Here is a 912,680-nt window from a genome sequence, read left to right on the forward strand (position 1 = left end):
TCGTTGAGCGGCGACGGCCGCCCGGTCATCACGCTCTGGCAGCAGGCGGCGACGCCGTACGACAAGGGCCACGCGGGCCTGCATCACCTCGCCCTCGAAGTGGACACGATCGAGCAGGTCAGGGAGTACGAGACCGCACTGCGCGGCTACGGCGTCGACTTCGCCTACGACGGCGTCGTCGCCCACCGCGAGGGCTCGGCCTCCGGCGGCATCTTCTTCCACGACCCGGACGGCACACGGCTGGAGATCTACGCGCCCAGCGGGGCCGAGGAGGCCACGGCGCCGGTCATCGCCGCCCCCACCTGCGGATTCTTCTGACCGGCAGACGGCTTCCCGAGGAGATGCCATGACCTACCACTCCGGCTCGCGCGCCGTGCAGGACCGCGTCGGTGTCCGTGACCTCGCCGACCACGTGGGCCGGTCCATCGGGCAGGGCATCCGGCCGGTGGCCGCCGCCTTCCTGGAGCAGCAGCCGATGCTGGTCCTCGGCGCCGCCGACCCCGGCACCGGCGCGGTCTGGGCCTCGCTGCTCACCGGCAGGCCCGGCTTCGTCCGGGCCACGGGCGTCCGGCAGATCTCGGTCACGGGCGGCCCGCGGCCGGACGACCCGCTCGCGCCCGCGCTCCGCACCCCCGGGACGCCCGTCGGCACCATCGCGCTCGACCCGCGCACCCGCCGCCGCATGCGTGTCGACGGCCGTGCCAGACCCACCCCCCGAGGCCTCGCGGTCGAGGCCGACCAGGTCTTCTCCAACTGCCCCAAGTATCTGCAGAGAAGGGAGACGTACGAGGCGACCGGACGCGTCCCGGGCACCCCCCGCCGCGGCAGCCGGCTCTCGCCCGTCCAGGCGGAGTCCGTGGCGGCGGCCGACACCTTCTTCCTCGCCACGGTCCACGCGCACGGCGCCGATGTCAGCCATCGCGGCGGCAACCCCGGCTTCGTCCGCGTCACCGCGCCCGGCGAACTGCGGTGGCCCGACTATCCCGGGAACTCCATGTTCCTGTCCCTCGGGAACCTGGCGGCCGACCCGCGGGCCGGACTGCTCTTCGTGGACTGGACGGCGGGGACCACGCTCCAGCTCACCGGCACGGCCCGCACCGAGTTCGCGTCCGACGGGGAGCGGAGCGTGCGCTTCACCGTCACCGGCGTCGTCGAGACACCGGCGGCCAGCCCCCTGCGGTGGTCGGCGCCCGAGTATTCGCCCGCCAACCCGTGAGCCGTCGCGCAGCCCCCGTGAACCCCGCCGCCGGCCCGCGAGATCCCTGACCCTCGCGGGTCGGCGGGCGGTGGCGGGGTCCGGGCTTCGGGTCCGGAACCGCCGACGGTGGTCCGGAACCAGGTTCCGTACCCCGGAAGATGAACACGGAGTGACCGCCCCCGGGCCGTTCGAAGAGGGCTCCATGGCCGCGCAGGGTGGTCCAAGATCCACGTACGGTGATCTGCGCCGGTCGTTGCCGCCCAGTTAACGCGCAGGTCACCCCCGGTGCCAACGATCCAGTGTGAGCGGGGAGTTCGCACGGCGGACGCCCCGCGACCACTGCCGACGCGTTCGCACTCGGGGAGACCGCGCCATGTCGCGCATACGCTCTGTCGCCACCGTACCCGCCCTCAACCGCCGCACCCTGCTGGCCGCCACCGGAGCCGTGTCCCTGTCCGCGGGGGTCGGATTCGCCCTGCGCCCGGACGCTCCGGCGCACGCCGCCACGACGAGCCAGGAACCCGTCGCCGACTCCCTCGCGCACACCGGGGCGAGGTCGACCGCGGTGCGCCCCCCGGCCCCCGCCGCGCTGGTCCCGTACACGCGCGGCACCACCTTGCAGTCCGTCGCCGCCCCGCGCTCCGGCTCCACCGGATACCGGCGGCTCGGCGACGGCCGCGGCTGGACGCGGATCCTGCGTGACGAGCTGGCCGCCGCCAAGTCCGGCCGCGCCGACCGGCGCACCACGCTCGCCGCGTTCGTGCAGCTCACCGACCTGCACCTGATCGACGCGCAGCACCCGTTGCGCCTGGAGTACCTGCGCGCCCGGAACAAGAGCGCCTGGCGCCCCCAGGAGACCCTGACCGTCGCCGGCGCCGTCTCGCTCGTCGAACGGGTCAACTCGCTGCGCGGAGCACCCGTCACCGGCTCCCCGCTGCACTTCGTCATGACCACCGGGGACAACACGGACAACAACTCCAAGACCGAACTGGACTGGTTCCTGAAGGTCATGAGCGGCGGCCGCATCACCCCCAACAGCGGCGACCCGCGCCACTACGAAGGCGTCCAGGCCAGCGGCCTCAAGACGTACTGGCAGCCCGACGCGGCGCTGCGTGACGCCGACAAGCAGCTCGGTTTCCCGCGCCTGCCGGGCTTCCTGGAGGCGGCGATCCGAGAGGTCCGCAGTCCCGGCCTGAAGCTGCCCTGGTACTCCACCGTCGGCAACCACGACGCGCTGCCGCTCGGCTGCTACGGCTCCCGCGGCGACTCCTACCTCACCGACTTCGCCGTCGGCGGGAAGAAGCTGATGTCGCTGCCCGATGCCGAGTGCACCGCCCTGGCCAAGAGCATCAAGGACGGCAGCAGCCCCAAGGGCACCGTGTTCCGGGACCTGCTCAAGTCGCACGCCCGGCAGATGCGCTCGGTCACGCCCGACGAGAACCGCGCCCCCTTCACGCCGGCCGAGTATCTGCGCGCACATCTCGACCCGGCGCACACCGGCCCCGGCCCGATCGGGCACGGCTACTCCTCGGCGAACCTGGCCGCGGGCACCCAGTACTACACGTTCCGCATCGCCGAGGACGTCATCGGCGTCAGCCTCGACACCACCGACCCCGGTGGCCACTACGAGGGCTCCATCGGCACGGCGCAGCTGCGCTGGCTGGAGAGGACCCTGCGCGAGAACAAGGACTCCTACGTCGTCGTCTTCAGCCACCACACCAGCAAGACGATGCGCAACCGCCACGCCGACCCGGCCCACCCCGCCGAGAAGCGCCACGGCGGTGACGAGGTCGTCGCGCTCCTCGCGAGCTTCGCCAACGTCCTGGCCTGGGTGAACGGTCACACCCACAAGAACGAGATCATCCCGCACGCCGGGCCCGGCAACCGCTCCTTCTGGGAGATCTGCACCGCCTCCCACGTCGACTTCCCCCAACTCGCCCGCGTCATCGAGCTGGTGGACAACAAGGACGGCACGCTCTCGCTCTTCACCACGCTCGTCGAGTCCGCGGCCCCGCACGCCACGGACTTCTCCGACCTCAGCCAGACCGGGCTGGCGGCGCTCTACCGGGAGCTCTCCTTCAACGCGCCCGGAGCCCGCACCGACCTGTCCGGCGCCTCCCGCGACCGCAACACGGAGCTCGTCCTCAAGAAGGGCTGACCCGCGAGGCCGCACCCGGATCCGTCCGCGGGCCGACCCGCCCGGCCGCCCGGAGCGTCCGGTCCCACGGCGCTCCGGTCCCACGGCGCTCCGGTAGGGCGGTGCTCAGGTCAGGCGGTGTCGGCCGGTGCGAAGCTCACCTCCGCCGTGACGACGGTGTCGCCCCGGCGGCCGGGTGCGTCCTGCTCCGCCCAGTAGAGGTTGGTGTGGGCGATCACCAGGGCGGGGCCCGGTGCGCCGTACGCGGTGAGGTCCTCCGTCGTATGGGCGTCGGCGACCAGCGTCACGTCGTATCCCCGGACGAAGCCGCCGTGGAGGGTCGAGCGGATGCACACGTCGGTCTGGGCGCCCGTGACGACGAGACGGCCCACTCCCAGTCCGGCGAGCAGCTCCTCCAGCTCGGTGGCCTCGAACGAGTCGGCGTAGAGCTTGTGGACGAGGGGCTCGGTGTCGTGGCGGACCAGCTCCGGCACGTACTGCCAGCTCTCGCCGCCCTTCTTGAGCTGGTCGTCGGAGTGCTGGACCCAGATCACCGGCGCGCCCTCGGTGCGGGCCCTGGCGGCCAGGGTGGCGATGTTGGCGATCACGCCGTCGCGGTCGTGGCAGCCTTCCACCACGCCGTTCTGGACGTCGATGACGAGCAGTGCGGTGTTCGGGCGGCCGGGAAGGGTCGTCACGGGTCTCTCCTGTCTCTTCCGTCTTTTTCCTCAGTCGTGCCTGTCCTCGCGTGGGCACCACCGTAGAGGGGGCCACTGACAACGCGGGCGGGTCCGGGCGGGCCGGTGGAACCGGCCATCTTCCGCGGATGGAATTACGCCAATTCCACTTCCGTTTGGCTGCGTTCGCCCAGCCGGATTTCTGCATTCCGGCCCGAAGGCCGACGCGGGGCCCATTCCGCTTACGGGATCGCCCGTCCGCCGCGAGTGGCGGACGCCAACTGTGAGCCTTGTTCCGCGAGTTCTCCGTGTGGTTAGAGTGGACATATGTTCGGCGGCCCTGACCAGGCCATGACCATCCGAACTCGCCGACGGGGGTGTGCCGTGCCTTCTCTCTCCCTTTTCTCCTCCGTACCTGTTCCCTCGGTACGTCCTTCTTCCGTGTCCCTTCGTTCCGTAGCTCCGCCTCTCCCCCTTCTCTCTTCCCGTGCAGGCCGGCACCCCCGCACCTGACGAAAAGAAAAGAGCTGAGAGGAACCCGTGAGAAATCCGCGCCTGTTGATCCCATCGCTCGCCGCAGCGCTGCTCGCGATACCCGTGGCCTCGGCCTCCCCGGCCTCCGCCGACGTCACCCCGGCCGCCCCGACGCACCGCTGCTACGACCGCATGGCCTGCTTCTACTACAACAGCAACCAGCAAGGGGCCCTGGCCACCATCGGGAACGGCGGCTACAACCTGGACGGCGAGGTGTTCAAGCCGGGGTCGGGCCCCGGAGCGGGCACGCAGCTGGAGGACCACGCCGCCTCCTGGGACAGCCGCACCCGCAACACCGCCTTCTGCGTCCACCGCGACCGCTGGTGGAAGGGCCCCTACAACTCGCTCAAGCCGCAGGGCCGCAAGAACCTCACCTCGGCGCTGAAGAACAAGAACTCCTCCACGAACTGGTACCCGCGCCACGAGGACGGCTCCGGCCACTGAGGTCGCCGCAAGCCACCGACCAGGAAAGGAACCCCCCACCCATGCGTGCAAGAACAGCTTCCCTGGCGGCCGCGGCCTCGATCGCGGCACTCGCCCTGACCGCCTGCGCGGGACACGGCGCCGACGGCGCCGGCTCCGGCCCGGACGGCGCCGCGGACCGGCGGACGAAGGTGCAGGCCTCGGCGGTCCGCGCCGTCGCCGGCATGACCCTGCCCCTGGACGCCTACCAGCTCTCGCCCGAGGAGTACGAGCGCAGCCAGCAGGCCACCTGGGCGCTCGTGCGGCCGTGCATGGCCGACCTCGGGTTCAAGGACTTCACGTTCCGGCCGGCGCCCGTCGCCGACGGCCTCGAAGCGCACGAGGACCTCCGCTACGGCACCTACAACGTCACCGAGGCAGGCAAGTACGGCTACCGGCCCGCCTTCGCGCAGACCACGTCCCTCGCCCGCGGCGGCGAGGTGGGCGGCAGGGAACCCGAGTTCAGCCCTGAGGAGGAGGCCGCGCTCGACGGCTACCAGGCCGGGGGCGGCGCCGCCCCGAAGCGGGTGACGAAGACCGCGGCGGGCGAGACGATCCCCAAGGACGGCTGCTACGGACAGGCCCTCGCCGAGGTCACCGGCGGGCAGGCCGACACCTACCTCGACGACACCCTCGTCGAGGAACTGGACGGCCAGTCCTACGAGAAGTCCCTCACCGACCCGAAGACCCGGGCGGCCTTCGCGTCCTGGTCGGCGTGCATGAAGGGCAAGGGCTTCGCGTACGCGTCGCCGATCGAGGCGAACAACGATCCCCGGTGGACCGGTGACAAGCCGTCGCAGGCGGAGATCGAGACGGCCACCGCCGACACCCGGTGCAAGGAGGAGACCGGCCTGCTCGGCATCTGGCACGGCGCCGAGACCGCCATCCAGAAGGACCTCGTCTCCGCGCACGCGCAGGAACTGGCGGCCGTGCGCGACATGAAGACGGCCACCGTCGCCCACAGCGAGAAGGCCGGCTAGGGCCCCGGCCGTACGGGGCGGGGACGCTCGCACACGAGGAGGGGCCGCCGGCACCCCGGCGGCCCCTCCTCCCCCCTCCGGACACCGACCCCGGTCGTCACTACCGGGGCAGCACCACGACATAGGCCGCGGGTTCGCGGTCGTTCGACGCCATCAGAGCGGTGCGCACCACCGTGGCCTGCTGCTCCGCCGAGTCGCGGAGCTTCCGCGGCGTGATGTGGACGACGGTGATGCCCAGGCGCTCCAGATGCTCGCGCTTGCGGGCGTACTCGGACCACAGCGCGTCCTCGTCCTGGCGGGGCGCGCGGGTGTCCAGCTCCAGTGCGACCGCCTGCTCCGGCCAGTAGGCGTCCAGACCGCCCAGATGGGGACCGCCCGGCAGCCGCAGATCCACGTTCCAGACCGGGTCGGGCAGCCCGTGCTCGCGGACCATCCGGTACAGGCGCTGCTCGGCGATGGCGCGGCCCTCGGCGAGCAGCGCGTCCACCGCGTCCACCACGTGCGGACGGCTCAGCAGCCGTGCCTGCGTCAACTCCCGCACCACGGCTGCCGGGTCGCAGTGGCCGCCGCGCACCGCCTCCGTCAGCAGGCGGCGCACGGCGCCCGCGTCGGACAGTTCGGCGACCGCGTCGGCGAGGGCGCGGGGGACGGGCGCTACCGGGACACCGGTGATCCAGGATCCGCCGGGCAGGGAGGGCGCGCGGACGATGCGGGCGCAGCCCGTGGAGCGCAGCCGGCGCAGGCGGGGGACGAGGACGTCGATCCGGTCGAGGGACGGCAGGGGCGGAGCCGACGAGAAGCCGTGCAGGGTGAGTGCCGCCAGCCCCGTGATCAGCGCTTCCGCGTAGGGCTGGGGGGCGTGCGGCTCCTGTGCGCCGGGCTGTGCGGGGATGGTCTGCGCGGTGCCGGGTGCGGGGGAGCGGGCGGCGTACAGCAGGACCGCGTGCAGGCGCTCCTCGGAGGTGGGCGGGCCGGGGTGCAGCAGGAAGACGCCGGGCAGGACCTGCTGCCAGGGGCCGCCGGGGCGGCACTGTCCGTTGGCCTCGGCGGCGGTCACGCCGTGGCTGCGCAGCTGTGCGGAGGTCAGGACCCGCCGCTGTACGTCGGACAGGTGGTGCAGGGGGCGGGGGGAGAGCGGGGTGTTGTGGTTCATGCCCCGGGGTTTCCCGCCCCGGAGCCGCCCTCTAACCGCTGTTACACGGTCGTCGACAAATGCGGACAAGGCCGTCCTAAAGTACGGACGTTCGACTGCCGAAAGGCGCTGGTCCGGACGGGAAGTAATACGGGTTACGGCTCTGAATACCTGTATTTCGTAACCACCTGGTGTCGCCCATCGGACAAGCGGAAGGACCGACTCGCACGGCGTTGCGCGGAACGCCCGTGCGAGTCGCAGGCGCCGGTGCGGCCGGAGGCCGGCACGACCGAGGGCACCGGCCGCAGCCGGTGCCCTCACGATGCAGTGCCGTGCGGCGGGGCGGGTGACGGCCCGCCGGATCGCCCCGCCGGATCACCCTCGTCGGAGCTGACCCGCCCGAGCCGATCCGCCGGAGCCGTCCGCCGGGTTCAGCCCGCCGCGGCGATGTCGCACGCCTGACCGCGCAGCGTCCGTGCCAGGTCGTCCCGTGCCTCCAGGACCAGCCGCCGCAGCGCCGGCGCCGCGTCCTCGTGCGCCGCCAGCCACGCGTCCGTCGCGTCCAGCGTGTCCTGCGAGTCCCGGAGCGCGGGGAACAGGCCCTTCACGACGTCCATGCCGATCTGGATGGACCGCTCGGCCCAGACACGCTCGATCGACGCGAAGTACTTGGCCGCGTACGGGGCGAGCGTCGCGCGCTGGGACGGCTGCATGAAGCCCGCGATCGTCGCCTCGACGAGCGCGTTGGACAGCGAGTCGGACTCGACCACCGCGGCCCAGGCCTGCGCCTTGACCGCCGCCGAAGGCCGGGCCGCCAGGCAGCGGACCTGGTGGCGCTTGCCGGACGCGGTGTCGTCACGGGCGAGTTCGGCGGCCAGCACCGACTCGTCCGCGGCTCCGTGCGCGGCCAGCGGCTCCAGGAACGCCCAGCGCAGCTCCTGGTCGACGTCCAGTCCGTCGATCTTCGCCGTACCCTCCAGCAGACCCTGGAGCAGCTGGAGATCGGCCTCGCCGGACGCGACGCTCGCGAAGAAACGGGCCCAGGTGAGCTGGTGCTGGCTGCCCGGCTCCGCGAGCCGCAGTTCCTTCAGCGCGCCCTCGGTGAGCAGCCGCCCGCCCTCCGTGCGCCAGTCCGGCGCCGCGTAGTGGGTGAGCGCGGAGTTCGCCCAGGCGTGCAGCATCTGGAGCACGCCGATGTCGGACTCGCGGCCCGCGAACCGCAGCACCAGGTCGATGAAGTCGCGGGCCGGCATCAGCGCGTCGCGCGTCAGGTTCCACAGCGCCGACCAGCACAGGGCACGCGCCAACGGGTCCGTGATCTCGCCGAGCCCGTCCCGCAGGGTCGCCAGCGAACCCTCGTCGAACCGGATCTTGCAGTACGTGAGGTCCTCGTCGTTGACGAGGACGAGCTCGGGCGCCTCGGCGCCGGCCAGTTCGCCGACGACCGTGCGCGGCCCGTCGACGTCGACCTCGGCGCGCGCGTACCGCACGAGCGGGCCGTCCCCGTCCTCGCGCCGGTACAGGCCCACCGCCACCCGGTGCGGGCGCAGTTCGGGGTGCGACTCGGGGGCCTCCTGGAGGATCGCCAGCTCGGTGACGCGCCCCTCGGAGTCCAGGATCACCTGCGGGGTCAGGGAGTTGACGCCCGCGGTCTGCAGCCAGGAGCGCGCCCAGCCGGCCATGTCCCGTCCGCTCGTCTCCTCCAGGGCCGTCAGCAGGTCGCCCAGGCGGGTGTTGCCGTAGGCGTGGCGCTTGAAGTAGCGGCGGGCGCCGTCGAGGAAGGCGTCCTGGCCCACGTACGCCACCAGCTGCTTGAGCACGGAGGCGCCCTTGGCGTACGTGATGCCGTCGAAGTTGAGCTTGGCGTCCTGGAGGTCGCGGATGTCGGCCGTGATCGGGTGGGTGGACGGCAGCTGGTCCGCGCGGTACGCCCACGCCTTGCGGCGGTTGGCGAAGGTGATCCAGGCGTCCGTGAAGCGGGTCGCGCCGACGTTGGCGAACGTGCCCATGAAGTCGGCGAAGGACTCCTTCAGCCACAGGTCGTCCCACCACACCATGGTGACGAGGTCGCCGAACCACATGTGCGCCATCTCGTGCAGGATGACGTTCGCCCGGCCCTCGTAGGAGGCCTGTGTCACCTTGCCGCGGAAGATGTACTCCTCGCGGAAGGTGACGAGACCCGGGTTCTCCATGGCGCCGAGGTTGTACTCGGGCACGAACGCCTGGTCGTACTTCCCGAACGGGTACGGGTAGTCGAAGTGGTCGTGGAAGAAGTCCAGGCCCTGCTTCGTCACCAGGAACACGTCGTCGGCGTCGAAGTAGGGGGCGAGGCCCTTGCGGCACATGGCGCCGAGGGGGATCTCCAGCGTCGTGCCGTCGTCGAACGTCCGCGTGTAGCGGTCGGTCACGTAGTGGTACGGACCGGCGACGACCGCGGTGATGTACGTCGAGATCGGCTTGGTCTCCGCGAACTTCCAGACACCGTCCGCGAGTCCACCGGAGCCGTTGCTCCAGACCGTCCAGCCCTCGGGGGCCCGCACCTCGAAGCGGAACGGAGCCTTGAGGTCCGGCTGCTCGAAGTTCGCGAAGACGCGGCGCGAGTCCGCGGGCTCGTACTGCGTGTACAGGTACACCTCGCCGTCCTCGGGGTCGACGAAGCGGTGCATGCCCTCACCGGTGCGCGAGTACGCGCACTGGGCGTCGACCACCAGCTCGTTCTCCGCGGCCAGCTCCTCCAGCTGGATGCGGGAGCCGTCGAAGACCTCGCCCGGGTCGAGGTCCTTCCCGTTGAGTGAGACCGAGGTCACACTCGGCGCGATCAGGTCGGCGAAGGTGGCGGCGCCCGGCTCGGCGCACCGGAAACGGATGGTGGTGACCGAGCGGAACGTGCGCGGCACCCCCTCGGCCTCGGCCTCCCCGACGGCCGAGCGCAGGTCGAGGGAGACCTCGTAGCTGTCGACGGACAGCAGTGCCGCCCGCTCCTGGGCCTCGTCGCGGGACAGGTTCTCACCGGGCACGGGCTGCACTCCTTCGGACGTCTCGGTGCGCTTCGGACATGGCGCAACAGCACCGATCCTGCCATGTGCCCCTGACCGTCGACACCCGGGAATGAGGCGGCGCGGGTCCCTGTTGCAGGTTCGGAGAAACCCCTTCCTGAGGAGAACCATGTCCGAGACCGCGACCACGTCCGCGAAGACCCCCGTCGACTTCTGGTTCGACCCGCTCTGCCCCTGGGCCTGGATGACCTCGCGATGGGTGCTGGAAGTGGAGAAGGTCCGCGACATAGAGGTGCGCTGGCACATCATGAGCCTTGCGGTGCTCAACGAGAACCGGCTCGACGAGCTGCCCGAGGAGTACCGGGACATGCTCGCGACCAAGGCGTGGAAGCCGGTGCGCGTGGTCACCGCGGCCTGGCAGAAGCACGGCGACGACATCCTCGGCCCGCTCTACACCGCGCTCGGCACCCGCATCCACAACGACGGCGAGGGCCCGACCGTCGAGGCGATCGCCGGCGCCCTGGCGGACGTGGGCCTGCCCGCCGACCTCATCGACTACGCCGACCAGGAGGACTTCGAGTTCGACTCCGAGCTGCGCGCCTCCCACAAGGAGGGCATCGAGAAGGTCGGCCAGGACGTCGGCACCCCGGTCATCGCCGTCCCCGGCGCCGACGGTGAGCAGATCGCCTTCTTCGGTCCCGTCGTCACGCCCGCACCCAAGGGCGAGGAGGCCGCCAAGCTCTGGGACGGCACCCTCCTCGTCGCCTCGGTCCCGGGCTTCTACGAGATCAAGCGGACGCGCACGGCCGGTCCGGACTTCAGCAACCTCTGAGCCTCACTCGGGCGCGGCGGCCTCCTCCCGGAACTCCTCGGGCAGGAGGCCGCGGTCGCTCTTCTTGTCGTAGCGCTGGTAGGTCCGGCAGCCGGGGGCGGTGCAGCGCCAGTAGTCGTCGACGTACTGGATCCCCTTGTCCTTGCGCACCGCTTCCTTCTCGGCGTCGTCGAGACGACGGAAGTCCTGCATCGTGCCGCAGGTCGGACAGGACTTGCTCTTCGTCATGAGCCCCTCCTCGCGATCACCGCCAGATCCGGGAAGTCGGTCACCACCGCGTCGACCCCCAGCCCGTAGTACAACGCGTACTCCGCGAAGGCGTCCCCGAAATCATTGGCTCCGGTACCGCGCCGGAAGTCGGCCGGCAGGAACTGGTTCTCCGCCCGGTAGGTGTACGGACCGATCCGCAGGCCGGCCGCGTGGGCGTCCGCCACCAGCGAGGTGGGTGTGCCGAGACGGCCGTCCGGGCCCACCGGGACGAGTGACGTCTTGTCGGGGCCGATCCAGTCGGCGTACTCCGCGATCCTCGCCAGACCGGCCGGCGTCATCATGTCCCTGTACGTCGTCGGGTCCCCGGCGGACACCAGGTCGTACGGTCCGCCCGTGGTCCCCAGCGCCTGCCAGAGCGGCACACCGAGCCGCTGGTCCGCGACGCGCTTCAGGCTGGTCGGCTCGAAGGACTGCACGACGCACTCGCGCGGGCCCAGCCGATTGCGGCGCACCAGCGCCGCCAGCTTCGGCTCCAGCTCCAGGCCGAGGGAGCGGAAGTACGTCGGGTGCTTCGTCTCCGGGAAGACCGCGATCGTCCGGCCGTACCGCTTCGACAGGGCGCGGGCCAGGTCCACCACCTCCTGGAAGGTGAGGACCTCGTACCGGCCGTCCAGGACGGTGTTGCGGTTGCGGACCAGCGGGAGGCGTTCGACGGCCCGCAGCGTCTTCAGCTCCGCCAGGGTGAAGTCCTCGGTGAACCAGCCCGACACGGCCCTGCCGTCCACCGTCTTCGTGGTGCGGCGGGCCGCGAACTCCGGGTGCGAGGCGACGTCCGTCGTCTGCGAGATCTCGTTCTCGTGCCGGACCACCAGGACGTGGTCCCTGGTCGCCACCAGGTCCGGCTCGATCCAGTCGGCGCCCGTCTGCACGCCGTACGTGTACGCCGCCGCCGTGTGCTCGGGGCGCCAGCCGGCCGCGCCGCGGTGCCCTATGACCAGCGGGCCGCGGGGGCGGTGGGGTGGTCCGGCCGCCGCGGCGGGTACGGCTGCGGCCGCCGGGGCGGCGGCGGCCGCGAGCAGCACGGAGCGGCGTCTCGGGTGCGAGGCGTTCATATACGTCCCCTTATCTCTGTCGCTTGCCTGACGAACTCCTCCCGCCCCCGCCGCCCCTGCCCGTCCCGCCACGGGGCTCCGCCCCGGACCCCGCTCCTCAATCGCCGGAGGGGCTGAACTTCTGCCGCTCGGGGCTGGAGAGTGCCAGCCCGTCCGGCGCTTGAGGACGAGGCCGTTCAGGCCGACCGGGGGTCTGGGGGCGGAGCCCCCAGGGGCGGGGCGAGAACAACCTCAGCGGCGGGCCCGGGTGCGGGCGCCGTGCAGGTGGGCCAGATGGTCCTCGTACGCCTTGGCGTAGTGGGCCGCGCGCCCGGCATCGGGCCGCACGACCCGCGCGGGCCGCGTCCACGCGTCCGCGTCGAGGGCGACCCCGTGCCGCTCGGCCGCCGCGAGCACCGCCCCCCGCGCCCCCACCTCCCCCTCGATCACCCGCAGCGGGCGGCCCAGCACGTCGGCGAGCAGCTGCATCCACGCGGGGCTGCGGGTGCCGCCGCCGCAGACCGCCAGCGATCCCGTCAGGCCCGCGGCCTCCAGGCAGTGGCGGGCCGCGAACCCGATGCCCTCGCAGGTCGCGCGGACGAGGTCCGCCTTCGTCGACTCCAGGCAGACGCCGGTGAGTTCGGCGCGCAGCCGGGGCTCGACGAAGGGGGCGCGTTCGCCCGAGGGGGCGAAGTAGGGCAGGACGCGCACGCCGTGCGCGCCGGGCGGGGTCTCGGCCAGCAGGCCGTCCACCTCGTCGTGGCGGACTCCGGTCGTCGACAGCACCCAGTCCAGCGCCGCCGTGCCGACCATCGCGGGCATGGCGCGCAGCCAGTACCCGGCCCGGTCGGTGGAGATGTACAGGCCGGCCGGCTCGCCGGACAGGTCGAGGTCGGTCGTCCCGACCAGGCTGGCGAGGCAGGTCCCGACGATCAGCAGGCCGTCGCCGGGGGCGGTGACGCCCGCGCCGAGCGCGCAGGCGGGCAGATCGTAGGGGCCGTTGGCGAGCGGGGTGCCGGACGGCAGGCCCTCGCCGCGAGCTTGCCCGGTGGCCAGCGGGTCGCTGACCGGCGCGAGGAGTCCACGCCGGTGGGTCAGGCCGAGGAGCTCGACGACCCGGTTGTCGTAGCGGCGGGTGCGCGGGTCGAGGAAGGGCATCGAGGCGTCGGAGACATCGGTGGCGCGGATCCCGGTCAGCCGCTGGAAGACCATGTCCTTGCAGTACAGGGCGGTGGCGGCGGCGTCGAGCGCGGCCGGCTCGTACCGGTCGAGCCAGGCGAGCAGCGGTCCGGGGCAGCCCGGGAACATGGCGCTGCCGGTGCGCCGGAAGACCGTCTCGAACGTGCCGTCCGCCAGCCACTGGTCGACCAGTTCGTGCGCCCGGCCGTCCATCCAGGACGCGGCGGCGCGCACCGGGCGGCCCTCGTCGTCGACGAGCCACACGCCGTCGCCCTGCCCGGTGAGCCCCGCGAGCTCGACCGGTCCCGGTACGACGGCGGTCAGCGCGGACAGCACGCCGACCACGGCCGCGTACACCTCCTCCATGTCCTGCTCGACGAAGCCGTCGTGCAGGGAGAGGCGCACGGGCCGTGTCTCCACCGCCAGTTCGCGGCCCGATTCGTCGAAGGCGGCGGCCTTCACCATGGACGTGCCCACATCGATACCGACGTACATGCCCCTCGGCCTCCCTCGGCCCCGCTCGCGCTGCAACCGTCAACTTCCGTGCCATGGGCCTCAGTCGAGGCAGTGTGCCAGCGGCTCCCCGCGTGTCCAGCGGCCCACCTCGGCCGCCGCGATCCGTGCGGCCTTTTCGGCCACGGCGCGGCTCGCGCCGCCCAGGTGCGGTGTCATCACCAGCCGTTCGGTCCCGGCGAGGTCGAGGAGCGGGGAGCCGGGCGGCACCGGCTCCTGCTCGAAGGTGTCCAGGGCCGCCGCCGACAGCCGGCCGTTCTTGAGGGCCTCGCACAGCGCCTGTTCGTCGACGAGCGGGCCTCGGGCCACGTTCACCAGCACGGCGCCCGGCGGCAGCAGCGCCAGTTCGCGGGCGCCGATCAGGCCGCGCGTGTCGGGAGTGAGCCGGGCGTGCAGGCTGATCACCCGGGAACGGCCGAGGAGTTCGTCGAGCGAGCCGACCCTGAGCCCGTGCACCTCGCCGCGCACGTACGGGTCGTGCACCAGCACCCGCGCCCCGAACGCGCCGAGCACCCGGGCGACGCGGCTGCCGACCGCGCCGTAACCGACGAGCCCGACGGGCAGGTCCTCCAGCTCCAGCCCGCTGTTCTCGTACGTGTAGTAGGCCGCTCCGCCCCAGCTGCCCTGCCGGGCCAGCAGGTCGTGGGCCTGGGGGATGCGGCGCAGCGCGGCGAGCAGCAGACCGACGGTGAACTCGGCGGTCGCGGCGGCGTTGCGGCCGGGCGCGAAGCACACCCGTACGCCGTGCGCGCGGGCCGCCCGCACGTTCACGTTCACCGGGCCGCCCCGGCAGACCACCACGAGCCGCAGCCGGGGTGCGGCGGCCAGCACCCGCTCGGTCACCGGGCCCATCTGGGTGACCAGCACGTCCGCGTCGGCCAGGGCCTCGGCGAGCTCGTCCTCGGCGTCGCTGGCCTCCTCGACCTCGGCGACCCGGCCGAAGGGTTCGAGCGGCCAGCCGAGCGTCAGCTCACGGACGGAGAGGGGGTGGTCGCGGAGTTCTTCGCGGACGGCGGAGGTGATGAGGGCGGGGAGGACGAAGTGGTCCCCGGCGGCCACCACGCGCACGGGCGCGGGCACGGCGGAGGCCGACTCGGGGGCCGTCGCGGGTCTCGTGGTGGAGGGAACCTCCGGTGCCGCCGCGGGTGTCGTCGTGGTGGAGGCCGTGCCGGGTGCCGTCGTGGAGGCCGTGCCGGGTGTCGTCGCGGGGGTCGCGGGCGTCATCGCAGGGAGTCTCCCGTCTCGGCGTCGAAGACATGGGTGAGGGCGGGATCGGCGGTCACCCGGACCCGATCGTCCCGGGCGAGCCGCGCCTCGGGTCCGGTGAGGACGACGAGCGGCCGTGCGACGCCCTCAAGGGACAGGGTGGCGATGCCCGACTCCAGAAGCGGCTCGTGGGCGGTCACCCGGGCGGGGACCCCGCTCTCGCCGGACAGTTCCAGGTCCTCGGGCCGAATGCCGATCACCACCTCGCGTCCTTCGGCCACCTTCAGCGGCAGCGCGAAGGCGACCGCGTCGGAGAGCCGCACGTGGCCGTCGCCCGTCGCCGTCCCCGGCAACAGGTTGACCGCGGGCTCCCCGACGAAGTCGGCGACGAACACGTTGGCCGGGCTGTCGTAGATCTCGTACGGCGTGCCCAGTTGCTGGATCACGCCGTCCTTCATCACGGCGATCCGGTCGGCGAGGGAGAGGGCCTCCTCCTGGTCGTGCGTGACCAGGATCGTGGTGTGCCCCAGGTCCCGCTGGATGCGCTTGAGCTCGCGGCGGGTGGTGTCGCGCTGGGCCGCGTCGAGGTGCGACAACGGTTCGTCGAGGAGCAGGACGTCGGGTTCGCGGATGAGGGCGCGGGCGAGGGCCACGCGCTGCTTCTGGCCGCTGGACAGTCCGGCCGGACGGGCCTGGAGGATGTCCGCGAGGTCGACGCGCTCGGCGATCTCGGTGACCCTGCGGGCGATGTCGTCGCGGGAGCCGCGTGTTCTCCGTCCGCGTGCCCGCAGCCCGAACGACAGGTTCTCGGCGACACTCAGCGGCGGGTACAGCGCGTAGTTCTCGAAGGCGACGCCGATGTTGCGGTCCTGTGCGGGCCGCCCCACCACCGAGGCGCCGCCCACCAGGATGTCACCGCCGGTGACCGTCTCCAGGCCGGCGATCATGCGCAGCGTGGTGGACTTGCCGCATCCGGACGGGCCGAGCAGGCCGAGCAGTTCGCCGGAGCGCAGCTCCAGGTCGATGCCGCGCACCGCGTCCACTGCGGGGCGGCCCCGGGACCGGTACGTCTTGCGCAGCTCCCGAAGCTCCAGTGCCGTCATCGCTGCCCTCCGTGGCCATGGGGTCAGGTGCCGCCGCCGACGGCGCACACTTCGTAGGGGACCTTGTGTTCGTCCAGATCGCGCAGCGCCTGAGCCGACGCCCCGTCGTCGACGAGGACCAGGTCGAAGCGGGACAGCGGGGCGACCCGGTGCAGGGCGACCCTGCCGAGCTTGGTGTGGTCGAGCAGCAGGATGTTGCGGGCGGCCGAGTCGAGCATGGCGCGCTTCACGGACACGATGTGCTGCTCCTGGTGGTACGCGTACCCGCCGAAGACCGCGGACGTCGACGCGAAGCACACGTCGACGCGCAGCGACTGCACCGCCTCCACGCACGACACGCCGAGGAAGGAGGAGTGCAGCGGGTCGTAGTCGCCGCCCAGCGCCATCAGATGGATGCCGCGCCGGTCGGAGAGCAGGTTGATCGCCTCCAGGAAGTTGGTGACGACCGTGAGCGGGGTGATGTCGCCGGCCCTGAGCCCGCGGGCTATCTCCAGCGCGGACGTCGAGTCGTCGAGGAGGACGGCCATGCCGGGCTCGACGAGGCTCAGCGCGTGCTCCGCGACGGCCGCCTTCTGCGGGCGCATCGACTTCAGCCGGTACTGCACGTTCGACTCGAAGACCCCCGACGGCTGCGCGGTCACCCCGCCCCTGAACTTCCGTACGATTCCCTGCCGTTCGAGCTCGTCGAGGTCCCTGTGTATCGTCATCAGGCTCACCCCGAAGCGTTCGGCCAGCTCGGCGGCGGTCGCCGATCCGTCGGCCAGTACCTGCTCGGCCATGGCGGCCTGGCGGACCGCCGGGCCCTGGGGTGCGCCACCGGTGTTGCTGCTGCTCATTGCCCGATCCTTCGTCCTGGACGCTCCGGCCGGTCGGCCTCGAACAGCAGCAGGTTCTCAGGCCGGACGGTCAGCCGTACCGGATCGTCGGGACGCAGGTGTGTCGCGTCGGCCCGGGGCACGACCAGCGACACGTGCTGTGCGCCGAGCCGGACGGTGACCTCGACGGCCCGGCCGAGCACCTCGGTGACGTAGACGGTGCCGGTGAGTTCGTGGCCCTCGCCGCCGAGCGCCAGGTCGCGCGGGCGCACCCCGGCCAGTACCTCGGTCCCCGCGGCGGTCCGTGCGGCGACGGGCAGGTCGAAGGCCCCGTCCACGGCGCGGAAGCGGCCGTCGTCGGTGATCGTCCCCGGCAGCAGATTGATCCGCGGCCGGCCGAAGGCCCGCGCGACCTCGGTGTCGCGGGGCCGGTACCAGATCTCCTCGCGTGTCCCGGTCTGCACGATCCGGCCGTCCCGGATGACGCCGATCCGGTCGCCGAGCGCCAGTGCCTCCACGGAGTCGTGGGTGACGTACAGCGTGGTGGTGCGGCGCACGGCGCCGATCGCCTTGAGTTCGGCGCGCATCGACTGGCGGAGTTTGGCGTCCAGATGGGAGAGCGGTTCGTCGAGGAGGAAGGCGCGGGCGGGCCGCACCAGCACCCGGCCGAGCGCGATCCGCTGCCGCTGCCCGTTCGACAGCGCGCCCACCGGCCGGTCCAGCAGCGCGCTGATGCCGAGCAGTTCGGCGATCGCGCCGACGCGGTCGCGGGCCTCGGACGCGGGCAGCCGGTGCCGGGGCGAGCGCAGCGGGGAGGCGAGGTTGTCGTACGCGGAGCGGTGCGGGTAGAGCGCGTAGCTCTCGAAGCACATGGCGACACCGCGGTCGTAGGGTTCCACGCCGGCCATGTCCGTGCCGTCGAGCTCGACCGTGCCGGAGTCGGGCTGTTCGAGTCCGGCCACCGTCTTCAGCGTCGTCGTCTTGCCCGCTCCCGAGGGCCCGAGCAGACAGAAGAACTCGCCTTCCGCCACGTCCAGTTCGAGCCCGTCGAGGGCCGTCCTGCGTCCGTACGCCTTGTGGATCCCGCGCAGCGCGATCGCCGCGGGCCGGGCGGACGCGTTCAGGACGTCGGAGACGCTCACGACTTCACCGCCCCGAAGGACAGCCCGCGCACCAGATAGCGCTGGATGGTCAGGGCGAGCAGCAGCGGCGGCACGACGGACACGAGCGCGGCGGCTGCCGTCAGGTTGTACTTGGGCCGGTCCCCGCCGAGGAAGGAGAGTGCGCCCACAGTGACGGTCTGCGCCTGCGACGAGGTGAGGATGAGGGGGAAGACGAAGTTGTTCCAGGCGAAGATGAACGCCAGCAGCGACACGGCCGCGATCCCGGGCTTGACCAGGGGCAGGGCGACCCTGAAGAAGGCCTGCTTGCGGGTGTAGCCGTCGAGGAGCGCGGCCTGTTCCAGCTCCGGGGTCAGATCGGCGAAGTACGACCGCATGATCCACACGATCAGCGGGAGGGTGATCAGCTGCAGCACCCACACCATGCCGACGTAGGTGTCGAACAGGCCGAGCTTCTGGTAGAGCACGAACAGCGGAATGATCACGGTGAGTTCGGGGGCGAAGCGGAACGACAGCAGTGTGAACATCAGGTTCTCGGAGCCCTTGAACCGCCACCGTGCCGAGGCGTACGCCGCCGGGAGGCCGACGACGAGGGAGAGCGCCACCGCGCCGACCGACACGACCAGACTGTTGACGAAGAACCGCACGAACGGGATGCCCTCGCTGTCCCCGAGCACGGTCCGGTACGCGTCGAGGGTCGGAGTGAACGAGAAGTAGGTGCTGAAGAGCTGGTCGGCGGGCTTGAGCGAGAGGATCGCCATCCAGGCGATCGGGAAGAGCGCGAAGACGAAGTAGAGGATCAGCGCGGCGTCCGCGAGCCACCCCCACAGCCTTTTCCTGCCGGTCATTCGGTCACCTCCGCGGCCCGGCGCTGGATCTTGCCCAGACGGCGGACCAGTACGGTCGCCGCCAGATAGACCACGGCCCACAGCACTACGGTGTAGCTGATCCCGAAGGAGTACCGCTGGAAGCGGATCGCCTCCAGGTAGGCCCGGATCTGGAGTACGACGGTGGAGTCGCCGGGCCCGCCCTCGGTGAGGGCGTAGATGATGTCGAACACCTTGAGCGAGTCCATGAACCGGAAGATCACCGCGACCAGCACGTACGGCCACAGCATCGGCAGCGTGAGCCGCCGGAAGGTGTACCACCATCCGGCGCCGTCCACCGCCGCCGCCTCGAAGGGGGAGACGGGCAGCGAACGCAGTCCGGCCAGGGCGAGGACCGCGACGAACGGCGTGTACACCCACACGTCCACGGCGATCGACGACAACAGGGCGCCGGTGGGGGTGTTGGTCCATTGGACCCCGCCGAGACCGAACGGTTCCAGCAGGTGGTTGACCACGCCCACCGACGGCTGGAGCATCAGCTTCCACATGATCGCGGCGATCACGGGGGCGATCATCAGCGGCAGGATGAGGATCTTCTCCAGGACCCGGCCGACGCGCGTGGAGCGGTGCAGCAGCAGCGCGACACCCACCCCGAGCACGGTCTCGGCCGCCGCCGCTCCCACCGCGTACAGGGTCGTCACCCATGCGGAGTTCCAGAAGGCCTCCTGGGTGAAGACCGTGCGGTAGTTCTCGAAGCCCACCATGTCCGGCTGCGGCTTGCTCGCCGAGAAGTCGAACAGCGTGTAGTAGAGGCCGAGACCGAAGGGGTACAGGATCCCGCCGGTCAGCAGCAGGGCGGGCACGATCAGCAGGTACGGGCGCAGACCGCGCCGCCAGCGCGGTACGGCCCGTACCTGCCGGGTGCCCTCCTCGTGGGAGGCCGCCCCGTGGTCGGTCTCCTTCAACGAGGTCGTCGGGGGCATCGGGCTCAGCCCACCTTGGCGGCGAGGTCGCTCGCCAGTCCGCCGAGGACGGACTTGGCGTTCTTGCCGCCGTAGATCTCCTGGAGCGCCGCCGCCCAGCTCGTCGTCGCGTCGAAGAACTGTTCCTGCGGAGTGAACTGGATCTTCGTCTGGTCGACGACCGTCTCGAAGGTGTCGATGAAGCCCTCCAGATGCTTCATCTTGTCCTTGTACGCGCCGTCCTGACTGATCGACCTGCGGACCGGGTCGATGTGGTTGTGGGTGATCGCGCCCCTGCGCAGGTGCTCCTTGCCGGTGGCCCACTGGAGGAACAGCCAGGCCGCGGACTTCTTGCCGCTCTTGGCGTTCATGCCGAGCGACCAGATCCACATGTTGGTGGCGAGGGAGCCGCCGGGCCCCTTCGGACCCGGGTGGAAGGCGATCTTCCCGGACGCGGGGCTCGCCCCCGCCACGGCCTGGAAGTACGCGGCCGTGTCCGCGTCGAAGAGCATCCCGGCCTTCTTCGCCCCCAGGTCGCTGGAGCACTGGTACCAGGTGTACGACGTCCAGGACGGAGGGCCGCCCTTCTTGACCATGTCCGCCCAGTCCTGGGTGAAGGCGACGGCCTCCGGGCTGTTCATGGCGGGCCTGAGCCGGCCGTCGGTGACGGTGAAGTCCTTCAGACCGTTGCGCGCGTACATCGTCATGAACCCGGGGTGGATGGTCGCCCAGCTGCGCGAACCGCGCACCGCGATCCCGTACATCCCGTCGAACCCGGCGCCGGGTGCCTTGCGCTTGATGACGGAGGCCAGTTCACGCAGTTCGTCGAAGCTCTCCGCGGGCTTCAGCCCGAGCTTCCTGAACACGTCCGTGTTGTACGCGACCACGTTCGTCTCCCAGCCCCACGGCAGCGCGTACTGCCCGCCCCGCCCGAGCGGCGCCCCCGCCTTCAACGACCACTGGTCGGCCTGGAGGAGGTTGGGGAAGAAGTCGTCCTGGTCCCATTCGTCGCCGGTGGCCGAGGAGTTGCGCATCCACGGCCCGAGGTCCTCCAGCCATCCCGGAGGCCCGTACTGCCACACCATGTAGGCGCCGAGCATGAACACGTCGTACGAGGCGCGCCCGCTGGACAGGTCGACGGTGAGCTTGTCGAAGTAGTTGTCCTCGGGGAAGACGTCGTACTCGACCTTGATTCCGGTCTTCTCGGTGAACGTCTTGAGGTCGGCGATCAGGGCGTCCGTGTACGGGTGCTTGTTCAGCAGGGCCTTGACCGTTCTGCCCTTCTCCCGCTTCCAGTCGAAGGAACCGGTGACGTCGTCGGCGGCCGACCCGTCGCTCTTCTTGTCGTCCCCGCCGAACCCGGCGCCGCAGGCCGTCAGCAGCGGTGCCGAGGCGGCCGCGGCGGCCAGGGTGAGGAAGCGCCGGCGGTCGTGCACGTGCATGTCCATCCGTGACCTCCACGTCGGTACGGTCCGGTCCGGTTAACACGTCGAGTCGACTCGTTAACAGAGGGTGTAACGGCGGGGGTTGACCGTCAATCCCTCGCGCACGGGAAAATATCGGGGCAGAGTGTGAAGTTCACAGTTCCGGTCGCGATGTGGGAGGTCCTCATGGAGGAAGCCGGGACGGCATGGCTCGGCGTCGACCTCGGCACCCAGAGCGTCCGCGTCCTGCTCGTCACGGGCGACGGCACGGTCCTCGGCCGCGCCGCCGCCCCGCTGCGCGGACGACGCGCGGGGGTGCGGCACGAGCAGGATCCGGGGGACTGGTGGGACGCGGTGTGCACGGCGTCCCGGGCCGCGCTCCGGGGCCTTTCGCGGCAGCGGATCGGCGGGCTCGCGGTGTGCGGCACGTCCGGGACGGTGCTGCTCGCGGACTCCGCGGGTCGCCCGGTCGGCCAGGCCCTGATGTACGACGACGGACGCGCCGCCGAGGACGCGGACCGGGCCCGCGCGAGAGGCCTCGTGGTCCAGAACGCGTGGGGATTGCCGAAGGCGCTCTGGCTGGCCCGCGAGCACGGGGCGGGCGAGGGGCGCGCGGTCCGGCTGATGCACCAGCCCGACGTGATCGTCGCGCGGCTCACCGGCACGCTCCCGCCCACGGACGCCAGCCACGCCCTCAAGACCGCCTACGACGTGGAGCACGACACCTGGCCGCTCGCCGTGTTCGCCGAACTGGGCCTCGATGCAGAGCTGTTGCCCGATGTCGTCCGTCCCGGGACCCGGATCGGCGAGGTCTGCGCGAGCGCCGCCGAGCGGACCGGAATCCCCGCCGGCACCCCCGTCGTCGCCGGGATGACCGACGGGTGCGCGGCTCAGATCGCCTCCGGTGCCCTGCACGAGGGCTCCTGGAACTCGGTCCTCGGGACGACGCTCGTCCTCAAGGGCGCGGCCTCGCGGCCGGTGCGGGACGCCACCGGCGTGGTCTACAACCACCGTGCACCGGACGGGGGATGGCTGCCGGGCGGCGCGTCGAGCGTCGGTGCCGGTGCGCTCGCCGTGTACTTCCCCGACGCCGAGCCCGCCGCCTTGGACCGGGCCGCCGCCGCCCACGAACCCGCGTCCGTCATCGCCTATCCACTGGCCTCACCCGGCGAACGTTTTCCCTTCCTCGCCCCCGGGGCCACCGCCTTCGTCCTCGGCAGCCCCGCCTCGGACGCGGACCTGTGGGCCGCCCTGCTCCAGGGCGTCGGATTCGCCGAGCGTCTCTGCCTCGACACCCTGCACTTCCTCGGAGCCCCCATGGACGGCACGCTCACCTTCACGGGCGGCGCCGCCCGCAGTCCGTACTGGAACCAGCTCCGCGCCGACATCCTCGGCCGCCCCGCCCGGATCCCCGAGGAGACCGAACCCGCCCTGGGCATGGCCGCGCTGGCCGCCCACGGCACAGGCGCGGCGTCCACTCTCGCCGGGGCGGCCGACGGGATGGTCCGGGTCCGCACCGTCGTCACCCCCCGCCCCGCCCGCACCGAGCCGTTCGCCGCGTCCTACGCACGACTGGTCGGCGAACTGGAGCGGCGCGGCTGGCTGGCCGCCCCCGTCGCCGCGCACGCGCGCTCGCGTCTCGACCTCGGCGGTACGGGCTCATGAACGCGTCCTGGCCTGGATACTGCGGGCTCATGAGGACCACGAGCACGACCTTGCTGCTGGCCCGGCACGGGCAGACCGTCTGGCACGCCGAGAACCGTTACGCCGGAGTGAGCGACGTCGACCTCACCGACGAGGGGCGCGCCCAGGCGGAGGCCCTCGGGCGCTGGGCCGCCGCCCACCCCGTCGACGCGATCTGGACCTCGACCGTGTCCCGCGCCATCGCCACCGCCGGCCCCGCCTGCCAGGTCCTCGGTCTCACCCCGCACCGCGAACCGGCCCTGCGTGAATGCGACTTCGGCGTCGTGGAGGGCCGTACGCTCGCCGAGTTCGAGGCCGAGAACCCGCAGCGCGCGAAGGCCTTCCGGACGGATCCGGTGTCGTACCCCTTCCCGGAGGCGGAGGACCCGCGCACGGCCGCGGCACGCGGCACGGACGCCCTGCGCCGCATCGCCGCCGCCCACCCCGGCGAACGTGTTCTGGTCGTCGCCCACAACACCCTGCTCCGCCTGGTGCTGTGCTCCCTCCTGTCGGTCCCGCTGAGCGAGTACCGCCGCGTCTTCCCGCAGTTGCGCAACGCGGCGGTGAGCGAACTCCGCTTCGAGGACGGACGAGCCGCCCTGCTGTCGCTCAACGTCCCCTGCGATGAGTGACCGGCCCGCCCGCGTCGGTGGCGGCCGGACTGCGCCCGGGACGGGGGAAGCCCCCGCGAGTCACGTCCTCGCGGGGGCTTCCCGTTCATCCGCCTGCCACGTGAAGGGTGAGAAGACGATCACGAGCAGGACGCTTCATACCCGGCTCAGCGGGCCGGCAGCAACACGTCGGGTCGAGACGTGGCCGCTTCGTGACGCCGGGCCACGTCCTGCCAGTTCACGACCTGCCACATGGCCTCGATGAAGTCGACCTTCTGGTTCTTGTACTGCAGGTAGAAGGCGTGCTCCCAGGCGTCGAAGACGAGGAGCGGCACCGACCCCTGGCCGACGTTGCCCTGGTGGTCGTAGATCTGCTCGACGATCAGACGCCCGCTGAGCGGCTCGTGGGCGAGGACGCCCCAGCCCGAGCCCTGCGTGGTCGCGGCGGCCTTGGTCAGCTGGGTCTTGAAGGCGGCGAAGGAGCCGAACGACTCGGTGATGGCGTCGGCCAGGCCGCCCACGCCGTCCGCCGCGAGCGGTTCGCCGCCGCCCTCTCCCGTCATGTTGTGCCAGTAGATCGAGTGCAGGATGTGGCCGGACAGATGGAAGGCCAGATTCTTCTCCAGCCCGTTGATCGAGCCCCACGCCTCCTTGTCGCGCGCTTCCGCGAGCTGCTCCAGCGTGTCGTTGGCGCCCTTCACATAGGCCGCGTGGTGCTTGTCGTGGTGCAGCTCGATGATCTCGGGGCTGATCACGGGGGCGAGCGCGGAGTAGTCGTACGGAAGTTCAGGGAGCGTGTAGACGGGCATGGCGGGTCCCCTCCGACCTCTTATTGCAAAAGACTTGCAAGTGCACGATAGCAGCAGGAAGGTGGGGACGCGTGCCTGGGCACGCCAAAGGGCCCTCGCATGGAATCCGTCCGTGCGAGGGCCCCTCGGTGATCCGTGTCAGGCGCGCGTGCGCGCCTTCGCCCGCTGCCAGGCGTAGCCGACGACCGCCAGGAACACGGTCATGCCGCCGGTCGAGTACAGCTGCACCCGCGTGTCGGGCTCCCGCGCCATCAGCACGAAGATCGCCGCCATGCCCGCCAGCGCCACCCAGGTCAGCACCGGGAACGCCCACATGCGCACGACCAGCTTCTCCGGCGCCTCGCGCTCCACACGGCGGCGCAGCAGCAGCTGGGAGACCGCGATGAAGATCCAGACCACCAGGATGACCGCGCCGATCATGTTCAGCAGCCAGGGGAACACGTCGTCCGGCCGCCAGTAGCTGAGCAGCACGCACACGAAGCCGAACACGCTGGAGGCGAGCACCGCGATCCGCGGCACCCCACCGGACGCCCGGCCCAGCACCTTCGGGCCCTGCCCGCGCTGCACGAGCGAGTACGCGATGCGCGAGGAGCCGTAGATGTTCGCGTTCATCGCCGACAGCAGGGCGGCGAGGATGACCACGTTCATCACCTGGTCGGCGCCGTCGATGCCGATGTGCTGGAGCGCGGCGACGTAAGGGCCGGCCTCGACGACCGCCGGGGAGTCCCACGGCACGAGCGTGACGACGACGGCCATCGAGCCGATGTAGAACAGCGCGATGCGCCACATGGCGGTGCGGACGGCGCTCGCCACGCCCCGGACCGGGTTCTCCGACTCGGCCGCCGCGATGGTCACCGTCTCCATGCCGCCGTACGCGAAGACCGAGGCGAGCAGTCCGATGACCAGTCCCTCACTGCCGTTGGGCAGGAAGTCGGTCAGGTTCGAGGTGCCGGGCGCGTCCGTGCCCGGCAGGACGCCGGTGACGGCCAGCACGCCGAGCACCAGGAACAGCGTGATCGCGCCGACCTTCAGGGCGGCGAACCAGAACTCGAACTCGCCGAAGTTCTTCACCGCGGCGAGATTGACCCCGCAGAAGACGACCATGAACAACGCCACCCACGCCCAGGCGGGTGTGCCGGGCAGCCAGCCGGTGACGATCTTCGCGGCGCCGATGCCCTCCAGGCCCACGGCCGTGCACAGGAGCACCCAGAAGGACCAGCCCGCGGTGAAGCCGGCCCAGGGGCCGATCGCGCGCTCCGCGTGCGCGGAGAAGGAGCCGGACGACGGATACGCGGCCGACATCTCGCCGAGCATCCGCATCACCAGCATGACGAGCAGGCCGGACACGGCGTACGCGATGACGATCGAGGGCCCGGCGGCGGCGATGCCCGCCCCGGAGCCGACGAACAGGCCCGCTCCGATGACGCCGCCGAGGGCGATCATCGAGAGGTGGCGCTGCTTGAGCCCGTGGGAGAGGGCGACGTCGGCTTCGGGCGCGCTTGACGGCGCGTCGGGCGGTGAGTCGAGGGTGGTGCGGGACATGAGAGCGGGTGGTCCCTTACGTTGCGAGTGCAAAAACTCCGCCAGTCTGGGCGGCCTCCCCGCTCAGCGGGAGAGACCGCCCAGTATCCGGACACTCGTCTCACGTCGTGTAGTCGCGCACTCACCGGCCACGTGCTGCGGTCAGGGGCTCGCAGGCGCCCCCAGCAGGTGCTTTCGCACGCTCACGCGGCGACCGGCGTGTAGTGCGAGGCGTCCCCGGTGATCGAGTAGCTCTCCTTCCCCTCGATGCCGACCGGCACGTCACCGGCGACGGTCACGCGGTGCAGCCGGCGCGGCAGACCGTCGTAGTTGTCGATCGCGTAGTGCTGGGTGATCCGGTTGTCGAACAGCACCAGCTGGCCGGGGGACCAGCGCCAGCGCAGGACGTTCTCCGGGCGCGTGACGTACGCCTGGAGCAGGTCGAGGATCTTGCGGGACTCGCCCACCGACAGCCCCACGATCCGCTGCGCGAACCCGCCGATGAACAGGCCGCGCTCGCCGGTCAGCGGGTGGACGCGGACGACCGGGTGGGCGGTGCGGTACTTGATCGACGTGAACTGGGCGCGCTGCGCGGCCTGCTCCTCGTCGACCTGCTCCTCGGGCACCGCGTAGTCGTAGTCGTTGGTGTGCTCGGCCCACAGGGTGTCGGCCAGCGCGCGCAGCGGCTGCGGCAGGTCGCGGTAGGCGGCCGCCGCGTCGGCGATGAGGGTCTCGCCCCCGTACGGCGGGACGGTGATGCTGCGCAGCGTGCTGGCCTGCGGCGGGTTGAGGACGAAGGTGACGTCGGTGTGCCAGTGGTTGGCGGCCCGGCCGCGTTCGCTGTCCACCGGCAGCACGTTCGGGGCGCCGTCCACCGCCGGCACCGTCGGGTGCGCGGTGGTGATCTCCCCGAAGTGCCGGGCGAAGGCCTGCTGACCCTCGTCGTCCAGGCCCACCGCGTCGAAGACGAGCGCCTTGTGGATGTCGAGGGCCTCACGCAGCGCGGCGACGGTCGTCTCGTCGAGCGGCGCGGCGATGTCGATCCCGGACACCTCGGCGCCGATGTGCGCGGTGACCTTGCGGATCTCGATGTCGGGCATGACGGGTCCTTTCAGACGAGGGCGGACGAGGGCTGCGGGAGCGCAGCCGGGAGCTCGGGGACGTGCTGGTTGGCGGGGCGGGGGAGGCCGTAGCGCTCCCGGAGGGTCTGGCGCGGGCCGTACTCGGTGCGGAGCAGCCCGCGGGCGCGCAGCAGGGGCACGACGTGGTCGACGAAGGCGTCCAGGCCGGACGGCAGGACCGGCGGCATGATGTTGAAGCCGTCGGCGGCACCCTGGGTGAACCACGTCTCGACGGCGTCGGCGACCTGCTCGGGCGTGCCGGTGAAGGTGAGGTGCCCGCGACCGCCGCCGAGCCTGCCGATGAGCTGCCGGACGGTGAGCCGTTCGCGCCGGGCCAGCCGCACGATCAGCGTGTACCGGCTCTTGGCGCCCTCGATCGCGCTCTCCGGCGGCAGATCGTCGGGCAGCGGCGCGTCGAGGTCGAGGGCACCGGGTTCCAGGTGCAGCAGCCGCTCCAGGTGCGCCACCCCGTGCGTGTGCACGATGTGGTCCTCCAACTCCTGCTCGTGGGCCCGTGCCTCGGCCTCGGTGGAGCCGACGACGGGGACGATGCCGGGCAGCACCTTGATGTGGTCGGGGTTCCTGCCCTCCCGCGCGGTGCGGGACTTCAGGTCGGCGTAGAAGGCCCGGGCGTCCTCGACGGTCTGCTGGGCGGTGAACACCGCCTCGGCGTGGCGGGCGGCGAACCGCTTGCCGTCCTCGGAGGAGCCCGCCTGCACGAGGAGCGGGTAACCCTGCGGGGAGCGCGGCACGTTGAGGGCGCCCTCGACGCTGAAGTACGTCCCCTTGTGCCGGGGCGGGTGGATCTTCGCGTCGTCGCCCCAGACGCCGGCCGCCTTGTCGGCGACGATCGCGTCGTCCTCCCAGCTGTCCCAGAGCTTGAGCGCCACGTCGAGGAACTCGGCGGCGCGGGCGTAGCGTTCGGCGTGGGCGGGCTCGGCGTCCAGACCGAAGTTGCGGGCGGCCTCCGCGCCCGCGGTGGTGACGATGTTCCAGCCCGCCCGGCCACCGCTGATGATGTCCAGCGAGGCGAACTTGCGGGCCAGGTTGTAGGGCGAGTTGTACGAGGTGGAGGCGGTGGCGATCAGTCCGATGTGTTCGGTGGCCGTCGCCAGCGCGGTGAGCAGGGTGAGCGGTTCCAGCGCGCCCGCGGGACGCTGGCCCACGCTGCTCCACAACTGGGGGCCGTCGGCGAGGAACAGGGAGTCGAAGGTGCCGCGTTCGGCGGTACGGGCGAGGCGGACGTAGTGGGCGAGGTCGACGTGCGCGTACGGGTCGCTCTCGGGGAGTCGCCAGGACGCCTCGTGGTGACCGGTGCTCATCAGGAACGCGTTCAGGTGCAGGTGCCGGGTCATGCGTGGTCCTCCGTCACGCCCAGGGCGGCGAGCAGCCGCTCCCGGTACTCGCCGAGCAGCGGGTCCCGGTAGGAGCGCGGGTGTGGTCGGTCGATGGTCAGGTCCAGGCCGATACGGCCCTGGTCGAGGACGAGCACGCGGTCCGCGAGCACGATCGCCTCGTCCACGTCGTGGGTGACGAGCAGGACGGAGGGCCGGTGGCGCTCCCACAGCTCGCGCAGCAGGTTGTGCATCTTGATCCGGGTCAGGGCGTCCAGCGCGCCGAACGGTTCGTCGGCCAGCAGGAGTTCGGGCTCACGGACCAGGGAGCGGGCCAACGCGGCCCGCTGGGCCTCGCCGCCCGACAGCTCGTTGGGCCAGGCCCGTTCGCGGCCCGCGAGCCCCACCTCGGCGAGGGCCGAGCGGCCCTTGGCTGCCGCGTCCTTGCCGTCCGTGCCGAGCAGCACGTTGTCGAGGACGCGCCGCCAGGGCAGCAGCCGCGAGTCCTGGAAGACGACGGACACCCTCCCCGGCGCGGTGAGCCGGCCGCTTCCGGTGACGTCGTGATCGAGGCCGGCGATGGCCCGCAGCAGGGTGCTCTTGCCGGATCCGCTGTGCCCGAGGAGGGCCGTGAACTGGCCGGCCGGGAGGTCCAGGTCGATGCCGTCGAGAACCGTGCGGCCCGCGAACGACCGGGTCAGGCTCCGCAGTCGGACGGCGGGCCGGGTCAGCTGCTCAGTGTTCGGCGCCATGACAGCACCCTCCGTTCGATGAGACGGACCGTGCTGTCGGAGACCAGGCCGAAGACGCCGTAGACCAGCAGGCCGACGAGGATGACGTCGGACTGACCGTAGTTCTGGGCCTGGAACATCATGTAGCCGAGGCCGCTGGTGGCGTTGATCTGCTCCAGCACCACCAGGCCCAGCCAGGAGCCCGTCACGCCGAGCCGGAGTCCCACGAAGAAGCCGGGCAGCGCACCTGGGACGACGATCTGGCGGATGAAGGCCCACCTCGACAGGCCCTGCACCTCGGCGAGTTCGACGAAACGACTGTCGATGCCGGACAGCGCCGCATGTGTGTTGAGGTAGATCGGGATGTAGACGACGATGGCGATGATCGCGATCTTGAAGCTCTCGCCGATGCCCAGCCACAGGATGAACAGCGGGATGAGGCCGAGGGTCGGGATCGCCCGGTTCAGGTTCACCGTGCCGTCGATCAGCGCCTCGCCGATCCGGCTCAGTCCGGAGGCGAGAGCGAGGGCGACGCCGGCGGTGAGGCCGATCGCGAAGCCGTACGCGGCGCGCTCCAGCGAGGTCAGGATGTCGGTGGGCAGGGTCCCGGCGGTCCACAGATGACCGGCTGTCCTCAGCACGGTCCAGGGAGCCGGGATCGCACCCGGGTCGAGCCGTCCGGCGGCGGAGGCCCCGGCCCACAGGGCGAGGAGCACGGCGGGCCCGATGAGCCGGGAGGCGGGCAGACTCCTGCCGGGGGACAGACTGCGCCGCCGCCGTGTCCCGTGGCTCTCCTCCCGCTCCTTCACCGGTGCGGCGGTGGTCGTGCCCGTGCTTGCAGCCGTACTCGCGGTCGTGGTCGTGGTCACGGCGCTCACCTCCGGTACTCGGCGGCCACGGACTTGGCGGCGATGCCCTCGAAGCGGTGGTCGAAGAGCGAGGAGACGTCGAACTTCTTCACGAAGCCGCCCTCCGCCAGCAGGTCGGCCGTCTCCTGCTCCCACTTGACGGCCTCGTCCCAGCTCGGTGGGAACAGAGGCTTGTTGGCGAGCGCGGTGATCCCCCGGGCCTGCGCGAGGCTCAGGTTCTGCGTCTTGACGTAGAACTCCTCGTTCCAGACGTCGGGGTTCTCGTACGTCCAGACCTGGCCCTTGGCCCAGTACGGGATGTACGCGGCGACCGCCGCCGCCTTCGCGGAGTCGTTCAGCACGGAGGTCGGCGCCCACAGCAGGTTGAGCAGGTCGACGACGTCCGTGGGGATGGTGCGGGCGCCCTTGGACTTGTACTGCTGCAGATAGCCGGGCGCCTGGCTGTTCGCGAGCGGGGCGACGTCCACCTGCCCCGACTGGAGGGCCGTCAGGAACTGGTTGCTGGTCAGCGGGACGAGCTTGACGTCGTCGTACTTCAGCCCGGCCTTCTTGAGCGCCCGCAGCAGGACGACACCCTGCGCCTGCCCCTGCGAGAAGGCCAGTTTCTTCCCCTTGAAGCCGGCGACCGACCGGATGTCGCTGCCGGGCTTCGTGGCGAAGAGGTAGTTGGGCTTGCGGGTGACGTTGATCGCGACGATCTTCGCGTCGAAGCCCTGGTAGTGCGCCTGGATCGGCGGAATGCCCGCGTTGTTGGCGACCTCCAGGGACTTGGCGCGGAAGGCGTTGATGACATCGGGGCCGGCACCGGTGTTCACCCAGCTCGACACCTTGAAGGGCAGCTCGCCCAGCTTGGCCAGCTTGAACTGGAGTTGCTGCACGTTCTGGTAGGAGGCGATCTTCAGGCTCGTGCCGGCCGGGACCTTGTCGGCGAGCGGGGCGGTGGAGGCGCCCTTGCCGGCGGCGGCCGCGCTGTCCTGGGCGCAGCCGCTGAGCCCGGCGACACCGGCCGCGGCACCGAGCAGGGACGTGAGGAAGAGCCGTCGGTCGACACCCGACACGGGGGAGGAAGGCATGGAAGGACTCCGCGAGTTCATAGGGCAGGGCAAAGGGTGGATTCAGGGGAGGACGCGCATGCGGAATTCCGGGCCGCAGAAGGCCGTACAAAGGAAATTCACGCAGGAGGAAATGAGCGCTTCACACGCGGCAACGTGTCAGCAACAAAGGGTGCGACAGCTCACGAACAGGCTCATGAGCAGGATGTTCCTGGTCATCGACGGTCCCTGTCAACATTCGGAGTTTCTGAATTAAATAGCCTCAGGTGACGCGGCCAGCGGATCCCGGTACAGCACGTCCAGAGCCACCGAACCGCCCGCCACGGCAAGGACGGAATCCGCGAAACTCGTCGGCACGACGGACGCCGCGCGTTCGTCGCCGACCGCCTCGCGCAGGGCGTCGAGGCAGTCCTCCCGGTGGATGACCCCGACCTCCGTCACGACCACCGTCTCCGGATTGAGCACGTCGAGCAGCAGTCGCGCCGCCCGTCCGACGGCACCGGCCCGCTCCACCAGCAGCCGTACGGCCGCACGGTCGCCCGCGGCCGCCGCCGTGACCACGTGCATGGGGTTCGCCCCCTCGACGACCCCCGCCTCCCGCGCCCGCCGGCACAGCGTGCGCTCGCTCAACTCGGCCTGGAGGCAGCCGGACCGGCCGCAGTCGCACGGCTCCGTGCCGCCCGGCACGGGCAGATGGGAGATGGTGCCCGCCTGCGAGCGCGGCCCGTGGTGCACCTCGTCGTTGGTGGCGAACGCCGCGTCGACCACGTTGCCGACGAACAGGTGCAGCACGCTCCCGCTGCCCCGCGCCAGCCCGAACAGCCGCTCCCCGTTGACCAGCGCCCGCGCGTGTCCGTCCACATGGACCGGCAGCCCGGTGCGCTCGCCGAGCACCTCCCGCACCGGCACGTCACGCCAGCCGAGCAACGGGTGCTCCACGACGGTCCCGGACTCCCGGTCCACCCAGCCGCCGACGGCCACGCCGACGCCGAGCGGCCGGCAGTCGGGGGCACCCGCCAGCAGTGCTCCGAGTACGTCGGCGGCCCGCGCCAGCACGGCCCCCGGATCGGTGCGCTCGTGCTTCAACTCGCGCCGGGCCAGCACCCGGCCGCGCAGATCGAGCAGCGCCACCGTGGTGTACGGCACGGCGACGTGCACCCCGCCGACCACGAGCCGTGAGTCGTCCAGGTCGACGGGGACGTGCGGGCGGCCCACGCCGTTCGACCTCCGGGGCGCGGCCGCCTCACGGATCAGGCCGCGCTCGGTGAACCGGGCGCAGTAGTCCGTCACCGACGCCGGTGACAGCCCGGTCAGCCGGGCGATGGTGCTGCGCGCCACCGGGCCGTGCTCCAGCACGGACCGCAGGACGACACTCGCGCTGGTCCGGCGCCGGTCCGGGTCGGCCGCGCGGGGTGTGCGGGGGGAGGAGTGGGAAGGGGAAGGGAGAGTGGGTGCCGCGGCACGGGGCATGGCGATCATCCTCGGGAACGGGTCCGACACTGCGCCGTCTCGTGCGAGGCGCACCGGATCCGCTCCGTCCGCCTCGCTAACGCGGGCGACAGGCGGCCGTGCCGACGCGTCGCAGGTCGACGTGGCGACGCGACGAGAAGTTCCGGGCCTGGGCAACCATGTGCTCGAAGCTAGCAAAGCGGGCCACGGCTGCACAGACGGCGACCGACGGGCGAGACGGCGCATGAAGAAGCGGCCGGCCCGTTTGGCGGGAACCTACAGACGCCGGACGCCGCGTCCTCGTAGGCCAGGCCACTTCACCTCAGTGACCCGTATCACGTCGTACTCGGTGTAACCCCCACTCTTTGTCCGGAGCCCACCAAGTCCCCGTTCCAGCCTTTGTCGAGCGCTGACGGTGATCGACTCAAGGGCGCTGGGATAGCGTCACCGTGTCCCGAATCTGCCCGCACCCGCCGGAGTCCCCATGAGCACCGCTGCCGTCACGACCTCCCGCCCCGGCGAGGTCCTCGCCGATCTGCTGCCTTCCTCCCGTGTCCGGGATGCCGCCCTCGTGATCGGCGGTGCCGCGCTCACCGGCCTCGCCGCCCAGATCTCCGTGCCCGTGCCGGGCTCCCCGGTGCCGGTGACCGGCCAGACCTTCGCGGCGCTCCTCGTCGGCACGGCGCTCGGCGCCGGCCGCGGCTTCCTGTCCCTCGCGGTCTACGCGCTCGTCGGCATGGCCGGCGTGCCGTGGTTCGCCGGCGGCAGCTCCGGTGCCGGTGCCCCGTCCTTCGGCTACATCCTCGGCATGATGCTGGCCTCCACCGTCGTGGGTGCCCTGGCCCGACGCGGCGCCGACCGTTCCGTGCTGCGCATGGCCGGCACGATGCTCCTCGGCGAGGCGATCATCTACGCGGTCGGCGTGCCCTACCTGGCCCTCGCCACCGGCATGTCGGCGAGCGCGGCCGTCGCGGCGGGCCTCACCCCCTTCCTGATCGGTGACGCCCTCAAGGCCGCCCTGGCGATGGGAGTGCTGCCCACCGCCTGGAAGCTCGTCAAGCGGTGACGTCCGGCCGGCTCCGGCCGGTGACGTCGTAGTTCCTGCGGAAGAGGTTCGCCGGGTCGTACTGAGACTTCAGCCCGGCGAGCCTCTCGTGCGTCGCGGGGTCGTACAGACCTCGGGTGCGGTCGCCCGCCCCGAAAGCGAAGTTGAGCGCCCGCCCGGTCGTCCACGGCGCGAGGCGCTCGAACGCCGGGTCCAGCAGCCCGCGGGCCTGCTCCCGCTCCGCCATCGCCAGCAGCCGTACGAGGAAACGCCCGTCGCGGTGGGGCACGGAGTTCGGCACGGTCCGGGCGAGCGCTCCGCCGAGGTGGTTGATCTGCACCACGCACATGGCGGACGCGCCCGGCCCGGTGCGGGCGAGGACGCCCGCGGCGGCGTCGACGTCGAGTTCCCGCAGCACCGCGCTGTCGCCGTAGTACGTGTGCGGGAAGTCCGGGTCGCTGTGGATGGTGTGGCTCTCGCCGTACGGCATCTCGCGCAGTGTGTCCGCCAGCGCCGGACCGGTCTCCCGCAGCGGGGCCACCAGACGCTCCCCCTGTGCGGCCGTACCCGTGTACGCGACGCGCACGGAGACGATGTGACGGCCCCGCAGATGTGGTGGCAGCCCCGCCGCGTCCGGGTACGGAACCGCCGCGAACGACGAGGTCAGCCCGTCCGGCACGGTCCGTGTCCAGCGCTCGTACGCGCGCAGCACCGTCACCGGGTCGACCACGGCGGCGTCGAAGGCGACCGACCCGCCGTACAACCGGGCCACCGGCACCAGGCCGATCTCCAGCTCGGTGACCGCGCCGAAGTTGTGGCCGCCGCCGAGCAGCGCCCAGTACAGGTCGGGGTCCGACTCCCGGGTCACCCGGCGCGGCCGGCCGTCGGCGGTGACCACATCCAGCGACCGCACATGATCGGCCGCGTACCCGAACTCCCGTGCCAGGACGCCGAGTCCGCCGCCCAGGGTGTACGAGACGGCGCCCACCCCCGGTGCCGACCCGTTCAGCGGAGCCAGCCCGTGCGGCTCGGCGGCCCGGACGACCTGGCCCCAGCGGACGCCCGCCTGGAGCCGGGCGGTGCGCGCCTCCGGATCGATGCGCAGCCCGTCCATCCGCCGTGTGGTGATCAGGACGCCGCCCTCGGACGAGCCCGGCAGCCCGTGCCCGGTGGCCTGCACACCGACCGGCAGGCCCCGGGACGCCGCGTACCTCACCGCGTCGGCCACGTCGTCGGCCGACGCGGCGGCGAAGACGACGGCGGGGCGTTGCGTGAAACCGGTCTGGAAGCCGGCGAGTTCGTCCTCGTAGCCCGGGTCGCCGGGGCGGAGGACGAGCGGGGCACGGTCTGCGGTGGTACCGACGGTGTTCATGCGGCCCACCCTGGCGGCGTTACCTGACATCTGCCGTCAGGCTTTTTCCTGGAGACGTGCGAGACGTGCGAGACGTGCGAGACGTGCGAGACGTGCGAGACGTGCGAGACGTGCGAAACGTGCGAAACGGGCCGGGGCGGCGGGTCACGGGGAGCACGGACGCGGGCCGGGTGCCGTGCCCGGCACCCGGCCCGCGTCGTCTCCGCCGCGTGACGTCAGGACTGCTGCTGCCGCCTGCGCGGACGGTGGGCCCACCACAGTCCCGCCGCTCCCGCGGAGATCAGTGCGGCACCCGCCATGCCCAACGGCACGACCTCACTGCCGGGTCCCGTCTTCGGCAGCCGGTCGCCGCCGGGCGCCACCGGCTGGTTGTCGGTGCCGAGCAGCAGCGGGGTGGCGGGCGCGTTCGGCGACGGGTTCGTCGTCCCGAACGGCACGGGACCCTGCTGCCAGTACGTCTTCTTCCCGTCGCTCGTCTGGACCGGAAGGCAGATCTTCCCGGTCTTGCTCGTGTCGAACGTCGCGTCCACGGCGTACGACTTCGACTTCCCGGCCGCGAGACTGCCGACCGAACAGACGAAACCACTGTTCGAACCGTCGGGCAGATCCTTGTCGGCCATGGCGTCACAGCCTTTGACGCCCTTGACCTCGAGGCCGTCGAATCCGACCACCAAAAGCCTGATCTCGCCGCTGTCCTTGGTCCCCTCATTCTTTACCGTGGCCGTGATCGCCGTCTTCTGCGTGCTGTTGTCGACCGAGATCTTCTCCGGCAGAAGCGTCGTCATCCTGACACCGGCCGGCGCCTCGTCAATTGCCTTTCCCCCCTTGCTGCTCCCCGGTCCCTGGTCGTCCGCGACGGCGGTGAAGGAAAGGATCATCACGGCCGAGAAAGATGCCGTGAGCAGCGATCCCGCGATGGTCGTCGTGCGACGAGAACTCATGTTCGTCCCCCTTGGCTGCGCCTGAATTCGCAGTACTTGAAGAGGTACCACAAGATTTCTCCGCACTATGCTGGTACGGCCTGAAGTGTGACCATTGTGTTTCCGTTGTGGCGGGCGGGTGTGACTGATGTTGAGGGGGTGCGGGGATTGTCGGCGAACGTTCAGGGCGGTGTTCCGGGATTACTGGTGACGGGGCGTTATCGCCTGGTCGAAAGCATCGGACAGGGGGGAATGGGGCGGGTGTGGCGAGCCGCCGACGAAATGCTCGACCGGCAGGTCGCGGTCAAGGAAATGCGCATCGACGGACTCGACGCCGAGGACACCCGCACGCGCCGCGAGCGCACACTGCGCGAAGCCAGGGCCACCGCCCGGATCGACCATCCCAACGTGGTGCGCATCTACGACGTGGTGGACGAGGGCGAGCGGCTGTGGATCGTCATGGAACTCGTCGCCGGGCGCTCCCTCGAACAGATCGTCGTGCGGGACGGGCCGCTCGACGAGCGCGAGGCGGCCCGGATCGGGCTCGAACTCGTGGCGGCCCTGCGCCAGGTGCACGCCGGGGGAGTGCTGCACCGCGACATCAAACCGGGCAACGTACTCGTCGAACGCCAGGGGCACCGCCGCGTCGTCCTCACCGATTTCGGCATCGCCGCCCTGCAGGACGCGGAGGCGCTCACCATGGTCGGGATGCTGGTCGGTTCCCCCGACTACATGGCGCCCGAGCGCATCTCCGGCCGGCCCCAGGGGCCGCCCTCCGACGTCTGGTCCCTGGGCGCGACACTGTGCGCGGCCCTCGGCGGACGTTCCCCCTTCTCCCGGTCCACCACCTTGGCCACCCTGCACGCCGTGTTGTACGAGGAGCCCGAACTCCCGCCGGTCGCGGACGACTTGCGGGACGTGCTGGCCGCTCTCCTGGACAAGGAACCGGATGCCCGGCCCGGCCTGGAGGAACTGGAGGCGGCGCTCGCACACATCGTGCGGCCGGCGTACGACGTCGACCACGACGGCGGGTTCGCGTCCCGCGGGGAACCCGTGCCGGGCACGACGCCCGTGCCGGAGGCGGGATCCGGGCCCGACCGGACGTCGGCACCGGGGAGCGGACAGCGGCCCGGGACGGGGCCCGCGTCCGCGACCGCGCGAGGACCCGAGTTCGAGACGGTGCCCGAGTACGACTTCGAGCCCGGGGCCGTGTCCGGGCCCGACCCGACGCTCGTGGCCGGACCCGACACCTTGGGGCCCGGACCTGACGCGGCTTCCGGGCGCGGGCCTGATGCGGCTTCCGGGTCCGGGGCAAGTGCCGACCCCGGGCCCGAACCGGACGCGGCCCCGGTGGTCGGTTCCGGTTCCGAACCCATGCCCGACGCGGTCTCTGTATCGGACTGGGACGCGGACTCTGACGTGAACGCGGACGCGGACGCGGACACGGAGCGCGGGCCCGATCCGGCGCCCGAGTCCGGGCCTCCCGCAGGACAGGCCCAGCAGCCGTCGGCCGGTCCGGTCTTGGGGCCTGCCGCCGAGCCGCCCGGCGGTCAGGTCCCGGGGCCTGCCGCCGAGCCGTCCGGCGGCCGGGTCCCGGCGCTCGCCGCCGAGGTGCCCGCCGGCCCCGCCCCGGCACCGTCCTCCGAGGTGGCCGTAGAGCCGTCCGCCGAGTCCGGTCCGGAGCCCATGTCCGATCCGGCCGTCCCGCCGGTCCCGGGGCCGGCGGAAGGCGAGTCGTCCTCCCCGCCCGAGCCCCGCCGCGACGCACCGGAAGCCGTGCCCCCGACCCCCGGGCCCGTCCCGCCGACCCGTGAGGAACCCGCGCACGACACCCACGACATCCGCGGGACACGCCGGATCCCCCGGGAGAGGCCGACTCCCGCGCTGCTCGACGCCCAGTTGATACGTGCGGCACGACAGCACCCGTCGGACCTGCCCGAGGCCACTTCGCCGCCCGTGCACGACGCGGTCCCGGTGCGGCGCACCCCGCCGCGCAAGGGCTCTCTCGACTTCACCAAGCCCCCCTCGGAGCGTCCGCCCGGAGAGGCTCCCGCCCCGGCCCCCGTTCCCGACCCGACACCGGTCCCGGAGCCGTCGTCCCACTCCGAGGCCCGGAACGCGTCGACCGAAGTGCCCTCGGAACTGCGTGCGGAGCCCGGCTCGCAGATCCCTTCCGTCGGTGTCCACGAGGCGTCGGCGCGGGCGGTGACGGAGGCCGCGCTGTCCACGGCGCCCGCACCCGGTGGCATGCCGCCGGGCGAATTCCCCGGCCCCGCGGTGCCGTCCGGCTCCGGCACGGCCGACGGTGCGCGCCGCGGAGGTCGGCGCGTCGGGCTGCTCGCCGCCGGCGGGGTGGCCGCCGCGGGACTCGTCGTGTGGATCGTCGTCGCCGCGTCGGGCGGACCGTCGGGCGACCGGACCGGGGCGTCCGGTTCCTCCGGCCCGGCCGTCACCGCCGGGGGCGACGGCGGTGCGTCGCCCCGTACGTCGTCCTCGCCCACCGTCGAGGGCACGTCCCGCCCGCCCAGCCTGCCTCCGGGAGCCCACCGGGAGGCGGGCGGCTACGCGTGGGCGACGCCCAAGGGCTGGCGGCGCGATGTGAAGACGGGTTCGGAGGTGCACTACACCTCGCCCGACGGCACCCAGGAACTGGCGGCCAAGTCCTCGCTGGCGAAGGGGGACCTGATGGACACCTGGCAGACCTCGGAGCGCAACGCCCGCGAGGGGCGGGACTACCGAAAGATTCGCCTGGAGGAGACGGTGTTCCAGGGCCGGCCCGCGGTCGTCTGGGAGTACACGTTCACGCTCAAGGGCGAGCACTGGCACGCCCGGCTGCTCGGCTTCGACGAGAGCGGGAAGTCGTACCAGATCAACACCTGGTACCAGCCGGGGATCGAGGCGCAGGCCCTCAGGACGTACGGCAAGGTCAAGGACAGCTTCACCGTGCTGTGAGGGCCGGACGCCGCGAACGCGCGGTGCCACGGACGCCGGGTGCCGCGCCCGCGCGACGGCCGCGACCACGCGCTGCCTCGGGTGCCGGATGCCGGGAACACGAGAGGGGAGGGAGCCCCGAAGGACTCCCTCCCCTCGCCGCGGGGGACGGGGACGGGGCTAGCCGACGGACACCTTGTCCGCCTCGGCCTCGACGGCCGGTGCCGGGCGGTTGCCGCGGACCTTCTCCTTGACCACGGCGATCGCGATCACGACCGCCGCGACCAGCAGCGACAGCAGGACGGTCGTCCGTCCGCTGCTCTCGCCCTCGGTGTCGGTGAGCATGTAGCCGAGGACGAAGACGATCAGCGCGGCCGTCGCCCAGGTCAGGTACGGGTACAGCCACATCTTCACGACGAGCTTCTCGGGCGCCTCACGCTGGATGATCTTCCGCATGCGCAGCTGCGAGAAGCAGATGACGAGCCAGACGAACAGGGCCACGGCGCCGGAGGAGTTCACCAGGAAGAGGAAGACCGAGTCCGGGAACTTGTAGTTGAAGAAGACGGCGACGAAGCCGAAGACGACGGAGACGACGATCGCGGCCGTCGGCACACCGCGCGAGGTGGTCTTCGCGAAGGCCTTGGGCGCGTCCCCGCGCTGGCCGAGCGAGAAGGCCATGCGGGAGGCCGTGTAGAGCCCGGAGTTGAGACAGGACAACACCGAGGTCAGCACGATGAAGTTCATGATCTGACCGGCGTGCGCGATGCCGAGGGAGTCCAGGGCCGCGACGTAGGAGCCCTTCTCCTTGATGGCCGGGTCGTTCCAGGGCAGCAGGGAGACGACGATGAGGATCGAGCCGAGGTAGAAGACGCCGATACGCCAGATGATGCTGTTGGTCGACTTGGTGACCGCGCGCTGCGGGTCCTCGGACTCACCGGCGGCCAGCGTCGCGATCTCGCTGCCCATGAAGGAGAAGACGACGAGCAGCACACCGGTCAGGATCGTGCCCGGACCGTTGGGCAGGAAGCCGCCGTGGTCGGTCAGGTTGCCGAACGAGGCCTTGTCGCTGTCGGCGCCCGGCAGGATTCCGAGGACGGCGAGCGCGCCGACGACGATGAATCCGCCGATCGCCACGACCTTGATCCCGGCGAACCAGAACTCGAACTCGCCGTAGGACCCCACGGACACCAGGTTGGTGGCCGTGAGGACGACCATCACGATGAGGGCCCAGCCCCACTGGGGCACGGCCGGGACCCAGCCTTCGAGGATCTTGGCGCCGGCGGTGGCCTCCACGGCCAGCACCACCACCCAGAAGAACCAGTACAGCCAGCCGATCGAGAAGCCGGCCCAGCGCCCGAGGGCGCGGTCGGCGTGTGCCGAGAAGGAGCCCGAGCTCGGGTTCGCGGCGGACATCTCTCCGAGCATCCGCATCACGAGCACGACGAGCGTGCCGACGAGGGCGTAGGACAGGAGGATGCCGGGTCCTGCGGTGGCGATGCCGGTGCTGGAGCCGACGAAGAGTCCGGCTCCGATGACACCGCCGATGGCGATCATCGAGAGGTGACGGTTCTTGAGACCGGCCTGGAGGCCGCCACCGGGTTCTCCGGGGCCTCCGGGGCCGTGTGCGGCCTTTGTGGGGGTCGGCTGCGAGGTCATGGAGGGGATTTCCTTTGCGCCGGGTGAGCGTTGCTCCGTACGAGCGGCGTACGGATCGGCCCAGTGAATCGGAGGCAAAGGAATTCGTGAACCTTTGAATTCAAATCGTTACTTGAGGTTTACTTGAGGATCTGTGGTCTTCCTCATATTTTTGGAGATCGACGGTGAGCGTCGCGAGTGCAAAATGGCGGCCGGGTGAAGGGTGACACCCGGCTCTGCTGCCCCGGTGCGGCCGTGTCACACTCGGACCATGCGCGTGTATCTCGGCTCGGACCATGCCGGCTTCGAACTCAAGAACCACCTCGTCGAGTGGCTCAAGGCCGCCGGCCACGAGCCCGTGGACTGCGGGCCCCACATCTATGACGCCCAGGACGACTACCCGCCCTTCTGCCTCCGTGCCGCGGAGCGCACGGCCGCGGACTCCGAGGCCCTCGGCATCGTGATCGGCGGCTCCGGCAACGGCGAGCAGATCGCGGCGAACAAGGTGAAGGGCGTCCGTGCCGCCCTCGCGTGGAGCGAGGAGACCGCGTCCCTCGGCCGCCAGCACAACAACGCCAACGTCGTGGCCGTCGGCGCCCGGATGCACACGCAGGAGGAGGCGACGAAGTTCGTCGAGACCTTCCTCGGCACCCCCTTCTCCGGTGACGAGCGTCACATCCGTCGCATCGACATGCTGTCGGTCTACGAGACGACGGGCGACCTGCCCCCGATCCCGGCCCACCACCCGCAGCAGGACTGACGCGTGACGGGGGGCACCGCGCCCCCCGTCCGAGGTGACCTCACCGCCGACCGGACAGGCGGCAGGGCGGGAGACGGGCTCCGGGGCGGAGCCCGGGGCGGCAGGAAAGGACGCGGCCACCGTGCCAGAGGGGCACACCATCCACCGGCTGGCGCAGGACTACGCCGACCGTTTCACCGGCATGCCCACCCGGGTGACCAGCCCGCAGGGAAAGTTCTCCGACGCCGCCGAACTGCTGACCGGAGCGGAACTCACCCGCACCGAGGCCCACGGCAAGCACCTGTTCCTCGGCTTCCGCGACACCGACTGGGTCCACATCCACCTCGGCCTCTTCGGCAAGGTCGGCTTCGGTGACGCCCCCGCGCCCCCGCCCACCGACACGGTCCGCCTCCGCCTGGCCAACGAGACCGCGTACGTCGACCTGCGCGGCCCCACCACCTGCGCGCTGATCACCGACGCCGAGAAGCGGGCGATACACGACCGGCTGGGCCCGGACCCGCTGCGCCCGGACGCTGACCCGGCGGCCGCGTACCGCCGGATCTCCCGCAGCCGTACGACGGTCGCCGCGCTGCTCATGGACCAGAAGGTCGTCGCCGGCGTGGGCAACGTCTACCGCGCGGAGGTCCTCTTCCGGCACGGCATCGACCCCTACCGCGCGGGCAGGGACCTCACCGGCACGGAGTGGGACGCGATCTGGGCCGACCTCGTGGGCCTCATGCGCGAGGGTGTCCGCAACAACCGCATCGACACGGTCCGCCCGGAGCACACCCCCGAGGCGATGGGCCGCCCGCCGCGCGTCGACGACCACGGCGGCGAGGTCTACGTGTACCGCAGGGCGAACCTGCCCTGCCACATCTGCGGCGGCGAGATCCGCACCGCCGGTCTGGCGGCCCGCAATCTGTTCTGGTGCCCCGCCTGCCAGACCCGCTGACGGCACGACCGCGCGCCGGGCCCGGGTGGGCACGGCGCCCGCCGGGTGCGCGCTCAGGCCCTAGAACCCGTGCGGCAGCCAGGGCGCGACCGCCGAGGAGAACGCGACGGACGCCTCCGTCAGGGCACCCTGGCGCAGCTCCCGCACCCGGCCGGCCGCACCGAGGGAGACCAGGGACACCCCGCCGAGATACGCCGCCCCCAACTCCCTTACGGACAGGGCGAGATCGGCGGTGTCCTCGGTACGTACGCAGGAGGCGCCCTTCGCGTCGCCCGTGAGTCGCCAACGCCCCTCGTTCCAGGGGCAGAACGCGTCCTCGACCTCGAACACCACGTCCACCGGCGCCTGGTAGGTCCGCACCTCCAGCGCGGCTCCGACGTCGACCAGCCGCACATGCAGCGAGTCCTTCACCCGCAGGCCGCAGCGGCGGATGTCGGACACCATGTGCTGCCACTCCTCGTCGACGGGACGGCCCCGGGTGTGCAGCCCGGTCGTCAGGTCGATGCCGAAGAGGAACCGCCACAGCGCGGCACGGGCCGCCGGGTCGAGCCCCTCGACGTCCTGCACCAGCACCGTGCCGTCGTGGCCGGACGGTCCCCAGGCCGGCTTGACCCGGAAGCGCGTGTAGCCGACGACCTCGCCGTCCCGCTCGGCGACCACGCACTGCAGGGGCGAGGCCCCGTCGCGGTCGCTCTCCGGGTCGAGCAGTCCGAGCCGCTCCCAGCCGGGCTGCCGGGCCAGCATGCCCGGACGGGCCGGCACGAGCCGCGCGTACACCGCCTCGCACGCGTCCAGGACGTCCGCGGGCGCCTCGTAGCGCAGCCGTACGTCGTCGGTGCCGGGCGGCACGGACAGCCGTACCCGGTCGGTGTCGATCTCGGCCCTGATCTGGAACGTGCCGATGCCGTAGCCGAACCGGCCGTAGATGTCCGGCTCCGACGCGGTCAGGACGGCGAGCGGTTCGCCCCCGGCGTGGAGGTCGTCGAGCTGGCGCCGCATCATCGCCGTCAGCACCCCGCGCCGCCGGTGCGTGGCCGCGACACTGACCATCGTGACGCCCGCCGCGGGCACGGAGGCGCCGCCGGGGACCGTCATCCGGAAGGAGAAGGCGCCCGCGGTGCCCACGCACCGCTCGCCCTCCCACACTCCCAGCGAGCGGTCGCACTCCGTCAGCGCGTCCCACAGCTCGCGCTCCTCCGCGGCCTCCTGCACGCCGCTGAACGCGCGGATGAGGGTCTCGTACCACGTGTTCCACTCGCTCTTCCGCAGCACCCGCACGTCAGTCGTCATGGCCCATGAGTACCAGGGCAATGCGGTACGAGCGAGGGAATTTCGGCCGAAGTGGGGGCCGCTCGCGGTGATGTTCTCTGTGAAGTTCAGCGCTCGGACGGGGGACAAGTGGGACCTCCCGTGCCAAGCACCTGGTCCGATGGATAGGGTCCCGAACTAATGGCAGCAGGACGAGAGCGGCGCGCGGAAGCCGATACGTTCACGGCCCGGTTGAAGAAGCAGTGGCACCGGGCTCGCACAGGGCTGCGCAGATCCGCGGTCGACTACTTCCGCGGGGACGGCTCGGACTGGATCGCGCTGGCCGGCCTGCTCCTCACGGTCCCGGTGATCGCCTCCACGACGCTGGTGAACTCGGTCTGGTGCTCACCGGCCGCGCTGGTCCTGCCGATCGTGGCCGGCGGACTGCTGCTGCGCCCGGCCAGCCTCCTCGGCCTGTACGCGGCCGCCGCCACCGCGCTGATAGTGGAGTCCGTGCAACTGGGCCCGTACACCGAGGGCCCGTCCCGGGTGACGCCGGGCGTGGTCCTCGTCGTCGCCGCCTGCGGCTTCTTCGGTCTGCTGATCGCCCAGTTCCGCAGCCGGGTGGGCGTCCCCTGGCGGCGCGGCGGCACGATGCTCTTCGACCTGCGCGAACGCATCCGAGTACAGAGCAAGCTGCCGAAACTCCCGCTGGGCTGGCACCGCGAGATGGCGCTGCGTCCGGCCGGCGGACAGTCCTTCTCCGGGGACTTCGTGGTCGCGGCCCGGACGAACGGGGGCCGCACCCTGGAGGTCGTCCTCACCGACGTCTCCGGCAAGGGCATGGACGCGGGCTCCCGCGCGCTGCTGCTGTCGGGAGCCTTCGGCGGCCTCCTCGGTTCGCTCCCGCCGCACGCCTTCCTCCCCGCGGCCAACGGCTATCTGCTGCGCCAGGACTGGGACGAGGGCTTCGCGACCTCGATCCACCTGGTCCTCGACCTCGACTCCGGCGACTACGAACTCTTCTCCGCCGGACATCCGCCGGGCCTGCAACTCAGCGCGGGCAGCGGCCGCTGGGAGGAGAAGGCCGCCGAGGGGCCCCTGCTGGGCGTGTACGACGGCGCCCAGTTCGACCCGGTGAAGGGCTCGCTGCGCCCCGGCGACGTGCTGATGCTGTTCACCGACGGCCTGGTGGAGACCTCCGACCGGGACATCGTCGAGGGCATCGACCGGCTGACCGGTGAGGCCGACCGCTATGTGGCGGGCGGCTTCCACGGCGCCGCCTGGCACCTCATCGAGGCGGTGGCCAGGGACGTCAACGACGACCGCGCCCTCCTCCTGATCTGCCGCGAGGGCCCGGCACCGGCGCGGGCCTGACCCGCCGCGCGAGCCCACTTCGCTGCGGGTGCGATCCACTGTGCGAGCCCGCTCCGATGCGGGTCCGATCCACCGCGGGCCCCCGCCGGTGTCCGATCCGCGGCGCGGGCCCCGCGCACATGCCGGATCCGCGGCGCGGGCCCCGCGCACATGCCGGATCTGCGGCGCGGGCCACGCAGCCCGTGCAGATCCGCGGCGGGGTGACGCGCCCGTGCCGATCCGCGGTGGGGCCACGCGCCCGTGCCGATCCGCGGTGGGGCCACGCGCCCGTGCGGGTCCGGCCTCCCGTCCCCGCGGGTTCTTCGTCCGCACGGGTCCCGAGCGGACCGGTGCGGGGCGACACTGGTGCCGTGACCCACACTCTCCTGACCCTGGCCGAAGTCGAGGCCCTCGCCCGTGAGGCGCACGCCGGCCAGACCGACAAGGCCGGCCGGCCCTACAGCGAGCATCTGCGGGCCGTGGCGGAGGGCGTCCGTGAACGCGGCGGCGACGACGAGCAGGTGGCCGCGGCCTGGCTGCACGACGCGGTCGAGGACGACGCGCTCTCCGAGGACTGGCTGCGCGAGGCCGCCCTGAGCCCCCGCACCAAGGACATCGTGCTGGCGGTGACGAAGCGGGAGGGAGAGGCGCCGGAGTCGTACGCGCGGCGCATCCGCACGACGCCGGGCGCCCTCCTGGTGAAGGCCTCGGACCTGGCGCACAACGCGGACCCGGTCCGGCTCGCTGTCCTCGACGAGCACACCCGGGCCCGGCTGACCAAGAAGTACGCGGCGATGCGCGCCCTCCTGGGGCTTCCGCCCGGCTAGGGCACGGCAGGGGCCGAACAGCGAAGTGCGGGCCCGGAGTTCTCCTCCCGGACCCGCACTCCCGCCCGTCAGGGGGCCGTACGACCTGCCGATGTGTGACGCACGACTCGCCGAGGTGTGCCGTACGGCGCCGCCTACGCCCTGGCCTTCTCCCGCTCCCGGGCGAGCTCCTTGGCGTCCCGCTTGAAGGCCCACTCCATCTTCGGCTCCATCGCGAAGCGGAAGATCCGCTGGAAGGGCCGGGTGCACAGCACGGTGACCGCCGCGGCCGCGACGAGCGTCACGGCGATCTCGCCGAGCGGCTTGTGCAGCCAGGAGGGCTCGTACCAGCCCCAGTAGTCGGCGGCCTTGACCAGGAATCCGTGCAGCAGGTAGCCGTACAGCGTGCCCGCGCCCAGGGCCGTGAACCAGAAGGTGCGACGCGGCACCCAGGCGAAGAAGCAGGCGGTCAGCAGCAGCGAGCAGCCGAAGAGCGCGAAGGTCATGACCGCGCCGGACCACCACGGGGCGCCGAGGTTCTGCGCCGCGTCGCGGTGGTAGAACCACGCCGTGTTCATCCGGGGCACCGCCCACCAGCCGACGGCGAGCGCGGCGGCGAAGACCGGAACCGACAGGATCCGCACCTCGCGCCGGCGCACCAGCTGGAAGTGCTCGGGCTTCATGACCAGACCCAGCACGAAGAACGGCAGGAACTGCAGGACGCGCTGGAGGTCCAGGTCGTCGCCGATGTCGGGCGACACCGAGGCCAGCACCGCGATCGTCAGCGCGAGCGGCAGCGGCCAGCGGACCAGCTTCCACAGGGGGGTGGTCAGCCGCCAGACGAAGAGCGCGACCAGGAACCAGGTGAGGTACCAGGGGTCGAGCAGGGTGATCGCCTGGCTGGGGTCCGGAGCGGCGTAGCGCTGGAAGAGGGAGTACGCCGTCTCGAAGAGGACGTACGGCACGAGCACGCCCGTCACCAGGCGCTTCAGCCGGTCGGGCCGCATGTCGAAACTGCGGGAGAAGTAGCCGGAGATGATGATGAAGGCCGGCATGTGGAAGGTGTACACGACCGTGTACACGGCTTCGATGATGCGGCTCTGGCTCTTCAGCGGCTCCCATGCGTGGCCCATGGCCACGAGCACGATCGCCAGGTACTTGGCGTTGTCGAAGAACGCGTCGCGTTGCTTGGCGGGCTTGGTGCCCGCCGGGGCGGCGTCACCGGCCGCTCTCGGGGTCTGCGGGGAGCGCGGGCTCGGCACTCCGTCCGCCGGCTTCTGTGCCGGGGGGAGTGGCGCTCTGTGGTGGCCGTTCGGTCGGAGCGAGTTCGTCACAGGCCCTCCCACCAAGCACTCGTGGAGAAGATCCTGGACCTCGCTGCGCATGCGGGGGACGTGGCGGCGTGGAACATCTGAGGCACCCTAGCGTTGTCTGTGCGAGTTAGTAAAACTCTCGACGTCATTCCTGCTTATCGCCTGCGAGTACCCCGTATTTGAAGATGTGTGCCTGCCTCTTCGCAAGTGGTTCCACATACCGATTCGCTTACCGTATGGGCGTGTTCTGTCCTCTTTCATCCTGACTAAATGGTGCATAACGTTCGCGGGCGACTCTGGCGATATGTCCGATTGATTGGTCTTTCAGGTCGGCTTGAGCGGGCCCCGGTGTGCCCGTGGCAACAATTCGAATTACCTGCGAACAGGATGTGTGGACACAGCAACGGTTCCTCTGAATTACATCCGCCGTACTCGTGCGGGGGGAGTCTCGAATTGCCGTACGGGGCCACTCCGTTCACGCACCCCGAGGCGTTGCGCCTGTGCAGGTCGGGCGCGTCCGTGGCCGACGATGCGTCACCGGCCGCATACGCAGGCCGGGTTGGTGGCACGATGGTTTCTGGCGGGGGTGTGCGGGGCTTGCACCTCCGGGCCGGGAGAGCGGACCGACCGTAGGGTGTGATCAGTTGTGGCCATTTCGCTGTCAGTGGTGCTGCTGTTGGCGATCATCCTCGTGGTGCTGATCCGAGGGGGATCGATCAAGGCGGGACCTGCCATAGTCGCGGTGCTCTTCGGCTTCTTCCTCGCGTCCACCGGCATGGCTCCGTCCATCAACCGCTTCCTCAACTCCTTGGCGGAGACCATCAACTCGATCAGCTTCTGAGCGGAACCGGACGGATACGCTCGCCCTCGGAACACCGGCGGAAGCCGGGTGACGCGGAAGCGGGGGGCGTACGAGGATGGCGCTGCGTGCATCGGACCCGCCGGAGGTGGGCGGGTACCGCATCGAGGACCGCCTCGGATCGGGCGGCATGGGTGTCGTCTACCTCGCCCGCTCCGCCTCCGGCCGCCGCCTCGCGATCAAGGTCGTGCACGGCCAGTACGCCGACGACGACGAGTTCCGCCTCCGCTTCAGCCGCGAGGTGGCCGCGGCCCGTCAGGTGAGCGGAGCCTTCACGGCCCCCGTCGTGGACGCGGACGCCGACGCGCCGCGCCCCTGGATGGCCACGCTCTACATACCGGGAGAGAACCTCGGAACCCGCGTGCGCGACCACGGCCCGCTGCCGCCGGACCGGCTGCGCGAGCTCGCCGCCGGGCTCGCCGAGGCGCTGCGCGACATCCACCGCGCCGGAGTCGTCCACCGCGACCTGAAACCGGCCAACGTGATGCTCGCCGACGACGGGCCCCGCGTCATCGACTTCGGGATCTCGCGCGCGGCCGAGTTCGGCGGCGCCGACGCGCTCACCCAGACCGGGCGCGTGATGGGCACCCCGCCCTTCATGTCCCCGGAGCAGTTCTCGACCCCGCACGACGTCGGCCCGGCCGCCGACATCTTCGCCCTCGGCGCCGTCGTCGCCTACGCCGCCACCGGGCGCGGCCCCTTCGACAGCCCCAGCCCCTACGAGACGGCCACCCGTGTCGTCGAGGGCGCCCCCGAACTCGACGGTCTGTCCGCCGGGCTGCGCCCCTTCGTCGAGCTGTGCCTGCAGAAGCACCCCAAGTCCCGGCCGAACCCCGACGAACTCCTCGCGCTCCTGCGCGACGGCACCCGCCCGAACCCGCGCCCCGGCCCGGACCGGGCCCCGGACCCGGCCCCGGGCCCGCCCACCGGACCCCGCCGCCCCCGGCGCCGCCGTCGCCTCCTCCTCGCCGCCTGCGCGGGCGCCCTGCTGCTCGCCGTCGCCGCCTCGGCCGCGGTCGTGCGGTACACCGGCGCCGACCCCGTCCACAGCGACCTGCCGCCCGGCTGGCGCCCGTGGCACGCCGCCGCGGAGCCGGCCTACCCCGCCGACCGGGCCGGTGGGCCGTTCAGCAGCTGCGGTGCCGCCGCCAGGTCCCTGGTGTGCGCGGGGGACGACGTCAAGGCGGCCCGCTTCTCCCTCGCCACGGGCCGGCACGCCTGGACCAGGCCCGTCGACTCCACCCCCGACGACTTCGGCAGCGACGAGGGCTCCGTCCTGGGCGTCCGCGCCGGCCACGTCTACGTCTACGCCAACGACGAGACCGAGTCCGCCAGAGGCCGGGCGACCGGCACGAGCCACGCCCACTACTCGGTCCAGTCGGTGGACGCCGCCACCGGGCGGGTGATCTGGCGGACACGCACCGCCGACGGCGACAGCGCCCTGGCCCCCGACCTCCAGGACGGCGGCGCCACGGCGGTCCCCGAGGGCGTCGTCACCGTCTTCGGCGACGACGCCCGCGCCTACGCCCTCCTCGACGCGGACGACGGCCGGATCCGCTGGACGCGGCCCATGCCCGACGACACGGCCTGCGTCGTCGTGGCCGCCGCGCACCTCCCCTACCTGGTGTGCCGGCCCGACGACGCCGGGACCACCAGCGTGTCCGCCCTCGACACCGCCACCGGAAAGCCCCGCTGGACGGCCGTCGCCAAAGGGTCCCTCGACCTCCTCGGCCAGGACCACGGCCGGCTGATCCTCGCCGAGACGGCTCCGGAGACCGCCCACCGCGCGCTCACCACCGTGGACGCCACCACCCACCGGCTGCTCAGAGTCCCGCTCGCGCGCCCGCAGCCCGCCGGAGCGGCCGTCCACCTCGCACGCGGCACCCTCTACTTCACCCTCGGCAACGGCAGCGTCCGCGCCGTCTCCCCGCGCACCGGCCGCCGGCTCTGGGAGAGCAACTCGTCGGTGGAGTTCCCGGGCCCGCCGCTCGCCTCCGCCACCCATGTCTACGTCGCCTCGCCGAACGGCCGCCTCGCCGCCCTGGACCGCCGCACCGGCCGCGTCGACGCCACCCGCCCCGGCCGCAACGACGCCGGCCCCACCGGCATGGCCGACTCCGGCGCCCCGCTCCTCCTGGTCGGCGACGCCCTGTACGTCCCGTACGGAACCCGCTGCGTGTACTCCGTCGACGTACGCCGCCTCTGAACACCGGCCACGAACGCCTGAGCCGAACCGCGGGCGCCGTGGCCGAACGCCGTCCCCGACGCCGGGCCGGCGGTCGCTCCCGCGGGAGCACTTCCGAAAACGACTCAGGGCCAGGCGGAGGAGTGGTCCTCGGCCTGGCCCTGAGCCATGTGGAGCGGGCGACGGGAATCGAACCCGCGTAGCTAGTTTGGAAGACTAGGGCTCTACCATTGAGCTACGCCCGCACAAGCGGCGCCGCAGGTCAGTGACCGCGGCACAGGAGGCATCGTAGCGGGTCGAACCCCTCCGCCGCACACCCCGTTTCCGCGTCGCCCGCACGCCTGGGAAATGCGGCAGCCGCACTGCCTGCGGGCATGTACCCTACGTGTCGCACCGACGGGGTGTGGCGCAGCTTGGTAGCGCGTCCGCTTTGGGAGCGGAAGGCCGTGGGTTCAAATCCCGCCACCCCGACCACGAGCCGGAACCCTGCGGGGCTCCGACCCTCCGAAGATCACCTTTTGGGGCGTGTACCGCCTGCGGTTACTATGCAAGCTGCGCGCCCGTGTGTCTGCACTCTCACGTCTCTCAAGGGCCGCGAATCAGCTGAAGGCCCTGCCGGATCCGGCAGGAGCACGCAGCAGAACCCCCAAGAAGTCAGCCACAAGGAGACCGAACCGTGAAGAGCGCCGTGGAGAACCTGAACCCGACCCGGGTTCGGCTCACTGTCGAGGTGCCCTTCGAGGAGCTCAAGGACAGCCTCGACGCGGCGTACAAGAAGATCAACCAGCAGGTCACGGTGAAGGGCTTCCGGAAGGGCAAGATCCCGGCGCGCGTCATCGACCAGCGGTTCGGTCGGGGCGCCGTGCTGGAGGAGGCCGTCAACGACGCGCTCCCGAAGTTCTACACCGAAGCGGTCAACGAGGCTGAGCTGAACGTCCTCGGCCAGCCCGAGGTCGACATCACGGAGCTGAAGGACGGCGAGACGCTGAACTTCACCGCCGAGGTCGACGTCCGCCCCGCCATCGAGATCCCGGACTACTCCGGCATCGAGGTCGAGGTCGACGCCGTCGAGGTCACCGACGAGGACATCGACAAGGCCGTCTCCGACCTGCGCGAGCGCTTCGCCTCGACCTCCCCGGTCGAGCGCGCCGCCGAGGACGGCGACGTCGTCACCATCGACCTGGAGGCCAAGGTCGACGGCGAGGTGCTGGAGGACGGCATCGCCAGCGGTGTCTCGTACACCATCGGTTCCGGCGAGCTGCTCGACGGCATCGACGACGCCGTGAAGGGCCTGGAGGCCGGTGGCGAGGCCACCTTCACCTCCGAGCTCAAGGGCGGCTCCGCCGCCGGCAAGGAGGCCGAGGTCGCCGTCAAGGTCACCCAGGTCGCCGCGCGTGAACTCCCCGAGCTCGACGACGACTTCGCGCAGCTCGCCTCCGAGTTCGACACCCTCGACGAGCTCAAGGCGGACAGCCGCAAGCGCCTCGAGAACATGAAGCAGTACGACCAGGCCACGCAGGCCCAGGAGCGCGTCCTGGAGAAGCTGCTCGAGCTGGTCGAGGTGCCCGTCCCCGAGAAGCTGCTCGAGGACGAGATCAACACCCGCAAGCACAACCTGGAGCACCACCAGCTCGGCCAGATGGGCCTCGACCTCGCGAAGTACCTGGAGATCCAGGGCAAGACCGAGGAAGAGTTCGACGCCGAGACCAAGGAAGCGGCGATCAAGGGCATCAAGACGCAGTTCGTTCTTGACGAGCTCGTCAACAAGGAGAAGCTGAACGTCAACCAGGAGGAGCTCACCGAGCACCTCATGCGGCGCGCGGCCTCCTCCGGCATGTCCCCCGACCAGTTCGCCCAGGCCGTCGTCGAGGGCGGCCAGGTGCCGATGCTCGTCGGCGAGGTCGCCCGCGGCAAGGCCCTCGCGGTCGTCGTCGAGGCCGCCACGGTCAAGGACACCAACGGCGAGATCGTCGACCTGGACGACGAGGAGGACGAGACGGCCGAGACCGTCGAGGCCGCCGACGCCGAGGCCGCGGACGCCGAGGACAAGCCCGAGGCCTGATCGCCTCACCTGTACGTCTGACGGGCCCCCGGGGACTTCCCAGTCCCCGGGGGCCCGTCGCCGTCCCCGGCGGCGTCCACGCCCCTCGTCGCCCTCGCCCACGGACGCGCGGGGACCTGTCCGCCCGGGTCCCCGTCGGCTCGCTCAGGGGCGGGGGGAACTGCGCGAGCGACCCCCACCTCGCCGCAGCCGCGTCCCGGCCTTCGGGGCCCCCACCGGGTGCGGCCTTTCAGGGGTACACGCGGCCGACCCGAGCCGGCGGACAGGGGCCCTTTGAGCCCTGGTGAAGCCGGCGCAGCGCATGCGCTCACAGCGAACAGTTCCCTCTGCGGGATTCCCCGGAGGGAGCCGCGCGTTAGGGTCCATGAATACGAGGGCAGGGGAGTCCCCGGACGCCGCCGGGAGGCGGTACGGAACCCGGGGTCCCAGGCCCCTGCAGAAGACGTGAGACGGCCCGGCGCCGTCGTAAGACGAGCAGGTGGATACGTGACGAATCTGATGCCCTCCGCCGCCGGTGAGCCCAACTTCGGTGGTGGCCTCGGCGACCAGGTCTACAACCGGCTGCTCAACGAGCGGATCATCTTCCTCGGCCAGCCGGTGGACGACGACATCGCCAACAAGATCACCGCGCAGCTGCTGCTCCTTGCCTCCGACCCGGACAAGGACATCTACCTCTACATCAACAGCCCCGGCGGATCGATCACGGCCGGCATGGCGATCTACGACACCATGCAGTACATCAAGAACGACGTGGTGACGATCGCCATGGGCATGGCGGCCTCGATGGGCCAGTTCCTGCTCAGTGCCGGTACCCCCGGAAAGCGCTTCGCCCTGCCGAACGCCGAGATCCTGATCCACCAGCCCTCCGCGGGCCTCGCCGGCTCCGCGTCGGACATCAAGATCCACGCCGAGCGGCTGCTGCACACCAAGAAGCGGATGGCGGAGCTGACCTCCTTCCACACCGGGCAGACGGTCGAGCAGATCACTCGTGACTCGGACCGCGACCGCTGGTTCGACCCGATCGAGGCCAAGGAGTACGGCCTCATCGACGACATCATGCCCACCGCTGCCGGTATGCCGGGCGGCGGCGGCACCGGGGCGGCGTAACCGGCGTACGCGGCGCACTGTGGCGCGAGCCGGAGTGCATCGACGTACACGCGCCCTTCAAGCCCCTCAGCCGACCGCCTCAGCCCTTTTCAGGCTCTTCAGGAGACACAGTGAACGACTTCCCCGGCAGCGGCCTCTACGCCCGCACGCAGGCCGAGTACACCGGCCCTCGCGCGGAGTCCCGCTACGTCATCCCGCGCTTCGTCGAGCGCACCTCGCAGGGCGTGCGTGAGTACGACCCGTACGCGAAGCTCTTCGAGGAGCGCGTGATCTTCCTCGGCGTGCAGATCGACGACGCCTCCGCCAACGACGTCATGGCACAGCTGCTGTGCCTGGAGTCGATGGACCCCGACCGTGACATCTCGGTCTACATCAACAGCCCCGGCGGCTCCTTCACGGCGCTCACGGCCATCTACGACACGATGCAGTTCGTGAAGCCGGACATCCAGACGGTCTGCATGGGCCAGGCCGCCTCGGCCGCCGCGATCCTGCTGGCCGCCGGTACGCCGGGCAAGCGCATGGCGCTGCCGAACGCCCGTGTGCTGATCCACCAGCCCTACAGCGAGACCGGCCGCGGCCAGGTCTCGGACCTCGAGATCGCGGCGAACGAGATCCTCCGGATGCGTTCGCAGCTGGAAGAGATGCTGGCCAAGCACTCGACCACGCCGATCGAGAAGATCCGCGAGGACATCGAGCGCGACAAGATCCTCACCGCCGAGGACGCGCTCGCGTACGGTCTGATCGACCAGATCATCTCCACCCGGAAGATGAACAACTCCGCGGTCGTGTGACGTATCGCTGTACCGTCTGTCGCCCCTTGGCGTGGTTCACGACAAAGTGAACCACGCCAAGGGGGGCCCGAACGGGGGGCTCGGCAAGGTACCGTCGGACATAAGGCAGCACCAGGAGCCGCTGGACCTAGGCGTCTCCCAGGCGAAGGGGAAGCACACCGTGGCACGCATCGGTGACGGCGGCGATCTGCTCAAGTGCTCGTTCTGTGGCAAGAGCCAGAAGCAGGTCAAGAAGCTCATCGCAGGCCCCGGTGTGTACATCTGCGACGAGTGCATCGATCTCTGCAACGAGATCATCGAAGAGGAGCTCGCCGAGACGAGCGAGGTGCGGTGGGAGGAACTCCCCAAGCCCCGCGAGATCTACGAGTTCCTGGAGGGGTACGTGGTCGGCCAGGAGTCGGCCAAGAAGGCCCTCTCGGTCGCGGTGTACAACCACTACAAGCGGGTCCAGGCCGGCGAGAACAGCACCGGGCAGAACCGTGACGACGCCATCGAGTTGGCGAAGTCGAACATCCTGCTGCTCGGCCCCACGGGCTCGGGCAAGACGCTCCTGGCGCAGACCCTGGCCCGGATGCTGAACGTGCCGTTCGCCATCGCCGACGCGACCGCGCTGACCGAGGCGGGGTATGTCGGCGAGGACGTCGAGAACATCCTCCTGAAGCTCATCCAGGCGGCGGACTACGACGTCAAGAAGGCCGAGACCGGCATCATCTACATCGACGAGATCGACAAGGTCGCCCGTAAGAGCGAGAACCCGTCGATCACGCGTGACGTGTCCGGTGAGGGCGTCCAGCAGGCCCTGCTGAAGATCCTCGAGGGCACCACTGCCTCCGTACCGCCCCAGGGCGGACGCAAGCACCCGCACCAGGAGTTCATCCAGATCGACACGACGAACGTCCTGTTCATCGTGGGCGGTGCCTTCGCGGGCCTGGAGAAGCTCATCGAGGCGCGGGCGGGCGCGAAGGGCATCGGCTTCGGTGCGACCATCCGCTCCAAGCGGGAGCTGGAGTCCAAGGACCAGTTCGAGGACGTCATGCCCGAGGACCTGGTGAAGTTCGGCATGATCCCCGAGTTCATCGGGCGTCTGCCCGTCATCACCTCGGTCCACAACCTGGACCGCGAGGCCCTGCTCCAGATCCTCGTCGAGCCGCGCAACGCACTGGTGAAGCAGTACCAGCGCCTCTTCGAACTCGACGGCGTGGAGCTGGACTTCGAGCGTGAGGCCCTGGAGGCCATCGCCGACCAGGCCATCCTCCGTCAGACCGGTGCCCGCGGTCTGCGCGCCATCATGGAGGAAGTCCTGATGTCCGTGATGTACGAGGTCCCCTCGCGCAAGGACGTCGCCCGGGTCGTCATCACGGCGGACGTCGTTCACTCGAACGTGAACCCCACCCTGATCCCCCGCGACGCCCGCCGCGGCGGCTCGGGAGAGCAGAAGACGGCGTAGCAGGCACCGCAGCACAACATGTGGGGCGCCGACGGACTCGTCGGCGCCCCACACGCTGTACTCAGGCTTGTGATGTCCACCTCATTCACCCGGAAGCTCTGTGTCGGAGAGTGCCGGGTCCGTTGCGAGTGGTTCCCTTTCCGCGGCGAGGCCGACCACCTCGCCGGTCGGCAACGAAACGGGAGGAACGGACATGAAGTTGAGGCGCGCAGTGACAGCGTTGTGTGTGGTGGGCGCCGCGGGTCTGGTGCCGTTGGTCACCGCCACGGCAGCCCAGGCCGATCACAGCACCTGCGTCAACTACATAGGCAATCACGGGTATCGAGTGGGACCGAAGGTCAAGGCCGCCTGCAACAACAAGGCCCTCGACATGCCCATCGGCAAGGTCGCCAACCCCTTCTGCCTGAAGGGCCTGCTGACGATTCATGTCAGGAACGACGACGCGCAAGCCGCCTGTAAGAGGGCCTGACGCTCGGGCTCATGGCAGAGGCGCCCGGCACACAGTGCCGGGCGCCTCTGCCATGCGTGTGCGCGAGGTCAGATCTTGACCCGGATGTCCTTGCGGAGGTCCGCGGTGACCTGCGCGGACTTGTCCATGCTCACGCCTTGGCCGCCCTCCGCCGCCACGCCGAAGCCGAGCGTGCTGTAGTCGGCCCACATGCACATGTACTGCGTGTCGGTCTTGCCCGTCGCCTGGTTGGGGGCCTTGGCCTCCTGGCACTTCATGAGCGCGCCGTCCAGACCCTCCGGGCTCACGGACTTCGCCTCGCCCACGAACTCGACCTTGGAAGAGGACGAGTCCTTGTCGGCGTCCTTCTTCATGTTGGCGAACGCGGCGTCGAGGGCGGCGGCCGGGTCCTTCACCTTGCCGTAGAGCCCGGAGAAGGTGACGGCCTTCGAACCGGCGATCACCGTGGGGTCCTTCAGCGAGTCGGGGTCGCTGAGGTCGATCGTGGAGTAGATCGCGCTGACAGACTTGGCGTTCGTGATGCCGCTGGCGGCGAGGTCCTTGGCGTCACCCGAGGTCGGCTCCTCCGGCTGCTTCTCCTCGCCCATCCGCTTGTACTCGCCGTTGATGACCTTCTCGGGCGTCGTCAGCTTGTGCGGGCCGTCGTCCGCGACGTCCGAGCCGCCGCCTCCGCCGCCGATCACGAAGTACGCGCCCACCGCGATCGCCGCGACGACCGCGACCGCGCCGATGATGAGGCCGGTCTTCTTCTTGCCGCCCTCCGGGGCCGGCGGCTGCGGCACGGCGCCGTAGGGCTGCTGGCCGTACGGCTGCTGGCCGTAGGGAGGAGTCTGCGGCGGGACGCCCTGGGGGGCCTGCTGCGGGTAGCCGTAACCGGGCTGCTGCGCGGGCGGTGCCTGCTGGGGGTAGCCGTAGCCGGGCTGGGGGGCCTGCGGCGGCTGCTGGCCGTACGGGCCCGGCTGACCGTGCGGTCCGGGCTGCTGGGGCTGCCCGCCGTACGGGCCCGGCTGGTTGTAGCTCATTACTGGGTTCCCCTCCAGATGCTTATGTGTTCCGAACATCCTGGCGCACAGGTCAGGCGCCCCACCCCCCGGGGCCCGCACCGTTACGAAAGAATCGTGTTTCGGGACAGGGGCGTGACGCCCCTAAACTGACCCCGTGACCGACAACGCTCAGCAGCAGCCGCCAGCATCCACTCCCGAACTGCCGACCCAGTACGCGCCGGCCGAGGTAGAGGGGAAGCTGTACGAGCGCTGGGTGGACAAGGGGTATTTCGCCGCCGACGCGAAGAGCGAGAAGCCGGCGTACACCATCGTCATCCCCCCGCCGAACGTCACCGGTTCCCTGCACCTGGGCCACGCCTTCCAGCACACGCTGATGGACGCCCTCACCCGCCGCAAGCGCATGCAAGGGTACGAGGCCCTGTGGCTGCCCGGCATGGACCACGCCGGCATCGCCACCCAGAACAAGGTCGAGCAGCAGCTCGCCGAGGAGGGCAAGTCCCGGCAGGACCTCGGGCGCGAGGAGTTCGTCGAGCGCGTCTGGCAGTGGAAGGAAGAGTACGGCGGCAAGATCCTCGGCCAGATGCGGCGCCTCGGGGACGGCGTCGACTGGGACCGCGAGCGGTTCACCATGGACGAGGGCCTGTCGAAGGCCGTCCAGACCATCTTCAAGAAGCTGTACGACGACGAGCTGATCTACCGCGCCGAGCGCATCATCAACTGGTGCCCGCGCTGTCTGACGGCGATCTCGGACATCGAGGTCGAGTACCAGGAGGACGACGGCGAGCTCGTCTCCATCAAGTACGGGGAGGGCGACGAGACCCTCGTGGTCGCCACCACCCGTGCCGAGACGATGCTCGGCGACACCGCCGTCGCCGTCCACCCCGACGACGAGCGGTACCAGCACCTGGTGGGCAAGCGGATCAAGCTGCCGCTCACCGACCGGAGCATCCCCGTCGTCGCCGACACCCACGTCGACCCCGAGTTCGGCACCGGTGCCGTCAAGGTCACCCCCGCCCACGACCCGAACGACTTCGCGATCGGCCAGCGCCACGGCCTGGAGTCGATCACGGTCATGGACGAGCGGGCCGTCATCACCGTCCACGGGCCCTTCCAGGGCCTGGACCGCTTCGAGGCACGCAGCGCCATCGTCGCCGCGCTGCGCTCGCAGGGCCGGATCGTTGCCGAGAAGCGCCCCTACGCCCACTCCGTGGGGCACTGCTCGCGCTGCCGGACGACCGTCGAGCCGCGCCTGTCCATGCAGTGGTGGGTCAAGGTCGGCCCGCTGGCGCAGGCCGCCGGTGACGCGGTCCGTGACGGCCGGGTCGCCATCCACCCCGCCGACATGTCGAAGCGCTACTTCGACTGGGTCGACAACATGCACGACTGGTGCATCTCGCGCCAGCTGTGGTGGGGCCACCGCATCCCCGTCTGGTACGGGCCGGAGGGCGAGGTTGTCTGCGTCGGTCCCGACGAGGAGGCGCCGACCGGTGAGGGCTGGCGTCAGGACACCGACGTCCTCGACACCTGGTTCTCCTCGGGCCTGTGGCCGTTCTCCACGCTCGGCTGGCCGGAGAACACTCCCGACCTGCAGAAGTTCTATTCGACCGACGTCCTGCTCACCGGCCACGACATCATCTTCTTCTGGGTCGCCCGGATGATGATGTTCGGTCTGTACGCGATGGACGGCGAGGTCCCGTTCAAGACCATCGCCCTCACCGGCCTGGTCCGCGACGAGCGCGGCAAGAAGATGTCGAAGTCCTTCGGCAACGTCGTCGACCCGCTCGACTGGATGGACAAGTACGGCTCCGACGCCGTCCGCTTCACCCTGGCCCGCGGTGCCAACCCCGGTACGGACGTGCCGATCGGCGAGGACTGGGTCCAGGCGTCCCGGAACTTCGCCAACAAGATCTGGAACGCCACCCGCTTCGCGCTGATGAACGGCGCGACGGTCGAGGGCCCGCTCCCCGAGCCGGAGGAGCTGTCGGCGACCGACCGCTGGATCCTGTCCCGGCTCAACAAGACGGTGGCCGCGGTCGACGCGTTCTACGAGGACTTCCAGTTCGCGAAGCTCTCCGACGCGCTCTACCACTTCGCCTGGGACGAGGTCTTCGACTGGTACGTCGAGCTGTCCAAGACGACGTTCATGGGCGGTGGCGAGGCCGCGAAGGTCTCCGGCCGGGTCCTCGGCGAGGTCCTGGACGTGACGCTGCGCCTGCTCCACCCGGTCGTCCCGTTCGTGACGGAGACCCTCTGGACCACCCTCACCGGTGGCGAGTCGGTCGTCGTCGCCGACTGGCCGAAGGACAGCGGCTTCCGTGACGACGCCGCGGAGCGGGAGATCGAGTCGCTCCAGCAGGTCATCACCGAGGTCCGCCGGTTCCGCGCCGACCAGGGCCTCCAGCCCGGCCAGCGCGTCCCGGCCCGGCTGACGCTCGACGGCACGGCGTTCGCCCCGCACGAGGCGGCCATCCGCCAGCTGCTGCGTCTTCAGCCGGAGGGCGACGCCTTCTCCGCCACGGCGACCCTGCCGGTCGCGGGCGCCGAGGTCGCCCTCGACCTGTCGGGCACCATCGACGTGGCCGCGGAGCGCAAGCGCCTCGCGAAGGACCTCGCGGCCGCCGAGAAGGAGAAGGCCCAGGCGAACGCCAAGCTCGGCAACGAGGCCTTCCTCGCCAAGGCGCCGGACAACGTCGTGGAGAAGATCCGCACGCGGCTCGCCAAGGCGGACGAGGACATCGCCCGTATCCAGGCACAGCTGGACCGCCTGCCCGAGGCGTAGGCGCCGGCGCGTGACACCCCGGGGAGCCCCGCTCCCCGGGGTGTTGTGCTGTCTGCCCGTCCGGCCGCCCGGCGCCGAGGCCGTGCGCGCCCGTGCGGGGCCCCGGGAGCCTCACGTGCACGGACCAGGGACGGGTCGGGCGGACGGGGCGAAAACCCCACACGAACACAACCCAGCGGCGCTCCGTAGACTGGCCTCGTGAGTGACCTGCCCCCGCACGACAGCAGCGAGCCGGACGAGCCGGAGCCCCGCGATCCGCTGGGTCTCTTCGACGAGATCGTCGCGGCCGAGACCGACCGAGACCCCGACCTGGCGGTGATCGAGGCCGGCAGCCGCACCCTGCGTACCCAGGGCGGTGGCGCCCCGACGGCCGACGTCCCCGCGCGCCCGGCCGACCCCGAGGTCGACAAGGCGCTGCGCGAGGTCGAGGCGGAGCTCGCGACCCGCTGGGGCGAGACCAAGCTGGAGCCGTCCGTCGCCCGTATCGCCGCCCTGATGGACGTGCTCGGGGAGCCGCAGCGCGCCTACCCCTCCATCCACATCACCGGGACGAACGGCAAGACGTCCACGGCCCGCATGATCGAGGCCCTCCTCGGCGCCTTCGACCTGCGCACCGGGCGGTACACGAGCCCGCACGTGCAGTCGGTCACCGAGCGGATCAGCCTGGACGGGACGCCGATCTCCGCCGAGCGGTTCATCGAGACGTACGAGGACATCAAGCCGTACGTGGAGATGGTCGACTCGCAGCAGGAGTACCGGCTGTCCTTCTTCGAGGTGCTGACCGGCATGGCGTACGCGGCCTTCGCGGACGCGCCGGTCGACGTGGCCGTCGTCGAGGTCGGCATGGGCGGCAGCTGGGACGCCACCAACGTGATCGACGGTGACGTCGCCGTGGTGACGCCCATCGACCTCGACCACACCGACCGGCTCGGCGGGACGCCCGGCGAGATCGCCGTCGAGAAGGCCGGCATCGTCAAGCAGGGCGCCACCGTCATCCTGGCGCAGCAGCCGGTCGACGCGGCCCAGGTGCTGCTGAAGAAGGCCGTGGAGGTCGACGCCACCGTCGCCCGCGAGGGCCTGGAGTTCGGCGTCGTCGCACGGCAGGTCGCCGTCGGCGGACAGCTGGTGACGCTGCGCGGGCTCGGCGGGGAGTACGAGGACGTCTTCCTGCCGCTGCACGGCGCGTACCAGGCGCACAACGCGGCCGTGGCGCTCGCCGCGGTCGAGGCGTTCTTCGGCGTCGGCGCCGCCCGCGCCGAGCGGCTCGACATCGACACCGTCCGCAAGGCCTTCGCCTCGGTCTCCTCGCCGGGCCGCCTGGAGATCGTGCGCCGCTCGCCGACCGTCGTCCTGGACGCCGCGCACAATCCGGCCGGAGCCCGGGCGACCGCCGAGGCCGTCAGCGAGGTCTTCGACTTCAGCCGGCTGATCGGTGTCGTCGGCGCGAGCGGCGACAAGAACGTACGCGGGCTGCTGGAGGCCTTCGAGCCGATCTTCGCCGAGGTCGTCGTGACGCAGAACTCCAGCCATCGCGCGATGGACGCGGACGAGCTGGCCGGGATCGCCGTGGAGATCTTCGGCGACGAGCGGGTGCAGGTCGAGCCGCGGCTCGACGACGCCCTGGAGGCCGCGATCACACTCGCCGAGGAGGAGGGCGAGTACGCGGGCGGAGGCGTCCTCGTCACCGGTTCGGTCATCACGGTCGGCGAGGCCAGGCTGCTGCTGGGGAGGGGCTGACCCACATGCGTACGCTCTGTGCTTCGACGCTGATCGGCGAGTTCTTCGTGATCGGTTTCGCCGGGCTCGTCGCCATGAAGGACCCGGATCTGTCGACGTCCACGGTGTGGACCGTCAGCGGCATCGTCATGGCGTTGAGCGTGCTGCTCTGCGGCATGATCACCCGGCCCGGAGGTGTCCAGCTCGGCTGGGCGCTGCAGATCGCGCTGATCGCCGGCGGGTTCGTGGTGCCTTCCATGTTCTTCCTCGGCGCGATCTTCGCGGCCCTGTGGTGGGCGTCCGTCCACTACGGTCGCAAGATCGACGAGGCGAAGGCGAGGTTCGCCGCCCAGGCGGAGGCCGGTGGCAACGCGGCGTAGCCGCCCGCGACTTGTCCCTCCCGCGCGCCGCGCGGGAGGGCTCGTTCCGGGAGGCCGGGCGCGTCCGGCGCCCGTCACACCTGACTCTGCGTAACAGGCACCCGGACACGCCCTGTAGCCTCGGTCATCCGCACACTTGTGACCTGAAGGAGCCACCCCGTGAGCCAGCGCACCCTCGTCCTCCTCAAGCCCGATGCCGTCCGTCGGGGACTGACCGGCGAGATCATCAGCCGTATCGAGCGCAAGGCCGGCTGGCAGATCACCGCGCTGGAGCTGCGCACGCTGGACCAGGACACGCTGGAGCAGCACTACGGCGAGCACAAGGGCAAGCCCTTCTACGAGCCGCTGGTGGCGTTCATGTCCTCCGGCCCCGTCGTGGCGCTGGTCGTCGAGGGCGAGCGCGTCATCGAGGGTGTGCGGGCGCTGGCCGGTCCGACCGACCCGATCGCCGCGGCCCCGGGATCCATCCGTGGTGACTTCGGTGTCATCGTCCGCGAGAACCTGATCCACGCGTCGGACTCCGAGGAGTCGGCCGAGCGTGAGCTGAAGATCTTCTTCCCGGGTCGTGTCTGAGGGTCGCGGACGTCAAGTTTTCGAATTATTTTCTGAGGGGCCGTCACGTCACTCGGATGCCTGACCTGGGACGGCCGATGATTTTCGGCCGTCCCGTGGCATATGCGTGGCGATCGGGGGAACGCATGCCTCCGATGGCCCGTCTCCAGAAGCGAGGCGGTTCATCATCTGCTGACAATGGCGAAGACCCTCGCGCAGTGTTCGGGCAGGCGCGTCTACGATGGAAGCCTTCACGTCGCTGCACCCACCTCGCCGTCCTAAAAAGCCGTCAAAGCTCCACTTGGGAAGGCCAGACGAATCCTGATGGGGAACTCAATGTCGTTCATCGGCCGTGACATGGCTGTCGACCTCGGGACCGCCAACACGCTGGTGTACGTCAGGGGTCGCGGGATCGTACTCAACGAGCCGTCCGTCGTCGCGATCAACACCAACACCGGTGGGATCCTGGCGGTCGGCGCGGAAGCGAAGAAGATGATCGGCCGGACGCCGGGCAACATCGTGGCCGTGCGTCCGCTGAAGGACGGCGTGATCGCCGACTTCGAGATCACCGAGCGCATGCTCCGCTACTTCATCCTGAAGATCCACAAGCGGCGCTACCTCGCCCGTCCCCGTGTCGTCGTCTGTGTGCCCTCCGGCATCACCGGCGTCGAGCGCCGTGCCGTCATCGAGGCGTCGTCCCAGGCCGGCGCCCGCCAGGTGCACATCATCGAGGAGCCCATGGCCGCGGCCATCGGATCCGGCCTGCCGGTCCACGAGGCCACGGGCAACATGGTGGTGGACATCGGCGGCGGCACCACGGAGGTCGCGGTCATCTCGCTCGGCGGCATCGTCACCGCCCAGTCCATCCGCGTCGCGGGTGACGAGCTGGACAACGCGATCATCCAGCACATCAAGAAGGAGTACAGCCTCCTCCTCGGCGAGCGCACCGCCGAACAGATCAAGATCACGATCGGTTCGGCGTACGACCTGGACGCTGACGAGCACACCGAGATCCGTGGCCGGGACCTGGTCTCCGGACTGCCCAAGACCGTCGTCATCTCCGCGGCCGAGGTCCGCAAGGCGATCGAGGAGCCGGTCAACGCGATCGTCGACGCCGTGAAGACGACGCTCGACAAGTGCCCGCCCGAGCTGTCCGGCGATGTGATGGACCGCGGAATCGTTCTGACCGGCGGCGGCGCGCTGCTGCGCGGTCTCGACGAGAGGCTGCGGCGCGAGACCGGTATGCCGATCCACATCGCCGAGGACCCACTGGACAGCGTGGCGCTCGGTTCCGGCAAGTGTGTCGAGGAGTTCGAGGCGCTCCAGCAGGTCCTGGACGCCCAGCCCCGCAGATGACGTAACACTTCGATTCCGCCGTACGAGATCATCCCTTCTCGTGCGGCGGATCGTTGATATGGAGGCATAAACTCCTCCGACATAGAGTCATATCCTCCCCCATAACAGCCTGATCGCCCCGTGAGCATCATTTTGCTCGGGGTTCGCCCCTGTTGAACCATTCCAACGAGGAAGGCACGGCCGCCGCACGTGAGGGACACACGAGAGAGCCGGCTGCTCCTGGTGCTGCTGATCGCCATCGCGTTCGCACTGATCACGGTGGACATCCGCGGCGGGCAGGACTCGCCGGTGGACGGTGCCCGGCAGGCCGCCGCCACCGTCTTCGGCCCGATCGAGAACGGGGTGTCGTCCGCGGTCGACCCCGTCGGCAACGCGATCTCGGCGGTCCGTGACTCCGGCGACCGGCACGACCGCATCGCGCAACTGGAGCGCGACAACGCGGCGTTGAAGGCGAAGCTCGGAAGCGACGACCGCAACCGCAGCCGCCTCAAGCAGCTCGACAAGATGATCAAGGTGGCCGGTGAGGGTCAGTACGGCATCAAGGGAGCCGAGGTCATCGCCATAGGGGCCGCCCAGGGCTTCTCCTGGACCGTCACCATCGACGTCGGCGCCAACGACGGCGTCAAGCGCGACATGACCGTCCTGAACGGCGACGGCCTAGTCGGCCGCGTCACCACGGTGGGCCCCGACACCGCGACCGTCCTCCTCGCCAACGACCCCGACTTCACCGTCGGCACGCGGATGGAGTCGACCGACGAACTCGGCTTCGCCTCCGGGCAGGGCGACCGCCCGCTGCGCGTCGAACTCCTCAACGGCAAGGCCAAGATCAAGAAGGGTGACCGGCTGATCACCTTCGGCTCGCAGGCCGACAAGCCCTTCGTGCCCGGCGTCCCCGTCGGTGTCGTCTCCCGTGTCGACCCGTCCGGCGGCGGCCTGACCCGCACGATCTACGTCAAGCCGTTCGTCTCGTTCACCAAGCTCGACATCGTCGGCGTCGTCGTCACGGCCCCCCGCAAGGACCCGCGCGACGAAGTGCTGCCGCCCAAACCCAAACCGACGCCCACGCCGACGGTGACCGTCACGGTCACCCCTTCGGCGGACGCCACCGACGACGGCCAGCAGCAGTAGCAGGAGGAGCCGAATCCCATGCGTTTCAACCGGATGCTGCTCTCCGCCACCCTGGTGGTCGTCGCCCTGGTGATCCAGGTGAGCGTCCTGGCCCGGCTCCACCTCCCGGGCGCCGTCCCGGACCTGGTGCTGCTGACCGTCCTCGCCCTCGCCATGGTCTACGGCCACGTCAGCGGAGCCCTCATCGGCTTCGCGGCCGGCCTGCTCGCCGACCTCGCGCCGCCCGCCGACCACGCCGCCGGACGCTACGCGCTCGTCCTGTGCGTCATCGGCTACCTCGCCGGACTGGTGAAGCCGGAGACCGGCCAGCTCAAGTCCGCGACCGGACCGATGGCCGTGGTCGTCGCCGCCGCGATCGGCTCCACGCTGCTGTACGCCGGTGTCGGCGCCCTCGTCGGCGACACCGCCGCCCGCCACGTGGGCCTCAACAGCCTGCTGCTGACGGCCGCGGTCTACGACCTGCTGCTCGCGCCGTTCGTCGTCCCCGCACTGATGGCCCTGGCCCGGCGCGCCGACAACGACCCGCTCGCCGAAGCCGGTTCGTCCAAGGCGGCCGACGTCTCCGCCGGCTGGCTCTCGTCCGGCACCGGCCTGCGCATCGGCGGCCAGCGCGGCGGCCTGCGCGTCAAGGCGGCCAAGGCCCGCGTCGCCCGCGCCGGACGCATCAAGGGGGTCAAGCGGCTGTGAGCGCACCCCAAGCGCCGCTCGCGACACGGGACTTGACCGGCGGCGGCGCCGCCGCGCACAGGTTCGCCGTGTACTCGTATGTCCCGTACACACACTGAGAGGGGGAGGCACCAGTGACCAACATTCCCGAGACCGGCCGGACCCCACGGGTCCAGATCCGGCTCGTCGTCATCCAGATTCTCGTACTCTCCCTCCTCGGCACGCTCGGCGGACGCCTCTGGTACCTCCAGATCCGCAACGGGGACGAGTACGCCAAGGAAGCCTCCGGCAACCACGTCCAGCAGGTCGTGCAGCCCGCCGTGCGCGGCTCGATCCTGGACGCGCGGGGCGTGCCCATCGCCGACAACGAGACCCGGCTCGTGGTCTCCGCCTCCCGCACCGACCTGCTGAAGATGAAGGACGACGGCAAGGCCGTCCTGACCAAGCTCGCCGCGGTCCTGGGCATGAAGCCCAAGGACGTCATGGAGAAGGTCCGCCTCTGCGACGCCAAGACGCCGCAGCCCTGCTGGAACGGCTCGCCCTACCAGCCGATCCCCATCACCGACGAGGCCACCCCCAGGCAGGCCCTGCAGATCCGCGAGCGCTCCGAGGACTTCCCCGGCATCACCGCCGAGCCCGAGGCCGTGCGCCGCTACGCGGCCCCCGGCAAGGCCAACACCGCACAGGTCCTCGGCTACCTCTCGCCCGTCACCGACGACGAGATCACCAAGGCCAAGGACACCGACTCGCCCTACCTGCGCTCCGACCAGGTCGGCCGCAGCGGCCTGGAGCGCGAGTACGACAAGGAGCTGCGCGGCAAGGCCGGCGTCACCCGCTACGAGGTCGACAACCTCGGCCGCGTCATCGGCAAGGCCAAGAGCGACGCGGCCGAACCCGGCGCCAACCTGGTCACCAGCATCGACGCCAGGGTGCAGCGGGTCGCCGAGTACGAACTGAACGAGGCGATGAAGATCGCCCGCACCCAGTTCGACAAGATCACCGGCGAGAACTACAAGGCCGACTCCGGCGCGGTCGTGGTGATGGAGGCCAAGACCGGCCGGGTCGTCGCCATGGCGTCCAACCCGTCGTACGACCCGAACGCCTGGGTCGGCGGCATCTCCGGCAAGGACTACACGCGGCTCACCGGCAAGAAGTCCAACTACCCGCTGCTGAACCGCGCCATACAGGGTCAGTCGGCGCCCGGCTCGACCTTCAAGGTGGTCTCCACGGCCGCCGCCGTCGAGGCCGGATACGACTTCGACGGCCGGTACCCGTGCACCAGCTCGTACTCCGTCGGCGGCCAGACCTTCAAGAACTTCGAGGGCGAGAGCTTCGGTCCCATCTCGCTCGGCCGGGCGCTGGAGGTCTCCTGCGACACCGTCTTCTACGGACTCGCCGACCGCGAGTGGAAGAAGGACGGCGGCATCAACCCCAAGAAGGGCCAGCCGAAGGACTTCTTCTACAAGACCGCCCACCAGTTCGGCCTCGGCAAGGAGACCGGCCTCGACCTGCCCAACGAGGTCACCGGCCGCATCCCGGACCGGAAGTGGAAGGCCGACTACTGGAAGGCCAACAAGGACGCCTGGTGCAAGACCGGCAAGAAGAACGGCAGCTACGTCGAGAAGATCGCGTACGAGAACTGCCTCGAGGGCAACAAGATGCGCGAGGGTGACTCGATCAACTACTCCATCGGTCAGGGCGACACGCTCGTCACCCCGATCCAGGAGGCCGTGATCTACGGGGCACTCGCCAACGGCGGCACCATGTACAAGCCGACCATCGGCAAGGCCATCGTCAGCGCCGACGGCAAGACGGTCCAGGAGATCAAGCCGCGGCCCAGCGGCAAGCTGCCGATCACCAAGGCCACGCTCAAGGGCATGGACGCCGCCCTCGAAGGCGTCGTCACCCGCGGTACGGCCGCCTGGAAGTTCGGCGGCTGGCCGCAGGACAAGATCCCGCTGCACGCCAAGACCGGTACCGCCGAGGTCTACGGCAAGCAGACCACGTCCTGGCTCGCCACGTACTCCAAGGACTACACGATCGTCATGACGATCGCCCAGGCCGGTACGGGTTCCGGCGCCTCCGGTGAGGCCGTGCGCAGCATCTACAACGCGCTCTACGGCGTCGGCACCGACGGCTCGATCGACAAGAAGAGGGCCCTGCTGCCCACCCCGCAGAAGAGCCTGCCGAAGATCCAGACCGACGGCTCGATCGACGCACCGGCGATGTCCAAGGACCCGGCCAAGGACCTTCGGGCCACCGAGAAGGACACGTCCGGCGACGACGACCAGCAGCTGCCCGCCGGCACCACACCGTCGCCGACCGCGAGCAACCGCGACACCCGCAGGCGCACCGCCCGCCCGAAGAAGCGGCGGAGGAACCTGACATGACGACCGGAGCGACGAAGCTGCTGAGGATGCCGACATGACCGGAGCGAACAACTTCTCCGTCTCCGGGTACGGACCCGAACGTGCCGGCTGGACCCGCCTGTTCGCCCGCGACTCGCTGGCCCGCCGGCTCGACTGGCCGATACTGCTGTCGGCGATCGCGCTCTCGCTGATCGGTACGGCACTCGTCTACTCGGCGACCCGCAACCGCACCGAGATCAACCAGGGCGACCCGTACTACTTCCTCGTCCGGCACCTCATGAACACCGGCATCGGGTTCGCCCTGATGGTCGGCACCATCTGGCTCGGCCACCGCACCCTGCGCACGGCCGTGCCGATCCTGTACGGCGTCTCCGTCTTCATGATCCTGCTGGTGCTGACCCCGCTGGGCGCCACCGTCAACGGCGCCCACGCCTGGATCGTCTTCGGCGGCGGCTTCTCGCTCCAGCCCTCCGAGTTCGTGAAGATCACGATCATCCTGGGCATGGCGATGCTCCTCGCCGCCCGTGTCGACGCGGGCGACAAGCCCTACCCCGACCACCGCACGGTCCTTCAGGCCCTCGGCCTCGCCGCCGTACCGATCATGATCGTGCTGCTCATGCCCGACCTCGGCTCGGTCATGGTGATGGTGATCATCATCCTCGGTGTGCTGCTCGCCTCCGGCGCCTCCAACCGCTGGGTCTTCGGCCTGCTCGGCACCGGCGCCCTCGGCGCGATCGCCGTCTGGCAGCTGCACATCCTGGACGAGTACCAGATCAACCGCTTCGCCGCCTTCGCCAACCCCGACCTCGACCCGGCCGGCGTCGGCTACAACACCAACCAGGCCCGTATCGCGATCGGTTCGGGCGGCCTCTTCGGCACCGGGCTCGGCCACGGCTCTCAGACCACCGGCCAGTTCGTCCCCGAGCAGCAGACCGACTTCGTCTTCACGGTGGCGGGGGAGGAGCTGGGCTTCGTCGGCGCCGGGCTGATCCTCGTCCTGCTGGGCGTCATCCTGTGGCGCGCCTGCCGCATCGCCCGCGAGACGACCGAGCTGTACGGCACGATCGTCGCCGCCGGCATCATCGCCTGGTTCGCCTTCCAGGCCTTCGAGAACGTCGGCATGACGCTCGGCATCATGCCCGTCGCCGGCCTTCCCCTGCCGTTCGTCTCGTACGGCGGCTCGTCCATGTTCGCGGTGTGGGTGGCCGTCGGGCTGTTGCAGTCGATCCGGGTGCAGCGACCCATGTCGGCGTAGTCGGTTGCTGGTGCTGGTGCTGGTGCTGGTGCTGGTGCTGGTGCTGGTGCTGGTGCCGGTGCCGGTGCCGGCAACGGACTCGGAGGCGGGGGCTGGTCCGGGTCCGGGCCGATGCCGGCCCGGTGCGGGCGCCGGCCCGGGGCGAATTCCGGCCCCTTCCTGCACTCCCGCGGGGCCGGGCACTGCCATCCCGGCCCCGACGGCACTAGATTCGGTTCATGGCGGACACGAAGCGCGAGATCGAGCGGAAGTACGAGGGTCCCTCGGCCGGAGGGGATACCGGCCTGCCGGACCTGACCCGCGTACCAGGAGTCGCCGGCGTCATCGACAAGGGTCTGGCCGAGCTCGACGCCACCTACTACGACACGGCCGACCAGCGGCTCGCCGCCGCCTCCCTCACGCTGCGCCGCCGCACCGGCGGTGACGACGCGGGCTGGCACCTCAAACTCCCGGTCTCCGAAGGCGTCCGCGACGAGGTCCGCGCGCCGCTCTCCGACACCGTCCCCCGCGCGCTGAGCGGCCTCGTCCGCTCCCGTGTGCGCGACGCCGAACTCGTCCCCCTCGTCCGCCTGCTGTCGGCCCGCGACGTCCGCCACCTCGTCGACGCCTCCGGCGCCCTGCTCGCCGAGGTCAGCCTCGACCGCGTCCACGCGGAGCGGCTCAGCGGCGGCAAGGGCACCGCCGAGTGGACCGAGATCGAGGTCGAACTCGCGGACGACGGCGACCCCGCCTTCCTCGACAAGGTCGAGAAGAAGCTCCGCAAGGCGGGCATCAGCCGCTCCTCCTCGCCCTCGAAGCTCGCCAGGGCGCTCGGCGAGACGGGCAAGAAGAAGAAGTCCGCCACCGCCGGGCCCGAGGACGCCCCCGTCACGGCGGGAGACCACGTCCTCGCCTACCTCCGCGCCCAGCGCGACGCGATCGTCGAACTGGACCCCGCCGTCCGCCGCGACGTCTACGACTCCGTGCACAGCATGCGCGTCGCCACCCGCCGGATGCGCAGCGCCTTCCGCTCGTACGCCAAGGTCCTCGACCGCTCCGTCACCGATCCGATCGGTGACGAACTGAAGTGGCTCGCGGGCGAGCTGGGCGTCGACCGCGACCAGGAAGTACTCACCGAACGGCTCACCGAGTCCCTCGACGGCCTTCCCCGCACCCTGGTCTCCGGACCCGTCCGCACCCGGCTGCGCACCTGGGCCCACGCCCGCCGCGGCGGCTCCCGGCGGCGCCTGATCGCCGTACTGGACGGGAGCAGGTATCTCGACCTGCTGATCGCGCTCGACGCGCTCGTCACCGACCCGCCGCTGCTCAAGGCCGCGGGCGGCGATCCCTCGACGGTGATCGCGAAGGCCGTCCGCAAGGACTACGGGAAGGTCGCCGGTCTGGTCGGACAGGCTCTCGACCTGCCCCCGGGCACCGACCGCGACAGCGCGATGCACGAGGCCCGCAAGAAGGCCAAGCGCGCCCGGTACGCGGCCGAGGCCGCCACTCCCGCCCTCGGCGGGCCCGCGGCCGACCTGGTCAGGTCGATGAAGTCCCTGCAGACCCTGCTCGGCGACCACCAGGACAGCGTGATGACGCGCGAGGCGCTGCGCGAGCTGTCGGCACAGGCCCACGGGGCGGGGGAGAACGCCTTCACGTACGGCGTGCTGTACGGACGCGAGGAGCAGCGGGCGGCGGAGGCCGAGGCGGCGCTGCCCGGCCTGTGGGAGGCCGTGGAGGAGCAGACGGCGGTCTGACCGCCCGGCGGCTTCCGTGCCCGCCCCTCGGGCACCCTGGCTGGGGCTGGGGCTGGGGCTGGGGCTGGGGCTGGGGCTGGGGCTGGGGCTGGGGCTGGGCCGGAGACGGAGCCGGAGACGGAGCCGGGTCGGCGGCCGACGGTCCGGTGCTCCCCTCCGGCCGCGTTAGGCTAGATGGTCACCCCTGTCAGCTCACGAAGGTTCGCGAGATGCCCGCCGAAACCGCCGAGGCCGCTGAGTCTGTGTTTCCGCAGCTCGAAGCTCTGCTCCCGCACGTGCAGAAGCCGATCCAGTACGTCGGCGGAGAGCTCAACTCCACGGTCAAGCCCTGGGACGCCTGTGACGTCCGCTGGGCGCTGATGTACCCCGACGCCTACGAGGTCGGACTGCCCAACCAGGGCGTCATGATCCTCTACGAGGTACTGAACGAGCGCGAGGGCGTCCTCGCCGAGCGCACCTACAGCGTGTGGCCGGACCTGGAGGCGCTGATGCGGGAGCACGGCGTCCCGCAGTTCACCGTGGACAGCCACCGCCCGGTGAAGGCCTTCGACGTGTTCGGCCTGTCCTTCTCCACGGAGCTGGGCTACACGAACATGCTCACGGCCCTCGACCTCGCCGGGATTCCCCTGGAGTCCAAGGACCGTACGGTCGACGACCCGATCGTCCTCGCGGGCGGCCACGCGGCCTTCAACCCCGAGCCCATCGCCGACTTCATCGACGCGGCGATCATCGGCGACGGCGAGCAGGCCGTGCTCGACATGACCGAGATCATCCGCGCCTGGAAGGCGGAGGGCCGCCCCGGCGGCCGCGAGGAGGTCCTCTTCCGCCTCGCGAAGACCGGCAGCGTCTACATCCCGGCGTTCTACGACGTCGAGTACCTCCCCGACGGCCGCATCGCCCGTGTCGTACCGAACAAGTCGGGCGTGCCGTGGCGCGTGTCCAAGCACACCGTCATGGACCTCGACGAGTGGCCCTACCCGAAGCAGCCGCTGGTCCCGCTGGCCGAGACCGTCCACGAGCGGATGTCCGTGGAGATCTTCCGCGGCTGCACGCGCGGCTGCCGCTTCTGCCAGGCCGGCATGATCACGCGCCCCGTGCGGGAGCGAAGCATCACCGGCATCGGCGAGATGGTCGAGAAGGGTCTGAAGGCGACGGGCTTCGAGGAGGTCGGCCTGCTCTCCCTGTCCTCCGCGGACCACTCGGAGATCGGCGACATCGCCAAGGGCCTCGCGGACCGGTACGAGGAGGACAAGATCGGTCTGTCCCTCCCCTCCACCCGCGTGGACGCCTTCAACGTCGACCTGGCCAACGAGCTGACCCGCAACGGCCGCCGCTCCGGCCTCACCTTCGCCCCCGAGGGCGGCAGTGAGCGCATGCGCAAGGTCATCAACAAGATGGTCTCGGAAGAGGACCTCATCCGGACCGTCTCCACCGCCTACGGCAACGGCTGGCGCCAGGTGAAGCTGTACTTCATGTGCGGCCTGCCGACGGAGACGGACGAGGACGTCATGCAGATCGCCGACATGGCGATGAACGTGATCGCCGAGGGCCGCAAGGTCTCCGGCCAGAACGACATCCGCTGCACGGTGTCCATCGGCGGCTTCGTCCCCAAGCCGCACACCCCCTTCCAGTGGGCCCCGCAGCTCTCCGCCGAGGGGACGGACGCCCGCCTGGAGAAGCTCCGCGACAAGATCCGCGGCGACAAGAAGTACGGCCGCTCGATCGGCTTCCGCTACCACGACGGCAAGCCGGGCATCGTCGAGGGCCTGCTCTCCCGCGGCGACCGCCGCATCGGTGCCGTGATCCGCGCCGTCTACGAGGACGGCGGCCGCTTCGACGGCTGGCGCGAGCACTTCTCGTACGACCGCTGGATGGCCTGCGCGGAGAAGACGCTCCCGGCGTTCGGCGTCGACGTCGACTGGTACACCACCCGCGAGCGCACCTACGAGGAGGTCCTCCCCTGGGACCACCTCGACTCGGGCCTCGACAAGGACTGGCTGTGGGAGGACTGGCAGGACGCCCTCGACGAGACCGAGGTCGAGGACTGCCGCTGGACCCCGTGCTTCGACTGCGGCGTCTGCCCGCAGATGGACACCCACATCCAGATCGGCCCCACGGGCAAGAAGCTCCTGCCCCTGACGGTCAAGAACGCCGGCCCGACGCCCGCTTCGAGCGGTCACACTCACTGAGGTGAGGGGGGCGCTCGATCGGGTGGTTGAGGCGCTGGCGGGGGCGAGCGAGGACGAGGTGGCTGCCGCGCTGTCTTCGGCTGGCGCCTCGCGCCTCCGCCCGTCTGCGCCGACGGTGTCCCCTCGGACGCCGTTGCCGGAGCCTGGAAGCGTTGCCGGGATTGTCTCCGAGGTGGAGTGGGTCTGAGGGCAGTCCGGCGCTGCCACGCGACCGATACCGGCTGAGCCCCCTTCCTTGATTGGGAGGGGGCTCGTTGCTTCTCGCTGGCGTGTGGGTCTGTGGCCTGGCAGATGGCGGCCGGGTGCTGGCCAGCGCCTCACCTCAGCCCTCTCACCGTTGACGGAGAGGGCGCCTGTGGCGCCCTTGTGCAGTCCGCCGCCGTCGTATGCGAACCCTGCCTCGGGTAGGTCTGCTGCGTCAGGAAGTGAGGATGCCGATGCCGTCACCGAGCAGTTTCAGGCCGAGCACGAAGAACAGGACCGCCATCACCGCGACATTGTGCTGAGCTGCCCAGTCCTTCCAATTGCCGAGCATGGTCGCGGCTCGGTCTCCACCGAGCAGGAAGACTCCCAGCGGGGCCAGCAGGCCGAGGGTGGCGACCAGGACGAAGATCGCCAGCGATGCGATCTGCTCTCCGACCGGCAGGCCGGCTGAGCCGATGGAGGCGGCCGCGGCGATGGTCAGCGGGGCGTTCTTGGCATTGAGTGCAGCCAGGGCAAGTCCGAGCCCGAAGACCTTGATCGGTGTGAGGTGGTCGATCGCGCCCATCCACTTCGGCAGCTGAGCTTGCGAGGGATCCTTTGGGCGCCGATGCCATTGCCGGGCGCCGAAGAGGACGAGGAGCAGGCCCAGAGCGAGCTTGAGAGCTCCCACCCAGGTGGCCGGCTGATTGTGCGCGGAGGCACCCGCCGGGGAAGCGATCGCCAGCATCACTGCGCCCAGTGCCGAGAGTCCCAGAATCCAGCCGACGGTGAAGAGGGGGCCGTTGAGACGTCCCCGAGGCGTGGCGAGTATGAGGATGATGGCGATGATCGGGAGCGGGCTGACCGCGACGGCGGCTGCGAAACCCAGTACGTCACCGAGAACTGCGCCCATGGCTGCCTCCGTGTGGGTCAGGGTGGCGATCCAGTTGAGCAGGGCTTGGCGCGAGAGCGTTTCCCGACCACCTCGGCGGCGCATCGAGCTCATGTGCGATCGGCTGCGCCACGCGGAAGTGGCGGCCCAAGAATGGTGACAACGACGTACTCGGCACGTCCCACCACTTCCATCTTCCTGCGCGTGGGTGAATCTGTCCTCGGGAGCTTCTCGGGACGGGAGGAATCAGGTTGGACCCCGCAGGGGCCGGAGTTTCCAGGGCATCCGCCCCAGGTGGCAGCCATGCCCAGGGCCCGGGATGCGAGGCAGTGCGTCCGCGGTGAGGATGGGAATGTGAGGGCGATGGTGCCCCATGTTCGGGCGCTGGGCGACCCTCGCACCGATCCGTGGCAGGAGATCCTCACAATGGCTGCGACGTCAGGTGCAACCCCGTCGGCTCACCCTGAGCACCCGGGCAGGACGGATGGGGTTGCCAACGAGTTCACCGTTTTCACCAAGATCAAGCCGGGCGAGGCCGATGCGTTGCGTGAGGATCTCACCTGGCTCGGCGACGCGGCGAATGACGAGAATGTCCATGCGGCGCTGCGCCAGATCGGCACGCTGCATGACGCACGGCACGTCATTTTCGACGACGACACCAGGTTCATGTTCGCCAGCGTCTTCGACGGCTCCTGGGACACCTACATCGACGACTTCGCCAAGACGGTAGTCGGGGCCCGCTTCGACAAGGTCTTCTCACACAGCGAAGGGTTCCCCGGCATCAAAGATCCAGGGGTCAAGGACTGGTTCCTTGCCCACCAGAAGCCCGCGGGAGTCTTCGTCAGCGCCTACCCCGACCTGACCGTTCAGCAGATCTACAAGGACCACCGCGTGGACGACGCGTTCCAGGATGTGCTGGACACCGCCGAATTCCGGGCAATGCTGGATAACCCGGCTAATTCGGCATTGGTGGGCACGCCCGCCTTTCAGAAGCTGCTGGAGGAAGCCGCGGCCTAGAAGTCGGACACAACCAACCCTCAGAGCCGACCCAACATCAGTGGACCGCGTCGGGCGCGGGTCGGCCTCTGCAGGCCTGCCCAGGCAGAGGCCGATATGGAGGCACACGCGAACATGAACACGGTGGCAGGCAGCAGCGCGGCCGGTATGGGCGTTGAGATCGACGACGTCCAGAGCGGGGCACTGCGTCCACGGCCCGTGCCGTACAAGGGAAAGTTCATCTTCCTGCGCGTCGACGACCGCCACGCCGGGCGCGCCCTGCTGCGGCGGCTGCTTCCGGTGACGGCGAGTGGTCTGCCCAGCGTGGATCGGAGCCAGGATGCCTGGGTGGCTGTGGCGTTCACCTACCAGGGACTGAGCGCGCTGGGGGTGCCACAGGAGTCGCTGGACAGCTTTCCGCGGGCGTTTCGTGAGGGCATGGCCGCTCGTGCGGAGCTGATCGGCGACGTGGGCGAGAGCGCCCCGGCCCACTGGGAGGCACCGTTCGGAACGGGCGATATCCATATCGCGCTGAGCGCCCTCTCCTCAGATACGGCACAGCTGGAAGAGGAGCTGGAGCGGGCCCGTGTCGCCTACGAGGACACGCCCGGTATCCAGGTGATCTGGCAGCAGGACGTTCACCAGCTCCCGACCGGGCGCACCACCTTCGGATTCCGCGACGGCATCAGTCATCCGAACATCGAGGGCGTCGGACTGCCCGGCTCCAACCCGCAGGAAGCCCCCATCAAGGCCGGCGAATTCATCCTCGGCTACCCCGACGAAACCGGCAGCCTGCCCCCCATGCCAAGCCCCGATGTGCTGGGGCGTAACGGGACGTACGCGGCCGTGCGCAAGGTCCACACCAATGTGGCGGCCTGGCGCCGGTACCTGCGCGCAAACACCTCCAGCGTCGAGGAGGAGGCACTCCTGGCGGCGAAGATGGTCGGGCGCTGGCCCAGCGGGGCGCCGCTGACGCTGACGCCGGACCACGACGACCCGGAGCTGGCGGCCGATCCTCACCGCGTCAACAACTTCCTGTACCGGGAGAACGACGACCGAGGCTTCCGGTGCCCCGCCGGTGCGCATATCCGGCGCACCAACCCCCGCGATTCCACCATCATCGGCGACGCGCGGATGCACCGCCTCATCCGCCGCGGCACCACCTACGGTCCTCCACTGCCCGAGGGCGTATTGGAAGACGACGGCGCCGACCGGGGCCTGGTCGGAGTCTTCCTCGGAGCCCACCTGGAACGGCAGTTCGAGTTCATCAAGGCCGAGTGGGTCAACGACGGCAACTTCATCGGCTACCCCGGCGAGAAGGACCCGGTGGCCGGGCATCACGGCGGAACCGGCAGCGTCACCATCCCCGAGAAGCCGGTCCGGCGCCGCCTGCAGAACCTGCCCAGCTTCGTGGTCACCCGCGGCGGTGAGTACTGCTTCGTGCCGGGTCTGCGCGCGCTGCGCTGGATCGCCGAACTGGAGGACTGAGGGCAATTCCAACCGCCTAGGGCCCCGCGACGGTCTTCGAGAAGAGGTCGAAGTCATGGCAACACAGTTCGTCCGCTACACGCCGGACGTCGAAGACGACGATCCGCACTTCGACCAGAACCTGAAGTCGGTGATCGAAAGGACCGAGAGCTACATCTCCGAGTCGGTCGAGGCCGGTGGCACCGGACGGGCCCTGCGTGACGCCCACGCCAAGGGCTACGGGCTGGTCCGAGGGGAAGTGGAGATCCTGGACGGGCTGCCCCCCGAATACGCTCAGGGGATCTACGCGACTCCGGGAACGCACGATGCGCTCATCCGCTTCTCCAACGGCTCGCCCCACGCCGGCGCCGACGCACGACTGGGCGCCGCTACCGGACTGGCCTTGAAGATGTTCGACATCCCCGGCCCGACCCTGCTGGAAGACGAACCGGACACGGGCACATTCGACTACGCCAACATCAACGGACCGGTCTTCTTCTGCAACACAATCGAGCACTACCTGTTCATCCAGGAACTGTTCCTGAACGCCCCTGCCTACTTCTCCCAGGGGCGACCCGGTGCGCATCGCTTCTTCACCGAGTTCGTGACCGGAAAGGGAACCCTGGATCAGGACAACTGGGCATGGGACGAGTTCCTGGCCTTCCTGCGCCTGTCGAAGACCCCTCCCGCAAACATATTGCTGTCGAGCTACTGGACGATGGGCGCGGTCCGGCACGGGGACTACATCGCCAAGGTGCGCATCACCCCCGACCCGGACTCTGCCGCCGCGGTGGTCCGGCGCACCATCGACCCGACCTCGGCGGCGGAGGTCTTCCGGCCGGCCCTGCAGGCCGAGCTGCAGGAGCGGCCCTACGCCTTCGACATCCAGGTCCAGCTCTGCGCCGACCTGGAGCGCATGCCGGTGGAGGACACCACCGTGGAGTGGCCCGAGCAGCTCTCGCCGTCCTTCACCGTGGCCAAGCTGCGGCTGCCGCAGCAGGACATCTCCGCGCCGGAGAATCTGGAGAAGATGGACGCGCTGTCCTTCACGCCCTGGCGGGTCACCGCCGAGCACGCGCCCCTGGGCAACATCATGCGGGCGCGCAAGGAGGTCTATCGGCAATCCTCCATCGAACGCCACAAGCTCAACAAGCAGCCGCGTACAGAGCCCCGCAGCGTCGACGAGGTACTTGGCGCTTGACTCGATCGAGCACCCCGACGATGCCTTTGCGCGCCTTCGCTCGTCGGCACCGCCGGTGTCATCCCGTATGCCACTGCCGGTTTCTAGAGAGCCCTCGCAGATCGTCTCCGAGGTGGAGTGGGTCTGACGCGCACCTTGTGCTCGGCTGAGCCCCTTCCCAGTCCGGGAGGGGGTTGGACTTGAGGCGGGTATTGCTAAGTCCTCAGCCTCGGCCGAGTTGCGACCTTCGCTTCTGGTTCAAGGTTCGCTGCGCTCGCTCGGCGGCCGACGGCACCCACTGATCCTGCAGCCCGCGCGCAGTGGCACGTCCCCTCTCGCTACCAATGCGGCGTCTCGTGCGGTGCGGGCTGCCGGAGGCCGTAGTGGGGTGAGGGCTGCGCATACTCGTCGTACGGTGCCGCGTACGAAAAGCCGTCGTACGGTGTCGGCTGCGCGAACCCGGGTTCCTGCGGAGGGTGGCCATTAAGGGTTTTCTCAGCGCCTATTGGGGCCTGCAGGCTGCCGTACCGCTCCATGCGTTGCCACCGCAGGCGTGAGCCCGTCATGGCGGTGAATACGGACTGGATCACCACCAGGTACATCAGCTGCCGGTAGACGAATTGCTGTAGCGGCAGGCTCCACAGCGGGCCTGGCCGTTCTCCGTCGAGGCGGAACGCATACAGACCCATCAGGAGTTGCAGCAGCAGGAAGGCGAGCCACAGCCCGATGATCCGGACCGGGTCGAGGAAGATCAGCCCGTACAGGGCGAAGACGTCGACCACGGGTGCGAGCAGGGGCAGCAGCACCTGGAAGAGCAGCAGATAGATCAGGCCGCGACGGCCCAGTTTCCCTGCGGCACCGCGCTGCACCAGCGCGCCACGATGCTTCCACATCGCCTGCAGGGTGCCGTAGCACCAGCGATACCGCTGCCGCCACAGGGCGTTCAGTGACGCGGGCGCCTCGGTCCAGGCCTTTGCGCCCTCTTCGTACACCACCCGCCAGCCGTTTCGGCACAGCGCCATGGTGAGGTCGGTGTCCTCGGCAAGGGTGACGTCACTGACGCCACCGAGGTCCAGCAGCGCGTGGCGGCGGAATGCGCCCACCGCTCCGGGAACGGTCGGCATGCATTCGGCGAGGTCGAACAGGCGACGGTCGAGGTTGAATCCGACCACGTACTCGATGTGTTGCCATCGGCCGAGCAGACCGCCACGGTTGACGACCTTGGCGTTGCCGGAGACGGCGCCCACGCGGAGGTCGGCGAAGGGCTGCACGATCGTGCGGACGGTGTCCGGTTCGAAGACCGTGTCGCCGTCGACCATGACCACCAGGTCGTAGGTGGCGACGGCGAGCCCTGCGTTGAGTGCGGCGGGCTTGCCCGCGTTCTGTTGGCGGATCACTCGCACCGGTAGGCGGAGCGAGTCGACCAGGTCGGCGGTGCCGTCGGTCGAGCCGTCGTCGACCACGATGATCTCGACCGGATGGTCCGAGGCGAGCAGCGATCGCACCGCCGCCTCGATCCCGGCGCTCTCGTTGTACGCGGGGACGATGACGCTGACCGGCTCGACCACCGGCGGCCCCCAGGACCGGCCCCGGCGCCGTGTCCGCATGCGCCGGTGCCGCCGGGCGGCGATCAGTACGGCCGCCGCGCGCAGCACACTGATCGCTCCGGCCGCGTACATCAGCAGGCCCAGGAACCACACGACCCAGTCGCCGCCCTGCAGCACCTTGATGAGGGCAAGGCCTTGGAGATGCTCGCCGAACCCGGCGGGCTGGACGGGGGCGGTCATGCCGACCGCGTCGGAGACCGTCGTGAACTCGAAGCCTCGTGCTTTGAGCCGTGGCACCAGGGAAGCCAGTGCGGCGACGGTCTGCGACCGGTCACCGCCGGCGTCATGCATCAGTACGATCTGCCCGGCCGGGCCGTGGGGAGTCGCATTGGCGAGGATGCGGTCCACGCCCGGACGTTGCCAGTCGTCGGCGTCCTGGGTGGCGAGCACCGTGACATAGCCCGCGGCGCCGGCCTGCTTGAGGACGGACCAGTCGGCGTCGTCCAGCGCGGCGTTGTCCGCGGAGTACGGCGGTCTGAGCAGCGCGGTGGTGACCCCCGCGGCGCCGGCCACCGCCAGTTGCGTCTCGCGCAGCTCCAGGGAACGTTGCCATGGGGCGAGGTGGGCCAGGTCGGGATGGGTGAAGGTGTGGATGCCGATCTGGTGGCCGTCGGCGACGATGCGGCGGACCAGCTCCGGGTGGGCGACGACTTGGGTTCCGACGACGAAGAAGGTCGCGTGCACGTGGTTGCGGCGCAGTATGTCCAGGATCTGTGGCGTCCACGTGGGGTCCGGGCCGTCGTCGAAGGTCAGCGCGACGGTGTGGGCCTTCACTCGGGCGGTGTAGGGCGAGGTGGCGGCGTTCGCGATCACGGGTCCGCCGTGGGCCACCTTGCTGGGTACCGAGTCGTTCCTGCCGCGGGTGCCGGTCACGTTGTCCGAGGTGATGCCAAACATGTGGTGGGTGTAGCCCTGAAGCAGCAGGGCCGCCGACAGGGTCGCCGTGAGGACGCTCAGCAGCAGCCAATGGGTGCGGGGTGTGATCTGGCGGGTGCGGCTGCGACGAGAAGGGCTCTTGCGGCGTCGGCGGTTGGTCACGTCAGGGCCTTGGATCACTTCACGGGGTTGTGGGACGAACCGAGCGCGCGGCCCTTGGAGGTGGGGGTGGAGGTGGGAGCGGCAGTCGGGGCCGAGGTCGAGGTCGGCGACGCGACGCCGGTGGGCACCGCGGCAGGCACGGATGCAGCCGCAGAGGTGGTGGAAGCTGTCGACCGGCTGGTGGAACCGGAGGTCTTCTGCACCGTCGTGGAGCGGGAGTTCTTCTGTGCCGCGGTGGGCCTCACACTCCCTGCAGATTGACCGCCGGGTGAGGCATCGGGGGCGGACGCATGAGGCTTGGTGGGGTGTGTGGAGTCCGGCTGCGGGACGAACGGGGCGTTGAGGCTGGGGCCGCCGAGTACGGCGCTGACCAGCAGGGCGGCGTACCCGCCTGCCGGGATCACCAGAAGCCGGGCCGCGCGCAGAACGCGACGCTGGCGTCGCCCCGAGGAATCGACGAAGACGGGGCTCACCGACTCGCTCTTCGGTGGGTTCGGTACAGATGCGGGCGCGCCGGGCGTGTCGAATTCCGGAGGCGGCATGGTGACGGCGTCGCAGTGCGGAGCCTCCCAGGCCGCCATGGCGGGGCTTGGCCCAGCGACGTAGTGATCCGTAGCGAGAATGTAGAGGTTCGGACTGGTGGCGTAGGGGTCCGTCCCGGTCGCGTAGGCGTCACCTGTCGCGTGCGTCCATTGCGCAGGTTGTCCTGGGCCCTGGGGCATGGTGGCCGTGCCGGTGGTGACGTTGCCGTTGTACTCGTTCCCGTAGGCATACGCGTACCCAGCGCCGGCGTACGGATCCTCGCCGTACCCACCGTCGCTTACGTCCATCCATTGCACGAGTCGTGCTCCTTGTCCTGGCTGACTGACACAGCCGTCCGTTTGGACAGAGCCGACTGGGCCGGAAGTGTTACACCTCGGCCTCGCAGAGCGGAGCAAATCGACTGAGGGGGACAGGTCGGTCGACGACAGGGCGGCAGCACGAGGCTCGCCGTCGCGCCACCGAACACGGCGCACGGCGACTGCTGTGCCGCGATGCGACCGCGAGCACGCTCGAACGCCGGGAACGGTGGTTCCGGAGAGGTCCGTGATCCGCGCCCGACTGCCCGCCGCCGGTCCGAGACGTGTGCGGGGCGACTGGACCCCCGTGCAGTGGGCGGGGGTCCAGCCGCCCCGGTCCCTCTCCGTGCTGTCCCGGGGGGAGTTGAGAGCAGCACGGAGAGTGGTCTGAGGAGTGCGCGCTGTCGATGCCGACGGGCAGTCGCCCATGATCCGTTCAGCACGCGAGTGACACTCACATAGCGCCAGGCTGACGCCAAACGTCACACGGACCGGAACGATTCCCGGTCGGGCACCGGACCCACGGGGCGATGAACTTCCGGTTCCTCCGGAGCTGGGCGGATGGGGCAGCTGCGCGCCAGTCCCGACTTGAGCGTGGAGGACGCCTGATGAGTTGTGACACTTCTGTGATGGCTCGCGCTGGGGACAGTGGGGCCGTCGACGCGATCGGTAAGCGTGGGGCGGCATGGACTCGGAATGGATCCGGTGCGAACGAGGACAGTCTTGGGCCAGGTACCACAACCCCGGCGCGTACATTCGCGCGACGGAGAATTGGCCGCGGCGGTCGCGCGGGCCCAGGACGGCGATGAGACGGCTTTCGCGATTGCCTACAGGATCGTGCAACCACGCCTCCTCGGCTATCTGCGTGGACTGGTCGGCGAAGACGCGGAGGACGTGGCGTCCGATGCGTGGCTGGAGATCGCCCGAGACCTCGGGCGGTTCACGGGGGACGGGGCCGGTTTCCGCGGCTGGACGGCCACCATCGCCCGGCACCGGGCACTGGACCATCTGCGCCGCCTGCGCACGCGGCCTCGCTCAGGTGCGACCGAGCAGGAGGTACTGAACCTGCCCGACCCGCACACCACGCACGACCAGGCTCTGGAGAGCCTGTCCACCGCGCGGGCCCTGGGACTCATCCGCGAGCTGCCGCAGGACCAGGCCGAGGCTGTGCTGCTGCGTGTCGTCGTCGGCCTGGACGGGCCCGCCGCCGCGCGCGTCCTCAGCAAGCGCCCCGGCGCGGTACGCACCGCCGCGCATCGAGGCTTGAAACGCCTCGCCCACCGACTGAGTATCGCGGGCGACGCGGCGGGAGAGGCTGTGGCAGATGAGGCTTCTCGGATGCGGGGGGAGTCGGAATGAGCCACGACGGTGGACGTAGGCAGGCACCAGGAACGCCGAATGAAACGAAGCGTGTTGAACGGGAGCGGAGGCGGACATGGGTGAGCGGCTGAACGGCGACGACGTCACAGGCCGCCGCCTGCACCCCGGTCACACCGAGTCCGGCCCGTGGGACGGACGTGACTATGGCGCGCTGGAGACAATGCTGGCCGACGTCCTGCGCGAATGCACTCTCGACCTCGAAGCAGAGCAGCAGGCCCTGGCCGCCTTCCGGGCCGCCCGCAGCGCGGGCGCGCACCAGGCGCGTACACGGCACCGGGACGACTGGCGGCCGCCCGCGGAGCGGCGAGCCGGGCGGCGCGGGAAAACAACGTTCGGCGTGGTGTTCGCCAGCATCGCCCTGGGTGGCGCAGCGGTCGCGGCCGTCGGTTCTGCCGGCTCGTCTGCAGACGAGGCGAGCCGGGAGACCCCTCGCCCGTCGACAGCCGGCCCGCACCCGACGGGCGCCTCATCGAAGTCCCCCGGGGCCTCCCGAGCGACGAAGCACCCGGCCACCGCAAAGGACACCGAGGCCCACTGCCGCGCCTACGAGCAGGTCAAGGGCGGCGGCAAGGCTCTCGAGGCGACGGCCTGGCAGCGGCTCGTCGCGGCTGCGGGCGGCAAGGACAAGGTCGCCGCGTATTGCGCCGATCAGCGGACCCAGGCGACAGCCGCGCCCGACAGGCCGGGTGGCACGGGCAAACCCAGGACGGGCGCGGCGAATCCCGGCAAGGACACGGCAGGCAAGACCAGCGTCTCCAGCAACGGTCCCGATGACGCGGGCAATGCGGCCGGAACGAGAAGCGGCGGTGGGAAGGGGAGCGAGGAGCACAAGTAGTGGCGGTCCGTCGGCCACGCCCGTAGGTGCCGCACTGATGCCAGGTACCGAGGACACCCCGCGCGTCGCAGACCGACTCACCGACGAGGTCGGCACCCCGGTGGGAGGAATACGTCGCCCGTCGCACCGCCGAAGACCTGTCCGAAGGACATCCTGCGCTGCCTCACACGCTTCATCGCCCGCGAGCTCTACAAGCACCTCACCCGCCGACACGCCCCCGCCACAGCCGCCCGTCCACACCGCTTGACGGCATATGGGTGCCTCAGCGAAGCGGGTGCACGCCGGCGGGTGACGGCAGACCGGTGACCGGGAGCCGGGGACAGCCCGTACGCGTGCGCTGTCGGCTGTCCGCAGCCGAGAGGGAGTTTGCGCGGAAGGCCGGAGCCGGCGTTGTCGCCGACTCCGGCCCGCAGAGGACCAGGGACGCCGCAGCATGGCGGCGTTCCTCCGCGCAGCCCACCGACCGGCTTGTTCAGCCGGTGAACGCGGTGGTGCCGTTCGGGGCGCCGAGCCCGGACGGGCCGTCGTAGCCGGTGGTGCCGGTGCAGAGGTAGGAACCGCTACAGCTGCCGTTCGAGCCGCTGGTGACGTCGTACAGCGCCGAGGTGTGCGCGTACGGGAAAGGCGCCGGGTAGGAGCCGGCGGACGGGGCGCCGCCCAGCGCGTAGGTCGCCGCGATCAGCGGGGAAGAGGCGCTGGTGCCGCCGAAGACCATCCAGCCGGTGGCCGAGCGATAGCTGTCGTAGACCGCTACACCGGTGTTCGGGTCGGCGACCGCCGAGACGTCCGCCACGGTGCGGTTGGCGCAGCCGGTGTCCTTCTGCCAACTGGGCTTGGCGTCGTACTTGGAGCAGCCGGAGCCCGCCCCGCTCCAGACCGTGTCGGTCCATCCGCGGGAGTTGGCGGCGGTCTTCAGGGAGGTACCGCCCACGGACGTCACGTACTTGGAGGCCGCGGGGTACTCGACGCCGTAGCCGTTGTCACCGGAGGAGACGGTGATGGCGACGCCCGGGTGGTTGAAGTAGCTGGAGTCGTACGTCGAGTCGCTTGAGGACTCGGAGCCGCCGTAGCTGTTGGAGACGAACTTCGCGCCCAGCTGGACGGCGGTGTTCACGGCTGTGCCGAGGTTGGTCATGGTCGGCGTCTTGGCTTCTACCAGCAGGATCTTGCAGTTCGGGCAGGCCGCGCTGACCATGTCGAGGTCGAGTGAGATCTCCTCGGCCCAGCCCGAGTCGCCGCGGGGATAGCTGGTACCGCCGTTCTGGTCCACCTTCTTGAAGCAGCCGTTGGCCGTGGTACAGGAAGACAGGCCGTACTGGGAGCGGTAGACGGCGAGGTCGGACTCGGCGTTGGGGTCGTCGTAGGCGTCGACTATCGCGACCGTCTGGCCCGAACCGCCACTGGCGGACGGCAGGTTGTACGCCGCCTGCAGCGAGGCGGGGCCGTAGCCGGATGGCGCGGCGGCCGCGCTCAGATCGCTCTCGGCGTGCGCCGACTTCGGGGTGCCCGCGGTGACCTGCAGGGCATTGCAGGCCATCTCGCCCTTCTTCGTCGGGGCGGCGCAGGCGTGGGCGACGGTGACGCCTTGGGGCGGGGAGGCTGTGGCCTGGGCCGCCTGGCCCAGGGGGGTGGCCAGGGCGAGGGCGGCCGTGGCGAGCGTGGCCACGGCGGTGAGGGATACGGTTCTGCGCAACGTACGTCCTCCACATGGTGGGTGTACCGGGAAGGGCTGTGGGGGGGTGCGCGGTACGGCCGCTCCGCAGGATGTGCGCAGCGGCCGGGCAGACCGTATGGATGTCGGGGTCACGTCAACAAGATGCACGTTGAAGCGGGAACGTTTCTTTGCCTTTCCTGGGGCGATCACGTTTCGCTCATGAGTGAGTCATGACGGAAAGCAGGCTCGACCATGGCTTGACCGACTCGGGTGGCTGTTGGCCTCGGGCTCAGCCGGTGGTCCCCTCAGGAGGCAGGCCAGGACCGAGAGCGGGCAGACGTTCCAGGGCCTCTGACATCGACGGTTGACACCAACGAGGCCGCACGGAGACCTGCGCCAGCGCCTCATCTCAGCCCTCTCGCCGTTGACGAGAGGGTGCCCGTGGCGCCCTCGGTGTGAGGGTGGGGCACCGACCACCTTGGAAGTTCTGGTCGGTACCTCTTCCCGAAGAAGGGGCTGTTCCGTGCGCGCAGGGTCGCCGGCAGTTCGGAGCCTCTGTCTCGGTGTGTCCCTCACCGAGGCACGTACCGGCGCTGTTTGAATCGTCATATGACTAAGCGTGACGACGCGGACCTTTTCGGCAACAGGTTCTTGACCGTGCCCGCTCCTTCGGAGACTTTCCCCGAGAAAGGCATGGATGCGACGGACGCAATGAGGCTGCTGGATGTGGACCTCGCCATGGAGGGCGACCCGCAGCGTAACCTCGCCACGTTCGTCACCACGTGGATGGAGCCGCAGGCGCAACGGATCATTGCCGAGAATCTCCACCGCAATTTCATCGACCATGCGGAGTACCCGATCTCCGCCGAGATCGAGCAGCGTTGCGTGCGCATGCTGGCCGACCTCTTCAACGCGCCGGGTAAGACAACGGGATGCCGGACCCAGGGCTCGTCCGAGGCGATCATGCTCGGGGCGCTGTCGCTGAAGTGGAAGTGGCGGGAGCGCCGACAGGCGGCCAATCTGTCGGTCGACCGACCCAACCTGATCTTCGGCGGGGACGTCCACGTCGTCTGGGAGAAGTTCTGCCGCTACTTCGACGTCGAGCCGCGGATCGTGCCGCTTGCCGAGGGCAAGTACACGATCGGTCCGGAGGACGTGGAGCCTCACCTCGACGAGAACACGATCGGCGTCGTCGCCGTGCTCGGCACCACGTTCACCGGGCACAAGGACGACGTCGTCGGGATCGACAAGCTCCTGCGGGACGTCCGCAAGGAGCGGGACCTCGACATCCCGATGCACGTCGACGGAGCCAGTGGCGCATTCGTGTGGCCCTTCCTCTACCCGGACTCGAAATGGGACTTCCGGCTCGAGCAGGTCCGTTCGATCAACGTCTCGGGACACAAATACGGGCTGGTCTACCCCGGCATCGGCTGGCTGGTCTTCCGCGAGGAGTCCGACCTGCCCAAGGACCTCGTGTTCCACGAGAACTACTTGGGCAAGACCGACGCGACGTTCACGCTGAACTTCTCCACCGGCGCGTCGATGGTGCTCGCGCAGTACTACAACTTCGTCCGGCTCGGTCGCCAGGGCTACACCTACGTCATGAAGATGTTGCAGGAGAACGCCCACGCACTGGCGGACAACCTGCGCAGCAGCGGTCGCTTCGAAGTGATCGGGAGTGGCCTCGAGCAGCTGCCGCTGGTGGCTTTCCGTCTCGACGGCAAGCACGCCTACGACGAGTCCGACGTCGCCTGGCAACTCTCGGCCGAGCGCGGCTGGATGGTGCCGGCGTACACGCTCCCGCCCAACGCGGAGCGGGTGAAGATCATGCGTGCCCTGGTCAAGGAGACCCTGAGCCGTGAGCAGATCGATCGCCTGAGCCAGGACATCGAGGACGCGTGTCGCACGTTGGACGACAAGGGCGCGACCCATGAGAACGAGCGGGCCCAGGTCAAGCGCGGCACCGGCTACTGACGCACCTCTCCTCCCCGGTTGCGTACACCTGCCGGCTCTGTGGGCGTCTCCACCGCGAACCCTGCCTCGGGTGGGTCTGCTGTGTCAGGAGGTGAGGATGCCGATGCCGTCACCGAGCAGTTTCAGGCCGAGAACGAAGAACAGGACCGCCATCACGGCGAGATCAGTGCAGCCGTCGGCCCTCAGGCGAAGGGAGAGAGCCCGGCAGTCTCGAGGTGATAAATGATCAGCAGCTGTACTCTCATGGGCTCCGGCCGGGCGGCAGGCGGCGATCACCCCGGCGTTGTAGAACTGCGAGTCCGCTCGCAGGATCCGGGTGCCGATGCAGCCTGCCTCGATGGCGGTGGCCAGCGTCTCGCTGACGAACTTCGGGGCCCCGCGGGAATCGGCTGCCTTGCCGCGGCGCATCCGTACTGCGGCGATCACCGGCCGGGGGTGGGGCGCACATCGTGGTGAGCAGGGGGTACAGGGTGCGGATGCTGAGCCGTAGGAAATCCCTTCTCCCACCCGCCCATGACGGCATCCGCGTCCGACCGGTGTCTGAGCGGGGACTCTGAAGCCTCGTCGGACAGGTCGCTCGGATACGGCTTGCGTTCACTCATGGCGTCAGCCCGGCACGCCCACCTCGGCCGGTCGGACGAGCCGACTCCACATGCTCAGGTCACGACAATCCGAGGACGGCCGTGGAGCCCCAGCGTGGACCTCACCTCGTGCACCGGGCCGTACGGGTGACCCGGCGCGGCGACACCTGTCACCCTCCGCATGTCATGCATTACGTTGCGTAGCGAAAACCGGTGGGTCGCCCATCCTTGCCGGGAGAAACGCGGCAGGGGCGGTTGCACTGGTCTCTTCGGCACAGAGTGTTGCCGCGGTCGGCCGCTCTTCCCCGGTGTTCCGGATCCCCGCGCTCTCAGGGTGCTGGGTGCCGGCTGTCCTGTGTCGACTGTCGCCGTTCGGCGGGCGGTCGGGCCCGCCCTCAAACCTCCGGCACGCAGTTGCTCATCGACGGGGTCATGCCTCCTCGGCGGGTCGGCGGCGGAAGGGGGGGGCTGGGGTGGTCGGGGAGTCCGGGCGGTCTGGTGTGAGGGAACCACCTTCACTCCAGGCAGGGGCGTATCCGCTGGTCCCGTCGCGATGGATGTCCGGCAGCAATTGAGGAGAAGCGTTGAACGTGGATCAGAGCCTGGAGCACGACCGTGCTGCCGCGGTCGTGGAGCGCGCCGCTGATGGCAGACGGAGGCGGGGCGTGTCGGTGATGGGGCGGTGGAGGCGGCGGGTGGCCGGGGCGCTGTCGGCCCTGACCATGGCGGCGGTGACGGTGATCGCGGTGCCGGTGGGATCGGCGGCCGCGGTCCCCCCGGGCAGCTACGCCTTCGTCGCCAACTCCGGCAGCGGCACGTTGTCGGTGATCGACACCGGCACCAACACCACCATCAATGGCGTCGGCGACGGCCCGCTGAGGGTGGCGGTGACCCCGGACGGCACCCGCGCCTACGTCACCAACGTGTTCAGCGACACCGTGTCGGTGATCGACACCGCCACCAACACCGTCACCAAGACCATCAACGACGTCGGCAACCAACCGAACGGGGTGGCGGTGACCCCGGACGGCACCCGTGCCTACGTCACCATCGCAGACGATGTGGCGGTGATCGACACCGCCACCAACACGGTGATCGACACCATCAGCGGTGTCGGCGACGACCCCATCGGGGTGGTGGTAACCGGCACCCAGGCCTACGTCACCAACGGCTCCAGCCCTGGCACCGTGGCGGTGATCGACACCGCTACCAACACGGTGACCGGCACCATCCATGGCGTCGGCGACGGCCCGTCCGCGGTGGCGGTGACCCCGGACGGCACCAGCGCCTACGTCACCAATACCGACGACAACACCGTGTCGGTGATCGACACCGCCACCAACAAGGTGACCGGCACCATCCACGGCGTCGGCGACGGCCCGTCCGCGGTGGCGGTAACCGGCATCCAGGCCTACGTCACCAACGTAGGCCCGGGCACCGTGTCGGTGATCGACACCACCACCAACAAGGTGACCGGCACCCCCATCAGCGTCGGCAACGAACCGTCCGCGGTGGCGGTAGCCCCGGACGGCACCCGCGCCTACGTCACCAACTTCGGTAGCGACACCGTGTCGGTGATCGACACCGCCACCAACAAGGTGATCGACTCCATCGGCGTCGGCGCCAACCCCCAGGGGGTGGCGGTGACCCCGGACGGCCTCCACGCCTACGTCACCAACTCCTTCGGCAACACCGTGTCGGCGATCGACACCGCCACCAACACTGTCACCGCCACCGTCCACATCACCAGCCAGGCCGTCGGCGACAACCCGTCCGCAGTGGCGGTGACCCCGGACGGCACCCGTGCCTACGCCACCAACGCCGACGACAACACCGTGTCGGTGATCGACACCGCCACCAACACGGTGACCGCCACCCCCATCAGCGTCGGCGACGACCCGTGGGCGGTTGCGGTGACCCCGGACGGCACCCGCGCCTACGTCACCAACGCCGACGACAACACCGTGTCGGTGATCGACACCGCCACCAACACAGTGACCGACACCATCGATGTCGGCGAGAGCCCCGTCGCGGTGGCGGTGACGCCGGACGGCACCCGTGCCTACGTCACCAACGCCGACGACAACACCGTGTCGGTGATCGACACCGCCACCAATACAGTGATCGGCACCCCCATCAGCGTCGGCAACCTACCGAACGGGGTGGCGGTGACCCCGGACGGCACCCACGCCTACGTCGTCGACACATTCAGCAGGACCGTCTCGGTGATCGACACCGCCACCGACACCGTCACCACCACCATCCACGGCCTCGGCGACAGCCCGCTCGGGGTGGCGGTGACCCCGGACGGCACCAGCGCCTACGTCACCAACACCGCCGACGACACCGTGTCGGTGATCGACACCGACACCGACAGCGTCACCATCACCATCAGCGGCCTCGGTGACGGCCCCACCGCGGTGGCGGTGACCCCGGACGGCACCAGCGCCTACGTCACCAACGAATTCAGCGACAGCGTGTCGGTGATCGATACCGCCACCAACACCGTCATCACCGCCATCAGCGTCGGCGACCAACCGAACGGGGTGGCGACAGCGGTGGTGCACGCGCCGACGCCGACCTGCGCGAACGCCACCCCCACGATCACGGGAACGAACGGGAACGACACCATCACCGGTACACCGGGCAATGATGTGATCTTCGCTCGGGGCGGCAACGACAGGGTCGACGGCGCCGGCGGGAACGACCTGGTGTGTGGAGGCACCGGCAACGACACGCTACGGGGTGGTACGGGCAAGGACCGTATCGAGGGCGGGCCCGGCAACGACAGGCTCAACGGAGGTACGGGCAACGACGCGCTGTCCGGCGGGCCCGGCAACGACCAGCTCACCGGTGACCGGGGCGACGACACCCTCGACGGCGGAGCGGGAAACAACACCAGCAACGGTGGAGCGGGAGTCGACGTGTGCACCAAGCCCAGCTCCGGCCCGGGCTGTCCCTGAGGAACACGCCCCGACGCTCACGACCCCGAATAGACCCCACCAGACTCCATCCACACCCGGTGGCCCGGCTGATCTCTCAGCCGGGCCACCGCCCTGTCCACCGGGCGCAGCCACCGGACGAGTTCGGGGCCTCGGCCAGGTCGCCACGCTCGCACGCCCCCACCACCTCGGCCAGATCGCTACGAAGGATGTGAAGGGAGTCGCCCTGCATCAGCACCCCCGGGAACTTCCGACCGGGCAGGTGAACCACAGCATGGTTGCCACCATCCGTGAACAGCTCTGCCTCAACGCGCTTCATCGCGCCATCCAACCTGACATCATCAGTTGACTGTGACGCTGGACGTAAGCGGTCTTGAGTGAACGTCCACGCCCCACCGACAGCACTGCGAAGACGGTATGGGGGCCGAAGGATCGAATTGCTGAAGCGGTGGTCGACAGAGCGTGGCGCGGGTGTGGCTGCCTGACTGCCCGCAGATGGACACCCACCTCCAGATCGGCCCCACGGGCAAGAAGCTCCTGCCCCTGACGGTCAAGAACGCCTGCCCGACGCCCGCTTCGAGCGGTCACACGCACTGAGGTGAGCGGGGCGCGCCCCCTTCCTTGATTGGATGGGGGCGCGTTGGCGTTCGCCGGCGCCTGAGGCCGTGGCCTGGTCGCCCAGGACTCCGGTCGTTGCACCGGCAACCTGCATCGGCTGCGGCGCTACAGCCGTCGCCTGCGCCGGGTGCCTGGACACGCTGGTGCCGGCCCCTTCCTGGAGCCGGCACACAGTGCTCGGTGTGGCTGGGATCAGTGGCCGCCACCGCCACCGCCACCGCCGTGGCCGCCACCGCCGCCGCCGTGGCCGCCGCCGCCGTGGCCGCCGCCACCGCCGCCGTGACCACCGCCGCCGTGACCGCCACCGCCGTAGCCGCCACCGCCGTGGTCGCCGCCGTAGCCGCCACCGTGGTCGCCGCCGTAGCCGCCACCGCCGTGGTCGCCGCCGTAGCCGTTGTCATAGCCGCCGTGGCCGTATCCGCAGTCGCCGTTCCAACCGTTGTCACAGTCGTCGTCGTGGTTCCAGGAGCTGCTGTAACCGGAGTTGTGGTTCGAGCTCGCCGAAGCGGTGCCCGCCGTGCCGATCGCGGCACCACCGGCCATCAGCAGTCCGGCGGCCGATATCACGAAGACGCGCCTGGCGCGTTGTGATCGCATGGGAAGTCACCTCTTGCTCTCCATCGCCTCTCGCGGCTCCCAGAGCGGCGGACGCGAGGTGGAGGGCCGCTGCCGCACAAGAGGGAAAAGGCGCGGCGCGGTCTTAGGGCTTACGGCGGCATTCTCCACTGCACCGCACTGCCGCCGATGTCTCCAGAACCCCTGCGCCAGGTCGCGCCGGTGGCCGCGGTGACCGGGTTCCTGCGGTGACGGAACCTTTTCGGGTGTTATGCCGCGAATCGCAGCATTTCATTAATAAAGTGTAACGCGCCACATGTCGTGAGTAGCTGGGCCGGTATGGGTAAGAATGTCGTAAGAGAAGCAGCTCAAGAGATGGCTGGGGCATACACGCTGTATGTGAGCACTCAAGGCGTTCAGGCGGTGTTTCGGGGAAAGAACGTGCTTGGCGTGTCACCCGTGTACTGGAAATCGCCGTCGGGCAGGCAATTCGCGTCGGGATCGGTGCCGAGCCCATCGCAGTGTTGTGCGCTCAGCCGCATGAAGACCGTGGTCGTGTGGGCCCCGGCGCGCCCGGGTGGGCTCAGCTGCGCCTCAACAGGGCGCGGATCGTTCTCGTCGGCTGCGCAGTTGGTACCACTGACCACTTCATCGCGGTTGATGTCCAAGCCGACGACGCCGACGGCCTGCCGTTCCAGCTCGATCATCCGCGCGCTGGGGGCCGGCGCTTGTGTCGACGCCGCACCGCACGACGCTGGCCCAGGACCGTCCGTTCACAGCGGCGATGAAGCCCACTACGGGAAGCACGACCAGGGCGAATCCGAACCCGATGGCCGCCACAGCACCGGCCGCGCGCTGAGCGGGGGTCTCGGTCGGTGTCCTGGAAGGCTTGCCGGTGCCGCGGCAGCGCCGACCTATGGCGAATTCGCCCACCACGCCCAGTCGCAGGAGGTTGGCGTGGCGCGGGTGTGGTTGCCTGACTGCCCGCAGATGGACACCCACCTCCAGATCGGCCCCACGGGCAAGAAGCTCCTGCCCCTGACGGTCAGGAACGCCGGCCCGACGCCCGCTTCGAGCGGTCACACGCACTGAGGTGAGCGGGGCGCTCGATCGGGTGGCTGATGCGCTGGCGGGGGTGAGCGAGGACGAGGTCGCCGCTGCGTTGGCTGTGGCTGGCGTTTCTCTTCCCCGCCCGTCAGCGCCGGCGGTGTCTTCCCGGACGCCGTTGCCGGGCCCTGGCAGTGCTGCGCGGATCGTCTCCGAGGTGGAGTGGCTCTGAGGTGCCGACCCCCGGGTGTTCGGCAGTGTGGTCGCGGCCCTCCTGGTAGAGGGTGGGCCATCCTTCGGCGTCCGCTTCGGTCTCGGGGGCGACGTGCTCCAGACGGGGCTTCTCACCGCGGGCTTCCGCGGGGCGGTCCCTTCCGGCCTGGTCGAGCATGTCGCGGATGACGTCCTCGCTCTGACCGCCGCCGAGTCCCTCGCGGAAGAGCGCGCCCATCTCGGCGCCGCTGACCGTGGCGACGGCCTTGATGCGGTGCTCCGTCTGGGCGGCGTAGGGGACGTAGCCGCCGGAGGCGCCGGCGTTGGTCACGCAGGCGCGGCACGACGCCTCTGCCGCCTACTCACGGTCTACGGCTGCTTCAGGGCGTGGAAAGCGATCAATCTCGCCCGCATCGACGCCCACCTCACCCACGCACCACGGGCCCGCACCTGCACCAGCCTTCGCAGCACTTCGCCCCGCCGACCGGTAGATCGACGGGGCGAAGCGCCAGGGCTGGAATTGACCGACGGCATCGAAGTGTCCGGCGGGTCCCGCGGTGCCGCCGGCGGCTACTTCAGCAGGTAGGCCTTGATGACGGTCTGCTTGAAGGAGCTGCCCGCGGCGTCCTTGACGTAGGTGCGCAGGCTGACGGCTCCGCCGGCGGCCCGGCGCGGGCTGTCCACGGTCACGGTGCGCTTCATGCCGGAGCCGTGGACCTCGGCCGCTTGCCAGGTCTTGCCCTCGTCGTAGGAGACCTCGACGGTGAGGGTGCGGATCGGTGACTCGGCGGCGCCGGGCGCTCGCTGGATCAGGACCGGGATGTCGAGCTCGCGTCCGGCCCTGGCCCGGTTCCACTCGTCCAGCTCCGGCGACATCCGCACCGCGTACAGCGGCAGAGCCTGGCGTGTCGTCGTGGTCTGCGACCGGAACCGCCACTCCGCCCGCACGTCGGAGGAGATGGAGGAGACGGGGTTGCGGTCGCGCTGCACCTCGAGGTTCAACTGGTAGTCGGCGGGGGTGGTATCGGCCGGTACCGGGGCATAACCCCACCATTCCGAGACCAGTTCACCGTTGCGCCTCAGCTGCGCCGTGGGCCGGCTGGCGGTCGACGTTCCCGCCATCAGGTCGAGATTCCCGTTGGCGGAGTCCTGGATGGAGTACTGGATCGTGTCTCCCTCACGGAAGGAGTTCATCCCCTCGGGAGCGAACCCCATGGCCTGTACGCCCTGGTTCCAGCGCTCCTCGACCGTCGCTCCGGCCTTGTAGCCGTGCCGGGTGCTGATGTACATCTGCCCGTTCGGGCTGTCCGGAGCGAGGAAGTCGAACTGGTCGAAGGCGGTCTGCCGGAGCAGGCCGTCGGCCGCCGAGAAGTAGTCGACCCGCCGGCTCGGAACCGGAACGCCCTTCATCATGTGCCAGCCGATACGCAGGTCGTCGACATCCGTGTAGACGAAGCGGAAGGCGGGGGCTCCCGGCGCGGTGGCGGCGAAGGTGGTGTTCACCTTGGCCAGCTCCGACGTGCGGGGGTTGTAGCCGGGATCGGCCGGGATGGCGCCGTGCACCGGCCGGGTGAGGTAGTAGACCGACGAGGGGTTGCCGTCCGCGCCGGCCGGGTCGCCCCAGACGGTGTTGACGAGGTAGGTGAACTTCGAGTCCCGGACCTGCGCCGTCGGCGTCGCGTACACGCCCTCGATGTGGTCGGTGCCGATCGCGTTGCTCATGGTGACGGAGAGCAGCTCGTGGTGCAGGCTGATGGTGCCGATCTCGGCCGAGATGATGCGCGCGGCGCGGCTCGGCGCCGAGACGGTGACGGGCTTCGCCTTCCGGGCGTCGATGGCGACCTGCCGGTCGGCGGTCATCACGACCTTCGGCACGCCGACGATGATGCCCTCGGTGTACGACGCGTCGAAGAAGAAGCCGCTCACCGAGTAGGTGTCCTTCGGCACCCGCACCACGGTGCTGTTCTTGCCGAGCGCTTCCACCTCGTAGGCCTTGCCGTCGGCCGATTGGACGAGCAGGTAGGCGATGTCGGGGGCCGTGCCCGTGCGGCTCTTCAGGTCGATGCGCAGGTCGTAGGAGGGCTGCTCGAGGTCCATGCCGAACGGGACGCGCACCGAGATCTGTCCGTCCGCGGTGGCCGCGCTCACCACGCCGCTGTACGCGGCGTACAGCGTGGTGGCCTCCGGGGTCGCGGTGAGGGTGACGTCCGCCGTTCCGTGCGCGGGCACGGTGACCGTGTCGGCGCTGAGGCGGAAAAGGCCCTCGGGGGCGGTCGAGTCCTTCTTCCCGCTGCTCGCGTTCTGCTTGAGCTGGAGGATGACCGGCTCCGTGCCCGGGTTGCGGTAGGTGATCGTCTTGGCCACCGGCGGCCGCGCGCCGTCGGTCCAGCGGATCAGCCCGAAGTCCAGTCCGGCGGCGTCGGCGGTGACCTCCTGGTCCACCGCCCGCGCGACGTCGACGCGCCCGGCGCCCTGGAAGTACGCGCCGTGCTCCTTGGCGCCGGTCGCCGACTGCTTCAACTGGCGCTTGACCTGCTCGGCCGTCCAGTCGGGGTGCTGCTGGAAGAGGATGGCGGCGGCTCCGGCCACATGCGGCGTGGCCATGGACGTGCCGCTCATCGCGATGTAGCCGTCGTCTTCGGTGGTGCCGCCCGCCCTGGCGGCGACGACGCCGACGCCGGGGGCGATGAGGTCCGGCTTGAGGCCGGAGTCGCCGGTCCGTGGACCGACCGAGCTGAAGACGGCGACGTCGTCGTCGTCCTCGGCGGCTCCGACGGCCAGCGCCCCACTGGCGGAGGCGGGCGAGGAGACCCTGCTGCCGGAGCCGTTATTGCCGGCCGCGGCCACGACCAGCGTGCCGTAGTCACGGGTGACGGTGTCGACCATGGCCTCGAGGGCGTCGGTCTCCGGGGTGTCGGTGTCGCCCAGGCTGAGGCTGATCACCTTGGCGCCGTGCTGGGCGGCCCAGGCCATTCCCTTGATGATGTCGGAGTTGTCGCAGTTGCCGTCCGCGGTGCAGACCTTGCCGAACAGGATCTGCGCGCCTGGTGCGACGCCCTTGTACTTGCCGCCGGAGGCCGCGCCGGAACCGGCGACCGTCGAGGTCACGTGAGTACCGTGGCCGTTCAGGTCGTCGGTGTTCGGCTCGGAGGTGAAGTTCGCCGACTCCGCGACGAGGCCCTTGAGGTCCGGATGGTTCGGGTCGTAACCGGTGTCCAGCACCGCGACCTTGACTCCGCCGCCGGTGTAGCCCTTCTCCCAGGCGTGGGGGGCGCCGATGCGCGGCACCGTCCGGTCGAGCTGGACCTTGGAACGGCCGTCGAGCCAGACGCGGCTCACACCCGCGCCGAAGGAAGTGGCACCCGCCTTGGCGGGAGCGATGCCCTGCCAGAACTCCGCGGCGTCCTTGCGCTGTTCGGCGAGGGTCGCGAAGGGGGTTCCGGAGATGGGGCGGACCTTGTCGGCCCCGGCGGCGGTGAGCCGGCGCTCTGCGGTGCCCGGGTCACCCGCGTACTGGACGATCAGCGGCAGGCCGGCGCGCGCGGCGTACTTCCCCTGGACCAGGGCCGAGACGTTGAACAGGGCCCGGTCGAGGCGGCCCGCGGCGAGCAGCGGAAGGGCGTCGACGGGTATGACCGTCCAGTCCCCGCCGTCCTGGCGCTTGAGGAACGTGAGGTGCTCGCGGCCTTCGGCGGGCTCGACCGAGACGCTCTGCTTGCCCGAGCGGTCCGTCTCCAGCGTGACGCGGTCGCCCGTGATCAAGGTGACCTGGTGACGGGAGACCAAGGGCGTTCGGGCGGCGATCGCCCCGCCCTGCGCGCCCGTGCTGCTCCGTGCGGTGTCCGCGGCGACGTCCCGAGCCGCGGCGGGGGCGGCGGCCAGGCCGGCCAGCAGCGCTACGAGGGTTGTGGTGGCCGCGGCACACCGCGACGCAGGACGCCGGCCCCCGAGGCGCCACCTGTCGTTCATGTATCTCATGAGGTGACAGAGTGATGTCGAAAAAGCGCGCAGGTCAGCACTTTCCTGTGTCCACAAAGAGACAAGTCGCTGTTACGCCACGGATGAACCTCAATGAATGGTGACGAACACCGGAATCCGCAACCCGACCACGGGGCGTCCGGTCAAACGGATCACAACACTTCTGACATCTACGGGTGACATCTACGACGCCGGACGAAGGCGTACACCAGCGTCTCTCGGCGGGCGACGTCAACGGCGACGGCTACGCCGATCTCGCGGTCGGCGTGCGGGGCGAGGAGATCGACGGCAAGAACAACGCGGGCGGCGTGCATGTCTTCAAGGGGCGGGCGAGCGGCCTGTCCGGAACCGGGTCGCAGTGGTTCGCCCGCAACACCCCGGGCGTGCCGGGTGCGTTGACGGCCGACGACCAGTTCGGTGGCCTGGTACGCCTGCGCGACACGAACGGTGACGGAAGAGCCGACCTGCATGTGAGCGCCACCGGCGATCTGCGGCTGCCCGGCTCAGCCGGCGGCATCACCACGACGGGCGCGACCGAATACGACGCGGTGCCCATCACCAGCTTCCTGCAGTAACTGTCCAGACGAACAGAAGCCTGTCCACGAACCCCAGTCGCTCCCGCGCAGCGCCGGCGCAGCAATGGCCGGTGCGCACGGTGAACGCGCCAGGGCGAGCCCGCCGGACACGCCGGCGGCCCCGTAGTTCCCGTACCCCACCTCCGGCTGAACCGGGGGCGGGGGAAGGGTCGGCGCGTGCCTGGCCGAGGCATCTGGGGCAGGGTCGCGGAAGCTGACCCCATTGCACTGGGCAGCTTGGCCTTCGGACTGATCATCGTGTGTCGGGCCGTCCGGTACAGGGTTCGATGGGCCAGGCGATCACAGGAGGAGGCCTCGGATCGTCCGGCCGGCCCCGTGAGCGCCGACCAGTGCCGCGTCAGCCGACGTTCGCCCTGACGAGGAACCAGGCCAACACAGCCACGCCGATGGGTAGCGCAACAAGGTAGCCGACGAGGACACCGACGCCCGGATCAGACAGCGCAGGAAAGGCCCAGTTCACTGCTGCAGCCACGAGCAGTCTTGCCGTTGCCATCGCAAGGAGAGCGGCGACAACAGCAAGCCGCCGCGGCGGGCCCGCCCCGCGGTACAACTCAACCCCAGGCCCGATCGCGATCACGCCCGTCACAAGACCGACGAAACCAGTATCGGGCAGCCACCCGAACGGCCACCCCACCAGAGCGGCCAACCCGGAGATGGCGAGGCCGGCCAGTTCCAGCGCGACGGTGGACACCACCGGGTCCCACGAGGAGCGTCGGACCGAGCCGCTCCCACTGCCCTCTTCATCGGCCACATCGTCAGAGTAGCCATCGGCAGGGCGAACGTTGCCTGATGCGGCACTGGGCCCCGGTCGCCCAGGCCGCATCCGCATACGCGATCTTCCAAACCGGTTGCTGTACAGCAGCGAGGTACAACAACCGTCATGACCGCAGCCGACCGTCACCAGCGCTTGGCGACCGGTTCACCGGCCCAGCAGACCTCAACGACAGTCGCACCCATGGTTCGCATCGAGGGAGCCGCCCGGCGCGCCACATCCGCGCCGGCGGCGTCCTCCCGGATGCCGTTGCCGGGCCCTGGAGCCGCTGCGGCGATTGTCTCCGAGGTGGAGTGGGTCTGAGGGCGGTGCCGGTTCTGCCTCGCGGACTCAGGTCATCTGAGCCCCCTTCCTTGACCGGGAGGGGGCTTGTCGGCATTCCCTGACGTCGGCCCGCTCCGCGCACGCTGACGAGAGGGGAGCCGGGGGCGAGTGGTGGGTGCAGGGTTGGCCTTCACCCGCCCGTCACAGCGCGGTGGGTATGGGATTTGAACCCACGGTGACATCGCTGCCACGACGGTTTTTCGACATCGAAGTGCCAGGTCAGGGGATCGTCCGCAGTGCGAGTCGGGTCCCTGGGCGATTTGGGGGGCCGGCTGGGAAAATGGGAGAGAGAGGGTCTCGGTCGGCGTCTCCCGCCCGGCGGTGGGCATAAGCCTGGAAGGACCGAACTCATGATCATCTTTGGTACCAAGGTGTACCTGTACCAGCTCGCGATACTCATGCTGACGTGCCGTCACTGCGGCAACCCTGTCGCGCACAGGCTCACGAAGCACGTCACCAAGTTCACACTGTTCTTCGTGCCGCTGTTCCCCGTCTCCACGATGTATGCGACGCACTGCACGTTCTGCGGCATGGAGCAGCAGGTGACCAAGGAGTGGGCCGAGTGGTCGCCGACAGAACTGGCAGTCGCTCACGGCGGTGAGGCGTACGGGCGGTCACAGCGGCCGCGTTGACGGTTTTCGAGATCGGTGCAGCCGTCGGCCCTGTGCTTGATTCCCCCATGGGGGCTCCGCCGTCTCTGGGTGGGGCTGGAGGTCTCGCAGGACAGGGCGCCGCCGTGCTGTGCGCGCGCCGGGACCTGCGCGGACCACTGATTTCAGTCGCCCGTGGCAAGCGGATGTTCGGGACGGTGATTGCTGGATAAAGTCGGTTTGTCACAACTGGTTGCGGGGGCAACCAAGTTTGGTCGGTGCTGCCGACGTCCTGGGGAGGGCCTGAGCGCATGAGTCGTCGCTCTGCTGGTTTCGTCAACACATGGGCCGAGGCGCAGCGCGCGCATCAGCGCCAGATCGAGGCCGAACAGAGGCGGCGTCGAGAGGAAGACCGAGCGGCGCGTGCCCACCAGCGGCGAGCGGCGCAGGAGTACCGGGAGTACCGGCAGGCGGAGGCCAGGCGACGGACGGACGAGCTGGACGCGCAGGTCGCGACCTTGCGGGGACTTCTGACGGAAGGATGCCGGGCGGCGGCTTTCAGGGCGGCGTCCTTGATGCGGGTGGAAGACGTCCCGCCGTTCGACCCGGGCCGACTGGGCTGGCCCGTACGCATGCCGGATCAGAATCAGTACCGGGCACAGGGCGGCTGGACGGCCAACCGGCGTGCTCAGGCGGAGGCCGAGGCGCGGGCCCGTTTCGAGCACGACTGGCACCAGGCGCAGGCTGCCGAAGCGCAACGGCAACAGCAACTGGCCGCCCTGCAGGGGGACTACGAGCAGAGGGCTGAGGCGCAGAGAGCCGAGGTGCGACGGCACAACGCGAGCATCACCGAGGTGATGGCAGGTGTCAGGCGAGGTGACCCCGACCTTGTGGTCGAGTACTTCTCCGCCGCCCTCTACGCGTCGACCGCCTGGCCTGAAGGCTTTCCCCGGCAATTGGCGGCCGCCTTCGATCCGGCGGCCAGGCAGTTGGTGCTGAGCTGGGAGCTGCCGGGTTACGACGTCGTGCCGGAGGCCAAGGCGGTGAAGTACGTACCGGCCCAGGACCAGGACAAGGAGACGACGCGCCCCGTGACGCAGCGCCGCGCGCTGTATCGCGAGGTGCTGGCGCAGAGCGTGCTGCTGGTTCTGCACCAGCTCTTCGCTGCGGATGAGCACGGCATGGTGGATTCGGTGGCGTTGAACGGCTTCGTCGACGCCCCCGACCCCGCGACCGGTAGGCGGTCCCGCATCTACCTGGCCACCGTCATGGCCCAGCGAGCCGCCTTCACGGACCTGTACTTGGAACAGGTCGACGCGACCAGCTGCCTGACGGAGGCACTTCGGGGGCAGCTCACGGCCCGACCCGACCAGCTCACCTCGGTGCGGCCGAGCCGGCAGCCCGAGGAGGTCGGGAACCAGGTCGTCACCCATGGCGGCGGGGGCGAGGAGCCGGACCTGTACGACATGGATCCGATCGCGTTCGAGACCCTCGTAGCCGACCTGTTCCGCGCCATGGGTATGCAGGCGGTGACGACGCAGCGTTCGAACGACGGTGGCGTGGACGTCGACGCGCTGGACCCGACTCCCATCCGGGGCGGCAAGATCGTCGTGCAGGTGAAGCGCTACCGCAACACCGTGCCGCCCACCGCGGTACGCGACCTGTACGGCACGGTCCAGGACGCGGGCGCCAACAAGGGCGTTCTGGTGACGACGTCGGGATTCGGCCCTGGTTCGCACACCTTCGCCCGCGGCAAGCCTCTGGAGCTGATCCCGGGCGGCGAACTCGTCGATCTGCTGCACCGGCACGGCCTCCGCGGACGTCTGGGAGAAGGCGGGCGACCGGCTCCCGCGCAGCCCGATCCGACGGCTCCGGCGACTTCGCCCGATGACTACAACGTGCTCGGCATGATGTGGTCCGGCAACGTCGCGTTGGACGTCTGCGCCCTGGTCTGCACGGGCAACCGGGTCATCAGCGAGGACCACTTCGTCTTCTTCAACAACCCGCAGACACCGGACGGTTCGGTACGTGCGGTGCCGGCCTCGGCGCCGGACAAAGCGGCGATCAGAGTCGCCTTCGACGCACTGCCGCAGGGCGCCGACCGGTTCGTCCTGGTCGCGGCCGTGGACCCTGAGGTCAATCCGGACGCGGACCTTTCAGGCTTCACTGATGCCTGCGTCCGGTTGCTCGACCCTTCGATGAGCGACCTCGACCGGCTTGAGGTCTCCGACGGCCGCGCAGGCGAGACGGCGTTGGTCCTCGGTTCCTTCCGCCGCAGGTCAAGTGGCGACTGGGACTTCGTACTGGGCGGAAAGGGCTACAGGGGAGGCCTGGAGGAGCTCGTCCAGGATTACGGCATCGAGGTGGAGTAGCCCGAGTGATGTCGTGACCATTGCTGCGCCCTGCCCGCTATCTGAGGGCGGTCGCTTGCTGCCCTCGCGGACTCGGACCATTTCAGCCCCCTTCCTTGATCGGGAGGCGACTCGTTGCACTCGCCGGCGTCTTGGGCTGTGGCGTTCACTGCCGTCCGGCAAGGATTGCGCCGGCTTCGGTACCGCAGAGACGTACTCGATGGCGCCTTGCCGGAACAGGACCCGTAGGGGGCTCGACCGTGAGGACATGGGCATTGAAGGCACGTGGCCGTACGTCCACCACGCCGTGGCGGGGTGGGAGCGTCGGTCGATCCGATGGACCACTGGAGGGCAGCTTCCTCTGTCGACGGTCTCGTCCCAGTGCCGTCGAGCCGTAGCACCTGCCGTCCGCTGTCGCGAGATCCGCTCCCGGGCCGGGGTTGACCCTCGACCATGTGCAGGGCCCAGAGTGCTGGGCGTGGAGAACGACATGCGCAGCATTGGCGAGATGGCCCGCGACAGCGGTCTGGGCGTGAGCGCCCTGCGGTTCTACGACCGTGCCGGTGTGCTGGTCCCGGCCTGGGTGGATCCGGTGAGCGGTTACCGCTGGTACGAGCCCGAGCAGCTCGAAGAGGCCCGGCTGTTGGCCCGCGTGCGCCGGGCCGGAATGCCGCTGCCGGACATCAGGCTGGTGCTGGCCGGCTGGTCCGGCGCGGACACCGATCTGGTCCGAGAACTGCTCAAGGCGCACCTGTGCCGTCTCGAACAGGGACTGTCCGATGCCCGCGACGAGTTCTCCGCGCTCCGAGCACTACTCGATCACCGGGAGAACGCCATGACTTCGCTCCACATCGCCACCGTCCGGCTGTCCAGTGCCGCACCCGAGCTGGCAGCCGCGCTGGACGCGGTCCGTTTCGCCGCGAGCGCCGACCCTGAACTGCCGACGCTCGCCGGGGTCCTGTTCGACATCGAGGGCGAGAGACTCCACGTCGTGGCGACCGACCGGTACCGAATGGCTGTCGCGCACGCCGATGTCGCCGGGCACGACGGGAGCCGAGTGCAGGTCGTCGTGCCCACTCCGCTCGCCGACGCGATGCGGGCGCTGTTGGACGGAGAGGGACCCGTACGGCTGTCTGTCGACGGTGACCGCGTGACGCTGGAGGCGGGGGACAGGCAGGCAGCCGGTCAGTGCCTCGACCACGACTTCCCCGACTACCGTCGTCTCCTCCCTCAGGCCGCAGGACGCCGCGCCGTCGTCGAGGTGGCGGCCTTCCGCAAAGCCCTGGAGACCGGTCCTGTCCGTTCCGAAGGGGCCGGAGCGCCCGACCTCAGCGTGCTCAGGGTGGAGGACGGCGGCACGGCGACCCTGTGCGCAGACGGTGACGCGGACCCGGACCGTGTCGCCGTCAACCGTGAGTTCCTGCTGGACGCGCTGGCCGCCGGAGCGCGGGACCGACTGGTTCTCGAGGTCGACACCCCCGCCGCGCCGATCGCGATCCGCCGGCCCGACGACGAGGGCACCTTCTCGATCCTGATGCCGGTCCGCCTGGAGGACTGACGGTCCACTCACCCTGATCCGGCTCGCCCGGACCGATCGAGCGGTGGCGGTCAGACGGTGTTCCGGGGAAAGAACGTGACGGGCGTGTCACCCGTGTACTGGAACTCGCCGCCGGGCAGGCAATTCGCGTCGTGGTCGGCGCCGAGCCCATCGCAGTGTTGTGCGCTCAGCCGCATGAAGACCGTGGTCGTGTGGGCCCCGGCGCTGAGCGGGTGCAGCGGGGGCGTCGCGAAGCCGGCGATGCGGACGTCGGCTTCGGCATCCAGATCCACGCGGCGCAGCACCTGGTTTCGGTTGAAGGTGTAGCTGCGTTCCTGTGCGGCGCCGATGTCGGGAACGGCGGCGAGCCTCCCGGGAGCATCCATGTCAGCGTCACTTGGTCACCGGTGGAGCAGCGACTGCCCGGGCGGACCAACAGGAGTGGACAGGTCCTGAGCACCCGGGGCCAACTGGGAGAGGAGGTGCGCCGGGATCGTTTCCCGGGGCTGCACGGATGCGCCGTCCGACACCATGGAGCGCGCTCATGAACGGAACGGCCGCGGCGACCGGCGGCGAGGAAGCCGGCGCGTCCGGCGCCGCAGTGGTGCGTCGTCGACACATCCGGCAGCAAGGTCGAACTCGATTGATGGGGGACCGATGACCGCGCACACGGGCGAGCGGAAGCGGCGCCCCGCCCGCACGGCGGCGGGCTTCTTGGTTGCTCTGCTGCCGGTCGCGGTCACGGTGGCGGTGTATGCGTACGGCCGCACGCACACGCCCGACTACACCAGGGGCCTGTTCGGGCAGCACGGCGCCGGCGTCATCGATCTCAAGGCGCGCCTGGGCAGCGCTCTGATGGCGCTCGCGGTCGTCCAACTGCTGCTCGGGCTGTGGATGTACCGGCGCCTGCCGGGAGCGGGCGCCGCACCGCGCCGGGTGCAGCCCACGCACCGGATCATCGGCCTTCTTGCCTTTCTGCTGTCGCTGCCCATCGCCTACCAGTGCATCACCGCCTACGGAGTCGAGTTCTCGAGCAGCCGAGTGGCGGTGCACTCCATCGCGGGCTGTGTCCTGTACGGCGTGTTCGTCGCCAAGGTGCTGGTGGTGCGTAGCCGTCGACTGCCCGGTTGGGCACTTCCGGCCGCCGGCGGCGCCTTGGTCACCGCCATCGCACTGCTGTGGTACACGGCCGCCTTGTGGTTCTTCGCCGGCTCCGCCCCCGGCTTCTGACCTGGCTGTCACCGAGGCCCGCCGTGGCCTACGCGGCAGCCCTGTCGAGCGACGCAACATGCACCCGCATTTAATGCTCACGCATTAGATGCACTTGCATTTCAATTACGAGCATGTCAGCGTATCGGCATGAGTCCTTCTGCGCCATCGCCCTTGTCCGCGTCCCCGCTCACCTGGAACGCACGGCAGTGGGCCATCCTCCTCACCGTGTCGATCGTCGGGTTCCTCGACCCGCTGGACGTGAACATGGTGGGTGTCGCACTGCCTTCGATACAGGCCGACGTCGGCCTGTCCACCAGCGCACTGCAGTGGATCGTCAGCGGTTACGTCCTCGGCTACGGCGGCTTTCTGCTGCTGGGCGGACGCGCCGCCGACATCCTCGGCCGCCGCCGCGTCTTTCTGGTGGCGGTCGCCGTCTTCAGCCTGACCTCGCTGGTCGGCGGCCTGGTCGACGACGGGACCCTTCTGATCGTCACCCGTTTCCTGAAGGGCGTGTCGGCCGCGTTCACGCTGCCCGCGGCGCTGTCCATCATCACGACCACGTTCGCCGAGGGGCCGGCCCGCAACAAGGCGATCGGGATCTTCACGCTCATGGGCGCCGGCGGCTTCTCGAGCGGCCTGGTGCTGTCCGGTGCACTGACCGAGCTCGGCTGGCGCTGGACATTCCTCGTGCCGGTCCCCGTGGCGCTGATCGCCTTGGCGGCGGCCATCCGCGTGCTGCCGAAGGACGGCCCGCGCACCGTCGGCGGCTACGACCTGCCCGGCGCGCTCACCCTGGTCGGTGGAATGCTGCTGCTGGTCTACACCGTGGTCGAAGTGCCGCAGAAGGGCTGGGCCGCGGCGAGCACGCTGGTGCAGTTCGCGCTCGCGGCCGCGCTGCTGGCCGTCTTCGTCGTGGTCGAACTCCGCGGCGCGCATCCGTTGATCCGGCTGGGCATCCTGCGCTCAAGCTCCCTGGTGCGTGCCAACGTGGGCCTGTCGGTGTTCTTCGGCGCCTACGTCGGCTTCCAGTTCGTGGCGACGCTGTACTTCCAGCAGGTACTGCGGTGGTCGGCGCTGCAGACCGCGCTCGGCTTCCTGCCCGCCGCCGCCGTCGTCACCGTCGCCTCGCCGCGCATCCCGCACCTGATCGCACGATTCGGCACCTCGCGCACCATCGTCGCCGGCGTCAGCACGCACGTGGCCGCCTACGCGCTCTTCCTGGCCATCGCCCGGGACACCCCCTACGCCGTGGGCGTGCTGCCCACCATGCTCCTGCTCAGCATCGGCATGACACTGGCGTTCGCGCCCTTCCAGATCGAGGGCACCTCGGGAATCCCCGACCACGAACAAGGCCTGGCCGGCGGCCTGTTGAACTCCTCCATGCAGGTCGGCGGGGCGGTCGGCCTCGCCGTCGTCACCGCGGTCCTGACCGCGGGAGGCGCAGGCAGGAGCGGGCCCGACGCCCTGCTCGCCGGTTTCACCCCCGCCATGACCACCGTCACCGTGCTCGCGGCCATCGGCCTGCTCACCGCCCTGTCCGGAACGCTGCGACGCCGCACGGCGACAGCGCAGCCGGACAGCGGCACCGACCGGCTGGAGCTCGGCAAGGTCGTCTGACGTCACCGGGTGACGGCCGACCGGCGGGCCCGAACCGCCGCATCCACCCCGGACTTGAAAGGAAAGACCGTTCTCATGAGCAAGATCGTCCGATTTCACGCCACCGGCGGCCCCGAGGTCCTGACCCTGGAGGACGTCGAGGTCCGCGCACCCGGACAGGGCGAGATCCGTATCCGCACCCGGGCTCTCGGGGTGAACCGAGCGGATGCCATGCTCCGCAGCGGCCACCTCGCGGAGTTCCCCTCCGGTATCGGATGGGAAGCCTCCGGTGAGGTCGAAGCCATCGGCCCGGATGTCGAAGGCTTCACCGTCGGCGATGCCGTCAGCCTGATCCCCTGCTTCAGGGCCACCGACTACCCCATCCACGGCGAGCTGGCCGTCGCGCCCGCCACCGCGGTGGTCAAGCACCCCGACGCACTGTCCTGGGAGCAGGCCGCGGCCCTGTGGGGGCAGTACCTGACCGCCTACGGCGCCCTCGTCGAGACCGCGGACCTGCAGGCCGGTGACACGGTACTCATCCCGGCCGCCTCCAGCAGCGTCGGGCTGGCCGCGATCCAGGTCGCCCGCAGTGTGGGGGCCCGGCCGGTGGCACTGACCCGCAGCAGCGCCAAGCGCCGGCGGCTCCTGGACGAAGGCGCCGAGGCAGTGGTCGTCACGGGTGAGGAAGACGTGGTCACCCGCGTGAACGAGCTCACCGACGGCCACGGCGCGCGCGTCATGTTCGACCCGGTGGGAGGGCCCGCTCTGGCGGACCTGACCGGCGCCGCCGCACCCGGCGGGACCGTGATCCTCTACGGCGCGCTGAGCAGCGAGGCCACGACGCTGCCGGTGCTGCAGACGATCGGCAAGAGCCTGACCATCCGGGGATACAAGGTCTTCGATCTCACCACCGACGTCGAACGCCGCAAGGTCGCCGTCGACTGGATCGTCGACGGTGTCGCCCGCAAGGTCCTGCGTCCCGTCATCGACACCGTCTTCCCGCTGGAGGACATCGTCGCGGCCCACCGTCGTCTCGAGTCCGGATCCCAGGTCGGCAAGATCGTCGTGACCGTCCCCCGCTGACCCGACGCACCTCACGGGCGCCGAGAACCGCGTCCGTGCCCGCACAACGCAAGTGATTCGTCCTACTCGTCTCAGGGAGATGTCCACCCATGCGATACACCACCTTCGGGCGCAACAACGGCCTGCGCGTGTCCGAGTACGGCCTCGGCACCGCCAATTTCGGTACCGGCTGGCGCGCCGGTGGCGGCTGGGGCCCCGGTGCCGAGCCCGCCGAGGCCCGCAAGATCTTCGACCGGTTCGCCGAAGCCGGCGGCACGCTCATCGACACCGCCGAGAACTACCAGGCAGGCGAATCCGAGCAGCTGCTCGGCGAGTTCCTGGGCGCCGACCGGGACCGCTTCGTGCTGGCGGGCAAGTACAGCATGAACGGCGCCGGACCTCAGACGGTCACCAACACCGGCAACAGCCGCCGGTACATGGTCCAGGCCCTCGAGACCAGCCTGCGCCGCCTGAACACCGATCACCTGGACATGTACTGGGTGCACGCCCCTGACGGCCTGACCCCGATGGAGGAGATCCTGCGCGGCCTGGACGACCTGGTCGGCGCCGGAAAGATCCGCTATTTCGGGCTGTCGAACTTCCCGGCCTGGCGGGTGTCGCGAGCCGTCGCCATCGCCGAGTTGCGCGGTTGGTCCCCCGTCGCCGGTATCCAGGCCGAGTACAGCCTGGTCGACCGCACCGCCGAGCGGGAGCTGCTGCCCATGGCGCAGGCACTCGGTCTGGGCGCGGGGCTGTGGAGCCCGCTCGGCGGCGGTCTGCTGACCGGCAAGTACCGTCGGGGCGCCACCGGCCGGATCAGCGACCTCAAGGCCGTCGGGTTCTTCGAGGACACGGAGCAGAAGACCGCGATCGTCGACGCCGTCCTCGACGTCGCGGCCGAACTCGGCGTGCCGGCCTCCCATGTCGCCATCGCCTGGATGCGGGAGCAGGGCGCGCGAGCGGCCACGGCGTACGTGCCGATCATCGGCCCGCGCAGCGTCGCGCAGCTCGACGACTACCTGGGCGCGCTGGACGTGACGCTGACCCCGGCGCAGTTCGCCCGGCTCGACGAGGTGAGCGCCGTCAGGCTCGGCACCCCGCACGAGCTGAACGCGTGGAGCGTGGGCCCCCTCCGCGGCGGCGACGCAAGCGTGCTGGACGAGCCCGCGATCCCTGCAGCGTGAGGTGTTCGCTCCGAGCGGTCACACGCACTGAGGTGAGCGAGGTGCTCGGCCACCGGCGATCCGGGCGGAGCCGAGCAGACGCGGCGCCTGGTGGAGGGGGCGGAATCGCGGGCCCGACGACCGGTGGGTCGGGGTCGCGCGGGAGCGGGCTCGGACCGAACCCCTGAAGCGGGTGTCGCAGGTTCACATCCCGTCGGGGCGCAGATGGAAGGGCCGGTCCGGGAGGGGTCCTCCCGGACCGGCCCTTCGTCGATTCCAGTGCCACGCCACTCGCGTGCCCCCTGCGTCGGGACGAAGCCGGCTACCGGAGGCGCAGCCCCACCACCAGGCCGGCGTGATCGGACGGCCACGAACCCTGGGGAGTCCGGTCCCTCACCTTGTCCCCGATCAGGTGGGCGGAGACGGCAGAAAGGTGTGTGGCTGGTGGAGGACGTCTCATGACGGTGAGAGCAGCGGCACCGAACACCACCGTGAGCGCGGTGAAGCAGGCCGGGACGGGAGTGAGGCACGAGACTGGTGCTGTCCGGGTCAAGGCTTAGGGTGGGTTGGTAGGTGAAGCGGCCTGTCGGGGACCTTCGATCAGCACCGAACGGCCGCACCGGGTGCTCATCCCGAGCTGGGGGTCCTGCGGCTCGTGAGGGCGAGGCAACGTGAGTGATGGGCCTGCGCAACGCTCACCGGCCACCGCGGTCCCGGAGAGTTCTGCGGCGGGACGGGCGCGCGTGCGTCGGGAGGCCCGCCGTACGCATCTGCAGACCCTGTCGGTCATTGCCGTGGGCGGTTCCCTGGGTTCATGTGCCCGCTACGGAGCAGCGGTGATCTGGCCCACGGGGAAGGCGGCGTTCCCCTGGACGACTTTGGGCGTCAACGCGGTCGGGTGCTTCATCATCGGCGTGTTCCTGGTGATGATCACAGAGGCCCTTACCGTGCACCCGTTGCTGCGGCCGTTCTTCGGGACCGGAGTTCTCGGAGGCTTCACGACCTTCTCCACGTACTGCGTCGACATCGAACGGCTGGTGCGGGCGGACAGGGCCGGCCTCGCCCTGACGTACCTGGCGGCGACCGTGGTCATCGCACTGGCCGCGGCGAAGATCGGCATGGTCTCCACCAGACGCATCCTCGCGACGAGAGGACTGTGATCATGCGACTCCACGGACACGCACTGCGCCTGACGATCATCGTGGACGACACGGACACCTGGCAGCACAAGCCCCTGTTCACGGAGATCGTGCGCCGGGCCCATGAGGCGGGGCTGGCCGGCGCGACGGTTCTCCGCGGTGTGGAGGGGTTCGGAGCGACATCGGTCGTGCACACCACACGGCTGCTGTCCATGGCCGACGACCTGCCGACGGCCGTCATCATCATCGATGAAGAGGACCGCATCCGGGCCTTCATGTCTCAGCTCGAAGAACTGCCCATCAGTGGCCTCGTCACCGTCCAGCCGGTCGAGGTGGTCCACTACAAGGGCCGGGAGGCTGCGGCCACATGAGGTGCTTGCTCGTCATTCTCGGAGGGGCCATCGGCGCCCCCATGCGATACCTGATCGACCGGAGCGTCCAGGCGCGCCATGGCACCACTTTCCCTTGGGGTACGTTCGGAGCCAATGTCACCGGGTCGATGATCCTGGGCACGCTGACCGGGGCGACGCTCGCCGGAGCCGCCTCGCAGAACGTCCAGCTCTTCCTGGGCTCGGGCCTGTGCGGGGCCCTGACCACCTACTCGACGTTCTCCTACGAAACGCTCAGCCTCGCCGAGGCCGGAGCGCGCTTTCTCGCCGCGGTCAACGTGGTGGCCTCGATCGTGGCCGGGCTGGGCGCAGTGTTCATCGGCCTGACCTTCGCGCAGGCGGCTTTCGGCTAGGCGGACGCCCCGGGGTCGTCGAACGATCCGCACCCGTCCCTTCAGGCATCTGCCGGGAACCGGCCCCCTCAGACACGTGCGGGGGCGGAATCCCGGTCGGTGCACTGCATGACCCCGACCCTTTCGACGATCACGAGCCCTTCGTCGATCAGCTCGCGCAGTGTCGGAAGGAATCGGCGTACTCGTTCCTCGTCGTCGACGATGACGATCACCAACGGCAGGTCCTGCTTCAGCGACAGCATCCGAGGGGCATGCATGACCGATGAGGCTCCGAAGCCCTCGACGCCACGAAAGGCCGTCGCGCCGGCCAGTCCCGCCTCATGGGCGCGATGCACGATCTCCGCGAACAGTGGCCGGTGATGCCAGGTGTCGCACTCCTCTATGAAGATCGTCAGCTGCAGGGCCGATTCCATGGGCATCATGACGTCCTCCTGGCCGTCGCACAGGCGCCTTGCGTCGGGCGCGGTCGGCCCAGCGGCAACCGTCGTGTCCCGGGCCCTGCCGAGCCACGACGGATCCAACCCGAAGAACCGGCCTCCACGCTCACCCGGACGGCCGAACGACGTGAGCCGCAGTCGGGGCCTTTCATTCCGTAGCCCTCCTACTCGCGCGGGCCGACAGACAGGCCAAGATCACTTCACGAGTAGGGACTGTTGGTGGCACCGAATGCCACGGTTGGGGTACGGCGAGCCCCACCGCCGTGCAGCCGCAGCCAGAAGACGACGTCGGCTACACGTCCAAGATATCGCCATTCAGCACACTGTGGAATAAATTCATCCGCTTCCCGTACGCGCGAACCGGCCGGGGTCCTCGAAGCGCCGAAGGCGCGGCCGGCCGCGGCCGGCGTCCCTCTCCCGCGTGCCGCTGCCGCCACGACCGCGTGCTGTCGTCGATCCTTTGGAGGGGCTGGAGCGACCCCGGTGTGCGGTGTGCTCCCGCTTCGTGGTGCCGGCCGCGCTGACGGCTGCGATCAGTGCAGTTCTTCGATGTGCCGGAGGCACGCATGGGAAACGTACTGGGCGATGTACTGGGCCTGGCGGCAGCCGTCGCCATCAGTCCGCTTCCGATCGTCGCCCTCATCATCGTGCTGGCAACGCCTCATGGACGCCTGAACGGGCTGGTGTTCGCCACCGGTTGGGTGGTGGGTCTGTCGGCCCTGGGCGCGGTGATGCTGCTGATCGGCGGCAAGGGGAGTGCCGACAGCCACGGGCATCCCGCCGACTGGGTGGGGGTCCTCAAGCTCGTGCTGGGAGTGGCGCTGGCCCTCTTCGCCGTGCGGCTGTGGCGCCGTCGCCCCACCGACGTCACGCAGGCGCAACTGCCGCACTGGATGGCCGCGATCGACCGCTTCTCGCCGGTGAAGATCTTCCTCCTCGCCCTCCTGCTGTCGGCCGGGAACCTGAAGAACGCCCCGCTGACCATTGCCGCGGCAGCGTCGATCAGCGCGTCGGGCGTGCCGGTCGGACAGCAGATCGCGGCGCTGGCGATCTTCGTCGTCATCGCTTCCCTCGGACTCCTGACCCCGCTCGGGGTGTTCCTGGTCATGGGGGACCGGGCGAGGAACATGCTGGGCAACTGGAAGGAATGGGCCGCGCGGCACAACGTCGCCATCATGGCGGTCCTGTTCTTCGTGTTCGGACTGAAACTGCTGGGCGACGGCGTCGACGTGCTGACTTCCTGACCTCGGGCGTGCTGTGCCGCCCGGTCGGGGTCGTGGAGTGTTCCCAGGTCACGGTGCGAGGGCCGTCGCGGGCCGGTGCGTGGCCGTGCCACGCCCCGAGCCCTGTTGGCGCGGCGCGTCGCCCTGACCCGGGCGGCGTCGCCCCTATATCGTCGACCAGGCTGAATGGGTGTTTCGTGAAGAGGCAATGGGAACGGCTCACCCCACGGCCTTTACGGTGAACGGGTGGAGTGGGAATGGAGTCCGGGGAGACCCCCAATCCGAGCCCGAGCGGCAAGCGTGGCCTACCGGAAATTCATTCTTCTCTGCGTGCCACCGCGACGGCGGCGGCGGGCGGGACATTGGTCATCTGGTGGCCTGCGTTCACGTTCGGCGCTTACGACGCCATCTTCTTCGACAATGTGATGGCCCTCTGGGCGGTGGCCACAGCGGTACTCCTCGCGGGCCTGGCACTGCACCGACAGGTCTCCGTGCCCTGGGGCAGCTGGGCCGCGCTGCTGCTGCCGTCGCTCTGGATCGTTCTCGGCATGACGGCACCGATCAGCAAGGGATTTCACTACCTCCACTATTTCGAGGTGGCCGTCACCATTCTGAGCGCCCCGTATCTGACGTGGCTCCTGTCGAAAATTCTCCTGTCCGACTACGACGAGCTTCCTACCGCTCAGCGTTTCGGAGCCGTAGGCATCACGCTGCTCATCGGAATTCTCGCCTTCCTGCTCGGCAAGTTCAATTATCTCTTCCTGACCTGTGCGGACTTCGACGTGAGCGGCAACAACACGCCGCCCGGCTGCGCCAAGGGCCCGCCCTACCGTCTGCGCTGAATGCGCGAAGACGCACGCGTCGGCCACCGCGCCGCGGGTGGGGGAGCAGGTCGGGTCGGTCCGTCCGTCGTGGTGCGCCGTGTGCGTGTGCCGGGGGCGACGTGCCGGGGCGGTGGTTGCGTCCCGCGTGGGGGACGGCGACCGTGAGCGGGTGATTCTCGTTCCGGGGTGGCTGTGGCAGCGGGGGGCGGTGAGCCGCGCCGTGGCCGCCGGCCTCGCCGCCGGCGTCTTCTTCGGGGTGTTCGTTCTCGTCGAGTCGGGGTCATGGGCGGGCGCCGTGGTGGTCTTCGTGGTGCTGAGCCTGTTCTGCGGGATCCGCACGGCGCGCCGGATGGACCTGATCTGGCCCGCGGCGAAGGAGATGGCGTACGCCGACCGCGTGGCCGTGGTCCGCGCCACCCGGTGCGGCGAGGCCGTCGACGATCCCCGGCTGGCGCCCCCGGTCGTCGAGTACGCCGGCGCCCTGCGCCGGGCAGCCGAGGACGACCGCCTGCACCGCCCGCTCGTCCTGCTCGTCACCGCGCTCGCGGTCGCTCTCGCCGTGTACGACACCCTGACGGGCGAGACCGGCGAGACGGTCGTCTCGTGGCTGGTGGCCGTCCTCCTGCTGGCCGACCTGTTGTGGTGGCCCCGCAGACGGGAGCACCTGCTGGCCCGCGCCGGTCGGGCGGAGGCGACGGCCCTGCGCATCACGGACAGGGGCTGCGCGACGGGCGACTCCTGACCAGGAGCGGCGGTCCGCCCGTCCGGTTGAGCCACCGTCCCGATGGGGAGGGGCCCAACCGGGTTCGTGATCCGTTCAGTCGCGGCCGGAGCCGGGACCGTAGGCCGCGGCGATGTCCTTCGACGTCACCCACCGGCTGTAGGTGGGCGACTGCGGCCAGCCTTCGGGCGAGTCCTGCCATTCCTCCTGGCGTCCGTACGGCAGGAGGTCGATCAGCGCGAAGGTGTGGCTGAGCTGCTCGGTGCCGCGGCCGTCGGTGTGCCAGGTGCGGTAGACGGTGTCGCCGTCGCGCAGGAACACGTTGACCGCGAATCCTCCCTCGGGCGGTGCGCCGACGTCGGCCCCGAACGAGCTGTTCGCGGTCGAGTACCAGGTCATCCGGTTGCCGACCCGCTGCTTGTAGGCGAGTGCCTCGTCGATCGGCCCCTGGGTGACGACGACGAACCGCGCGTCGTAGTTGTCCAGGAATTCCAGGCGGGTGTACTGCGAGGTGAATCCGGTGCAGCCCGGGCACTGCCATTCCTGGCCGGCGGACCACATGTGGTTGTAGACGATCAGTTGCCGCCTGCCGTCGAAGACGTCCGCCAGCCGGACGGCGCCGTCCTCGCCTTCGAGGGTGTAGTCGGGCATCTCGACCATCGGCAGGCGGCGCCGCTCGGCGGCGACGGCGTCGAGTTCCCGCGTCGCGGCCTTCTCGCGGGCACGCAGTTCTTCGAGCCGGCGCTCCCAGGTCGCGGTGTCGACGACGGGTGGTAGGGCGTGGGTGGTCATGGTCCCCTCACAGAGCTCGTGCGCGACTTTCGCTTGTGCAGAGGTGGACTCCACCAGGCTCCGGAACTCATCGGTCGTCGGCCGGCACAGCGGTGGTGTCCCCGAAACGGGCGCACCGGGGGGCGCGTGCTGTCCGGGGGCGTGCGCCGGGCGTGAATCGACTCCCGGGATCCGCCGTTTGAGCTTCTTTCCAGGTCGGAGGACCTCTCAAGTTCGCCGACGTGATCACCGAATGATCTTGCAAGAGCGATGAAGTCGAGAAAGGGCTGGATCTGTGACGTTTGTTTCGGTGCCGCGGTCGGACGCGGGGCTGGACTCGGTGACGGTCGCCGTCGAGGAGTTGCGGGCCGGCCGGCCCGTGATCGTGGTGGACGACGTGGACCGTGAGAACGAGGGCGACCTCGTCATGGCGGCGGAGTTCGCGACCGCCGAATCCCTGAGTTTCTTCGTGCGCTGGACCAGCGGTCTGATCTGCGCGCCGATGGCGCCGGAGGTCGCCGACCGGCTGGAGCTGCCCTTGATGGTCCCGAGCGCCTCGGGCGTCGATTCGACGGCCTACACCGTCTCCGTGGACGCGGTCGGTGTCGGCTCGGGCATCTCCGCCGCGGACCGGGCGCTGACCGCCCGTACGCTCGCCGACCCCGGCTGCCGTCCCGACGGGCTGATCCGTCCCGGGCACGTCCTTCCGCTGCGTGCGCGCTCCGGGGGGATCGCGGAGCGGCGCGGGCACACCGAGGCCACCGTCGACCTGCTGAGTCTCGCCGGGCTGTCCCCGGTCGGTGTGATCAGCGAGGTCTGCGAGGACGACGGCTCCGTCGCCCGCTTCGACCGGCTGCGGGCGTTCGCGGACCTGCACGGGCTGGCGATGGTCTCGATCGAGCAGTTGTCGCAGGCGCTGCGGCGCCCGGACCCCGCGGCGGTGTGACGTCGGTGCGGCGAGCAGCGACGATCTTCGATCTGGACGACACGCTGGTCGACAGCGGCGCGGCGTGGGGACGCGTGTGCGCCGCCTTCGCCGCCCGGCACGGGCACCACTGGCGAGCCGAGGACGACGACGCACTGCACGGCAACGGCGGCTGGGCGACGTACGTCGCGGGGTTGTGCGGCGGCGCGGCGGGCGTCGCGGAGGTGGTGGAGACCTGTACGGCCGCGATGGCCGTCGAGTGCGCGGCGGGCCGGGTTCCGGCGCTTCCCGGAGCGCTGGACCTCGTTCGTGAGGCCGGTCGGCACGGGCCGGTCGCCGTGGCCACGGCCAGCCCGCGCCGCTACGTCGTGGCGATCCTGGCGGAGCTGGGCCTGGCGGCACGGTTGCGGGCCGTCGTCTGCGGCGAGGACGTGACCTCCGGCAAACCCGCTCCCGACGCCTACCTGCGCGCTGCCGAGGGGATCGGGGTCCCGCCCTCGGACTGCGTGGTGGTGGAGGACTCCGCGAACGGCATCCGGTCGGCGTTCGCCGCCGGCATGCGCGTCCTCGCCGTCCCCCGCGCGGGTACCACCCTGTCGGCCGATGTGGCCCGGCTGCCCACGGCGCAGGCCCGCAGCGCGGCCGACGCCCTTCCCCTGCTCACACGGATGCTGGACCTTCGTCCCGGTCCGCGAGCCGCCGAGCCCTCGGCCGGTCCGCGGCTGGTCCGCGAGGGCGCGCCGTGACGCGCCGCGTGACCGGCGCAAAAGGTCACGGAACGCGGAGCCCACGACCGGGGCGACGCGACGGCGACGACAGGGGGCGGCGCAAGCCTCTCGGCAGGGGTCGAGGCAGGCCCCACGGCAGGTTTCTCCGCCAGGCCGTCTGACCTGCTGAGCCCCTTCCCGGTCCGGAGGGCTCCGTGGTGTACGGCCCTCCGGACGCCCCGCTGTTGCGGAGGGCCGTGGCCCGGCGTTGGAATCAAGTGTGAGGCACTTCGGCGGAGCCGGGACCCCCGGCCGCCCCGCACCCGGGACGGGGGCCGGCCAAAAAGGGCTCAAGAACGACGCCCTCGGCATGTTCTCCTCGGTGGTCATCGGGCTGGCCTCCACCGCTCCGGCCTACAGCCTCGCCGCGACGCTCGGCCTCATCGTGGCGGCGGTCGGCCTCCAGGCCCCGATCGTCACCATGCTGGCGTTCGTCCCGATGCTGCTGATCGCGTACGCCTTCCGGGAGCTCAACGCGAGCAACGCGGACTGCGGCACCACCTTCACCTGGGCGACCCGCGCCTTCGGCCCCCGCACCGGCTGGATGGGCGGCTGGGGCATCATCGTCGCCAACGTCATCGTCATGGCGAGCCTCGCCGAGATCGCCGGTATCTACAGTTTCCGGCTGGTGGGCCTGGACGGGCTGGCGGAGGACCGGCTGTGGACCACGGTCGCGGGCATCGTCTGGATCGCCGTGATGACCGCGGTCTGCTACATCGGCATCGAGTTCTCGGCCGCCGTCCAGCGCTGGCTGCTGTGCCTCGAAGTGGGGATGCTGGTCGTCTTCGCCGTCGCCGCACTGGTCAGGGCCTACACCGACGCCCCGCCGACGGCGATCCACGTCTCCGCCTCCTGGTTCAACCCCTTCGAGGTGTCGTCGGTGAAGGCCCTCACGTCGGGCCTCCTGGCGGGCGTCTTCATCTACTGGGGCTGGGACACCGCGGTCTCGATCAACGAGGAGACCGTCGACAGCACCCGAATCCCCGGACGCGCCGCGGTCATGTCGACCGTACTGCTGCTGATCATGTACGCGCTGGTGACCACCTCCGCGCAGGCCTTCGCCGGGGTCGGGTCCTCCGGCGTCGGGCTGGGCAACTCCGGGAACTCGGACGACGTGTTCTCCGGACTCGGCGGGGCCGTCTTCGGGAACGAGGACGCGGGACTCGTCCTGACGACCCTGCTGGTCCTGATGGTGCTGACCTCGGCCCTGGCCTCCACCCAGACCACCATCCTGCCGCTGGCCAGGACCGTCTTCTCCATGGCGGTCCACAAGGCCCTGCCCTCGCGGCTCGCCCGGGTCCACCGCCGGTTCCTCACCCCGACCTGGTCGACCGTCGGCATGGGCGCGGTCTCCATCGCCCTGCTCCTGCTGCTGACCTCCTTCAGCGGGAACGTACTGGCCGACTCGATCGACTCGGTCGGCCTCGCGATCACCTTCCATTACGGGCTGACCGGGTTCGCCTGCCTCTGGTACTACCGCAAGATCCTCACCCGTAGCACCAAGGACTTCGTCTTCAAGGGCGTACTGCCGGGGCTGGGCGGGCTGATCATGCTCTGCCTGTTCGTCTACGCCACCATCGTCTACGCGGCCCCCGACTACGGCGCGACCAGCGTCGACCTGCCGCTGGTCGGGCCGACCGGCGGGGTCACCGTCGTGGGACTGGGCGCCCTGCTGCTCGGTTTCCTGCTGATGCCGGTGGTCACCCGCGGCCATGCGGTGACCCTCAGACTCCAGCGGAGTCTGCTGCCGCGCCGTCTGCCGCGGCACACCGCCCTCGAATCGGCGAGCCGCTACCTGCCGGCCGACAGCGGAAGCGGGGTGGGCGGCGACTGGTACGACGTCATTCCCCTGTCGGGAACCCGGATCGGCCTGGTCGTGGGGGACGTGCTCGGCCACGGTCTGCGTGCCGCGGCCACCATGGGACGTCTGCGTACCGGGGTGCGCGTCCTGGCCCGGCTGGACCTGAGCCCTGACGAACTGCTGTCCCGCCTGGACGACCTGGTCGAGCAGACCGAACACGAGCGGCGCCGGGACGGCCACGGCCGGGGCCACCTGAGGATGCCGGCCGACGCCGCCTTCGGGGTGACGTGCCTGTACGCGGTGTACGACCCCGTCACGGGGAAGTGCAGCCTGGCACGGGCCGGGGAGTCGGTGCTGGCGGTCGTCGAACCGCACGAGGGCGTCGTGCACTATCCGGAGCTGCCCCCCGGACCACAGCTGGGGTTCGGCGGCCCGCCCTACCAGAGCAAGGAGCTGGACCTTCCGGCGGGCAGTCTCGTCGCCCTCTTCACGGGTGGCCTCCTCCAGGCGGCCGACAGCCGTGACGCCGGGCTCGCACAGCTGTCCCAGGCCCTCGCCGACAACACCGCGCCCCTGGACGAGCTGTGCGACCGTGCGGTGACCGCGCTGCTGCCGGGGCCGGTGGACGAGGACGCGACACTGCTCCTGGCCCGTACGCGCCTGCTCGACCGGAACCAGTTCACCCAGTGGGAGCTGCCCCCGGACCCGGCGGCGGTGGCCACCATCCGCACCGCTGTCAGCAAACAGCTCCGCGACTGGGGGCTGGACGACCTGACGTTCACCACCGAGCTCATCGTCAGCGAGCTCGTCACCAACGCCATCCGCTACGTCGGCGGCCCGATCCAGGTGTGCGTGATCCGCGACCGGACCCTGATCTGCGAGGTCTCCGACACCGGCCACACCACCCCCAACCTGCGGCATGCCGCGAGCGACGACGAGGGCGGCCGGGGCCTGTTCATCATCGCGCAGATGACCCACCACTGGGGCACGCGCTACACACCCACCGGCAAGACGATCTGGACCGAGCAGGACCTGCCGCCGGCGGACGAGGGCTAGCCCCCGCCACGCGTGATCGGCGTTCCCGACTTGCGATCAGCGTCCGCGCGGCTTGGAGTGGAGTCAGCCCTGTCTGCACGCGGCCGCAGGCATATGCGTGTGCCTGTGCCGGGTGCCGCGCCGGGGACCCTGTGCCGTCCGGAGGACGAGAAGAGGGATGGCCATGCGAACGAGCATCATCCGCAGTGAGCGCATGGCCATCAGCTACGACGTGGTCAACGGCTGGACCGTGCTCGAGGTCGACGGCGAGATCGACGTCCACACCTCGCCCGGGATCCGGCAGGCGGTCGTGGAGCTGCTCGGTGAGGGCCACCGTCACTTCGTCCTGGACCTGTGCTTCGTGCCGTTCCTGGACTCCGTCGGGCTGGGGACGGTCGTGGCCAGCACGAAGCGCATCCGGGAGCGGGAGGGTTCGCTCCGGATCGCCTGCCCCTCCGGCCGGTTGCTCAAGGTCTTCGAGATCAGCGGCCTCCACGACGCCTACGACTTCTACGTCTCGCCGGAGGAGGCGACGGTCGACGCCCCGTCCGCCGACGGTCTCGCGCACTGGCCGCACGGCGAGGCCGGGGCGTGAGCCGTCCGCCGGGAGCGGCGCGGTCGCGGGCGCCGGCCGGCGGGCGATCAAGGGAGGGCACCACCACCATGGGATCCGTGACCGATACCTGGAGGTGCGCATGACGGGCGCCACGGCCGGTGTTCCCGGCACCGACGGACGGCCCGGTCTCGACGGCCGGACCGTCGTCGTGATCGGCGGCAGCTCGGGCATCGGACGGGAGACCGCGCGCCAGGTCCGCGCGGACGGCGGGCAGGTGGTCCTGGTGGGCCGCGACCCCGAACGGCTGCGGCAGGCCGCCGAGGAGCTGGACGCCGTGAGCACGGCGGCGTTCGACGCCGCCGACAGCGATTGCGTGGCGCGGTTCTTCCACGATCTGCCCGGCCCCGTCGACCATGTGATGGTCACCGCCGGCAGCCCTTCGTACGCGCCGCTGGCGGAGCTGGACCTCGACGCGGCCCGCCGCGAGTTCGGCGACCGCCTCGCCATCACGCTGGGGATCGCCCTGCACAGCCGTGACAAGGTCAGACCCGGAGGCACGCTCGTGTTCATCGGTGGCACCGGCGGCCGGCGTCCCGGCGTCGGCCTCGCCGTCGTCTCCGCGATGACCGCGGCGCTGCCCGCACTCGTCGCCAACCTGGCGCTCGAACTCGCGCCGATCCGGGTCAACCTCATCGCCGCCGGGTTCGTCGACACCCCTCTGTCGGCCTCGCTCCTGGGCGATCAGCTGGAGGCCCGGCGTGAGGACCTGCGTTCCAGACTCCCCATCGGACGCGTCGTCGGTCCGGCCGACGTCGCCGCCCTGGCCGTGCACATCATGCGCAACGACGCGCTCACCGGGGCCACCTACGACATCGACGGAGGCCAGCAGCTCCTGGCGCACTGACGGGACCGCGGTGTCCGGTGCCCGGCCCCGGGTCCCTTCGCGGGGCACGGCGGGGTGTGAATCACCCACGGAGGGTGAGGCCGCCGCGCCCGGGCCGGGCGGAAGCTGCTGGTGCACGACGAGCGGGCGCCCCGAGGCGCCGCGGGCCGGGCGACGAGAGGGCGTGCGGTGATGGCCGAGGACAGAGCCGAACGCATCGCGGAGTTCATCAGGCCACTGAGGGTCGAGCCCGGTACGAAGGTGCATCTGGCGAAGGACTTCGACCCCGGGTACAAGGCGGGCATCCGGAAGAAGAGGGACGGCGTCGAACTGCTCCGCGAGGGCGTCGAGTTGCTCGCCGACTACCAGCGGCGGCTGGCAGCCCAGGACACGTACGGGGTGCTCATGTGCCTCCAGGCGCTGGACGCCGGCGGCAAGGACGGAACGATCCGCCATGTGATGAGCGGCATCAACCCCCAGGGCGTGCGGGTGGCCGGGTTCAAAGTGCCCTCGGCCGAGGAGCTGGACCACGACTTCCTCTGGCGCTACACCCGCGAGCTGCCCCGGCGCGGGGAGATCGGCATCTTCAACCGGTCCCACTACGAAGAGGTCCTGGTCGTGCGGGTGCACCCCGAGAACCTCGACCGGCAGAAGCTGCCGGAGGCGGCGCGCGGTCCTGACGTGTGGGAGCGGCGCTACCGCGAGATCAACGACTGGGAGCGCTACCTGTGCGACAACGGCTTCAAGGTCGTGAAGGTGTTCCTGAACCTGTCGAAGGAGGAGCAGCGCCTCCGCTTCCTCAAACGCATCGACGTGCCCGAGCGGAACTGGAAGTTCTCCTCGGCGGACGTCCGGGAGCGCGCCCGGTGGGACGACTACCAGCGGGCGTTCTCGCAGATGCTGTCCGCCACGAGTACGGAGTGGGCGCCCTGGTACGTCGTCCCCGCCGACCACAAGTGGTTCGCGCGCGTCTGCGCCGCGGCCGTCCTGGCGCACACCCTGATGGACATCGACCCCCAGTACCCGCACGTCAGTGCCCGGACACGCCGGGAGCTGGCCGAGGTGAAACGTGAGCTGGAGCGTCAGGCGCCGGAGGGCGAGCCCCGCGATCCGTACGCCGCCGAGGCCGCGAAGCGGGCCGGCAGGGCCAAGGGCGGCGGCAAGCGGAAGCGCGGGGGCGGCAAGGGCTGAGGGGGCGGGGAGCACCGAGGGGGCGCACAGCACTCGGGCCGAGCGGGCCGGATCGGAGGCACGGGGATGACCGCGCAGACAGAAGCTCCGCACGAGCCGACGGGCGACGGCCGGACCTGGTACACGAGTGCGCCGGAGGAGGTCGCCGCCGCCTTCGACGTCGACCCGGCCGTGGGGCTCCCCTCGGCGCGGGCGGCGGAGGTCCTCCGGGCGAACGGTCCGAACGCCCTGCCGGAGGAGAAGCCCCTCCCGGGCTGGCGCCGCTACCTCGCGCAGTACCGCAGCTACATGCAGCTGGTGCTGGTGGCCGCCGCCGTGGTGTCCCTGGTGATCAAGGAGTGGAGCACCGGGGTGCTGCTGCTCGTCCTGACGGTGCTCAACGCGGTCGTCGGGATGCGTCAGGAGGGCAAGGCGGAGAGCGCCATGAACGCGCTCAAGTCGATGATGAAGGCGACCGCCCGGGTGCGCAGGGACGGAACGGAGTCCGAGATCCCGGCGGAGGAGGTCGTCGTCGGCGACGTGGTGCTCATCACCGCGGGGGACGAGGTGCCCGCGGACGGCCGGATCGTCGCGGCCAACGCGCTGCAGATCGACGAGTCGGCGCTGACGGGGGAGAGCGTGCCCTCGGCCAAGGACACCGGACGCCTGGCCGGGAAGGACCTGGGACCCGGCGACCGGACGAACATGGCGTTCATGAACACCCCGGTCACGCACGGCAGCGGAACGGTGATCGTCACGGCCACGGGAGCCGACACCGAGCTCGGCCGGATCTCGGGGATGCTGTCGGCGACGCACCGGGAGGCCTCGCCGCTCACTCGCGAGCTGGACCGCCTCACCCTGTGGATCACGGGCGCCGCCGGGCTCACCATGATCGTGATGTTCGTCCTGGGGCGCAGCCGAGGCACCGCGTGGGACGTGCTGTTCGTGAGCGCCGTGTCGCTGGCGATCGCCGCCATCCCGGAGGCCCTGCCCACGGTCACCCAGACCATCCTGTCGATCGGTGCGGTCGACCTCGCGCGGCGCGAGGCCATCGTCAAGGACCTGCCGTCGGTGGAGTCGCTGGGCTTCACCTCGGCCATCAACTCCGACAAGACCGGCACGCTCACGATGAACCAGATGACCGCCGTGGAGCTGATCGATCCGGGCGACCGCTATACGGTCTCGGGCACCGGGTACGGCCTGGAGGGCAGGATCCATCACGCCGTCGGCAGCTCACCCGACCTCGGGGACGCGATCCTGCCGTACCTGGTCGCCAACGACGCCCGCCTCGTCGACGGCGAGGTGGTCGGCGATCCCACCGAGGGCGCGCTGCTGGTCCTCGGCCACAAGGCAGGGGTGGACGTGGAGGCCACCCGGAAGCGGCTGCCCCGGCTGGCCACGCTGCCCTTCGACCCGTCGTACAAGCTGATGGCCACCTTCAACTCGGCCATGGACGCCGACGGCCGCCCGGTCGTGCGGTGCTTCGTGAAGGGAGCGGCGCCCGCGGTGATGGCACGGTCGGCGACCGCGCTGGCGCAGGGCACGCCCGTGCCGTGGAACGAAGAGGCGCAGCGCAAGGCCCAGACGCACATCGAACGCATGGGGGGCGAGGGGCTGCGGGTGATGGCCGCCGCGCGGCGCGACCTCGATCCCGCCGCGTTCGATCCCGCCGGCGATCTGCTCGGTCATGTCACGGACCTCCAGATGACGAGTCTGGTCGGCATGGTCGACCCGCCGCGGGAGGAGGCGCGGGCGGCGGTGGCCGACGCGCAGGCCGCCCACATCCGGGTCCGGATGGTGACGGGCGACGACGTCGTCACGGGCGCCGCCATCGCCCGGCAGCTGGGGATCGAGGGGGAGGCCGTGCTCGGCGCGGACTTCGCCGCCCTGGACGAGGGCGAGCGGCTCGCCCGGATCGAGGACATCGGTGTGGTCGGCCGGGTGGCCCCGGAGCACAAGGTGCTGCTCGCCGACACGCTGAAGAAGAAGGGCCATGTGGTGGCCATGACCGGCGACGGGGTGAACGACGCGCCGGCCATCAAGGCGGCCGACGTGGGGATCTCCATGGGGTCCGGTACCGAGGTCGCCAAGAACGCCGGGCGCATGGTGCTGGCCGACGACAACTTCGCCACGATCGTGTTCGCCGTCGAGCAGGGCCGCAAGATCTACGACAACCTCACGAAGTACATCCGCTTCGTGCTGGTCCTGCTCGTCGTGTTCGTGCTGACGTTCCTCGGCGCGACCCTGTTCGACATCGCCGCCGGTGAGCCCTTCACCCCGGCGCAGGTGCTGTGGATCCACTTCTTCGTCAACGCCGCCTTCGGCTTCGCGCTCGGCTTCGACCAGCAGAGTCCCGGACTGATGGCGCGACGGCCGCGTCCGCGGGGCGAGCCCGTGCTGACCCGGAGCGTAATGATCACGGTCGGGCTCTCCGGGCTGGCGATCACCATCGGTCTGCTCGCCCTGATCAAGCTCGGCCAGTCGCACTTCGACAGCGTCGCCGTCGGCCAGTCGATGGCGTTCACGACCTTCGCGCTCTGTCTGATCGTGGCCGCGCTGGAGTGCCGCAGCGAGACGGATACGGTCCTGACCACGGCCAGCTTCGACAGCAAGCAGATGAACCGGGCGATGCTCGTGGAGTTCGTCCTCGCCGTGCTGGTGACACAGATGGACGCCTTCCGCCGGCTGCTGGGGACGACCGAGCTCGACCTGGAGCAGTTCGCGTGGACGCTGGTGCCGCCGCTCGTGCTGCTGGCCCTGTGGGAGCTCGGCAAGCTCATCGCGCGGCGCGTCGGGGGAGCGAACGCGGGGCCGGCGTGACGCCGAACGCGGGGTGCGGAGCGCGCGGGGCGCCGGGTGCGGGCCGAGGGGAGCGGGCCGGGACCGGCCCCCGGGCCCGGATCACGTGTCGTCGCGAGAGCCGGGCCGAGGGCCGCGTCCTACTTGCTGATGGCGAAGCGCATCAGGGCGTGCTCGTCGCCCTGCTTGATCTTGCCCGTCACATTGATCACTTCCAGCTTCCAGCTCCCGCCGGCCCGCACGGCCTTGGCCACGGCACAGCCGTTGTCCTGCGTGAGCAGGCTCGGCCAGATGTCGGCGACCTGCTGGGTGCTGCCGCCGGTCGCGTCGTACACCTTGAAGCTGATGTTGCGCGCCTTCTGGAAGGAACTGCCCTTCTTGAACGCCGCCGCGACGAACACGATCGACGTGATCTGGGGCGGGATGCGCGAGAACTCGACGGTCACCGTCTCGTCGTCGCCCTCGCCGCGCCCGGTCTGGTTGTCGCCGCTGTGCACCAGTGAGCCGTTGCCCATGGGGTCCAGCGAGTCGAGGCCGGCCAGACGCACGGGGTCGGACCCCTGCATGGCGACGGCTATCAGGTCGAGGTCGGTGCCGGTCTTGCGACGGAGTATGCCGACCACCCCGCCGCTGGCGCCGGCGGTGGGGTCCCAGGACACCCCGATGGACAGATGGGTGACTCCGTCCAGGTCCGCAGGGCCGTCTTCCTTCGTGAGCGTAATCATGAATGGATCATCCTCTTGATGGCGGGACTGCGACACGCAAAGTGTGCCTGGAACTTCCGGCGATCCACACAACTGGCCCGCGGGTTCCCGTTTCGCCCTCTTTGCGCTGCCCGGTCGGTGTCAACGGCCGCTCCGTGGGGGCGACATGGCGGTCGGATCGTGGACGGGGGCGAACCGATCCCGGCGCCCACCGGACCAGTGCGGCCCGGCACGCCGGGCAGGCACGGCAGTTGACGCCCCCTCATGTCCGCTGCCCCTGTGCTGCCTGGGAGCGGAGCGGTGATCCACGTGGGATGTCGCGGCACCGGATTGCCGGGGGCCGCATCCATCCGGGCGCCTGACGCGTCTACGCGGGTATGGAATGGGAAAAGACGCCTGCTGAGCGGCCCCCTGCACAGGCCCGAGGGCCGCAGCCCGAGGGGTGCCTCGCCGTCGCCATCCGCATTCCCGTACGGATCGTGGTGCTCGTCCTCGTCGTACCGGTGCGGATGGTGTGGGACGCGCTCGTCGTCGCCGGAAGGTTTCTGCGGGACACCGTGCTGCGCCCGCTGGGGCGGGCGCTCACCTGGGCCGCGTGGGCCGTGTTCGTCTGGCCGTGGGTGACGCTGTGGCGGTACGCCCTCGTGCCGCTCGGCAGGGCGCTGGCCTGGCTCGGCCACATGCTGCTCGTGGTGCCCGCGGTGTGGCTGTACCGCACCGTGCTGACACCCGTGGGGCACGCGATCGCCTGGGTGGCCCGGGGCGTGGGCGCGGCCGTGGCCTGGGTCCTCGGCGGCATCGCGGCGGCGCTCGGCTGGGTCTACGCGCGGTTGCTCACCCCGGTCGGGCGGGCGATCGCCTGGCTGGTCAGGGGTGTCGGTCTGATCCTCGCCGCCGTGGGCCTCGGGCTGTACACCGCCGGCGCCTGGCTGGTGCGGCACCTGGTCGTGATCCCGGCCCTGTGGCTGTACGAGTGGGTCCTCACCCCCGTCGGCAAGGGGATCGCCTGGCTGGCGGGCGGTCTCGCGTGGCTCGTACGGATGATCTTCATCGGCGTCGGTGCCGCGTTCTACTGGACGGGCCGCATCCTCCTGGTGCTGCCCGCGCTCGCGCTGTGGCGATGGGTGCTCGCGCCGGTCGGACGCGTGCTCGCCGTCATCGGCAGGGAGATCGGCGAGGCCCTCGGACACGCCTGGCGCGTCGCCGGACACATCTCGCTCGCCGTCGGCCGGTTCCTCGCGAAGGTCCTGCGGTGGACGTTCGTGGAGCCGGTGCGCTGGGTGTACCGGACCCTGCTGACGCCCGTCGGGCACGCCGTGCGGGACCTGGTGCTGCGCCCCGCGGCCGAGGCCGCACGCAGCGTCGGACGGGCCACCCGGCAGGCCCTGACCGCCGCCCGGGACTCCGCCCGCCAGGCCCGCGCCGACTTCCGGCGGATGCTCTTCGGCCCGCCCCACGAGCCGCAGCCCGTGGCCCGCCGGGAACCGACGGCCGGTGAGACACGTACTCTAGGTAGCAGTACGACCGCTCTCACGAAGGACTGAACGACACTGGGCAAGCGACAGCCCGAAGGCCCGCCGCCCGCACCCGCGGTGCAGCGCATCCGACTGCGTTACACCAAGCGTGGCCGCCTCCGGTTCACCAGCCACCGTGACTTCCAGCGCGCCTTCGAGCGTGCGCTGCGCCGAGCCGAGGTGCCCATGGCGTACTCGGCGGGGTTCACGCCGCATCCGAAGGTGTCGTACGCCAATGCCGCACCCACCGGCACCGGCAGTGAGGCGGAGTATCTGGAGATCGCGCTCACCGAGGCGCGCGACCCGGAGACCCTGCGTGTGCTCCTCGACGAGTCGCTGCCCGACGGGCTCGACATCATCGAGGCCGTCGAGGCCCGCACCCCGGGCCTCGCCGACCGGCTCACCGCCTCCGTGTGGGAGCTGCGCCTCGACGGCGTGGTCCCTCAGGAGGCGGAGCGTGCCGTCGGCGCCTTCCGCGCGGCCGAGACCGTCGAGGTCCAGCGCAGGACGAAGAACGGCATGCGGACCTTCGACGCCCGCGCCGCCGTCGCGAGCCTGGAGACGCACACCCCCCAGGCTGATAGGCCGACCGACCAGCCCTGTGCGATACTGCGGCTGGTTGTTCGGCACGTGACGCCTGCCGTTCGACCCGACGACGTCCTGTCCGGTCTCCGCGCCGTGGCCGACCTGGCGCCGCCGGTCCCCGCAGCGGTGACCAGGCTGGCGCAGGGGCTGTTCGATGAAGAGACCGGCACGGTGACCGACCCGCTCGCGCCCGACCGCGAGGCAGTCACGGCCGCCCCAGCCGATCGCTCCGGGGCCGCCCCGTCTGCCGCCGCGAAGGCGTCGGCGTAAGGAAGGTCCCGCGTAAGGACGGACGTCGTAGCGCCGCCCTCGAATCCGGGAGCCACCTGGGTCGGGCAGCGCACCGACCAGAAGACTTTCGCCAGGCCGTACGCACACATGGCGTACGGAACCGGCGAGACAGGACACAGAGAGCTCCCGTGCGGCGCCCGCGCCCCGGACGGCGGCACCGCGCATCGCGCGAGCCGCGGACGTCACCGGCATCGCCGGACCAGGCGCGGCGCCCGGGAGCCTGACGGGAGATCCACCCGCATGCTTGAGCCGACCGAACCCGCTGAGCCCTCCACGGGCTCCGAGAACAACGACACCCCCAGCGACACCCTGCCGCCGCGGCGCCGCCGCCGCGCCGCGTCGCGCCCCGCGGGCCCGCCGGCCGCCGCCACCGAGGCCGCGGCCGAGACCACCGCTCCGGCCATACCGGCCGTCGCCTCGGCCGACGAACTCGCGGAGGAAGAGACCGCCGAGGCCGTCGAGACCGAGCAGGCCGTCGCCGAGGAGACCCCGGCCGCCGCCGAGGCGGCCGAGCCCGAGACCCCTTCCGCCGAGGACACGGCTCCGCGCCGCACACGCCGCCGCGCCACCCGCCGGGCGTCCGCGCCCGCCGGTGCGCCCGCGTCGGTGGAGACGGCCGAGGCGACCGTGGTGCCCGCCGCTGAAGCGGTCACCGCCGAGTCCGAGGCCGAGCCCGTGGCAGAGGCCCCGGCTCCCGCCGCGGAGGAAGCCGCGCCCGCAGGGCGTACGCGCCGTCGTGCGACCCGGCGCGCCTCCGCACCCACCGGTGCGCCCAAGGAGACCGAGGCCGTCGTGACCGCCGAGGCCGAGGAGACGCCCGAGGCCGTGGAGCCCGCCGAGACCGCCGCCGCGCAGGAGACCGCCCCGGCCGAGCCCGTCGCCGAGGCCGAGGAGGCCGCGCCCCGCCGCACCACGCGTCGGCGCGCCACCCGCCGGGTCTCCGCGCCCGCCGCCACGCCCGAGGGCGAGGCCGTCGAGGAGCACGCCGAGACACCCGAGCCCGTCGCCGGCACCGCGCCCGCCGAGACCGCGCCGGCCACGGCCGCCGAGGTGACCGACGGCGAGGCCGCGCAGGCCGAGGACGGCGGACCGCGCCGCACCCGCCGCCGCGCCACCCGCAAGGCCGCCGGTGGCTTCTCCGCGCCCGCGGCGAAGGAGGAGGAGACCGACGAGAGCGGTCGCCGCCCGGCGCGTCCGTCCGTCGCCGTGTTCCAGGCGCCCGTGTTCACCGAGCCGATGTTCCAGACCCCGGAGCGGGCCGCCGCCGCGGCTGCCGCCGAGGCCGCGGAGGCGGCCGAGGAAGCCGCCGAGGAGGTTGCCGGGACCGAGGTCGCCGAAACCGCCGAGGAGAGCGCCGGCGGACGCCGTCGTCGCCGTCGCCGGGCCGTCGAGGAGGAGCCGGTGACCGTGCCGGCCGTCGTCGACGAGGCCGAGGAGGAGCTGGAGGAAGGCGCCGAGTCCGCCGAGGAGGTCGTCGAGGATGACGAGGGCGAGGAGGAGTCCGCGGGCTCCCGTCGCCGTCGCCGTCGTGGTGGCCGCCGTCGCCGTCGTGGCGAGCCCGCCGAGGCGGACGGCGAGTCCGCGGACGACGAGTTCGCCGCCGAACAGGCCGCGCAGGACGCCGAGGACACCGCCGAGCAGGTCGAGGAGGACGCCGAGGAGGCGGACGAGCGCGAGGAGGCGGGCGGTTCCGGCTCCAGCAGCAGCCGTCGCCGTCGTCGTCGCCGTCGTCGCGCCGGTGACTCCGGCGGCGAGGCCGAGCCCGGCGAGAACGACCCCGAGCGCACCGTCGTGAAGGTCCGCGAGCCCCGCAAGAAGGACGAGCACCCGGTCGACGAGGTGCAGTCCATCAAGGGCTCGACCCGCCTGGAGGCGAAGAAGCAGCGCCGCCGCGAGGGCCGCGAGCAGGGCCGCCGACGCGTCCCGATCATCACCGAGGCCGAGTTCCTGGCCCGCCGCGAGGCCGTCGAGCGCGTGATGGTCGTCCGCCAGAGCGGCGAGCGCACCCAGATCGGCGTCCTCGAGGACAACGTGCTCGTCGAGCACTACGTCAACAAGGAGCAGTCGACCTCGTACGTCGGCAACGTCTACCTCGGCAAGGTGCAGAACGTCCTGCCGTCGATGGAGGCCGCCTTCATCGACATCGGCAAGGGCCGCAACGCCGTCCTGTACGCGGGCGAGGTGAACTTCGAGGCGCTCGGCCTGGCCAACGGACCGCGCCGCATCGAGACCGCGCTGAAGTCCGGCCAGTCCGTCCTCGTGCAGGTCACGAAGGACCCGATCGGCCACAAGGGCGCCCGCCTCACCAGCCAGGTCTCGCTGCCCGGCCGCTACCTGGTCTACGTGCCCGAGGGCTCGATGACCGGTATCAGCCGCAAGCTGCCCGACACCGAGCGCGCCCGGCTGAAGACCATCCTCAAGAAGATCGTCCCCGAGGACGCGGGCGTCATCGTGCGCACCGCCGCCGAGGGAGCGAGCGAGGACGAGCTGCGCCGTGACGTCGAACGGCTCCAGGCGCAGTGGGAGGACATCCAGAAGAAGGCGAAGAGCGGCAACGCCCCGACGCTGCTGTACGGCGAGCCGGACATGACCGTCCGCGTCGTCCGCGACATCTTCAACGAGGACTTCTCGAAGGTCATCGTCAGCGGCGACGAGGCGTGGGAGACCATCCACGGGTACGTCTCGCACGTCGCGCCCGACCTGGCGGACCGGCTGTCGAAGTGGACCTCCGAGGTCGACGTCTTCGCCACGTACCGGATCGACGAGCAGCTGATGAAGGCGCTGGACCGCAAGGTCTGGCTGCCGAGCGGCGGTTCGCTGGTGATCGACAAGACCGAGGCGATGGTCGTGGTCGACGTCAACACCGGCAAGTTCACCGGTCAGGGCGGCAACCTCGAAGAGACCGTGACCAGGAACAACCTGGAGGCGGCCGAAGAGATCGTGCGCCAGCTGCGGCTGCGCGACCTGGGCGGCATCGTCGTGATCGACTTCATCGACATGGTCCTGGAGTCCAACCGCGACCTGGTGCTTCGGCGCCTGCTGGAGTGCCTGGGCCGCGACCGCACCAAGCACCAGGTGGCCGAGGTCACCTCGCTGGGTCTGGTGCAGATGACGCGCAAGCGTGTCGGCCAGGGTCTGCTGGAGTCGTTCTCCGAGACCTGCGTCCACTGCAACGGCCGCGGTGTCATCGTGCACATGGAGCAGCCGTCCTCCGTCGGCGGCGGAGGCAATCGCAAGAAGCGCGGCCGCGGGGGTGCCGAGCAGCCCCACGAGCACGAGCACGAGGCCGTGGCCGCGGAGACCACCGAGGCGGCCGAGACCGTCGAGGCGGAGAGCGAGGCCGAGGTGGCCGCCGAGGCCGCGGCGCCCGCCGCGCTGCCCGCACCCGAGTTCGCCCCGGACGAGGAGCTGTACAGCAGCGCCGCCGAGGCCGAAGCTGCCGCGGGCCGGGGTCGTTCGCGCCGCCGGGCCACCCGGCGGGCGTCCGCTCCGGCGGGTGCGCCGCGGGCGGAGGGGCGTCCCTCGAAGCGCGCGGAGCGTGCCGAGCGGGCCGCCAAGTCGCGTGAGGCCGCCGAGTCCGAGCCGGTCGCCGTCGAGGACCCGGTCGTCGAGGCGCCGCAGGAACTCGTCGCCGAGGCCGCCGAGGCCCCTGCGGTCGTCGAGGCCCCGGTGGTCGCCGAAGCCGCCGTCGTGGAGTCGGTCCAGGACGAGGCCGCGCCCAAGGGCCGTACGCGCCGTCGTGCCACCCGCAAGGTGTCGGCTCCGGCCGGTTCGCCGAAGGCCTCCGAGGAGGCCGTGGTGACGGTCACGGAGCCGGTCGTGGCGCCCGTGGCCGAGCCGGAGGCGGCCGTCGAGCCGCAGCCCGAGCCCGTGGCGGAGACCGCCGCCGAGGCGCCCGCGGAGAGCGCCGCCCCGGCGCGTCCGCGCCGCCGCGCCGTCCGCAAGGCCACCGCGCCCACCGCGTCCCAGGAGGCGGCCGTCGTGGTCGTCCCGTCGGCCGCGGCCCCCGCGGAGGAGACGGCCGCCGCCGAGGCAGTGGTCGCCGAGACCGAGGCCGACGAGGCCGAGGCTCCGGCCGCCGCCAAGAAGGCTGCGGCGCGCAAGACGGCCAAGAAGGCGACGGCCAAGAAGGCCGCCACCAAGAAGACGGCGGCCAAGAAGACGGCCGCCAAGAAGGCCACGGCCAAGAAGGCGACCGCGAAGAAGGCCGCCACCAAGGCCACGTCGAAGAAGACGGCCGCGGCGGAGCAGACCCTGTCCGCCGTCACCGCCTCCACCGACGAGGGCTGAGTCCCCGTCCGGCGTCCCGGCCCGGCACATCCGCCGGGCCGGGACGCCGAGTGACGGGCGGCACACCCGCGGGGCCCGGCCTGGTTTGACCCTTTCGGCCGTGGCCCCGTAACCTTGACCGTCGGCGTGTCACAGACGCGCCGCATCCCCGTAAACCTCTTCCTCCCGGAATCACGCGTGTCATGCGCTCCGGGAGAGGCCGTTCGCTCCGCGCGCGGCTGGACTGCGGGGTTCCGTTCCGAGCGAGAGAGAGATCCGCGTGTACGCCATCGTGCGCAGCGGTGGTCGCCAGCACAAGGTTGCTGTCGGCGACATCGTTGAGGTTGACAAGATTTCCACTGCCAAGGTTGGCGACACGGTCGAGCTCTCGACCCTGCTCGTTGTCGACGGCGACGCTGTGACCAGTGACCCGTGGGTGCTGGCCGGCATCAAGGTCCAGGCCGAGGTCGTGGACCACCACAAGGGCGCGAAGATCGACATCCTTCGCTACAAGAACAAGACCGGCTACCGCCGTCGTCAGGGCCACCGCCAGCAGTACACGGCGATCAAGGTCACTGAGATCCCCGCGGCTGCGAAGTAAGGGTAGGGACTGAGACATGGCACACAAGAAGGGCGCATCGTCCACTCGGAACGGTCGCGACTCCAACGCTCAGCGGCTCGGTGTGAAGCGCTTCGGCGGTCAGACCGTCAACGCCGGTGAGATCCTGGTCCGCCAGCGTGGCACCCACTTCCACCCCGGCACCGGTGTCGGCCGTGGCAAGGACGACACGCTGTTCGCGCTGGACGCCGGTGCGGTCGAGTTCGGCACCCACCGTGGCCGCAAGGTCGTGAACATCGTTCCGGTCGCCTGAACCAGCCCCACCAGGGCTCAGGCTCCGTAGAACAGAGTTCTTCGCGAGGCGGACCTCACTTCCCGCAGGGGAAGCGGGTCCGCCTTTCGCGTGTTGACGAAGAGACATTCCGTACGTAATCGAAGTGCTGGAGGCACCACCATGACCACCTTCGTGGACCGCGTCGAGCTGCATGTCGCCGCGGGTAACGGAGGCCACGGCTGTGCCTCCGTACACCGGGAGAAGTTCAAGCCGCTCGGCGGCCCCGACGGGGGCAACGGCGGGCGGGGCGGCGACGTGACCCTGGTAGTCGACCAGTCCGTGACCACGCTGCTCGACTACCACCACAAGCCGCACCGCAACGCCACCAACGGCAAGCCCGGCGAGGGCGGCAACCGCTCCGGCAAGGACGGCCAGGACCTGGTCCTGCCCGTGCCGGACGGCACGGTCGTCCTCGACAAGGCCGGCAACGTGCTCGCCGACCTGGTCGGGCACGGCACGGCGTACGTCGCCGCACAGGGCGGCCGGGGCGGCCTCGGCAACGCGGCGCTGGCCTCGGCCCGCCGCAAGGCGCCCGGCTTCGCACTGCTCGGCGAGCCCGGCGACCTCCAGGACATCGTGCTGGAGCTGAAGACCGTCGCCGACGTGGCCCTGGTCGGCTACCCGAGCGCAGGCAAGTCGTCGCTCATCTCGGTCCTGTCGGCCGCCAAGCCGAAGATCGCCGACTACCCGTTCACGACCCTCGTCCCCAACCTCGGCGTGGTCACGGCGGGCGAGACGGTCTACACGATCGCGGACGTCCCCGGTCTGATCCCCGGCGCGAGCCAGGGCAAGGGCCTCGGCCTGGAATTCCTGCGTCACGTGGAGCGGTGCAGCGTGCTGGTGCACGTCCTGGACACCGCCACCCTCGAATCCGACCGCGACCCGGTCTCCGACCTCGACGTCATCGAGGAGGAGCTCAAGCAGTACGGCGGTCTCGGCAATCGTCCGCGCATCGTCGTCCTCAACAAGATCGACGTACCCGACGGCAAGGACCTGGCCGACATGGTGCGCCCCGACCTGGAGGCCCGCGGCTACCGCGTCTTCGAGGTGTCCGCGGTCGCGCACATGGGGCTCAAGGAGCTCTCCTTCGCGCTCGCCGACCTGGTCGGACGGGCCCGGGCGGCCAAGCCGCGCGAGGAGGCGACCCGCATCGTCATCCGCCCGAAGGCGGTCGACGACGCCGGTTTCACCGTGACCCAGGAGGAGGACGGCCTCTTCCGCGTCCGCGGCGAGAAGCCCGAACGCTGGGTCCGCCAGACCGACTTCAACAACGACGAGGCCGTCGGCTATCTCGCCGACCGCCTCAACCGCCTCGGTGTCGAGGAGCAGTTGATGAAGGCGGGCGCCCGCTCGGGCGACGGCGTCGCCATCGGTCCCGAGGAGAACGCGGTCGTCTTCGACTGGGAGCCGACCGTCATGGCCGGTGCGGAGATGCTCGGCCGCCGCGGTGAGGACCACCGCTTCGACGCCCCGCGTCCCGCGGCCCAGCGCCGCCGCGACAAGCAGGCGGAGCGGGACGAGTCGGAGAAGGAGTACGACGACTTCGAGCCGTTCTAGGGCTCGTCCTCCCACGACCACGGCACGCGCCCGGGGCACCATGACGGTGCCCCGGGCGCTGTCATGAGCGCTCGGTATGCGGTGGTGCCGTCACGGCCTCTCGGGTGAACGCCGTGGAAAGTCGTGGCGCACGACAGGGCAACCGTGCGGGACGGCGGGGAGTCGTACTGGGCACGCATGGGGATCTTGAGGCTGTGGACCTCCTTGCGTCCAACTGCCTTCCAGATGCCCGGAGTCCACGTGTCCGAGCCCTCCCTGCCCAGACCGGGGATGCGCCGAGCGGCCGTCGTCGCGACGGCCGCGTCCCCCGCGAGCACCACCGTCCTGTGTGTGGCCCACGCAGGTCCCGCCACCGGCGTCGCCGGGACCACGCCCACCGAGAGTGAAGGGCCGGAGGGCCTCTGCCCGCTCATCACACCGAGGCACGGGCAGGGCCTTCGTGCCGAGGCGGGGGAGAGCCTCACGCCCGGGGAGGCGAGCGGCGACGGCCGTGTGCGCCTCGCCGTCGGCGCGCCCCGCGAGGACGGGGACGCCCGTCCGACGTGGGCGTTCCGCTCCGCAGCCTCCGCAGCCTCCGCAGCCTCCGCAGCCTCCGCAGCCTCCGCAGCCTCCGCAGCCTCCGCAGCCTCCAGGGCCGTGGCCGCGCGGGCCGTCTCCTTCGACGGCTCCGGCACGCTCGGCCCGGCCCCGTCGTTCGCCCTCGCCCGGGGCGAGTTCGCCCGCTGAGACCCGGACTTCCCCTCCTTCCAAGGGACTTGCCGGAGCCGACGGCAACGCCACGGCGGATCCGGTCACCCCGACCCCCTCTACGTCAGGAACGCTCATGTCCCCGCACACGCACCGCCGTTCCTTCCTCTCCCGTCGCAGACGCGTCGTCCTCGGCGCGGCCGTCGCGGTCGCGGCCGGTGCCCTCGTGGTGCCCACCGTCAACGCGGCCACCACACCGGCGTCTTCGGCGACCCCCAGCGCCAAGCGCCTGCACGACGACTACAACGGCGACGGCTATCCGGACCTGGCGGTCGGCGCGCCCGGCACGACAGCCGACGGCCACGCCAAGGCCGGCGCGATCAGCGTGGTGTACGGGGCGGCCGGCGGGCTGTCGACGTCGCGCAAGCAGGTGCTGACCTGGCCGGCCCGCTGGAACTCGGTCAATACGCTGACCGCTTACGGGACGCAGCTCCAGAGCGCCGATCTCGACGAGGACGGTTACGCAGACCTGCTGTCGTCCGTGGCGATGAAGCACTTCGACGGATACTCCGGCAAGGTCGTCGTCGTCAACTGGGGCGGCCCCAAGGGGCTTTCGACCGAGCCGACGATGCTGACCGGCATGCCGGACGCGATGCACATGCGCGGCTTCACCGTGGCGGACGTCGACGGCGACAAGCACCCCGATCTCGTGCGGCTGGGCGTCGACGCCACGTCGACCGATCCGCAGGGGCAGCACGGCGCCGAGTCGGTCACCGCGGACGGCGCCGTGCGGCACGGCCCGTTCACCCGGGACCGGCTGGGTACCAGGACCACGTACTTCGACATCACGCCCGGTGAGTTCGAGATCGCCGACATCGTCACGTCCGCAGACGTGAACGGCGACGGCATCGCCGACATCGCCGTGAGCACCCATTCGACCGAGGAATCCGATTCACGCGGCGTCGCCCTGCTGACCGGCGGCGCGGACGGCTTCACCAACAAGGGCCTGCTCAAGGACACCACGGGACGCCTCATCGGCGGCGAGGACCTGGCGATCGGTGACCTGAACAAGGACGGCTACGGCGACATCGTCGTCGGCCACTCCTTCGACAACTACGACAGCGACGTGGAACTCCCCACCAAGGGCGGCGCGCTGGGCGTCGTCTACGGCGGCCCGGGCGGCCTGTCCACCACCCGCAAGCCGGTGTGGATCAACCAGGACACCGCGGGCGTGCCCGGTGCGGGTGAGCACGGCGACGGCATGGGCACCGGACTGTCGATCGGCGACACCGACGGCGACGGCTACCTCGATGTGGCCACCGGCCTCCCGAACGAGGACCTCGGCAGCCTCACGGACGCGGGCAGCGTGCTCGTGCTGCGCGGCAGCGCCAAGGGGCTCACCGGCACCGGGGCGAAGGTGTTCACGCAGGACACCGCCGGAGTGCCCGGGACCGCGGAGAAGCAGGACCGCTTCGGCACCGAGACCGCCCTGCTCGACGCCAACGGCGACAAGAAGGACGGCCTGATCATCGGGGACGCGGACGAGAACGCCGGCAACGGCTCCGTCTGGATCCTGTCCGCCACGGCGACCGGCATCACCGCGAGCGGCGCGTCCTCCTTCGGCGGCGCCACGCTCGGACTGCCCGCGACGGGTTCGCGTTTCGGCCAGTCCCTGAACGACTGAACCACGTTCGTCGCAGGTCCCGCGCGTCGGCCCGGGCGCGCGGGACGGGGGAGGTGACCGGCCCCGTCCGCGCGTTTTTGGCCACCTGAACACACCCATGGGGAATGTCCGCTGACGTTCCGTCCGACCCGTTGTGGCAAGATCGCGTTCTTCGTGCTGTTCCTGTGCCGCAACGGGTCTTGCGTTGTCTGCCCATTTGTCATGCACGCGAAGGCCTCTGTTCAGCGGGCGGACCGTCCTCCCGTGGGAGCTTCCGAGTGCCACAAGAGCCCAGCGAGGCAAGGGAGTTCGCCGATGACCGGAGCAGTGTCGCCCGACCGCCGCCGCTTTCTGACCGCCGGTGCCGCCGTGCTCGGCGCCGCGGCGTCCGCCCAGCTGTGGCTGCCGACCACCGCGCGGGCAGCCGAAACACCTCTTCCCGAAGGCGTGTTCAGCCTCGGCGTGGCCTCCGGCGACCCGCTGCCCGACGGCATCGTGCTGTGGACCCGGCTCGCCCCCGACCCGCTGAACGGCGGCGGCATGCCCGACACCGTCGTGCCGGTGGAGTGGGAGATCGCCGAGGACGACCGGTTCAGGAAGAGCGTGCGCCGGGGCGTCGCCCAGGCCGGGCCCGAGTACGGGCACAGCGTTCACGTCGATGTCCGCGGACTGCGCCCGGGCCGTGTGTACTGGTACCGCTTCCGCGCCTCCGGACGGCTCTCGCCCGTAGGCCGCACCCGCACCGCGCCCCACCCGCACAGCAGGGGCGGCTCCCTGCGCGTCGCGCTGGCCTCCTGCCAGAACTGGCAGAACGGCTACTTCACGCCGTACGCCGACATGCTCGCCCAGGACCCCGACGTCGTGCTCTTCGTCGGCGACTACATCTACGAGTCCAAGCCGTCGGCGACGGCCGTGCGCAGGCACGAGGGCAGCGACGAGCCGTACACGCTCGTCCAGTACCGCAACCGCTACGCCCAGTACCGCAGTGATCCGCACCTCGCGGCGATGCACGCGGGCGCTCCCTGGGTCGTCACCTTCGACGACCACGAGGTCGACAACGACTACGCCGGCCAGATCCCGCAGGACCCCGACAAGCAGTCGCCCGACGGGTTCGTCGCCCGGCTGACCGCCGCCTACCAGGCGTACTACGAGCACATGCCGGTCCGGGCGGCGGCGATCCCGAACGGTCCGCACATCCAGATGTACCGGCGGCTCGACTTCGGGCGTCTCGCCCGCCTCAACGTCCTGGACACCCGGCAGTTCCGCAGCGACCAGGCGACCAGCCAGGAAGGCGCCGAGGACCCCTCGCTCACCATGCTCGGGGCCGAGCAGAAGGAGTGGCTGCTCGACGGCCTGCACCACTCGCCGACCCGCTGGAACCTGATCGCCTCGCAGATCATGATGGCCGAGACCGACCTCCAGGTCGGTGAGGGCAAGCTCTGGTACTACGACGCCTGGGACGGCTACCAGGCCGAACGCAACGCCCTCATGGGGGAGTTCACGAGCATCCGCAACCCTGTGGTGCTCACCGGTGACCGGCACCTGACGATGGTCAGCGACCTCAAGGAGGACTTCGCCGACCCGGACTCCGACGTCGTGGGCGCCGAGTTCGTCGGGACCTCCATCTCCAGCGGCGGCGACCAGGACCAGGCTGCCTTCCACAAGGAGTGGGACCCGCGCACGGCGGACAACCCGCACTGGAAGTTCATCGACGCCCACCGCGGCTACCACCTCTTCGACATCCGCCGCGACGGCATCGACGCCCAGGTGCGCGTCCCGGAGACGGTGCTCAGCCCGGAGGCCGCCTCCAGCACGCTGGCCCGGCTGCGCGTCGAGGACGGGGAGCCGGGCGTACGGCTCGTGTGACCGGTCCGCGGACCCGGTGCCCTGGGACTCACCCGAGTCCCAGGGCATTCTCAGCCTGCCCTCAGGAAGGCTCCTTACCGTCCACTCACCATGGAGACCGACTGTTCGACCCACCCCGCGACGGCCGCCGGGAGCGCCCCGCCCGCCCCGCTGCCCACCGGCACCCGGCTGCTGCACATAGGCCCGCACAAGACCGGGACCACATCCATCCAGGGCGCCCTGTTCGCCGCCGGGGAGGCGATGGCCCGGCACGGTGTCGACTTCCCGGCGCACAGCAGGCACCCCATGGAGGCGGCCCTCGCGGTGTGCGCCCGGCCCGGCATGATGGGTGACGTCCGGCCCACCGAGGGCCACTGGCAGCGGCTCGTGGACGCGGTGCACGCCACCGGGAGGCGCACCTCGGTCGTCAGCAGCGAGTTCTTCGCGGACGCCCCCGACGACGAGACCGTCGCGCGGATCGTCGGTGACCTGGGGGGTGACCGGGTGCACGTCCTGGTGACCCTGCGTCCGCTGGCCAGGATCATGCCGTCGCAGTGGCAGCAGTACGTGCAGAACGGGCTGCGCATGGGCTACGAGGACTGGCTCGACCACATGCTGCGCAGGGCCCCGTACGAGAAGCCCAACCCGAGCTTCTGGCGCCGCCACCGCCACGACCGGCTCGTCGAGCGCTGGGCGCGGGTGGTCGGAGCCGGGAATGTCACCGTCGTCGTGGTCGACGACCGGGACCGCGACGGACTGATGCGCACCTTCGAATCCCTCCTCGGTCTGCCGGACGGACTTCTGGCGGAGATTCCGGACACGGCCAACCGCTCCCTCACGCTCGCCGAGACCGAAATGCTGCGGATGCTCAACACGGAATTCCGTGGCAATGGACTGCCCGACGAGATCTATTCCAGGCTCGTGCGCAACGGCGCCGTGATGCATATGAAGAACACCTGCCGGCCGGCATCGGACGACGCCCGGATCAGCACTCCGGAATGGGCCGTGCGGGCCGCCGCGGACATCGGCGCGGAGATGGCAGGACGGATCGCGGCGCTGGACGTACGGGTCCTGGGGGACCCGGCTCTGCTGTCCGCCGTACCGGCGCCCGGGGCCCCGCGCACCGCACCGGTGGCCGCCCGTATGGACCCGGAGGTGGCGGCCCGGGCGCTGTACGGGGCCCTTGCCGTGGCCGCCGCCTCGGCGTCGGCCGCACCTGCGCGCACGGTGCACCAGACTTCTTCGAAGGAACTGGTGAGGGTTCTCGGCCACCGGGTACTCAGGCGTCTCAAGCGAGCGTGAGGTCGGGTGCCGCGGTGGCCGATAATCGCGGTGCCACAAGTACCGCGGGTCGGAACCGCGGTACCGGAGACGGACGGTGGTCGCGGCGAATACGAGCCGTGACACCTGAAGTCGAAAGGGGTGCGGCGCCCGGGACCGGAGTGCGGTCCGTGACGTGAAGGACGCACGGAAATCGTGTGCAGTTACTCACAGCAAAACGGGACAATCCGGTCCCGTTTCTCGGAAGTCTCCTGCGCACAAGGTGAATAACCGGTTGCGCGCACATATGCAGTAGAGGGCGCTCACCTTGCATGGCAGTAACCGAAAGTGGGACCATTCCCGGGTTCCCTGTCGCCCCAAGGTAGGTCACCTGTGTCTGAGCACTTTGCCAAGCCCCGTACCACCGCAGTGATCCTGGCTGGTGGCACCGGTCAGCGCGTGGGTCTGTCGATTCCGAAGCAGCTGCTGAAGATCGCCGGCAAGGCCGTCATCGAGCACACGCTGACGACCTTCGAGAAGGCCGACTCCATCGACGACATCATCGTGCTGATGGCCCCGGGTTACGTGCCGGACGTCGAGAAGATCGTCGCCAAGGCCGGGCTGAAGAAGGTCGCCAAGGTGATCGAGGGCGGTTCGACGCGGAACGAGACCACCGAGCGCGCCATCAGCGCCCTGGGTGAGGGCCTCGCCGAGGGCGAGGACCGCAACGTGCTGTTCCACGACGCCGTGCGCCCGCTGCTGTCCGAGCGCGTCATAGACGACTGCGTCACGGCTCTCGAGCGCTACCAGGCCGTCGACGTCGCCATCCCGTCCGCGGACACGATCATCGTGACCCGCACCCACGGCGAGGACGGCGAGTTCATCACCGAGATCCCGGACCGCTCCCGGCTGCGCCGCGGCCAGACGCCCCAGGCGTTCAAGCTGTCCACCATCCGCCGCGCCTACGAGGTCGCGGCCGGGGACCCCAACTTCCAGGCCACCGACGACTGCTCCGTGGTGCTCAAGTACCTGCCGGACGTGCCGATCCACGTCGTCGCGGGTGACGAGTACAACATGAAGGTCACGCAGCCCGTCGACGTCTTCATCGCCGACAAGCTCTTCCAGTTGGCCTCCACCGCAGCGCCCGAGCAGGCCGACGAGGCCGCCTACCGCGAGTTGCTCACCGGCAAGACCGTGGTGGTCTTCGGCGGTTCGTACGGCATCGGCAAGGACATCGCCGAACTCGCCGAGGGCTATGGCGCGAAGACGTACGCGCTCGGCCGCTCGACCACCGGCACGCACGTCGAGAACCCCGAGGAGGTCGACGACGCGCTGTCCACGGCGTACGCGGAGACCGGGCGCATCGACTACGTCATCAACACCGCGGGCGTGCTGCGCATCGGCAAGCTCGCCGAGACGGACAACGCCACGATCGAGGAAGCGCTGAAGGTCAACTACCTGGCCCCGGTGCAGATCGCGCGCTCCTCCTACAAGTACCTCGCCGAGACCAAGGGCCAGTTGCTGCTCTACACCTCCAGCAGCTACACCCGCGGCCGCGCCGAGTACAGCCTCTACTCCTCGACCAAGGCCGCCATGGTGAACCTCACCCAGGCGCTGTCCGACGAGTGGGCCGGCGACGGCATCCGCGTCAACTGCATCAACCCCGAGCGCACCGCGACCCCCATGCGCACCAAGGCGTTCGGCCAGGAGCCCGCGGGCTCGCTGCTGTCCTCCGAGGCCGTGGCGCACACCTCGCTCGACGTCCTGCTCTCCGAGCTCACCGGTCACGTCATCGACGTCCGCCAGCAGGACCCGACGGCGGGCGCGGGCAAGGCCTCCGGATTCGAGGCGGCGCTGGCCAGCGTTCTGGACCGCCAGGACGGCGTGGCATAATTACCGCACAGCTTTTTATGGAATTCAGGCCTCTGTGGCTGCGTGTTTGCGGCGCATTCGCAGAGGCCTGAATCCGTAAGGTTCCGGATCGCCGCGGAATGCCGTTTCCCGCATTTTTCCGGCTTTCCGGAGTGAAGCTCCAATTTCGTACCAAACCGGCACTCTCTCAAGAGCAGGTTTCTTCGTGATTTCCACCGCTATTCGCGTTGCCCGGGTGGGCAGCGCGGCCGAGCTGGCCGCGGCGGCCCTCATGATGCTGGGCTTCCCCTGCCTGATGCTGGCCGCGCTCCTGCCGAGCGTCGCAGCCTTCGCGGCCGCGGCCGCCGTGACGTACCTGGCGGACCACTATCTGCACCGGCGCGGCAGCTATCTGATCAACCGCCTCAGCAAGGTGCGGGCCGGTCTGTCCATCAGATTCCTGATCCGCCAGCTGCTCCTGGTGCTGCTGCTGGCGCGGTTGGAGCTGTCCGACAGCCTGGTCTTCTACGCGGCGATCGCCTGCTTCCTGGCCTTCTACGGCTTCCAGGCCCCGCACGGCGCGCTGATCACGCTGATCCGGCTGCGCCGCAAGATGCCCGTCGCCACCCGCAATGTCGACCTGGCCTCGCGCATCCGCATCCCGGACGCGCCCCCGCGCCGACTGCTGTCCCGGTCGGCCGAGAAGATGCTCCACCTCGACCTGGCGGCCGTCGTCGGCGTCCTGGTGACCGCGGCGACCGACAACAACGTCTACGGGTTCGTGGGCATCGGCCTCACCGTGGCGCTCGGCTTCGGGTACGTCGCCGCGCTGGTGCCGTACGTCCGCGGCCGGAAGATCCCGCCGAACGCCGAGAAGGTCCTCGCGGCGGTCGACGACTGGCTGAGCGAGTACCGCCCGGAGACGGTGCTCTACTTCTCGGGCTCCAAGGATTCGGCGTACCAGGTCAACATGTGGCTGGAGACGATGGAGCAGCTGGACACCCGTCCGCTGATCATCCTCCGTGAGCGCGCCATTCTGGACCGCATGGCCCCGACCACCGTCCCGGTCGTGTGCGTGCCCGGCGGTGTGCACCTGATGAACATGGACCTGTCCACGGTGCGCGTCGCGCTCTACGCGGCGAACGTCGGCAAGAACATCCACATGCTGCGCGTGCCGACCATGAAGCACGTCTTCATCGGCCACGGCGACAGCGACAAGCTCGCCAGCGTCAACCCGTTCAGCAAGGCGTACGACGAGGTGTGGACCGCCGGACGTGCGGGCCGCGACCGCTACGCCATCGCCGACGTCGGCGTCCGCGACGACGACATCGTCGAGGTGGGCCGCCCGCAGCTGGCACCGATCCAGTCGTGGCAGGGCGTGCCCGAGGGCCGTATCCCCACCGTGCTCTACGCCCCCACCTGGGAGGGCTGGGACGGCAACCCCGGCAACACCTCGATCGTCCTCGCCGGCGAGAACATCGTGAACAAGCTGGTGAAGGCCGACCCGCCGGTCCGCGTCCTGTACAAGCCGCACCCCTTCACCGGCACGGTCAGCGCCGAGGCGGGCGCCGCCCACCGGCGCATCACCGCCCTGGTCGAGAAGGCCGGCGCCGAGCGTGCCGCCGACTCGCGCTTCACGGCCGACGCCGCCGGCCAGACGCAGGCCAAGGCCGAGCTGGCCCGCATAGAGGCCCGGCTGGCCGAGCTGTCCGGTGCCGCCGCCGACAAGGGCGACGAGGCCGAGGCCACCCGTGACGGCGTGGCCGACGTCGAGAGGCACGAGGAGGTCGCCCGGCTGCGCGGTGCGTGGAACGAGGCGTACTGGCGTTCCTTCGGCAGCTTCGAGCACCGGGTCATCACGGGCGCCGAGCCGCGTCTGTACGACTGCTTCAACGTGTCCGACGCGATGGTCTCCGACATCTCCAGCGTCGTCTCCGACTTCATCGCGAGCGGGAAGCCGTACGCGGTCACCGACTCCGCGGAGCTCGGTGTCGAGGAGTTCAAGCGGCAGAACACCGCGGTGCGCGCCGCCGTCATCCTGTCCAACTCGGCCGCCGAACTGGGCGACCTGCTGATCGCGGTCGCCGACTCGGACGCCGACGCGCAGGCCGCCGACCGCCGGGAGCTGAAGCAGTACCTGCTCGGCCCCGACGAGCCGGCGTCGATAGACCAGTTCAACGCGGCGGTGCGGGACCTGGCGCGCAAGGCCGAGACGCGCAACCTGGGTCAGGAGGGCGGCGCGCCCGTCGGCGCCGATCTGTCGAGCGACAGCGAGCTGGTCGCGGACGGTGGTCTGGCGAACGTCCTGCCGGGCCAGCGGGTGACCGGCGACACGGACGGCGCGGCGATCACGGGCTGACGCCACCGGTCTTCACCAGGGCATGACCCCGAGGAGCACTCCTCGGGGTCATGCCCTTTTCTTACGCTTCTTCCCGCTCCTCTTACGTCCTCCTGTCAGCCTGACGCGTGGAGCACCTCACGCCGGGCACCCCTCCTTTTCCTGTGAGCTGGATCACTAAGTGAGCGTCCCTGGGCAACCGGTACGTACTTTCAGTCGTCTTCTAGGTAGCGATTGAGGTGATAAGAGGGAAATGTTCCATGACACTTCCCGTAACGAGGGGGATACGTGACGCAGCCTGATGTGACCGTCGTCATCGGGGCGTACGAAGCGATGCCGTACCTGGTCAAGTGCCTGGAGTCGGTGGAACACCAGACACTCGACCCCGCACGGATCGAAGTGATCGCCGTCGACGACGGGTCCACGGACGGCACGGGGGAGTACCTGGAGAAGTTCGCCGAACGCGCGCCCATGGCCGTCACGGTCATCGGCCAGCCGAACTCGGGCGGACCCAGCGGCCCGCGCAACGTCGGCCTCGGCAAGGCCCGCGGACGGTATGTCTTCTTCCTCGACGCCGACGACCACCTCGGCCCCGAGGCCCTGGAGCGCATGGTCGCCATGGCCGACGAACACGGCACGGACGTGGTCCTCGGCAAGGTCGTCGGGGTCAACAGGAACGCCCCGAAGTCGATGTGGGCCAAGAACCTGACCCGCACCGACGTCTTCTCCTCGAACATCAAGTTCACGCTCAGCGCGCAGAAGCTCTTCCGCCGCGACCTGCTCACCCGGCACGGCATGCACTTCGACGAATCGCTGAAGACCGGCGAGGACGCGCTGTTCACGATGGAGGCCTACCTCCGCGCCGACGGAGTCTCCGTGATCGCCGACTACGAGTGCTACTACCTGGTGGGCCGCGACGACGGCAAACACGCCACCAAGAGCGGCGGTTACACCCTGCGCTTCGACTCGGCGCGCGCCCTGATGGGTCTCATCGCCGACCTGGTGCCCCCGGGGCCGCGCCGCGACGCCCTGATGATCCGGCCCTTACTCGTGACCCTGATCCCGCAGTTCGGCCCCGGCTACCTCAAGCAGAGCGAGAAGGTCCGGCGCCACAAGCTCGATCTGGCCGAGCCGCTGCTGGCCGCGTACTGGCACCCCGGCGTCGCGGGCCGCCTCAAGGTCCACGAGCGGCTGCGACTCCACCTGGTCGCCCAGCGGCGAGCCGATCTCCTCGTCGACGTACTGGAGTTCATCAAGGCCAAGAAGGAACCCGAGGCGGTCCTCGAGGACCGGGGCCGCAAGGCCTACCTCGCCTATCCCCACTTCCGCGACCCGGCCGCGGGCATCCCCGACAGCTGCTACGCCCCCACCAACCGCGAGGCGGCCGCCATCGAGGGCTTCAGGCCGCGCAAACGGCGTCTGCCGCGGCTGCGCAGGCTGGCCCGCCGTGTGCTGGGCCCGCGCCGCGCGACGGCGTAGGCGCCCCGAAGGACACCTCCCCGCCGCCCCACCGTGCGCGGGCCCGCCCGCCGGGCTACTGCCGGCCGGACTGAAGCGCCTTGCGCAGGGGCCGCCCCACCGCTCGCCGGGCCCGCCGGTAGACCGAGCGCTCTCCGGTACCGCCCGGTCCCGCGAGGACCCTCGACACCTTGCCGGCCCGTGCCAGTTCACGCCGCAACTGGTCGTTGTCCGTGGACAGTTCGGTGATACGCGTCTGGAGCCAGCCGAAACGCGCGCTGAGCGAGGCGATATCCGCCTCGTTCCAGGGGCGGATCCCGGGCGGGAAGCGGAGGGAGCGGATGCGCTCCTCGTAGGCCGCGCCCGCGTCGCCGTGCGTGAAGGTGTTCTCCAGGCCGTTGCGGTCCAGGAAGCCGATGAAGCGCTCGAAACGCTCCTGGTGGCCGCCCGTCAGGGAGCTGAAGTCGGCCTCCGCGTACAGCTCGGCCGGGTCGAGATCCTCCGGCAGCTTGGTGATCCGCCGGTGCGGGATGCCGAAGTAGCGGCACAGCTCCAGGGTGCGCGAGTCGCCGCACAGCACCGTCGCGGGCGTACCCGCGAGCAGCGCCGCGATGTTGCCGTGGATGCGGGAGCCGAAGGAGAAGTCGAAGTCCCGCAGGTCGTCGATCCAGGTGACCGGGTCGATGTACACGCGGACCTTGTCCTCGCGGTACATCGGGTGGTCGGGGTGCGTGGGCATCGCGGTGACGGCCGCGTTCGGGTCCGACAGGTCGCGCCAGTGCAACTGCCGTGCGTCGCTGAGGTTCTGGCCGATGAAGCGCAGATGCGGATAGCGCGCGTGGGCGCCGTCGATGACACGCCCGAGTCCCTGCGACTTCACCGCGCTGTGCGAGCCGTTCACCGCGATCCGGGACTCCGGGCCGAGTGACTCCGCACGCTTGCGCACGTCGAGGTCCTTGCCGTGTATGAACAGCGAAGGGCAGCCGATGACCTCGACGTCCTTGAACCCCATGTCCTTCAGATAGCGCTCGGTGAACTCGCCGCGCACCCCGATCGAGGCGCTGTGGTCCAGGACCGCGGAGACGAAGTCGCGGACGGACGGTTCCATGGGCTTGAGCCGGGCCGGGTTGTAGCCGAGACCGGTCTGCGCGCCGATGCCCGGCACGACCACCGGGATCTTCAACTTCCTTATGAGCCGCGTCAGTCGCCTGAGCTGCGGTTCGAACGAGGGCCGGAACGCGTTGGCCAGGGGCACGACGAACGCGTCGAACTCCTCGTTGATCCGGCCCGCGGCGCTCACGTCGGTGCGGATGCCGTTGGACACGACCTCGGTCCGCGGTGTTTCGAGGATCTTGTGCGCGGCGTCGCTGAAGATCAGATTGCCCGAGTTGGTGGCGATCACATCCTGGTGGAGGGCCTCCTCCAGGGGGATCACGTCGTACGGACTCTTCCCGGATCTCAGGAGTATGCGCTTCACAGGGTGATCGTTGGCCACAACATGCAACTTAACTTTGCGTCGTCTTTATTTACTATGTGCAACCCGTACAACCTTTTTTGCATACGCGACCTGTGAGCGTCCGACTACGGGGCGCCGTCCGGCAGCTGGACCGGCGGGCGCCGCGTCTTCCCGTTCGCGTAGATTGCCGGGCGGGGCAACGGACCTACGCGAGGGGACACACGGCACGTGGCAGGCGCAAGGCAGAGCGAGACGCACGCCGACGGAAGTGCTGGGGCGCACGCCCACGGGAGCGCTGTCGCGCCCGCCCACCGGAGCGCTGTGGCGCAGGCCCACCGGGTCGTCGTCAAAGTGGGCTCCTCCTCGCTGACCACGGCCTCCGGCGGGCTCGACGCGGACCGTGTCGACGCCCTCGTCGACGTCCTCGCCAAAGGCCGCAGCGGGGGCGAGAGGGAGATTGTCCTCGTGTCCTCCGGCGCCATCGCCGCCGGACTCGCGCCGCTGGGACTGCGTCGCCGCCCCAAGGACCTCGCCCGGCAGCAGGCCGCCGCCAGCGTCGGCCAGGGACTCCTCGTCGCCCGCTACACCGCCTCCTTCGCCCGCTACGGCATCCGCGTCGGGCAGGTGCTCCTCACCTCCGACGACACCAGCCGCCGCGCTCACCACCGCAACGCCTCCCGCACCCTCGACAAGCTCCTCGCGATGGGTGCCCTCCCGGTCGTCAACGAGAACGACACCGTCGCCACGGACGAGATCCGCTTCGGCGACAACGACCGTCTCGCCGCCCTCGTCGCCCACCTCGTCCGGGCCGATCTGCTCGTCCTCCTCTCCGACGTCGACGGCGTGTACGACGGCGACCCGAGCAAGCCGGGCACCTCGCGGATAGCGCAGGTGCACGGCCCCGACGACCTCGCGCACGTCGAGATCGGCAGTGCGGGCAAGGCCGGCGTCGGCACCGGCGGCATGGTCACCAAGGTCGAGGCCGCCCGGATCGCCGCCGCCGCCGGCATCCCGGTGGTGCTGACCAGCGCCGTCCACGCCGCCGACGCCCTGGCGGGCGGGGACACCGGCACGTACTTCCACCCCACCGGCAAGCGGTCCGCCGACCGGTTGCTGTGGCTCCAGCACGCCTCCACCCCGCAGGGCGCCCTCGTGCTGGACGACGGGGCCGTGCGCGCCGTGGTCGAACGGCGCAAGTCCCTGCTGCCGGCGGGCATCGCGGCCGTCGAGGGCGAGTTCACCGCGGGCGACCCGGTCGAACTGCGCGACGGTACGGGCCGGGCGGTCGCACGGGGCCTGGTGAACTTCGACGCCAAGGAGATCCCCCGGCTCATCGGCCGTTCGACCCGGGAGCTGGCGCGCGAGCTGGGCCCGGAGTACGAGCGGGAGGTCATCCACCGTGACGACCTCGTCCTCCTGAACCCGTAGCCCCGCCGGGCGGCGGGCGGCAGCGGGGCCACGAGCCCGAACCTCCGGTCCAAAAATGTTGTGAACGTTTCGCGGACGCCGGCGGCAGCGAGGTGAAACTCCGTAAAAGTGCCACGCGAGGGCTCCCCACCTGCTCAACTTTGTGGCAGGGAGAGTCCGGGATTCAGTACGAACATCGCGTGAAGGAGGCCGTCGTGAGACGAGTGCGCCCTGGGGCGGCGGCGTCCCGCGGTGGTGCCTCTCCCGCCCTCGGCTCCACGCGGGCGGGAGGTCACCCGTCCCGAGCCGCGGGCGAGGAGCGCGCCCTGACGAGCGTCGCCGCCGGTGACACCTACGAGGGCGAGGCACCCGCCGACCTGCCGCGGCTGTGGCACGTCACGCTGAGCGTGTCGGGCGAGGAGGCCCCGCTCAAGGAGGTCCGGCGCGGCCTCGAACAGCTCGCCCACGACCACCCCTTCCTGCTGACCAGCCGCTACGCCAACGACCACGCGGAGATCCGCTACTGGGAGGAGGCCCGCGACCTGCACGACGCCGCGGCCGTCGCCCTGCGCCTGTGGGGCGAGCACCGGCAGACCGCCAAGCTCCCGCCCTGGGAGATCGTCGGCCTGGAGGTCATCGACCGCGAGACGTACCACCAGCGGATCGCGGAGGGGTACGGGCCGCTGCCCGCCACGCCTGTCGGAGTTCACCCCTTTTGAGCCCGTCTCGCGGTGTGGGATGACGAGTGGATCCGTCCCCCCGGCGCACTACCCTTCCTCCATGACCACGCTCTCGCCGTACGACTCCATGTCTCCGGTCACCCAGGCCGCCTACCGCGCGAAGGCCGCAGCCGCCGACCTGGCGCCCCTCCCGCGGGCCGAAAAGGACGACGCCCTGCTCGCGATCGCGGACGCGCTGGAGGTCCGTACGAGCGAGATCGTCGAGGCCAACGCGAAGGACATCGCCCGCGCCCGCGAGGCGGGGACGAGCGAGACCGTCATCGACCGGCTCACCCTCACGCCCGAGCGGGTCCGCGCGATCGCCTCGGACGTCCGCGACGTGGTGTCCCTGCCCGACCCGGTCGGCGAGGTCGTCCGCGGCTCGACCCTGCCGAACGGCATCGACCTGCGCCAGGTCCGCGTCCCGCTCGGCGTCGTCGGGATCATCTACGAGGCCCGCCCGAACGTGACGGTCGACGCGGCCGCCCTCTGTCTGAAGTCCGGCAACGCGGTCCTGCTGCGCGGCTCCTCCTCCGCGTACGAGTCGAACACCGCCCTCGTGCGGGTCCTGCGCGACGCCGTGGGCGGCGCGGGCCTGCCCGCCGACGCCGTCCAGCTGGTGCCCGGCGAGAACCGCGAGTCCGTACGCGAGCTGATGCGCGCCCGAGGCCTCGTCGACGTCCTCATCCCGCGCGGCGGCGCCTCCCTGATCCGCACGGTCGTCCAGGAGTCCACCGTCCCGGTCATCGAGACCGGCACCGGCAACTGCCACGTCTACGTCGACGCCCACGCCGACCTCGACATGGCGATCGACATCCTGATCAACTCCAAGGCGCAGCGGCCCAGCGTCTGCAACGCCGCCGAGACACTCCTCGTCCACCAGGACATCGCCCCCCGGTTCCTGCCGCGCGCCCTGGACGCCCTCGCGGCCGCCGGGGTCACCGTGCACGGCGACGAGCGGGTCCTCGCCTACGCCAAGGACTCCAAGGCCACCGTCGTCGAGGCCACCCCCGAGGACTGGGAGGCGGAGTACCTCTCCTACGACATCGCGGCCGCCGTCGTCGACTCGCTCGACAGGGCCGTGGAGCACATTCGGCTGTGGACCTCCGGTCACACCGAGGCCATCGTCACCACCTCGCAGCCGGCCGCCCGCCGATTCACCCAATTGGTCGATTCGACCACCGTCGCCGTGAACGCCTCGACGCGCTTCACCGACGGCGGTCAGTTCGGCTTCGGCGCCGAGATCGGCATCTCCACCCAGAAGCTGCACGCCCGGGGGCCCATGGGGCTTCCGGAACTCACGAGCACCAAGTACATCGTCACCGGGGACGGGCACGTCCGGCGCTGACACCCGCCCCGGCGGAACCGTCTCGTCAGGTGGATGAATTTCCATACCGTCTGCCCAAATTGACCCCCCAGGTCTACTCTGGATCCGTGCCGGAGGACGTGGGGGGCACGCCGTTCCCTGACGGCTGGGAGCCCGACGACGACCGCGACCGCGGGGGTGCGGACGAAGAGTTCGCCACCGTGGTCTTCGACGAGGACTTCGTACGGGCGGCGGTGATCCACGAGCCGACCGCCGTGGAAAGACTTCTCGCAGCCGCAGAGGCCCGCGCCGAGGCCTCCGAGGCGGAGGCGCGCCGCACGCACTCCCGGGGCGCCCGGGGCGACGACGACCGGTACGAGGACGGCTTCGGCCGCGGCGATTTCGGCCATGATCCCGATCTGGACGATCTGGACGACACCGAGGTCCTGGACGGCCACTACGGCGCACCGGGGACCTATGGCAGGCCCTACGGCAAGCAGACCCGCTGGCACCGCCCCGTGGCCTGGATCCTCGCGCTCGTGATGGGCATCGGCATGGTCGCCCTGGCCTTCACGGCGGTCTACCGGGGAGCTTCCTCCGGCCGGCAGGAACAGGTCCCGCCGCCCGCTTCCACGGGCCTGGAGCAGGGCCAGGAGAGCGTGACCGGTACCGGACCCTCCGCCTCGGCCGACTACTCCCAGCCGGCGGTCTCGGCGGACCCCAGAAGGCCCTGACACCGCGCCCGCCGCGGCGTCGGCCCGCGGGCCGGGAGGACAAGGCCTTCGGGCCCGGGAGGGCAAGGCATTCGGCCCCTCGGACGGCCCGGTGACGGTCCCTCGAACGGCCTGACGGTCCTGGTGAGAACCTGTCAGAACTTGTCGTGTACCACGGCGTTTACCTGAGCTCCGGGAGACCTACTCTGAATGTATGGGCGGGCCTGGAGAACCACCTGAGGGGACACCCGAGGGAGCTCCCGCAGGTGGAGAGGACGAGTACCGATCCGTCGTCTTCGACGAGTCGTTCGTCCGCGCTGCCCGCCTCCAGGAGTTCTCCGCCCAGGAGCGCATGGCCGATCACACACCGGCCGTACGCCGCCGCCCGACCCTCCAGCGCGGCCTGTCCCGGCAGGCGCTGATCCTCGTCCTGCTGATCGCCATAGCCTTCGGCACGGCGATCTACATGGGCGTACGCCACCCGTACCAGACCCCCACCGCCCAGCCCCCCGAGCCGCTGCGGATGACGGTCATACCCCTGTCCCCACAGGCCGCCGTCCCCGGCTCCACCAGCACCGACGAGCTGTACGCCCACAGCCCCGCCGCGCAGTTCCGCATCGGCGCCGAGGGCATCACCCTGCCGGCTTCCCGGCGCACCGCGCACTTCTCCGACAGTCAGGTCGTCACCGCCCTGACCACCGCGAAGGACTATCTCGTCGAGTCCGCCCTCGACCCCGACGTGCTCACCGGCGGCGCCACCCGGCCCGTGCGCATCCTGCTCGATCCGCAGCAGCTCGATCAGTTCGACCAGAGTTTCGAACGGCCGATGGCCGACGGGCGGCACGCCCCCACCGGCTGGCTGGTCCGCTTCGACCCCGCCGGTGCCCAGCTCGCCGACAACAAGATCCGCGTACAGGGCACCCTCCAGGCCGCCGAATTCGACGCGAACACCCTGGAGGTCATCGCCGACCACACCTTCGTGTACGCGCTGAAGCCGACCGGGTCGGACGCGAAGACGCGGGCCTCGCTGTTCACCGTCCGGCGCGAGCTGCACTTCCGCTTCGACCGTGACGACCTGCGCATGCACCAGGCCGAGCTGGCCGTCTCCTACGTCCAGGCCGGCCCGCTCGCCTGCTCCGAGGACTCGGTCAACCGGCTGCATCCGCTGCTCGCGGGACAGACGGCCAAGGCGGGCGGCCCGGCGGGCACCGACCCGTACGCCACCGGGAGCGCCACGGCCCTGTGCGGCTCTCTGGCGAAGAGCGCCCAGCCGAAGGTGTGACCGCTCGCCCGCTCCCCGGCCCGCGCCCGGTGGGTGGGAGCCTCCGCCCCGGTCAGCTGTCGCCGTCGGGACGCCCGTCGCCCGGGTGGTCGTCGCCGGACCCGCCGTCGGAGTTCCGCGGCGGAGCGTCCTTGGTCGCGCCGCCCGTGAAGCCGCCGAAGCCGCGCCGCACCCGGCCCCCGAGGTCTCCCGCACCGCCCGCGATGTCGCTGACCAGCTTCATCAGCGGGTCCTTGGAGTTCTTCACGTCGCTGGCGTAGCTCGCCGCCGACTGGCGGAAGGAGTCCGACACCGAGGTGTCCTTGTCCTCGCTGCGCCGCGGGTAGTGACCGTCCATGATCCGCTGGTAGTCGCGGGACTCCGCCCACTTCTTCAGCTCCGCCGCACGCACCGTGGTGAAGGGGTGGGTGCGGGGCATCACGTTGAGGATCTTCAGGACGGAGTCCCGCAGGTCGCCCCCGGCCTCGTACTCCTCGGCCTGCGCGAGGAACGCGTCCACGTTCATCTCGTGCAGATGGTTGCCGCCCGCGATCTTCATCAGGCCGCGCATCGAGGCACGCAGGTCCTGGCCGACCAGCAGCCCGGCGCGGTCCGCGGACAGCTCCGACTTGCGGAACCACTCGCGCAGCGCCGTGACGATCGCCATGATCGCGAGGTTGCCCAGCGGGATCCAGGCGACCCGGAGGGCGAGGGTGGTGAGGAACAGCAGGATCGTGCGGTACACGGAGTGACCGGACAGCGCATGGCCGACCTCGTGCCCGACGACGGCGCGCATCTCCTCCTCGTCCAGCAGCTCGACGAGCCCCGTCGTCACCACGATGATCGGCTCGTCCAGGCCGATGCACATCGCGTTCGGCTGCGGGTCCTGGGTGACGTACATCGGGGGGACCTTCTCCAGGTCCAGGATGTAGCAGGCGTCCCGCAGCATGGCGTTGAGGTGCGCGAACTGGGCGTCGGAGACGCGCACCGAGTCGGACAGGAACAGCAGCCGCAGGCTGCGCTCGGGCAGCAGGCCGCTGAGCGCCTTGAAGACCGTGTCGAAGCCGCTGAGCTTGCGCAGGGCCACCAGGGCCGAGCGGTCCGCCGGGTGTTCGTACGCCCGCGAGGAGATCCCCTCGAAGCGCCTGCGCTGCCTGCTCGGCACGCTCTCGTGCCCGTTCTGCTCGTGGCCGTCGTCGGACATGTCTTCCCCCATGTGCGTCTGTGTGCCCTATGTGCCCCCAAGGCAGAGCCCAGCCTAGGCGGAGATACCGTTGACGGGCAGTACAGAGAAGGAGTCGTACGCCATGGAGCACATCCCCGCAGCCGCCTGGCTCACCGAGGCCGCGAACGCGGCAGACAAGCAGGGGCCGGGCAATCTGCTCCGCGTCGTGCTGGTCGTCATGGTCGTCGGCGTGGCCCTGACCGCATGGTTCCTGCTGCGCGGGTACAAGCGGGACGACTGACCGCCCGTGGCGCCCGGTTTTCCGGCGCCGCGCGGCAACCGGCGTCCCCAACGGCGGAGTCGGCGTGATCGTGGCCGGGACCCCCGCATACGATGAGCCGACGTCTTTATCCCGCCCACACCGGATAGGTCCTGCCGAGATGAGCTTCCACAGCACCGCTGCACAGTTGGTCACCGTCGCTGCCGAGGGTGAGAACGGCGGCAACCACGAGAGCCTCAGCCCGTACCTGACCGGCGGCGGCGCCCTCTTCATCCTCCTTCTTCTGCTGTGGATCACCACACGCTTCAACCGCGACCGCTGAGCCCCACAGGGCCCGCTCAGGGCCCCTGTCGGCCGGAGCCCGTCGGCCGGGCCGGTAGGGTCTGCACGCATGGGAGAGCAGGACATGCCTACCGGTCCGGCGAGTGACACGGAGAGCGGCACCGGCGGTTCCGCCAAGGGCGGCACGGCCGGCATCGTCGGCCGTGTGACGACCGGTCCCGGAAACGGTCCCTCGAATCCGGGCAAGCGCCGCCTCGGCGTCATGGGGGGAACGTTCGACCCGATCCACCACGGGCACCTCGTGGCGGCCAGTGAGGTCGCCGCGCAGTTCCACCTCGACGAGGTGGTCTTCGTGCCGACGGGGCAGCCGTGGCAGAAGACCGACCGCCAGGTCACTCCGGCCGAGGACCGCTACCTGATGACGGTCATCGCGACCGCCGAGAACCCTCAGTTCTCGGTGAGCCGCATCGACATCGACCGCGGCGGCCCGACCTACACCACGGACACCCTGCGCGACCTGCGCGCGCTCAACCCCGACACGGACCTCTTCTTCATCACCGGCGCCGACGCCCTGGGCCAGATCCTCACCTGGCGGTACACGGAAGAACTGTTCTCCCTCGCGCACTTCATCGGGGTCACCCGGCCCGGTCACACCCTGACCGACCCGGGGCTGCCCGAGGGCGGTGTCTCGCTCGTCGAGGTTCCCGCGCTCGCCATCTCGTCCACAGACTGCCGTGCGAGAGTCGCCAAGGGCGACCCCGTCTGGTACCTGGTGCCGGACGGTGTGGTGCGCTACATCGACAAGCGCGAGTTGTACCGCGGCGAGTGAGCCGAGAGGGGCACCGGTGAACGACCGATACGACGGATACGCGGGCGGCGACCAGTACGAGCTCGTCGGCTACGACGAGTTCGGGCAGCCTGTGTACCGACAGGTGTCGCAGCAGCCCCAGCAGCAGGGCTACGACCCCTACGGCTCCCAGCCCCAGGGCTACGGCTACGACCCGTACGCCTCGGGCCGCCCGCAGCCCGGCTCTCCCTACGGCACCGACGGACAGCAGCCGGCGTCGTACGACACCGGGCAGCAGCAGGCCGTGCCGCCCTACGACGCGGCCCGACAGCCGTCCGCGCCCCCGTACGACCCTTACGGCACCGGTGGCCCCGCCGCGGGCGCTCCGGGCCCGTACGACCCCTACGGGCAGGCCGCGGGCCCGGGCACCGGGCAGCAGCCGCGCGTGGCCGAGCAGACCGCCTACATCCCGCAGCAGGCGGGGCCCGCGGAGGACGAGGAATCCCGGGCGGGCCGCGACTACCGCACCGAGCAGTTCGCGTTCGTCGAGGAGCAGGCGGACGACTCCGAGGACGTCATCGACTGGCTGGCGTTCACCGAGAACCGCACCGAGCGCCGCGAGGAGGCCAAGCGCCGCGCCCGCAGCCGCGTCGTCGCCCTGGTCGTGGTGCTCGCCCTCGTCGCGGTCGGCGGCGTCGGCTACCTCTGGTACGCGGGCAAGCTGCCCGGCACCTCCTCGGACGGCAAGCCGGGTGCGACGACCGCCGTGGGCGCCCAGAACCGCGACGTGATCGTCGTCCACCTGCACAACACGAAGGGCGGCGGCACCTCCACGGCCCTGCTCGTCGACAACACCACCACCAAGCAGGGCACCACCGTCCTGCTGCCCAATTCGCTCGCCATGACGGACGACAACGGCTCGACGACCACGCTGGCCAAGTCCGTCGACGACGACGGAACCTCCGGCACCCGGGACGCGATCGACACGGTGCTCGGGACCGACATCCAGGGCACCTGGCGCCTCGACACCCCGTACCTGAACAACCTCGTCGAACTCGTCGGCAACATCGACATCACCACCAACACCGACGTGCCCGACCCCGACGCGAAGAAGAAGGGGCAGGCGCCCCTCGTCAAGAAGGGCGAGGACCAGACCCTCAGCGGCAGGATGGCCGTCGCCTACGCCACCTACCGGGCCTCCGGCGAGGCCCAGAACGCGCAGCTGGAGCGGTTCGGAGCGGTCATGCAGGGCGTGCTGCGCAAACTGTCCTCGGACAAGCAGGCCGCGACCACCACCGTGCAGACGCTCGCCCAGATCCTCGATCCGCCGCTGACCGACGCGGACCTCGGCGCCTTCCTCGCGAAGCTCGCCGACCTCGCCAAGGGCGGCGACTACAAGACCGCGCTGCTGCCCGTGCAGCAGGACGGCACGCTCAGCGAGAGCGCCAGCAACAGCGTGATCAAGGACGTGCTCGGCGGCACCGCCAAGAGCCCCGACGCCGACGCGGCCGTCCGGGTCGGGATCAAGAACGCCACGGGTACCAAGGGCGCCACCGAGCAGGCCCGCGTCGTCCTGGTCAACGGCGGCTACACCTTCCTCGACTCGGGAACGGGTGCCGTGCAGACCGTGTCGCGGATCACCTACTCCGACGCGGCCAAGAAGGCCGACGCCACCGAGGTCGCCAAGACACTGGGGCTGCCCGCCGGCTCCGTGAAGAAGGGCACGGTGACGTCCAACGCGGACGTGTCCGTGGTCCTCGGCCAGGACTACAAGCTGAGCAGCCCCACGGGCTGACCGGCTTCTCCCGGGGCGGCCGACGGCCCGCCCCGGGAGGTCCGGGGGCCGCCCGCCGGGCGCCCCGGACCGGGGCCCGGGAAACGCGTGGGGCCTCCTCGGCGGTCCGTGAGACCCTTGAGTCATTACTGACCGCCTACGGAAAGCCGCGTAGTGACCGCCACGGACCGCTCCATCGAGCTCATCAACACCGCCGCACAGGCGGCCGCCGACAAGCTCGCGCACGACATCATCGCCTACGACGTGAGCGACGTACTGTCGATCACCGACGCCTTCCTGCTGGCGTCCGCTCCCAACGACCGCCAGGTCAAGTCGATCGTCGACGAGATCGAGGAGCGGCTCAGCAAGGAGCTCGGCGCCAAGCCGGTGCGCCGCGAGGGCGACCGCGAGGCCCGCTGGGTGCTGCTCGACTACGTGGACATCGTGGTGCACGTGCAGCACAGCGAGGAGCGTGTCTTCTACGCCCTGGAGCGGCTCTGGAAGGACTGCCCGGAGCTCGACCTGCCCGCCGACGCCAAGGCGACCCGGGGCAAGGCCGCCGAGCACGCCAAGCTCCAGGCCGAGGAGGACGCCGCCGAACTGGGAGAGCTCCGGTGAGCGTCGAGGCCGGGAAGAAGCCCGGCCGGGGCCGCCGCATCATCCTGTGGCGGCACGGCCAGACCTCCTGGAACCTGGAGCGCCGCTTCCAGGGCTCGACGGACATCGAGCTGACCGAGACCGGCGTCGGCCAGGCCCGTCGCGCCGCCCGGCTGCTCGCCTCGCTGGAGCCGGACGCCATCGTCGCCTCGGACCTCAAGCGCGCCGCGGCGACGGCCGCGGAGCTGTCCGAGCTCACCGACCTCGACGTCGCCCACGACGAGGGCCTGCGCGAGACGTACGCGGGCGTCTGGCAGGGGCTGACGCACGAGGAGATCATCGGCCGGTACGGCGACGAGTACGCCGCCTGGAAGCGCGGTGAGGCGGTGCGCCGCGGCGGGGGCGAACTGGAGACCGAGGTCGCCGACCGCGCCGCCCCCGTGGTGCTGCGGCACGCCGACAAACTCCCCGAGGACGGCACCCTCGTGGTGGTCAGCCACGGCGGCACCATCCGCACCACCATCGGCCGTCTCCTCGGCCTGGAGTCCCGTCACTGGGAGAGCCTCGGCGGCCTCTCCAACTGCTGCTGGTCCGTCCTCGGGGAGGGCGCCCGCGGCTGGCGGCTCCTGGAGCACAACGCCGGCACCCTGCCGGAACCCGTGCTCGGGGACGACGACTGAGCGGCCCGCTGTCCGGTCCCGGGGCCCGTCGGGACCGGATTTCACTTTCTGGCTGGTCGCAGGCTAAGGTTCTTCTTGTTCGGCCCGCTGAGCGGGAAGAACGCACGGGGCTATAGCTCAGTTGGTAGAGCGCCTGCATGGCATGCAGGAGGTCAGGAGTTCAATTCTCCTTAGCTCCACACAATGACTCTCTTTGGAGTTGTCAAAGATCGGTGATGAAGGATCCCGTTCCCGTCAGGGAGCGGGATTTTTCGTTGTCGTCCCCGTGGTCTCCTGCGTCATCAGCGCCCGCAGCCGCGCCACGCGCAGGCTCGTCTCCTCGTCCACCGGCTGGTAGACCACGATCCGGCACTCCGGCAGACCGTGGATGGACAGGGAGACCGAGGTCATCCGCATCGTACCGACCGCCGCGTGCCGGAAGGTCTTCACCCGCGGGCCGGGCGGCACCACGTCGCCGTTGCGCCACAGCCGGGCGAAGTGCGGACTCGCCTCCGACAAGCGGCATATGAAGTCCTCCCAAGCCGGCTCGCCGGCATGCAGCCCGTAGGACGAACGCAGCGTCGCCACCATCACCGGGAGCTCGGACTCCCGGAACACCAGGGGACAGGCCGGCTCGGGCACGGTGAACAGCGTCCACAGCGCGTTGCCCATGCCCGAGTTGGCGGTCTGGGGCGTGAAGAACACGTCGCGGTAGGCGCGGTTGGTGGCGAGGATGTCGAAGCGCGCGTTGTAGACCACGGCAGGGTGCGGGTCGACGGCGTCGATGACGCCCTGGATCTCCGGTCCGACGGCTCGTGCGGCGGCCGGGGGATCCTGCTCGTACGGGACCTCGGCCAGGTGGTACAGGTGCTCGCGCTCGGGCTGGTCCAGGCGCAGTGTCCGGGCGACCGCGTCCAGGACCTGTGGGGAGGCGTTGATCGGCCGCCCCTGTTCGAGCCAGGTGTACCAGGTGACACCGACGCCGGAGAGCTGGGCCACCTCCTCGCGGCGCAGCCCCGGCGTGCGCCGCCGGAAGCCCGGCGGCATCCCGACGTCCGCGGGTGTCACCCGCGCCCGCCTGCTGCGCAGAAAGGCGGCCAGCTCCGGCCTGCGGCGTTGTGTCGTGCTCATCGGCTCCACATCCCCCGTCACCATGGTCCGTGCCGGACCCGACCGCTGCCAGGTGCTGTCACTACCAGCATCGAGGGGCTCTCGTTACCGGTATCCGGCCGCCGCCACGCTCGACGGCATGACGACGACAACCCCCGCGGGCACAGGGCCCGCACGCGGTCCAAGTCCTGCTGACAGTAAAAACCCTGGCACTGACAATCGGCCGGGACGACTGCTCGCGGTCGTGCTCGCGGCCCAGTTCATGGCACTGCTCGACGTGTTCATCGTGAACGTCGCGGTGCCCACCATCGGCTCCGAACTCCACGCGTCCGGCGCGGGGCTGCAGATGGTGGTCGCCGGATACTCCATCTCCTACGCCGTGCTGCTGATCACCGGAGCCCGGCTGGGCGACCGGCTCGGCCACCGCCGTGTCCACCTGGTCGGACTCGCCGGCTTCACCGCCGCCTCACTGGCCTGCGGACTGGCCCAGGGAACGGGGGAGTTGATCGCCTTCCGGCTGGTGCAGGGCGCCGGCTCGGCGGTGATGATCCCGCAGGTCCTCAGTCTGATCCAGCGCAACTTCACCGGCGAGGCACGGGCGCGCGCCCTCGGCGCGTACGCGGCCGTCCTGGCCACCGGCGCCGCCGCCGGACAGGTTCTGGGCGGCGTACTCGTCAGCGCCGATCTCTTCGGCACGGGCTGGCGGCCGGTGTTCCTCGTCAACGTGCCCGTCGGTCTCGTCCTCCTGGCCGTCGGCCGACGGGTTCTGCCGCGGGACGACGCCCGGGCCCTGGAACGCTCGCGCGGCCTCGACGTGCCGGGGCTCGTGCTGCTCGCCGCCGCCGTCTCCCTGTTCACCGTGCCGCTCGTGCTCGGGCAGGAGGAGGACTGGCCGCTGTGGTCGTGGTTCTCGCTCGGGTCGGCCGCGGTGTTCTTCGCCCTGTTCTGCCGGTACGAGTCCCGGCTGGCCCGGCGCGGCGGAGCTCCGCTGATCGCGCCGCGGGTGCTGCGTCATCCCGGCATCGGTCTCGCGGTCTTCCGGCTGCTGGCCGTGATGGCGGTCAACGCGGGCTTCCTGTTCTCGCTCACCCTGCACATCCAGGGCGGGCTCGGCTACAGCGCCCTGCGGGCGGGTCTCACCTTCGCGCCGACCGCGGTGATCTTCGGCCTGGTCGGCCTGACCTGGCGCAACTGGCCCGCCTCCTGGCAGCGTGCCCTGATACCGGCCGGCTTCGTGCTCACCGCGGGCTCCGTGGCCGGCGTAGGAGCCGTCCTCCACGGCGGGGGCGACGGCGGAGCGTGGCTGTACGTGGCGTTCGCGGGTGTCGGGGCCGGGCTCGCGCTCGGGTTCAGCCCCACGCTCACCAGGGCGCTGGCGACGGTGCGGCCCGAGGACGCGGCGGACGCCAGCGGACTGCTCGCGACCGTCACCCAGCTCGGTCAGCTGATCGGTGTGGCGGCCTTCGGAACTCTGTTCTTGAACCGGCTTGAGTCACTTGGGGCTCCGGGGGCGTATACCTCTGCGGACGCGCTCCTCACATGCATGTACGCGCTGGCCGCGACGGCCTTGGTGGGTGCCGTGTCCGGACTGGTACGAAGGCGTCGCTGACCGTATTGCTCCGGCCGTGGCAGAATCAAACGGCCGGAAGGGGGCGCGGCCCGACGGGAGGGAGTAGCGATGCCTGCGAGCATCCGCGAGGAGGTCGACGATCTCCTCGAAGTGGCACCGAGACGGAAAAAAGCCACTCTCCTCGACTGCCCTTCCTGCGGATCGGTCCACGTCGCCCAGGTCCTCGGCGACAACGGCGGGATCTCCTACGTGTGCACGGCCTGCGGCCACAGCTGGAGCTGATCGATGGGTGCACACAGGCGGAAGTGCGATTGGTGCGGCAGTGGTACGCCGATCGTCCGCGACATGGAGCCGGTCAACCACGACTACCAGTACTGGTGCGAGGAGTGCGCGCGGGCGCTGATCATAAAAGGCGACCCGATCGAGACGTACCGCGAGCTGGAGGGCGAGCCGATCTACGGACGGCTCCTCGACGAGCACTGCACCCTCAAGCGGTTCTACTCGTTCGCCACAGCCTGACCCCGACCAGGGTCAGGAAGGCGCACCCGGCTCCCACGTAGAGGGACGACAGCGTCAACTCGACGCCGTTCTGGTGCAGTTCCAGCCTGCCCGGACCATGTGGCACCCACCACAGGGAGTAGGTGCAGAAGGCCAGAGCCGCGCAGACGGCCGCCGTGCGGCTCTTCGTGGCGAGGAGCAGCACCATAGGCACGCACCACACCCAGTGGTGCGACCACGACACGGGACTGATCAGCAGGGCCGTCACCGCGCAGGCGACCGTCGCCCAGGCCCGCAGCCCGCGCAGCTCGGCGGCGACGGCCACGGCGAGGCCCAGAACGCCCGTCAGGGCCGCGGAGACGGCCCACAGGGCCCCGGGCTCGGTGGTGCGCAGCAACCGGGCCAGCAGGCCGCGCAGCGACTGGTTGGCGGTGTCCTCGACGAGCCCGACCCGGCCGGCCTCGAAGACCATGCGGGTCCAGAACCGCGAGGAGTCGTGCGGCAGCAGGGCCGCCGCCAGCAGTGTCGCCCCGGCGAACGCGACGGCGGCCCCGCGCGCGTGGCGCAGCCAAGGCCCCGCCGTGCCCTTGCCGGAGCGCTCCACGACACCGGTGACCAGCAGGAACACCGCGAACAGCGCGGGCGTCAGCTTGATCGCCGCGGCGATCCCGATGCCCACCCCGGCCCAGCGGTGCCCCGGTCGCCGTGACAGATCCCACAGCACCAGTACCGCCAGCAGCAGATTGATCTGGCCGTACCGCAGCGTCGTCCACACCGGCTCGCACCACACGGCCGCCGCCGCCACCCACCAGGCGCCCTCCACGCGCGCGTGGCCCACGAGTCGCAGCGAGAGTGCGACGAACGCCACAAGGAGGGCCAGGTTTCCGGCGGTGGCCACCGCGCGCATGCTCGTCGTGTCCAGCAGCGTCAGCGGCGTGAACAGCAGCGCCGCGAAGGGCGGGTAGGTGGTGGGCAGATGGGCCTCGGTCGTGCGCAGCGCGTAGAGGTCGCCGCCCGCACGGACGGTCTCTCCCTCCGCCCGGTAGACCATCAGATCGATCATCGACACGTGCGCGGCCCGCTGCGCCCACCAGAAGGCCGCGAACGACAGCATGCACACCCCCACGGCGACGGGTGTACGGCGTCTGACACGGGGGAGCGCGATCACGGTCACGAAGGCCGACACTAGCCCCCGAATCCGTACAGAAGGGAAACGATTTGGTGATGCACCCAGGTGACCGTGTAATGTTGGCGTCGCCGCCGGGGGAACCGGGCGACACGGTCGACATGCGGCTCCGCCGCAAGACCGCGAGGGGCTATAGCTCAGTTGGTAGAGCGCCTGCATGGCATGCAGGAGGTCAGGAGTTCAATTCTCCTTAGCTCCACAGACGTTGATGGCGGGCCACCCGATCGGGTGGCCCGCTTCTTCGTGTTCAGCGACCGCTGCCGAGTGCCCGCCGGCCGCGTCCCTGGGAGAGCACCGGCAGGTTGTTCCGCGCGGGGGCCGAGGACCGGGTGTCCTCCTCGATGCGCAGGGCGAGCGCCGGGCAGCGCCGCACGGCGCGCAGTGCCTTCGCCTCCGCGTAGCGGGGCACGGAGGCCTGGGCGACGGTGGGGAAGCCGTCGGCGCCCAGCTCGAAGACCTCCGGAAGGATGTCGGCGCACAGGCCGTGACCGCGGCACAGCGTCCAGTCCACGAAGATCTTCTGCCGGCTCGGGCCGGTCTCCTCCTGGGCCTGGCCGCCCGGAATGCCCGTGGGCTGCCTGCCGCCCTCGAACAGCGGCAGAACGCCCTCCACGGGCCTTCCGCAGCCGTTTCCGAGGACGTGCGCGGCGAGGTCGTCGGTGAACGCCTTGATGGTCGACTCGATGAACATCGCCGAGCCGTCCGGGTGGGAGCAGGCACCGCGCCGCTTCACGGCCTTGGCGACCTGCTTGACGGCCTCCAGGGCCGCCGGGCCACCGCCGTTGAGGATGTCCTCCAGGCCGCGCGCCGCGGCGGGCAGGCCGAGGTAGCAGGGGCCGCACTGACCCGCGCTCTCCTCGGCCAGCCACTGCGCCACGCGCAGCGACTCGCCCAGGGGGCACGTCTGCTGGGTGATCGGGAGGATCGCGCCCGCGCCGAGCGCGCCGCCCACCGCGTCCAGCGAGTTGCGCGAGACGATCGCCTCGTTGAGCGTCGCCGCGTCCAGCCACTTGCCGTGGTAGCCGCCGGTCAGTACGCCCTGCGGCATCGGCGGGGCGCCGGCGAGCTGCAGCACGTACCGCAGCGGCACGCCGGTCGGCACCTCGATCACCATGGGGCGGGCGACCGCCCCGGAGACGGTGAGCAGGACGGTGCCGGGCTCGTCGTACAGACCGGTGTTGCGGTAGCGGTCCGGCCCGATGCGCGCGGCGATCGCCAGCTGGGCGAAGGTCTCGGCATTGGACAGCAGCGTCGGCGCCCCGCCGACGCCGCTCTGCGACGCACTGATCTTGCGGCCGGGCGGGATGGCCGGGCCGCCGTCGATGGAGCGGACCAGTGAGGCGGCAGCGCCGGTCACCATCCGCACCGGGTTGCGCTGCACGCGCGCGCGGAGGGCGGATCCGCGCCGGTTGCTCAAGCCGCGCTCGGCGAGCGCGGCTTCCATCGAGGCCTGCGTGGACGCACGCGTCACCCCGATGACCAGGGTGCGCGCACCCATGGCCTCCGCCGCCAGCAGGGCGCCGTCCAGGATGAGGTGCGGGGCACGGTTGATGAGCACCGTGTCCTTGCGGCAGGCCGGTTCGTCCTCACTTCCGTTCACGACCACCACGGGGCGGATGCCCTTCTGGATGGCCGATTCGGCTACCGAGCGCAGTTTCTTGGCGAAGGGGAAACCCGCGCCGCCGCGCCCCTTCAGAGAGATGGCCTCGGCGAGGCCCGCGAGTTGTTCGCCACCCATCGGTTCGAGCGGCCCGTGCACCTTGAGGTGCATGGGCAGATCGAGTCGTTCAACCAGGTCGAAGCCCGACGTGAGCTGCGGAAGTCCGACTACACGGACTTCCGGGACGTCGGGCAGGGCCTCGTTCACCTAAAGCCTCCGCTGGGGGCGTTCCATGATTCACCAGGGCCAGGAGCGTCGTAGGCGCCCGGCAGTACTTCAGTCGTGGGACCGCTGTCGTACGTGTCGTTGGTGTTGTACGTGCCGTAGGAGGGGTTCGTCTCACCGGTGTCGTACAAGTCACTTGTTCCGTAGGCGCCGGCGGCCGAATTGTCGTAGACGGGGACGTTGTATCCCGTGTCGTTCAGCGGGTCGTAGGCCGACTGGGGCGCCTCGCCGACGGGGGGCGGCGAGGGGATGGGCCAGCTGCCCGACGTGCTGCTGCCGTCGACGCGCGGGAACGTCTCCGTGGGCTGCATCTCCAGGGGCATCTGGTAGCGCTCGGTCTGGCCCTGCCCGGCGCCGTCCGCGCCCGGTGCCCCGCCCGACACGGCGCGGTAGGCGGCCGCGAAGCCGGACATGCCGGTGCCGGTGGCGGCGGTGTCCTGGGCCACGTCGTACAGGCCCGACGCGGACGGGGTGCGCTGCGGCGGCACGAACGTGTCCTGGGCGGACCGCCTCGCGGAGCGTCCTTCGAAGCCGGGGCGCGCGGACTGCGCCGCGGTGCCGCGGGAGGCTTCCAGGTCCTCCCGCGCACGGGCGCCGAGGCCGTTGTTCTCCCCGAGGGCCGACAGGATGCGGTCGGCGACCTTGCGCTTGAACGGGGCGGACGCCGAGCGCAGCGCCAGGGCGCCCATCACGGCGACCAGGCAGAGGCTGTAGGACACGGTGACGTACGGCTTGGCGGCGCGACCCGCGTAGAGGCCGTGCACCAGGGCCGAGCACCAGGCCGGGTAGGCCAGCATGTGCACGGCCCGCCAGCGTGCCGCGACCGGCGCGGGGGACGCGAAGGCGCTGCGCAGCGCGCCGGTGATGGCCGTGAAGATCATCAACAGGCCGGCCAGCGAGCCCAGGCCGATCAGCCCGTTGCTGCCCGTGACGCCGAGCCCGAAGGGGACCAGCGCGGCGATCAGGGTGGTGTGGTCGAGTGCCAGCTTGACCGTGATGTGCAGCAGCAGGAAGGCGACCGAGGAGACGGCGGTCGTCCGGTGCACGGCCTGTGCGACGAGCCGCTGGCGCGTGTTCAGGAAGAGCCGGTCGGTGGCGAGGAGTCCCCAGATGACCGAGCAGGTGAGGGCGACCAGCGAGAGCACGCCGGCGCCGAAGTTGAGGAAGTCGCGCAGGCCGTCACCTCCGACCAGCACGACCAGGGGGATGAGCAACAGAGCGGCAGCCGTCATCGCCCCGTAGGCCGAGCGGCCCGGCCGGGGTATCGAGCTGTTGTTGCGACGAGGGTTCATGGGGGTTACTCCCAACGGTTCGGGGAAGCGGTCCCGAAGCGGCACTCTAAGTGGAGCCATACCGAGGAGTACGAGGTTTGAGTTATTGCGTTGTTACCAAAGGGCAATCGGGTCTTTGTGTTGTCCCTTAGGGGCTGTTACGCGAAGTAATATTTGAATATCGTTCAGCTTTTTTCGGTGATCGGGACGGTGGCACGGCGTGCCGGGCGGCCCGGAACCTCGTCGCGACGTCCGCGGCGGCTGCGGTACCCTGACGCCATGCGTGCCGTACGCCTTCTGCTTAGCGAGCCGCGCTGATCAGTCCTGACCACTGAAGAGATCGTGGTCGGAATCGGCGCGGCGTCCCCTCCTGTGCGAGGGGCTTTTTCATTTCCGCTGGCAGAGACGATCGATGGAGCTTTGAGGATCATGAGCGAGACGACTACCGCTGCCACCGCCGAGGTGGCCGCGCCGCACCGCTACACGGCCGGGCTGGCCGCTGAGATCGAGGCACGCTGGCAGGACTTCTGGGACGCCGACGGCACGTACGAGGCGCCCAACCCGAGCGGTGACCTGGCCGGGGACCCCGAGCTGGTCGCCAAGCCCAAGAAGTTCATCATGGACATGTTCCCGTACCCCTCCGGTGCGGGCCTGCACGTGGGCCACCCCCTGGGCTACATCGCCACCGATGTATTCGCCCGGTTCCAGCGGATGACCGGCCACAACGTCCTGCACACGCTGGGCTTCGACGCCTTCGGCCTGCCCGCCGAGCAGTACGCCGTGCAGACGGGCACGCACCCGCGGGTCTCCACCGAGGCCAACATCGAGAACATGAAGGCCCAGCTGCGCGGCCTGGGCCTGGGCCACGACAAGCGCCGGTCGTTCGCCACGATCGACCCGGACTACTACAAGTGGACCCAGTGGATCTTCCTGCAGATCTTCAACTCCTGGTACGACGAGGAGGCCGCCAAGGCCCGTCCCATCGGCGAGCTGGTCGCCCAGTTCGAGAGCGGTGACCGTGCCGTCCAGGGCGCCGACGGCACCACGCGCGCGTGGAACGAACTGACCGCCTCCGAGCGCGCGGACGTCCTGAGCGAGTACCGCCTGGCGTACGCCTCCGACGCGCCGGTCAACTGGTGCCCCGGGCTGGGCACCGTGCTGGCCAACGAGGAGGTCACCGCCGACGGCCGCTCCGAACGCGGCAACTTCCCCGTCTTCAAGGCCAAGCTGCGCCAGTGGAACATGCGCATCACCGCGTACGCCGACCGGCTGCTGGACGACCTGGACGCGCTGGACTGGCCCGAGGCCATCAAGCTGCAGCAGCGCAACTGGATCGGCCGCTCCGAGGGTGCCCGCGTCGACTTCCCGATCGACGGCGAAGCGATCACGGTCTTCACCACCCGCCAGGACACCCTGTTCGGCGCCACCTACATGGTGCTGGCCCCCGAGCACCCGCTGGTCGAGAAGTTCACCCCGGACGCATGGCCCGAGGGCACCCATGAGGTGTGGACGGGCGGGCACGCGACCCCCGCCGAGGCCGTCGCCGCCTACCGCACCCAGGCCGCCTCCAAGTCCGACGTCGAGCGCCAGGCCGAGGCCAAGGACAAGACCGGCGTCTTCACCGGCACGTTCGCCACCAACCCGGTCAACGGCGAGCAGGTCCCGGTCTTCATCGCCGACTACGTGCTGATGGGCTACGGCACCGGCGCGATCATGGCCGTCCCCGCGCACGACACCCGCGACTTCGCGTTCGCCCGCGCCTTCGAGCTGCCCATGCGCTGCGTCGTGGAGCCCTCGGACGACCGCGGCACGGATGCGTCCACCTGGGACGACGCCTTCGCCTCGTACGACGCGAAGATCGTCAACTCCGCAGGCGAGGAGATCTCCCTGGACGGCCTGGGCGTCGTCGACGCCAAGGCCCGCATGACGGAGTGGCTGGAGCGCAAGGGCATCGGCGAGGGCACGGTCAACTTCCGGCTGCGCGACTGGCTGTTCAGCCGCCAGCGCTACTGGGGCGAGCCCTTCCCGATCGTCTACGACGAGGACGGCATCGCCCACTCGCTGCCCGAGTCGATGCTGCCCCTGGAGCTGCCGGAGGTCGAGGACTACTCGCCGCGCACCTTCGACCCGGACGACGCGAACACCTCCCCCGAGACGCCGCTGTCCCGCAACGAGGACTGGGTCAACGTCACGCTGGACCTGGGCGACGGCCCCAAGAAGTACCGCCGCGAGACCAACACCATGCCCAACTGGGCCGGTTCCTGCTGGTACGAGCTGCGCTACCTGGACCCGCACAACGACCAGAAGCTGGTCGACCCGGCCATCGAGCAGTACTGGATGGGCCCGCGCGAGGGCCGGCCGCACGGTGGCGTCGACCTGTACGTCGGCGGCGCCGAGCACGCCGTGCTGCACCTGCTGTACGCGCGCTTCTGGTCCAAGGTGCTGTTCGACCTGGGCCACGTCTCCTCGGCCGAGCCGTTCCACAAGCTGTTCAACCAGGGCATGATCCAGGCCTTCGTGTACCGCGACAGCCGTGGCATCGCGGTGTCGGCCGCCGAGGTGGAGGAGCGCGACGGCGCCTACTACCACCAGGGCGAGAAGGTCTCCCGGCTGCTGGGCAAGATGGGCAAGTCCCTGAAGAACGCCGTCACTCCGGACGAGATCTGCGCCGAGTACGGCGCGGACACTCTGCGTCTGTACGAGATGGCGATGGGCCCCCTGGACGTCTCCCGGCCGTGGGACACGCGCGCGGTGGTGGGCCAGTTCCGCCTGCTGCAGCGACTGTGGCGCAACGTCGTCGACGAAGCGACCGGTGAGGTCACCGTCGTGGACGCCGAACCGGACGAGGAGACGCTGCGCGCCCTGCACAAGGCGATCGACGGTGTCCGCCAGGACCTGGAGGGCATGCGGTTCAACACCGCCATCGCCAAGGTCACCGAGCTGAACAACCACCTGACCAAGGCGGGCGGCCCCGTCGCCCGCTCGGTCGCCGAGCCCCTGGTACTGCTGATCGCGCCGCTGGCCCCGCACATCGCCGAGGAGCTGTGGCGTCGGCTGGGCCGTACCGACTCGGTCGTCCACCACGACTTCCCGGTCGCCGACCCGGCGTACGTCGTCGACGAGACCGTGACCTGCGTCGTGCAGGTCAAGGGCAAGGTCAAGGCGCGCCTGGAGGTCTCCCCGGCCATCTCCGACGAGGAGCTGGAGAAGGTGGCGCTGGCCGACGAGAAGGTCGTGGCGGCGCTGGGTGGCGCGGGCATCCGCAAGGTGATCGTGCGCGCGCCGAAGCTGGTCAACATCGTGACGGCCTAGCCGTCCCGCCCGCCCGGCCGCCGGGCGGGCTCGGGGTAGTCCCCTACGGGCAGGTTCGGGGTTCTCCAGGAACTCCGAACCTGCCCGTGGCGTTTACCGTTGAAGAGCGCGACGACACCTGTCGCGGCAATGGAGGAGGAGCGTGGTGGGAACCTTGATCACAGTAATCGCGCTGCTCTTCCTGCTGTTCGTGGTACTCGGCGCGTACGCCACGGTGAAGGTGATCGGCGCCGCCAAGCGCGGTGTGGACCGCACGATCTCGCAGGCACGCCGCACGGTCGAGGACACCACGCTGCGTGCCAGGACCCTCGCCCAGCCCGGCCCGACGGGCGAGCTCGCCGAGCTCCGCCTCAAGCTGCGCACCTCCATGCGCGCCACGCAGGACGCGCTGCACGCGGGCGTGGCGGACGACGAGTCCCTCAAGGAATCCCTGGGCCTCTTCGAGCGGCTCAGTGCGCACGGGCACGAACTGGACGACGAGCTCAAGCGCCTGGAGAGCGAGCCCGACCGGGCCACGCTCGCCGCCCGGCTGCCCGCCCTGCGCGAGCGCACCGAGCGCATCACCCAGTCCGCGGACTCGCTGCGCTGGGCCGCGCGCGACCGGGCCCGCCGCTTCGCCGACGACGACCTGGACTCGCTCAGCGCGCAGATCGACGTGGAAGCCGGAGCACTGCGGCACTGGACCGAGGAACCGGGACCGGCCGCCGCCGGCTGGCCCGAGGCACCTGCGGCGGACGGGGCCGCGTCCGGCGGGCAGACCTGGCCGGAGAGCCCGGAGTCCCGCCGGGCCGAGGAGCCGACCCGGTCCGCCATCGACCCGCCGGTCCGAGGCCCTGCCTACCCCTGGCAGAAGAAGCCCCGCCCCGAGAGCACGACTTGATCCGGTCGCTGCGACAGGAGCTGGTAGGGGCCGGGCTGCCGCCCGGCCACGCCGACAGGTAACCTCCAGCTCATGTCCCGCCATGTCGCGATCGTCACCGATTCAACGGCCTACCTGCCGCCGCGGACGATGGAGCGCCACGGCATCACAGCGGTGCCCCTGACCGTGGTCCTCGGCGACCAGGCGCTCGAAGAGGGCACCGAGATCTCGGCCCGCGCCCTGGCCCAGGCGCTGCAGAAGCGCCGCTCCGTCACCACGTCCCGGCCCAGCCCCGAGGTCTTCGCCAAGGCCTATCGCAAGGTCGCCGAATCGGGCGCCACCGGCATCGTCTCCCTCCACCTGTCCGCGGAGCTGTCCGGCACGTACGACGCGGCGGTCCTCGCGGCACGGGAGGCTCCGGTGCCCGTGCGTGTGGTGGACACCGGAATGATCGCGATGGCGCTCGGCTTCTGCGCCCTCGCCGCGGCCGAGTCCGCCGAAGCGGGCGGCACGGTCGACGAGGCGGTCACCGCCGCCGAGAAGCGGGCCGCGGGCACCACCGCCTACTTCTACGTCGACACCCTCGACTACCTGCGCCGCGGCGGCCGGATCGGAGCGGCCCAGGCGCTGCTGGGTTCCGCGCTCGCGGTGAAGCCGCTGCTGCGCCTGGACGACGGCCGCATCGAACCTCTGGAGAAGGTGCGGACGGCGTCCAAGGCGATCGCCCGGCTGGAGGAGATCGTGGCCGAGCGCGCGGGCAGCGCCCAGGTCGACATCGCCGTTCATCACCTGGCCGCCCCCGAGAAGGCGTCGGCACTCGCGGACCGCCTGCGCGAGCGGGTCCCGGGGCTTGCGGATCTTCACGTCAGCGAGGTGGGCGCGGTCATCGGGGCGCACACGGGCCCTGGACTGCTCGGGGCGGTCGTCTCGCCTCGGTGAGAGGGGCGACCGGGGGTGGTCGGTGACTGCCGCCGTTACGCGCCGCGACTCGGGTGCGCCGGGCGTGCCGGACGGGCCGGGCGTGCCGGACGCGCCGGGCGTGCCGGACGGGCCGGGCGTGCCGGGCGTGCCGGACGGGCCGGACGGGCTGGACGGGCCGCGTGGTCCGTGCGGCGCGCGTGTGGCGGTGAATACCGTGCGCAGCCCGTCCGGCCCCGCGTGTGGTGGGCGCCGTCCGCACCCCATGCGGCCCGGCGTGTGGAGGTGGGTGCTGTCCACAATCCCTCCGGCCCCGCGCGTTGCGGTGGGCGCCGTCCATAGCCCGTGCGAGTGAGGGAGTTATCCACAACTGTGTGGTAATCCACCGGAATTGAGCAAGATCATCGCGAGAGCGGTGTCATGCCGGATTCTCCTCGCATGGCACTTCGATCACGCACACGCACAGCCACACCGACCAGCGGCCCCGGACGCGGGCCCTCTTCCGACGGCCGCGACGGCCATCGACGCCGGCACCAGCGAAGCCGCGCCTCGCGCCGCGAGGTGTCCGCCGAGGCGCTCCGGCTGCGCGCGGAGGCGCTCTTCACCACGAGGCCCGTGGAGCGGCGGGAGTTGCGGCACGGGCCGCCGAGGGGCGACCACGCGGCAAAGGGCGCGGACGAGCCCGCCGTCGGGCTCACCGTGGCGAGGGCCGCGGCTCGCACGGCCCCGCGCACGGGTGCAGATCTGCTCAAGGACGCAGAGCTGCACGAGGAAGCCGACCTGCGCGAAGGGGCCGACCTGCGCGAAGGAGCCGACCTTCAGGGGACCGCCGCCCCGAGGAAACGCGCCGACCTGCGCGCGGGCGCCGTGCGCCAGGAGGACGCCGCTTCGGACGTGCCGGAGCGGGCAGCCTGGCGGTACCGAGCGGGACTCGCCGTGCGGGAGCGGCTGCCGTTGTGGTTGCAGCCGAGGTGCGGTCTTGAGCGCAGGAGCCTGGCCGCCCTCACGGTGGTGCTGGTGGTCGCTGCGATCCTCGCCGTGCAGCACTTCTGGACCGGGCGGACCCAGTCGGTTCGCGCTCCCGAGGTGGTGCGGGCAGCGGCTCCCTACGGCGACGAAGAGGGGCGGAGCGGGCAGGAGGCGAAGACGGGGGCGAGCCCCGATGCCTCGACAGGAGCGTCGGCGCCCGTCGAGGCCGCCGGGAGCGGGATCGTCGTGGACGTCGGCGGAAAGGTCCGCAGCCCCGGTCTGCAACGGCTGCCGGCCGGTTCCCGGGTCGAGGACGCGCTTCGTGCAGCGGGCGGAGTGCGGCCGGGCACGGACACCGACGCGCTCAACCGCGCCCGACTCCTCGTGGACGGCGAACAGATCGTGGTCGGGGGACCGGCCCCCGTGACGGGGCCCGGCACCGGCGGTACGGGTCCGGCCGGAGCGGGCGGATCCGTCGCCGGGGCCGCGCCCTCCGCGCCGGTCGCCCTCAACACGGCCACCGTGGAACAACTCGACGGGCTTCCCGGCGTCGGTCCCGTCCTCGCCCGGCACATCATCGACTACCGCACCCAGCACGGAGGCTTCCGCTCCGTCGACGAACTGCGAGAGGTGAACGGGATCGGCGATCGTCGCTTCGCGGACCTGCGGAATCTGGTGCGGCCATGAGCGCGCCGCCACCTACGCCTCCGCGAGGCACGGTCGAGGGCCCGCTCGACGGCACCGCGAGCCGACGGGCCGTGCACGCCGCCTCGGGAAAGCGCCTAGGTGCCGCCAACCCGAGGGAAGAGGGCCCGACGGATCTCCGCCTCGTGCCGCCCGCCCTGGCGGCCTGGGCGACCGCGGCCGTGACGGTGGCGGCCCCGTCCGGCTGGGCGACGGGTGTGGTCGTCGTGTCCCTTCTCGCGGGCCTCGCGCTGCTGCTGACCGAGTGGAGGCACTCCCGCTCCGCACACGGAGACGGGGAAGGGCCTGCGCGTTCCTGGCGGCGGGTCTCCGCGGCGGCCGTGCTGCTCTGCGTCGGCGTGGCCGCGGCCTCGGCGGGGTTGCACGGAGCGGACCAGCGACGCGGCCCCGTACCCGAACTGGCAAGGCGGTTCGCGCACGTGAGCGTGGAATTGGAGGTCACGTCCGATCCCCGGCTCACCCGGCCACGGATCAAGGGGGACCACATGGCACCCACGGCCGTGCTGCTCGACGCGGAGGTCAGGCGCGTCACACGGTCGGACGGCACGGTGGTCGCCACGCGGACACCCGTGCTCGTGATCGTCGATGCGCGTTCGGCGAGGGGCTCACCCCGGACCTCCGGTGACGGCTCGTCCTGGCTGTCCCTGCTGCCGTCCACGCGGCTGCGCGTGTCGGGGCGACTCGTGCCTGCGCTGTCGGACGGTGACGACACCGCGGCCGTGCTGCGCGTGCCGGAACGAGCGCGGCCGGAGGTGGTGGGCGAACCGTCGGGGCCGCAGCGGTTCGCCGGACGTCTGCGCGAGGGGCTGCGGGAGGCCACCGACGGGCTGGACGCGGACGCACGGGCGCTGCTGCCGGGGCTGGTGGTCGGAGACACGTCCCACGTCACGACAGAGCTGGACGACGCCTTCAAGGCGACCGATCTCACGCACCTCCTGGCGGTCAGCGGCGGCAACTTCACCATCCTGCTGGCCCTGTTCATCGGCCCGCCCGGGCTGGCCCAGCGGGCCGAGCGGCGCGGCCTGGCACGCCTGATCGGTGTGCCGCTCAGAGCGACCGCGCTGCTCGGCGGAGCGCTCACGCTGGCCTTCGTGATCGTGTGCCGACCGGACCCGAGTGTGCTGCGGGCAGCGGCCTGCGGGTCGATCGCGCTGCTCGCCGTCGCGACCGGACGCCGCAGATCGCTGATCCCCGCGCTGGCCACGGCCGTCCTGCTGCTGGTGCTGTACGACCCGTGGCTCGCGCGGAGTTACGGCTTCCTGCTCTCCGTCCTGGCGACCGGCGCCCTGCTCACGCTCGCCCCGCGCTGGAGTGCCGCTCTCCGCAGACGCCGTGTGCCGGCACGCCCGGCCGAGGCGCTCGCCGCTGCCGCCGCGGCTCAGGCGCTGTGCGCGCCGGTCGTCGCGCTCCTGTCGGCCCGGGTGAGCCTGGTGGCCGTGCCGTGCAATCTCCTCGCGGAGTTCGCGGTCGCGCCGGCGACGGTGCTGGGGTTCGCGACACTGGCGACGGCCTCCGTGGCGATGCCGGTCGCCGAGGCCTTGGCGTGGTCGGCGAGTTGGCCGGCCGGATGGATCGCGGACATCGCCCGGACCGGCGCGGCCCTGCCCGGCGGGGGAGTGGACTGGCCTGACGACTGGACGGGGGCCGTGCTGCTCGCCCTGGCCACAGTGGTCGTCGTGATCGCCTGCCGGCGGCTCGTGGGACATCCATGGCTGAGCGGCGCCTTCGTGCTGCTGTTCCTGCTGCTCGTGGTGCAGCCGCCCCCGCTCACCAGGGTCATCACGGGCTGGCCGCCGCCGGGCTGGCGGTTCGCGATGTGCGACGTGGGACAGGGGGACGCCACGGTGCTCGCGGCGGGGGACGGCAGTGCGGTCGTGGTGGACGCCGGGCCCGACCCGGTACTCGTCGACCGCTGCCTGAGTGCCCTCGGCGTCACCCGGATTCCACTCGTCGTGCTGACCCACTTCCATGCCGACCATGTGGCGGGGCTGCCGGGCGTGCTGCGCGGGCGTTCGGTGGGCGCGATCGAGACGACGGGTCTGGAAGAGCCACCTGAGCAGGCGGAGTTCGTGCGGAGGGAGGCTGCGGCACGGCACGTCCCGGTGACGCGGGCGGCGGCCGGGGAGCGGCGGCGCACCGGAAGCCTGGACTGGCAGGTGCTGTGGCCGCCCCCTGTTTCGACCTCCGACCCAGCCCCGTTCCTCGACGGCCCGAACGACGCGAGCGTGGCCCTGCTGGTCCGTTCCGGAGGGTTGAGGCTGCTGCTCCTCGGTGACCTCGAACCTCCGGCGCAGCAGGCCCTGTTGAGGACACCGGCGGCTGCCGAGCTCGGCCGGGTGGACGTGCTCAAGGTCGCCCACCACGGATCGGCCTACCAGGACCCGGACCTCATACGCAGGGTCGCCCCGCGGCTCGCGCTGATCTCCTGTGGCAGGGACAACCCGTACGGACATCCGGCTCCGAGCACCGTCGCGGCGCTGCGGGCGTCGGGCGCGGCGGTGCTGCGCACGGACGAGGACGGGGCGCTGGCGGTCGTGGGTGCGGGCGGAGCGCTGAGCGTGGCGAGAGACTGAACTCATGAACTCCGCACAGGCCGACGCCTACCTCCGCCGGATCGGGGCCCAGCACCCCGCGTGGCCCACGTCCGATGTACTGCGCGAGCTCCAGTTGCGTCATCTGGAGACGGTGCCGTTCGAGAACCTGTCGATCCACCTCGCCGAGGAGATCGTGCTGGAGGAGCGGCGGCTGCTGGACAAGCTGGTCGGCGCGCACAGGGGCGGCTTCTGCTACGAACTGAACGGCGCGTTCGGGGCGTTGCTGGGGGCCTTGGGATTCGACGTGACGCTGCTCGCGGCGCGGGTGTACGGGAAGGAGGGGATGCTCGGGATTCCGTACGACCACCTCGCCCTGCGGGTGCGGACGGTGGACGGGGGCGACTGGCTGACCGATGTCGGCTTCGGGGCGCACAGCCACTACCCGCTGGCCTTCGGCGGGAGAGGGGAGCAGAAGGACCCGGGTGGCACGTTCCGGATCGTCGAGTCGGGTCCGGACGCCGCCGGTGTGCGGGGACCCGGCGCGAGCCGGGAGGACAGCGATCTCGACGTCGTCCGGGACGGCAAGGCGCAGTACCGCATGGAGGTACGGCCGAGGGTGCTCAAGGACTTCGTCGTCGGGGCGTGGTGGCACAGCACCTCACCGGAGTCGCACTTCGCACGGTCGCTCGTCTGCTCACGGGTCACGGAGGAGGGCGGAAGGATCACGCTCAGCGGCCGGAAGTTCACGGTGACGACGGCCGACGGGGCGAAGGAGGTCTTGGAGCTGGCGACGGACGAGGAGGTACTGGACACCTATCGGAAGCGCTTCGGGATCGAGTTGGAGCGGGTGCCCGAGGTGCGGGTGCGGGCGTAGCGCGGAGGGCGGGGAGCCGTCCTGGTGCGGGCGGCGCGGAGGGCGGTGCCGGGATCTCGGCCCCCGGCGCGGGCGGCGTCGGGCGTATCGGAAAATGTCCACGTGAGTGATGTGAGACATGTGCTGGTACTGCCCGACCGCGACGCGGCGCAAGAGGCGGCCGAGGCACTCGGCGACCGGTTCACCCTCGATGAGGAGCCGCAGCTCGTCCGGGACGCGCTGGCCGGTGAGGACGATGCCGAGGACGCCCAGTGGCTGGTCGTCCTGACGGACCCGGAGGAGCAGCTCGACCCCAAGGAGCTGGACGAGTTCGCGGGGGAGTGGGACGGCTGGCGCGAGGAGCCGTGACCTGCTCGTGGCTCCGGGCGGGCCGCCCGCACGGCACGCGTTGTCAGTGCCGCGTGGGATGCTTTCGGTGATGGCCAGGAAGACAGCTCAAGACGACCCCCTCGCCCCCGTCACGCTCGCGGTGGGCCAGGAGGATCTCCTGCTCGACCGTGCCGTGCAGGAGGTGGTGGCCGCCGCCCGGGCCGCCGACGCCGACACGGACGTACGCGACCTCACCCCGGACCAGTTGCAGCCCGGCACGCTCGCCGAGCTGACGAGCCCGTCGCTCTTCTCCGAGCGCAAGGTCGTGGTCGTACGCAATGCGCAGGATCTGTCGGCCGACACGGTCAAGGACGTGAAGGGGTATCTGGGGGCGCCCGTCGAGGAGATCACCCTCGTGCTGCTGCACGCGGGTGGGGCCAAGGGCAAGGGACTGCTCGACGCCGCGCGCAAGGTGGGGGCGCGGGAGGTGGCGTGCCCCAAGATGACGAAGCCGGCGGACCGGCTGGCGTTCGTGCGGGGCGAGTTCCGTGCTCTCGGGAGGTCGGCGACGCCGGAGGCGTGCCAGACGCTCGTCGACGCCATCGGGAGCGACCTGAGGGAGCTGGCTTCCGCGGTGTCCCAGTTGACCGCGGACGTCGAGGGGACGATCGACGAGGCGATCGTCGGGCGGTACTACACGGGACGGGCCGAGGCGTCGAGTTTCACCGTGGCCGACCGGGCCGTGGAGGGACGGGCCGCGGAGGCGTTGGAGGCGCTGAGGTGGTCCCTGGCGACCGGCGTGGCGCCCGTGATGATCACCAGTGCGCTGGCGCAGGGGGTGCGGGCGATCGGGAAGCTGTCGTCCGCACGGGGCGGCAGGCCGGCCGACCTGGCGCGTGAGCTGGGGATGCCGCCGTGGAAGATCGATCGGGTGCGGCAGCAGATGCGGGGCTGGACTCCGGACGGAGTCGCCGTCGCGCTGCGGGCCGTCGCCGAGGCCGACGCGGGAGTCAAGGGCGGTGGGGACGACCCCGAGTACGCGCTGGAGAAGGCGGTCGTGGCGATCGCCCGCGCGGCTCGGTCCGGCCGGGGCTAGCCGTTCGGGCTGCCGAGCCCCCGGTGTGCCCAGCCCTCGAGTCAGCCACGCCGTCATCGAGTCAGCAACGCCGCCCTCGGTCAGTTGCCGCACGCCGAGCCAACCCGGCGGGTGTGGTCCGGCGTCTGCTCTGCGCGAGGCCGAGGACCAGAGGCCAAGGACCGGAGGCCGAGGACCGGAGGCCGAGGACCAGTGGCCGAAGGGAATGAGAGGCGCACCGGTACGCCGAAGGCCCCGTCCGCCTTCCTGGGGAAGGAAGGAGCACGAGGCCTTCGGTTCAAGCTGCTGGATCCACGCCCGCGTGGCGAACGCAGGCCGCGCGTGGATTCCGGGGTGTCGGACGGGAGCGGATGAGAGAGGGCCCGCTCTGGTCCGGCCGACGGTCAAGTCAGGGGTTGAGCCCTCAGGGGCTCAGCCGACTCAGCCCTTGAGGGAAGCGACCTTCGAAGCAAGCGCCGACTTCTTGTTGGCGGCCTGGTTCTTGTGGATGACGCCCTTCGAGACGGCCTTGTCGAGCTGGCGCGACGCGGCGCGCGTGTACTCGGTGGCCTTCTCGACGTCACCCGCGGCAGCGGCCTCGCGGGCCTTGCGGATCGCGGTCTTCAGGGAAGACTTGACGGCCTTGTTGCGCAGCCGGGCCTTCTCGTTGGTCTTGATCCGCTTGATCTGGGACTTGATGTTCGCCACGAAATGAGCCTTTACAGGTTCTGGCGCACGAGACAGCACGTCCCGCACGCCGTTTGATTTCCTTGAGGTGTGCCTCCTGCAGAGAGGGCATGAGACACAGCCACTCAGGCTACCAGTCGCCCCGCGACCGACCCAAACCGGTCGCCGCCCCTCGCCGGGGAACGTTCACGCCGCTCGTTCCCGCGTTCGCCCCGTCCCGGGCCCGCGCCCCCAGGCCGCCGACCCCGGGTCCCCGGGTGGCCCTCACACCCGCAGTCCGCCACACCCGCAGTCCGCGAGCCACCCCGGTCGACCGAGCCCCGGCCGTCCGTCCCCATCGACACCGATCGCCGCTGCCGCCCCCGCCCACCCTTCGCACCGCTCCCCGAAGACCGACCCGACCCCCGTGACGGCCCCGCCTCACCCTCGAAACCCGCGGTCGGCATCCACTCATGCGGCCCAAACCGGTCGCAGGTCCCCACGCGTGGGACCATGGAACCTACGTATCGATCCGACCCGAGGCGACAGGCGCCTCAAGAGACAGGACCCTGCGTGCCCGCGACCCCTAACAATGTGCCCGAGCCGAGCCGTACCGCCCCGGCTCTGATCCGCAATTTCTGCATCATCGCGCACATCGACCACGGCAAGTCCACGCTCGCCGACCGCATGCTCCAGCTGACCGGGGTGGTCGAGCAGCGGCAGATGCGCGCTCAGTACCTCGACCGCATGGACATCGAGCGCGAGCGCGGCATCACGATCAAGTCCCAGGCGGTCCGGCTGCCCTGGGCCCCGACCGAGGACCCGGGCAACACCCACATCCTCAACATGATCGACACCCCCGGGCACGTGGACTTCACGTACGAGGTGTCGCGGTCGCTGGCCGCCTGCGAGGGGACCGTCCTCCTCGTCGACGCCGCCCAGGGCATCGAGGCCCAGACCCTCGCCAACCTCTACCTGGCGATGGAGAACGACCTCACCATCATTCCGGTGCTCAACAAGATCGACCTGCCGGCCGCCCAGCCCGAGAAGTTCGCCGAGGAGCTCGCCAACCTGGTCGGCTGCGACCCGGACGACGTGCTCCGGGTCTCCGCCAAGACCGGCATGGGCGTCGAGGGGCTGCTGGACAAGGTCGTCGCCGAGATCCCGGCCCCGGTCGGTGTCGCCGACGCTCCCGCCCGCGCGATGATCTTCGACTCCGTGTACGACTCGTACCGGGGCGTCGTCACCTATGTGCGTGTCATCGACGGCCAGCTCAACAAGCGTGAGCGCATCCGGATGATGTCCACGGGCGCGGCGCACGAGCTGCTGGAGATCGGGACCAACTCGCCCGAGATGCTGCCGGCCGACGGGCTCGGTGTCGGTGAGGTGGGTTACCTCATCACCGGCGTGAAGGACGTCCGTCAGTCCAAGGTCGGTGACACGATCACCACCCTGCACAAGGGCGCGACCGTGCCGCTCGGCGGTTACAAGGACCCCAAGCCCATGGTGTTCTCAGGGCTGTATCCCCTGGACGGGTCCGACTACCCCGAGCTGCGCGACGCTCTCGACAAGCTCCAGCTCAACGACGCCGCGCTGGTCTACGAGCCGGAGACCTCGGCGGCGCTGGGCTTCGGCTTCCGTGTCGGCTTCCTCGGGCTGCTGCACCTCGACGTGATCCGTGAGCGGCTGGAGCGCGAGTTCGGCCTGGACCTGATCGCGACCGCGCCCAACGTGGTCTACCGGGTCGTGATGGAGGACCGCAGCGAGTACACCGTCACCAACCCGAGCGAGTTCCCCGAGGGCAAGATCGACGAGGTGTACGAGCCCGTCGTGCGCGCCACGATCCTGGCGCCCTCCGAGTTCATCGGCTCGATCATGGAGCTGTGCCAGACCCGTCGGGGCACGCTGCTCGGCATGGACTACCTCTCCGAGGACCGCGTCGAGATCCGCTACACCCTGCCGCTCGCGGAGATCGTCTTCGACTTCTTCGACCAGCTGAAGTCCAAGACCCGCGGCTACGCCTCGCTCGACTACGAGCCCACCGGCGAGCAGGCCTCCAGCCTCGTGAAGGTCGACATCCTGCTGCACGGCGACAAGGTCGACGCGTTCTCGGCGATCACGCACAAGGACCAGGCGTACGCGTACGGTGTGCGGCTCGTCGCCAAGCTGCGCGAGCTGATCCCCCGGCAGGCCTTCGAGGTGCCCGTCCAGGCGGCCATCGGCTCCCGGGTCATCGCCCGCGAGACCATCCGCGCGATCCGCAAGGACGTGCTGGCCAAGTGCTACGGCGGTGACATCTCCCGTAAGCGGAAGCTGCTGGAGAAGCAGAAGGAAGGCAAGAAGCGGATGAAGATGGTGGGCTCTGTGGAGGTTCCGCAAGAGGCCTTCATCGCCGTCCTGTCCAGCGACGACAGCGGTGGCTCGGCCAAGGGCAAGAAATAGCCACCTGTTACCCCCGGAAACTGGGGCACAATGCGGGCTCGTCGCGCTTCGGCGCGGCGAGCCCGTACGCGTGCGTAGGTTCGCTCTCTGTAGGAAGTGACAGTCCGCCGCCTCTTACGCACTGGCCGGACGCGCTTTACTCTGATCTCTGCTCGATGGTTACTCGCGAGTTAAACAACAGCCGCAACCAGCCAGCCGCACAGCAGCAGTCGGCAGTCAGCAGCCAACAGTCGGTCGAGCCAAGACGCACGCACTGTCGCGGGCCCCGGAGGATGTCGTGAGCGACACACAGACCCTGATCGAGAACCGTCCGCCGTCCGTGGCGGCCCTCTTCCTGGAGCGCGTGGCGGCCACGCCGGACGCCGAGGCGTACCGCTACCCGGTGCCACCGGCATCGGGCGAGGGCGCGGACGACTGGAAGTCGCTGAGCTGGGGGCAGGCCGCCGAGCGCGTCTTCGCCATCGCGGCCGGTCTGATCGAACTGGGCGTGCAGCCGGAGCAGCGCGTCGCGCTGGCCTCCTCCACGCGGGTCGAGTGGATCCTCGCCGACCTGGGCATCCTGTGCGCGGGCGCGGCCACGACGACCATCTACCCGCAGACCAACGCCGAGGAGTCGGCGTTCATCCTCGCGGACTCCGGGAGCCGGGTCCTGATCGCCGAGGACGCCGCCCAGCTCGCCAAGGCGCAGGAGAAGCGTGCCGAGCTGCCCGAGCTGACCCATGTGGTCGTCGTCGACGCGGCCGGGGTCGAGACCGGTGACGGGGTCCTCTCGCTCGCCGAGCTGGAGGCCCGCGGCGCCGCGTACCTGGAGAAGCACCCCGAACTGATCAAGGAGCGCGTCGGCGCCATCACCGCCGACCAGCTCGCCACCCTGATCTACACCTCGGGCACCACGGGCCGCCCCAAGGGTGTCCGTCTGCCGCACGACAACTGGGCGTACATGGCGAAGGCCATCTCGGCGACCGGGCTGGTCGGCCAGGACGACGTGCAGTACCTGTGGCTCCCGCTCGCGCACGTCTTCGGCAAGGTGCTCACCTCCGGCCAGATCGAGGTGGGGCACGTCACCGCCGTCGACGGCCGCGTGGACAAGATCATCGAGAATCTGCCGGTCGTGCAGCCGACCTACATGGCGGCCGTCCCGCGCATCTTCGAGAAGGTCTACAACGGGGTCGCGGCCAAGGCGCGGGCCGGCGGCGGCGCCAAGTACAAGATCTTCCAGTGGGCGTCCGAGGTCTCCCGCGAGTACGCGAAGGTCAGCCAGGACAACTTCCGCCGCACCGGCACCGCTTCCGTGCCCTTCGCACTCGGCGCCAAGCACAAGGTGGCCGACACGCTCGTCTTCGCCAAGATCCGCGAGGCGTTCGGCGGCAACCTGCGGGCCTGCGTCTCCGGTTCCGCGGCGCTCGCGCCCGAGATCGGCTACTTCTTCGCCGGTGCCGGCATCCACATCCTGGAGGGGTACGGCCTCACGGAGTCCTCCGCCGCCTCCTTCGTGAACCCCGGCGAGGCGTACCGCACCGGCACGGTCGGCAAGCCGCTGCCCGGCACCGAGGTGCGCATCGCGGACGACGGCGAGATCCTGCTGCGCGGCCCCGGCATCATGGAGGGCTACCACGGGCTGCCGGAGAAGACGGCCGAGGTGCTGGAGTCGGACGGCTGGTTCCACACGGGCGACATCGGCGAGCTGTCGCCCGACGGCTACCTGCGCATCACGGACCGCAAGAAGGACCTCATCAAGACGTCCGGCGGCAAGTACATCGCGCCCGCCGAGGTCGAGGGCCAGTTCAAGGCCGTCTGCCCGTACGTCTCCAACATCCTCGTCCACGGCGCGGACCGGAACTTCTGCACCGCGCTCATCGCCCTCGACGAGCCCTCCATCCTGGAGTGGGCGAAGGAGAACGGCCTGGACGGCAAGTCCTACGCCGAGGTCGTCGCGGCGCCCGCCACCGTCGCCCTCGTCGAGGGCTACGTCAAGGAGCTCAACGGGGGTCTCCAGCGCTGGCAGACCATCAAGAAGTTCCGGCTGCTGCCCCGTGACCTCGACGTCGAGCACGGCGAGATCACTCCGAGCCTCAAGCTCAAGCGTCCGGTCGTCGAGCGCGAGTACAAGCACCTGATCGACGAGATGTACGCGGGTGCGCGCGAGGCGTAGTCCCGCCGCCCGGCCCGGTACGGGGGCTCCGCCGCACGGCGGAGCCCCCGTACGGTCGCCGTACCGCGCGCGGACGTCCGGCGGTCGTCGTCGGCCTCACACGCCCCGTCCCCGGCGTATCGCCCGGACCAGGTCCTGCAACTGGCGTACCTGGTCGCGCAGTTCCGGTACGTCATGGTGGTCGACGACGGCCATGTGGCGCTCGATGCCCCGCAGACGGTCGGCGAGGTCGTCGAACTGCTCCTGTTCGTGCGCGAGCATGCGCTCCAGTTGCTGGTTCTTGCGGTGCAGGTCGAGGAAGACGCTGACCTTGGCCCGCAGGACCCAGGGGTCGAAGGGCTTCGTCAGATAGTCGGCGGCTCCGGTCGCGTATCCGCGGAAGGCGTAGCCCGCGTCGGCGTCGGTGCCGGTCAGGAAGATGATCGGGACGTCCTTGGTCTGGTCGAGCCGCTTGATGTTCGCGGCGGTCTCGAAGCCGTCCATGCCCGGCATCCGGATGTCGAGCAGGACGACGGCGAACCGCTGCCGCAGCAGTGCCTTCATCGCCTCCTCGCCGGAACGCGCGCGCACCAGCGGCTCGTTGAGGGACCCCAGGACGGCCTCCAGCGCGATCAGGTTGTCCTCCATGTCGTCGACGAGGAGGATGCTGGCTCGCTCGCCGGTCGTTGCCTCAGCGCTCATGGTGACGGTGCCTCACTCGGTCGTCGGCGGGACGGCGGGCTCACCCCGGGGGCCCGGAGCCGGCGCGACGGCACCGCCCGCGGCGTCCTCGACCCGGGCGCCCGCGCTCTCCCGGGTGTCCTCCGGTTTCTCCGCGCTCGGCGGCCCGGCCCCGCCCTCCGGGGAGCCGGCCCCCTCCAGGGCCGCCGCGTCCGCGCTCCCGGCCCCCGTGTCGCTGCCCTCGGGGTCGAGGAGGGCGCAGACGACGGTGAGGAGCCGGTCGACGTCCACCGGCTTCGGCACGTAGTCGTTGGCGCCCCGCGCGATGGACTTCTCGCGGTCGCCGGGCATGGCCTTCGCGGTCAGCGCGACGATGGGCAGGCCCGTCCAGCGAGGGGTGCGGCGGATCGCGGAGATCGTCTCGTAGCCGTCCATCTCCGGCATCATGATGTCCATCAGGACGAGTTCGACGTCGGGGTTGCGTTCCAGGGTCTCGATGCCCTCCCGGCCGTTCTCCGCGTACAGGACCGGCATGCCGACGCGGCCCAGGACATGGGTGAGCGCGAAGACGTTGCGGATGTCGTCGTCCACGATCAGCACGCGCCGTCCGGGCAGGACCTGGCCCGCCCGGCCGGACTTCCAGGCCTCCAGCTTCGTGGGCGTCGGCCAGGTGTCGTCCGTGTCGTGGGCGGGGTACGGCTCGGTGGACAGCTGCTCGGGCACCGGCACCGGCCGATCCTCGGGCACCGGGCCGGTCGCCGTGTGTCCGGGGCTCACGACGGGGACGTACAGCGTGAAGGTGGACCCCGTGCCCGGCTTGCTCTCGGCGATGATCCGGCCGCCGAGCAGGCCCGCGATCTCCCGGCTGATGGACAGGCCGAGACCCGTGCCGCCGTACTTGCGGTTGGTGGTGCCGTCGGCCTGCTGGAACGCCTCGAAGATCACCGGGAGTTTCTCCGCGGCGATGCCGATGCCGGTGTCGGACACCGCGAAGGCGATCACGTCGTCGCTGTGCTCGCGGGTGAAGATGTGCCCCGGGTCCTTGAGGCGGCTGACACGTAGTTCGACCCGGCCGGTCGCGGTGAACTTGATCGCGTTGGAGAGCAGGTTGCGCAGGATCTGCTGGAGCCGCTGTTCGTCGGAGTACATCTCGCGCGGTACGTCCTCGCCGACCGTCACCTCGAAGGCGAGCCCCCGGTCGAGGGTGAGCGGGCGGAAGGTCGCGTGGACGTAGTCGAGCAGCTTGATGAGAGGCAGCTTCTTGGGCCGTACGTCCATGCGGCCGGCCTCGATCTTCGACAGGTCGAGGATGTCGTTGATGAGCTGGAGCAGGTCGGACCCGGAGCGGTGGATCGTGGTCGCGAACTGCACCTCCTGGTCGGAGAGATGGCCGTCGGGGTTGTCGGACAGCAGCCGCGCCAGGATGAGCAGCGAGTTGAGCGGGGTGCGCAGCTCGTGCGACATGTTCGCCAGGAACTCGGACTTGTACTGCGAACTCGTCGCGAGCAGCGCGGCCTTCTCCTCAAGCTCCGCGTTCGAACGCTGCAACTCGGCCTGCTGCGACTGCAGTTCGTCCGAGCGGTCCTGCAACTGCACGGCCAGCCGCTGGGACTCGCCGAGCAGCGACTCGGTGCGCGAGTTGGCGATGATGGTGTTGATGGCGACGCCGATGGTGTTCACGAACTGGTCGAAGAAGGCCAGGTGGACGTCGGAGAAGCGGGAGAAGGACGCCAGCTCGATCACGCCGAGCAGCGTGTCCTCGAACAGGATCGGGATGATGACGACGCTGGCGGGCGCGGCCTCCCCCAGACCGCTGTTGATCTTGATGTAGTCCGGCGGGGCCTCCTCCACCAGGATCCGCTTCTTCTCGCGCGCCGCCTGCCGTACGAGCCCGTGCACGGGCATGCCGCCCGTGTCGACGGTCGCGCCCTGCGCCGAGCCGTAGCCGGCGATGAAGGCGAGCCCCTTGGCCGGGACGGCCGTGCGCAGCGAGGTCCCGTCCTCCTCCGGGTCGGCGAGGAAGAAGGCGCCGTACTGCGCGTTCACCAGGGGGGTCAGCTCGCGCAGGATCAGGTCCGCCACCTCCATCAGGTCGCGGTGGCCCTGCATCAGCGCGGCGAGGCGGGCGAGGTTGGACTCCAGCCAGTCCTTCGCGCGCGTGGTCTCGCGCAGGTTGGCCACCATCAGATTGATGTTGTCCTTCAGCTCGGCGACCTCGCCCCGTGTCTCCACGGTGATGGAGCGGGACATGTCGCCCTGGGCGACCGCGGACGCCACCTCGGCGATGGCGCGGACCTGGGTGGTGAGGTTGGAGGCGAGCTCGTTCACGTTCGTCGTCAGGCGCTTCCAGGTGCCGTACACGCCCTCCACCCGGGCCTGGCCGCCGAGCTGACCCTCGGAGCCCACCTCGCGGGCCACGCGGGTGACCTCCGAGGAGAAGGACGAGAGGGTGTCGACCATCGTGTTGATGGTCGTCTTCAGTTCGAGGATCTCGCCGCGGGCGTCCACGTCGATCTTCTTCGAGAGGTCGCCCTGGGCGACCGCGGTGGCGACCTGGGCGATGTTGCGGACCTGTGAGGTCAGGTTGTCGGCCATGTAGTTGACGTTGTCGGTCAGATCCCGCCAGACGCCCGAGACACCGAGCACCTGGGCGCGTCCGCCGAGCCGCCCGTCGGTGCCGACCTCGCGGGCCACACGGGTGACCTCGTCGGCGAAGGCGCGCAGCTGCTCCACCATCGTGTTGACGGTGTCCTTCAGCTCAAGGATCTCGCCGCGCGCGTCGACCGTGATCTTCTTCGACAGGTCGCCGTTGGCGACGGCCGTGGTCACCTGGGCGATGTTGCGGACCTGCGAAGTCAGGTTCAGCGCCATGAAGTTGACGTTGTCGGTGAGGTCCTTCCAGACGCCGGAGACGCCCCGGACCTGCGCCTGGCCGCCGAGGTTGCCTTCCGTGCCGACCTCGCGGGCGACGCGGGTGACCTCGTCGGCGAAGGCGGAGAGCTGGTCGACCATCGTGTTGATCGTCGACTTGAGCTCCAGGATCTCGCCCTTCGCCTCCACCGTGATCTTCTTGCCGAGGTCGCCCTGGGCCACGGCCGTGGAGACGAGGGCGATGTTGCGGACCTGCGAGGTCAGGTTGTCCGCCATGAAGTTGACGTTGTCGGTGAGGTCCTTCCAGACCCCGGAGACGCCCCGGACCTGGGCGCGGCCGCCGAGGTTGCCCTCGGTGCCGACCTCGCGGGCGACGCGGGTGACCTCGTCGGCGAAGGCGGAGAGCTGGTCGACCATCGTGTTGATCGTCGACTTGAGCTCCAGGATCTCGCCCTGCGCGTCGACCATGATCTTCTGGCTCAGGTCGCCGTTGGCGACGGCCGTGGTCACCTGGGCGATGTTGCGGACCTGTGAGGTCAGGTTCGAGGCCATGAAGTTGACGTTGTCGGTGAGGTCCTTCCAGACCCCGGACACACCGCGCACCTGCGCGCGCCCGCCGAGCTGGCCCTCGGTGCCGACCTCGCGGGCGACGCGGGTGACCTCGTCGGCGAACGCGGAGAGCTGGTCGACCATCGTGTTCACGGTCAGCTTCAGTTCCAGCAGCTCACCGGTCGCCTCGACGGTGACCGTACGGGTCAGGTCGCCGCGCGCCACCGCCGTGGTGACGAGAGCGATGTCCCGCACCTGCGCCGTCAGCCGGGACGCCATCGTGTTGACCGCCTCGGTCACGTCCCGCCAACTCCCGGACAGCCCGGTCACCTTGGCGCGTCCGCCGAGCCGGCCCTCGGTGCCCACCTCGCGGGCGACCCGGGTGACCTCGCCGGTGAACAGCGACAGCTGGTCCACCATCTTGTTGACGGCGCGGCCCAGCCGGCGCAGATCGCCCCGGAGTTGGCGATTGCCGTCGTGCAGGTCGACCCGCTGGGTCAGATCGCCGCCGGCCACCGCGTCGAGGACCCGCGTCGCGTTCGCCGCGGGCGCGACCAGGGCGTCGAGCAGCTGGTTCACGTCGTTGACGCGAGTCGTCCAGTTGCCCTGGCCCGGGCTCGCGGACAGCCGCTCGTCGAGCCGGCCGTGGCGCACCAGCTCCCGACGCACCCGCTGCACCTCGGAGTTGAAGTGGGTGCTGCGGTCCATGATCTGGTTGAAGACGGTGCTCAGCTCGGCCACCAGGCCATGGCCCGTCTCCGGTACCTTGCCGAAATCGCCGTCCCGCGCGGCGGTCATCGCGGCGAGCAGAGGACGCAGATCCGATGCTCGAATCTGTCCGTCTTCGAGCACTTGCATACCACTGTTCTCACTCATGGCGGCCCACTTCGGTAACTCGGCGCTTATGGGCGTGGTCAGTCTGTCACCCTGTCCGCATCGGCTGAGGCGTATTCGTCCGAACTGCTCAGGGAGCCGCACAGTGGGGGCCATTCCGACGCAACGGGAGTTCATGGCGCGTGCCCCTGATGCGCCTGCGCACCACCGCGCCGGGCAGGACGTCGTGATGCGCACCTCGCTGCCCGGCACCCCACTGGCCTCGGGGACCGCCCGCAGGTTCCTGCGCGACACCCTGGCCGAATGGGTCGAACTCGCCCTGCCCGGAGCCGCGATGATCGACGAGAGGCTCACCGGCGACGCCCTGCTGGTCGTCAGCGAACTCGTCACCAACGCGGTCGTGCACGCGGGCACCGACGTGGGCCTGCTGTGCCGCCTCGAATGTCCCGCGGACGGACCGCCCGGCCCCCTGGTCGTCGAGGTCTCCGACCACCACCCCTCGCGAGGTCTGCGCGACGAGACCGTCGAACGGCCCTACGGGACACCGGAGTACGGCCGGGGCCTGCGACTCGTCTCCGCGCTCTCCGAGGCCTGGGGGATCACCTACCGCCCCGGCACGAAGACCGTGTGGGCGCGCATCCCGCTCGACGGCCGCACGGGCGGCGACGGCATGTCGCAGGACGGCCTGTTCTCCGGCACCGGCTCGGCACCGGACCTCAGGGGTACCGCGGAGGCGACGAAGCAGCCGGACGCGACGAGGAGGCCCGACGCCGTGGAGAGGGCGGACGCGGCGACAGGGCCGCACACCGCGAGGACGGCGAACGGCGTGGGGGCCGCGGACGCCGTCCACGGCGGCGGGAGCACGGCGCCCGTGCGGCACGGGAAGAGGACACAGGCGTACGCCGGTGAGCGGGGCCCGGGGCCCGAACCACGGACCGGCGGCACGCCCGGCCCCGAGATACGCGCACCCGAACCCGGCCGCGACGTCCAGCCCGACCAGGACTGGCTCAACCGGGGAGCCCTCTCCTTCCTCGCCGAGGCCTCCGACCTGCTCGCCGGCCAGCTCGACGAGGACCTGGTCGCCGCGCTCGCCGGACAGCTGCTGGTGCCGCGCCTCGCCGACTGGTGCGCGGTGTGGCTGGAGGACGAGGCCACCGACCGGGCCGGCGGACTGGGTCTCGCCCTGGGGCCCCGGCTCGCCCGCGTCTGGCACGGCAGCGAGAACCGCATCGAGGAGCTGCGCCTCGCCCTGGAGAAGGACCCGCCGCGGCTCCCGGACGCGGTGCGTTCCCGGGCCGTGCCGGTGCCCTGGCCCGGCGAGGCCCTGGGCGCCCCCGGGGCGAGCGGGGCGGCGCTCGCGTACCGGCTGATCGCGGGTGGCCGGCCGCTCGGCACGCTCGTCATCGGGCGGTCCGGGGCGGCCGACTTCCCCGACGAGGTCACCGGGCTCGTCGAGGACCTCAGCCGCCGTATCGCGCTCGCCATCGGCGCGGCCCGTCAGTACGCGCGCCAGGCCACCATCAGCCGGGTCCTCCAGCGCGGTCTGCTGCCCGGAGCGGTCGCCGAGATCCCCGGCGTGCGCAGCGCCCTCGTCTACGAGCCGCTCGACAAGGGTGGGCCCAGCGGCGACTTCTACGACCTGTTCCCGGCCGGCGACGGCCGCTGGTGCTTCGCCGTCGGCGACGTCCAGGGCAAGGGGCCCGAGGCCGCCGTGGTGATCGGGCTGGCGCGGCCGTGGCTGCGGCTGCTGGCCCGTGAGGGCTACCACGTCGCGGACGTCCTCGACCGGCTCAACCAGCTCCTGCTCGACGACGCGACGGAGGCGGCGGACGCGGCGGCCCGGGCGCTCGTGGCCGCGGGCGGGCCGGGGCTCGGCGCGGACCTCGGCCCGCAGACGCGTTTCCTGTCCATGCTCTACGGCGAGCTCGTCCCCTTCGACGGCGGGGTGCGCTGCACGCTGGCCTCCGCCGGGCATCCGCTGCCGCTGCTGCTGGGGCCCGACGGGGACGTACGGGAGGTGGCCCGGCCGCAGACCCTGCTCGGCGTCGTCGAGGACGCCGCGTACACCTCCGAGACGTTCGAGCTGCATCCCGGCGACAGCCTGCTGTGCGTCACGGACGGGGTCACGGAGCGGCGCAGCGGTGCGAGCCAGTTCGACGACGACGACGGTCTGGCCGAGGCTCTCGCGGGCTGTGCGGGGCTGACCGCGGAGCTGATCGCGGAACGTATCCGCAGGCTGGTGCACGAGTTCGGGACGGGGCCTTCGGAGGACGACATGGCGCTGCTCGTGCTTCAGGCCGAGTAGCGCGGGGCCGTCCCGGGGGTGCCTTTTGCGGGGGCTCCGCCCCGTACCCCCTGATCGGCCTGGACGGCCTCGTCCTCAAGCGCCGGACGGGCTGTTGCCTCTCCGCCGCCGGGCGGGACGGCGATCACCCGTGCGTGCTGGACAATGGAACGCATGCCTTCCGCACTTCCCGACGGTGAGCCCGTCCCCGACGACGGGGCGTTGCCCGCGCATGCCCTGGCCGGGGCGGCCGAGCGGCCCCTCGGGTTCTACCTGCACGTCCCGTACTGCGCGACCCGCTGCGGCTACTGCGACTTCAACACGTACACGGCGACCGAGCTGCGCGGCACCGGAGGCGTGCTCGCCTCCCGGGACAACTACGCGTCGACGCTGATCGACGAGGTCCGACTCGCCCGCAAGGTGCTGGGCGACGACCCGCGCCCGGTGCGCACGGTCTTCGTGGGCGGCGGCACGCCCACCCTGCTGGCCGCCGACGACCTCGTGCGGATGCTGGCGGCGATCCGCGACGAGTTCGGGCTCGCGGACGACGCGGAGATCACCACGGAGGCGAACCCGGAGTCGGTCGGCCCGGAGTACCTGGCGACCCTGCGCGCCGGAGGCTTCAACCGGATCTCCTTCGGCATGCAGAGCGCCCGGCAGCACGTGCTGAAGGTGCTCGACCGCACGCACACCCCCGGCCGCCCCGAGGCCTGCGTCGCCGAGGCGCGCGCGGCGGGCTTCGAGCATGTGAACCTCGACCTGATCTACGGCACCCCGGGGGAGTCCGACGACGACTGGCGCGCCTCGCTCGACGCGGCGCTCGGCGCCGGGCCGGACCACATCTCCGCCTACGCCCTGATCGTCGAGGAGGGCACCCAGCTCGCCCGCCGCATCCGCCGCGGCGAGGTCCCGATGACGGACGACGACGTGCACGCGGACCGCTATCTCATCGCGGACGAGGTGATGTCGGCGGCGGGCTTCGAGTGGTACGAGGTGTCGAACTGGGCCACCTCCGAGGCCGGCCGCTGCCTGCACAACGAGCTGTACTGGCGCGGCGCCGACTGGTGGGGTGCGGGCCCCGGCGCCCACAGTCACGTCGGCGGCGTCCGCTGGTGGAACGTGAAGCACCCGGGGGCGTACGCGGCGGCGCTGGCAGGCGGCAGGTCACCGGGGGCCGGGCGCGAGCTCCTCGCCGACGAGGACCGCCGCGTCGAGCGCATCCTGCTCGAACTGCGGCTGCGCGAGGGCTGCCCACTGTCCCTGCTGCGCCCCGACGGCCTCGCGGCCTCCCGCCGGGCCCTGTCCGACGGGCTCCTGGAAGCCGGTCCGTACGAGGACGGCCGGGCGGTGCTCACGCTGCGCGGGCGGCTGCTCGCGGACGCTGTCGTCAGGGACCTGGTGGACTGAACCACTGTTCCCGTACAGTCCGCGGCCATGATCTCTGGTGGATGGCCCGACGACGACGCGACCGTCCTCCGGTACGGGCTGCGGCGGCTGCTCATGTCGCTGCCGATCGGGCTGGTGCTGATCGCCGGCGGTGCGACGGGGGTGTGGATCGCCGTCGAGCACGACGGGATCGGGGCCGGCTGGATACCGCTCGGGATGCTGGTGGCGATGGGTGTCGCCGGAGTGATTCTGCTCGTCTCCCGCTGGCGGGCCCGCCATTGGATCACCGCCTTCGACTCGACCGGCTTCTGGTGGATGCGGGGCAAGGAGATGGCGCTGATCCGCTGGGACTCCCTGGCCGGCGCGGGCATCCACTGGGCTCGCGGCAGCAGGACGGTCGTCTTCACGGTCGAGCTCTGCCCGAAGGACGAGATCGACCGCGACGATCCGCTGCTGTGGAAGTTCGTCCGCGACACGGAGCCGCTCCGGCCGGGACTGCCCCGGCTCCGCTACCGCATCGACGTGGGCGACTCCCACAAGGCGTACGAGAAGGCCTTCCGGCAGTGGGCGCCCGGGCTGTGGTTCGGCCGCCGGGAACAGCCGATGTCGTACCTGGGCGGGCCGGATCACGCGGGCCACCAGGAGCGGACGGCCGCGTCGGCCGGCTCCTCGGCAACCGAGCCGCTGGTGTTCGAGGCCGTCGACATCGGGGACACGGTGGTCGTCCACCGGGGCGTGATCCTGGCCCGCCGGCGCATCGCCGTGGCGCTGCCGACCATCGTGCTCTGCGCGTGGATCACGTGGCTGCTCGTCCACGGGCACGCGCACGGCGCGGTCGCGGTCGTCCGATACGTGGCAGCCGTCCTGCCGGTGCTGCTCGCCGGGGCGGCCGTGGTGTTCGCCGTCCGAGGTCTGCGGTGGCAGTGGAGCAGTGTCGTCACGATGGACGCGGCAGGCGTGCATGTCTCCCGGCGCGGAGAATCCGCGACCGTCGCGTGGGACTCGCTGGCCGGTGTCGGCATCTACGAGGCGCGGCCCCTGCGCACGCTCGAACTCTGCCCGAAGGACGGGATCGACCGCGACGACCCGTTGCTGTGGCTGTTCGTGCGCGACAGCGAGCCGTTGCAGCCCGGACTGCCCCGGCTGCGCCTCCGCGTCTCCTTGCGGCCCTCCGACGGGCGGGACGCCGTGGCGGCGGGCTGCCTCCGATGGGCGCCGGATCTCTGGTTCGGCGGGCGACGGATGGACTCCGGCTACGGCGGGGACCCCGACTTCAAAGGGCACCGGAGCCGCACCCGCGGAACCGGCGGCAGGACCGTCACTCCGGCGCCGTGACGAAGTCGATCAACTCCTCCACGCGACCCAGGAGTTCCGGCTCCAGGTCCTTGTAGGAGCGCACCCGGGACAGGATGTGCTGCCAGGCCGCGCCGGTGTTCTCCGGCCAGCCCAGGGCCCGGCACACGCCTGTCTTCCAGTCCTGCCCGCGCGGGATCCGGGGCCAGCCCGCGATGCCCACGGCCGACGGTTTCACGGCCTCCCAGATGTCGATGTACGGGTGGCCGAGCACCAGGGCGTGGTCGCTGGTGACCGCCTCGGCGATGCGGGACTCCTTCGTGCCGGGCACCAGGTGGTCGACCAGGACGCCCAGCCGGGCGTCGGGGCCGGGACCGAAGTCCTCGACGATGGAGGGGAGGTCGTCGACGCCCTCCAGATACTCGACGACGACGCCCTCGATGCGCAGGTCGTCGCCCCACACCTTCTCGACGAGCTCGGCGTCGTGGCGGCCCTCCACGTAGATGCGGCCCGCGCGGGCGACCCGGGCCCGCGCACCGGGCACGGCCACCGAACCGGACGCCGTGCGGGACGGACGTGCCGGCGCCGACGACGGCCGTACGAGCGTCACCACCCGCCCCTCCAGCAGGAAGCCGCGCGGCTCCAGCGGGAACACCCGGTGCTTGCCGAAGCGGTCCTCCAGGGTGACCGTGCCCGCCTCGCAGCGGATCACGGCACCGCAGAATCCGGTACCGGGCTCCTCGACCACCAGACCGGGGTCCGCCGCGACCTCCGGTACGGGCTTGGGCTTCTTCCACGGCGGAGTCAGGTCCGGAGAGTACTGGCGCATTCGGATGACGATAGGAGAAGCGGCGGGGCGGTGCGGGGGAGATCGCTACGACACGCCGAAACGCGCCGCCAGCGCGTCCCGCTGGGCGCGCACGAACGCCGCGTCCACCGTCGCTCCGTGACCGGGCACGTACACCGCGTCCTCGCCGCCCAGGTCGAGCAGCCGGTCCAGGGCGGCCGGCCAGTGTGAGGGGATCGCGTCGGGACCGGCCTGGGGTTCGCCCGACTCCTCCACCAGATCCCCGCAGAAGACGGTCTCCGGTCCGCCCGGCCCGCCGGGGACCAGGACCGCCAGATCGTGCGCGGTGTGTCCCGGGCCCACGTTCGCCAGCAGGACCTGGACGCCGCCGAGGTCGAGCGTCCACTCGCCGGACACCGCGTGCCGGGGGTGCACCAGAAGGTCCGCCGCCTCGGCCGCCGCACTCGGTCCGAGGCCGTTGCGCACCGCGTCCGCGCGCAGTTCCTCACGCCCGTCGGCGAGGACGGCGTCCAGCCCGACCGCCCCGAACACCTCCACCCCCGAGAACGCGGCCGCCCCGAAGACGTGGTCGAAGTGCGGGTGCGTGAGTGCGAGGTGCGTCACCCTGCGACCGGGCCCGAGCAGCCGCAGCGCCTCGGCGCGCAGCCGCGCGCCCTCACCGAGGCTCGACCCCGCGTCGATCACGAGCGCGGCGTCCGCGCCCACCACGAGCCCGACGGTGCAGTCCCAGACCGGAAGCCGCCGTCGTCCGACCCGGGGTGTCACCCTTTCCCACCCCGGCTCTTCCCAAGTCACGCTCATACGGAGACGCTAGCCGTGCGGACGTGGTGAGCACGACATCGCAGGCCGGCCCTTGCCCGGGCCGTACCTCACAGCCGTACACTGGGCCGGGGAACGCTGGCACTCGCGTGCGCTGAGTGCCAGGCCAGGGGCCACGAAGACCACGGAGCCGACTTCTGGAGGTGTGCGCGATGCTCAGTGAACGCAGGCTCGAAGTGCTGCGCGCCATCGTCCAGGACTACGTGGGCACCGAGGAGCCGGTCGGTTCCAAGGCACTCACCGAGCGGCACCGGCTCGGCGTCTCGCCCGCGACCGTGCGCAACGACATGGCGGCGCTGGAGGACGAGGGGTACATCGCCCAGCCGCACACCAGTGCCGGGCGCATCCCCACGGACAAGGGCTACCGGCTGTTCGTCGACAAGCTGGCCGGGGTCAAGCCGATGACGGCACCCGAGCGGCGGGCCATCCAGAACTTCCTCGACGGCGCCGTCGACCTCGACGACGTCGTGGCCCGGACCGTGCGGCTGCTCGCGCAGCTCACCCGGCAGGTCGCCGTCGTGCAGTACCCGTCCCTGACCCGCTCCACCGTGCGGCACGTGGAGCTCCTGTCGCTCGCCCCGGCGCGCGTCATGCTCGTGCTGATCACGGACACCGGGCGGGTCGAACAGCGCATGATCGACTGCCCCGCGCCGTTCGGCGAGACGTCGCTCGCGGACCTGCGGGCGCGGCTCAACAGCCGGGTCGCGGGCCGCCGCTTCGCGGACGTCCCGCAGCTGGTGCAGGATCTTCCGGAGGCGTTCGAGGAGCCCGAGGACCGCGGTACGGTCGCCACGGTGCTCTCCACCCTCCTGGAGACACTCGTCGAGGAGACCGAGGAGCGGCTGATGATCGGCGGCACCGCCAATCTCACCCGCTTCGGACATGACTTCCCTCTCACCATCCGGCCGGTGCTCGAAGCGCTGGAGGAGCAGGTCGTGCTCCTCAAGTTGCTTGGTGAGGCGAAGGATTCGGGCATGACCGTGCGGATCGGTCACGAGAACGCCCATGAGGGACTCAACTCCACGTCCGTGGTCTCCGTCGGCTACGGTTCGGGCGGCGAGGCAGTAGCCAAACTCGGCGTGGTCGGCCCGACCCGCATGGATTACCCGGGAACGATGGGAGCGGTACGAGCGGTGGCACGGTACGTCGGACAGATCCTGGCGGAGTCGTAAGTGGCCACGGACTACTACGCCGTGCTCGGCGTGCGCCGCGACGCTTCCCAGGACGAGATCAAGAAGGCGTTCCGGAGGCTCGCGCGCGAGCTACATCCGGACGTCAACCCCGATCCGAAGACGCAGGAGCGGTTCAAGGAGATCAACGCCGCCTACGAGGTGTTGTCGGACCCGCAGAAGAAGCAGGTCTACGACCTCGGCGGCGACCCGCTGTCCCAGGCGGGCGGCGGTGGCGCGGGTGGCTTCGGCGCCGGCGGCTTCGGGAACTTCTCGGACATCATGGACGCCTTCTTCGGCACGGCGTCGCAGCGCGGACCGCGCTCGCGCACCCGCCGGGGCCAGGACGCCATGATCCGTCTGGAGATCGAGCTGGACGAGGCGGCCTTCGGCACCACGAAGGACATCCAGGTCGACACGGCCGTCGTCTGCACCACCTGCAACGGCGAGGGCGCCGCACCGGGCACCTCCGCGCAGACCTGCGACATGTGCCGCGGCCGTGGTGAGGTCTCCCAGGTCACCCGGTCCTTCCTGGGCCAGGTCATGACCTCCCGCCCCTGCCCGCAGTGTCAGGGCTTCGGCACCGTCGTCCCGACCCCGTGCCCCGAGTGCGCGGGCGACGGCCGGGTCCGCTCCCGTCGCACCCTCACGGTGAAGATCCCGGCCGGTGTCGACAACGGCACCCGGATCCAGCTCGCGGGCGAGGGCGAGGTCGGCCCCGGCGGCGGCCCCGCCGGCGACCTGTACGTGGAGATCCACGAACTGCCGCACAACGTCTTCCAGCGGCGCGGCGACGACCTGCACTGCACGGTCACCATCCCGATGACCGCGGCGTCCCTCGGCACGAAGGTGCCGCTGGAGACGCTCGACGGCCTGGAGGAGGTCGACATCCGTCCGGGCACGCAGTCCGGGCAGTCGATCCCGCTGCACGGGCGGGGCGTCACGCACCTGCGCGGCGGCGGGCGCGGCGACCTGATCGTGCATGTCGAGGTCACCACGCCGACCAAGCTCGACCCCGAGCAGGAGCGACTGCTGCGCGAACTGGCGAAGCTGCGTGGCGAGGAGCGGCCCACCGGGCAGTTCCAGCCCGGCCAGCAGGGTCTGTTCTCGCGTCTGAAGGACGCGTTCAACGGCCGCTGACACGACCGTCGAAGCCGGGACCGGAGCCGCGGAGGGCGCTGACCAGGTGCCCTTCCGGCCGGTCCCGGACAGGCGGAAGGGTGGATTCGGACTTGTACGGAGGACGTGACAACATGCGGTCATGTCCTCCGCGCTGACCGATCTCTTCCCACTGCCGATCGTGCAGGCCCCCATGGCGGGCGGCGTCTCCGTGCCGCAGCTCGCGGCGGCAGTGTCCGAGGCCGGCGGACTCGGTTTCCTGGCCGCCGGGTACAAGACCGCCGACGGCATGTACCAGGAGATCAAGCAGCTGCGCGGACTCACGGCCCAGCCCTTCGGCGTGAACCTCTTCATGCCGCAGCCCGAGTACGCGGACCGGTCGGCCGTCGAGGTGTACGCCAACCAGCTCGCCGGTGAGGCCGCCTGGTACGAGACCGAGCTCGGCGACCCGGACAGCGGCCGCGACGACGGCTACGACGCCAAGCTCGCCGTCCTCCTCGACAACCCGGTGCCGGTGGTCTCCTTCCACTTCGGCTGCCCCGCCCCCGAGGTCCTGGAGTCCCTCGCCCGCGTCGGCACCCTCACCCTGATCGCCGCGACCACGGCCGACGAGGCCCTGGCGGTGCAGCGGGCGGGCGCCGACGCCGTCGTCGTGCAGGGCGTCGAGGCGGGCGGCCACCAGGGCACCCACCGCGACAACCCGGAGACGGACGGCACCGGCATCGGCCTGCTCTCGCTGATCGCGCAGGTCCGCGAGACCGTGCGGATCCCGATCGTCGCGGCCGGCGGCATCATGCGCGGCAGTCAGATCGCCGCCGCCCTCGCGGCCGGCGCGAGCGCCGCCCAGCTCGGCACCGCGTTCCTCGCCACCCACGAGTCCGGCGCGAACGCCGTGCACAAGCAGGCGCTGACCAACCCGCTCTACGTCCGTACGGAGCTGACGCGGGCGTTCTCCGGCCGCCCCGCGCGCGGACTCGTCAACCGGTTCCTGCGCGAGCACGGGCCGTACGCGCCCGCCGCCTACCCCGAGGTCCACCATCTGACCTCGCCGCTGCGCAAGGCGGCTGCCCGGGCGGGCGACGCGCAGGGCATGGCGCTGTGGGCCGGACAGGGCCACCGCATGGCGCGGGAGCTGCCCGCCGCACGGCTGGTGGAGGTGCTGAGCGCCGAACTCGCCGCCGCCCGGACAGCGTTGTCGGCGGCGCACGGGCTGTCGGGCCTGCCGGGCCCCGACACGTCGGCGTTCCCGGACGAGGAAGCGGGTGCGGGACGATGACGGCACCGGTGTTCGTGGTCGAACACTTCGACGCGGGCGGCGACGGACGCTACGTCCTCGACGGCCCCGAGGGCCGGCACGCCGTCTCGGTGAAGCGGCTGCGCCCCGGAGAGGACGTCGTCCTCACCGACGGGGCCGGACGCTACGCGGAGTGCGTGGTGCTCGACACCGAGGGCAAGGACCGGCTGGTCGTCCGGATGGACTCGGTCGCCGAGGAGCCCGCGGAGGAGCCGCGCATCACCGTCGTACAGGCCCTCCCCAAGGGCGACCGGGGCGAACTCGCCGTCGAGACCATGACGGAGACCGGTGTGGACGCGATCGTCCCCTGGGCCGCCTCCCGCTGCATCACCCAGTGGAAGGGCGATCGCGGGGCGAAGTCGCTCGCCAAGTGGCGGGCCACGGCCCGGGAGGCCGGCAAGCAGTCCCGCCGGGTCCGCTTCCCCGACGTCGCGGACGCGATGACGACCAAGCAGGTTGCCGCACTTCTCGCCAAAGCCGATCTGGCGGCGGTGCTGCACGAGGACACCGAGCTGGGCACCGAGCCGTTCGCCACGGCGGAACTGCCCGCCGACGGGGAGATCGTGCTGGTGGTGGGACCCGAGGGCGGGATCTCCCCGGAGGAGGTCGCGCTCTTCACCGGGGCGGGGGCGCGGACGTTCCACCTGGGGCGTACCGTTCTGCGCACATCGACCGCCGGGACGGTGGCGACGGCGCTGCTGCTGGCACGCACCGGCCGCTGGTCCTGACACGCACGGGGGATCGCCTTGGAACTCGCCCAAGTACGGCTGCTCGTCTCCGACTTCGCCGCCTGCTACCACTTCTACGCGGACGTCCTCGGCCTCAAGCCCCAGTCGGGCTCGGCCGAGGGCCCCTACGAGAAGTTCAGTCCCGCCACCGGCTCGGCGGGCATCGCCATACAGGACCGCTCGATGATGGCCGAGGTCCTCGGTGAGCTGGGCGATCTGGCGACCGGTCACCGCTCGCTGGTCGTGCTGCGGGTGGACGACCTGGACGCGTACTGCGAGCAGATCACCTCGCGCGGCGCGACGATCCTGCACGGTCCGGCTCCCATGACCGAGCGGATGCGCGTCGCCCACCTCAAGGACCCCGAGGGGAATCTGGTGGAGCTCCAGGAGTGGCTGCTCCTCCTGGGCTGAGGTCCCTCGGAGGAAGTACCCGCGTTCGCCCGCGCGTTCGGCCCCGGCGCGGGTGCTCGAACCGGAATCGCACGGACGGGCGGTGCACCCCACGCAGTGTCCGCATGCGGTCTACCGCGGCCGCCAGGAGAGTGGCACGCTGCCGTTCATGGGGGTTTTGAGGCGTACAGGGCGCCGGGCGGGGCGTCGACGGGTACTGCTGGCGACCGGGTTCGCGGCGGCCGGGATCTTCGGTGTGGCCGCCTGCGAGCCGGGAGACGGGCTGAGCCCGGCGGCAGTGGCGTACACGACCGACAAGACCGCCACCAAGGAGCTCGAACGGCAGCACGTGAACGTGCGCTGGCTCAGCTGCACCGCCTCCTACGGCGGCAACAACAAGGCCTACACGCCCGGCAAGTCGCCCCGGCCGACGGAGAACACGGTCGCCTCCGTCGACTGCCAGGGACAGTCGGACGACGGGCGGGAGATCACCGTCAAGGGCCGGGTCACCCGGGCCGTCGACGGCGCCTGCGTGCGTGGCGACCTCGTCGCGAAGGTCGGCGGCAAGGAGTGGTTCCACGTGCAGGGCCTGGGGAACTGCAACGCCACCACCAACCCCGTCCCGCCGGTCACCTTCCGGCCGCCGAACGGGCAGCCGAACCCCACCGTCACCGTGACGGTGACGAAAACCATGTGGTGCAAGGGCGATCCCACCTGCTGGCCCTCCCAGGGCAAGTGATCGTGACCCCTTTCAGCGTGCGCCCCGGCTGCATAGGGTGATCGGGTGACAGAGCCCGCAGCCTCCGCGTATCTCCGTTTCCCGCATCTGCACGGCGACTTGGTCGTCTTCACGGCCGAGGACGACGTCTGGGCCGCCCCGCTCGACGGCGGGGGCAGGGCCTGGCGGGTCAGCGCCGACAACGTGCCGGTGAACCATCCACGCATCTCCCCGGACGGCACGACCGTCGCCTGGACGTCGACCCGCGACGGGGCACCCGAGGTGCACGCCGCGCCCCTGGACGGCGGACCGTCCAAGCGACTCACCTACTGGGGCAGCCCCAAGACCCAGGTGCGCGGCTGGACCCCCGACGGACAGGTGCTCGCGCTCAGCACGCAGGGCCGGGAGAGCCTGCGCCGCAGCTGGGCGCGGTCGGTCCCGCTCGACGGCGGTCCGGCGGCGGTCCTTCCGTACGGCCCGGTCGGCGAGGTCGCCCAGGGCGGCCCCGGCACCGTGCTGCTGTCCGCGCCGATGGGGCGCGAGGCCGCCTGGTGGAAGCGGTACCGCGGCGGCACGGCGGGCAAGCTGTGGATCGACCGGGCGGGCGACGGCGAGTTCGTCCGCCTGCACGAGGACCTCGACGGGAATCTCGAATACCCCCTCTGGGTGGGGGAGCGCATCGCCTTCCTGTCCGACCACGAGGGCGTGGGGGCGCTGTACTCCTCCCTCGCCGACGGCTCGGACCTGCGCCGGCACACGCCCGGTGGGGGCACCTCCCGCTCGAGCGGAGCCGAGAGCGGGGGAGGCTTCTACGCCCGGCAGGCGGCGAGCGACGGCTCCCGGGTCGTGTACGCGTCCGCCGGTGAGCTCTGGCTCCTCGACGACCTCGACGGCGCCGAACCGCGCCGACTGGACATCCGGCTCGGCGGCCAGCGCGCCGATCTCCAGCCGCACCCCGTCAGGGCCTCCCGCTGGTTCTCGTCCGCCACACCCGACCACACCGGACGCGGCAGCGCGATCTCCGTGCGCGGCGCCGTGCACTGGGTCACGCACCGCTCGGGCCCGGCCCGCACGCTCGCCGCCGGACAGGGCGTACGCGCCCGGCTGCCCCGCTCCTTCCGCGCCGACGGCGAGGAACACGTCGTGTGGGTGACCGACGCGGAGGGCGACGACGCGCTGGAGTTCGCCCCCGCGACCGGCGTCGCCCCCGGAGCGACCCCGCGGCGGCTCGCCGCCGGACAGCTCGGGCGCGTCCTCGGACTCGCGATGGCTCCCGACGGCAGCCGCGCCGCCGTCGCCTCGCACGACGGGCGGGTCCTGCTCGTCGAGCGCGACAGCGGCGAGGTCCGCGAGCTCGACCGCAGCGAGGACGGCGAGGCCACCGGGCTGGTCTTCTCGCCCGACTCGGCGTGGCTCGCCTGGTCGCACCCCGGGCCGCGCCCGCTGCGGCAGCTGAAGCTCGCCAACACCGCCGACCTGTCGGTGACCGAGGCGACCCCGCTCCGCTTCCGGGACTACGCCCCGGCGTTCACCCTCGACGGCAAGCACCTCGCCTTCCTGTCGGCCCGCTCCTTCGACCCCGTCTACGACGAGCACGTCTTCGACCTCGCGTTCGTCGGCGGATCACGGCCCTACCTGATCACCCTGGCCGCGACGACGCCGTCGCCCTTCGGGCCGCAGCGCCACGGCCGACCCTTCGAAGCACCCGACAAGGACGAGACCCCCGACAGCGAGGGCGCGCCGACGACCCGTATCGACCTCGACGGGCTCGCCGACCGGATCGTGGCGTTCCCCGTCGAGGCCGCCCGCTACTCGACGCTGCGCGCCGCCAAGGACGGGGTGCTGTGGCTGCGCCACCCGGTGCGCGGTGTGCTCGGTGCCTCCCGTGCCACTCCGGACGCCCCGGACCCGAAGAGCGAACTGGAGCGGTACGACCTCGCCCAGCAGCGCATCGAGCACCTCGCCGCCGACGCCGACCACTTCGCCGTCAGCGGCGACGGCAAGCGGGTCCTGCTGTGGACCGACGGACGACTCAAGGTCGTCCCCAGCGACCGGCGCGCCTCGAACGACGACGAGAGCGACTCGAACATCACCGTCGATCTGTCGAGGGTGCGGCAGACCGTCGACCCGGCCGCCGAGTGGCGGCAGATGTACGACGAGACGGGCCGCCTCATGCGGGACAACTTCTGGCGGCCCGACCTGGCCGGGGTCGACTGGCAGGGCGTCCTCGACCGGTACCGGCCGGTGCTGGAACGCGTCGCCACGCACGACGACCTCGTGGACCTGCTGTGGGAGGTGCAGGGCGAGCTCGGCACCTCCCACGCCTACGTCCTGCCCGGCGGCGGAGGAGGCGGCGACCGGGCACAGGGACTGCTCGGCGCGGACATCTCCCGCCACGAGGACGGCAGTTGGCGCATCGACCGGATCCTGCCCTCCGAGACGTCCGACCCCGAGGCCCGGGCGCCGCTCGCCGCGCCCGGCGTCGCGGTACGGGCCGGCGACGCGATCGTCGCGATCGGCGGGCAGCCGGTGGACCCGGTGGCGGGTCCCGGACCGCTGCTCGTCGGCACGGCCGGCAAGCCGGTGGAGCTGACCGTGTCGCCCGCGGGCGGCGGCGATCCGCGTCACGCGGTCGTGATCCCGCTCGCCGACGAGGAGCCGCTGCGCTACCACGCGTGGGTCGCCGACCGACGCGCCTACGTCCACGAGCGCTCCGGGGGCCGCCTCGGCTATCTGCACGTGCCGGACATGGTGGGCTCCGGCTGGGCCCAGCTCCACCGCGACCTGCGGGTCGAGGTGGCCAGGGACGGACTGGTCGTGGATGTCCGCGAGAACCGCGGCGGTCACACCTCCCAGCTGGTCGTGGAGAAGCTCGCACGGCGGATCGTCGGCTGGGACCTGCCGCGCGGACTGCGCCCGTACAGCTATCCGGAGGACGCGCCCCGCGGTCCGGTCGTCGCCGTCGCGAACGAGTTCTCCGGCTCCGACGGCGACATCGTCAACGCGGCGATCAAGGCCCTCGGTATCGGGCCGGTGGTCGGCACCCGCACCTGGGGCGGTGTGATCGGCATCGACAGCCGTTACCGGCTCGTCGACGGCACCCTCGTCACCCAGCCCAAGTACGCCTTCTGGATGGAGGGTTACGAGTGGGGCGTCGAGAACCACGGCGTCGACCCCGACGTCGAGGTCGTCCAGACGCCGCAGGACCACGCGGCCGGACGTGACACCCAGCTCGACGAGGCGATCCGGATCGCCCTCGCCGCCCTGGAGGAGAACCCGGCGAGGACCGCCCCGGCGCTGCCGGAGGACTGACGCGCCCGGGTCCGGGGCGGCCGTCCTCGCGGACGGTCGCCCCGGACCCCGTTGTCGCGCTGAAGAATTGCTCCGGTGGATACGATGCCGTCGTAGCGATCAACGGCGTGAAGGAGGCACACGCATGGCGGGAGAGCCGCAGGACGACTGCCTGTTCTGCAAGATCGTCGCGGGGCAGATTCCGGCGACCCTGGTCAGGGAGACCGACACCACCGTCGCGTTCCGTGACATCAACCCTCAGGCGCCCACCCACATCCTCGTCATCCCCAAGGTGCACTACCGGGACGCCGCGGCGCTGGCGGTCGCCGAGCCCACCGTGGTCGCCGACCTGCTGCGCGAGGCCGGCGAGGTCGCGGGCGAGGAGAAGCTGGAGAGCTACCGCGTCGTGTTCAACACCGGCAGCGGCGCCGGACAGACCGTCTTCCACGCGCACGCCCATGTGCTGGGCGGTCGCGGCATGCAGTGGCCTCCGGGGTAACCGGCCTTGTCCGTACGTGAATTGGTGGTCCTCGGCACCGCCAGCCAGGTCCCGACGCGACACCGCAACCACAACGGCTACCTGCTGCGGTGGGACGGCGAGGGGCTGCTCTTCGACCCCGGCGAGGGCACGCAGCGGCAGATGCTGCGTGCCGGGGTCGCCGCGCACGACCTGCACCGGATCTGCGTCACCCACTTCCACGGGGACCACTCGCTCGGGCTCGCCGGGGTGATCCAGCGCATCAATCTCGACCGCGTGCCGCACGAGGTGACCGCGCACTATCCGGCGTCCGGGCAGCGGTTCTTCGACCGGCTGCGCCACGCCACGGCCTATCGCGAGACGGTGGCGCTGACCGAGGCGCCGGTCGACGACGACGGGGTCCTCGCGGCCACGCCGTCGTACACCCTGGAGGCGTGCCGGCTCTCGCACCCCGTGGAGTCCTTCGGCTACCGGCTGGTCGAGCCGGACGGGCGGCGGATACTGCCCGAGCGGCTCGCGGAGCACGGGATCCAGGGGCCGGACGTCGGGCGCATCCAGCGGGACGGCGTGCTGCGCGGCGTCACCCTCGACGACGTCAGCGAGGTGCGGCGCGGGCAGCGCTTCGCGTTCGTCATGGACACCCGGCTGTGCGAGGGTGTCGGAGCCCTCGCCGAAGGGTGCGACCTGCTCGTCATCGAGTCGACCTTCCTGGACGAGGACGAGCGGCTCGCCGAGGACCACGGGCATCTGACGGCGGGCCAGGCGGCGCGGGTGGCCAGGGACGCCGGGGTACGGCATCTCGTGCTGACCCACTTCAGCCAGCGCTACTCCGATCCGGGCGAGTTCGAGCGGCAGGCCCGCGCGGCCGGCTTCGACGGCGATCTGACGGTGGCGTACGACCTGATGCGGGTCCCGGTGCCGAAGCGCCGGTAGCGGCGGCCCGTGCCCGGGCGGGTGGCCTGCGCCGTACGCGAGGCGGCGGTGGCGACGGCCGGCTCGGAGCGCCGGTGCCCGGGCGCCGGGCGGTGCGCTGCCGGGTCCGGGCGGCAGCGGGCGACGCGGCCGACGGCGGGCGGCGTTCGGTTCCGTTGTGTCGGACCGTCGCCCGTACGATGCTTCGATGCCCCTCCCCAAAGCTGAACTGCACCTCCACATCGAAGGCACACTCGAACCCGAGCTCGCCTTCGCGCTCGCCGCGCGCAACGGCGTCACACTGCCCTACGAGGACACCGAGGAGCTGCGCAAGGCGTACCTCTTCGACGATCTCCAGTCGTTCCTGAACCTGTACTACGAGCTCATGGCCGTCCTGCGGACCGAACAGGACTTCGCCGACCTGGCGGACGCCTACCTGGAGCGCGCCGCCGCGCAGGGCGTGCGGCACGCGGAGATCTTCTTCGACCCGCAGGCCCACATCGCCCGCGGTGTGGAGATGGGGACGGTCGTCGACGGACTGTGGCGGGCGCTGGAGCACAGCGAGGAGAAGCACGGCGTCTCCACCCGGCTGATCATGTGCTTCCTGCGGGACGAGTCCGCCGAGTCGGCCATGGCGACCCTGGAGGCCGCGAAGCCCCACCTCGACCGGATCACCGGCGTCGGGCTCGACTCCGCCGAGGTCGGCCACCCGCCGGTCAAGTTCCGTGAGGTGTACGAGGCCGCCGCCGCGCTCGGTCTGCGGCGCGTCGCGCACGCGGGCGAGGAGGGGCCGCCCGAGTACATCACCGAGGCCCTCGACGTCCTCGGCGTCGAGCGCGTCGACCACGGGCTGCGCTGCATGGAGGACCCGCAGCTGGTTCAGCGGCTCGTACGGGAGCGGGTGCCGCTGACGCTGTGCCCGCTGTCGAACGTGCGGCTGCGGGCCGTACGCGTCCTGGAGGACCACCCGCTGCGCGCCATGCTCGACGCGGGCCTGCTGTGCACGGTGAACTCCGACGACCCCGCCTACTTCGGCGGCTACGTGGCCGACAACTACCACGCGGTCCGCGACGCCCTCGGCCTCGAACTGGAGCAGATGCGCGAGCTGGCGCGCAACTCGTTCCTGGCGTCCTTCCTCGAACACGACGAGGAGCGGCGGGCCCGCTATCTCGCCGAGGTCGACGCGTACGAGTTCGGACGGTAGCCCTCAGCCGGTTCCGGGCCCCGGTGCGGTGGCTGCCGCGGCCGGCCGGGGCCCGGCCGTGCCGTACGCCCTCCGCTCGGCGGGAGCCGTCTCCAGCGGGATCTCGACGACCGGGGTGGCCGGGACGCCGCGCCGCGGCCGGACGGCAACGAGGGTCATCGGCACGGCGATCACCAGGAGCCCGACCGCCAGGACCGTGCCCATGGCCGGGTATCCGGCCCGAGCCGAGAGCAGGCTGCCGGTGAGCGGGCCGCATGCCGTGCCGAGCGAGGACGCCGAGCCGACCAGGACCGCCCACCGGCCGCGCGGGTCGAGGGAGGCGGCGAGGCCGATCACGTACGACAGGACGACCGGGTAGAGCGTGTTCCAGGCGATCTCGCCCGCCGCGAACGACGTGAGGTCGGTGGCCGCCGCGCTGAGCGCGATGCACCCGGCGATCAGTGCCGTGCCGATGCCGATGGGCGGGGCCAGGCCGAGCCGGGGGCCCAGCGCGCTCGCGCCGATCACCCCCAGCAGACCCGCGCCCAGCGCCGTCGCGAACACCGCGCCGACCGTGACCTCGGTGAGCCCCGCCTGGGTCAGCCCGATGCGGCCGCTGACGCCCCACAGGGAGTTCTGGGCGAGCGACCAGAAGAGCATCGTGCCGGCGAGGAGCACGCCGGAACGCGGGTGGGGGAGCGGCGTCGTGGTGCGCAGGGTCCGCGCGGCCGGGGTGCGGTCCGGCAGTCGTCCGGTCACGGGCAGCACGAGCAGCGCCGTGCAGGCGATCGCGGCGAGGGGCAGGCCGTGGGCTGGGCCCAGGTGGGGGATCGTCAGATACAGCGCGCCGGCCAGGGCGGAGACCCCGAACAGGCCCATCGTGGTGGTGCGGTGGGGGTCGCGCCGGCCGGCGATGCCGGTCGCGGCGACCGTGGTGGCCGCGCCGGAGCCGAAGCCGCCGACGACCGCGCCGGTGACGACCAGGGGCACGGTGGTCGTCAGGGCGGCGGTGCCGTAGCCGGCGGCGGCGAGGAGCAGACCGGTGCGGGCGAGTCCGCGGGGGCCGAAGCGGTCCACGCGGGACGCGAGGAGGAACCCGGCGGTCGCCGAACTCAGCAGCAGGGCGCTGCCGATGGCGCCGGCCTGGGTGGCCGAGAGCGGGAGGCCCGCGTCCAGTCTGCCGACGGTGGTCGGCAGCAGGTACGCGGAGAGGTACCCGGCCGTGAAAAGGGCGACGAGGGGCCAGGACATGGTGGTGCGGGCGAACACGGGCGTTCCCAGGGCATGCGAAAGGAGCGGCTCGGAAGGGGGGTTGAGCGGCTGTCGACGGACAGGAACGCGCGGGCAATTTGTATCAAGGGGCCGGGCGCGCGAAGAAGGTCGGGCGGTGTGATCTACGGCACTTTCCGTTTGGCCCCGCAGAGCCGGGGTAGGTGCGGTGTTTTGCTCTGCCGGAGAGGGCGTCGGAGGCGCCGCTCGCGGGACGTCGCGGGGGCGGTGTCGCTCCGCCCGGCACGGGCCGCCGTTCGGCCTCGCGGCGGGCTCCGCTCCGGCCCGCGGGCGGGTCCGTCGTCCTCCGTCCGGGGCGGTCCGGGCGGGATCCGTCCCCGTACGACCACGGTGTGTCGTGGTCGACTTGGTGCACACTGGCCTGATCCGCACCATCTCAGGGAGCGCACCGTGATCACGCCCGACGGAGAGCGACCGCTCTGCCAGGCCCATGTCGACCCGCTCGCCGGCCTGCGCACGCCCCAGGATCCGCCCTGGGACGTCTACCTCACGGGCACGGTCTTCCTGGACATCATCTTCACCGGTCTCGACTCGGCCCCCGTGCGCGGGACGGAGTCGTGGGCACGGGGCATGGGATCGAGCCCGGGCGGCGTCGCGAACATGGCGACGGCGCTGGCCCGGCTGGGACTGCGGACCTCCCTCGCCGCCGCGTTCGGCGACGACCACTACGGGGAGTACTGCTGGGACGCCCTGGAGCAGGGCGAGGGCATCGACCTCTCCCCGTCGCGCACCGTGCCCGGCTGGCACTCCCCGGTCACCGTGTCGATGGCGTACGAGGGCGAGCGCACGATGGTCAGCCACGGGCACGAGCCGCCGCCCGAGGAGCCGGCGCCGGACTGCCCGCCGCGCGCGCGTGCGGCGGTCGCCTCGCTGACGCCCGGCACGCGCGCGCCCTGGATCGAGGAGGCGGCGAAGAGCGGCACCCGGATCTTCGCGGACGTCGGCTGGGACGACACCGGGCGATGGGACCTGGCCGGTCTCACCGACCTGGAGCACTGCGAGGCGTTCCTGCCGAACGCCGAGGAGGCCATGCGCTACACCGGCGCGGACTGCCCGCGTGCGGCGGCGCGCGCGCTGACGGACCACGTGCCGCTGGCCGTGGTGACCCTGGGCTCGGACGGCGCGTACGCCGTGGACGGCGGCACCGGGGAGACCGCCGAGGTCCCGGCGATCGCGGTGGAGGCCCTGGATCCCACGGGCGCCGGCGACGTCTTCGTGGCCGGTTTCGTCATGGGGACGCTGGCCGCCTGGCCGCTCGCGGACCGGCTCGCCTTCGCCGGGCTGACCGCGGCCCTGTCCGTGCAGGAGTTCGGCGGGTCCCTGTCGGCGCCGGGCTGGTCCGAGATCGCGGCCTGGTGGCGAAAGGTCCAGTCCGTGGACGCCCAGGACCCCACGGCGCTGAGCCGGTACGCGTTCCTGGAGGGCCTGCTCCCGGAGGTGACGCGCCCGTGGCCGCTGCGCCGGGCGGTGCCGACGATCGGTTTCGGGCGCTCGGCGTGACATCCGCGCCGGGATCCGGCGGGGCGCCCCGAACCGTCCCGCCCCCGGCGCGCGCCGTCGTGCGCGGGGCGCGGGTGCTCGGCGCGGAGTGAGGAAAAGCCCTACGGCTCTGTCAGTGCAGCGACGTACCCTTGGAACCGCAAGGCTGCCCGTGTGGCAAGCGTGCCGACCGAGGAGGATTCGCAGGCCTACAGAGCCGGCCCATGACTCAGACACCCACAGCTCACAGCTCCGCTCAGGAGCAGGCGCGAGCGCACTTCACCGTCCCTGCCAAGCACCCCATGGTGACCGTGCTGGGTTCCGGAGACGCGCTCCTGCGCGTGATCGAGAAGGCCTTCCCGGCGGCCGACATCCACGTCCGGGGCAATGAGATCAGTGCGGTCGGCGACGCCGGTGAAGTCGCCCTCGTCCAGCGCCTGTTCGACGAGATGATGCTGGTGCTCCGCACGGGGCAGCCGATGACGGAGGACGCAGTGGAACGCTCGATCGCCATGCTCAGGGCGAGCGAGAACGGGGAGGGCGACGGCCAGGAGACCCCGGCCGAGGTGCTCACGCAGAACATCCTGTCCTCGCGGGGCCGCACCATCCGCCCCAAGACGCTCAACCAGAAGCGGTACGTCGACGCGATCGACAAGCACACGATCGTCTTCGGCATCGGCCCCGCCGGTACCGGCAAGACGTACCTGGCCATGGCCAAGGCGGTGCAGGCCCTGCAGTCCAAGCAGGTCAACCGCATCATCCTGACCCGGCCGGCGGTGGAGGCGGGCGAGCGCCTCGGCTTCCTGCCCGGCACGCTCTACGAGAAGATCGACCCCTACCTGCGCCCGCTGTACGACGCGCTGCACGACATGCTCGACCCCGACTCGATCCCCCGCCTCATGGCGGCGGGCACCATCGAGGTCGCGCCCCTGGCCTACATGCGCGGCCGCACGCTCAACGACGCCTTCATCATCCTGGACGAGGCCCAGAACACGAGCGCCGAGCAGATGAAGATGTTCCTCACCCGCCTCGGCTTCGACTCGAAGATCGTGGTCACGGGTGACGTGACCCAGGTCGACCTCCCGACCGGGACGAAGTCCGGTCTGCGCCAGGTCCAGGACATCCTGGAGGGCGTCGCGGACGTCCACTTCTCGCGGCTCACGTCCCACGATGTCGTACGGCACAAGCTGGTCGGCCGTATCGTCGACGCGTACGAGAAGTACGACATCGAGAACGGCACCGAGAACGGCTCCCACAAGGGCCGCGGCAAAGCCGGCCACAAGGGGAAGTAGACCAGCACGACCATGTCGATCGACGTCAACAACGAGTCCGGAACCGAGGTCGACGAGCAGGCGATCCTCGACATCGCCCGCTACGCGCTCACACGGATGCGCATCCACCCGCTCTCCGAGCTCTCGGTGATCGTCGTGGACACCGACGCCATGGAGCAGCTGCACATCCAGTGGATGGACCTGCCCGGCCCCACGGATGTCATGTCCTTCCCCATGGACGAGCTGCGCCCGCCGTCCAAGGACGACGACGAGCCGCCGCAGGGCCTGCTCGGCGACATCGTGCTGTGCCCCGAGGTCGCCGAGCGGCAGGGCCGGGAGGCTCCGACGCAGCACTCCATGGACGAGGAGCTCCAGCTCCTGACCGTCCACGGAGTGCTGCACCTGCTGGGGTACGACCACGAGGAAGCGGACGAGAAGGCCGAGATGTTCGGCCTCCAGGCGGCCATCGTGGACGGGTGGCGTGCGGAGAAGGGCCTGACCGGCCCGTCCCCGGCCCCGACCGTGTCATGAGCCCACAACTCGTCGTCGGCGCCATCGCGCTGGTCGTCGTCGCCTGGCTCGCCGCCTGCGCGGAGGCGGGCCTCGCACGCATCTCCAGCTTCCGTGCCGAGGAGGCCGTCCGGTCGGGCCGGCGCGGCAGCGCCAAGCTCGCCCAGGTCGCAGCCGACCCCACCCGCTATCTGAACGTGGCACTGCTGGTCCGTGTCGCCTGCGAGATGGCTGCTGCCGCGCTCGTCACGTACGCGTGCCTGAAGGAGTTCGACGAGACCTGGCAGGCCCTCGCGGTCGCCATCGGCGTCATGGTCCTCGTGTCGTACGTCGCGGTGGGCGTGTCCCCGCGCACCATCGGCCGCCAGCACCCGCTGAACACGGCGACGGCCGCCTCCTACGTCCTGCTCCCGCTGGCCCGGGTCATGGGGCCGATCCCGCCGCTGCTCATCCTCATCGGCAACGCGCTCACGCCGGGCAAGGGTTTCCGGCGCGGCCCGTTCGCCTCCGAGGCGGAGCTGCGCGCGATGGTCGACCTCGCGGAGAAGGAGTCGCTCATCGAGGACGAGGAGCGCCGCATGGTGCACTCCGTCTTCGAACTGGGCGACACACTGGTGCGCGAGGTGATGGTCCCGCGGACCGATCTGGTGGCCATCGAGCGCTACAAGACGATCCGTCAGGCACTCACGCTCGCCTTGCGCTCCGGTTTCTCGCGCATCCCGGTCACGGGGGAGAGCGAGGACGACATCGTCGGCATCGTGTATCTGAAGGATCTGGCCCGCAAGACGCACATCAGCCGGGACGCGGAGTCGGAGCTGGTGTCCACGGCGATGCGGCCCGCCACCTTCGTGCCCGACACGAAGAACGCGGGTGACCTGCTGCGCGAGATGCAGCAGGAGCGCAACCACGTCGCCGTCGTGATCGACGAGTACGGCGGTACGGCCGGCATCGTGACCATCGAGGACATTCTCGAGGAGATCGTCGGCGAGATCACCGACGAGTACGACCGCGAGCTGCCGCCCGTGCAGGACCTCGGCGACGACCGCTACCGGGTGACCGCCCGCCTCGACATCGGCGACCTCGGTGAGCTGTACGGCTATGAGGCGTACGACGACGAGGACGTGGAGACCGTCGGCGGACTGCTCGCCAAGGCGCTCGGGCGGGTCCCGATCGCCGGGGCCTCGTCGGTGGTCGAACTGCCCGACGGGCGGGAGCTGCGGCTGACCGCCGAGGCCGCGGCCGGACGCCGCAACAAGATCGTCACGGTGCTCGTCGAGCCGGTCGGCCCGGTGGAGCCCACCGAGGAGGAGAAGCCGGAGTGACCCCGCAGGAGCTGCGCGCGTTCTGTCTTTCCTTCAACGCGACCGTCGAGGACTTCCCCTTCAACCCGCAGACGTCGGTCTTCAAGGTGCTGGGGAAGCTCTTCGCGCTGACGAACCTGGACGCGGCTCCGCTGACGGTCAATCTGAAGTGCGACCCGGAGGACGCGGTACGGCTGCGCGGCGAGCACCCGGGGCTCGTCGTCCCCGGCTATCACATGAACAAGCGGCACTGGAACACGGTGACCGCGGACGGGGCGCTCCCGGACCGGCTGGTGCGGGAGCTGATCGAGGACTCGTACGACCTGGTGGTCGCGGGACTGCCGCGCGCCGAGCGGCTCCGGCTCGACCGGGCGTGAACCCGCCCCTCGGCCGACCGGGTTCCGACGGCTCGCCAGGACGGGAAAATCGCGGCAGAATAATAATTTCGGCGGGCTCTCGACAGGCCCACTCCGTGTAGGCCGAGCAAGCACACTCGGAGTGGAACCTGCTCCTGCTGGCGTCCGCTTCCATGGCCCCGGTCTTCTTGGCCGGGGCCGTTTTCTCTCACACGTGGTGGAGCACCTCTTCGATGATCTTGTAGATCAGGAAGATGAGACTCATCCAGGGGACGATGTGGGACACCCTGTCGGTCCACGTGTTGCGGCGCCCCTCCGGCTCTGTGGCCATGGGGCTTTTCCTCCTTCCCGGCGGCTCCACATACCTTGTGGATACCGCGGTGATCCACAGGTGTTGAGTCGGAGGAAGTCGGGCGGCTCCCAAGGAGGTTGGCGTCAACCTCGCTACCGCTTGGTCGAACCTCCTTTCGTGGAACCGGAGTTGGGGCGGTTGCCGTCCGCGCGACAACGTTCCCTCTGACAATGTAGCCTCCGCGCAGACGGGTGAACAGTCCTAGATGCTGACTCCAGGTCGGTGTGTCCGATACGTTGGCTCCGATGTGCGACATAGCATCCCGAGAGTTGGCGCTTCAGCGCGACCCCCGCCACCAGTGGTGATCTGTGTCGCGTCCTGAGCGTGCGTTCTCTCGGAGAGGTACCGATGTGTAACCATCGAAATCGCCATGTCGCAACTTGCTCGGTCCTCATGGGGGTGGGGGATCATGAGTGAGGCGAAGCCGCCGAGCCCGGCGATCCAGCGGATCCGGCTCCGCACCGAACTGCGCAAGGCCCGCACGAAGACCGGGCTGACGCAGCGCCAGGTGGCCGAGAAGATGGAGTGGAGTCCCTCCAAGCTGATCCGCATCGAGGCGGGCGAGGTCGGCATCACGGTCAACGACCTGCGCCCGCTGCTCGCGGTGTACGAGATCAGCAGCCAGCGCAAGGTCGACGAACTGCTGGACCTGGCCCGGGGCAGCCGGAAGATGCCGTTCTCGGAGTTCCGGGACATCTACTCCAAGGAGTTCCTCCAGTTCCTGGCGATGGAGACGTCGGCTTCGCTCATCCGGCACTTCAACTCCCTCCAGATTCCAGGGCTGTTGCAGACCGAGGAGTACGGGCGCGCCATCATGCGCGCGTACAGCAGCGGGCTGGCCCAGGACACGCTGGACCGCTACATCGAGGCGCGGCTGGCGCGGCAGGAACTGCTCCAGGGCGACGAGGGCCCGGAGTTCTTCTTCATCCTCGACGAGTCGGTGATCCGCAGGCAGGTCGGTGGCCGCGGAGTGATGCGCGCCCAGCTGGAGCGGCTGGCCGAGCTGGCCGCCCGCCCCCGCGTGCACATCCTGGTCCTGCCGTTCAGCGCCGGTGCCCACTCCGGTATGCAAGGCCCCTTCACGCTCTTCGAGTTCGAGGCGGACGAGATGCCGGACTCGTTCTACCTGGAGAACCCGCGCGGCGACTCGTACGCCAGCAGCGACTCCGAGGAGACGGGCCGCTATGTGGAGCGGTTCTGGGAGCTGGAGGACCTGAGCATCAAGGACGACGTCGACGTCCTGCTGCGCCGGATGGCCGAACGGACGGGGGAGGGCAGCGACGACCTGGTCTCGCTGCTCCGCTCCGGGACGGCCTCCGCGGACGCCTGACTGCCCCTGCCCGCCGGGACCTTGGCGGGAAACGCCTCGTTCATATTCGTATGAGGCGCCGTTATTCTGGAAGAGGTGCTGCGTGTCCACACCCAGGTTGGAGGGGACGGCGTGGGTGGCTCATGGTCGTGGCGCAAGAGCAGTGCGAGCGGTGAAGGCGGCAATGACTGTGTGGAGGTCGCCTGGACCGGCGAAGCGGTCCTCGTCCGCGACTCCCGTGCCCCGCGGGGCACGGTCCTCGTCTTCGCCCCGGCTGCCTGGCGGACCTTCCTGAGCGCTGTGGCCCCCGGCCCGGCTCCCGGCAGCCCGACGGCCCGCCCCTGACATCAGGAGGCGGGCCGTCCGGCAGAGCGGCCCGGCATCAGGCGCGGCGGCCGAGCCCCAGGCTCACCAGTACCGCCGCCGCCAGCACGATCACCGCGTCCAGGGCGAGGACCGTGTGGACCCCGCTCAGCAGGTCGCCCGACGTGGTGGCCAGGACGCCGAGGAGGGGGATGCCGACCGTGAGCCCCACCTGCTGAGTGGACGTCACCAGACCGGTGGCCAGGCCCTGCTCCTCGTCCGGGACACCCGACGTGACGGTCAGGCCGTACGCGATGATCGCGCCCAGGTGGCACATGCTGGCCAGGGAGACAGCGGCCGTGGCGAGCCAGACCGACCAGGTGTGGGCGTTCAGCAGCACCAGCGTCGCCACGAACAGCCCCTGCCCGGCCAGCGAACCCACCAGCGTGCGACGGGCGCCGACGCGGCCGATGACCTTCGGGGCGTACGCCCCCGCCACCGCCGACAGCACTCCCTGCACACCGAAGACCAGACCCGTCTCGAAGGCGGACAGGCCGAGCGTCTCCTGGAGATACAGGGTCAGGACGAAGACCACCGTCGACATCATCGAGAAGGTGACCAGACCGGCCAGGTTGCCCCACGCCACGGTGCGGCGGCGCAGCATCGGCAGGGAGACGAGCGGCGCCGCGCTGCGCGCTTCGACGTATCCGAAGGCACTGAGCAGCAGCACGCCCGCGGCGAGCGACACGAGCACGTCGGCGCCGCCGAAGCCACGCTCCGCGGCCGTGGAGAGGGCGTAGATCAGGGCCAGCAGGCCTCCGGTGACGGTGATCGCACCGGGGACGTCCAGGCGCGGGCGGTCCGGGGTGCGGGACTCGGGCAGCAGACCCGGCGCCAGCGGCAGCACGATCAGCGCGAACACCGACAGCAGCCCCATCGTGGAGCGCCAGCCCAGCGTGTCGGTCAGGACGCCGCCCGCCACCATGCCGACCGTGAAGCCGAGGGACAGCAGCGTGCCGGAGATGCCCAGGGCGCGGTCGCGGGCCGGCCCCTCGGGGAACGTCGTCGTCAGCAGCGACATGCCGGTCGGCACGATGGCCGCCGCGCCCAGCCCCTGCAGCGCGCGGGCCGTCAGGAAGGACGCCGGGTCCCAGGCGCAGGTCGCGAGCACCGAGGCAGCGCCGAAGAGCGCGAGGCCGGTCAGGAAGAGCCTGCGGCGCCCGTACAGGTCGCCGATGCGGCCGAACAGCAGCAGGAAGCCGCCGGACGGCAGCGCGAACGCGGTGACCGCCCATTGCAGGGCGGACCGGTTCATGCCCAGGTCCGAGCCCAGCACGGGCAGCGCCACGTTCAGGACGGAGAAGTCGAGCGCGACCATGAACTGCGCCGCGCACAGCACGAAGAGGACGAGCTTGTCGCGGAGCGAGAGCCGCGCGCCGGGCGGGGTGTCGGCCGCCGGTGCCGGCGGGGTGCGTACGGGGGTGGACTCGAGGTCGGTGGTGTCGATCGCCATGGCCAAGAGCTTCGTGCGGTCGGAACAAGCGTGGGGAGCGGGAACTTATGCTGGTGGTCGCACCACCAGTCACCAAGAGGGGGATTCGAACGTGACGGAGGACGTGCTCAGGAGTCACCGACGGCGGGAGCTGCGCGACTTCCTGATGAGCCGTCGGGCCAAGGTGTCCCCGGGGCAGGCCGGTCTCCCGGACGGCGGCGCGCGGCGGCGCACCCCGGGGCTGCGCCGCGAGGAGGTCGCCGTGCTCGCGGGCGTCGGCGCCTCCTGGTACCAGTGGCTGGAACAGGGGCGGGACATCTCGGTTTCCCCGCAGGTCCTCGACTCGGTCGCCCGTGTACTGCTGCTCAGCGGCGCCGAGCGGCGCCATCTGTACGTGCTGGCCGGGCTCAACCCGCCCGCGCCCGAGACGGCTCCCGAGAACCGGGACATGTGCGACGGGCTGCGGCGGCTGATCGACACGTGGATGCCGTACCCCGCGCACATCATGGACGCGTACTACAACTGCGTGATGTACAACGACGCCGCCGCGATGGTCCTCGGCATGCGCCCCGAGAACACGCAGAACTGCATCGTCGACTTCTTCACCGACCCCCTCTACCGCGGGCAGTCCCGGTCCTGGGAGACCAACGCGCGCACCGTCGTCGCCCAGTTCCGCGCCTCGTGCGCGGCCGCGCCGGACGACGAGGGCTTCCAGGAGCTGCTGGCGCGGCTCAAGGAGGCCAGCACCGAGTTCGCCGGGCTGTGGGAGGAGCGGGACATCGAGGACGCGGGGCAGATCCGCAAGGAGCTCGACCATCCGCTGGTGGGGCTGCTGTCCGTCGAGTCGACGGCCATGAAGGTGCCGGCGCGGCCCGACCTGACGATCGTGCTGCACACACCGCTGCCCGAGGCGAACACCGCGGCCAAACTGGAGTGGCTGGCCTCGCCGGAGGGGCGGCGCGGCTCGATGTACCCGGTGGCGGGCTGACCCTTGGGCGGGGTGCCGCGTCGGCACTTCGTATGCTCAGGGCATGACCGACAGCAGCGCGCTTGACCCCGAGGACCGCAAGATCGTGACCCTGGCCCGTTCCGCGCGGGCGCGCAACGGTGTGCCCGAGGGGGCGGCCGTGCGTGACGAGACGGGCCGTACGTATGTCGCCGGGACCGTGGAGCTGCCGTCTCTGCGGCTGAGTGCCCTGCGGACCGCGGTGGCCATGGCCGTGGCGTCGGGGGCGAAGTCGCTGGAGGCGGCGGCGGTCGTCTCCGACGCGGAGGGGGTGTCCGAGGAGGACCGTGCGGCGGTTCTGGACCTCGGGGGGCCCGGGACGCCTGTGCTTGTCGCGGGGCCCGACGGGGCTGTACGGGGGGTCGTCGCCGCGGGCTGACTCCGTCCGGTGGGCGGAGGGTTTTCGCCCCCTCCGCCCCTGCCCGTCCCTTGTTCCCGGGGGCTCCGCCCCCGGACCCCCGGATCGGCCTGGACGGCCTCGTCCTCAAGCGCCGGACGGGCTGAAGCGCGCCCCCGGTGGGCCGGGGGCGTGGGTCAGAAGCCCAGTTTGCGGAGCTGGCGGGGGTCGCGTTGCCAGTCCTTGGCCACCTTCACGTGGAGGTCGAGGAAGACCGGGGTGCCCAGCAGTGCCTCGATCTGCTTGCGGGACTTGATCCCGACCTCCTTCAGGCGCTTGCCCTTGGGGCCGATGATGATGCCCTTCTGGCTGGGGCGCTCGATGTAGACGAAGGCGTGGATGTCGAGGAGCGGCCGGTCGGCGGGCCGGTCCTCGCGGGGGAGCATCTCCTCGACGACGACGGCGATGGAGTGCGGCAGCTCGTCGCGGACGCCCTCCAGCGCGGCCTCGCGGATCAGCTCGGCGACCATGACCTGCTCGGGCTCGTCCGTGAGCTCGCCGTCGGGGTAGAGGGCCGGGCCCTCGGGCAGCAGCGGTACGAGCAGGTCGGCGAGCAGGTCGACCTGCTTGTCGCGGACCGCGGACACCGGCACGATCTCCGCCCACTCGAAGCCGAGCTCCTTGCCGAGCTGGTCGATCGCGATGAGCTGCTCGGCGAGCGCCTTGCTGTCCACGAGGTCGGTCTTGGTGACGATGGCGATCTTCGGCGTCTTCTTGATCGACGCCAGTTCCTTGGCGATGAAGCGGTCGCCGGGACCGAGCTTCTCGTTCGCCGGGAGGCAGAAGCCGATCACGTCGACCTCGGCCCAGGTCGTGCGGACCACGTCGTTGAGCCGCTCGCCGAGCAGAGTGCGCGGCTTGTGCAGCCCGGGGGTGTCCACCAGGATCAGCTGGGCGTCGGGACGGTGCACGATGCCGCGCACCGTGTGCCGCGTGGTCTGCGGCTGGTCGGCGGTGATCGCCACCTTCTTGCCGACGAGAGCATTCGTGAGGGTGGACTTGCCCGCGTTGGGGCGGCCCACGAAGCAGGCGAAACCGGCGCGATGGGTGGCCTCGGACGGCTCGGATGACGGGGTACGAACGCTCATGGCGCCCATTGTCCCTGATCCTCGGGCGCCCGCCGCACGCCGTGCGCCCGAGTGATGTGCGGTGAGGTTCCGGAAACCCCGGCGCAACACGAAACACGACGGAAACCTGGGCGTGCACGTCCGGAAACGAGGGCCGACAACTCTCTGACGCAGCCCCCACCCCGTTGGAGACACCGTGACGCCGGCCACCGCCCTGCCCCTGGTCCTCGCCTCCGCTTCCGGTGGGAAACCACCCGTCGACACCGGTGACACGGCGTGGCTGCTCGCCGCCACCGCGCTGGTCCTGCTGATGACGCCCGGCCTCGCCCTGTTCTACGGCGGCATGGTGCGCACGAAGAGCGTCCTCAACATGCTGATGATGAGCTTCGTGTCGATCGCCCTGGTCACGGTGGTGTGGCTGGCGGCCGGGTACTCCCTGGCCTTCGGGGACGACGCCTTCGGCGGGCTCGTCGGAGGGCTGCGGCACGCGGGCATGGCCGGGATCGGTCCGGACGCTGTCCACGGCACCGTGCCGACCCTGCTGTTCGCCACCTTCCAGCTCACCTTCGCGATCATCACGGCGGCGCTGATCAGTGGCGCGGTCGCGGACCGGGCGAAGTTCTCCGCGTGGCTGGTGTTCGTGCCGGTCTGGGCGCTGCTCGTATACGTTCCCGTCGCCCATTGGGTGTGGGGTCCGGGCGGCTGGATCGTGGACGCGCTGGGTGCGCTGGACTTCGCGGGCGGACTGCCCGTCGAGATCACCTCGGGCGCCTCCGGTCTCGCCCTGTGCCTGGTCCTCGGCCCGCGCCTCGGTTTCAAGAAGGACGCGATGCGCCCGCACAACCTGCCGATGGTGATGCTGGGCGCCGGGCTGCTGTGGTTCGGCTGGTTCGGCTTCAACGCGGGATCCGCGATGGGCGCGAACGGGCTGGCCGCCGCGGCCTTCCTCAACACCCTCGCCGCCGGCTGCACCGGGCTGCTCGGCTGGCTCTTCGTGGAGCAGCGCCGCGACGGCCACCCGACCACCCTGGGCGCCGCGTCCGGTGCGGTCGCGGGCCTGGTCGCGATCACCCCGTCGTGCGGCACCGTGTCGCTGCTCGGCGCGCTGGTCGTCGGGCTCGCCGCCGGTGTCGTCTGCTCGTACGCCGTGGGCTGGAAGTTCAAGCTGAACTACGACGACTCGCTGGACGTCGTCGGTGTGCACCTGGTCGGCGGCATCGTCGGCACCCTGCTCATCGGCGTCTTCGCCGTCAAGGAGATGACGGGCGGGGCCGAGGGGCTGCTGTACGGCGGCGGGCTCGGCCAGCTCGGCAGGCAGCTGGTCGCCGTGGTGGCCGTCGGGGCGTACGCCTTCGCGGTCACGTACGGCATCGGCAAGGTGATCGACCGGCTGATGGGCCTGCGGGCGGACGAGGAGCACGAGCGGACCGGCCTGGACCTTACGGTGCACGCCGAGACGGCCTACGATCACGGGGTCCTGGGGCACGGCGCCCCGGTCTCCGCATCCCTCCCCACCGCCCAGAAGGCCAAGACCCAGGCATGAAGCTCATCACCGCGATCGTCAAGCCGTACCGACTCGACGAGGTCAAGACCGCCCTCCAGGAAATCGGCGTGCACGGGCTGACCGTGACCGAGGCCAGCGGATACGGGCGGCAGCGCGGCCACACCGAGGTGTACCGCGGGGCCGAGTACCGGATCGACCTCGTCCCCAAGGTCCGGATCGAGGTCGTCGTCGAGGACGCCGACGCGGAGGCCGTCATCGACGAGATCGTGAAGGCCGCGCAGACGGGGAAGATCGGCGACGGAAAGGTGTGGTCCGTACCGGTGGAGACCGTCGTGCGGGTACGGACGGGCGAGCGCGGTCCCGACGCGCTCTGATCACCACCACGGCCGTGGCGATCCCGGCCGCCACCACCGCCGCGACGAGCCAGGGCAGGGCGAAGAAGGACGCGCTCGCCGAGTCCCGGGTCCCGGCCGCGTCGGCCGTCAGCGTCACGTCGCCCCAGTCGAGCTGCGGGGCGCCGGACCACGGCTCGCTCAGCCGGACCCGCTGACCGGGGAGCAGCTCGGAGGGGACCTCGGTGAGGCCGCGGGCGAGCAGGGTGCGGCCGAAGAGTCCTTCCGCCCTGAGGCGCACCTTCGGGTTCAGGGTCACGTTGCCGGTGTTGTGGAGGGTGTAGGAGACGGTCGCCGTGGCGGCCCCGAAGCCCGGGACCAGGGGCTGGTGGTGGCTGACGCGGACCTTCTCGACGGCGAGGGCGGGCACCGTGGGGCCGCCGACGCGCAGATAGACGCGCGCGGCCACCGCCCGCTGCACCCCGACCGCGAGCGAGCCGTCGCCCGCCTCGACGCGTTCGTCCAGAGCGACCAGCGCGCCGGGGTGGTCGCCGGGTTCGGCCCGTTCGGGCACCCGGAGCGTGAACGGCACGGTCACCGAGCCGTGCGCGGGCACCGTCACCCGGGAGCGCGCCGGCTCGGCCCACGCGCCCACCCCGCGCTGCTTCTCGCGCACGGTGCGCACGGCGAATCCGCCGTCGCGGACGGTGTTGTAGGCGTCGGCCGCGTACAGCCGGAAGGTCAGCGGCCCGCCGGTCTTGTTGGCGACGGTGACCTTGTCCCGGAGGGTCTGCCCGGGGTCGGCCGAGAGGTAGAAGTACGGGCGGGCCGCCAGACGCGTGGAGACGGGATAGACGGACCAGCTGCCGTTGTCGGCGGCGTACGAAGGCACCGTCACGCAGCCGAGCAGGGCGGTCAGGAGGAGGACGTACAGCTTGCGCATGGGTGCGGACCCCCACGGACGAGGCGGACGGGCGGGTGCGCGCCCGGCCACCGAAGGTGCGGACGGACTGGTCAGCTGAGCGTCAGCGTGAGCACGCCGGAGTACGAACCGGGCGGAGTGAACGCCGGTACGTCGAGCGACAGCCCGGCGTCGACCGTGAACTCACCGCCGGTGAGCGTGCCGTCGGGCGTGGAGGCCAGCGTCGCGCCCGAGGAGCCCACCGTGCCGGACGAGCCTGCCCGGCAGGTGCTCGGACTGCCCGCCTTGGTCACGCAGGCCGGGGTCCAGCTCAGCGCACCGGCGTCGATCTTCGCGCCGGGGCCGGTGAAGTCGGTGACCTTGCCGGTCAGGGACCAGCCCGCGGGGCCGCCGCGGAAGTCCTTGACGGTCACCGTCTTCAGGGCGCCGTTCGAGGCGCCGCCCTTGCCGAAGTCGACCGCCGACAGTTCGACGGCGTCCCCGGCCTGTGTCATGGACAGCGTCCCGGCCTTCACCGTGGTGGTGAGTCTCTGGGCGTTGTCGGGGACGGGGGTGTCGTCGACGACGACGTACGTGGCGGGACCCGCGCCCTTGTCGGCGTTCCAGCTCGCGCCCTCGTACGCCACCACACCGGTCGTCGTCCGGTCGTTGACGACGAGCGTGCCGCTGAAGGCGCCCTGACCGTCCGCGGTCACGGTCGTGGTGTCGGCGGTCTGCGCGTCGCCGGAGCGTCCGGCGAGGGTGACGGTGGCGCCCGGGGTGAAGTCGCTGCCGGTGACGGTCACGCCGTCACCGGGGTTCCCGGAGGCCGAACCGAGCTGGATGGCCCGGTTGTTGGTCTGTCCGCCGCCGTTCGTCGCGGTGACGGTCTCGGACACCGGGGCGGGCGGGTCGGTCACCGTGCACGGGGTGTCCAGCTCCATGATGTAGCTGGTGTGGATGTTGTAGTCGCCCGGCGAGAGCGTGATGGCGCCCGGCGCGGTGACCGTGAACGTGCCGGTCATGCTGAACGAGGGGAAGGCGCCCTTGCCCGGCACCGGGTCGTTCTTCTTGGGCCCGGCGACCGTGACGGCGCCGGTCTGCGCCCCGCCGAGCGTGACCTTGCCGGTGGGCGTCATGATGTCGGCGGGCAGGGCCAGGTCGACGGGGTTGCTCGCGGCGGGCTTGACCACCGTGTACGTCACGGTGACGGTGTCGCCGACCTTGGGGGCGGCGTTGTCGACCGTGATCTTCGCGGTGGTGGTGCCGTCGATCGGCGGGATGCCCGCGATCGCCGGCGGGATGCAGTGCGTGGGGAAGTCCACGTCCGTGGGCGCGGCTCCGGCCGGGGCGGCCAGTGCGCCGCCCGCGGTGACCGCGAGGGCGGTCGCCCCGAGCAGCGCCGCCCAGCGGCGTCTTCGGGTTGTCGGACCCGTGGTTCTCATGGTGGTTGCCCCCTCCTGAGGGATGCGGGCGCAGCGGCTCGTCTGCGCCGACAGGGGGCCATTGATGTGCGGGTTGTGTGAGAAGTCAATGGAGTCCCGACACGCGAACTGATGACCCATCAGTTTCTGTCAATGTCATCAACTCGCGCTTCCAGGAGGCTCGTTGGGGTCCCGATCGGCTGCCGGATCGGCGCCGCTGCGCGCGGGCGGCGCCGGTCCTCACGCGTGGGCGCCTACTCGAACACGAACGGGCCGGGGGACTGTGCCGCGTCCGCGGTGCAGGTGATGGTGATGCCGAAGACCACCATCTGCAGGGAGCCGCCGAAGGCCTCCAGGCTGTCGCCGGAGGCGACGGTGCCGTCCAGCGGGCCCACCGCGACCCCGCCGCCCGCGGCGATGGCCGGGTTCCTCGTGCCGCTGAAGACGGTGGTGCCGCCGCCCGCCTTCACCATGGTCAGTGTGGAGCTGATCGAGTCCTGCGCGACGCTGATCGGAGCCGTGATGTCGGTGGAGCTCAGGGTGATGGTCGCGGCGGTGCCGCTCTGGGTGGCCGTGAGGGTGGCCGAACCGCTGCCGCCGATGCTGCAGGTGGCGTTGATGGTGGCCGTCTGCGGGGTGACGGCCGCGGCGGCGGGCGCGAAGGCCAGTGCGGTCGCGGCGAGGGTGCCCCCGGCCAACGCCGCGGTGATTCCGAGTCGCTTGCCTCTCATCGTGTTCCCTTCCCTTGTACGGGAATTGCCATGTGGGGATGGTCGGACGGAACCGGCCCCGTCCGGGCACACGGTCTCCTCACCGCCGTGCAGGTGAGGGTGCGGGGAGGTGGTGTGCGCGGACGGACCGCCCGCGAGCGGCGTGCGGGACGCCGTGCGGCGGCATCTGACGGTCCGTCGGAACGTGCGGTTCCATTGATGCGCGGGTGACTCACGATTGCAAGGGACGCCGGCCCTTTCCTTCGAGGGTCGTCGAAAGTGGCCGAAGTCGGCCCCCGGGCACCGCTCAGCGCGAGAGCGGAGGGTGGGGACGGCGAGCGGGCGTCATGTCCTGAAGACCCACCACCCGCAGCAGCTGGAGCCGCTCGTGGGACTCGGTGCCGGGGCGGGCCGTGTGGACGATCAGGATCTGATGGTCCTCCGAGCTGAGCAGGATCTCGCAGTCCAGGTCGAGCAGCCCCACCGTGGGGTGCACGAACCGCTTCGTGGAGACGCGCCGCACCGCGACCTCGTGCTCCTCCCACAGCAGGGCGAACTCAGTGCTCTTGGCGCGCAGTTCGGCCACGAGGCGGGCGGGGGCCGGGTCGCCGGGCCGGGCCGCGGTGACCGCGCGCAGATGGGACACATGGCTGCGGGCGAGCTCGGCGTGGTCCTTTGGCGGGAAGAGGGCGCGGGCCCGCGGATCGGTGAAGAAGCGCCGTACGACATTGCGTTCCGGGCCCGCCTCGCCGACGAGGGCCACCGACATCGTGTTCTGTGCGAGGACGTCGCCGTAGTCGGTCATGACCTGCGCGGGCGCGTCGTGCAGCCGATCGAGGACGAGCAGCAGACCGGGCCGGACATGTCCCGAGGCGCTCTCGGCGCGCGGCGGTTCCTCGCCCACCAGGTGGAAGAGATGGTCCCGCTCGTCACCGGTGAGCCGCAGCGCCCGCGCCAGCGCGCCCAGCATCTGCCGTGACGGGCGGGGGCCGCGGGACTGTTCGAGCCGGGTGTAGTAGTCCACGGACATGCCCGCGAGGGCCGCCACCTCCTCGCGGCGCAGGCCCGGTGTGCGGCGCCGGGTGCCGGCGGCGAGCCCCACGTCGGAGGGGTCGAGGCGTGCGCGACTGCGGCGCAGGAAGTCGGCTAGTTCGGCTCGGTCCACCCCTCCAGCGTGTCCGAACCCGCCCGGGTTATCCAGGCACTGCCGGTCCCCGGATAGGGAGGTCTCTCGCGGCCGCCCCGGCTCCGGCCGAGGCTGGTCACCGACGAGAGGAGCACATGATGCTGACCTTGGTGACAGGGACGACCGGACAGGTGGGCAGGCGGCTGGTGCCGAGGCTGCTGGCGCAGACCCGGCGGGGAGAGCGGATACGGGTGCTGGTGCGTGACGCGGGGCGCGGCGAGCCCTTCGCGGAGATGGGCGCCGAGGTCGTGGTCGGCGATCTGCGGGACGCGGAGGCGCTCGGCAAGGCCGTGGCGGGGGTGGACGCGGTCGTCAACGTCGCGGCGGCGTTCCGCGGGGTGCCGGACGAGGAGGCGCGGGCGGTCAACCGGGACGCGGCCGTGGAGCTGGGCCGCGCCGCTCGGGCCTGCGGCGTACGGCGCTTCGTGCAGGTCAGCACGAATCTGGTGTACGGGGCGGGTCGGGAGCGTCCGCACACCGAGGACGACCCGGTGCGTCCCGGCGGCGCGATGTGGGGCGCCTATCCCGAGTCCAAGGCGGAGGCCGAGCGGCTGCTACTGGCGCTGGAGGGGCTGCCCGTGCGGATCGGCCGGCTCGCCTTCGTGTACGGCGAGGGCGACCCGCACCTGGCCCGGTCCCTGGACTGGGCCGGGCACTGGGCGGCCGCCCAGCGGCTGCAGATGGTCCACCACGCCGACGTGGCCCAGGGACTGCTGCGCCTGCTCCACGCGCCGGGCATCGACGGCCGGGTCTACAACATCGCCGACGACGTGCCCGTCACGGCGGTCGAACTGCACCAGCTCAACCAGGTCGAAGCCCCGGCCGCCCTGCACGGGCGCACCGACCCGGACCCGTGGCTGGGGATCGTCTCCACCGACCGCGTCCGCCGCGAGCTCGGCTACCGTCCGCTGTTCCCCTCGGCCTGGGCGGCCCGGGACGCCGGAGCCCTGTGAGGCCTACTCGACCCCTCTGATCCTGCGCACCAGCACCGCCCCGGCGAGTCCGATCGCCGCCGACACCAGGTACAGCACCCGGTACCCGCCGAGATGGGTCACGATCGGCGCGGCCAGCGCGGGTGCCGCGACCTGGGGGAGGGCGTTGGCGATGTTGATGACGCCGAGGTCCTTGCCGCGGTCGAGCGCCTCGGGCAGCACGTCGGTCATCAGGGCGAAGTCGACGGAGGTGAAGACGCCGAAGCCGATGCCCAGCACCGCCGACGCGACGATCGCCCCCGGCCAGGTCTGCCAGCCGGCCAGGGCGGCCGTGGCCACCGCCATCAGGACGCCGGACCAGATGACGAACGGCTTGCGGCGTCCCACCCGGTCCGACCAGACCCCGCCCACGACGACCGTGGCGAGCAGGGTGACGGCGTTGACCGCCGTGAGGACGAGGACGCCCTCCTCCGGGTCGTGGTGGTGCAGCCGGTCACGCAGGTAGTACAGCAGGTAGAGCAGGACGAGCGCGTTGCTCAGGTTGATCAGGAAACGGGTCAGCCAGGCCCACGCCAGATCCGGGTGGCGGCGCGGGCTCAGCCGGAAGGAGGCGAGGAAGGACCGCCAGGCCCAGGGCGCGCGGGCCGACGCGGGCAGCCGCAGATCCGGGTGCCGCAGGACGTACGGCAGGACGCCCGCCAGTGTGAACACCGCGCACGCCGCGTACCCCGCGCCCGTGCCGCCCGCGGCCGCCGCGAGCCCTGTCCCGCCGACCACGCCCAGGATCTGTGCGGCGCCCAGCCAGCCGCCCACCGAGCCCCGCTGGAGCCGCGGCACCCGGTCCGGGACCGCCGCCGTGATCGCGGCGAAGGCGGCGTTCAGCGTCAGCTGGACCAGGCACCAGCCGGCCGCCATCGTCCACACCCCGCCGGCGCCCGCCAGGAGCAGCAGGGACAGCGCGCCGCCCGCGGACCCGGCGACGATCCACGGCGTGCGGCGGCCCCAGCGGGCGGTCGTACGGTCGGAGAGCGCGCCGAAGAACGGGTTGGCGGCCAGCGAGACCACCGCGCCCGCCCCCGTGACCCAGGCGAGCACCGTCTCCTTGGACATGCCGGTGCCGGGCGCGAAGTCCTCCGCCTGGGAGGCGAGGAGGATCTGCAGCGGCCCGAACCAGCCCACCCAGATCGCGCCGTTGGCGAGCGAGAGTGCCGCGGTCCAGCCGCGCCCCACCCGCTCGACGGGCTCGGCCAGCGCGCCGTCCCCCGCGGGCACGACGGGATCGGCGGCCGTCATCTGCGCGCCTGCGCCCGCAGGGCGTCCCGCAGCCACGCGTACGACGCCTTGGGGGTCCGCTCCAGCGTGTCGTAGTCGACGTGGACGAGTCCGAAGCGCCGGGCGTAGCCCTCGGCCCACTCGAAGTTGTCCATCAGTGACCAGACGAAGTAGCCGCGCACGTCGACACCCTGTTCCAGTGCCCGGTGCAGGGCACGGACATGGCCCTCCAGGAAGGCGATCCGCTCCTGGTCGTCGATGCCCTCGTACGAGCAGCCGTTCTCGGTGATGACGACGGGCGGGAGCCGGTCGCCGTAGCGCTCGCGGAGGCCGACCAGCAGCTCGGTGAGGGCCTCCGGGACGACCGGCCAGCCGAAGTCGGTGACCGGGTAGCCCTCCAGTTCGCGTACGGAGAAGGGGAGTTCGGCGGGCAGGGTCAGTCCGCTGAATTCGATCTCCGCGCCCTCGGGGGCACCCACCTTCGTCGGCTGGTAGTAGTTCACGCCGTACCAGTCCAGGGGTTCGGCGATCACCTTCAGGTCGGACTCGACGTCGCCGGGCAGCAGCTCGCCGATGCCCTCCGGGTACCGGCCGAGGAGCAGCGGGTCGGAGAACAGCCGGTTGAGGAGGACGTCGTAGAAGTCGGCGGCCTCCACGTCCTCGGTGCGCCGGGACGCCGCCCAGGTGGGTCCGTGCGAGTTGGCGATCCCGATGTCGTCGGCTCCGGCGGCGCGCAGCGCCCGTACGGCGAGGCCGTGGGCCAGGAGCTGGTGGTGGGCCACCGGCAGTGCGTCGAACAGCAGTCGTCTGCCGGGGGCGTGCGCGCCGAGCGCGTGCCCCAGCAGCGTATGTTCGGCCGGTTCGTTGAGGGTGATCCACTTCTGCACCCGGTCACCGAGACGCTCGGCGACGACGGCGGCATGGTCGGCGAAACGGGCCGCCGTGTCGCGGGACAGCCAGTCCAGCTCCAGCGGCAGGTCCCAGTGGAAGAGGGTGGGGACGGGGCGTACGCCCGCCGCGCACAGCTCGTCGACGAGGCGGTCGTAGAAGTCGAGGCCGCCGGGGGAGTTCACCCGGGGCCAGGAGACGGAGAAGCGGTACGCGTCCACGCCGAGGCCGGCGAGCAGCGCGACGTCCTCGCGGTAGCGGTGGTAGTGGTCGCAGGCCACCTCCGCGGTCGAGCCGTCCTTGATCCGCCCTGGTTCGGCCGTGAAGGCGTCCCACACGGAGGGGTCGCGCTCGTCGGCGGCCCCCTCGATCTGGTGGGCCGAGGTGGACACGCCCCAGAGGAAGCCGGGCGGGAACTGCGGGAGGGGGTTCGTCGCCATGCGCGCGATCATCCGTACCGGCGGTAACGGAAGTCAACGGGGCGGTGGGAAAAGGTTGTTGCCCTTCGGGCGCCCAGGGGAAGAGGCCGTGGTCACGCCGTGACCACGGCCGCCGGGGCCGGGCGGCTGCCAGCGCCCCGGACGGAACTCCCCTCGGCGGCCGTCGGCTACGCGCCCTCCTTCAGCACTCTGGAGATCAGCGTCCGCTGTTCCTCCGTGAGGCGGGGATCGGCCGCGTACACGGTCCTCCCGTCCACGGTGATCTGGTAGCTGAAGCCGTCCGGGACGCCGACGGGGGGCGTGCCCCGGCCGGCGGCGACCGCCTGCTCGGCCAGGGCCTGCCACTCGTGGGCGTCGGACCGTCCCGAGGTGTCCACCTCGGCATGACGCTCGATGCCCGCGAATCCGCCCGTGCGCCTCACCTGAATACGCATGGGTCCTGTCTAGTACGAGTCGTGCGCCGGGGCTACGCGGCCGGTACCCCGACCTGCTCCCAGGCCTTCAGCACCGACTGGAGCTCCTCGCCCTCGCCGTACCGTTCGCGTGCCTGGGCGACGGTCAGCGCGGCGAAGTCGGCGAAGCTCGCCTGGGACTGGAGCTGCCCGCCGGTGAGTACGTCGTACCAGATCTGCCCGGCCCGCTCCCAGGCGTGGCCGCCGAGTGCCTGGGCGACCAGGTAGAAGGCGTGGTTGGGGATGCCCGAGTTGATGTGGACGCCGCCGTTGTCGCGGCCGGTGCGGACGTACCCGTCCATGGTGCCGGGCTGTGGGTCCTTGCCGAGCACGTCGTCGTCGTACGCGCTGCCCGGCTCCTTCATGGAGCGCAGGGCCGTACCGGTGACGCGCGGGGCGAGCAGGCCCGCACCGATCAGCCAGTCGGCCTCGGCAGTGGTCTGGCCGAGCGTGTACTGCTTGATCAGCGAGCCGAAGACGTCCGACATGGACTCGTTCAGGGCGCCCGGCTGGCCGAAGTAGGTGAGGTTCGCCGTGTACTGCGTGACGCCGTGGGTCAGCTCGTGCCCGATGACGTCGACCGGGATGGTGAAGTCGAGGAAGATCTCGCCGTCGCCGTCGCCGAACACCATCTGCTCGCCGTTCCAGAAGGCGTTGTTGTAGTCCCGGTCGAAGTGCACCGTCGCGTCCAGCGGCAGGCCCGAACCGTCGATCGAGTTGCGCCCGTACGCCTTCAGGTAGAGCTCGAAGGTCGCGCCCAGACCGGCGTAGGCGCGGTTGACCGTGGCGTCCTTGCCGGGCTTGTCGTTCTCGCCGCGCACCTTCTTGCCGGGCAGGTCCTGGTGGTGGCGGGCGTCGTAGATCGTGCGGTGCGGCTTGTCCTCCTCCGCCCCCGCGGGCGGGGCGACGGTCGGGGCGCCGATGACGGTGGTCAGCCGGCGGTGGGTGCGCTCGTAGGCGTCGCGCTCCAGGGTCTGGCGGGCGGGACCGGCGAGTGCGGGGTCCTCGTGCTGGGCGAGCTTGTCGAGGACGTGGGGCGGCACGATCGTGCAGAAGACGGGCTCGAAGCCCCCGTTGGTCGTCATGCCCGGCACCCTTGCACTGAGTTATGCCACTGTCACTACCTGCAACCATGATTGGTGAAATGCGGCGATAAGGAGCATCGGAAGCCGCCGTCGAGTGGTATGGCGCACTTTTTGTCCGTTTTATGCATGCGGTCCCGCATACTGGAACACCACCCCGCACGGGGCACGGCTCGGCTAGGCTGCGGAGCATCATGCGTTTCGGGCTGCTTCTCCTTAGCTGCCGCGGCGAGGGCCTGTAGTCGAGGCCGACCCCCTCCCCGCGGAGTTTGGCGCTGCGCCGTCGGCCGTCCTTCCGGACTCGCGGACAGCGGATACCGCGGACACATCGAGGAGCCCACGCAATCATGGCGAACCGCCAGCAGCCCAGTTCCATGCCGATCAAGAAGTACGGCCGGTACGAGCAGGTCGACATCCCCGACCGCACCTGGCCCGACCAGCGGATCACCGCCGCCCCCCGCTGGCTCTCCACCGACCTGCGCGACGGCAACCAGGCCCTGATCGACCCGATGTCGCCCGAGCGCAAGCGCCGGATGTTCGACCAGCTGGTCAAGATGGGCTACAAGGAGATCGAGGTCGGTTTCCCCGCCTCCGGCCAGACCGACTTCGACTTCGTGCGCTCGATCATCGAGGAAGAGGGCGCGATCCCGGACGACGTGACGATCTCCGTACTGACCCAGGCCCGCGAGGACCTGATCGAGCGGACCGTCGAGTCGCTGAAGGGCGCCAAGCGCGCCACCGTGCACCTGTACAACGCCACCGCGCCGGTCTTCCGCCGGGTCGTCTTCCGCGGCTCCAAGGACGACATCAAGCAGATCGCCGTCGACGGCACCCGCCTGGTCATGGAGTACGCGGAGAAGCTGCTGGACCCGGAGACCGAGTTCGGCTACCAGTACAGCCCCGAGATCTTCACCGACACCGAGCTGGACTTCGCCCTGGAGGTCTGCGAGGCGGTCATGGACGTCTACCAGCCCGGCCCGGGCCGCGAGATCATCCTGAACCTGCCCGCCACCGTCGAGCGCTCCACCCCCTCCACCCACGCGGACCGCTTCGAGTGGATGCACCGCAACCTGTCACGTCGTGAGCACGTCGTGCTGTCGGTCCACCCGCACAACGACCGCGGCACCGCCGTGGCCGCCGCCGAGCTGGCCGTGATGGCCGGCGCGGACCGTGTCGAGGGCTGTCTGTTCGGCCAGGGCGAGCGCACCGGCAACGTCGACCTGGTCACCCTGGGCATGAACCTGTTCTCGCAGGGCGTCGACCCGCAGATCGACTTCTCCGACATCGACGAGATCCGTCGTACGTGGGAGTACTGCAACCAGATGGAGGTCCACCCGCGCCACCCGTACGTGGGCGACCTGGTCTACACGTCCTTCTCCGGCTCCCACCAGGACGCCATCAAGAAGGGCTTCGACGCCATGGAGGCCGACGCCGCGGCCAAGGGCGTCACCGTCGACGACATCGAGTGGGCCGTCCCGTACCTGCCGATCGACCCGAAGGACGTCGGCCGGTCCTACGAGGCCGTCATCCGCGTCAACTCGCAGTCCGGCAAGGGTGGCATCGCCTACGTCCTGAAGAACGACCACAAGCTGGACCTGCCGCGCCGTATGCAGATCGAGTTCTCGAAGCTCATCCAGGCGAAGACGGACGCCGAGGGCGGCGAGATCACGCCGAAGGACATCTGGGCGACCTTCCAGGACGAGTACCTGCCCAACCCCGACAACCCGTGGGGCCGCATCCAGGTCAAGAACGGCCAGTCCACCACGGACAAGGACGGCGTGGACACGCTCACCGTCGAGGCGTCGGTCGACGGCGCCGACACCGTCCTGAGCGGCTCCGGGAACGGCCCGATCTCGGCCTTCTTCGACGCGCTGCAGTCCATCGGCATCGACGTACGCCTGCTGGACTACCAGGAGCACACGATGAGCGAGGGCGCCTCCGCCCAGGCCGCCTCGTACATCGAATGCGCGATCGACGGCAAGGTCCTGTGGGGGATCGGGATCGACGCGAATACGACACGTGCCTCGCTGAAGGCCGTCGTCTCCGCCGTCAACCGCGCGACCCGCTGACCTCGTTCACCTGGTTCTTCCCGGCCCCGTCCGCCTTTCGAGGCGGGCGGGGCCCCGTCGTTTACCGGCCAATCCCTGTGGAGGTCACGGGAAGGTCTCGTCCTGGGTACTGACTCCACATCAACAATGTGGCTAACATCACGCCAGCGCGGCGATGTTGCCGCGGGGTCACCTCTCACGCCCAAAAGGCGGTGGGGGAGTAACGGAGGTGTGCGACGTGCTGCCAGGATGGGGACGAAACGGTCGTGCAGTTCAGGTTCCCCGCATCCTGGGCACCCGCACCGCCTGGACCACCGTCGGCGACGGCGAATTCTTCTGCCCCGGCTGCGGAGGCGACCGCAACTACCAGCGCCTGACCGGCCGCCGCCGCTTCACCCTCCTCGGCGTCCCCGTCGTCCCGCGCGGCGAGACCGGGCCCGTCGTCGAATGCGCCGCCTGCCGCCACCACTACGGCGCCGACGTCCTCGACCACCCCACCACCACCCGCTTCTCGGCGATGCTCCGCGACGCCGTCCACACCGTCGCCCTCGCCGTTCTCGCCGCCGGGGGCACCTGCGCCCGTACGTCCCTGGAGACCGCCGCCACCACCGTGCGCTCCGCCGGCTTCGACGACTGCACCGAGGACCAGCTCGGAGCCCTCGTCGAGGCGCTCGCCGCCGACACCGGCCGGGTCCTCGGAGGACCGTGCGGAGCGAGCCTGGCCATAGAGCTCCACGAGGCGCTGGACCCGCTGGCCCCGCATCTCGCCCCCACCGGCCGCGAGGCGATCCTCCTCCAGGGCGCCCGCATCGCCCTCGCCGACGGGCCCTACACGCCCGCCGAGCGTGACGCCCTGGCGACCGTGGGCGCCGCGCTCACGATCTGCGCGGACGACGTGACCCGGCTGCTGGCGGCGGCTCGCACGCCCTCGTAGGCCGGCCCGCGCGTACGCCGACGCGTGCGCGTGCCGTACTCCCGCGGGAGTAGTCCGGCCGTCCGGCCGCCCCGCGCAGTACCCGCGAACTCGCCCTTCGGCGCGACGAATCCGCGCCCGCGCGCCGGGAGTCTGGTGCCTGTCCAGACATCCGGCCAGGAGGGGAGGACCCCGTCATGGGGCCCGGAGAGACAACCACGCGTACACGGCGAAGGGCCGTTCCCTGGGTGCTGCTCGGTCTGTGGGTGGCCGTCCTGGCCGTCGTCGGACCGTTCGCGTCGAAGCTCGCGGACGTCCAGCACGACCGCGCCGTGGACTACCTGCCCGCGAGCGCGGACTCCACCCAGGTGGCGAAGATCGAGGACCGGCTGCCGGGCGGGGAGAGCACCGAACTCGTCCTCGTCTACCACCGCGACGGCGGACTGAGCGCCGCCGACCGGGCGACGGCCGCCCGCCAGGTCGCCGACATCGCCGGCCGCGAACCGCTGACCGCGCCCCCGAAGGGCGTGCCGTCCCGGGACGGCACCACCCTGATGTACCCGGTCGCCAGCTCCGCGCCCGGCACCGACGAGAAGAAGCGCGACGCGTTCGTCGACGACGTACGCGACGTCGCCCGCTCCGCGAACGGGATGGACGTCGAGGTGGGCGGGCCGGGCGCGCTCGCCACCGACGCCTCCGAGGTGTACGGCTCCCTCGGCGGACCACTGCTCTACACCACCGTCGCCGTGGTCGCCGTCCTGCTGATCCTCATCTACCGCAGCCCGCTGCTGTGGCTCGTGCCGCTCGCCGTCGCGGGCGTCGCCGACTACCTCTCCATGGGCGTCGCCTACGGACTCCACCAGGCCTTCGGCACCACCATCTCCGGCCAGAGCTCCGGAGTGATGACGATCCTCGTGTTCGGCGCCGGGACCGACTACGCCCTGCTGCTCATCTCCCGCTACCGGGAGGAACTGCGGAGGGTGGAACGGCCCTACGACGCCATGCGCCAGGCCCTGCGCGGCTGCGCCCCCGCCGTGCTCGCCTCCTCCGGCACCGTCGCGGCCGGCCTGCTGTGCCTGCTCGCCGCCGACCTCAACAGCAGCCGGGGCATGGGCCCGATGGGAACCGTCGGCGTGCTGTGCGCGCTCGTCGCCATGCTGACCCTGCTGCCCGCCGTCCTCGTCGTGCTCGGCCGCCGCGTGTTCTGGCCCCTCGTGCCCGCGTTCGGGAGCGAACCCCGGCAGCGGCGCAGCCTGTTCGCCGCCATGGGGTCCTCCGCGGGGCGCCGGCCGCTCACCGTCCTCGTGGGCGGCGCCGTCCTCCTCGGCGCGCTCGCCGTCGGCGCGCTGAACCTGCCCGGCTCGCTCAAGCAGGAGGACTCCTTCGTCGACACCCCCGACTCCGTCGCCGCGATGGAGACCCTGGCCCGCGCCTACCCGGGCCAGGGCACCCAGCCGATCACCGTGATGGCCCCCACGGACCGCGCCGGGGCGGCCCTCGCCGAGATCCGCCACCACCGGGGCGTGGCCGGCGCCGATCCGGGCCGCAGCGGAAAGGGCTGGACGGAGATCTCCGTCACCGCGAAGGGCGCGCCCCAGTCGGCCGCCGAGACCGCCACCATCAAGTCCCTGCGCGAGGACCTGGACCGGGGGGAGACCGAGGGCTCGTACGTCGGCGGTCCGAGCGCCCAGCAGATCGACCTCCAGGACACCAACGCCCGCGACCGGCTCGTCGTCGTACCGATCGTGCTCGTGTCCGTGCTGCTGATCCTGATCGCTCTGCTGCGCAGCCTGGTCGCCCCGCTGCTCCTCGTCGTCGCCGTGGTCGCGGTGTGGGGTGCGGCCCTCGGCATCGGCGGGCTGGTCTTCGGGCCGCTGTTCGGATTCGAGGGGACGGACCCGGGACTCGGCCTGCTGTCCTTCGTCTTCCTGGTCGCCCTCGGCGTCGACTACGGCATCTTCCTCATGCACCGCATGCGCGAGGAGTCCCTGAACGGCTCCGAACCGGCCGCCGCCGCGCTCACCGCGCTGCGCACCACCGGAGGGGTGATCGCCTCCGCGGGCCTGGTGCTGGCGGCCACCTTCGCGGTCCTCACGAACATGGGTCTGGTCCAGCTCGTCGAACTCGGCTTCGTGATCGCGGTCGGCGTGCTGCTCGACACCTTCCTCGTCCGGACCTACCTGGTGACCAGCGCGAGCGTGGCGCTGCGGCGCAAGGTGTGGTGGCCGGGCCGGCTGGCGCGGGAGCCGCAGCCGCCGGAACCCCCGGAGACCCGGCCCGCCCCGACCGTCGCCGTCGGCTGAACCACCGGGTGCCCCTCCGCCGCGGAGGGGCACCCGCCCCTCCCTGTCGAACGGGCGCCCGACTGACGGAAGATGGACAACGTGCAGGCACACACGGGAACGGTCACGACACCGGCACGCCCCACGGGCACGGCGGCGGGGGCGGAGTCCGCGAGGACGGCGGGCCGGCGATCGCGCGCCGGCGAGCGGCTGCGGGCCCTCGTCGCCCGCATGTCCGGCGGCCCCTCCCCGCACGCGGTCCGCAACGACGCCTACCGCGCCGCCGTGCTGGCGGCCCTCGCCGTCGCCCTGGGCCTGGCCCTCCCGGACAGCCACCGGCGGCCCGACACGCTCGGCTGGACCCTGCTGCTCCTCGCCCACGTCCCGCTGGTGTGGCGCCGCCGGGCGCCCCTGCTGGTGCTGTGCGTCATGGTCCCCGTCATCGCGACGTACCACGCGCACGACTACAACCACACCGCACCGCTGGGCGCCACACTCGTCGCGCTCTACACGGTGGCGGCGACCGGCCGGCCGTTGCGCGCGGTGCTCACCGGGGTCTCGGTCATCGGCACCATGGTCGTGCTGAAGACCTCCGACGGCATGGCGGGCGTCGCCGAGAGCCTGCGGATCGCCGGCTGGATCGTCGCGGTGCTGCTCTGCGGCGGCTATGTGCGCGTGCACCGCCAGTACGTCTCCTCGGTCGTCGAACGCGCCGAACGCGCCGAACGCACCCGCGAGGAGGAGGCGCGCCGCCGGGTCGCCGAGGAACGCCTGCGCATCGCCCGGGACCTGCACGACCTGCTCGCCCACAGCATCACGCTGATCGGCGTGCAGACCGCCGTCGCCGCACACGTCCTGACCGCCGACCCCGACCGCCTCGACCGCACCGCGGTCGCCGGGGCCCTGGACGACATCGCCGAGACCTGCCGCACCGCCCGCGGTGAACTGCGCACCACACTGGAGGTGCTGCGCGCCTCGGAGCTCGGCGGCGACGGCCGCGGCCCGCTGCCCGGTCTGGACGGCGTGCCCGACCTCGTCGCGGCGGCACGCACCGCGGGCGCCCGGGTGACGGCGGACGTCGCCGCCCCGGCGGCCGGCGTCCCGTCCGCCGTGGGCGCCGCCGCCTACCGCGTCGTGCAGGAGGCCCTCACCAACGCGGTCCGGCACGCGGGCCCCGGCGCGCACGTCCGCGTCCTCCTGCACACGGAGGACTGGGCGCTGCGCGTCACGGTCACGGACGACGGCGTGGGGGCCCCGGACGCCCCGCCCGGTTTCGGGCTCGTCGGGATGCGGGAGCGGGTGCGCAGCGTGGGCGGAACCCTGGACGCCGGGCCGCGCGAGGGCGGCGGGTTCGCGGTGTCGGCGGTGCTGCCGCTGGGGAGCGGTGCCGCCGCGCGGCAGGCGCCAGGACCGGCCCCCGCGCGGACGTCCGGGCCCGCGGAAGGAGAGTGCCGATGACCATCCGTGTACTCCTCGCCGACGACCAGACCCTCGTACGGGCCGCGTTCGCCCTGCTCGTCGAATCGGCGCGCGACATGGAGGTCGTCGGCCAGGCGGCCACCGGACGGGAGGCCGTGGCGCTGGCCCGCAGCGCCCGGGCCGACCTGATCGTCATGGACATCCGCATGCCCGACCTGGACGGCATCGAGGCGACCCGTCTCATCGCCGCCGACAAGGACCTCGCCGACGTCAGGGTCCTCGTCCTGACCACGTACGACACCGACGAGCACATCGCGGAGGCGTTGCGCGCGGGCGCCTCCGGCTTCCTGGTCAAGGACACCAGGCCCGCCGAACTCCTCGACGCCATCCGCACGGTGGCCGCGGGCGAGGCACTGCTCTCGCCCGGCCCGACCGCCCGGCTGATCGCGCGCTTCCTGCGCGGCCCGGCGCTGTCGGCGCCCACGGTGGGCGGCCCCGACGGCCTGTCCGACCGCGAGCGCGAGGTGCTGACACTGGTCGCCCGCGGCCTCAACAACGCCGAGATCGCGGGTGCGTTGGGGCTCAGCCCGCTCACCGCGAAGACCCATGTCAGCCGCATCATGGGCAAGCTGGGCGCCCGCGACCGTGCCCAGTTGGTGATCGTCGCGTACGAGTCGGGTCTCGTCACCCCCGGCGCCCCGGACCTGGACTGACGTCGCGCCGCTTGCCCGGCGGGCCGGGGCATGTCGACTGACGTCTCGTCAACACGCCGTGTGCACAAGGATGTTGTCGTGCCGCTCCGGGCGCACTACGTTCTGTGGACATCCCATGTCACACGTCCCATGTCCACTGTGGTCCGATCCAGCCCCAGGGAGTGTCATGACCTTCACCCGCCGCACGGCCGCGTCGGCGGCAGCCGCCGGACTCCTCGCCGCTCTCGTGGTCACCGGCACCGGCACCGGCACCGCCACCGCCGCCCCGCGCGCCCCCCGCGGCTGCACGTCCTCCGTGCCGTACACCGCGGGCCTGGAAGGCTACGACACCTACCGCATCCCGGCGACCGTCACGACCGCCGCGGGTACCGTGCTGGCCTTCGCCGAGGGAAGACACAACGGCGCGGGCGACACGGGGAACATCGACGTCGTCCTCAGACGCTCCGTCGACGGCGGCTGCACCTGGGGCCCGCTTCAGGTGGTGGCCTCCGGGGACGGCGACACCCGCGGCAACCCCGCGCCGGTCGTCGACCCGAGGACCGGCCGGATCGTCCTCCTCACGTCCTACAACAGCGGTGCCGTGACCGAGGCCCAGATCATGCGGGGCGAGGTCACCGCGGAGCAGAGCCGGCGCGTCTTCGTGCAGACCAGCCGCGACGACGGCCGGCACTTCAGCGCCCCGCGGGACATCACGGCGGACACGAAACTGCCCGGCTGGCGGTGGTACGCCACCGGCCCCGGGCACGCCATCGCCCTCCGGCACGGTCCTCACACCGGGCGCCTCGTCGTCCCCGCCAACCACTCCGCAGCCCCGCCCGCCGGCTCCGCCGACACCGGACAGGAGGCCAAGTACTACGGCGCCCACGCCCTCTACAGCGACGACGGCGGCGCCACCTGGAAGCTGGGCTTCGTCGACGACTCCTACGACGGGGCGGTCAACTCCAACGAGAGCATGGCCGCCGAACTGCCCGACGGGCGCATCTACTTCACCTCGCGCGACCAGAACGGCACGAGCGCAGGGAACCGGCTCGACTCCTACTCCGGCGACGGCGGCGAGACCCTCGACCGGCCCTACGCCGTCCAGCCCGACCTGAACGACGTCCCCGTCGTCCAGGGTGCTGTCCTCCAGCTCCGCGGGCGGGGCGCGCCCCTCCTCTTCAGCGGCCCCTCCGTACCGACCGCCCGGCAGACGATGGCGGTGTGGCGGAGCACGGACGCGGGCGCGACCTTCACCAAGGCGCTCACCCTCTCCACCCTGCGGGCCGCGTACTCCGATCTCGTCCAGCTCGGCCCGCGCCGGGTGGGGCTCCTGTACGAGACCGGGACGACGGGCACGTACGACACGATCGAGTTCCGCCGGGTGCCGGTGGGCGACCTGCTGGGGTAGGCGTTCCCCGCCCCGGGCCACGCTCCTCGGACACCGGACGGGCAGCGGCTCCGGGGCGGGCGAAGGTCACTACAACAGGCCTGCTGCGGCCAGGTACTTGCCGACCCGCTCGGTCTCGCCCTCGGAGAGGGGGATCTGCGGCTCGGCCGTGGCGGGGCACGCGATGACGCCCCGCAGGTGCAGCGCCGCCTTGAAGGCGCCCAGTGCCGAGGAACTCCCGCCCATCCGAGCGGGGTCCCCGACACCGACCAGCCCGAACAGCGCGCACAGCCGCTCCTGTTCGACCCGCGCCCCCGCCCAGTCCCCTTCCCCGCACCGCAGGAACAGCCGTACGTACCCCTCGGGATCGACGTTCGCGAGACCGGGCACCGCGCCGTCGGCCCCGAGGGCGAGCGCCGAGTCGACGACGAGCTCGGACCCGGTGAGAAGGGCGAACCCGCGGATGTCGGGGTGGGCGCGGGCACCCGTGACGACGGAACGGAACGCGCCGAGGTCCCCGCTGGAGTCCTTGACCCCGGCGAGGACCCCGTCGGCGGCGAGTCCCAGGAGCAGCTCGGAGCTCAGCTTGGTGTGGACGGACACGGGCAGGTCGTAGGCGAAGACGGGCACGTCCGTCCGCTCGGCGATCACGCGGTAGTGGCGGGCGATCTCCGCGGGATGGGTGCGGGTGTAGAAGGGCGCGGTCGCGACGATCGCGTCGGCCCCGGCGGCGGTGACGGCGGCGGCATGGGACAGGACCCGCGGAGTGGTCATGTCGATCGCGCCCGCGAGGACGGGCAGCTGTCCGGCGACGTGCCCGGCCACGGTCTCGACCACGAGACGGCGCTGCGGATCCGTCAGATAGGCCGCCTCCGAGGTGGAGCCGAGGACGAACAGTCCGTGCACACCCCCCTCCACCAGATGGTCGACGAGCCTGAGGAGCGAGGGGACGTCCACCTCGCGTTCCGGTGTCAGGGGGGTGCAGACGGGCGGTACGACACCGGTCAGCGGGGCGGGGACGGTCATGAAGGCTCCCTGATGTGCTGCTGGAACGGGACGTCGGCCTCGGCGGTGGCCGGGGCGGCGGACTCTGCCTGCGCGACCAGGGCGCGCGTCGACCGGCCCTCCTCCACAGGATGGTGACACCGGAAGCGGTGTCCGGGGGCCGACGCGGCCGTCGGTCCGGGCATCGTGTCCGCGCACACGTCGTCCGCCCGCCAGCAGCGGGTGCGGAACGGGCAGCCGCTGGGCGGCCGGGTCGCGGAAGGGACGGGACCGGCCAGCGGGATGGGGTCGATGGGGTCGAGGAGCCCGGGGGTGGCGGAGAACAGCGCCCGCGTGTACGGGTGCCGGGAGCGGTCGGTGACCTCGTCGGCGGGCGATTCCTCCACGATCCGGCCGAGATACATCGTGATCACCCGGTCGCTCATCCGCCGGACCGTCTGGATGTCGTGCGAGACGAACACCATGGCAAGACCGAGGCGTTCCTTCAGATCGAGGAGGAGGTTGAGGATCTGTGCGCGCACCGACACGTCCAGCGCGCTCGTCGGCTCGTCGGCCACGACGAGGTCCGGGTCCAGGGCGAGTGCCCGCGCGATGGCGACGCGCTGGCGCTGGCCGCCTGACAGCTGGCCCGGCAGGGCGTCCGCGAGGGCGCGCGGCAGCCCGACGAGTGCCATCAGCTCCCTTACCCGGTCGTTGCGTTCGGCGGTGGTGCCGCGCCGGTGCACGTCCAGGGGGTCGCGCAGGGACTGCCGTACGGTCAGCCGGCGGTTCAGCGCGGTCGACGGGTCCTGGAAGATCATGCCGGTGCTGCTGCCGACCGCGGTGCGCCGCTCGGCCGGACCCATGGCCCACAGGTCCCGGCCCCCGAAGGTGACGCTGCCGGACGTCGGCCGCTGCACACCGACCAGGACCTTCGCGAGCGTCGACTTGCCGCAGCCGGACTCGCCGACGACGCCGACCGTCTCGCCGGGCGCGACGGTGAGGTCGGCGCCGGTCAGCGCGTACACCCTGTCCCGGGTGAACAGCCCGCCGCTGCGGGCCTTGTGGACGACGTGCGTGTCGGCCAGCTCGACGATCGGGCGGACGGACCGCTCTGCCGGCGTGCTCACGTGACCGCCTCGCTCTCCGTGGTGACCAGGTCGACGGCCGGATGATGGCAGGCGGCCGTGTGCGCGGGCGTGCCCAGCAGGTCCGGGGCCGTCGTCCGGCACACCTCGCTCGCCAGCGGGCAGCGGTCGGCGAAGCGGCAGCCGGCCGGGAAGTCGGCGGGGGAGGGCACGACCCCCTTGATCTGCGTCATCCGCTCGGCCGCCGACTCCAGCGACAGGACACTGCCCAGCAGCCCGCGCGTGTAGTGGTGCGCGGGGGCCTCCACGAGGTCGGCGGTCACCCCGGTCTCGACGATCTGCCCGCCGTACATCACGATCACCCGGTCGGTGACCGCGGAGACGAGCGCCAGGTCGTGCGAGACGAGGATCAGCGCGAAACCCAGTTCCGCACGCAGCCGCAGCAGCAGTTCGACGACCTGCGCCTGCACGGTCACGTCCAGCGCCGTCGTCGGTTCGTCGGCCACGATCAGCCTGGGGCTGCGGGACAGGGCCATCGCGATCAGGACGCGCTGGCGCTGGCCGCCGGACAGCTCGTGCGGGTAGCTGTGCAGGGTGCGTTCGGGGTCCAGGCCGACCAGTTCCAGCAGTTCGGCGGGCGAGCGTCTGCCGCCGCGCCGCACCACCTGCTTCAGCTGTGCCCTGATCGTCATGGCCGGGTTCAGGGACGACAGCGCGTCCTGGTAGACCATGGCCATCTCGTGGCCCAGCAGCCGGCGCCGCACCCGCATCGGTTCGCCGATCAACTGCCGCTGACTGAAACGGACATGGCCCCGCACGCGGGCGCCCTGCGGTTCCAGGCCCATGATCGTCAGCGCCGTCAGCGACTTGCCGCAGCCGGATTCGCCGACCAGGCCGAGCACCTCCCCGGGCTGCACCTCGAAGCTGATGCCGTCGACGATGTCGACACCGCCGTGGCGGGCGTCGAAGCCGATGGCCAGGTTCTCCACGGCGAGCACCGGCTGTCCGCCGGACGGCAGCGGGCGGGCCCGTGCGCGCAGCCGCGCGGCGGCCTCCGCGAGGCCGGGAAGGGCGACGACCTCGCCACTGCCGGGCTCGGGCACCTCCAGCCGGTCGCCCGCCCCGGACACCGCCACGTCCCTGGCCGCCGGAGCCGCCCACGCGTCGGAGACCCCCTCGGAGAGGATGTTCAGCGACAGCACGGTGATCAGCATCAGCAGGCCCGGGAAGACGGTGGCCCACCAGCCGCCGGTCAGGACCATGTTCTTGCCGTCCGCGATGACACTGCCCCACGACGGGTCCGGGGGCCGCACGCCCGCGCCGATGAACGACAGCGACGCCTCGAAGACGATGGCCTCGGCGACCTGCACGGTGCAGAACACCAGCACGGGTGCCGCGCAGTTGACGGCGACGTGCCGGACGACGATGTGCGGGGTGCGGGCGCCGATGACGTGCTCGGCCATCACGTAGTCCTCGCCGTACTGGTCGAGCACGTTGGCCCGGACGACACGGGCCACCGGCGGCGTGAACAGGAACGCGATCGCGCAGATCAGCACGGTGATGCCGCCGCCGAAGACGGCGACGAGGACGGCGGCGAGCGCGATGCCGGGGAACGCCATCACGACGTCCAGACAGCGCATCAGCGTCTCGTCGACGGCCTTGCGCGAGGTCGCGGCCACGGCGCCGATGAGCGCTCCCACGACGAGGGCGAGCGCGGTCGCCCCCAGTCCGATCGCGAGGGACCAGCGCGCCCCGTACATCAGCCGGCTGAGGATGTCGCGGCCGAGGCTGTCCTGTCCCATCCAGTGCGCGCCCGAGGGGTGGCCGGTGCCGTCGACGAGCGGCTGCTGGTCCAGCGGGTCGTCCGGTGCCAGCAGCGGCGCGAACAGGGCCGCCAGGACGACGACCCCGAGGAAGCAGAAGGCGATCTTCGACAGCAGCGGCAGCCGGCGCGGGCCGCGCAGCCGGATGCCGGGCCGGGCGAGGACGTCGGTGAGGTTCTTGCGGGTGAGCATCAGGTCGCGCCCCTCAGCCGTGGGTTGACCAGCAGATACAGGATGTCGATGACGAGGTTCACGACCACGAAGCCGGTGGCGGTGGTCAGGACGACGCCCTGCACGACCGCCGGGTCGCCGTTCTTGACGGCGTCGATCATCAGCTTCCCCATGCCGGGCAGCGAGAAGATCGTCTCGATGACGACGGCACCGCCGAGCAGATATCCCACGCGCAGACCCAGCACGGTGAGCGGGTTGATCAGGGCGTTGCGCAGCACGTTGCGGCCGACGACCACGCGGGGCGGCAGGCCGCTGCCGACGGCGGTGCGCACGTAGTCCTTGTCGAGCTCCTCGACCACCGAGGTCCGCACGATGCGGGTGAGCTGGGCCGCGACGGGCAGTGACAGCGCGAGAGCGGGCAGGGTCATGGTCTTCAGCCAGCCGCTGAGCGAGTCGGCCGGGTTGACGTAGCCGCCGGTCGGGAACCAGCCCTGGTCGACGGCCAGGTACTGGATCATCAGCAGGGCCAGCCAGAAGCCCGGAGCCGCGACACCGGTCAGGGAGACCACGCGGATGATCTGGTCGGGCAGCCGGTCCCGGTAGATCGCTGCGGTGACCCCGCCGAGCAGCGAGAGCACCACCGCGATGCCGAGCCCGAGGAAGGTGAGCTGGAGGGTGAGCGGCAGCGCGGTGGTGACCTGTTCGAGGACCGGGGCGCGGGTCAGCGCGCTGGTGCCCATGTCGCCGTGGAGCAGGTCCCCGACGAAATGGGCGTAGCGGACGGGCAACGGATCGAGCAGACCGTTCTGCTCCCGGAAGTCGTGCAGTTGCTGCGGGGTGGGGTTGGCTCCCTGGAAGAACGCCGACGCCGGGTCGACGTCGGAGAACCGCATCACGAGGAACACGAACAGGACGATCCCGAGCATCAGCGGCACGAGCAGTGCGACGCGGCGCAGCAGGATCCTGGTGATGGCGACCACGTACGGACTCCTCCGTCGCCTAGACCCACTTGGCCTGGAGCAGGTTGATGCCGGGGTACGGCTGTGCCCTTATCCCGGTGAGCCGTTTCGCGTTCCACGCCGTCATCAGCTCGTTGTGCACGACCGGGTAGAGCACGGCCTGTTCGGCGACGATGTCGATGTAGTCCTGGATCATCGTCTTCTTCTTGTCGGCGTCCGGTTCCTGCGTCGCCTGGTCCATGTCCTTGAAGAGCTTCTTGGCGACGGGGTCGCCGGCCCAGCGGGCGTAGCCCATCCAGAGGTTCTCGGGGCCGTAGTTGTAGTGCATGATCAGGTCGGCGTCGAGGCCGAACTGGTTGGGGTTCGAGGCGGCGGCGACGACCTGGTAGTCCTGCTTCTGGTCCATCTTGGTGAAGACGGCCGTGGTCTCCTGCGGGGCCAGGGTGGTCTCCACGCCGATGGCGTCCCAGGACGCCTTGACGGTCGGCAGGCAGTCCACGATCCAGCTGACGTTGACGGCCAGGATCTCGATCTTCAGGCCCTTGACCCCGGCCTCCTTCAGCAGCTTCTTGGCCTTCTCGGGGTCGTATCCGTAGACGGTCTTCGCGGGCCGGTAGGACGGGTTGGCCTCGTTGAGGAACGACGAGGACGGCTTGCCGTGCCCCTTGAGGGCGACCTCCACCATCTTGTCGGTGTCGATGGCGTAGTGCAGCGCCTGGCGCACCCGCACGTCGTCGAAGGGCTTGTGCTTCGTGTTGAACATGAGGAAGAGGTTGTTCATGCCCGCGCCGCCCTGGACGTCCATGCCGCCCTTCTTGAGCTGCTCGATGTTGGCGTACGGGATGTTGTCGGCGATCTGTGCGCCGGCGCTGGCCCCGGAGATCTTGGCGACGCGGGGTGCGGCATCCACTATCGTCAGCCAGTTCATCTTCTTGAACGCGGGCTTGCGCGGGCCGTTGTAGGCGGCGAACGCCTCGAAGGTGGTGTTCGACTTCGGGTGGTGCGCGGTCTGCCGGTACGGCCCCGAGCCGATGGCCTTGCCCTTGATCGCGTCGTCCCAGGCGCCCGGCTGCGAGAACACGTGCTTCGGCATGATCTTCGCGAGGGTGAGCCGGGAGATCCCCTCGGGGAAGGGGAACTTGAGGACCAGTTCGACGTTCTGCGCGTCGATCTTGCGGACCTCCTTCAGCCAGCTCGCGAAGAAGCCCTTGGCGAGGGTCTGTGTCTTCGGGTCGAGGATGCGGTCGAAGACGAAGACCACGTCGTCGGCGGTGACCGGCTTGCCGTCGTGGAACGTGGCGCCCGCCCGCAGCGTGAACTTCCAGGAGGTGCCGCCGAGGTCGGAGGGCACCTCGGTGGCGAGCGCGGCGTACGGCTCCCGCGAGATGGGGTCGGTGTCGAGCAGGCCCTCGTAGATGTGGTTGTTGGCGGCCATGCAGAAGGCGGACGCGGTCTGGGTGGGGTCCCAGCTGCCGTCGTTGCCGTAGCCGATGACGGCCGTCAGGGTGGCGTCCTTGCCGCCGCCCCCGCCGCCGGTGTCGTTCGTGGACTCCGGCCCGGACGAGCAGGCCGCCAGTGACGAGGAGAGGGCGGCGGCCGCGCCGAGTGCGCCGGTGTACCTCAGGAACGACCGGCGGTGCAGCGTCGGAGTGTGGGTCACGTCGCGCACGGTTCCTCCAGCAAGGAGTGGTCCAGCGGATGGGAGATACGACGTCCTACGTCATAGGGGGCAGCGTGACCATAAGAGGGCCCGTGAGGACGGTCAAGGGATCGCACACGAATGGCGTATGTTCCACAGGTGCGACCAATGACGGTGAGAATCAGGCTAGTTGGCGTTTAATCAGCCCGGAGGTGGGACGTCCGATGTCCAGCGAGCGTACGATGCGGCGCATGTCAGAGGAGAGCGGGTACCGGCGCCGGCCCGAGCGCCGGGTGAGCAGTCAGATCCAGCGCGAGGTCATGCAGCTGATCCTCGACCGCAAACTTCCGGCCGGGGCGGCGCTGCCCACCGAGACCGAGCTGATGACCGATCTCGGCGTGAGCCGGAACTCCGTCCGTGAGGCGCTCAAGGCCCTCCAGGCGCTCGACATAGTCGAGATCAGGCACGGCTACGGCACCTACGTCGGCCAGGCCTCCCTGACGCCCCTCGTCGACGGCCTCACCTTCCGCACACTCGCCCAACTGGACGACGAGACGGGTGCGCTCGCGGAGATCCTCCAGGTCCGCGAGGTACTGGAGGAGGGGCTGATCCGCCGGGTCGCCGCGACGCTCTCGGAGGAGGAACTCGACCGGCTCGAAGAGGTCGTGGCCCGGATGGAGGAGGCGGGGCGCGAGGGCGTGCCCTTCCCCGAACTGGACCGGGAGTTCCACGAGCTGCTGTACGCGTCGCTGGGGAACGCGCTGGTGCCGCAGCTGCTCGGTGCCTTCTGGACCGTCTTCCGGCGAGTCGCGGGGGTACGCGGCTGGACCGACGACCCGGCGCCCGAGGTGACCGTCCGCCGCCACCGCGACATCGTCACCGCGCTGCGCGCCCGGGACGTCGAGGGTGCGCAGCGGGCGATGGCCGACCACTTCCGCGGCATCGAGTCCCGCGCCGCCCAGGCCACCCGAGGCGTGAGCTGACCCCGGGCGCCGCCCCGACGTCCCGGATCCCTGGGGCTCCGCCCCGGACCCCGATCGGCCTGGACGGCCTCGTCCTCAAACGCCGGACGGGCTGGGGGTCTCCTGCCCTCGGCCGGAACTCCCCGTCCCCGGGACTCGCCGTCTCCGGGACTCGCCGTCTCCGGGACTCGCCGTCTCCGGGACTCCGCGTCCCCGGGTGCTGCCCGTCCGCGACAGCGTTCTTCGCCCCCTCCACCCCTGCCCGTCCCGTACCCGGGGCTGCGCCCCGGACCCCGCTCCTCAAGCGACGGAGGGGCTGTTTCAGCCCGTCCGGCGCTTGAGGACGAGGCCGTCCAGGCCGATCCGGGGGTCCGGGGGCGGAGCCCCCAGGGACAAGGGACGGGCAGGGGCGGAGGGGGCGAGAACCCCGCCGGTGACCGCCCGCGCGCCTAGGCTGGGCCGCATGGAAGGGACTTGGGATCCGGACGGCGCCGGCGTGCTGCGGCTGCCCTCCGGCCGACTGGTACGGGGAAGGGCGCTGCGCCACGGGCCGGCACCGGACGGAGCGCGGCCGACGTACGGCGTGTACCTGCTCGGCAAGCGGCCCCCCGAGCCCCCCTGGGACGCACACTGGCTGCGCTGGCCGGACTTCCGCCTCCCCGCCGACCACGCGGAGGCCCGCACCGTCCTCACCGGGGCCTGGCACCGCGCGGAGACCGGCCGCGTCGAGATCGCCTGCGGCGGCGGCCGCGGCCGCACGGGCACGGCCCTCGCCTGCCTCGCGGTCCTCGACGGCGTACCGCCCCACGAGGCCGTGGACTACGTGCGCCGTCACTACGACCGGCACGCCGTGGAGACACCGTGGCAGCGCCGCTACGTACGCCGCTTCGCCGACCCCGCCCCGCCGCGGCCCGCCCGCGCCCGGCTCACACGTCGCGGCGGTCCACCGACAGCACGGTGACGACCGCGGCGACCGCGGCCCACGCCGCGTAGGTGGTCCAGCCGCCCGCGACGGTCGCCTGGTATCGCGGGACCAGCGTGTAGGGGCTGTGCCCGTAGTCGATGTCGACCAGCCGTGACCAGGCGTTGATCGGCTGGGCATGCCGGACGGCGGCCGTCCACCGGTAGCGGTCGGTGATGAACGCGGGGATCAGCAGGAGCACGGCGGTGGTGGCGACCATCGTGGTCGCGCTGTGCCGGATCAGCGCGCCCAGGGCCATGCCGGCCAGCGCGCCGACGGGGGCGAGCAGCGCGGACGCGGCGACGACGCGGAAGGCGCCGGGGTGACCGATCGGGACGCCGGCGCCCCGGGTGGACAGGATCGCCTGGGTCGAGGCGAAGGAGACGCCCGCGACGAGCGCGCCGTACACGGTCATGACGGCCGCCACCAGCGTCACCTTCGCCGCCATCACCGCCCGCCGGTCGGGGACCGCCGCGAACGTCGTACGGATCATCCCCGTCGCGTACTCGCCGACGACGGTGACCGCGCCGATGCTCGCCACGGCGAGGAGCAGGATCATCGCGGAGCCGTCGGTGAACGCGTCGCGCAGGGCCAGTTCGACGACGCTGTCCCGCTGCGACGGGTCGAAGCGGGGGTGGTCGCCGGCGTCGACCCGGGCCGCGTTCGCGTTGAAGGCGATGACGGCCAGCGCTCCGGCGCCGAGCGCCCAGTACGTCGAGCGCAGGGACCGCATCTTGATCCACTCGGCGGCGAGGAGGTCCGTGAACCGGGCGGCGGGCGGGGCGAGGGTCGTCATCGGGTGTCTCCGGCGAGGAATTCGGCGCTGTCGGCGGTCAGTTCCATGAAGGCGGCCTCCAGGGACGCCGCCTGCGGGGTCAGCTCTTCGAGCAGGATCCGGTGGTGGAGGGCGAGTTCGCCGATGCGGGCCGCGCTCAGGGCCGTCACCTTCAGGGTCCGTTCGTCGTACGGCGCGACCGCCGCGCCCTCGGCGGACAGCACCGCGGCCAGCCGTCCGGTGTCGGGCGTGCGGACCGTCACCGTGAGCCGGGTGCCACGTGCGGCGAAGTCCGTGAGGCTCTCCGCGGCGATCAGTTCGCCCCGGCCGATGACGATCAACTGGTCGGCGGTGTGCTCCATCTCGGACATGAGGTGGCTGGAGACGAACACCGTGCGGCCCTCCGCGGCGAGCCTCCGGAAGAGTCCGCGCACCCATCGCACGCCCTCCGGGTCGAGGCCGTTGAGGGGTTCGTCGAACAGCAGCACCGGCGGGTCGCCGAGCAGCGCCGTCGCGATGCCGAGGCGCTGCTTCATGCCGAGGGAGTATCCGTCGACGCGGCGCCCGGCCGCAGGGCCCGACAGCCCCACCTCCTCCAGCACCTCGTCGACCCGCGTGGAGGGGATGCGGTTGCCGCGGGCCAGCGCCGACAGATGGGCACGTGCGCTGCGTCCGCCGTGCACGTCGCCCGCGTCGAGCAGCGCGCCGACGTGCCGCAGTCCGCGCGGCCGCTCCCGGAAGGCCCGGCCGTCGACGGTGGCGGTGCCGCTGGTCGGGGCGACCAGGCCGAGGAGCATGCGCAGGGTCGTCGTCTTGCCCGCACCGTTCGGGCCGAGGAACCCGGTGACGTGCCCGGGGCGCACCCGGAACGACAACTGCCGTACGGCCGCGGTGTCTTTGTAGCGTTTGGTCAGTTCATCGACTTCGATCACGAGAACACCGTCCCGCCGCGGCGCGGCCGGGGGCATCGGCCCCGCGCGGACATTGGCCGGGCGCGGATGCCGACCCTGGTCGTACGTCCCCGGGACGATGCCCGCGCGCACGGCGCACACCTACGATCACCGCATGCACGTGACGCCGCCCCTTCCCCTGCTCAAGCGTGTGCCGCCCGGTGCGTGGGTGGCCGTGGCCTGGTGCGCGAGCGCCGTGTTCACCTTCCTCGCACGCCTGCGGCTGCCCGGCGAGGAGGCCCCCAGCGAGCAGGTCGCAGCTCAGTTCTTCCGCTGGGACGGCCTGTTGATCCTGGCGATCGCCTGCGCGCTGGCCCTGGTGGCCGGCCGTCAGCTGTCCCGCCGGCCGCTGACCGCCCTCGCCCTGCTGCTGACGGCGGCGGCCTTCGTGACGACCAACCTGGCTGTCGGGGCTATCCAGTCGGCGCAGTTCCTCGCCGTCGACCTCGCGCTCTACTTCATCGCGGCCAGCCGTCCGCACCGGACCGGTGTCGTCGCGCTCGGCATGTCCCTCGCCGTGCTGGTGGCCTGGCTCGCGGTGCGGCTGGCGTGCGGATGGGGCGTCGGCACGCTGGCGGGGCTGACCGTTGCGCTCACCGCCGTGGTCTCCTGGCTGCTCGGGGACGCCTCACGCCGCACCCGCGAGTACGCGGAGACGCTGCGCGTGCGTGCCGCCGCCCAGGCCGTCACCGACGAACGTCTGCGCATCGCCCGCGAGATGCACGACATGGTCGCGCACAGTATCGGCATCGTCGCCCTCCAGGCCGGGGCGGCGGCACGGGTCGTCCACACCCGGCCGGACGCGGCGCGCGAGGCGATGACGGCGGTGGAGACGGCGGGCCGCGAGACCCTGGCGGGGCTGCGGCGCATGCTGGTCGCGCTGCGCGAGGCCGACCGGTCCCGGAGCCCCGGCACCGGTCCGTCTTCGGACGAGGAGGAGTCGCGGTTGCGCCCCGCGGAGGGGCTCGCCGACCTCGACCGGCTGGCCGCCGTCACGACGGCCGCGGGCGTGCGCGTCGAGGTCAGCCGGCGGGGCGAGCCGCGCCCGCTCCCCGCGGACATCGACCTGTCCGCGTTCCGCATCGTCCAGGAGTCGGTGACGAACGTCGTGCGGCACGCGGGCACGACGGCCTGCCGGGTGACCGTCGACCACCGCGACGGCGAGGTCGTCGTCGACGTCACGGACGACGGCCGGGGCCAAGGCAGCACCACCGACACGGGCTTCGGGCTTCTCGGCATGCGGGAGCGGGTCGCCCTGCTGCACGGCGAGTTCAGCGCCGGACCCAGGCCCGAGGGCGGCTTCCGGGTGACGGCCCGCCTTCCGCTCCCCGCGACGGCGGTGGCCCCGTGATGCCGGTCCGCGTGGTCCTGGCCGACGACCAGCAGCTCATCCGCACGGCCCTGCGCATGGTCATCGCCGACATCGAGGACGTCGAGGTGGTGGGCGAGGCCGCGAACGGCGAGGAGGCGGTGACCCTGACGGCCGAACTGAGCCCAGACGTCGTCGTCATGGACATCCGCATGCCGGGCATGGACGGCATCGAGGCGACGCGCCGGATCACCGTCGGAGGCGGGGAGTCGAGGGTCGTCGTCCTCACCACGTTCGACGACGACGACTACGTGTACGGGGCGCTGCGCGCGGGCGCGTCCGGCTTCCTCGTCAAGGACATGGCGCTGGACGACATCATCGGCGCCCTCCGCGTCGTGGCGGCCGGCGACGCCCTGATCGCACCCGGCGTCACCCGCCGTCTCATCCGCGACTTCACCGCGGTCCACCCCGAACAGGCGCGGACACGACGGGAGTTGAAGGGCATCACCGACCGGGAGCGCGAGGTCCTCACCCTGGTCGGCACGGGCCTGTCCAACACCGAGATAGCCGAGCGGCTCTTCATCAGCGTGGCCACGGCGAAGACGTACCTCACCCGTCTGCTGTCCAAGCTGGACGCCCGGGACCGGGTCCAGTTGGTGATCATCGCGTACGAGGCGGGGCTGGTGTCCGTGGACCGGTGAGCGCTCTGTCTCCGCGTCACAGGCGCAGCATCATCAGGAGCCGGTCCTCGCCCGGGCCGAAGTAGCCCTTCTCCGAACCCTGGTGCACGAAGCCCAGCGATCTGTACAACGCGATCGCGGTGTCGTTGGCGGGCTCGACGCTGAGCCACACCTCGGGCACGCCATGGTCGCGCAGACTGTGGAGTGCTTCGCCCATGAGCCGCCGCCCCAGCCCTTGCCCACGCAGATTCTTCGTGACGCCCAGGCCCAGAACCCAGCTCTTCCGACGGTCCGGTGCTGTCGCGCTCAGTACGTATCCGCAGAGGGACGAGCCGTCGTCGAGCACGAGAAAGTCCTTGGCGCACACGTCGAAGAACTGGCGCAGGACGAAGTAGGGGTACGTGAAATCCGGGAACAACTCCGCGTCCAGTTGGTGGAGTGCGTTCAGGTCCTGCTCGGAGGCGCCTCGTACCTGCAAGGGTCGGGAGCAGGAATCCGATGGGAGCGGCTCCCAGGGAAGGGCGGGCATCGGGACAGCATCGCGTGGCGCGATATGGCCCTTCAAGGGGTGGTCGGCAGTTGTATTCCTGACTGCCCCAGTGCGCCCCCCATGCATCGTGTGTCGATTCGGATCGTGTCTGAAGGACGTCCGGTTCCCCCACGTGGTTGATACCTTGTGGCATGGATTCGAGATCGCCGGGGGACGGTATTGATCAACTGAATGCGGACGTCGCCTGGGACACGTTCGACCCCGCCGCCTACATTGATCACAACTACCGCCACATGCTTGACGAGGACCAGGAGATCGTTTCCATCGTCCGGCGCCATTTCTCCGATCACTTCCGTAGAAATCCGGGCCGCCGGATCGCGGGAATCGACGTGGGTGCCGGGGCCAATCTCTATCCCGCCCTGTCCATGCTTCCTTGGTGCGAAGAGATCACATTGCTGGACCGTTCGGCCGCGAACGTGGTCTACCTGAAAAGCCAGGTGGCAGAGTACGACGCGAACTGGGATCAGTTCTGGGACGTCCTGTGCGAGGACGAGTCGTACACCGCGCTGGGAGACGACCCGCGGGTGCGGTTCCGGCAGGCCGCACGGGTCGAACAGGGCGACCTCTTCGACCTGGCCGGTCGCCGGGGGCGCTGGTCCGTGGGCACCATGTTCTTCGTGGCCGAGTCACTGTCCACCTCCCACGAAGAGTTCCGGCGTGGGGTGGAGAGCTTCATGCGTGCCCTGGTCCCCGGAGCGCCCTTCGCGGCCGCTTTCATGGAACATTCCCGGGGATACGACGTGGGGGACTGGCACTTCCCCGCGTGTGACATCAGTGAAGCGGACGTGCGGGAGTGCATTGAGGGATACACGGGAAAACTGGAGACACGTCATATCGGGCAACCGAATGTGGTGCGCGAGGGATACTCGGGAATGATCGTGGCCTGGGGCCTGCGTGATCCTGACGCCTGTGTGACGGATTCGGCGGGATGACGTCATCTCTGAGGGGGGATGGGGATGCGGATCAAGCCGCGACAGCACCTGTTGGACATATGGCGTGCGACGGCCCGGAATTCCTTCGACGGGGGTGAATGGTCCTGGGGTGAGTGGGGCGGTCTCAGCAGTGTGGCCGATGCGGAGCGGTTGCTCTGTCTCATGTATCCGGCCACCGAGATCCCGGGATTCCGCCTGGACACCCCGGATCTCACACAGGACGACGTGGTGCGGGCCCTGGGCGGCGCCGGCGGAAGGACGGAGATCCCCGCGCTCCTGATCGGGGCCGTCGCCGACTTCATGCACGCGCACACCGGCCGTGACGGCAGGCCCACGTTCGCCGGCGGCCACTACTTCGCGCCCGAGGACCCTGGCCGGCAACTCACCGCCGAACAGCGGGAGGCCGAGGTGGTGGACTCCTACTCGATGTCCGTCACCCTCTGCCTCGCCACCCTCGGCTTCCTCAAGGTGTACGAGACGAACACAGGCCGCAGAGACGTGCTGCACCTGATCGCGGAGCTCCGGAACGCGTGCGGCAGACGGCTCACCGCCGCGATGGTCGGCCTGTTGCGCTCCTTCACCGTCAAGGTCTTCGACGAGGGGTCGTCCGAGGGACGCACTCTCTGCGAACTCCTCGGCCAGGGGCAGTTGCCCGCGCGCCTCGTCCCGCAGGAGTTCCGGCGTCGTTTCGGGGCACTCCGCACCACTCTCGGTGAAGGTCCCTTCCTGGGCATCGACGTGCAGGAAGCCCTTCGTGACGAAGGCATGCTCTTCGAGTGCGGCTGGTCCTGGAGCCTGGTCAGGGACGCGCCCTGGGTGGAGGTGGACGCGGACATCGGCAGTCAACCGCAGGGCATCGCGGCCCCCGTACCGCATCTCTACTTCACTGTCGTGGCCCTCGACGGCATCCAGGACCTGTTCTCGGACCGCACCCTCACCCTCGGCCTGCTCGACTGGGAACAGCAGAAGCTTGCCGAAGCCCTCCGACTGCGGTGGGAGATCACCCAGCAGTACTGGTCGGGTATCGCCCGCTTCACCGACGAGTGCTGGCCACTGGAGGACATCCCCTGGCGCACCACGGGCCGGCAGTTGGAGTCCCCCTACTTCTCGCTCTCCGTCGCCGCCATCCTCGTCCAGGACCTGGTGCGCCGCCGGGCCACCGACGAGGACCTCACCCGCACCGTCGCCGTGATGGAGCGTCTCGCGGACCGCGGCCGCATCACCGCGCGCATGACCCGTGAGGACGCGGCCCTCGCACTTCATCGTCCCGGAGTCGCACTGCCCCTGGACGGCAGCGAGGCCCTGGGGCCCTCGATGCGATGGACGATGACCGACTTCTCGGCCCAACTGCTCAAACGGACGATCCAGCTCTGCGCTCTGTCCCGCAACCTGCCCGCGTACGACCGGCTGGTGCGGCTCGCGGAGCACGTCTTCGAGCACGTGTGGCAGCGCCGCATGACGGGGGGCGAGGGACCGGGACTGTGGGACGACGTCCAGGCCGTCTACCCGGAAGCACCGGATCGGGAACGCCCTCCGTCGTGGGCGGTCACGGAGCGCGTCACAGAATGCATGGTCGCCGCGCATCACCTGTACGAGCAGAACCCGATCCGCAGCGCCGAACTCGCCGCATCGGCGACCGCGTTGCTCAATGAGGCCACTCATCTTCTGGGACGCGAGCAGCTCCAGGCGGAGCCGACCGCCGACGGCCAGAGGGGCAGGGCGCTGAAACGAGCCGAAGTCGCACTGCGCCGCGCTGATCGGATTCTCCACGAACAGCCGGGCACGGCATACGCGTTGACCGTGTCGGTGCTCAGCGAACTCGACGCCCTGGCGCAGGCCAGGCACGACGGTCAGGGGGTCTGAGGTGATCGTCTTCGCCGCCTCCGACAAGGGAGGCACCGGCCGTTCCGTCACCAGCGCGAACCTCGCCTATCAGCGGGCACTGGCCGGGGACGAGGTGTGCTACCTGGACTTCGACTTCGGCTCGCCCACCGCCGTCGCCGTCTTCGACCTACCCGGAGCGCCGCGTGGTGACGGTCTGCACGCCTATCTGACAGGGCACACCGGCGAACCGCTCCGCCTGGACGTCTGGAGACTCACCGAGCACGCGGTCCTGCGGCACAAGCCCAACGGAGCGGGCCGCCTCGTCCTGCTCCCCGGGGACGGCGGTGGCGGTGAGTTCGCCACGGACCAGGAGGTCGTCCAGCGCTGCGCGGATCTCATGCTTCGGCTGAACAGCGAGTTCGACCTGATCATCGTGGACCTGAGCGCCGGACGCAGCTACGCGGTGGACATGGCTCTCGAAGTGACCGCGCGACCGGAGATGCGCGGTGTCGAGACCCGGTGGCTGGTCTTCCACCGCTGGACCCGACAGCATGTGATGGCCGTGCACGGACTGGTGTTCGAGGAGTTCGGCATCCTGGAAGCAGGGGCGGACCGGGGACACGACCAGGCCGTGCTGCGCGACGCCATCCGCTTCGTCCGGGCCGCGGTGCCCGATCCCGATTCGCCGTTGTGGTCCCATGTGTCTCCCGCCCAGTCCGCCTGGATGCGCGCGTGCGACGAGACGTTGCGGCGACTGGCCGCCGAGCTGGGCATCGGCGACAGCAGGGTGCTCGGCACCGTCCCGCTGGAACCCGTCCTGCAATGGAGGGAACAGCTCATCACCGACGCGGACGTCGTCTCCACCCAGATCGCCAACAAGGAGACCCTGGAGGCCTTCACGGAGCTGGCCCGACGACTGACCGACGACACGTACTGGGGGCAGCTGTGACCGAGCACGTCTTCCGGGAGACCACCGCGGAGCCCAGCACACGGTCCGTGCCGCTCTCGCACCTCTCCCTGGAGCTGGGCCACCTCTACATGGAGGACATCGAAGGCGGGCCCGAACGCCTGCGACAGCACTTCGAGCGGGTACGGCCCTGGGTGGACGCGGCCCGTGCGGACGCGGCCGTCGGAATCCGGGGCAGGTCGCCCCGGATCAGCACCTGCTTCCTGATCGACGACTACTTCACCCGCTTCTCGTCGCCCGCCGAACTCGTCCCGCTGGTGCTCGGAGAGGCCGCGCGAGCCGGACTGGTCATCGACTACCTGGCCCGGGAGTCGGGTTGCGCCGTGGCGGACAAGGTTCCGCTGGCCGAGTCCATCGCCCAGCGCCTCGTCGAATCGCCGCCGCCCGGCACCTACGGTCTGCGACCGCCCGTCAGCGAGACCGGCTGGCTCGCCAACGGCGAACGCGTCCAGCGCTCCAGGACCTCTCGGGCGATGTCGGCCGCCGCGGAGTGGCGGCCGCCTCGCGAGACGGCCGCCAGACGTCACTCGATCTACCTCGACGTCGAACTGTGGGACCACGACAAGGACGGGCGCCGCACCTGGTCCTGCCCCTTCCTCGCGGCGGTCTGGCAACTGGCCAGGCTCGGCCTGCTCCGCAACGAGGGCGAGCCCGTGCTCAGCCCGCGCCCGTGGAGCTCCGGCACCTTCCCCCGTGAGTGGGACGACATGCCTCCGCTGCTCCAGCTCAACACCGCCGCGGCACCGTTCAGCGCCTACCGCACCTGTTCCGTGCTGCCCGCCCGGTTCCTTCCCGTCGAGCACGCCGTGCGCGTCGTCCTCGATCAGACGGACGTGGACAGCGGGGCCCTGCGGCAGATCACCGAGCGCTCCCGGCACGAGGGCGCGTCAGTGCCGGACGCCGTCGCGGACCGCGTCGCGTACGTCTTCTACCGGGGGTTGTGACATGCGGCCCCCGACGGACGCGGCGACCGTCGTGCTGACGTGCGGCGAAGTACGCACCGGTCTGCTGCCCTCCTTCCAGCCGCTGGACTCCCGGGCCGCTGCCCATTTCCTGCAACTGCGCGCCGACGAGCGGGTACGCGTCTCCGAGCGCCCCCAGCTGTACGCGCTCTCGCCGGACACGCTGACGGGCGTGGACTGCCGGCTGCCCGCCGTCGACGGAGCGAAGGTGCGCGTGGTCGGCACCGTGGCCGCTCGCGCCGTGCTGACCGAAGGGCGTGTCCTCCAGGCCACCGCGTACTTCGGGGCGCCGGCCGCGGGCCCCGACCGACGACAGCCATGGGGCCACTACCTGGTGCGCCCGGGCCTTCTCGAGCCCTTCGGGAGACTGCCGGAGCAGGCCGTGGCGAAGGGAGTGCTGAGGGGACCGCAGAAGGGGGAGCTGGATCTCGGCCTGATAGCCGAGGGTCTGCTCGGCCAACTCCGCAGACACCCGCTGCTCGACCAGAACGCCCCCTTCAAATCCGCGGGCACCCGCTTTCGCTGGGTGGCGCGGCGCGCCCCGGACGGCGAAGGCCCCTCGATCACCCGCTTCACTCTCGCCGAGGACCAGCTGCGCACCGTCGAACTGCGCGTCCCCGCGGCGCAGGAGGCCTCGGCGGTCGCGGGTCTGTGCGAGGATCTGGCGCTGCACGACTGGCTGCTGACGACGGTCGTGCGGATGCTGGACACCAGCCGCCTCGGAGCGGCGGGCGGGGCCGCGGCGGTGCTGGCGCTGCGGCCGGCCGTCGATCACCTGCTGCACCTGTGGATGCCGACGGCACGCGTGGACCGGACCCTGAGCCCCCTGTGGGAGGTGCTGGAACGGGAGCCCGGATTCAGCCGCCAGTGGCAGACCTCGGTGCAGCGCATCAGGGACCAACTGGCCCTCCAGGCAATACCGTTGCTGCGCGAGGCACTGGCATCGCGCTGACCGGAGCTATCCCGGTTTCGATTCCGGCGGGGGAGACAGGAATGGACGGATCGTCAGGGGCGTCGACACCGGCATCGGGTTCGTCGTCCGCGGAGGGCCTGCGCATACCGCCGGTCCTGCTGAAGACACTGGTCACCGCCATCGTGGCCACGATCGCCTATGTGATCACCAATCTGATCGACCAGGAGCAGGACAAGCTGTGGCAGATCGCCGTGTCCGTCGTGATCGGCGGCGCGACCCTGATCGTCCAGTACATGATCGAGTTCGAGCGGCGGCTGACCCAGGTGGTGGGCGGTCAACGCACCCACGCGGACGACGTCGTGGACCGACTGACCGCCCATCACGGTGAGATGCAGACCCTGGTGGACCAGAAATTCGCCGACATCAGTGAAGCGACCGAACTCTTCTGCGAGCTCGACCGATCGGTACTGCGCTCCGACGGGGTACCGCGATTGGCCCGGAGCGCCACGCGTGTCACCTCGTTGGGCCACGGCCTGGTGAGCGACTTCGCGCACGAGGAGATCGAACGCCTCGCGTCGATGATGGAGAACCTCACCTCGCTGAGTACCGACTGCCCCGGGGAGAACCACGACTGGCTCATGGCCCTCACGAAGTGCGCCAAGGTCACGATGGACGCCACCAGCAGCTTCGTGGAGCGTGACTACTGGAACAGCGAGCCCGCGCTGCGCTATCTGCAGGCTCAGGCGGATGCGATGCAGCAGCGCGGGATGAGTATTCGGCGACTGTTCATCGTCCAGAGGCCGGAGCACGTCGACAACGATCTGCGCCGGCTGTGCGAGTCGCAGAGTGACATCGGCATCGAGACGCGGGTGGTGACCGTCTCCGAACTCCCGCTGAGAGTACGACGCGGTACGACGAACGACTTCGTCATCTTCGACGACGAGCTCTGCTACGAAGTCGAGCCGGACCTGCTGCAGATGAACGCCAAGACCACGCTGAACGCGCGCGAGGACCATGTCAGGCAGCGGATCAAGCGGTTCGCGGAGCTGTGGGACGTGGGCGAGGGCGTCGCAGGTAACTCGGCTGCGACCACCGGCGCTTGAGGGGCACGCCGACACGGATCGGACGAACTTCGCCTGACGGGCCCTGACAGCCCTGACGAACGGCCGGGGTCGTGGTCTGACGACCGCACCCTCCGGGGACGAATCGTTTCGGCATGATCTATTCCGTAGATTTGGGTGAAAGTCGCACAAGTCAGGGGTCTGGGCGGCAATATGGCCTGATCTTCCGCCGAACTACGGACCCGAGGCCGCTCCATGACCACACCGCAGTCCCCGACGGACCCTTACGCAAGGCGGCAGCGTCCGCCGCACCAGGGGAGCCCGGCCGCAGGATCGGGGGACTCCCACCGCACCGCGCTCGTCGTGGCCCTCATCGGTGCCGCCGCCACCATCGTGGCGGCCCTGATCGGACTGTTCGTGCAGCTCAGCGGGGACTCGGACCGGCGCGATGCCGGCTCGACGGTCAGCGGCGCGTCGCCCACGTCCGGCGCGTCGGGCGCACCCGGCAGCTCCGGCGCGTCCAGCGCGCCGGGTATGCCCGGTCCCACCGCCCCGTCCGTGACACCCACCCCGTCCGCGACGTCCACCACGCCGTCGGCGGCCCCCGCGCTCGCCGGCATGCCGGAGGCGTTCCTCGGGCGCTGGCAGGGCTACGCCGAGGAGCTCGACGCCTCCGAGACCGATCACTACCGGGTCACCCTGGAGCTGAACCAGGGCTCCCCGCGGGAACAGGTCGGCAGCATCCACTACGCCATGGAGTCCTCCGACTGCTACGGCGTCGTCACGCTGACCGCGGTCGGCGGCAGTGACCGACTGACGCTCGGGGAGGACATCCAGTCGGGCAACTGCGTGAAGAACGGCCGCATCACCCTCACGCTGCGGCCCGGCGACACCGTGGACTTCGCCTACGAGTCGACCAAGCGCGACGGCACTCAGCAGTCCGTGCGGGCCGGCCTGGACAGGGTCGCCTGATGAGCCACGAAGTCCGCCCAGGCGGCTGACGGGAAGACCAGAGCGGGGCCGTCCGGGACCTTGCTGTCCCGGACGGGGACGACACCGGGGACTCCGGCGGCCACCTCGACGCATTCGCCGCCGTTGTCGTCGCTGTAGCTGCTCTTGCGCCACTGGGCGAGGCTCAGGTCGTACTCGCGCATCGTCTGTGGTCCTCCGCCGCCGACTCGATCAGGGCCAGGGACGCCTCCGGCGGCAGCGCGGCGGCCCTGAGCAGATCGTAGGCTCCCTGCACCCGCTTCACCAGGGCCGGATCGTCCAGCAGGCTCCCGGAATACACCGCCTCCGTATAGGCAGTTGGCGGGGCCTCCGCGAACTCCATGAGCTGCACCATGCGGCCCATGAGGGGATAGGCCCCGACCGCGTACGGCAGCGTCTGCACCAGCACTTTCCGTCGGCGAGCCAGGGACACGACGTGGTCGAGCTGTTCGGCCATCGCGGCGGAGCCGCCGACGGGGATCCTCAGCACATGCTCGTGCAGGATCGCCCAGTACTCGGGCGGGGTCGTGCCGTCCAGAACCCGGGCCCGCTCCCGACGTGCCTCGACCTTCTCCTCGATGCTGTCGTCGGAGGCGAACGGGTTGCCCGCCAGCATCACGGCGCGGGTGTAGGCCGAAGTCTGGAGGAGTCCCGGAACGAGTGTGGGCGCGAACGTCGAGATCTTCGTCGCCGTCCGCTCCAGCTCGACGACCTCCGCGAAGTATTCCGCGTACCGCTTGTCGTCGATGAGTTTCCGCCATGTGCGTTCGAAAAAACCCTCGGTTTGCAGGATTTCGTCGATTCGCTGAGCCACGTCCAACTGGGGTTTGCGAATCGCCTGTTCGAACTGGCCGATGTATCCGCCGGACACGAAAACGCGTGACCCCAACTCCATCTGGGTGAGGCCGGCGTCCTCGCGGCGCCGTTTCAACTCCGCCCCGAAGAACTCCCACGCCGCCTGCCGCGAACCGTTGGCCATGGCCAACCCCCTTGTACTGCCGTGTACTTGCAGTGCACAGACTCCTGCCGAGTGTAGGCGCACAGCGTCACCATCGAGATGTGAAGAGTGAAATAGGAAAGGGAAGGGGAGCAGGGTGACGGCAGAACGCGGACCACTCGGGGAACGGCACTCGGCGCGTTGCGTCGAAGAGGCGGAGGAAGCAGTGAGGGAATTGCGGATGGCACTCGCGAACGCGGGAATCACCTTGCCGTCGCTCCGGCTCGACGCGGCATCCCTCGCCCGCGAGGCACCGTGCCCGCGCGTCGAACTGGGCGGCTGCTCCGCCGAGATCGCCGCCCGGCTCGCGGCGGCGCTGCGATGAGGCCGCCGCGGCAGCAGCCGCCGGTCGGCTCGTACGCCGTCGACACCCGCACGGGACGGGTGGGCCTGGTCATGGGGCACGAGGGCCCCTACGTACAGCTCAGACCGCTCGGCGGCGGGAGGGAGTGGGACTGCGACCCGGACGCGGTCCGCGACGCCACCGCCGCGGAGCGGCTCAGCGCGGCGACGGCCTACGCCAACGCACGCAGCCGCGGTGAGGTCCCTTGAAGGGGCTGCGGAGGGGCCGAAGGGAGGGAAACCGCGTGACGTAGGGTGCGGCCGCATGGCGATATGGAACCGCCGCGGGCGGAAGGCCACGCGCAAATACCCCGTTCCGCTCACCATGCACCAGTTGTGGATGGTGTCGCTGAGCGCGCCGGTGAACCGGGACCGGGACGCCTCCCGGACGACCCTGTACCCGTTCACCCGCGTCGACGACGACAAGGCCCGGCGGTGGCTGGCCGACCAGTGGGAGATCACCTCGCGCGAGGCGCTGGTCGGCCGCCTCGACGGCCTGGCGCGGTCCGGCTACCGCTCGGGGGCCCGGCGGCGGCTCGGCGTCGAACCGCTGGCGTGGGACGCCGGACTGTACGTGGACATCACGCGCAGGGGGTTCGCGGCGGGCATGCTGAGCGAGTCCGAGGCGTGGACCGCGCTGAAGAACATCGTGCCGGCGGTGGTGCGGTCGTACGCCTCCTGGTCCGAGTACGCCGACCACTACCTGCTGGGCCGCATGGTCTGGCGCGACAACCTCCAGATCCGCGGGGACGAGGACCTCCCGGCACCGCAGGCCGTGTCCGACGCGCACCTGAAGTCGCTCCTGGACCCGGCGAACCGGGCCAGCCCCTGGAACATGGCTCCCTGGGAGGCGATCGGCCGCCCCGACCACGGACGCTGAATCCGTACGGGAGAATGGGCCCATGAGTCTGTTCCGCGACGACGGCATCGTGCTGCGCACCCAGAAGCTGGGTGAGGCGGACCGGATCATCACGCTGCTCACCCGCGGTCACGGACGGGTACGTGCCGTGGCCCGCGGCGTCCGGCGCACCAAGTCGAAGTTCGGCGCCAGGCTGGAGCCCTTCTCGCACGTCGACGTGCAGTTCTTCGCGCGGGGCAGTGAACTCGTCGGGCGCGGGCTGCCGCTGTGCACGCAGAGCGAGACGATCGCTCCGTACGGTGGCGGGATCGTCACCGACTACGCCCGCTACACCGCGGGCACGGTCATGCTGGAGACCGCCGAGCGGTTCACCGACCACGAGGGGGAGCCGGCCGTGCAGCAGTACCTGCTGCTGGTCGGCGGGCTGCGCACGCTCGCCCGCGGCGAGCACGAGCCGCACCTCGTCCTGGACGCCTTCCTGCTGCGCTCCCTCGCGGTGAACGGCTACGCGCCGAGCTTCGGCGATTGCGCGAAATGCGGCATGCCGGGTCCGAACCGGTTCTTCTCGGTCGCGGCGGGAGGTTCCGTCTGCGTCGACTGCCGGGTGCCCGGCAGCGTCGTACCCTCGGCCCAGGCCCTGGAACTGCTCGGGGCGCTGCTCACGGGAGACTGGGAGACCGCGGACGCGAGCGAGCCGCGGTACGTCAGGGAGGGCAGCGGGCTGGTGTCGGCCTATCTGCACTGGCACTTGGAGCGCGGACTGCGTTCCCTTCGGTACGTCGAGAAGCAGTGACAGCAAGCGCAAGCAGCAAGAGGAGACGAGAAGCACATGGCCGTACGCGGGATCCTGGGACGCCAGCGCCGCGAGTACCAGTCGCCCGAACCACACCCGTCAGGCGCCCGCGCGCCGAAGCTCCCCGGTGAACTGGTCCCGGGTCATGTGGCGATCGTCATGGACGGGAACGGCCGGTGGGCCAAGGAGCGCGGACTGCCGCGCACCGAGGGGCACAAGGTCGGCGCCGAGCGTGTGGTGGACGTGCTCCAGGGCGCGATCGAGATGGGCGTCGGGGCGATCTCGCTGTACGCCTTCTCCACGGAGAACTGGAAGCGCTCGCCGGACGAGGTGCGCTTCCTGATGAACTTCAACCGGGACTTCATCCGCAAGACCCGCGACCAGCTCGACGACCTCGGTATCCGGGTGCGCTGGGTGGGCCGGATGCCCAAGCTGTGGAAGTCCGTCGCCAAGGAGCTCCAGATCTCCCAGGAGCAGACGAAGGACAACGACCGGCTCACGCTGTACTTCTGCATGAACTACGGCGGCCGTGCAGAGATCGCCGACGCGGCGCAGGCCATGGCGGAGGACGTGCGGGCCGGACGGCTCGACCCGTCGAAGGTCACCGAGAAGACGTTCGCGAAGTACCTCTACTACCCGGACATGCCGGACGTGGACCTGTTCCTGCGGCCCAGCGGCGAGCAGCGCACCTCCAACTACCTTCTCTGGCAGAGCGCGTACGCCGAGATGGTCTTCCAGGACGTGCTGTGGCCCGACTTCGACCGGCGTGACCTGTGGCGTGCCTGCGTCGAATACGCCTCGCGCGACCGCCGCTTCGGCGGCGCCGTCCCGAACGAGGAGCTCATCGCGATGGAGGCGGCCATGAAGGGGCGGCCCGACGCCGAGGGCGTCTGACGCCGATGGGCGAGGGGGAGCGCGTCGAGCTGGTGTACCGGGCCACGGCCGGGGAGTTCCGTGAGGCGCTGCGCGTCGCGGAGAACGCCTCGGCCGCCGGGCGCTGGGGCCGGCGCCTCCTGCTCGCCTCCGGCGTCCTCGGGGTGCTCGTCGGCGTGCTGCCGATGGCTCTCGGGGCCTCCGCCGATCCCAGGGTGGCCGTGATGCTCGGTGCGGCCGTGCTGGGCCTCGGGGTGCTGCCGTGGTGGCAGGCCCGGCTCGTCCAGCGGCGCGCCGCCGCCCGGGGCGAGTACCGGGCCGTCGTGGACGCGTGGGGAGTACGGGTCACGCACGAGGAGGGCAGCCGGCTGACCGGCTGGCCGCGGATGGCCCGCTACGCGGAGACGCGCCGCTCCTTCGTCCTGCTGGGTTCCGGGCCCAAGGCGCCTGCCTCGATCCTGCTGCCGAAGCGCGGGGCCGACAGCCCTCTGGACGTCGAGAGGTTGCGCTCGATCCTCGACCGCAACCTCACCCGCGTCTGACCGGCCCACCCTCCGACGGCGGTCCGGATCCCGCCCGAAGCCCGTCCGGCTCCCGTGTCAGGGCCGGCGGCCGCGGGCGGGCGGCGTCAGCCCTCGGACGACGGGCACTGCGCGCAGTCCGCGCACGTACCGAAGATCTCCACGGTGTGCGCGACGTTCACGTAGCCGTGCTCCGCCGCGATCGACTCCGCCCACTTCTCGACGGCCGGGCCCTCGACCTCGACGGCCTTGCCGCACACACGGCACACCAGGTGGTGGTGGTGCTCGCCCGAGGAGCAGCGGCGGTAGACGGACTCGCCTTCGTTGGTGCGCAGGACATCGACCTCGCCCGCGTCGGCGAGGGACTGAAGGGTGCGATAGACGGTGGTGAGCCCGACCGAGTCACCCTTGTGCTTGAGCATGTCGTGGAGCTCCTGAGCGCTGCGGAACTCGTCGACCTCGTCGAGAGCCGCCGCCACGGCGGCACGCTGCCGGGTGGAACGGCCCCGAACGGGCGATCCAGCGGTTGTCACCGTTGCCTCCTCACGTCTGCCCTTGCCCGGCCATTGTGCCAGTCCGGGCTGTGCCCGGTCAGACGCCGACGTCCGTCCGCTCACCCCGCGTGGCCGGAATCGCACACTCCGCGGGGTCGCCCGCGGCCTGTGCCGCCGCTGCCGCGCGGGCCCGTCGGCGGGCCAGCGGAGTCGCCAGGGCCGTCAGCGCGATGAACGCGCCGATCGTCAGCAGCACGATGGTCGCGCCGGGCGGCACGTCCTGGTAGTACGACGTCACGGTGCCGCCGATGGTCACGCTCACCCCGATCGCCACGGCGATGGCGAAGGTGGCCGCGAAGCTGCGGCTGAGCTGCTGGGCGGCGGCCACCGGGACCACCATCAGCGCGCTCACCAGGAGCAGTCCGACCACCCGCATGGCGACCGTCACGGTCACCGCGGCCGTGACCGCGGTCAGCAGGTTCAGGGCGCGCACCGGCAGGCCGGTCACCCGCGCGAACTCCTCGTCCTGGCTGACCGCGAACAGCTGACGGCGCAGCCCCACGGTGACGAGCACGACGAACGCGGCGAGCAGGCAGATCGCCGTCACGTCGGACTCCGAGACGGTGGACAGCGAGCCGAAGAGGTACGAGGTCAGGTTGGCGTTCGAGCCGCCCGGCGCGAGGTTGATGAACATCACGCCGCCCGCCATGCCGCCGTAGAACAGCATCGCGAGGGCGATGTCGCCGCGCGTCCTGCCGTACCAGCGGATCAGTTCCATCAGGACGGCGCCGAGGACCGAGACGGCCGTCGCCATCCACACCGGCGAGGTCGACAGGAGGAAGCCGAGGCCCACTCCGGTCATCGCGACGTGGCCGATGCCGTCGCCCATCAGGGCCTGGCGGCGCTGCACGAGGTAGATGCCGACGGCGGGCGCGGTGATCCCCACCAGGACGGCGGCGAGCAGGGCCCGCTGCATGAAGGCGTAGTCGAGGATCTCCATCAGCTCAACAGTCCCGTCCGGATCGGTTCGGCGTCGTGGGCCGCGTGCGGGTGTACGTGGTCGTGGCCGGGCAGCGCGTGCTGGCCGACCGCCCGCGGGGGCGGGCCGTCGTGCAGGACGCAGCCGTCGCGCAACACCACCGCACGGTCGATCAGCGGCTCCAGCGGGCCCAGCTCGTGCAGGACGAGGAGGACGGAGACGCCCTGGGCGACCTGCTCGCGCAGGGTCGCGGCCAGCACCTCCTGGCTGGCGAGGTCGACGCCCGCCATCGGCTCGTCCATGATCAGCAGCTCGGGTTCGGACGCCAGCGCACGGGCGATCAGCACGCGCTGGTGCTGGCCGCCGGAGAGCGCGTCGACGGGGTCCTTGGCGCGGTCGGCCATGCCGACGAGCTCCAGGGCGCGCCGTACGGCCGCGTGGTCGGCCTTGCGCAGCACGCCGAAGCGGGCACGCGACAGCCGTCCGGACGCCACGATCTCGGCGACCGTCGCGGGCACGCCGCCGGCCGCGGTGGTGCGCTGCGGCACGTACCCGACGCGCTTCCAGTCCCGGAAGCGGTTCCGCGGGGTGCCGAAGATCTCGATGTCGCCGCCGCTGACGCCGACCTGTCCGATGATGCTGCGCACGGCGGTCGACTTGCCGGAGCCGTTGGCGCCGAGCAGCGCGACGACCTCGCCGCGGTGCACGGCCAGGTCGATGCCGCGCAGGACCGGGCGCGAACCCAGCCGGGCGGTCACCTGGCGCAGGGATATGACGGGCTCGCTCAAGGCTTCCTCCATGGCGGTCACTTGGCGCCCAGGGCCGTCTGGAGCGCCTTCAGGTTCGACTCCATGACCTGTACGTAGTCGTCGCCCCTGGACTTGTCGGTGATGCCCTCGATCGGGTCGAGGACGTCCGTCCTCAGGTGGGCGTCGCCGGCGATCGTCCGGGCCGTCTTGTCGCTCACGAGGGTTTCGTAGAACACGGTGCTGACGCCGTCCGCGCGGGCCATCTCCTCCAGCCCCTTCACCCGGTTCGCGCTGGGCTCCGACTCCGGGTCCAGGCCGTTGATGGCCTCCTCGGTGAGGCCGTAGCGCTCGGCGAGGTAGCCGAAGGCGGCGTGCGTGGTGATGAAGACCTTGGTCCTGGTGTTCTTCAGGCCGTCCGTGAAGCGGGTGTTCAGCGCGTCCAGCTTCTTCACCAGTGCCTCGGTGTTCTTCTGGTAGTCCGCCGCGTGGTCGGGGTCGGCCTTCACGAAGGCCGAGCCGACGCCCTTGGCGACCTCGGCGTACTTCACCGGGTCGAGCCAGATGTGCGGGTCGCGGCCGCCGCTCTCCTCGCCCTCGCCGTGGTCGTGGGCCGCCGCGTGCCCGCCGACCTCGTTGCCGTGCTTCTCCAGGGAGGTCAGCGACGCGGCGTCGATCTTGGTCTTGACCTCGGACTGCGCCACGGCGTCGTCGACGGCCGGCTGGAGGCTCTTCAGGTAGAGGACGGCGTCCGCCTCCTGGAGCTGCGCGGTCTGCCGCGCGCTGATCTCCAGGTCGTGCGGCTCCTGGCCGGGCTGGGTCAGCGTCGTGACGTTCACGTGCGTCCCGCCGATCTGCTCGGCGAGGTACTGCATCGGGTAGAACGACGCCACCACGTCGAGCTTCCCTCCGCCCTTGCCGTCGGCGGAGGCCGAGCCGGAGCAGGCGGAGAGGGTGCCGAGACCGAGGACGGCGGCGGCCACGGCGGTCCCGGATATGAGGCGTCGCTGTACGTTCATGACAGTCATTTTCAACAAACTTGGAAACGGTTGTCAACAAGCGCTCCGACGGGACCCGGGGGGACCCTGGAGGGAGCGGTTCCGGAAGTCCCGGTGAGCGGATCAAACAGCAGCAAGCGGCAGGAAGCGACCGGGACCGCGAACCGATTTGATACAGGGGTGGGCCCCGCCGGTAACCTGAAGCATTCGTCCGCCCGTCTCCCGATCTCCACCCCTCACCGAGGCGCTCCGCGCCGCCCCCATCCATCTCCGTTCGTAATGAAGAGAGCACCGTGGCCGCCGACAAGATCGACACCATCGTCAGCCTGAGCAAGCGCCGTGGCTTCGTTTTCCCCTGTAGTGAGATCTACGGCGGCCAGCGCGCCGCCTGGGACTACGGCCCGCTGGGCGTCGAGCTCAAGGAGAACATCAAGCGCCAGTGGTGGCGCTACATGGTCACCTCCCGTGAGGACGTCGTCGGTATCGACTCGTCGGTGATCCTGGCCACCGAGGTCTGGGTCGCGTCGGGTCACGTCGCCACCTTCACGGACCCGCTCACCGAGTGCACCTCCTGCCACAAGCGCTTCCGCGCCGACCACCTGGAGGAGGCGTACGAGGCGAAGCACAACCGCCTCCCGGAGAACGGTCTCGCGGACATCAACTGCCCCAACTGCGGCAACAAGGGCCAGTTCACCGAGCCCAAGCAGTTCTCGGGCCTGCTGTCCACCCACCTCGGCCCCACGCAGGACAGCGGCTCCGTCGCCTACCTGCGCCCCGAGACCGCGCAGGGCATCTTCACCAACTTCTCCCAGGTGCAGACCACCTCGCGCCGCAAGCCGCCGTTCGGCATCGCGCAGATGGGCAAGTCCTTCCGCAACGAGATCACGCCCGGCAACTTCATCTTCCGCACCCGCGAGTTCGAGCAGATGGAGATGGAGTTCTTCGTCAAGCCGGGCGAGGACGAGAAGTGGCAGGAGTACTGGATGCAGGAGCGCTGGAACTGGTACACCGGCCTCGGTCTGCGCGAGGAGAACATGCGGTGGTACGACCACCCGCAGGAGAAGCTCTCCCACTACTCCAAGCGCACCGCGGACATCGAGTACCGCTTCCAGTTCGGCGGCAACGAGTGGGGTGAGCTGGAGGGCGTCGCCAACCGCACGGACTACGACCTCTCCGCGCACTCCAAGGCCTCCGGCCAGGACCTGTCGTACTTCGACCAGGAAGCCGGCGAGCGCTGGACCCCGTACGTCATCGAGCCCGCCGCCGGTGTCGGCCGCGCCATGCTCGCCTTCCTCCTCGACGCCTATGTCGAGGACGAGGCGCCGAACGCCAAGGGCAAGATGGAGAAGCGCACCGTGCTCCGCCTCGACCCGCGCCTGTCGCCGGTCAAGGTCGCCGTGCTGCCGCTCTCCCGCAACCCCGAGCTGTCGCCGAAGGCCAAGGGCCTGGCGGCCGCGCTGCGCCAGCACTGGAACATCGAGTTCGACGACGCCGGCGCCATCGGCCGCCGCTACCGTCGCCAGGACGAGATCGGCACGCCGTTCTGCGTCACCGTCGACTTCGACACCCTCGACGACAACGCCGTCACCGTCCGCGAGCGCGACTCCATGAAGCAGGAGCGCGTCTCCCTCGACCAGATCGAGGGCTACCTCGCCGCGCGTCTGATCGGCTGCTGACCGCGTCCCGCGCCTGATCGACCGCCGGGCCGCACGCCCGCCCGGCGCACACGAGCCCCCGGTTCCACACGGAACCGGGGGCTCGTGTCGCTCAACGCCCCTGAAGCGCCTTGACGTTGTCGCCGAACGTCCAGTTCTTCGAGCCGTCCCAGTTGATCGACCAGGTCATCAGGCCCTTGAGGGACGTGCCGTAGTGCCGCCACGCCTGGGACACCAGGCTCGGCGACATGTAGCCGCCGCCCGCGCCCGACTGGGCCGGCAGGCCCGGGACCTGCTTGTCGTACGGCACCCTGATCGTGGTGCCCTGGACGACCAGCCCCTTGTTCAGGCAGTCGGTCTGGGCGGTGAAGCCCTGCACGGTGCCCGCGGAGTACGAGTCGCCGGAGCAGCCGTACATGCTGCCGTTGTAGTACTGCATGTTGAGCCACCACAGGCGTCCGTTGTCCGCGTACTTCTTCACGATCGGCAGGTACGCGCCCCAGATCGACCCGTACGTGATGCTGCCGCCCGTGACGTAGGCGGTCTCCGGCGCCATGGTCAGGCCGAAGTTCGACGGCATCCGGGACAGCACCCCGTCGATGATCCGGATCAGGTTGGCCTGCGACGCGGACAGTTGGCCGATGCTGCCGCTGCCGACGAGACCGGTCTCGATGTCGATGTCGATGCCGTCGAAGTTGTACTTCTTGAGGATCGGCACGATCGTGTCGACGAAGCGGTCGGCGACCGTGGACGAGCTGAGGTCGATGCCCGCGGCGGCGCCACCGATCGACAGCAGGATCGTCCGCCCGGACGCCTTCGCCGCGCACATCTCCGCCGGCGTCGCGACCTTCACGCCCGCGTCCATGCCGTCCTCCCACAGCGCCGTGCCGTCCGAGCGGATGACGGGGAACGCGGCGTTGATCACGTTGTAGCCGTGCGCGGCGATACGGGAGTCGGTGATCGGGGTCCAGCCGAAGGGCGGGTGGACGCCGTTGGACGAACCGTCCCAGTTCTCCCAGTACCCCTGGAGGACCTTCCCGGTGGGGCGGGACTTCACGGCGCAGGTGTCGGCGGCGGCGGCGCCGGGTGCGCCGCCGATGGTCATGAGCTGTGCGAGACAGGCCGCCGCGAGCGCGGCGCCCAGCAGACGGAGTTTCCGGCGGATCATGCGGGCCTCCCGGGTGGGGGTACGGCGAGGTGTCCGTGGAGCTGGTGCGAAATGTCGTAGGCATGACAGTGCTCGCGGTCCAGACCTTTCGTCAATAGGTCTGGACCAAGGCGGTGGGAGAGGTGGGCTGACAAGTGACAGATGACAGATGACAGATGACAGATATTGAAATCTGTCATCTGTCATGTCAGGCTGGGGACGTACCACCCCCCTCGGGACGCAAGGAGTCCTCATGCACACCCGCACCCTCGGAACCACCGGCCCCCAGGTCTCCGCCCTCGGCCTCGGTTGCATGGGCATGTCCGCGCTGTACGGCGACACCGACCGGGCCGAGTCCGTCGCGACGGTCCACGCCGCGCTCGAAGCGGGCGTGACCCTGCTCGACACCGGCGACTTCTACGCCATGGGCCACAACGAGATGCTGATCGGCGAAGCGCTCCGCTCCGCCCCGCCCGCCCTGCGCGAACAGGCCCTGACCAGCGTCAAGTTCGGCGCGCTGCGCGACCCGGACGGCGGCTGGACGGGTTACGACGGCCGCCCCGCCGCCGTGAAGAACTTCGCCGCGTACTCCCTCCAGCGCCTGGGCGTGGACCACATCGACGTGTACCGGATCGCGCGGGTCGACCCCGACGTGCCGATCGAGGAGACGGTCGGCGCGATCGCCGAACTGGTCCAGGCCGGGCACGTCCGGCACATCGGCCTCAGCGAGGTCGCCGCCGACACCATCCGCCGGGCCGCCGCGACCGCGCCCGTCGCCGACGTCCAGATCGAGTACTCGCTCATCTCCCGCGGCATCGAGCGGGAGATCCTCCCGACCGTCCGGGAACTGGGCATCGGCGTCACCGCGTACGGCGTGCTGTCCCGCGGACTGATCTCCGGCCACTTCACGGCCGACCGGCAGCTCGGCGCGAACGACTTCCGGTCCATGAGCCCGCGCTTCCAGGGCGAGAACCTGCGCCACAACCTCACGCTCGTCGAAGCGCTCCGGAAGATCGCCGAACAGAAGGGCGTCAGCGTCGCGCAGATCGCGATCGCCTGGGTGCTGTCGCGCGGCGAGGACATCGTGCCGCTCGTCGGCGCGCGCACCCGCGACCGGCTCACGGAGGCGCTGGGCGCCCTCGACGTCACGCTCGGCCCCGACGACCTGACCGCCATCGAGGAAGCGGTGCCGGCGGGCGCCGCCGCGGGCGCCCGCTACCCGGCGGCCCAGATGGCACACCTCGACAGCGAACGCTGACGGCACCGGCAGGTACGGTCTTCGTCATGGCACCGACCTCCGAGACCCTGACCGCCGAGCGCATCCTCGCAGCCACCGAGGAGGTGCTGCGCCGCCACGGCCCGGCCAAGGCCACCGTGGTGGACGTGGCCCGCGCGCTCGGCGTCAGCCACGGCAGCGTCTACCGTCATTTCCGTACGAAGGCGGCGCTGCGGGAAGCGGTCACCCAGCACTGGCTGGACCGGACGTCCGAGGCCCTCGCCGGCATAGTCGCCGAGGACCGCGACCCCGCTTTGCGGCTGCGCGACTGGTTCACCGGTCTGTTCGCGGCCAAGCGGGAGAAGGCCGGCGACGACCCCCAGCTCTTCGCCACCTACCAGGTGCTGATCGGCGAGAACAGCGCGGTCGTCGAGCGGCACATCGCCGACCTCACCGGCCAGCTCACCGAGATCGTCCGGGACGGCGTCGCGCGTGGCGTGTTCGACGCCGCCGACCCCGCCGTCTCGGCCCGCGCCGCCTTCGACGCGACAGGCCGCTTCCACGACCCCTGCTACGCCCGCGAATGGGAACAGCCGGGCATCGAGGCGGACTTCGAGGCGGTCGTCGTGCTGGTCCTGCGCGGCCTGCGCGCCTGACCCGCCGGGCGTCCGGCCCCCGGGCCGCCGGACGCCCGGCCCCGCGTCCCCCTCACTCGTCGGCCGGATCCACCGTCGCCTGATGCGCCTCGGCGAGATGTTCCTCCGCCTTGAGCCATGGCAGGAACTGCGCACCCTTGCGCCAGCCGCACGTGTCGCATCTGATCGTCCGCTGCACGCCCGCGCGTTGCACATGGACGACATGCTCCCGACCGTGCTGGTCCCAGCGGCTCACCTTGCTCGTGTTGATCTGAAGCATGACGCCCTCCAATGACAGCGCTCCGCTCGTGCGCTTAGGAGTGTGCAGCAAGGAGAAGATCAACGGGGTGTCTTCGGCGGCGAGTTGAACTTCTTCGGCGTCAGCTGATCGTGCGTGGCAGGCGGAGGCTCAGTGCTGTGGTCAGGGCCACGCCCGCGAGTTGGACCAGGAGCGTGGTCACCAGGGCGTCCCGCATGCCGTGGGAGGGGACCAGGGCCAGGAAGAGGGAGCCCAGGGTGGCGACACCCAGGGCCAGGGCCGACTGCTGGGTGGTGATCATGACTCCGCTGCCGACGCCGGCCCGGGCGGGCGGGACCTCGGAGAGGACGATCCGGAAGATGACCGGCAGCTGGAGGGCCTGGCCGGCACCCGCCACCGCCGCGCCGGGCAGCAGCTCCCGCACGCCGAGGTCCGGCCAGGACCGCCAGGCGGCCAGTGCCAGCAGCGTCACGCCCACCGCCTGGACGAGACCGCCGACGGTGACGACGCGGGTGCCGTGCCGGGCGACCAGCCGGGGCCCGCACAGGGAGACGGCGAGGAAGACGACGGCCATGGGTGCGAGCGCGAGCCCCGCGGGCACCGGACCGAGGCCCGCACCGCGCTGCAACGCCACCGCGATCACGAACATGAAGCCGCTGAAGCCGATCGAGAACGGCACGATCATCACCAGGCCGCGGCGCAGCGAGGTCAGCGCGAACAGGCTCGGCGGAACCAGCGGCGTACGGCCGCTCCGGTCCTTGTGGCGTTCGACCAGATAGAACGCGGCCGCCGCGAGCGGGAACAGGGCCAGCGACAGCCAGGTCCACAGCGGCCAGCCCGCCGCCCGGCCCTCGGTCAGCGGAGCGAGCAGGGCGAGCAGGGACACCGCGAGCAGGACCGTGCCGGGGGCGTCGACCGGCTCGGGGTGCTGCGAGCGGGTCTCCGGTACCGCACGCGCGGCGAGGACCAGGCCGGCGATCACGACGGGCACGTTCACGAGGAACACCGAGCGCCAGCCCGTGCCCGCGATGTCCGCGGCGACCAGGACACCGCCGAGGATCTGCCCGGCGACCATGGAGAGGCCGGCCGTCGCTCCGTACAGGCCCATCGCCTTGGCGCGGCGCGGCCCGCTGGTCGCCGACTGGATGGTCGCGAGGACCTGCGGCAGCATCGCCGCGGACGCCGCGCCCTGCGCGACGCGTGCCGCGACCAGCGTCCAGGCGGAGGGGGCGAGCCCGCACGCGAGGGACGTCAGGCCGAAGGCGGCCATGCCGCCGAGGAAGAACTGCCGCCGGCCGAAGAGGTCGCCGAGGCGTCCGCCCAGGACGAGGAGGACGGCGTAGGCGACTCCGTAGCCGGCGACGACGAGTTCGAGGACGGCCTCGCCCGCGTTCAGGTCGCGGCCGATGGTCGGCAGGGCGACGTTGACGATGAAGAAGTCGATGAGGGGCAGTGCCGCACCGAGCAGCACGGTGAAGAGGCCGAGGCCGCCGAGCACGGGTGGGGCGACTCGGGAGCCGGTCGGGGTCGTGAGAGTTCCGGTATCGGTCACGTCCCTCAGCCTTCTCCCCGCCTCAGGCTGGTACCAGAGTGTTCTTATCCTGGTAGAAGCAGTACCTGGAAACAGGTTCCGGTGGGGCTCAGGCTGGAGGCATGACGACGATGGTGCGGGAGACGACCACGACCCCGGCCCCGCGGGCAGCACGCCCGGCCCCGGCCGCGCGGGCCGGGACACCGGCCCGGCCCCCGGCCGACGCGCCGCCTCCCGCCCCGGCCGGACGGGTCGGCTCTCCGGCCGCCCCGCAGCCGGGACCGGCCGACCCGGCCGCGGACCGGCCCTCCGCGGCCGCACCCCGCGGCAGCGAGATCAGGCGTCACGAACTCGCCGGCTTCCTCCGCAGCCGGCGCGAACGCATCCCGCCCGAGCAGGTCGGACTGCCCCGCGGCCGGCGCCGGCGCACCCCGGGACTGCGCCGCGAGGAGGTCGCGCAGCTCTCCGCCGTGGGCGTCACCTGGTACACGTGGCTCGAACAGGCGAGGGACATCCAGGTCTCCGAGCAGGTCCTCGACGCGTTGGCCCGCACCCTGCTGCTGGACGCGAGCGAGCGTGCCCACCTCTTCCAGCTGGCGGGCGCCGTCGACCCCTCGCCCGCCGCGCAGTGCCCGACGATCACCCCGGCGCTGCGGCACATGCTGACCCAGCTGGAGCCGGTCCCCGCCTGCATCCAGAACAGCCGGTACGACATCCTCGCGTACAACAGGACGTACGCCCGCCTGCTGATGAGCGACCTCGACGCGGTGCCACCCGAGGACCGCAACTGCATGATCCTCGTCTACACGAACGCCGAGTGGCGCAGGTCGATCGTGCAGCTCGACGACGCGATGCGCATGATGGCCGCGAAGCTGCGCGGCTCGATGGCCGGACACCTCGGCGAACCCGCGTGGAAGATGCTGGTCAAGCGGCTGACAGCGGAGTCCGCGGAGTTCCGTGAGCACTGGGAGCGGCACGAGGTGGTGGGCGGCGCCCGCAGCAGGACCAAGCAGTTCCTCAACCCGCACGTGGGGCTGGTCACCGTCGACCACACCGACCTGTGGCTCGCCCCCGACCTGGGGGCCCGCATGGTGACGTACGTCCCGACGGACGAGGAGAGCCGTGAGCGGCTGGAGCGGCTGTACGCCCTCGCACAGGCGGACGGGAATCCGGAGCGTGACGCCAGGCCCGCGTGACGGCCGGTCCGCGTGACGCCCGGTCCGCGTGACCGCCGCCCGCGCCGACCGGTCGAGGTCCCCGCCGCCGTGCGCCGGCCAGGTCAGGGAGGTGCCCGGCCTATGATCGGCGCGGCCGTCGGAGGCCGGAGGGGCGAGGGGTCGTGTACGAGGACGGTTCGTTGCGTGAGGTCGTCTGGGGGCGGGATCTGCCCCTGCGCTTCGCGCTCGTCAGCGAGGAGTGGGACGGCGAACAGACGGTCTGGGCGCGGTGCGTCGACGTCGAGGGACTGTTCCTGGACCGGGCCGCCTTCCGGGAGCGGCTGACCCTTCTCGACTGCGCGCCCACCGGCCGGCTCCTCAAGACTGCCGAGCGCTGCGCCGCGCGGCGGACGCCCGTCCCCTTCGGCGATCTGAACCTCATGGTGAGCGACCTGGACGCCGAGGATCCGTACGACGACGACCACTGCACGTTCGAGGACGCCGTGGTTGTCGACAGCAGGCCCGGGACCGGGGACTCCGCACGGTTCGACCTCGTCGTCGAGTGCGTGGTCACCGAGCAGCCGCGCCCCTGGCGCAAGGAGCCCGCGAGGGCCGAGATCGCCCTCCTCAACGGCACCAGCGGAGGTCCGCTCGGGCGCTGCGGGCGGGTGGAGGGCCTGTACGGAGCCCGGCCGGACCCCGGCCGCCGGCCCGTGCGGCTCATCGGCTGCGAGCCCTCGCCGGAACTGCGCCACCGGATGGTCCACCGCCGTCACGGCGGGGACAGCCTGCAGCTCTGGCTCCTCGACCGTACGGGTCGGCCGACCCCGGTCCAGGAGCACATCGCGGTGGACGTCGACGAGTGCCGCCCCTCCGCGCTCGGCGGTGCGCTGATCGATGTGACGCTCAAGGGCGGGCTCTTCCGCCGCCTGCCCTTCCCGCCCGAGGTCCGGCCGGTGTGGGAGGCCTGGCACGAGGGCCCGCCCGCCGTGCGCAACGCATGGGCGCGCTTTCCGGCCGAGGGACGCAGCGAGTGGCTGCGGTTCGCCGAGGTGTGCCCGGGCCCCGAGGAACCCGGCACGGTGTGCGAGCTGGACGGGCGGTACGTCACCGACGTGCCGGGCCTGCACTGCGCGCTCGGCGAGGCGGTCGGCGGCCCGGGGTACGCGTGGCACCAGTGCTGGAACGCGCTGCGCGGCTGCCAGTGCCGCGGGGAGGTGCCCCGCGCGCCCTTCACGCTGGTCTGGCACCACGCGGACGTGGCCCGGCGGGCCCTGGCGGGGGTCAGCGTGGACAGGGACGGCGAGGTGGGCTACTTCGAGGCGGTGGTGCCCTTCCTGGAGCGGCTGGGCGTCACCGTGGTGCTGCGCCGGGGACGGACGCCCTAGGGCTGCACTAGGCGCGTGCGCCCGCCGGGTCCCGTACCTCCGGGGACTCTTCCGACACCAGCCGCGCGGCCGTGTCCTCGGCCGTCCTGCGGGCCCAGCGTCCACTGGTCAGGGCGCCGAGGACGAGGACCGCGAGGCCGCACGCGGCGATGATCCACCAGCCGGGCCGGGCGGCCGACACGAAGGCGTCCCGGTAGGCCGCCCCCCGCACCCCCGACGCCAGCACGGCGCCGACCACGGCGACCCCGAGGGTGCCGCCGATCTGACGGCTGGTCGAGGCGACGGCGGCGGCGACGCCCGCCTGGGAGCGGGGCATGCCGGAGACGGCGGTGTTGGTGATGGGCGCGTTGACGAAACCGAAGCCGAGCCCGAACAGGACGTAGCCGACGACGAGCGTGACGTTCGAGGTCTCGGCCTCGAAGGCCGCGAACAGGACTCCGCTCACGGACATCGCCACGCCGGCGATCAGCAGCGGCAGGCGCGGTCCCCGGCTGCCGACCACCCGTCCCGACAGGGGGGCGCAGACGAAGCACAGGGCGGCCATCGGCAGCATCCACAGACCGGCGTGCAGCGCGTCCAGACCGCGAACGTTCTGCAGGTAGAGCGTCGACAGGAAGAGGAAGCCGCTGAGCGCGGCGAACGCGCTGACGGCTATCACCGTGGCCCCGCTGAACGGCGCGGAGCGGAAGAAGCGCAGATCGATGAGGGGCTCGGCCCGCCGCGGCTCGAACCACAGGAGGCCGAGCAGCGCGGCGACGGCGATCGCGCCGAAGGCGAGGGTCTTCGGGGCGCCGGAGCTGGGCGCCTCGATGATCGCGTACGTCAGCGAGCCGAGCAGCGCGATGACCAGCAGCTGTCCGACCGGGTCGGGGCGACGGGCCTTGGGGGCGCGGGACTCGGGGACGAAGCGCAGGGTGAGCAGCAGCGCCGCGAGGCCGACCGGGAGGTTGATCCAGAAGATCGAGCGCCAGCCGACCGAGTCGACGAGGAGGCCGCCGACCAGGGGTCCTGCGGCCATGGAGATGCCCACGACACCGCCCCACGCGCCGATCGCCCGGGCGCGCTCGCGCGGGTCGGTGAAGGTGTTGGTGATGATCGACATCGCCACCGGGTTGAGCATCGAACCGCCGACCGCCTGCACCATGCGGAAGACGACGAGGGATTCGAGGTTCGGGGCGAGGGAGCACAGGACCGAACCGAGAGTGAAGATCACCAGGCCCGCGGTGAAGACCTTGCGGCGGCCGATGCGGTCGGCGGTCGAGCCCGCGAGCATCAGCAGCGAGGCGAGGACCAGGGTGTAGGCGTCGATGGTCCACTGCAGGCCCGCGACGTCGGCGTGCAGTTCCCGCTGCATCGAGGGGAGGGCGACGTTCAGGACCGTGTTGTCCAGGCTCACGATCAGCAGGCTCATGCAGCAGATCGCGAGCACCAGCATCCGGTGGCGGTGGCTGAGCTCGGGCATCCGTCCAGCGTACGCCGTTTTCAATAGTGTGTCTAACTAATGACTGGTACACGATCTTGGCCGCGAGGGGAGACCGGATCCCCGTACGAGCACCCGCCGGCGTACGCGACAATGGGGGAATGTCCACGCCCACCCTCACCCCCGCGTCCCCTCTGTCGATCGGCCCCCACACGGTGCAGCCGCCCGTCGTCCTCGCGCCCATGGCCGGGATCACGAACGCGCCGTTCCGCACCCTGTGCCGCGAGTTCAGCGGCGGCAAGGGCCTGTTCGTCAGCGAGATGATCACCACGCGGGCGCTGGTCGAGCGCAACGAGAAGACCATGCAGCTGATCCACTTCGACGCGACCGAGAAGCCGCGCTCGATCCAGCTGTACGGCGTGGACCCCGCCACCGTCGGCAAGGCCGTCCGCATGATCGCGGAGGAGGACCTCGCCGACCACATCGACCTGAACTTCGGCTGCCCGGTCCCGAAGGTGACCCGCAAGGGCGGCGGCTCCGCCCTCCCGTACAAGCGGAACCTGCTGCGGGCGATCCTGCGCGAGGCCGTCACCGGCGCCGGCGACCTCCCGGTCACCATGAAGATGCGCAAGGGCATCGACGACGACCACATCACCTTCCTGGACGCCGGGCGGATCGCCGTCGAGGAAGGCGTCACGGCGATCGCGCTGCACGGCCGGACCGCCGCACAGCACTACGGCGGCACGGCGGACTGGGACGCCATCGCCCGCCTCAAGGAGCACGTGCCGGAGATCCCCGTCCTCGGCAACGGCGACATCTGGTCCGCCGAGGACGCGATCCGGATGGTCCGCGAGACCGGCTGCGACGGCGTCGTCGTGGGCCGCGGCTGCCTCGGCCGGCCCTGGCTCTTCGGCGACCTGGTGGCCGCCTTCGAGGGGCGCGCGGAGTTCGCCCGGCCGACGCTGCGCGAGGTCGCGGACGTCATGGTCCGCCACGCGACCCTGCTCGGCGAGTGGATCGGCGACGAGGCCCGCGGTGTCATCGACTTCCGCAAGCACGTCGCCTGGTACCTGAAGGGCTTCGCGGTCGGCTCCGAGATGCGCAAGCGCCTCGCGATCACCTCGTCGCTCGCCGAACTCTCCGAAGGGCTCGCCGAGCTGGACCTCGACCAGCCCTGGCCCGCCGGCGCGGACGGGCCCCGCGGCCGCACCTCCGGCAACAACAGGGTCGTCCTGCCGGACGGCTGGCTGAAGGACCCGTACGACTGCGCGGGGATCGGCGAGGACGCGGAACTGGACACGTCCGGGGGCTGACCCGGTCCGTGCGCCCGCGGCCGGCCGGCCCGCGCTACGCACCTCCCACGGCGGTGAGCAGCGCCAGCGGAGCCGCCGCCGACCTCGACTCCCGTACGCACGCGTGCGGGTACGGCACCGGCTCACGATGCGTGTCACGGCCGTAACCGGCGAGGACCTCGGGAAGCCGGTGCCCGGCGGCGGTGGCCGCGTCGACCAGCCCGTGCGCGACCGTGCGGGCCTCGTCGTGCAGGCCGTAGCGGGCCAGCCCCAGCGTGATCAGCGCGTTGTCGTGCGGCCAGACCGAACCACGGTGGTACGACATCGGGTGGTACGCGGGCTGCCCCGCGGCGAGCGTGCGTACGCCCCAGCCGGAGAAGAAGTCCGGTTCGAGGAGGCGGCGGCCCACCAGCTCGCCGTACTCCTTGTCCAGCAGACCGGACCACAGGAGATGACCCGCGTCCGAGGCGAGCGCGTCGACATGCCGACCGTCGCCGTCCAGCGCCAGCGCGGGGAAGCCGTGCTCGGACATCCAGAAGTCCCGCTGGAAGCGGTCGCGCAGATCGGCGGCGGCCTGTTCCAGCAGGGCCGCGTAGACCTCGTCGTCCCAGACGGTGCGCGCCAGTTGCGCGGTCCGGCGCAGGGCGTCGTACGCGTACCCCTGCGCGCCCGCCGCCATCACCGGGCCGGTGGGGCGGCTGCCGTCGGCCGAGCAGATCGCCCCCGGCGAGTCCTTCCAGTTCTGGTTGGCGAGGCCGCCCCCGTCCGCGCGGTAGACGAGATAGCCGCGCGAGGTCAGACCGCCGTGGTCGAGCATCCAGCCGATCGCCGCCCGGGCGTTGGCCTCCAGGCGGCGGGCCGGCGCCATGTCGCCGGTCTGCTCCGTGTACGCGCCGAGCAGCACCAGGAACAGCGGAGTCGCGTCGACCGAGCCGTAGTACCGCCCGTACGGCACCTGCCCGAAGTGCGCCAGTTCGCCGTGCCGCACCTCGTGCACGATCTTGCCGGGCTGGGCCACCGCGCCGGCGCCCGTCTCCGTCGCCTGGGTCGCGGCGAGCGCGGGCAGCGTGGCGGCGGCGAGCCCGGGACGGTACGGCAGGGCGAAGAGCGAGGTCAGCAGGGCGTCCCGGCCCAGCAGGGTGAGGAACCACGGGACTCCGGCCGCGGGCACCCGCAGCTCCTCGCCGTCCGGACCCGTCGCCGGGACCTGGAGCACGGCCAGGTCGGACAGTCCGCGCGCACAGGCCGCGGCCAACTCCGGCCAGCCGGTCGGGAAAGGCACCCCTTCCGCGAACTGCCCCTCGAGTTCCAGCAGTTGCTCGTTGGCGGCGGCGGGGGACAGCGGCACCCGCGGTGCCACGACGGCGCCGTGCGGACGGGCGGCGACGCGCAGCGCCAGCTCCGCCGAACCGTGCGGCTCGAGTTCGAGCGTCCACACGAGGCGGCGGGCGCCCGTGCCCGTCTCCTCCACACCGTCCGGCGCGGGCTCGGAGGTGACCGTCGTGCACGACCGCCACTCACCGCGCCGGTAGCTGAACTCCACGCCGTCGTCGAGGACCTGACGCTGTCGCACCACGCCCGTCTTCGCGTACGTGCGGTGGTCGGAGCGCAGTTCGAACTGGTCGGTGAAGTCGGCGTCCGCGGTGACCGCGATGCGGACCGTGGTGGGCGTCGGACGGTTGCTGGTGACGCGCAGCGCCTCCACGAACGCGCCCTCGGAGACCGCCTGTTCGCGGAAGAGCGTGCAGGCGGGCGGCTCCGTGCGCCCGCCGCGAGGCACCAGCACGCAGCGTGCCGTGTCGCCGTCCGCGACCGGCGTGAGCGCCTCGGGCACCGCGCCGTCGACGGTCAGCTGCCAGCGGCTGAGGTGCCGGGCGTCCCGGACGAACAACCCGTCCGGCGAGCTGCCGCCCCGCACGCCGCTGATGTCCCCGCCGTCGCCCACGGCGGCGAACGTCCCACCGTGCACGAGCAGATGATGCCGGTCCGTCATCCCCGGTCTCCTCCCTTGGCGCCCGTGTCGCATGCGCTGTGTGCCGTCGTGTCGTGTGGTGTTGCGCCCTGTGTCCTGTCGAACGCGTCGCGGCCCGCCGGGGACACGAATCGGTCCGCCCCGAACGGGTCGTGCAGCAGATCGAGCGTCAGCGCGGCCGTCCAGCTGAAGCCGAGCGCTCCGCAGGCCTCGCCGGTGTACGGGTCCACGTACTCAGCGAATCCGGACTCCTGAGCGGTGTCGAGCAGCGCGGCCCGCAGACCGTCCGCCCGCGCGTGCTCCCCGTGCAGCCGCAGGCCGCGCTCCAGCAGCCAGTTGGTGTTGAACCAGGCCGGCCCGCGCCAGTACCGGTGCGGGTCGAACGCGTCCCCCGCGAGGTCGTAGCTCGGTACGAGCCGGGTGTCGCCGCCGAGTCCGAAGTGCGGGCCGCTCGCCGTGCGGACCAGGGCGGCGGCGATGTCGCGCGGCAGCGCGGGCAGGACGATCGGCAGCAGCCCGGCGACACTGCGCTCGCGGATCAGCGCTCCACTCCCGGAGCGCCGCTCGGCGCCGTGAGCACTGCTTCGTGAGTGCCGCTCCGTGCCGTCAGCACCGCTCCGCGAACGCCGCTCCGTGCCGTGAGCACCGCTCCCGCCCCCGTCGTGCACGTCCCGGCAGAAGAACATGCCCGCCGCCGGGTCCCACAGCCGCTCCACCAGGGCCGCCGTGAGGCGTTCGGCGCGGGCGTGCCGGGCGGTGCCCGCAGCGCCCAGCTCCTGCGCGATGCACGCCAGCGCGTGCTCGGAGGCGATCAGCAACGCGTTGAACGCGGGGTCCTCGACGGCGAACGCGCCGCCCCCGTCCGCGTATCCGCCGTCCCGGTAGTCGGCGGCCAGCCGCACGTACCGCCCGTAGTCGAGATCGGTCGGCCGGTCCTCGGCGGCCCCGTGGTCGAGGTCGGCGCGGCGGAAGGAGCGGGCCGGCGCCGGGGTCACCCGGCTGAGCGGGGCGTCCCAGCAGGGGCTGTTGTCCATGCCCTGCTCCCAGGGATGGACCACGGAGGCGAGGCCGCCGCCGCCCAGGTCCCTGCGGTGCAGGAGATAGCGGTGCCAGGCCGCGAGGCGGGGATACATCCGGGGGAGGAACGCGCGCGCCCACGACAGCCCCGGGTCCGCGCGGTGCACCAGCCAGACGGCGAGCGCGTGCACCGGTGGCTGCACGATGCCCGACGTCTGTACGGTGCGCGGGGCACCCGCAGCGCGCCCCGCGGTCGAGGAGCGCCAGAAGTCGGGGCTCGGGAAGTACGCGTCCAGCGGGACGGAGGGGTTGAACACGATGTGCGGGACGCGCCCGTCGGCCCACTGCGCGCCGAGCAGGGTCTCCAACTCCGTCTGGGCACGCAGCGGGGACAGGTGGCGCAGGCCGATCGCGATGAACGCGGAGTCCCAGGACCACTGGTGCGGGTACAGGCCGCGCGAGGGCACCGTGGACGTGCCGGTCCAGTTGTCGTCGAGGACGCGCGCGGCCCCGAGGTGCAGGGAACCGGCCGGACCGGCAGGGTCGTATACAAGTGATCCGGACCGGGAGATTCCGCCCGTGCCGGGCGGGAGTGGCGGGCCGGAGGCGTGTGCGGGAGTGCCGGAGGTGTGCAGGGGGGTGGCGGTCCCCGTGCGCAGGGCGGTGAGCTGGGTTGTGCGGTCCACTCAGGTCTCCCCGAAGACGTCCGGCCGACCGGTTCGGCAGTGGCTACCGTAGGGTTACGTCTATTTAACACGCAAAACTCAATATGTAATGCAGAGTTGAGGAACGCAAGGGGGTGCGCGTGACGGGAAGGGCAGGGAGAACCGTGAAGGCCTCACATCAGGCGAGCGCCGGAGATCTGCTCGAACTGGTGCGCAGCGGCAGGGCCACCACGCGAGGTGCGCTCCAGCAGGCCACCGGTCTGTCCCGCGCCACGGTCGGCCAGCGGCTCGACCGGCTCTTCCGCGCGGGCTGGCTGCGTGAGGGCGCCGGCGGTCCCGTCGACTCGCCCCTCGGGGGCCGCCCCTCCATCACTCTGGAGTTCGACGACGAGCACGCCGTCGTCCTGGCCGCCGACCTCGACACCCGGCACGGCCGGGCGGCCCTCCTCACGCTGACCGGCGAGATTCTGGCCGAGCGGACGGGCGTCCTGGTGGTCGACGAGGGTCCGGAGGCGGTCCTGGACGAACTGGGGCGCTGGTTCGCCGGCCTGCTGGAGGTGGCCGGGCAGCGCGCGGACGCGGTGTGCGGCATCGGCCTCGCGGTGCCGGGTCCGGTCGACAGCGACACCGGCCGCGTGGTGCAGCCGCCGATCATGCCGGGCTGGGACGGCTACGACATACGGGGTCGCCTGGGCCGTGCCTTCGCCGAACACGCCGGCCCCCGCACGGCCCCGGGCGCCGGGCGGGCGGCGGTCCCCGTCCTCGTGGACAACGACGCCAACCTCATGGCGTACGGCGAACAGCGCACCGGCTATCCGGACTGCTCGGCGTTCGCCCTGGTCAAGGTCTCCACCGGGATAGGCGCGGGCATGGTCGTGGGCGGCAGCATCTACCGGGGCGTCGACGGAGGCGCGGGCGACATCGGGCACATCCGGGTGGGCGCCGACGCGCTGTGCCGGTGCGGCTCGTACGGCTGCCTGGCCGCCGTCGCGAGCGGTGGCGCGGTGGCGCGCCGGCTCGCCGAGGCGGGGGTGCCCGCCGCGTCCGGCTCGGACGTGCGGGACCTGCTGGCGGCCGGACATCCCGAGGCGATGGCGCTCGCGCGGGAGGCGGGACGGCAGGTCGGCGACGTGCTCGCCACCGTGGTGACGCTGCTCAACCCCGGCGTGCTGATGATCGCCGGTGATTTGGCCGGAACTCCCTTCCTCACGGGTGTGCGTGAGCTCCTCTACCAGCGGGCGCTGCCCCGTTCCACCGCTCATCTGGACGTGGTGACCTCGCGGCTCGGTGAGCGGGCGGGGCTGGTGGGGGCGGGTGCGCTGGTCGTGGAGCACCTGTACGCGCCGGAGCGGGCCGAGGAGCGGCTGGCCGCGCTCGGTGTGTGACCGCCGTGTGTCGTGTCCGCGAACGGGTCCGCATGGTGAAATCCGGACGTCCTCATCGGCGTGATTCTCGCCACCCTTGATAGGGGTACTGCTCAGATGAGCGGATCTTGGGCGACTGCACTTCCCTAAGGGGTGGCACTCAGTGCCACCCCTTGATCGTTCATCGATTGAACTCAGGCGTGCTGAAGCCCGCTCATGTGAGCGCTCATGAGGGGTCGTGGAGGATCATGCGTTCAAGAAGTGAAAACATCCGGGCCCCGGCGCTTGCCAAGCTTTGACTTTCGATCTGCTGGCGGACGAGTGGTTACAGGCGCATGACGCGCAAGTGGACGTACCCAGGCGCCTTCGATCTGGGTATGTTCCTCGCCGTCAGGGCAGCCACCGCGACGTCGAGGAGTCGAGACGCGTGTCGGAAAACAAGGATCTTCACGTAGCCGAGAACGGCGTCGAAGGCGTGAAGTTCGTTTATGACTTCACCGAGGGCAACAAGGACCTCAAGGACCTCCTCGGCGGCAAGGGTGCAAACCTCGCCGAGATGACCAACCTGGGTCTTCCCGTCCCTCCGGGTTTCACGATCACGACCGAGGCGTGCAAGACGTACCTCGACAGCGGCGAGGAGCCCGCGGCACTGCGTGACGAGGTGAGTGCACACCTCGAAGCCCTCGAGACGAAGATGGGCAAGAAGCTCGGCCAGGCCGACAACCCTCTGCTCGTGTCCGTCCGCTCCGGGGCGAAGTTCTCCATGCCGGGCATGATGGACACCGTTCTGAACATCGGCCTCTCCGACAAGTCGGTCCAGGGCCTCGCCAAGCAGGCCGGCGACGACCGCTTCGCGTGGGACTCGTACCGCCGCCTCATCCAGATGTTCGGCAAGACGGTCCTCGGTGTGGACGGTGAGCTCTTCGAGGAGGCGCTGGACGCCGCGAAGGACGCCAAGAAGGTCACGGTCGACACCGACCTCGAGGCGGCCGACCTGAAGAAGCTCGTCACCAAGTTCAAGAAGATCGTCAAGACCGAGGCCGGCCGCGACTTCCCGCAGGACCCGCGCGAGCAGATGGACCTCGCCATCAAGGCGGTCTTCGACTCGTGGAACGGCGACCGCGCGAAGCTGTACCGCCGCCAGGAGCGCATCCCGCACGACCTGGGCACCGCCGTCAACATCTGTTCCATGGTCTTCGGCAACCTGGGCCCGGACTCCGGCACCGGCGTCGCCTTCACCCGTGACCCCGCCAGCGGCCACCAGGGCGTGTACGGCGACTACCTGCAGAACGCGCAGGGCGAGGACGTCGTCGCGGGCATCCGCAACACGGTCCCGCTCGCCGAGCTGGAGTCGATCGACAAGAAGTCGTACGACCAGCTGATGCAGATCATGGAGACCCTGGAGAACCACTACAAGGATCTCTGCGACATCGAGTTCACCATCGAGCGCGGCCAGCTGTGGATGCTCCAGACCCGCGTCGGCAAGCGCACGGCGGGCGCGGCCTTCCGTATCGCCACGCAGCTGGTGGACCAGGGTCTGATCGACGAGGCCGAGGCGCTGCAGCGCGTCACCGGCGCCCAGCTCGCCCAGCTGATGTTCCCGCGCTTCGACGAGCACGCGAAGGTCGAGCAGGTCGGCCGAGGCATCGCGGCCTCGCCGGGCGCGGCGGTCGGCAAGGCGGTCTTCGACTCGTACACCGCGGTGAAGTGGTCGCGTTCCGGGGAGAAGGTCATCCTGGTCCGCCGGGAGACCAACCCCGACGACCTCGACGGCATGATCGCGGCCGAGGGCATCCTGACCTCGCGCGGCGGCAAGACCTCGCACGCGGCCGTCGTCGCGCGCGGCATGGGCAAGACCTGTGTCTGCGGCGCCGAGGAGCTGGAGGTCGACACCAAGCGCCGCCGGATGACCGTGCCCGGTGGGCACGTCGTCGAGGAGGGCGACCTCATCTCGATCGACGGCTCCAGCGGCAAGGTGTACCTCGGTGAGGTCCCCGTCGTCCCGTCGCCGGTCGTCGAGTACTTCGAGGGCCGGATGCACGCCGGCGCCAACGACGCCGACGAGCTGGTCGAGGCCGTGCACCGGATCATGGCCTTCGCCGACCGCAAGCGCAGCCTGCGCGTCCGTGCCAACGCCGACAACGCCGAGGACGCGCTGCGCGCCCGTCGCTTCGGCGCCCAGGGCATCGGCCTGTGCCGCACCGAGCACATGTTCCTCGGCGACCGGCGCGAGCTGGTCGAGCGGCTGATCCTGGCCGACACGGACGCCGAGCGCGAGGAGTCCCTCAAGGCGCTGCTCCCGCTCCAGAAGCAGGACTTCGTCGAGCTGTTCTCCGCGATGGACGGCCTGCCCGTCACCGTCCGGCTGCTCGACCCGCCGCTGCACGAGTTCCTGCCCGACATCACCGAGCTGTCGGTGCGCGTCGCGCTCGCCGAGTCCCGCAAGGACCCGCACGAGAACGAGCTGCGGCTGCTCCAGGCGGTGCACCGCCTGCACGAGCAGAACCCGATGCTGGGTCTGCGTGGCGTACGCCTCGGCCTGGTCATCCCCGGTCTGTTCACGATGCAGGTCAGGGCGATCGCGGAGGCCGCCGCCGAGCGCAAGAACGCGAAGGGCGACCCGCGCGCCGAGATCATGATCCCGCTCGTCGGCACCGTCCAGGAGCTGGAGATCGTCCGCGAGGAGGCCGACCAGGTCATCGCCGAGGTGCAGGCAGCGACCGGTACGGAGCTGAAGCTCGCCATCGGCACGATGATCGAGCTGCCGCGCGCCGCGCTGACCGCCGGTCAGATCGCCGAGGCGGCCGAGTTCTTCTCCTTCGGCACGAACGACCTGACGCAGACCGTGTGGGGCTTCAGCCGGGACGACGTGGAGGCCTCCTTCTTCACGGCCTACCTGGAGAAGGGCATCTTCGGAGTCTCCCCCTTCGAGACGATCGACAGGGACGGCGTCGGCTCCCTGGTGAAGTCCGCGGCCAAGGCCGGCCGCGAGACGCGCCCCGACCTGAAGCTCGGCGTCTGCGGCGAGCACGGCGGCGACCCCGAGTCGGTCCACTTCTTCCACGAGGTCGGGCTCGACTACGTCTCCTGCTCGCCGTTCCGGATCCCGGTGGCCCGCCTGGAGGCGGGGCGCGCGGCGTCCTCCTCGAAGGGCAGTGACCACCGCTAGGGGGCTTCGTTCGGATCAGCCCAGGGTCGACCTGATCCGAAAGACACCCTCAAGGCCCTGAGGGCCTGTCCCGGCCCCGGGACCGCCGTCGGTCCCCGACCCTCACCGACGGCGGTGGTCCCGGTGCACGAAGAGAGGGCGGTACCCCTGTGCGGGGGGTGCCGCCCTCTCCGCCTGCCCGGGGACGGGACGGCGCGTACCGTGAGCGCGTGGACCGTGATCGTCGAGGGCGCGGGAACCGGAGAGGGAATCCGTCATGACCGGGTGGAACGCGGGCGACATCCCCGACCAGAGCGGGCGCACCGCGGTGGTCACCGGGGCCAACAGCGGCCTCGGCTTCGTGACCGCGCGGGAGCTGGCCCGGCGCGGCGCCCGGGTCGTCCTGGCCTGCCGGAGCGCGGCGCGCGGCACCGCGGCCCGCGAGCGGCTCGTCTCGGAAGTGCCCGCGGCGGACGTGCAGTTCCTGCCGCTGGACCTCGGGGAGTTGGCCTCCGTCAGGGAGTTCGCGGCCGGGTACGCCGGCGCGTACGAGCGGCTCGACCTCCTCGTCAACAACGCCGGGGTCATGGCGCTGCCCGAGGGCCGCACCGGCGACGGCTTCGAGACCCAGTTCGGCGTCAACCACCTCGGCCATTTCGCGCTCACCGGGCTCCTGCTCCCCGCGCTGCTGCGGACACCCGGCGCGCGGATCGTGACCGTGTCGAGCATGGTGCACGCGCTGGCGAACATCGACATCGACGACCTGGACAGCGAGCGCGGCCGCTACCGCAAGTGGATCGCCTACGCCCGCTCCAAGACCGCCAACCTGCTGTTCACGCACGAGCTGGCGCGTCGGCTGGCCGCCGCCGGCTCGGACGTCGTCGCGGCCGCCGCGCACCCCGGCTACGCCGCCACCAACCTCCAGGCCGCCGGGCCCAGGATGGAAGGCCGCAAGGGAGCCGAGCGGCTGATGGAGGCCGGCAACCGGCTCTTCGCGCAGAGCGCCGAGGCCGGGGCGCTGCCCTCGCTGTACGCCGCCACCGCGCCCCGGGTGGCGCCCGACTCCTTCACCGGCCCGTCGCTGGCGATGTGGCGGGGCGCGCCCGCGCCGTCGTGGCGGGCGCCGTGGACCCGCGACGACCGGGCGGGGGAGCGACTGTGGGCCGCCTCGGAGCGGCTGACGAGCGTCACCTACGACGCGATCGAGGCGTGACGCCACCGGCCGCGGGAGCCGCCCCGCGGCCGGGACGGTGCCCGGGCCCTGCCGGCCCGCCCGCGCCGGGTGGCGGACCGTGCCCGGGTGACGGCCCGCGCCCGGCCGACGGCCCGAGCGCACGGCACACCCGGGCCGAGAGGGTCGGCCGGTAGGCCGAGGCGGGCCTGTGGGTCGGGATGGGCCCGTGGGTCGGGATGGGCCCGTGGGTCGGGATGGGCCTGTGGGTCGGGGTGGGCCCGTGGGTCGGGGTGGGCCTGTAGGTCGGGGTGGGCCCGTGGGTCGGGGTGGGCCCGTGGGTCGGGGTGGGCCCGTGGCCCGGGGTGGGCCCGGGGTCAGAGCGAGCCGCCGCCGTCGAGCACCAGGTCCGTGCCGACCGTCGAGGCCGCGTCGTCCGAGGCCAGGTACAGGATCGCCGCGGCCGCCTCCTCGGTCCGCGCCACCCGGCCGAGCGGCAGGTCGTGCCGCAGCCGCTCCGCGCGACCCGCCTCGGTCTCACCGGGACGCAGCGACATGGTGGTGGCGGTGGCGCCCGGGCTGACGACGTTGATGCGGACACCCTCCCGGATGTGGTCCAGGGCGGCACCGCGGCTGAGCGCGGTCACGGCGGCCTTGGTCGCGGAATAGGCGGCGGCACCCGCGGAGGCCGTGTGCGCGCCGAACGTCGAGGAGACGTTGACGATCGCGCCGCCCGACGGCTGGGTCCGCATCCGGGCGATCTCGGCCCGCAGGGCCAGGAACACGCCGGTGACGTTGATGCCGAGCTGGGTGTGCCAGTCGCCCTCCGCCAGGTCGGCCAGGGGCCGGCCGCCCCGGAAGACACCCGCGTTGTTGACCGCCACGTCGAGCGAGCCGAAGTGCTCCACGGTGGCCCGGACCAACTCCTCCGCGTCGGCGGCGCGGGAGACGTCCGCCGGCACCGCGAGGGCCTTGCCGCCCTGCTCCTCGATCAGCCGGACGGTCTCGGCCAGGGGCTCCGCCCGCCGTCCGGCCACGACGACCCGGGCGCCCTCCGCGGCGAGGGCGAGCGCCGTGGTGCGGCCGATGCCGGAACCGGCGCCCGTGACGAGGGCGGTCCGGTCGGTGAAGCGGTTGCCGGTGCTCCGAGTGGTCATGATCTCCCCTTTTTTGACCGATCGTTTCAATATGAAGACGAGAAAAGGCCCTCCGAAGGAGGGCGCGCAATTCAGTCGAGCAGGGCCAGGGCCTGTTCCGCCGCATCCTGGACGCGGGCCGGGTCCGACGAGGCCTTGCCGACCACCCGCAGGCCCTGCATCAGGACCAGGAGCATGCGGGCCAGGGCGAGCGGATCGCGGCCCGGGGGCAGTTCGCCCTGGGCCTGGGCGCGCACCAGTGCCGTGTGCAGGACGGTCTCCAGCTGGTCCCAGTTGCGCTCGACGCGCCGGGCGGACGCCGGGTCGTGCGGGGCGAGTTCGGCCGCCGTGTTGGTGACCAGGCAGCCGCTTCGGCGCAGTTCCTCATGGGCGGCCTCGGTCGCGTAGCTCCGCACGACCGCCCGTACGGCCGGCAGCGCGGGGCCCGGCTGCGACAACTCCCGCACGATCCGGGTGAGTCCCGTCTGCTCGTACCGGTCGAACGCCTTCAGGTACAGCTCGTGCTTGCTGCCGAACGTCGCGTACAGACTCGCCCGGCCGATGCCGAGGTGCTCCACCAGGTCGGCCATCGAGGTCGCCTCGTAGCCGCGCCGCCAGAACAGCTCCAGGGCTGCCCGCAGCGCGGCGTCCGGGTCGAACTCCTTGGTCCTGGCCATGCAGGTGACCGTAAGTCATTCAAGAACGATCGGTCAAGAAGAGCGGTGGCCGCTCAGGCGGCGCGCACCTCGTACACCGCCACGCCGACCGAGTCGTCGTCCAGGCAGCGTCCCGACTCCAGGTCGAAGCGCTGCTTGAGGAGCGGGGAGGCGACGAACGGGCGGCCCCGGTGGGTGCCGGTCAGGCCGCGGGAGAGCACCGCCGCGCCGGTGAACGGGTCACGGTTGTCGACGGCGTACGTCCGCCCCGCGCGGTCGGTGAACAGCGCGACCTGACGGCCGTCGGGCAGCAGCGCGGCGACTCCGCGGCCCGGGGTCAGCAGGGACGGGTCGCAGACCGTGAACCAGCCGTCCTCCAGCAGGAGCTGGAGCTTGACGGCCGTGGTCGTCTCGGGTGCCAGGGTCATCGCTGGGCGCTTCCTTCCAGGAACGGGGTCTCGCCTGCTCGAGCGGAGCCGAGAGCTTGGGGACGGGTGCCGATGGTCAGCAGCGGCAGGTCGGGCTTGATCTGGTCGCGCTCGGGGATGAACCCGACGACCGGGTCGGGGGTGTCCGGGGCGTTCACGAAGGACACGAACCGGGCCAGCTTCTCCGGGTGGTTGATGGTCTCGGCCCACTCGTCGCGGTAGTTCGCCACGTGCGCCGACATCAGCGACTCCAGCTCCTCGCAGATGCCCAGCGAGTCGTGGACCACCACGTCCCGCACGTGGTCGAGGCCGCCCGGGATCCGCTCCAGCCAGGTCGAGGTCCGCTCCAGCCGGTCGGCGGTGCGGATGTAGAACATCAGGAACCGGTCGATCAGGCGCACGAGTTCGGCGTCGCTCAGGTCCTGGGCGAGCAGATCCGCGTGGCGCGGGGTGGCACCGCCGTTGCCGCCGACGTACAGGTTCCAGCCGTTGGAGGTGGCGATCACGCCGAAGTCCTTGGACTGCGCCTCGGCGCACTCGCGGGCGCAGCCGGACACCGCCGACTTGAGCTTGTGCGGGGACCTGAGCCCCCGGTACCGCAGCTCCAGGTCGATCGCCATGCGCACCGAGTCCTGGACGCCGTACCGGCACCAGGTCTGGCCCACGCAGGACTTGACGGTGCGCAGGGACTTTCCGTACGCGTGACCGGACTCGAAGCCGGCGTCCACCAGCCGCGCCCAGATCAGCGGCAGCTGCTCGACGCGCGCGCCGAACATGTCGATGCGCTGGCCGCCGGTGATCTTCGTGTAGAGCCCGAAGTCCCGGGCCACCTCGCCGATCACGATGAGCTTCTCGGGAGTGATCTCACCGCCGGGGATGCGCGGGACGATCGAGTACGAGCCGTTCCTCTGGAGATTGGCGAGGAAGTGGTCGTTGGTGTCCTGGAGCGCGGCCTGCTCACCGTCCAGGACGTACCCGTCGGCGCCGATGGTCGGCGCGAGGGAGGCGATGATCGAACCGACGGCCGGCTTGCAGATCTCGCACCCCTCGCCACCACGGGCCTCCTCGCGGCCGTGCCGGTCCAGCAGCATCTGGTACGAGGTGATCCGCAGGGCGAGGACGATCTCGTACAGCTCCTCGCGGGTCTGCCCGAAGCAGCCGCACAGCCCGTGGTCGACCGCGACCCCGCTCGCCTCCAGCTCGTCGTTGACGAGCTGGCCGAGCACCTTGACGCAACTACCGCACCCGGTGCCCGCCTTGGTGCACTTCTTGACCTCCGGCACCGTGGTGCAGGAGTGCTCGGTGACCGCGCCGCGGATCGTGCCCTTGGTGACGTTGTGGCAGGAGCAGACGACCGCGGAGTCGGGCAGCGCGGAAGGGCCGAGCGCCACGGGCGCGCCCGCGCCCGCCGGCAGCACCAGTTGCTCGGGCGCGACGGGAGGAACCGAACCGGTCAGGGCGCGCAGCGTGCCGTAGGCCTCCGCGTCACCGACCAGGATGCCGCCGAGCAGCTCGCCGTCCCGGCCGATGACCAGCTTCTTGTACGTGCCCGACCGCGAGTCGGCATAGACGACGTCGAGACAGTCCGCGGTGGCACCGTGCGCGTCGCCGAAGGAGGCGACGTCGACGCCGAGGAGCTTGAGCTTGGTGGAGAGGTCGGCGCCGGTGAAGCTCGCCTCGTCGGCGGCGATCGTGGCGGCGACGGTCTCGGCCATCTCGTAACCGGGCGCGACCAGGCCGTACACACGGCCGTCGGAGGCGAGGGCGCACTCGCCGATCGCGAACACCCGCGGGTCGGAGGTGCGGCACTGGGCGTCGACCGTGACGCCGCCGCGCTCACCGACCGCGAGCCCGGTGTCGCGGGCCAGCTGGTCCCGGGGCCGCACTCCCGCCGAGAACACCACGAGGTCCGTGGGGAGTTCGGAGCCGTCGGACAGCCTCATGCCGGTCACGGCGCCGTCGTCCCCGGTGACGATCTCCTGCGTTCCGGTGCCCGTGTGCACCGTCAGACCCATGTCCTCGATGGTGCGCAGGAGCGCCGCGCCACCACCGTCGTCGACCTGCACCGGCATGAGCCGGGGCGCGAACTCCACGATGTGCGTGGACAGTCCGAGCCCCTTGAGGGCACCGGCCGCCTCCAGTCCGAGCAGTCCGCCGCCGACCACCGCGCCGGTCGTGGCCCGCGCCTTCGCGTACTCCTCGATGGCCAGCAGGTCCTCGATCGTGCGGTAGACGAAGCAGCCCTCGGCGTCCTTGCCGGGGACCGGCGGGACGAAGGGGTAGGAGCCGGTGGCCAGGACGAGCGTGTCGTACGCGACCGTCAGACCCGAGCGGGCCGTGACCTTCCGCGCCGCACGGTCGATCGACTCGGCCGGGTCGCCGAGGTGCAGCTCGATGCCGTGCTCCTCGATGAACTCCGTCTCGGTGAGGGAGAGCTCCTCCGGGGTGCGGCCCGAGAAGTACGAGGTGAGCTGGACCCGGTCGTAGGCCGGGCGGGGCTCCTCGCAGAGCACGACCACGCGGTGCGTGGCGGTCAGCCCGCGCTCGGCGAGCGCTTCGAGGAAGCGCTGGCCGACCATGCCATGGCCGACGAGCACGATCGTGGGGGTGTCCATGGACATCAGGAGCCTCCGTCGTTGGTGAGCAGGTGGAGCAGTGGTGCGCCGTCCCCGGGGAGCGGCTCCGCTCCCTCCCAGGCGCGGGCGAGGGCACCGACCGTGCCCAGGTCGCCGACGAGCACGCCGCCGACCACCCGGTCGTCGCGGACGACGACCTTGCGGTAGGTGCCGCGGGTGGCGTCGGTGAGCTGGACGACGTCGTCCCCGGGACGGGGGTCGGGTTCGCCGAACGCGGCGAGGTCGAAGGGGGCGCGGCCGCCCGCGAGGGTGAGCCGGGTCAGCGACCGGGTCCCCGTGTAGCGGGCGGCGGAGCTCGCCGCGGCGCCCTGAGCGTGCCGGGCGCCGGAGCCGTCCGCGGCGCCCTGACCGTCCGCGCCCGCGGCCTCGGCGGCGATCAGCCCGGCCAGCACGTCCGCCTGTTCGAGGGCCGGAGCGGCCAGACCGTAGACCGTCCCGTCGTACTGGACGCAGTCGCCGATCGCCCGGATGTGCGGGTCGGACGTGCGCAGTTCGTCGTCGACGAGGATTCCCTTGTGGACCGCGAGCCCCGCCTGCTGGGCGAGTCCCGTACGCGGGTGGACACCGCAGGCGAGGACCACGAGGTCGGCGTCGAGGGCGTAGCCGTCGGCCATCTCCACCGAACGGACCGCGCCGCCGACACAGCGCACGTCACGCACCCGGCACTCGGTGTGCACCTCCACCCCGAGGCCGGTGAGGTGCCGGTGGACCAGGCGGGAGGCCGCCGGGTCCAGCTGGCGCTCCATGAGCCGCTCGGACTGCTGTGCCAGCACCACCTGGGCACCGCGCACCGCGAGGGCGCGGGCGGCCGAGACGCCGAGGAGTCCGCCGCCGATCACCACGGCGCGGGTGCCCTCCCGCACGGCCTTCGACAGGCCCAGGCAGTCGTCCATGGTGCGGAACGCGTGGACGCCCTCAGGAAGTTCGTGCCCGCCTTGCGCGAACAGTCCGCGCAGCGGCGGGAGGACCGGGTTCGAGCCCGTCGCGAGGACCAGCGTGTCGTATGCGATCTGCGAGCCGTCCGCGCAGCGCAGGGTGCGCGCGGCCCGGTCGATGCCGGTGACCCGGGTGCGGACCAGGCCGCCCGGCGCCGGGAGGGCGATCACCTCGGGCGCGTACCGCCCGGCCAGGACCTCGGCGAGCAGGACGCGGTTGTACGGTGCGTGCTCCTCCTCGCCCACGAGCACCACGGAGACGCCGGGCACGACGGGTGCGGCGGGGCCGCCGGCAGTGACGAGAGCGGGGCCGCCGGACGCGCCGAGCTCCGCGAGCCGCCGGGCGAGCCGTACGCCCGCGAGCCCGGCGCCGATCACCACCACACGCGTATTCGAGGTCATGACCACACGGTGCGGTGCCGGTGTTACCCGGCAGGATCACGACTGTTTCCCGGGAGGAACGCTGCCCTCAGCGGTACCGGACCCCGGGTGTGAGGCTTCGGGTCGTGGACCGGACCCCGGGTGTGAGGCTTCGGGTCGTGGACCGGACCCCGGGTGTGAGGCCTCGGAGCCGTGACGGGCAGCGGGTGTGAGGCCGCCGCCCGTCCCGCCGGAGCAGAGGTGAGGGTCCGCGGCCGTGCGGCGAGATCATCGAGCACCCTCGGCCGGCCCGGCCCGGCCGGGCCGGGAGTGGGGAGGTGGGGTTGACCGAACCCCCGGTCTCCGTGCGGGCACCATCGAACGCGCCGCCCACGCACGCAACCCTTGAGGTGCCGGACCACACCAGCTCACCCACAGGGGGACCACCATGACCGCCACCCGCGGACTCCAGCCGCCGCCCGCACACGACGACACCGCCGTACGCGTCTGGCGGTTCGTCCGCGAACCCTTCACCGCGGGCACATGGCGCCGCGTCGCCTACGCGCTGCTGGCCTTCCCGGTCGGCGTGGCGTGCGTGCCGCTGTCGCTGCTGGGCGCTCCGACCGGGCGCTGGCAGCGCGGTCTGCTGCGCCGCTTCCTCGGCCCCCGCCCGGCCGGCTCCTCGGGCGGCCTCGCCCACGCGCTCCTCGCGACCCCCCTCAACCTCCTGGTCCTCGCCGTCACCGGGTACGGCTGGTCCCTCGTGCCGATGAACCTGGGCTGGCCCCTGCGCGCCGGCTCCGACTACGCGGACGCCTGGGGAGGGCCCACCTTCGCCGGCGCCTGGGCCTTCCACGCCGTCGTCGGCGGCCTCGGCTTCCTGCTGGTCATGCCCTGGCTCGGCCGCGCCATGGCGGCCGTCCAGCTCCGTGTCGCGTCGGCCCTCCTGCCGTGACCGCCCCGCGAGACCCCCGGCTCTCCGAGACTTCTAGGTTGATCCCATGAAGCAGCTCCGCGCCGTGCTCGCCCTCCCGTTCGGGCGGCGGGCCCTCGCGGCCCTCCTCTACGGCCTGATCGCCTTCCCGCTCGCTCTCGTCGGCTTCGTCCTCACTCTCGTGGGGCTGCTGGTCGGCGGCGTCCTGTCGATCACCACGCTCGGACTGTGGCTGATCGCCGTCACCGTGCGCGGAGCGCTGGCGCTCGGCAGGCTGCAACGCGCGCTGGCACGGCGGCTGCTCGGGCTGGAGATCGAGGACGCGCAGCGCCGCACCGGCAGCGGCATCCTCGGCTGGCGCCGGGCCCTGCTCGCCGACCGCGGCGGATGGCGCGCCGTCGCCTGCGCGCTGGCGACGCCCTTCACCGCGGTCTTCGGACTCGTCACCGTCGTCATCGGCTACGTATACGGCGTCCTGCTGACCCTGCATCCCCTGCTCAGGAACTGGAACTACGACACCCGGCGGGCCCCGGACGGCACGGAGCACCGTGTGTCACTGGAGTTCTTCGGCTTCCAGGTCGACTCCTGGCCCCGCTGGCTGATCCCCGTGACCCTCGGGCTGCTGCTCCTCGCCACCGCGTCCTGGCTGCTGCGCCACGCCCTCGCCCCGCACCGCGCCCTGCTCACCGCGCTGCTCGGACCCGATGCCGCCGACCGCCGCATCCGCACCCTGGAGGAGACCCGCGCGCAGGCCGTCGAGGACGCGGCGGCGACCCTGCGCCGGATCGAACGCGATCTGCACGACGGCACCCAGGCCCGGCTCGTCGGCCTCGCCATGCACCTCACGATGATCAAGGAGCTGATCGGCACGGGAGCCACCCCGCAGCACATCCTCACGGTGGTCGACACCGCGCAGGGCAACGCCACCCAGGCCATCGCCGACCTGCGTCACCTCGTCAAGGGCATCCACCCGCCCGTGCTCGACCAGGGCCTCGACACCGCCCTGGCCACCCTCGCCGCGGACAGCGCCCTGCCCGTCGAGGTCCGGGCCGACATCGCGGACCGGCCCAGCCCGGCCGTCGAGTCGATCGCGTACTTCTGCGCCGCCGAGCTCCTCGCCAACGCGGCCAAGCACAGCGCGGCGAGCGCCGCCGCCGTGACCGTGACCGCCCGGGACGGACTGTTGCGGCTGACCGTGCGCGACGACGGACGCGGGGGAGCGGTGATCGGCGCGGGCTCCGGCCTGACCGGGCTGCGCACCCGGGCCCGTACCGTCGACGGCACGCTCACCTGTGACAGCCCGCCGGGAGGTCCTACCGTGGTCACGGTCGAACTGCCCTGCTGATCCGGAAGGTCATATGCGCGTCGTCATCGCCGAGGACTCCGCCCTGCTGCGCGACGGGCTGGCCCAGCTGCTCCGGTTGCGCGGGGTGGAGGTCGCCGCCGCCGTGGGGGACGCGGAGACGCTGCTGACGGCGGTGTCCGAGCACCGGCCGGACGTCGCCGTCGTCGACATCCGGCTGCCGCCCACACAGACGGACGAGGGGGTACGGGCCGCCGTACGGCTGCGCGCGGACCACCCCGGCACCGGGGTGCTGGTCTTCTCGCAGTACGTCGAGACCACGTACGCGGCGCAACTGCTCAGCGAACCGGCCGGGTTCGGCTACCTGCTGAAGGAACGCGTCGTCGACATCGGTGAATTCGTGGACGCCATGGAGCGTGTCGCCCGCGGCGGTACGGCCCTCGACCCGGAGGTGGTCGCGCAGCTCTTCGGCGCGAGCCGCCGGGCGGGCGCCCTCGACACGCTCACCCCCCGGGAGCGGGAGGTCCTCGCACTGATGGCCGAGGGCCGCACGAACCACGCGATCGCCGCCTCCTTCACCGTCTCCGAGCGGGCCGTCGAGAAGCACGTCGCCAACATCTTCGTGAAGCTGGACCTGCCGCCGTCGGACACCGGCAACCGCCGGGTCCTCGCGGTCCTGCGCTATCTGGACTCGGTGCGCTGAAGCTCAGAAGTCGCTCAAGGTTCACCGGATCGATGGACTGCACATCTACCTCGTCCGTAGGGTCGCGATCATGCCCGACATATCGCTGACCATGGTCGTCGTCCTCTGCCTCGCCTCGCTGGCGGCCGGCTGGATCGACGCGGTGGTGGGCGGCGGCGGGCTGCTCCTGCTCCCCGCGCTGCTGCTCGGACTGCCGAGCGGCACCCCGGCGGCGTACGCGCTCGGCACCAACAAGGCGGTGGCGATCGTCGGCACGACCGGCGCGGCGGTGACGTACGCGCGCAAGGCGCCCGTCGACGTGCGCCTCGCGGTGCGGATCGGGCTCGCGGCGCTCGCCGGTTCCACGGCGGGCGCGTTCGTCGCGGCCGGGCTGAGCACGGACGTGCTCAAGCCGGTCGTCATGGTCGTCCTGCTCGGTGTCGGCGCCTTCGTGATCCTCAGGCCCGCCTTCGGCACGGCGCCCCCGACGACGCCCGTCTCCGCGCGCCGCGTCCTCGCGGCGATCGGGCTGGCGGGCCTCGGCATCGGCTTCTACGACGGGCTCATCGGCCCCGGCACGGGCACGTTCCTCGTGCTCGCCCTCACCGCGCTCCTCCACCTCGACCTGGTGACCGCCTCCGCCACCGCCAAGATCGTCAACTGCTGCACCAACGCGGGTGCCCTCGCGACCTTCGCCTGGAAGGGCACGGTGCACTGGCAGCTCGCCGCGCTGATGGCCGTCTTCAATCTGGTCGGCGGCACCGTCGGGGCACACACCGCGCTCAAGAAGGGCAGCGGGTTCGTCCGCGTCGTGCTGCTGACGGTGGTGTTCGCGCTGGTGGCGAACATGGCCTACCAGCAGTGGGTCGCCTAGGGGTTTGGTTCGGATCGGCTCGGACCAGGCCGCGGCGTCCGGTCCGGACGGGGTTCACCGGCCGAGCGTGACGGTGGCGCTCCAGGTGTCCCCGGCCTTGGCGGACGTCCCGTCCTGGAACTCCGTGTCGCTCGTGTACGCCCCGAGCACGTCGATCTTCTCGCCCGGTGCGGACGACTGAAGGATGTCGCACACCTGCGGGAGCGTCGTGACCTTCGTGTCCTTGATGTCGGTGATCACGTCACCGGCCGCCATGTTCGCCTTGGCGGCCACGGAGTGGCCGTCCACGCTCGTCACATAGACGCCGTCGATCCCCTTGGCGGCGACGGCCTTCTGAAGCTTCGTCGCCTCGGTCTCCTGTCCGGGGAAGTAGGACGCGAAGTTGGGGTCGCTCAGCGCGACCAGCCCCTGCCACCCGGGATTGTTCTTGCTCTTCCCTTCGGCGAGCCCCTCCAGGAGGGGCTTGGCGTGGTCGCCCGCGATGGAGTAGTACTGCCCCTGGGTGCCTTCGATGCTGAAGGTGTTGATGCCCACGAGCTTCGCGTCGCTGTTCAGCAGCGGGCCGCCGGAGTTGCCCGGGTTGAGGGTCGCGGAATGCTGCACGGTGGACGACAGGTTGGGCGAGCTGACCTGCCCCGTCTGCGAGACCTCGGGGGACTGCACCACGCCGGTGGTGAGCACCGCCTTCTCGTGACTGGTGTCGCCCGCGCCGACCGGATAGCCGATCGCGGTCACCTGGTCGCCCTGTTTGAGGTCGCCGCTGTCGCCGAACTCGACTTCCTTGAGGTCGTCCTGAGGGGTGGCGAGCTTCACGATCGCCAGGTCCTCGCAGGGATCCGCCGCCACGACCCGCACGGGCACGGGCCCGCCGTCCTCGATCCGGACCTGGAGCGAGGTCTGACCGGCGACCACATGGTCGTTGGTGAGAATGAGCCCCTTCTCGGCGTCGTAGACGACGCCGGTGCCGTCGGCCTCGCCGCCGGCCAGCACCTGCACGGTCGCGGGTGCCACCTTCTCGAAGATCTCGTCCGGATCGTCCGCCCGCGCCTGCGTGCTGGTGAATCCGCCGCTCAGGGCGATGGCTGACACGGCGGTGACGCAGACTCTCGCTATCGGCCTCATCAGGGCCCTCCCAGCTCCCGGCCGAGGCCCCAACACTCAGGCCGGGGAGAAGAACTGCCCCTTCCAGGCTAGTCCTCCGGCGCACCTCTGTCGCGGCGGGGAACGGCCGCCGCAGGACCACGCGGGCGCCGTCGGTCAGGCCGCGCGGTTCCCCGTCAGATGGGCGAAGACGACGACGTTGCCCTTATACCCGGTCGTCTTCGAATAGCCGCCGCCGCAGGTGATGACGCGCAGTTCGGGGCGCTTCGCGGCGCCGTACACCTTGTCGTCGGGGAAGTCGCGGGCGTCGTACACCTCGACGGAGTCGACGGTGAAGACGGCCGTGCCACCGTCGCGTCGCGCCACCTCGATGACGCTGCCCTTCTTCAGGGAGCCGAGGTCGTAGAAGACGGCGGGGCCCTCGGAGTTGTCGACGTGTCCCGCGACGATCGCGGTGCCCCGCTCGCCCGGTGTGGTGCCGGCCTCGTACCAGCCGGCGAGGTTCTTCTGCTCCGCGGGCGGGACGTCCAGGCTGCCCTGCGGGGTGAGGGAGAGACCCATCAGTGGGGCGTCCACGCGGATGGAGGGTATGCGGATGCGCTCCGGCGGGGAGTGCGGCAGCGCGGGCGCGGCGGGCCGCCGGTCACCGGCGCCGGGTGCCGCCGCCTGGGCGGCGGACGGCTGGGGCGGCGCGTTCGTCTCGGCGCCGCTGTGCAGCAGAAAGGCGCCGGAACAGAGGGCGACCACGGTGACGGACGCTATCGCTGTGTTGCTGACCGGGCGCACGTGAGCCTCCTGGCGGGATATGTCCAAGACCGCGCTCTCTCCTGGATCCTTGTGGGTCGGTCGGGTCGGGTCCCGTTCCCCCTCCGGGCCGCGAGGGGCGTCGGGCCACGGAGGGGGAGGGGACGGCGGTACCGGCGGACGGACAGCGGAGGGTGTCCGTCAGATCCCGTCGCCTCTCGCCCGGCGATGCAGGAGCCAGGTACCGCCCGCGGCGGCGACGGCCAGGGCCGCCACTCCTGCCGCGGTCTGCACGGGATCGGTGCCCAGAGCGCCACCGACCCCCGTCTTCACCAGTCCGCGCGGCTGGACCTGCTCGCGCGCGGACGTCAGGGTCACCATCAGGTCACCCGTGACCTGCTTGCCGCCCGCGCACTGCGCGACGATCTCGTACGTCCCCGGCTGAGCGCTGGGCGGCACCCGGAACTGTCCGATCGCGTCGTTCTCGTGAGCGCTCGGGGCCAGCGGGAACGTGCCGGCGCCGACCGCGCTGGCATCGCCCGCCGCCGCGGCGGCCGCGCCGCACGCCGCCGTGTTGACCGTGACGCCCGCGCCCGGGACGACGGTCGAGGGGAACACCTCCAGCCTTCCGGTCTCACCGCCGTACGCGGGCGCCGTGGCGAGACCCGCGGCGGCGACGGCGAGCGCGGTACCGGTCAGCATCCGGGCGGTACGTCGCATCGTGCTTGCTCCTCCGAGGGGGCGCGGCCCGCGACACCCCCAAGTGCCGCTGCGTCGGTCACGCCCCTGCCTTACCGAGGTAAGTGGCACACGACCGAACCCGCTTCCTGATGGACCGTCAAAAATGAGGTGAACGGGTGTCAGGGCGGAGCGCCACACGGGTTGGTTCCACGGCGTTCCAGCAGGTCACCGGTCTGCGACCGGCGCGTCGCGGAAAAGAGCCCGAAGGGGGCTGGCGAAGGTGTGAACGGGTGACCGGGCGCCGCTTCGGCGGGGAGACGGGGAGGCGGGGATGCGGGGCCCGGCGCGGGGTGGCGGCTTCGTCGGCTTGACCTCAACAAAGCTTGAGGTATGAGGGTGTGCGTCATGAACACAGCCACAGCCGAAACCACGGCTCCCGTCTCCCCGCCGGCCGCCGGCTCCGAGGCCGCACCCGACTCCGCGTCCGCGTCCGACCCCGTGCTCCCGGCCTCCGCGTCGGTCTCGGGTTCCGTGCCGGTCCCGGCCCCCGGGCCGCTCGCCGCCCCGGCCGCGTCCGCCGTACCCGAGGCCCCGGTGCGGGTCACGGTGGTCGTCGGCAGTGACCGGGAGGGCCGCTTCGGCCCCGTCGTCGCCGACTGGCTGCTGGAGCGCATCGCGGAACGCGACGACTTCGCCGTCGAGGTCGTCGACGTCGCAGCCGCCTCGCTTCCCACGGCGCTCTCGCACGACCCGTCGCCGTCGGTGGCGGCCGCGCTCGCGAAGGTGTCACCGGCCCTGGACGCCGCGGACGCCTTCGTGGTCCTCACCCCCGAGTACAACCACTCCTTCCCCGCGGGTCTGAAGAACCTGATCGACCGGCACTTCACCGAGTGGCGTGCCAAGCCGGTCGCCCTCGTCTCCTACGGCGGCATCTCCGGAGGTCTCCGCGCCGCCGAACACCTCCGGCAGGTCTTCGCCGAACTGCACGCCGTGACCGTGCGCGACACGGTGTCCTTCCACGGCGCGGCAGGCGCCTTCGACCCCGGTGGCCGGCCGCGCGACCCGGCCGGCCCGTCCGCCGCTGCCACGGCGATGCTGGACCAACTGGCCTGGTGGGCACGGGCTCTGCGGGAGGCCAAGGAGAGGCGGCCGTACGCGGGATAGCGGGCCGGAGCGTGGCCCCGGCGGAGCCCGGAGGACAAGGGCGGCCGGTTCGCGGGGGTGACGAGGGACTGCCGCTCGCTTCCGCCGGTCCGTGGGGGCGGCCCGCCCCGCCCGGGTCGGCGACCGATCCGGGCCCGGTGCGCACGCATGGGCAGGCGTCCTGTCGACGCCTGCCCATGCACGGTCGAGGGTGTCGCGGGGTCAGGCCACGGACACCGCGGACCAGGCGGCCGCGACCGCGTTGTACTCGGCGCTGCCCGCGCCGTACAGGTCCTTCGCAGCGTTCAGCGTGGCCGTACGGGCGCCCGCGTAGTTGGTCGAGGACGTCATGTAGACCGTCAGCGCGCGGTACCAGATCTTTCCGACCTTGTCGTGACCGATGCCGGTGACCGTCGACCCGTTGCAGGTCGGGGAGTTGTAGCTGACGCCGTTGACCGTCTTGGCGCCGCTGCCCTCCGCCAGCAGGTACGCGAAGTGGTTCGCGACGCCCGACGAGTAGTGGACGTCGAGGTTGCCCACCGAACTGCTCCAGCAGTCGGCCGAGTTGCCGTCCTTGGAGGGCTTGTCCATGAAGCGCAGGGCGGGCTTGCCGAAGCCGGAACGGACGATCTTCTCGCCGATCAGGTAGTCACCGGCGTCGGAGGAGTTGTTCGCGTACCACTCCACCATCGTGCCGAAGATGTCCGACGTCGCCTCGTTGAGGCCGCCGGACTCGCCCGAGTACGTGAGGGCGGCCGTCTTCGAGGTGACGCCGTGCGACATCTCGTGACCGGCCACGTCCAGCGCCACCAGCGGGCCGAACGTCGTCCCGTCGCCGTCGCCGTACGTCATGCAGAAGCAACTGTCGTCCCAGAACGCGTTGTTGTAGTTGTTGCCGTAGTGCACGCGGTTGTACGAGCCCTTGCCGTCGCCGGCGATGCCGTTGCGGCCGTGGACGTTCTTGTAGTAGTCCCAGGTCTCGTTCGTGCCGTACTGGGCGTCGACGGCGGCCGAGGAGCGGTCCGACGTGGTGCCCGAGCCCCAGTGGTTGTCGGCGTCCGTGAACAGCGTCGCGGGGGCGCGGCTGAAGCAGATCCCGAAGATGCACAGGTCCGTCTTGTTCGCCGCGTCGCCCGTGTAGGTGTTCCCGCGCGTGGGGTCCTTGAGCTGGTACGTCGATCCGGACAGCGTGGTCTCCAGCGGAACCGTGCCGCTGTAGAGCGACTGGCCGTCGCCGGTCGCCGTCTCGATGGTGTCCCAGGCGTCGATCTGCGCGCCGGTACGGGCGTCGGTGAGGACGCTGCGGGCGACCGGGTTGCCGAGCGAGTCCTGCGCCACCACGTTGGTCTGCCAGGCGAGTTTCGGTGCCCCGTGCAGAGCGTCGACGACCAGCCGGGGCTTGGCCGTGATCTTCTTCAGGGTCTCGCCCAGGTTCGCGGCGCGCAGCGCGTTCACCGCCAGGTCGGCGGCCTTGGGCGCGGCCAGGCCGGGGGTCACGCTCGGCAGCGACAGCGGGCTGCGGGTGGCGCGGTCGGCGCTCCGGTACGCACCGCCCGGAGCCAGGTGGACCACGAAGTCGCCGCCCAGCACGGGCAGCTGACGGTAGGTCCGGTCGTACCGGACGTGCTGGGTGCCGTCCTTGTCGACGACGACGTCCCGTACGGAGGTGTCCTGTGCGGAGGTGAGGCCCAGGCTCGTGGCGTGCTCCACGAGCGCCGACGCCGCGTTCGCGAGGGCGGTGGCCCTGCTCGGTCTGCCGTCCGCGCTCGCGGCCGGGGCCAGTGCCGCGGCCAGCAGTGTGGCCGTGGTCGCGGCTATGCCCGCGGTGGCGAGACGGGAACCTCGGATGTGCCGTGTCCGACTCATCGGTCTCCTTGGGAAGGCGCCTTGGGCGCGTGGGGGGAGGCGCTGATGTCGTCACAGATTTAAAGGTCCATGACATGTCATGTCCATAGCGCGCACTGATGGATGTGTGTGGGTGTGTGAGGGGTGAGAATCGTTTCTGCAAAGGCCTCGGAGACAGCCGCCGACGAGGCCGTGCGGGAACCGCCGCGACGAACCCCGAGGGAGCCGATCATGGCCACGGCCGCCTGGCTGACCGTCCTGACCACGACCGACGCCGCCGACAAGGCCGAGGCGCTCGCCCGCGGCGCGGTCGAGGCGCGGGCCGCGGCCTGTGCGCAGATCTCCGGACCGGTCACGTCCGTCTACCGATGGCGGGGCGACATCGAGACCGCCGCCGAGTGGCAGGTGCTCTTCAAGACGACGGGCGCCCGCTACGACGAACTGGAGGCGTATCTGCGGCGGGCGCACGACTACGACACCCCCGAGATCATCGCGACGGAGATCGTCCGGGGCGGCGCGGACTACCTGCGATGGCTGGAGGAGGAGACCGCCGGGTGAGACTCCCCTTCTTCGTCTACGGCACCCTGCGCCCCGGCGAGCACAACCACGACCTGTTCCTGCGGGGCCGCACGCAGTCCGAGGAACCGGTCCGGATGCGGGACGTCGTGCTCTACGACGGGCCCGGATACCCGTACGCCGTCGAGGAGTCCGGCGGAGTGGTGAGCGGCGAACTCGTGACCGCGCTGCCCCAGGAGTACGAGGAACTGCTCGCCGCCCTCGACCGGTTGGAGGAGTACGCGCCCGGCGATCCGCGCAACCTCTACGAGCGGGTGGCGCGCGACGTCGTGCGCGCGGACGGGGCCGCGTGCGTCCGCGCCTGGGTGTACGTGGCCGCTCCCGCCGTCGCGGCCCGCCTCCGCGCCCGGGGCACGCGGATCACGGGCGGGGACTGGCGCTCGCGGTGCTGAGCGGACGGGCGGCGCACCGGCCCACGGCTCCTCCGCGGGGCGCGCTCCGGACGGTCACCGCTCGACGGCCTCCAGACGCACCGCGCACGCCTTGAACTCCGGCATGCGCGACGTCGGGTCGAGGGCCGGGTTGGTCAGGGTGTTGGCGCGGCCCTCGCCCGGCCAGTGGAAGGGCATGAACACGGTGTCGGGTCGGATGGTGCTCGTGATCCGGGCCGGTGCCACGGCACGGCCCCGCCGCGACACGACGGCCACCGCGTCCCCGTCCCGCGCCCCGAGCCGTTCGGCCAGCCGCGGGTGCATCTCCACGAACGGGCCGGGGGCGGCGGCGTTGAGCTCGTCGACACGCCGGGTCTGCGCGCCCGACTGGTACTGCGCCACGACCCGGCCGGTGGTCAGCAGCACCGGGTACTCGTCGTCCGGTTCCTCGGCGACCGGCCGGTGCGACACGGACACGAACCGCGCCCGCCCGTCCTCGGTGGCGAAGCGGTCGAGGAAGAGGCGCGGCGTCCCGGGGTGCACGCCCGCGCCGTCGCCCGCCCGTGCGGGGCCGTCGGCGGCCGGTGCCGCGCCGCCTCCCGCCCACGCCGGGCCGGCGCCCGTCCCCGCCGCGTCGTCCCCGTCCGCCGCAGCGGGGCCGCTGCCGCCGCCCGGCACCGCGCCGACGTCCCCCGCGGGGTCGTCCTCGAACACGTCGAGCGAGGCGTCCTCGCAGTCGTCGCACTCACCGGCGGCCCCGGGCCCGGCGCCGGTCGTGCGGGTCGTCCCGTCGGTCCCGCAGGCTCCGGTCGTGCGGCCGGTTCCGTCGGTCCCGGCACCGTCCGTGCGGGCCGGCGCGACGGCCCCGGCGGGCTCCGGCGCCGGGCACGGCCAGAACACGCCGTTCTCCTCCGCCAGCCGCCGGTAGGTGATCCCCGAGTAGTCCGCCGTCCCGCCCGCGCTCGCCCTGCGCAGTTCGTCGAAGACCTCCTCCGGGTCCGCCGGGAAGCCCTTCTCCACGCCCAGGCGGGCGGCCAGTTCGCGCAGCACGTACAGATCGCTGTGCACACCCCGCGGCGGGGTGAGCGCCTGACGCCGCAGCAGCACGCGGCCCTCCAGGTTCGTGGTCGTGCCGGTCTCCTCGGCCCACTGGGTGACCGGCAGGACGACATCGGCGAGCGCGGCCGTCTCCGACAGGACGACGTCGGCGACCGCCAGGAAGTCGAGCGAGGCGAGGCGTTCCTCGATGTGTGCGGCGCGCGGCGCGGAGACCACCGGGTTCGACCCCATCAGCAGCAGCGAACGGATGTCCGTGCCCATCGCGTCGAGGAGTTCGTACGCGCTGCGTCCGGGGCCGGGCAGGGTGTCCGGGTCCACGCCCCACACCTCGGCCACGTGCCGGCGCGCCTCCGGGTCGGTCAGCTTGCGGTAGCCGGGCAACTGGTCGGCCTTCTGGCCGTGTTCGCGCCCGCCCTGCCCGTTGCCCTGCCCGGTGAGACAGCCGTACCCGGACAACGGCCGCCCCGCCCGCCCGGTGACCAGGCACAGGTTGATCCACGCGCCGACCGTGTCCGTGCCCTTGGACTGCTGCTCGGGCCCGCGCGCGGTGAGCACCATCGCGGCCTCCGGCTCGCAGAACAGCCGCACGGCCTCCCGCAGCCGTGGAACGGACACCCCCGTGATCCGTTCCACGTACTCCGGCCAGTGGGCCATGGCCGCCGCCCGCGCGTCCTCCCAGCCGCTCGTCCGGTCCCGGATGTACTCCTCGTCGGCGCGCCCCTCGGCGACGACCAGGTGCAGCATCCCGAGCGCCAGCGCCAGATCCGTACCCGGGCGCGGCGCGAGGTGCAGATCGGCCTGCTCGGCCGTACGCGTCCGGCGCGGGTCGACGACGATCAGCGTGCCGCCGTTCTCCTTCAGCTCGGTGAGGTGGCGCAGCGCCGGCGGCATCGTCTCGGCGAGATTGGAGCCGACGAGGATCACACAGCCGGTCCGCGGCACGTCCTCCAGCGGGAAGGGCAGCCCCCGGTCGAGACCGAAGGCCTTGATCCCGGCCGCCGCCGCGGACGACATGCAGAACCTGCCGTTGTAGTCGATCTGCGAGGTGCCGAGGACGACGCGGGCGAACTTTCCGAGGGCGTACGCCTTCTCGTTCGTCAGTCCGCCCCCGCCGAACACGCCGCACGCGTCCGGGCCGTGCTCCGCGCGCGTGCGCGACAGACCCGCGGCGATCCGGTCGAGCGCCTCGTCCCAGCCGGCCGGCTCCAGCACACCCGCCCTGCGCACCAGCGGCGACGTCAGCCGCACCCGGGACGACAGCAGCTCGGGCGCGGTACGGCCCTTGCCGCACAGCGCCCCCCGGTTCACCGGGAAGTCCGCGCGCTCCGTCACCTCGACCCCGCCGGAGACGGGCGTCAGGTTCATCCCGCACTGCAGGGCGCAGTACGGGCAGTGGGTGGGCGTCGCGGAGGTGTTCATACCGCTCAGCGTGGGTCGGGCGTGTTACGCGCCGGGTCGGGCCGCGTTACGCCATCGGCACGGGGACCTCCCGGCCGGGTCCGGCCCGCCGTGAGGCACGCCCTCCGTCACTCGCCGGCGGCGGCCAGCGCGCGGGGGATCCCCGGCTCCTTCGGCCCGAGGAACCGCGGATCGGGCTTGAACACCGCGTCCAGGGCGGCCTTCCCCGCGGCGAAGATCTCCCGCGTGCCCCCGTAGTACCAGGTGACGTCGTGCTTGGCGTCCACGCCGATGCCGTACGACCGCACCCCGGCCGCCTGACACAGCGCGACCGCCCGCCGGATGTGGAAGCCCTGGCTGATCAGCACCGCCTCGTGGACCCCGAAGATCTTCCGGGCCCGAACACAGGAGTCCCAGGTGTCGAAGCCCGCGTAGTCGCTGACGATGCGGCCGTCGGGCACACCCCGCGCGGTCAGATACGTCCGCATGGCGTCCGGCTCGTCGTAGTCCTCGCGGCTGTTGTCGCCGGTGACGAGGACGACCTTGATCCGACCGTCGCGGTACAGCCGGGCCGCCGCGTCGAGGCGGTGGGCGAGGTACGGGGACGGCTCGCCGTCCCACAGGCCCGCGCCGAAGACCACCGCGACGTCCGTGCGCGGGGCGTCCGCCGTCGTGCGCAGCCGGTCGCCCGTCACCACGTACATCCAGGTCGCGGGCAGCAGCGCGAGGACGCACAGCAGCATCACCGCCTGCACGGCCCGCCGCTGTCCGGCCCGCGTGCGCGGCAGTCTCGGCCGGCGCAGCCGCCGCACCGCACGCGGCATCACGAAGCGCATCTCCGCAGTCCCCTCCCCAGGTGGCCCCGCCCCTTCAGGACGCGGCGGGACGCCGTCCGGTTCACGGCGCAAGACGTGACCCGGTTCACTCGCGGCGCCGTCCCCGCAGGTCGCGCACGCTCACACCGCCCGTCCGTCCCGGCGTGAACCCCTGGAAAACACCCGTCATGCCCGCGCAACGGCCCGGCAACCTGGTACCGGCAGGATCGCTCCATGACGGCGTCGAACACTCCTCGCGACGAGTTCACGTACCGCCCGGGCGGCCCGCCGCCGCGCGGTGCCCACCCGGAAAGCCTCCTCGACGGCCACCTCGACAGTACGGCGCAACTCATGAACCGGATCACCAGCCAGCTCGGCAGCCAGCTCAGCCTCGTCTCGCTCAACGGCACGCGCCGTCCGGCACCCCCCGCGCTCGTCCTCGTGGCGCACGGCAGCCGCGACCCGCGCACCCTCGCCACCGTGCGCACCCTGGTCGAGCGGGTCCGCGAGCTGCGCCCCCAGTTGCCCGTGCGCCTGGGGCACATCGAACTGAACGAGCCCCTGCTGCCCGACACCCTCGCCGCCCTGCCCGCCGGCGACGCCGTCCTCGTCCCCCTGCTGCTCGGCCGCGGCTACCACGTCAAGCAGGACATCCCCGAGGCCGTGGCCGCCGCGCCGCACCTGCGGGCCCGCGTCGCCGCCCCGCTCGGCCCGCACCCGCTGCTCGTGGAGACGCTGTACGCACGGCTCGTCGAGGCGGGCTGGCGGACCAGGACCAGCGAGGCGGCCCGCCGCGCGAGCGGTGTGGTGCTCGCCGCCGCCGGCTCCCGCGACCCCGACTCGGCCGTCGACACCCGCCGTACCGCCCACCTGCTCGCCGAGCGCCTCGGCGTCCCCGTCGTCCCCGCGTACGCGTCGGCCGCCTCGCCCACCGTCCAGGCGGCCGTGCGCGCCCTCACCGCCCGAGGCCGGCACCGGATCGCCGTCGCCTCGTACTTCACCGCCCCCGGCCGCTTCGCCACCCAGTGCGCCGAGGCCGCTCCCTGGATCGCGGCCGCACCGCTCGGCGACCATCCCGCGATGGCCCGCCTCGTCCTGCACCGCTACGACCAGGCCGTCGCGGCCTCCGGGACCGTCACCGAACGCGCTCTCACCCCGGCCTGAACCCGACGGCTCCGCCCCGCCGGTAGCCGACGCCCACGCCCCGGATGTCGGTGCCTGCGTCTACTGTCGGTGGCATGGAAGGCACCGCACCGCAGGCGCACGAGACCCCGGAAAGCCCCCACCGCCCCGAGAGCCCCGTACGGCCCGCGCAGTCCGGGACCGGCCACGGACCCCACGCCCCGCACGGCGGGTACGACGACTCCGCCGTGGAGCGCTGGGCCCTGGAGCCCGACAAACGCCCGGGGCGCACCGCCTTCCAGCGCGACCGCGCCCGCGTGCTGCACTCCGCCGCCCTGCGCCGCCTCGCGGGCAAGACCCAGGTCGTCACCCCCGGCACCCGGAGCCAGGCCTGGGACGCCAGCCCCCGCACCCGTCTGACGCACTCCCTGGAGTGCGCCCAGGTCGGCCGTGAGCTGGGCGCCGCGCTCGGCTGCGACCCCGACCTGGTCGAGGCGGCCTGCCTCTCGCACGACCTCGGCCACCCGCCCTTCGGGCACAACGGCGAACAGGCGCTGAACGAATTCGCCGAGGACTGCGGCGGCTTCGAGGGCAACGCCCAGTCCCTGCGGCTGCTCACCCGGATCGAACCCAAGAGGTTCGTGCGCAGCGACGTCGTGGCACCGGCCGCCGGCGGGGGAGGCGACCTCGTCAGCGTCGGACTCAATCTCACCCGCGCCGTGCTCGACGCCGCCACCAAGTACCCCTGGCCGCGCGGCGCCCACCCCACCGACCCCACGTCCCCGAAGTTCGGCGTGTACGAGGACGACCGGCCGGTCTTCGACTGGATCCGCAAGGGCGCCCCCGGCAGCCGCACCTGCTTCGAGGCCCAGGTCATGGACTGGTCGGACGACGTGGCCTACTCGGTCCACGACGTCGAGGACGGTCTGCACGCCGGCCACATCGACCCCAACTGCCTGCACGCCGAACCGGAACGGCAGGAGATCTTCGCGGTCGCCATCGGCCGCTACGTCCCCGCGGACACCGACCCCGCCGAGCTGTCCGAGGCCCTGGACCGGCTCCTGGAGCAGGAGTGGTGGCCCCACGGGTACGACGGATCGGCCGTCGCGCAGGCCCGGTTGAAGGACGCGACCAGCCAGCTCATCGGCCGCTTCTGCCTGGCCGCGGAGGGCGCCACCCGCGCCACCTACGGCAGCGGCCGCCTCGGCAGGTACACGGCGGAACTGGTCGTGCCGCGCGCCGCCCGTCACGAGTGCGCCGTTCTCAAGGCCGTCGCGCACCGGTACGTGATGCAGCGCGCCGAGCAGGAGCGGCTCCGCGCAGATCAGCGCGTCGTGGTCGCCGAGCTGGCCGAGGCACTCACCGCACGCGCCCCCGACGGACTGGATCCGCAGTTCCGGGCGCTGTTCGACGACGCGACCGACGACCGCGCCCGCAAGCGCGTGATCGTCGACCAGATCGCATCCCTCACCGACGCCTCGGCGCGTTCCCTGCATCACAGGCTCACCACGCGTTCCCATGGGGCCGCAGGAGTGTGACCCTGCGTGGCCTGATCGGGCCACACCCTCTTCCCGCATCACGCTCCGTGCGGGACGCTCGCATGTGGCGACATCCTTACGAGGAGGCATCAAGTGGTCGACGCGGATCAGACATTCGTCATCGTCGGAGGAGGTCTCGCCGGCGCGAAGGCGGCCGAGACGCTCCGGGCTGAGGGCTTCACCGGGCGCGTGATACTGATCGGCGACGAACGCGACCACCCGTACGAACGGCCGCCGCTGTCCAAGGGCTACCTCCTCGGCAAGGAGGAGCGCGACAGCGTCTTCGTGCACGAACCCGCGTGGTACGCGCAGAACGACGTCGAGCTGCACCTCGGCCAGACCGTCGACGCCATCGACCGGACCGCCAAGACCGTCCGCTTCGGCGACGACGGCACCCTCGTCCACTACGACAAGCTGCTCCTCACCACCGGCGCCGAGCCCCGCCGCCTCGACATCCCGGGCACCGACCTGGCCGGCGTCCACCACCTGCGCCGCCTCGCCCACGCCGAGCGCCTCAAGGGCGTCCTCGCCGCCCTCGGCCGCGACAACGGCCACATCGTCATCGCCGGGGCCGGCTGGATCGGCCTGGAGGTGGCCGCCGCGGCCCGGGAGTACGGCGCCGAGGTCACCGTCGTCGAACCCGAGCCGACCCCGCTGCACGGGGTCCTCGGCCCGGAGCTCGGCCAGCTCTTCGCCGAGCTGCACCGCGAGCACGGCGTCCGCTTCCACTTCGGCGCGCGGCTCACCGAGATCATCGGCCAGGACGGCGTGGTCCTCGCGGCCCGTACCGACGACGGCGAGGAGCACCTCGCGCACGACGTGCTCGCCGCGATCGGCGCCGCCCCGCGGGTCGCCCTCGCCGAGGCGGCCGGCCTGGAGCTGGCCGACCGCGCGCACGGCGGCGGGATCGTGGTGGACGCCCACCTGCGCACCTCGGACCCGGACATCCACGCCGCCGGCGACGTGGCGTCCTTCCCGCTCGGCCTGTTCGACACCCGGGTGCGTGTCGAGCACTGGGCCAACGCGCTCAACGGGGGCCCGGCGGCCGCCCGCGCGATGCTGGGCCGCGACACGGTGTACGACCGCGTCCCCTACTTCTTCTCCGACCAGTACGACATGGGGATGGAGTACAGCGGCTGGGCGCCGCCCGGCTCGTACGACCAGGTGGTGATCCGCGGCGACGCCGGAAAGCGTGAGTTCATCGCGTTCTGGGTGAAGGACGCCCGGGTGCTGGCCGGGATGAACGTGAATGTGTGGGACGTCACAGAGCCGATCCAGCGGCTGGTGCGGTCCCGGGCCCAGGTGGACACCGAGGCGCTGGCCGACCCGCACACCCCTCTCGACGGTCTCGTCCCCTAGGGGGCTTCGTTCGGATCGGCTCGGGTCCGCGACGCCCGGCACCTCGCCGCGTCGTCGGACCACCCGAGTACGCCCGGTGCGCGGGTGATCCTCCGCCTTGCGATGCACCGCACCGGACGCCGCGGCCCGGTCCGAGCCGATCCGAACGAATCCCCCTGGGCGTCAGGACTGTCGGTGCGCCACCGTAGAATTCATGCGTGGCAGGACGGATCAACGACGAGGACGTGAAGGCGGTACGGGACGCGGTCCCGATCGACGCCGTGGTGTCCGAGTACCTCCAGCTGCGCAACGCGGGCGGCGGCAACCTGAAGGGGCTGTGCCCCTTCCACGACGAGAAGTCCCCGTCCTTCCAGGTCAGCCCGAGCAAGGGGCTCTTCCACTGCTTCGGCTGCCAGGAAGGCGGCGACACCATCACGTTCGTGATGAAGGTCGACCACCTCTCCTTCTCGGAGGCCGTCGAGCGGCTGGCCGGCCAGGCCGGCATCACCCTGCGGTACGAGGAGGGCGGGTACAACCCCTCCCACCAGCGCGGTGAGCGCATCCGCCTGGTGGAGGCGCACAAGGTGGCCGCCCAGTTCTACGTCGAGCAGCTCGGCACCAGCCCCGAGGCCGACACCGGTCGCACGTTCCTCGCCGAGCGCGGCTTCGACCAGGCCGCCGCGGCCCACTTCGGCGTCGGATACAGCCCCCAGGGCTGGGACCACCTCACCCGCTATCTGCGCGGCAAGGGTTTCACCGACAAGGAACTGCTGCTGTCGGGCCTGTCCCAGGAGGGCCGCCGCGGCCCCATCGACCGCTTCCGCGGACGCCTGATGTGGCCGATCCGCGACATCGGCGGCGACGTCGTCGGCTTCGGCGCCCGCAAGCTCTACGAGTCGGACAACGGCCCCAAGTACCTGAACACGCCGGACACGGCGATCTACAGGAAGTCCCAGGTGCTGTACGGCATCGACCTCGCCAAGAAGGAGATCGCCAAGAGCAGCCGGGCGGTCGTCGTCGAGGGCTACACCGACGTCATGGCCTGCCACCTGGCCGGCGTCACCACCGCCATCGCCACCTGCGGCACGGCCTTCGGCGGCGACCACATCAAGATCCTCCGCCGCCTCCTGATGGACAACGGCTCGGCGCGGGTCATCTTCACCTTCGACGGCGACGCGGCCGGCCAGAAGGCGGCCCTGCGCGCCTTCGAGGACGACCAGAAGTTCGCCGCCGAGACGTACATCGCGATCGCCCCGGACGGCATGGATCCCTGCGAGCTGCGCCTCGCCAAGGGCGACGACGCCGTCGCGGACCTCGTCGAACCGCGTACGCCGCTCTTCGAGTTCGCCCTGCGCCAGATCGTCCTGCGCTACGACCTGGAGACCCCGGCGGGCCGCGCCGCCGCCCTCGACGAGGCGGCGCCCGTCGTCGCCCGCATCAAGAACAGCGGCGCGCAGCACGAGGTCGCCGTGCAACTCGCGGGCATGCTCGGCATCCTCGACACCCAGTTCGTGGTCAAGCGGGTGGCCCAGCTGGCCCGTTGGGCCCGCGACCGGGGCGGCAGGACCCCGGCGCCGTCCGGACCGCGGCCCCAGCAGGCGTACGCGGCCGTCCAGGCACCCGCGGGCGGTCCCGCCCTCACCCTGCGCAACCCCGTCTTCGCCACCGAACGCGAACTGCTGAAACTCGCCCTCCAGCGGCCCGAACTGGTCTCCCCGGCCTTCGACGCGTACGGCGTGGACGAGTTCACCGCCCCGCCGTACGCCGCCGTGCGCCAGGCGATCATGGAGGCGGGCGGCGCCGAGTACGGCGTGCAGGACTCCCAGGAGTACCTCGTCCGGGTCCGTGAGGCCGCGCCGGACGACATGGTCCGCGCCATGGTCACCGAACTCGCCGTCGAGGCGATCCTGCGCAAGACCGTCGACGAGGGGTACGCGGGCGACCAGCTCGTCATGGTCCGCCGCCGCGCCGTCGACCGTCGTGTCCGCGACGTGCAGAGTTCCCTCGCCCGGCTCAGCGCCCATGGCGACCCGGCCCAGCTGGCCGCCGTGCAGAACGAGTTGTGGGTCCTCCAGCAGTACGGGCAGGCGTTGCGGGAGCGGGGCGCGGAGGCGCTCTGAGCGCCCGGGGTCCGGGCACCGGTGCCCGGCCTTCCGCTTCCTGCCGCCCCACTGCCCCCTCACGTGCAGCTTTCAACCAGTTTGAGGTCCGGGAAAGCGCGCACCCGTCCCCACGGTAACCACGCGGTCACGGACCGGACGCAAAAAGTCACCGCACGCCCCTCGTGGCGGCGATGTGTCGTACTCCACACTGGGTTCCGGTGCCTGAGTCCTCGGAGCGCGGCCGGCCCGCACGCGACGGGTTCCCGATCCCCGCGGTTCCGCCACACGACTACGGGATGGACAGCGGCGAGGCCGTCGACCCCATCCCCGACGTACCGCTGCCGCACGCCTCAGCAGCGACATTCCTGGAGGTCGCCCCCGTGCAGACCCAGACCCTCACACAGACCGACACCACCACGGACGCGGACGCCGAGGCGGACGCCGTCACTGCGGTCCCCCCGCAGAGCCGTGGTGCGCACCACCCCGAGACCGGGCCGGACGGCCCGCCGGAACTCGACGGCCCGCCGCCCGGTGCCGTCGAGAGGGAGGCGGAGACCGAGGCCGAGGCCCCCGAGCCGGTCGAAGCGCCCCGCAGCCGCGCCACGGACACCGCCGGGCCCTCCTCCGACCTGTTCCGCCAGTATCTGCGCGAGATCGGGCGGATCCCCCTGCTCACCGCGGCCGAGGAGGTCGAACTCGCCCGCCGCGTGGAGGCAGGACTCTTCGCCGAGGAGAAGCTCCGCCTCACGCCCGACCTGGACAGCCAGCTCGCCCTCGACCTCGACCGGCTCGTCGTCATGGGCCGCATGGCCAAGCGCCGTCTGATCGAGGCGAACCTGCGGCTCGTCGTCTCCGTCGCCAAGCGGTACGTGGGGCGCGGCCTGACCATGCTCGACCTGGTCCAGGAGGGCAACCTCGGCCTCATCCGGGCCGTCGAGAAGTTCGACTACGCCCGCGGGTACAAGTTCTCCACCTACGCCACCTGGTGGATCCGGCAGGCCATGTCCCGCGCGCTCGCCGACCAGGCCCGCACCATCCGGGTGCCGGTCCACGTCGTCGAGCTGATCAACCGGGTCGTCCGGGTGCAGCGGCGCATGCTCCAGGAACGCGGCTACGAGCCGACGCCCGAAGAGGTCGCCGCGCACCTGGACCTGCCCAGCGAGCGGGTCAGCGAAGTGCTGCGGCTGGCGCAGGAGCCGGTGTCCCTGCACGCTCCGGTGGGCGAGGAGGACGACGTAGCGCTGGGCGACCTGATCGAGGACGGCGACGCCGCTTCCCCCGTGGAGTCCGCCGCGTTCCTGCTGCTCCGCGAGCACCTGGAGGCGGTGCTGTCCACGCTGGGCGAGCGTGAGCGCAAGGTGGTCCAGCTGCGGTACGGCCTCGCGGACGGACGGCCGCGCACGCTGGAGGAGATCGGGCGGATCTTCGGCGTCACACGGGAGCGGATCCGCCAGATCGAGTCGAAGACCCTCAACAAGCTGCGCGACCACGCCTTCGCGGACCAGCTGCGCGGCTACCTCGACTGACGCGGCACGTGCCGGTGCCCCCTCCGCCGGCCCCCGGGGCCGAGGGCCGGGAGGGGGCGGCGGAGGGGGCGAAACCCCCTAGTCCACCTCGGCCACGGCCTGGGCGAACTGCGCCTGGTACAGCCGCGCGTACGCCCCGCCGGAGGCGAGCAGCTCCGCGTGCGCACCCTGCTCGACGATGGACCCGTTCTCCATGACGAGGATCGTGTCCGCGTCCCGGATGGTGGAGAGCCGGTGCGCGATCACGAACGACGTCCGCCCGTGAGCGAGCTTCGCCATCGCCTTCTGGATCAGCACCTCGGTACGGGTGTCGACGGAGCTCGTGGCCTCGTCGAGAACCAGGATCACCGGGTCCGACAGGAACGCCCGGGCGATCGTGATCAGCTGCTTCTCGCCCGCGCTGACCCCGGTGCCCTCGTCGTCGATCACGGTGTCGTAGCCGTCGGGCAGCGTACGGATGAACCGGTCGGCGTGCGCCGCGCGCGCCGCCTCCTCGATCTCCCCGCGCGTGACGCCCACCCGTCGCCCACCATCGCCCTTGCCGGAGGCGCTTCGCGCCGCCCCTTCCCTTCCAGCCCCGTACGCGATGTTCTCGGCGATCGTGCCCCCGAACAGCCAGGTGTCCTGGAGCACCATGCCGATGGCGGCCCGCAGGTCGTCCCGGGACATCGAGGCGATGTCGACCCCGTCGAGGGTGATGCGTCCGCCGGTGACGTCGTAGAAGCGCATCAGCAGGTTCACCAGCGTCGTCTTGCCCGCGCCGGTCGGGCCGACGATCGCGACCGTGTGCCCCGGCTCGACCTTCAGCGACAGGTCCTCGATGAGCGGCTTCTCGGGGTCGTAGCGGAAGGACACGTGCTCCAGCGCCACGCGTCCGCGCAGTTCCTCGGGGCGCGCCGCCGGAACCGGGTCGGCCTCCTGCTCGTCCGCGTCCAGCAGTTCGAAGATGCGTTCCGCGGACGCGACGCCCGACTGCACCAGGTTCGCCATCGAGGCGACCTGCGTCAGCGGCATCGAGAACTGGCGGGAGTACTGGATGAAGGCCTGCACGTCGCCGATCGACAGCGTGCCGGAGGCGACCCGCAGTCCGCCGACCACGGCCACCAGCACGTAGTTCAGGTTCGACACGAACATCATCAGCGGCTGCATGACCCCGCTGTTGAACTGCGCCTTGAACCCGGCCTCGTACAACTGCTCGTTCTGCTCGGCGAACTGGGCCGCCGACTCGTCCTGCCGCCCGAACACCTTCACCAGGGTGTGCCCGGTGTACATCTCCTCGATGTGGGCGTTGAGCTTGCCGGTGGTGCGCCACTGCTGCACGAAGTGCGGCTGCGACCGCTTGCCGACACGCGTGGCGACGTAGAAGGAGAGCGGCACGGTCACCAGCGCGACCAGCGCCAGCAACGGCGAGATCCAGAACATCACCGCCAGCACGCCGACGATCGTCAGCAGCGAGTTGACCAGCTGGCCCATCGACTGCTGGAGGGTCTGCTGGATGTTGTCGATGTCGTTCGTCGCGCGGCTGAGGACCTCGCCACGCTGCCGCTTGTCGAAGTAGGACAGCGGCAGCCGCGAGAGCTTCGCCTGCATGTCCTCGCGCATCCGGTAGACGGTCTTGTTGACGGCGCGGTTCACCATCCGCGTCGCCACCGCCATCAGCAGACCGGCCAGCAGGAACGTGCAGAGCGCGAACAGCAGCACACGGCCGACGGCGTCGAAGTCGATGCCCACGCCGGGGGTGAAGTCCGTGCCCGAGAGCATGTCGGCGATGCCGCCCTCGCCGCGTTCCCGCATCCCGGCGAGGACCTCGGACTTGGAGGCCCCGGCCGGCATCTGCCGTCCGATGATGCCCGCGAAGACGAGGTCGGTGGCCCTGCCGAGGATCTTCGGGCCGACCACCGAGAGACCGACGCTCAGGACGACGGCGACCAGCATCACGCACATCGTGACGCGTTCCGGTTTGAACTGGGACAGGAGTCGCTTGCCCGACCCCTTGAAGTCCATCGAGCGCTGGTCGGGGCCGCCCCCGGCCATCATGCGTCCCATGGGCCCGGCCATCAGGCAGCCTCCGCTTCCGTGAGCTGGGAGAGCACGATCTCCCGGTAGGTCTCGTTGTCCGCCATCAGTTCGTGATGCCGTCCGCTGCCGACGATCCGGCCCTCGTCGAGGACCACGATCCGGTCGGCGTCCCGGATGGTCGACACCCGCTGGGCCACGATCACCACGGTCGCCTCGGCGGTCTCCTCGGCGAGCGCCGCCCGCAGCGCCGCGTCGGTCGCGTAGTCGAGCGCGGAGAAGGAGTCGTCGAAGAGGTAGATCTCCGGGCGCTGCACGAGGGTGCGGGCGATGGCGAGGCGCTGCCGCTGACCGCCGGACACGTTGGTGCCGCCCTGCGCGATCGGCGAGTCCAGACCGTTCTCCAGCGTCTGGACGAAGCCCTTGGCCTGTGCCACCTCCAGCGCCTGCCACAGCTCCTCGTCGGTGGCGTCGGGATTGCCGTACCGGAGGTTGCTGGCGACGGTGCCCGCGAACAGGTACGGCTTCTGCGGGACGAGGCCGACCGTCCTGGCCAGTACCTTCGGGTCGATGGTCGCGACGTCCACGCCGTCGACGAGCACCTCGCCCTCGGTGGCGTCGAACAGCCGGGGGACCAGGCCCAGCAGGGTGGACTTGCCGCTGCCCGTGGAGCCGATCACGGCGGTCACCTCACCGGGCCGGGCCACCAGGTCGATGGCCTTGAGGACCGGCTCCTCGGCGCCCGGATAGCGGAACCCGGCCCGCCTGACCTCCAGATGGCCGTGGCGGCGCAGCTCGACGACGGGCGCGGCCGGCGGGACCACGCTGCTGTCGGTGCCGAGCACCTCCTCGATGCGCTCGGCGCAGACCTCCGCGCGCGGCACCATCATGAACATGAAGGTGGCCATCATCACGGACATCACGATCTGCATGAGGTAGGCGAGGAACGCGGTCAGGTCACCGATCTGCATGCCGCCGCTGTCGATGCGGTGGGCGCCGAACCAGACGACCGCGATGGACGACACGTTCACCACCGTCATGACGATGGGGAACATCAGCGCGAGCATCCGGCCGGTCGCCAGCGACGTCTGCGTCAGCTCGGTGTTGGCGCCGCGGAAGCGGTCCTTCTCGTAGTCGTCGCGGACGAAGGCGCGGATCACCCGGTTGCCGGAGATCTGCTCGCGCAGCACGCGGTTCACCGTGTCCAGCCGCGTCTGCATGGTGCGGAACAGCGGGCGCAGCCTGCGCACGATGAGGGTCACGCAGATGCCGAGCACCGGCACGACGGCGACGAGGACCGCGGACAGCGGCACGTCCAGGCCGAGCGCCAGGATGATGCCGCCCACACACATGATCGGCGCCGACACCAGGAGGGTGAACGTCATCAGCGTCAGCATCTGCACCTGCTGGACGTCATTGGTGGTGCGGGTGATCAGCGAGGGGGCCCCGAAGTGGCCGACCTCACGGGCCGAGAAGGACTGGACGCGGTCGAAGACGGCGGCCCGGATGTCCCGGCCGACCGCCGACGCCGTACGGGCGCCGTAGTAGACCGCTCCGATGTTGCAGACGACCTGCGCCATCGAGATGCCGATCATCAGCGCCCCGAAGGACACGATGTAGCCCGTGTCTCCCTTCACGACACCGTTGTCGATGATGTGCGCGTTCAGCGTGGGCAGATAGAGCGTGGCGCACGTCTGCAGGAACTGCAGCAGCACCAGCAGGGTGATGGGCTTCTTGTACGGACTGAGGTGGGTACGCAGGAGTCGTATGAGCACGCGGGGTCTCTCGGAGTCGTCGACGGCTGGGTGATCGGCACGCGATCGGGTGGTGCACCACCCCCTATCGTCGAACACTCCACCCGCGTTACCTCAACCGAATTAACCCGACCGCGGTCCCACGACGGACCCGGCCCCGGTCCTTCGACGGAGGCCGGCGCGACGCTACGGCGCCCCCGGGCCGCGGAACGCCCCAGGATGCGTCTGTTCCCGTACGGACACGTACTGCTGGCGTACGGCCTGGCCCACGGCGAGCTCCTCGCCGGGCTCCAGCACCTGGGCGACCGGCCCCTGCCACACCGGCGGCGTCCGCGGGTCGAGCGCGCCCTGCGAGACACCCAGGGCCCAGGCCGCCTGCCGGGCCGCGCCGAGCGCCGCGTAGTCCGCGGGCTGCGGCACGACGACCTGCGCGCCGAACAGCGCGGGCGCCACCGCCTGGACGGCGGGCAGTTCGGCGGCCGGCCCGAGCAGGAAGATCCGGCGCACGTCGACGCCGCGCCCGCGCAGCACGTCCAGCGCGTCGGCGAGCCCGCACAGCATGCCCTCGAAGGCGGCCCGTGCCAGGTGCTCGGGCCGCATGGACTCCCGCCGCAGCCCGGCGAGGGTGCCCGCCGTGTGCGGCAGGTTCGGCGTCCGCTCGCCCTCCAGATAGGGCAGCAGGACGAGGCCGTGGGAGCCCGGCGTCGACTTCATCGCCAGATCGGACAGGCCCTCCAGGTCGGGCACGCCGAGCAGCTCGGCGGTGCCTCGCAGCGCCCGTACGGCATTGAGGGTGGTGACGACCGGCAGATGCATGCCCGTCGCGTCCGCGAGGGAGGTGATCATGCCGCTGGAGTCCACCAGTGCCTCGGGGTGCACGGCCATCACGGACCCGGAGGCGCCCAGCGACACGACCGCGTCCCCGAGCCCGATGCCGAGTCCGAAGGCCGCCGCCATCGTCTCGCCGGTCCCCGCCGAGATCAGCAGCCCCTCCGGCGTGGTGCCGGCCGCCTCGGCGGGACCCAGCACCTCGGGCAGGGACACCTGGTGCCCGAGTGCCAGTTCGACGAGGTCGGGCCGGTAGGCGCCGGTGGCCGCGGACCAGTAGCCGGTCCCGGAGGCCCCGCCCCGGTCGGTGGTGCGCCGCGCGGGGCGGCCCAGCAGCTGCCACACCAGCCAGTCGTGCGCCTGCATCAGCATGGCGGTGCGCCGCACCGCCTCCGGCTCGGTCCTGCTGAGCCAGCGCAGCTTGGTCACCGGCTGCGCGGCCTGCGGCACGGAGCCCACGGCCTGGGCCCACGCCTCGCGACCGCCGAGCGCGTCCACCAGGTCGGCGGCCGCAACCTGCGCGCGCTTGTCGCCGCCGACCAGCGCGGGGCGCACGGTGTTGCCCTGCACGTCCAGCGGGACCAGGGCGTTCTGCTGCGCGGAGACACCGATGGCCTGCACGCCTTCGAGCAGGCCGCCGCCGGCCGCCTCGCCCAGGGACAGCAGCCAGGCCTGCGGATCCACGTCCGACGGACGGCCGCCGCTCTCGGTGGCCTCGACCGGATGCGGTGCATACCCCTGCCTGAGCACGGCACCCGTGTCCGTGTCGCAGACGACGATACGAGTGAAATCGGGCGAACTGTCCAGCCCGGCGACTATCCCCATGGCGGAAATTCTGCCGTACGACGGGAGGTGGGCACCCCCTAGGTGTTGCTGGTGCCCCAGTCGTCCTCGACCGCACCGTTGCTGTTCCGCTCGCGCAGGGAGCGCACACGCTCGGCTACCGAGTCCGGGACGTGGTCGCCGACCTTCTCGCTCACGGCGTGGAACGCCTTGCCCGCGACCACGCGGCCCTGCTGGGCGGCGGTCTCCGCGGTGTTGCGCACCGCCGGGTTCTGCGCGACCTGGCGTGCGGACTTCTTCAGCTGCTCGTAGCGCTCGCGCCCGGCGCGCGTGCCGAGCACGTAACCCAGGGCCAGTCCGGCGACGAATGTGAGCCGGTAGCGCATGACGGCCACCCTTCCCTTGCGTCGGCATCGGTGTGGAGGGAACCGATTGGCGGAGCACCCCCCTGCTTGCGCTAATGTATGTGTCGCAGCGAGCGCACGCCCCCTGGCGAATACCCAGGTAGGTACGTTCGATGCAACGAGGCAATCCTCCGTAGCTCAATTGGCAGAGCAGCCGGCTGTTAACCGGCAGGTTACTGGTTCGAGTCCAGTCGGGGGAGCTCGATCTCCTGTAGCTCAATTGGCAGAGCAGCCGGCTGTTAACCGGCAGGTTACTGGTTCGAGTCCAGTCGGGAGAGCAACGGAAGAGGACCCCTCAGGGGTCCTTTTTCATGTCCGGGGGAACCGCGCGGAGCATGCCGAAGTCCTCATGGTCATGTGATGCCGACCATCCGAAGCAGGAGATCGTATGAGCGGCTATGCTGCGGCAGACGGCGCGCACAAATGTGCGCGACACGCCGTACGGGGCGGTAGCTCAGCCGGTTAGAGCAGCGGACTCATAATCCGTCGGCCGTGGGTTCGAGTCCCACCCGCCCCACCCAAGGCTTGTTAAGCAGGAACGTTTCTACCTGCGATACAGCGTCAGCCCCCTTCGATGGAAGGGGGTTTCGTCATTCCTGGAGATCGGTAGCTGGCCCGCTGCTGGCCCGAAAGGCGGACGATCATCCACTCGGCGGCACGAGTCGGCCCCGGCCGGGATCGGCGTCCGGCCGGGGCCTGGTCCCGCCCACCCCCGACGGGCACGGGGTACGGGGCGGGCGGGCTATCGCACCGGCGGGGCGTACCGGCTCACGCGAGCCATGCTCGCCTCGTGCGCCTCCACCCACCGCTGGTAGCGGCTCAACTGCGGCGCCGTCTGATGGTCGGGCATGTCGCACAGCTCAGCGTGGACGGTGACGTCGGCGCCGGCCGCCGACCCGGAATCCACGGGGTACGTCGTACTCGGCTGGCCGGGCAGGATGGGCTGGTCGCAGCGTGCGCAGATCATCAGCGTCCGTTCTTCTTGGCTGAGCGTGAGGCGGAGCTGCGACCGCCGCCGTGGCAGCGGCAGTTGCACGTGATCGTCATGAGTGGCGCCTCCCAGGACGGGGCTCCGCGGCGCCGGATGACGGCCGGACCTTGGCACATCGCGTGTTCGTTGAGGCTGCACTCCGGGGTCGTCTCGACGTCTGTCACGGTCGGTCGGCCAGCGGGGTCAGGCCGCGCTGCTCACGGCACGGGGCGCACGCGTACAGGGGGTGGGGCGGAGCGGAGTTCTTCTCGATCGCGTCCACCAGGAGCGCGGTCTGCGAGGGGCCCTTGTGCCAGTGACACCAGCGGACTGTCGGCGCCCGGTCTGTGCGAGCGGCCGGGGCGTGCGTAGGCTCTGCCATGTCGACTCCAACCAGTCGGCCAAGCCCCGGGCCGGTGACACGGCCGCGGGGGTTCTCTCTGTCTCCGGACTGTACGGCAACTTGGTACGTCTTGGTACGTCCTCGGACGGGCTAGGCAGATCTATGCCAGCCCTGGTTGTCCTCTTACGGTCGCAGCATGATCGAGCTGGACCGGGACGCCATGACGCCGCTGTACGTGCAGCTCGCCAATGTGCTGCGCGAGCGGATCCGCGCCGGCGAGATTCCGGTGGGCAGGCGCCTGCCGTCGCAGGCAGAGCTGGAAGTGGAGACGGGCGGCACGGTCTCCAGGCGGACGATCAAGAGCGCGCTGGAAGTCCTGACGGACGAGGGTCTCGTGCAGGGCAAGGGCGTGTTCGTGATCGCGCTCCCCCAGTCATAGGGGTACCCGCAATCCGGGTACCCCTGGACGCACGAAAGCGGCCCCGCCCTCCCACTGGGGGAGAGCGGGGCCGCTGTCATACGTACTGGCGTCGGGTCGGGTCGAGGCCGGCGGACAGCAGGCCGAGGCCGCCGCCGTTGTTGCCGGGCTCTGGCTGGGGTGCGCCGTCTCTGCGGCAGACGAGTGCATCGGGGTCGTAGTTCGGCGCCTGGAGCGAGTAGCCGGACGGGCAGGCCTGTCCGTCGCGCCCGTCGGCGCCGTCCTCGCCAGCAGGTCCTTCAGGTCCGGCCGGGCCCGGTTCGCCCTGCGGTCCCTGAGGACCGGGCGGGCCGGCTGAACCGTCGGTGCCGGGTGCTCCGTCCTGCCCGACGCCGTCCTGCCCGTTCTGGCCTGGAGATCCGGGCGAGCCGGTGGGGCCCGGCGGTCCCGTCTCGCCAGGGTCGCCGGGATCGCCCTTGGCGCCGGGCGGCCCGGGTATGGGCACGGGCACCTGGGCGCGGGCGGGCAGGTTGTCGACGGCCTTGGACGGGTCGGGTGCCTTCGGCGTCTGGCCCGCGGCCTGGACCTGGGCGCGCAGCACGCGCACGTCCCCGGCCAGGGTCGAGACGGCGTTGCCGCGGAGGTTGGCTTCGTCGGCCAGCTGGCTGTACCAGGACCAGCCGATGACGCCGGCGCCGGAGAGCGCGGTCAGCCAGCAGAAGACGGCGATCCACCGCCAGCGTCCAGCGAGTGCCCGTTCTGTACGGGTCACGGATCGCCTCCCAAGTTGATGACTGTGATGCGGAGGCGGGCGATGGTCTCCTGGTCGGTGACGCGCTGGTTCAGCAGCGTTTCGATCCGGGCGTTCCGTTCGCCGAGCTCCTTGCGCAGCCCGTCCCGCTCTTCCTGGATTTGGTCGATCTCCGAGTTCATGCGGGTGGTTGCGTTCTCGCCCCGCTTGCCGAGGTACGCCACCACCGAGCCGGACATGACCCCGATCAGCGCGAGTACTGCGCCGATGGTGGTGGCGTCCAAGGTGGTGGCTCCCTACGGGCGCGGGGTGTGGCTGGCCTGCCAGCCGCTGAGGAACGTGACGGCCGCCGGGGCGACGGCGATGACGACGGGCTGAAGCCACGACGGCAGCGGCTGGAGCAGGCTGTCATCGGCGACCACGGAGTTGAGGACGGCGAGCAGGAGGGACACGACGAAGGTGGCGCTGGTTGCCGCCTTCACCTTGGCCTCTACGGGTGCGGCCATGACGGACCTCACTTCTTGGGGAGCTTGAGCTTCTGACCGGGCGTGATGTCGTCGGCGTTCTTGAGGTGGTTGAGGCTGGCGATGTCGTGCCACCGGTTGCCGTCGCCGAGCTTGGAAGCGGCGATGGACCAGAGGGTGTCGCCGCGGCGGACCGTGTAATCGGTGGTGGGCTTGAGGCGGTCGCGGACCTGGCCGCGCAGCCAGTCCATGCCGAAGCCCTTGGGGTCGATCTTGCCCGGCTGCCATTCCAGGTGGCCGATGACGCTGCGCTCGTCCCAGCCGTGGTGGCGGCAGATCGCGGCGGAGACGCGCTCGATGGCCTCCAGCTGCGCCTTGGGCCACGGGTCCTTGCCGTCGCCGAGGTTCTCGCACTCGAAGCCGTAGAAGTGCCTGTTGCCGTCGGTCGTCGCCTCGTTGTCGGCGGGCAGCTTCGTCTCGTTGATGACGGCGCGCAGGACGTCGTCGTCGCCCAGGCCGGCGTGGTTGGCGCGGCCGTAGCCGACGAGGTGGACGCGACCGTCCTTGGCGATGACGCCGTGGCACAACGGGCCGGGCAGATCGGACCGCCCATCACGGCAGATCTTCACCGTGGCCGCCGTGCCCTTGGTGACGGTGTGATGGATCATCACGCCGTGCACCGGGCCCCACGGTCCCTTGTGGTTGCGGTTGTGGTGCTCCCAGTCGCCGACCTCGACGACGGTGACGCCCTCATTGCGCAGCAGCTGCGCGAACACGGACGCCTTGGGCGGTGTGGCCATGGGCTCTCCAGGCATGAGAAAAGCCCCGGCCATCAGGCGCGGGGCGGCAGGGGTGGGCGGGGCCAGGTGGTGGCGAGGGGGTCCTAGTTGTCGATGATGAAGCCGATGTGCAGCCGTAGGTTCCGGGTGCTGGATCCGGCGATGTCGCTGTAGGCGGTGCGTAGCGTGCAGACGCCGTCCGTACCGATGACGAAACCGCCCTCGGATGTGCCGTCGTCCCACGGGCCATTGATCGTCCCGTTTGTGGGGCGCCACCCAATGGGCGCGGTGCAGATCTGCACGTCGGGTGTGATGTTGCCGCTGGTCTGCGTGATGGTCGCTCCGGTGCGGAGCAGGTACATGTCCAGGACGATGGTCCGGCCCGACCGGTAGCCGCGGAAGTCGTTCACCGTGAAGCCGCTGGCGGCGACCAGACCGGAGTTGGTGGTGGTGACGGCCGGCCCGTCATTCAGCCTGCTGGCTGTGATCTTCATTCCGGGCACCCACAGGGTCACGGCAGGCCTCCTTAGAGAGCGACGATGGCCGGGTAGGCGAGGACGATGTCCGTGCTCGCGGTCTGCGCCTTGACGATGCCGTTGCGGGCCCGCAGCACGGTGAACACCTGCGGATTGACCACGGCGAGGTTGTCGTAGCGGACTTCCGGGTTCGTGTTGGTGTTCCCGGACGCGGTGATCGACCGGACGCCGATGTAGGACGCCGTCGTGATGTCGGTGTCCGTCGTGTCGATCTGCCAGTCCGGCGGCTCCGGGTCGGATGCCAGCCACGTCTTCGCCCGAAGGGCCGTGCCCTTGGCCTGGAAGCGGATCCGGAGGAACGTGCCCGGGGTGTGGGTGGTGGTGACGTTGTACGAGGCCACCGTCGATTCGACCGTCGCGACGCGCTTGCGGATGGTGAGGATCAGCGCGTTGGCCGTGGTGAACTCCAGCCTGGCCATGTACAGGTTGTCGCTGTCGATGTAGCGGCCGGTCAGGCTCCCGAACAGGGATCCGCCGGTTGCTGTGGCGCTGGTCGTGACGCTGCCGTAGTAGTCGAAATCGGCGAACGGGAAGTCGGTGAACGAGCGGCGGGAGACGTTCACGGACGCCAGGACGTGCTTGCCGTAGCCGCTGCCCACGCTGTAGTCCGCTGCCGAGCCGCCCGAGAAGGACCAGACCTGCCCGGAGTCCGCAGTGCCCCAGCTGCTGGAGATGGTGCGCGCGAACGTGTCGGTCAGGCTGTTGGAGATCGCGTTGACCGTCATGACTTCGCCGCCGGCGCGGATGTCGAACGGCAGCTCCGCCGGGTCCGTGGTCCACGGGTCGCCGTCCGTGGTCAGGACGGTCAGGGCGGTCGCGGACGAGGTGGCCGCGGCGGCGAGGCTGCAGCCGTCGGTGTCGGCCCACCCGTACACCGGGTCCTCGACGATGCCGATGTTCCACGGCCCGGCCGGGGTGCAGTTCATCTGCACGTCCCAGTCGATGGGATGGCCGATGACCTCCTGGTAGCCCTGCATGAGCAGGTCGATCGGGCCGGGCGGCAGCCATGCGGGCGGATTGGCGATCTGGATGCGGTCGCCGGACTCGAGCAGGGTCACCGTGTCGATGAGGCTGGGCGCGGCCGCCAGGTCGAGGTTGACGACCGGGTAGCGGGACTCGTCCCAGGTGCCGAGGTGCATGTTCCAGTAGGCGTGCGGCTCGGCCTGGTCGTCGTCGTACAGGTTGAGGGTGAGGGACGTGTCGTACAGGCCGACGCCGTTGGGCGGGGCCTGTACGGACAGCGGGCCCTCGTCCAGGACGGCCCTGCCCGAAGCGCCGCCGTCCCGGGTGACCGTCACATCGTTGCGGACCTTCTGGTCGTCGTCGACGGGCTCCAGCGGCGGCGCCACATGACCGGACGTGTTGTAGTCCAGGGCGAGGCCGACGGGCTGGTTGTACATCGAGTTGCGGTCGCGGTAGGCGAGGCTGACCGCGTTGCGCCGCTCGTAGAGGATGCCGCCGTCGGCGTCCGCGGCCTGCTCCAGCAGGGACAGCAGGGTGTCGATGCGCTGCGGGCCGACCTGCTCCTGGACGGTGGGGTCGCCCCACTGACCGAGACGGACGCCTTCCTCGGAGGCGAGCCGGCTCATGCGTGCGCCGGCAGTCTCTCCCGCCCACGCGTCGATGGCCTGGTCGAACGCGTCCGAGTCGTCGGTGCCGAACACGGAGATGTGCCCGATGGCCATGCCGTCGATGTCGGAGGCGTAGCCGTCCGGTGGCGAGGCCACGCCGGTCGGGCGGCCCACGGTGCCGGTGAAGCTGGTGGAGAAGGCTCCCGCGTCGCCGCCGACGTCGGTCCATCGGATCTCCCAGACGACGTTGCCGCCGCTCTGTGTGACCGCGAGCCGGACCCGGATCCACTGGTTGAACAGGTCGGTGCCGGTGGCAAGGTCGTTGGAGAAGACGGTGGTGCCGTCGTCGTCCTTGCCGATGATGCGGGTCAGGTCGTTGCGGGTCTGGACGTACCACTCGCGGACGGTGCCGGTCGACAGCACGCGCAGGAACGTCCTCAGCGTCGTGTTGGCAGTGTCGAGCCGGTAGACCCACTCGACACTCCACTTCGTGAGCGTCGTCGACGGCGCCGGCACCCGCCCGTACATGTCGCAGGCGGTCGGCGTGGACGAACTGATGGTGGGCAGGGCGCTGGAGCTCGCGAGCGAGTCGACGCCCGCCCAGTTCGCCGGCTTCAGCTGCAGCGGCTTGACGCCCGCGATCGGCGAGTAGGCGGCCCTGGCGTTCTTGCCCTCCTCCATCGGCCAGTACGCCAGCGGGGCGAACGCCGGGATGCGGCGGCGCAGCGTGGAGTCCAACGCCTTGGCGCCCTGGCCGAGGCGGCGCATCAGGCCCGCGGCTTCGATGGGTACGCGGATGTCCTTGCCGGACACGTCCCAGCGGGACGGCCAGCTGGACACTTCTCCGATGAAGCGGGTGCGCCGGTTGCTGATGGCCGTGCTGCCGGCCGTGTTGACGGTCCAGGTGCGGCCCGCACTGTCCGCGAACGAGGTGGCGGCGAGGGCCTGGGCGGTGAAGTCCGGGTTCGCGACGACAGTGCCGCCGATGCCGTTGCGGATCTCTGCCGCATGGACGCGGCCCGACGGATAGGTCATGACGGCGGGCAAAGCCCCGACGCGGACGGCGGCCGTGCTGTTGAAGATGGACGTGGTGCCGGCCTGGACGACCGGGTCGCCGAGCTGTGTCCACGGTCCGGCGATCGTCGGCGCCGTGTAGAAGACGATGGTGCGGCCGCCGGCGCCGTTGTTGACGTCCAGGGTCGCCCGGACCGCCAGGCGGCCGTTGGCGGGCACGACGGGCTGCGCGGTGGAGCTGGCCCCGACGACGTTCGTGCCGTCCGCGGACCACTCGAAGTACAGGCGGTTGTTCCGGACCCCGAAGAACCACGACTTGTCGGCGCCGGCGCTGCCCAGCTTGCCCATCAGCTCGGTGGTCTTCAGCCCGTCGGAGGCGTCCAGCCAGTTCGTCAGGAAGCCGTCGAAGCGGACGTCGATGTCGCCGGTGATGTCCAGGGCGGCCACGTCCGGTGTGGAGGCGTAGCCGTTGCTGTTGCCCGGCAGCTCAAGGAACGGCGTGCCCGCCTTCACCAGGACGCGCAGGAGCGTGTTGCGGCCGATGAGCCCGTAGTAGGGGGACAGGGGGTTGCGGGGGCTGTACTTGCCGAGCCGGTTGTTGAAGGTCAGCGTGCACTTGCCCGGGTCGGTGCGGGCACCCTCGTCGGCCCGCCCGCGCGTGATGGTGATCTTGTCGGAGGTGTAGACGTCCGCCGTGACGTCGGTCCAGGTGCCGCCGATCCAGAGGGCGATCTCCACATCGAGGGGGGTCTGGGGGAACACCACGGCGGACTCCCTACTGCCCGAAGGCGGTCTGTACGTTGCCGCGTCCCTTGACGCGGGTGAGCTTGCGCAGGAAGCGGTGGAAGTCGTCCTCGGCGCCCGCCGTCTCGAAGCGCACCACGACCGTGCCGCCGCCCGCCTGGGCGCCCATGAGGGGTGCCATGCCGGTGGTGAGCGGCGTAGAGGTCTGGACGACGCTCGGGTCGACGAGGCCCGTCATGGCCTTGTCGACGACGCCGGCGTTCTTCTCGATGCCCATGGCGACACCAGCGGGCACCCAGTGACCGATCTGGTCGGCCATGAGCTTCGAGGGCGAGCCGATGTGCAGGAACGACTTGGCCGCGTTGACCACGTTGGACTTCACGAAGTTCTTGACCTTGGACCAGAGCCAGCCGCCCATGCCGGCGATGCCGTTCCACAAGCCCTGGATGACCGCGCGCCCCTTGTCGCGCAGGGCGCTTCCCATGCCGCTGACCGCCTTGGAGATGCGGCCAGGGATACCCGAGGCCCACGTCATCAGGGCAGATGCCTTGGACGACGCGGCGTCTCGCATGGACTGGAAAGCGGAGGACGCCCGCGCGCGCAGCGCACCGGCCAGACCGGACAGGGCGGCACTGGCACGACCGGGCAGTCCCTTCACCCAGTTCACCAGCGCCGTCATCTTCCCGACGGCGTAGTCCTTGGCGGAGCCCCACCAGGAGGCGAACTTTCCCGGGAGGTCGGAGAACCAGTTCAGGACGCCGCTGATCCAGTCGACGGCCGCCTTGGTGCCGGTCTTGATCGCGTCCCAGACGGTGGACCACAGGGTCTGGAACCAGTCCGTCTTGGTCGCGATGATGACGATCACGGCGACCAGCGCCAGCACGGCGAGGATGATCCACGTGAGCGGGGAGGACAGCAGCGCCGTGTTCCACGCCCACTGGACGCCGGTGGCGATCGCTGTGGCCGCCGACCAGACGGCTTGGGCTGCGGCCCACGCCATCATGCCGCCCTTGATGGCGAGGATCGCCAGGGCCATCCCGCCGAAGATGTAGGCGAGCGGCTCGAAGACGGCCTGGTTGTCCATGGCGAACGCGATGAACGTGCCGGAGATCTCGGCGAGCTTGGTGACCGCCTTCCGCTTGAACCCCTCCAGGGCGGCCGAAGGGCTGTCGCCGACCGTCTTGGACATCTTGTCCGCTGCCCCGCCGACCTGGCCGAGCGCGTCGACCGCCGTGGACGGATCCAGGGAGTAGAGCGCGTCGCCGAGGTCCTCGGCCTGGGTGCCGAACAGCTGCACGGCGGCCGCGGACCGCTTCACCGGGTCCTTGATGTTTCGGAGCCGGTCGAGGGTCTCGTCCAGGGCTTCAGTTGCGCCCTTGCCGCCCTTGCCGATCTTTGTGGCCATGTCCTTGGCGTTCAGGCCGATCGCCTTGAAGCCGTCCGCTGTCGTCTTCGAGCCGTCGATGGCCCGGATGGAGAACTCCTTGATGGAGTCGGCGACGAGGTCGGCGTCGCGTGCGCCGCCCTTGAGGCCCTGGGACAGCAGGCCCATCGCGGTCTTGCCGTCCAGGCCGAACTTGCGCCACTGGGTGCCGTACTCGTTCACGGTGTCCAGCAAGTCATCGGCTTTGTTCGCGCCGGTCTGCATGCCGCGGGTGAGGATGTCGAACGCCTCGTCGGCGTTCTTCGCCAGGCCCGTCTTGAGCATCTGCCCGACGGCCGCGGTGGTCGGGCCGACTTCCTGGTCGAACGTCTCCGCCAGCGCGAGGGCCTTGGTGGTGACGCCCTCCAGGCCGCCCTTGGCCTTCGAGGTGTCACCGATGTTCTGGTAGACGCCCCTGATCGCGTTGTTGACGTCCTCGGTCGATTCGCCCCACGCGTTCGCGTACACGTCCGAGGACACCTTCGACAGCTTCGCGGCCTCGGCCGGGCCGACGCCGAGCTGCGCGGCCAGCTTCGCGTTCGCCGCCGACATGTCCAGCGACGCCGCGATGCCGACGCCGAGGCCACCGGCGACGCCGGCCGCGATGCCGGTGGCGGCCTGGTCGAACTTCTCCCGGACCTTGCCGAGAGTCTCCGTGGCCTGGTCCCGGGCAACGAGGTTGAACACGAGTGAGGTGTCGCTCATCCCGCCCCCTGTGGTCAGGGGGCGGCTAGCGCCCCGACTTCAACTTCTCGTTGGCTTCGTGCTGCGCCGTCTCGTAGGCGTCCAGCCAGCCCAGTGCCTGGTCTTCCTGCTCCACCGTCATCAGGCCCCACTCCCAGGGCCGGATGTGCAGCAGGTGCGCGGCGTCGCCGAGCCGCCTCAGTCGGCGATCGGCAGACTCGCTTTTCCCTCTTCCTCCGGGTCCTCGAACGCTTCGTCGATCTCCGCGTCGAGCTTCTCCAGGACGGCTTCGAGCTGGTCGGCGGGCACGGTGTCGACGACCTGCTTGCGCATCTCCAGCAGCTCGCCCTTGGAGTACTCCAGGTCCAGCTCGTCCCAGGCGAAGTCGACGTCTTCGTAGCGGATGCCGGCGTGCTCCCGCTTGAGGTACATGAACAGCAGTGCGCGGCGGCACTGGCTGTGGCCCTGAACGACGGCCTTGGAGAAGTCGGCGAAGTTCTTGCCCGTGCGCCGTTCGAGCATCTCCCGCTCGGCGCTCATGAGCTTCTTCGGGTTGTACTTCCAGCGCTTCGGCTCCTCCGAGCCTTCGGGCTTGTAGACCAGATACACGGGTGTCCCCCTATCGGGCCCGGGACGCGATGCGCCGGGCCATGTCTTCCATCGCCTGTTCAACGGCCTGCTTGTAGAGGCCCTCGCGGCCCCGGAACGCGCGGTCGAACCACTCCAACTTGCCGCGCTGGTGCGCCCACACTTCCCGGTTGCCGTACACGGGGTGGCGCCAGCCAGAAGCCCTGTTCGTGCGCTTGGGCGCGTTGGCGAAGCCGCGGATGTTCTTCGTCTTGAAGGCCTTCACCCTGGCCCCGGACCAGCGGCCGCCAAGCTTCACCTCGGGCCGGATCTTCCGGGCGATCGAGGTGCGCAGGGCAGGCGTCGCGCCGTGCAGCGACACCATGCCCATGATGGAGTTCTTGGCCTGCTGCGCCCCAGGCTTGAGAGCGTCGCGCATGTTCTGCGCGAGCTCCTTACGCAGCTGCTTGCCGTCCTCCTCGGCGCGGATTGCCCGCACCACGGCCGCGAGGCCGTCGTGCGTCTCCACGCCGAGGGAGAACGGCGGTCCGCCTGCCATCAGGTAGTGCCGCGGGTCACGGCCCCGGAGGTGGGGAAGCCGAGCGAGACGGTGGCCTCGTCGCCGACCGACCCGGTGATCGGGTTCCACCCGTTGATCAGGATGTTGCCCGTGTACTTCGGGTTGGCGGTGGACGCGGCACCCTGGTCGGCGCGCACCTCGAACGGCACGACAGTGCCGAGCAGCGGCCACATGATGGCGTCCAGCTGGGAGGCCGCGAAGTCCTGGAGGAACTCGCACGACAGCTCGGCGGACTTGAGGCCACCGAGCACTTCCTTCCAGCCCAGGCTGGCGTAGTTGGTGACGTCCTTCTCCTCCACCTCGACCGTCAGCTCCGCCTTCTTCGTGAAGGTGTTCAGGACGTTGGAGTTGATGGACAGGAACTCGGCGAGCAAAACCATCTTGGGCACGACGGGCCCTCCTTTCAGGGCATGACACAGAGGCCCACGGACGGGCCGGACAGGTGGGTGACGGGACGCGGCTACCGGATGCCGAGAGCGGCCGCGAAGAGGAACGACGGCGTGGTGCCGCTGATGGTCCAAGCGACCTGCCACCACGAATCCGTGATGGCAGTGCCTGCGGTACGCAGGATCTGCCCGCCCACCGCGTTCGCCGCGGCGAACGTCAAGCGGGTCGTCGGGGAAGCGAAGGTGTTGTCCACGCTGGACTCCACCCGCGCGGTAATGCTCGGCGTAGTGCCGGCCACCGACAGGACGTGCAGCGCGGCATACAACCTCTTGCCGGCCGGTACGGCTCCGAGTTGCAGCGCCGTACCGAAACCGGTGGTGGTGCGCGCGGTACCGGGAGGATGGGCGAACTGGCCGCGCACCAGGGGCCAGCTGCTCTTGGCCGTGCCGGTCCACGGAGCGACCTCGCCGACCGCGTCGCCGAGCTTGTAGTCGGAGCGCAGAGCACTGGTGAAGTACGCCAGTGCTCCGACGCTGGCGTCGTTGTTCGCGCTGACCGACCACGGGCCGACGCCGCCGACCTGCGCCCAGGACGCGTCGTCGACCTTCGTGGCGTCCAGGGCTTCCCACTGCCCCTCGCCGGAGATCTCCGCGGAGGCCAGTCCGCCCATGACCTCCTTGTAGCCCTGGGAGGCGTAGTTCGTGGCCTCCTTGGTTTCCACCTCGGAGGACAGCTCGATCTTGTTGGAGACGCTGGTCAGGTCGACGCCGACCGCGAAGCACCTCACATTGGTGAGGACGGTCTTAGCCATCGTCGCCCCCCTTCGAGCGGCTCCTGTGGCTGCCCTTCGACGGCTCGTCGCGGACTTCCTCGGCTACGCCGGAGGCCACCAGGTGCGCGCCCTGCGCCGTTGGCACCTCTACTTCGGCGCCCTTGGCAGGCCACGGTTCGCCGTTGAGCTGGGCGCCCTCGGGCATCTCCTGCGTAATACGGATCTTCATCAGGTTCCTCCCGGGCCGATGACTCTGACGGCGAGCTCCGCGCCGACATAGCTGGCGCCGGCGTGTTCGTACCAGCGATAGCCCTGCACACGCTGGAGGTGCAGATCGTCGGCCAGGCCCCCGAGCGCCAGCTCTCCGGGGGCGCCGCGGGCCACCTCGATGGCTTGCTTCAACGAGGCCTCACCGACCCCGGACAGCAGCGCGTCCAGGATCCGCTGGGCGGACCGGTCGTCGGCGCGGCCGGCCAGGACACGGCAGGTGAACAGCAGCTCGTCGAGGCCGCGGCCCATCGCCTGGTCGAAGTTGATGTCGACCTCGCCGACGAAGAACACCGGGGTGACCACCGAGTCCGGCACGTAGCCGAGGCACGTGAGCTTTCCGATGCCGGTGGGCAGGACCACGGTGCGCACCGCGTCCGCGATGGCGTCGCGGATGGGGGAGATCTGCACGGCCGCCCCCTATCCGAAGCCGGGAAGGATGTACGGCTCGATCAGCGCCCACACGTCCGGGTCCCGGCGGCTGAGGTTGCGCACGCCCCACTCGGCCGAGCCGATGATGCCCTCGGGGCTGTCCTTGCGCTTGTAGAGGCGCGAGGCCTGGATCAGTGCGGCCTCGGTGATGTCGTCGGGCACCGCGGGCCAGCCGAAGCGGGCGGTGATCCGCACGCGGGTGGTCGAGGTGCCCCAGGAGCCCAGGACGCGGAGCAGGCCGGTGATGGGTCTGCCGTCCGCGAGGGCGTTGTCGGGGCTCGTCTCGTAGCCGGTAAAGGCTGTGAATGAGGCACCCGACCCGGTCTCGACGACCAGGCCCGTGGTGCTGCCGATGTCGTCGACGAGCAGCAGGTCGCCGTCGTCCTCGCACACCACGCGCCCCTGCAGGCGGAACGTGCGCTGCACGGCCGACGAGTCCAGCCAGAAGCGGCGCCCCGTGGTCTTGTCGATGCCTCGGGATGCGGAAGCCAGCGCCGAATTCAGCAGCGTGTCCCGGCTGGTGTCGTCCGCCTCGATCCCGAGCTTGGACTTCAGCGCCGCAAGGGTGCCGTACTCGTTGGCCACGTCACGCCTTCTCGGTGCTGCTCGCCCGGCGGCCCTTCGGCGGCGTCGAACGCGACGTGGGCGCACTGGACTTGCCGTCGGCCGTCGGCTTGTAGCCGTGCAGCCGGAGCTGTTCGTCGACCTGGGCGACGCGGTCTGTCAGGCCGCTCTGGACCAGGCCCTCGCGCTCGCGCAGCAGCGCGGCGACCATCGGGTCTTCGGTAGCCATGGCTTGCTCCTGGGAGTTCGTGGGTGGACCACGAGGGCCCGCCCCTGGAGTGGAGCGGGCCCTGCGCGGTGAGGGATCAGACGCCGGTGAAGGCGGGCGCGACCAGACCGGTGCCCGTGATCTTCTGGGCGTGCGGGTACCGGGAGTGCGTGTATGCGGCGTAGCCGTACACGACCATCAGCACGCCGAGGCTGGCCGCGGCCGGCTGCTCCGCCCTGATGTACATCGGGGCGCTCGGGTCCTCCCACAGGTGGCACTCGTTGCGGTCCGCGACGTAGATCTCGTCCTGGTTGGTGCCCGCACCAAGGTTCGTGACGATGTTGTTGTCGACGATCACCGGGGTGCCGTTCGGCAGGACGCCACGCACGCCGGAGCCGTAGGAGTTGGCCAGGTTGTTGCCGCCCATCTGTGCGGCGATGCCCGGCTGGCTGATGAGCGGCCACGTCGAGGACAGGCCGTTCTGGAGCCAGTACCAGCGGCGGGAGTGCATCACGACGATGTTCTCGCCGGACGCCTGGTCCAGCATGGCGCTCTCGACACCAGACAGGCCGGCGACGACCTGCGGGTACGCCTCGACCACCTTCGGAGTGCCCGAGGTGTACGTGATGGTGGTCGCCGAGGCAGCCAGGCCGGTCGACGCCTGGTTGAGCAGCGTCGAGTCCAGCGTGGTCGCGTAGCGGCGGAACAGGTCGTCCAGGACGATCGGCTCCACGCCGGCGCCGCGCTCGATCGCCTGCCGGGACAGCGTCTGCTGGCCCGCGATCGTCTGCACGGGGATGGTGAGCAGCGTGTCGTCGATGTCCGTGCTGGAGACGTTCGTGTTCTCCGACGCCTGCAGGGCGGTGCTCGTCGCCGTGGTGATCCGCGAGATGTTCACGCTCATGCCCTGCGCGGGCAGGTCGTGCCGGCGGATCGCGTCGGCGAACGGGCGCCGGGCCGCGGCGGCCGGGGCGTACAGGTCGGTGAGGTACTGCGGGACCACCAGGCCGGTGAAGGCGCCGGTGGTGACGGCGCGCTCGGTGACGTCGGGGCGCTCGACGCGCTCCTCGTCCATGTGCCGGGCGAGGCGCTGCTGGGCCCGGTAGTCGCCGAGGAACGCGGCGGCCACGTCCTGCTCGAACAGGCGGCCGCGCCGGTCCTGGTCGGGCCGGTAGGTGCGCTCCTCGCGGCCGACGCGGGCGACCTGGTCGTAGGCCGGGGCCCGGTTGGCGGCCGGGACGGTACGCGTCTGGAGGGCGGCGAGCTCGTCCTCGCGGACCTGCTCGGCCTCCAGGCCGGCGAGGGCTTCCTGGCGACGGGTGACCTCGGTGTCCGCGGCGTCGCGGCGGGCGACCTGCGCGGTGACCGCGTCCTCGGTGAGGTCCTCGTCGGAGCGGAGCGCCATCAGGGCGTCCTGCTCCTGCTGTCGGGTGGCGATCGCCGTCTCCAGCGCGGTGCGCGCCTGGGCGATCAGCTCGGCCAGAGTCATGGCCGGTCCTCTCTGTTGTCGTTTCCAGGGGCGCCCCGGTCCATGACAGACGGCCACCCGAGGCATGGCGCCGGGTGGTCTCGTGCGCGCAGAGCGCAGGGCAGTAACTCCCGCCGGACGGCGGGAAGATCAGGGGGTCAGCGGGCGAGCGCGATCTCCAGCAGCGCCCGGGCCCGGCTGTTCGCCGGCGCGGCCGCGGGCTGACGCAGGCTCGCCCCGGTGTACGGGTTCGCTCCGTAGCCGACGATCGCGACGTCACCGCGGTGGATGTCGAACCTGTTGATCCGGTACTCGGTGTAGTCCGGGCTCCACTGGCCCGACTCGATGCGGAACGCGAACGACATCTCGTCGACCAGGCCCGCGCGGAGCTTCGGCGCGATGTACGCGACGTCGTAGTCCGCGGGATCCAGGGCGGGCGCACGCACGTCCAGGCCGTTGGCGCTCTCGGTGAGGAACAGCGTGCCGGTGGTGGTGCGGGCCATGCGGCGCAGCTGGTCGTGGCCGAGGACGAGCGGCACATCGAGGTCCGCGCGGGCGAGCGAGTCGGCCCCGGCGCCCTCAGTGACGATCTCGGTGTAGGGGCCGAACGCGTCCCACATCTCGTAGCCGGCCTCGTACACCGAGGCGCGGCCGACGAACTCCAGGGTCCCGGAGTCTCCGCTCTCGCGGACCTGCACGCCGGACAGCGCGGCACGGACGGTCGCCCGGGCGCCGGCGTGCTCGGCGCAGCGGCGCTGCGAGGGACGGTCCGCGCGCTGGCGGATGTTCTGTGCCCGTTCGGCCGCCGCGGCGGCGAGCGCGGGTGTGGTCATGGCGTAGCTCCCGGTACGGCGGTCGTGGGTGCGGCAGGGACGGACCGCGAGCCGAACAGCCGGTCGAACTCGGCGAGCTGGTCCTCGGTGAAGGGCGGCAGGTTGTCGAGCGCCCGCGCCTCGGACGGGGCGAGCGTGCGGTTGGTGATGCGCTGCCCGATCGTGCGGGTCCGCGCCTCGGGGTCCATGCGCAGCAGCGCATCCGTGTTCAGCTTCACGAACCGCGGGCCGGCGACCAGCTTCCGGCTGAACGCGTCCTCGCGTCGGCCCACAGCCGGACCCAGATTCATGATCAGGAACTGCAGGTTGCGCTGCCCGATGTTGGCGTAGGTGACGCTGCTGCCGGATACCGCGGCGTCGATCAGGTCGCCGGGGCAGCCGAAGAACCGCGCGATGTCGGACGCCCCGTACTGGCGGGCCTCCAGGAACGAGGACTGCGACGCCACAGCCTGGATCGGCTTGTACTCCCAGTCCACGCCATGCACGAACAGGCCCGAACTGTCGACGGCCGCCTTGAAGTTCTCGCGGGCGATGCGGGCCTGGTCCTTGTCGACGGTCTTCGAGGTGTTCTTCAGCTCGGCGAGCGGCACGGCGCCGCCGGCGAACCAGTCCATGGCGAACTGCTGCGCGGACAGGGTCTCCTCGATCGTCCATGCCGCGTAGGCCACGGGGGACAGGCCGAGGGGGAGGCCGGCCACGGTGTACTGCTTCTCGTGCCAGACCTCCCACGGGTCGTACTCGGCACCGTTGATGACGAACTTGGTGATCGTCGATCCGGTCCCTCGCACGGTGACCGCGCCCAGCTCTGCAAGTTCGATCCGGCCGGGCAGACCTCGTCCGTCCGGGCCGATGACTCCGGTCCGTTCGGTGATCAGGCCGAAGCAGTTACCGCCACGGTCCAGGTCGAACTCGGTGGAGTACATCCACTCCCGGATGCCGACCTCCGAGCCGCCAGGAGCGATGAGGACGGGAGGCTTGGGCACTTCCACCTGCATGCCGTTGACGTAGCGGTAGACGTCGATCGGGAAGCTGGACATCAGGTCGGCGCGCAGCCTCAGGCACGCCCACACGGCGGAGTTCCTCAGGGCGCTGTCGTTGGTGACGTGCACCCTGCTGCTGCGCCTCTCGCGGGCCTGCGCCAGCAGATCCTGGGGGGAAGTGACCTGCGCGTCCCGGGCGAACATCCGCTTGAGCCTTGATCCGACCCCCACGGCTCACCCCCTCTCACGCGAACGAGTCCGCGATGTCGTAGTCGGCGATCACGTGAGGACCGCGGATGAGGAGCGCCCAGCGTGCGAACGTGGCCGCGCAGAACGGGCTGATCTCGGTCAGTGAGCTGGTGCGGTCGAGGGTCCAGGCGTCGCCGTTGCGTCGCGTCCGGGCACCGTTCACCGCGGCCGTCAACGGCACCTGGTCGAGGTGGACGACAGTGCCCTGGTTCATGGCGTCGGCCATCTGCCCGCACGCCTCGATGATGTCCCCGGAGCGCATCACGGCCAGGTCGCCGCGTTCCGGATGTTCCTTGTCCTTGGGCACGTCGATACCCGCGGCCACCAGGTCGTCGATGAGCGAACTGGCCGGCGCCCCCGACGCGGCGACGGCCACAGCCACCGGCTTCCACAGGCTGTGGAGCTTCACCATGGCGGGCACCACCCAGTCCGTTCCCGGGCGGTACGCCACGACTTCCAGGTGCACTCTGCCGTCAGGGCGCAGGGAGGCCGCGCTGATCGCCGCCCGCTTGCGGTCCTGCGACACGTCCAGCGCCAGCGCCACCGAGGCCGCCACCGGCTTGCTGGCCGCGTCGGCCGCGCCCGCCCACTTCGCCTTCGGCACGTTCGGGTCCGAGGGCGGAGTCGGCTTCCGCGTCCGGTTGAGATAGGCCCGGTCGAACTCGGCCGGGTCCATCTTCTCCAGCTCGGCCGCGATGACCGCCTCGGTCACCGTGTGCCCCAGCGCGGGCAGTGTCGCCCGCCACGTCGCCGGGTCCGCCCGGTCCATGTCCTCCGGGGCGAACCACTCGAAGTACGCCACCCGCGGCCGCGCCGTGGCGGCGTCCTCGGCGAGCGCGTCGTAGAGCGCCTCGACCAGCGCGCGGCCCGTCTCACGCTTCTTGTTCAGCCACACGCTCTTCGTCGTGCCGCCGGCCGAAGCCCACCACAGCTGGGCCATGGCCCGGGTGAGCATGGCCGGGCTGAACGCGCCCTCCAACCGGTCATCTTCGTGCGCGAACGCTTCGTCAATGAACCCCAGGTCGAGCGTCAGGCCATGAGCCGCCTTCTCCGTGTTCGCCGTGATGCCCATCTTGGAACGCGTGCGGCCCCACAGGATCGCCTCGTTGCCGTTGCTCTTCCGGATGCGCGCCATGCGGGCCAGGTCCGAGCCTGAGATCTTCTCCCAGAACTCGTCCTCCCACCGCTGTCGCGCCATGCCCCGCGTCTGCGCCGCATACACGATGGTCTGCCGCGGCCACGCCAGCGACCGGTGGACCTGGGCACCCAGGCACAGCTCGGTCTTGCCCTGCTGCCGAGGGACGCTGATGCCAACCTCGCGGTGCGCGAACAGGCCGGTCTCGGGGTCGATCTCCAGGGCGACGTCGGACACGTACTTCTGCCACGGCATCGGCGGGGCGCCGAGCTTGGCCATGACCTTCCAGAGCTTCGGCCCGAGCGACGGCCGGTCCGGGTGCCGCGGCGTCCCCCAGCGCGGCGGGCACTCCAGGCCGTACCGCTCCTTGAGGTCCTCGGCGAACTCAGTCGGGGGAGCCCAGGTCTCCGAGGTCGTCGTCATCGTCAGCGGCCCGCCCCTCCAGCAGCTGGGCGAGCGTCTGCCGGAGCTCGCGGGTCAACTGGGGGAGCAGCTTGTCGTCCTGGGCGACAGGCTCCCCGCACGTCTCGCACTGGCCCGTGGCCGCCGCGTCGATCCGGCCGGCCAGCGTGTACGCCAGCTCGGACAGCGACGGCTCCACGCCGACCAGGTCACCGAGCTGCTCGACGTCGCTGCGCACGGCGTCCTCGACGGAGCCCATAGCGCCCCCTTCCAAGATCGTTCCCAGGCATCCGGACCGGGGGGAGAAAAATGAAAGGTGGGCGCGGGGTTGAGAAGACGATCTTTCCTAAAAATCTTGGAAGATCTCAGATCATTTTGGATTTGATCAATCCGATTTGATCTCGATTCGTGCCTCTGACCTGCGCTTTTATTGCGTTGTCATGGGCCTGCGAACCAGTCGACCGACGTCACCAGCTGCACGACCTCGGCGAGCGGGCGGTCGCCCTTCTCGCTGTTGCACTTGCGGAGGCAGACGGGGCAGCCAGCCACGCCGTGGATGGGCGCGAGGTTGTCGGGGTCGAGGCGTGCGCCACCCTTGCTCACCGGATGGATGTGGTCGGTGGTGTCGGACGCATCGTGGCCACAGACGATGCACACGTCGGACTCGCTGAGTATCCGGGCGCGCAGTTGCCGGTACTCGTAGCTGGTCAGCTCGCTGCGGTCTGTGGCCACGTCACCCCCTGCGTCAGGGGCAGAGCGTGCCCTTCAGTGCAGCGTTGATGGCCTTGGCCTCGGCGTCCGTCACCTCATGGTCGGAGGTGGAGAAGCGGGCCTTGGCGGTCATGTCGGCGTTGCCGCCGCCGCTGATGGTGGAGCACTGGTTCCGCGCGTTGTCGACGGCCTTGTCCTCGTCGGTGACGATCGCGGGGTTGACCGCCCGAAGCGCACGGAGGAGCGCCGCACGCTTGGCGGCATCGGGCTTGGGCGGGATGCCGGCCGCCTTCTCTGCGTCGCTGTTGTCCACGGGCTTCGATGCCTTCGGTGAGCTGGCCTTGGTGGGCTTGGTCTTGGCATCGCTTCCGTCATCGCTGCTGCTGCAGCCGACGAGCGTGATGGCGAGTGCGGCGGTGACGGCCGCGATGGTGATGCGGGTGCGCATGATCCCCCCTGGGATGTTGGTACTGAGGGGACATCATGCACCAAGGCGGACACGACGAAGCCCCAGCCGGGGGGACCGTAACTGGGGCTTCGTCGTGCGTCTGTGGTGCCGGTTGAGGGCACAGTTGTACACCCGGATCGTCACACAGTGGCTGACCTGCGGTCAAGCAGCAGCGCGGGCTTGGCGTTTGGCGACGAGTGCGGCGACGTCGGTGACGGCGAACCAGGGGTGGCGTTCGGTGCCGCCGGCCCTGCGGAGGCGGCCTCGGTAGACGAGGTTGCGGACGGCGCCGGGGGTGGTGTCGAGGGCTCGGGCGACGTCGCGGGTGCTGTAGTAGCCGGGCGGGATGAGCTCGGTGTCCATGACCCAATGATGCGGCAGTGAGTGAGGCTGTGGTGGGCGCCAGAGAGGCCGTTTGCGGGGGACATGGCGTCCCTCGCAAGTGGCCTCACTGCCTCACTTGATCGCCGTTTCCGCTGATCAACGCCAGTGAGGCGGGGCAGTGACCATCACAGTGGAAAGTCACTGCCCACTGCCGGGTCACTGAGCCTCGGCGAGCTCTTCCGCGCGGCGTTCGAGGGCCCTCTCGACGCTCTCCAGCTTCACCACGGGGTAGCCGTCGAGGGTGCCGGGCTCTTCGTCGTACTCGGCGAGCAGGGCCTTGAGGCGGGCGCCGTTCCAGTGCTCGTACACGGCGTGATTGCGGGTCTTGAGCCGGTGCACGACCTCGGTGGTGCGGACTCGCCTCTCGCGGCCGACAGCGGCGGCCAGGTCGGCGAGGTGGTCGACGTCCTGGACGACCTCCAGCTTGTGGACGGTGGCGACGCCCTGGCGGCGGGCCTTGGCCCGGTCGGTGAGGACGACGGCGTCGTCTCCGGAGAGGAAGTAGGTGCGCACAGTCACGGAGGTCTCGCCGGGCTCCATCTTGACGCCACCTGCGACAACGAGGGTTCCGCGGTCGAGGTCGCGGCGCAGCTTGTGCGGTGCGGCGCCGGCGTCGACGGGCGCTTCGCCGAGGGCCATCTTGGCCTGGGACTCGGTGCCGAGGACGAGGGAGCCGCGGACGTGGTTGCCCTCGCGGGACCGCTTGGGCAGGTTCTCGTCGGTCGGGTCCTGGGTGCCCTCCCAGATGGTGACGTTGACGGCGCGGCCCTGGTCGTGGATCTTCTTGACGGCCTGGAAGTAGCGGCTGGTGGCCTTGCTGCCGCCGTAAGGGCGGCCGTCGGGGCTCTTGGCGGCGCAGCCGTAGGCGACTTGGGCCTCGTCGACGATGAGGACGATGGGCCTGAACCGCGGGTCGGTGCGGGCCATCTCCCTGGTCACGCCCTCTGTGGAGCCGGACTCTTCGAGCAGGGCGATGCGGGTCTGCATCTCGTCGACGCCCCACTCGACCATGTCGGTGGCCTGGGCGACGTGGGCGTCGGTGGGGCCCTGGATGAGCAGCTGCGCGAGGCCGAGGAAGCCGCGCCAGTCGCCGACGCCCTTGAGGTCGGCGATGTAGAAGTCGACGGTCGGGTCGAGGGCGAGCCATAGGGCGAGGGCGCGCAGGGCTGCGGTTTTGCCCTGGTTGGACAGGCCGGTGAGCAGGATGTGCCGCTGGAAGACGCTGAGGTCGACCAGGTCGCCGCGCAGGTTCTGTCCCCAGGGTGCGGCGCCGGTGTAGTAGTCGGCGGTCGCGTTCTCGTCGAGCATGAGCGGCGAGATGCCGATCGGCTCGTCGAGGGCGCCGGAGTCGGCGATCCACAGGCGGACGGTGCGGGGCTGCGGCGGGATGGTGATGAACACCTCGTGTTCGTGCCGGTTGAGGTTCTCGGCGAGCTTGCGGCGACGGTTCTGGATCTCCTCGGTGGAGACGCCGGAGGGCAGGTGTACGTCGACCTCGACGCCGCAACCGGCGGTCTTGATGGGGGACAGCAGGGCGGCGCCAAGGTCTCCCATGCCTTCAATGGCCTTGCGTAGGGCGGAAATGCCCAGGTCACGGAAGGCGACGACGACGATGGACGGGGTGATGGCGTCGCCGTAGATGCGGGCGGAGGCGGGCAGCGCCCACTGGGGGGCGGTGTGCTGGTGCTGGCCGATGGCCCAGACGGCGGCGAGGCCGATCCAGGGGGCGAGGGCGAGGCCGGGGCCCCAGATGACGCCGGCGATGATGGACACCCATCGGACGAGGTCGGCGACGGTCTCGAAGGGTGCTGCGACGTCGGTGATGTCGTGGTTGGCCCAGGCGAGCAGGATGCCGATCAGGAGCAGCAGGCTGGCGCCGCCCGCGGTGGCCGCGCCGATCGCCTTGGGCGCCTGGAGGGCGAACTGCAGGAGTTCGATGCGCCGGCGGTGGCGGGCGGCCCGGAAGTCCTGGCCGCGCTGCTCCCATTCCTTGACCTCGTCGAGTAGGCCGGCGGCTTCGGCGGCGCGGATCATCCGCTCGTACCGGGACGCTGTCCTGCCGTCCCAGATGCGGCGTCCTACGACGCGCGTCCCGCCGAGGACGTAGGCGCCGTGGCGGACGGCGAGGCGTCCTGTGGCGCGGACGCGGTCGTCCTTCAGTGCGGCCTTGGTGATGCGTAGGTAGCGGGCGCGGCGCCGCTCGGGACGGGTGGAGGACGCCTTGGCGGTGGTTGCGTCCTGCGCGTCCTGCGGGGCGTCCTCTGGCGTTTTGATCAGCGCAACGGTCATGCTGGGCTCTCCGGTCGTTGTGCTCTGGCGGTCGGGGCCCGGGGACGGCCTCTGCTTGGTCGTGGTGCTGCCGTCCCCGGGGTTGAGCTACTGGTAGCGGCGGAGCTCGCGTTCGATGCGGCGGGCGGCCTGCTCGTGCTCGTGCATCTCGCGGCGGGCCTTGACGCGCTCTGGGCCCTTGCTGGTGCGCATGGTGGCCTTGGCGCCTGCGGCGGCCCGGCGGGCCTCGCTCAGGCGCTGTTCCAGAGCCTTGACCTCGGCTGCTCCGCGTTCCTCGGCCCGCTTCTGGATGCGGTCGACCTCCCGCTTGATGCGGTCGTCGATGGTGTCGACGTTGGGGTCGCCGGCCATGGACTGCTTGAAGGCCCTGGCGGAGAGCCACGCCATGCGGCGCTTCTCGGCTCCGGTGTACGAGGCGGGCATGGTCAGCGTCCCTTCTTGACGTCGCGCCACATGGAGCGCAGGACGACCAGGCAGATGGTGAGGGCGACAACGGCGAGGGCGAGGACGGCCGCGAGGATCGCGAATCCGAGCACGACGAACGCGATCGCCACGACCAGCACGGTTAGGGCGAGGACGCCAAGGCATCCGCCTGCGATGTACGCGCCCCACGGGTGGACCTTGATGGGCTGAAGAGGCTGTGTTGCCTGCTGGGCAACGGAGGAAGGCCCGTAGGGGGCAGGCCAGGCCGCGTACACAGGGTTTCCGGCAAGGTCGTAGCCGATCTGCTGCCGCTCGATGGGCTGGTTCACGTCGTCCACCTCCTCAAGCGCCGGGCGATGGCGGGGCGAGCCGCGAGGCCGAGGCCGAAGGCGACGATGACGGGCTTGGCTGCGAGGGCGGCGGTGAGCGACAGCGCGGGCGGCCACAGCAGCAGGACGCCGAGGACGGCGCCGAGGAACAGGGCCTTCATGTCGGCACCCCCACCATGACGTTGGGCAGCTGGTCGGGGTGGAACAGGTTGTGTCCTCGGGCGTCCTGGGAGTGGACGGGGATGCGTCCTGCGGCTACCCAGTTGCGGACTGTGGACGGCTTGATGCCGTAGTGGTCGGCGACGTCGGAGGACGTCATGAGGGGCGGCTCGGGACGCGGCCCGTCCTCGGCGTCCTCGGACGTCCCGGCTTCCAGTTCGGGCGTCCTGCCCGCGTCCTGGGCGTCCTCGCGTTCCAGGGTCACGGTGGGCCGCGGGCGGGCGACGACCGGCAGCAGTCGGGCACCGGCGGGCACGACGTCCGGAGCGGCCGGGACGCTCGGGACGGTGGCGGACGCGGTCGCGTCCTGCGTGTCCTGTGCGTCCTGGTGTGCGTCCGGCGGGCTGGCCGCGAGGTGCAGGAGGTGGCCGACGACGGCCGGGGGCACGAGGCTGGTGACGGCGATCAGGACGGGCTGGTCGGCGATGACGTGCCCGGTGGTGATGAGGTGCGACACGACCTGGGCGGCCATGGCGAGGGCGAGGGCGAGGCAGGCGCCGATGATGGCGGACCAGCGGCCTCGGTCGCCGGGGCGGCGGGTGGAGGCGACGGCGGCCGCGATGCCCGCGTAGGCGGACAGGACGATCGGCATGCCGAACGTGAACGGGTCGGCCCATCCGGCGGTCTCGGCGAGGTGGTACTCGCCGGGCGCGCACATCAACAGGGCGACGCCGAGGACGATGGGCCGTCCGCCGGCGGTGAGGCCGCGGACCCACAGCGGTGCGGCCGTGCGGCGGCCGGCTGCCGGGGCGGGGCGGCGGAACCAGCGGGCGAGCGTGCGGCGGATGCTGCTCATCGGGCTTCACCTCGGATGTGCTCGGCCTCGTCGGCGAGCCGGTCGAGGGCGTCGAGGTGGGCGCGGGTGGTGGCCGTGAACGCGCGGAGGCTGGCCGGGTCGAGCGTTACGACCTCGGCGTCGAGCTCCACGGCGACGATGGGCAGCGGCTCGTCCGCGAGGGCGGCGTAGGGGGCGTGCGAGATCCAGGCGCGCAGGTAGGTGACGATGCCGAGGCTCGTCTCGAAGCTGGCGGCGATCTCGGGCCCGTTGTGGGTGAGGTCGGGCCGGAACTGGGCGCCGCCGTGCGGGTCGACGCACCAGTCCGGCTCGTCGATCTCCAGGGCCTTGGTCGTCAGGACGTTGACGACGACGCTGCGGGGCTCGGTGCTCACTGGCCCTCACCGGCCTCGGCGCGGACGGCGCGGAGCAGGATGCGCAGGGACTCGCGGACGGCGAGGTCGTTGCGGCTGTTGAGGGTCCGCTCGGCGAGCTCGACGGCGACGGCCAGGTCGCTGTGTTCGGCGGCGGGAAGGATGGTGTCGTCCGCGATTGCGGGCATGGCAAGATCGGCCATAGCCGGATCTCCTCCTGGTTACGTCAGGAAGTGGGCTTCGGTCAGGCCCTTGGTCGGGATTGCCGTCCCGGCCTTGGGCCGTCTTCAGTTGTGGGGTGTAGCTACGCCTGCTTGTTCTTCAGGGCGTTGATGGCCCGGCTGATGCCGGCCCGGGTGACTCCGAGTTCTCGGGCTACTGCTGCTTGGCTGCCGAGTTCGGCTTCGCCGTCGATGAGGGCTTGGGCCCGTTCGTCGGTGGCTTCTTGGTAGGCCTTCTGTGCGGCGGCCTGCTTCTGGACGGCGGCGTCATGGCGCTCTTTCCACGTAGTCACGTCCCTCCCTTTACCGGAAGCGGCGACTGCCCGACAAGCGTAACCAGGGGTGGCGACGGCCGTCAACACCCCTGGCGACGTCACGACGACTCCTGACGCCGCGCCCGCTGGAAGGCCTCATGGACCAGCCGCTGCGCCTCGGCGAGGTGACGGGCGCAGATCTTCAGGTCGGCGTTCGGGTCGACCGCCTCGCCCGTGCACTGGTTGCCGCGCCCCGACAGCACGCGGCAGGTGATGATCCGGTCAGGCATCCGTAGCCTCCCTCGGCTGATAGTGCAGGAGCAGCAGCAGGTCCTGCTCGCCCTTGTACACGCACTGACACCAGTCGCACACGACGCTCGTCTGCCCTTCCCGGTGGCGCAGGGTCGCCCCGCACACCACTCCGGAGGAGTCGACGGAGACGCACTGCCCGATCGGCCGGCCGCGGTCCTTCTTGCCGCCGATGATGGACAGGGCGTTGCCCTCCAGCTCGCGTACCTCGCGGGCCAGGTCGCCGGCCCCGGGATAGTTCGCGGCGAGCCACTCCAGCTGCATGCCGATCCATCGGCAGGCGTGCATGACGCGGTAGTCGAGGCCGCCGGTGATGGCGGGCTCGCCCCAGCCGCGCGCGGACTGGATATCGGAGCGCCAGGACTCCAGGACCAGAGCGATCCCTCCATGCCGCAGGTCGAGGACGACCTCGTTGAGGGGCAGCGGGGGCGTGGCGTGGCTGGTGGTGACGCGCTCGGCGGCCGGGCGGCCGGTCGGCGCGAGGTACAGGCCGAGCTCGATGAACAGGGCGGGCAGCCGCTGCAGCCGCTCGGCGAGGGCGAGCACGTCGCCGGGGCACAGGTAGCCGTGCTCCAGCTGGCGCTCGCACAGTCCGCACTGGTTCACGGCTGCTCCTTGCTGTCGAGCTTGTCCAGGGCCCGGCCGAGGTCGCCCATGGCCTGGAAGTACATCTGCAGTAGCTGGTCGATGACCTTCATCAGGTCGCCGATCACAGCCTCGGCGGGCACCCAGGTGAAGCCGCCGTCGACGTGGTTGAGGGCGGGCATGGTGTCGTCGTCGGGGTCGATGAAGCGGTCGAGGGCGGTGCGGACGACCTCACGCAGCTCATCACCGGCAGGGGTACACGTCAGCGTGTACCCCTCCGCGTCGGGCCCGTTCACACCCGGCTCCGCTGCTGCAGCCGGTACAGGCGGAAGCTGCTGAGGTAGAGGTCACCGACCGCCTTCTTCCTGGTGGCCGCCGCGGCGGCGTCGTTGCGGCGGGCGTCCTGCGCGTTCCACCGCATGTGCAGCAGGTTCATCAGCTGCGAGCCGAGGGCGATACCGACGGCGAGCATCTGCCATTCGTTCGGGGTCATGGCGGTCTCCCAGGCCTAGAAGGGGGGCTCGTCGGAGTAGCCCGCGGGCTGCGCGGCGGGCTGCTGCTGGGCGGGCGGCGTAGATCCCCAGCCGCCGCCCTGCTGCTGGCCGTTGGCGGGCTTGGCGCCGGCCCACGGGTCGTCGCCCGGGGTCCGTTCGCCGGTACGGACCCCGCCCGCCGGGTTCTTCGTGACCTTGGCGGTGGCGCGGGCGAGGCTGGCGCCGACCTCGTCGACGTCCAGCTCGTAGACCGTGCGCTTGACGCCCTCACGGTCCTCGTAGGAGCGCTGCTTGAGGCGGCCCTGGACGATGACGCGGACGCCGCGGGCGAGGGACTCGGCGACGTTCTCGGCGGCCTGCCGCCACACCGAGCAGGTGAGGAACAGGGACTCGCCGTCCTTCCACTCGTTGGCCTGCTTGTCGTAGACGCGCGGGGTCGAGGCGACGCGGAACTTGGCGACGGCCACGCCGGCCGGGGTGAAGCGGAGCTCGGGGTCATCGACCAGGTTGCCGACGACAGTGATCACGGTCTCGCCTGCCATGGCGGACTCCTTCGGTTGGGCTTACGGGATCCCGTAAGCGGACTGACCTGTGGTTGTCTGGGTGGGTGGCCGCCCCGGTTCCCGCGGGGCGGCCGTTGCCGTGCGGGTCAGGCAGTGGAGAGCGGCCCGTATGCCAGGGCGACCTGGAGGTAGTCGACCGCCTCAAGCGGTGCCACCCGGTCGCCGTGGTGGCCGGTGATGAGCGCCGGGCCGTGGACGATCAGTTCGGTGCAGTCAGGGTGGTTCTGGGTGAACCAGGCGATGAACCGGTTGCGCGGCCGCTCGCCGAGGCCCTCTTCGTCCATCCACAGGTGCAGGCCGGGCGCGAGCTTGACGTGCTCGATGAGGTCACAGCGGAGCACAGCGGCCGCGTACTCGGCGAAGTGCTCCGGGTCGGCGGGCAGGTTGAGTTCGACCATGTGGCTGTCCTCGGTGATCAGGACGGCGTCAGGCTGTCCGCTGCCCATCTCTGCGCCGAGCTGGGCGAGGGTCTTGGTAGTGGTCACTGGTTCTCCTTGATGGGTGCGGGCGGGAAGGTGAGGACGACGCGGACCGAAGCCCCGCCGAACTCGCCGTTCGCTGCGAGTCCGATCCACTCGTCGTCTTCGTCGGTGCTGCCGGTGACGGCCAGCTCGGTGCCGAGCAGTAGGGCGATGTCCCCGGCGAGGGCCTCGCGCATGTCGCCGCGGCCGACCGTCCACGGGATCGCCACCAGGACGGCGTCCGGGGTGACGGTCAACTGCGGGTGCACGCCGTACAGGTCGCGGAGCGCGGCGAGGGACTGGCTGAGCCGGGCGGCCCGGGTGAAAGCCAGGCGGGCTGTCTTCGCGGTGCTCACTTGTCCAGCCCGTAGTAGTCGCGGACGGCGGCGAACATCTGGTCGACCTTGGCGTGGGCGGCGACGGCGCCGATGGGCGCGTGGTCGGCGAGCTTCCGCATGCCGGCCTCGTCGACGACGGCGCGGGTGCGGCCGAACGTGTCCGTGATGGTCTTGGTCTCGATGCCGAGTTCGGCGCAGATCGCCTTGACGTCGGCGTCGGTGAGATCGCTGGTCACTGCTCCTCCAGGAGGTCGGTGTTGACGGCGCCGCCGACGGTCACCCACAGGACTTGGGCCTGTGCGCTGGTGAAGTCGCGGCGGCGGGCCTGGTCTTCGAGCTCGGCGTAGGTGAGGCCGAGCCGGGCGAGCGAGGTGCGGACCGCGGCGTGGAACTCGGCCTCGGTTACCTCGATCACCACGTCGTCGAGGTCGTCAGCCGTGGGCGGCTCGCCCACAGCTGCATTGCTCTCCCGAGCACGCAGGTGGCGAAGCTTCTGTGCGTGCCGGTGGGCGAGGCCGCGCTGCCGGGCGGCGTTGAGGGCTGCGCGCCGACGCTTGGCTGCTTCGGCCCGGGCGCGGGCGGCGGCGATCTTCTCGGCCACCACGTCGTCGACGTTCACGGCGCATCGTCCGAGTGGCAGATGCGGGTGAAGTTCTCGCCGCGGGTGGCGTCCTCGGCGTATCCGTCGGAGTCGGCGACGAGGGGGGTGCACGTGCCCTCAGCGTCGAGGGTCCACGCGAGGATGGGGCGGAAGTCGGTGTCCCCGGTGTCGGTCTGGATCTCGGCACGCCACCCGTCGCCCGGGATGACGCCGACGAGCGGGGTGTCGGCCTTGCGGAGGCCGGCGAAGTTGCTCCAGGTGTCGGCGTCACGGAGACGTCCTGTCTCCATGTCGGCGACCATGGCGGCGCCGTCATCGCCCCAGGCGATCACGGGCTTGGCGCTGAAGTGGGCGCGTCCGTTGTTCTCGTGGCGGTAGCTGGCTTCGTAGCCGTGGGCGGGGATCATGTCTCTCCTTCTCGGGCAGTCCCACCGGTCCCGCGGCTCCCACTTTTCCCACTTCCCACCCCCCTAAGAGAGGGGGGGTGGGTGGGAATTTGGGCGGGCCGCTGGGAAGAAGATGGGAAGTTGGGAAGTTCGCAGGTCAGGGGATGCGAGGTAGCTGGGAATTAGTTGGTGAGGGTGGGAAGTTGGGGCTCTCGGGCGGGGAAAATTCCCACAGCGAAAATGGGAAGTTTTCTCACGCTGCGTCACCGTCCTGTGCACTGGCGGTAGCGGAGGACAGGCGCCAGCTAGGCCGGGTCTCACTGCCCGTCTTGACCAGGTAGCCCAGCCGTTCGAGCTTGGCGACCGCCCGGTAGACGGTGCTGGACGCCATCTCGGCGACGTCGACCAGGCGGGCCCGAGACACCGACTCGGTCGGGAACACCTCGTGCATCACGTCGAGGATCCGCTGCTCGGTCTTCGAGAGCTGGTTCTCCTCGGCCGGGCTCGCCGTCCGGTTGATGAGGACGCAGGACTCAAGGACGGGCTGCATCTTGAGGAAGACGGTGTCGAAGTCCTCGACGTCCTTCTGCTTGTCGCACTGGACCTCGACGTACTCCTCGTTCTTCGTGACCTTGATGATCGAGGTGGCGGCGCCGTCGAACGCGGACGCGCCGCGCATGTTCTCGCCGTTGCGTCCCGAGTGGTGGATCAGCAGGACGCACGCACCGGACGCGCCCCGCAGCGCGTCGGCGGCTGACACGACCTGGCCCATCTCGCCGTTGTCGTTCTCGTTCGCGCCGACGGTGCAGCGGGCCTGCGTGTCGATGACGATGAGCGCGGGGCGCATCTCCTCGACGAGCAGCTCCAGCGCCCGCAGGTCGGTGCCGTGCAGCAGCTGCACGGCGATCGGCAGGAATGTCACGTCGTGCATGCGGATCGCCGTGTGGCGTTCCCATGCCCGCACGCGGCGCCGGATGCCGGATGTGCCTTCGGCGACGAGGTACAGGACGGTGCCTTTGCTGACCTCGTGGACGCCGGCCCAGGGCAGGCCGTTGGCGACGCAGCCCGCCCAGTCGATGCCGACGAAGGACTTGCCGGAGCCGGGCTTGCCGTAGATCCAGGCGAGGGAATCCCGAAAGAGGATGCCCTCGACGAGCGGGACGGGGTCGGGCAGGTCGTCGAGTCCGTCGGTGTCGACGCGCGCCGACCGCAGGACCGCGAGCCGGTCTTGTACGGGGTTCCCTCCCGGGCCTTCGTGGTCCGGTGGCTCCTCGGGCGGCTCCTCGCCGAAGAGGCGCTCGAAGTCCTTGTCGAAGGCGGTGCTCACGCCGCGTACCCCTTGTCGCTGGGCCGGTTGGCGGCGCTGTCGAAGGAGGCGCGGGCCTCGGAGTCGGTGAGTCCGACGGCCGACGCGGCGTGCAGCAGTGCGGCCTCGGCCTCGGCGAGGTTGATGAGGCCCTGCGCGTCCAGCTCGTGGGCGCGGCAAGCGGCGAAGTAGAAGGAGTTGTTGCGTCCGTGCATGCGGTCGCCGGCCACGGAGTCCATGACGTGCTGGACGAGCTGGTCGACGGTCCACATCTTCCCGCCGCCCGGACGGCTGGCCGTCCGCTTCCAGAACGGGTGGCGCAGGTCGCCGGGCCGAACTGTCGGGCGCGGCGCCGGTGCGGCTGGCCGCTCCTTGCGGGGCAGAAGCGCAGCGGGCCAGGCGATCTCGGGCTTGTAGAAGATGTTCCGCGTTCCGGGCCACTGGTAGCGGGCCCCTGATGAGTGCATGGACGGGGCGAGCAACACGTAGCCGTTGTGCTTGAAGTCGATCCCCTCGAACGGTTCGCCGGGCAGGTCGAAGCCGGGGGAGAGGTACAGCATGTGGAGGCCGTCGCCGCCGGTGATCTGCATGGTGGTGCCGGGCAGGACGCCGACGCGTTCCTCGAGCCTGCACAGCGACTTGTAGCCGCCGTTGCGGGGGTCGACGTCGATGACGGCCCACCCGTTGAGCTTGCAGGGCGCGCCGATGTTGGCGTCGGGCTCCTCCGTCCACCACTTGCGGACGAGTTCGATGTCGGTGGTGGCTGCGTGGAAGCCGTGACAGGTGGGCACACCGCACTGGCATTCTTCGGGTCGGTGCTGGACATACAGGCTGCTGTTCTTGTCGCAGCGCGCGCAGTTGGCGTAGGGCGTCTTGTTCCGACGGACGCGGAACACCTTGATACCGGCGGCGGCGTAGGTCTCGGCGGCGGCCGGGAGCTCGGCGGGGATTCGGATGCCGACGTTCACGAACTGCTCTCTTCTACGAGCTGGATCAGTTGGTTCGTGGGGTGCTGGCGGGCGCCGCGGGGGGATGTCGGCGCCCGCCAGCGGTCAGGCGGCCTTCCGCTTGGCGGCGGCGACGTCGTCCGCGAGGGCGAGGATGTGCGCGCACCAGATGCGGGCCTTGGCCTGGGCGGAAGGCCCGGTGGGCTGCTGCTCCAGGTCGTGGCGGATGGAGTCGAGGCACATCTCGTGCAGTGCCTTCTCCGCGGCCCGCTTCACGTACAGCTCGTCGTGCGTGGCCTTGGCCCCGTCGACGGCATCGAGGTCGACGGGCTGCTCTACCGGCCACTGGCCGGGACGGTGCTGTGTCACGACGTCTCCTCGCGGTGGATGGGCCAGCCGGGGCCGGGCGGGAATTCGTCCAGCCCCTGCAAGGCGCGCGGGGTGTGGGCGGGGCATCGAGGACCGGTGACGTAGAGGCGGACGCCGTCGACTTCCTTGCAGTGGTGTCGCTTCTCGCCGATCCAGTGGGTGCATTGGGGGCGGGCGTCGTCTTTCACGCCTGCCCCCGCTTCTGCAGGTCGCGGACGAGCTCCCTCATGAAGTGGAACCGCTGGACGGGGTTCTGCCCCTTGGGGACGACCACGAGGAACGTGCCGTCTTTGCGGGCTTCGCAGAAGACGCCCAGGCCGGCGTTGAGGTGGGGCACGCCTTCGCAGAGGCTGGCGGTGTCCAGCTCTTCCAGCTCGATGCCGAACGCTGCGATGAGCTGCGGGATGAGCACGGTGGCGGCGTACTCGTTGACGAGTGCCTCCATCCGGTCGGCCTCGCCCCGCATGGTCTCGATGCTCGCCAGGGCCTGTGCCGCGGTGACCACCTGAAGGTCGCCGAGGTTGGCGTCGCTGGCGGTGACCAGCATCTGCTGGCCGTCGTCGAGGTCCATCATGATCTCGACGTGCCGAAAGGTGCTGATGCTCTGGTCTGCCGGTACCGGCGTCGCCTTTGTCGCCGCTGAGGGACGTGCAATAGTTGCCATGAGGACGTTCTCTTTCCGGCGGCGGCACTGATGGGGTGGCTAGACCCCGGGTGCCGCCGTCTTGCTGGTTAGCGCTGGTGGATGGAGCTGTTCTCGTCAGACGGGGCCGGGTGGCTAGACCTGGCCCCGTCGTTGTTCTCCGGCGTGATCTGCAGGACTCGAAGCAGGTCCTCGGTGACCACGCGGTACGCCTTGCCGGCGCGGAGCACCTTGCAGGGGAACTGGTCGGTCCTGGCCAGGGCATAAGCCGTGGTTCGACCGATCCCGAAGGCCCGTGCAGCGGTCTCCACGTCGACGGCGGCGGGAAGCGCGAGTAGCTCACTCCGAGTGAGTGGGCCGCGCACAGTAGCCGTTGTCATTATTCGTGGCACTCCTTGCGGAAGTTGTCTCCTGAGGAAGTGACCCGAGTCTGAACCTCTAGTTCTGGCCGTGTCAAGCGCTGTTGTCTTGTGCGCTCACAGATCCCGTGGGATCGTTGCTGAATCCTGACAGGTGGTGCCGAGTAGTCCGACTGCATCCACCCTGTTCAGGGGGGTTCGATTGGTCCGCGCACAGATCCCGTGGGAGTCTCGCTGCCATGACACAACCGCCCGCCCCCGACTGGTCCACCCGCCTCGCACTCTCGGTCGCGCGTGAGGTGCGCCGTCACCGCCAGGCCCAAGGGCTGAGCGCACAGCAACTTGCTGATCGATGCGCCCAGATCGGTATGCCGATCCAACGGTCCGTGCTTGCGAACCTGGAGAGCGGCCGGCGAACGACGGTCACGATCGCCGAAGTGCTTGTACTGGCGCACGCGTTGAACGTGCCGCCTGGCGTACTCCTGTTTCCTGTTGGGCACGACCAGAGCGCCGAAGTTCTGCCTGACTCCTGGATTGAACCGTTCGCCGCCGTTGAGTGGCTGGCGGGGCGGACGTTCTTCAGCCATGACGCTTCGGATGATTTCTTTGATACTCCGCTAGGCATGACGCGCATCCATCAGGATGCTGCGAACAATCTGCGGAGGGCTATCCAGGCCAAAGAGCAAGCGATGCACGAATTTTCTCGCCTCACGGTGCGGCATGAAAAAGATCAAAGCACTTACGACGCGCTGCAAGCTGAATCGGAGCGCGTGCGCGAGAGGCTGAACGAGATCGCTCACGCGGCTAAGAATGGGGAAGAGTACGACTTCAACGAGAGCGAGCAACTTGCCGAACGTCACAGGATGCTCGTGAAGCAGGCAGACGGGGTTGCGGAGGCGGCCGCGACGTTGCGATATGCCCAGCAAAGGCTCACATCTGCTGAGTCTCGCGTGAGCTCGGCTGAGGCGGCGCTCAATGAGATCCGCCAAAAGATCAAGGGTCAAGGTTCCGTGCCACCGCTCTTGCCTCGCAAGCTGCTTTACATTGACCCCGAATCCCCTGCGCATGAAGATTGGCCGGCGAAGCGGGCCGACTCGTCCGATGTCGCCGCCCAGGGCGTCCTAGTGGAAGCTGATATTTCTGCTTCCGGCGAAGTTACATCGGGCGAACAGGTCGATATGATCATCGCCGCTTCCGGGGCGGAAAAGGAGAGGATTCGGGAGCTACTTGACGAGCTTGCGCCTAGGCTTTCAGAGACAATCAACGAGGCAGTCGAAGAGGCGTTCCGACGGCGAGAACAGAAAGAGAAGTAGATGCCCACATCTCGCCGCGCTGGCGGCATCAGTAAGCGGTGTGAGTGCCGCGGCCCGGACGGCAAGCTGCTGGGCAAGGCGTGCCCCCGGCTGCCGAGCAAGGGCCACGGCGCTGTGCAGCTGCGGCAGGAACTCCCGCTCGACGCCGAGGGGAAGCGCCGGCCGTTCCGGCGCACCGGCTACGCCAACGTGAAGGACGCGCAGGCAGACCTCACGAAACTGCAGGCCATCCTCGACCTGCCCGGTGACGACGAGGACGCGGCCCGCCGCGTCGGCGACCTGCTGCAGAACGTCATGCGCGACCGCCTCGACATCCCCGACGCCTCCGAGGTCTCCCGACGCATAGGCGTCGGCGTGCCGCTCGACGGGGCCATGACGGTGGGGGAGTGGCTGGAGACCTGGGTCGCCTCGAAGAAGACGAAGACGACCACCACGAACGGCTACCGCTCCCACATCCGCGTGCACCTCCTGCCTGGCGTCGGGCACTACCGCCTGGACCGCTTCAACGTCGGCCACGTTCAGGAGTTCTTCGACGGCATCGACGCCGCCAACGAGGTCGCCGCCGCCGAGAACCAGGCCCGCCGCGAGCAAGAGGGCCGCGCCAAGTGGGGCAAGAACTCCCGGCCGCCGGCCGCCGAGTCGGAGCGCCTCGCACGCGAGCGGGCGAAGCTGGCCGGGATGCCCCCGTACAGGAACGTCACGGGTCCGGCGACGAAGCAGCGGATCAGGGCGACGCTGCGCACCGCGCTGAACGCGGCGATCAGACGGCAGCTCATCACCTTCAACCCGGCCGCGCACGTGGAACTCCACAGCGGCAAGCGGCCGAAGGCGGTTCTGTGGACCGAGCAGCACATCGAGCACTGGCGGAAGACGGGGGAGAAGCCGAGCGCCGTCATGGTGTGGACGCCGCCGCTGATCGGCCAGTTCCTCGACGAGGCCGAGTCGTCGAGGCTGTATGCGTTCTTCCACCTGATCGCGTTCCGTGGGCTGCGCCGCGGCGAGGGCGTCGGCCAGGACTGGGTGAACGTTGACCTCGACGGGCAGTCCATCACCATCGCCAAGGAGATCGTCGTCAACGGCTGGGTGCCGTTCGAGGACGATCCGAAGACGGACGGCTCGGCGGCCACCATCGGCCTCGACAGCGTCAACGTGTCCGTGCTGCGGGAGCATAAAGCCCGCCAGCTGGCGGAGCGGGACGAGCGCCTGGCGGCCGGCCTGCCGTGGACAGACACGGGCAAGGTCTTCACGGACGAGGACGGGGCGTGGCTCCACCCGGAGAAGGTGTCGGACGAGTTCCGTCGGATCTGCCGACGGGCAGAGCTGCCGCCCATCAACCTCAGGGACTTGAGGCACTGCGCGGCGACCCTGATCCATGCGGGCGGCGGCGACCTGCACGCGATCAAAGAGACGTTGCGCCACTCCACGATCAAGCTGGCGTCGGACACGTACACCTCCTTGCTCAAGGAGGTCGACCTGGAGATCGCGGAGAAGGCGGCGGCGCTGGTGCCCCGGGCGCGGAAGCCGCGCGACGAGGCTGCCCAGATGGAGGCGTGAGCGGTATTCTGGACGTGGTGCTGGAAGGGCTTCTGACCTGCGGGTCGGGAGCCCTTCTTGCTGGCCCGCTGCTGGCCCGAACGCACCGGAACGGGACGGCATCAGGCGGCATGGACCATCACGACAGGGGGTTCGCTTCGGCCGAAACCCTTGCCGTGACCAGCACTTTCCAGGGTCGCCTGATACAGGGCGGCATAGCGCGAAACAGGGCGTATCAAGACTCCCGGAGACTCATAATCCGTCGGCCGTGGGTTCGAGTCCCACCCGCCCCACCCAGCGCTACGCGTGCAGAAACGATCTGACCTGTGTGGTCTCCGCCCTGACTGGGTTTCACCGGTCAGGGCGGACGTGTCTGTGGAGCCGCCGTCACCCGTCCGGCGGCCGGTCGCACCCGAACTGCCCCCTTCGCGACGAGGTCTTGGGCGCAGGCCGCGACGGTCTCCGCCGCGGGGCGGGCCCGCCGGGCCGGCAGTCGCTCGGCCTTGGCCGAGGAGTGCAGGTGCTTGTGCCCGAGCATCGGGCGCACCGATCGCGGCGCCGGGTCGAAGTGTGCCGCGATCCGCAGGGCGAGGTCCGGCAGGCGGCGGGTCGGCGTCCTGCGGGCGGCACGGCTCAGCCCGTCACGCAGCGCCTGGGCGACCTCGGACATCCACAGGAAGTCCCCGGCGGCGATGAGGCGTTCGCCGGCCGCCTCGGGGGATCCCATGGCGCGCACATGGGTGTCCGCGAGGTCGCGTACGTCGACCTCCCGGCCGACGCGGGGGGTGCCCGGAACCCTGCCTTCCAGCATGCGGCCGATGATCTGGACCCTGCCGAGGTTGTCGGTGGACAGGACCGGTCCGAAGGCCGCGCCGGGCGGCACGGTCGTCAGGGCGGTCCCGCCGTCCCGGCCGCTCGCGAAGTCCCAGGCCGCCCGCTCGGCGACGACCTTCGAACGGCGGTACGCGGTCATGGACGGGTCGTCGGGGTCGCTCCAGACGCACTCGTCGGTCGTGCCGTCCGGGCCGGACATCGGCGGGGCCGCCGCGGCGCAGGCGGACGTCATGACGACGCGCCGGACGCCGGCTCTGTCGGCCGCCGCCAGGACCCGCAGCGCGCCGCCCCTGGCCGGCTCCAGCAGGGCGTCCTTGTCACGGGGGCCCGCGGCGCCGAGCGGCGAGGCGACGTGCAGGACGTACGCACAGCCCGCGACCGCCTCGTCCCGGCCGTCGTCGGCGGTGAGGATGGAATCGGAGACTTCTCCGCCTTCTGTCGGCGAACTTGTCGGAGAGTTCTCCGCTTATCAATGCCGGGGGGCGGGGGGCGCGGCGCCCGTGGCGTACCGTGAGGAAGATCGATCCGCCGCACGCTCGGGGAGGAACAGTGGCCGGACGTCGTCAGGGGCCCGTGCGGGTGGACGCGCTCAAGAACCGGGAGCACCTCCTGCGGGTGGCGCACGACGCGTTCGCCGAGGACGGGGCGACCTCGCTCAACGTCATCGCCAAGCGCGCGGGAGTCGGCGCGGGCACCCTCTACCGGCACTTCCCGACCCGGGAGGCCCTGATCCTCGCCGTGTACCGGCACGACGTGGAACGCCTCGTCGGCGAAGTGGATCAGGTGCTGGCCGAGAACGCGCCGCTGGACGCGTTCCGCGTCTGGTTCGAACGGCTCGCCGCCTATGTGCGCCTCAAGCACGGCCTCGGCGAGGCCCTGCACACGGTGGCGGCCCAGAAGGTCATCAGTGACACGTACGTGCCCGTGGCGGGCGCCGTCGCCCGGCTCCTGGAGGCCTGCGAGCGCGACGGCAGTGTGCGTCCCGGCCTCGACGCCGCCGACGTGCTGCTGCTCATGGGGTTCCTGTGGCGCGTCGGACCCGGTGAGGAGGGGCTCGCCCAGGCGCGCCGCATCATGGAGCTCGCCATCGACGGCTTCCGCCCGTAGGGCTGGGGGCCGAGGGCCTGGAGGGCCGGATCCCGAGTGCCGGGCTGCTCAGGCCCCGGTTCCGGCGGCCGGTTCGCCGAGGGCCGGTTCTTCGAAGGCCCGGCTTCTGCGGGCCCGGTCTCCGCGGGTCCGGGCAGACGGAAGCCGGCCGGGCCGTGGGCGTCGGCCGGCTCCGATGACGGGGTGCGGTCGTCAGCGGCGGGCCGCGCGGCGCCGCATCACGACGACGGTGCCCGTGCCGACGGCGAGGGCCGCGGCGGCGGCACCCGCGAGAGGCAGGGCGGGACCGGAGCCGGTGCTCGCCAGGTCGCCGTCGACGGCGGAGTCGCCCGAGGTGCCGCTCGTGGACGATCCACCCGTGCCGCCGGTGGAACCGGATCCGCCGGTGGACGAGGAGCCGGAGCCGCCGGTGGAGGACGAGCCGTCACCGCCGGTCGAACCGTCACCGCCGGTCGAACCGCCGCCGCCCGTGGAGCCGCCGGTGCCGCCGGTCGAGCCGCTGCCCGCGACGTCGAGGGTGATGGCGGCCTTGTCGTTCTTCTTGTTCTCGTCGAACGGACGGGCCGGTCCGGCCAGCGCGATGGAACCCTCGGCCCCGGCGACCGCCTTCGTGATCTTCAGCTTGAAGTCGTACGTCCCCACGTACGCCGCCTCCACCCAGGCCTGGGCGGTGCCGCACTCATAGGTGCCGGTGTCCACCTTGTTGCAGAAGCCGTCGGTCTTGGTCACCTTCGTGCCCGCGGGCATCTTGATCAGGATCCGGGTCGACGGGGCGCCCAGCTCCGGGAGCACCCAGCCCGGACCGGCGTTGGTGAACTTCGCCCGGAGGTCGACCGTCTCGCCGACCTCGCCCTTCAGCGCGTCTCCCGTCACCTGGAAGTCGGCCGTGCTGTCGGCGGTCACCCGCACGCTGACCCGGTCCCAGTCCTCGTGCTCCGCGGAGCCGGGCTCGGCCGCGGGGGCGTCGGGGCGCTCGACGAGCTTGACCGCGGGGCCGATGCCGCGCACCGGCTTCGAGGCACCTTCGGAGGGCGCGGCGTCGTAGTTCGCGACCGAGACGGAGAGGTCGTCGTACAGCGCGCGGTCGAGCGCCTTGATCGTCACCGGTGTCTGCGGGGCGTACACGACGCCCGGCTTCACGGTCTGGTCGAACTCGCAGACCGCGTCGGAGCGGCTCGGAGCCTCGTCGAAGGAACTGACCTCGTAGCGGAGGCAGTTGGACGGCAGCTCCGCCTGGCTCAGGCCCTCGGTCACCGAGTACGCGATCCAGACCTTGGAGAGGTCCGCGGGACCGGTGTTGGTGAAGGTGACCGGTACGTCGAAGCTGCTGCCCGGCTTCATCCCCTCCGGCGGGGTGATCTTGCCCAGGACCAGTCCGGGCGCCGGGTCGGCGGCGAGGGCGGGCGCGGCGCCCAGGGAGATCACGGCGACGGCGCCGATCGCGCCGGCTCCGATCACGCCGGCGGTCCGGCGGAGCGTACGGCGGTCAGGCGCGGTGTGCGGCATGGAGATCCCTCTGGGCGAAGCGTCGGTGACGGACGGACGAACGGCGAGGGAACGCCGGTTCCCCACCCCTGAGACACGTGTGACGGCTGAAGGGTTGCACGCGGCGGAGGGCCGGATCCCCCGGCGGAAGGCCGGCGAGCCACGACACGGCAGTTTGTCGGCGATCGTCTCCGGGGCCGTCCGCGGATCTCCGGTCGTCGGCTCAACGCCCCAGCGCGGCACCGCCGTTGATGTGCAGCAGCTGGCCCGTCACATACGCGGCCTCGGGAGACGCCACGTACCGGATGAGCGCGGCGATCTCCGCCGGGTGGCCCGGCTGTCCCGTGAGGGACTGCGCCACCCGGGAGGCGACGAACTCCGGAGTGGCGCGGTCGCCGAAGAACTCGGTGTCGCCGACGAAACCGGGGGCGACCGCGTTCGCGGTGATGCCCTCGGGGCCGAGGCGCTGGGCGAGGTCGAAGGTGTAGGTGTTGATCCAGCCCTTGGAGCCGCCGTACGAGCCGGGGCCGCGCAGCGAGGCGATCGAGGAGAGCTGCACGACACGCCCGCCGGGGCGGCGCATGTGGGGGATCAGGGCCTCGGTGAGCAGGACGGCGGTCAGAACGTTGGCGTCGAAGTTGCGCCGGTAGCTCTCGGCGACGGAAGCGAGGCTGCCGTCGTGCGAAGGGGCCACGTTCCCACCCGCGTTGGCGACCAGTACGTCGACCGGGGTGTCGTTCCCGGTGATGAACTCGCGGGCCGACTCCACCTGTTCGGGGTCGGCGAGGTCCGCCGCGTACCAGGAGGCGGTGCCCGTCCCGTGCCGCTCGTCCAGTGCGTCGGCGGCCTTGCGCAGCACGTCCTCGCGGCGGCCGAGGAGCACCACACGGTCCCCGTCCGCAGCGAACGCCTCCGCCGTCGCCAGACCGATCCCGGTCCCGCCGCCGGAGACCACCACACGTCGCCCGCTCATGGACACCCCGCCCGTCTCGTCGTTGTCCTCGGATATGAATTCTGGTCAGATCCACGTACGGAAGGCGACGCTACGGAGACCGCCGAGTGGCGTCAAGTGGCTTGATATGAAGCCATGTTGACCTGCACATTCGTTTCGTGGCGCGGGCCGCTGGGCAGGGATGGGGCAGCGTTTGTCCCGGTCCATGGACCGAGGAAGGGGGGCGCTGTGCGCGATCATGTGCGGACGGCGGACGGACGGCAGCTGCGCGTGGAAGTCTCGGGGGATCCAGGGGGGCGCCCGGTCTTCCTGCTGCACGGGATGCCCGGCAGCAGGGTCGGACCGAGGCCGCGTTCCATGTTCCTCTACCAGCGCGGCACCCGGCTCATCAGCTACGACCGCCCCGGGTACGGGGGATCCGACCGCATGCAGGGGCGCCGGGTCGTCGACGTCGTGCGGGACGTCACCGAGGTCGCCGACGCCCTGGGGATCGACCGGTTCGCGGTGGCCGGGCGCTCCGGCGGCGCCCCGCACGCGCTGGCCTGTGCCGCGCTGATGCCGGCGCGGGTCACCCGGGCCGCCGCGCTGGTCGGGCTGGCACCGCGGAACGCGGAGGGGCTCGACTGGTTCAAGGGAATGGCGCCGTCGAACGTCAACGAGTTCCGGACCGCGTTCACCGACCCGGAGCGCTTCGTGGCCCGGCTGATCCCACGGTCGGCCGCCATCCGGCGCGATCCCGTGCGGCTGCTGGAGGAACTGCGGCACGACCTCACCGACGACGACCGGCAGATCGTCTCCGACAACACCATCCGCTCGATGCTGCTGCGCAACTACCGTGAGGCGCTGCGCACTTCGCCGTACGGGTGGATCGACGACGCGCTCGCGCTGACCGGGAACTGGGGCTTCGACCCGGCGGACATCAGGGTGCCGGTGCTCCTGTGGCACGGGGTGAAGGACGTGTTCTCACCGGCGTCGCACTCCTCGTGGATGGCGGCGCGGATTCCCCGTGCGACGGCCGTACTGGAGCCGAGCGCGGCGCACTTCGCCGCGTTGCGGGCGCTGCCGAAGGTGCTGACGTGGCTGCTCGCGGATGTGCCGGTGTGGCCGGCGCACCGGCGAGGGCGGGGGGCGCCCTCCGCTCCTGTTCCGGGTCCTTCCGTGCCGGGTCCTTCTGTTCCGGGTCCTTCCGTGCCCGTGCCTGATGTGCAGGTCTCCGGGGACTGCCGCCCCCAGGCCCCCGCATCGGCCTGAACGGCCTCGTCCTCAAACGCCGGACGGGCTGAGACGCGCCCCCCTCGCTCGGACGGGCGTCCCGCGGTGCCGGGCGGGCCGGTAAGCCCGTCCGGCACCGCGCGGCCGGTGGTCACACCGCCAGTGGTTCCAGGTCCCGGTAGATACGGCGGCCCTCCGCCGCCACCCGGGTCATGCCGTTGTCGTCGCCGAGGCGGTCGCGCAGCTCCGACAGGGCCTCGTCGCGCAGCCGCCCGGCCTCGTCCTTGCGGCCCAGCTCGGCGAGCGTGAGGCCGTAGTTGGTGACGACGGCGAGCGTCTCCGGGTGGTGCGGACCGAGGACGGTACGCAGTGTGACGACGGCCTTCTCCTCCAGTTCACGGGCCTCGCCGAGCTGACCCTGGTCGGCGAGGACGTTGGCGTAGTTGATGCCGGTGAACAGGGTGTGCGGGTGCTTCTCGCCGAGCACGTCGCCCATGCGGCGCAGCACCTGGCGGAAGACGGTCTCCGCCTCCTCCGCGTCGCCGCAGCCCCAGTGGAATATCCCCAGGTTGTTGAGGGCGGCTTGCGTGTACGGATGGGCCTCGCCCGGCACCTTCATGTACTCGGTCAGCGCCTCCCGGGCGACATCGCGCGCCGCCTCCCGCTCGTCGGCGGCGAAGAGGTCGGCCGCCATGTTCAGGTCGCAGGCGAGCGAGTCCGGCGTCGGCGCCGGGTACTGCGCCCGGTACTGCGCGCGGGTGGCCGTCGTCAGCCGGCGCGCGTCCTCGAACTGACCTGCCCTGCGCAGCGACACGGCGAGCGACTTCGCACAGCTCAGCGTGCCCGGGAAGTCCTTGCCGAGGATGCGTTTGTGGGCGTCGTAGGCGCGGGAGAGCAGGGACACCGACTCGGTGTACCGGCCGACCTCGCGCAGGTCGCGGCCCAGCCGGGCGGCCGAGGCCAGCGTGTACGGGTGGTCGGGGCCGAGGACCTCGATGCGCCGGTCGTAGGTGTCCTGGTCGATGGCGCGCGCCTCGCCGTACCGGCCGACCATGCGCAGCGCCAGCGCGAGGTTGTTGGCCGCGCTGAGGGTGCGCCGGTGCGACTCGTGGAAGATCTGGCTGAAGCCCTCGTGCGCCTCGCGGGCGAACTCCACCGCCGATCCGTACACACCGAGCGCCGCGAGGTCGCTGGCCAGGCCGGACATGGTGACGTACGTGTGCGGGTGCGAGGGGCCGAGCACGCGCTTCTGGCGTTCCAGGAGCTCGGTGTTGATCTCCCGGGCCTCCACGTAACGCCCCTGTGAGCGCAGGATGTTGCCCAGCTGGCAGCGCAGGTACAGGTACTGGACGTCGTCCTCGCCGAGGGCCGGCTTCCAGTGTTCGAGGAGATCCTCGGCGAGCGCCTGGGCACCCGCGAACTCGCCGCGCTTCCAGAGGTAGCGGACGCGGTCGATGAGCAGCCTGCGGGTCGGCGCCTCGGTGCAGTTGCGGGCGTCGGACGCCGACAGATGCGGCCAGATGACCGCGAACCTCGCCCAGGTCTCGGGGTCGTCGATGGGTTCGTCGCCGTCCGGCCGGCAGCCCGCCAGGACCGTGTGCACGATGTGCCGGGCGTGCCGCTGCTCCTCCTCGGTGAGCTGGGAGCGGATCACCGCCTGCACCAGCCGGTGGACCTGGATGCTGTTGCTGACCTGGTCGACCTTGGCGAGCGCGAACCGGCCGATCTCCCGGATGACCCGGCCGAGCAGCAGACTCTCCTGGAGGGCGGGGTCGTAGGGCCTGAGGGCGTCGATCATCTCCTTGCTGTAGAGCAGGTGGACGGAGATCGGTTCGGCGGCGAGGAACGCGCACAGCTGGAGCAGCCGTACCGAGGCGGGGGAGTTCTCCCGCAGCCGGGCTATGGAGATGTTCCAGGTCGCGGCGACCGTCTTGGGGTAGTCGGCGGGCTGGTTGAGGTCGAGGACCTCGGTGGTCTGTTCGGCGAGCTGGCGCAGGTAGTCGTCGATGGGCGTGGCCGTCTCGGCGAGCCAGGCGGCGGCCTGCTCGACCGCGAGCGGCAGGTCGCCCACCGCGGTCGCCACCTGGTCCGCCTCCTCGGTGGTGAGCCCGGAGGCACGGCGGGTGAGGTGCTCGATGCTCTCGTCGCGCAGGAACACGTCGATGGGCAGGGAGGCGCCCTCCTGCGCCCAGGCCTGGTTGCGCGAGGTGACGAGGATGTGCCCGCCTCCCCCGGTGGGGAAGAAGCGCGTGAGCTTCGAGGGGTCGTCGGCGTTGTCGAAGACCAGGATCCAGCGTTTGGTGGGCGCGCCGCGGCCCAGCATCTGCACGGCCTCCTGGCTGGCCACGTTGATGTCCTCGCCGCCGGGCGCGCCGATGCGGGCGGCGAGTTCGGCGAGCGAGGAGACGACGTTGCCGGGGTCCTCGGCGGAGATCCACCACACGAGGTCGTAGTCCGCCATGAAGCGGTGCACGTACTCCAGCGCGACCTGTGTCTTGCCGACGCCGCCCAGTCCGAACAGCGCCTGCGGCTGCGGCAGGACGACCGATATGCCCCCGCTGAGCTGGTCGCGGACGTGGTCGAGGATGACGTTGCGGCCGGTGAAGGTGTTGTTGCGCTGCGGGGCGTTCCAGATGCCCGGGGTGCTGCCGGGGAAGCGGGGGCCCGAGGGTCCGCTGTCGAGGGGACGGCCCGGCAGCTCCAGGACGTTCAGCAGCGAGGTGATGCACTGGGCCTCGTCGAGGCGGTGCAGGTCCACCGGATTGCGGTCGAGGTAGGAGTCGGGCAGCCGGACCTCGTCGACCCGCAGCGCGATCAGCGGGCTGTGCGGGGTGTCCGGGTCGGTCTCGGTGAGGGTGCGCCAGACGGCGTCGGCGTAGCGGGACTTGCGGAAGGCGTTCGACAGCAGCACGAGGGTGCGGGTCGCCGGGTCGGGCTGTTCGACGGGTCCGGTGGAGATGTCGTGCGGCACGACGTTGCAGCCGGCCCGCTTCAGGAGCGCCTCGGTCCAGTCCGCCCACATGCGGTTCTCCGCCGCGTACACGATGGAGACGTCGGCCACGGACGTCATCGGCCGACGCCGAAGGAACGCGTCGCGGCAGCGCAGCCGCACCGGCTCCGGCACCGGCGGCAGCGAGGTGACCTCGCCGTCCGAGATGACGGCCGTGAGCCGCTCGAACGCGGACAGCAGAGAGTTGGCGATGCCGCTCTCGTCGCCGACGGTGGCGAGGGTCTCCTCGTACGCGTAGTACGGGCGGTACGGGATCTCGACGTTCCCCCAGTACGCGGTCATCTCCTCGAAGGCGAGGTCCTCGCCGCCGAGGCCCTTGGGCAGTCCGTCGAACTTCATCCGGGCGAGCGCGCGTCCCGCGTCGACCTTCTCCTTCTCGCCCTCGTCGATGCGCATCGGCACCGGCAGCACCCGGATCTTGCGGTCCCGGTAGCCGTCCTCGACGCTGCGGGCCACGGCCGCCGCGCCGTCGAGGGACTGGTCGCTGAGCGTGAAGCAGTCCACGAGCACGTCGGGCATCTGCATGGTGCAGATGTCGGCGTTGTCGGACAGCCCGGTGCGGCTGTCGATCAGGACGTAGTCGTACGAGGCCTTCATGTCGTCGCGCAGCGCGTCGAGGAACTGGCCGCCGCCGAGGCGCTCGTAGAAGTTGTCCCATTCGAAGGACGACACGGTCGCGGAGTACGAGCGGTCCTGGCGTCCGGCGGACAGGAAGTCGAGGGAGCCGCCTTCCTGGAAGCGCAGTCCGAGCCGCTCCGGGGTCAGGGAGATGGCGTGCGGTTCGACGCGCGCGTAGTCCAGGTGCCAGGGCCCGGAGCGCTGGGTACCGGTGGTCGAGGCCCAGGCGTACTCGTTGATGATGTCGATGACGCCGGTGGTGGCCGCGAGCGCGCTCAGGTCCAGGAACGGATGGAAGAAGCGGTGCAGGCCCGGGGCCTCCAGGTCCCAGTCGACCGCCAGTACGCGTTTTCCGTTGGCGGCGAGGATCCATGCGGTGTTGGCCAGGGCCATGGTGCGGCCCGTGCCCCCTTTGTACGAGTAGAAGGTGATGATGCGTCCGTCCTGCACGGCCGTCATGCTTCTTCTCCTCCGTCGTCGGCTCCGCCTTCGTCCAGTGGCGGTTGGATGGGGCCCAGCAGGCGGGGCCTGCGGATCGGCGGGCCCGCGGGCGGATGCGCCTCCGCGTGCTTGAGGTACTGCCGGGTCGCGTGCGCGACGACGGCGGGCAGTACGTCGGTGAAGGCCTTCAGGGTCGGGACGCCGTTGACGGCGACCCGGCAGTCGGCGCGCCGGCCCCGGTCCAGGATCAGCGGCAGTGTCTGTTCGAGGTCCGCGGCCAGCTTGCGGCCCTCGTCCCCGTGGCACTGGATGTCGGCACGGTTCCAGGGAACGATCGCGCTCACCCAGGGCCGGGCGTTGGCGTCGAAGGCCGCGAGTCTGTGCTTGCGCTCCTCGTCGGTCAGCGCCCACCGGTCGACCAGCAGGATGCCGGGGTGACTGGGCGCCGCCTTGTCGGAGTCGTCCGCCACCAGGTTCTCGCCGGTGTCCTCGTCGTCGAAGGACGACACCGTGATCCGGTAGTCCAGGGAGCGGATCAGCTCCTCGGCGAGCGCGGGAAGCGAGCGGGTGGACTCCGAGTGGTACGGGTTCCAGTCCTGGGCGTCCTCGCCGTAGGGCCGGGTGTCCCGGTGCTCGGGGATGCTGTGCCGGGTCGGCGCGGCCACGGTCAGGTGGATGCGCCGGGGTCCCTCGCCGCGCGGTTTGAACGCGCTGGGCGTGCTCTCGTAGGGGCGGGGCCTGCTGGACGGCAACGGCGACTCGTGGGCGAGCCGCACGATCCGCTGGGCGAGCCCGAGCACGGTCTCCTCGTACTCGTCGTGCAGCCGGTTCAGCTTGATCAGGCCGTAGATCCCGTTGGCCGCGTACCGGTCGCCGAACTGCGCCTGGTCGACATGGATATGCCTTACGGAATCGGGGAGTTGGGCGTAGTCGATATGCGTCCACAGCGCCGGGACGATGGCCGACATGGCACCGGCACCGGTGGCCCGCGCCCGTACGATCCGCTCGTTGAAGGCGAACCATTCCCGGCCGCAACTCTCACTCGTGAAGTACCGCGGCGAGAACAGCGGCACGAACACCCGGCACGTGGCGAGATTCTCGCTGAGTTTCTCCGGCCAGCCGTCCCCGGCGCGCATCTCGCGGTCCATGAAACCCGCCGGCGCGCCCGCGGGCAGATCCGTGAGCGCCATGATGTGGTCGCACAGATCCGTGAACAGGACGTGCACCCAGTGGTCCGGATCGCCGCCGCCGGAGCCCCACGCCGGTGTGTGGGCGTAACTCAGGAAGAAATACGGCCGGTTGTCCGATGCCCGTTCAGGTATGTCCACGCGCCCCCCTGCCTGTGGATGTGCCCCTACGGGATGTTCACCTGGCCGGAACCCACAATCTTCCCGACCGGGCGCCCGCACGGGTCGCCTCTTTCACGTCAATCCATGTCGATATCCAGACATCTGGACACCCGCCAGGTCGACGGCCTTCCGCACCCCGAAGAGCAGCACCGCTCTCCCCGCCATTTCCCGTTCCGTCCAAAGATCACGCGGCAGGCGCGCCCCGATCGCCCCGAAGTCCCCGTCGTCCAGCACGATGTCCTCGTACGCCGTCCAGCGTCCCGGACCGCCCACCACGCAGTGGTAGGACCGTCGGGCGGGCGCGGGACTCAGCCGGTACTCGGCGAGATGGAAGGCGCTGCACACATCGAACCCCACCCGCAGCAGCAGCACATGTGCGTCGGCCGCGTACAGCTCGGCCATCGGGGAGGTCTCGCCGAGGTGGCAGTGCGGGTCGTGCCCGCCCAGCAGTTCCGCGGCGCGCGGGCCGAGGCCGGCCAGCGAGGTGTGCGGATGCCCGCTGCGCACCGAACCCGGTGTGGTGCGTACGCACTCGGCGAGCACACCCATCGTCGGACAGGGCGTCGTCGCCGGGTCGAACGGCGGCACCGACGCCCGGAACACCGCCTCCTCGCTCTCCGACATGGCCGCGGTGAGTGCCTTGTACGCACGCGAGGTGAACGAGTTCTCCGGCGTGAAGGTGGGCACCACGAGTGTGCCGTCGGGACCGAGCGCGTCGAGCAGCCCGTCCCGTACGTCCGCGGCGCGCACCCCCGCACCGCCGAGCGAGGCGTGCACCATGAGGACGCCACCGGGGTGCACACCCAACTCCGTGAAGAACTGGGCCAGTTCGGCACGAGAGGTCACGACAGGACCGCCCACTCCGCGCGCAGCTCCTCGGCCAGCACCACGCCGGTCTCGGTGAGTTCGTCCTTCGGGCGTTCGCCCAGCTGCTCCAGCGCGCGCTCCGCGCGGTCCAGCGCGGCCGCCCGCAGGGCCGCGTCGCCGGCGAAGTACGTGGCGTTGCCGAGCGCCCGGCTGGCCTCGTCGAGCAGCCGGCCGGCTCGGTTGCCGGGCACGTTCAGGTCGGCCGTCCCGCGCAGCGCGGTGAGGCGTGCCCGCCGCCCGGTGCGCGGCAGTTCCCGCACGAACTCCTCCGGATCGAAGTCGACGGCCACCCCGAGCGCGCCGAGACCGTGGGCTCCGAGCCGTACGCCCGAGCCCTCCTTCAGCGGGGTGACCGTGGTGACCAGCAGCGCGTTCGCGTCGGTGCGCCAGCCGGGCGCGCGCTCGTCCATCAGGTCGAACGCCGTGCTCAGTCGCCGGCCGAACGCGTCGAGCGGGCCGGGGCCGAGCGGCGGTGCGACGGGCACGGGGAAGCAGTCGCGCAGCGGATCGGCGTCGTCGAGGAGCAGGACGGTGCCGTCCGTCAGGGTCGTGGCGGGCAGCGGGCGCCACACCGAGGGGCCGTCCTCGGGCGAGCGCTCCTCACCGGTGTGGGTGCGCACCCGCAGCCGGCCGGCGGTGACGGAGACCTCGACGCGTCCCGGTTCGGGGAGGGTGAGGGTGCCCAGGGTGGGCAGATGCAGCTCGCGGGTGCTCTGGTGCCAGCGGAGTTTGAGGTCGGCGCCGGCGCGGACGGCGACGGCGGCGATCGCCGAGGCGAGCGGCGCCGGGCCGTCGAGCCGGTCGTGCAGGCTCTCCTTGAGCGCGGTGGACAGATAGGGGTGGGCGAGGACGTCGTCGACGTGGGCAGGGCCCTTAGGGCTGCCGTCGAGGTCCAGCAGGGCCCGCCACATCTCGTCCCAGTCCTCTTCCCCGGTGTGCCGGGCCATCGCGCGGGACAGTGCGTGCCGGATCGACTCGCCCTGCGCGAACCACAGCTCACCGCTGTCGTGGACGGCCGGGCTCAGCGCGCGGTCGGTGGTCCGCTCGGCGATGCCGTCGACGAGTGCGCGCAGGTCGGCGCAGAAGACGGACGGATTGTCGAAGCCGCGGCCGGTGCTGTACCGGTGGGCGTAGAGCCCGCCGCCGCACGACTCGACGACCGGGCAGCGCCTGCAGGTGGAGCTGATCCCGGCCAGGCCCAGCTGACGCGCCCGTACGCCGGGGTGCCGGGCGAGCTCCCCGAAACCGTGCTCGAACACGTCGTAGCCCGTGGCGGGCGCTCCGGCATAGGCCGTCTTCAGCGAGTCGGCCTGCTCGAAGCTGCCGTCGGTCTCCACCACCGCCAGGTCGCTGGGCGCGAGTCCCATGGCCTCCGTCAGGCTCGGACCGCCCCGCAGGGTGCTGAGGACCGATTCGAAGGTGCGCACCGCCACGGTGCGGCCCTGTTCGTCCCACCGGTCGAAGATCCGCAGCAGCCACCGGGCGTAGGCGGTGGGCGAGTCGACGGGTCTGTGCGGTGGGCTGTCCCAGGTCGAATGGGGCAGCAGGTAGTCGATGCGCGGCGGCTCCAGCGCGACCAGGGCGTCGTGCACCGCCACGGGGTCGTTGGCCACGTCCACGGTGCACAGCAGGCCGCTGTAGAGGTGCCGGTACTCGGGTCTGCGTAACAGGGCCAGTGCGCGCAGCACCCGGTCGTAGCTGCTGCGGTGCCGGCGGTCGAGCCGGTGCCGGTCGTTCGCGGCGCGGTCTCCGTCGAGCGAGACACTGACCTTGACGCCGAATTCCCGGAACACGTCGAGATGCCGGGTGTTCAGCTGGACGCCATTCGTGTGAATGCGGAGATCGAGTTCCGTGACCTCGCCGAGAGTGCGTGTGAGTTCCGCACAGATGTTTCTCATGCGAACGGGTCCCACGAGAAGCGGTTCGCCGCCGTGAAGGATCACGGAAACGGACGGGAGTTTCTGCTCGTCGGCATACTCCGCGAATCTCCGGGCGACAATCCCGAGCGTTTCCTCGGAAATAAAGGTGGGTCGCCCTTTCCAGCTCTGGTCCGCATGCTCGTAGACATAACAGTGATCACAGGCGAGGTCGCATCGACTGTGGATCTTGAGAACCAGCTGCTGAAGCTTCACTTGGTGAAGGGTAGTGCCGACAGCGGGCTGCTTGTACCGCGAACTCCCAGATCTTTCAAGCCGGTTGACGCCTCCGGCGCACGCGGACGGGCGCACCGGGCGGCCTCTGCGCCGCCGGATGCGCCCGTCCGAAGTCTGTGGGGCTAGAGAGCCGAGTCGAAAGTGATCGGCTTCGTGGGGCGCCGCCCGGGGATGTCCGTCACTCGTCCGGCCGACCTCACCGCGGCTGTTCCGAGCGGGTCGATGGCCGACAGGGGGGTGTGCTGCTTGCGCACGGGCCGGGCGGCGACGGGGCGGCGCGTCGTCGGCATCACCGAAACGTTCATTTGAGGATTGTCCACTCTTGGATAGGGGAATACTGCGTCCACCGCGGACCCTACCTGAGATCGGCGGACTCTACCCGATAAGAACGACAAGAGGCGAGTACTTCGTCGGAAGCGGCCGAAAAACGCCTCGGCCGGTCGGGACCTTGTGCGCGGCGCAAGTCGCGGCGGGCGGTTGGGCCGTCCGGGGTATTCGAGGACGTCAGTTCGCCGGGTGCCACGACGTCACAGTGGTGACTGCCAGATCACGGTGGTGTTCGCGTCGTCCCCGCCCGCGCCGCGCCCGCAGGTCGCGGCGCCGTCGTCTCGCACGGTCAGCCGGACCCCGGGGCGGCCGTCGGGCAGCGTCGCGGTCACGTCGACCGTCACCTCGATCCACGACACCCCGGCGCGGCGCGTGGCCGCGGCCAGCGCCCGGCGCAGCGCGGCCAGGAGCTGCCCCGCCACAGGCTCCGTGAGCCGGTTCTCGACGGGTCCGGTGAACCGCGCGGACGGCTGGAAGCCGACCACCGCCGCCGCACCGGCGGCCTCGCGCAGCACCTTTCCGCGGAACGTGGTGGGCGCGTCGGCGGGCGGCTGCTGCAAGGCGAAGATCGCGGTCCGGACCTCCTGGACGGTCGCCTGCAACTCGTCGACGGCACGGCCGAGCATCACGGACACGTCCTCGCCGCCCGCCGCGGCGCTCCTGCGCCGCGTGGACTCCAGCATCATTCCGGTCGCGAACAGCCGCTGCACGACCAGATCGTGCAGATCCCGGGCGATGCGGTCGCGGTCCTCGTACACCGCGAGCCGCGCACGGCGGTGCCGGGCGTCCGCGAGGACCAGGGCCAGCGCGGCCTGCGAGGCGAACTGCGTGGCGAGCAGCCGCTCCACCGGGGTGTACGGCCGGCCGCCACGCGTGCGCGGCAGGGCCAGCGTGCCGATCAGGCGGCCCTCCGCCTGGAGGGGGAGCATCATGCTCGGCCCGAACCTGGTGCGCACATGCGTCGTCATCCGCGGGTCCGTCGCCGAGTCGTCGATGAACACCGGCTCACCGCTCAGGAGCTGATCCAGCACCGGACTGCCGGGCGCGATGGTGGCGCCCACGATGTTCCCGGGATCGCCGAGCACGGACGCGGTCACGATCTCCATGCCGCCCGCCCGGTCGGGCTGGAGGATGACGCCCGCCGTGGCGCCGGCGAGGACCCGGGCCCGTTCGGCGACGATCGCCAGCGCGTCCGAGGCCTCGTCGGCGGTCAGCAGCGCGGTCGTCACGGCGGCGGCACCCTCGATCCAGCGCTCGCGCTGCCGTGCCGTCCCGTACAGGCGGGCGTTGGCGATCGCGATGCCCGCCTGGGTGGCGAGGACCCGGAGCAGTTCCTCGTCCTCCTCGGTGAACGGCCCGTCCGGCTTCCCGGCGAGCCAGAGGTCGCCGAACACCTCGTCGCCGATGCGCAGCGGAACCTCCAGGCGGTCACCGGTCGGTACCGCGGGACCCTTCTCGGTGCCGGGCGCGTATGGACGCGCCGCACGGATCTCGACGAGCCCGTCGTGGCCCGGATCGTTCATGCCGAGCGCCGCGTAGCGCGCACCCGTCAACTCCGCCGCGCCGTCCACGATGCGCTGGAGCGTGGCGCGCAGATCGAGGTCGGTGCCGACGCTGAGGACGGCCTCCAGCAGGGACGGGAGGCGGGGGACCGGGTCGGTCATGCGGCGCCCTCGGCGGTCGGGCCGTCAGCCCGCCAGCGGGTCCAGGACCATCGGCTGGATCATGCCCTCCAGCATGTAGCCCAGCCCCTGCACGGCACAGACGTCCGGTCGCTCCGCGATGTGGACGGGCATCCCCGTCGCCTGCCGCAGCATCTGGTCCAGCCCGGGGAGCAGCGCACTTCCGCCGACCATCATGATCCCGCGGTCGGCGAGGTCGGCCACCAGGTCCGGCGGGCAGGTGCGCAGCACCTTGCCGATGCCGTCCAGCACGGCGGTCAGCGGCGTCTGGATGGCGTTGCGCACGGCGGCGGTGTCGACCTGCACGGAACGGGCGAGGCCGGTCGCCACGTCCCGGCCGTGGATCTCCGTGGACGTCGGGCCCTGCGCGGTGAGCCCGTTGCCCGAGAGGGCCAGCTGGAGGGGGCGTACGGCCTGGCTCGGCAGCATCAGCTCGTGCTGGTGGCGCAGGTGCTGCACGATCGCGTGGTCGACGGCCTCGCCGCCCACCGGGACCCGCTCGGCGGTGACGATCGAGCCCAGCGACAGCACCGCGAGCTGCGTCGCGGCGGCACCGCACACCATGACCATGGTGGCCTCGGGCTGCTCCACGGGCAGCCCGCAGCCCACGGCCGCGGCGATCAGCGTGTCGACGAGCTCGACCCGCCGCGCGCCCAGCCCGACCAGCGTCTCCACGGTCGCGCGCTGCGCCAGCGGATCCGCGTCGTGCGGGGTGCACGCGGCGGCCCGCAGCCGCGGCTTGCGGCGCAGCGCGCGGCGGACCTTGTCGCCGAGCAGCTGGCGCAGCATCCGCTGGGCCATCTCGATGTCGACGACCGTGCCGCCGGACACCGGCCGCACCACACGGATGTAGTCGGGCGTACGGCCCGTCATCTTCTCCGCGAACTCGCCCACCGCGATCAGCGCGCCCGTGTTCGTGTTGATCGCGGCGACACTCGGCTGGTCGACGACCAGGCCCGCGCCCTTCACGTACACCCGGGTCCGCGCGGCGCCCAGGTCGACGGCGAAGTGGCAACGGCGCAGCTGCTCCAGACTGGCGGTCATGGCAGGTCCTCCGAGAGCGCAGAGCATGGGCCCCGCCGGGCGGCGGTCCTCTTTCGCATCGTGCGCGGGCCGCCGGGGCGACGCCTTCTGTGGGGGGCCGGGCGGGGTGCCGCTGGACGGGTGGTCTTGGGGAAGGACACGCGTCTAGGAGGTACGCGCCGCATCGAGAACCGGTTCCAGAGACGTGATGATGCGCTCGCAGCCCGCCCGGGTCAGCCGCCGCTCCACCCCCGTCTGCCGGGTGAGGCCGACGAAGGGGAGGCCGATGGCGTCCGCGGCGGTCAGTTCGGCGACGGTGGAGCCGATGAGCAGAGCCTCCTGGGCGGCGACCCCGAGCTCGTCCAGGGCGCGCCGGAGGCAGTCGGGGTCCGGCATCAGCAGAGCGAGGTCGTCGGACCGTCCGTGCACTCCGCCGGTCACCGAGTCCGCCAGGCCCCTGGACGTCAGGTACGACAGGACGGCGCGCCGCGAGGCGTTCGTGACGACGGCGGGGCCCCTGCCGGTGGCCGCGAGCGCGCGGACCAGGGAGTCCGCGTACGGGACAGGTGACGCCGAGGCGGCGGCCGCCGCCTCCAGCCGGTCCAGCCGTCGCCGCAGTTCGGGCCCGGACCGGTGGCCCGCGAACGCACGCAACAGGTCGTACGGATCGGCGTGTCCCTCCAGAGGCGGGGTGGGTACGCCACCGCCCGGCAGGGAAGTGCCGCTCAGGGCGTCGTCGGGACTGCGCAGTTCCACGAGGAGCGTGGCGAGCTCGCGGTTCACGGCGTCGCGCTGCACGCCGCCCCACAGCCGGGCCAGGGTGCCGTGGAAGCCGAGGAGCACGCACACGGCGTCGCCCAGCGGGGAATCCGTGGGGTGACGCCCCGCCCTCCCGTGCGGCGCCGTGCGCTCCGCCGGTTGCTCCGACGGTTCGGGAGGCGGGGCCTGCGACGCCGGCGCGCCCGGGCGCAGCCGTACCGAACACCCGACCGACAGCCCCGGCGCCGGCCATCTGCGCAGCCCGTCGTGCACCGCGCGTTGGGCGGCGCCCGCGCGCGTCAGCGGATGACGCCTCGTGATGCGCCCGGCCTCCCTGACCAGGTGGTCGAGGAGCAGTCCGGACACGTCGGTGGTCTCGCTGCGGACGAATGCCACCGGGTCGTCCACGTGCCAGGACAGCTCGACCGACGCGGCGAAGGCGCCGCGCCCGGAGCTGGGCAGGTGCAGCTCGTGCGTGGTCCCGTGCGGGGTCAGGTCGACCTCGTAGTACGTGATCAGGTACCGCGGCGGGCGCTTGCCGAGTGGCCGGGCGGGGTCGAGGAGTGTCAGCGAACCGTCGGGTTCCGTGTGCACGACGGCCGCGCGGCCTTGCTCGGGGACGCGGATCCGCTCGATCTCGCGTTTGGTGAACGGACCGCGCACCAGGTCCCGTTCGCCCGGTTCCGGCGCCCGCTCCGGTAGGTCCAGCGGGCAGTACCAGGCCACGGGCGGGCCCGTTCCCTCCCAGCGCAGGGGGAGAAAGGAGGCGTCGGTGACGGCCGTGTCGCCGCCCATCAACTCCTCGTGCAGCGGAGGGGACAGGACGATGACGACGTCGCGGCCGGAGCCGACGTCGGCGGTCAGGGTCGCGGCACGGTCGGTGGGCGTGAACTGCGCGGTGTGCCAGAAGGTGACCGACAGGCGCGGTGGATCCTCCATCTCCAGCAGGGCGCCCGGCAGTTCCCGCATCACGGCGTGCAGCGCGGTCAGTACGGACGCCTCGGGCTCGGTGATCACGAGGTAGCCGTTGTCGCGGGCCAGCAGCTCGTAGTCGCGGGGGGCCATGTCGCTCAGCGAGAGCAGCCAGGCCAGGGTGCGGCCGACGGCGCTGTGACTCCGGGGCTGCAGGGCCTGCTCGCCGGGATCGAGGTACTCGACGACGATGGTGGGCCGGGCGCGTTCCGGGGCGCCGCGCAGCTCGCGGTACAGCTCCAGCATCGTCGCGCTCGGCTCGCCGTACTGCGCGTTGGCCTCCTCGAACGCCTCGTACGACTCGATGGCCTCGGCGATCCGGCCCTGGCCCTTGAGGGCGAGGATGTGCAGCCGCCGGAAGTCCTCCCGCCGGGGGTGGGAACGGAGCAGTTCGGTGAGATCGGCCGCCGCGCGCTCGAAGCGGCCGAGCTCCAGGTCGAGTTCGGCGCGGGTGGCGCAGAGTGTGAGGCGCAGGGCGCGCAGCCGGCCGCGGGTCGTCTCGGCGGCGGGTCCGGGCACGCCGTCGACGGGCTGGCCCTGCCACAGGGCGAGCGCCTCCCGGACGGCGGCGCGCGCTCCCGCCGGGTCCTGCTCGTCCCGGAGGGCCTTCGAGCGGGCGATCAGGTCCTCGCAGCGGTTCAGGTCGACACCCCCGGGGTCGGCGAGGAGGGCGTAGCCGTCCGCTGTGGTGGCCAGCAAGCCGGGGCCGAGGGTCTTGCGCAGACCGGCCGCGTACGTGGACAGCAGCCGTGCCGCGCGCTGCGGGCGCCGGCGCCCCCACAGGCCCTGGATCAGTTCCTCGTGCGTCACCGTCCGCGCGCGGCGCAGCAGCAGCATGCACAGCAGCGCCTGTTCCCGGGGCGCACCGGCGGCCAGGGGGCGGCTGCCCTGGCTGACCCGCACGGGGCCCAGCAGGCGGTACCGGAACCGGGCCGCCTCCCCGGCCTGGAGGACCTGGGCGAAGGAGGGGGTGAGGAAGAGGTCCCTGCCGCGTCGCTGGGCCTCCAGGTCCGAGGAGGTGAGCGGGGTGAGGGCGTCGTCGAAGAACGCCCTGAACTCGCCCGGGATCGCGCCGAGTTCGGGCGCCGCGTCGCCTCCGCCCAGCCGCCGCAGCAGATGGCCGAACCGGCTCAGGTCCTGCGACTGGTCGGCAGGCTGCTCCGCGTCCAGCGCGAAGTGGGTGATCCTCACAGTGCCGTCCGGGGCGACGAGCAGTGCGTTCGGGGTGAGCCGGCCGTGGGCGACGCCCTTCTCGTGCGCGGCCCGCAGCCCGTCCGCCACCTGTTGCGCCAGGGGCGCGAGCAGCGAGAAGGGCAGCCCGAAGCCGCCTTCCGCCGTCAGCTCGGCGACGGTGAGCCCCTCGACGAACTCCGTGACGAGGCAGGGCAGTCCGTCGTCGATCCCGTAGTCGAGCACGGCGATCACATGGGCGTGCCCGACGGCGGCGAGGGCGCGTGCGCGCTCCAGGAACACCTGGTGCCGTGCGGAAGAGGCCGGGTACCGGTGCACGGTCACGGTGCGGTCCGCCTCGGTGTCCCTCGCCTGCCACAGCGCGTGTCCGCCGCTCGTGCCGAGCCGCCGCACCAGCCGGTACCGGCCGAGCGCCAGACCTCCGGAGCGCGGCGGCGTCGCACCGCCCAGCCTCCTGAGACTCTCCTCCCGCACCGTCGCGATCGGCTCGCCGCCGCCCCGCTCGTCCCCACGCCCGGGGGCGAGGACGGGGAACTCCCCGGCGGCCACCCCGGCCCGGACGTCGATCAACGCGCCCACCCGGGAGAGGAGTTCGGCCGTGCGGGTGTGCGCGGTACGCGGCAGCGTGCCGAGCAGGAGCTCGCGGACGCCGGGGCGGAAGGCGTACGAACCGGGCGGCCCCGGTGTGCTGCTGAGCACTCCGCTGAGGATGACCTCCGCCAGGTGCTGCGGCTGCGGGCTGGGCTCGATCGCGGCCTGGACCAGCCGCATGACGGGCAGTTCGGCCCGCCCGACGGCGAGATGCCCGGCGAGGCGGAAGGCCTCGGGCGAGGCGATGGACCGGAAGCGGAGGACCAACTCCTCCGGCGAGAGCTGCTCGACGTCGCCGCGGCCCCGCGCGTCCAGCGGGGCGGGCGGGGGAGCGGCGTCCAGCAGCGCCACCGAACCGGGGAGCCGGCCCGAACCGGCCACCAGCGACGACCAGTTCGCCAGCCAGGGCGCCGAGGGCTCCAGCACGGGCAGCGGCAACGGCGCGAAGCCGTCCGCGTCCTCGAGGGCGTAGGAATCCACGGAGTAGGCCGAGTTGGGGGCGGCGGGCCACGGGGCGGAGATCCGTGTGGCCGTCGCCGGGAGGGCGGTGGTGCGCCACAGGCGCTCGGGCAGCGGCTGGAGCACTGCCACCGGCATCCGGGCCGCCCAGCGGCGCAGCGTGCGGTACCAGCGGGTGCCCGGCGGCCCGCCCCGCCACTGGGGGCCCATGCAGTCGCTGACCAGCAGGGTGACCGTGCGCCCGTCGGCGTACGCCTCCTGCGAGCCCGGCCGCCGTACCGTTCCGCCGGCGGTGAGCCGGTGCAGCTCCACCGTCCGGAAGACGCCCGACTGCGCCAGCGCGGTGTGCAGTTCGCGGACGAGCGGGCGCCAGACGGGCATGGTGGGCCCGGTGTCGTGCACCAGATGCAGGGTCAGCCAGCGTTCCGTCGCCGGGCGCAGCACGGGCATCCACCAGGGCGGTGCGGCGCCGAGCCGGGCGATGCGGTGCGCGGTCTCCTCCTCGTCGAGTTCCTGGCCGACGGGCGCGGGCACCCGGCGCTTGAGGGGCCGCAGGGTGCGCTGGAGGGCGAGCGGGTGGGGCAGCATCGGGGGCGCGGGGGCGAGGAGCGTGGTGTGCGGGCCGTCGTCGCCGGGTCCGCCGCTGTCGGCCGCGTCGCCGCTGCCGGGCAGCAGGAGGGGGACACGGTCCTCGGAGTGCCCCGGCCCTGCGGGCGGTTCGGCCCCCGGGCCCGCCGGGGACGCGGGCGGTGGCGGGTCGGCCGGCGGGGGTGTCCCCGGCGTGGCCGGGGTGCCCGAGGACTCACGTCCGGCGGACGGCGGCCGAGGCGCGCGCACGGGCCCCGAGTCCCCTTCGGCATGCCCCGCGAGCCACAGCAGTTCGGCCAGTTCCACGGAGCCCGGCGGCTCCCCGCCGGTGACCTGCCCGAGCAGCCGGGCGAGCGCGGCGGGTCCCGCCGCGGGACCCTCGCCGGCGGCCGTGCCGTCCGAAGTGCCGGGCGTGCCGGTCGCGTCGGCGGGGTCAGAACTCATCGTCGTCCTGGGGGCGGCTCAGGTACGGCATCAGCTGCTCCGCCAGGTCGTCCCGTGACGCGGCGTCGATGCCCGCGGCCCCCGTCAGGTAGATGGCGTTCAGGAGCTGGTCCGTGGCGAGTTCACCACCGGTGCCGCGGGAGAGGAAGCGGGTGATCAGCTCCCGGGCATAGGCGTCGGGCTCGCCGAGGTGGGCCCGGACGATGGCTTCCAGATGGGCGTCGCGCGGCTGGTGGAGTTCGAGTCGCACGCAGCGGCGCAGGAAGGCGGGCGGGAACTCGCGTTCGCCGTTGCTGGTCAGCACCACGAAGGGGAAGGCCCGGCAGCGGACGCGGCCCCGCAGGACCGCGACGCGGTCGGCCGTTCCGGCGATCATCACCTCGGCGGCGGGTGTGTGCCGGGCCGCGCGGACCAGCTCGGGGATCTCGTACTCGCCCTCCTCCAGGATGTTCAGCAGGTCGTTCGGGAGGTCGAGGTCGCTCTTGTCGATCTCGTCGATGAGCAGGGCCCGGGGGCGGCGGTAGGGCAGCAGGGCGGTGCCGAGGGGGCCGAGGCGCAGGTGGTCCTGGAGCCCGTCGTCCGTGGACGGTTCGTGCGCGGCGGCGCGGCCCGCGGCGTACAGACGGGACAGCGGGTCGTACTGGTACAGCCCGTCGCGCAGGATGGTGCGGCTGGTGATGTTCCAGCGCAGCACGGGCCCGAGCCGCAGCTCGCGCGCCACCGCGTACGCGAGGCTCGACTTCCCGCTGCCCGGCGGGCCTGTCACCAGCAGCGGCCGGCGCAGGTACAGGGCCGCGTTGACGAGCTGGACGGCGCGGTCCGTGGCGCGGTAGGTGCGGGCGCGGTGCCTGCGGTCCGGGGACGCCGCCGAGGTGTCGTCGTCCACGGCGGGCGTGTCCAGCTCGGGGCCCCCGTCGAAGTCGCGCCACGGCGGTGGCGCCGGCAGCTTCGCGATGCCGTCGTGCGGCTCGCTCCCACCCGTGTAGACGGGCCACAGGGACATGGTCTCTCCTCGCTAGCGGGCCGGCCGGACGGCGGACGGGTGCTCAGCCGACGGGCGAGTGCAGATAGCCGACGGGGTCGGGCAGACATCTGGGGTCCTCCCACAGCAGCGCCAGGTCGTACGCCCAGTGCGGTTCGGACGCGTCGGAGGCGTACGCGGCCTCGCGCAACTCGTGGATGTGGGAGGGAAGTTCGGACGGCGGAAGGCCGGCGAGGTGTTCCGCGAGCCGGTCCAGGAACGCGGCGCCCGCGCAGTCCTCGTGCGCCGCCCCGCGATGGTCCCCGCGGCACCCGCTGCGGGGCCAGAACATCACCGGCACCGCCGCGTTCAGGCTCGCCTGGAACAGCCGCCGGGTGCCGCCCGCGCGGGGCGGGGCCGCGAACCCCACCATGTCCGCGCCGCGCCGCAGCCCGATCGTCAGCCGCACCGGGTCCTGACCGACGGCCCCGCAGCCGATGCGGTGCAGCCGTGCCGCGGGCTGCGCGTCGAGGCGCTGCCACTTCTGCAGCAGTTTGTGCTGGAGCCCGCCGCTGCGCCGCCGCTCCAGGTCCATCACGACGAGCGGGGCGAAGGAGCCGAGCGGGCTGTCGTCGTCGGCGCTGCGCTGCCAGTGCGCCACGTCCGTGTTGAGCCAGCGGCGGGGCAGGACGAACGCGATCAGTTCCCGTGCCTCCGGCTCCAGTTCGTGGTAGGCCTCGTCGATGCGCTGGAGGGCGTAGCCGCGGACCCGGTCGGCGGGCAGCGCGCGCGAGCCGACGACCCGGCGGTGCCGGCCGGTGTACGCGGACACCTCGACCAGGAAGTGGTGGTCGCCCGAGCCGCTCGGCGCGATCTCGACGAGGATCGGCGACCAGGGCTGCCGGTCGGCCGTCGGACGGTGTGCCGCCGGGGGACCGGGCAGCGGGGGCCGGGGGAGACGGTCGTGCGGCCGGGACGGCCAGGAGCGCAGCGCGCCGCGGGCCGGCGCGTCCTCCACGAAGTCGGCGAGCCGCGCGGCGAACCGGGCGGCGGCGCCGGTGTCGGGCACCTCGGAGAGCAGGTACCAGGCCGCGTCCCACAGCGAGCCGAACCGCCGGGCCGGCAGCGGCGGCCCGAACGGGCCCACCGCGTCGCTGTAGAGCCGCTCGGGGCTGCACTCGGGGCGGCCCTCGAACTCCGGGCCGCGTCCCTGCACCAGTTCCCGCAGCCGTTCCTTCTCCGCCCGCCCGTACTCCGGCGTCGGGATCAGCTCGCCCAGCCGCGGCCAGTAGCGGGCCATGACGTGCGCGGGCAGCATCCGCCCGTTGCGGATCTGGGGGTCCCGCGCGGCGGCGGAGACCATGCCCACCACCCGGCCGGTGTCCGCGAGGGTGACCGCGGCGCCGCTGAACCCCGGTACCAGGGGCTGGCCGTGGGCCGCCCACGCCTCCAGCTGGACCCACTCGCCCGCGATCAGCTGATCGGCCGTGGCCCGGTACTCGGCGAGCGTCCCCTCCTCGTACCGCTTGGGAAAGCCGTACGCCAGGAGCCTGCGCGGCGGGTCGCCGTACGCGTCGGCGGGGGGTGCGAACCGCGCGGGCTCGACGCCGACGGCGCGGTCGAGTTCGAGGACGGCGACGTCACCGGGGTCCGTGTCGCGGCCGTCCCAGCCGCCGTGCGCGACGACCTTCGCGGGCAGCCCGTCGCCGTCGTGCCCGTCCGGCACGCCCGGCCCGAAGCGGACGCGCACCTCCTCGGTGCCGCTGCGCGCCACCACGTGCGCGCAGGTCAGCACGTGCCGCTCGGTGACGAGGAACCCGGCACCCGTCTCCCGTCCGCAGCTGATCCTGGCGTGCCACGCGGCGCTGCTCATGACCGTGCGTCGGTCTCCGTGGAGCCGGAGCCCCCGGACTGCCCCGGTGACCAGGAGAGTTTGACGACGAGATGGCCCTCGACGGCGCTCTTGGCTATCAACGCGCCTGCCTCAGCGGTGAGTTTGACGCCGAACTCGATCTCCACGGCATCGGGGTTCAGTCCGTCGCGGAACACCCGCAGCGCGGAGCGGGCGGCGGCCCGCACGCCCTCCAGCGAGCCCTCGAAGGTGCGGGCCGCCTGCACGGTCCCGTCGTCCCGCGCGACCAGCCGCGATCCGGTCCCGTCGTCGACGCCCTCGACGACGACCAGCGCACCCTCGTCCGTCTTGAACTCCACCAGTCCGTCCATGGCGCCGGCTCCCCCGTCCGTCGTGACCCTCGGCCGTCCCCATTGTTACGGACGGTGCTCGGGGCTGTCCCGGTTTCTGCGGCTCGTACCCGCCTGTCCTGGCGGGAAGCCGCCAGGGCGCCTTCCCGCCAGGTCGCGTCAACTCCCCTGCAACACAAGCCCCCTGACACTCTTCGCAGCGCCCGTCCCGCACCGGGATGCAGAGCGGGAGCGGAGCCGGGCGCAGCGGAAGCGCAGTACGGACCCAGCCGGAGCAGAGCCGAGCGGAGAGGGCAGAGATGACGACCAGAGGACCAGCCAGACGCGGGGCGGCGCTGTTGTCGGCCGGGCTCGTGCTCGCCCTGCTGCCCACGGGGCGGGCGGGCGCGCTGGGCACCGGCACCGCCACCCCCGAGCCGGCGAAGGCGGCGTCCGCCGCCCGCACCGTCACCCTTGTCACCGGCGACAAGGTGACCGTCACCGACCTGGGCGGCGGGAAGAAGACCGTGTCCGTCGAGCGCCCGCGGGGCGCGACCGGCGCGGTGCGCACCCAGGTGGCCAACGGCGCCGTCACCGTCGTACCGGACGAGGCGCTGCCCTACCTGCGGGCGGGCACCCTGGACCGGCGCCTGTTCGACGTGAGCGAGCTGATACGTCAAGGGCTGACCGACCGGCAGACGCACGAGCTGCCGCTCATCGTGACCTACGACCGCAAGGCCCGCGCGGCCACCCCGTCCGGCGCGGAGCGGACACGGGAGCTGCCCAGCATCCGCGGCGCGGCCGTCGACGCGGACAAGGGCCGCACCTTCTGGCGGGCCGTGACCCGCCAGTCGGGCATCGGCAAGGTCTGGCTCGACGGGCGCGTGAAGGCCGACATGGCCGAGAGCAACGCCCAGATCGGCACCCCGAAGGCCTGGGAGGCGGGACTCACCGGAAAGGGAGTCACCGTCGCCGTCCTGGACACCGGTGTCGACGCCGGCCATCCCGATCTGGCCGGGCGCGTCTCCCGGAGCAAGAGCTTCATCGAAGGAGAGGAGGTCGCCGACCGCAACGGTCACGGCACCCATGTCACCTCGACCGTCGGCGGCAGCGGAGCCGCCTCCGACGGCAAGGAGCAGGGAGTCGCGCCCGGCGCCACGCTCGCGGTCGGCAAGGTCCTCAGCGACCAGGGATCGGGCAGCGAGTCGCAGATCATCGCGGGCATGGAGTGGGCGGCGCGCGACGTGCACGCGAAGGTGATCTCCATGAGCCTCGGCTCGACCGAGGCCAGCGACGGCACCGACCCCATGGCCGAGGCCGTCGACACCCTCTCCGCGGAGACCGGGGCGCTGTTCGTGATCGCCGCGGGGAACACCGGCGCGCCCTCCTCCATCGGATCGCCCGGCGCCGCCGACTCCGCTCTCACCGTCGGCGCGGTGGACTCCGCCGACGAGGCCGCCTACTTCACCAGCGCGGGACCGCGCTACCGCGACAACGCGCTCAAGCCCGACCTCTCCGCCCCCGGCGTCGACATCCTCGCGGCCCGCTCCGGGCTGGTCGAAGGCAGCGGCCCCTACACCTCGATGAGCGGTACGTCGATGGCGACACCGCACGTCGCGGGCGTGGCCGCACTGCTCGCGGAGAAGCACCCGGACTGGTCCGGCGCCCGGCTCAAGGACGCGCTGATGTCGACGTCGGAGCAACTGGACGCGTCCGCCTACGTACTGGGTGCGGGCCGGGTCAGCGTGCCGGACGCCGTCGACGCGGAGGTCACCGCCACCGGCAGCGCCGACCTCGGCTTCCACAGCTGGCCCTACGAGGACGACAAGCCCGTCACGAAGACCCTGACCTACGCCAACTCCTCCGACCAGCCGGTCGATTTGGCGCTCGCCGTGCAGGGCGGCCCCGACGGGGTGGCCTCCCTCGCCGACCGGGCGCTCACCGTGCCCGCGCACGGCACCGCTTCCACGACGGTGACCGGCGACGCCGGCAAGGCGCCCGTGGGCAACACCTCCGGGCAGATCGTCGCCTCGGTCGCCGGCACCCCCGTCGCCCACACCGTGTTCGGGCTGGTCAAGGAGGAGGAGCGGTACACGCTCACCGTCCACGTCAAGGACCGCGACGGGGCGCCGACGGCGGCCGACCTCGCGGTGCAGCAGCTGGCGCAGGGCGTCGACCCCTACCCCGTGACGGTGGGCGACTCGGGCACCCTGGAACTCCGCCTGAAGCCCGGCACGTACAGCCTGACGTCCTTCCTCGACGTGCGCGGCAGCCACGGCGCGGACTCCCTCGGCCTCGGTTTCCTCGCCGCCCCCCAGGTACGGCTCGACCGCGACCGGGAAGTCACTCTGGACGGGAGGCAGTTGACGGAGATCAGGGCGAAGGTCGACCGGCGCACCGAGACCCGGCAGCTGCTGATGGAGTACGACCGCAGCGGCGGTGGCTCCGACCTGTTCGGCGCGGTCCAGGTGCCCGTCAAGTACGACAGCGTGTTCGCCGCGCCGACCGGGAAGGTCACCGAAGGCGGCTTCGAGTACCGCACGGTGTGGCGGCTGGGCAAGCCGCTGCTGGAGGTCGACGGCGTCCGCGAGGCCGTCGTCCAGCCGGGCGGCACGCTGATCGAGGGACGCAGCAGGCTGCCGCTGGCCGACGTGGGGACCGGGCCGTTCACCGGTGTGCGCGGCAAGGCCGTGCTCGCCCGTCTCACCGACGGCGTCGAGCCCGCCGCCCTCGCCCAGGCCGCCCAGGACGCGGGAGCCGCGGCCCTGTTCGTCACCGACGACACCGCCGGACGCCTCAACGCCTGGTTCGGCACGGACGACAACACGGACCGGCCGCTGCAGATCGCCACGGTCGGCGCCGCGGACGCGGCACGGCTGCGCGCGGCCGGACGGGTCGACATGACCGGGACGCGCAACACGCCATACGTGTACGACCTCGCGCAGGGCCACCCGGGCGGTGTCCCGCGCGGAGACCTCATCTACGAGCCCGGTGCCCGTGAACTCGCCGTGCTGGACACCCGGTTCCACGCCGCGAAGCCCGTGCCGGGCAGCGAGTACCGCTACTCGATCACCGACACCTTCCCCATCGGCATCGGCTTCCAGGAGCGCATCGACTACCCCGCCGAACGGACCGACTACGTCTCCACGGGCACCGGGCAGCTCTGGCACGAGTCGGTGAACGTCGGCGCGGGCGCGCTGGAGGAGCGCAGCGGACTCATCGCCTACCGGGGCGGCACCCGGACCCCGCTCGACTGGTTCAAGCCGGTCTGGCACCCGTACCTGGGCACCGGGCTCGGCTGGGGGCAGCAGCGCTCGGGCAACGTGATCCAGTTCAACACGCCCGGCTGGGGCGACTCCGGGCCCGACCACACCGGCTTCGGCGACGTGTGGAGCGACGACAGCGGGATGACCCAGTTCACCGAGGTGTACCAGGACGGGACGCTGGTCGACCGCAAGACGAGTTCCGGCGCCTACGTCTGGGACGCGCCCGCCGACGAGCACACCTACAAGGTCGTCACGGACACCACCCTCGACCCCGACCGCTGGAAACTGTCCACCAAGGGCCACTCCGAGTGGACCGTACGGTCGGCGGCCACCCCCGACGACCGCTGGACCTTCCTGCCGCTCCTCAACCTCGGCTACGACATCGACACCGACCTCGCGGGAGACGTGCGCGGCGGCCGGGTTCCGGTCGGCCTGCACGCGGAGTACGTGAAGGGCGCGCCGGACACCGGGACCATCGGCGGCGCGAAGCTGGAGGTGTCGTACGACGACGGCCGGACCTGGAGGACGGTCCCGCTGTCGGGCGGCACGGCGTCGTGGAAGGGGACGCTGAACGTGCCGCGCGGCACCGCGTACGTCTCGCTGCGAGCCTCCGCCGCCGACGACCGGGGCGGTTCCGTGAGCCAGGAGATCATCCGCGCGACCGGGGTGCGCTAGCCACCACCGGGGTGCGCCGGCCACCACACCCGCACGGACGGCGCCGGCTCCCCTCGGAGGGGAGCCGGCGTCGCCGTGTCCGCTCAGACCGCCGCGCTCTCCACGATGCCGCGGACCACACCGAGCTCCAGCAGATCCTGCGGACGCACGCGGAGCTGGTCCGCGGTGCCGCGCACCTCGTCCGGGGACCGCTTCAGGATGGCGGCCGCGAGCTCCGGGGCGATGACGGAGAAGTAACTGTCCGGCGTGGCCCAGGTGTTGCCGGGCGCCGCCAGCGCGAGCGCACCGCCGGAGCCGCCCTCGCCGATCACCAGCGTGGTCACCGGCGTCCGTGCCGTCGCCATCGCGGCGAACAGATCCGCGATGGCGGCACCCGCGCCCTGCCGCTCCGCGTCCGCGTCGTTCGCCGCACCCGGCGTGTCCACCAGCGTCAGCACGGGGATGCCGAGCCGGCCCGCGAGACGGACCAGCCGGGCGGCGGTGCGGTACCCGGCCGGCCGGGTCGCGGTCCCGCACTGGGCCGCGTACGCGACGGACCGTCCGTCGTGCGTCAGGCCGACACCGCACAGCACGCCCTCGTCGGTGCCCCCGCAGCGGTCCCCGCGGAGCGCGACCCGGTGCGTGAAGTACGCGTCCAGATAGGCGTGGGCGCGCGGCCGCCGCGGGGAACGGGCCCGGAGCACCGCGTCCCATCCCGTGGCGGGCAGCCCGGCCGCGCCCAGCGCCCGGGGCGGCGGCGCGGCCCCGGCGGAGGGTCGGGTGAGCAGGTCGAGCCAGAGCGCGAGCGTGCCGCGCAGCTCCGACGCCGGCACGACGTCGTCCACCGCGCCCGCCGTCAGCTGGGCCTGTGCCGTGTACGCCGCCGGGTCCGCGTCGGGCGGCCGGACCCGGGAGCCCGCGAAGCCCACCTGGGCGCCCGGCAGCGCCAGCGTCACATCGGCGCCCGCGCCCAGCGTGGCCCAGCCGCCGCCCGTCGTCGGATCCCGCAGGACGGCGATCTGCGCGAGCCCCGCCTCCCGGGTGAGCGCCGACTGCCGTGCCACCCGCTGGAGTTGGGTGAGCGCGAGCATGCCCTCCTGCATCCGGCTGCCGCCCGTCGCGACCAGCGTGACGACGGGCAGCCGCTGCGCGCGGGCGTGCGTGTACGCCGCCTCCAGCCGGTCACCGGTGCGCACCCCCAGCGAGCCGCCGAGGAAGCCGAACTCGAAGGAGACCAGCACGGCCCGCGTGGCACCGACGAGCGCGGTGCCGCAGACGACGGACTCCTCCTCGCCGGTGCGCTCCCGGGCGCGGGCGCGCGCGTCGTCGTATCCCCGCCAGGACAGCGGACCGTCGGGCGGGTGCGCCCCCTTCGGGGCGGGGAAGGGCACGAAGTCGTCGGTGAGCAGGGCGACGGCCGCGCGGGCCGGGATCCGCTCAGTCACGCTTCAGCGCCCGCTTCAGGATCTTGCCCATGTCGTTGCGGGGCAGCGACTCCAGGACGTGCACGACGCGCGGCCGCTTGTGGGGGGCCAGTCTGTGCGCCACCTGGTCGGCCAACTCGTCGGCGGACGGCGGGGACTGCGGGTCCGTGGGCACGATCCAGGCCACCACGCGCTCGCCCAGGTCCTCGTCCGGCTCCCCGGTGACGGCGGCCTCACGCACCCCCGGGTGTTCGAGCAGCGCGTTCTCGATCTCCCCGGCGCCGATCTTGAAGCCGCCGCTCTTGATCAGGTCGGTGGCCTTGCGGCCGACGATGCGCACGGAGCCGTCGGTGTCGAGGACCGCCATGTCGCCGGTGCGGAACCAGCCGTCCTCGGTGTACGCGGCGGCGGTCGCGTCGGGCCGGTTGAGGTACTCGGTGAACAGGTTCGGCCCGCGCACCTGGATCTCGCCGACGCTCTCGCCGTCGTGCGCGCCGGTTGGGGTGCCGTCGGCGTCGTACCCCGCGATCACGGAGCCGTCCTCCTCGACGAGCCGCAGGCCGACCCCGGGCAGCGGCACCCCGACGGTCCCGGGCCGCGGCTTTCCGTCCGCCCGGACGCTCGTGTTCATCAGGGTCTCCGTCATGCCGTACCGCTCGACGACCGGGCGCCCGGTGGCCGCCGTGATCCGCTCGTGGTCGTGCACCGGCAACGCGGCCGACCCCGACACGAGCAGCCGTGCCCGGCCGAGGGCCTCGGCGGCCTCCGGATCCGCGTCGAGCGTCTCGGCCAGCCGGTGGTACATCGTCGGCACCCCGAACAGCATGGTCGCCCCGCCGTTCAGCTCCCGGACCACGCCCTGCGCGCTGAACCGCCCCAGATGCCGCATGGAGCCGCCGCGCCGCAGCGGCCCCAGGACGCCGAGGACCAGCCCGTGCACGTGGAACAGCGGCAGCCCGTGCACGAGCACGTCGTCGCCCGTCCACTGCCAGGCGTCGGCCAGCGCGTCCAGCGTGGAAGCGATCGCCCGGCGGGGGATGACGGCGCCTTTCGGCGGGCCGGTGGTGCCCGAGGTGTACACGACGAGCGCGGGGTCCGCCGGCCCGGCCGGCTCCGGCGGCAGCGCCGGAACCGCCCCGTCGCCGGCCGGCTCGGCGACGACGTCGATCCGTCGCAACGCCCGCACGGGACCGGGCAGTTCGTCCCCCGGCGCGGCGAGCACCGCGGACGGCGCGCTGTCGGTCAGGATGTGCTCCAGTTCACCTTCCCCGGACTTCGCGTTGAGGGGCACCGCGGGCACTCCGGCGAGCAGTGCGGCCACCACGCCGACGGCCGTCTCCAGGGTCGGCGTCGCCCACACTGCGACCCTCCCGGCACCGTCCAGCCGCGCGGCCAGGGCGCCGGCCGAGGCGGCGAGCTGCGCGTACGTCAGGGACCGCTCACCGAAGCGCAGCGCGGACCGCTCCGCGACCGAGCCGCCCACCAGGGCCGGGAAGAGGGAGGACACGTGTGCTCCTTTGCCAGTAGGGACGTTCCGCCTGAGACCGTCACCACCGTTCCTACACGATGACGCCGCGCCCACGGGCGGCCGTCCGGCCGCACCGGGGACGTGGGGCGCGTGTCCAGGCCCGTGCCGGGAGCCCGTACGGCCGGGCGGTCCCGGCACCCCTCAGCCGAGGTGCGCGGGTGCCGCCGCGGCCACGCGCGCGCGGACCGCCCTGATGTCGTCGGTGCGGCGCAGCGCCCGGGACACGGCCTCGATCTCCTCCAGCAGCTCCTCGATGTCCGGGCTGTCCAGCGGTGCGGGGGCCTCCGCGCGCGAGCGGCGCCTGGCGTCGACGGCGGCCTGGATGGTCACGGCGTGGGCGAGCGGGCGGGCCCGGCGGGCGTCCCGGCCCAGGTCCACGGCCGCACCGTAGGCCCGTCGGTCCAGGTCCTGGTCGATGTACCGGGCGAGGTGGAGCAACGCGTCCCGGATGAACGTCTCGCGGCGGGTGAGGCGCAGTTCGGGGGTGGCCCGCAGTTTGAAGGGGACACGGCCTCCGGTGGCGTTCCGGGTGAGCCGGTACAGCGGCCGCAGACGCCAGTGGCTGAGCCGGGTGCGGCCACGGCGGTGCAGGTACTGGCCGGTGTGCGGGAGGATGAAGCCCGCCGCGATGAGGATGGCGGAGACGCAGGCGACCGGCGGCGCCAGCGAGGTGCTCAGCCAGTCCAGGTCGTGGCCGGTCCACCGGGCGCCGACCGCCGCGGCCTTGGCGGCGTCGTAGACCAGGTTCGTCGCGTAGCCGACGCCGAGGAGTTTGAGGCCGCCGCGCAGCCAGGCGTCGAGCCCGTCGGCGCGGATCCAGTTCCGGATGAGCCGGCAGCTGATCAGGCAGGCCACGGTGTGCGCGAGCAGATAGAGCACGATCAGTTCGCGCATGTACGGGGTGGTGGCGTAGTACGTGTCGAGGTCGCGCACCCGCTCGACGGGCGCCTCGGCGAACGCGAAGAGCACCCACAGCGCGACGACCACGCAGGAGTAGACGCCCACCACCCACCGGGTGGCGCGGCGGGTCGTCGCGGAACGGTCCGAGATGCCGTTGCGCCAGGCGGTGATGAGCAGCAGGCAGGACCCGCAGAAGGCGGTGATGAGGCTGTAGACCAGGGGCGCCGAGAAGTTCGGGACGCCGGTGGCGCGGTTGACCCGGGCGATGGTCGGCGGCGCCGCGAAGACGAAGACGGCACAGGCGAGCACGAGGAGACCGCCGACGGCCCGCAGCAGCGGGTCCTTCCACAGCTTGATGATGCTGGGCAGTTTGATCGCGAGCGCGGCGGTGAGCACCGCCGCCGGTATCCAGAAGGAGATGTACAGGCCGTCGGCGAGGCGGGCGGGGCTCATCGCGGGTCAGCCCCGGGGGCCGCGGTAGCCCAGGGAGGCCTGGATCGCGCGGCCCACCGGGTCCACGGGCCCGCCGGCGCCCTTGCTCCGGGGGCCCGTCAGCCAGGAGCGGAAGACGCTCGCGAGATGCAGGCCGAAGTCCTCCGCCTGCGCCTCGTCCGCCGCGTGGGAGCCGTTGCGGGCGGCGACGGTGAGCGCGACCTCGTGCCAGTCGGGCCGCTCCGACAGGGCGTGCGCGGCGGCCGCGGCGCCGGCGACGTGGTGGTCGCGGTGCCCCTCCTTCATGTGCCACAGCTCGTGGCCGAGGATGACGAGCTGCTGCACGGCCTCGGCGCGCTCTTCGACGATGACGAGGTCGAAGTCGTGGAACTCCATCCACAGACCGGTGACCTCGATCTCGTCGGGGAAGCGCTCGAAGCGGAGCTGGACGGGGCGGCCGTCGCGGCGTCTGCTCATCTCCGCGCACAGGGCCTCCGCCAACTCCCGTACATCGACGGGGGCGTCGATCCGCCCGCGCAGGACGCGGCTGAGCTGCACGGCGAGGGCGTGCATCTCGGAGTCGGCCACCGGCGAGCGCAGCGCCGCCGCGAGCCTCCGGATGCCTCCGGCCAGTCTCACCGGCCCGGCTCCGCACGGCTCACGCGCGGACGTGCGAGCGTCTCGCGCAGGGTCGGCGGGGACTGGCTCACCAAGGGGCTCCCGGCTGTTGATGCGTCAAGTTCTCACACCTCACCGAGCGTACGGGCCCCCTCCGGCCCGTGCCAGGGTTTTCCGAACGATCTTTCCCGCGCGCGGGACGGCCCGTCCGGGCAGCGGCCCGCGACTGCCGCGGCGGCCCCGCCGAAGGGGGAGGTCAAAAGGCCTGGGGCGGGCGCCCGGGTGGTTGTTAGCCTCCCCGAGGACCAGTCGTACGAAGAGGGAGTCCGCCGTGGCCCGCACAGCCGACCGCGCCCGTATCGCGCTCGCCACCTACCGGCCGGAGGAGGGGGAGACCAGCGCGGACCGGGACCTGCCCGTCCTCAGGGCCGCCCTGGAGGAGGCCGGTGCCGAGGCCGCCGTCGTCCACTGGGACGACTCCGCGGTCGACTGGGCGGCCTTCGACCTCGTCGTCATCCGGTCCACCTGGGACTACAGCCGGCGCCTGGCGGAGTTCGTGGCGTGGGTCGAGCGCTGCGCGAAGGTGACCCGGCTGGCCAACCCGGCGGACGTCGTGCGGTGGAACTCGGACAAGCGGTACGTCGGCGACCTCGCGGCGGCGGGGGTGCCCGTCGTGCCCACCCGGTACCTCGCGCCGGGCGACCCCGTCGAGCTGCCCGGCGACACGGAGTTCGTCGTGAAGCCGACCGCCGGGGCCGGCGCACGGTATGCCGCCCGGTATCTGCCCGGGGAGCGGGAGACGGCCGTGCGGCAGCTCGCGCGGATGCACGCGGAAGGCCTGACCGCGATGGTGCAGCCGTACCTGAAGGGTGTCGACGTCCGAGGCGAGCGGGCCCTGCAGTTCTACGGCGGACGGCTGCTGCACGCCAGCCGGAAGGGGGCCGTGCTGGAGCCGGGGACGCCCTTCGACGGTGACAAGGTCCCGCACCCCCGGCTGGAGGTCTGGGAGCCGTCCGCCGCGGAACTGGCCGTGGCCGGGCGGGCGCTGGCCGCCGTGCCGGGCGGGCCCGACGCGCTGCTGTACGCCCGTGTCGACCTCGTCGACGGCGACGACGGCGAGCCCCGGGTCATGGAACTGGAACTGATCGAGCCGAACCTCTTCCTCTGGCTGCACCCCGGGTCGGTGCCGGCCGTCGTGGAGGCGGTCCTCAGGGCCGCTCTCTGACCGCGACGCGCTGCAGCAGCCCCCAGGTGAACTCCGCCGCGCACTCCCGCGCGGCCCCCGACGCGTCCGGCGCCGTGAACGCCAGGCCCCAGCGCGTCGGCGCCGTGCCCTCCAGGGGGCGCACGGGGGCGAACGCGCGGGCCGCCTCGTCGACCGTGCAGGACCAGGGGAGAAGGTCGTCCACGGTGCGCAGTTCGGGGCCGGGCGCACCGGGCGCACGCACCAGCCACTCGTTCCAGGCCACGCCGTTCGGCGCGACGAGGACCTCGAAGCGCAGCTCGGGCCAGAGGGGGACCGACCACAGCAGGGCCTCGCAGTCCAGGTCGCCGATCCGGCGCGGGGTGACGGACTCCGGCTCGCCGAGGACCGAGCGGTAGCGGGCTAGGGCGGAGCGGGAGCGCGGGGCGTGCAGCATCGCCTGCCAGCGGCGGTTGGCCTCGCGCATGTCGGCGACACCGACGCCGAGCCGGTGGCGGGCGTCCTCGACGAGTCCGGGGTTGTGGTCGGCCATACGGCGCAGCAGGACCAGCTGGAAGTCGAGCGGGGTGAAGGGGGCGGTGGGGCGTTTGGCCGGCATGGGTCCATCGTCGCCCACCCGGACCGCTCCGCGGCCGGTTCAGGGGGCCATGCGTTTCAGCAGCTCCTCGTGCTCGTCCTCGGTGACCTGCACCCCGGAGGACGGCAGCAGCTGCGGGATGCCGTCGACGACCGGGTAGCGGCGGCGCAGTCTCGGGTTGTACAGCGCTTCCTCCGACGCCACCGACTCGTCCGGTACGAGCAGGTGGAGCGGCCCCTTGTCCAGCGGGCAGGCCAGGATCCTCAGCAACGGGTCGTCCGGGTTCATGGGGGTGTCAACTCCTTGGCACCGATGGGCGGTCGGGGTGCTTCGTCGTGCTTGGGCATGGCGAGCAGGACGGCCACCGCGAGAGCCGTGCCCGCCAGGCGCAGGGCGAGCCTGACCGGGTCGTGCGGCAGCGCCTCGCCGAACGCGAGCGTGCCGAGCACCGCGGTGAACAGCGAGGTCACCGTCGTGCAGACCGGCACGATCAGCGAGGCCCGGCAGCGCTGGAGCGCCGCCTGCGACATGACCAGGCCGAACGCGCCGGTGAACACGAGCAGGTACGGGTAGGGGGAACGGAGCAGGGCGAGGACGGCTCCTCCCGGGTCGTGGGCGGTCAGGCGGCTCGACACGCCCTTGATGGCCAGCGAACTCACCCCGTACAGCAGCCCCACCGCCACGCCGTACTCGACGCCGGTGGTCGGCATGCGGTGCCGGTTCCGGGACCGGCGCTCGGCCGCTCCGTACAGCCAGACGCCCAGCGACAGCGTCGGCAGGCAGACCGTGAGGATCAGTGGGGCGGGGGCGCCGTGGCTGACCGTGTCGGAGTCCTCGTTCAGGGACAGCACGACCATCAGCAGGGCGGCGAGGATCGCGCCGAGCGCGTACCGCTCGCGGCCCGTGGTCTCCTCGCCGAGCAGCCGGGAGGAGAGCAGGACCAGCAGGACGAGCCCGGAGACGAAGATGCCCTGCGCCGCGGCGATCGGCAGCGTGCGGTAGACGGCGAGCTGGGCGGCGAACCCGGCGGCCAGGGCCAGCGAGCCGCCGATCCACAGCGGGCTGCCCAGCACCAGCCGCAACAGCCGGGCGGGGCGGCGGATGTCCACGTCGGGCAGGGCCGCCAGCGCGCGCTTCTCCAGGACGAATCCGGTGCTGTACAGGACGTTCGCCAGCAGTGCCGCGGCCACTCCCCACCACATGGGCTACGTCCTTCGTGCGTGCAGGAGCAGGATGGACGACAGGGACGGCGCGGCGCAGGCCAGCCGGTCCAGGGGGCGCAGCGGACGCGGTACGCCGTGGAAGGGGGCGCCCGCCAGCCGTACGACCTCGAAGCCCGAGGCGGTCACGAACTCCCGCAGCGCGCGGGCCGTGTACAGCCGCAGGTGGCCCACGACCTCCTTGCCCGGGCGGCCGTGGATCGCGCGCAGGCTCACCTCGGAGAAGACGGGCTGGACGCCGGCGAGGAGCAGGGCCCGGTTGTACCAGGCGGCGAGGTTCGGGGTGGAGAGCATCAGGTGGCCACCGGGGCGCAGCACGCGGCGGATCTCGTCCAGGGCGGTGTCCGGGTCGGCGAGGTGCTCGACGACCTCGCTGAAGAGCACCGCGTCGGCCGACGCGGTGGCGAACGGCAGCCCGCCGTCGCCGAGTTCGCCGCGGACCGCGTACGGCAGCCGCGCGTGGGCGCGTCTGAGCGCGTCCTGCGACCAGTCGACGCCGACCAGGCGGTGCCCGGCGAGCAGCGGGGCCGCGGTCGCGGCGGCGGTGCCGTCCCCGCAGCCGATGTCCAGGACGGTCCGCGGGCCCGCCGTGGCCGGGCCGAGCGCGGCGGCCAGCATGCGGGCCTGCCGCAGGCTGCGCGGCGTCCCGGAGGCGACGGGGACGGCGGGGTCCTCGTAGAAGTCGCGCAGTCCGCCGGGGGCCGGTGCTGTCGTGGTCATGCGCCGTTCGCCTCTCTCAGCTCCGTGGCGTGCAGATAGTGCTCGAAGAGGTCGCGCAGATGGGCGCCGTCGCCGTGGCTGAGCAGCGTCCGCGACCAGCGCAGCGCGAGGTGCAGACGGCCCGCCGTGGACGCCGTCGTGACGGTCAGGCCGCGCGGCATGCGGGCGGGCGCCGAGAACCAGACCGCGTGGGCGCGGCCTGCGGCCTCGCCGAAGTCCAGGGCGTACGGGATGCGGCCGATGTTGCTCAGCAGGACGGTCGACGTCCAGGGCCCGGCGGCCCGCCGCAGCCCCCGGGTGACCGCGGCGCGCCAGGCGACGGGGACCACGGGAGCCGTCAGCAGGGCCGCGCCGTGGCCGAGTTGGGGGCGGTCGAGGGACTTCAGCGCACGGGTGCGGTTCGCCGTGCGGCGCAGCAGCTCGGCCATCCGGTCCGCGTTCACCTCGTCCGGCGCGAAGGTGACCTCGACCAGCCGTGTGCCGTTGCCGATCGGCATGTCCGCGTCCCTCGTGCGGTCGTCGACCGGCATGGTGACGCGCAGTGGGCGGGGCCGGGCGCCGTGCTCCCGGTTCCAGTGGGCGACCATCAGCACCGTCGCGGCCATGAGCTGGTCGTTGACCGTGTACGGGGAGCCCTTGGGGCGGCGCGGCACGCTCAGTTCGGTGACGAGCAGGCCGTTGCCCGCGGACGGCTCGGGGGTGCCGTGGGCGACCCGGGCGGGCGGGGTCCAGGTGGAGGGGCCCACCGCTTCCTCCGCCCCCGGCGCCTCCGGTGTCCGCACCGGGGGTGCCGTCGGGGTGTTGTCCCGGCCGCCGTACAGCTCGGCCGCCGTCGCCAGGATGCGCAGACAGGCGGGGCCGTCCAGGGCGGTGTGGTTGATGGTGAGGAACAGGACGGTGCCCTTGCCTTCCGGCCGCCCACCGCCGGCGCCGGCGCCGGCCGCCGCACCGGTGCGGTTGCCGCCGGCATCGGGGCTGCCGTCTCCCGCCCCGGCGCCGTCTCCCGCCCCGGCGCCGGGGCCCGCGGTGGCGTCGGGACCGCGGCCGGCGTCGTCGCTGCCCGCGCCGGTCGCTGTGCCGCCGGTGCCCGTCGCGGCGGCGCGGACGGAGACGCCGCTCCCGTCGCCGTCCGAGCGGGCCCCGGTGTCGCGGGCCTGGGCGCCGGCACCGTCGCCCGGCGCGGGGCCGCCTCCCGCCGCGGGACCGCCGGCCGTCCCCGTGGGGACGGCCGCCCACGTGCGGAGGGCCGCGTCCGTCCGGCCGACCGCGTCGGTCGCCTCGCTGCCGATCGCCGGGCCCGCGCCCTCGACCACCTCCAGCCGGATCGGCGGGGAGGCGGTCAGCGGCGGCGCCGTCAGCAGCGCCCGGGTCCGCGCGTCGCGCAGCGCGTCCCGGCTGGGGAGCGGGAAGGCCACCACGTCCAGGTCGGGTCCGGGGGTCAGCTCCCACTCGTAGCGCCGCCGGTACCAGGGGCGCGGGGCCTCGCGCATCAGGATGCGGGGATGGCGGCGGAGCGCCTCCGCGAACGCCGCCCTCAGCCGCGCCGGTTCGAGCCGTCCCGGCAGGTGGACCTCGATGTGGACCGTCTCCGGTTCCTCCTCCTGGAGGCAGTGCCGGGCGACCTCGTCCACCACCGGGAACGGGACGCGGACGGGCGGCCGGGCCGGGCCGCCCGTGCCGTCCCGCGGGGGATGCTCCACAGCCGTCATGGGGTGCCGCCCCTCCCCGTGCCCGTGCTCGGGCCTGTGTCCGTGTCGCTGTCGGTGCCCGAGCTCGTGTCCTGGCCCGCGCGTGGACCGGGCTCCTCGGGCGGTGTCACCCTGAACCGCGGCTTGCGCAGCGCGATGCGCGCGGTCGGCGGGTCGGGCTCGGCCCGGTCCGTCCCCGGCCCCCGGGCGGAGACGGTCGGACCGGACGCGACCCGGCGCTCCCCTCCCGCACCGGACCGCCCCCCTTCCGCCGCGCCGGACCGCTCCCCGCCCGAAGCGGACCCCGCGGCCGTTCCCGGCTCCGCCGCGGCCGAGCCGGCACCCGGCTCGTCGGCCCGCGCCTTCTTCTCGAAGCCTCCGGGCAGCGGACCGGCCGGACTTCCGCTCCCCGGGCCGCCGCTCGTCCCGCGCACCCGGTGCGGCAGCGGTGCCGTCGGGGCCTCCGACGACGCCGGCGGCTGCGTCGGGCGCGCCGCCGCGACGGTGCCGGACCCCGGCTCCCGTACGCTCACCAGGCCCGCGAACAGGCCGACGAGTGCCAGAAGTTGGGCGGTCGGCCCGAAGGCTCCCCCGTCCGCGGACACCGGCGATCCGGCGCCCGTCGCCGCGGCGACCCCGGCGCCGGCGAGCGCGAGGAACGCGATGGGGACGAGCAGGGCGTGCCGCCGTCGGGCGAGCAGGGCCAGCGCCGGCACCAGCAGGGCGAAGAAGCCCGCGACGACCACGCCGACCAGGGTCAGGGCGACAAGGCCCGACCAGAGACCGGGCAGCGGGGCCTCCGGCTGCGGTGCGTCGGGGTTGGGTGCGCGACGCCGCCACAGCACGAGGCCCACGAGGGCGGCCACGGCGACGCCGCCGCCGATCAGCCCCGCCTCGTACGTCGTCGACGGCTCGTACGACAGCGTGACCGTGCCACCCGCGCCGGACGGGATCTGCCAGCCCTGCTGCCAGCCGTCGAGCCGTAGGGGCGTGAGCTCCCGGCCGTTCAGCGTCGCCTTCCAGCCGTCGTTGTAGTTCTCGTACGTCGTCAGGTACGAGGCCGCGCCGGAGCCGACCGTCACCGTGCGGCGGTCGCCCAGCCAGTCCCGTATCGTCAGCTCGCGTCCGACGCCGGCCGCCTCGTCCACCGTCCCGCGTGTCAGCGTCACGTCCGTGAGCGCCAGCGGCCCGGCGTCCCCCGACTCGACGCGGTGGGAGCCGTCGGCGAAGTCCAGCGCCGTGTCCTTGCGCCCCTCCTGGCAGAGCGTCACCTCGACGGCCCGGCGCTCGACCAGGTCCCGCACCGTGCCCTTGGCGGCGGTCTCGTACAGCTTCCCGTCGACCGCGACGACCGGGCCCTTCCCGCACGGGAGCGAGAACGGGCGGGTGCCGGACGGCTGCGGGGTGCGGTACCGGTCGAGCGCCGGAATGTACGCCTCCGTGAGACCGACCGGCAGCTGCAGATCGGCGTCGGCGACCGGGTTGTGGACGGTCAGCGGAGCGGTCTCGGTGACGGTGATGTCGAGGCGGTCGGTGGTGATGGGGTCGAAGCGGGCCCAGCCGTTCTCGTCGACGCCGACGACGGCCGCTCCGTCCGGGGAGCTGATCTCGACCTTGGCCGGCCGGGTCGACAGACCGCCCGCCGGGGCCAGCACGAGGGACGAGACCGGCTGCTTGTCCGGCCAGCTCAGATGGATCGTCGGGTTGCCGCCGGCGATCCACGCGGTGGTGAGGTCGCCGTCGGTGAGATTGCGCGCGGACAGACCGGCGCCGAGCCGCGCGGTGGAGTCCGCCGTCGCGGTGATCCGGCTCTGCTGCTCGGGCGCCACCTCGTAGAGCAACTCGTCGAGCTCGGCGCCGGGGACCGGGACCGCGCTCGCCTTCATCGCGTACGTCCCCGCCGTCGAGGTGGCGAAACTGCGGTGCAGCCCCGCCTCCGTGCCGGTGGGGGAGAGCCCGGTGGGGTCGGTGGTGCGGTGCAGGGAGACGACCTCGGCCGACGCCGCGGACGTGTCCGGTCCCGAGGCGTCCGTGGGCAGCCGCAGCAGACGGGTGACCTGGACGTCCGGGAGGGCGATCTCGGAGAAGCCCGCGCCGGTGAGACCGGCGTGCTGTCGTGTCGAGTCCACGATCGTGATCTTCAGCCAGCCCGTGGACCCGGGGCGCGCCCCGACCGTCTGCTTCATGCCGTTCGGCTGGAGATAGCTGGTGACGGAGCCCTTCTCCGTCTCCACCCGGATCCGCGTCGCGGCCGCGCGCACGCCGTCCTGCGGCAGCGGTGTCACCTCGAACGACGAGGGCACGTCCACGGACCCCTCGAAGCGGATCCGCAGCCACTGCCCGTCCGCCGAGCCCGCCGCACCCTCGGCCCAGGCCGTGTCGGGGTTGCCGTCGAAGGCGTTCACGGGGTCGTACTGCGGAAGGTGGAACAGCCAGTTGCCGGTCGAGGACGCGGTCACCGAGCGGGCGCCGCGCAGCTGTGCGACCGTCTGGTGCTCGATGCCCTTCGTCGGCAGGATCTGGTGCGGCTTCTTCCCCGCGTCCTGCACGCTGTCGCTGTCGTTGCGCTGGTCGCGCGTGTACGTGTACGAGGTGTTGGCGTCGACCAGGCCGAACCGGGTGTCGGCGCGCCGCAGCCCGTCGCCCACCACCTGGACCTGCGGGGTGCCGAGACCGGGGTGGTTGTCGCCGGTCAGCACGGCTGCCCGGCCCCGTGCCGCCGGGTCGGCGGCCAGCGGCAGCAGTGCCTCGGGGCCGCCCGAGACGACAGCGGTGTCGGCGATGGGTTTCAGTCCGGCCTGGCCGGGCCGCGGCACGTCCCGGTCGGCGGGTTCGTAGATCTCCACGGCCCGCTCGCGCGGGTAGAGACCCTCCACCTGGAGGGGCGTGTCGTTCGCGATCCGCCCGCCGGTCGTGACCGGACCGAACCCGGTCACCCGCCGGTACCCGGACTGCTCCAGGGTGCGCCGCACGGTGGCGGTGGGCACGTACCCGAGCTGGTCGGGGTCCAGGTCGTTGCGTACGACGACGTAGTAGAGGCCGGCGCGGCTCAAGTAGTCCGCGAGGCCGGGGACTCGGCCGCCGGTCGTCAGCGCCTGCTCGACCGCGTCCATGGCGCGCCGGTTGCCCGGGGTGCCGAAGGGCACGTAGTCGCGCTCGGCCCAGCGGGAGTCGGCGAGCACGTCCAGGGGCTCGTCGATCGGCGAGCCCCAGGTGTAGATGCCGTGCGCGGTGGCGGGCACGACGAGGGCGCGGGAGTCCGGCGAGTACTTCTCCAGCCAGTCGGCCGTGGTCTGCCAGTACCTGGGCAGCTCCTGGAACGAACCGGGCTGCAGGATCGACCCGTTGAGGTACGGCCAGGCGAGCCCGGGCAGCACCAGCACCGCGGCGATCAGCGGGGCGAAGCGCCGGCCGCGCACCGGGCGGGCGCCGCGCGTCTCGGCCGCGACCGCGACCAGATGGGCGAGGCCCAGGACGAGCGCGAGGGCGAGCCCCGTCTGGAACTTGTAGATGTTGCGGAAGGGGACGAGCCAGCCGTTCAGCCAGTCCTGGACCACCCCGTGGAACGGCGCGCCGAACGAGCCGCCGTACCCGGCGAGGGTGACGAGCGCGACCGTGAGCACGGTCAGCACCAGCCAGCGCCGCTCGGGCATGTCCCGTCTGGCCAGTCCGGCCAGGCCCAGACCGGCCGCGAGCGCCGAGCAGACGATCACGACCACGGAGGACGCGACGGTCCAGCCGGCCGGCAGCCAGGCCTCCCCGAAGTTCAGGTAGGCCACCCAGTTGCCCGCGCCGCGCAGCGACTCGGTCGCCGACATGGTGGCGGTCGTCGTCGCCGAAGTCTCCACGTAGGGAAGGAAGTTCTCGCCGTAGACGCCGAGCACCAGCAGGGCGATCCACCACCAGGCCGTCGCCAGGATCACGCCCGGCACCCACCAGGCGATCAGTTTGCGCTGCCGGGGCCCGCGCGGGCGGGACAGCAGGTACAGCCCTGCGGGGAGCAGCGACGCCAGGGTCGACGCCGCGTTCACCCCGCCCATGAAGGGGACGACGAGCGCCGAGCGCAGGGCCGCGATCCGGGCGGTGTACCGCTCGTCGGCGAGCGGCAGCAGCACCCAGGGAAGGAAGGCGCCCGGCAGTGCCGCCGCGGAGGTCGAGCCGACGACGACGGTGAAGACCGGCCACAGCGCGTACGCGACGGCGGCGAGCAGCCGGGAGGCGGCGCTGCCCACGCGCAGTCGTTCCGCCAGCCGCAGCGCGCCCCAGAAGGCGACGGACACCACGATCGACAGCCACAGCCGCTCCGCGAGCCACACGGGCAGGTGGATCAGCCTGCACAGACCGTAGAACGGCAGCATCGGCCACGCGTAGCCGACGTACTGGTCCTGGAGGCCGCCGAAGCCGCCCCGGTCGTGCCACAACTGGCCCAGGTCGGACAGGAACTGCCATGGGTCGAGTGCCACGCCGAGCTTGGTGTCGAACGTCGCCCGTCCGGGATGCACGGCCAGGAAGAGGACGAACACCACGGCCCAGAAACCCAGCAGCCAGCGGCGCGAGCGCGGCCCCTGCGGGGGGCCCGCCGCGGTCGTGGCGGGGCGGACGGCTGCCGGGGGAGGAGCCTGGACCGTGCTCGTCATGGTGGACACCGCCGGAGGATGAGGAGGAGGTTCCAGGTGGCGAACTCGCGCAGTCCGGGAGTCTTCGCGACGGCCGACGCGAGGAACGGCCAGTAGCGGGAGCGGGCCGTGACGACCTCGACGTCGTCGCGGGCGCGCACCTGCCGCAGGGTGCTGCCGATGTGCACGGCGAAGAGGTTCTCGCCGAGGGCGTGCTTGGCGTCCCTTCCGGTTCGGCGCCGGTAGCGGGCGCGGGCCCGCTCGGCGCCGAGGTAGTGCCAGGGCGCCCACTCGTGACCGCCCCACGGGGACAGCCAGTTCGTGAACGACACATAGATCAGGCCGCCCGGGCGGGTCACCCGGACCAGCTCGCTCAGGAACGTCTGCGGGTCGGCCACGTGCTCCAGCACGTTGGAGGAGAAGCAGACGTCGGCGACACCGTCCGCCAGCGGCAGCAGATAGCCGTCCGCGACGACCGTCGAGCCGGCGGGCGCGGGCCCCAGCTCCCTGACGTCCGGCTCGAACAGATAGGCGTGGGCGCCGCGCCGCCGGAACTCCTCGGTGAAGTACCCGCTGCCGCCACCGACGTCGACGACGACGCGGCCCTCCACGGGGCCGTACGCCTCGACCTGGTTCGCGGCGTCCCGGGCGAGCAGCGTGTAGCAGGACTCGGGGTCCTCCTGCTCCTGCAGAAACGCCCGGAAGAGCGCGAGGGAGCGCCGCAACGACGGGTCCTTGAACCCGGTGCCCCGGGTGCGCTCGACACCTCCACCGACCCCGCCGGCCCCGACGTCCTCCGCTCGTCGGCCCCCGGCGTCATCGCCCGGTACCGCCCCGGGTACGGCTTTCCCCGGGCTGACCGCGGCGTGCGGCGCCCCGACGGCCTCTGCGTCCTGCGCGGCGGCCGGGGCGTGCGCCGCACCGGCCGCCCGTGCGTCGGGCCCGGTCCAGGGGGACGTCATGGTGTCCAGCCCCTCACCGCCTCCGCGGCCACCGCTCCGAACTGGCGGACCGTGTGGTTCCAGCGGTAGCGGGCCGCGTGGTCGCGGGCCGCCCTGCCCATCAGGGTGCGACGCTCCGTGGACAGCGCGAGGGTGCACCAGGCCGCGGCGAAGGAGGACTCGCCGCGCGCCAGCAGGCCCGTCTCGCCGTCGACGACGGAGTCCCGCAGCCCGGGCACGTCGAAGGCGATCGCCGGGGTCTCGCGGGCGGCGGCCTCGGTGACCACCAGGCCCCAGCCCTCGACGGCGGACGGGTGGAGCAGCAGCCACGCCGCGCACAGCAGCCGGTGCTTCTCCGTCTCCGAGACATGGCCGGTGAACTCCACCTGGGGACCGGCGAGTTGTTCGAGACGCTCCCGCTCGGGCCCGTCGCCGACGATCACCAGCCGGCCGCCGGTGACCGGGCGCACCCGCTCCCACAGCCGCAGCAGCAGATCGATCCGTTTGTACTCGACGAGCCGGCCCATCGCCACGAACAGTGGTTCCGGCGAGCGCAGGGCGCGCGGCCCCGGCTCCTCGACACCGTTGTGCACGACCCGGATGCGGTCCCGCTCGACGCCGATCGCGCGCAGGGCGTGTGCGGTCGACGGGGAGACGGCGACCAGCAGACCGCCGCGCTGCGCACCGGCCAGGGCCCAGTGTTCGAGTCTTCGCCCGAGCCGGGCGGCAGGGGCCAGCGGTCCGCCGAAGCGCATTCTCCACAGGTCGGTGTGGACGTGGTTGACCAGGCACAGGGTGGGCCCGCGATGCCACAGCGGAGCCAGATAGGGCAGGCCGTTGCACACCTCCACCAGCAGGTCGCAGTCGCCGACCTGGCGGTGCAACGCGGGCCGTGCGCGCAGGAAATGGCCGAGATCGCCGCCCGCGGACACGACCCGGTAGTCGCGGTAGGCGGCCGGGCCGCCGCACAGCAGTGTGACCTGATGGCCGAGCCGGGTCAGTCCTCCGGCGAGCCGGTCGACCAGGAGTTCGGAGCCGCCCGCCGCCGGATTGCCGAGGTCGCGGCGGGCGAGGAAGACGATCCGGCGCGGATGTGGGGGGAGCGCCGGGGGGTACTGCGCGGAGCGCGGGAACGCGGCGCGCAGCGGGGAGGGCACGTGCTGGGGCATGGGTGCTCCAACTCGTCTCAGGGTGCGGAACTCAGCGTGGGGGGTGGGGCTCGGTGCGGATTCACACCTTCCGGTCCGGTGACGCGTCCTCCGCAATTCCTCCTGCGGACGACGCGCACGATCCGACGAACTGTGGGGGATGTGGGAGTTCGCTGTAACGGGGATGTGGGTGGGCTGTGCTCGGGTGGGGTGGACAGTTTTCGCCCAGCCGTTCCCCGCGGCTACTCACCGGGGTGACAATTTCCGGCCTTTGTGGAGCTGACGGAACATCACATCGTGAGAGAAGGGTCGGAAGAGTCGGGCGTATCGTGACCAGATCGCCCGCGTACCACCAAAACGGCCCCCACGGCGGCGAGGACGAATCCCAGCACACCGGCACCGATCGGCACCGTCTGCCCCACCATGCGCAGTTGGCCGCTCTCGCTCTTCGCCTGCTTCACCTGGTCCTTCTGCGTCGCCGTGTCGAACGCCAGCTTCCGGCTGTCGAGGAGCACCGCCGCGTCCTTCTCGCCGCCGGGAGCGCGCAGCGTCCGGCGCGGGCCGACCTGCGCGTAGATCACCCGGCCGGTGCGCTGGTCGACGACCAGCTCGATCAGATGGTTGGCGTACCACTCCTCGGCGAGCACCTGGCTGCGCTCGGGCTCCCCGACCAGCGCGCCCGGCACCTGCCGGGTCCCGGTCCGGGTGGCCGGGACCGTTCCGGTGAACCGGTAGCCCTCGTACCCGCGGATCTTCTTGGTGCCCCGGTAGTGCAGCGTGACCGTCGCGCCGAGGGAGTTGTCCCACCAGCGGTAGGCGCGTTTCTGTACGTCGAAGGGGAACTTGAGATAGGCCTCGCCCTCGAAGTACGGGTGCTCCTTGCAGCAGTGCGCGGGAGCGTTCGTCCGGCGGTCGGTCACCCAGCGGCCCGGCACGAACTCCAGCGCGTCGTGCGGGTCCGCCGCCGGCAGCGACTTGTCCGTGTCGACCGTGGTCGTCACGTCCCAGACCGCCTTGCCGCTGCGCTCGCTGTCGGCGACGTCGCCGCGCACCTGCTGGGTGACGGTGATCCTCCGGTCGGCCACGGTCTTGGCCTCGTCCACGTCGAAGACGCTGCCGGTGCCGGTGTAGACGGCGGTCGTGTCGATGTCGATCGGGTTCACGGCGGCGCGTGGTTCCACGTACCAGGCGAGCATCGGGGCCAGCACGAGCAGGAAGGTGCCGAGACCCAGGAGGATCAGCGAGAGGGGTGAGACCTTGCGGCGCATCCGGGCACTCCAGGGGCGTGAGGAGGCTCGACGCACGAGGGGTATCGGGTGGTTCGAGGCGATACGGGTGCGTCGACACCAGGAGGGAAAGTGCACGTGCGGTATGGGCCGGGAACCGTAGGCGCACCCTTGACGGAGTGTCAATGCATTGTCGAGACTGGCTCTGCCGGACGGGGCCGGCGTGGGTAGTGACCGTGGGGCCACTCGACCGGTGGCCGCACGGGTCCGGGTGGGGACGACCTCCGACAGAGAGGCTGACCCTGCGATGTCCAGACTGCTCGCCGCCGCGCTGACCGTTGTCGCCGCCGCCCTGCTGGCGGTGGGTGCCGCGCTGGGGATCGTCGCGCTGCTCGACGCGACGCCCGACCAGCCCAACACCCCGTTGATCACCTATGAGCACGCCGGCCAGGAGCGCTGACCGTGCCGGGCCGCAGGGGTGCGCCGGAGGCGGAGCGCGTGGTGCAGATACGCCCGGGGCCCCTCACCGTGCGCTCGGCATGGCGTGATGTTCCCCGGCTCCAGGTGCGCCGGTTCGCGGCGATCGCCATGGCCGAGGCGCCCGCGCTCGCCGAGGAGATCCTGCGCGAGATCCGCCGCGAGTACCCGCATCTGCCGCTCGTGCTGGACGACTCCGGCGAGCCGATGGCCCTCGTAGGCATCCGGCGCGCCATCGAGGTCTTCGTGCAGCAGCTGGAGGCGGCCGAGGGCAGGCCTCGCGTCCCCCCGGAGGTGTTCCAGGAGTTCGGCCGGGGCGAGGGCCTGCACGGCCGTACTCTCGACTCGCTCCAGGCGATCTACCGGCTGGGGGTCAGGCTCGCCTGGCGGCGGTTCGCCGAGATCGGGCAGCGCGTCGACATCCCGCCACCGGCGATGTACGAACTCGTCGACGCGGGATACGAGTACCTGGACGGCCTGGTGGACCAGTCCGTGCGGGGCTATGCCGAGGCCGCGGCGCGGCAGGCGGGGGAGCGGCTGCGCCTCCAGCGGCGCCTGATGGAGCTGCTGTTCTCCGAGCACCATCACCGGGGCGACCCGGCCGAGGCGCTCGTCGAACGCGCGGCCCGTGTCGGCTGGCCCCTGCCCGACCGGGTCGCCGTGGGGGTGCTGCTGCGTCCGGCCAGGGAGGCCGTCGCGCCCGCCGTGGGGCAGAGCGTGCTGCTCGACATGGAGTACGAGCAGCCCCGCATGGTGGTGCCCGAGCCCGACGCCGCCGGCCGGCCGGAGCTGCTGGACCGGGCGCTGACCGGCTGGGCCGGCGCGATCGGGCCGCCGGTGCCGCTGGCCGAGGCGGCGAAGTCGTTGCGCTGGGCGGAGGCCGCCGTACGGCTCATGGAGCGGGGGCTGCTGCCCGCCGGAGGGGTTCTGCACTGCACGGAGCACACCGAGGCGCTGGTCCTGCTCCAGCCCGAGGAACTCATCGACGACCTGGCGCTCCGGTGCCTCGCCCCACTGGAGCACTGCGGGCCCACCCACGGACGCCGCCTCGCCGAGACACTGCTGGCCTGGCTGGAGACCCGCGGCGGAGCCCCGGAGGTCGCCGCCCGCCTCGGCGTCCACCCGCAGACGGTCCGCTACCGCCTGCGCCAGATCAGGGAACTGTGGGGCGACGAGATCGACGACCCGGACCGGCGCTTCGAGCTGGAGCTGGTGCTGCGGGCCCAGCGCCTGCGCGGCGAACTCGGTGACCCCCGAGCCCGCCGCTAGGCGTATCGGCCTGAAGGGTTGCTCACGCGACGCCGCCCTCGGGCCGGCCGATCACGCCGCGGGCCGGTGTCGGCGTCGTGCCGCCGCACCGGTCATGGCCCGGCATCGGCGTCGTGCCCCGCACCGGCCATGGCCAGGCATCGGTGTCCTGCCCCCGCACCGGCCATTGCCCGGTCAAGCCCACTGTGACTAGCCTGTGTTCGTCATGCCGATCGTCTGTTGAAATTTCGAACATAGGGAGGGGTCGGTCGTGGGACGCCTCGTACCTGCCGTGACCCGGGCTCTGGACATACTGGAGCTCTTCCTCGACGGGGACGGGACTCTTTCCGCCCCCGACATCGTGCGCAAACTACAGCTGCCCCGCACCACCGTGCACGAGCTCGTCACCACGCTCGCCGCGCGTTCGTACATCGTCCAGGTGCCCGGGCAGCCGGGACGCTATCGGCTCGGTGTGCGCCCGTACCAGCTCGGCAGCCGCTACGCCGAGCAGCTCGACCTGGCCGCCGAGGGGCAGCAGGTGGCCCGTTCCGTCGCCGAGACCTGCGACGAGACGGTGCACGTGGCCATCCTCGAAGGCACCGACGTCATCTACATCGCGAAGGTCGACTCCACGCACGCCGTGCGCATGGTGTCGGCGGCCGGGCGCCGGCTGCCCGCGCACTGCACCTCCGTGGGCAAGATGCTGCTCGCCTCGCTCTCCGAGCCGGAGCTGACCTCGCGCATTCCCGACGACGCCGAACTCGTCGCGATGACGCCCAACAGCATCACCGAGCCCGCCGCCCTGCGCACGGCCCTCGCCGAGATCCGCCGGCGCGGCATCGCGGTGGAGAGCCGCGAGTCCAACCCGGACGTCAGCTGCGTCGCCGCCCCCGTCCGCGACCGCACGGGACAGGTCGTCGCCGCGCTCTCCATCTCCGTACCGATGATCCGCTGGAGCGACGAGCGTCGCGGCGAGCTGGAGCAGCTCGCCGCGAAGGGCGCCGCCGAGCTGTCCGAGCGGCTCGGCCACCGGAGCATCGGATGAGCGCCGCCGAGGTCGCGGTCCGCGCGGACGCCGCCCTGGGCGAGGGCCCCACCTGGGACCCGGACGCCCAGCGGCTCGTCTGGGTCGACATCCTCGGGTCCCGGGTGCACACCTACGCCCCGGCCTCCGGGCGCCGCACGGTCATGACCACCGAGCAGCACGTGGGCGCGGCCAAGCCGCGCGCCGGCGGCGGCCTGGTCGTCAACCTCCGTGACGGCGTCGGGCTCTACGGCCCGCCCGGCTCGGGGGAGGCCTTCCGCTGGCTGCACCGGGAGCCCGTCCCCGGCCGCCGCGCGAACGACGCGGCGGTCGCTCCCGACGGCTCGCTGTGGTTCGGCACCATGCGCTACGACGAGGCGCCGCGCGGCGGCACGTTGTCCCGGATCACCCCGGACGGTGCCGTGCGCACGGTGCTCGACGACGTCGCCGTCAGCAACGGCACGGGCTGGAGCCCGGACGGCCGGCTGATGTACTACATCGACTCGCCGACCCGGCGCATCGACGTCTTCGACGTGGACGCGGACGGACTGCCGTACGACAGGCGGCAGTTGGCGGCCGTCGAGGACGGCTTCCCGGACGGTCTCACCGTCGACGCCGAGGGCTGCGTCTGGGTGGCCCTCTGGGACGGCGGGGCGGTCCACCGCTACGCCCCCGACGGGACCCTCGACCGGGTGATCGTCCTGCCCGTCCGCCGCCCCACCGCCTGCGCGTTCGGCGGCCCCGGCCTGACGGACCTCTACATCACCACGGCCCGCACGGACCTGGACGCCCCGCACCCGCTCTCCGGCTCGGTGCTCGTCGTCCCCGGCGCCGGAAAGGGGCTGGCGCAGGCACCTTTCGCCCACTGACGCACAGGTCTGCGCCCCGGGCGGCAGGCAGTGAGATCTGACGATCTCGCGGTCTGCTGATCGGCCTGGGAGACCGGGCGACGGTGGAGCAGGCGCGGCAGGAGCACGACCAGGTCTCCGACACCGAGGTCACCTCGGTGTCGGAGACCTGCTGCTTCCAGCTCGTCCAGGCCGTCGGCGTCGCCCGGGGCCGTGCCCCGAGACGTCGTTCGTCGAGTCCGGTCCGCTGACGCCCGGCAGCGCTTTCCGACGTCCCCTCCCGGATCCTCCGACGTCCCGTCGGACCTCCGCCCGTCGGACCCCCTGACGTCCGGCCGGACCGAACCCCGGCCTGCCGAGTTTCTCTCCCGTCACCCGAGTTCTGCGCAAACCATTGACGCGAAAGCGCTTCCTATCTACGGTCCCGTTCGAAGTTGCGATCGCTTATCGAAATCTCGAACATTAGGGGCGGGGTATGGGACGACCTGGCCTGAATCGCAGGCAACTCCTGGCCGGAGCAAGCGGACTGGCCGTGGCGGGCAGCCTCGGCTTCGCCGCGCTCGGCACCGGCGCGGACGCGCTCGCGTCGGGAGCGGACACCCGGGTGCGCTACTGGAACCTCTTCAGCGGCGGCGACATCCTGTGGCCGTACATGGTGACCAACAACCCCGACCTGATGACCATGCCGAACGGCATCGCGACGGTCATGAACTCCTACGGAATCCAGTGGGCCCAGCTGATGGCCGGGGGCCTGATGGCCGGACTCCCGCTCATCGTCGTCTTCGTCTTCTTCCAGCGCCAGATCGTCGCCGGTGTCGCCCACACCGGCCTCGCCGGCCAGTGAGAACCCACCGCTCGCCAGCTCTCCGGAAGGAAACCATGCCCCGCACCGCCCGATTCGCCCTCGACCCCGACTTCACCGTCGGCACGGTCGACCCCCGGCTGTTCGGCTCGTTCGTCGAGCACCTCGGCCGCTGCGTCTACACCGGCATATTCGAGCCGGGCCACCCCTCGGCCGACGAGGCGGGTCTGCGCACGGACGTGCTGGAACTCGTCCGTGAACTCGGCGTCACCGCGGTCCGCTACCCCGGCGGCAACTTCGTCTCCGGCTACAACTGGGAGGACTCGGTGGGACCGGTCGAGGAGCGGCCCCGCCGCCTCGACCTCGCCTGGCGCTCCACCGAGACCAACCGCTTCGGGCTCGGCGAGTACATCGCCTTCCTGAAGAAGATCGGCCCGCAGGCCGAGCCGATGATGGCGGTCAACCTCGGCACACGCGGTGTCGCCGAGGCCCTGGCACTCCAGGAGTACGCCAACCACCCCTCCGGCACGGCCCGTTCCGACCTGCGGATCGCGCACGGGGACAAGGACCCGTACGGCATCCGGCTGTGGTGCCTCGGCAACGAGATGGACGGACCCTGGCAGACCGGCCACAAGACCGCCGAGGAGTACGGCCGTCTGGCGGCCGAGACCGCCCGCGCGATGCGGCAGATCGAACCGGACCTCGAACTCGTCGCGTGCGGCTCCTCCGGGCAGGGCATGGAGACCTTCGCCGCGTGGGAGGCGACGGTGCTGGAGCACACCTACGACCTCGTCGACCACATCTCCCTGCACGCCTACTACGAGGAGACCGACGGCGACCGGGACTCCTTCCTCGCCTCCGCCGTCGACACCGAGTCCTTCATCGAGAACGTCGTGGCGACCTGCGACCACGTCGGGGCCCGGCTGAAGTCCGCCAAGAAGATCAACCTCTCCTTCGACGAGTGGAACGTCTGGTACCAGAGCCGTCCCAACCCGCACCCCGTCGAGGACTGGCAGGAGGCACCGCGCATCCTGGAGGACGTCTACTCCGTCACGGACGCCGTCGTCTTCGGGTCCCTGCTCATCGCACTGCTGCGGCACGCGGACCGGGTGACCGTCGCCTGTCTCGCCCAGCTCGTCAACGTCATCGCGCCGATCATGACGGAGCCGGGCGGACCGGCCTGGCGGCAGACGACGTTCTTCCCGTTCGCGCAGGCGTCGGAGCACGGGCGCGGCGAGGTCCTCGACGTGCGGGTGGACTCGCCGACCTACGAGACGAAGAAGTACGGCGAGGTGGACCTGCTGCACGCCACCGCCGTGCGCGCCGAGGACGGCTCGGTCACCGTGTTCGCCGTCAACCGCGACCGGACCGCGCCGCTGCCGCTCGAAGTCGCCCTGAGCCGGCTGGACCTGACGACGGTCGTCGAGCACACCGCGCTGTCCGACGCCGACCCCGACGCCGTCAACACCGCCGACGACCAGGAGCGGGTCACCCCGCACCCGGTCGACGGGGCGGCGCTCCGGGACGGCACGCTGACCGCCGTCCTGGAACCGCTGTCGTGGAACGTGATCCGGCTGCGCTAGCCCTGTCCGACAATTCCCGCCCGGCCGGCGCGGTCGGGATCACCGCCGGGCACCTCGCTTCGCGGGGCCGGGGGAGTCCACCGGGGCCACCGGCACTCCTCCGGCCGCGCTGCCGAGCAGCGTCAGCCGCACCTGGCCGGGCCCGGCGGGCGTGGTCCCGTCGGACAGGACGGCCAGGGCCAGCGTGTTGCTCCCCCGGGTGCGGAGCAGCCCGTTCGGCAGGACGAAGGTGTGCTGGGGGCCGACGTCGTTGATGTACTGGCCCATGTTCCAGCCGTTCAGGAAGATCTGCACCCGGTAGGCGCGGGCCGGGTCGTCGGTGAGGGTGAGCCCGATCGACGCGTCCACGCCGGTGTCGACGGCGAGCCGGAAGTCGCAGCGGTACCAGACGACGCCCTGGCGCCGTTCGGCCCGCGGGAGATCGACGACCTTCCAGCCGGCGTCCGCGAAGCCGGGCAGGTGCCAGCCGTGGCGCTCCCCGTACAGGCCGCCGTTGTTGAGCGGGCCGCGCACCCGGTCCGGCGCGCCCTCGCCCCGGATCCGCCAGGCGAGCGACGGGGAGGCGCCGGCGAAGCTCACCGCGGTCAGCCCGCGGGCCACCTTGTGGGTGTCGCGGGCCGCGCCGTCCTCGTCGTGCTGCATACGGCGGACCAGGACGGACAGCACGTGCGGGCCACGAGTCCCCGGCTCGACGGGGAAGGTGGCGGTGGCCTCCCACGTGCCCTGCCGGACCGTCTTCTTGTCCGGCACCGGCATGCGGTGGGTCCCCAGCGGCTCGCCGTCCAGCCAGGCCATCAGCAGCCCCTGCGCGCCCGTGACGTACGACAGGGAGACGGACTCCGCGTCCCCCGCGGACGCGAAGTGCCCCCGGTACCAGACGTCTCCGTAGTGGAAGCCGTAGTCGTCGGCGAACAGCACGGGCTGCCCGGCGGGGACGGGGGTGACGCTGAACGAGGACTTCTTGTCGGCGGTCCTCCACGACGAGTCGTCGAAGCCGGCCGCGGACTCCGGATTCTCCTCGGACCGGCGCCAGTTGGTCAGCGCGGGCAGTCGCACGGCGGGCACGCCGGGCAGTTGCTGCACGGCCCGCAGGCTGCCGGACCGGGTGGCCCGCGTCTTCACCGTGCCCTGGTTCCAGACGACCTCGGTCGTCCCGCGCGGACCCCACACCTCCAGGTCCGCCGCCGCGACGGTGTCGCCGGTGAGATGGACGGCGGTACCGCGCAGGGCGGCCGAGCGCAGCAGCTCGGGCCCGTGCACCAGCACCGGTCCGGACGGGGTGTCGTACCGCCACAGCCGGCCCGAGGCCGTGTCGTCGGCGAGCAGCAGCAGGAGGGGCGCCGCGGTGCCGCCGCCCTCCACGAGGACCCGGGTGAGCCCGTCGAGGGGCGCGTCCACCCGGAGCAGGCCGTCCGCGTACTCGTGTCCGGCGTTGCCCTCCAGCACGGTGACCGTCGGCTCGCTCGCGCACTCGATCGCGGTCTGCGTCGGCTCGCCCGCCCGGCCGGTGAACACGGCGATGTCCTGGCGTCCGGCGGTGAGCCACAGCATCGGCTGGGCGCTGGAGTGGCGCAGGGTGCGCCGTCCGAGGGAGATCCCGGTGGCGACGAGGCGCGCGTCGAGCCCGGGCACCGGCACGGGCACCGTCGATCCGGCGAGCGGCACCTGGACGACGGTCTCGGAGGACGCGTCGTTGCGCAGCACCAGGAAACGCGCCCCCGTGTCCGGGTTGACCAGCGGATACGCCTTGACCGCCGTGTCGTCGCCGACCGTGACGTCCGGTGCCCGGTCCAGTTTGGCGAGGTCGGGCACGCAGTGCAGGAGCTGGCCGATCTGGTGCATCGGGATCAGCTTCTCGGTGGGCCTGCGGGCCTCGTCCAGGGCGGCCCCGTAGTCGTACGAGGTGTAGACGATCGGTGCGGGCAGCCAGCCCCAGGACGTACCCCCGAACGTCATGTAGACATTGTGGATCTTGATGCCGTTGGCGAGGTTGGTGAGGTAGAAGCGGCGCTCGTACGCGGCGTCCCGGGTTCGGCGCGATTCGGCGTAGCCCTTCCCGTCGAACTCCGCCCCGCCCCACGGGTCGAACCAGCCGCCGCCGAACTCGGCCATGAAACCCGGGGTCTCGGGGCTCGCCGTCGAGCCGCCCTTGGCGCCGCCGATGCCGAAGTAGCCCCAGTCGGGCGGCTGCCCGACGGGCGAGGGATACCCGTCGAAGGCGTACAGGTAACGGCCCGTCTCGCCGTCCGTGTCGAAGGTGCCGGGCGCCCAGTGGCCGTTCCTGCCCTTGTCGTTGTGGAACAGCGGCACGTCGATGCCGTCGGCGCGGACCTTGGCGTACAGATGGGTCATGTAGTCGCGGCCGAGGGGGCTGGTGACGTTGTTCGCGTACTCGTTCTCCAGCTGGTAGAGGACGACGGTGCCGCCGCCGTGGGTGTAGAGGTGCCGCGCGGCGATCCGGTCGACGGCGGTCAGCCATTCGTCGACGTACTTCAGGTACGTCGGGTCGGAGGTGCGGGCCGTGCCCGGGGTGACGGTCAGCCAGCCGGGGAAGCCGCCCGCGTCGACCTCGGCGTTGATGTAGGGGCCGGGGCGCAGGATGACGTACAGGCCGGTCTCGGCGGCCGTCCGCAGGAACAGGTCGAGGTCGCGGACCCCGGTGAAGTCGTACGACCCCGGGGCGGCGGAGTGGTAGTTCCACGACACGTAGATGCTGATCGTGTTGTAGCCGTGGGCGCGCAGCTTCTCCAGGACGTCCCGCCACAGGGACGGGCTGGGCAGCCGGAAGGGGTGCACCTCGCCCGACCAGAGCACCAGCCGCTTGCCGTCGACGAGCATCGAGTACCGGTCGAAGCCGACGGTGTGCGTCCTGCCGTCGGCCGCGGGCGGGCCCGGCGCGGGCCCCGTGGGAGCGAGGGGCGCCCTTCCGGCGGCGGACGCCTCACTGCTCACGCTGCCGCTCAGGGAGAAGCCGAGCGCGGCCGAGCCGGCGAATGCGCTGAAGGTACGTCTGCTCAACACCATGCGGGTCCTCCCGGGGACGGCGATGGGTATCCCCCTGTCCTGGCTTGCCCGATCCTGTCCGGGCGCGGCCGAGGACGTGGGGGAGGGTGCGGCCATTGTCCACAGCGGTGCGTCCCACACTGGTCATATGAGGATCCCGGCGTGGGCGGATTACGCGGTACGGGCGGTACCGCGGAGGTCCAGGCGGAGCCGGCGGCGTCTGTCCGGTGGGTCGGTTGCCTCCGGTCCGGTGGGTCGGTTGGCTCCGGTCCGGTCCGGTGGGCGTTGCGCTGTCTGTCCGGTGGGTGGGTCGGGGCCGTGCCGGTGATCCGCCCGTTGCAGCCCTTGTGCGGGGCGGTGCTGGTAGGGCCTCGGTGGGTGCGTGTTGCTGTCCGCAACGGGCATTTGATTCACCGGCACGGCCCCTTCGGTGAGAGGGCGGCTGCGGGTGCGTTCATCGCGGGTTCCCGCACACCTCTGGGGCCGGGGGGGACTGTTCAGTCCGTCCGGCGTTTGAGGACGAGGCCGTTCAGGCCGATCGGGCTGAGTTCCGGGTGGCATACGAGGTCCGGTGGCCCCCTCCCGGCGGCGGTTCCCGTCCGGTGCCGGCTCCCGTCCCGCCTTGAGGACAGGGAGCAACCTTTCAGCCCGTCCGGCGTTTGAGGACGAGGCCGTTCAGGCCGATTTTTCCCACCCCCGGGGGGCCTTGGCGGGGGTGGGGGTGCCGGCGGGCGCATCCTGTGAGCCGTCCTCATCGTGCACTCAGGCTGTCCTCAGACCGGCGTCCTAGCCTCGCCTCCCGATCATCCCCACCCGGCCGGTGGGCATCCGGGGTTCCGGGCCCGGCGGTCCGGAACGACGACGGGACGCACCACATGCGCACGCTGACACTGCTCGCCCTCGCGGGCCTCGGGGCCCAGCTCGTGGACGGCAGCCTCGGCATGGCCTACGGGGTCACCTCGTCCACGCTGCTGCTGGCGATGGGCACCAACCCGGCCGCGGCGTCCGCCACGGTCCACCTCGCGGAGATCGGCACCACGCTGACGTCCGGCGCCGCGCACTGGCGCTTCGGCAACGTGGACTGGAAGGTCGTCGCCCGGATCGGTGTGCCGGGCGCCGTCGGCGCCTTTCTCGGCGCGACGGTCCTGTCGAAGCTCTCGACCGAGGTCGCGCAGCCCGCGATGTCCCTGATCCTGCTGGCCCTCGGCGTGTACGTGATGTCCCGGTTCACCTTCCGCGGGCTGCCCGAGGGCCGGTCGGAGAAGCCGCTGCGGAAGCGGTTCCTCGCGCCGCTCGGGCTCGTCGCCGGATTCCTGGACGCCACCGGGGGCGGCGGCTGGGGCCCCGTCGGCACGCCCGCTCTGCTGGCCAGCGGCCGGATGGAGCCCCGCAAGGTGATCGGCTCGGTCGACACCGGCGAGTTCCTGGTCGCGATCGCCGCGAGCCTCGGATTCCTCTTCTCGCTCGGCTCGCAGGGCCTGGCGTGGACCTGGGTGCTGGCCTTCCTGCTCGGCGGTCTGGTCGCCGCGCCGGTCGCCGCCTGGCTGGTGCGGCTGGTGCCGCCCCGCGTGCTGGGTTCCGCGGTGGGCGGCGTCATCGTCGTCACCAACGCCCGCACGCTGCTCGGGAGCGAGTGGGCCGGCGTGCCGGACGGCCTCGGCACCCCGGTCCTCGTCGCCCTGTTCGTGCTGTGGGCCGCCGCCCTCGGCCACTCGGTGCGCGCCCACCGCAGGGAGCGTGCCGCCGGGCCGCGGGCCGAGGAACGGGAGCCCGTGGCGGTGTAGCCGTGCGCCGCGGCACCGATGGGGATCGGCGCGGGACGGCACCCGGCCGGATGTGTGTCCCGGGCTTCGGGTGTCAGCCGGCCCGGTTGTAGAGCATGGCGCCCACGGCGGGCCAGCCGGTCGTCTGCGGGGGCTGTGACCGGGGTGGTGGTTCCGGCTGGGTCCGGCCGCGGACCTGAGCCGCCGTCAGTCCGCCCTGTGCGCCGAGGGGGGAGGCCGCCCTGTTCATCCCCGGCATCCCGGTCCGGCCGAGGGGCTGGAGCCCCTCGACCGGGGCGGGCATGGCCGGCGCGGGGGCCGGTGCCGGGCTCGCGACGGTGCCGGGCAGCTGCGCGGCGGCGGGCGTCGGCCAGGCCGTCGACTGGGCGGGGAACTGCGGGCCGGGCTGCGCGGCCGGGAAGCTCGCCGCCGCCGCGGGCGCCGGCTGGGGAGCGGGCTGCGGCAGGGGCTGGGGCAGCGGCTGCGGTGCGGGCAGGCTCGGGGCGGGTTGGGGAGCGGGCAGGCCGGGCGGCGGCCCGGGCTGGGCGGGGGCCGGTCCCGGCCAGGCGTTCGCCTGTGCGGCCAGCCCCTGCATCCCGCCCCCGTTGGTGGCGCTGACGAGGCGGTCCACCGCCGCCGTGCCCGAGCTGTAGCTGGTCCCTGTGCCCAGCTCGGGCACGGCGGCTCCCCTCCTGGTCCCGTAGAGCACCTGTTCCAGGCCGGACACCAGGCGACGCACGTCCACCTGGGGGCGCACCACGAGTCTCAGGAAGCGGCTGGACGATCCGATCTTGTTCCCGCACTCGCGGACCAGGATCCGGTGCTCGGTGAGCAGCCGGTCCCGGACCACGGTGCCTTCGGCGCCCACCGGCAGGCGCACGAACAGGAAGTTGCCCTGGGACGGATAGACCGTCAGACCGGGCAGCGCGGAGAGCTGGCGGGCCATGTCGAGCCGGTCGCGGCGGACCATGTGCAGGCTCTCCATGTACTCGGCGCCGTGCTCCTTGAGCATGAACACCACGGTCTCCGCGAAGGAGTTGAGGTTCCACTTGGGCAGCATCGAGCGGATCTTGCCGGCGAGGGCGGGGTTGGCGACGAGATAGCCGAAGCGGATGCCGTGCAGACCGAAGTTCTTGCCGAGGCTGCGCAGCACGATGACGTTGGGCCGCATCACCGCGTCCTCGACCACGCTGGGGTCGGACTCCGCGTCGGCGAACTCCAGGAACGACTCGTCGATGACGACGAGGTCCAGGTCCGCCATGGCGTCCATGAACTGGACGACGGAGTGGCGCGGCAGGAAGCCGCCGTCGGGGTTGTTCGGGTTGCACAGCACGGCGACCCGGGTGCCGCGGGCGCGGATGAACTCCGCGTAGGCGGCGAGGTCGAGGGCGAATCCGGCGGATTCCTGGAGCGGGAACATGTCGACCCGCTTGCCGGTCTCCATCGGCTGGTCGGTCCAGCGGCCGAAGGTGGGGACGGGGATCGAGAGGGACTCGCGGACGAGGAGGTGGTCGATCCATGTGATGAGCTCGGTGGAGCCGTTGCCCATCGCGACGCACTGCGGCGGGAGCTGGAGCAGCGAGCACAGTTCGGCGGTGATGGTGTCCGCGCTGCTCGGGTAGTAGGTGATGATCTCGCGCAGCCGGCCCGCCAGTTCGTCGAACATCGCGGGCGTGGGGAAGTACGGGTTGCACGGGATGCAGAAGTCCACCGGGCCGGCGCCGTCACTTTCCCGCGTCAGTGCGGCCATCGACGGGCTGTGCGCCGCGGTGCCGCGAAAGAGCGAGGTGACATTGCCGGCCATGGAACCTCCGTAGGGGGCGGACCGTCGGGGAGAACGGGCCCTCCGTCTTGTGGGTGGCCCGTGCGGGGGAGCACGGGCCGCCCTTCCATACGGATACGGGGGTGGCGCTGTTCAATCGATGTGAAGTCGTGTGGAGATTGTGAACCCGCTGTGAAGTCGGGTCACGAGCCGAACGAGTGGACCGTGCTCGTCCGGTAGGTCCGGCCGGGCCGCAGCACCGTCGACGGGAACGAGGGCTGGTTCGGCGAGTCCGGGAAGTGCTGGGTCTCCAGGCAGAGCGCGTCGCCCTGTCGGTAGACCCGTCCGCCCGTCCCGACGAGGGTGCCGTCGAGGAAGTTGCCGGAGTAGAACTGCAGGCCCGGCTGGTCGCTGGCGATGCTCAGGGTGCGGCCGGAGGACGGGTCGCGCAGGGTCGCCACGTGCTCGGGCCGCGCCGTGATGCCCTTGTCCAGAACCCAGTTGTGGTCGTAGCCCTTGGCGGTGACCTGCTGCGGGTGCGCGGCCCGGATGTCCCGGCCGATGGCCTTGGCCCTGCGGAAGTCGAAGGGGGTGCCGGAGACCTTGGCCAGCTCACCGGTGGGGATCAGTCCCGAGTCGGTGGGCGTGTAGCGGGAGGCGGCGATCGCGAGCTCGTGGTTCTCGATCGAGCCGCTGCCCTCGCCGGCCAGGTTCCAGTAGACATGGCTGGTCAGGTTGACGACGGTGGCCTTGTCGGTGGTGGCCTCGTAGTCGATGCGCCAGTCGCCGTCCCGGGTGAGGGTGTACGTCACCTTCGTGCGGAGCGTGCCCGGGTAGCCCATCTCCCCGTCGATGCTGACGTAGTACAGGTGCAGGCCCACGTCGGAGCCCTTGGTGAACGGCTCGACGTCCCAGACGCGCTTGTCGAAGCCCTTGGTCCCGCCGTGCAGGCTGTTCACGCCGTCGTTCACGGACAGCTGGTACGCGGTGCCGTCCAGCGTGAACCGACCCTTGCCGATGCGGTTTCCGTAACGGCCGATCAGGGCGCCGAAGTACGGGGTCTTCGCCACGTAGTCGTCGATGTTGTCGAAGCCGAGGGAGACGTTGGCGTAGTGGCCGTGCCGGTCGGGGAGCTCCAGGCTCTGGACGACACCGCCCCAGCTGAGGACCTTCAGCCGGGTGCCGCCGTTCTCCAGCGACCAGCGGTGGACCTTGGTGCCGTCGGCGAGCTTTCCGAAGAGCTCCTTGACCGGCTTCCTGCCGCCCGGGGCGGCCTCGGCCGAGCCCGTTCCGAGGGTGGTGGCGGCGAGGCCCGCGGCCGCCGCGCCTGCAATGACCGTGCGTCTGTTCAGTTCCATGGTGCGGCTCTCCCTTTTTGTGGCTCGTTCGCCTCAAGGGGTGTCCGTCCGAGGTGCCGACGGCCCTTCGGCTCACGCGCCCAATGAAGGTCGGGCCCCGCACCGTGGTGCGGGGCCCGAGCTGACTTATGAACCGGACTTGCGCTTGTTCCACACGTCGAATCCGACCGCGGCCAGCAGGGCGAGGCCCTTGATGACCTGCTGCCAGTCGGTGCCGACGCTGAGGAGGTTCATGCCGTTGTTCAGCACACCGAGGACGAGACCACCGATGATCGCGCCGAGGACGGTGCCGACACCGCCGCTCATGGACGCGCCGCCGATGAACGACGAGGCGATGGCCTCGAGTTCGAAGTTCAGGCCCGCCTTCGGCGAGGCCGCGTTCAGACGGGCGGCGACCACCAGACCCGCCAGGGCCGCGAGCACGCCCATGTTCAGGAAGACGTAGAAGGTGACCTTCTTGTCCTTGACGCCGGACAGCTTCGCCGCCGGCAGGTTGCCGCCGATCGCGTAGATGTGGCGGCCGAAGACCGCGTTGCGCATCACATAGCCGTAGCCGACCACCAGCACGCCGAGGATGATCAGCACGATCGGGGCGCCCTTGTAGCTGGCGAGCAGCATCGTGACCACGAGGATCGCCGCGACGATGGCGACGAGCTTCAGCAGGAAGATGTTGCGCGGCAGCACCTCCAGCGAGAACTCCTGCTGCCGCTTGCGGTCGCGGACCTCCTGGAGGACCGCGAAGACGATCAGCGCGAGGCCGAGGAGCAGCGTGATGTTGTGGTAGTTCGTGTCCGGGCCGGCCTCCGGCAGGAAGCCGTTGCCCATCTTCTGCAGCCCGTCCGGGAAGGGGCCGAGGGTCTGGCCCTTCAGCAGGATCTCCGTCAGGCCGCGGAAGAGCAGCATGCCCGCGAGGGTGACGATGAACGACGGTATGCCGAGATAGGCGATCAGGAATCCCTGGACCGAGCCCGCCACCGCGCCCACCACCAGGCACAGCACGAGGGCCAGCGGCCACGCCACGCTGTGCTGCACCGTCAGCACGGCCGCGAAGGCGCCCACGAACGCGGTGAGCGAACCGACCGACAGGTCGATGTGGCCCGCGATGATCACCAGCATCATGCCGATCGCGAGGATCAGGATGTAGCTGTTCTGGAGCACCAGGTTGGAGACGTTGCGCGGCAGCAGGAGGTCGCCGTCGGTCCAGACCGCGAACAGGGCGACGATCAGGCCGAGGGCGATCAGCATGCCGTACTGGCGCATGTTGCGGCGCAGTCCGTCCAGCATCAGCTGGAGCAGTCCGGCGCCCCCGGCCGAGCCCCCGCTCTTCCCGGCCGGCGCCGGGGCCGGGCTCTTGGCGGTCACATCCGTACTCATCGGGTTACCTCTTTGTCCTTCGTCATCTGGCGCATCAGCACTTCCTGCGTGGCCTCGGCCCGCGGGACCTCGCCGGTGAGCCGCCCGGCGGCCATGGTGTAGATGCGGTCGCACATGCCGAGCAGCTCGGGCAGCTCGGAGGAGATGAAGACGACCGCCTTGCCCTGGGCCGCCAGCTGGTCGATGACCGTGTAGATCTCGTACTTTGCGCCGACGTCGATGCCGCGGGTGGGCTCGTCCAGGATCAGCACGTCCGGACCGGCGAAGATCCACTTGCTGAGGACGACCTTCTGCTGGTTGCCGCCGGACAGCTTGCCCACCGGCTCGAAGACGGTGGGCGCCTTGATGTTCATGGAGGTGCGGTAGCCCTCGGCGACCTGCCGTTCCTCGTGCTCGTCGACCACCCCGCGCCGGGCGACCTTCTTCAGGGCCGTCAGCGAGATGTTGCGGTTGATGGTGTCGATGAGGTTGAGGCCGTAGTGCTTACGGTCCTCGGTGACGTACGCGATCCCGTGTCCGACCGCCTCGGCGACGGTCTTCGTGCGGATCTCCCGGCCGTCCTTGAGGACCGTGCCGCCCGCGTGCCGGCCGTAGGTGCGTCCGAAGACGCTCATCGCCAGCTCGGTGCGGCCGGCGCCCATCAGTCCGGCGATGCCGACGATCTCCCCGCGCCGCACGTTGATCGACACGTTGTCGACCACCTTGCGCTGCTGGTCGATGGGGTGGCGCACCGTCCAGTCGCGGATCTCCAGGGCCGGGGCCGCCTCCTCCTCGCCGTCGTACGCGGTGCGTTCGGGGAAACGGTGGTCCAGGTCGCGGCCGACCATGCCGCTGATGATCCGGTCCTCGGTGGTCTCGGGCGCCTTCACGTCGAGCGTCTCGATGGACCGGCCGTCGCGGAGGATGGTCACCGAGTCGGCGACCCGGCGGATCTCGTTGAGCTTGTGGGAGATGATGATCGAGGTGATGCCCTGGTTCTTCAACTCCAGGATGAGATCGAGGAGTTTGCCGCTGTCCTCGTCGTTCAGGGCAGCTGTCGGCTCGTCCAGGATGAGCAGCTTGACCTTCTTCGACAGCGCCTTGGCGATCTCGACGAGCTGCTGCTTGCCCACGCCGATGTCCGCGACGCGGGTCTCGGGGTGGTCGTCGAGACCGACCCGGCGCAGCAGCTCGGTGGCGTGCCGCAGGGTCTCGTTCCAGTTGATGAGCCCGCCCTTGGCGTGCTCGTTGCCGAGGAAGATGTTCTCCGCGAGGGAGAGGTACGGCACCAGCGCCAGCTCCTGGTGGATGATGACGATGCCGTGGTGCTCGCTCGCCCGGATGTCCTTGAAGCGGCAGAGCTCCTCGTCGAAGAGGATCTCGCCTTCGTAGCTGCCGTGCGGATGGACGCCGGAGAGCACCTTCATCAAGGTGGACTTGCCGGCGCCGTTCTCCCCGCAGATGGCGTGGACCTCGCCCTGGCGGACGGTCAGCGTGACGTCCGACAGCGCTTTGACACCGGGAAAGGTCTTGACGATCGAGCGCATTTCCAGGACGGGTCCCGCCATGGTCGTGCCTTCCAGTCAGTGGGAAATCGATGGGACCGGCGGTTAGTTGAGTTCGCTCTCCGTGTAGTAGCCGCCGTCGACGAGGATCTGCTTGTAGTTGCTCTTGTCGACGCTCACCGGCTGGAGCAGGTAGGCGGGGACGACCTTGGCGCCGTTGTCGTACGTCTTGGTGTCGTTGGTCTGCGGCTTCTTGCCGTTGAGGACGTCGTCGACCATGGTCGAGGCGACCTTGGCCAGCTCACGGGTGTCCTTGTAGACGGTCTGCGTCTGCTCGCCCGCGATGATCGACTTGACCGAGGCCAGCTCGGCGTCCTGACCGGTGACGACCGGCAGCGGCTTGCTCTTGGAGCCGTAGTCGTCCGACTTCAGCGCCGACAGGATGCCGATGGAGATGCCGTCGTACGGCGAGAGGACCGCGTCGACCTTCTTGCTCTGGTACGACTTGGTGAGGATGTCGTCCATGCGCTTCTGGGCGGTGGCACCGTCCCAGCGCAGGGTGGTGACCTGGGTGAGGCCGGTCTGCCCGGACTGGACGACGAGCTTCTTGCTGTCGACGTACGGCTTCAGGACGCTCCAGGCGCCGTTGAAGAAGTACTTGGTGTTGTTGTCGTCGTTCGAACCGGCGAACAGCTCGATGTTGAACGGGCCCTTGCCGTCCTTCAGACCGAGCTTGTCGACGATGTAGTTGGCCTGGAGCTCGCCGACCTTGGTGTTGTCGAAGGACGCGTAGTAGTCGACGTTCTTGCTGCCGAGGATCAGCCGGTCGTAGGCGATCACCGGGATGTCCGCGTCGGCGGCCTGCTGGAGCACGTTGTTCAGCGACTTGTTGTCGATGGCCGCGACGATCAGCGCCTTGACGCCCTGGGTGATCAGGTTCTCGATCTGCGAGACCTGCTGGTCCGGGTCGTCCTCGCCGTAGACCAGCTTGGTCTTGTACCCCTTGGCCTCCAGGTTCTTGACGACGTTCTTGCCGTCGGCGATCCAGCGCTCGGAGGACTTGGTCGGCATGGCGATGCCGATGGTGCCGCCCTTCGCGCTGCCCTTGTCCTCGTTGCTGCCGCCCTCGCTGTCCTGGCCGCAGGCGGACAGGGTGAGGGCGAGCGAGGCGGCTCCGGCGATGGCGGCGAGGGCGGCTCTGCGGTTGCGCATGGTGATCAGTCCTTGTTCTTCTCGTCGTTGAGAGGGTGGTGACGGCATGTCAGACATCGGTGGGGAAGCGGTTGAGCGGGCCGGGCAGCCGGGAGCCGAGCGGCGCCATGTCGCCGTCCGCGCCGTGCCGGGCGAGCAGGTCGAGAGCGAGCCGGCCGCGCCGCACCCGCTCCCGGGCGGTGTCCAGGGTCAGGTCCCGCAGATGGGTGCCGTACGGGTAGATCCCGGGCGCCTTGGACAGACCGAACTTCAGGTAGAGCGGTGCGCCGCGCCGGATCAGCTCGGCGACCTCGTACATCCGCACGTACCCGCCGAGGTCGTCGGGGGCCTCGATGTACATGTCCATGGGGGCGGCGGAGACCCGCCGGATCTCGGTGAGGTGATCGAGCGTCAGATCGCTGGGCACGTTGAGCGAGTCGGCCCCGAGGTTCTCGTACACGGCGTACGAGGCCGGGTTGACGGGGCCGATCAGCGCCGAGACCTTGAGGGTCGTGTCGGCCGGGACGATGCCGGTCTCACGCGCCCGGTGCAGAGTCCACAGCACGCCCTCGTCGGCGACGAGCAGGCACTTGACGCCCAGCGCGGTGGCCCGGACGGCGTCCTCGACGCAGCCGGCGACCGCGTCGTGGCCCCGGGCGCGCAGCCCGGCCCCGCGCGAGTCGGTGCGCACGGAGGCGCCGATGTCCCAGGTGCCGCGCGGTCCGGTGAACAGGCAGAGCTCGATGTCGCGTTCGGCGGTGGCCTCGACCATCTCGGTGATCTCGGCGTCGGTCAGCATCCAGACGCCGCTGCCCTGGCTGATCCGGTGGATCGGCACGTCGAGCCGGGAGGACTCCTTGAGGACGACGGCGAGGGCCTCGGGCCCCTCCACGGAGGGAACCTCGGTGCGCCAGCGGCCGCCTCCCGGGAAGGCGTGCGGCGAGGCGTCGGCGGGTGAGGGGGCGGGCGCGCCCAGGCCGAGCGCGGCGAGCGCCTGCTCACCGGGTCGACGGGCTGCCGTGGGTGCGGCGTCGGTCACGAGCTGTCCTTCGCGTTCGTCGGTTGTGCGATATGTGCGTTCGATATCTCGAACAAGGTTCGTGTCGGTGGGTGTACGCCGGTACGGAGCGTCAGGAACCCCGTACCGGCGTACTGATCGAGGGCGCGGGACGACGCGCTCAGGGGCGCAGCAGAACCTTTCCGACCTTGGGGTCGCCCGACCCCACCAACTCGATGGCCTCGGGGAACTCGGCGAGCGGCAGTTCGTGCGTGACCAGCGGCAACGGGTTCAGCAGGCCGGCGCCGAACACCCGCACCGTGTGTGCCCAGGCCTCCGGCGGCGCCCCGAACACGGTGTGCACCTCCAGTTGCCGTACGACGAGGTCGGTCGGGTCGAGTCCCTCGGCGCCCGGCGCCGGGATCCCGGTGAGGACCAGGCGCCCGCCGCGCCGGAGCAGGGAGGCGGCGGTACGCGCGGCGGACGCCGACCCGGCGGTCTCGACGACGACGTCGAAGTCGCCGGGCAGTTCCTGGTCCCGGGTGCGGAAGTCGGTGGCGCCGAAGTCCCTGGACAGTGCCGCCCGGTCCGAGCGGGTGCCCACCACGAGGAGCTCGGCCGGGGAGCCCGCCGCGAGGAACTGCACGGCGAACATCCCGAGCGTCCCCGTGCCCACCACCGCGACCCGCTCGCCGGGCCGGGCGTTCGCCTTGATCGCCGCGGCGGCGATGCAGGCGGCCGGCTCCAGCAGGGCGGCGGCCGTCAGGTCGGCGTCGTCCGGCAGGACGTGCAGCAGCCGGGCCGGAAGGGTCAGCGTGGCCGCCATGGCGCCCGGCTGGGTGAACCCGGTCTCCTCGTACCCGGCCGTGCACAGGGTGGTCTCGCCCGCGTGGCAGCGGTCGCAGACCTGGCAGTTGCGGAAGCCCTCACCGACGACCTTGCGGCCGACGAGCGAGGCCGGAACCCCGTCGCCCACCTCCTGGACCGTCCCGGACCACTCGTGGCCCGGCGTCAGGGGGTAACGGACGTACCCCTCGGGCCGGTTGCCCTGGTAGACCTCGCGGTCCGAGCCGCAGATCCCGACCGCGTGCACCCGCACGAGCGCCTCGCCCGCCGCCGGACGCACCGGCTCGTGCGCGGCCAGCCGGTGCTCGCCCGGCGCCTCGACGACGACCGCGGTACTCACCGCGTCCCCTTCGGCTTGCGCTGCTCCCAGCCGTCCGCCCAGAGGTCGAACCGGGCCTGCTGCTGGGGGAATTCGGCCGCCGCGTCGGTGTCCAGCTCGACGCCGAGTCCGGGCGCGTCCGAGAGCTGGAAGTAGCCGTCGACGACCTGCGGGGCGCCCTTCACGACCTTCTTGATCTCCGCGTCCGCGAAGTCGTTGAAGTGCTCCAGGATCTTGAAGTTCGGTGCGGTGAAGCCGACCTGGAGCGAGGCGGCGGTCAGCACCGGTCCGCCGACGTTGTGCGGGGCGACCAGGACGTAGTGCGCCTCGGCGGTGGCGGCCAGCTTCCTGGTCTCCCAGATGCCGCCGATGTGGCCGACGTCGGGCTGGATGATGTCCGTCGACTGGCTCTCGAAGAGCTCGCGGAACTCGATGCGGTCGTGGATGCGCTCACCCGTGGCGACCGGGATGTCGACCTTCGCGGCCACCTTCTCCAGCGCCTTGAGGTTCTCCGGCGGGACCGGCTCCTCCAGCCAGGCGGGCTTGAAGGGGGCCAGTTCGCGGGCCAGCCGGATGGCGGTGGCGGGCGAGAAGCGGCCGTGCATCTCCAGCATCAGTTCGGCGTCGGGCCCGATGGCGTCCCGCACGGCCTCGATGAGCGAGACGGCGTACAGGCTCTGCTCGTGGTCGAGCTCGAAGTGCCCGGTGCCGAAGGGGTCGATCTTCAGGGCCCGGTACCCGCGGGCCATGACCTCCTGCGCGGCCTTGTGGTACGCCTCCGGGGTCCGCTCGGTGGTGTACCAGCCGTTCGCGTAGGCCTTGACCTTGTCGGTGACCTTGCCACCGAGCAGCTGCCACACCGGTACGCCGAGGGCCTTGCCCTTGATGTCCCAGCACGCCATCTCGACGACGGCGATACCGGACATCACGATCTCGCCGGCGCGGCCGTAGTCGCCGTACTTCATCCGTCGTACGAGGTCCTCGACAGCGAACGGGTCGGAGCCGAGAATGTGGTTGGCCTCCGCCTCCCGCAGATACCCGATCAGCGCGTCGGTGTGGCCCAGCATGCGGGTCTCGCCGACTCCGGTGATGCCCTCGTCGGTGTGCACCTGGACGTAGGTCAGGTTCCGCCAGGGCGTCCCGACCACGTGTGTGCTGATTCCCGTGATGCGCACGGCAGTTGCCCCCTGTGCTTCGGATCTGTTCGAAATTTCGTCACACGTTCGAAATGTTGGCGTGACAGTAAGGATGCGGCCCGGGAGGTGTCAATGGGTCGAACGCATAACGGTTTCGACGCGATGGGAGTGGGATGGCGGGGAATGGTCGGGGGTGTCTAGACTCGCCGCGCCGGAACGGCCGCTTCCCCACACAACATTCACAGCTGTGCCTATGAACGTGACGTGTGCGGAACTTAGTCTTCCCGCGTCATGGACTACTGCCACCCGTGCCGACGGCACCTCAACGGCGCCCTTGCCTGCCCGGGGTGCGGCACCCCCGTCGAAGAACTCCGCGCGCACGCGGAGGTCCCCGAGCCGCATCCGGAACCGGGTGCGGACGCGGCCGACGCCGACACCTCCTACGGCGACGACGAACCGGAGGAGCGCCTCGGGCGGGCCGCCCGGCGGCGGGGCCGCGGCCGGGGCAGGGTGGCGGAGGACCCGGGTGGCCCGGACGGGCCGGACGGTCCCGGCGGGGCCAGCCGACGTGACCGCAAGGCCGCGGCACACCGCCGTCGGCGGCGCAGGACACTGCTGATAGCCGCCGGTTTCGTCCTGGCGGCCGGTGCCCTCAGCCTGGCCGAACTCGGCATCGACGCACCCGGGTTGAGCCAGAAGCCGGCGGCGGCCGGGGAGGACTCCGCCGACGGTTCGGCCTCCCCGGAGCCCGGCGAGACGGCGCATCCGCTGGGTGACACCGGGGGCTCCGGCGGCGCCTCCGTGAGCGACCCCGCCGACGCCTCCGCGTCGCCTTCCGCTTCCGCTTCCGCTTCCGCGTCGGCCTCCGCCGAGGACGACGGGAAGGACAAGGAGGAGCAGTCGGCCGGCTCGGGCACGGCGCCCGGAGGTTCCGCCTCCGCGCCCGCGTCCCAGGCGCCGCCCGCGACGACCGCGCCCCCCACCACCGCACCGACCACGTCCGCTCCGCCGCCGGCCCCGACGCCGTCCGAGACGTGCAACCGGTTCCTGTGGTGGTGCACGTGATGCCCTAAGGGGTGTCGTTGGGGTCAGGTCGGATCAGGTCGACGGGGCCCGCCGGTCCTCCGCGGCGCGGCCCTCTCCCGCCATGAACCGCCAGACCAGGGCATGGCCCAGGACGATCAGGACGATCAGCATCAGGGCCTCCGCCTGGATGCCGCTCAGTCCGGCGTGGCGGGCGAGTTCGGGGAAGGCGCCGACGACGGCGATCAGGGCGTAGAGCAGTGCGGTGCCGGCCTGCTGCCGGACGACGAAGCGGTCGCCGCGGGCGCGGGCCAGCAGCCGCAGGGTGGAGGCGCAGCCGATCACGGCGAGGACGATGAAGGCCGTCCGCCAGATCACCGGCTGCTCGGTGCCGCCCACCTGGGCGAACAGGCCCATCAGGGCGGGCAGCAGGAAGGACAGGTAGATCCCGCCGACGACACGGCGCAGCCCGGCGTCGCGCATCCAGTCGTCATGGCTCTGGACGACGTTCCACCACAGGCCGACCAGGGTGAAGCAGGTGGCGGAGAAGAGGGCGTAGAAGGTGCTCACATCCATGGACGACGAGCGTGGCAGCGCTCCCGGACCGGGCGGGCGCCACACGCCCTGTGTCCGCCCTGGCCTGCCGGGACGGACCAGCGTCCGAGGTGTGCGGACCGCCGCCGCGCGGAGCGCGGACGGCTGACGGGACCGCCGCCGCGCGGCCCGGGCTCGGCGTGATCCGGGACAGGGGCCCTTCCGGTCCGGCGGACGATGCCGTCCGCGGCGGGCGCCGGTCAGGCGTCGAGCATGCGGCGCAACAGGTCCCGCAGTGCGAGACGCTCCTCGTCCGAGAGGCCCGCCAGGGGCTCACGCGCGAAATTCAGCGACTCCCGCAGGCCCCGGGCCACCGTGCGCCCCTCGGCCGTGGCCGCCGCCAGCTTCACGCGCCGGTCGGCCGGATCAGGCCGCCGCTCCACCAGGCCCCGCGCCTCCAGCCGGTCCACGATCCCCGTGACGTTCGACGGCTCGCACTTCAGCTGCTGCGCCAGCCGCCGCATCGGCACCGGCTCCATCGACAGCAGTCCGAGCAGCCGTGCCTGCGCGCCGGTCAGCGCGTGCTCCGCCGCGGCCTCCTCGTACTCCTCGTGATAGCGGGCCACCACCGAGCCGATGAGGTCGACGACCTCCAGGGTGAGGGGGTCGATCCGGGGGGTCTTCTGAGTGGACATGGACTCCAGGCTACCCCGTTACTTGACATCCTGAAATATTCAGGCGCATGGTTGTTTCAGGTACTGAAGTATTTCGGCCGCGGGGCCGTGCGGACAGGTACGCACGCGAGCCCGTGAGAACGCAGGAAAGGCGCACCCTCATGACCGACACCCCTCAGCTTCCCGCCGTCAGCCGCGAATGGCATCTGGTCAGCCGGCCGGTCGGCTGGCCCCAGGCCGACGACTTCGCGCTCGTCGAGGCCGAGGTCCGGCGGCCGGGGGAGGGCGAGGTCCTCGTGCGGAACGCGTTCCTGTCCGTCGACCCGTACATGCGCGGCCGCATGAGCGCCGCCAAGTCGTACACCGCCCCGTTCGAGCTGGGCAAGACCATGCAGGGCGGCGCCGTGGGCGAGGTCATCGCCTCCAACGCCGAGGGCGTCGCGCCCGGCGACCACGTGCTGCACTTCGGCGGCTGGCGCGAGTACGCCACCGTCTCCGCCAAGCAGGCCGTCAAGGTCGACCCGGCGGCCGCCCCGCTGTCCACCTACCTCGGCGTGCTCGGCATGACCGGTCTCACCGCCTATGCCGGCCTGCTGCGCACCGCGTCCTTCAAGGAGGGCGACTCGGTCTTCGTCTCCGGCGCCGCAGGTGCCGTCGGCAGCCAGGTCGGCCAGATCGCCAAGCTCAAGGGCGCCTCGCGCGTCATCGGTTCGGCCGGATCCGACGAGAAGGTCAAGCTGCTCGTCGAGGAGTACGGCTTCGACGCCGCCTTCAACTACAAGAACGGACCGGTCGCCGAGCAGCTGCGGGCCGCGGCCCCCGACGGCGTCGACGTCTACTTCGACAACGTGGGCGGCGACCACCTGGAGGCGGCCATCGGCTCCCTCAACGTGAACGGCCGGATCGCCGTCTGCGGCATGATCTCCATCTACAACAACACCGAGCCGGCCCCCGGTCCCAAGAACCTCGCCCGGCTCATCCAGACCCGCGGCCGCATCGAGGGCTTCCTCGTCAGCGACCACTACGACCTCCAGCAGCAGTTCGTCCAGGAGGTCGGCCCCTGGGTGGCGTCCGGGCAGCTCAAGTACCGCGAGACGGTCGTCGAGGGCATCGAGAACAACCTGGAGGCGTTCTTCGGCGTCCTGCGCGGCGACAACATCGGAAAGATGATCGTCAAGCTCTGAGCCCGTGACGGCCGCGGCGGCGGCCGGGCTCTCGGCCCGCGGGGTCCGGTGGTGACCACCGGACCCCGCGGGCCCGCGGCGGCCGGTGGCGGTCTCCGGGCGGGACCTGTTTCCTGGATTTCCGGCATGCGGTAACTTCTTTCCGAAGTTGTCGCGATCGTGGGCGCGAGTCGCGGCGGGCCTAGGAGGAACGCACCGTATGTCCATCCAGCAGACCGACGTCCTGTACACCGCCGTCGCCACCGCCGAGAACGGCCGTGACGGCCGGGTCGCCACCGACGACGGCAAGCTCGACGTCGTCGTCAACCCGCCCAAGGAGATGGGCGGCAGCGGCGCCGGAACCAACCCGGAGCAGCTCTTCGCCGCCGGGTACAGCGCCTGCTTCCAGGGCGCCCTCGGCGTCGTCGCCCGCCAGGAGAACGCCGACGTCTCCGGATCGACCGTCACGGCCAAGGTCGGCATCGGCAGGAACGACGACGGGTTCGGGATCATCGTCGAGATCTCCGCCGACATCCCGAACGTCGACGCCGCCACCGCCCGCGCGCTCGTCGAGAAGGCGCACCAGGTGTGCCCGTATTCCAAGGCGACCCGCGGCAACATCACCGTGACGCTTGCCTGACGGCGCTCGTTGCACACGACGGAGGCCGCACCCCGGGACGTGGGGTGCGGCCTCCGCCCTTTCGCCGGCCGCCTCAGGAAACGGTCAGCAGAGCCCTCCCCACCTGCGAGAACTCGCCCTTGGGATGGTCGCGGAAGAGCGGTTCCGTGCCGAACAGGACCACGTGCGGGCCGCTGACCACCGAGGGGCGGCCCGCCGCCGCGGCGGGGCCTCCCGTGCCGTCGGCCGAGGGCCGCCAGTGCCCGGAGACCAGCGGATCGCCCGGCGCGTACGACTGCTCGACCCGGACGCCCGGCCCCGGGGCCGTGAACCAGACCGGGGCGTACACGAAGCTGTGATCAGGGGCGCCCGCCGTCACCGGCCCGCCCGAGTTGACCACCCGCACCACGCCGTTGGCGTCGCCGTCGCCCTCCACCGGCCGCACCGCGAGCAGCCCGGCGTCCGTGTTGAGCGCCGCGCCCACCGCACCTCGCCCGACCAGGCCGTGGGTGCGCAGGAACGCGTCGAGGGCCGTCCGCGCCGACGGGGCGAGCGCCGCGTGGTCGAGGCCCGACGACACGAACAGCACGTCGGCGGCTGACCAGTCGAAGCCGGCGTCGAGGATCGCCGTCGACACCGGGACCACGTCGAAGTTCATCTCGCGCAGCGCGAACAGTTCGCCGGGGGTGACCGCGGCGGCGACCCGGACGGCGTGCAGCGGGGTGCCGCCGGCCGCCTTCGTCGCCTCGAAGACGACGTCGTACGCGCGCGCAAGGGAGACGGCCCGCGCACGGGCGGAGGACGGCACCAGCGCACTGCCGTCCGCGCTCCGCCGCACCGCGACGCCGTCCCGCAGCAGGGAGTTGAGAGCGGCGATCTCCTGCGGGGTGTCGAGCCGGAGCCGGAGGTCGCCGTGCGCGGCGACGTGCCCCACCGGCGCCGCGGAACGGACCGCGGTGCGCGGGACCCCCGCCAGGCTTCCGCCCGGCACCCGCTCGACCGTCGCTCCCCACAGCCGGCCCAGACTCCAGCCCGAGATGTCGTACATCGTCGACACCTTGTCGCTGATGTCCCTGCCGTCCGCCAGCAGCGCGTTCGCCAGACCGCGCTTGGGCTGGTGCAGATCGACGACGTACGAGCCCTTCGGGTACGTCCGCCCCGCCAGCCGGAAGTCGCGGGTCGCCCGGGTCACGCGGACGTCGTCGGCGATCAGGTGGTCCACCAGGCGCGCGGCGGCCGTCGCGGATCGCTGGGCACCGCCCGCCGGCACGACGTAGGCCCGCGGGAAGACGGTCGTGTAGACGTCCTCGGGACCGATGCCCGGCACGCCGGGCACGGTCCTCGCGGACACCGGCACCTGCGCGGCGCCCGCCGACCCGCGCCGGAACACCTCGATCTGATCGGCGATCAACGAGGCCCGATGGGTCCGGACGAAGTCGAGGGTGGCGCGCATGGCCGCACCCGCCACGTCCACGTTGACGGCCGAGCGCCGCCGCAGCTCGGCGGCCGGCAGCGAGTCGTACGACGCGCCGTTCACCGTCAGCGGGATCTCGACGGTGTGCGCGGCGACCGTGCCGTGGAAGGCCGCGTACTGCGGGGTGAAGACGGGCGGCCAGTCGTCCCAGCCCTCCTGCTGGTCCCGGAACGGGATCTGGGCGGGCTCCACCCCGTCCTTGTCGGGCGTGTGGCCCAGGCCGTTGACGGCGGCCTCCATGCCGAGGGCGTTGGCGTAGGTGTTCTTGAGGAACAGGTCGTACTCGTAGTTCTCGCCGTGCGGCGGGGTCGTCGGCTCGATCAGGGTGCCGTTGACGTAGCCGTGCAGATCGAGCATGACGGCCGGCTGCTTGTCGATCTCGATCTGCCGCATCGCGCGCACCTCGGGCTGCGAGGCGGTGACGAAGTCCCGGTTCAGGTCGAAGCCGCCCGCGTTCTCACGGGTGCCGGCGATCCGGCCGTCCGGGTTCGCGGTGATGTCGAAGTACAGCCGGCTGTGCGCGAGCAGGTCCTTCGTCCCGGCGTCCCGGGCGGTCGCGAGCCGCTCGATCAGCCGGAGGGCCGCGTCCGTGCCCTCCCACTCGTCGCCGTGGATGTTGCTGTTGAAGAAGACCGGGGTCTTGTACGCCGTCCTGACCGCCCGGTCCTTCGCCGCCGCCCCGGGGTCGTTCTCGATGAGCTCACGCATGCGCTCCTGCTCGCGGGCCCGGCGCGCGGACTCCGGGGCGGTGACGGTGACCAGGTAGAGGCGGTGGCCGCCGGCCGAGCGGCCCGCCACCTCGACACTCACCCGATCGCCCAGCCGCTGGAGGGCGTTCAGCTTCGGAGCGATGGCGTGGTACGGGACGAGGCCCAGCTTCAGGGACTTGTCGGCCGGGTTCTCCGGGTCCGCGGTGAGGACCTGCTCGCGCGGGTAGCCGCGGTCGTCCGCCGCGAGATCGGTGACGGGCGCGGTGCGGGCGGCGGCGGCCGGCGCCCCGGCGGCACCGTGCGCCGGGGCCGAGCCCTCACGGACGGGCGCTCTGCGGTCCGCGGTGGCGCTGTGCGGGGCGAGCAGCAGCGAACCCGCCGCCGTCACGGCGACGGCGGCGGTCAGGACGGGTCTGGCGACGGGCTTCGGCAGGCGCACGTGTCGTACCTCCTGGGGTTCCCCGGACCGGGCGCCGGGGGCTTCCTGAGATCGGGTCAGGGCGGTCCACGTCGGTACGGCGAGGTGTACCTGTTCGACCCATCCGCAACAAGAGCGCGTTCCCGTCACCGCAGCCATCGGTGATGGCCCGGATGGCGCAACACCGGTGGACCGGACGGGGCATGCTGAGTGCGGGCGCCGGCGCGACGGAGGGCCGGACCGCCGAAGCGAACGGCCGAGCGGCAACGTGCGTGGCGAGGAGGCCCCATGTCCCCGATTCCGTCGCTCCCCAGCCGGGAGGACGTGCTGCGCATGGCGCGCAGCACGACCGACATCACCGGCCAACTCCTCGACACGGCAGGGAACATCACCAGGATCGCCGTCAACACCCTCGACCCCCGGGACGGATCCGGGGCGGAGGCGCTGCGCGTGCTGCGCGAGACGACCGCCGAACTCGCCGAGGCGAGCGCCTCCCCGCAGGCACAGGAGGCGTTCTACCGGATCGTGGACACCCTGACCCGGCTCGGCACCAGCGGGGCACCCCTCGCGGTGCACCCCGTGAGCGAACCCGCGCAGGCGCTGCTGGCCGCGCTCGGCGACAGCCTGCTGCCCGTCCTCGACGCGGTCGAACCCGCCGTGCAGGAGGCGGTCGCCGCACTCGGCGAACTGGTCGACGCGTCCTCGCCGTTGCTGCCCGCGGCGGCCGGCATCGCCGCGGGGGCGCTGCTCGCGCTGACCCCGGTGCTGCGTGCCGCCGCCGACGTCCTGCGCGGCTCCTCGCCCGAACTGCGGCGCATCGCGGACGCGTTGACCGCCGCGCTCGCACCGCTGCTGCCGCTCCAGGTCGCGCTGGCGGAGCGGGCGGCGGCGGCCGGGGCGGGGGTCGTACGGGCCACGCTGCCCCCGCTCGCCGACCTCACGGAGGCGGCCGCCGCCGTGATGCAGACGGCCCGGCCGGTCCTGGTCGCCGGCGAGGAGATGCTCGTCGCCGGGCTCGAACAGCTTCAGCCCCTGCTCCTCGCCACGGCGTCCCGGGCCGGCCAGGTGGCGCGCGCCGGGGCCGTCCGTGTCTCGGCTGCGGTGTCGCCCGCCGCCGACCGCACGGTGGTGGTCGCGGTCACCCCGGCGTGACCGGCCCGCCCCGGCGCCGGGCGTGCGGCGTCCCGGAACGCGCGCCGCCGGGGGCCACAGGGCCCGCCCCGGCCCGGAGGCCCGCCCCGCTAGAGTTCCCCTCATGCGCGATCTTGGGGTGGGCTTCGGTTACTTGGTGCGGGGCCAGCGATGGGTGGCCGGGCACGGGAAGCAGTTCGGCTTCGGCCTGCTCCCGGGCCTCATCACCCTGGTCCTGTACGCGGCGGCCCTCGTCTCTCTCGCCCTGTACGGCGAGGACTTCATCGGCTGGGCGACCCCCTTCGCGGACGACTGGACCAGCCCCTGGCAGGGACTGTTCCGGGGCTTCCTCACCGCCGTGCTCGTCGCCCTGGCCCTGCTCCTCGCCGTCCTCACCTTCACGGCGGTCACCCTCCTCGTGGGGCAGCCGTTCTACGAGAACCTCTCCGAGAAGGTCGACCGGGACGTCTCCCCGGACGGCACGGCCCCCGAGTCGGGGCTGCCGCTCTGGCGGGAACTGTGGATCTCCGGGCGCGACAGCCTCCGCATCCTCGTACGGGCCGCCGTCTGGGGCGTACTGCTCTTCGCCCTGGGCTTCGTGCCCTTCGTCGGCCAGACCGCCGTCCCGGTGATCGGATTCTTCGTCACCGGCTTCTTCCTCACCGAGGAACTCGTCGCGGTCGCCCTGCAACGCCGCCGCGTCGATCTGCGCGAACGCCTCACCCTGCTCCGCTCCCGCAAGATGCTGGTCTGGGGCTTCGGCACCCCGCTGGGCCTCGCGTTCCTGGTGCCGTTCGTGGCCGTGTTCCTGATGCCCGGAGCCGTCGCCGGCGCCACCCTGATGGCGCGTGAACTCCTCGACGAGGAGACCGCCGAGACCGGAGCGGACGCTCCCGAGGAGGAAGTCACCCCGTGACCGAGATACTCGCCGTCGCCGTCATCACCGTCCTGGCCGTCGTCGCCCCGGGCGCCGACTTCGCCATGGTGGTCCGCAACAGCTACCTCTACGGCCGCAGGACGGGCCTGCTGGCCGCCACCGGTGTCGCCGCCGGCGTCCTCGTGCACGTGACGTACACGATGCTGGGCGTGGGCCTGCTGATCGCGTCCTCGACCGCCCTGTTCACGGTGATCAAGCTGATCGGCGCGGCGTACCTCGTGTACATCGGCGTCCGCACGTTCCGCGCGCGCGGCGACGTCGAGGTGGACCTGGAGAACAAGACGGAGCTGACCCCGTGGGCCGCGCTGCGCACCGGGTTCCTCACCAACGTCCTCAACCCGAAGACGACGCTCTTCGTGGTGTCGACGTTCGCCCAGGTCGTCAGCCCCGGCACGCCGCTCTACCAGCAGGCGGGCTACGGGCTGTTCATGTCCCTCGCCCACCTGCTGTGGTTCGGCGTGGTCGCCGTGTTCTTCTCGCACGACCGGATGCGCACGCTGATGTTGCGCGGCCAGAAGGTCCTGAACAAGGTCATCGGATCCGTCCTGGCCGGGCTCGGCATCAGTCTCGCCTTCGCTCCGTCCCACTGACGGCGGCGCTCGTGTCCGCGGCGACCGTCAGGATCGCCCGCGCCTGCGCGATGATGTCCAGCCGGTTGCGCACGAACTCGGGGTCGGTGACCGTACCGGTCGCCGGGTCCGTGTTGCCCGTGCCGAACTGGAGCACGGGCGTGTGCACATGCCCTCCGGGCAGCGAGGAGTGCAGGCCGAGGCGGTCGCGCAGCAGGGTCGCGCGGTACGCGATCTCGTTCGACAGGTAGTCGCCGCCGCCACCGGCACGGGCCGTCGAGCCGTCGGTGGGGCCGTCGGGGCGGACGACCGGCGCGCTGCCGCCCGCCGGGATCTCGGTCACCGTGGTGTTGTCGTAGACGGGGAAGCGGCCGGTGGGGGCGGCGACGATCGCCGCGTACGGCAGTGTCGTCGACGTCCACTGGGGCTGCGAGGCCGGATCGGTGACCGGGACGGTGCCGGTCACCGGGACGTTCAGATTGTCCGGGAAGCCGCCCCGCCAGGCCCCGTTGGTGCGCTCGACGTCGAAGCGGCCGACGCGCCCCTGGCTGACCGTGGTGAACAGGTCGACGTGCGGCAGGTGCGGACGCAGCGTCCGCTCGACCGTCCCGTCGGTGAAGTCCTGCCAGCGCACCGGGAAGACGACGGTCTCGACGCGGGCGGGACCGTGCGCGGTCTCGATCACGGTGCCGTCGAGGGCGAGCGCGGTGGCTCCCGAGGGGTTGGAGATCCGGACGTCGCGGTCCAGCGTGAACGGGTCGAAGCCGGTGACCAGGATGCGCCGTACGTTCCGGCCGTGCGGGTAGCGGACGGTGTCCTGGCCGCGTGAGGTCCGCTCCAGGGTGTCCAGCAGCCTGGCCCGCCGGCTGTCCGAAAGGCCGAACTCCGGCTCCCACGAGCGGATTTCGCGGGTCATGCCCAGACGTGCCCAGTACAGCGGACGGTCGTCGTCACGGCTGAGGTCGCCGCCCGCGGGGCCCCGGCCCTGGGCCCGGTCGACGGCCCGCCGCCACAGCCGGGCCCCCTGCCGGTCGACGAGGCGCTCCGCCTCGGCGTAGGAGTCCGCGTCGCCGAGGGCCCGCGCGAACCGTGGTGCCACGGAGTCGAATCCGGAACGGCGCAGGATCTCCTGGGGCGCCGCCCGGTCGAGCCGCTGCTCCTCCACGGTGGGGGATGCGGCGGCAGTGGGGGCGGCGGCTGCGGTGCCGGGCGCGGTGCCCGCGCCGGCCGTGGGGGCCGTCGCGAGTCCCGCCACGAGGGTGAGTCCGAGAATGCCGATCCGAACGCATCGGTGAGTCAAGGGAGTTCGTACCTTCCGTCGCCGGGATGGGGGGAGACCCTCGCTCCTGCGCGGTCGGGAGCTCGGGGGACGCTGCCGGACGGCGGCAGTATCCCGTGACGGCCGGGGCACACGCCATGGCGCGTGGCCCAGGAGGCCCGGGGGACCCGTGCGACCGGACGGTTCAAGCCGCCCTGGAGAGGGGGTGGGCGCGGCCGGACGGTTCACATCGCCCCGCCGGCACGGGTGCCGGGGATCCTCGTCGCCGACTCCCGCAGCGCGGCCAGGAACGCCTCCGCCGCCGGGGTCAGGGGCCGCCCGCGCACGGTCGCCGCGTACACCGCCCGTGCCGGCGCGTCCTCGTCGAGCACCCGGAGCAGGGCGACGTCGGGCCGCACGGACTCCGCCGCGAGCGCCGGGACCAGGGTGACGCCGAGCCCGGCGGCGACGTATCCCAGCTTGGCCGTCCACTCGGCGACGACGTGTGCGACGCGCGGCCGGAATCCGTGCCGCAGGGCCGCGGCGAGGAGGGTGCCCTCGGGGCGCGGACCACCGGAGATCCAGTCGGCGTCGGCGAGCCGGGGCAGCCGCACGGACGGTTCGGCGGCGAGCGGATGCCCGGCGGGGACGGCGACGTACAGGGACTCGTCGAGGATGTGGTGCAGGGCGCAGGTGTCCAGTCGGGCCCGGCCCGTCGTCGACACGACCGCCAGATCGAGCCGGCCGGCGGAGAGCCGGTCCAGCAGAGCGGGGGTGAGCCCTTCCTCGCGGCTGAGCCGCACCCCGGGGCTGCGGACCCGGAACGCCGCGATGGCCCGCGGGACGAGGGCAGCGTCCGCCGTGGCGAAGGCGCCCACCCGCAGGCGTCCGCAGGCCCTCTCCCGCAGTGCGGCCAGCTCGCGACCGGCCCCGAGGAGCCGCTCGACCACCGACTCGGCGTGCGGCACGAGGACCTGCCCGGCCTCCGTCAGCCGAACGCCCCGGGGCAGCCGGTCGAAGAGGGGCGCCCCACCGAGCGCCGCCTCCAGCGAGGAGATCTGGCGCGACACCGCCGACTGGGTCCACCCGAGCGTCCGCGCCGCCACGGTGAACGAACCGTGCCGGGCCACCTCCAGGAAGACCCGCAGCCACGTGGTGCTCAGGTCGGGGGCGCCCTGGGGTGCCGGGTCGCCCGGTGGCAGGGAGTCCGATGGCGAGGAGTCCGGTGCCGATGCGTCCGGCGGGAGGGAGTCCGAGATCTCGGTATGCGGATTCGGCATGAACTCCATGCTAGACATTCGCTTGTCGCATCACAGTGGCCCGCCTAGCGTCACGCCCATGGACACGATGGAGAAGATCGCCTTCCTGGGGCTGGGACACATGGGCGCGCCCATGGCGGGCCGACTCCTGGACGCCGGGCACCCGTTGACCGTCTGGAACCGGACGTCGGGCAAGGCGGCACCGCTCGTCGCGCGGGGGGCCGTGCTCGCCGCGTCCCCGGCCGAGGCGGTGCGTGACGCGGACGTGGTGATCACGATGCTCGCCGACCCGGCCGCGCTCGACGCGGTCGCCGGCGCCGTCCTCCCGGAACTGCGCGCGGGCGCCAGCTGGGTGGAGATGTCGACGGTCGGCCCGGACGTCGTCGGGGAACTGGCCGCGCGACTCGGGGAGGGCGTGACGCTGGTCGACGCGCCGGTCATGGGCAGCACGGACCGGGCGCAGGCGGGCGCGCTCGGCATCCTCGCGGGCGGTGACACGGCCCGCGTCGAGCGGGTGCTGGCGCACCTCGGGACGGTGACCCGCACCGGCCCGTCCGGCTCGGGCGCCGCGCTCAAACTGGTCGTCAACTCCGCCGTCCTCGGCGGGCTCGCCCTGGTCGCCGAGAGCATGGTCCTCGCGCGGGCCCTCGGCCTCGACGACGACACCGCGCGCACCGCCCTCGCGAACAGTCCGCTCGGCGGCGCCGTCGCCCGTGCCTTCGCCGACGGCGTGCACTTCGGCACCTCGCTCGCGGTGAAGGACGTGGGCCTGGCGGTCGAGGCGGCCCGACTGCCCGCCCTGGAAGCCGTACTGGAGCACTACCGGTCCGCCGCCGCGGACCCGGCCGTCGCCCGCGCGGACGTCGCGCGCGCCGTCACCCACATCCGCACCTCGGCCTGAGGGGATCAACGTGCAGATCACACTCGACAACCCGGCCTCCGCGCCGCAGCCCGCCAACTCCTACTACTCGCAGGTCGCCCGCGTCGAACTCCCGGGCGGAGGCGTCCTGTTGTACGTGTCCGGGCAGGTGGCGGACGGCCCGGACCTGGCCACCCAGAGCCGCGGGGTCTTCGAGGCGCTCGGCGCCCTGCTCGAGGCGCACGGCGCGACCCTCGCCGACGTCATCAACATCCGCACGTATCTGACCGACATCGACGGCATCGGCGAATACGGCGCCGTGCGGCGCGAGTTCCTCACCGGGACCGCCCCCACCAGCATGACCTTCGAGGTCTCCCGCCTCTTCGAGCCGGACGCCCTCGTCGAGGTCGAGGTCGTCGCGGCGATCCCGTGAGGGTGTGCCGGGAGAGCCGCGGCCGGGGAGGGGACGGCCGCGGGCGCAGGTGGTGCCGGGGAGCCGCGGCGGACCGGGCGCGATCGGCGCTCAGGCCCCGCCCGGTCCCGGGTCCTCGCCCAGCAGCGCGAGGAAGTCCCGGAAGGCGGCCGGCATGTCCACCGACTCCGGGTCCAGCAGCCACTGGTACTGGAGCCCGTCCATCACCGCCACGAGCAGGGGGGCGGCACGCTCCGGCGTGAGTCCGCCGGGGAGTCGCTCCCCGTACTCGGCGCGCAGCACCGCCGCCATGCTCGCGCGCACGGTGCCGTACCGCTCGGTGAAGAACTCCCGCGCCGGGTGCCCCTCGGTGACGCTCTCGCCGAGCAGCGCGGAGAAGGTCTGGATGATCCCGGGCCGCATCGCGTTGTACTCGACGAGCGAGGCGAGCAGGTCGGCCCGCCACCGGGAGTCGGGCACGGCGTCCCACTGGTCCCGCTCCTTGAGCACCGCGACGAGCAGCGCCTCCTTCGTCGGGAAGTGGTGCAGCAGCCCCTGCTGGGTGAGGCCCACCCGCTCGGCGACGGCGGCGAGGCTCGCGCCCCGGTAGCCGCGCTCGGCGATCACATCGAGGGCCGCGCGCACGATCTCCGCGCGCCGCTCCTCGCTCCTGGTCCTGGCCGCCATGGCGTCACCGTACGGCATCCGATCACCTTCCGAATAACGGCGAGGTCACGAAACCTACCGCTCTACAGGTAGTGGGTGCAGGATGAGGGGCGTCCAGGACTTCGACGAGGAGGTGCCGCGGTGGCGGATACCGTGAAGGACAGGCAGGACAGGCAGGACAGGCAGGACAGGCGGGATCGGCACGACAACGCCCGTGAGGCCGTCGTCGAGGCGGCTCTCGGCCGGCTCGATCTGGACGCGAAGGCCCGACTGCTGTCCGGGCAGGACATGTGGACGCTGCCCGCGCTCCCCGAGATCGGACTGCGGTCCCTCGTGATGTCCGACGGCCCGATCGGGGTCCGCGGGGTGCGCTGGACCTCGGACGACCCGTCGATCGCCCTCCCGTCCCCCACCGCGCTCGCCGCCACCTGGGACCCGGCCCTCGCCGAGCGTGCCGGCGTCCTGCTCGCCCAGGAGGCCCGCCGCAAGGGCGTCCACGTCCTCCTCGCGCCCACCGTGAACCTGCACCGTTCCCCGCTCGGCGGGCGGCACTTCGAGGCGTACAGCGAGGACCCGTACCTGACCGGCGTCATCGGCTCGGGCTACGTGCGGGGCGTGCAGTCGGGCGGCGTCGGCACCACCGTCAAACACTTCGTCGCCAACGACGCCGAGACCGACCGCTTCACGGTGGACAACCTGGTCTCCGAACGCGCGCTGCGCGAGCTCTACCTGGCCCCCTTCGAGGCCATCGTGGAGAACGCCCGCCCCTGGGGCATCATGACCGCCTACAACTCGGTCAACGGCACCACGATGACCGAGCACCGCCACCTCGTGAACGCGATCCTGCGCGGCGAGTGGGGCTTCGACGGCTTCAACGTCTCCGACTGGACCGCGGCCCGCTCCACCACGGCCGCCGTCGAGGGCGGACTGGACGTCGCCATGCCCGGCCCGCGAACCGTCTACGGCGCGCCGCTCGCCCGGGCCGTCCGCGACGGACGGGTCCAGGAGTCCACCGTCGACGACGCCGTCCGCAACGTCCTGCGCCTCGCCGCCCGCGTCGGCATCCTGGACGGCGCGGACCCGGTCGTCACCGAGCCGCCGGCCACCGTCGACGGAGAGGCCCTGGCCCGCGAGATCGCCCGCCGCGCCTTCGTCCTGGTATGCAACGAGTCCCGCGACGGAAGCAGGGCGCTCCCCCTGAAGCCGGGCACGGTCGCGCTGATCGGCGCCGCCGCCCGCGACGCCCGCGTTCTCGGCGGAGGCTCCGCCACCGTCTTCCCCGCCCGCGTCGTCTCCCCGCTGGACGGCCTGACCGCCGCCCTGCCCGAAGGCGCGCTCAGCTACACCGTGGGCGCCGACCCGAACGAGGAACTCGCCGTCGCCGACCAGGGCTTCGAGCTGCGCGCCGTCTGCCGCGACGCACACGGGGAGACCATCGGCACCGGCTCCGCGCCCAACGGCCACATCCAGTGGATGGGCACCGACCTGCCCGAGGGGGTCACCCACGACGCCCTGCACACCATTGAGCTGACCGGCCGGTTCACGCCGCGCGTCGGCGGCCCGCACACCTTCGGCATCAGGGGCCTGGGCGCCTTCACCCTCACCGTCGACGGCGTCACGTACTTCGACGACGTCCAGCGCGCCGACAAGGACGACCCGTTCCTGTCGTTCTTCGGCGCCCCCGTGCCCCGGGCCCGGGCCGAGCTCACCGCGGGCGAGCCGGTGGAGGTCTCCCTCACCCAGGTCGTGGCCCTCCCCGAGGGCATGCCGATGAAGGCGATCACCTTCACGCTGACCCATCAGGAACCCTTGCGCGACCCCGACGAACTGATCGCCGAGGCCGTCGAGGCGGCCCGCGCCGCGGACACGGCCGTCGTGGTGGTCGCCACCACCGAGCGCGTCGAGTCCGAGGGCTTCGACCGGAAGGACCTGCGTCTGCCGGGCCGTCAGGACGAGCTGGTGCACGCCGTCGCCGCCGCCAACCCGAACACCGTGGTCGTCGTCAACTCCGGTTCCCCGGTCGAGCTGCCGTGGCGTGACGAGGTCGCAGCGGTGCTGCTGAGCTGGTTCCCCGGCCAGGAGGGCGGCTCTGCGCTCGCCGACGTCCTCACCGGGGCGCACGAGCCGGGCGGCCGCCTGCCCACCACCTGGGGCTCCCTCGCGCAGGCCCCGGTCACCCAGGTCGTCCCGGACGGCGGCGCACTCCCGTACAGCGAGGACCTGTTCATCGGCTACCGAGCCTGGGACAGGGAGGGCAGGACTCCCTCGTACGCCTTCGGGCACGGCCTCGGCTACACCGACTGGACCTACGAGTCGATCGAGGTCGAGGGGACGACCGCGACGGTCCGCGTCCGCAACAGCGGCGAGCGCGCCGGACGCGAGGTCGTCCAGATCTACCTCGCCCCGGTGGAGGCCGATCCCGGGCGGCCCGCCCGCCGGCTCGCCGCCTTCGCGGGCGTCGAGGCCGGACCGGGCCAGAGCGTGGAGGCCGTTGTGGAACTCCCGCGGCGCGCCTTCGAGATCTGGGACGAGAACAGCGCATCGTGGGCGTTTGTGAAGGGTTCGTACGAGGTTCAGGCAGGCCGTTCCCTCACGGACCGTCGTCTGAGCACGATCATCGAGGTGTGACGGGCGCGAGCCGCCCCCAGGACCAGCCCCGGCCCGGAACCTGACCTCCGGACCGGGGCTCGCCCCGTTCTGCGCCCGCTCTCACCGGCGCGGACCGCGGGGCGGGACGGTCACCGTTCGCGTACGGAGAAGCCGAACACGGTCTCCGACCGGTACACCCCGCCCGGTCGCAGCTCGGTGCTCGGGAAGCCCGGCCGGTTCGGCGAGTCGGGGAAGTGCTGCGTCTCCAGCGCGATCCCGTCACCGGGCGCGTAGGGGAGCGATTCGTCGAGGTGGTCCGCCGTGTAGAGCTGGAGCCCCGGCTCGGTGGTCGAGACGGTCAGCAGGCGCCCGGAGTCCGGGTCGTGCAGCTCCGCCACCTCGACGGGGGTGTCCGTCACCCCCTTGTCGAGCACGAAGTTGTGGTCGTACCCGGCGCCGACCTTCCGGGACTGCCGGAAGTCGAAGCGCGTGCCCTCGACGGAGGCGAGCTCCCCGGTCGGGATGAGGTCCGCGTCCACCGGCGTCAGCCGCGCGGCGGCGAGGCGCAGTTCGTGCCCTCCGGCGCTGCCCGCGCCGCTCAGGTTCCAGTAGGTGTGGCTGGTCAGGTTCACCACGGTCGGCGCGTCGGTGCGCGCCTCGTACGCGATCCGCAGCGAGCCGTCCGCGTCGAGCGTGTACGTCGCCGAGACGGCCAGCCGGCCCGGGAAGCCCTCCTCGCCGTGCGGGCCGACCCGCGACAGCCGCACGCCCCCGTCGACCGGCTCGGCGTCCCACACCCGCTTGTCGAAGCCGAACTCGCCGCCGTGCAGCGAGTTCGGGCCGTCGTTCGGGGTCAGGTGGTAGGTGAAGCCGTCGAGCGGGAAGCGGGCGCCCGCGATCCGGTTCGCGTACCGGCCGACCAGCGCGCCGAAGTACGGCTGCGGGTGCGCGAGATAGCCCGCGAGGTCGGGGAAGCCCAGCACCACGTTCGCGGTCCGCCCGTCCCGGTCGGGGATCTCGGCCGACTGCACGATCCCGCCGTACGTCAGGATCCGCACCCGCACACCCGACCGCTCCAGAGTCCAGCGATGGACCGCGGTGCCGTCGGAAAGTGTGCTGAAAAGTTCGCTCATGAGCGAACCCTAGGTCACCGGATTGGGCGCGGTGATGTTGCGGTAGGCGATCTCGGCCAGCCGTGCCTGCCCGTCCTTGCTCGGGTGGAACCAGTCCCAGTGGCTCAGTTGCTCCGTGTCGAAGCGGTACTCGAAGACCGCGCCGCCGTCGAAGCGGCACCGCCGGTCCTTGGCACACACCTCGCGCAGCACCTCGTTGTACGCCTCGACGCGGTTCTGCACCTTGGCGCGCCGCAGCGTCGCCGCCGAGTCCAGGGCGTCCGCGTCCCCCAGCATCGACGGGCAGATCCCCAGCTTCCAGATCTGCTTGCCGAGCGCGCTCGTACGGCCCTGGGACCACAGTCGCTTCAGATCCGGCACGCTCGACACGTACACCTGGGTCTTGGGCAGGGCCGCACGCAGCGTGTCCATCGCGTCCTGGAAGCCGGCGCGGAAGTCCGCCACGGACGTCATCGCGGAGGCCGAAGCACGGCAGGCGTCGTTGGCTCCCGCCATCACCGTCACCAGCTCCGGCCGCCGGGTCGCCGCCTGCGCCATCTGTCCGGGCAGGTCCGCCATCCGGGCGCCGGTCACCGCGTAGTTCCAGCTGTGCTCGGCGGCCCCGGCCTTCCCGAGCAGCCGCACGGCGAGGGATTTGACCTGCGCGTCGCTGCCCGTCGCCCAGGACACCTCGGGGCAGTCCGACAGCACGGCGCAGGCGTCGAAGCCCCGCGTGATGGAGTCGCCGACGGCGGCCAGCGACCGCGGGCTGGTGTTCCACGTGGGCGTCGGCTTCGGGGACGGATGCGCCGTGGACGTGTCTCTCGGCGCCGGGGAGTTGCCACCGGAGGCGTCGCACCCGGCGACGCCCAGGAGGGCCGCCGCCGCGACGGCGACGACGGCCCGTGAACGGTGACTGCGGTTCCGCATCCCCAGGTCCCCTCGTTCGTTGTGCAGGGTCGGTCACACCCTTCGGGCGCGCCGGTCGGTGTCGCGCCGTAGGCCATTGGTGGCACCGCGTCGTGCCCGGTCGGCAGCACCGCGTCCCCATGGGTGAAACCTCGGTGTTTCCAGGCGTCGGGACCGACGGTACGTCACACTCCTTGCGCCGCCGCACGGTAGCCTCGCCCCGTGGCCGCCCTGCCACTGCCGTTCCGCTAAGTTACAAGATGTCTCGCTCTGTCCGGAGGCCCCAGTGACGACACGTGGAGTTCTCTACGTGCACTCCGCGCCCCGCGCGCTGTGCCCGCACGTCGAGTGGGCGGTCGCCGGGGTACTCGGCACGCGCGTGAACCTCGACTGGATCCGGCAGCCCGCCGCGCCCGGCACCTGGAGATCGGAGTTCTCCTGGAAGGGCGAGGTCGGCACGGCCTCCAAACTCGCCTCCGCGCTGCGCGGCTGGCAGATGCTGCGCTTCGAGGTCACCGCCGAGCCCTGCCCCACCGCCGAGGGCGAGCGCTACAGCTGCACCCCCGACCTGGGCATCTTCCACGCGGTCACCGGGATCCACGGCGACATCCTGATCCCCGAGGACCGGCTGCGCGCCGCCCTGCTCCGCTCCCAGCGCGGCGAGACCGACCTGGAGGCCGAGATCGCCAAACTCCTCGGCAAGCCCTGGGACGACGAGCTGGAGCCCTTCCGCTACGCGGGCGAGGGCGCCCCGGTCCGCTGGCTCCACCAGGTGGTCTGACCTACGGTCATCCGGCTTACCAGCGTCCCGCCCAGAGGGGTCCGGCTTTCGAGCGGCCCTGTGCAGGAGCGTCCCGAAGGGGCGCGGGGAACTGCGCGACAAGCCCCCACCGGCCCGCAGAGGGCACGCAACCGACGACGAACGGCGTGTGGCCCGTACCCCCGGACAAGGGGTACGGGCCACACGCCGTTCAGTACGACTACGGCCGTCAGACGGTACGGAACGCCAGCACCACGTTGTGCCCGCCGAACCCGAACGAGTCGTTCAGCGCGGCGATCCGCCCGTCGACGGGCAGCTTGCGCGCCTCACCGCGGACGATGTCGGCGTTGGCCTCGGCCTCGGGGTCGAGGTTCTCGACGTTGATGGTCGGCGGGGCGACCCGGTGGTACAGCGCGAGCACCGACGCGACCGACTCGACACCGCCGGCGCCGCCGAGCAGGTGTCCGGTCATCGACTTGGTGGCGGACACCGCGATGTGGTCGGCGTCGTCGCCGAACACCTTGCGCAGCGCCTTCAGTTCGGCCACGTCACCGGCCGGCGTCGAGGTGGCGTGCGCGTTCACGTGCACGATCTCGGCGGGGTCCAGGTCGGTGTTGTCGAGCAGGTTCTGCAAGGCGTGCGAGATGCCGCGGCCCTCGGGCTCCGGCTGCACGATGTCGTGGGCGTCGGCCGAGATGCCCTGGCCGACGGCCTCCGCGTAGACGCGGGCGCCACGCTTGGCGGCGTGCTCGGCGGACTCCAGGACGAGGACGCCGGCGCCCTCGCCGAGGACGAAGCCGTCACGGTCGACGTCGTAGGGGCGCGAGGCACCCTGCGGGTCGTCGTTGTTCTTGGACATCGCCATCATGTTGCCGAACGCGGCGATGGGAAGCGGGTGGATGGCCGCCTCGGTGCCACCGGCGACGACGACGTCGGCGCGGCCCGTGCGGATCATCTCGATGGCGTAGCCGATGGCCTCGGCGCCGGAGGCGCAGGCGGAGACCGGGGTGTGGACACCGGCGCGGGCGCCCACGGCGAGGCCCACGTTGGCGGACGGGCCGTTCGGCATCAGCATCGGCACGGTGTGCGGGGAGACGCGGCGTACGCCCTTCTCCTTCAGCACGTCGTACTGGTCGAGCAGGGTCGTCACGCCGCCGATGCCGGAGGCGATGACGGCACCGAGCCGGTCGGGGTCGACGCTCGCGTCCTCGCCCGCCTTGTCGGTGAAACCGGCGTCGGCCCAGGCCTCCTTGGCCGCGATGAGCGCGAACTGCGCCGAGCGGTCCAGCCGGCGGGCCTGCGGACGGGGGATGACCTCGCCCGGCTCCACGGCGATCTGTGCCGCGATACGGACCGCCTGGTCGGCGGCCCACTCCTGCTCCAGGGGACGGACACCGGAACGTCCGGCGACCAGGCCCTCCCAGGTAGAGGCTGCGTCGCCACCCAGCGGTGTGGTTGCGCCGATACCGGTGACGACCACGGTGCGATTGGTCGGGCTCACGGGAATTCTTTCTCCAACGGATACGAGGATTCAGCGGCGCCACCGCCGGGTGGCGGGGCATGCGGCCCAGGCGGACCGGGGCTCGGAGCCCGGACGGAACCGGAGCTCCAGCCCAGGTGATCGGTAGATCAGGCCTGGTGCTTGAGGATGTAGTCGGTCGCGTCGCCGACGGTCTTGAGGTTCTTGACGTCGTCGTCCGGGATCTTCACGTCGAAGCGCTCTTCGGCGGCGACGACGACCTCGACCATGGACAGCGAGTCGACGTCCAGGTCGTCGGTGAAGGACTTGTCCAGCTGGACGTCCTCGGTGGGGATGCCGGCGATCTCGTTGACGATCTCGGCGAGACCTTCGACGATCTCTTCCTGAGTGGCGGCCATGTCAGGCGCTCCTTCGGTGTGTATCCAGAGGGTGTGGCGGTACTCCGGCCGGAGATGATCCGGACGGTGTGCCTAGGGGAGGGTAACGACCGTGGCGGCGTACACGAGACCCGCCCCGAATCCGATGACGAGCGCGGTGTCGCCGCTCTTCGCCTCACCGGTCGCCAGGAGCCGCTCCATCGCGAGCGGGATCGAGGCGGCCGATGTGTTGCCGGTGGTGCGTACGTCGCGGGCGACCGTGACGTGCTCCGGCAGTTTGAGCGTCTTCACCATCGAGTCGATGATCCGCTCGTTGGCCTGGTGGGGAATGAAGACGTCCAGGTCGTCCGGCGAAAGTCCGGCGGCGTCGAGCGCCTCCTTGGCGACCTTCGCCATCTCGAAAACGGCCCAGCGGAACACCGCCTGGCCTTCCTGCGTGATCGCAGGGAACTTGATCTCGCCCTTGGAGTCGAGCGGAAGCTGCGAGACGTCGCCGATGCGGAAACGGTCCCACGGCACGGTCTGCTTGATGGTGCCGGCCTTGTCGCCCTCCGAGCCCCACACGGTGGGGCCGATGTGCGGCTCCTGCGAGGGACCCACGACGACCGCGCCCGCGCCGTCGCCGAACAGGAAGGCCGTGGCGCGGTCCTCCAGGTCGGTGAGGTCGGACAGCCGCTCCACGCCGATGACGAGGACGTACTCGGCCGAACCCTCGACGATCATGCCCTTCGCGAGGGTCAGACCGTAGCCGAAGCCCGCGCAGCCGGCCGAGATGTCGAAGGCGGCGGCCTTGTTCGTGCCGAGCTTGTCGGCGATCTCGGTGGCGATGGCCGGGGTCTGGCTGAAGTGGGACACGGTGGAGACCACCACGGCGCCGATCTGGTCGGCGTCGATCCCGGCGTCGGCGATGGCCTTGCCGGACGCCTCGATCGACATCGCGGCGACGGTCTCCTCGTCGGAGGCCCAGTGCCGGGTCTGGATGCCGGAGCGCGAGCGGATCCACTCGTCGGACGAGTCGATCGTCTCCAGGATCACCTCGTTGGGCACGACCCGGACGGGGCGGTAGCCGCCGACACCGAGGATGCGGGCGAAAGGAGCGCCCTTGGGTGCCTTGATCTTCGACATGCTCTCGGGCTCCTTAGGCCGCGCTGTGCTCGGCGACGAGTTCGCGAGCCGCGTCGAGGTCTTCGGGGGTCTTCAGGGCCAGCGTCCGGACCCCGGGCAGCGCGCGCTTGGCCAGACCGGTGAGCGTGCCGCCGGGGCACACCTCGATCAGCGTGGTCGCGCCGAGGTCCTCGAACGTCCGCATGCACAGGTCCCAGCGCACCGGGTTGGCGACCTGGCCGACCAGGCGCGAGACGACCTCGGCACCGGTGTCGACGACCCGGCCGTCCTTGTTCGAGACGTAACGGACCGTCGGATCCGCCGGCGTCAGGTCCTCGGCGGCCTTCGCGAGCGCGTCGACCGCGGGGGCCATGTGAGCGGTGTGGAACGCGCCCGCGACCTTCAGGGCGACGACACGGCGTACGCCCTCCGGCTTGTCCGCCTCCAGGGCGGCCAGTTGCTCCAGGGTGCCGGCGGCCACGATCTGGCCCGCGCCGTTCACGTTGGCCGGGGTGAGGCCGAGCTTCTCCAGGTGCGGGACCGTCGTCTCCGGGTCACCGCCGAGGAGCGCCGACATGCCGGTCTGCGTGATGGCGGCGGCATCGGCCATCGCCAGGCCCCGCTTGCGGACGAGCTGGAGCGCGGCGGTGTCGTCGAGCACTCCGGCGAACGCGGCGGCGGTGATCTCACCGACGCTGTGGCCCGCGACGGCACCGGGCGCGATGTCACCGAGTGCCGCGGCGGACAGAAGACCCGCGGCGACGAGCAGCGGCTGCGCGACAGCCGTGTCCCGGATCGCGTCCGCGTCGGCCTGCGTGCCGTAGTGGGCGAGGTCGAGTCCGATGGCCTCCGACCACGCGGCAATGCGGTCGGCGGCGCCGGGGAGTTCGAGCCAAGGAGTCAGGAAGCCGGGCGTCTGGGCGCCCTGGCCGGGAGCGACGAGTACGAGCACTCTCACACTCTCTCTTGTGGACGGCCACGGCCGCCCGTGGGGACAGGGACGAAGAACACGAAGGGGAATTGTAGGTCCCCGACAAAAGGCTAGGTCTGAGGATCTCCATCGGTCAGACGCCCCAGGATCAGCGCGATGCGCAGGGTGAATGCGGAGCGTACATCCGACGGCGACCAGCCGGTGACGTCAGTCACACGTCGGAGCCGGTAGCGCACGGTGTTGGGATGGACGAAGAGCATGCGGGCCGCGCCTTCGAGGCTGCTCGCCTGTTCCAGGTAGACGCTGAGGGTCTCCAGTAGCGCGGAGCCGGCTTCCTCCAGCGGTCTGTAGATCTCCTCCACCAGCTGTTCGCGCGCGGACGGGTCTCCGGCGATCGCGCGCTCCGGCAGCAGATCGTCCGCGAGAACCGGCCGCGGGGCGTCCTGCCAGGCGAAACACGCCTTGAGCCCGGCGGCGGCGGCCTGCGCGGAGCGGGTCGCGGCGAGCAGGTCGGGCACGATCGGCCCGGCCACGACGGGGCCGGCGGCATACGGTCCGATCAGCGACTTGGCGACGGCGAGCGGGTTGTCGTTGCCTCCCGCGATGACGACGAGCCGGTCCCCGAGGACCCCGGTGAGCACCTGGAGCTTGGCGTGCCGGGCGGCTCGCCGGATCGCCTCCACGGTCAGTTCGCTGTCCCCGTCGGGTGCCGTGCCCAGCACTACGCAGACGTGCTCGGGGGAGTTCCAGCCGAGGGCGGCGGCCCGGCTGACGGCGCCCTCGTCCGCCTCGCCGGAGAGCACCGCGTTCACGACGAGCGACTCCAGGCGGGCGTCCCAGGCACCGCGTGCCTCCGCCGCCTGCGCGTACACCTGGGCCGTGGCGAAGGCGATCTCGCGGGCGTAGACGAGGAGCGCCTCGCGCAGCACGGACTCGTCGCCCGGGGCGGCCACCTCGTCGATGGCGCTCTCCATGACCTCGATGGTCGTCCGCACCATCTCGACGGTCTGGCGCAGGGTGATCGCCCGGGTCAGCTCGCGCGGAGCCGTGCCGAAGACGTCGGTGGAGATGGCCTGCGGAGCGTCCGGATGCCGGAACCACTCGGTGAAGGCCGCGATACCGGCCTGCGCGACGAGCCCGATCCAGGAACGGTTCTCCGGTGGCATGGCCCGGTACCAGGGCAGCGTCTCGTCCATCCGCGCGATGGCCTGGGCGGCGAGACTTCCGGACGACTTCTCCAGTCGCCTCAGGGTCGCGGAGTGCGTGTGGACGTCGTGCGACGGGCGGTCGGTGTTGCTGGCTTCGGGTTCGGGCACGGGACAAGACTGCCTTATCAGGACGGAGCCGTGCGGCGGCGGGTCACCGCTAAGCGCGCGAAGGGCGTCGGACCGGCGGCTACGGTGGTCCCTGTGATGGACGTCCGCCGCGCCGACGAGCGCTACCACGGAGGGGATCCGGAGGCCGGGATCTCCTCCCTCCACGCCTTTTCCTTCGGTCCGCACTACGACCCGGACAACCTCCGCTTCGGTGCCGTGATCGCCTGCAACGAGGAGCGGCTCGCGCCCGGCGCGGGCTTCGACGAGCACCCGCACAGCCACACCGAGATCGTCACGTGGGTGGTGGAGGGCGAGCTGACCCACCGGGACTCGGCCGGGCACGCCTCGGTGGTGCGCTCCGGCGACGTCCAGCGGCTGAGCTCCGCGGGCGGTGTCCGGCACGCGGAACGCAACGACGGCACGGAGCCGCTCGTCTTCGTGCAGATGTGGCTGGCCCCGCTGGAGCCGGGCGGCGACCCGGCGTACGAGATCGTCCACGGCATCGCGGACTCCACGCCGTACGCGGTGCCCGAGGCGGGTGCCATGCTGCACGTCCGCCGGCTGACTGCGGGGGAGCGTACGGCGGTCCCCGACGCGCCCTTCGTCTATGTGCACGTCGTGCGCGGCGAAATCCGCCTGGACGGCGAGGAACTGGCGGCCGGGGACGCCGCGCGGATCACCGAGGCGAAGGACCTGGAGGCCGTGGCGGGCGCCCCGGCGGAGCTCCTGCTGTGGGAGATGACCGCGCCGTGAGCCGTCCCCGGCTCAGCGGCGGAGGTCCGCCAGCACGCCGTCGGTGAAAGGCGTCCACACCTCGGCCGCCCAGGGCCCGAAGGCCCGGTCCGTCAGCGCGACGCACGCCGCGCCCGCCACCGGGTCCACCCACAGGAACGTGCCGGACTGACCGAAGTGCCCGAAGGTGCGGGGCGAGGACGAATTCCCGGTCCAGTGCGGCGACTTGTGGTCGCGGATCTCGAACCCGAGACCCCAGTCGTTGGGGTTCTGGTGCCCGTACCCCGGCAGCACGCCCTTCGTCCCCGGGTACTGCACGCTCATCGCCTCCGCGACCGTCCGCGGGTCGAGCAGCCGCGGTGCCTGCACCTCGGCGGCGAAGCGGACGAGGTCGGCCACCGTGGACACGCCGTCCTTGGCGGGCGAGCCGTCGAGTGTGGTCGACGTCATGCCCAGCGGGTGCAGCACCGCCTGGCGCAGGTACTCGCCGAAGGGGATGTCGGTCGCCTTGGCGATGTGGTCCCCGAGCACCTCGAACCCGGCATTGGAGTACAGCCGCCGCTCCCCGGGCGCGGAGGTCGTACGGTGCTCGTCGAAGGCGAGTCCGGAGGTGTGCGCGAGCAGATGACGGACCGTCGCCCCCGCGGGTCCGGCCGGTTCGTCGAGGTCGATCGCCCCCTCCTCGTACGCGACGAGCGCCGCGTACGCGGCGAGCGGCTTGGTGACCGACGCGAGCTTGAAACGGTGTTCCAGCGGGCCGTGCGTCCCCAGTACCGCGCCGTCCGCGCGGACGACCGCCGCGGCGGCGGTGGGAACGGGCCAGTTCGAGATCAGCGCCAGGCTCTGCAGGGACATGCCTACGAGCGTAAGCGGCTCACAGCTGGAGACGCATCGAGGGGTCCGGCTTGCGCACGAAGCCGAGGGCGGCGTACAGCGGCTCGGCCTCCGCGGACGCGTTGAGGTCGACCTGCGCGGCGCCCCGCTCGCGGAACCAGTCGAGGAGCGCCTCCATGCACGCGCGGGCGTAGCCGCGGCGCCGGGTGCCCGGGTCGGTGGCGACGCTGAAGACGTGGCCGACCCGGCCGTGCGGGTTGCCCGCGCGGCCGATCCGGTACTCGACGGTCCCGACGACGAGTGCCGCCAGGGTGCCGGGACGGTCGGGATCGTCGACGACGAAGGCGGCGAAGGTACCGTCGGTGTCGGCCAGCCGCCCGCGTACGGTCGGGAGGGACTCCGCCTGCCATGCGGAGGCGTCCGGCGGAGCGTCGCCGGGTGCCCCCAGCGAGTCGATCATCACCTGGCGCAGACGCAGTACTTCCCCGGCGTCCTCGGGCACGGCACGTCGTACGAGACTCATGATCGGCACGGTATCCACCCGCTCCGGGCCGAGTCGCCGGAATTTCACCTGATTCCGCTTGCTTGGAGTGCACTCCAAGGTTCTAGCGTGGAGGCCATGACGGTGATGGAGACCACGGCCGAGGCCGCCGAGACCGGCACCAGGAGCAGGACCGACCTCTGCGCGGCGCCACCCGAGCGGCACCGGCGCCCGGACGGCCAGGACAACTACACGATCAGCGAGGTCGTCGCCTTCACCGGCCTCACCGCGCACACCCTGCGCTGGTACGAGCGCATCGGGCTGATGCCGCACATCGACCGCTCGCACACCGGGCAGCGCCGGTACAGCAACCGCGACCTCGACTGGCTGGGCCTCGTCGGCAAGCTCCGGCTCACCGGGATGCCCGTGGCCGACATGGTCCGGTACGCGGAACTCGTGCGCGAGGGCGACCACACCTACATCGAGCGCTACGAGCTCCTGGAGGCGACGCGCCGGGACGTCAAGGCGCGGATCGAGGAGCTCCAGGACACGCTCGCGGTGCTCGACCACAAGATCAACTTCTATGCGGACGCGGGGCGGGCCCTGGCGTCGGAGAGGTCCTGATGACGGACAGCGCCATCGGCAGGGTCCGGCTCGGCGACGGGGGGCCCGAGGTCGGCGTGCAGGGGCTCGGCTGCATGGGCATGAGCTGGGCGTACGGGCCGCGGGACGCGGAGGCGTCGCGGGACACCCTGGAGAGGGCGCTGGAACTCGGCGTCACGCTCTTCGACACCGCCGACGCGTACGGCCAGGGCGGGAACGAGGAGTTCCTCGCGCCCTTCGTCAAGGCACACCGGGACGACGTGGTCCTCGCCACCAAGTTCGCCATCTCGGTGCCGCCGGACCAGCCGACGAAGCGGATCATCCGCAACGACGCGCCGTACGTCCGGCAGGCCGTCGAGGCGAGCCTGAGGCGGCTGGACGTAGACGTGATCGACCTCTACTACATGCACCGCCGTGACGTGCACGTCCCCATCGAGGAGACCGTCGGCGTCATGGCGGACCTGGTGCGGGAGGGCAAGGTCAAGCACCTGGGCCTGAGCGAGGTGACGGCCGGCGAGCTGCGGGCGGCGCGGACCGTGCACCCGATCGCGGCCGTGCAGTCGGAGTGGTCGCTGTTCAGCCGCGACATCGAGGCGGGTGTCGTGCCGGAGGCGCGTCGGCTGGGGGTGGCGCTCGTGCCCTACTCGCCGCTCGGCCGGGGCTTTCTCACGGGGTCGTTCGCCGACGCCGACCAGGATCTGGCCTCGGGGGACTTCCGGCGCACGATGCCTCGCTTCACCGGTGACAACGCGGTCGCCAATGTGGCGCTGCTGGAGCAGGTGCGGGCTGTCGCGGAGGCGCACGACGTGTCGCTCGGGCAGGTCGCGCTGGCCTGGGTCCAGCAGCGGGCCGCCGTGCACGGGCTCACCGTGGTGCCGATTCCTGGCACCACCAAGCGTGGTCGCGTCGAGGAGAACGCCGCCGCGACGCGGATCGTCCTGACTCAGGAGGAGCTGGACCTGCTCGAACCCATCGCCGGGAAGGTCGCCGGGGACCGGTACGCCGACATGACGTTCTCGTCGGCGGGCCGGGAGTAACGCGGGTTTCGCCCCCTCCGCCCCTGCCCGTCCCCTTGTCCCGGGGGCTGCCGCCCCCGGACCCCCGGCTTCGGCCTGGACGGCCTTGTCCTCAAGCGCCGGACGGGCTGGGATTCGCTGTCCGTCCCCGTTGTCCCCGGGGGCTGCCGCCCTGGATCCCCGCTTCGGTCTGGACGGCCTTGTCCTCAAGCGCCGGACGGGCTGGGATTTCCTGCCCGGGACACGGGTGTGTGCCGGAGTGGGCGGCATTCCGGGTGCGGCGGCTTTCCTACAGCTCCGCCAGCAGTTCGGCCTTCTTGCTGCTGAACTCCTCGTCCGTGACGAGCCCGGCCTCGTGCAGTTCGCCGAGGTGACGGATCCGGTCGGCGATGTCGGCCGGATCGCGGCGGGGAGCCGGTGCGGCGACGGCTGTGGGGCCGGCGGACCGTACCGCGGCCAGTACGGCGGCGGCGAAGGGCAGCGACTCGTGCACCGGGCCGTAGCCGAGGCCGAAGACGACGGCCGCCGGGTCCTGGTCGGCCTGGGCGGGCTGCTGGGCCGCCGGTGCACGGCGCAGGAGCCGCAGGTGGCCCTCGAAGACCTCGGGGGAGCGCCACTCGACCCCGCTCAGGTCGGCGACCGGGAAACTCTGGTCGCCGGCCTTCCACTTCGCGGAGGAGGCTCCCGTCCAGAACCAGCGGAAGGACACCGCCCTGCCGTCGAAGGAGGCCTTCCCGTCGTACGCCTTGAAATGCAGCGGCCCCGCGGGCGGATCCACCAGATGGCGTTCGGCCGGTTCGTCGTCGGTGGTGAGTCGGTCGCGCAGTTCGTCCGCGTAGTACTCGGCGAGGGTCTCGCGGTCGGCGGGCAGCACCAGCCGGTAGGGGTCGCACCCCTCCTTCAGCTGTCCCGCGGCAGCCTCCATCAGCGGATCGGCGCCCGCCCGTGGCACGGCGCGCAGAACGACCGTGCCGCGCTTCCCGGGCGTCAGCGTCACCGCCGCGATCGCCTCCAGGGGGATACGGCGTTCACCGAGCGCCTGGAACAGCTTCGGCGTACGAATCCCCCGTTCGAAGCGGATGAGCACGGAGTCGGACTCGAACTCCCAGGCGGCATGAAATCCGGCCAGTACGTCACCCATGCGGGCCATCGTATGCGGCACGCAAGCCTCCGTCGCCTCCTCGTACGGACCGCAGTTTTTCGCTCTCTACGCGCGTCAGGCCGACGCGGCGTCGGACAAACCCGCCCGGCACGCTTCATCGTCACGTGCGCAGCTCACCGCGCGGTACGCGCCAACACCGATCTCCGCGAAGTTGCGGAGGCTCTCCGTGCCCGGCTCGAAGTAGCCGGCGTGCCCCTGCGCCCTGTCCGCGGACAGCACCCGCGCACCGAACCCCTTCGACACCGGGTCGGCGCCGTGCCCGAGACCGCCGACCTCCAGGTACGGCACGTCCTGGATCCAGTCGTCGCGGTCCCGCATCGCCCAGACCCGCGCCGTGGTGTGCAGGTCGGCCGCCTTGTCGGTCCGCATCCCGGGGCTTCCCGCCACCGCTATGTCGGAGACCCGGGTGGGCAGCTCGTGGGCGGCGACCCCGCACAGTACGGAGCCGTAGCTGTGGCAGTACAGCGCCACCGGCGCTTCCCCCGGCAGGGCCCGCAGCAGCGCGTTCAGCCGTACCGCGCCCTCCTTCGCCCGCATCGCGGTGGCCGCGTCCATGCCGAGCCCGCTGGGCGCCGTGTAGTCGGCCCAGGCGATCACGGCGGTGCGCGTGCCCGGACCCGCTGCGCGTTCCTCCGCGTACAGCGAACGTGCCATGCCGACCGGAGCCGAGTACTTCTTGGAGGTGCGCTGGAAGGTCAGCAGGTCGGTGTCGACCCCGGGCACCACGACCGAGATCCGCTCCGCCTTGTCGAGGCTGCCGAAGACCTCGGCGACCCGGCCCGACCCGATGGGGTCGAAGGCGAGGATCTTGCGGCCCTTGTGCAGCAGGGCCTCGTAGCGGTCCATACGGCGGCCCGCGTCGCGCTGGCCGAGGGGCGACAGCCGGTTGTCGTGCATGCGCTTGCGCTCGACCTTGCGCTGCTGGTCGAGGGCGATGCGGTTCGCCCGGTAGCGCAGGGTCACCGGCGCGCCGTTCATGTTGCCGACCGCGAGCGGGTAGCGGTGGGCGAGCCGGGTGCGCTGCTGGGCGTCGAGCGTCGCGAAGAAGCGGGCCAGCACGCCCGGCGCCGACTCGGCGTCGGGGAGCGCCCGTCCGGCGATGTGCCCGTGCTGCCAGGCGTCGCGGGACGCCTGGAGCGGGGTGGCTCCGCGGTGGCTGTGGAGAGCGGTCCAGCCACTTGTGGCGAGCATCACGAACACCACGGCCAGCGCGAGCAGCGCGCGCCAGACGTTGAGTTGGGGAGATGTGTCGAAGGAAGTCACTGAGAGGACACCCTAGGAGAAGCAGAGTGCCTCACGTTAAACGAGTGAGCGGGATCACGTTTCTGGTGGGGTAATTGGGGCAAACCGGGTTCAGTTTGAGTTAAATACTCACGCTGCGTGGCCGAATTGCTGCGACGCCTGTGCGAGATGTGACGCTACGTGCGCCACTTCTCCGCCAACGCGGGCCCCACATGGTCGAGATAGGACGCCGTCAGTGCGCGGATCGCCTCGACGCTGGTGTCCTCGCCCGCCCCCCACAGTCGTCCCGTGACCCGCATCACCCCGCCGAACACGGCGACCGCCACGCGTGGGCGGGGGTCCGCGTCGACGTCCAGACCCTCGCGCTCGGCGATCACCCCGGCGATCTCCTCCTCCATTTCGGCGGAGCGGCGCAGGTGGGCGGCGAGCAGGGCGGGGGTCGACTCGATCAACTGGAAGGTGCGCATGTGCAGTTCGATCGGGATGACCGCCTCGATCGCCTCGCCGATGGTGTCCCAGCTCTCCAGGACGGCCCGCCGAAGCGCCTCCAACGGCGCTTCGTGGGGCGGCCGTTCGCGCACGGCGGCGAGGAAGTGCGACTCGGCGAGCCGCTGGACGAACAGGGCGACGTCCTCCTTGCCCGCGAAGTAGCGGAAGAAGGTGCGCTGGGACACGTCGACGGCGTCGGCGATCTCGTCGACGGTCGTCTGCTCGTACCCCTGGGTGGTGAACAGTTCGAGGGCGGCTCGCAGCAGCGCGTCCCGGGTGCGCTGCTTCTTGCGTTCGCGCAGGCCCGGGCGCGGTGCCGTCCCGATCGTGTCCGCCGTCTCCATGACCCTCGCTTCCCTGCGGTTCGACCGGTTCAGCCTATCTGTGAGTGACGTGACAGTTACCGACTTGTGAATTGGTTTGTCAACTGTCAGCGACTGTCACTAGCCTCCGACGCATGACTAGTCAGACCACCCTCGACAAGACGGGTCCGGGGGACAGGAGTCCGCTCGACACGTCGGGCCAGGCTCCGGCCAAGGGGCTGCGCGGCCATCCGTGGTTCACCCTCATCACCGTGGCCGTCGGGGTCATGATGGTGGCCCTGGACGGCACCATCGTCGCCATCGCCAACCCGGCCATCCAGAAGGACCTCGGCGCCAGCTTCGCCGACGTCCAGTGGATCACCAACGGCTACTTCCTGGCCCTCGCGGTCACCCTGATCACCGCGGGCAAGCTCGGTGACCGGTTCGGGCACCGGCAGACCTTCCTCATCGGCGTGGTCGGCTTCGCCGCCGCCTCGGGGGCCATCGGCCTGTCCGACAGCATCGCCCTGGTGGTCACCTTCCGCGTCTTCCAGGGCCTGTTCGGCGCGCTGCTGATGCCGGCCGCGCTCGGCCTGCTGCGCGCGACCTTCCCGGCCGAGAAGCTGAACATGGCGATCGGCATCTGGGGCATGGTCATCGGCGCCTCCACCGCGGGCGGCCCGATCCTCGGTGGTCTGCTGGTCCAGCACGTCAGCTGGCAGTCGGTGTTCTTCATCAACGTGCCCGTCGGCCTCGTCGCGCTGGTCCTCGGCCTGGTCATCCTCACCGACCACCGCGCCGAGAAGGCCCCCCGCTCCTTCGACCTGCCCGGCATCGCGCTGCTGTCCGGCGCCATGTTCTGCCTGGTCTGGGCGCTCATCAAGGCTCCGACCTGGGGCTGGGGCGCCGGTACGACCTGGGCCTTCCTGGGCGCCTCGGTGCTGGGCTTCGTGCTCTTCGCCGTCTGGGAGACCAAGGTGGGCGAGCCGCTCATCCCGCTCGGACTCTTCCGGTCCGTCGCCCTGTCGGCCGGTGTCGTCCTCATGGTGCTGATGGCCATCGCCTTCATGGGCGGCCTGTTCTTCGTCACCTTCTACCTGCAGAACGTGCACGGCATGAGCCCGGTCGACGCCGGTCTGCACCTGCTGCCCCTCACCGGCATGATGATCGTGGGCTCGCCGCTGGCCGGCGCGCTGATCACCAAGTCCGGGCCGCGCATCCCGCTGGCCGGCGGCATGGCCCTCACCGCGATCGCCATGTTCGGCATGTCCACGCTGAAGACGGACACGGGCAGCGGCATCATGTCGCTCTGGTTCGCGCTCCTCGGCCTCGGCCTCGCGCCGGTCATGGTCGGCGCGACCGAGGTCATCGTCGGCAACGCGCCGATGGAGCTGTCCGGTGTCGCCGGCGGTCTCCAGCAGGCCGCGATGCAGATCGGCGGCAGCCTCGGCACGGCGGTGCTCGGCGCCGTCATGGCCTCCAAGGTCGACGGCGACCTCGCGGGCAACTGGGCGGACGCCAAGCTCCCGCCGCTCACCCCGGCCCAGCTCGACCAGGCCGGCGAGGCGGTGCAGGTCGGTGCCGCGCCGGTCACCAAGGACACGCCGGCCGCCATCGCCGCGCAGATCACCGACGTCGCCCACGACACGTTCATCTCCGGCATGAGCCTGGCCTGTCTCGTCGCCGCCGGAGTGGCCGTCGTGGCGGTCTTCGTCGCGATGCTCACCAAGCGGGGCGAGAACGCGGAGGCCGTCGGGGCGGGTGCCGGGCACATCTGACGGGCCTTCCGCCTACCGCCGGACGACCGCACGCCGGTCGTCCGGCAGCCGTCGACCGGCCGGGGCGTCCCGGCCGGTTTCGCCTATCAGGGTGACTCGGCTGAAGATCCCTCCCGCTCGGTCCGCGCCCCAGGTCACAGTGGGTCAAGTCCTCCGTACGACCCGGGGGACGGCCGGAGCTGCGGCGCGCTGCCGGAGGGGGGCAGCGCGCGTGCAGGTCTGAAGGTGAGGAACGGGGGTACCCGACGCATCGACCCGAACCGACCGAAAGGTCAACCGACCGAAAGGTCAAGGGAGTTCAGGAGTTGATGATGGCGGGCTTCGGACACGGTACGCGCAGGTACCCCCGTTCACGTGGCCGTACGAGGTCAGGGAGCGGGCCGGATCGCGCGACCCTTGGCATCATCGGCCTCGTCTGCGCGGTCGCCGGATTCTTCACGCTGGGGATCGTCCTCGGCCCGGCGGCCATCGTCTGCGGCTATCTGTCCATGGGCCGCCGCTGGGCGGGCTCAGGACCCTGGCCGGCCCTGACCGCCGTGGTCCTCGGTGCCGTCGACACACTGCTCGCGGTCCTCTGGCTCGCGGGCTCGGCGGGCCCGGGCAACGGTCTGTTCTGACCGGCCGCGCCGCGCGGCGTCACTTCAGTGGACGGTCGTCCGCCCCGGCGGAGCGGCCGTCCACCGTGATGTACGCGGGCCGGTGCGCGGCATCCTCCACCGTTCCCGGCACCGGGTGCGGCACACCCGAGGCCGCCCCGCCGGACAGTGCGGCGACCTCCGCGCGCAGGGCCCGCACCTCCTCGGTCAGCGCCTCGATCGCGGCGGTCTGCCGGCGCTCCTCGATGTCGTCCTTCTCGAAGCGGGAGATGAACCAGGCGGCGATGTTGGCGGTGACGACACCGAGCAGCGCGATGCCGGAGAGCATCAGGCCGACCGCGAGCACCCGGCCCATCCCGGTGGTCGGGGCGTGATCGCCGTACCCCACCGTCGTCATGGTCGTGAACGACCACCACACCGCGTCGCCCAGCGTTCTGATGTTCCCGTCGGGCGAGTCCCGCTCCACGGACAGCACCGCGAGCGAGCCGAACATCAGCAGCCCGATCACCGCGCCGCCGACGTACGTCGTCAGGCGGATCTGCGAGGCCATCCGCGCGCGCCGTCCCACCAGCATCAGGGTGGCGACGAGCCGCAGCAGCCGCAGCGGCTGGAGGATCGGCAGCACCACCGCGCACAGATCGAGCCAGTGCCCGCGCACGAAGTCGCGTCGCCGAGGGGCCAGCGCCAGCCGGACGAGATAGTCGGCGGCGAAGGCCCCCCACACCGTCCACTCCACCACCGTGCAGGTGAGAGCCAGCGACCGGCCGGCGTCGCTGTCCACGATCGGCACGGCGTAGGCGACGGCGAAGGCCACCGCGAGCGCGAGCAGGGGACGCTGAGTGTGCTGTTCCCAGCGGGCCTGTGCCGATTCATCCTTCATGCCCGCATCGTAGAAGCGGCGAAGGGGCGGCGGAGCCGATGCCCCGCCGCCCCTCATGTCGCCGTACGGACGGTCTACGCGTCCCCGCCCGCGGCACCCGGGTCGGCCGCCGCCACGTCGAGCAGCTGGTAGCGGTCGATCGCCTGCTTCAGCACCGAGCGGTCCACCTTGCCCTCACGGGCCAGCTCGGTGAGCACCGCGACCACGATCGACTGTGCGTCGATGTGGAAGAAGCGCCGGGCCGCGCCGCGGGTGTCCGCGAAGCCGAACCCGTCCGCACCCAGCGACTGGTAGGTGCCCGGCACCCAGCGCGAGATCTGGTCCGGGACCGAACGCATCCAGTCGGAGACGGCCACGAACGGGCCCTGGGCGGCGGACAGCCGCTGCGTCACGTAGGGGACGCGCTGCTCCTCCTCGGGGTGCAGGAGGTTGTGCCGCTCCACCTCGACGGCCTCGCGCCGCAGCTCGTTCCAGGAGGTCGCGGACCAGACGTCCGCCTTGACGTTCCACTCCTCGGCGAGGATCCGCTGCGCCTCGATCGCCCACGGCACGGCGACGCCGGAGGCGAGGATCTGTGCCGGGATCGATCCGGAGGTGCCCTCGCCGATGCGGTGGAGGCCCTTGAGGATGCCCTCGACGTCCACGTTCTCCGGTTCGGCCGGGTGCTGGATCGGCTCGTTGTAGACCGTGAGGTAGTAGAAGACGTCCTCCGCGTCCGGGCCGTACATCCGGCGCAGGCCGTCCTGCACGATGTGCGCGATCTCGTAGCCGTACGCCGGGTCGTAGGCGACGCACCCCGGGTTGGTCGAGGCGAGCAGCTGCGAGTGGCCGTCCGCGTGCTGGAGCCCCTCACCGGTCAGCGTCGTGCGGCCGGCGGTGGCGCCGAGCACGAAACCGCGCGACAGCTGGTCGGCCATCTGCCAGAACTGGTCGCCGGTGCGCTGGAAGCCGAACATCGAGTAGAAGACGTACACCGGGATCAGCGGCTCGCCGTGCGTGGCGTACGCCGAGCCCGCCGCGATCAGCGAAGCCGTGCAGCCGGCCTCCGAGATGCCGTCGTGCAGCATCTGGCCGGTCGGGGACTCCTTGTACGCGAGCAGCAGATCGCGGTCGACGGCTTCGTACTGCTGGCCGAGCGGGTTGTAGATCTTCGCGCTCGGGAAGAACGAGTCCATGCCGAAGGTGCGGTACTCGTCGGGCGCGATCAGCACGAAGCGCTTGCCGATCTCCTTGTCCCGCATGAGGTCCTTCAGCAGGCGCACGAAGGCCATGGTCGTGGCGATCGACTGCTGACCCGACCCCTTCTTCACGCTCGCGTACGTCTTGTCGTCGGGCAGCGCCAGGGGCTTCGCACGCACCAGGCGCGTCGGTACGTACCCGCCGAGTCCCTTGCGGCGGTCGTGCATGTACTGGATCTCTTCCGAGTCCCGGCCGGGGTGGTAGTACGGCGGGAGGCCGTCCTCCAGCTGCTTGTCGGAGATCGGCAGGTGCAGACGGTCGCGGAAGCCCTTGAGGTCGGCGACCGTGAGCTTCTTCATCTGGTGCGTGGCGTTGCGGCCCTCGAAGTTGGGGCCGAGCGTCCAGCCCTTGACCGTCTGCGCCAGGATCACCGTCGGCTGGCCCTTGTGCGCCTTGGCCGCCGAGAACGCCGCGAAGATCTTCTTGTGGTCGTGACCGCCGCGGCCCAGGTGCAGGACCTGGTCGTCGGTCATGTGCTCGACCATCGCGCGCAGCCGGTGGTCGTCGCCGAAGAAGTGCCGGCGGATGTACGCGCCGGTCTCGGTGGCGTACGTCTGGAACTGGCCGTCCGGCGTGATGTTCAGCTTGTTGACCAGGATGCCGTCCCGGTCCTGCGCCAGCAGCGGGTCCCAGGTGCGGTCCCACACCAGCTTGATGACGTTCCACCCGGCGCCCCGGAACTGCGACTCCAGCTCCTGGATGATCTTGCCGTTGCCGCGCACCGGGCCGTCGAGGCGCTGGAGGTTGCAGTTGACGACGAAGGTCAGGTTGTCCAGGCTCTCGCGCGCCGCGATCGACAGCTGGCCGAGCGACTCGGGCTCGTCCATCTCGCCGTCGCCGAGGAACGCCCACACGTGCGACTTGGAGGTGTCCGCGATCCCGCGGGCCTCCATGTAGCGGTTCATCCGCGCCTGGAAGATCGCGCCGAGCGGGCCGAGGCCCATGGACACGGTCGGGAACTCCCAGAAGTCCGGCATGGAGCGCGGGTGGGGGTAGCTGGACAACCCGTTCGGGTACTTCGACTTCTCCTGCCGGAAGCCGTCGAGCTGGTCCTCGGTGAGCCGGTCGAGCATATAGGCGCGCGCATAGATGCCCGGCGAGGCGTGGCCCTGGAAGAAGACCTGGTCGCCGCCGTCGCCCTCGTCCTTGCCGCGGAAGAAGTGGTTGAAGCCCACGTCGTAGAGCGAGGCGGAGGAGGCGAAGGTCGCGATGTGACCGCCGACGCCGATGCCGGGGCGCTGGGCGCGCGAGACCATCACGGCCGCGTTCCAGCGGGTCGCGTTCAGGATCTTGCGCTCGATCTCCTCGTTGCCCGGGAAGAACGGCTCGTCCTTGGTGGCGATCGTGTTGACGTAGTCCGTGCTGCGCATCTCGGGCACGGCCACGCGCTTCTCGCGGGCCCTCTCGATCAGCCGCAGCATCAGATAGCGGGCGCGCTCGCGGCCCCGCTGGTCGACGGCGGCGTCGAGGGAGTCGAGCCACTCCTGAGTCTCCTCAGGGTCGAAGTCCGGGACCTGGCTGGGAAGGCCGCCAATGATGATCGGATTGCGATCGGATCCGGAAGCCACGCTGTTCCTTCGCTGTCAGAGGGCTGTCTGCGGTGGGTTTTTCCCCGTCATTTCACCGTTCCCCATCGTGTACCTCGGGAACGCAAACGTCATCTCTACCAAGGGGTAACCGGCACGCTTGCCGAGATCGACGGGACGTGCCCGGCCAAAACGTAACGATACGCTCACTCCATGACGCGTTCCGCAAAGTCGTTCGGCACTCGTACGTCCGCAGGGTTCCGAAACTCGTAAAAGGGGCAGAAGGGTGTGGTGTGTGTCACGCGGTGTACTCGCGGCGGGCCTCGGGTTGCGTCGACAGCGCCGGGATCGTCACCGTTTCGGCGGTCTCGACGGCCGGGTACTTGCGCGATCCGCCCGGCCCGTGTGGACTACGGCCAATGCTTCGCGCACGCGCGTGGCTGAGACTTCCCCGAGTTCTTGACGAGCCGGGGGAGGCCCTAATTCCGAAACATGATCAGGAGGCAAGCCGTGAGCGCGACCGCGGACCACGCGGAGGAGCGGACCAACCCGGCCGCCAGGCTGGGGTTCGAGCCCGGACAGGTGGTCCAGGAGATCGGCTTCGACGACGACGTTGACCACGAGCTCCGTGAAGGCATCGAATCGCTGATCGGCCAGGATCTGGTCGACGAGGACTACGACGACGTCGCCGACGTCGTGCTGCTGTGGTTCCGGGACGAGGACGGCGATCTCACGGACGCACTGGTGGACGCCATCGGTCTCCTCGAGGACGGCGGCATGATCTGGCTGCTGACCCCGAAGACCGGCCGGGACGGATACGTCGAGCCCAGCGACATCAGCGATGCGGCGCAGACCGCCGGCCTCTCCCAGACGAAGAGCATCTCCGTGGCCAAGGAATGGTCGGGCACCCGCCTGGCCACGCCCAAGTCCAAGCGCTGAGATCCCGCTCCGCCTTCCGCAGAGCACCGCGTCAGACCCCCGCCGGACAGACCCGGCGGGGGTCTGACGCATGCCCGGAACGGCGGCCGGGCCACCGTCGCCAGGGCGGCGCCGGACACCGTCGGCCGGGCCGGTCCCGCCTGCGCGGGAGGCCTTCGGCGGCCGGGATGGTCCCGCCCGCGCGGGAGGCCTCCGGTGGCCGGGACATCCCGACCGGGAGGCCTTCGCCGGCCTGGACGCAGGCCTCGCCCCGGCCCCGCCGAGGGGCCGCCCGAGTGGCCTCGGACGTCGCGCGGCCCGCCCGCACAGGGTCGCGAGCGGCTCGCTGCGTAGGGTGGTCGTCACCCGAACAGACCCTCGGAAGGGAAGCGAGTGACCATGGCGATCGAGGTGGGCAGCAAGGCCCCGGACTTCGAGCTCAAGGACAACCACGGCGCCACCGTGCGCCTGTCCGACTTCCACGGCGAGAAGAACGTGGTGCTGCTCTTCTACCCGTTCGCCTTCACCGGCGTGTGCACCGGCGAGCTGTGCTCCCTGCGCGACAACCTGCCGCAGTTCACGGACCGGGACACCCAGCTGCTCGCCGTCTCCAACGACTCCATCCACACCCTGCGCGTCTTCGCCGAGCAGGAGGGCCTGGAGTACCCCCTGCTCTCCGACTTCTGGCCGCACGGCAACACTTCGCGCGCCTACGGCGTCTTCGACGAGGACAAGGGCTGCGCGCTGCGCGGCACGTTCGTCATCGACAAGGAGGGTGTGGTCCGCTGGACCGTCGTCAACGGCCTGCCGGACGCGCGTGACCTGAACGAGTACGTCAAGGCGCTCGACACCCTCTGATTTGTTCGGTTCCAGGGCCTGCGGGGTCCGGGAACCCGTCACTAGGATCGACACGTTGATCCGATACCAACGCACTTCGGGGCTCCCCGCCCCTGGACACCATTGGGAGGACTCGTGGGAGTCAGCCTCAGCAAGGGCGGCAACGTATCGCTGTCGAAGGAGGCCCCGGGACTGACCGCGGTCATCGTCGGTCTGGGGTGGGACGTCCGCACCACCACCGGCACGGACTTCGACCTCGACGCCAGCGCGCTGCTGACGAACGACCAGGGCAAGGTCGCCAACGACCAGAACTTCGTGTTCTTCAACAACCTCAAGAGCCCTGACGGCTCGGTGGAGCACACCGGCGACAACCTCACCGGTGAGGGCGAGGGCGACGACGAGCAGATCAAGGTCAATCTCGCCGGCGTTCCCGCCGACGTCCAGAAGATCGTCTTCCCGGTCTCGATCTACGACGCGGAGAACCGCCAGCAGTCCTTCGGCCAGGTGCGCAACGCGTTCATCCGCGTGGTGAACCAGGCGGGCGGCGCGGAGATCGCGCGCTACGACCTCTCCGAGGACGCCTCCACGGAGACCGCGATGGTCTTCGGCGAGCTCTACCGCAACGGCGCCGAGTGGAAGTTCCGCGCCATCGGCCAGGGCTACGCCTCGGGCCTGCGCGGCATCGCGCAGGACTTCGGCGTCAACGTCTGAGCCGTACAGCCTTCGGCTCCGAGGTCCGGCACCGCACCCTTGCGTGCGGTGCCGGACCGGCTGCACAACTGAAAGACAGACCTCGGGGAGGACCAGCATCATGGGCGTCACGCTCGCCAAGGGGGGCAATGTCTCCCTCTCGAAGGCCGCACCGAACCTCACGCAGGTGATGATCGGGCTCGGCTGGGACGCGCGCTCCACCACCGGAGCCGATTTCGACCTCGACGCCAGCGCGCTGCTGTGCAACGGCGGCCGGGTGCTCGGTGACGAGTGGTTCATCTTCTACAACCAGCTGAAGAGCCCGGACGGCTCCGTGGAGCACACCGGCGACAACCTGACGGGTGAGGGCGAGGGCGACGACGAGTCGATCCTGGTCGACCTCTCCAAGGTGCCGGCCACCGTCGACAAGATCGTCTTCCCGGTCTCGATCCATGACGCGGACAACCGTGGCCAGACCTTCGGCCAGGTCAGCAACGCCTTCATCCGCGTCGTCAACCAGGCCGACGGCCAGGAGCTCGCCCGCTACGACCTGAGCGAGGACGCCTCGACGGAGACCGCGATGATCTTCGGCGAGGTCTACCGCTACAACAACGAGTGGAAGTTCCGCGCGGTCGGTCAGGGGTACGCGTCGGGCCTGCGGGGCATCGCCCTGGACTTCGGGGTCAATGTTTCCTAGGCCCACCCACCTCAGCCGGAGCGGCGGCCCTCTAGACTTCGTGGTCAACGTTAGGTAAAGCCGAGTACGGCGCGGGGGAGACCCGTACATACACGATTGGGTAGCCAGTGCTTCTGAAAACCTTCGGCTGGTCGTTCGCGATTACCGCGCTCGGTCTGGTCGCAGCGGCGTTCTACGGGGGGTGGACCGCCTTCGGGATCGTGGCGATCCTGGCCGTCCTCGAGATCTCGCTGTCCTTCGACAACGCGGTGGTCAACGCCGGAATCCTGAAGAAGATGAATGCCTTCTGGCAGAAGATCTTCCTCACGATCGGCGTGCTGATCGCCGTCTTCGGTATGCGACTGGTCTTCCCCGTCGTCATCGTCGCCATCAGCGCCAAGATCGGCCCGATCGAGGCCGTCGACCTGGCGCTCAACAACAAGGACCACTACCAGGAGCTCGTGACCGACGCCCACCCGGCGATCGCGGCCTTCGGTGGCATGTTCCTGCTGATGATCTTCCTCGACTTCATCTTCGAGGACCGGGACATCCAGTGGCTGCGCTGGATCGAGCGCCCGCTCGCCAAGCTCGGCAAGGTCGACATGCTGTCGGTCTGCATCGCGCTGGTCGTCCTGCTGATCACCGCGTTCACCTTCGCCACGCACGCCCACCAGCACGGCGGCGCGCACGTCGACAAGGCGCAGACGGTACTGATCTCCGGCATCGCCGGCCTGATCACGTACATGGTCGTCGGCGGACTCTCCGGCTACTTCGAGGACAAGCTCGAAGAGGAGGAGGAGCGCGAACACGAGGAAGAGGAGGAGGCCGAGCGGACCGGGAAGAAGAAGCCGGCCGTCGTCCTCGCCGGACAGGCCGCGTTCTTCATGTTCCTCTACCTGGAGGTCCTGGACGCGTCGTTCTCCTTCGACGGTGTCATCGGCGCCTTCGCCATCACCAACGACATCGTCCTGATGGCGCTCGGCCTCGGCATCGGCGCCATGTACGTCCGTTCGCTCACCGTCTACCTGGTCCGCCAGGGCACCCTCGACGACTACGTCTACCTGGAGCACGGCGCGCACTACGCGATCGGCGCCCTCGCCGTGATCCTCATGGTCACCATCCAGTACGAGATCAACGAGGTCATCACCGGCCTCGTCGGTGTCGTCCTGATCGCCTGGTCCTTCTGGTCCTCCGTGCGCCGCAACAAGGCGCTCGCCGCGGCCGAGGGAAAAGGCGAGACCTCGGACGAGAAGGCTGAGATCTCTTCCGGGGTGTGACGGCCCGGCCGGACCCGGCGTGTGACACCCCGGCACGATCGGGGGTGTGACACCCCTCCGGTCGAGGAACGCTCTGAAGCGGGGCGGCCGACGAGGAACAGTCCTCGCGGCCGCCCCGCCGCACTTTCGAGGAACCTGGGGGGCCAAATGGGTATCTGGCAGGACCTGTGGCGCGGACGCTCGGCGGACTTCGACTCCGGCAGCGCCGCCACCAACTCCATAGAACTGACCAAGCGCAACCACACCGTCTCGCTCACCAAGCAGGGCGCGGCCACCGGCAACCTGCGCATCAACCTGTCCTGGCGGATGCGCACCTCCGACATCGGCGGCCCGCAGCGCGGCAGCGTGCTGCGCCACCCCTTCCGCACCCTCAAGCCGGAAGTGGTCCAGGCACACACCCAGAGCATGGTCAACGTCGACCTCGACCTGGGCGTCATGTACGAGCTGACGGACGGCACCAAGGGCGTGGTCCAGCCGCTCGGCAGCTTCTTCGGCGAACTCAACGTCCCGCCCTACGTGAAGCTCAGCGGCGACGACCGCTTCGGCTCGGCGTCGGGCGAGACGGCCTACGTCAACCTCGACCACCGCGACGACATCAAGCGGCTGCTGGTCTTCGTCTACATCTACGACCAGACCCCCGCCTTCGACCGCACCCACGCCATCATCACGCTCTACCCGAGCAACGGGCCGCGCATCGAGATCGGCCTGGAGGAGCGCCATCCGCAGGCCCGCTCCTGCGCGGTCGTGATGATCGAGAGCAACAAGGGCGAGGTGACCGTGCGCCGCGAGGTCAAGTTCGTCTACGGCTTCCAGGCCGAGCTCGACCGCCTCTACGGCTGGGGCCTCCAGTGGGGCCGCGGCTACAAGTCGAAGGTCGAGCGCTGACGCCCCGGATCCTGTCCGGCCGTCCCTGCCTGCTCAGGCAGGTCCTAGCGCCCGAGGAACTGCGGCCCCTGCGGAGGCAGCCTGAAGTCCGGGTCGGGCAGCGTGCCCACCGGCTGCGGGAAGCCGTACGCGGGCTGGGTCGCCGGAGCGGTCTGCGGCTGCGGATAGCCGTAGGCCGGCTGGGCGGCCGGAGCGGTCTGCGGCTGCGGATAGCCGTAAGCGGGCTGAGCGGTGGGCGCGGCGGCCGGCTGCGGATAGCCGTACGAGGGCTGCTGCGGCACCGGAGCGGGCTGCTCGGGAGGCAGCGGCACCGAGGTCTCGGGAGCGGACACGGGCGCCGACCAGGCGGCGTCGGGACCGGATCCGGTCACGGCCGCCGCCGCGGCCTCGCTCTCGTCCACGGAGATGCCGAAGTCCGTCGCGAGCCCGACCAGACCGTTGGAATAGCCCTCACCGAGCGCCCGGAACTTCCAGCCGTCACCGCGCCGGTACAGCTCACCGCAGATCAGCGCGGTCTCCGCACCGGTCTCCGGCTTGATGTCGAAGTACGCCAGCGGTTCACCGTCCGCGACGGTGGCGTCGTACAGCACGATGCGCAGATCACGTACGCGGTCGAAGGTGACGTCGTCCGCCGATGCGACCAGCAGAATCTGTCCGACACCGGACTCGACACCCGCCAGATCCGTCTGGATCGTGTCGGTCAGGCCCTCGGTGACGCGTTTCTTGCCGAGTCGCCACACCTTGCCGGAGGGATGGCGGGGCTGGTTGTAGAAGACGAAGTCCTCGTCGGATCGCACACGACCGTCGGGGCCGAGGAGCAGCGCCGAGGCATCCACATCGGGTACGTCCTGCCCGGGCGTCCAGCGGAGCACGGCGCGCACCGCTGTGGCGTCCAGCGGGACGTTCGACCCCTTCAGCATCGCGTGCGTCATGCGGTCATCCTGCCCTCTCGGTCCTGGTCACGACAACGTGGGGTCTCCCCGGAACCGGTGGGTGCCGGACACGGCCGGGTTACCTGAACTTCATGCTCGGTGGGAACCTCTGACATGGATCCATACGTACTATTACCGGCCAGATCACGTAGGGCCGCCTAGTCGCCACGGGGGAGTTTCATGCGTCATTTCGGTCACATCGCCCCGGAAGAGCGGCAACGCCTCTTCCACCAGGAGCCGAGCGTCTTCACCGCCGACTCCCCGGCCCGCGTACTGGCCACGGCCCTCGGAGCCACGCTGTACAGCCCGGCGACCAGGCCCCGGCTGGCCGACGACATCGTCAAGCAGGCCGAACGCGGTGTGGTCTCCATGGTGCTGTGCCTGGAGGACTCCATCGACGACGCGGAGGTCACCGGCGCCGAGGAGAACCTCGTCAGGCAGTTCGCCGACCTCGCCGGCCGCGCCGACGCGGTCGAGCTGCCGCTGCTCTTCGTCCGGGTCCGCTTCCCCGAGCAGATCCCCGACCTCGTACGCCGCCTCGGCCCCTCCGTCCGGCTGTTGTCCGGGTTCGTCATGCCCAAGTTCACCGAGGAACGCGGCATGCCCTTCCTGGAGGCCCTCGCCGGCGCCGAGACCGCGAGCGGACGCCGGCTGTTCGCCATGCCCGTGCTGGAGTCGCCCGAGCTGCTCTACCGGGAATCGCGCGTGGAGACCCTGGAGGGCATATCCCGCGCCGTCGACAAGTACCGCGACCGCGTGCTCGCCCTGCGCCTCGGCGTCACCGACTTCTGCTCCTCGTACGGGCTGCGCCGCGCCCCCGACATGACGGCCTACGACGTGCAGGTCGTCGCCTCCGTGATCGCCGACGTGGTGAACATGCTGGGACGGGCCGACGGCACCGGATTCACGGTGACCGGACCGGTCTGGGAGTACTTCCGCGTCCAGGAGCGCATGTTCAAGCCGCAGCTGCGCCGCAGCCCCTTCCTGGAGGGCCAGGCGGAGGAACTGCGCGAGGCACTGATCGAGCACGCGATGGACGGACTGCTCCGCGAGATCGCCCTCGACCAGGCCAACGGCCTGCTGGGCAAGACCTGCATCCACCCCTCGCACGTCCTGCCCGTGCACGCGCTGTCCGTCGTCAGTCACGAGGAGTTCAGCGACGCGCAGGACATCCTCAGGCCCGAGCGCGGCGGTGGGGGTGTACTTCGGTCGGCGTACACGAACAAGATGAATGAAGTGAAGCCGCACCGCGCCTGGGCGGAGCGCACGCTGCTGCGCGCCGAGGTCTTCGGCGTCGCGAACGAGGACATCGGCTTCGTGGAGCTGCTCGCCGCCGGACTCCCGGAGTGAGCCGGCCCGGCCGGGCCCCGCGGAACACGATCGACAAGGAATCGATGAACAACGCTGTGAACGACGTCGTGTGGACGGGTACGTGGGTCGCCGAGCGACTCGGCGTCGAACTCGTCGGGGACGAGCGGCTCGGCGAGCTGCTGGGGCTGGCGCTGCGCCGCAACCCCAAGCGCGCCCACCTCCTCGTGTCCAACGTCCTCGGCAAGCACGTACCGCAGTCGCCGTCCGTGGTGTACGGCCACGGGTTCGCGCTCGGCCGCCGGGTTCGCGACCTGCTCGGCGCCGAGGACGCCCGCGCCGCCGTCGTCGTCGGATACGCGGAGACGGCCACCGGGCTCGGCCACTCCGTCGCGGACGGCCTGGGCGTCGCGCCCTACCTGCACTCCACCCGCCGCCCCGTCGCGGGCGTCGCCACGGCGGGCGGATTCGAGGAGTCCCACTCGCACGCCACCTCGCACCTCCTGCTGCCCGAGGACCCCGCCCTGCTGGCCGGCAGCGGCCCCCTGGTCCTCGTCGACGACGAGTTCTCCACGGGCAACACCGTCCTCAACACCGTCCGCGCCCTGCACGAGCGCTACCCCCGCGAGCGGTACGTCGTGGTGGCCCTCGTCGACATGCGCTCCGCCGCCGACCTGGGCCGCCTGGAGGAGCTCGCCGCGGAGATCGGTGCGCGCGTCGACCTGGTGTCCGCGGCCTCGGGCACCGTACGGCTCCCCGCGGGCGTCCTGGAGAAGGGCCAGGCCCTCGTCGCCGCCCACGAGCCGGCGCCGCCCGCCCCGGCCGCGCACGGCAACGCCGCGAAGGCCGTCCGGGTCGAGCTGGGCTGGCCCCGCGGCGTCCCCGACGGCGGACGGCACGGATTCACGCCCGGCCACCGAATACGCCTGGAGGGCGCCCTGCCCGCCATGGCCGCGCGGCTCGCCGACGCCCTCCCCGACGGCGCGCGCCGGGTGCTCGTGCTCGGCTTCGAGGAGCTGATGTACGCGCCGCTCAGACTGGCACGCGAGCTGGAGCAGGTCGTGGCCGCCGAGGTGCGGTACTCCACGACCACCCGGTCCCCGGTCCTCGCCCTCGACGACCCCGGCTACGCCATCCGCAGCCGCATCGTCTTCCCCGCCCACGACGACCCCGACGACGGCCCCGGCGAGCGCTACGCCTACAACGTCGCGGGCGCCGGCTTCGACGCCGTCGTCGCCGTCGTCGACTCCGTCGCCGACACCCCGGAGCTGCACGCCCCCGACGGCCTGCTGGCCCGGCTCGCGGAGCACACACCGAGCGTCCTGCTCGCCGTCGTCCCCTCGTACGTCCCCGCTCGGACGCCGACCGAAAGGCCCTCCATGCTCCCCGAGCCCCTCCGCGGCCCCGCCTTCTCCTCGTACGCGCCGGACGAGGTCGGCTGGCTGCTCCAGGACCTCTCGGACGTGGGCCTGGAGGCGCCGACCGAGGAACGCGAGGAGGCGATCCAGAGCGGCGGCGCGCACTACGCGGAGTCGCTGCCCGTCGAGTACCAGCCGAACGCCCAGTACCAGGAGCTGTTCCACACGGCCCTCGCCGACTCCGCCGCCCGCCTCGCCCAGGCCGTCGGCGCCGTCACCGAGATCGTCCTCGCCGAACGGTCGCCGCGACCGGTGCTGGTGTCCCTGGCCCGCGCCGGCACCCCCGTCGGCGTCCTGATGCGCCGCTGGGCCGAACACCGCCACGACCTCGACCTGCCGCACTACGCCGTGTCCATCGTCCGCGGACGCGGCATCGACGCCAACGCACTGCGCTGGCTGGCCGCCCACCACGACCCGGCCGACGTCGTCTTCGTCGACGGCTGGACCGGCAAGGGTGCCATCACCCGCGAACTCGCCGACGCCATCGAGGAGTTCGAGGCATCCGACGGCATCACCGGCTTCGACCCGGAGATCGCGGTCCTCGCCGACCCCGGCTCCTGCGTCCGCACGTACGGCACCCGCGAGGACTTCCTCATCCCCTCCGCCTGCCTCAACTCGACCGTCTCGGGCCTGATCTCGCGCACCGTGCTCCGCTCCGACCTGGTCGGCGAACACGACTTCCACGGCGCGAAGTTCTACCGCGAACTCGCCGGCTCCGACGTCTCCGCCGACTTCCTGGACGCCGTCGCGGCCCGCTTCGACGACGTCGCCGACGCGGCCTGCGCCCAGGCCAAGGAACTTCTCGCCGCCGACCGCACCCCCACCTGGGAAGGCTGGGCGGCGGTCGAGCGGATCAGCGAGGAGTACGGCATCCACGACGTGAACCTGGTCAAGCCGGGCGTCGGCGAGACCACCCGTGTCCTGCTGCGACGCGTCCCCTGGAAGATCCTCGCCAGGACCGGAGCGGGCGCCGACCTCGCCCACGTACGCCTGCTCGCCGAGCAGCGCGGCGTGCCCGTCGAGGAGGTCGACGAACTTCCCTACACCTGCGTGGGGTTGATCCACCCGAAGTACACCAGGGGCGCGACGGGCGCCGACGGCAAGGCGGTGACCGCCTGATGTCCGCGCCCAAGGTGCTCGTCGCCAGCGACCTCGACCGCACGCTGATCTACTCCTCCGCGGCCCTCGCACTCACCATGCCCGACGCGCGGGCGCCCCGGCTGCTCTGCGTCGAGGTGCACGAGAGCAAGCCCCTGTCGTACATGACGGAGGCCGCGGCCGGACTGCTCACCGGGCTCGGCGACACAGCGCACTTCGTGCCCACCACGACCCGCACCCGCAAGCAGTACCAGCGCATCAACCTGCCGGGGCCCGCGCCGAAGTACGCGATCTGCGCCAACGGCGGGCACCTGCTCGTCGACGGGGTGTCGGACCCCGGCTGGCACGCGCAGGTGACGGCGCGGCTCGCCTCGGAGTGCGCGCCGCTGGCCGAGGTACGCGAGCACCTGGAGGCCACCGCGGACCCCGCCTGGGTGCGCAAGCACCGGGTCGCCGAGGACCTGTTCGTCTACCTCGTGGTGGAGCGCGAACTGCTCCCCGAGGAATGGGTGAAGGACCTCGCCGTGTGGGCGGAGAGCCGCGGCTGGACGGTGTCGTTGCAGGGCCGCAAGATCTACGCGGTGCCGAAGCCGCTCACCAAGAGCGCCGCCGTGCGGGAGATCGCCCGCCGCACCGGCGCCGAGCTCACGCTCGCCGCCGGGGACTCCCTCCTCGACGCCGACCTCCTGCTCGCCGCCGACCGCGGCTGGCGCCCCGGCCACGGCGAACTCGCCGACGCGGACTGGACGGCGGCCGCGATCACCGCACTCCCGGAACGCGGAGTACTGGCGGGGGAGCGGATCCTGCGGGAGTTCGTACGGGCCAGCGACGGCGGCGGGCGCGGCTGACCTCTCGTTTCGCTCCCCAGGGGCGGCGAGGGGCCGCTGTTCGCGGTCCCGGGAACGCGGTCGTCGCGTACCGCCGGTCCCCGGGAAACCGCTCGGACCGATGGGTCAGCCGCAGCAGCCCCCGCCGCAGCAACCGCCGCCACCGCCGGCGCGCGGCGCAGGGGCCGGTGCGGACGACGATCCGCCCGTGGCGACGGCGACCGTCGACAGCAGCTTCACCGTGTCGTCGTGCCCGGCGGGGCAGGCCGCGGGGGCGGAGGACTCCGCCATCGGGCGGCTGAGTTCGAAGGTGTCGCCGCAGGTCCGGCAGCGGTACTCGTAGCGAGGCATGCGCACAGGTTAGCCCGGGACGGGCGGGCGCGCGGAGTCTCTGCGCCCGCCCGTCCCGGACCGGTCCTCCTCGTGAGAGCGGGCTCCTCGGCCGGGCGGCAGCGCCGGGAGGCGCCGGCCTCAGATACCCCACGGCCTCCGCCCGCGGGGAGGGCGCACACCGGCACCCGCTGAGGGACGGCCGGCACCTGTGGAGGGACGGCCGGCACCTTCGGAGGGGCGACCGGCACCTTCGGAGGGACGGCCGGCACCTGTGGAGGGACGGCCGGCACTTGAGGACGGACGGCCGGCGCTTGAGGACGGACGGCCGACGCTGTGGAGGGGCTGCCGACACCGGCCGGGGCCCCACATCGCCGGGGCACTGCCGCCCCCGGGGGGTACCGCCGCCGCGGGCCGGGGCACGGCGCACCAGGCCGGAATCCCGCGCCCTGGCCGGGGCACGGCGCACCAGGCCGGATCCCGCGCCCTGGCCGGGGCACGGCGCACCAGGCCGGAATCCCGCCGATCAGGCGCCCGCGCCGCACTCCCTCAGGCGCCCGCGCCGCGCTCCTCGCGGATCTGGGAGACCACCCGCGCCACCGTCTGCCGCACGGCCTCCGTCTCCGTCAGGAAGTGCCAGTAGTCGGGGTGGCGGCCCTCCAGCGTGGCGACGGCACGGTCCAGCCGGGCGACCGAGTCGTCGAGCGGGCGGGCGTGCCGCGGATCGGGCGTGCTGCGGCCCGCCATGGCGAGTCGCTGGGCGTCACGGACGGCGAAGCGCGTGCGGTCGATCTCCTGCTGCGGGTCCTTGGAGACCGCGTTCAGCCGTTGCAGCCGGTCACCGGCCGCGGACACGGCCTCGTCCGTGTTGTTCAGCAGCGCACGCACCGTGGACAGCAGCGAGGTGGCGTCCGGCCAGCGCTGCTCGTCCCGCGCGGCCCGCGCCTCCTTCAGCTTGAGCTCCGCCTGCCGCACGCTCTCCGCGGCCTGCTCCGGTACGTGCTGGAGGTCCTGCCAGCACGCGGCCGAGAAGCGGCGCCTGAGCTCGCTCAGCACCGGCTCCACCTGCCCGGACCGCGTGGTCAGCGCCTGCGCGCGGGTCCGCAGCGAGACGAGCCGGTGGTCGATCTCGGCGGCCCGCTCGGGCAGCCGCTCCGCCTCCGCGCGCACCGCCCCGGCCTCGCGCGAGACCCGTTCGGCCCGTTCCAGTGTCTCGGGCACGCCGTGCCGTCCGGCCCCCTGGTTGAGCTTGGTCAGTTCGGGTCCGAGAGCGGCGAGCCGGGCGGCGAGGTCGTCGGCCCGGAGCCCCGAGCCCCGTACGCCGTCCAGCGCGTTCGACGCGGCGAGCAGGGCCTGCCGGGCCCGCTCGACGGCCGGGGCCAGCCGGGCGAGCTGGGTCTCGGCCTTGCCGAGCAGCGGACCGAGCCCCTGCTCGAAGCGCTCCAGGTCGGACTTGACCCGGCCCAGGTCGTCCTTGGCGGCGGTCAGCTCCGTGCGGGCCCGTACGGCGGCCGAGGCCTCCAGGTCGTCCCGGTCGAGGTCGTGGGCGTCCACGGCGGTGATGTACCGGTGGCTGGCCTCGTCGATCCGCCGGCCGAGCGCCTCGAAGTCGGCGACGGCACGGCGCGCGGCGGGGGAGTCGTCGACGGCCGTGATGGTCTCGATGGAGATGCGCAGATCGCGCTGGGCGGTGTCGAGTTCGTAGAACGCGGCGGCAGCGGCGTCCTTGGCGGCCTGCGCCTCGGCCCGCTGGCTCTCGGCACGTCCGCCGAACCACCGCCGGGTACCGCCGCCCGCGAAGGCGGCGGGCAGCGCGAGAACGGCCAGCAGAGGAAGGGCGATGAGGGCGAGGGTGTCGTGGGCGGGCCGACGACGGGTCCGGGCCGGCGACGGTGGGCGGTGTGCCGACCGTGTGCATGGCTCGAACGGCGAGTACGGCTGCGCAGGTGTCGCCGTCACATCCCTCTCCCGTGCTGTCATCCGCCTTGCCCGGCTGTCATTCTCCCACCGGTTGAAGACGAACACACGGGCCGGTCAGTTCGCGGTTCGCACCGTGATCTTTCCGTCGCCGGTGTGGGCGGTGACGACGTGGGAGCTGCTGTCGGCACGGGGCACGGACACCCGTACCGATCCGTCGCCGCTCCCGGTGTTCACGCGGTACGTCGCCCTGGGCAGCGCGATCGAGACGGAGCCGTCCTGGCTGTGGGACTCCACCAGGTCCGGCACGGCGGCGAGTTCGAGCCGCACCGAGCCGTCCTGGGTGCGGGCCCGCACCTGCCGCGAGCCGACGCCGAGCGCGTGGATCGAGCCGTCGGCGCTGCGCAGGTCCAGCGGCCCCGAGGAGTCGGACACCCGGACCGAACCGTCCGACGTACGGATGGTCAGCGGCTCCTCGAAGCCGCGCGCCGTCACCCGCCCGTCCCCGTCGTCGACGGTGACAGCGACGCCGCGCGGCACCACGATCCGGTGCCGGGCCGAGCAGTCGGCGACCACGCCCGAGCACTTCATCCGCAGCACGAGCCGGTCGTCGTCCTTCATCGCCCAGGTGACCTCGGGGTCGCCGCCGACGACGACGTGCCCCTGGAACCACCGGGTGACCTCGACCCGGCCGGCCTTCGCGGAGTCCGAGACCACCAGGTCGAGCGCGGAGTCGTCGGAGTCGACGGTGAGGGTCCGGCCGTGCAGGCCGAACGCGCGGTGTTCGGGTTCCTTGTCGTCCCCGGCGGACGCGCCACAGGCGGTGGCGGTCGCGACGAGGGCCGCCACGACCCCGGTGACGGCGGCCGCGCGGACGGCGACGGATCGGGCCATGGTGATCTCCCCCTGAGAAGAACGGCGACAAGCGCCGGGCCTCTCGGGACGTATCTCCGACGCCCTTCGACCGTACGGACCGGGCCCGTCCCGGGGCATCCGGACGGCTCCCGAATCCGAGGTGGGGATAACCCCCCGCCCGCCTTGCGCCCCCGGCGCCGCCCCGATACGGGTTTGCGGGGCACGCCCTCCGGCAATGTAGGCTGTCGACTCGTCCTGGGCGCGTAGCTCAGCGGTAGAGCGCCGCCCTTACAAGGCGGATGTCGGCGGTTCGAAACCGTCCGCGCCCACCAGGACAAAGACCCCCAACCGATCATGGCTGGGGGTCTTTGGCATCCGGATCTGACGTCAGCGTCGGGACCGCTCGCGCTGAAGGCGCCGCGTGAGCAGCCGGATCGTGCGGCTGACCGCCTCGCGCTGCGTGTCTGGACAACGTGTGGGCATGGACGTTCATCGTGACGGCCTGATGACGCACACGCGGAACGCGGTGTGTCAGGCCGAGGCGTCGGCGTCCTGCGTGGTGGCCGCGAACGCCTCGGGGCCCTGCTCCGCCGCCGCAGGGTCCATCCACATGACCTGCCAGCCGTGGCCGTCGAGGTCGTAGAAGCTGCGCGAGTACATGAAGCCGTAGTCCTCGGCGCCGTCGACCTCGGTGCCGCCCGCCGCGAGCGCAGCGGCGCCGACCGTGTCGACCTCGTCGCGGGACGACACGCTGAAGCAGTACAACGCCAGCGTGTGCGTGGTGGGATCGGCCATCGGCAGTTTCGAGAACTCCGCGAACTTCTCGCGGCTGAGCAGCATGACGAAGGCGTGCTCGCCGACCAGCATGCAGGTGGAAGTCTCGTCGGTGAACATCGGGTTGAAGCTGAACCCGAGCTTGGCGAAGAACGCCTTGCTGCGCTCGAGGTCCGCGACGGGGATGTTCACGAACAGCATGCGGCCGGGGTGTGCGGGAGTGGTCATGGTGGGTCTCCAGTCGGTGGCTCGATGGCGTACGTCCTGGTAGACCGGCCCGGTCGGCGGAACTCATCGGTGGATCCCGGCGGTTCGAGACCGTCCGCGTCCAGCAATTCCAGGGCACGAGAAAGGCACAGGTCAGCGGGTGGGAGTCCGTGAGTCTGGCCCTTGATCCTTCTCGGGCGCTCGGGGCTGCCGTGCCATGTAAGTGCTGCCGTGCCACGTACGTGCCGAATGGGCCGGCGGAGGCTGGATTGCAGGGCCCGTCGCCAGCGCTTAGCGTGAGGTTAGGGACTCCAGAGGCTCACGGGTGCGGTGCGTGCGGTGGACTTGGCAGGGCATGCGCCCGGGGTCCGGCCCGTCGCGGTGATCGCCCGCCGCAGTGCGGAGGTCATCGGGCGCCGAGAGACGAAAGGCTGCCCATGCCGCACACCATGCGCGCGCTCGTAGCCGGAGAGGTCGGCGAGCCGGCCGAGGTCCTGCGGCTGGAGACCCGGCCTGTGCCCACGCCGGAAGCCGGTCGGGCGTTGATCCGTGTGAAGGCGACTCCGATTCACGCCAGCGATCTGCACGTGCTGCGTGGCCGCTACGGTTTCTCCCCTCAATTCCCCGCAGTCGGGGGCAACATGGAATGCGTCGGCCGTGTCGAGGCGCTGGGCCCGGACACCGAGGGGCTGAAGATCGGCGACCGCGTGGTGAACGCTGCCGTACCGGCGGTGCCCGGGCCACAGGTGGCCGGCACTTGGCAGGAATACCTTGTTGCCGATGTGCGAAGGCTCCTGCCGGTACCCGGTCATCTGAGCGACTCCGACGCCTGCCAGCTCGCCGTCAACCCGTTGACCGCGCTGCTCCTAGTGACACGCGAACTCGACGTACAGCCGGGGGAATGGCTGTTGCAGACGGCCGCGGGCTCCACCGTCGGCCGGCTCGTCATCCAGCTGGCCAGGCATCTGGGCATTCCCACGATCAACGTCGTGCGGCGGCGCGATGCCGTCGAGGAGATCAGAGCGCTGGGTGGAGACGAGGTCGTCTGCACGGCGGACGAGGACCTGTTGCAGCGTGTGGCCGAGATCGCGGGAGCGGCCGGCGTGCACAAGGCCGTCGACTGTGTCGCGGGACCCGTGGGCGCCCAGGTGTCCCAGGCGCTGGCCCCGGGAGGAGAGGTCGTGGTCTACGGTGCGCTCTCCACCCATCGGCAGACCGACCCGGCGGCGCTGACGATCCCGCTGCAGGCACGCTCGGTCATCTACGAGACCAAAGCGGTTCGAGGCTTTTGGCTCAACCGCTGGTTCGGCACCGTCTCACCTGAGGATGCGCTGGACGCGCTGTCCGAGGTCCGCACGCTCGTCGCTGACGGTGTGCTGACCATCCCTCCGGGCCGGCCGTTCCCGCTCGAACGCTTCACCGAAGCCATCTCGCTCGCCGAGACACCCGCACGTGGTGCCAAGCCGCTCTTCGTCTTCGAAGACGGCCTGGACGGTGACGACGGGTAGGGCGCGATCCGGCCGGTGCCGGTGCCGGTGCCGGCACCGGTATCAGTGTCAGTGCCGGTGTCGGCGGTGGCGCGGCCGCCGTCCGGCCTGCGGCCTGCGGCCTGCGGCCTGCGGCCTGCGGCCTGCGGCCTGCGACCTGCGGCCTGCGGCGTCTGCCCGTGCGGGTCCTTTCCCTCGCTCTCCGTGAGGACCACGGCACCGGTCGCCGACGGGCGCCGGCTCGAGGCGGAGGCGACGAGGCCGGCAGGTGGGCTCCAGTGGGCCCCGGTGCCCCGGTGCCCCGGTGCCCCGGTGCAGGCGCGCGCGTCGCGTCCCGGTGGTTCACGCCGGGTCCGGCCCCGGCGCCTCGTGGGCGTGCTTGAGCCTCATACGGGCGTCGACCGTCTCCGGAGGGGCGACCTCGGACCAGAACCGGTGGCCGGACACGAACACGGCGAGCTCGCGCTCCCGTTGCCGGAGCTTTTCCACCTCGGCCTGCTCGTCGGAGGTCCAGCCGGGGGAGGCGGGGCGTTCCACCTTGCGCCAGCCGCCCGTGTCGCTGAAGCCGTCCAGCGGTTCCACGGACCAGGGGAGTCGTTTCAGCAGGGCCAGCAGTTCGGCCCGGACCTGATGCAGCTCCTCCTGACCGGCGAGGAGGTCACTCGGAAAGTCATAGGTCGCAGCCACGCCGCAATGCTACGCCTGTTCGATTTTGGGATGCGAGTTCATTGGGGGACTTCACGCGAACGGGTGTCCGGGCGGCCTTCCGTTGCCGTTAGAGGTCCCGTTTATGCAGGTCAGAGTCTTGGTGGCGGATCGGTGAGGGATTGGTCAGGCAAGACTGTCCAGGCTGAACTGGACAGTTTGAACTGAAGAAATTATCGTGACGGCATGGACCAGAACCCCGACGCCCGGGGCGGGAGTGCCGACGGAGTCTCCGAGTCGGCCGCCCGCGCCGCCGGTGATCTGCGTGTGGCGTTCAGCCGGCTGCGGCGACGGATACGTGAGGTCGCCGAGACGTACGACCTCACGCCCTCCCAGTTCTCCGCGCTCACCCTGCTCAGCAAGAGCGGGGCCGCGACGGCCAGCGGGCTCGCCGCCGCCGAGGGCGTCCGGCCGCAGTCCATCGCCGCCACCCTCGCCGTGCTCGACGAGCGCGGGCTGATCGCGCGGAACCCGGATCCCGGCGACGGCAGGCGGCAGGTGATCACCCTCACCGACGCCGGACGCGACCGCGTCGAGGGCACCCGGCAGGCGCGCGAGGAATGGCTGGCCCGGGCCTTCCAGCACCACTGCACCGAGGCCGAGAGGCAGACCGTCATCGAGGCGATGGCCCTGCTGGACCGGCTCACCCGGCCGTGATGGCCACGCTCCGCAAAGAGCAGCGCTTCCCCGCGACCCGGCGCCGGCCGCCCGCCGACGGCTTCGACCGGCGCCTGATCGCCCCCATGGTCCTGGGTTCGGTGCTGAACCCGGTCAACTCCTCGATGATCGCTGTGGCGTTGGTGCCGATCGGCGCCGCGCTCGGCGCACCCCCCGCGCAGACCGCGTGGCTCGTGTCGGGCCTCTACCTCGCCACCGCCGTGGGCCAGCCCGTCATCGGCCGGCTCGTCGACATGTACGGACCCCGCCGCCTCTACCTCATCGGTACGGCGCTCGTGGGGGCCGCGGGTCTCCTCGGCGCCCTCGCCCCGAGCCTCGGCGCCCTGGTCGCCGCCCGTGTGCTGCTCGGCTTCGGCACCTCGGCCGCGTACCCGGCCGCCATGCACCTCACCCGCAGCGAGGCGGAACGCACCGGACACGACAGCCCGGCCGGCGTACTGACCGCGCTCGCGATCGGGAGCCAGACCGTCGCCGTCGTCGGACCTACCCTCGGCGGAGTGCTCATCGGTCTGGGCGGCTGGCGCACCGTCTTCCTCGTCAACGTGCCGCTGTCGCTGGCCTGCCTCGTCCTCGGTGCCCGGCGCCTGCCGCCCGGCCCCGCCGCGCGGCGCACCGGGAAGAGCGTCGACCTGCCCGGGATGGCGCTCTTCGCCGCCCTGCTCGTCGCGCTGATGCTGTTCCTGATGGAGCCCGGGGCCGGCCTCTGGTACCTGCCCGCGCTCGCCGCCTTCGCGGGAGCCGCCTTCGCCGTGCGGGAGCTGCGCGTCCCGGAGCCCTTCATCGACCTGCGCGTGCTCGGCGGCAACATCCCCCTCCTCGCCACCTTCGTACGCCAACTCCTCGCCTACACCACGGCGTACGGGGTCCTGTACGGATACACGCAGTGGCTGGAGGAGGGCCGCGGACTGCACGCCGCCACCGCGGGCCTCGTCCTGCTGCCGCTGTCGCTGAGCGCGCTCGTGGTCTCCGGCGTGACCGGGCGGCGCGAGGCGGTCCGCGGCAAGCTCGTCGCCGGCGCCCTCGTCCAGGCCGCCGGCTGTACCGGCCTGCTGCTCGCGGACGCCCGCAGCGCGCTCTGGCTGCTCGTCGCACTCGGCGTCGTCATGGGCGTACCGCAGGGCCTCAACGGCCTCGCCAACCAGACCGCGCTCTACCGCCAGGCCGACCCCGCCCGCATGGGCTCCGCGGCCGGACTGCTGCGCACGTTCATGTACCTCGGCGCGATGGCCGCCTCGGCCGCCGACGCCGCGTACTTCCCGCACGGCGCCCACACCGGGGGCCTGCACCACCTGGCCCTCTTCATGCTCGCCTGCAGCGCGCTGCTGCTGGTGACGACCTTCCTCGACCGATCCCTCCGCACCACCACCCCCACCCCTGTTCCAGGAAAGGCCTGACCATGGCTGTCACCACGCTCGACCCCCGTACCGCGCTCGTCGTCATCGACCTCCAGCGCGGCATCGTCGGCGCCCCGAACCTCACCCCCAACAGCCCCGCCGACGTCGTGGCCCGCTCCGTCGAACTCGCCGACGCCTTCCGCGAGCAGGGCCTGCCCGTCGTCCTCGTGCGCGTGACGGCCGCCGCCGACGGTTCGGACGCCGCGCCCGGCCGCGTCGACGGCGGCAGCTCGTCCCGCAGTTGGCCGGAGGGCTGGGACGTCGTCGTCGACGAACTCTCCGGCCACCCCGGGGACATCGTCGTGACCAAGCGCAACTGGGGCGCCTTCTACGGCACCGACCTCGACCTCCAGCTCCGCCGCCGCGGCGTCACCCAGATCGTGCTGACCGGCATCGCCACCAGCATCGGTGTGGAGTCCACCGCCCGCGCCGCCCACGAGCACGGCTACCACGTCACCCTGGCCACCGACGCCATGGCCGACATGAACGCCGACAGCCACCGCAACAGCGTCGAGCGCATCTTCCCCCGGCTCGGCGAGACGGGCACCACCGCCGAGATCGTCGAGCTGCTGGCCAAGACCCGGCTGTGACCCGCGGCGCGGCGCACCTGCCGGGGACTCCGTGCCCGGCAGGACGCGCCGGAGGCGACCCGGTGCGGCACCGCTAACTTGGTGCCTCGTGACCCTGGATGATCTGCGTATCTTCGTCGCCGTCTGTCGGGCCGGGAGCCTCAGCGCCGTGGCCCGCGAGCTGGGCTGCACCCAGTCGGCGGTGAGTCAGCACGTACGGCGTCTGGAGCGCGAGGTCGGCGTCGGGCTCGTGGAGCGGCAGGCGCGGGGCGTCGTCCCGACACGGGCCGGGCGCCTGCTGGAACGGGCCGCCGCCGAAGGGATATCCGGGCTCGACCTCGCGCTGCAACGGCTGGACGAGATGGTGCGCGGGGGCGGCGGAGCGGTGCGGATCGCCACCGGCGGCGCGACCGTGCGGCACTTCATGGCCGACGCCGTGGTCGAGTTCCGGCAACGGTATCCGCGGGTGAGCCTGGAGTTCCAGACCGAGAACTCCAGCCGGAGCTGCTTCGAGGCGCTCGGCGACCACGGACTCGACCTCGCCTGGGTCACCCTCGGGCCGCCCCGGCGGGGGGTCGAGCAGCGGACCGTCGTGTCACTGCCGTGGGTGCTCGCCGTGCGCGCCGACGACGAACTCGCCGAGCGGGAGCGCATCGAGGGGGAGGAACTGGCCGGGATGCGGCTGATCGGGCTGCCCGAGAACTCCACCTCACGAGCCCATCTCGACGCCTCCTACCGGGAATTGGGGATACCGTCGGGCGCCTTCGACACCAGTGTCGCCGACTGGGACACCGCCGTCCTGCTCGCCGGACTCGGCCTCGGCCATGCCGTCGTGCCCGCGCTGCCCGGATGGGGACCCGGCCGTGACGGCCTCCGCTTCGTCCCGGTCCCGGCGCTCCCGCCGCTGCCCGTCGGCTGGGCCGTCCGCCAGTGGGAGGCCCTGTCACCGGCGGCCCGCGCCTTCGCGGACACGGTGACGCGCCACTGCCGGCCCTCGGGACCGTGACGCGTCACCGCCGTCTCTCGGGGCCGTGACGCGTCACCGCCGAACCCCGGCACGGTGACGCGCCGCGGCCGGTCCTGTGCCGGGGCGCGGATCAGGATCCGTCCGGACCCGCCAACTCCCGTACCAGGCCGCTCGCGACCGGCACCGGTACCCCGAACCGCTCGGCGGCGCGCAGCAACGCCCCGCCGATCGCGTCCAGTTCCAGCGTGCGGCCCGCCTCCGCGTCGCGCTGCATGGAGGACTTGGTGCCGGGCGGGAAGGCGTCGTAGCGGGCGAGGGCGGCGGCCGCGTCGACGGGTGCCCCGCTCGCGCGGCTCACCGCCGCGACCTCCTCCGTCAGGGCCACCAACTCCGCGCGGTGCCGGGTGCGTACGTCACCGAGCGGCACCCCGTACCGGGTGGTCAGCAGGGCGAAGGGGGCGAGGAACGACATCTTCGCCCACAGCACCGCCGCCTCGTCCTCCTGGACCCGGACGCGCACACCGGCCCGCTCCAGCGCTCCGGCGAGGGCGTCGACCCGCTCGCGGGGTGCCGTGTCGCCGGTGAGGTCGACCTCGGCGAACGGGCTGCCGTGCTCGATCACCCCCGGCGAGACGCGGGTCGACTCGACACGGATCACCGCGGGCGCCACCTGCTCGGAGCGGTAGAGCTTGCGCAGGGCCGCCGGGTGCTCGACACCGTTCAGGAACGGCACGACGAGACCGGCGTCCCCCAGGGCCTTCGCCGGGACGCGTTCGAGGGCGGCGTCGAGTGCCGTGGCCTTGACGGCGACGAAGCACGCGTCGACGGGCTCGCGCAGTACCGTGTCCGCCTCCACGCGCGCCGTGAAGTCGCCGAAGTGGCCGCTGCGGACCTCGATGCCGTCCGTGCCCAGCACCCGCGCGGTCTCCTCGCCGGCCAGACAGATCACCCGGTGGCCGGTGCGGGACAGGAGCGCGGCGAGCAGACCGCCGACCCCGCCCGGACCCAGTACCGCCACCGTCAGCCGGTCATTCGCCATGGTTCCTCGATCCTTTGGCCGCGGCCCCCGGACGAGAGCCCCGGCGATGATCACAAGCCCCGGACATCCGAGTCAATCCTCGGAGAGGCTTGCCCAAGTGCAAGGTTCTGCTTGGGTGTTGCGCGTCGTCTACGGCAGGCGTACGGAGGCGCCCGGCTCCAGGAGGTGCAGCCGGTCCGTGAGACCGGCCTCCGCGAAGGCCTTGGTGAGCGAGGCACCGTCCTGCGTGAAGTGGCCCCAGTGCTCGAAGTGCAGCGGTACGACATGGCGGGCGCCCAGGATGTCGGCGGCCCTTGCGGCGTCCTCGCTCGTCAGGGTCAGCGGGGCGTCGGGCACCAGCGGAGTACGGGCGGCGCCCGCGAACAGCACGGCCACGTCGAAGGGACCCTCGCGTCCGGCGATCGCGCGGACGACGTCCAGGGACGCGTTGTCGCCGCTGACGTACACCTTGGGCAGACCGTCCCCGGACAGGACGAAGCCGGTCACCTCGCCCACGACGGGCTCCGAGCCGTCGGGGCCGTGCTGCGCGGGCACGGCGGTCACCCGCAGGGTGCCGCCGCCGGGGCGCGGCAGTTCGACGTGCTCCCAGGAGGGCAGGGCCCGCACGGGTGCGCCGATACGGTCGTACGCCGATGCCGTGGACAGGGTCACAGGGGCGCCTCGGAGGTAGGCGCGCCCGGACGCGTCGAGGTTGTCGGGGTGCTGGTCGTGCGAGAGCAGGACGGCGTCGACCGGGCCGATCTCGGCGGCCGGGAGCGCGGGCCCCGCCGTCTTCACCAGCTTCCGCGAGCCGATGGGGTACTCGCCGGGGGCGTCGAAGGTCGGGTCGGTCAGCAGCCGCACGCCGCCGATCTCGACGACCGAGGTCGGGCCGCCGACGTACAGGATCTCCACTGTGGTCATGCCCAGCACAAGGGGGCGTGGAGCGGCGCTATTCCCGGACTCGGCCGTACGGCAGCGGCTCGCGCGCGGCGTTCGTACGTTGTGCGGCACGGCTTCTCGTACGCGGTGCGGCACGGCGTCCCGTGCCCGGGTTCCCGGGACGGGGGCGTACGCGCGAGACTGGGCGCATGTGCCGCAGCATCAAGACGCTCCGTCCGCCCGTGCTCCCCGAAGAGGCGACCGAGGAGGAGATCCGCGCCGCCGCCCTTCAGTACGTCCGCAAGGTGTCCGGCTTCCGGGCCCCCGCCGCCCACAACCGTGAGGTCTTCGACCGGGCGGTCGAGGCCGTCGCGGCGGCCACCGCCGAACTGCTCGGTTCACTGGAGGTGCGCGGGGCCGCGCAGCGCGCCGGATAGCCCCCGGCCCGCCCGCGCCACGCCCGCGGGCCTGCGCGGGAACGGCGGTTCGTGTCGTGTACGCCGGCGCCGGGGTGTCGGCCCGGTGTCAGGCGCGGGTGCCGGTCCCCTCGACGACCGGACGCCGCATGAGGTACGCCGCGCCCACGCCCGCGACGAGCAGCGCCGCGAAGGAGACCCCCGTGGCCAGCCAGGTCGCGCCCAGCCACTGGCCGCCGAAGTAGCCGAGGGCCACGCTGTATCCGGCCCAGCTCAGGCCCGCGAGGATGGACCAGGGCAGGAACTCGCGCACCCTGCGGTGGGCCGCGCCCGCGCCGAGCGAGACGACCGAGCGGCCGGCCGGGGCGAAGCGGGCGATGACGACCAGGACTCCGCCGCCGCGCGAGAGGGCCACGCCGAGACGTTCCTGCGCCCTGGTCAGACGGCGGGACCGGGCGATCGCCCGGTCCAGGCGCTCGCCGCCGCGCCAGGCCAGCCGGTACGCGACCAGATCACCCAGCACGGAGGCGGTGGCCGCGCACAGGGTGAGCACCAGCATGTCGGGCACGGCGTGCGGGACGGCGCCGGTGGCGGAGCCCGCCGCGGCCGTGGCGGCCGTGATGACGAGGACGCCGCTCGGCAGTATCGGCAGGAACACGTCCAGCAGGACGGACATGGCGACGGCCGCGTAGATCCATGGGCTGCCCGTCAGCGACCCCATACTTTCCAGCACTGCAACACTCCCCCTGAAATCCCCCGTAGGCACGACCACGCCGCGACGTCGCGGGGAGCGGCACGGCGGCCTGTAACAGCCATACAGCGTACGCCGCGGGTGTGACAGGAGATCCACGGGGGGCTCATGTGTCAGTCACATCACGTTCACGCCGCGTCACCCGAGTCGAGTCGGGTACGACGGCGCCCGGTCCCCCGTACCGCTCGTACGGAGGACCGGGGGCCGTCGTCGTGCGCGCGGTGTCGGGGTCAGGCCGCGACGGGCTCCGAGGACCGCTTCTCCTCGGCGGTGGGTGAGGTGCGGCCGGTGAGGAGGCGGTCGAGGCCGAGCGCGCCGGACCCGGTGAAGACGAGCAGGAGCATCGCCCAGCAGAACAGCGCGGAGAGCTCGCCGCCGTTCTGGATCGGCCACAGCGCCGCCGACTGGTGCACGTCGAAGTAGGCGTACGCCATCGAGCCGGACGAGAGGAACGCGGCGGCGCGGGTGCCGAGGCCGAGCAGCACGAGGGCGCCGCCGACGAGCTGGATCACGGCCGCGTACCAGCCGGGCCAGGTGCCCGCGTCGATGGTGCCGCCGGTGCCGGAGGCGCCGCCGAGCACACCGAAGAGCGAGGCGGCGCCGTGTGCGGCGAACAACAGTCCGACGACCATGCGGAACAGGCCGACGGCGTAGGGCTGGGCGCTGTCGAGGCGTCCGGTCATGTGGGGGACTCCTTCGGTCTGGTCCGGCCCGTGGGGGGACCGGATCGTGGGGGGACGGAACCGAGTGAGCCACCAACGTTAGGTTACCCTAATCAATGCTTGCAAGTTCAACATTCGGCCAAGCGTGGGCTTCCGCTTCCGGTTCCGTTTCCCGTTCCGTCCCGGCCGACGTCGCGCGCAGCACGGCCCGTGCCACCGCGTCGGCGTCCGACAGCGTGACCGAGTCCACGCCGGGCCGGGCCCCGGCCGCGGTCACCCAGTGCACGCCCTCCGTGGGCACCCCGAACGCGAACCTCCTTGGATGCGAACGCCCTTGACGGTCGATCAGGAAATAGGGGCGCGGTGTGACGTCCAGTCCGCCGGTCTCGTAGCCGTCGACGGTGTGCGGGCGGCACTGCCCCGTCCTCAACAGCCGGCCGAGGAGCTGGTCGGCCGTCCTGCGCACATCCGGTTCCGGTAGCCGCGCCTCCACGAGCGTCGTGGCGCGTACGGCGGACCCCGGGACGTCGGGGGAGTGCGCGACCCAGACGCCGTCCTCGGCCCGCACCTCCAGCCGGGGGCCCAGGACGCTCAGCACGCCCGCCTCGATCAGCGCGGACATCTCCTCGATGCGCCGCCGGGGCGGGCCGATGGAGAGGAACGCGTTGAGCGGTGTGTACCAGCGGTCCAGGTGCGCCCGCCGCGAGTCGCCGGACAGGCCACGGTGGTCCACGATCTGCCGGAGTTCGTTGCGCAGGTCGCGCAGCACGTCGAGGGCGGCCTTCAGGGGCCCTTCGACATTGCCGAGCGCGGCCTGCTCCGCGTCTTGGCGCAGATGGCCGAGCAGCCAGTCGCGCCAGGCGCCGGGGCCGGCGAAGGCCCGGCCGGCGTACGGGCGCGAGAGCCGGTCCCAGGACCAGCGTTCGCCGGGCGCGATGCCGAACTCGTCGAGCAGGCGCGCCTCCTGGGGGTCGCGGTGCGGTACGCCGAGGAAGCGGTCCCTGAAGTCGCCGGGAAGGCGCCCGACGGATGCGGGGCCGCCGATCCTGTTCAACAGGCCCTCGTAGTAGACCGTTTCCACCTCCTTGGCGACCAACGGCCATATCTCGCCCAGGAATTCGGGCGCGTCACCGGAGTCGGCGCGCTTGCGGAAGCCCGATATCACCTCGTCGCTGAGGACGAGCGGGGTGTGACGGCCGTACGGGCCCTTGGCGTTGTCGCCGCGCGCCTGGTACGGGACACCACGCCGGGAGCCGGCGTACAGCCGCGGCTCCTTCCCCGAGGGCCGGTAGCGCAGGCCCGCGTCCGTGCGCGTGAAACGGCCGCCGCGGCCCGCGGTCAGCAGCGCCATGTGGTCGAAGAAGTTGAGGCCGAGCCCGCGCAGCAGCACCGGTTCGCCGGGGGCGAGGGGGGAGAGGTCGACGTCGGCCGGGTTGGCGGGCGGGACATGGCGCAGCCCGTGCCGCCCCGCGTGCGCGGACAGGCGCCGCTCCGCGGGATCCGCGAGCGCCGGGAGATGGCCCTGCGCGAGGACGACGGCGGCCAGGCCGGACAGGGTGCGGCCGGTGGACAGGACGAGGTCCTGCCGGCCGTCGTGAGCGTCGTCGAGCCGGGTCGCCCGCGCCGCGTGCACCTCCACCCGCACCGCGGACGGCGCTCCGCGCACCACCTCGCCGAAGACCCATTCCAGGTAGCGGCCGTAGCGGGCGCGGGTCGGGTAGTCGTCGGGCCCCAGCTCGCCGCGCGCCCACGCGTGCAGGCTGGGTCCCGGACGGATCGGTCCCGAGCAGTCCACGCTCTCGTCGGTGAACAGGGTCACCTGGGAGGCCACGGTGTTCATCAGGAGGTGCGGCGACTGCGCGGTGCGCCAGACGCGGCCGGGTCCCGGCGGGTCCGGATCGACGACGTGGACGGTCAGCGGGGTGCCGGGCGGGAGGAGTTCCGGCGCGGACGCGCACAGCCGTTCCAGGACGCTCGTGCCGCGCGGGCCGGCTCCGACGAGGGCGACGGAGACGCCGGCGGTCCCGGCCGGTGGTGGGGGGTCTCCCTGTTCGAGCGCGGCCGAGAACTCGGGTGGGGGTCCCCCCTGTTCGAGCGCAGCCGAGAACTCGGGGGAGGGTGCTGCAGACAAAGGTGTGACTCCCGGGCGTGTGGGGCGCATGGCAGCAGACCGCCCGCTGGAAGCGGACGGTCCGCCTCATCATGCCGCCGTACGGTACGGGAACCGAGCCCTGGTGCGGATGATCCGCGCCGGGTGTGGGACGCGTCACGGGCATCACGGACAACGTGGCCAACAACCGGCCCCAAGGGGCCTATTGCGGGGTGAGTGGGGTGAGGACGGACTCCGTCACGGTCGTCAGACGGACCCGGCCGGCGGTCGCGTCGCCGCTGCGGCCGCTGCTGCCGCGCACCTCCAGCGCCTGTTCGAGCCGCAGCGTCGCCGAACGCCCGCGCAGGGTCAGCGTCATCAGCTGATTGCCGAACCAGGGGCCGCCGGTCTTCCGCCAGTCCACCGGTGGCCGGGGGCAGCGGCCGTGCCGGGCGAGCCGGTGCCCGAGCGTGCGGGCGAGACGGCTCCAGCCGAAACGGAAACCGAGCCGTATGGAGAGCGGGATCTGGTTGTGGACCGGTGAGCAGGTCAGCTGGAGGACCGTGGCCTCGGGCCGGCGGCCCGGCCAGGACGGCTCGGCGACGTAGGCGTGATGGACGTCCCCGGACAGCACGAGCACGGTCGCGGGAGCCGCGATCCCGGTCCCGCCCCCGACTCCGGCCCCGGCCACCTCGGTTCCGGCCGTCTCGGCCCCGGCTCCCGCCGAAGTCCCCGCCGCCGCTTCCTCCAGGGCTCGCGTCCGCGACCCCGCCTCCGCGTTCGACCCCGCCTCCGCGATCAGAGCCGTCAGCGACTCGAACGACGACGGGAAGGCGGCCCAGTGCTCCAGATCCGCCCGCCTGCGCAGCCCCTCGCCGAACCGCGCCCACCGGGCGCCCCGTTCGCCCCTGCACAGCGCGGCGTTCCACGTCTCGGCGTCGTGCACCAGGTGTGGCAGCAGCCAGGGGAGCGAGGTGCCGATGAGGAGGTGGTCGTACGAGCCGGGCGCGTCCAGCGCCTGTTCCCGCAGCCACCGTTCCTCGCCCGGGTCCAGCATCGACCGGTTCGACTCCTCCAGGACGCGGGCCGCCCGGGTGTCGAGCATCAGGACCCGGGTGCGGCCGAAGTCGCGGCGGTAGCTCCAGCGCACGGAGGCCGGGTCGGCGTCGGCCTGGGCGGCGAAGGCGCGCAGCACATCGGTGCCGTCGGGCGTCTCGCGCACCGCGGCGTACAGCAGGTCCTCGGACAGCTCGCGCGGGGAGAGGTTGCCGAGGTGCTGGTGGACCCAGTACGACATCAGGCCGCTCAGCACCCGCTCGCGCCACCACGGGGTGGCCCGCATGTCGGCGACCCAGGCGGCGCTGGTGTTCCAGTCGTCGATGACGTCGTGGTCGTCGAAGATCATGCAGCTGGGCACGGTGGACAGCAGCCAGCGGATCTCGGGGTCCAGCCAGGACTCGTCATAGAGGCGGGTGTACTCCTCGTAGTCCGCGACCTGGCTGCCCGGGGGATCGGCGAGACCCCGCCGCGCCGCGATCCATTCCCTGGTTGACCTGGAGACCTCGTCCGCGTACACCTGGTCGCCCAACAGCAGCAGTACGTCCGGGCGTTCGCCGTCGGGGTCGGCGGCGATGCGGGCCGCGAGGGTGTCCAGGGCGTCGGGCCCGACCGGGTCCTTCTCGTCCGCGGGCGGCGCGGCCCAGCGGCAGGAGCCGAAGGTGACGCGGACCGGGGCGTCCGGCTCGGGGGTGCGGACCACCGAGGGAGGGAAGGGGGAGTCGGGCAGCGGCCACACGGTGGTGCCGTCCAGCACGACCTCGTACGTGCGGACGGTGCCCGGTGTCAGTCCGTCGACCGGCACCAACGCGTAGTGGTGGCCGTCGACTTGGAAGGTCTCGGCGCTGCCGTGGGCGCCGTCGGCGCACCGCACCTCGGCGGTGCACGGACGGCTCGTCTCGACCCAGAAGGTCGCCGACGAGCCGTCGACATACCTCAGCAGCGGTCCCAGGCGCAGCTCCGCCATGTGATCACCCCTCCTCCGTCGCCCCGTACGGTACGGAACGACGGAGGCCGGTGGGGAGGTTCCGGAGACAGCGCGCTGCGGCGGAGCGGCGCGCGGGACGGGACCGGCCGGGTCAGCAGCCGCTGAGCACCGAGCTGAGCTTGGACTTCTCGGCGGAGTCGACCGAGAGGTTGTAGTAGTACTTCACCTGGACCCAGGCGCGGACGTAGGTGCAGGCGTACGAGCTGAGCGGGGGCATCCACTCGGCCGGGTCCTGGTCGCTCTTCTGCTGGTTCACGTTGTCGGTGACCGCGATGAGCTGGGGGCGGGTCACGTCGTTGGCGAACGCCTGGCGCTGTGCGGTGGTCCAGGCGCCGGCGCCGGAGTCCCAGGCCTCGGCCAGCGGCACGAGGTGGTCGATGTCCAGGTCGGAGGCGGCGGTCCAGGTGGCGCCGTCGTAGGCCGAGCGCCAGGTGCCGCTGGTGGCCGCGCACGCGGAGTCGGTGACGACGTTCGTGCCGTCGCGCTTGAGGATGTACTCACGGGTGTTGCAGGTGCCGCTGATGGTGATCCACGTGGGGAACAGATCACGGTTGTAGCCCGTGCGGTTCTCCGTCGCCACCTTCAGCGAGGCGAGGTAGGTGCGGGCGGTGGCGGCGCTGACCGGGGTCGGCAGTGCGGCGGAGGCGGTCGGGCCGTTGAAAATCCCGGCCATGGCTATCAGGCCCGTGACGGCTGCGAGTATGCTCAGTCGTCGACGCGCGTAGACCTTTGGCATGCGAACTCCCTTGGAGTGGGGGGCCGTTGGGGGTGAGCGAGCACATGCTTGCGGCGGCGTGTTTCCGGAGGGTGTGGCTCGGGTTAGAAGCTAGTGACGTGCACATGACACGACAAGGTCTGTGGCGGGATCTTCGCGAGGTCCCCACGTCGCCGGTGGCCCCTTTTGTCGCCTTGCGCCCGATGTGACCAAAGTCCCTGTCGGGGCCGGGCCGGTGTCGCGTAGCATGGACGGCGCAGAAGGGGAGTAGCTCTTCGCCGGACCGTCGACATACTGCTCAGCTCGTCTGAGCCGGCGCCCGGAGGCAGGCCTCGTCCACGAGGCCGGCCAGCGAGACCTTCGGCAAGCAGTGCACCGCCCGTGCCGTGTCCTTCGGCGTGGGTGCTCCTGTCCGCGCCTCCCGGCGTGGGCGCCGCCGTGTGCTGCCGTGCCGAGGTGTCGCAGCGCAGCAACAGCACTCTCGGTGGGGCAGCCCGACCGATTGAGGAATTTTGATCAGCATCAGCGTGATGGCGCTCGTCTTCGGTGTCGTCTTCCTTGCCGAGCTGCCGGACAAGACCGCGCTCGCCGGGCTCGTCCTCGGCACCCGCTACCGCGCCTCGTACGTCTTCGCCGGTGTCGCCGCCGCGTTCGCCCTGCACGTCGCGCTCGCCGTCGCGGCGGGCAGCGTCCTGACCCTGCTGCCGCAGCAGATCGTGCACGCGCTCACCGGCGTGCTCTTCCTCGGTGGTGCCGCGGTCCTGCTCATGAAGAAGGACGAGGACGAGGAGGAGATCCGCAAGCCCGAGAACCAGAGTTTCTGGAAGGTCTCCGGCGCGGGTTTCATGCTCATCCTCGTCGCCGAGTTCGGTGACCTGACCCAGATCATGACGGCGAACCTCGCCGCCCGCTACGACGACCCGCTGTCCGTCGGTCTCGGTGCCGTCCTCGCCCTGTGGGCGGTCGCGGGCCTCGGCATCGTCGGCGGCAAGGCCCTGATGAAGCGGGTGCCGCTGGAGCTGATCACCAAGGTGGCGGCCGTGCTGATGCTCGGACTGGGTGTCTGGAGCCTGTACGAGGCGGTCGCGGGCTGACGTCCCGCCGCGCCGTCGGGCCGCGCTGCGGCGCCGCCGGGCCGGGCGGCCGGAGGGGGTACGTCGGTGTCCCTGAGGTGTCGTCCGGGTGGCCGCTCGTCGCGGGGGTGACGAGCCGCAGGTCAGGCCCGGTGGCGCGGCACCCCTCTTGTTTTGTATCGTAAAAGAACAAAGTGGCTCCCGTCCGCACCTCCCTGACCGGCGGACGGGGCCGCCTTGTTCCCAGGGGCACCCCCGTGCCCCTTTCCCGCGCCTTGGAGCATTGCCGATGACGACGGCCCCCACCGTTCTGACCGCCCGCGCCCTCCTCCTCGACATGGACGGCACCCTCGTCAACTCCGACGCCGTCGTCGAACGCTGCTGGCGCCGCTGGGCCGACCGTCACGGCCTGGACGGCGACGAGGTCATGAAGGTCGTCCACGGCCGGCAGGGCTACGCCTCGATGGCGATGCTGCTGCCCGACCGGCCCATGGAGCAGAACCACACGGACAACGCGCGCATGCTCGCCGAGGAGACCGCCGACATGGACGGCGTCGTCGCGATCGCGGGCGCCCACGACTTCCTGGCCTCCCTCACGGGACTGCCGCACGCGCTCGTCACCTCGGCGGACGTGGCGCTGTCCACCGCACGGATGGCCGCCGCCGGGCTGGAACTGCCCGACGTGCGGGTCACCGCCGAGTCCGTCGGGGCGAGCAAGCCCGATCCCGAGGGGTTCCTCAAGGGGGCGGCGGAGCTGGGTGTCGCTCCCGAGGACTGCGTCGTCTTCGAGGACTCGGGGGCGGGGATCGAGGCGGGCAAGGCCGCCGGGATGACGGTGGTCGGGATCGGTCCCCGGGCCGGACTGCACGGCCCGGACGTCCTCGTCGCCGACCTGACGCAGGTCCGCGTCGTGCCCGCGGAGGACGGCACCCTCCGTCTCCACTTCGGCTGAGCCCCGCCCGCGCCGGCCGCTGCGTGAACCCCGACTGCGTCGCCCAGGCCGGCGCCGGGCTGCTCCGCCCGCTCTGAGCCCCGGCTTCTTCGTGCCCCGGGCCGAGGGCAGTCCGCGCCCCGCGTCTCTCTCAGGCCGAGGGCTGTCCGTGCCTCGCGTCTCTCTCGGGTCAAGGGCAGCCCGTGCCTCGCGCCTCTCTCAAGTCGAGGGCAGCCCGTGCCCCGCGCCTGCCTCGGGTCAGGCCAGACCGGCCCCCTTCAGGTCGCGGTGGCGCCCCTTCGTCTCGGTCGAAGCCCGACCGCTTCAGCGACCGGTCAGTGACCGCTTCAGCGACCGGTCAGTGACCGGTTCAGTTCGGTCGAGGATCCGCTTGGAGGGCCGTCCCCGGAGGGGGGACCCGTCCGGGGGTCCCGGCCCCGCGCCGGCCTCGGCGGACTCTCACGGCTCCGTCGTCTCCGACTCCAGGCTCGCCCGGGTGAACCGCCCGTAGACGCCCATCTCGTCGCCGGAGATGCCGCGTGCCCACTGGTAGCGGCGAACGGCGTCCTCGACATGTCTGCCGAACCTGCCGTCCGGGCCGCCCTGGTAGAGCCCGAGCTGGCGCAGGCGCAGCTGGAGTTCGGTGACCTCGGGGCCCCGGTCGCCGCGCCGCAGGGTCGTGGCGCCGATTCCCTCGGACGTGTCGCTCGGCGGCTGCGCCGACGCGGTGGTGCCCGCCGTGCCCGACGACTGCGTGGGGCCGGCCGTCGACCGGGACGGGCTCGGCGACGCGCTCGCCTCCGGCGCCGACTCCGAAGCCGAGGGCGACGGGCTCGTGCTCGGCGACGCGGAGGCCGACGCGCTCGGTGCCCGCGTCGCGGCCGAAGCGCTCGCCGAGGGGGACACCGAGGCCGCCTCGGAGGACGAGTCCGGCACGCTCGCCCGCACGTCCTTCGGCAGCGCCGCGTCCCGCGCGGGGGTGTCGTACGAGAACAGCCCGCTCGCGAACCCCGCCGCTGCCGCCACGGTCACGGTGGCCGCGGCGGCGGCCAGGACCGCGGTACGGCGACGACGTCGGGGCCGTCCGTCCGAGGCGGCCGCCCGGCCGGCCTCCCGGTGCCGTCCCCGGCCCTGCCCGGGCCCCCGCTCCTGGTCCTGGAAGAGGCGTACGTCGGCGGCGCGCGGCTCGGACGGCAGCGCCGCGAGCCGCATGGTCGCGTCCGGCGGCACCGCCTTCAGCCGCACGGTGGCCGACGGGTCCTCGTCGGTGCCCGCCGCTCCGGCCGTCGCGGCAGGGGCGGTGCTCCCGGAGGACTCGCCCTCCGCGGACCCCGGGGTGCCCGGAGTCTCCGAAGCGCCCCCGGCGCCTGCCGCGCCCAGTTCCACGTACGGACGTATGCGCAGGGGGTCGAAGTCCCCCGCCGCGGCGGCCTCGGCCGTGCGGGCGTCGCGGAGCGCGTCGGACGCCCGCTGTGCGCAGCCGCACGACGGGGTGCCGTCCGGCGCCCTGGGCGTCTCGCACTCGGGGCAGACATGCCCGTTCGGATCAGTCACGCGTGGGTCCCTCCCCCTGAAGCTCCAGAGATTATCCGGATGTCCCTCACGGAATCTCCAAGGAGCCCCCCGGAATACCTGCTTCCGGATGACTCGACAGGCCATAACGGGTCACACCGACCAGGATGGGGGTTGACCGGGACCCTCGGGGCTCAGGGAGGTCGAATGACCGGGGATGCGCACGGCGCGGACATACCGGGCGGGCCGGACGCGCCGGACGCGCCCGGCGGCGCGGACACGCCCGCCGGGCCGGACGCGCCGGCAGGACCGGGCGGGGTGACGGCCGTCAACGAATCGGCCGTGCGGCGCCGCACCGCCGCCGCGCTCGACGCACGCGACCAGGTGCACGGCAGCGTCTTCGTCTCGATCGGCGCGCTGCTGCTCGGCATGCTGCTCGCCGCGCTGGACCAGACGATCGTGTCGACGGCGCTGCCCACCATCGTCAGCGACCTCGGCGGTCTGGAGCACCTGTCCTGGGTGGTGACCGCGTATCTGCTCGCGTCGACCGCGGCGACCCCGCTGTGGGGCAAACTCGGCGACCAGTACGGCCGCAAGAAGCTGTTCCAGACGGCGATCGTGATCTTCCTGATCGGCTCCGCGCTGTGCGGCATGGCGCAGAACATGGGCGAGCTGATCGGCTTCCGCGCCCTCCAGGGACTCGGCGGCGGCGGCCTGATGGTCCTGTCGATGGCGATCGTCGGGGACCTCGTGCCGCCGCGTGAACGGGGCAAGTACCAGGGGCTGTTCGGCGCGGTCTTCGGCGCGACCAGCGTGCTCGGACCGCTGCTCGGCGGGCTGCTCACCGAACACCTCAGCTGGCGCTGGGTCTTCTACGTCAATCTGCCCGTGGGCGTCGTCGCCCTCGTCGTGATCGCGGTCGTCCTGCACATCCCGGCGAAGAAGGCCCGGCACGTCATCGACTACCTCGGCACGTTCCTGATCGCCGCGGTCGCCACCTGTCTGGTGCTGGTGGCCTCCCTCGGCGGCACCACCTGGAGCTGGAGCTCGCCGCAGATCATCGGGCTCGCGGTGCTGGGGGTGGCGCTGGCCTTCCTGTTCGTCGCCGTGGAGCGGCGGGCGGCCGAGCCCGTCCTCCCCCTGAAGCTGTTCGGCATCCGCACCTTCACGCTGTCCGCCGTGATCAGCTTCATCGTCGGCTTCGCGATGTTCGGCGCGATGACCTATCTGCCGACCTTCCTCCAGGTCGTCCAGGGCGTCTCGCCGACCTGGTCCGGTGTGCACATGCTGCCGATGGTGCTCGGGCTGCTGCTGTCCTCCACCTTCTCCGGGCAGGTGGTCAGCCGCACCGGCCGCTGGAAGGTGTTCCCGGTGGCGGGCACGGCGGTGACCACCATCGGCCTGCTGCTGCTCCACCAGATGGACGAGAACAGCGGCACCGGCGAGATGAGCGTGTACTTCTTCGTCTTCGGCCTGGGGCTCGGCCTGGTCATGCAGGTCCTGGTGCTGATCGTGCAGAACGCGGTCTCGTACGAGGACCTCGGCGTCGCCACGTCCGGAGCGACGTTCTTCCGCTCCATCGGAGCCTCGTTCGGCGTCGCCATCTTCGGCACGGTCTTCGCGAACCGTCTCGGCGACAACCTCGTCGTCGCGCTCTCCGGGCAGGAGCTCCCCCCGGGCCTCACGCCCGACGCGCTCAAGGCCGACCCGAAGGGCATCGCCGAGCTGCCGTCCGCGCTGCGCCAGCCCGTCCTGCACGCGTTCGCGTCGTCCATCACGGACGTGTTCCTCTACGCCGCCCCGGTGGCCCTTCTCGGCTTCGTGCTGGCCTGGTTCCTGCGCGAGGACAGGCTGCGGGGCTCGGTGACGGCGCCGGACGTCACGGAGACGCTCGCCAGCAACCCGGTGGAGCGGTCGTCGTACGACGAGGTGTGCCGGGCGCTGTCGGTGCTCGGGACCCGCGAGGGGCGGCGGGAGATCTACGAGAAGATCACCGCGCGGGCGGGCTACGACCTGCTGCCCGCGGCGAGTTGGCTGCTGCTGCGGATCAAGAAGTACGGGTGGGCGGAGCCCGCGGAGCTCGCCGAGCGCAGTTCCGTGCCGTTGCATGTCGTCCTGGCCGCGGCACGGCAGGTCGAGGAGCGCCGGCTCGCCCTGCGCGAGGGACTCGACCTGGTGCTCACCGAGGACGGCCGGGAGGCCGCCGAGAGGCTGGCCAAGGCCCGTGAGGAGTCGCTCGCCGAGCTGCTCGGCGACTGGTGGGGGCCGGACCGGCCGACCGACCTGGCCCGGCTGGTCGAGGAGCTGAACGCGGAGATGTGCGGTTCGGACGCGGAACGGCCGCACGACGGCTCGGTGCCCGGTCCGCACACCAGGCAGACCTGAGAGCGGTCCCGGCCCTACTCCGCCGGCCGGCCCGTCAGTTCCTTCCTGAACCAGTGCTCGGCGTACATGTCGTCGTTGTGCGCGGCGGTCTCCCGGTAGCCGTGCCGGGCGTACAGCGCGCGGGCCTCCACGAGGTCGCTGCGGGTGTCGAGGACGAGCCGTTCGGCGCCGAGGCCGCGGGCCGCCTCCTCGGCCGCCGCGAGCAGGACGGGAGCGCCGCCCCTGCCGCGCAGTTCCGGGCGGACGAAGACGCGGCTCAGTTCGCCCGTGCCGGCGTCGAGCATCCGTACGCCGGCCGTGCCCGCGGGCTCGCCGTCGTACCGCGCGACGAGCAGCACCCCGATGGGCGGGGCGAATTCGCTGCCCGTGCGTGCGGCGATCTCACGCTCCAGCTCGCCGGGGTCCGTCGTGCGTCCCTCGTGCAGCAGGTACCAGCGGTCGCTGACCTCCGTGTAGTACGCCCGCCACAGCGCCGCCGCCGCGGGGGAGTCGAAGGGCTCGGGAGCGACGGTCCAGGAGGCCGTCGTACGGGAGGCGTTGTCGGCGGGGGCGTCGGTCATGCCGGTCATTGTGGGGAGGCGGGGCACCCCGCCCGCAAGCGGATTACGGCGGCCCCCGCGACGCGGGCGGCGGACGGCGGGCGTGCGCGGTGCGGGGACCGTTTGGGGAGCGCTTTCCGGGCAACCCGGTTCCCGAACCGGCCCGTTGGGTCGAGAACCCGGGAAGGCATCCATGTCCACAGGCGTGATCATCGCTCTGATCGTGATCGTGGTGGCCGTTGTCGTCGTTGCGGCCACCCTGACCCTTCTTTCTCAAAGGCCGCAGGGCGGGCGCAGTCTGCGGCGGCGCTTCGGACCCGAGTACGACAGGACCGTCGCCCGGCACGACGGCGACGCCCGGGCCGCCGAACGTGACCTGGCCGAGCGGGTGAAGCGGCACGGGGCGCTGCGCAGGCAGCCGTTGGAGGCCGCGGCCCGCGAGGAGTACGCGAACCGCTGGACCGCCGCCCAGGAACGCTTCGTGGACTCCCCGCAAGAGGCCGTGGCCGAGGCCGACCGGCTGCTCGGCGAGGTGGCGGGCAAGCGCGGCTTCCCCGACGGCGGCCGGTACGAGGAGCAGGTCGACGCCCTCTCGGTGCACCACGGGCACCACGTCCACGGCTACCGGCGCGTGCATCGCGTCGCGCAGTCCGGAGCGGCGGAGAACGGCGCCGGTACGGAGGAGATGCGCAAGGCCATGATCGAGGCCCGCGCCCTGTTCGAGGAGCTGGTGGCCCCGGCGCGGCAGGACGATCCGCGGCATCGCACGGAGGAGGCGCAGACCCCGGAGGCCGACTCGGGGAAGCCGGTCTCCGGCAGCCGTTCCTCGCTGCCCTGGGCGTTCACCCGCCGTCAGGTGAAGGGGAGTTGACGAAGATGAACGACAAGGCACCGGACCAGGGTCCGGAGCGGACACCGTCGCGTACGACCGGGAGGGGCCCGGTGGACCCGGCGTTCCGGGCGGCGGCGGAGGAGGCCGCGGCGGCACGCGCGGGCGAGCCCGAGGGCTCCGTCACCGCGCCGCGGGAGGGCGTGCGCGCCACCGGCGGCGAGGGCCGCGCGGTGCGCGAGGAGCGGCCGGGCCGGACCGACGCGGCCGGGACTTCCCGCGAGGGCGACGGACCGGCGGCCGTGGGCCGCACGGGCGCGGACGGACGCGGCCGGGGCGACGACGTCCGTACCCGCGCCGACGAGGACCGCGCCGGCGGGCGTGCCGACGTCCCGGCCCGCGGTGGCGACGGGCTCGGCCGCGACGGCACCGGGAAGTCCGGTGCCCGCACCGCGGGAGCCGAACGCGTCGGCCGCGGCGAGGGTCTCGGCGACCGTGCCCGGACCGCCACGGGTGCCACGGGTGCCACGGGTGCCGCCGAGGGCGGAACGGGGAGCGGGCGCGCCGACGGCCACGGCGGCGACCGGCCCGCGCAGGACGCCGGACGGCCGGACACCCCGCTGCTGGCGAAGGACGAGAGCGACACGTTCGCGCTGCGTCTGCGGCACGCGCTCGGCGGATTCGTGGACGGGCCGAGGGACTCCGTGGAGGAGGCCGACCACGTGCTGGAGGAGCTGGCCGGGACGTTCACGGAGGCAGTGACCCGGCGTCGGCGCTCCCTGCGCACGGTCCTCCAGCAGGGTGAGGGCAAGGAGGCGGGCGCGGACACCGAACAGCTGCGTCTCGCGCTGCGGGACTACCGCGAGATCACCGAGCGGCTCCTGCACCTGTGAGCCCGTGTCCCGCACCGTCGTCGGCAACGGTGCGGGACACGTCCCGCACGGTCGGCCACGGCCGGCCGTGCCACGGGGCCGCGTCCCCGGACCTCGGTCCGGGGACGCGGCCCCGTTCGGACTCCCGCAGCCCAGCAGCCCGGTTGCCCCTGCCGGCCCGGGTCACACCCGGGCGGCCGGTCATTCCTCCCGGGCTTCGCGCCACTCGCGCACGACCGCTTCCACGTCGTACGGCTTGAGGCCGAGGGGCGGTCCCGGCGGGGGCTTGAACATGACGTCGCGGATCTTGGCGTTGATGTCCTCGACGATGCGCCGCACGACGCGTTCCGAGGGTGCCGCGGCGGCCGCGGCGAGCGCGTCCTCCGCCTCCTTGCGCAGGGCGAGGGTGGGCGGCAGCACGGACAGCCCCTCGCGGGCCATCTTCTGCTTGATCCACCACAGTTCGTCGTACGACGTGTCGTTCCCGTGCGGCAGCGGCTTGCCGGCGCCCGGGAGTTCCGCGAACTCGCCGCGCGCCTGCGCCTCACGGATCTGTTTGTCGATCCAGGACTCGAAGCTGACACCGGGTGGCTTTCGCTCGGTCATGGGTCCATTGTGCCGGAGGCCCCACCACGGGGCGATCGGTCGAATTATCATGCGGCGGCGGCGCGCCGACGGCGCTCCGTGCCCGAACGACGGGACCGGCACAACACGAAGGAGCGCGCGTGCTCGAACTCACCATGGCCTCGGTGTCCGGGGCGGACGCGGGTGCGACGGCCGGGATGCTGATGGCCGACGCGCCGAGCGACCCCGGAGCCGTGTTGCGGGTGGGCCGGGACCGGGCCGTGTGCCGTCTCGCGACCCCCGACGACTGGCTGTTCGTCTCCCGGGTCCATCTGGAGTTCCTGTGCGGCCCGGAGGGCACCTGGCAGGTGACCTGGCTGCGCGGCTCGCACTCCGAGCCGTCCTCCGAGGTGCGGCTGACGCTGGCCGGGCAGCAGGCGCAGCCCCTCCCGTACGGGGGGACGGCGAAGCTGCCGGCGGGCGGTTCCGGGGAACTCGTCATCCAGGACCGCGGCGGCCCGCGCACCGTGAACGTGGGCTTCTACCACGAGCCCTAGGGGGTTTCCGGTCCCGGGTGGCGGCCCCGCCGTTCGGGACCGTCAGGCCACCACGCGGGCCAGCGCGAACCCGTCGTACCCCTTGCTGCCCACCGTCTGGACCGCCGTGCCGCTCAACTTCGGGTGCTTGGCGAACAGTTCGAGCGCGGCACGGGTGCCGCGGACGCTCGGGTCGGTGCTGTCCGCGTCCGTGACGGCGCCGCCCCGCACGACGTTGTCGAGGACGATCAGGCTGCCGGGCCGGGTGAGCATGACGGCCCACTCGACGTAGTGCGGGTTGTTCACCTTGTCGGCGTCGATGAAGACGAGGTCGAACGGCTCCGGATGCTCGTCGGCCAGTTTCGGCAGGGACTCCAGGGCGGGGCCCACCCGTACCTCGACGATCTCGTCGAGGCCGGCGCGGACGAGGTTGCGGCGGGCGACCTCGGCGTGCGCCGGGTCGTACTCCAGGGTGATCAGCCGGCCGTCGGCGGGCAGGGCGCGGCCCAGCCAGATGGTGCTGTAGCCGCCGAGGGTGCCGATCTCCAGGACGCGACGCGCGCCCTGGAGCTGGGCGAGGAGGTGGAGCAGCTTGCCCTGGTTCGGTGCGACGTTGATGCGGGGCAGGCCGGCCGCGTCGCTCTCGCGCAGGGCTGCGGCGAGGGCGTCGTCATGGGGGGCGAGGAGGGTGGCGAAATAGTCGTCGACGTCGTTCCAGAGCTGCGACTCGCTCATGCACCATGCCTTTCGTATGTCTAGTTAGATGCCCTAACTAGTTGTGGTGGTGAATGTAGTCGCGGCTCCGGGCACTCGCCAGCCGGTTTTCCGCGGGGCGCGTCGGACGTCAGCCGATCGGCGGCGGTGCGTGCACCGGGGGCGGCGGCAGCACCGGGCGGCGCCGGTGGGCCCGTACGCGCAGCGCGAGGACCGTCAGGGCGGCGGCCAACACCGCGAGGACCGTCAGCAGCCAGGCCGGGACCGGTCCCGCCATCAACAGCCGGTCGCTGTAGATCACCTGACGGTATGTCGCATCGGTGGCCGTGCGCCGCAGCCGGTGGTCGCCGGAGATGCGCGAGGGCTGCGGGAACTCCTGGTCGATGGCGGTGAGGAAGTCCGTGCCGTCGGCCGTGAGCCCGGCCAGCGGGCCCGGAAGGGCGGCGATCCGGCCCGCGTACGTGATCCGGGGAGCGTCGCCGCCGATCGACGAGCCCGGCTCCATGCGGTGCGCGGCGAGGACGTACAGGCCCAGGGACTGCGGTGTCCGGGCGAGCCGGGACAGCCGCATCGGGTACACCGGTTCGTCGCTGGCGAAGGTGAGGTGGAGCGGGTCCAGGGTGCCGCCGAGGGGGGCGTCGTCCTGCTCGGGGGCGAGCCGGATCGCCACGTACTCCCAGCCCTGGTCGACGTAGGGCTGCAGTGCCTTGTCGAGCCGTGCGGGGAGCGAGAAGCCGTTCTCGGCGAGCCAGTCGCCGAGGGCGCCGGAGTCGGTGGCGGTCAGGCGGGCCACGTCGAAGGGGCCCAGGCGTTCGCGGCCGACGACGTCCACGGAGGGCGCCGTCGCGCCGGCCCGCGGGGCGTCGGCCGTGTCCCCGTCACCGGCGAAGGGCCAGTCGCCGGAGTCCGGCCAGAAGTGGTGGCGTGTGCGGTGCTCGGGCGCGACGGCGTCGTCGAGCAGGCCGAACAGCTCGCTGTCTCCCAGCTTCACGGTGGCCCGGTGCGGGACCGGCATGATCCATGCGGCCTTGCGGGAGTCCCCGGTGACCGTCAGGCGCATCACGATCTGTTCCTGACGGCCGTCGAAGCGGACCACGGACATCTCGCGGTCCACCGTGACGTGCCGTTGCGCGTCCGGCACCATGGCGCCGCATCCGCAGGCGTACGCCGGTGCCACCAGCGATCCCAGCTGGAGCCCCAGCAGGGCCAGGACGACGACCAGCAGCCGTCCCCGTACGAAACTCGACCGACCCGCGCGCATGTCCCCCGTGGTCCTTCCGTCGTGCCGTCGGAACAGGGACTCAGACGGCGTCGCGGAGGCCGCGGTTCCACGGCGACGGGCGCCGGTGCCGGGCTGTGACCCGGCGCCGGCGCCCGTGGCGGCCTGGCGGTTCGTGCTCCGCGTCCGCGTCAGCGGTCGGCGGGCTCCACGGACGGCGCGGAACCCGGCAGCGGACGCCCGGCGGACTCGGACATGAACCAGACCGCGACGCCTCCGATCACGGCGGCGGCCATCATGTAGTAGGCGGGCATCATCATGTTGCCGGTCGCCCCGATGAGGGCCGTGACCACCAGCGGGGTGGTGCCGCCGAACATCGACACGGAGATGTTGAAGCCGATGGACAGCGAGCCGTAGCGGACCTTCGTCGGGAAGAGCGCGGGCAGCGCCGCGGGCATCGCCGCGGTGAAGCAGACCAGCAGCAGGCCGAGAGCGGCCATGCCGAGAGCGACGGCGAGCAGGCTGCCCTGACGGATCAGCAGCAGCGCGGGGACCGACAGGGCCAGGAACCCGGCACAGCCCGCGAAGATCAACGGGCGGCGGCCGATCCGGTCGGTCAGCGCGCCCGCGAAGGGCTGCACGACCATCATCAGCACCATCACGCCGAGGACGACGAGCAGACCGTGCGTCTCGTCGTACTTGAGCTCACTGGTCAGGTAGCTCGGCATGTACGACAGCAGCATGTAGTCGGTGACGTTGAAGACCAGGACCAGGCCCATGCACAGCAGCAGCGCACGCCACTGGCCGGCGACCATCTCGCGCAGCCGCACCTTGGGGCGCGACTTCTCCGCCTTCTCGACCTCGGCGGCGAACGCCGGGGTCTCCTCCAGGCGCATCCGCAGGTAGAGGCCGATGATGCCCATCGGGCCCGCGATCAGGAACGGCACACGCCAGCCCCAGGACAGCAGGGCGTCGTCGGAGAGCAGGGCGGTCATCAGCGTGACCAGGCCCGCACCGCCGATGTAGCCGGCCAGCGTGCCGAACTCCAGCCAGCTGCCGAAGAAGCCGCGCTTCTTGTCGGGCGCGTACTCGGCGATGAAGGTCGTGGCGCCCGCGTACTCGCCGCCGGTGGAGAAGCCCTGGACGAGACGGGCGGCGAGCAGCAGGATCGGTGCGCCGACGCCGATCGTCGCGTACGAGGGGATCAGGCCGATCGCGAAGGTGCCCGCCGCCATCATGATCATGGTGAACGCGAGGATCTTCTGGCGGCCGACGCGGTCGCCGAGCGGTCCGAAGACCATGCCGCCGAGCGGGCGGACGAGGAAGGCCGCGGCGAAGGCGCCGAAGGTGGACAACAGTTGCGCGGTCGGGTTGCCGGACGGGAAGAAGACCTTGCCCAGGGTCACCGCGATGTAGCTGTAGACACCGAAGTCGAACCACTCCATGGCGTTGCCGAGCGCTGCCGCCTTCACGGCGCGCTTGACCAGCGCCGGGTCGGTGACGGTGATCTCCGGGGGAGCGGCGGCAGGCGCGGAGCCGGCGGCGCGCGGCGCGCGGATGGTGGGGGCTACGGGCGTGGCGGTCGGCAAGGGCCTTCCTTCCGTCGGGGACAGGGACACGGTTCGCGCGGTGGCGGACCTGGCCCACCCGGAGGCGGACCCCGGCCCGCTCGTCGGCGGACCCGGCCCGCACGGGGCGGACCGCGGCCCGCCGGGCGGCGGGACTCGGCCACCCGGGGGCGGACCCGGCCCACCCGCAAGCGGGCCGAAAAGCGACCATAGGGGCACTCGGTGCCATTACGTGGAGTGGCCGGCCTGCCGCGCAGTGCACATAAATGCCGCGTACGCAGGGGCGACGAAGAGATCGACAAGCGCCTCCGGGGCCGCCGCCTGTGATCTTTGTCGCGGGCCGGGGAGGGAACCGGACCGCCCGCACACGGTCGTCTTCCGGACAAAAGGAGGGAGGCCATCAGGTGAAGCGGGGGTTGCCTGCGTCTTCCGACGGGGGCAGTGCGAGCCTCATAGGGTCCCGAAAGGGACAGATGTACGAGACAGACAGGCACACGCGGGACGGATGGGGCGGGAGGGCCGACGGAGCGTGGGGAACGCGGAGCACGGCGGACGAGCAGGTAATGCCCTCGGGGCACAAGTCGCAGGGACGACGGGAGAGAGACTGCGCGCCGCCCGCGTCGGGCTGTGGGCGATCACCGCCATCCTCGCGGTGAGACAGGTGGCCGCCGTCCTCAGCGCCCCCAGCACGGACCGGCTGACCGACCTGGAGACCTGGGTCGGACCCGACGGCGTCCTGCACGTGAAGGGCTCCTTGTACGACTCGACGCAGTTCACCGGCACACCCTTCGCCGGACTCGTCCTCAAACCCCTCACGCGCGCGGCCGAGCAGGCCCTCGGCTGGGGCTGGACCTTCGGCACACTGCTGCTCGTCGTCGCGCTCGGCGTGGTCGCCGCCCGCGCCCTGCCGCAGCCGGTGAGCCGCCGCACCTCGCTGCTCGCCGCGCCGGTCGCGATCAGCCTGCTGATGCTGTCGCTGCCCGTCCGCAACGCCCTCTACCTCGGCCAGACCAGCATCATCCCGGTGCTGCTCGTCCTGCTCGGCTGCTTCGCCGTCCGCGGGGAGCGCGCCGCCGGCGCCCTGATAGGTCTCGCCGCGGCCCTCCAGCCGACCGTCCTGCTCTTCGCGCCGTTGCTCTGGTTCACCGGCCGCCGCCGCGCCGCCGCGTCCACCGGGCTCACCTTCGGGGGCCTCACCCTGCTCGCCTGGGCCGCGCTGCCGCACGACTCGAACACCTACTGGGTGCACCACTTCGCGGGTGTCGGACTCGGCGACCAGGCGGACGACCTGGCCAACCAGTCCCTGCACGGCGCACTGCTGCGGCTCGGCCTGACCGGCCCGCCGGAGAGAGGACTGTTCCTCTTCTTCGGGGCGGCCGTCGCCGTCCTCGGACTGCGCCGCGCCGTGCGCTACGCGAGGGACGGCCAGCTGCTGCTCGCCGTGGCGGTCACCGGCTGCGTCGCCGTCGCCGTGTCGCCCACCAGCTGGCAGCACCAGCTGCTGTGGGTGCTGCTGGCGGTGGTCGGCCGGGTCGGCAGGAAGACCTCGGACCGCTACATGTGGCCCGTCGCCGTCGTCCTCGTCATGACGCTGCCCGCGAAGATGATGCTGCCGAACATGGCGTCGCTCTACCCGCTGCGCGACAACGTGGTGCTGCTCGCCGCGCTCGCCGCGGCCACCGTCGTCCCGTTCCTGTCGCGCACCTCGGAGCACTACCGGGCACCGGTCCCCACCGACTACGCGCGGCCCGTGCCCACCCGCTTCCGGCGGGTGCCGCTGCTGCCGTTCCCCGGCCGGGTCCTGACCCGCCCGAACCTGCTCCTCGAACTGCTCCTGATCCGCGTCGGCTACTCCGCCTACCAGCAGGTCCGGCTCGCCGCGACCGGCGGCACCAACTCGGGCGGCCGGGCCACCGCGGAGCACCACGGCGACCAGATCCTGGCCGTCGAGCGGTTCCTGCACATCGACATCGAGCACTGGGCCAACCACGCGGTGGTCGAGGTCGGCTTCCTGCGGGACTTCTTCGACTTCTACTACGAGTCGTTCCACTTCGTCGTCCCGCTCACCGTCCTCGGTGTCCTCTACGCCCGCAGGCCCGCCGACTACCGCTGGGCGCGCTCGGCGCTCGGCCTCGCCACCCTGCTCGCCCTGGTCGGCTTCTGGCTCTACCCGCTCGCCCCGCCACGCCTGATGCCGGGCCTCGGCGTCATCGACACGGTGCACGGCGTGCAGGACTTCTCCCAGCCGGACTACGGCACGCTGACCGCGCTCACCAACCAGTACGCGGCGATGCCCTCGCTGCACTTCGGCTGGTCCCTGTGGTGCGGGCTCGTCATCGCGATCCTGGCGCCCAAGTGGTGGATGAAGGCACTGGGCCTGCTGCACCCGCTCTTCACGGTCTCCGCGATCGTGGCGACCGGCAACCACTGGGTGCTGGACGCGGTGGGCGGCGCGGCCGTCGTCGCGGCGGGCTTCGGCCTGACCTACCTGCTCCAGGGGCCGCGGCCCCGGACGCCGGGCAGGCCCGCGGAGGTCAGCACGAAGGAGCCCGCCCTGGCGGCGGGCCGTACTCCGAACTGATCCGGTACTCGCCCGGCTCGGACACCGTCAACCGCGTGAACTCGCCCTCCTTCGCCAGGCAGCCGCCCTCGGCGCGCAGCCAGGGCGAGTACGCGATCCGCACGGTGACCGGGCCGGGCCTCGGTATCCGTACCTCGACGTCGGCGGCGGAGCTGCGCAGCACCGAGGCGGGGGCCGACACCAGCGGCACCGCGTCGCGCACCCGGAACACCCGCCAGTGCGCGTCGCTCCACACCGGCTCCAGCCACGCGGGCCGTTCGCGCACCAGGCGCGCCTCGTCCCGCGCGTACCCGTCCGGTGTGCCCGAGGACAGCACGACGTAGCCGACCGCCCACCGGTCCAGCCAGGCGCGGTAGGACGCCTCGGAGAAGGTGCCGTCGTAGAAGAGCCGCCCGCGCTCCATGTCCAGCTGGCGGTTCCAGCCGCGCGCCAGGTTCACGTGCGGGGCGAGCGCGGTGGCCTCGCGGTGGTTGCGGGCCGGGACCGCCTCGACCCGGCCGCGGTCGGCGCCCAGCCGCTCCAGCGCCCCGATCACGCCCTGCGTGTCGGCGGCCCAGGCGGGGACGGCCGTCGAGACCACCAGGTCGTCGGCGGTCTTCTTGCCGACCCAGGCGACGGAGAACACCAGCGCCACGACCAGCAGGGCGCGCCGCAGCCTCTTCAGCCGGGAGGCGGCGAGCAGCGCGGCCAGCAGCACGGCGGGTGCGAACAGTTCCGCGAACCGCTCGACGTTCGTGCCGACGGGCGAGGCGACCAGGTACGTGAGGACGGTGCCGGCCGCGTAGACGACACCGCTCCACCGGGCCACCCGCCAGCCGCGCGGGGCCAGCGCGGCCACCGCGAGCCCGAGGGCCACGGGCGGCCAGACGCGGGCCGGCGGCATCAACTGCTCGCCGGTGAAGGGGAACAGCGCGGTGGTCGCGCCGACCACGACGCACGGCGGCAGCAGCAGGACGCAGGCCCGCACCCGGTCGCGTTCCGCGAGATACGCGGCTCCCAGCACCGCCAGGAAGAGTCCGGCCACCGGGCTCGCGGCCGTCGCGAGAGCCGCGTAACCGGCCGCGAGCGGCCCGCGCCGTTCGCCGGTCAGCAGCACGCAGGCCGCGAGCCCGAAGGCGACGCCGAGGGCGAAGGTCGTCCGCCCCGAGGCGACGTTGCACCACAGCGCGAGTGAGGCGAGCAGGGCCGGGCCTAGCGGCCGCCGGACACCCGCGCGTCCGATCAGCACGGCGGCCAGCCAGGACGCGGCCAGTCCGGAGGCCACGGTCACCGTGCGCACACCGAGCGCGGCCATCAGGTACGGAGACACCAGGCTGTAGTCGGCGGTGTGCATCCCGCCGTACCAGAACAGGTTGTACGCCGATCCGCCGTGCCGGGCGGCGAATCCGGCCCAGGCCTCCTGGGCCGCCAGATCGCCGCCGCCGGTGGCGAGGAACACCCACCACACCGCGTACAGCGGGAGCATGGGCACGGTGGCCGGCAACGGCAGCCGGTGGCGGCGCCCGAACGCCCGGAGGGACCGTCCTCGGCGCGCGGTCGCACGGTCCGGCCGGACGGGGATCAGGGCGGTCGGTTCGGCAGGGACCACGGCTCGGCGATTCCGTTCGAAGTCTTCGAAGGTGTGGGTGTGCTGTGCCACGAGGGAAGACGCGAAACGGACCGGGCGCGTTCATCGGGGACGCGCGGGAAGCCCTGCCCCGCGCCCGGGTGCCCGGCTCAAGGGGCGGAGCACTCGAACCACACGGTCTTGCCGCCGCCCGGCTCGGGATCCACCCCCCACTTGTCGACCACCGCGTCGAGCAGGACGAGCCCGCGGCCGTTCTCCGCCTCCGGCCGCAACCCGGTCCGGGCGGCGGGCAGTTGCGGGTGACCGTCGGTGACCTCCGCCCGCACGCCGGCCGCCAGCCGCAGCAGCACCACCACGCAACGGCGGTCGGGGACATGGCGTACGACGTTGGCGAGCAGTTCGGTGAGCGCCAGCTCCACGGCGTCCGCCGCCTCGGCCAGTTCCCATTCCTCCAGGCACGAGCGGGCGATCCGGCGGATGTGCCGGGCCGAGTGCTCGCCCGCCGTGAGACGGATGCGGTACTGGGCGGGACGGGGGCCCAGCAGCGTGGGGGGAAAGTATTCGTTCACCCTTCGAGGCTGGCCTCGCGCGACTACTCTGGGCTACCGAACGGATGCAACTGGTACCGCTGTTGGCCGAGCCGTACGAGAAGGGGCCGTGCGTGACCCACATCAGCGCCCTCGACCCGGGTGCCTCGCCGCTCGACTACTACGGCTTCGAACTGCGCCGCCATCGCGAGGCCGCGGGGCTCACACAGAAGCAGCTCGGGGACATCGTCAACTACACCGGTTCGCTGGTCGGCCAGATCGAGACGGCCCGCAAACTGCCCACACCCGAGTTCAGCGAACGGGTGGACGCGGCGCTGGGGACGGGCGGGTTGTTGTCGCGGTTGGTGGGGCTGGTGTTGCGGAGTCATGTACCCGCCTGGTTCCAACAAGTTGCCGAGTTGGAGGTGCGGGCTACGGAGATCTGCACGTTCCAGATGGGCCTGGTCCACGGCTTGCTCCAGACCGACGCCTACGTGCGGGCCACACTCGGTGCGCTCGACCGCAGGGACCTCGACGACCGCACCGCCGTACGGCTGGCGCGCCAGCGCATCTTTGAAGCGGGCGAACCGCCGGTCTTCTGGATGGTCCTCAGCGAGGCCGCTCTCTACCAGGAGATCGGTGGACCGGACACCATGCGGGGCCAACTGGCGCACTTGTTGGCGTCGGAGCACGATCCCCGGGTCAACATCCAGGTGTTGCCCTTCAGGGCTGGTGCGCACGCGGGGCTTACCGGCTCGTTCACTCTCTATCGCTTCGACACCGACCCCGCCATCGTCTACACAGAGAGTTACGGCAGCGGCCATCCGACCGCGAACCCGGCCACGGTCAGGGACTGTTCGCTCCGTTACGATCATCTTCAAGCCGCCGCGCTCTCCCTCAGGGACTCGGCGGGGCTGATCCGGCGCGTGATGGAGGAACGCTATGGCGAGCAACGCGGATCCGGCAGGGGCCCAGTGGCGCAAGTCGAGCTATAGCAGTGACCAAGGCGGCGAGTGCGTCGAATGCGCCCCCACCGGCCCCCTCGCCTGGCGCAAGGCCTCGTACAGCAGCGACCAGGGCGGCGACTGCGTGGAGGTCGCCCAAACCCCCCAAGCCACCGTCGCCGTACGCGATTCGAAGAACCCGGCGGGCCCGGCACTCGCCTTCGGGCCCGCCGCGTTCACCGGCTTCGTCGCCTGGGCGGCTACAGCCGCTGGATGATCGTCCCGGTGGCCAGTCCGCCGCCGGCGCACATCGTGATCAGCGCGAACTCCTTGTCCGTACGCTCCAGTTCGTGGAGCGCGGTGGTGATCAGGCGGGCCCCGGTCGCCCCCACCGGGTGACCCAGCGCGATCGCGCCGCCGTTCACGTTGACCTTCTCCAGGTCCTGCTCGAAGACCTGGGCCCAGCTCAGCACCACGGACGCGAAGGCCTCGTTGATCTCGACGAGGTCGATGTCCTTCAGGGACATCCCCGCCTTGCCCAGCACCGCGCGCGTCGCGTCGATCGGGCCGTCGAGGTGGAAGTGCGGGTCGGAGCCCACGAGTGCCTGGGCGACGATCCGCGCCCGCGGCTTCAGCTTCAGGGCGCGCGCCATCCGCTTCGACGCCCACAGGATGGCGGCGGCGCCGTCGGAGATCTGCGAGGAGTTGCCCGCCGTGTGGACCGCGGTCGGCATGACCGGCTTCAGGCGGGCCAGCGCGTCCATGGAGGTGTCCCGCAGTCCCTCGTCCCGGTCGACGAGGCGCCACATGCCCTGTCCGGCGCGCTGCTCCTCCTCGGTGGTCGGCACCTGGACCGCGAACGTCTCGCGCTTGAAGCGCTCCTCGGACCAGGCGATCGCCGCCCGCTCCTGCGAGATGAGGCCGAGCGAGTCGACGTTCTCGCGGGTCAGGCCGCGGTGGCGGGCGATGCGCTCCGCCGCCTCGAACTGGTTGGGCAGGTCCACGTTCCACTCGTCGGGGAACGGCTTGCCCGGACCGTGCTTGGAGCCGGAGCCCAGCGGCACCCGCGACATCGCCTCGATGCCGCAGCTGATGCCGACGTCGATGACGCCCGCCGCGACCATGTTGGCCACCATGTGCGAGGCCTGCTGCGAGGAGCCGCACTGGCAGTCGACGGTCGTCGCCGCCGTCTCGTAGGGCAGGCCCATCGTCAGCCATGCCGTGCGGGCGGGGTTCATCGACTGCTCGCCGGCGTGCGTCACCGTGCCGCCGACGATCTGTTCGACGCAGTCGGCGTGGATGCCGGTGCGGCCCAGGATCTCCCGGTAGGTCTCGCCCAGGAGGTAGGCGGGGTGCAGATTGGCGAGCGCGCCACCGCGCTTGCCGATGGGGGTGCGTACAGCTTCGACGATCACGGGTTCGGCGGCCATTGGGGGTGGGTCCTCTCCTCCGTTACCCGCGCGGCGCGGGCGTCCCGGCCCACCCGCCACGCAGAACTAGTACGCGTTCTAGTTCTGTGTGCAGTCTGCTGACATCGCGTCCACAACCGCAAGGGTCGTGCAGCCTCGGAAGTCGCGATCTGCACGAATCCCGCACGCAATTGGGGATGCCGCGCCTCTTGCGAGTTGTGGAACCCGTTACTACCTTCACGGCAATTCCTGATGGACCGTCAGATGGCTGGAGTGAGTTGCCGATGCCCTGTCCAGCGCTCCCCGACGGGTTCGACTTCACCGACCCCGATCTGCTGCGCGACCGTGTGCCCCTGCCGGAGTTCGCCGAGCTGCGCCGCGTCGAACCGGTCCACTGGGTGGCCCAGCCGTCCAATCTCGCCGGTTTCCAGGACGAGGGCTACTGGGCTGTCACCCGGCACGCGGACGTCAAGTACGTCTCCACCCACCCGGAGATCTTCTCCTCCACCGTCAACACGGCCATCATCCGGTTCAACGAGCACATCGAGCGCGACGCCATCGACGCCCAGCGGCTCATCCTGCTCAACATGGACCCGCCCGAGCACACCCGCGTCCGGCAGATCGTGCAGCGCGTCTTCACCCCGCGCGCCATCCGTGCGCTGGAGGACACCCTGCGCACCCGCGCCCGCGCGATCGTCGAGACCGCCCGCGCCCACTCCGGTTCCTTCGACTTCGTCACCCAGGTCGCCTGCGAACTGCCCCTCCAGGCGATAGCCGAGCTGATCGGCGTCCCGCAGGACGACCGCGCCAAGATCTTCGACTGGTCCAACAAGATGATCGCGTACGACGACCCGGAGTACGCCATCACCGAGGAGGTCGGCGCCGAGTCGGCCACCGAACTCATCGCCTACGCCATGAACATGGCCGCCGACCGCAAGCAGTGCCCGGCCAAGGACATCGTCACCACGCTCGTCGCCGCCGAGGACGAGGGCAACCTCGCCTCCGACGAGTTCGGCTTCTTCGTGCTGATGCTCTCCGTCGCCGGCAACGAGACCACCCGCAACGCCATCACCCACGGCATGCACGCCTTCCTCACCCACCCCGAGCAGTGGGAGCTGTACAAGAGGGAGCGCCCGGCCACGGCCGCCGAGGAGATCGTCCGCTGGGCCACCCCCGTCGTCTCCTTCCAGCGCACCGCCACCCAGGACACCGAACTCGGCGGCAAGCGGATCAAGAAGGGCGACCGCGTCGGCATCTTCTACTCCTCCGCCAACCACGACCCCGACGTCTTCGACCACCCGGACGTCTTCGACGTCACCCGCGACCCCAACCCGCACCTCGGCTTCGGCGGAGGCGGCCCGCACTACTGCCTGGGCAAGTCCCTGGCCGTCCTGGAGATCGACCTCATCTTCAACGCCATCGCCGACGCCATGCCCGACCTCCGGCTCACCGGCGACCCGCGCCGGCTGCGCTCCGCCTGGATCAACGGCGTCAAGGAACTCCAGGTCAGCCACCGCTGAGCGACGCGGTCACACGCTCGGGCCGACGGACTCCCGGTGCCGTCGGCCCGTCCCGCGGGAGGCAGGGGCATCCCCCCTACGCCCCGCCCCTGCCTCCCGCGGGGCGCCCACGCGAACGTGTCCCGTCCGCCGTCACTCGCGACCCGACGCCGTCACCGCCAGCACCCCGGACAGCAGCGCCGCGACCAGCAGCGGCAGTCCCAGGCCGTGGTGCAGCACCAGCCACGCGCCGAGCACCGCGCCCGCCAGCATCGCGACGACCGAGGCCGTACGGCGGGGGGAACGGCTGCCCTGCCCGCCGCCCAGCCGCGAGTCGGCGGCCAGGCCCGTGAGCGTCATCGTCAGCACGGTGGTCGTCAGATCCGGTACGCCCAGCTTGCGGACGGTCGCGTTGCGCAGGCCCATCGCGAAGGCCGTCACGGCGATCAGCGTGTACACGGTGCCCGTCCTGCCGGGCGCGAGGTGGGCCACCAGCGCCGTCGCGCCGACCAGGAGCGCCTCCGCGCAGAGGATGATCCGCACCCAGGTGCGGCGGGAGCCCGTGCCCAGCCGCCGTCCGGAGCGCCCGCCCGCCACCGCCCCCACCAGGAACGATCCCAGGGACACCAGCGAGTGCGTGGTGGAGAAGCCCGGCGCGCCCGCGGCGGCGAAGCCGAGGACCACCACATTGCCGGTCATGTTCGCGGTGAAGACGTGCCCGAGCCCCAGATAGCTCACCGCGTCGACGATCCCGCTGACGACCGTGAGTCCCAGCAGCACCCCCACCAGCCGCAGTCCGCGCCCCTCCCGGTCGTGCGGCTTCTGCGTCTCCGTGGTCATCGGGCCTCCGGTCAGCGGGACGGGCGTGGTGGACCCAGGTCCACCACGGACGCGGGGGATCGTCGGATGTCGACGCCCGGCGCGCGTCCGTAGCGTCGACCCCATGAGCGATAACACGCGCAGGAACGCCGGATCCACACGAACACGCCGCCATAGGCGCACCCGGCGGGCGATCGCCGCCGGTGCGGCGCTGCTGCTCGCCGGGCTCGCCGCGGCACCGGCGGCCGTGGCGGCCGACCGCCGGGACCCGGCCCCGCGCGGCACCCTCGTCTCCGTCGTACCGGTCGCCTCGCACGACGCCGACGCGGTGCGGAGGTTCCTGGCCGAACGGGAGACGGCCACGGACCCCGTGCGGTACGGCGTGCGGTCGTACCGCCTCACCTACCGGACCGTCGATCCGCACGGCGCACCGACCCTCGCCACCGGCCTGCTCACCCTGCCGACCGGAGGAAGGCACCGGCTCGACCTCGTCTCCGACACGCACGGCACGATGGTCGCCCGCGCCTACGCGCCCTCCGTCGGAGAGGACTTCGGCCGCGTCCCGTCCTATCTGCACGCCGGCGCCGGCCGTGCGGTGGCCGCGCCCGACTATCTGGGACTGGGCGAGGGCCCCGGCCGCCACCCCTACATGGACACCCGGTCCTCGGTGACCGCCTCGGTCGACATGCTGCGCGCTGCCCGCACCGCCGCGGACCGGCTGGGCCGGCCGCTGACCGGAGACGTCTACGCGACCGGCTTCTCCCAGGGCGGACAGGTGGCGATGGCCCTCGGAAAGACCCTGCAGAACGGCGCGGACGGTCACTTCCGGCTGAAGGCCCTCGCCCCGGTGAGCGGACCGTACGACCTGGCGGGGGAGGAGATCCCGGCCCTGTTCGACGGGCGGGTCAACGACACGAGCGGTGTCCTCTACACCTCGTACTGGCTGGTCGCGCAGAACCGGCTGCACCCGCTCTACAAGGACCCCGCCGAGGCCTTCCGCGAGCCGTACGCGAGCCGGGTCGAGGGGCTCTACGACGGGGCGCACGAGGAGGAGGACATCCTCGGCGCGCTGCCGCCGACCGTGGGGGAGATGCTGACGCCGGCCTTCGCCGAGCGGATGCGGCATCCCTCCGGCGCGCTGCTGGACGCGATGCGTGGCGCGGACCACACCTGCGACTGGAAGCCGCGGGTGCCCGTGCGCCTGTACGCGGGGGCGGCCGACACCGACGTGCCGATCGCGAACGCGCGCAGCTGTGCCCGGCAGCTAGCCGGGCACGGGAAGCGGGCGGAACTCGTCGACCAGGGAGACGTGGACCACTTCGGGTCGTTCGCGGTGTCGGCGCCACAGGTGGTGCGGTTCTTCGACTCCGTCAGCGGTGAGTGAGACCGGTGCCGTCGGCGGCCGGGGTCCTCAGGGCCGCCGGACGGTGTGACGGCATGGCGAAGGCGGCGGCCCCGGGGATCGTGGGACCGCCGCCTTCGCGTACAAGGGGTGAGGCTCGGGCTGATCAGTACCAGCCGTTGGCCTGCCAGAAGCTCCAGGCGTCCACGGGGCTGCCGTAGCGGGAGTTCATGTAGTCCAGACCCCACTTGATCTGGGTCTTGGGGTTGGTCTTCCAGTCGGCGCCGGCCGACGCCATCTTCGAGCCGGGCAGGGCCTGGACCAGGCCGTACGCGCCGGAGGACGCGTTCGTGGCGCTGGCGTTCCAGCCGCTCTCGTGCTCGACGATCTTGCTGAAGGCGTTGAACTGCGCGGCGTCCGGGATCATCTGGTGCGCGATCGCCTGAGCGGAGGAGGTCGAGGTGGGCGCGGCAGCCTGGGCGGGGGCCGCGGCCAGCACCATGCCGGTCGTGGCGGCGGCCACGGCGGCACCGGCGAGGGCCTTCTTCGGGGAGGTGACGGCACGGCGGATGAAGGAGACGGACACGGAGAACCTTTTTCTTCGGGGACATGGGGTCGCACGCTGTCCGTTGCCACGCGGTGCGCAGGTCCGGCATACGTCGGCGCCGCGGCCCGGGTGGGCTCGTCGGCGCCTGGCGACGACTCCAGAGAAACAGCCTCGAAGCGCGTCCGCAATGACCCCTTTTACTAGTGGTGGTCGCATCCACGAGGAAAGTCCCTCGTGTGACCTGGCTCTCAAACCGCAGGTCAGGGGCCCTAATGGCGTGGACATGGCGTCCGGTTTGTCCTACTACCTCCGTTAGGATGTGACTTAGGCCCTGTGGGGTGCTTCACCCCGGAACTGGCACAGGGTGCGCGACCGCCCGCACCCTGTCACCGGGCGGTGTGACCTGGGCCGCACCTCAGCGCGGTTCGAATGTGACCGGCGCCTCGAACGCGGCCCGGCGCGTGGCCCTGCGCAGCGCCCTGAGGAGCGTCGCGCCCAGCGCGAGGGTCAGGACGACCGTGACGACCGCCCGGCCCAGGTCCCAGCCGAGGGAGGTGGCCAGGCAGTACGCCAGGAACCGGGCCAGGTTCCCGGGCAGGCCGCGGTCCGGGTCGTAGGCGACGTCCGAGGCCAGCGCGTCCATGAAGGGCCACCCGGCCAGATTCATGACCGTGCCGTACGCGAACGCGGCCAGGAACCCGTACGCCGCGAGCATCGCCAGCTCCGCACGCCCGCGCAGCCGGTCGGGGCCCGGCAGCAGGCCCGCGCCCATCGTGAACCAGCCCATCGACAGCATCTGGAACGGCATCCACGGCCCGACCCCGCCCGTGAGCAGCGCCGACGCGAACATCGTCACGGAGCCGAGCACGAAGCCGAACCCCGGCCCGAGCACCCGCCCGCTCAACACCATCAGGAAGAACATCGGCTCGATGCCCGCGGTGCCCGCCCCGACCGGACGCAGGGCCGCGCCCGTCGCCGCCAGTACGCCCAGCATCGCCACGGCCTTCGGGCCGAGGCCCGACTCCGAGATCGTCGCGGCCACCACGGCGACCAGCAGCACCAGCAGCCCCGCGAACAGCCAGGGCGCGTCCTGCGCGTGCGCGCCGACCTGAGAACCGGGCCCCGCGATCAGCGGCCAGAGGAATCCGGCGGCACCGGTGGCGCTCACCAGGACGAGCGCGGCCACCGAGCGGGGCCCGAGGCGCACGGCCCGCGCCTGGCGCTGGAGCGGGGCGGGACGGGGAGCGGCGGGGCCGGTCACGACAGGGCCTCCCGGACCTGGGCGACGGTGAGCCAGGGCAGCGGGGCGAGCACCTTGCCGACCTGCGGCGCGAACGAGGGCGAGGCCACGACGACCTCCGCGGTGGGGCCGTCCGCGACGACCTCGCCGTCCGCCAGGATGACGACACGGTGGGCGAGCTCCGCGGCCAGCTCCACGTCGTGCGTGGCCAGCACGATGGCGTGCCCCTCGGCCGCCAGGCCGCGCAGCACTCTCACCAGCCGGGCCTTGGCCGCGTAGTCCAGGCCGCGGGTCGGCTCGTCGAGCAGCAGCAGCGGAGGACGCGCCGTCAGGACGACGGCCAGCGCGAGCGCCAGCCGCTGCCCCTCCGACAGATCCCGGGGATGCGTGTCGTCCCCGATGCCCGGCAGCAGCTCCGACACCAGCGCCCGGCAGGTCCCGGCCGCGGCCCCGGCGTCCTCGTCGGCCGCCGCACACTCGGCGGCCACCGTGTCCGCGTAGAGCAGGTCCCTCGGCTCCTGCGGCACGAGACCCACCCGCCGTACGAGGTCACGGGGCGCCGTGCGGTGCGGCACCGCACCGCCGACCAGGACCGAACCGGCCGCCGGCGCGACGAGCCCGACCAGTGCCCCGAGAAGCGTGGACTTTCCCGCGCCGTTCCGGCCCATGAGGGCGATCGTCTCGCCGGGCGCGGCGGTCAGACCGACCCGGCGCAGCGCCTCGATGCGCCCGCGCCGCACGGCCAGCGACTCCACGACGGCCGGCCGGTCCCCCGGGGGCGCCGCCGGGGTGCCGGGGGTGCCGCGGCGCAGGAACCGTGCCAGCGCGGAGACGGGTCGCATGCCCCGCGGCCCGGCCTCCCGCCGCCGTTCGGCTCCGGCCCTCCGGCCGGTCTCGTCCCGCTGCACCGGTACGTCCGGCCGGCCGGTCTCGTCCTGCTGTGCCGGTACGTCCGGCCGGCCGGTCTCGTCCTGCTGTGCCGTCACGTCCTGCCGGCCGGCCTCATCCTGTTGAGCCGTCCCGCCTCGCGCCCCTTCTCGCGGTGCCGGCGCGCCGAGCTGTGCCCGGCCGGCGCCGCCCGGTGCCTGCGCGAGCCGTTCGCGCAGGTCGCCCGCCCTGCGCCGGGCGTCGCGGACCGTCAATGGGAGCGGGGACCAGCCGGCCAGCCGGCCGAGCTCCACCACCGGCGGACACACCGGGGACACCGCCATCACCTCCGCGGGGGTGCCGAGGACCGGCGCCGCGCCCGGGGAGGGAAGGAGGACGAGCCGGTCCGCGTACTGCACGACGCGCTCCAGCCGGTGCTCGGCCATGAGCACCGTCGTACCGAGGTCGTGCACCAGGCGCTGGAGCACCGCGAGGACCTCCTCGGCGGCGGCCGGGTCGAGTGCCGACGTGGGTTCGTCGAGGACCAGGACGCTCGGGTGCGGGGTGAGGACCGAGCCGATGGCCACGCGCTGCTGCTGGCCGCCGGACAGGGTCGAGATCGCCCGGTCGCGCAGATCCGTCAGGGACAGCAGGTCGAGGGTCTCCTCCACCCGGCGGCGCATCACGTCCGGGGCGAGCCCCAGCGACTCCATGCCGTAGGCGAGTTCGTCCTCCACCGTGTCCGTCACGAAGTGGGACAACGGGTCCTGGCCCACCGTGCCCACCACGTCCGCGAGCTCGCGCGGCTTGTGCGTGCGGGTGTCCCGCCCGGCGACCGTGACCCGGCCGCGCAGCGTGCCGCCCGTGAAGTGCGGGACGAGCCCGCTCACCGCGCCGAGCACCGTCGACTTGCCGACCCCGGACGGGCCGACCAGCAGCACCAGCTCACCCTCCGGCACCTCGAAGTCCACGCCCCGGACGGTGGGCCCGGCCGCCCCCTCGTAGGTCACCGAGACGTCCTCGAAACGGATCATGGGGCTTCCTTGGGGATCGGAGCGACGAACGCGGGGAGAAGACCGAGCAGCACGGCCGCCGCCGGCCACAGCGGGAGGGCGGGGGCCACCAGCGGGACGACACCGGGACGCAGCGCCGCCGGATCGTACGAGGCCGCGGCGGTCATCAGCGCGGCCACCGCCACGCCCGAGCCGGCGACCAGCCAGGCCCGCACACCCCATTCGTCCGGCCGGTACCGGGTGCGTGCCGTGCGGCGGCCGCCCAGCCACAGCCCACCGAGCGCGGCGGCGACACCGGCCGCGAGGACCGGCAGGCCGTACGTTCCCCCCTCGGCGGTCAGCAGCCCGTACGTGCCCGCGCACACCCCGAGCAGACCGCCCAGCGTCAGCACGGCCGTGGTGCGGCGGACGCCGGCCGGCACCCGCGCCGTGCGTCCGTAACCGCGTGCGTCCATGGCCGCCGCGAGAGCCACCGAACGCTCCAGTGCGCCCTCCAGGACCGGCAGCCCGACGTGCAGCAGACCGCGCAGACCGCGGTCGGGGCGGCCGCGCAGCCGCCGGGCCGCACGCAGCCGCTGAGCGTCCGCGATCAGGTTCGGCGCGAAGGTCAGCGCCACGACCACCGCCACACCCGTCTCGTACAGCGCCCCCGGCAGCGACTTCAGCAGCCGTGCGGGGTTGGCGAGCGCGTTCGCGGCGCCCACGCAGATGAGCAGCGTGGCGAGCTTCAGACCGTCGTACAGCGCGAACACCAGCCCCTCCGCGGTGACCCGGCCGCCGATGCGGACGCCCTGCGCCCAGTCGGGCAGCGGCACTTCGGGGAGCGTGACGACGAGGTGCGTGCCCGGGATCGGCGAACCGAGGAACACGGCGAAGGCGAGCCGGATCGCGAGGACCGCCATCGCCAGCTTCACGAACGCGCCGTACGAACGGGCCCAGGGCGCCGAGGTGCGCCTGGCCGCGACGACATACCCGGCCGTGCCGACGAGCAGGGCCAGCAGGAGAGGGTTGGTGGTGCGGGACGCGGCGGTGCCCAGGCCCAGGGCCCAGACCCACCAGGCCCCCGGGTGCAGGGCGTTGGCCCGGTTCGCCTCCGGCGCGACACCGCGAGGGCGCCGCGGGCCCCGGCCGGCGGCGGCGACCGGCGTCGGTCCCTGCCCGTCACCCGGCTCCCGGCCGCGCTCGAACAGGACCGACCAGCGCCCGGCCGGACGGCCGTCCGCGGCGGGCACCGCCGTCTCCTCGGTGTCGTCCCTCGTCATCGCGCCCGCTCAGCCCCGGCGTCGGCGCGCCTGCCAGACGGCCGCGCCGGCCAGGACCGCCACGGCACCCGCTCCCGCCAGCAGGCCCACCGACGGGCCGTCGTCCGACGGCTCGGAGCGGTCCTCGGACCGGGCGGAACCGGACCCGCCCTTCGCCGAGACCTGCTCGCCGCAGCCGGTGCGGGGGTAGTCGGAGATGGCGCACAGGAGAGCGTCGCTGCCGTAGCGCAGCGGCTTGGCGACCGATGCGAGGGCCTCCGCGGTCGTCGCGTCCGGGGCGACCCGGGCGCAGGCCGTGCGCGGCGCCGGCGGCGTCTCGCCGGACGGCGCGTCGGCGGGCACACCGAAGTCGACGACGAGCGCCACCCGCTTCCTGCCGGACTGCGCGGCCGTGCCGGCGCAGATCGACGCGAAGTCCTTGTCGCCGCGCGGCCGTACGGCGTCCTTCGAGTCCTCGCTCACCGCGAAGCGGAACCCCACGACATCACCGTCGGACGGCCGCGCGGTCGACGGACCCTGCGTGGCGTACGCCCACTTCCCGCCGGTCAGCTCCCAGAAGGACCAGTAGCGGTAGCCGACGGCCTGCGCCGGGGAGGTGCCGCCGAGCACCAGGAACAGCAGGGCCAGGGCGAGGGCCAGGACCGGCGCGGACGTCCGACGGCGTATCACAGCTGCTGCTTCTTGTTGCGGCCGCTGAGCAGGAAGCCGATGCCGATGCCGGCGACGAGGCCGACGCCGACGATCCACCACACGCCCAGACCCTTGTCGTCGTCCTTCTTCTTCTCGTCCGCGGCGTCCGAGTGGTCGGCCGCGGCCGCCGCCGGGCCGGTCCTGCCGAGCTGAGTGACGAGGTCCTGACCGCCGAAGTGACGCGGGTCGGTGCCCGTGGCGTGCGCGGCGAAGATCAGCTGCGCGTACGCGGCGGGACCGGCCTTCGCCGCCCAGGTGCCGGACTCCTTCTCCAGCCAGGCGAGCGGCTTCTTCGTGTCCGCGGTCCGGCCCGCGGCGGCGAGCGCGACGACGGCGTCGGCGGTGTTGCCGTAGTCCGGCTGGTCCTTCGCGCCCGGCATCGCGGACAGCAGGTAGGGCTTGGCGTCCAGGCTTCCCGCGAGGTAGGACGCGCCGTTGGCGGCGGCCCCCTGCGGCGTCAGCCCGTCGGCGTCACGGCAGGTGTCACCGCCGGAGGCCTTGCCCGCCGTCGTCACGAAGCCCTTGCCGAGCGATCCGACCACGCCCGCCGCCGAGGCGTCGGCGTTCGCCGCCAGCTTCCCCTTCTTGTCCGGCTGGAAGGCGAAGGCACCGCCGCCGTCCTCGTCGCACGGGACCGACAGCTTCACCAGGGCGTCGTAGGGCGACTTGCCGTCCTTCACCACGTCGCCGGGGTGCTGTCCGGCCGCGGCGAGCGCGCCGATCACCACGGACGTCGAGTTGGCGTCGCTCGCCCCGCCCGCGGTGTAGCCCCAGCCGCCGTCCTTGTTCTGCACGGACTTCAGCCAGCCGACCGCCTTGCCCAGCTCGCCGTCGTGCCCGCCGAGCGCGGCGAGCGCCTGCACGGCGGCGGCCGTGTTGTTCGTGTCGACCATCGTCTTGGCGTCGCACTTCGCGCTCGCGTCGGCGCGGTACGGCGCGAACGCCCCCGTCGCGCACTGCTGCCCGGTCAGCCACTTGACCGCCTTCGCGGCCGGCTCGACGCCCGCGGTGTGCTGCGCGAGCAGCGCGAGCGACTGCCGCCACACGCCGTCGTACGTGGGGTCGGCGGAACCGAAGAGGCCCGACGGGAGGGCCGGGGAGGGAGACGGGGACGCGTCGGCGGCGAAGGCGGCCGGTGCGAAGGCCGCGCCGATCACGGCGGATGCGGCCAGTACCGCTGCGCTGCGGCGAACAATCATGACTCTCCCTGCGGGGGAGCCGGGCAGCACCGGGCACGCTGGAGCATCCGGGCGGCTCCGGCTCCGTATGCCTCGACGGTGCCGGCCATCGGCGGGCTGCCGGTGGCACGAGCCGGTCACGTCCCGGACGAGGCGATCCGGCTCACCGCCCTCGGGGCGGTTCACGGTTGCGGGTCAGCGCCGGAATTGCACCGGCTTCCCCCCGTACGGGTGTGATGACGACGCGCTTACTCTACCGGCCCGTAGCAAGAGCCTGAGGGGCGCCTGTGACGGGCGCCGCCGGGGCCGCTAGGTTCGGCCCCATGCGAACGGGGAGACTGCTCGGCTCGGGACGCTCGGCGGACGTCTACGAGGTCGACGAGGCCTGGGTGCTGCGCCGCGACCGGGACGGCTGGGGCGACGCCACCGCCGAGGCAGCGGTGATGCAGCACGTGCACACGCACGGCTATCCGGTGCCCACGATCCGCGCGGCGACCCGGACCGACCTCGTCATGGAGCGGCTGACCGGGCCGACCATGCTGGGGGCGTTCGGCGAGGGACTGCTGTCCCCCGAGGAGGCCGGTCTCATCCTCGCCCGGCTGCTGCGCAAACTGCACGCGGTGCCCGCGCGGCTCTCCGCCGACCCCGCCGTCCGCGTCCTCCACCTGGACCTGCACCCCGACAACGTGATGCTCACGCCCGACGGCCCGAAGGTCATCGACTGGGCCAACGCGGAGGAGGGGCCGCCCGGGCTGGACTGGGGCATGTCCGCGGTGATCCTCGCCCAGGTCGCGGTCGGCGGCGACGCGGTCGCCGGGGTGGCCCACGAGACGCTCGCCGCCATGCTCGACGCCAACGAGGACTGCGTGACGGACGACGGCCTCGCCGGGGCCAGGGCCCGGCGCGCCGCCAACCCGACGATGAGCACGCGCGAGGTCCAACTCCTCGGCGACGCCGAGGAGTTGATCCGCGAACTGCTTCACTGAGGGCCGTCGGTGGTCCGCCGCCAGAAGTCCCGCATCAGCGGGGTGGGTGTCGGATTCTCCATGGCAACCTGGGTGAGCAGCACGGTGACGGTGCCGGTGGACGGCACCAGGTGGGCGGTGGTGCCGGTGCCGCCGACCCAGCCGTAGCGGCCCGGCACGTTCCACGGGTCGAGGGGCGCGATGTCGACCTGACCGCCGTACCCCCAGCCCTGCCCTTCCAGGAACAGCGCGCCGTCCTCGCGCTGGGCGGGCGTGAGGTGGTCGGTGGTCATCCGCCGCACCGAGTCGGCGGACAGCACCCGGCGCCCGCCCGCCGTGCCGCCGTCGAGCAGCATCCGCGCGAAGGCCAGCCAGTCGTCGGCCGTGGAGACGAGCCCGCCGGCGCCGGACGGGAAGGGGGCGCCTCCGCTCCACTGCCCGTCGGGTGTGTCGACGAGCTCCAGGCCGCCCTCGGCGGGCCGGTACGAGCTCGTGAACCGGTCCCGCTTCGCGGCCGGCACCTCGAAGGCGGTGTCCGTCATGCCGAGCGGCTCGAAGACCCGCTCGGCCAGGAACTCCGGCAGCGGCCGGCCTGCCGCCCGGGAGACCAGGACGCCCTGGAGGTCGGAGCTGGTGTTGTACAGCCAGGCCTCGCCCGGCTGGTGCAGCAGCGGAACACGGGCCAGGCGCTCCAGCCACGCGTCCGGCGCGGGATAGGTCTGCGGACCGAAGCCGTCCGCCTGCACCCCGAACAACGCCTGGACCTGCGGCAGCGTGAAGTCGGAGGGGAAGCCCCAGCCCGGCCGGGAGGACAGCAGGTCCGCGACGGTGATGGGCCGTACGGCCGGGACCACGTCGTCGAGCGGCGACGACGGCGTCCGCACGACCGCCGGTTTCGCCAGCTCCGGAAGCCAGGTGTCGACCGGGTCGTCGGGCGCGATCACACCGTCGTCGACGAGCGTCAGCACGGCGGCCGCCGTGATCGGCTTGGTGATCGAGGCGATGCGGAAGATCGAGTCCCGGGCCATCGGGGCGCTGCCCTCGACGTCGACGGAGCCCACGGCCCGGACCTCGACACGGCCGCCGCGGGCGACCAGGCCCACCGCTCCCGGCACCGTGCCGTCGTCGACGTACGCCTTCAGGAGATCGTGCAGGCCGCTCATCGCGTCACCTTCCGTACGGGGCGGGCACCGCTGTCCGCCGTCACCCCGTACGACTCCCCGCGCGCCGGGAACTCATCGCCGCACCGGCACGCATCACCCCGGAACGGGCGCGCGGCGCTTCATCGCCGGGTGTTCGAACGGTGGTCCGTCGCCGCGCGGTCACACCGCGACGTACGTCACCGGTTCGCTGCCCGGCACGGCCTCCGCGCGGCCCAGCTTGACCAGGCGGCGCAGGTGCGCCTCCGCCTCCGAGACCGCGATGGTCCGCGAGCCGTAGGGGATCTGCTCCCAGGGGCGGTTCCACTCCATGCGCTCGGCGAGCTGCCAGGGGGTGAGGGGGGTGGTGATCAGCGACAGCAGACCGGTGAGGCGTTCCTCGTGGTGGTCGAGCAACTCCCGCACGCGGGCGGGGGCGTCGGCGAACGGGTGCTGATGGGCCGGGAGCACCTCGGCGGGCTCCAGGCGGCCGATGCGTTCCAGGGAGTCGAGGTAGTCGCCGAGGGGGTCGGTGACGGTCGCGTCGTCCGGGTCCTCGTAGAGCCCGATGTGCGGGGTGATCCGCGGCAGCAGATGGTCGCCGGAGAACAGCCGTCCGCGGCCGGGCAGCCGGGCGGGATGCGTCTCCTCCAGGTGGAGGCAGACGTGGCCGGGGGTGTGGCCCGGCGTCCACACGGCGCGCAGCCGGCGGCCGGGCAGGGGCAGGAGCTCCCCGGGGACGATCTCCCGGTCGGGCAGCGCGGGCGAGAAGCCGGGCAGGGTGCTGGGGCGGCGCGCGGAGGTCCGCGTCCCGCGCAGCGGGGCGATGTGCTCCTCGGGTGCGCCCGAGGCCTCCAGTTTGGCCGCCATGTAGGCGAACCAGCGCTCGGGCCGGTTCTCCCGGGTCCGCCGGACGATGGCGGCGTCCGCGGCGTGCATCGCGATCCAGGCTCCGGACGCCTCGCGGACCTTGCCGGACAGTCCGTGGTGATCGGGGTGGTGGTGGGTGATGACGACGCCGTGGACGCCGGCGACGGAGGTGCCGCAGGCGGTGAGGCCCTCGGCGAGGGTGTCCCAGGAGCCGGGGTCGTCCCATCCCGTGTCGATCAGGACGGGACCGGCGTCGGTGTCGACGACGTACACCAGGGTGTGGCCGAGGGGGTTGTCCGGGATGGGCACCTTGATCGACCGTACGCCCCCGCCGTGATCGGTCACCTGCGTCATGCGCTTCCCACCCATCGCCGAGTTCTCGCCACTATAACTAGAACGGGTTCCAATGGGAGCCCAAGTCGACCGTTCCTCCTGGGCCGTGTGTCCGGCTGGTCGGTTTCCGGCCGTGGTTCCCGAGTGGGTACGCGGCGACCCCCGTCGCGCGAGGACCGCTCCCGATGGTGCCGGGGCCGTGGACTGTACCGACGGGAACTGGTATCAGTTCTCGTATCTGATGGATCGTCAGAGAACTTCCCCGGGGAGGCAGTCGGCCATGACCGAGCTCGTGGAACACGGACAGCTGTTCATCGGCGGGGAGTTGACGGACCCCCTGGGCCGGGACGTCATCGAGGTCGTCTCGCCGCACACCGAGGAAGTCATCGGGCGGGTACCGCACGCCTGTGCACAGGACGTCGACCGGGCCGTCGCCGTGGCGCGCAAGGCCTTCGACGAGGGCCCGTGGCCGCGCATGAGCCTCGACGAGCGGATCCAGGTCGTCACCCGGATCAAGGACGCGATCGCCGTGCGGCACGAGGAGATCGCCCGTGTCATCTCCTCCGAGAACGGCTCCCCGTACTCCTGGAGCGTCCTCGCGCAGGCCCTCGGCGCGATGATGGTGTGGGACGCGGCGATCACCGTCGCACGCGACTACCCGTGCGAGCAGACGCGCGACGGGGTCCTCGGCAGGATCATGGTGCGCCGCGAACCGGTGGGCGTGGTGGCGGCCGTGGTGCCCTGGAACGTGCCGCAGTTCGTGGCGGCGGCCAAGCTCGCGCCCGCCCTGCTGACCGGCTGCACCGTGGTGCTGAAGCCGTCGCCCGAGTCGCCCCTGGACGCCTATCTGCTCGGCGAGATCGCCCGGGAGGCCGGGCTGCCGGAGGGCGTGCTGTCGATCCTTCCCGCCGACCGCGAGGTCAGCGAGTACCTGGTCGGACACCCCGGCATCGACAAGGTCTCCTTCACGGGCTCCGTCGCCGCGGGCAAGCGCGTCATGGAGGTCGCCTCCCGCAACCTCACCCGCGTGACCCTGGAACTCGGCGGCAAGTCGGCGGCGGTCGTCCTGCCCGACGCGGACATCGGGACGTCGGTCCCCGGGATCGTCTCGGCCGCCTGGATGAACAACGGCCAGGCGTGCGTGGCCCAGACCCGCATCCTCGTCCCGCGCTCCCGCTACGACGAGTTCGCGGACGCCTTCGCCGCCGCCGCGAGTGCCCTGGTCGTCGGCGACCCGCTCGACCCGGCGACGCAGGTCGGCCCGCTGGTCGCCAGGCGCCAGCAGCAGCGCAACCTCGACTACATCCGCATCGGCCAGGAGGAAGGCGCCAAGATCCTCACCGGCGGCGGACGCCCGCACGGCCTCGACCGCGGCTGGTACGTCGAGCCGACGCTCTTCGGCGACGTCGACAACTCCATGCGCATCGCCCGCGAGGAGATCTTCGGCCCGGTGATCTGCCTGCTCCCGTACGGCGACGAGACCGAGGCCGTGAAGATCGCCAACGACTCCGACTACGGGCTCAGCGGCAGCGTCTGGACCGCCGACGTCGCCCACGGCATCGACGTGGCCCGCCGGGTCCGCACCGGCACCTACTCCGTGAACACCTTCAGCCTCGACATGCTCGGCCCGTTCGGCGGCTACAAGAACTCCGGCCTGGGGCGGGAGTTCGGACCCGAGGGGTACGGCGAGTTCCTGGAGCACAAGATGATCCACCTGCCGGCCGGCTGGGAGGCGTGAGCATGGGCGACCGCTGGCAGGTCGAGGTCGACCGCTCCGTCTGCATCGGCTCCGCCCAGTGCGTCCACCAGGCACCTGACGCCTTCCGGCAGGACAGCGCCATGCAGTCGCATCCGGTCGATGCGGAGACCGACGCCAACGAGAGGATCCTCGGGGCGGCGGAGGGCTGCCCCGTGGAGGCCATCATGATCACGGTGCTGGGGACCGGGGAACCGGTCTTTCCTCCGGAAGACTGAAAAAAATCCGTTTTAGGGTGCTCCATTTCGCCGTGGGCGTTCTATCCTGGTATTGGCCTACGGGACGAGTGAGGGAGTTCGACCGGAGTAGCCGACTCGGGCGTGACGCTTCGGCATCCGCCGGGGCCGACGTCGACGGACGGGCTGAGAGGCCGGAAGGCAGCAGCAGGGCCGGAAGGCGACCCCCAACACCTGATCCGGACAATGCCGGCGAAGGGAACCCGTCTCGTAGGTTCTTTGCGCGCCTGTGGGCGCCTCAGTGGCCGTCGTCCGGTGTCGTGAGGTCGATCAGCCGGCACACCGTCTCGATGTCTATCTTGACCTGGGCGATCGAGGCGCGGCCGGACAGCCAGGTGATCAGCGCCGAGTGCCAGGTGTGCTCGATGACGCGGACGGCCGAGAGCTGGGCCGGAGTGGGATCGTCGAGCCCCATGGCGTCCAGGATGATCACCGTGGTCTGCCGGGAGACCTGGTCGACCTCGGGGCTGACGCTGCGGTCCGCGAAGGTGAGCGCGCGGACCATGGCGTCGGCGAGGTGCGGCTCGCGCTGGAGCGCCCGGAACGCCCGCATCAGCGTCTCCGCCACCCGCTCCGCCGCCGTGTCCCCGGCCGGCGGCTTCTTGCGCAGGGTGCCGTGCATGTGCTCCAGCTGGTCCTGCATCGTCGCGACCAGCAGATGGACCTTCGACGGGAAGTACCGGTACAGCGTGCCCAGGGCGACCTGGGAGGACTCCGCGACCTCGCGCATCTGCACGGCGTCGAAGCCGCCCCGGCTCGCCAGCTGCGCGCTCGCGTGCAGGATCCGGCGGCGGCGCGCCTCCTGCCGCTCGGTGAGCGGGGGCGAGGCCGGCTGGGGGGCGTGCGCGGGGGAGTGCGACGCCTGTCGCGTGTTCTTCGAGTCCGCCTTGGCTTCCGCAGGCATGGGTCCGTTCCGTGACATCAGCGAGAGGAGCGACGAGTCAGCATGGCAGGGCCTTCGCCGCGGTGCGAACCAGCTGACCCCGTCGCGCGGTCGTGGCGTCGGCCGTGGCGTGAATCACCTGATCCACCGCTCACAGCGGCGCTACCTGCCGGTAGATTCAGTCCTCCTTGAACGATCAAGTCTGAAACTTGTTCTAGATTAGCGTCCCGGCGTAATCTCGCGGGAAAGTGCAGAAAGAAGGGGGCCGGAAGTGACCGCTGAGGCCATGGAGGCGGGCCCCGGGGAGGGTGCGGCCGCCGACGCGGACCCCTCTCTGAGCGGACGCGGCCGAGGGCCCGGTGAGGACCGGCCCCTGCGCATCGCGCTCCTCACCTACAAGGGAAACCCGTTCTGCGGCGGCCAGGGCGTCTACGTACGGCACCTCTCGCGCGAACTCGCCCGGCTCGGCCACACCGTCGAGGTCATCGGCTCCCAGCCCTACCCCGTCCTCGACGAGGGCGAGGGGCTCGCCGGGCTCTCCCTCACCGAGCTGCCCAGCCTCGACCTGTACCGCCAGCCCGACCCCTTTCGCACCCCCGGACGCGACGAGTACCGCGACTGGATCGACGCGCTGGAGGTCGGCACCATGTGGACGGGCGGCTTCCCCGAGCCGCTGACGTTCTCGCTGCGCGCCCGCCGTCATCTGCGCGCCCGCCGCGGCGAGTTCGACGTCATCCACGACAACCAGACCCTCGGCTACGGCCTGCTGGGCGACATGGGCGCACCGCTCGTCACCACGATCCACCACCCCATCACCGTCGACCGGCAGCTCGAACTCGACGCCGCCGAGGGCTGGCAGCGGCGCGCCTCCGTCCGCCGCTGGTACGCGTTCACACGCATGCAGAAGCGCGTCGCACGCCGTCTGCCCTCCGTGCTCACCGTCTCCGGCACCTCCCGCCAGGAGATCGTCGACCACCTCCGCGTGCGCGACAGCCGCATCCACGTGGTCCACATCGGCGCCGACACCGACCTTTTCTCGCCGGATCCCGCGGTCCGCCAGGTGCCCGGCCGGATCGTGACGACGTCCAGCGCGGACGTGCCGCTCAAGGGCCTCGTCTTCCTCGTCGAGGCCCTCGCCAAGGTGCGCACCGAGCACCCCGGAGCGCACCTCGTCGTCGTCGGCAAGCGCGCCGAGGACGGGCCCGTCGCCCAGGCCATCGAGCGCTACGGGCTCGAAGGCGCCGTCGAGTTCGTCAAGGGCATCTCCGACGCCGAGCTCGTCGACCTCGTCCGCTCCGCCGAAGTCGCCTGCGTGCCTTCGCTGTACGAGGGGTTCTCGCTGCCGGCCGCAGAGGCGATGGCCACGGGTACGCCGCTGGTGGCCACCACCGGAGGAGCGATCCCGGAGGTCGCCGGCCCGGACGGGGAGACCTGCCTCGCGGTGCCGCCCGGCGACGCCGGCGCGCTGGCCGCCGCGCTGAACCGGCTCCTCGGCGACCCCGGACTGCGGGCGCGCCTCGGCACCGCTGGACGCGCACGTGTCCTGGAGCGGTTCACCTGGGCCAGGGCCGCACAGGGCACGGTGGCCCACTACCGCGAGGCGATGGCCCACGCGGCGGGCCGGACCTCCGGCGGTCCGGCGGCCCCGGACCGCTCCGCGCCGGGCGCGGGCCGTCCGGCAGCCACGTCTTCCCTTCCCCCGGCGGCGCCCGCGCAGGACGCCGACGAAGAAGTAGTTGTCGCCAACCGCGAAAGCAGGGCCACGTGCTGACCGTCGACTTCTCCCGGTTCCCGCTCGCCCCGGGCGACCGTGTCCTGGACCTCGGCTGCGGTGCCGGCCGGCACGCGTTCGAGTGCTACCGGCGCGGCGCCCAGGTCGTCGCGCTGGACCAGAACGCCGACGAGATCCGCGAGGTCGCCAAGTGGTTCGCGGCGATGAAGGAGGCCGGTGAGGCACCCGCCGGTGCCACCGCCACGGCGATGGAGGGCGACGCGCTCGCGCTGCCCTTCCCCGACGAGTCCTTCGACGTCGTCATCATCTCCGAGGTGATGGAGCACATCCCCGACGACAAGGGCGTCCTCGCCGAGATGGTGCGGGTGCTCAAGCCGGGCGGCCGGATCGCCATCACCGTCCCGCGCTACGGCCCGGAGAAGGTCTGCTGGACGCTGTCCGACGCGTACCACGAGGTCGAGGGCGGCCACATCCGCATCTACAAGGCGGACGAGCTGCTGGCCAAGATCCGGGAAGCCGGACTGCGGCCGTACGGCACCCACCACGCGCACGCGCTGCACTCGCCGTACTGGTGGCTGAAGTGCGCGTTCGGCGTCGACAACGACAAGGCGCTGCCCGTGCGGGCGTATCACAAGCTGCTGGTCTGGGACATCATGAAGAAGCCGCTGGCCACCCGCGTCGCCGAGCAGGCGCTGAACCCGCTGATCGGCAAGAGCTTCGTGGCCTACGCGACCAAGCCGCACCTGCCGCAGCTCTCCGAGGCGGACGCCACGTGACCACGCCCCGGACAGAACACCTCGTCCTGCCCGGGGTCCTCACCGCCGAGCAGGCTGCCGCCACCGTGCGCGGAATCCTCGCGGTGCAGCGCCCGGACGGCGCCATACCGTGGTTCCGCGGTCACCACCTCGATCCGTGGGACCACACCGAGGCGGCCATGGCACTGGACGCGGCCGGCGAGCACGAGGCGGCCGAGCGGGCGTACGCGTGGCTGGTCCGGCACCAGAACGAGGACGGCTCCTGGTACGCGGCCTACGCCGACGGGGACGCCGACGATGTCACCGACCGCGGGCGCGAGACGAACTTCTGCGCCTACCTCGCGGTCGGCGTCTGGCACCACTACCTCGCCACCGGTGACGACACGTTCCTGGACCGCATGTGGCCGGCCGTCTACGCGGCCGTGGAGTTCGTGCTGCGCCTCCAGCAGCCCGGCGGCCAGATCGGCTGGAAGCGCGAGGACGACGGCACACCGGTCGACGACGCGCTGCTGACCGGGAGTTCGTCGATCCACCACGCCCTGCGCTGCGCGCTCGCCATCGCCGAACAGCGCGAAGAGCCGCAGCCCGACTGGGAGTTGGCGGTGGGCGCGCTGCGCCACGCGATCCGCAGGCACCCGGAGCGGTTCCTCGACAAGGACCGCTACTCGATGGACTGGTACTACCCGGTGCTCGGCGGTGCGCTGACGGGCGCCGAGGCGAAGGCCCGTATCGAGGAGGGCTGGGACCGTTTCGTGGTCCCCGGCTTCGGTGTCCGCTGTGTGGTCCCCAACCCGTGGGTGACCGGCGGGGAATCGGCCGAACTCGCCCTGGCCCTGTGGGCGGTGGGCGAATCCGACCGCGCGCTGGACATCCTTCAGTCCATCCAGCACCTGCGCGATCCGAAGACCGGCCTGTACTGGACGGGTTACGTCTTCGAGGACCAGGTGATCTGGCCCGAGGAACTCACCACATGGACCGCGGGGTCGCTGCTCCTGGCCGTCGCCGCGCTCGGCGGCGACGAGCCCACCTGCGCCGTCTTCGGCGGGGAGCGCCTGCCGACGGGCCTGGACCCCGACTGCTGCGCCTGACCGCCGTCATGCAGCCGCCCCCGGCCGTCCCGCCGGGAGCGGCTGCCGTCCGTCGGACGTCGCGCGCCGAGTCCTGCCGTCAGTGCCGGTGCATGCGGTTGGCGATCGCGTGCCCTATGAACAGGTACACGACGGCCGCCAGGCCGTAACCGGCGACGACTCGCGCCCACGCCTCGTCGAAGGTGAACAGGTCACGGGACCAGCCCGCCAGCCAGCCGGCCACGTCATGGACGAACTGCACCAGATCGTTGGCGCGGTTGGCGTCCAGCAGGTACATCAGGATCCAGAGACCGAGGATGACGGCCATCACGTCCGCGACGATCGCGATGACCGTCCCCGCCTGGTTGGAACCGTTGCGATATCGAGGGGACATGTCCTGCGGGTTGCCGCGCAATCGTGTATGAAACCTGAACCGATTCGCCCAAGTGGCGCAACGTCCCGCGCGGGGTGACGCTGGCGGGGAGAGCCGTGTTCTCCCATGACCGGGGAGGACCACTGGACCAGGGAGCACCGCTCCTGCCCCGGAGGACCCCGTGCCTGTACCGATACGGCGCCTCGTCGTGGCGCTCACCCTCAGCTGTGCCCTGATCGCGGGCGGCACCGCGTGCACCAGCGGTGCGAACGCGAAGGGCGCCAAGGTCGCGATTCCCGCGGCCGCCACCGCGACCCCGTCGGCGCCCGCGAAGACCCCGAGCCCCTCGGCGTCCGGCAAGACCCCGAGTCCGTCGGCCACCGCGCAGAAACAGAAGCTCGCCAAGACGCGGTTCGTGGCGAACGCGGGCCTCGCCGCCGGCGCCACCTACCAGTGGATCTACAAGCCCTGGAAGGCGGGCAAGTTCAAGAAGGGCGCCCACGGCCGCAAGTTCACCCTCATCAAGGCGGGCCTCGCGGGCGCGTTCGCCTACAACCGGCTGAAGGCCGCCCTGAAGAACGCCCAGGGCGACCCCACGCTCTCCAAGGCCGTCGCCCCGCTCGCCGCGGGCATCGAGTCGCTGAAGAACCTGCCCGCCAAGCTCCGCAAGGGCGACTCCACCGACGCCGTCGCGAACACCTTCAACGACATCATCAACCAGGTGAAGGACGCCGGGAAGAGCGCGGGCGCCGAGGTCAAGAACCAGGTTCCGTCCGGCTCACAGCTCACGGGCGGCTGAGCCCCACCGTCCCCCGAGTCCGGTGGCCGGGCACCCCGCGCCCGGTCACCGGACGTCCCGCGCGCCGTCAGGCGTTCAGGTCCGCGAGCACCCGGAGCGTGTGCCGGTCCGGCGACAGGACGAGCAGGTCGGTCACCGGGCCCTTGCGCCACAACTCCAGGCGCTCCGCGATGCGTTCGCGGGGACCGACGAGGGAGATCTCGTCCGCGAAGGCGTCGGGGACGGCCATGACGGCCTCCTGGCGGCGCCCTTCGAGGAACAGCCGCTGAATCCTGCGCGCCTCCTCCTCGTACCCCATGCGCGCCATCAGGTCGGCGTGGAAGTTGCGGGCCGCGTGTCCCATCCCGCCGATGTAGAAGCCGAGCATCGCCTTGACGGGCAGCAGACCCTCGGCGATGTCGTCGCAGACGTGGGCGCGGGCCATGGGGGCGACGAGGAAGCCGTCCCGCAGCCCGTCCAGCGACGCCTGGTACGCCTGGGGGCGCGTCGGCGCCCAGTACAACGGCAGCCAGCCGTCCGCGATCCGTGTGGTCTGCGCGACGTTCTTCGGCCCCTCCGCGCCGAGCAGCACGGGCAGGCCGGCGCGCAGCGGGTGCGTGATGGGCTTCAGGGCCTTGCCGAGGCCGGTCCCGTCGGGCCCCCGGTAGGGGTGGGCGTGGAAGCGTCCGTCCAGCTCGACGGGCCCTTCGCGGCGGAGCACCTGGCGGACGACGTCGACGTACTCCCGGGTGGCGGTGAGCGGCGACTTCGGGAACGGACGTCCGTACCAGCCCTCGACGACCTGTGGCCCCGACAGGCCGAGACCGAGCATCATGCGCCCGCCGGAGAGGTGGTCGAGGGTGAGCGCGTGCATCGCGGTGGTGGTGGGGGAGCGGGCCGCCATCTGCGCGACGGCGGTGCCGAGCCGGATGCGGGAGGTGTGCGCGGCGATCCAGGTGAGCGGGGTGAAGGCGTCGGAGCCCCAGGACTCGGCGGTCCACACCGAGTGGTACCCGAGCCGCTCGGCCTCCTGGGCGAGCGGCACATGGTCCGCGGACGGGCCGCGTCCCCAGTAGCCGAGTGCGAGACCGAGCCGCATGTCGCCTCCAGAACCCAGTATCTGACGGACCGTCAGTAGATGTTCGGCGCCTGCGACTGTACGACAACGGCCCCCCGCCGTGAAGGGCGAGGGGCCGTGGTCCGGTGTACGGGTGCGGGGTTCAGCCGCGCTGGATCCCCGACGTGTCCTGCAGGACACCACGACGGCCGTCCTGCGTCTGCGCCACCAGGGTGGCACCGCGCTGCTCGACGGCCAGGTACCAGGTGCCCGGCGCCAGCTCGGCGATCGGCGTCTGCGAACCGTCCTCGCCGAACAGCGGACGCGCCACCGGCACGGCGAACCAGAACGGCGAGAAGTCCGAGGCGGGCTGCTGCTGCGACGGCGCGGGCTGCTGCTGCGACGGGCCGCCGAACGGCGCGCCCTGCGGCTGTCCGCCGTAGGGCTGCTGCCCCGGCTGCGGGGCGCCCGGGTAGCCGTAACCACCCTGCGGCTGACCGCCGTACGGCTGCGGCGCGGCCGGACGCGGAGCGCCGACGAGAGCCGCCTTGAGGGCGGGGACGAGGGGGGTGGCGATGGCGGCACCGGCCAGCACCAGGGTGGCGACCAGGGAGAGGATCAGACCGCTGCCCGCGTCGACCCCGTTGTCCGAGCCGTTGCCCACGTTGTCGACGCCGCCGACCGGGTCGAAGATGTTCCCGAGGGCAGTCCACGCGGCGAAGACTGTGAAGGCGATGCCGAACTGGCCGAGGTCGAGGCCGGCGACCTTCAAAGGCTGCGGACGACCGCGGGAGACGACGATGAGCGCGGCGCCGATGATGCCCGCAAGGACGACGCCCATGAGCACCGGCCCGCTCTCCCAGGCGTTCGGGAGGTCGTAGCTGTCCGGGGCCCCGTCGATGGAGTAGATGTCGAGGAACGACGCGATGAACAGCAACACCGCTGCTCCGATCACCACGCCGTCGCCTCTAGTGAGGGAGCGGATATTCACTTCAGGTCCTTCGTCAGTCGTCTCGTCATCGGTGGAGGCGTCGCTGTCACCGTGTCGCCGTCATGGTGTCGCCGTCGGGCCTCGGTGTGAAGCGCGGGGGTGGCCCCTCATCGTAGGGACGACACTATCGCCCGTCCGATCAGGGTGTCCGCCGGGTTCCGTCCGCCGATCACTACCCGCGCAGGAAACTCACGATTCCCTCAGAGATCCCACGCGCCGCCTTCTGCCGCCACGCGCCGCTGGTCAGCAGCGCCGCGTCCTTGCTATCGCGCATGTTGCCGCACTCGATGAACACCTTGGGAACCGTTGACAGATTGAGACCGCCGAGATCCTTACGCGTCACCAGACCGGTGCCGTCACCGACGTAGTTGGAGGGCGCGCTGCCCGTCTCGCGGACGAACAGGCCGGCGATCCGCTCGCCCAGGTCGCGGGAAGGGGCGGCGATCGGGCGGGTGTCCGCGGTGCCCGCGTGCACCGCGGCCGGCAGGATCACATGGAATCCGCGGTTGCCGACCGCCGATCCGTCCGCGTGGATGGAGACGGCCGCGTCGGCGTGCGCCTCGTTGCCGATCCGGGCCCGCTCGTCGACGCAGGGACCCCAGGAGCGGTTCCCGTCCTGGGTGAACTTCACGGTGGCGCCCTGCTGTTCGAGGATCGTCCGCATCCGGCGGGCGACGTCGAGTGTGAACTTCGCCTCTGTGTAACCCGCGTTGGTGGAGGTGCCGGTGGTGTCGCACTCCTTCCAGTTCGTGCCGATGTTCACCTTGCGGTTGATCTCGGACGGGTGCTGGAAGTTGCCCGCGTTGTGCCCCGGGTCGATGACGACGACCTTGCCCTTGAGGGGGCCGGAACCGGCGGGCCGGGACGTGGAGGGCTTCGCGGCCGGGGACGACGCGGCCGGCGAACTCGCCTTGCCGTCGGCCGTCGGGGACGCGGACGCCTCGGGGGAAGCGGACGAGGGCGCCGCCGTCGAGGCCCCGGCCGCCTTGCCGGAACCGCCTCCCGAGTCGTCGCCCACCGCCTGCCACACCAGCCATCCGGCCAGCGCGCCCGGCACGAGCGCGGCGAGTGCGACGGTGAGCGGTCCGCGCCGGGGACGGCGCGGCTGGGGCGGATCGAAGTCAGGGCCTACGTACGACACGCCTGCCACCCTAGCGGCCGTCCGGGGTCCGCACGGCGGACATGGCTGCTGTCGACTCCGCGCGGGTCGTCGGTGGTGCGGTGGAGGGGCCCTCGCGGCGGCCGTGGCCTCAGATGCCCGCTCCGGTCCGCCGCAGGACGCGCAGCGAGTCGGTCGCCGAGACCTCGGTGAACGCGCCGGACTCCAGGGCCCTGAGGTAGACGCGGTACGGGGCCTGGCCGGTGAACTCGTCGGCCGGGTCGGGGAACACGTCGTGGATCACGAGGAGGCCGCCCTCGGCGACGTGCGGCGCCCAGCCCTCGTAGTCGCCGTTCGCGTGCTCGTCCGTGTGGCCGCCGTCGACGAAGACGAGACCGAGGGGCGTGCGCCAGAACGCGGCGATCTGCGGGGAGCGGCCCACCACCGCGACCACGTGGTCCTCCAGACCGGCCCGGTGCAGGGTGCGGCGGAAGGTGGGCAGCGTGTCCATCCGCCCCACCTCCGGGTCCACGGTGTCCGGGTCGTGGTACTCCCAGCCGGGCTGCTGCTCCTCGCTGCCCCGGTGGTGGTCGACGGTGATCGCGGTCACCCCGGCGTCGCGCGCCGCGTCGGCGAGCAGGATCGTGGAGCGCCCGCAGTACGTGCCGACCTCCAGGAGGGGCAGCCCGAGCCGCCCGGCCTCGACGGCCGCCTCGTACAGCGCGAGCCCCTCGCCGACGGGCATGAACCCCTTCGCGGCCTCGAAGGCGGCGAGGATCTCCGGCTTGGGTGCCGCGGGCATGGGGTTCCTCCAGGGGGTGCGGGTCTGTCGGCGCCCCATGGTGCCGCACACCCCCGCCGCGACGGCGGCGGGGGTGTGCGGGAGAGGCGTGCCGTTCGTTCCGCCGGGGGGTTTCGTTCGGATCGGCGCGGACCCGAGCTGATCCGAACGAAGCCCCCTAGGCGGGGACGCTCTCGCCCGGCAGGGCCAGGTCCACCTCGACGGGGCGTGTGTCGCCCGCGTGCGTGGCCGACGAGGCGAGGGGGCCGTGGCCCGCGGCGCGGGCGGCCAGGACGTACGCGCCCTCGGCGGGCACGGCCAGCGCGTAGCGGCCGTCCTCGGCGGAGAGCGTGGCGCCCGCCTGGCGGCCACGCCGGTCGATCAGGGTGACCTTGGCCCGGGCGACCGGGGCGCCGTCGGCGTTCAGGACCCGGCCGTGGAAGCCGCCGAGGAGCTCGTGCGCCCGCTCCAGCGCGGCGTCCTCCTCGCTGCTGGCCACCAGCTGCGGCTTGGTCGCCCGGCGCCGGCCGGGCAGGAACAGGGCCATGAGCAGGCCGACCGCCACGGCGCCGGTGGCGATGGCGAAGGACACCCGGAAGCCGTGCATGGTCGGGACGGCGACGGGGCCGACGTGGTGGGCCGTGTTGGCCAGCACCATGCCGATGACGGCGCTCGACACCGAGGTGCCGATGGAGCGCATCAGCGTGTTCAGGCCGTTGGCCGCGCCGGTCTCCGACGCCGGGACGGAGCCGACGATCAGCGCGGGCAGCGAGGAGTAGGCGAGACCGATGCCCGCGCCGAGGACGACCGAGATCACGATGGTCTGCCAGGCGGCGTCCATCAGGCCGAGGCCCGCGCCGTAGCCGACCCCGATGATCAGCATGCCGATGATCAGCGTGACCTTCGGGCCGTACTTGGCGGACAGGCGGGCGTACACCGGTGCGGTGAACATCATCGTCAGGCCGAGCGGCGCCACGCACAGGCCGGCGACGACCATCGACTGGCCGAGGCCGTAGCCGGTGGACTTCGGCAGCTGGAGCAGCTGCGGCAGGACCAGCGAGACGACGTAGAAGGAGACGCCGACCATGATCGAGGCGAGGTTGGTGAACAGCACCGCGGGGCGGGCGGTGGTGCGCAGGTCGACCAGCGGGGCCTTCAGCCGCAGCTCCATCACGCCCCACAGGACCAGGACGGCGGCCGACGCGGCGAACAGGCCGAGCGTGGTGGACGAGCTCCAGCCCCAGTCGCTGCCCTTGGTGATGGGCAGCAGGAAGAGGACGAGTCCGGCGGAGAGACCGAACGCGCCCAGGACGTCGAAGGTGCCCTCGGCGCGCATCGGGGACTCGGGCACGACGATGAGGGTGAGGGCGATCGAGAGGACGCCGAGTCCGGCGGCGCCGTAGAAGAGGGCGTGCCAGTCGGCGTGCTGGGCGACGAGGGCCGCGGCGGGCAGCGCGAGGCCGCCGCCGACGCCGATCGAGGAGCTCATCAGGGCCATCGCGGAGCCGAGCTTCTCGCGGGGCAGCATGTCGCGCATCAGGCCGATGCCGAGGGGGATCGCGCCCATGGCGAAGCCCTGGAGCGTGCGGCCGACGATCATCGGCAGCAGGGTGCTGGTCAGTGCGCTGACCAGGGCGCCGACCACCATGACGGCCAGGCTGGTGAGCAGCATGCGCCGCTTGCCGAAGAGGTCGCCGAGGCGGCCCATGATCGGGGTGGCCACGGCGCCGGAGAGCAGGGTCGAGGTCAGGACCCAGGTGGCGTTGCTGGGCGAGGTGTCCAGCAGCGTCGGCAGGTCCTTGATGACCGGGACGAGCAGGGTCTGCATCACCGCGACAACGATGCCCGCGAAGGCGAGCACGGGCACGGTCGTCCCGCTCGGCCTCCGCGTGGGCTGGTCGGTCGTCGTGTGCGTCATTGCGTGGGGCCTCCAGGCCGTAACGAAGTGCGGTCGTCCGCGTCGGTGCGCGGACCGGGGTCGGTGTGTCCGTACGGGTGCGGGTGGCCCGGACGGATACGGAAGTCGGTGTTCCGCGCGGGTCGGGGGACGGGGCGCGCCGTGCGGGCCGCGTCACCACGTGATCCGCACGCGGATACGTGTAGGAGAAACCCGGTGTGCCTGGGCAACTATTCCGATGCTTCGGCGTACTAACGAATCCTTGACCCTCTCATGGGTATCTGACCTACCGTCAGAATGAAACGTGTTCTAGTCTGGCGCGCACCTTGGGCCGCGGGAGGCACGCATGGGCATCGGCATCACACCGGAGCAGCGGGACCTGGCCGACGCCGTACGCGGCTGGATCGCCCGCGCCGTGCCCCCCGAAGAAGTACGCAAACGCCTCGACGCCCCGGGCACCGGCAGGCCGTCCTACTGGGACGGCATCGCCGCACAGGGACTGCTCGCGCTGCACCTGCCCGAGCCGCACGGAGGCGGCGGAGACCTCGTCGACCTCGCCGTCGTCGTGGAGGAGACCGCGCGGGCGGCGCTGCCGGGCCCGTACCTGGCGAGCGTCCTCGCCTCGGAGCTGCTCACGGGACGGGACGACCTCGTGCGCGCCCTCGGCACCGGGGAGCGCATCGGCGCCGTGGCGTTCGGCACGGGCACGCTGACCGCCACGCAGGCAGCCGACGGCGGGTACCGCCTCGACGGGACCGCACCGCCCGTACTGGCGGGCGCCGACGCCGACCTCCTCGTCCTGGCCGCGACGACCTCCGGGGGCTCGCCCACGCCCGCGGGCGACACCGTGTGGCTCGTCGTGGACACCGGCCGGCTCGCCGTACGGCCCCACGAGAGCGCCGATCCGACACGGGCCACCGCCGAGGTACGGGCCGACAGGGTGCGGGTCCCCGCCGACCACGTCCTCGGCGTCGACACCGCCCGGGTCCGCGACCTCGCCGCCCTGCTCCTGGCCGCCGACGCCTGCGGCACGGCCGCCTGGGCCCTGGACACCGCCACCCGGCACGCCACGGTCCGCGAACAGTTCGGCCGGCCCATCGGCCGTTTCCAGGGCGTCAAGCACCTGTGCGCCGACATGCTCGTCCGCGTCGAACAGGCACGGGCACTCACCTGGGACGCGGCCCGCGCGGCCCGCGGACCCGACGCCGTGCGCGGCCTGGTCTGCTCGCTCGCCGCGGGCACCGCACTCGAAGCGGCCTACTCGTGCGCCAAGGACTGCATCCAGATCCTCGGCGGCATCGGATTCACCTGGGAACACGACGCCCACCTCCACCTGCGCCGGGCGGTGGTGGCGCGGCAACTGCTCGGGACCGGGGGCGCGCACCTGGACCGGGCCGCCCGGATCGCACGGGACGGCACCCGGCGCCCACTGCGCCTGGAGCTGCCGTCCGAGGCGGCCGCGTACCGGGAGAGCGCCCGGGAGACCGTCGGCGCCGCCCGCGGGCTCGACCCGGCCGCCGCCCGCAGACTGCTCGCCCCCACCGGCCATGCCGCCCCGCACCTGCCCCCGCCGTACGGGCTCGGCGCGGGCCCCGTGCGACAGCTCGCCGTGCAGCAGGAACTGGACGCGGCGGGCGTGCGCGTCAGCGACCTGGGCATCGCCACCTGGGTCGTACCGTCCCTCATCGCCTACGGCACCGAGCGGCAACGCGAGCGCTACCTCCTGCCCACCCTGCGCGGCGACCTGCTGTGGTGTCAGCTCTTCTCGGAGCCGGACGCCGGCTCCGACCTCGCCGCCCTGCGCACCCGCGCCGAACGCACCCCGGACGGACGCTGGCGCGTCAACGGGCAGAAGGTGTGGACGAGCGCGGCACAGTGGGCCGACCACGGGATCCTCCTCGCCCGCACGAACCCGGCGGCCCCCAAGCACAAAGGGCTCACCTACTTCGTCGTCGACATGAAGAACACCGACGGCATCGGCATCCGCCCGCTGAAGGAGATCACCGGGGACTCCCTCTTCAACGAGGTCCACTTCGACGACGTCCTGCTGCCCGCGGACGCCGTCGTGGGAGAGGTCGACGACGGCTGGCGGGTCGCCCGCAACACACTCGGCAACGAACGCGTCCACATGGCCGACCAGTTGACCTTCGACACCGGCCTGGAGGCACTGCTCGACCGCGCCGACGAGATCGGCGGAGCGCGCCTCGGCGCCCTCCTCGCCGAGGCGCACGCCCTGGCCTGCGTCGGACTGCGCACCACCCTGCGGCAGGTGTCCGGAGTCGACCCCGGAGCCGGCGCCTCCGTGCGCAAACTGGTGCAGACCGCGCACCAGCAGAAGGTCGCCGAGCTGGCACTCGAACTCCTCGGCCCGGCCGGCGCGGTGAGCGAGGGCGCCGGTGAGCGCGCCCTGCACGGATTCCTGCTCTCCCGCTGCCTGACCATCGCGGGCGGCACCACCCAGGTCCAGCTCAACGTCGTCGCCGAGCGCATCCTCGGCCTGCCCAGGGACTGACCCCACGGACCGGACCCCACGGACCCAGGAGGAACGCATGAAGGCGTACGTCGCCGGAGTCGGCATGACCAGGTTCGAGAAGCCCGAGACCCGCGAATGGCAGTACTGGGACATGGCCCGGGAAGCGGGCACGGCCGCCCTCGCCGACGCCGGGATCGGCTACGAGCTCGTGGAACAGGTCCCCGTCGGATACTGCTTCCAGCCCTCCACCGCGGGACAGCGCGCCGCCTACGAACTGGGCCTGACCGGGGTCCCCGTCTACAACGTCAACAACAACTGCGCCACCGGGTCCAGCGCCCTGATGCTGGCACGGCAGCTCGTCGAGGGCGGAGTCGCGGACTGCGTCCTCGCGCTCGGCTTCGAGAAGATGAAACGCGGCGCGCTCGGCGGCGGCGCGGACGGCGGCGACTTCAAGACCTCCCCGGTGGCCCGGCACTACGGAATCATGGCCGCCCGGCACGGCTTCGAGATGTCCCCGCCCACCGCGCAGATCTTCGGCGACGCGGCACGCGAGCACATGGCGGCCCACGGCACGACCGAGGCGCAGCTCGCCGCCGTCGGCGCCAAGAACCACCGGCACTCCGCGCACAACCCCAACGCGCAGTTCCAGGACGTGTACGACGTCGACGAGATCCTCGCCTCCCGGGTCGTGCACCGGCCGCTGACCAAGCTCCAGTGCTCGCCCACCTCGGACGGCGCCGCCGCGGCCGTCGTCGTGTCCGAACGGTTCGCCGAGCGGCACGCGCTCGGCGGCCGGGCCGTGGAGATCGTGGCGCAGGCGATGACCACCGACACCGAGGCGTCCTTCGCCTCCGGCTCCTGCATCGACGTCGTGGGACAGCCCATGTCCCGCGAGGCCGCGCGCCAGGTCTACGAACGGTCCGGGCTCGGCATCGAGGACGTCGACGTGGTGGAACTGCACGACTGCTTCTCCATCAACGAACTGCTCACCTACGAGGCGCTCGGCATGTGCGGGGAGGGGGAGTCCGGCAAACTCGTCGAGTCCGGCGCCACGACGTACGGCGGACGCTGGGTGGTGAACCCCTCCGGCGGGCTGATCTCCAAGGGCCATCCGCTCGGCGCCACCGGCATCGCGCAGGTGGCGGAACTGGTGTGGCAGCTGCGCGGAGAGGCGGGACGGCGGCAGGTTCCCGGCGCCCGGGTCGCACTCGCCCACAACATCGGACTGGGCGGCGCGGCGGTGGTGACGATGCTGCGCGCCACGGACTGAGCGCGGCTGCGTCGCCAGGGGCGACGCCTGCGTGACGGAGCGCGGCTGCGTCGCCGGGGGCGAGGTCCTGCGTGACTGGGCACCGAGGTGTCGCCGGGGGCGAGGGCCTGCGTGACTGGGCACCGAGGCGTCGCCGGGGGCGAGGGCCTGTGCGGTGCGTCGCACAGAGCCGGGCGGGTCCTAGGTCCCGTGGCCTACGGACGCGTGCGGCGAAATCCCGATGCAAGGGGCGCAGGCCGGTTGAGAGCATGACGCCCATGCTCAGAGCCGCGCAGGACACCCCCGTAGCCGTACGCACCGCACCGCCGACCTGGCTGGTGGTCGCACTCGTGTGCGCCGGACAGTTCCTCGTCGTGCTCGACGTGTCCGTGGTCAACGTGGCGCTGCCCTCCATGCGCGCCGACCTGGGACTGAGCGCGCCGGGACTGCAGTGGGTGGTGAACGCCTACTCGATCGCCTTCGCCGGGTTCATGCTGCTCGGCGGCCGGGCCGGCGACCTGTACGGACGCAAGCGGATGTTCCTGGTGGGGCTCGCGCTGTTCACCGTGGCCTCGCTCGGCGGCGGTCTCGCCCAGGAGGGCTGGCAGCTGCTGACCGCGCGGGCCGCGCAGGGACTGGGGGCCGCGGTGCTCGCCCCCTCGACCCTCACCATCCTGACGTCCACCGTCCCGGAGGGACCCGCCCGGGCCCGGGCGATAGCGACCTGGACCGCGGTCGGCGCCGGAGGCGGCGCGGCGGGCGGACTCGTCGGCGGACTCCTCGTCGACGGCCTGTCGTGGCGCTGGGTGCTCCTCATCAACGTGCCGTTCGGCGCGGTGCTGCTCGCCGGGGCGGCGTTCAGGCTCGTGGAGAGCCGGGCCGGCGACGGACGGCGCCTGGACCTGCCGGGCGCCCTGCTGGTGACCGCGGGCCTCGCGACCGTGGCGTACGGCGTCGTGCAGACGGAGGCCGAGGGGTGGACGGCCGCCGCGACCCTCGCCCCGCTCGCCGCCGGACTCGCGCTCATCGGCCTGTTCCTCCTCGTCGAGGCCCGCACGAAGGCGCCGCTGATGCCGCTGAAACTGTTCACCCTGCGGTCCGTGTCGTCGGCGAACGCGGCCATGTTCGTGTGCGGCTCCGCGATGTTCTGCATGTGGTTCTTCATGACGCTGTACGCGCAGAACGTGCTCGGCTACACGCCGCTCGGCGCCGGGCTCGCCCTGGTGCCGAGCTCCCTCGCCGTCGTCCTCGGCTCGAAGCTGGCGCCGCGCCTCATGCCGGTCGTCGGCGCACGCAACGTGGCGGCGGTCGGCACGCTGGTGGCCGCGGCCGGTTTCGGCTGGCAGTCCACGATGACGGCGGACGGCGGGTACCTGACGGCGATCATGTTCCCGGGCCTCCTGATGATGGCCGGCGCGGGTCTGGCCGCGACACCGCTCGCCGCGCTCGCCACCTCCGGCGCGGCGCCGGGCGATGCCGGGCTGGTGTCCGGACTGGTCAACACCTCACGCGTGATGGGCGGCTCGCTCGGCCTCGCGGTCATGTCGACGATCGCGGCGGCCCGCACGGGCGGCAGTACCTCGGGCGAGGCGCTCACCGCCGGGTACGCCCTGGCGTTCCGCACCAGCGGGTTCCTGCTGCTGGGCGGAGCGCTGCTGATGCTGCTGTGGCTGCCGCGGAAGACCTCCCGGGCCTGAGGCGGCAGGCTGCCCGCGAAAGATCTCTCGGGCCCGAGGCAACGGAATCCGGCCCTCGTGGACTCCATAAGACATCTAGGAGGTGCCCATGGGGGATCGGAAACAGGCTCGGGACGAGGAGTTCCAGCACTTCGTCGTCGGCCGCTGGCCACGGCTGATGCGTACGGCATTTCTCCTGACGGGGGAGCAGCACGCCGCGGAGGACCTCGTCCAGACGACGCTCGAACAGGTCTTCGTGGCCTGGCGCAGGGTCGGCTCGGCCGACGACCCCGAGGCCTACGTACGGCGCGTGATGATCAACGCTCATTCCCGCAGGCACCGCAGACGCCTCAAGGAGTTCCTCGCGCCGAAGGACGACTCGGGCTTCACCCGCGAACTGCCCGACAGCGGTGACCGGATGGCCCAGGCCGACGACCGCGGCGCCCTGCTCAAGGCCCTCGCCGAGCTGCCCCCGCGCCAGCGCGAGGCCGTGGTCCTGCGGTACTGGGAGGACCTGAGCGAGACCCAGGTGGCAGACGCGATGGGTTGTTCGGTCGGCTCGGTGAAGAGCAACGCGGCAAAGGGGATCGCGAAACTGCGCGCCATACCGGGCCTGGCGGAGCTGGTGACCAACGGAGGGCGGAAGTGATGAGCGCGGACCGGGAGACGAACAGCGACATGACGCACACGGACATCGCCCTCCTGCTGGCCGAGGCCGCCGACGAGGTCGAGATCGGCATAGCCCCCTACCAGGCCGTGGTCCGCGGCGGCCGGCGCCGCAGGGCCCGCCGCTGGGCGGTCGCCGCCGCGACGGCCCTGGTGGTCGCCGGTTCGACGGGCACCCTGGCGCTCGCCGGTTCGTTCGGCGGTGACGGCGGACAGGTCGCCCCCGCCGCCACCCGGCCGCCCACGAGCGACCAGCGGCACGTGTTCGAGCCGCAGCGGAGCTCCGTGGCCAGGGGCACGGACCACGGCAAGAAGTGGTCGGTCACCGTGGACGTCTGGGGAGCGCCGAAGGACGTCGCGGAGGCGCAGTACCAGCGTTCGCAGATGGGCGAGTACGGCGTCTCGCCCACCGGAGCACGCGTGGCCGCGGATCTCGTCGGCAAGGGATGGCTCTTCGTGCGCCTCACGGTGGGCGACGCCGCACCGTCGACGGTGATCGACGGGGCCGTCGAGAAGGGCGACGCGCTCTCGGGCACGGACGTCCAGGCGTACTCCATGCCGCTGTCGACCGGGGCGCCCGACAAGGACTCGGCGTCCCAGCGGCTCGTGATCGGCAAGGTCGCGACCACCGCGGAGCGGGTCACCTGCACCTGGGACGACGGCACCACGATCGAGGCCGGGCGAGCCGCCCCGGGCACGGGCCTCACCTCGGACGTCGAGGATCTGATCCGCCCGGTGGACGGATCCCCGTCCGACTGGTTCGTGTGCCTGGCGCCGGAGGGGAAGAACTACAAGGCGGTGAGCGTGACCGAGTGACCCGCCCCGTGTCCGACGGCAGCGGCCTCCTCCGCCGGGATCACAGCCATCCCTGCTGACGGGCCTCCCGCATCGCCTCCATGCGGTTGCGGGTGCCCGTCTTGCCGATGGCGGAGGAGAGATAGTTGCGGACGGTCGACTCGGACAGGTGGAGCCTGGCGGCGATGTCGGCGACGGTGGCGCCGTCCACCGACGCCTTCAGCACGTCGCACTCGCGGGCGGTGAGCGGATTGGGGCCCGCGCTCAGTGCCGCCGCGGCGAGTGCCGGATCGATGACGGTCTCGCCGGTCAGCACCCGCCGGACGGCCTCCGCCAGCTCCTCCACGGGACCGTCCTTGACCAGGAAGCCCGCCGCCCCCGCCTCCATGGCCCGTCGCAGATAGCCGGGCCGGCCGAAGGTGGTGAGGATCAGCACCCGGCAGTCGGGGGCCTGTCCGCGCAGTTCGGCGGCGGCGTCCAGCCCGCTCATCCCGGGCAACTCGATGTCCAGCAGCGCCACATCGGGCCGGTGCGTCAGCACGGCGTCCACGATCGCGTCCCCGGCGGACACCTGGGCGACCACCTCGATGTCCGCCTCCATCCCCAGCAGCAGCGCGAGCGCTCCCCGCATCATCCCCTGGTCCTCGGCGAGCAGGACGCGAATGGACTTGGCTGGCCGGTGATCCCGGGGCATCTCGTTCACAGGGCAAGGGTAGGCGGCGGACCCTCATGAGGTGCCCTGAACTGCGCTTCCGCGCAAGGCACCGGCGCGGGCGTCTTCCTCACGCCGGCACACGTCCTCCCTCCGGCACCGTCCTCACGCCGGTACCTCCGTCAAGTCGGTTGCCTCCACGGGGAGTTCGGCCCGCACCTGGAAGCCGGTGCGGGCGCCCGGTCCCGCCTCCAGCGATCCGCCGGCCGTCGCGAGACGCTCGGTGAGGCCCTTCAGGCCGGTGCCGCCGATGCCCGTGGCGGCGGACGGGCCCGGGGACGAGGCGGCGGACGAGCCCGTGCCGTCGTCGGTGACGGTCAGCCGGACACGGTCGGGGGTGCCGTCGACGGTGATCTCACAATGGGTCGCGCCACTGTGCCGCACGACGTTGGTGACCGCCTCGCGGACCACCCAGCCCAGGAGTGCCTCGGTCTGCGGGACGAGCGGCGGCCCCGACTGCCGTACGACGGGCTCGACGCCGGCCGCGGACAGTGCGGAACGGGCGCGGTCCAGTTCCGTGGCCAGGCTGCCCTCCCGGTAGCCGGTGACCGCCTCACGGATCTCGGTCAGTGCCTGGCGGCCCACCGACTCGATGTCCGTGACCTGGACGAGTGCCGCGTCCAGGTCACGCGTGGCCAGTCTGCGGGCCGCCTCCGACTTCACCACGATCACCGACAGCGTGTGACCGAGCAGGTCGTGCAGGTCGCGGGAGAAACGCAGCCGCTCCTTCTCGACGGCGCGCCGCGCCAGTTCCTCGCGCGCCGCGCGCAGTTCGCGCACGGCCTCCGACAGGGAGAGGATCGCGGCCGTCACCATCGTGGACAGGAACGTGCCGTAGGCGACGTTCACCGCGTCCCAGCCGGCCCGGTACGCGGAGACCACGGCGGCGAGCACCGTCAGCGCGAACCCGATCCGGCCGAGCCAGGCCCCCCGCATGATCGCGCCCGTGGCCAGTCCGAGCAGCGGGAAGAAGTACAGCCAGGTGCCGCCGTACACGATCGCCAGCGTGCAGGTGATCAGGCCCATCAGCACCAGGGCCACCCGGGTGGAGCGGGCCTCACGCGTCTCCTTCACGAAGGCGCGGAAGGTCACGTAGATGTAGAGCGAGTTGAAGGCGAGCAGGCCGATGGCGCCGATCCAGGGCTGCTGTGTCCGGCCCTGGAGGATGTTGGAGAAGGCGCCCATGCCCATCAGCAGCCACGGCAGCAGCGCGAAGCCGGTGGGCGGCGGGCCGGGGTCGCGGACCTCCTTGCCAGAAGCGCGGGCGGCCCGCTGCTCGGTCTTGTACCGCTCCATGTCCGCCTTCCAGCGCGCCCGCGCCGCCCGCCACTCGTGCAGCTGGCAGGTGACCTCTCGCATCCAGGGCATGTCGCCGCTCCCCGCTCAGACGGTCCGTGCGGACCGACGGTACGCGAACACCGCGTACGAACCGAAGGCCAGCAGCCAGGCCGTGAGCACCGCCACCCCGCCCGCGGCGGGGGCGTGGCCCTCCGCGACCGAGACGCCCAGCTGCGCGAAGCGGTTCGTGGGGGTGTACACCGCCAGGGACCGCAGCCAGCCGGGGAAGAGTTCGAGCGGGAACCACAGCCCGCCGACCACCGAAAGACCCAGGTTGCACACCATGTTGGCGACGCCCGTCGCCTGCGCGGTCAGCCGGTAGCCGTTGCCGAGGCCCAGCAGGGTGAAGGGCACCGATCCCAGCCACAGCAGCACGGCGATCGCCGCCCACTGCCACGGGTCCAGCCGTACGCCGTTGACCAGGCCGCCGGCCGCCAGCACCGCGGTGATCGCGGGCAGCACGGTGACCGATCCGGTCAGCGCGCGCCCGACCACCACCTCGCGCGGCGTCATCGGCGTCACCCGCAGCTGCCGCAGCCAGCCGATCACCTTGTCCTCGGCGACCCCGCCGCCGGTGTTCAGGGCCGAGCCGACCGCGCCGTACGCGGCCATGCCGACCATGGACGCCGTCTTCCACTCGCCGTCGTCACCGCCGCCGAGGTTGGTGAACAGCAGGTACATCATGACCGGCATCGCGATGCCGCCGATCACGAAGCCGGTGTCGCGCAGCGTCCGGCGCACTTCGAGCCGCAGATAGTCCAGCATCACACCGTCTCCAGAACCTGTGAGGTCAGCGCCATGAACGCGTCGTCGAGGGAGGCGGGTACGACCTCCAGGCCGCGTATCGCCCCGAGCTCGGCCAGCGCGATCACCGTCGCGTCCGAGTCGTCCGTGCGCAGCCGGGCCCGGTCGCCGCGTATCTCCACCGAGACGACGCCGGGCAGCAGCGCCAGACCCTCCGTGCCCTGCCCCGCGAGGTCGAAGGAGACCAGGTTGCCGCCCACCGACCGCTTGAGCTGCTCCCCGGTGCCGTCCGCGACGATCCGGCCGTGGTCGATGACGACGATCCGGTCCGCGTGCGCGTCGGCCTCCTCCAGGTAGTGGGTGGAGAAGACCACCGTGTGGCCGCGTCGCGCGTACCCCCGCATCGAGGCCCAGAAGGCGTGCCGCGCCTCCACGTCCAGGGCGGCGGTCGGCTCGTCGAGCACGATCAGCGCGGGATTGCCGGCGAGCGCCACCGCGAACCGCACCCGTTGCGCCTGCCCCCCGGAGAGCCGGTCGACGCGCCGGCCCGCCAGGTCCGCGATGCCCGCGAGTTCCAGCGCCTCGTCCACCGGCAGCGGTGCCGGGTGGCGTCCGGCCACGAAGGCCACCAGTTCCCGCACGGTGACACGGGGCACCGGCCGTGTGTCCTGGAGCATCGCGCCGACCCGTCCGGCCCGCACGGACTCCTCCGGGCGGCTGCCGAAGAGCGTCACCGTGCCCTCGTCGGGCTCGTTCAGACCGAGCAGCAGGGAGATCGTCGTCGACTTGCCGGCGCCGTTGCGGCCCAGCAGCGCGACCGTCTCGCCCGGCGCGATCGTGAGGTTCACCCCGTCCACGGCGCGTATGCCGCCGAAGGTCTTGACCGCCCCCGTGAAGGACACGGCCGTCCGTGCCCCCGCCATCGGCCGTGTCCCCGTCGTCTTTGTCATGACTACGACGCTAGGGGCGGGCAGGCGTGCCCGGCAGATGCACTTGTGGGCGATCGGCCGGGACAAATGTCACGGGTGACCGTGGCGACCCGCGGATCTGACATAGCGTCAGTAGTCTTCACAAGTGCTGGGCGCTGGGCTATACAAGGGGGCGCCGGACTGGAACGCGTTCTAGCACGGGCGGGTTCCGCGGCCCAGTGTCGACCTCGGTGCGGCCGACGGTGCGGACGGCCGCACCGAGGTCTCTCGCGCTAGTCATCAGGAGCCCCATGCCCATTGACGCCGCCAAGGCCGTCGCCGCGGAACCCCGGACCGGAGAGATCACCTGGAACCACCGGGACGTCCAGCTCTACCACCTGGGCGTCGGCGCGGGCGTCCCCGCGACCGACCCCGACGAGCTGCGCTACACCCTCGAATCCAGGCTGCACGTCCTGCCCAGCTTCGCGACCGTCGCGGGCGCCGGCTCTCCCGGTGTGATCAGCGGACTGTCCATGCCCGGTGTCGACGTCGACCTCGCCCGCGTCCTGCACGGCGGCCAGACCGTACGACTGCACCGCCCGATCCCCGTCGAGGGCACCGCCACCGCCACCGGACGCATCGCCGCCGTCTACGACAAGGGCAAGGCGGCGATCCTCGTCATGCGCACCGAGGTCGCCGACACCGACGGCCCGCTGTGGACCAACGACGCCCAGATCTTCGTCCGGGGGGAAGGCGGCTGGGGCGGTGATCGCGGCCCCTCCACCCGCCTCGAAGCACCGACGGGCCCACCGGACCGGACCGTCGAGCGGCCCGTCCGTGAGGACCAGGCGCTGCTCTACCGGCTCTCCGGGGACTGGAACCCGCTGCACGCCGACCCCGAGTTCGCCAAACTCGCCGGATTCGACCGGCCCATCCTGCACGGACTGTGCACCTACGGAATGACGCTCAAGGCGGTCGTCGACACCCTCCTGGGCGGCGACGTCACCCGCGTCCGTTCGTACACCACACGCTTCGCCGGCGTCGTCTTCCCCGGCGAGACCCTGCGCATCCGGATGTGGCGGCGGGACGGCTCGGTCCAGGTGGCGGTCGGCGCGGTCGAACGGGACGACGCCCCGGTACTGGCCGACACGGTCGTCGAACACTCCTGAGCGCCGCCGGACACCCAGGGCCGCCGGCACCCAGGACTCCAGCACTTCAGTACGCCCGCACTTCCGAGGGGACCTTCCGAGGGGAGCCGCACCATGCGCGCAGCCGTACAGCAGGAGATAGGCCAGGACAAGCTCGAAGTGTTCGACGACGTCGAGGCGGTGGGCTTCGGGCCCGGCAAGGTGAGGATCCGGGTGCGCGCCACCGGGCTGTGCCACTCGGACCTGTCCGCGATGAACGGCGTACTGCCGCAGCCCGCGCCGTTCGTCCCCGGACACGAGGGCGCCGGGGAGATCACCGAGGTCGGCGACGGTGTGAGCCACCTCAAGCCCGGCGACCGGGTCGTCGTGTGCTGGCTGCCCGCCTGCGGTGTCTGCCCCGCGTGCAAGCGCGGACAGACCGAACTGTGTCTGGCCGGATTCATGAACGCGGGCACCCCCAACTTCAAGCGCCCCGGCGGCGACGTCTTCGGCTTCGCCGGCACCGGCACCTTCACCGAGGAGGTCGTCGTCGACGCGGGCTGCGCGGTGCCCATCCCCGACGACGTGCCCTACGACATCGCGGCCCTCATCGGCTGCGGTGTCACCACCGGACTCGGTGCCGCCCTCAACACCGCCGACCTTCAGGCCGGTTCGTCGGTCGCCGTCATCGGTTGCGGCGGCGTCGGCATCTCCGCGATCCAGGGCGCGCGGCTCAAGGGCGCCGCCGAGATCGTCGCCGTCGACCCGGTCGCCTCGCGCCGCGAGGCCGCGCTGAGGTTCGGCGCCACGAAGGCCCTCTCGCCCGACGAACTCGCCGACGCCAAACAGTCGGTGACGGGCGGCGAGGGCTTCGACTACGTCTTCGAGGTCGTCGGCAAGTCGGCCACGGCACGCACCGCGTACGACAACACCCGCCGCGGCGGGACCCTCGTGGTCGTCGGCGCGGGAGCCATGGACGACTTCCTCCAGCTCAACATGTTCGAGCTGTTCTTCGACGAGAAGCGCATCCTGCCCTCCATGTACGGCGGCGGGGACGTCCTGAGGTCCTACGAGCGCACCATCGCCCTGTGGCGGGCCGGCCGCATCGACCTGGAGGGCCTGATCACCCACCGGGTTCCGCTGGCCGGGATCAACGAGGCACTCGACCAGATGCGTACGGGCACCGCGCTGCGCACCTGCATCGAGATCTGACCCCCACAACCGCTAAGGACCCTGATGTCACTGCCACTTGAGGGGCTCACCGCGATCGTCACCGGCGCGGGACGCGGCCTCGGCCGGGCCGAGGCGCTGGAACTGGCCCGGCTGGGCGCGGCCGTCGTCGTCAACGACTACGGCCAGTCCGGGCGGGACGGGTCGGGGGCGTCCTCGGCCACGCCCGCCGAGGAGGTCGCCGCCGAGATCCGCGCCGCGGGCGGCCGGGCCGTCGCCCACACCGGGGACGTCGCCGACCACGAACAGGCCCGCCTGCTGGTGGAACTGGCGGTCACCGAGTTCGGGAAACTCGACGTCCTCGTCAACAACGCGGGCATCCTGCGCGACCGGATGGTCTTCTCGATGTCCGAGGACGAGTGGGACTCGGTGATCCGGGTGCACCTGAAGGGCCACTTCAACACCACCCGCTTCGCGTCCGCGCACTGGCGGGCGCGGTCCAAGGCGGCCGGCGGCCCCGTGTACGGGCGCATCGTGAACACCTCCTCGGAGGCCTTCCTCGCGGGCTCCGCCGGGCAGCCCAACTACGCGGCGGCGAAGGGCGGGATCGTAGGGCTGACCACGTCGAGCGCCCTGGCGCTGGCCAAGTACGGCGTCACGGCGAACGTCATCTGCCCGCGCGCCCGGACCCGGATGACGGAGGACGTCTTCGCGGGCTTCGCCGAGCCCGACGAGGGTCTCGACCCGCTCGCCCCCGAGCATGTCGCCCCGCTCGTCGGCTATCTGGCCGCGCCCGCAGCGGGACATGTCAACGGGCAGCTCATCGTCGTGCACGGCGGCATGGTCGCGATCGTCGAACGCCCCCGTGTCGCCGCCAAGTTCGACACCAAGCAGGACGCCTTCAGTCACGACGAACTCGACGCGCTGCTCACGCCGTACTACGCCGACCGGCCGAAGGGCGAGACGTTCGCGGCCGTGGAGGTGCTGGGACTCAAACACGGGTGACGACCGTGCGGGGCCGCCCGGCTTCCGGACCGCCCCGGCTCCGGGCCGCCCCGGTTCCGGAAGGTCGGCTGTCCGGGCCGCCCCGGATCCGGAAGGCCGGTCGTCCCGGTCGCGGCCGTCCCGGTTCCGGGAGGTCAGCCGTCCGGGCCGCCGAGCAGACGGCCGTCGGTCGACAGAGGAGGGTGCGCCAGCTGCGGCACGTAGTGCCGGAAGAACAGCTCGGCGACGAGCTCCCGGCGGCTGCGCACCCCCACCTTGTCGAAGATCTGCTTGAGATGGTCCTGAACGGTGTACGCGGAGACCCCGAGCTGCCGGGCGATCTCACTGGTCGAGCGGCCCAGCAGCACGAGCTGGGCGATCTGCCGGGCACGCGGGGACAGCCCGTACACGTCGAGGACCAGCGCGGTCAGCTCGCCGGGATCGGTGGGGCCCACCGACACCACCGTGGTGGGTTCACCGCCCTGGTCGACGGGCCAGGCCCGCAGCGAGATCCACCGCCCCGCACTCGTCGGCGCCCGCACATGCGCGCCGGCCCCGGCCACCTCGCCCCGCGCCTGCACGGCCAGCGCCCGCATCAGGTACGGGCCCGCCTTGCCGCGGCCCGGCGCGTGCCGTTCCTGCAGCCGGTCCAGCCAGTGCTGCGCCGTGGGCGACATCGACCGCACCTCCAGATCGCCGTCGAGGACCACCCAGCCCGGCGCGTCCGGCAGCGGGCCCGCGTCCACGCCGGACAGCAGCAGCGAACGCCGCAGCGCGGCGCAGGCAGGCACGCTCACCGCCTCGGCGACGGCGAGGTCGGCCGAGGAGAAGGCGCGGGTGTGCCCGTCGCGACACAGCACGAGCAGGCCCCAGGTGCGCCGACCGTCCCGCAACAGGACGCGCAACTCGTCGGAGAGCCCCAGGGGGTGGAGGATCTCGCGGTAGTACTTGCTGTCGTCGAGACGGCCGTGGGTGGAGCGGCTCAGCAGGCTCACCCTGCCCGGGCGCCGGGCCAGCGCCCGCAGGTTGTCGACGTCGTCCTGCTCCACGTGCTCGATCTCGAAGAGTCGGCGCATGCTCGACTCGGGGAAGCCGGACTCGTGCTGGCCCCCGGTGTCCAACAGCGTCGAGGGGTCGAGGACGACTCCGCACCAGATGTCCGCCGGCACGACGTCGAGCAGGACGCGGCTGGTGCGGTCGAGGACGGCGAGCGCGCTGAGCTCGCCGCGCAGGGCGCGTTCGAGGCGGGCGGTGGTCTCGGCAGGAGTCATCGGCATGTCCCCGGAATATCGGCCCGTCATATCCCAGGAATCTGGGATACCCCCGCGGATGTCAGTTCCGTACCGTGGGTCTCGATTGTGGGGGCCGGTCCGCAACCGGACAAGGCCGCCGCGACAGCGGGGGAGTCGGACGCCGCCCGCACGTGGGGCCCGGGGGAGCCCCGCACAGAACGGCCCCGCTCGCCGATGGCGAGCGGGGCCGTGTGCCGGTTACGACGTGCCGTCAGACCGACAGGTCCGTCTGCTCGGACGGCTTGCGGTGGCGTCCCTGGGGGGTCGCCTCGTCGTCATGGCCGGAGACCGGACCGCGGTGCCTGCCGTGACCTTCGGCGAGGGCCGTGGCCTCGTCGGCGGTGACCTGCGGTTCCTTGATGCTGATGTCGCTCATCTGAAGTGTTCACCCCGTATGCAAGATCCTTCTGTGCAGCCGGGGGATTCTAACCGGCCGTCACCACAGAGGTGTCGGCGGGTGACGGCGCCGGGGCGACCGGACGCACCACCCGACCCTTCAGAGGCGCCTGCTGGAGAGGGACGGGACGGGCGGCGACGGGCGGGGCGGGGTCCTGAACGGCGTCCCGGTCAGGACCCCCTTCCCCTTCCCCCGCCCCCGCGGGCGCTCCCACCCGGGCCACGCCGCACCGCACCGCCCCCGTCGTGTACGGCAGTTGGAGCACCCCCTCTCTGGTCCACAGTCCGGTGCCCGCCAGCCATCCCGCCGGCGCGGGGAGTTGGTGGACATGGCGCTCGGCGGGTCGCCAGATGCCCAGCCAAGTGCCGGCCGGGCCGTCGATGCGCAGGGCCACCGCACAGGTCTCGGGGGTGAGTACCTGGCCGGGCTGGATCGCGAAGGGCGTGACGAAGTGTTCCGGCGCGCGCAGGCAGTCCGGGAAGCGGACCGGGAGGGTGCTGCCGAGGACGCCCCAGCCGAGGCGGTCGTGGCCCGGAGACGGCGCGTCGGACCGGATGAGCAGGAGCCCGCTGTCGGCGTCCGCGAGAAGCAGGCGGTCGTTGCTGCGCTCGGTGATCTGCAGGAGCGGGGACATCTCGCCGCCGCGCTCCAGGTCGACGACCACCGTCTTGGTGCGGCCGCCCCGGAACCGGTCCAGGGCGAGCAGCCGGCCGGTGCGGTCCAGCCAGACGCCGCCCGAGCAGTGGCCCGGCACCTCGGCGACGTGCTCGGGGCCGAACGCGCCGCCCGCCACCAGCCACACCGTCGTGGAGCCGCGGCCGACGGCCAGGGCGTACGCGCGCTCCCCGCCCGGCGCGGGCGGCAGCAGCCGCAGCCGGGTGTCGCCGTCGGGGCACTCGACGGCACCGAGCGGCAGCTCGCCGGTGCCCGGGCCCGTCGGATACAGCAGCGAGAAGGTGTGCCGACCGTCCACGACCCGGTGGATCAGCACCCGTCCGTCGCTCAGCGGCAGCACCTCCGTGCCCGGCTCCTCCGGCTGGTTGACCGGCAGCGGCACGGCGTACGGCTCGGGCCCGTCCAGCGTCCAGCGCTCCGGGTACCAGGACGCGCCGTCGAGGGCGAGCCGCGCGGCGTACGTGCCGTCGGCGGCGATCACACACCCGGGCCCCGTGGCCCACGCGCCCTCGTCCACGCCCACCGCCTCCACGTCGGTCCCGACCGCCCCGTCCCGGACCGGGCCACGCGCGTCCCCGGCCGACCTGTTTCGGACCGGGCCACGCGCGTCCCCGGCCGACTCGGCCCGGGCCTGGCCGCCTGCGTCCCCGGCCGACTCGCCCCAGATCTGGCCACCCGCGTCCCCGACCGCCCCGTCCCGGACCTGGCCACCCGCTTCTCCGGCGTGGCCGGCCGTGCCCCGACTCGCGTGCTCCCGCGGGCCGCCGGGGGCGGCGGGGTCCGCCGCGCTCCCCACGGCTTCTGCGGCGCGGTCCGCCACGCCGCTCGCCGCGCTGCCCCACGCGCCACCCGCAGCGCCGTCGGCCGCGAGCTCGGCGGCGTTGTCCCGTGTGGTGCCGGTGGCAGCGTCGGTCGCGCCGTTCGCCGCGCCGACCCAGGCGCCGTCGGCCGCGCGCTGCAGAGGGAGACCGGCGGCGCGGCCGCCGGCGCTCCGGACGACGAAGCCCATGGCGCGGTCGGCCGCGATCCCCGCCGCGGGCCCCCACGCGACGTCGGCGGCGCCGCCGGCCTGACTCACCGCCGCGATGCTGATGGTGGGGTTCGTCGTGGTCCAGCGTGTGCCGGCTGTAGCGACCTCGACGGCGGGGTCGGCCGGGATCCCGGCCGAGCTCTCCCGCGCGACCCGTACGGCGCGGTCGAGCGCGCTCCCCGCCCGGTCACCCGGGGAGGGGGCCGTCGTGCCCACCGTGCCGGTGCTCACGTCGTGGTTCACCGCGACCCAGGTCGTGCTCCGCGTCCCGAGGCCCGCGGTGGGTTCGGGAGCGCTCCTCGTCGTGCGCCCTGCCGCGTCGCCCGCGGTGTGGTCGGCCGCAGCCTCCGCCGTGCTGCCCTGAGCGTCACCCGCGGCGTGGTCGGACGCGTTCCCCTCCGCCCCCTGCGCGCTGCCTGGCACAGGTACCGCCGTGATCCAGGCCGTACGCCCGGCCGCGCTGTCGGCCGTTCCCGCCGCCGCGGGGACCGCGGCGGGCTCGACCGCGTAGCCCGGCACGTTCCCCGACGTGGCGGGCATGGCGCGGTCCGGGGTGACCCCCGGTGCGCTGTCGGGCGTGAAGCCCGCGGTGGGCGCCGGCGCGGTGCCCGGTGCGCTCCCCGCCGGGCGGTTCGTCGCGGGCGGCGGCGTCGCGGGCGCCGGTGCCGCGGTCTCCGCCGGCGCCCCCGCGGAGCGGTCCGGCACGAATTCCGCCGCCGTCCCCGCCGGGTGATCCGCCGCGAGCGGTGTCGTGGCGTGGTCCGGTACGAGCCCCGCGGGGTCCTCCGGCACGAGCCCCGACGCGTTCTCCGCCCCGGGCTCCGTCGCACAGGCCGTCATCGTTCGGTCACCTCCGGCGATGAAGCTAGTTTTCGCACGCACAGACGTGGGACCGACGAGCTGCCGCTTCACACATAAGGGTGGCCATGTCGGGATTCGCCTGAGGAAACGGGGGCGGGTGTGCTGAACGGTGGTCAGGAGACGGGGCGGACCGCGCGCGCCGGGGCCCGCCCGCCGTCGGCCCCCTGGTCGAGTGGCCCGCGGCAGGCCGGGCACGGACACGGGGCAGGTAGCCTTTTCCCCGTGCCCCGTCTGTCTGAAGTCATCGCCGCGCTCGACGCTCTCTGGCCCCCCGAGAGGGCCGAGGGATGGGACGCGGTCGGCACCGTCTGCGGCGACCCCGACCAGGAGGTCACGCGCGTCCTGTTCGCCGTCGACCCGGTCCAGGACATCGTCGACGAGGCGGTGAAGCTGGGGGCCGACCTGCTCGTCACCCACCACCCGCTCTACCTGCGCGGTACGACGACGGTCGCGGCCGGCACCTTCAAGGGCCGGGTCGTCCACACCCTGATCAAGAACGACGTCGCGCTGCACGTGGCCCACACCAACGCGGACCGCGCCGACCCCGGAGTCTCGGACGCCCTCGCCGGCGCGCTGGACCTACGGGTCGTACGGCCCCTCGTGCCGGACCCCGCCGACCCGGAGGGCCGCCGCGGCCTGGGCCGCGTCTGCGAGCTGGACCATCCGCTGACCGTCCGCGAACTCGCCGCGCGCGTCGCCGAGCGGCTGCCCGCCACCGCGCAGGGCATCCGCGTCGCCGGCGACCCCGAGGCACTCGTACGGACCGTCGCGGTCAGCGGCGGCTCGGGCGACAGCCTCTTCGACGACGTGCGCGCCGCCGGCGTGGACGCCTTCCTCACCGCGGACCTGCGCCACCACCCGGTGTCCGAGGCCCGCGCCCACAGTCCTCTCGCGCTGCTCGACGCGGCGCACTGGGCCACCGAGTGGCCCTGGTGCGAGCTGGCCGCCGCCCAGCTCGACGAGATCTCCGACCGGCACGGATGGGGACTTCGCGTCCACGTCTCCAAGACGGTCACCGACCCCTGGACCGCCCACGCGGCCTCTCACACCGACACATCAGGAGCCCCCAACTGAACGCCGCGCCCGCCGACCAGATCCGACTTCTCGACGTCCAGGCCCTCGACGTACGCCTGCAGCAGCTCGCGCACAAGCGGAGGTCGCTGCCCGAGCACGCCGAGATCGACTCGTTGAACAAGGACCTCACGCAGCTGCGCGACCTGCTCGTCGCCGCGCAGACCGAGGAGAGCGACTGCGCCCGCGAGCAGACCAAGGCCGAGCAGGACGTCGACCAGGTGCGCCAGCGCGCGGCCCGCGACCAGCAGCGCCTCGACTCGGGTGCCGTCACCTCCCCGAAGGACCTGGAGAACCTCCAGCGCGAGATCACCTCCCTCGCCAAGCGCCAGGGCGACCTCGAGGACGTCGTCCTGGAGGTCATGGAACGCCGTGAGTCCGCCCAGGAGCGAGTGGCCGAGCTGACCGGCCGCGTCTCCTCCGTGCAGCAGAAGATCGACGACGCGACCGCCCGCCGGGACGCGGCCTTCGAGCAGCTCGACGGCGAGTCCGCCTCGGTGACCAAGGAGCGCGAGGTCATCGCGGGCACCGTGCCCGCCGACCTGCTGAAGCTCTACGACAAGCTGCGCGAGCAGCAGGGCGGCATCGGCGCCGCGCGGCTCTACCAGCGCCGCTGCGAGGGCTGCCGCCTGGAGCTCAACATCACCGAGGTCAACGAGGTGAAGGCGGCCTCCCCGGACACCGTGCTGCGCTGCGAGAACTGCCGCCGCATCCTGGTGCGCACCTCCGAGTCCGGCCTTTAAGGAGCCTGGCGCGTGCGGGAGTTCATCGTCGAGGCCGACGGCGGTTCCCGGGGCAACCCGGGGCCCGCGGGCTACGGCTCCGTGGTCGCCGACGCGGCCACGGGCCAGACCCTGGTGGAGCGTGCCGAGTACATCGGTATCGCCACCAACAACGTGGCCGAGTACAAGGGTCTGGTGGCGGGCCTGCGTGCGGCCCGCGAGCTGGACCCGACGGCCTCGGTCCGGGTCCGCATGGACTCCAAACTCGTCGTCGAGCAGATGTCGGGGCGCTGGAAGATCAAGCACCCGGACATGAAGCCGCTGGCCGCCGAGGCGGCGCGGATCTTCCCGGCGTCGCAGGTGACGTACGAGTGGATCCCCCGGGAGCGCAACAAGCACGCGGACCGGCTGGCCAACGAGGCGATGGACGCGGGCAAGCGCGGGGAGCAGTGGTCGCCGTCCGCGTCGACGGCGGAGCTGGACGCGCGGGCCACGACGGCCCGTCCGCCCGAGCCGTCCGGCCCGCCCGGGGACGCGGCGGCGGGCGCGGCGAGGGCCCGCGCGGCACGCGCGGGCGCACGCGACGACACGGCACCCTCTGTCACACCGGCGTCGGGAGCGCCCCTTGAGGGGCGCGGGGAACTGCGCGCCCAGCCCGCAGAGACCCGCGGTTCGACGACATCCCACACCCCCCGGCACCCCGCCGGCGACGCCGCGACGTCGGAGGCCGACAGGCGCGCCGCGCGAACCGTGGCGGCAACGACAGGCACGGCCGCCCCCGCGCAGGGCAAGGCACCGACCGTCGGCTGGGGCACGGCCCCCGACATGGGCGCTCCCGCCACCTTCGTCCTGCTGCGCCACGGCGAGACCCCGCTGACCCCGCAGAAGCGCTTCTCGGGCAGCGGCGGCAGCGACCCGTCGCTGTCGGACGCGGGCCGTGAACAGGCCGAAAGGGTCGCCGCGGCGCTCGCCGCGCGCGGCACGATCCAGGCGATCGTGGCGTCGCCGCTCGCCCGGACCCGGCAGACCGCGGGCGCGGTGGCCGCACGGCTCGGACTCGACGTGACCATCGAGGAGGGGTTGCGCGAGACGGACTTCGGCGCCTGGGAAGGACTGACGTTCGGCGAGGTCAGGGAGCGCTGGCCCGACGACCTGAACGCCTGGCTCGCCTCACCGAGGGCCGAACCGACCGGCGGCGGCGAGAGCTTCACGGCGACCGCCCGCCGCGTCGCCGCCGCACGCGACAGGCTGATCGCCGCGTACGCGGGCCGCACGGTCCTGCTCGTCACGCACGTCACGCCGATCAAGTCGCTGGTGCGTCTGGCGCTCGGCGCCCCACCGGAGTCCCTGTTCCGCATGGAACTGTCCGCGGCCTCGCTCTCCGCGGTGGCGTACTACGCGGACGGCAACGCGAGCGTCCGGCTGTTCAACGACACCTCTCATCTGCGCTGAGCTCACCGTCGCGGAGGCGCGCACGCGTCGACCGTATGGAGGCGGGCACGCGTCGTCCGGAGGCGGGCACTCCTCGTCCGCGTGGCGACGGGCACTCCTCGTCCGCGTGGCGACGGGCGCCCGGGGTCCGCGTGGCGACGGGCGCCCGGGGTCCGCGCGGCGACCGGCACCCGGAGTCCGTGCCGAGGCCGGCACCCGCGGCCCGCACCCGTCATCCGCGCCGCGCCCCGCGCGCGGCGGCACGGTCGCGCAGGATCGAGGCGGTCTCCCGGTCCGCCGGGAGGAACGCCTCCAGGTGCAGTTCGGCGAGCGTGACGTCCACGGCCGTCGCGAAGGACGTCAGCGTCGTGAGGAGCCTCAACTCGCCCTCGGCGCACCGCAGTCGCAGCGGCACGGCGAAGCCGACGTAGTCCGTGGCGGGCTCGCTCGCCGGCACGTACCCGGCCAGCTCCCCGGCCAGCGCGTCGAGGAGCGGGTCGGGGCTGCGCAGGGCGCGGGCCCGCAGGCTCTCCACGATGTGCCGGCCCCACACGTCGAGGTTCACCACCCGCGGCCCCATGCCGCGCGGATGCAGCGCCAGCCGCAGTACGTTCACCGGGGGCGCGAGCAGTTCGGGCGCCGCGCCCTCCGTGAGCACGTCGAACGCCGCGTTGGCCGCGACGAGTTCACCCCGGGGCCCGCCACCACGGCCGGATACGGGAGGTGTCCTTCGAGGATGCCGTCCAGCGCCTCCCGTACGGGCTTCAGCGCGACCGCGTCCAGGGACGACTCGGTGAACGCCGGGGCGTAACCGGCGGCGAGGAGCAGCGCGTTGCGCTCGCGCAGGGTCAGCTCCAGCGACTCGGCGAGCCTGATCACGATCTCCCTGCCGGGCAGTGAACGCCCGCGCTCCATGAAACTGACGTACCGCTGCGTCGTCCCCGCGCGCGAGGCGAGCTCCAGCTGGCTCACCCGGCGCGCGGTGCGCCAGCGCAGCAACTCCCGTGCGAAGGCGGACGGTTCGGTCGCGTGGGTGCCGATGGTCATGGCTCAGTTGTACGCGACGGCTCGGACAGGGCCGCAGCCCGCGCGCCTCGCATGCCGCCCGCATGCCGCCGCGATTCGCGCGGGCCCTCCCCGGCGCGGACCAGCCGCCGTCGTCGGGACTCCGCGGACGCCCGACCGCAAGCCCGCCACGGACGCTACGGCCGCAAGCCCGCCACGGACGCTACGGCCGCAAGCCGGCCGCCTCGCGTGCGAGACGCTCGACCCGTCCCCAGTCCCGTGCCGCGACCGCGTCCGCGGGAAGCATCCAACTTCCGCCCACACAACCGACGTTCGGGAGGGCCAGGTACTGCGGTGCGGAGTCCGGCCCGATGCCGCCGGTCGGGCAGAACCGCGCCTGCGGCAGCGGGCCCGCCAGCGACTTGAGGTACGCCGTGCCGCCGGCCGCCTGCGCCGGGAAGAACTTCATCTCCCGCACCCCTCGCTCCAGCAGCGCCACGACCTCCGACGTCGTGGACACCCCGGGCAGGAACGGCACCCCGGACGTCGCCATGGCGGCCAGCAGCGCGTCCGTCCAGCCGGGGCTGACGAGGAAGCGGGCGCCCGCCGCCACCGAGTCCGCGACGTGCGCGGGGGAGAGGACCGTGCCCGCACCGACCACGGCGTCCGGGACCTCCGCGGCGATCGCCCGGATCGCGGGGAGGGCGGCCGGGGTCCGCAGCGTCACCTCGATCGCGGGCAGCCCGCCGGCGACCAGCGCCCGCGCGAGCGGGACGGCGTCGGCGACGTCCTCGACCACGACGACGGGGACGACCGGCGCGAGGTCCAGCACGGAGGCAGGCGAGAAGGAGGGCAGCGGCGAAGTCATGGCCTCATCCTGCCCGGGGTGTGCAACATGCGCAAAGGTCGTTGCGCATGTTGCAATTCTGTCGTGTCCACCCGGCGCGAGACGCCGCCGAGGCGTGCCCCGCCCTACCCGGCGCGAGGCGGCGCCGCGGCCCGGCTCAGTGGATCTCCCTCACCACCACGTCCAGCGCCCACGGCCTGCCCGCCCGGCCGGGTGCCTCCGCCTCCACCGTGTACCCGAGGTCCCGCAGGGCCTCCACCAGCTCCGCCGGGCCCTTGGGCGCGATACCGGCGCCGAGGAGGCTGCGCACGATCCTGCCCTTGGTCGCCTTGTTGAAGTGACTGACGACGGAGCGCTTCTCCACCCCGTCGACCAGCTGCGCGTGCAGCACCCGCACGGTCGCCGTCCGCCCCGCCACCTCGCCCTTCGGCTTCCACGCCGCCGTGTACGCGGAGGAACGCAGGTCCAGGACGAGCCCGTCGCCGGCCGCCTCGGGCAGCGCGGTGGCCATCGGAGTACGCCAGTGCGTGCCGAGCGCCCCGAGCCCCGGCAGCTTCACGCCCATCGAGCAGCGGTACGAGGGGATGCGGTCGGTCACCCGGACCGCGCCCCACAGCCCCGAGAACACCAGGAGCGAGCGGCTCGCGCGCCGCTTGGCCGACGCGTCCAGCGAACCCAGGTCCAGGGCGTCGTACAGGACACCCGTGTAGATCTCCCCGGCCGGCCGGGCCCCCGCGGCGCGCAGCTCCGTGTTCTTCGCGATCTCGCCGCGCAGCCCCTCGCTCAGCCCGAGGACCTCGCGGGCCTTCTCCTCGTCGCCCGCGCACAGGTCGACCAGCTCGTCCAGGACCGCCTGCCGTGCCTCGGTGAGACCGGGCAGGGACAGCGACTCCAGCTTCAGCGCGGCCCCCCTGCCGGAGGGGGCCTTGCCTTCGGAGGGCGGCAGCAGCACGAGCACGGTGGTGTTCTCCTAACGGTGGTGTGGCCCCGCGCCAGCCTAAAGGGTGCCGGGCCCACCGTTCCGCGCCCGGAGTGCCGCCCGGTGGCGCTCGTCCTACGCTCGACCCATGCCCCGACGTCACATGCGCGTCACCGGTGCACCGGAGGCTCCCCTGCGGGCCGCGCTCCGCGCGCTGCGCACCGAGCTGGGTGTGCCCGAAGGCTTCCCGCCCGACGTCCTGGAGGAGGCCGGGCACGCTCCCCGGCTGCCCTCCGACGACGCGACGGACATCCCCCTGTTCACCATCGACCCGCCGGGTTCCATGGACCTCGACCAGGCGATGCACCTGTCCCGGCGGCGCGGCGGTTACCGCGTCCGGTACGCCATCGCCGACGTCGCGGCCTTCGTCGCCCCCGGCGGCCCCCTCGACGCCGAGGCCCACCGGCGCGTGACCACGCTCTACTTCCCCGACGAGAGGGTGCCGCTGCACCCGGCAGCCCTGTCCGAGGACGCCGCCAGCCTGCTCCCGGACCGGATCCGTCCGGCCGTCCTGTGGACGATCGACCTCGACGCGGAAGGCCGTACGACGGCGACCGACGTCCACCGCGCCCTCGTACGCAGCCGAGCCCGGCTCGACTACAAGCATGCGCAGAAGCAGATCGGTGAGGGGAGGGCGGAGGAGTCCCTGGCCCTCCTCAAGGACATCGGGCAGGCACGCGAACGGCTGGAGGCCGAGCGCGGCGGCATCTCGCTCGACGTGCCCGAACAGGAGATCGTCGACGAGGACGGGACGTACGAACTCGTCTACCGCGCCCCGCTCCCCGCCGAGAGCTGGAACGCGCAGCTCTCCCTGCTCACCGGCATGGCGGCGGCCGAGCTGATGCTCTCGCACGGCACGGGGATCCTGCGAACGCTGCCCACCGCACCCGACGGCGCGGTGGGCCGGCTCCGCCGCACGGCCAAGGCCCTGCGCATCCGCTGGCCGCATCATGTCTCGTACGCGGAGCTGATCCGCTCCCTCGACCCGCACTGGCCGCACCACGCGGCCTTCCTCCAGGAGTGCACGACACTGCTGCGCGGCGCGGGCTACACCGTGTTCCGGGACGGCGTCCGACCGGAGACCACGATCCACTCCGCCGTCGCCGCCCCCTACGCCCATTGCACGGCCCCGTTGCGTCGGCTCGCCGACCGGTACGCGTCGGAGCTGTGCCTCGCGGCGGCCGCGGACCGGCCGCCACCCGAGTGGGTCCTCGCTGCCCTCGACGACCTCCCCGAGGTGATGGCGGAGGGCACCCGGCGCGCGGGCACCGTGGAGCGCGAGTGCGTCGACATCGTGGAGGCCGCGCTGCTGAAGGATCGCGTGGGCGACCTCTTCGAGGCCTGTGTGGTCGACGTACGGGACGACGAACCCACCGTCGGGACAGTGCAGTTGGAGTCCCCGGCGGTCTTCGCCCGGATCGCCGGGGGTACGACGGAACTCCCCCTGGGCGAACGCCTGCGGGTACGCCTCACCCAGGCGGACCCGGGCACGGCGAAGGTGGAGTTCGCGCCCGCGTGACCGCGCGGCCGGCCTCCCGCACGGGACGGCCGGCGTCGCCCGTCGAGCCGGCCGCCCGCCGTGTCCCCGCGTTCCTGACGGGGACCGGGATCGTGTGCCACGATCGAGGGAACGGTTCCCGATCTCATGGTCAGGTGGTCTTCCGGTGTCCCAGTCTGGCGAACGACCGAAGGAGGGGCGTGACATGACTGCCGTGGCGCACGAGCCCACCACGCCGGCCGAAGGCCTGCTGGACATCTTCCTGTCCCTCGACACCCCGGAGGGGTTCCGGGCCGAACTGATCGAGGGGGAGATCGTTGTGACACCGCCGCCGGACGGGGATCACGAGGACTACATCAACCGGATCATGAAACAAGTGATCAGGCGGTCCCGCACCGACATGGATTTCTCGGGGAACAAGGGCCTGAAATTGCGGAGCGGGGGCGGTTGCCCGAAGAATCATGTGATCCCGGACGGCACGTTCGCCCCCGCGAAGCTGCGGCTCTACCGGGGCGCCGACTCATGGATGCCGTGCGAGGGCGTCGCCATGGTCCTCGAAGTGACGTCGACGAAGCCCGAGGTCGACCGTGAGGCCAAACGCCGGTGCTACGCCCGCGGCGGCATCCCCCTCTACCTGCTCGTCGACCGCGACGCCTCCGCGATCACACTGTTCGGCGAGCCGGAGAACGACGACTACCGACGGCACTGCACCCTTCCCCTCGGCAAGCCCCTCTCCCTCCCGGAGCCCTTCGCCTTCGAACTGGACACGTCGGACTTCCTCTGACCGCCCGCGCGGCCTTCCGCACAGCGGCCCGCCCCGTTCGTCCGTGCCGCGGTCCGGCCACCCGCCCGCGGCATGGAAACGGGTCCTCCAGGCGTTGCACCCGCCAGGGAGGTGCGCGGTGGGCGGACGGGAGCAGGCGTTGTGGACCAGGGCGCGGCTGGGGCGCTGCGGGCCGCCGCTCGACCTCCTGACCGCCCGGTTCGACCGGCACGTCTACGCCCCGCACGCCCATGAGGAGTTCACCATCGGCGTCTGCGTCGGCGGGTCCGAGATCATCGACTACCGCGGCGGCCACATCCGCACCGGGCCCGGCTCGATCGTCGTCCTCGCGCCCGGCGAGATGCACACCGGCGGCCCCGGCAACGCCACCGACGGCTACGCCTACCGCGCCCTGTACGCCGAGCCCTCCCTGCTCGCCGACGGCACCCTCGGCGGCCTCCCGCACTTCCGCGAGCCGCTCCTCGACGACCCCGAGCTGGCCGCCGCGCTCCGCGCCGCCCACACCGAACTCAGCGCCTGCCCCGACCCCCTGGAAGCCGAATCCGTCCTCCCCTGGCTGCTCACGGGCCTCGCCCGCCGCCACTCCACGGCCCGCGCCGCGTGCGACACGGTCACCGGGGCGGCCCACATCGCCCGCGCGGTACGGGACCGCCTGGCCGACGAACTCCAGGAACCCCCCTCGCTCGCCGCGCTCGCCGCCGACCTGGGCCTGTCCCGCTACCAACTGCTGCGCGCCTTCCGCACGGCCACGGGGATACCGCCGTACGCCTGGCTGGCCCAGTACCGGGTGAACCGCGCCCGCGGGCTGCTGGACTCAGGGCTGCGCCCCGCCGAGGTCGCCCCGCTCGTGGGCTTCGCCGACCAGGCGCACCTGACCCGCTGGTTCCGGCGGGTGCTCGGCGTGACGCCGGCGGCGTACCGGGCGAGCGTGGCGGCGACGGCGTACCGCAACAGCGTTCAAGACTCCTGAGGGACCGGCGGCCGAAACTGCCCGCATGACTGCACGCGGCTGGTTTCTCTTCTCCCTCATGGGAGTGGTCTGGGGCATCCCCTACCTGATGATCAAGGTGGCGGTGGACGCCGTGTCCCCGTCCGCGGTGGTGTTCACGCGCTGTGCGCTCGGCGCCGCGCTACTGCTTCCCTTCGCGATACGGCAGGGCGGCCTGGCCCGCAACGTCCGCAACCACTGGCGCCCCATGCTGGCGTTCGCGTGCATCGAGATCATCGGCCCCTGGTGGACCCTGACCGACGCCGAACGCCACTTGTCGAGCTCCACGGCGGGTCTGCTGATCGCGGGCGTCCCCATCGTCGGCGTGCTCGCCGCCCGCCTCCTCGGCGACACGGAACGGCTCGGTGCCCGCCGCGTCACAGGCCTCGCCCTCGGCATGTCCGGCGTCGCGGTCCTCACCGTCCCGCACCTGACCGGCGGCGACGCCCGTTCCCTGGCCGAGGTGCTGCTCACGGTCGTCGGCTACGCGACGGCACCGGTGATCGCGGCCCGCCATCTGAAGGACGTGCCGTCGCTCCACCTCACGGCGCCCTGCCTGGCCCTCGCGGCGCTGGTCTACGCCCCCGCCGCGGCGGCCACCCGGCCCGACACGGTCCCGTCCGGGCAGGTCCTGGCCGCCCTCGCCGGCCTGGGCGTCGTCTGCACGGCGGTCGCCTTCGTCGCCTTCCTGGAACTCATCAAGGAGGCGGGCCCGACGAGGGCGACGGTGATCACGTACGTCAACCCTGCGGTCGCGGTGGCGGCCGGCGCCGTCTTCCTCGACGAAAGCCTGACCCCCGGCGTCCTCGCGGCCTTCGCCCTCATCCTGGCGGGCTCGGTCCTGGCCACGGCGACCGCCGGTCCTCGGCGCCCCGCCCGCCCGGTACCATGGTCGGCACGGCAGACGAGCCGGGCGGACGGCCGCGTGGAGGTCCTTGTGGACCTTCCCGAGGAACGTCCGGGCTCCACAGGGCAGGGTGGTGGCTAACGGCCACCCGGGGTGACCCGCGGGACAGTGCCACAGAAAGCAGACCGCCGGAGGCTTCGGCCCTCGGTAAGGGTGAAACGGTGGTGTAAGAGACCACCAGCGCCTGAGGTGACTCAGGCGGCTAGGTAAACCCCACCCGGAGCAAGGTCAAGAGGAGCCGCTGTGAAAGGCGGCTCTGCGCGGACGTTCGAGGGCTGCCCGCCCGAGTCCGCGGGTAGACCGCACGAGGCCGGCGGCAACGCCGGTCCTAGATGGATGGCCGTCTCCCCGGCCGCCGCGAGGCGACCGGGCGACAGAACCCGGCGTACAGCCCGACTCGTCTGCCTCTCAAGGATCTGACCTGGCCTTTTGGCCTGGGTGGGGCCTTTTCCGCGTTGGGCGCATCCCTCATTTTGCCCGCGCTCGGCCGAGCACGGTCGGATCGGTCGAGGGCGCTCGCGCATTATCTGTGAGCACCTCGAAGCCACCGGTGCCCACTGCCGCCTGATCAGCCATCACTTCGAGTACTGGGGCCTGCGGAGAGCATCTCGGTCGCGGCGCGCTCGACGTCCGCCTCCGACACAAGTACCAACTGAGCTGCTTTCCCCAGCGGGACGAAGCTGTCCACGCTCGTGACCCGTCTGATCGCCCCGGTGAATCCGGCATCGACCAGGGCGGTCACGACTCCCTCCGACACACCTCCCGTACGGCGGGTCTCGTCGACCACGAGGACGCGTCCCGTCGCACGGGCTTCCCGCAGCAGGTCGTCGAGCGGTAGGGGGGCCAGCCAGCGCAGGTCGACGACCCGGCCGGCGATGCCCTCTCGATCCAGTCGGCGTGCGGCTCGCAGGGAGATGGGGAGGCCGTTGCCGAAGGTCACGAGGGTCAGGTCTGTGCCTGTGCCGTAGGTGCGGGCCCGGCCGATCGGTACGTGGGCTGCGGGGGGCGGGTATGCCGCCAGCCAGGCGTTGTCGCCCTCCTCGTGGAGGTCTCGCGTGTGGTAGAGCGCGATCGGCTCCAGGAAGGCGCTGACCGTGCCGTCCACCTTCGCGGTCGCCACGCATGTGCGGAGCATCGCCGCCGCGTCGTCGGGGCGGGAGGGGGAGGCGATGACCAGGCCGGGGATGTCGCGCAGGGCGCCGAGCGCGTTGTCGTTGTGGAAGTGGCCACCGAAGCCGCGCTGGTAGCCGTAGCCGGCGATGCGGACCACAAGGGGGTTGCGGTACTGGCCCTGGGAGAAGAACTGGAGCGTGGCGGCCTCGCCTCGCAGTTGGTCTGCGGCGTTGTGCAGGTAGGCGAGGTATTGGATTTCGGGAACCGGCAGTAGTCCGGACAGGCCTGCCCCCAGCGCGAGGCCGAGGACGGACTGCTCGTCGAGCAGGGTGTCGAAGACCCGCGCGGTACCGAAACGCCGCTGGAGGCCCCGCGTCAGACCGTAGACCCCACCCTTGCGGCCGACGTCCTCGCCGAAGACGACCATCTCCGGGTGGCTGCCGAGCAGGTCGGCGAGTGTGTTGGTGATGGCCTGGGCGAATGTGACGGGCTCGCCCACGGGGGCTGTGGGTGGTTCGGTGGTACGGCGTGCCGTAGCCGCCACGAGGTCGGGGCGGCGGGGTGCGATGGGGGCAGTGATCTGCGCGACGGTGGTCAGGGGCTCGCTCTCCAGGGCCTCCTTGGCCACGGCGAACACCCGTCCGCTCACCTCGTCGTACCGGTCGAGAACCTGTTGCGGTGACAGGATGCCGGCCGCTGTGAGCAGCCGGGCCGTGGCCAGCAGCGGGTCACGTTCCAGGTCCGCGGCGATCTCGGACGGCGTGCGGTAGGCGGCTTCGGCGTCCGAGCCCGCGTGGCCGAGGAAACGCACCATCGACAGGTGCAGGAAGGCGGGCTGCCGGTTCTTGCGTACGTGGGTCACTGCCTCGCGCGCGGTGGCGAAGGCGGCTTGCGGATCGCAGCCGTCCGCGGCGAAGTAGGTGAGAGAAGGCCGGCTGCCGTAGGCCTGCCGCACCCAGTCGTGCGGTGTCGGGACGCTGATGCCCAGGCCGTTGTCCTCGCAGACGAACAGGATCGGCATCGGGAGGCCCTGGTAGGCCGCGTGGCAGGCGCTGTTGATGGCGCCCGCGGCCGTGGAGTGGTTCACGGAGGCGTCGCCGAAGGTGCAGCAGACCACGGCGTCGTCGGGCCAGGCGCACTCGGTGCCGAGGCGCTTGGCGCGGGCGATGCTCCATGCCACGCCGACGGCCCGGGGCAGGTGGGAGGCGATGGTCGACGTCTGCGGGACGACGGCCAGTTCGTGCCGCCCGAATACCTTGTGCCGTCCACCGGCGATCGGCTCCTCGGCCCCGGCGGCCACCCCCAGCAGCATGTCCCTGACCGCGTCGACACCGCCGGCCTGCCGGGCGCGGGCGCAGTAGAAGGCGCCGGATCGGTAGTGCAGTAGCGCCGGGTCGGTGGCGCGCAGGGCGAGGGCGAGTGCGGCGTTGCCCTCGTGCCCGCTCGATCCGATGGTGTAGTAACCGCGGCCCTGTTGCTGCATCCAGCGTGCGGCGGCGTCGGTGTGCCGGCTCTCCGACTGTGCGTCGAACAGGTCCAGTGCGGTGCCGGTGTCCAGTCCGCCGGCGTCGCGCAGCGGGATCGCCGTGTCCGCAGACCGTGGACCGGCTACCGACTCGCGGAAGTGCCGCTCCAGGTCCTCGACGGCGCTCACAGGCGGAAGGACAGGTCGGGCTCGAGCGCGGCCACGTCCATCTGCGCTTTCTGCAGACGACCGGAGTGGTCCCAGTTCATGGACTGCCAGCGGGTGAACTGGTCGAGCACCCACTGCCCCGACTGTCGACTGCCGTTGCCCGACTTGCCGTTGCCGCCGAAGGGAAGGTGGGCCTCGGCTCCGGAGGTGGTGTTGTTGACGCTGACCATGCCTGCGGAGATGCCGCGCCGGTACGTCCACACCTCGTGCGGATCGTTGGTGTAGATCGCGGCGGACAATCCGTAGCCATGGGCGTTGGCCAGATCGATGGCCTCATCGAAGTCCCGGTAGGTCGTCACTCCGACGATGGGACCGAAGGTCTCGTTGAGGAACAGGTCGTCGTCGCGGCGCACTCGGTCGACGATCACCGGGTGGTAGAACATGCCCGCCTCGGGGTCCCCGACGAAGCCCTTGCGCGGGTTGTCGGCCGTGATCCGCCCGATGCCGTCGGAGCCGTGGGTGCGGTGGTGGTCCTTGATCCAGCCGAGGAAGGTCTCGTAGCGCTGCGCGAAACGCTCGTCGAGCATCGGGCCGTAGAGGACGTCCTCGAACGCGTCGCCGATCCGGGCCGCGCGGCTCGCGGCGTCGAAGCGGGCGAGGAATTCCTCGTGCACCGACTCGTGCACGATGAGCGTCCCGAGGGAGGTGCAGCGCTGCCCCGCGGTGCCGAACCCGGAGAACAACGCCCCCTCGACCGCCAGGTCGAGGTGGGCGCTCGGGGTGATCACCTGGGGATTCTTGCCACCCAGCTCCAGGCACGGGGTCTGCAGGTGGCTCCCGCACAGGGCGCCGATCTTCCGGCCGACGAGCGTGGACCCCGTGAAGCCGACCTTGTCGACCAGGCCGGCGTCGAGGGAGGCCTCCAAACCGGCGTATGTCTGCTCCCCGTCGGCGAGGACGAGGTTGAGAACGCCGTCGGGCAAGCCCCCTCCGTGCACGAACAGCTCGAAGAGGGCCTTGGCGCTCGCGGCGGCGTACTCGGCGGGCTTCCACACCACGGTGTTGCCGGTCACGAGCGCCGGTACGAGGTACCAGGACGGCACGGCCACCGGGAAATTGCCGGCGGTGATCACAGCGACCGCGCCCATGGGGTTGCGGAAGGTGAACAGCTGCTTGTCCGGCATCTCCGAGGGCACCGTCTGCCCGTACAGCCGGCGCCCCTCGCCCAGGAAGAAGTCGCAGGTGTCGATGATCTCCTGGACCTCGCCGAGTGCCTCGGCCAGCGGCTTGCCGATCTCCTCGGTCACGATGCGGGCGAGCCGGTCCTTGTTCGCCTCGACGAGCCGGCCGATCTTTCCGATCGCGGACCCGCGCACCGGCGCCGGGACGTCCGCCCAGGACCGCTGAGCCGCCTTCGCGGCCCTGGCGGCCTCGACGAAGGTCGAGGCGTCCCCGAGAGAGACCTCGGTGACCACTTCGGCGGTACGACCGGGATTGGGGCGCCGCAGAGTCCCGCCGGGAGCGCCGGCGACCGGATGGCCGGCCACGATCGAGGCGACGGTACGGGCCATGTATTTGCCCTGCCTTTCGGGTGGGTTGGGCTGGGGTGGCTGGTACGGGGTCGGGTCGTACGGGCTCGTCCGGTACGGGTCAGTGGAGACCGGCGAGGATCCTGTCGAGGGCCCGCAGGGCGAACCCGAGATCGTCCCGGGTGATGGACAGGGCAGGGCGGAAGCGCACCGTACGCTCACCGCACGGCAATGCGATCACCTGTTCCTCGGTTCGCAGCCTGCGCACCACGTCGTCGCGCACGGCGCCGTCGGGCAGATCGATGGCGCACATCAGTCCGCGGCCTCGCGCGTTGGCCGCCATCGGGGTGTGCCGGACTTCGAGATCACGCAGTTCGGTCAGGAACCACGCTCCCACGGCAGCGGCATTGGCCACCAGGTCGTCCCTTTCGATGATCTCCAGGATGCGTCGGGCCCGGACCATGTCGACGAGTCCGCCGCCCCAGGTGGAGTTGATCCGCCCGGAGACCCGCAGGACGTTGTCGGGTACCTGGTCGACCCGGCGGCCGGCCATGATGCCGCCGAGCTGGACCTTCTTGGCGAAGGCGACGATATCCGGCTCGAGACCGAGTTGCTGGTAGGCCCAGGTGGTGCCGGTGATCCCCACCCCGGTCTGCACCTCGTCGAGCACGAACAGCGCGTCGTACTCGTGGCAGAGCGCCTGCATCGCCTGCAGGAACTCCGGGCGCATATGGTTGTCGCCGCCCTCGCCCTGGATCGGTTCGGCGATGAAGCAGGCGATGTCGTGCGGGTTGTCCTCGAACGCTTGCCGCGCCTGCGCGAGGGCCTCTCGCTCGGCCTCCTCGACCTCGGCGAGGTGGCGCTCGAGGGGGAAGCGCACCGCGGGTACGTCGATGCGCGGCCAGTCGAACTTCGGGAAGCGGGCCGTCTTGTTGGGCTCGGTGTTGGTCAGCGAGAGGGTGTACCCGCTGCGGCCGTGGAACGCCTTCCGAAGGTGGAGCACCTTGGTGCCGAGCTCGGGGGAGCGGCCTGCGGCCTCGTTGCGGCGGCTCTTCCAGTCGAACGCGGTCTTGAGCGCGTTCTCGACGGCGAGCGCCCCGCCCTCGACGAAGAACAGTCTCGGCAGGTCCGGATCGCCCAGCACCCGGGCGAACGTCTCGACGAACTCGGCGTAGTGCGTGGTGTAGACGTCGGGGTTGGCGGGCTTGTTCGCCGCCACTTGTGCGAGGAGGGTCATGAACTCCGGGTCGTCCACGATGCCCCGCGCGTTGAGCCCCAGCGGGGCGGACGCGAAGAAGGAGTAGAGGTCGAGGAACTTCGCACCGGTGCGCGCGTCGATGATCCACGAGCCCTGGCTGTCGAGCAGGTCGAGCACAAGCTTGAAACCGTCGGTCAGCACATGTCGGCCGAGCCTCTCGTGCACCTCGTCGGGGTGGACTGTCGACACTGCGGCAACCGTCATGGAGGCACCTACTCTCGATAGCCGTCTACCGAAGAAACTTCGTTGAACGCGAGAATCAGCGAAAATATTTTAGATATGGGGCGGTCGAGGCTGCAAGGCTTCGTGCAGCGGTAGATGCGGATGCGTCGCGCCTGCCCCCGGCGGGGTGGTGCCCGCGATCTTCCGCACCGACGGAACGCGGGTCTGGTCCGACCGGATCGCCCACTGCCTCGACCGGTACGGGTACGCACCCCACCCCGGGCTGCGGCGGCACTTCGCCACGCGGCAGGAGCCGCCGCCGCAGGTCACCGCCCGGGTGTGCGGTCAAAGGGGCAGGCTGGTGTTCGCCGAGCCCGCGCCCGCGTCATGCCGGCCCGCACGCACCGAAATCTCGATCATGCGGCGCGGAAAACCGGGTAGGCACCCGGAAGTACCGCTCGATCCGGCCCCCGCCGGCCGTCGCGCGGCAGACAACGTCACGTCCCCTCGGCGGTCGCACCCCGCGATCCGGGTGATCCGGGTGGTCATATCCGGATGTGCCCCACCCGAGTGACGCGAGTTACATGGCACCGGGGGGCCCGCATCGACACGATGGGGGGCGTCACCGGCAGGCTGAAGGGATCCAAGGATGTTCCGCAAGGTGCTGGTCGCCAACCGCGGTGAGATCGCGATTCGCGCGTTCCGGGCCGGCTTCGAGCTGGGCGCGAGAACCGTCGCCGTCTTCCCGCACGAGGACCGCAACTCGTTGCACCGGCTCAAGGCCGACGAAGCGTACGAGATCGGTGAGCCAGGGCACCCCGTGCGCGCCTACCTCTCCGTCGAGGAGATCGTCCGGGCCGCGCGCCGGGCGGGCGCGGACGCGGTCTACCCGGGATACGGGTTCCTGTCCGAGAACCCCGACCTGGCCCGCGCGTGCGAGGAAGCGGGCATCACGTTCGTCGGCCCCAGCGCCGACACCCTGGAACTCACCGGCAACAAGGCCCGCGCCGTGGCCGCCGCCCGCGCGGCCGGCGTTCCGGTGCTGGGCTCCTCGGCGCCCTCCACCGACGTGGACGAACTGGTCCGCGCCGCGGACGAGGTCGGCTTCCCCGTGTTCGTCAAGGCGGTCGCGGGCGGCGGCGGGCGCGGCATGCGCCGCGTCGAGGACCCCGCGTCGCTGCGCGACGCCATCGAGGCGGCGGCCCGCGAGGCGGCGTCCGCGTTCGGCGACCCGACGGTCTTCCTGGAGAAGGCCGTCGTCGAACCCCGCCACATCGAGGTGCAGATCCTCGCCGACGGGCAGGGCGGCGTCATCCACCTCTACGAGCGAGACTGTTCGCTCCAGCGCCGCCACCAGAAGGTCATCGAGATCGCGCCCGCGCCGAACCTCGACCCCGAACTGCGGGACCGGATCTGCGCCGACGCGGTGCGGTTCGCCCGCGAGATCGGCTACCGCAACGCCGGCACCGTCGAGTTCCTGCTCGACCGCGACGGCAACCACGTCTTCATCGAGATGAACCCGCGCATCCAGGTCGAGCACACGGTGACCGAGGAGGTCACCGATGTCGACCTGGTCCAGGCCCAGATGCGTATCGCGGCCGGCGAGAACCTGGCCGACCTCGGGCTGTCGCAGGAGAGCATCACCCTGCGCGGTGCCGCGCTCCAGTGCCGTATCACCACCGAGGACCCGGCCAACGGTTTCCGCCCCGACACCGGACGCATCAGCGCCTACCGCTCGCCCGGCGGCTCGGGCATCCGCCTGGACGGCGGCACCACCCACGCGGGTACCGAGATCAGCGCACACTTCGACTCGATGCTCGTCAAACTCACCTGCCGCGGCCGGGACTTCAAGGCCGCGATCGGCCGTGCCCGGCGCGCGGTCGCCGAGTTCCGCATCCGCGGCGTCGCCACCAACATCCCCTTCCTCCAGGCGGTGCTGGACGACCCGGACTTCCGGGAAGGGCGGGTGACGACGTCGTTCATCGAGCAGCGCCCGCAGCTGCTCACCGCACGCCACTCCGCCGACCGCGGCACCAAGCTGCTCACCTATCTCGCCGACGTCACCGTGAACAAGCCGCACGGCGAGCGGCCCCAACTGATCGACCCCGTCACCAAACTGCCCCCGCTGCCCGCCGGCGAGCCGCCCGCCGGTTCCCGGCAGCGCCTGACCGAACTGGGGCCCGAGGGGTTCGCGCGGTGGCTGCGCGAGTCGCCGGCCATCGGCGTCACGGACACCACGTTCCGCGACGCGCACCAGTCGCTGCTGGCCACCCGCGTTCGGACCAAGGACATGCTCGCCGTCGCCCCGGTGGTGGCACGCACCCTGCCGCAGCTGCTGTCCCTGGAGTGCTGGGGCGGCGCCACCTACGACGTCGCCCTGCGCTTCCTCGCCGAGGACCCGTGGGAGCGGCTCGCCGCCATCCGCGAGGAAGTCCCCAACATCTGTCTCCAGATGCTGCTGCGCGGACGCAACACGGTCGGCTACACGCCGTACCCCACCGAGGTGACGGACGCGTTCGTCCAGGAGGCCGCGGCCACCGGCATCGACATCTTCCGGATCTTCGACGCCCTGAACGACGTCGGGCAGATGCGGCCGGCCATCGAGGCCGTACGCGAGACCGGGACGGCCGTCGCCGAGGTCGCCCTCTGCTACACCTCGGACCTGTCCGACCCCTCCGAGAAGCTCTACACCCTCGACTACTACCTCCGCCTCGCCGAGCAGATCGTCGCCGCCGGCGCGCACGTCCTGGCCGTCAAGGACATGGCGGGCCTGCTGCGCGCCCCGGCCGCGGCGACGCTCGTCTCGGCGCTGCGCCGCGAGTTCGACCTGCCGGTGCACGTCCACACGCACGACACCGCGGGCGGCCAGCTCGCGACCTACCTCGCCGCGATCCAGGCCGGGGCGGACGCCGTGGACGGCGCGGTGGCGTCGATGGCGGGCACCACCTCGCAGCCGTCGCTGTCGGCGATCGTCGCCGCCACCGACCACTCCGCGCGGCCGACCGGACTCGACCTCCAGGCGGTCGGGGACCTGGAGCCGTACTGGGAGAGCGTGCGCCGGGTCTACGCCCCGTTCGAGGCGGGCCTCGCCTCGCCGACCGGGCGCGTCTACCACCACGAGATCCCCGGCGGACAGCTGTCCAACCTGCGGACCCAGGCCGTCGCGCTGGGCCTCGGCGACCGCTTCGAGGACATCGAGAAGATGTACGCCGCCGCCGACCGCATCCTCGGCCGGCTGGTGAAGGTCACCCCGTCGTCGAAGGTGGTCGGCGACCTGGCACTGCACCTGGTGGGCGCCGGGGTGTCGCCGGACCGGTTCGAGGAGACACCGGACCGGTTCGACATCCCCGACTCCGTCATCGGCTTCCTGCGCGGCGAGCTCGGCAACCCGCCCGGGGGATGGCCGGAGCCGTTCCGCAGCAAGGCCCTCCAGGGCCGGGCCGACCCCAAGCCCGTGCAGGAGCTGAGCGCCGAGGACCGTACGGCGCTGGACAAGGACCGCCGCGCGACGCTCAACCGGCTGCTGTTCCCCGGCCCGACACGGGACTTCGAGACGCACCGGCAGAACTACGGCGACACCGGTGTGCTGGAGAGCAAGGACTTCTTCTACGGTCTGCGCCCCGGCACGGAGTACGCCGTCGACCTGGAGCCCGGTGTGCGGCTGCTCATCGCGCTGGAGGCGGTGGGCGACGCCGACGAACGCGGCATGCGCACGGTGATGTCGACGCTCAACGGCCAGCTGCGGCCCATCCAGGTCCGCGACACCGCCGCCGCCTCCGACGTCCCGGTGACCGAGAAGGCCGACCGCGGCAACTCCGGCCATGTCGCCGCCCCGTTCGCCGGAGTGGTGACGCTGGTGGTCGCCGAGGGCGACCAGGTGGAGGCCGGGGCCACGGTGGCCACGATCGAGGCGATGAAGATGGAGGCGGCGATCACCGCCGGGCGGTCCGGCACGGTGTCCCGGCTCGCCATCAACAAGGTGCAGCAGGTGGAGGGCGGCGACCTCCTCGTCGAGATCGGCTGACCGCACCACCGCGGGAACACGAGCGCACCGGCACCGGAGACCTCTCCCGTGCCGGTGCGCTCGTGCCGCGTCAGCCGGTGACCGTGAACCAGGTGGCCCGCGACTTCTTCCACTCGGGGTGGGTGAGGTCCTTGGCCTCGACGCCGTCGCCGTACAGGTCGGCGGAGCCGTCGTCGGTGATCAGCTGGGCGCGGGCGCCGGGCACGCCGAGGTCGGGGACGTCGACGACCGACTCCCAGCCGCCCGGGTCCGAGGTCGGCAGATCGAGGCGCTTGACCGGGGCGTGGGCCGGGTCGCCGTCCCAGGAGTAGAGGGCGTACGGGTCGGAGTTGTCGTCGGCGGCCCAGGAACCGGCGACGATCAGGTACTGGTTCGCTGCGTTCTTGCGGATGTCACGGACCGAGAGGCCGCCGAGGTCCATCTCGATCGGCGTGCCGAAGACCGCCGACGCGCCGCTGCCCACCATCTTGTCGATGTTCGTGACCGGCACGAGGAGCGCCTTGCCGCCGGGGACCGCGGGGGCGAGGGGCGCGCGGAAGCCGAGGTACGCGGTCGTCGTGGAGCCGGGCGCGAACTCCAGGCCCTCCACGTTGAACCCGTCGATCTGCTTGGGGATCTGCCCTGTGGCGGTGCCGGCCGCGAAGCCGTAGCGGTTGCCGTTCGCCTTGTCCCAGGCGACGAGGTTGTCACGGAGCTTCGCGTACGAGCCGCCGTACGTCAGGGCGGTGGACGCCCCGGACCCGGCCACCTTGGTCGTGAAGACCGTGTTGCGGGCCGACTTGTACTCGCCGTCCTTGTTGTTGCCCAGCGAGCCCGTCCAGTAGATGGTGTCGCCGACGCGCGCGGCGCCCTCGATGTCGATCTCCTTGGAGACACCGATCCGGGAGCTGAAGTCCCAGGTCCTGACGGGCGCCCCGGACGCCGAACGGTCGTACAGGCGCAGGGTGTTGGACTCGTCGTCCGCGACGACCGCGTAGCCGCCGCCCACGTCGACGGCGGCGGACGCGTCACTCGAACCGGTCAGGTAGCGGCTGTCCGCGGCCCGCTGGACGGCGGCGGACGCCGCGTAGTGCAGGGTCTTCGTGGCCGTCTGCCCGTCCACGCCGGTCACCTGCACGGTCAGGTCGGTGTAGCCGCGGCCGCGCGCGGCGACGGCGACCTGCCGGGTGGCGCCGGTTCCGGTGACGGTGGCGTCCGTCGCCGTCGCCACGGAGGTCTTGCTGCTCCTGGTCACCGTGACGGTGAGCGCGCCCGCGTCGGCACCGCTCTGAGCGACCGTCACGTTCACGACCGGGTCCCCACTGGCGCCCACCGCGCCGGACAGGTACGACGCCGAGAGCGTGAGGCTCGGGGTGCCGTAACTCGCCGCCTGCGCCTGGCTTCCCATACTCATGGCGGCGAGCGTGAGCACTCCGCCCAGCACGGCGACCGCCCGGCGGCCTGAGGGGAGAAGGTAGTCCTGCACTGGGACCCTTTCGTCGACGAGATGTCGACGAGAAGGCTCAGCCGCGCCCGCCAACTCCACGCTGCGCGCGCACGTCTGAACGGTGAACAGATTCGGACGGCGTCAGGTCGCGGGAGCCGTGCCCCCGCCGAGCGACCGGTGCGCCACCCTCGCCAGATGGGCGGCGAAGACCTCGCGCGTGTCCGGCGTCAGCGTGCGCAGCGCCACCAGTGCCGTGATGACGACGTCGCACAGCTCCGACTGGACGTCGTCCCAGCCGTGGGTGGTCCCCTTACGCGGGTTCTGGCCCGTCGCGCCGATCACCGCCTGGGCGACCTCGCCGACCTCCTCCGACAGTTTCAGGATGCGCAGGAGCAGGCCGTCGGCGCCGTCGACCGGCCTGTTCGCGTCGAGCCAGGCGTACAGGCCGTCGATCGTGCCCCAGACCTCTTCGTCAGTCATGGGATCAGCTTCCCGCAGCCTGTCCGGGGAGCGGGCGCCGCCCCCGCGAGGCCCGCCGCCGCACCGTGCGGGCGTACGGCCCGCGGCTACTCGTCGAACAGCGTCTCCTGCTCGCCCTCCGCGGCCCGGCGCACCCGCTTGTTCCGTGCGCCCACCACCACGGCCGTCACGGCCGCCGTCGCGCCGAGCGCCAACGGCACCATCCAGCCGCGGTTGACCGTGTGACGCAGCAGATGGTCCAGGGACAGCCGGCCGGGGCCCGTCACCGCGAGGCCTGCCGCGGTGAGCCCGAGCGAGGCCGCGTACTCGTAGCCGCCGTTGTTCGCGAAGAACCCGTTCGGCATGTGGACCGCCGCCGCGCCCGCCATCGCGCCGGCCGCGGCGGCACCGGCCGCGGGCGTCGCGAGGCCCAGCATCAGCAGCGTGCCGCCACCCGCCTCCGCCAGTCCCGCCGCGGTCGCGCTCGCCCTCCCGGGCGCATAGCCCATGGTCTCCATGGCGGCGCCGGTCCCCTCCAGACCGCCCCCGCCGAACCAGCCGAACAGCTTCTGCGTGCCGTGCGCGGCGAGCACCCCACCGGTCCCCAGACGGAGCAGCAGCAGTCCCAGATCGGTTCGGTCGGCACAGGTGCCGGTACAGGTCACGGTGACTCCCAGGGCAGACGGCGGTGGCAACAGTCCCTCCCGTGTCCCCACCGTCGCACCGAACCCGGGCCCGCGGCGTGCCCGGGCCGCCGTTCGGGTGGCGGCCCGCAGGGACCGGTGTGACTCTGTCTGGCATGACGATTCAGGTAGCGAAACTCAGCGACCCGGCCGTCCGGGCCTTCGTCACCGCCGTGAACGCCCACGACCGTGAGGCCTTCAAGGCAGTCCTGTCGCCCGGCGCCACGATGTCCGACGACGGCTCCGACCGGGACCTCGACGACTGGACCGACCGGGAGATCTTCTCCACCCACGGCCACATGGACGTCGACAACGAGTCCGACGGCGGTCGCGCCCTCATCGCCCGCTACAGCAACGACACCTGGGGCGAGATGAAGACGAAGTGGAGGTTCACCGTCGACGACGGCAAGATCTCCCGCTTCGAGACCGGCCAGGCATAACGGCCCTTACCCGCCGGATACTTGCCTTGGCGTGCGCTCCAACTCCTAGCGTCGCGGGACATGGAGCGCATCGAGAAGCAGAGCACGCAGACCCGGACGCTGGGCCGTGCCGGGATCGAGGTCAGTGCCCTCGGTTTCGGCTGCTGGGCCATCGGCGGCGAGTGGGCGACACCCGACGGGCAGCCCCTGGGCTGGGGCAAGGTCGACGACGAGGAGTCCGTACGGGCGGTGCGGCGCGCCCTCGACCTCGGAGTGACGTTCTTCGACACGGCCGACGCGTACGGCGCGGGCCACAGCGAGCGTGTGCTCGCGCGTGCTCTGGGCAAGCGGCGGGCCGACGTGGTCGTCGCCACCAAGTGGGGCAACGTCGTCGACGAGGAGCGCCGGCTGCTGACGGGCAACGACGACTCCCCGGCCTACGCCCGCCGCGCGCTGACGGCCTCACTGCGCCGCCTGGACACCGACTACGTCGACCTGTACCAGCTGCACCTGTCCGACGCCGACCCGGAGCGCGGAGCCGAACTCCGTGACGTCTGCGAGGAGTTCGTATGCGAAGGGCTGATCCGCGGCTACGCGTGGAGCACGGACGACCCCGCGCGCGCGGCCGTCTTCGCCGAGGGTGAGCACTGCGCGGCCGTGCAGCACCGGCTCAACGTCCTCCAGGACGCGCCCGAACTGCTGCTGCTCTGCGAGGAGTCGGGGCTCGCCAGCATCAACCGCAGCCCGCTGGCGATGGGCCTGCTGACAGGGAAGCACACGGCGGGACGCGCACTGGAAGCGGGCGACATCCGCAATGCGCCGCCCGCCTGGCTGCCGGGCTTCACGGAGCGGCACGGCGCCGACCCGGAATGGCTCGCCCGGGTCGACGCCCTCAGGGAGATCCTCACCAGCGGCGGCCGGACCCTCGCCCAGGGCGCCCTGGCCTGGCTGTGGGCGCGCAGCCCCCGCACCGTCCCGATCCCGGGGTTCCGTTCGGTGGCCCAGGCCGAGGAGAACGCGGGCGCGATCGCCGAGGGGCCGCTCACCGCCGGACAGCTGGCCGAGGTGGACCGGCTGCTGGGACGCTGAGCGGCCCACGCCGCCGGGACCGGTCCGGGAGCCGGGGGGATCAGTCCCCCCGGCCGTCGTACCGCTGCTGCGCGTACTGCGGCAGACCGGGCTGCCCCGCGTGCCCGACCCCGTGCGGCGCCTGCCGCTGCGGGGCGGCGGCGCGGCCGCCGCCCCGCTCGGTCAGGGTGATCCGGCCGGCCTCGATGGTCGCCAGCCGCGGCGCGCGACGGGCGATGGACGAGTCGTGGGTGACCATGACGAAGGTCAGTCCGTACTCGTGCCACAGCCCTTCGAGCAGCCCCATGATGTCGTCCCGGGTGCCCTCGTCGAGGTTGCCGGTCGGCTCGTCCGCGAGCAGCACCTTCGGCTTCTTGACCAGCGCGCGGGCGATGGCGACGCGCTGCTGCTGGCCGCCGGACATCTCGGACGGCACATGCGCGAGGCGTTCGCCCAGACCGACCGAGCGCAGCGCCTCGGCGGCCCGCTCGCGCCGCTCGGCGGGCTTGACCCCGAGCGGCACGAGGGCCGTCTCGACGTTCTCCTGCGCGGTCAGCGTCGGGATGAGGTTGAACGCCTGGAAGATGATGCCGATCTTCTCCGCGCGCAGCCGGGTGAGCTTGGCCTCGCTGATGGAGGCGAGGTCCACGCCGTCCAGTTCGACACTGCCGGCGGAGGGCCGGTCCAGGCCGCCGATCATCTGGAGCAGGGTGGACTTGCCGCCGCCGGTGGGGCCCTGGATGACGAGCTGGTCGCCGTCCTCGATGGCGAGGTCGACGCCGCGCAGCGCCTCCACCGTGTCCTTGCCCCGCGTGTAGCGCTTGGTGACGCCGGTGAGCTTGTACATGAGGTTCTCCGAAGGTGCAGAAGAGGAAGGGGTGGGGCGCCGCGGCCCGGGGGGAACGGACGCGGCGCCCCGGTTCGGGAGGCCCGGGGGACCGGCCAGGAGACCGGCGCCCCGGTTCGGGTGGTGGCCCGGGGCCGGTCAGGAGACGCTGCGCAGAGCGTCCGCGGGACGCATCCGGGAGGCGCGCCAGCCGCCCATGGCGCCGGCGACCAGGCCGCCCGCGATGGCGAGGCCCGCGGCGAGCGCGATGGTGGTCGCCGAGACCGGCGCGGACAGCGCGATCTCCAGGGTGTTCTTCGCCGCGGAGGCCGCCTGACCGCCGGGGCCGCCGCCACCGGGGCCGCCCATGCCGCCGCCCATGCCGCCGGTGGAGCCCAGCTCCGCGGTCAGCTTCGGGCTGATCGCCGTGACCGCGTAGGCCGCGCCGAGACCGAGCGCGATACCGAGGGCGCCGCCGAGCAGACCGTTGACGACGGACTCACCGACGACCTGCCGGGTGACCTTGCGGGACGGCCAGCCGAGCGCCTTCAGGGTGCCGAACTCACGGACACGGCGGCTGACCGCGGAGGAGGTGAGCAGCGCGGCCACCAGGAACGCGGCGACGAGGACCGCGACGGACAGCCACTTGCCGACGCTGGTCGCCAGGTTCGAGGCGGTCGACAGCGAGCCCGAGACGGTGTCGGCGAGGTCCGCGGAGGTGGTGACCGTGGTGCCCGAGATGTTCTTCTGGATGGTCGCCTTGACGGTGTCGATCTGCTGGGAGTCGGTCGCCTTGACGTAGATCGTGGTGACCTGGTTCTTCGCGTCGCCCAGCGTCTGCGCCTGCTTCAGCGGCAGGTACACGTCGGTGGTGGAGTCGCTGCTGTCGGGCGTCGCGATCCCGATGATCGTGTACGTGGTGCCGGAGATCTTCAGGGTCTTGCCGACCTTGTACTTGTTCTCCTTGGCGTACGACTTGCTGACCACCGCGACCTTCGCGTTCGTCTGCGCGGCCGTGAAGGTCGCCCCCGTGGTGATCTTCGAGGTGGCCAGCGGGCCGAGGTCCTGGTCGGTGACGTCGACGCCCGCGACGGAGTACGAGTTCACGTCGAAGGACGCGCCGCCGCCCTGCACCTGGGGCGCACCGGTGTCGCCGCTCTGGCCGCCGCCGGGGCCGCCCTGCTGCTGGGTGGTGCCCGACTTCGCCTTGCCCTGGGTGAAGGAGCCGTCGACCTTGGTGACGTTCAGGCTCAGCGCGCCCACCGCGTTCGCTACGCCCTTCTGGGCGGCGACCTTCGCGACGAGCGAGGACTTCAGGGCCTGACCGCCCTGCGTCATCACCCGGTCGGAGCTCTGCTTCTTGCTGCTGTCCGACTTGGCGTCGAAGTCGAACTTCGGCCGGTCCGAGGCACTGCCGGAGGGCGCCGACCTGGCCTTGGTGACGGTCATGTCGGTGCCGAGGCCGTACAGCGACTTCAGGACCTTGTCCTGCGCCTGCTGCATGCCGGCCGACACCGAGTTGACGGTGATGACCAGCGCGATACCGAGCGCCAGACCCAGGGCGATCACCAGCGCCGCCTTCTTGCGCCGGCTCAGCTCACGCTTGAGATAGATGCCAAACATCCCGTTCCTCAAAGGTTCTTGGCGCCCGCTGTGGGCGCGGCCACAAGCTATGGAGGAACCTTTGAGCGGGGCTGAGCATGAGATGTGCGAGAGCTGAGAAAACGGAGCCCGAAATCAAAATTCCGTAAGACAGCCCATTCCTAATCCGTTCAGGGCTTATTGCCAGAAAACCCCTGTTGAGTGACGCCCGGTGAAGAACGGCGGGCCCGCCCGGCACGCAACTCCCGGTGGGACGGTGGGCGGCCGTACGGGGCGGGCCCGCGCCGTCACGCGGCACCGTTTTGCCGCCCCTTTGGGATTGGCTTTCCTTTTCTTTGTCACCCCGCTGTACGGTCTCACGGACGGGCTTTGTACGGTCCCGGGATGCGTGATTCCTCGCCGCGTACCCCGCGTTCCGCTCCGCCGTCCCCGCGTGCGGTCTCCGTGCCCGCCGCCCGCTCCGCCGTGCTGTCGCGGCGCGCCGCCCTCGGTCTCGCGGCGGCCGTCCCGCTGGCCGCGTCCGGCGCCCCGGCCGCGTCCGCCGCCACCACGATCGGCGGTGAACGCCTCGGCCGCGGCGGCGTCCAGGTCCTCGGCGGCTCGGCACTGCCCAAGCGGCTCACCGCCCGCGCCTGGCTCGTCGCGGACCACGAGAGCGGCGAGGTGCTCGCCGCGCACGACGCGCACCGGCGGCTGGCGCCCGCGTCCACCCTGAAGATGCTGTTCGCGGACACCGTGCTGAAGCGGTTCGAACGGACCGAGACCCGCAAGGCGACCGACGGTGACCTCGCCGACGTGCCCGCGGGCTCCAGCCTCGTCGGCATCAAGCCCGGAATCACCTACACCGTCGAGCAGTTGTGGCAGGGCGTCTTCCTGCGCTCGGGCAACGACGCGGTGCACGTCCTCAGCCACATGAACGGCGGCATCGCCGTGACCGTCGCGCAGATGCAGGCCAGGGCGAGGGACCTGCAGGCCCTCGACACGCACGTGGTCAGCCCCGACGGGTTCGACCACAAGGGCCAGTTGTCCTCCGCGTACGACCTGACGCTCTTCGCCCGGCACGGCCTCGCCGACGCCGACTTCCGCGGCTACTGCGCGACGAAGACCGCCGACTTCCCCGCCGGCGGCAAGAAGACCTTCCAGATCCAGAACACCGACCGCCTGCTCACGGGCGCGTGGGGTGTGCGGCCGTACGACGGTCTGATCGGGGTGAAGAACGGCTACACCAGCCATGCGGGCAACACCTTCACCGGCGCGGCCACCCGCGACGGGCGGACCCTGCTCGTCACGGTGATGCACCCGAAGAACGGCGGCAGCGGCGTCTACGAGGAGACCGCCCAACTGCTCGACTGGGGCTTCGCGAACGCGGCTAAGGTGCGGCCGGTGGGCAGGCTGGTCGATCCGCTCAGCGAGGGCGGGGCGAGCGCGACGCCCTCGCGGAAGGCGCCGAAGGCGGCGGCGGGTGCCTCGGCGGCCGCGGCAGGCCCTGCCTCGGACGGCTCGTCGTGGGGACTGTTCGCCGGGGCCGGAGGAGCGGTGGCCCTGCTGGCGGGCGGCGCTTTCGCGCTGCGTGGGCGCCGGCGCGCGGCCACCGGGGAGGACGGCCAAGAGGACGGCGAGGCGGGGAGCGCCCGTCACCGGCGCTGACCCCTGCCCGCGTGTGTGCCGACTCCTCGCGGTCGCACACGTGTTGGGGGCAGCCGTCCCGCGGTCCGGTGCTTACCTCGCGGTCCCGCGCGAGGTCCGCCCCCTTCCGGGCCGCGGAACAGCTGCCACCTCCCCCCTCGGTGTGGACCGTGGTCGTACCGAAGCCTGGTGCTCCAAGTGTGAAGCTCTCGTGGAGGAGATGTTGAGCATAAGCCCTTGACCGGCTTATATGGTCCGGAGCTTCATCTTCCGTTTGTGCAAGTTGAGTCGTTGACCAGTTCTTGGCACGCCGTTGGTGAACCGCGTGGAGGGCCGCCGCGACGGCCTCAGCCGCGCCCCACGTACGGCATCGTCGTCGCCAGCACCGTCGCGAACTGCACGTTCGCCTCCAGGGGGAGTTCGGCCATGTGCCGTACGGTGCGCGCGATGTCGGCGACGTCCATCACCGGTTCGACCGCCAGTTCGCCATTCGCCTGGAGCGTTCCCGTCCGCATCCCCTCGGTCATGTCGGTGGCGGCGTTGCCGATGTCGATCTGACCGCACGCGATCCGGTACGGGCGCCCGTCCAGGGACAGCGACTTGGTGAGCCCGGTCAGCGCGTGCTTGGTCGCGGTGTACGCCACCGACCGCGGGCGGGGCGCGTGCGCCGAGATGGAACCGTTGTTGATGATCCGGCCGCCCTGCGGGTCCTGCTCCTTCATCTGCCGGTACGCCGCCTGCGCGCACAGGAACGCGCCGTTGAGGTTGGTGTCCACGACGTGCCGCCAGGCGTCGTACGGCAACTCCTCGAGCGGGACGCCGCCCGGGCCGAACGTGCCCGCGTTGTTGAAGAGCAGGTCGAGCCGTCCGAAGCGGTCGCGCACGGCGGCGAAGAGGGCGGCCACGTCGTCGGGGCGTGCGACGTCCGTGCGGACGGCCGTCGACGGGGCCCCGGGCACCAGGGCGGCCGTCTCCTCCAGTGTCGCCGTCCGGCGTCCGGCCAGCGCCACCGACCAACCGGTGCGCAGCAGTTCCACGGCCACCGCGCGGCCGATGCCGGAGCCCGCCCCGGTCACCACCGCGATCTTCGTGTGCTGAGCGTTCATGGCAGTCATGGAGCCGCAGCGTACGGGAGAGTCCGTGGTGCGGAAGGGAAGGTCCGTACTGCGGAAGGGTGGGCGAGGGGTGCCGGTGTCCGTCCCGGCAGCGGCAGCGGCGGCGACGGTGGCAGGCGCAGCGGCAGTGGCGCCGGGTGACAGGGAAAGAGGCAAGGGCAGAGACAAGGACAGGGCGACCGGCGCCGTCGGTGGCGGCGGCCGCCCCTGTCTCGTGTCAGGCGGTCTCGCCGGGGTAGCGGACGCCGATCCGGTCCCGTATCGCGTCGAGCGTCCGCATCACGGCGAGGCTGCCGTCGAGGGGGACGAGCGGGGACTCGGTCTCACCGGCCCGCAGCGCGCGCATCGCCTCGGCGGCCTCGTGCTTGAGGCTGTTGCGCGGGCCGGACGCCGGGTCGGCGGAGAACGTCTCGGGCTCACGGCCGTCGCGGTGCAGCACGAAGTGCTCGGGGAAGAAGAAACCGTCCGCAAGGTCGATACGGCCCTCGGATCCGGTGATGGAAGCGGAGACGGGCGTGCCGCCGTTGATGGAGCAGTGCACCGAGGCGAGAGCGCCGCTCTCCCAGGTGAGCAGCGCTCCCGTCTGGAGGTCGACCCCCTCGTCGGAGAGCACCGCCTTCGCGACGACGTCCGACGGCTCCCCGAGCAGCAGCTGTGCGAACGACACCGGGTAGACACCCAGATCGAGGAGCGCCCCGCCGCCCTGTGCCGGGTCGCGCAGCCGGTGCGAGGGCGGGAACGGGCCGGAGATCCCGAAGTCGGCCTGCACCGTGCGGACCTCACCGACCACGCCGTCGTCGACGAGCGCCTTGAGCCGCCGGACCAGCGGATTGCAGTACATCCACATGGCCTCCATCAGGAAGCGGTCGTGCTCCTTCGCGAGCGCCACCAGCTCCTCGGCCTCACGCACGTTCAGCGTGAACGCCTTCTCGCACAGCACGTGGCGCCCCGCTTCCAGGCACAGCCCGGCCGCGGTCCGGTGCGCCGCGTGCGGAGTGGCGACGTACACGATGTCGACGTCCGTGTCCTCGGCGAGCGACGCCCAGTCGCCGTACGCCCTGGGTATCCCGAACCGTTCCGCGAACGTCTTCGCGGAGGCCTCCGTCCGCGAGGCCACGGCCACGACCTCGGCGTCCGGCATGTCCACCAGGTCCGCCGTGAACGACGCGGCGATCCCGCCGGTCGCCAGAATCCCCCACCGCACGCTGTCGCGCTCGCCCGTCATTCCCGCCCCTTGTCCGCCTCGCGCCCTGTCCTTGTGACCCGAACACGCCGTTCGAACTGAGAGCATAGGTGGCGGATCACTCGGAGAGGGAGGGGCGCATGCCCGAGCGTGGCCGCACCGCGCGGGACCAGGAAGGCCGGGAAGGCCCGGACGGACACATACCGGACGCGGCGGCCGCCGGGGCCGACGCGCAGCCGGGCGCCACGCCCGCCGCACACGCGGACACGCTCCGCGGCCCGCGCCCGGACACCGTCCTCGGCGCACCCGGCGACCCCCTCCCCGCCCCGCACCCGGACGCGCCCGCCGGTACCGGAGCCGCGCGCCGCACCGGACTCCTCGTCACCCTGATCCTCGGCGGCCTCACCGCCACGCCCCCGCTGGCGATGGACATGTACCTCCCGTCGCTGCCGGACGTCACGAAGGCACTGCACGCGCCCGCCGCGACGGTGCAGCTCACCCTCACCGCCTGCCTCGCCGGCATGGCGCTCGGACAGCTCGTCGTCGGCCCGATGAGCGACAAGTGGGGCCGCAGACGTCCGCTTCTCGCCGGCCTCGCCGTCTACGTCCTGGCCACCGTGCTGTGCGCACTGGCCCCCGATGCCGAACTCCTCGTCGCCTTCCGCCTCGCCCAGGGACTCGCCGGCGCGGCGGGCATCGTGATCGCCCGGGCCGTCGTCCGCGACCTGTACGACGGCGTGGCCATGGCCCGCTTCTTCTCCACCCTGATGCTGATCTCCGGAGTCGCCCCGATCGTCGCGCCGCTCATCGGCGGCCAGATCCTGCGCGTCACCGACTGGCGGGGCGTGTTCGTGGTCCTCACGGCGGTCGGCGTCGCACTGACCGCCGTCGTCTGGACGAAACTGCCCGAGACCCTGCCGCCCGCGGACCGGCACGGCGGCGGCGTCGGCGTGGCACTGCACGCCATGCGGGGCCTGCTCGCGGACCGTGTCTTCACCGGGTACATGCTCGCCGGCGGGTTCGCCTTCGCCGCGCTGTTCGCCTACATCTCGGCGTCGCCCTTCGTCGTGCAGGAGATCTACGGCGCCTCCCCGCAGACCTTCAGCCTGCTCTTCGGCCTCAACTCCGTCGGCCTCGTCCTCGTCGGCCAGATCAACGGAAAGATCCTGGTCGGCCGGGTCAGGCTCGACAAGGCACTCGCCACGGGCCTCGTGCTCGTCGCGCTCGCGGCGACCGCACTGCTGCTGATGTCCACGGGCGTCTTCGGCGAGGTCGGCCTCGCCCCGGTGGCCGCCGCCCTGTTCGTGCTGATGTCCTCGATGGGCCTGGCCCTGCCCAACACCCAGGCGCTCGCCCTGATGCGGGTGCGGCACGCGGCCGGCTCCGCCTCCGCGCTGCTGGGCACCTCCTCCTTCCTCATCGGCGCGATCGCCTCGCCCCTCGTCGGCATCGCGGGCGAGCACACCGCCGTCCCGATGGCCGTCGTCCAACTGGGCGCGGTACTGGTGGCCGTCGCCTGCTTCGTGGGACTGTGCCGTCCCTGGCAGACGGGACGTGCACCGGACGGAAAGGCGGCGGACAGCTGAGCGCACCCAGACTGCGCATCGACACACCGGAACGGGCCGGGCTCGACCCCGGAGAACTGCGTCACCTCGTCAGCGAGGTCCGCGCGCTCACGCGCGGAGCCGACCCCTGGGCGGCGGGCGTGGTCCTCATCGCGGGACGCGGCCCGGTCGTCGCCGTCGAGGCGGCGGCGGGGTGGGCGGTGCGCTACGCGGCGTACGACGAGGAGACCGACACCGGGGTCGAGCTGCCCCCCGGGGCCCGCGTGCCGATGAGCGTGCACACGCCCTTCGACCTGGCCTCGCTCACCAAGCTCTTCACCGCGGTCGCCGCGGTGCAGCAACTGGAACGCGGCACCCTGGGCATCGACGCGCTGGTGGGCGCGTACCTGCCGGAGTTCCACGCGGCCGCCGAGCACGGCGTCACCGTGCGCCAGCTGCTCACGCACACCTCCGGGCTGCGGCCCGAACTGCCCTTGTACGACTGCCCGGACGACGCGGTACGGCTCGCGATGCTGCGGGCCGAGGCTCCCTCGTCCGCGCCGGGCGAGTATCTCTACTCCGACCTCAACCTGCTGCTGCTCCAGTTCGTCCTGGAGCGCGTCACAGGGCGCTCCCTGGACGTCCTCGTCCGGGACGGCATCACCCGGCCGCTCGGCATGCGGGCCACCGGCTTCGGCCCCTGCCCGGGCGCCGCGGCCTCCGAGGACCAGCGGCGGCCCTGGGGGAAGGTGGACCGGGGCATGCTGCGGGGCGTGGTCCACGACGAGAACGCGTGGGCGCTCGGCGGGGTGGCGGGGCACGCGGGGCTCTTCTCCACGGCGCGCGACCTCGCCGTCTTCTGCCGTGCCCTGCTCTCGGGCGGCTCCTACGGGCCCGCCCGCATACTCGGCCCCGACTTCGTCGAGCTGATGCTCGGGCCGCCTGCGCTCGGCTTCGCCCTCGACCAGGCCTGGTTCATGGGTGACCTCTCGGGGCGCGGGGCGGTGGGGCACACCGGGTTCACGGGAACGTCCCTGGTCCTGGACCCCGCGACGGACACCTTCCTCGTACTGCTCGCGAACACGGTGCACCCGCGGCGCCGGCCGGCGGACAGCGCGCCCCGCGCGGCGGCCGCCACCCGCCTGGCCCGCGCGGTGCGCGACTGCACGTGACGGCCACGGTCCGGGGGCGCCGGGCCCCGGACCGGGCGGGCCGGGTGGTGTCGGAGGCGGGACCGTGCGGTCCGGCTGGGGTCGGCTCCCGGTCCGCGCACGCCGGTCGGGGTTGGCTGCGGGTCGTGCACGCCGGGTGAGGCCGGCCGCGGACCGTGCACACCGGTCGGGGGGCGGGCCCCGGACCGTGCACGCCGGGTGGTGTCGGCCGCGGGCCGCGTGGACGGGTCGGTGTCGGCCCCCCCGACCGAGCGCGCCGGGTGGGGCCGGAGACGGTGCAGGGCGTCGGCGGGGACCCGCCGGCGCCGGCCGGAGGGTGTCGGCGCCGACCGTAGAATCACGGGGTGAACGCCCCCCTTCCCCCCGCCGACACCCTGCGCACCGCCCTCGCCGGGCTGCTGGACGGCCTGCCGCCGAAGGCCGCCGCGCAGGCCGTGGAACGGCTGATCGCCAACTACCGGGGGACCACCCCGACGCACGCGCCGATCCTCCGCGACCGCTCGGACGTCGTCGCGTACGCCGCGTACCGGATGCCCGCGACGTTCGAGGCGGTGCGCGCGGCGCTGGAGGAGTTCGCGGACGCGGTACCCGGCTGGGCCCCGGGCAGCCACGTGGACGTCGGCGGCGGCACCGGCGCCGCCACCTGGGCGGTGAACGCCACCTGGGAGGGCGCCCGCCCGGTGACGGTCCTCGACTGGGCCGAACCGGCGCTCGCGCTCGGCAGCGAGATCGCCGCGGCGAATCCCGAGCTGAAGTCCGCGCAGTGGCGGCGCTCCCGCATCGGGGCGACGCTCACCGTCGAGAGCACCGACCTCGTCACCGTCTCCTACGTCCTGGGCGAGCTGACCGACGACGACCGCGCCGGCGTCGTGGCCACCGCGGCCGCGGCCGCCCAGGCCGTCGTGATCGTCGAGCCCGGCACCCCGGACGGCTACGCCCGCGTCATCGAGGCCCGCGACCGGTTGATCGACGCCGGGTTCCACGTCGCCGCCCCCTGCCCGCACAGCGCGGCCTGCCCCATCGTGCCCGGCGAGGACTGGTGCCACTTCTCGGCCCGGGTCGCCCGCTCCTCCCTGCACCGCCAGGTCAAGGGCGGCTCCCTGCCCTACGAGGACGAGAAGTTCAGCTACGTGGCAGCCACCCGCTTCACGCCCGATCCGGCGGCCTCCCGCATCGTGCGCAAGCCGCAGATCCGCAAGGGGCAGGTGCTGCTGGACCTGTGCGGCCCCGACGAGTCGCTGCATCGGGAGACGGTGACGAAGCGTCACGGACCGCTGTACCGGGCGGCCCGTGACGCCGAGTGGGGCGACGCGTGGCCGCCCGCCGACACCCCGTAGGGCCCGACGTCACCCGACCGTGAGTCCCGCGACGCCCGGCGGGCCCTGGGAGCGCAGCTCCTGTGTGCAGCACTTCACGCTGCCGCCGCCCTTGAGGAGTTCGCTCAGGTCGATGGGGACGGGCTCGAAGCCGCGTTCCCGCAGGGGCTCCAGCAGGCCCGTCGCGGCCTGGGGGAGCAGCACGTGCAGGCCGTCCGAGACCGCGTTGAGCCCGAACGCCGCGGCGTCCTCGGCAGTCGCGATCAGGGCGTCCGGGAACAGTCTGCGCAGTGCCTCGCGGCTGCCGGGGGAGAAGGCCGGCGGGTAGTACATGATCTCGTCCGTGCGGTCGTCCAGGACCGCGAGTGCCGTGTCGAGGTGGTAGTAGCGCGGGTCGACGAGATCGAGCCCGATCACCGGGCGGCCGAAGAACTCCTGGGCCTCCGCGTGCGAGAGAGGGCTCGCGCGAAAGCCGCGGCCCGCGAGCAGGTAGGACGCGGTGACCGCGAAGTCGCCCTCCCCTTCGTTGACGTGCACCGGCTCCTGTACCCGCGGGAAGCCGTGCGCGCGGAACCACTCCAGGTGGGCCGGTGCCTCCGGGGCGCGCTCGCGGTGCGCGAACCGGGCGCCGAGGACCCGGCCGTCCACGACGGTCGCGCCGTTCGCCGCGAAGACCATGTCCGGCAGCCCGGGGCGGGGTTCGAGCTCATCGACGGTGTGGCCGAGAGAGCGGTACCGGTCGCGGAGGTCCTCCCACTGGGCGACGGCGAGCGGCACGTCGACCGGCTTGGCGGGATTCATCCACGGATTGATGGTGTACGTGACCTCGAAGTGCGTCGGCGGGCACATGAGATAGCGCCGGGGTGTGGCGCGCCGGGGAGGGTGCAAGGAGGGCTCCTTACGCAACCGCAGGGGCAGTTGGTGCCATGGTGCGCCGAGGGGTGCGCGGTGCCCGGGAGCCGAAAGGGTTGTGTCCGCCGGGAGCCGGGCGAGCTCCGGCCGGAGGCGAGACGGAGCGTATCGCCCGCTTGATAAATTTCCCTCATGGCCGAGAAACCCACCCCGGACGCCACCCGTCGCAGCGCCAGGTCGCGTCGAGCGATCTTCGACGCCGCCCTCGCCCTCGTCGGCGAGGTCGGCTATCCGAGGACCACGATCGAGGGCATCGCGGCCCGTGCCGGGGTCGGCAAACAGACCATCTACCGCTGGTGGCCGTCGAAGGCGGACGTGCTGCTGGAGGCGTTCATGGACCTCGGCGAGCAGGCCGCCCGGGCCGCGGGGCAGGAGCCGTACGAGATCCCGGACACGGGCGACCTGGCCGCCGACCTCAGGCTGGTCCTGCGCGCCACCGTGGACGAGCTGATCAACCCCGCCTTCGAGGTGCCGGCCCGCGCGCTGGCCGCGGAGGGTGTCGTCAACGACCAGATCGGCGCCGAGTTCGTCGCCAAGCTCCTCGAGCCCCAGCTCCAGCTGTACGTGAAGCGGCTGCGCTCGGCGCAGGACCGCGGCGACGTGCGCGCGGACGTCGACCCCCGCATCGCCCTGGAGCTCTTCGTCTCCCCGCTCGCCCAGCGCTGGCTCCAGCGCACCGGCCCGATCTCCTACGACTACACCGACACGCTCGTCGACTACGCCCTCCACGGGATCGCCCCGCGCTGAACGGACGCCACGGGGGAGCCGCGTACGCGCCGCGTGCCGGGCAGCGGAACGCGGGATCGCCGAGCCGTCGGCCATGGGCACCGGCCACGGGACCGCGCGTCGGGAGGCGGAGCGCGGGACCGCCGAGCCGTCGGGCAGGGATCAGGTGTCCGCGTGCCGAGCGGTGGGTGAGCGGGACCGTCGAGCCGGCGGCCCGGGGCAGGGGTGACGGCACTGCGCGCCGAACGGGGTGACCGTCGAGCCGGTGGTGCGGGGCAGGGGTGACGGCACCGCGCGCCGGACGGGGTGACCGTCGAGCCGGAGGCCCAGGGTACGGGTGACGGCATCGCGCGCCGGACGGCGGGACCATCGAGGCGCCGGCCGGGGCACGGGCCACGGGCCGGGGACCGCCCGCCGGATGGCGGACCACCCCGTCGCTAGCGCGTCGCCCCGGGCCGGACGGCCGACGGCACGGCGGAGACCGCGGCACGCTCGTCCGCCGCCAGGCGGCCCGGAGCGTCGGTGACGATCCCGTCGCAGCCCAGCGCGAGCGCCCGGTCCCGCTCGCCCGGGGTGATCACGGTGTGCGCCCACACCCGCGGCACGCCGGAGCGCACGGCACGCTCCAGATCGGCTTCGCGCGCCTTGTGGTCGACGTCGAGCACGTCGAGGAACGACGCCCAGCGCGCGGGCCGGTCGCGGCGCATCTGGGCCGCCGAGCGCCACAGCTGGCTGAGCAGGCCCAGCCGGTGGATACGGCGGGCCATCAGCGGGTCGTTGGTGTTGACGAACACCGAGCGGGTGAGGCCGCGGCCGCGGATCATGGCGGCCAGCGCGTCCAGGCTCCGCGGATCCTTCGCCTCCATCGTCAGCACGATCCGCCCGCCGAACCGGTCCAGGACCTCGGCGACGGTCGGCGGCCGCTCCGCGGGCCAGCTGCCGGGCAGCCCCTTCGCGGGGCGCAGCCGTACCCGCTGCCAGTCCCCGGCGGTCAGATCCCGGACCCGGCCGTGCGAGTGGGTGGTGCGGTCCAGGGTCGCGTCGTGCATCACGACCACGGTCCCGTCGCGCAGCATCTGCGTGTCCAGATCGAGGACCTGGGCCGTTCCCCGCTCGTAGGCCGCCATCAGGCCCGACATGCTGTTCTCCGGCACCTCCCGGGCGCCGCCGCGGTGCGCCACGTGCACGACGCGGGGCAGTGCGTCCACCGTCAGTGGTCCGGCGCCCCACTCCAGCGGGGACGGCGGGCCGCCGTGTCCGGCGAGGGCGAGCGAGGCGAGCGTGACCAGACCGGCGAGAGCAGTCCGTGTGAGCATGGCGACCACGGTAGGGGTGCAAATCCATGCAAAGTGGTCAATGACACTCGATTTGAAGGGGGCGAACACATGGCCCCACCCACCCCGGATGCGGGCTCTGGCCACCCGGAGCGCAGGATGGTGGGACGATAGGGCTTGTGGACGGCCCCGGAACGGGCTGTCCGCCCCGGATGGTTGTCGTCGGGACCAACGGCTAGCGAGGGGATAGATGAGCGCAGAGTTCGGTCGCCGCTCCGGCGCGCAGGGCAGGATCTCCCAGTGGCTGCGTGGACGCCGTCAGAAGGAGACCGCCGACGACGGCGGGCGTGAGGCCCTGCTGCTCGCCGCCGCCGCCGCGGGACTGCCGCTCGCGCAGGCCGCCCACCCCTCCGGCTACCGCTGCTCCTGCGACCGCATCGGCTGTCCCACCCCGGCCCGCCACCCGGTCTCCTTCGCCTGGCAGACGCAGTCCACCACCGACCGCGCCCAGATCGAGCGATGGGCCCGGCATCAGCCGCACGCCAACTTCATCACCGCGACCGGCATGGTGCACGACGTCCTCGACGTGCCGCTGGAGGCGGGCCGCGAGGCGCTGGAGCGGATGCTCGCCTCGGGGATCGAGGTCGGTCCCGTCGCCGAGAGCGGCGACGGCCGGATGCTCTTCTTCACCCTCACCCGCGGTACGCCCGAGGACGAGGACGAGTGGTGGCCCTGCGAGCTGGACTGCCACCCCGAGACGATGGACGAGCACCCGGGGTTCCGCTGGCACTGCCGCGGCTCCTACGTTCTCGTCCCGCCGGCCCGGCTCCCCGGCGACCTGACCGTCGACTGGGTGCGCGGACCCGAGCACGCCCTGCCGGACCCGCTCAGCCTGCTGGAGATCCTCACCGACGCCTGTGCCCGTCACGCGGGGCAGCAGGAGACGGACCAGCTGGCCGCCTGGCCCCATCGGCACTGACGGCCCGCACGGGCGACGGACCGACCGCGCCTGCGGACCTCACCGGCTAGAGACCTCACCGGCACGGGGCCGCCCCCGTGTCCGGCGCGACGTGACGGGTGACGGGCGGGGCTACTCGCCCTTCGCCCCCGTCAGCCCCTCGATCCGCCCCAGTACCGAGACGCGAGGGTCCCCCGAGCCCTTCGCCGGATCCAGGGCCACCTGGTTGGAGACGAACTCCAGGGTGAGGGACTGCTTGATCTCGCCGGTCGTCAGGGCCCGCACGTCCGCCGTGGGCGCGGGGATCTCGGTGCCCGCCGCGGCGGTCTGCTTCTCGTAGCGGTGCGTGGTGAAGAACACCAGCGCCCCGCCGTCCGCCGTGCGCAGTCCCACCGGGGCGTACTCGCCCGAGGACATCGGCTCGTCGATGTACTGCCGGGCGAGTCCGGGCTTGCTCGCGAACTTCTTGCGCTGGGCCCGCCACTGCGAGGTGTGCGTGCCGGGGCCGAACTCGTCGCCGCCGGACCTGAGATAGGCCGTGTAGGCCTGGCTGAGCTTGCCGGGCTCGACCGTCACGGCGGCGTCGTCGGCCGTGACCGGCTGGGCCCAGCCGTCCTCGTCCGTCTCGAACTTCGGCACGTCCGTGGCGGCGAGGACCGTCAGGTACGACACGGCCCAGACGTCGTCGGCGCTCGTGCGGGTGAAGACGAGCAGCCAACGGCTGCCCTTGACGCCCTTGTTGGCCGCCGTGTCGGCCACGAACCAGCGCGGCCAGGCGGCCTTCTCGGGTATCACGAACTTGGCGTCCGCGAACGTCAGCGGCGAATGAGAGGGATTGCCGCCCGGGTTGTTCTTGTGTCCCGCCTTGAGCTTCGCGGCGTCGATGTCGGCGAGCGGCCCGGCGACCCGGTCCGCGTCCAGCGAACGGTCGTACTCCTTGTCCGCCTTGTTGTACGCGGTGGTGAAGTCCTCGAGCGCGCGGGCGGCTTCGGACCGGGTCGCCGCCGGTACGACCTCCCGCTCGCCGTGCACCACCACGCAGCCGCTCGCCGTCAGCGACAGAACGGTCAACGCTCCCGTTGCCAGGGCGAATCGATTGAGACTACGAAGCGTTCGTGGGCTGCGACCCGTGCGATCCCTGCTCATCAGGTGCCTTCACCTTCCCCTTCCCGGAGGCGAACCCTACCGGGGCGAGGAAGACGGCGAGTGTCGGGACCAGGTACAGCGCCCACACCGTGACCTGGAGGACGGTCGGGTCCGGCTGGAAGTTGAAGACGCCCTTCAGCAGGGTGCCGTACCAGCTCGTCGGGTCGATGGTGCTGCTGATGTCGAACGCCAGGTTCGTCAGGCCGGGGATGAAGTCGGCCTCCTGGAGGTCGTGGACGCCGTACGCGAGCACGCCCGCGGCGACGACGACCAGCATGCCGCCGGTCCAGGTGAAGAACTTGGCGAGGTTGATCCGCAGCGCACCCCGGTAGAACAGCCAGCCGAGCAGGACGGCGGTGGCCAGGCCCAGGGCCACGCCGATCAGCGGGCGGGGCGTGCCGTCGCTGGCCGCGTGCACCGACGCCCACACGAACAGCGCGGTCTCCAGCCCCTCACGGCCCACCGCCAGGAACGCGGTGGCCACCAGCGCGCCGGTGCCCATGGCGAGGGCGGCGTCCAGCTTGCCGTGCAGCTCGCTCTTGAGGTGCCGCGCGGTGCGCCGCATCCAGAAGACCATCCACGTCACCAGGCCGACCGCCAGGATGGACAGCGAGCCGCCGAGCGCCTCCTGCGCCTGGAACGTCATCTCCTGGGAGCCGAATTCGAGCGCGCAGCCGAAGCCCAGGGCCAGCGCGACCGCGACGCCGATGCCGAGCCAGATCGGCCGCAGGGCGTCCCGGCGGCCGGTCTTCACCAGGTAGGCGATCAGGATGCAGACGACGAGGCTCGCCTCCAGCCCCTCGCGCAGACCGATCAGGTAGTTGCTGAACACTGGGCTACGCCTCCTCGGAGAACAGCGCCCGGCCCCACCAGTCGTCCTTGCCGCGGACGCCGGGCGGGACGGCGAAGACCGCCGAACTCACGTGCTGGATGTACTCGTTGAGCGCGTCGGAGCGCGACAGGCTGCGCTGGAGCGGGATGAACCCCTTGCGCACGTCGCGCTGGTAGGCGAGGAAGAACAGGCCCGCCTCCAGGCGGCCGAGGCCGTCCGTGCCGTCCGTGAACGAGTAGCCCCGCCGCAGGATCGTCACGCCGTTGTTGGAGTCGGGATGCGCGAGCCGCACGTGCGCGTCCGGCTTCATCGCCTTCAGGAAGGGCTTGTCGTGCTCCTTCGCCTTGCCCACCGGAGCGCCTTCGCCCTTGTCGCGGCCGAAGATGTCCTCCTGCTCCTGGAGCGAGGTGCGGTCCCAGGTCTCGATGTGCATCCGGATGCGGCGGGCGACGAGGTACGAGCCGCCGGTCATCCAGTCGGCACCGTCCTTCTCGCCGACCCACACGAACTTCTCCAGCCGGTCCTTCTCCGTGCCGGCGATGTTGCGCGTGCCGTCCTTGAAGCCCATCAGGTTGCGCGGGGTCTGCGCGTCCGGGGTGGTGGACGAGGTCTTGCCGAAGCCGAGCTGGGACCAGCGGATGACGACCTTGCCGAAGCCGATGCGGGCCAGGTTGCGGATCGCGTGCACCGCGACCTGCGGGTCGTCCGCGCACGCCTGGATGCACAGATCGCCGTTGCTGCGGGTCTTCTCCAGGGCGTCGCCCGGGAACTGCGGCAGATCGACGAGGGCCTCGGGGCGCCGGTCGTTCAGCCCGAACTTCTCGAACAGGGAGGGGCCGAAGCCGATCGTCAGCGTCAGCCGCGACGGCTTGAGGCCCAGCGCCTCACCGGTGTCGTCCGGCGGCGCCTCGGCCAGACCGCCGTACGCCCCCTCGCCGACCGCGTGCCCCGCGGTCATCCGCCGGGCGGCGGCCGTCCAGTCCTTCAGCATCTGCACGAACTCGTCGCGGTCGTCCGTCTGCACGTCGAACGCGGCGAAGTGCAGCCGGTCCTGCACCGGCGTCGCGATGCCCGCCTGGTGCGCGCCGTGGAAGGCGATCGCGCCGCCCGCGTCGGCGCCGGCCGGGTCCACGTCGTTGCCGGTGCGGGTCATCGCCACGGCGCCGCCGGCCGCGGCGGCGCCGAGCGCGAGCCCGGCACCGCCCCAGCCGATCAGCGAACGCCGTGACGGCGCGGACGAGCCCGTGGTCTCGGCGGGTCCGGAGTCTTCCGTGGTGTCCGTCATGGTGCTGCTCCTACTTCACGACGGCGGCGGCGAGCTTGGACAGGGGCTCGGCGAGCGCGTTCACCGCGTCGGAGAGCTCCTTGCGGTCGGCCTTGCCGACCTTGTCGTACGAGGTGAAGACGTACGAGGACTTGTCCGTGCGGTACTTGTCGAGCAGCGTGTCGAGCGCCGTGAACTGCTTGTCGAGCTCCGTGGTCAGCGCCGCGTCGTTCTCCTGGGCGACCGGCTTCAGCAGCTCGTACGCCTTCTGCGCGCCCTCGACGTTGCCCTTGAAGTCGGTCAGGTCGGTGTGCGAGTAGCGGTCCTCCTCGCCGGTGACCTTGCCGGTGGCGACCTCGTCGAGCAGCTCCTTGGCGCCGTTGGCCATGGAGCTCGGGGTGATCTCGGCCTTGCCGACCCGCTTCTGCCAGTCCTTCAGGTCGGTGACGAGCTGGTCGGCGAGGGTCTTCTCCTCCGCGCCGATCTTCTTGTCGTGCCACAGGGCCTTCTCCAGACGGTGCCAGCCCGTCCACTTCTGGCCGTCCTCCAGGCCGTCCTCGCGGACGTCGACCTTCGGGTCGATGTCGCCGAAGGACTCCGCGACGGGCTCGGTGCGCTCCCAGCCGAGGCGGGAGTCGGCGAACGCCTTCTTCGCGGCCTCCATGTCGCCGTCCTTGACGGACTTCGCGAACGCCTCGGCCTTGGGCAGCGTGGCGTCGGCCTGCTCCTGCGCGTACTCGCGGTAGGCGGCGACGGCCTTGTCGAGGCGCGGGTCCCGCTTGGCGACCTTGCCGCCGGTGACCGTGAGCTTCTGGCGGACGCCGTGGCCCTTCATGCCCGGACGGCAGGCGATCTCGTACGAACCGGCCTTCACCTCGGCGGTCAGCGTGTACTTGGTGCCGGGCCCGATGTTCTCCTTCTCGGAGACGATCCGGTCGTCCGGGAAGACGATCTCGACCTCGGTGGCCTTCGACCCCTTGTTCTCGATCTTCAGCGTGACCTGGCCGGCCGGGACGGTCTTGGCGGAGGTGTCGCACGTGCTGTCGGCGGCGGTCACCTGGATCGCGTCACCGTTCTTGGCGTCGCTCTTCTCGGTGCAGCCCGTGACGGCGGTCAGAGCTGCCGCGGTGGCGGCAGCGGTGACAACTGAGAGGCGGACGGCTCGCATTCGGGCTCCAAGAGAAGTCGGACAAACCGCACGGCGGTGACCGCGTCGGCGTGGTGAGGCTGGCCTAACTTATCTGAGGCTTCCCTCACTGATACCCGCCCGTCCGGTGATTCAGCTCTCACAGACGGTGTACAGGCACGGCTTGATCACGGCGGCCAAAAACAGACCCCATGAGATGGTCAAGTGAAAGTCAAGAGTCTCGTCGGGGTGCGATCAGTGCGGCACCCGTCCCGGGGTGCGGGAACACCTCGACCGGCTGGCGGTAGACCTCGCCGAGGAGATCGGCGGTGAAGACCTCGGCCGGAGGACCGGCGGCCGCGACACGACCGGCGCACAGAATCGCCACCCGGTGCGCGTACGCCGCCGCGAGCCCCAGATCGTGCAGCACCACGACCACCGCGTCCCCGGCACGCGCCCTTTCCCGGCAGATCCGCAGCACCAACTCCTGGTGCCGCAGGTCGAGTGCGGCCGTCGGCTCGTCGAGCAGCAGCAGCGGAGCACGCTGGGCGAGCACCCGGGCCAGCGCGGCCCGCGCGCGTGCGCCACCGCTGAGCGCGGAGAACGGACGGTCCGCGAACCCCGCGACCTCCGTGGCCGCCATCGCCCCGGCGACGGCCGCGTCGTCCTCGTCGCGGCCCACGCCGGCCCAGGGCGCACGGCCCATCCGGACGACCTCCTCGACCCTGAACGGGAAGGAGAGGTCCGCCGACTGCGGCAGCACGGCCCGGCGCAGGGCGAGTTCGGCCGCCGGCCAGTCGGCCGCGGGGCGCCCGTGGATCCGTACGACGCCCGCGGCGGGACGCAGATCGGCGGCCAGAGCCCCCAGCAGGGTGGATTTTCCCGCGCCGTTGGGGCCGACCAGCGCCAGCACCTCGCCCGCGCGCGCCGAGACGTCGACACCACGCAGCACCTCGCGGGCGCCCAGCCGGACATGGAGCGCCGACGCCTCGGCGAGCACGTCGCCGGGCACGGCCGGGGGAGGGGGGACGGCGCGCGCCGTCCGCGCGAGACGTGGCACCGTACGCGGGAACCTCATGCCCAGCCTCCTTGCCTGCGGCGGGTCCTGCGCAGCAGCCAGAAGAAGAACGGGCTGCCCAGCAGGGCGGTCAGGACGCCGAGCGGGAGCTCGGCGGGCCGCGCGACGGTCCGGGCGGCGAGGTCGGCCGCGAGGAGCACGACCGCGCCGCCCAGGGCGCTGCCCGGGATCAGCAGGCGATGGCCGGGGCCCGCCACCATGCGCAGCAGGTGCGGCACGACGGCGGACTCCGCGGACCTGGTGGCGAAGGACGACGTGATCGGCGTCGACGAGGTGACGGCCACGCTCACGGACGCGGGCGCGAAGGCCTTCGGCGGCTTCTACCCGGCCGGCACCGAGCTGGACCCGGTGGACCTGGCGGTCGCCCTGAGCGAGGACGCGGACCTGCCGGACGGCGGCGACGGCGACGGCTCCGGCTCCGGCTCGGGTTCCGGCTCGGATTCGGGTGGCGGTTCCGGCACGACCACCGGCGGGGCCGGGAGCACGACCGGCGGCGCGGGCGGCGCGCTCGCCTCCACCGGATCCCGGGTGCCGGCGGTCGCCCTCGGTGCCGCCGCGGCCGTCACCGCGGTCGCCGGGGCGGGCGTGGTGCTCGCGGTGCGCAGGCGCCGCGCGGTGTGATCCGGAACCGGCGGCGGCCCGGACCCCGAGACCCGGACCCTGCGACCTCGGGGTCCAGGGCCTCGGGATCCGGGCCGCACGGTCCGGGACGCGCCCGCGGCTCGGGTGATGTTTGAATGCCGGAGTGACTGACTACGACGTGCTCCGGGTGTTCTGCGGACCCGGCGGCGGGTACGGCAACGAGCTCGGTGTCGTGCGCGACGGCTCCGTGCTGCCGGACCGCGAGGAACGGCAGGCGCTCGCGGCCAAGCTCGGGTTCAGCGAGACCGTGTTCGTCGACGACCCCGAGCGCGGGGTGATCGACATCTACACGCCGACACTGCGGCTGCCGTTCGCCGGGCATCCCTGCGTTGGCGCGGGCTGGCTGCTCGACGTGCCCGAACTGGTCACCCCCGCCGGGGCGGTGGGGGTACGGCTCGACGGCGAGTTCAGCTGGATCGAGGCACGGGCCGAGTGGGCGCCGGAGCGCACGCTGCGGCAGTACGGATCGGCCGCCGAGGTCGACGCGCTCACCGTGCCGCCGCCGGGGGAGTGGATCTACGCCTGGGCGTGGGAGGACGAGGCGGCCGGCCGCGTGCGCGCCCGCGCCTTCCCCGGCCGTGACGACGGCATCGACGAGGACGAGGCGACGGGCGCGGCGGCACTGCTGCTCACCGACCGCCTGGGACGCGCTCTCAACATCGTGCAAGGCGCGGGTTCGCAGATCCTCACGGCTCCGCAGCCGCACGGCTGGGTCGAGGTGGGCGGACGGGTCCTGCTGGAACGCTGACGGCCCGGGGCCGGGTCCCCGGGTGCCTTCCGGCTCGCCGCCGCGGACCGATCACGGTCCTGCGGCGGTCACGCCGTGAGCGGGAACTCCTCGCCGAGGGCGTGGAAGACGGCGGTGTTCAGCGCGAACGCCTGCTTGCACTCGGCGACGATGCGCTGCTTCTCCAGATCGTCGGCGGGGACCGCGTCCAGCAGTTCGCGGTAGCCGCGCTTGAAGGCGGCCGGATTGCCGATGTCCTCGAAGACGTAGAAGCGGACGCCGTCGCCCTTGCGGGCGAACCCCCAGGTCTGCTCGGCCTTGCCGCGGATGATCTGGCCGCCGGAGAGGTCGCCGAGGTAGCGGGTGTAGTGGTGGGCCACATAGCCGCCGGGCCATTCCCGTGCGCACTCCGCGACGCGGGCGGCGTAGGCCCGGGTCGCGGGCAGGGGGCTGAGCGACTCCCGCCACCCGGGGCCGCGGAGGTGGGCCAGGTCGCGCTCCAGGGCGGTGCGGCGCAGCAGCTCGGGCCGGATGAACGGGCCGGCCACCGGATCGGACGCCAGCCGGTCGGCCGCCGCCTCCAAGGCCTCGTAGACGAACCACAGTTGCTCGGTGTAGCGCGCGTAGGCCTCGACGCCGAGCCGGCCGCCCAGCAGGTCGGCCATGAACGTCGAGGTCTCCGCCTCCACATGCTGCTCGTGCGAGGCGGTGCGGATGAGTGCCGAGAAGTCCATGCGCCGAATCATCTAAGGTAAGCCTTACCTAAGTCAACAGCTTGCCGACCACCTGTCGGAAACTTTCCCGACAGTCTGTCGGTAAAAACATACCCCGACCCGGTCGAGCGGGCACGAAGAAGCCCGCCCTCCGAGGAGGGCGGGCTCGATGCTTTCCGGCGTCGATGCTTCCCGGGCTACGGCAGGGTGAGGACGTCGGCCCCGCTGTCCGTCACCACGAGCGTGTGCTCGAACTGGGCGGTACGCCTGCGGTCCTTCGTGACGACGGTCCACCCGTCGTCCCACATGTCGTACTCGTGGGTGCCGAGCGTGAGCATGGGCTCGATGGTGAAGGTCATCCCCGGCTGGATGACGGTGGTTGCGTGCGGGCTGTCGTAGTGGGGAATGATCAATCCCGAGTGGAAGGAGGAATTGATCCCGTGCCCGGTGAAGTCCCGGACGACGCCGTACCCGAACCGCTTCGCGTAGGACTCGATGACCCGGCCGATGACGTTGATCTGGCGGCCCGGCTTGACGGCCTTGATCGCGCGTTCGAGGGACTCGCGGGTCCGCTCGACCAGCAGGCGCGACTCCTCGTCGACGTCGCCGACCAGGTAGGTCGCGTTGTTGTCGCCGTGCACGCCGCCGATGTATGCCGTGACGTCGAGGTTGATGATGTCGCCGTCCCTGAGGACCGTGGAGTCCGGGATGCCGTGGCAGATGACCTCGTTGACGGAGGTGCACAGCGACTTGGGGAAGCCGCGGTAGCCGAGCGTCGACGGGTAGGCGCCGTGGTCGCACATGTACGTGTGCGCCACACGGTCCAGCTCGTCCGTCGTCACGCCCGGAGCGATGAGCTTCGCGGCCTCCGCCATCGCCTGCGCGGCGATGCGGCCGGCGACCCGCATCGCCTCGACGGTCTCCGGCGTCTGCACCTCGGGGCCCGTGTACGGCGTGGGGGCGGGCTTGCCCACGTACTCGGGACGCCGGATGTTTCCCGGGACGGGACGGGTGGGAGAGAGCTCCCCTGGTACGAGCAGCGACTGGCCAGACATGCCAGCGAGTCTAACCAGCGGGCATGGGGGACCATGTCCGTGTCGAAAGGAGCCGGTCATGGCCCTGTTCAAGAAGCGGACCGTCGGCAAGCCCGGCGAGTGGTACTACTGCCTGGAGCACAAGAAGGTCGAGGAAGGCCCCGAGTGCCCGGCCAAGAACCGCTTCGGGCCGTACGCGACCCGCGAGGAGGCGGCCCACGCGATGGAGACCGCGCGCGAGCGGAACCTCGAATGGGAAACCGACCCCAAGTGGCACGACGCGTCGGACACGGAGCAGGCCCCCGAGGACCGCTGAGCCACCCGCCGACGGGCCTGGGCCGCGTAGGGGCGAGCCGAGCTTGTCGGGCGAGGGCTTCGGGCGGTGCGGGTGGGCAAGCCCCGGCGGCGCCCCCGGGGAACGGGGCCTTGGCACCCGACGCCGGGGCGAGCGAACCGGCGGCAGCTCACCCGCGCCCGCCGACGGACCCGGGCCGTGTAGGGGCGAGCCGAGCTTGTCGGGCGAGGGTTTCGGGCGGTGCGGGTGGGAGAGGACCGGCGGTGCCCCCGGGCAACGGGGCCCTGACAACGGCCCCCGGACCAGCGGGCCCGGCAGCCGCCCCGGAGCTCAGAGCGAAGCCCCCGCTTCGACCCCCCGCACCGCCCGCATCCGCACAGCATGCTCATTCGTCCGGACGTCGTACGTCATCAGCTTCGGAAGGAACGCGGCCAGCACCACCACCGCCCCCACACAGAGCAGCCCACCGGCCCAGATCGACGTCCGCACGCCGGCCCACGCGGCCATGCCACCGGCGCGGACCTGCCCGAGCTGGGGCCCGGCGGAGTACGACAACAGCTCGATCCCGGCGAGCCGCCCGCGCAGCTCGTCCGGGATCGTCTGGTTCCAGATGGCGCCACGGAAGATCCCGCTGACCATGTCGCAGCAGCCGCCGAGCGTCAGGAAGAGCAGCACCAGCCACACGTTGTGCACGACCCCCGCCGCCGCCATGGCGAGACCCCAGCACGCCGCGGCGAGGGCGACCATCCGCCCGTGCCGGTGGACGCGGGAGGTCCACCCGCTGGTGAGGCTCACCAGCAGCGACCCGGCGGGAACCGCGGCGTACATCAGCCCCAGCGACCACTCCGCGTCCAACTCGTCCGCGAGGAACGGCAGCAGCGCCAGCGGCATCGCGAGGAACATCGCCGCGAGGTCGAGCGCGTACGTGCCGAGCAGTTCCTTGCGGCTCCAGGCGTACCGCGCGCCCTCCGCGACCGACCGCAGGGACGGCCTTGCCGCCTCGCGCGAGGCGGGCGACGCGGCCAGTCCCACGGCCAGCGCGACCGACACGGCGAAGGTCGCCAGGTCCACGGCGTACGCCCAGCCCAGCCCGGCGTAGGCGACGACGACGCCGGCGAGCGCGGGGCCCGCCACCCCGCCCACGGTCCAGCGCAGCGAATTGAGGGCGGCGGCGGCCGGCAGATGCTCGTGGGCCACGATCCGCGGCAGGAGCGAGTCGAGCGCGGGCCGCTGGACGGCGACGAGAGCGGAGGACAGCGCGGCGACGACGTACAGCGGCCACACCGCGGGGTGCGGCAGCGACGCGTTCACCAGGAGCGCGACGCACAGCAGGCCCTGCCCGGCCTCGGTACGGAGGATCAGTTTCCGTTTGTCCAGCGCGTCGGCGAGGGCGCCGCCGTACAGGCCGAACACCACCAGGGGCACGAGCTCGACGGCTCCGAGCGCGCCCACCGCCACGGCCGACCCGGTCAGGTCCTTCATCTGCACCGGCAGCGCGACGAAGGTCAGGAAGCTGCCGAAGTTGGTGATCAACCCCGCAACCCACAGCCGCCGGAAGTCGGCGGAGGTCCGCCACGGCGCGAGATCGGGCAGCAGGGAGCGGAGTCGGGAGGAAGGGGCCACAACGGGCCATGCTCGGCGGACGCGCGGAGCGGAGCAACCAATTTTCGCCGCCACCGCGGCGGCGCACAGCGCCCCCGCACCACGCCCCCGCGCGACAGCGTTCCCGTCCGTCACCGTGCGACGGCGTTCCCCGGCGCCACAATGGGGCAGCGTTCCCGTCCGTCACCGTCCGGCAGCCACGGGGAGGCCGCCCTTGCGTCGGCGAGGCCGCCGAACCGCAGAGCGGCCCCGTGCTACCACCGGTACGACGGCGGCGCCGTCAGCTGGTCCGCGAGGCGGGAAAGGCGGTCGCGGAAGCGCCGGGGCCTGCGCGGGGAGGGCAGCGCGTTCTCCCCGGCCGCCGCGCTGACCAGGTGCTGCACGGTGTCGAGGTCCAGCTCGGGGTCCGCCGGCACGGCGAGCGACTCATGGGCCAGCGCGGGCAGCTCCGGATCGTCCGCGGACAGGGCCAGCACCGTCGCCCCGGCCCTGCGCGCGCCGTGCAGCCGTTCCAGCAGCGGTGCCCCGGTCGGGCCCGGCGCCACCACGAGCAGCGTCTCCCCGCGCCGCGCCGCCTCGACGCGGCCCAGTCCCACGGCGAGGTGGGCCGGATCGGACGCGCGCGCCCCGTGTCGCACCAGGGTCGGCGACAGCTCCGGCGTCCCCGACCACGCCGCCTCGTCCACCAGGTGCGCGGCGAGGTGCCAGGGCTCGTACTCCTCGGTGCCGACCAGCAGCAGCCCGCCCCCGTGCGACACCACGGACCCTCGCAGCGCCCCGCCGAACCGCCGCGTGGCGCCCAGCCACTCGGTCCCGGCGAGCACCTCGCGCAGCAACGCGACCCGTACGGCATCCATGCGGACGATCCTGCCTCAAACGGCCACTCGTGACCCGGAGTTCACCGCGAATTCGCCCGAGTTGGGCACAGGCCCCGATCACCGGCCGCCCCCAGGAACCGCGAGGAGCCCGTCATGACCGAGCCGACCGCCGGGACACCCGCCGCACCCGCCACGACGGGTCCGGGCACCGACACCACCGAACCCGGCACGGAACCCGGCACCGGGCCGGCACAGCCCGGCACGGGAACGACGGAAGCCGGCACCGACCCCGGCACCACCCCCGGGGTCGGTGCCGACAGCGGGCCGACCACCGGGACGCCCGAACCCGACAGCGGGCCGACCACCGGGACGACCGACCCCGGCACCGACGCGGGTACCGACGTCGGCACCGACCCCACCCCCCGTACCGACTCCGCGCCGACCACCCCCTTCCGCGGCGGCCGCGAGGGTTACGCCAGCTTCCGGATCCCCGCGGTCGTCGTCACCCGTGCCGGCACCCTCCTCGCCTTCTGCGAGGGGCGGGTCGCCTCCGCGCACGACCACGGCCACATCGACATCGTGCTGAAGCGGTCCACGGACGGCGGCCGCACCTGGGGCCCGCTGCGCGCCGTCGCCAAGAACGGCGGCAACCTCGCGGGCAACCCGGCTCCCGTCGTCCTCGACACCGGCCGCGTCCTGCTCGTGCACGTCCGCAGCGCGGCCGCCGCGAGCGAGGACGCCCTGCTGCGGGGCAAGGTGAAGCCGGCCGACGGGCGGCGTGTGTGGGTGCAGCACAGCGACGACGACGGGCTCGCCTGGTCGGCGCCGAAGGAGATCACCGCGCAGGTCAAGAAGGCGGGCTGGCGCTGGTACGCCACCACGCCCGGGCACGCGATCCAGCTGACCGGCGGCCGCGTCGTCGTACCCGGCAACCACACCGTTGCGCCCACCGGTACCGACAACGGCACCGAGGCGAAGTACAACAGCGGTCACTGCCTCCTCAGCGACGACCGCGGTGAGACCTGGTACCTCGGCTACATCGACGAGAACACCAACGGCTACATCAACGTCAACGAGACGACGGCGGCCGAACTCCCCGACGGACGCGTCTACTTCAACACCCGCAACGACTCCCCGTCGCCCGGCAACCGCGCCGACGCGCACTCCCGCGACGGCGGCAGGACCCTGGAGAAGCCGTTCCGCCCGCAGGCCGGGATCGTCACGGCCGTCGTCCAGGGCAGCGTCCTCCAGCTCCGCGACCCGGACCTGCTGCTGTACTCGGGGCCCGCCGACCCCGACTTCCGCGCCCTGATGACCGTCCGCGTCTCCACCGACGGCGGCACCACCTGGCGGACCGCCCACACGGTCGACGGACTGCCCGCCGCCTACTCCGACCTCGTCCGCGTCGACGCCGCGACCGTCGGACTCCTCTACGAGACAGGCGACTTCGGCGCGTACGAGACGATCGTCTTCCGGCGCATCCCCGTGACCGCCCTCACCTGACCCGCACGGTCGCGGACCGCGCACGTAAAGTCGGCCCATGACCTCTACTGACAGTGCACAGAAGGCTCCCGCCAAGGATCCCTGGGACCTTCCCGACGTGTCCGGGCTCGTCGTCGGCGTGCTCGGCGGCACCGGGCCGCAGGGCAAGGGCCTCGCCTACCGGCTCGCCCGCGCCGGCCAGAAGGTGATCATCGGCTCGCGTGCCGAGGAGCGCGCGAGGGCCGCCGCCGACGAGATCGGCCACGGCATCGAGGGCGCCGACAACGCCGAGACCGCGCGACGCAGCGACATCGTGATCGTCGCCGTGCCCTGGGAGGGTCACGGCAAGACCCTCGAATCGCTGCGCGGGGAGCTCGCCGGCAAGCTGGTCGTCGACTGCGTCAACCCGCTCGGCTTCGACAAGAAGGGCGCCTACGCGCTCAAGCCCGAGGAGGGCAGCGCCGCCGAGCAGGCCGCCGCCCTGCTGCCGGACTCCCGGGTCACGGCCGCCTTCCACCACCTGTCCGCCGTCCTCCTGGAGGACCCGGAGATCGACGTGATCGACACCGACGTCATGGTCCTCGGCGAGGAGCGGGCGGACGTCGAGATCGTGCAGGCGCTCGCCGGCCGCATCCCCGGCATGCGCGGAGTCTTCGCCGGCCGGCTGCGCAACGCCCACCAGGTCGAGGCCCTGGTCGCCAACCTCATCTCCGTGAACCGGCGCTACAAGGCCCACGCGGGCCTGCGGGTCACGGACGTCTAGGGAGTCTTGTCCGGATCGGGCCGGACCCGGCCTGATGCGAACGGCACCCCTGGGCCGTCGGGCACCGTCGCGGTGACCGGGACGACGGCCGTCCCGGCCCCCGGGGCCCACGCGGGCCGGCGGGTGACGGCCGTGGATGTCACGTGGGGGACACTGGTGGGCAAGCAGTGTCCCCCCGACAGGAGCCGACCCCCATGCCCCGCCTCGCGCTGTACGCCCTCGCCGTCTGTGTCCTCTCCGTCGCCGCGGCCGTGGTCTCCTTCGTCCAGGGCAGCTGGCTCGGGATCGTGTGGGTGCTGCTGGCGGGTCTCACGTCCAACATGGCCTGGTACTACCTGCGGCGCGCCCGGGCCGGCCGGGCGGGCAGCGGTTCCGTCACCGGCTGACCGTGCAGTACTGGTCGACGCCTTCCCAGAAGCGGTAGAGGTTCTGGCCGCAGTAGCGCTGCACGTCGTCGATGCCCAGGCCGCCGAGGATCGAGTAGATCGCGTCGAAGAAGACCTGGTTCACCGACGGGATCCACAGCACCGCGAAGACCGCGAGCAGACCGAACGGCGCGAACGGCTCGACCTGCCGGCGGACGCCGTACGACAGCCAGGGCTCGATCACGCCGTACCCGTCCAGGCCCGGCACCGGCAGGAAGTTCAGGATCGCGGCCGTGACCTGGAGCAGCGCCAGGAACGCCAGCGCGTACTGGAAGGCCGGGGGCACGCCGTCCAGGGCGTGCAGCCAGAACGGCGCGGTGCACACCAGCGCGAACAGGACGTTCGTCAGGGGGCCCGCGGCGGAGATCAGGCTGTGCTTCCAGCGGCCCCGGATGCGGCTGCGCTCGATGAAGACCGCGCCACCCGGCAGACCGATCCCGCCCATGATCACGAAGATCACCGGCAGCACGATGCTCAGCAGCGCGTGCGTGTACTTCAGCGGGTTCAGCGTCAGATAGCCCTTGGCGCCGATCGAGATGTCGCCGCTGTGCAGGGCGGTGCGCGCGTGCGCGTACTCGTGCAGGCACAGGGAGACGATCCAGCCGGACGTGACGAAGAGGAACACGGCCACGCCGGGCTCCTCGGCGAAGCCGGTCCAGGCCGCCCACCCGGTCACCGCCATGACGGCCACGATGCCGAGGAAGACGGGGCTGATCCTCCGCTCACTGCGGCGGGACGCGACGGCGGTCATGGGGCTCCCTGGACTGTCGGGACGGGTACGCATGTGCTTCGGGACTGCCCGACCGTACCGGGCTCAGGCGGAAAACGTCTCGCGACAGGGCATTGGTTCCGGGGAGGGTGGGGGCATGGCGCGATGGTGGGTGTTCTACGCGGACTGGCAGATGGAGTGCTGCGGCACACCCTTCTCGGTGGGCGACGAGGTGAGCTGGCCGCTGCTGCTCCTGTCCTCCGACGAGGTGCTGGGCGGCGGCTGGTACGAGGAGCTGAGCAAGCTGTCGGGGCCCGTCGAGACCGTACGGGACCATGACGGGGACGGCGGCGAGGACGGGGACGGGGGCGTGGTCGCCACGCTGCGTGGCGACGACGGGCTCACGGCCGCGCTGAGCGGCGAACCCCCGGACGAGCCCGGGCAGTGGATCAGGGCGGTCGGCATGCTCACCGTCGAGCGCCACGGCGGGCTGTGGCCCGAGACCGCCGGCACGGTCCGGGCGATCCGTGTGGTGCGTCAGGAGTTCGCCGCGACGGACCCCGGCTCGCGCACCCTGGAGCCGGTGCCGCAGTCGCGCTCGCTGGAGACCGCCGACAGCAGCCCGAAGTGGTTCGGCGAGGGCCGCTGCGGTGTCCTGGCCGAACTCGAGGTGCCGGACCTTCCTACCTGAGACCACCGGAGACAATGGACCCCGTGCGCTACCGCATCCTCGGCACCACGCAGGCACTCCGCCCCGACGGCACGCCCGTCCCGGTCGGCGGGGCGCGGCTGCGTGCCCTGCTGACCGTGCTCGCGCTGCAGCCCGGCCGGACCGTGACCCCGGCCGTCCTGGTCGACGAGGTGTGGGACGGCGATCTGCCCGCGGACGCGCCCGGCGCGCTGCAGGCGCTGGTCGGGCGGCTGCGCCGGGCGCTGGGACCGGACGCGGTGGAGTCGGCGGACGGCGGGTACCGGCTCGCGGCGGTGGCCGACGACGTGGACCTGTACCGGTTCGAGCGGCTCGCGGGGGAGGGCACCCGCGCGCTCGCCGACGGCGATCCCGCGAAGGCCGCGACGGCCCTGGACGACGCCCTCGCCCTGTGGCAGGGGCCCGCGCTCGCCGACCTCCCGGACCGCGCCGCGGAGGCGGCCCGCTGGGAGACGCGCCGGCTCGACGTGCGGCGCGCCCGGATCGGCGCGGCGCTCGCCCTCGGCCACGCCGAGCAGGTCCTGCCCGAGCTGACCGCGCTGTGCGACGGCCACCCCCTCGACGAACCCCTGCACGCCCTGCGGCTGCGCGCCCTGCGCGCCGCGGGCCGTCCCGCGGAGGCCCTCGCCGCCTACGAGTCCGTACGCCGGCTCCTCGCCGAGCGCCTGGGCTCGGACCCCGGTCCGGAACTGCGCGCCCTGCACCGGGAACTCCTCGACGCACCGCGGCCCGCCCCGTCCCACGACGGCGCGTACCCGCCCCTCGGCGGGAACGAGCGCCCCGGCACCCCGCCGCCCGCACCCCGGCGCCCGGACGGTGGCGGCACCCGGTACGGGACGGCGGCCGGGCACCCGGCCGCTGCCGCGAGCACCGACGGCGCGCCGGCCCGGCACATGGACGGGACCGCGGCCCGGCCCGCGCACGGCGCCGACGGGTCGCACGGCGCCGACGGGCCGTACGGTGCCGCGTCCCGGTACGTGGGCCGGGCCGCCGGTCACCACGGCACGGACGCCGGGGCCGTACGGCACGGCGACCGGACCGCCGCCGCGGGCACGGCCCCGCCCGCGACGGACACCCCCGCCGAGTCCTACGACGGCGCGCCGCAGGGCGTGCTCCCGATACCCGATGGCGTGGCCCTCGCCCCCGGCAGCGCGTCCGGCGGTGCCGGTCCCGCAACTCCCGCCGACGGCGAGACCGCCCGCACCCCCGGCTCCACCGTCCTCTCCCGGCCCGCACACCCGGCCACCGGCAACCTGCGGGCCCGGCTCACCTCCTTCGTGGGGCGGGAGGCGGACATCGACGCCATCCGCGGAGACCTGGCGGCGGCCCGGCTCGTGACGCTGCTCGGTCCCGGCGGGGCCGGGAAGACCCGGCTGTCCCAGGAGGCGGCGGAGTCCGTGGCGTACGCGGCCCGCGACGGGGTGTGGCTGGCCGAGCTCGCGCCGGTCGACGACCCGGAGGCGGTGCCCGAGGCCGTGCTCACCGCGGTCGGCGCCCGCGAGACCGTGCTGCGCGGTGCCGGCGCCGAGGAGATGCGCGCCGTGGCCGACCGGCACGACGACCCGCTCACCCGGCTCGCCGAGCACTGCGCCAAGCGCCGCATGCTGCTCGTCCTCGACAACTGCGAGCACGTCGTGGACGCCGCCGCGCACCTCGTCGAGGAACTCCTAGAACGCTGCCCCGGACTGACGGTGCTGGCGACCAGCCGTGAACCCCTCGGCGTACCGGGGGAGTTGCTGCGCCCCGTGGAACCGCTGCCGGAGCCCGTCGCGCTGCGGCTGCTGGCCGACCGCGGGGCCGCCGCCCGCCCCGGCTTCCGTGTCGAGGACGACGCCGAGGCCGCCGCCGAGATCTGCCGTCGCCTCGACGGTCTGCCGCTCGCGATCGAACTCGCCGCCGCCCGGCTGCGGATGCTCACCCCGCGGCAGATCGCCGACCGGCTGGACGACCGGTTCCGGCTGCTCACCTCCGGCAGCCGCACCGTGCTGCCGCGCCAGCAGACGCTGCGGGCCGTCGTCGACTGGTCCTGGGACCTCCTCGACGCGGACGAACGGGACGTGCTGCGGCGGCTGTCGGTGTTCTCGGGCGGCTGCGACCTCGCCGCCGCGGAGGCCGTCTGCGGCCCCGCCGCGCTGGAGGCGCTCGGCTCGCTCGTCGACAAGTCCCTCGTCGTCGCGGCGCCCACCGCGGAGGGGGAGGGCGCCGACGGGGAGATGCGCTACCGGCTCCTGGAGACGGTCGCCGAGTACGCGGGCGAGCGGCTCGACGAGTGCGGCGACCGCGCCGTCGCCGAACGCGCCCACCTCACCCACTACCGCGAACTCGCCCGTACCACCGACCCGGAGCTGCGCGGCCCCCGCCAGGCGACGGCGATCGCGACCCTGGAACGCGAGTACGAGAACCTCCGCTCCGCCCTGCGGCACGCCGTCGCCGAGCGCGACGAACAGGAGGCGATCTGCCTCGTCCTGTCGCTGAGCTGGTACTGGCAGATCCGCGACCAGCGCATCGAGGCCCGCACCTGGTCCCGCGAGGTCATGGCCCTCGGCCCGGACCCGTTCGCGCCGCCGCCGCGCCCCGCCGAGCCGCTGCACGAGCGCTGCATCGACGACCCGCCGCCGATGCGCCCGGATGTCCTCACCGAGGCCCGGCGTGGAGTGCATCTCGTCCATCTCGCCTGCATGGACATGGACATGGAGGCCTGGCAGACCCCTGAGGCCCAGACGAAACTGCACGTCATCAGCGAGACCTACCGTCCGGGCCTCCCGCAGACCTGCCGCAGCCCCGGCAACCTGTGGTTCTACGCCGTCCTGCTGACCGGCGACCTCGACCGGATGCGCGAGGTCGTCGAGGTGACGGTCGCCACCTGCCGCGAGCTCGGCTTCGAGTGGGAGCTCGCGGTCGCCCTCCAGATGCGGGCCAACGTCCTCGCCAACCGGGCCGACCTGGCGGGCGACGCCACCCGCGACGCGGACGAGGCACTGGAGATCTTCGCCGCGATCGGTGACGCCTGGGGTGCCGCCGAGGCGTTGTCCGCGCGCGGCGAGGCGCACGAACGCAAGGGCGACTACGCGGCCGCCGCCGCGGACTACACGGAGGCGAGCGGGTACGCCGAACGGCTGGGCGCGCACGCCCAGATGGCGGTGCTCAGCGTCCGGCTCGGCGGTGTGTACGTCGAGCTGGGGGAGCACGAGCGGGGCGAGCGGATGCTGCGCGACGCCCTCACCGAGGGCCACGGCGCCCTCAACGAGGCGATGCCGGCGGCCCGGCTCTTCCTCGCCATGTGGCTGGGCCGGACCGGCCGGATCGCCGAGGCGCGTGAGCAGATGCGGCGGCTGCGCGAGGACTTCGCCGCCGCCACCTTCGTGGTCTTCGAGGGTTTCGTGCTCGGCGTGGAGGGCTGGCTGGACGCGGTCGAAGGGCAGTACGAGACCGCCCTGGCCAAGGTCCGCAGGGCGCTGTCCCGGTCCATGGACCCCCTGACGCAGATGATCGCGCCGCACATGACCTCGGCGCAGCTGACCACCGCCGCCATCGCCCTGACCGGTCTGGACGGCGGCAGCCGTGTCCGCGACGCGGCCCGGCTCCTCGGTGCCGCCGACCACCTGCTGCCGCCGGGCCACTTCACCGGCCCGATGGAGGACCAGGTGCGCGCGCAGGCCGAGGCCGGCGTGCGCACCGTGCTCGACGACGCGGCGTACGAGGCCGCGTACGCCGAGGGCGGCGGGCTCTCCGCGCAGGAGGCCGCCGCCCTCGTCTGAGGCGAACCGGTGGGTCCGCAAGGTCAGTTCTTGGTGCGGAACTTGTGGATCGCGATCGGCGCCATGACCAGCGTCAGCCCCGCCGTCCAGCCGAGGGTCACCCACAGGTCGTGCGTGACCGGGCCGCCCACCATCAGGCCGCGCGCGGCGTCCGCGAGCGAGGACAGCGGGTTGTAGTCGGTGAAGTTCTGGAGCCAGCCGGGCATGGTCCCGGTCGGCGAGAAGATCGACGAACCGAACTGGAGGGGCATCAGGACCAGGAAGCCCATCGCCTGCACGGACTGGGCGCTCTTCATCGTCACACCGAGGACCAGGAAGATCCACATCAGGGCCGAGCCGAAGAGGGTGGCGAGTCCCACGGCCGCGAACAGACCCGGCCAGTTCTCGATGTCGAAGCCGACCAGCACGCCGACGACCATGAGGATCGTCGTCGCGACGAGCATCCTCATCAGCTCCACCACGATCTTGGCGAAGAGCACCGAACCCTGGCCGATCGGCAGCGTGCGGAAGCGGTCCATGACACCGCTCTGGAAGTCCTGGTTGAAGCCGGTGCCGACGGCCGTGGCGATGTTCATGCCCATCATGGCCATCAGGCCGGGCACCACGTACTGCACGTACTCCTGCTGTCCGCCGCCGAGCGACTGGCCGATGGAACCGCCGAAGACGTACACGAACAGCAGGGTGAAGACGACCGGCATCAGGACGGCGTCGAACATCGACTCCGGGTCCTGGCGGATCCACAGCAGGTTGCGGCGGACCAGGGCGCCGATGTGACGGGCGTGCGCGCGAGGGGAGATACGGGAGTCCCCCTGTGCGGCGCCGGGCGCCGCGGCGACGGAGGGCAGGTCGTCGACGGAGCCGTCCCTGTCGAGTGTGGTGGTGGGCGACGGGCTGGCGCTCATACGGCGACCTCCTCGGGAGCGGGGGCGGGGACCTCGTCCTGCGGGGCGGAGGCCTTGTGGCCGGTGAGGGACAGGAACACCTCGTCCAGGCTGGGCAGTTCGGTGGAGATGGAGCCGATGGTGATGCCGCGCGCGGTGACCGCGCCGACCACGGCGGTGAGCTGCTCGTCGCTGAGGACCGGCACGAGCACGCTGCCGGTCTCGGCGTCCACGGTCGTCGTGGCCAGGCCGGTGAGGCCCAGCTCGTCGAACATCGAGGCCAGCGGGCGCAGTTCGAGCGGGTCCACCGGGCGGACGCGCAGTGTGCGGCCGCCGACACGGGCCTTCAGCTCGTCGATCCGGCCGTTCGCGATGACCTTGCCGCGGTCGATGACCGTCAGCTCGGAGGCCAGCTGTTCGGCCTCCTCCATGTACTGGGTGGTGAGCAGCACGGTGGCGCCGTCGGCGACCATGCGCTTGACCTCGTGCCACACCTCGTTGCGGGTGCGCGGGTCGAGGCCCGTGGTCGGCTCGTCCAGGTACAGGACGGCCGGGTTGCCGATCATGGAGGCGGCGAGGTCGAGTCGGCGGCGCATTCCGCCGGAGTACGTGGAGGCCGGGCGCCGGGCCGCCTCGGTGAGCGAGAAGCGCTCCAGGAGCTCGTCGGCGCGGCGGCGGGCGGTCTTGCGGGGCAGGTCGAGCAGCCGGCCGATCATGTAGAGGTTCTCCCAGCCCGGGAGCTTCTCGTCGACCGAGGCGTACTGGCCGGTGAGGCCTATCACGCGGCGCAGCTGGCGGGGCTGGCGCAGCACGTCGTAACCGGCGACGGTGGCGTGCCCGGAGTCGGGGGTGATGAGGGTGGACAGGCAGCGGACGAGGGTGGTCTTGCCGGCGCCGTTGGGACCCAGTACCCCGAGGACGGTGCCCTCGTGCACGTCCAGGTCCACACCGTCCAGCGCCTTGGTCTCGCCGTAGTGCTTGACCAGCCCCCGTACGGTGACGGCGCTTCCGGCGCCGGCGCCCTCTCGGGGGTTCTTGTCGATTCGCGTCATGCCGACCAAGGTGTCAGCCGCCACCGACAACCGGCCGACAGTCCACCGACAGCCCGTCGGCGCCGTCCGCCGCACACCGACAGACCGCCGACAGCGCACAACCTCCCGCCGGGTCAGGCGGCGAAGGAGATGGTTCACGTGTCCGCTAGGCACCGCCGTCAAGCGCGTCGCCGTCCGGTCGGCGACGGTTCCTCGGCGCGGCGCACGTGCGAAAAGGCGGCGACCCGTCGACGGGGGAAGATCGACGGGTCGCCTCGGTGCCGCAGTGGCTCTGGGTCCTAGTGGACGGAGTGCTCCTCCAGCGGGAACGTCCCGCCGACCACGTCGTCGGCGAACGCCTTCGCCGCGTCGCCCATGACCTGGCGCAGGTCGGCGTACTTCTTGACGAACTTCGGCACCCGGCCGCCGGTCAGACCGAGCATGTCGGTCCAGACGAGGACCTGCGCGTCGGTCTCCGGACCGGCGCCGATGCCGACGGTCGGGATGTGCAGCGTGCGCGTGACCTCGGCGGCCAGTTCCGCCGGGACCAGCTCCAGGACGACGGCGAACGCGCCGGCGTCCTGCACCGCCTTGGCGTCCCGCAGCAGCTGGTGCGCGGCCTCGTCGCCGCGGCCCTGTACGCGGTAGCCCATCGCGTTCACGGACTGCGGGGTCAGGCCGATGTGCGCCATGACCGGGATGCCGGACTCCACGAGCAGCTCGATCTGGCGGTGCGAGCGCTCGCCGCCCTCCAGCTTCACCGCGCCGACCCCGGCCTCCTTGACGAGGCGGGTCGCCGAGCGCAGGGCCTGCACGGGGCCCTCCTGGTAGGAGCCGAAGGGCAGATCGCCGACGATCAGGGCGCGCGAGGTGCCCCGGACCACCGCGGCGGACAGCATCGTCATCTCGTCCATCGTGACGGGCACGGTCGTCTCGTACCCCAGGTGGCAGTTGCCCGCCGAGTCGCCGACGAGCATCACCGGGATGCCGGCCTCGTCGAAGACCGACGCGGTCATCGCGTCGTAGGCGGTGAGCATGGGCCACTTCTCGCCGCGCTCCTTGGCGGCGGTGATGTCGCGCACCGTGATACGGCGGGTGCTCTTGCCTCCGTAGAGCGCCTTGCTGCTGTCGGTGCGCTTGAGGGCGCCCTCCGCAGACTGCTCCTGGGCAGCCGAAAGCTGCGTCATCGCAACGGCTCCTTCTGTCATCTCGAGGCGCCCTGACGGCGTCCCCGGACCGCCTCCATGGTGGCACTTCGTGCCACGCGCGGCTAGACCGGGCCGGGCGATGTACGTCTCGTCCAAGCGGGCGGTCTCCGCGCGCCACGGCCCCCGCCTCCGTCCCGCGACCTAGGTCCCTTCGTAAGGTCTCCGTAAAGCATTTCCGATACGAGACGGTGCCGTATCGGAAGTCGCCTAGGGTGGTCGCCATGACGACCTCCGCTCCTCCTGCCGAACGACGTGTGCCCGAGGCGGTGCACCGGCGCCGCTGGGCGATCCTCGGCGTGCTCATGCTCAGCCTGCTGATCGTGGTGCTCGACAACTCCATCCTCAACGTCGCGATCAAGACGATCTCGACACCGGCGCCCACCGGACTCGGCGCCACGCAGAGCGAGCTGGAGTGGGCCATCAACGCCTACACGCTCGTCTTCGCCGGACTTCTGTTCACCGCCGGTCTCCTCGGCGACCGGCTCGGCCGCAAGAAGATGCTGCTCGCCGGTCTCGCCGTGTTCGGCATCGGATCCGCGCTCGCCGCGGAGTCCGGCTCGCCGGTCCAGCTCATCGTGTTCCGCGCGGTGATGGGTCTCGGGGCCGCCTTCGTGATGCCCGCCACCCTCGCCGTCCTGATGAACGTCTTCGAGCGCGACGAGCAGCCCAAGGCCATCGGCATCTGGGCCGGCGGCGTCGGTCTCGCCATCGCGATCGGCCCGATCACCGGCGGTGTCCTGCTGGACCACTTCTGGTGGGGCTCGGTCTTCCTGATCAACGTGCCGATCGTGGCGCTCGCGCTCGTCCTGATGTTCTGGCTGGTCCCCGACTCCCGTGACCCGAACCCGGGCCGCCTCGACCCGGTCGGCGTCGTCCTCTCCGTCATCGGGCTCGTCCTGCTGGTCTACGGCATCATCAAGGGCGGCCAGCTCGCCGACTTCACCGACGGCACCGTCCTCGCGACCATCGCCGCCGGACTCGCCGTCCTCGCCTTCTTCGTCGTGTACGAGAAGCGCAGCGACCACCCGTCGATCGACGTCACGTACTTCCAGAACAAGGTCTTCTCGGCCGCGATCGCGGCCATCGCGCTGGTCTTCTTCGCGCTGATGGGCGTGACCTTCTTCTCCGTCTTCTACACACAGAGCGTGCGCGGCTACTCGCCGCTGCAGACCGGTCTGCTGATGCTGCCGCTCGCCGCGGCCCAGATCATCTTCGCGCCGCGCGCCCGCCTCGTCGTCGACCGCATCGGCAACAAGGCCACCTGCACGGCGGGCCTGCTGATCATCGCCGCGATGCTCGCCGCGTTCGCCGTCCTGGACACGGACACCCCCATCTGGCTCCTGGAGGTCATCTTCTTCCTCATGGGCACCGGAATGGCGCACATCATGACGCCCACCAGCGTCGTGATAATGCAGGCCCTGCCGCGCGAGAAGGCGGGTTCGGCGTCCGCGCTCAGCAACACCTTCCGCCAGGTCGGCGGCGCCCTGGGCATCGCCGTCCTCGGCTCCGTGCTCTCCACGTCCTACCGCACCGGCATCGAGGACAAGCTCTCCCTCGTCCCGGCCGGCCTGCGGCACACCGCCGGAGAGTCCATCGAGGCGACCCTCGGAGTCGCGGACCGGCTGGGCCCGCAGGGCAAGGCCCTCGTCACCCCCGCCAACGACGCCTTCCTGCACGCCATGCACGTCACCGCGCTGTGCGGCGCGGGCGTGGCGATCATCGGCGCGCTCGTCGTCGCCGTGTTCCTGCCGGGACGCTCGGCCGAGGAGCGGGCGGGCGAGGAGGAGGCCGAGCTGGTGACGGCCGACCACTGACGCGCCGTCGCACCGATTCGTGGGCATCCTGGCACCGGGTGCCCGCGAATCGCGTGCACCGGGGAGAATGGGACCAGGTCAACGAAGGGAACGGAGTTCGACGTGAGCCTCGCGCACAGCCGACCCAGGCACGGGGGGCCCACCCGGGGACGTCCCCGAAGCGAGGCCGTGGAGCGCGCCATCCTGGAGGGTGTCATGAAACTCCTGGAGGACGGTGTGCCGCTCGGCGAGCTCTCCATCGAGCGCATCGCGCGTACGGCGGGCGTCGGCAAGGCGACCATCTACCGGCGTTGGAGCGGCAAGGAGGAGCTCTTCGTCGACGTCCTGCGCGCCGCCGAACCCCCCGATCCCGACCTTCCCGGCACCTCGATGCGCGACGACCTGATCGTGCTGCTCGAGTCGCTGCGCCAACGCGGCCTGCTCAACCGCTCGTCGGCGATCCTGCACAACGTCCACGCGCAGATGAAGAGCAGCCCGAAACTCTGGGCCGCCTACGACGCGACCGTCATAGCGCCGCGGCGCCAGCTGGGTTACGAGGTGCTGCGCCGCGGCCAGCGCAACGGCGAACTGCGCACGGACCTCGACATCGAGTTGCTCAACGACCTGTTCGTCGGCCCCATGCTCGTGCGGGCCGTGATGCGCCCGGATACGGAACTCCCCGAGGACCTCGCGGAGCGGATCGTCGACACGCTGCTGGAGGGGCTGCGCCCCGACCGGCCGTAGTCCGCATCGTTTCTGACGGGCCGGTTCCTGACGGGTCGAATGTGCGCGTTTCGTCACAGAGGACGCGATCCGCGTCCCCATCCGGAACTCCGGACGCGAAGTTGTACGTCCCCTTGCCCGTACGGCCGCCCCCGGGCGGCAGGAACGACGCCGATCATCCCCTAGGGTCGTAGCCGAGGGGCAGACGGTGCGCGCGGCAGTTTGTGAGGCGACGGTATGGCGCAGGCGTATATGACGGAGACGGGAAGCGGCGGCCAGGGGCCGGACCGCAGAGGGTCCCGGCTTCGGCGCCTGCTCGACGGCTGGCGCGGCGACCGGGGCATCTGGCGCCGCGGCATCATCCTCGCCGCTTGCGCGGTGTTCCTCGCCCTGGTGATGCTGCTGCACGCGCAGATCCCCAACCGCATCGGCAACCTCGGCAGCCTCACAGAGACGTTCCTGCCGTGGCTCGGCGTGTTCGTCCCGGTCCTGCTGGTCCTCGGCCTGGTACGGAAGTCCGTCACCGCCCTGATCGCCGTGCTGCTGCCCGCGATCGTCTGGCTGAACCTGTTCGGCGGACTGCTCACCGACAAGACCGGCACCGGCGGCGACCTCACGGTCGCCACCCACAACGTCAACGCGGAGAATCCGGACCCGTCCGGCACCGCCCGCGACGTGGCCTCCTCCGGCGCCGACGTGCTGGCCCTGGAGGAACTGACCGCCTCCGCGGTCCCGGTCTACGAGAAGGCGCTCGCGTCGACGTACAAGTACCACTCCGTGCAGGGCACCGTCGGACTGTGGAGCAAGTACCCGCTGACCGGCTCCCGGCCCGTCGACATCAAGCTGGGCTGGACGCGCGCGATGCGGGCGACGGTGGACGCGCCGGCCGGGCAGGTCGCCGTGTACGTCGCCCACCTGCCCTCGGTGCGGGTGAAGATGGAGGCGGGGTTCACCGCACGCCAGCGCGACAAGAGCGCCGACGCGCTGGGCGAGGCCATCGCCGACGAGCGTCTGACGCGGGTCGTCCTGCTCGGCGACCTCAACGGCACGATGAACGACCGCGCCCTGAACGCCGTCACCGCGCAGATGCGCTCCACCCAGGGCGCGGCGGGCAGCGGCTTCGGGTTCAGCTGGCCGGCGTCGTTCCCGATGGCCCGCATCGACCAGATCATGGTCAAGGGCGTCGAGCCGGTGACCTCCTGGACCCTGCCCGAGACCGGCAGCGACCACCTGCCGATCGCCGCTCGCGTCAAGATCGACGAATCGGCGTCGTAGCCGCGGGAATACTGGGCCTGAGCTATTTTGTTCCGTAGCTGAACTTATGCTGCCCGTGCACAGTGCCGTGCACGGGCTGCGACCTGCCTACGGAGCAGCACCCGCGCGGCGCACCGCTCCACCACTCCGCTCGTGAAAGGCCCCTCCATGCCCCTGGCCCTGCTCGCCCTAGCCGTGGGCGCCTTCGGCATCGGTACCACCGAGTTCGTGATGATGGGGCTGCTCCCCGACGTCGCGGACGACCTGCACATATCCATCCCCGCCGCCGGGCACCTCGTCTCCGCGTACGCCCTCGGCGTCGTCATCGGCGCCCCGCTGCTCGCCGCGGCCACCGCCCGGATGCCCCGCCGCAAGGTCCTGATCGCCCTCATGGGCCTCTTCGTCGCGGGCAACGCCCTCTCCGCCCTCGCCCCCGACGAACACTGGCTGCTCGCCGCCCGCTTCCTCAGCGGACTGCCGCACGGCGCCTTCTTCGGCGTGGGCGCCGTCGTCGCCACCGGCATGGTCGCCCCGGAACGCAAGGCGCGCTCCGTCTCCCTGATGTTCCTCGGCCTGACCGTCGCGAACATCGCCGGCGTCCCCACCGCCACGCTCGTGGGACAGCACCTCGGCTGGCGGGCCGCCTTCCTCGGCGTCAGCGTCATCGGTGTCGCCGCCATCGCCTCGCTGCTGCTGCTCATCCCGCACGCCCCGGCGCACGCCCCCGCGGGCGGTCTGCGCGGCGAGCTCGCCGCGCTGCGCTCCCTGCCCGTCTGGCTGGCGCTCGGCACCACCGTGGCGGGCTTCGGCGCGCTGTTCTCCGCGTACAGCTACGTCACGCCCATGCTCACGGACTCCGCCGGGTACGCCGAGGGCAGCGTCACCCTGCTGCTCGCCCTCTTCGGCGTCGGCGCGACCGTCGGCAACCTCGTCGGCGGGCGGCTCGCCGACCACTCCCTGCGCGGCACGCTCTTCGGCGGCCTGGCGTCCCTCGTCGTCGTCCTCGCGCTCTTCCCGGCCCTCATGGGCGCCCAGTGGAGCGCGGCCGTCGCGGTCACCCTGCTCGGCGTCGCCGCGTTCGTCACGGGCTCGCCCCTCCAGCTGATGGTCATGGAGAAGGCCGCCGCCGCTCCGTCGCTCGCGTCCTCCGCCAACCAGGCCGCGTTCAACCTCGCCAACGCCGGTGGCGCGTGGATCGGCGGGCTCGCCCTGGCCGCCGGATTCGGCGTGACGTCCCCCGCGGTCGCGGGGGCGGGGCTCGCGGTGCTCGGGCTCGTCGTCGCCGGTGCCGCGTACGGCGTGGACCGGCGCAGGGCGCCGGCGTCCGGGGCCGTCGCGTCCGCCGGGCGGCTCGTCGCCGGGCACGTCCCGTCGGCCACGGAGAGGGTCTCCGGCTGACCGGGGCGGGCGCTCCCCCTCCGGGATTCGCCCCCTCCGCCCCTACCCGTCCCGTCCCCGGGGCTCCGCCCCGGACCCCGCTCCTCAGACGCCGGAGGGGCTGATTCTTCGTCGCCCGGGGGTAGCCGTTGTCGCCGGGCTGGAGGTCTTCAGCCCGTGCGGCGCTCGAGGACGAGGCCGTTCAGGCCGTTGCGGGGGTGCGGGGTGGAGCTCCCGGGGGTCGGCGCGGGGCTGATTCCTCGTCGCCCGGTGGTACCCGTTGTCGCCGGGCTGGAGGTCTTCAGCCCGTCCGGCTCTTGAGGACGAGGCCGTTCAGGCCGATGCGGGGGTGCGCGGGCGGAGCCCCGGGTGCCGGCAGGGCCGAGTCCGGGTGGCGGCCGGGGCGACGGCGCCGGCCGTCGGGTGCAGTGGGGCGGCACACACCCCATTGCGTCGCTCTGACGATTAGACTGGCCCCGTGCCTCAACTACGCCTCGCCCTGAATCAGATCGACTCGACGGTCGGCGACATCTCCGCCAATGCCGAGGCGATCGTCCGTTGGACCCGGCACTCCGCCGAGCAGGGAGCGCACCTGGTGGCGTTCCCCGAGATGGTGCTGACCGGGTATCCCGTGGAGGACCTCGCCCTGCGGTCGTCCTTCGTCGAGGCCTCCCGCGCGGCGCTGCACTCGCTCGCCGCGCGCCTGGCCGACGAGGGATTCGGGGAGCTGCCGGTGATCGTCGGCTACCTCGACCGGTCCGAGACGGCGCAGCCGAAGTACGGCCAGCCGGCAGGCGCCCCGCAGAACGCCGCCGCCGTGCTGCACGGCGGCCGGGTGGCGCTGACCTTCGCCAAGCACCACCTCCCCAACTACGGCGTGTTCGACGAGTTCCGGTACTTCGTGCCCGGCGACACCATGCCGGTCGTACGGGTGCACGGCATCGATGTCGCCCTCGCCATCTGCGAGGACCTCTGGCAGGACGGCGGGCGCGTCCCCGCCGCCCGCTCCGCCGGGGCCGGCCTGCTGCTCTCCGTCAACGCCTCCCCGTACGAGCGCGACAAGGACGACACGCGTCTGGAGCTGGTGCGCAAGCGGGCCCAGGAGGCGGGCTGCACCACCGCCTACCTGGCCATGATCGGCGGACAGGACGAGCTCGTCTTCGACGGCGACTCGATCGTCGTGGACCGGGACGGTGAAGTCGTCGCACGGGCACCGCAGTTCGCGGAGGGATGCGTCGTCCTGGACCTGGACCTGCCGGCCGGCGCCGCCGAGCCCGTGACGGGCGTCGTCGACGACGGGCTGCGCATCGAGCGGCTGGTCGTCTCCGAGGAACCCCTGCCGCCCTACGAGGTGGAGCTGACCGGGGGCTACGCCGAGCGGCTCGACGACGACGAGGAGGTGTACTCGGCGCTCGTCGTCGGCCTGCGCGCCTACGTGGCGAAGAACGGTTTCCGTTCCGTGCTCGTCGGCCTGTCCGGAGGCATCGACTCCGCGCTCGTCGCCGCCATCGCGTGCGACGCGGTCGGCGCGCAGAACGTGTACGGCGTGTCGATGCCGTCGAAGTACTCCTCGGACCACTCCAAGGGGGACGCGGCCGAGCTGGCGCGACGCACGGGGCTGAACTTCCGCACCGTGCCGATCGAGCCGATGTTCGACGCCTACATGTCGTCGCTGGGGCTGACGGGTCTTGCCGAGGAGAATCTCCAGTCGCGGCTGCGGGGCACGATGCTCATGGCCGTCTCCAACCAGGAGGGGCACATCGTGCTGGCGCCCGGCAACAAGTCCGAGCTGGCCGTGGGCTACTCCACCCTGTACGGCGACTCCGTCGGCGCGTACGGGCCCATCAAGGACGTGTACAAGACGTCCGTCTTCCGGCTCGCCGAGTGGCGCAACCGGGCGGCGGCCGAGCGCGGGCAGACGCCGCCGATCCCGGAGAGCTCCATCACCAAGCCGCCCAGCGCCGAGCTGCGGCCGGGCCAGGTCGACACGGACTCGCTGCCCGACTATCCCGTCCTGGACGCGATCCTGGAGCGGTACGTGGACCGGGACGAGGGAGCCGACACCATCGTGGCGGCCGGCTTCGACCGGGAGCTCGTGGTGAAGACGCTCCGCATGGTCGACACGGCGGAGTACAAGCGGCGCCAGTACCCGCCGGGCACCAAGATCTCCGCGAAGGGCTTCGGCAAGGACCGCCGGCTGCCCATCACCAACGGCTGGCGCGAGCACGCGTGACCCTGGCGGGGCGAGGACCCCGCGCGACACCGGGCGGGCCCGGCGCCCTGGCGAACACCCGCGCCCGCTCGTCCCGGAGGGTCGGGCGAACACCCGCGCCCGCTCGTCCCGGAGAGACCGGGCGAACACCCGGGCCCGCTCGTCCCGGAGGACCGGGCGAACACCCGCGCCCCCTCCTCCCGGACGGACGGGACGAAACGCGCGTGCGCCCGCTCCTCCCGAAGAGACAGGAGGAGCGGGCGCACCCGTGGTGACGGTCCGTCAGTGACGGTTGTAGGACTCGACGTAGCCCGGGGCGGGCGAGCCCACGCCGGTGACGTCGTCGTAGCCCTTCACGGCCTTCAGCGAGCTGTCCTTGCCGAGGCTGCGGACGGAGGTCAGCACACCGTCGGCCGCGTCGAAGCCGTTCGCGAAGTCGACACGCGCCACGGCGAGCCCGGACCCCGTGGGGGTGTCCGTGACGTCGTGGTACGCCTTCGAGCCGTACTTGGCGTAGATCGACGGGTTGGCGAAGCCGATCGCCTTGCCGCCGCGCGCCTCCTGGGCCAAGGCCTGCACGGCCGCGATCACCGGAGCGGCGAGCGAGGTGCCGCCGATGCGGTACTCGCTGTACTGCTCGGTCCCGTCCGGGAAGGTCTGCGTCTGGCCGACCTTGAAACCGGTGTTGGGGTCGGCGATCGCCGCGATGTCCGGGACGACCCGGTTGCCCGCGGGGTTGTTCGCCGTGGCGAGCGCGTTCGGGACGACACCCTTCTGGTAGTACGGCTGCGCCACGGTCTTGCTCGTGCCGCCGCCCGCACCCGAGGTGAACGCGCCCGGGAACGCGTCCCAGCTCTTGCCGTCGGCCGACAGGCCGGCCTTCTGGGTGCCCCAGCCGGTCTCCCACAGGTACGAGTCGCCCTTGCCGACCGCCAGCGAGGTGCCGCCGACAGCCGTCACCCACGCCGAGTTGGCCGGGGTGTCGACCTGCTTCGTACCGGTGTTGGCGACCTCGTCGCCGTTGTCGCCGGAGGAGAAGTAGAAGCCGATGCCCTGGACGGCGCCGAACTGGAAGACCTGGTCGTAGGCGGCCGCGATGTCCGGCGTCTCGTTGGCCTCGATGTCGCCCCACGAGTTGGAGACGATGTCGGCCAGGTGCCCGTCGACGATCTTGTTCAGCGAGTCGAGCAGATCGTCGTCGTAGCAGGAGGCGGCACCCACGTAGGTGATGCTCGCGTCCGGCGCGACGGCGTGCACGGCCTCGACGTCGAGGGTCTCCTCGCCGTACCAGCCGGCGGCTCCGCACTCCTCGGTCTTCGTGTACTTCTTCGGCAGCACCTGACGCAGCTGGCCACTGCTGTAGGTCGCGTCACCGTGCTTGCCGGCGTAGGTGGCCGCGTCGAAGGCGATGGTCGGCGAGGCGTACGCGTCGGTGATGGCGACCCGCACCCCCTTGCCGGTGCGCTTGCCCGCGCCGTACGCGGCGCGCAGCTGCTTGCCCGTGTATCCCTTGACCGCGTACGGGATCTTCTTGCCGTAGGCGTTCGGCAGGGTGCTCGCGACGTTCGAGCCGTAGTACGAGGAGAACGGCCCGGAGTTCTTGAACACCGCGTCCGGGGGCGGCAGCTGGTCGGCGTGCGTCGCCTTGTGCGGTGCGTTGTCCAGGCCGGTGACGGTCAGGACGGCGCCGTTCAGGGCGGCCGGGGCGGAAGCCGTCTTCGACGGCGCCCGGTAGGTCTTGGCACCCTTGGCGTAGTTGTGCAGCTGGGTGCCGAAGGCCTTCTCGGCGGCGGCCACGTCACCGGTCACGGAGACGTAGTGCCGCGTGGTGCCGGTGACCTTCAGGCCGGCCGACTTCAGCCACGAGGTCACCGCGGTGACCTGGGCCTTGGTGGCGCCGAAGCGCACCTGCGCCTGCTTGGCGCTCAGGTACTTGCCGTACGAGGCCGAGTCCGGGTCGGACACGGCCTTGGCGTACGCGGCCAGACCGGAGGCGTTCCGGCCGGCGAGGTAGACCCGGGCGGACACCTGGGAGCCGTCGGACGTGGCTCCCTTGTCCGCCTTCGCCGTCGCCCAGGCGGGCTTGGTGCCCGCGAGGGTGTCCCGGCTCGGGCCGTCCGCGGCGTGGGCCGCGGGTATGCCGAGCGCCAGCGCGCCGGCGAGCAGTGGCAGTGTCGCCGCCATGCTCACCCCGGCGCGCGTCTTGGCGCGATTGGATCTCATAGAACCCCCTGCGATGCGGTTCGTCGCATGTAGTGGTCTTTCGGTGAAACACGTGGTTGCCCGCGCCTGAGGAGGTGGCGGGTAATGGATCACACGATGGGGGCCACTCTGGCGATGAACCGTTCATGCCAGGGGAATGGAAAGGCCAAGGAAACCCCAAGTGGCCGTGATTCGAGGCTGTTTGGGGTGGTTTGCGGCAGGATTCCGGGGAGAATCGAGGGTTTTCCCTCGGTCCCATGGCGAGTTGTTGTGAAAAGGCCCCGGCCATGTGTAGGCGCGGGGCCGGTTGCCCGGGTCAGGGCTTCGGGCTGGGCGGAGCCGCCGGGCGTGCGGAGTCCCGCTGCGGCGGTGTGGAGCTGCCCGATTGACGGACCGTCACGGAACCGCTGTTCGGCGACGGGCTCCGGCCGCGCCGGGACGCTCGCCGGAACCCGGACCGGTCCCGGAGCTCGGAGCGCCCCGGGACCGGCCCGCGCACGTCCTAGTCGCGCGCCGTGGCGCCGCGCGCCTTGAGCATGTCGGCCATCAGCCGGATCTCCGACTGCTGGGCGTCGACCATGCCCTGCGCGAGCTTCTTCTCGACACCGACCTTGCACTTCGCGACACAGCCCTCGGCCATGTGGATGCCGCCCTTGTGGTGGTCGGTCATCAGCTGGAGGTAGAAGATCTCCGCCTGCTTGCCGTTCAGCGTGCCGAGCTTCTTCATCTCTGCGTCGGTGGCCATGCCGGGCATCAGCGCGCCGTCGTCGCCGGAGGCCATGTCGCCCATGCCCATCCAGGTCATGGGGGCGTCCGCGGACACCTTCGGCAGCTCCCACAGGTCGAGCCAGCCGATCAGCATGCCGCGCTGATTGGCCTGCGTCTGCGCGATGTCGTACGCGAGGCGCCGTACCTCGGTGTCCTTGGTGCGGTCGCGCACGATGTACGACATCTCGACGGCCTGCTGGTGGTGGACCGCCATGTCGCGCGCGAAGCCCGCGTCCGCGGAGTCGGCGGCGGGCGCGGCGGTGTTCGAACCGTCGTCCTGGGCCACCGCGTACGTGATCGCCCCGCCCGCGACGAGCACGGCCGCAGCGGTTCCCGCGATCCAGCCGACCTGCCTCACTGGGACAGACCGTTGGTGCAGGCGGCGCCCGGCTCGGGCGTCTGCTTGCCCTGCACGAACTCCGAGAAGAACTTGTCGACGTTCGGGTCGCTCGCGGCCGTCACCGTGCGCTGCTTGCCCCAGGCGCTGAGCATGATCGGGTCCTTCTGGTCGTCGACGGGGCTCATCAGCGTGTACGGGGTCTTCTTGACCTTCGCCGCGAGGGCCTTCACGTCCGCGTCCGACGCCTTGCTGTTGTACGTCACCCAGACCGCGCCGTGCTCCAGCGAGTGCACGGCGTTCATGTTGTTGACCGCCTTGCCGTAGACGTCGCCGTTGCAGTTCATCCAGACCTGGTTGTGGTCACCGCCGACCGGCGGCTCCATCGGGTACGTCACGGTCTTGGAGACGTGGTTGCGGGCCAGCGTGCCCTGCCAGGTCTTCACCCCGTCCTTGCCCGTGACGAAGTGGCCCGCCGTCTTCGAGTCGCTCGCCGTGTCGTTCTTGTCGGACTGCGACTTCACGAGGACGACGCCGCCGACGACGAGGCCGGCGACGACGACCACGCTCGCGGTGATCGTGAGGATCCGGTTGCGCCGCTCACGGGCGCGCTCGGCACGGCGCAGCTCCTCTATGCGCGCCTTGCGCGAGGCGGTGCTGGTGTTCTTGGCGGAACCCATGGCGAGTCCTTATGGGGGAATGGGACGGTCGGTCCGCTGATCGTAGTAGGGGAGACGGGTGCGTATGCAGAGCGGGCCTCGGGAATGACCGAACAGGTGGCCTTCGGGCCCGTGCGGGGGCGGCTTTCGTCCCGATAATTTGAACCTCGGATGCACATTATTTACGCTCGCGGTATGCGGCTGCTGCGATCCACCGACCTTGCTCTGCGCGTCCTGATGCGGCTCGCCGTCGCGGACGGGGCCACCCCCACGACCCGCGAGGTCGCCGAGGACATGGACGTGCCGTACACGCATGCCGCGAAGGTCGTCGCCGAGCTCCAGCACCTCGGGCTGCTCGCGGCCCGCCGCGGCCGGGGCGGGGGCCTCGCGCTCACCGAGGCGGGGCTCTCGGCGTCGGTGGGCGCCGTCGTCCGCGCCTTCGAGGGGGACGGCGACGTCGTCGAGTGCGAGGGGGCCGTGCCCTGCCCGCTGAACTCCGCCTGCCGCCTGCGGGGTGCACTCAAGCGGGCCCAGGAGGCGTTCTACGCCTCGCTGGACCCGCTGACCGTCGCGGACATGGTCGCCGCGCCGACCGGGCCCGTGCTGCTCGGTATCTCCCGGCGCTGACCGGCCCCGCGACGACGACCGGCGCTTTCCGGCGCCGGCCGCCTCGCGCTTCGCGGATCGTCGGCTCAGTCGTGGGCGAGCCACAGGTCGGGCCCGAACACCTCGTAGTGGATGTCGGCGGCCGCCACACCCTTCTCGAGGAGCTGCTCCCGCACCCTGCGCATGAAGGGCAGCGGGCCGCACAGGTACGCCCGGGTGCCCGGCGGGACCGCCACCCCGGAGAGGTCGACGAAGCCCGTGCGGTCGGCGGGGTGCCCCGGCTCCGGGCGCTCGTACCAGAAGTGGGCGGCCGCGTCCGGCAGCTTGCCGGCGTACGCCTCGTGGTCGGCGCGCAGGGCGTGCTCGGCCGGTGAGCGGTCCGCGTGCACCACGGTGACCGGAGCGCTGTGCCCGGTGTCCGCGAGCTGCTCCAGCATCGCGATCATCGGAGTCACGCCGATTCCGGCCGAAGCGAGCAGGAGCGGCGCGTCGTCCGCCTCCAGCACCAGGTCGCCGTACGGGGCGGAGAGCCACAGCCTGCCGCCTTCGCGCACGCGCGCGTGGAGGTGGTTCGAGACCTCGCCGTCGGGCGCGTCGCCCCCGTGCACGCGCTTCACGCCGATCTGGCGCACGGCTGAGCCCGGGGCGCTGGACAGGCTGTACTGACGTATCTGACGGGCGCCGTCCGGCAGTTCGACGCGCACCGAGACGTACTGTCCCGGGCGGAAGTCCGGCACCGGCCCGCCGTCGGCCGGACGCAGTCGGAAGGTCGCGACGTCCGCGGTCTCCTCGACCCGGTCGACGACCTCCCACTCGCGCCAGCCGCCGCCGTCCCGCTCGTCGTACAGGCGTCGCTCGATGGCGACGAGGGCGTTCGCCATCAGCCAGTAGACCTCGTCCCAGGCCGCCGCGACCTCGGGGGTCACCGCGTCGCCGAGCACCCCGGCGATGGCCGCGAACAGGTGCTCGTGGACGACCGCGTACTGCTCGGGCGCGACGCCCAGGGAGGCGTGCTTGTGGGCGATGCGCTGGAGCATCGCGTCCGGGCGCTCGTCCGGGTGCTCCACCAGGTACGTGGCGAACGCGGCGATGGAGCCGGCCAGGGCCTGGCGCTGGGTGCCGGCGGCCTGGTTGCCGCGGTTGAAGAGGTCGCGCAGCAGGTCGGGGTGGGCTGCGAACAGTCCGGCGTAGAAGCGTTCGGTGATCTCACCGATGGCGGCTCCGACGACGGGGAGGGTGGCGCGCACGGTGGCGGTGGACTGTTCGGACAGCATCAGGGCTCCTCGGGGGAGAGGCGGGAGGGTGGGCCGCGGCCCCCCTTGTCTGCCCCGCACGGTAATAAAACTTGCATCTGAGATGCAAATTTAAATGGAGGCGGGAGGAGGCGGGGGTCGGCCATTTCAGAGACGGGCCCGAACAGGCAAGATGGGCCCAGAGCAGGACACCTGCCGTACGCGAGGCGTTCAGACCGGGGCCGCCCGGGCGATCATGGTCCGCAACGCGCACGAAATGGTGTTGTGGTGGGATGCTCAGGAGCCCCGATCGTCCCCGGGACGTGGGAGCAGGCGGCCTGACCAGCAAGGATGGGTGGAAGCGGAAGATGGACAAGCAGCAGGAGTTCGTGCTCCGGACCCTGGAGGAGCGGGACATCCGGTTCGTACGTCTGTGGTTCACGGACGTACTCGGCTTCCTCAAGTCGGTGGCCGTGGCCCCGGCCGAGCTGGAACAGGCCTTCGACGAGGGCATCGGCTTCGACGGCTCCGCGATCGAGGGCTTCGCCCGCGTCTACGAGTCCGACATGATCGCCAAGCCGGACCCCTCCACCTTCCAGGTCCTGCCCTGGCGCGCGGAGGCCCCCGGCACCGCCCGCATGTTCTGCGACATCCTCATGCCGGACGGCTCCCCGTCCTTCGCCGACCCGCGCTACGTGCTCAAGCGGGCCCTGGCCAAGACCTCCGACCTGGGCTTCACCTTCTACACCCACCCGGAGATCGAGTTCTTCCTGCTGAAGGACCGCCCGCTGGACGGCTCGCGGCCCACCCCCGCCGACAACTCGGGCTACTTCGACCACACCCCGCAGAACGTCGGCCAGGACTTCCGTCGCCAGGCCATCACGATGCTGGAGTCGATGGGCATCTCGGTCGAGTTCAGCCACCACGAGGGCGCCCCGGGCCAGCAGGAGATCGACCTGCGCTACGCCGACGCGCTCTCCACCGCCGACAACATCATGACCTTCCGGCTGATCATGAAGCAGGTCGCGCTGGAGCAGGGTGTGCAGGCCACCTTCATGCCGAAGCCGTTCTCGGAGTACCCGGGCAGCGGAATGCACACCCATCTCTCCCTCTTCGAGGGCGACCGCAACGCCTTCTACGAGTCCGGCTCGGAGTACCAGCTCTCCAAGGTCGGCCGCTCCTTCATCGCGGGCCTGCTCCGGCACGCCGCGGAGATCTCCGCCGTCACCAACCAGTGGGTCAACTCCTACAAGCGCATCTGGGGCGGCTCCGAGCGCACCGCGGGCGCCGGCGGCGAGGCGCCCTCGTACATCTGCTGGGGCCACAACAACCGGTCCGCGCTGGTCCGCGTCCCCATGTACAAGCCCGGCAAGACCGGCTCGGCCCGCGTCGAGGTCCGCTCCCTCGACTCCGGCGCCAACCCCTACCTGGCCTACGCCCTCCTCCTCGCCGCCGGCCTCAAGGGCATCGAAGAGGGCTACGAACTGCCGCCGGGAGCCGACGACGACGTCTGGGCCCTCTCCGACGCCGAACGCCGCGCCATGGGCATCGAGCCCCTCCCGCAGAACCTCGGCGAGGCACTCACCCTCATGCAGCGCAGCGAACTCGTCGCCGAGACCCTCGGCGAACACGTCTTCGACTTCTTCCTGCGCAACAAGAAGTCGGAGTGGGAGGAGTACCGGTCCGAGGTGACCGCGTTCGAGCTGCGGAAGAATCTGCCGGTGCTGTAAGGGCAGGTCAGCGGCACTTCTCGTGACGCCGTACGCGGGGCCTGCGGTCGATGACCGCGAGCCCCGCGGCTGTCCTCACTGCCCCTGGGCCGTCTGTGGGCCGTCCGCCCCGGAAACGTTGCCCTCGTACGTGCTGTCCACGGCCTTCCGGGCGCGGCTCTCGCTGCTCGGGAGCAGGTGCGTGCAGCCCCGGAGCGTGAAGCCGGGGTCCGTGTGCGCCAGATAGGTGCTCAGCGCTTCGACGTTCTCGCCGGCGTCCAGGAGCACCGACGCGTAGAAGTGCCTCAGCGCGTGCATCCCGTGCTCTCGCGCCGCCTGGAAGCGTTGAGCCGTAGGTGCCGGCGAGGCAGGCTTGGTGCATGAAGTCGCTCTTGCGCTCACCCCCGGTGCCAAGAGCAGGCGGTCATCACCGGCTCCTCTTCATGCTGATGCAGTGTCTGCCCTATCTGATCGCACTGGCCGTGCTGGTCATCGAGCTCACACCTGCGCACTTCATCTATACCGGCCCCTTTCTCACCGCGGTCCCGGCGCTGGCGGCAGTGACTTTGGGGCCCAAGGGCACCACCGCGGCGGCGGCCCTCGCGCTGGCGATCAGCGTGACCACCGCGACCTACAACGGGGCGTGGGGGACGCTGCAGGTCTACAGCAACTTCCTGGCCTTGGCCTTGGTCTCCGTGGCCGGCTTCATCACCAGCCGCGCCATGCAGGAGCGCAGGCAGAGAGAGCTCGACCAGGTCCGCAGTATCGCCGTGGCCGCCCAAGAGGTCGTGCTGCGGCCTGTGCCCGCGTGCCTGGGCCCACTGCGGGCCGGCAGTCTGTGCCTTGCGGCCGGGACCGGGGCGCGGGTGGGCGGTGATCTGTACGAGGCCGTGCAGACCAGGTACGGCGTCCGGATGATCGTCGGGGACGTCCGGGGAAAGGGTCTGTCCGCGGTGCGAGCCGTCGCGGTGGTGCTGGGCGCGTTCCGTGAAGCAGTGCACTATGAGGAGGACCTGGTGGAGGTCATGAACCGCTGCGCGGCTGCGCTGCGGCGGGAAGTCTCCGTGCCGGGTGCGTATGGCCAGGAGGCTCTGCTGGAAGGGTTCACCACGGCGCTCATCGCGCAGGTGCCGGACCAACCCCTGGTACAGCTGGTGAACCGTGGACATCCACCACCGCTGCTGCTGCACCAGGGCAAGGCTGCACCACTGACGCCGAGCTTGGCGTCGCCGCCTCTCGGCCTCGAAGACCTCATAGCCGACCTCCCCGAGAAGTCTGAGAGCTATGCGTTCGACCCCGGCGACCGTCTGTTGCTGTATACCGACGGTGTGATCGAGGCACGCAATCGCGGCGGCGAATTCTTCGCTCTGCCGGAGGCCATGGAGGGGATAGGCGTCGGTCCCGGCCCACTGGAATTCCTGGAGCAACTGCACGAGGGGCTGACCCTCCACACCGGCGGTGATCTGGCGGACGATGTGGCGATGATCCTCGCCGATCGGTTCAACGGCCCTCCAGGGTCACCTTCGGGTGGGGCAGACGTGGATTGACCGTTGTTTTCGGCTGCGAAGCAGCCGCCCCTTCGGCGAAGATGCGCTCTGCGCTCCACGGCACGACGCGACCACTTCCCGCAGCAGGCGGACGCACCGATTGCACGTGCTCGGCTTCCTCGCAGCGGTGTTATCAAGGGTGTATGGAAGTGTTTTCCGGGCGCCCACGGGGTCCGGAACGTCATCCGCCCGTCGGGGGCTCGCGCGTACGTCGCGCCTCCCTGCTGGACCTGCGCAGTGCGGCCGGTCAGGTGTTCCTTCTCCAGGTCGTGATCGTGGTCCTGCTGGTCGTGGCCGCCGTGGGGGTCATCGTGCTCCAGGCGGCGAATGACGCCTTGCAGCAGGGGCGCAGGGAGTCGATCGTCGCGGCGCAGTCGTTCGCGAGTGCTCCTGGCGTGGCCGAGGCGCTGCAGAGCCCGGACCCGACGGCGGTGCTCCAGCCGCGGGCCGAGGAGGCGCGGAAGCGTACGGGCGTGGACTTCGTCATCGCCATGAACACGGACGGGATTCGTTATACGTATCCCTACCCGCGGGAGATCGGGGAGAAGTTCGTCGGCACCATCGAACCGGCGCTGAGCGGCCGTACCGTCGTCGAGCAGGCCGGCGGGCCGCCGCTGCCCGCAGGCAAGGGGACGGACGTGCAGGCGGTGGTCCCGGTGACCGACTCGCACGGCAAGGTGGTCGGCCTGGTCTCCGCCGGAATCACGGTCAGGAACGTGGCGGCGCTGTGGCTGCCGGAGCTGCCGATCATCCTGGGCAGCGGCGTGGCCGCGCTGGTGCTGGCCGTGACGGGAACGACGTTGGTCTCCCGTCGACTGCGGCGGCAGACGCACGGCATGGCCCCGGCGGAGCTGGCGGAGCTGTACAGGCACCACGACGCGGTCCTGCACGCGGTGCGGGAAGGATTGTTGATCACCGACGCCGACGGACGGGTGCTGATGGCCAACGACGAGGCGACACGGCTGCTCGGACTGCCGGCGGACTTGCGGGGGCGCCCGGTGCGGGAGCTGGGACTGCCGGAGCCGATCATGCGTCTGCTGTCGTCACCGGAGGCGGTCACCGATGAGGTCCGTCTCGCGGGGGACCGGTTGCTGGCGGTGAACAAGCGGCCGACGTACGCGGAGGGCAGCGTGGTGACTCTGCGGGACACCACGGAGCTGGCGGCGGTCTCGGGGCGGGCCGAGGTCGCGCGGGAGCGGCTGAAGCTGCTGTACGAGGCCGGGGTGGGGATCGGGACCACGCTGGATGTGGAGCGTACGGCCCAGGAACTCGCCGACGTGGCGGTGCCGCAGTTCGCCGACCTCGTGACGGTGGATCTGCTCGAAGCGGTGCTGCGGGGGTGGGAGCCCACGGCGGAGGGCTGGCGGCATCTGCGCCGGGCGGCGATCGGCGGCGACGGGCGGATGATTCCGGTGTATCCGCGGGGCCAGATGATCTCGTTCTCGCGCCGAACGCCGCAGATGCGGGCGCTGGAGGAGCGACGGGTGATGCTCGAGACGGACCTGCGGCAGGCACAGGGCTGGCGGGAACAAGATCCGGAGCGCGCCATGAGGGCACTGGAGCGCGGGTTGCGTTCACTGGTGGCCGTGCCACTGCGGGCGCGGAACGTCACGCTGGGCGTGGCGAACTTCTACCGGACGGTGGATTCCGCGGCGTTCGAGTCGGATGACCTCACCTTCGCGGAGGAACTGGCCGCGCGGGCGGCGGTGGCCATCGACAACGCCCGGAGGTTCACCCGGGAGCGCGCGATGGCGGTGACGCTGCAGCGCAGCCTGCTGCCGCGGCGGCAGCCGGAGCAGGACGCACTGGAGGTGGCCTGGCGGTACATGCCTGCGGAGGCCGGGGTGGGCGGGGACTGGTTCGACGTCATCCCGCTTCCGGGCGCTCGCGTCGCTCTGGTCATGGGTGATGTCGTCGGTCACGGGCTGCACGCGGCGGCGACGATGGGCCGGCTGCGCACCGCGGTGCACAACTTCTCCACCCTGGACCTGCCCGTGGACGAGGTGCTCGGGAACCTGGACGACCTGGTCGTCCGCATGGACAACGAGGAGAACACGGACGATGCCAGGGAGGGCCAGGAAGGCGAGGGCGTGACCGGAGCGACCTGCCTCTACGCGGTCTACGACCCGGTGACGGAGGCCTGCACGATGGCCCGTGCGGGGCATCCGGAGCCGGTGGTGGTGCGCCCGGACGGGACGGTCACCTGTCCTGACGTGCCGGCCTCGGCACCGCTCGGCCTGGGCGGCTACCCCTTCGAGACCGTGGAACTGTCCCTGCCGGAGGGTTCGCAACTGGTGCTGTACACGGACGGCCTCGTGGAGGACCGTACCCACGACATCGACGTCGGGCTGGAGCGACTGCGCCGGGCGTTGGGCGGGTCCGGGGGCCGCACACCGGAGGAGACGTGTCGAGCGGTGATCGACTCGTTGAAGCCGTCACACTCCTTCGACGACATCGCGCTGTTGACGGCACGTACCCGGAGGTTCCCGCGCTCGGATGTGGCCATGTGGGACGTGCCGCCGGACCCGGCGATGGTTCCCTCGGTACGGGCGCGGTGCCGGGAGGCGTTGCTGGAGTGGGGGCTGGAGGAGACCGCATTCGCCACGGAGTTGATCATCAGCGAGCTGGTCACGAACGCGATCCGGTACGGCTCGCCACCGGTCGGCGTACGGCTGCTCCACGGACGCTGTCTGATCTGCGAGGTGTCGGACGGAAGCGGCACGTCGCCGCGCATGCGGCGGGCGGCGACCACCGACGAAGGCGGGCGGGGACTGTTCCTGGTGGCGCAGTTCGCTCCGCGATGGGGGACGCGGTACACCACGCACGGCAAGGTCATCTGGACGGAGCAGCCTCTTCACGATGGCGCATCCGCCGCCTTGGGCCTCGCCCCGGTCGACTTTCTTCTCGACCAGTTCGATGATCCTGGCCTGTGAGCCGGAGTTGGGGAGAGGGACGCGCACTCGGCGCGAGGTCCGTTTGACCCGCGCGGTCCCACCGTCTCCCGGGGCGGGCCGGTTCGGGCCCGCACGTCAGCCGATGTACGCCGGTGACACCGCCGCCGTGCTGATGCGCCGTGGTGCTCCCGTGCCGTCCGACGGGACGGTGTAGAGGTCGGCGCCGTAGTCGCCGGGGAGGGCGTAGACGAGGGTGTGGTCGTCGCGCCACACGGCCTGGTCGTCGACGCTGCGGGGCTCGGCGAGCGGGGTTTCGCGCAGGGTGCGCAGGTCGAGGACGTACAGATGCCAGGGGGCGTCCTTGGGGAGACCCTCGACCCGCTTCTTGAAGGCGACGCGGGTGCCGTCGGGGGAGAGGGACGGGCATTCGACGTTCGCGCGCAGCGTGGTGACCGTGCGGGTGCGCAGGTCCCCGCGGACCAGGTACGTCTTCCCGCCCGTCGCCAGCGTCGCGTAGAACGTGCGGTCGTCGGCGGCGAAGGTGACGCCCCAGAAGTTCACGTCCGCCGCGTGGTAGTTCCGCCCGTCCTTCACCACCCGGTACTCCTCCAGGGACGGGGTCAGCTTCCCCGTCCGCGTGTCGACGACGGCCGCGCGGGTGGAGAAGTTCGTGCCCGCGTACGAGTCGCCGCCCACGAATGCCGTCCAGGCGGCGTAGCGGCCGCTGGGGGAGACCCGTGCGCGGGACGGGATGCCGGGCACGTCGTAGCGTGCCCGCTCCTTCAGCCGCGCGTCGAGGACCACGGCACGGTAGGTGTCCTGGACGGGGCCGTGCACCGCCTGGAGGCACACCCCGGTGCCCGCCGCCGCGTAGAAGCGCAGGCACTTGACCCCGGACGCCGTGCGCGGGCCCGACGGGTCGGACGCCGGGACCGTGGCCAGTTCGTCGCGGTGCGGGCCCCACGCCATGTTCCGGAAGACCATACGGCTGCCGTCGCCGGTCAGCGCCACCGTGCCCGTGGTGATCCGCGGGCCGCCGGGCCGTGCCTGGTTCCTGCGGTCCGCCCGGGCCGACGCGTGCAGGACGGACGCCGTGGCGACGCCCGCCAGGACGACCAGCGCCGAGACCAGGACCAGGATGCGGGTGCGGAGCGTCATGCGAGCCCTTCGGGAGGGGTGGGACGGAGCCGGAACGAGAACAGGGCGCAGCACGCCAGCGCCACGGCCGACGCGGTCAGCGCGGTGCGGTCGCCCCACGCCGTCCAGGCCGCGCCGAAGCCGAGCGAACAGGCGAAGCGGGCCAGCGCCTGACCCGTCTGGACCAGCGCGAGCCCCGACGAACGCAGCTCCCTCGGCACGCTGTCTGAGGCTGCCGCCATCAGCACGCCGTCGGTCGCCGCGTAGAAGGAGCCGTGCAGCACGAGGACGGCGTACGGCAGGGCCGACCCGTGCCAGGAGGACAGCAGGAGCCCGTACGCGAGGAGCAGGGCGCCGTGGCCCGCCAGGAACACCCGCCACCGGCCGGTCCGGTCCGCGAGCCGGCCGAGCGGGACGGCCAGCAGCAGGAACGCCGCCGCCGTGCCGAGCGGCAGCAGCGCGAACCACCGGTCCGGCACGCCGAGCCGCCGCTGGAGCAGCAGGTACACGAACGAGTCGCTGACGGTCGCGAGCCCGAGGAGCAGGGCGCAGACGGTGATGCGGCGCAGGTCACGCCGGCCCAGGAGAGCGAGGGCGGCGCGGAGCGTGGGGCGGGGGGCCGCCTTTGCGTGGTCGGCGGCCACGGCGGTGTCCGGGCCGGTTTCCACAGCGGCGTTCAGGCCGGTGTCCGGGCCGGTTTCCACAGCGGCGGTCAGGCCGGCTTCCGCAGCGGCCTCGCCGGCACTCCTGCCGGAGCGGGCCTTCGTCCCGGAGCCGAGCCTCGCGCCGGAGCGGGCCTTCGTCCCGGAACCGGTGCCCGAGTCGGAGCCGGCCTCTTCGCCGGAGCCTGCCCGTACGCCGGAGCCGGCCCGTACGCCGGAGCCGGCCCCCGCGCCGAAGCCCTTCCTTGCGTCGGAGCCGGCCCCCGTGCCGGAGCCGGCCCCCGTGCCGGAGCCGGCCCCCGCGCCGAAGCCCTTCCTTGCGTCGGAGCCGGCCCCCGTGCCGGAGCCGGCCCGCGTGCCGGAACCCCCCGGCACGAACAGCACCAGCACCAGCACCCCGACCACTGCTACGCAGAAGCTCACCGTGAACACGGCGTCGTAGCCGTCCACGGTCGTCCGCAGGATCAGGAAGGCGACCAGGGGCCCGAAGAGCGCGCCCGCCGTGTCCATCGCGCGGTGCACGCCGAAGGCGCGCCCCCGGTTCTCCGGAGTGCTCGACAGGGAGATCAGCGCGTCGCGCGGGGCGGTGCGCAGGCCCTTGCCGGTGCGGTCGGCGGCCAGGACCATCCCGATGGGCGTCAGGGACTGCGCCACCAGCAGCAGGGGCTTGCAGGCCGCCGACAGCGCGTACCCGGCCCCCGCCACCCACTTGTGCCGGCCGCCGCCCCGGTCGGCCAAGTGCCCGCCGACCAGACGCACCAGCGCCGAGAAGCCGTTGTAGATCCCGTCGAGCAGTCCGAAGCCCAGCGGGGACAGGCCGAGGCCCGCCACCAGGTAGAGGGGCAGCACGGCCGTCACCATCTCCGAGGAGACGTCGGTGATCAGACTGACCGTGCCGAGCGCCAGCACCGTGGGTGCGACCGCGGCACGGCGCCGCCCGGCCCGGGGCCGGGCGGCGCCTTCCGCGGACGCCGCCGCCGAGGTCTTCGGTGTGCCGGCGCGGCTGTCCGCCACGTACATCTCAGGACGTCCAGATGCCGGTGATGTCCTTGGCCGAGGCGGCGTTGCCCGCGTGCGGGAGGCCGTGCATGTCCTCCAGCGTGCGCAGCAGGTCGTAGTGGTTGAACGTCGTGGAGGACGACGAGCCGGCGGTCACCTGCTGGCCGTAGAGCACGGTCGGGACGCGGTTGCCGCTGAGCCGGTTGTCCTCGTCGAAGGTGACGACGAGGAGACTGTTGTGGGTCTTGGCCCAGGTTGCGTACGCGCCCAGGTTGTTCTTCAGCCAGGTGTCGCCCGAGGACACCGAGCAGTCGTGCATGTCGCTGCACAGGTTGGGGACGACGAAGGAGACCTGCGGGAGCGTCGAGTAGTCCGTCGGGAACTGCGCGAACGTCCTGGCGCTCGACGTCGGTACGTTGCTGAAGCCGAACCACGGGTTGTGCTTGCGGGCGTACTTGCCGCTGCTGCACGTCGTGGAGCCCTGGCTGGGCAGCGTCTCGTTGTAGCTGCCCCACGTCTTGCCCGCCGCGATCAGCTCGGAGGCGAGGTTGGGGGCCGAGGAGAAGCCGGGCGTGTAGCAGCTGTCGTCGGTGATGCCCTGGGTGGAGCCCGAGAACAGGGCGAAGTAGTTGGGCTGGCTCGGGTGGGTCTCGGCGTAGGACTGGGAGAGGTTCGCGCCTCCGGTCTTGAGGGAGTTGATGTAGGGCGCGCTGGACGAGCCGATCACCTGGCTGTAGGCGTGGTTCTCGAAGACCACGACGACGACGTGGTCCGGGGTGGGGACCGCGGCCGCGGCGTGGGCGGTGGACGAGCCGCCGAATCCGGTCCACAGCCCGACCGCCGCGGCGGTGAAGGCGAGGGCCGACGCCACGAGGGCACGGCTGCGGCGGTACACGTTTCTGCCGGACACTTCAGACCTCCGGTGGGGGGGGAGAGGCGGGGGCGGTGCGGACAGAGCATGCACACGCCAACATTCCCCCGCCCCACGCGGCCCAACCGGAGGGGTGAAGAGCGGATGAACTACTGCCGCCGGGCGGCCAGCTCGCTCAGCAGCTGGTGCAGCGGCTCCGTCTCGCGCCGCCGGTACTCCTGGATCGCCCAGCCGTTCCCGTCCGGGTCCTTGAAGTACATGAACGTGGCGCCGTCCTGCGGAGCGAACTCCACCGGCTCACTGACGTCGAGGCCGCGGGCCGTGAGCTCGTCGTACGCGGCCTTGGCGTCGGCGACGCACAACTGCATCCCGTGGTACGTCCCGGGCTGCGGGGTCCCGGTCGGGACCTGGAGGCCGTCCACCAGCGCGATGGAGCACCCCGAGCCGGGCGGAGTCAGCTGGACGATCCGCACCCCCTCCATCACCTCGCCGTCCAGGTCGACGTGGAACCCGACCTTGTCCCGGTAGAACTCCTTGGCCCGGTCCACGTCGGACACCGGCAGCAGGATCACTTCGAGGGTCATGTCCATGGCGTGACTCCTTTGTCGTACGGCGCACGGGCATCCCCTACAGAAGCGGAGTCCGGCGCGGGGCGCCACCCTGGTGACCGGGGTTAGGCTCTGGCTCGGACGACCTTGATCGGACAGGAGGCCGAGGATGACGGCGCCGGGACGCAGGAGCAGTACCTTCACACGGCTGCTGCGGCACGGTTTCACCGACCCCTCCGCCGCCGAGCGCCTCCTGGACGGCGCCGAGCTGGAGCCCGTCCGCTCCGACCCGGTGCTCCTGGAGGCGCTCGGCGCCACGGCCGACCCCGACCTCGCGCTCCTCGGCCTGGTCCGGCTCGTCGAGGCGCAGGACGGGCACACCGCCCAGCGGGAACTGCTCGACACCCTGATCGCGGCGAAGCCCCTGCGCGACCGGCTCCTCGGCGTGCTCGGCTCCTCGGCCGCCCTCGCCGACCATCTCGCCCGGCACCCGCGCGACTGGCACGCCCTCGTCACCTACGAGCCGCAGGACCTGCACCCCGGAGTACGGGAGTTCGAGCGGGGGCTCGCCGAGGCCGCGACCCCCGTCTCGCTGCGCGTCGCCTACCGGCGCTGCCTGCTGTCCATCGCCGCGCGCGACGTGTGCGGCACCACCGACCTCGCCCAGTCCGCCGCCGAGCTCGCCGACCTCGCCACCGCGACCCTGCGCGCCGCCCTCGCCATAGCCGAGACGGCCGCCCCGGACGACGCGGCGCAGTGCCGCCTCGCGGTCGTCGCGATGGGCAAGTGCGGGGGACACGAGCTCAATTACGTGTCGGACGTCGACGTGATCTTCGTCGGGGAGGCCGCCGACGGAGCCGACGAACGCAAGGCCCTCCAGGCCGCGACGCGGCTCGCCTCCCACATGATGCGGATCTGCTCCGAGACGACCGTCGAGGGCAGCATCTGGCCGGTGGACGCCAACCTGCGCCCCGAGGGGCGCAACGGACCGCTGGTGCGCACGCTGAGCAGCCATCTCGCCTACTACCAGCGGTGGGCCAAGACCTGGGAGTTCCAGGCACTGCTGAAGGCCAGGCCGGTGGCCGGGGACCTCGACCTCGGCGAGCAGTACGTGGCCACGCTCGCCCCGCTGGTGTGGCACGCGGCCGAGCGCGACAACTTCGTCGCCGACGTGCAGAAGATGCGCCGCAGGGTCGTCGAGAACATCCCCGCCGCCGAGATCGAGCGTGAGCTGAAGCTCGGCCCCGGCGGACTGCGCGACGTCGAATTCGCCGTGCAGCTGCTCCAGTTGGTGCACGGTCGGGCCGACACGTCGCTGCGCAGCGGCACCACGCTGGACGCGCTGAAGGCCCTGGCCGCCGGCGGCTACGTGGGGCGCGCCGACGCCCTGCAGCTCGACGACGCCTACCGGTTCCTGCGCTCCATGGAGCACCGCATCCAGCTCTACCGGCTGCGGCGCACCCATCTGGTGCCTCAGGACGAGGCCGATCTGCGCCGCATCGGACGGTCGCTGGGACTGCGGTCCGACCCGGTCGTGGCACTGAACCGGGAGTGGAAGCGGCACGCCGCCGTCGTCCGCCGGCTGCACGAGAAGCTGTTCTACCGGCCGCTGCTCGACGCCGTCGCCCAACTCGCCCCCGGCGAGAGCAGGCTGAGCCCCGACGCGGCCCGCGAACGGCTCGTCGCGCTCGGGTACGCCGACCCGGCCGCCGCGCTGCGGCACCTGGAGGCGTTGGCGTCCGGCGTCACGCGCAAGGCCGCCATCCAGCGCACGCTGCTGCCCGTCCTGCTCGGCTGGTTCGCCGACTCCGCCGACCCCGATGCCGGACTGCTCAACTTCCGCAAGGTGTCCGACGCCCTCGGCAAGACCCCTTGGTACCTGCGGCTGTTGAGGGACGAGGGCGCCGCGGCGGAGAACCTGGCGCGGGTGCTGTCCGCCGGCCGGCTCGCCCCCGACCTGCTGATGCGCGCCCCGGAAGCGGTGGCCCTGCTCGGCGACGGGGACGGCGGCGGGCTCGAACCGCGGACCCGGGCCCACCTGGAGCAGGAGATACTCGCCGCGGTCGGCCGGGCCGACGGCGGCGAGCAGGCGGTCACCGCCGCCCGCGGGGTGCGGCGGCGCGAGCTGTTCCGCACCGCCGCGGCCGACATCGTCGCCTCCTACGGCACCGAGGAGATGCCCGCCGTCGCCGACCAGGGCGCCCTGGTGGACCTGGTCGGCGGCGCGGTCTCCGACCTGACGGCCGCGACCCTCGCCGGGACGCTGCGGGCCGTGGTGCGCGACGGGTGGGGGGACACCCTGCCCACCCGGTTCGCGGTGATCGGGATGGGCCGGTTCGGCGGACACGAACTCGGCTACGGCTCCGACGCGGACGTGCTGTTCGTGCACGAGCCCCGGGAGGGTGTCGACGATCAGGAGGCGGCCCGCGCCGCGAACAAGGTGGTGTCCGAGATGCGGCGGCTGCTCCAGATCCCGAGCGCCGACCCGCCCCTGCTCATCGACGCGGACCTGCGGCCGGAGGGCAAGTCGGGCCCGCTGGTGAGGACGTTGAAGTCGTACGAGGCCTACTACCGGCGCTGGTCGCTGGTGTGGGAGTCGCAGGCGCTGCTGCGCGCGGAGCACGTGGCGGGCGACGAGGACCTGGGCAGCAGGTTCATCGAGCTGATCGACCCGCTGCGGTACCCGGCGGAGGGGCTCGGCGACGACGCGGTGCGCGAGATCCGCCGGCTGAAGGCACGGATGGAGGCGGAGCGGCTGCCGCGGGGCGCCGACCCCACGCTGCACACCAAGCTCGGACGGGGCGGGCTGTCCGACGTGGAGTGGACCGTGCAGCTGATGCAGTTGCAGAACGGCTGGGCGGAGCCGGGCCTGCGGACGACACGGACGCGGGAGGCGCTGGCAGCCGCCTGTGCGGCGGAGCTCATCTCGACGGAGGACGCGGCGACGCTGGACGAGGCCTGGGTGCTGGCCACCCGGGTGCGCAACGCCGTGATGCTGGTCCGCGGCCGGGCCGGCGACACCTTCCCGTCCGACGCGCGTGAACTCGCCGCGGTGGGACGGTACCTGGGGTACGGACCGGGCCACGTGGGAGACATGCTCGACGACTACCGGCGGACCACCAGGCGGGCGAGGGCCCTCGTGGAGGAACTGTTCTACGGGGCGTGAGCCTTCCCCGGATCGGTGACGGTGGCGGCGACGGCGTCGGCGTCTGTGGAGTCGGTGTCCGCGACGGCTGCGTCGGGACCGTCGCCGGCACCCGCGGCTGCGTCGGGACCGGCACCAGTACCAGCACCCGCACCGGCGCCCGCGACTCGGGCCTCCCCGGCCCCGGCCCCGGTCTCCGCCCTGGTCCCGGCCCGGGTCCCGGTCCCGGCCCGGGTCCCGGTCCCACCCCCAGCCGTACCCGGCCGCGCCCGGCGTGACAGCGCCACGCCGGCGAGCACCGTCACCATCCCCGCCACGACCCGCGCGCCGATGCGTTCGTCCAGGACCAGCGCGCCCAGCGCCACCGAGACGACCGGCAGTAGATAGCCCACGGTCGCCGCGCTGGTGGGTCCCTCGTCGGCGATCATGCGGTAGTTGAGGTAGAAGGTGATGCCGGTGGCGAAGACGCCGAGCACGGCGACCGCCGACAGGGCCGTCATGTCGACGTCGTGGAGCGGGCCCGCGGCGGGCAGGGCCAGGGTGCTCCAGCCGGTGGCGGTGAGCAGCTGGGCCGCCGACACGGCGAGCGGGGCGCCGTGTCCCGTCAGATGGCGGGCCATGTAGGCGAAGGCGATCGCGTAACTGGCGGCCGCGCCCAGCAGCGCGAGGGCGCCCCAGCCGACGAGGTGCGAGTGCTGCCAGGGGGCGAAGATCACCAGGACGCCCGCGAAGCCGAGGAGAAGGCCGGTCAGGCGCGGCGGGCGCAGGTCGCGGTCGCTGCCCAGCAGGACTCCGATGAGCAGGGACCACAGGGGTGTCGTCGCGTTGAGGACACCGGCGACGCCCGAGTCGACGGTCTGCTCGCCGAGAGCGAAGAGCGCGAAGGGGATCGCGTTGCAGAAGAGGGCGGCGACGACCAGGTGCCCCCACAGGGAGCGGGACCGGGGGAGCCGCTGACCTGCCGAGCGGGCGAGGAGGGCGAGGACCGCCGTGCCGAGGGCGCAGCGCGTGAGGGTGATGGCGGCGGGGGACAGGCCGTGGTTCAGGGCCAGTTTGATCCAGAGGAAGCCCGAGCCCCAGAGGAGGGCCAGGGCGCCCATGCGCAGGGAGGACGACAGGGAGCGCTGCATGGGTCCCACGGTCCAGGAGGAATGGATTGAGGACAAGTGAAGAGTGCTGCATGGACTGTTAAGCTGGACTGCATGCTTGATGTGCGGCGCATGCAGGTCCTTCGGGCGGTGGTCGGACGCGGGTCCGTCACGGGCGCCGCGGCGGACCTCGGGTACACGCCGTCCGCCGTCAGCCAGCAGATCGCCGCGCTGGAGCGGGAGGCGGGGGCCGAGCTGCTGGAGCGGGTCGGGCGGGGCGTGCGGCCCACCCCCGCCGGGCTGCTGCTGACCGAGTACGCCGACGTCATCGGGCGTCAGGTCGCCGAGGCCGAGACCGCGCTGGCCGATCTGCTGTCCGGGCGCACGGGGCGGCTGGCCGTACGGTACTTCGCGACCGCCGGGGCCGCGCTCGTCGCGCCCGCCATCGCCCGCTTCCGCTCCGAACACCCGGGTGTCGAGGTCGATTTGAAGCTCACCGATCCCGAGGACCCGTTGCCGGACGTGAAGGAGGGGCGGGCCGATCTGGCGCTCGTCGTGGGGCCGCGCGACCCCGTCCCGGACGGTGTGCGGCTCGTGCACCTGCTGGACGATCCGTACCGCGTCGTCCTGCCGCGGGGGCACCGGCTCGCGGGGCGGCGCACGCCCGCACTCGCCGACCTCGCGGGGGAGCCCTTCGTGGGCAGTGAATGGCCCGGGCCCTGCCTCGCCGCCCAGGTCGACGCCTGCGCGGCGGCCGGCTTCACGCCCGGCTTCGTGGTGCAGAGCGAGGACTACGTCACCGCGCAGGGCTTCGTGGCGGCGGGACTCGGGGTGAGCCTGATCCCCCGGCTCGGGCTGGGCGGCCGTCATCCCGACGTCGTCGTCCGCAAGGTCCGCGATCCCGAGCCCATGAGGGCCATCTACGCGGCCGTGCGCGAGTCCGCCCCCGAACGGCCCGCGCTGCGGGGGCTGCTGGACGCGCTGAGCGCCGTGGCCCGCGAGGGCGCGTAAGCGTCACCCCGCCCGGGCCTCAGGCCCCCTGCAAGGCCCTCGCGTGGGCGAGGAAGGCCTCCAGGGCCAGGTCGAAGGCACGGTCCGCGCGGCCCTCGCCGACGGCGTCCAGGGCCGCGGCGAGGCGCGGGGTGGCCGTGTCGTCCGGGAGCTCCCACATGGCCTCGGGGGCCGCGAGGTCCAGGGCCGAGCCGAGGACCAGGTTCTCCAGGGCGATGATCACCGGCATCACGTCGGGCAGGGCGAAGCCGGCGTCCAGCAGGAGAGTGACCGCGCGCTCGTACTGCTCCAGGACGCGTGGCGCTCGTACGGGTGACGTCGTGAGGAGCGGGATCGCCTTCGGGTGCGCGGCGAAGGCCGCGCGGTAGGAGCGGGCCCAGGCGGCCAGTGCCGCGTCCCAGGGCGCCACGGACAGCGTGCGGGTGTCGATCGCGGATGCCACCCGCTCCCGCAGGAGCTCCACGATGCCGTCCCGGCCGTCCACATGGTGATACACCGAGCCGGTCTGCACGCCGAGCCGCCTGGCGATCTGCGGCACGCTGAACTCGCCCTGCTCATCGATCAGTTCGAGCGCCGTCGTGGTGATGCGCTCGCGGTCGAGGAGTGGTGTGCGCGGCCGTCCCATGATCTGCGTACTCCCTGAGGTCTTCCCGGATGCCCAACGGGAGGTTACATTGCGGAAACCGAAAGGCTTTAGGTTTACGGGTCCCGGCAGCCGTCGCGGCTGCGGACCCCGGGCCGCCCCGCACGCCCCGGACCTGCTCCCCGCCCCCGCCAGAAGGGCTTTGCCGGCATGCCCGTCACCACCTCCGAAGAGAGATCGCCGGCCCCCGCGGCGACCCTCCGCCCGGGCTCCCTCGGCACCGCCGACATCGCGTTCTTCGTCGTCTCGGCCGCCGCCCCGCTCACCGTCATGGCGGGCGTCGCCCCGCTCGCCGTCCTGCTCGGCGGGATCGGGGCACCCGCCGGATACCTCATCGCCGGCGTCACGCTCGCCGTCTTCGCCGTCGGATTCACGGCCATGAGCCGGCACGTGCGCAGCGGCGGAGCCTTCTACGCGTACATCACCCGCGGCCTCGGCCGTCCCGTCGGCATCGGTGCCGCGCTGCTCGCCCTCATCGGCTACAACGGCATGGAGATCGGCGTCTACGGCCTGCTGGGCACCGCCACCCAGGACACCGTGCACGCCCTCTTCGGGACGGACGTCCCCTGGCTCCCCGTGTCCCTGGTGGGACTGCTCCTGATCGGATACGGCGGCTACCGCTCCATCGACTTCGGCGCCAAGCTGCTCGGCGTCCTGCTCGTCGCCGAGACCGGGATACTCGTCCTGCTCGCGGGCGGGGTGCTGCTCAAGGGCGGCGCGCACGGGCTGTCGGGCGCCTCCTTCGCGCCGGAGCACGTCCTCGTGCCCGGCACCGCAGCGGTGCTCGCCTTCGCCTTCGCCGCGTTCACCGGATTCGAGTCCACCGTCATCTACCGCCGGGAGGCCCGCGACCCGGAGCGCACGGTGCCGCGCGCCACGTACGTCGCCGTCGGATTCCTCGGCCTCTTCTACGCGTTCGTCGTCTGGGTGGTCATCCAGGCCTTCGGCGACGCGGAGGTCATGAAGGCCGCGGCCACCGACCCCGGCGGGCTCTTCTTCTCCGCCATCACCACCTACGTGGGCGGCTGGGCGGCCGACCTGATGCACGTCTTCATCATCACCAGCGTGCTCGCCTCCCTGCTCGCCTTCCACAACGCGATCAACCGCTACGGCCTCGCGCTCGCCGAGGAGGGCGTGCTGCCCCGGGCGCTCGGCCGCATCCACCCCCGGCACCGCTCCCCGTACGTCGCCGGGATCGCCCAGACCGTCCTCGGCGCCGTCGTGGTCCTCGGCTTCTGGGCGGCCGGCGCCGACCCGTACGACCAGCTGCTGCTGTGGGTCAACACGCCCGGGATGATAGGGCTGTTCGCGCTCCAGCTGCTCGCCGCCATCGCCGTGCCGTGCTACTTCCGGAAGGTCAGCCACCAGGAGGGCGTCCTGCGCACCGTGGTGGCGCCCGTCATCGCGACCGTGCTGCTCGCCACCGCGATCGTGCTCGTCGTGACCCACATCGACCTGTTCACCGGCGCCTCCACCACGGTCAACACCGTCCTGATCGTCCTGTCGCCCGCCGTCTTCGTCATCGGCCTCGCCGTGGCCGGCTGGCTGCGCCGGGCACGGCCGCGGGTGTACCAGAACTTCGCCGCCGAACCCGTCGAAGCCACCGACCAGCCAAAGGAGTTCCGCAGATGCCCACCGCCGAGCTGATCCTCACCGGCGCCGAGGTCCGCACCCTCGATCCCGCCCGGCCGCACGCCACCGCGGTCGCCGTCCGCGACGGGGTGATCGCCGCGGTCGGCGACGAGAACGACGTACGCGACTGGCGCGGGCCGGGCACCGAGACCGTCGCCCTGGAGGGGGCGCACCTCGTGCCCGGACTCGTGGACTCCCACAGCCATCCCGTGTGGGGGCTGGAGATGGCCACCGGCGCCGACCTGTCCGCCGTACGGGACCTGGACGGTCTGCGCCACGCGCTCGCCACGGCGGTACGGACCGACGGCTGGGTCATCGGCTTCGGGCTCGACCACAACGTCTTCGGCGGACGCCCCGTGCACCGCCGGCTCGTCGAGGACGCCCTGGGCGGCGCGCCCGCCTTCCTGCGCCTGTACGACGGCCACTCGGCGCTCGTCAGCGAGGCCGCCCTGACCCGCGCGGGCGTCGACGGGCCGCGCTCCTTCGTCCAGCGGTCCGAGGTCGTGTGCGACGCCGACGGGCGGCCCACCGGACACCTCGTCGAGCACGCCGCGATGGACCTGGTCGCCGACGTCATGCCCCGGCCCTCGTACCGGGAACGGCGGACCCGGCTCGTCGAGCTGCTGTCCGCGATGGCGGCCTCCGGGCTGACCGGCGCGCACGTGATGGACGCCGGGGACCCGGAGCTGGTCGGCGCCGTCGCCGAGGAGACCGTGCTGCCGGTGCGGCTGCGGTTCGCGCCCTGGTGCATGCCCGGCGCGGACCGCGCGGACCTCGACGAGCTGGTGGCGCTCCAGGGCCGAAAGGGGCGGCACTGGCTCGTCGGCGGCGTCAAATTCTTCATGGACGGCACCGTGGAGGGCGGCACGGCCTGGCTGGAGCACGCCGACTGCCACGGACAGGGCACCGAGGCCTTCTGGCCCGACCCCGCCGCCTACGCCGCCGCCGTCCGGCACCTGCACGCGGCCGGCGTCCGCACCGCCACGCACGCGATCGGGGACGCGGCCGTACGGCACGTGCTCGACACCGTGCGGGCGCTCGGCCCGGGCGGGCGGCTGGCCCACCGGATCGAACACATCGAGACCGCCCCCGACGGCACCCCGGCACGCTTCGCGGAGCTCGGGGTCATCGCCTCCATGCAGCCGCCGCACACCGGGTACACGCGCGCCGACCACGGCGACGAGTGGTCCCGCAGGCTCGGGCCCGAGCGGGCCGCGCGCGCCTGGCGCACCCGGGACCTGCGCGACGCCGGAGCGGTGGTCGCCCTGGGCTCCGACTGGCCGATCGCCGCGTACGACGTGCGCGGCGTCCTGGCGACCGCCCGGGCGCCGCTGGGCGCGGCCTCGGCGCGGGCCGGGCTCACGGGGCTCCAGGCGCTGGAGGGCTGCACGACGCACGCCGCGCTCGCCGCGGGCGAGCCGGACGCGGCCGGACGCATCGCCCCGGGTCTGCGGGCCGACCTCACGGCCTTCGGCCTGGACCCCGTCGAGGCACCCGCGGACGAGGTCGCCGAGGCCCCGGTGCGCCTCACCGTGACCGGGGGGCACATCGTGCACCGCGGCGCCTGACACCGGTACGCCGGAGGGCCGGCGGCGGGTCCGGGGGGACCCGCCGCCGGCCCTCCGGCGACGCCGGTCAGGCCTTCAGCGGCAGCAGGGCGGCCCCGCCCGTACCCGGCACCCAGCGGGGCAGCGCGTACGGCAGGGCGCCGAACCACAGCCGCGCGACCAGGAACCCGAACGTCAGGCACAGCATGCCGCCGACCGCGTCCAGCCAGAAGTGATTGGCGGTGGCGACGATGACCACGAGCGTCGCCGCCGGGTACAGCAGGCCCAGGACGCGCGCCCAGGGCACGGACGCCAGCGCGAAGACGGTCACACCGCACCACAGCGACCAGCCGATGTGCATGGAGGGCATCGCGGCGTACTGGTTGGACATGTGCTTCAGGTCGCCGGAGGCCATCGAGCCCCAGGTGTGATGGACCAGGACCGTGTCGACGAAATCGCCGCCGGTCATCAGACGGGGCGGCGCGAGCGGGAAGAAGTAGTAGCCGACGAGGGCCACGGCCGTGGTCGCGAACAGCGCGAGCCGGGCCGCCGCGTAGCGGCCCGGATGGCTGCGGTACAGCCACACCAGCACGCCGAGCGTCACGACGAAGTGCAGTGTCGCGTAGTAGTAGTTCATCCCGATGATCAGCCATGTCACCGAATTCACGGTGTGGTTGACCGACTGCTCGACGGCGATCCCGAGGTGGTGTTCCGTGCGCCAGATCCAGTCCGCGTTGCGCAGCGCCTCGTGCTTCTGCTCCGGCACGGCGTTGCGGATCAGTGAGTACGTCCAGTAGCTCAAGGCGATCAACAGGATCTCGAACCAGAAGCGGGGGCGCCGCGGGGCCCGCAACCTGTGCAGGAATCCGTGCCCCGCTTCCTCCTCCGCGACGGGCTGTGGAGGGGCCTGCTCCCGGCCTTCCAGTGTCGTCACGGTCTTCTCACCCATAGGCACAGAGTCTGCCAGAAAAGCGTTCTCCGACCGATCATCCCCTGGTCGGGTCCGGGCCGCACGTTCTACACCGGGAGGAGGGGCGCGAAGGCCGCGCATTCTCCTCCTCAGGGACGATTGCGGTCCCCGGGTGCAGAAGCGGTCGAACCACGCACCACCAGCTCCGGCATGAACACGAATTCACTGTGCGGAGCGGGCGTCCCGCCGATCTCCTCCAGCAGCGTGCGGACCGCGGCCTGCCCCATCGCCGGGACCGGCTTGCGGATCGTCGTCAGCGGCGGGTCGGTGAACGCGATCAGCGGGGAGTCGTCGAAGCCGACCACCGAGACGTCCTTCGGCACCTCCAGGCCGCGCTGCCGGGCCGCCCGTATGGCACCGAGCGCCATCATGTCGCTCGCGCACACCACCGCCGTGCAGTCCCGGTCCATCAAGGCGCTGGCGGCGGCCTGACCGCCTTCGAGGGTGTAGAGCGAGTGCTGGACCAGCCGCTCCTCGATGTCGGCGGGGCTCAGCCCCAACTGCTCCTGCACGGTGCGCACGAAGCCCTCGATCTTGCGCTGCACGGGCACGAACCGCTTGGGGCCGAGCGCCAGCCCGATGTTGGTGTGCCCGAGCGAGACGAGGTGGGTGACGGCGAGGGCCATCGCCGCCCGGTCGTCGGGAGAGATGAAGGGCGCCTGCACCTTGGGGGAGAAGCCGTCGACGAGGACGAAAGGGACACCCTGGGCGCGCAGCTGCTCGTAGCGCTGCATGTCCGCGGAGGTGTCCGCGTGCAGACCGGAGACGAAGATGATGCCCGCGACGCCGCGGTCCACCAGCATCTCCGTGAGCTCGTCCTCGGTGGAGCCGCCCGGTGTCTGGGTGGCGAGCACCGGCGTGTAGCCCTGCCGGGTCAGCGCCTGCCCGATGACCTGCGCCAGGGCGGGGAATATCGGGTTCTCCAGCTCGGGGGTTATGAGGCCCACCAGGCCCTCGCTGCGCTGCCGCAGACGCACGGGGCGCTCGTAGCCGAGTACGTCCAGCGCGGCCAGGACGGACTGGCGGGTGGTCGCGGCGACGCCCGGCTTCCCGTTCAGGACGCGGCTGACAGTCGCCTCGCTGACCCCCGCCTGGGCTGCGATGTCGGCAAGCCGTGTGGTCACGGGATTGGACTGTACCGGCCGAATGTCACCCTGCCCACCAACCAGACGCCGTGTGCGGGCGGTTGATCGGCCCGCTCCGGGCTGCTGCGTCATCGCGCTCCCTCTTGTTCTGGTCGGCTCGGCGTCCCGTGCGTGCGCCGCGGGAAGGGGTGGCTCCTGCAAGGCGCTGACGGGCAGATGATCCCCGTACCCGTCCGTCATGGCAAGAGCTTGCAGAGTCTTGCACAGCGGCCCACATGTCTGCTGAGCGGCCTCGCACAAGGGTTTCCGTAGTGCCACCGACGGGTCACGGGCGGGTAACTCTCGGCAGTCCTTGCATTTTTTTTCTGCAAGGTCTTTCGCGGCGCTTACAACGCTGTTACGTTCACGTCGCCCGGCGGACGCAACGGCGCAGTCGGCAAGTCGGCAAGGAGAGCGGGCGGGACCGCTCCTCCACCCACTCGGGCTTTCACCCTCAAGGAGATCTCATGCGGCGTGGCATAGCGGCCACCGCGCTGGTGGCGTCCCTCGCCCTCGCGGCGACGGCCTGCGGCGGCAGCGACAGCGGCAGCGACAAGTCGGACGGCCCCCTCACCATCACGTGGTGGGACACCTCCAACGCCACCAATGAGGCGCCGACGTACAAGGCCCTGGCCAAGGAGTTCGAGAAGGCCAACCCGAACATCAAGGTCAAGTACGTCAACGTGCCCTTCGACCAGGCGCAGAACAAGTTCGACACGGCCGCCGGTTCCAAGGGTGCCCCGGACATCCTGCGCTCCGAGGTCGGCTGGACCCCGGCCTTCGCGAAGAAGGGCTACTTCCTGCCGCTCGACGGCACCGAGGCCCTCGCGGACCAGAGCAAGTTCCAGCCCAACCTGATCGAGCAGGCCAAGTTCGACGGCAAGACGTACGGTGTGCCGTTCGTCACCGACACCCTCGCGCTCGTCTACAACAAGGCGCTCTACAAGAAGGCCGGCATCACCGAGGCCCCGAAGACCTGGGCCGACCTGAAGACCGCCGCCGCGACGATCAAGAAGAAGACGGGCGTCGACGGCTACTGGGGCTCGACCCAGGCCTACTACGCGCAGTCCTTCCTCTACGGCGAGGGCACCAACACGGTCGACGCCGACGCCAAGAAGATCACGGTGAACTCGCCCGAGGCCAAGAAGGCCTTCGGCACCTGGCAGGGACTGTTCTCCGGCAAGGGCCTGCACAAGGCGGACACCACCGCCGACGCGTACGCCCACATCCAGGACGCCTTCGTCAACGGCAAGGTCGCCTCGATCATCCAGGGCCCGTGGGAGATCACCAACTTCTACAAGGGCTCGGCCTTCGCGGACAAGGCGAACCTCGGTATCGCCACCGTCCCGGCCGGCTCCACCGGCAAGGCGGGCGCCCCGACCGGCGGCCACAACCTCTCCGTGTACGCGGGTTCGGACAAGGCCCACCAGGAGGCCTCGCTGAAGTTCGTGAAGTTCATGACCTCCGCGAAGTCGCAGTCGACGATCGCCCTCAAGAACTCCACGCTGCCGACGCGTGACGACGCCTACACCACCGAGGTCAAGGCCGACCCGGGCATCGCCGGCTACCAGAGCGTCCTCCCCGCCGCTCAGCCGCGCCCCGCGCTTCCCGAGTACGGCTCCCTGTGGGGCCCGCTCGACACCGAGCTGCCGAAGATCGCGGGTGGCAAGGAGTCGCTGGACAAGGGCCTGAGCAACGCCGAACTGGCGATCGCCAAGCTGGTCCCGGACTTCAGCAAGTGAGCCCGTGTGGCCGCCGGATCCTTCCCCGGCCCGACTTCCGTCGGGCCGGGGGGACCCCTACAACAGGGGGAAAGGACCCGGCGGCCACCGGCTGTGTGCGCCCAACTCCTGATCTTGCAGAAGGTGTCGAACCATGACAGTCGCCATCGACCGAGCGACCGGCAAGCGCCGCGGTGACCGAGCACCGCGTCCGGGCCGGATGCAGCGTCTGAAGCACTCGTACCAGAAGTACTGGTACGCGTACGCGATGATCGCACCGGTCGTCGTCGTACTCGGCGGATTGGTGCTCTATCCCCTGGTACGGGGCCTCTATCTGACGTTCACGGACGCCAACAGCCTCAACTCGGCCCGCACGATCGGCGTCAACCACATCGACGCCACCTACAAGTTCATCGGCCTGGACAACTACAAGGACATCCTGTGGGGTCCGACGTCGTACGACCGCTTCTGGTCGCACTTCATCTGGACCATCGCCTGGACCGTCCTGTGTGTCGCCCTGCACTACTGCATCGGCCTCGGTCTGGCGCTGCTGCTCAACCAGAAGCTGCGCGGCCGTACGTTCTACCGGCTGGTCCTGGTGCTGCCGTGGGCCGTGCCGACCTTCGTCACCGTCTTCGGCTGGCGCTTCATGCTCGCCGACGGCGGCATCATCAACTCCATGCTCGACGCGGTGCACCTGCCCACGCCGCTGTGGCTGGAGGACACCTTCTGGCAGCGGTTCGCCGCGATCATGGTCAACACCTGGTGCGGTGTGCCGTTCATGATGGTCTCGCTGCTCGGCGGACTGCAGTCCATCGACAGCACGCTCTACGAGGCCGCCGAGATGGACGGCGCGAACAGGTGGCAGCAGTTCCGCTACGTCACCCTGCCGGGCCTCAGGTCGGTCAGCTCCACCGTCGTGCTCCTCGGCATCATCTGGACCTTCAACCAGTTCGCCGTGATCTTCCTGCTGTTCGGCAACACCGCCCCGGACGCGCAGATCCTCGTGACCTGGGCCTACTACCTGGGCTTCGGACAGCAGCCGCGCGACTTCGCGCAGTCCGCCGCCTACGGCATGCTGCTGCTGGCCATCCTGATCGTCTTCACCTCCTTCTACCGCCGCTGGCTGAACCGCAATGACCAGCAGCTCGCGATCTGAGGCAGGAGTCTCCATGAGCACCACCACCCTTCGGACGTCTCCGGCCGATCAGACCTCCGGGTACGAGGAGGAGCCCCGGCCGGCACGCAAGCGCGGCCGGCGCAGCCTCGTCGGCTCGCTCGTCTCCCACGGCGTCCTGACCGTCGCGAGCCTGGTCGCGCTGTTCCCGATCGCCTGGCTCGTCTTCCTGTCCCTCGGCCCGGACAAGGACGACTACCTGCACCCCGGACGCATCTGGGACACGATGACGTTCGACAACTACTCCTTCGTGCTCCAGCACACGAACTTCTTCGAGTGGATGAAGAGTTCGCTCATCGTGTCGCTCGGCACCACGGTCATCGGCGTCCTGGTCGCGGCCACCACCGGGTACGCGGTGTCGCGCATGCGCTTCCCCGGCTACAAGAAGTTCATGTGGGTCCTGCTGGTCACCCAGATGTTCCCGATCGCCGTCCTCATCGTGCCGATGTACCAGATCCTCTCGGACCTGCAGCTCATCGACTCCTACCTCGGTCTGGTCCTCGTCTACTGCTCGACGGCGGTGCCCTACAGCGCCTGGCTGCTCAAGGGCTACTTCGACACCATCCCGTTCGAGATCGACGAGGCCGGCCGCGTCGACGGTCTGACCCCGTTCGGCACCTTCTTCCGGCTGATCCTGCCGCTCGCCAAGCCGGGCCTCGCGGTGGCCGCGTTCTACAACTTCATCACCGCGTTCGGCGAGGTGGCCTTCGCCTCGACGTTCATGCTGGACGACTCGAAGTACACCTTCGCCGTCGGACTCCAGAGCTTCGTCAGCGAGCACGACGCGCAGCGCAACCTGATGGCTGCCACGGCCGTGCTGATCGCGATACCCGTCTCCGCCTTCTTCTACCTCGTACAGAAGAACCTGGTGACCGGACTCACCGCGGGCGGAACGAAGGGCTGACCCGCCCGGTACGCCCCCCGACGCCCGAAGACTCCCGCGCGCTCCCAGCGCGCGGGTGGCGGCCGCGGTGCCCATCCGACCCCGCCGGTTCCGCGGCCGCCTCATCGCCCGCCACACCGATGACGCATTTCCTCTCCCGCACCGGGCACCGCCCCGGTGCGGGGGAGCCCCCACCTCGAACCCGTCACGCATCAAGGACGACATGAGCCAGCACTCCGCCGACCAGGCCCCGAACTCCGCTCTCGCCACCGTCGCCGCACATCGCGACTGGTGGCGCGACGCGGTGATCTACCAGGTCTATCCGCGCAGCTTCGCCGACAGCAACGGCGACGGCATGGGCGACCTGGAGGGCGTACGTTCCCGACTCCCCTACCTGCGCGACCTCGGCGTGGACGCCGTGTGGCTCAGCCCCTTCTACGCCTCGCCGCAGGCCGACGCCGGGTACGACGTGGCGGACTACCGCGCGGTCGACCCCATGTTCGGCAGCCTCCTGGACGCCGACGCCCTCATCCGCGAGGCCCACGCCCTGGGCCTGCGGATCATCGTCGACCTCGTGCCCAACCACTCCTCCGACCAGCACGAGTGGTTCAAGCGCGCCCTGCGCGAGGGCCCCGGCTCCGACCTGCGGGACCGCTACCACTTCCGTCCTGGCAAGGGCGCGCACGGTGAACTGCCGCCCAACGACTGGGAGTCCATCTTCGGCGGGCCGGCCTGGACCCGGGTGACCGAGCCGGACGGCACCCCCGGCGAGTGGTACCTGCACCTCTTCGCCCCCGAACAGCCGGACTTCAACTGGGAGCACCCGGCCGTCGGCGACGAGTTCCGCTCGATCCTGCGGTTCTGGCTGGACATGGGGGTCGACGGCTTCCGCATCGACGTGGCGCACGGACTGGTGAAGGCGGAGGGCCTGCCGGACCTGGGCGACCACGACCAGCTGAAACTGCTGGGCAACGATGTCATGCCGTTCTTCGACCAGGACGGCGTGCACGCCGTCTACCGCCAGTGGCGCACCATCCTCGACGAGTACTCCGGCGAGCGCATCTTCGTCGCCGAGGCGTGGACGCCCACCATCGAGCGCACCGCCCACTACGTGCGCCCCGACGAGCTCCACCAGGCCTTCAACTTCCAGTACCTGGGCACCCACTGGGACGCGGCGGAGCTGCGCTCGGTCATCGACCGCACCCTCGACGCGATGCGGCCGGTCGGCGCCCCCTCCACCTGGGTGCTGTCCAACCACGACGTGACCCGGCACGCCACCCGGTTCGCCAACGAGGCAGGTCTCGGCACCCAGATCCGCACGGCGGGCGACCGGGAGCTGGGGCTGCGCCGGGCCCGCGCGGCGACCCTGCTGATGCTGGCGCTGCCCGGCTCCGCCTACCTCTACCAGGGCGAGGAGCTCGGCCTGCCCGACGTCGTGGACCTGCCCGACGAGGTGCGGCAGGACCCCGCCTACTTCCGTGGCGCGGGCCAGGACGGCTTCCGCGACGGCTGCCGGGTGCCGATCCCGTGGACCCGCGCCGGCTCCTCGTACGGTTTCGGCAGCGGGGGCAGCTGGCTGCCGCAGCCCGCCGAGTGGGCCGAGCTGAGCGTCGAGGCGCAGACCGGGGTGGCGGGCTCGACCCTGGAGCTGTACCGCGAGGCGCTCGCGGTGCGCCGCGCGCAGCCCGACCTCGGTGCGGGCGACAGCGTCTCCTGGCTGACGGCGCCCGAGGGCGTACTCGCCTTCCGCCGCGGGGAGTTCGTCTGCACGGCGAACACCACCGGCGAACCGGTGACCCTCCCGGCGCACGGCCGGGTGCTCATCGCCAGCGGTGACGTGACCGTGTCGCCGGACGGCAAGGCCGAGCTGGCCGCGGACACGACCGTGTGGTGGACTGCCTGACGGTCCGCCACACGGCGCCCCCAAGGGGTGCTCCGGTCCCACGGGACCGGAGCACCCCTTTTTCGCGCACTGAAATCCCTTACGACATCTTGCTGAAACTTCCCGGCAAGAGATACGTTCCGGCACACGCCCGACTGGTTCATCGGGCAACTTCCGTCCAGGGCCCCCCACTTGCACCAGGCGCCCCGGTCTCGCACCCGCATCCCCCACCGCACAACGATGTGCAGGAGAAGACATGGCCAAGAGAACTCTCGCCACCGCGCTCGCGCTCGCCGCGGGCATGGCGGCCTCCGTGACCCTCCCCACCGGAGTGGCCCAAGCCTCCCCGCCCGGAACCAAGGACGTGACCGCCGTTCTGTTCGAGTGGAAGTTCGACTCGGTAGCCAAGGAGTGCACCAACACACTGGGTCCGGCCGGCTACGGCTACGTCCAGGTGTCCCCGCCCGCCGAGCACATACAGGGCTCGCAGTGGTGGACGTCCTACCAGCCCGTCAGCTACCGCATCGCGGGCCGGCTCGGTGACGCCACCGCCTTCCGCAACATGGTCAGCACCTGTCACGCCGCCGGCGTGAAGGTCGTGGCCGACTCGGTGATCAACCACATGTCGGCCGGTTCCGGCACCGGGACCGGCGGCTCCTCGTACACGAAGTACAACTACCCCGGCCTGTACTCCTCGTACGACATGGACGACTGCACCGCCACCATCAGCGACTACACCAATCGCGGCAACGTCCAGAACTGCGAACTCGTCGGTCTCGCGGACCTCGACACCGGTGAGGAGTACGTCCGGGCGACCATCGCCGGCTACCTGAACACCCTGCTCGGCTACGGGGTCGACGGCTTCCGGATCGACGCGGCCAAGCACATCCCGGCCGGCGACCTCGCCAACATCAAGTCCCGGCTGAGCAACCCGTCGGTGTACTGGAAGCAGGAGGTCATCTACGGTTCCGGCGAGGCGGTCCAGCCGACCGAGTACACCGGCAACGGCGACGTGCAGGAGTTCCGCTACGCCTACGACCTCAAGCGGGTCTTCAACAACGAGAACCTCGCCTACCTGAAGAACTACGGCGAGGGCTGGGGCTACATGAGCAGCTCGGTCGCCGGCGTCTTCGTCGACAACCACGACACCGAGCGCAACGGCTCGACGCTCAACTACAAGGACGGCGCGAACTACACCCTCGCCAACGTCTTCATGCTCGCCTACCCGTACGGCGCCCCCGACATCAACTCCGCCTACGAGTGGTCCGACGCGGACGCCGGCCCGCCCAACGGCGGCACCGTCAACGCCTGCTGGCAGGACGGCTGGAAGTGCCAGCACGCCTGGCCGGAGATCAAGTCGATGGTCGCCTTCCGCAACGCCACCCGCGGACAGTCCGTCACCAACTGGTGGGACAACGGCGGCGACGCCATCGCCTTCGGCCGCGGCAGCAAGGGATTCGTCGCCATCAACCACGAGTCCTCCGCGCTGACCCGCACATACAGCACCTCGCTCGCCGCGGGCACGTACTGCAACGTGCAGAACAACACGACGGTCACCGTGAACGCCTCGGGCCAGCTCACCGCCACCCTGGGCGCCAACACCGCGCTCGCGGTCTACACGGGCAAGTCCAGCTGCTGAAAAGACTTTCCGCACCTTGCAAGACTCTTGCTGTAAACCTTGCGTGAGCGATACGGTCACGCGGGCGTTCGGCACCGGAGCCGGAACGCTGCGCGGGGTCGGACCCGAGTACGCCGTAATCGCTAGGAGTTCACACCTGTGGACCTGATACCGAGAGGGCCGGCGCGCCGCCCCGGCCGTTCCAGACTGCGCGCAGCCGTTCTTGCCGCCGCTCTGGCCGTATCGCTCGCACAACCCCTCGCCGCGCGGGCCGAGACCCCGCCCGCGCCTCCGTCGGACGCCGCGCTCGCCGCGCAGCCCGCCCGGCACGACGCCACCCGCGAGCAGTTCTACTTCGTCCTGCCCGACCGCTTCGCCAACGGCGACACGGGCAACGACAAGGGCGGCCTGACCGGTTCGCGCCTGTCGACCGGCTACGACCCCACCGACAAGGGCTTCTACCAGGGCGGCGACCTCAAGGGTCTGACCCGCAGGCTCGACTACATCAAGGGCCTCGGCACCACCGCCATCTGGATGGCGCCGATCTTCAAGAACCAGCCCGTCCAGGGCACCGGCAAGGACGCCTCGGCCGGCTACCACGGTTACTGGATCACCGACTTCACCCGGGTCGACCCGCACTTCGGCACCAACAAGGACCTGGAGACCCTGATCTCCAAGGCCCACGCCAAGGGCATGAAGGTCTTCTTCGACGTCATCACCAACCACACGGCCGACGTCGTCGACTACGACGAGAAGTCCTACGACTACCTCTCCAAGGGCGCCTTCCCGTACCTGACCGAGGACGGCAGGCCCTTCGACGACGCGGACTACGCGGACGGCACCAAGCAGTTCCCGTCGGTGGACGCCGACTCCTTCCCCCGTACGCCGACAGTGCCCGCCGCGAAGAAGAACACCAAGGTCCCGTCGTGGCTCAACGACACGACGATGTACACCAACCGCGGTGACTCGACCTACGCCGGTGAGTCCACCACGTACGGAGACTTCTCCGGCCTCGACGACCTGTGGACCGAACGGCCCGAGGTCGTCTCCGGCATGGAGAAGATCTACGAGAAGTGGGTGCGGGACTTCGGCGTCGACGGCTTCCGGATCGACACCGTCAAGCACGTGAACATGGAGTTCTGGACCCAGTGGGCCACGGCCCTCGACGCCTACGCCGCCCGGCACGGCCGCAAGGACTTCTTCATGTTCGGCGAGGTCTACTCCGCCGACACGTCGATCACCTCGCCCTACGTCACCGAGGGCCGCCTCGACTCCACGCTCGACTTCCCCTTCCAGGACGCGGCCCGCCAGTACGCCTCCCAGGGCGGCAGCGCGCAGAAGCTGGCGTCCGTCTTCGGCGACGACTACAAGTACACGACGGACAAGGCCAACGCGTACGAGCAGGTCACCTTCCTCGGCAACCACGACATGGGCCGCATCGGGACCTTCCTGAACCAGGACGACCCGAAGGCCACCGACGCCGAACTGCTGAAGAAGGACCAGCTCGCCAACGAGCTGATGTTCCTCAGCCGCGGCAACCCGGTCGTCTACTACGGCGACGAGCAGGGCTTCACCGGCGCCGGCGGCGACAAGGACGCCCGGCAGACGATGTTCGCCTCCAAGGTCGCCGACTACCTCGACGACGACGAGATCGGCACCGACCGCACCCACGCGAGCGACGCCTACGACACGAGCGCGCCGCTGTACCGGCGGATCGCCGCGCTCTCCGCGCTCCGCAAGGCCAACCCCGCCCTCACGGACGGCGTCCAGACGGAGCGGTACGCGGCGGACGGCTCCGGTGTGTACGCCGTCACCCGCACCGACGCCAGGACCGGCGCCGAGTACGTCGTCGCCTTCAACAACGCCGGCGAGGTGAAGACCGCGACCTTCGCGACCGGCTCCGCGGACATGACGTACCGCGGCATCTACGGCACGGACGCCACCGCGAAGACCGACGCCGACAAGAAGATCACCGTCACCGTCCCGGCCGGATCCGCCGTCGTCCTCAAGGCGGCCGGGCCCCTCGCCAAGCCCGCCACCAAGCCGACGATCACCCTCAAGGCCCCGGACGCCGGCGCCAACGGGACCGTCGAGCTCTCCGCTGATGTCGCCGGCGGCCGGCTCGACCGGGTCGTCTTCGCCGCCCAGGCGGGCAACGGCAAGTGGCGCGTCCTCGGCTCCGCCGACCACGCCCCGTACAAGGTCACCCAGGCCATCGGCAAGGACGTACCTGCGGGCACCGCCCTGCGCTACAAGGCGGTCGTGATCGACTCCGCCGGGCGCACCGCGAGCGCCACCGCCACGAGCACCACCGGCACCCCGCCCGCCCCGGAGGTCCCCACCGCCTCCTCCCGCGACTACGCGATCGTCCACTACAAGCGCACCGACGGCGACTACGACGACTGGGGCCTGTACGCCTGGGGCGACCTCGCCGACGGCGAGTCCACGAACTGGCCCGCCAGCCACCCCTTCACCGGCCGTGACGCCTACGGCGCCTTCGCCTACGTCAAGCTCAAGCCCGGCGCCTCGAACGTCGGCTTCCTGGTCATCGACAAGGACGGCAACAAGGACGTCTCCACCGACCGGACGATCGACGTCACCAAGACCGGCGAGGTCTGGGTCGAACAGGGCAAGCCGGACGTCCTGACCCAGAAGCCCGACTATCCCGCGCAGGACAAGACCAAGGCGGTCGTCCACTACCACCGCGCCGACGGGAACTACGACGGCTGGGGTCTGCATGTCTGGACGGGCGCCGCGAACCCCACCGACTGGTCGAACCCCCTGAAGCCGGTGAAGACTGATGCCTATGGCGCGGTCTTCGAGGTACCGCTCACCGACGGTGCCACCAGCCTCAGCTACATCATCCACAAGGGCGACGACAAGGATCTGCCCACCGACCAGTCCCTGGACATCAAGACCAACGGCCACGAGGTGTGGCTGTTGAACGGCCAGGAGAAGTACCTGCTGCCGCAGCCCGCGGGCAGCGCGGCCGCCCTCGACCTGACCACCTCCAAGGCGGTCTGGATCGACCGGGACACGGTCGCCTGGAACGGCGCGGACGGCGCCGTCTCCACCCAGCTGCTCTCCTCCCGCGACGGCTCGATCGCCGTCAAGGACGGGACGCTGACCAGCGACGACGAGCGCTGGCTGCGGCTGACGAAGACGAGCCTCACCGACGCCCAGAAGGCCAAGTTCCCGCACCTGAAGGACTACACGGCCTGGTCCGTCGACCCGCGTGACCGGGACCGGGTGCGCCAGGCGCTCGGCGGCCAGATCGTGGCCTCCCAGCGTGCGGCGAACGGCGCGGTGCTGGCCGCGACGGGTGTGCAGATCGCGGGCGTCCTCGACGACGTGTACGACGCGACCGCGGCGAAGCTCGGACCCGTCTTCCACGACGGGAGGCCGACCCTCTCCGTCTGGGCGCCGACGGCACAGAGCGTCTCCCTGGAGCTGGCCGGCTCCGAGGTGGCCATGCACCGCGACGCGGCCACGGGCGTCTGGTCCGTCACGGGCCCCGCGTCCTGGAAGAACAAGACCTACCGGTACGTCGTGAAGGTCTGGGCCCCGAGCGTCCGCAAGGTCGTGACGAACAAGGTCACCGACCCCTACTCGGTCGCCCTGACCGCGAACTCGGAGCGCAGCCTGGTCGTCGACCTGAACGACAAGGCCCTCGCCCCGGGCGGCTGGTCGACCCTGAGCAAGCCCAAGGCCGTACCGCTGCGGGACGCCCAGATCCAGGAACTGCACATCCGGGACTTCTCGGTGGCCGACAAGACGGTCCCGGCCGACGACCAGGGCACCTACCTGGCGTTCACGGACAAGGGCAGCGACGGCTCGAAGCACCTGCGTGAGCTGGCGAAGTCCGGCACCTCGTACGTACACCTCCTGCCCGCCTTCGACATCGCCACCATTCCCGAGAAGAAGGCCGACCAGGCCACCCCGGACTGCGATCTGGCCTCCTTCGCGGCCGACTCCGAGAAGCAGCAGGAGTGCGTCGCGAAGACCGCCGCCAAGGACGCCTACAACTGGGGCTACGACCCGTACCACTACACGGTCCCCGAGGGCTCGTACGCGACCGACCCGGACGGCACCGCCCGCACGGTCCAGTTCCGCAAGATGGTCAAGTCGCTCAACGACGACGGCCTGCGGGTCGTCATGGACGTCGTCTACAACCACACGGCGGCCTCCGGCCAGGCGGACACCAGCGTGCTCGACAGGATCGTGCCCGGCTACTACCAGCGGCTCCTCGCCGACGGATCGGTGGCCAACAGCACCTGCTGCGCCAACACGGCGACCGAGAACGCCATGATGGGCAAACTGGTGGTCGACTCGATCGTCACCTGGGCCAAGGAGTACAAGGTCGACGGCTTCCGCTTCGACCTCATGGGCCACCACCCCAAGGCCAACATCCTCGCGGTCCGCAAGGCCCTGGACGCCCTCACCCTCGCGAAGGACGGCGTCGACGGCAAGAAGATCATCCTGTACGGCGAGGGCTGGAACTTCGGTGAGGTCGCCGACGACGCCCGCTTCGTCCAGGCCACCCAGAAGAACATGGCCGGCACCGGAATCGCGACCTTCTCCGACCGTGCCCGCGACGCGGTACGCGGCGGCGGCCCCTTCGACGCCGACCCCGGCGTCCAGGGCTTCGCCTCCGGCCTCTACACCGACCCCAACTCCTCGGACGCGAACGGCACCACGGCCGAACAGAAGGCCCGCCTGCTGCACTACCAGGACCTCATCAAGGTCGGTCTGACCGGCAACCTCGCCAAGTACCGCTTCACCGACACCGCCGGCAAGGAGGTCAAGGGCTCCGAGGTCGACTACAACGGGCAGCCCGCAGGCTACGCGGACGCCCCCGGCGACGCCCTCGCGTACGCCGACGCGCACGACAACGAATCGCTGTTCGACGCGCTCACCTACAAGCTGCCCGCCGGCACCAGCGCGGCGGACCGGGCCCGGATGCAGGTCCTGGCGATGGCGACGGCCACCCTCTCGCAGGGTCCGTCCCTCTCCCAGGCCGGAAGCGACCTGCTGCGCTCCAAGTCCCTCGACCGCAACTCGTTCGACAGTGGCGACTGGTTCAACGCCGTCCACTGGGACTGCCGGGACGGCAACGGCTTCGGGCGCGGGCTGCCGATGGCCGCGGACAACGCCTCCAAGTGGCCGTACGCCAAGCCGCTGTTGACCTCGGTCGAGGTGGGCTGCGACCAGATCGGGGCGACGTCGGCCGCCTACCGGGACCTCCAGAGCATCCGGACCACGGAGGGCGTCTTCTCGCTCCCCACGGCCGACCGGGTCCAGTCCGAGCTCGCCTTCCCGCTGTCCGGGAAGACGGAGACGCCCGGGGTGATCACGATGGAACTCGGCGATCTCGTCGTCGTCTTCAACGCGACGCCCGAGAAGCAGGAGCAGACCGTCGGCGCGCTGGCCGGAACGGCGTACGCGCTGCATCCGGTGCAGGCGTCGGGCGCGGACCCTATCGTCAAGTCCTCGTCCTACGCGGCCGAATCGGGGACGTTCGCCGTTCCGGGGCGCACGGTGGCGGTTTTCACCCGGACAGGCTGATAGCGCACTAATTTGATGGGGGCAGGACCGGGTCTCTCCGGACCTGCCCCCATCACCCGTGCTCCGAGGGACTGTTCCGATGGCCATCGAATCGGCCGGACCCACGATGGACACCCTGTCCACCGTGATGGTGGTCGACGACATCGCGGCCAGCCGTTACGCGCTGGGCGCCGTGCTCACCCGCGCGGGACACAGGGTCGTACCCGTCGCCAGTGCCGCCGAGGCGCTCGTCGAGCTCGACGTACGGCTGCGCGCCGGAGTCCTGCCCGACGTCGCCCTGGTGGACGTCGGCCTGCCCGACATGAGCGGCTTCGAACTGTGCCGCAGACTCAAGGCGCAGCCCCCCATGGCCGCCCTGCCCGTGGTGCACTTCTCCGCCGCGTCCTCCGGACCCGACCACCGCTGCCGGGGCCTGGACTCGGGCGGCGACGCGTACCTCTCGGTGCCCGCGGAGCCCGAGGAGATCCAGGCCGTCGTCCGTGCGGCGGTGCGCCGTTCCCGGATGCGGATCGGCGCCGAGACGCTCGTACGACGGCTGACACTGCTCTCCGAGACCATCGTCGCCGTCCAGGCGGCCCGCTGCCCCGAGGAGCTCGCCGACGCCGCGGCCGAGGGCACCGCCCGCCTCACCGGCTCGCCCGCCGCCGTGTTCGTCCTCTCCGAGGACGGCGAGCTCTACCGCGGGACGTCCCGCACCCGGGCGCGGACGACAGCGTCCGACCCGGGCGCGCACGAGACCGTGACCCGGCTGATCCGCCACATGACGGCAGGCCACACCGGAGTGAGCGGCACGGTCGTCCCCGCCCCGCTGTGGCCGCGCGGATTCTTCCGGCCCGGTGCCCCCGACGCCGCCCGGGTCGTGCTGGCACGCACCCCCGACGGCCGGGTGCCGGTCTGCCTCGCGACGCCCGCGCACGGTGACCGGGACACGGCCCCGCAGACCGACACCCTGGTGGCCCGGCTCGCCCAGGCCACCGCGCTGGCCGCGGAGCCCCTGCTGATGTACCAGGCGGAGCGGCATGTCGCGCTGACCCTCCAGCACAGTTTCCTGCCCCAGAAGATGCCCGAGACGCCGGGCCTCGACGTCGTCGTGCGCTACGTTCCCGCCTCCCGGCAGGCGGAGATCGGCGGTGACTTCTACGCGGTGCTGCGCACCTCGGACGGGGTGCTCGCCGCCGTCGGCGACGTCGTCGGCCACTCGCTGGAGGCGGCCACCGTGATGGTCGAGATCCGGCACGCGCTGCGCGCCTACTGCGTCGAGGACCCGGACCCCGGGGTACTGGCCCGGCGCCTGGACCGGATGCTCCAGCACTACCACCCGGACGTCACGGCCACCGTCTGCCTGTGCCTGGTCGACCCGGCGAGCGGGCGGGCGCGCATCGCGAACGCGGGCCACATCCCGCCGCTGATCGTCGGCGACGACGGCACCGCCGAGTACGCGGACGTCCGCGGCCCTTTGCTCGGCCTCGGCCTGGACCGGCCGCGGCCCACCGAGGTCGTCCTGCTGCCGACCGACCGGTTCCTCATGGTCACCGACGGCCTCATCGAGACGCGTGGGACCGACCTGGGGGTCTCCCTGGAGCAGTTGCGCAGCGCCGGCGCCGCGGCACCGGCCGGCGTCGCCGCCCTGTGCGACACCCTGCTCGACTGCTTCGGACCGGGCCGGGAGGACGACATCGCGCTGCTCGCGCTGCGGTTAGGGTGATCGCAGATTCCTAGAACAGGAGTGCGCTGATGCCGCAGATCACCGTCGACTACTCCGAGTCGCTCGACGACGCCTTCGACCGGCGCGGGTTCGCGCTGGCGCTGCACCCGGTGGTGGTGGAGACGGCCGCCGCCCGCATCGAGGCGTGCAAGACACGGTTCCGTACGACCGGGGACGACGTGGTGGGAGCGGACGGGGAGTGCCACGCGATCGTGCACGTCACGCTGGCGCTGCTCGCCGGCCGGTCCGACGAGACCAAGGCGCGGCTGACCGAGGCCGCGCTGGAGCTGCTGCGCAAGTACGTCGAGCCGGTCGAGGGCGTCACCCTGCACGCCTCCGCCGAAGTGCGGGACCTCGACCCGTCGTACCGCAAGTTCGAAACCCCCTAGTCCGCCGCCCGCGGGATCAGGCGTCCGGGGGCGAGGCCAGTGCGACGAGCCGGACGACGAGGTCGCTGAACGGCCCGTCGCCCGACTCGCCCTTGAGCCCTTGGCGCAGCTGCTCGCTCATCTCCTCGTCGTGGGCGGCGCTCACCGCGGCCAGTGCCGCGAAGTCGTGCACGAGCTGCAACTCCAGCTCGCCGCGCGGGATCCGACGTCCGTCCAGCCACAGCAGGGCCGTCGACTCGACCAGCGAGATCCAGGAGCGGATCATCAGCTCCAGGCGGGCCGTCGGCCTCTCGACGTTCAGGTGCGACAGGATCTGCACGTACGCGGCCTGCCGTACGGCGTCGATCAGGGCGTTGGTGGTGGAGGAGCCGACCGCGGGGCCGCCCCGCATCAACGCCGCGAAACCGGGCCCGTGATCGTCCACGAAGTCGAAGAACCGGCGCATCACCCGCAGCAGCCGCGCCCCCAGGGGCCCTTCCGCGGGTTCCACGAACCGTCCCGCGAGGTCGTCCGAAGCGCGCTGCAAGGCGGCCTCGTACAGGCTGAGTTTGCCGGGGAAGTAGTGGTAGACCAGGGGACGGGAGATGCCCGCGGCGGAGGCTATCTCGTCGATGGAGACCTCGTCGGGCGAGCGTCGGCTGAACAGTTCGAGGGCGACGCCGATCAACTGCTGCCGGCGTTCCTCGACACCCATCCTGCGTCGTACCCCGGTTGTCATGCGAACACCTTACCGATCGGATCCGGCCCGGAACGGGCCGGTCCGCCCACGATCGTTCACATGTCCAACACAATTCTCTCACCGCGTGCCCGCGAGACACAGATCAGCATCGAGTCGTCACGCTCCGCGTCCGTCAGCAGCTCGTCCCGGTGGTCGATCTCTCCTTCCAGCACCCGCTGTTGGCAGGTTCCGCAGAACCCCTGCTCGCACGAGTACAGGGTGCCCGGCAGCTCCGCGCGGACGGCGGCGAGGACGGTGGAGTCCGCGGCCACGGTCACCGTGCGGCCGCTGCGCCGCAGTTCGACCTCGAAGGCGCCGTTGCCCTCGCTGGACGTGCGGGGTGCGAAGCGCTCCAGATGGAGGGTCGCCCCGTCCGGGACGCGGGCCTCGACCGCCGCCATCAGCCCCTCCGGGCCACAGCAGTAGACCGCCGTGTCCCGGGGGAGCTCCGCGAACAGCGCGCCGAGGTCCGGCAGCCCGTCCTCGTCCTCCGCGACGACGGTGACCCGCTCGGGGTCCAGCTTCTCGATCTCCTCCAGGAAGGGCATCGAGGCCCGTGACCGGCCGCCGTACACCAGCCGCCAGTCCGCGTGCCCCTGCACGGCGCGCAGCATCGGCAGGACCGGGGTGATCCCGATGCCGCCCACGACGAACACGTACGACGGCGCGTCCACGAGGGGGAAGCGGTTGCGCGGCCCGCGCACCTCGATCTCGGAGCCCTCCACCACCTGCTCGTGCACCTCGCGCGAACCGCCCCGCCCGTCCTCGACGAGCCGCGTCGCGACGGTGTACGAGGAGGTGTCCTCGGGGTCCCCGCACAGCGAGTACTGCCGTACGAGACCCGACGGCAGGACCAGGTCGAGATGGGCGCCCGGTTCCCAGCGCGGCAGCTCCCGCCCCTCCAGACGCAGTTGGACGACACCGTCGGCGACCCGCTCGTGCCCGGTGACCAGCAGGCGCAGCGCCCGGGTGCGCGGCCGGCCGGAGATCGGCTCCTCCAGGGCGGGCAGCGGCCACAGCGGCGAGGCCCCGATCCGGCGGCGCAGCGCACGCCGTACGACGAGGGCCGCACCGGCGACGGCCACGACGGTCCGCAGCCGGGGCGTCATGCCGCACCCCGTTCCGCCGCGGTCGCCGCGGGGGAGGAGGCGAGATAGGCGATCGCCTGCTCGGTGGAACCCTCCTGGGAGGGGTGGTAGGAGCGGCTGAGGTAGCGGGGGATGGACTTGAGCATGTCCCCGGTGGACGGCAGCACGCCCTGCTTCCCGCTCTCGTAGAAGTTCTTGAAGCTCGCCCGGCCGTCCGCCAGCGTCGGGTCGTTCTCCATGAAGAACCGTGCCCCGCGCTGCCAGAGGAAGACGAGTGCCGCGAACGCGGTGGCCCAGGTCCGGGCCCGCCGCCGGTAACTCCCGTCGACGTGCATGAACAGCTCGAACGCCACCGAGCGGTGCTCGACCTCCTCGGCGCCGTGCCAGCGCAGCAGATCCAGCATGGTGGGGTCGGCGCCCCGCCGGTCCAGCTCCTCGGCGTTCAGGACCCAGTCGCCGAGGAAGGCGGTGTAGTGCTCGATCGCCGCGATGATGGCGACCCGCTCCAGCAGCCACCACTTGCGGGCCTTGCCCGGCGGCAGTGTGCGGTCGCCCAGCAGCTTCTCGAAGAGCCAGTCGACCTGGGCGGTGTACGGGGTCGGGTCGAGCCCCAGCTCCTTGAGGTGCGGCAGCACCTCGTCGTGCGCCTGCGAGTGCATCGCCTCCTGTCCGATGAACCCGATGACGTCCTCGCGCAGCCGCTCGTCGCGGATGTGGGGCAGCACCTGCTTGTACACGTGCACGAACCAGCGCTCACCGGCCGGCAGCAGCAGGTGCAGCACGTTGATGGTGTGCGTGGCGAACGGGTCCCCGGGCACCCAGTGCAGGGGCGTGTCCTCCCAGGAGAACGACACCTTCCGCGCCTTGAGCGCCGTCCGCTCGGAGTCGACTGGCCGGGGCAGCCGGGCCTGCGTGTTAGACATGGCGTCAATGTACTGACGGGTAGGCGCGCGGAGAAGCCCCGTGCGCCCACTTATTTACGCGAACGTCAGCTAGCTGTCCGGCCTGCCGACGTCAGCCCGCGACCGGCTCAGCGCAGCCCGGAGATCGACCGTCCGTCCGACAGGGTCGCCTTCAGCTGGGCCTGGGCGCCCTGCCGTGCCCGCACCGTCAGCATGCTGCCCCGCACGGAGCCCTCGACCCCGCCCGTGGCCCGCACGGACGCCGTGTCCCTGCTCCCGGCGGCCAGCAGGTACCAGCTGCCCGTCCCCGACTTCCACAGCACGCCCGCCAGCACATGGGGGTCGCGGGAGCCGCACGCGGGGGAGTTCTCGGCCTTCGCGGCGACCGCCCCGTACACCCCGCCCGGGGTGTGGAACTGGGCGAGCACCCGGGTTCCGCCGCCCCGCCAGGTGTCGGCGCGCGTGCAGACCCAGGCCGCGGTGCCACTCGCGTCCGGCAGCGGCTGCCGCGCGAACCGCCAGGCGTTCACGGACCGCACGCCCTGGGAGCGCGCCGAGGCGAGCGAGCAGGCGAACGGGGACCAGTCGCGCAGCGCCTCGGCGCCGGAGGCCTCGTGCGGGGACGAGGGCTTGCCCGCCGTGAGATGCGCCGGGGTCAGCTCGCCGAGGTCGGTCATCAGACGGGTGCCCGAGCCGTCCTTCAGCTGGAGCACGTTCCACGAGGTGCAGGCGCCGCTCTGGGCGGGACCGGCCAGCGGGGACGTGACGCCGTCGGCGGAGATGGGCAGGTCCATCGCGCCCGAGGACGGCTTCATCAGGTCCCGCTCGGCCGCCCCGGTGACCCAGGGCGCGGTCAGATACCGGACGTTGCCGTCGGAGCGGCCCACGACGACCGCGTTCGCCTCGGCCCGGTTCGCGCCGTCGACCCGCGCGAAGTCGAGGGCGGCGCCGCTCGTGCCGTCCTTCGGCTCCGCGTACCGCGCGATGCGCAGACCGTCGTAGAGGAGCACCACGCGCGCCTGGTCGACCTCGCCCGCGTACAGCAGCTGCGGCGGGCCGGGCGGGGCGCCGGACGGGGTGCCGGGGGTCGCCGAGACCCGAACCGACTCGCCGGGCCTGGCCCACACGGCGAGTGCGCGCCGCAGCAGCGCGCTGTCGTCGACGAGGCCGCCGCGGGCGGGCCACACGGAGAAGTCGGTGCGCGCGGACGACTCCCAGGCCGTGCCCGCCACCTTGGTCAGCCTGCCGGGGTCGAGGGCGGCCTCGGCCGCCGGGTTCTGCGCGTAGGACGGTGCCGCGGCGCCGTCGGGGCCCCAGCCGTCCCCGGGCAGCGCGAGGAGTGCCCCGCACACGGCCACGGCGGCGGTGGCGGCGAGCGCGGCCCTGACGTGCTGCCTGCGCCGCATCAGGTCGGTGGGCCGGGCGTGCAGCGAACAGGGGTCGAACTCGGGGGAGTCGAGCAGCGAGTCGCGGGCCTCGACGCCGGACGCCTCGGCGAGCGCCGCGTCCGGGTCGCCGACCCCAGCCGCCGCGAGGACCTTCCGTACGTGGGTGTCCGGCAGCTTCTCCAGACCGCGCAGGACGTAGGCCGCACGGGCAGGCCCGGACAGCGCGGACAGCCGCTGGTCCAGGGCGAGTTCGTCGGCTCCGCCCGAGCGCGGGAACAGCTTCAGGCCCCACACGTGCGGCAGCAGGGGCGGCAGCTGGGCGCGCCTGGGCCGGGCGCGGAGCCTCAGCGGCAGGCCCGCCTCCAGGGCCGCGCGCACCACGCGCAGGCGTACGTAGGCATAGCCCGGGTCGCCGTCGCGGCCGCCGCCGGACTGCTGGGCGGGGATGACCGAGGCGTCGCCCGAGGCACGGCCCCGGGGCAGCGCGCGCTGGGTGAGGGCGTGCGCGGTCATCACCCGGCGGCCACGGCCCAGGCCCGGCGGCAGCACCAGATAGGCCAGCCGGACCAGCCGCGGGTAGTGCTCGACGAGGGCGGCCTCGGCCTGCTCGACGTCGACGACCGGTCCTGAGGAGGGTGCGGGGCGCGGGGCTACATCCTGTGACTGCACGTTCAGCAGAACGAGCGAATCGGCGGATGGTCACCCCGCGCCGGGACTGCCGGTCCCCGGGCCCGTCGGGCAGACGTGCGGGGTCCGCCATCGGCCGTCGGTGGCGCGGCAGATCGGGGGACGATTGAGCGCTGGGCCCGCCGGAGCCGTATCGAAGGCAGAGCCCCCGCCGGGGCTCTCATCGGCGTGAGCGCCGACAGGCAGCGGAGGTACGTATGACGTTGACACGCGAGAAGCTCGCGGCCGGGGCCGCCGTGGCCCTGCTGGTGCTCACCGGCTGCGGTGGGTCGGGCGACAAGGCGGCCGACGGGCAGGACAGGGTTCCGGCCACGGCGACCGGGAGCCTGGAGGACCTGGCGGCCGAGGTGAAGTGCACGCCGGACATCCAGACGGACGCGGACGAGATCCGTCAGGGCGTGTGCAAGATCCGTTCCGGCAAGTTCATCCTGGCGACCTTCGCCACCGACCGCGGACAGCGTGAGTGGCTCGACGGCGCCAAGGACTACGGCGGTTCGTACCTCGTCGGCGCCAAGTGGGTCGCCGTCGGCGACCAGAAGATGGTCACGACGCTGCGCGGCCGGCTCGGCGGGACCGTCGAGGAGGGCATGTCCCACCACGCGGGAGGCGCCGGTGGTGCCGGAACCGCGACCGGGCACTCCGGTCACCACGCCGGCTGACGCCTCGGGCCCGGGCGGGACGGGGCGGGGACGCCGCCGCCATGTCCCGGGCAGGAGTCGGAACGGCCCGCAGCGCGGGGGCAGCCGGAGGAACGCGGAAAGCCGGCAGCCGGAGGAACGCGGAAAGCCGGTGGCCGGAGGAACGCGGAAAGCCGGTGGCGCGAGGGACGCGGAAGGCCGGTGGCGGGAGATTCCGCCACCGGCCTTCTTCGCGCTTCATGTCGGGTCGGTCACCGCTGCGCGCGGCTCACCTGCAACGCTGGCCCCGGTTGATGCAGTTGACCATCTTGTTCATCACGTTCTCGTCGAAGACGTTGATGAAGTCGTCGTGGTCGGTGGCGGGCTTGTGCAGCTGTTCCGGGAAGCCGTCCACCGCATAGGCGTTCTTGACCTGCCCGTTCTGCAGGGTCGGCGCCGGCACGTTGTACACCAGGCGCATCGTCAGCTGCGGGATCGCCTTGAAGCCGTTGGCGCAGTTGCCCTGGGCGTCCGCGAAGGCCACGTGCGTACGGTGGTTCGCGCTGTCGATGTTCTGGCCGTCCCAGCAGCTCTGGAAGGCGAAGGTGCGCACCACGCTGCTGCCCCGGGGGCAGATCGGGTACTGCGTCGTCAGCTGCACCTTGTTCTCGAAGCCGGTGCAGCTCCAGTGGGCGTTGGCGTTCGCGAGTCCGTTGGTCGTCGTCTTCGCGTCACCGGTGATGATGCGCAGGAACTTCGGCATCGCGACGACCTTGCTCTTCGGGTTGCCGACGAACTTGATCTGCGCCTGCTTGGCCTGCTGGATCTGGCCGACGTTGCCTTCCTTGCCACCGCCGTCGTTGTTCTGGTCGAAGTCCTGCGTGCCGTTCTGGATACGCACGACCGGCCAGTAGTACGACGACTTGTCGCCCTGGTTCGAGCAGCTGGTCTTGGCCGCGGCGAACGTGTCGTTGTTGGCGAAGGCGTCGTTCGACTGGTTGCCGACGTAGTCGTGCAGGTGGTGCGCGCCGTTGGTCACGCCGGGCGCCACGATCACGTTGTCGGTGTTGAACTTCTTGTTCGCGTTCACACCGCAGGTGCTCGAGAAGGTGCCGGAGGAGCCGCCCGCCCGGGTCCGCGCCTTCTGGGGCACGTTCGGCCGGACCTTCGTGATGTCGACGAAGTCGGCGGCGACGGGACCGTTGCCGGCCTGGCCGCCGTTGCCCTGCTGCTGGCCGCCGCCCTGCTGCTGCCCGCCACCCTGCTGCTGGCCGCCGGCCGAAGCGCTCGGGGAGGCGGTGGCCTGGCCGCCACCTTGCTGCTGCCCGCCGCCCTGCTGCTGGCCGCCGTTGTTGGCCTGCGTCTGGTCGGCGGTGGTCGCGTTGCAGCCGGCCAGGCCGCTCAGCGAGTCCGGGGCGGTGCCGCCCACGCGCGTGATCTCCAGCTTGATCCGGTCGATGATCGCCGAACGCCGGTCCTTGAGCGGCTGGAGGATGGAGTTCTGCACGAACTGGGCGTCCCTGGCCTGCGCGTCCCGCGTGGTGGCGAGACGCTGGTAGGCGTCGGTGATCTGCTGGTCGAGCGTGGCGAGCTCGCCGTCGACCTCCGTGCGGGCCTGGTTCGGCACGTCGGGGAGCTTCTGCCCGACATCGGGACAGCTGATCGTGGCCACCTGGGCGGCGGCGGCCTTGGTGGTGTTGGGGGAGGAATTCTCCTCGTGCGCCGAAGCGTAGTAATTCGCCCAGATCAGCCCGCCTCCGCCGAGCGCTAGAGCCGCCGATGCGGCTACGGCGCGGACGGCCAGCGGCGAACGGCGTTTTCGTGTGTTGCGTCCCATGGAACTCCTCTGACTTCCTTGCGGGGCATCGAGGCGCCCGACAGGAGTGAAGCGGCTCCATTCCATACGCATGAGGTGTGTGAGGCGTTCAGAAACCTCGGAAAAACTTGGAAGTCCTTGTGGCCAATTCAGGCACAATGGGCCCAGAAGCCCGCGTTTCAGCGAGAGTTGATGATGCGATTCAGGTTTGAACGGCGAATTTTTGAATCCGATTCAGTTCCGTTGATCGCATTCAGTGGGCTCCCCGGTCCAAATACGCGAGCACCGCGAGTACCCGGCGATTGTCGTCGTCGGAGACCTCCAGGCCCAGCTTCGCGAAGATGTTGGAGGTGTGCTTGGCGATCGCGCGCTCCGTGACCACGAGCTGGCCGGCGATCGCCGCGTTCGACCGTCCCTGCGCCATCAGTTCGAGCACCTCCGTCTCCCGCGGAGTGAGTCGTCCGAGCGGCTGGTCGACGGTGGACCGCCGCGACAGCAGCTGCTGGATGACCTGCGGATCCATCGCCGTTCCCCCTGCCGCGACCCGGCGCACCGCGTCGACGAACTGCTCCGCGTCGAACACCCGGTCCTTCAGCAGATAGCCGATGCCGCCGGTGCCGTCGGCGAGCAACTCCCGTGCGTACAACTGCTCCACGTGCTGCGACAGCACCAGCACCGGCAGTCCCGGCCGGTTGCGCCGGGCCTCCAGCGCGCACTGCAGGCCCTCGTCCGTGTGCGAGGGCGGCAGCCGTACGTCGACCACCGCCACGTCCGGCTCCAACTCGGCCAGCGCGCGGCTCAGTTCGGGCCCGCTCTCGACGGCCGCGGCGATCTCGAAGTCGTAGGCCTGGAGCATCCGCACCAGCCCGTCACGCAGCAGGAACAGGTCTTCGGCTAGGACAACGCGCAAGGGATCTCCATGGTGACCATGGTGGGGCCGCCGGCGGGACTGCTGACGGCGAGGACGCCGTCGAATGTACCGAGCCGCCGCTCGATCCCCGACAGGCCCGAACCCGTGCCGATCCGGGCGCCGCCCCTGCCGTTGTCGGTGACCGCGATGCGCAGCATGCCGTCCGTGTGGTGGAGGTCGACCCAGACGCGGTCGGCGCCCGAGTGCTTGACCGTGTTGGTCAGCACCTCGCTGACGGCGAAGTACGCGGCGGACTCGACGGGCGCGTCCGCCCGCCCCGCCAGCTCCGCGTCCACCTCGCTCGCCAGCGGCAGGCGCAGCGCCAACGCCTTTATTGCGTCCGCGAGTCCGCGTTCCGCGAGTACCGGAGGATGGATACCGCGCACCAGGTCCCGCAGCTCGGTGAGCGCGTCGGCGGACGACCTCCGCGCCTGGGCGAGCAGTTCCCTGGCCCGCGCCGGGTCCTTGTCGATCAGCGCCTCGATCGTGCCCAGGTCCATGCCCATGGCGACCAGACGTGCCTGCGCCCCGTCGTGCAGGTCCCGCTCGATGCGCCGCAGTTCGGCCGCCGACGAGTCGACGGCGTCGCGCCGTGTCTCCGTCAGCACCCTGACCCGCTCGGCGAGTTCGCCCTGCCCGGAGGCCAGAACGGACCGGGTGAGCCGGAAGTGCAGACGCAGCAGCGGCGGGGAGAGGTGGTAGCCGGCGGCCAGGAGGACGGCGGCGAGCGCGCCGGCCAGCAGGGCGGTGCTCTGCCCCGAGACCGGCACGAAGCCGTACCACCAGCCGACGTGGGTGCCGTCCGTGAAGACCCGCCACAGCCCGAGCGCGAGCGCGAACCCCTCCAGCGGGTACAGGAGCAGTGCCCCGGGCAGCAGGGCCGTGACGAACCCGACGGTCATGTCGAACAGCAGCCACCCCAGGTCCCGCCAGGTCGCCGGGTCCCCGAGCATCCCGAAACAGCGCGTCCACGGGCCCGCGTCCGCCGGCACCGGCCGGTACACGGCCGGGATCCGTATCCCGTACCACTGTGCCGCGACCACCCGGCGGGCGTTCGCGAAGGACCGGACGCCGGTCAGCACCCAGGGCGTCGTCACGACGCCGACGCCCAGCGGCACGAGGGCGAGTGACACGACGGCCAGGACGAAGAGGGACACGGATCCGGCGAACCCCAGGACGGCGACGGCCAGTCCCCGTGCGCCGGCCACGGCCGCTTCCCGCGCTCGCGCCCGGACGTCGGTGCTGTGCTTCTCCATGGCCTCAGTCTCACCGACCGGATGCACCGGGTCACTGGGCCGGGCACCCCCAACGGGGGTGGTGCCGGCACCACCCCCGGATGCGGACGGGGCGGCCGGGACCGCTGCGCGGACGAGAGCGGCCGGGACCCCGGCGGGTACGAGAGCGGCCGGGGTCCCGGTGCCGACGGGGGAGGCCGGGCAGGCAGCCCCCCGCTCAGCCCGCCAGGGCCTTCGCCTCCTGTTCGGGGGAGAGTCCCACCGCGGGCCGGTCGGGCCGCTGCGGGGCGATCCCGCCGAGCTCCTGGAGCCAGCTCCAGGTGTCGGCGACGGTCTCCAGGACGCTCCGGCACCGCAGCCCCGCGTCCACCGCGCGGGAGACGTCCGCCCCGTGCAGGGCGTCGTGCAGATCGCTTCCCGCCGGCACCCACACCGGCAGCTGCGTCCACGGCTCGATCCCGGCGCCGAGCACGGCCTCGGCGGCGGTCCACCGCAGTTCCGCCGATGCCCCGGTGACGGACACGCACGCGTCGAGGAGTTCGCCCATCGTGCTGTGACCCGGCGGAGAGACGAGGTTGTACGCGCCGCCCGGCGCCCTCTCCGCCGCCGTGAGTGTCCACTCGGCGAGGTCACGGACGTCGATGTACTGGATCGGCAGGTCGCGCAGTCCGGGTGCGAGGACGGGCCCGCCCCGCGCGATCCGGTTCAGCCACCACGGCAGCCGCCCGATGTTCTCGTACGGGCCGAGGATCAGCCCGGCCCGCACGAGCAGGGAGCGCTCCTCGCCGAAGGCGTCGAGCACGGCCAGCTCCCCGCCTCGCTTGTCCCGCGCGTAGTCGGTCTGTTCCGCAGCCGCGGACGCCCCGGTCACCAGGGCGGCGTCCTCCGTGTAGCCGGCGGCCGGTGCCCACGCGTACACCGAGCAGCTGGACACGTACGCGTACCGCCGCACCCGTCCGGCCAGCAGCAGTGCCGTGTCCCGCACGGCCCGCGGCGCCGCCGACCAGGTGTCGACGACGACGTCCCACTCGCCGTCGGCGAGCGCCGCGAGCCCGTCCGGTGCGGTGCGGTCGCCGAGCAACGAACGCACCCCGGGCGGAGGTTCGTGCCGCCCCCGGTGGAAGACGGTCACCTCCCACCCCCGGGCGAGCGCCGCCTCGACGACGGCGCGTCCCACGAACTCCGTACCTCCGAGCATCAGCAGTCTCATGGGGACGACTCTGCACGGCAGGCCGCCCGGACGGAACAGGATTCTGCCGACAGAAGATCCGTCACCGCGGCCGGCCGCTCGGCGGCACGACCCGGATCAACGCCCGGTCGGAGGCGCGTACTTGTATCCCACGCGGCGCACGGTCTGGATCGTCTGCCGGTGCTGTGCGCCGAGCTTGCGGCGCAGCCGGGCGACATGGACGTCGACGGTCCGTCCGTCGCCCACGTGACCGTAGCCCCACACCGTGGTGACCAGCTGGTCGCGGGTGTGCACCCGGTGCGGGTGGGCGACGAGGTGCGCGAGCAGCTCGAACTCCAGGTAGGTGAGGTCGAGCGGCCGTCCGTCGACCTCGGCGGTGCGCTGCACGGTGTCGATGCGGACGAGCGGGTCGTCGCCGCCGGCGTCGGCCGCCTCCGAGGGCTCGGGCCGGTCCGGCACGGCGACGGGCAGCGCGGGGTGCTGGTCCGCCGGGACGAGGACCAGGTAGCCGATCATCGGCGGCTGTCCCGGCAGGACGGGCAGGGTGTGCTGGGGAGCGGGCAGCCAGGTGGCGCCCGGCGGCAGGAACTCGGTGACGTCCACCACCTCGTCCCGGTCGACGGCACGCAGCCGGTGCCGCCCGGGGCCGGCGGGAAGTACGGACGGCCCGCCGCCCGTCCGGACGGGGTCGAGGGCGGGGGAGGACGCGACGGAGGAGAAGGAACGAGTGGTCGCCATGAGAGGTCAGCTCTTTCGCGCGAGAAGTTCGTCGGGGAGGTCGACGACCGCGAGTTCGTGGTCGGGGCCGTCGAGGACGTACGTCGTGCGCGCTGGCCGAAGGCCGGGGTGTACGGCTTTAGAGGGCCGGCGCGTTCATCGCGCGGCAACACACCCGGTCGAAGTCGTGGTGCTGACGGGAAGGCCAGAAGGGCTCCAGGTCATGGCGACCCGTCGCGAGGTGCTTCTGGAAACCGGCCATGACCCCATTGAAGCAGAACCCGGCGCCGGGCAGGAGTCTCCTCCCACGGGTCGGACGCCGGATTGGCGTGATCCTGACCTCGCCCGCGTCATCCCACCAGGCGTTTGCGCCAGGACAGGGGCGTCACGGTGATCGCCCTGTCCGGGCTGCCGTCCCACTGGGCGGACAGTCCGGCGGCGGTGAGCGCGGCGACGACCTCGTGTCCGACGGCCCTGGTGGTGTCGGCCGAACCGTCGAACCCCCCGTACAGCAGCGTCAGTCCGTGCCCGGCGGCGGCGCTCTGTGTGCACTGCGAGTGGAAGTAGACGAAGCCGCGGGCTCCTTCGCGGCTCTCGCCGCCGATCTCGGCGGTGCCGCAGGAGCGGCAGCAGGTGAAGTTCTCCCGGGCGGTGATGCCGTCCGCGTCGAGCGACTCGAAGGCCGTGGTGAGGCGCTCCGGGTCCGTGCGGCCCTGCCAGGTCTCCTGCTCGGCCAGACGCTCCAGCCAGAGCCGGTCCACGAGCTCCCGGGCCTGGGCCGCGGACACCGGCCGGTCGTCGCCGTCCACGAGCCACTCCTCGGCGTCCTCCGCCAGCCGGGCGCGGTCGTCGTACCCGCAGCGCAGCAGCTCCCGTACGTGCTCCTCGACCTCCTCGCGCACGTCCTCGGGCAGTTCGGGGACGTCCGTCGCGGGGTCGGCCGCCACCGGTTCCCAGTCGAGACCCGCATGCCAGTCGTCCTGCCGACGGGCCCAGCCCACCATGGCGTCCGCGACCCGGTCCGGGTCCGTCACATCGGTCCCGAAGAACTGCTCCCGGCCATCGCGGTGTTCGAGCCGGTAGTCGCCGCCCGTCTCGTGCCACACCTGGATGAAGACGTCGGGGATGTCGGGTATGCGCTGCACGACCAGGAAGTGGTCGCCCTCGCCGCCGATCCGTCGTACCAGCTCACGCAGTCGCTGCTCCGGGATCCGGGCGTGCTTCTGCCAGTTCTCCGTCTCGGCCTTGACGGCGAGCGGCTCGTGGTTCTCCATGGGGGCAAGACTGGCAGGCGCCACTGACACAGTGGTCCACGGGCCGTTGCCCGCACGTCGGCGCGACCACGTCGTGCGAGAGGGGCGCCCACCGCGACGGTGGGCGCCCCTCTCACGGAGCCGTGGCGCGGATCAGACCTGGCCGGCCTTCTCCAGCGCGGAGCAGCAGGTGTCGACGAGCAGACGCGTCACCACGTACGGGTCGACGTTGGCGTTCGGACGGCGGTCCTCGATGTAGCCCTTGCCGTCCTTCTCGACCTGCCAGGGGATGCGGACCGAGGCGCCGCGGTTGGAGACGCCGTAGGAGTACTCGTTCCACGGGGCGGTCTCGTGCAGACCGGTCAGGCGGTCGTCGATGCCGGCGCCGTAGTTCTTGACGTGGTCCATCGGCTTGGAGCCCTCGCCGAGCGACTCGCACGCGGTGATGATCGCGTCGTAGCCCTCGCGCATCGCCTTGGTGGAGAAGTTGGTGTGCGCGCCGGCGCCGTTCCAGTCGCCCTTGACCGGCTTCGGGTCGAGGGTCGCGGAGACGCCGAAGTCCTCGGCGGTGCGGTAGAGCAGCCAGCGGGCGACCCACAGCTGGTCCGAGACCTCCAGCGGCGCCAGCGGGCCGACCTGGAACTCCCACTGGCCGGGCATGACCTCGGCGTTGATGCCGGAGATGCCGAGGCCCGCCTTGAGGCAGTTGTCCAGGTGCGCCTCGACGACGTCGCGGCCGAAGATCTCGTCCGCGCCGACACCGCAGTAGTAGCCGCCCTGCGCGGCCGGGAAGCCGCCCTCGGGGAAGCCGAGCGGACGCGAACCCTTGAAGAAGGTGTACTCCTGCTCGATGCCGAAGATCGACTCCTGCGCGGCGAACCGCTCCGCGACCTCGGCCAGCGCGGCACGGGTGTTGGACTCGTGGGGCGTCATGTCGATGTTGAGGACCTCGCACATGACGAGGATGTCGTCGCCGCCGCGGATCGGGTCCGGGAAGCTGGCCACGGGCCTGAGTACGCGGTCCGAGGCGTGCCCCTCGGCCTGGTTCGTGGAGGAGCCGTCGAAGCCCCAGATCGGCAGGTCCGCACCCTTGGCGTCGTCGCCCAGTATCTTCGTCTTGGAACGGAGCTTGGCCGTCGGCTCGGTGCCGTCGATCCAGATGTACTCAGCCTTGAAGGTCACGGGCCACATCCTTCGGGGTGTGTCTCTAGGCGCACTTGCGGGTGCTGCGGCGCTGCGGCACTGGGGCGCCGCCAGGGATGCGGGCAGCCTGTCAACAGGCGATTTCCCGATCATTGCCCGAATGTGAACCCCGTGTTACCTGAGCTGTGTGTGCCCGGTGTCACTCCACCCGCCCGGTGCGGGTGCCCGTGCGGGAGTGTTCGCGTCCGCGACCGCCGGCCCGTGCTGTCGCGGACGCGTCGCGTACGACGGCTCGTATGCGATGGGGTGCGGAGACACCCGGGGATGTGCGGACACGTGTCGGCCCTGCCGCCCCCGTCCCGGAGCGGCAGGGCCTTCGACCCGTTCTCCGCGTCACCCCACCTTCTCGATGACGGCCCTGCGGATCAGGAACTTCCCGGGCTCCCGCACCTGCTCGAAGGCGGCGTTGTTCAGCAGCACACAGCTGCCGGACACCGAGGTGACCTCCACGGTGGTGGACTTGTTGTTGTCCAGGTTGGTGACCTTCAGCTTCGTCCCCGCCGGGAACTGGTTGCTGGAGGCGGCCGGGGCGCCGCCCTCACCGGAGAGCGTGACGGTCGAGCCGTTGCAGACCTGCTGGCCGCCGCCGGCACCGCCGCCCCCGTTGTTCGCACCGCCGGCGTTGTTCGCACCGCCACCCGCGTTGTTCGCGCCACCGCCGTTGTTCGCGGGTGCGGACTGCGCGGGCGCGGACTGCGCGGGCTGCGTTCCGGCCTGGGAGCCCTGAGCCGACTCCCCGACCGCGCAACCGGACGCCTTCTGCTGAACCTTGATCTGCTCGATGACGGCCTCGCGGTTGGCGATCCGCGCCTGAGACTGTGCGTCGGGGTTGGCCCGCTGCCCCTCGATGAACTTCTGGTTGTTGCCGAGCGCGGTGGCCAGGCCCTGGCAGACCGTGGAGTTCTGGGCGTTCTGCACCGGCGCCGCGTTGGACGTGGCGGCCAGGGCGAAGGCCCCGCCGCCGGCCACGGTCGCCGCGCTGACGAACAGCGCGATCTTCTTCTTCGTGCTGAGAGTTCTCCTACGCGACATGCGCGCCTCCTGGGTGAGGTGGAGCGTTACGCCGCTATGTACGAGATGCCGAACAGGGTTACTCAACGGTTACCGCAGTCACTCAAGTAACGTAGGTCACAGCCGAGTTGGTCAGGCCGCTCCGAGGGCTACCGGGACAGGGCGTCCCGTACGGACTCCTCCGTGCGGCCCACCACGGCGCTGCCGTCGTCCGCGGTGATGATCGGCCGCTGGATGAGCTTCGGGTGCTGCGACAGCGCCGTGATCCACCGGTCCCGCGTCTCCGCGTCCCGCGGCCAGTCCTTGAGCCCCAGCTCCTTGGCGTCGGCCTCCTGGGTGCGTGTGATGTCCCACGGCTCCAGCCCCAGCCGGTCGAGCACCTCGCGGATCTCGTCCTCGGTGGGCACGTCCTCCAGGTAGCGGCGGACGGTGTAGTCCGCGCCCTCGGCGTCGAGCAGGGTGAGCGCGCTGCGGCACTTCGAACAGGCCGGATTGATCCAGATCTCCATGCCGCACACGGTACGCCAGACATCGGTTTCCACAGGCGTCACGGGGTCCCCAAGAGCCCTGTGGCCAGCGGCTTTTGTCAGTGCCCGGCAGTAGAATAGAAGCAGTGTTCGAGGGTGTCGCCGGGACGTCCGGACGGCTCCCTGACCGCGACAGGAGGATGCCTGTGCCCGCTGCCGCACTGAAGCCGCTGCCCACCCAGTCCACGTCCAGGAGGACGGTCCTGCTGGACCTGCCGTACGAGCCCGTGGAGAAGCGCCCGCTGCCGCCGGGCCGTCCCCGCGAGTGGTACGTCACGCACAACCGTCGGCTCAAGGCGATGCGTCTGGCCATCGCCCTGCTCGACTCCGGCGTCTACGTGCCGAACCAGGCCCGCAACGAGACGATACGAAGCACCGCGGAACTCATCGGCGTCCACGCGCCGTCCGACACGACGTGCCACATGGTGCGCGCGCTGATGAAGTACTCCCGCTGACGCCCGCCGCCGGGTGCCGCCGCATCGCGCGGCGGCACCCGGCACCCGGCACCGGACTCACCCCGACGACAACTCCTTCTCCAGGGGCGTCCGGAAGCGCGGGGTCACCTGGGTCCCGTCCAGCCAGGCCTGCGCACGCGCGGCCTCGGCCGCGATCGCGTCCAGGGCCTCGCGCCCCACATCCCGGTCGTCCAGCACCCGCCACACGACCTCACCGCCGGGCCGCTGCGCCCAGCCGCCGACCACCCGCCCGTTCCACCACACCGTCGGACCGACGTTGCCGCTGCGGTCGAAGAGGGCGGGCCGCAGACCGGGGGCCAGGTACCAGTCCCGCTCCTGCCAGCCCATGGCCGTCGGATCGAGGGCGGGCAGCAGGGCCGCCCAGGGCGTCGAAGGCGCGTCGACGGGCTCCTCGTCGCCTTCGGCGACATAGCCGGTGGCGCCGTCGTCGAGCGACACGGCCACCGCCCCGGCCGCTGCCAGGGCCCGCCGCACATCGGTGACCTTCCACCCCGTCCACCACTTCAGGTCGCCCTCGGTGGCGGGCCCGCACGCCCGCAGCCAGCGGCGCAGCAGATCCGGCTGGGCCTCGGCGGGCGGCAGTTCGGGATGCGGCGGAGCGACCGCCCAGCGGAACTGGCTCGACGTCCACGAGCCGAGCGGACGTCCGCGCACCACCCGGCCCTCCACCCCGAGCACCCGCATCAGCCGGGACGACACGGCTTGCGGGCTCTCGTAGCTCTTCCCGGCACCGTAGGTGAACTGCTCCTTCAACCGCGGTTCGTCCCGGGTGAGTTCGTTCACCGTGGCCTGCCCGCGACGGGCCAGCGCGGCGAGCGCGGACGCCTCGACCTCGGCGAGCCACTCCTCGGTCAGCCGTCCGTCGCTGCCGGTGGTCATCTCCTTGACCAGCCCCGCGCGGGCCTTCGCGGCGATGGCGAGCCCCGTCGAGGCGTGCACCACCGCCGCCAGGGACGTGGGGAACACGAACACCGTGTGCCGCATGCCGTGCATCCGCACCAGCGTCCGGTCCTCGTACAGCGCCCGGTCGACCTCCGCCACCGTCTTCCCGGCGTCCTCCAGCCGCGCGCCGACCGCGAGGTACACCGTCGCCGGATCGGTGCCGTGCAGCGCGACCAGACAGTCGGCGACCTCCTCGGGCCGTGCCGCCCGCGCGGTGACCGCCAGTCTCTGCCGCAGGCCCAGCCGGGCCAGCCGTTCCGCCGTATCGATGTGCCGCCGTCGTCCGCTCACGCCGCCTCCAGCCGGTCCCCTGAACCCTGTGATCCCATCCTCTCGAACACCCGGCCGTCACCGGGAGCGACTCACTCGTTTCGCCGTATCCCGCATGCGCGCACGCTGCCGTCGGCATTGACTGAGGCGACCGCGAGACGCGGGATCCGCAGGACGAGGAGCACATCGGGAGACGCGATGCACGGGCACGGCGTACGAGGGCTGATCCTGGCGGCGACCGCGACGACGGCCCTGGCCGTGTTCCTCGCAGGCTGCTCGGAGGGCGACAGCCCCTCCGGTGCCGTGTCCAAGGCCGCGTCCGCCGCGTCCGAGGCCGGGGACGCCCTGGCTTCCGCGACCGCCGAAGCCGGCCAGAAGTTCGACGACGTCAAGAACGGCGTCGACGCCAAGGGCGACGTGAAGCTCGACGGCAAGGTCACGTCCGACGCCGACGGACGGGCCACCGTCAAGCTGACCGCCACCAACTCGGCTTCCGCGACGAAGTCCTACGTCGTCCAGGTCGACTTCCGCGACAAGGACGGCAACCTCCTCGGCGTGTCCGTCGTCACCGTCAGCGACGTGGCGAAGGGCGCCTCCAAGGACGCCACCGCCCGCACCAACCGCTCGCTCTCCGGTGACGTCACGGCCGGTGTCGCCCGCGCAGTGCGGTACTGACGGCCGTGGCCCGGAACGGTGCCCCCGGCCCCGCCGACCGGGCGGCAGGGGGCAAGGCCGCGCGCAAGCGCGTCCCCCGTTCCTCGCACGCCGGCTGGATACCCGCCGCCGACCGTCCCGATCCCGTCGCCGTCCTCGAACGGCAGGGCCGCGACCGGCTCCAGGAGCTGCTGCCGATCCGGTACGGGCGGATGACGGCGTCCCCGTTCGCCTTCCTGCGCGGCTCCGCCGCCGTGATGGCCGCCGACCTCGCCGCACACCCGCACACCGGCCTCATGGTGCAACTGTGCGGCGACGCCCATCTGCTCAACTTCGGCGTGTACGCCTCCCCGGAACGCGCCCTGGTCTTCGACCTCAACGACTTCGACGAGACCTTCCCCGGCCCCTTCGAGTGGGACGTCAAACGGCTCGCGGCCAGCGTCGCGGTCGCCGCCCGCGAGAACGGGCACAAGGAGGCGGAGGCCCACGCCGCGGCCATGACCGCCGCGGGCGAGTACCGCCGGGCCGTACGACGCCTGGCCGAACAGGGCGAACTCGCCGTCTGGTACGCCCGCGTCGACGCCGCGGAGCTGCTCCCGCTGGCCCCCACGGCCCGGCGTCGCAAGCGCGTCGAGTCGAGCCTCACCCGGGCCCGCCGCCGCACCAGCCTGCACGCCTTGGGCAAGCTCACCGAGATCGTCGACGGACGCCCGCGCATCGTCCAGGACCCGCCCCTGCTGGAGGCGGTCGGCGCCCCCGACATGGCGTCGCTGCGCAAGATCTTCAGCGACTACCGCTCCACGCTCTCCGAGGAGCGCCGCCTGCTCCTGGACCGCTATCGCTTCGTGGACGCCGCCCGCAAGGTCGTGGGTGTCGGCAGCGTCGGCACCAGGTGCTTCATCGTGCTGCTCACCGGCCGTGACATGACCGACCCGCTGTTCCTCCAGATCAAGGAGGCCGGCCGGTCCGTCCTGGAGGAGCACCTGCCCAGCGGTCCCTACGTGCACCCGGGACACCGGGTCGTCGCGGGGCAGCGACTGCTCCAGGCCGCCAGCGACATCTTCCTCGGCTGGATGAGCGGGCCGCAGGACCGGGCCTACTACTGGCGGCAGTTGCGCGACATGAAGACCTCGGCGGACGTCGCGGGCATGAGCCCGGTCGTCCTGCGGATCTACGCCGGGCTGTGCGGCACCACCCTGGCCCGCGCGCACGCGCGCTCCGGCGACCGCATCGCGATCGCCTCGTACCTGGGCACCTCCGACACCTTCGACCGGGCCGTCGCCGACTTCGCGCTGCGCTACGCCGACCGGACCGTCGAGGACCACGCGGCCCTCGGCGCGGCCGTGGCGGCCGGGGTGGTCCGGGCGGCCCCGGGCGTCTGAGCGGGGGCGAGCGGCCCACCCGGCGGCGGGTCCGCCGTCCCGGTCAGCGGGCCGGGTCGGCGAGGACGAGGTCGACGAACCGTGCCCGGTCCTCGGCATGGTCGTGGAACCACAGACCGAGCCTGTGTTCCGCGTCGGGCACGTCGAAGCGGGTGAACCGGGCCCTCGCCGACAGGGCGTCCGTCACGGCCTCGGTCACGGCGGGCGGGATCACGGCGTCCGTGCCCGGCACGGCGAGCACCGCACGGCCCGCGTAGGCCCGCAGGACGTCGAGTGCGGGCGCCGTACGCCAGTTGTCCGGGGTGCGGATGATCGTGCTGAACAGGCTGTCGCCCTCGCCGAACGGGAGCGGCCACGCCTCCGCGCTGTACACGGCCGGCGCACACAGCCCGACGGCGGCGACGCGCTCCTTGTAGTGCCCCGCGAGATCGGCCACGGTCTGCCCGCTCATGCTGAAGCCGACGAGGATCAGCTCTCCGTCCGCGGGGACGCCCGCGTCGATGACGGAGACGGCCTGCTCGAAGCGCCGCCGAAGGCTCAACTCCTTGAGCGCGCCCGTGCTTTCGCCGTGTCCGGAGAAGTCGAGCGCGAGTGCGCGACAGCCGCGCGCCACGAAGTCGCCGAGCAGCGGGAGCAGTCGTTCCTTGCTGCCGTTGCCCGCGCCGTGCAGCAGGACGGCGGTGGCGACCCCGTCACCGCTCCGGTCGCCTCCGCCGCTGACACAGCTGAGTCGTTCACCGTCGTGGTGGTGCGTGAAGGAGGAGAGCATCCCCCCATTTACGCATGCCGCACGTGCCGCCTCGGCACAGGGCTCCGGGCCGCTCGGGAGGAGGCGGGAGCGGGCTCAGGAGGAAGCGGGCGCTGCGGTGTCGGCCCCGGCCCGCGTGGTGGTGTCGCTCTGCGCGTGTGCCGCCGTGTCGCTCTTCGCCCGTGCGGCGGCGATCGCCTCGCGCAGCGCGTCCTCCTGCTCCTGGCTCAGCGACGTCTGCACCAACTGGCCGCCGAACTCGGCGATCTGGGGGACCACCTTGTCGGCGGCGGCCTGCTTGACGAGCACGAACAGAGCGGCGGCGCCCGGCCGCAGGTTCTGGCTGAGGTCCTTCATGAAGTTGTCGTTGATGCCGGTGTCCGTGACCGCGCCGCCGGCGGCACCGGCCGCCGCGCCCACCGCAGCGCCGAGCAGCGGCGCCAGGAAGAGCAGTCCGATCACGCCGCCCCACAGCGCACCCCCGGCTGCGCCCACGGCCGTGTGGCTGACGGCCTGATGGAGTTTGATCTTTCCGTCGTCGCGCCGCTCGACCACCACCGCGTCCTCCAGTTCGACGAGGTGCTGCTTGGACAGCTCGAAGAGCTTCTCCCGCACCTGGTTGGCGGTGGCGAGTTCGTTGTACGCGATGACGAACAGATTGCTCATCCGAAGGCACCCCTTATGTCGAGTTCGTTCGACTTTATAGCGGTACGGGGTGGGGTGCAGTCGGGAGAAATCCGGATGCGTACGCCCGGGCCCGGTCCCTACGCTGGACACGCGTCGCGGAGCTGCCCTGCACCGCTTGCCGCCGGACAGGCATCAGTCGGCGGACACGGGGCTACTCTCTACGCACCGACGTGCGGCCGCCCACCCCCAGCGCCTCGTCGGCACACCCCACCAGCACGTCAAGACCCGCCATCCACGCATCCCAAGGAGTCCCGTCATGGGCACCTTGATCGTCTCGGCGACCCTGGTTCTGGTCGTCATGGGCTTCTCCGACCACGTCCTCTGGCTCGCGGCGGTGGCCCTGCTCTTCCTGTACGTCCGCTACGGCCGCACGGGGGAGAGCACGTCCGCCGCGTCCTCGAACGGGGCCCCCGCCGGGGGTTCCGCCGGCCGCACGGACACGAGTTACCGCGCCTACCGTGACCGCCGTGACCGTCAGGCCAAGTGGGAGCGCCGCTACCGTCGTGAGCGTCCTCTGGAGGCACGCCGCCAGGAGCGCCAGAAGTAGGCCCGCCCGGGCCGTCGACGGATCCCGCCCCGCGCGGATCCGTACCGTCACAGACCCGGGGCGCCCCAGATCGGGAACCAGCGCCCCAGGTCCTGCTCGATCCGCAGGTCGTCGGCGAGCACCGCCTTGACCTGCAGCTCCAGCGCGTTGTCGCGCCGCCGGCCCGTACCGGCCAGCGGCGCGAACGGGTAGAAGGTCCCGCGCTTGTAGAGGTAGACGAGTCCGAGCCGCCGCTGCCCGGCGTCCTCGAAAGCGGCGACCGAGCACAGCAGCTGTGGGCCGAAGCCGGTGCCCTCCAGGGCGCTGTTGACCGCGTGCAGATCGCTCACCAGCGCGGGCAGGTCGTCGGGCTGCCGCCGGGAGACCAGCCACGAGTACCCGTACTCGTCGCGGACGAGCTCGACGGGCGGCCCGGTGCGCCCGGCATCGGCGTCGAGCAGCGCCTGCACCTCGTGGTGCGCCTCGGCGAAGGCCGCGCCCTCGACGCTCGCGAAGCACACCGCACCCGTCCCGGTCGGGGTGAACCCGGCGGCGGCCTGAAGGGTCACGGCCGCCGACGGCAGCCCGAAGAGCTGGTCGAGATCGGGCGCCACGGGCTTGGTGCGACCCAGCAGGATGTCCAGGAACCCCATGCAGATGGCCTTTCCGGGAGTCTCAGGCGGTCGTACCGGGCGCCGCGGGCTCGCCCAGCTCGGCGGAGATGCGGGCCAGTTGCTCCAGGCGCTGTTCCAGACTCGGGTGCGTGGAGAACAGCTTGGCGAAACCGGGCTCGGCGCCGAGCGCGGGCGTGAAGTAGAAGGCGTTGAAGGCCTGCGCGGTACGCAGGTCCTTCGTGGGGATCCGGCCGATGTCCCCGGTGACCTTGGTCAGCGCGGACGCCAGCGCCGAGGGCCGTCCGGTGAGCAGGGCCGCGGCGCGGTCGGCGGCCAGCTCGCGGTAGCGCGACAGCGCCCTGATGAGCAGGAAACTGATGGCGTACACGGCCGCGGAGACGGCCATCACCATCGCGAAGATCGCGACCGTGTTCTGGTCCTTGCGCCCCCGCCCGAACAGCTCGGAGTAGAAGGCGAACCGCACGATCAGCCCGGCGATCACGCCGAGGAACGACGCCACGGTGATCACCGCCACGTCCTTGTGCGCCACGTGCGACAGCTCGTGCGCCAGGACGCCTTCGAGCTCGTCGGGTTCGAGCCTTCGCAGCAGCCCGCTGGTCACGCACAGTACGGCGTGGTCGGCGTTGCGTCCGGTGGCGAAGGCGTTGGGCATGTCCAGGTCGGACACCGCGACCAGCGGCTTCGGCATGTCGGCCACCGCGCACAACCGGTCGACGACGCCGTGCAGCTGGGGGTACTGCTCCCGCTCCACGATCCGCCCGTGCATCGCGTACAGCGCGATCCGGTCCGAGAACCAGTACTGGGCGCCCAGCAGCCCGGCCGCGAAGACGACGACCAGCACCCAGGACTTCAGCAACACGATCAGCGCGGCGACGAACGCCACGTACAGCAATCCGAGCAGGAACAACGTGACCGTCATCCGGACGGTCAGCCGCCGATCACTCCGGAACCGGCTCTGCATCGCGCATCACCCCGCAGTCAGGCACTCGTCCCGCTTCCCATTGTGCGCCCGCACCCGCCCATGAACAGGGCCCGAACGACCCCATGGAATGCAAAGGAATGCGGGCCCCGGAGGGCGGGCTCGCACAGAGGCAGGGGGCTCGGAACGGCGGGGTCCGCGTCCGGAAGTTCTCGCCCCCACGCCGGACGAACGGCGGAGCCCCGCCGCTGCCCGGAGGCAGGGGCGGGGCTCCGTGTGCAGACGGTGCCGGGGTCGGCTCACACGTCGAAGTAGAGCTCGAACTCGTGCGGGTGCGGGCGCAGCTGCAGCGGGGCGATCTCGTTCGTGCGCTTGAAGTCGATCCACGTCTCGATCAGGTCGGACGTGAAGACGTCGCCCTGGAGGAGGAACTCGTGGTCGGCCTCGAGGGAGTCGAGGACGGCCGGGAGCGAGGTGGGGACCTGAGCGACGTTCGCGTGCTCCTCGGGAGCCAGCTCGTACAGGTCCTTGTCGATCGGCTCGGCCGGCTCGATCTTGTTCTTGATGCCGTCGAGGCCCGCGAGGAGAAGGGCCGAGAAGGCGAGGTACGGGTTGCCGGAGGAGTCGGGCGCGCGGAACTCGACGCGCTTGGCCTTCGGGTTGGAACCCGTGATCGGGATACGCATGGCGGCCGAGCGGTTGCGCTGCGAGTACACCAGGTTGATCGGGGCCTCGAAGCCCGGCACCAGACGGTGGTACGAGTTCACCGTCGGGTTGGTGAAGGCGAGGAGGGAGGGGGCGTGCTTCAGGATGCCGCCGATGTAGAAGCGGGCGGTGTCCGAGAGGCCCGCGTAGCCCGCCTCGTCGTAGAACAGCGGGTCGCCGTTGCTCCACAGCGACTGGTGGACGTGCATGCCCGAGCCGTTGTCGCCGAAGATCGGCTTCGGCATGAAGGTCGCGGTCTTGCCGTTGCGCCAGGCGACGTTCTTCACGATGTACTTGAAGAGCATCAGGTCGTCGGCGGCGGCGAGCAGCGTGTTGAACTTGTAGTTGATCTCGGCCTGGCCGGCGGTGCCCACCTCGTGGTGCTGGCGCTCGACCTGGAGACCCTGCTTGTCCAGCTCGAGGGAGATCTCCGCACGCAGGTCGGCGAAGTGGTCGACCGGCGGGGTCGGGAAGTAGCCGCCCTTGTAGCGGACCTTGTAACCGCGGTTGTCCTCCAGCGCACCGGTGTTCCAGGCGCCGGCCTCGGAGTCGATGTGGTAGAAGGACTCGTTCGCGGAGGTCTGGAAGCGCACGCTGTCGAAGACGTAGAACTCGGCCTCGGGACCGAAGTACGCGGTGTCGGCGATACCGGTCGACGCGAGGTAGGCCTCGGCCTTCTTCGCCACGTTGCGCGGGTCACGGGAGTACTGCTCGCCCGTGATCGGGTCGTGGATGAAGAAGTTGATGTTGACCGTCTTGTCGCGGCGGAAGGGGTCGACGCGCGCGGTGGACAGGTCGGCGCGGAGCGCCATGTCGGACTCGTGGATGGCCTGGAAGCCGCGGATCGAGGAGCCGTCGAACGCAAGCTCCTCGGCCGGGTCGAAGGCCTCCGCCGGCACCGTGAAGTGCTGCATCACACCCGGCAGGTCGCAGAAGCGGACGTCGATGAACTTGACGTCCTCGTCCGCGATGAACTTCTTGGCCTCGTCGGCGTTCTGGAACATCCAGCTCCTCCTACTCCCGCCCACTGTGGACCGGGGTGGTAGTTCGTTCGTGCGGCCAGTGCGGTGGCACACGCTGGGGCCGACCATAGGGACGGGGGATTTCTCCAGCGTGACCCATTTGTTTCGCCCAAGTTAACCGACGCGGGTCGGTCCGGCCCCTCCTGTCCGGATGCCAAAACAGGCACAGTACCGTGGACGGGTGGACAACAGGCAAGCAATCGGATCGTGGCTCTCCGGCCCCCGCGCGGCCGCGGAGGAAGCCGGGGTCGACTTCGGATACCGGGGACAGCAGCTCGGTCTGCCGGAGCACGGGCCGGGCTCCATCGCCCGCCCGGGCCGCCGCCTCGGCGCCCTGGCAGTGGACTGGGGGCTGTGCCTCTTGATCGCATACGGACTGCTCACCGACGGCTATGACCAGGCTACCGGCAACTGGGCCCTGCTCGTCTTCTTCGCGCTCAGCGTGCTCACCGTCGGTACGGTCGGCTTCACCCCGGGCAAGCGCCTGTTCGGCCTGCGGGTCGTACCCGAGGGCGGCGGCCGGCTGAACCCGCTGCGCGCCCTGCTGCGCAGCGCGCTCGTCTGCGTGGCCGTTCCGGCCCTGATCTGGGACCGCGACGGCCGGGGTCTGCACGACCGCCTCGCGCGCACGGTCGAGGTCCGCATCTGACGTCGGCCCCCGCCGCCGCTCCGGCGGCGGGCGACCCCGTACCCCCTGAGGCGACGGGGCAGGGCGGCCGGCCCACCGCTCACGACGAAAGCGCGACGGGGGTCCGGCGCGCACGGCGAGGGCCGCGCCAGGACGACCGCCGCGCCCCGTGAGGGTCCGAGGACTTCCGTCCCGCACGGCAGGCTCCGCTCACCGAAGGGCTCGGCACGAGTCATTGCGTACGACAAAAAGGGGCGCCCGGATCACTCCGGGCGCCCCTTTCTCGTAGGAGGGGTGTCAGCGGGCCTTCGGTCCGCCGCGCGGCATCCGCATGCCCTTGGGCATCGGCCCCTTGGGCAGCGGCATGTTGCTCATCAGGTCGCCCATGGCGCGCAGCCGGTCGTTGGTCGCGGTGACCTGCGGGCCGGAGAGTACGCGGGGCAGCTTCAGCATCGTGGTGCGGAGCTTCTTGAGCTGCACCTGGCCCTCGCCGTCACCGACGAGGATGTCGTGCACCGGGACGTCCGCGACGATCCGCGCCATCTTCTTCTTCTCGGCGGCCAGCAGGCTCTTGACCCGGTTCGGATTGCCCTCGGCGACCAGCACGATGCCGGCCTTGCCGACCGCGCGGTGCACCACGTCCTGGCTGCGGTTCATCGCCACCGCCGGAGTCGTGGTCCAGCCACGGCCGATGTTGTCCAGCACGGCCGCCGCAGCTCCCGGCTGTCCCTCCATCTGCCCGAAGGCGGCCCGCTCGGCCCTGCGTCCGAAGACGATCGCCGTCGCGAGGAAGGCCAGCAGGAGGCCGAGAATGCCGAGATAGATCGGGTGGCCGAACAAGAAGCCGATCGCGAGGAAGACACCGAGGGTGACGATTCCGACAGCCGCGAGTACAAGACCGATCTTCTTGTCGGCCTTGCGGGTCATCTTGTAGGTCAGGGCGATCTGCTTGAGTCGCCCGGGGTTCGCAGCGTCCGCTGCAGGTTCCTTCCTCGCCATGCCACGAAGTCTACGTGGCCCGACGAGCGCCGACGACGGCAGTACCGGGGCCCGCGGTTCCCGGCCCCGGCGGCCGACGGGGGCTAGCGGCGGGTGGCCACGGACTCCAGCACGCGCTGTGCCTCGACCCGGTCCTTGGCCCGGCGGCGGTCCTCCAGGACGGAGGTCCAGGCGTTGCGGCGGGCCGTGCGCTGGCCGCCGCTCATGAGGATCGACTCGACGGCACGGAGTGCATCCGTGAACGACGGAATGGCGGTGGCGCGTACCGGCGCGGCCTGCATGATGGGGGTCCCCCCTCGGGATCGGCTGCTTTCGTGAAAAGCAAGTACGTGGCGTAAGACCAGGGTCACTGATTGGTGTTACCAGGGCGTGACCGACCGGTCAAACACCAATGAAGCCTTGATGTGAAGGGCGCGCATCCTGACGCGGCCCAAATGGTGGCCCCATCTGCGGGGACGGTCGGGACGGCTGTGAACGGTCCGTGGCGAGGGGGACGTTGCTTGTGCGCGGATTCACACGAAAGCGGTGGCACTCAGTGCCACCGCTCGTGTTTTCGATCATGCCGTCGGGCGTGTCAGACCGCCTGTGAGGCGACGTAGGCGCCGCGCTTCTCGACGGCCATCTGGTACAGCCGGCCGGCCCGGTAGGAGGAGCGGACCAGCGGGCCCGACATGACGCCGGAGAAGCCGATCTCCTCGGCCTCCTCCTTCAGCTCGACGAACTCCTGCGGCTTGACCCAGCGCTCCACGGGGTGGTGGCGCACGGACGGGCGCAGGTACTGCGTGATCGTGATGAGCTCGCAACCTGCCTCGTGCAGCTGCTGGAGCGCCTCGCTGATCTCCTCGCGGGTCTCGCCCATGCCGAGGATCAGGTTCGACTTCGTGACCAGACCGTAGTCACGGGCCTCGGTGATGACCTTGAGCGAGCGCTCGTAGCGGAAGCCGGGGCGGATGCGCTTGAAGATCCGGGGGACCGTCTCGACGTTGTGCGCGAAGACCTCGGGGCGCGAGGAGAAGACCTCGGCGAGCTGCTCGGGCTCGGCGTTGAAGTCCGGGGCGAGCAGCTCGACCTTGGTGCGGCCGGCCTCGCGGCCCGCCGTCTGGGCGTGGATCTGGCGGACCGTCTCGGCGTACAGCCAGGCGCCGCCGTCCTCCAGGTCGTCGCGGGCGACGCCGGTGATGGTCGCGTAGTTCAGGTCCATCGTGACGACGGACTCGCCGACGCGGCGCGGCTCGTCACGGTCGAGCGCCTCGGGCTTGCCGGTGTCGATCTGGCAGAAGTCGCAGCGCCGGGTGCACTGGTCACCGCCGATGAGGAAGGTGGCCTCGCGGTCTTCCCAGCACTCGTAGATGTTGGGACAGCCCGCCTCCTGGCAGACCGTGTGCAGCCCCTCGCTCTTCACGAGGCTCTGCATCTTCGTGTACTCGGGGCCCATTTTCGCCCGGGTCTTGATCCACTCGGGCTTGCGCTCGATGGGGGTCTGGCTGTTGCGGACCTCCAGGCGCAGCATCTTGCGTCCGTCGGGTGCGACTGCGGACACATCGGCTCCCTGCTGATTGCTCTGAGTAGGCTTCGTACTCTGCGTGGTCTTCGAATCTTCGGCGTACACCAGCGTACGCCCGTGCGTGTTGCGGTCCTTCGTCTGGGCAACCTTCGGGACCGGGGGTGCATTCCCGTCCCCGTGGGACTGCCCTAGGCCGACGCGCGTTCCACCAGCCGCGGCTTGAGGTCGGCGTTCTCCAGGATGTCCCTGAGATGCTTCTCGGCGACCGGCAGGACGTCGGCGATCGTCACGTCGCGGCCCAGTTCGTTCGCGAGCGAGGTGACGCCGGCGTCCCGGATGCCGCAGGGGATGATGCGGTCGAACCAGACGTTGTCCGGGTTCACGTTGAGGGCGAAGCCGTGCATGGTGACGCCCTTGGCGACGCGGATGCCGATCGCGGCGATCTTGCGGTCCTCGCGGCGCTGGCCGGCGTTGGACGGCGCGTACTCCGGGCCGTTCAGCCGGGGGTCGAACTCCTCGTCCTGGAGCCGGGGGTCGAAGTCGAGGGAGAGGCCGCCGAGCGAGGGGCGCTGTTCCACCGGGTCGCCGAGCACCCAGACGCCGCTGCGGCCCTCGACGCGGGTGGTCTCCAGACCGAACTCCGCACACGTACGGATAAGAGCCTCTTCCAGGCGGCGTACATGTGCTACGACGTCCACCGGGCGGGGCAGCTTCTGGATCGGGTAGCCGACCAGCTGACCGGGACCGTGCCAGGTGATCTTGCCGCCGCGGTCCACGTCGATCACGGGCGTGCCGTCCAGGGGCCGCTCGTCGTCCGCCGTCCGCCGGCCCGCCGTATAGACCGGCGGGTGCTCCAGGAGCAGGCAGGTGTCGGGCATCTCGTCCAGGAAACGGGCGGCGTGCACCCGGCGCTGCTCGTCCCACGCCTCCTGGTAGTCGACCGCCTCGGCACCGAATCCCATGCGGACGAACCGCAACTCACTCACGGCAAGCGCCTCCCTAGAAGCTTCGTCGGGCACACCGCGGTGCCCTTGTGCGGCACGCGGAAGAACCTTTCGTCAGGTCCGTGGCGCACCCACGCCACTGTACGTCCGGCCGCCGGCCGTCAGCCGAGTGGCCAATCCTCACACGATCGGATGAATGAACCCAGAAGTCTGCGATGGAGTGCTTACGCTCCGCTACATTCGCGCCGTTCACGAGGCCATAAGGGCTGCTCACAGGCAATCCGGGCAAGTCGCAGTGACCCGGAAGGCAGGAGACCGCACCGCAGATGACGGAACGACCCGCGCAGCGCACCCCCAACCGCCAGCTCGCCGCGCTCATCGCAGAAGCGGGGTTCTCCAACGCAGGTCTCGCCCGTCGCGTGGACCAGCTCGGCCTCGAACACGGACTCGATCTCAGATACGACAAGACATCCGTCACCCGGTGGCTGCGCGGGCAGCAGCCCCGGGGCACCACGCCCGCGCTCATCGCCGAGGTGTTCACCCGCCGCCTCGGCCGCCGGCTCACCGCGCAGGACCTCGGGCTCGACGCCTGCGCCCCGGTCTACGCGGGGCTGGAGTTCGCCGCGACCCCCGAGGAGGCCGTGGACATCGTCAGCGGCCTGTGGCGCAAGGACTCCGGCAGTCACGCCGAGCTCCGCAAGATCGCCTTCACCCCGGCGGGACTCGTCGTCCCCAGCCGGGACTGGCTGATCGGGCGGGCCGACGACCGCGTCGGACGCGGCGAGACCGGGCCCGGCCGCGTCCCCGGGCAGGGGCGACCGGCGGTCCCGCGACAGCGCAGCCAGACCGAGCGCGGCCCGGGGCAGAAGGTCACCGGGGGCGACATCGCCGCCCTCCGCTCGGTCGGTGAACTCTTCCGCGCCCTCGACAACGCCTACGGCGGCGGCCACGCACGCCAGGCACTGGTCCGCTACCTGGAGCACGAGGCCGAGCCGATGCTGCGCGGCACGTACGGCGAGCAGACCGGGCGGCGGCTGTTCGCCGCCGCCGCCGACCTCACCCGGCTCGCCGGCTGGACGTCGTACGACATCGCCGCGCACGGGCTCGCGCAGCGGTACTTCGTCCAGGCGCTGCGCCTGTCGCAGGCCGCCGGGGACCGCGCCTACGGCTCCTACGTGCTGGTCACGATGAGCCGCCAGGCGGTCTACCTCGGCCACGGCCGGGAGGCCGTGCAACTGGCGCGAGTGGCCCAGCAGGGCGTCGGATCGGCGGCGCCGTCCGTGGTGCAGGCACTGCTGCACGCGGCCGAGGCGCGCGGGCACGGTGTGCTGGGCGAGGTGCGCGCCTGCACCGCCGCCCTCGTGCGGGCCGAGCGCGCGCTGGAGGCGTCCCGGACCGGCGAGGAGGTCCCGCACTGGGCACGGTTCTTCGACGAGGCGCAGCTCGCCGACGAGTTCGGGCACTGCCACCGCGACCTCCAGCAGTACCGGGCCGCCGCGCAGCACGCCGAGCGCTCGCTGCAACTGCGGGCGCCCGGCTATGCGCGCAGCCGGCTGTTCTGCCGCGTGGTGCTCGCCTCCGCGCGGCTCGGCCTCGGGGAGCTCGACCAGGCCTGCCAGCTCGGCGCGGAGGCGGCCGGGCAGGCGGCCGAGATGCGGTCGGTGCGGGCCGTCGAGTACGTGCGGGACTTCGAGCGGCGCCTGGAGCCCTACAAGGACGCGACACCCGTACGCGGTTACCGGGACAGGGTGGCGGCGCTGGGCTGACGCCGGGGACGGCTCAGGCCGCGGTCTCCAGGGGTTTTGCCAGGGGGGCCGGCCGGGCGCCCAGGTCCGAGAGCAGGGCATGGGCGGCCCGGCGGGCCGAGTGCAGCGCACCCTGCACGGTGCTGGTGTCCCGGTGGTCGCCGCAGACGTACAGGCCGGCGAGGAGCCGCACCGGGCGGTGCGGATCGTGCGGCGACGGCATCGCCGGGACCGCCTCGGGGTCGTGATGGACCGCGAGGAGTTCCCAGCGGGTCGTCGACGTCCCGTAGAGGCGGGCCAGTTGGGCGCGGACCGCCGCGTCCAGGTGTGCCGCGGCCGGTGGAGTGCCCAGCACCGTCGAGGAGATGAGGGCGCGGCCCTCGGGTGCGCGCGTCGGGTCGACCCGGCTGACGACCGCGGTGTGTGCCACCGGGCCGCTGCGGTCGGCGTCCAGCAGCAGGGCGTCCTCCGTGAGCGGGGGCTCGTCGGTGGTGTGGTGAAGGACCGTCACCGGATGGAAGGCGGGCAGGCGCAGTCCGGGCAGCAGCTCGGCCGCGGCACGGGCGCCGGTCGCCAGCAGGACGGCCCGGCAGCCGACCCGGCCGTGCTCCCTCGTCGTCACGGTGGTCGTGGAGACCGAGGTGACCTCGACGCCGGTGCGGACCGTGCCCGGCGGCAGCGCCGCGGCGAGCAGTTCCGGGAGCGCGTCCGCGCCGCCCTCGGGCAGACACAGCCGGCCCGTCGCGAAGGAGTGCAGGGCGAGATCCGCGCAGCGGTTCGAGGTCCTCAGGTCCGGGTCGCACAGCAGCGCGGCGAGCAGGGGGCGCAGGAAGCCGTCGACCGAGCGGGCCGACAGCCCGCAGGAGGCGAGCGCCCGGGCGGCCGGCACGTCCGGGCGGCCGAGCAGGCGCTCCGGCGGGGTGGCGGCGATCCGGGCCAGGGCGTTGGCCAGACGGGACTGGTCGAGCGGGCCGCCGAGGGGGCCGGGGCGCGTGGCGGCGCGTTGCGGGCGGGCCAGCGAGAGCCGGGGGGCGCTCGCGAGGGCGCGCGCGGTGGTGAGTGCGCCCCTTGCGCTTCGGGGCACGACGGGAGCCGACGGGGGGACGGCCGCACGGTGGTGGTGACCGTCGCTGTGCAGCAGGACGCCCGGGGAGAACGGGCGCAGGACGAGACCGTCCAGGCCCGGGGTGCGGCGCAGTTCGGGGTACGAGGTGGACAGCAGCCGGCCCAGCCTGTCCAGCCGGAAGCCGTCGACCTTCTCCGTGGCCATGCGCCCGCCCACGTGCGGCGCGGCCTCCAGGACGGTGGTCGACAGCCCCGCCCTGGTCAGATGCAGCGCGGCCGCCAGGCCGGCTGCCCCGGCTCCCACGACGACGACATCGACGTCCTGTGCGCGTGGTGCGTCTTCTGCGTATGCAGCGTATTCCGCGATCTCCGCGATCTGCGCGGTGTGGCGTGCGGGCTCTAGCACGTGCCCCTCCCCGAGGTTGCGCGGCCGGTGGGGACGTCATGCCCCCAACAGGCTTCTGGAATACCCGAGTTCGGATCGAGGGTAGGTGCGCCCGCGGACGGCGGAAGACGCGCGGCGGCCGTGCACGGGCGCATGGGGGGTGCATGTGACTCTCCGGTACGGTCGCGCGGACGGTCCCGGCCGCCGCGAACCGCTCAGTCGAGCGCCGCCCGCAGCGCCCCCTCGATCGACGGGAACGCGAACGAGAAGCCCGATTCCAGGAGGCGGCCGGGCAGGACCCGCTGGCTGCCGAGGATGTCGCCGGCCATGTCGCCGAGGGCGAGACGCAGCAGCGGAGCCGGCGTGGTGAACACCGTGGGGCGGTGCAGGACACGGCCCATCGCCTCGGTGATCTCACGGTTGGTGAGCGGGTCCGGAGCCGTCAGGTTCACCGGGCCGGCGAGCCGGTCCGTGTCGATGAGGTGCCGGATCGCCGCCACCTCGTCGTGCAGGGAGATGAAGCTCCAGTACTGGCGGCCGTCGCCCATCCGGCCGCCGACCCCCGCCTTGAAGAGCGGGAACAGCTTCGCCCACGCGCCGCCCTTGCTGGAGACCACCAGGCCGGTCCGGGCGAAGACCGTACGCACACCGGCGTCCTGGGCGGGACCGGCCGCCTCCTCCCAGTCCACGCACAGCGAGGACAGGAAACCGGTCCCGGGCGGCGCCGACTCGTCCACCGCCCGGCCGTCCGTGTCGCCGTAGTACCCGATCGCGCTGCCGTTCACGAACACCGCGGGCGGCTCGTCGAGGGAGGCCACCGCGTCGGCCAGCGTCGCCGTACCGAGGACCCGGCTCTCCCGGATCCTGCGCCGGTACGCCTCCGTCCAGCGCTGCGCGGCGATGCCCGCCCCCGCCAGATTGACCACCGCGGCGCAGCCGGCGAGCCCCGCCGTGTCGATCCGCTCCCGTTCGGGGTCCCACTCGACCTCGTCCTCCGTACGGGGCGCCCGGCGCACCAGACGCACCACCACGTGTCCGTCCGCGGCCAGCGAGCGCGCCAGCGCCGAACCGATCAGGCCGGACGCACCGGCGACGGCAACACGCGAACCGGGGGGAAGGGTCGAGTCGCTCATGAGTCCATCCTGCCCGCGAAGCCCCAGAAATTGCGGGACGAGGCCGGGCGGCGGAGCCGTACAGTGATCAGCATGCCAGCACCGCTCATACGCACTGCCACGCTCGACGACGAGGACGAGCTCGGGCGCCTCGACCGGGTCACCTGGTCCACGCTGCACGCCGTCGCGCCGCGCCCGCAGCCCCCGTACGAGCCCTTCTACAGTGAGCGTTTCGGACCGCGTGACCATCTCGTCGCCGAGATCGGCGGCCGCGTGGTGGGCTACATCCGCCTGGGCTTCCCGACCCCGCTCGCCTGCAACGCGCATGTGCGGCAGATCCAGGGGCTCGTCGTCGCCGACGAGGCGCGCGGCACCGGCGTCGGGCGCGCCCTGCTGCGGGCCGTGCAGGACGAGGCCCGCCGGCAGGGCGCCCGGCGGATCACGCTGCGGGTGCTCGGGCACAACGCCCCGGCACGGGGGCTGTACGAGTCGGAGGGCTTCGTCGTGGAGGGCGTCCTGCCCGAGGAGTTCCTGCTGGACGGCAGGTACGTGGACGACGTGTTCATGGGACGTTCGCTCTGACGCTCTGACGCTCTGACGCTCCGACCCCGAGCCACCTGAGCCGTGGCGCCTGGGCCGCCCGGACCCACGCCCGACGAACCGTCGGGACCCACGCCCGACGAGACCGTCCGGCCCCACGCCCGACGAGACCGCCCGGATCTACGACGTGACGAGGTCGCCCGTGTCCACCGGCCTCGTCGCGTCCGCCGCCCGCTGCGCGTCGCCCGCCACCTCGTCCGCCGTCAGCACGTATCCGGTCTCGCTGTCCGAGGTCGAGCGGGCGAAGACCACGCCGTACACCCTGCCGTCGGTGGTCAGCAGCGGACCGCCGGAATTGCCCGGGCGGACGGTGGAGCGGACCGAGTAGATCTCACGGGTGACGGTGTCCGAGCTGTAGATGTTCTGGCCCGTCGCATCGATGCGGCCCGCGACCGTGGCCGCCTGGAGGTCGAGGCCGCCGTCCTGCGGATAGCCCGCCACGACCGCCGAGTCGCCGCGCGAGGCCGTGTCGTCGAAGCGGAGCGCGGGCGCGTGCAGCCCCGGGACGTAGAGGACGGCGACGTCCTTCTGCGGATCGAAGAGCACCACGGTGGCCTCGTACGCCTCGCCCACGCCGCCCACCCGCACGGTCGGCTGGTCGATGCCGGCCACGACATGGGCGTTCGTCATCACGTGCTCGGACGTGTACACGAAGCCGCTGCCCTCGCGCCCCTGGACGCCGGAGCTGCCCTCCACCTTGACCGTGCTGAGTTTCGCGGCGTTCGTCGCGGCCGTCGTGACGCTGTCCCCGGAGGGCTTGGCGACGCCCGTCGTCGGCTCGCTCTCGAACGGGTTGAAGACCTGGGGGAAGCCGGCCTCGGTGAGTGCGGAGGTCGCGCGCGAGAACCAGTCCGGTGTGGTGTCCGGCATCGTGTCCTGGACGGCGCCCAGCAACGCCGAACTGCGGATCGACTGTGTCACCACCGTCGACGAGGACGCGCCCAGGACGCTCGCGGCCACCCAGGCCACCAACAGCACAGCCACCGTGTTGGCCGCGGCCCCGCCGATGCCGTCCGCCACCCGCAGCGGTCCCCGGTCGAGCTCGCGGCGCAGCTTGAGCGCCAGCCTGCCCGCCATCTCGTGGCCCACCACCGCCGGCACCAGCACCGTCAGCACGGCCGTCACCGTCGCCGCCGGGGTCCCGGCCGAGACCAGGTCCATGATCCACGGCAGCACCCACACACCGATCACGGCACCGCCCACGAATCCCGCCAGGGACACACAGCCGGCGACCAGGCCGCGGCGGTAGCCGGACGCCGCGTAGACCAGGATCACCAGCATCAGCAGGAGGTCGAGCACGTCCACGGAGCCGCCTTTCTCTCGGGCCCCTTAGTACGCGTGGGGCGGGCCCAGTGATCAGGCACGCGCGCGGGGCGCCGGGGAAAGGGTCACACACGCGTGGACCTGTAAAAACGACTCGGACCGGACCAATGGTTCCACCGGGTGGCACAGCACACATCGCGGACGGCGAAGATCGGGGCCAGGGTGTCCTCATGCGTGTCTTCCGGAAGACGCGGGGGGCACGGGCGCGAGGCGCGGGGCGACCGCGGCCCGCGGTGCTCCGCCGGCTCCGGGCGGGCGGGCTCGGCGCGCCGTGGACGCGCTGGTCCCGCGGCGGCCCGCGACGCCCACGGCGCGGGCGGTTCCTGCCGTGGAGTGCCCGCGCGCCGCACGCACCCGGCTTCCCGGACCGCCTGCCGCGGACCGTGCGCGTGCTGCTGGGCTGTGTGCCCGGCCTCGCCGCCGTCCTCGCGCTGGTGATGTGCGCGGCCACGGTGGACCGCACGCAGACCGAGCCCGCCCGGCCGTCCGCCGCCCGGCCCGCGGCGGCCCACCCCGGCCCCAGGCCGCCGATCGTGCCGCGCTCGAAGTGGCTGGACGCCGCGAGCACGCACGCGCAGCCGGCGCCGCGCTACGACGACCGGGTCGTCGCGGTCTTCGTCCACCACACCGATTCGCCGAACGGCTACGACTGCGCCGACGCGCCCCGCATCATCCGCGACCTCTACGCGGGCCAGACGGGCGCCAAGGACTGGGACGACATCGGCTACAACTTCCTCGTCGACCGCTGCGGCACCATCTACGAGGGCCGCGCGGGCGGCATCGACCGGCCCGTCACCGGGGCGCACACACAGGGCTTCAACCACCGCACCGCCGGGGTCGCGGCCATCGGCACCTTCACGTCCGGGACGCCGGTGCCGCGCGCGATGACGGACGCCATCGCCCGCCTCGTCGCCTGGAAGCTCGGGATCTCCGACACCGACCCGCGCGCCACCGTGCGGCTGCGCTCCAGCAACAGTCTGAGCCGGTTCGCCGCGGGCACCTCCGCCGCGCTGCCCACCGTCGCCGGCCACAACGCCGCGTTCATGACCACCTGCCCCGGGGCGGCGCTGACGGGCCGGCTCCCCGCGATCAGGGACGAGGCCGCCCGCCTCCAGGGCCGCTGAGGCCCGCCGCGCGCCACGCGGGCGGCGCGGCCCGCACAGCCACAGCCGCATCGCAGGCGGCTCACAGATTCCGCAGAGCCGGCCCTCCTACCGTCGTCGTAGGCACTGACCGGAGGTGGGGATCATGACGAACGGCGGGACGAGGACCACGCGCGGGGTGGCCGGCTGGGCCAGGACGGCGCGCAGTCCGTGGACGGTGGTCTGCGCGGTGGCGACGGTCGTCCTGGGGCCTGCGGCGGTCACCGCGTCCGCCCTGGACCAGGCGAACGCGGCACCGCTGCACCATGCCGTACGGGCCGAGCAGCGCCGGGCCTACCTTCCCCCGGAGACCGGACATCGACGCGCGGTGGCATAAGGGGAGGCGGAGACGCCCGGTGGCATGAGGAGAGGCGGACGCCCGGTGGCGGACAGGCCGCTGGACGGCCGTGACGGTGACACCGGGACGGCGGGCCGGCCGGCTGAGGCCGCGTCAGTCCCTGAAGCGGTCCCACAGCTTGGGGTAGCGCTCCGCGATGACCGCCTCGTTCTCGAAGTCGAGCGGCGTGCCCTCGGGTTCCGCGGCGGCGGGCGGGATGCCGAGGTCGGGCGCGACGGCGCCGGTGAGCTGCTCGTAGGCCTCGTCGGCCGAGTAGCCCAGCTCCTCGCCGTCGCCGTCGATCTCCTCGTCGAAGTCGTCCAGGAGGTCGGCGAGGGAGTCCGGGTCGTGCACCGCGCCCTCGAAGACCTCCCGGCCCTGGCCGATCAGCCAGCACCGGAAGAAGTCGAAGGCGTCGTCGCTGGCGCCGTCGAGCAGCACCCAGGCGGCACCCCACAGGTCCCAGCGGTACGCGCGGTTGTAGCGGGACTCGAAGTGCCGGGCGAAGTCCAGGACCAGATCGGGGTCCAACTGCACGAGCCGCTCGACGAGCAGGTCGGCCTGCTCCTCGGGGTCGCCCTCGGCGGCCGCACGGGTGGTGTCCACCAGCTCCCAGAACTCCGTCTCGTCCATCACGGGTCCAGCATCGGGCCTGGACGGGAGGGACGCACGTGGAGTGGAGCAGATTGTTATGCGTGCACATGCCGAAGGTAAAACCGCCGGGTTCATACGCATTTCAAGCGCATTTCAGGGGTGCTCCGCGGCGGGGGAGGGCCCGTCGGGGTCGACTCGCCCGTAGAGAGCGGCGAGCCGGGCCGCGTCCTTCGCGAAGCGGTCCCGCAGCGTCGCCGGCGAGAGCACCTCCACGTCCGGCCCGAGCCCCATGAGCTGCGTGCGGGCGACCTCCTCGGACTCGACGGGAAGCGTGACGGTCAGCCGGCCCTCTTCGTCGGGGGCGCCGCACTCCTCCAGGGCCTCCTTCGCCGAGGGGAGTCCGACGGCGTACGGCAGTCGTCGTACGCCGTCCGGGGACAGCCGCACGACGACCTCGGACCGCAGGATGGACCGGGCGAACTGCTCGGCCCGCTCGTCCCAGAACGCGCGCAGATCGAAGTCGTCCTCCCGCCGGAACCGCTCGTCGGCGGCGTCGACGCTGCTGAACCGGTCGATGCGGTACACCCGGAACGATCCCGCGTCGGGCACCCGCGCGCACACGTACCAGACACCCGCCTTGAGGACGAGACCGTACGGCTCCAGGGCGCGCCGCACCTCCTCCTCGCCGCGCCGGTACCGCGCCACGACGAGCCGGTCGTCCCAGACCGCCTCAGCCACCGCGGGCAGCAGCTCGGGCGTCTCGGGCTCGCTGAACCAGGCCGGCGCGTCCAGATGGAACCGCTGCGCCGCCGTGCGCGAGGCGTCCCGCAGGGACGGCAGCAGCGCCGCGGACACCTTCAGCCGGGCCGCCGACGCCGTGTCCTCCAGGCCCATCTCGCGCAGCGCCCCCGGCACCCCGCTCAGGAACAGTGCCTCCGCCTCGCTCCGCGCGAGTCCCGTCAGCCGTGTGCGGTAACCGCCGACCAGGCGGTAGCCCCCGGCGCGCCCGCGGTCCGCGTACACCGGGACGCCCGCCTCCGACAGCGCCTGCGCGTCGCGGGTGACCGTCCGCTCGGACACCTCCAGCTCCCGCGCCAGCTCGGCGGCGGTCATCGACGCCCGCGACTGGAGCAGCAGCACCATCCTGATCAGCCGGGCAGCGCGCATGGGTCCATGATGCCGGGCACCACTGACAACGGATCGGCGGGACGGGGGCCGGGAAACGCGCGGGGGCACGGCGACCGCCGTGCCCCCGCACCGGATCGCCGTGCCCCGCACCGGGTCACCCCGGGACTCTTCGGGTGCTACAGGCCGTAGCGCTCCCGGGCCTCCTTCACGGCCGACGCCTTGACCTCGCCGCGCCGCGCGAGCTGGGCGAGCGCCGCGACGACGATCGACTGGGCGTCCACCCCGAAGTGGCGGCGGGCCGCCTCACGGGTGTCGGACAGACCGAAGCCGTCGGCACCGAGCGAGGAGTAGTCCTGCTCGACCCACTGCGCGATCTGGTCCGGGACCTGGCGCATGTAGTCGGAGACCGCGAGGACCGGGCCCTCGGCACCCTGGAGCGCCTGGCGCACGAAGGGCACCCGCTCCTCGCCGCGCAGCAGCGCCGCGTCGGCCTCCAGCGCGTCGCGCCGCAGCTCGGTCCAGGAGGTCGCGGACCACACGTCGGCGGCCACGCCCCACTCCTCGGCGAGCAGCTTCTGGGCGTCGAGCGTCCAGTGGATCGCCGTGCCGGAGCCCAGCAGCTGGATGCGCGGGGCGTTCGCGACGGGGGACAGGCCCGCCGACTCGGCCGTGTTGAAGCGGTACAGGCCCTTGACGATGCCCTCGTCGATGCCGAGGCCGGCCGGCTTGGCCGGCTGCGGGATCGGCTCGTTGTAGACCGTCAGGTAGTAGAAGACGTTCGGGTCCTCGCCCGGGGCGGCCTCGCCGTACATCCGGCGCAGACCGTCCTTGACGATCGTCGCGACCTCGTAGGCGAACGCCGGGTCGTACGTCAGCGCGGCGGGGTTGGTGGCCGCGATGACGGGGGAGTGACCATCGGCGTGCTGGAGGCCCTCGCCCGTCAGCGTCGTCCGGCCGGCCGTGGCGCCGACCAGGAAGCCGCGGCCGAGCTGGTCGCCGAGCTGCCACATCTGGTCGGCCGTGCGCTGCCAGCCGAACATCGAGTAGAAGATGTAGAAGGGGATCATCGCCTCGCCGTGCGTGGCGTACGCGGTGGACGCGGCGATGAAGTCCGCCATGGAGCCGGCCTCGGTGATCCCCTCGTTGAGGATCTGGCCGTCCTTGGCCTCCTTGTAGTACATCAGCTGGTCGCGGTCGACCGGCTCGTACGTCTGGCCCTTGGGCGAGTAGATGCCGAGGGACGGGAAGAGGCTCTCCATGCCGAAGGTGCGCGCCTCGTCCGGGACGATCGGCACCCAGCGCCTGCCGGTCTCCTTGTCGCGGACCAGGTCCTTGACCAGGCGGACGAACGCCATCGTCGTCGCCACGTTCTGCGAGCCGGAGCCCTTGTCGAAGGACGCGAACGTCTTGTCGGCGGGGGCGGGCAGCGGGGCCAGCGGGTGCGTGCGGCGGGCCGGGGCCGGGCCGCCGAGGGCCGCGCGGCGCTCCTGGAGGTAACGGACCTCGGGGGCGTCGGCGCCGGGGTGGCCGTAGGGAACCTGGCCGTCGACGAACCGGCTGTCGGGGATGGGCAGTTCGAGCAGGTCACGCATCTGCTTGAACTCGTCCGTCGTCAGCTTCTTCATCTGGTGGTTGGCGTTCTTGGACGCGAAGCCGTTGCCGAGCGTGAAGCCCTTGACCGTCTGGGCGAGGATCACGGTCGGCGCGCCCTTGTGGGCCAGGGCCGCCTTGTAGGCCGCGTACACCTTGCGCGACTCGTGACCACCGCGGGAGAGGTGGAAGCACTCCAGGATCTTGTCGTCGCCGATCAGCTTCGCCATCTCGACGAGCGCCGGGTCGGCGCCGAAGAAGTCCTGGCGGATGTAGGCGGCGTCGCGGGTCTGGTACGTCTGCACCTGCGCGTCGGGTACCTCGCGCAGCCGGCGTACGAGCGCGCCGGTGGTGTCGAGCCGGAACAGCTCGTCCCAGGCCGAGCCCCACAGCGACTTGACCACGTTCCAGCCGGCGCCGCGGAACTGGGCCTCCAGCTCCTGCACGATCTTGAAGTTGGCGCGGACCGGGCCGTCGAGGCGCTGGAGGTTGCAGTTGATGACGAAGGTGAGGTTGTCGAGGCCTTCGCGCGAGGCCAGCGCGAGTGCCGCCGTCGACTCGGGCTCGTCCATCTCGCCGTCGCCGAGGAACGCCCACACGTGGGACTGCGAGACGTCCTTGATGCCGCGGCTGGTGAGGTAGCGGTTGAAGCGCGCCTGGTAGATGGCCGACAGCGGGCCGAGGCCCATGGAGACCGTCGGGAACTCCCACAGCCAGGGCAGGCGGCGCGGGTGCGGGTACGACGGCAGACCGTTGCCCCCGGCCTCCTGGCGGAAGTTGTCGAGGTGCTGCTCGGTCAGCCGGCCGTCGAGGAAGGCGCGGGCGTAGATGCCGGGGGAGGCGTGGCCCTGGATGTAGAGCTGGTCGCCGGACCCGTCGGCCTCCTTGCCCTTGAAGAAGTGGTTGAAGCCAGTCTCGTAGAGCCAGGCGGCGGAGGCGAAGGTGGCGATGTGGCCGCCGACGCCGTGCTTGCTGCCGCGGGACACCATCGCGGCCGCGTTCCAGCGGTTCCACGCGGTGATCCGGCGCTCCATCTCCTCGTCGCCGTCCACGACGGGCTCGGCGGCGGTGGGGATGGTGTTGACGTAGTCGGTCTCGAGCAGCTTGGGCAGCGCCAGACCGTTGCCCTCGGCACGCTCCAGGGTGCGCCGCATCAGGTACGCGGCACGGTGCGGCCCGGCTGCCTTGGCGACGGCGTCCAGGGAGGCCTGCCATTCGGCGGTCTCCTCCGGGTCGCGGTCGGGGAGCTGGTCGAGCTCGCTGGGCTGGATCGCGGTGGGGTCGGTCATTGCGCCGCCTTCCGGATGCGGAGGGGGGTTCCCTCGTCGGTAAGGGGTTTTCGGGGGTGCCCTTGGTCTTTGGCAGGACAGGGCGGCGGGCTCTTGTAGGAGCCCGACGTGACTCTAACTCCCTGATCGATGATCGATCAAAGGGTTGAAGGGGAAAACCGCTTCAGACCGGGAAAGTCGGCACGGGGTGCCTTCGCGCCAGGCACGCGGTGCCTTGAAATCGAAGGTTTTCGCAGGTGGAACGACGTCTGAGCACGCGAGCGCTCCGCTGTTCAGGGCCTCGGCGCGCAGCCCAGCACATGCGCCTTCACGAGGTCGGCGATCAGCGGGTCACGGCGCCGGAAGGCGTCCACGAGAGCCTCGTGCTCCTCCGCGTACGACTGCTGGACCGTCCCGAGCCAGCGGATGGACAGGGCCGTGAAGACCTCGATGCCCAGGCCCTCCCAGGTGTGCAGAAGGACGGAGTTGCCCGCGGCGCGCACCAGTTCACGGTGGAAGGCCACCGTGTGACGGACCTGTCCGGCGCTGTCCGACAGCCGGTCGGCCTCGTACAGCGCCGTGACGTGCGGCTCCAGCGCCGAGCAGTCCTCGGCGAGCCGCTCGGCCGCCAGCTCCGCCGCGATGGCCTCCAGACCCGCCCGCACCGGGTAGCTCTCCTCCAGGTCGGCGGCGGTCAGGTTCCGCACCCGGACGCCCTTGTTCGGCGCCGACTCGATCAGCCGCAGCGACTCCAGCTCCCGCAGCGCCTCCCGCACCGGCGTCTGGCTGACCTCCAGCTCCGTCGCGATCCGCCGCTCCACGATCCGCTCGCCCGGCTTCCAGCGCCCGCTCACGATCCCCTCCACGATGTGCTCGCGGATCTGTTCGCGCAGCGAGTGGACGACGGGCGCGGTCATGAGGGCTCCTTCGGAGGCTCTGAATTCAATATTGCGGCCCGAGGGGCCTCGTTGGAGGGGCGGTGGCGGTGCGGTGGGCGGGCTCCGGTGCCGTTCGACGTTTAGACAATAAGGCCGCACCGCTGCCGGTGAGGGGCGCTCGGGGGCGCTTTCGTGCAGGTGAGACGAGACTTACACGCTGTCAGAGCGTCCACGCCTGTAAAGACCCGTACCGGCTGGTGCCCGGACCCGTCACGTCCGTGTCACCCGGAGAACCCACGAGGCCCCGTCCGCAGTGGCGAGGGGCAGAGGGGTCGCCGCCGTCGGCACCCCCGCCAGGTCAGGGGGACGTCATGAAGGGTCGGGTACGCGCACTTCGCTGGGCGGTCGTGGCAGCGGCGGCAGCGGCGCTCGTGGGCACGGCGACCGGCTGCCGGCCGATGGACACGGGCGCCGCCGCCCCGTCCGGCGGTACCCGCACACCGGGCTCCCCGCCCGCCGCGGGGGCCGCCGGACAGCCCGCGGGACCCGGCGGAGCCTGCGTGTTCGTCAAGCCCGACGGCGCGCAGAAGTTCGGTCACACCGGCTGGGGCTTCCGCGTCACCGGGACCGACCGCTGGGAGTACGGCGCGGTCGAGAACCCGAGCAACGCCCTTTACACCCCGCCCGGCGGCGACATCGGGGCCTGGCACGCGCAGGGCTCCTACGCCCGGATGCTCAGCGACATGTCCCGCGACGCCCACTACCCCGGTACGTCCTCGCACCCCTACAGCCGGTACCGCTGCACCGCCTCGCCGGCCGCTGACGTCGCCGCGGCGCGCGCGATGATCCGCACGGTGGAGGGCCGCGGCTTCCTCGTCGGCGTCGACCCCGCCACGGGGGAGCTCGGCTCACGGGACTGCCTGGACGCCACGTACGACGTGCTGAAGGCCTACCGGGCGCGGCATTTGACGCCCGCCTACCGGACGGAGATCCCCAACGTGTGGGTGGAGACGCTGGTGCTGTGGACCGACGAGGAACTGACGCCCCGCTAGGCCACCGCTAGGCCCTGTCCCGTCCGACTCCGCAAACACGCCGCCCCCGCCCGGAGTCCCGGACGGGGGCGGCGCGCTGGCGCGGGTGAGGACTACAGGCCGAGCTCGACCTCGAACTCGCCCGCCTCCAGGATCGCCTTGACCGCGGTCAGGTAACGGGCCGCGTCGGCGCCGTCCACCAGACGGTGGTCGTAGGACAGGGTCAGGTACGTCATGTCGCGGACGCCGATGACCGTGCCCTCCTCCGTCTCGATGACGGCCGGACGCTTGACCGTGGCACCGATGCCCAGGATCGCGACCTGGTTCGGCGGCACGATGATCGTGTCGAACAGCGCGCCGCGCGAGCCGGTGTTGGAGATGGTGAACGTCGCGCCGGACAGCTCGTCCGGGGTGATCTTGTTGGCGCGGACCTTGCCCGCCAGGTCCGCCGTGGCCTTGGCGATGCCGGCGATGTTCAGGTCGCCCGCACCCTTGATGACCGGGGTCATCAGGCCCTTCTCGGAGTCCACCGCGATACCGATGTTCTCGGAGTCGAAGTAGCTGATCGTGCCCTCGGCCTCGTTGATCCGGGCGTTGATGACCGGGTGGGCCTTCAGCGCCTGGGCCGCCGCCTTCACGAAGAACGGCATCGGGGAGAGCTTGACGCCCTCGCGGGCCGCGAAGGAGTCCTTCGCCTGCGCGCGGAGCTTCATCAGGCGGGTGATGTCGACCTCGACGACCGAGGACAGCTGGGCCTGCTCGTGCAGGGCCTTCACCATGTTGTCGCCGATGACCTTGCGGATGCGAGGCATCTTGACGGTCTGGCCGCGCAGCGGCGAGACCTCCAGGGCCGGAGCCTTCTTGGCGGCCGGCGCCGCGGCGGCGGGAGCCGGAGCGGCAGCGGCGGCCTTCGCGGCCTCAGCGGCGGCGATGACGTCCTGCTTGCGGATACGACCGCCGACGCCGGTGCCCTTGACGGAGGCCAGGTCGACGCCGTTCTCGGCGGCGAGCTTGCGCACCAGCGGGGTCACGTACGCACCCTCGTCGGTGGCCTGGGCGGCCGGAGCCGGGGTGACCGGGGCGGGTGCGGCGACCGGCGCGGGAGCCGGAGCGGCGGGCGCGGCCGGAGCCGGGGCCGCGGGCTGGACCGGAGCCGGGGCGGCGGCGGCCGGGGCCGGAGCAGCGGGAGCCGGAGCCGGAGCGGCGGGGGCGGGCGCCGGGGCGGCCGGAGCCGCGGGCGCGGCGGCGGCGGGAGCGGCACCGGGCGCACCGATGACGGCGAGCTTGGCGCCGACCTCGGCGGTCTCGTCCTCGCCGACCACGATCTCCAGCAGGACGCCGGCGACCGGCGCGGGGATCTCGGTGTCGACCTTGTCGGTGGAGACCTCGAGCAGCGGCTCGTCCTCCGCGACCTCCTCGCCGACCTGCTTCAGCCAGCGGGTGACGGTGCCCTCGGTGACCGACTCGCCCAGCGCGGGCAGCACGACGTCGGTGCCGGAAGCGCTGCCGGCCGGGGCAGCGGCAGGGGCGGGGGCGGCGGGCGCCGGAGCCGCGGGGGCCTCGGCGACCGGAGCCGGGGCGGCGGCCGCCTCGGCGGCGGCCGGGGCGGGGGCGGCGGCGGGCGCGCCCGTGCCGTCGTCGATGACGGCCAGCTCGGCGCCGACCTCGACCGTCTCGTCCTCGGCGACCTTGATGGACGCCAGCACACCGGCGGCGGGGGAGGGGATCTCGGTGTCGACCTTGTCGGTCGACACCTCCAGCAGCGGCTCGTCGGCCTCGACGCGCTCGCCCTCGGCCTTCAGCCAGCGGGTGACAGTGCCCTCGGTGACGCTCTCACCGAGCGCCGGAAGGGTTACGGAAACCGCCATGGTTTCTGTTGCTCCTTACGATGGGATCTCCCCGGTCCGAGCGGAGTCGAGTGCCCGGGGAGGGTGCGGAAGTCTGTGGTCGTCGCGCCCAGGTGCGACGCGGTGACTGAGATCGGCGCGAGCCGGATCAGTCGTGCGAGTGCAGGGGCTTGCCCGCGAGGGCCAGGTGGGCCTCGCCCATTGCCTCGTTCTGCGTCGGGTGGGCGTGGATGAGCTGCGCCACCTCGGCGGGCAGCGCCTCCCAGTTGTAGATCAGCTGGGCTTCGCCGACCTGCTCGCCCATACGGTCGCCGACCATGTGGACGCCGACCACGGCACCGTCCTTCACCTGGACGAGCTTGATCTCGCCCGCGGTGTTCAGGATCTTGCTCTTGCCGTTGCCCGCGAGGTTGTACTTCAGGGCGACGACCTTGTCCGCACCGTAGATCTCCTTGGCCTTGGCCTCGGTGATACCGACGGAGGCGACCTCCGGGTGGCAGTACGTCACCCGCGGCACGCCGTCGTAGTCGATCGGAACGGTCTTCAGACCGGCCAGACGCTCCGCCACCAGGATGCCCTCGGCGAAGCCGACGTGCGCGAGCTGGAGCGTGGGGACCAGGTCACCGACGGCGGAGATCGTCGGGACGTTCGTCCGCATGTACTCGTCGACCAGGACGTAGCCGCGGTCCATCGCGACGCCCTGCTCCTCGTAGCCGAGACCGGCCGAGACCGGGCCGCGGCCGACGGCGACGAGCAGGACCTCGGCCTCGAACTCCTTGCCGTCGGCGAGGGTGACCTTGACACCGTTCTGGGTGTACTCGGCCTTCGAGAAGAAGGTGCCCAGGTTGAACTTGATGCCGCGCTTGCGGAACGCGCGCTCAAGAAGCTTGGAGGAGTTCTCGTCCTCGACCGGGACGAGGTGCTTGAGGCCCTCGATGACCGTCACGTCGGTGCCGAAGGACTTCCACGCCGAGGCGAACTCGACGCCGATGACGCCGCCGCCGAGCACGATCGCGGACTGCGGGACGCGGTCCAGGACCAGCGCGTGGTCGGAGGAGATGATGCGGTTGCCGTCGATCTCCAGGCCGGGCAGCGACTTCGGCACGGAGCCGGTCGCCAGCAGCACGTGGCGGCCCTGGATGCGCTGGCCGTTCACGTCGACCGACGTCGGGGAGGACAGCCGGCCCTCACCCTCGATGTAGGTGACCTTGCGGGAGGCGATCAGCCCCTGAAGGCCCTTGTACAGGCCGGAGATCACGCCGTCCTTGTACTTGTGGACGGCCGCCACGTCGATGCCCTCGAAGGTGGCCTTGACGCCGAACTGCTCGCTCTCGCGGGCCTGGTCGGCGACCTCGCCGGCGTGCAGCAGGGCCTTGGTGGGGATGCACCCACGGTGCAGGCAGGTACCGCCGACCTTGTCCTTCTCGATCAGGGCGACGTCCAGGCCCAGCTGCGCTCCGCGCAGCGCCGCGGCGTAACCGCCGCTACCGCCGCCGAGGATCACTAGGTCGAAAACGGTGCTGGCGTCGTTCGCCACGTCACGTCCTCCATGCATGTGCGCCGTACGCCGGGCACCTTTGTCCCTTGCGGGTGGTTGACCGGTCGGTCGGCTGGTGTCCGGCCGCTCTTTCTTCGGCCCTGTGGTGGGGGCCCTGTCCTGCCGAGAACCCATCTTTGCACTTGTCGAGGGCGAGCGAGACGCCGGGCCGGTCTCTCGGACGTCTGATCCATCACGTCGACGGGGTCCGGGTGCACCAGAACCTGCGGATTTCGTCGAGGGCGAAACCCTCGTGCGGCCGAACGGACGGCCCCGGGGCGGCGACGCCCCGGGGCCGTGCACGGGCAGGGGCCTCAGCCCAGGTCGCCCGCCGCCGTCAGCTCGGCGAGCCGGACCAGGGTGCGGACCGCGGAACCGGTGCCGCCCTTGGGGGTGTAGCCGAACGGGCCCGCCTCGTTGAACGCCGGGCCGGCGATGTCGAGGTGCGCCCAGGTGATGCCCTCGCCGATGAACTCGCGCAGGAACAGACCGGCGACCAGGCCACCGCCCATGCGCTCGCCCATGTTGGCGATGTCGGCGGTCGGGGAGTCCATGCCCTTGCGCAGGTGCTCGGGCAGCGGCATCGGCCAGGACTCCTCGCCGACCTCCTCGGCGGCCTCGACGATCGAGCCGCGGAACGCGTCGTCGTTGGCCATCACGCCGAAGGTGCGGCTGCCCAGGGCCAGCACCATCGCGCCGGTCAGGGTCGCCACGTCGACGATCGCGTCCGGCTTGTCCTCCGACGCCTTCCACAGCGCGTCGGCGAGGACCAGCCGGCCCTCGGCGTCCGTGTTGAGGACCTCGACGGTCTTGCCGCTGTACATGCGCAGCACGTCACCCGGGCGGGTGGCGGAACCGGAGGGCATGTTCTCGGCCAGCGCGAGCCAGCCCGTGACGTTGACCTCCAGGCCCAGACGCGCGGCGGCGACCACGGCGGCGAAGACCGCCGCGGCACCGCTCATGTCGCACTTCATCGTCTCGTTGTGGCCGGCCGGCTTGAGGGAGATGCCGCCCGAGTCGTAGGTGATGCCCTTGCCGACGAAGGCCAGGGACTTCTTCGCCTTGGGGGAGGTGTACGACAGCTTCACCAGGCGGGGAGCGGCGGCCGAGCCCGCGCCGACGCCGAGGATGCCGCCGTAGCCGCCCTTCGCCAGAGCCTTCTCGTCGAGCACCTGCACCTTGATGCCGTGCTCCTTGCCGGCCGCGGTGGCGACCGCGGCGAAGGCCTCCGGAGTGAGGTCGTTCGGCGGGGTGTTGATGAGGTCGCGGGCGCGGTTGAGCTCCTCGGTGACGGCGGTGGCGCGCGCGACGGCCGCCTTGTACGCCGCGTCGCGGGGCTTGCCGCCGAGCAGGGCGACCTCGGCCAGCGGGGCCTTGCCGTTCTTGGCGGCGCTGCCGCCCCGGCCCGTCTCCTTGTACGCGTCGAAGGCGTAGGCGCCCAGGCGGGCACCCTCGGCGACGGCACCCGCGTCGGCGGCGTCCGCGACCGGCAGGGCGAACGCGGCCTTCTTGGCCCCGGCGAGGGCGCGGGCGGCGACACCGGCGGCGCGGCGCAGCGCCTCGGCGGAGAACGACTCGTCCTTCTCCGGGACCGCTCCCAGGCCCACGGCCACTACGACGGGGGCCTTGAAACCGGAGGGTGCGGGCAGCTTGGTCACCTCGCCCTCGGCACCGGTGGCGCCGAGGGTCTCCAGGATCGCGGCGAGCCCGCCGTCGTACGCCTTGTCCACGGCCTCGGCGCCCGGTGCGACGACCGGGCCCTTGGGGCCCTTCGCGACACCGACGACGATCGCGTCGGCCCGCAGACCGGACGCTGCGGCGGTGCTGAGAGTGAGAGCAGTCACGGTGGTGAAATCTCGCTTCCGTTGAAGTTGCTGTGGCCGAGTGGGGTTGGGTCGACCGGGCCCGACGGCTGACCCTAGAACCGGCCTGAGGGGCGGTCCTTGCCGGGGCCCTCGAAGGGACGGGCAAGTTCCCGGGACGAGCCTACGCTCGGGGCCGGGTTTCGCTCATTCCTGCGGACGTTCACCGTCTGGTGGCGCAGCGGCCGGTTCTCGTCCCTCACTCCCGGTGTCCTGAGACACACTCATCGTGTTCTCGTGAGCGCAATGCTCACGTCTTCGCATCATTTCCACGGATTCTCCTCGGTCTCGACCAAACGGCCGAAAGAGGATCTTTCGAGGGGGAGGGACAACACATGGCGCAGAGTGCGCACCGAAGGAGAAACGCGGCCGCCGTCGTGGCGGCCACCGGACTGCTCGCGCTGGGACTGGGGGCTCCCGGCGCCGCCGCGGCCACCACACCGCGCATCGACCTCAAGGTCCTGGTCGTCGACAACGGCGGCGGCCAGGTCGGAGCCATCGCGGCCGAGCTGAAGAACACCGGCATCCCGTACACCACGGTCGACCTGGCCGACACGGGCCGCCCGACCATCGACGCGGCCTTCCTGAGCGACACCGTGAACGGGACGCCGCGGGCCAAGTACCAGGCCGTCGTCCTGCCGAACGAGGCGCCGTTCGGCCCGGGCTCCGCCGAGCAGACGGCCCTGGAGGCCTACGAGAAGACGTACGGGATCCCTCAGGTCGACGCCTACACCTGGGCGCACCCCGAGGTCGGGCTCGACTACACCGACCAGAACGGCGGCTGGTCCGGCGTGCTCGACGGCGTGCGGACCCAGGTCACCACCGCCGGCCGGTCGGGCCCCTTCGGCTACCTCGACGGACCGCTGACCTTCGAGGACAACGACCCGGCGGTGCAGGAGAGTTACGGCTACGCCGCCCATCCGCGGGAGGGCTTCACCAGCTATCTGGACGCGCCCGGCGGCGGCAGCATGCTCGGCGAGTACGCGCACGACGGGCGCCGCGAGCTCGTGGTGACCTTCGCGTACAACCAGTACCAGCAGCAGTTCAAGGTCCTCGCCCGCGGCATCGTCGAATGGCTCACCCAGGGCGTGCACCTCGGGCAGAGCCGCAACTACTTCTCCGTCCACGTCGACGACGTCTTCGCGCCCGACGCCCGCTGGGACACCGGGCGGAACTGCACCCCCGGCGACATCGACTGCGTGGGCGGCGGCGAGGAGACCGCGCCGATCCGGATGACCGCGGACGACGCCGCCTACGCCGCCCAGTGGCAGCAGAGCAGCGGCTTCACGCTCGACATGGTGTTCAACGCGGGCTCCGGCGAGGAGTGGAAGACCGAGAACGGCGGGACCGACCCGCTCGCGGCGAAACTGCTCGCCGACAAGGCCAAGTACCGCTGGGTGAACCACACCTACACCCACAAGTTCCTCGGCTGCGTCCAGGACACCACGACCGTGCCGTGGACCTGCGCCAAGAACGCGAACGGCTCGATCCAGTACATGAGCCGCTCCGACATCTCGGCGGAGATCCGAAACAACTACAACTGGGCCGTCGGCAAGGGACTCCCCGTCGACCGCACCGAACTGGTCACCGGTGAGCACTCGGGCCTGAAGACGCTGCCCCAGCAGCCGGCCGACAACCCGAACCTCGCCGGCGCCCTCGCCGACAACGGCATCAAGTGGACCGGGTCCGACAACTCCCGCGAGCCCGCGCAGCGCGCGGTCGGCAGCGCGCTGACCGTGCCCCGCTACCCGATGAACGTGTACTACAACGTCGGCACGGCGGCCGAGATGGCCGACGAGTACAACTGGATCTACACGTCCAAGGCCGACGGCGGCAGCGGCATCTGCGAGAACAACGCCACGTCCACCTGTCTGCCGGCACCGCTCGACACCGCCACCGGCTACGCCTCGTACATCGTCCCGCAGGAGGCCCGCATCGCGCTCGGGCACGCCATCGGCAACGACCCGCGCCCGCACTACGTCCACCAGTCCAACCTGGCCGAGGGCCGGATCCTGTACCCGGTCCTGGACAAGGTCCTCGACGGCTACAAGGCGATCTACGCCGACAACTCCCCGCTGGAGAACCCCCGCCAGAGCGCCGTCGGCACCGAACTCCAGCGCCGGGCGGCCTGGCAGACCGCGGTCGCGAACGGCCGCGTCACCGCCTACCGGATCGGCACCACCGTCACCGTCACCGCTCCGTCCGGGACCCAGATCCCGGTGACGGCGCCCGAGGGGACCAAGAAGCAACTCCTCATCGGCACCACCGCGTTCGGGACGTCGTACGGGGGCAAGCGCTCGGCCTGGACCACGCCGGAGCTGCTGCAGTCCGCTCTCAAGCTCACCCTGCCCTCCGCCTAGGACGGCAGCTCACCCGCACGACGCGCACCCCGGCCGGAGCGGCCGGGGTGCGCTCCGAGCGGTGATCAGGGGGTCTGGGGGCGACAGTTCCCCCGGAACGAACAGGCACAGGGGGGAACACGCATGATGCGCAACGGCCGTCATGTCACCATGCTCACCGAAGGCACCTATCCACATGTCCACGGCGGTGTCAGCACGTGGTGCGACCAACTCGTCAAGGGCATGCCCGAGGTCGACTTCCACATCGTCTCGCTCACCGGCAGCGGCCGCGAACCCGTGACCTGGGAGCTGCCGCCCAACATCTACCGGCACACCTCCGTCCCGACCTGGGGCCCGCGGCCGGGGCGGGCGCGGGCGCCACGCGGCCGGTCCCGGCGCCGTTTCACCGAGGCCTACGAGCGTCTCCTGCTCGCCTTCCTCGACCCGGACACGTCCGAGGACTTCGGCGCGGCACTGTACGAACTGGCCGAACTCGCCCGCGCGGGAGGCCTGTCGGCGGCCCTGCGCACCGAGGACGCGCTGCGCTCGCTCATGTGGATCTGGACACTGCCGCACCTGCCGACGGCCGAGGCCCGGCCCACCGTCCACGACGCGCTGACCGCGACGGACCTGCTGGAACACGCGCTGCGCCCGCTCGGCGTCCGCATTCCCGAGGACTGTGTGGCACACGCCGTCAGCAGCGGTCTCGCCACCCTGCCCGCGCTGGCCGCGCACCACCTCGACGGGGTTCCGTTCCTGCTCACCGAGCACGGCATCTATCTGCGCGAGCGCTACCTCGGCCACCGCGGCGACGAACAGCGCTGGCCCGTCAAGGCGTTCATGCTCGCCTTCTACCGCGAGCTGAACTCGCTGGGCTACCGGGCCGCCGACCTGATCACCCCGTGCAACCAGTACAACCGGCGCTGGGAGGAGCGCGGCGGCGCCGACTCCGACCGGATCCGCACGGTCTACAACGGCGTCGACCCGCACGCCTTCCCGCACGCCGGACCCGAACCCGACGTCCCCACCCTCACCTGGTGCGGCCGGGTCGACCCCATCAAGGACCTGGAGACCCTGCTGCGGGCGTACGCCATGGTGCGCGCCGAGCTCCCCGAGACCCGGCTCAGACTGTTCGGCCCGGTGCCGCCCGGCGGGGAGGCCTACCGCACCCGCCTGGAGAAGCTGGCGGCCGAGCTCGGCGTGACGGACGGGCTGACCTTCGAGGGCCGCATCAGCGAGGTGTGGCGCGCGTACGCGGCGGGTCACGTCGTGATGCTCTCCTCCATCTCCGAGGGCTTCCCCTTCTCGATCATCGAGGCGATGTCCTGCGGCCGTACGACGGTGTCCACGGACGTCGGCGGAGTGCGCGAGGCGGTCGGCGACACCGGTCTCGTGGTCCCGCCGCGCGAACCCGAGAAGATGGCCGCGGCGGCCCTCACCCTGCTGTGCGACGACGAACGGCGCCGGGAGCTGGGCGAGTTGTCCCGCAGCCGGGTGATCGACCGGTTCACGCTGCGCCGCTCCGTGGACGCCTTCCGGACGATCTACCAGGAGCTCGCCGGGCAGCCCGAGGTGTACGAGCCCGCCGTCGAGACCGTCGTCGACTGGACCGTCGAACTGCGCGACCCCTGGTACCAGGCCGTCGCCACGGACGGGACCGGCTGGTGAGCGAATCGCTGCGGGTGCCGCCCGGCACCCACGAGGAGACCCTGTCCCAGGTGCCCCGGCAGCGCCGCTCGCCGAGCTGGGCGGGGCCCGACCCGGTCGAGGAACTCGCCGAACGGCTGGAGGAGTTCATCGCGTCCGCCGTGCACCCGGACGAGGTGGCCGCACTGCTCGAGTCCGACGGCATGTCGGACGGCCGGATCCGTGAGCACTACGGCGTGGAGAACTCCTTCGCCCTCGCCGAGCAGTTGTACGCTCGGGTCGACCGCCACTACCCGGAGCCGGCCGCTCCCGTCCGCGACCCGTGGGCTGTCGGCCTGCTCGGCTGTCTGCTGCGGGGCGTGGTGTTCGCCCTCCCGGCACTCGCGTACGTCCTCGGGGCGCCTCTTCTGGCCGGCCCGAAGGACGCGTTCGGGCTCCCCGCCGGGACTGTCCCGCTGCTCGCCGGCGCACTGTGCGGCTGGACGTGGAACCAGGGACTGGCCCACCGGGCGTACTCCTGGCTGGGCCTCGGCGACCGGTCCGCCGCCCGCCGCAGTCTCCTCCTCGGCGCGCCGGCGGGTGCGCTGCTCGGCGCCCTGGTCGCCGTGGCGGTGGCGGGTACCGCCCATCCGGCCGCGGCGGTCTTCGCCACCGGGCAGTCCTGCTATCTGGGCGCGGCCACCGTCCTGCTGGTGACGGGCCGCGAACGCGCCCTGCTGATCGCCCTGCTGCCGATGACGGCGGGCGCGCTCCTGGACCTGGCGCACCCGGTGCCGGGGCCTGTCGGAACCCTTCTGCTGCTGGGCTCCCTGGCCGCAGTGGTGGCCCTGGCGCTGCGCGAAGTCGCGCCCGCCGTCAAGGAGTCGGGCGGCGGCACATGGATGGCGGGCCTCGTCGCGCTGCTGCCCTCCGGCGCGTTCGGCGCGGCGCCGCGCCGAACGCGCACCGCGGCACCCGGGCTCGCCGGCTCCGTGCCGTACGCCCTGTTCGGCCTGGGCAGCGGGGTCCTCGTGCTGTACGCGGCGCTCGCGGACGTCCTGGCGGGCGGGCGCAGCGCGGTGGCGGCACCCGCCGCCGTGGCGCTCACCCTCAGCATGGGGCCCGCCGAATGGCTGCTGCACCGCTTCCGCAGCGGGAGCCTCGCGGGACTGCGCTCCAGCAGCACCCCGAGGGCGTTCCGGCGCAGCACGGCACGCACGGTCGCCGTGTGCCTCGCGGGCTACCTGGCCGTGCTGCTCGGCCTCGCCCTCGCCGTCTCCTCCGTGTGGCCGCACGGTCCGGGCCTCGGCGGGGTACGCCTGGTCGCACTGCTCCTGCTGGGGGTGGTCCTCTGGACGGGGCTGCTGCTCCAGTCGTTCGGCGCCGTCGTCGGTGCGGCGTCGGTCTGCTGCGCGGCGGCGCTCGCCCAGACGGCCGGGCTCGTCACGCACCCGGGCGACCCGCACTGGGTGGCGGCGGCCGTGTACGGCGCGGCGGCCGCGGCACAGGCCGGGCTCGTCTGCAGACTGCTGGGAAGGGCGACCGCACACCGATGAACACCCAGGGCACCCTGCTGGTGCCGTAGTACGAGCACCCCCGCGTCCGCCCCGCCGCGTGGGAGGCGCTTCTCGCCGCCGCACCCCGCCTGCACGGCGTCGTTCTGAACCCGGCCGGCGGCCCCGGCGAGCACCCCGACGGGGCCTTCGCCGAGATCGCCGGGCGACTGCGCGGGGCCGGCGTCCGGGTGCTCGGGTACGTCGACACGGCCTACGGCCGCAGACCGCGCGCCGAGGTCGTGCACGAACTGTCCCGGCACCGCGCCCGGTACCGGGCCGACGGCGCGTTCCTCGACCGGGCCGCCGCGTCCGACGCCGAGTTCGGCCACTACCGGCGGCTCGCCACGGACGCCCGGGAGCTGGGCTGCGGCACCCTCGTCCTCCATCACGGCACGGCTCCGCACCCCGCGTACGGCGGCATCGCCGACGTGCTCGTCACCTTCGAGGGCGGGTGGGACACCTATCGCGGTGGCCCGTTGCCGCCGTGGACGGGAACCGGCGCGCGGGTGTGCCACCTCGTCCACGGGGCGCCCGCGGGCACCGACGTGGCGGCGTGCGCCCGGGACAGGGGCGCCGCACTGCACTGCGCGGTCCCCGGGACCGGTGCCCACCCGTGGGGCACCCTGCCGTACGGCCTGGAGCCCGCCCCGTCGTCCGCCGACGGATGACCGGGGCCCCTTCCGGCCCTGCCGCTCAGTAGTAGGTGGGGGCGGGCGGCGGCGCGGGGACGGCGGCGGGCGTGCCGAGCCCCAGACCCGTGACCGCCGTCCCGGCCACGCGGTCGGCCAGGGACCGGCCGGCCGGCGCCAGCACGGGCAGCGCGTTGAGGAGGAAGACGACGACGGCGACGGCCCACACCAGCACCGAGAGCATGAACTCGCCCTCGACCAGCAGGACACAGGCCAGCGCGTACACGGCGACGTCGGCCGTCGTCGTCACGGCGGCCCGCAGCGCCGCCCGGCGCGCCCGGCTCGGCGCCACCTTGAGTCCGAGCAGCGCCTTGCCGAGCGTCCGTCCGGTCAGGGCGAGCGCCGCCCACTGATAGAGGAAGGTGGCGATCACCAGCAGTCCGAAGGCCTGTTCCACGTCCCGGACCACCTTGCGCCACAGGGACAGCCCGAAGCCCTCGGAGGCGTCGAGGACGTCGCCGCGCGAGGTGAGGATGTCCCAGCCGCCCCGCGTCGCCAGGTCCGGCACGTCCGTCACGAGTGCCGAGATCCGGTGGAAGGTGAGCACGGCCAGCGCGGACGCCGCCGCGAGCACCAGCGCGAAGTCGATGAACCAGGCCATGAAACGCCGAGTCTTCGGCACAGACGTCCCCCGATCACGATCCGTGTCTGTTCGGCGGCTCAGACTAGTGGGGGCGACGGGACGCAAGAGCCGTTCTCCGGGGTTCGTTCCACCGTGGTGACAGTGGTGACGGAACGGCGATCCGAGCAGTGCGGGAGGGACCGGCCGGGGTGCGGTGTCAGCCCAGCGACACGACGACGAGCGCGGTCGTCGCCGCCGTCTCGGCGAGGCCGCCGAACACGTCACCGGTGATGCCGCCGAAGCGGCGCGTGCAGTGCCGCAGCAGCAGTTCGGCCGTCGCGCAGGCGGCGGCCACCGCCACCGCGGCGCGCACCGGGTCGTACGTCCCCAGCAGCGTGCCCGCGCCCGCCGCCGCGGCGACGACCGCCGCCGTCACGAGCAGGGCGCCGCGCACCGGCACGGTGCCCGCGACCGCCGCTCCCAGACCCTCGGGACGGGCCGGCGGCACGCCCGTGCGGGCGGCCAGCGTGAGCGCGAGCCGGGCCGAAACCGCGGAGACGACCGCCGCGAGGACGCCCCGGGCCCACGAGGCGTCGTAGGCCTGGAAGAGCGCGGCCACCTGGGCGAGCAGCACGAACAGCAGGGTGATCACGCCGAAGGGGCCGATGTCCGACTGCTTCATGATCCGCAGCGCGTCCTCGGCGGGTTTGCCGCTGCCGAGCCCGTCCGCGGTGTCGGCGAGGCCGTCGAGGTGCAGGCCGCGGGTCAGCGCGGCCGGTACGGCGGCACTCGCCACGGCGGCGAGCAGCGGCCCCGCGCCCATGGCGAGCAGCGCCACGCCGAGCAGGGCGGCAGCCGCCCCGACCACCAGACCGGCCAGGGGCGCGCACAGCATTCCGCCCCGGGCGGCGGCACGGTCCCAGCGGGTCACCGTCACGGGGAGCACGGTGAGCGTGCCGAAGGCGAAGCGGAGGCCGTCGGAGAGCGAGGACTTGGGCGCGGTCGTGGACACCGGCGCAGAGTACCCGGGCGCTCCGCCGGCGAAGGAGGCGGCCGCGGACCTCGCGCACGGTCCCCGGGGCAGGCCCGGGATCCCGGCCGGAAAAGCACGCCGGCCGAGGCGGTCGTCGCGCACAAGTGCCGCCATACGCCAGTAAAGTGCGCATATGGGTCATTGGTTGTACCGGAACTTCGTCGAGCCGGGGAAGCTGCCCCTGCTGCTGGCGCTGACCTCGTTCGTCCTGACCTTCGTGATCACCCGTGTCATCGTCCGGCTCATCCGCGCCGGCAAGGGTCCCTTCCGCAACGTCCAGTCCGGGAACCTGCACATCCACCACGTGGTGCCGGGCGTCGTGCTGACGGTGATCGGCGGCTTCGGCGCGGTGGCCAGCAGCCGGTACGGGTTCGGCGCCTGCGCCTGCGCCGTGGTGTTCGGGATCGGCGCGGGCCTGGTGCTCGACGAGTTCGCACTGATCCTGCACCTCCACGACGTCTACTGGACCGAGGAGGGCCGCAAGAGCGTCGAGGTCGTGGTGGTCACGGCCGCCCTTGTCGGCCTCGTGCTCAGCGGGTTCTCGCCGTTCGGCGTCAACGACCTCACCGACCAGGAACTCCAGGACCGCGGCAGCGTCATCGCCACCGTCGCCGTGAACTTCCTCTTCGCCCTGCTCGCCCTCAGCAAGGGCAAGGCCCGCACCGCGATCTTCGGCGTGGTCGTCCCGTTCGTCGCCCTGGTCGGGGCGGTCCGGCTGGCCCGCCCCGGTTCACCGTGGGCCAAGCGCTTCTACCGCAGACGGCCGCACGCCCGTGCCAGATCGAGCCTGCGCGCCTACCACCACGACCGCCGCTGGCTCGGTCCGAGCCGCAGGCTTCAGGACTGGATCGGCGGCAAACCCGATCCCGACGCCGAACCCGCCCGTTCCCTGCCCGGCCGCCACTGACGCACCTCGCAGACCCCGCACACGACCAGCACCGCGACGATGGCCGCGAGGTGTTCCCTTCCGGCCAGGTTCTCCTTGAGCAGTACCTCGACCACCATCGCCCCGCTCACCACCGTCGCCGTCGCGTACGCCCGGTAGCGCCAGCCGAGGAACACGGCCAGGCCCACCACCGCCGCCGACGGCCCGGCGTCGACGACCCGGGCGTCCGCACCGGGCAGCCCCAGCGCACTCTGCGGACCCAGCGCGATGGCCACCCGCGCGTAGAGCGTCCCGGCCAGTGTGGCGAGGTACGCGACGGCCGGCGTGCGCCACCGGCCCAGACAGATCTCGGCGACCCCGAACACCAGCAGGATCTGTACGAGCGCACCCCACACCGGCAGGTCCAGCGCCGGGACGAAGAGGGACAGCGGGGTGCGCAGCAGGGCGAGCCACAGCGGGTCCTCGGCCCGCACGGCACCGACGTTCTGCACGAACCGGTAGCCCCAGGACCGGTTCTGGGCGAACTGGAAGGCCGCCGTCAGGCAGACCGCCGCCATCGTCAGCGGAGCCGCCCGCCACTGCCTCGCCGCGAGGGCCCGGCGCACGGTGTCGTACAGCGCCCCCCATTCCGCACGGGCCCAGCGGGCGGGCCGGCTCATCCGGCAGCCCCCGCGCCATCGCTCACATCGCCCCCCGCCGGTGCGACTCCAGGTGTTGGCGGTGGAGCCACTTCGGCAGCCCCGGCGCCTCCAGGAACCCCTCGGCACGCGCGGACGCGACACCGATGCGCAGCAGGTCCGCGCTCTTCTCGAAGAGCAGGAACCTCGGCTCCCAGATGGGCCGGTACTTCGCGTTGGCGCGGTACAGCGACTCGATCTGCCACCAGCGGGAGAAGAAGCTGAGCAGCGAGCGCCACAGCCGCAGCACCGGTCCCGCGCCCAGCCGTGCGCCGCGCTCGAAGACGGACCGGAACATGGCGAAGTTGAGCGAGACCTGAGTGATCCCGATCTCCCGGGCACGTCGCAGGAGTTCGATCACCATGAACTCCATCAGCCCGTTCTCGGACTCGCGGTCGCGTCGCATCAGATCGAGCGAGAGTCCGTACGGGCCCCACGGCACGAAGGACAGCACCGCCCGCAACTCGCCCTCGGCGTCCCTGCATTCGAGCATCACGCAGCGTCCGTCGTCCGGGTCGCCGAGCCGGCCGAGCGCCATGCTGAAACCGCGCTCGGTCGCCCCGTCCCGCCAGTCGTCGGCGCGCCGCAGGAGGTGGGCCATCTCGTCGGCGGGAACGTCCTCGTGGCGCCGGATGCGGACCTGGTAGCCGGCCCGCTTCACCCGGTTGTAGGCCTGCCGCACGGTCCGCATGGCGCGGCCTTCCAGGGTGAACTCGGCGGTCTCCACGATGGCTTCGTCGCCGAGCTCCAGCGCGTCGAGGCCGTGCCGCGAGTAGATCGTGCCGGCCTCCTCGCTCGCCCCCATCACCGCCGGGATCCAACCGTGCGCGCGGGCCTCGGCGAGCCAGGGCTCGATGGCACCGGGCCACGCCTCGGGATCGCCGAGCGGATCCCCCGAGGCCAGCGAGACGCCGCCCACCACGCGGTACGCCACCGCCGCCTTGCCGGTCGGCGACCACACCACGCTCTTCTCCCGGCGCAGCGCGAAGTAGCCCAGGGAGTCCCGGTCGCCGTTCCGGTCGAGCAGCGCGCGCAGCCGCTTCTCGTCGTCCTCGGTGATCGGGTCGACCGCGCGGCGCGAGCGGAAGGCCGCGTAGAGAACGGCGAGGAGCAGCAGCGTGCTGAGCACGTTGATGGTGACGTTGACCCAGTTGGGGATCGCGATGCCGGGGTAGTGGGAGTCGTCGGCGGCGACCGACACCAGGCGCAGCGTGCCGTAGCGCCAGCGGTCCAGGAACGTCGAACGGTACGCGTCGTGCGCCTGGTTGGTGACCGTGACCAGCAGCGTGGCCAGCAGCGACGCCGCCAGCAGCCCGCCCACCGCGACGGCCGCGGCCAGCTTGGGGTTCGACCGGTCGCCCTTGGCGTAGAACTCCCGGCGGCCGACGACGAGCGAGCCCACGAAGGCCGCGGTCAGGGTGAGCGAGACCCAGTTCTGCGCGTACCGGCGGATCTCCGGGAACGCCATCGCGACGGCGAACAGCAGCAGGAATAGGCCGCCGAGCACGAGGTTGAGGATCCACGCGGCCCGCTTGCGCCGGCGCATCGTGATGGCCAGGAACATCGTGAACACACCGGACGCGAAACCCGCCGTCAGCAGGTACGGCGTGAAGAAGTTCTCGGTGTTGTGGCGCCGTACGTCCTGTCCGAGCGACACCCACGCGGCGCTCAGGAAGTTGATGAACGTGACGGCGCGCAGATACCAGACGGCGAAGGCGGCGGCCCGCCGCGAGGCGGGCGCGGACCGCCGGTCCCCGTCGGCCTGGCGGGCCGACGCCCGCTCCTGCACGGCGGCAATTCGGGCATCTCCCATGAAGGGTGATGATATGGGCTGAGGTCGTGCGTGCGAGGGAGTGAGGTGTCGGGTGGTTCCCCCCACTCCCAGTGGGAGTGAATCCCACAACTTTTCCCGCCCGCGGAGCCCGAGCCCGTCCCATACCCGGGCTCCGCTCCTCAACCGCCGGAGGGGCTGATGTCAGCCCGTCCGGCGCTTGAGGACGAGGCCGTCCAGGCCGATGCGGGGGTGCGGGGGCGGCAGCCCCCGGACAAGGGGCGGGCAGGGGCGGCGGGGCGAAAGAAGGCCTGACCTGCAACGGCGCGAGACCCGCCCCGCCGGAACCCAGGCAACCCGCCCCGCCGGAACCGTCTACTCGGGAAGCTCCGCCTCCGACTCGGCGCCCGGCGCCTCCGAGGCCGGAAGCTCCGGCTCCGGCTCCGGCGCCTCCGGCAGCTCCGCCGACAGCGCAGCCGCCGCCTGCACCAGAGGAAGGGCCAGCAGCGCGCCCGCGCCCTCACCCACGATCACCCCGTGGTCGAGGAGCGGTTCGAGAGCCATCCGGTCCAGCGCCTTCGCCTGGGCCGGCTCGCCGCTGTTCTGCCCGGCCAGCCACCAGTCCGGCGCCCGGAAGGCGACCCGCTGCGCGACGAGGGCGCACGCGGCCGACACGACCCCGTCGAGGATCACGGGCATCTTGCGCACCGCGCTCTGCAGCAGGAACCCGGTCATCGCCGCGAGATCGGCGCCCCCGACCGTCGCGAGGAGCTGCAACTGGTCTCCGAGCACGGGCCGGGCCCGCCGCAGGGAGTCCCGCACGGCCGCGCACTTGCGCATCCACGCGAGGTCGTCGATGGCCTGACCGCCCCGCCCGGTCACGACGGACGCGTCGGTCCCGCACAGCGCGGCGACGAGCACGGCCGCTGCCGTGGTCCCGCCGACGCTGATGTCACCGAGGACCACCAGGTCGGTACCGGAGTCCGCCTCCTCGTCGGCGACGGCGACGCCCGCGCGGAACGCCGTCTCCGCCTCCTCCAGGGTGATCGCGTCCTCGACGTCGATCCGCCCGGAGCCCCGCCGCACCCGGTGCCGTACGACCTCGTCGGGCAGTCCGTCCGGGTCGCAGTCCAGCGACATGTCGACGACGCGCAGCGGCACGCCGAGCCGCCGGGCCAGCACGGCCGCCGGGGTGGCGCCCTCCAGGACGGCCCGCACCAGCCGGTCGGCGGTGCCCGCGGGCCGCGCCGACACGTGCAGCGCGGCGATTCCGTGGTCGCCCGCGAACAGCACCACGCGCGGCTGCTCGATCGGCCGCACCGGTACCGCGGACTGTGCCGCCGCCAGCCACTCACCCAGGTCGTCGAGGCGGCCCAGTGCTCCGGGCGGCACGATCTGGCGTTCCCGGCGCGCCTCGGCGTCACGCCGCACTCCGCCGTCGGGGCGCTCGATCAGATCGGTGAAGTCGTCGAGATTAAGCGAGCTCATTCGCCGAACAGTACCGGCACCGGTCGAACACGGCTGCGCCACGTCGTTGCGCCACGGAGTGCCACACGCTACGTACCTTTTGTATCGGATTGTCGTACACCTCGAATGCCCGGTCCGACCCGGTGCGCCGCCACCTCCCGCCCCCTCGCCCCCGCTGTCCCGCCGCCCCCGTCGTCCCGCCGCCCCAGGAGCGCCCATGCCCCGCACGCCGCAGTCGATCGCCGAGCGCCGCGCCGTCTACGCGGCCGAACTCGCCCGGGGCACCGACCGCTTCCACGAACCACGCCGCCAGGACTGCCCGTGGTGCGGTTCCCGGCGGCTGCGCACCCGGCTGCGGACGCCGGACCTCGTGCAGCGCAAGCCCGGCACGTTCGTCGTCGACGAGTGCGGGGACTGCGCCCACGCCTTCCAGAACCCCCGGCTCACGGCGGAGGGACTGGCCTTCTACCAGCGGGACTTCGAGGACGACGCCCAGGAGCCTCTCCTGCTGCGGCAGCTCGCCCTACGGGGCCGACGGGGCCGCCATCGGCTCGCAGCCCGCGCACTGCTGCCGCACGCCGAACCGGAGAGCTGGCTCGACGTCGGCACCGGGCACGGTCACTTCCCGGCCGCGGCCAAGGAGATCCACCCGTACACGGCCTTCGACGGGCTCGACCCCTCACGGCGCGTGGAGAAGGCGCGGGTGGCCGGCCGGGTGGAGGAGGCGCACCGCGGCCGGCTCACCGACCGCCGCGTCGCCGAGCGGCTGCGCGCCCGCTACGACGTCGTGAGCATGGTCCACCACCTGGAGCACACCGCCGACCCGCGCGCGGAACTGCGGGCCGCCATGACGGTCCTGCGGCCCGGCGGCCACCTGCTCGTCGAAGTGCCGGACCCCGAGAGCGCGTTCGGCACGCTGCTCGGCAAGTGGTGGGTGGCGCACGGCCAGCCGCGCCACCTCCACCTGATGCCCCTGCCCAACGTGATCGACGAACTGGAGACGCTGGACTGCGAGATCGTCGCCACGGACTCCCGTGAACCCCACGCCCCCCACGACCTCTCCGGCGCCCTCGCGCTGGCCCTCGGCCGCGCCCTGCCCGACCCGGACGCCCTGTGGCGTCCCGCTCCGCCGAGCCCGCTCCGGCACCGGCTGCACCGGGTGCTGACCAGGACGGCTGTCCCGGTGCTCGCCGTGTCGTCCGCCGTGGACCACGCCCTGGCCCCTGTCCTGCGCCGAACCCGCTTCTCCAACGCCTACCGCGTCATCGCCCGCAGACCGGACTGAGCCGCGGCCCGCGGTCAGCCGCGCAGCGTCAGGGACTGCCCCGCCACGACCAGCAGCACGTGCTCGCACTCACCGGCGAACGCCGCGTTCAGACGGCCGAGTTCGTCGCGGTAGCGGCGGCCGGACGCGGTGGCCGGGACGATGCCGGAGCCGACCTCGTTGGAGACCGCGACCAGGGTGCGCCGGGTGTGGCGGACCGCGTCGACGAGTTCCTCGACGCGGGCGCGCAGCTCACGTTCGCCGTCGTCGGCCCAGTCCGCGTCGTCCCAGGCGTTCACGGAGTCCATCGCGTCCGTCAGCCACAGCGACAGACAGTCGACGAGCAGCGGCGGGCCGTCCTCGGCGAGCAGGGGGACGAGATCGCAGGTCTCGGTGGTGCGCCAGGAGGCGGGGCGTCGGTCGCGGTGGACGCTGACCCGGGACGCCCACTCGACGTCCCCGTCGCGGGTGCCGCCCGTCGCGACGTACAGGACGTCGGGGAAGGACTCCAAACGCCGCTCGGCCTCGACGGACTTGCCGGAACGCGCGCCGCCGAGGACCAGAGTGCGGCGCGGCACGTCCGGTACGTCCTCGTAGACGCCCACGTCGAGGGTGGTGCCGTCCGGTACCGCCCGGGCGCCGGCCGCCGCGAGCCGGCGCCGCAGCTCGGGCCCCGGCGGCACGTCGTGGTCGAGATGCACGGCGATCACGTCCGTGGTCGGGCCGACCGCACCGGCCGCACGCAGCTTCGCCAGGGCGTCGGGGCGTCCGACGACATCGGCGAGCACCATGTCGTACACGTCGGTCTGTGCGTCCAGCCCGGCGGGTGCCGCGCCCGGCGGCAGGTACAGCAGCCGCTGTCCGTCCGGCCCGGTCACCGCGTACCCCGTGCCGGGCGCGTCCATCGCCACCGCCCGCACCCGGTGCCCGGTCAGCAGCGCCAACTCCCGCCCGTCGGGCACCCGGCCGGGCTGCGGCAGTCCGGCCGGCACCTCGACGGGGGGTCCGTCGTGCGGGTGCGAGAGCAGCACCTGCCGTACGCCGCCCAGTGAGCGCCCGGCGCGGGCGGCCGCGAACGCGGCGCCGGGTGTGAGGTCGAGAAGGAGGGTGCCGTCCACGAGCAGCGCGGTCGCCGCCCGCGCGTTCTCGCCGAGCGCGGTCGCGCAGGACGCGCAGGGACAGTCGGGGCGGGGCAGTCCCTCGGGGGCGCCGGTGCCGAGCAGAGTCAGTTCCACGACATTGATTTTTCCGTGTCCCCGCAGGTCCTGCGCGTCCGGCTAGGCTTCGGGCTGGAGCCGGATCTTGTCCGGCTTCCGCTGTGCAGTGTGCTCACATCTTGGAGGCGTACATGGCGGCATGGACGTGGCGGTTCGAGAAGTCCGACGGGACAGAGGTCCAACCCGCGGTGCAGCCCGAGGAGTTCACCACGCAGGGGGACGCCGAGTCCTGGATCGGTGAGGTGTGGAAGGACCTCGTGGAGGGTGGCGCCGACCAGGTGTTCCTCTTCGAGGACAGCACGCAGATCTACGGACCGATGAGTCTGCACGCCGATCCGGAGTAGGCCGGTCGGGGTTGCCGGGGCAGCACCCCGGCAACCCTCCCGGTCGGCGCGGCAGTCCCGTCCGCCCCAAGGCTCCCGCCCCGCGCCCGGGGCGCTCGAAGGCTCTCGCCCCCTCACAGCCGCCGGGCCCGCACGGGCCGACCGCACGCGCCCGAGGCCTACTGCTCGCCCAGCGTCACCTCGACCGTCTCCTCGTGGCTGCCCCGCACGAAGGTCACCTTCGTCCGGTCGCCCGGCTTCAGGCCGGCGAGCGCCTCGGCGAGCGAGGTGATCGTGGTGATCTCCTCGTCGCCGACACCGGTGATGACGTCACCGGCCCGGATGCCCGCCCTGTCGGCCGCGCCCCCGCTCGTCACGCCGGCCACGGCGACGCCCACGGGCTGGTAGTTGTCGTTGACGACCGTGCGGCCCGTGACGCCGAGCGCGGCCCGGCCCGACTCGGTGACCCTGCCGGACCTGACGATCTGGTCCGCGATCGTCTTCACCGTGGAGGCGGGGATCGCGAAGCCGATGCCGGGCGCCGCGCCCCCGCCGAGGTCCTGGGAGACGGCCGCGAGCGTGGGGATGCCGATGACCTCGCCGTCCAGGTTCACCAGCGCCCCGCCGCTGTTGCCGGGGTTGATCGCCGCCGACGTCTGCACCATGTTCGCGATCGTCGCCCCCGGCCCGCCGTCGCCGTCGCCCTCGCTGACGGTGCGTCCGATCGCGGACACGATTCCCTGGGTCACGCTGGACGACAGGCCGAGCGGTGACCCCATCGCCAGCACGATCTGGCCGACCTCGACCTTCGTCGAGTCCCCGAACGTCGCGGGCTTCAGCCCCGCGGGCACCTTGTCCAGCTCGACGACCGCCAGGTCCTGTTCCGGGTAGGAGTAGACGAGCGTCGCGGTCAACTCGTCCTTGTCATTGGCGACGGTGACCTTGAACGTCTTCTCGTTCCCGATCACGTGCGCGTTGGTGACGATGTGCCCCTTGTCGTCGTACACGACGCCCGACCCCAGGTCCTTGGACGCCTGGATCTGCACCACCGACGGCAGGACGTTCCTGATCACCTTCAGGTAGTCGTCCTGGAGGTCGTCGGTCACGCGCGGCGCCTGAGCCTGCGCCTGCGTGGTGATGCCGTCCTTCGTGCCGGAGGCGGAGTCGCCGGTGCAGCCGGAGAGCGGCGCGGCCGACAGGAGGAGAGCGGTCAGGGGCGCGACGATGCGGGGGGTACGGGCTCGGACGGATGTGCGGGCGGCGCCACGGAAATCGGCCATGCCCGAAGTGTCCCTTTTCGGGTTGCGGGCCGACCCGTGAAGCGCACCCGAACGGGTCGGTCAGCCACGCACTCCGCACAGGTGCAGCAGCGCCGCCACCCGACGGTAGGGATCGGTCCGCCCGGCCCGCTCCTCGCAGGCCAGCAGCGTCTCCACGTCCGGTGGAACGGCCGCCTCGTCCGCCGCCGTGTCCGTGAAGACCCGCACCCCGTACCAGGCGTGCAGCGGCGCACCGATCCCGGCGAGCGTCGCCGTCAGCGTGGCGAGCCGGTCGGCGCGGACGTCGAGCCCGAGCCGGTTGGTGTAGGCGGTGGTGTCGAACGCGGTCAGCGTCGTCCCCCAGTCCCCGGACAGCCCGGGACGCATCGCCAGCGCGTCGGCGTTGCGGACGAGCAGCGAGAGCAGCCCGCCGGGCGCCAGCATCCGGGCCAGACCCGCCAGCAGCGCGTCCGGCTCCTCGACGTACATCAGGACGCCGTGGCACAGCACCACGTCGAAGCTGCCCGGCAGGAAGTGGACGCCCGTCTCCCGGCCGTCGCCCTCGATGAGGCGGACCCGGCCGCGGATGCCCTCGGGCTCGGCGGCCAGCGCCTCACGGGCCACGGCCAGCATCGTCGCGTCCTGTTCGAGCCCGGTCACCTGATGCCCGGCACGGGCCAGCCGCAGCGCCTGCGTGCCCTGGCCCATCCCGACGTCGAGGATCCGCAGCCGCTGCCCCACCGGGAAGCGTCCGGCTATCTGCTCGTCGAGCTGCCGGGCCACCAGCTCCTGTCGTACGACATCACGCAGGGCGCCCAGCTTGTTCAGCCAGGCGTCCGCCGCGCCCCCGGAGAAAGACGTCGTGCTCAGGGCCGCTCTCCGCGCTTGACCTGCGGCTTCGGCAGCCGGAGTCGACGCATCTGGAGGGTGCGCATCAGAGCGTAGGGAACCGCGCCCTTCTTGGGCTGGTCCGGGAAGCGGGTGTTGAGCTGCTTCTTCAGACGGAACGCGATGCCGATCGAGTCGAGCACGATCAGCACGATCACGACCAGCCAGAGCAGCAGCGCGATGTTCTGGAGCGAGCCGACCCGCACCATGCTGAGGACGAGGATGACCACCGCCAGCGGCAGGAAGAACTCGGCGATGCAGAACCGCGAGTCCACGAAATCGCGCGCGAAGCGGCGCACCGGCCCCTTGTCGCGGGCGGGCAGGTAACGCTCGTCGCCGCTGGCCAGCGCCTGGCGCTGCCGCTCCATCGCGGCGCGGCGGTCGTCGCGCTGCCGCTTGGCCGCCTCCTTGCGCGTCGTCGGCGTATTGGCGACGCTGCGGCGCTGGGTCTGGGCCTCACTGCGCTTGGGCGTGGGGCGACCCTTGGGGGCCTGCGGGTCACGGGGCTGCTTGGAGTCGGTCACCGGCGCCTTGTCGGCGGGGGCCTTCTCTTCCTTGGCACGGCTACGGAACACAAAACCCAAGGGTACGGGGTTCGCGGGCATGGACGTCATGAGAGTGGGGAACGATCCGGCAACACCGTACGTCTGTAGTGGGACAGAGGGGACGTTGTGCCCGGGCCGACCCCGAGTGCCACCTACTCCCTACGCCGGAGCGGTGCCGTACGCAGTCGTCCTTGGGGATGAGCGCATCCGTCCCCGAACAGTGCGGTAATGGATGCAGGGCCCGTACTGTGGGTTCTGTTGCAGTACCTGGAGCTGGAGTCCGTCAGAAGGGGGCGCGCGAAGCCCATGAGCGGTGTCATGAAGCGTATGGGGATGATCTTCCGCGCGAAGGCGAACAAGGCCCTTGACCGGGCCGAGGACCCGCGCGAGACCCTCGATTACTCGTACCAGAAGCAGCTGGAGCTGCTGCAGAAGGTGCGCCGTGGCGTCGCCGACGTGGCGACCTCCCGCAAGCGCCTGGAACTGCAGCTCAACCAGCTCCAGAACCAGTCCTCCAAGCTGGAGGACCAGGGCCGCAAGGCGCTCGCCCTCGGCCGTGAGGACCTGGCCCGCGAGGCCCTGTCCCGCCGCGCCGCCCTCCAGCAGCAGGTCACCGATCTGGAGACGCAGCACCAGACCCTCCAGGGCGAGGAGGAGAAGCTCACCCTCGCGGCCCAGCGGCTCCAGGCCAAGGTCGACGCCTTCCGTACGAAGAAGGAGACCATCAAGGCGACCTACACGGCGGCCCAGGCGCAGACCCGGATCGGGGAGGCCTTCTCCGGCATCTCCGAGGAGATGGGCGACGTGGGCCTTGCCATCCAGCGCGCCGAGGACAAGACCGCGCAGCTCCAGGCGCGCGCCGGCGCCATCGACGAGCTCCTCGCCTCGGGTGCCCTCGACGACCAGTCCGGCATGGCCAAGGACGACATCCAGGCCGAGCTGGACCGGCTCTCCGGTGGTACGGATGTAGAGCTGGAACTGCAGCGCATGAAGGCGGAGCTGGCCGGCGGCTCGCCGCAGCAGGCGATCGAGGGCGGCACCGGACAGTCCTCCCAGGCGCAGCAGCAGGACACACCCCGCTTCGACAAGCAGTGACCCACGCCTGAGGAGGGCGACATGATCGTACGGATCATGGGGGAGGGGCAGGTGAGGCTGGACGACGGCCACCTCACCGAACTGAACAAGCTGGACGACGAGCTGCTCACCGAACTGGAGGGCGGCGACGAGTCCGGCTTCCGCCGCACCCTGCTCGCCCTCCTGGAGGCGGTGCACCGCCTCGGCACTCCGCTCCCCGACGACTCGCTGGAGCCGTCGGACCTGATCCTCCCCTCGCCCGACGCGACCCTCGAAGAGGTCCGCGAGATGCTCAGCGACGACGGTCTGATTCCCGGCTGAGCGGGACGGACCGCGGCGGGCGTGCTCCGGCCGTCCGCCCGACGTCCGAGACCGCCGGGCCGCACGACGGCGGCCGGGCGGAGCCTCCCGCGGCCGACGGCACTCCGGCCGGGGCCCGGCACTCGCTCCGGCAGCACGTCGCGCGGGCGGCCCGGCGCGCACTGCGTCTGCATTCCGGCGGGCGTCCACGTCCACCTCGGCAGCGTGCGGCATTCACCGCGGCGATACGTCGGCGGGATCCGCGGCCCCCTCCGCCGGCAGTCCGGCAGCGGTCGGCGCCCACTCCGACACGCCTCGGGCCACTGAGCCGGTGCATCGGCGGGTCCGACGGCCCCCACCGCTCCTCCCGCGGCCCTCTTGCTCCGGCGGTCCGGCGCCCACTCCGCCGGCACTCCGGCAGGCAGGCGTACGGCAGGTATCCGCCGTCCCAGCCCGCGGTACGTCGGCGGGTGCCCCGCGCCTGCCCCGGCGGCACGCCGGGTGGCGTCCGGCGCTCCCTGAGGCAGGGTCCCGGTGCCCGCGGCGGCAGCACCCGTTCCAAGCCCGCCGGGGCCCCCGTACGGTAAAGCCGTGAGCACCATCGAGCGCACGAGGGACTGGCTCCGCGCGCACCCCCTCGCCCTGGACGCCGCCCTCGCCGCGGGCGTTCTCGTCAGCATGGTCGCGGGTTCCTTCGTCGACCCGCACGGCGAGAACGGCGCGAGCTGGGGCGCCCGCACCCCGGGCGCCCTCGGACTCACCCTGATGGTGCTCGGCGCCGCGGCCCTGGTCTTCCGCCGCCGCGCCCCGATGACCGTGCTCGCCGCCACCGTGGCCTTCTCCCTCGTCGAGCTGGTGACCGGCGACCCCCGCGCCCCCGTGGCGATGTCCGCCGTCGTCGCCCTCTACACGGTGGCCTCGACCACCGACCGCCCCACGACCTGGCGCGTCGGGCTGGTCACCATGACCGTCCTGACGGCGGTCGCGATGCTCGCCGGCCCGATGCCCTGGTACGCGCAGGAGAACCTCGGCATCTTCGCCTGGACCGGCATGGCCGCCGCCGCCGGGGACGCCGTGCGCAGCCGGCGCGCCTTCGTGCACGCGATCCGGGAGCGCGCCGAGCGTGCCGAGCGCACCCGCGAGGAGGAGGCGCGCCGCCGCGTCGCCGAGGAGCGGCTGCGGATCGCCCGCGACCTGCACGACGTCGTCGCCCACCACATCGCCCTCGTCAACGTCCAGGCCGGAGTCGCCGCGCACGTCATGGACAAGCGGCCCGACCAGGCCAAGGAGGCCCTGGCCCATGTGCGGGAGGCCAGCCGGTCCGCGCTCAACGAACTCCGCGCCACCGTGGGGCTGCTCAGACAGTCCGGGGATCCCGAGGCGCCCACCGAGCCCGCTCCCGGCCTCGCCCGGCTCGACGAGCTCGCCGACACCTTCCGCAACGCGGGCATGCCCGTCGAGGTGGCCCGCAGCGACGAGGGTCTGAGCCTGCCGGCGGCCGTCGACCTCGCCGCCTACCGCGTCATCCAGGAAGCCCTGACGAATGTGCGCAAGCACGCCGGACCGGACGCGAAGGCCGAGGTCAGCGTCGTACGGGTGGGACCGAACGTGGAGGTCACGGTCCTCGACGGCGGGCCCCGAGGCGACGGCGAACCCGGCGGGCACGGCGGCCCCGCCGCGGACGAAGGACCCGGCCCGCACGACGGGACCGCGGAGGGCGGCGGCCATGGGCTGCTCGGCATGCGCGAGCGGGTCACCGCGATCGGCGGCAGCTGCACGGCCGGTCCCCGCTACGGAGGCGGCTTCCGGGTCCATGCCATCCTTCCGGTCAAGAACCGCACGCCTGCCCTGGGGGACTCCGTATGACCATCCGCGTCGTGCTCGCCGACGACCAGGCACTGCTGCGCAGCGCCTTCCGTGTGCTCGTCGACTCCGAGCCCGACATGGAGGTCGTGGGGGAGGCGTCGGACGGCGCGGAGGCTGTGCGGCTCACCCGCGACGAGCGCGCCGACGTGGTGCTGATGGACATCCGGATGCCGGGCACGGACGGTCTCGCCGCCACCCGGCTGATCACCGCCGACCCGGGGCTCGCGCACGTACGGGTGGTCATGCTGACGACCTTCGAGGTCGACGAGTACGTGGTGCAGTCGCTGCGGGCCGGCGCGTCCGGTTTCCTCGGCAAGGGGGCCGAGCCCGAGGAGCTCCTGAACGCCATCCGGATCGCGGCCGGCGGCGAGGCGCTGCTGTCCCCGGCGGCCACCAAGGGACTGATCGCGAAGTTCCTCGCCCAGGGCGACGGCGCGGACGACGAACGGGACCCCGCCCGCGGCGAACGGCTCGCCGCGCTGACCGGGCGCGAGCGCGAGGTGCTGGTCCAGGTGGCGGGCGGTCACTCCAACGACGAGATCGCCGAACGCCTCGAAGTCAGCCCGCTGACGGTGAAGACGCACGTCAACCGGGCCATGGCGAAGCTCGGCGCGCGCGACCGGGCACAGCTGGTCGTCATCGCGTACGAGTCCGGGCTGGTCCGTCCACGGGTGGACTGAGCTCCACCCCTGCGTACTGCGCCTGGAGTAGGGACGGCATTCCTGGCGTTGGCCCGTTCCACGCTCGTCACGGCGGTGTCCGTCCCGCTGTCGGTCGTGCATGTTGAGCGACGGGTCGCGGGTCCACAGCACGATCAGGGCCGGCTACGGCACCGTCGAGGCGGTCGTCGAGGGCGGCCGGCACCGGCGGGGAGCCGCCCGGGCAGGCCTCCGAGGAGCCGGAGCCGGAGCCGGCCCGGGTCTGACCCGTACGACGCCGAAGGGGCGCTCCTCCGCCGGAGGGGCGCCCCTTTCGCGTGCACGTGGGACCTACGGGAGAGCCAGCATCCGCTCCAGCGCGAGCTTGGCGAACTGCTCCGTCTCGCGGTCCACCTCGATGCGGTTGACCAGGTTGCCCTCGGCGAGCGACTCCAGCGTCCAGACCAGGTGCGGCAGGTCGATGCGGTTCATCGTCGAGCAGAAGCAGACCGTCTTGTCGAGGAACACGATCTCCTTGTCCTCGGACGCGAAGCGGTTCGCCAGTCGCCGTACGAGGTTGAGCTCCGTGCCGATCGCCCACTTCGAGCCGGCCGGGGCCGCCTCCAGGGTCTTGATGATGTACTCCGTGGAGCCCACGTAGTCGGCCGCGGCGACCACTTCGTGCTTGCACTCGGGGTGGACGAGGACGTTCACGCCGGGGATGCGCTCGCGCACGTCGTTCACCGAGTCCAGCGAGAAGCGGCCGTGCACCGAGCAGTGGCCCCGCCACAGGATCATCTTCGCGCCACGCAACTGCTCGGCCGTGAGCCCGCCGTTCGGCTTGTGCGGGTTGTAGACGACGCAGTCGTCGAGGGACATGCCCATGTCGCGGACGGCGGTGTTGCGGCCCAGGTGCTGGTCGGGCAGGAAGAGCACCTTCGACCCCTGCTCGAAGGCCCAGTCCAGCGCGCGCCGGGCGTTCGACGACGTGCAGATGGTGCCGCCGTGCTTGCCGGTGAACGCCTTGATGTCCGCGGAGGAGTTCATGTAGGAGACGGGCACCACCTGCTCGGCGACGCCGGCCTCGGTGAGCACGTCCCAGCACTCGGCGACCTGTTCGGCGGTGGCCATGTCGGCCATCGAGCAGCCGGCCGCGAGGTCGGGCAGGACGACCTTCTGGTCGTCGCCGGTGAGGATGTCGGCGGACTCGGCCATGAAGTGCACACCGCAGAAGACGATGTACTCCGCCTGCGGGCGGGCGGCCGCGTCCCGGGCCAGCTTGAAGGAGTCGCCCGTGACGTCCGCGAACTGGATGACCTCGTCGCGCTGGTAGTGGTGGCCGAGCACGAAGACCTTGTCGCCGAGCTTCTCCTTGGCCGCACGGGCGCGCTCGACCAGGTCGGGGTCGGACGGCGAGGGCAGGTCGCCGGGACACTCGACACCCCGCTCGCTCTTCGGGTCGGCCTCACGGCCGAGCAGCAGCAGGGCGAGGGGCGTCGGCTGTACGTCGAGCTCCTGGGTCTGGGCGGTGGTCACGACACGCACCCTTTCTGTTCTGCGGCTCGCCGGGCCCGTAGGTACGGGTCCGGCGGGACAATGCCTTTTCGTCGAATTGACGCTATCTATCATAACCGCTTCACGTCACGTTGACGATGTCCATAGCGTCGATGTGACGTGAATCCCGGTCGCCGCGACGGCAGGTGACACGGACGTGTCCGTGGGGTTGTCCACAGGGCGCTGTCCGCGCGCAGGGGCATGTGCGAGCATGAATACGGAAAGGCAGAAAAGACGCGCGCACGGCCCGGAATGAATCCGCGGCCCCGCCGGTTGCAACCGTCGGCAAGCAGTCTCCGTACAACCCGGGAGAGAAGCAGATGTCCGTATCGGACGAGACCACCACCGTGAGCGACGGCATCATCCTGTCCGACGCCGCAGCGGCCAAGGTCAAGGCCCTGCTCGACCAGGAAGGCCGCGACGATCTGGCGCTGCGTGTCGCCGTTCAGCCCGGTGGCTGCTCCGGCCTGCGCTACCAGCTCTTCTTCGACGAGCGCTCCCTCGACGGCGACGTCGTGAAGGACTTCGGCGGCGTCAAGGTCGTCACCGACCGCATGAGCGCTCCGTACCTGGGCGGCGCGTCCATCGACTTCGTGGACACCATCGAGAAGCAGGGCTTCACGATCGACAACCCGAACGCGACGGGCTCCTGCGCCTGCGGCGACTCCTTCAGCTGAGCCTCCCGGGGCGGCGGCACGAGCCCGCCGTCCTCGGCCGGGACCACCGGGCGCGCGGCGAAGGCCGCGGCGGGCAGGGCCGGACACGCAGCGGCGTGCGCGGCCCGCACCGGACCCGGTGTCCGGACACGTACGAAGGCGGCGTCCCCCTCCGACAGGGACGCCGCCTTCGTGTGTCCGGAGCCGTCGACACCCCCTACCGGGGCACCGCGGACCCGGCTCCGGAAACCTCCGGCACGGTGACCTTCCCCTCCGGGATGCGCTTGCCGTCCGTCCCCACGACCTCGCGATCGCCGAGCGGCGCGTCCAGGTGCACCGTCTTCTGGTAGATCTTGGCGATGAGGATGCAGACCTTGCCCTTCCAGGGCGTCTCGGTGACCTTCACGGTCACCTTGTCGGAGCTCTCGCTCGCCGACACCGCGTAGTCGGCGCACACCCCGCCCGTGAAGCTGACCGTCAGGTCCTTGCCGTCGACGGTGTAGCCCTCCACCGCGACGTCACGGGTGGCCGGCGCCGAGGTCGGCTCGTCGCCCCGCGGCGTCGGCGTGGGACTCGGCTGCCCGGTCGGCCCGCCGGACGGCGCGGGCGAGGCCAGATACCGCGGCTCGACCGCCGGATGCGTCACCGTGAAGGTGTCGTGCGCCCCCTGCGTCCGCACCTCGAACAGCCAGGACGGCACCAGCGCCTGCCGTCCGTCCGCGACGCGCGCCGCCAGCCCGAAGACGGCCTTCTCGACGGTCGTCGACTGCGTCGCCGGCAGCGTCGTCGCGTGCTCGCACGGCTTCTCGTCGCGGTCCTTGAGCGGTACGGGGCTGGCGCAGCCGCCGATGCCCTTCCGCCCGCCGCCCGGTGCCTCCGCCGAACCGCCGTTCATCAGGTCGAGGGTCTTCTGCGCCCCGAGGACCGGGTAGGTGTCGCCCTTCACCGGCGCCTTCAGCTGTCCGCTGCCGCTGACCACCGTGCCCTCGGAACCGATCTGGAGCCCGGTGGTCCAGCCGTACGTGGGAAGCCCGCCGACCTTCGGGTCCGCGTTCACGACGCGCACCCGGTCGTCGTTCATGAGCTGGGTCGCGTCCAGCTTCGCGTCGTCCTGCCCGACGGCCTTCAGCACCGGAGCGGCCGCCTTCTTGGCCTCCTCCTCGCTCACCGCCCCCGGACGCATCCCGGCCAGACCGCCGGAGCCGACCGGTACACAGCGCTTGCCCTTGGGACAGTTGTCGGTCCCTGGGACGAACGAGCTGTACGTCCAGGTCCCGGGCGCCGCCCGGTTCACCTGGAGGTGGGGCTCGCCGGCGTCCTTGGTGACGCCGACCTTCCAGACGTCGCCGGCAAGCCTCGGCGTGCCCTTCAGGCCGAGGGCCTTCGCGAGCCGGGCCACCTCGGCACCGGTCACCTCGCCCTTCGCCCAGTACACGGGCGCCGAGTCCGGCCCGCCGGGCAGCTCGCCGTCCGCGCGGTAGGTCACGCCGTAGGGGTTCGGTTCGCCGGGCGCGATGCCGTTGGTGCCGCCGTCGGATCCCGAGCCGCTCGCGACTCCCTCCGAGTAGCCGTCCAGGGCGAGCGGCGGGGGAGTGCCGTCACCCCCGGGGGCCCCGGAATCCCGACCGCTCGCGCCGCCGGACGCGGTCGCCGCGAAGTACGCGCCGCCGCCCCCGACGAGCAGCACCGCGGCCGCGACCGAGGCGATGACCACGGGGGTTCGCCGGGCGCGCGGGCCGCCCGGCTCCGTGTCCTCGGCGGGACCCTCGGCAGGACCCTCGACGGGAGGGGTCGCGTCGTTGTCGGGTCGCTCGGTGCTCACCGCATCGCTCCTTCGGCTCTGCTGCTGTCCCATGACCCGGCCCTGTCAAAAACGGGCTCTGGTGGGTCGTATACCGCATCCCCTTTACGGGGGACAGCGATGGGACGCGCCGGGGGAGCGTGCGGTTCCCTGCGGGCGCCCTCCGAAATTCACCTGTTCGGCGGCGCCCGGTCGCGTGGAAGGGATCAGTCGCCGTAGTCGGACATCGCGTCCAGCAGCCGTGCGGAGGCGGGCGGCACCGTGATCCCGTGGATGAGCGCGGGGGAGACCGGGCGGGCGGCCGCGGTGGCGGGGGCGGACCAGTGCCGGGCCATCCGGGCGCAGTCGCCGCGCAGCGTCGCCAGATCGCCTTCGAGTTCACTCACCGGGCCGAGCGGGGCGGGGCCGTGGACCTTGAGGTTCGTCATACCGGAACCGTATGCACCGATGCCGTCACGAAGAAAGATCTACTATCGGGTAGTTTTGCCCGCTTCAGCGGGCGCGCCCCGACCGGGTAGCGTGAACTGTCAACGCAGTCGTCACCCACGACCCTCTTCCGAAGAGCGCTTCGCGCGCCCTCCTTCCATTCCCTCGCAGGAGCGTGTCCCAGCCGTGCGTATCGCAGTCACCGGCTCCATCGCCACCGACCACCTCATGACCTTCCCCGGCAGGTTCGCCGACCAGCTCGTCGCCGACCAGCTGCACACGGTCTCCCTCTCCTTCCTCGTCGACAACCTCGACGTGCGCCGGGGCGGGGTCGGCGCGAACATCGCCTTCGGCATGGGCCAGCTCGGCACCCGGCCGATCCTGGTCGGGGCCGCGGGCTCCGACTTCGACGAGTACCGCGCCTGGCTGGACCGGCACGGCGTCGACACCGGTTCGGTCCGCATCTCCGAGGTCCTGCACACCGCGCGCTTCGTGTGCACCACCGACGCCGACCACAACCAGATCGGCTCCTTCTACACGGGCGCGATGAGCGAGGCCCGGCTCATCGAGCTCAAGGCCGTGGCGGACCGGGTCGGCGGCCTCGACCTCGTCCTGATCGGCGCGGACGACCCCGAGGGGATGCTCCGCCACACCGAGGAGTGCCGCTCGCGCGGGATCCCCTTCGCGGCCGACTTCTCCCAGCAGATCGCCCGCATGGACGGCGAGGAGATCCGGATACTGCTGGACGGGGCGACCTACCTCTTCTCCAACGAGTACGAGAAGGGGCTCATCGAGTCCAAGACGGGCTGGACCGACGAGGAGATCCTCGGCAAGGTCGGCCACCGGGTGACGACCCTCGGCGCGCAGGGCGTGCGCATCGAGCGGGCCGGCGAGGCGACGATCGAGGTCGGCTGCCCCGAAGAGGAGCGCAAGGCCGACCCGACGGGCGTCGGCGACGCCTTCCGGGCCGGCTTCCTCTCCGGTCTCGCCTGGGGCGTCTCGCTGGAGCGCGCCGCCCAGATCGGCTGCATGCTGGCGACGCTGGTCATCGAGACCGTCGGCACGCAGGAGTACCAGCTGCGCCGCGTCCACTTCATGGACCGCTTCACCAAGGCCTACGGCCACGAGGCCGCCGCCGAGGTCCAGGCGCACCTCGCCTAGTCAGGACAGCCGGCGGACCACATAGGCCGAGCCCCGGTCCGCCGGCTCCTCCCCGACGTACTCCTGTTCCCGCATCTCGCACCACGCCGGGATGTCCAGCCGGGCCGCCTCGTCGTCCGAGAGCACCCGTACCGTGCCGCCCACCGGCACGTCCCCGATGACCTTCGCCAGCTCGATGACGGGGATCGGGCAGCGCTTGCCGAGGGCGTCCACGACCAGTTCCTCGGCCCGCACCACCGTCGTCGGGGCGGGCGCCCCCAGCTTCTCCCGCACCCCGGCCACCGTCCGCGGCAGCACCGACAGGAAGCGTTCGACGTCCTCCTCGGCCACCCCCGCGGGCAGCGACACCCGCACGTTCCCCTCGGTCAGCACGCCCATCGCCCGCAGCACATGGCTCGGCGTCAGCGTGCTGCTCGTGCAGGACGATCCGGACGAGACGGAGAAACCCTCCTGGTCCAGGGCGTGCAGCAGCGCCTCCCCATCGACATAGAGACAGGAGAAGGTGACGATCCCGGGCAGCCGCCGGTCCGGGTCGCCGACCACCTCCACGTCCGGCACCAGCTGCGGAACCCGCGCCCGGATCCGTTCCGTCAGCTCCCGCAGCCGCTCCGCCTCCTGGGCCGCCTCGGCCCGCACCGCCCGCAGGGAGGCCGCCGCGGCGACGATCGCCGGGAGGTTCTCGAAACCGGCGGCCCGCCCCGACTCCCTTTCGTCCACGGGGCCTTGGGCCGCGAACCGCACTCCCTTGCGCACGACGAGCACGCCGACGCCGGACGGCCCGCCCCACTTGTGGGCACTCCCGGTCAGCACCGACCAGCCGCCCTCGACGGGCCCCCACCCCAGCGACTGCGCCGCGTCCACGAGCAGCGGCACCCCCGCCGCCCGGCACGCCTCCGCCACCGCCGCCACCGGCTGTTCGGTCCCCACCTCGTGGTTGGCGGACTGGAGGCACGCCAGCGCGGTGTCCGGCCGCAGCGCCTCCTCGTACGACTCGACCGTCACCGCGCCCGTCCGCAGCACCGGCACCTGGGTGACCGATCCGCCTCCCGCTTCGAACATGTCTGCCGAATGGAGCACCGAGGAATGTTCGACGGATGACACGATCAGGTGGTTTCCGATCCGCCTCCGACCGGCCAGCGCCCCCGCGACGCCGGTGTGCACGGCCCGTGTCCCGGACGGCGTGAACACCAGCTCGTCGGGCCTGCACCCCACGGCCTCCGCAGTCGCCTCGCGCGCCGCGTCCAGCAGCATCCGGGCCCTGCGCCCCTCCCGGTACAGCCGGGACGGATCGGCCCAGCCCTCGTCGAGGGAGGCCAACAGCGCCTGACGGGCAACGGGATGGAGGGGAGCGGCGGAGGCGGCATCGAAGTAGGACACACGGCAACGTTAGAACTTCCCCGCGGGCGGCACGGGTGCGGGGAAGAGCGCGGGCGGCGCCCGCCGGCCCACGGCCGGGACCCAGCGGACGAAACGGACCGCCGGGACGGCCCGATCTCCCGTCAGAAACCAGACCCCACGGGTCATCCCACCCCCTTCGGGGTGACCCCCGGCGCGTTAGGGACCCTCCCCGCGCGACCCCAAATAGCGTCCAGTAGGGTTTGGTCCGCATAAACATCCAAACCCCTGCCCGACGCAGGGCGGCGACCGACCAGCGAGAAGGCCGCAGCCAGTAGCGCGGGCGAGACTCTCGGGAAGGCGCTACGTGAGTCCCAACGGCTCCGACCGCTCGCCGCGGCGCCCGATGCGGCGGAAGCTGCTGCAGGCAATGACTGCGGGCCTGGTCCTGGCGACAGCCACCGGTTGCTCGTACAACTGGGAAGACTTCCCCCGCCTTGGTATGCCCACCCCGACCACGGAAGAGGCTCCCCGGATCCTCTCCCTGTGGCAGGGTTCCTGGGCGGCGGCGCTCGCCGTAGGCGTGCTGGTGTGGGGCCTGATCCTGTGGAGTGCTTTCTTCCACCGGCGCAGCCGCACCAAGGTCGAAGTTCCTCCCCAGACCCGGTACAACATGCCCATCGAGGCGCTGTACACCGTGGTCCCGCTCATCATCGTCTCGGTGTTGTTCTACTTCACCGCCCGCGACGAGACGAAGCTCCTCAGCCTCAAGCCGAAGCCCGACATCACGGTCAACGTGGTCGGCTTCCAGTGGAGCTGGGGCTTCAACTACGTCGCGGACGTACCCGGCTCGACCGGTGACGCGAAGACCGACCCGAACCTGGCCGCGATTCCGGACCGGTTCAAGGCGGACTTCCCGGCGAACGCCGGCGGTGTCTACGACGTCGGCACGCCCGGCACGCGGAACCCCCAGACGAACAACCCCGGCCCGACCCTCTGGCTCCCCAAGGGCAAGACGGTCCGCTTCGTCCTCACCTCGCGTGACGTCATCCACTCCTTCTGGGTGGTGCCGTTCCTGATGAAGCAGGACGTCATTCCGGGCCACACCAATGCCTTCCAGGTGACCCCCAACAAGGAGGGCACCTTCCTGGGCAAGTGCGCCGAACTCTGCGGCGTCGACCACTCCCGGATGCTCTTCAACGTGAAGGTCGTCTCCCCCGAGCGCTACGAGGCCCACCTCAAGGAGCTCGCGGCGAAGGGTCAGACCGGTTACGTCCCGGCCGGCATTGAGCAGACGGGCCACGAGAAGAACCGGGAGACGAACAACCTGTGAGCATCCTCAACGAACCTCAGGGTGCCGCCGAGACCGAGGACTCGTACGAGAACGAGGTACCGGTCCGGCGCAAGCAGCCCGGCAACGTCGTGGTCAAGTGGCTCACCACCACCGACCACAAGACGATCGGCACGCTGTATCTGGTGACGTCGTTCGCGTTCTTCTGCATCGGCGGCGTCATGGCGCTGCTGATGCGCGCCGAGCTCGCCCGGCCCGGTCTGCAGATCATGTCGAACGAGCAGTTCAACCAGGCGTTCACGATGCACGGCACGATCATGCTGCTGATGTTCGCGACGCCGCTGTTCGCCGGTTTCACGAACTGGATCATGCCGCTGCAGATCGGCGCGCCCGACGTGGCGTTCCCGCGGCTGAACATGTTCGCCTACTGGCTGTACCTCTTCGGCTCGACGATCGCGGTGGGTGGCTTCCTCACCCCGCAGGGCGCGGCCGACTTCGGCTGGTTCGCCTACTCGCCGCTGTCGGACGCGGTCCGCTCGCCGGGCATCGGCGCCGACATGTGGATCATGGGTCTGGCCTTCTCCGGCTTCGGCACCATCCTCGGCGCGGTCAACTTCATCACCACCATCATCTGCATGCGCGCTCCGGGCATGACGATGTTCCGCATGCCGATCTTCGTGTGGAACGTGCTGCTCACCGCGGTGCTGGTGCTGCTGGCCTTCCCCGTCCTCGCGGCGGCCCTGTTCGCGCTGGAGGCGGACCGTAAATTCGGTGCGCATGTCTTCGACGCGGCAAACGGCGGAGCCTTGCTCTGGCAACACCTCTTCTGGTTCTTCGGCCATCCAGAGGTGTACATCATCGCGCTGCCGTTCTTCGGAATCATCTCCGAGGTCATCCCGGTGTTCTCGCGCAAGCCGATGTTCGGTTACATGGGCCTGATCGGCGCGACCATCGCGATCGCCGGTCTGTCCGTGACGGTGTGGGCCCACCACATGTACGTCACCGGCGGTGTACTGCTCCCGTTCTTCTCCTTCATGACGTTCCTCATCGCCGTTCCGACGGGTGTGAAGTTCTTCAACTGGATCGGAACGATGTGGAAGGGCTCCTTGTCCTTCGAGACACCGATGCTCTGGGCCGTCGGCTTCCTGATCACCTTCACCTTCGGTGGTCTGACCGGCGTCATCCTGGCCTCGCCGCCGATGGACTTCCACGTCTCCGACTCGTACTTCGTGGTGGCGCACTTCCACTACGTCGTCTTCGGCACCGTGGTGTTCGCGATGTTCTCCGGCTTCCACTTCTGGTGGCCGAAGATGACCGGCAAGATGCTCGACGAGCGCCTCGGCAAGATCACCTTCTGGACGCTCTTCGTCGGCTTCCACGGCACGTTCCTGGTGCAGCACTGGCTGGGTGCCGAGGGCATGCCGCGTCGTTACGCGGACTACCTCGCGGCCGACGGCTTCACCGCGCTGAACACGATCTCGACGATCAGCTCGTTCCTGCTCGGCCTGTCGATCCTGCCGTTCCTCTACAACGTGTGGAAGACGGCCAAGTACGGCAAGCCGGTCGGCGTCGACGACCCGTGGGGCTACGGCCGTTCGCTGGAGTGGGCGACGTCCTGCCCGCCGCCGCGGCACAACTTCCTCACCCTGCCGCGGATCCGCAGTGAATCCCCGGCGTTCGACCTGCACCACCCGGAGATCGCCGCTCTCGACCAGCTCGAGAACGCCGGTCACGGTACGTCGGCTCTGTCTGGTGGCAAGGAGGCCGGCAAGTGAAGGTCCAAGGCAAGATGTTCATCTGGCTGGCCCTCTTCATCCTCGTCATGGCGATCGTCTATGGCGTGTGGTCGAAGGAGCCGGCCGGTACCACGGCGCTCTTCCTGGGCTTCGGCCTGAGCATCATGATCGGCTACTACCTGGCCTTCACGGCCCGGCGGGTCGACCAGATGGCCCAGGACAACAAGGAGGCCGACGTCGCGGACGAGGCCGGCGAGGTGGGCTTCTTCAGCCCGCACAGCTGGCAGCCGCTCGCGCTCGGTGTCGGTGGCGCGCTCGCCTTCATGGGCGTCGTCTTCGGCTGGTGGCTGCTGTACTTCTCGGCCCCGATCATCATGATCGGCCTGTGGGGCTGGGTCTTCGAGTACTACCACGGTGAGAACCGCACCCAGTAGGCGCGCAGATCACCCGGGAGCCCGGACTTTCCGCAAGGAGGGTCCGGGCTCCCTCGTTTGCCGGTAGCCGTCCCCCGCACGGGTCACCCGCCGCGCAGCAGTTGACGGTCGTTCATAGCGTGGGCCCATGAACCACTCTCCGCGCATCCGCACGGTCATCGGCTGCACCGCCCTGGTGGTCGCCCTCGGCGCCGGCGTCACCGCCTGCTCCGACGGCCACCCGCTCTCGGCGAAGCCGTACGACGCGGCGGGACTGATCTCCTTCAACGGTGTATCCGGCGACGGCAAGAAGGCCGCGAAGATCGACCCGGACAAGCCTCTGGAAATCACCGCCGAGGACGACGACGAGCAGATCACCGACGTCACGGCCACGGACGCGTCAGGACGCTACGTCGTGGGTGAACTCGCCGCCGACGGCAGCCGCTGGCACAGCACCTCCCCGCTGGCCGCAGGCGCCCACTACACGGTGCGCGTGAGCACCGAGGACGAGGACGGCGCCCAGGGCCGCAAGACCTTCGAGTTCGACACCACCACGCCCACCACGAAGCAGCACGTGGACGTGAAGTTCGGCCCGAAGGAGGGCACGTACGGGGTGGGGCAGCCCGTCACGGCCGAACTCAGCGTCCCCGTCAAGGACAAGGCGGCCCGCACGGTCGTCGAGCGGGCCCTCAAGGTCGACTCGATCCCCGCCGTGGAGGGCGCCTGGCACTGGGTGGACGACAAGACGCTGCACTACCGCCCCAAGGAGTACTGGCCCGTCCACGCCACGATCCAGGCGCACAGCAACCTGGCGGGCATCCGGATCGGCGACCGTCTGTGGGGCGGCAACGCCAAGGCGCTGAAACTCACCACCGGCGACAAGCTCGTCGCCGTCACGGACGCCGCGGCGCACTCCATGACGGTCTACCGCAACGGCCGGCAGATCAACCAGATCCCGGTCACCACCGGCAAGCCCGGCTTCGAGACCCGCAACGGTGTCAAGGTGGTGCTGGAGAAGCAGTACTTCGTACGGATGCGCGGCACCACCGTCGGCATCGCCGAGGACAGCGCCGACTCCTACGACCTGCCCGTCTACTACGCCACCCGGGTCACCTGGAGCGGCGAGTACGTGCACGCCGCGCCCTGGTCCGTGGGCGACCAGGGATACGCCAACGTCAGCCACGGCTGCACCGGCATGAGCACCAGCAACGCCGAGTGGTTCTTCGACCATGTCCGCGAGGGCGACATCGTGCAGGTCAAGAACTCCAACGGGGCGACGATGGACCCGTTCGGCAACGGCTTCGGCGACTGGAACATGCCCTGGAAGAAGTGGCGCGAGGGAAGCGCCGTCGTGGGCGGCACCCCCGATGCCCCCGCTCCGGCGGAGAAGGCCCGCCTGCGCCCAGAGTCCGTGTGACGTCCGGGCGCCGGGCGGGAGCCCGCCTCTCAGGCGCCCAGAAGAGCCTTACGGCGCAGCAGGGAGGCCAGCGAGGCCGCAAACTCCACCGGGTCCACCGGATGGGTCACGGCCGCCTCCGCGCGGCTCCACGTGGCCAGCCAGGCGTCCTGGGGCCGGCCGATCAGCACGAGCACGGGCGGGCAGTTGAAGACCTCGTCCTTGATCTGCCGGCACAGACCCATGCCGCCCATCGGCACGGCCTCGCCGTCCAGCACACAGACGTCGATGCCGCCCTTGTCGAGCTCGCGGACGACGGCGGCCGGCGTCGCGCACTCCACGAACTCGACGGCGGGTACGTCGGGAGCGGGCCTGCGCCCGGTTGCGAGCCGCACCTGTTCGCGGGTGTTGGAGTCGTCGCTGTAGACCAGCACCGTGGCGGTCGGCTGCATTCTTCCTCCGAGACGTCGGCGTCGTACGGACATGAAGCGGTCGGGCTGATCGCTCAGGCCCCGATGCGCGGATGCTACTCCCTTGAACACCTCGTCAACACCGGTTCGGACAGGCCTTCGATGGGCCATATGGGCTGGACACACCCCATCAACACTCCGAACGGCACCCCCCGGGGTGAGGGCGGGATAAGCGACCGACATAATGTCGGTCGTGGCGACAGCAACGACAGTAGAAACCGGGCACGCGCACCCGTCGGTCAATCGGCCGAACCTCACCAGCGTCGGAACCATCATCTGGCTGAGTTCCGAGCTGATGTTCTTCGCGGCCCTCTTCGCGATGTACTTCACCCTGCGATCGGTGACCGGGCCGGAGCACTGGAAGGAAATGGCGTCCAGCCTGAACTTCCCGTTCTCCGCGACGAACACCACGATCCTGGTGCTCTCCTCTCTGACCTGCCAGCTCGGCGTCTTCGCCGCCGAGCGCGGGGACGTGAAGAAGCTCCGGATGTGGTTCGTCGTCACCTTCATCATGGGTGCGATCTTCATCGGCGGTCAGGTCTTCGAGTACACCGAGCTGGTCAAGAAGGACGGGCTCTCGCTCTCCTCCGACCCGTACGGCTCGGTGTTCTACCTGACCACCGGTTTCCACGGACTGCACGTGACGGGCGGCCTGATCGCCTTCCTGCTGGTCCTCGGCCGCACCTACGCGGCCCGGAGGTTCACCCATGAGCAGGCGACCGCCGCCATCGTCGTGTCCTACTACTGGCACTTCGTCGATGTCGTCTGGATCGGCCTCTTCGCCACGATCTACATGATCAAGTAGCCGGGCCCACCGCCCGACACATCCAGAAGCATCGACGCAGAAGATCCTGACACCGGGGTAATCCGTGAAAAAGCTCTCCGCACGACGACGCCATCCGCTGGCGGCGGTCGTCGTCCTACTCCTCGCGCTGGCGGCCACCGGGGGGCTGTACGCCGCGTTCGCACCCGCGGGCAAGGCGCAGGCCGATGAAACCGCCCAGTCCCTCGCCATCGACGAGGGCAAGAAGCTCTACGCCGTGGGCTGCGCAAGCTGCCACGGCACCGGCGGTCAGGGCACCACCGACGGGCCGAGCCTCGTGGGCGTCGGCGCCGCGGCGGTCGACTTCCAGGTCGGCACCGGCCGTATGCCGGCCCAGCAGCCGGGCGCGCAGATCCCGAAGAAGAAGGTCATCTACTCGCAGGCCGAGATCGACCAGCTGGCGGCGTACATCGCTTCGCTCGGCGCCGGTCCCGCGATCCCGACCAAGAACCAGGTCAGCCCCGAGGGGGCGGACATCGCCGCGGGTGGCGAGCTCTTCCGCACCAACTGCGCCCAGTGCCACAACTTCACCGGCAAGGGCGGCGCGCTGACCCACGGCAAGTTCGCGCCCAGCCTGGAAGGTGTCGACCCGAAGCACATCTACGAGGCCATGCAGACCGGCCCGCAGAACATGCCTTCCTTCCCCGACACGACGCTGTCGACGAAGAACAAGCAGGACATCATCGCGTACCTCGACGCGGTCAACGGTGACGACACCGAGAGCCCCGGCGGCCTCGAACTGGGTGGCCTCGGGCCGGTCAGTGAGGGCCTGTTCGGCTGGGTGTTCGGTCTCGGCGCGCTGATCGCCGTCGCCGTCTGGGTCGCCGCTCGGACCGCAAAGGCCAAGAAGTCATGAGTAGCCAAGACATTCCAGAAGAGAACCTGCCCGCTGCGCAGGACGCCGACGAGCACGCTCCCGGCACGGTAGCCCTCGCGGACGAGACGAACCCGTTCGCGGACCCGGGCCTGCCGCCCCACGAGCACCGCATCCAGGACATCGACGAGCGGGCCGCCAGGCGGTCCGAGCGTACGGTCGCCTTCCTGTTCACGCTGTCGATGCTGGCGACCGCCGGCTTCATCGCGTCGTACGTGACGATCCCGAGCGACAAGTCGATCTACGTCTTCCCGATCGGGCACGTCAGCGCGATGAACTTCGCGCTCGGTCTGACCCTCGGCGTGGCGCTGTTCACGATCGGCGCGGGCGCGGTCCACTGGGCCCGCACCCTGATGTCCGACGTCGAGATCATCGACGAGCGCCACCCGATCACGGCGGAGCCCGAGGTCAGGGCCAAGGTCCTGGCCGACTTCAAGCAGGGCGCCAAGGAGTCCGCGCTCGGCCGCCGCAAGCTGATCCGCAACACGATGTTCGGCGCGCTGGCCCTGTTCCCGCTCTCCGGTGTGGTGCTGCTGCGCGACCTCGGTCCGCTGCCCGGCACCAAGCTCCGCCACACGCTGTGGTCCAAGGGCAAGCTGCTCGTCAACATGAACACGAACGAGCCGCTGCGTCCCTCGGACGTCGCCGTCGGCTCGCTCACCTTCGCCAAGCCCGAGGGCCTGGAGGAGCACGACGAGGACTTCCAGAAGGAGATCGCCAAGGCGGCCCTGATGATCGTCCGGCTCCAGCCGGAGAACATCAAGGACAAGCAGGAACTCGAGTGGTCCCACGAGGGCATCGTGGCCTACTCGAAGATCTGCACCCACGTCGGTTGCCCGATCTCCCTGTACGAGCAGCAGACGCACCACGTCCTCTGCCCGTGCCACCAGTCCACCTTCGACCTCTCCGACGGTGCCCGAGTCATCTTCGGCCCGGCCGGTCACGCCCTGCCGCAGCTGCGCATCGGCGTGAACGACGAGGGCTACCTCGAGGCGCTCGGCGACTTCGAAGAGCCCGTCGGTCCTGCATTCTGGGAGCGCGGATGAGCACTACCACGACCTCCGACTCGCGCTCGCGCGAGAAGGCGCCCGCGGGTGAGCGGGTAGCCGACTGGGCCGACGGCCGCCTGGGGATCTACTCCCTGGCCAAGGCCAACATGCGCAAGATCTTCCCCGACCACTGGTCGTTCATGTTGGGTGAGGTCTGCCTCTACAGCTTCATCATCATCATCCTCACGGGTGTGTACCTGACGCTGTTTTTCCACCCGTCGATGAACGAGGTGGAGTACCACGGCAGCTACGTCCCGCTGCAGGGCCAGCTGATGTCCGAGGCGTTCAACTCGACCATGCACATCTCCTTCGATGTGCGCGGTGGTCTGCTGATCCGGCAGATCCACCACTGGGCGGCGCTGATCTTCCTCGCCGGCATGTTCGTGCACATGATGCGCGTGTTCTTCACGGGTGCGTTCCGCAAGCCCCGTGAGGTCAACTGGGTCTTCGGATTCCTGCTGTTCGTCCTGGGCATGTTCACCGGCTTCACCGGCTACTCGCTCCCGGACGACCTGCTCTCCGGCACCGGTGTCCGCTTCATGGAGGGCGCGATCCTGTCCGTGCCGATCGTCGGCACGTACCTGTCGTTCTTCCTCTTCGGCGGCGAGTTCCCGGGCGGCGACTTCGTGGCCCGCTTCTACTCGGTGCACGTGCTGCTGCTGCCGGGCATCATGCTCGGCCTGGTCGTCGGCCACCTGATCCTGGTCTTCTACCACAAGCACACGCAGTTCGCGGGCCCCGGCAAGACGAACAACAACGTCGTCGGCATGCCGCTGCTGCCGGTCTACATGGCCAAGGCCGGAGGCTTCTTCTTCCTGGTCTTCGGTGTCATCGCGGCCATCGCGGCGATCGCCTCGATCAACCCGATCTGGTCCCTGGGCCCGTACCGTCCGGACCAGGTGTCCACGGGCGCCCAGCCCGACTGGTACATGGGCTTCTCCGAGGGTCTGATCCGTGTCATGCCCGGCTGGGAGATCAACTTCTGGGGTCACACGCTCGTCCTGGGCGTGTTCATCCCGCTGATCATCTTCCCGCTGGTCCTGGTCGCGATCGCGGTCTACCCGTTCATCGAGTCCTGGGTCACCGGCGACAAGCGCGAGCACCACATCCTGGACCGCCCGCGCAACGTCCCGACCCGGACCGCGTTCGGTGCCGCCTGGATCAGCTGGTACTTCGTCCTGCTCGTCGGTGGTGGCAACGACCTCTGGGCCACGCACTTCCACCTGTCGATCAACTCGATCACCTGGTTCGTCCGGATCGCGTTCTTCGTCGTGCCGGTGCTGGTCTTCCTCGCCACCAAGCGGATCTGCCTCGGCCTCCAGCGCCGCGACCGGGACAAGGTGCTGCACGGCCGCGAGTCGGGCATCATCAAGCGCCTGCCGCACGGTGAGTTCATCGAGGTCCACGAGCCGCTCAGCCAGGACGCGCTGCACACGCTCACCGCGCACGAGCAGTACAAGCCGGCCGAGATCGGCCCGACGGTCGACGAGAACGGTGTCGAGCGCAAGGTCAGCGGCCCGGAACGGCTGCGCGCCAAGCTGAGCAAGGGCTACTACGGGGAGGACAACCAGATCCCCAAGCCCACGGTCGAGGAGTACAAGGAGATCACGAGCGGCCACGGCCACCACTGATCACCTACCGACCCTGCTGATCGCCACGGCTGGAGCCCCGTCCATTGCATGGACGGGGCTCTTTGCCGTCCTCCGGGCTGGATAGGGTGGAGCCTGCCGGTACGTGCGTGCGTACCCGCCTTTTGTACGTGTCTACGAACCCAGGAGCGGCATATGAGTGCTGTGACCCCCGCTGGAGGCGACATCGCGGCGGGCCGTTCCTGGCCCGAGGTACTGAACGGCCTGCTCGACGGCCGCGACCAGAGCGCCGACGACACGGCGTGGGCGATGGACCGCATCATGCGCGGCGAGGCGACGGACGCGCAGATCGCGGGCTTCGCGGTGGCGCTGCGTGCCAAGGGCGAGACGGTCGAGGAGATCTCCGGACTCGTCCGGACGATGTACGAGCACGCCAACGTGATCGAGGTGCCGGGCCCGGCGGTGGACATCGTCGGGACGGGCGGCGACGGCGCGAAGACGGTGAACATCTCCACGATGTCCGCGATCGTGGTCGCCGGGACCGGGGCCAAGGTCGTCAAGCACGGCAACCGGGCCGCGTCGTCGGCCTCGGGCGCCTCGGACGTCCTGGAGAAGCTCGGCGTCAATCTGGAACTGACGCCGAAGCGGGTCGCCGAGGTGGCCGAGGAGGCCGGGATCACCCTCTGCTTCGCCGTGAAGTTCCATCCGGCGCTGCGTCACGTGGCCGCCGCGCGCGGCCAGCTGGGGATCCGGACGACGTTCAACATCCTCGGCCCGCTGACCAACCCGGCACGGGTGAAGGCCCAGGCCGTCGGTGTGGCGGACCCGCGCATGGCGCCCATCGTGGCCGGTGTCTTCGCCGAGCGGGGCAACTCCTCACTGGTCTTCCGCGGCGACGACGGACTCGACGAGCTGACCACGACGTCGACGTCGCGCGTCTGGGTCGTGCGCGACGGCAAGGTGACCGAGGAGCGCTTCGACCCGCGCGACGTCGGGATCGAGCTCGTCCCGGTGGAGGCCCTGCGCGGCGCCGACGCCTCGTACAACGCGGACGTCGCGCGACGGCTGCTGAACGGCGAGCGCGGTCCCGTGCGGGACGCGGTCCTGCTGAACTCGGCGGCGGCGCTGGTGGCGCTCTCGCCGGGCGACGCGCCGCTGACGGAGCAGATCCGTGCCGCCATGGCGCAGGCGGCCGAGTCGATCGACTCGGGGGCCGCGAAGCGGGCCCTCGACCGGTGGGTGCGGGTCAGCAACGCCTGACCGCCGCCGTCCGTACCCGATGTGACACAGGGCGCAGTCCGGATCCTGGACTGCGCCTTGCACGTCGAAGATCTTCTGGCAAGATGCTGTACCAGGTCATGAGCGACAGCCATCAGGCCCCGGCCGGCTGTCCGGCAACCCTCCGTCCGTGGCGGGGTGCCCCGGGTGAAGACCAGGCCGTAGGCAGCGAGGTCTACGGCAAGCGCGGACCCCTCGTGTCACCAGGGGTCCTGGTCGTTCGAGGGAGCCTTCTGTGAGCAAGCGAATGCGATAGGGCGTCGAGCCCCGCCTCCGCGTACCCCTTTCACCTTTTCCCGCGTCGAGCCGTACCTCCGTGTACCGGCCGCGCGGTGATTCCGCCTGCCTCTCACAGGAGCTCGCCATGTCTGTCACCACCGTTGCCGCCGACCAGTCCGTTTGTGCCCCTCTGGCCGTTCTCGGGCGAGATGTCACCGTCCCCCTCGTGACGGGCGGCGAGGTCACCTACGCCGCGCTCGACTACGCCGCCAGCGCCCCCGCCCTCCAGCGGGTGTGGGACGACGTCGCCGCGTACGCCCCGTACTACGGCAGCGTGCACCGCGGGGCCGGCTACCTCTCGCAGCTGTCCACCGACCTGTTCGAGAACGCCCGCCGGACGGTCGCCGAATTCCTCGACTGCCGCTCCGACGACCAGCTCGTCTTCACCCGCTCCACCACCGACTCGCTCAACCTGCTCGCCGCCACCCTTCCGGCCGACTGCCAGGTCTTCGTCTTCGAGACCGAGCACCACGCCTCGCTGCTGCCCTGGCGGGACGCGCGCGTCACGTACCTGAACGCCCCGCGCACCCCCGAGCAGGCGGTCGCGACGCTGGAGCGGGCGCTCGCCGACCGCGACCCTTCCCCAAGCTCTCGGCTGCGCTCGAGCAGGGGAGGCCCCTATGGCCCGGCCCTGGTCTGCGTCACCGGCGCCTCGAACGTCACCGGCGAGCTCTGGCCGGTGCGCGAACTGGCCGCCGCCGCGCACGCCCACGGCGCGCGCATCGTGCTGGACGCCGCGCAGCTGGCCCCGCACCACCCGGTGTCGGTGCGGGACCTCGATGTCGACTGGGTCGTCTTCTCCGGGCACAAGCTGTACGCGCCCTTCGGCGCCGGCGTCCTCGCGGGCCGCGCCGACTGGCTTCGGGAGGCCGACCCGTACCTGGCGGGCGGCGGCGCGAGCCGCAAGGTGTCGCGGCGCGAGGACGGCGGTGTGGACGTGGAGTGGCACGACACCGCCGCGCGGCACGAGGCCGGTTCGCCGAACGTCATCGGCGCCTACGCGATCGCGTCCGCCTGCAAGGCACTCACCGAGGCCGGCTTCGACACGCTGGTCGCCCGCGAGCGGCACCTGATCGACACGGTCCGCGCCGGTCTCGCCGGCGTACCCGAGGTACGGGTGCTCTCGCTCTTCGGCGACGACGCCGCGCGCGTCGGTGTGATCTCCTTCGTCGTCGAGGGCTGGAACAGCTCGCACTTCGCCGCGGCGCTCTCCGCCGAGTACGGCATCGGTGTCCGTGACGGCCTCTTCTGCGCCCACCCGCTGGTCAGGACCCTGCTCGGCAGCGACCCGCAGACCCAGGGGGAGTGCGGGGCCCCGGAGGCCGCGCCCGGCGAGAAGTCCCTCAACGCGATCCGCGTCAGCTTCGGCGCGGGTACCCCCGACGAGCACGTCGAGCGCTTCGTCACCGCGGTGAAGGAGCTCGTGCGGGACGGCGCGAAGTGGCGGTACCGCACGGAGGACGGCCGCTGCGTGCCCGCGGTCTGAGCGGGGTTCTCGTCAAAAGGCCGCCCGGCGACCGGGCGGCCCTTCGCACCGAGGTCACACGATCAGGAGTCGAGCCCGATCGCGAACGCCGCCTCCAGGTCGTGCTGCGAGTAGGTGCGGAACGCGACGTGCGTGTCCGTGGCCTCGACGCCCGGGATCTTGCTGATCTTGCCGGGGATGACGTCCGCCAGGTCGTCGTGGGCCTGCACCCGGACCATCGCGATCAGGTCGTACGTACCCGTGACGGAGAAGACCTCGCTGACGGAATCCAGCGCGGCGATCGACTCGGCGATCTCGGGGATCCGGTCCACGCTGGTCTTGATGAGGACGATCGCGGTGATCACGGCTGGTTCTCTCCCTCGGGGGCCGCTGCTGAGGCTCTCACCCTACTCGCGGTCCAACCTGCCCGGTCGCCGCGCCGGGGGTCCGCCGTGCGGCCGGGCCGCCGCCGGGGGCGGGGTCCCCTCGGCGGGCCCGGCGGCCGTCCGGCCGAACCGCAGCCACACGTAGCCGAAGCCCAGTGTGAAGCCCACCAGATGGGCCAGATAGGCGACCCCGGGGCCGCCGTCGTCCTGGCTCGCCGCCAGCCACTGGAGGATCACCCAGAAGGGCAGTACCACCCAGGCCGGGAAACGCAGCGGCAGGAAGAAGAGGAACGGCAGGAGACTGGTCACCCGGGCCGTGGGGAACAGGTACAGGAACGCGCCGAGCACCGCGGAGATCGCCCCGGAGGCGCCGACCAGGGACTGCTGCGACTCCGCGTTGGCCGCGGCGTAGCCGAGGAGCGCGAGATAGCCGCAGCCCACGTAGAAGAGGGCGAACTGCACATGCCCCATGCGTTCCTCGGCCATCAGCCCGAAGACGAAGAAGAAGAGCATGTTGCCCAGGAGATGGAGCCAACTGCCGTGGATGAAAAGGGCCGTGGCGGGGGTCAACGCCTCGCGCGCGGCACCGTCGAACAGATCGCCGGGGACCACGCCCCAACGCCGGAAGTAGGCCCGCTGCGCGGCGGCCAGCGCGTCCCCGGTGCCGTAGACCGGGTTGAGGCCCGACGCCGGGCCGATCACGAAGATCAGACAGCACAGGGCGATCAGCCCGTACGTCACCGGCGCCGACTGACCCCGAACTGCTCTGCCGACCGTCGTACTCCATTTGCTGATCATGGTGCAGAGCATGGCGTAACGGGACGGATGAACACAGACCGCCTCGCCGCGGTGGACGGCGGAGCGTCGGGGAGCCGCCAGGCCGTAGGGTTACGAGCCACATGCACCGGGAGACTGGCGCTGGACGGACACTAGAAGGAAGCGGACTGCCTCATGACGGTTCCCCTGCCGGACGCCAAGACGCGCTGGCGCTGCACTCTCTGCGGCAACCTCACGCGTTTCGACGTGACCCGCTCGTCGAAGGTCGTCGAGTATGTGCACCTCGACCTGGCCGGTGAGCCGAAGGTCGAGGAGCGCGAGGTGGTCAGTGAGACCATCGAGTCGGTCCGGTGCCGCTGGTGCAACGCGGTGGACCAGGTGGAACTGGTGGACAGGCCGGGCGCCGGCTCCTGAGGGAGCGGGCCCCACAGACATTGGGGTGACGGATGGTGGAGACCACAGGCGGGGAGCCGGACGACGGCGCCGCTGAGGTGCTCGACCGCCCGCTGCCCGACGGCGTGCGCCGCCGCGTCGTGCAGATCGTCTCCGACGGCTTCGGCGGGCTGACCGTCGGTGAACTGCCCGCCCAGTTGCGGCAGTATGCGCGGTTCGCCCCCAATCGGCGGGCCAAGTTCGCCGGGAACGCCATGGCGGCGGCCCTGGAGACGGACACGCTGTTCAGACAGCGCATCGCCGAGAAGCTGAGAGAGGCGCAGCCGGAGATCGCCGGTGCCCTCGACTCGGGCGCGCCGCCCCCGGCCGCGGATCCGCTGGACGTGGCGGCCGCGGCCTATGTGCTGCGCCCCACGGGCTGGGTGAAGCTGGTGACCGCCGCCGGCGAGGAGGCCCTGCGGGCGGACGCCGAGCGCGCCGACGAGGAGACCCGGGCCGAGCTGGAGCGGCTGCGGGCGGAGCTCGCCGAGGCCCGCGGTCAGACCAGGGCCGAGACGGAACGGCTGCGCGCGGAGGTGGAGTCGGCGAAGAAGGAAGCGGAATCGCTTCATCGCAAGCTGCGCGGGGCCCTCAGTGACGTCAAGCGCGGCGAGGCGGCCCTGCGCAAGCTCCAGGGCGAGATGGACGGCGTACGGGCGGAGGCGCAGGCCCAGGTGTCCGCCTCCGACAGCGAGGCCCGGCGACTCAAGGCGCGCCTCGGCGAGGTCGAGGCCAATCTGGAGGCGACACGGCGGGCGGCGCGTGAGGGCCGCAGCGTCGAGGACATGCGGGTGCGCCTGCTCCTCGACACGGTGCTGGACGCCGCCCAGGGGCTGCGGCGCGAACTCGCCCTGCCGCCCGTGTCGGTGCGGCCGGCGGAGACCGTCGACGCGGTCGAACCGGGACGAATGACACCAAAGGACATCGCCGCTCGCGCGCTGTCCGAGAACGACCCCGCGATCCTCGACCAGCTGCTCGCGCTGCCGCAGGCGCATTTGGTCGTCGACGGCTACAACGTCACCAAGACGGGCTATCCGCAGATGCCGCTGGAGAAGCAGCGGCTGCGGCTCCTCGGGCAGCTCTCGCAGCTCGCCGCGCAGACCGGCTCCGAGGTGACCTGTGTCTTCGACGGGGCCGAACTGGCCGCGCCGGTGCTGCTCGCGCCGCCGCGCGGGGTACGGGTGCTGTTCTCCAAGCCCGGTGTCACCGCCGACGAGTTGATCCGTCAGCTGGTCCGTGCGGAGCCTCCGGGGCGGCCGGTCATCGTGGTCTCGACCGACCGCGAGGTGGCCGACGGCATCGCGAAGGCGGGTGCCCGGCCGGTGGCCTCCGCGGTGCTCCTCAAGCGTCTTTCGCGCGGCTGACCATCTGCGGCCTAAGACTCATAGGCCACGTACGCCCCATGTGTAACGTCCGGGCATGATGCCCGAATTGGCGTGACCTTCACGCAACGTAGTGTCAGAGCCGCATCACTGCATGTGAGTTGTCGGCAAAGAATGCGCTCGGTGACCGAGATTTTTCCTATGAGGATTTGAACTGATCACGGGGAGGTCACTAGGGTCAGGCCTCGAACCTCCGCTCGGGTGATCACTCATCGGGAGTGACGGTGGAGGGGCACCGCCCGTCGCGCATTCGGCAGGCGGCTGGAGGAAGAAGGAGCTCGCCTTCGTGGCGTCCCACCGTCGACCCAAGCAGCCGAGCCGCACCCGTGTGACCGTGCTCACCACCGCCGCCGCCGCTGCCGTGGCCCTCAGCGCCAACGCCGCCAACGCCGCGCCGAGCGAGAAGCCGAGCAAGGACGAGGTCAAGTCGAAGGTCGACAAGCTCTACGAGGAGGCCGAGAAGGCCACCGAGAAGCTGAACGGCGCGAAGGAGAAGCAGGAGAAGCTGCAGAAGCAGATCAGCTCCCTGCAGGACAACGTCGCCCGCGGCCAGGAGGAGCTCAACGAGCTGCGCGACGGCCTCGGCTCGATGGCCAGCGCCCAGTACCGGACCGGCGGCATCGACCCCTCCGTGGCGCTCTTCCTCTCCTCCGACCCGGACGACTACCTCGACAAGGCGTCCGCGATGGACCAGCTGAGCGCTCAGCAGGTCGAGGCGCTCAAGAAGGTCCAGGAGAAGCAGCGTTCGCTCGCCCAGCAGCGTTCCGAGGCCTCCGAGAAGCTCAAGGACCTCGCCGACACCCGGACGGAGCTGGCCAAGAAGAAGAAGGAAGTCCAGGGCAAGCTCGGTGAGGCGCAGAAGCTCCTCAACACCCTGACGGCCAAGGAGAAGGCGGCTCTCGACGCCGAGCAGGCCCGCGCCAGCCGCGCCAGCGAGCGCAGCGCCCTGGGCGGCTCCAGCACCCCCGCCTCCGGCCGTGCCGGTGCCGCGTTCAGCGCGGCCCAGAGCAAGATCGGCTCGCCGTACGTCTACGGCGCCTCCGGCCCCAGCTCCTTCGACTGCTCCGGCCTCACCTCCTGGGCCTACGCCCAGGCCGGTGTCTCCATCCCGCGCACCTCCCAGGCGCAGGCCAACGCGGGCACGCGCATCTACTCGCAGAGCGACCTCCAGGTCGGTGACCTGGTCATCTTCTACGGCGACATGCACCACGTCGGCCTGTACGCGGGCAACGGCCAGGTGCTGCACGCCCCGCGCACCGGCACGGTCGTGCGCTACGAGTCGATCGGCAACATGCCCTTCCAGTTCGGCGTCCGCATCTGACGCACGCCTCCTGACGAGCCCTCGCCGAAGCATCGGCGGGGGCTCTTCTCACTCCGCCCAAACGGGCGAATTACGGTACCGCCCGCTGACCCCGCGACCCGTCCGTGACCTGCGTCTGAGGCGGGGCGTCACTTTGTGTGCCCGCAGAGACCTTTGGCCGTCGCGTAGTCGCACGGCTACTGTCTGGCGCGTTTCCCCCAATCCGGGGGACCGTCAGCGGAAGGGAGAGCGGCCACCCGTGGGGTTCCATCGCCGCCTTGCACCGTCCGGCTTCGACCGGGGCGTCGGCGCCTTCGGTCTCGCCGCCTGCGTGATGTCCGCGGCGGCCGCCGCACTCGGCGCCCTGCCCGCCTCCGCGGCACCGCAGGACGACACCCGGGCCGAGGTGGACCGCCTGTACACGCAGGCGGAGAAGGCCACCGAGGCGTACAACAAGGCCGACGAGCGGGCCGACTCCCTGCGCGAGCAGGTCGGCACGGCACAGGACGAGATCGCCCGGCAGCAGGAGCGCATCAACACCATGCGGGACGCGCTCGGTTCGCTCGCGGGCGCCCAGTACCGCTCCGGCGGCCTCGACCCCTCCCTGGCGCTGCTGTTCTCCGACGACCCGGCCGAGTACATCGACAAGGCCGCCGCGCTCGACCGGATCAGCTCCCACCAGGCCGGCGAGCTCAGGGATCTCCAGTTCGCCATGCGGGAACTCGCGCAGAAGCGCGAGGAGGCCACCGGCAAGCTCGCCGAACTGGAGAAGAGCCGCAAGGCCGTCGCGCGGCACAAACGGACCGTGGAGCGAAAGCTCGCCGAGGCGCGACAGCTGCTCAACTCGCTGCCCTACGCCGAACGCGCCGCCTACGACCGGGCGTCCCGCTCCGGCCGCTCGGACCTGCCCGACCTCGGAGACGCCGTCCCGTCCTCGGCCCGCGCGGCCGCCGCGGTCGCCGCGGCCCGCTCCGTGCTCGGCCGCCCCTACGTCTGGGGCGCCAACGGGCCGGGCGGCTTCGACTGTTCGGGCCTCATGCAGTGGTCGTACGCGCAGGCCGGGGTCGGGCTGCCGCGCACCTCGCAGGCCCAGCGATACGCGGGCCGGCAGGTGCCGCTCTCCCAGGCGCAGCCCGGCGACCTCATCGCCTACCGCTCCGACGCCAGCCACATCGCGATGTACATGGGCAACGGCCAGGTGATCCACGCCCCGTACCCCGGTGCCCCGGTGCGGTACGACCCGGTGGGCATGATGCCGGTCTCGTCGGTCACCAGGGTCTGACCGCGGCCCGACCGGAGCCCGAAGCGCCCGGGCCGCCGTACGATCGGGAACGTGGCTGGTCGAAGGCGTGCGTCGAGAGCGGGACTCTCCCTGGTGCTGCTGCTCGCCGTGCTCGTCGGCTGCGGCGGCCGGGCGTCCTCGGACACCGTGTCGGCCGAGGTGCAACGGGTCCTCGACCTGCGGGCGGCCGCGGTGCTCGCCCGGGACGAGCCGGCGTACCGGGCGACCGGGCGGCCGGCCGGCGCCGATCCGGACTTCGCGAACCTGCGCGCCGTCCCGCTGGAGTCCTGGGCGTACCGCGTGACCGACGTCCACCGCACCGGCGACCGGGCCACGGCCGACGCCCAGTTGCGCTACCGCATCAAGGGGTACGACGCCGCGCCCGTCACCGTCGGCCGCACCCTGCGCCTGGTCCGTGCCGGCGGGACCTGGTACGTCGCGTCCGACGAGCCCGCGAAGAAGGCCAGCGAACAGCTGTGGGAGCAGGGGCGGGTGACGGTCGTGCGCGGCGAGCGCAGTCTGGCGCTGGGGGTGGGGCAGTCCGCCGAGCGGCTGCGCGACTACGCCGGGCTGGCGGACCGCGCGGTGCCCGCCGCGTCCGGGGCGTGGGGCACGGACTGGTCGCGGCACGTCGTCGTGCTCGTGCCGAAGTCGCTGGAGGGCATGGCCGGGCTGCTCGGCGCCCCGGCGTCCGGGTACCGGGGGATCGCGGCGGTCACCACGGGTGAGGCGGGCGGGTCGGGAAAGGCACCTGCGGACCGGATCATCGTCAATCCCGACGCGTTCGGCGTCCTCGGCGACTTCGGCAAGCAGGTCGTGCTCACCCACGAGACGACCCATGTCGCCACCCGTGCCCACACCTCGGCCGCCACGCCCCTGTGGCTCTCCGAGGGGTACGCGGACTGGGTCGGCTACCGCGGCAGCGGGCGGACGGCCCCGCAGGTCGCGCCGGAGCTGGAGCGTGCCGTGCGGGACGGGAGCCTGCCGGTCGCGCTTCCCGTGGACGGGGACTTCGGGTTCAGCGGGGACGCGGCGCGGCTGGCACGGGCGTACGAGGGCGGCTGGCTGGCCTGCCGGCTGATCGCGGACCGGTGGGGCGAGGTCCGCCTGAACGACTTCTACCGCGCCGTCGGCGACCACGAGAAGCGCGCCGGGGCGGTCGAGGGCGCGCTGCGGGACATACTGCACACGACGCCGGAGCGCTTCACCGCGCAGTGGCGGGACTACCTCAGGGCGCAGCTGCTTCCAGCCGGGTGATCGCCTCGGTCAGCCATGCCCGCTCCGCCTCGCCCGTCGCACGGGCCACCCGCAGCATGCCCTCCCGGAACAGGTCGCCGCTGTCCTCGGCCCGCACGGGCTCACCGTCGCGGTAGAAGAAGCTCGCCGGTGTCCTCAGGAAGTCCAGCCTGCGGCGCAGCACCGCGGCCTGCTCCTGACGGTCGGGCAGGTGGCGCAGGAAGGCCAGCAGGGTGTTGAACCGCACCTGGTCGGTGATCTCCGCCTGCTTGGGGTGGCGCAGCCGCTCCAGCAGATCCTCGCGCCCCCGGTCGGTGAGGGAGAGGATCCGGCGGGGGGCCGCGCTGCTGCCGGGAGCCGTGCGCTGGTCCAGCTTGCCCGCGTCGACCAGGCGGGTGATCGCGGGATAGAGGGCCCCGTCGCTGACCGGGCGGACATGGCCGCTGAGCGCCTTGATGCGCTCCTTCAACTCATAGCCGTGCAGCGGCTCTTCGGACAGGAAACCGAGGATCGACAGCTCCAGCATGAGGCGGCTCCGTGGTTGCGGGTCTCTTGATGTGATGGTACCTCTTATCGAGCTACCTCGAAACGAGGTAGCTCTGATCGAGGCGCCGTGGCGGTCCGCACCCGCCGGGCGCCCGTACCGAGGCAGGTCCGCCGGGCCGCCCGCACCGAGGGAGGTCCGCCGGGCCGCCCGCACCGAGGGAGCTCCTGTGAACGCGCACCGCAAGCAGCTCATCGCGCTCGCCCACCCCGTCTACCTCTCCCTGCTCGCCTCCGTCGCCGCCGGGGTCATCAACACCCTCTGGGTCTCCCGGCTCGGCGGCGCCGCCGTGGCGGCCGTCGCCGTCGCCACCAACACCGAGAACGTGCTGCTCGGCGTCGCCCTCGTCTTCGCGTCCGGCACCACCGTGCTGGTCTCGCACGCCCGCGGGGCCCGGGACCCGGGCGAGGTCCGCGCGGCCGTACGCGGGGGATGGGCACTGTGCGCCGTGGTCACACCCACGGTCGTCGCCGGCGGCCTGCTGCTGCGGGAACCGCTGGCCCGGCTGGTGCTCGGCGGCGACGGGAAGGCCACGGTGCTCGCCGTGCAGTACTTCGCGATCTCCCTGCCGGGCATCGCGGTCTTCTTCGCCCAGAACCTCGTCGACGGCATCCTGAAGGGCACCGGCGACACCCGCACCCCGATGCGTCTGGCCCTGCTGGCCAACGGCCTGATCCTCTGCCTCGACCCGCTCCTCATCCACGCGTACGGCGTCCCCGGCGCCGCCGCCTCGACCGTGCTCTGCCGCTGCGTGGCCCTGGCGGCCGGGCTGCGCGCCCTGCGCCGGAACGCCCTGCTCCGCGAGGCCGCCCCGACCCCGCCCGCACGGTCGACCGCCGCCGCCCTGCGCCGCACCCTGCGGACCGGGCTGCCGATGTCCGCCGACTTCACCGTGCGGCAGGGCGGCGCGCTCGTCCTGGTCGCGATCGTGGCCCGGCTCGGGGTGACGGCCGTCGCCGCGTACTCCATCGCCTACAAGGTCATGTACGTCGCCACCATGGCGTTCTACGCGGTCCGGCAGGCCGCCTCGATCCACACCGCGCACACCCGCGGCGCGGGGCGCGACGAGCGGGGCGCCATCGGGCGGCAGGCCGTGCTCGTCTCCGGCGCGGCCGGCCTGTTCGCCGCGTGTCTGCTCGGCGCGCTGGCGCCGTGGATCATGCGGGCCTTCGGCGCCGGTCCCGACGTCGCGCACGACGGCGTGCTGTTCCTGCGCTGCGTCGGTCCCTACCTGCTGCTGATGGCCTGCTGCATCGCGCTCGGCGGGGTCTTCGAGGGGAGCGGGGGAGCGCCGGTCCTGCTGCGCGTCACCCTGCTCGGCACCGCGGTCCAACTACCGGTCGCGTACGTCCTGTCGGGGCTCGGACTGCCCGGCATCTGCCTCGCCCTCGCCCTGTCCATGACGGTGCAGTGCGCGGCGCTGGGCGTCTGGGCCCGGCGTCAGGAGGACGCCAGGCTCTCCTGGGTGCGGGCCGCCTGAGGGGGCACCCTCGGCGCGGGGTCGGACACCGTGCTCCGCCACAGCTCCAGGGCGGCCAGCACGGTGGCGATCACCAGCAGGCCGTTACGAGCGAAGAGGAGGCTCACGCCCAGCAGATCGCTGCCCACGACGTGCGAGAACCAGACCGGGAACTCCAGGACGGTCACGAAGCACGCGGCGAGCACCAGGACGACCGGCAGGGTCATCCCGCTGCGACGGAAGCACAGACAGACCGCCGCGAGCCCGACCAGCCACACCATGTACTGAGGGCTGATCACCCGGCTGGTGGTCGTGAACATCAGCACCGCCACGAACGCGGCGTCCGCGAGCGTGTGCGGCAGGAACCGCCTGACCCGCAGCCGCCACAGCAGCAGCCAGCCGAAGGCGAGCCCGGTGAGGACCAGGGCCGCCGTGCTCACCACGTCGACGTACGGGCCGAGGAACTCCACCGAGCCGTAGTTGAGCAGCACCTGACCGTCCCAGCCGTGCCCGCGCGCCACGTGGAAGACCAGGGAGCCGAGCGACTCCACCTCGGTGCCGCGGTCGCGCTGGAACGTCAGGAAGGAGAACGCGCCCGGCATCGCCAGGCCGAACACGGCCGCGATCACCGCGGCCGTCACCACGGCCGCTACCCAGGCCCGGCGCCGGACGGCTCCCACCAGCAGCAGCACCGGCCACACTTTCACCAGAGCGCCGAAGCCGGTGAGCATCCCCATGATGCGGGGATGGCGCGCACCGGCGAGCAGCGCGGCGACCGCGACGGCCGTCACCATCACGTCGTAGCGGGCGTACACGGTCGGACCGAGCAGCGGCACCCCGACCGCCCACACCCAGGCCCCGCGCAGGCTCTTGCCGGGGCGCAGGCCCGCGTAGAAGAGCAGGGCGAACACGACCAGGTCGGCGACGCAGGCCAGCACGAAGAACGCCTGCGCGTAACCCAGGGTGGGCAGCAGCGCGGGGGAGAGGATCGCGAGCGCGGCGGCCGGCGGGTACTGCCAGGTGACGTCGTCCAGCGGGAAGGTGCCGTCACGCAGGACCTCGTACCAGCCCTGGTAGATCACGAAGACGTCGCTCGTGACGTCGGGGCCGGGGAAGACGTACACCTTGAACACGAACAGGAGCAGCAGCACTCTGGTCACGGTCCAGGTCCCGAGCAGCGCGAGCGGTCCGTACGGGAACCACGCCCCCCTAGTGCCCGTCATGCCCACCTGGTCCTTGTCCGTCCGGAACGAATGTGCTGTGCTGCCGTGGTCCCGCACGGCCCGCGGTCGCGTCGTCGCGGAGCCCGCTGCGTGCCGCGTGCGCCGTGGTCATGATGTCGCGCCGCCCTGTGCGCGAGCCGTCAAGCGCGGCCGTGCGGAGCTGTGAGTATAGGTTCGATAGTGTCGAACACGATGCACAAGACCTTGATCGTGACGAACGACTTCCCGCCCAGGCCGGGCGGCATCCAGGCGTTCCTGCACAACATGGCGCTGCGCCTGGACCCCGAGCGGCTCGTCGTCTACGCCTCCACCTGGAAGCGCGGCCGCGAGGGCGCCGAGGCCACCGCCGCCTTCGACGCGGAGCAGCCCTTCACCGTCGTGCGCGACCGCACGACGATGCTGCTGCCCACGCCGGGGGCCACCCGGCGGGCCGTCGGACTGCTGCGCGAGCACGGCTGCACCTCGGTGTGGTTCGGGGCGGCGGCACCGCTCGGCCTGATGGCGCCGGCGCTGCGCCGGGCCGGCGCACAGCGGATCGTGGCCACCACCCACGGCCACGAGGCCGGCTGGGCGCAGCTGCCCGCGGCCCGCGGACTCCTGCGCCGCATCGGCGAGTCCACCGACACGATCACCTACCTCGGTGAGTACACCCGCTCCCGGATCGCCTCCGCGCTGACTCCCGAGGCCGCCGCGCGCATGGTCCAATTGCCGCCCGGCGTGGACGAGAAGACCTTCCACCCCTCCTCGGGCGGTGACGTGGTCCGCGCCCGGCTGGGCCTGACCGACCGCCCCGTCGTCGTGTGCGTCTCGCGTCTCGTGCCGCGCAAGGGCCAGGACACCCTGATCCTCGCGATGCCGCGCATCCTCGCCAAGGAGCCGGACGCGGTGCTCCTGATCGTCGGTGGCGGACCCTACGAGCGGGACCTGCGCAGACTCGCGTACGACACCGGTGTCGGCGAGGCGGTCCGGTTCACCGGGGCGGTGCCCTGGTCGGAACTGCCCGCGCACTACGGTGCCGGGGATGTCTTCGCGATGCCCTGCCGTACGCGGCGCGGGGGCCTCGACGTCGAGGGGCTCGGCATCGTGTACCTGGAGGCGTCCGCGACCGGGCTGCCCGTCGTCGCCGGCGACTCCGGCGGGGCGCCGGACGCGGTGCTCGACGGTGAGACCGGGTGGGTCGTCCGGGGCGGTTCGCCGTCCGAGACGGCCGACCGTATCGTCACCCTGCTCGGGGACTCCGAGCTCCGGCGCCGCATGGGTGAGCGGGGCCGGGCCTGGGTCGAGGAGAAGTGGCGCTGGGACCTGCTGGCCGAGCACCTGCGTGAGCTGCTGTAGCGGTCACTCGCCCCCTCCGCCCCTGCCCGTCCCTTGCCCCTGGGGGCTGCCGCCCCCGGACCCCCGCTTCGGCCTGGACGGCCTCGTCCTCAATCGCCGGACGGGCTGAGATCGGTCCTCCGGCGTTCGAGGAGCGGGGTCCGGGGCGGAGCGCCGGGGGTGGGACTCTCCGGCCGCGGGGCGGCGGAGGTGCAGCGCCGGGGAGCGGCAAAGCGGAGGGCGCGGGTCCTCGGTGAGGATCCGCGCCCTGAAGGTCTCCGACGGGCTCAGCCCCGGTAGATCGCCTCGATCTCGTCCGCGTAGTCCTTCGCCACCACATTGCGCTTGAGCTTCAGCGACGGCGTCAGGTGCCCCGACTCCTCGCTGAACTGCGACGCGAGGAGGCGGAACTTGCGCACCGACTCCGCCTTGGACACGGCGGCGTTGCCGTCGTCGACGGCGTCCTGGATCGCCGCGAGGAGATCCGCGTCCTCGCGCAGCGACGCCGCGGTCGAACCGGCCGGCTTGCCGTGCTCGTCGGCCCAGCGGCCCAGGAACTCCTCGTCGACGGTGACCAGCGCGCCGACGAACGGACGCCCGTCGCCGACGACCATGCACTCCGCGACGAGCGCGTGCGCACGGATGCGGTCCTCGATCACGGCCGGGGCGACGTTCTTGCCGCCCGCGGTGACGATGATCTCCTTCTTGCGGCCGGTGATGCGGAGGTAGCCGTCCTCGTCGAGGGTGCCGATGTCACCGGTGTGGAACCAGCCGTCGGCCAGCGCCTCGGCGGTCGCGGCCTCGTTGTTCCAGTAGCCCTTGAACAGGTGCTCGCCGTGCAGCAGCACCTCGCCGTCGTCGGCGATCCGGACGACCGAGCCCGGCAGCGGCTGGCCCACCGTGCCGATCTTCGTCCGGTCCCAGGGGTTGAACGCGGTCGCCGCGCAGGACTCGGTCAGGCCGTAGCCCTCCAGCACCGTGAAGCCGATGCCGCGGAAGAAGTGGCCGAGGCGCTCGCCCAGCGGCGCACCGCCCGAGATGGCGTACTCGCCGCGGCCGCCGAGCACCGCGCGCAGCTTGCTGTAGACCAGCTTGTCGAAGGTCTTGTGCTTGATCCGCAGGCCGAGGGAGGGTCCCGAAGGGGTGTCCAGGGCGCGGCTGTACGCGATCGCGGTGTCCGCCGCCTTGTCGAAGATCTTGCCCTTGCCGTCGGCCTGGGCCTTGGCGCGCGCCGAGTTGTAGACCTTCTCGAAGACGCGCGGCACACCGAGGATGAGCGTCGGCCGGAACGCGGCGAGCTCGTCGGTGAGGTTCTTGATGTCGGGGACGCAGCCGAGCTTGATCGGCGCCATCATCGGCGCGACCTGCACGAGCCGGCCGAAGACGTGCGCCAGCGGGAGGAACAGCAGGACGGAGCACTCGCCCGTGCGGAACAGGGGGCGCAGGCGCTCGACGATGTTGCCGCACTCCGCGAAGAACGCCCGGTGGGTGAGCACACAGCCCTTGGGGCGGCCGGTGGTCCCGCTCGTGTAGACGATGGTCGCCGGGTCGTCGGCCTTGGCGAGGGAGCTGCGCTCCTCGACGGTCGCGTCGCTGACGTCCTTGCCGAGCAGGCCCAGTTCCTCGATGCCGCCGGCCTCGATCTGCCAGACGTGCTTGAGGGCGGGCAGCCGGTCGCGCACCGAGTCCACCGCGGCGGCGTGCGCGTCCAGTTCGACGATGCAGGCGGTCGCGCCCGAGTCGCCGAGGATCCACTGGACCTGCTCGGCGGAGCTGGTCTCGTACACGGGCACGGTGATCGCGCCGGCGCTCCAGATCGCGAAGTCGAGCAGCGTCCACTCGTAGCGGGTGCGGGACATCAGGCCCACCCGGTCGCCGGGCTGCACGCCCGAGGCGATCAGACCCTTGGCCGCGGCGTGCACCTCGGCGAGGAAGGTGGTGGCGGTGACATCCGTCCAGGTGCCGCCGACCTTGCGGGCGATGACGGCCACGTCGGGATGCTGCGCGGCGTTTCTGCGGACGATGTCGGTGAGATTTCCGTCCGCAGGGACCTCGTACAAAGCCGGAAGGCTGAACTCGCGCAAGACTGCTGCTCCTCATAGGGCGCCGACGCCACGACTCTGTGTGATGCGACGGTGCGGTCCAAGGCTCGGGCAGGCACTCAGGTGATCACTTGTTGAAAACCTGAGTACGACTGGACTGCCCGGACGTTACCCGCCGGTATGGCGTCTTCGACAGGGGGTCCCGGCGAGATGTTCTGTGCGTCACACGTGTTGGCGTTCCTTCGCGCACAGTAGTCCACGCAATTCCTGACTAGCCAGTAACCGCAGGTCCGACCGCCTCTATTCACGTTTGCCCCACACGCCTACGCTTGATCGTCATGGCACCCACACCGGTCGGCAACGCGAGGACGCGCATTCATGTGGTCAGTGACGTGCACGGCAACGCCCGTGACCTGGCCAGGGCCGGGGACGGCGCGGACGCCCTGATCTGCCTCGGTGACCTGGTGCTCTTCCTCGACTACGCCGACCACTCGCGCGGCATCTTCCCGGACCTGTTCGGTGTGGAGAACGCGGACCGCATCGTCGAGCTGCGTACCGCCCGCCGCTTCGAGGAGGCGCGCGCGTTCGGTGCCCGTCTGTGGTCGGGCGTCGGCGCGGACCGGGCCGCCGCCATCGAGAAGGCGGTGCGCAAGCAGTACGCCGAGATGTTCGCCGTGTTCCCGACGCCGACGTACGCGACCTACGGCAATGTCGACATGCCGACCCTGTGGCCGGAGTACGCCGGTCCCGGTACGCGGGTCCTCGACGGTGAACGCGTGGAGATCGGCGGCCGGGTCTTCGGATTCGTCGGCGGCGGACTGCGGACGCCGATGCGGACGCCCTACGAGATCAGCGACGAGGAGTACGCGGCCAAGGTCGAGGCGATCGGCGAGGTCGACGTGCTGTGTTCGCACATCCCGCCGGAGGTGCCGGAGTTGGTGTACGACACGGTGGCGCGCCGCTTCGAGCGCGGCTCCCGCGCCCTCCTGGACGCGATACGGCGCACCCGCCCGCGCTACGCCCTGTTCGGCCACGTCCACCAGCCGCTCGCCCCCCGTATGCGGGTCGGGGCGACGGAATGCGTCAATGTGGGCCACTTCGCGGCCACGGGCACGCCCTGGGCGCTGGAGTGGTGAGGCGCCGGGGCCGGTGAACCCCAGGTGGGGTGACAGCGTCCGCGGCTGTGCGCGGTAGCCTTCACGCTGCACACACGTGCGCCCCACCCTCCCTCACCGGACCGCATCTGGAGGAGCCACCGCGATGGCGGAACACACCAGTTCGAGCATCACGATCGAGGCGGCACCGGCTGACGTCATGGCGGTGATCGCCGACTTCGCCCGCTACCCGGACTGGACGGGTGAGGTGAAGGAGGCCGAGGTGCTCGCCACCGACGACCAGGGCCGCGCCGAGCAGGTGCGCCTCGTCATGGACGCCGGCGCCATCAAGGACGACCAGACCCTCGGCTACACCTGGACCGGCGACCACGAGGTCTCCTGGACCCTGGTCAAGTCCCAGATGCTGCGCTCGCTCGACGGCTCGTACCTCCTCAAGCCCGCGGGCACGGGTGCCACCCAGGTCACCTACCAGCTGACCGTCGACGTCAAGATCCCCATGCTCGGCATGATCAAGCGCAAGGCCGAGAAGGTCATCATCGACCGCGCGCTGGCGGGCCTGAAGAAGCGTGTGGAGTCGGGCGAGGTCTGACTGCCGGCACCGGCGCGCACCTACGGCGACCCCGGCGCCCCGGGAGCGGAGCGGGGTGCGCCCCGCGGTCTCCGGCAGCGGCGCGGCGCCCCCGGCGTCCCGGAGACCGGGCCCGGTGACTCCGGCGGTCTCTCCCAGGAGGGTGCCGTCCGCGGTGGCGCGGGGACCTTGTCCGGTGACTCCGGTGGTCTCCGTCAGGATCGCGACGTCCGCGGTGGCGCGGGGACCTTGTCCGGTGACTCCGGCGGTCTCTCCCAGGAGGGTGCCGTCCGCGGTGGCGCGGGGACCGAGTCCGGTGACTCCGGTGGTCTCCGTCAGGATCGCGACGCACGCCGTGGCCCGGGGACCGAGTCCCGTGACCCGGGCAACCGGGGGAGCGCGGTCCGTCCCGCCGGTGCGGCGCAGGTACCGTTCACCCTCATGCGCACCATCCTGATCACCGGCCAGGGCGGCACCGGCCGTACCACCGTCGCCGCGGCCACCGCGCTGCGGGCAGCCCACCGGGGCACCCGTACCTTGGTGCTCACCGCCGACCGCACCGACACCCTGGGTGCGGTCCTCGGCGTCCCGACGGGCCCGACCCCCGTGGAGGCCGCGCCGAACCTCACCGCCTGGCGCCCCGACGCCGCCGCGCGTTTCCGCGAGGACCTCACCGCCTTCCAGCAGCGGGCCACCGCCGCCCTCGATCTGCTCGGCGCCTCCCGCCTGGACGCGGAGGAAGTCACCCCGCTGCCCGGCGCCGAGGAACTCGCCGTGCTGCGCGCCCTGCGCGACGCCGCACTCTCGGAGGCCTACGAGCTCCTGGTCGTGGACCTCCCGCCGGCCCCGCAGACCCTCGCCCTCCTCGGCCTCCCCGAGGAACTCCGCCGCTATCTGCGCCGACTGCTCCCGCCGGAGCGCCAGGCCGCCCGCGCCCTGCGCCCCGTCCTCGGCCGGCTCGCGGGTGTCCCGATGCCCGCGGAGTGGCTGTACGAGACGGCCGCACGCTGGGACGTCGAGCTGGCCGCGGTGCAGGCGGTCGTCGAGGACAGGGCCACGACCGTACGACTGGTCGCGCAGCCCGGCCCGGCCGGCACCGACGCCGTCCGGACCGCCTCCACCGCGCTCGCCCTGCGCGGACTGTCCGTCGACGCCCTGGTCGCGAACCGTGTCCTGCCCACCGCCACGGACGACCCCTGGCTCGCCGCCCTCGCGGCCCAGCAGCACAAGGCACTGGACGAGTGGCGCGAGACGTACGACCTGCACGAGGTCCCGCACCTGGGGCGGGACCCCCGGGGCGGCGGCGACCTCACCGAACTCCCGGTGCCCCACGTCAACGCGGCGCCCACCCCGGTCGAGTGGCCCGTCACCGACCGGCTCGCCGACGACGGCGTGCTCGTGTGGCACATTCCGCTGCCCGGCGCGATACGCGACGAACTGGACCTCGTCCGGCGCGGCGACGAACTCGTCGTCACAGTCGGGCAGTTCCGCAGGATCGTCGCCCTTCCGTCGGCCCTGCGCCGCTGCACCGTGGACGGCGCGGCGCTGCGCGAGGGCGAGCTGCGGATCCGCTTCGCGCCGGACCCCGCGCTGTGGCCGCGCGGCAAGTGAGGCACCGTCCGTGGCCCGGCCGATCCGTGCCCCGGACACGGTGAACCGTGTACCCCCGTTCGGGTAACGTCGAAGGCACGAAACGTAGGCAGGAGTCCGCCATGAGCGAAGAGCGCCCCACAACCGACGCCGCTCAGGAGGAGACGGCCGAAGAGGTGCGCGCGGCCGACGCCGACGCCTGGGCGCAGGCGTGCGCCGAGGACCTCGCGGCGGAGAAGGCCCGCCGCCGCGCCCAGTACGGCACGCCCCCCGGCTCGGCCGCCGAGGAACTGCGCAAGCTCGTCGACGCCGTCGCCGACAAGCTGTCCGGACTGCAGTCGCCGCTGTTCGGCGCGGTCGCCTCCGGCACCGCCCAACAGATGGTCAACCAGGTCGTGCAGCAGGCCAAGGCCGCCGTCGAGCCCGTCCTGGAGCGGAACCCGGACGTGTTCGACCACCTCGCGGCCGCGGGTTCCGAGCTGCTCGCCGCCTACCGCTCGGCCGTCGAGGCCCAGGAGCGGCGCTGGACCACCCGGGACGCCGGACCTCGCGACGAGGGCACGGGTCCGGGGGAGCGGATTGACTTGGACTGAAGGCCCCTCGGGTACGGTTGGCCGTAGCGGGGCTCGACCGAAACTGAGGGATTCATGGGACTCACCATCGGCGTCGATATCGGCGGCACGAAGATCGCGGCCGGTGTGGTCGACGAGGAAGGCAACATCCTCTCGACCCACAAGGTGCCGACCCCCAGCACGCCGCAGGCCATCGTGGACGCGATCGCCTCGGCCGTTGAGGGCGCGCGCGCCGGTCACGACATCGTGGGCGTCGGCATCGGTGCCGCCGGATATGTGAACCGCCAGCGCTCGACGGTCTACTTCGCGCCGAACATCGACTGGCGGCAGGAGCCGCTCAAGGCCGAGGTCGAGGCCCGCGTGGGCCTGCCGGTCGTCGTCGAGAACGACGCGAACGCGGCCGCGTGGGGCGAGTACAGGTTCGGCGCCGGCAAGGGTCACCGCAACGTCATCTGCATCACCCTGGGCACGGGCCTCGGTGGCGGCATCATCATCGGCAACAAGCTGCGCCGCGGGCACTTCGGGGTGGCCGCCGAGTTCGGCCACATCCGCATGGTGCCCGACGGTCTGCTGTGCGGCTGCGGCTCGCAGGGCTGCTGGGAGCAGTACGCCTCCGGACGCGCCCTCGTCCGGTACGCCAAGCAGCGGGCCAACGCGACCCCCGAGCACGCGGAGATCCTCCTCGCCCTGGGCAACGGCACGCCCGACGGCATCGAGGGCAAGCACATCTCGGTGGCCGCGCGCCAGGGCGACCCGGTGGCGGTGGACTCCTACCGTGAGCTGGCCCGCTGGGCCGGTGCCGGCCTCGCCGACCTGGCCTCGCTCTTCGACCCGTCCGCGTTCATCGTTGGCGGCGGCCTCTCGGACGAGGGCGAGCTGGTCCTCGACCCGATCCGCAAGTCGTACAAGCGCTGGCTCGTCGGCGGCAACTGGCGCCCCGTGGCCGACGTCATCGCCGCGCAGCTGGGCAACAAGGCCGGCCTCGTCGGTGCCGCGGACCTGGCCCGGGAGCCCGACCCGATCATGTGACACCCGCACCGCCTGTATACGTCTCCGCCCGCCGCGCCCTCCGGGGACGGCGGGCGGTGCCATGCCCGCCCCGTTCCCCGACCGGGTCGCCGAAGCGGACGTCCAGTCCAGCTCTCCGACCATGACGCCGCCCCGGCGCGCACCGTCGTTCCCCGACCGGACCGCCGACCGAGCGGCGCCCCTTGCTGCCCGACCCGGTTCACCGCCCCGGCGCGCACTCCCGCTCCCGGTGGGCCGTGGCGGCGTATCTTGATCCGCATGGCGACGACCCCGCTGCCCAACTCCCGTACCGAGCCCGACGGTTCCGCCGTCATCCGGGTGCTCAGCTACAACATCCGCTCGATGCGCGACGACACCGACGCGCTCGCGCGGGTGATCAGCGCCTGCGAACCCGACCTCGTCCTGGTCCAGGAGGCGCCGCGCTTCTTCCGCTGGCGCAAGAAGCTGGCACGGCTCGCGGCGGCGTCCGGGCAGGTGATCCTCTCGGGCGGCGCCACCGCCGCCGGCCCCGCACTGCTCTGCTCCCTGCGGGGGACGGTGGAACGCACCGAGGACGTCCTGCTCCCGCTCACCCCCGGCCTGCACCGGCGCGGCTTCGCCACCGCCGTGGTGCGCTTCGGAAATGCCCGCCTCGGCGTCCTGAGCTGCCACCTCTCGCTCCAGAAGGACGAGCGGTACGAGCAGGGCGGCATGCTCCTCGAACGTCTCGCCGGCCTCGGCACCCCCTATGCCGTCGCGGGCGGAGACCTCAACGAACGCCCCGGCGGACCCACCTTCACACGCCTGGCCGGCACGCTCCAGGACGGGTGGACGACCCGCCCCTGGGGCGCCGAGCACACCTCCACCCCCACCGACCCGCACCAGCGGATCGACGCGGTCTTCGCCACGCCCGGTGTCGAGATCCTGGGCTGCGGGGTGCCGCTCGGCCTGCCGGGCGTGACGGAGGAAGACCTGAGGGCGGCCACGGACCATCTGCCCGTACTGGCCGCCCTCAAGGTGCCCGCGTCCTGAGACGCGCTCAGACCACCGCGCCGCGGCCGGGGTCGTCCTCGTCCTCGTCGTCGGTCTTCATCCGCATCACCAGGGTGGTGAAACCGCCCAGGAAGCCGCCTATGCCGATGGTCGCGAGCCACCAGGTCATGTCCCAGCCGAGGAGCACCGCCAGCAGCAGGAGCACCGGGCCGCCGAGCACGGCGAGCCAGGCGAACTTGGCGGTCGCGTCCGCCGCCGGCAGCGGGGGCGGCTCGGGCGGCACGAAGTGGCCCTCGTCGTCCTCGTCGAAGTCGTCGTCGGAGGGCTCGGACGCGCGGTAGTCCCGCGGGCCGCCCACACCGGGAGCGAACGCGACCGAGCTGCCCAGCGGCTTCGCCGGGGACGGATCGTCCGCGGACGGCCTGTCCGAGGACCCGGTCCCGGTGGCGCTCTTCTCGCTGTCGTTCTTCTCGTCGTCGTCCGGTCCGTCGTTCGTCTCCGGGTCGAGGAGCGCGAGGTCCTCGACCGACTTGAACGGCTTCGCGCCCGGCGGGTCCGGCGGCTCCTCCCCGTACCCCTCGACGATCGCCTGCCACGCGGCGTCCTCGTCGAAGGGCACGCTCTGCTCCTCCGGCGACCCGCCGAGGGAGTCACCGGACGACCCGCCGAGGGGCTCCCCGACCGGGATGCCCTTCTCCTCGGAGTCGCCGCGGTCCGCGTCGTACTCAGCCACCGGTGGCCGTCCCTTCCTGCTGACCCAGCTGGCCCGTGCCGGGCTCCTTGCCGACAGCGGGCGCGAGCCGGGCGATGAAGGCGTAGCTCTCCTCGAAGATCCGGTCCGCGTCATGGTCCAACGTCGCGACGTGGTAGCTCTGTTCCAGCAGGATCTCCGTGACGTCCGTGGACGACACCCTGCTCAGGACACGGGCCGAGTCCGCGGGCGGCACGACATGGTCCTGCGGGCTGTGCAGCAGCAGCAACGGCTGGGTGACCTGGGGCAGCTCACCGTCGACCTGCCGGTAGAAATTCCGCATGGAGTGCGCGGCGTGCAGGGGCACCCGGTCGTAGCCGATCTCCTGGGCACCCTCCTTGGCGATGTCGCTCGTGATCCCCTTCACGGTGGGCACGAGGTGGCGCAGGACCGGGAGGGCGTGCGCGGCGAGGCCGTGCACCTTGTTCGCCGGGTTGACGACCACGACGCCGGTGACGTCGTCCCCGTGCTTGGCGGCCAGCCGCAGGGCCAGGGTGCCGCCCATCGACAGACCGAGGACGAAGACCTGGTCGCACCGGTCCTTCAGGGCGCGCAGCTCGCGGTCGACCTCCGCGTACCAGTCCTGCCAGCCCGTGAGCTGCATGTCCTCCCAACGTGTGCCGTGCCCCGGCAGCAGCGGCAGTGCGACGGTCAGGCCGCGCTCGGCGAGAAACTCCGCCCAGGGCCGCAGCGACTGCGGGGACCCGGTGAAACCGTGGCAGAGGAGGACGCCGACCTCTCCGCCCTCACGGCGGAACGGCTCGGCTCCAGGAAGGACCGGCACCTTCGGTCTCCTGTTCATCAGGCGGGCGGAACGGAACGAACGAAACCCCCCGAGGCTTCGAGGCGTACTTCACCGTACGCGACCGCACTGACACCGACCAGGGTCGTCGGACCCTTTGACGGCGCTCCGGGTTAAGGTCTGACCGACGACACAGGAGGCACTCGGTTGATCTACGGCGCAATGAAGTTTTCCATCGGAGGGCCGCTGAAGCTCGCCTTCAGACCCTGGGTGGAAGGCCTCGAGAACATCCCCGCCGAGGGCCCCGCGATTCTGGCGAGCAATCACCTGTCGTTCTCGGACTCGTTCTTCCTGCCCGCGATGCTGGACCGCAAGGTGACCTTCATCGCGAAGGCCGAGTACTTCACGACGCCCGGCCTCAAGGGCCGGATGACGGCCGCATTCTTCAAGGGTGTCGGGCAGCTCCCCGTCGACCGCTCGGGCGCGCGCGGCGCGGGCGAGGCGGCGATCAAGAGCGGCATCGAGGTCGTCGAGCGCGGTGAGCTGTTCGGCATCTATCCGGAGGGCACGCGCTCCCCGGACGGCCGTCTCTACCGCGGCAAGCCCGGCGGCCTCGCGCGCGTGGCGCTCGCCACCGGCGCCCCCGTCATCCCGGTGGCGATGATCGACACGGAGAAGATCCAGCCGCCGGGGAAGGTGATGCCCAAGCTGATGCGCCCGGGCATCCGCATCGGCAAGGCGCTCGACTTCAGCCGGTACGCCGGCATGGAGCACGACCGTTTCGTGCTCCGCGCGGTGACCGACGAGGTCATGTACGAAATCATGAAGCTCTCCGGCCAGGAGTACGTCGACATGTACGCGACGGCCGCCAAGCGGCAGATCGCGGAGGCGGCGAAGGCCGAGAAGGAGGCGGAGAAGGCGGCGAAGGCGGCGCTCGCGCAGGCCGCGAAGCAGGCCGCCGGCGAATCCGGCCACGGGGACAAGGAACGTTCCGGCTCCTAGCTGCGTCCGTGAGGACGTCGGGGAGCGGTGGGGTGGGGGGACATGGCCAGGCGCGAGAGAGTCATGAGGATGTCGGTCGAGCTGCCGCTGTGGCGCGCGCTCACCGCCTACCGCGTCCTGACCATGTTCTACGCGGTCGGGCTCTTCGCCACCGCGTACGACGAGTTCACCCGCCCCTGGGTGGCCATCGTGTTCTACGCGGTGCTGTGCGGGTGGACCCTGGCGACCCTGCCCAGGGTGGCGAACGCGGCCAACTGCACCAAGCGGTTCCTGGCCGCCGACCTCACCGTCGCGCTCGTGGGCATCCTGCTCACCCGGGTCGCCGACGCCTCGTCGCGGATCGAGGACGGCGGCCCGACGCTGCCCTCCATATGGACGGCCGGTTCCGTCCTCGCCTTCGCGGTCAAGGGCGGCTGGCGATGGGCGGCCTTCGCCTCGACCCTGGTCGCCGCGGTCAACGTCGTCGAGCGGGGCGCCCCGACCCGCGACACCGTGCACAACGTGATCCTCGTCTGGGTCGCCTCCATTGCCATCGGATACGTCGTCGAGGTCGCCCGCGCCTCCGAGCGCACCCTCGCCCGCGCCCTGGAGATCGAGGCCGCCACCCGTGAACGGGAGCGCCTGGCCCGCGACATCCACGACGGTGTGCTCCAGGTCCTCGCCATGGTGCAGCGGCGCGGATCCGCGCTCGGCGGCGAGGCGGCGGAGCTGGGCCGGATGGCCGGTGAGCAGGAGGTGGCGCTGCGCACGCTGGTCTCGGGCGGCCTGGTGCCCGTCTCCCGGGTGTCCGAGGACGCCGCGCTCGGCGCGGTCGTACGGGCCGTCGACGAACCGGACGCCGGCGAGGAGGCGGCCGGCCCGGCCGACCTGCGGGCCCTGCTCGCCCCGTACGCCACCGCGCGCGTGACCCTCTCCGAGCCCGGCGCGCCCGTACGGCTGGCACCGGGGGCCGCCGGGGAACTGGCCGCCGCCGTCGGTGCCGCCCTCGACAATGTCCGCAAGCACGTCGGTCCCGACGCCCGTGCCTGGATCCTCGTCGAGGACGAACCGGACGAGGTGATCGTGACCGTGCGGGACGACGGTCCCGGCATTCCCGAGGGCCGGCTCGCGCAGGCGGAGGGCGAGGGGCGGCTCGGGGTCGCCCTGTCGATCCGCGGGCGGCTGCGCGACCTGGGCGGCACGGCCGAGCTGATCTCGGTCCCGGGCCAGGGCACCGAGGTCGAGCTGAAGGTGCCCAAGGCGTCCGCGGCGAAGGCGGAGCAGTGACCCGCGCGAGGACGGAGCCGTGAACCGGAGGAAGGCGGAGCGGTGATCCGGGGGGAAGGCGCAATGAAGGGGCAATGAAGAGGCAATGGTGACGATGAACACGGTGGGGCGGCGATGACGGCGAAGACGGAGGCGGCGGACGTGCGGGGGAACGACCCGATCAAGGTCATGGTGGTCGACGACCACCCCATGTGGCGTGACGCCGTCGCCCGCGACCTCACCGAGTCGGGCTTCGACGTGGTCGCCACCGCGGGCGACGGCGAGCAGGCCGTGCGCCGTGCCCGGGCCGCCGCGCCCGACGTCCTCGTGCTCGACCTGAACCTGCCCGCCAAGCCGGGCGTCCAGGTCTGCAAGGAACTGGTCGGCGCCAACCCCGCCCTGCGTGTCCTGGTCCTGTCGGCCAGCGGTGAGCACGCCGACGTCCTGGAGGCGGTGAAGTCCGGCGCCACCGGTTATCTGCTCAAGTCGGCGTCCACGGAGGAGCTGATCGACGCGGTGCGCCGTACGGCCGTCGGTGACCCGGTGTTCACACCGGGCCTCGCCGGCCTCGTCCTCGGCGAGTACCGCAGGCTCGCCTCCGAACCGGTCTCCGCCGCGGGCGACGACGAACCGAAGGCCCCGCAGCTCACCGACCGCGAGACCGAGGTGCTCCGGCTCGTCGCCAAGGGCCTGAGCTACAAGCAGATAGCGGAGCGTCTCGTCATCTCCCACCGCACGGTGCAGAACCACGTGCAGAACACCCTGGGCAAGCTCCAGTTGCACAACCGGGTGGAGCTGGTGCGGTACGCCATCGAACGCGGTCTTGACGAGGCGTAAACCTGGTGCATCCCACCTTCGGGTGAAGGTCGTAGATCAACACCCGCACAATTCACCGGAATTGACCTTCCGCACCATGCCGAAGTGACCTGCATCACCCTTAGCGTGAGTCCATCAGGCAACCGCTGCGAAGGGACTTTTCCATGCGGGTCGGAGTACTGACCGGAGGCGGCGACTGCCCCGGGCTCAACGCCGTCATCCGGGGCATCGTCCGCAAGGGCGTGCAGGAGTACGGCTACGACTTCGTCGGCTTCCGGGACGGCTGGCGAGGTCCGCTCGAAGGCGACACCGTCCGTCTCGACATCCCCGCCGTGCGCGGCATCCTGCCGCGCGGCGGCACCATCCTCGGCTCCTCGCGGACCAACCCCCTCAAGCAGGAGGACGGTATCCGCCGGATCAAGGAGAACCTCGCCAAGCAGGAGGTCGAGGCGCTCATCGCGATCGGCGGCGAGGACACCCTGGGCGTGGCGGCACGCCTCACCGACGAGTACGGCGTGCCCGTCGTCGGCGTACCGAAGACCATCGACAACGACCTCTCCGCCACCGACTACACCTTCGGCTTCGACACCGCGGTCGGCATCGCGACCGAGGCCATCGACCGCCTGCACACCACCGCCGAGTCGCACATGCGCGTGCTCGTCGTCGAGGTCATGGGCCGTCACGCGGGCTGGATCGCCATCCACTCCGGTCTGGCGGGCGGCGCCAACGCCATCCTCATCCCGGAACAGCGCTTCGACGTCGAGCAGGTCTGCCAGTGGGTGACCTCGCGCTTCAAGGCGTCGTACGCCCCGATCGTCGTGATCGCCGAGGGCGCCATGCCCAAGGACGGCGAGATGGTCCTCAAGGACGGCTCGCTCGACTCCTTCGGCCATGTCCGCCTCTCCGGTGTCGGCGAGTGGCTGGCCAAGGAGATCGAGAGGCGCACCGGCAAGGAGGCCCGCACCACCGTGCTCGGGCACGTCCAGCGTGGCGGCACCCCGAGCGCCTTCGACCGCTGGCTCGCCACCCGCTTCGGCCTGCACGCCATCGAGGCCGTCCGGGACGGCGACTTCGGCAAGATGGTCGCCCTGCGCGGCACGGACATCGTCCGCGTCCCGATCGCGGAGGCCACGGCCAAGCTGAAGACGGTCGACCCGAAGCTGTACGAGGAAGTCGGCGTCTTCTTCGGCTGACCCGGCACCCTGGGGTTATGGGCCGTATATTCGGCCCATAACCCTCCAGAGCGGGAGATGCCGGTGGAGATCGTTGCGTTCGGTGTGCAGTCCGACGAGAGACCGCTCATCGAGAAGGCCTTCGAGGGGCACCACGAAGTCCGCTGCCTCGACGTCTTCCTCACCGAGGACACCGCTCCCATCGCGGCCGGCTACGAGGCAGTCTCCAGCAGCGTCAACTGCGGTCTGGGGCACCGCGTCCTGCAGACGCTCGCGGCCGGCGGCACCCAGCTGATCGCCCAGCGCTCCACCGGGTTCAACAACGTCGACCTCGAGGTCGCCGAACGCCTGGGCATGACGGTCGCCCGGGTCTCGTCCTACTCGCCCCACTCGGTCGCCGAGTTCGCCTGGACCCTCGCCATGGCCGTCAACCGCCGTGTCGTGCGCGCCGCGACCCGCACCCGCGACTTCGACTTCCGGCTCGACGGCCTGATGGGCCGTGACATGCACGGCCGCACCGCCGGCGTGGTCGGCACCGGCAAGATCGGTGAGGCCTTCGCCAGGATCGCGCACGGCTTCGGCATGAACCTGCTCGGCTGGGACATCGCCGAGAACCCGGCCTGCGTCGAACTCGGCATGAAGTACGTCCCCAAGGAGCGCCTCCTCGCCGAGTCCGACCTCATCACCCTGCACGTGCCGCTGACGCCGCAGACCCATCACCTCGTCGACGCCGCCGCCCTGCGCGCCATGAAGGACGACGCGATCCTGATCAACTCCAGCCGCGGCGGACTCGTCGACTCCCGGGCCCTCGTCACCGAACTGCGCGAGGGCCGCTTCACGGGCGTCGGCCTCGACGTGTACGAGGAGGAGGCCGGGCTCTTCTTCCTCGACAAGTCCCTGGAGCCCGTCGAGGACGACACCCTGGCCCGCCTCGTCACCTTCCCGAACGTCCTGGTCACCTCCCACCAGGCGTACTACACCGAGGACGCCCTCGGCCAGATCATCGACACCACGCTCCGCAACGTCCTCGACTACGCCGAGGGCCGCCGCTCGGAGAACGTGCTGGTGCCCCGCAGCTGACCGATCAGCTCCCGCACCACGGCCGTACCGTTCAGCGTCAGCACCGACTCCGGGTGGAACTGCACGCCCGCGAACCCCGGACCGCGCATCGCGTGCACCTCGCCGCCGTCGCCGCGGCTCACCTCGACGCCGTGCGCGGCGAGCTCCGCGAGAGCCTCGTCGTCGCAGCGCGCCACGAAGCTGTTGTAGAAGCCGACCGTCTCCGTCCGCCCGAAGAGGTCGATCGCCGTCTGCGCCCCCTGGTACGGCACCTCCTTGCGGACGATCTCCAGGCCCAGCTCGGCCGCGATCAGCTCATGGCCCAGGCAGACGCCCAGCACCCCGTGCCGGTGCCCCCGGATCACCTCGGCGGTGAGGCCGCGCAGGAAGCGCATCTTCGGGTCCCGGACGTCGCCCGGATCGCCCGGACCGGGGCCCAGCACGAGGGGGCCCTCGTGCGCGAGGACCGCGTCGCGCAGACCCGGCTCGTCGTAGCGCCGCACCGTCACGTCGAGCCCCGACGAGCGGAGCAGATGGGCGAGCATCGCCGTGAAGGTGTCCTCGCCGTCCACGACGAGCGCGTGCCCGTCGAGACCGTCGCCGCGCTCCTGCATCCGCAGCCAGAACGGCGCGAGCGAGGACCGCCGGCCGTCGAGCGCGGCCCGCACCCGCGGGTCGTCCGCCAGCCGCGGCCCGGCGTGCTGGGTGCGCGGCCGCGCCGGTCCGACCCCCAGCGCCGCCAGCACCCCCGCCGCTTTCGCATGTGTCTCGGCGACCTCGCTGACCGGATCCGACCCCCGTACGAGGGTGGCGCCCACCGGGACGCGGAGCCGTCCGTCCGCGTCGATGTCGGCGGTCCGGATGAGGATGGGGGAGTCGAGGGTCTGCGCTCCGCCGGAGTCCCGCCCGACGAGGGCCAGCGCCCCCGCGTAGTAGCCGCGCCCGCCGACCTCGTGCCGCTCGATGACCCGGCAGGCGTTCTGCACCGGCGACCCCGTGACGGTCGCCGCGAACATGGTCTCGCGCAGCACGTCCCGGACATCCAGCGAGGACCGGCCCCGCAACTCGTACTCGGTGTGCGCGAGATGGGCCATCTCCTTGAGCCGCGGGCCGATCACCACCCCGCCCATGTCGCCGACCGTGCACATCATCTTGAGCTCCTCGTCGACGACCATCGACAGCTCCTCGATCTCCTTGCCGTCGGCCAGGAAGGCGAGCAGGTCCTGTGGTGTCGGGCCCTCGGCCGGATAGCGGTACGTCCCGCTGATCGGGTTCATCACGACGGTCCCGCCCGACATCCGGACATGCACCTCGGGGCTCGCCCCGACCAGCGTGCGCCCACCCGTCGCACGCCCCGCGGGCCCTTCCTGCGCCCCGGTGTGCACCACGTACGTCCAGTACGCGCCGCGCTCACCCACCAGCAGCCGTCGGAAGAGGGCGAGGGCGTCGGCCCTCCCGAACCCCGGGATCCGTCCCTCGTACGTCCGCCGGATCACGAAGTTCGCGCCCTCGCCCCGCCCGATCTCCTCGTCGAGCACCCGTCCGACGATGCCGGCGTACTCCTCGTCCCCGACGTCGAAGCCGCCGCCCTCGACACGCACGTCGTGCGACGGCAGCTGCTCCAGGACCCGGTCCAGCGGGAGTTCGTGCCGCTCCTGGGGGACGAGCACGGTGAGCGGGGTGCCGTCGTCGCGGACGTCGAAGCCGCGCTCCCGGATCTGGCGGAAGGGGACCAGTGCGAGCGCCTCGCCGGGGATGTCGGCGAGCAGCTCCACCTCGCGCACCTCGCCCAGCAGGAGCTCCACCATGTCGTGGTCGTGGCCGGGTGTCCGGCGGCGCAGCAGGGCGAACGGTCGGGGATCGTCCAGCAGGTCGAGCAGGTTCATCGGTGGGTTCCTTCTCGTGAGCGGAGCTCGCTCGGCGAGCTCACCTGGAGAGGAACGACCCCGGGAAACACCGAAGGCCGCCCCTCGGGCGGCCTTCGCGAAGTCTTGCGTACGCGCAGTCAGTGGGCCGCCGGATGAGCGGTCCACCACCAGTTCTGGATCGAGTGCGCGAACATGCGCCGAACCCTACCCGACGCCGAGGGTCGGGCAACAGCGTGAACCGTCCCCGCGCGGCGTTCGGACAGCCCGGCCAGCGGCCATGGATGGCGAGGAAACCCCGACCCGACCGGAGGAGAGAGCCATCCACGCCGCCCGTTCACCCCAGTCCCGCAGAAGGAGCGCCCGCGCTCTCACTCTGGTCGCCGCCGCCGCGGCCCTGGCCGCCGGACCGCACGGCGCCGCGCGCTCGGCCCCGCTGCCGACCGACTCCGACGACATCACCCGGGTCTCCTACCGGGGCCACGAGTTCACCGTCCCCGCCTCCTGGCAGGTCGTGGACCTGGAGAAACATCCTGATACCTGCGTCCGGTTCGACCGGCACGCGGTGTATCTCGGCACACCGGGCAGCCGGCAGGACTGCCCGGCCCAGGCCAGAGGGCGCACCGAAGCCCTCCTGATCCAGCCGGCGGCCGCGCCCGTCACGGGCAGCGCCGTCACCGAGAACCGCGTGGCGCGCACCTACCGGGCGACCGCCGACCGGATCGCGGTGACCGCCGCCTACGGCTACGACCGCACCCGCATCCAGGACGTCCTGCGCAGCGCGGGCCTGCCCGTCGCCGCCGCCCAGGACGAGCAGCCGTCCGGGACGCCCGCCGTGGCCCCGCTGCCCGACGACGCGACCTCCTTCCGGGGCGAGGGCTTCGACGCCTGCACCGCGCCCGGCCAGGAGGCCATGGACGCCTGGCGGGAGCACTCCGACTACGGCGCCATCGGCATCTACATCGGCGGCATCAACCGGGCCTGCTCGCAGACGAACCTGACCGCCGCATGGGTGCGGACGCAGTACACCAAGGGCTGGCGGTTCTTCCCGCTGTACGTGGGCCGCCAGCCCTCCTCCGACGGCGGCAGCTGCCAGGGCGACTGCGCGGCCATCACCAGCCCGGTGACGCAGGGCACCGCGGCCGCCGACGACGCGGCCCGGCAGGCCGCCGCGCTCGGCTTCGGCAAGGGCTCGGTGATCTACAGCGACCTGGAGAACTACGAGCCCGGCGGCACCGTCACCGACCAGGTCCTCGGCTACGTCGACGCGTACACCGAGCGGCTGCACGAGCTCGGCTACCGGGCCGGCGCGTACGGCAACACCTCGTCCCTGGTGGCCGACCTCGCGAAGAACCGCAAGGACGTCACGCTGCCCGACGTGATCCACTTCGCCCGCTGGAACAACCAGGCGACCACCGCCGACCCGGCGGTCCCCGCCGACCTGTGGGACAAGCACCAGCGCATCCACCAGTACGCCGGCGACACGACCGAGACTCACGGCGGCGTGAAGATCTCCATCGACCGCGACCGGCTCGACGTGGACTGACCGGGACGGGCCGACGACCCCGGTGAGCAGCGGTTCGGGGCGGCCGGGCGACCCTGTCGCGCCGGCCGCCCGAGGCGTCCCGATCGAGCGTGCGCCGTCTCACTTGATGAGCACGTGAATGGACGCCCGACACGACCCCGTAATGTTGGGAGGGTGACCGTGAACGCTAAGTCCAGCGCGAGCGCTGGCAACACCTGGCGAAACCTGCCCGCGGCGCAGCAGCCCGAGTACCCCGATGCCGAGGCTCTGCGCGATGTGATCGCGGACCTCGAGTCGTATCCGCCGCTCGTCTTCGCGGGCGAGTGCGACCAGCTGCGCGCCCGGATGGGAGCCGTCGCCAAGGGCGAGGCGTTCCTCCTTCAGGGCGGCGACTGCGCCGAGGCCTTCGACGCCGTGTCCGCCGACCACATCCGTAGCAAGCTCAAGACCCTGCTCCAGATGGGCGCCGTGCTGACGTACGCCGCCTCGGTGCCGGTGGTGAAGGTCGGCCGGATCGCCGGCCAGTACTCCAAGCCGCGCTCCAAGGGCACCGAGACCCGCGACGGCGTGACCCTGCCGACCTACCGGGGCGACTCGGTCAACGGCTTCGACTTCAACGAGAAGGCCCGCGTCCCGGACCCCGAGCGCCTGAAGCGGATGTACAACGCGTCCGCCTCCACGCTCAACCTGGTGCGCGCCTTCACCACCGGCGGTTACGCCGACCTGCGCCAGGTGCACGCCTGGAACCAGGACTTCGTGAAGTCGTCCCCCTCGGGCCAGCGCTACGAGCAGCTGGCGCGCGAGATCGACAACGCGCTGAACTTCATGCGGGCCTGCGGCACCGACCCGGAGGAGTTCAAGACCGTCGAGTTCTTCTCCTCGCACGAGGCGCTGCTCCTCGACTACGAATCGGCGCTGACCAGGGTCGACTCGCGTACGGGACAGCTGTACGACGTCTCGGGCCACATGGTGTGGATCGGTGAGCGCACCCGGCAGCTGGACGGCGCGCACATCGAGTTCGCCTCGAAGATCCGCAACCCGATCGGCATCAAGCTGGGCCCGACGACGACGGCCGAGGACGCGCTGCAGTACATCGAGCGCCTCGACCCGGAGCGTGAGCCGGGCCGTCTCACCTTCATCGTGCGGATGGGCGCGGACAAGGTCCGCGACAAGCTGCCCGAGCTGGTCGAGAAGGTCACCGCGTCCGGTGCGACGGTGGCCTGGGTGACCGACCCGATGCACGGCAACACCTTCGAGGCGGCCTCGGGCCACAAGACCCGCCGCTTCGACGACGTGCTCGACGAGGTCAAGGGCTTCTTCGAGGTCCACAAGGCCCTCGGCACGCACCCGGGCGGCATCCATGTCGAGCTCACCGGTGACGACGTCACCGAGTGCGTGGGCGGCGGCGACGAGATCTTCGTCGACGACCTGCACCAGCGCTACGAGACGGCCTGCGACCCCCGCCTGAACCGCAGCCAGTCCCTCGACCTGGCCTTCCTCGTCGCCGAGATGTACCGCGACCAGTAACGGACCGCCGGCAGGTCCGGCTGTTACCAGCAGGTGAAGTGGGGCGTGGATCACATACGATCCGCGCCCCACCGCACTTTTGCGGCCCCGGGGAGCCGGGTAAGGTTAGGTTAGCCTCACCGATCAATCGGGAATCCGCTCCATCGGTACGGCACGACCCTGAAACCCCGACGGGAGGTGGACCGCGTGTTCGTCTGCAGCTGCTTCGGTGTCACCGAGGCGCAGGTGAAGAAGCACGCGGAAGAGGGTGCCTGCACCCCCCGCCAGATAGCGTCGGCGTGCAAGGCGGGCACGGACTGCGGTTCGTGCGTCCGCCGCATCCAGGCCCTGCTGGGCCGTGGCGCGTGCCCGCGCCGTGAGCTCGCGGACGAGGGCAGGCCGGTCCTGTCGGACCTCGTGGACGCCCCGGTGCCCGCGCCCGTGGCGATGCCCGCGACGGCGATGCCCGCCACGGCGGCTCTGACCGTGGCGGCGCTGACTGCGGCGGCGGCCGAGGCCGCCTGACGCGTCTGTCGCCGGATCAGCTCTCCGGCTGCTCGATCAACTGCGCGATGTACAGCGCCTCGCCGAGCTTCTCGACCAGTTCGAGCTGGGTGTCCAGGTAGTCGATGTGGTGCTCCTCGTCCGCGAGGATCGACTCGAAGATGTTCGCCGACGTGATGTCGCCCTTCGTGCGCATCACCTCGATCCCGCGCTTGAGGCGGTCGATCGCCTCGACCTCCACCTGCCGGTCCGCCTGGAACATCTCGGTGAGGGTCTGTCCCACCCGGACGTGGAACAGTCGCTGGTAGTTCGGCAGGCCCTCCAGGAAGAGGATCCGGTCGGTGAGCACCTCGGCGTGCTTCATCTCGTCGAACGACTCGTGCCGCGTGTACTTGGCGAGCTTCGTCCAGCCGAAGTTCTCCTGCATCTTCGCGTGCAGGAAGTACTGGTTGATCGCGGTGAGCTCGCCGGTCAGCTGCTCGTTGAGGAATTCGATGACCTCGGGGTCGCCCTGCATCGCAGAGGCTCCTTCCAAGCGGGGACTGGGCAGGTTGCGCCGCATCCTCGCACCGGCGCAGTGAACCGTCCAGTAAGTGCACGCTTAGTAGGAGTTGCCCGATTCGGGATGGGGCTGGTCATGTGCACTGTCCCGGGTCTGTCAGGATGGAGGCATGGGTCAGCCGGTGGAGAGAGAATCTGGAGAAGCGGCACAGTCGGAGCTTCCGCCGGGGCAGCGACTTCAGCGCGGCTGGCCGGTCACGCACTACGGGCCCGTACCCAAGTTCCGTCCCGAGCGCTGGGAGTTCAGGGTCTTCGGCGCGACCGCCGACGGGGAGAAGCACTGCTGGACCCACGAGGAGTTCACGGCCCTGCCGTACGCCTCGGTCGTGGCCGATCTGCACTGCGTCACGAAGTTCAGCATGCTCGGGGCCGAATGGGGCGGCATCCCCGCCCGGACGATCCTGGACATCGCCCCGCCCGCACCGTCCGTCACTCACGTGATGGTCTGGGCCGAGTACGGCTTCAGCTCGAACCTCCGCCTGTCGGACTTCGCGTCCGACCGCACGATCTTCGCCACGCACAAGGACGGTGAGCTGCTGACGGCGGAGCACGGCTTCCCGCTCCGCCTCGTCGTCCCGCACCTGTACGCGTGGAAGGGGCCCAAGTGGGTCCGCGGCGTGGAGTACATGACCGCCGACCGCCGTGGCTTCTGGGAGGAGCGCGGCTACCACAACATCGGCGACCCCTGGCGGGAGCAGCGCTACTCCTACCAGGAGGAGCCCGGGGACGGCCCCGAGCTCTGACTCCCGTGACGGCGGCCGGCCGTCGGCCGGCCGCCCCTCAGTGGTGGTACCGGTGGACCACCGCGTGCCCCTTGCCGCGGCCGATCGTCCACTTGTTGACGGGTGTGGTGACCACGAAGGCGATCACCAGCGAGATGGCCAGCGAGATCCAGAACAGGACGTCGGCGAGGCCCGCGTCCATGGCGTCCGGCCACAGCACGATCACGCCGTTGTCGATCAGCTCCATCACGGCGATGGACAGGGTGTCGGCCGCCAGCGCCACCCGGAAGGCGGTCCGGAAGTCGACGCCCGCCCGCAGGACGCCGCGCAGCGTGAGCGAGTAGCCGAAGAAGAACGCGAGCACGATCGCCAGGACCATCGTCGGCACATTGCCCCAGCCGAGCGCCGTGCCGATCACCATGCCGAGGATCTCGCCGATGGCGCACCCGGTGAGGCAGTGCAGGGTGGCCTGCGCGGCCATGGACCAGCTCGCCCCGCCGTGGTGGCCGCCGTGGCTCTCGTGCCCCGGATGTTCTTCGTGTCCCTCGTGCCCGTGGTGGTCGTGCTGGTCCTGCTGGGCCCCGTGGTGCTCGTGCCGTGTGTGCGTGTTGTGCTCCATGCGTGCCCCCATGCTGGATGACGGTCCCTGTGCGCAATAGGAACCGTATACCCCCAGGGGGTATTCCTCAACGGGTCATGAATCCCGGAGTTTCTTCAGCCGCTCCACGTCCGCCGCATGCCCTTCCCTGCCGCCGGGCGTCTCGATGATCAGAGGTACGCCTGCGGTGGCGGGGTGGGTCATCAGGGCGCGGAACGGGTCTTCGCCGATGTGCCCGGAGCCGATGTTCTCGTGGCGGTCCTTGTGCGCGCCGACCACGTCCTTGGAGTCGTTGGCGTGGATCAGCTTCAGTCGTCCCTCGCCGACCGTGTCGACCAGCAGGTCGAGCGTCTGGTGCATGCCGCTCGGCCCGGTCAGGTCGTGGCCCGCCGCGAAGATATGACAGGTGTCGAGACACACGCCCAGCCTGGGGTGGGCGTCGAGCGCCTCGAAGTACGGCCCGAAGTCCCAGGTGCGGGAGCAGAGCGAGGCGCCCTGCCCGGCCGTCGACTCCAGGAGGAGGAACGGGTCGTCGTCGTGGGTCAGCTCGTCCAGCAGGGGCAGCATGTGCTCACGGACCTGCGCGAGGGCGACGGAACGCTCCCTGCCGCCCGTGGCGCTGCCGGTGTGCACCACCACGCCGAGAGCGCCTATCTCCCGGGCCCGGCGCAGCGAGTGCCGCAGGGACTCCACCGACTTCTCCACCGTCGCCTTGGTGTGCGAACCGAAGTTGATCAGATACGGGGCGTGGACGTACGCGGGGATCGACTCGGCGGCGCACGCGGCGCGGAAGGCCTCGTCCTGCCCGGGATTTCCGGCGGGCGTGGCCCAGCCGCGCGGGTTGGCGACGAAGACCTGCACGGTCTCGGCCGCGAGGTCGCGTGCGTAGGACAGGCCGACGGAGTGGAGGCCGCCGGCCACCGGGACATGGCCGCCGACGGGGTTGCGGAGCTGCTTGCTGGTCACACCCTTCAGGGTGTCATGGGCTGTGAACGGCTCCGTCGGCGGATCTCGACCGGGTCGCGGGCGCCGGCCCGCGGCAGAGCCGCGGGCCTCGCGCTCAGCGGATCTCGATGGTGATCGTCGACCCCTTGGGCGCGGTCTCCCCGCCCTCCACCGACTGGCTCTTGACCTTGTCGCCGAAGAGCCCGAGCAGCCCGCGGTCCTCGTCGACCTCGAACCCGGCGCCTTCGAGCTTCTGATGGGCGTCGTCGACGCTGTCGCCCACCACGTCCGGGACCTCGACCATCTCGGGGCCCTTGGAGATCGTCAGCGTCACCGTGTCGCCCGCGGCGGCCTCGCGGCCCGCGGCCGGCGACTGCTCGGCGACCTGGCCCTTGTCGAACTCCGAGGTGACGCGCTTGGTGGCGATCTTCACCTTCAGACCGGAGTCCTCCAGCTCGGAGGTGGCGTCCTCGACGGACGAGCCCGTGACCTCGGGCACCTCCACCGGGCTGCCCTTGCTGACGGTGATCGCGATGGCCGAACCCGCGTGCCGCTCGGTGCCCGCCTGCGGGTCCGTACGGATCACGAAGCCCTTGGCGACGTCCTCGCTGAACTCGCGGTTGACCATGCCGGCGGCGAGACCCTTGTCCTTCAGCACGTCCTTCGCCTTGAACAGGGCGAAGCCCTTCAGGTCGGGCACCTTCACGGTCTCGGGCCCGTCGGAGACGGTCAGCGTCACGGAGTCGTTCGCGCGGATCCGGGCGCCGACGGCCGGGTCGGTGCCGATGACGCTGCCGCGCTTCACGGTGTCGCTGAACGCGTGCTTGACCGACTTCACGTCGAGCCCGGCCTTGTCCAGCTGAGCCCTGGCGTCCTGCTCGCTCTTGGAGAGGACCGGCGGGACCTTGGTGAACTGGCCCGAGTTGATGTACCAGATGCCGGTGCCGAGGCCCAGCACCAGCACGACGGCGGCGACGATCGCGAGCATCCCGCGCCGGGGCCGGGCAGGTCCGCGCCGGGGCGGCGGCGGCTCGGAGGCGAACTGGGTGGTCCGCTCGAACCGGCTGGTGTGCGAGACCGCGCCGTCCGTGTCGGGTTCGTTCACCGGCAGCGGCCGGGGCACGGACAGCGAGCGCGGGATCACGCTCGTACGGTCCTCGGCGATGTCGCGGCCCACCGCGAGGGCGCCCGGCGGCACGGCGTCGAGCTGATCGGCGGTGAGCCCCGCCCGCGCCTCGAGGACCTGGCCGAGCAGCGTCACCGCGTCGTGCGGGCGCACCTCGGGGTTGCGGGCGGTCGCCGTGGCGACCAGGTCGTCCAGCGCGTACGCCATGCCGGGGACCAGGCCCGACGGGGGCGGCACGTCCGCATGCAGGTGCTGGTAGAGCACCTGGGCGGGCGAGTCCCCGGAGTGCGGCTTGGCGCCGGTGAGCATCTCGTACAGGACGACGCCGCAGGCGTAGACGTCGACGCGGGTGTCGGCCGTGCCGTGCTCGATCTGCTCGGGAGCGAGGTACGACACGGTGCCGAGGACCGTGCCCGTCGTGTTCGTCACCGTGTCCACGGCCCGGACCAGACCGAAGTCCGCCACCTTGACCCGGCCGTCGTCCCCTATGAGGACGTTCTCCGGCTTCATGTCGCGGTGCACGAATCCGGCCCGGTGCGCGGCGCCGAGCGCGGCGAGCACGGGCTCCAGGATGTCCAGCGCCGCCCGCGGCTGGAGCGCGCCCCGGTCGCGCAGCACGTCGCGCAGGGTGCAGCCGGCGACGTACTCCATCGCCAGGTAGACGTACGACCCGTCCGCCCCCTGGTCGAAGACCTGCACCACATTGGGGTGCGCGAGCCGTGCCACCGACTTGGCCTCACGGATGAACCGTTCGACGAACGAGGCGTCGGCGGCCAGCGTCGGGTGCATCACCTTGAGCGCGAGCACGCGGTCGAGGCGGGTGTCCAGGGCCCGGTAGACCGTGGCCATCCCGCCGACCGCGATCCGCGCCTCGACGCGGTAGCGGCCGTCGAGCACCTGCCCGACAAGCGGGTCGTGAAGGGTCGTATCCACGCAGGTGAGTGTACGAGCCGCCACTGTCACGACGACCCGTTCGGCCGATACCGGGGCGGGACTGCAGCCGAGCTGTGACGCGCGACGCACGCACGCGCGCACCGCTCTCGTACAGACGTCCGGTACGGGGTGGGGGTATCCCCGCGCGGGGCGGTTCCGTCAGAAGGCCGGACGCTCGGGATCCAGTCGTGCCATGCCCTCCGTGGGGGACGACGCCTCGGCGAAGTGACGGCGCGGGATGCGGCCGGCACGGAAGGCGAGGCGTCCCGCCTCCACCGCGTGCCGCATCCCCTCCGCCATCAGTACCGGCTCCTGCGCCCGCGTCACGGCCGAGGCGAGCATCACACCCGCGCACCCCAGCTCCATGGCGAGCGCCGCGTCGGATGCGGTCCCGGCGCCCGCGTCCAGGATGACCGGCACGCGCGCGTGCTCGGTGATCAACTGGAAGTTGTGCGGGTTGCGGATGCCGAGCCCGGAGCCGATCGGCGAGCCGAGCGGCATGATCGCGGCGCAGCCGACGTCCTCCAGCTTCCGCGCGAGCACGGGATCGTCGTTCGTGTACGGGAGCACGGTGAATCCGTCGTCGACCAGGGTCTCGGCGGCGTCCAGCAGCTCGATCGGGTCGGGCAGCAGCGTGCGCTCGTCGGCGATGACCTCCAGCTTGACCAGGTCGGTGCCGAGCGCCTCGCGCGCGAGGCGGGCGGTCAGCACGGCCTCGCCCGCGGTGAAGCAGCCCGCCGTGTTCGGCAGCACGCGAATGCCGAGGCGGTCGAGCACGGACAGGACGGAGCCGTGCACGGACGCGTCCACACGCCGCATCGCGACCGTCGTCAGCTCCGTTCCGGACGCCACGAGCGAGCGTTCCAGGACGTCGAGGCTGGGCGCCCCGCCCGTCCCCATGATCAGCCGGGACGAGAAGGACGTACCACCGAGGACCAGGGGATCGTCGGCCATGGGTCAGCCTCCCTGGACGGCGGTGAGGACTTCGACGCGGTCTCCCTCGGCCAGCGGCGTGACCGGCCACTGCGTGCGCGGGACGACCGTCTCGTTGAGCGCGGCCGCCACGCCGGAGGGGGCGGCGGTGAGCGTGGCGACGAGCGCGTCGAGAGCGGTCCCCGCGGCGATGTGCCGCCGCTCGCCGTTGACGAAGATGTTCATGCGGGCTGCTCCGTGAGGGCGGCGGCGAAGCGCCGCGGGGTGAAGGGGCGGGCCTCGTCGGGAAGTTCGCCCGTGGTCAGGACGTGCGCCATGGCGTCACCGGTGACCGGGGTGAGCAGCACGCCGTTGCGGTAGTGGCCGGTGGCCAGCAGGAGGCCGTCCAGGCCGGTCGGGCCGATCAGCGGCGCGTTGTCCGGCGAGCCGGGGCGCAGCCCGGCGCGCGTCTCGGTGAGCGGCAGCTCGGTGATACCGGGCACCAGCTCGTGAGCGTCACGCAGCAGCTCGTACACACCGCCCGCGGTCACCGTGGTGTCCCAGCCCAGCTCCTCGCTGGTCGCGCCCACGACGAGCTCGCCGCTCTCCCTGGGCACCAGATAGACCTGGCTGCCCCGGACGACCGCCCGGACCGTGCGGCTCAGGAACGGCGCGTACCGCTTCGGCACCGTCAGCCGCAACACCTGCCCCTTCACGGGGCGCACGGGCGGCAGCACCTCGTCGGGTACGCCCGCCAGACGCCCGCTCAGGCTCCCCGCGGCGAGCACCACCTGGCCCGCGGACAGTTCGGTGCCGTCGGTGGTCACGGCTCCCACGGCCCTGCCGCCCTCGACCCGCAGGCGCTCCGCCCACGTGCGGTGGAACACCACGCCGGCCCGCTCACTGGCCGCGACCAGGGCGCCGGCGAGCCGACGGGGGTCGATCTGGTGGTCGCCGTCGACCCGCAGGCCGCCGCGCACGCCGGGCGCGAGCATCGGCTCCAGACGGCGGCACTCACGGCCGCTCAGCCACTCCGACTCCAGCCCCGACCGGCGTTGCAGGGCGTGCAGTTCACGCAGATGGGCGCGGTCGTCGGCGTCCAGGGCGACGGCCAGCGTGCCGCACCGGCGGTACCCCACGTCCTGGCCGGTCGCCTCGGTGAGTTCGGCGGCGAAGTCCGGATAACGGCGCGCCGAGGCCAGGTTCAGGCCCAGCAGGGTCTGCTCGCCGTAGTGCAGTTCGGTGACGGCGGCGAGCATGCCGGCCGCGACCTGGGCGGCCCCGCCGCCGGGCTCGGGGTCCACGATCGCGGTGGCCAGCCCGCGTTGCGCGGCCCGCCAGGCCGTGACCAGGCCGATGATCCCGCCCCCGATGACGAGGACGTCGGGCGTTCGTGACGACATGGGCGTCCAGCCCCTCCCTTCGCCGGCATGACCCGGATCAGGTTCGTACGGTCGGAGGCCGCCCAGCCTCCCTCTCAGCCCGGTGCGTCCGGGCTCCCGCGAGTGCTTTACGTTGGCCACCCTAGCCCGCCGTCCCATGTCTCAGTAAGGGAGCCTCCGCCCATGGCCCGATCGCTCGACGGTGTCGTCCTCGCCCCTGTCGCCGACCAGGAGCCGGGGCAGGTGGGCACCCGCACCCGGTTCGTCTACCACGAGAGGAACGGGGAGATCTGGGCCGAGTACGCGGGCGGCGATGTGGTACGCGGCCACCTCGTGGGTACCCGTGAGGGTGACCGTCTCGACTTCCGGTACGTGCAGCTGGGACGTGCCGGCCGCACCTCGTCGGGCCACTGCGTCTCGCGCGTGGTGGAGCTGTCCGACGGGCGGCTGCGCCTGGAGGAGACCTGGGAGTGGGAGTCGCAGGCGGGCAGCGGGACGAGCACGGTGGAGGAGGTCGCCCGGGTGGAGCATTCGCCGGCGGCGGACGAGCAGGTGTGGAACAGCTCACTGAGCACGTCCGCTGACTGACGGATTGTCAGGTGTCTATGGTGATCAAGTGAGCGAGCAGACGCAGGCGCAGGAGCGTACGAAGCGGCGGGTCGTCGTCGTGGGCGCGGGCATGGCCGGTGTCCAGACCGCGGTCGCCCTGCGCGAACAGGGCTTCACCGGCACCATCACCCTCATCGGCGCGGAACCCCACCAGCCGTACGACCGGCCGCCGCTGTCCAAGGCCGTGCTGCTCGGCAAGTCCGAGGGTTCGGCCTTCGACGTCGACTTCGAGGCGCTGGACATCGAGCTCCGGCTCGGCTGCGAGGCGCTCGGCGTCCGCCCGGCCGACCACGAGCTGGACACCGAGGCGGGGCCGGTCCGCTACGACGTCCTGGTCGTCGCGACCGGCGCGGAACCGATCCGGCTGCCCGGCGCCGAAGGGGTTCCCGGCGTCCACCTGCTGCGCACCCTCGACGACGCGGAGCGGCTGCGTCCCGTCCTCGCCCGGCAGCACGACATCGTGGTCGTCGGGGCCGGCTGGATCGGCGCCGAGTTCGCCACGGCGGCGCGCGAGGCCGGCTGCAGGGTCACGGTCGTGGAGGCCGCCGACCGCCCCCTCGCCGGGGCGCTGCCCGCCGAGGTGGCCGCGCCGATGGCCGCCTGGTACGCGGACAGCGGGGCCGAGCTGCGCACCCACGCGCGCGTGGAGCGTGTCGAGCCCGGTGCCGTGGTGCTGGACGACGGCTCCCGGGTGCCCGCGGGCGCCGTGGTCGTCGGTGTCGGCGCCCGCCCGGCCACCGCGTGGCTGGCCGGCTCCGGCATCGAGCTGGGCGCCCATCGCGAGATCATGGCCGACGACCACCTGCGCACCTCCCTGCCGGACGTCTACGCGGTCGGAGACTGCGCCTCCTTCCCGTCGGGCCGGTACGAGGACCGCCTCCTGGTCCACCACTGGGACAACGCCCTGCAGGGCCCGCGCACGGTCGCCGCGAACATCATCGGCGAGGCCCCCGCCGCCTACGACCCGGTCCCGTACTTCTGGTCCGAGCAGTTCGGCCGCTTCGTCCAGTACGTCGGGCACCACGCCCCCGACGACACGACCGTCTGGCGCGGCGACCCGTCCGGCGCCGCGTGGACGGTCTGCTGGCTCCGCGACACCCGCCTCGTGGCCCTCCTGGCGGTGGGCCGCCCGAGGGATCTCGCCCAGGGCCGCAGGCTGATCGAGGCGGGCGCCGAGATGAGTCCGGAGCTTCTGGCGGATCCGGCGAGGCCCCTGAAGTCGGCGACCGCCTGACCGGGCGGCACCGCACCGGGGGCCGGCGGAGGCACCGGGGCGGAGGTACTCGGGCGAAGACACCGGGCGCACGGCGGCCGAGCCCGGGCCTTGTGGCGGAGAGTCCGGACGCAGAGCGACACCCGGCGCGCGGCGGGTCACCAGGGGTGCCGCGGGCGCGCGAGCCCGGGGCCGAACGGCGTGCGCGGAGCCGGACGCGGCGCGCGCCCGGACGGTGCCCGGGTACCGACTGTCAGTCCGGGATGGCAGGCTTGTCCCGTGACCGAGATTGACGCAAAGATCGATGCTCTCGTCCCCGCCTGGCTCACCCTCCCCGACATCGCCGAACAGCTCGGCGTCGAGGTGACCCGCGTGCGGCAGCTGGTCAAGGAGGGCCAGCTGATCGCCGTACGCCGTGGTGAGAACCGCGCGCTGCACGTCCCCGCCGCCTTCATCGACGGGGACAAAGTGGTCAAGGGCCTGTCCGGCACCCTGACGCTGCTGCGGGACGACGGCTTCACCGACGAAGAGATGCTGGAGTGGCTCTTCACTCCCGACCCGACCCTGCCCGGTACCCCCGCGCAGGCCCTGAGCGAGAATCGCGGCACGGAGGTGAAGCGCCGCGCCCAGGCGCTCGCCGTCTGACCTGAACCGACCGTCCGGCGTACGGACCGCGGACCGCCAGCCCCTGGCTCCGTGGTCCGTACGCACCGACCACGGGGGACACACGCATGCCCGAGAACGCCGTGACCACCGCGCGCGCCCAGCTCGCCGACGCCCGTCTCTATCTCTGCACGGACGCCCGCAAGCGCCAGGGCGACCTCGCCGAGTTCCTCGACGCGGCCCTGGCGGGCGGCGTCGACATCGTGCAGCTGCGTGACAAGGGCATGGAGGCGGCCGAGGAACTGGAGCACCTCCAGGTCTTCGCGGAGGCCTGCGCCCGGCACGGCAAGCTCCTCGCGGTCAACGACCGGGCCGATGTGGCCCACGCCGCCCGTGCCGACGTGCTCCACCTGGGGCAGGGCGACCTCCCGGTCCCGGCGGCCCGCGCCGTCCTCGGCGACGACGTGCTGATAGGCCGGTCCACGCACGCCGAGTCAGAGGCTTCGGCCGCCGCCGTCCAGGAGGGCGTGGACTACTTCTGCACCGGCCCCTGCTGGCCGACGCCGACCAAGCCCGGCCGCCACGCACCCGGCCTCGACCTGGTCAGGCACACGGCGGCGCTGGGCACCGACCGCCCCTGGTTCGCCATCGGCGGCATCGATCTCGGCAACCTCGACGAGGTGCTCGACGCGGGCGCTCGCCGGGTCGTCGTGGTCCGGGCGATCACCGAGGCGGACGACCCGGGCGCGGCGGCGGGCGAGTTCGCGAAGCGACTGCGCGGCGCGTAGGCGCGAGCGTCCGGCGGAGCCACGTCCGGTGTTCCGGCCGTGCCGGGACGCCGTCCCGCGTTCCGGCCGTGCCGGGGAGCCGTCCCGCGTCCTGTTCGCGGCACGGTCCGCGGGCGCTGTCCGCGGGATCTGTCCGAGGGGTGGACAAGAAATCGACAGATCGGACAATTTGCGTCGGTCCGGTTGGGGGACCGGCGCCCCCTGGCTAACCTGCCGGTATGGCCCTCGGATCTGCCTCCACCAGGACTGATCGCGCACGCACCGTGCGCGACATGCTCGCGACCGGCAAGACGACGTACTCGTTCGAGTTCTCCGCGCCGAAGACTCCCAAGGGCGAGCGGAACCTGTGGAACGCGCTCCGCCGGGTCGAGGCCGTCGCGCCCGACTTCGTCTCCGTGACCTACGGGGCGGGTGGCTCCACGCGTGCGGGCACCGTCAAGGAGACCCAGCAGATCGTCGTCGACACGACGCTCACCCCGGTCGCCCACCTCACCGCCGTCAACCACTCCGTCGCCGAACTGCGCAACATCATCGGCCAGTACGCCGACGCCGGGATCCGGAACATGCTCGCCGTGCGGGGCGACCCGCCGGGCGACCCCATGGGGGAGTGGGTGCCGCACCCCACGGGCCTGACCTACGCGGCCGAACTCGTCCGGCTCATCAAGGAGTCGGGGGACTTCTGCGTCGGCGTCGCGGCCTTCCCGGAGATGCACCCGCGGTCCAGCGACTGGGACCTGGACGTCGGCCACTTCGTCGACAAGTGCCGCGCCGGCGCCGACTACGCCATCACGCAGATGTTCTTCCACCCGGAGTCGTATCTGCGTCTGCGCGACCGCGTGGTTGAGGCGGGCTGCGCGACACCGGTCATTCCCGAGGTCATGCCGGTCACGAGTGTGAAGATGCTGGAGCGGCTCCCGAAGCTCAGCAACGCCGTATTCCCGGACGCCCTGAAAGAGCGGATCCTCACAGCCAAAGACGATCCGGCGGCTGTACGCTCCATTGGCATCGAGTTCGCAACGGAGTTCTGCGCGAGGCTGCTGGCCGAGGGAGTCCCCGGACTGCACTTCATTACGCTGAACAACTCCACGGCGACGCTGGAAATCTACGAGAATCTGGGTCTGCACCACCCACAGCAGGCCTAGACCGGTCGCACCCGCGTACGACACACTGCGTAGCGGCCACTGGGAGAGGGGCGTACATGGGCTGGACGGTCCTCTATTTCGCGTTCGGAGTGGTCGCGCTGTGGCTGCTCGGCGAGGTCCTGCTGCAGTACAAGGCGCGACTGCGCTACCGCCTGCTCGCCTTCGTCGGCTTCCTCGGTGTCGTCCTCGGTGTGCTGATGCCCTCGGTGGTGGTCATCGGACTGGGCGCGGCCGCCTTCGCGGTCGGCCAGACCTACGTCACGCTGTCCTTCCGTCGCGGCTTCGCCCAGGGCTGGGCCCTCAACGGCCGTTCCGGGTCGGACAGGCCCAGCAAGCGCCGTCGTGGCGAGCCGGAGTACCAGGACCCGACGCTCGAGGTCTCCGACCTCGAAGCCGCCGACGGCACGGCCTACGCGCACGGTGACGACTACGCCGCCGACGACGACGTCTTCTCGCCCGGTCAGTCCGACCGGTTCGCGCCGACGGGAGTGAACGAGCCCTCGGCCGCCGAGGCCACCGCCGTGTACGAGCCGCAGCCCCTGCCCGAGGACACCGGCTCCTACGGCATCTACAGCGACGGCGCGTACGCCGCGGCCACCGACCAGTCCTATGGCGCCGCCCCCCAGTCCCAGGACCAGCAGGCCTACGCCTACGACTATTCGGGCTACAACCAGCAGCAGTACTCCTACGACAACGGCCAGCAGCAGTACGCCGCGTACTCCGACCCGTACATCGGCACGCAGACCTACAGCGGTGCCGGGTACGACACCACGTACGGCGGGCAGCAGCAGTACCCGCAGCAGGGGTACGGCCAGGACCAGTACGCCGGCACCGGCACCTACGGCGGCGAGACTCCGGCGGGAGGCGTCTGGGTGCCGCAGCAGCGCAGCACCGACGACCCGTACGGCGGCGAACTCCCGCCCGAGCAGCCGTATCCCTACCAGGGCGACGGCAACGGCAACGGCATGGGCTCCGGCAACGGGTACGACGAGCAGTACAGGTACTGACCGCGGCCGGTGCCGTCCGTCCGCACCGGCCCCCGGACCGTCAGGTCCCGGACCCCCGACCGGCCACCGGGGCCGCTCACTGCGACCCGCGGAACTCCGGTCCCTCCACGATCAGCCCGGCCACCAACGCCCCCGACATGCCGGCATGCGGAAGACCGCCGCCGGGGTGCGCCCAGCCGCCCGCCGCGAACAGACCGGGCACGCGCGTGCCGTTCGACGGGTGCAGCAGCCGGCCGTCCGCGGCGGCGAGCGCCGGGGCGGGCACCGCGCCGCCTTCGGCGCCCGTCTCGTCCGCGATGTCCGCCGGGGTACGGACCTCGTGCCACAGGAGCCGCTCGCGCAGGCCGGGCAGCGCGCGCCCGGCGACGCCGAGAACGCGCTCCACGTCCGAGTCGGACACCGAGAAGCCCGACGGCACGGTGACCGACAGGGTCACCGCCTCGTGCTCCGCGTCCGGGGTCGTCGCCGGGTCGTCGGGGCGCGTGACCACGACGGTGGGCGAGGACGGCAGCCCCGGGCGCTCGCCGAACAGGCGGTCCAACTCGTCGTCACGGTCGGCCGAGTGGACCACCGTCCGGTGCGCCACCCGCTCGGGCCGTCCGCCGCGCAGCGCCAGCAGCACGGTCAGCCTGCTCGGTGCCCCGCTCTGCGGCGGGACCTCACCGTCCCCCCGGACCGTCGCCTGCGGGACGAGGTCCCGCAGCACGCCGGGCGCCACACCCGCGACCACGAAGTCGGCCTCTTCCACGGCACCGGCCGCGAGCTCCACACCCGCTGCCCGGCCGTCCTTCTCGACGATCCGTGCGACGTCCGCCCCGAAACGGAACTCCACCTTGCGGGCGAGGCACCGCTCGTACACCGCGCGGGCCAGTTCCCGCAGGCCGCCGCGGACGTACCAGGTGCCGAAGGCGTGCTCCATGTAGGGCAGCACGGCGGCGCTCGCCGGCGCCACGCGCGGATCGAGCCCGTACGCCAGGGCGTGGCTCTCCAGCAGGGCCGCCAGGCGCGGTTCACGCAACTCCCAGGCGCCGACCTCGGCGAGGGTGGCGGCCCGGCGGGTGCGCAGCAGCTTCTTGTGCGGCACCGAGGGATAGGGCTCCTGCTCGGCGAGCACCGGCCAGTTGGGCCACAGCGGCTCCTCCAGGAGCGGTCTGCGCGTGCGGTCCCACGCCTCGCGGGCCCGCACCAGGAAGTCGCCCCAGCGCCCGCCGGTGCCCGCCCCGAGCGCTTCGTCCAGCGCGGAGACGACCCCCGCGCGGGAGGCGTTCGGCAGGGACACCTCCGTGCCGTCCGCGAAGAGGTGCCGGGCCGAGGGGTCGACCTGGACCAGGTCGACGCATTCCTCCAGCGGCTGCTTCCCCGTCTTGACGAACAGGTCGCGGTAGACCGCGGGCAGCGGGAGCAGCGCCGGGCCGGTGTCGAACGTGAAGCCGTCGCGCTCGACGCGGCGCAGCGCACCGCCGTACGTCGCCGTGCGCTCGTACACCACCACCCGGTGGCCCGCGACGGCCAGCCGGGCGGCCGCCGCCATCGCGCCCATCCCGGAGCCGATCACCGCAATTCGTGCCATGCCAGGGACCTTATCGGCCGCCTCCGACAGTCCCTCCCGCGGGCGCTCAGTCGGGGGGCCGCTCCACCCGCGCCGCGAGCCGTCTCTCCTCCCGCCGCTGGGCGCGGCGCCGCAGGAACCGGCGGATCCGGGAGACGAGGAAGAACAGCACGACCAGTCCGGCCACGAGCAGGACGGCCGCGATGATCGCCGCCGCCAGCGGGTGGAACATCGCGAACGTGACGATCGTGCCGACCCCGAGGTCCTCGGCCAGGCTGATGACCATGTTGCTGAGGGGTTCCGGGGAGGTGTTCACCGCCATCCGGGTGCCGGCCTTGACCGTGTGGCTGGCCAGCGCCGTCGAACCGCCGATCAGGCCCGCCACCACGTCCGAGAGCGAGCCGCTCTGCCCCGCGAGCAACGCGCCGATCCAGGCGCCGGCAACCGGCCGTACCACCGTGTGCACCGAGTCCCACGCCGAGTCCACGTACGGGATCTTGTCGGCGACGGCCTCGCACAGGAACAGCGCGCCCGCCACCGCGAGCACCTCGGGGCGCTGCATCGACTCGGGGACGTCGTCGGTGAGACCGGTCGCGCCGAAGACGCCCAGGAGCAGCACCACCGCGTACGCGTTGATGCCGCTGGCCCAGCCGCTGGTGAAGACCAGGGGGAGTACCGACACGGACGCGATCGTAACCAGTGGCGGGCGGTACGGCCTGGGCATGAGTGCGTACGACTGAGTACACGTACTCAGTGAGTGAGATGAGTACGCGCGCGGATGGGGCCCGACCAGCGCGAACGAGAGAGTGGAGACACGGAAAGGGGCGCGGCTCCGGTACCGCCGACACGGGGCGGCGGAACGGCTCTCGCGCCCTTGGCCGCTCCTTCCGCCGACCTGGTCGGCGGGAGTGAGGCACGGGGGACCCGGGGGACGACCGGAGCGGGGCCCGACGGGGGAGCACGGGGGAGTACGACGAGGCGCCGGTCCGATCGGCCCGCGGGGGACGCGGCCGAACGGACCGGCGCTCTCGCCCGTCCGTCGCCCTCCCGCCCTCAGCGGCCGCCGCTCACGCGTCCCTGGAGCAGCCGGGACAGCGCCGCATGCACGTCGTCCAGCGAGCGCTCCGGCTGGAAGGCCTGCCAGTCCAGCGCGGCCACGAGGACCATGCCGACCAGCGCCGCCGCCGTCAACGGGATGTCGATCTCGTCGCTGAGCTCGCCGCCCGCCACGCCCTCGCGCAGGACGTTCTCGACGACCGCCACGGCCTCCTGCCTGACCACCATCAAGGTGGACTGCCAGGCACGGTTCGTGCGCCACAGCTCCGCCACGTACAGCTGGGTGAAGGCCGGATACCGGTCGATGAAGACGAGCCCCGCGCGGATCATCGCGTCCAGCGCGTCGACCTTGCTGCCGCCGTCGCGCGCGGTCTTCTCGGCCGCCTCCCGCAAGGAGGCGGTGAGCAGGCCCACGCCGTGCCGCAGCAACTCCTCGAAGAGGACCGACTTGCTCGCGAAGTTGTAGTAGACCGTGCCCTTGGCGACCCCGGCGCGCTCGGCGATCTCGTCCACCGTGGTGGCGGAGAAGCCCTGTTCGGCGATCAGGGTGACGGCGGCCTCGTAGAGCTTCTGCCGGGTCGCCTCGCGACGGCCGCCGCCGCCCGCCGTGGTGCTGCTGCTTTCCATGGCTCCGATTGTCACAGGACCGGTGGCGGGCGTGGTCACAGGCTCAGCTCCGGGTGCAGCCGGTCGAGGGTCCACACCTGCTTGCGGCGTGCCGACAGGGCCGTGAGCGCGAGGGCGCCCGCGGTGAACGCCACCAGGACTGCGCACGCCTGCCAGACGGGACCCAGGCCCCCGCCGGTGATGAGCCTCCTGAGGGCCTCGACGACGTAACTCATCGGCAGGAAGGGATGGATCGCACTGAAGAAGCGCGGGCTGGTCTGGACGGGGTACGTGCCGCCCGCCGACGTCAACTGGAGCATCAGGAAGGCGAGGACGAGGATCCGTCCCGCCGCGCCGAAGCGCGCGTTCAGCCACTGGACGAGCGCGGCGAAACACGCCGTCACGAGGAACAGGAAGCCCACCGTCCCCGCCGCCCGCGCCATCTCCAGGCCGATCGCCCAGTGCAGCACGGACATCAGGGCCGCCGTCTGGAGCACTCCCACCGCGGCCACCGGGAGCCAGCCCGCCAGCGCGACGCGCCAGGCCGAGGCCCCCACCGCGAGCGCGCGCCGGTTCAGCGGCGGGATCAGCATGTACGCGACCATCGCGCCCACCCAGAGGGACAGCGGGATGAAGTACGGAGCGAAACCGGTGCCGTAGTTGGGCGCCTTGTGCAGGTCCTGGGAGGCGAGCCGCACCGGGTCCGCCATGACCTGGGTGCGCCGGTCGCGGTCGGACCTGTCGTAGTCCGGGATCTGCTCGGCGCCGTCGTGCAGCCCGCCGGCGAGCTTGCCGGAGCCGCCGACGAGCTTGTAGATGCCCCCGTCGAGGTCGCTCGCACCCGTCTTCAGCGCCCCCACGCCCGTGTCGAGGTCGCGTGCCCCGGCCTTCGCCGTGCCGAGTCCGGTGTGCAGCCGCTTGGCACCCTTGGCGACCTTCGCGGCACCCTCGTTGAGCTTGTTGATCTTGGAGACGGCGTCGGTCAGGTCCTCGGAGAGGTGCGGCGCCCGATCGGCGAGCGCCTGTGCCTGCTTCTCCAGGGTGACCAGGTTCTTGTCGAGCTTGTCGAGATCGCCGTCCTGGTCGTCGATCAGCGTGTTCAGGTCGTCGGCCACCTCGGCCACGTCCGCCGCGGCCGTCTTGGCCTTCTTCAGGTCGCCGCACGCGAGGTCGGGGACGACCGGCGTCTCGCAGCGCGCCTTGTAGACGGCCTCCAGCGCGGTGGAGGCCGCGTGCGCCCCCTTTGCCGCGGCCGGGGCCCGCTCCACGAGGTCGTCGAGGTTGTGGCGGATGCCGGACGCCGAGTCGGCGACGAGCCGGGCCGTGTCGCCGATCGACTTCTCGTTGTCCTTCAGGAACGGCCCCACCTTGCCGGCGACCCCGTCGACCCGGTCGGCCAGCGTCTGCGTGCCGTCCGCGACCTGCCGCGACCCGTCCTCCAGGTCGCCCGCGCCCTTGTCGAGCTTCTTCAGGCCGCCGGACAGCTTCCCACTGCCCTTCTTGGCCTCCGCGAGACCGTCCGCGAGGTCCTTGGAGCCCTTCTTCGCCTTGCCGATCCCGCCCTTGAGCCGGTCGGCCCCGTCGGCGGCCTTCTCCGTCGCCCCGTGGATGTCCGAGAAGGAGATGAAGATCTTGTCCAGGAACGACCGCGACGCCTTGGTCGACGCGGCGGTGCGCACCTCGCTGAACACGGTCCGGGAGATCTGCCCGACGATGTAGTTGTTCGCGTCGTTGGTCCGCACCTGGAGCGCGCCCGTCTCGGGAGAGGCGCCGGAGCTGGAGGCGATGCGCTCGCTGAAGTCGTCCGGCATCGTCAGGGACAGGTAGTACGTGCCGTCCTCGACGCCCCGGCGGGCCTCGGCGGCGCTCACCTCGTGCCACTCGAAGGTGTCGCTGTCGCGCAGCCCCTTGGTGATGTCGTCGCCCGCCGTGACCTTCCTGCCCGCGGCCGTCGCCCCCTTGTCGTCGTTCACGAGGGCCACGGGGATGCGGTCCAGACGGCCGTACGGGTCCCAGAACGACCACAGGTAGAGGGCGCCGTACAGGAGAGGCAGCAGGAGGAGGGCCACCAGCGCGGCCCGGGGGAGCTTGCCGCGTCCGAAGCGCCGGAGCTCAAGGGCGGCCAGTTTCGGCGAGCGCATCGGCCGTCTCCTCGTCGTCGGGGGTGTTCTTGCCGGGGGTGCCGTCGCCGGTGGCCGGGGTGCTCTCGGTGGGGGTGCCGTCGCCAGTGGGGCTGCGGTCCTCGGTGGCGGTGGCGGTGGCGTCGGGGTCGGCGGTGCTGTCCGTGGGCGTGGTGGCGTCCACGGGCTCGGCGGCGTCCGCGGCGGTGGTGGCGTCCGCCTCCGCAGGCGTGGCACGGTCCTCGGCGACCGCCTCCTGCCCGCCGTGCGGTCGCGTCGAGACGACGACGGCACCTTCAGGAGCCTCGCTGCACACGGCCAGCACGGTGGTGCCCGAGTCGGCGATCGACCTCAACAGGGCCCATACCTCGGCCCGTTCGGAGTCCGAGAGCTTGAGATCGGTGTCGTCGACGCCGAGCAGGCGGGGGCGGCCGATCAGGGCCAGCGCCATCGACAGCCGCAGGGATTCGAGCCGCTCCAGGTCGCGCACGGCGGTCCGGGAGCCCTTGGGCAGCGAATCCCGGTCGAGTCCGACGGCGGCCAGCGCGGTGTCGATCCGCAGCTTCGCCTCGGCCGCCCTCCCACCGGTCCGCGCCTGCCCGCCGGCGGGGCGCGCCCCCTTGGACCACGATCGCAGCAACCCGCGCAGGGGGCCGCCGAACCGCCGCTCCAGCAGCGCCCGTTCGCGCAGGTGCTCCCCGACGGTCAGCGCCGGGTCCAGGTCGGTGACACCGGGCACGTGCGCGAGCCCGCTCGTGCGGCGCACGGCGGCCATCTGCTTCGGCAGTCTCGACGAACCCACGCGGGCCGTCCCCTCGGTGGGCCTCATCCGGCCCGTGAGAGCGAGCAGCAGGCAGGTGCGGCCGGAGCCCGAGGGTCCCTCGATCGCGATCAGTGAGCCGGGCCCCGCGTCGACGCGAACCCCGCCGAACACCCGGCCGCGCGGTCCTTCGAGCCCGAAGTCCTCGGCCGTGACGCCCAGTCCGTGCGGACCGTCCACAGCTTCCCCATCCCTGGAACTACTTTTGAACTGACTGGTCAGTGCAAAAAGTATCCCGAACCTTCGATCGAAACAAAAGCCCTGGTCAGAACGGATTGTCAGTGGCATACCTCACGATGGGCACATACGGCCACAGTGCCGTCACACAGACGACAGGAGGTTCGTCATGGCCAGCTCTTCCGCAGCCGCCGCCCGCCGGCGCCGCGCCTCCGGCCCTGCCCCCTCACTGACCGGCCCGGCGAGCGACGTGCACCCCGTGCTGCGCCGGGCCACGGCCCCGCCCGCCGCCCTCGATCTGCTCGCCCAGGCCCGCGCCGGACTCGACGAGGCGACCGCGCTGGACACGCCCAACGAGCGCTATGCGACGGCCCACTTGGCCGCGCTGCGCACCGCTGCCGCCGTCCTCGCCGCACGGGGACGCCCGGAGACCACCCCGCGGCGCAGGGCGCGCATCCGCAGCGCCTGGGAGGTACTCCCCGAGATCGCGCCCGAACTGACCGAGTGGAGTGCGCTGTTCGCCTCCGGCGCCACCCGCCGCGCCCGCGCCGAGGCCGGCATCCAGGGCGCCGCCACCACCCGCGACGCCGACGATCTGATACGCGACGCCGCGATGTTCCTGCGCCTCGTCGAGCGCATGCTCGTCCTGCAACCCGTCCTGCCCCAGCCCCGGCAACAGAGGGAGGAGGACGGCGAGGTGCCGGACGCGGGCTGACCCGTACCGCGGCCACGCCCCGCGACCGGCATGTGACGGCAGCGCCCCGGTGATCCGCCGCGTGAGCCGGAGGATCGGCGACGCCCGTGGAGGCAATAGGGTGGAGACGCCTGCGACCTCCCCGCCGGGAGGGCCCCGATCGCTCCGCCGCGCAAGAGGCGGTGCCGCGCCGAGGAGTCAACTGCCGTGCCGGACCCGATGCGCCCCCGCGCTTCTCTCCGTACCGCCGTGGTCTGGGAGGTCCTCAAGGACGCCCTCGACCGCCGGGTCAAGGCCACCGGGCGGGAGTCCCTCGACGTGCTCGACACCGGCGGCGGCAGCGGCAATTTCGCGGTGCCCGTGGCCCGCCTCGGCCACCGCGTGACCGTCGTCGACCCCAGCCCGAACGCGCTGTTCGCGCTGGAGCGCCGGGCCGCCGAGGCCGGTGTGGCCGACCGGGTGCAGGGGGTCCAGGGTGACGCGCACGGCCTCTTCGACGTGGTCGGCCGCGGAGGGTACGACGCCGTGCTGTGCCACGGGGTCCTGGAGTACGTGGACGACCCTGCCGAGGGCGTGCGCAACGTGGTGGACGCGCTGCGCCCCGAGGGCGTCCTCAGCCTCCTCGCCGCGGGCCTGGGCGGAGCCGTGCTGGCTCGCGCTCTCGCGGGCCACTTCAAGGAGGCCAAGCAGGCGCTGGAGGACCCGGACGGACGCTGGGGCGAGGGCGACCCCGTACCGCACCGCTTCACCGCCGAGCAGCTCACCGAGCTCGTCGAGGGCGCGGGCCTGCGGGTCGGAGCCGTGCACGGTGTGCGGGTGTTCGCGGACCTGGTGCCGGGCGTCCTCGTGGACACCGAGCCGGGTGCGCTGGAGGCCCTGCTGAAGCTGGAGGCGGCGGCCGCGGAAATCGCCGCGTTCCACTCCGTGGCCACACAGCTCCATGTGCTCGGTGAGGCGCGAGGGGCCTCCGAGAGCTGAGCGGCCTCCTGTGACGCAGCCCTGATCAGGGGCTTGGCGGCAGATGGAGTACGCCACAGACCCCCCGATCGGGTGCTCGGCGCCGTATGATCGAGGGAGACCGTCCGGCATGACGGACCGTTCGCTGGGGAATGCACGCCTCAGCGGATCGGGGTGCCATGGCGGGTTCCGGTTGGCGAATTGGCGTAGAGGGGCGGGTTTCACGGGGGCGATTCCCTGCCTATCCTGAAGGGGACCCCCGGGTCGCCCCGGCGACTGCACGATGAGGAGGACTCCGTGCCGCTCTCGGAGCACGAGCAGCGAATGCTCGAGCAGATGGAGCGAGCGCTGTACGCCGAAGATCCCAAGTTCGCGACAGCGCTTGAGGGAAGCGGGCTGCGTACGTACACCCGGCGACGGGTCTACCAGGCGGTCGCGGGCTTCCTGGTGGGTATCGCGCTCCTCATGGCCGGAATGGTCGCTCAGCTGATCTGGGTAAGCGTGGTCGGCTTCCTCGTCATGCTGGGGTGCGCGGTGCTTGCCGTCACCGGTTGGCGCAAGGCCCCCAAGCCGGGCGAACAGTCGGCGGCCACGGGTTCACCCGCTGCCCGCCGCCAGGGCCGACAGCGCCGCTCCATGATGGATCGCATCGAACAACGCTGGCAGCGTCGCCGCGACGAGCAGGGTCACTGACCCTCCGGGCGGACAAGCAGACATCGCGTGAGGGGGTGTCCACCGACGAGGTGGACACCCCCTCACGCACGCCCTGAGACCCGGGGCGGCGGACCCCACCACGACCGGCACCCTCGCACGGTCGCGCCGGCCTGCCCACTTGCGGGAGTACGCCCGAGAACTTCGCAACTCGGGAGCCCCGGCCTCGCGGCCCCCCGACTTGCGGCATGAGGAGAGCGCCCGCCACACGTCCCCGGTCGCCACGCGCCCCGGGTAGCCACGCGTCCCGGGTGGCTACGCGTCCCGGGTGGCCACGCGCCCCGGGTGGCCACGCGCCCCGGGGGAGGTGCCCGGCGGACACCATCCGTACCTCCCGCGTCGACCCGCGTCGGCCCCGCGCGGAAGACCTGGCGGTACTTGCCCGCCCCGCGCGGCAGATCCGGCGGTACTGCCCGCCCCCGTGCGGCAGACGTCGTCCGTACCTCCCGCGTCCTGCCCCGCCGCCTCGGCACACGCGGCGGTACCGCCCGCCCTGCCCGCCAGACGTCGACCCGCGTCGGCCCCGCGCGGAATACCTGGCGGTACTGCCCGCCCCGTGCGGCAGATGTCGTCCGTACCTGCCGCGCCCCGCCCCGCCTCCTCGGCACACGCGGCGGTACCGCCCGCCCTGCCCGCCAGACGCCGTCCCGCGCCCGCGTCGCCCGCCGCCCCGCCGAGGCGTCCCCGGACCGGCGCAGCCCGATACACGTGTGGCCCCGCTCCCGACGACGGGAGCGGGGCCACACGACGTGCTGCCGAGCGTCAGCCGCTCTGTCCGGAGGGACGACCCGGCAGGCGGCGCAGTACCGTCTCCCGGCGACCCGCGAGACCGGCCCGGAGGGTCGACCAGCGGGCCGAGAAGGCCCAGGCGACCCGGACCGCCGAGCGGGGAGCGAGGAGAGCGCGCAGCCGGGCCGGACGGCTCGCGGAGGCGCGGAAGGCGTCAGCGATGAGGCGCGCGTCGTTCCCCAGGCCGGCAACCGGACGAGGACGGGGCGCGTAGAGGACCTGCTCCACGGCCGCCGCCAGCCGGTGCACCGATTCCGAGGCCTCCTGGTCGAGGCTCCCGAGACGGACGATGCGCGCCGCCGCCTTGCGCGGGGTCTGCGAGTCGTCCGGCGCGATCCCGTAGTCCCACGCCGTGTCGGTGACCTCCTGCCAGGCACCCAGCGTGAAGGCCGCCGCGTCCGCCTCCGTGCGGCCGTGCCCGCCGAGCCGCACGGCCCGTAGGCGTAGTCGCCACAGCATCGGCAGCAGCGGCACACCCAGGACCAGGAGCCCGGCCAGCGTCAGCCCGAGGATCTTGAACCACGGCCAGTTGTCCTCGTGGGACCCCACCGCCGCGAGCGACGACTCGCTCGGGCAGGCTTCCAGCTTCCGCTGCTGGGCCGTGCAGCTCTCGCTCTCCGACGGTGCGGTGGAGGGTGCCGCGGACGACGACAGCGTGGGCTTCGGGACGGCCGGAACGTCGGTGCCGGGTGTGTCCGCCTGGGTGTACTCCGGGACCGTGCCGCGGTTCGGCGTCGGCTCGAAGCGGGTCCAGCCGACGCCCTCGAAGTACAGCTCGGGCCAGGCGTGTGCGTCCCGCAGTCCGACCGACATCGAGCCGTCCGCCTGCGGGGAGCCGGGCGTGAAGCCCACCGCCACGCGGGCCGGTATGCCGAGGGTCCTGGCCATCGCCGCCATCGCGAAGGAGAAGTGGACGCAGAAGCCCTCCTTGTCCTTCAGGAAGCGGGCGATCGCGGCGGACCCCGTGCCGACCTGCACCTGGGTGTCGTAGCGGAAATTGCCGCTGACGGCGAAGTAGTCCTGGAGTTTGACCGCCTGCTCGTAGTGGTTCGTCGAGCCCTCGGTGACCTGGCGGGCCGTCCTCGCCACCACGGCGGGCAGCGACTCGGGGACCTGGGTGAACTCGCGCTTCAAGGCGCCCGGCGGCTCCGGCGCGTCCGCGAGCTGCTCCGCCGTCGGCTGCACGACCAGACTCGTGACCTGATACTGCACGCCCCGGGTGTTCTGCCCGTGGTCCCCGACGAGGGTGCGGCCCATGGGCTCGTACCGCCAGCGGCCGCTGATGTCGACCTTGCTGGCGGGGTACGGCATGGGCAGCCAGTCCTGCGCGTACCAGTCGGCGGCCGAGATGCGGGTCTGGATCGAGGTCCGCCGGATGTCGCTGCCGAGACCGATCGGCGTCGGGAAGGTGTCGGGCACGTCCTGGATGTGGCGCTGGGCCGGCTTCCAGGCCGTGCCGTCGAAGTCGTCCAGGGAGACGATCCGCAGATACAGGTCCTGGGTGTCCTCGGTGTTGGTGCGGTAGGACAGGACCTGGCGGTCCTGGTCCACGTTCAGGCTGTCGCGGAGGGAGACCAGGGGGTTGACGGCGGAGATCGTGCCGCCGCCACCGGTGCCCGTGCCCACCCCCGTCCCCGCGGCGTCCAGCAGACCGCCGTCCAGGGCCGGCAGGCCGAGCGGCACCACCAGGGCGATGCCCAGCGCCACCGCGCCGATGCGGCGGCCGGTGCGGACGGGTGCGACGGCGCCGCTCGCGGAGTCCGGTCCCGGCATCCGGGACGCCCCGCCGAAGACGCGTCCCCACTGCGAGAGCCGGTCACGGCCCTCGGCGAGCAGCAGCATCAGATAACCCGCGGCCGCCAGGACGAACCAGAGCCACGCGGCGCCGCCGCCGGCGAGGCCCGCGGCGACCGAGTACAGGGCGAGCAGCGGAAGCCCTGCCGGTGCCGCGCTGCGATAGGTCACGGCGAGGGCGTCGACCGCGAGCCCGATCACCAGGACGCCGCCGACCAGCATCAGCCGGATGCCGTCGGACAGCGGTGCCGGGATCGAATACCGGCTGACGTCGTCGCTGCCCGCCTGGAGCAGGTCGCCGAAGTGCTGGAAGACCTCGGGCCCCGGGACGATCCCGGCGAGGGCCTCCTGCCGGGCGAAGGCCAGCGTCAGCAGCGCCAGCGTCACCAGTGCCTGCACCGCCACGGTCAGCGGCCGCGCCAGCGGGACCCGCCGGGTCAGCGCGCCCACCGCGGTCTGCACCGCCAGCAGGAACGCGGCCTGGAAGATCCAGGTCGCCGGGTCGACCAGCGGCAGCAGGGCGCAGGAGGCCATCAGCGTGGCCGCGGCCGCGCACAGTGCCAGTCGCGCTCGCCCGCTCATGAGTCACCACCCCCCGCAGTACTCCCCGTCGACGCCACATGCGTGCGCTGACGGTCGGCCTCCCGCCACAGGTCCGCCAGTTGGGCGCCGCGTGGCACGGTCACCGCGGTCCAGCCCGCCTCGCGCAGCATCCGCAGCCGGTCCTCACCCCTGTCCAACGGCCCGGGCACATCGGTCGGTTCCCGCCCCCAGGACTCGCTGTCCAGCAGGAAGGCGACCGCCCCGCCGCTGCGCTGACGCATCCTGCCGAGCACGTCGGCCTGTTCCTCGTCCAGATCGCCGAGGAAGGCGATCAGCAGTCCTTCGTTCCCCCCGCGCAGCACGTCGTAGGCGCGGGACAGGCCCGTGCCGTCCGAGTGGTCGATGACCGCGAGGGTGTCCATCATCATCCCGGCCGCGTCCGCCGACTCCTGGCTGGCGCCCGCGAAACCGTCGGCGCCCTCGCCGGGCACCGAGCTGCCGGTGTCGGTCAACAGCCTCACCGAAAAGCCCCGTTCGAGCATGTGGACCAGGGCGGAGGCGGTGCCGGAGACGGCCCATTCGAAAGCCGAGTCGGGGCCCGCGCCCTGGAAGGCGATGCCGCGGGTGTCGAGCAGCACCGTGCAGCGGGAGCGCTGGGGCTGCTCCTCACGACGGACCATCAACTCGCCGTAGCGCGCGGTCAGCCGCCAGTGCACCCGGCGCAGATCGTCGCCGTAGCGATAGCCGCGCGGGATGATGTCGTCCTCGCCCGCGAGGGCCAGCGAGCGCTGCCGTCCGTCGCCGTACCCCTTGGCCTCACCGGTCAGGCGGACCGGCGGCAGAGCCTCCACGCGCGGGATGACCGTCAGGGTGTCGTACGTCGAGAAGGAGCGGGTCAGCTCGCACATCCCGAACGGGTCCGTGAGCCGCAGTTGCAGCGGGCCCAGCGGATAGCGGCCACGAAGGTCCGAGCGCACGCGGTAGGACACCTCGCGGCGGCCCCCCGCCTCCACCCGGTCCAGGACGAACCGGGGCCGCGGCCCGAGCACGTACGGCACCCGGTCCTGGAGCATCAGCAGTCCGGTGGGCAGCCGCGAGACGTTGTCCATCCGCAGATGGACCCGGGCCTCGGAACCCGCGGGCACCCGGCCGGGGGAGAGCCGGCGGCTTCCCGCGACGCGGTAGCGGGTGCGGTACAGCACGGTGGCGCACACCAGCGGGAGGACCGCGAGGAGCAGTCCGACCCGGAGCAGATCGCTCTGCCCCAGGACGTACGCGCAGATCGCGGCGGCGACGCCGGCGGCCAGGAAGGAGCGTCCGCGGGTCGTGAGCCCGGCGAGCGCCGTGCGCAGCCCGCCCTTGTCCTCCTCGGCGGCGGACCCCGTCCCCCCTTGCGTCATCACAGCCTCCGCGGCGGCTGCTGGCCGTAGGCGGGCGCACCCCGGCCCATCGTGAAGCCGGCCTGCTGCTGGGGAGCCGCGGGCACGGGGGTGCGCTGCAGGATCTCCAGGACGACCTGCTCGGAGGTGCGGCGGTTCAACTGCGCCTGGGCCGTGGGCAGCAGGCGGTGGGCCAGGACCGCCACGGCGAGCGCCTGGACGTCGTCCGGCAGCGCGAACTCCCGGCCGCTCAGAGCGGCGGACGCCTTCGCCGCGCGCAGCAGGTGCAGCGTGGCACGCGGCGAGGCGCCGAGTCTGAGGTCCGGGTGCGTACGCGTGGCCGCGACCAGGTCCACGGCGTACCGCCGCACCGAGTCGGCGACGTGGACGGCGCGGACCGCGTCGATCAGCTTCACGATCTCGTGCGCGTGGGCGACCGGCTGGAGGTCGTCCAACGGGTTCACCCCGCCGTGGATGTCGAGCATCTGCAGCTCGGCCTCCGCGCTGGGGTAGCCGATGGAGACGCGGGCCATGAAGCGGTCGCGCTGGGCCTCGGGCAGCGGGTACGTGCCCTCCATCTCGACCGGGTTCTGCGTGGCCACCACCATGAAGGGGCTGGGCAGTTCGTAGGTCTGGCCGTCGATGGTGACCTGGCGCTCCTCCATCGACTCCAGGAGCGCGGACTGCGTCTTCGGCGAGGCGCGGTTGATCTCGTCGCCGATCACGATCTGCGCGAAGATCGCTCCGGGCTTGAACTCGAAGTCCCGGCGCTGCTGGTCCCAGATGGACACACCCGTGATGTCCGAGGGCAGCAGGTCGGGCGTGAACTGGATACGCCTGACCGAGCAGTCGATGGACCGCGCCAGCGCCTTGGCGAGCATGGTCTTGCCGACGCCCGGGACATCCTCGATGAGGAGGTGCCCCTCGGCGAGCAGTACGGTCAGCGAAAGCCGTACGACCTCAGGCTTGCCCTCGATCACTCCTTCCACCGAACTGCGGACACGCTCCACAGTGGCGGTCAGATCCGTAAGGCTCGCTCGATCGTCATAGGTCGTCACCCGGCCCTCCTCGGCCCGTTCTCGGGCCGACGCCCTGTGCGGACCGGCCCACCCCGAAACACGGACACCACGCGTGAAAAGTTCCGCGTGACGCCACACCCGCATTCTTGTTGCCGTTACCGGTTCGTGTCACTCGCCTGTGGATAACTGGCCGCGATATGTCAGGTCTTGCGGCTCTTTGGGCGCCGGGGAGGCAGGGTGTTTCCGTGTGGAGAGCGTCCCACGGGCCGCCGGCGGACGGCGACCCGGGTCGGGACGTGGGCCGGGGCGAGGCGGAGCGAAGCCCGCGAACCGGGTCCCGGCGCGGCCGGGACCGGGCCCGTCAGGCGGGGTCGATCTCGCGCAGCAGGCCGGTCTTCACGTCGAAGACGAAGCCCCGCACGTCGTCGGTGTGCAGCAGGAACGGCGAGGTGCGCACGCGCTGCATCGACTGCCGCACGTCCTGGTCGACGTCGCGGAAGGACTCGACCGCCCAGGCGGGGCGCTGGCCGACCTCCATCTCCAGGTCGTGCCGGAATTCCTCGGTGAGGGACTCCAGGCCGCAGCCGGTGTGGTGGATGAGGACCACGCTGCGGGTGCCGAGCGCCCGCTGGCTGATGGTGAGGGAGCGGATCACGTCGTCGGTGACGACTCCGCCCGCGTTGCGGATGGTGTGACAGTCGCCGAGCGCCAGGCCGAGTGCGGCGTGCAGGTCGAGGCGGGCGTCCATACAGGCGACCACCGCGACGTGCAGCACCGGGCGGGCGTCCATGCCGGGGTCGGTGAAGGCGTCGGCGTAGTGATGGTTCGCGTCGACGAGGCGGTCGGTCACGGTGCCGGAAGTGACTATGGCGCCTTCGGGCTCGGTGGGAACGGATGCAGAAGTCGTCATACCTATGACGGTACTGGTCACGTAGGGCGTGGTCTTGTTGTGAGAGTGGACAAAGAACGTCATCGTGGCTTGTTGTGACGTAACCCACACGGGCGGTGTCGGTGCGCCCGTCAGGGTGATAGGGGCGTATTTGCGGCTTCGGCGGGAGCGGGCTGCGCGACGCGCATGCCGGTTGATTGACCGCGAGACACCGTGGACTAAAGTGACGCGAAGCGGGAGGCGAGGCTCTCCCTGCTGGACTTGTATCCCCCGGAGACCCGGCGATTTTCCGGCGTCTCCCCGCGTGCGCGGCGCGTACGTACGGCTCGGCCTCCTCCCGCTCCCGGTCGGCTGACGCCACTCACCGGCGCCAGCAGGCCTCCCCTTCTCGAGCGGGCGGGGACCCGGCGGTGCGTACGGCCGCGCCGGACCTGAGAGGGCCCCTTGAGCCAGAGTCGACATGTCCCGGTGATGCTCCAGCGGTGCCTGGACATGCTGGCCCCGGCCCTCGGTGAGCCGGGAGCCGTCGTCGTCGACTGCACACTGGGACTCGGCGGTCACAGCGAGGCCCTGCTCACGCAGTTCCCCGAGGCCTGCCTGGTGGCCCTGGACCGCGACAAGGAGGCCCTGCGCCTGTCCGGGGAGCGGCTCGCCCCCTTCGGCGACCGCGCCACCCTGGTGCACGCCGTCTACGACGAGCTCCCCGAGGTGCTCGACCGCCTCGGCATCCCGCGCGTCCAGGGCGTGCTGTTCGACCTCGGTGTGTCGTCCATGCAGCTCGACGAGGCGGACCGCGGGTTCGCGTACGCGCAGGACGCCCCGCTCGACATGCGCATGGACCAGACGACCGGGATGAGCGCGGCCGAGGTGCTCAACACCTACCCACCGGGTGAGCTGGTGCGGATCCTGCGGGCGTACGGCGAGGAGAAGCAGGCCAAGCGGATCGTGTCCGCGATCGTGCGCGAACGCGAGAAGGAGCCCTTCAGCAACAGCGCACGGCTCGTCGAACTGATCCGCGACGCACTGCCCCAGGCCGCCAAGCGCACCGGCGGCAACCCCGCCAAGCGCACCTTCCAGGCACTGCGCATCGAGGTCAACGGCGAGCTGAGCGTCCTGGAGAGGGCGATCCCCGCGGCCGTCGGGGCGCTCGCCGTCGGCGGCCGTATCGCGGTGCTCTCGTACCACTCGCTGGAGGACCGGCTGGTCAAGCAGGTGTTCGCGGCCGGCGCCGCGTCCACCGCGCCGCCCGGGCTGCCGGTCGTCCCCGAGCGCTACCAGCCGCGGCTCAAGCTGCTCACCCGGGGTGCCGAACTTCCCACCGAGGAAGAGGTAGCCGAGAACCGGCGAGCGGCTCCCGCCCGGCTGCGGGGGGCGCAACGCATTCGCGAGGACGCCGAGTGAGGCGCGGCGAGAGGGAGGGCGCGTGAGCCGAAAACCGGAGCTCAGGGGGCGGGCCGCCCGGCTCGCCCGACTGCTGCCCGCGGGGGCCGGCCAGGCCGCCCGCACCCCGTTCGTGCTGCTCGTCGTCGTGCTGCTCGGCGGCGGCCTCATCGGGCTCCTCGTGCTGAACTCCGCGCTCAGCGAGGGGGCGTTCCGGCTCGACGATCTCCAGAGGGACACCAAGAGCCTCACCGACGAGGAGCAGGCTCTCCAACGGGACGTGGACGCCTACTCCGCCCCCGACGCCCTCCAGCGCCGGGCCCGTGAACTCGGCATGGTCCCCGGCGGGGACCCGGCCTTCCTCGACCCGGACGGCACCGTCAAGGGCGTCCCCGGGGGGCCCGCCCAGCAGTCCTCCGCGCGGGCTCCGATGATCCCGGCGCCCGAGGTGCTCGCACCGCAGCCCCGCCGGAGCCCGGCCCCGGCGTCCACCGCGCAGCCGTCCGTGACCACCCCCTCCCGTCAGGTCCCCGCCCCGTCCACGCAGTCCCCCACGACCCCCGGCAGGTGACGGAAGTGTCCGACAGGGAACCGCCGCGCCGCCGCGTGCCCGGCCCCGCCAGGCCCGTACCCGGCGGCCGGCGCCGTCCGGGACCCGGCGCACGCCCCGTACGCCGACCGGGCGCCGGGCGGCCCCAGGCCCCGAGCGTCATCCGGCTCGGCAGCCCCCGCCCCCGCCTGCGCATGGTCAGTCTCGCGCTGACCCTGGTGATGGTCGCCTTCGTCGTACGGCTGCTCCAGGTGCAGGCGGTGGACGCCAGCGCCTACGCCGCGAAGGCCGAGCAGAACCGCTACGTGGGGCGCACGCTCGCCGCCGAGCGGGGCGGCATCACCGACCGCAACGGCGTCGAGCTCGCGACCAGCGTGGACGCGTACGACATCACGGCCGACCCGACGATGTTCACGCGGGAGGCGACGAAGGCCGGTGACGCGCCCGAGCAGGCCGCGGCGCTGCTCGGGCCCATCCTCAACGAGGACATGGACAGCGTCGCCAAGAAGCTGCGGACGAAGAACACCCGCTACGTCCTGCTCGCGCACCGCCAGACCCCGCAGGTGTGGAAGCAGATCAAGGACCTGAAGTCGACGCTCGGCACCAAGGCGGAGACCGACGCGAACACGGTCAACGTCCTCGCCGGCGTCCTGGCCGTGCCCGCCAGCAAGCGCGTGTACCCGAACGGCGACCTCGCCGCCGGGATACTGGGCTGGGTCAACGCCGACGGCAAGGGCGGCGGCGGCGTCGAGCAGGCGCTGAACAAGCAGCTCGCCGGCAAGGACGGAAAGATCCGCTACGCGCAGTCCGGCGGCCGGCAGGTGCCGACCGTGGGCTCCACCGAGACCCCCGCCGTGGCCGGCTCCGACGTCGAGCTGACCATCGACCGGGACATCCAGTGGGCCGCGCAGGACGCGATCACCGAGCAGGTGAAGAAGTCCAAGGCCGACCGCGGTTACGTGATAGTGCAGGACACCCGGACCGGCGAGATCCTCGCGATGGCGAACTCGCCCGGCTTCGACCCGAACGACCTCTCCCAGGCCAACTCCGCGGCCATGGGCAACGCGGCCCTCCAGGACGCGTTCGAACCCGGCTCCACCGCCAAGCTCATGTCGATGGCGGCCGTGCTGGAGGAGAACGCCGCCACACCCGACACCCACGTGGTCGTCCCGAACCGGCTGCACCGCGGCGACCGGCTCTTCCAGGACGACATCGACCACTCGACCTGGCACCTGACGCTCAACGGCGTCCTCGCCAAGTCCAGCAACATCGGCACCATCCTGGCGACCGGACAGCTGGGCAAGACGCAGAAGGAGGCCAACCGGGTCCTGTACTCGTATCTGCGCAAGTTCGGCATCGGCAGCCACACCGGGCTGGACTTCCCCGGCGAGACGGCGGGCATCCTCGCCCGCCCCGACGCCTGGTCGACCTCGCAGCAGTACACGATTCCTTTCGGCCAGGGCGTGTCGATCAACGCGATGCAGGCGGCCTCCGTCTACTCGACGATCGCCAACGGCGGCGTCCGCGTGGAGCCGACCCTGGTGCGCGGCACGAAGGGACCCGACGGCCGCTTCACCCCGGCCGCCGAGCCCGGGAAGACAAGGGTCGTGAGCGAGAAGACGGCGAAGACCCTCGCCCAGATGCTGGAGTCCGTCGTGGACGACGAGCAGGGCACCGGCAACAAGGCGCGCATTCCCGGCTACCGGGTCGCGGGCAAGACGGGTACGGCCAACCGCGTGGATCCGGCCACCGGCAAGTACCACGGATACACCTCCTCGTTCGCCGGATTCGCACCCGCGGACAAGCCGCGCGTCACCGTCTACTGCGCGATCCAGAACGCCACCAGGGGCAGCTACTTCGGCGGCCAGATCTGCGGACCCATCTACAAGCAGGTCATGGAATTCGCGCTGAAGACCCTCCAGGTCCCGCCCACCGGCGCCCAGCCCGCCCGACTGCCCGTCTCCTTCTCGCCGTGATCCCATCCGACCGCACGCCCTGATCGGCCCCCACGCACAACGGACCAGGAACCAGCCCGTGACTACGATCACCCCCGCTCCCGGGAACCAGTCCCCGCCGAACCCCTCACTTCGCTCCGGCGGGGGTGCGCCCGGTACGCTCACCGCCGTGCCACATGCTGATCAGTCCCAAACCACCCAGAAGGGCGTTCCTGTGACATATCCGGGGCCGCCCCGACCGGTTCACGTCTCCGCCACACCCCTCGCGGAGCTCGCCGATCAGCTGGGGACCACCGCCCCGGCGTCGAAGGCGGAGGTCACGGGCATCACCCATGACTCCCGCGCCGTGCGCCCGGGAGACCTGTACGCCGCGCTGCCCGGCGCCCGCCTGCACGGCGCCGACTTCGTGCCCCAGGCCGCCGGCCTCGGCGCCGTCGCCGTACTGACCGACCCGACCGGCGCCGAGCGAGCCGCGGCCACCGGCCTGCCGGTGCTCGTCGTCGACGATCCGCGCGGACGGATGGGCGAACTGGCCGCCACCATCTACGGCCACCCCGGGCGCGAGCTGCTCCAGATCGGGATCACCGGCACGTCCGGCAAGACCACGACGGCGTACCTCGTCGAGGGCGGTCTGAAGACGGTCCGCAGCACCGGCCTGATCGGCACGGTCGAGATGCGCATCGGCGACGAGCGCATCAAGTCCGAGCGCACCACCCCCGAAGCCACCGACCTCCAGGCGCTGTTCGCGGTGATGCGCGAGCGCGGCGTCGAGGCGGTCGCGATGGAGGTCTCCAGCCACGCGCTGGTCCTCGGGCGCGTCGACGGCTGCGTCTTCGACATCGCCGTCTTCAACAACCTGAGCCCGGAGCACATGGAGTTCCACTCCGACATGGAGGACTACTTCCGGGCCAAGGCGCAGCTGTTCACGCCGAAACGCAGCAGACTCGGCGTCGTCAACCTCGATGACGAGTACGGGCGCAGGCTGGCCAAGGAGGCCACCGTCCCGGTCGTCACCTTCTCCGCCGAGGGCCACCCCGACGCCGACTGGCGCGCCGAGGACGTCGAAGTCGGGCCCATGGACTCGACGTTCACCGCCGTCGGCCCCAAGGGCGAGCGCATCACCGCCAGGTCACCGCTCGCGGGCCCCTTCAACGTGGCGAACACCCTCGCCGCCGTCGTCGCCCTCGCCGTCGCGGGGATCGACCCGCAGGACGCCGCCGACGGCGTCGCCGCGGTGCCGGGCGTTCCGGGCCGCCTGGAGCGGGTGGACGCCGGCCAGCCCTACCTCGCCGTCGTCGACTACGCCCACAAGACGGACGCGGTCGAGTCGGTCCTGCGCGCCCTGCGCAAGGTCACCACCGGTCACCTGCACGTCGTGCTCGGCTGCGGCGGCGACCGTGACAAGACCAAGCGGATGCCGATGGGCGCGGCAGCGGCCCGGCTCGCCGACACCGCCGTACTGACCTCCGACAACCCCCGCTCCGAGGACCCCCTCGCGATCCTCGCCACGATGCTCGCGGGCGCCGCCGAGGTGCCGGCGCACGAGCGCGGCGAGGTCCAGGTCTTCGAGGACCGCGCCGCCGCCATCGCCGCCGCGGTCGCCCGCGCGCAGCCGGGCGACACCGTGCTGGTCGCGGGCAAGGGCCACGAGCAGGGCCAGGACATCGCCGGGGTGGTCCGTCCGTTCGACGACCGCCAGGTGCTTCGCGAAGCTATCCAGCAGACCCAGGGATGAACTTGTGATCGCCCTCTCTCTCGCCGAGATCGCAGCAGTCGTCGGCGGGCAGACGCACGACATACCGGATCCGTCAGTACAGGTCACCGGACCGGTCGTCAGAGACTCCCGTGAGGTGGAGTCCGGCAGCCTCTTCGTCGCCTTCGTGGGCGAGCGCGTGGACGGCCACGACTTCGCCGAGGCGGTGGTCGAGGCGGGCGCGGTCGCCGTGCTGGGGTCCCGCCCCGTCGGCGTGCCCGCGATCGTCGTCGCCGACGTCCAGGCGGCGCTCGGCGCGCTCGCCCGGCACGTCGTGGAACGGCTCGGCGCGACCCTCGTCGCCCTCACCGGCTCCGCGGGCAAGACCAGCACCAAGGACCTGATCGCCCAGGTGCTGCGGACCAAGGCGCCGACCGTCTTCACGCCCGGCTCGCTCAACAACGAGATCGGCCTGCCGCTCACCGCGCTCAGCGCCACCGAGGAGACCCGTTTCCTCGTCCTGGAGATGGGCGCCCGCGGCATCGGCCACATCAGCTACCTCGCCGGCCTGACCCCGCCGAAGGTCGGCCTCGTCCTCAACGTCGGCACCGCCCACATCGGCGAGTTCGGCGGACGCGAGCAGATCGCACAGGCGAAGGGCGAACTCGTCGAGAGCCTCCCGGAGGACGGCGCGGCGATCCTCAACGCCGACGATCCCCTCGTCCGCGCCATGGCATCCCGGACGAAGGCGCGCGTGATCCTCTTCGGTGAGTCCGACGAAGCGGACGTACGCGCCGAGAACGTCCGTCTCACGGACAGTGGACAGCCCGCCTTCAGTCTTCGCACACCCTCCGGGTGCAGTGACGTGACCATGCGCCTGTACGGTGAGCACCACGTGTCGAACGCGCTCGCCGCGGCCGCCGTCGCCCATGAGCTGGGCATGTCCGCAGACGAGATCGCCCGCGCGCTCTCCGAGGCGGACTCCCTCTCCCGCTGGCGGATGGAGGTCACCGAGCGTCCGGACGGCGTGACGGTCGTCAACGACGCCTACAACGCGAACCCCGAGTCCATGCGAGCCGCCCTGCGCGCGCTCGCGGCCATGGGCAGGGGACGTCGTACGTGGGCGGTGCTCGGTCAGATGGCCGAGCTCGGGGACGAGGCGCTCGCCGAGCACGACGCGGTCGGACGGCTCGCCGTCCGGCTCAACGTCAGCAAGCTCGTCGCGGTCGGGGGCAGGGAAGCGTCCTGGCTGCAACTGGGCGCATATAACGAGGGTTCGTGGGGTGAGGAGTCGGTGCACGTGTCCGACGCACAGGCGGCTGTCGACCTGTTGCGCAGCGAGCTGCGCCCGGGGGACGTCGTACTCGTGAAGGCGTCCAGGTCGGTCGGGCTCGAACGGGTGGCGCAGGCGCTGCTCGACAGCGGCCTCGAGGGTGAGGTTGCCGCCCGATGATGAAGCAGATCCTGTTCGCAGGAGTCATTGGCCTGTTCCTGACGCTGGTCGGCACTCCGCTGCTGATCAAGCTGCTGGCCCGAAAGGGTTACGGCCAGTACATCCGCGACGACGGCCCGCGCGAGCACCACAGCAAGCGCGGTACGCCGACCATGGGTGGTATCGCCTTCATCCTCGCGACGATCATCGCGTACTTCCTGTCGAAGGTGATCACGGGTTACGCGCCCACGTTCTCCGGCCTGCTGGTGCTCGGCCTGATGGCGGGCATGGGCCTGGTCGGCTTCCTGGACGACTACATCAAGATCGTCAAGCGGCGCTCGCTGGGTCTGCGCGCCAAGGCGAAGATGGCCGGACAGCTGATCGTGGGCATCGCCTTCGCGGTGCTGGCCCTCCAGTTCGCCGACAACCGCGGGAACACCCCGGCCTCCACGAAGCTCTCCTTCGTCCAGGACTTCGGCTGGTCCATCGGGCCGGTGCTCTTCGTGGTCTGGGCCCTGTTCATGATCCTGGCCATGTCCAACGGCGTGAACCTGACGGACGGTCTGGACGGTCTCGCCACCGGCGCGGCCACGATGGTCTTCGGCGCCTACACCTTCATCGGCGTCTGGCAGTTCCAGGAGTCCTGCGCCAACGCCGCGACTCTCACGAACCCGGCCGCCTGCTACGAGGTACGCGATCCGCTGGACCTCGCGGTCGTCGCCTCCGCCCTGATGGGCGCCTGCTTCGGCTTCCTGTGGTGGAACACCTCGCCGGCCAAGATCTTCATGGGCGACACCGGTTCGCTGGCCCTCGGCGGCGCGCTCGCCGGTCTGGCGATCTGCTCCCGCACGGAGCTGCTGGTCGCGCTCCTCGGCGGTCTCTTCGTCCTCATCACCATGTCGGTCGTGATCCAGGTCGGGTCCTTCCGGCTGACCGGCCGACGCGTCTTCCGCATGGCACCACTCCAGCACCACTTCGAACTCAAGGGGTGGTCCGAAGTCCTTGTGGTGGTCCGCTTCTGGATCATTCAGGGCATGTGCGTCATCGTAGGACTGGGCCTCTTCTACGCAGGATGGGCAGCCAAGAAGTGATCGACTGGCAGGGCAAGAACGTCACCGTCGCCGGGCTCGGCGTCTCCGGCATCCCGGCGGCCAAGGTGCTGCACGGCCTCGGCGCGGTCGTCACGGTCGTCAACGACGGCGACGACGAGCGCTCCCGGGCCCAGGCCGCGGAGCTGGAGGCGCTCGGTGTCACCGTGCGCCTCGGTGACGGCGCGACCCTGCCGGAAGGCACCGAACTCATCGTGACCGCACCCGGCTGGAAGCCGGACAAGCCGCTGTTCGCCGCGGCCGCCGAGGCGAGCGTCCCGGTCTGGGGCGACGTCGAACTCGCCTGGCGGCTGCGCGGCCGGGACGGCAGGGAACCAGCGCCCTGGCTGGCGGTCACCGGCACCAACGGCAAGACCACCACCGTCCAGATGCTCGCCTCCATCCTGGAGGCGGCCGGACTGCGCACCGCGGCGGTCGGCAACATCGGCGTCTCGCTGCTGGACGCGGTCCTCGGCGAGGAGACGTACGACGTCCTCGCGGTGGAGCTGTCGAGCTATCAGCTGCACTGGGCGCCCTCGCTGCGCGCCCATTCGGCCGCCGTGCTGAACCTGGCGCCCGACCACCTCGACTGGCACGGCTCCATGGAGGCGTACGCCGCCGACAAGGGCCGTATCTACGAGGGCAATCGGGTCGCCTGCGTCTACAACGTCGCCGACAAGGCGACCGAGGACCTGGTGCGCGAGGCGGACGTGGAGGAGGGCTGCCGGGCGATCGGCTTCACGCTCGGCACGCCCGGACCGTCCCAACTCGGCGTCGTGGAAGGCATCCTGGTCGACCGGGCCTTCGTCGAGGACCGGCACAAGAACGCGCAGGAGCTCGCGGAGGTGTCGGACGTCCATCCGCCCGCCCCGCACAACATCGCCAACGCCCTTGCGGCGGCAGCCCTGGCCCGCGCCTTCGGTGTGCCCGCCAAGGCGGTGCGCGACGGACTGCGCGCCTTCCGGCCCGACGCGCACCGCATCGCGCACGTCGCCGACGTGGACCAGGTCGCCTACATCGACGATTCCAAGGCCACCAACACCCATGCGGCGGAGGCCTCTTTGGCCGCCTACGAGTCGATCGTGTGGATCGCGGGCGGCCTCGCCAAGGGCGCGACCTTCGACGAGCTGGTCGCCAAGTCGGCGAAGCGGCTCCGGGGTGTCGTCCTGATCGGCGCGGACCGCGCGCTGATCGGCGAAGCGCTCGCGCGACACGCCCCGGAAGTACCCGTCGTCGACCTCGACCGGACCGACACTGGGGCGATGCTCGCGGCGGTCCGGGAGGCCGCGCGGCTCGCCGGGCCGGGGGACACCGTTCTGCTGGCGCCGGCCTGTGCGTCCATGGACATGTTCGCCAACTACAACAAGCGCGGTGACGCTTTCGCGGAGGCGGTTCGCGAACTCGGCGCCGCGAGCGCCTGACGGCGGGTCCGGCCGACCCGGGCGCCCGGGACCCTTGGGAGCGACGCGTGACGCCATCCTGGTCGGTACCTCGTCTGCGGCTTCGGGCCGGCGGCACGACGCCTTGGGGGCCCCTCCAGCCCTCCGGGGCGCCCTCCCGCGGCGCGGGAGGTGCCGGCCGTGCCGAGTAGCCGTACGGGCCGCCCCCCGGTCCAGCGCGCGCCGCGACGACCGTCCGGCGCCCGGTCCCCGCGCGACAACCCCGTCCGCCGGTTCCACCTGCGCGCCCGCAAGGCCTGGGACCGGCCGCTCACCGCGTACTACCTGATCCTGGGCGGCAGCCTGCTGATCACCGTGCTCGGCCTGGTGATGGTCTACTCGGCCTCGCAGATCACCGCGCTGCAGCTCTCGCTGCCGGGTTCGTACTTCTTCCGCAAGCAGTTCCTGGCCGCCGTGATCGGCGGTGTGCTCATGCTGGTCGCCTCGCGGATGCCGGTGAAACTGCACCGGGCGCTGGCGTACCCGATCCTGGCGGGCGCCGTCTTCCTGATGGCCCTGGTGCAGGTGCCGGGGATAGGGGTCTCGGTCAACGGCAACCAGAACTGGATCTCCGTCGGCGGCCCGTTCCAGCTCCAGCCCAGCGAGTTCGGCAAGCTCGCGCTCGTGCTGTGGGGCGCCGACCTGATCGCCCGCAAACAGGACAAGCGGCTGCTGACCCAGTGGAAGCACATGCTGGTGCCGCTCGTACCGGTGGCCTTCATGCTGCTCGGGCTGATCATGCTCGGCGGCGACATGGGAACCGCGATCATTCTCACAGCGATCCTCTTCGGGCTGCTGTGGCTGGCGGGAGCGCCCACCCGGCTGTTCGCCGGCGTGCTGGCCGTCGCCGCGACCATCGGCGTCATCCTCATCAAGACCAGCCCGAACCGCATGGCCAGGCTCGCCTGCATCGGTGCCACCGACCCGGGGCCGGGCGATCACTGCTGGCAGGCCGTGCACGGCATCTACGCCCTCGCCTCCGGCGGACTCTTCGGTTCCGGCCTGGGTGCCAGCGTGGAAAAATGGGGCCAACTGCCCGAAGCGCACACCGACTTCATCTTCGCCATCACCGGGGAGGAACTGGGTCTGGCGGGGACGCTGTCGGTGCTCGCCCTCTTCGCGGCTCTAGGCTATGCGGGTATCCGCGTGGCCGGACGCACGGAGGACCCCTTCGTGAGGTATGCCGCGGGAGGCGTGACCACCTGGATCACGGCCCAGGCCGTGATCAACATCGGTGCGGTGCTCGGTCTGCTGCCGATCGCCGGAGTCCCGCTCCCGCTGTTCTCCTACGGGGGTTCCGCCCTGCTGCCGACCATGTTCGCCATCGGGCTGCTGATCGCCTTCGCACGCGACGAGCCCGCTGCGCGGGCGGCGCTTGCCATGCGGCAACCCCGCTTTGGTAGAAAGCGTGCTGCGGTGAGAGGCTCCGCGGGGACCGCGGGGCCTCGGAGATGGAACACGATGCGACGGCGTGCCGGCACGGCGCGTTCGTCCGGAGAGCGGTGAATTTCGGTGCATGTCGTACTCGCCGGCGGGGGGACCGCCGGCCACATCGAGCCCGCGCTCGCCCTCGCGGACGCCCTGCGCAGGCAGGACCCGACCGTGGGGATCACGGCCCTGGGCACGGAGCGCGGTCTGGAGACCCGCCTCGTACCGGAGCGCGGCTACGAACTCGCGCTGATTCCCGCCGTGCCGCTGCCACGCAAGCCCACGCCCGAGCTGATCACCGTCCCCGGGCGGCTGCGCGGCACCATCAAGGCGGCCGAGCAGATCATGGAGCGCACCAAGGCGGACGCCGTCGTCGGCTTCGGCGGGTACGTCGCCCTGCCCGGCTACCTCGCGGCGAAGCGCCTCGGTGTGCCGATCGTCATCCACGAGGCCAACGCCCGTCCCGGCCTCGCCAACAAGATCGGGTCGCGGTACGCCGCCCAGGTCGCCGTCTCCACGCCCGACAGCAAGCTCCGCGGGGCCCGCTACATCGGCATCCCGCTGCGCCGCTCCATCGCCACCCTCGACCGGGCCGCCGTGCGCCCCGAGGCCCGCGCCGCGTTCGGGCTCGACCCCAACCTGCCGACCCTGCTGGTCTCCGGCGGCTCGCAGGGCGCCCGCCGCCTCAACGAGGTCGTCCAGCAGGCGGCGCCCTACCTCCAGCAGGCGGGCATCCAGATCCTGCACGCGGTCGGCCCGAAGAACGAACTGCCGCAGGTGCACCAGATGCCGGGGATGCCCCCGTACATCCCGGTACCGTACGTGGACCGGATGGACCTCGCGTACGCCGCGGCCGACATGATGCTCTGCCGCGCGGGCGCGATGACCGTCGCCGAGCTCTCCGCCGTCGGGCTGCCCGCCGCGTACGTCCCGCTGCCCATCGGCAACGGCGAACAGCGGCTGAACGCCCAGCCGGTGGTCAAGGCCGGCGGCGGGCTGCTGGTCGACGACGCGGAGCTGTCGCCTCAGTGGGTGCAGCAGAACGTGCTCCCCGTGCTCGCGGACCCGCACCGGCTGTACGAGATGTCCCGCGCCGCCAGCGAGTTCGGCCGCCGGGACGCCGACGACCTGCTCGTCGGCATGGTGTACGAGGCGATCGCCTCTCGCCGTCACTAGGACCGCATGAGGGAAGGCAGGGAGCGTGGCCGGACCGAGCACCGCCGAGCGCGGCGAACGGCAGAAGCAGGAATCCGGCCCGCCCCGGCCGTCCCGTGTCGGGCGACTGCGTCGCCCTCGTAAGCTCATCATCCTTTTGGCCTCCGTGGTGTTGGCCGGGGCCGCGTCCGTCTGGGTCCTCTACGGCTCGCAGTGGCTGCGCGTGGACCGCGTGACGGTGTCGGGGACACGGGTGCTGACGGCGGACCAGGTGCGCAAGGCGGCCGACGTTCCGGTCGGTTCCCCGCTGATTTCTGTCGAAACGGACGCGATTGCGGCACGACTGCGGAGCGAATTGCCCCGAATTGACTCGATTGACGTCGTCCGTTCCTGGCCGAACGGAATCGGGCTGAAAGTCACCGAGCGCACCCCCGTCCTGATTATCGAAAAAGGCACAAAATACGTCGAAGTGGACGCCAAGGGTGTGCGATTCGCGACGGTTTCCGACGCTCCGCGTGGCGTGCCCGCACTGGAATTGAAGGTCTCCCGGTCGGCCGGCCTGCGCCGCTTCGGCACCGACCGGCTGGTGCGCGAGGCGGTACGGGCCGCGGGCGACCTTCCGGCCGCGGTCTCCCGCGACACGAGCACCGTCAAAGTCCGTTCCTACGACTCGATCCGGCTGGAGTTGAAGGGCGGCCGGACCGTCGACTGGGGCAGCGGCGAGAAGGGGCGCGCCAAAGCCAGGGCGCTCACCGCTCTCATGAAAGCCGCTCCAGGTGCCCGGCACTTCGACGTGAGCGTTCCCACCGCCCCTGCGTCATCGGGCAGTTGACGCACATCTGCGCAGGCCAGCACCCTAGTTGGGCAGCGCTACGGCTGATCACATAGGGTGAAAAGAAAAACGGGAGGTTCGGCGTGTTCGTTGAACGTGCGCCACTTGTCGACTTAGTGTCCTGTTCGGAAGAGTCCAAGGAACAGACACACTGGTAACCCTAAACTTCAGCGTTAGGGTTCGGGTCGGCGTTCGGACCGTCCCAATTCGGCATCAGCCGTCGGACCGCGGAGCACCCGTGAGACGACGGCAACGTAATTCGAGGCGAGAGGCCTTCGACGTGGCAGCACCGCAGAACTACCTCGCAGTCATCAAGGTCATCGGTGTCGGCGGCGGTGGTGTCAATGCCATCAACCGGATGATCGAGGTCGGTCTCAAGGGTGTCGAGTTCATCGCCATCAACACCGACGCACAGGCGCTGTTGATGAGCGACGCCGACGTCAAGCTCGACGTCGGCCGCGAACTGACCCGCGGACTCGGCGCCGGCGCCAACCCGGCCGTCGGCCGCAAGGCCGCCGAGGACCACCGCGAGGAGATCGAAGAGGTCCTCAAGGGGGCCGACATGGTCTTCGTGACCGCCGGTGAGGGCGGCGGCACCGGCACCGGCGGCGCACCCGTCGTGGCCAACATCGCGCGCTCGCTCGGCGCCCTGACCATCGGCGTGGTCACGCGCCCGTTCACCTTCGAGGGACGGCGCCGCGCCAACCAGGCCGAGGACGGCATCGCCGAACTCCGCGAAGAGGTCGACACCCTCATCGTCATCCCGAACGACCGGCTGCTGTCCATCTCGGACCGCCAGGTCTCCGTCCTCGACGCCTTCAAGTCGGCGGACCAGGTCCTGCTCTCCGGTGTTCAGGGCATCACCGACCTCATCACCACGCCCGGTCTGATCAACCTCGACTTCGCGGACGTCAAGTCCGTCATGTCCGAGGCCGGTTCGGCGCTCATGGGCATCGGCTCGGCCCGCGGTGACGACCGCGCCGTCGCGGCGGCCGAGATGGCGATCTCCTCGCCGCTCCTCGAAGCCTCCATCGACGGCGCGCGCGGCGTGCTGCTCTCCATCTCCGGCGGCTCCGACCTCGGCCTGTTCGAGATCAACGAGGCCGCCCAGCTGGTCAGCGAGGCCGCCCACCCCGAGGCCAACATCATCTTCGGCGCGGTCATCGACGACGCCCTCGGCGACGAGGTGCGGGTCACCGTCATCGCCGCCGGCTTCGACGGCGGCCAGCCCCCGGCGAAGCGGGACAACGTCCTCGGGTCGTCCACCGCCAAGCGCGAGGAGCCGGCACCGGTGCGCTCCACAGAGAGCCGCCCGTCCTTCGGTTCGCTCGGCAGCGTGACGCCGAAGGAGGCCGCTCCGGAGCCCGCCCCCGAGCCGGTCAGCGAGATCCAGGCCCCGCCGCCGGTCCCGCCGTCCCGCTCCTACGCCGACAGCCCGGCCGAAGAGCTGGACGTGCCGGACTTCCTGAAGTGATAGGGCAGCGCTCCCGAACGAGCACAGTGAGCGGCGCGCACTTCGCCTTCACCGACCGGTGGGGCGGGGTGAGCGCCGTTCCGTACGAGGAGCTCAACCTCGGCGGGGCGGTCGGCGACGACCCCGCCGCCGTGCGCTCCAACCGTGAACTGGCCGCCGGGTCACTGGGACTCGACGCGGCCCGGGTGGTCTGGATGAACCAGGTGCACGGACCGGACGTGGCCGTCGTCGACGCGCCGTGGGGGGACCGCCCCGTGGCCGAGGTCGATGCGATCATCACCACGCGGCCCGGACTCGCCCTCGCCGTGCTCACCGCGGACTGCACGCCCGTGCTGCTCGCCGATCCGGTGGCCAAGGTGGTGGCCGCCGCCCACGCGGGACGGCCCGGCATGGTGGCCGGAGTCGTCCCCGCGGCGGTGCGCGCCATGGTGGAACTGGGGGCCGAGACGGGGCGGATCGTCGCCCGGACCGGCCCCGCGGTCTGCGGACGCTGCTACGAAGTGCCCGAGGAGATGCGCGCCGAGGTCGCCGCGATCGAGCCGGCGGCGTACGCCGAGACCAGCTGGGGCACCCCCGCGGTCGACGTGACCGCCGGAGTGCACGCGCAGTTGGAACGGCTCGGGGTGAGCGACCGGGAGCAGTCGATGGTGTGCACGCTCGAATCGCAGGACCACTTCTCGTACCGCCGCGACCGCACGACGGGGCGGCTCGCGGGCTATGTCTGGCTGGACTGATGGGGCATGACAGAACGTAAGGCTCAACTCGCCGCGAATCTGGCGAAAGTGGAGGAGCGCATCGCGGCCGCGTGCAAGGCGGCGGGTCGGGAGCGCGAAGAGGTGACCCTGATCGTGGTCACCAAGACCTATCCCGCGAGCGATGTGCGGATCCTGTCGGAACTCGGTGTGCGTCACGTCGCCGAGAACCGCGACCAGGACGCGGCCCCCAAGGCCGCGGAGTGTTCGGATCTGCCCCTCTCGTGGCATTTTGTCGGTCAGTTGCAGACCAACAAGGTGCGTTCCGTGGTCGGTTACGCCCATGTCGTGCAGTCCATCGATCGTTCCAAGCTCGTCACGGCCTTGTCGAAGGAGGCGGTGCGGGCGGGGCGCGAAGTGGGGTGCCTCATCCAGGTCGCACTGGACGCCGAGGAGAGCGGCCGGGGTGAGCGCGGGGGTGTGGGAGTCGCGGGAATCGAGGAGTTGGCCGACCTCGTCGCGGACTCCCCGGGGCTGCGACTCGACGGGCTGATGACCGTCGCGCCGCTCACCGGACCGTTCGCGGGACGTGAACAGGCGGCGTTCGAGCGGCTGATGGATTTGTCGACTGTCCTGCGCAGCGCTCATCCGGCTGCGAACATGGTCTCGGCAGGGATGAGCTCGGACCTCGAACAGGCCGTGGCAGCCGGAGCGACACATGTACGCGTCGGTACTGCGGTACTCGGAGTCCGACCCAGGCTCGGGTAACGTCGCCAAGAAGTCGGACCACAGCAGAAAATATGGTCATTTCCGCCATAGGCGGGCATAACGACCACGTGGATCGCGGGCACTTGGCAATTCGTCAGCCGATCCACCACAGAGCGGAGGACTCAGAGCATGGCCGGCGCGATGCGCAAGATGGCGGTCTACCTCGGCCTCGTGGAGGACGATGGGTACGACGGCAGGGGATTCGACCCCGACGACGACTTCGAGCCCGAGCTCGATCCGGAGCCCGAGCGGGACCGGCGACGGCATGAACCGTCACACCAGTCACATCAGGCACACCAGTCCCAAAGGGACGATTCGGTACGAGTGGTGCAGCCTCCGGCGCCGCGCGATCCGGTGCCCCATTCCGCTTCGCTCCCCGCGGAATCCGGGCGTCCGGCGCGAATCGCCCCCGTGGCATCCATCACACAAGAACGTCAGAGCCTGGAGAAGAACGCGCCGGTGATCATGCCCAAGGTCGTGTCCGAGCGAGAGCCGTACCGGATCACCACGCTGCACCCCCGGACCTACAACGAGGCCCGTACCATCGGGGAACACTTCCGTGAAGGCACCCCGGTGATCATGAATCTGACTGAGATGGATGACACAGACGCGAAGCGACTTGTCGACTTTGCGGCTGGTTTGGTGTTTGGTCTCCACGGCAGCATCGAGCGGGTGACGCAGAAGGTGTTCCTGTTGTCGCCTGCTAACGTCGATGTCACGGCGGAGGACAAGGCCCGCATCGCAGAGGGCGGGTTCTTCAACCAGAGCTGAGACGCAGGACCGGAAACAAAGCTGGGAAACAGGGGAGAGGGAAGCACGGATCATGAGCGTGGTCGGGCAGGTTCTCTACATCGCGCTGATGTGTTTCCTCATCGTGCTGATTTTCCGGCTTGTCATGGACTACGTCTTCCAGTTCGCCCGCTCATGGCAACCCGGCAAGGCGATGGTGGTCGTTCTGGAGGCCACCTACACTGTCACCGATCCACCGCTCAAGCTTCTGCGGCGGTTCATCCCGCCGCTGCGTCTCGGGGGCGTGGCGCTCGACCTGTCCTTCTTCGTACTGATGATCATCGTCTACATCCTGATCTCCGTCGTGAGCCGGCTGTGAACGATACGGTCTTGCCGAATGCCGACGACTACGTTGAGGTGAAGAGATGCCGTTGACCCCCGAGGACGTGCGGAACAAGCAGTTCACGACCGTCCGCCTCCGAGAAGGCTATGACGAGGACGAGGTCGATGCCTTCCTCGACGAGGTCGAAGCCGAACTGACGCGCCTGCTGCGCGAGAACGAGGACCTGCGCGCCAAGCTGGCCGCCGCCACGCGTGCCGCCGCGCAGAACCAGCAGCAGGGCATGCGCAAGCCGCCCGAGCAGCAGGACCAGCAGCAGGGTCCGCCGCAGGGCATGCGAGGTCCCGGCGCTCCCGTGCCCGCCGGCATATCGGGCCCGCCGCAGCAGCAGATGGGTGGCCCCATGGGTGGCCCGCCCCAGCTGCCGAGCGGTGCACCGCAGCTGCCCGCGGGCCCCAGCGGCCAGGGCGGTCCGCAGGGTCCCGGCCCGATGGGTCAGGGTCCGATGGGTCAGGGGCCGATGGGCCAGGGTCCGGGTCCCGGCCAGATGCAGCCGCAGATGCAGCAGCAGATGGGCGGTCCCATGGGCGGTCCCATGGGTGGCCCCATGGGCGGTCACGGTCCGCAGATGCCGCAGCCCGGTCAGGGTCCCGGCGGCGACAGCGCCGCCCGTGTGCTCTCGCTGGCCCAGCAGACCGCCGACCAGGCGATCGCCGAGGCCCGTTCCGAGGCCAACAAGATCGTCGGTGAGGCCCGCAGCCGCGCCGAGGGTCTGGAGCGGGACGCCCGTGCCAAGGCCGACGCGCTGGAGCGGGACGCGCAGGAGAAGCACCGCGTCGCGATGGGCTCCCTGGAGTCCGCCCGCGCCACGCTGGAGCGCAAGGTCGAGGACCTGCGCGGCTTCGAGCGCGAGTACCGTACGCGACTGAAGTCCTACCTGGAGTCGCAGCTGCGCCAGCTGGAGACGCAGGCGGACGACTCGCTCGCCCCGCCGCGTACCCCGGCCACCGCGTCCCTGCCGTCGCCGTCCGCGCCCTCCATGGCTCCGGCCGGTGCGAGTGCGCCGTCCTACGGTGGCAACCAGGGCATGGGTGGAGCGCCGGCCCCGGCCGCGCCCTCCTACGGTGGGCAGCAGCAGATGTCGCCGGCCATGACCCAGCCGATGGCTCCGGTGCGGCCGCAGGGGCCGTCGCCGATGCAGCAGGCTCCCTCGCCGATGCGTGGGTTCCTCATCGACGAGGACGACAACTGACGGCCTTCAGTACGCCTTAGGCGTCGGCAGCGTTCAGGGCGGGGCCCCCGGGATTCCGGGGCCCCGCCCTTTTGCGTCCTTCCGCGGGGCGCGGGGCCGGGTTCTCTCGCCCCCTCCGCCCCTGCCCGTCCCGTCTCCCTGGGGGCTGCGCCCCCAGACCCCCGATCGGCCTGGACGGCCTCGTCCTCAAGCGCCGGACGGGCTGAGAACAGCCCCTCCGGCGCTTGAGGAGCGGGGTCCGGGGCGGAGGGGGCGAAAGAAAGGGCCCCGGCGGACCCGTCCGCCGCTGGGGAGCGGGGCGGGGCGCCGGGGCCCAGAGGACCCGGGGCGGCGGGTTACGCCTTGCGGAGGCGGAAGGTCAGGGACAGGGACTCGTCCGTGAACGGGGCGCCGTAGGAGTCGTCGGCCTCGCCCTGGGCGAAGTCCGTGGCGAGGACCTCGTCCGCGATGAGCCCGGAGTGCTCGGAGAGCGCCGCGATGACGGCCGGGTCCGTGGACACCCACCGCAGCGCGATCCGGTCGGCCACGTCGAGTCCGCTGTTCTTGCGGGCCTCCTGGATCAGCCGGATCGCGTCACGGGCGAGGCCCGCCTGCCGCAGCTCCTCGGTGATCTCCAGATCGAGCGCGACCGTGGCACCGGAGTCGGACGCCACCGACCAGCCCTCGCGGGGGGTCTCCGTGATGATGACCTCGTCCGGTGCCAGCGTCACCGTCTCCCCGTCGACCTCGACCGACGCCGTGCCCTCACGCAGGGCGAGGGAGAGCGCCGCCGCGTCCGTCTCGGCGATGGCCTTCGCCACGGCCTGGACACCCTTGCCGAAGCGCTTGCCGAGCGCCCGGAAGTTCGCCTTGGCGGTGGTGTCCACGAGTGACCCGCCGACCTCGGAGAGCGAGGCGAGCGAGCTCACGTTCAGCTCCTCGGTGATCTGGGCGTGCAGCTCGGGGTCGAGGACGTCGAAGCCTGACGCGGCGACCAGCGCCCGGGACAGCGGCTGACGCGTCTTGACGCCCGACTCCGCGCGCGTGGCGCGGCCGAGCTCCACGAGACGGCGCACGAGCACCATCTGCCGCGACATCTCGGGGTCGATCGCGGACAGGTCCGCCTCCGGCCAGGAGGACAGGTGGACGGACTCGGGGGCGCCCGGCGTGACCGGGACGACCAGGTCCTGCCAGACCCGCTCGGTGATGAACGGGGTCAGCGGGGCCATCAGCCGCGTGACCGTCTCGACGACCTCGTGCAGCGTGCGCAGCGCGGCCTTGTCGCCCTGCCAGAAGCGGCGGCGCGAGCGGCGCACGTACCAGTTGGACAGGTCGTCGACGAACGCCGAGAGCAGCTTTCCGGCGCGCTGGGTGTCGTAGGCCTCCAGCGCCTGCGTCACCTGGTCGGTGAGCGCGTGCAGTTCGGAGAGCAGCCAGCGGTCGAGCACCGGGCGGTCCGCCGGGGCCGGATCGGCCTCGCTGGGTGCCCAGTCGGAGGTGCGGGCGTACAGGGCCTGGAAGGCGACCGTGTTCCAGTACGTGAGGAGCGTCTTGCGGACGACCTCCTGGATGGTGCCGTGGCCCACGCGACGGGCCGCCCACGGGGAGCCGCCGGCCGCCATGAACCAGCGCACCGCGTCCGCACCGTGCTGGTCCATCAGCGGGATCGGCTGAAGGATGTTGCCCAGGTGCTTGGACATCTTGCGGCCGTCCTCGGCCAGGATGTGGCCCAGGCAGACGACGTTCTCGTACGACGACTTGTCGAAGACGAGGGTGCCGACGGCCATCAGCGTGTAGAACCAGCCGCGGGTCTGGTCGATGGCCTCGGAGATGAACTGCGCCGGGTAGCGGCTCTCGAACAGCTCCTTGTTCTTGTACGGGTAGCCCCACTGCGCGAACGGCATCGAACCCGAGTCGTACCAGGCGTCGATGACCTCCGGGACGCGGGTCGCCGTGCTGCCGCAGCCGTCCTGCGGGCAGGCGAAGGTGACCGCGTCGATGTACGGCCGGTGCGGGTCCAGGGCGGACTGGTCGGTGCCCGTCAGCTCGGTGAGCTCCGCGCGGGAGCCGACACAGGTGAGGTGGTCCTCCTCGCAGCGCCACAGCGGGAGCGGGGTGCCCCAGTAGCGGCTGCGGGACAGCGCCCAGTCGATGTTGTTGTTCAGCCAGTCGCCGAAGCGGCCGTGCTTGACCGACTCCGGGAACCAGTTGGTCTTCTCGTTCTCCTCGAGGAGACGGTCCTTGACGGCCGTGGTGCGGATGTACCAGGACGGCTGCGCGTAGTAGAGCAGCGCGGTGTGGCAGCGCCAGCAGTGCGGATAGCTGTGCTCGTACGGGATGTGCTTGAACAGCAGGCCGCGGGCGTCGAGGTCCTCGGTGAGCTTCTCGTCGGCCTTCTTGAAGAAGACGCCGCCGACCATCGGGACGTCTTCCTCGAAGGTGCCGTCGGGGCGCACCGGGTTGACCACGGGCAGGCCGTACGCGCGGCACACCTTGAGGTCGTCCTCGCCGAAGGCGGGGGACTGGTGGACCAGACCCGTGCCGTCCTCGGTGGTGACGTACTCGGCGTTCACCACGAAGTGCGCCGGAGCCGGGAACTCCACCAGCTCGAGCGGTCGTTGGTAGTTCCAGCGCTCCATCTCGGCGCCCGTGAAGGACTCGCCGGTGGTCTGCCAGCCCTCGCCGAGCGCCTTCTCGACGAGCGGCTCGGCGACGACGAGCTGCTCCTCGCCGTTCGTGGCGACGACGTAGGTGACGTCGGGGTGCGCGGCGACGGCGGTGTTGGAGACGAGCGTCCAGGGGGTCGTCGTCCACACCAGGAGCGCGGCCCGGCCGGCCAGCGGACCGGAGGTGAGCGGGAAACGGACGTACACGGACGGGTCGACGACCGTCTCGTAGCCCTGCGCCAGCTCGTGGTCCGACAGGCCGGTGCCGCAGCGCGGGCACCAGGGGGCGACGCGGTGGTCCTGGACCAGCAGACCCTTGTTGAAGATCTCCTTGAGCGACCACCAGACCGACTCGATGTACTCGGGGTCCATCGTGACGTAGGCGTCGTCGAGGTCGACCCAGTACCCCATGCGGGTCGTCAGGTCGGAGAAGGCGTCGGTGTGGCGCAGCACGGACTCGCGGCACCTGGCGTTGAACTCGGCGATGCCGTACGCCTCGATGTCCTTCTTGCCGCTGAAGCCGAGCTCCTTCTCGACCGCCAGCTCCACCGGCAGGCCGTGGCAGTCCCAGCCGGCCTTGCGGGCCACGTGGTAGCCGCGCATGGTGCGGAAGCGGGGGAAGACGTCCTTGAAGACGCGCGCCTCGATGTGGTGGGCGCCCGGCATGCCGTTGGCGGTGGGCGGGCCCTCGTAGAACACCCACTCGGGGCGGCCCTCGGACTGCTCGAGGCTCTTGGCGAAGATCTTCTGCTCACGCCAGAAGTCGAGCACGGCGTGCTCGAGCGCGGGCAGGTCGACCTGGGCGGGCACCTGGCGGTACTGCGTCGGTTTCATCGGCGAGCTTCCTCCGGCGGACGTTCTGCCTTCCGTCGGAGGGACGAGAGCCTGTTCTGCTACGGACGCCGTGTGCGGCGCGCTCCCGCGGTACCACCCTCCTTGGCTCCCCGGTGCGCCGTTCGCACCAGTGAGCCCCCTCATTGGGGTCGCGATACCGGGTCTACTGGCCCCTGTGGGGTGTTCTTCCGGCGGCTCCGGGGTGATCTTCACGTCGCGCTGACCCCCGGGCTCCCACCGTCCCCGGGTCGCTCCTGGCCGCGTACGCCGCTACTCGTCCCCATCCACGCTTCTCGCTCCGCCCAGTGTACGGCGCCGCGGGGACAGCGGCCGACCGGTTTACCGGGTGTCCGGGCGGCCCGCGCGGTGACCCGAATGGCGAGGCGGGACCGTCCGGATCCTGGGACGCGGGGACCGGCGGATTACCCGGCGGGGAGCTGGGCACAACGCAGGCAGGCTTGCCGCGCGGGACCCGCGGGGCGGACGAATCGATGGCGTGCCCCGTTGCCGCGGGCCGGAAGTCGATTTATCGTCCCAGCACGATTCGCGAGCAAGATCACAGTATGTGAAGGGGCCGCGGCCATGGTGGCGAAGAAGACCGCCGTACAGCAGTCGGCGTCCGGCAGATCCACGGTTTTGGCGGCCAAGGACGTGGGTGGGAAGAAGAGCGCCACGGGGGCACCCGTGTCCCACGAGGCCCGGCCCGTGAAGACGGTCTCCGGGGCGCAGTCCGGATCGAAGCCCGCGGCCGGTGGGACCGCCCCCGGGAAGGCGGACGGCAAGAAGGTGGCCACCGAGAAGGCGGACGGCAAGAAGGCGGACGCCAAGAAGGCGGCGGCCGGGAAGAAGGCGGCCAAGAAGGCGGTGACCGGCAGGAAGGCGGCCGCGAAGAAGGCGGACGCCCGGGAGCCGGGAGCCGGGAAGGCGGCGGAGAAGGCCGCGGAGGAGACGGGGACCGGCGCCGTGGCGCAGGGCGGCGCCGCGAAGAAGACCCGTGCGAAGGGCGCCACGGCCAGGAAGAGCGGCGGTACGGCGAAGAAGAGCACACGCACGGCGAAGAAGGCGGTCGCTTCCGCGGCCGAGGGCGCGGCCGATGCCGCGAAGACGACGGGAGCCACGACAGTGGTTGCGAAGAAGACTCCTGGCACGGCCACGGCGGCGAAGAAGCCCACGGCCGTCCCCAAGGCGCGGGTCGGCGCGGTGGAGCCCGGCGAGCTCGCGGTGCGCCCCGGTGAGGACCCCTGGACCTCCGAGGAGGTCGAGGAGGCCCGCGCGGAGCTCCAGTCGGAGGCACTGCGGCTGAGCACCGAGATCTCGTCGTCCGAGGAGGCGCTCGCGGGACTGATGCGCGACTCCGGCGACGGCGCCGGAGACGACCAGGCGGACACGGGCACGAAGAACATCACCCGCGAGCACGAGATGGCGCTCGCGGCCAACGCGCGCGAGATGCTGGAGCAGACCGAGCGGGCCCTGGAGCGCCTGGAGACGGGGACGTACGGGCTCTGCGAGAGCTGCGGCAATCCGATCGGCAAGGCCCGTATGCAGGCCTTCCCGCGCGCCACCCTGTGCGTCGAGTGCAAGCAGAAGCAGGAACGCCGGTACTGAACCGCGTGGGAGTGCTCCTGAGCACGTGGGCCGCGTGGGGCGTGCCGTACTCTCGTCCTCAGTCAGGAACCTAGGTCGAGGGACTCACTCACGTGGCAGAGGCGGAGCGCATCATCGGTACGCCGGACATCCCAGGGGCGGCGGGGGCCGAGCCGGAGCAGTCCGACGAGAAGGCGGCGTCGGGCGGCCGGTCCGGTTCCGGCGAGCAGGTGCCGGCCGAGCGGTCCGCCGAGGATGCCGTGCGGCCCTCCCCGGACGCCTCGGACGCCGGCGCGGACGGGGCACCGTCCGCGGACGGGCGGCCCAGGGGCAGGCGCCGGATCGCCGTGCTCTTCACGGTCGCCGTGCTCGCGTACGCCCTCGACCTCGTCAGCAAGATGATCGTCGTCGCGAAGCTGGAGCACCACGACTCGATCGAGATCATCGGGGACTGGCTGAAGTTCGAGGCGATCCGCAACGCGGGCGCGGCCTTCGGCTTCGGCGAGGCGTTCACGGTGATCTTCACGGTGATCGCCGCGGCCGTGATCGTGGTCATCGCCCGGCTCGCGCGCAAGCTCTACAGCCTGCCCTGGGCGATCGCGCTGGGTCTGCTGCTCGGCGGCGCGCTGGGCAACCTGACCGACCGGATCTTCCGCTCGCCGGGGGTCTTCGAGGGCGCGGTCGTGGACTTCATCGCCCCCAAGCACTTCGCGGTCTTCAACCTCGCCGACTCGGCGATCGTGTGCGGCGGCATCCTGATCGTGCTGCTGTCCTTCCGCGGACTCGACCCGGACGGCACGGTCCACAAGGACTGACGCGCGACGCTCCCCCGATCGCCCGGACGCCCCGGCGCCGGGCGGGCCGGGCCCCGGCGGCGGCCTTCACCCCGGTGCCGGGGACACCACGTAAGGGCACTCACGTTCGGGCCGTGGTCAGGGGGTGTCCGAGCCTTCCGGCATACTCGACGGGTGAGCACGCTTCCCGAGATCCGTACCCTGCCCGTGCCCGACGGCCTGGAGGGCGAGCGCGTCGACGCCGCCATCTCCCGCATGTTCGGCTTCTCCCGCACGAAGGCCGCCGAGCTGGCCGCCGCGGGGAAGGTCGCGGTGGACGGCTCCGTGGTCGGCAAGTCCGAGCGCGTGCACGGCGGCGCCTGGCTCGAGGTCGAGATGCCGCAGGCGCCCGCGCCCGTGCAGATCGTCGCCGAACCCGTCGAGGGCATGGAGATCGTGCACGACGACGACGACGTGGTCGTGATCGTCAAGCCGGTCGGCGTGGCCGCGCACCCCAGCCCCGGCTGGTCGGGCCCGACCGTGATCGGCGGTCTCGCGGCCGCCGGGTACCGCATCTCGACCTCCGGCGCCTCGGAGCGTCAGGGCATCGTGCACCGCCTCGACGTGGGCACCTCGGGCCTGATGGTGGTCGCCAAGTCGGAGTACGCGTACACGTCCCTGAAGCGCCAGTTCAAGGAGCGCACGGTCGACAAGCGCTACCACACGCTCGTCCAGGGCCACCCGGACCCGACCAGCGGCACCATCGACGCCCCCATCGGACGCCACCCGAACCACGACTACAAGTGGGCGGTCACGGCCGAGGGCAAGCCCTCGGTCACGCACTACGACCTGGTCGAGGCGTTCCGCGCGGCCTCGCTGCTCGACGTCAAGCTGGAGACGGGGCGCACCCACCAGATCCGCGTCCACATGGCAGCCCACCGCCACCCGTGCGTCGGCGACCTGACCTACGGCGCGGATCCGACGCTCGCCAAGCGGCTGGGTCTCACCCGGCAGTGGCTGCACGCGGTGCGGCTCGGCTTCGAGCACCCCGGGGACGGCCAGTGGGTGGAGTTCGCCAGCGACTACCCCGACGATCTCCGGAACGCGCTCGACAAGGTCCGCGAGGAGAGCTACGCGTGAGCACCGAGTACGTGCTGCGGGTCGCCGAGGACCCCGCCGACCGCGAGGCCTGCTTCGCGGTGCGCAAGGAGGTCTTCGTCGGCGAGCAGGGCGTCCCCGAGGACATCGAGTACGACGCCTACGACGCCACGGCGCTGCACGTGCTGGCCGTCCGCGCGGACGGCACGGCGCTCGGCACCGGTCGGCTGCTGTACGGCGAGGCCGCGTCCGCGAAGACCGGCGGCGACCTCACCGTCGGCTCCCTGGGGCGGCTCGCCGTGACCCGCGAGGCACGTGGCCTCGGCGTCGGTGCCGCGCTCGTGGGCGCCATCGAGGACGCCGCACGCGCGCGTGGACTGGCCGCGGTCGACCTGCACGCGCAGACCCACGCCCTGGGGTTCTACGAACGGCTGGGGTACGTGGCGTACGGGGCGGAGTTCCCGGACGCCGGCATCCCGCACCTGGCGATGCGCAAGGTCCTGTAGCGGGGGATCGTCCCGAGGGCATGGCAGGCTTGGGGTCTGCTTGTCCTTGATCTCCTAGAGCTGCCGGAGCGCTGACCGTGGATCAGTTGGCCCTGCTGTTCGTCCTGCTGCTCGGGGCCGTGGTGAGCGTCCCGGTGGGGGACCGGTTCGGGTTGCCCGCGCCGGTGCTGATGACCCTCCTCGGGATCGCGCTGGCCCTTCCGGACTTCGTCCCCAACGTGGACATCCCGCCGGACCTGATCCTGCCCGCGTTGCTGCCGCCCCTGCTCTACGCGGCGGTGCGGCGCACCTCGTGGAGACAGTTCGCCGCCAACATCCGTCCGATCTTCCTGCTCGCCGTCGCGCTGGTGTTCGTGACCACCCTGGCCGTGGCCGCCGTCGCCCACGCGATCGTGCCGGGGCTGCCGCTCGCCGCCGCGGTGGCGCTCGGCGCGCTGGTGGCGCCGCCCGACCCGGTCGCGGCGACCGCCGTGGCCGGCCAGCTCGGGCTGCCCCGCCGTCTGGTGTCGATCCTGGAGGGGGAGGGTCTCTTCAACGACGTGACGGCCATCGTGCTCTACCACGTCGCGATCGCGGCCGCGGTGAGCGGCACCTTCTCGCCCTGGGCGGCGGGGCTCGACCTCGTGCTGTCCGCGGTCGTCGCGGTCGCCGTCGGAGTGGCGCTGGGCTGGGCCGCGAACAAGCTGATGTCCCTGCTCGGCGACGCCACCCTGCAGATCGGCCTGACGCTGCTCGTGCCGTACGCCTCGTACGTCCTGGCCGAGGAGCTCCACGGTTCCGGGGTGCTGGCGGTGCTCACCACCGCGCTGTTCCTGGCCGAGTACGCGCTCGACGCCGACGACGTCCTCACCCGGCTGACCGGATCGACGGTCTGGGACGTGGTGGACACGCTCGTGACGGGCGTCGCGTTCGGGCTCATCGGGCTCGAACTGCACAACGCCATCAGGACGGCGGCGGGACGCTGGGGCGAGATGCTCGGCTGGTCCGCCACGATCGTGGCCGTCGTCGTGTTCGTACGGCTGGTCTGGCTGCTGCCCGCGACCTGGCTGACCAAGCGGCTGCACGCCAAGCGTGACTACGACGAGGAGATCCCGACGTCGTGGCGGGAGACCGTCGTGATGTGGTGGGCCGGAATGCGGGGCGTCGCCTCCGTGGCCCTGGCGCTGGCGATCCCGCTGGAGATGGACGACGGGTCGCCCTTTCCCGACCGCGACGAGATCGTGTTCATCGCCTTCGGGGTGATCATGGCGACGCTCGTGCTCCAGGGGCTCACCCTGCCGTGGCTGGTGAAGAAGCTCGGGGTGCGGGCCGACGAGGACGTCGAGAAGGCCTTCGAGAAGGAGCTGGCGATCCGTGCCGCGAAGGCCGCGAAGACGCGGCTGCGGGAGATCGAGGACGTGGAGGAGCTGCCCGAGGAGGTCTCCGAGCAGCTGCTGCGGCGGGCCCACGACATCGGGGTGCGGATCAGCCCCGACATGGGGGACGAGGAGCGCCGCGAGGCTTACGAGCAGCGGGCACGGCGGTTGAAGCGGATGCGGCGGATCCAGGCGGAGATGCTGAGCGCGGCGCGGCACGAGGTGCTGGCCGCGCGCAGTGAGCCGGGGGCGGACCCCGAGGTCGTCGACCGCGTGCTTCGGCATCTGGATGTGCGCAGCCTGCGGTGACGGTCCCCTGGGGTTGAGGGGGCTGCTCGGGGGTGCTGCTCGGCTGGCCTGCGGTGACGGTCCCCTGGGGTCGAGGAGGCTTCTCGGGGGTGCGGCTCGGCTGGCCTGCGAGGTGCGCTTCGGTCGCGGGGCCTGCCCGGCCTGTGGCCGGGTTCGTCTCCCGCCCGCGCGCCACCCGTGACACTTCGACGGGCGGTTGGACTTTCCCGTGGGGGGTGCGCGCCGTCGGCGGCCTCGGCGTTGGGTCCGGGCCGTGGCGGCCGCGGGTGCGCTTCGGTCGCGGGGCCTGCCCGGCCTGTGGCCGGGTTCGTCTCCCGCCCGCGCGCCACCCGTGACCCTTCGCCGAGCGGTTGGACTCTCCCGTGGGGGGTGCGCGCCGTCGGCGGCCTCGGCGTTGGGTCCGGGCAGTGGCGGCCGCGGGTGCGCTTCGGCCGCGGGGCCTGCCCGGCCTGTGGCCGGGTTCGCCTCCCGCCCGCGCCACCCGTGACCCTTCGCCGAGCCGTTGGACTCTCCCGTAGGGTGCGCCGTCGGCGGCCTCGGTGATGGGTCGGGTGCGGCTAGCCGCGGCCCGTGCCGGTGCGTGGGGGTTCGAAGGGGAGGGTCGCGGCGCCGTCCTGGTCGCGGCGCGGACCCCGCAGCGTCCTGCCGGGAGGCGGCGCCGCGTCCGCCGTGTTGACGCGGGGGAGCGCGTAGGGGTGGTCCTCGGTCAGCCAGCGGATCATCCGCTCGCGGACCGTGACCCGCACCGTCCAGATGTCGTCCGCGTCCTTGGCCGTGACCAGGGCGCGCACCTGCATGGTGTTGGGCGTGGAGTCCGTGACGGCCAGACCGTAGTCGCGTCCGTCCCAGGCCGGGCACTCGCGCAGGATGTCGCGCAGCTTCTCGCGCATGGCCTCCACCGGTGCCGAGTGGTCGACGTGGAAGAGGACGATGCCGGTCATCTGGGCGCTGCCGCGCGACCAGTTCTCGAACGGCTTCGAGGTGAAGTACGAGACGGGCATCGTGATCCGCCGCTCGTCCCAGGTCCGTACCGTCAGAAAGGTCAGGGTGATCTCGTCGACGGTGCCCCACTCACCGTCCACCACGACCGTGTCGCCGAGGCGCACCATGTCGCCGAAGGCGATCTGCAGCCCTGCGAAGAGGTTCGACAGCGTGGACTGTGCGGCGACACCGGCGACGATGCCGAGGACGCCGGCCGAGGCGAGCAGCGAGGCGCCGGCCGCCCGCATCGCCGGGAAGGTGAGCAGCATCGCGGCGACCGCGACCACGCCGACGATCGCGGACACCACCCGTTGGATCAGCGTCACCTGGGTGCGCACCCGGCGGACCCGGGCGGGGTCGCGGTGCGCGGTCGCGTAGCGGGTGTACGAGGTCTCCACGACGGCGGCGGCGATGCGCACCACCAGCCAGGCCGTGGAGCCGATGAGGGTCAGCGTCAGGATCCGGCCGATACCGATGGAGTGCTCCTCCAGCAGCTCGGCCTCCGCGTAGGACCCTCTGAGCATGGCGGTGCACAGGACGAGTTGGAAGGGGACACGGCCGCGACGGAGCAGCCCCCACAGCGGGGTCTCGTGATGCCGGCCGTCCGCGCGCCGCAGCAGCAGGTCCACGGCCCACCCGACGAGCAGCGTGAGCACGACCGAGCCGCCGACGACGATCACCGGGCGCAGTACGTTCTCCATGCCCCCGACCGTAACCGGCCCGCCGCGGTCCAAACCTGGAGCCGGAAGCCGTCCGTACACGGGCCCGCGCGGCGTTGTCGGTCCAGGCTGGCACCATGGAGCCCATGAACGTCATGCTCTTTCACTCCACCTACGGGCTGCGGCCGGCGGTGCGCGCCGCGGCGGACCGGCTGCGTGCCGCGGGGCACGAGGTGTGGACGCCCGACCTCTTCGAGGGCCGCACCTTCGACACGGTGGAGGAGGGAATGGCCTTCAACGAGGAGATCGGCAAGGACGAGCTCCTCAAGCGCGCCGTGCTCGCCGCCGCGCCCTACTCCGAGCGCGGCCTGGTGTACGCGGGCTTCTCCCTCGGCGCGTCGATCGCGCAGACCCTCGCCCTGGGCGACGAGAAGGCCCGGGGACTGCTGCTCCTGCACGGCACTTCGGACATCGCGGAGAGCGCCTCGGTCGACGAGCTGCCGGTCCAGCTGCACGTCGCCGAGCCGGACCAGTTCGAGACGGACGACTGGCTTAGCGCCTGGTACCTGCAGATGCGCAGAGCCGGCGCGGACGTCGAGGTCTACCGGTATGCCGGCGCGGGCCACCTGTACACCGACCCGGACCTGCCGGACCACGACGCCGAGGCGGCCGAGGCCACCTGGAAGGTGGCGCTCGGCTTCCTCGACAGCCTGTAGAGCGGCGGCGGGAGCCGGTCCGGCGGCGTCCCGGGGAGCTCCCGGGTCGGCGCGGAGAGCCCCGTCGGCCCGGAGAGCTCCGTCGGCCCGCGGAGCTCTCCGGACAGCGCCGTCGGCACGGCGTCACACCGGGTCGTACGTCCGCTCCACCTTCTGCGTACCGCTGCGCGTGCGGTACGAACGGACCCAGGACGCCGTCGCGTTCGGGTCCGTGCGGTCGGAGAGCACGTAGTAGTCCATCTGCGCACGGGCACCCGTGATGTCCAGGACGCCGAAGCCGTGGCGGTCGGTGTCGACCCAGTGGACGTGCCGGTTGGCCGCGCGGATGATCGGTGACGCCACGGCCGAGACGGTGCCCTCCGGGACCTTGACGATGTCGTCGAGGTTGTCGGAGGAGACCGAGGTGACCACGAACTCGGTGGCGGCGGAGGCGGACAGCGGATACGTACCCGCGTCGACCGGCACGTCGTTGGCCCAGGCCATGTGGATGTCGCCGGTGAGGAAGACGGTGTTGCGGATCGCCTGGGACCGCAGGTGCGCGAGCAGTTCGCGGCGGTCGTCCGTGTAGCCGTCCCACTGGTCGGTGTTGAGGGCGATGCCCTCCTGCGGCAGCCCGAGCAGCTTGGCGAGCGGCTTGAGCAGATCGGCGGGGAGCGAACCCACCGCGAACGGCGAGATCATCACCGAGTTGCCGACCAGGCGCCAGGTGGTGTCCGAGGCCTTCAGCCCCGACTTCAGCCAGTCGAGCTGGGCCCGGCCGGTGAGCGTACGGTCCGGGTCGTCCACCGAGCCGCTGGCCGTGGAGGCCTGCTGGGAGCGGAAGGAGCGCAGGTCCAGCAGCGAGAGGTCGGCGAGCTTGCCGAAGCGCAGCCGGCGGTAGGTGGTGCCCTCGATGGCGGGACGCACCGGCATCCACTCGAAGTAGGCCTGCTTCGCGGCGGCCTGACGGGCCGACCAGGTGCCCTCGGCACCCTCGGTGTGGTTCACGGCGCCGCCCGACCAGGCGTTGTCGGCGAACTCGTGGTCGTCCCAGATCGCGACGACCGGCGCCTTGTGGTGCAGGGCCTGGAGGTCCGGGTCCGTCTTGTAGCGGCCGTGCCGGGTGCGGTAGTCGGCGAGGGTGAGGATCTCGTTCGCCGGGGCGTGCGGCCGGACGACCTTGCCGCGCGCCGCGTACTCGCCCGACTTGTACTCGTAGATGTAGTCGCCGAGGTGCAGCCAGGCGTCCAGGTCGCCGCGGGCGGCCAGGTGGCGGTACGGGGAGAAGTAGCCCGCCTCCCAGTTGGCGCAGGACACCACGCCGAAGCGCAGCCCGGCCACGGAGGCGTCGGCGGCGGGCGCGGTGCGGGTGCGGGCGGCGGGGGAGTCGGTGCCGCCGGCGGAGAAGCGGAACCAGTAGTCGGTGGCGGGTTCCAGACCGCGGATGTCCGCCTTGACGGTGTGGTCCGAGGCGGCCGTCGCGGTGGTGGTGCCCTTGGCGACGATCGTGCCGAACGCCTTGTCCTTGGCGACGGTCCAGCTGACCTCGGTGTCCGGGCCGAGCCCGGAGCCGGGTATCGCCTCCGGGGTGGGCGTCACGCGGGTCCACAGCAGGATGCCGTCGGGCAGCGGGTCGCCGGAGGCGACGCCGTGCAGGAAGGCGGGTGCCTCGACGGCGGCCCGGGCGGGCAGGGCGGCCGCGAGCGGGGCGGCGAGGACGGCGGTGGCGGCCGCGGCCTTGACGACCGTGCGGCGGCGCGGGGCGCGGGAGTTGAGGGCGCCCGAGGAGTCGGATGATCTGAATCGACTGGTCACGAGCGATCAGGTTACCGATCGGTACAAGCCAAGAGCGGGCGAACTGGCAAAAGTTCGCCCGCTCTTCGGGAGCCGGTCGTTCAACGCGCCCGTGAGGGGCCGCCGGTGGCTCCGGTCCCGGTCTCGGCACGGGCACCGGAGCCGGTGACTCAGCCCTTGAGCGCCGCCTCGATCGCCGTGGTGAACTCGGCGGTCGTCATCGGCGCGTTCTTGCCGTCGGCGCCCGTGAGCTTCTTGCCGTCCATCACCAGGCTCGGCGTGCCGTCGACGCCGTCCTTGTTGGTGTTGAAGGTCTGCGACATCGCGAGGGCCCAGGAGTCGTACGTGCCGTCCTTGACGGCCTTCTGGAACGCCGTGTTGTTCTTGAGCGCGCCGACCGTGTCCGCCACCTTGATCAGGTAGTCGTCGCTCTTGAACTTGTCGTCCGTCTCCTCGGGATGGAACTTCGCCGAGTACAGCGCTGTCTTGTACTCCAGGAAGGCCTCGGGGCTCACGTTCAGCGCCGCGCCCAGGGCGCTCATCGCGTTCTTGGAGCCCTCACCGCGGGAGCCGATCTGGATCTTGCCGCTCTTGTCGGAGTCGCCGTCCAGGAACGTGCCGCCGATGAACTGGATCTTGAACTTGCCGGCGTCGAAGTCCGACTTCAGCGTCGAGCCCACGGTCTGCTCGAACTGCGCACAGATCGGGCAGCGCGGGTCCTCGTACAGCTTCAGGGTCTTCTTCGCGGTGCTCTTGCCGAGGACGACCGTCGTGCCGTTCGTGCCCGTGGTGTTGGCCGGAGTCACCACCTTGTCGTCACTGGCGGTCTCCCAGTAGGTGGGCTTGTTGTTCTGCACGACCGCGTAGCCGACACCGCCGGCGATCGCGAGGACGGCGACGAGGGAGCCGGCGACGACGGCCTGCCGCCTGATCTTCTCGCGCTTGGCCTGACGCTCGCGTTCGAGGCGCAGCTTCTCACGGGCCGCCGACTTCGCCGCCTGGCTGTTCCGCTTGCTCATAGTGGTGATCTCCCTGGGGGACGCGCACATGTCGTACGCGGATACGTGAAGGGGACTGCTTGTGCTCCGGGCGTCGGCCCGGGAGCGGTCGCTCAGACGAGAACGAGTGAGCGGGGCGGTCCTCGTCGTCCCAGGGAGTGCACGAACAGACGCGTGCGGGTGAAGGCCGCGCGGTGCGCGGTGCGCGGCAGCCGGCGCGCCGGAGCGAGCCGCACGGTCACCGCGGCGACCGCGATCAGCAGCGGCCGGAAGGTCGAGGCGCCCACCGCGCGCAGCAGCTGGGCGAGGGCCCGCTCGCCGCGGCGCAGCCAGGCGGCGGCGATCAGGCCGACGGTGACGTGCGCGCCGAGCAGCAGCCAGGCGGCGGTCGGATCGGTGTGCGCGAGCAGCGTCGCCGCCCGGTCGCCGTGGCCGCCGGTCACCCGGGCCAGCGGGGCGCCGACGCTGCCGCCGCCGCACAGCACGTCGAGGCCGACCGAGCGCAGCGGGCCGGCGACCGGACCGCCGGCCCGGCCGTAACAGACGTGCTGGCCCGTGGTGAACACGGTGTCGGCGGCCAGCTCCAGCGGGATCAGCAGGGCGGCGATCCGCCCGAAGCCGCGTTCGCGGCCGGCCAGCGCGAACGCGATGACGAAGACGGCGGCGGCGATCGCGGCGACGGTGGCGAACGGCAGCGGAGCCCGGGACAGCAGGACGTGCGACGCGGTGGAGAGGGTCACGACGACAGCCGTGAACAGCACCGCGCGCACGGCTCTGAGTGGGGTCCCGGACAAGTCCATAGCGCAGAGAGTCTCCCACGTGCTCCCGTAAGAGTCCCCTAAAGGATTCCCATGAATCACGGGAGCGCCGTGGGAGCGGGCCGGAGCCCTACAGCCCCGGGATGCGGCCGTTGCGGAAGAGGTCCACGAAGATCTGGTGGTCGGTGCGCGCCCGTGCGCCGTAGCTGTGGGCGAAGTCCACCAGGAGAGCGGCGAAGCCGTCCTCGTCGGCCGCGATCGCGGCGTCGATGGCCCGCTCCGTGGAGAACGGCACCAGCTCCGAGTGGCCGCTCTCGTCGTCCGCCGCCGCGTGCATCGTGGCCGTGGCCCGGCCGAGGTCCGCGACGACCGCGGCGATCTCCTCGGGGTCGTCGATGTCGCCCCAGTCGAGGTCCACCGCGTACGGCGACACCTCGGCGACCAGCTGGCCCGCGCCGTCCAGCTCGGTCCAGCCCAGCCACGGGTCGGCGTGCGCCTGGAGCGCTCGCTGGGAGATCACCGTGCGGTGGCCCTCGTGCTGGAAGTACTCGCGGATCGAGGAGTCCGTGATGTGGCGGGAGACGGCGGGGGTCTGGGCCTGCTTGATGTAGATCACGACATCGTTCTCCAGGGCGTCGCTGTTGCCCTCGAGGAGGATGTTGTACGACGGGAGGCCGGCCGAGCCGATGCCGATCCCGCGGCGTCCGACGACGTCCTTCACGCGGTACGAGTCCGGGCGGGCCAGCGAGGACTCCGGCAGCGTCTCCAGGTAGCCGTCGAAAGCGGCGAGCACCTTGTAGCGGGTGGCCGCGTCCAGCTCGATGGAACCGCCGCCCGGCGCGAAGCGGCGCTCGAAGTCGCGGATCTCGGTCATGGAGTCGAGCAGCCCGAAGCGGGTCAGCGAGCGGGCGTCACGCAGCGCGTCCAGGAGCGGACCCTCCGCGGTGTCCAGCGTGAAGGGCGGCACCTCGTCGCTCTTGGCGCCGGTCGCGAGGGAGTGGATGCGCTCGCGGTAGGCCGCCGCGTACACCGTGACCAGCTCGGTGATCTGCTCGTCGCTGAGCGCCTTGGCATAGCCGACGAGGGCCACGGAGGCCGCGAAGCGCTTGAGGTCCCAGGTGAACGGGCCGACGTAGGCCTCGTCGAAGTCGTTCACGTTGAAGATCAGGCGGCCCTGGGCGTCCATGTACGTGCCGAAGTTCTCGGCGTGCAGGTCGCCGTGGATCCACACACGCGCGGTGCGGTCGTCCAGGTACGGGCCGCCGCGCTTGTCGGCGTCGAGGTCGTGGTAGAAGAGGCACGCCGTGCCCCGGTAGAACGCGAAGGCGGAGGCCGCCATCTTGCGGAACTTCACGCGGAACGCGGCCGGGTCGGCGGCCAGGAGCTCGCCGAAGGCGGTGTCGAAGACGGCGAGGATCTGCTCGCCGCGTTGCTCGTCGCTGAGCTGCGGGACCGACATCGCTGGGTGCCTCCTGGTGCAGGTGATGCGTGACATGGGGCCGGCGCACCGTCCCCGTGGACAAGGGGTCCAGCCATCCCAACGGACGGCGGACCACGGGAGTGCCCGGAATCCGGCGGCGACAGTGCGGCGGCTTACGGGTACCCCGCATGAAGGTACGTGTGATCCTCCGCGGAGTGTCAGTGGCCCGGCATAGACTTCGACGCTGACCCCCCAGACTGTCCGCAGCCTGTCGACGATTGTTCTCCTTGGAGGCCGAAGCCGTGTCGAAGCCGCCGTTCACGCACCTGCACGTCCACACCCAGTACTCGCTGCTGGACGGTGCCGCGCGGCTCAAGGACATGTTCAATGCCTGCAATGAGATGGGCATGACGCACATCGCCATGAGCGACCACGGCAACCTCCACGGGGCGTACGACTTCTTCCACACGGCCAAGAAGGCGGGCGTCACACCGATCATCGGCATCGAGGCGTACGTCGCCCCGGAGTCCCGGCGCAACAAGCGCAAGATCCAGTGGGGCCAGCCGCACCAGAAGCGCGACGACGTGTCCGGTTCGGGTGGTTACACGCACAAGACGATCTGGGCGTCGAACAAGACGGGCCTGCACAACCTCTTCCGCCTCTCCTCCGACGCGTACGCCGAGGGCTGGCTGCAGAAGTGGCCGCGCATGGACAAGGAGACGATCTCCCAGTGGTCCGAGGGGCTCATCGCCTCCACCGGCTGCCCCTCCGGTGAGCTGCAGACGCGGCTGCGCCTCGGCCAGTTCGACGAGGCCCTGAAGTCGGCCGCCGAGTACCAGGACATCTTCGGCAAGGACCGGTACTTCCTGGAGCTGATGGACCACGGCATCGAGATCGAGCGCCGGGTCCGCGACGGCCTCCTGGAGATCGGCAAGAAGCTCGGCATCCCGCCCCTGGTGACGAACGACTCGCACTACACGTACGCGCACGAGGCGACCGCGCACGACGCCCTGCTGTGCATCCAGACCGGCAAGAACCTCTCCGACCCGGACCGCTTCCGCTTCGACGGCACCGGCTACTACCTCAAGTCCACGGACGAGATGTACGCGGTCGACTCCTCGGACGCCTGGCAGGAGGGCTGTGCCAACACCCTCCTGGTGGCGGAGCAGATCGACACCACCGGCATGTTCGAGGCGAAGAACCTCATGCCGAAGTTCGACATCCCCGAGGGGTTCACCGAGGTCACCTGGTTCAAGGAGGAGGTCCGCCTCGGCATGGAGCGCCGCTTCCCGGGCGGCATCCCCGAGGACCGCCAGAAGCAGGTCGAGTACGAGATGGACGTCATCATCCAGATGGGGTTCCCCGGCTACTTCCTCGTGGTCGCCGACTTCATCATGTGGGCCAAGAAGCAGGGCATCGCGGTCGGCCCGGGCCGTGGTTCGGCGGCCGGTTCGATCGTCGCGTACGCCATGGGCATCACCGACCTCGACCCGATCCCGCACGGCCTGATCTTCGAGCGGTTCCTCAACCCCGAGCGCGTCTCCATGCCCGACGTCGACATCGACTTCGACGAGCGCAGGCGCGTCGAGGTGATCAGGTACGTGACGGAGAAGTACGGCGCCGACAAGGTCGCCATGATCGGCACCTACGGCAAGATCAAGGCCAAGAACGCGATCAAGGACTCCGCGCGCGTGCTGGGCTACCCGTACGCGATGGGCGACCGCCTCACCAAGGCGATGCCCGCCGACGTCCTCGGCAAGGGCATCGACCTCAGCGGCATCACCGACTCCTCGCACCCGCGCTACAGCGAGGCCGGCGAGATCCGGTCGATGTACGAGAACGAGCCGGATGTGAAGAAGGTCATCGACACCGCCAAGGGTGTCGAGGGCCTGGTCCGGCAGATGGGCGTGCACGCCGCCGGCGTCATCATGTCCAGCGAGCCCATCGTCGACCACGCCCCGGTCTGGGTGCGGCACACGGACGGCGTGACGATCACGCAGTGGGACTACCCGCAGTGCGAGTCGCTCGGCCTGCTGAAGATGGACTTCCTCGGCCTGCGCAACCTGACGATCATGGACGACGCCGTCAAGATGGTGAAGTCCAACAAGGGCGTCGACCTCGACCTGCTGGCCCTCCCGCTCGACGATCCGAAGACCTTCGAACTGCTCCAGCGCGGCGAGACCCTCGGTGTCTTCCAGTTCGACGGCGGCCCCATGCGCTCGCTGCTGCGCCTGATGAAGCCCGACAACTTCGAAGACATCTCCGCCGTCTCGGCGCTCTACCGTCCCGGCCCGATGGGCATGGACTCGCACACGAACTACGCGCTGCGCAAGAACAAGCTCCAGGAGATCACCCCGATCCACAAGGAGCTCGAAGAGCCCCTCGAAGAGGTCCTGGCGGTCACCTACGGCCTGATCGTCTACCAGGAGCAGGTGCAGAAAGCCGCCCAGATCATCGCCGGGTACTCGCTCGGCGAGGCCGACATCCTGCGCCGCGTGATGGGCAAGAAGAAGCCCGACGAGCTGGCGAAGAACTTCACCATCTTCCAGGCCGGCGCCCAGAAGAACGGATACAGCGACGAGGCCATCCAGGCCCTGTGGGACGTGCTGGTCCCCTTCGCCGGCTACGCCTTCAACAAGGCCCACTCCGCCGCGTACGGTCTGGTCTCGTACTGGACCGCCTACCTGAAGGCGAACTACCCGGCCGAGTACATGGCCGGTCTGCTCACCTCGGTCAAGGACGACAAGGACAAGTCGGCCGTCTACCTGAACGAGTGCCGGCGCATGGGCATCAAGGTCCTCCCGCCGAACGTCAACGAGTCCCAGTCGAACTTCGCCGCCCAGGGCGACGACGTGATCCTCTTCGGCCTCTCCGCCGTCCGCAACGTCGGCACGAACGTGGTGGAGGCGATCATCCGCGGACGCAAGGCGAAGGGGAAGTACTCCTCCTTCCCCGACTACCTCGACAAGGTCGAGGCGGTCGTCTGCAACAAGCGCACCACGGAATCGCTCATCAAGGCGGGCGCGTTCGACACCATGGGGCACACCCGCAAGGGCCTCACCGCGCAGTTCGAGCCGATGATCGACAACGTGGTCGCGGTCAAGCGCAAGGAGGCCGAGGGCCAGTTCGACCTGTTCGGCGGCATGGGCGACGACAGCGCGGACGAGCCGGGCTTCGGCCTCGACGTCGAGTTCACGACCGACGAGTGGGACAAGGCCTATCTGCTCGCCCAGGAGCGGGAGATGCTCGGCCTGTACGTCTCCGACCACCCGCTCTTCGGCCTGGAGCACGTCCTGTCCGACAAGGCGGACGCGGGCATCTCCCAGCTCACCGGCGGTGAGCACGCGGACGGCGCCGTGGTGACGATCGGCGGCATCATCTCGGGCCTCCAGCGCAAGATGACCAAGCAGGGCAACGCCTGGGCGATCGCGACGGTCGAGGACCTCGCGGGCTCCATGGAGTGCATGTTCTTCCCGGCCACCTACCAGCTGGTGTCGACCCAACTCGTCGAGGACGCGGTCGTCTTCGTCAAGGGCCGCCTCGACAAGCGGGAGGACGTGCCGCGCCTGGTGGCGATGGAGCTCCAGGTCCCCGACCTGTCGAACGCGGGCACCAACGCCCCCGTGATCCTCACCATCCCCGCGGTCAAGGTCACCCCGCCCATGGTCAGCCGCCTCGGCGAGATCCTCAGCCACCACAAGGGCGAGAGCGAGGTGCGCATCAAGCTCCAGGGCCCGCGCAGGACGACGGTGCTGCGGCTCGACCGGCACCGTGTGAAGCCGGACCCGGCGCTGTTCGGCGACCTCAAGGTGCTGCTCGGCCCGTCCTGCCTGGCGGGCTGATCACCCGGCCCGCACGGGGCGGGTGATCAGGGGCGCGGGCTTGCGTGCCCCGGAGGAGCACCGAGCCGGGCGCCGGGACGCACCGAGCCGGGCGACAAAGGGGGCGCATCCCACTGGGATGCGCCCCTCAGTGTGTGCCGGGCTTCAACGGCCCGAACGCGCGGCCTCAGTTGTGGCCGAAGCGCTTCTGCTGCTTACGCGCAACATCCGCGGGGCTGCCCTGGGCGTGCGACATCGACGACTGCTGAGCTTCCGCCGAGGACCGCTGGGCCTGCTCGTGGGCCTGCTCGGCCTGCGAGGCGCGGTTCTGCTGGCCGCCCTGCTTGCGGTTCTTGTTCTTGGCCATGGTGATCTGCCTCCTGTGGGGGATCTAGGGGCCAGGGCCGCGACCAGATTCACATAGGCTGACAAGAGGCGCATTTCAGAGAATTACCGTGCGTAATAAGCCCTGTCGAGGGGTGATCCTCCGATACGCCACGCCGAAGATCGAGTTCCGGCCGTTAACCTCCGCGCGGTCGGGCAGACTCGAAGGAAGCCCGAAGCAAACCTCCCGGAGACCGGAAAGAGGGTGGACCGCGTGGACCGCTGCATCGTCCTGGTGGACGCCGGTTATCTGCTCGGGGCTGCTGCCAGTCTCCTGGCCGGGGAGCCGTCGCGATCCCGGATCACCGTCGACCACGCCGCCCTCATCCAGGGCCTGCGCGAGCGTGCCGAGTCCGACACGGAGCGGCCCCTGCTGCGCATCTACTGGTTCGACGGCGCCCCCGACCGCGTACCGCAGCCGGAACACCGCAGGCTGCGCGTGATGCCGCGGGTGACCGTCCGGCTGGGCGCACTGACCCGCAGCGACGGGCGGTGGGCGCAGAAGGGCGTCGACGCGGCCATGCACGCCGAGCTGACCGAGCTGGCGCGCAACCGCGCCTGCTCCGACGTGGTCCTGGTGACCGGCGACGGCGATCTGCTGCCGGGCATGATGGCCGCCAAGGAGCACGGGGTCGCCGTGCACCTGTGGGCCGTGCAGGCCGCCGACGGCGACTACAACCAGTCCGAGGACCTGGTGGCGGAGGCCGACGAGCGCCGTGTCCTGGACCGGGCCTGGATCACCAAGGCCGTACGCGCCAAGGAACTCGGCGGGATCTGCGCGCCGCCGCCCGCGCCGCGCCCCGAGATCGCCGCGATCCTGTCCGCCCCGCTGCCCGACGCGGCACTCGCGGCGGCCGCCGAACGGTCCGCCCCGGAGGCCGAGCACCAGACGGCGGCCGAGCCGCGCAACGGCACCGAGGAGCGTGTCCCCACCCCCAAGGGCGTCCCCACGCCGAAGGACCTCGCCGCGCTGCGCGGGCCAGGCACCCAGCCCGCCCAGCACCCGGCGAGCGCCACGCTGCGCTGGTCCTCGGACAAGGGATGGATCGACCGGCCCGGGGCCCCGGCGGAGCCGGCGGAGGCCGCCGCGCTGCCCACGCTCGCCCAGCTCACCACCGCCGAGCAGCGATGGGCCGACCGCGAGGAGGACATCACCACGGTCGGCGGCGACCCGTACGAGGTCGGACAGGTCTTCGCGCGCCGCTGGATGGCGCGCCTCACCGACCAGAATCATCTGCAGAAGCTGTCCACGATGTACCCGCGCATCCCGCACCGCGTGGACGGCGAGCTGCTGCGCTACGCGGCCCGGTTCGGCCTGCTCGCGCACAAGGACGACCAGATCGACGAGCACGACCGGTACGCGATCCGGGCCGGCTTCTGGCGCGAGATCGACGTGCGGACGGCCGCGGAGCACGCCCCCGCCGGGGAGTGAGCCGCGGCCCGCGCGGGGCCCGAGCCATGGCCCCGGACGCATAACGGGGCATCGGACCCCGTACCCTCGTCCTTCGTGAGTACGCGCACGGCACAGACGGTCCCGGACGGACACGAGGGCGACGTCGTGTGCGCGGTGCGCGGACTGACCAAGACCTATCCGCCGCTGCGCGGACACCGCGGCACCCCGCCGACGCCCGAGGTGCGCGCCACCGACGGCGTACGCCTGGACATCCGCCGTGCCGAGATCTTCGGACTGCTCGGACCCAACGGTGCCGGGAAGTCGACCCTCGTACGGCAGCTGACCGGGCTCATGCGCCCCGACAGCGGCAGTGTGGAGATCCTCGGGCACGACATCGTGCGCCATCCCGACCGGGCGGCCCGCATCCTCGCCTACCTCGGCCAGGAGTCCACCGCGCTGGACGAGCTGACGGTGTCGCTGGCGGCCGAGACGACCGGGCGGCTGCGCGGACTCGACCTGCGGCAGGCGCGCTCGGAGCGCGACGCGGTACTCGACGAGCTGGGCCTCACCCCGCTGGCCTCCCGCCCCCTGAAGAAGCTCTCCGGCGGGCAGCGGCGGCTCGCCTGCTTCGCCGCGGCGCTCGTCGGGGAGCGCCCGCTGCTGGTCCTCGACGAGCCGACGACCGGTATGGATCCGGTGGCCCGCCGTGCCGTCTGGGCGGCCGTGGACCGACGCCGCGCCGAGCGCGGCACCACCGTGCTGCTGGTCACCCACAACGTCATCGAGGCCGAGACCGTGCTCGACCGGGTCGCCGTGCTCGACCGGGGCCGCGTCATCGCCTGCGACACCCCGGCCGGGCTCAAGGAGCGCGTGGCCGGCGAGGTCCGGGTCGAACTCGTGTGGCGTGAGCGCGCCCCGCTGGAGGTGCCCGAGGTCGCCGCGCTGCGTGCCCGTGCCGTCGAGTCGGGCCGCCGCTGGACCCTGCGCCTTGCCCCCGAGGAGGCCCGCGCGGCCGTCGCGACCGTCACCGGCGGCGCGGCGTTCGCCGCCCTCGACGACTTCACCCTGGCCACCCCGAGCCTGGAGGACGTGTACCTGGCGCTCGGGGGCAACACGCAGGGGCTGGTGAAGGCGTGAGTGCGCGGGACGCACGATCCGTACGTACCCTTCGAGGGCCCGCGGGTGCGCGGAACCCGGGGGAGACCGTGGGCGTTGGAAACAGGACGGCTGCCGAAGCGAAGGGAAGCAGCTCGACGTGAGTGTCGTACCCGCCGGAGTGCTGCCGGGCAGTGCGCTGCCCGTGGCCGAGGACCCCGGTGCCGCCGCGGAGCTGGGGCCGCGCGCGCGGCTGTGGCCCTCGCTGGCCGCCGTGTACCGGGCGCAGCTCTCCCGGGCCCGTGTCGCGCGCATCCCGCTGCTGTTCGTGGCCACCTTCCAGTCCGTCGGGATCATGATCCTGATGCGCGGAGTGGTGGACGGCGGCGCCGAGGCGCGGGCCGTCGTCGCGGGGTCGTCGGTCCTGGTGGTCGCCTTCGTCGCGCTCAACCTCCTCGCGCAGTACTTCGGGCAGCTCAGGGCGAGCGGCGGGCTCGACCACTACGCGACGCTGCCCGTGCCGCCCGCCGCCGTCGTGCTCGGCGCCGCGGGGGCCTACGCGTCCTTCACCGTGCCCGGGACCATCGCCACCGCGGTCTTCGGCAGCGTGCTCTTCGGGCTGCCGATGGCCCACCTGTGGGTGCTCGCCGCGGTCATCCCGCTCGCGGGTGCCGCACTCGCGGGCCTCGGAGCAGCGCTCGGACTCCTCGCACCGCGGCCCGAACTCGCCACTCTGCTGGGTCAGTTGGGGATGTCGGCGGCGCTGCTGCTGGGCGTGCTGCCGGCCGACCGGCTGCCCACGGTCGTGCAGTACGGCCGTGACCTGCTGCCCTCGACGTACGGCGTCGAGGCCTTCGCCCGCACCTTCGGGGCGCATCCCGACTGGACCGCGGTCCTCGTGGACCTGGCCGTCTGCGCGGGTGTCGGGGCGGTCTCACTGGCCCTCGCCACCTGGGCGTACCGCCGGGCCGCCGTCCGGTGACGCGCCCGTCGGCCGGGCCTGGCACGATGTCAGGGTGACCGCTCCGCTGACTCCGCCCCCGCCGCCGCACCGACAGCCCCCGCACGACGCCTGGCAGGTTCCCCCCGCCGGTGGCGTCGCGTACGAACAGGACGGCCCCGGGATGAAGACCGAAGTGCGCGAGGCCGCCGTGATCACCGTGGCCGTGGCGCTCACGGGATTGCTCCTCGGGGTGCTGTGGTGGTGGCTGGCGCCGCATGTGCCGCTGATCGCGGACGACAGCGCCGTGTATCTGAAGGACACCGAGGGCGAGCAGGCCATCGGTGTCGACGGAACGTTCACCCTGCTCGCGCTCGCGTTCGGCGCGGTGAGCGCGCTCGTCGTGTTCCTGGTGCGGCGGCGCGGCGGTGTGCCGCTGGTCGTGGCGCTGGCCGTCGGCGGGTTTCTCGGTTCGCTGATCGCGTGGCGGATCGGGGTCTGGCTCGGGCCCACGCAGAACGTGGTGGCGCACGCCAAGGCCGTGGGCAAGGGGGTGACGTTCTCCGCGCCGCTGAAGCTGGGCGCCAAGGGCGCGTTGCTGGCCTGGACCGTGGCGGCGCTCGTCGTCCACCTCGGGCTCACCGCGCTGTTCGGTCCGCGGGATCCCGATCCGTACCAGAGCCCCTACACCGGCGGGCCGTCCGCGCCTCCGGCCGCCTAGTCCTGTCCGACAGGCCCTGGCAGGCGCTCGCCGTCCGCTGTGCCCGGCGGGCGGCCCGCCCGCCGGGTCCGTGCTCGTCGTCCGCCCGGGGGCGTGCGCCCTCCGGAGCCCCCGTTCCGGTCCGTACGGCCCTTCCTCAGCCGCCGGACGGGCCGGCACAGGGGGAGTGGGTCACGCCGGACGGCGGCCGTGGTTGGAGCGGCCCTTCTTGATGCGCCACTTGCGTTTGCGCGTTTTCTTCGACATGTCCCTCGTACTTAACCGAGGATGCGACGTCCGTCGAGGGGTCACGCACGCCCGACGGGCGCGCAGACCGCGTCCGTGAGCTTCGCCAGGTCGTCGGGGGAGAGCTCCACCTCCAGGCCCCGGCGGCCCGCCGAGACGCAGATCGTGGCGTGCGCCGCGGCCGAGGAGTCCAGGACCGTACGGAGCCTCTTGCGCTGGCCCAGGGGCGAGATGCCGCCGCGGACGTAGCCCGTGGTGCGCTCGGCCGCCGCGGGGTCCGCCATCGCCGCGCGCTTGCCGCCCACCGCCGTGGCCAGCGCCTTCAGGTCGAGGGAGCCCGCGACGGGGACCACGGCGACCACGAGGGCGCCGTCCACGTCCGCCACCAGGGTCTTGAAGACCCGCTCCGGCGAGACGCCCATGGCCTCGGCGGCCTCCTCGCCGTACGAGGGGTGGGACGGGTCGTGCTCGTAGGAGTGGACCGTGAACGCGACGCCCGCGTCCGTGAGCACCACCGTCGCCGGGGTGCCCCCGGACTGCTGCTTCTTCGACTTCTTCGCCATCGGCCTTCTCGGATGCGTCAGTTGAGACTCGTCGGGCCGCGCGTCAGGTCGGACGCCGGCAACGACGGCAGATTACGGATGATCGCGGTCTCCGCGCGCAGGAGTTTCAGCTCCTCGCGCAGCCGGGACGCCGTGTCCGGCGCCTGGAGCAGCCGCTGCTTCGCCGGGATGTCCAGCATCACGGCGGCCGCGACGAGGTACGAGACCACGGACGGCTCGTCCGGCAGATCGGCCCCGGTGGACAGGGACCTCTCCCGGGCGCCCGCCAGCCGCTTCTGGTACTGGCGGAAGGCCCGCAGGACGCCCTCGGCGAGCGCCCCGGCCTCCTCGCCCTGCTCCTCGGGCAGCTCCTCCAGCTCGGCCGTCAGGAACGCCCCCGAGGCGTCCACCGAGAGCAGCCGTACGCGTGTGGTGCCCGTGGCGAGCACCTCGAAGCTGCCGTCGGCGCGCTCCCGGATGGTCGCCGCGTCCGCGATGCAGCCCGTCTGGTGGAAGGCCTTGGCAGGGTCGTCGCCGAAGCCGGCGGCGGGTCCGCGTTCGGGCACGGCCGTCTGGTCCGGCATGCCGGGCGCGGACGCAGCGACCTCGTGCCCGTCGCGGATGGCGACGACGGCGAATCGGCGCGGTTCGTCCTCGGGGGTCTTCAGCAGTTCGCGCATCATGGCGCGATAGCGCTCCTCGAACACGTTCAGAGGAAGCACGAGCCCCGGGAAGAGCACCGAGTTCAGGGGGAAGAGCGGGAGCCGGACGGTGGTCACGACGGGAAAGCCTAATGGTCGCCGGAGCGGGCGCGTCCGTCGTGCCCACTCCCCGGATGCGGATCGGGGCCCGGCGAGCGCAGCGGAAGGCCCGAGGCGACCTCCAGCCGGATGCCGTCGCGCAGCTCCAGGAACTGGCCGAGCGGGTCGTCGGAGACCCTGTCCCAGGGGAACGACGTCGCGTACGGGCCGATGAGGCGCAGCTGTTCCAGCGCGTCCGTCCAGCGCTCCAGCCGGACCAGGACGTACATCAGCAGGTTGCGGACCTCCGCGGGCCACGGATCGGACTCCGTGTACGTGGCGGACAGGGCCACGGCGAGGTCGGCCGCCGCGTCCAGACGTTCGCGCGGGACCTTCGCCCCGCCGCCCTCGGTCAGGTAGGCGAAGGCCGCACGCACGGGCAGCGCCTGCACCAGCGAGCCGGGGAGCGCGTCCTGCGCGGCCGTCTCGGCGAAGTCGAAGCATTCGCGGTGCGAGCCGTACCAGGCGGCCGACAGGTACTGGAGGGCCGCGACGTGGCAGCCGTAATGGTGCGGCGAGCGCCGTACGGCCTCGCCCCACAGCTGCTCGAACTCGGAGTGCCCGACGTTCGTGCCGCGGGCGTGGTCGAGCGCGATCCGCCAGGGGACCGGGTCGCGCGGATCGCCCTCGGCGGCCGCGGTGATCAGCGGACCGACCTCGCGGAGCAGCTCGGCACGGGCCGGGGACTCCCAGCCCCGGCGCACCGCCAGCTCGGCCTTGACGAGCAGGGCGTCCGGATCGTGCGGCGCGGCGGCCTGCCACTCCCGCAGCCATGCGTCGCGGGAGCGGGCGAAGGTCGCGAGGCGCATCGCGTAGCGGTCGCGGTTCTCCCACTCGGCGGCCTCGCGTGTGGTGGTGAGCAGCTTGGCGGCCGGTCCGTACTCGCCGCGGGCCGCCGCGACGAGGGCGGGACCGAGACGCTCGTCGGGGGCGTCGAGCAGTACCTCGTCGTCGGCCGGCAGTCCGGCGGCGAGGCGCGAGGTGTTTCTGGCCATCCGTGCCGTACGGATGAACGCGCGCAGCAGTGCCATGGTGTCGACCATTGAAAGACGCAGGTCGGGGGTCTGCCAGGGGGTATGCGGTGACGCTTTTGTAACCGTCGTTTGGTTGTATGCGCACTGGTCAAGGACGAGTAAAAGCTGACTGTTGCTCACCTGTTCGACGGCCGTTCGTGCGACATGCGTGGTCGTGCGTACGAGTCCGGGGGAGCCCTCGCACCGCCCGCCCCAGAGGCCCCACGCCGCCCGCCCCGGAGGCCCCACGCGCCGCCCGCCCCACAGACCCCGAGCCGGCTCTGCCGGGCCCCGCGTCAGCCGCGCCGGAGCAGCCGGGTCGCGCCCGCCGCCACTGTCGTCGCCAGGATCCAGCCGAGGAGGATCACCGCCGCGGCCAGCCACTGCCAGCCGCCGCGCAGCTGCCAGAATCCGGCCTGGCCCAGGTCGATGACCGGCAGCAGCAGGTCCAGGGCGAACAGCGAGGCGTTCCAGGGCGGATGCCCGTTGCCGTCGATCGGCGGGTGGCTGGCGTGCGAGAAGGCGATCGACGACGCCGCCCACAGCACCGCCATCCACAGCGCGGCCCGTCCCGGCCGGTACCCGTAGGCGACCGTCCAGTCCTGCGCGTACCCCCACAGCTTGGCGGCCAGCGGCAGGGTCTCGCGGCGGCGGCGCTGCTTGGCGAGCAGCACCTCGCGCGCGTCCTCGTCCTCCCCGGAGTTGCGCAGCACCGTGGCCAGCCGTTCGTACGGCTCCGGGTTGTACTCGGCGGTCGCCGCCGCCACCCATTCCAGCCGCCGGGTCAGCGGGAAGGCACCCCGCGGCACCAGGCTCTCGTAGGTGAAGCCGCCCATGTGGAGGCTGCCGGGGCCCGGCCAGCTCGACGCCCGGTCGATCAGGTTGACGACCCGCGCGCCGGACAGCACCACCCGGCCCCGCTCCGGCTTCTCCCCGAGGAAGCGCAGTTCGGGCGTCTGGACCCGGCGCAGCGACAGCTCCTGGTCGTCGTCGAGGACGAACCGGGCCCGTTCGAGGTCGACGGCGTCTCCGAACCGGCCGTCGTCCAGGCGGATGCCGCCCTGGCACTCGAAGCGCTGCACCAGCGTGCCGCGGGCCGGCGTGGTGCCGCTGGTCAGCAGCGGATTGCCGATGCCCGCGGGCGTCATGTACAGCGTGCGGTTGACGGTGAGCTGGGGGGCGTTCAGGGCCAGCCGTGTGTACGGGTTGTTCAGTTTGCTGCCGCGCAGGCTGAGCGAGACACCGACGGTGGCGCCGCGCAGGCTGAACTCACCGTGCGACTCCAGCATCTCCGCCTGGAGGTCCTGTCCGACGGTCATGCCGTCGCCGGTGAGCGAGCGCCCTCGCCGGTCCCGGTAGACGACGGCCTGGTTGAGCAGCAGATCGGTGCCGATGTGCGCGTCGGTCAGGCGCACCCCGTTGTGGAAACGGCAGCGCGGCAGGTGCAGGTCGCCCTCGGTGTGCAGCCGGGCCGCCTCCAGCCGGGGCACCGAGCAGTCCACCAGCCGTACGGTCGTGAAGCGGGCCTCCGGCAGCAGGATCTCCTTCTCGAACCGGCACCCCTTCAGCTCGACGTACGGCACCACGGTGCCGCCGGCGAGGTCGAGGACGTCGGTGATCCGGACGCCGGTCAGCTTCAGGGACGAGACCCTGCCCTGGAGGGCCGGAGGGCCGTCGAGGAGCAGCCACGCCACGATCCGCGCCCGCACGCTGCGCTCGGGCCCCCAAGGATGGCCCCCGTGCGGATCGTCGACGGCGGTGTCCCTGCTGCGCAGGTCGTACACGCTGCCGTTGCGGAAGGCCTGCCACATCCCGGCTTCGGCGGCGGTCAGTTCGTCCGGCAGGTCCCCGCCTCGGATGCCGGCACCCTCGGTCACGGCTCTTCCTTCCTCCCCAGCTACTCGCGGGTTTCGTACAATCGTTCAATGCCCGCTCGGTGACCGCCCGAACGCTACTGGTGACGAGGATCTTCCGGTGAACCGAAGGTGGCCTGTATCAGCCATTGATACGGGCGTCCGGCGCCTTGTCGCCGTCTGAGAGAATTGGGCCTGTGATCTCCCGAATCGATCTGCGCGGCGACGCCCTCCCCGAGGGCTCCGCCCTGCGCGACCTGCTGCCCCGAGCCGACTTCGACGTTGCGGCCGCACTGGAGAAGGTGCGTCCGATCTGCGAGGCCGTGCATCATCGGGGTGACGCGGCGCTGATCGACTTCGCGGAGAAATTCGACGGCGTCCGGCTGGAATCCGTACGCGTCCCGGCCGAGGCGCTCCGTGACGCGCTCGACACGCTCGACCCGGCCGTGCGGGCCGCCCTGGAGGAGTCGATCCGGCGCGCCCGGCTCGTCCACCGCGAGCAGCGGCGCACCGCCCACACGACCCAGGTCGTGCCGGGCGGCTCGGTGACCGAGAAGTGGGTCCCGGTCGACCGCGTCGGTCTCTACGCGCCCGGCGGCAGGTCGGTCTACCCGTCCTCCGTGATCATGAACGTCGTCCCCGCCCAGGAGGCCGGCGTCGGCTCCATCGCCCTCGCCTCGCCCGCCCAGGCCGAGTTCGGCGGGCTGCCGCACCCCACCATCCTGGCCGCCTGCGCGCTGCTCGGCGTCGACGAGGTGTACGCGGCGGGCGGCGCGACCGCCGTCGCGATGTTCGCGCACGGCACCGAGTCCTGCCCGCCCGCCAACATGGTCACCGGCCCCGGCAACATCTGGGTCGCCGCCGCCAAGCGGTACTACGCGGGCAAGATCGGCATCGATGCCGAGGCCGGTCCCACGGAGATCGCGATCCTCGCCGACGCGACCGCCGACCCGGTGCACGTCGCCTCGGACCTGATCAGCCAGGCCGAGCACGACCCGCTGGCCGCCGCCGTCCTCGTCACGGACTCCGTGGAGCTGGCCGACGCGGTCGTGAAGGAGCTGGAGCCGCAGGTCGCGGCCACCCGGCACATCGAGGACCGGATCGTCCCGGCGCTCGGCGGCAGGCAGTCCGCCGTCGTGCTCGTCGACGGCGTGGAGGAGGGCCTGCGGGTCGTCGACGCGTACGGCGCCGAGCACCTGGAGATCCAGACCGCCGACGCCGCCCGCGTCGCCGACCGCGTCAGGAACGCGGGGGCGATCTTCGTCGGCCCCTGGGCCCCGGTCTCGCTGGGCGACTACGCGGCGGGCTCGAACCACGTCCTGCCCACCGGCGGCTGTGCCTGCCACTCCTCCGGCCTGTCCGTCCAGTCCTTCCTGCGCGGCATCCACATCGTGGACTACACGAAGGACGCGCTGGCCGACGTGGCGCACCACGTGGTGACGCTCGCGGAGGCGGAGGACCTGCCCGCGCACGGCGCGGCGATCAAGGCCCGGTTCGGTTGGAAGGTGCCTGAGAGCAAGTGAGCTTCGGAATCGACGATCTCCCCGTACGGGACGAGCTGCGCGGCAAGTCCCCCTATGGCGCGCCCCAGCTCGACGTCCCCGTACGCCTGAACACCAACGAGAACCCGTACCCGCTGCCCGAGCCGCTCGTCGAGCGGATCGCCGAGCGGGTGCGTGAAGCCGCCCGTGACCTCAACCGCTACCCCGACCGGGACGCGGTGGAGCTGCGCACGGAGCTGGCCAAGTACCTGACGCGGACCGGCGGCCACCGGGTCGGCCGGGAGAACGTCTGGGCGGCCAACGGGTCGAACGAGGTCATCCAGCAACTGCTGCAGACCTTCGGCGGCCCCGGCCGCACGGCGATCGGCTTCGAGCCGTCGTACTCGATGCACGCGCTCATCGCGCGCGGCACCGGTACCGGCTGGATCTCCGGTCCCCGCGAGGAGGACTTCACGATCGACGTCGCGGCGGCCGAGCAGGCCATCGCCGAGAACCGGCCCGACGTGGTCTTCATCACCACCCCCAACAACCCCACGGGCAACGCGGTCCCGCCCGGGACGGTCCTCGCGCTGTACGAGGCGGCCCAGGCGGTCAAGCCGTCGATGGTGGTCGTGGACGAGGCGTACGTCGAGTTCAGCCACGGCGACTCGCTGCTGCCGCTGCTCGAAGGTCGGCCGAATCTCGTCGTCTCGCGGACCATGTCCAAGGCCTTCGGGGCGGCCGGGCTTCGCCTCGGCTACCTCGCCGCGCACCCCGCCGTCGTGGACGCCGTGCAGCTGGTCAGGCTGCCGTACCACCTGTCGGCCGTCACCCAGGCGACCGCGCTGGCCGCCCTGGAGCACACCGACACCCTGCTCGGATACGTGGAGCAGCTCAAGGCCGAGCGTGACCGGCTGGTCGCCGAACTGCGCGCGATCGGCTACGAGGTCACCGAGTCCGACGCGAACTTCGTCCAGTTCGGGCGGTTCGACGGCGCGGACGGCTCCCACGAGGCCTGGCGGCGGATCCTCGACCGGGGCGTCCTGGTCCGGGACAACGGCGTGCCGGGATGGCTGCGGGTGTCCGCCGGGACCCCCGAAGAGAACGACGCGTTCCTCGACGCGGTCCGTGAACTGAAGAAGGAGCACAGCGCATGAACCGCGTAGGACGCGTGGAGCGCACCACGAAGGAGACGTCGGTCCTCGTCGAGATCGACCTCGACGGATCCGGCAAGGTCGACGTGTCGACGGGTGTCGGCTTCTACGACCACATGCTCGACCAGCTCGGCCGGCACGGTCTGTTCGACCTGACCGTGAAGACCGAGGGCGACCTGCACATCGACTCGCACCACACCATCGAGGACACCGCCCTCGCGCTCGGCGCCGCCTTCAAGCAGGCGCTCGGCGACAAGGTGGGGATCTACCGCTTCGGCAACTGCACGGTCCCGCTGGACGAGTCGCTCGCCCAGGTCACCGTCGACCTCTCCGGCCGCCCCTACCTCGTGCACACCGAGCCCGAGAACATGGCGCCGATGATCGGCGAGTACGACACCACGATGACCCGGCACATCCTGGAGTCCTTCGTCGCCCAGGCACAGATCGCGCTGCACGTGCACGTGCCCTACGGGCGCAACGCGCACCACATCGTGGAGTGCCAGTTCAAGGCCCTCGCCCGGGCCCTGCGGTACGCCTCCGAGCGCGACCCGCGCGCCGCCGGCATCCTGCCCTCCACGAAGGGTGCGCTGTGAGCGGCGCACGCGCGGCCACCGGGCCGCGGACGACGATGACGATGCCCCGGCCGTCGCGCCGCCGGGGCGCAGAAGCGAACGGAAAGACACTGTGACCGGCCTGTCGAGCATCCTGATCGTCGTCGGACTCTTCCTCCTCGGCGGCGTCTACTCCTTCGCCAAGCAGAAGATGCCGCGGAGCCTCATCGTGCTGCTCTCCATCGGTGCCGCGATGTGTCTCGTCGCGGGCGTCATGAGGCTGGAGGTGTGGGCGTGAGCGACCCGAAGAAGGTCGTCGTCTTCGACTACGGCTTCGGGAACGTACGGTCCGCCGAGCGGGCCCTCGCCCGCGCGGGCGCCGAGGTCGAGATCACCCGCGACTTCGACACCGCCATGAACGCGGACGGACTGCTGGTGCCCGGCGTCGGCGCCTTCGCCGCCTGCATGAAGGGCCTCAAGGAGGCCCGCGGCGACTGGATCATCGGCCGCCGGCTCTCCGGCGGCCGCCCGGTGATGGGCATCTGCGTCGGCATGCAGATCCTCTTCGCCCGCGGCATCGAGCACGGCGTGGAGGCCGAGGGCCTGGACGAGTGGCCCGGCACGGTCGGACCGCTCCAGGCCGACGTCGTGCCCCACATGGGCTGGAACACGGTCGAGGCGCCGGCCGGCTCGGAGCTCTTCGCGGGCCTCGACGCCGACGCCCGCTTCTACTTCGTGCACTCCTACGCCGTCCACGACTGGTCCCTGGAAGTCGCGAACCCGGCGATGCGCGCACCCAAGGTCACCTGGTCGACGTACGGCGAGCCCTTCGTGGCCGCCGTCGAGAACGGCGCACTGTGGGCCACGCAGTTCCACCCCGAGAAGTCCGGCGACGCCGGAGCGCAGCTGCTGAACAACTGGATCGGAACCCTCTGATGGCTTCGAAGCTCGAACTCCTCCCCGCCGTCGACGTCCGCGACGGGCAGGCCGTCCGTCTGGTGCACGGCGAGTCCGGTACCGAGACGTCCTACGGCTCGCCCCTGGAGGCCGCCCTCGCCTGGCAGAGCGCGGGCGCCGAGTGGCTGCACCTCGTCGACCTGGACGCCGCGTTCGGCACCGGCGACAACCGCGCCCTGATCGCCGAGGTCGCGAAGGCCATGGACATCAAGGTGGAGCTGTCCGGCGGCATCCGCGACGACGACACGCTCGCCGCGGCCCTCGCCACCGGCTGCACCCGCGTCAACCTCGGCACCGCCGCGCTGGAGACCCCCGAGTGGGTCGCCAAGGTCATCGCCGAGCACGGCGACAAGATCGCGGTCGGGCTCGACGTCCGCGGCACCACGCTGCGCGGCCGCGGCTGGACCCGTGACGGCGGGGACCTCTACGAGACGCTGGAGCGACTGAACTCCGAGGGCTGCGCGCGGTACGTGGTCACCGACATCGCCAAGGACGGCACGCTCCAGGGCCCGAATCTGGAACTGCTGAGGAACGTGTGCGCGGCGACGGACCGCCCGGTCGTGGCCTCCGGCGGTGTGTCCTCCCTGGACGACCTGCGGGCCATCGCCGAGCTGGTGCCCCTCGGTGTCGAGGGCTCGATCGTCGGCAAGGCCCTGTACGCCAAGGCGTTCACCCTGGAAGAGGCGCTGGAGGCGGTCTCCGTATGACCGACGACGGAGTACGGCGGATCTCCTCGGGCGGTCCGTTCGAGGACACGGTCGGCTACTCGCGGGCGGTGGAACTGCCCAACGGCCTGGTCCTGGTCTCCGGTTGCACCTCCGTGGTCGGTGGCGTGATAGACGCGGGCACGCCGTACGAGCAGGCGGTCAACGCCTTCCGGGCGGCGCTCGACGCGCTGAAGACCCTGGGGCTCGGCCGCGAGCACGTGGTGCGCACGCGGATGTACATCACCCACGCCCGCGACGTCGACGAGGTGGGCCGCGCCCACAAGGAGCTCTTCGACGACGTGCGCCCCGCCACGTCCATGCTCATCGTCTCCGGCTTCATCGACCCGAGTCTGGTCGTCGAGGTCGAGGTGGAGGCGTTCCGCCCCCGGGCGGAGAACGGAGGTGCGCAGTCATGACGCTCGCGGTACGCGTCATCCCCTGCCTGGACGTGGACAACGGCCGGGTCGTCAAGGGGGTCAACTTCCAGAACCTGCGCGACGCGGGCGACCCCGTCGAGATGGCCAAGGTGTACGACGCCGAGGGCGCCGACGAGCTGACGTTCCTCGACATCACGGCGTCCTCCGGCAACCGGGAGACCACGTACGACGTGGTGCGCCGCACGGCCGAGCAGGTCTTCATCCCGCTCACGGTGGGCGGCGGCGTCCGCACCGCCGGGGACGTGGACAAGCTGCTGCGGGCCGGCGCGGACAAGGTCGGCGTCAACACCGCGGCCATCGCACGGCCCGACCTCATCCGGGAGATCGCGGAGCGGTTCGGGCGGCAGGTGCTGGTGCTGTCCGTGGACGCCCGGCGCACCGAGACCGGCTCCTTCGAGGTCACCACGCACGGCGGCCGCAAGGGCACGGGCATCGACGCCGTCGAGTGGGCGCACCGCGCCGCCGAACTGGGCGCGGGCGAGATCCTGCTCAACTCGATGGACGCGGACGGCACGAAGGACGGGTACGACATCGAGATGATCGAGGCCGTACGCAAGCACGTGAGCGTCCCGCTGATCGCCAGCGGCGGCGCGGGCCGGCTCGCGCACTTCCCGCCCGCCATCGACGCCGGTGCGGACGCTGTGCTGGCCGCGTCGGTCTTCCACTTCGGCGATCTGCGGATCGGCGAGGTGAAGGAGACGCTGCGGGGGGCGGGGCACCCCGTCCGCTGAGGTCCCGCCGGAGTCCGCGCCGCGGATTCGTCGACGGGCGTCGTCGAGCCCCGGTCACCGAGTGACCGGGGCTTCTTCATGGGGAGACGCGAAAGAAAAGTTGCGCAATTTATGTTGCGCAACTTTTCCTTCGCATCTACGGTGAAGGCATGGCGGAAGAAGAGAGTCGCAAGGAGAGCCGCAGGGTCTCGGATCTGGGAACGCTCAAGGCGCTCTCGCACCCCCTTCGGATGAATCTGTACCGCTCGCTGCACGTGGCCGGCGCGGCCACCGCGTCGCAACTGGGGGAGCAGGTCGACGAGGCCCCCTCCCTGGTGAGCTACCACCTGCGCAAGCTGGCGGAGCACGGACTGATCGAGGAGGCGCAGCCGCGCAGCGGGGACGGCCGCGAGCGGTGGTGGCAGCCGACGTCCGGGGGCGTGAGCCTCCACGACGAGGACTTCCGCGGCGCCCCCGAGACGGCCGCCGCGCACACCGCGTTCGCCCGGCTCCTCGTCGACCAGCGCGCCGACCTCTACCGGCGCTACCTGGACGAGCGGCACGCCTGGGCGCCCGAGTGGCGCACCGCCTCCTCCGACTCCGAGTCCAGCCTGCGTCTGACGGCGGCCGAACTCGCCGAACTCAACGAGGAGTTGCTCGACCTCGTCAGGAAGTACGACGAGCGGGGCCGCACGGCCGAGGAGGCCGGCGACACCGAAGGCCGCGAGAACGTCGCGGTGCACCTGTACGGCTTCCCGTTCCGCGCCTGACCCCCTCGCAGGGACCTCGTCCGGCACGCGCCGCGGTCCGCCGCGAGAGCCGCGCCCGCGCTGGAACCCCGCCCGCGTCCCGGGACCTGCTCCCGGCCCGTACCCGCACATGCCTCCTTCCGTGCTCGTCTCAGCGTCTGAGAGGACCTGGACCGTGACCACGACCGTCATGACACCGGCCCCCGCCGCCGAAGGCCGCCCCGCCCACCGCGACGGCAACGTACTGCGCTGGCTCGGCGCCTACACCTCGTCGATGATCGGCGACAACGTCTACTACATCGCGCTGTCCTGGGCCGCCGTGCAGACCGGGACACCCGCGCAGGCCGGTCTCGTGATGACCGTCAGCGCGATTCCGCGCGCCCTGCTGATGCTGGGCGGGGGAGTGGTCGCCGACCGGTTCGGACCGCGGAAGGTCGTCATCGGGAGCGACGCCGTGCGCTGCGCCGCCGTGCTGGCGGTGGCGGCCCTGCTGTTCGCGACCTCCCCGGGGCTGTGGCCGCTGGCCCTGCTGGGACTCGTCTTCGGCACCGTCGACGCGGTCTTCATGCCCGCCGTGGGTGCCCTCCCGGCCCGCATCACGAGCCGTGGCCAACTGGCCCGCGTCCAGGGCATGAGGGGCCTCGCGATCCGCTTCGCCAACGTCGCCGGCGCCCCGCTCGGCGGCCTCGGCGTCGCGCTCGGCGGCGCGGCCACGGCGTTCGGGCTCGCGGGGGCGCTGATCGCCGTGTCCGTGCCGCTGCTGGTCTCCGTCCGTGTGCGGGAGCTGCCCGCCGACGACGCGGCCGCGGAGCGCACCCCGTGGCGTGACCTGCGCGAGGGCCTCGGCTACATACGGCGCCATCGCGTCCTCGCGCCCCTCGTGGTCGCCATCGCGCTCGGCGACCTCGGCTTCGTCGGGCCGCTCAACGTGGGCCTGACCCTGCTGGCCGACCGGCGCGGCTGGGGCGCCTCCGGCATCGGCTGGGTGCTCGCCGGGTTCGGGATCGGCGCGGGCGCCGCGGCCCTGCTCCTCACCGTGCGCGGCAGGCTGCCGTACGCGGGCCGGGTGGCCGCGGTGGCGATCCTCGCCGGCTCGGTCGCCATCGGCGGGCTCGCCTTCGTGCCGACCGTGGCCGCGGCCGTCGCAGTCGCCCTGGTCGTCGGCCTGTTCGCCGGTCTCAGCGGTGCCCTGTGCGGCGCGCTGCTGCAGACCCACGCCGACCCCGCCTTCCTGGGCCGGGTCAGCTCCGTCGCCACCATCGGCAGCCTCGGGCTCGCCCCGCTGAGCATGCCGCTGACCGCCGCCGCGATCGGCTGGTGGGGTACCGGGCCCGTCTTCGTCGTCAGCGCCGCGGTGTGCGGCCTCGGCGGGGTGGTCACCCTCTGCGTCCGCGACCTGCGCCGCGCCGAACTGCCCCGCTGAACACAGCCCGGCGGACCCGCGCCCCTGCCGTCACCGGCGTCGCGCGCGGTCCGCGGGTCTTCGGGAGGGTCGGGGGCGGGCATGGGTGTGGTCCGCGGGTCTCCGGGAGGGTCGGGGGCGGGCATGGGTGTGGTCCGCGGGTCCTCGGGAGGGGCCGGGCGCGGTCACGGGTGCTGGGCCACAGGTCCCCGGGAGGAGGGGCGCGGGCACGGGTGGGAGCCAAGGCCGGTGATTCTGCCGATGTGCGCGGCCGGGGCACGGGCCCACAGTGGCCAGCGCAACCCACCGAGACGGACCCCGCCGCTCGGAGCGTACGCCGTCCGACACCCACGCCCCGGCCGCGCACCGACCCGCGGCGCGGGTCCGTCGCCCCTCACCGAGAGGACGCACCCGCCGTGCACCAGCCGAAGAACGCTTCCCCCGCCGCGCCCGTCGGCCCCGACCCGTCCGCCCGGTGCTCGCGCCGGTTCACGAACCGTCTCGTACGGGCCGGTCTCGCGGTGCTCCTCGCCGCGGGCGGCCTGGTGGCCGCGCAGGCCGCCGGAGCACAGGCCGCCCCGGCGCCGGCGGCCGCCGAGAACCCGTACGAGCGCGGCCCCGCGCCCACCGAGGCGAGCATCGAGGCGGCCCGCGGGCCGTACGCCGTCTCGCAGACCACCGTCTCCTCGCTGTCCGTGTCCGGATTCGGCGGCGGAACCGTCTACTACCCGACCTCGACCAGCGACGGCACCTTCGGCGCGGTCGTCATCTCGCCCGGGTACACCGCGTACCAGTCGTCCATCGCCTGGCTCGGACCCCGGCTCGCCTCCCAGGGGTTCGTGGTGTTCACCATCGACACCCTCACCACCCTCGACCAGCCCGACAGCAGGGGCCGTCAACTGCTCGCCGCGCTCGACTACTTGACGCAGAGCAGTTCCGTGCGGACCAGGATCGACAGCAGCCGGCTCGGCGTCATGGGGCACTCGATGGGCGGCGGCGGCACGCTGGAGGCGGCGAAGAGCCGTCCCTCGCTCCAGGCGGCGATCCCGCTGACCGGCTGGAACCTGGACAAGACCTGGCCGGAGATCAAGACGCCGACCCTGATCGTGGGCGCCGACGGTGACACGATCGCACCGGTCGCCACCCACTCCGAGCCCTTCTACGAGAGCCTGCCGAGCTCGCTCGACAAGGCGTATCTGGAGCTCAACGGCGCCACCCACTTCACGCCCAACAGCTCGAACACGACGATCGCGAAGTACAGCATCTCGTGGCTGAAGCGATTCATCGACAATGACACCCGCTACGAGCAGTTCCTCTGCCCGTTGCCACGGCCGTCCCTCACGATCGACGAGTACCGCGGCAACTGCCCGCACACCTCCTGACCCGTCCCGACGTCGTCGAGTCCGCGCCCGGGGTGCCCTCACGGCACCCCGGGCGCACCGCTTGTGCGGGCGCACAGGCATGGTGCGCCGGGCCTGGGAGCGCGCCCAGCCCGTGCCCGCCCCACGCTTCCCCGACGGCCCTCTTCTCCCTGGTCACAGGGGGTCTCCGGGTGTGCAGGGCGAGCGAACCCGGCACTTCCGCCCTCATTTACGCGGAAGTAACGTGACGCTCGTGACCGGAATGACGACTGCGCGAAGTCCACTCCGGACAGCGGGCCGGAGTGCGTCACCCCCACCCGTGCGGGGGGCGTCGGATCCACCGTGCCGGAGCCGTGCGCCCGGAGCGCCGACCGCCGCGGGCACCGAACCGCCGGAGGGCCGCACGGCGACACAGCCGCCGACGCCGCCCCCATCCCCGGCGGCGAACGCGACGGCGGTCCCGGCGGCGAACGCGACGGCGGTCCCGGCGGCGAACGCGACGGCGGTCCTCCTCCCGGATCCGTCGACGGCGCGCGCGGAGAGCGGGCGAGGTCGCACCGGCCCGCCCTCCGCCGCCGCACCGGCACGTGAGGCCGAGGACCCCGTCCGGACCGACAACACACCACCGGGCTCCCGTCGAAGGCGCTCAGCCGGTGCCGCGAGCCCCACCGGGCCCTCCGGCTCCGTGGCGCCGGCCGCCGTGGGCGATGCCGTACGGACCGCTGAACAGCCAGCAGGACAGCGCGAGTTGATGCTGCTGGCGGTCGCCGAGGGGGAGCGGGACGCGAGGGGCGACGGAGTGGACGCCGCGGTGGTCCGCAGAGCCGCCGGCGCGGGTGGGCTCGACGCGGGTGTCCTCGACGCGGCGGAGGCCGCGGGCCTCGTCCGGCTCACCGGAGGCCGGATCGGCATCGTGGACCCGCGCACGGCCCGCACCCTCTACGCGACCGCTCCGGCCGCCCGGCGGCGCGCGGCCCACCGTCTGCTGGCCGAGGCCCATGCCGGGGGCCCGCACGTGCTGCCCGTGCTCTTCCACCGGGTCGCGGCGGCCACGGCACCCGCACCCGCCCTCGGCGACGCGCTCGCCTCCGGCGCGGCGGCGATCGCGTCGGCCGGGACGGACTCCGCGGAGCTGTCGGCGGCCTGGGCGCGGTCCGCCGAACTCGCCGCCGAGGACGGTGTGCGCGCCCTCCGCCTGATCCACGCCGCCGATCACGCCCGGCTGGCGGGGCTGCCGCGGCGCGCCCGGGACCTGCTGGCGCAGGCCGGGTACGAGGGTGCGCGGGACGCCGTGCGCGGAGCGGCCGAACTGGTCGGTGGACGGCTCGCCCTCCAGGACGGCCCGGTCGCCGACGCACGCGAAGCGCTGCTGCTGGCGGCCGAGTTGCTGGCTCCCGCCGACGCGGGCCGTGCGCAGGCCGCCCGGCTCGCCGCCATGGAGGCGGCCTGGGCGACGGGCGACGCGGCGGCCTGCCTGGAAGCCCTGGAACCCCCTCCGGCACAGCCCGGCACCGGCGCCGACCGTCGGCTCACGGCGTACCGGGAGGGGATGGCCGAGGTGATGCACGGACGTCCGGCGGCCGGACGGCAGCGGCTGCGGGAGGTGGTGGCGGGCGCGTTCGGCACCACCCCGCAGGGTCCGGAGGCGCTCCTGCGGGCCGGGGGCGCCGCCCTGGTGGCGGGCGATCTGCCGGCCGCCTGCCGGGCCAACTCCCGTGCCCTCGCCGTCGCCCGGGCCAGGGGCCCGCGCCTTCTCGTCGCCCAGGCGCTGGAACGTCTGGCCTACGCCGAACTGCGCGCCGGCCGGCACGCCCGTGCCCGCGCCCACGCGGAGGAGGGGCTGCGCACCGCCCGCGACGCCGGCCAGGACAACCTCGCGGCCCACCACCACGCGATCCTCGCGCTGGTGGCGTCGGTCGAGGGTTCCGCGGAGGCCGTCGCCGAGCACGCCGACGCCGCCGAACGCGTCGCCGCGCCCCACGGACTCGCGCAGGCGGCCACCCTGGCCCAGTGGGCGCGAGCCCGCGCCGACCTGGCCCGTGGCCGGGTCGCCGAGGCCGCCGCACGACTCGGCCCGCTGGTGGGACCCGGCCCGCGCCGCGGTCACTTCGCGGTGCGGATGCTCGCCGTCCCCTGCTTCGTGGAGGCGGCGGCCCGCACCGGCCAGGCGGAGGCCGCCCGTTCGGCGGTGGCCGAGTTCGCCCGGTGGGCCGGTCAGGGCGCCGACCCCCAGGCACCTGCCCAACTGGCCCGCTGCCGCGCACTGCTGAGTGGCCATCAGGAGTGCGAGGCGCTGTTCGTCGCCGCGCTGGCCCGCCACGAGGAGGCGACCGGGGACTTCGAACGCGGCCGTACCCAGCTGCTGTACGGGGCGTGGCTGCGACGGCGGCGCAGACCGGGTGAGGCCCGCGGTCGTCTGCGCGACGCGCTGGTCTCCTTCGAGCGGGGCGGCGCGCTCGGCTGGGCCGCGCAGGCGCGGGCCGAACTGCGCGCCACCGGGGACGCCGCACCGCGTGAACCGTCCGGCCCGCTGACGCAGCTGACGCCCCAGCAGCTGCGGATCGCACGGTGTGTGGCGGAGGGTGCCACCAATCGTGAGGTGGCGCTCAGCCTGTCCGTGAGTCCCCGCACCGTCGACCACCACCTGCGGAATGTCTTCGCCGTCCTGGGGATCCGCTCCCGCGTCGAGCTCTCCCGACTGGTGGACCGGGCCGAGAAGACCATCGCACACCCCTAGGTACCGACCGGGCGGTATGTCATCCTGCGGGATCAGGAGGTCCGGAGTACCCGTGTGCCGCGCGTCGGCGGACCGGGCCGGCCGGACCGAGCCGACTCCGGTGGAGGACAGCGATGCAGCACCTCGTACCCGCCCACGTCCGGCCCCTGCCCGGACCGCGGCCCCCGGTACCCGCCGCACGCCCGGCCGTCGACGCGGAGGCACTCTCCGTACTGCACCGCGCGGCCCGGACGCTCATGGCGGGGCTGCCCGAGCTCACCGAACGCCTGATGACCCTCCTGAGCGAGTGCGAACCCGCCTACCGCACGGCCGTGCGGACCGACCCGGAGAACGTGCGCGACGAGGTGCAGCGCTCGCTGCGGCTCAACGTCGGATCCCTCATCCGGCCCGGCGAGCTGCGCGAGGCCGCCCACCGCTGCTCCTGGGCCATCGGCAGGGCCCGGGCCGAGGACGGGCTCCCGCTGGACGCCCTGCTGCGCGCCTTCCGGCTGGGCGGCGGCATGGTCTGGCAGGGGCTCGTCGACGAGACGGCCCGCCGCGACCCCGCCGACGTACGGCTGCTCGTGCACGTGGCCGCCGACGTGTGGAACTTCGTCGACGACCACTGCGCGATCGTCGCCGACGCCTACCGCCAGACCGAGCGCGAGCTGATGTGGCGCCGGGAGAACCGACTGCGGCTGATGACGACCGCGCTGCTGGACGGCACCGCGCGCATCGCCGACCTCCCCGCCACCGCCGCCGCCCTGGGACTCCCCGAAGAGGGCCGGTACGCCGTCGTGCTGGCCCGCCTGCCCGCCGTCCGGGCGGGTGCGGACATGCGGGGCCGGCTGCATCTGCCCGGCCTGCGCGTCCTGTGGTCCCGTGATCGCGACGGCGGCGGGAGCTACGGGATCGTCCTGCTCGGCGGTGATCTCGACGTGCCCCACGGCGGGGGCGAGCCCGGCCACGGCCACGACGGTGGTCCCGGCGCCCGGGGCCCGGAGCGCACGGCCGCCCTGCCGGAGGCCGGCGGCCCGGGCGGCGACGGCCCCGACGGGGAGCACGCCCGGACGCACGGGACCGACGCGGACGCCGGGGAGATCGCCCGTCTGCTGGCCTCCCCGCCCGGTTCCCGGATCGGGGTGAGCCCGGTGGTGGAGGGCCTCGCCGCGATCGGCGACGCCCGCCGCCTGGCCGACACGGCGCTCCGGGCCTGCCCGCGCTCCGGGGGGACCGTCGTACTGGAGGAGCACCTGCCCGCCGCCCTCGTCGTCTCCGCCCCGGCCCTCGGGGCGGCGCTCGCCGAGCGGGTCCTCGGCCCGCTGCTGCGGCTGGACGCCTCCGACCGGGACATCATGCTGGACACCCTGACGGCCTGGCTCGCCTGCGACGGCTCCGCCCAGCGTGCCGCCGGCCGGCTCTACTGCCACCGCAACACGGTCCTGAACCGGCTGCGCCGCTGCGAGCAGCTCACCGGCCGCTCGCTGACCCGGCCGGCGGACGTCGTGGAGCTCTCGCTCGCCCTGGCCGCCCGCAACCTGCTGGACCCCTGACGGACACCCGAGGCCGGCGCGGGTGGACCGCCCGTCCGCCGGCCGCTCAGATCCCGAGCTGCTTCGCCTCGTGCAGCTTCGTGATCGCGTCCTTGTCGCCGTCCAGTTCCACATCGGCCACCTGCTGCCGGCCGAGCGCGAACATCAGCAGCTCCGCGGGCTCGCCCGTCACCGTCACGACCGGAGTGCCCTTGTGCGCCACGGCGGTCTGACCGTCCGGGCGGCGCAGCACCAGGCCGGTCGGGGAGCCGCGGCCGGCCAGCCGGGCCGTGCGCTCCAGCCGGGACCACAGGGCGTCCTGGAACACCGTGTCCAGCTCGCGCGGCGTCCAGTCGGGCTGCGCGCGCCGCACGTCCTCGGTGTGGACGTAGAACTCGACCGTGTTCGACGCCTCGTCGATCTGCTTCAGGGAGAACGGCGAGAACCGCGGCGGACCCGTACGGATCAGCTGGATCAGCTCCTCGTACGGCTTCTCGGCGAACTCCGCCATCACCCGCTCCAGCCGCGCTGCGAGCGGTTTGATCAGGATTCCGCCGGCCGCGTCGGCGCGGCGCTCGCGGACCACCACGTGCGCGGCGAGGTCCCGGGCGTTCCAGCCCTCGCACAGGGTCGGGGCGTCCGGGCCCACGGCCTCCAACAGATCGGCCAGGAGAAGTCGTTCACGCTTGGCATGGGTCGACATGCGGCAAGCCTACGACCGCCCCCTCCGTCCGCCCAGTGGACGCCGGCCGCCGGGACGGCGTGCCCGCGCCGGACGGCCCGGGCGGCGTCCGGCCCGTGGACGACGGCGGGACGCGTCGTCACGGCGCGGCAGAATGGCACCCATGACCAGCACGCCTCAGCCCAGCAGGCCCAGCGGCCTGGACCCCGAGATCGCCGCGCGCCTCAAGCGCAGCGCCGACGGGCTCGTCCCCGCCATCGCCCAGCAGTACGACACCGGCGAGGTGCTCATGCTCGGCTGGATGGACGACGAGGCGCTGCATCGCACCCTCACCACGGGCCGCTGCACGTACTGGTCGCGCAGCCGCCGGGAGTACTGGGTCAAGGGCGACACCTCCGGCCACGTCCAGCACGTGAAGTCCGTGGCCCTGGACTGCGACGCCGACACGCTCCTGGTGAAGGTCGACCAGGTGGGCGCGGCCTGTCACACCGGCGCCCGCACCTGCTTCGACGCCGACGTCCTGCTCAAGGACGCCGATTCCGGCGTACCGTCACTGGATCAGTAGGGTCAGCCGCCATGGACCTCGAGACCTTCCGCAAGCTGGCCACGGACCGCCGTGTGATCCCCGTCAGCCGCAAGCTCCTCGCGGACGGCGACACGCCGGTCGCGCTCTACCGCAAGCTCGCCGCCGAGCGCCCCGGCACCTTCCTCCTGGAGTCCGCGGAGAACGGCCGCTCCTGGTCCCGCTACTCCTTCGTGGGCGTCCGCTCGGCCGCGACGCTCACCGAGCGGGACGGGCGGGCCCACTGGCTGGGCACCCCGCCCGTCGGCGTCCCCGTGGACGGCGACCCGCTGGCCGCCCTGCGCGCGACCATCGAGGCGCTGCACACCCCGCACGGCGAGGGCCTGCCCCCGTTCACCGGCGGCATGGTCGGCTATCTGGGCTACGACATCGTGCGCCGCCTGGAGAAGATCGGCCCCGGCGAGCGGGACGACCTGAAGCTGCCCGAGCTGACCATGCTGCTCACCAGCGACCTGGCCGTCATGGACCACTGGGAGGGCTCGGTCCAGCTGATCGCCAACGCGATCAACCACAACGACCTCGACACCGGCGTCGACGAGGCCTACGCGGACGCCGTCGCCCGCCTCGACGCCATGGAGGCCGACCTGTCGCGCGCGGTGTCCCAGCCGCCCGCCGCGCTCCCGCCCTCCGAACTGCCCGAGTACAGCGCCCTGTGGGGCGGCGCCGACTTCCGGGACGCCGTCGAGGACATCAAGGAGCGCATCCGGGCGGGCGAGGCCTTCCAGGTCGTCCCCTCCCAGCGCTTCGAGACGCCGTGCACGGCGAGCGCCCTGGACGTGTACCGCGTGCTGCGGGCGACCAACCCGTCGCCGTACATGTACCTGTTCCGCTTCGACGGCTTCGACGTCGTCGGCTCGTCCCCCGAGGCCCTGGTCAAGGTCGAGGACGGGCAGGCGATGGTGCACCCCATCGCGGGGACCCGGCCGCGCGGCGCCACCGTCCAGGAGGACCAGGCCCTCGCCGACGAGCTGATGGCCGACCCCAAGGAGCGCGCCGAGCACCTCATGCTCGTCGACCTGGGCCGCAACGACCTCGGCCGGGTCTGCGAACCCGGCTCCGTCGAGGTCGTCGACTTCATGTCCGTCGAGCGGTACTCGCACGTCATGCACATCGTGTCGACCGTGACGGGGCGGGTCGCGCGGGGACGTACGGCCTTCGACGTCCTGGCCGCCTGCTTCCCCGCGGGCACCCTGTCCGGAGCCCCCAAGCCGCGCGCGATGCAGATCATCGACGAACTGGAGCCGTCCCGGCGCGGGTTGTACGGCGGTTGCGTGGGCTATCTGGACTTCGCGGGCGACTCCGACACCGCCATCGCGATCCGCACGGCCCTGCTGCGCGACGGCACGGCGTACGTCCAGGCGGGTGCGGGCATCGTCGCCGACTCCGACCCGGTCGCCGAGGACCACGAGTGCCGCAACAAGGCGGCGGCCGTCCTGCGCGCGGTGCACACCGCGAACCGCCTGGGCCGGTAGCGCCGTTGACACCCGTCCGCGGGGAGCTGCCGGACCGTCCCGCTCCCGGCAATAGGACGAGGCTCACGTGAACCCCGGGTGACGGTTCGCCCGGGGTTCAGGCGATAGTGGAGTACGTGACTGCTGTACCTCACCCCCGATCCGAAGCCGCCGGCCCCGCCGGGTCCGGCCGCCGCAGCCTCGGAGTGGCCCTGCTCAGCGGCGCGCTCGGCGCGGCCGTGGCCCTGCTGTCCACCCGGCGCAGCTGGGCGGAGGGCACCGCGACGGTGGCCGGCGGCGACTTCCCGCTGACCGCCAAGGGCAGCGACGTCACGGGCGTGCCCGCGGCGCTCGCCATAGTCGGCCTCGCCGCGCTCGTCGCCGTGTTCGCCGTACGCCGCTCCGGGCGCCTGCTCGTCTCCGCGCTGCTCGCCCTCTCCGGCGCGGGCACCGTCGTCGCGGCCGTGCTCGGCGCCGGCGACAGCTCCGCACTCGACGAGAAGGCCGCCGCCGCCTCCGGCAACACCGCCGCCACCGCCGACGCGCTCAGCCACACCGCCTGGCCGTACGTCGCGGCCGTGGGCGGGGCGCTGATCCTCCTCGCGGGGCTGCTCGCGCTGCGCTACGGCCGCCTGTGGCCGGTGATGTCGGGCCGCTACGAACGCGACGGGACGCCCCGGCCGCGGAAGGCCAAGCCGGTCGACCCCGACCGCCCCGAGGACCTGTGGAAGGCGCTCGACCGCGGTGAGGACCCGACGGGTCCCGACCCGGCCGGAACCTGAGCACTCCGCCGCGTCCCCGGCCCGCCCCGCGACCCGGTCACGCACCGGCACAGGCGGCGCGCGAGGAAGGACCCCCCGCTCACGGCGCGCGCCCGAGTACGGGACAATGGACGTGAGCGTCCGACTCACATACGCATACAGCAACGAGGAGCAAGTCATGGCGGGCAGCAGCCACGGTCACACCCCGGCCGCCTGGACCGGTGTCATCATCGCCTTCATCGGTTTCTGCGTCGCCGGTGCCTTCATGGTGATGGCCCAGCCGCTGGGTTTCTGGGCGGGCATGGTCGTCGTCGTGCTCGGCGGTGTCGTCGGATTCATCATGAAGTCCGCGGGCCTCGGCCAGCAGAAGTCCACCCCGGTCCGCGAGACGGCGGGTGCCCAGGGCTGACCGCCCCGCGAACCTCCCGAGAGGCGGTCCCGGCACGGCCGGGGCCGCCTCTCGCGTTCGCGTGACAGGCGCGCGACGCGGGAGAGGGGCACAATGCGTGGGGTGAACGCAGAAACCCAGAGGGTGACGCGGCCGGCCGGACTTCCGGACGTGCTGCGCCGGCTCCTCGTCCCCGGTGGCGTGCTGGCCGCCGTCGCCGGTGCCTTCGCGTACGTCGGGGCCGTCGACCCGAACCAGCCCGGCCACTACCCGGTCTGCCCGCTGCTGCGCTTCACCGGCGTGTACTGCCCCGGCTGCGGAGGTCTGCGCAGCGCGCACGCCTTCGTGCACGGGGACATCGCGACGGCGCTCACCGACAACGTGCTGGCCGTCGCGGGGTACCTGGTCTTCGCGGTGGTGTGGGCCGTCTGGGTGGTCCGCTCGGTCCGCGGACGGCCGGTGCGGCTGGATCTCGGACCGGTCCACCTGTGGAGCCTGGGCGCGTTGGTACTGGTCTTCACCGTTGTCCGGAACCTGCCGTTCGGCGGCTGGTTGCATCCTTGATCAACGGGCAAACGTCCAGGTAGTGGGACCGGCGTCAACCGGATGCAAGGCCTACGCCTTCCTCCGGATACCATCACAAGTGACCCGTCCGAACCGTCCGGGACGGTGCACCCGGGTCGACTGCTTCAACCCTCCACCGCAGGAAGGGGGCCGCTCGCGTGAGCGTGCTCGACGAGATCATCGACGGAGTCCGTGCCGACCTCGCGGAACGGCAGGCGCGCGTCAGCCTCGACGAGCTCAAGGAGCGCGCGGCGAAGGCTCCGGCTGCCAAGGACGGCGTGGCCGCCCTGCGTGGTGACGGCGTCAAGGTCATCTGCGAGGTCAAGCGGTCCAGCCCCTCCAAGGGCGCGCTGGCCGCGATCGCCGACCCGGCCGGCCTCGCCGCGGACTACGAGGCGGGCGGCGCCGCCGTCATCTCCGTGCTGACCGAGGAGCGCCGCTTCGGCGGCTCGCTCGCGGACCTGGAGGCCGTCCGTGCCCGCGTGGACATCCCGGTCCTGCGCAAGGACTTCATCGTCACGTCGTACCAGCTGTGGGAGGCCCGCGCGTACGGCGCCGACCTCGCGCTGCTGATCGTCGCCGCCCTCGACCAGCCCGCCCTGGAGTCCCTCATCGAGCGTGCCGAGTCCATCGGGCTCACCCCGCTCGTCGAGGTGCACGACGAGGACGAGGTCGAGCGCGCGGTGGACGCGGGAGCCAAGGTCATCGGCGTCAACGCGCGCAACCTGAAGACGCTGAAGGTCGACCGCACGACCTTCGAGCGCGTCGCGCCGGAGATCCCCGACTCCATCGTCAAGATCGCCGAGTCCGGCGTCCGCGGCCCGCACGACCTCATCGCGTACGCCAACGCCGGCGCCGACGCGGTCCTGGTGGGCGAGTCGCTCGTGACCGGCCGTGACCCGAAGACCGCGGTCTCCGACCTCGTCGCGGCCGGGGCCCACCCCGCGCTGCGTCACGGACGGGACTGACCCGCCCGTGTCCGTCGCGCCCTCCGCCGTCGCCGACTCCCGTCCGGGCCTTCGCCCCGACGGTGAGGCGGCACGCCCGGGGCGCGGGGGCACGCACACCGGTCGGCCCGCCGTGCGCTCCGCCGCGGCACCGGCCCCCGCCTCGGCGGTCCGGGACCCGTACGCCCGTCTCGCCCGCGGCTGCCGTCCGCGCGGCTGCCGGGCGCCCGCACGGCGCGTGCACGGCCGCCGGGTCCGTTACGTCATCGGTGACGAGCCCGGCCAGGTCAACGGCATGCGATGGCCCGAGCGCGTACGCGCGCTCGCGCCCCTTCCGGTCACGTCCTTCCTTCGGGCGGTCTGAGCCGGAGGCCCGGCACCGGCCACTCCAGGAGATCCGCCCGGCACACCGCCGGGCGCGGTTCGGGGCGAGGGGCGGGCTCCGCCCGTCCCGCCGTCGAGTGGCTCGGCCCTGCGCGGCACCGCCGATCTCCGCCGCACGGCCGCATGCCGTCGTGGCGGACCTCCCCGTCCGACCGGTGATCCTTCCGGTCCGCCCGGCCGTCACGCGGCGGGGTGTCCGCCGTGGAGGCTGGACGGGACGGCTCGGCGCCGTGCCGCAGGCGCATCGCGGGCGTACGTGGCTAACGTGACCACTGACCGGCCTTCAACCGGGGCGACAGCCCCTGCGAGGTAATCGCATGCCCAGCGAGTTCTTCATTCCCGACCCGGAGGGTCGAGTTCCCAGCGCCGAGGGCTACTTCGGCGCGTTCGGCGGCAAGTTCATCCCGGAGGCGCTCGTCGCCGCCGTGGACGAGGTCGCCGTCGAGTACGACAAGGCGAAGGCGGACCCCGAGTTCGCCCGCGAGCTCGACGACCTGCTCGTCCACTACACCGGGCGGCCGAGTTCGCTCACCGAGGTGCCCCGGTTCGCCGAGCACGCGGGAGGCGCCCGCGTCTTCCTGAAGCGGGAGGACCTCAACCACACCGGCTCCCACAAGATCAACAATGTGCTCGGCCAGGCCCTGCTGACCAAGCGGATGGGCAAGACGCGCGTCATCGCGGAGACGGGCGCCGGCCAGCACGGCGTCGCCACCGCGACCGCCTGCGCGCTCTTCGGTCTCGAATGCACCATCTACATGGGCGAGATCGACACCCAACGCCAGGCGCTGAACGTGGCCCGGATGCGGATGCTCGGCGCCGAGGTCATCGCCGTGAAGTCCGGCAGCCGCACCCTCAAGGACGCCATCAACGAGGCGTTCCGCGACTGGGTCGCCAACGTCGACCGCACCCACTACCTCTTCGGCACCGTCGCGGGCCCCCACCCCTTCCCGGCCATGGTGCGCGACTTCCACCGGGTCATCGGCGTCGAGGCGCGGCGGCAGATCCTGGAGCGCGCCGGACGCCTCCCCGACGCCGCCGTCGCCTGCGTCGGCGGCGGCTCCAACGCCATCGGGCTCTTCCATGCCTTCATCCCGGACGCGGACGTCCGCCTGATCGGCTGCGAGCCCGCCGGGCACGGGGTGGAGACCGGAGAGCACGCCGCGACCCTGACCGCCGGCGAGCCCGGCATCCTGCACGGATCGCGGTCGTACGTCCTCCAGGACGAGGAGGGGCAGATCACCGAGCCCTACTCGATCTCGGCCGGACTCGACTACCCCGGCATCGGCCCCGAGCACTCCTACCTCAAGGACAGCGGCCGGGGCGAGTACCGCGCCGTCACCGACGACGCGGCCATGCAGGCGCTGCGCCTGCTCTCCCGCACCGAGGGGATCATCCCGGCCATCGAGAGCGCCCACGCGCTCGCGGGGGCCCTGGAGGTCGGCAGGGAGCTGGGCAGGGACGGGCTGATCGTCGTCAATCTGTCCGGCCGCGGCGACAAGGACATGGACACGGCCGCCCGCTACTTCGGCCTGTACGACGAAGGCACCGACGCGGTCGTCCCCGCGGACGCGGCCGGCGAGAACGCCGAGATCGAGGGGGACGCCAAGTGAGCGGCAACATCCAGCTGTTGAGTGACACCCTCGCCGGCGCGAAGGCGGAGGGGCGCTCCGCCCTCATCGCCTACCTGCCGGCCGGGTTCCCGACCGTCGACGGCGGCATCGCCGCGATCAAGGCCGTCTTCGAGGGCGGCGCGGACGTCGTCGAGGTGGGCCTGCCGCACAGCGACCCCGTCCTTGACGGCCCCGTCATCCAGACCGCCGACGACATCGCCCTGCGCGGCGGCGTCAAGATCGCCGACGTGATGCGGACGGTCCGGGAGGCCTTCGAGGCGACCGGGAAGCCCGTCCTCGTGATGACGTACTGGAACCCCATCGACCGCTACGGCGTCGAGCGCTTCACCGCCGAGCTCGCCGAGGCGGGCGGCGCGGGCTGCATCCTGCCCGACCTGCCCGTCCAGGAGTCGGCGCTGTGGAGGGAACACGCCGAGAAGCACGGCCTCGCGACCGTCTTCGTCGTCGCGCCCAGCAGCAAGGACGCCCGGCTCGCCGAGATCACCGCGGCGGGCAGCGGTTTCGTGTACGCCGCCTCGCTGATGGGCGTCACCGGCACCCGCGAGTCGGTGGGCGCCCAGGCGCAGGACCTGGTGCGGCGTACCCGCGCCACCACCGAGCTGCCCGTCTGCGTCGGCCTCGGCGTCTCCAACGCGACCCAGGCCGCCGAGGTGGCCGGGTTCGCCGACGGTGTGATCGTCGGCTCGGCGTTCGTGCAGCGGATGCTGGACGCGCCGGACGAGGCCGCAGGTCTCGACGCCGTGCGCGCCCTCGCGGGCGACCTCGCCGAGGGCGTGCGCAAGAAGGCGTGAGGCCGGCACCGGGGGAGTCGGCGGAGCTGTCGCACCGGCCCCCGACAGGTGCGTAACGGACAATCCGCTCACTCGAAGGGGTGGACCTGGGACCGGGGAGGCGCGCTGCGCCTCCCCGGTTCGTTCTGCCGGATGTGAGCGAGAACAACCGTGACGTAAAGCGCAATGCCCGCGAGCGGCTGGCGGTCGAGCGAGAGAAGCAAAAGGCCGCGGAGAAGCGCCGGCGCGCGCTGATCGTGGGGGCGTCGGTGGTCTGCGTCCTGGCCCTTGCCGCGGTGGTCGGCGTCCTGGCCGCCAACTCCGGCAAGGAGACGAAGAAGACCGACACGGCGGGACCGGCCGTGTCGCCGTCGGGAGCCACCGGCAAGGACGGTCTCGCCATCCCCGTCGGGAAGGACGGCGCCAAGTCGACCCTCACGGTGTGGGAGGACTTCCGCTGCCCCGCCTGCCAGGCCTTCGAGGCCATGTACCGGCCCACGATCCATGAGCTGGTCGACGCCGGACAGCTGAAGGTCGAGTACCACCTGGTCACCCTCATCGACGGGAACCTGGGCGGCAGCGGCTCCCTGCGCGCGGCGAACGCCGCGGCCTGCGCCCAGGACGCCGGCAAGTTCACCGAGTACCACGACGTGCTCTACGAGAACCAGCCCACGGAGACCGACGACGCCTTCGCCGACAACGCCAAGCTCATCGAGCTGGCGGGCAAGGTCGACGGCCTGGACACCCCGGCCTTCCGCAAGTGCGTCAATGACGGGACGCACGACAGCTGGGTCGTGAAGTCGAACACCGCCTTCCAGAACAACGGTCTGCACTCGACCCCGACCGTGCTGCTGGGCGCGACGAACATCTACGCGGACCAGACGATGACGCCCGCCAAGCTGAAGCAGTTGGTGGAGGCGGAGAACAAGTCCTGAGCTCCCCGCACGCCCGCTGCCCCCGGCCCGCCGCCCGGCCCGGGGGCAGCCGCACGTTATGGACCCGTTGCCGGGCTGCTTGCCTCAGGTGAGGTCCGGCACGGTAGCGTCGACCCTGCCATGGAACTTGCCTTCATTCCCAGCCCGTCGCGCAGTGTGCTGCATCTCGGCCCCATTCCGCTGCGCGGGTACGCGTTCTGCATCATCATCGGCGTCTTCGTGGCCGTCTGGCTCGGCAACAAGCGCTGGATCGCCCGGGGCGGGCGATCCGGCACCGTTGCCGACATCGCGGTCTGGGCCGTCCCCTTCGGTCTCCTCGGAGGCCGGCTCTATCACGTGATCACGGACTACGAGCTGTACTTCAGCGAGGGCCGTGACTGGGTGGACGCCTTCAAGGTGTGGGAGGGCGGGCTCGGCATCTGGGGTGCCATCGCGCTCGGCGCGGTCGGCGCCTGGATCGGCTGCCGCCGCCGCGGCATCCCGCTGCCCGCGTACGCCGACGCCATCGCCCCCGGCATCGCCTTCGCGCAGGCCATCGGGCGCTGGGGCAACTGGTTCAACCAGGAGCTGTACGGCAAGGCCACGGACCTGCCCTGGGCGCTGCACATCACCTCCTCCGCGGACGGCCGCGTCCCGGGCTACTACCACCCGACGTTCCTGTACGAGTCGCTGTGGTGCATCGGCGTCGGTCTCCTGGTCATCTGGGCCGACCGCCGCTTCCAGCTCGGTCACGGGCGGGCCTTCGCGCTGTACGTCGCCGCCTACTGCGTGGGCCGCGGCTGGATCGAGTACATGCGCGTCGACGACGCCCACCACATCCTCGGCCTGCGTCTGAACGACTGGACCGCGATGGTGGTCTTCCTGCTCGCGGTGCTGTACATCGTGATCTCCGCGCGCCGCCGTCCGGGCCGGGAGGCCGTCGTGGAGCCGGGCGCGGACACCCCCGCCGACAAGGACGGCGAGACCGCCGCGGCCACCGAGGCCTCCGGCAAGGACACGGACGTCTCCGGCAAGGAGGTCTCCGGCAAGGACGCGGACTCCGCCGACCGGGCGAATCCCGCCGACGCGGACGCCGACCGCCCCGGCGAGTCCGGCTCCGCCGAGGACACCGACGTCGTCGAGGACGTCGAGCCGGCGACCGCCGACGAGGCGGGGTCGGCCAAGAAGGGCTGACCTTCCGTACCCCGAAGGGGGCGCCGCGTCCGGGACGCGGCGCCCCCTTCGTATGCCGGGCAAGGGCCCGCTACGTCAGACGGCGCGCCAGCGCGAGGGTGCGATGGGCGGCCATCACCACCGCCGCGTCGACGAACCGGCCGTCGGGCAGGGCCTGGGCGCCCGCGTCGCTCTCGGCGGCCTTGACGACGGCCTCGGCCGAGTCGATCTCCGCCGGGGTGGGGCGGTAGGCCTGCTCGATGATGGGCAGCTGGCGGGGATGGATGGCCGCGCGCCCGAGGAAACCGAGTGAGCGGCCATGCCCGCAGGACGAGGCCAGTCCCTCCACGTCGCGGATGTCCGGGTAGACCGACTGGACGGGCGGGGGCAGGCCCGCCGCACGCGCGGCGACGACCACACGGGCGCGCGACCAGTCCAGGCCGGTGTCGTTGCGGACGCCGAGGTCGGCCCTCAGGTCGGTCTCCCCGATGGCGATGCCGTGCAGTGCCCGGTGCGACGAGGCGATGGCGAAGGCGTGCTCCACGCCGAGCGCCGTCTCCAGCAGCGCGTACAGGGGAATCGCGGCGCCGTCGGCGGGTGTGGCCTCCCGCGCGGCCCGTACGACGTCGAAGGGCGAGGTCACCTTGGGGAGCCGGATGCCGGACAGACCGGGGAGCGGGGAGAGGGTCTTGAGGTCGGTCTCGGTCAGCGGGTTGTCCAGGGCGTTGACGCGGACGTGGACCGGGACGGGCGGCGGATCGCCCAGCAGGTCGGCCGTGGCCTCACGGGCGTACGCCTTGCGGTCCGGGGCCACCGCGTCCTCCAGGTCGACCAGCACGACGTCCGCTCCGGAGGCCAGGGCCTTGGCGACCACGGCCGGACGGTCCCCCGGGGCGTACAGCCAGGTGAGGGGGAACTCCGCGGTCACAGAGCGCCCTCCGCCCGCAGCGCGCCGATCTCCGCCCCGGTCAGACCGAGCTCGGTGAGGACCCGCTCCGTGTCCGCGCCGTGCGGGCGGCCCGCCCAGTGGATCGCGCCCGGCGTGCCGGAGAGCCGGAAGAGGACGTTCTGCATGCGCAGCGGTCCCAGGTCGGGGTCGTCGAGGGTGGTCACGGTGTCCAGCGCCGCGTACTGCGGGTCGGTCATCACGTCCCGCACGTCCTGGACGGGGGCCACCGCGGCCTCCGCCTTCTCGAAGGCCTCCAGGACCTCGGTGCGGTCGTGCCGGCCGATCCACGAGCCGACCGCCTCGTCCAGGACGTCCGCGTGCCGTGCCCGGTCCGCGCCTGTCGCGAACCACGGCTCGTCGATCAGGTCCGGGCGTCCGACCAGCCGCATCACCCGCTCCGCGATCGACTGCGCCGACGTGGAGACCGCCACCCAGGAGCCGTCCGCCGTGCGGTAGGTGTTGCGGGGGGCGTTGTTCGCGGAACGGTTCCCGGTGCGCGGCTGGACGTGGCCGAGCTGGTCGTACCAGATGGGCTGCGGGCCGAGGACGGTCAGGATCGGTTCGATGATCGCCATGTCGATGACCTGGCCCTCGCCGGTGCGGTCGCGGGCCCGCAGCGCGGTCATCACGGCGTACGCCGTCGCCAGGCCCGCGATCGAGTCGGCGAGCCCGAAGGGCGGCAGGACCGGCGGCGCGTCCGGCTCACCGGTGACCGCGGCGAAGCCGCTCATCGCCTCGGCGAGCGTGCCGAAGCCGGGGCGGTGCGCGTACGGGCCGAACTGACCGAACGCGGTGACCCGGGCCAGCAGCAGGCGGGGGTTGGCGGCCGACAGTTCGTCCCAGCCCAGGTCCCACTTCTCCAGCGTGCCGGGGCGGAAGTTCTCGACGATCACGTCCGCGGTGGCGGCGAGCCGGAGCAGGGTCGCGCGGCCGCCGCGCTTGGACAGGTCCAGCGTGATCGTGTGCTTGTTGCGGCCGAGGAGCTTCCACCACAGGCCGACGCCGTCCTTGGACGGGCCGTGGCCTCGCGACGGATCCGGTTTGGCCGGATGCTCCACCTTGATGACCTCCGCGCCGAAGTCGCCGAGCATGGTGGCGGCCAGCGGCCCGGCGAAGAGGGTGGCGAGGTCCAGGACGCGCAGCCCGGCGAGTGGGCCGTCGCGTTCCGGTCGGACGCCCGAGCGATGCGCCGGTCCTGTGCGCTCCTGGTGCGCGCTCGCCGGACCGGTGCCGCGCGGGCCCTCCGGACGGGCCGGGCGCGCGGTCATGAGCGCGCACCGTTCGACTGCGCGGCCTGGGCGTCGATCTCCGAGCGGTACGGCATCGACGAGGAGGCCCCCGGCCGCTGCACCGAGAGCGCCGCGGCCGCCGACGCCCAGACGAGCGCCTCCGGCATCTCCCGGCCCTCGGCGAGCGCCACGGCCAGGGTGCCCGCGAAGGTGTCGCCCGCACCGGTCGAGTCCACGGCGGTCACCCGGGGAGCGGACACGGTGAGGGGTCGTGCGCCCCGGGCCGCGTACAGGCTGCCCGCCGCGCCCAGGGTGACGACGACCTGCGGGACCTGTTCGAGCAGGGCGGCGGCGGCCTCGTACGGGTCGGTGACGCCGGTGAGCGCGGCGGCTTCGTGCTCGTTGGGCAGCAACAGGTCGATGGCACCGAGCAGTTCGGCTGCCAGGGGCTGGGCGGGGGAGGGGGTCAGGATCGTGCGGACGCCGTGCCGGCGCGCGGCCCGGGCGCCCGCGACGACCGCGTCGAGCGGGATCTCCAGCTGGAGCAGGAGGGCGTCGGCGGTGGCGATGAGTCCCTCGTCGCCGGGGGCGAGGGCGGTGACCGTGCCGTTGGCACCGGGGACGACGACGATGGCGTTGCCGCCCTCGTCGTCGACGACGATGTGTGCGGTGCCCGACGGGCCCTCGGTGGTACGCAGGTGGTCGGTGTCCACGCCCGAGTGCTCCAGCGTGGACCGTAGCTGGCTGCCGAAGGCGTCCGCGCCCACCGCGCCGATCAGCGAGACGTCGGCGCCCGCGTGCGCCGCGGCCACCGCCTGGTTGGCGCCCTTGCCGCCGGGGATCGTACGGAACTCCCGTCCCGTCACGGTCTCCCCGCGCTGCGGGGCCTTGGGGACGTACGCGACGAGGTCCATGTTCGTGCTGCCGAGCACGGCGATGTGGGTCATGGGCGACGGATCTCCCGTTGTGTGAGGTGGGCGAGGGTGTCGAAGCCGATGCCGTCGAAGTCGGCGATCGAGGTGGCGAGCCGGTTCTTCAGGGGGCTGGTCCAGCGGTCGGGCAGGGCCAGGGGGTCGCCCGCGAGGAGGCCCGCGACGCTGCCGGCCGTCGCGCCGTTCGAGTCGGTGTCCCAGCCGCCCGACACCGCCCGGCAGATGGAGCCGGTGAAGTCGCCGTCCGCGTGGGTGAGGGCGGCGGCGATCAGGGCGGTGTTGGGCACGGCGTGCACCCAGTGGCAGTCGTGGTGGACGGCGTGCAGTTCGTCGACGACCGTGTCGAAGTCGTCCGTCGTCCGGGCGAGCCGGACGGCGTGCCGGACCGCGCGGGCCAGTCGGGAGCCGGGCGGCACGACGGTCAGTCCGGTGCCGAGACACCGGTGGACGTCGCTCGTCCCGTCGGCCGCCTCGGCGACGACCGCCGCCGTGAACATCGCCGCGTAGACGCCGTTGGCGGTGTGGGTGAGGGTGGCGTCCCGGTGCGCCTGTGCCGCGGCGGCGCCCGGATCACCGGGGTTGGTCCAGCCGTGCACGTCGGCGCGGATCAGCGCGCCGATCCACTCGCGGAACGGGTTGCGGTGGCGGGCCGTCCGCGGGGGTTCGACACCGGACAGGAGGTTGCGGTAGGCGACGCGTTCCGCGGTGAACGTACGGCCCGCGGGGAGTTCGTCCAGCCAGAGCCGGGCCACGTCCGCGGTGGTGAACCGCCTGCCGTGCCGTTGCAGCAACAGGAGGTTCAGGAGCGGGTAGTTGAGGTCGTCGTCCTCCGGCATGCCGTCGATGTTCTCGGCGAGGGAAGTGGGCGCGGAGCGCTTGTTCCAGGGGTACGCCTCCTTGAGGTGCCCGGGCAGTCCGCGCGCCGTGAACCAGGTGTGCAGGGGCCAGTTCCCGGTGGCCCGGGCCAGCTCCCGGATGCCCCGCAGGGGCAGCTTCTCCACCGGTTTGCCCAGCAGGCAGCCGACCGCCCTGCCGAGCCAGGCCGCTTCGAGGCGGGCTTGGTCGGGGACCGGTGGCGGCACCGGTGGTGGCGCCGGCCAGTCCGCGCAGTGGGCCCTGATCCTCGTCAGGCCGGTGGGCTCCTGGTGCGCCGACGTGCTGGGCAGGTCCGCCAGTTCGTCGAGCAGGTCTTCGGCCAGGACCCGCAGGTACGGGGAGACGGGGGTCGGGGAGGAGCCCGCGCGCAGCGGGGCCTCGGGGCCGCCCGCCGCGCGCCAGCGGGCCGCGACGGCCGCGGGGGAGCGGCCGTCCTGGGCCGCCTGGTGCAGTTCGTGGCCGAGGAGGTCCTCGGGCTGGACCCAGGTCAGCCGGAGCGCCTGCGCCGGCGGCCCGGCGGAGCCGGTCACCGTGGTCCCGCCAGAGCCGCGTACGCCGATTCGTGGGCCCGGCGGCGGCGCACGTCCCGCTCGAAGATCTCCCGGGTCACCTCCGCGAGCGTCCTGGCCGGGCCGTCCAGGTCGAGGCGGCTGGACTCCGCCACGGTCTTCGCCCAGTCGTGCGGGACCTCGGCACCGAGGGCGCCCGCGAGGGCCCCGGCCATGGTGGCGATGGAGTCGCAGTCGCGTCCGTAGTTGACCGCGCCGAGGACCGCGTGCCGGTAGTCGCCGCCGGCGACCACCAACATGCCGAGGGCGACGGGGAGTTCCTCGATGGAGTGCAGTCGTGACGGGCGGCGGGCGCCCAGCGACGGGGCACGGTAGTCGGGGCCGACGGTGTCGTAGGGGGCCACCGCCTCGCGGAGCGGGGCCAGCGCGGACTCGAAGTCCGTGTGGCGGGCGGCGACTTCGCAGACCGCCTCGACGGCGTCGCGGGTACCGTCCTTCGCCAGAGCCAGGCAGGTGTCGACCACCGCGGCGGGAGTCGCCCCGGGGGCGCAGGCCGCCGCGACCGCCGCGGCGAAGACGCCCGCGGCCTCGCGGCCGTACGACGACTGGTGGGCGCCGGCGACGTCGAGTGCCTCGGCGTACGCGGCGGCCGGGTTCGCCGCGTTGACCAGGCCGACCGGGGCCATGTACATCGCCGCACCGCAGTTGACGATGTTGCCGGTGCCGGCCTCGCGTGGGTCCACGTGGCCGTAGTGCAGACGGGCCACCAGCCACTTCTCCGCGAGGAAGATCCGTTGCAGCGGGAGTGCCTCGGCCTCCAGCTCGGGGACCCAGCGGGGGGTGCCCATGAGGTCGGGCACCAGGTGCTCGGCGACGGAGTACGCGTCGAGGTGGTCGCGGACGGTGGCGTACACCCGTACCAGCGCATGGGTCATCAAGGTGTCGTCGGTGACGTGTCCGTCGCCCTTGTGGTACGGGGCGATGGGGCGGGCGGTGCGCCACGCGTCGCCGTTCCAGGGGCCGACGATGCCGTGCACCCGGCCGCCGTGGCGTTCGGTGATCTGCTCGGGGGAGTACCCCTCGACGGGGCCGCCGAGCGCGTCGCCGACGGCGGCTCCGACGAGGGCTCCGGTGATCCGTTCGTCGAGGGTTCCCGTTCCTTCTCCTTTGGGCGTCATGCCCGAATCATCCCTCTGGGTGGGCCAGTTCCGTCGCTTCGAGCAGATCGGCGAGTCCGATGAGGTCCGTCCCGGTCAGCCGGGGCAGCGCGCAGCCGGAAAGCGTGCGGCAGGCGTCGCGCCAGGAGGCGGGGATCGCCGCACCTCCTCCGAGTGCGCCGGTCAGCGCGCCCGCGAGCGCCGGGGCGGAGTCGGCGACCCGGGACAGACAGGCGGCGGCCGGTACCGCCTCGGCGATCCGGCCGCGCGCGGCGGTGGCCAGGGCGAGGGCCACCGGGACGGTCTCGGCGGCGGCGATGCCGTAGCTGTACACGTGATCCACGATCTGGTGTTCCAGTAGCGGGACCAGGGCGAACGTGCCCTCGCTGGCACGCGCGAGGGTGAGCGCGTGCCGGGCGTTGCGGCCGATCTCCGTCGACTCGGGGAGTTCCGCGAGCGCGGCGTCCGCGCAGGCGTCGACGTCGGCCCCGGCGAGGGCCAGCGCCAGTGCCGCCGCCATCGCCCGCGCGCCGTGCACACCGTCGCCGTCCTGGGTGTAGCGGGCATCGAACTCCGCGAGTTCGGCGGCGAGTCGGGGGTCGCCCGGGTGGGCCACGGCCAGCACGCAGGCCCGGACGCAGGCCGCGTCGTCGAAGTAGTGCGGATTGTCGTGGCCGGTGGCCGGCGGGCGCAGTCCGGTGGCGAGGTTGCCGAGCCCGGCCCGTACGGAGATCCGGGCGCGCAGCGGGAGCAGCGCGGACTCGACCTCCGGGGCGCGTTCCGCGGCGGCGGCCACCTCACTGGCGATCGCGTTCCACGACAGGTCGATGGACGCCCGCATCCGCCGCTCCCGGCTCAGGTCGCCGAGCGCGGCGCCCTCCCCGGCGCGCAGTACGGCCTCCGCCGCGAACGCCGCCCACTCCGCGTCGTCCGACGGGCCGAGCCTGAGCGGCTCCGGCGGCTGGTTGAGCGCGATCGGAACGGGCAGCGTCGTGGTCGCGTTCTGCTCGGCGAACGTGTCCAGCTCCCGGGTCAGCCGCCGTGTCCACTCGGGCATCCGCGCGGCCCGGTGCCGGGCCGCGGGCCATCCCGCCGCGTCGCCCGCGGCGAGCCCGAGGAGCAGCCCCTCGATGCGACGGATGCGCGGCCGCCGTGCCACGCCCGCACCGATCTCGCAGCCGGGCTCTGCAGCGGGGTCTTCCACGACGACGATCCGCACCGCGCCGTCGGAGCGCTCGGACACCGCGGGTGCGGGGGTGGTCTCCCGGGCGGCGACGGGTGCGGTGATGATCTCCGGCGCGGCGAGAGGCGCCGGGCTGGTCTCCGGAACGGCCGGCAGCGCGGGAGCGGTCTCCGGGACGGGAACGGGTGCCGTGGTGACCTCTCGGACGGCAACAGGTGCCGTGGTGATCTCCGGGACGGCGAGGGGTGCCGGGGTGGTGTCCGGCGCGGCGGGTGGCGCGGGTGTGGGGTCCGGGGTGGTTCCCGCTGCGGCCGTCGCCGGAGGTGTGGCCTTCGGAGTGGAGGGCGTGGGCGTCGTCGCCGGGGCGGACGCCGCGCCCTCGCCGCCCGCGCGTTCCGCGGGCTCGTCTCCGACCAGGCCGGGCCTCACGGGCGCGCCTCCTCGTCCTCGGCGGCCGGCACGTAGGCGTCGGCGTACACGTCGGCGCCGGGGGGCGGGCACGGGTGCGGGGCCGTGGGCGGACGTCCGCCCGGGGACGTCGGCGGGCGCCTGCCCGCGGTGGTGAGCGGGCGCCGGCCGGAGAGCGGTGGCAGGTACGCCCCCGGTTCCAGCGGAGGACACTCGCCCCCGGCACCGGCCTCGCTCCGCGCACGCCCCTGGGGACCCCACTTGCCCGCGTCCTCCGGCGTCAGCAGCTCCGCCACGTCCAGGACATGGTGGCCCTTCATGGAGGGCAGGCAACTGCCCCGGGCCGGGCCGATCGCCGCGGCCCAGGCGGCGGGGATCGCCGAGACGCCGCGGGTCGCGCCGGCCAGGGCACCGGCCACCGCGGCCGTGGTGTCGGCGTCGCGGCCCATGTTGACGGCCGTGAGCACGGACTCCTCGAACGCGCCGTCGGCGGCGGCGTACGCGCCGAACGCGAGGGCCACCGCTTCCGGTGCCAGGTCGGTCCAGGGGTAGCCGCCGATGACGACCGCCGAGCGGACCGCCCGCTCGCCCCGGTGGGCGACCGCGACCGCCCGGCGCAGCGAGCGGGCCGTCCAGGAGTCGTCCGGGATCACCGCCAGCGCGGAGGCGACGACCGCGATGGTGTGGGCGCCCGCCATGGCCGCGGCGACACCCGCCGCGACCGCCTGGCCGCCGTAGATGCCCTCGCCGTCGTGGCTCACCGAACCGTCGACGGCCACGAGCCGTGCGGCCTCCGCCGGGCGGCCGGCCGCGAAGACCCCGAAGGGCGCCGCCCGCATCGCCAGCCCGTCGCTCCAGGCGTGCCGGTGCTGGGCCGAGATCGGCGCCGCCAGTCCCCGGCGCAGGTTCTCCAGCGTGCCGCGCTCGCTGAATCCGGCGCCCCGGAACGGGCCCTCGTCGCGGTCGGCGATCCACTGGTGCCAGGCCGCCTCGACATGGGCGACGGTGAGCGCCGAGCCGTGCCGGGCCAGCAGCAGACCCGAGAAGATCGCGTACTCGGTGTCGTCCGTCCCGGCCGGGTGCTCGGTGACGTACCCGGTGATCCGCCCCCATTTCGCGCGGATCTCCGACGGCTTCATGTTCTCGGCGGGCGCGCCCAGCGCGTCCCCGACGGCCAGTCCCAGCAGCGCGCCGCGCGCCCGCTCACGGAGTTCGGCGGCGTCCCCGGGCGCCGGGACCGAGGGAATGCAGGCGATGGAAGCCATACGTGCCTCTCTTCCGAGGACCCCTGCCGGTGCGCGGACTTCGGTGCGCGGAGCCCTTTGCGGATCTGTCCCACATCGGCGGTTGACAAGAGCCTCACGGGCCCCGCTGTCACCCGGTCGACATCTGTGCGTCTCACATCTCGGATGAGCGGAAAGAAGTAAAGCCGCAGGTAAGCCCAGCCTTTCCTTGCTGGCGGGCAGGAATTCCGAGGCGTACTTTGAGGGTTGTCGAAAAGTGGAAACAGTCCAATCAAGCACCGTGGGGGACCCAGGCATGGCCATCATCGAGACCGAAGCGACCCTGCACGAGGCGCACCGCGACAACCACACGCACCGCGATGTCAACGGCGGCTGGCTGCGCCCCGCCGTGTTCGGCGCGATGGACGGGCTCGTCTCGAACCTCGCCCTCATGACCGGCGTCGCCGGCGGCGCCGTCTCCCACCGGACGATCGTGATCACGGGACTCGCGGGGCTCGCCGCAGGCGCCTTCTCGATGGCGGCCGGCGAGTACACCTCCGTCGCCTCGCAGCGCGAACTCGTCGAGGCGGAACTCGACGTGGAGAGAAGGGAGCTGCGCAAGCACCCCAAGGACGAGGAGCGCGAGCTCGCCGACCTGTACGAGGCGCGCGGCGTCGAGCCGGAGCTGGCGCGCGAGGTCGCCCGGCAGCTCTCCCGCGACCCCGAGCAGGCCCTGGAGATCCACGCGCGCGAGGAGCTGGGCATAGACCCGGGCGACCTGCCCTCCCCGTCCGTCGCCGCCGTGTCGAGCTTCGGCTCCTTCGCCCTCGGTGCCCTGCTCCCCGTCCTGCCGTATCTGCTCGGCGCGACGGCCCTGTGGCCGGCGCTGGTGCTCGCGTTCATCGGACTTTTCGCGTGCGGTGCCGTCGTGGCCAAGGTGACCGCCCGGTCCTGGTGGTTCAGCGGGTTGCGGCAGCTCGCTCTCGGTGGCGCGGCGGCCGGTGTGACGTACGCCCTGGGCAGTCTGTTCGGTACCGCCGTAGGATGAGTTGCCGAGCACTTATGCAAGGGACTGCATAAGTAGCCGTTACTCGGCGGTTTCGATTCCTTAACCACCGGGCATGAGCCGTAAGCACCGCAGGCAATGACGCCTGCGCCCGCAACCCTCGTGACGAGCGATGATGCCCGCTGCGAACCGGACCGACGGGCACTGATCTGTCCGCTTAGGTCCCCCTTGATTCCACCGTCTGGCGCGGAACCCCGACCGCGACCCCGCGGTGTCCGCATGTTGGAACGGTGTATCCGGTTTTCGAGAACCACTCCATCATGTAACCTGCGTGAAATTTTGAACCCCCAGCAGAGGGCCAACGTCGTCCCTCGGCAGATGTCATATGCCACGACGACGACGGGAGAGCCGATGCGTACGCCGCGCCAGCCGTCCCAGCACTCCGCGAATGGCCAGAACTGGTCCTTCATGGATGCTCGCCCTGCTGCGCAGGGTATGTACGACCCCCGCAACGAGCGCGACGCCTGTGGCGTCGGCTTCGTGGCCACCCTCACCGGCGAGGCGAGCCACGCGCTGGTCGAGCAGGCGCTCACGGTTCTGCGCAACCTGGAGCACCGCGGCGCGACCGGCTCCGAGCCCGACTCGGGCGACGGCGCCGGCATCCTCTCCCAGGTGCCCGACGCCTTCTTCCGTGAGGTGGCCGGATTCGAGCTGCCCGAGGCCGGCGCCTACGCCGTCGGCATCGCCTTCCTGCCCGAGGACACCGCGGCCGACGCCGTCTCGCAGATCGAGACGATCGCGGGCGACGAGGGTCTGACGGTCCTCGGCTGGCGCGAGGTCCCGGTCGCCCCCGAGCTGCTCGGTGCCACCGCTCGCTCCACGATGCCCGCCTTCCGGCAGATCTTCGTGGCCGACGGTGCCAGCACGGGCATCGACCTCGACCGCAAGGCATTCGTGCTGCGCAAGCGCGCCGAGCGCGAGGCCGGCGTCTACTTCCCGTCGCTGTCCGCGCGGACCATCGTCTACAAGGGCATGCTGACCACCGGCCAGCTGGAGCCCTTCTTCCCGGACCTGTCCGACCGCCGCTTCGCCTCCGCGATCGCGCTCGTGCACTCCCGGTTCTCCACCAACACCTTCCCGAGCTGGCCGCTCGCCCACCCGTACCGCTTCGTCGCGCACAACGGCGAGATCAACACGGTCAAGGGCAACCGCAACTGGATGCGCGCCCGCGAGTCCCAGCTCGTCTCCGACCTGTTCGGCGACAAGGGCCTGGAGCGGATCTTCCCCGTCTGCACTCCGGACGCGTCCGACTCGGCCTCCTTCGACGAGGTGCTCGAACTCCTGCACCTCGGCGGCCGTTCCCTCCCGCACTCCGTGCTGATGATGATCCCGGAAGCGTGGGAGAACCACGACTCCATGGACCCGGCCCGCCGCGCCTTCTACCAGTTCCACTCCACGATGATGGAGCCCTGGGACGGCCCGGCCTGTGTCACCTTCACCGACGGCACCCAGGTCGGCGCGGTCCTCGACCGCAACGGCCTGCGCCCCGGCCGCTACTGGGTCACCGACGAGGGCCTCGTCGTCCTCGGCTCCGAGGTCGGTGTCCTCGACATCGACCCCGCCAAGGTCGTCCGCAAGGGCCGTCTCCAGCCCGGCAGGATGTTCCTCGTCGACACCGTCGAGCACCGCATCATCGAGGACGACGAGATCAAGGCCGATCTCGCCGCCGAGAACCCGTACGCGGAGTGGCTGGAAGCCGGCGAGATCGAGCTCTCCGACCTGCCCGAGCGCGAGCACATCGTGCACACCCACGCCTCGGTCACGCGCCGTCAGCAGACCTTCGGCTACACCGAGGAAGAGCTCCGCGTCATCCTCGCGCCGATGGCCAAGGCCGCCGCCGAGCCGATCGGCTCGATGGGCACGGACTCGCCGATCGCCGCCCTCTCGCAGCGTCCGCGTCTGCTCTTCGACTACTTCACCCAGCTGTTCGCGCAGGTCACCAACCCGCCGCTGGACGCGATCCGTGAAGAGCTGGTCACCTCCCTGCGCTCCTCGCTGGGCCCGCAGGGCAACCTGCTGGACCCGACGGCCGCCTCCTGCCGCTCGGTCACCCTGCCCTTCCCGGTGATCGACAACGACGAGCTGGCCAAGCTCATCCACATCAACGCCGACGGCGACATGCCCGGCATGAAGGCCGCGACCCTCTCCGGCCTCTACCGGGTCTCCGGCGGCGGCGACGCGCTGGCCGCGCGGATCGAGGAGATCTGCGCCGAGGCCGACGCCGCCATCGAGAACGGCGCCCGGCTGATCGTCCTGTCGGACCGCCACTCGGACGCCGAGCACGCGCCGATCCCGTCGCTGCTGCTCACCGCGGCCGTCCACCATCACCTCATCCGCACCAAGCAGCGCACCCATGTGGGCCTGCTGGTCGAGGCCGGTGACGTCCGCGAGGTCCACCACGTCGCCCTGCTCATCGGCTTCGGCGCCGCGGCGGTCAACCCGTACCTGGCGATGGAGTCCGTCGAGGACCTCGTCCGCGCGGGCACCTTCCTGTCCGGCATCGAGTCCGAGCAGGCCATCCGCAACCTGATCTACGCGCTCGGCAAGGGCGTCCTCAAGGTCATGTCCAAGATGGGCATCTCCACCGTCGCCTCCTACCGCGGCGCCCAGGTCTTCGAGGCCGTCGGCCTGGACGAGGCCTTCGTCGAGAAGTACTTCAACGGCACGGCGACGAAGATCGGCGGCGCCGGTCTCGACGTCATCGCCAAGGAGGTCGCCGCCCGGCACGCCAAGGCCTACCCGGCCTCCGGCATCGCGCCTGCGCACCGTGCCCTCGACATAGGCGGCGAGTACCAGTGGCGCCGCGAGGGCGAGCCGCACCTCTTCGACCCGGAGACGGTCTTCCGCCTCCAGCACGCGACGCGCACCGGCCGCTACGACATCTTCAAGAAGTACACGGACCGGGTGAACGAGCAGTCCGAGCGTCTGATGACGCTCCGCGGCCTGTTCGGCTTCACGTCCGGCCGGCAGCCGATCTCCGTCGACGAGGTCGAGCCCGCCTCCGAGATCGTCAAGCGCTTCTCCACCGGCGCCATGTCGTACGGCTCCATCTCCAAGGAGGCGCACGAGACCCTCGCCATCGCCATGAACCAGCTGGGCGGCAAGTCCAACACCGGTGAGGGCGGCGAGGACCCGGACCGGCTGTACGACCCGGCCCGCCGTTCGTCCATCAAGCAGGTCGCCTCCGGCCGCTTCGGTGTCACGTCCGAGTACCTGGTCAACGCCGACGACATCCAGATCAAGATGGCGCAGGGTGCCAAGCCCGGCGAGGGCGGCCAGCTGCCCGGCCACAAGGTGTACCCCTGGGTCGCCAAGACCCGGCACAGCACCCCGGGCGTGGGCCTCATCTCCCCGCCCCCGCACCACGACATCTACTCCATCGAGGACCTGGCTCAGCTGATCCACGACCTCAAGAACGCCAACCCGCAGGCCCGCATCCACGTGAAGCTGGTCTCCGAGGTCGGCGTCGGCACGGTCGCCGCGGGTGTCTCCAAGGCCCACGCGGACGTCGTCCTGATCTCCGGCCACGACGGCGGTACGGGCGCCTCGCCGCTCACCTCGCTGAAGCACGCCGGTGGCCCCTGGGAGCTCGGCCTCGCCGAGACCCAGCAGACGCTGCTGCTCAACGGCCTGCGCGACCGCATCGTCGTGCAGACCGACGGCCAGCTGAAGACCGGCCGCGACGTCGTCATCGCCGCGCTGCTCGGCGCCGAGGAGTTCGGTTTCGCGACCGCGCCGCTCGTCGTCTCCGGCTGCGTCATGATGCGCGTCTGCCACCTGGACACCTGTCCGGTCGGCATCGCCACCCAGAACCCGGTGCTCCGCGACCGCTTCGCCGGCAAGGCCGAGTACGTGGTGAACTTCTTCCGGTTCATCGCCGAGGAGGTCCGCGAGATCCTCGCCGAGCTGGGCTTCCGCTCCATCGAGGAGGCCGTCGGCCACGCCGAGAACCTCGACGTCACGCGGGCGGTCGACCACTGGAAGGCGCAGGGCCTGGACCTGTCCCCGCTGTTCCACGTGCCCGAGCTGCCCGAGGGCGCGGTACGTCACCAGAGCGTCGCCCAGGACCACGGTCTGGAGAAGGCGCTCGACAACGAGCTGATCAAGCTGGCCGCCGACGCGCTGGCCGCGGACTCCGCGACCGACGCCCAGCCGGTCCGCGCGCAGGTCGCGATCCGCAACATCAACCGCACGGTCGGCACCATGCTCGGCCACGAGGTGACGAAGAAGTTCGGCGGGGCGGGCCTGCCCGACGACACCGTCGACATCACCTTCACGGGATCGGCGGGCCAGTCCTTCGGTGCCTTCCTGCCGCGCGGTGTCACGCTGCGCCTGGAGGGCGACGCCAACGACTACGTCGGCAAGGGCCTCTCCGGTGGCCGGGTGATCGTCCGCCCCGACCGGGGCGCCGACCACCTCGCCGAGTACTCGACGATCGCGGGCAACACCATCGCGTACGGCGCGACGGGCGGTGAGCTCTTCCTGCGCGGCCGCACGGGCGAGCGCTTCTGCGTCCGCAACTCCGGTGCGCTGGTGGTCTCCGAGGGCGTGGGCGACCACGGCTGCGAGTACATGACCGGCGGCCACGCGGTGGTCCTCGGCGAGACGGGCCGCAACTTCGCGGCCGGCATGTCCGGTGGCATCGCGTACGTCATCGACCTCGACCGCGACAACGTCAACGTCGGCAACGTGAACGCCGTCGAGGAACTCGACGACACCGACAAGCAGTGGCTGCACGACGTGGTGCGCCGGCACGCGGAGGAGACCGGCTCCACGGTCGCCGAGAAGCTCCTCGCCGAGTGGTCCGTGTCCGTGGACCGCTTCAGCAAGATCATCCCCAGCACGTACAAGGCAGTGCTCGCCGCCAAGGACGCCGCCGAGCGAGCCGGACTCCCCGAGTCCGAGATCACCGAGAAGATGATGGAGGCGGCGACCAATGGCTGATCCCAAGGGCTTTCTGAACCACGGCCGTGAGGTCGCCCGGTCCCGCCCCGTCGAGGAGCGGGTCCGCGACTGGAACGAGGTCTACGTCCCCGGTTCGCTGCTCCCGATCATCTCCAAGCAGGCGAGCCGCTGCATGGACTGCGGCATCCCGTTCTGCCACAACGGCTGTCCGCTGGGGAACCTGATCCCGGAGTGGAACGACTACGCGTACCGCGAGGACTGGTCGGCCGCGTCCGAGCGCCTGCACGCCACGAACAACTTCCCGGAGTTCACGGGCCGTCTGTGCCCCGCTCCGTGCGAGTCGGCGTGCGTGCTCGGCATCAACCAGCCGGCCGTGACCATCAAGAACGTCGAGGTCTCGATCATCGACAAGGCGTGGGACAGCGGCGACGTCGCGCCCCGCGCCCCCGAGCGGCTGTCCGGCAAGACGGTCGCGGTGATCGGCTCCGGTCCCGCCGGTCTGGCCGCCGCCCAGCAGCTGACCCGGGCCGGCCACACCGTCGCGGTCTACGAGCGCGCCGACCGCGTCGGCGGCCTGCTCCGCTACGGCATCCCCGAGTTCAAGATGGAGAAGCGGCACATCAACCGCCGCATCGAGCAGATGCGCGCGGAGGGCACCCGCTTCCGCACCGGTATCGAGATCGGCCGCGACCTCAAGGCGACGGACCTGCGCAAGCGGTACGACGCCGTGGTCATCGCCGCGGGTGCGACGACCGCCCGCGACCTGCCCGTGCCCGGGCGGGAGCTCAACGGCATCCACCAGGCCATGGAGTACCTGCCGCTGGCCAACAAGGTGCAGGAGGGCGACTACGTGGCGCCCCCGATCAGCGCCGAGGGCAAGCACGTCGTCGTGATCGGCGGCGGCGACACGGGCGCGGACTGCGTGGGCACCGCCCACCGTCAGGGCGCGGCCTCGGTCACGCAGCTGGAGATCATGCCGCGGCCGGGCGAGGAGCGGAACGCGGGCCAGCCCTGGCCCACCTTCCCGATGCTCTACAAGGTCACCTCCGCGCACGAGGAGGGCGGCGAGCGGGTCTACTCCGTCTCGACCACCCACTTCGAGGGCGACGAGGACGGCAACGTCCAGTGGCTGCACCTCTCCGAGGTGGAGTTCGTCGACGGCAAGCTGACGGCCAAGCCGGGCACCGAGCGCAAGATCCCCGCCCAGCTGGTGACGCTGGCCATGGGCTTCACCGGCACGGACGTGGAGAACGGCCTGGTCTCCCAGTTCGGCCTGGAGCTCGACGCCCGCGGCAACATCGCCCGCGACGCCGAGTTCGCGACGAACGTCCCCGGCGTGTACGTCGCCGGTGACGCCGGCCGCGGCCAGTCGCTGATCGTCTGGGCGATCGCCGAGGGCCGCTCGGCCGCCCGCGGGGTGGACCGGTTCCTCACGGGCGCCAGCGACCTCCCGGCCCCGATCCGCCCGACGGACCGCTCGCTGATGGTCTGACCCCCCGAACGGTGACCTGACGGTCACTCATCTGCGTCCCGTACAAAGGCGTACGGAACACAGACGGCGCCTGCCTCACTGTCCCCGACCGGACGACCTGGCAGGCGCCGCCACGTCGTCAGGTGGGATGTCCCCGGCCCGGGGCCACCCCACCGGTTCCAGAACGCGGTCACCGGGTCCCGCGCACGACGGTCACTTCACGAAGCGGTACTTCAGATGGGTGGCGAGGGGGGTGTCGACCACCCTGACCCGTTCCAGGTCCCGCCGTCCGGCGCCCGGTCCGTCGAAGAGCCGCAGCCCGTCGCCGAGGAGCGCGGGCACGACGTGCAGTTGCAGCTCGTCGACGAGCCCTTCCCGGAGGTACTGCCGCACGGTGCTCGCCCCGCCCGCGATGTCGACGTTCTTGTCCCCGGCGGCGGCCCTCGCCCGGTCGAGGGCGCTGTGGATGCCGTCGGTGACGAAGGTGAAGACGGTGCCGCCCTCCTTGACCAGGGTCGGCCGGGGTCGGTGGGTGAGCACGAAGACCGGGGTGCGGAACGGCGGGTTGTCGCCCCAGAAGTCCTCGCCGGTGTCGTACATCATCCGGCCCATGACCACCGCGCCGGTGGCGTCGAACCACTCGCGCATCAGCTCGGAGTCGCGGTTCTCCTGCCCGCCGGTCATGCCCTGGCGCTCGCGCCAGCTCGCCAGGTTGTGGATCCACTCGAAGAGCGGTTCGGCGCCGTCGCCTCCCGGGTTGTCGAGGGCGACCCCGGTGCCGGCGACGAAGCCGTCCAGGGAGATGGCGAGGTCTGCGGTCACGGTCACGACGGGTGCTCCTGAACTCCTGGGGTGTACTGCCTCCACCCTCACGTCGATCGGGAACCCGCGCATTCGACACGCGGCTCAGGGAACCTTGTACGTCTCCCCGTAGACCTTCCACTCCAGCGGCGTCTTCAGGTCCAGGTTCCCGTCGTACAGGAACTGCCGCTGGGCCGTGTCGATGCGGGTCGTGTCGCGGTCGGGGTTCTTGGACTTCATGGCCTTGCGGCGGATGTCCAGGAAGATGTCCAGGTACGCCTTCTCGTCGCCGCCCTCCGAGGGCAGGTCGGCCTCGCGCATGGCGCGTTCGCGCAGGCCGTAGAAGCCGTCGGGGCCGGTGCCGGGGCCGTGCAGGACCATGGCGTCGTAGTAGACGAACTGGCCGAGGGTGCCGAGGCCGTCGAGCTTGGCGAGCCGGACGGCGGGGCCGAAGTAGACGCGGTCGCGTTCGGTGACCTGGGCGTCGCGGAAGGCGGGGAGCCGGGCCTCGCGCTTCCAGGCCGCGGTGAAGCCGGGGTCGAGGCCCTCGTGGGAGTCCGTGCCGTCGACCTTGCGCAGCGCGGGGAGATAGCGCGCGAGGCCGTTGTCCGGGTGGGCCTTGGTGTAACGCTCCACGAGGGTGAGCAGGTCGTGGGTGCCCGTGCAGAAGCCGACGATGCCCGCGGTGTAGCCCTGGCCGTCGCCGATGTCCTCGATGTAGCCGTACGCCTCGCGCCAGTTCAGGGTGGAGTTCTCGGCGCTCGCCACGATCTGCTGGGCGAGCTCCTTCTTGCCCGGGGCGGCGAGGCCGGGCGGCATGTCGGCGATGACCTCGTCGTCGGCGGCCCGCTCGGCCTCGGCCTTGGCCTCCTCGCGGGCCTGGCTCGACGCCGAGGTGCCGCCCTTGCCGTCGGCCGTGGCCGGGTGCTCGGGCGTGGCGAAGTACACCACCGCCGTCACCAGGACGGGGATCGCGCCGAACAGCAGGCAGCCAGCTCTCTTCATGGCGCACAGGTTACGGCGAGGGGGCGCACAGGTGTGCGCCCCCTCCCGCCTGCGGGGGACGGCGGTGCCGCCACCGAGCCGTCATGGGGCACGCTCGCGATCAATACATCTAGGCCATGCCGCTCTTCAGCGACGACACCTTGACCACGGTCAGCACCACGAGGAGCACCAGGAGGCCCGCACAGGCCGCCGCCTGCACGGCCGTACGCCGCCGGTCGCGGGGCGCGTAGGCGTACGCGGCCGTCACGACGCCGCCGGCCAGCAGACCGCCGAGGTGCCCCTCCCAGGAAGTGACCGCGGCCGAGACGGCCAGCCAGAGCAGCAGCCCCACCATGAAGCGGTTGACGGCGCGCATGTCCGCACCGAGCCGGCGGGCCATCACGTAGTACGCGGCACCGAGGCCGAAGATCGCGCCGGACGCGCCGAGCGTGGGGTCCTGAGGGGAGATCAGCAGGACGAGGACCGAGCTGCCCAGCGCCGACAGCAGGTACAGCGTGATGTAGCGGGCACGGCCGAGCTGGGCCTCCACCACGCGGCCGATGTTCCACAGCGAGACCATGTTCATCACGATGTGCAGGATGCCGAACGTGCCCTCGGTGGGCGGCAGATGGAGGAACGCGCCGGTCAGCAGCCGGTACCACTCGCCGTCGACGAGGCCCTCCGCGTGGTAGCCCGCCGGGTACAGGGCCTGCCAGACGTAGTGGCCGCCGTCCGGCCCCACCAGACCGGCGCCGAGCATCTCGAACCGGTCCGTCACCGAGGAACGCGCCAGTTCGGCGAGGTAGGCCAGCACATTGAGGCCTATGAGCACGTACGTCACCGCGGGGACCGTCGAGATCCGGCCGCCGAAGGCGGTGCGGGCCTGGCGGACCGACCGCGCGCCCTCCTTCACGCATTCCACGCACTGGTGGCCGACGGCCGCCTCGCGCATGCAGTCCGGGCAGATGAAGCGGTCGCACCGGGTGCACCGCACATGGGACTCCACCTTGGGATGGCGATAGCAGGTGGTGACGGCGGACTCGGGCTCCACGGCCGGCTCCTCGGGAGATAGTTCGGGACAAGTCGGGTGTGGGGGCGGTGAGACGGGTGCCGACGGTGCGGCGGCGAACAAAATAGCGAACGCCGGTGGGCGGGTGGGACGGCAGGGGGCCGTGGTGCCGTAATCTCGGCGGTCCCGTCCCCAGCGCGCGATCGGAGATCCGGATGGCCGGAATCAGCCTCACCAAGGTGGAGGAGACCGCGCCGGCCCTGGTCGGTCCGTACAAGAGCGCGGGAGTCTCCCTCACCAAGCACGGGCTGAGCGGGCAGCGGGCCGCCGTGTACCTCGTGGTCGACTACTCGGGGTCGATGAAGCCGTACTACCGGGACGGCAGCGTGCAGGCGCTCGCCGACCGGGTGCTCGGCCTCTCCGCACACCTAGACGACGACGGTTCGGTCCCGGTCGTCTTCTTCTCCACGGACGTCGACGCCGTCACCGACATCGCGCTCGACAACCACCAGGGCCGGGTCGAACGGATCGTGGCCGGGCTCGGGCACATGGGCAAGACCAGCTACCACCTGGCCATGGACGCCGTCATCGACCACTACCTGGACAGCGGTTCGACGGCCCCCGCCCTCGTCGTCTTCCAGACCGACGGAGGCCCGATCAACAAGCTCGCGGCGGAGCGGTACCTGTGCAAGGCGGCGAAGCTCCCGTTGTTCTGGCAGTTCATAGGGTTCGGCGACCCGGGCAGCAGACAGTTCGAGTTCCTGCGCAAGCTCGACGAACTGGCCGTGCCCGAGAGGCGGGTGGTCGACAACGCCGGTTTCTTCCACGCCGGTTCGGATCCGCTGAAGGTGTCCGACGAGGAGCTGTACGACCGGATGGTCGGCGAGTTCCCGCAGTGGCTGACCGCCGCGAGGGCGCGGGGGATCGTGCGATGAGCGTGCGCCTGCTGCCCGCCGCGGGGCGGGCCGCCGTGCCCTGGAAGAACGGCGGCGGGGTCACCCGGGAGATCGCCGCCGGGCCCGAGGGCGCGGGCATGGACGACTTCGCCTGGCGTGTCAGCCTCGCCGACGTCGGCGCCGACGGGCCCTTCTCGGCGTTCGCGGGGGTGGACCGCATCCTGACCATGGTCGAGGGCGTGGGAATGGACCTCACCGTCGGCGGCGCGCACCGACGGGTCGACACGCGGTACGTGCCCCAGCACTTCCCCGGCGACCTGCCCACCGACTGCAGGCTTCTCGCGGGACCGGTCGTGAACCTCAACGTCATGTGGCGCCGGGGCGGCGAGACGGCCCCGGCCGTCACCGTGGCGCAGCCCGGCTCGCCGCCCGCCGGGCCCGCCGGACCGGCCGCGCTGGTCGTCGTGCTGGACGGGACCGCCGAAGTGGCCGGGCTGACCCTAGGGCGGTACGACGCCGCGCTGCTGACCGACGAGGTGGCCGTGCCGCGCGTGACGGGCCGCACCGCCGTCATCGACCTCGCCGGAGTGCGCTGAGCGGGCCGACCTCCTCGGCACGACCGGCGAGCGGGGATTCCGGGAGCGCATCGGCGGCTCCGGCCGACCGGTGACGCCCCGTTGGCTTCGGCGGGACGGCATGCCACCCTTGGGGGCCGAGGGGAGCGGCGTATGGGCGCACGAGAGACCAACTCCGGGCGGAATGCGGGGACTTCGGGCAGTGGGACACCACGCACCGGCGCGGCCGGGGCCGAGGGGGCGGTGCCCGCCGGCGCGGGGAACGGGACGGCCGGGTCCGCGACGCCAGGCAGCGGGAACGGGGCAGCCAGGTCCACCACGGGCGGCAACCGGAACGGGGCAGCCGGGTCCACCACGGGCGGCAGCCGGAACGGGACGGCCGGGTCCACGACGATCGGCGCCGGGAACGGGACGGCGCGCGCCGCGACCGGGACGACGGCCTCCCGGCCCGCCGCGCCCGGAGCCGGCACCTCCCGGGCCGGGCGGGCGGCCGAGCCCGCCAAGGGCGAACGGCTCGCGGACTGGGCCGACGGGCGGCTCGGCATCTACGCGCTGGCCAAGGCCAACATGCGCAAGGTGTTCCCGGACCACTGGTCCTTCCTGCTCGGCGAGATCTGCCTCTACAGCTTCCTCGTACTGATCCTCACCGGCGTCTACCTCACCCTGTTCTTCGAACCGAGCGGTGTCGAGGTCGTCTACCACGGCTCGTACGAGCCGCTCAACGGCGTCATCATGACCAGGGCCTACGAGTCCACGCTCGACATCAGCTTCGACGTGCGCGGCGGGCTGCTGATCCGGCAGATCCACCACTGGGCGGCGCTCGTCTTCCTCGCCGGAATGCTCGTGCACATGATGCGGGTGTTCTTCACCGGTGCGTTCCGCAAGCCGCGCGAGGTCAACTGGCTTTTCGGGTGGACGCTGCTGATGCTCGGCCTCATCACCGGGCTGACCGGCTACTCGCTCCCCGACGACCTGCTGTCCGGCACCGGCGTCCGCTTCGCGCAGGGCGCCATCCTCTCGGTCCCGGTCGTGGGGACGTACCTCTCCTTCTTCCTCTTCGGAGGGGAGTTCCCGGGGCACGACATCATTTCGCGCTTCTTCCCGATCCACGTGCTGCTGCTGCCCGGCATCATGCTCGGCCTGGTCGTCGCCCACCTGATCCTGGTCTTCTACCACAAGCACACGCAGTACCCCGGCCCCGGACGGGACGAGAAGTCGGTCGTCGGGATGCCCTTCATGCCCGTCTACATGGCCAAGGCCGGGGGGTTCTTCTTCCTCGTCTTCGGCGTGCTGTCGATCGTGGGCGCGATCGCGACGATCAACCCCGTGTGGGCCTTCGGCCCCTACCGTCCCGACCTGGTGACCACCGGCGCGCAACCCGACTGGTACCTGGGCTTCTCGGAGGGCCTGATCCGGGTGATGCCGGGATGGGAGATCAACGCCTGGGGCCACACGCTCCAGTTGGGCGTCTTCATCCCCTTCATGCTCTTCCCGCTCATCATGACCGCGATCGCCGTCTACCCTTTCGTCGAGGCGTGGATCACCGGCGACAGGCGCGAGCACCACATCCTCGACCGGCCGCGCAACGTGCCCACGCGCACCGCGCTCGGCGTGGCCTGGCTGACGCTGTACGCGGTGCTCCTCGTCGGTGGCGGCAACGACCTGTGGGCCACCCACTTCCACCTCTCGATCAACGCGATCACCTGGTTCGTCCGGGTGGCCGTCTTCGTCGGGCCCGCCATCGCCTTCGTCGTGACCAAGCGGATCTGCCTGGGGCTGCAACGCCGGGACCGCGACAAGGTGCTGCACGGGCGCGAGTCCGGGACCATCAAGCGTCTTCCGCACGGCGAGTACGTGGAGGTCCACGAACCGCTCACGCCGGCCCAGCGGTTCACACTCACCCAGCACGAACAGGCGCCGCCGTACGAGGTGGGGCCGCGCGTCGACGCGAACGGCGTCACCCGGCGGATCCCCGTCCCGCACCGGCTGCGGGCACGGCTGGCCCGCGCCCTGTACGGACCCGGGACACGGATACCCAAGCCGACGGCCGAGGAGTACCGGGAGATCACGAGCGGGGACCAGCACCACTGAGCCCGCGCAGGACCTCCGCCCGGCACTCGGCCGGAGTGCCCCACGCGGTGCGCAGCGCACGGGCCTTGGTCAGCCAGAGGGAGAGGTCGTACTCCGCCGTGTAGCCGATCGCGCCGTGCAGCTGCAACGCGGACCGGGCCGTCGTCCAGGCCGCCTCGCAAGCGGTGACCTTGGCGGCGGCCACGTCCGCCGGGGTCATCGACAGCGCGGCGCCGAACAGCAGCGGACGCGCGAACTCCAGGGCGATCCTCGCGTCCGCCAGCCGGTGCTTGACCGCCTGGAACGAACCGATGGGCACACCGAACTGGGTGCGCCGCCGGACGTGGCCGACGGTCCTGTCGAGGAGGGCCTGCCCGATGCCGAGGGCCTGGGCCGCGGTGGCGAGACGGGCCCAGGCGAGCGCACGGGCGGCCGCGTCGGCCACCTGCGGGCCTCCGGCGAGGCGCTCGCCGCCCGAGCGGGGGAGAGTCAGCCGGCGGGCGGGGTCCAGGGACGTCCGCGTGCGGCCGGTGGGCCCGGCGGCGGCCCGGGACGACCCCCGCAGCTCCGCCGCCGCGCCGGTGCCGTGCACCGTCAGGTGCAGGTCCGCCACGTCGCCGTCCAGGGCGAAGGGGCCTCCGCCCGGCAGGACCAGCGTCGTCATGGACTTGCCCGACACGATCGCCGGCAGGAGGCGCTCGGCCGGCCCCTCCTCGCCGAGAGCGGCGAGGAGGGCGGCCCCCGCCACCGTCTCGGCCAGCGGACCCGGCACGGCATGGCGCCCCAGCTCCACGAAGGCGACGGCGACGCCGACGGGCAGCGGGCCCACCCCCTCGTACGCCTCGGGTGCCGCCAGCGCGAAGACGCCCGCGTCGGCGAGCCGGGACCACACGGCGCGGCCCGGTCCGTGGTCGCCCGAGGCCCAGGCGCGTACGACGGCCGGCGTGTCCGCGGACGACAGCATCGCGTCGAGCGAGGCGGCGAAGGCACGCTGTTCGGTGTCGAGCAGGAAACGCATCAGCGGCGGCCCTTCGGCAGGCCGAGCAGCCGCTCGGCGATGATGTCGCGCTGGATCTCGTTGGTGCCCGCGTAGATGGGGCCCGCGAGGGAGAACACGAACCCCTCGGACCATTCGGTGTCCGCCTGCTCGCCGGCCGGGCCGAGCAGGTCGAGTGCCGTCTCGTGCAACGCGATGTCGTACTCGGACCAGAAGACCTTGTTCAGGCTGGACTCCGGCCCGACGGTCTCGCCGTCGAGGAAGCGGGAGGCGTGGGCGTAGGTGAACAGCTGGTAGGCGCGGGCGCCGATCACCGCGTCGGCCACCCGGTCGCGCAGGGCCGTGTCCGAGGGGTCGGCACGGTCGCGCCACAGGCCCACCAGCCGGTCGGCGGCGGCCAGGAAGCGGCCCGGGGAACGCAGGGTCAGCCCGCGTTCGTTGCCCGCCGTCGCCATGGCGACCCGCCAGCCCGCGCCCGGCTCGCCGATCACGTCCGTGTCCGGGACGAACACGTCGTCCAGGAACAGCTCGGCGAAGGCCGGCTTGCCGTCCAGCCGGCCGATCGGGCGGACCGTCACCCCCGGCGCCCGCAGGTCGAACATCAGGTAGGTCAGGCCCTGATGGGGCTTCGGGGTGTCCGGCTCGCTGCGGAACAGGCCGAACGCGCGGTCGGCGAACGCGGCCCGCGACGACCACGTCTTCTGCCCCCGCAGCAGCCAGCCGCCGTCCGTGCGCACCGCGCGGGAGGTGAGCGAGGCCAGGTCGGAACCCGCCTCCGGCTCGGACCACGCCTGCGCCCAGACGACCTCGCCCGTGGCCATCGACGGCAGCACGCGCGCACGCTGCTCCGCCGTCCCGTGGTCGAAGAGCGTCGGGGCGAGCAGGCTGATGCCGTTCTGACTCACTCGGCCCGGGGCGCCCGCGGACCAGTACTCCTCCTCGAAGACCAGCCAGCGCACCACGTCCGCGGCGCGTCCGCCGTACTCCTCGGGCCAGGACACCACCGACCAGCGGTCCGCGGCCAGTTCGGCCTCCCAGACACGGTGGGCGGCGAATCCCTCCGCGGTCTCCAGGGAGGGCAGGGGGACGGCCGGGACATGGGCGTCGAGCCAGGCGCGGGCCTCGGCGCGGAACGCCTCGTCGGCGCGGGAATGGGCGAGATCCATCGGGGGCACCTTCCGGCGGCAACCTTCCCTAACAAGTGTTTGGTAGGTTAGCGTGGGGCCATGAGCGACGTCGAGAGCCCGGCGTACGTCCCCGGGCACGGGCTGCTGGAGGGGCGCACCGCCGTCATCACCGCCGCGGCGGGTGCGGGCATCGGCGGGGCCACGGCGCGGAGGTTCCTGGAGGAGGGGGCGCGCGTCCTGATCAGCGACGCCCACACGCGCCGGCTCAAGGAGACCGAGCAGGACCTCGCCGCGGAGTTCGGCGCCGATCGCGTCGCCGCACGGCCCTGCGACGTCACCGACGAGACCCAGGTCCAGACGCTCTTCGAGGCGGCCACGGACCTGCACGGAAGCCTGGACGCCGTCGTCAACAACGCCGGGCTGGGAGGCACTTCACCCCTCGTCGACATGACCGACGAGCAGTGGTCGAAGGTCCTCGACGTGACACTGACCGGCACCTTCCGGTGCACCAGAGCGGCCCTGCGGCTGTTCCGCGCGCAGTCCGGCGGAGGAGTCCTCGTCAACAACGCGTCCGTCGTCGGCTGGCGCGCCCAGGCCGGCCAGGCCCACTACGCCGCCGCGAAGGCCGGGGTCATGGCACTCACCCGCTGCGCCGCGATCGAGGCCGCCGCCTACGGAGTGCGGGTCAACGCCGTCTCGCCGAGCCTCGCCATGCACCCCCACCTGGCGAAGGTGACCACCCCCGAACTGCTGGAGGAGCTGACCGCACGCGAGGCCTTCGGGCGGTACGCGCAACCGTGGGAGGTGGCCAATGTGATCGTCTTCCTGGCCTCCGGCTACTCCTCGTATCTGACGGGCGAGGTCGTCTCCGTCAGCAGCCAGCATGCCTAGGCGCCGGCCCGGCGCGAAGCGTCGGCCGGTCCCCGCCCGCGCAGCGGTGCCCGGGGTGCGGGCCCCCGCGGTCCGCGGGACCACAATGGACCCGTGCCTACCAACAAGAAGCCCCAGGTGACCGCGACACCGGAGCGGCGCCGCGAACTGCTCGACACCGCCGCCGAGGTCTTCGCCGAGCAGGGCTACAACGCCACCACCGTACGCAAGATCGCGGACGAGGCCGGGATGCTCGCGGGCAGTCTCTACTACCACTTCGACTCCAAGGAATCGATGCTGGAGGAGATCCTGCGGACCTTCCTCGACGAGCTCTGGAACGGGTACGACGCCGTCCTGGACGCCGGCCTCGGTCCGCGCGAGACCCTGGAGGCACTCGTCACGGAGTCCTTCCGGGAGATCGACCGGCACCGGGCGGCCGTCGCGATCTACCAGAAGGAGTCCCGGCAGCTCGCCGCGCAGCAGCGCTTCGCGTTCCTCGCCGCATCGCAGCGCAACTTCGAGAAGGCGTGGCTGAGCACACTGGAACGAGGCGTCGTCGCCGAGGTCTTCCGGGCCGACCTCGACATCCGGCTCACCTACCGGTTCGTGCGCGACACCGTGTGGGTCGCCGCGTCCTGGTACCGGCCCGGAGGACAGCACAGCCCCGAGGAGATCGCCCGGCAGTACCTGTCGATGGTGCTGGACGGCATCTCCGCACGGGAGTAGCCGTACGCCAACACCCCATGTCTGCCAAGGAGTCGCCATGGCCGAGGCCTACATCGTCGAAGCGGTCCGCACGCCCGTCGGGCGCCGCGGGGGAGGCCTGGGCGGTGTCCACCCGGCCGACCTCGGCGCGCACGTCCTGAAGGCCCTGATCGAGCGGTCCGGCATCGACCCGGCCGCCGTCGAGGACGTCGTCTTCGGCTGTCTGGACGCGGTGGGACCGCAGGCGGGGGACATCGCCCGCACCTGCTGGCTCGCCGCCGGACTCCCCGAGGAGGTGCCGGGGGTCACCGTCGACCGGCAGTGCGGGTCCTCCCAGCAGGCCGTGCACTTCGCCGCCCAGGCGGTGCTCTCCGGAACCCAGGACCTGGTGGTCGCGGGCGGAGTGCAGAACATGACGCTCATACCCATCGCCTTCGCCTCCCGGCAGGCCGCCGAACCGCTCGGCCTGACCGAGGGACCCTTCGCCGGCAGCGAGGGCTGGCGGGCGCGCTACGGCAGCCTTCCCGTCAACCAGTTCCACGGCGCCGAGTCGATCGCCCGGAAGTGGGGCATCGACCGGCGCGCCCAGGAGGAGTTCGCCCTGCGCTCGCACCGGCGGGCGGTCCGCGCGCTCGACGAGGGCCGCTTCGCACGCGAGACGGTGCCCTACGGAGAGGTGACGGCCGACGAGGGCCCGCGTCGTGACACCTCGCTGGAGAAGATGGCGGGACTGAAACCCGTCGTCGAGGGCGGCACCATCACCGCTGCCTGCTCCTCGCAGGTCTCCGACGGCGCCGCCGCGATCCTGCTCGCCTCGGAGCGCGCGGTGCGCGAACACGGGCTGACGCCGCGTGCCCGCGTGCACCACCTCTCCGTCCGGGGCGAGGACCCCATCCGGATGCTGTCGGCCCCGATCCCCGCGACGGCGTACGCCCTGAAGAAGACCGGCATGTCGCTCGACGAGATCGACCTCGTCGAGATCAACGAAGCCTTCGCCCCGGTCGTCCTCGCCTGGCTCAAGGAGACCGGAGCCGACCCGGACAAGGTCAACGTCAACGGCGGCGCGATCGCACTGGGCCACCCGCTCGGCGCCACCGGAGCGAAACTGATGACGACGCTCCTGCACGAACTGGAGCGCACCGGCGGCAGGTTCGGCCTCCAGACCATGTGCGAGGGCGGAGGGCAGGCCAACGTCACCATCGTCGAACGGCTCTGACCTGCCCGGCCGGCCGGCGCAGGAGCGTCACCCGGGCCCCGGGCGGGCCGGGTGGCGCCGGAGCGGCCTCAGCGGACGAGGGAGAAGCCCAGCAGCACCGCTCCGTGCACCTCCACCATGCCGGGTGCCGGGTGCCGGGTGCCGGGTGCCGGGTGCCGGGTGCCGGGTGCCGGGTGCCGGGTCGCCGTCGGAGGTCCCGCCGCCGCTGCCGCGCCCGTTGCCGCGCAGCTCCCGGGACTGCGCGATCGACTGATTCATGCGGGCATGGAAGCGCCGGGGTCCGGCAGGGCGCCGAGGGTTTCGTGCGCCTGGGCCATCACGCGGGTGACCAGCTCGGCGCACGACGGCAGGTCCTCGATGACTCCCGCGACCTGCCCCGACGCCATCACCCCCAGATCCGTGCGCCCCTCCACCATCGACGCCCGCAGCAGCATGGGGGTGTTGGCGGCGAGCAGGACCTGGCTCCACGTCAGGTCCCGGCCGTGCTTCATGGCCAGGCCGTCGCGGATCATCCGCGACCAGGACAGCCCGGACAGCCGCCGGAAGCCGGCCGCCCGGCGCACGGCCCGGACCAGCGTCCGCGCACGGCCGGACCGCTCCAGCGAGTCGACGAGCTCGCTGCGCAGCATGCGGTGCGGCAGCCCGTCGACCGCCCTGGTCACCGTGACGTCCTTGACCGTCGCCGCCAGATACCTCGCCTTCACCGCGTCGGGGACGGTGGAGTCCGAGGTGAGCAGGAAACGGGTGCCCATGGCGATGCCCGCCGCGCCGTACGCCAGCGCGGCCACCAGGCCACGCCCGTCGTGGAACCCGCCCGCGGCGACGACCGGTATGCGGACCGCGTCCACCACCTGGGGCAGCAGCACCGTCGTCGCCACCTCCCCGGTGTGGCCGCCGCCCTCGCCGCCCTGCACGATCACGGCGTCCGCGCCCCACGCGGCCACCTTCTCCGCGTGCCGCCGGGCGCCGACGGACGGGACGACGACCACGCCGGCCTCCTTCAGCTCGGCGATCAGTTCGCGTGAGGGGGCGAGCGCGAAGGACGCGACGCGGACGCCCTCGTCGATGATGATCCGCACCCGGTCGCCCGCGTCCCCGGCGTCGGCACGCAGATTCACCCCGAACGGCTGGTCCGTACGGGACTTGACCTCCCGCACCGCCTCCCGCAGCCGGTCGGGCGTCATGGTCGCGGAGGCCAGGACGCCCAGCGCACCGGCGTTCGCCGTCGCCGAGACCAGACGGGGGCCCGCCACCCAGCCCATCCCGGTCTGCACGAGGGGGTGGCGGACCCCGACGAGCCGGGTCAGCGCGGTCTCCATCAGCGCCCGCCCCGCCCCGCCGGGGGGACCTCGCGGTCCCGCGTCCCGGTCGGATCGATGACCTCACGGATCAACTCCAACTCCCGATCGGTCGGTTCGCGGGTGGCCGGCACCTCGTCGGGGACGGTCAGCGAGAAGCCCGTGGCCGCCCGCACCTCGTCGACCGTGACACCCGGGTGCACCGAGGCCAGCCGCATCGAGCGGTCGGGTGTCGCGAAGTCGAGGACGGCGAGATCGGTCACCACGCGTGGCAGATGGTGGAAGCGGGTGGCGCTCGGACCCGCGGCGGCGGCGCGGTCGTACCCCACGCCGCACACCATGTCGACCCGCTCCACGAAGACGCGCGGGGAGTGCTTCGGGATCCAGTAACTCGTCGGGTTGTTCAGGGTGTTGACGGGGGCGCCGCGCACGCCCA

792 protein-coding genes, 8 tRNA genes, 1 other RNA gene, 8 pseudogenes and 3 riboswitches (2 of these 812 only partly in view) are annotated in these 912,680 nt (G+C 71.7%); of the genes and pseudogenes, 419 read left to right on the forward strand and 390 right to left on the reverse strand.

Translation table 11 applies throughout. The annotated features are described in order from the left end of the window. From ABEB03_RS04740 to ABEB03_RS04750, 3 genes are all read left to right on the forward strand, one after another. A protein-coding gene (locus ABEB03_RS04740; RefSeq protein WP_345641591.1) for a VOC family protein crosses the window boundary here: on the forward strand, window positions 1–318 show its 3' portion. Its footprint begins 135 nt before the window's first position; the window shows 318 of its 453 coding nt (coding positions 136–453); the start codon falls outside the window, past its left edge; it ends in the stop codon at window positions 316–318. Window positions 319–346: 28 nt separating this feature from the next. After that, entirely contained in the window at window positions 347–1,216 is an 870-nt protein-coding gene (locus tag ABEB03_RS04745; protein ID WP_345641595.1) for a pyridoxamine 5'-phosphate oxidase family protein, read from the forward strand. A 355-nt stretch (window positions 1,217–1,571) separates the two neighbouring features. Beyond that, complete coding sequence (locus tag ABEB03_RS04750) at window positions 1,572–3,356, forward strand: TIGR03767 family metallophosphoesterase (RefSeq protein ID WP_345641598.1); 1,785 nt, start codon at window positions 1,572–1,574, stop codon at window positions 3,354–3,356. Between the two features lie 110 nt (window positions 3,357–3,466). Here the strand turns inward: ABEB03_RS04750 and ABEB03_RS04755 are convergent, their stop codons facing one another. Beyond that, window positions 3,467–4,033 carry a cysteine hydrolase family protein gene (locus ABEB03_RS04755; RefSeq protein WP_345641602.1) on the reverse strand — a complete coding sequence of 189 codons (567 nt, stop codon included), beginning with the start codon at window positions 4,031–4,033 and terminating at the stop codon, window positions 3,467–3,469. 519 nt (window positions 4,034–4,552) lie between these two features. On the opposite strand from ABEB03_RS04755, the gene ABEB03_RS04760 reads away from it, so the two are divergent. Together ABEB03_RS04760 and ABEB03_RS04765 are read left to right on the forward strand one after the other, a co-directional pair. Further along, a complete protein-coding gene (locus ABEB03_RS04760) occupies window positions 4,553–4,990 on the forward strand; it encodes a hypothetical protein (RefSeq protein ID WP_143658437.1) in 438 nt (145 codons plus the stop codon). Window positions 4,991–5,031: 41 nt separating this feature from the next. Continuing rightward, complete coding sequence (locus ABEB03_RS04765) at window positions 5,032–5,988, forward strand: hypothetical protein (RefSeq protein WP_345641611.1); 957 nt, start codon at window positions 5,032–5,034, stop codon at window positions 5,986–5,988. A 100-nt stretch (window positions 5,989–6,088) separates the two neighbouring features. Here the strand turns inward: ABEB03_RS04765 and ABEB03_RS04770 are convergent, their stop codons facing one another. Both ABEB03_RS04770 and pepN read right to left on the reverse strand, forming a co-directional pair. Then, the gene (locus tag ABEB03_RS04770) at window positions 6,089–7,141 is read right to left on the reverse strand and encodes a hypothetical protein (RefSeq protein ID WP_345641614.1); all 1,053 of its coding nucleotides are present in this window, start codon (window positions 7,139–7,141) and stop codon (window positions 6,089–6,091) included. A 410-nt stretch (window positions 7,142–7,551) separates the two neighbouring features. Then, window positions 7,552–10,137, reverse strand: a complete 2,586-nt coding sequence (pepN, locus tag ABEB03_RS04775) for an aminopeptidase N (RefSeq protein ID WP_345641617.1) — start codon at window positions 10,135–10,137, stop codon at window positions 7,552–7,554. 148 nt (window positions 10,138–10,285) lie between these two features. Between pepN and ABEB03_RS04780 the strand changes: the two genes are divergently transcribed. Further along, entirely contained in the window at window positions 10,286–10,948 is a 663-nt protein-coding gene (locus ABEB03_RS04780; RefSeq protein ID WP_095934356.1) for a mycothiol-dependent nitroreductase Rv2466c family protein, read from the forward strand. A gap of 3 nt (window positions 10,949–10,951) precedes the next feature. Here the strand turns inward: ABEB03_RS04780 and ABEB03_RS04785 are convergent, their stop codons facing one another. The 10 genes from ABEB03_RS04785 to ABEB03_RS04830 form a co-directional block, all read right to left on the reverse strand. Further along, complete coding sequence (locus ABEB03_RS04785; RefSeq protein ID WP_345641622.1) at window positions 10,952–11,176, reverse strand: hypothetical protein; 225 nt, start codon at window positions 11,174–11,176, stop codon at window positions 10,952–10,954. Beyond that, window positions 11,173–12,270: a glycerophosphodiester phosphodiesterase gene (locus ABEB03_RS04790; protein WP_345641625.1), complete on the reverse strand. Its 1,098-nt coding sequence runs from the start codon at window positions 12,268–12,270 to the stop codon at window positions 11,173–11,175. Before ABEB03_RS04790 ends, ABEB03_RS04785 begins: the two co-directional genes overlap by 4 nt. A gap of 231 nt (window positions 12,271–12,501) precedes the next feature. Then, entirely contained in the window at window positions 12,502–13,923 is a 1,422-nt protein-coding gene (locus ABEB03_RS04795) for an FGGY-family carbohydrate kinase (RefSeq protein ID WP_345641628.1), read from the reverse strand. 60 nt (window positions 13,924–13,983) lie between these two features. Next, window positions 13,984–15,165, reverse strand: a complete 1,182-nt coding sequence (locus tag ABEB03_RS04800; protein ID WP_425589181.1) for a 2-hydroxyacid dehydrogenase — start codon at window positions 15,163–15,165, stop codon at window positions 13,984–13,986. Continuing rightward, window positions 15,162–16,250, reverse strand: a complete 1,089-nt coding sequence (locus tag ABEB03_RS04805; RefSeq protein WP_345641631.1) for an ABC transporter ATP-binding protein — start codon at window positions 16,248–16,250, stop codon at window positions 15,162–15,164. Before ABEB03_RS04805 ends, ABEB03_RS04800 begins: the two co-directional genes overlap by 4 nt. Window positions 16,251–16,273: 23 nt before the next feature. After that, the gene (locus ABEB03_RS04810; RefSeq protein ID WP_345641634.1) at window positions 16,274–17,086 is read right to left on the reverse strand and encodes a DeoR/GlpR family DNA-binding transcription regulator; all 813 of its coding nucleotides are present in this window, start codon (window positions 17,084–17,086) and stop codon (window positions 16,274–16,276) included. Further along, the gene (locus ABEB03_RS04815) at window positions 17,083–18,207 is read right to left on the reverse strand and encodes an ABC transporter ATP-binding protein (RefSeq protein WP_345641637.1); all 1,125 of its coding nucleotides are present in this window, start codon (window positions 18,205–18,207) and stop codon (window positions 17,083–17,085) included. Before ABEB03_RS04815 ends, ABEB03_RS04810 begins: the two co-directional genes overlap by 4 nt. Beyond that, entirely contained in the window at window positions 18,204–19,034 is an 831-nt protein-coding gene (locus tag ABEB03_RS04820; protein ID WP_095934349.1) for a carbohydrate ABC transporter permease, read from the reverse strand. Before ABEB03_RS04820 ends, ABEB03_RS04815 begins: the two co-directional genes overlap by 4 nt. Next, window positions 19,031–19,996, reverse strand: coding sequence for a carbohydrate ABC transporter permease (locus tag ABEB03_RS04825; RefSeq protein WP_257004746.1), 966 nt, complete (start codon window positions 19,994–19,996; stop codon window positions 19,031–19,033). Before ABEB03_RS04825 ends, ABEB03_RS04820 begins: the two co-directional genes overlap by 4 nt. Before the next feature lie 5 nt (window positions 19,997–20,001). Then, the gene (locus ABEB03_RS04830; RefSeq protein ID WP_345641645.1) at window positions 20,002–21,423 is read right to left on the reverse strand and encodes an ABC transporter substrate-binding protein; all 1,422 of its coding nucleotides are present in this window, start codon (window positions 21,421–21,423) and stop codon (window positions 20,002–20,004) included. A 162-nt stretch (window positions 21,424–21,585) separates the two neighbouring features. On the opposite strand from ABEB03_RS04830, the gene ABEB03_RS04835 reads away from it, so the two are divergent. After that, on the forward strand, window positions 21,586–23,064 hold the full coding sequence (locus tag ABEB03_RS04835) for an FGGY-family carbohydrate kinase (RefSeq protein WP_345644056.1): 1,479 nt from the start codon (window positions 21,586–21,588) through the stop codon (window positions 23,062–23,064). A 29-nt stretch (window positions 23,065–23,093) separates the two neighbouring features. Then, on the forward strand, window positions 23,094–23,714 hold the full coding sequence (locus ABEB03_RS04840; protein ID WP_345641648.1) for a histidine phosphatase family protein: 621 nt from the start codon (window positions 23,094–23,096) through the stop codon (window positions 23,712–23,714). A 146-nt stretch (window positions 23,715–23,860) separates the two neighbouring features. Here ABEB03_RS04840 and ABEB03_RS04845 read toward each other — a convergent pair whose 3' ends face one another. From ABEB03_RS04845 to ABEB03_RS04880, 8 genes are all read right to left on the reverse strand, one after another. After that, entirely contained in the window at window positions 23,861–24,502 is a 642-nt protein-coding gene (locus tag ABEB03_RS04845) for a superoxide dismutase (protein ID WP_345641650.1), read from the reverse strand. A 138-nt stretch (window positions 24,503–24,640) separates the two neighbouring features. Beyond that, window positions 24,641–26,044 (reverse strand): amino acid permease, encoded by a 1,404-nt coding sequence (locus ABEB03_RS04850; RefSeq protein ID WP_345641653.1) that lies wholly within the window; start codon window positions 26,042–26,044, stop codon window positions 24,641–24,643. Window positions 26,045–26,226: 182 nt separating this feature from the next. After that, a complete protein-coding gene (locus tag ABEB03_RS04855; RefSeq protein ID WP_345641656.1) occupies window positions 26,227–27,123 on the reverse strand; it encodes a TauD/TfdA dioxygenase family protein in 897 nt (298 codons plus the stop codon). Window positions 27,124–27,134: 11 nt separating this feature from the next. After that, on the reverse strand, window positions 27,135–28,499 hold the full coding sequence (locus tag ABEB03_RS04860) for an LLM class flavin-dependent oxidoreductase (protein WP_345641659.1): 1,365 nt from the start codon (window positions 28,497–28,499) through the stop codon (window positions 27,135–27,137). Further along, window positions 28,496–29,230 (reverse strand): ABC transporter ATP-binding protein, encoded by a 735-nt coding sequence (locus ABEB03_RS04865; RefSeq protein WP_345641662.1) that lies wholly within the window; start codon window positions 29,228–29,230, stop codon window positions 28,496–28,498. The genes ABEB03_RS04860 and ABEB03_RS04865 overlap by 4 nt, the downstream gene beginning before the upstream one ends. Continuing rightward, window positions 29,206–30,087, reverse strand: coding sequence for an ABC transporter permease (locus ABEB03_RS04870; RefSeq protein ID WP_345641665.1), 882 nt, complete (start codon window positions 30,085–30,087; stop codon window positions 29,206–29,208). The genes ABEB03_RS04865 and ABEB03_RS04870 overlap by 25 nt, the downstream gene beginning before the upstream one ends. Continuing rightward, window positions 30,084–31,151: an ABC transporter substrate-binding protein gene (locus tag ABEB03_RS04875; RefSeq protein ID WP_345641669.1), complete on the reverse strand. Its 1,068-nt coding sequence runs from the start codon at window positions 31,149–31,151 to the stop codon at window positions 30,084–30,086. Before ABEB03_RS04875 ends, ABEB03_RS04870 begins: the two co-directional genes overlap by 4 nt. A 231-nt stretch (window positions 31,152–31,382) precedes the next feature. Beyond that, entirely contained in the window at window positions 31,383–32,600 is a 1,218-nt protein-coding gene (locus tag ABEB03_RS04880) for an ROK family transcriptional regulator (protein WP_345641673.1), read from the reverse strand. Window positions 32,601–33,063: 463 nt separating this feature from the next. On the opposite strand from ABEB03_RS04880, the gene ABEB03_RS04885 reads away from it, so the two are divergent. Continuing rightward, complete coding sequence (locus ABEB03_RS04885) at window positions 33,064–33,645, forward strand: biotin transporter BioY (RefSeq protein ID WP_345641677.1); 582 nt, start codon at window positions 33,064–33,066, stop codon at window positions 33,643–33,645. Here the strand turns inward: ABEB03_RS04885 and ABEB03_RS04890 are convergent. Continuing rightward, window positions 33,635–34,996 carry an FAD-binding oxidoreductase gene (locus ABEB03_RS04890; protein ID WP_345641679.1) on the reverse strand — a complete coding sequence of 454 codons (1,362 nt, stop codon included), beginning with the start codon at window positions 34,994–34,996 and terminating at the stop codon, window positions 33,635–33,637. The genes ABEB03_RS04885 and ABEB03_RS04890 overlap by 11 nt on opposite strands. Window positions 34,997–35,211: 215 nt before the next feature. Next, window positions 35,212–35,937, reverse strand: coding sequence for an LPXTG cell wall anchor domain-containing protein (locus ABEB03_RS04895; protein WP_345641682.1), 726 nt, complete (start codon window positions 35,935–35,937; stop codon window positions 35,212–35,214). A 231-nt stretch (window positions 35,938–36,168) separates the two neighbouring features. On the opposite strand from ABEB03_RS04895, the gene ABEB03_RS04900 reads away from it, so the two are divergent. Further along, window positions 36,169–38,868 carry a serine/threonine-protein kinase gene (locus ABEB03_RS04900; protein ID WP_425589200.1) on the forward strand — a complete coding sequence of 900 codons (2,700 nt, stop codon included), beginning with the start codon at window positions 36,169–36,171 and terminating at the stop codon, window positions 38,866–38,868. 159 nt (window positions 38,869–39,027) lie between these two features. On the opposite strand, the gene ABEB03_RS04905 is transcribed toward ABEB03_RS04900, so the two are convergent. Continuing rightward, window positions 39,028–40,503 (reverse strand): amino acid permease, encoded by a 1,476-nt coding sequence (locus ABEB03_RS04905; protein WP_345641685.1) that lies wholly within the window; start codon window positions 40,501–40,503, stop codon window positions 39,028–39,030. 250 nt (window positions 40,504–40,753) lie between these two features. Here ABEB03_RS04905 and ABEB03_RS04910 point away from each other — a divergent pair, with 250 nt between their 5' ends. Together ABEB03_RS04910 and ABEB03_RS04915 are read left to right on the forward strand one after the other, a co-directional pair. Further along, window positions 40,754–41,242 (forward strand): ribose-5-phosphate isomerase, encoded by a 489-nt coding sequence (locus tag ABEB03_RS04910; protein ID WP_028802645.1) that lies wholly within the window; start codon window positions 40,754–40,756, stop codon window positions 41,240–41,242. A 121-nt stretch (window positions 41,243–41,363) separates the two neighbouring features. Continuing rightward, window positions 41,364–42,173 carry an Fpg/Nei family DNA glycosylase gene (locus ABEB03_RS04915; RefSeq protein ID WP_345641694.1) on the forward strand — a complete coding sequence of 270 codons (810 nt, stop codon included), beginning with the start codon at window positions 41,364–41,366 and terminating at the stop codon, window positions 42,171–42,173. Between the two features lie 60 nt (window positions 42,174–42,233). Here ABEB03_RS04915 and ABEB03_RS04920 read toward each other — a convergent pair whose 3' ends face one another. Then, window positions 42,234–43,463, reverse strand: coding sequence for a GNAT family N-acetyltransferase (locus ABEB03_RS04920; protein ID WP_345641697.1), 1,230 nt, complete (start codon window positions 43,461–43,463; stop codon window positions 42,234–42,236). A 159-nt stretch (window positions 43,464–43,622) separates the two neighbouring features. Between ABEB03_RS04920 and ABEB03_RS04925 the strand changes: the two genes are divergently transcribed. Both ABEB03_RS04925 and ABEB03_RS04930 read left to right on the forward strand, forming a co-directional pair. Further along, entirely contained in the window at window positions 43,623–44,798 is a 1,176-nt protein-coding gene (locus ABEB03_RS04925; RefSeq protein WP_028802642.1) for a PP2C family protein-serine/threonine phosphatase, read from the forward strand. 350 nt (window positions 44,799–45,148) lie between these two features. Further along, window positions 45,149–45,604 (forward strand): HD domain-containing protein, encoded by a 456-nt coding sequence (locus ABEB03_RS04930; RefSeq protein WP_345641703.1) that lies wholly within the window; start codon window positions 45,149–45,151, stop codon window positions 45,602–45,604. 134 nt (window positions 45,605–45,738) lie between these two features. Here the strand turns inward: ABEB03_RS04930 and ABEB03_RS04935 are convergent, their stop codons facing one another. Further along, entirely contained in the window at window positions 45,739–46,917 is a 1,179-nt protein-coding gene (locus tag ABEB03_RS04935) for an acyltransferase family protein (protein WP_345641706.1), read from the reverse strand. Window positions 46,918–47,542: 625 nt separating this feature from the next. Here ABEB03_RS04935 and ABEB03_RS04940 point away from each other — a divergent pair. Both ABEB03_RS04940 and ABEB03_RS04945 read left to right on the forward strand, forming a co-directional pair. Then, a complete protein-coding gene (locus tag ABEB03_RS04940) occupies window positions 47,543–47,737 on the forward strand; it encodes a hypothetical protein (RefSeq protein ID WP_028802639.1) in 195 nt (64 codons plus the stop codon). 76 nt (window positions 47,738–47,813) lie between these two features. Further along, entirely contained in the window at window positions 47,814–49,961 is a 2,148-nt protein-coding gene (locus ABEB03_RS04945; RefSeq protein ID WP_345641714.1) for a serine/threonine-protein kinase, read from the forward strand. A 150-nt stretch (window positions 49,962–50,111) separates the two neighbouring features. On the opposite strand, the gene ABEB03_RS04950 is transcribed toward ABEB03_RS04945, so the two are convergent. Next, window positions 50,112–50,185, reverse strand: a tRNA-Gly gene (locus ABEB03_RS04950). Window positions 50,186–50,337: 152 nt separating this feature from the next. Here ABEB03_RS04950 and ABEB03_RS04955 point away from each other — a divergent pair. From ABEB03_RS04955 to ABEB03_RS04980, 6 genes are all read left to right on the forward strand, one after another. Then, window positions 50,338–50,414: transfer RNA gene (locus tag ABEB03_RS04955), tRNA-Pro, on the forward strand. 202 nt (window positions 50,415–50,616) lie between these two features. Then, on the forward strand, window positions 50,617–52,002 hold the full coding sequence (tig, locus tag ABEB03_RS04960) for a trigger factor (protein ID WP_345641717.1): 1,386 nt from the start codon (window positions 50,617–50,619) through the stop codon (window positions 52,000–52,002). 498 nt (window positions 52,003–52,500) lie between these two features. After that, window positions 52,501–53,109 (forward strand): ATP-dependent Clp protease proteolytic subunit, encoded by a 609-nt coding sequence (locus ABEB03_RS04965; RefSeq protein WP_028802636.1) that lies wholly within the window; start codon window positions 52,501–52,503, stop codon window positions 53,107–53,109. A 110-nt stretch (window positions 53,110–53,219) separates the two neighbouring features. Then, on the forward strand, window positions 53,220–53,900 hold the full coding sequence (locus ABEB03_RS04970; RefSeq protein ID WP_095934325.1) for an ATP-dependent Clp protease proteolytic subunit: 681 nt from the start codon (window positions 53,220–53,222) through the stop codon (window positions 53,898–53,900). 160 nt (window positions 53,901–54,060) lie between these two features. Continuing rightward, window positions 54,061–55,347 carry an ATP-dependent Clp protease ATP-binding subunit ClpX gene (gene clpX, locus ABEB03_RS04975; RefSeq protein ID WP_028802634.1) on the forward strand — a complete coding sequence of 429 codons (1,287 nt, stop codon included), beginning with the start codon at window positions 54,061–54,063 and terminating at the stop codon, window positions 55,345–55,347. Between the two features lie 193 nt (window positions 55,348–55,540). Further along, window positions 55,541–55,816 (forward strand): hypothetical protein, encoded by a 276-nt coding sequence (locus ABEB03_RS04980; RefSeq protein WP_345641726.1) that lies wholly within the window; start codon window positions 55,541–55,543, stop codon window positions 55,814–55,816. A 68-nt stretch (window positions 55,817–55,884) separates the two neighbouring features. On the opposite strand, the gene ABEB03_RS04985 is transcribed toward ABEB03_RS04980, so the two are convergent. Further along, a complete protein-coding gene (locus tag ABEB03_RS04985; RefSeq protein ID WP_345641729.1) occupies window positions 55,885–56,838 on the reverse strand; it encodes a hypothetical protein in 954 nt (317 codons plus the stop codon). Window positions 56,839–56,974: 136 nt separating this feature from the next. Here ABEB03_RS04985 and ABEB03_RS04990 point away from each other — a divergent pair, with 136 nt between their 5' ends. The 11 genes from ABEB03_RS04990 to ABEB03_RS05040 all read left to right on the forward strand — a co-directional run bounded on the left by ABEB03_RS04990 (window position 56,975) and on the right by ABEB03_RS05040 (window position 72,946). Continuing rightward, on the forward strand, window positions 56,975–59,599 hold the full coding sequence (locus tag ABEB03_RS04990; protein WP_345641732.1) for a valine--tRNA ligase: 2,625 nt from the start codon (window positions 56,975–56,977) through the stop codon (window positions 59,597–59,599). 198 nt (window positions 59,600–59,797) lie between these two features. Further along, complete coding sequence (folC, locus tag ABEB03_RS04995) at window positions 59,798–61,336, forward strand: bifunctional tetrahydrofolate synthase/dihydrofolate synthase (RefSeq protein WP_345641735.1); 1,539 nt, start codon at window positions 59,798–59,800, stop codon at window positions 61,334–61,336. Between the two features lie 5 nt (window positions 61,337–61,341). Further along, window positions 61,342–61,695 (forward strand): DUF4233 domain-containing protein, encoded by a 354-nt coding sequence (locus tag ABEB03_RS05000; RefSeq protein WP_345641738.1) that lies wholly within the window; start codon window positions 61,342–61,344, stop codon window positions 61,693–61,695. Window positions 61,696–61,854: 159 nt separating this feature from the next. After that, window positions 61,855–62,268 carry a nucleoside-diphosphate kinase gene (gene ndk / locus ABEB03_RS05005; RefSeq protein ID WP_095934321.1) on the forward strand — a complete coding sequence of 138 codons (414 nt, stop codon included), beginning with the start codon at window positions 61,855–61,857 and terminating at the stop codon, window positions 62,266–62,268. Between the two features lie 315 nt (window positions 62,269–62,583). Further along, a complete protein-coding gene (locus ABEB03_RS05010; protein ID WP_028802628.1) occupies window positions 62,584–63,603 on the forward strand; it encodes a rod shape-determining protein in 1,020 nt (339 codons plus the stop codon). A gap of 189 nt (window positions 63,604–63,792) precedes the next feature. Then, entirely contained in the window at window positions 63,793–64,731 is a 939-nt protein-coding gene (mreC, locus tag ABEB03_RS05015) for a rod shape-determining protein MreC (RefSeq protein ID WP_345641744.1), read from the forward strand. Between the two features lie 18 nt (window positions 64,732–64,749). Beyond that, the gene (gene mreD / locus ABEB03_RS05020) at window positions 64,750–65,418 is read left to right on the forward strand and encodes a rod shape-determining protein MreD (protein WP_345641749.1); all 669 of its coding nucleotides are present in this window, start codon (window positions 64,750–64,752) and stop codon (window positions 65,416–65,418) included. A 113-nt stretch (window positions 65,419–65,531) separates the two neighbouring features. Further along, window positions 65,532–67,787 (forward strand): penicillin-binding protein 2, encoded by a 2,256-nt coding sequence (gene mrdA / locus ABEB03_RS05025; RefSeq protein ID WP_345641752.1) that lies wholly within the window; start codon window positions 65,532–65,534, stop codon window positions 67,785–67,787. A 34-nt stretch (window positions 67,788–67,821) separates the two neighbouring features. Continuing rightward, window positions 67,822–69,021 carry a rod shape-determining protein RodA gene (gene rodA, locus ABEB03_RS05030; RefSeq protein WP_028802624.1) on the forward strand — a complete coding sequence of 400 codons (1,200 nt, stop codon included), beginning with the start codon at window positions 67,822–67,824 and terminating at the stop codon, window positions 69,019–69,021. A gap of 218 nt (window positions 69,022–69,239) precedes the next feature. Beyond that, window positions 69,240–70,757, forward strand: a complete 1,518-nt coding sequence (locus tag ABEB03_RS05035) for a CYTH and CHAD domain-containing protein (RefSeq protein WP_345641756.1) — start codon at window positions 69,240–69,242, stop codon at window positions 70,755–70,757. A gap of 209 nt (window positions 70,758–70,966) precedes the next feature. Next, window positions 70,967–72,946, forward strand: a complete 1,980-nt coding sequence (locus tag ABEB03_RS05040; protein ID WP_345641759.1) for a TIGR03960 family B12-binding radical SAM protein — start codon at window positions 70,967–70,969, stop codon at window positions 72,944–72,946. A 418-nt stretch (window positions 72,947–73,364) separates the two neighbouring features. Here ABEB03_RS05040 and ABEB03_RS05045 read toward each other — a convergent pair whose 3' ends face one another. Beyond that, complete coding sequence (locus ABEB03_RS05045) at window positions 73,365–74,135, reverse strand: GAP family protein (protein ID WP_345641763.1); 771 nt, start codon at window positions 74,133–74,135, stop codon at window positions 73,365–73,367. A 249-nt stretch (window positions 74,136–74,384) separates the two neighbouring features. Here ABEB03_RS05045 and ABEB03_RS05050 point away from each other — a divergent pair, with 249 nt between their 5' ends. The 3 genes from ABEB03_RS05050 (at window position 74,385) to ABEB03_RS05060 (ending at window position 77,685) form a co-directional block, all read left to right on the forward strand. After that, entirely contained in the window at window positions 74,385–75,038 is a 654-nt protein-coding gene (locus ABEB03_RS05050; RefSeq protein WP_345644066.1) for a hypothetical protein, read from the forward strand. A 114-nt stretch (window positions 75,039–75,152) separates the two neighbouring features. Beyond that, window positions 75,153–76,505 carry a Dyp-type peroxidase gene (locus ABEB03_RS05055; protein WP_345641766.1) on the forward strand — a complete coding sequence of 451 codons (1,353 nt, stop codon included), beginning with the start codon at window positions 75,153–75,155 and terminating at the stop codon, window positions 76,503–76,505. A 55-nt stretch (window positions 76,506–76,560) separates the two neighbouring features. Next, complete coding sequence (locus tag ABEB03_RS05060; protein ID WP_345641771.1) at window positions 76,561–77,685, forward strand: catalase family protein; 1,125 nt, start codon at window positions 76,561–76,563, stop codon at window positions 77,683–77,685. 317 nt (window positions 77,686–78,002) lie between these two features. Here the strand turns inward: ABEB03_RS05060 and ABEB03_RS05065 are convergent, their stop codons facing one another. Further along, window positions 78,003–80,309, reverse strand: coding sequence for a bifunctional polysaccharide deacetylase/glycosyltransferase family 2 protein (locus ABEB03_RS05065; protein ID WP_345641774.1), 2,307 nt, complete (start codon window positions 80,307–80,309; stop codon window positions 78,003–78,005). A 72-nt stretch (window positions 80,310–80,381) separates the two neighbouring features. On the opposite strand from ABEB03_RS05065, the gene ABEB03_RS05070 reads away from it, so the two are divergent. From ABEB03_RS05070 to ABEB03_RS05080, 3 genes are all read left to right on the forward strand, one after another. Then, window positions 80,382–80,570: a hypothetical protein gene (locus tag ABEB03_RS05070; RefSeq protein ID WP_345641777.1), complete on the forward strand. Its 189-nt coding sequence runs from the start codon at window positions 80,382–80,384 to the stop codon at window positions 80,568–80,570. A gap of 1,301 nt (window positions 80,571–81,871) precedes the next feature. Further along, window positions 81,872–82,507 carry an RNA polymerase sigma factor gene (locus tag ABEB03_RS05075; protein WP_345641780.1) on the forward strand — a complete coding sequence of 212 codons (636 nt, stop codon included), beginning with the start codon at window positions 81,872–81,874 and terminating at the stop codon, window positions 82,505–82,507. A gap of 76 nt (window positions 82,508–82,583) precedes the next feature. Beyond that, the gene (locus tag ABEB03_RS05080) at window positions 82,584–83,363 is read left to right on the forward strand and encodes a hypothetical protein (RefSeq protein ID WP_345641783.1); all 780 of its coding nucleotides are present in this window, start codon (window positions 82,584–82,586) and stop codon (window positions 83,361–83,363) included. A gap of 472 nt (window positions 83,364–83,835) precedes the next feature. On the opposite strand, the gene ABEB03_RS05085 is transcribed toward ABEB03_RS05080, so the two are convergent. Next, window positions 83,836–85,056, reverse strand: coding sequence for a S53 family peptidase (locus ABEB03_RS05085; protein ID WP_345641787.1), 1,221 nt, complete (start codon window positions 85,054–85,056; stop codon window positions 83,836–83,838). A 570-nt stretch (window positions 85,057–85,626) separates the two neighbouring features. Here ABEB03_RS05085 and ABEB03_RS05090 point away from each other — a divergent pair. Next, entirely contained in the window at window positions 85,627–86,991 is a 1,365-nt protein-coding gene (locus ABEB03_RS05090) for a glutamate decarboxylase (protein WP_345641792.1), read from the forward strand. 84 nt (window positions 86,992–87,075) lie between these two features. Here ABEB03_RS05090 and ABEB03_RS05095 read toward each other — a convergent pair whose 3' ends face one another. Continuing rightward, complete coding sequence (locus ABEB03_RS05095; RefSeq protein ID WP_345641795.1) at window positions 87,076–87,417, reverse strand: hypothetical protein; 342 nt, start codon at window positions 87,415–87,417, stop codon at window positions 87,076–87,078. Between the two features lie 745 nt (window positions 87,418–88,162). On the opposite strand from ABEB03_RS05095, the gene ABEB03_RS05100 reads away from it, so the two are divergent. After that, window positions 88,163–90,535 carry a YVTN family beta-propeller repeat protein gene (locus ABEB03_RS05100; RefSeq protein WP_345641798.1) on the forward strand — a complete coding sequence of 791 codons (2,373 nt, stop codon included), beginning with the start codon at window positions 88,163–88,165 and terminating at the stop codon, window positions 90,533–90,535. 76 nt (window positions 90,536–90,611) lie between these two features. Here ABEB03_RS05100 and ABEB03_RS45290 read toward each other — a convergent pair whose 3' ends face one another. Further along, complete coding sequence (locus ABEB03_RS45290; protein WP_425589182.1) at window positions 90,612–90,833, reverse strand: DUF6959 family protein; 222 nt, start codon at window positions 90,831–90,833, stop codon at window positions 90,612–90,614. Window positions 90,834–90,985: 152 nt separating this feature from the next. Between ABEB03_RS45290 and ABEB03_RS05105 the strand changes: the two genes are divergently transcribed. Beyond that, the gene (locus ABEB03_RS05105) at window positions 90,986–91,111 is read left to right on the forward strand and encodes a hypothetical protein (protein ID WP_345641801.1); all 126 of its coding nucleotides are present in this window, start codon (window positions 90,986–90,988) and stop codon (window positions 91,109–91,111) included. A gap of 213 nt (window positions 91,112–91,324) precedes the next feature. Here ABEB03_RS05105 and ABEB03_RS05110 read toward each other — a convergent pair whose 3' ends face one another. Next, a complete protein-coding gene (locus ABEB03_RS05110) occupies window positions 91,325–91,729 on the reverse strand; it encodes a hypothetical protein (RefSeq protein WP_345641803.1) in 405 nt (134 codons plus the stop codon). Window positions 91,730–92,103: 374 nt separating this feature from the next. Further along, a complete protein-coding gene (locus ABEB03_RS05115) occupies window positions 92,104–92,394 on the reverse strand; it encodes a hypothetical protein (RefSeq protein ID WP_345641805.1) in 291 nt (96 codons plus the stop codon). 250 nt (window positions 92,395–92,644) lie between these two features. Here ABEB03_RS05115 and ABEB03_RS05120 point away from each other — a divergent pair, with 250 nt between their 5' ends. After that, window positions 92,645–92,779 carry a hypothetical protein gene (locus ABEB03_RS05120; RefSeq protein WP_345641808.1) on the forward strand — a complete coding sequence of 45 codons (135 nt, stop codon included), beginning with the start codon at window positions 92,645–92,647 and terminating at the stop codon, window positions 92,777–92,779. Window positions 92,780–92,882: 103 nt separating this feature from the next. Here the strand turns inward: ABEB03_RS05120 and ABEB03_RS05125 are convergent, their stop codons facing one another. Together ABEB03_RS05125 and ABEB03_RS05130 are read right to left on the reverse strand one after the other, a co-directional pair. After that, window positions 92,883–93,278, reverse strand: coding sequence for a hypothetical protein (locus ABEB03_RS05125; RefSeq protein ID WP_345641811.1), 396 nt, complete (start codon window positions 93,276–93,278; stop codon window positions 92,883–92,885). 239 nt (window positions 93,279–93,517) lie between these two features. Continuing rightward, window positions 93,518–96,916 (reverse strand): S8 family peptidase, encoded by a 3,399-nt coding sequence (locus tag ABEB03_RS05130; protein WP_345641814.1) that lies wholly within the window; start codon window positions 96,914–96,916, stop codon window positions 93,518–93,520. A gap of 185 nt (window positions 96,917–97,101) precedes the next feature. Here ABEB03_RS05130 and ABEB03_RS05135 point away from each other — a divergent pair, with 185 nt between their 5' ends. Further along, window positions 97,102–97,500 (forward strand): FG-GAP repeat protein, encoded by a 399-nt coding sequence (locus ABEB03_RS05135; RefSeq protein ID WP_345641817.1) that lies wholly within the window; start codon window positions 97,102–97,104, stop codon window positions 97,498–97,500. Window positions 97,501–97,858: 358 nt separating this feature from the next. On the opposite strand, the gene ABEB03_RS05140 is transcribed toward ABEB03_RS05135, so the two are convergent. Continuing rightward, the gene (locus ABEB03_RS05140) at window positions 97,859–98,272 is read right to left on the reverse strand and encodes a hypothetical protein (RefSeq protein ID WP_345641820.1); all 414 of its coding nucleotides are present in this window, start codon (window positions 98,270–98,272) and stop codon (window positions 97,859–97,861) included. 695 nt (window positions 98,273–98,967) lie between these two features. On the opposite strand from ABEB03_RS05140, the gene ABEB03_RS05145 reads away from it, so the two are divergent. The 3 genes from ABEB03_RS05145 (at window position 98,968) to ABEB03_RS05155 (ending at window position 103,116) form a co-directional block, all read left to right on the forward strand. Further along, window positions 98,968–99,249 carry a zinc-ribbon domain-containing protein gene (locus tag ABEB03_RS05145; RefSeq protein WP_345641823.1) on the forward strand — a complete coding sequence of 94 codons (282 nt, stop codon included), beginning with the start codon at window positions 98,968–98,970 and terminating at the stop codon, window positions 99,247–99,249. Between the two features lie 269 nt (window positions 99,250–99,518). Next, the gene (locus ABEB03_RS05150; protein WP_345641828.1) at window positions 99,519–101,579 is read left to right on the forward strand and encodes a restriction endonuclease; all 2,061 of its coding nucleotides are present in this window, start codon (window positions 99,519–99,521) and stop codon (window positions 101,577–101,579) included. Between the two features lie 469 nt (window positions 101,580–102,048). After that, window positions 102,049–103,116, forward strand: a complete 1,068-nt coding sequence (locus ABEB03_RS05155) for a DNA polymerase III subunit beta family protein (protein ID WP_345641832.1) — start codon at window positions 102,049–102,051, stop codon at window positions 103,114–103,116. Between the two features lie 50 nt (window positions 103,117–103,166). On the opposite strand, the gene ABEB03_RS05160 is transcribed toward ABEB03_RS05155, so the two are convergent. Beyond that, window positions 103,167–103,481: a hypothetical protein gene (locus ABEB03_RS05160; RefSeq protein ID WP_345641834.1), complete on the reverse strand. Its 315-nt coding sequence runs from the start codon at window positions 103,479–103,481 to the stop codon at window positions 103,167–103,169. 271 nt (window positions 103,482–103,752) lie between these two features. Between ABEB03_RS05160 and ABEB03_RS05165 the strand changes: the two genes are divergently transcribed. The 7 genes from ABEB03_RS05165 to crcB (ABEB03_RS05195) all read left to right on the forward strand — a co-directional run bounded on the left by ABEB03_RS05165 (window position 103,753) and on the right by crcB (ABEB03_RS05195) (window position 110,009). After that, complete coding sequence (locus tag ABEB03_RS05165) at window positions 103,753–104,325, forward strand: DUF6529 family protein (RefSeq protein ID WP_345641836.1); 573 nt, start codon at window positions 103,753–103,755, stop codon at window positions 104,323–104,325. Between the two features lie 129 nt (window positions 104,326–104,454). Further along, the gene (locus ABEB03_RS05170) at window positions 104,455–105,924 is read left to right on the forward strand and encodes an MFS transporter (RefSeq protein ID WP_345641838.1); all 1,470 of its coding nucleotides are present in this window, start codon (window positions 104,455–104,457) and stop codon (window positions 105,922–105,924) included. Window positions 105,925–105,999: 75 nt separating this feature from the next. Beyond that, entirely contained in the window at window positions 106,000–106,986 is a 987-nt protein-coding gene (locus ABEB03_RS05175) for a zinc-dependent alcohol dehydrogenase family protein (protein WP_345641841.1), read from the forward strand. Between the two features lie 89 nt (window positions 106,987–107,075). Beyond that, complete coding sequence (locus tag ABEB03_RS05180; RefSeq protein WP_345641844.1) at window positions 107,076–108,149, forward strand: aldo/keto reductase; 1,074 nt, start codon at window positions 107,076–107,078, stop codon at window positions 108,147–108,149. A 773-nt stretch (window positions 108,150–108,922) separates the two neighbouring features. Continuing rightward, window positions 108,923–109,288, forward strand: coding sequence for a fluoride efflux transporter CrcB (gene crcB / locus ABEB03_RS05185; RefSeq protein WP_345644069.1), 366 nt, complete (start codon window positions 108,923–108,925; stop codon window positions 109,286–109,288). Then, a complete protein-coding gene (locus ABEB03_RS05190) occupies window positions 109,288–109,638 on the forward strand; it encodes a DUF190 domain-containing protein (protein WP_345644072.1) in 351 nt (116 codons plus the stop codon). Before crcB (ABEB03_RS05185) ends, ABEB03_RS05190 begins: the two co-directional genes overlap by 1 nt. Beyond that, window positions 109,635–110,009 (forward strand): fluoride efflux transporter CrcB, encoded by a 375-nt coding sequence (gene crcB, locus ABEB03_RS05195; protein ID WP_345641847.1) that lies wholly within the window; start codon window positions 109,635–109,637, stop codon window positions 110,007–110,009. The genes ABEB03_RS05190 and crcB (ABEB03_RS05195) overlap by 4 nt, the downstream gene beginning before the upstream one ends. A gap of 68 nt (window positions 110,010–110,077) precedes the next feature. Here the strand turns inward: crcB (ABEB03_RS05195) and ABEB03_RS05200 are convergent, their stop codons facing one another. Beyond that, a complete protein-coding gene (locus ABEB03_RS05200; protein ID WP_345641849.1) occupies window positions 110,078–110,431 on the reverse strand; it encodes a DUF190 domain-containing protein in 354 nt (117 codons plus the stop codon). A gap of 551 nt (window positions 110,432–110,982) precedes the next feature. Here ABEB03_RS05200 and ABEB03_RS05205 point away from each other — a divergent pair. The 3 genes from ABEB03_RS05205 (at window position 110,983) to ABEB03_RS05215 (ending at window position 113,235) form a co-directional block, all read left to right on the forward strand. After that, window positions 110,983–111,690, forward strand: coding sequence for a GAP family protein (locus ABEB03_RS05205; protein WP_345641852.1), 708 nt, complete (start codon window positions 110,983–110,985; stop codon window positions 111,688–111,690). Between the two features lie 236 nt (window positions 111,691–111,926). Beyond that, window positions 111,927–112,511: a hypothetical protein gene (locus ABEB03_RS05210; RefSeq protein ID WP_345641855.1), complete on the forward strand. Its 585-nt coding sequence runs from the start codon at window positions 111,927–111,929 to the stop codon at window positions 112,509–112,511. Between the two features lie 151 nt (window positions 112,512–112,662). Continuing rightward, entirely contained in the window at window positions 112,663–113,235 is a 573-nt protein-coding gene (locus ABEB03_RS05215; RefSeq protein WP_345641858.1) for a hypothetical protein, read from the forward strand. Between the two features lie 75 nt (window positions 113,236–113,310). On the opposite strand, the gene ABEB03_RS05220 is transcribed toward ABEB03_RS05215, so the two are convergent. Beyond that, window positions 113,311–114,006: a DUF899 domain-containing protein gene (locus ABEB03_RS05220; protein ID WP_345641861.1), complete on the reverse strand. Its 696-nt coding sequence runs from the start codon at window positions 114,004–114,006 to the stop codon at window positions 113,311–113,313. 289 nt (window positions 114,007–114,295) lie between these two features. Between ABEB03_RS05220 and ribB the strand changes: the two genes are divergently transcribed. The 7 genes from ribB (at window position 114,296) to ABEB03_RS05255 (ending at window position 123,942) form a co-directional block, all read left to right on the forward strand. After that, window positions 114,296–114,931: a 3,4-dihydroxy-2-butanone-4-phosphate synthase gene (gene ribB, locus ABEB03_RS05225; protein WP_345641864.1), complete on the forward strand. Its 636-nt coding sequence runs from the start codon at window positions 114,296–114,298 to the stop codon at window positions 114,929–114,931. Window positions 114,932–114,936: 5 nt separating this feature from the next. Then, entirely contained in the window at window positions 114,937–115,656 is a 720-nt protein-coding gene (locus ABEB03_RS05230; protein ID WP_345641867.1) for an HAD family hydrolase, read from the forward strand. 331 nt (window positions 115,657–115,987) lie between these two features. Then, window positions 115,988–118,534 carry an amino acid permease gene (locus ABEB03_RS05235; protein ID WP_345641869.1) on the forward strand — a complete coding sequence of 849 codons (2,547 nt, stop codon included), beginning with the start codon at window positions 115,988–115,990 and terminating at the stop codon, window positions 118,532–118,534. A 163-nt stretch (window positions 118,535–118,697) separates the two neighbouring features. After that, window positions 118,698–119,108, forward strand: coding sequence for an STAS domain-containing protein (locus ABEB03_RS05240; RefSeq protein WP_345641872.1), 411 nt, complete (start codon window positions 118,698–118,700; stop codon window positions 119,106–119,108). A gap of 100 nt (window positions 119,109–119,208) precedes the next feature. After that, a complete protein-coding gene (locus ABEB03_RS05245; RefSeq protein ID WP_345641874.1) occupies window positions 119,209–119,973 on the forward strand; it encodes an SDR family oxidoreductase in 765 nt (254 codons plus the stop codon). Window positions 119,974–120,144: 171 nt separating this feature from the next. Next, the gene (locus ABEB03_RS05250; RefSeq protein ID WP_345641877.1) at window positions 120,145–121,143 is read left to right on the forward strand and encodes a polyphosphate kinase 2 family protein; all 999 of its coding nucleotides are present in this window, start codon (window positions 120,145–120,147) and stop codon (window positions 121,141–121,143) included. A 66-nt stretch (window positions 121,144–121,209) separates the two neighbouring features. Further along, entirely contained in the window at window positions 121,210–123,942 is a 2,733-nt protein-coding gene (locus tag ABEB03_RS05255; RefSeq protein WP_345641880.1) for a cation-translocating P-type ATPase, read from the forward strand. A 119-nt stretch (window positions 123,943–124,061) separates the two neighbouring features. On the opposite strand, the gene ABEB03_RS05260 is transcribed toward ABEB03_RS05255, so the two are convergent. Next, window positions 124,062–124,646, reverse strand: coding sequence for a TerD family protein (locus ABEB03_RS05260; RefSeq protein WP_095934268.1), 585 nt, complete (start codon window positions 124,644–124,646; stop codon window positions 124,062–124,064). A gap of 356 nt (window positions 124,647–125,002) precedes the next feature. Here ABEB03_RS05260 and ABEB03_RS05265 point away from each other — a divergent pair, with 356 nt between their 5' ends. The 13 genes from ABEB03_RS05265 to ABEB03_RS05325 all read left to right on the forward strand — a co-directional run bounded on the left by ABEB03_RS05265 (window position 125,003) and on the right by ABEB03_RS05325 (window position 144,857). Further along, on the forward strand, window positions 125,003–126,169 hold the full coding sequence (locus tag ABEB03_RS05265; RefSeq protein WP_345641885.1) for a hypothetical protein: 1,167 nt from the start codon (window positions 125,003–125,005) through the stop codon (window positions 126,167–126,169). A 48-nt stretch (window positions 126,170–126,217) separates the two neighbouring features. Continuing rightward, window positions 126,218–126,994, forward strand: coding sequence for a TIGR03936 family radical SAM-associated protein (locus ABEB03_RS05270; protein ID WP_345641888.1), 777 nt, complete (start codon window positions 126,218–126,220; stop codon window positions 126,992–126,994). Window positions 126,995–127,255: 261 nt separating this feature from the next. Beyond that, the gene (locus ABEB03_RS05275; RefSeq protein WP_345641891.1) at window positions 127,256–131,305 is read left to right on the forward strand and encodes an Rne/Rng family ribonuclease; all 4,050 of its coding nucleotides are present in this window, start codon (window positions 127,256–127,258) and stop codon (window positions 131,303–131,305) included. A 259-nt stretch (window positions 131,306–131,564) separates the two neighbouring features. Then, window positions 131,565–131,885, forward strand: a complete 321-nt coding sequence (gene rplU, locus ABEB03_RS05280; RefSeq protein WP_028802589.1) for a 50S ribosomal protein L21 — start codon at window positions 131,565–131,567, stop codon at window positions 131,883–131,885. Between the two features lie 16 nt (window positions 131,886–131,901). Beyond that, window positions 131,902–132,156 (forward strand): 50S ribosomal protein L27, encoded by a 255-nt coding sequence (gene rpmA / locus ABEB03_RS05285; RefSeq protein ID WP_030362615.1) that lies wholly within the window; start codon window positions 131,902–131,904, stop codon window positions 132,154–132,156. A gap of 141 nt (window positions 132,157–132,297) precedes the next feature. Further along, window positions 132,298–133,734, forward strand: coding sequence for a GTPase ObgE (obgE, locus tag ABEB03_RS05290; RefSeq protein ID WP_345641902.1), 1,437 nt, complete (start codon window positions 132,298–132,300; stop codon window positions 133,732–133,734). A 240-nt stretch (window positions 133,735–133,974) separates the two neighbouring features. Next, on the forward strand, window positions 133,975–134,460 hold the full coding sequence (locus tag ABEB03_RS05295; RefSeq protein ID WP_345641905.1) for a hypothetical protein: 486 nt from the start codon (window positions 133,975–133,977) through the stop codon (window positions 134,458–134,460). A gap of 97 nt (window positions 134,461–134,557) precedes the next feature. Then, entirely contained in the window at window positions 134,558–136,105 is a 1,548-nt protein-coding gene (locus ABEB03_RS05300) for an FG-GAP-like repeat-containing protein (RefSeq protein ID WP_345641907.1), read from the forward strand. A gap of 294 nt (window positions 136,106–136,399) precedes the next feature. Beyond that, complete coding sequence (locus ABEB03_RS05305) at window positions 136,400–137,950, forward strand: alkaline phosphatase D family protein (RefSeq protein ID WP_345641910.1); 1,551 nt, start codon at window positions 136,400–136,402, stop codon at window positions 137,948–137,950. Between the two features lie 90 nt (window positions 137,951–138,040). Next, window positions 138,041–139,231, forward strand: a complete 1,191-nt coding sequence (locus ABEB03_RS05310; RefSeq protein WP_345641913.1) for a hypothetical protein — start codon at window positions 138,041–138,043, stop codon at window positions 139,229–139,231. Window positions 139,232–139,582: 351 nt separating this feature from the next. Further along, window positions 139,583–141,082 carry a bifunctional cytidylyltransferase/SDR family oxidoreductase gene (locus tag ABEB03_RS05315; protein WP_095934260.1) on the forward strand — a complete coding sequence of 500 codons (1,500 nt, stop codon included), beginning with the start codon at window positions 139,583–139,585 and terminating at the stop codon, window positions 141,080–141,082. Window positions 141,083–141,266: 184 nt separating this feature from the next. Continuing rightward, window positions 141,267–143,399, forward strand: a complete 2,133-nt coding sequence (locus ABEB03_RS05320; RefSeq protein WP_345641916.1) for a hypothetical protein — start codon at window positions 141,267–141,269, stop codon at window positions 143,397–143,399. A 267-nt stretch (window positions 143,400–143,666) separates the two neighbouring features. After that, window positions 143,667–144,857, forward strand: a complete 1,191-nt coding sequence (locus ABEB03_RS05325; protein WP_425589183.1) for a glycosyltransferase family 2 protein — start codon at window positions 143,667–143,669, stop codon at window positions 144,855–144,857. Between the two features lie 55 nt (window positions 144,858–144,912). Here the strand turns inward: ABEB03_RS05325 and ABEB03_RS05330 are convergent, their stop codons facing one another. Then, on the reverse strand, window positions 144,913–146,313 hold the full coding sequence (locus ABEB03_RS05330) for a polysaccharide pyruvyl transferase family protein (protein ID WP_345641919.1): 1,401 nt from the start codon (window positions 146,311–146,313) through the stop codon (window positions 144,913–144,915). Between the two features lie 300 nt (window positions 146,314–146,613). Here ABEB03_RS05330 and proB point away from each other — a divergent pair, with 300 nt between their 5' ends. The 5 genes from proB to ABEB03_RS05355 all read left to right on the forward strand — a co-directional run bounded on the left by proB (window position 146,614) and on the right by ABEB03_RS05355 (window position 151,719). Further along, window positions 146,614–147,720 (forward strand): glutamate 5-kinase, encoded by a 1,107-nt coding sequence (proB, locus tag ABEB03_RS05335; RefSeq protein WP_095934257.1) that lies wholly within the window; start codon window positions 146,614–146,616, stop codon window positions 147,718–147,720. 203 nt (window positions 147,721–147,923) lie between these two features. Beyond that, on the forward strand, window positions 147,924–148,418 hold the full coding sequence (locus tag ABEB03_RS05340) for a hypothetical protein (protein ID WP_345644083.1): 495 nt from the start codon (window positions 147,924–147,926) through the stop codon (window positions 148,416–148,418). A 61-nt stretch (window positions 148,419–148,479) separates the two neighbouring features. Beyond that, window positions 148,480–149,766: a glutamate-5-semialdehyde dehydrogenase gene (locus ABEB03_RS05345; RefSeq protein ID WP_345641922.1), complete on the forward strand. Its 1,287-nt coding sequence runs from the start codon at window positions 148,480–148,482 to the stop codon at window positions 149,764–149,766. 86 nt (window positions 149,767–149,852) lie between these two features. After that, window positions 149,853–150,458 carry an SCO2584 family spore wall biosynthesis protein gene (locus tag ABEB03_RS05350; protein ID WP_459115348.1) on the forward strand — a complete coding sequence of 202 codons (606 nt, stop codon included), beginning with the start codon at window positions 149,853–149,855 and terminating at the stop codon, window positions 150,456–150,458. Between the two features lie 193 nt (window positions 150,459–150,651). After that, on the forward strand, window positions 150,652–151,719 hold the full coding sequence (locus tag ABEB03_RS05355; protein WP_345641928.1) for an SCO2583 family membrane protein: 1,068 nt from the start codon (window positions 150,652–150,654) through the stop codon (window positions 151,717–151,719). A 52-nt stretch (window positions 151,720–151,771) separates the two neighbouring features. On the opposite strand, the gene ABEB03_RS05360 is transcribed toward ABEB03_RS05355, so the two are convergent. Beyond that, window positions 151,772–152,902 carry a M48 family metallopeptidase gene (locus ABEB03_RS05360; RefSeq protein ID WP_345644086.1) on the reverse strand — a complete coding sequence of 377 codons (1,131 nt, stop codon included), beginning with the start codon at window positions 152,900–152,902 and terminating at the stop codon, window positions 151,772–151,774. A 70-nt stretch (window positions 152,903–152,972) separates the two neighbouring features. Here ABEB03_RS05360 and ABEB03_RS05365 point away from each other — a divergent pair, with 70 nt between their 5' ends. The 7 genes from ABEB03_RS05365 (at window position 152,973) to ABEB03_RS05395 (ending at window position 157,442) form a co-directional block, all read left to right on the forward strand. Then, window positions 152,973–153,164, forward strand: a complete 192-nt coding sequence (locus ABEB03_RS05365; RefSeq protein ID WP_143658426.1) for a hypothetical protein — start codon at window positions 152,973–152,975, stop codon at window positions 153,162–153,164. Window positions 153,165–153,303: 139 nt separating this feature from the next. Beyond that, the gene (locus ABEB03_RS05370) at window positions 153,304–153,465 is read left to right on the forward strand and encodes a hypothetical protein (protein WP_095934250.1); all 162 of its coding nucleotides are present in this window, start codon (window positions 153,304–153,306) and stop codon (window positions 153,463–153,465) included. A gap of 69 nt (window positions 153,466–153,534) precedes the next feature. Then, window positions 153,535–154,254, forward strand: a complete 720-nt coding sequence (nadD, locus tag ABEB03_RS05375; protein WP_345641933.1) for a nicotinate-nucleotide adenylyltransferase — start codon at window positions 153,535–153,537, stop codon at window positions 154,252–154,254. Window positions 154,255–154,270: 16 nt separating this feature from the next. Further along, window positions 154,271–156,007 carry an LCP family protein gene (locus tag ABEB03_RS05380; RefSeq protein WP_345641936.1) on the forward strand — a complete coding sequence of 579 codons (1,737 nt, stop codon included), beginning with the start codon at window positions 154,271–154,273 and terminating at the stop codon, window positions 156,005–156,007. A 153-nt stretch (window positions 156,008–156,160) separates the two neighbouring features. Next, a complete protein-coding gene (gene rsfS / locus ABEB03_RS05385; RefSeq protein ID WP_028802570.1) occupies window positions 156,161–156,604 on the forward strand; it encodes a ribosome silencing factor in 444 nt (147 codons plus the stop codon). Next, window positions 156,601–157,263 (forward strand): histidine phosphatase family protein, encoded by a 663-nt coding sequence (locus ABEB03_RS05390; RefSeq protein ID WP_345641941.1) that lies wholly within the window; start codon window positions 156,601–156,603, stop codon window positions 157,261–157,263. The genes rsfS and ABEB03_RS05390 overlap by 4 nt, the downstream gene beginning before the upstream one ends. Window positions 157,264–157,369: 106 nt before the next feature. Then, window positions 157,370–157,442: transfer RNA gene (locus ABEB03_RS05395), tRNA-Ala, on the forward strand. Window positions 157,443–157,497: 55 nt separating this feature from the next. Here ABEB03_RS05395 and ABEB03_RS05400 read toward each other — a convergent pair. After that, window positions 157,498–158,373, reverse strand: coding sequence for a helix-turn-helix transcriptional regulator (locus ABEB03_RS05400; protein ID WP_345641944.1), 876 nt, complete (start codon window positions 158,371–158,373; stop codon window positions 157,498–157,500). Window positions 158,374–158,596: 223 nt separating this feature from the next. Here ABEB03_RS05400 and ABEB03_RS05405 point away from each other — a divergent pair, with 223 nt between their 5' ends. The 3 genes from ABEB03_RS05405 to ABEB03_RS05415 all read left to right on the forward strand — a co-directional run bounded on the left by ABEB03_RS05405 (window position 158,597) and on the right by ABEB03_RS05415 (window position 160,441). Further along, window positions 158,597–159,961 carry an MFS transporter gene (locus tag ABEB03_RS05405; protein WP_345641947.1) on the forward strand — a complete coding sequence of 455 codons (1,365 nt, stop codon included), beginning with the start codon at window positions 158,597–158,599 and terminating at the stop codon, window positions 159,959–159,961. A gap of 69 nt (window positions 159,962–160,030) precedes the next feature. Next, a complete protein-coding gene (locus ABEB03_RS05410) occupies window positions 160,031–160,204 on the forward strand; it encodes a hypothetical protein (RefSeq protein ID WP_199791446.1) in 174 nt (57 codons plus the stop codon). Between the two features lie 3 nt (window positions 160,205–160,207). Beyond that, window positions 160,208–160,441 (forward strand): hypothetical protein, encoded by a 234-nt coding sequence (locus tag ABEB03_RS05415; protein WP_010986886.1) that lies wholly within the window; start codon window positions 160,208–160,210, stop codon window positions 160,439–160,441. Here the strand turns inward: ABEB03_RS05415 and ABEB03_RS05420 are convergent. Then, window positions 160,410–161,594 carry a glycosyltransferase 87 family protein gene (locus ABEB03_RS05420; protein WP_345641953.1) on the reverse strand — a complete coding sequence of 395 codons (1,185 nt, stop codon included), beginning with the start codon at window positions 161,592–161,594 and terminating at the stop codon, window positions 160,410–160,412. The genes ABEB03_RS05415 and ABEB03_RS05420 overlap by 32 nt on opposite strands. 138 nt (window positions 161,595–161,732) lie before the next feature. Here ABEB03_RS05420 and ABEB03_RS05425 point away from each other — a divergent pair. After that, window positions 161,733–161,805: transfer RNA gene (locus ABEB03_RS05425), tRNA-Ala, on the forward strand. Window positions 161,806–161,853: 48 nt separating this feature from the next. On the opposite strand, the gene ABEB03_RS05430 is transcribed toward ABEB03_RS05425, so the two are convergent. Together ABEB03_RS05430 and ABEB03_RS05435 are read right to left on the reverse strand one after the other, a co-directional pair. Continuing rightward, window positions 161,854–163,473, reverse strand: coding sequence for an NADH-ubiquinone oxidoreductase-F iron-sulfur binding region domain-containing protein (locus ABEB03_RS05430; RefSeq protein ID WP_345641956.1), 1,620 nt, complete (start codon window positions 163,471–163,473; stop codon window positions 161,854–161,856). Further along, on the reverse strand, window positions 163,470–164,783 hold the full coding sequence (locus ABEB03_RS05435) for a cytochrome b/b6 domain-containing protein (RefSeq protein ID WP_345641959.1): 1,314 nt from the start codon (window positions 164,781–164,783) through the stop codon (window positions 163,470–163,472). Before ABEB03_RS05435 ends, ABEB03_RS05430 begins: the two co-directional genes overlap by 4 nt. Before the next feature lie 408 nt (window positions 164,784–165,191). On the opposite strand from ABEB03_RS05435, the gene leuS reads away from it, so the two are divergent. From leuS to holA, 8 genes are all read left to right on the forward strand, one after another. Beyond that, window positions 165,192–168,074 (forward strand): leucine--tRNA ligase, encoded by a 2,883-nt coding sequence (gene leuS / locus ABEB03_RS05440; protein WP_345641962.1) that lies wholly within the window; start codon window positions 165,192–165,194, stop codon window positions 168,072–168,074. 154 nt (window positions 168,075–168,228) lie between these two features. Continuing rightward, the gene (locus ABEB03_RS05445) at window positions 168,229–168,954 is read left to right on the forward strand and encodes a hypothetical protein (protein WP_425589184.1); all 726 of its coding nucleotides are present in this window, start codon (window positions 168,229–168,231) and stop codon (window positions 168,952–168,954) included. 72 nt (window positions 168,955–169,026) lie between these two features. Next, a complete protein-coding gene (locus ABEB03_RS05450) occupies window positions 169,027–169,872 on the forward strand; it encodes a DegV family protein (protein WP_345641972.1) in 846 nt (281 codons plus the stop codon). Window positions 169,873–170,289: 417 nt separating this feature from the next. Further along, window positions 170,290–171,507, forward strand: a complete 1,218-nt coding sequence (locus ABEB03_RS05455; RefSeq protein WP_345641974.1) for a ComEA family DNA-binding protein — start codon at window positions 170,290–170,292, stop codon at window positions 171,505–171,507. Then, window positions 171,504–174,098: a ComEC/Rec2 family competence protein gene (locus ABEB03_RS05460; protein WP_425589185.1), complete on the forward strand. Its 2,595-nt coding sequence runs from the start codon at window positions 171,504–171,506 to the stop codon at window positions 174,096–174,098. The genes ABEB03_RS05455 and ABEB03_RS05460 overlap by 4 nt, the downstream gene beginning before the upstream one ends. A gap of 4 nt (window positions 174,099–174,102) precedes the next feature. Beyond that, complete coding sequence (locus ABEB03_RS05465) at window positions 174,103–174,933, forward strand: arylamine N-acetyltransferase family protein (protein ID WP_345641977.1); 831 nt, start codon at window positions 174,103–174,105, stop codon at window positions 174,931–174,933. Window positions 174,934–175,035: 102 nt separating this feature from the next. Next, the gene (locus ABEB03_RS05470) at window positions 175,036–175,281 is read left to right on the forward strand and encodes a hypothetical protein (RefSeq protein ID WP_345641980.1); all 246 of its coding nucleotides are present in this window, start codon (window positions 175,036–175,038) and stop codon (window positions 175,279–175,281) included. A 70-nt stretch (window positions 175,282–175,351) separates the two neighbouring features. Next, on the forward strand, window positions 175,352–176,338 hold the full coding sequence (gene holA, locus ABEB03_RS05475; RefSeq protein WP_345641983.1) for a DNA polymerase III subunit delta: 987 nt from the start codon (window positions 175,352–175,354) through the stop codon (window positions 176,336–176,338). A gap of 420 nt (window positions 176,339–176,758) precedes the next feature. Here holA and rpsT read toward each other — a convergent pair whose 3' ends face one another. Next, a complete protein-coding gene (gene rpsT, locus ABEB03_RS05480) occupies window positions 176,759–177,025 on the reverse strand; it encodes a 30S ribosomal protein S20 (protein ID WP_028802556.1) in 267 nt (88 codons plus the stop codon). A 531-nt stretch (window positions 177,026–177,556) separates the two neighbouring features. Between rpsT and lepA the strand changes: the two genes are divergently transcribed. Beyond that, window positions 177,557–179,425 carry a translation elongation factor 4 gene (lepA, locus tag ABEB03_RS05485; protein ID WP_345641987.1) on the forward strand — a complete coding sequence of 623 codons (1,869 nt, stop codon included), beginning with the start codon at window positions 177,557–177,559 and terminating at the stop codon, window positions 179,423–179,425. Between the two features lie 277 nt (window positions 179,426–179,702). After that, complete coding sequence (locus ABEB03_RS05490) at window positions 179,703–181,577, forward strand: AMP-dependent synthetase/ligase (RefSeq protein WP_345641989.1); 1,875 nt, start codon at window positions 179,703–179,705, stop codon at window positions 181,575–181,577. 96 nt (window positions 181,578–181,673) lie between these two features. Here ABEB03_RS05490 and ABEB03_RS05495 read toward each other — a convergent pair whose 3' ends face one another. Together ABEB03_RS05495 and ABEB03_RS05500 are read right to left on the reverse strand one after the other, a co-directional pair. Beyond that, window positions 181,674–182,258 carry a response regulator gene (locus ABEB03_RS05495; RefSeq protein WP_345641991.1) on the reverse strand — a complete coding sequence of 195 codons (585 nt, stop codon included), beginning with the start codon at window positions 182,256–182,258 and terminating at the stop codon, window positions 181,674–181,676. Between the two features lie 12 nt (window positions 182,259–182,270). Further along, on the reverse strand, window positions 182,271–186,533 hold the full coding sequence (locus ABEB03_RS05500; RefSeq protein WP_345641994.1) for a HAMP domain-containing protein: 4,263 nt from the start codon (window positions 186,531–186,533) through the stop codon (window positions 182,271–182,273). Window positions 186,534–186,636: 103 nt separating this feature from the next. On the opposite strand from ABEB03_RS05500, the gene ABEB03_RS05505 reads away from it, so the two are divergent. The 3 genes from ABEB03_RS05505 to ABEB03_RS05515 all read left to right on the forward strand — a co-directional run bounded on the left by ABEB03_RS05505 (window position 186,637) and on the right by ABEB03_RS05515 (window position 191,496). Continuing rightward, window positions 186,637–188,796, forward strand: coding sequence for a SpoIIE family protein phosphatase (locus ABEB03_RS05505; protein ID WP_345641997.1), 2,160 nt, complete (start codon window positions 186,637–186,639; stop codon window positions 188,794–188,796). Between the two features lie 153 nt (window positions 188,797–188,949). Further along, window positions 188,950–190,182 carry a radical SAM family heme chaperone HemW gene (gene hemW, locus ABEB03_RS05510; protein ID WP_345642001.1) on the forward strand — a complete coding sequence of 411 codons (1,233 nt, stop codon included), beginning with the start codon at window positions 188,950–188,952 and terminating at the stop codon, window positions 190,180–190,182. Window positions 190,183–190,209: 27 nt separating this feature from the next. Continuing rightward, window positions 190,210–191,496, forward strand: coding sequence for a hypothetical protein (locus ABEB03_RS05515; RefSeq protein WP_345642004.1), 1,287 nt, complete (start codon window positions 190,210–190,212; stop codon window positions 191,494–191,496). Here ABEB03_RS05515 and ABEB03_RS05520 read toward each other — a convergent pair. Next, window positions 191,480–192,283, reverse strand: coding sequence for a DUF3097 domain-containing protein (locus ABEB03_RS05520; protein WP_345642007.1), 804 nt, complete (start codon window positions 192,281–192,283; stop codon window positions 191,480–191,482). The genes ABEB03_RS05515 and ABEB03_RS05520 overlap by 17 nt on opposite strands. Before the next feature lie 45 nt (window positions 192,284–192,328). Next, complete coding sequence (locus ABEB03_RS05525; protein ID WP_345642010.1) at window positions 192,329–193,063, reverse strand: MBL fold metallo-hydrolase; 735 nt, start codon at window positions 193,061–193,063, stop codon at window positions 192,329–192,331. Between the two features lie 170 nt (window positions 193,064–193,233). On the opposite strand from ABEB03_RS05525, the gene hrcA reads away from it, so the two are divergent. From hrcA to ABEB03_RS05575, 10 genes are all read left to right on the forward strand, one after another. Further along, window positions 193,234–194,253, forward strand: coding sequence for a heat-inducible transcriptional repressor HrcA (gene hrcA / locus ABEB03_RS05530; RefSeq protein ID WP_028804625.1), 1,020 nt, complete (start codon window positions 193,234–193,236; stop codon window positions 194,251–194,253). Then, window positions 194,254–195,390 (forward strand): molecular chaperone DnaJ, encoded by a 1,137-nt coding sequence (gene dnaJ, locus ABEB03_RS05535; protein ID WP_345642015.1) that lies wholly within the window; start codon window positions 194,254–194,256, stop codon window positions 195,388–195,390. 121 nt (window positions 195,391–195,511) lie between these two features. Further along, window positions 195,512–196,645, forward strand: a complete 1,134-nt coding sequence (locus ABEB03_RS05540; protein WP_345642018.1) for a nitronate monooxygenase — start codon at window positions 195,512–195,514, stop codon at window positions 196,643–196,645. Then, window positions 196,642–197,391, forward strand: coding sequence for a 16S rRNA (uracil(1498)-N(3))-methyltransferase (locus tag ABEB03_RS05545; RefSeq protein ID WP_345642021.1), 750 nt, complete (start codon window positions 196,642–196,644; stop codon window positions 197,389–197,391). The genes ABEB03_RS05540 and ABEB03_RS05545 overlap by 4 nt, the downstream gene beginning before the upstream one ends. Window positions 197,392–197,409: 18 nt before the next feature. Next, window positions 197,410–197,802 (forward strand): VOC family protein, encoded by a 393-nt coding sequence (locus tag ABEB03_RS05550; protein WP_345642023.1) that lies wholly within the window; start codon window positions 197,410–197,412, stop codon window positions 197,800–197,802. Window positions 197,803–197,950: 148 nt separating this feature from the next. After that, window positions 197,951–198,520, forward strand: a complete 570-nt coding sequence (locus ABEB03_RS05555; RefSeq protein ID WP_345642026.1) for a hypothetical protein — start codon at window positions 197,951–197,953, stop codon at window positions 198,518–198,520. Between the two features lie 45 nt (window positions 198,521–198,565). Further along, a complete protein-coding gene (locus ABEB03_RS05560) occupies window positions 198,566–201,811 on the forward strand; it encodes a S41 family peptidase (RefSeq protein WP_345642029.1) in 3,246 nt (1,081 codons plus the stop codon). A 124-nt stretch (window positions 201,812–201,935) separates the two neighbouring features. After that, window positions 201,936–202,289, forward strand: a complete 354-nt coding sequence (locus ABEB03_RS05565) for a histidine triad nucleotide-binding protein (RefSeq protein WP_028804619.1) — start codon at window positions 201,936–201,938, stop codon at window positions 202,287–202,289. Window positions 202,290–202,295: 6 nt separating this feature from the next. After that, window positions 202,296–203,201 carry a ribonuclease Z gene (locus ABEB03_RS05570; protein WP_345642034.1) on the forward strand — a complete coding sequence of 302 codons (906 nt, stop codon included), beginning with the start codon at window positions 202,296–202,298 and terminating at the stop codon, window positions 203,199–203,201. A gap of 187 nt (window positions 203,202–203,388) precedes the next feature. Then, window positions 203,389–204,384 (forward strand): adenosine deaminase, encoded by a 996-nt coding sequence (locus tag ABEB03_RS05575; protein WP_345642037.1) that lies wholly within the window; start codon window positions 203,389–203,391, stop codon window positions 204,382–204,384. 3 nt (window positions 204,385–204,387) lie between these two features. On the opposite strand, the gene ABEB03_RS05580 is transcribed toward ABEB03_RS05575, so the two are convergent. Next, the gene (locus tag ABEB03_RS05580; protein WP_345642041.1) at window positions 204,388–205,632 is read right to left on the reverse strand and encodes an MFS transporter; all 1,245 of its coding nucleotides are present in this window, start codon (window positions 205,630–205,632) and stop codon (window positions 204,388–204,390) included. Window positions 205,633–206,043: 411 nt separating this feature from the next. On the opposite strand from ABEB03_RS05580, the gene ABEB03_RS05585 reads away from it, so the two are divergent. The 5 genes from ABEB03_RS05585 to ABEB03_RS05605 all read left to right on the forward strand — a co-directional run bounded on the left by ABEB03_RS05585 (window position 206,044) and on the right by ABEB03_RS05605 (window position 210,591). Beyond that, window positions 206,044–207,153, forward strand: coding sequence for a carbohydrate kinase family protein (locus tag ABEB03_RS05585; RefSeq protein WP_345642046.1), 1,110 nt, complete (start codon window positions 206,044–206,046; stop codon window positions 207,151–207,153). A 203-nt stretch (window positions 207,154–207,356) separates the two neighbouring features. Next, window positions 207,357–208,424 carry a PhoH family protein gene (locus ABEB03_RS05590; protein WP_345642049.1) on the forward strand — a complete coding sequence of 356 codons (1,068 nt, stop codon included), beginning with the start codon at window positions 207,357–207,359 and terminating at the stop codon, window positions 208,422–208,424. A gap of 12 nt (window positions 208,425–208,436) precedes the next feature. Then, a complete protein-coding gene (gene ybeY / locus ABEB03_RS05595) occupies window positions 208,437–208,934 on the forward strand; it encodes an rRNA maturation RNase YbeY (RefSeq protein ID WP_028804613.1) in 498 nt (165 codons plus the stop codon). After that, window positions 208,931–210,235 (forward strand): hemolysin family protein, encoded by a 1,305-nt coding sequence (locus ABEB03_RS05600; protein ID WP_345642054.1) that lies wholly within the window; start codon window positions 208,931–208,933, stop codon window positions 210,233–210,235. Before ybeY ends, ABEB03_RS05600 begins: the two co-directional genes overlap by 4 nt. Next, on the forward strand, window positions 210,232–210,591 hold the full coding sequence (locus ABEB03_RS05605; RefSeq protein ID WP_345642057.1) for an MmcQ/YjbR family DNA-binding protein: 360 nt from the start codon (window positions 210,232–210,234) through the stop codon (window positions 210,589–210,591). The genes ABEB03_RS05600 and ABEB03_RS05605 overlap by 4 nt, the downstream gene beginning before the upstream one ends. Before the next feature lie 187 nt (window positions 210,592–210,778). Here ABEB03_RS05605 and ABEB03_RS05610 read toward each other — a convergent pair whose 3' ends face one another. Next, the gene (locus tag ABEB03_RS05610) at window positions 210,779–210,901 is read right to left on the reverse strand and encodes a hypothetical protein (RefSeq protein ID WP_257004723.1); all 123 of its coding nucleotides are present in this window, start codon (window positions 210,899–210,901) and stop codon (window positions 210,779–210,781) included. 430 nt (window positions 210,902–211,331) lie between these two features. On the opposite strand from ABEB03_RS05610, the gene ABEB03_RS05615 reads away from it, so the two are divergent. Both ABEB03_RS05615 and ABEB03_RS05620 read left to right on the forward strand, forming a co-directional pair. Continuing rightward, entirely contained in the window at window positions 211,332–212,252 is a 921-nt protein-coding gene (locus ABEB03_RS05615) for a helix-turn-helix domain-containing protein (RefSeq protein WP_345642061.1), read from the forward strand. A gap of 111 nt (window positions 212,253–212,363) precedes the next feature. Continuing rightward, entirely contained in the window at window positions 212,364–212,576 is a 213-nt protein-coding gene (locus ABEB03_RS05620; RefSeq protein ID WP_345642064.1) for a DUF397 domain-containing protein, read from the forward strand. Between the two features lie 37 nt (window positions 212,577–212,613). Here ABEB03_RS05620 and ABEB03_RS05625 read toward each other — a convergent pair whose 3' ends face one another. After that, window positions 212,614–214,047, reverse strand: coding sequence for an MFS transporter (locus ABEB03_RS05625; protein WP_345642067.1), 1,434 nt, complete (start codon window positions 214,045–214,047; stop codon window positions 212,614–212,616). Between the two features lie 145 nt (window positions 214,048–214,192). Between ABEB03_RS05625 and ABEB03_RS05630 the strand changes: the two genes are divergently transcribed. Both ABEB03_RS05630 and ABEB03_RS05635 read left to right on the forward strand, forming a co-directional pair. Next, window positions 214,193–215,014 (forward strand): helix-turn-helix transcriptional regulator, encoded by an 822-nt coding sequence (locus tag ABEB03_RS05630; protein ID WP_345644092.1) that lies wholly within the window; start codon window positions 214,193–214,195, stop codon window positions 215,012–215,014. Window positions 215,015–215,057: 43 nt separating this feature from the next. Further along, window positions 215,058–215,411 carry a cytidine deaminase gene (locus ABEB03_RS05635; RefSeq protein ID WP_028804607.1) on the forward strand — a complete coding sequence of 118 codons (354 nt, stop codon included), beginning with the start codon at window positions 215,058–215,060 and terminating at the stop codon, window positions 215,409–215,411. Between the two features lie 155 nt (window positions 215,412–215,566). On the opposite strand, the gene era is transcribed toward ABEB03_RS05635, so the two are convergent. Then, entirely contained in the window at window positions 215,567–216,526 is a 960-nt protein-coding gene (gene era / locus ABEB03_RS05640) for a GTPase Era (protein WP_028804606.1), read from the reverse strand. Between the two features lie 166 nt (window positions 216,527–216,692). Between era and ABEB03_RS05645 the strand changes: the two genes are divergently transcribed. Both ABEB03_RS05645 and ABEB03_RS05650 read left to right on the forward strand, forming a co-directional pair. Further along, complete coding sequence (locus ABEB03_RS05645; RefSeq protein WP_345642073.1) at window positions 216,693–218,039, forward strand: ammonium transporter; 1,347 nt, start codon at window positions 216,693–216,695, stop codon at window positions 218,037–218,039. Further along, window positions 218,036–218,374, forward strand: a complete 339-nt coding sequence (locus tag ABEB03_RS05650) for a P-II family nitrogen regulator (RefSeq protein WP_028804604.1) — start codon at window positions 218,036–218,038, stop codon at window positions 218,372–218,374. The genes ABEB03_RS05645 and ABEB03_RS05650 overlap by 4 nt, the downstream gene beginning before the upstream one ends. On the opposite strand, the pseudogene ABEB03_RS05655 reads toward ABEB03_RS05650, so the two are convergent. The 4 genes and pseudogenes from ABEB03_RS05655 to ABEB03_RS05670 all read right to left on the reverse strand — a co-directional run. Further along, a pseudogene (locus tag ABEB03_RS05655) lies at window positions 218,271–219,275 on the reverse strand (WxL protein peptidoglycan domain-containing protein); the annotation flags it as partial. The gene ABEB03_RS05650 and the pseudogene ABEB03_RS05655 overlap by 104 nt on opposite strands. Before the next feature lie 71 nt (window positions 219,276–219,346). Beyond that, on the reverse strand, window positions 219,347–220,678 hold the full coding sequence (locus ABEB03_RS05660; RefSeq protein WP_345642076.1) for a beta-xylosidase: 1,332 nt from the start codon (window positions 220,676–220,678) through the stop codon (window positions 219,347–219,349). A gap of 233 nt (window positions 220,679–220,911) precedes the next feature. Beyond that, window positions 220,912–221,388, reverse strand: coding sequence for a hypothetical protein (locus ABEB03_RS05665; RefSeq protein WP_345642079.1), 477 nt, complete (start codon window positions 221,386–221,388; stop codon window positions 220,912–220,914). A 286-nt stretch (window positions 221,389–221,674) separates the two neighbouring features. Continuing rightward, the gene (locus tag ABEB03_RS05670; RefSeq protein ID WP_345642084.1) at window positions 221,675–222,532 is read right to left on the reverse strand and encodes a helix-turn-helix transcriptional regulator; all 858 of its coding nucleotides are present in this window, start codon (window positions 222,530–222,532) and stop codon (window positions 221,675–221,677) included. Between the two features lie 119 nt (window positions 222,533–222,651). Here ABEB03_RS05670 and ABEB03_RS05675 point away from each other — a divergent pair, with 119 nt between their 5' ends. Continuing rightward, window positions 222,652–223,506 (forward strand): NAD-dependent epimerase/dehydratase family protein, encoded by an 855-nt coding sequence (locus ABEB03_RS05675; RefSeq protein WP_345644095.1) that lies wholly within the window; start codon window positions 222,652–222,654, stop codon window positions 223,504–223,506. Window positions 223,507–223,509: 3 nt separating this feature from the next. Here the strand turns inward: ABEB03_RS05675 and ABEB03_RS05680 are convergent, their stop codons facing one another. The 4 genes from ABEB03_RS05680 to ABEB03_RS05695 all read right to left on the reverse strand — a co-directional run bounded on the left by ABEB03_RS05680 (window position 223,510) and on the right by ABEB03_RS05695 (window position 227,622). Beyond that, on the reverse strand, window positions 223,510–224,778 hold the full coding sequence (locus ABEB03_RS05680; protein WP_345642087.1) for an MFS transporter: 1,269 nt from the start codon (window positions 224,776–224,778) through the stop codon (window positions 223,510–223,512). Further along, window positions 224,775–226,097, reverse strand: a complete 1,323-nt coding sequence (locus ABEB03_RS05685; RefSeq protein WP_345642090.1) for a GH1 family beta-glucosidase — start codon at window positions 226,095–226,097, stop codon at window positions 224,775–224,777. Before ABEB03_RS05685 ends, ABEB03_RS05680 begins: the two co-directional genes overlap by 4 nt. A gap of 155 nt (window positions 226,098–226,252) precedes the next feature. Further along, entirely contained in the window at window positions 226,253–226,519 is a 267-nt protein-coding gene (locus ABEB03_RS05690; RefSeq protein ID WP_345642093.1) for a protealysin inhibitor emfourin, read from the reverse strand. A 32-nt stretch (window positions 226,520–226,551) separates the two neighbouring features. Further along, complete coding sequence (locus ABEB03_RS05695; protein WP_345642096.1) at window positions 226,552–227,622, reverse strand: M4 family metallopeptidase; 1,071 nt, start codon at window positions 227,620–227,622, stop codon at window positions 226,552–226,554. A 344-nt stretch (window positions 227,623–227,966) separates the two neighbouring features. Between ABEB03_RS05695 and leuA the strand changes: the two genes are divergently transcribed. From leuA to ABEB03_RS05725, 6 genes are all read left to right on the forward strand, one after another. Then, on the forward strand, window positions 227,967–229,688 hold the full coding sequence (gene leuA, locus ABEB03_RS05700; protein WP_345642099.1) for a 2-isopropylmalate synthase: 1,722 nt from the start codon (window positions 227,967–227,969) through the stop codon (window positions 229,686–229,688). Between the two features lie 217 nt (window positions 229,689–229,905). Further along, window positions 229,906–230,601 carry a TerB family tellurite resistance protein gene (locus tag ABEB03_RS05705; RefSeq protein ID WP_345642102.1) on the forward strand — a complete coding sequence of 232 codons (696 nt, stop codon included), beginning with the start codon at window positions 229,906–229,908 and terminating at the stop codon, window positions 230,599–230,601. A gap of 176 nt (window positions 230,602–230,777) precedes the next feature. Further along, the gene (locus tag ABEB03_RS05710) at window positions 230,778–232,883 is read left to right on the forward strand and encodes an MMPL family transporter (RefSeq protein ID WP_345642105.1); all 2,106 of its coding nucleotides are present in this window, start codon (window positions 230,778–230,780) and stop codon (window positions 232,881–232,883) included. 210 nt (window positions 232,884–233,093) lie between these two features. Further along, window positions 233,094–234,320, forward strand: a complete 1,227-nt coding sequence (locus ABEB03_RS05715) for a sensor histidine kinase (RefSeq protein WP_345644098.1) — start codon at window positions 233,094–233,096, stop codon at window positions 234,318–234,320. After that, window positions 234,317–234,994 carry a response regulator transcription factor gene (locus ABEB03_RS05720; protein WP_345642110.1) on the forward strand — a complete coding sequence of 226 codons (678 nt, stop codon included), beginning with the start codon at window positions 234,317–234,319 and terminating at the stop codon, window positions 234,992–234,994. The genes ABEB03_RS05715 and ABEB03_RS05720 overlap by 4 nt, the downstream gene beginning before the upstream one ends. A gap of 166 nt (window positions 234,995–235,160) precedes the next feature. Continuing rightward, entirely contained in the window at window positions 235,161–236,381 is a 1,221-nt protein-coding gene (locus ABEB03_RS05725; RefSeq protein WP_345642113.1) for a sialidase family protein, read from the forward strand. A gap of 69 nt (window positions 236,382–236,450) precedes the next feature. On the opposite strand, the gene ABEB03_RS05730 is transcribed toward ABEB03_RS05725, so the two are convergent. The 5 genes from ABEB03_RS05730 to ABEB03_RS05750 are packed head-to-tail and all read right to left on the reverse strand — an operon-like array spanning window position 236,451 to window position 243,054. Continuing rightward, the gene (locus tag ABEB03_RS05730; RefSeq protein ID WP_345642116.1) at window positions 236,451–237,386 is read right to left on the reverse strand and encodes a dihydrodipicolinate synthase family protein; all 936 of its coding nucleotides are present in this window, start codon (window positions 237,384–237,386) and stop codon (window positions 236,451–236,453) included. Then, window positions 237,383–238,474, reverse strand: coding sequence for an ABC transporter ATP-binding protein (locus ABEB03_RS05735; RefSeq protein WP_345642121.1), 1,092 nt, complete (start codon window positions 238,472–238,474; stop codon window positions 237,383–237,385). Before ABEB03_RS05735 ends, ABEB03_RS05730 begins: the two co-directional genes overlap by 4 nt. Further along, window positions 238,471–240,447 (reverse strand): dipeptide/oligopeptide/nickel ABC transporter permease/ATP-binding protein, encoded by a 1,977-nt coding sequence (locus ABEB03_RS05740; RefSeq protein WP_345642126.1) that lies wholly within the window; start codon window positions 240,445–240,447, stop codon window positions 238,471–238,473. Before ABEB03_RS05740 ends, ABEB03_RS05735 begins: the two co-directional genes overlap by 4 nt. Then, the gene (locus ABEB03_RS05745) at window positions 240,447–241,406 is read right to left on the reverse strand and encodes an ABC transporter permease (protein WP_028804592.1); all 960 of its coding nucleotides are present in this window, start codon (window positions 241,404–241,406) and stop codon (window positions 240,447–240,449) included. Before ABEB03_RS05745 ends, ABEB03_RS05740 begins: the two co-directional genes overlap by 1 nt. Before the next feature lie 19 nt (window positions 241,407–241,425). Beyond that, window positions 241,426–243,054, reverse strand: a complete 1,629-nt coding sequence (locus ABEB03_RS05750) for an ABC transporter substrate-binding protein (RefSeq protein WP_345642131.1) — start codon at window positions 243,052–243,054, stop codon at window positions 241,426–241,428. Window positions 243,055–243,266: 212 nt separating this feature from the next. Here ABEB03_RS05750 and ABEB03_RS05755 point away from each other — a divergent pair, with 212 nt between their 5' ends. Together ABEB03_RS05755 and ABEB03_RS05760 are read left to right on the forward strand one after the other, a co-directional pair. Next, a complete protein-coding gene (locus ABEB03_RS05755) occupies window positions 243,267–244,007 on the forward strand; it encodes a FadR/GntR family transcriptional regulator (RefSeq protein WP_345644101.1) in 741 nt (246 codons plus the stop codon). 442 nt (window positions 244,008–244,449) lie between these two features. Continuing rightward, window positions 244,450–244,947, forward strand: a complete 498-nt coding sequence (locus ABEB03_RS05760) for a protein-tyrosine phosphatase family protein (RefSeq protein ID WP_345642134.1) — start codon at window positions 244,450–244,452, stop codon at window positions 244,945–244,947. Here the strand turns inward: ABEB03_RS05760 and ABEB03_RS05765 are convergent. After that, the gene (locus ABEB03_RS05765; RefSeq protein ID WP_345642137.1) at window positions 244,913–245,743 is read right to left on the reverse strand and encodes an ABC transporter permease; all 831 of its coding nucleotides are present in this window, start codon (window positions 245,741–245,743) and stop codon (window positions 244,913–244,915) included. The genes ABEB03_RS05760 and ABEB03_RS05765 overlap by 35 nt on opposite strands. Continuing rightward, entirely contained in the window at window positions 245,740–246,654 is a 915-nt protein-coding gene (locus tag ABEB03_RS05770; RefSeq protein WP_345642140.1) for an ATP-binding cassette domain-containing protein, read from the reverse strand. Before ABEB03_RS05770 ends, ABEB03_RS05765 begins: the two co-directional genes overlap by 4 nt. A gap of 133 nt (window positions 246,655–246,787) precedes the next feature. Between ABEB03_RS05770 and ABEB03_RS05775 the strand changes: the two genes are divergently transcribed. Beyond that, the gene (locus ABEB03_RS05775; protein WP_345642143.1) at window positions 246,788–248,023 is read left to right on the forward strand and encodes a sensor histidine kinase; all 1,236 of its coding nucleotides are present in this window, start codon (window positions 246,788–246,790) and stop codon (window positions 248,021–248,023) included. Further along, window positions 248,023–248,682: a response regulator transcription factor gene (locus ABEB03_RS05780; RefSeq protein WP_345642146.1), complete on the forward strand. Its 660-nt coding sequence runs from the start codon at window positions 248,023–248,025 to the stop codon at window positions 248,680–248,682. The genes ABEB03_RS05775 and ABEB03_RS05780 overlap by 1 nt, the downstream gene beginning before the upstream one ends. A 16-nt stretch (window positions 248,683–248,698) precedes the next feature. Here the strand turns inward: ABEB03_RS05780 and ABEB03_RS05785 are convergent, their stop codons facing one another. Next, window positions 248,699–249,139 carry a GNAT family N-acetyltransferase gene (locus ABEB03_RS05785; protein ID WP_345642149.1) on the reverse strand — a complete coding sequence of 147 codons (441 nt, stop codon included), beginning with the start codon at window positions 249,137–249,139 and terminating at the stop codon, window positions 248,699–248,701. A gap of 203 nt (window positions 249,140–249,342) precedes the next feature. On the opposite strand from ABEB03_RS05785, the gene ABEB03_RS05790 reads away from it, so the two are divergent. The 7 genes from ABEB03_RS05790 (at window position 249,343) to ABEB03_RS05820 (ending at window position 256,842) form a co-directional block, all read left to right on the forward strand. Beyond that, the gene (locus tag ABEB03_RS05790) at window positions 249,343–250,143 is read left to right on the forward strand and encodes an SCO2525 family SAM-dependent methyltransferase (protein WP_345642152.1); all 801 of its coding nucleotides are present in this window, start codon (window positions 249,343–249,345) and stop codon (window positions 250,141–250,143) included. A gap of 24 nt (window positions 250,144–250,167) precedes the next feature. Further along, the gene (locus ABEB03_RS05795) at window positions 250,168–252,006 is read left to right on the forward strand and encodes an SCO2524 family protein (protein ID WP_345642155.1); all 1,839 of its coding nucleotides are present in this window, start codon (window positions 250,168–250,170) and stop codon (window positions 252,004–252,006) included. Between the two features lies 1 nt (window position 252,007). After that, window positions 252,008–252,916: an SCO2523 family variant P-loop protein gene (locus ABEB03_RS05800; protein ID WP_345642158.1), complete on the forward strand. Its 909-nt coding sequence runs from the start codon at window positions 252,008–252,010 to the stop codon at window positions 252,914–252,916. Further along, complete coding sequence (locus tag ABEB03_RS05805) at window positions 252,913–253,878, forward strand: SCO2522 family protein (RefSeq protein WP_345642162.1); 966 nt, start codon at window positions 252,913–252,915, stop codon at window positions 253,876–253,878. The genes ABEB03_RS05800 and ABEB03_RS05805 overlap by 4 nt, the downstream gene beginning before the upstream one ends. Before the next feature lies 1 nt (window position 253,879). Beyond that, entirely contained in the window at window positions 253,880–254,848 is a 969-nt protein-coding gene (locus ABEB03_RS05810) for an SCO2521 family protein (RefSeq protein ID WP_345642167.1), read from the forward strand. 41 nt (window positions 254,849–254,889) lie between these two features. Then, window positions 254,890–255,912 (forward strand): DUF6879 family protein, encoded by a 1,023-nt coding sequence (locus tag ABEB03_RS05815; RefSeq protein WP_345642170.1) that lies wholly within the window; start codon window positions 254,890–254,892, stop codon window positions 255,910–255,912. 213 nt (window positions 255,913–256,125) lie between these two features. After that, window positions 256,126–256,842 (forward strand): hypothetical protein, encoded by a 717-nt coding sequence (locus ABEB03_RS05820; RefSeq protein WP_345642173.1) that lies wholly within the window; start codon window positions 256,126–256,128, stop codon window positions 256,840–256,842. Here the strand turns inward: ABEB03_RS05820 and ABEB03_RS05825 are convergent. Together ABEB03_RS05825 and ABEB03_RS05830 are read right to left on the reverse strand one after the other, a co-directional pair. Further along, window positions 256,803–257,024 carry a DUF397 domain-containing protein gene (locus ABEB03_RS05825; protein ID WP_345642176.1) on the reverse strand — a complete coding sequence of 74 codons (222 nt, stop codon included), beginning with the start codon at window positions 257,022–257,024 and terminating at the stop codon, window positions 256,803–256,805. The genes ABEB03_RS05820 and ABEB03_RS05825 overlap by 40 nt on opposite strands. Continuing rightward, the gene (locus ABEB03_RS05830) at window positions 257,006–257,839 is read right to left on the reverse strand and encodes a helix-turn-helix domain-containing protein (RefSeq protein WP_345642179.1); all 834 of its coding nucleotides are present in this window, start codon (window positions 257,837–257,839) and stop codon (window positions 257,006–257,008) included. Before ABEB03_RS05830 ends, ABEB03_RS05825 begins: the two co-directional genes overlap by 19 nt. Before the next feature lie 199 nt (window positions 257,840–258,038). Here ABEB03_RS05830 and ABEB03_RS45295 point away from each other — a divergent pair, with 199 nt between their 5' ends. Genes ABEB03_RS45295 through ABEB03_RS05860 form a run of 6 tightly spaced genes read left to right on the forward strand, consistent with a single transcriptional unit; the run spans window position 258,039 to window position 261,266 of the window. Next, entirely contained in the window at window positions 258,039–258,182 is a 144-nt protein-coding gene (locus tag ABEB03_RS45295) for a hypothetical protein (protein ID WP_425589186.1), read from the forward strand. After that, window positions 258,179–258,409 (forward strand): hypothetical protein, encoded by a 231-nt coding sequence (locus ABEB03_RS05840; RefSeq protein ID WP_095934183.1) that lies wholly within the window; start codon window positions 258,179–258,181, stop codon window positions 258,407–258,409. Before ABEB03_RS45295 ends, ABEB03_RS05840 begins: the two co-directional genes overlap by 4 nt. A 55-nt stretch (window positions 258,410–258,464) precedes the next feature. Beyond that, window positions 258,465–259,079, forward strand: a complete 615-nt coding sequence (locus ABEB03_RS05845) for a DUF1266 domain-containing protein (protein ID WP_345642186.1) — start codon at window positions 258,465–258,467, stop codon at window positions 259,077–259,079. Between the two features lie 22 nt (window positions 259,080–259,101). Further along, a complete protein-coding gene (gene recO / locus ABEB03_RS05850) occupies window positions 259,102–259,851 on the forward strand; it encodes a DNA repair protein RecO (protein ID WP_345642189.1) in 750 nt (249 codons plus the stop codon). Between the two features lie 36 nt (window positions 259,852–259,887). Continuing rightward, window positions 259,888–260,745 carry an isoprenyl transferase gene (locus tag ABEB03_RS05855; RefSeq protein WP_345642192.1) on the forward strand — a complete coding sequence of 286 codons (858 nt, stop codon included), beginning with the start codon at window positions 259,888–259,890 and terminating at the stop codon, window positions 260,743–260,745. A 5-nt stretch (window positions 260,746–260,750) separates the two neighbouring features. After that, window positions 260,751–261,266, forward strand: coding sequence for a YcxB family protein (locus ABEB03_RS05860; protein WP_345642195.1), 516 nt, complete (start codon window positions 260,751–260,753; stop codon window positions 261,264–261,266). Window positions 261,267–261,352: 86 nt separating this feature from the next. Here ABEB03_RS05860 and ABEB03_RS05865 read toward each other — a convergent pair whose 3' ends face one another. Genes ABEB03_RS05865 through ABEB03_RS05880 form a run of 4 tightly spaced genes read right to left on the reverse strand, consistent with a single transcriptional unit; the run spans window position 261,353 to window position 264,483 of the window. Beyond that, complete coding sequence (locus ABEB03_RS05865; protein WP_345642199.1) at window positions 261,353–261,778, reverse strand: Fur family transcriptional regulator; 426 nt, start codon at window positions 261,776–261,778, stop codon at window positions 261,353–261,355. A gap of 58 nt (window positions 261,779–261,836) precedes the next feature. Next, window positions 261,837–262,739: a metal ABC transporter permease gene (locus ABEB03_RS05870; RefSeq protein ID WP_345642203.1), complete on the reverse strand. Its 903-nt coding sequence runs from the start codon at window positions 262,737–262,739 to the stop codon at window positions 261,837–261,839. Then, entirely contained in the window at window positions 262,739–263,518 is a 780-nt protein-coding gene (locus ABEB03_RS05875) for a metal ABC transporter ATP-binding protein (RefSeq protein ID WP_345642207.1), read from the reverse strand. The genes ABEB03_RS05870 and ABEB03_RS05875 overlap by 1 nt, the downstream gene beginning before the upstream one ends. Window positions 263,519–263,523: 5 nt before the next feature. After that, the gene (locus tag ABEB03_RS05880; RefSeq protein ID WP_345642210.1) at window positions 263,524–264,483 is read right to left on the reverse strand and encodes a metal ABC transporter solute-binding protein, Zn/Mn family; all 960 of its coding nucleotides are present in this window, start codon (window positions 264,481–264,483) and stop codon (window positions 263,524–263,526) included. Window positions 264,484–264,755: 272 nt separating this feature from the next. On the opposite strand from ABEB03_RS05880, the gene ABEB03_RS05885 reads away from it, so the two are divergent. Then, the gene (locus ABEB03_RS05885; RefSeq protein WP_345642212.1) at window positions 264,756–266,138 is read left to right on the forward strand and encodes a glycine--tRNA ligase; all 1,383 of its coding nucleotides are present in this window, start codon (window positions 264,756–264,758) and stop codon (window positions 266,136–266,138) included. A gap of 91 nt (window positions 266,139–266,229) precedes the next feature. On the opposite strand, the gene ABEB03_RS05890 is transcribed toward ABEB03_RS05885, so the two are convergent. Next, the gene (locus tag ABEB03_RS05890; RefSeq protein ID WP_345642215.1) at window positions 266,230–267,285 is read right to left on the reverse strand and encodes a chitinase; all 1,056 of its coding nucleotides are present in this window, start codon (window positions 267,283–267,285) and stop codon (window positions 266,230–266,232) included. 232 nt (window positions 267,286–267,517) lie between these two features. Between ABEB03_RS05890 and ABEB03_RS05895 the strand changes: the two genes are divergently transcribed. Further along, complete coding sequence (locus ABEB03_RS05895; protein WP_345642218.1) at window positions 267,518–268,522, forward strand: aldo/keto reductase; 1,005 nt, start codon at window positions 267,518–267,520, stop codon at window positions 268,520–268,522. A 26-nt stretch (window positions 268,523–268,548) separates the two neighbouring features. Further along, window positions 268,549–269,136: a TetR family transcriptional regulator gene (locus tag ABEB03_RS05900; RefSeq protein WP_345642221.1), complete on the forward strand. Its 588-nt coding sequence runs from the start codon at window positions 268,549–268,551 to the stop codon at window positions 269,134–269,136. A 52-nt stretch (window positions 269,137–269,188) separates the two neighbouring features. Here ABEB03_RS05900 and ABEB03_RS05905 read toward each other — a convergent pair whose 3' ends face one another. Both ABEB03_RS05905 and ABEB03_RS05910 read right to left on the reverse strand, forming a co-directional pair. Then, window positions 269,189–269,395 (reverse strand): hypothetical protein, encoded by a 207-nt coding sequence (locus tag ABEB03_RS05905; RefSeq protein WP_345642224.1) that lies wholly within the window; start codon window positions 269,393–269,395, stop codon window positions 269,189–269,191. Window positions 269,396–269,495: 100 nt separating this feature from the next. After that, on the reverse strand, window positions 269,496–270,926 hold the full coding sequence (locus ABEB03_RS05910; protein ID WP_345642227.1) for an MFS transporter: 1,431 nt from the start codon (window positions 270,924–270,926) through the stop codon (window positions 269,496–269,498). 101 nt (window positions 270,927–271,027) lie between these two features. Between ABEB03_RS05910 and ABEB03_RS05915 the strand changes: the two genes are divergently transcribed. Further along, the gene (locus ABEB03_RS05915) at window positions 271,028–272,101 is read left to right on the forward strand and encodes a helix-turn-helix transcriptional regulator (protein ID WP_345642230.1); all 1,074 of its coding nucleotides are present in this window, start codon (window positions 271,028–271,030) and stop codon (window positions 272,099–272,101) included. 143 nt (window positions 272,102–272,244) lie between these two features. Then, window positions 272,245–273,450 carry a barstar family protein gene (locus ABEB03_RS05920; protein ID WP_345642233.1) on the forward strand — a complete coding sequence of 402 codons (1,206 nt, stop codon included), beginning with the start codon at window positions 272,245–272,247 and terminating at the stop codon, window positions 273,448–273,450. Between the two features lie 7 nt (window positions 273,451–273,457). Here the strand turns inward: ABEB03_RS05920 and ABEB03_RS05925 are convergent, their stop codons facing one another. Continuing rightward, window positions 273,458–274,912 carry an MFS transporter gene (locus tag ABEB03_RS05925; protein ID WP_345642238.1) on the reverse strand — a complete coding sequence of 485 codons (1,455 nt, stop codon included), beginning with the start codon at window positions 274,910–274,912 and terminating at the stop codon, window positions 273,458–273,460. A 119-nt stretch (window positions 274,913–275,031) separates the two neighbouring features. On the opposite strand from ABEB03_RS05925, the gene dusB reads away from it, so the two are divergent. Further along, window positions 275,032–276,183 (forward strand): tRNA dihydrouridine synthase DusB, encoded by a 1,152-nt coding sequence (dusB, locus tag ABEB03_RS05930; protein ID WP_345642243.1) that lies wholly within the window; start codon window positions 275,032–275,034, stop codon window positions 276,181–276,183. Between the two features lie 34 nt (window positions 276,184–276,217). Here the strand turns inward: dusB and ABEB03_RS05935 are convergent, their stop codons facing one another. Beyond that, a complete protein-coding gene (locus tag ABEB03_RS05935; RefSeq protein ID WP_345642247.1) occupies window positions 276,218–278,155 on the reverse strand; it encodes an amylo-alpha-1,6-glucosidase in 1,938 nt (645 codons plus the stop codon). Beyond that, the gene (locus ABEB03_RS05940) at window positions 278,152–279,837 is read right to left on the reverse strand and encodes an MGH1-like glycoside hydrolase domain-containing protein (RefSeq protein WP_425589187.1); all 1,686 of its coding nucleotides are present in this window, start codon (window positions 279,835–279,837) and stop codon (window positions 278,152–278,154) included. The genes ABEB03_RS05935 and ABEB03_RS05940 overlap by 4 nt, the downstream gene beginning before the upstream one ends. 113 nt (window positions 279,838–279,950) lie before the next feature. Between ABEB03_RS05940 and ABEB03_RS05945 the strand changes: the two genes are divergently transcribed. The 3 genes from ABEB03_RS05945 (at window position 279,951) to ABEB03_RS05955 (ending at window position 285,541) form a co-directional block, all read left to right on the forward strand. After that, a complete protein-coding gene (locus ABEB03_RS05945) occupies window positions 279,951–281,201 on the forward strand; it encodes an ROK family protein (RefSeq protein ID WP_345642250.1) in 1,251 nt (416 codons plus the stop codon). A gap of 406 nt (window positions 281,202–281,607) precedes the next feature. After that, window positions 281,608–284,349, forward strand: a complete 2,742-nt coding sequence (ppdK, locus tag ABEB03_RS05950; RefSeq protein WP_425589188.1) for a pyruvate, phosphate dikinase — start codon at window positions 281,608–281,610, stop codon at window positions 284,347–284,349. 256 nt (window positions 284,350–284,605) lie between these two features. Continuing rightward, window positions 284,606–285,541 (forward strand): oxidoreductase, encoded by a 936-nt coding sequence (locus ABEB03_RS05955; RefSeq protein WP_345642253.1) that lies wholly within the window; start codon window positions 284,606–284,608, stop codon window positions 285,539–285,541. A gap of 335 nt (window positions 285,542–285,876) precedes the next feature. Here ABEB03_RS05955 and ABEB03_RS05960 read toward each other — a convergent pair whose 3' ends face one another. The 5 genes from ABEB03_RS05960 to ABEB03_RS05980 all read right to left on the reverse strand — a co-directional run bounded on the left by ABEB03_RS05960 (window position 285,877) and on the right by ABEB03_RS05980 (window position 291,692). Continuing rightward, window positions 285,877–286,656, reverse strand: a complete 780-nt coding sequence (locus ABEB03_RS05960; protein ID WP_345642256.1) for an SDR family NAD(P)-dependent oxidoreductase — start codon at window positions 286,654–286,656, stop codon at window positions 285,877–285,879. A 71-nt stretch (window positions 286,657–286,727) separates the two neighbouring features. Next, the gene (locus tag ABEB03_RS05965) at window positions 286,728–287,312 is read right to left on the reverse strand and encodes a TetR/AcrR family transcriptional regulator (protein WP_345642259.1); all 585 of its coding nucleotides are present in this window, start codon (window positions 287,310–287,312) and stop codon (window positions 286,728–286,730) included. 53 nt (window positions 287,313–287,365) lie between these two features. Beyond that, the gene (nirD, locus tag ABEB03_RS05970) at window positions 287,366–287,719 is read right to left on the reverse strand and encodes a nitrite reductase small subunit NirD (RefSeq protein ID WP_345642261.1); all 354 of its coding nucleotides are present in this window, start codon (window positions 287,717–287,719) and stop codon (window positions 287,366–287,368) included. Beyond that, window positions 287,716–290,340, reverse strand: coding sequence for a nitrite reductase large subunit NirB (nirB, locus tag ABEB03_RS05975; protein WP_345642263.1), 2,625 nt, complete (start codon window positions 290,338–290,340; stop codon window positions 287,716–287,718). Before nirB ends, nirD begins: the two co-directional genes overlap by 4 nt. Then, window positions 290,340–291,692 (reverse strand): NAD(P)/FAD-dependent oxidoreductase, encoded by a 1,353-nt coding sequence (locus tag ABEB03_RS05980; protein ID WP_345642266.1) that lies wholly within the window; start codon window positions 291,690–291,692, stop codon window positions 290,340–290,342. The genes nirB and ABEB03_RS05980 overlap by 1 nt, the downstream gene beginning before the upstream one ends. A gap of 406 nt (window positions 291,693–292,098) precedes the next feature. On the opposite strand from ABEB03_RS05980, the gene ABEB03_RS05985 reads away from it, so the two are divergent. From ABEB03_RS05985 to ABEB03_RS06000, 4 genes are all read left to right on the forward strand, one after another. Then, window positions 292,099–292,605, forward strand: coding sequence for a hypothetical protein (locus ABEB03_RS05985; RefSeq protein ID WP_345642271.1), 507 nt, complete (start codon window positions 292,099–292,101; stop codon window positions 292,603–292,605). A gap of 46 nt (window positions 292,606–292,651) precedes the next feature. After that, a complete protein-coding gene (locus tag ABEB03_RS05990) occupies window positions 292,652–293,929 on the forward strand; it encodes a sensor histidine kinase (protein ID WP_345642275.1) in 1,278 nt (425 codons plus the stop codon). Between the two features lie 13 nt (window positions 293,930–293,942). Further along, a complete protein-coding gene (locus ABEB03_RS05995; RefSeq protein WP_345642280.1) occupies window positions 293,943–294,590 on the forward strand; it encodes a response regulator transcription factor in 648 nt (215 codons plus the stop codon). A 70-nt stretch (window positions 294,591–294,660) separates the two neighbouring features. Then, window positions 294,661–295,443: a sulfite exporter TauE/SafE family protein gene (locus ABEB03_RS06000; RefSeq protein WP_345642283.1), complete on the forward strand. Its 783-nt coding sequence runs from the start codon at window positions 294,661–294,663 to the stop codon at window positions 295,441–295,443. A gap of 54 nt (window positions 295,444–295,497) precedes the next feature. On the opposite strand, the gene ABEB03_RS06005 is transcribed toward ABEB03_RS06000, so the two are convergent. The 3 genes from ABEB03_RS06005 to ABEB03_RS06015 all read right to left on the reverse strand — a co-directional run bounded on the left by ABEB03_RS06005 (window position 295,498) and on the right by ABEB03_RS06015 (window position 298,008). Continuing rightward, window positions 295,498–296,532 carry a S1C family serine protease gene (locus tag ABEB03_RS06005; protein WP_345642286.1) on the reverse strand — a complete coding sequence of 345 codons (1,035 nt, stop codon included), beginning with the start codon at window positions 296,530–296,532 and terminating at the stop codon, window positions 295,498–295,500. Between the two features lie 168 nt (window positions 296,533–296,700). After that, window positions 296,701–297,330: a class F sortase gene (locus ABEB03_RS06010; protein ID WP_345642289.1), complete on the reverse strand. Its 630-nt coding sequence runs from the start codon at window positions 297,328–297,330 to the stop codon at window positions 296,701–296,703. Window positions 297,331–297,489: 159 nt separating this feature from the next. Beyond that, a complete protein-coding gene (locus ABEB03_RS06015; protein ID WP_345642292.1) occupies window positions 297,490–298,008 on the reverse strand; it encodes a hypothetical protein in 519 nt (172 codons plus the stop codon). 366 nt (window positions 298,009–298,374) lie between these two features. Here ABEB03_RS06015 and ABEB03_RS06020 point away from each other — a divergent pair, with 366 nt between their 5' ends. Then, window positions 298,375–299,133, forward strand: coding sequence for an NADPH-dependent FMN reductase (locus ABEB03_RS06020; protein ID WP_345642294.1), 759 nt, complete (start codon window positions 298,375–298,377; stop codon window positions 299,131–299,133). Between the two features lie 201 nt (window positions 299,134–299,334). Here the strand turns inward: ABEB03_RS06020 and ABEB03_RS06025 are convergent, their stop codons facing one another. Continuing rightward, window positions 299,335–300,978, reverse strand: coding sequence for a M4 family metallopeptidase (locus tag ABEB03_RS06025; protein ID WP_345642297.1), 1,644 nt, complete (start codon window positions 300,976–300,978; stop codon window positions 299,335–299,337). A 210-nt stretch (window positions 300,979–301,188) separates the two neighbouring features. Here ABEB03_RS06025 and cutA point away from each other — a divergent pair, with 210 nt between their 5' ends. Both cutA and ABEB03_RS06035 read left to right on the forward strand, forming a co-directional pair. Continuing rightward, complete coding sequence (gene cutA, locus ABEB03_RS06030) at window positions 301,189–301,515, forward strand: divalent-cation tolerance protein CutA (protein ID WP_345642300.1); 327 nt, start codon at window positions 301,189–301,191, stop codon at window positions 301,513–301,515. Next, window positions 301,512–301,925 (forward strand): gamma-glutamylcyclotransferase family protein, encoded by a 414-nt coding sequence (locus ABEB03_RS06035; protein ID WP_345642303.1) that lies wholly within the window; start codon window positions 301,512–301,514, stop codon window positions 301,923–301,925. Before cutA ends, ABEB03_RS06035 begins: the two co-directional genes overlap by 4 nt. Before the next feature lie 54 nt (window positions 301,926–301,979). Here ABEB03_RS06035 and ABEB03_RS06040 read toward each other — a convergent pair whose 3' ends face one another. Together ABEB03_RS06040 and ABEB03_RS06045 are read right to left on the reverse strand one after the other, a co-directional pair. Then, entirely contained in the window at window positions 301,980–304,382 is a 2,403-nt protein-coding gene (locus ABEB03_RS06040; RefSeq protein WP_345642308.1) for a molybdopterin oxidoreductase family protein, read from the reverse strand. A 107-nt stretch (window positions 304,383–304,489) separates the two neighbouring features. After that, window positions 304,490–305,197 carry a SanA/YdcF family protein gene (locus tag ABEB03_RS06045; RefSeq protein WP_345642313.1) on the reverse strand — a complete coding sequence of 236 codons (708 nt, stop codon included), beginning with the start codon at window positions 305,195–305,197 and terminating at the stop codon, window positions 304,490–304,492. A 213-nt stretch (window positions 305,198–305,410) separates the two neighbouring features. Between ABEB03_RS06045 and ABEB03_RS06050 the strand changes: the two genes are divergently transcribed. The 5 genes from ABEB03_RS06050 to ABEB03_RS06070 all read left to right on the forward strand — a co-directional run bounded on the left by ABEB03_RS06050 (window position 305,411) and on the right by ABEB03_RS06070 (window position 312,802). Beyond that, complete coding sequence (locus ABEB03_RS06050; protein ID WP_425589189.1) at window positions 305,411–306,340, forward strand: sirohydrochlorin chelatase; 930 nt, start codon at window positions 305,411–305,413, stop codon at window positions 306,338–306,340. A 74-nt stretch (window positions 306,341–306,414) separates the two neighbouring features. After that, window positions 306,415–307,836: a deoxyguanosinetriphosphate triphosphohydrolase gene (locus ABEB03_RS06055; protein ID WP_345642316.1), complete on the forward strand. Its 1,422-nt coding sequence runs from the start codon at window positions 306,415–306,417 to the stop codon at window positions 307,834–307,836. 93 nt (window positions 307,837–307,929) lie between these two features. Continuing rightward, on the forward strand, window positions 307,930–309,195 hold the full coding sequence (locus ABEB03_RS06060; protein ID WP_345642319.1) for an NAD(P)/FAD-dependent oxidoreductase: 1,266 nt from the start codon (window positions 307,930–307,932) through the stop codon (window positions 309,193–309,195). A gap of 197 nt (window positions 309,196–309,392) precedes the next feature. Next, window positions 309,393–311,294 (forward strand): DNA primase, encoded by a 1,902-nt coding sequence (gene dnaG / locus ABEB03_RS06065; protein WP_345642322.1) that lies wholly within the window; start codon window positions 309,393–309,395, stop codon window positions 311,292–311,294. A 200-nt stretch (window positions 311,295–311,494) separates the two neighbouring features. Further along, window positions 311,495–312,802 carry an RNA polymerase sigma factor gene (locus ABEB03_RS06070; protein ID WP_345642325.1) on the forward strand — a complete coding sequence of 436 codons (1,308 nt, stop codon included), beginning with the start codon at window positions 311,495–311,497 and terminating at the stop codon, window positions 312,800–312,802. Window positions 312,803–312,880: 78 nt separating this feature from the next. Here ABEB03_RS06070 and ABEB03_RS06075 read toward each other — a convergent pair whose 3' ends face one another. The 4 genes from ABEB03_RS06075 to ABEB03_RS06090 all read right to left on the reverse strand — a co-directional run bounded on the left by ABEB03_RS06075 (window position 312,881) and on the right by ABEB03_RS06090 (window position 318,569). After that, window positions 312,881–314,860, reverse strand: a complete 1,980-nt coding sequence (locus tag ABEB03_RS06075; RefSeq protein ID WP_345642328.1) for an ABC transporter ATP-binding protein — start codon at window positions 314,858–314,860, stop codon at window positions 312,881–312,883. Beyond that, window positions 314,860–316,593 (reverse strand): ABC transporter ATP-binding protein, encoded by a 1,734-nt coding sequence (locus ABEB03_RS06080; RefSeq protein ID WP_345642331.1) that lies wholly within the window; start codon window positions 316,591–316,593, stop codon window positions 314,860–314,862. Before ABEB03_RS06080 ends, ABEB03_RS06075 begins: the two co-directional genes overlap by 1 nt. A gap of 165 nt (window positions 316,594–316,758) precedes the next feature. Next, window positions 316,759–318,225, reverse strand: a complete 1,467-nt coding sequence (locus ABEB03_RS06085; RefSeq protein WP_345642334.1) for an FGGY family carbohydrate kinase — start codon at window positions 318,223–318,225, stop codon at window positions 316,759–316,761. 38 nt (window positions 318,226–318,263) lie between these two features. Beyond that, window positions 318,264–318,569 (reverse strand): YtxH domain-containing protein, encoded by a 306-nt coding sequence (locus ABEB03_RS06090; protein ID WP_345642337.1) that lies wholly within the window; start codon window positions 318,567–318,569, stop codon window positions 318,264–318,266. A 145-nt stretch (window positions 318,570–318,714) separates the two neighbouring features. Between ABEB03_RS06090 and ABEB03_RS06095 the strand changes: the two genes are divergently transcribed. From ABEB03_RS06095 to ABEB03_RS06105, 3 genes are all read left to right on the forward strand, one after another. Next, window positions 318,715–318,787: transfer RNA gene (locus ABEB03_RS06095), tRNA-Asn, on the forward strand. Window positions 318,788–318,792: 5 nt separating this feature from the next. Further along, window positions 318,793–318,865 (forward strand) — tRNA-Asn (locus tag ABEB03_RS06100). 165 nt (window positions 318,866–319,030) lie between these two features. After that, a tRNA-Ile gene (locus tag ABEB03_RS06105) sits at window positions 319,031–319,104 on the forward strand. Between the two features lie 225 nt (window positions 319,105–319,329). Here the strand turns inward: ABEB03_RS06105 and ABEB03_RS06110 are convergent. Together ABEB03_RS06110 and ABEB03_RS06115 are read right to left on the reverse strand one after the other, a co-directional pair. Beyond that, a complete protein-coding gene (locus tag ABEB03_RS06110; RefSeq protein ID WP_345642340.1) occupies window positions 319,330–319,554 on the reverse strand; it encodes a hypothetical protein in 225 nt (74 codons plus the stop codon). 184 nt (window positions 319,555–319,738) lie between these two features. Beyond that, window positions 319,739–319,939 carry a hypothetical protein gene (locus tag ABEB03_RS06115; RefSeq protein ID WP_345642343.1) on the reverse strand — a complete coding sequence of 67 codons (201 nt, stop codon included), beginning with the start codon at window positions 319,937–319,939 and terminating at the stop codon, window positions 319,739–319,741. A 157-nt stretch (window positions 319,940–320,096) separates the two neighbouring features. Here ABEB03_RS06115 and ABEB03_RS06120 point away from each other — a divergent pair, with 157 nt between their 5' ends. Next, window positions 320,097–320,339 (forward strand): GntR family transcriptional regulator, encoded by a 243-nt coding sequence (locus ABEB03_RS06120; RefSeq protein WP_345642347.1) that lies wholly within the window; start codon window positions 320,097–320,099, stop codon window positions 320,337–320,339. Between the two features lie 76 nt (window positions 320,340–320,415). Here ABEB03_RS06120 and ABEB03_RS06125 read toward each other — a convergent pair whose 3' ends face one another. From ABEB03_RS06125 to ABEB03_RS06360, 47 genes and pseudogenes are all read right to left on the reverse strand, one after another. Then, entirely contained in the window at window positions 320,416–321,090 is a 675-nt protein-coding gene (locus tag ABEB03_RS06125; protein ID WP_345642353.1) for a collagen-like domain-containing protein, read from the reverse strand. Then, on the reverse strand, window positions 321,087–321,353 hold the full coding sequence (locus tag ABEB03_RS06130; RefSeq protein ID WP_345642356.1) for a hypothetical protein: 267 nt from the start codon (window positions 321,351–321,353) through the stop codon (window positions 321,087–321,089). The genes ABEB03_RS06125 and ABEB03_RS06130 overlap by 4 nt, the downstream gene beginning before the upstream one ends. Before the next feature lie 12 nt (window positions 321,354–321,365). Beyond that, on the reverse strand, window positions 321,366–321,575 hold the full coding sequence (locus ABEB03_RS06135; RefSeq protein ID WP_345642359.1) for a holin: 210 nt from the start codon (window positions 321,573–321,575) through the stop codon (window positions 321,366–321,368). Between the two features lie 170 nt (window positions 321,576–321,745). Beyond that, a pseudogene (locus ABEB03_RS06145) lies at window positions 321,746–322,333 on the reverse strand (N-acetylmuramoyl-L-alanine amidase); the annotation flags it as partial. Window positions 322,334–322,416: 83 nt separating this feature from the next. Then, window positions 322,417–322,827 (reverse strand): hypothetical protein, encoded by a 411-nt coding sequence (locus tag ABEB03_RS06150; RefSeq protein WP_345642362.1) that lies wholly within the window; start codon window positions 322,825–322,827, stop codon window positions 322,417–322,419. Between the two features lie 11 nt (window positions 322,828–322,838). Beyond that, entirely contained in the window at window positions 322,839–326,198 is a 3,360-nt protein-coding gene (locus ABEB03_RS06155) for a hypothetical protein (protein WP_345642365.1), read from the reverse strand. 10 nt (window positions 326,199–326,208) lie between these two features. Next, the gene (locus ABEB03_RS06160) at window positions 326,209–328,305 is read right to left on the reverse strand and encodes a phage tail tape measure protein (protein ID WP_345642368.1); all 2,097 of its coding nucleotides are present in this window, start codon (window positions 328,303–328,305) and stop codon (window positions 326,209–326,211) included. A gap of 177 nt (window positions 328,306–328,482) precedes the next feature. Beyond that, a complete protein-coding gene (locus ABEB03_RS06165; protein ID WP_345642371.1) occupies window positions 328,483–328,893 on the reverse strand; it encodes a hypothetical protein in 411 nt (136 codons plus the stop codon). Window positions 328,894–328,903: 10 nt separating this feature from the next. Continuing rightward, a complete protein-coding gene (locus ABEB03_RS06170) occupies window positions 328,904–329,380 on the reverse strand; it encodes a hypothetical protein (RefSeq protein ID WP_345642374.1) in 477 nt (158 codons plus the stop codon). 29 nt (window positions 329,381–329,409) lie between these two features. Then, on the reverse strand, window positions 329,410–329,811 hold the full coding sequence (locus ABEB03_RS06175; RefSeq protein WP_345644113.1) for a phage tail tube protein: 402 nt from the start codon (window positions 329,809–329,811) through the stop codon (window positions 329,410–329,412). Between the two features lie 80 nt (window positions 329,812–329,891). Then, window positions 329,892–330,629 carry a hypothetical protein gene (locus ABEB03_RS06180; protein WP_345642377.1) on the reverse strand — a complete coding sequence of 246 codons (738 nt, stop codon included), beginning with the start codon at window positions 330,627–330,629 and terminating at the stop codon, window positions 329,892–329,894. After that, a complete protein-coding gene (locus ABEB03_RS06185; protein ID WP_345642379.1) occupies window positions 330,622–330,819 on the reverse strand; it encodes a hypothetical protein in 198 nt (65 codons plus the stop codon). The genes ABEB03_RS06180 and ABEB03_RS06185 overlap by 8 nt, the downstream gene beginning before the upstream one ends. Beyond that, entirely contained in the window at window positions 330,819–331,268 is a 450-nt protein-coding gene (locus ABEB03_RS06190) for a hypothetical protein (protein WP_345642384.1), read from the reverse strand. Before ABEB03_RS06190 ends, ABEB03_RS06185 begins: the two co-directional genes overlap by 1 nt. 9 nt (window positions 331,269–331,277) lie before the next feature. Next, a complete protein-coding gene (locus ABEB03_RS06195; RefSeq protein ID WP_345642389.1) occupies window positions 331,278–331,874 on the reverse strand; it encodes a phage head-tail connector protein in 597 nt (198 codons plus the stop codon). Window position 331,875: 1 nt separating this feature from the next. After that, on the reverse strand, window positions 331,876–332,082 hold the full coding sequence (locus tag ABEB03_RS06200; protein ID WP_345642393.1) for a hypothetical protein: 207 nt from the start codon (window positions 332,080–332,082) through the stop codon (window positions 331,876–331,878). 76 nt (window positions 332,083–332,158) lie between these two features. Then, complete coding sequence (locus tag ABEB03_RS06205; RefSeq protein ID WP_345642396.1) at window positions 332,159–333,550, reverse strand: hypothetical protein; 1,392 nt, start codon at window positions 333,548–333,550, stop codon at window positions 332,159–332,161. 137 nt (window positions 333,551–333,687) lie between these two features. Beyond that, a complete protein-coding gene (locus ABEB03_RS06210; protein ID WP_345642399.1) occupies window positions 333,688–334,362 on the reverse strand; it encodes an HK97 family phage prohead protease in 675 nt (224 codons plus the stop codon). Continuing rightward, complete coding sequence (locus ABEB03_RS06215) at window positions 334,359–335,573, reverse strand: phage portal protein (protein WP_345642402.1); 1,215 nt, start codon at window positions 335,571–335,573, stop codon at window positions 334,359–334,361. The genes ABEB03_RS06210 and ABEB03_RS06215 overlap by 4 nt, the downstream gene beginning before the upstream one ends. 13 nt (window positions 335,574–335,586) lie before the next feature. Continuing rightward, window positions 335,587–337,149 carry a terminase gene (locus tag ABEB03_RS06220; protein ID WP_345642405.1) on the reverse strand — a complete coding sequence of 521 codons (1,563 nt, stop codon included), beginning with the start codon at window positions 337,147–337,149 and terminating at the stop codon, window positions 335,587–335,589. Further along, window positions 337,112–337,387, reverse strand: a complete 276-nt coding sequence (locus ABEB03_RS06225) for a hypothetical protein (RefSeq protein WP_345642408.1) — start codon at window positions 337,385–337,387, stop codon at window positions 337,112–337,114. Before ABEB03_RS06225 ends, ABEB03_RS06220 begins: the two co-directional genes overlap by 38 nt. A gap of 179 nt (window positions 337,388–337,566) precedes the next feature. After that, window positions 337,567–337,860, reverse strand: coding sequence for an HNH endonuclease (locus ABEB03_RS06230; protein WP_345642411.1), 294 nt, complete (start codon window positions 337,858–337,860; stop codon window positions 337,567–337,569). Window positions 337,861–337,873: 13 nt separating this feature from the next. After that, window positions 337,874–338,287, reverse strand: a complete 414-nt coding sequence (locus ABEB03_RS06235) for a hypothetical protein (protein ID WP_345642414.1) — start codon at window positions 338,285–338,287, stop codon at window positions 337,874–337,876. Window positions 338,288–338,449: 162 nt separating this feature from the next. Continuing rightward, entirely contained in the window at window positions 338,450–338,650 is a 201-nt protein-coding gene (locus ABEB03_RS06240) for a hypothetical protein (protein ID WP_345642417.1), read from the reverse strand. A gap of 177 nt (window positions 338,651–338,827) precedes the next feature. Continuing rightward, complete coding sequence (locus tag ABEB03_RS06245; protein ID WP_345642422.1) at window positions 338,828–340,960, reverse strand: FtsK/SpoIIIE domain-containing protein; 2,133 nt, start codon at window positions 340,958–340,960, stop codon at window positions 338,828–338,830. Window positions 340,961–341,047: 87 nt separating this feature from the next. Next, window positions 341,048–341,383: a DUF6257 family protein gene (locus ABEB03_RS06250; protein WP_345642428.1), complete on the reverse strand. Its 336-nt coding sequence runs from the start codon at window positions 341,381–341,383 to the stop codon at window positions 341,048–341,050. Window positions 341,384–341,385: 2 nt separating this feature from the next. After that, on the reverse strand, window positions 341,386–341,712 hold the full coding sequence (locus ABEB03_RS06255) for a hypothetical protein (protein ID WP_345642433.1): 327 nt from the start codon (window positions 341,710–341,712) through the stop codon (window positions 341,386–341,388). Further along, window positions 341,709–341,873, reverse strand: a complete 165-nt coding sequence (locus ABEB03_RS06260; protein WP_345642436.1) for a hypothetical protein — start codon at window positions 341,871–341,873, stop codon at window positions 341,709–341,711. Before ABEB03_RS06260 ends, ABEB03_RS06255 begins: the two co-directional genes overlap by 4 nt. Then, window positions 341,870–342,727 (reverse strand): helix-turn-helix domain-containing protein, encoded by an 858-nt coding sequence (locus ABEB03_RS06265; RefSeq protein ID WP_345642439.1) that lies wholly within the window; start codon window positions 342,725–342,727, stop codon window positions 341,870–341,872. Before ABEB03_RS06265 ends, ABEB03_RS06260 begins: the two co-directional genes overlap by 4 nt. Further along, a complete protein-coding gene (locus ABEB03_RS06270) occupies window positions 342,724–343,101 on the reverse strand; it encodes a DUF6907 domain-containing protein (RefSeq protein ID WP_345642442.1) in 378 nt (125 codons plus the stop codon). Before ABEB03_RS06270 ends, ABEB03_RS06265 begins: the two co-directional genes overlap by 4 nt. Further along, the gene (locus ABEB03_RS06275; RefSeq protein ID WP_345642445.1) at window positions 343,098–343,283 is read right to left on the reverse strand and encodes a hypothetical protein; all 186 of its coding nucleotides are present in this window, start codon (window positions 343,281–343,283) and stop codon (window positions 343,098–343,100) included. The genes ABEB03_RS06270 and ABEB03_RS06275 overlap by 4 nt, the downstream gene beginning before the upstream one ends. Before the next feature lie 101 nt (window positions 343,284–343,384). Beyond that, complete coding sequence (locus tag ABEB03_RS06280; protein WP_345642448.1) at window positions 343,385–343,594, reverse strand: helix-turn-helix domain-containing protein; 210 nt, start codon at window positions 343,592–343,594, stop codon at window positions 343,385–343,387. Between the two features lie 80 nt (window positions 343,595–343,674). Beyond that, the gene (locus ABEB03_RS06285) at window positions 343,675–343,845 is read right to left on the reverse strand and encodes a hypothetical protein (RefSeq protein ID WP_345642451.1); all 171 of its coding nucleotides are present in this window, start codon (window positions 343,843–343,845) and stop codon (window positions 343,675–343,677) included. After that, window positions 343,838–344,470, reverse strand: a complete 633-nt coding sequence (locus ABEB03_RS06290; protein WP_345642454.1) for a hypothetical protein — start codon at window positions 344,468–344,470, stop codon at window positions 343,838–343,840. The genes ABEB03_RS06285 and ABEB03_RS06290 overlap by 8 nt, the downstream gene beginning before the upstream one ends. Next, entirely contained in the window at window positions 344,467–344,745 is a 279-nt protein-coding gene (locus ABEB03_RS06295; RefSeq protein WP_345642459.1) for a hypothetical protein, read from the reverse strand. Before ABEB03_RS06295 ends, ABEB03_RS06290 begins: the two co-directional genes overlap by 4 nt. After that, window positions 344,742–344,942 carry a hypothetical protein gene (locus ABEB03_RS06300; protein ID WP_345642464.1) on the reverse strand — a complete coding sequence of 67 codons (201 nt, stop codon included), beginning with the start codon at window positions 344,940–344,942 and terminating at the stop codon, window positions 344,742–344,744. Before ABEB03_RS06300 ends, ABEB03_RS06295 begins: the two co-directional genes overlap by 4 nt. A 15-nt stretch (window positions 344,943–344,957) precedes the next feature. Continuing rightward, window positions 344,958–345,485, reverse strand: coding sequence for a single-stranded DNA-binding protein (locus tag ABEB03_RS06305; RefSeq protein ID WP_345642468.1), 528 nt, complete (start codon window positions 345,483–345,485; stop codon window positions 344,958–344,960). Window positions 345,486–345,592: 107 nt separating this feature from the next. After that, window positions 345,593–345,991 carry a hypothetical protein gene (locus ABEB03_RS06310; RefSeq protein WP_345642471.1) on the reverse strand — a complete coding sequence of 133 codons (399 nt, stop codon included), beginning with the start codon at window positions 345,989–345,991 and terminating at the stop codon, window positions 345,593–345,595. Further along, a complete protein-coding gene (locus ABEB03_RS06315) occupies window positions 345,988–346,323 on the reverse strand; it encodes a hypothetical protein (protein ID WP_345642474.1) in 336 nt (111 codons plus the stop codon). The genes ABEB03_RS06310 and ABEB03_RS06315 overlap by 4 nt, the downstream gene beginning before the upstream one ends. Further along, window positions 346,320–346,541, reverse strand: a complete 222-nt coding sequence (locus ABEB03_RS06320; RefSeq protein WP_345642477.1) for a hypothetical protein — start codon at window positions 346,539–346,541, stop codon at window positions 346,320–346,322. Before ABEB03_RS06320 ends, ABEB03_RS06315 begins: the two co-directional genes overlap by 4 nt. Beyond that, a complete protein-coding gene (locus ABEB03_RS06325; protein ID WP_345642480.1) occupies window positions 346,538–346,924 on the reverse strand; it encodes a hypothetical protein in 387 nt (128 codons plus the stop codon). Before ABEB03_RS06325 ends, ABEB03_RS06320 begins: the two co-directional genes overlap by 4 nt. Further along, a complete protein-coding gene (locus ABEB03_RS06330) occupies window positions 346,921–347,313 on the reverse strand; it encodes a hypothetical protein (protein WP_345642483.1) in 393 nt (130 codons plus the stop codon). Before ABEB03_RS06330 ends, ABEB03_RS06325 begins: the two co-directional genes overlap by 4 nt. A 232-nt stretch (window positions 347,314–347,545) precedes the next feature. Beyond that, window positions 347,546–348,619 carry a helicase RepA family protein gene (locus ABEB03_RS06335; RefSeq protein ID WP_345642486.1) on the reverse strand — a complete coding sequence of 358 codons (1,074 nt, stop codon included), beginning with the start codon at window positions 348,617–348,619 and terminating at the stop codon, window positions 347,546–347,548. After that, entirely contained in the window at window positions 348,616–349,566 is a 951-nt protein-coding gene (locus ABEB03_RS06340) for a bifunctional DNA primase/polymerase (RefSeq protein WP_345642489.1), read from the reverse strand. The genes ABEB03_RS06335 and ABEB03_RS06340 overlap by 4 nt, the downstream gene beginning before the upstream one ends. An 84-nt stretch (window positions 349,567–349,650) precedes the next feature. Next, window positions 349,651–349,914: a hypothetical protein gene (locus tag ABEB03_RS06345; protein ID WP_345642494.1), complete on the reverse strand. Its 264-nt coding sequence runs from the start codon at window positions 349,912–349,914 to the stop codon at window positions 349,651–349,653. Next, window positions 349,911–350,102 (reverse strand): hypothetical protein, encoded by a 192-nt coding sequence (locus tag ABEB03_RS06350; protein WP_345642500.1) that lies wholly within the window; start codon window positions 350,100–350,102, stop codon window positions 349,911–349,913. Before ABEB03_RS06350 ends, ABEB03_RS06345 begins: the two co-directional genes overlap by 4 nt. After that, complete coding sequence (locus ABEB03_RS06355) at window positions 350,099–350,578, reverse strand: hypothetical protein (protein ID WP_345642503.1); 480 nt, start codon at window positions 350,576–350,578, stop codon at window positions 350,099–350,101. The genes ABEB03_RS06350 and ABEB03_RS06355 overlap by 4 nt, the downstream gene beginning before the upstream one ends. Window positions 350,579–350,646: 68 nt before the next feature. Further along, a complete protein-coding gene (locus tag ABEB03_RS06360; RefSeq protein WP_345642506.1) occupies window positions 350,647–350,937 on the reverse strand; it encodes an integrase in 291 nt (96 codons plus the stop codon). A 218-nt stretch (window positions 350,938–351,155) separates the two neighbouring features. On the opposite strand from ABEB03_RS06360, the gene ABEB03_RS06365 reads away from it, so the two are divergent. Beyond that, window positions 351,156–352,229 carry a helix-turn-helix domain-containing protein gene (locus ABEB03_RS06365; RefSeq protein WP_345642509.1) on the forward strand — a complete coding sequence of 358 codons (1,074 nt, stop codon included), beginning with the start codon at window positions 351,156–351,158 and terminating at the stop codon, window positions 352,227–352,229. Next, a complete protein-coding gene (locus tag ABEB03_RS06370) occupies window positions 352,230–353,783 on the forward strand; it encodes a site-specific integrase (protein ID WP_345642512.1) in 1,554 nt (517 codons plus the stop codon). A gap of 337 nt (window positions 353,784–354,120) precedes the next feature. Here ABEB03_RS06370 and ABEB03_RS06375 read toward each other — a convergent pair whose 3' ends face one another. After that, window positions 354,121–355,008 (reverse strand): NAD-dependent epimerase/dehydratase family protein, encoded by an 888-nt coding sequence (locus tag ABEB03_RS06375; protein WP_345644116.1) that lies wholly within the window; start codon window positions 355,006–355,008, stop codon window positions 354,121–354,123. A gap of 137 nt (window positions 355,009–355,145) precedes the next feature. Here ABEB03_RS06375 and ABEB03_RS06380 point away from each other — a divergent pair, with 137 nt between their 5' ends. Continuing rightward, a complete protein-coding gene (locus ABEB03_RS06380) occupies window positions 355,146–355,703 on the forward strand; it encodes a TetR/AcrR family transcriptional regulator (protein WP_345642514.1) in 558 nt (185 codons plus the stop codon). 192 nt (window positions 355,704–355,895) lie between these two features. On the opposite strand, the gene ABEB03_RS06385 is transcribed toward ABEB03_RS06380, so the two are convergent. Next, on the reverse strand, window positions 355,896–357,209 hold the full coding sequence (locus ABEB03_RS06385) for a hypothetical protein (RefSeq protein WP_345642517.1): 1,314 nt from the start codon (window positions 357,207–357,209) through the stop codon (window positions 355,896–355,898). Window positions 357,210–357,411: 202 nt separating this feature from the next. After that, complete coding sequence (locus tag ABEB03_RS06390) at window positions 357,412–358,161, reverse strand: SDR family NAD(P)-dependent oxidoreductase (protein ID WP_345642520.1); 750 nt, start codon at window positions 358,159–358,161, stop codon at window positions 357,412–357,414. 207 nt (window positions 358,162–358,368) lie between these two features. Here ABEB03_RS06390 and ABEB03_RS06395 point away from each other — a divergent pair, with 207 nt between their 5' ends. Next, window positions 358,369–359,391: an alpha/beta fold hydrolase gene (locus tag ABEB03_RS06395; RefSeq protein WP_345642523.1), complete on the forward strand. Its 1,023-nt coding sequence runs from the start codon at window positions 358,369–358,371 to the stop codon at window positions 359,389–359,391. 112 nt (window positions 359,392–359,503) lie between these two features. Here ABEB03_RS06395 and fxsT read toward each other — a convergent pair whose 3' ends face one another. From fxsT to ABEB03_RS06450, 11 genes are all read right to left on the reverse strand, one after another. Continuing rightward, complete coding sequence (gene fxsT / locus ABEB03_RS06400) at window positions 359,504–363,439, reverse strand: FxSxx-COOH system tetratricopeptide repeat protein (protein ID WP_345642526.1); 3,936 nt, start codon at window positions 363,437–363,439, stop codon at window positions 359,504–359,506. Further along, entirely contained in the window at window positions 363,436–364,749 is a 1,314-nt protein-coding gene (locus ABEB03_RS06405) for a TIR-like protein FxsC (protein ID WP_345642528.1), read from the reverse strand. Before ABEB03_RS06405 ends, fxsT begins: the two co-directional genes overlap by 4 nt. A gap of 93 nt (window positions 364,750–364,842) precedes the next feature. After that, window positions 364,843–365,550, reverse strand: coding sequence for an AAC(3) family N-acetyltransferase (locus ABEB03_RS06410; protein WP_345644119.1), 708 nt, complete (start codon window positions 365,548–365,550; stop codon window positions 364,843–364,845). A 62-nt stretch (window positions 365,551–365,612) separates the two neighbouring features. Next, a complete protein-coding gene (fxsBH, locus tag ABEB03_RS06415; protein ID WP_345642532.1) occupies window positions 365,613–367,769 on the reverse strand; it encodes a radical SAM/SPASM protein FxsBH, inactivated beta-hydroxylase extension form in 2,157 nt (718 codons plus the stop codon). A 143-nt stretch (window positions 367,770–367,912) separates the two neighbouring features. Continuing rightward, window positions 367,913–368,095 carry a hypothetical protein gene (locus ABEB03_RS06420; protein WP_028800985.1) on the reverse strand — a complete coding sequence of 61 codons (183 nt, stop codon included), beginning with the start codon at window positions 368,093–368,095 and terminating at the stop codon, window positions 367,913–367,915. 222 nt (window positions 368,096–368,317) lie between these two features. After that, entirely contained in the window at window positions 368,318–369,781 is a 1,464-nt protein-coding gene (locus tag ABEB03_RS06425) for a GAF domain-containing protein (protein WP_345642543.1), read from the reverse strand. A gap of 24 nt (window positions 369,782–369,805) precedes the next feature. Further along, window positions 369,806–370,843, reverse strand: a complete 1,038-nt coding sequence (locus ABEB03_RS06430; RefSeq protein WP_345642546.1) for a rod shape-determining protein — start codon at window positions 370,841–370,843, stop codon at window positions 369,806–369,808. A 144-nt stretch (window positions 370,844–370,987) separates the two neighbouring features. Continuing rightward, window positions 370,988–375,826, reverse strand: a complete 4,839-nt coding sequence (locus tag ABEB03_RS06435) for an SAV_2336 N-terminal domain-related protein (RefSeq protein ID WP_345642549.1) — start codon at window positions 375,824–375,826, stop codon at window positions 370,988–370,990. Continuing rightward, on the reverse strand, window positions 375,816–376,829 hold the full coding sequence (locus ABEB03_RS06440; protein ID WP_345642552.1) for an AAA family ATPase: 1,014 nt from the start codon (window positions 376,827–376,829) through the stop codon (window positions 375,816–375,818). The genes ABEB03_RS06435 and ABEB03_RS06440 overlap by 11 nt, the downstream gene beginning before the upstream one ends. A 43-nt stretch (window positions 376,830–376,872) precedes the next feature. Continuing rightward, window positions 376,873–378,660, reverse strand: a complete 1,788-nt coding sequence (locus tag ABEB03_RS06445) for a VMAP-C domain-containing protein (protein WP_345642555.1) — start codon at window positions 378,658–378,660, stop codon at window positions 376,873–376,875. Next, the gene (locus ABEB03_RS06450; protein ID WP_345642557.1) at window positions 378,657–379,010 is read right to left on the reverse strand and encodes a CU044_2847 family protein; all 354 of its coding nucleotides are present in this window, start codon (window positions 379,008–379,010) and stop codon (window positions 378,657–378,659) included. Before ABEB03_RS06450 ends, ABEB03_RS06445 begins: the two co-directional genes overlap by 4 nt. Before the next feature lie 278 nt (window positions 379,011–379,288). Between ABEB03_RS06450 and ABEB03_RS06455 the strand changes: the two genes are divergently transcribed. Then, window positions 379,289–382,909, forward strand: coding sequence for a S8 family serine peptidase (locus ABEB03_RS06455; protein ID WP_345642559.1), 3,621 nt, complete (start codon window positions 379,289–379,291; stop codon window positions 382,907–382,909). A gap of 83 nt (window positions 382,910–382,992) precedes the next feature. On the opposite strand, the gene ABEB03_RS06460 is transcribed toward ABEB03_RS06455, so the two are convergent. From ABEB03_RS06460 to ABEB03_RS06475, 4 genes are all read right to left on the reverse strand, one after another. Continuing rightward, complete coding sequence (locus ABEB03_RS06460; RefSeq protein ID WP_345642562.1) at window positions 382,993–384,333, reverse strand: carboxyl transferase domain-containing protein; 1,341 nt, start codon at window positions 384,331–384,333, stop codon at window positions 382,993–382,995. After that, window positions 384,326–385,819: an acyl-CoA synthetase gene (locus ABEB03_RS06465; RefSeq protein WP_345642565.1), complete on the reverse strand. Its 1,494-nt coding sequence runs from the start codon at window positions 385,817–385,819 to the stop codon at window positions 384,326–384,328. Before ABEB03_RS06465 ends, ABEB03_RS06460 begins: the two co-directional genes overlap by 8 nt. A 162-nt stretch (window positions 385,820–385,981) precedes the next feature. Continuing rightward, a complete protein-coding gene (locus tag ABEB03_RS06470) occupies window positions 385,982–387,193 on the reverse strand; it encodes an MAB_1171c family putative transporter (RefSeq protein WP_345642570.1) in 1,212 nt (403 codons plus the stop codon). A 6-nt stretch (window positions 387,194–387,199) separates the two neighbouring features. Then, window positions 387,200–387,811, reverse strand: coding sequence for a toxin-antitoxin system, toxin component family protein (locus ABEB03_RS06475; protein ID WP_345642576.1), 612 nt, complete (start codon window positions 387,809–387,811; stop codon window positions 387,200–387,202). 310 nt (window positions 387,812–388,121) lie between these two features. On the opposite strand from ABEB03_RS06475, the gene ABEB03_RS06480 reads away from it, so the two are divergent. Then, window positions 388,122–389,015 carry an ATP-grasp domain-containing protein gene (locus ABEB03_RS06480; protein ID WP_345642580.1) on the forward strand — a complete coding sequence of 298 codons (894 nt, stop codon included), beginning with the start codon at window positions 388,122–388,124 and terminating at the stop codon, window positions 389,013–389,015. Here the strand turns inward: ABEB03_RS06480 and ABEB03_RS06485 are convergent. The 9 genes from ABEB03_RS06485 to ABEB03_RS06525 form a co-directional block, all read right to left on the reverse strand. Further along, window positions 388,999–389,592 carry a hypothetical protein gene (locus tag ABEB03_RS06485; protein WP_345642583.1) on the reverse strand — a complete coding sequence of 198 codons (594 nt, stop codon included), beginning with the start codon at window positions 389,590–389,592 and terminating at the stop codon, window positions 388,999–389,001. The two genes, ABEB03_RS06480 and ABEB03_RS06485, sit on opposite strands and share 17 nt — an antisense overlap. A 39-nt stretch (window positions 389,593–389,631) precedes the next feature. After that, complete coding sequence (locus tag ABEB03_RS06490; RefSeq protein WP_345642586.1) at window positions 389,632–389,859, reverse strand: Trm112 family protein; 228 nt, start codon at window positions 389,857–389,859, stop codon at window positions 389,632–389,634. Beyond that, window positions 389,856–390,761 (reverse strand): DMT family transporter, encoded by a 906-nt coding sequence (locus ABEB03_RS06495; protein WP_345644122.1) that lies wholly within the window; start codon window positions 390,759–390,761, stop codon window positions 389,856–389,858. The genes ABEB03_RS06490 and ABEB03_RS06495 overlap by 4 nt, the downstream gene beginning before the upstream one ends. A 15-nt stretch (window positions 390,762–390,776) precedes the next feature. Beyond that, window positions 390,777–391,511, reverse strand: coding sequence for a class I SAM-dependent methyltransferase (locus tag ABEB03_RS06500; RefSeq protein ID WP_345642589.1), 735 nt, complete (start codon window positions 391,509–391,511; stop codon window positions 390,777–390,779). Beyond that, window positions 391,508–393,220 (reverse strand): condensation protein, encoded by a 1,713-nt coding sequence (locus ABEB03_RS06505; RefSeq protein ID WP_345642592.1) that lies wholly within the window; start codon window positions 393,218–393,220, stop codon window positions 391,508–391,510. The genes ABEB03_RS06500 and ABEB03_RS06505 overlap by 4 nt, the downstream gene beginning before the upstream one ends. Continuing rightward, window positions 393,217–397,836 carry an alpha-(1->3)-arabinofuranosyltransferase gene (locus ABEB03_RS06510; protein WP_345644124.1) on the reverse strand — a complete coding sequence of 1,540 codons (4,620 nt, stop codon included), beginning with the start codon at window positions 397,834–397,836 and terminating at the stop codon, window positions 393,217–393,219. Before ABEB03_RS06510 ends, ABEB03_RS06505 begins: the two co-directional genes overlap by 4 nt. Further along, window positions 397,833–398,540, reverse strand: coding sequence for a class I SAM-dependent methyltransferase (locus ABEB03_RS06515; protein ID WP_345644127.1), 708 nt, complete (start codon window positions 398,538–398,540; stop codon window positions 397,833–397,835). The genes ABEB03_RS06510 and ABEB03_RS06515 overlap by 4 nt, the downstream gene beginning before the upstream one ends. Window positions 398,541–398,773: 233 nt before the next feature. Continuing rightward, window positions 398,774–399,925, reverse strand: a complete 1,152-nt coding sequence (locus tag ABEB03_RS06520; RefSeq protein ID WP_345642595.1) for a glycosyltransferase family 4 protein — start codon at window positions 399,923–399,925, stop codon at window positions 398,774–398,776. Window positions 399,926–400,194: 269 nt separating this feature from the next. After that, complete coding sequence (locus ABEB03_RS06525) at window positions 400,195–401,172, reverse strand: PorA family protein (RefSeq protein ID WP_345642598.1); 978 nt, start codon at window positions 401,170–401,172, stop codon at window positions 400,195–400,197. Window positions 401,173–401,437: 265 nt separating this feature from the next. Here ABEB03_RS06525 and ABEB03_RS06530 point away from each other — a divergent pair, with 265 nt between their 5' ends. The 8 genes and pseudogenes from ABEB03_RS06530 (at window position 401,438) to arfA (ending at window position 407,112) form a co-directional block, all read left to right on the forward strand. After that, window positions 401,438–401,590 (forward strand): hypothetical protein, encoded by a 153-nt coding sequence (locus ABEB03_RS06530; RefSeq protein WP_199791397.1) that lies wholly within the window; start codon window positions 401,438–401,440, stop codon window positions 401,588–401,590. Between the two features lie 41 nt (window positions 401,591–401,631). Further along, window positions 401,632–402,876 (forward strand): PucR family transcriptional regulator, encoded by a 1,245-nt coding sequence (locus tag ABEB03_RS06535; protein WP_345644129.1) that lies wholly within the window; start codon window positions 401,632–401,634, stop codon window positions 402,874–402,876. Window positions 402,877–403,126: 250 nt separating this feature from the next. After that, the gene (locus ABEB03_RS06540) at window positions 403,127–403,900 is read left to right on the forward strand and encodes an IclR family transcriptional regulator (protein ID WP_345642606.1); all 774 of its coding nucleotides are present in this window, start codon (window positions 403,127–403,129) and stop codon (window positions 403,898–403,900) included. Next, on the forward strand, window positions 403,897–404,748 hold the full coding sequence (locus ABEB03_RS06545; RefSeq protein ID WP_345642610.1) for an SMP-30/gluconolactonase/LRE family protein: 852 nt from the start codon (window positions 403,897–403,899) through the stop codon (window positions 404,746–404,748). The genes ABEB03_RS06540 and ABEB03_RS06545 overlap by 4 nt, the downstream gene beginning before the upstream one ends. 83 nt (window positions 404,749–404,831) lie before the next feature. Continuing rightward, window positions 404,832–404,978 carry a hypothetical protein gene (locus ABEB03_RS06550; protein WP_345642616.1) on the forward strand — a complete coding sequence of 49 codons (147 nt, stop codon included), beginning with the start codon at window positions 404,832–404,834 and terminating at the stop codon, window positions 404,976–404,978. A 224-nt stretch (window positions 404,979–405,202) separates the two neighbouring features. After that, window positions 405,203–405,364: pseudogene (locus ABEB03_RS06555) on the forward strand (extracellular solute-binding protein); the annotation flags it as partial. Between the two features lie 3 nt (window positions 405,365–405,367). Further along, window positions 405,368–405,571: pseudogene (locus ABEB03_RS06560) on the forward strand (carbohydrate ABC transporter permease); the annotation flags it as partial. Window positions 405,572–405,606: 35 nt separating this feature from the next. After that, on the forward strand, window positions 405,607–407,112 hold the full coding sequence (gene arfA, locus ABEB03_RS06565; RefSeq protein WP_345642619.1) for an arabinosylfuranosidase ArfA: 1,506 nt from the start codon (window positions 405,607–405,609) through the stop codon (window positions 407,110–407,112). 39 nt (window positions 407,113–407,151) lie between these two features. Here arfA and ABEB03_RS06570 read toward each other — a convergent pair whose 3' ends face one another. Continuing rightward, on the reverse strand, window positions 407,152–410,136 hold the full coding sequence (locus ABEB03_RS06570) for a beta-galactosidase (protein ID WP_345642622.1): 2,985 nt from the start codon (window positions 410,134–410,136) through the stop codon (window positions 407,152–407,154). A gap of 854 nt (window positions 410,137–410,990) precedes the next feature. Between ABEB03_RS06570 and ABEB03_RS06575 the strand changes: the two genes are divergently transcribed. Then, window positions 410,991–411,899, forward strand: coding sequence for a sulfite exporter TauE/SafE family protein (locus ABEB03_RS06575; RefSeq protein WP_345642625.1), 909 nt, complete (start codon window positions 410,991–410,993; stop codon window positions 411,897–411,899). 73 nt (window positions 411,900–411,972) lie between these two features. Here the strand turns inward: ABEB03_RS06575 and ABEB03_RS06580 are convergent, their stop codons facing one another. The 8 genes from ABEB03_RS06580 to ABEB03_RS06615 form a co-directional block, all read right to left on the reverse strand. After that, on the reverse strand, window positions 411,973–413,682 hold the full coding sequence (locus tag ABEB03_RS06580; protein ID WP_345642628.1) for a pyridoxal phosphate-dependent aminotransferase: 1,710 nt from the start codon (window positions 413,680–413,682) through the stop codon (window positions 411,973–411,975). Window positions 413,683–413,843: 161 nt separating this feature from the next. Then, window positions 413,844–414,998 carry an aldose epimerase family protein gene (locus tag ABEB03_RS06585; protein ID WP_345642631.1) on the reverse strand — a complete coding sequence of 385 codons (1,155 nt, stop codon included), beginning with the start codon at window positions 414,996–414,998 and terminating at the stop codon, window positions 413,844–413,846. 126 nt (window positions 414,999–415,124) lie between these two features. After that, window positions 415,125–416,372, reverse strand: coding sequence for a multiple monosaccharide ABC transporter permease (gene mmsB / locus ABEB03_RS06590; protein WP_345642634.1), 1,248 nt, complete (start codon window positions 416,370–416,372; stop codon window positions 415,125–415,127). Continuing rightward, window positions 416,369–417,919 (reverse strand): multiple monosaccharide ABC transporter ATP-binding protein, encoded by a 1,551-nt coding sequence (gene mmsA, locus ABEB03_RS06595; protein ID WP_345642637.1) that lies wholly within the window; start codon window positions 417,917–417,919, stop codon window positions 416,369–416,371. The genes mmsB and mmsA overlap by 4 nt, the downstream gene beginning before the upstream one ends. 42 nt (window positions 417,920–417,961) lie before the next feature. Beyond that, the gene (chvE, locus tag ABEB03_RS06600) at window positions 417,962–419,068 is read right to left on the reverse strand and encodes a multiple monosaccharide ABC transporter substrate-binding protein (RefSeq protein ID WP_345642639.1); all 1,107 of its coding nucleotides are present in this window, start codon (window positions 419,066–419,068) and stop codon (window positions 417,962–417,964) included. Window positions 419,069–419,117: 49 nt separating this feature from the next. Next, the gene (locus ABEB03_RS06605) at window positions 419,118–420,086 is read right to left on the reverse strand and encodes a hypothetical protein (RefSeq protein WP_345642642.1); all 969 of its coding nucleotides are present in this window, start codon (window positions 420,084–420,086) and stop codon (window positions 419,118–419,120) included. A 139-nt stretch (window positions 420,087–420,225) separates the two neighbouring features. Continuing rightward, entirely contained in the window at window positions 420,226–421,230 is a 1,005-nt protein-coding gene (locus tag ABEB03_RS06610) for a zinc-dependent alcohol dehydrogenase (protein WP_345642646.1), read from the reverse strand. Next, window positions 421,227–422,384 carry a mandelate racemase/muconate lactonizing enzyme family protein gene (locus tag ABEB03_RS06615; protein ID WP_345642649.1) on the reverse strand — a complete coding sequence of 386 codons (1,158 nt, stop codon included), beginning with the start codon at window positions 422,382–422,384 and terminating at the stop codon, window positions 421,227–421,229. The genes ABEB03_RS06610 and ABEB03_RS06615 overlap by 4 nt, the downstream gene beginning before the upstream one ends. A 252-nt stretch (window positions 422,385–422,636) precedes the next feature. On the opposite strand from ABEB03_RS06615, the gene ABEB03_RS06620 reads away from it, so the two are divergent. Then, a complete protein-coding gene (locus ABEB03_RS06620; protein WP_345642652.1) occupies window positions 422,637–423,410 on the forward strand; it encodes an SCO2400 family protein in 774 nt (257 codons plus the stop codon). 33 nt (window positions 423,411–423,443) lie between these two features. Here ABEB03_RS06620 and ABEB03_RS06625 read toward each other — a convergent pair whose 3' ends face one another. Together ABEB03_RS06625 and ABEB03_RS06630 are read right to left on the reverse strand one after the other, a co-directional pair. Next, on the reverse strand, window positions 423,444–423,944 hold the full coding sequence (locus ABEB03_RS06625; protein WP_345642655.1) for a hypothetical protein: 501 nt from the start codon (window positions 423,942–423,944) through the stop codon (window positions 423,444–423,446). A 218-nt stretch (window positions 423,945–424,162) separates the two neighbouring features. Then, window positions 424,163–424,597, reverse strand: a complete 435-nt coding sequence (locus ABEB03_RS06630) for a MarR family winged helix-turn-helix transcriptional regulator (RefSeq protein WP_345642658.1) — start codon at window positions 424,595–424,597, stop codon at window positions 424,163–424,165. A 140-nt stretch (window positions 424,598–424,737) separates the two neighbouring features. On the opposite strand from ABEB03_RS06630, the gene ABEB03_RS06635 reads away from it, so the two are divergent. Next, on the forward strand, window positions 424,738–425,760 hold the full coding sequence (locus ABEB03_RS06635; RefSeq protein WP_345642661.1) for an NADP-dependent oxidoreductase: 1,023 nt from the start codon (window positions 424,738–424,740) through the stop codon (window positions 425,758–425,760). Window positions 425,761–425,959: 199 nt separating this feature from the next. Continuing rightward, window positions 425,960–426,379, forward strand: a complete 420-nt coding sequence (locus tag ABEB03_RS06640) for an organic hydroperoxide resistance protein (RefSeq protein ID WP_345642664.1) — start codon at window positions 425,960–425,962, stop codon at window positions 426,377–426,379. A gap of 73 nt (window positions 426,380–426,452) precedes the next feature. On the opposite strand, the gene ABEB03_RS06645 is transcribed toward ABEB03_RS06640, so the two are convergent. Next, window positions 426,453–428,981: a M14 family zinc carboxypeptidase gene (locus ABEB03_RS06645; protein WP_345642667.1), complete on the reverse strand. Its 2,529-nt coding sequence runs from the start codon at window positions 428,979–428,981 to the stop codon at window positions 426,453–426,455. A 267-nt stretch (window positions 428,982–429,248) separates the two neighbouring features. On the opposite strand from ABEB03_RS06645, the gene ABEB03_RS06650 reads away from it, so the two are divergent. The 3 genes from ABEB03_RS06650 (at window position 429,249) to ABEB03_RS06660 (ending at window position 431,618) form a co-directional block, all read left to right on the forward strand. Then, window positions 429,249–430,112: a hypothetical protein gene (locus ABEB03_RS06650; protein ID WP_345642669.1), complete on the forward strand. Its 864-nt coding sequence runs from the start codon at window positions 429,249–429,251 to the stop codon at window positions 430,110–430,112. A 103-nt stretch (window positions 430,113–430,215) separates the two neighbouring features. Then, a complete protein-coding gene (locus ABEB03_RS06655; protein ID WP_345642672.1) occupies window positions 430,216–431,007 on the forward strand; it encodes an EI24 domain-containing protein in 792 nt (263 codons plus the stop codon). Beyond that, entirely contained in the window at window positions 431,004–431,618 is a 615-nt protein-coding gene (locus tag ABEB03_RS06660; RefSeq protein WP_345642678.1) for a LysE family translocator, read from the forward strand. The genes ABEB03_RS06655 and ABEB03_RS06660 overlap by 4 nt, the downstream gene beginning before the upstream one ends. On the opposite strand, the gene ABEB03_RS06665 is transcribed toward ABEB03_RS06660, so the two are convergent. Further along, window positions 431,590–432,897 carry a pyroglutamyl-peptidase I gene (locus ABEB03_RS06665; RefSeq protein ID WP_345642683.1) on the reverse strand — a complete coding sequence of 436 codons (1,308 nt, stop codon included), beginning with the start codon at window positions 432,895–432,897 and terminating at the stop codon, window positions 431,590–431,592. The two genes, ABEB03_RS06660 and ABEB03_RS06665, sit on opposite strands and share 29 nt — an antisense overlap. Before the next feature lie 203 nt (window positions 432,898–433,100). Beyond that, a complete protein-coding gene (locus tag ABEB03_RS06670; protein WP_345642687.1) occupies window positions 433,101–434,135 on the reverse strand; it encodes a LysR family transcriptional regulator in 1,035 nt (344 codons plus the stop codon). Between the two features lie 58 nt (window positions 434,136–434,193). Here ABEB03_RS06670 and ABEB03_RS06675 point away from each other — a divergent pair, with 58 nt between their 5' ends. Further along, window positions 434,194–435,015: an NAD(P)-dependent oxidoreductase gene (locus tag ABEB03_RS06675; RefSeq protein WP_345642690.1), complete on the forward strand. Its 822-nt coding sequence runs from the start codon at window positions 434,194–434,196 to the stop codon at window positions 435,013–435,015. Between the two features lie 10 nt (window positions 435,016–435,025). Further along, entirely contained in the window at window positions 435,026–435,406 is a 381-nt protein-coding gene (locus ABEB03_RS06680; protein WP_345642693.1) for a RidA family protein, read from the forward strand. A 90-nt stretch (window positions 435,407–435,496) separates the two neighbouring features. Here ABEB03_RS06680 and ABEB03_RS06685 read toward each other — a convergent pair whose 3' ends face one another. Next, the gene (locus ABEB03_RS06685; RefSeq protein WP_345642696.1) at window positions 435,497–436,090 is read right to left on the reverse strand and encodes a TetR/AcrR family transcriptional regulator; all 594 of its coding nucleotides are present in this window, start codon (window positions 436,088–436,090) and stop codon (window positions 435,497–435,499) included. Between the two features lie 114 nt (window positions 436,091–436,204). On the opposite strand from ABEB03_RS06685, the gene ABEB03_RS06690 reads away from it, so the two are divergent. Beyond that, window positions 436,205–438,679 (forward strand): glycoside hydrolase family 3 protein, encoded by a 2,475-nt coding sequence (locus ABEB03_RS06690; RefSeq protein WP_345644132.1) that lies wholly within the window; start codon window positions 436,205–436,207, stop codon window positions 438,677–438,679. A 110-nt stretch (window positions 438,680–438,789) separates the two neighbouring features. On the opposite strand, the gene ABEB03_RS06695 is transcribed toward ABEB03_RS06690, so the two are convergent. Continuing rightward, window positions 438,790–439,773, reverse strand: a complete 984-nt coding sequence (locus ABEB03_RS06695; protein WP_345642698.1) for an aldose epimerase family protein — start codon at window positions 439,771–439,773, stop codon at window positions 438,790–438,792. Between the two features lie 9 nt (window positions 439,774–439,782). Then, the gene (locus ABEB03_RS06700; RefSeq protein ID WP_345642700.1) at window positions 439,783–440,682 is read right to left on the reverse strand and encodes an SGNH/GDSL hydrolase family protein; all 900 of its coding nucleotides are present in this window, start codon (window positions 440,680–440,682) and stop codon (window positions 439,783–439,785) included. Window positions 440,683–440,947: 265 nt separating this feature from the next. On the opposite strand from ABEB03_RS06700, the gene ABEB03_RS06705 reads away from it, so the two are divergent. Further along, window positions 440,948–441,442, forward strand: a complete 495-nt coding sequence (locus ABEB03_RS06705; protein ID WP_345642704.1) for a DUF3145 domain-containing protein — start codon at window positions 440,948–440,950, stop codon at window positions 441,440–441,442. A gap of 208 nt (window positions 441,443–441,650) precedes the next feature. Here ABEB03_RS06705 and fabF read toward each other — a convergent pair whose 3' ends face one another. The 5 genes from fabF to fasR all read right to left on the reverse strand — a co-directional run bounded on the left by fabF (window position 441,651) and on the right by fasR (window position 446,629). Then, window positions 441,651–442,922, reverse strand: coding sequence for a beta-ketoacyl-ACP synthase II (gene fabF, locus ABEB03_RS06710; protein WP_345642707.1), 1,272 nt, complete (start codon window positions 442,920–442,922; stop codon window positions 441,651–441,653). A gap of 128 nt (window positions 442,923–443,050) precedes the next feature. Further along, complete coding sequence (locus ABEB03_RS06715) at window positions 443,051–443,299, reverse strand: acyl carrier protein (protein WP_028800941.1); 249 nt, start codon at window positions 443,297–443,299, stop codon at window positions 443,051–443,053. Between the two features lie 72 nt (window positions 443,300–443,371). Further along, on the reverse strand, window positions 443,372–444,403 hold the full coding sequence (locus tag ABEB03_RS06720) for a ketoacyl-ACP synthase III (RefSeq protein ID WP_028800940.1): 1,032 nt from the start codon (window positions 444,401–444,403) through the stop codon (window positions 443,372–443,374). A 13-nt stretch (window positions 444,404–444,416) separates the two neighbouring features. Then, window positions 444,417–445,334 carry an ACP S-malonyltransferase gene (locus ABEB03_RS06725; RefSeq protein ID WP_345642718.1) on the reverse strand — a complete coding sequence of 306 codons (918 nt, stop codon included), beginning with the start codon at window positions 445,332–445,334 and terminating at the stop codon, window positions 444,417–444,419. An 89-nt stretch (window positions 445,335–445,423) separates the two neighbouring features. Then, window positions 445,424–446,629, reverse strand: a complete 1,206-nt coding sequence (gene fasR / locus ABEB03_RS06730; protein WP_028800938.1) for a fatty acid biosynthesis transcriptional regulator FasR — start codon at window positions 446,627–446,629, stop codon at window positions 445,424–445,426. A 93-nt stretch (window positions 446,630–446,722) separates the two neighbouring features. Between fasR and ABEB03_RS06735 the strand changes: the two genes are divergently transcribed. Continuing rightward, a complete protein-coding gene (locus ABEB03_RS06735) occupies window positions 446,723–447,382 on the forward strand; it encodes a pirin family protein (protein WP_345642724.1) in 660 nt (219 codons plus the stop codon). Between the two features lie 12 nt (window positions 447,383–447,394). On the opposite strand, the gene ABEB03_RS06740 is transcribed toward ABEB03_RS06735, so the two are convergent. Together ABEB03_RS06740 and ABEB03_RS06745 are read right to left on the reverse strand one after the other, a co-directional pair. Then, window positions 447,395–448,216 (reverse strand): serine hydrolase domain-containing protein, encoded by an 822-nt coding sequence (locus ABEB03_RS06740; RefSeq protein ID WP_345642727.1) that lies wholly within the window; start codon window positions 448,214–448,216, stop codon window positions 447,395–447,397. 19 nt (window positions 448,217–448,235) lie between these two features. After that, window positions 448,236–448,718, reverse strand: coding sequence for a GNAT family N-acetyltransferase (locus ABEB03_RS06745; protein ID WP_345642730.1), 483 nt, complete (start codon window positions 448,716–448,718; stop codon window positions 448,236–448,238). Window positions 448,719–448,814: 96 nt separating this feature from the next. Between ABEB03_RS06745 and ABEB03_RS06750 the strand changes: the two genes are divergently transcribed. Both ABEB03_RS06750 and ABEB03_RS06755 read left to right on the forward strand, forming a co-directional pair. Continuing rightward, complete coding sequence (locus ABEB03_RS06750; protein WP_345642733.1) at window positions 448,815–449,300, forward strand: MerR family transcriptional regulator; 486 nt, start codon at window positions 448,815–448,817, stop codon at window positions 449,298–449,300. Further along, window positions 449,300–450,316: an aldo/keto reductase gene (locus ABEB03_RS06755; protein ID WP_345642737.1), complete on the forward strand. Its 1,017-nt coding sequence runs from the start codon at window positions 449,300–449,302 to the stop codon at window positions 450,314–450,316. Before ABEB03_RS06750 ends, ABEB03_RS06755 begins: the two co-directional genes overlap by 1 nt. Window positions 450,317–450,584: 268 nt before the next feature. Here ABEB03_RS06755 and ABEB03_RS06760 read toward each other — a convergent pair whose 3' ends face one another. The 3 genes from ABEB03_RS06760 to ABEB03_RS06770 form a co-directional block, all read right to left on the reverse strand. Next, the gene (locus ABEB03_RS06760; protein WP_345642740.1) at window positions 450,585–451,436 is read right to left on the reverse strand and encodes a DUF4429 domain-containing protein; all 852 of its coding nucleotides are present in this window, start codon (window positions 451,434–451,436) and stop codon (window positions 450,585–450,587) included. A 75-nt stretch (window positions 451,437–451,511) separates the two neighbouring features. After that, window positions 451,512–452,720 (reverse strand): alpha/beta hydrolase, encoded by a 1,209-nt coding sequence (locus ABEB03_RS06765; protein WP_345642745.1) that lies wholly within the window; start codon window positions 452,718–452,720, stop codon window positions 451,512–451,514. Between the two features lie 155 nt (window positions 452,721–452,875). Next, window positions 452,876–453,532, reverse strand: coding sequence for a TetR family transcriptional regulator (locus ABEB03_RS06770; protein ID WP_345642750.1), 657 nt, complete (start codon window positions 453,530–453,532; stop codon window positions 452,876–452,878). Window positions 453,533–453,645: 113 nt separating this feature from the next. Between ABEB03_RS06770 and ABEB03_RS06775 the strand changes: the two genes are divergently transcribed. Then, window positions 453,646–455,268: an MFS transporter gene (locus ABEB03_RS06775; RefSeq protein WP_345642753.1), complete on the forward strand. Its 1,623-nt coding sequence runs from the start codon at window positions 453,646–453,648 to the stop codon at window positions 455,266–455,268. 308 nt (window positions 455,269–455,576) lie between these two features. Continuing rightward, window positions 455,577–455,885, forward strand: a complete 309-nt coding sequence (locus ABEB03_RS06780) for a small hydrophobic protein (RefSeq protein ID WP_345642756.1) — start codon at window positions 455,577–455,579, stop codon at window positions 455,883–455,885. A gap of 19 nt (window positions 455,886–455,904) precedes the next feature. Here the strand turns inward: ABEB03_RS06780 and ABEB03_RS06785 are convergent, their stop codons facing one another. After that, window positions 455,905–456,744 (reverse strand): potassium channel family protein, encoded by an 840-nt coding sequence (locus tag ABEB03_RS06785; RefSeq protein ID WP_345642759.1) that lies wholly within the window; start codon window positions 456,742–456,744, stop codon window positions 455,905–455,907. Between the two features lie 74 nt (window positions 456,745–456,818). Continuing rightward, the gene (gene aceE / locus ABEB03_RS06790) at window positions 456,819–459,551 is read right to left on the reverse strand and encodes a pyruvate dehydrogenase (acetyl-transferring), homodimeric type (protein WP_345642763.1); all 2,733 of its coding nucleotides are present in this window, start codon (window positions 459,549–459,551) and stop codon (window positions 456,819–456,821) included. A 468-nt stretch (window positions 459,552–460,019) separates the two neighbouring features. Between aceE (ABEB03_RS06790) and ABEB03_RS06795 the strand changes: the two genes are divergently transcribed. From ABEB03_RS06795 to ABEB03_RS06820, 6 genes are all read left to right on the forward strand, one after another. Further along, a complete protein-coding gene (locus ABEB03_RS06795; RefSeq protein WP_095934041.1) occupies window positions 460,020–460,448 on the forward strand; it encodes a DUF3052 domain-containing protein in 429 nt (142 codons plus the stop codon). A 378-nt stretch (window positions 460,449–460,826) separates the two neighbouring features. Beyond that, window positions 460,827–461,285: a peroxiredoxin gene (locus ABEB03_RS06800; RefSeq protein ID WP_345642769.1), complete on the forward strand. Its 459-nt coding sequence runs from the start codon at window positions 460,827–460,829 to the stop codon at window positions 461,283–461,285. A gap of 114 nt (window positions 461,286–461,399) precedes the next feature. After that, window positions 461,400–461,975: a TerD family protein gene (locus ABEB03_RS06805; protein WP_345642772.1), complete on the forward strand. Its 576-nt coding sequence runs from the start codon at window positions 461,400–461,402 to the stop codon at window positions 461,973–461,975. A 100-nt stretch (window positions 461,976–462,075) separates the two neighbouring features. Then, complete coding sequence (locus ABEB03_RS06810; RefSeq protein WP_028800923.1) at window positions 462,076–462,651, forward strand: TerD family protein; 576 nt, start codon at window positions 462,076–462,078, stop codon at window positions 462,649–462,651. A 107-nt stretch (window positions 462,652–462,758) separates the two neighbouring features. Beyond that, window positions 462,759–463,907: a DUF475 domain-containing protein gene (locus tag ABEB03_RS06815; protein WP_345642779.1), complete on the forward strand. Its 1,149-nt coding sequence runs from the start codon at window positions 462,759–462,761 to the stop codon at window positions 463,905–463,907. A 147-nt stretch (window positions 463,908–464,054) separates the two neighbouring features. Continuing rightward, the gene (locus tag ABEB03_RS06820; RefSeq protein WP_095934038.1) at window positions 464,055–464,792 is read left to right on the forward strand and encodes a TerD family protein; all 738 of its coding nucleotides are present in this window, start codon (window positions 464,055–464,057) and stop codon (window positions 464,790–464,792) included. 44 nt (window positions 464,793–464,836) lie between these two features. Here ABEB03_RS06820 and ABEB03_RS06825 read toward each other — a convergent pair whose 3' ends face one another. Beyond that, window positions 464,837–465,724, reverse strand: a complete 888-nt coding sequence (locus tag ABEB03_RS06825) for a TerD family protein (protein ID WP_345642787.1) — start codon at window positions 465,722–465,724, stop codon at window positions 464,837–464,839. A gap of 180 nt (window positions 465,725–465,904) precedes the next feature. Between ABEB03_RS06825 and ABEB03_RS06830 the strand changes: the two genes are divergently transcribed. Genes ABEB03_RS06830 through ABEB03_RS06840 form a run of 3 tightly spaced genes read left to right on the forward strand, consistent with a single transcriptional unit; the run spans window position 465,905 to window position 470,396 of the window. Beyond that, a complete protein-coding gene (locus ABEB03_RS06830; RefSeq protein WP_345642790.1) occupies window positions 465,905–467,074 on the forward strand; it encodes an HpcH/HpaI aldolase/citrate lyase family protein in 1,170 nt (389 codons plus the stop codon). A gap of 44 nt (window positions 467,075–467,118) precedes the next feature. After that, window positions 467,119–469,569: a phosphoribosyltransferase gene (locus tag ABEB03_RS06835; protein WP_345642793.1), complete on the forward strand. Its 2,451-nt coding sequence runs from the start codon at window positions 467,119–467,121 to the stop codon at window positions 469,567–469,569. Next, complete coding sequence (locus tag ABEB03_RS06840) at window positions 469,569–470,396, forward strand: HAD family hydrolase (RefSeq protein ID WP_345642796.1); 828 nt, start codon at window positions 469,569–469,571, stop codon at window positions 470,394–470,396. The genes ABEB03_RS06835 and ABEB03_RS06840 overlap by 1 nt, the downstream gene beginning before the upstream one ends. Window positions 470,397–470,501: 105 nt before the next feature. Here the strand turns inward: ABEB03_RS06840 and ABEB03_RS06845 are convergent, their stop codons facing one another. The 3 genes from ABEB03_RS06845 to ABEB03_RS06855 all read right to left on the reverse strand — a co-directional run bounded on the left by ABEB03_RS06845 (window position 470,502) and on the right by ABEB03_RS06855 (window position 473,516). Further along, window positions 470,502–470,726 carry an FmdB family zinc ribbon protein gene (locus ABEB03_RS06845; protein WP_345642799.1) on the reverse strand — a complete coding sequence of 75 codons (225 nt, stop codon included), beginning with the start codon at window positions 470,724–470,726 and terminating at the stop codon, window positions 470,502–470,504. Between the two features lie 528 nt (window positions 470,727–471,254). Further along, the gene (locus ABEB03_RS06850; RefSeq protein ID WP_345642802.1) at window positions 471,255–472,664 is read right to left on the reverse strand and encodes a coiled-coil domain-containing protein; all 1,410 of its coding nucleotides are present in this window, start codon (window positions 472,662–472,664) and stop codon (window positions 471,255–471,257) included. Window positions 472,665–472,739: 75 nt separating this feature from the next. After that, window positions 472,740–473,516: a DUF4097 family beta strand repeat-containing protein gene (locus ABEB03_RS06855; RefSeq protein WP_345642805.1), complete on the reverse strand. Its 777-nt coding sequence runs from the start codon at window positions 473,514–473,516 to the stop codon at window positions 472,740–472,742. Between the two features lie 218 nt (window positions 473,517–473,734). Here ABEB03_RS06855 and ABEB03_RS06860 point away from each other — a divergent pair. After that, window positions 473,735–473,809, forward strand: a tRNA-Val gene (locus ABEB03_RS06860). Between the two features lie 199 nt (window positions 473,810–474,008). On the opposite strand, the gene ABEB03_RS06865 is transcribed toward ABEB03_RS06860, so the two are convergent. Continuing rightward, window positions 474,009–474,479, reverse strand: coding sequence for a VOC family protein (locus tag ABEB03_RS06865; RefSeq protein ID WP_345642808.1), 471 nt, complete (start codon window positions 474,477–474,479; stop codon window positions 474,009–474,011). A 428-nt stretch (window positions 474,480–474,907) separates the two neighbouring features. Between ABEB03_RS06865 and ABEB03_RS06870 the strand changes: the two genes are divergently transcribed. Further along, complete coding sequence (locus ABEB03_RS06870) at window positions 474,908–475,966, forward strand: zinc-dependent alcohol dehydrogenase family protein (RefSeq protein ID WP_345642811.1); 1,059 nt, start codon at window positions 474,908–474,910, stop codon at window positions 475,964–475,966. 321 nt (window positions 475,967–476,287) lie between these two features. Here ABEB03_RS06870 and ABEB03_RS06875 read toward each other — a convergent pair whose 3' ends face one another. Beyond that, complete coding sequence (locus ABEB03_RS06875; RefSeq protein WP_095934020.1) at window positions 476,288–476,632, reverse strand: hypothetical protein; 345 nt, start codon at window positions 476,630–476,632, stop codon at window positions 476,288–476,290. A 204-nt stretch (window positions 476,633–476,836) separates the two neighbouring features. Here ABEB03_RS06875 and ABEB03_RS06880 point away from each other — a divergent pair, with 204 nt between their 5' ends. The 4 genes from ABEB03_RS06880 to ABEB03_RS06895 all read left to right on the forward strand — a co-directional run bounded on the left by ABEB03_RS06880 (window position 476,837) and on the right by ABEB03_RS06895 (window position 480,297). Further along, window positions 476,837–477,307: a MarR family winged helix-turn-helix transcriptional regulator gene (locus ABEB03_RS06880; protein ID WP_345642819.1), complete on the forward strand. Its 471-nt coding sequence runs from the start codon at window positions 476,837–476,839 to the stop codon at window positions 477,305–477,307. Further along, window positions 477,307–478,722 (forward strand): MFS transporter, encoded by a 1,416-nt coding sequence (locus tag ABEB03_RS06885; RefSeq protein WP_345642824.1) that lies wholly within the window; start codon window positions 477,307–477,309, stop codon window positions 478,720–478,722. Before ABEB03_RS06880 ends, ABEB03_RS06885 begins: the two co-directional genes overlap by 1 nt. Before the next feature lie 2 nt (window positions 478,723–478,724). Continuing rightward, on the forward strand, window positions 478,725–479,312 hold the full coding sequence (locus ABEB03_RS06890; protein ID WP_345642827.1) for a hydrolase: 588 nt from the start codon (window positions 478,725–478,727) through the stop codon (window positions 479,310–479,312). A gap of 88 nt (window positions 479,313–479,400) precedes the next feature. Beyond that, on the forward strand, window positions 479,401–480,297 hold the full coding sequence (locus ABEB03_RS06895; protein WP_345642830.1) for a LysR family transcriptional regulator: 897 nt from the start codon (window positions 479,401–479,403) through the stop codon (window positions 480,295–480,297). Window positions 480,298–480,388: 91 nt separating this feature from the next. Here ABEB03_RS06895 and ABEB03_RS06900 read toward each other — a convergent pair whose 3' ends face one another. Beyond that, window positions 480,389–481,297: a ketopantoate reductase family protein gene (locus tag ABEB03_RS06900; protein ID WP_345642833.1), complete on the reverse strand. Its 909-nt coding sequence runs from the start codon at window positions 481,295–481,297 to the stop codon at window positions 480,389–480,391. A gap of 129 nt (window positions 481,298–481,426) precedes the next feature. After that, entirely contained in the window at window positions 481,427–482,200 is a 774-nt protein-coding gene (locus tag ABEB03_RS06905) for an MBL fold metallo-hydrolase (RefSeq protein WP_345642835.1), read from the reverse strand. Between the two features lie 167 nt (window positions 482,201–482,367). On the opposite strand from ABEB03_RS06905, the gene ABEB03_RS06910 reads away from it, so the two are divergent. Next, on the forward strand, window positions 482,368–482,595 hold the full coding sequence (locus tag ABEB03_RS06910) for a DUF2277 domain-containing protein (protein WP_345642838.1): 228 nt from the start codon (window positions 482,368–482,370) through the stop codon (window positions 482,593–482,595). Window positions 482,596–482,683: 88 nt separating this feature from the next. Here ABEB03_RS06910 and ABEB03_RS06915 read toward each other — a convergent pair whose 3' ends face one another. The 5 genes from ABEB03_RS06915 to ABEB03_RS06935 all read right to left on the reverse strand — a co-directional run bounded on the left by ABEB03_RS06915 (window position 482,684) and on the right by ABEB03_RS06935 (window position 488,856). Then, entirely contained in the window at window positions 482,684–483,307 is a 624-nt protein-coding gene (locus ABEB03_RS06915; protein ID WP_345642841.1) for a DedA family protein, read from the reverse strand. A gap of 248 nt (window positions 483,308–483,555) precedes the next feature. Beyond that, window positions 483,556–484,008, reverse strand: a complete 453-nt coding sequence (locus tag ABEB03_RS06920; protein ID WP_345642844.1) for a DoxX family protein — start codon at window positions 484,006–484,008, stop codon at window positions 483,556–483,558. Window positions 484,009–484,096: 88 nt separating this feature from the next. Beyond that, window positions 484,097–486,148, reverse strand: coding sequence for an FAD/NAD(P)-binding protein (locus ABEB03_RS06925; RefSeq protein WP_425589190.1), 2,052 nt, complete (start codon window positions 486,146–486,148; stop codon window positions 484,097–484,099). Window positions 486,149–486,299: 151 nt separating this feature from the next. Further along, window positions 486,300–488,099: an alkaline phosphatase D family protein gene (locus tag ABEB03_RS06930; RefSeq protein WP_345642849.1), complete on the reverse strand. Its 1,800-nt coding sequence runs from the start codon at window positions 488,097–488,099 to the stop codon at window positions 486,300–486,302. 112 nt (window positions 488,100–488,211) lie between these two features. Continuing rightward, window positions 488,212–488,856, reverse strand: a complete 645-nt coding sequence (locus ABEB03_RS06935; RefSeq protein WP_028800892.1) for an HNH endonuclease family protein — start codon at window positions 488,854–488,856, stop codon at window positions 488,212–488,214. Window positions 488,857–489,347: 491 nt separating this feature from the next. On the opposite strand from ABEB03_RS06935, the gene ABEB03_RS06940 reads away from it, so the two are divergent. Together ABEB03_RS06940 and ABEB03_RS06945 are read left to right on the forward strand one after the other, a co-directional pair. Further along, complete coding sequence (locus ABEB03_RS06940; RefSeq protein ID WP_345642857.1) at window positions 489,348–489,929, forward strand: TMEM165/GDT1 family protein; 582 nt, start codon at window positions 489,348–489,350, stop codon at window positions 489,927–489,929. A 268-nt stretch (window positions 489,930–490,197) separates the two neighbouring features. Next, the gene (locus ABEB03_RS06945; protein WP_345642859.1) at window positions 490,198–490,860 is read left to right on the forward strand and encodes an HAD family hydrolase; all 663 of its coding nucleotides are present in this window, start codon (window positions 490,198–490,200) and stop codon (window positions 490,858–490,860) included. A 438-nt stretch (window positions 490,861–491,298) separates the two neighbouring features. On the opposite strand, the gene ABEB03_RS06950 is transcribed toward ABEB03_RS06945, so the two are convergent. Next, window positions 491,299–492,393, reverse strand: coding sequence for a peptidoglycan-binding domain-containing protein (locus ABEB03_RS06950; RefSeq protein ID WP_345642862.1), 1,095 nt, complete (start codon window positions 492,391–492,393; stop codon window positions 491,299–491,301). 165 nt (window positions 492,394–492,558) lie between these two features. On the opposite strand from ABEB03_RS06950, the gene ABEB03_RS06955 reads away from it, so the two are divergent. After that, window positions 492,559–494,736 (forward strand): MDR family MFS transporter, encoded by a 2,178-nt coding sequence (locus tag ABEB03_RS06955; RefSeq protein ID WP_425589191.1) that lies wholly within the window; start codon window positions 492,559–492,561, stop codon window positions 494,734–494,736. 14 nt (window positions 494,737–494,750) lie between these two features. On the opposite strand, the gene ABEB03_RS06960 is transcribed toward ABEB03_RS06955, so the two are convergent. Continuing rightward, window positions 494,751–495,296: a GNAT family N-acetyltransferase gene (locus ABEB03_RS06960; protein ID WP_345642865.1), complete on the reverse strand. Its 546-nt coding sequence runs from the start codon at window positions 495,294–495,296 to the stop codon at window positions 494,751–494,753. A 172-nt stretch (window positions 495,297–495,468) separates the two neighbouring features. On the opposite strand from ABEB03_RS06960, the gene ABEB03_RS06965 reads away from it, so the two are divergent. Together ABEB03_RS06965 and ABEB03_RS06970 are read left to right on the forward strand one after the other, a co-directional pair. Further along, window positions 495,469–496,146 carry a hypothetical protein gene (locus ABEB03_RS06965; protein WP_345642868.1) on the forward strand — a complete coding sequence of 226 codons (678 nt, stop codon included), beginning with the start codon at window positions 495,469–495,471 and terminating at the stop codon, window positions 496,144–496,146. A gap of 5 nt (window positions 496,147–496,151) precedes the next feature. Beyond that, window positions 496,152–496,997, forward strand: coding sequence for a putative sodium/potassium/calcium exchanger (locus ABEB03_RS06970; RefSeq protein ID WP_345642870.1), 846 nt, complete (start codon window positions 496,152–496,154; stop codon window positions 496,995–496,997). A 180-nt stretch (window positions 496,998–497,177) separates the two neighbouring features. On the opposite strand, the gene ABEB03_RS06975 is transcribed toward ABEB03_RS06970, so the two are convergent. Next, entirely contained in the window at window positions 497,178–497,582 is a 405-nt protein-coding gene (locus tag ABEB03_RS06975) for a DnaJ family domain-containing protein (protein ID WP_345642872.1), read from the reverse strand. Between the two features lie 119 nt (window positions 497,583–497,701). Here ABEB03_RS06975 and ABEB03_RS06980 point away from each other — a divergent pair, with 119 nt between their 5' ends. Next, window positions 497,702–498,097, forward strand: coding sequence for a hypothetical protein (locus ABEB03_RS06980; protein ID WP_345642875.1), 396 nt, complete (start codon window positions 497,702–497,704; stop codon window positions 498,095–498,097). Between the two features lie 42 nt (window positions 498,098–498,139). Here the strand turns inward: ABEB03_RS06980 and ABEB03_RS06985 are convergent, their stop codons facing one another. The 3 genes from ABEB03_RS06985 to proP all read right to left on the reverse strand — a co-directional run bounded on the left by ABEB03_RS06985 (window position 498,140) and on the right by proP (window position 501,598). Continuing rightward, window positions 498,140–498,811 carry an O-methyltransferase gene (locus ABEB03_RS06985; protein ID WP_345642878.1) on the reverse strand — a complete coding sequence of 224 codons (672 nt, stop codon included), beginning with the start codon at window positions 498,809–498,811 and terminating at the stop codon, window positions 498,140–498,142. Window positions 498,812–498,920: 109 nt separating this feature from the next. Then, window positions 498,921–500,051, reverse strand: coding sequence for a DUF2330 domain-containing protein (locus tag ABEB03_RS06990; protein ID WP_345642882.1), 1,131 nt, complete (start codon window positions 500,049–500,051; stop codon window positions 498,921–498,923). 149 nt (window positions 500,052–500,200) lie between these two features. Continuing rightward, window positions 500,201–501,598 carry a glycine betaine/L-proline transporter ProP gene (proP, locus tag ABEB03_RS06995; protein WP_425589192.1) on the reverse strand — a complete coding sequence of 466 codons (1,398 nt, stop codon included), beginning with the start codon at window positions 501,596–501,598 and terminating at the stop codon, window positions 500,201–500,203. 508 nt (window positions 501,599–502,106) lie between these two features. Here proP and ABEB03_RS07000 point away from each other — a divergent pair. Continuing rightward, a complete protein-coding gene (locus ABEB03_RS07000; RefSeq protein WP_345642886.1) occupies window positions 502,107–504,158 on the forward strand; it encodes a bifunctional glycosyltransferase 87/phosphatase PAP2 family protein in 2,052 nt (683 codons plus the stop codon). Here ABEB03_RS07000 and ABEB03_RS07005 read toward each other — a convergent pair. Both ABEB03_RS07005 and ABEB03_RS07010 read right to left on the reverse strand, forming a co-directional pair. Continuing rightward, the gene (locus ABEB03_RS07005) at window positions 504,112–505,746 is read right to left on the reverse strand and encodes a hypothetical protein (protein ID WP_425589201.1); all 1,635 of its coding nucleotides are present in this window, start codon (window positions 505,744–505,746) and stop codon (window positions 504,112–504,114) included. The genes ABEB03_RS07000 and ABEB03_RS07005 overlap by 47 nt on opposite strands. Window positions 505,747–505,874: 128 nt before the next feature. Further along, window positions 505,875–506,294: an ATP-binding protein gene (locus ABEB03_RS07010; RefSeq protein WP_345642891.1), complete on the reverse strand. Its 420-nt coding sequence runs from the start codon at window positions 506,292–506,294 to the stop codon at window positions 505,875–505,877. Between the two features lie 92 nt (window positions 506,295–506,386). On the opposite strand from ABEB03_RS07010, the gene ABEB03_RS07015 reads away from it, so the two are divergent. Both ABEB03_RS07015 and ABEB03_RS07020 read left to right on the forward strand, forming a co-directional pair. Next, window positions 506,387–507,247, forward strand: coding sequence for a helix-turn-helix domain-containing protein (locus ABEB03_RS07015; RefSeq protein ID WP_345642894.1), 861 nt, complete (start codon window positions 506,387–506,389; stop codon window positions 507,245–507,247). Continuing rightward, window positions 507,195–507,473: a DUF397 domain-containing protein gene (locus ABEB03_RS07020; protein WP_345642897.1), complete on the forward strand. Its 279-nt coding sequence runs from the start codon at window positions 507,195–507,197 to the stop codon at window positions 507,471–507,473. Before ABEB03_RS07015 ends, ABEB03_RS07020 begins: the two co-directional genes overlap by 53 nt. Here ABEB03_RS07020 and ABEB03_RS07025 read toward each other — a convergent pair. Beyond that, complete coding sequence (locus ABEB03_RS07025) at window positions 507,457–508,626, reverse strand: steroid 3-ketoacyl-CoA thiolase (RefSeq protein WP_345642900.1); 1,170 nt, start codon at window positions 508,624–508,626, stop codon at window positions 507,457–507,459. The two genes, ABEB03_RS07020 and ABEB03_RS07025, sit on opposite strands and share 17 nt — an antisense overlap. A 263-nt stretch (window positions 508,627–508,889) precedes the next feature. On the opposite strand from ABEB03_RS07025, the gene ABEB03_RS07030 reads away from it, so the two are divergent. Further along, entirely contained in the window at window positions 508,890–510,125 is a 1,236-nt protein-coding gene (locus ABEB03_RS07030) for a cytochrome P450 (RefSeq protein ID WP_345642903.1), read from the forward strand. Window positions 510,126–510,257: 132 nt separating this feature from the next. Here the strand turns inward: ABEB03_RS07030 and ABEB03_RS07035 are convergent, their stop codons facing one another. After that, on the reverse strand, window positions 510,258–510,944 hold the full coding sequence (locus ABEB03_RS07035; RefSeq protein WP_345642906.1) for a YoaK family protein: 687 nt from the start codon (window positions 510,942–510,944) through the stop codon (window positions 510,258–510,260). Between the two features lie 103 nt (window positions 510,945–511,047). Here ABEB03_RS07035 and ABEB03_RS07040 point away from each other — a divergent pair, with 103 nt between their 5' ends. After that, a complete protein-coding gene (locus tag ABEB03_RS07040) occupies window positions 511,048–512,307 on the forward strand; it encodes an alpha/beta hydrolase (RefSeq protein WP_345642909.1) in 1,260 nt (419 codons plus the stop codon). Window positions 512,308–512,431: 124 nt separating this feature from the next. Here ABEB03_RS07040 and ABEB03_RS07045 read toward each other — a convergent pair whose 3' ends face one another. The 6 genes from ABEB03_RS07045 to ABEB03_RS07070 form a co-directional block, all read right to left on the reverse strand. Then, the gene (locus tag ABEB03_RS07045; RefSeq protein WP_345642912.1) at window positions 512,432–512,851 is read right to left on the reverse strand and encodes an aggregation-promoting factor C-terminal-like domain-containing protein; all 420 of its coding nucleotides are present in this window, start codon (window positions 512,849–512,851) and stop codon (window positions 512,432–512,434) included. Between the two features lie 376 nt (window positions 512,852–513,227). Beyond that, the gene (locus ABEB03_RS07050) at window positions 513,228–514,073 is read right to left on the reverse strand and encodes an ECF transporter S component (RefSeq protein ID WP_345642915.1); all 846 of its coding nucleotides are present in this window, start codon (window positions 514,071–514,073) and stop codon (window positions 513,228–513,230) included. Further along, window positions 514,070–515,953, reverse strand: coding sequence for an ATP-binding cassette domain-containing protein (locus ABEB03_RS07055; RefSeq protein ID WP_345642920.1), 1,884 nt, complete (start codon window positions 515,951–515,953; stop codon window positions 514,070–514,072). Before ABEB03_RS07055 ends, ABEB03_RS07050 begins: the two co-directional genes overlap by 4 nt. After that, window positions 515,950–517,194 carry an energy-coupling factor transporter transmembrane component T gene (locus ABEB03_RS07060; protein ID WP_345642922.1) on the reverse strand — a complete coding sequence of 415 codons (1,245 nt, stop codon included), beginning with the start codon at window positions 517,192–517,194 and terminating at the stop codon, window positions 515,950–515,952. Before ABEB03_RS07060 ends, ABEB03_RS07055 begins: the two co-directional genes overlap by 4 nt. A 9-nt stretch (window positions 517,195–517,203) precedes the next feature. Then, window positions 517,204–517,860 carry an SCO2322 family protein gene (locus ABEB03_RS07065; RefSeq protein WP_425589202.1) on the reverse strand — a complete coding sequence of 219 codons (657 nt, stop codon included), beginning with the start codon at window positions 517,858–517,860 and terminating at the stop codon, window positions 517,204–517,206. Continuing rightward, the gene (locus ABEB03_RS07070) at window positions 517,860–519,083 is read right to left on the reverse strand and encodes a prenyltransferase/squalene oxidase repeat-containing protein (protein WP_345642930.1); all 1,224 of its coding nucleotides are present in this window, start codon (window positions 519,081–519,083) and stop codon (window positions 517,860–517,862) included. Before ABEB03_RS07070 ends, ABEB03_RS07065 begins: the two co-directional genes overlap by 1 nt. 142 nt (window positions 519,084–519,225) lie before the next feature. Then, window positions 519,226–519,282, reverse strand: a riboswitch (cobalamin riboswitch). Between the two features lie 103 nt (window positions 519,283–519,385). Here ABEB03_RS07070 and ABEB03_RS07075 point away from each other — a divergent pair. Further along, window positions 519,386–520,048 (forward strand): phosphotransferase, encoded by a 663-nt coding sequence (locus tag ABEB03_RS07075; RefSeq protein WP_345642933.1) that lies wholly within the window; start codon window positions 519,386–519,388, stop codon window positions 520,046–520,048. On the opposite strand, the gene ABEB03_RS07080 is transcribed toward ABEB03_RS07075, so the two are convergent. Together ABEB03_RS07080 and ABEB03_RS07085 are read right to left on the reverse strand one after the other, a co-directional pair. Further along, entirely contained in the window at window positions 520,042–521,190 is a 1,149-nt protein-coding gene (locus ABEB03_RS07080; RefSeq protein WP_345642935.1) for a serine hydrolase domain-containing protein, read from the reverse strand. The genes ABEB03_RS07075 and ABEB03_RS07080 overlap by 7 nt on opposite strands. Before the next feature lie 159 nt (window positions 521,191–521,349). Continuing rightward, on the reverse strand, window positions 521,350–522,390 hold the full coding sequence (locus tag ABEB03_RS07085) for an MBL fold metallo-hydrolase (RefSeq protein ID WP_345642938.1): 1,041 nt from the start codon (window positions 522,388–522,390) through the stop codon (window positions 521,350–521,352). Window positions 522,391–522,649: 259 nt separating this feature from the next. Here ABEB03_RS07085 and ABEB03_RS07090 point away from each other — a divergent pair, with 259 nt between their 5' ends. Together ABEB03_RS07090 and ABEB03_RS07095 are read left to right on the forward strand one after the other, a co-directional pair. Next, window positions 522,650–524,107, forward strand: a complete 1,458-nt coding sequence (locus ABEB03_RS07090) for an aldehyde dehydrogenase (RefSeq protein ID WP_345642941.1) — start codon at window positions 522,650–522,652, stop codon at window positions 524,105–524,107. A 2-nt stretch (window positions 524,108–524,109) separates the two neighbouring features. Beyond that, window positions 524,110–524,343: a ferredoxin gene (locus tag ABEB03_RS07095; RefSeq protein ID WP_345642944.1), complete on the forward strand. Its 234-nt coding sequence runs from the start codon at window positions 524,110–524,112 to the stop codon at window positions 524,341–524,343. A gap of 256 nt (window positions 524,344–524,599) precedes the next feature. Here ABEB03_RS07095 and ABEB03_RS07100 read toward each other — a convergent pair whose 3' ends face one another. Further along, a complete protein-coding gene (locus ABEB03_RS07100; RefSeq protein WP_345642947.1) occupies window positions 524,600–525,265 on the reverse strand; it encodes a TetR family transcriptional regulator in 666 nt (221 codons plus the stop codon). 250 nt (window positions 525,266–525,515) lie between these two features. On the opposite strand from ABEB03_RS07100, the gene ABEB03_RS07105 reads away from it, so the two are divergent. From ABEB03_RS07105 to ABEB03_RS07115, 3 genes are read left to right on the forward strand one after another with little or no spacing between them, the layout of a single operon-like run. Next, entirely contained in the window at window positions 525,516–527,015 is a 1,500-nt protein-coding gene (locus ABEB03_RS07105) for a glycosyltransferase family 4 protein (RefSeq protein WP_345642950.1), read from the forward strand. Next, on the forward strand, window positions 527,009–527,752 hold the full coding sequence (locus ABEB03_RS07110; RefSeq protein ID WP_095933979.1) for a class I SAM-dependent methyltransferase: 744 nt from the start codon (window positions 527,009–527,011) through the stop codon (window positions 527,750–527,752). The genes ABEB03_RS07105 and ABEB03_RS07110 overlap by 7 nt, the downstream gene beginning before the upstream one ends. Beyond that, window positions 527,749–528,819 carry a prenyltransferase/squalene oxidase repeat-containing protein gene (locus tag ABEB03_RS07115; RefSeq protein ID WP_345642957.1) on the forward strand — a complete coding sequence of 357 codons (1,071 nt, stop codon included), beginning with the start codon at window positions 527,749–527,751 and terminating at the stop codon, window positions 528,817–528,819. The genes ABEB03_RS07110 and ABEB03_RS07115 overlap by 4 nt, the downstream gene beginning before the upstream one ends. A 79-nt stretch (window positions 528,820–528,898) precedes the next feature. Here the strand turns inward: ABEB03_RS07115 and ABEB03_RS07120 are convergent, their stop codons facing one another. Then, on the reverse strand, window positions 528,899–529,192 hold the full coding sequence (locus ABEB03_RS07120) for a hypothetical protein (protein WP_028800859.1): 294 nt from the start codon (window positions 529,190–529,192) through the stop codon (window positions 528,899–528,901). A 160-nt stretch (window positions 529,193–529,352) separates the two neighbouring features. On the opposite strand from ABEB03_RS07120, the gene ABEB03_RS07125 reads away from it, so the two are divergent. Continuing rightward, a complete protein-coding gene (locus ABEB03_RS07125; RefSeq protein ID WP_345642964.1) occupies window positions 529,353–529,970 on the forward strand; it encodes a hypothetical protein in 618 nt (205 codons plus the stop codon). Window positions 529,971–530,037: 67 nt separating this feature from the next. Here ABEB03_RS07125 and ABEB03_RS07130 read toward each other — a convergent pair whose 3' ends face one another. The 5 genes from ABEB03_RS07130 to ABEB03_RS07150 all read right to left on the reverse strand — a co-directional run bounded on the left by ABEB03_RS07130 (window position 530,038) and on the right by ABEB03_RS07150 (window position 535,795). After that, window positions 530,038–531,048: an LLM class F420-dependent oxidoreductase gene (locus ABEB03_RS07130; RefSeq protein ID WP_345642966.1), complete on the reverse strand. Its 1,011-nt coding sequence runs from the start codon at window positions 531,046–531,048 to the stop codon at window positions 530,038–530,040. A gap of 121 nt (window positions 531,049–531,169) precedes the next feature. After that, a complete protein-coding gene (locus ABEB03_RS07135) occupies window positions 531,170–531,997 on the reverse strand; it encodes a hypothetical protein (protein ID WP_345642968.1) in 828 nt (275 codons plus the stop codon). Window positions 531,998–532,169: 172 nt separating this feature from the next. After that, entirely contained in the window at window positions 532,170–533,138 is a 969-nt protein-coding gene (locus ABEB03_RS07140; protein WP_345642970.1) for an N-acetylmuramoyl-L-alanine amidase, read from the reverse strand. A gap of 109 nt (window positions 533,139–533,247) precedes the next feature. Next, window positions 533,248–533,898: a class I SAM-dependent methyltransferase gene (locus tag ABEB03_RS07145; protein WP_345642973.1), complete on the reverse strand. Its 651-nt coding sequence runs from the start codon at window positions 533,896–533,898 to the stop codon at window positions 533,248–533,250. 157 nt (window positions 533,899–534,055) lie between these two features. Continuing rightward, entirely contained in the window at window positions 534,056–535,795 is a 1,740-nt protein-coding gene (locus ABEB03_RS07150) for an MFS transporter (protein ID WP_345642976.1), read from the reverse strand. A 325-nt stretch (window positions 535,796–536,120) separates the two neighbouring features. Between ABEB03_RS07150 and ABEB03_RS07155 the strand changes: the two genes are divergently transcribed. The 5 genes from ABEB03_RS07155 (at window position 536,121) to ABEB03_RS07175 (ending at window position 542,654) form a co-directional block, all read left to right on the forward strand. Beyond that, window positions 536,121–538,286 carry an acyl-CoA dehydrogenase gene (locus ABEB03_RS07155; protein WP_345642978.1) on the forward strand — a complete coding sequence of 722 codons (2,166 nt, stop codon included), beginning with the start codon at window positions 536,121–536,123 and terminating at the stop codon, window positions 538,284–538,286. Between the two features lie 37 nt (window positions 538,287–538,323). Then, window positions 538,324–539,517: a lipid-transfer protein gene (locus ABEB03_RS07160; protein ID WP_345642981.1), complete on the forward strand. Its 1,194-nt coding sequence runs from the start codon at window positions 538,324–538,326 to the stop codon at window positions 539,515–539,517. A 248-nt stretch (window positions 539,518–539,765) separates the two neighbouring features. Further along, entirely contained in the window at window positions 539,766–541,193 is a 1,428-nt protein-coding gene (locus ABEB03_RS07165) for an MFS transporter (RefSeq protein WP_345642984.1), read from the forward strand. 88 nt (window positions 541,194–541,281) lie between these two features. Next, window positions 541,282–541,821, forward strand: coding sequence for a SigE family RNA polymerase sigma factor (locus tag ABEB03_RS07170; protein WP_345642988.1), 540 nt, complete (start codon window positions 541,282–541,284; stop codon window positions 541,819–541,821). Further along, window positions 541,821–542,654, forward strand: a complete 834-nt coding sequence (locus ABEB03_RS07175) for a hypothetical protein (protein ID WP_345642992.1) — start codon at window positions 541,821–541,823, stop codon at window positions 542,652–542,654. The genes ABEB03_RS07170 and ABEB03_RS07175 overlap by 1 nt, the downstream gene beginning before the upstream one ends. 40 nt (window positions 542,655–542,694) lie before the next feature. Here ABEB03_RS07175 and ABEB03_RS07180 read toward each other — a convergent pair whose 3' ends face one another. The 4 genes from ABEB03_RS07180 to ABEB03_RS07195 all read right to left on the reverse strand — a co-directional run bounded on the left by ABEB03_RS07180 (window position 542,695) and on the right by ABEB03_RS07195 (window position 546,377). Then, window positions 542,695–543,327: a response regulator transcription factor gene (locus tag ABEB03_RS07180; protein ID WP_345644144.1), complete on the reverse strand. Its 633-nt coding sequence runs from the start codon at window positions 543,325–543,327 to the stop codon at window positions 542,695–542,697. Window positions 543,328–543,450: 123 nt separating this feature from the next. Continuing rightward, the gene (locus tag ABEB03_RS07185; protein ID WP_345642995.1) at window positions 543,451–544,713 is read right to left on the reverse strand and encodes a sensor histidine kinase; all 1,263 of its coding nucleotides are present in this window, start codon (window positions 544,711–544,713) and stop codon (window positions 543,451–543,453) included. A gap of 15 nt (window positions 544,714–544,728) precedes the next feature. Next, window positions 544,729–545,448: an ABC transporter permease gene (locus ABEB03_RS07190; protein ID WP_345642998.1), complete on the reverse strand. Its 720-nt coding sequence runs from the start codon at window positions 545,446–545,448 to the stop codon at window positions 544,729–544,731. Beyond that, window positions 545,448–546,377 carry an ABC transporter ATP-binding protein gene (locus ABEB03_RS07195; RefSeq protein ID WP_345643001.1) on the reverse strand — a complete coding sequence of 310 codons (930 nt, stop codon included), beginning with the start codon at window positions 546,375–546,377 and terminating at the stop codon, window positions 545,448–545,450. The genes ABEB03_RS07190 and ABEB03_RS07195 overlap by 1 nt, the downstream gene beginning before the upstream one ends. Before the next feature lie 269 nt (window positions 546,378–546,646). Between ABEB03_RS07195 and ABEB03_RS07200 the strand changes: the two genes are divergently transcribed. The 3 genes from ABEB03_RS07200 (at window position 546,647) to ABEB03_RS07210 (ending at window position 549,637) form a co-directional block, all read left to right on the forward strand. Further along, window positions 546,647–547,504, forward strand: a complete 858-nt coding sequence (locus ABEB03_RS07200; protein ID WP_345643003.1) for a MaoC/PaaZ C-terminal domain-containing protein — start codon at window positions 546,647–546,649, stop codon at window positions 547,502–547,504. Window positions 547,505–547,597: 93 nt separating this feature from the next. Beyond that, window positions 547,598–548,674, forward strand: a complete 1,077-nt coding sequence (locus ABEB03_RS07205) for a Zn-dependent alcohol dehydrogenase (protein WP_345643005.1) — start codon at window positions 547,598–547,600, stop codon at window positions 548,672–548,674. Between the two features lie 24 nt (window positions 548,675–548,698). Continuing rightward, complete coding sequence (locus ABEB03_RS07210; RefSeq protein WP_345643008.1) at window positions 548,699–549,637, forward strand: 3-oxoacyl-ACP reductase; 939 nt, start codon at window positions 548,699–548,701, stop codon at window positions 549,635–549,637. Window positions 549,638–549,771: 134 nt separating this feature from the next. Here ABEB03_RS07210 and ABEB03_RS07215 read toward each other — a convergent pair whose 3' ends face one another. From ABEB03_RS07215 to ABEB03_RS07225, 3 genes are all read right to left on the reverse strand, one after another. Continuing rightward, window positions 549,772–550,893, reverse strand: coding sequence for a LuxR C-terminal-related transcriptional regulator (locus tag ABEB03_RS07215; protein WP_345643010.1), 1,122 nt, complete (start codon window positions 550,891–550,893; stop codon window positions 549,772–549,774). 226 nt (window positions 550,894–551,119) lie between these two features. Then, window positions 551,120–551,284, reverse strand: coding sequence for a hypothetical protein (locus ABEB03_RS07220; RefSeq protein WP_345643012.1), 165 nt, complete (start codon window positions 551,282–551,284; stop codon window positions 551,120–551,122). Between the two features lie 49 nt (window positions 551,285–551,333). After that, window positions 551,334–552,512: a hypothetical protein gene (locus ABEB03_RS07225; protein ID WP_345644147.1), complete on the reverse strand. Its 1,179-nt coding sequence runs from the start codon at window positions 552,510–552,512 to the stop codon at window positions 551,334–551,336. A gap of 1,581 nt (window positions 552,513–554,093) precedes the next feature. Here ABEB03_RS07225 and ABEB03_RS07230 point away from each other — a divergent pair. From ABEB03_RS07230 to ABEB03_RS07240, 3 genes are read left to right on the forward strand one after another with little or no spacing between them, the layout of a single operon-like run. Beyond that, window positions 554,094–554,945, forward strand: a complete 852-nt coding sequence (locus ABEB03_RS07230; RefSeq protein WP_345643014.1) for a Nif3-like dinuclear metal center hexameric protein — start codon at window positions 554,094–554,096, stop codon at window positions 554,943–554,945. Further along, complete coding sequence (locus tag ABEB03_RS07235; protein ID WP_345644150.1) at window positions 554,942–555,685, forward strand: zinc ribbon domain-containing protein; 744 nt, start codon at window positions 554,942–554,944, stop codon at window positions 555,683–555,685. Before ABEB03_RS07230 ends, ABEB03_RS07235 begins: the two co-directional genes overlap by 4 nt. 12 nt (window positions 555,686–555,697) lie before the next feature. Continuing rightward, complete coding sequence (locus tag ABEB03_RS07240) at window positions 555,698–557,116, forward strand: bifunctional RNase H/acid phosphatase (RefSeq protein ID WP_345643018.1); 1,419 nt, start codon at window positions 555,698–555,700, stop codon at window positions 557,114–557,116. Window positions 557,117–557,327: 211 nt separating this feature from the next. Here ABEB03_RS07240 and ABEB03_RS07245 read toward each other — a convergent pair. From ABEB03_RS07245 to yaaA, 3 genes and pseudogenes are all read right to left on the reverse strand, one after another. Further along, window positions 557,328–558,142: pseudogene (locus ABEB03_RS07245) on the reverse strand (helix-turn-helix domain-containing protein). A 181-nt stretch (window positions 558,143–558,323) separates the two neighbouring features. Next, window positions 558,324–558,968, reverse strand: coding sequence for a bifunctional 4-hydroxy-2-oxoglutarate aldolase/2-dehydro-3-deoxy-phosphogluconate aldolase (eda, locus tag ABEB03_RS07250; protein ID WP_345643021.1), 645 nt, complete (start codon window positions 558,966–558,968; stop codon window positions 558,324–558,326). 136 nt (window positions 558,969–559,104) lie between these two features. Next, window positions 559,105–559,905 carry a peroxide stress protein YaaA gene (gene yaaA / locus ABEB03_RS07255; RefSeq protein WP_345643024.1) on the reverse strand — a complete coding sequence of 267 codons (801 nt, stop codon included), beginning with the start codon at window positions 559,903–559,905 and terminating at the stop codon, window positions 559,105–559,107. 109 nt (window positions 559,906–560,014) lie between these two features. On the opposite strand from yaaA, the gene ABEB03_RS07260 reads away from it, so the two are divergent. The 5 genes and pseudogenes from ABEB03_RS07260 to rnpB all read left to right on the forward strand — a co-directional run bounded on the left by ABEB03_RS07260 (window position 560,015) and on the right by rnpB (window position 564,507). Beyond that, window positions 560,015–561,445: an RNB domain-containing ribonuclease gene (locus ABEB03_RS07260; RefSeq protein ID WP_345643027.1), complete on the forward strand. Its 1,431-nt coding sequence runs from the start codon at window positions 560,015–560,017 to the stop codon at window positions 561,443–561,445. Between the two features lie 184 nt (window positions 561,446–561,629). After that, entirely contained in the window at window positions 561,630–562,208 is a 579-nt protein-coding gene (locus ABEB03_RS07265; protein ID WP_345643031.1) for a Uma2 family endonuclease, read from the forward strand. Between the two features lie 118 nt (window positions 562,209–562,326). Next, on the forward strand, window positions 562,327–563,178 hold the full coding sequence (locus ABEB03_RS07270; protein ID WP_345643036.1) for an AraC family transcriptional regulator: 852 nt from the start codon (window positions 562,327–562,329) through the stop codon (window positions 563,176–563,178). An 88-nt stretch (window positions 563,179–563,266) separates the two neighbouring features. Continuing rightward, window positions 563,267–563,983 (forward strand): annotated as a pseudogene (locus ABEB03_RS45300) (DMT family transporter); the annotation flags it as partial. A gap of 118 nt (window positions 563,984–564,101) precedes the next feature. Further along, window positions 564,102–564,507: RNase P RNA component class A (gene rnpB / locus ABEB03_RS07280), an RNA gene on the forward strand. A 164-nt stretch (window positions 564,508–564,671) separates the two neighbouring features. Here rnpB and ABEB03_RS07285 read toward each other — a convergent pair. The 3 genes from ABEB03_RS07285 to lat form a co-directional block, all read right to left on the reverse strand. Next, window positions 564,672–566,870 carry a thiamine pyrophosphate-dependent enzyme gene (locus ABEB03_RS07285; protein ID WP_345643042.1) on the reverse strand — a complete coding sequence of 733 codons (2,199 nt, stop codon included), beginning with the start codon at window positions 566,868–566,870 and terminating at the stop codon, window positions 564,672–564,674. Further along, complete coding sequence (locus ABEB03_RS07290; protein ID WP_345643045.1) at window positions 566,867–568,420, reverse strand: aldehyde dehydrogenase family protein; 1,554 nt, start codon at window positions 568,418–568,420, stop codon at window positions 566,867–566,869. The genes ABEB03_RS07285 and ABEB03_RS07290 overlap by 4 nt, the downstream gene beginning before the upstream one ends. A 79-nt stretch (window positions 568,421–568,499) precedes the next feature. Further along, the gene (lat, locus tag ABEB03_RS07295; RefSeq protein ID WP_345643048.1) at window positions 568,500–569,840 is read right to left on the reverse strand and encodes an L-lysine 6-transaminase; all 1,341 of its coding nucleotides are present in this window, start codon (window positions 569,838–569,840) and stop codon (window positions 568,500–568,502) included. 607 nt (window positions 569,841–570,447) lie between these two features. Between lat and ABEB03_RS07300 the strand changes: the two genes are divergently transcribed. Next, a complete protein-coding gene (locus ABEB03_RS07300) occupies window positions 570,448–573,822 on the forward strand; it encodes a pyruvate carboxylase (RefSeq protein ID WP_345643051.1) in 3,375 nt (1,124 codons plus the stop codon). Between the two features lie 70 nt (window positions 573,823–573,892). Here ABEB03_RS07300 and ABEB03_RS07305 read toward each other — a convergent pair whose 3' ends face one another. The 3 genes from ABEB03_RS07305 to ABEB03_RS07315 all read right to left on the reverse strand — a co-directional run bounded on the left by ABEB03_RS07305 (window position 573,893) and on the right by ABEB03_RS07315 (window position 576,372). Further along, a complete protein-coding gene (locus ABEB03_RS07305) occupies window positions 573,893–575,215 on the reverse strand; it encodes a hypothetical protein (RefSeq protein WP_345643055.1) in 1,323 nt (440 codons plus the stop codon). Between the two features lie 174 nt (window positions 575,216–575,389). Further along, on the reverse strand, window positions 575,390–575,728 hold the full coding sequence (locus tag ABEB03_RS07310) for a MazG-like family protein (RefSeq protein ID WP_345643058.1): 339 nt from the start codon (window positions 575,726–575,728) through the stop codon (window positions 575,390–575,392). An 86-nt stretch (window positions 575,729–575,814) separates the two neighbouring features. Then, a complete protein-coding gene (locus ABEB03_RS07315) occupies window positions 575,815–576,372 on the reverse strand; it encodes a DoxX family protein (RefSeq protein ID WP_345643061.1) in 558 nt (185 codons plus the stop codon). Between the two features lie 134 nt (window positions 576,373–576,506). On the opposite strand from ABEB03_RS07315, the gene ABEB03_RS07320 reads away from it, so the two are divergent. Together ABEB03_RS07320 and ABEB03_RS07325 are read left to right on the forward strand one after the other, a co-directional pair. After that, window positions 576,507–576,830, forward strand: coding sequence for a nuclear transport factor 2 family protein (locus tag ABEB03_RS07320; protein WP_345643064.1), 324 nt, complete (start codon window positions 576,507–576,509; stop codon window positions 576,828–576,830). Between the two features lie 60 nt (window positions 576,831–576,890). Beyond that, a complete protein-coding gene (locus ABEB03_RS07325; RefSeq protein WP_345643066.1) occupies window positions 576,891–577,898 on the forward strand; it encodes an aldo/keto reductase in 1,008 nt (335 codons plus the stop codon). A 40-nt stretch (window positions 577,899–577,938) separates the two neighbouring features. Here ABEB03_RS07325 and ABEB03_RS07330 read toward each other — a convergent pair whose 3' ends face one another. Both ABEB03_RS07330 and ABEB03_RS07335 read right to left on the reverse strand, forming a co-directional pair. Further along, window positions 577,939–578,724: an ABC transporter ATP-binding protein gene (locus ABEB03_RS07330; RefSeq protein ID WP_345643071.1), complete on the reverse strand. Its 786-nt coding sequence runs from the start codon at window positions 578,722–578,724 to the stop codon at window positions 577,939–577,941. Between the two features lie 138 nt (window positions 578,725–578,862). Next, window positions 578,863–580,326 carry an ABC transporter permease gene (locus tag ABEB03_RS07335; protein WP_345643075.1) on the reverse strand — a complete coding sequence of 488 codons (1,464 nt, stop codon included), beginning with the start codon at window positions 580,324–580,326 and terminating at the stop codon, window positions 578,863–578,865. Between the two features lie 363 nt (window positions 580,327–580,689). Here ABEB03_RS07335 and ABEB03_RS07340 point away from each other — a divergent pair, with 363 nt between their 5' ends. Further along, entirely contained in the window at window positions 580,690–581,952 is a 1,263-nt protein-coding gene (locus ABEB03_RS07340) for a D-alanyl-D-alanine carboxypeptidase family protein (protein ID WP_345643078.1), read from the forward strand. A 326-nt stretch (window positions 581,953–582,278) separates the two neighbouring features. On the opposite strand, the gene ABEB03_RS07345 is transcribed toward ABEB03_RS07340, so the two are convergent. Then, window positions 582,279–583,046, reverse strand: coding sequence for an SDR family oxidoreductase (locus ABEB03_RS07345; RefSeq protein WP_425589193.1), 768 nt, complete (start codon window positions 583,044–583,046; stop codon window positions 582,279–582,281). A 217-nt stretch (window positions 583,047–583,263) separates the two neighbouring features. Continuing rightward, window positions 583,264–584,271 carry a Gfo/Idh/MocA family protein gene (locus ABEB03_RS07350; protein WP_345643081.1) on the reverse strand — a complete coding sequence of 336 codons (1,008 nt, stop codon included), beginning with the start codon at window positions 584,269–584,271 and terminating at the stop codon, window positions 583,264–583,266. Between the two features lie 98 nt (window positions 584,272–584,369). Here ABEB03_RS07350 and ABEB03_RS07355 point away from each other — a divergent pair, with 98 nt between their 5' ends. From ABEB03_RS07355 to ABEB03_RS07365, 3 genes are all read left to right on the forward strand, one after another. Then, the gene (locus ABEB03_RS07355) at window positions 584,370–585,815 is read left to right on the forward strand and encodes a multidrug effflux MFS transporter (protein WP_345643084.1); all 1,446 of its coding nucleotides are present in this window, start codon (window positions 584,370–584,372) and stop codon (window positions 585,813–585,815) included. Beyond that, on the forward strand, window positions 585,761–586,945 hold the full coding sequence (locus ABEB03_RS07360; RefSeq protein ID WP_345643087.1) for a serine hydrolase domain-containing protein: 1,185 nt from the start codon (window positions 585,761–585,763) through the stop codon (window positions 586,943–586,945). Before ABEB03_RS07355 ends, ABEB03_RS07360 begins: the two co-directional genes overlap by 55 nt. Before the next feature lie 344 nt (window positions 586,946–587,289). After that, entirely contained in the window at window positions 587,290–588,282 is a 993-nt protein-coding gene (locus tag ABEB03_RS07365; protein ID WP_345643090.1) for a small ribosomal subunit Rsm22 family protein, read from the forward strand. 9 nt (window positions 588,283–588,291) lie between these two features. Here ABEB03_RS07365 and ddaH read toward each other — a convergent pair whose 3' ends face one another. Continuing rightward, a complete protein-coding gene (gene ddaH / locus ABEB03_RS07370) occupies window positions 588,292–589,149 on the reverse strand; it encodes a dimethylargininase (protein ID WP_345643093.1) in 858 nt (285 codons plus the stop codon). Window positions 589,150–589,305: 156 nt separating this feature from the next. On the opposite strand from ddaH, the gene ABEB03_RS07375 reads away from it, so the two are divergent. After that, the gene (locus tag ABEB03_RS07375) at window positions 589,306–589,920 is read left to right on the forward strand and encodes a TetR/AcrR family transcriptional regulator (RefSeq protein ID WP_345643097.1); all 615 of its coding nucleotides are present in this window, start codon (window positions 589,306–589,308) and stop codon (window positions 589,918–589,920) included. A gap of 416 nt (window positions 589,921–590,336) precedes the next feature. On the opposite strand, the gene ABEB03_RS07380 is transcribed toward ABEB03_RS07375, so the two are convergent. Next, window positions 590,337–591,215, reverse strand: coding sequence for a glycerophosphodiester phosphodiesterase (locus ABEB03_RS07380; protein WP_345643100.1), 879 nt, complete (start codon window positions 591,213–591,215; stop codon window positions 590,337–590,339). A 208-nt stretch (window positions 591,216–591,423) separates the two neighbouring features. On the opposite strand from ABEB03_RS07380, the gene ABEB03_RS07385 reads away from it, so the two are divergent. Beyond that, window positions 591,424–592,152, forward strand: a complete 729-nt coding sequence (locus ABEB03_RS07385; protein ID WP_345643104.1) for a bifunctional DNA primase/polymerase — start codon at window positions 591,424–591,426, stop codon at window positions 592,150–592,152. A 111-nt stretch (window positions 592,153–592,263) separates the two neighbouring features. Here ABEB03_RS07385 and ABEB03_RS07390 read toward each other — a convergent pair whose 3' ends face one another. From ABEB03_RS07390 to ABEB03_RS07415, 6 genes and pseudogenes are all read right to left on the reverse strand, one after another. After that, window positions 592,264–593,277 (reverse strand): hypothetical protein, encoded by a 1,014-nt coding sequence (locus ABEB03_RS07390; RefSeq protein ID WP_345643106.1) that lies wholly within the window; start codon window positions 593,275–593,277, stop codon window positions 592,264–592,266. After that, window positions 593,234–594,109, reverse strand: coding sequence for an iron uptake transporter permease EfeU (efeU, locus tag ABEB03_RS07395; protein ID WP_345643108.1), 876 nt, complete (start codon window positions 594,107–594,109; stop codon window positions 593,234–593,236). The genes ABEB03_RS07390 and efeU overlap by 44 nt, the downstream gene beginning before the upstream one ends. Before the next feature lie 4 nt (window positions 594,110–594,113). Further along, on the reverse strand, window positions 594,114–595,394 hold the full coding sequence (gene efeB / locus ABEB03_RS07400; protein ID WP_345643110.1) for an iron uptake transporter deferrochelatase/peroxidase subunit: 1,281 nt from the start codon (window positions 595,392–595,394) through the stop codon (window positions 594,114–594,116). Between the two features lie 10 nt (window positions 595,395–595,404). Further along, window positions 595,405–596,541: an iron uptake system protein EfeO gene (efeO, locus tag ABEB03_RS07405; protein ID WP_345643112.1), complete on the reverse strand. Its 1,137-nt coding sequence runs from the start codon at window positions 596,539–596,541 to the stop codon at window positions 595,405–595,407. A 190-nt stretch (window positions 596,542–596,731) separates the two neighbouring features. Further along, window positions 596,732–597,577 carry a heme ABC transporter ATP-binding protein gene (locus ABEB03_RS07410; RefSeq protein WP_345643114.1) on the reverse strand — a complete coding sequence of 282 codons (846 nt, stop codon included), beginning with the start codon at window positions 597,575–597,577 and terminating at the stop codon, window positions 596,732–596,734. Next, window positions 597,574–597,798, reverse strand: a pseudogene (locus ABEB03_RS07415) (iron chelate uptake ABC transporter family permease subunit); the annotation flags it as partial. The pseudogene ABEB03_RS07415 and the gene ABEB03_RS07410, both read right to left, overlap by 4 nt. Here ABEB03_RS07415 and ABEB03_RS07420 point away from each other — a divergent pair. Together ABEB03_RS07420 and ABEB03_RS07425 are read left to right on the forward strand one after the other, a co-directional pair. After that, window positions 597,776–598,198, forward strand: a complete 423-nt coding sequence (locus ABEB03_RS07420) for an HtaA domain-containing protein (protein WP_345643117.1) — start codon at window positions 597,776–597,778, stop codon at window positions 598,196–598,198. The pseudogene ABEB03_RS07415 and the gene ABEB03_RS07420 overlap by 23 nt on opposite strands. A gap of 124 nt (window positions 598,199–598,322) precedes the next feature. Then, window positions 598,323–598,967, forward strand: a complete 645-nt coding sequence (locus tag ABEB03_RS07425; protein WP_345643120.1) for a PhzF family phenazine biosynthesis protein — start codon at window positions 598,323–598,325, stop codon at window positions 598,965–598,967. A 68-nt stretch (window positions 598,968–599,035) separates the two neighbouring features. Here ABEB03_RS07425 and ABEB03_RS07430 read toward each other — a convergent pair whose 3' ends face one another. Next, entirely contained in the window at window positions 599,036–599,680 is a 645-nt protein-coding gene (locus tag ABEB03_RS07430) for a biliverdin-producing heme oxygenase (protein ID WP_345643123.1), read from the reverse strand. Window positions 599,681–599,856: 176 nt separating this feature from the next. Continuing rightward, window positions 599,857–600,714, reverse strand: coding sequence for a type I methionyl aminopeptidase (gene map, locus ABEB03_RS07435; protein WP_345643125.1), 858 nt, complete (start codon window positions 600,712–600,714; stop codon window positions 599,857–599,859). A 58-nt stretch (window positions 600,715–600,772) separates the two neighbouring features. Here map and ABEB03_RS07440 point away from each other — a divergent pair, with 58 nt between their 5' ends. Beyond that, window positions 600,773–601,009 (forward strand): hypothetical protein, encoded by a 237-nt coding sequence (locus ABEB03_RS07440; RefSeq protein WP_095933908.1) that lies wholly within the window; start codon window positions 600,773–600,775, stop codon window positions 601,007–601,009. Window positions 601,010–601,318: 309 nt separating this feature from the next. Here ABEB03_RS07440 and ABEB03_RS07445 read toward each other — a convergent pair whose 3' ends face one another. Together ABEB03_RS07445 and ABEB03_RS07450 are read right to left on the reverse strand one after the other, a co-directional pair. Then, the gene (locus ABEB03_RS07445; protein WP_345643129.1) at window positions 601,319–602,611 is read right to left on the reverse strand and encodes an MFS transporter; all 1,293 of its coding nucleotides are present in this window, start codon (window positions 602,609–602,611) and stop codon (window positions 601,319–601,321) included. A gap of 233 nt (window positions 602,612–602,844) precedes the next feature. Beyond that, a complete protein-coding gene (locus ABEB03_RS07450; RefSeq protein ID WP_345643132.1) occupies window positions 602,845–603,447 on the reverse strand; it encodes a hypothetical protein in 603 nt (200 codons plus the stop codon). A 447-nt stretch (window positions 603,448–603,894) separates the two neighbouring features. Between ABEB03_RS07450 and ABEB03_RS07455 the strand changes: the two genes are divergently transcribed. The 3 genes from ABEB03_RS07455 to ABEB03_RS07465 all read left to right on the forward strand — a co-directional run bounded on the left by ABEB03_RS07455 (window position 603,895) and on the right by ABEB03_RS07465 (window position 606,039). After that, window positions 603,895–604,911 (forward strand): sialidase family protein, encoded by a 1,017-nt coding sequence (locus tag ABEB03_RS07455; RefSeq protein ID WP_345644156.1) that lies wholly within the window; start codon window positions 603,895–603,897, stop codon window positions 604,909–604,911. Between the two features lie 37 nt (window positions 604,912–604,948). Then, window positions 604,949–605,653, forward strand: coding sequence for an NADPH-dependent F420 reductase (gene npdG, locus ABEB03_RS07460; protein ID WP_345643134.1), 705 nt, complete (start codon window positions 604,949–604,951; stop codon window positions 605,651–605,653). A 143-nt stretch (window positions 605,654–605,796) separates the two neighbouring features. Continuing rightward, window positions 605,797–606,039, forward strand: coding sequence for a hypothetical protein (locus ABEB03_RS07465; RefSeq protein ID WP_345643137.1), 243 nt, complete (start codon window positions 605,797–605,799; stop codon window positions 606,037–606,039). On the opposite strand, the gene ABEB03_RS07470 is transcribed toward ABEB03_RS07465, so the two are convergent. Next, window positions 606,029–606,829, reverse strand: coding sequence for a site-2 protease family protein (locus ABEB03_RS07470; RefSeq protein WP_345643140.1), 801 nt, complete (start codon window positions 606,827–606,829; stop codon window positions 606,029–606,031). The two genes, ABEB03_RS07465 and ABEB03_RS07470, sit on opposite strands and share 11 nt — an antisense overlap. Before the next feature lie 115 nt (window positions 606,830–606,944). Between ABEB03_RS07470 and ABEB03_RS07475 the strand changes: the two genes are divergently transcribed. Both ABEB03_RS07475 and ABEB03_RS07480 read left to right on the forward strand, forming a co-directional pair. After that, on the forward strand, window positions 606,945–607,478 hold the full coding sequence (locus ABEB03_RS07475; protein ID WP_345643142.1) for a DUF6578 domain-containing protein: 534 nt from the start codon (window positions 606,945–606,947) through the stop codon (window positions 607,476–607,478). 14 nt (window positions 607,479–607,492) lie between these two features. Beyond that, window positions 607,493–611,254, forward strand: coding sequence for an AfsR/SARP family transcriptional regulator (locus tag ABEB03_RS07480; protein ID WP_345643144.1), 3,762 nt, complete (start codon window positions 607,493–607,495; stop codon window positions 611,252–611,254). Window positions 611,255–611,277: 23 nt separating this feature from the next. On the opposite strand, the gene ABEB03_RS07485 is transcribed toward ABEB03_RS07480, so the two are convergent. The 3 genes from ABEB03_RS07485 to panB form a co-directional block, all read right to left on the reverse strand. Beyond that, complete coding sequence (locus ABEB03_RS07485) at window positions 611,278–612,156, reverse strand: ABC transporter permease (RefSeq protein WP_345643146.1); 879 nt, start codon at window positions 612,154–612,156, stop codon at window positions 611,278–611,280. Beyond that, window positions 612,153–613,187, reverse strand: coding sequence for an ATP-binding cassette domain-containing protein (locus tag ABEB03_RS07490; RefSeq protein WP_345643149.1), 1,035 nt, complete (start codon window positions 613,185–613,187; stop codon window positions 612,153–612,155). Before ABEB03_RS07490 ends, ABEB03_RS07485 begins: the two co-directional genes overlap by 4 nt. Window positions 613,188–613,465: 278 nt before the next feature. Next, the gene (gene panB, locus ABEB03_RS07495) at window positions 613,466–614,353 is read right to left on the reverse strand and encodes a 3-methyl-2-oxobutanoate hydroxymethyltransferase (RefSeq protein ID WP_345643152.1); all 888 of its coding nucleotides are present in this window, start codon (window positions 614,351–614,353) and stop codon (window positions 613,466–613,468) included. A gap of 242 nt (window positions 614,354–614,595) precedes the next feature. Here panB and ABEB03_RS07500 point away from each other — a divergent pair, with 242 nt between their 5' ends. The 5 genes from ABEB03_RS07500 to ABEB03_RS07520 all read left to right on the forward strand — a co-directional run bounded on the left by ABEB03_RS07500 (window position 614,596) and on the right by ABEB03_RS07520 (window position 621,754). Next, window positions 614,596–616,188: an MFS transporter gene (locus ABEB03_RS07500; RefSeq protein WP_345643154.1), complete on the forward strand. Its 1,593-nt coding sequence runs from the start codon at window positions 614,596–614,598 to the stop codon at window positions 616,186–616,188. A gap of 102 nt (window positions 616,189–616,290) precedes the next feature. Beyond that, a complete protein-coding gene (locus tag ABEB03_RS07505) occupies window positions 616,291–616,911 on the forward strand; it encodes a TetR/AcrR family transcriptional regulator (RefSeq protein ID WP_345643156.1) in 621 nt (206 codons plus the stop codon). Between the two features lie 216 nt (window positions 616,912–617,127). Further along, a complete protein-coding gene (locus ABEB03_RS07510) occupies window positions 617,128–618,165 on the forward strand; it encodes an endonuclease/exonuclease/phosphatase family protein (RefSeq protein ID WP_345643161.1) in 1,038 nt (345 codons plus the stop codon). Window positions 618,166–618,312: 147 nt separating this feature from the next. Further along, window positions 618,313–619,542 carry an MFS transporter gene (locus ABEB03_RS07515; RefSeq protein ID WP_345643165.1) on the forward strand — a complete coding sequence of 410 codons (1,230 nt, stop codon included), beginning with the start codon at window positions 618,313–618,315 and terminating at the stop codon, window positions 619,540–619,542. Window positions 619,543–619,999: 457 nt separating this feature from the next. Then, a complete protein-coding gene (locus ABEB03_RS07520; protein WP_345643168.1) occupies window positions 620,000–621,754 on the forward strand; it encodes an NAD+ synthase in 1,755 nt (584 codons plus the stop codon). A gap of 261 nt (window positions 621,755–622,015) precedes the next feature. Here ABEB03_RS07520 and ABEB03_RS07525 read toward each other — a convergent pair whose 3' ends face one another. From ABEB03_RS07525 to ABEB03_RS07535, 3 genes are all read right to left on the reverse strand, one after another. Beyond that, window positions 622,016–623,956, reverse strand: a complete 1,941-nt coding sequence (locus tag ABEB03_RS07525; protein ID WP_345643171.1) for a S53 family peptidase — start codon at window positions 623,954–623,956, stop codon at window positions 622,016–622,018. A 481-nt stretch (window positions 623,957–624,437) separates the two neighbouring features. After that, a complete protein-coding gene (locus ABEB03_RS07530) occupies window positions 624,438–625,061 on the reverse strand; it encodes a DUF305 domain-containing protein (protein WP_345643176.1) in 624 nt (207 codons plus the stop codon). Continuing rightward, entirely contained in the window at window positions 625,058–625,720 is a 663-nt protein-coding gene (locus tag ABEB03_RS07535; protein WP_345643179.1) for a DUF3105 domain-containing protein, read from the reverse strand. Before ABEB03_RS07535 ends, ABEB03_RS07530 begins: the two co-directional genes overlap by 4 nt. A 174-nt stretch (window positions 625,721–625,894) precedes the next feature. Between ABEB03_RS07535 and ABEB03_RS07540 the strand changes: the two genes are divergently transcribed. Then, complete coding sequence (locus ABEB03_RS07540) at window positions 625,895–626,326, forward strand: RrF2 family transcriptional regulator (RefSeq protein WP_095933885.1); 432 nt, start codon at window positions 625,895–625,897, stop codon at window positions 626,324–626,326. A gap of 65 nt (window positions 626,327–626,391) precedes the next feature. On the opposite strand, the gene ABEB03_RS07545 is transcribed toward ABEB03_RS07540, so the two are convergent. Beyond that, window positions 626,392–627,579 (reverse strand): globin domain-containing protein, encoded by a 1,188-nt coding sequence (locus tag ABEB03_RS07545; protein ID WP_345643184.1) that lies wholly within the window; start codon window positions 627,577–627,579, stop codon window positions 626,392–626,394. A gap of 326 nt (window positions 627,580–627,905) precedes the next feature. Here ABEB03_RS07545 and glnA (ABEB03_RS07550) point away from each other — a divergent pair, with 326 nt between their 5' ends. Then, a complete protein-coding gene (glnA, locus tag ABEB03_RS07550; RefSeq protein WP_028800782.1) occupies window positions 627,906–629,267 on the forward strand; it encodes a type I glutamate--ammonia ligase in 1,362 nt (453 codons plus the stop codon). A 75-nt stretch (window positions 629,268–629,342) separates the two neighbouring features. On the opposite strand, the pseudogene ABEB03_RS07555 reads toward glnA (ABEB03_RS07550), so the two are convergent. Continuing rightward, a pseudogene (locus ABEB03_RS07555) lies at window positions 629,343–629,594 on the reverse strand (tyrosine-type recombinase/integrase); the annotation flags it as partial. A 32-nt stretch (window positions 629,595–629,626) separates the two neighbouring features. On the opposite strand from ABEB03_RS07555, the gene ABEB03_RS07560 reads away from it, so the two are divergent. Further along, entirely contained in the window at window positions 629,627–630,793 is a 1,167-nt protein-coding gene (locus ABEB03_RS07560) for a PP2C family protein-serine/threonine phosphatase (RefSeq protein ID WP_345643188.1), read from the forward strand. A 143-nt stretch (window positions 630,794–630,936) separates the two neighbouring features. Continuing rightward, window positions 630,937–633,726, forward strand: coding sequence for a SpoIIE family protein phosphatase (locus tag ABEB03_RS07565; RefSeq protein WP_345643191.1), 2,790 nt, complete (start codon window positions 630,937–630,939; stop codon window positions 633,724–633,726). 96 nt (window positions 633,727–633,822) lie between these two features. Here the strand turns inward: ABEB03_RS07565 and ABEB03_RS07570 are convergent, their stop codons facing one another. The 4 genes from ABEB03_RS07570 to ABEB03_RS07585 form a co-directional block, all read right to left on the reverse strand. Beyond that, window positions 633,823–634,845, reverse strand: a complete 1,023-nt coding sequence (locus tag ABEB03_RS07570) for a TolB family protein (RefSeq protein ID WP_345643194.1) — start codon at window positions 634,843–634,845, stop codon at window positions 633,823–633,825. After that, complete coding sequence (locus ABEB03_RS07575) at window positions 634,842–636,506, reverse strand: MFS transporter (RefSeq protein ID WP_345643199.1); 1,665 nt, start codon at window positions 636,504–636,506, stop codon at window positions 634,842–634,844. The genes ABEB03_RS07570 and ABEB03_RS07575 overlap by 4 nt, the downstream gene beginning before the upstream one ends. Window position 636,507: 1 nt before the next feature. Beyond that, a complete protein-coding gene (locus ABEB03_RS07580) occupies window positions 636,508–637,395 on the reverse strand; it encodes an alkaline phosphatase family protein (RefSeq protein WP_345643202.1) in 888 nt (295 codons plus the stop codon). Between the two features lie 110 nt (window positions 637,396–637,505). After that, window positions 637,506–637,946, reverse strand: coding sequence for a VOC family protein (locus ABEB03_RS07585; protein ID WP_345643205.1), 441 nt, complete (start codon window positions 637,944–637,946; stop codon window positions 637,506–637,508). 127 nt (window positions 637,947–638,073) lie between these two features. Between ABEB03_RS07585 and ABEB03_RS07590 the strand changes: the two genes are divergently transcribed. Further along, window positions 638,074–641,070 carry a bifunctional [glutamine synthetase] adenylyltransferase/[glutamine synthetase]-adenylyl-L-tyrosine phosphorylase gene (locus ABEB03_RS07590; RefSeq protein WP_345643208.1) on the forward strand — a complete coding sequence of 999 codons (2,997 nt, stop codon included), beginning with the start codon at window positions 638,074–638,076 and terminating at the stop codon, window positions 641,068–641,070. On the opposite strand, the gene ABEB03_RS07595 is transcribed toward ABEB03_RS07590, so the two are convergent. After that, on the reverse strand, window positions 641,058–642,179 hold the full coding sequence (locus ABEB03_RS07595; RefSeq protein ID WP_425589194.1) for a DMT family transporter: 1,122 nt from the start codon (window positions 642,177–642,179) through the stop codon (window positions 641,058–641,060). The genes ABEB03_RS07590 and ABEB03_RS07595 overlap by 13 nt on opposite strands. Window positions 642,180–642,251: 72 nt before the next feature. Here ABEB03_RS07595 and ABEB03_RS07600 point away from each other — a divergent pair, with 72 nt between their 5' ends. Then, window positions 642,252–643,148 carry a LysR family transcriptional regulator gene (locus tag ABEB03_RS07600; protein ID WP_345643213.1) on the forward strand — a complete coding sequence of 299 codons (897 nt, stop codon included), beginning with the start codon at window positions 642,252–642,254 and terminating at the stop codon, window positions 643,146–643,148. A 19-nt stretch (window positions 643,149–643,167) separates the two neighbouring features. On the opposite strand, the gene ABEB03_RS07605 is transcribed toward ABEB03_RS07600, so the two are convergent. Then, a complete protein-coding gene (locus ABEB03_RS07605) occupies window positions 643,168–643,773 on the reverse strand; it encodes a TetR/AcrR family transcriptional regulator C-terminal domain-containing protein (protein ID WP_345643217.1) in 606 nt (201 codons plus the stop codon). Window positions 643,774–643,941: 168 nt separating this feature from the next. On the opposite strand from ABEB03_RS07605, the gene ABEB03_RS07610 reads away from it, so the two are divergent. Together ABEB03_RS07610 and ABEB03_RS07615 are read left to right on the forward strand one after the other, a co-directional pair. Beyond that, window positions 643,942–645,438: an APC family permease gene (locus tag ABEB03_RS07610; protein ID WP_345643220.1), complete on the forward strand. Its 1,497-nt coding sequence runs from the start codon at window positions 643,942–643,944 to the stop codon at window positions 645,436–645,438. Next, a complete protein-coding gene (locus ABEB03_RS07615; protein WP_345643223.1) occupies window positions 645,420–646,991 on the forward strand; it encodes an amidohydrolase in 1,572 nt (523 codons plus the stop codon). Before ABEB03_RS07610 ends, ABEB03_RS07615 begins: the two co-directional genes overlap by 19 nt. 67 nt (window positions 646,992–647,058) lie before the next feature. On the opposite strand, the gene ABEB03_RS07620 is transcribed toward ABEB03_RS07615, so the two are convergent. Further along, a complete protein-coding gene (locus ABEB03_RS07620; RefSeq protein ID WP_345643226.1) occupies window positions 647,059–647,919 on the reverse strand; it encodes a phosphatase PAP2 family protein in 861 nt (286 codons plus the stop codon). Window positions 647,920–648,029: 110 nt separating this feature from the next. Further along, the gene (locus tag ABEB03_RS07625; protein ID WP_028800774.1) at window positions 648,030–649,064 is read right to left on the reverse strand and encodes a LacI family DNA-binding transcriptional regulator; all 1,035 of its coding nucleotides are present in this window, start codon (window positions 649,062–649,064) and stop codon (window positions 648,030–648,032) included. Window positions 649,065–649,531: 467 nt separating this feature from the next. Here ABEB03_RS07625 and ABEB03_RS07630 point away from each other — a divergent pair, with 467 nt between their 5' ends. The 8 genes from ABEB03_RS07630 (at window position 649,532) to ABEB03_RS07665 (ending at window position 664,004) form a co-directional block, all read left to right on the forward strand. Further along, window positions 649,532–650,806 (forward strand): extracellular solute-binding protein, encoded by a 1,275-nt coding sequence (locus ABEB03_RS07630; protein WP_345643232.1) that lies wholly within the window; start codon window positions 649,532–649,534, stop codon window positions 650,804–650,806. A 133-nt stretch (window positions 650,807–650,939) separates the two neighbouring features. After that, window positions 650,940–651,944: a carbohydrate ABC transporter permease gene (locus ABEB03_RS07635; protein WP_028800772.1), complete on the forward strand. Its 1,005-nt coding sequence runs from the start codon at window positions 650,940–650,942 to the stop codon at window positions 651,942–651,944. 13 nt (window positions 651,945–651,957) lie between these two features. Beyond that, complete coding sequence (locus ABEB03_RS07640; RefSeq protein ID WP_345643240.1) at window positions 651,958–652,866, forward strand: sugar ABC transporter permease; 909 nt, start codon at window positions 651,958–651,960, stop codon at window positions 652,864–652,866. Between the two features lie 202 nt (window positions 652,867–653,068). Beyond that, a complete protein-coding gene (locus ABEB03_RS07645) occupies window positions 653,069–654,748 on the forward strand; it encodes a glycoside hydrolase family 13 protein (RefSeq protein ID WP_345643243.1) in 1,680 nt (559 codons plus the stop codon). Window positions 654,749–654,983: 235 nt separating this feature from the next. Next, window positions 654,984–656,366: an alpha-amylase gene (locus ABEB03_RS07650; protein ID WP_345643246.1), complete on the forward strand. Its 1,383-nt coding sequence runs from the start codon at window positions 654,984–654,986 to the stop codon at window positions 656,364–656,366. Window positions 656,367–656,510: 144 nt separating this feature from the next. Beyond that, window positions 656,511–661,910: a pullulanase-type alpha-1,6-glucosidase gene (pulA, locus tag ABEB03_RS07655; RefSeq protein ID WP_425589203.1), complete on the forward strand. Its 5,400-nt coding sequence runs from the start codon at window positions 656,511–656,513 to the stop codon at window positions 661,908–661,910. Window positions 661,911–661,989: 79 nt separating this feature from the next. Continuing rightward, window positions 661,990–663,615, forward strand: a complete 1,626-nt coding sequence (locus tag ABEB03_RS07660; protein ID WP_345643254.1) for a fused response regulator/phosphatase — start codon at window positions 661,990–661,992, stop codon at window positions 663,613–663,615. 29 nt (window positions 663,616–663,644) lie between these two features. Next, window positions 663,645–664,004: a 5-carboxymethyl-2-hydroxymuconate Delta-isomerase gene (locus ABEB03_RS07665; protein ID WP_345643257.1), complete on the forward strand. Its 360-nt coding sequence runs from the start codon at window positions 663,645–663,647 to the stop codon at window positions 664,002–664,004. A gap of 16 nt (window positions 664,005–664,020) precedes the next feature. Here ABEB03_RS07665 and ABEB03_RS07670 read toward each other — a convergent pair whose 3' ends face one another. The 4 genes from ABEB03_RS07670 to ABEB03_RS07685 all read right to left on the reverse strand — a co-directional run bounded on the left by ABEB03_RS07670 (window position 664,021) and on the right by ABEB03_RS07685 (window position 668,769). Next, the gene (locus ABEB03_RS07670; protein WP_345643260.1) at window positions 664,021–664,722 is read right to left on the reverse strand and encodes a TetR/AcrR family transcriptional regulator; all 702 of its coding nucleotides are present in this window, start codon (window positions 664,720–664,722) and stop codon (window positions 664,021–664,023) included. Window positions 664,723–664,778: 56 nt separating this feature from the next. Beyond that, window positions 664,779–665,831 (reverse strand): PDR/VanB family oxidoreductase, encoded by a 1,053-nt coding sequence (locus tag ABEB03_RS07675; RefSeq protein WP_345643263.1) that lies wholly within the window; start codon window positions 665,829–665,831, stop codon window positions 664,779–664,781. Continuing rightward, a complete protein-coding gene (locus ABEB03_RS07680) occupies window positions 665,828–666,733 on the reverse strand; it encodes a metal-dependent hydrolase (RefSeq protein WP_345643266.1) in 906 nt (301 codons plus the stop codon). The genes ABEB03_RS07675 and ABEB03_RS07680 overlap by 4 nt, the downstream gene beginning before the upstream one ends. A gap of 107 nt (window positions 666,734–666,840) precedes the next feature. After that, window positions 666,841–668,769: a hypothetical protein gene (locus ABEB03_RS07685; RefSeq protein ID WP_345643269.1), complete on the reverse strand. Its 1,929-nt coding sequence runs from the start codon at window positions 668,767–668,769 to the stop codon at window positions 666,841–666,843. A gap of 215 nt (window positions 668,770–668,984) precedes the next feature. Between ABEB03_RS07685 and ABEB03_RS07690 the strand changes: the two genes are divergently transcribed. Next, a complete protein-coding gene (locus ABEB03_RS07690; RefSeq protein WP_345643272.1) occupies window positions 668,985–669,446 on the forward strand; it encodes a hypothetical protein in 462 nt (153 codons plus the stop codon). Window positions 669,447–669,693: 247 nt separating this feature from the next. On the opposite strand, the gene ABEB03_RS07695 is transcribed toward ABEB03_RS07690, so the two are convergent. The 9 genes from ABEB03_RS07695 to ABEB03_RS07735 form a co-directional block, all read right to left on the reverse strand. Beyond that, entirely contained in the window at window positions 669,694–671,241 is a 1,548-nt protein-coding gene (locus tag ABEB03_RS07695) for a DUF1996 domain-containing protein (protein ID WP_345643275.1), read from the reverse strand. A 232-nt stretch (window positions 671,242–671,473) separates the two neighbouring features. After that, the gene (locus ABEB03_RS07700; protein WP_345643280.1) at window positions 671,474–672,130 is read right to left on the reverse strand and encodes a response regulator transcription factor; all 657 of its coding nucleotides are present in this window, start codon (window positions 672,128–672,130) and stop codon (window positions 671,474–671,476) included. Continuing rightward, window positions 672,115–673,386, reverse strand: coding sequence for a sensor histidine kinase (locus ABEB03_RS07705; protein ID WP_345643284.1), 1,272 nt, complete (start codon window positions 673,384–673,386; stop codon window positions 672,115–672,117). The genes ABEB03_RS07700 and ABEB03_RS07705 overlap by 16 nt, the downstream gene beginning before the upstream one ends. A gap of 196 nt (window positions 673,387–673,582) precedes the next feature. Then, window positions 673,583–674,575, reverse strand: coding sequence for an NAD-dependent epimerase/dehydratase family protein (locus ABEB03_RS07710; protein ID WP_345643288.1), 993 nt, complete (start codon window positions 674,573–674,575; stop codon window positions 673,583–673,585). Window positions 674,576–674,671: 96 nt separating this feature from the next. Next, entirely contained in the window at window positions 674,672–675,292 is a 621-nt protein-coding gene (locus ABEB03_RS07715) for a winged helix-turn-helix domain-containing protein (protein WP_345643292.1), read from the reverse strand. 329 nt (window positions 675,293–675,621) lie between these two features. Further along, window positions 675,622–676,545, reverse strand: coding sequence for a DUF6891 domain-containing protein (locus ABEB03_RS07720; RefSeq protein WP_345643295.1), 924 nt, complete (start codon window positions 676,543–676,545; stop codon window positions 675,622–675,624). A gap of 132 nt (window positions 676,546–676,677) precedes the next feature. After that, entirely contained in the window at window positions 676,678–677,706 is a 1,029-nt protein-coding gene (gene glnII / locus ABEB03_RS07725) for a glutamine synthetase (RefSeq protein WP_345643298.1), read from the reverse strand. Window positions 677,707–678,060: 354 nt separating this feature from the next. Next, window positions 678,061–678,759, reverse strand: a complete 699-nt coding sequence (locus ABEB03_RS07730; protein WP_345643301.1) for an RlpA-like double-psi beta-barrel domain-containing protein — start codon at window positions 678,757–678,759, stop codon at window positions 678,061–678,063. Between the two features lie 128 nt (window positions 678,760–678,887). Then, the gene (locus tag ABEB03_RS07735) at window positions 678,888–679,247 is read right to left on the reverse strand and encodes an arsenate reductase family protein (RefSeq protein ID WP_345643304.1); all 360 of its coding nucleotides are present in this window, start codon (window positions 679,245–679,247) and stop codon (window positions 678,888–678,890) included. Between the two features lie 164 nt (window positions 679,248–679,411). Between ABEB03_RS07735 and ABEB03_RS07740 the strand changes: the two genes are divergently transcribed. Next, window positions 679,412–679,720, forward strand: coding sequence for a hypothetical protein (locus tag ABEB03_RS07740; RefSeq protein ID WP_345643307.1), 309 nt, complete (start codon window positions 679,412–679,414; stop codon window positions 679,718–679,720). Window positions 679,721–679,777: 57 nt separating this feature from the next. On the opposite strand, the gene ABEB03_RS07745 is transcribed toward ABEB03_RS07740, so the two are convergent. Beyond that, window positions 679,778–680,974, reverse strand: coding sequence for a winged helix DNA-binding domain-containing protein (locus ABEB03_RS07745; protein WP_345643310.1), 1,197 nt, complete (start codon window positions 680,972–680,974; stop codon window positions 679,778–679,780). 177 nt (window positions 680,975–681,151) lie between these two features. Here ABEB03_RS07745 and ABEB03_RS07750 point away from each other — a divergent pair, with 177 nt between their 5' ends. Beyond that, entirely contained in the window at window positions 681,152–681,628 is a 477-nt protein-coding gene (locus tag ABEB03_RS07750; RefSeq protein WP_345643313.1) for a hypothetical protein, read from the forward strand. A 5-nt stretch (window positions 681,629–681,633) separates the two neighbouring features. After that, complete coding sequence (locus tag ABEB03_RS07755; RefSeq protein ID WP_345643317.1) at window positions 681,634–682,989, forward strand: DUF2252 domain-containing protein; 1,356 nt, start codon at window positions 681,634–681,636, stop codon at window positions 682,987–682,989. A 43-nt stretch (window positions 682,990–683,032) separates the two neighbouring features. Here ABEB03_RS07755 and ABEB03_RS07760 read toward each other — a convergent pair whose 3' ends face one another. Further along, window positions 683,033–683,758, reverse strand: coding sequence for an alpha/beta hydrolase (locus ABEB03_RS07760; RefSeq protein WP_345643321.1), 726 nt, complete (start codon window positions 683,756–683,758; stop codon window positions 683,033–683,035). Between the two features lie 75 nt (window positions 683,759–683,833). After that, window positions 683,834–684,403 carry a DUF1269 domain-containing protein gene (locus tag ABEB03_RS07765; protein WP_345643324.1) on the reverse strand — a complete coding sequence of 190 codons (570 nt, stop codon included), beginning with the start codon at window positions 684,401–684,403 and terminating at the stop codon, window positions 683,834–683,836. Between the two features lie 277 nt (window positions 684,404–684,680). Here ABEB03_RS07765 and ABEB03_RS07770 point away from each other — a divergent pair, with 277 nt between their 5' ends. Next, window positions 684,681–684,971 (forward strand): hypothetical protein, encoded by a 291-nt coding sequence (locus ABEB03_RS07770; protein WP_345643328.1) that lies wholly within the window; start codon window positions 684,681–684,683, stop codon window positions 684,969–684,971. 47 nt (window positions 684,972–685,018) lie between these two features. Here the strand turns inward: ABEB03_RS07770 and pspAB are convergent, their stop codons facing one another. The 3 genes from pspAB to glnA (ABEB03_RS07785) form a co-directional block, all read right to left on the reverse strand. Further along, window positions 685,019–685,603: a PspA-associated protein PspAB gene (gene pspAB, locus ABEB03_RS07775; RefSeq protein WP_345643331.1), complete on the reverse strand. Its 585-nt coding sequence runs from the start codon at window positions 685,601–685,603 to the stop codon at window positions 685,019–685,021. A gap of 22 nt (window positions 685,604–685,625) precedes the next feature. Beyond that, window positions 685,626–686,546 (reverse strand): zinc metalloprotease HtpX, encoded by a 921-nt coding sequence (gene htpX / locus ABEB03_RS07780; protein ID WP_095933840.1) that lies wholly within the window; start codon window positions 686,544–686,546, stop codon window positions 685,626–685,628. A 257-nt stretch (window positions 686,547–686,803) separates the two neighbouring features. Next, window positions 686,804–688,213, reverse strand: coding sequence for a type I glutamate--ammonia ligase (gene glnA, locus ABEB03_RS07785; RefSeq protein WP_095933838.1), 1,410 nt, complete (start codon window positions 688,211–688,213; stop codon window positions 686,804–686,806). Window positions 688,214–688,412: 199 nt separating this feature from the next. On the opposite strand from glnA (ABEB03_RS07785), the gene ABEB03_RS07790 reads away from it, so the two are divergent. Beyond that, complete coding sequence (locus ABEB03_RS07790; protein WP_345643338.1) at window positions 688,413–688,880, forward strand: RDD family protein; 468 nt, start codon at window positions 688,413–688,415, stop codon at window positions 688,878–688,880. Window positions 688,881–689,156: 276 nt separating this feature from the next. Here the strand turns inward: ABEB03_RS07790 and ABEB03_RS07795 are convergent, their stop codons facing one another. The 4 genes from ABEB03_RS07795 to lipB form a co-directional block, all read right to left on the reverse strand. Continuing rightward, entirely contained in the window at window positions 689,157–689,858 is a 702-nt protein-coding gene (locus tag ABEB03_RS07795) for a DUF4191 domain-containing protein (RefSeq protein ID WP_345643340.1), read from the reverse strand. 83 nt (window positions 689,859–689,941) lie between these two features. Then, a complete protein-coding gene (locus tag ABEB03_RS07800; protein WP_095933835.1) occupies window positions 689,942–690,139 on the reverse strand; it encodes an SCO2195 family GlnR-regulated protein in 198 nt (65 codons plus the stop codon). A gap of 293 nt (window positions 690,140–690,432) precedes the next feature. Continuing rightward, on the reverse strand, window positions 690,433–691,398 hold the full coding sequence (lipA, locus tag ABEB03_RS07805; protein WP_345643345.1) for a lipoyl synthase: 966 nt from the start codon (window positions 691,396–691,398) through the stop codon (window positions 690,433–690,435). 152 nt (window positions 691,399–691,550) lie between these two features. Further along, window positions 691,551–692,348 carry a lipoyl(octanoyl) transferase LipB gene (gene lipB / locus ABEB03_RS07810; protein ID WP_345643348.1) on the reverse strand — a complete coding sequence of 266 codons (798 nt, stop codon included), beginning with the start codon at window positions 692,346–692,348 and terminating at the stop codon, window positions 691,551–691,553. A gap of 284 nt (window positions 692,349–692,632) precedes the next feature. On the opposite strand from lipB, the gene ABEB03_RS07815 reads away from it, so the two are divergent. Beyond that, complete coding sequence (locus ABEB03_RS07815) at window positions 692,633–694,072, forward strand: regulator (protein WP_095933832.1); 1,440 nt, start codon at window positions 692,633–692,635, stop codon at window positions 694,070–694,072. 13 nt (window positions 694,073–694,085) lie between these two features. Here the strand turns inward: ABEB03_RS07815 and ABEB03_RS07820 are convergent, their stop codons facing one another. Next, window positions 694,086–695,483 carry an NAD(P)/FAD-dependent oxidoreductase gene (locus tag ABEB03_RS07820; protein ID WP_345644162.1) on the reverse strand — a complete coding sequence of 466 codons (1,398 nt, stop codon included), beginning with the start codon at window positions 695,481–695,483 and terminating at the stop codon, window positions 694,086–694,088. Window positions 695,484–695,716: 233 nt separating this feature from the next. After that, window positions 695,717–696,634, reverse strand: a complete 918-nt coding sequence (locus tag ABEB03_RS07825) for a TIGR01777 family oxidoreductase (protein WP_345643356.1) — start codon at window positions 696,632–696,634, stop codon at window positions 695,717–695,719. A 72-nt stretch (window positions 696,635–696,706) separates the two neighbouring features. Between ABEB03_RS07825 and ABEB03_RS07830 the strand changes: the two genes are divergently transcribed. Continuing rightward, window positions 696,707–697,195, forward strand: coding sequence for a GNAT family N-acetyltransferase (locus ABEB03_RS07830; RefSeq protein ID WP_345643359.1), 489 nt, complete (start codon window positions 696,707–696,709; stop codon window positions 697,193–697,195). A gap of 138 nt (window positions 697,196–697,333) precedes the next feature. Here ABEB03_RS07830 and ABEB03_RS07835 read toward each other — a convergent pair whose 3' ends face one another. Continuing rightward, a complete protein-coding gene (locus ABEB03_RS07835) occupies window positions 697,334–698,518 on the reverse strand; it encodes a MarP family serine protease (RefSeq protein ID WP_345643362.1) in 1,185 nt (394 codons plus the stop codon). A gap of 407 nt (window positions 698,519–698,925) precedes the next feature. Here ABEB03_RS07835 and ABEB03_RS07840 point away from each other — a divergent pair, with 407 nt between their 5' ends. Then, entirely contained in the window at window positions 698,926–699,660 is a 735-nt protein-coding gene (locus tag ABEB03_RS07840) for a peptidoglycan recognition protein family protein (RefSeq protein ID WP_345644165.1), read from the forward strand. Window positions 699,661–699,784: 124 nt separating this feature from the next. After that, window positions 699,785–700,015 (forward strand): hypothetical protein, encoded by a 231-nt coding sequence (locus tag ABEB03_RS07845; RefSeq protein WP_345643366.1) that lies wholly within the window; start codon window positions 699,785–699,787, stop codon window positions 700,013–700,015. A gap of 114 nt (window positions 700,016–700,129) precedes the next feature. On the opposite strand, the gene ABEB03_RS07850 is transcribed toward ABEB03_RS07845, so the two are convergent. The 4 genes from ABEB03_RS07850 to ABEB03_RS07865 form a co-directional block, all read right to left on the reverse strand. Further along, on the reverse strand, window positions 700,130–700,648 hold the full coding sequence (locus ABEB03_RS07850) for a DUF4240 domain-containing protein (protein WP_028805180.1): 519 nt from the start codon (window positions 700,646–700,648) through the stop codon (window positions 700,130–700,132). 114 nt (window positions 700,649–700,762) lie between these two features. After that, window positions 700,763–701,776: a helix-turn-helix transcriptional regulator gene (locus ABEB03_RS07855; protein ID WP_345643369.1), complete on the reverse strand. Its 1,014-nt coding sequence runs from the start codon at window positions 701,774–701,776 to the stop codon at window positions 700,763–700,765. Window positions 701,777–701,913: 137 nt separating this feature from the next. Continuing rightward, on the reverse strand, window positions 701,914–704,616 hold the full coding sequence (gene aceE, locus ABEB03_RS07860; RefSeq protein ID WP_345643372.1) for a pyruvate dehydrogenase (acetyl-transferring), homodimeric type: 2,703 nt from the start codon (window positions 704,614–704,616) through the stop codon (window positions 701,914–701,916). Window positions 704,617–704,888: 272 nt separating this feature from the next. Next, a complete protein-coding gene (locus ABEB03_RS07865) occupies window positions 704,889–705,512 on the reverse strand; it encodes a GntR family transcriptional regulator (protein WP_028805183.1) in 624 nt (207 codons plus the stop codon). Between the two features lie 332 nt (window positions 705,513–705,844). Between ABEB03_RS07865 and ABEB03_RS07870 the strand changes: the two genes are divergently transcribed. Continuing rightward, window positions 705,845–706,525: a hypothetical protein gene (locus ABEB03_RS07870; RefSeq protein WP_345643378.1), complete on the forward strand. Its 681-nt coding sequence runs from the start codon at window positions 705,845–705,847 to the stop codon at window positions 706,523–706,525. A 92-nt stretch (window positions 706,526–706,617) separates the two neighbouring features. Here ABEB03_RS07870 and sucB read toward each other — a convergent pair whose 3' ends face one another. From sucB to ABEB03_RS07885, 3 genes are all read right to left on the reverse strand, one after another. After that, window positions 706,618–708,372 (reverse strand): 2-oxoglutarate dehydrogenase, E2 component, dihydrolipoamide succinyltransferase, encoded by a 1,755-nt coding sequence (sucB, locus tag ABEB03_RS07875; RefSeq protein WP_345643381.1) that lies wholly within the window; start codon window positions 708,370–708,372, stop codon window positions 706,618–706,620. Between the two features lie 127 nt (window positions 708,373–708,499). Next, complete coding sequence (gene lpdA, locus ABEB03_RS07880) at window positions 708,500–709,888, reverse strand: dihydrolipoyl dehydrogenase (protein ID WP_345643384.1); 1,389 nt, start codon at window positions 709,886–709,888, stop codon at window positions 708,500–708,502. Window positions 709,889–710,202: 314 nt separating this feature from the next. Beyond that, window positions 710,203–711,732, reverse strand: coding sequence for a leucyl aminopeptidase (locus ABEB03_RS07885; RefSeq protein ID WP_345643387.1), 1,530 nt, complete (start codon window positions 711,730–711,732; stop codon window positions 710,203–710,205). A 353-nt stretch (window positions 711,733–712,085) separates the two neighbouring features. On the opposite strand from ABEB03_RS07885, the gene ABEB03_RS07890 reads away from it, so the two are divergent. The 4 genes from ABEB03_RS07890 to ABEB03_RS07905 all read left to right on the forward strand — a co-directional run bounded on the left by ABEB03_RS07890 (window position 712,086) and on the right by ABEB03_RS07905 (window position 717,939). Continuing rightward, complete coding sequence (locus tag ABEB03_RS07890; RefSeq protein WP_345643390.1) at window positions 712,086–714,110, forward strand: hypothetical protein; 2,025 nt, start codon at window positions 712,086–712,088, stop codon at window positions 714,108–714,110. Window positions 714,111–714,233: 123 nt separating this feature from the next. Next, window positions 714,234–715,757 (forward strand): GT4 family glycosyltransferase PelF, encoded by a 1,524-nt coding sequence (gene pelF, locus ABEB03_RS07895; protein ID WP_345643395.1) that lies wholly within the window; start codon window positions 714,234–714,236, stop codon window positions 715,755–715,757. Then, entirely contained in the window at window positions 715,754–717,271 is a 1,518-nt protein-coding gene (locus ABEB03_RS07900; RefSeq protein WP_345643398.1) for a hypothetical protein, read from the forward strand. The genes pelF and ABEB03_RS07900 overlap by 4 nt, the downstream gene beginning before the upstream one ends. Before the next feature lie 89 nt (window positions 717,272–717,360). Continuing rightward, window positions 717,361–717,939, forward strand: coding sequence for a spherulation-specific family 4 protein (locus ABEB03_RS07905; RefSeq protein WP_425589204.1), 579 nt, complete (start codon window positions 717,361–717,363; stop codon window positions 717,937–717,939). A 25-nt stretch (window positions 717,940–717,964) separates the two neighbouring features. Here ABEB03_RS07905 and ABEB03_RS07910 read toward each other — a convergent pair whose 3' ends face one another. Both ABEB03_RS07910 and ABEB03_RS07915 read right to left on the reverse strand, forming a co-directional pair. Then, entirely contained in the window at window positions 717,965–718,561 is a 597-nt protein-coding gene (locus tag ABEB03_RS07910; RefSeq protein ID WP_345643401.1) for an RDD family protein, read from the reverse strand. Window positions 718,562–718,739: 178 nt separating this feature from the next. Beyond that, window positions 718,740–719,534 (reverse strand): adenosylcobinamide-GDP ribazoletransferase, encoded by a 795-nt coding sequence (locus tag ABEB03_RS07915; RefSeq protein WP_345643404.1) that lies wholly within the window; start codon window positions 719,532–719,534, stop codon window positions 718,740–718,742. 154 nt (window positions 719,535–719,688) lie between these two features. Between ABEB03_RS07915 and ABEB03_RS07920 the strand changes: the two genes are divergently transcribed. Continuing rightward, window positions 719,689–720,462: a hypothetical protein gene (locus ABEB03_RS07920; RefSeq protein ID WP_345643407.1), complete on the forward strand. Its 774-nt coding sequence runs from the start codon at window positions 719,689–719,691 to the stop codon at window positions 720,460–720,462. Here ABEB03_RS07920 and ABEB03_RS07925 read toward each other — a convergent pair. The 3 genes from ABEB03_RS07925 to cobT all read right to left on the reverse strand — a co-directional run bounded on the left by ABEB03_RS07925 (window position 720,393) and on the right by cobT (window position 724,377). Beyond that, complete coding sequence (locus ABEB03_RS07925; RefSeq protein ID WP_345643410.1) at window positions 720,393–721,100, reverse strand: hypothetical protein; 708 nt, start codon at window positions 721,098–721,100, stop codon at window positions 720,393–720,395. The genes ABEB03_RS07920 and ABEB03_RS07925 overlap by 70 nt on opposite strands. A 22-nt stretch (window positions 721,101–721,122) precedes the next feature. Further along, on the reverse strand, window positions 721,123–722,931 hold the full coding sequence (locus tag ABEB03_RS07930; RefSeq protein WP_345643413.1) for a phosphatidylglycerol lysyltransferase domain-containing protein: 1,809 nt from the start codon (window positions 722,929–722,931) through the stop codon (window positions 721,123–721,125). 333 nt (window positions 722,932–723,264) lie between these two features. Next, entirely contained in the window at window positions 723,265–724,377 is a 1,113-nt protein-coding gene (gene cobT / locus ABEB03_RS07935) for a nicotinate-nucleotide--dimethylbenzimidazole phosphoribosyltransferase (RefSeq protein ID WP_345643416.1), read from the reverse strand. A gap of 196 nt (window positions 724,378–724,573) precedes the next feature. Here cobT and ABEB03_RS07940 point away from each other — a divergent pair, with 196 nt between their 5' ends. Continuing rightward, window positions 724,574–725,641, forward strand: a complete 1,068-nt coding sequence (locus tag ABEB03_RS07940) for a class I SAM-dependent methyltransferase (protein ID WP_345643419.1) — start codon at window positions 724,574–724,576, stop codon at window positions 725,639–725,641. A 14-nt stretch (window positions 725,642–725,655) separates the two neighbouring features. On the opposite strand, the gene ABEB03_RS07945 is transcribed toward ABEB03_RS07940, so the two are convergent. Then, window positions 725,656–726,855 carry a bifunctional adenosylcobinamide kinase/adenosylcobinamide-phosphate guanylyltransferase gene (locus ABEB03_RS07945; protein ID WP_345643422.1) on the reverse strand — a complete coding sequence of 400 codons (1,200 nt, stop codon included), beginning with the start codon at window positions 726,853–726,855 and terminating at the stop codon, window positions 725,656–725,658. 113 nt (window positions 726,856–726,968) lie between these two features. Here ABEB03_RS07945 and ABEB03_RS07950 point away from each other — a divergent pair, with 113 nt between their 5' ends. After that, window positions 726,969–727,181: a hypothetical protein gene (locus ABEB03_RS07950; protein ID WP_028805198.1), complete on the forward strand. Its 213-nt coding sequence runs from the start codon at window positions 726,969–726,971 to the stop codon at window positions 727,179–727,181. A gap of 158 nt (window positions 727,182–727,339) precedes the next feature. Here the strand turns inward: ABEB03_RS07950 and ABEB03_RS07955 are convergent, their stop codons facing one another. From ABEB03_RS07955 to ABEB03_RS07965, 3 genes are all read right to left on the reverse strand, one after another. After that, on the reverse strand, window positions 727,340–728,440 hold the full coding sequence (locus ABEB03_RS07955) for a S1C family serine protease (RefSeq protein WP_345643427.1): 1,101 nt from the start codon (window positions 728,438–728,440) through the stop codon (window positions 727,340–727,342). A 60-nt stretch (window positions 728,441–728,500) separates the two neighbouring features. After that, a complete protein-coding gene (locus ABEB03_RS07960) occupies window positions 728,501–729,202 on the reverse strand; it encodes a class I SAM-dependent methyltransferase (RefSeq protein WP_345643430.1) in 702 nt (233 codons plus the stop codon). An 83-nt stretch (window positions 729,203–729,285) separates the two neighbouring features. Continuing rightward, window positions 729,286–729,912, reverse strand: a complete 627-nt coding sequence (locus ABEB03_RS07965; protein WP_095933806.1) for a DUF3043 domain-containing protein — start codon at window positions 729,910–729,912, stop codon at window positions 729,286–729,288. A gap of 246 nt (window positions 729,913–730,158) precedes the next feature. Between ABEB03_RS07965 and ABEB03_RS07970 the strand changes: the two genes are divergently transcribed. The 4 genes from ABEB03_RS07970 (at window position 730,159) to ABEB03_RS07985 (ending at window position 733,772) form a co-directional block, all read left to right on the forward strand. Then, entirely contained in the window at window positions 730,159–730,947 is a 789-nt protein-coding gene (locus ABEB03_RS07970; protein ID WP_345644170.1) for a PspA/IM30 family protein, read from the forward strand. Between the two features lie 21 nt (window positions 730,948–730,968). Continuing rightward, window positions 730,969–731,247 (forward strand): PspA-associated protein PspAA, encoded by a 279-nt coding sequence (pspAA, locus tag ABEB03_RS07975; protein WP_345643437.1) that lies wholly within the window; start codon window positions 730,969–730,971, stop codon window positions 731,245–731,247. A 570-nt stretch (window positions 731,248–731,817) separates the two neighbouring features. After that, window positions 731,818–733,092 (forward strand): sensor histidine kinase, encoded by a 1,275-nt coding sequence (locus ABEB03_RS07980; RefSeq protein ID WP_345643441.1) that lies wholly within the window; start codon window positions 731,818–731,820, stop codon window positions 733,090–733,092. Beyond that, window positions 733,089–733,772 (forward strand): response regulator transcription factor, encoded by a 684-nt coding sequence (locus ABEB03_RS07985; protein WP_345643444.1) that lies wholly within the window; start codon window positions 733,089–733,091, stop codon window positions 733,770–733,772. The genes ABEB03_RS07980 and ABEB03_RS07985 overlap by 4 nt, the downstream gene beginning before the upstream one ends. A 309-nt stretch (window positions 733,773–734,081) precedes the next feature. Here the strand turns inward: ABEB03_RS07985 and nadA are convergent, their stop codons facing one another. Next, complete coding sequence (gene nadA / locus ABEB03_RS07990) at window positions 734,082–735,266, reverse strand: quinolinate synthase NadA (protein ID WP_078629460.1); 1,185 nt, start codon at window positions 735,264–735,266, stop codon at window positions 734,082–734,084. Window positions 735,267–735,604: 338 nt separating this feature from the next. Here nadA and ABEB03_RS07995 point away from each other — a divergent pair, with 338 nt between their 5' ends. Continuing rightward, the gene (locus ABEB03_RS07995) at window positions 735,605–735,961 is read left to right on the forward strand and encodes an iron-sulfur cluster assembly accessory protein (protein WP_028805207.1); all 357 of its coding nucleotides are present in this window, start codon (window positions 735,605–735,607) and stop codon (window positions 735,959–735,961) included. A 196-nt stretch (window positions 735,962–736,157) separates the two neighbouring features. Here ABEB03_RS07995 and ABEB03_RS08000 read toward each other — a convergent pair whose 3' ends face one another. Both ABEB03_RS08000 and ABEB03_RS08005 read right to left on the reverse strand, forming a co-directional pair. After that, window positions 736,158–737,762 carry a hypothetical protein gene (locus ABEB03_RS08000; RefSeq protein WP_345643457.1) on the reverse strand — a complete coding sequence of 535 codons (1,605 nt, stop codon included), beginning with the start codon at window positions 737,760–737,762 and terminating at the stop codon, window positions 736,158–736,160. A 185-nt stretch (window positions 737,763–737,947) separates the two neighbouring features. Next, entirely contained in the window at window positions 737,948–738,169 is a 222-nt protein-coding gene (locus tag ABEB03_RS08005; protein WP_345643460.1) for a hypothetical protein, read from the reverse strand. A gap of 184 nt (window positions 738,170–738,353) precedes the next feature. Here ABEB03_RS08005 and ABEB03_RS08010 point away from each other — a divergent pair, with 184 nt between their 5' ends. Then, window positions 738,354–739,328, forward strand: coding sequence for a carbohydrate kinase family protein (locus tag ABEB03_RS08010; RefSeq protein ID WP_345643463.1), 975 nt, complete (start codon window positions 738,354–738,356; stop codon window positions 739,326–739,328). On the opposite strand, the gene ABEB03_RS08015 is transcribed toward ABEB03_RS08010, so the two are convergent. Next, window positions 739,329–740,705 (reverse strand): cysteine desulfurase/sulfurtransferase TusA family protein, encoded by a 1,377-nt coding sequence (locus ABEB03_RS08015; RefSeq protein WP_345643466.1) that lies wholly within the window; start codon window positions 740,703–740,705, stop codon window positions 739,329–739,331. A 325-nt stretch (window positions 740,706–741,030) separates the two neighbouring features. Between ABEB03_RS08015 and ctaC the strand changes: the two genes are divergently transcribed. The 4 genes from ctaC (at window position 741,031) to ABEB03_RS08035 (ending at window position 745,520) form a co-directional block, all read left to right on the forward strand. Next, window positions 741,031–741,996, forward strand: coding sequence for an aa3-type cytochrome oxidase subunit II (gene ctaC / locus ABEB03_RS08020; RefSeq protein ID WP_345643469.1), 966 nt, complete (start codon window positions 741,031–741,033; stop codon window positions 741,994–741,996). After that, entirely contained in the window at window positions 741,993–743,729 is a 1,737-nt protein-coding gene (ctaD, locus tag ABEB03_RS08025) for an aa3-type cytochrome oxidase subunit I (protein ID WP_345643474.1), read from the forward strand. The genes ctaC and ctaD overlap by 4 nt, the downstream gene beginning before the upstream one ends. Next, window positions 743,726–744,124 (forward strand): cytochrome c oxidase subunit 4, encoded by a 399-nt coding sequence (locus ABEB03_RS08030; RefSeq protein WP_095933792.1) that lies wholly within the window; start codon window positions 743,726–743,728, stop codon window positions 744,122–744,124. The genes ctaD and ABEB03_RS08030 overlap by 4 nt, the downstream gene beginning before the upstream one ends. 127 nt (window positions 744,125–744,251) lie before the next feature. Beyond that, on the forward strand, window positions 744,252–745,520 hold the full coding sequence (locus tag ABEB03_RS08035) for a L,D-transpeptidase (RefSeq protein WP_345643480.1): 1,269 nt from the start codon (window positions 744,252–744,254) through the stop codon (window positions 745,518–745,520). 29 nt (window positions 745,521–745,549) lie between these two features. Here ABEB03_RS08035 and ABEB03_RS08040 read toward each other — a convergent pair whose 3' ends face one another. Beyond that, window positions 745,550–745,951, reverse strand: coding sequence for a response regulator (locus ABEB03_RS08040; RefSeq protein WP_095933790.1), 402 nt, complete (start codon window positions 745,949–745,951; stop codon window positions 745,550–745,552). Window positions 745,952–746,153: 202 nt separating this feature from the next. On the opposite strand from ABEB03_RS08040, the gene ctaE reads away from it, so the two are divergent. From ctaE to ABEB03_RS08070, 6 genes are all read left to right on the forward strand, one after another. Next, window positions 746,154–746,774 carry an aa3-type cytochrome oxidase subunit III gene (ctaE, locus tag ABEB03_RS08045; RefSeq protein WP_028803258.1) on the forward strand — a complete coding sequence of 207 codons (621 nt, stop codon included), beginning with the start codon at window positions 746,154–746,156 and terminating at the stop codon, window positions 746,772–746,774. Window positions 746,775–746,838: 64 nt separating this feature from the next. Then, the gene (gene qcrC, locus ABEB03_RS08050; RefSeq protein ID WP_345643487.1) at window positions 746,839–747,648 is read left to right on the forward strand and encodes a cytochrome bc1 complex diheme cytochrome c subunit; all 810 of its coding nucleotides are present in this window, start codon (window positions 746,839–746,841) and stop codon (window positions 747,646–747,648) included. Beyond that, window positions 747,645–748,712, forward strand: a complete 1,068-nt coding sequence (gene qcrA, locus ABEB03_RS08055) for a cytochrome bc1 complex Rieske iron-sulfur subunit (RefSeq protein ID WP_345643490.1) — start codon at window positions 747,645–747,647, stop codon at window positions 748,710–748,712. Before qcrC ends, qcrA begins: the two co-directional genes overlap by 4 nt. Beyond that, on the forward strand, window positions 748,709–750,346 hold the full coding sequence (gene qcrB, locus ABEB03_RS08060; protein ID WP_345643493.1) for a cytochrome bc1 complex cytochrome b subunit: 1,638 nt from the start codon (window positions 748,709–748,711) through the stop codon (window positions 750,344–750,346). The genes qcrA and qcrB (ABEB03_RS08060) overlap by 4 nt, the downstream gene beginning before the upstream one ends. 153 nt (window positions 750,347–750,499) lie before the next feature. Then, on the forward strand, window positions 750,500–751,564 hold the full coding sequence (gene trpD, locus ABEB03_RS08065; RefSeq protein ID WP_345643496.1) for an anthranilate phosphoribosyltransferase: 1,065 nt from the start codon (window positions 750,500–750,502) through the stop codon (window positions 751,562–751,564). 94 nt (window positions 751,565–751,658) lie between these two features. Then, window positions 751,659–751,775: riboswitch (SAM riboswitch) on the forward strand. A gap of 171 nt (window positions 751,776–751,946) precedes the next feature. Beyond that, the gene (locus tag ABEB03_RS08070) at window positions 751,947–753,347 is read left to right on the forward strand and encodes an aminotransferase class V-fold PLP-dependent enzyme (protein WP_345643499.1); all 1,401 of its coding nucleotides are present in this window, start codon (window positions 751,947–751,949) and stop codon (window positions 753,345–753,347) included. Between the two features lie 62 nt (window positions 753,348–753,409). Here ABEB03_RS08070 and ABEB03_RS08075 read toward each other — a convergent pair whose 3' ends face one another. After that, window positions 753,410–753,691 carry an Lrp/AsnC family transcriptional regulator gene (locus tag ABEB03_RS08075; RefSeq protein WP_028803252.1) on the reverse strand — a complete coding sequence of 94 codons (282 nt, stop codon included), beginning with the start codon at window positions 753,689–753,691 and terminating at the stop codon, window positions 753,410–753,412. Between the two features lie 42 nt (window positions 753,692–753,733). Further along, window positions 753,734–754,510, reverse strand: a complete 777-nt coding sequence (locus ABEB03_RS08080; protein WP_345643503.1) for a rhomboid family intramembrane serine protease — start codon at window positions 754,508–754,510, stop codon at window positions 753,734–753,736. Window positions 754,511–754,663: 153 nt separating this feature from the next. Here ABEB03_RS08080 and ABEB03_RS08085 point away from each other — a divergent pair, with 153 nt between their 5' ends. From ABEB03_RS08085 to ABEB03_RS08105, 5 genes are all read left to right on the forward strand, one after another. Next, complete coding sequence (locus tag ABEB03_RS08085; protein ID WP_037624014.1) at window positions 754,664–754,903, forward strand: hypothetical protein; 240 nt, start codon at window positions 754,664–754,666, stop codon at window positions 754,901–754,903. A 32-nt stretch (window positions 754,904–754,935) separates the two neighbouring features. Further along, a complete protein-coding gene (locus tag ABEB03_RS08090) occupies window positions 754,936–756,285 on the forward strand; it encodes an NYN domain-containing protein (RefSeq protein ID WP_345643513.1) in 1,350 nt (449 codons plus the stop codon). A gap of 304 nt (window positions 756,286–756,589) precedes the next feature. Beyond that, window positions 756,590–757,624, forward strand: coding sequence for a C40 family peptidase (locus tag ABEB03_RS08095; RefSeq protein WP_345643516.1), 1,035 nt, complete (start codon window positions 756,590–756,592; stop codon window positions 757,622–757,624). A 238-nt stretch (window positions 757,625–757,862) separates the two neighbouring features. Beyond that, window positions 757,863–758,885: a C40 family peptidase gene (locus tag ABEB03_RS08100; protein WP_345643519.1), complete on the forward strand. Its 1,023-nt coding sequence runs from the start codon at window positions 757,863–757,865 to the stop codon at window positions 758,883–758,885. Window positions 758,886–758,936: 51 nt separating this feature from the next. Further along, the gene (locus ABEB03_RS08105) at window positions 758,937–760,142 is read left to right on the forward strand and encodes a hypothetical protein (RefSeq protein WP_345643522.1); all 1,206 of its coding nucleotides are present in this window, start codon (window positions 758,937–758,939) and stop codon (window positions 760,140–760,142) included. On the opposite strand, the gene ABEB03_RS08110 is transcribed toward ABEB03_RS08105, so the two are convergent. Then, on the reverse strand, window positions 760,114–760,647 hold the full coding sequence (locus tag ABEB03_RS08110; RefSeq protein WP_345643525.1) for a PadR family transcriptional regulator: 534 nt from the start codon (window positions 760,645–760,647) through the stop codon (window positions 760,114–760,116). The two genes, ABEB03_RS08105 and ABEB03_RS08110, sit on opposite strands and share 29 nt — an antisense overlap. A 187-nt stretch (window positions 760,648–760,834) precedes the next feature. On the opposite strand from ABEB03_RS08110, the gene ABEB03_RS08115 reads away from it, so the two are divergent. After that, the gene (locus ABEB03_RS08115) at window positions 760,835–762,145 is read left to right on the forward strand and encodes an MATE family efflux transporter (protein WP_345643528.1); all 1,311 of its coding nucleotides are present in this window, start codon (window positions 760,835–760,837) and stop codon (window positions 762,143–762,145) included. On the opposite strand, the gene ABEB03_RS08120 is transcribed toward ABEB03_RS08115, so the two are convergent. After that, window positions 762,106–763,347, reverse strand: coding sequence for a glycosyltransferase family 87 protein (locus ABEB03_RS08120; protein WP_345643530.1), 1,242 nt, complete (start codon window positions 763,345–763,347; stop codon window positions 762,106–762,108). The two genes, ABEB03_RS08115 and ABEB03_RS08120, sit on opposite strands and share 40 nt — an antisense overlap. A gap of 192 nt (window positions 763,348–763,539) precedes the next feature. Between ABEB03_RS08120 and ABEB03_RS08125 the strand changes: the two genes are divergently transcribed. Beyond that, window positions 763,540–764,682 (forward strand): glycosyltransferase family 4 protein, encoded by a 1,143-nt coding sequence (locus tag ABEB03_RS08125; RefSeq protein WP_345643532.1) that lies wholly within the window; start codon window positions 763,540–763,542, stop codon window positions 764,680–764,682. Between the two features lie 266 nt (window positions 764,683–764,948). On the opposite strand, the gene ABEB03_RS08130 is transcribed toward ABEB03_RS08125, so the two are convergent. Then, window positions 764,949–766,745 carry an AMP-dependent synthetase/ligase gene (locus ABEB03_RS08130; RefSeq protein WP_345643535.1) on the reverse strand — a complete coding sequence of 599 codons (1,797 nt, stop codon included), beginning with the start codon at window positions 766,743–766,745 and terminating at the stop codon, window positions 764,949–764,951. A 338-nt stretch (window positions 766,746–767,083) separates the two neighbouring features. Between ABEB03_RS08130 and ABEB03_RS08135 the strand changes: the two genes are divergently transcribed. The 6 genes from ABEB03_RS08135 (at window position 767,084) to ABEB03_RS08160 (ending at window position 772,588) form a co-directional block, all read left to right on the forward strand. Further along, window positions 767,084–767,839 (forward strand): metallophosphoesterase family protein, encoded by a 756-nt coding sequence (locus ABEB03_RS08135; RefSeq protein WP_345644173.1) that lies wholly within the window; start codon window positions 767,084–767,086, stop codon window positions 767,837–767,839. A 124-nt stretch (window positions 767,840–767,963) separates the two neighbouring features. Further along, entirely contained in the window at window positions 767,964–768,407 is a 444-nt protein-coding gene (locus tag ABEB03_RS08140) for an SRPBCC family protein (RefSeq protein WP_095933775.1), read from the forward strand. A 420-nt stretch (window positions 768,408–768,827) separates the two neighbouring features. Then, window positions 768,828–769,997, forward strand: coding sequence for an ArsA family ATPase (locus ABEB03_RS08145; protein WP_345643542.1), 1,170 nt, complete (start codon window positions 768,828–768,830; stop codon window positions 769,995–769,997). A gap of 101 nt (window positions 769,998–770,098) precedes the next feature. Beyond that, a complete protein-coding gene (locus ABEB03_RS08150; protein ID WP_345643545.1) occupies window positions 770,099–770,569 on the forward strand; it encodes a DUF5304 domain-containing protein in 471 nt (156 codons plus the stop codon). A gap of 54 nt (window positions 770,570–770,623) precedes the next feature. After that, window positions 770,624–771,577: an ROK family glucokinase gene (locus tag ABEB03_RS08155; RefSeq protein ID WP_345643548.1), complete on the forward strand. Its 954-nt coding sequence runs from the start codon at window positions 770,624–770,626 to the stop codon at window positions 771,575–771,577. A gap of 258 nt (window positions 771,578–771,835) precedes the next feature. Continuing rightward, window positions 771,836–772,588 (forward strand): endonuclease/exonuclease/phosphatase family protein, encoded by a 753-nt coding sequence (locus ABEB03_RS08160; RefSeq protein ID WP_345643551.1) that lies wholly within the window; start codon window positions 771,836–771,838, stop codon window positions 772,586–772,588. Between the two features lie 7 nt (window positions 772,589–772,595). On the opposite strand, the gene ABEB03_RS08165 is transcribed toward ABEB03_RS08160, so the two are convergent. Continuing rightward, window positions 772,596–773,282: a hypothetical protein gene (locus tag ABEB03_RS08165; protein ID WP_345643554.1), complete on the reverse strand. Its 687-nt coding sequence runs from the start codon at window positions 773,280–773,282 to the stop codon at window positions 772,596–772,598. After that, the gene (locus tag ABEB03_RS08170) at window positions 773,275–774,084 is read right to left on the reverse strand and encodes an alpha/beta hydrolase (RefSeq protein WP_345643557.1); all 810 of its coding nucleotides are present in this window, start codon (window positions 774,082–774,084) and stop codon (window positions 773,275–773,277) included. The genes ABEB03_RS08165 and ABEB03_RS08170 overlap by 8 nt, the downstream gene beginning before the upstream one ends. A 180-nt stretch (window positions 774,085–774,264) precedes the next feature. Between ABEB03_RS08170 and ABEB03_RS08175 the strand changes: the two genes are divergently transcribed. From ABEB03_RS08175 to ABEB03_RS08195, 5 genes are all read left to right on the forward strand, one after another. Further along, the gene (locus tag ABEB03_RS08175) at window positions 774,265–775,044 is read left to right on the forward strand and encodes a lysophospholipid acyltransferase family protein (protein ID WP_345643560.1); all 780 of its coding nucleotides are present in this window, start codon (window positions 774,265–774,267) and stop codon (window positions 775,042–775,044) included. 42 nt (window positions 775,045–775,086) lie between these two features. Further along, window positions 775,087–776,310, forward strand: a complete 1,224-nt coding sequence (macS, locus tag ABEB03_RS08180) for a MacS family sensor histidine kinase (protein WP_345643563.1) — start codon at window positions 775,087–775,089, stop codon at window positions 776,308–776,310. A 168-nt stretch (window positions 776,311–776,478) separates the two neighbouring features. After that, the gene (locus ABEB03_RS08185) at window positions 776,479–777,126 is read left to right on the forward strand and encodes a response regulator (RefSeq protein WP_425589205.1); all 648 of its coding nucleotides are present in this window, start codon (window positions 776,479–776,481) and stop codon (window positions 777,124–777,126) included. 143 nt (window positions 777,127–777,269) lie between these two features. After that, on the forward strand, window positions 777,270–778,298 hold the full coding sequence (locus tag ABEB03_RS08190; protein WP_095933743.1) for a 6-phosphofructokinase: 1,029 nt from the start codon (window positions 777,270–777,272) through the stop codon (window positions 778,296–778,298). A gap of 63 nt (window positions 778,299–778,361) precedes the next feature. Then, window positions 778,362–779,357 (forward strand): 2-hydroxyacid dehydrogenase, encoded by a 996-nt coding sequence (locus ABEB03_RS08195; RefSeq protein ID WP_345643572.1) that lies wholly within the window; start codon window positions 778,362–778,364, stop codon window positions 779,355–779,357. Here the strand turns inward: ABEB03_RS08195 and ABEB03_RS08200 are convergent. Together ABEB03_RS08200 and ABEB03_RS45305 are read right to left on the reverse strand one after the other, a co-directional pair. Then, complete coding sequence (locus ABEB03_RS08200) at window positions 779,309–781,222, reverse strand: anthranilate synthase family protein (RefSeq protein ID WP_345643575.1); 1,914 nt, start codon at window positions 781,220–781,222, stop codon at window positions 779,309–779,311. The two genes, ABEB03_RS08195 and ABEB03_RS08200, sit on opposite strands and share 49 nt — an antisense overlap. 119 nt (window positions 781,223–781,341) lie before the next feature. Beyond that, the gene (locus ABEB03_RS45305; protein ID WP_076973970.1) at window positions 781,342–781,398 is read right to left on the reverse strand and encodes a trp operon leader peptide; all 57 of its coding nucleotides are present in this window, start codon (window positions 781,396–781,398) and stop codon (window positions 781,342–781,344) included. An 83-nt stretch (window positions 781,399–781,481) separates the two neighbouring features. Here ABEB03_RS45305 and ABEB03_RS08205 point away from each other — a divergent pair, with 83 nt between their 5' ends. The 3 genes from ABEB03_RS08205 (at window position 781,482) to ABEB03_RS08215 (ending at window position 784,757) form a co-directional block, all read left to right on the forward strand. After that, entirely contained in the window at window positions 781,482–782,747 is a 1,266-nt protein-coding gene (locus ABEB03_RS08205; protein ID WP_345643578.1) for a glycoside hydrolase domain-containing protein, read from the forward strand. A gap of 153 nt (window positions 782,748–782,900) precedes the next feature. Then, window positions 782,901–784,253, forward strand: a complete 1,353-nt coding sequence (locus ABEB03_RS08210; protein ID WP_345643581.1) for a class II 3-deoxy-7-phosphoheptulonate synthase — start codon at window positions 782,901–782,903, stop codon at window positions 784,251–784,253. Window positions 784,254–784,439: 186 nt separating this feature from the next. After that, on the forward strand, window positions 784,440–784,757 hold the full coding sequence (locus ABEB03_RS08215) for a (2Fe-2S)-binding protein (protein ID WP_345643584.1): 318 nt from the start codon (window positions 784,440–784,442) through the stop codon (window positions 784,755–784,757). Between the two features lie 16 nt (window positions 784,758–784,773). On the opposite strand, the gene bfr is transcribed toward ABEB03_RS08215, so the two are convergent. Continuing rightward, entirely contained in the window at window positions 784,774–785,253 is a 480-nt protein-coding gene (gene bfr, locus ABEB03_RS08220) for a bacterioferritin (protein WP_345643587.1), read from the reverse strand. A gap of 154 nt (window positions 785,254–785,407) precedes the next feature. Between bfr and ABEB03_RS08225 the strand changes: the two genes are divergently transcribed. Beyond that, on the forward strand, window positions 785,408–786,040 hold the full coding sequence (locus ABEB03_RS08225; RefSeq protein ID WP_095933736.1) for a sulfite oxidase-like oxidoreductase: 633 nt from the start codon (window positions 785,408–785,410) through the stop codon (window positions 786,038–786,040). Window positions 786,041–786,077: 37 nt separating this feature from the next. Here the strand turns inward: ABEB03_RS08225 and ABEB03_RS08230 are convergent, their stop codons facing one another. From ABEB03_RS08230 to thiO, 6 genes are all read right to left on the reverse strand, one after another. Continuing rightward, window positions 786,078–786,638 carry a DUF4396 domain-containing protein gene (locus tag ABEB03_RS08230; RefSeq protein ID WP_345643597.1) on the reverse strand — a complete coding sequence of 187 codons (561 nt, stop codon included), beginning with the start codon at window positions 786,636–786,638 and terminating at the stop codon, window positions 786,078–786,080. Window positions 786,639–786,713: 75 nt separating this feature from the next. Then, the gene (locus tag ABEB03_RS08235) at window positions 786,714–787,583 is read right to left on the reverse strand and encodes a deoxyribonuclease IV (RefSeq protein ID WP_345643600.1); all 870 of its coding nucleotides are present in this window, start codon (window positions 787,581–787,583) and stop codon (window positions 786,714–786,716) included. A 94-nt stretch (window positions 787,584–787,677) separates the two neighbouring features. Further along, a complete protein-coding gene (gene pknB / locus ABEB03_RS08240; protein ID WP_345643603.1) occupies window positions 787,678–789,621 on the reverse strand; it encodes a Stk1 family PASTA domain-containing Ser/Thr kinase in 1,944 nt (647 codons plus the stop codon). A 159-nt stretch (window positions 789,622–789,780) separates the two neighbouring features. Continuing rightward, window positions 789,781–790,575 (reverse strand): thiazole synthase, encoded by a 795-nt coding sequence (locus tag ABEB03_RS08245; RefSeq protein ID WP_095933732.1) that lies wholly within the window; start codon window positions 790,573–790,575, stop codon window positions 789,781–789,783. Between the two features lie 3 nt (window positions 790,576–790,578). Beyond that, window positions 790,579–790,779 carry a sulfur carrier protein ThiS gene (thiS, locus tag ABEB03_RS08250; RefSeq protein ID WP_345643608.1) on the reverse strand — a complete coding sequence of 67 codons (201 nt, stop codon included), beginning with the start codon at window positions 790,777–790,779 and terminating at the stop codon, window positions 790,579–790,581. Further along, window positions 790,776–791,936, reverse strand: coding sequence for a glycine oxidase ThiO (gene thiO, locus ABEB03_RS08255; protein ID WP_345643611.1), 1,161 nt, complete (start codon window positions 791,934–791,936; stop codon window positions 790,776–790,778). Before thiO ends, thiS begins: the two co-directional genes overlap by 4 nt. After that, window positions 791,934–792,046: riboswitch (TPP riboswitch) on the reverse strand. Its footprint overlaps the gene before it by 3 nt. 52 nt (window positions 792,047–792,098) lie before the next feature. On the opposite strand from thiO, the gene ABEB03_RS08260 reads away from it, so the two are divergent. The 6 genes from ABEB03_RS08260 (at window position 792,099) to ABEB03_RS08285 (ending at window position 797,277) form a co-directional block, all read left to right on the forward strand. Then, window positions 792,099–792,503 (forward strand): hypothetical protein, encoded by a 405-nt coding sequence (locus tag ABEB03_RS08260; protein WP_345643615.1) that lies wholly within the window; start codon window positions 792,099–792,101, stop codon window positions 792,501–792,503. A 28-nt stretch (window positions 792,504–792,531) separates the two neighbouring features. Next, a complete protein-coding gene (locus ABEB03_RS08265) occupies window positions 792,532–793,758 on the forward strand; it encodes an NAD(P)/FAD-dependent oxidoreductase (protein WP_345643618.1) in 1,227 nt (408 codons plus the stop codon). A 258-nt stretch (window positions 793,759–794,016) separates the two neighbouring features. Then, window positions 794,017–794,382 carry an Rv2175c family DNA-binding protein gene (locus ABEB03_RS08270; RefSeq protein ID WP_028803215.1) on the forward strand — a complete coding sequence of 122 codons (366 nt, stop codon included), beginning with the start codon at window positions 794,017–794,019 and terminating at the stop codon, window positions 794,380–794,382. 86 nt (window positions 794,383–794,468) lie between these two features. Beyond that, window positions 794,469–795,128 carry a thiamine phosphate synthase gene (gene thiE, locus ABEB03_RS08275; RefSeq protein WP_345643621.1) on the forward strand — a complete coding sequence of 220 codons (660 nt, stop codon included), beginning with the start codon at window positions 794,469–794,471 and terminating at the stop codon, window positions 795,126–795,128. Between the two features lie 218 nt (window positions 795,129–795,346). Beyond that, window positions 795,347–796,270, forward strand: a complete 924-nt coding sequence (gene metF / locus ABEB03_RS08280; protein WP_345643624.1) for a methylenetetrahydrofolate reductase [NAD(P)H] — start codon at window positions 795,347–795,349, stop codon at window positions 796,268–796,270. A gap of 56 nt (window positions 796,271–796,326) precedes the next feature. After that, a complete protein-coding gene (locus ABEB03_RS08285; RefSeq protein ID WP_345643627.1) occupies window positions 796,327–797,277 on the forward strand; it encodes an SCO2102 family sporulation regulator in 951 nt (316 codons plus the stop codon). 76 nt (window positions 797,278–797,353) lie between these two features. Here ABEB03_RS08285 and ABEB03_RS08290 read toward each other — a convergent pair whose 3' ends face one another. The 5 genes from ABEB03_RS08290 to ABEB03_RS08310 form a co-directional block, all read right to left on the reverse strand. Beyond that, complete coding sequence (locus ABEB03_RS08290) at window positions 797,354–798,847, reverse strand: phytoene desaturase family protein (RefSeq protein WP_345643630.1); 1,494 nt, start codon at window positions 798,845–798,847, stop codon at window positions 797,354–797,356. A gap of 46 nt (window positions 798,848–798,893) precedes the next feature. Next, window positions 798,894–799,508, reverse strand: coding sequence for a DUF4126 domain-containing protein (locus ABEB03_RS08295; RefSeq protein WP_345643633.1), 615 nt, complete (start codon window positions 799,506–799,508; stop codon window positions 798,894–798,896). 371 nt (window positions 799,509–799,879) lie between these two features. Continuing rightward, complete coding sequence (locus tag ABEB03_RS08300) at window positions 799,880–800,509, reverse strand: TetR/AcrR family transcriptional regulator (protein ID WP_345643636.1); 630 nt, start codon at window positions 800,507–800,509, stop codon at window positions 799,880–799,882. 35 nt (window positions 800,510–800,544) lie between these two features. Next, entirely contained in the window at window positions 800,545–802,629 is a 2,085-nt protein-coding gene (locus tag ABEB03_RS08305; RefSeq protein WP_345643639.1) for a YhgE/Pip domain-containing protein, read from the reverse strand. After that, window positions 802,601–803,608, reverse strand: a complete 1,008-nt coding sequence (locus ABEB03_RS08310; protein WP_345643642.1) for an ATP-binding cassette domain-containing protein — start codon at window positions 803,606–803,608, stop codon at window positions 802,601–802,603. The genes ABEB03_RS08305 and ABEB03_RS08310 overlap by 29 nt, the downstream gene beginning before the upstream one ends. Before the next feature lie 166 nt (window positions 803,609–803,774). On the opposite strand from ABEB03_RS08310, the gene ABEB03_RS08315 reads away from it, so the two are divergent. From ABEB03_RS08315 to ABEB03_RS08325, 3 genes are all read left to right on the forward strand, one after another. Then, window positions 803,775–804,320, forward strand: coding sequence for an SAV_6107 family HEPN domain-containing protein (locus ABEB03_RS08315; protein WP_345643644.1), 546 nt, complete (start codon window positions 803,775–803,777; stop codon window positions 804,318–804,320). A gap of 186 nt (window positions 804,321–804,506) precedes the next feature. After that, complete coding sequence (locus ABEB03_RS08320; RefSeq protein WP_345643646.1) at window positions 804,507–805,277, forward strand: methyltransferase; 771 nt, start codon at window positions 804,507–804,509, stop codon at window positions 805,275–805,277. A gap of 276 nt (window positions 805,278–805,553) precedes the next feature. Next, window positions 805,554–805,949, forward strand: a complete 396-nt coding sequence (locus ABEB03_RS08325) for a DUF3040 domain-containing protein (protein ID WP_028803204.1) — start codon at window positions 805,554–805,556, stop codon at window positions 805,947–805,949. A 780-nt stretch (window positions 805,950–806,729) separates the two neighbouring features. Here ABEB03_RS08325 and ABEB03_RS08330 read toward each other — a convergent pair. The 4 genes from ABEB03_RS08330 to ABEB03_RS08345 form a co-directional block, all read right to left on the reverse strand. Then, on the reverse strand, window positions 806,730–809,132 hold the full coding sequence (locus ABEB03_RS08330) for a transglutaminase TgpA family protein (protein ID WP_345643649.1): 2,403 nt from the start codon (window positions 809,130–809,132) through the stop codon (window positions 806,730–806,732). Continuing rightward, window positions 809,129–810,493 carry a DUF58 domain-containing protein gene (locus tag ABEB03_RS08335; protein WP_345643652.1) on the reverse strand — a complete coding sequence of 455 codons (1,365 nt, stop codon included), beginning with the start codon at window positions 810,491–810,493 and terminating at the stop codon, window positions 809,129–809,131. Before ABEB03_RS08335 ends, ABEB03_RS08330 begins: the two co-directional genes overlap by 4 nt. Next, window positions 810,493–811,530, reverse strand: coding sequence for an AAA family ATPase (locus tag ABEB03_RS08340; RefSeq protein WP_345643655.1), 1,038 nt, complete (start codon window positions 811,528–811,530; stop codon window positions 810,493–810,495). Before ABEB03_RS08340 ends, ABEB03_RS08335 begins: the two co-directional genes overlap by 1 nt. A gap of 322 nt (window positions 811,531–811,852) precedes the next feature. Beyond that, the gene (locus tag ABEB03_RS08345) at window positions 811,853–812,401 is read right to left on the reverse strand and encodes a beta-class carbonic anhydrase (protein ID WP_345643658.1); all 549 of its coding nucleotides are present in this window, start codon (window positions 812,399–812,401) and stop codon (window positions 811,853–811,855) included. Between the two features lie 423 nt (window positions 812,402–812,824). Here ABEB03_RS08345 and rsmH point away from each other — a divergent pair, with 423 nt between their 5' ends. From rsmH to ABEB03_RS08425, 16 genes are all read left to right on the forward strand, one after another. Further along, a complete protein-coding gene (gene rsmH, locus ABEB03_RS08350) occupies window positions 812,825–813,781 on the forward strand; it encodes a 16S rRNA (cytosine(1402)-N(4))-methyltransferase RsmH (RefSeq protein ID WP_345643661.1) in 957 nt (318 codons plus the stop codon). Window positions 813,782–813,803: 22 nt separating this feature from the next. Beyond that, window positions 813,804–814,331 (forward strand): hypothetical protein, encoded by a 528-nt coding sequence (locus ABEB03_RS08355; RefSeq protein ID WP_345643664.1) that lies wholly within the window; start codon window positions 813,804–813,806, stop codon window positions 814,329–814,331. A 5-nt stretch (window positions 814,332–814,336) separates the two neighbouring features. Then, a complete protein-coding gene (locus ABEB03_RS08360) occupies window positions 814,337–816,286 on the forward strand; it encodes a peptidoglycan D,D-transpeptidase FtsI family protein (RefSeq protein WP_345643667.1) in 1,950 nt (649 codons plus the stop codon). Window positions 816,287–816,479: 193 nt separating this feature from the next. Beyond that, window positions 816,480–818,000, forward strand: coding sequence for a UDP-N-acetylmuramoyl-L-alanyl-D-glutamate--2,6-diaminopimelate ligase (locus ABEB03_RS08365; RefSeq protein ID WP_345643670.1), 1,521 nt, complete (start codon window positions 816,480–816,482; stop codon window positions 817,998–818,000). A 4-nt stretch (window positions 818,001–818,004) separates the two neighbouring features. Beyond that, entirely contained in the window at window positions 818,005–819,411 is a 1,407-nt protein-coding gene (locus ABEB03_RS08370; RefSeq protein WP_345643673.1) for a UDP-N-acetylmuramoyl-tripeptide--D-alanyl-D-alanine ligase, read from the forward strand. After that, complete coding sequence (mraY, locus tag ABEB03_RS08375) at window positions 819,408–820,481, forward strand: phospho-N-acetylmuramoyl-pentapeptide-transferase (RefSeq protein WP_028803195.1); 1,074 nt, start codon at window positions 819,408–819,410, stop codon at window positions 820,479–820,481. The genes ABEB03_RS08370 and mraY overlap by 4 nt, the downstream gene beginning before the upstream one ends. Further along, window positions 820,463–821,899, forward strand: a complete 1,437-nt coding sequence (gene murD, locus ABEB03_RS08380) for a UDP-N-acetylmuramoyl-L-alanine--D-glutamate ligase (RefSeq protein WP_345643677.1) — start codon at window positions 820,463–820,465, stop codon at window positions 821,897–821,899. Before mraY ends, murD begins: the two co-directional genes overlap by 19 nt. A 159-nt stretch (window positions 821,900–822,058) precedes the next feature. After that, on the forward strand, window positions 822,059–823,423 hold the full coding sequence (gene ftsW / locus ABEB03_RS08385; protein ID WP_345643680.1) for a putative lipid II flippase FtsW: 1,365 nt from the start codon (window positions 822,059–822,061) through the stop codon (window positions 823,421–823,423). A 6-nt stretch (window positions 823,424–823,429) separates the two neighbouring features. Then, window positions 823,430–824,521, forward strand: a complete 1,092-nt coding sequence (murG, locus tag ABEB03_RS08390; RefSeq protein WP_095933706.1) for an undecaprenyldiphospho-muramoylpentapeptide beta-N-acetylglucosaminyltransferase — start codon at window positions 823,430–823,432, stop codon at window positions 824,519–824,521. 25 nt (window positions 824,522–824,546) lie between these two features. Further along, window positions 824,547–825,332: a cell division protein FtsQ/DivIB gene (locus tag ABEB03_RS08395; RefSeq protein ID WP_345643686.1), complete on the forward strand. Its 786-nt coding sequence runs from the start codon at window positions 824,547–824,549 to the stop codon at window positions 825,330–825,332. A gap of 280 nt (window positions 825,333–825,612) precedes the next feature. Continuing rightward, a complete protein-coding gene (gene ftsZ / locus ABEB03_RS08400) occupies window positions 825,613–826,806 on the forward strand; it encodes a cell division protein FtsZ (RefSeq protein WP_345643689.1) in 1,194 nt (397 codons plus the stop codon). Further along, window positions 826,803–827,540 carry a peptidoglycan editing factor PgeF gene (gene pgeF, locus ABEB03_RS08405; RefSeq protein WP_345643692.1) on the forward strand — a complete coding sequence of 246 codons (738 nt, stop codon included), beginning with the start codon at window positions 826,803–826,805 and terminating at the stop codon, window positions 827,538–827,540. The genes ftsZ and pgeF overlap by 4 nt, the downstream gene beginning before the upstream one ends. A gap of 6 nt (window positions 827,541–827,546) precedes the next feature. Further along, window positions 827,547–828,266 (forward strand): YggS family pyridoxal phosphate-dependent enzyme, encoded by a 720-nt coding sequence (locus ABEB03_RS08410; protein WP_345643695.1) that lies wholly within the window; start codon window positions 827,547–827,549, stop codon window positions 828,264–828,266. A 129-nt stretch (window positions 828,267–828,395) separates the two neighbouring features. Beyond that, a complete protein-coding gene (locus ABEB03_RS08415) occupies window positions 828,396–829,037 on the forward strand; it encodes a cell division protein SepF (RefSeq protein ID WP_028803187.1) in 642 nt (213 codons plus the stop codon). 52 nt (window positions 829,038–829,089) lie between these two features. Next, window positions 829,090–829,374 (forward strand): YggT family protein, encoded by a 285-nt coding sequence (locus ABEB03_RS08420; RefSeq protein ID WP_028803186.1) that lies wholly within the window; start codon window positions 829,090–829,092, stop codon window positions 829,372–829,374. A 46-nt stretch (window positions 829,375–829,420) separates the two neighbouring features. Continuing rightward, window positions 829,421–830,587 carry a DivIVA domain-containing protein gene (locus tag ABEB03_RS08425; RefSeq protein ID WP_345643703.1) on the forward strand — a complete coding sequence of 389 codons (1,167 nt, stop codon included), beginning with the start codon at window positions 829,421–829,423 and terminating at the stop codon, window positions 830,585–830,587. Between the two features lie 335 nt (window positions 830,588–830,922). Here ABEB03_RS08425 and ileS read toward each other — a convergent pair whose 3' ends face one another. Next, complete coding sequence (gene ileS / locus ABEB03_RS08430; RefSeq protein WP_345643706.1) at window positions 830,923–834,066, reverse strand: isoleucine--tRNA ligase; 3,144 nt, start codon at window positions 834,064–834,066, stop codon at window positions 830,923–830,925. 582 nt (window positions 834,067–834,648) lie between these two features. On the opposite strand from ileS, the gene ABEB03_RS08435 reads away from it, so the two are divergent. From ABEB03_RS08435 to ABEB03_RS08455, 5 genes are all read left to right on the forward strand, one after another. After that, on the forward strand, window positions 834,649–835,671 hold the full coding sequence (locus ABEB03_RS08435; protein WP_345643709.1) for a TraR/DksA family transcriptional regulator: 1,023 nt from the start codon (window positions 834,649–834,651) through the stop codon (window positions 835,669–835,671). 92 nt (window positions 835,672–835,763) lie between these two features. Next, window positions 835,764–836,465 carry a signal peptidase II gene (gene lspA / locus ABEB03_RS08440; protein WP_345643711.1) on the forward strand — a complete coding sequence of 234 codons (702 nt, stop codon included), beginning with the start codon at window positions 835,764–835,766 and terminating at the stop codon, window positions 836,463–836,465. Window positions 836,466–836,618: 153 nt separating this feature from the next. Next, window positions 836,619–837,563 carry an RluA family pseudouridine synthase gene (locus ABEB03_RS08445; protein ID WP_345643714.1) on the forward strand — a complete coding sequence of 315 codons (945 nt, stop codon included), beginning with the start codon at window positions 836,619–836,621 and terminating at the stop codon, window positions 837,561–837,563. Then, a complete protein-coding gene (locus tag ABEB03_RS08450) occupies window positions 837,560–838,027 on the forward strand; it encodes a GNAT family N-acetyltransferase (RefSeq protein ID WP_345643718.1) in 468 nt (155 codons plus the stop codon). The genes ABEB03_RS08445 and ABEB03_RS08450 overlap by 4 nt, the downstream gene beginning before the upstream one ends. A gap of 77 nt (window positions 838,028–838,104) precedes the next feature. After that, window positions 838,105–839,691, forward strand: coding sequence for a Na+/H+ antiporter (locus ABEB03_RS08455; protein ID WP_345643721.1), 1,587 nt, complete (start codon window positions 838,105–838,107; stop codon window positions 839,689–839,691). Between the two features lie 557 nt (window positions 839,692–840,248). Here ABEB03_RS08455 and ABEB03_RS08460 read toward each other — a convergent pair. After that, entirely contained in the window at window positions 840,249–841,373 is a 1,125-nt protein-coding gene (locus tag ABEB03_RS08460) for a mechanosensitive ion channel family protein (protein ID WP_345643724.1), read from the reverse strand. 104 nt (window positions 841,374–841,477) lie between these two features. Here ABEB03_RS08460 and ABEB03_RS08465 point away from each other — a divergent pair, with 104 nt between their 5' ends. Beyond that, on the forward strand, window positions 841,478–842,047 hold the full coding sequence (locus ABEB03_RS08465) for a dienelactone hydrolase family protein (RefSeq protein ID WP_345643728.1): 570 nt from the start codon (window positions 841,478–841,480) through the stop codon (window positions 842,045–842,047). Window positions 842,048–842,170: 123 nt separating this feature from the next. Here ABEB03_RS08465 and ABEB03_RS08470 read toward each other — a convergent pair whose 3' ends face one another. From ABEB03_RS08470 to ABEB03_RS08485, 4 genes are all read right to left on the reverse strand, one after another. Then, complete coding sequence (locus tag ABEB03_RS08470) at window positions 842,171–843,841, reverse strand: alkaline phosphatase D family protein (protein ID WP_345643730.1); 1,671 nt, start codon at window positions 843,839–843,841, stop codon at window positions 842,171–842,173. 149 nt (window positions 843,842–843,990) lie between these two features. Then, complete coding sequence (locus ABEB03_RS08475; RefSeq protein WP_345643733.1) at window positions 843,991–844,839, reverse strand: thioredoxin domain-containing protein; 849 nt, start codon at window positions 844,837–844,839, stop codon at window positions 843,991–843,993. Between the two features lie 92 nt (window positions 844,840–844,931). Next, window positions 844,932–845,618: a hypothetical protein gene (locus ABEB03_RS08480; RefSeq protein WP_345643736.1), complete on the reverse strand. Its 687-nt coding sequence runs from the start codon at window positions 845,616–845,618 to the stop codon at window positions 844,932–844,934. An 88-nt stretch (window positions 845,619–845,706) separates the two neighbouring features. Beyond that, window positions 845,707–847,035: a DUF2252 domain-containing protein gene (locus ABEB03_RS08485; protein ID WP_345643739.1), complete on the reverse strand. Its 1,329-nt coding sequence runs from the start codon at window positions 847,033–847,035 to the stop codon at window positions 845,707–845,709. A gap of 263 nt (window positions 847,036–847,298) precedes the next feature. Here ABEB03_RS08485 and dnaE point away from each other — a divergent pair, with 263 nt between their 5' ends. After that, window positions 847,299–850,838 carry a DNA polymerase III subunit alpha gene (dnaE, locus tag ABEB03_RS08490; protein WP_345644176.1) on the forward strand — a complete coding sequence of 1,180 codons (3,540 nt, stop codon included), beginning with the start codon at window positions 847,299–847,301 and terminating at the stop codon, window positions 850,836–850,838. A 166-nt stretch (window positions 850,839–851,004) separates the two neighbouring features. Here dnaE and ABEB03_RS08495 read toward each other — a convergent pair whose 3' ends face one another. Further along, a complete protein-coding gene (locus tag ABEB03_RS08495; protein ID WP_095933689.1) occupies window positions 851,005–851,184 on the reverse strand; it encodes a hypothetical protein in 180 nt (59 codons plus the stop codon). 231 nt (window positions 851,185–851,415) lie between these two features. Here ABEB03_RS08495 and ABEB03_RS08500 point away from each other — a divergent pair, with 231 nt between their 5' ends. The 4 genes from ABEB03_RS08500 to ABEB03_RS08515 all read left to right on the forward strand — a co-directional run bounded on the left by ABEB03_RS08500 (window position 851,416) and on the right by ABEB03_RS08515 (window position 855,350). Next, window positions 851,416–852,633 carry an NYN domain-containing protein gene (locus ABEB03_RS08500; RefSeq protein ID WP_345643745.1) on the forward strand — a complete coding sequence of 406 codons (1,218 nt, stop codon included), beginning with the start codon at window positions 851,416–851,418 and terminating at the stop codon, window positions 852,631–852,633. A gap of 126 nt (window positions 852,634–852,759) precedes the next feature. Next, window positions 852,760–853,731 (forward strand): ABC transporter ATP-binding protein, encoded by a 972-nt coding sequence (locus ABEB03_RS08505; RefSeq protein ID WP_345644179.1) that lies wholly within the window; start codon window positions 852,760–852,762, stop codon window positions 853,729–853,731. Window positions 853,732–853,849: 118 nt separating this feature from the next. Then, complete coding sequence (locus ABEB03_RS08510; protein WP_345643748.1) at window positions 853,850–854,671, forward strand: ABC transporter permease; 822 nt, start codon at window positions 853,850–853,852, stop codon at window positions 854,669–854,671. A 34-nt stretch (window positions 854,672–854,705) separates the two neighbouring features. Continuing rightward, window positions 854,706–855,350, forward strand: a complete 645-nt coding sequence (locus ABEB03_RS08515; protein WP_345643751.1) for an AAA family ATPase — start codon at window positions 854,706–854,708, stop codon at window positions 855,348–855,350. A gap of 287 nt (window positions 855,351–855,637) precedes the next feature. Here ABEB03_RS08515 and ybaK read toward each other — a convergent pair whose 3' ends face one another. The 4 genes from ybaK to ABEB03_RS08535 all read right to left on the reverse strand — a co-directional run bounded on the left by ybaK (window position 855,638) and on the right by ABEB03_RS08535 (window position 859,807). Beyond that, entirely contained in the window at window positions 855,638–856,138 is a 501-nt protein-coding gene (ybaK, locus tag ABEB03_RS08520; RefSeq protein ID WP_345643754.1) for a Cys-tRNA(Pro) deacylase, read from the reverse strand. 17 nt (window positions 856,139–856,155) lie between these two features. Further along, a complete protein-coding gene (locus ABEB03_RS08525) occupies window positions 856,156–856,896 on the reverse strand; it encodes an LON peptidase substrate-binding domain-containing protein (protein WP_345643758.1) in 741 nt (246 codons plus the stop codon). A gap of 11 nt (window positions 856,897–856,907) precedes the next feature. After that, window positions 856,908–857,960 (reverse strand): hypothetical protein, encoded by a 1,053-nt coding sequence (locus ABEB03_RS08530; protein WP_425589195.1) that lies wholly within the window; start codon window positions 857,958–857,960, stop codon window positions 856,908–856,910. 266 nt (window positions 857,961–858,226) lie between these two features. Then, window positions 858,227–859,807 carry an oxidoreductase gene (locus ABEB03_RS08535; RefSeq protein WP_345643764.1) on the reverse strand — a complete coding sequence of 527 codons (1,581 nt, stop codon included), beginning with the start codon at window positions 859,805–859,807 and terminating at the stop codon, window positions 858,227–858,229. Between the two features lie 173 nt (window positions 859,808–859,980). On the opposite strand from ABEB03_RS08535, the gene hisD reads away from it, so the two are divergent. The 13 genes from hisD to ABEB03_RS08600 all read left to right on the forward strand — a co-directional run bounded on the left by hisD (window position 859,981) and on the right by ABEB03_RS08600 (window position 873,561). Beyond that, window positions 859,981–861,306, forward strand: coding sequence for a histidinol dehydrogenase (gene hisD / locus ABEB03_RS08540; RefSeq protein ID WP_345643767.1), 1,326 nt, complete (start codon window positions 859,981–859,983; stop codon window positions 861,304–861,306). Beyond that, window positions 861,303–862,421 carry a histidinol-phosphate transaminase gene (locus ABEB03_RS08545; RefSeq protein ID WP_345643770.1) on the forward strand — a complete coding sequence of 373 codons (1,119 nt, stop codon included), beginning with the start codon at window positions 861,303–861,305 and terminating at the stop codon, window positions 862,419–862,421. Before hisD ends, ABEB03_RS08545 begins: the two co-directional genes overlap by 4 nt. After that, entirely contained in the window at window positions 862,418–863,011 is a 594-nt protein-coding gene (gene hisB / locus ABEB03_RS08550) for an imidazoleglycerol-phosphate dehydratase HisB (RefSeq protein ID WP_345643773.1), read from the forward strand. Before ABEB03_RS08545 ends, hisB begins: the two co-directional genes overlap by 4 nt. 91 nt (window positions 863,012–863,102) lie before the next feature. Further along, a complete protein-coding gene (locus ABEB03_RS08555; RefSeq protein WP_028803161.1) occupies window positions 863,103–863,267 on the forward strand; it encodes a hypothetical protein in 165 nt (54 codons plus the stop codon). After that, window positions 863,264–863,905 carry an imidazole glycerol phosphate synthase subunit HisH gene (hisH, locus tag ABEB03_RS08560; RefSeq protein WP_425589196.1) on the forward strand — a complete coding sequence of 214 codons (642 nt, stop codon included), beginning with the start codon at window positions 863,264–863,266 and terminating at the stop codon, window positions 863,903–863,905. The genes ABEB03_RS08555 and hisH overlap by 4 nt, the downstream gene beginning before the upstream one ends. Then, entirely contained in the window at window positions 863,905–864,633 is a 729-nt protein-coding gene (priA, locus tag ABEB03_RS08565) for a bifunctional 1-(5-phosphoribosyl)-5-((5-phosphoribosylamino)methylideneamino)imidazole-4-carboxamide isomerase/phosphoribosylanthranilate isomerase PriA (RefSeq protein WP_095933680.1), read from the forward strand. The genes hisH and priA overlap by 1 nt, the downstream gene beginning before the upstream one ends. Next, on the forward strand, window positions 864,630–865,049 hold the full coding sequence (locus ABEB03_RS08570) for a RidA family protein (RefSeq protein WP_345643784.1): 420 nt from the start codon (window positions 864,630–864,632) through the stop codon (window positions 865,047–865,049). Before priA ends, ABEB03_RS08570 begins: the two co-directional genes overlap by 4 nt. Continuing rightward, window positions 865,046–865,801 carry an imidazole glycerol phosphate synthase subunit HisF gene (hisF, locus tag ABEB03_RS08575; protein ID WP_345643787.1) on the forward strand — a complete coding sequence of 252 codons (756 nt, stop codon included), beginning with the start codon at window positions 865,046–865,048 and terminating at the stop codon, window positions 865,799–865,801. The genes ABEB03_RS08570 and hisF overlap by 4 nt, the downstream gene beginning before the upstream one ends. Before the next feature lie 149 nt (window positions 865,802–865,950). Beyond that, entirely contained in the window at window positions 865,951–866,550 is a 600-nt protein-coding gene (locus ABEB03_RS08580) for an ArsR/SmtB family transcription factor (RefSeq protein ID WP_345643790.1), read from the forward strand. A 169-nt stretch (window positions 866,551–866,719) separates the two neighbouring features. After that, window positions 866,720–867,952, forward strand: a complete 1,233-nt coding sequence (locus ABEB03_RS08585; protein WP_345644182.1) for an MFS transporter — start codon at window positions 866,720–866,722, stop codon at window positions 867,950–867,952. Window positions 867,953–868,347: 395 nt separating this feature from the next. Next, window positions 868,348–869,313, forward strand: coding sequence for a bis(hydroxyethyl) terephthalate hydrolase (bdeA, locus tag ABEB03_RS08590; RefSeq protein ID WP_345643793.1), 966 nt, complete (start codon window positions 868,348–868,350; stop codon window positions 869,311–869,313). A gap of 730 nt (window positions 869,314–870,043) precedes the next feature. Beyond that, the gene (locus ABEB03_RS08595) at window positions 870,044–872,029 is read left to right on the forward strand and encodes a helix-turn-helix transcriptional regulator (protein WP_345644185.1); all 1,986 of its coding nucleotides are present in this window, start codon (window positions 870,044–870,046) and stop codon (window positions 872,027–872,029) included. A 113-nt stretch (window positions 872,030–872,142) separates the two neighbouring features. After that, window positions 872,143–873,561 (forward strand): PucR family transcriptional regulator, encoded by a 1,419-nt coding sequence (locus tag ABEB03_RS08600; protein WP_345643796.1) that lies wholly within the window; start codon window positions 872,143–872,145, stop codon window positions 873,559–873,561. 46 nt (window positions 873,562–873,607) lie between these two features. Here ABEB03_RS08600 and ABEB03_RS08605 read toward each other — a convergent pair whose 3' ends face one another. Next, a complete protein-coding gene (locus tag ABEB03_RS08605; protein WP_345643799.1) occupies window positions 873,608–874,243 on the reverse strand; it encodes a TIGR03085 family metal-binding protein in 636 nt (211 codons plus the stop codon). 142 nt (window positions 874,244–874,385) lie between these two features. Between ABEB03_RS08605 and hisI the strand changes: the two genes are divergently transcribed. The 11 genes from hisI (at window position 874,386) to lgt (ending at window position 883,809) form a co-directional block, all read left to right on the forward strand. Continuing rightward, the gene (gene hisI, locus ABEB03_RS08610) at window positions 874,386–874,787 is read left to right on the forward strand and encodes a phosphoribosyl-AMP cyclohydrolase (protein ID WP_345643801.1); all 402 of its coding nucleotides are present in this window, start codon (window positions 874,386–874,388) and stop codon (window positions 874,785–874,787) included. An 11-nt stretch (window positions 874,788–874,798) separates the two neighbouring features. After that, window positions 874,799–876,277 (forward strand): anthranilate synthase component I, encoded by a 1,479-nt coding sequence (locus ABEB03_RS08615; RefSeq protein WP_345643804.1) that lies wholly within the window; start codon window positions 874,799–874,801, stop codon window positions 876,275–876,277. A 107-nt stretch (window positions 876,278–876,384) separates the two neighbouring features. Further along, on the forward strand, window positions 876,385–877,038 hold the full coding sequence (locus ABEB03_RS08620) for a TIGR02234 family membrane protein (protein WP_345643807.1): 654 nt from the start codon (window positions 876,385–876,387) through the stop codon (window positions 877,036–877,038). A 157-nt stretch (window positions 877,039–877,195) separates the two neighbouring features. Beyond that, a complete protein-coding gene (locus tag ABEB03_RS08625) occupies window positions 877,196–877,426 on the forward strand; it encodes an HGxxPAAW family protein (protein ID WP_345643810.1) in 231 nt (76 codons plus the stop codon). Between the two features lie 93 nt (window positions 877,427–877,519). Further along, entirely contained in the window at window positions 877,520–877,969 is a 450-nt protein-coding gene (locus ABEB03_RS08630) for a DUF2752 domain-containing protein (RefSeq protein ID WP_345643813.1), read from the forward strand. Window positions 877,970–878,127: 158 nt separating this feature from the next. Continuing rightward, a complete protein-coding gene (gene trpC / locus ABEB03_RS08635; RefSeq protein WP_028803146.1) occupies window positions 878,128–878,937 on the forward strand; it encodes an indole-3-glycerol phosphate synthase TrpC in 810 nt (269 codons plus the stop codon). A gap of 112 nt (window positions 878,938–879,049) precedes the next feature. Continuing rightward, the gene (gene trpM, locus ABEB03_RS08640) at window positions 879,050–879,280 is read left to right on the forward strand and encodes a tryptophan biosynthesis modulator TrpM (RefSeq protein WP_425589206.1); all 231 of its coding nucleotides are present in this window, start codon (window positions 879,050–879,052) and stop codon (window positions 879,278–879,280) included. Window positions 879,281–879,617: 337 nt separating this feature from the next. Continuing rightward, window positions 879,618–880,910 carry a tryptophan synthase subunit beta gene (trpB, locus tag ABEB03_RS08645; protein WP_345643820.1) on the forward strand — a complete coding sequence of 431 codons (1,293 nt, stop codon included), beginning with the start codon at window positions 879,618–879,620 and terminating at the stop codon, window positions 880,908–880,910. After that, complete coding sequence (trpA, locus tag ABEB03_RS08650) at window positions 880,907–881,722, forward strand: tryptophan synthase subunit alpha (protein ID WP_345643823.1); 816 nt, start codon at window positions 880,907–880,909, stop codon at window positions 881,720–881,722. The genes trpB and trpA overlap by 4 nt, the downstream gene beginning before the upstream one ends. 134 nt (window positions 881,723–881,856) lie before the next feature. After that, window positions 881,857–882,636: a DsbA family protein gene (locus ABEB03_RS08655; RefSeq protein ID WP_345643826.1), complete on the forward strand. Its 780-nt coding sequence runs from the start codon at window positions 881,857–881,859 to the stop codon at window positions 882,634–882,636. 120 nt (window positions 882,637–882,756) lie between these two features. After that, complete coding sequence (lgt, locus tag ABEB03_RS08660) at window positions 882,757–883,809, forward strand: prolipoprotein diacylglyceryl transferase (protein ID WP_345643829.1); 1,053 nt, start codon at window positions 882,757–882,759, stop codon at window positions 883,807–883,809. Window positions 883,810–883,879: 70 nt separating this feature from the next. Here the strand turns inward: lgt and ABEB03_RS08665 are convergent, their stop codons facing one another. From ABEB03_RS08665 to ABEB03_RS08695, 7 genes are all read right to left on the reverse strand, one after another. Beyond that, window positions 883,880–884,716 carry an HpcH/HpaI aldolase/citrate lyase family protein gene (locus tag ABEB03_RS08665; protein ID WP_345643832.1) on the reverse strand — a complete coding sequence of 279 codons (837 nt, stop codon included), beginning with the start codon at window positions 884,714–884,716 and terminating at the stop codon, window positions 883,880–883,882. After that, a complete protein-coding gene (locus ABEB03_RS08670; RefSeq protein WP_345643835.1) occupies window positions 884,713–886,005 on the reverse strand; it encodes a CaiB/BaiF CoA transferase family protein in 1,293 nt (430 codons plus the stop codon). The genes ABEB03_RS08665 and ABEB03_RS08670 overlap by 4 nt, the downstream gene beginning before the upstream one ends. Beyond that, window positions 886,002–886,913 (reverse strand): ribokinase, encoded by a 912-nt coding sequence (rbsK, locus tag ABEB03_RS08675; protein ID WP_345643838.1) that lies wholly within the window; start codon window positions 886,911–886,913, stop codon window positions 886,002–886,004. The genes ABEB03_RS08670 and rbsK overlap by 4 nt, the downstream gene beginning before the upstream one ends. Then, complete coding sequence (locus ABEB03_RS08680) at window positions 886,910–888,304, reverse strand: ADP-ribosylglycohydrolase family protein (protein WP_345643841.1); 1,395 nt, start codon at window positions 888,302–888,304, stop codon at window positions 886,910–886,912. The genes rbsK and ABEB03_RS08680 overlap by 4 nt, the downstream gene beginning before the upstream one ends. Then, window positions 888,301–889,461: an ADP-ribosylglycohydrolase family protein gene (locus ABEB03_RS08685; protein WP_345643844.1), complete on the reverse strand. Its 1,161-nt coding sequence runs from the start codon at window positions 889,459–889,461 to the stop codon at window positions 888,301–888,303. Before ABEB03_RS08685 ends, ABEB03_RS08680 begins: the two co-directional genes overlap by 4 nt. Before the next feature lie 7 nt (window positions 889,462–889,468). Then, window positions 889,469–890,779: an ADP-ribosylglycohydrolase family protein gene (locus ABEB03_RS08690; RefSeq protein ID WP_345644188.1), complete on the reverse strand. Its 1,311-nt coding sequence runs from the start codon at window positions 890,777–890,779 to the stop codon at window positions 889,469–889,471. A gap of 269 nt (window positions 890,780–891,048) precedes the next feature. Beyond that, the gene (locus tag ABEB03_RS08695; RefSeq protein WP_345643847.1) at window positions 891,049–892,296 is read right to left on the reverse strand and encodes an ADP-ribosylglycohydrolase family protein; all 1,248 of its coding nucleotides are present in this window, start codon (window positions 892,294–892,296) and stop codon (window positions 891,049–891,051) included. A gap of 274 nt (window positions 892,297–892,570) precedes the next feature. Between ABEB03_RS08695 and ABEB03_RS08700 the strand changes: the two genes are divergently transcribed. The 3 genes from ABEB03_RS08700 to ABEB03_RS08710 all read left to right on the forward strand — a co-directional run bounded on the left by ABEB03_RS08700 (window position 892,571) and on the right by ABEB03_RS08710 (window position 899,717). Continuing rightward, complete coding sequence (locus ABEB03_RS08700) at window positions 892,571–893,302, forward strand: VIT1/CCC1 transporter family protein (protein ID WP_345643850.1); 732 nt, start codon at window positions 892,571–892,573, stop codon at window positions 893,300–893,302. Window positions 893,303–893,671: 369 nt separating this feature from the next. Continuing rightward, window positions 893,672–898,264, forward strand: a complete 4,593-nt coding sequence (gene gltB / locus ABEB03_RS08705; protein WP_345643853.1) for a glutamate synthase large subunit — start codon at window positions 893,672–893,674, stop codon at window positions 898,262–898,264. Then, on the forward strand, window positions 898,257–899,717 hold the full coding sequence (locus tag ABEB03_RS08710) for a glutamate synthase subunit beta (RefSeq protein WP_345643855.1): 1,461 nt from the start codon (window positions 898,257–898,259) through the stop codon (window positions 899,715–899,717). The genes gltB and ABEB03_RS08710 overlap by 8 nt, the downstream gene beginning before the upstream one ends. 192 nt (window positions 899,718–899,909) lie before the next feature. Here the strand turns inward: ABEB03_RS08710 and ABEB03_RS08715 are convergent, their stop codons facing one another. From ABEB03_RS08715 to ABEB03_RS08725, 3 genes are all read right to left on the reverse strand, one after another. Then, window positions 899,910–900,524 carry a dihydrofolate reductase family protein gene (locus tag ABEB03_RS08715; RefSeq protein ID WP_345643858.1) on the reverse strand — a complete coding sequence of 205 codons (615 nt, stop codon included), beginning with the start codon at window positions 900,522–900,524 and terminating at the stop codon, window positions 899,910–899,912. A 78-nt stretch (window positions 900,525–900,602) separates the two neighbouring features. Further along, complete coding sequence (locus ABEB03_RS08720; RefSeq protein WP_345643861.1) at window positions 900,603–901,502, reverse strand: chitosanase; 900 nt, start codon at window positions 901,500–901,502, stop codon at window positions 900,603–900,605. A gap of 109 nt (window positions 901,503–901,611) precedes the next feature. After that, window positions 901,612–902,532, reverse strand: a complete 921-nt coding sequence (locus ABEB03_RS08725) for a rhomboid family intramembrane serine protease (RefSeq protein ID WP_345643863.1) — start codon at window positions 902,530–902,532, stop codon at window positions 901,612–901,614. 173 nt (window positions 902,533–902,705) lie between these two features. Between ABEB03_RS08725 and ABEB03_RS08730 the strand changes: the two genes are divergently transcribed. The 3 genes from ABEB03_RS08730 to qcrB (ABEB03_RS08740) all read left to right on the forward strand — a co-directional run bounded on the left by ABEB03_RS08730 (window position 902,706) and on the right by qcrB (ABEB03_RS08740) (window position 906,052). Further along, on the forward strand, window positions 902,706–903,425 hold the full coding sequence (locus ABEB03_RS08730; protein WP_345643867.1) for a vWA domain-containing protein: 720 nt from the start codon (window positions 902,706–902,708) through the stop codon (window positions 903,423–903,425). Continuing rightward, window positions 903,422–903,982, forward strand: a complete 561-nt coding sequence (locus ABEB03_RS08735) for a HutD/Ves family protein (protein WP_345643869.1) — start codon at window positions 903,422–903,424, stop codon at window positions 903,980–903,982. Before ABEB03_RS08730 ends, ABEB03_RS08735 begins: the two co-directional genes overlap by 4 nt. Before the next feature lie 132 nt (window positions 903,983–904,114). Next, complete coding sequence (gene qcrB, locus ABEB03_RS08740) at window positions 904,115–906,052, forward strand: cytochrome bc1 complex cytochrome b subunit (protein WP_345643872.1); 1,938 nt, start codon at window positions 904,115–904,117, stop codon at window positions 906,050–906,052. Here qcrB (ABEB03_RS08740) and ABEB03_RS08745 read toward each other — a convergent pair. Further along, entirely contained in the window at window positions 906,027–907,049 is a 1,023-nt protein-coding gene (locus ABEB03_RS08745) for an acyl-CoA dehydrogenase family protein (protein ID WP_345643875.1), read from the reverse strand. The two genes, qcrB (ABEB03_RS08740) and ABEB03_RS08745, sit on opposite strands and share 26 nt — an antisense overlap. Continuing rightward, window positions 907,049–908,194, reverse strand: coding sequence for an acyl-CoA dehydrogenase family protein (locus tag ABEB03_RS08750; protein WP_345643878.1), 1,146 nt, complete (start codon window positions 908,192–908,194; stop codon window positions 907,049–907,051). Before ABEB03_RS08750 ends, ABEB03_RS08745 begins: the two co-directional genes overlap by 1 nt. 60 nt (window positions 908,195–908,254) lie before the next feature. On the opposite strand from ABEB03_RS08750, the gene ABEB03_RS08755 reads away from it, so the two are divergent. The 3 genes from ABEB03_RS08755 (at window position 908,255) to ABEB03_RS08765 (ending at window position 910,946) form a co-directional block, all read left to right on the forward strand. After that, complete coding sequence (locus ABEB03_RS08755; RefSeq protein ID WP_345643880.1) at window positions 908,255–909,046, forward strand: SDR family oxidoreductase; 792 nt, start codon at window positions 908,255–908,257, stop codon at window positions 909,044–909,046. A 93-nt stretch (window positions 909,047–909,139) separates the two neighbouring features. Further along, window positions 909,140–909,751, forward strand: a complete 612-nt coding sequence (locus tag ABEB03_RS08760; RefSeq protein WP_345643883.1) for a TetR/AcrR family transcriptional regulator — start codon at window positions 909,140–909,142, stop codon at window positions 909,749–909,751. Window positions 909,752–909,788: 37 nt separating this feature from the next. Continuing rightward, on the forward strand, window positions 909,789–910,946 hold the full coding sequence (locus tag ABEB03_RS08765) for an acetyl-CoA C-acetyltransferase (protein WP_345643885.1): 1,158 nt from the start codon (window positions 909,789–909,791) through the stop codon (window positions 910,944–910,946). Between the two features lie 254 nt (window positions 910,947–911,200). On the opposite strand, the gene ABEB03_RS08770 is transcribed toward ABEB03_RS08765, so the two are convergent. Together ABEB03_RS08770 and ABEB03_RS08775 are read right to left on the reverse strand one after the other, a co-directional pair. Next, on the reverse strand, window positions 911,201–912,265 hold the full coding sequence (locus ABEB03_RS08770; RefSeq protein ID WP_345643887.1) for an NAD(P)H-dependent flavin oxidoreductase: 1,065 nt from the start codon (window positions 912,263–912,265) through the stop codon (window positions 911,201–911,203). After that, window positions 912,265–912,680: the 3' portion of a CoA-transferase subunit beta gene (locus ABEB03_RS08775; protein WP_345643889.1), read on the reverse strand. It continues 334 nt past the right edge of the window; the window shows 416 of its 750 coding nt (coding positions 335–750); the start codon falls outside the window, past its right edge — the gene reads right to left on this strand; it ends in the stop codon at window positions 912,265–912,267. Before ABEB03_RS08775 ends, ABEB03_RS08770 begins: the two co-directional genes overlap by 1 nt.

Origin of the sequence: Streptomyces siamensis (assembly GCF_039543605.1) — a bacterium.
GTDB classification, from domain to species: Bacteria; Actinomycetota; Actinomycetes; order Streptomycetales; family Streptomycetaceae; genus Streptomyces; species Streptomyces siamensis.

Excerpts from the sequence above, each read along its gene's own strand:
- ABEB03_RS04745 (WP_345641595.1), top strand. The coding sequence starts at position 347 with ATGACCTACCACTCCGGCTCGCGCGCCGTGCAGGACCGCGTCGGTGTC.
- ABEB03_RS04750 (WP_345641598.1), top strand. The coding sequence starts at position 1,572 with ATGTCGCGCATACGCTCTGTCGCCACCGTACCCGCCCTCAACCGCCGC.
- ABEB03_RS04765 (WP_345641611.1), top strand. The coding sequence starts at position 5,032 with ATGCGTGCAAGAACAGCTTCCCTGGCGGCCGCGGCCTCGATCGCGGCA.
- ABEB03_RS04770 (WP_345641614.1), bottom strand. The coding sequence starts at position 7,141 with ATGAACCACAACACCCCGCTCTCCCCCCGCCCCCTGCACCACCTGTCC.
- ABEB03_RS04780 (WP_095934356.1), top strand. The coding sequence starts at position 10,286 with ATGTCCGAGACCGCGACCACGTCCGCGAAGACCCCCGTCGACTTCTGG.
- ABEB03_RS04785 (WP_345641622.1), bottom strand. The coding sequence starts at position 11,176 with ATGACGAAGAGCAAGTCCTGTCCGACCTGCGGCACGATGCAGGACTTC.
- ABEB03_RS04790 (WP_345641625.1), bottom strand. The coding sequence starts at position 12,270 with ATGAACGCCTCGCACCCGAGACGCCGCTCCGTGCTGCTCGCGGCCGCC.
- ABEB03_RS04795 (WP_345641628.1), bottom strand. The coding sequence starts at position 13,923 with ATGTACGTCGGTATCGATGTGGGCACGTCCATGGTGAAGGCCGCCGCC.
- ABEB03_RS04800 (WP_425589181.1), bottom strand. The coding sequence starts at position 15,165 with ATGACGCCCGCGACCCCCGCGACGACACCCGGCACGGCCTCCACGACG.
- ABEB03_RS04805 (WP_345641631.1), bottom strand. The coding sequence starts at position 16,250 with ATGACGGCACTGGAGCTTCGGGAGCTGCGCAAGACGTACCGGTCCCGG.
- ABEB03_RS04810 (WP_345641634.1), bottom strand. The coding sequence starts at position 17,086 with ATGAGCAGCAGCAACACCGGTGGCGCACCCCAGGGCCCGGCGGTCCGC.
- ABEB03_RS04820 (WP_095934349.1), bottom strand. The coding sequence starts at position 19,034 with ATGACCGGCAGGAAAAGGCTGTGGGGGTGGCTCGCGGACGCCGCGCTG.
- ABEB03_RS04825 (WP_257004746.1), bottom strand. The coding sequence starts at position 19,996 with ATGCCCCCGACGACCTCGTTGAAGGAGACCGACCACGGGGCGGCCTCC.
- ABEB03_RS04830 (WP_345641645.1), bottom strand. The coding sequence starts at position 21,423 with ATGGACATGCACGTGCACGACCGCCGGCGCTTCCTCACCCTGGCCGCC.
- ABEB03_RS04835 (WP_345644056.1), top strand. The coding sequence starts at position 21,586 with ATGGAGGAAGCCGGGACGGCATGGCTCGGCGTCGACCTCGGCACCCAG.
- ABEB03_RS04840 (WP_345641648.1), top strand. The coding sequence starts at position 23,094 with ATGAGGACCACGAGCACGACCTTGCTGCTGGCCCGGCACGGGCAGACC.
- ABEB03_RS04845 (WP_345641650.1), bottom strand. The coding sequence starts at position 24,502 with ATGCCCGTCTACACGCTCCCTGAACTTCCGTACGACTACTCCGCGCTC.
- ABEB03_RS04850 (WP_345641653.1), bottom strand. The coding sequence starts at position 26,044 with ATGTCCCGCACCACCCTCGACTCACCGCCCGACGCGCCGTCAAGCGCG.
- ABEB03_RS04855 (WP_345641656.1), bottom strand. The coding sequence starts at position 27,123 with ATGCCCGACATCGAGATCCGCAAGGTCACCGCGCACATCGGCGCCGAG.
- ABEB03_RS04860 (WP_345641659.1), bottom strand. The coding sequence starts at position 28,499 with ATGACCCGGCACCTGCACCTGAACGCGTTCCTGATGAGCACCGGTCAC.
- ABEB03_RS04865 (WP_345641662.1), bottom strand. The coding sequence starts at position 29,230 with ATGGCGCCGAACACTGAGCAGCTGACCCGGCCCGCCGTCCGACTGCGG.
- ABEB03_RS04875 (WP_345641669.1), bottom strand. The coding sequence starts at position 31,151 with ATGCCTTCCTCCCCCGTGTCGGGTGTCGACCGACGGCTCTTCCTCACG.
- ABEB03_RS04880 (WP_345641673.1), bottom strand. The coding sequence starts at position 32,600 with ATGCCCCGTGCCGCGGCACCCACTCTCCCTTCCCCTTCCCACTCCTCC.
- ABEB03_RS04885 (WP_345641677.1), top strand. The coding sequence starts at position 33,064 with ATGAGCACCGCTGCCGTCACGACCTCCCGCCCCGGCGAGGTCCTCGCC.
- ABEB03_RS04890 (WP_345641679.1), bottom strand. The coding sequence starts at position 34,996 with ATGAACACCGTCGGTACCACCGCAGACCGTGCCCCGCTCGTCCTCCGC.
- ABEB03_RS04895 (WP_345641682.1), bottom strand. The coding sequence starts at position 35,937 with ATGAGTTCTCGTCGCACGACGACCATCGCGGGATCGCTGCTCACGGCA.
- ABEB03_RS04900 (WP_425589200.1), top strand. The coding sequence starts at position 36,169 with ATGGGGCGGGTGTGGCGAGCCGCCGACGAAATGCTCGACCGGCAGGTC.
- ABEB03_RS04905 (WP_345641685.1), bottom strand. The coding sequence starts at position 40,503 with ATGACCTCGCAGCCGACCCCCACAAAGGCCGCACACGGCCCCGGAGGC.
- ABEB03_RS04910 (WP_028802645.1), top strand. The coding sequence starts at position 40,754 with ATGCGCGTGTATCTCGGCTCGGACCATGCCGGCTTCGAACTCAAGAAC.
- ABEB03_RS04920 (WP_345641697.1), bottom strand. The coding sequence starts at position 43,463 with ATGACGACTGACGTGCGGGTGCTGCGGAAGAGCGAGTGGAACACGTGG.
- ABEB03_RS04925 (WP_028802642.1), top strand. The coding sequence starts at position 43,623 with ATGGCAGCAGGACGAGAGCGGCGCGCGGAAGCCGATACGTTCACGGCC.
- ABEB03_RS04945 (WP_345641714.1), top strand. The coding sequence starts at position 47,814 with ATGGCGCTGCGTGCATCGGACCCGCCGGAGGTGGGCGGGTACCGCATC.
- ABEB03_RS04965 (WP_028802636.1), top strand. The coding sequence starts at position 52,501 with ATGCCCTCCGCCGCCGGTGAGCCCAACTTCGGTGGTGGCCTCGGCGAC.
- ABEB03_RS04980 (WP_345641726.1), top strand. The coding sequence starts at position 55,541 with ATGAAGTTGAGGCGCGCAGTGACAGCGTTGTGTGTGGTGGGCGCCGCG.
- ABEB03_RS04985 (WP_345641729.1), bottom strand. The coding sequence starts at position 56,838 with ATGAGCTACAACCAGCCGGGCCCGTACGGCGGGCAGCCCCAGCAGCCC.
- ABEB03_RS05000 (WP_345641738.1), top strand. The coding sequence starts at position 61,342 with ATGCGTACGCTCTGTGCTTCGACGCTGATCGGCGAGTTCTTCGTGATC.
- ABEB03_RS05010 (WP_028802628.1), top strand. The coding sequence starts at position 62,584 with ATGTCGTTCATCGGCCGTGACATGGCTGTCGACCTCGGGACCGCCAAC.
- mreD (WP_345641749.1), top strand. The coding sequence starts at position 64,750 with ATGCGTTTCAACCGGATGCTGCTCTCCGCCACCCTGGTGGTCGTCGCC.
- rodA (WP_028802624.1), top strand. The coding sequence starts at position 67,822 with ATGACCGGAGCGAACAACTTCTCCGTCTCCGGGTACGGACCCGAACGT.
- ABEB03_RS05035 (WP_345641756.1), top strand. The coding sequence starts at position 69,240 with ATGGCGGACACGAAGCGCGAGATCGAGCGGAAGTACGAGGGTCCCTCG.
- ABEB03_RS05040 (WP_345641759.1), top strand. The coding sequence starts at position 70,967 with ATGCCCGCCGAAACCGCCGAGGCCGCTGAGTCTGTGTTTCCGCAGCTC.
- ABEB03_RS05045 (WP_345641763.1), bottom strand. The coding sequence starts at position 74,135 with ATGAGCTCGATGCGCCGCCGAGGTGGTCGGGAAACGCTCTCGCGCCAA.
- ABEB03_RS05050 (WP_345644066.1), top strand. The coding sequence starts at position 74,385 with ATGGTGCCCCATGTTCGGGCGCTGGGCGACCCTCGCACCGATCCGTGG.
- ABEB03_RS05055 (WP_345641766.1), top strand. The coding sequence starts at position 75,153 with ATGAACACGGTGGCAGGCAGCAGCGCGGCCGGTATGGGCGTTGAGATC.
- ABEB03_RS05060 (WP_345641771.1), top strand. The coding sequence starts at position 76,561 with ATGGCAACACAGTTCGTCCGCTACACGCCGGACGTCGAAGACGACGAT.
- ABEB03_RS05080 (WP_345641783.1), top strand. The coding sequence starts at position 82,584 with ATGGGTGAGCGGCTGAACGGCGACGACGTCACAGGCCGCCGCCTGCAC.
- ABEB03_RS05090 (WP_345641792.1), top strand. The coding sequence starts at position 85,627 with ATGACTAAGCGTGACGACGCGGACCTTTTCGGCAACAGGTTCTTGACC.
- ABEB03_RS45290 (WP_425589182.1), bottom strand. The coding sequence starts at position 90,833 with ATGAAGCGCGTTGAGGCAGAGCTGTTCACGGATGGTGGCAACCATGCT.
- ABEB03_RS05110 (WP_345641803.1), bottom strand. The coding sequence starts at position 91,729 with ATGCGATCACAACGCGCCAGGCGCGTCTTCGTGATATCGGCCGCCGGA.
- ABEB03_RS05115 (WP_345641805.1), bottom strand. The coding sequence starts at position 92,394 with ATGATCGAGCTGGAACGGCAGGCCGTCGGCGTCGTCGGCTTGGACATC.
- ABEB03_RS05130 (WP_345641814.1), bottom strand. The coding sequence starts at position 96,916 with ATGAACGACAGGTGGCGCCTCGGGGGCCGGCGTCCTGCGTCGCGGTGT.
- ABEB03_RS05145 (WP_345641823.1), top strand. The coding sequence starts at position 98,968 with ATGATCATCTTTGGTACCAAGGTGTACCTGTACCAGCTCGCGATACTC.
- ABEB03_RS05150 (WP_345641828.1), top strand. The coding sequence starts at position 99,519 with ATGAGTCGTCGCTCTGCTGGTTTCGTCAACACATGGGCCGAGGCGCAG.
- ABEB03_RS05155 (WP_345641832.1), top strand. The coding sequence starts at position 102,049 with ATGCGCAGCATTGGCGAGATGGCCCGCGACAGCGGTCTGGGCGTGAGC.
- ABEB03_RS05160 (WP_345641834.1), bottom strand. The coding sequence starts at position 103,481 with ATGGATGCTCCCGGGAGGCTCGCCGCCGTTCCCGACATCGGCGCCGCA.
- ABEB03_RS05165 (WP_345641836.1), top strand. The coding sequence starts at position 103,753 with ATGACCGCGCACACGGGCGAGCGGAAGCGGCGCCCCGCCCGCACGGCG.
- ABEB03_RS05170 (WP_345641838.1), top strand. The coding sequence starts at position 104,455 with ATGAGTCCTTCTGCGCCATCGCCCTTGTCCGCGTCCCCGCTCACCTGG.
- ABEB03_RS05175 (WP_345641841.1), top strand. The coding sequence starts at position 106,000 with ATGAGCAAGATCGTCCGATTTCACGCCACCGGCGGCCCCGAGGTCCTG.
- ABEB03_RS05180 (WP_345641844.1), top strand. The coding sequence starts at position 107,076 with ATGCGATACACCACCTTCGGGCGCAACAACGGCCTGCGCGTGTCCGAG.
- crcB (WP_345641847.1), top strand. The coding sequence starts at position 109,635 with ATGAGGTGCTTGCTCGTCATTCTCGGAGGGGCCATCGGCGCCCCCATG.
- ABEB03_RS05200 (WP_345641849.1), bottom strand. The coding sequence starts at position 110,431 with ATGATGCCCATGGAATCGGCCCTGCAGCTGACGATCTTCATAGAGGAG.
- ABEB03_RS05210 (WP_345641855.1), top strand. The coding sequence starts at position 111,927 with ATGGAGTCCGGGGAGACCCCCAATCCGAGCCCGAGCGGCAAGCGTGGC.
- ABEB03_RS05220 (WP_345641861.1), bottom strand. The coding sequence starts at position 114,006 with ATGACCACCCACGCCCTACCACCCGTCGTCGACACCGCGACCTGGGAG.
- ABEB03_RS05235 (WP_345641869.1), top strand. The coding sequence starts at position 115,988 with ATGTTCTCCTCGGTGGTCATCGGGCTGGCCTCCACCGCTCCGGCCTAC.
- ABEB03_RS05240 (WP_345641872.1), top strand. The coding sequence starts at position 118,698 with ATGCGAACGAGCATCATCCGCAGTGAGCGCATGGCCATCAGCTACGAC.
- ABEB03_RS05245 (WP_345641874.1), top strand. The coding sequence starts at position 119,209 with ATGACGGGCGCCACGGCCGGTGTTCCCGGCACCGACGGACGGCCCGGT.
- ABEB03_RS05250 (WP_345641877.1), top strand. The coding sequence starts at position 120,145 with ATGGCCGAGGACAGAGCCGAACGCATCGCGGAGTTCATCAGGCCACTG.
- ABEB03_RS05255 (WP_345641880.1), top strand. The coding sequence starts at position 121,210 with ATGACCGCGCAGACAGAAGCTCCGCACGAGCCGACGGGCGACGGCCGG.
- ABEB03_RS05260 (WP_095934268.1), bottom strand. The coding sequence starts at position 124,646 with ATGATTACGCTCACGAAGGAAGACGGCCCTGCGGACCTGGACGGAGTC.
- ABEB03_RS05265 (WP_345641885.1), top strand. The coding sequence starts at position 125,003 with ATGGAATGGGAAAAGACGCCTGCTGAGCGGCCCCCTGCACAGGCCCGA.
- ABEB03_RS05275 (WP_345641891.1), top strand. The coding sequence starts at position 127,256 with ATGCTTGAGCCGACCGAACCCGCTGAGCCCTCCACGGGCTCCGAGAAC.
- rpmA (WP_030362615.1), top strand. The coding sequence starts at position 131,902 with ATGGCACACAAGAAGGGCGCATCGTCCACTCGGAACGGTCGCGACTCC.
- obgE (WP_345641902.1), top strand. The coding sequence starts at position 132,298 with ATGACCACCTTCGTGGACCGCGTCGAGCTGCATGTCGCCGCGGGTAAC.
- ABEB03_RS05300 (WP_345641907.1), top strand. The coding sequence starts at position 134,558 with ATGTCCCCGCACACGCACCGCCGTTCCTTCCTCTCCCGTCGCAGACGC.
- ABEB03_RS05305 (WP_345641910.1), top strand. The coding sequence starts at position 136,400 with ATGACCGGAGCAGTGTCGCCCGACCGCCGCCGCTTTCTGACCGCCGGT.
- ABEB03_RS05310 (WP_345641913.1), top strand. The coding sequence starts at position 138,041 with ATGGAGACCGACTGTTCGACCCACCCCGCGACGGCCGCCGGGAGCGCC.
- ABEB03_RS05345 (WP_345641922.1), top strand. The coding sequence starts at position 148,480 with ATGACCACGCTCTCGCCGTACGACTCCATGTCTCCGGTCACCCAGGCC.
- ABEB03_RS05355 (WP_345641928.1), top strand. The coding sequence starts at position 150,652 with ATGGGCGGGCCTGGAGAACCACCTGAGGGGACACCCGAGGGAGCTCCC.
- ABEB03_RS05360 (WP_345644086.1), bottom strand. The coding sequence starts at position 152,902 with ATGTCCGACGACGGCCACGAGCAGAACGGGCACGAGAGCGTGCCGAGC.
- ABEB03_RS05370 (WP_095934250.1), top strand. The coding sequence starts at position 153,304 with ATGAGCTTCCACAGCACCGCTGCACAGTTGGTCACCGTCGCTGCCGAG.
- nadD (WP_345641933.1), top strand. The coding sequence starts at position 153,535 with ATGGGAGAGCAGGACATGCCTACCGGTCCGGCGAGTGACACGGAGAGC.
- ABEB03_RS05400 (WP_345641944.1), bottom strand. The coding sequence starts at position 158,373 with ATGAGCACGACACAACGCCGCAGGCCGGAGCTGGCCGCCTTTCTGCGC.
- ABEB03_RS05410 (WP_199791446.1), top strand. The coding sequence starts at position 160,031 with ATGCCTGCGAGCATCCGCGAGGAGGTCGACGATCTCCTCGAAGTGGCA.
- ABEB03_RS05415 (WP_010986886.1), top strand. The coding sequence starts at position 160,208 with ATGGGTGCACACAGGCGGAAGTGCGATTGGTGCGGCAGTGGTACGCCG.
- ABEB03_RS05435 (WP_345641959.1), bottom strand. The coding sequence starts at position 164,783 with ATGAACCCTCGTCGCAACAACAGCTCGATACCCCGGCCGGGCCGCTCG.
- leuS (WP_345641962.1), top strand. The coding sequence starts at position 165,192 with ATGAGCGAGACGACTACCGCTGCCACCGCCGAGGTGGCCGCGCCGCAC.
- ABEB03_RS05450 (WP_345641972.1), top strand. The coding sequence starts at position 169,027 with ATGTCCCGCCATGTCGCGATCGTCACCGATTCAACGGCCTACCTGCCG.
- ABEB03_RS05455 (WP_345641974.1), top strand. The coding sequence starts at position 170,290 with ATGGCACTTCGATCACGCACACGCACAGCCACACCGACCAGCGGCCCC.
- ABEB03_RS05460 (WP_425589185.1), top strand. The coding sequence starts at position 171,504 with ATGAGCGCGCCGCCACCTACGCCTCCGCGAGGCACGGTCGAGGGCCCG.
- ABEB03_RS05465 (WP_345641977.1), top strand. The coding sequence starts at position 174,103 with ATGAACTCCGCACAGGCCGACGCCTACCTCCGCCGGATCGGGGCCCAG.
- holA (WP_345641983.1), top strand. The coding sequence starts at position 175,352 with ATGGCCAGGAAGACAGCTCAAGACGACCCCCTCGCCCCCGTCACGCTC.
- ABEB03_RS05495 (WP_345641991.1), bottom strand. The coding sequence starts at position 182,258 with ATGAGCGCTGAGGCAACGACCGGCGAGCGAGCCAGCATCCTCCTCGTC.
- ABEB03_RS05500 (WP_345641994.1), bottom strand. The coding sequence starts at position 186,533 with ATGAGTGAGAACAGTGGTATGCAAGTGCTCGAAGACGGACAGATTCGA.
- hemW (WP_345642001.1), top strand. The coding sequence starts at position 188,950 with ATGCCTTCCGCACTTCCCGACGGTGAGCCCGTCCCCGACGACGGGGCG.
- ABEB03_RS05515 (WP_345642004.1), top strand. The coding sequence starts at position 190,210 with ATGATCTCTGGTGGATGGCCCGACGACGACGCGACCGTCCTCCGGTAC.
- ABEB03_RS05520 (WP_345642007.1), bottom strand. The coding sequence starts at position 192,283 with ATGCGCCAGTACTCTCCGGACCTGACTCCGCCGTGGAAGAAGCCCAAG.
- ABEB03_RS05525 (WP_345642010.1), bottom strand. The coding sequence starts at position 193,063 with ATGAGCGTGACTTGGGAAGAGCCGGGGTGGGAAAGGGTGACACCCCGG.
- hrcA (WP_028804625.1), top strand. The coding sequence starts at position 193,234 with ATGCTCAGTGAACGCAGGCTCGAAGTGCTGCGCGCCATCGTCCAGGAC.
- ABEB03_RS05540 (WP_345642018.1), top strand. The coding sequence starts at position 195,512 with ATGTCCTCCGCGCTGACCGATCTCTTCCCACTGCCGATCGTGCAGGCC.
- ABEB03_RS05545 (WP_345642021.1), top strand. The coding sequence starts at position 196,642 with ATGACGGCACCGGTGTTCGTGGTCGAACACTTCGACGCGGGCGGCGAC.
- ABEB03_RS05555 (WP_345642026.1), top strand. The coding sequence starts at position 197,951 with ATGGGGGTTTTGAGGCGTACAGGGCGCCGGGCGGGGCGTCGACGGGTA.
- ABEB03_RS05565 (WP_028804619.1), top strand. The coding sequence starts at position 201,936 with ATGGCGGGAGAGCCGCAGGACGACTGCCTGTTCTGCAAGATCGTCGCG.
- ABEB03_RS05575 (WP_345642037.1), top strand. The coding sequence starts at position 203,389 with ATGCCCCTCCCCAAAGCTGAACTGCACCTCCACATCGAAGGCACACTC.
- ABEB03_RS05590 (WP_345642049.1), top strand. The coding sequence starts at position 207,357 with ATGACTCAGACACCCACAGCTCACAGCTCCGCTCAGGAGCAGGCGCGA.
- ybeY (WP_028804613.1), top strand. The coding sequence starts at position 208,437 with ATGTCGATCGACGTCAACAACGAGTCCGGAACCGAGGTCGACGAGCAG.
- ABEB03_RS05600 (WP_345642054.1), top strand. The coding sequence starts at position 208,931 with ATGAGCCCACAACTCGTCGTCGGCGCCATCGCGCTGGTCGTCGTCGCC.
- ABEB03_RS05610 (WP_257004723.1), bottom strand. The coding sequence starts at position 210,901 with ATGGCCACAGAGCCGGAGGGGCGCCGCAACACGTGGACCGACAGGGTG.
- ABEB03_RS05615 (WP_345642061.1), top strand. The coding sequence starts at position 211,332 with ATGAGTGAGGCGAAGCCGCCGAGCCCGGCGATCCAGCGGATCCGGCTC.
- ABEB03_RS05625 (WP_345642067.1), bottom strand. The coding sequence starts at position 214,047 with ATGGCGATCGACACCACCGACCTCGAGTCCACCCCCGTACGCACCCCG.
- ABEB03_RS05630 (WP_345644092.1), top strand. The coding sequence starts at position 214,193 with ATGAGCCGTCGGGCCAAGGTGTCCCCGGGGCAGGCCGGTCTCCCGGAC.
- ABEB03_RS05635 (WP_028804607.1), top strand. The coding sequence starts at position 215,058 with ATGACCGACAGCAGCGCGCTTGACCCCGAGGACCGCAAGATCGTGACC.
- era (WP_028804606.1), bottom strand. The coding sequence starts at position 216,526 with ATGGGCGCCATGAGCGTTCGTACCCCGTCATCCGAGCCGTCCGAGGCC.
- ABEB03_RS05650 (WP_028804604.1), top strand. The coding sequence starts at position 218,036 with ATGAAGCTCATCACCGCGATCGTCAAGCCGTACCGACTCGACGAGGTC.
- ABEB03_RS05660 (WP_345642076.1), bottom strand. The coding sequence starts at position 220,678 with ATGAGAACCACGGGTCCGACAACCCGAAGACGCCGCTGGGCGGCGCTG.
- ABEB03_RS05665 (WP_345642079.1), bottom strand. The coding sequence starts at position 221,388 with ATGAGAGGCAAGCGACTCGGAATCACCGCGGCGTTGGCCGGGGGCACC.
- ABEB03_RS05675 (WP_345644095.1), top strand. The coding sequence starts at position 222,652 with ATGCTGACCTTGGTGACAGGGACGACCGGACAGGTGGGCAGGCGGCTG.
- ABEB03_RS05680 (WP_345642087.1), bottom strand. The coding sequence starts at position 224,778 with ATGACGGCCGCCGATCCCGTCGTGCCCGCGGGGGACGGCGCGCTGGCC.
- ABEB03_RS05685 (WP_345642090.1), bottom strand. The coding sequence starts at position 226,097 with ATGATCGCGCGCATGGCGACGAACCCCCTCCCGCAGTTCCCGCCCGGC.
- ABEB03_RS05690 (WP_345642093.1), bottom strand. The coding sequence starts at position 226,519 with ATGCGTATTCAGGTGAGGCGCACGGGCGGATTCGCGGGCATCGAGCGT.
- ABEB03_RS05695 (WP_345642096.1), bottom strand. The coding sequence starts at position 227,622 with ATGACGACCAACGGGGGCTTCGAGCCCGTCTTCTGCACGATCGTGCCG.
- leuA (WP_345642099.1), top strand. The coding sequence starts at position 227,967 with ATGGCGAACCGCCAGCAGCCCAGTTCCATGCCGATCAAGAAGTACGGC.
- ABEB03_RS05710 (WP_345642105.1), top strand. The coding sequence starts at position 230,778 with ATGGGGCCCGGAGAGACAACCACGCGTACACGGCGAAGGGCCGTTCCC.
- ABEB03_RS05715 (WP_345644098.1), top strand. The coding sequence starts at position 233,094 with ATGTCCGGCGGCCCCTCCCCGCACGCGGTCCGCAACGACGCCTACCGC.
- ABEB03_RS05720 (WP_345642110.1), top strand. The coding sequence starts at position 234,317 with ATGACCATCCGTGTACTCCTCGCCGACGACCAGACCCTCGTACGGGCC.
- ABEB03_RS05725 (WP_345642113.1), top strand. The coding sequence starts at position 235,161 with ATGACCTTCACCCGCCGCACGGCCGCGTCGGCGGCAGCCGCCGGACTC.
- ABEB03_RS05730 (WP_345642116.1), bottom strand. The coding sequence starts at position 237,386 with ATGACCGTCCCCGCCCCGCTGACCGGTGTCGTACCGCCCGTCTGCACC.
- ABEB03_RS05740 (WP_345642126.1), bottom strand. The coding sequence starts at position 240,447 with ATGCTCACCCGCAAGAACCTCACCGACGTCCTCGCCCGGCCCGGCATC.
- ABEB03_RS05755 (WP_345644101.1), top strand. The coding sequence starts at position 243,267 with ATGCGGCGCATGTCAGAGGAGAGCGGGTACCGGCGCCGGCCCGAGCGC.
- ABEB03_RS05760 (WP_345642134.1), top strand. The coding sequence starts at position 244,450 with ATGGAAGGGACTTGGGATCCGGACGGCGCCGGCGTGCTGCGGCTGCCC.
- ABEB03_RS05765 (WP_345642137.1), bottom strand. The coding sequence starts at position 245,743 with ATGACGACCCTCGCCCCGCCCGCCGCCCGGTTCACGGACCTCCTCGCC.
- ABEB03_RS05775 (WP_345642143.1), top strand. The coding sequence starts at position 246,788 with ATGCACGTGACGCCGCCCCTTCCCCTGCTCAAGCGTGTGCCGCCCGGT.
- ABEB03_RS05780 (WP_345642146.1), top strand. The coding sequence starts at position 248,023 with ATGCCGGTCCGCGTGGTCCTGGCCGACGACCAGCAGCTCATCCGCACG.
- ABEB03_RS05790 (WP_345642152.1), top strand. The coding sequence starts at position 249,343 with ATGGATTCGAGATCGCCGGGGGACGGTATTGATCAACTGAATGCGGAC.
- ABEB03_RS05795 (WP_345642155.1), top strand. The coding sequence starts at position 250,168 with ATGCGGATCAAGCCGCGACAGCACCTGTTGGACATATGGCGTGCGACG.
- ABEB03_RS05810 (WP_345642167.1), top strand. The coding sequence starts at position 253,880 with ATGCGGCCCCCGACGGACGCGGCGACCGTCGTGCTGACGTGCGGCGAA.
- ABEB03_RS05815 (WP_345642170.1), top strand. The coding sequence starts at position 254,890 with ATGGACGGATCGTCAGGGGCGTCGACACCGGCATCGGGTTCGTCGTCC.
- ABEB03_RS05820 (WP_345642173.1), top strand. The coding sequence starts at position 256,126 with ATGACCACACCGCAGTCCCCGACGGACCCTTACGCAAGGCGGCAGCGT.
- ABEB03_RS05825 (WP_345642176.1), bottom strand. The coding sequence starts at position 257,024 with ATGCGCGAGTACGACCTGAGCCTCGCCCAGTGGCGCAAGAGCAGCTAC.
- ABEB03_RS05830 (WP_345642179.1), bottom strand. The coding sequence starts at position 257,839 with ATGGCCAACGGTTCGCGGCAGGCGGCGTGGGAGTTCTTCGGGGCGGAG.
- ABEB03_RS45295 (WP_425589186.1), top strand. The coding sequence starts at position 258,039 with ATGGCACTCGCGAACGCGGGAATCACCTTGCCGTCGCTCCGGCTCGAC.
- ABEB03_RS05840 (WP_095934183.1), top strand. The coding sequence starts at position 258,179 with ATGAGGCCGCCGCGGCAGCAGCCGCCGGTCGGCTCGTACGCCGTCGAC.
- ABEB03_RS05845 (WP_345642186.1), top strand. The coding sequence starts at position 258,465 with ATGGCGATATGGAACCGCCGCGGGCGGAAGGCCACGCGCAAATACCCC.
- recO (WP_345642189.1), top strand. The coding sequence starts at position 259,102 with ATGAGTCTGTTCCGCGACGACGGCATCGTGCTGCGCACCCAGAAGCTG.
- ABEB03_RS05855 (WP_345642192.1), top strand. The coding sequence starts at position 259,888 with ATGGCCGTACGCGGGATCCTGGGACGCCAGCGCCGCGAGTACCAGTCG.
- ABEB03_RS05860 (WP_345642195.1), top strand. The coding sequence starts at position 260,751 with ATGGGCGAGGGGGAGCGCGTCGAGCTGGTGTACCGGGCCACGGCCGGG.
- ABEB03_RS05870 (WP_345642203.1), bottom strand. The coding sequence starts at position 262,739 with ATGGAGATCCTCGACTACGCCTTCATGCAGCGGGCCCTGCTCGCCGCC.
- ABEB03_RS05875 (WP_345642207.1), bottom strand. The coding sequence starts at position 263,518 with ATGGAGGAAGCCTTGAGCGAGCCCGTCATATCCCTGCGCCAGGTGACC.
- ABEB03_RS05880 (WP_345642210.1), bottom strand. The coding sequence starts at position 264,483 with ATGAACGTACAGCGACGCCTCATATCCGGGACCGCCGTGGCCGCCGCC.
- ABEB03_RS05890 (WP_345642215.1), bottom strand. The coding sequence starts at position 267,285 with ATGATCCGCCGGAAACTCCGTCTGCTGGGCGCCGCGCTCGCGGCGGCC.
- ABEB03_RS05895 (WP_345642218.1), top strand. The coding sequence starts at position 267,518 with ATGCACACCCGCACCCTCGGAACCACCGGCCCCCAGGTCTCCGCCCTC.
- ABEB03_RS05900 (WP_345642221.1), top strand. The coding sequence starts at position 268,549 with ATGGCACCGACCTCCGAGACCCTGACCGCCGAGCGCATCCTCGCAGCC.
- ABEB03_RS05905 (WP_345642224.1), bottom strand. The coding sequence starts at position 269,395 with ATGCTTCAGATCAACACGAGCAAGGTGAGCCGCTGGGACCAGCACGGT.
- ABEB03_RS05915 (WP_345642230.1), top strand. The coding sequence starts at position 271,028 with ATGACGACGATGGTGCGGGAGACGACCACGACCCCGGCCCCGCGGGCA.
- ABEB03_RS05925 (WP_345642238.1), bottom strand. The coding sequence starts at position 274,912 with ATGCCCGAGCTCAGCCACCGCCACCGGATGCTGGTGCTCGCGATCTGC.
- dusB (WP_345642243.1), top strand. The coding sequence starts at position 275,032 with ATGTCCACGCCCACCCTCACCCCCGCGTCCCCTCTGTCGATCGGCCCC.
- ABEB03_RS05935 (WP_345642247.1), bottom strand. The coding sequence starts at position 278,155 with ATGACGGACCGGCATCATCTGCTCGTGCACGGTGGGACGTTCGCCGCC.
- ABEB03_RS05955 (WP_345642253.1), top strand. The coding sequence starts at position 284,606 with ATGACCGGGTGGAACGCGGGCGACATCCCCGACCAGAGCGGGCGCACC.
- ABEB03_RS05960 (WP_345642256.1), bottom strand. The coding sequence starts at position 286,656 with ATGACCACTCGGAGCACCGGCAACCGCTTCACCGACCGGACCGCCCTC.
- ABEB03_RS05965 (WP_345642259.1), bottom strand. The coding sequence starts at position 287,312 with ATGGCCAGGACCAAGGAGTTCGACCCGGACGCCGCGCTGCGGGCAGCC.
- nirD (WP_345642261.1), bottom strand. The coding sequence starts at position 287,719 with ATGACCCTGGCACCCGAGACGACCACGGCCGTCAAGCTCCAGCTCCTG.
- nirB (WP_345642263.1), bottom strand. The coding sequence starts at position 290,340 with ATGTCCATGGACACCCCCACGATCGTGCTCGTCGGCCATGGCATGGTC.
- ABEB03_RS05980 (WP_345642266.1), bottom strand. The coding sequence starts at position 291,692 with ATGACCTCGAATACGCGTGTGGTGGTGATCGGCGCCGGGCTCGCGGGC.
- ABEB03_RS05985 (WP_345642271.1), top strand. The coding sequence starts at position 292,099 with ATGACCGCCACCCGCGGACTCCAGCCGCCGCCCGCACACGACGACACC.
- ABEB03_RS05990 (WP_345642275.1), top strand. The coding sequence starts at position 292,652 with ATGAAGCAGCTCCGCGCCGTGCTCGCCCTCCCGTTCGGGCGGCGGGCC.
- ABEB03_RS05995 (WP_345642280.1), top strand. The coding sequence starts at position 293,943 with ATGCGCGTCGTCATCGCCGAGGACTCCGCCCTGCTGCGCGACGGGCTG.
- ABEB03_RS06000 (WP_345642283.1), top strand. The coding sequence starts at position 294,661 with ATGCCCGACATATCGCTGACCATGGTCGTCGTCCTCTGCCTCGCCTCG.
- ABEB03_RS06015 (WP_345642292.1), bottom strand. The coding sequence starts at position 298,008 with ATGCGACGTACCGCCCGGATGCTGACCGGTACCGCGCTCGCCGTCGCC.
- ABEB03_RS06020 (WP_345642294.1), top strand. The coding sequence starts at position 298,375 with ATGAACACAGCCACAGCCGAAACCACGGCTCCCGTCTCCCCGCCGGCC.
- ABEB03_RS06025 (WP_345642297.1), bottom strand. The coding sequence starts at position 300,978 with ATGAGTCGGACACGGCACATCCGAGGTTCCCGTCTCGCCACCGCGGGC.
- cutA (WP_345642300.1), top strand. The coding sequence starts at position 301,189 with ATGGCCACGGCCGCCTGGCTGACCGTCCTGACCACGACCGACGCCGCC.
- ABEB03_RS06040 (WP_345642308.1), bottom strand. The coding sequence starts at position 304,382 with ATGAACACCTCCGCGACGCCCACCCACTGCCCGTACTGCGCCCTGCAG.
- ABEB03_RS06045 (WP_345642313.1), bottom strand. The coding sequence starts at position 305,197 with ATGCGCTTCGTGATGCCGCGTGCGGTGCGGCGGCTGCGCCGGCCGAGA.
- ABEB03_RS06050 (WP_425589189.1), top strand. The coding sequence starts at position 305,411 with ATGACGGCGTCGAACACTCCTCGCGACGAGTTCACGTACCGCCCGGGC.
- ABEB03_RS06055 (WP_345642316.1), top strand. The coding sequence starts at position 306,415 with ATGGAAGGCACCGCACCGCAGGCGCACGAGACCCCGGAAAGCCCCCAC.
- ABEB03_RS06075 (WP_345642328.1), bottom strand. The coding sequence starts at position 314,860 with ATGGCCGGGCCCATGGGACGCATGATGGCCGGGGGCGGCCCCGACCAG.
- ABEB03_RS06085 (WP_345642334.1), bottom strand. The coding sequence starts at position 318,225 with ATGGGGATAGTCGCCGGGCTGGACAGTTCGCCCGATTTCACTCGTATC.
- ABEB03_RS06090 (WP_345642337.1), bottom strand. The coding sequence starts at position 318,569 with ATGCGCTACCGGCTCACATTCGTCGCCGGACTGGCCCTGGGTTACGTG.
- ABEB03_RS06110 (WP_345642340.1), bottom strand. The coding sequence starts at position 319,554 with ATGATCTGCGCACGCTGCGACCAGCCCATCCTGCCCGGCCAGCCGAGT.
- ABEB03_RS06115 (WP_345642343.1), bottom strand. The coding sequence starts at position 319,939 with ATGGCAGAGCCTACGCACGCCCCGGCCGCTCGCACAGACCGGGCGCCG.
- ABEB03_RS06120 (WP_345642347.1), top strand. The coding sequence starts at position 320,097 with ATGATCGAGCTGGACCGGGACGCCATGACGCCGCTGTACGTGCAGCTC.
- ABEB03_RS06135 (WP_345642359.1), bottom strand. The coding sequence starts at position 321,575 with ATGGCCGCACCCGTAGAGGCCAAGGTGAAGGCGGCAACCAGCGCCACC.
- ABEB03_RS06160 (WP_345642368.1), bottom strand. The coding sequence starts at position 328,305 with ATGAGCGACACCTCACTCGTGTTCAACCTCGTTGCCCGGGACCAGGCC.
- ABEB03_RS06175 (WP_345644113.1), bottom strand. The coding sequence starts at position 329,811 with ATGGTTTTGCTCGCCGAGTTCCTGTCCATCAACTCCAACGTCCTGAAC.
- ABEB03_RS06180 (WP_345642377.1), bottom strand. The coding sequence starts at position 330,629 with ATGGCTAAGACCGTCCTCACCAATGTGAGGTGCTTCGCGGTCGGCGTC.
- ABEB03_RS06185 (WP_345642379.1), bottom strand. The coding sequence starts at position 330,819 with ATGAAGATCCGTATTACGCAGGAGATGCCCGAGGGCGCCCAGCTCAAC.
- ABEB03_RS06200 (WP_345642393.1), bottom strand. The coding sequence starts at position 332,082 with ATGGCTACCGAAGACCCGATGGTCGCCGCGCTGCTGCGCGAGCGCGAG.
- ABEB03_RS06205 (WP_345642396.1), bottom strand. The coding sequence starts at position 333,550 with ATGACTCTGGCCGAGCTGATCGCCCAGGCGCGCACCGCGCTGGAGACG.
- ABEB03_RS06210 (WP_345642399.1), bottom strand. The coding sequence starts at position 334,362 with ATGACCACACCCGCGCTCGCCGCCGCGGCGGCCGAACGGGCACAGAAC.
- ABEB03_RS06220 (WP_345642405.1), bottom strand. The coding sequence starts at position 337,149 with ATGACGACGACCTCGGAGACCTGGGCTCCCCCGACTGAGTTCGCCGAG.
- ABEB03_RS06225 (WP_345642408.1), bottom strand. The coding sequence starts at position 337,387 with ATGGGCTCCGTCGAGGACGCCGTGCGCAGCGACGTCGAGCAGCTCGGT.
- ABEB03_RS06235 (WP_345642414.1), bottom strand. The coding sequence starts at position 338,287 with ATGCGCACCCGCATCACCATCGCGGCCGTCACCGCCGCACTCGCCATC.
- ABEB03_RS06240 (WP_345642417.1), bottom strand. The coding sequence starts at position 338,650 with ATGGACACCGAGCTCATCCCGCCCGGCTACTACAGCACCCGCGACGTC.
- ABEB03_RS06245 (WP_345642422.1), bottom strand. The coding sequence starts at position 340,960 with ATGACCGTTGCGCTGATCAAAACGCCAGAGGACGCCCCGCAGGACGCG.
- ABEB03_RS06250 (WP_345642428.1), bottom strand. The coding sequence starts at position 341,383 with ATGCCCGCCTCGTACACCGGAGCCGAGAAGCGCCGCATGGCGTGGCTC.
- ABEB03_RS06260 (WP_345642436.1), bottom strand. The coding sequence starts at position 341,873 with ATGAAGGCCCTGTTCCTCGGCGCCGTCCTCGGCGTCCTGCTGCTGTGG.
- ABEB03_RS06265 (WP_345642439.1), bottom strand. The coding sequence starts at position 342,727 with ATGAGCAGCATCCGCCGCACGCTCGCCCGCTGGTTCCGCCGCCCCGCC.
- ABEB03_RS06275 (WP_345642445.1), bottom strand. The coding sequence starts at position 343,283 with ATGGCCGATCTTGCCATGCCCGCAATCGCGGACGACACCATCCTTCCC.
- ABEB03_RS06285 (WP_345642451.1), bottom strand. The coding sequence starts at position 343,845 with ATGCCTGACCGGATCATCACCTGCCGCGTGCTGTCGGGGCGCGGCAAC.
- ABEB03_RS06300 (WP_345642464.1), bottom strand. The coding sequence starts at position 344,942 with ATGACCCCGAACGAATGGCAGATGCTCGCCGTCGGTATCGCCCTCGGC.
- ABEB03_RS06305 (WP_345642468.1), bottom strand. The coding sequence starts at position 345,485 with ATGGCAGGCGAGACCGTGATCACTGTCGTCGGCAACCTGGTCGATGAC.
- ABEB03_RS06330 (WP_345642483.1), bottom strand. The coding sequence starts at position 347,313 with ATGATCCCCGCCCACGGCTACGAAGCCAGCTACCGCCACGAGAACAAC.
- ABEB03_RS06355 (WP_345642503.1), bottom strand. The coding sequence starts at position 350,578 with ATGGCAACTATTGCACGTCCCTCAGCGGCGACAAAGGCGACGCCGGTA.
- ABEB03_RS06360 (WP_345642506.1), bottom strand. The coding sequence starts at position 350,937 with ATGACAACGGCTACTGTGCGCGGCCCACTCACTCGGAGTGAGCTACTC.
- ABEB03_RS06365 (WP_345642509.1), top strand. The coding sequence starts at position 351,156 with ATGACACAACCGCCCGCCCCCGACTGGTCCACCCGCCTCGCACTCTCG.
- ABEB03_RS06370 (WP_345642512.1), top strand. The coding sequence starts at position 352,230 with ATGCCCACATCTCGCCGCGCTGGCGGCATCAGTAAGCGGTGTGAGTGC.
- ABEB03_RS06385 (WP_345642517.1), bottom strand. The coding sequence starts at position 357,209 with ATGCCGCACACCGCGCCTGACCGCCGTACGCTCCGCCGGACCGCCGGC.
- ABEB03_RS06390 (WP_345642520.1), bottom strand. The coding sequence starts at position 358,161 with ATGAGCGGGCGACGTGTGGTGGTCTCCGGCGGCGGGACCGGGATCGGT.
- fxsT (WP_345642526.1), bottom strand. The coding sequence starts at position 363,439 with ATGACGGCCGTGCAGGACGGACGCATCATCACCTTCTACTCGTACAAA.
- ABEB03_RS06410 (WP_345644119.1), bottom strand. The coding sequence starts at position 365,550 with ATGGTGCACGCCTCGCTCGGCGGTGCGGGGGTGCGCGCCGCGGACGTA.
- ABEB03_RS06420 (WP_028800985.1), bottom strand. The coding sequence starts at position 368,095 with ATGAACGTTTCGGTGATGCCGACGACGCGCCGCCCCGTCGCCGCCCGG.
- ABEB03_RS06425 (WP_345642543.1), bottom strand. The coding sequence starts at position 369,781 with ATGACCGACCCGGTCCCCCGCCTCCCGTCCCTGCTGGAGGCCGTCCTC.
- ABEB03_RS06430 (WP_345642546.1), bottom strand. The coding sequence starts at position 370,843 with ATGACCGCCAGTCTGGAGCAGCTGCGCCGTTGCCACTTCGCCGTCGAC.
- ABEB03_RS06435 (WP_345642549.1), bottom strand. The coding sequence starts at position 375,826 with ATGAGTTCTGACCCCGCCGACGCGACCGGCACGCCCGGCACTTCGGAC.
- ABEB03_RS06440 (WP_345642552.1), bottom strand. The coding sequence starts at position 376,829 with ATGTCCCTGTGGCCCGTCTACACGGGTGGGAGCGAGCCGCACGACGGC.
- ABEB03_RS06445 (WP_345642555.1), bottom strand. The coding sequence starts at position 378,660 with ATGAGCAGCGCCGCGTGGCACGCCAGGATCAGCTGCGGACGGGAGACG.
- ABEB03_RS06450 (WP_345642557.1), bottom strand. The coding sequence starts at position 379,010 with ATGGACGGACTGGTGGAGTTCAAGACGGACGAGGGTGCGCTGGTCGTC.
- ABEB03_RS06455 (WP_345642559.1), top strand. The coding sequence starts at position 379,289 with ATGACGACCAGAGGACCAGCCAGACGCGGGGCGGCGCTGTTGTCGGCC.
- ABEB03_RS06470 (WP_345642570.1), bottom strand. The coding sequence starts at position 387,193 with ATGAGCCCCGCCCGCCTCGCCGACGGCCTGTACATCTCCTTCTGGATA.
- ABEB03_RS06485 (WP_345642583.1), bottom strand. The coding sequence starts at position 389,592 with ATGCCGGCCAAACGCCCCACCGCCCCCTTCACCCCGCTCGACTTCCAG.
- ABEB03_RS06490 (WP_345642586.1), bottom strand. The coding sequence starts at position 389,859 with ATGAACCCGGACGACCCGTTGCTGAGGATCCTGGCCTGCCCGCTGGAC.
- ABEB03_RS06500 (WP_345642589.1), bottom strand. The coding sequence starts at position 391,511 with ATGACCACGACAGCACCGGCCCCCGGCGGACTGCGCGACTTCTACGAG.
- ABEB03_RS06505 (WP_345642592.1), bottom strand. The coding sequence starts at position 393,220 with ATGACGGCTGTGGAGCATCCCCCGCGGGACGGCACGGGCGGCCCGGCC.
- ABEB03_RS06510 (WP_345644124.1), bottom strand. The coding sequence starts at position 397,836 with ATGACGAGCACGGTCCAGGCTCCTCCCCCGGCAGCCGTCCGCCCCGCC.
- ABEB03_RS06520 (WP_345642595.1), bottom strand. The coding sequence starts at position 399,925 with ATGCCCCAGCACGTGCCCTCCCCGCTGCGCGCCGCGTTCCCGCGCTCC.
- ABEB03_RS06525 (WP_345642598.1), bottom strand. The coding sequence starts at position 401,172 with ATGCGCCGCAAGGTCTCACCCCTCTCGCTGATCCTCCTGGGTCTCGGC.
- ABEB03_RS06530 (WP_199791397.1), top strand. The coding sequence starts at position 401,438 with ATGTCCAGACTGCTCGCCGCCGCGCTGACCGTTGTCGCCGCCGCCCTG.
- ABEB03_RS06545 (WP_345642610.1), top strand. The coding sequence starts at position 403,897 with ATGAGCGCCGCCGAGGTCGCGGTCCGCGCGGACGCCGCCCTGGGCGAG.
- arfA (WP_345642619.1), top strand. The coding sequence starts at position 405,607 with ATGCCCCGCACCGCCCGATTCGCCCTCGACCCCGACTTCACCGTCGGC.
- ABEB03_RS06570 (WP_345642622.1), bottom strand. The coding sequence starts at position 410,136 with ATGGTGTTGAGCAGACGTACCTTCAGCGCATTCGCCGGCTCGGCCGCG.
- ABEB03_RS06575 (WP_345642625.1), top strand. The coding sequence starts at position 410,991 with ATGCGCACGCTGACACTGCTCGCCCTCGCGGGCCTCGGGGCCCAGCTC.
- ABEB03_RS06580 (WP_345642628.1), bottom strand. The coding sequence starts at position 413,682 with ATGGCCGGCAATGTCACCTCGCTCTTTCGCGGCACCGCGGCGCACAGC.
- ABEB03_RS06585 (WP_345642631.1), bottom strand. The coding sequence starts at position 414,998 with ATGGAACTGAACAGACGCACGGTCATTGCAGGCGCGGCGGCCGCGGGC.
- mmsB (WP_345642634.1), bottom strand. The coding sequence starts at position 416,372 with ATGAGTACGGATGTGACCGCCAAGAGCCCGGCCCCGGCGCCGGCCGGG.
- mmsA (WP_345642637.1), bottom strand. The coding sequence starts at position 417,919 with ATGGCGGGACCCGTCCTGGAAATGCGCTCGATCGTCAAGACCTTTCCC.
- chvE (WP_345642639.1), bottom strand. The coding sequence starts at position 419,068 with ATGCGCAACCGCAGAGCCGCCCTCGCCGCCATCGCCGGAGCCGCCTCG.
- ABEB03_RS06620 (WP_345642652.1), top strand. The coding sequence starts at position 422,637 with ATGGACTACTGCCACCCGTGCCGACGGCACCTCAACGGCGCCCTTGCC.
- ABEB03_RS06625 (WP_345642655.1), bottom strand. The coding sequence starts at position 423,944 with ATGGATGTGAGCACCTTCTACGCCCTCTTCTCCGCCACCTGCTTCACC.
- ABEB03_RS06630 (WP_345642658.1), bottom strand. The coding sequence starts at position 424,597 with ATGTCCACTCAGAAGACCCCCCGGATCGACCCCCTCACCCTGGAGGTC.
- ABEB03_RS06635 (WP_345642661.1), top strand. The coding sequence starts at position 424,738 with ATGACCGACACCCCTCAGCTTCCCGCCGTCAGCCGCGAATGGCATCTG.
- ABEB03_RS06640 (WP_345642664.1), top strand. The coding sequence starts at position 425,960 with ATGTCCATCCAGCAGACCGACGTCCTGTACACCGCCGTCGCCACCGCC.
- ABEB03_RS06650 (WP_345642669.1), top strand. The coding sequence starts at position 429,249 with ATGTCCCCGATTCCGTCGCTCCCCAGCCGGGAGGACGTGCTGCGCATG.
- ABEB03_RS06655 (WP_345642672.1), top strand. The coding sequence starts at position 430,216 with ATGCGCGATCTTGGGGTGGGCTTCGGTTACTTGGTGCGGGGCCAGCGA.
- ABEB03_RS06670 (WP_345642687.1), bottom strand. The coding sequence starts at position 434,135 with ATGCCGAATCCGCATACCGAGATCTCGGACTCCCTCCCGCCGGACGCA.
- ABEB03_RS06675 (WP_345642690.1), top strand. The coding sequence starts at position 434,194 with ATGGACACGATGGAGAAGATCGCCTTCCTGGGGCTGGGACACATGGGC.
- ABEB03_RS06685 (WP_345642696.1), bottom strand. The coding sequence starts at position 436,090 with ATGCCGTACGGTGACGCCATGGCGGCCAGGACCAGGAGCGAGGAGCGG.
- ABEB03_RS06695 (WP_345642698.1), bottom strand. The coding sequence starts at position 439,773 with ATGAGCGAACTTTTCAGCACACTTTCCGACGGCACCGCGGTCCATCGC.
- ABEB03_RS06700 (WP_345642700.1), bottom strand. The coding sequence starts at position 440,682 with ATGCGGAACCGCAGTCACCGTTCACGGGCCGTCGTCGCCGTCGCGGCG.
- ABEB03_RS06715 (WP_028800941.1), bottom strand. The coding sequence starts at position 443,299 with ATGGCCGCCACTCAGGAAGAGATCGTCGAAGGTCTCGCCGAGATCGTC.
- ABEB03_RS06720 (WP_028800940.1), bottom strand. The coding sequence starts at position 444,403 with ATGTCGAAGATCAAGGCACCCAAGGGCGCTCCTTTCGCCCGCATCCTC.
- ABEB03_RS06740 (WP_345642727.1), bottom strand. The coding sequence starts at position 448,216 with ATGTCCCTGCAGAGCCTGGCGCTGATCTCGAACTGGCCCGTTCCCACC.
- ABEB03_RS06745 (WP_345642730.1), bottom strand. The coding sequence starts at position 448,718 with ATGAGTCTCGTACGACGTGCCGTGCCCGAGGACGCCGGGGAAGTACTG.
- ABEB03_RS06750 (WP_345642733.1), top strand. The coding sequence starts at position 448,815 with ATGACGGTGATGGAGACCACGGCCGAGGCCGCCGAGACCGGCACCAGG.
- ABEB03_RS06755 (WP_345642737.1), top strand. The coding sequence starts at position 449,300 with ATGACGGACAGCGCCATCGGCAGGGTCCGGCTCGGCGACGGGGGGCCC.
- ABEB03_RS06760 (WP_345642740.1), bottom strand. The coding sequence starts at position 451,436 with ATGGGTGACGTACTGGCCGGATTTCATGCCGCCTGGGAGTTCGAGTCC.
- ABEB03_RS06770 (WP_345642750.1), bottom strand. The coding sequence starts at position 453,532 with ATGGAGACGGCGGACACGATCGGGACGGCACCGCGCCCGGGCCTGCGC.
- ABEB03_RS06775 (WP_345642753.1), top strand. The coding sequence starts at position 453,646 with ATGACTAGTCAGACCACCCTCGACAAGACGGGTCCGGGGGACAGGAGT.
- ABEB03_RS06780 (WP_345642756.1), top strand. The coding sequence starts at position 455,577 with ATGATGGCGGGCTTCGGACACGGTACGCGCAGGTACCCCCGTTCACGT.
- ABEB03_RS06785 (WP_345642759.1), bottom strand. The coding sequence starts at position 456,744 with ATGAAGGATGAATCGGCACAGGCCCGCTGGGAACAGCACACTCAGCGT.
- ABEB03_RS06800 (WP_345642769.1), top strand. The coding sequence starts at position 460,827 with ATGGCGATCGAGGTGGGCAGCAAGGCCCCGGACTTCGAGCTCAAGGAC.
- ABEB03_RS06810 (WP_028800923.1), top strand. The coding sequence starts at position 462,076 with ATGGGCGTCACGCTCGCCAAGGGGGGCAATGTCTCCCTCTCGAAGGCC.
- ABEB03_RS06820 (WP_095934038.1), top strand. The coding sequence starts at position 464,055 with ATGGGTATCTGGCAGGACCTGTGGCGCGGACGCTCGGCGGACTTCGAC.
- ABEB03_RS06825 (WP_345642787.1), bottom strand. The coding sequence starts at position 465,724 with ATGACGCACGCGATGCTGAAGGGGTCGAACGTCCCGCTGGACGCCACA.
- ABEB03_RS06830 (WP_345642790.1), top strand. The coding sequence starts at position 465,905 with ATGCGTCATTTCGGTCACATCGCCCCGGAAGAGCGGCAACGCCTCTTC.
- ABEB03_RS06835 (WP_345642793.1), top strand. The coding sequence starts at position 467,119 with ATGAACAACGCTGTGAACGACGTCGTGTGGACGGGTACGTGGGTCGCC.
- ABEB03_RS06840 (WP_345642796.1), top strand. The coding sequence starts at position 469,569 with ATGTCCGCGCCCAAGGTGCTCGTCGCCAGCGACCTCGACCGCACGCTG.
- ABEB03_RS06845 (WP_345642799.1), bottom strand. The coding sequence starts at position 470,726 with ATGCCTCGCTACGAGTACCGCTGCCGGACCTGCGGCGACACCTTCGAA.
- ABEB03_RS06855 (WP_345642805.1), bottom strand. The coding sequence starts at position 473,516 with ATGGCCCGATCCGTCGCCGTCCGCGCGGCCGCCGTCACCGGGGTCGTG.
- ABEB03_RS06865 (WP_345642808.1), bottom strand. The coding sequence starts at position 474,479 with ATGACCACTCCCGCACACCCCGGCCGCATGCTGTTCGTGAACATCCCC.
- ABEB03_RS06870 (WP_345642811.1), top strand. The coding sequence starts at position 474,908 with ATGCGCGCGCTCGTAGCCGGAGAGGTCGGCGAGCCGGCCGAGGTCCTG.
- ABEB03_RS06880 (WP_345642819.1), top strand. The coding sequence starts at position 476,837 with ATGGACCAGAACCCCGACGCCCGGGGCGGGAGTGCCGACGGAGTCTCC.
- ABEB03_RS06885 (WP_345642824.1), top strand. The coding sequence starts at position 477,307 with ATGGCCACGCTCCGCAAAGAGCAGCGCTTCCCCGCGACCCGGCGCCGG.
- ABEB03_RS06890 (WP_345642827.1), top strand. The coding sequence starts at position 478,725 with ATGGCTGTCACCACGCTCGACCCCCGTACCGCGCTCGTCGTCATCGAC.
- ABEB03_RS06900 (WP_345642833.1), bottom strand. The coding sequence starts at position 481,297 with ATGGCGAATGACCGGCTGACGGTGGCGGTACTGGGTCCGGGCGGGGTC.
- ABEB03_RS06905 (WP_345642835.1), bottom strand. The coding sequence starts at position 482,200 with ATGACCACAGTGGAGATCCTGTACGTCGGCGGCCCGACCTCGGTCGTC.
- ABEB03_RS06910 (WP_345642838.1), top strand. The coding sequence starts at position 482,368 with ATGTGCCGCAGCATCAAGACGCTCCGTCCGCCCGTGCTCCCCGAAGAG.
- ABEB03_RS06920 (WP_345642844.1), bottom strand. The coding sequence starts at position 484,008 with ATGACCGGACGCCTCGACAGCGCCCAGCCCTACGCCGTCGGCCTGTTC.
- ABEB03_RS06925 (WP_425589190.1), bottom strand. The coding sequence starts at position 486,148 with ATGCGCCCCACACGCCCGGGAGTCACACCTTTGTCTGCAGCACCCTCC.
- ABEB03_RS06930 (WP_345642849.1), bottom strand. The coding sequence starts at position 488,099 with ATGGCGGAGCTGCGCCTGGGACCGCTGCTGAGGTATGTCGACGGCTCG.
- ABEB03_RS06935 (WP_028800892.1), bottom strand. The coding sequence starts at position 488,856 with ATGCCAAAGGTCTACGCGCGTCGACGACTGAGCATACTCGCAGCCGTC.
- ABEB03_RS06945 (WP_345642859.1), top strand. The coding sequence starts at position 490,198 with ATGACGACGGCCCCCACCGTTCTGACCGCCCGCGCCCTCCTCCTCGAC.
- ABEB03_RS06955 (WP_425589191.1), top strand. The coding sequence starts at position 492,559 with ATGACCGGGGATGCGCACGGCGCGGACATACCGGGCGGGCCGGACGCG.
- ABEB03_RS06960 (WP_345642865.1), bottom strand. The coding sequence starts at position 495,296 with ATGACCGACGCCCCCGCCGACAACGCCTCCCGTACGACGGCCTCCTGG.
- ABEB03_RS06965 (WP_345642868.1), top strand. The coding sequence starts at position 495,469 with ATGTCCACAGGCGTGATCATCGCTCTGATCGTGATCGTGGTGGCCGTT.
- ABEB03_RS06970 (WP_345642870.1), top strand. The coding sequence starts at position 496,152 with ATGAACGACAAGGCACCGGACCAGGGTCCGGAGCGGACACCGTCGCGT.
- ABEB03_RS06975 (WP_345642872.1), bottom strand. The coding sequence starts at position 497,582 with ATGACCGAGCGAAAGCCACCCGGTGTCAGCTTCGAGTCCTGGATCGAC.
- ABEB03_RS06985 (WP_345642878.1), bottom strand. The coding sequence starts at position 498,811 with ATGAGCGAGTCGCAGCTCTGGAACGACGTCGACGACTATTTCGCCACC.
- ABEB03_RS06990 (WP_345642882.1), bottom strand. The coding sequence starts at position 500,051 with ATGCGCGCGGGTCGGTCGAGTTTCGTACGGGGACGGCTGCTGGTCGTC.
- ABEB03_RS07020 (WP_345642897.1), top strand. The coding sequence starts at position 507,195 with ATGGCGAGCAACGCGGATCCGGCAGGGGCCCAGTGGCGCAAGTCGAGC.
- ABEB03_RS07025 (WP_345642900.1), bottom strand. The coding sequence starts at position 508,626 with ATGGCCGCCGAACCCGTGATCGTCGAAGCTGTACGCACCCCCATCGGC.
- ABEB03_RS07030 (WP_345642903.1), top strand. The coding sequence starts at position 508,890 with ATGCCCTGTCCAGCGCTCCCCGACGGGTTCGACTTCACCGACCCCGAT.
- ABEB03_RS07035 (WP_345642906.1), bottom strand. The coding sequence starts at position 510,944 with ATGACCACGGAGACGCAGAAGCCGCACGACCGGGAGGGGCGCGGACTG.
- ABEB03_RS07040 (WP_345642909.1), top strand. The coding sequence starts at position 511,048 with ATGAGCGATAACACGCGCAGGAACGCCGGATCCACACGAACACGCCGC.
- ABEB03_RS07055 (WP_345642920.1), bottom strand. The coding sequence starts at position 515,953 with ATGATCCGTTTCGAGGACGTCTCGGTGACCTACGAGGGGGCGGCCGGG.
- ABEB03_RS07060 (WP_345642922.1), bottom strand. The coding sequence starts at position 517,194 with ATGACGAGGGACGACACCGAGGAGACGGCGGTGCCCGCCGCGGACGGC.
- ABEB03_RS07070 (WP_345642930.1), bottom strand. The coding sequence starts at position 519,083 with ATGATTGTTCGCCGCAGCGCAGCGGTACTGGCCGCATCCGCCGTGATC.
- ABEB03_RS07075 (WP_345642933.1), top strand. The coding sequence starts at position 519,386 with ATGCGAACGGGGAGACTGCTCGGCTCGGGACGCTCGGCGGACGTCTAC.
- ABEB03_RS07080 (WP_345642935.1), bottom strand. The coding sequence starts at position 521,190 with ATGAGCGGCCTGCACGATCTCCTGAAGGCGTACGTCGACGACGGCACG.
- ABEB03_RS07085 (WP_345642938.1), bottom strand. The coding sequence starts at position 522,390 with ATGACGCAGGTGACCGATCACGGCGGGGGCGTACGGTCGATCAAGGTG.
- ABEB03_RS07090 (WP_345642941.1), top strand. The coding sequence starts at position 522,650 with ATGACCGAGCTCGTGGAACACGGACAGCTGTTCATCGGCGGGGAGTTG.
- ABEB03_RS07095 (WP_345642944.1), top strand. The coding sequence starts at position 524,110 with ATGGGCGACCGCTGGCAGGTCGAGGTCGACCGCTCCGTCTGCATCGGC.
- ABEB03_RS07100 (WP_345642947.1), bottom strand. The coding sequence starts at position 525,265 with ATGCCTGCGGAAGCCAAGGCGGACTCGAAGAACACGCGACAGGCGTCG.
- ABEB03_RS07120 (WP_028800859.1), bottom strand. The coding sequence starts at position 529,192 with ATGTCCCCTCGATATCGCAACGGTTCCAACCAGGCGGGGACGGTCATC.
- ABEB03_RS07130 (WP_345642966.1), bottom strand. The coding sequence starts at position 531,048 with ATGCGGCTCGGTCTCGCACTCGGCTACTGGGGACGCGGCCCGTCCGCG.
- ABEB03_RS07145 (WP_345642973.1), bottom strand. The coding sequence starts at position 533,898 with ATGCCCGCGGCACCCAAGCCGGAGATCCTCGCCGCCTTCGAGGCCGCG.
- ABEB03_RS07150 (WP_345642976.1), bottom strand. The coding sequence starts at position 535,795 with ATGACGCACACGACGACCGACCAGCCCACGCGGAGGCCGAGCGGGACG.
- ABEB03_RS07155 (WP_345642978.1), top strand. The coding sequence starts at position 536,121 with ATGGGCATCGGCATCACACCGGAGCAGCGGGACCTGGCCGACGCCGTA.
- ABEB03_RS07160 (WP_345642981.1), top strand. The coding sequence starts at position 538,324 with ATGAAGGCGTACGTCGCCGGAGTCGGCATGACCAGGTTCGAGAAGCCC.
- ABEB03_RS07165 (WP_345642984.1), top strand. The coding sequence starts at position 539,766 with ATGACGCCCATGCTCAGAGCCGCGCAGGACACCCCCGTAGCCGTACGC.
- ABEB03_RS07170 (WP_345642988.1), top strand. The coding sequence starts at position 541,282 with ATGGGGGATCGGAAACAGGCTCGGGACGAGGAGTTCCAGCACTTCGTC.
- ABEB03_RS07175 (WP_345642992.1), top strand. The coding sequence starts at position 541,821 with ATGAGCGCGGACCGGGAGACGAACAGCGACATGACGCACACGGACATC.
- ABEB03_RS07180 (WP_345644144.1), bottom strand. The coding sequence starts at position 543,327 with ATGCCCCGGGATCACCGGCCAGCCAAGTCCATTCGCGTCCTGCTCGCC.
- ABEB03_RS07185 (WP_345642995.1), bottom strand. The coding sequence starts at position 544,713 with ATGCCCTGGATGCGAGAGGTCACCTGCCAGCTGCACGAGTGGCGGGCG.
- ABEB03_RS07190 (WP_345642998.1), bottom strand. The coding sequence starts at position 545,448 with ATGCTGGACTATCTGCGGCTCGAAGTGCGCCGGACGCTGCGCGACACC.
- ABEB03_RS07195 (WP_345643001.1), bottom strand. The coding sequence starts at position 546,377 with ATGACAAAGACGACGGGGACACGGCCGATGGCGGGGGCACGGACGGCC.
- ABEB03_RS07200 (WP_345643003.1), top strand. The coding sequence starts at position 546,647 with ATGCCCATTGACGCCGCCAAGGCCGTCGCCGCGGAACCCCGGACCGGA.
- ABEB03_RS07205 (WP_345643005.1), top strand. The coding sequence starts at position 547,598 with ATGCGCGCAGCCGTACAGCAGGAGATAGGCCAGGACAAGCTCGAAGTG.
- ABEB03_RS07210 (WP_345643008.1), top strand. The coding sequence starts at position 548,699 with ATGTCACTGCCACTTGAGGGGCTCACCGCGATCGTCACCGGCGCGGGA.
- ABEB03_RS07215 (WP_345643010.1), bottom strand. The coding sequence starts at position 550,893 with ATGCCGATGACTCCTGCCGAGACCACCGCCCGCCTCGAACGCGCCCTG.
- ABEB03_RS07220 (WP_345643012.1), bottom strand. The coding sequence starts at position 551,284 with ATGAGCGACATCAGCATCAAGGAACCGCAGGTCACCGCCGACGAGGCC.
- eda (WP_345643021.1), bottom strand. The coding sequence starts at position 558,968 with ATGACTTCGCCGCTGCCCTCCTTCTCGCCTGCCTCCGTGCTGGACCTC.
- ABEB03_RS07260 (WP_345643027.1), top strand. The coding sequence starts at position 560,015 with ATGCCCCGACGTCACATGCGCGTCACCGGTGCACCGGAGGCTCCCCTG.
- ABEB03_RS07265 (WP_345643031.1), top strand. The coding sequence starts at position 561,630 with ATGACTGCCGTGGCGCACGAGCCCACCACGCCGGCCGAAGGCCTGCTG.
- ABEB03_RS07290 (WP_345643045.1), bottom strand. The coding sequence starts at position 568,420 with ATGGCCCGTACCGTCGCCTCGATCGTGGCCGGCCATCCGGTCGCCGGC.
- lat (WP_345643048.1), bottom strand. The coding sequence starts at position 569,840 with ATGACGGTTGCCGCAGTGTCGACAGTCCACCCCGACGAGGTGCACGAG.
- ABEB03_RS07300 (WP_345643051.1), top strand. The coding sequence starts at position 570,448 with ATGTTCCGCAAGGTGCTGGTCGCCAACCGCGGTGAGATCGCGATTCGC.
- ABEB03_RS07305 (WP_345643055.1), bottom strand. The coding sequence starts at position 575,215 with ATGAGTATGGGAAGCCAGGCGCAGGCGGCGAGTTACGGCACCCCGAGC.
- ABEB03_RS07310 (WP_345643058.1), bottom strand. The coding sequence starts at position 575,728 with ATGACTGACGAAGAGGTCTGGGGCACGATCGACGGCCTGTACGCCTGG.
- ABEB03_RS07320 (WP_345643064.1), top strand. The coding sequence starts at position 576,507 with ATGACGATTCAGGTAGCGAAACTCAGCGACCCGGCCGTCCGGGCCTTC.
- ABEB03_RS07325 (WP_345643066.1), top strand. The coding sequence starts at position 576,891 with ATGGAGCGCATCGAGAAGCAGAGCACGCAGACCCGGACGCTGGGCCGT.
- ABEB03_RS07330 (WP_345643071.1), bottom strand. The coding sequence starts at position 578,724 with ATGTACAAGCTCACCGGCGTCACCAAGCGCTACACGCGGGGCAAGGAC.
- ABEB03_RS07335 (WP_345643075.1), bottom strand. The coding sequence starts at position 580,326 with ATGTTTGGCATCTATCTCAAGCGTGAGCTGAGCCGGCGCAAGAAGGCG.
- ABEB03_RS07340 (WP_345643078.1), top strand. The coding sequence starts at position 580,690 with ATGCGTGATTCCTCGCCGCGTACCCCGCGTTCCGCTCCGCCGTCCCCG.
- ABEB03_RS07345 (WP_425589193.1), bottom strand. The coding sequence starts at position 583,046 with ATGACTGCCATGAACGCTCAGCACACGAAGATCGCGGTGGTGACCGGG.
- ABEB03_RS07350 (WP_345643081.1), bottom strand. The coding sequence starts at position 584,271 with ATGACGGGCGAGCGCGACAGCGTGCGGTGGGGGATTCTGGCGACCGGC.
- ABEB03_RS07355 (WP_345643084.1), top strand. The coding sequence starts at position 584,370 with ATGCCCGAGCGTGGCCGCACCGCGCGGGACCAGGAAGGCCGGGAAGGC.
- ABEB03_RS07375 (WP_345643097.1), top strand. The coding sequence starts at position 589,306 with ATGGCCGAGAAACCCACCCCGGACGCCACCCGTCGCAGCGCCAGGTCG.
- ABEB03_RS07380 (WP_345643100.1), bottom strand. The coding sequence starts at position 591,215 with ATGCTCACACGGACTGCTCTCGCCGGTCTGGTCACGCTCGCCTCGCTC.
- ABEB03_RS07385 (WP_345643104.1), top strand. The coding sequence starts at position 591,424 with ATGAGCGCAGAGTTCGGTCGCCGCTCCGGCGCGCAGGGCAGGATCTCC.
- ABEB03_RS07390 (WP_345643106.1), bottom strand. The coding sequence starts at position 593,277 with ATGAGCAGGGATCGCACGGGTCGCAGCCCACGAACGCTTCGTAGTCTC.
- efeB (WP_345643110.1), bottom strand. The coding sequence starts at position 595,394 with ATGACGGACACCACGGAAGACTCCGGACCCGCCGAGACCACGGGCTCG.
- efeO (WP_345643112.1), bottom strand. The coding sequence starts at position 596,541 with ATGCGAGCCGTCCGCCTCTCAGTTGTCACCGCTGCCGCCACCGCGGCA.
- ABEB03_RS07410 (WP_345643114.1), bottom strand. The coding sequence starts at position 597,577 with ATGAGGTTCCCGCGTACGGTGCCACGTCTCGCGCGGACGGCGCGCGCC.
- ABEB03_RS07420 (WP_345643117.1), top strand. The coding sequence starts at position 597,776 with ATGCGCAGCAGGTGCGGCACGACGGCGGACTCCGCGGACCTGGTGGCG.
- ABEB03_RS07430 (WP_345643123.1), bottom strand. The coding sequence starts at position 599,680 with ATGGACTTCTCGGCACTCATCCGCACCGCCTCGCACGAGCAGCATGTG.
- map (WP_345643125.1), bottom strand. The coding sequence starts at position 600,714 with ATGTCTGGCCAGTCGCTGCTCGTACCAGGGGAGCTCTCTCCCACCCGT.
- ABEB03_RS07440 (WP_095933908.1), top strand. The coding sequence starts at position 600,773 with ATGGCCCTGTTCAAGAAGCGGACCGTCGGCAAGCCCGGCGAGTGGTAC.
- ABEB03_RS07450 (WP_345643132.1), bottom strand. The coding sequence starts at position 603,447 with ATGGATGCCGTACGGGTCGCGTTGCTGCGCGAGGTGCTCGCCGGGACC.
- npdG (WP_345643134.1), top strand. The coding sequence starts at position 604,949 with ATGACCTCTACTGACAGTGCACAGAAGGCTCCCGCCAAGGATCCCTGG.
- ABEB03_RS07470 (WP_345643140.1), bottom strand. The coding sequence starts at position 606,829 with ATGACCGCCGTCGCGTCCCGCCGCAGTGAGCGGAGGATCAGCCCCGTC.
- ABEB03_RS07475 (WP_345643142.1), top strand. The coding sequence starts at position 606,945 with ATGGCGCGATGGTGGGTGTTCTACGCGGACTGGCAGATGGAGTGCTGC.
- ABEB03_RS07480 (WP_345643144.1), top strand. The coding sequence starts at position 607,493 with ATGGACCCCGTGCGCTACCGCATCCTCGGCACCACGCAGGCACTCCGC.
- ABEB03_RS07485 (WP_345643146.1), bottom strand. The coding sequence starts at position 612,156 with ATGAGCGCCAGCCCGTCGCCCACCACCACACTCGACAGGGACGGCTCC.
- ABEB03_RS07490 (WP_345643149.1), bottom strand. The coding sequence starts at position 613,187 with ATGACGCGAATCGACAAGAACCCCCGAGAGGGCGCCGGCGCCGGAAGC.
- panB (WP_345643152.1), bottom strand. The coding sequence starts at position 614,353 with ATGACGCAGCTTTCGGCTGCCCAGGAGCAGTCTGCGGAGGGCGCCCTC.
- ABEB03_RS07500 (WP_345643154.1), top strand. The coding sequence starts at position 614,596 with ATGACGACCTCCGCTCCTCCTGCCGAACGACGTGTGCCCGAGGCGGTG.
- ABEB03_RS07510 (WP_345643161.1), top strand. The coding sequence starts at position 617,128 with ATGGCGCAGGCGTATATGACGGAGACGGGAAGCGGCGGCCAGGGGCCG.
- ABEB03_RS07515 (WP_345643165.1), top strand. The coding sequence starts at position 618,313 with ATGCCCCTGGCCCTGCTCGCCCTAGCCGTGGGCGCCTTCGGCATCGGT.
- ABEB03_RS07525 (WP_345643171.1), bottom strand. The coding sequence starts at position 623,956 with ATGAGATCCAATCGCGCCAAGACGCGCGCCGGGGTGAGCATGGCGGCG.
- ABEB03_RS07535 (WP_345643179.1), bottom strand. The coding sequence starts at position 625,720 with ATGGGTTCCGCCAAGAACACCAGCACCGCCTCGCGCAAGGCGCGCATA.
- ABEB03_RS07540 (WP_095933885.1), top strand. The coding sequence starts at position 625,895 with ATGCGGCTGCTGCGATCCACCGACCTTGCTCTGCGCGTCCTGATGCGG.
- ABEB03_RS07545 (WP_345643184.1), bottom strand. The coding sequence starts at position 627,579 with ATGCTGTCCGAACAGTCCACCGCCACCGTGCGCGCCACCCTCCCCGTC.
- glnA (WP_028800782.1), top strand. The coding sequence starts at position 627,906 with ATGGACAAGCAGCAGGAGTTCGTGCTCCGGACCCTGGAGGAGCGGGAC.
- ABEB03_RS07560 (WP_345643188.1), top strand. The coding sequence starts at position 629,627 with ATGAAGTCGCTCTTGCGCTCACCCCCGGTGCCAAGAGCAGGCGGTCAT.
- ABEB03_RS07565 (WP_345643191.1), top strand. The coding sequence starts at position 630,937 with ATGGAAGTGTTTTCCGGGCGCCCACGGGGTCCGGAACGTCATCCGCCC.
- ABEB03_RS07570 (WP_345643194.1), bottom strand. The coding sequence starts at position 634,845 with ATGACGCTCCGCACCCGCATCCTGGTCCTGGTCTCGGCGCTGGTCGTC.
- ABEB03_RS07575 (WP_345643199.1), bottom strand. The coding sequence starts at position 636,506 with ATGTACGTGGCGGACAGCCGCGCCGGCACACCGAAGACCTCGGCGGCG.
- ABEB03_RS07585 (WP_345643205.1), bottom strand. The coding sequence starts at position 637,946 with ATGGACATGACCCTCGAAGTGATCCTGCTGCCGGTGTCCGACGTGGAC.
- ABEB03_RS07590 (WP_345643208.1), top strand. The coding sequence starts at position 638,074 with ATGACGGCGCCGGGACGCAGGAGCAGTACCTTCACACGGCTGCTGCGG.
- ABEB03_RS07595 (WP_425589194.1), bottom strand. The coding sequence starts at position 642,179 with ATGCAGCGCTCCCTGTCGTCCTCCCTGCGCATGGGCGCCCTGGCCCTC.
- ABEB03_RS07600 (WP_345643213.1), top strand. The coding sequence starts at position 642,252 with ATGCTTGATGTGCGGCGCATGCAGGTCCTTCGGGCGGTGGTCGGACGC.
- ABEB03_RS07605 (WP_345643217.1), bottom strand. The coding sequence starts at position 643,773 with ATGGGACGGCCGCGCACACCACTCCTCGACCGCGAGCGCATCACCACG.
- ABEB03_RS07610 (WP_345643220.1), top strand. The coding sequence starts at position 643,942 with ATGCCCGTCACCACCTCCGAAGAGAGATCGCCGGCCCCCGCGGCGACC.
- ABEB03_RS07615 (WP_345643223.1), top strand. The coding sequence starts at position 645,420 with ATGCCCACCGCCGAGCTGATCCTCACCGGCGCCGAGGTCCGCACCCTC.
- ABEB03_RS07620 (WP_345643226.1), bottom strand. The coding sequence starts at position 647,919 with ATGGGTGAGAAGACCGTGACGACACTGGAAGGCCGGGAGCAGGCCCCT.
- ABEB03_RS07630 (WP_345643232.1), top strand. The coding sequence starts at position 649,532 with ATGCGGCGTGGCATAGCGGCCACCGCGCTGGTGGCGTCCCTCGCCCTC.
- ABEB03_RS07635 (WP_028800772.1), top strand. The coding sequence starts at position 650,940 with ATGACAGTCGCCATCGACCGAGCGACCGGCAAGCGCCGCGGTGACCGA.
- ABEB03_RS07640 (WP_345643240.1), top strand. The coding sequence starts at position 651,958 with ATGAGCACCACCACCCTTCGGACGTCTCCGGCCGATCAGACCTCCGGG.
- ABEB03_RS07645 (WP_345643243.1), top strand. The coding sequence starts at position 653,069 with ATGAGCCAGCACTCCGCCGACCAGGCCCCGAACTCCGCTCTCGCCACC.
- ABEB03_RS07650 (WP_345643246.1), top strand. The coding sequence starts at position 654,984 with ATGGCCAAGAGAACTCTCGCCACCGCGCTCGCGCTCGCCGCGGGCATG.
- ABEB03_RS07660 (WP_345643254.1), top strand. The coding sequence starts at position 661,990 with ATGGCCATCGAATCGGCCGGACCCACGATGGACACCCTGTCCACCGTG.
- ABEB03_RS07665 (WP_345643257.1), top strand. The coding sequence starts at position 663,645 with ATGCCGCAGATCACCGTCGACTACTCCGAGTCGCTCGACGACGCCTTC.
- ABEB03_RS07670 (WP_345643260.1), bottom strand. The coding sequence starts at position 664,722 with ATGACAACCGGGGTACGACGCAGGATGGGTGTCGAGGAACGCCGGCAG.
- ABEB03_RS07675 (WP_345643263.1), bottom strand. The coding sequence starts at position 665,831 with ATGACGCCCCGGCTGCGGACCGTCGTGGCCGTCGCCGGTGCGGCCCTC.
- ABEB03_RS07680 (WP_345643266.1), bottom strand. The coding sequence starts at position 666,733 with ATGTCTAACACGCAGGCCCGGCTGCCCCGGCCAGTCGACTCCGAGCGG.
- ABEB03_RS07690 (WP_345643272.1), top strand. The coding sequence starts at position 668,985 with ATGACGTTGACACGCGAGAAGCTCGCGGCCGGGGCCGCCGTGGCCCTG.
- ABEB03_RS07695 (WP_345643275.1), bottom strand. The coding sequence starts at position 671,241 with ATGGGACGCAACACACGAAAACGCCGTTCGCCGCTGGCCGTCCGCGCC.
- ABEB03_RS07705 (WP_345643284.1), bottom strand. The coding sequence starts at position 673,386 with ATGGAGAAGCACAGCACCGACGTCCGGGCGCGAGCGCGGGAAGCGGCC.
- ABEB03_RS07710 (WP_345643288.1), bottom strand. The coding sequence starts at position 674,575 with ATGAGACTGCTGATGCTCGGAGGTACGGAGTTCGTGGGACGCGCCGTC.
- ABEB03_RS07715 (WP_345643292.1), bottom strand. The coding sequence starts at position 675,292 with ATGGCGACCACTCGTTCCTTCTCCTCCGTCGCGTCCTCCCCCGCCCTC.
- ABEB03_RS07720 (WP_345643295.1), bottom strand. The coding sequence starts at position 676,545 with ATGGAGAACCACGAGCCGCTCGCCGTCAAGGCCGAGACGGAGAACTGG.
- ABEB03_RS07730 (WP_345643301.1), bottom strand. The coding sequence starts at position 678,759 with ATGTCGCGTAGGAGAACTCTCAGCACGAAGAAGAAGATCGCGCTGTTC.
- ABEB03_RS07735 (WP_345643304.1), bottom strand. The coding sequence starts at position 679,247 with ATGGAGATCTGGATCAATCCGGCCTGTTCGAAGTGCCGCAGCGCGCTC.
- ABEB03_RS07750 (WP_345643313.1), top strand. The coding sequence starts at position 681,152 with ATGCACGGGCACGGCGTACGAGGGCTGATCCTGGCGGCGACCGCGACG.
- ABEB03_RS07760 (WP_345643321.1), bottom strand. The coding sequence starts at position 683,758 with ATGCTCTCCTCCTTCACGCACCACCACGACGGTGAACGACTCAGCTGT.
- ABEB03_RS07765 (WP_345643324.1), bottom strand. The coding sequence starts at position 684,403 with ATGAGCAATCTGTTCGTCATCGCGTACAACGAACTCGCCACCGCCAAC.
- ABEB03_RS07770 (WP_345643328.1), top strand. The coding sequence starts at position 684,681 with ATGGGCACCTTGATCGTCTCGGCGACCCTGGTTCTGGTCGTCATGGGC.
- pspAB (WP_345643331.1), bottom strand. The coding sequence starts at position 685,603 with ATGGGGTTCCTGGACATCCTGCTGGGTCGCACCAAGCCCGTGGCGCCC.
- htpX (WP_095933840.1), bottom strand. The coding sequence starts at position 686,546 with ATGCAGAGCCGGTTCCGGAGTGATCGGCGGCTGACCGTCCGGATGACG.
- glnA (WP_095933838.1), bottom strand. The coding sequence starts at position 688,213 with ATGTTCCAGAACGCCGACGAGGCCAAGAAGTTCATCGCGGACGAGGAC.
- ABEB03_RS07795 (WP_345643340.1), bottom strand. The coding sequence starts at position 689,858 with ATGGCGAGGAAGGAACCTGCAGCGGACGCTGCGAACCCCGGGCGACTC.
- ABEB03_RS07800 (WP_095933835.1), bottom strand. The coding sequence starts at position 690,139 with ATGCAGGCCGCGCCGGTACGCGCCACCGCCATTCCGTCGTTCACGGAT.
- ABEB03_RS07815 (WP_095933832.1), top strand. The coding sequence starts at position 692,633 with ATGACGGAACGACCCGCGCAGCGCACCCCCAACCGCCAGCTCGCCGCG.
- ABEB03_RS07825 (WP_345643356.1), bottom strand. The coding sequence starts at position 696,634 with ATGAGCGACTCGACCCTTCCCCCCGGTTCGCGTGTTGCCGTCGCCGGT.
- ABEB03_RS07830 (WP_345643359.1), top strand. The coding sequence starts at position 696,707 with ATGCCAGCACCGCTCATACGCACTGCCACGCTCGACGACGAGGACGAG.
- ABEB03_RS07845 (WP_345643366.1), top strand. The coding sequence starts at position 699,785 with ATGACGAACGGCGGGACGAGGACCACGCGCGGGGTGGCCGGCTGGGCC.
- ABEB03_RS07850 (WP_028805180.1), bottom strand. The coding sequence starts at position 700,648 with ATGGACGAGACGGAGTTCTGGGAGCTGGTGGACACCACCCGTGCGGCC.
- ABEB03_RS07855 (WP_345643369.1), bottom strand. The coding sequence starts at position 701,776 with ATGCGCGCTGCCCGGCTGATCAGGATGGTGCTGCTGCTCCAGTCGCGG.
- aceE (WP_345643372.1), bottom strand. The coding sequence starts at position 704,616 with ATGACCGACCCCACCGCGATCCAGCCCAGCGAGCTCGACCAGCTCCCC.
- ABEB03_RS07865 (WP_028805183.1), bottom strand. The coding sequence starts at position 705,512 with ATGACCGCGCCCGTCGTCCACTCGCTGCGCGAACAGATCCGCGAGCAC.
- ABEB03_RS07870 (WP_345643378.1), top strand. The coding sequence starts at position 705,845 with ATGAAGGGTCGGGTACGCGCACTTCGCTGGGCGGTCGTGGCAGCGGCG.
- sucB (WP_345643381.1), bottom strand. The coding sequence starts at position 708,372 with ATGGCGGTTTCCGTAACCCTTCCGGCGCTCGGTGAGAGCGTCACCGAG.
- ABEB03_RS07890 (WP_345643390.1), top strand. The coding sequence starts at position 712,086 with ATGGCGCAGAGTGCGCACCGAAGGAGAAACGCGGCCGCCGTCGTGGCG.
- pelF (WP_345643395.1), top strand. The coding sequence starts at position 714,234 with ATGATGCGCAACGGCCGTCATGTCACCATGCTCACCGAAGGCACCTAT.
- ABEB03_RS07910 (WP_345643401.1), bottom strand. The coding sequence starts at position 718,561 with ATGGCCTGGTTCATCGACTTCGCGCTGGTGCTCGCGGCGGCGTCCGCG.
- ABEB03_RS07920 (WP_345643407.1), top strand. The coding sequence starts at position 719,689 with ATGGGTCATTGGTTGTACCGGAACTTCGTCGAGCCGGGGAAGCTGCCC.
- ABEB03_RS07925 (WP_345643410.1), bottom strand. The coding sequence starts at position 721,100 with ATGAGCCGGCCCGCCCGCTGGGCCCGTGCGGAATGGGGGGCGCTGTAC.
- ABEB03_RS07930 (WP_345643413.1), bottom strand. The coding sequence starts at position 722,931 with ATGGGAGATGCCCGAATTGCCGCCGTGCAGGAGCGGGCGTCGGCCCGC.
- cobT (WP_345643416.1), bottom strand. The coding sequence starts at position 724,377 with ATGAGCTCGCTTAATCTCGACGACTTCACCGATCTGATCGAGCGCCCC.
- ABEB03_RS07940 (WP_345643419.1), top strand. The coding sequence starts at position 724,574 with ATGCCCCGCACGCCGCAGTCGATCGCCGAGCGCCGCGCCGTCTACGCG.
- ABEB03_RS07950 (WP_028805198.1), top strand. The coding sequence starts at position 726,969 with ATGGCGGCATGGACGTGGCGGTTCGAGAAGTCCGACGGGACAGAGGTC.
- ABEB03_RS07955 (WP_345643427.1), bottom strand. The coding sequence starts at position 728,440 with ATGGCCGATTTCCGTGGCGCCGCCCGCACATCCGTCCGAGCCCGTACC.
- ABEB03_RS07965 (WP_095933806.1), bottom strand. The coding sequence starts at position 729,912 with ATGCCCGCGAACCCCGTACCCTTGGGTTTTGTGTTCCGTAGCCGTGCC.
- ABEB03_RS07970 (WP_345644170.1), top strand. The coding sequence starts at position 730,159 with ATGAGCGGTGTCATGAAGCGTATGGGGATGATCTTCCGCGCGAAGGCG.
- pspAA (WP_345643437.1), top strand. The coding sequence starts at position 730,969 with ATGATCGTACGGATCATGGGGGAGGGGCAGGTGAGGCTGGACGACGGC.
- ABEB03_RS07985 (WP_345643444.1), top strand. The coding sequence starts at position 733,089 with ATGACCATCCGCGTCGTGCTCGCCGACGACCAGGCACTGCTGCGCAGC.
- ABEB03_RS07995 (WP_028805207.1), top strand. The coding sequence starts at position 735,605 with ATGTCCGTATCGGACGAGACCACCACCGTGAGCGACGGCATCATCCTG.
- ABEB03_RS08005 (WP_345643460.1), bottom strand. The coding sequence starts at position 738,169 with ATGACGAACCTCAAGGTCCACGGCCCCGCCCCGCTCGGCCCGGTGAGT.
- ABEB03_RS08035 (WP_345643480.1), top strand. The coding sequence starts at position 744,252 with ATGAACCACTCTCCGCGCATCCGCACGGTCATCGGCTGCACCGCCCTG.
- ABEB03_RS08040 (WP_095933790.1), bottom strand. The coding sequence starts at position 745,951 with ATGCAGCCGACCGCCACGGTGCTGGTCTACAGCGACGACTCCAACACC.
- ctaE (WP_028803258.1), top strand. The coding sequence starts at position 746,154 with ATGTCGGTCGTGGCGACAGCAACGACAGTAGAAACCGGGCACGCGCAC.
- qcrA (WP_345643490.1), top strand. The coding sequence starts at position 747,645 with ATGAGTAGCCAAGACATTCCAGAAGAGAACCTGCCCGCTGCGCAGGAC.
- qcrB (WP_345643493.1), top strand. The coding sequence starts at position 748,709 with ATGAGCACTACCACGACCTCCGACTCGCGCTCGCGCGAGAAGGCGCCC.
- trpD (WP_345643496.1), top strand. The coding sequence starts at position 750,500 with ATGAGTGCTGTGACCCCCGCTGGAGGCGACATCGCGGCGGGCCGTTCC.
- ABEB03_RS08070 (WP_345643499.1), top strand. The coding sequence starts at position 751,947 with ATGTCTGTCACCACCGTTGCCGCCGACCAGTCCGTTTGTGCCCCTCTG.
- ABEB03_RS08080 (WP_345643503.1), bottom strand. The coding sequence starts at position 754,510 with ATGATCAGCAAATGGAGTACGACGGTCGGCAGAGCAGTTCGGGGTCAG.
- ABEB03_RS08085 (WP_037624014.1), top strand. The coding sequence starts at position 754,664 with ATGACGGTTCCCCTGCCGGACGCCAAGACGCGCTGGCGCTGCACTCTC.
- ABEB03_RS08090 (WP_345643513.1), top strand. The coding sequence starts at position 754,936 with ATGGTGGAGACCACAGGCGGGGAGCCGGACGACGGCGCCGCTGAGGTG.
- ABEB03_RS08110 (WP_345643525.1), bottom strand. The coding sequence starts at position 760,647 with ATGCTGGAGCTGTCGATCCTCGGTTTCCTGTCCGAAGAGCCGCTGCAC.
- ABEB03_RS08120 (WP_345643530.1), bottom strand. The coding sequence starts at position 763,347 with ATGACGGGCACTAGGGGGGCGTGGTTCCCGTACGGACCGCTCGCGCTG.
- ABEB03_RS08125 (WP_345643532.1), top strand. The coding sequence starts at position 763,540 with ATGCACAAGACCTTGATCGTGACGAACGACTTCCCGCCCAGGCCGGGC.
- ABEB03_RS08140 (WP_095933775.1), top strand. The coding sequence starts at position 767,964 with ATGGCGGAACACACCAGTTCGAGCATCACGATCGAGGCGGCACCGGCT.
- ABEB03_RS08145 (WP_345643542.1), top strand. The coding sequence starts at position 768,828 with ATGCGCACCATCCTGATCACCGGCCAGGGCGGCACCGGCCGTACCACC.
- ABEB03_RS08150 (WP_345643545.1), top strand. The coding sequence starts at position 770,099 with ATGAGCGAAGAGCGCCCCACAACCGACGCCGCTCAGGAGGAGACGGCC.
- ABEB03_RS08155 (WP_345643548.1), top strand. The coding sequence starts at position 770,624 with ATGGGACTCACCATCGGCGTCGATATCGGCGGCACGAAGATCGCGGCC.
- ABEB03_RS08160 (WP_345643551.1), top strand. The coding sequence starts at position 771,836 with ATGGCGACGACCCCGCTGCCCAACTCCCGTACCGAGCCCGACGGTTCC.
- ABEB03_RS08175 (WP_345643560.1), top strand. The coding sequence starts at position 774,265 with ATGAAGTTTTCCATCGGAGGGCCGCTGAAGCTCGCCTTCAGACCCTGG.
- macS (WP_345643563.1), top strand. The coding sequence starts at position 775,087 with ATGGCCAGGCGCGAGAGAGTCATGAGGATGTCGGTCGAGCTGCCGCTG.
- ABEB03_RS08185 (WP_425589205.1), top strand. The coding sequence starts at position 776,479 with ATGGTGGTCGACGACCACCCCATGTGGCGTGACGCCGTCGCCCGCGAC.
- ABEB03_RS08190 (WP_095933743.1), top strand. The coding sequence starts at position 777,270 with ATGCGGGTCGGAGTACTGACCGGAGGCGGCGACTGCCCCGGGCTCAAC.
- ABEB03_RS08200 (WP_345643575.1), bottom strand. The coding sequence starts at position 781,222 with ATGAACCTGCTCGACCTGCTGGACGATCCCCGACCGTTCGCCCTGCTG.
- ABEB03_RS08205 (WP_345643578.1), top strand. The coding sequence starts at position 781,482 with ATGGATGGCGAGGAAACCCCGACCCGACCGGAGGAGAGAGCCATCCAC.
- bfr (WP_345643587.1), bottom strand. The coding sequence starts at position 785,253 with ATGCAGGGCGACCCCGAGGTCATCGAATTCCTCAACGAGCAGCTGACC.
- ABEB03_RS08225 (WP_095933736.1), top strand. The coding sequence starts at position 785,408 with ATGGGTCAGCCGGTGGAGAGAGAATCTGGAGAAGCGGCACAGTCGGAG.
- ABEB03_RS08230 (WP_345643597.1), bottom strand. The coding sequence starts at position 786,638 with ATGGAGCACAACACGCACACACGGCACGAGCACCACGGGGCCCAGCAG.
- ABEB03_RS08245 (WP_095933732.1), bottom strand. The coding sequence starts at position 790,575 with ATGGCCGACGATCCCCTGGTCCTCGGTGGTACGTCCTTCTCGTCCCGG.
- thiS (WP_345643608.1), bottom strand. The coding sequence starts at position 790,779 with ATGAACATCTTCGTCAACGGCGAGCGGCGGCACATCGCCGCGGGGACC.
- thiO (WP_345643611.1), bottom strand. The coding sequence starts at position 791,936 with ATGTCGTCACGAACGCCCGACGTCCTCGTCATCGGGGGCGGGATCATC.
- ABEB03_RS08260 (WP_345643615.1), top strand. The coding sequence starts at position 792,099 with ATGGCCCGATCGCTCGACGGTGTCGTCCTCGCCCCTGTCGCCGACCAG.
- thiE (WP_345643621.1), top strand. The coding sequence starts at position 794,469 with ATGCCCGAGAACGCCGTGACCACCGCGCGCGCCCAGCTCGCCGACGCC.
- metF (WP_345643624.1), top strand. The coding sequence starts at position 795,347 with ATGGCCCTCGGATCTGCCTCCACCAGGACTGATCGCGCACGCACCGTG.
- ABEB03_RS08285 (WP_345643627.1), top strand. The coding sequence starts at position 796,327 with ATGGGCTGGACGGTCCTCTATTTCGCGTTCGGAGTGGTCGCGCTGTGG.
- ABEB03_RS08290 (WP_345643630.1), bottom strand. The coding sequence starts at position 798,847 with ATGGCACGAATTGCGGTGATCGGCTCCGGGATGGGCGCGATGGCGGCG.
- ABEB03_RS08300 (WP_345643636.1), bottom strand. The coding sequence starts at position 800,509 with ATGGAAAGCAGCAGCACCACGGCGGGCGGCGGCGGCCGTCGCGAGGCG.
- ABEB03_RS08305 (WP_345643639.1), bottom strand. The coding sequence starts at position 802,629 with ATGCGCTCGCCGAAACTGGCCGCCCTTGAGCTCCGGCGCTTCGGACGC.
- ABEB03_RS08315 (WP_345643644.1), top strand. The coding sequence starts at position 803,775 with ATGGCCAGCTCTTCCGCAGCCGCCGCCCGCCGGCGCCGCGCCTCCGGC.
- ABEB03_RS08330 (WP_345643649.1), bottom strand. The coding sequence starts at position 809,132 with ATGAGCGGGCGAGCGCGACTGGCACTGTGCGCGGCCGCGGCCACGCTG.
- ABEB03_RS08335 (WP_345643652.1), bottom strand. The coding sequence starts at position 810,493 with ATGACGCAAGGGGGGACGGGGTCCGCCGCCGAGGAGGACAAGGGCGGG.
- ABEB03_RS08345 (WP_345643658.1), bottom strand. The coding sequence starts at position 812,401 with ATGACGACTTCTGCATCCGTTCCCACCGAGCCCGAAGGCGCCATAGTC.
- mraY (WP_028803195.1), top strand. The coding sequence starts at position 819,408 with ATGATGAAGCAGATCCTGTTCGCAGGAGTCATTGGCCTGTTCCTGACG.
- murD (WP_345643677.1), top strand. The coding sequence starts at position 820,463 with ATGGGCAGCCAAGAAGTGATCGACTGGCAGGGCAAGAACGTCACCGTC.
- ABEB03_RS08410 (WP_345643695.1), top strand. The coding sequence starts at position 827,547 with ATGACAGAACGTAAGGCTCAACTCGCCGCGAATCTGGCGAAAGTGGAG.
- ABEB03_RS08415 (WP_028803187.1), top strand. The coding sequence starts at position 828,396 with ATGGCCGGCGCGATGCGCAAGATGGCGGTCTACCTCGGCCTCGTGGAG.
- ABEB03_RS08420 (WP_028803186.1), top strand. The coding sequence starts at position 829,090 with ATGAGCGTGGTCGGGCAGGTTCTCTACATCGCGCTGATGTGTTTCCTC.
- ABEB03_RS08425 (WP_345643703.1), top strand. The coding sequence starts at position 829,421 with ATGCCGTTGACCCCCGAGGACGTGCGGAACAAGCAGTTCACGACCGTC.
- ileS (WP_345643706.1), bottom strand. The coding sequence starts at position 834,066 with ATGAAACCGACGCAGTACCGCCAGGTGCCCGCCCAGGTCGACCTGCCC.
- ABEB03_RS08435 (WP_345643709.1), top strand. The coding sequence starts at position 834,649 with ATGGTGGCGAAGAAGACCGCCGTACAGCAGTCGGCGTCCGGCAGATCC.
- ABEB03_RS08460 (WP_345643724.1), bottom strand. The coding sequence starts at position 841,373 with ATGGAGAACGTACTGCGCCCGGTGATCGTCGTCGGCGGCTCGGTCGTG.
- ABEB03_RS08465 (WP_345643728.1), top strand. The coding sequence starts at position 841,478 with ATGAACGTCATGCTCTTTCACTCCACCTACGGGCTGCGGCCGGCGGTG.
- ABEB03_RS08475 (WP_345643733.1), bottom strand. The coding sequence starts at position 844,839 with ATGAGCAAGCGGAACAGCCAGGCGGCGAAGTCGGCGGCCCGTGAGAAG.
- ABEB03_RS08480 (WP_345643736.1), bottom strand. The coding sequence starts at position 845,618 with ATGGACTTGTCCGGGACCCCACTCAGAGCCGTGCGCGCGGTGCTGTTC.
- ABEB03_RS08485 (WP_345643739.1), bottom strand. The coding sequence starts at position 847,035 with ATGTCGGTCCCGCAGCTCAGCGACGAGCAACGCGGCGAGCAGATCCTC.
- ABEB03_RS08495 (WP_095933689.1), bottom strand. The coding sequence starts at position 851,184 with ATGGCCAAGAACAAGAACCGCAAGCAGGGCGGCCAGCAGAACCGCGCC.
- ybaK (WP_345643754.1), bottom strand. The coding sequence starts at position 856,138 with ATGGCGAAGAAGTCGAAGAAGCAGCAGTCCGGGGGCACCCCGGCGACG.
- ABEB03_RS08530 (WP_425589195.1), bottom strand. The coding sequence starts at position 857,960 with ATGGTCGACACCATGGCACTGCTGCGCGCGTTCATCCGTACGGCACGG.
- hisB (WP_345643773.1), top strand. The coding sequence starts at position 862,418 with ATGAACCGCGTAGGACGCGTGGAGCGCACCACGAAGGAGACGTCGGTC.
- priA (WP_095933680.1), top strand. The coding sequence starts at position 863,905 with ATGGCTTCGAAGCTCGAACTCCTCCCCGCCGTCGACGTCCGCGACGGG.
- ABEB03_RS08570 (WP_345643784.1), top strand. The coding sequence starts at position 864,630 with ATGACCGACGACGGAGTACGGCGGATCTCCTCGGGCGGTCCGTTCGAG.
- hisF (WP_345643787.1), top strand. The coding sequence starts at position 865,046 with ATGACGCTCGCGGTACGCGTCATCCCCTGCCTGGACGTGGACAACGGC.
- ABEB03_RS08580 (WP_345643790.1), top strand. The coding sequence starts at position 865,951 with ATGGCGGAAGAAGAGAGTCGCAAGGAGAGCCGCAGGGTCTCGGATCTG.
- ABEB03_RS08585 (WP_345644182.1), top strand. The coding sequence starts at position 866,720 with ATGACACCGGCCCCCGCCGCCGAAGGCCGCCCCGCCCACCGCGACGGC.
- ABEB03_RS08595 (WP_345644185.1), top strand. The coding sequence starts at position 870,044 with ATGCTGCTGGCGGTCGCCGAGGGGGAGCGGGACGCGAGGGGCGACGGA.
- ABEB03_RS08600 (WP_345643796.1), top strand. The coding sequence starts at position 872,143 with ATGCAGCACCTCGTACCCGCCCACGTCCGGCCCCTGCCCGGACCGCGG.
- ABEB03_RS08605 (WP_345643799.1), bottom strand. The coding sequence starts at position 874,243 with ATGTCGACCCATGCCAAGCGTGAACGACTTCTCCTGGCCGATCTGTTG.
- hisI (WP_345643801.1), top strand. The coding sequence starts at position 874,386 with ATGACCAGCACGCCTCAGCCCAGCAGGCCCAGCGGCCTGGACCCCGAG.
- ABEB03_RS08615 (WP_345643804.1), top strand. The coding sequence starts at position 874,799 with ATGGACCTCGAGACCTTCCGCAAGCTGGCCACGGACCGCCGTGTGATC.
- ABEB03_RS08625 (WP_345643810.1), top strand. The coding sequence starts at position 877,196 with ATGGCGGGCAGCAGCCACGGTCACACCCCGGCCGCCTGGACCGGTGTC.
- ABEB03_RS08630 (WP_345643813.1), top strand. The coding sequence starts at position 877,520 with ATGCGTGGGGTGAACGCAGAAACCCAGAGGGTGACGCGGCCGGCCGGA.
- trpB (WP_345643820.1), top strand. The coding sequence starts at position 879,618 with ATGCCCAGCGAGTTCTTCATTCCCGACCCGGAGGGTCGAGTTCCCAGC.
- lgt (WP_345643829.1), top strand. The coding sequence starts at position 882,757 with ATGGAACTTGCCTTCATTCCCAGCCCGTCGCGCAGTGTGCTGCATCTC.
- ABEB03_RS08670 (WP_345643835.1), bottom strand. The coding sequence starts at position 886,005 with ATGACCGCGCGCCCGGCCCGTCCGGAGGGCCCGCGCGGCACCGGTCCG.
- rbsK (WP_345643838.1), bottom strand. The coding sequence starts at position 886,913 with ATGACCCACATCGCCGTGCTCGGCAGCACGAACATGGACCTCGTCGCG.
- ABEB03_RS08685 (WP_345643844.1), bottom strand. The coding sequence starts at position 889,461 with ATGACGCCCAAAGGAGAAGGAACGGGAACCCTCGACGAACGGATCACC.
- ABEB03_RS08695 (WP_345643847.1), bottom strand. The coding sequence starts at position 892,296 with ATGGCTTCCATCGCCTGCATTCCCTCGGTCCCGGCGCCCGGGGACGCC.
- ABEB03_RS08700 (WP_345643850.1), top strand. The coding sequence starts at position 892,571 with ATGGCCATCATCGAGACCGAAGCGACCCTGCACGAGGCGCACCGCGAC.
- gltB (WP_345643853.1), top strand. The coding sequence starts at position 893,672 with ATGCGTACGCCGCGCCAGCCGTCCCAGCACTCCGCGAATGGCCAGAAC.
- ABEB03_RS08710 (WP_345643855.1), top strand. The coding sequence starts at position 898,257 with ATGGCTGATCCCAAGGGCTTTCTGAACCACGGCCGTGAGGTCGCCCGG.
- ABEB03_RS08720 (WP_345643861.1), bottom strand. The coding sequence starts at position 901,502 with ATGAAGAGAGCTGGCTGCCTGCTGTTCGGCGCGATCCCCGTCCTGGTG.
- ABEB03_RS08730 (WP_345643867.1), top strand. The coding sequence starts at position 902,706 with ATGGCCGGAATCAGCCTCACCAAGGTGGAGGAGACCGCGCCGGCCCTG.
- ABEB03_RS08735 (WP_345643869.1), top strand. The coding sequence starts at position 903,422 with ATGAGCGTGCGCCTGCTGCCCGCCGCGGGGCGGGCCGCCGTGCCCTGG.
- qcrB (WP_345643872.1), top strand. The coding sequence starts at position 904,115 with ATGGGCGCACGAGAGACCAACTCCGGGCGGAATGCGGGGACTTCGGGC.
- ABEB03_RS08745 (WP_345643875.1), bottom strand. The coding sequence starts at position 907,049 with ATGCGTTTCCTGCTCGACACCGAACAGCGTGCCTTCGCCGCCTCGCTC.
- ABEB03_RS08750 (WP_345643878.1), bottom strand. The coding sequence starts at position 908,194 with ATGGATCTCGCCCATTCCCGCGCCGACGAGGCGTTCCGCGCCGAGGCC.
- ABEB03_RS08755 (WP_345643880.1), top strand. The coding sequence starts at position 908,255 with ATGAGCGACGTCGAGAGCCCGGCGTACGTCCCCGGGCACGGGCTGCTG.
- ABEB03_RS08765 (WP_345643885.1), top strand. The coding sequence starts at position 909,789 with ATGGCCGAGGCCTACATCGTCGAAGCGGTCCGCACGCCCGTCGGGCGC.
- ABEB03_RS08770 (WP_345643887.1), bottom strand. The coding sequence starts at position 912,265 with ATGGAGACCGCGCTGACCCGGCTCGTCGGGGTCCGCCACCCCCTCGTG.